Here is a 698,722-nt window from a genome sequence, read left to right on the forward strand (position 1 = left end):
TTCCTCCGGGCGCTTCCCTTCGGTCTTGCGTTTCCGACTCTATCAGACTCTTTCGTGTCCGATTCCCGGTCGAAGCGGGTTTCGCTTTCCAGTTCTTCGCTTTCGCGTTTCCCTTTCCGGCGAGTCCGACTCTATCAGATCCTTTCGGGCCTGATTCCCAGTCAGCGGGGTTTGTCTTCCGGGCTGTTGGGCCCTTCCGACGTCCAAAACTCTAGCGGATTTTCCCGGCGGCTCATAATCGGGCCTTCGAAATGAATTTCGGCATGCCGAAATTTCCCCGAACGGGAGGTCGTGCTGAGTTTGGTGTGCCGCGTCTGCGGCGGGATCGGCTGCCGCAGAACCGTTCAGGCTCCGTGGCAACCCGAAGAACTTTACGGATCACCGAGGGGCATGTCAACCCCTGCCCCACATGCCCGGCGGGGCCGCTCAGTCCAGGTCGGTGAGCCTGCCGCCGGCGTCCGGCTGGGCGTGCTCCACCCTCCGCAGCAGCCGGGTCAGCATCGCGCCGAGCACCCCGCGCTCCTCGCCGTCGAGGTCCTGGAGCAGGTCCGCCTCGAAGTCCGTGGCCATCCGCATCGCCTCCAGCCACTTCGTACGCCCCTCGTCCGTCAGCTCCACGATGACGCGGACGCGGTTGTTCTCGTCGCGGTCGCGGGTCACCAGGCCCTCGCCGGCCATGCGGTCGATCCGGTGCGTCATCGCGGCCGGGGTGAGCCCGAGCCGCTTGGCGAGCTCGCCGGGGCCGAGACGGTACGGCTCCCCGCCCAGGACGAGCGTCTTCAGGACCTCCCACTCCGCGTTGCTGATGCCGAGCGCCGCGAGCTGTCTTCCGTACGCGACGTTCATCCGGCGGTTCAGCCGGCCGAGGGCGGAGACGACCTGCTCGACCTGGGGGTCCAGGTCGCGGTACTCGCGCTGGTAGGCGGCGATCTGCTCGTCGAGGCTCGGCTCATCGAGTCCGGGCTCGGTGGTGTCGGACATGGCGCGCAGTATGGCACGCCACCCGTAGCCGTCGAAGTCCTTCGGGTCGTAGTGTTCAACCTTTAACTTTAGTGATAAAGTCTTCGGGTTCGAGTCGTTCGATGGGTGCGGCTCAGAGGTTTCGAGAGCTTGAGGTAGGTGAGTGTGACCAGGGAAATGGGCGCAGCACTGCGGCGGATCCAGCTGGGGAGCGCGCTGAGTGCGTTCGGGCTCGGGTTCACCGTTCCGTACCTGTACGTCTATGTGGCGCAGGTACGGGATCTGGGCGCCGGTACGGCCGGGATCGTGCTGGCGGTCTTCGCCATGGCGGCGCTCGCCGTCCTGCCGTTCACCGGCCGGGCGATCGACCGTCGCGGCCCGCTGCCCGTGCTGATCGCCGCCTCGGCCGTCGCTTCCCTGGGCGCGGTCGCGCTCGGCGTCTCCTCGCAGGTCACCGCCGCCGTCCTCTCGGCAGCCGTGCTCGGCGCGGGCACCGCCGTCATGCAGCCCGCGCTCGCCACCATGCTCGTCCGGTGCACCGGCACCGCCACCCGCACCCGGGCCTTCGCGATGCAGTTCTTCCTGCAGAACCTCGGCCTGGGGATCGGTGGCCTGGTCGGCGGGCAGATCGTCGACACGAGCAGCCCCGCGTCGTTCACGCTGCTGTTCCTGATCGAGGCGGTGATGTTCCTCGTGCTCGGCGTCATCGCGGCGACCGTACGGATGCCGAACGCGCCCGTCGGCGCGCCGAAGACGGTGGCCGGGGCACCCGCCCCGCGCGGCGGGCTGCGGGCGCTGGTCTCGCACCGCGCGATGGTGCAACTGTGCGTGCTGGGCTTCGTGCTGTTCTTCGCCTGCTACGGCCAGTTCGAGTCCGGGCTCGCGGCGTACGGCACCGAGGCCGCCGGCATCGATCCCTCCACGCTCGGGATCGCGCTGGCCGCCAACACGGCCGTGATCGTCGTCGCCCAGTTCGTGGTGCTGCGTCTCGTGGAGCGCAGGCGGCGCACCCGGGTCATCGCAGCGGTCGGTCTGATCTGGGCCTTCGCCTGGATCGTGGCCGGATACGCGGGCCTGGGGCACGGCAGCCAGACCATGGCGACGGCCGCGATGATCTCCACGTACGCGCTGTTCGGACTCGGCGAGTCCATGCTGTCGCCGACCGTCGCGCCGCTGGTCGCGGACCTGGCCCCGGAGTCGATGGTGGGCCAGTACAACTCGGCGTTCGCGCTCTGCAAGCAGCTCGCGCTGGCCGTCGGCCCGGCCGTGGGCGGTCCCATGGGGGCCTCGCTGCACGGCCCGTACATCGTGACGTTCGTGCTGTTCTCGCTGGGCATCACCGTGCTCGCGCTGCGGCTCGGCCGACGGCTCACTCCCGTACAGGACCAGCCCTCGCTCGCGCACGCGCCGTCGCGGGTGGTGGCCGTCTCCGTGCCGGAGAGCGCACCGGAGCCCGTCGCCGCCGCGCGCTGAGCGCGTCCGCTACTGCGGCAGGACGAACTCGCACCACACCGCCTTGCCGCCGCCCGGCGTGCGGCGGCTCCCCCACGACGTGGCGATCGACGCGACGATCGAGATGCCCCGGCCCGCCTCGTCCGCCGGTTCGGCGCGGCGGCGGCGCGGCAGGTGGTCGTCGCCGTCGGTCACCTCGATGATCAGGCGGCGGTCGGTGCGGCGAAGACCGAGGCGCATCGGCGGGGTGCCGTGCTGGAGGGAGTTCGCGACGAGCTCCCCGGCGGCGAGGACGCCGAGATCGCACAGCTCCACCGGGAAACGCCACGAGGCGAGCACGCCCGTCGCGAAGGCGCGGGCGCGGGGAGCCGCTTCGATGCCGCCGAGCAGTTCGAGCGAGGCGTTGTGGAAGAGCTCGGCGGCGGCACCCGTGCGCGCCGGGTGCTGCACGACCAGGACCGCCACGTCGTCGTCGTGTTCCGCGGTGACGTTGAGGGAACGGATCAGCCGGTCGCAGACGACCTGCGGCGCACCCGTCGCCCCGGCGAGCGCCCGCTCCAGCGCGCCCACGCCCTCGTCGATGTCCTCGCTGCGGCGCTCGACCAGTCCGTCCGTATAGAGGACGGCGGTCGAACCGGGCGGCAGCGGGATCGTGCCCGAGGTGTGGATCCAGCCGCCGGTGCCGAGCGGCGGGCCGATCGGGTCCTCCGCGCGGTGGACCGTGCCGTCCTCGTCGCGCACCAGGATCGGCAGATGGCCGGCCGAGGAGTAGACGAGCAGCCCCTCGTTGGGATCGTGCACGGCGTAGGCGCACGTGGCGATCTGGCTGGCGTCGATCTCGGCGGCGAGCCCGTCGAGCAGCTGGAGGACCTCGTGCGGCGGGAGGTCCAGGCGGGCGTAGGCCCGTACGGCGGTGCGGAGCTGGCCCATGACGGCGGCGGCGCGCACCCCGCGTCCCATCACGTCCCCGATGACCAGCGCGGTGCGGCCCGCGCCGAGGGTGATGACGTCGTACCAGTCGCCGCCGACCGCGGCGTCCGTGCCGCCCGGCTGGTAGGTCGCGGCGATCCGCAGGTCGTCGGGCTGCTCCAGCTCCTGCGGCAGCAGCGAGCGCTGGAGCGTGACGGCGGTTTCGCGGTGGCGGCCCTCGCTGGCGCGCAGCCGTTCGGCGGCCTCGGCGTGATCGGTGACGTCGGCCGCGTACACGAGGACTCCGCTGTCGCGGCCCTTCGCCTCGTCGGGACGCACAGGGGTGCAGGTCACGGTGTACGAGCGGCCGTCGGCGGCCTTGCGGGACTTGACCGTGCGCGGGGTGCCGCTGCGCAGGACCTGGTCCATGAGGGGGAGCAGGCCGATCTCGGTCAGCTCGGGCATCACGTCGGCGGCCGGGGCGCCGCAGGGGCGGGGGCCGAACGCGGCGGCGTACGCGTCGTTGACGTAGGCGACGTGGTGGCGGGGGCCGTGCACCAGGGCGACGAGGGCGGGCAGCCGGCCCAGGATGTCGCGGGCGGAGAGGTCCTCCAGGTCGGGCGCCGAGGGCAGGGGGACGCCGGCGGTCCCGCCCTGCGGCGGTGCGGCGCCCGGTTCGGCGCGGGCCGCCGGTACGGAGCTGTGGTCCTCCCGGGCGGTGCGACGCTGCGTACCGGGGAGGCGGGCGCTCCAACGCGTGAAGTTCACGGAATTTCTGGCCTCGTGTGTCGGTCTGGCCCGCTCGGGCGGGTGCTTCCTCTGCCAGGGCTTCGGGCGCGTTCGTCGCTCCTGGGGCGGTCTTCGCTGGTCACTGTCGGTTGCTGCCGGCCGGGTCACTCTGTGCAGATGTGGGCCCACCCATGGTCACACGTCCAGTGTGTCGGACCCTACTGACAGTCGTCCCCGTCGGGCCGCGGCGGGCGTCCGGCGGCGAGTTCGAACTCGGCTCGGGGGTGCTCCAGGGAGCCCAGGGAGACGATCTCGCGTTTGAAGAGGCCGGAGAGCGTCCATTCGGCCAGGACGCGTGCCTTCCGGTTGAAGGTGGGGACCCGGCTCAGGTGGTACATGCGGTGTATCAGCCAGGCCGGAAGGCCCTTCAGGCGGCGGCCGTAGATGTGCGCGACGCCCTTGTGGAGCCCGAGCGAGGCGACGGACCCCGCATAGCTGTGGCGGTATTCGGTGAGGGGTTCCCCGTTGAGCGAGGCGACGATGTTGTCCGCGAGGACCTTCGCCTGGCGGACGGCGTGCTGGGCGTTGGGGGCGGTCGTGCGGCCGGTCTCGGCGGCGGTGAGGTCGGGTACGGCGGCCGCGTCGCCCGCTGACCAGGCGTGCTCGGTGCCGTCGACGGTGAGCTTCGCGGTGCAGACGAGCCTGCCGCGTCCGTCCAGGGGGAGGCCGGTGGCGGCGAGGACCGGGGCGGGCTTGACACCGGCCGTCCACACGAGGGTGCGGGTGGGGAAGCGGGAGCCGTCGCTGAGGACGGCGACACGGTCCTCGCAGGAGTCCAGCCGGGTGTCGAGACGTACGTCGATGTTGCGCCCCCGCAGTTCCCGTACGGCGTAGCGTCCGAGGGATTCGCCGACCTCGGGCAGGATGCGGCCGGTCGCCTCCACGAGGATCCACTTCAGGTCCTCGGCCTTGATGTTGTGGTAGTACCGGGAGGTGTAGCGGGCCATGTCCTCCAGCTCCGCGAGCGCCTCCACACCCGCGTAGCCGCCGCCCACGAAGACGAAGGTCAGGGCTGCGTCACGGACGGCGGGGTCGCGGGTGGCGGATGCGATGTCCATCTGTTCGATGACGTGGTTGCGCAGCCCGATGGCCTCCTCGATCGTCTTGAAGCCCACGCCGTGGTCGGCGAGGCCGGGGACCGGGAGGGTGCGCGAGACGGACCCCGGGGCGAGGACGAGTTCGTCGTACTCGATCTCCAGGGCGCCGGTGCCGTCCTCGCCGCTGGCGAGGGTGGTGACGGTCGCCGTGCGCTTGGCGTGGTCGATGGCCCGGGCCTCGCCGATGACGATGGTGCAGTGGGGCAGGACCCGGCGCAGCGGCACCACGACGTGGCGTGGCGAGATCGAGCCGGCGGCGGCCTCCGGGAGGAACGGCTGATACGTCATATAGGGCTCCGGCGCGACCACCACGATCTCGGTGTCGCCGGCTCTCAGTCTCTGCTTCAGCTTCCGCTGGAGACGCAGCGCTGTGTACATCCCGACGTAGCCTCCGCCGACGACGAGGATGCGCGCACCCGGCGGGGGGCCGGGGGGCGTGCCCCCGGAAGCTGAAGCCATCACCACCCCATGACGCAACGTGCACCGGAGTTTGTCCACAGCCCCGGCAAATTGTGTGACCGGAGCTCGTGGACGGGCCGGTGGTGCCGGACGGACCCTTGGTACGCAAGCCCCGCAGGTCAGGCATTGCGGTACGGGACCGGGGCGCGGATCAAGTGGTGACCAACCGGTCCTTGCGCCGATCGGGGGGCGCTCCGGGCGGAACTGCCCCCTTCTGAATTGACCCGGGCTCAACTATGTTCGTATGTCGTCGGGGTATCGGACGGTGACGATCGGTCCACCCCGAGGACACGGCGGGAGTCTCCGGGGGGAGACGTCATAACCGGGGGAACAGTTATGGACATTCAGGAATCGCATTGGCCGACCTCTGCTGTCGCGCCTGAAGAAAGCGGGCAGACCGGGGCAGTTGGCACCCTCAACGGGACGGCCGGCACCACGACGACCACGCCCCCGGCGGCGGTGAACGCCTTGGGCAACGCACTCGGTGCCCAGCCCGGTGGTGCGTCGGCGCACGCCCGGTCGGCCCCGCTCCGGGTGGACGCGCAGCGCAATCTCGAACACGTACTGCGCGCCGCGCGCGAGGTGTTCGGGGAGCTCGGGTACGGGGCCCCGATGGAAGACGTGGCCCGCCGGGCCAGGGTCGGCGTCGGCACGGTCTACCGGCGCTTTCCCAGCAAGGACGTACTGGTGCGCCGGATAGCCGAGGAGGAGACCTCCCGGCTGACCGACCAGGCGCGTTCCGCGCTCGGGCAGGAGGACGAGCCGTGGTCGGCGCTCTCGCGCTTCCTGCGGACCTCCGTGGCCTCGGGGGCGGGGCGGCTCCTGCCCCCGCAGATACTGCGGGTCGGTGTGGAGGCCGAGGACTCGACCGTGGTCGGTGAGACCGTCGAGGCCGGGGACGAGCCCCGGGTGCCCCAGCAGCGGCAGGAGGCGGGCACGGCCGCGCCCCGGGCGGTGTCCCGGCAGCGGACCGGCCCGGAGACCGGCGACGAGAACCTGGGCGCCGGTGCGGCCGAACTGCTGGAGGTCGTGGGGCGGCTGGTCGACCGGGCGCGGACGTCGGGCGAACTGCGCCACGATGTGACGGTGTCGGACGTCCTGCTGGTCATCGCGACGGCCGCCCCTTCGCTGCCGGACGCGGCCCAGCAGGCGGCGGCCTCTTCCCGGCTGCTGGACATCCTGCTGGAGGGCCTGCGCTCACGCCCCATGTGACGGTTCCGGGCGCGGGGCGGGGCCACGATCGCGTGCTGTGCCTCGCGCCCGCTGTCACGGCGACGCACCCCCTCGTCAACCCAACTCCTCGCATACTCCCTGAACGAGTGCCTTCTCGTGCTCATATTCGGCGATGAGGCCCCGGATGAGTGGTTGGTGAGACCGAGGGCACGGTGCATTGGCGCTCTGTGGCACGCTAGCCCGGTATTCGGGTCCGATGGCGCATACGGGGGCGTCCGCGATGAGCGGTGACGGGCAGAGGGAAGAGTCGTACGACGGTGTGTCCACCGCCGGCGACGGCACGGAGCCGGCCGGCTCGCCCGGGCACCAGGTGCCGAGCCAGGCCGTCCCCGGCCGCCACGACGCCGACGCGGAGGCGGACGACTCAGGCGGAACGGTCCTGCCGGGCCCCTGGCCGCCCGCGCCGGCCGATGACGGCGGCACGGAGGGCGCTTCCGGGAGCCCCGGCGCGGGTGCCGCCGAAGCGGTTCCCGCCGTGCCGACGCAGCGGGCGGGCCGGGGGTCCGGCGGGGCGGACGGCGCTGCGTCGGGCCCGTCGGACGCGCAGTTGATCCAGCGCATGCGGGAGGGCGACAACCTCGCCTACGACGAGTTGTTCCGGCGCCACTCCCAGGCCGTGCGCCGCTACGCCCGCACCTGCTGCCGGGACGCGCACACCGCCGACGACCTGACCGCCGAGGTCTTCGCCCGGACCCTGCAGGCGGTACGGGGCGGCAAGGGGCCCGAGGAGGCGGTGCGCGCCTACCTGATGACGGCGGTCCGGCATGTGGCCGCCGCCTGGACGAGGACCGCGAAGCGCGAGCAACTGGTGGACGACTTCGCCGCGTTCGCCGCCCAGGCCGCCCGGTCGTCCGAGGTGTCCGACGACGACACCCTGGACCTCGGCGCGGACGTGCTCGCGATGCATGAGGCCGAGCAGTCGATGGCCATGCAGGCGTTCCGGAGCCTCCCGGAGCGCTGGCAGGCGGTCCTGTGGCACACCACCGTCGAGGAGGAGTCGCCCAGCGACATCGCGCCCCTGTTCGGACTGACCGCCAACGCCACATCGGTGCTGGCCAGCAGGGCGCGTGAGGGGCTCAAGCAGGCGTATCTGCAGGCCCATGTGAGCCAGGCGCTCACCTCCGGCGGCGACTGCGCGCGGTATGCCGACCGGCTCGGCGCGTATGCCCGGGGCGGGTTGCGGATGCGGGCGGAACGCGGGCTGCGGGGGCATCTGGACGAGTGCGCCAAGTGCCGCGTCGCGGCGGGCGAGCTGGCCCAGGTCAACGCCGGTATCCCCGCGCTGCTCCCGATCGCGGTCATCGGCTGGTTCGCCGCCGGGTACACCCTCAAGGCCGCCGGGATCGTGGCGGGCGGCGCGGTCGGCGCCGCCGGGGCGAGTGCCGCCGCGGCGGCGACCGGAGGCGGATCGTCAGCGGGGTCGGCGGGGGGTGCGGCGGCCTCCGAGGGGCTGGGCGCGCCCGCGAAGGCCGGCATCGCCGCGGCGGTGGCCGTCGCAGCGGCGGCGGGTCTCGTATGGGCCCTGGTGGGAGACGAGAGCCCCCGGCCCGAAGCGAAGCCGGTCCCCAAGCCCCCGGCCGTGGCGCCCGCGGTGCCCTCGCCCACCCCGCCGAAGCCGGCCCCGCCGGAGCCGACGCCGCCCCCGAAGCCCGCGCCGCCGGCCCCTACCCCGCCGAAGCCCACTCCCCCTCCCACGCCCACACCCACCCCGACACCCACGCCCACACCCACGCCGACGCCGAGTCCCACGCCGACACCGACGCCCGCACCGCCGAAGCCGGACCCCACCACGCCCGCCCCGACTCCGCCACCCCCCGCTCCGGCGCCGGACATCTACCAGGTCAGCGAGCTGGACTACAGCCTCTTCGGCGACCACACCGCACCCGAGGTGGTGCTCGGGGAGAGCGGCTGGGTCTGGCAGCGCTCCGGCGTCTCGGTCGGCGGCACGCGCTACGCGCACGGGGTGACCGTCAACAGCCGCTCCTCGGTCGTCATCCAGCTGAACCGCCAGTGCACCCGGTACGAGGCCATGGCCGGGGTGGACGACCTCACGCTGGGACTCGGCGCGGTGCGGTTCTCGGTGTTCGGCGGGGACGGGAGGCAGCTGTGGCAGTCCCCCGTGGTCCGAGGCAACGACCGCGCCGTGCCGGTCGGGGTGGACGTGGCGGGCCAGGAGCGGATTCGGCTGGTGGTCGAGCCGGAGCAGCCGTTCGGCGGGGTCGCCCTCGCGGACTGGGCCGAGTCCCGCATCAGCTGCCGCTGAGGATCGCGGAAGCCAGGGCGGAAGTCTGAGGGCGTAAGCCCGAGGATCTCGGATGCCCCCGCCCCTCGGCGCGGCCAAACCACACGCGTCGCAACAGGCCACCGTCGCGCCTGGCCCGCTGTCAGGGCAGATCCGCGACGACCTCCTGCACCAGGGCGATGACGTCGTTCAGGGACAGCCCGTTGCCTGCGGCGCGCTCCTCCTCGTAGCGCGCCGGGCCCAACGCCTCGCGGCACAGGCGCTCGGTCGCACCGGTCTCGGCCAGCTCGCCCTCGGTCCGGGGGCTCGACGCCCGTCGCCAGTCGTCGGCGGCGGCGGTCACGCGGGCGGCCACCGCGTGGTGGCCGAGCCTCGCCAGGACCGACGCAGCCCCATCCGCCAAGTGCCCGTTGACGATCTCGGCGCACTGCGCCTCCTTGGCCGCGACGAGGGCGTCGGCGAGCCCGCGCGCCCCGGCCACGAGGCCGCCGTCGGGCCCTGGCTCCTGCGCCGCGATCCGGGCCGACAGGCCGGCCATCGCCACGGTGAAGTGCGACGGCGGACCGCCGCGCCCGGCCTCGTCGAGGGCGACCGTGAGCAACCGCCGGGCGTCCGCGATCGCGCCCCGGTAGAACGCCATCGTGGCGCGCAGATAGTGGACGTACGCGGTGGCGTCGTGCGCCTGGTGGCGCTCGGCCTCGGCCTCCGAGCTGTCCAGCCGCTGTTGGGCGTCCGCCAGGTCACCGGTGCGGTACGAGAGTTCGGCGAGCCGGGCCAGCAGGAACGGGGCTTCGGCGTGCGCGCCGACCTCACGGGCGAGCAGCAGCGCCTCCTCGTACGCGATGCGGGCCTCGGCGTAGCGTCCGCGCATCATGCCCGCCTCGGCCGCCGCGCTCGCCACCTGGGCGCGCATCCAGCGGTCGCCGACACGGCGGCTCAGGGTGCGCAGCTCGTCCAGGTCGTCATCGATCCCCGGCATGCCTCCTGGCATGTCGACCACCATGTGCGCGCGGAACATCAGGATGACGCCGTACTCCCACGGCCCTCCGTGCTCGCGGGCGTTGTCGACAGCGGTGTCGATCTTCTCCCGGGCGTTCTCCGGCGTACCGGTCAGATACGCGGTCATCGGCCAGAGCAGTCCCGGGAAGCGGACGCTGTGGGTGAGCGAGCCGGCGAACGCGTCGGCCACCCGGGACACGAGCGTGTGGAGCGCGGCGTCGTCGTGCGCCATCGCGGACTGACCGCTCTCCGCCGCGAAGAAGAACCACAGCATGTGCAGGTTCATCCGGGGCCAGTACCGGGGGTCCGACTCGTCGGTGGGCTCGGGGCCGAGTGCGCAGGCCTTCCGGGTCCAGGACAGGCCCTCGGGACGGTAGTTGCGCAGCCACCAGAACCAGCCCATGCCCAGCACCAGGCGGGCCGCCTCCGCCTCGGAGGACGCGGCGGGCGAGGTGGTCCGCTGGAGGGCGGCCCGGATGTTGTCGAGGTCGGTCTCCAGCCGCTGGATCCAGGGCAGTTGTTCGTCGGAGCGCAGGAGCGGATCGGCCTCCTCGACCAGGGCGAGGAAGTACGCGGTATGCGCGCTCTCGGCGGCGGCACGCACCTCCGGAACCTCGGCGCACCGCTCGGTGGCGTACTCGTGGATCGTCTCCAGGAGGCGGTAGCGCATCGCGCCGTCCGTGCCCGGGGCGGCCACCACCAAGGACTTGTCGACCAGCGCACCGAGCAGGTCGGCGGTGTCGGCGGCGGGCCGGCCCGGGGCCGCCGGTGTCCTGATGACCGCTTCGGCGGCGGCCAGGTCCCAGCCTCCGGCGAAGACGGACACCTGGCGCAGGGCGGTGCGCTCGTCCTCGTCCAGGAGGTCCCAGGACCAGTCGACAACCGCTCGCAGCGTCTGCTGGCGGGGCAGTACGGTCCGGCTGCCGCCCGTCAGCAGACGGAACCTGTCGTCGAGCCGGTCCGCGATCTGACGCGGTCCGAGCAGGCGCAGCCGGGCCGCGGCCAGCTCGATCGCAAGCGGCAGCCCGTCCAGCCGGCGGCAGATCTCGGCGACGGCGTCCGCGTCGTGCGCGGGCTCCTGACCGGGGTCGAAGCCGGGGCGCACGGCCCTGGCGCGCTCCGTGAACAGGCGGTGCGCAGGGTCGGCGGGGAGGGGGCCGACCGGTCGTACGGACTCACCAGGGACCGCGAGCGGTTCGCGGCTGGTGGCGAGGATGCGCAGATGCGGGCAGCGTGTCAGCAAGGTCTCGGCGAGCGCGGCGGCGGCGCCGATGACGTGCTCGCAGTTGTCGAGAACGAGGAGAACGGGTGTGGGGCGGGCGCCGTGGCCCAGGCGGTCGACCAGCAGATCGACCGGGTCCGTGCGCGGGGGCGCGGCGTCGAGGGAGGTGTCCCGCAGCAGGGCGGTCTCGCGCAGGCCGAGCGCGGAGAGCACGGCGCCCGGGACGGCCTCGGGGTCTTCGACGGGAGCGAGTTCGGCGATCCAGACGTCCGGCGGAGCGGCGCCCGGGGCGGGGGCCAGGTGTGCGGCGGACTCCTCGGCGAGGCGGGTCTTACCGGAGCCACCGGGGCCGGTGAGAGTGACCAGCCTCGACCGGGTCAGGTCCTCGCGGATGGCGCGCAGTTCGGGCTCGCGCCCCACGAAGGAGGTCAGCCGGGGGCGCAGATTGCTCCGACTGGGTTTCACGTGAAACAACCCGGTTTCGGCGGGCGCGGGTGCCGGGGCGAGGAGTTCGCGGTGCAGGGCCGCCAGTTCGGGACCGGGGTCCGTGCCGAGCCCGTCAGCGAGGGACCGGCGCGCGTCCTCGTATGCGGCGAGCGCGTCGGCTTGCCTGCCGTCGGCGCGCAGCGCGCGTATCAGCTGGGCCCGGAAGCGCTCGTCGTACGGGTGGGCCGCGGTCAGCTCGGTCAGCTCGGCGACCAGAGCGGCAGCGGGCACGGCGGGGGCGTCGTGGGACCCGACGGCGGAGACCCCGGCGGGGCAGGGGTCGGCGAGGGCAGCCGTCTCGGGGACGGCGGAGCCCGTGGCACCCGCGACGCCGGAAACCTCGGCGGCAGCGGCCCTCGCCCCCTCCACCTCAGCGACGCCCCTGGCCTCCCCGGTCCTCGCGGCACCCGCGAGGCCGGGCGTCTCGGCCGAGCCTGCCGCCAGGCTCCGGCCCGCAGCGGTGGCCGGCGCGTGCCCCGCTCCCCGTGCGGGGTACGCCGTACCCCCGTAACCCCCCGCGCCCGCCGTCGCGCGGCGCAGATCCGCCTCGATGCGGCGTTCCAGGGCGGCGAGGCGGTGGGCCTCGGGGCGCAGCGCGTGACCCCGGTCTCCGTCGGGCAGGTCGGCCAGGGCAGGGCCGCGCCAGAGGGCGAGGGCGGTCCGCAGCGTGCGGGCGGCCTCGTCCGGCGCGCCCGCCTCCAGTTCGGCCCCGCCCTGCCGGGCCAGCCGCTCGAACACATAGAGGTCGACGTCGTCCGGGCCGGCCGTAAGGCGGTATCCGCCCGGCGTACTGGCCAGCGCCTCCCGGCCCAGCACCCTGCGGAGCCGCCCGACGAGGGCCTGGAGCGCGGCGGGGGCGTCGGCGGGAGGATCGTCCGCCCAGACGTCGTCCACGAGGTCGGCCACCGGCACGGGACGTCCCGGCCGCAGTGCGAGGGCGGCGAGAAGCGCACGCAGCCTGCTGCCGCCGAGGGGCAGCGCGCCGCCGTTCTCGTCTCGCGCCTCGGTGGCGCCCAGGATCAGATACCGCACGGCACCATTGTGTCCCGGCGGAAGTGCCGGCGAGCAGCGGTCGGACGGACCGGGACGCCTGAGGACGAACCCACCCCGGCGCGGCCGCCCCCGCTCACCCCTGAAGCGAGCGCCGGGCCGGGACCACACCCCCCGCCACCGCGCGCTGCCGGGGGGCCGCGGTGCCGGTCCAGCAGGTTCCGCGCCGGGAGACGAGGCGGCGCAGCCACAGTTCCGTGGAGGCGAGCTCGGCGAGGCCGTCCAGGGGCAGTGGTTCCCCCTCGGAGGCCGCGCGCAGCGCCTTGCGTACGACGCGCGCCTCCACCAGGCCGGCGTCGGCGAGCAGCGGGGCGTCGAAGAGCGCGATCAGCTCGGGCAGGGCGGCGCGCAGCCCCGTCCGCGTCACCGCCGTCGAGGTGTGCTGCGAGGGGGCGCCCCAGCCGGGCGGCAGCTCGTGGATGCCCGCCCCGGCCAGCACGCGGCGCAGGATCGCCGCGCGGGCACCCGGCTGGACGCGCAGCGACTCGGGAAGCGCGCGGGCCGCGCGTACGACCTGGTTGTCCAGGAAGGGCGCGTGCAGCCGCTGGCTGCGGATCTCGGCGGCCTGCTCCAGGATGCGGTGGTCCGCGGCGCTGCGGGCGAGGGCGGCCCTCGCCCGGGCCTCGCCGGGGCGCTGGACCGAGGAGGGGCGGATCGCCGCCTCCTGCAGGCGAACCGATACTTCCGCCAGCGCCTCCCCGGTCAGCCACCGGGCCGCCGGACCCGGTCTCGACCAGGCGAGTGCGGCGAGCGAGGCATCGGCCGGGGTGTCGAGGCCGGGCGCGAGGCGGTTGGCGTCGGGCAGCCGTCCGGCAGCCGTTTCGAGGCCGGTTCGGTAGGACGTACGGGCCAGCTTGCGGGCCGCCCGGTAGACGGTCAGGGGCACGAACAGCGAGTGCGCCGAGGGGCCTTCGGCCTTGGCGAGGGCGGCGACCGGGCGCAGCAGATGGCGGCGGCGACGGTCCATCAGCAGGTCGGCGAGGCGGGCCGGGTGGGCGTCGAGCACCTGCCGGGCGCCGGCGCCCACGAAGTGGTCGGCGCTGCCCGCGGAGAGCCGGCGCCGGTGCCGTTCGGCGAGGACAAGGGAGGGGGCCGGCTCGTCGGTGAGCGGTCCGGCCCCGAGCTCGGCGTAGGGCAGGGCCTCCTCGCCCGCCGCCACGACCACGTGGTGCAGCCGGGGGTTGGCCGCGATGGCGCGGGCCCGTTCGAGCTCGGGTTCGTGGGCGCGGGTCGTCAGGTCGTTGAAGGTGACGGCGAGCAGCCGCTCCCCCGCCCCGGTGCCGTGGCCGAGGATCGTGCCGGGCAGCCCGGGGAGACCGGCGGCGAGCAGGGCGAGCGTCGCCGACGCGCTGCCCCCGGAGAGGTCGGCGCCGATGCCGGGCACGGGCGCGCCCCGGGCGGCCCGTCGTTCGGCCGGGCCCATGCCGGGGACCGGGCCTGGGTCGGGCGGCAGGGTCTCCGGCGCGTGGCGTGGGGCCAGGAGCCGGGCGCGTACCGCTTCGACCAGGGCGTCGCGCACCCCGTCGACGGCGCTCACCGGGTCGAGTTCGGGCGCCGCGACGGCGAGGGAGGCCACCGCCTCGTATCCGGTGATCTCCCGCGAGCCCTCGCGGAGGATCAGGGCGTGTCCGGGCGGAATGCGCTTCACGCCCGCGTAGGGGGTGCCGTCGCGCAGCGCCTCCGGGGTCTCGGGGCAGGCCAGCAGCGCGGCCAGGTGGCCGATGTCGAGCTGGGCCTCGATGAGGTCGGCGAGCGGCAGCGCGGCGGTGGCGTACGCCGTGCCGCCGGCCCACGGCGTGTAGAAGACCGGGCGGGCCCCGGCGAGGTCGCCGACGACGGTGATCCGGCGGCCGATCTGGACGACGACCGTGTAACTGCCGGTCCACGCGGTGAGGTGGCGCAGGGCGCCGCCCCGGGCGGCCAGCAGGCCCACGCGCAACTGTTCGTCGGTGGCCCCGCAGCAGCCGAGGACGGCGAGGCGGACCAGGGGGGCGCCCTCGGCGGTGTCCACCCGGACGGTGCGGATCTCGTCGGGCCGCCAGTCGCCGACCGCCCAGAGCGGATCGGGGTCGCCCCACAGGAGTTGGGAGCCCACGGGGTGCATCGTGCGCCCGTCGTCGGCACCGCCGACCGCCCCCGCCGTGCCGAAGCTCGCGGCGATACTGCTCCAACCCACCAACCAACGCATCGCCGCCTCCACAGGCTGTGGACAAAAAACGGCGCGGCAGGCAAGCACCCGGAGAACTCCGGTGACGATCGGCGCCGTTGCGGACATGCTGCCACGACAACGGCGCACAGGAGTGGCTACGGACGGCGCACGTCGTGAGCGCATGCGCCCCTGGCAAAGGCCGCGAGGCGGACGCCGGGCCGCGCGTTCCGCGCAGAGCTCGCGCGCGTCGCCCGGTGGGCCAACGGAATTGCGAATTCCGGGCGTTGCGTTCCCCGCTCCGGTCCCGCGCGAACGGGCCGCTTCCGGCCAGTCCACGCACCCGAATACCGCGACGGCGGAACGGCCCGCGCCTCCCCCGGCCCGACCTCGTCCGACCGTCGACATCCGGCCAATCTCACTGCGGAACGGAACCGTTGATCACATGATCCATTGACCGATTCACTATGTTTTACCCGCATTTGGCCAACGCTGCCTCGGTCGACGCATCCGCCCGGCCCACTCACCCGGCGCACCGCCGGACCGCGCCCCGGGGCCCGGGAACTCACGGTCCGGGGGGCGGGCCTCGCCCCCCGGACCGGTCCGCCGCCTGCGGGGAACGAGGCGGCGATATCCCCCAGCCCGCCGCGTCGCACGCAGCGGGCCGATCCACGCAGAACCCATGCAAGCGCCGCCTCCGGGACCGGGCCAGAGCGCACGTGCGGGCGCACGGCCACACACTGGGGTGCACGCGCGGAACCCTCGGATGACCCCGGCCGGACCTGCCGGGGGCGAGCGGGACGGCCACGGCCACGTACGCCCCGCGCGCCGGTCCACGCTGGTCGGCGGGCGGAGGGAAGGGCACGACGAAGCCCGTGCACCGCCGCCGCGCAGCGGAATCGCACACCCTCACATACCGGCCCGCGCCCCGCCCCGGCGATCTCCACTCCCCCTCCCCCGCGCCCCCGTCATTCCCCCGCTCTTCCTTCTCCCTTCCTCCTCCGCGTGTTCGCCTCCACCGACCCCCGGGCCCCTCGCGTCACTTTCCGTCCCACAGCACCCCGCGCGTGGCCGGGACGGACAACAATCCCGCCATACGGACGACCGGCCCTTAACGGTAGGGATGCGACGAACTACGCTGGGTGCACTGATGTTCTCTGCAGGGCGGCATATTCCCCGGGGCACGGCCAAATGCGTGTGCGGGCGGAGTGACAGGGTTCGTCCCTGGGGAGAACACGGTACGAATGCCGCGCGCCGAGACGGTGACGCGGCTGCCGTCTGTGTGTCGAGGGGTGGCCATGTCCAGGGAGCAACGAGGACCGAACGAGAAGCTCGGCACCGTTCTCGCCCTCGCGGGAATCAGTAATGCCGGGCTCGCCCGGCGGGTCAACGACCTCGGGGCGCAGCGCGGACTGACCCTCCGCTACGACAAGACGTCGGTCGCCCGGTGGGTCTCCAAGGGCATGGTGCCGCAGGGCGCCGCGCCCCACCTCATCGCCGCGGCGATCGGCGCCAAGCTGGGCCGGCCCGTCCCGCTGCACGAGATCGGTCTCGCCGACGCCGATCCGGCGCCGGAGGTCGGCCTGGCGTTCCCGCGTGACGTGGACGCGGCCGTCCGGTCCGCGACGGAGCTGTACCGGCTGGATCTGGCCGGACGACGCGCGGGCAGCGGCGGCATCTGGCAGTCGCTCGCGGGCTCGTTCTCGGTGAGCGCGTACGCCACCCCCGCGTCCCGCTGGCTGATATCCCCCGCCGATCCCTCGGTCGCGCGGACCACGGCCACGGTCGCGGGGCAGCCGCCCGGCGCACACGGCGCACCGGGGGCGCACGGCCCCGCCGGGGCGCCCGCCCAGCCGGGAGCACCCGCATCGCCCGCCCAGGCGACCGGCACGGCCACCGGCCACAGCCTCCTGATCCCGGCACAGCCCGGCCCCGAATCCGGAGGTGACCCCTCCGCGCTGCGCGTCGGCCACAGCGACGTCTCCAAGCTCCGCGAGGCCGCCCAGGACGCGCGTCGCTGGGACTCCAAATACGGGGGCGGGGACTGGCGCTCCTCGATGGTCCCGGAATGCTTACGAGTGGACGCGGCCCCGCTCCTGCTCGGCTCGTACAGCGACGAGGTCGGCCGTGCGCTGTTCGGCGCGGCGGCCGAGCTGACCCGGCTCGCCGGCTGGATGGCCTTCGACACCGGCCAGCAGGAGGCGGCCCAGCGGTACTACATCCAGGCGCTGCGCCTCGCACGGGCCGCGGCCGACGTACCGCTCGGCGGTTATGTCCTGGCGTCGATGTCGCTCCAGGCGACCTACCGCGGCTTCGCCGACGAGGGCGTCGACCTCGCGCAGGCCGCCGTCGAGCGCAACCGGGGCCTCGCCACCGCCCGCACGATGAGCTTCTTCCGCCTGGTCGAGGCGCGCGCGCACGCGAAGGCGAACGACGCGCCGGCCGCGGGGGCCGCGCTCAAGGCGTCCGAGAGCTGGCTCGAACGCTCCCGGGAGGGCGACGCCGACCCGGCATGGCTCGGCTTCTACTCGTACGACCGGTTCGCGGCCGACGCCGCCGAGTGCCATCTCGATCTGAAGGCACCCCGCCAGGTCCGGCGCTTCACCGAGCAGGCGCTGTCCCGGCCCACCGAGGAGTTCGTCCGCTCGCACGGGCTGCGGCTCGTCGTGTCGGCGGTCGCCGAGCTGGAGTCGGGGAATCTGGACGCCGCCTGCGCGGCCGGCACCCGGGCCGTGGAGGTGGCGGGCCGCATCTCCTCGGCGCGGACCACGGAGTACGTACGCGACCTGCTGCACCGGCTGGAACCGTACGGGGACGAGCCGCGCGTCGTGGAACTGCGCGAGCGCGCCCGCCCTCTTCTGGTCGCCCCGGCATAGAAGGACCGGCATCGGCGGAGAAGTCCCGTTTCCCAGGAAGCGCCACGCTGGCCGCGCGGGTTTGAGTGCGTTGTCAGTGGGTCAGTGCACTATCGGGGTGGGAGGTGGCGTGATGATGACGCACGCGGCGTACGACTGCGATGTGCTGGTGATCGGCGGCGGGATCGTCGGCCTGTCGGCCGCGTACGCGCTCACGCGCACCGCACCGGGCACCCGCGTGACCGTGCTGGAGAAGGAGAGGGGCCCGGCGCGCCACCAGACGGGCCGCAACAGCGGGGTGATCCACAGCGGGATCTATTACCCCCCGGGCTCGCTCAAGGCGCGGTACGCGCTGCGCGGCAGCGCCGAGCTGACCGACTTCTGCCGGGAGCACTCCATCGCCCACGCGGTGACCGGCAAGCTGATCGTCGCGACGGACCGCGCCGAGCTGCCCCGGCTGCACGCCCTGGTCCAGCGCGGCCGCGAGCACGGGCTGCCGGTGCGCGAGCTGGGGCCCGCGCAGATCGCCGAGTACGAGCCGAAGGTGCGGGGCCTCGCCGCGATCCGGGTCGGCACGACGGGCGTGTGCGACTTCCGGGCGGTCGCCGGGCGCCTCGCCGAGGAGGTGCGCGGCGCGGGCGGCGTGATCCGTTTCGGCGCCGAGGTCACGGCGATCGACCGCCGCCCCTGGGGCGTGGCCGTGCGCACGGCCGACGGGCTCGTGGTCCGGGCCAGGGTGCTGGTCAACTGCGCGGGGCTGCACTGCGACCGGATCGCCAGGCTGGCCGGCGACGACCCGGGGATGCGGATCGTGCCCTTCCGGGGGGAGTACTACGAGCTGGCGCGGCCCGAGCTGGTGCGCGGGCTCGTCTATCCGGTGCCCGACCCGGCCTTCCCGTTCCTCGGCGTCCACCTGACCCGGGGCTTCGACGGCTCCGTCCACGTCGGCCCCAACGCCGTGCCCGCCGCCGCCCGCGAGGGCTACGGCTGGCCCGTCGTCCGGCCCCGCGAGCTGATGGACACGCTCAGCTGGCCGGGCTCGTGGTGCATCGCCCGCAGACACTGGCGGTACGGGGCGGGCGAGGTGCACCGCTCCCTCTCGAAGCGCGCGTTCACGGAGGCGGTCCGCCGCCTCCTGCCCGACGTCAGGGAAGAGGACCTGCGCCCCTCGCCGGCCGGGGTCCGCGCCCAGGCCGTGCTCCGGGACGGCACGCTGGTGGACGACTTCCTGATCCGCGAGGCCCCGCACACGGTGCACGTGCTGAACGCCCCGTCGCCCGCAGCCACCGCCTCGCTGCCCATCGGTCGCGAGGTGGCCCGCCGCGCCCTGCTCCGGGCCCGGACATCCGGCTGGAAGCCACCGGCACCGGCGCCTGCGGGGTGACGGCTCCGCCCCCGGAGCGCCCTGGCCCCGGGGCCGGTCGCCGAGCGCCCCGCCGTCGCCCGGCCCCGTAGAATCAGGGCATTGTGTCTGAGCCCAAGAACCCCTCCCGCCCGACGCCCGACGGCACCGTGCCCACCACCGCCGGAATCCCCGACGACGTGCGGGCCGCGTCCCTGGAGCGCGCGCGCCGGATGCGCCAGCAGCCCCGATTCCCCGGCGGTCCGGCGGCCGACCCGGCCGGCTCGCACCACGAGCGCCGCATCCGCAGCTTCCAGCCGCGCCGCAGCCGGGTCACGCCCGGCCAGCAGAACGCCCTGGAACGGCTCTGGCCCAAGTGGGGCCTGGACATCGACGGGCTGAGCGTCCTCGACCTGCCCGCCATGTTCGACGGCCTCCCGGTGGTCCTGGAGATCGGCTTCGGCATGGGTGAGGCCACCGCTCAGATGGCAGCGGACGACCCGGGGACCGGCATCCTCGCCGTCGACGTGCACACGCCCGGTCAGGGCAATCTGCTCGGCCTTGCCGACCGGAACGGCTCGACCAACGTCCGGGTCGCCAACGGTGACGCGATCATCCTGCTGCGCGAGATGCTGGAGCCGGATTCGCTGGACGGGCTGCGGGTCTACTTCCCCGACCCGTGGCCCAAGTCCCGCCACCACAAGCGCCGGCTGATCCAGCCGGAGTTCCTGGACCTGGTGGCGGGCCCGCTGAAGTCGGGAGCGATCGTGCACTGCGCGACCGACTGGGAGCCGTACGCCGAGCAGATGCTCGACGTGCTGACCGCGCACCCCCTCTTCGAGAACACGGTGGCCGACGGCGGTTACGCCCCGCGCCCCGCGTTCCGCCCGCGGACCCGGTTCGAGGGCCAGGGTCTGGGGAAGGGCCACGTCGTGCACGACCTGCTCTTCGCGCGCGTCTGAGCCCGACGGGCACCATGGCCGTTGTCGGACCCGCTCGTTAGGGTCGAGGGGTGTCCGACGGGTCTGTTCAGCGACAACGGCGGGATCAGCCGGTCGTCCCGGTGCTCCAGGAGCAGCGGGTCGGCGAGATCCTGGCCGCCGTGCCGACGCGGGGCCAGTGGCGATACCGGCCGCGCCGCGTCGGCCTGCTCTGGCGGAACCGGACGTTCCAAGTCATCGCCGTCTTCACGCTGCTGGCGCTCTGCGGCGTGGTGATCCTCGCCCTGGTCCGCGATCAGACCGGCACCGAGGGATTCCTCGTCGGCCTGGGCCTGGCCGTCCTGCCGGTCCCGGTGCTGATGACGGCCTTCCGCTGGCTGGACCGGGTCGAGCCGGCCCCGTGGCGGAATCTGCTGTTCGCCTTCGCCTGGGGCGCGTGCGCGGCGGCCCTGGTCGCCATCCTCGCCAACTCGTTCGCGACCCGGTGGATAGCCGACAGCGATCCGGGGAACGCCGACACCCTCGGCGCCACGGTGATCGCACCGGTGGTCGAGGAGAGTGCCAAGGCGGCGGCCGTCCTGCTGCTCTTCCTCTTCCGCCGACGGGAGTTCACCGGGATCGTGGACGGCGTCGTCGCCGCGGGCTTCACCGCGACGGGGTTCGCCTTCACCGAGAACATCCTGTATCTGGGCAACGCCTTCGGTGAGGACCAGCAGCTCGACTCCGGCTTCGCGTCGGTGACCGTGGTGACGTTCCTGGTCCGGGCCGTCATGACCCCCTTCGCCCACCCGCTCTTCACCGTCCTGACCGGCATGGGTCTCGGGATCGCCGCGAGCAGCGCCCCCGGCCGGAAGGTGCGGCGCATCGCCGTCCCGCTGCTCGGCCTGGTCCTCGCGATGGGCATGCACGCCCTGTGGAACGGCTCGGCGACCTTCGGCCGGTACGGCTTCTACATCGTGTACGGGGCGTTCATGGTCCCGGTCTTCGGCCTGGTGACCTGGCAGGTGGTCCGGGCCCGCCGCAAGGAGCTGCGCTCCCTGGCCGTCGAGCTCCCCGCGTACGCCGAGGCCGGCTGGCTCACCCCGGACGAGCCCCGCGCCCTCGCCTCGATGCGGGCCCGCGCCCTGGCCAGGAACGCGGCACGCCGACGGTACGCGGCGAGCGCCACCGGTCATCCGTATCACCCGGACTACGCGAGGGTCCGCGCCAAGGAGGCGAAGGAGCGCGGCCGGGCGGCGGCGCGCGCGGTCGCCGAGTACGAGGCGTTCGCGACGTCCCTCGCCTCCCTGCGCCGGCAGGCCGGACTGGGCAGGGCCGATCCGGACTTCGCCGCACGCGAGCTGGAGTTGCTGCACCACCTGTGGCAGCGCCGTGAGATCGCGGGCCCCGCCCTCGCGTACGCGGCCCGCGCCACCCACCGCCGGCCACCCGGCTACACGGCCGCCTGGCCGCCCCACCCGCCGCACCTGGGCGGGCCCGCGCCGTACGCCTACCGCAGCCCGGCCCCGTACGGCAGCCCGAATCCGTACGGCGGCAGCCCGTCCCCGTACGGCGCCGGCCCGAATCCGTACGGCGGCGGGCCATCGCCGTACGGCGGGCCTTCGGTTTGATCCCTACGCCGACGCGGCCGTCAGCGTCGCCAGCTCCTCGTCCGTCAGCTGGAGTCCGGCCACCGCCAGCAGGGCGGGGAGCTGGCCGACCGTGCGGGCGGAGGCGATCGGCGCGGCGACCGTCGGGCGGGACGCGAGCCAGGCCAGGGCCACCGTCGCGATCTCGGCGCCCCGGTCCCGCGCCACCGCGTCGAGCGCGGCGAGCACCCGCTGTCCGCGCTCCGACTCCAGGTGACCGGCCGCGCTCCCGGCGCGGGCGCTGTCCACGGTCGTGCCCGGGCGGTACTTGCCGGTGAGGAAGCCCGAGGCCAGCGCGTAGTACGGGACGGCCGCGAGCCCGGCTTCGGCGGCGGTGTCCTGGAGCTCGCCCTCGTAGGTGTCCCGGGAGACGAGGTTGTAGTGCGGCTGGAGCGCCACGTAGCGGGCCAGGCCCTCACGTTCGGAGAACGCGAGGGAGGCGCGCAGCCGCTCGGCGCTGATGTTGGAGGCGGCGATCTCGCGGACCTTGCCCTCCTTCACCAGCTCGTCGAGGGCGGTGATGATCTCCTCGACCGGGACGGTCTCGTCGTCGAAGTGCGTGTAGTACAGGTCGATGTGGTCCGTGCCCAGCCGGCGCAGCGACTCCTCGGCGGCCGACTTGATCGTGGGCGCCGAAAGGCCCTTGTAGCCGGGGAGCGCACCGACCTTGGTGGCCACCACGACGTCGGACCGGTTGCCGCGCGACGCGAGCCACTTGCCGATGACCGTCTCCGACTCGCCGCCCTCGTTGCCGGGCACCCAGTGCGAGTAGGCGTCCGCGGTGTCGACGAAGTTGCCGCCGGCCGCCGCGTACGCGTCGAGGACGGCGAAGGACTGGTCCTCGTCCGCGGTCCAGCCGAAGACGTTGCCGCCGAGGCAGAGCGGGAAGACCTGGAGGCTCGACGAGCCGAGCTTGCGCAGTGAAGTCATGGGGGGAACAACGGCTTCCGGCCCGCCCGCTATTCCGTGCCGCATACATCCGGCGGGCGGCGGCCACGCAGACCGGCAGCCCTGACGTCGGGGGGTGTGCGTCAGGGCTGCCGGGGTTCGGAAGGCCGCGGACCGGGTACGGCGAAGGCCGCCCCGGGACCGCGGGAAGTCCTGCGGAGGCTCAGACCGTCAGACCGCGGGCGCGCAGCCAGGCCATCGGGTCGATGCCGGTGCCGTCCGGGGTGTGGACCTCCAGGTGGAGGTGCGGGCCGGTCACGTTGCCGGTCGCGCCGACGCGGCCGATGGTGTCGCCGGTGGTGACCTTCTGGCCGACCGTGACGCCGATCGAGGACTGGTGGCAGAACCACAGCTCGGTGCCGTCCTCCAGCTCCAGCACCGTGCGGTAGCCGTAGGCGCCGGACCAGCCGGCCGACTTGATGGTGCCGGTGTGGATGGCCTTGATCGGGGTACCGGTCGGGGCCGCGAAGTCGAGGCCCGTGTGGTAGCCGGAGGACCACATCGAGCCGGCCTCGCCGAACGTCGAGGTGATCGTGTACGAGGAGGTGGGGATGGCGTAGCTGGCGGCGAGCTTGGCCAGGCGCAGGGCCTCGGCCTTCCTCTTCGCCTCCTCCTCCGCCTTCTTCTTCTCGGCGGCGGCCTTGGCCTCGGCCTCGTCCTGCTGCTTCTTCGCCTCGGCGGCCGCCTTCTCGGCAGCGGCCTTCTCCTCGGCGGCCTTCGCCTCGGCGTCGGCGGCGTCCTGCTGCTGCTCGGCCTGCTGGAGGATGCGGGCACGCAGCGCCTCACCGGCGTCTGTGGTGCCCTGCTCGGCCTCGGCGGTGGTGATGCCGGCGGTGGTCAGCGGGGCGGCGGCCGTGGCGGCGACGGGGGTTTCGGCCTTGGTCTCGCCGGAGAACAACGCACCCACGCCGGGAAGGGACTTGGCGTCGGGGAGATTGTCCGCGATGGAATCGGGAAGAGAGATGGAGACCGGCGGTTTGCTCTGCGCGGTGGCCATGCCGCCCGCGCCGACGGCCGCGATGACACCGACGCCGAGGACGGTGGAGCTACGGGCCAGACCACTGCGCTGCTTGGCGACACGGTGCTTGCCGCGGACGGGACGGACGGACTCCTCGGTGGGGTTCCATTCCTCCCAGGTCCGCTCGGAGTCGGCGTCGTCGGCACGGAAGCCGTTGCCCCGATCGATCGCGTAGTCGCTTCCCTGCGCCGGGACGTACGCGGTGCCGGGGCCGGAGGCGTAGTCGGCGCCGCACTCGGGCACGAACCGGGAAGGTGATTCGGGGGCAGGCTTGTTGGACGCCACGCGGGCGCACTCCTTTCCTTCCTTCTCGCCTACCGGGTTAGCTGACGGGTTCGGAGCAGGAAGGTCTCCTACGGGTCCTCCGCCTCTTGTGAAGACGAAGACGCCCGATTCACCCCATGTAGGTGGTTCCCCGGTTCCCTTGCGGGATTCGGCGCACGCGCGCGGCGCCGTCCTGACGACGGCTGGGACAACCGCGCTGCGTTATCGAACGTTAATAGACAGACGGGTCCGATTCCAAGCTGTTCCCACTGATCGTTCACGTACTCGGCCTGGACTTACGGGACACAACCGGGGGGAATCGGGCGAGTTGATCGGCGTTCAGCCACTAAGCGTTTTCTGACGTTGCGTCAAATGTTATGCGGAGCGGCGCCCCTCAGTCACGCAGCGTGCCGTCCCGCTTGACGATCTTCACCGTCCTGCGCAGGTCGGGCTGCCCCTTCGCCGGCCGCGCCACCGCGAGCAGGGCCATGTCGTCGGTCGACTCGCCCCCCGTGTGCAGCCGTACGTCGTCGGTCAGCGCGGACAGGAGCTCCTCCGGGCCCGGGAAGAGCCGCCCGCGCAGCCGCTCCGCCGGGTCGTAGAAGACCCCGTCGGCGTCCCGGGCCTCCGACAGGCCGTCCGTGTAGAACAACAGCGTCCCGCCGGCCGGCAGGTCCCACTCGTCCGTGCGGTCCGGCCCCACTCCCAGGTCCATGCCCAGCGGCAGCGCGGGCTCCGAGGGCGTCAGCGCCTCCACCGCCCCGTCCCCATACAGCAGCAACGGGTCCGGGTGGCCGCGGTTCACCAGCCGTACGCGCTCCGCGCCCGGCGTGACCTCCGCGAACACGGCGGTCACGAACCCCTCGAACGCGTCCAGGTTGCTCCGCCGCGCCGACTCACGCGCCAGCGCGTGCTCCAGCCGCCGCGCCACGCCCTCCAGCGACTCCTCCTGCTCCGCCGCCTCCCGGAACGCCCCGATCACCACCGCCACCGCGCCGACCGCCTCCAGCCCCTTCCCGCGCACGTCCCCCAGCACGAGCCGTACGCCGTACGGAGTGTCGGCGGCCGCGAAGAGGTCGCCCCCGACGAACTCGTCCGCCTGCGCCGCCTCGTACCGCGCGGCCACCTGGAGCCCGGCGATCCGGTCGGGCGGTTCGGGGACCACGGCGCGCATGGCCGTCTCGGCGATGATCCGGGCGGACGCCAGCTGCTCGTTCCCGCGCCGTACGACCTGGTTGATCACCGCGGCCTGACAGCCGACCGTGAGCACGGTGAGCATCTCGATCAGCGGGACCGTGCCCGGCAGGTCCCCGGTGTAGAGCCGCATCGCGGCGATCGCGACGACCCCGGCGAGCCCGATCCGGAGGGTGGCGCCGAGGCCGAAGAACGGCGCGGCGATCAGCGGCGCGGCCGCGAACATCGGAACGGCCGTGAACGCGGGCGGGGTGAAGTAGTCGAAGAGCGCTCCCCCGACGATCATCGCGGCGGGCAGCACCCGGACGAAGCGACGGCTCCCCGTGCCGCCGCGCCCTCGCCACCGTCGCGCCCACTTCCCCACCTGCGGTCTCCTGCCCGGTGCGGCCGCGGCCGGTACCGCGCACCTCCCCCAGCCTCGCGCCCGCCCGGCCACCCGGCGAATCCTCGGCCTCCGATGGGGCGAAACGCGGGCGCCGACAACGCATCAGGCCCGGCACGCTGCTTGCGTGCCGGGCCTGATCCTTCAGTAGCGGGGACAGGATTTGAACCTGCGACCTCTGGGTTATGAGCCCAGCGAGCTACCGAGCTGCTCCACCCCGCGTCGGTGAACCCAACTCTACGGCATGCCCGGCGCTCTCATGACCACCCGCCCCGCGCGCACCGCCCGCCCGGACCGCGGCCGCCCTTGATCAAAACGTCAAAGTGCCGAATTCGAGAAGGTGTTGCGAAGAACATGTGTTCTGTCGCAAGGTATCTGCTGCACCCCCCGGCTCGGTGGGCTGCCCGTGTGAGCAGGCCCCCGACCGCGCATGCCGGCGCGCGCGGAGAGCCGCTCCCGGTCTCTGATCGCAGCCTGTCTGGAGGGCTTTCGACCATGGCCGCACCGCTCGCCTCCGATCACACCCCCGCCCCCTCGGCCGCCTCGACGTCACCCGTACGCGCCGCCGCCACGGGCGGACTCATCGGCGGCGTGATGGGCGCGGTGATGAGCGCGGTGGTGAACTACCTGGCGATCGGGCTTCCCGGCAGCGCGGCGGCCAACGCGGCCAACCACGCGATATCGGGCCTGATCAGCGGGTTCCTCGCCGGTTTCATCGGCATCATGGCCCACAGCAGGAAGACGGCCGCCGCCGTCACCGCCGACAGCGCTCCGGCCGCCGCCTCCGAGCCGGAGAAGTAGTCCCCGCACCTCACAGCGCACCCTCCTGGCCGCCGCTCCAACGGGCGCACGGACCCATATGGCGATATGACTGATTTCAGACTCAGCCATTTCGACGGCTCCGGGAGTGGACGATGGACGACTATCCCCTGCTCAACCTGTTCTGGACGATGCTCTGGTTCTTCCTCTGGATCATGTGGCTCTTCCTCCTCTTCCGGGTCATCATGGACATCTTCCGCAGCGATGACCTGGGCGGCTGGGCCAAGGCCGGCTGGCTGATCCTGGCGCTGGTGCTGCCCTACCTGGGCGTGCTGATCTACGTGATCGCCCGCGGCAAGTCCATGGGCAAGCGCGACGTCCAGGAGGCGAAGGAGCGCGACGCGGCCTTCAAGGCGTACATCAGGGACGCGGCGGGTACGGAGGGCGGCGGCCACAGGAGCGGCGGTCACGTCGACGACCTGTCGAAGCTCGCCGACCTCAAGGACAAGGGCGCGATCACCGAGGACGAGTACCAGCGGGCGAAGTCGAAGCTCCTGGTCTGACACGCCCCGGCACACGACAGGGCCCCGGGTCGCGCAGGCGCTGACCCGGGGCCACGAGGTAGGCCGTGTGGGACTCGAACCCACAACCAACGGATTAAAAGTCCGCTGCTCTGACCAATTGAGCTAACGGCCCTCGCACATCACCCCCGAGCATAGCCCGCCCCGGCCGCGCAGCCGATCGGGTATCGGCCGCGCGGCCCCGTCATCGGAGCGGGGCGGGCTCAGGGGCTCAGAAGATTCCCTTGTACGTCTGCCAGCCGGTGGCGATCTGCGTACGCGCTCCGAAGGAGCCCTTGCCGTTGCCGTTGTTGCGGAACAGCTTGCCCGCCGAGTCGCGTACGACCATGTCGTTCCGGCCGTCGCCGTTCAGGTCGCCGACGCCGACCATGGTGTTGTACGAGCGGCCCCAGTCGGTGAACACCTTGACGCGCGGGGCGAAGCGGCCGTTGCCCAGGCCGTTGTAGCGCCACAGGCCGCCGTTGCGGTCGTGGCCGAGCAGGTCGGGGATACCGTCGCCGGTGATGTCGCCGACGCCGGTGATCTGGGCGTACGTCCGCCAGTCGGTGTTGATCCGGGTCTTCGGGAGGAACTTCCCGGCCGCCGTGCCCGCGTAGAAGTAGATGTCGCCGGTGGACTTCTGACGGGCGACGAGGTCGGCCAGGCCGTCGCCGTTCAGGTCGCCGGGCGACGTCAGCACGTCGTACTGCTGCCAGCCGCCGCCGATCACGGTGTGCTTGCTGGTCGGCCGGTAGCCGGAGGTGCCGCAGCTGCCGTCGTACCGGCGCAGTTCCCCGCCGGGCATCCGGACCAGCAGCTCGGAGCAGCGGTCGCCGCTGGTGTCCGCGAAGGGCACGGCGACGGTGCCGGCCGGCCAGCCGGTCCCGGACTTCTTACCGCTGAAGACACCCGAGGTCTGGCCGAACTGCATGGTCAGGTCCCCGTAGGAGTTGAGCGTGACGAGGTCGCCGCTGCTGTCCCGGCCCTGGTCGTGGAAGCCCTGCCGGCCGCCGGACACGGACACGCTTCCGCTGGTGGAGTACGTCCCCAAGCCGTCCTCGGCCGTCGCCTTCAGCGTCCAGGTGTGCTTGCCGTTGCCCGCGTACGCGCCCGCGTCCGTCCTGCCGTCCCAGGTGACGTCCGCCTCGGTCCCGTCAGCACCCTTGAGGGTCCGCACCGTACGGCCCGTCCAGTCCTTGACGGTGTACGTCCAGGAGACGGGCTTGTTGAACTGCATGGTGCTGTTCCAGCTCTCCAGCCCGTCCACGCCCTTGACGTCCAGGTAGTCCGAACCCAGGTCGGACGCGATCCTCGCGAGAGGCTGCGCGGGCACCCCGCTGGGCACGATGTGTACGGTCTGCGCGGCGTCGAGATACACGATGTCGCCACCGAACTTGTCCACCGCCCAGGTCAGCCGCCGCTGGTCGGCGGTCTTCCCGGCCGGGAGGTCCGCAATCGCGCGCGGAGCGGCCGCCTTGCCCGTGTGGAAGTCGGTGAGCAGCAGCTTGCCCGCCGTCCGGTCGTGCCGGACGAGGTAGCCGTCGCCGACGAGGGCGGGCCCGGACGGCACGGTGAACGACTTCTTCGCCGTACGGTCGTACACGCCGGCCGCACCGCTCGTCCCGCAGTTCCAGTAGACCCAGCGGCCGACCGTGCGCACTTCCTTGATCACGCAGGGAGCGCCGGTGGCCACCGTCAGGACGACCTTCTTCGTCTTCAGGTCGGTCCCGGAGAGCGTCCCGGTGGTGGTCGCCGCCCAGAGCGTGGTGCCCCAGACGGAGGCGGCGCTCGGGGTGCGGACGATGGGGTCCGCGGTCGAGGTGTAGCTCGGGTACATTCCCGCCCGCTGCTTGGCGGGCGAGCCACCGTTGACGACGTAGGCGCGCCCGGTCAGGTCCACGACCTCGGCCGTACCCAGGGGGTACTTGACGTCACCGCCGTGGTACGAGTTCCCGGGAGCCCAGAACTTCACCGTCTCGGTCCCGGCGGTGTCGCCGTCGACGGACACCGAGCCGACGTCGCCGTGGCCCGAGGCGACCAGCTCGACGCACTCGCCGTTGTCGCACGGCACCGTCCTGAGGTGCGCGCCGTTGGCGTACGTCCCGGCGAAGGCAAGGCTCTCGCGCGCCCCCACGGCCGTGGCGTCGGCGGACACCCGGCGGTCGTACACCATGCGGTCGCCGGAGGCGCTCCGCTCCGCCGTCACCAGCCGCCCGCCCGCGAAGTCGAGGCCGTACACCCCGGTCGTCGCCACGGTGGCCGGGGCGGGGTCGGCGGCACTCGCCGGTACGGCGGCCGTGGCGAGCACGGTCGCTCCGGCCATGGCGCCCACGAGCGCGGCGCGCCCGCGTATGAACACGGTCAAGAGAAGTTCCTTTCCGGGAAGCCCGGAGGTCGAGCGAATGATCAGAAGAGATTTTTGTACATCTGCCAGCTGCCGCCGACCTTGGTACGCGCCGCCAGCGCGCCCTTGCCGTCGCCGCGGTAGCTCCACAGCACGCCGGACGTGTCGCGGGCCAGCAGGTCCGCGCGGCCGTCGCCGTTCAGGTCGCCGGAGCCGACCATCGTGTCGTACATGGTCCAGCCGTACCCGATCTTGGTGCGGGTCCCGAAAGTGCCCTTGCCGGTGGCCGGGTAGCGCCACACGTTGCCCGAGCGGTCGCGGGCCACCAGGTCGCCCTTGCCGTCGCCGTCCATGTCGCCCATGCCGGCCAGGAGGTACCCCTGCCAGCCGTAGCCGATCTTCACCCGGGGCTCGAACAGGCCGTTGCCCTTGCTCTTGTAGAAGTACAGATCGCCCGTGGGCGTCCGGCCGAGCAGATCGGCGCGCCCGTCGCCCGACATGTCGCCGGGTGAGGTCAGGGCGTCGAACATGTTCCAGCCGGTGCCGATCTTCAGGTACGGCGTGGTGGGCTTGAGTGCGGCCCCGCAGCCCGGCTTGTACGCGCGCAGCTCGCCCGCCTTCGTACGGACCAGAACGTCGTTGCACCGGTCGCCGCTGATGTCCTCGAACGGCACGGCGGCGGTCACCGTGTTGTCCCCGGTCCAGCCGGTGCCCGACACCTTGTCCTCGACCCGCCCGGCCCCGGTCCCGGTACCGGCGCGCCAGTCGGCCTGCCCCGCCGAGGTGAACGCGAGCAGGTCCCCGAACCCGTCGTTGCCGACGAAGTCCCGTGCCACGGCTGCCGCTCCGGAGACCTTCACCGTCCCGGAAGCGGTCAGGGCGGCACCCATGCCGTCGGCGGGCTTCGCCGTCAGCGTCCAGCTGTACGCGCCATTGGCCGCGAACCGGCCAACCGCGTCCTTGCCGTCCCACCCGGTCTTCACCAGGCCCCGCACCTCACCACCGGCCAGCGTGCGGACCATGGCCCCCGTCGCGGCGTTCCGCAGCGTCAGCTGCCAGGACGACGCGGGCTTCGACAGCCACCAGCGGGGTGACCAGGGCGCGCTCGCGACGTTCACCGATGCCGCGGCGTCGAAGTCGCGGACGGACAGTGCGGAGGCCGGCACACCGGACGGGACCACGTGCACCCTGCCGTCCGTGTCGGCGAAGGCGAGCGGGCCGCCGAACCGGTCGACGGTCCACCCCTCGCCCTGCGCGGGATTGGCCGGCCGGCCGACGACGTGGGTGCCCGTCGTGCCCCGCACATCGGTGACGGAGAGGACCCCGTCCTTCTCCCATCCGACGTAGCCGTCACCGAGCATCGCGTCCCCGTGGGCGGGGAGGCGGACCGACTTCTTCGTGACGGTGCCGTAGACGCCGGAGGTGCCGGTCGCGCACTCCCAGTAGAGGTCGGTGCCGTTGGCGCGAAGATCCGTGAGGTCGCAGTCGCCGACGTCGACGCTGCGGACGTTCTTTCCGGTGCGTACGTCGAGCGCTTGGACGACGCCCGGTGAGGCACCCTCCACCCACAGCGTGGATCCGTCGATCGCGAACGCCGGCATGTACGTGTTCTGGGCGGGGCCCGTGTAGACCGGCTTCCCGGTGTCCAGGTCGATGACCTGCAGGCGCGGGCTGTGGTCCTCCGAAGACGGTCCGGGAATCCTTGCCACGGTGTAGCGGCCGGAAGCCTGCATCGTGTCGTGCGGCTGCTGGTACGTGGGCTGGTCGTTGACCTTCCGGGCCGGCAGGGAAGCCGACTCGTCGAGGACGCTCAGCCCCGTGCCGTTGATGCCCTGGTACGCCAGCCGGCCGTCACCGGTGGACTGGACCTCCTCGCACCAGTCCCAGTCACAGCCCGCGTACTGGTTGAACAGCCCCCGGTCCACGCGCGGACCGGCCGTCGGACCGCCGCTCAGCGAGATGTCGGTCCGGCGCAGCCGCGCCTTGCCGAACGGGATCCTGTCGACGGTGTGCAGGCGCCCCTGAGCCATGCTCATGCCTTCGACGACGGTGGCGATCGCGGCGACGTCGGCCACCTTCGCCGTGGTGACCCTGCCTTCCGCGCCCGCCCGCAGCGCGTATACGGAACTGGTCGCGTCCTGACTCCCGCTCGCCCTGCCCAGCAGCATCGTTCCGTCGGGCTCGACCACCGGGATCGCCGCGGCACGGTCGAGGACCACGCGCTCCGGGCCGCCGGTCACCGGGACCGCGAGGACGGTGTGGTCGGTCGCGGTGTCCCCGCCGGTCGCCGACAGCCGGGTGTACAGGATTTCGTCGCCGACCACGCCGAGCAGTTTCTCGTCACCCCCATCTGTGAGGGTGATCTCGTGGGCGGGCTTCGAGAGGTCCGTCAGGTCCCACACGCGGTAGGTGCCCGTGTCGCCGAACCGCTGGACCACCCGCTGTCCTCCGGGCGTCACCCAGCTGTTGGGGAGGGCCGTCGGGTGCAGTCCCGACCCGTCCAGCCGGTACACGACCCGTCGGCTGTCCACAGTCGCCTCGACGAACACGCCGTCCGCGCTGCCGTGCTCCTGGACGTACAGCGAACTGGCCCCGTCCGGCAGTCCCGCCACCGGGGTCTCCACCACCTGGCCGTTCTCCCAGGACAGCTGACGCAGTCCCGGCTTGCCCTCGGGGGTGGCGGTCGTGACGACCGTTCCGCCGTAGGTGCCGGCGTAGCGCCACCCCGAGGGAATCGGCAGAGACCACTCCTGCCCGGTCCGCATGTCCCGCTGGACGGGCGACGCCAAACCGGTGAAGGTCACGACGTCCGTGCCTGCCACTGTGGCGACCCGCTGCTTGTCCGGCACCGGGACGGCTCGCGTGGACCCGTCGGCGTACGAGGTCCAGTTGTAGCCCTCTCCTGCCTGCCCCCACAGATACCCGGTCGCCCCGGCGCCCACCAGGCGGGCCGCGTTGGGGTTCTGGTTCTGCTCCGCGGGGATGACGAGCCCGGCGGGCGGCGAAGCCTCCGCGCCGGCGGAGGGAGGCACGAACGCCGCCCCGATCCCCAGCGCCGCGATCATCGCGACAGCACTTCTCACGGCCGTACGGCGTCTCAAGACGAGCCCCTCCCGGGTGCTTCAAGAGCATGAGGAGGACGCGGCAGCATGTGCCGCGGTCTGTGCGAAGTGAAAGCCCCCCGGCCCCTACCCCCCATGCGATTCAGGTGACATTAACAGCAGCCGCGCATGCACCGGTAGCCGGATTCGGACTCGTCGAAGAACGATTCCGCGAACGAACGAAAGCGGGCCCGTCCGTGAAGGACGGGCCCGCTTCATCAGGTCGGAGACCTACGGACGATCAGCCGTTGCGCTTCCAGCGCGGCTTGTCGTCGCGGCGGCCGAAGGAGCCGGTGCTGGTACCGGTCGAACGGTGGTCGTCGCGGCGGCCGTTCGGACGGTCCGAGCGGAAGCCGCCGGAGGGACGGTCGTCACGACGGTCGCGGTTGTACGGACGGTCGCCACCGGAGCGGAAGCCGCCCGACGGACGGTCGTCACGACGGTCACGGCTGAACGACGGACGGTCGTCGCGGCGCTCGAAGGAGCGGCCGCCCCGGTCGTCCCGGCGGTCGCCGCCGGAGCGGAAGCCACCGGACGGGCGGTCGTCACGACGGTCGCGGTTGAACGGACGGTCGCCACCGGAGCGGAAGCCGCCCGACGGACGGTCGTCACGACGGTCACGGCTGAACGACGGACGGTCGTCGCGGCGGTCGTTGCCCCGGTAACCACCGGAGGGCCGGTCGTCGCGGCGGAACGGACGGTCGCCCCGGTCACCGCGGTCGTCGCGGCGGTCGTGGCCCCGGTAGCCACCGCGGTTGTCGCGGCGCTCGTAGTTACCCCGGTCGTCACGGCGGTCCTCGCGCACGGCCGGCTGCTCCGGCACGGAGGCGGCGGCGGCCGCGAGGGCGGCCTCGGCCTCGGCGGTGACCTCGGCCACGGCGGCTTCGGGGTCGTCCCCGCGCTCACGGGCGGCACGCGCCACCAGGCGGTCGGCCTCCTCGCGGAGCTCGACGGCGCGGCGCTGGGCGCGCTCCAGCTGCTTGGTCAGCTCGGCGGCCTCGCGCTCGGCCTGCTTCGCGGCGTTGTTCGCGGAGTCGGCCTGGACCTCGGTGAGCGACCGGGCGCCGGTGATCTCGGCGACCTCCGGCTCGAAGACGCCCGCGCCCTGCACGATGTGGCGCGAGGCGTCGACGCCCGCGTCCTCCATCAGACGGAAGATCTGGCGGCGCTGGTGCGGCAGCGCCAGCGAGACGACCACACCGGACTTGCCGGCACGGGCGGTACGGCCCGAGCGGTGCAGGTAGTCCTTGTGGTCACCGGCCGGGTCCACGTTCAGGACCAGGTCGATGCCGTCGACGTGGATGCCGCGCGCGGCGACGTCGGTCGCGACGAGCGCGTTGACGTAGCCCTTCTTGAAGTCCTCCAGGACCCGGGTGCGCGCGCCCTGCGTCATGCCGCCGTGCAGCGCGTCCGCCTTGACGCCCGCGTCGACGAGCTGCTCGGCGATGCGGTCGGCGCCCAGCTGGGTGCGGACGAAGATGATCGTGCGGCCCTTGCGGGCGGCGATCGCGGAGGTGACCGGCGCCTTGTCCTTCGGCTTCACGACGAGGACGTGGTGCGACATGGTCGAGACGTTGCCCTGGGCGGAGTCGACCTCGTGGGTGACCGGGTTGCTCAGGTAGCGCTTGACCAGCGTGCCGATCTCGTTCTCCATGGTGGCGGAGAAGAGCATGCGCTGGCCGCCCTCGGGGATCTGGTCCAGCAGCTCGGTGACCTCGGGCAGGAAGCCCAGGTCGGACATCTGGTCGGCCTCGTCGAGGACGGCGACCTGCACGTTCTCCAGCGAGCACGCGCCACGGTTGATGATGTCGCGCAGCCGGCCCGGGGTGGCGACGAGGATGTCGACGCCGCGCTCCAGGGCGTAGATCTGGTTGCCCATGGACGTACCGCCGCAGACGACCTTCATCTTCAGGCCGAGCACGTCGCCGTAGGGCTGGAGCGCGTCCGCGACCTGCATCGCGAGCTCACGGGTCGGGGTGAGGATGATCGCGCGGGGCTTCTTCTTCTCGGTGTACCCGTCCGCCAGCGCCGACAGGGTCGGCAGACCGAAGGAGAGCGTCTTGCCGGAGCCGGTGCGGCCGCGGCCGAGGATGTCCTTGCCGGCCAGGGCGTCCGGGATGGTCGCCGCCTGGATCGGGAAGGGCGTGGTCACACCGTTCTGCGCGAGCTTGCGGACGATGCCCTCGGGCAGGCCCAGGTCGGCGAAGGTGACGGTGGGCTCAGAAGCCTCGTCGGCCTCGGCGACGACGGCCTCGGCGGCAGCGGTGAGCTCGTCGTTCTCGACGTTCTCGGGCATGACGGTGCGGTCAGAACTGGAAATTGACATGCGAAATGCGAAACCTTCCGGAGTCTCGGCACGCGCCCATAACTCCGTGATTTCGCAATGTCGACCGCCTCAATGCGGTCCAGCCACGGCAAGGGAGAGTACGCGCCACACGGCGCTCTTCTGTGTCGGCGCCGGGCAATGGGATCAAACGATCTACCACCATACGCACTCTCACCCACATCGCGCAAGCCGCCTTCCCTCGCGCACCCCCTCAGGCCGGTTCCACCTGCGGTGACGCCGCCGGCTTACGCAGCTCCGCCACCTCGTCCGGCCACCCCAGGGCATCGGTACGGAACTGAGCGGCCGGAGACGCCGAGGGCGCCGGCGACGCGGACTCCGAGGGCTCCGGACCGGGCTCCTCCGGGTCCGGCGGCGCGGGCGTCTCCACCGGCTCCTCCGGGCCGGTCACGGGGCCGGGGCCCGGCGACGCCGGGGGCTCCTCCGGCGGCGCGGACTCCGCCGGGCCCGCCGGTACGGAGGGACGGGCGGCCCGGTCGCGGCCCTCGCTCTTCTCCGGCCCGCCCCCGGGCCCGTCCGTGGCCGGGGCGCTCCCGGAGGGCGAAGCGGAAGCGCCGGCCCCGGCGCCCCGGTGATCCGACCGCGCACCGGCGCCGCCGAACCGGGAGTGCCCGCTCCCCGTCACCGTGGAGCCGTTCGGCTCGACCGCGGCCCCCTTCGGCTCGGCGGACCGCGAGGGCGCCGGTTCCGCCCCCTCGGAGCCGACGCTCATACAGCCGGTGGACGTGGCGAGCGTGACAGCGGTGACCGCTGCCCAGCGGACGGGAACGGAGAACTGGCGCACGGGGGCACCTCCGGGGACGCGAGGAAGGACGGGGCCTGACATGAACGAGCCGGGTGCGCTGTGCCCAACTCCCGTGACCCCGCCCGGGACACGCCCGGCGGGGCCGCTCCTTCACAACGGGCCCCCACGCCCGGCTCAGCCGTAGCCGAGCGCGTGCAGCCTCTCGTCATCGATGCCGAAGTGGTGGGCGATCTCGTGCACGACGGTGATCTCCGTCTCGGCCACCACGTCCTCGCGCGTCTCGCACATCCGCAGCGTCGGACCCCGGTAGATCGTGATCCGGTCCGGCAGCACGCCCGCGTACCACTCACCGCGCTCGGTCAGGGGTGTGCCCTCGTACAGCCCGAGGAGTTCCGGGTCATCGGACTCCGGCTCGTCCTCGACGAAGACCGCGACGTTGTCCATCAGCCGGGTCAGCTCCGGCGGAATCCGGTCCAGTGCCTCTGCGACCAGTTCCTCGAACGCTTCCCGCGTCATCTCCAGCACCCGGCCATTGTCCCGTACGCCCACCCGGCCCGCCCAGGCCCCGGACCCGGGCATACCCGCACCACGACTGGGGCAGGGGCACCCAATGGTCCGCGCCCGAGTCCCCCTCCGCCGCCCGATACCCCGTCGCGCCGCCGATGGCCCGTTCGCCGCGTCCCGCCCGTTCGTCCGCGCGCTCGGCATGGTCATCGTGGTGCTGTTCGGCGCCTGGCTCGGGCTGCTCGCGGTGGGCAGCGTCCGGACGACCGTGGGGCCGATGGACACCACGATGACCCTGCGGCCCTCGCTCAGCGGCGGCACCAAGATCAACGTGTCCCCTCTCGGCGCCCTGGAGCTGGACTCGCACCACGCCCCGGTCCGCCTCGACGTCGACGTGGACCGGCTCGACCCGGTCCGCTCGCAGGCCCTGGTGCAGCACCCCGAGCGGCTGGCCGGGCTGGAGGACGAGGTCACGTCGGACGTCGCCTCGGGCACCCGCGAGTTGGCCCTGCGTTCGTGCGTGGCGGTGGTGACCGGGGCGACGGCGCTGGGCCTCGCGGTCTACCGACGGCCGCGCCGGGCCCTGGCCGCCGGGGGCCTGGCCCTCGCACTGCTGGCCGCGTCCGGGGTCGGCGCGTACGCCACCTGGAATCCGAAGTCGGTCCTGGAGCCCAGGTTCTCCGGGCTGCTCTCCAGCGCCCCTTCGGTGGTCGGCGACGCCCGCTCGATCGTCAGCGACTTCGACGTCTACCAGCAGGAGCTGGCCCGCCTGGTCACCAACGTCACCAAGCTGTACGACGCCACTTCGACGCTCCCCGTCTACAGCCCGGACCCGGCGACCCTGCGGGTCCTGCATGTCTCGGACGTCCATCTGAACCCGGCCGCGTGGCACATCATCGGCTCGCTCGTGGAGCAGTACGACATCGACGTGATCATCGACTCCGGCGACACGATGGACCACGGCACCGCCGTCGAGAACAGCTTCCTGGACCCCATCGCCGATCTCGGCGCCCCCTATGTCTGGGTGCGCGGCAACCACGACTCGGCGGTGACGCAGAAGTACCTGTCCGACAAGAAGCGCTTCCCGAACGTCCACGTCCTGGACCAGGGCCGGGCCGTGACCGTCGGGGGGCTGCGGGTCGCCGGCGTCGGGGACCCGCAGTTCACCCCGGACCGCACGGGCCCCGAGCAGGCAGGGAACGTCCAGAGCGTGGCCGGCCGCACGCTCGCCGCCGCCCTGCGCGAGCAGCAGCGGTCCGGCACCCCCGTCGACATCGCCGTCGCCCATGAGCCCGAGGCGGTGAAGGAGACGGACGGGGAGGTCCCGCTGGCGCTGGCGGGCCATGTGCACCACCGGCAGAACGAGGTTCTGCAGGGCGGCACCCGGCTGATGGTCGAGGGCTCCACGGGCGGCGGCGGGCTGCGGGCCGTCCAGAACAAGAAGCCGGAACAGGTGCTCGCTTCGGTGCTCTATCTCGACCGCTCCACCCGTCGCCTGCAGGCCTGGGACGAGATCACCCTGGGCGGCCTCGGGCTGACGACGGCCGAGGTCAGCCGCCATCTGCCGGAGCAGAAGCCCGCCCTCACGAGCCCGTCCCCGACCGGCCCGACCCCGTCCCCGTAAACCGTTTTGGCGAACGCCGCCGGCATCCCATATGCTTCTCACGTCCCCGACGCGCTACAAGGCGCGCAGGTGGGCCCTTAGCCCTCATCGTCTAGTGGCCCAGGACGCCGCCCTTTCAAGGCGGTAGCACGGGTTCGAATCCCGTTGGGGGCACGCTTGAACGTGTGCGAGACTTGTCTCGCACATTGCTTGGTCCTGTGGAGCAGTTAGGAGTGCTCGCCACCCTGTCAAGGTGGAGGCCGCGGGTTCAAATCCCGTCAGGACCGCTGAGGTTTCACGTGAAACCTTGTGGCTGGGTAGCTCAGTTGGTACGAGCGATCGCCTGAAAAGCGATAGGTCGCCGGTTCGATCCCGGCCCCAGCCACCACCCGAAGGCCCCGTCCACCGGATGGGGCCTTCGTCGTTCCGGCAAGCCTCCGGCGGCCCACCGAGGAGCGCCGCCCGAAATGGGTTCGCCCTTCCTCCGGCCCGGGTGAGATCCTGGGGTCCGTATGTCTACTTCCTTCGCCGATCTCCAGTCCCGGCTCGCGCAGCTCTCGCTCCGCGACGCGAACCGGCTCGGCCGCCGCCTCGAAGGCGCCCGCCGCATCCGCAAGCCCGAGGCCCAGCGGGCCGTGCTGGACGAGATCGCCGCCCAGGCGGACAAGGCAGCCGGGCGGCTCACGCAGCGGGCCGGCCGGATGCCCGCCATCACGTACCCCGAACAGCTCCCGGTCAGCCAGAAGAAGGACGAGATCCTGGAGGCGATACGCGACCACCAGGTCGTGATCGTCGCGGGTGAGACCGGCTCCGGCAAGACCACCCAGATCCCCAAGATCTGCATGGAGCTGGGCCGGGGCCTCCGGGGCATGATCGGGCACACCCAGCCGCGTCGGATCGCCGCGCGCACGGTGGCCGAGCGGATCGCCGACGAGCTGAAGACGCCGCTCGGCGAGACCGTCGGCTGGAAGGTCCGCTTCACCGACCAGGTGAACCCGGACGCGACCTTCGTCAAGCTGATGACGGACGGCATCCTGCTCGCCGAGATCCAGACGGACCGCGAGCTGCTGGCCTACGACACGATCATCATCGACGAGGCCCACGAGCGGTCGCTGAACATCGACTTCCTGCTCGGCTATCTGGCCCGGCTGCTGCCCCGGCGCCCCGATCTCAAGGTCGTCGTCACCTCCGCGACCATCGACCCGGAACGCTTCTCGCGCCACTTCGGCGACGCCCCGATCATCGAGGTCAGCGGGCGCACGTATCCGGTGGAGGTGCGCTACCGGCCCCTTCTGGAGGAGGACGGCGACGACGCCGACCGCGACCAGATCACCGCGATCTGCGAGGCCGTGGACGAACTCCAGGGCGAGGGCCCCGGCGACGTCCTGGTGTTCCTCTCCGGCGAGCGCGAGATCCGCGACACCGCCGACGCGCTCGGCAAACGGAACCTACGCAACACAGAGGTGCTCCCGCTCTACGCACGTCTGTCGCACGCCGAGCAGCACCGGGTGTTCCAGCGCCACACCGGCCGCCGGATCGTGCTGGCCACCAACGTCGCCGAGACCTCGCTGACCGTCCCCGGCATCAAGTACGTGATCGACCCGGGCACCGCCCGCATCTCCCGCTACAGCCACCGCACCAAGGTGCAGCGGCTGCCGATCGAGCGGATCTCCCAGGCCAGCGCCAACCAGCGCAAGGGCCGCTGCGGCCGTACCTCCGACGGCATCTGCATCCGGCTGTACTCCGAGGACGACTTCCTGACCCGCCCGGAGTTCACCGACGCGGAAATCCTGCGGACGAACCTGGCCTCCGTCATCCTCCAGATGACCGCCGCCGGGCTCGGCGACATCGAGAAGTTCCCCTTCATCGACCCGCCGGACCACCGCAACATCCGCGACGGCGTACAGCTCCTCCAGGAGCTGGGGGCGCTCGACCCCGCTGAGAAAGATCCGAAGAAGCGACTCACCCCGCTCGGCCGCAAGCTCTCGCAGCTGCCGGTGGACCCCCGGCTGGCCCGGATGGTCGTGGAGGCCGACCGCAACGGCTGCGTCCGCGAGGTCATGGTCATCGCCGCCGCGCTCTCCATCCAGGACCCGCGCGAGCGCCCCTCCGACAAGCAGACGCAGGCCGATCAGCAGCACGCCCGGTTCAAGGACGAGACGTCCGACTTCCTGGCGTTCCTGAACCTGTGGCGCTACATCCGCGAGCAGCAGAAGGAGCGCGGCTCCTCCAGCTTCCGCCGGATGTGCAAGCAGGAGTACCTGAACTTCCTCCGCATCCGCGAGTGGCAGGACATCTACGCGCAGCTGCGCACGGTCGCCAAGCAGATGGGCATCGCCCTCAACGACGAGGACGCCCCCGAGCAGGCGGTGCACACCTCGCTCCTGGCCGGGCTGCTGTCGCACATCGGGCTGAAGGACACCGAGAAGAACGAGTACCTGGGCGCCCGCAGCGCCAAGTTCGCGATCTTCCCCGGTTCGGCGCTCTTCAAGAAGCAGCCGCGGTTCGTGATGTCGGCGGAGCTCGTGGAGACCTCCCGGCTCTGGGCGCGGGTCAACGCGAAGGTCGAACCGGAGTGGATCGAGCCGCTGGCCCAGCACCTGCTGAAGCGCACCTACAGCGAACCGCACTGGGAGAAGGACCAGGCCGCGGTGATGGCGTACGAGCGGGTCACGCTGTACGGCGTGCCGATCGTCGCCCAGCGCAAGATCAATTTCGGCCGGATCGACCAGGAGACGTCGCGGGACCTCTTCATCCGCAACGCCCTGGTCGAGGGCGACTGGCGCACGCACCACCAGTTCTTCCACGACAACCGCAAGCTGCTCGGCGAGGTCGAGGAGCTGGAGCACCGCGCCCGGCGCCGCGACATCCTCGTGGACGACGAGACCCTGTTCGACTTCTACGACCAGCGCATCCCCGAACACATCGTGTCCGGCGCCCACTTCGACTCCTGGTGGAAGCACAAGCGGCGCGACGAGCCGGACGCGCTCGACTTCGAGCGCTCGATGCTCATCAACGAGAAGGCCGGGGCCGTCACCAAGGACGACTACCCGGACTCCTGGCGGCAGGGGAAGCTCAAGTTCCGGGTGACCTACCAGTTCGAGCCGGGCGCGGACGCCGACGGTGTCACCGTCCACATTCCGCTTCAGGTGCTGAACCAGGTCACGTCGGAGGGCTTCGACTGGCAGATCCCGGGCCTGCGCGAGGAGGTCGTCACCGAGCTGATCCGCTCGCTGCCCAAGCCGGTCCGCCGGCACTACGTGCCCGCGCCGAACTACGCGGCCAAGTTCCTGGAGCGGGCCGTGCCCCTCCAGGAGCCCCTTCCGGCCACGCTGGCCCGTGAGCTCCAGCGGATGGTCGGGGTCCCGGTCACCGCGGACGACTTCGACCTGAGCCGGGTCCCGGACCACCTCAAGATCACCTTCCGGATCGTGGACGAGCGACGCCGCAGAGTCGCCGAGGACAAGGACCTGGAGGCGCTGAAGCTCCGGCTCCGCCCGAAGGCCCGGCAGGCCCTCTCCAAGGCCGCGGCGGCCACCGCGGGCCCCTCCGGCGAATCCATCGAGCGCTCCGGCCTGAAGGACTGGACGATCGGCACGCTGAACAAGGTCTTCGAGACCCGGCGAGCCGGCCAGCCGGTCAAGGCGTATCCCGCACTGGTCGACCAGGGCGCGACCGTGGCCGTACGCCTCTTCGACACGGAGGCCGAGCAGGCGCAGGCCATGTGGCGCGGCACCCGCAAGCTGATCCTGCTGAACATCCCGGTGAACCCGGCGAAGTTCGCGTCGGACAAGCTGACGAACCAGCAGAAGCTGGCCCTGTCCCGCAATCCGCACGGCTCGATCCAGGCCCTGTTCGACGACTGCGCGACGGCGGCCGCCGACCGGCTGATCGCGGCGCACGGCGGCCCCGCCTGGGACGAGGCGTCTTTCCGGACGCTGTACGACAAGGTGCGCGCGGACCTCGTGGACCTGACCGTGCGCACGATCGGCCAGGTGCAGCAGATCCTGGCGGCCTGGCAGGCCTGCGAACGCCGGCTGAAGGCCACCAACAGCCTGGTCCTGATCAACAACGTCACGGACGTACGCGACCACCTGGCGCGCCTGATGCCGCCCGGCTTCGTCACCGCGACCGGGCTGCGCAGGCTGCCCGACCTGATGCGCTACCTGGTGGCGGAGGACCGCAGGCTGCAGCAGATGCCGACCAACGTCCAGCGCGACACCACGCGCATGGAGAAGGTCCACGAGATGCAGGACGAGTACGCCTGGCTGCTGGAGCAGCTGCCCAAGGGCCGGCCCGTCCCGCAGGAGGTGCTGGACATCCGGTGGATGATCGAGGAGCTGCGGGTGAGCTACTTCGCACACGCCCTCGGTACCGCGTTCCCCGTCTCGGACAAGCGGATCGTGAAGGCGATCGATGCCGCCGCCCCGTAGCGCACACCCGTAACGGGGCCGCCACCCACAGTGAGTTCGACCGCACCCGCTGAACTCCTGTACAGTCTGTTTTCGCAGCCGGACGCGAGGAAGGCAGCGAAACCTGGTCCTGTGGAGCAGTTAGGAGTGCTCGCCACCCTGTCAAGGTGGAGGCCGCGGGTTCAAATCCCGTCAGGACCGCAGAACGAAAGCCCGGATCGCATCGATCCGGGCTTTCGCGCGTCTTGACTGCGGTGTGCGCCGACGAGTACTCAGAAACCAGGGGGCGCCCCCGGATTCCCCGGAGCGGGGCGGCGCGCATCCATCGCGGGAGGTGGCCCGATGGGGGCACCCACGGGCGGGAGCCGACGCGAGGGGGCACCGAGCCCGTCGCGGCCCACTCCGGAGCCCGTGACGGCCCTACAGGCGCCCCACAGGAGCCCGGACCGCCCCAGCCGCCCACAAGGCGCCGGCAGGTCCCCGTACGCGCTTCGTGAAGCGAGGACGTAAGTCCTCCCACGACATGACCTTCGGCGCCACCGTCGACTTCCTCACAGTGGCAGGCTCGTAGTTGGCAACACTCGTGCAGTGTGACGGGTGTCACTGAATCAGTTTTGAGAAGGGGGGACTTTACACCCTTCCTACAACTAGCGAATTTAATATGTGCAATTGCACTTCCCGGAGGGATGTCTTCCGGATACCCCCGCACGGCCCGCCGACACCACGGACGACGTCACCGGCGAGGCTCGCGGCCGCCGCGCCGGGCTGCGCAAACAGCGCCGGAAGCCCGCAGGAAGCAGACGCAAGGCGGAGCCGTTCCGGGCGCAAAAAAATCGCGCTGGACCCGGCGGAGTCCAGCGCGATCGGATGACATGACCCGTACGGCACAGGTACGGCGCCCGTTGGGGCGGGCGCCCGTCATATGGAGCTATGGGTGAGCAAGTGGGTTGGGGGACCCAAAAGCCCAGCTGTGATGGGGTGACAGGGGGTTTGTCAGGCCTCGCTGCGCTGCTGCGGAATGCCCGCAAGCAGTGCGCGGACCTCTGCCTCGCGGTACCGGCGATGCCCACCGAGCGTGCGGATGGACGTGAGCTTGCCTGCCTTCGCCCAACGGGTAACCGTCTTCGGGTCCACGCGGAACATCGTGGCAACCTCAGCCGGGGTCAGCAGCGGCTCGGCATCAGGGGTGCGAGCGGTCATGAGCGGCCTCCTCGGGAGAACCGAACCATCTCGGTTCTTTCCTCTAAATTCTGCACCTTGACCCACGTTGCCCGAAATGGCGGACGCGGGCCGAGTCGGTTATAGGACGAACGGCTTGTCCTCGGCACTACAACTACACCATCCGTCCAGCCCGGTCGGCCAAACCGATGGAATTGCCCTCCCAGGTGTTCATCAGCGACGGAAAGCCGATGGACCATGCCATAGCGGACAGTCACACCACCGTGACGATCAGTCACAGAGCGATCAGGAGTCACCAGACCCCCCATAGCGTGCAATGCTGAGTGATCCGCCCATACATGGACGGATGGAGTCCTCACCGGACTCCTTGTCCTATTTTGGCACGAGGGGTAGGGAAGGGCGCAAGGGCCCCGTAAGTGCTATCCATCACGGTTGAGGCAAAGGCCCGGTTCGGGACGTAGGTCCCGCCGCCCCTTCGGCCCCTTCCGCCTCTTCACCCACACGTGTCACATCCGACACCGGTTCACGAGCCGTCCGTGCAAGGTGCCGAGGCGGTCAGTTGGCGAACTGACGGTCCCTTACGGCCCGCCAGCGCTCCGCGAGACGCGCGTACGCCTCGGCCGCCCGCTCCGCGTCCCCCGCCCGCAGCGCGGCGATCCCCTCCGCCACGTCGGCGGCGCTCCGGTCGACGCTGAGCTCCCGCTCCGGCAGCGCGTGCACGAGCCCGCCGTAGTCCAGCTCCACGAGCGAACGCGGGTGGAACTCCTCCAGCCACCGCCCGATGTCCACGAGCCCCGCCGTCAGCGGACCCTCGTCCATCGTCTCCCGCAGCGTCCGCAGCGACCTGGCCAGCCGGCGCCGCGCCTCGACCATCGGCGTCCGGTACCGGAACACCGGCGGCTCCCCGTCCGGCCCGGCCACCACGTGCTCCCGCTCCTCGTCCGCGAACAGCACGAACCAGCGCACCGGAACCTGCCACACCGCCGTCCTGATCCACGGCCGGGCGTCCGGATTGCGCTCCGCCCACCGCTCGTGGTCGGCCAGCGCCTGGCCGCGCACCACCGGAGGCAGCACCGCGTCGAGCACCGGCCCGGGGAACAGCTCCGCCAGCCCGTCCAGCGCCAGCCAGCCGCGCAGCCGGGTCCGCCACGGGCACACGCACACCACGCCGTCCACCTCGGCCACGAACGCGTCGGCACTCTCGTGCGCCGGCACACCGGCGGGCGGGGTCGCCGCCAAGTCGGCCAGTGAGCGCCTGAGTTCGTCCTGAGCCGTGGGCATCCGGTCGCGGGCCGCGTAACGGGCCCAGTGGGCGCGCTCGCCCTCCGGGAAGGCCGCCAGTGGCTCGTACACCCGGAGGTAGGACGCATAGGGAACCAGCACCGAAGACACCACCGACATGCGGTGATCGTGTCACGCCTGTCCCCCGGTGGGGGGTGATCCTTGGCACTGGAACAGATCTACGTGGGGGTAGGACTTACGCTCTTGCCCAGCCGGGCCGTCCGTACGGGCAGTCCGGCGGGCCCTCCCCACCTTCAGGAGGGTCTTTCCGCCGCTTCGTACTTGGGAGTCACCACAGTGACCGATGTGACCGGCGCGCCTGTCGATGTCCTGAACACCCTGTTCCACTCGGACCAGGGCGGACACGAACAAGTCGTCCTCTGCCAGGACCGGGCCAGCGGCCTCAAGGCCGTCATCGCCCTCCACTCCACCGCCCTGGGCCCCGCCCTCGGCGGCACCCGCTTCTACCCGTACGCCTCCGAGGCCGAGGCCGTCGCCGACGCGCTGAACCTCGCGCGCGGCATGTCGTACAAGAACGCCCTGGCCGGGCTCGACCACGGTGGCGGCAAGGCCGTCATCATCGGCGACCCCGAGCAGATCAAGAGCGAGGAACTGCTGCTGGCCTACGGCCGGTTCGTCGCCTCGCTCGGCGGCCGCTACGTGACGGCCTGCGACGTCGGCACCTACGTCGCCGACATGGACGTCGTGGCCCGCGAGTGCCGCTGGACCACCGGCCGCTCCCCCGAGAACGGCGGCGCCGGCGACTCCTCGGTGCTCACCGCGTTCGGCGTCTTCCAGGGCATGCGGGCCTCGGCCCAGCACCTGTGGGGCGACCCGACGCTGCGTGGCCGAAAAGTGGGGGTCGCCGGTGTCGGCAAGGTCGGCCACTACCTGGTAGAGCACCTGCTCGCGGACGGCGCCGAGGTCGTGATCACCGATGTGCGCGAGGAGTCCGTGCGCCGGATCACCGACAAGCACCCCGAGGTCGCCGTCGCGGTGGACACCGAGGCGCTGATCCGTACCGAGGGCCTGGACATCTACGCCCCCTGCGCGCTGGGCGGCGCCCTCAACGACGCCACCGTGCCGGTGCTCACCGCGAAGGTGGTGTGCGGCGCGGCCAACAACCAGCTCGCGCACCCGGGCGTCGAGAAGGACCTGGCCGACCGCGCCATCCTGTACGCGCCCGACTACGTGGTGAACGCGGGCGGGGTCATCCAGGTCGCCGACGAGCTGCACGGCTTCGACTTCGACCGGTGCAAGGCGAAGGCCACGAAGATCTTCGACACCACGCTGGCCATATTCGCACGTGCGAAGGAAGACGGCATTCCGCCGGCCGCGGCGGCCGACCGGATCGCCGAACAGCGGATGGCCGAGGCCCGTCGCCGCTGACCCCGCACCCCTCCGTGGGGCCACGGCCCGCCGACCGGCGAGACAAGACTCACGCCGGTCGGCGGGTCGCCTGCCGATAAGAGGTTAAAATCGCAGTTGACCAGCGAGGACGGGGCGTCTCGCGGGTCCTCTTCCGGGGCGCGTGATGCGGGCGGCGTACCGTATGGCCGCGGAAGCAGGTACCGTTAAAGCTCTACAGGCACGGTCTCTCTGCCGAGAGTCCGTCCTGAAACATGAACGCGTGTCAAGACTCTGGGGCCGTCGAGCCCCGTCACCGAGGGGGTCGAGCCATGGGGCGCGGCCGGGCAAAGGCCAAGCAGACCAAGGTCGCCCGCCAGCTGAAATACAGCACCGGCGGGACGGACCTGTCGCGTCTGGCCAGTGAGCTGGGCGCATCGACTTCGAGTCAGCCACCGAACGCGGAGCCGTTCGAGGACGACGACGAGGAAGATGACCCGTACGCACAGTACGCGGATCTGTACAACAACGACGAGGACGAGGACGAGAACGACCAGTCCGGTCCGTCGTCCAAGCGCCGCGGCGCTTGACCTCGCGCTGACACATCATCCCGGTCCGGAGCTCCTCCGGACCGGGTTTTGTGCTGCCCTCGTCCGGGAAGAGCCGGCCGCCCGGTGACCGGCCGGGCCCGTCGGCCCGACCGGTCCTCCCGCTCAGCGTGCGTACGAACCGACCAGCTCGGCGCCGGTCGCGTGGTCGCCCCGGGCGGTGATCTCGCCGGCCACCCAGGAGTCGACCCCCCGGTCGGCCAGCGTCGTCAGGGCCGCGTCCACGGACTCGGCGGGGACGACCGCGATCATGCCGACGCCCATGTTCAGCGTCTTCTCCAGCTCCAGCTGCTCGACCCGGCCGGCCTTGCCGACGAGGTCGAACACCGCGCCCGGGGTCCACGTGGAGCGGTCCACCGTCGCGTGCAGGTCGTCCGGGATGACCCGGGCCAGGTTGTTGGCCAGGCCGCCGCCGGTGACGTGGCTGAAGCCGTGCACCTCGGTCGTACGGGTGAGGGCCAGGCAGTCCAGCGAGTAGATCCGCGTCGGCTCCAGAAGCTCCTCGCCGAGGGTCCGGCCGAACTCCTCGACCTGGCGGTCCAGCGTCCAGCCGGCCCGGTCGAACACCACGTGGCGGACCAGCGAGTACCCGTTCGAGTGAAGCCCGGAGGACGCCATGGCGATCACGGCGTCACCCTCGCGGATGCGGTCGGGACCCAGCAGGCGGTCGGCCTCGACCACGCCCGTACCCGCTCCGGCCACGTCGAAGTCGTCCGCGCCCAGCAGACCCGGGTGCTCGGCCGTCTCGCCGCCGACCAGGGCGCAGCCGGCCAGCACACAGCCCTCGGCGATGCCCTTGACGATGGCCGCGACACGCTCGGGGTGCACCTTGCCGACGCAGATGTAGTCGGTCATGAACAGCGGCTCGGCGCCACAGACGACGAGGTCGTCCACGACCATGCCGACGAGGTCGTGACCGATCGTGTCGTACACGCCCATCTGGCGGGCGAGGTCGACCTTGGTGCCGACACCGTCCGTCGCGGAGGCCAGGAGCGGACGCTCGTAGCGCTTGAGCGCCGAGGCGTCGAAGAGGCCGGCGAATCCGCCGAGGCCGCCGAGACCCGCGACCTCGGGGCGCTGCGTCTTCTTCACCCACTCCTTCATCAGCTCGACGGCGCGGTCGCCGGCCTCGATATCGACGCCCGCTGCCGCGTAGGAAGCACCTGTTGTCTCAGACATTGCCTGGGATCTTTCGTGTGGAGATACGGGGCTGGGGGAAGGGCTGCCGGACGGTCCGGGTCACGGACGCCGCAGCGCGTCGGACGCCGCGGTCGCCGCGGGGCCCGCCGCCAGCTCGGTCTCCAGCAGCTGCTTGCCGAGCAGCTCCGGGTCCGGGAGCTCCATCGGGTATTCACCGTCGAAGCAGGCGCGGCACAGGTTCGGCTTGGCGATCGTCGTCGCCTCGATCATCGAGTCGAGCGAGATGTACGCGAGCGAGTCGGCACCCATCGACGTGCCGATCTCCTCGACGGACATGCCGTTGGCGATCAGCTCGGCGCGGGTCGCGAAGTCGATGCCGAAGAAGCAGGGCCACTTCACCGGCGGGGACGAGATCCGGATGTGGATCTCGGCGGCGCCGGCCTCACGGAGCATCCGGACCAGTGCGCGCTGGGTGTTGCCGCGGACGATCGAGTCGTCCACGACCACGAGGCGCTTGCCCTTGATGACTTCCTTGAGCGGGTTCAGCTTGAGGCGGATGCCCAGCTGGCGGATCGTCTGGGACGGCTGGATGAAGGTCCGGCCGACGTAGGCGTTCTTCACGAGGCCGTTGCCGAACGGAATCCCGCTGGCCTCCGCGTAACCGATGGCGGCCGGGGTGCCGGACTCCGGCGTCGCTATGACCAGATCCGCCTCGACGGGCGCCTCCGCCGCCAGCTTGCGGCCCATCTCCACGCGGGAGAGATAGACGTTGCGGCCCGCGATGTCGGTGTCGGGGCGGGCCAGGTAGACGTACTCGAAGACACAGCCCTTGGGCTTCGCTTCCGCGAATCGCGAGGTGCGCAGACCGTTCTCGTCGATGGCGACCATCTCGCCCGGCTCGATCTCGCGCACGAAGCTGGCGCCGCAGATGTCGAGGGCGGCGGACTCGGACGCGACGACCCAGCCGCGCTCCAGGCGGCCGAGGACCAGCGGGCGGATGCCCTGCGGGTCACGGGCGGCGTAGAGCGTGTGTTCGTCCATGAAGACCAGGGAGAAGGCGCCCCGCACCTCGGGAAGCACCTTGGTGGCGGCCTCCTCGATGGTCAGCGGCTTGCCGTCGTCGTCGGTCTGGCCGGCGAGCAGCGCGGTCACCAGGTCGGTGTCGTTGGTCGCGGCGACCTGGGTGGCACGGCCGTCCTTGCGCGGGAGGTCGGCGACCATCTCCGCGAGCTGGGCCGTGTTGACCAGGTTCCCGTTGTGACCGAGGGCGATCGAGCCGTGCGCGGTCGCACGGAACGTCGGCTGCGCGTTCTCCCACACCGAGGCACCGGTGGTGGAGTAGCGGGCATGACCGACCGCGATATGGCCCTGGAGCGATCCCAGGGAGGTTTCGTCGAAGACCTGCGAGACCAGTCCCATGTCCTTGAAGACCAGGATCTGGGACCCGTTGCTCACTGCGATGCCCGCGGACTCCTGTCCACGGTGCTGCAGGGCATACAGTCCGAAATAGGTGAGCTTGGCGACCTCTTCGCCCGGAGCCCAGACACCGAAGACGCCGCAAGCGTCCTGGGGGCCCTTCTCTCCGGGGAGCAGGTCGTGGTTGAGTCGTCCATCACCACGAGGCACGCCATCGAGTGTAGGGGAGATCGACCACTGGTCCGAATTGGGGATCCCCCGCCCCACCACCGGCGGAGCGCCCCGGAAGCGCACTCCGGAACCCCTCGGAGCAGTCACACACGGTAATCGTGACCTTCCCCCTGTCTACGCGCGGCAACCGCCGCAGGGCAGGCGACGCCCGGATCACCGGCCATCCACCGACTGGATCCAGCCACCCGGAAAACCTTTCGCAGGCGGCCGTCGTGGCGCTGCGTGAGCCGGTCCCCGGGAGGCCGGAGCGAGCAGCCCGACCGGTCGTTTCGTGGCGAGCCTCACACCGCGGGCGCCCGGTATGCGGCATCTCGGGGCGCCCGCCGGGCGTCCGGGGCCGGGTCAGCCCATCAGCGGCAGGAGCTCCGAGAGATCCGCGCGCTCGCCGCTCGCGGCGACCTTGGCCGCCTCGACCTCCCGCGCCCACTCCGTACGCCCGGTCGCGAGCCGTATCCAGGTGAGCGGGTCGGTCTCGACGACGTTGGGCGGGGTGCCCCGCGTGTGACGCGGCCCCTGGACGCACTGCACCACCGCGTACGGCGGCACCCGGACCTCCACCGAACCGCCGGGCGCCCGCTCGGCGAGCGCGTCGGCGAGGAGCCTGCTGCACGCGGCGAGCGCCTGCCGGTCGTACGGGACGGAGAGCCCGGTCGCCTCGTTGAGGTCCCAGGTGTGGACGACCAGCTCCACGGCGCGGGTGACCAGGAAGTCGCCGAGGCGCATCGCCCCGACCCGGGTGGCCAGCAGCCGGTCCTCGGGGGCGCCGGGCACCAGGGCCTCGAAGCGGCCGGCGACCTCCGCGTAGAGCGCGTCCAGGTCGGGGGCGGCGGCTGCCCGCTCGGCGGCGTCGTCCGCGATCCTGGTCGCGCGGGCCGCGGTGGTGAACGGCCACTCGAGGAGGGACACCTCGGGTTTGGCGAGGGCCGGTGCGGGGAGCTCCAGCGTCCGGCTGACGTGCGAGAGGGCCATGGTGATGTGCGCGGCGAGCTCGCGCACCGTCCAGTCACCGAGCCCGCTCGGCGCGGCGAGCTGCTGCGGGGTCAGCGTGCGCACGCCGTCCCGGACGTGGGCGAACTGGGCGAGGACCGCGGTGCGGGTCCTGGCCGGGTCGTAGCGACGGGCGCGCTTCTGCGAGGGCGGCATGCCGGGGAGCCTACGACGCGGCACTGACAGGGCGCCCGCCCCACGTACGCAGTGCCCCCGCCCCACGTACGCGGACCCCCGGCTCAGGTGCGCGTCGCGTAGTCGCCGAGGCCCTTCTCCAGCAGGTCGAAGCCCCGGTGGGCGAGGGCGACGGCGTCGGGGACGACCGCGGCGGCCGGTTCGCCGGACAGCAGGCGCCTGCGGTTCTCGGTGAGCAGCGCGTTTCGCGTACCGAGGAGCTGGGCAGCGACGATCCGCGCGATGACCGGCTCCTCGCCCTCCTCGATCAGGGCCTCGGTGAGCTGGTCCTGCGTCCGCACGAAGTAGGAGTGGGCCCGGGTGAGCAGGGCGGGCGTCTCCAGGATGAGCCGCACGATGCCCAGCGCCAACGGGTGGTCACCCATCCCCACCGAGGGGTCGTGCCGCTCGATCGCCGCCACGAACTGCCGGCGCAACGCCGCGACCGCCGATTCGCCGGGCGCGCGCTCCCGCACGATCCGGGCGGCGTCACCGACGTGCTCCTCCAACGGCGCGAAGACCAGGTCTTCCTTGCTGTCGAAGTAGTTGAAGACGGTCATCTTCGACACATCGGCCGCGTCGGCGATCTCCGCGACGGAGACCTGGTCGAACCCGCGCTCGGAGAAGAGCCTGGTGGCCGTTTCCAGCAGCCGCCGCCGGGTTTCCCTCTTCTTGCGCTCGCGCAGTCCCATCCCCTCGGTCATGACCTCACTGTACCAGGATGAAAATTAATCCCGGATGAAAACTTGACCCAGTACATAAATGGGGTGAACAGTGGGACCCACCACAGCGGTGCGCGTCGGCACCGCCCATGAGGGGGGATCCAGTCATGTCAGGAACAGCCACAGCGTCCGCGCCGCGGCAGACGGCGACGGACGGACAGCCGGCCGGCGGCCGGAGCGCCACGATCGCCGTGGCGCTCTGCATCGTCACGATCCTGCTGGCCGTCCTGGACTCGAACATCGTGTCCTCGGCGACCGTCCCGATCGTCCGTGACCTCGACCCGGTCCACGGCGTCGACCGGATTCCGTGGCTGATCGCCGCCTACCAGCTCGCCGCGACCGCCGCGCTGCCCCTGTACGGCAAGCTCTGCGACACCCTCGGCTCGAAGAAGGTGTTCATCGGGGCGCTCGCCACCTTCCTCACCGGGTCCGCGCTGTGCGGACTGGCCCAGTCCATGGGTGAGCTGATCGCCGCACGCGCCGTTCAGGGCATCGGCGGCGGCGGGCTGATGAGCGTCACCATGGTCGTCCTCCGCCAGCTCGGCACGGCGGGCCCGAAGAAGGGCGAGGACGCGAAGCCCAGGAGCGGCGACAGGAAGGGCAGCGTCGGCGGGATCATCGCTGGTGCGGGCATGGCGCTCGGCCCCTGGCTGGGCGGTGCCCTGGCCGACCACGCGGGCTGGCGCTGGATCTTCTACGTCAACCTGCCCGTCGGCATCGCCGTCCTCATCGCCGCGGTCGTCGTGGTGAAGCTCCCCGTCCGCACCACCCGCCACCGCATCGACTTCCTCGGCGCCGGTCTCGCCGCGGCCTTCTCGACCGCGCTGCTCCTGGTCACCGAGTGGGGCGGCGAGGACTACGCGTGGACCTCACCGGTCGTCGTCGGCCTCGCCGTCGCCGCCGCCGTCGCGCTCGGCCTGTTCCTCCGGCGCCAGGCCACGGCCGCCGAACCGATCCTGCCGCTCTCGCTCTTCCGGCTGCGGCTCATGCGGTACGGCTTCGCGATCCAGGGCCTGGTCGGCGTCGCGATGATGGGGTCGATCGTCTACGTGATGATCTACCTCCAGGTGGTCCGCGGGGTCGCCGCGACCTCGGCCGGTCTCTTCCTGGTCCCGATGGCGATCGGGATGACCGTCGTCGGGCTGCTCTCGGGGCGCCTGGTCGCGGCCGGCTGGTCGCAGAAGACCTTCGTCGTCAGCGGCACGGTCTGCGCGTCGGCCGCCCTCGCCCTGCTGACCACGCTCGACACGGACACCGGTCTGTGGACGGTGCGCGGCGCGCTGCTGCTCATGGGGATCGGCTTCGGACAGCTCATCGGCCAGCTGATCGAGCTCGTCCAGGACACCGCCCCGCCCGCCCAGCTGGGCGTCGCCACCACCGGCATCCGCTTCTTCCAGACCCTCGGCACCGCCCTGGGCGCCTCGCTCTTCGGAGCATTGCTCAGCAGGGTCTACGCCGCCAAGGGCCCCGGCGGAACGACCAGCGACATCGGCCACCTCACCGGCAGCGCCCGCCACCAGGCCCTGAAAGCCTTCGTCACCTCGGCGGACGTGGTCTTCGCCTGCGCCACCGGCGCGATGATCCTCGCCCTGATCCTGGCGATCCGGCTGCCCGGCACCCGTACGAGGGCCTGACTCCTCCCCGTACGCACCACGCGAAAACCCCCGACCGGGCGGAACCGGTCGGGGGTCTCGTCGGGTGCTGTCCGGGGACTACGCGAGCAGCGCCGGGATCGTCTCCTCGTGCGCCGTGCGCAGCTCGCTCAGCGGGATGCTGAACTCGCCCTGGATCTCGATCGCGTCGCCGTCCACGACACCGATGCGGGTCACGGGCAGACCGCGCGCCCCGCACATGTCGTTGAACCGCAGCTCCTCGCTGCGCGGCACCGAGACGACCGCGCGGCCCGCGGACTCGGAGAACAGCAGCGTGAACGCGTCGAGGCCGTCCGGCACGACCAGCCGGGCGCCCTTCCCGCCGCGCAGGCAGGACTCGGTGACCGCCTGGATCAGGCCGCCGTCCGACAGGTCGTGCGCCGCGTCGATCATGCCGTCGCGGGAGGCCGAGATCAGGATCTCGGCGAGCAGCTTCTCGCGGCCCAGGTCCACCTTGGGCGGCATCCCGCCGAGGTGGTTGTGGACGACCTCGGACCAGGCCGAGCCGCCGAACTCCTCACGCGTGTCACCCAGCAGGTAGAGGAGCTGGCCCTCTTCCCCGAAGGCGACCGGCGTACGCCGCGTCACGTCGTCGATCACACCGAGGACGGCCACGACCGGCGTCGGGTGGATCGCCGTCTCACCGGTCTGGTTGTACAGCGAGACGTTGCCGCCGGTGACCGGAGTGCCCAGCTCCAGGCAGCCGTCCGCGAGGCCGCGGGTGGCCTCGGCGAACTGCCACATGACGTCCGGGTCCTCGGGCGAACCGAAGTTCAGGCAGTCCGAGATCGCGAGCGGCTTGGCACCGGTCGCGGCCACGTTCCGGTACGACTCCGCCAGCGCGAGCTGCGCACCGGTGTACGGGTCGAGCTTCGCGTACCGGCCGTTGCCGTCGGTCGCCATGGCCACGCCGAGGTTGGACTCCTCGTCGATGCGGACCATGCCGGCGTCCTCGGGCATCGCCAGGACGGTGTTGCCCTGCACGAACCGGTCGTACTGGTCCGTGATCCAGGACTTCGACGCCTGGTTCGGCGAAGCGACCAGCTTGAGCACCTGCTCGCGCAGCTCCGCGCCGTTCGCCGGGCGGGCCAGCTTGCCGGCGTCGTCGGCCTGGAGCGCGTCCTGCCACGACGGGCGGGCGAACGGGCGGTGGTACGTCGGGCCCTCGTGGGCGACGGACCGCGGCGGCACGTCCACGATCTGCTCGCCGTGCCAGAAGATCTCCAGCTGCGAGCCCTCGGTCACCTCACCGATGACGGTGGCGATGACGTCCCACTTCTCGCAGATCTCCAGGAAGCGGTCGACGTGCTGCGGCTCGACGATGGCGCACATGCGCTCCTGCGACTCGCTCATGAGGATTTCCTCGGGCGAGAGGGAGGAGTCGCGCAGCGGCACGGTGTCCAGCTCGACGCGCATGCCGCCGGAGCCCGCGGAGGCCAGCTCGGACGTGGCGCAGGAGAGCCCGGCACCGCCGAGGTCCTGGATGCCCGCGACGAGCTTCTCCTTGAAGATCTCCAGGGTGCACTCGATGAGGAGCTTCTCCTGGAACGGGTCGCCGACCTGGACGGCCGGGCGCTTGGCAGGGCCGGTCGACTCGAAGGTCTCCGAGGCCAGCACGGAGACGCCACCGATGCCGTCGCCGCCGGTGCGGGCGCCGTACAGGATGACCTTGTTGCCGGGCCCGGAAGCCTTCGCGAGGTGGATGTCCTCGTGCTTCATCACACCGATGCAGCCGGCGTTGACGAGCGGGTTTCCCTGGTAGCAGGCGTCGAAGACGACCTCGCCGCCGATGTTCGGCAGGCCGAGGCAGTTGCCGTACCCGCCGATGCCCGCGACCACACCCGGCAGGACCCGCTTGGTGTCCGGGTGGTCGGCCGCACCGAAGCGCAGCGGGTCCACGACGGCGACCGGACGGGCGCCCATGGCGAGGATGTCGCGGACGATGCCGCCGACGCCGGTCGCCGCGCCCTGGTAGGGCTCGATGTACGAGGGGTGGTTGTGCGACTCGACCTTGAACGTGACCGCGTAGCCCTGTCCGACGTCGACCACACCGGCGTTCTCACCGATGCCGACGAGCATGGCGTCGTTGGCCGGGGCCTTCTCGCCGAACTGCTTGAGGTGGACCTTGCTGCTCTTGTACGAGCAGTGCTCGGACCACATCACGGAGTACATGGCGAGCTCGGCGCCGGTGGGACGGCGGCCCAGGATCTCGCGGATGCGGGCGTACTCGTCCTCCTTGAGGCCGAGCTCCTTCCAGGGCTGCGCGGTGTCCGGGGTTTCGGCCGCGTGCTTGACCGTGTCCAGGCTCATGCGTTGACCAGCTTCTTGATGATCGAGGTGAAGAAACCGAGACCGTCGGTGCGACCGGTGCCGATCAGCGGCTCCACGGCGTGCTCCGGGTGCGGCATCAGGCCGACGACGTTGCCCGCGGCGTTGGTGATGCCGGCGATGTCACGCAGCGAGCCGTTCGGGTTGTGGCCCACGTAGCGGAAGGCGACGCGGCCCTCGGCCTCCAGCGCGTCGAGCGTGTGCTCGTCGGCGGTGTAGCGGCCGTCCATGTTCTTGAGCGGTACGGAGATCTCCTGGCCCGCGGAGTAGTCCGACGTCCAGGCGGTCTCCGCGTTCTCGACGCGCAGCGTCTGATCGCGGCAGATGAAGTGCAGGTGGTTGTTGCGCAGCATCGCGCCGGGCAGCAGGTGCGCCTCGGTCAGGATCTGGAAGCCGTTGCAGATGCCGAGGACCGGCATGCCCGCCTTCGCCTGCTCGATCACCGTCTCCATGACCGGCGAGAACCGGGAGATGGCTCCGGCACGCAGATAGTCGCCGTACGAGAAACCGCCTGCCAGGATCACCGCGTCGACCTGGTGCAGGTCCTTGTCGCGGTGCCACAGCGATACGGGCTCCGCGCCCGCGACGCGAACGGCCCGCAGGGCGTCCTGGTCGTCGAGCGTGCCCGGAAAGGTGACGACTCCGATACGAGCAGTCACTTCGACTCCTCGGCGTTCTCCACCTTGACGGTGAAGTCCTCGATCACGGTGTTGGCGAGGAACGTCTCCGCCATCTCGTGAATACGGGCGAGGGCGGCGTCATCGACGGGCCCTTCGACCTGCAGCTCGAAACGCTTTCCCTGACGTACGTCCGCGATTCCCTCGAAGCCGAGACGGGGCAGTGCGCGCTGCACCGCCTGTCCCTGCGGGTCGAGGATCTCGGGCTTGAGCATGACGTCGACTACGACGCGTGCCACTGGCACTCCCGGTGTGGTGGTGTGGTGCGGCTGTTTCTCCGGAGGGGGTACCCCGGACCCCCGCGGCTCCACTCAGCGTACCTGGCCGGAAATTCTACGCGGGTAGATATCAAACGGGATAGATCACGTCCAGATATCGGCCGATCACCGGACGGCGGAAAAGCCGCGAAACAAATGCTCACGAGCAGCACACATAGCGGACGGACACGCGGAGGTAATTGGACGGGCTTCACAATGCGGCACCACTCGCTGTACAAATGATTACCGGGGAATGCAGCATTGCCCCGGAGCACCGACAACAGTCGGCCCGCATCCGCGCTCACAGCCGGAAGGCCGGCATCGGCGCATGTCAGACGCGTCGATGCCGTAGGAAAGGACCGATATCCGTGGCGCAGCGCGTAGTGGTCACACTCTCCGACGACATCGACGGGGGCACAGCGGCGGAAACGGTCACCTTCGCCCTGGACGGGAAGTCGTACGAGATCGACCTCAATCCGTCCAACGCAAAGAAACTGCGGAACGCCCTGGCCCCGTACATGGCGGCCGGCCGCAAGCAGACAAATGCCGGCAAGCACGGCAAGACTCCCGTTCCGTACCGGCACACCTCGCTCGCGCCGGACCCGGCGGCGGTCCGCGCCTGGGCGCGCTCGCACCGGATGGACGTCCCCGCCCGGGGCCGCATCCCGAAGAGCGTGTACGAGGCGTTCCAGGAAGCGAGTTGACCCGGCGACAGGTCCGACGGGGCGCCGCCGGAGGACCTGCGGGGGAGCCGACTTGCGCTACACCCCCGCAGGTCGGATAGAGTCTGGAACACGCCGAGGGGCGAAGCCGGAAAGGCCGAACCCCACGCAGCGTGCGGGTGTAGTTCAGTAGCAGAACATCCCCCTTCCAGGGGGAAGGCGCAGTGTGCAATTCCTGTCACCCGCTCTGCACGACTTGCAGGACCACTCCGGTGGATCAGGTAGAGTAGTGCTCGCTCCACCGGTGAAAGCCGAGTGGTTGCAATGCGGACGTAGCTCAGTTGGTAGAGCGCAACCTTGCCAAGGTTGAGGTCGCCAGTTCGAACCTGGTCGTCCGCTCAGAATACGAAGTCCCCGGTCGATTCCGACCGGGGACTTCGTCGTGTCTCGGGTCCTCAATGTGTCTTCCCCGCGCCCGGGGAACCACTCATGACGTTTGTCATGGGTGGTGGTGACAGTCCGCACTGCCGCCGGCCCTACGCGGACGGAAACCTGAAGACATGACCAGCGACGACATGTTCCGTGAGTACGTGATCCGGGCGGAGGACGTCCGGCGCAGCTACGCCGGCGGCTTCGAGGCCGTGTCCGGCGTCTCCTTCTCCGTGGCCCGCGGCGAGCTCTTCGCCCTCCTCGGGACCAACGGCGCCGGCAAGACCTCCACCGTCGAGCTCCTGGAGGGCCTGGCCCGGCCCGACGGCGGCACGGTCCGCGTACTGGGCCACGACCCTTACGACGAGCGCTCGCAGGTTCGGCCACGGATGGGCGTGATGCTCCAGGAGGGCGGCTTCCCGTCCGATCTGTCGGTCACCGAGACGGTACGGATGTGGGCGGGGTGCACCAGCGGCGCCCGGCCCATCGGCGAGGCCCTGGAGCTGGTCGGGCTCGGTCACCGTGCCCGGGTCCGGGTCAAGCAGCTCTCGGGCGGGGAGCGGCGGCGGCTCGATCTTGCGCTGGCCCTGCTCGGCCGGCCCGAAGTGCTCTTCCTCGACGAGCCGACCACCGGTCTCGACGCGGAGGGCCGCCGCGACACCTGGTCGCTCGTGCGCCGGCTCCAGGAAGACGGCATCACCGTCCTGCTCACCACGCACTACCTGGAGGAGGCCGAAGCCCTCGCGGACCGGCTGGCGATCATGCACCGCGGCCGGATCGTGACAGCGGGCACCACGGCCGAGGTGACGGCCGCCCGCCCCGCCCGCATCCGCTTCGAACTGCCCGACGGCGTTCCGCCGGCACGGCTGCCCCTGGAGCTCCACGCCGCCGCCGAGGGCCCCCGGGTCGAGATACGGACGCATCGCCTCCAGGACGCCCTGACCGAGCTGCTCCGCTGGGCCGCCGAGTCGGACGTCCAGCTGCACGGGCTCGACGCCCGCTCCGCCTCACTCGAAGAGGCGTTCCTCGACATCGCGAAGTCCGCCGCCGAAACCGCAGAGGTGCCCGCCCCATGACTACCGCGACCACCCCCTCCGCCGGTTCCGCGCGCACGACTGCCGTGAGCCGGCTGGCGGCCCTCGGCCGGGCCGAGCTGACGCTGCTCGCCCGGAACAGAACGGCGATCTTCGTCGCGCTCCTCATGCCTGCGGCGATGATCATGGCGATGAAGTCGGCGTTCGAGAAGGTCGACCTCGACGGCACCGGGCTCACCGTCGCTGGTGCGGCCCTCATGGGCGGCGTCGGGACCGTGCTCATCCAGGCCGTCTACATGAACCTGGTCGCCGCCTACGTCGCCCGGCGCGAGGAGCTGGTGCTGAAGCGGCTGCGCACCGGCGAGGTCACCGACGGCGAGATCCTGGCCGGGACCGCCCTCCCGGCCGGCGCCCTCGCCCTGTCGCAGAGCGCGGTGATCGTCGTCGCCGGTACGGCCTTCTTCGGCCTCGGCACCCCGGAACGCCCGGAACTGCTCGTGGCGGGCCTGCTGTTGGGCGTGGTGCTGCTGACGGTCCTGGCCGCGGTCACCTCCGTGATCACCCGCACCGTGCAGACCGCCCAGCTGACGACGCTGCCGCTGTTCCTCGTCTCGATGATGGGCTCGGGCCTCTTCGTCCCGCTGGACATATTCCCCGACCGGCTCGCGGCGGTCTGCGAGTACCTGCCGCTGACCGGTGTGATGACCCTGGTCCGGGCCGGCTGGTTCGGCGGCCCCGAGGGCACCGATCTGCTCGGCGCCGCCTTGACCGGGTTGGTCTGGACGGCGCTGGCCGTGTTTGCTGTGCAGCGGTGGTTCCGCTGGGATCCGCGACGCTGACATGGAGGTTGGGCCGCGATGCGCGTACGGGGATGGCGCCGCAGCTGGCAGGAACGCAGCAAGATGGAGCGGATAGATCTGTATTCGCGGTTCACCATCTCCTGCATCCCCTGGTTCTTCGCACTGGCCTGGCAGGGGGCGCCCTTCCACCAGGACATCCGCCATGAACCGCTTCCTCTGGCCCTTGGCCTGGCGCTGCTCCTGGTGAGCCTCGCCCAGTGCCTGCTGAGCAACCGCAACCTCACCGCGTCGTACGAGCACTACTTGGGCGTCTCCGTCTTCCCCGGACGGCGTCTGCTGGCCCCCGTGGCGCTTCTGGCCGTGGCCGTCGGGCTCCTGGCGGTCCTGGCCGGGGTGGACGGCGTCAGGGGCTCGGGGCTGCTGCTCATGACGTTGAACGCGCCGATGGCCCTCGTGATCACTCGGGTGCTCCTGGTGCCGGTGCGCCGCTTCCTGGTCGAGTCCCTCGGCCTCACCGCCCTGATCACCGGCGCCCTCGCGGTGGCCGGCGTCAAGGGCGGCACCCTGGCGGGAGTGGTGCCGTGCAGCCTCTTCGGCTGTGTGCTGGTCCTGATCTCGGTCCGGCCCAGCGCCTGGAGCATGAGCGTGATGTGGCAGGCCGAGCAGGCCCGGGGCATACAGGCCAGGCTCGCCGTGGCGGAGGAACGGCTGCGGTTCGGGCGGGACATGCATGACGTGCTGGGCCGCAACCTCGCGGTGATCGCGCTCAAGAGCGAGCTTGCGGTGGAACTCGCCCAGCGCGGCAGGCCGGAGGCAGTGGACCAGATGGTCGAGGTGCAGCGGATAGCGCGCGCCTCACAACAGGAAGTACGCGATGTGGTGCGCGGCTACCGCGAGGCGAATCTGAGCGCCGAACTGGCGGGCGCCCAGGGCGTGCTGGGGGCGGCCGGCATCGAGTGCACGGTGACCGGCGACAGCGGCGAGCACCTGCCCGCTCCCGTGCAGTCGGCGCTCGGCTGGGTCGTCCGGGAGGCGGCCACCAACGTGCTGCGCCACGGCGATCCGCGCCGCTGCGTGATCCGGGTGGGGGCCGGCACCGACGCCGTGGTGCTCCAGGTGGAGAACGACGGCGCGCCGCCCGCCGGGACGGCTCCCTCGCCCGCGTCCAACGGGCCGGGCTCCGGGCTGGCCGGCCTCCGTGAACGGCTCGCCGTGCTGGACGGCTCGCTGAGGGCGGGTCCGGCGAAAGGCGGTCTGTTCCGGCTGACGGCGACGATCCCGCTGGCGGCGATCCCGCCGGAGGCCGGAGAGGGGGCGGGCGAGGAGGCCGGGAACGGGGGCACGCCCGGTGCGGCCGAGGAATCCCGTGCGCACGAGGACTCCGGCCGCCGGACGCCTGGCGCCCGCCGTGCATCCGGCGGTGTGCGTCCCGGGGCCAAGGTGGCCCCGGGTGTGATGGTGGGGCCGGGCCCCGGCCCCCTGGAGGGATGACGATGGCCGCGGTACGGGTGCTGCTCGCCGATGACGAGCATCTGATCCGGGGCGCGCTCGCCGCCCTCCTCGCTCTGGAGGAGGACCTGGCGGTGGTCGCGGAGGCGGCGACGGGACCGGAGGCGCTCGCCATGGCTCGGGCCCACCGCCCGGATGTCGCGGTGCTCGACCTGGAGATGCCCGGGGCCGACGGTGTGAGCGTCGCCACAACGCTGCGCGCCGAACTTCCGGACTGCCGGACCATGATCGTGACCAGCCACGGGCGGCCCGGCCACCTCAAGCGGGCCCTCGCGGCGGGCGTGCGGGGCTTCGTGCCCAAGACCGTGAGCGCCCGCCAACTGGCCGGCATCATCCGTACCGTGCAGGCGGGAAACCGTTACGTGGACCCGGAGTTGGCGGCCGACGCCATCGCCGCCGGGGACTCGCCGCTGACCGTGCGCGAGACCGAGGTGCTGGAGCTCGCGGTCGACGGGGCGCCCGTCGCGGAGATCGCCGAGCGGGCCTCGCTCTCGCAGGGCACCGTACGGAACTACCTCTCGGCGGCCGCCTCGAAGCTGGGTGTGGAGAACCGTCACGCGGCAGTGCGTCTCGCACGCGAGCGGGGTTGGGTATAGTAGGTCTCGCGCTTCGGCGCTTGCGGACGTAGCTCAGTTGGTAGAGCGCAACCTTGCCAAGGTTGAGGTCGCCAGTTCGAACCTGGTCGTCCGCTCCGATGAGAAGAAGCCCCCGGCCTTTCGGCCGGGGGCTTCTTCGTGTGGCGCTACTGCCAGGGCGTGCCGGTGAGGAGTTCGTACGCCTCGATGTACTTGGCGCGGGTCGCGTCCACGATCTCCTGGGGCAGCGGCGGCGGAGGCTGCTCGCTCTTGCGGTCCCAGCCGGAGGCGGCGGAGGTCAGCCAGTCGCGCACGAACTGCTTGTCGTACGACGGCTGGGCGTGGCCCGGCTCCCAGGAGGCGGCAGGCCAGAAGCGGGAGGAGTCCGGGGTCAGGACCTCGTCGGCGATGATCAGTTCCTCGCCGCCGTCGGCGGTGGGCGCGTAGCCGAACTCGAACTTCGTGTCCGCGAGGATGATCCCGCGCTCGCGGGCGATGTCGCGGGCCCGGCCGTAGACGTCCAGGGTGGTCCGGCGCAGCGCGAGGGCGGTCTCCGTACCGACCTGGCGGGCCACCTCCTCGTAGCTCACGTTCTCGTCGTGGTCACCGACGGCGGCCTTGGTGGCGGGGGTGAAGATCGCGCCCGGCAGCTCGGAGCCGTCGACCAGGCCGTCGGGGAGCCCGATGCCGCAGACGGTGCGCGAGGCGTTGTACTCGACCAGGCCGGAGCCCGCCAGATAGCCGCGGGCGACGCACTCGACCGGGACCATCCGCAGCGACTTGCAGATCATCGTGCGGCCCTCCCAGTCGGCGGGGGCCCCGGCGGGCACCTCGGTCGACAGGACGTGGTTCGGCACGAGGTCGGCGAGCTGGTCGAACCACCACATCGAGAGGCGGGTCAGGACGCGGCCCTTGTCCGGGATCTCGGTCGGCAGCACCCAGTCGTACGCGGACAACCGGTCGCTGGCGACCATGACGAGGTCACCGGCCTCGTTCCGGTACAGGTCGCGCACCTTGCCGGTGTGCAGGTGGGTCAGCCCCGGCACCTGCACCGGCTCGGGCTTTTCTACGAATCCGGACACGCTGCCTCCGCGTACGTTGTTCCAAGAACCGTTCCGATTGTCCCGTATCCGGGAACGCCCGGCCGCGGAGGGGTGCCGTCCGGGTGGGCGGGGAAGCGCTGGGCGATCCCCCTCCGGTCAGGCGGGGACGGGCCGCCTCCGGTCAGGCGCGCTTGCAGATCCGGTCGAGGAGGTTGGCGGTGGCCTTCTGGATGCGGGGGTCCACATGGCCGGGGCGGTCCAGGGCCGGGGACCAGGCGAAGGTGCCCGAGGCGAAGACCAGCGCGCCGGAAGGGGCCCGGTACAACGAGGTCTCCTGGTGCCGCATCACGCCCTCGCTGTCCTGGTACGGGGAGTGGGCGAGCAGGATGCGGTTGTCGTGCTCCGGCAGCGTGGTGCGCGGGAAGTAGCGGTCGGCCTCCCCCGCCACCAGGCCCTCGATCTCGTCGCCCTCCCCGGCACCCGTCGCGTCCCACAGCCAGTGCTCCGCGTTCCGCACGACCAGGGGGTGGGGCTCGGGGACCCGGCCCGCGTACTGGATGCCGAGCAACTGCTGCTCCGGGCGGTCGATCTCGCGCCAGAGCGCGGGCTTGCCGGGCCCTCGTCGCTTGCGGCAGGTGAGCAGCCGGTCCGGCACCCCGGACGCCGAGGGCCCCAGGCTGACCTGCCAGTACATGGTGTTGGCGGAGAGGTAGACCAGGGAGGTGCCGTGCTCGCGGGCGCGCTCGGCGGCACGACGCATCGGCACCGACCAGTACTCGTCGTGGCCCGGGAAGACCAGGCCCCGGTAGCGCGTGGGGTCGATCCGGCCCGCGTGCAGGTCGCGGGTGTCGGCGTAGGCGAGGTCGTAGCCGTAGCGTTCCGCCCAGCGGATGAAGTCGTACGCGTGCCCGACGTGCAGCGGGAGGCCCGCGCCCGCGTAGGGGCGGTCGAAGGAGACGGTGACCGCCGCGTCCTCCTCCCCCAGCAGCCCGCCCTCCTCGTCCCAGGCGTGGTAGAGGCTCGCGCCGGTCCGGCCGTCCTCGGGATAGAGGTTGTACGCCTGCCAGGTGACGTCCGGGAGGACGAGCAGCAGGTCCGCCGGGTGGTTGTCGCGGATCGTGAACGGGATGTGGGAGCGGTAGCCGTCGAGCGTGGTGAGCACGGCGACATACGCCCCGATCGACCAGTAGCTGGGGATCTGCAGCCGCCAGGACAGCCACCAGTGGTGGCAGGAGACCGTGCGGTCGGCGGTGAGGGGGGCCGGCTGGACGATGCCCGAGAGACGAGGGCTCGTGGTGATCTTGGAGGCACCGTCGCCTCCGTAGTGGCCGATCCGGTAGACGTCCACGGAGAACTGCTGCGGCGGGTCCACCGTGATGTGGAAGTCGATCGCCTCACCGGGGGCCGCGGCGCCCGTGGAGGTGAAGCCCTTGATCTGCCGACGCACATCGTCGGCGGTGCGCGTGCCGCCGCCGGACAGGGTGGGATCCGCGTACCAGGGCACGACCTGGCCGGTGTCGTCGAAGTAGTTCTCGCTGCCGCGCAGCCAGGGCAGTGGCCCCTGGCCGAAAGGGTCGGTCACGGCATGCGCCAGGGCACCCGATTCCCACCGACGGATGTGTTCCGCCCCCATCACGCTCCCCCTCCCTCAGGCCCCCGGATCAACAGTGGTGCGCCGTCAGTCAGCGCCGTTCCCCAGCACATCACATAACGCACGCACTCCGTCACCGTTCGTCGTGAATTGACGTTAACGGAAGCTGCTGCTCCGGTTATGCGGTTGTTCTCGGCCATCCCGTCCGCCGCCTCCCGCGTCGGCGGGGGGCCTGTTTCAGACGAGACGGACGGGCTTGTCGGTGCGTACGCCGACCGAGGCGAGCCAGGACCGCAGCGGTCCGGCGTCCCCGTCCTCGATCAGGCTGAGGACGGGGCTGCCGAGGTCCGCGCGGCGCTCGCCGTCGACCAGCAGCGTGGGCCCGTCGAGCCAGTCGAGGCCGGGCGCGGCGCCCGCTGTGTCCACGGCGGCGCAGCACACCATGGCCGCGACGTGGTCCGCGAGCAGTTCGGTGCCCGTACGGGGCGGCTGGAGCGGGAAGAGCGGCAGCGGGTCGGGGCCCCAGAGGGCGAGAAGGTCTTCGGCGGCGGGGCCGGAAGCGGGCGGGTCGCCCTGCGCCTTCACCAACGCCCGCTCCTGCGCCTCCGCCTCCTCGCGGGCCACTGCGGCGCTGATCCCGGCCGCCAGCTGCTCGCCACCGGCCTCCCCCGCCTCCAGGTGCTCGACCACGCGGTCCAGCGTGGGCACCCCGCCCGCGACGACGGCGGCGGGCGGAACACCCATGGCGTCCAGGACCCGGTGCAGCCGGGCCGCCTCCGAGCGCCACTTCCGGTCGACCACCTCGTCCGGATACTGCTGCCAGTCAACCGGGGACCAGTCCGGGCCGGTCTCGGCGGGCCCGCCGTGGAAGAGCCGGGCCGCCAGCAGGGACGCCGCCTCGTCGGCCGCCCCCGGCTCCTCCAGGAGGTCGCAGGCGGGCCGCTCGCCGAGCCGGGAGGCGTACCCCTCGGCCAGCCGGTCGCGCCGGGAGAGCTCGGTGAGCGCGGCGACGACGCCCGCGTCCAGCTGGACGGGCCAGCGGCCCATCCGCCAGGCGGGCAGCGCGACCCGGGTCAGCAGCCGGTCCCAGCCTGCGTAGGCGAGGCCCACCTGCTCCTGGGCGACGATCCGCAGCCCGTAGTCCACGTCCCGGGCGCGCGACGAAGCGGCGGCGGCGACCCCCCGTTCCATCTCCGCGGCATGACCGCGACAGCTGCGCAGCAGTATCCGGGCGATCCGCCCCACGAAGAGGCGCGGCAGCCGGAGGACCCGGCGCACCGGCCCCCGGGCGGGGACCGCGGCATCGGCGACCGCCCCGTCCAGGCCCCGGACGAAGCGCCGGGCGGCGGCTATGTCGGGCTGGGCGGACGCGCTGGTGCCCGCCACGACCGGGGCGAGCAGGGCGCGCAGCTCGGCGACCCGCATCCACCACAGGAAAGGGGAACCGATGACCAGCACGGGGGCCGCCTCCGCCCGCCGGGCCGGGCCGCCGGCCGCCGGACGGGAGCGGTCCTCGAGCCAGCTGTCGCAGTCGGGCGTGAGGGCTATGGCCGAGGGCGCGGGCACGCCGAGGCGCTCCGCCAGCTCGCGGACCAGTCGGTAGAGGTCGGGCGCCGCCGCCTCGCTGAGCGGGACGGTCGGGCTGACCGCCGGCTTCGCCCGTACGACCGCGAGCGCGACGGCTCCCGCGATCAGCAGGACCACGACCGCGCAGGCGGCCACGGTCCAGCGCGCCGCGTCCCAGCCGCCGCCGTCCGCGAGCCCGCGCGCTCCCGCGGCGAACAGCACCACGGCCAGCGCGGCGGGCAGCAGCGCGACCGCCGCCGCCCTGCCGCGGATGCGCAGCAGGACGAGCGCCCGGGCCCGCGCCGCACGCGCACCCGGCTCCTCACCCGTACCGGTACCGGACACGGCTGGACCTCACCCCCTCTGCCCCCACGGCGGTGTTGCTCACTCCCCCACTGTGGCACCCGCCACCGACATCGCAATGCCGGTGGGCCAAGTGCCGGAACGCTTGCGCCGCACCCTAGTTGGGGGTGCGGCGGGCGTCATCCGGATGGCTCAGCCGTCACTCGATGGAATGGCTTTGGTCAAAGGTGTTGAGGGACAGGGGGTCAGCGGGGTACGGGCCCGCGCCTCCGGCTCAGGCCCCGGCCGCCGCGTCCTCCGCGGCCTTCTTCGCGATGTCCGTACGGAGCTGGGAACCGTCGAGCCGGATCCGCGCCGCCGCCGCGTAGGCGCGCTCGCGGGCGCCCGCGAGGTCGTCGGCCGTCGCCGTCACGGACAGCACGCGACCGCCCGCGCTCACGATCGCCTCGCCCTCGCGCTTGGTCCCGGCGTGCAGCACGTACGCGTGCGGCGCGTCCTGCGCCGCGACCTCGTCCAGCCCCTCGATCGGGTCACCCGTGCGCGGGGTGTCCGGGTAGTTGTGCGAGGCGATGACCACGGTGACGGCCGCCTCGTCGCGCCACGCCAGGGGCGGCAGCTGGTCCAGGGTGCCCTCGGCGGCTCCGAGCAGCACACCGGCGAGCGGTGTCCTCAGACGCGCCAGGACGACCTGGGTCTCCGGGTCGCCGAACCGGGCGTTGAACTCGATGACCCGCACCCCGCGCGAGGTGATCGCGAGGCCCGCGTACAGCAGCCCGGAGAAGGGCGTACCGCGCCTGCGCAGCTCGTCCACGGTCGGCTGGAGCACCGTCTCCATGACCTCGTCGACCAGCTTGGGGTCGGCCCACGGCAGGGGGGAGTACGCGCCCATGCCGCCGGTGTTCGGGCCCTCGTCGCCGTCGAGGGCGCGCTTGAAGTCCTGGGCGGGCTGGAGCGGCAGCACGGTGGTGCCGTCGGTGATCGCGAAGAGGCTCACCTCGGGGCCGTCCAGGAACTCCTCGATGACCACCCGGTCGCAGGCCAGCGCGTGGGCGCGGGCCACCTCGACGTCCTCGGTCACGACGACGCCCTTGCCCGCGGCCAGACCGTCGTCCTTGACCACGTACGGGGCGCCGAACGCGTCGAGGGCGCTGTCGATCTCGGCGGGCGTGGTGCACACGTAGCTGCGGGCGGTGGGCACGCCCGCCCCGGCCATGACGTCCTTGGCGAACGCCTTCGAGCCCTCCAGCTGCGCGGCGGCACCGGACGGGCCGAAGCACGGAATGCCCGCGGCGCGCACCGAGTCGGCGACGCCGGCGACGAGCGGCGCCTCCGGGCCGACGACCACCAGCCCCACGCCCAGCGTTGCGGCGAGGCGCGCGACGGCGGCGCCGTCGAGGGCGTCGACGGGGTGCAGTTCGGCCACCTCTGCGATGCCGGCGTTGCCGGGCGCGCAGTACAGATCGGTGACGTCGGGGTCGAGGGACAGAGAGCGGCACAGGGCGTGTTCGCGGGCGCCGCCGCCGATGACGAGGACCTTCACGGGGTGCAGCCTAGCCGCCGGGGCGCGGCGCCCTTGACGGCCGCCGGTCCGTGGACAGGGGGCGGCCCGCCTACTCGTTGTTGAACTCCTCGACCACCGTGGCACCCAGCTCGCGGACGATCAGCTCGTGTCCGGAGAGGGCGGAGTCGACCAGGTCGGGGTCGTCGGCCTCCGGAATGTCGTCCTCGGGGGCGACCGGCTTCGGCGCCTCGGGAGCCGCGTAGGAGGCGGGCGGCGGCGCGGCCGGGGAGCCGGGGCCGGGGCCCTGCTGCCGCGGAGCGGGCGCCGGGGCCGGGGCGGGCGCGGCGGGCCGCTCGTACGGCTGCGGCGCGGGCGCGGCGGGGCGCGGCGCGGCGGGCGGCGGGTTGTACGGGCGCTGGCCGCCGCCGGACGGAGGCTGCGGGGGCTGTCCGGCGCCGCCCGACGGGTCGACGATCGCCTCGATCTTCCACTGGGCGTTGAACTGCTCCGCCAGCGCCTGCCGCAGCACGTCCTCGCTGCCGCTGCTCGTGAAGTTGTCCCGCGCGCCCGCGTTGAGGAAGCCGATTTGCAGCGTGCTGCCGTCGAACCCGGTCACCTGGGCGTTCTGGCTGAGGAGGATCCACGTGAAACGTCGGCGGTTCTTCACCGCCTCCAGGATGTCGGGCCACATGTTGCGCACCTGGCCGGCACCCTGCGCCATGCCCGGAGCGGTCTCGGGCGCCGCCGGCCCGGGGGGCGCGGCGGGGGCGTTCTGCTGCGGCGCCGCGGCGGGAGCCGGGGTCCGGCCGGGTGCGGCCGCGGTGGGCCAGCCACCGGGGCGGCGCCCCTGGTCCGGGGCGGCCGCGGCGGCGGGCCAGGCACCGGGCCGCTGCCCGGCGGCGGGCGCCTCCGCGGGCGGCGGCGCCTGTACGGGCGCGGGGGGCGGGGCCTGGGGCGCGGCCGGGGCCGGGGGCTGCGCGTCTCCCCGGACGGCGGCGCGGGCAGCGGCGGGCCCGGCGTCCGGCTGGGGGTGCGGCGGGACCGGTGCGTGGGCAAGGGCCTCGGGGCCGGGCACGTAGCCCATGGCGGGGCCGGGGCCGGTGGTGGCGAAGGAGGCGCCCCGCTCCAGCCGGTCCAGCCGGGCCTGCAGGGAGCGCTCGTCGTCGAAGGCCGCGGGCAGCAGGACCCGGGCGCAGATCAGCTCGACCTGGAGGCGGGGCGAGGTGGCGCCGCGCATCTCCGTGAGCCCCTCGTTGACCAGGTCGGCGGCGCGGCTCAGCTCGGCGGCCCCGAACACGGACGCCTGGGCCTGCATCCGCTCCACGACGTCGGCGGGCGCGTCGATCAGCCCCTTCTCGCCGGCGTCCGGCACGGCGGCCAGGATCACCAGGTCGCGCAGCCGCTCCAGCAGGTCGGCGACGAACCGGCGCGGGTCGTTGCCGCCCTCGATGACCCGGTCCACGACCTCGAAGGCCGCGGCCCCGTCGCCCGCCGCGAAAGCGTCCACGATCGAGTCGAGCAGCGAGCCGTCCGTATAACCGAGCAACGCCGTCGCCATGGCGTACGTCACACCCTCGTCGCCCGCACCGGCGAGGAGCTGGTCCATGACGGACATCGAGTCACGCACGGACCCGGCCCCGGCGCGCACGACGAGCGGCAGGACGCCGTCGTCCACGTGGCTGTTCTCCCGGCCGCAGACCTCGGCGAGGTAGTCGCGCAGGGTCCCGGGGGGCACGAGGCGGAACGGATAGTGATGCGTACGCGACCGAATGGTCCCGATGACCTTCTCGGGCTCCGTGGTCGCGAAGATGAACTTCAGGTGCTCCGGCGGCTCCTCCACCACCTTCAGCAGGGCGTTGAACCCCGCCGACGTCACCATGTGCGCCTCGTCGATGATGTAGATCTTGTAACGACTGGACGCCGGCCCGAAGAACGCCTTCTCCCGCAGATCACGGGCGTCGTCCACACCACCGTGCGAAGCGGCGTCGATCTCGATCACGTCGATGGACCCCGGCCCGTTGCGCGCCAGGTCACGGCAGGACTGGCACTCCCCGCACGGCGTCGGTGTGGGCCCCTGCTCGCAGTTCAGACAGCGGGCCAGGATGCGCGCACTCGTCGTCTTGCCGCAGCCTCGCGGGCCGCTGAACAGGTACGCGTGATTGACCCGGTTGTTCCGCAGGGCCTGCTGGAGCGGGTCAGTGACATGCTCCTGACCGATGACCTCGGCGAACGACTCGGGGCGGTAGCGGCGGTACAGCGCAAGGGACGACACACCTACGAGGTTATCGGGGCGCACTGACAACCGGCCCCGCCCGTGACCGGCACCACCCGGAAACGCAAGGGCCCCCCACGCACCCGCCAGAGCCAACCTACCCTTGCTGCCTTCCGGCCCTGGGGGAGTTCAGTCAGATAGCGCCACGTGAGGGGCTGACGCCCACCTTAGCCGATCCCCACCCCCACAAGTCCACCTCGGCCACCGCCCCGCCCCTCCCCGGGGAACGGGTTCGCGAGCACTCCTCAACGTCTTGTATTGTTTGCGGCGGAGGATTCGCCTAGTGGCCTAGGGCGCACGCTTGGAAAGCGTGTTGGGGGCAACCCCTCACGAGTTCGAATCTCGTATCCTCCGCCAGTGCCTCACCGGGCACGTTGTCGAAGGCCCCCGCAGTTCGCTGCGGGGGCCTTCGACGTGTTCGGGGTCGGGTGGCGGTCCGGTCACCCGTTGCTGATGCGCAGGACCCCGGTGATCGTGCCCTGGTAGACCACGCCGCCGGGGGCGATGGAGCCGACCATCTGGAGGGTGTCGTAGAGGGCGCTCGTGCCGAGGTAGTGGGTGCGGACGGTCTTGCCGGTCGCGGGGTCGATCTCGGCGTAGAAGAACGAGTCGAGGATCGAGGTGGTGTCCGTGAAGGGGAGGGCGGGGGTGCGGACGACGGTGTGGAGGAGGCCGTCCGAGGTGGACAGCCGGGGTACCGCCGCCGAGCGGACCTCGGTGTCCCACTTCAGGTCGCAGCCGGAGCCGTCGGCGCGCACGTCGACGCGGCTGAGGCCGCCCTCGAAGCCTGCGGAGGCCGGGGTGGACGGGCCCGCGTCGTCGGGGAGCGCGGGGTAGGGGTATCCGTAGGTGCCGGCGACGAAGACGGAGTTGCCCGTGCCGACCGGGGAGTTCTCGCTGCCGCTGCCGCCGGACCGGAGGACGGGGACGGAGCACACCTGGGCACCGGTGTCCGTGCGGTAGACGAGCAGGTTCTCGGTGGGGGCGGCGTTGTCCACGACGGTGAGGTAGTCGGTGCCGGTGCGGGGGCCGAAGAACGTCGGGGTGGAGCCGGTGCCCCAGCTGAGCTGGCCGGGCTTGCGCGCGGGCCCGCGGTCGTACGGTCGCCGCCAGGCCACGACGGGGACGCCGTCGTCCCCGGCCGTGAGCAGGTAGGTGGCCTGGGTGGTCGCGACGGCCGTGCCGGCGGGGGCCGTCGAGATGGAGTTGTCGACGCGTTCCCCCGCGGGAAGCGTCAGGGCGTGGACGGCACCCGTGCGGTCGTCGGCGGTGCCCACGACGCCGCTGCCGGTGGCGAACCAGACGCGGCCCCGCCAGTCCGGCGAGATGCCGGTGACCGCGTCCCCCTCCGGTACGGCGGAGGTCAGCGGGAGCGAACCGGCGACGTACAGCTCCCAGCCGCCGGAGGCGGTCCGGCGGTGGGCGATGCGCAGCAGGGTGCGGTCGCCGTCCACCGCGACCAGCCGGTCCTGGTGGTCGAGGTACGCGTAGACCCCGCCGAGCAGCGAGCCCTTGGCGATCTTCAGCTGGGCCAGCGAGTCGCCGGTCGCGGGGTCGAGCAGGTGCACGGTGGGGACTTGGCCGAGGATCGGCGTGCACAGCGCCACCGGGTATCCGTCGGCGCCGACCAGGACGGTCGGGCAGGCCGACTGCAGGGCGACGCGCTTGGAGGTCAGCGGCCCCGCGTCCGGGCCGGCCAGCGGAGTGGCGTCGGACGAGCCGGTGTCGCCGTGCATGGTCGCGGTGCCCTGGGGCCCGGCGTACGGGTTGTGCGGCGGGAGCGGTTCGAAGGCGGTGGCGGCCTGCGCCGGGAACGCGGACCCCACCGCGAGCAGGGCTGCGGCACCGATCACGGCGGCGCGCGGGAACAAGGGAAGACGCGGCATGGCGATGTCCAATCGGGCGAGTGACGCGCGGGCCGGCCGGGAAGAGGCCGGCGTACGGAGCCGGAGAAACGGCGCTCTCGGCCGCCCACTGCCCCTCCCCGCGCCGGAAATCGGCAGGGGGCGGGCCCGACACGGAACGGCGTCCGCGCGGTAGGGACCGCAAGCGGTCGGCGAGGAGGGCGGCGGCAAGGGCCGCGAGGAGGGAACGGCTGCCCGGGCTGAGGGCGGGGCCGGTTACGTCAGCGACACAGTGCGCTGGACTGCCGACAGCAGTCGACGTGGCGACGGATCACCAGCAGGACGGGTACGTAACCGCTGCCTGCCTTGGCTGTCATGAACATGGATCGTACTGCCCAAGTCCCCCTGGACAACCGTCGTTTCACATCCCGGACGGCGTACGGAAAACCTGACCCGGTCCGCGGCCTCCGGCACGTAGCGTGGAAGCCGTCGATCGGGCTGATCCGCGCCGACAACGGGGGGCAGGCATGGGGGCCGAGCACGTCGTGGGGGTCGTGGGCGGTGTCGTGGTCGTCGCCGCCGTCGTGGCCGTGGTGCTGATCCTGCGCAGCGGGTCCATCGTGCCGCCCGTCGTCCTCCATCCGCTGTGCGCCTCGTGCGGGCACGAGCAGCCCAAGCACTCCGAGGGCAGGGGCCGTTGCCGCCACGAGTACGGGCACCACAGCTGGAACAACGACAGCTACGGCAACAGCCAGCGGGCTTCGGGGGACTTGTGCGACTGCCGGGAGTTCCGGCGCCGGGAGCAGCCGGACAGCCGTGTGCCATGATCGGCGGTGCTTCGAAGAGCTCGGCCCTCACGAGGAGATCCGGCTGACGGATGGACTGGCTGGAACGTACCGCGACCCTGCGGCAGTGGACCCGGAGTGGGGTCCGGGCGCCGCACAAGCCGTTGTTGGTGTTGTACGCGCTTGCGCGGTTCCAGCAGGATGCCGCGGGGGAACTGCGCTACAGCTCCGTGGAGGCGGACCTCAAGCGGCTGCTCGACGAGTACGGGCCGGGGCGTCCGACGACGCCCGCGTATCCGTTCCACCACCTCGTGAGCGACGGGGTGTGGGAGGTCCGCACCGACCGCGGGGCGGGGAGCCCCGGCACCGGCGTACGGGAGCTGCGGGCGACGGGGGCCACCGGGCGGCTGGTGCCGGAGTTGCGGGACGCGTTGCGGCGGGAGCCGTCGTTGCTCGGGCGGATGGCGCGGGTGCTGCTCGATCTCAACTTCCCGCCCTCCCTGCACGAGGAGTTGTGCGAGGCGGTCGGGCTGGAGCTCCAGCCGGCCGAGATCGCCGAGGCGGGCCCGGCCGCGCGGCGGGGGCGGGATCCGCGGATGCGGGAGTGGGTGCTGACGGCGTACGAGTACCGGTGCGCGTTCTGCGGGTACGACGGGCGCATCGGCGCGGTCCCCGTCGGACTCGAGGCCGCCCACGTGCGGTGGTGGGCCTTCGACGGGCCGGACGTCGTCGAGAACGGGCTCTGCCTCTGCTCCCTGCACCACAAGCTGTTCGACAAGGGGGTCCTCGGCCTCGGCGCCGACGACCGCATCCTCGTCTCGCAGAGCTTCGTCGGCCACAGCGCGGCGGCCGGCGCACACGTCATAGCGCTCGCCGGCCGCCCGCTCATCGGGCCGCAGCCCTCCGCCGCCCCGGTCGCCCCGGCCCACCGCGAGTGGCACGCGCGCGAGGTGTTCCACGGCGTGCCGCGCGCGGCGGCCGTCTGAGCCCCTTACGCCTCCGGCGTCCCGTCCGCCGCGATCCGGCGGAAGCCGAGGTACGGGGTCAGGGCCTCGGGCAGGACGAGGGAGCCGTCCTCCTGCTGGCACTGTTCGAGGAGGGCGGCCAGGGTGCGGCCGATGGGCAGGCCGGAGCCGTTGAGCGTGGCGACCAGCTTGGGCTTGCCGTTCTCGTCGCGGGTGCGGATGTGGGCGCGACGGGCCTGGAACGTACCGAAGTTGGAGACCGAGGAGATCTCGCGGTACGTGTTCTGGCTCGGAATCCAGACCTCGATGTCGTACGTGAGCTGCGCCGAGAAGCCCGTGTCACCGGCGGCGAGCATGACGACGCGGTAGGCGAGGCCGAGCTCCTTCAGGCACGCCTCGGCGTGGCCGACCATCTGCTCCAGCTCCGCGTCCGCGTCCGCCGGGTCGACGATGCGGACCATCTCCACCTTGGAGAACTGGTGCTGGCGGATCAGGCCCCGGGTATCGCGGCCGTACGAACCCGCCTCGGACCGGAAGCACGGGGTCTGGGCGGTCAGGGCGAGGGGGAGCTCGGCGGGCGGGATGATCTCGTCCGCGTACAGATTGGTCAGCGGGACCTCGGCCGTCGGGATGAGGAACAGCTCGCGGTCGGCCACCCCCGTCTTGAACAGGTCCTCCTCGAACTTCGGGAGCTGCCCGGTGCCGGTCATGGTCTTACGGGTGACCAGATACGGGACCGCGTGCTCGACGTAGCCGTGGCGGCGGGTGTGCAGGTCGAGGAAGAGGGTCGCCAGGGCGCGCTCCAGGGCCGCGCCCGCACCGCGCGTGACCGCGAAACGGGGACCCGAGAGCTTGGTCGCCCGGGCGAAGTCGAGGATGCCCGTCGCCTCGCCGAGGTCGACGTGGTCCTTCGGCTCGAAGGAGAACACCGGCGGCGTGCCCACGCGCCGGATCTCGACCGCGTCCGCGTCGCTGTCGCCGTCCGGGGCCTCGTCGGCCGGGAGGTTGGGGATGCCGAGGAGGAGGTCGTCCAGCTGCTCCTGGACCCGCTCCTGGTCCGCGTCGATGTTCCGGATCTCTTCCTTCAGCTCGCGGGCCCGCTCCTTCAGCTTGGTGATGTCACCGCCCTGACGTGCCGTCTGCTGGACCTCGCTCGCCACCCGCTTGGACTCCGCACGCAGCTCGTCGGCCGTGCGGATGTTCTGGTTGCGCCGGGACTGGAGGTCCTCCAGTGCGGGCAGGTCCAGCGTGTAACCGCGACGAGCGAGCCGGCGTACCGCTTCGGCACCCATGTCGATCAGGGCGCGGGCATCATGCATGAGGGGTCCTTCTGGTCCGGCGGGTGGGTCGGTGCGTTGTGGCACCGACGGTAGCAATCAGCGGACCTCACGCGATCCGGTTTATCGGCGGTGCGGTCCCGGCGGCTCGGCGGCGGCCGCACACGGAGTTCACGATTCCTTCACGTGTAGTCCATCCGGGGGATACGGTTCTCCCGTGTGCGGCGAGTTGCGCTGTGTCACGGAACAACCTGCTGCCGTCGCCGGGCGCGTCCCGGCCCGGCCGCGCTTCTGGGGGACTGCATGCGTGAGATGACCAAGGGTGCCAACGTCGGGCTGGCGGACCTCAGCGACGATGCCGGCACGGTCATCGCGAGCCTGAGCTGGAGCAGCACCGCCGGGGACGGGGACGCGGACGTGTCCGTGCTCCTGCTCGGCGCGGACGGCAAGGTCCGCAGCGACGCCGACTTCTTCTACTACAACAACCCGTCGGCGGCCGACGGCAGCGTGCAGCTGCTGGGCAAGACGCCGACGGACGGCGGCAGCGAGGACCGCATCAGCCTCGACCTGACCGCCGTCCCCGAAGACGTCGAGCGCCTGGTCGTCGCCGCGAGCCGGTACGGCGGCTCCCGCTTCGGCGACCTGGACGACCTGCGGATGACCGTGGCCGACCGGTCCGGCGAGGTGCTGCTCGGGTTCTCGATCGGCGACGCGTCCGTGGAGAGCGCCTTCATCTTCGGCGAGCTGTACCGGCGCGGCACGGAGTGGAAGTACCGGGCCGTCGGCCAGGGTTACGAGACCGGGCTCGCCGGGCTCGCCACCGACTTCGGCATCGACGTGGACGACGAGGGCGAGAACGAGGCCGCGGACGGGATTGCGGGCCCGGATGACGGGGAAGGCGCGTCGCCCGCCGTCGAGTCCGCCGCAACCGCGCAGCCGCTCCCCGCCGTTCCCGCGCAGCCCGGCCCGCAAACCGCGGCGGCCGAGGAGCAGCCGGCCGACCCCGCGCCCGCGCCCAAGCGGCCCCGTGCGCGTACGGCGAAGAAGAAGGTGACCCTGCCCGCCGTCGCCACGAAGTCGCTCGCCGAGAACGACTCCTGGCGGGCCGCCCGGCTCTTCCCCGCCTCGAACCTCAAGAGCGACAAGGAGCGCGAGGTCCGGGCGACCTCCGTGCTGCTGTCCGTGATGGCGCAGGTGCCGGAGTTCGGGCGCCGCCTGACCGCCGCCTTCGGGGCCCCCGCGGGGCGCATGCAGACCTTCACCGAGGTCTCCCTCCCGCACGGCGAGACCCCGAAGCGTCCCGACGGGGTGATCCGGGTCGAGCGGGCGGGGAAGCTGTGGACGGCGCTCGTGGAGACGAAGACCAACGGGAACGAGCTGAAGTCGGAGCAGGTCCAGAACTACATGGACATCGCCGCCCGGCGCGGTTACGAGGCGGTGATCACGCTCTCCAACGACGTGGCGCTGGAGGGCAGCCCGCTGGTCGAGGTCAAGACCGACGGGCGGCGCAAGCACAAGGTGGCCCTGTGGCACCTGTCGTGGGCGGAGGTGGCGCACCAGGCCCAGATGCTCATCCGGCACGAGGGCGTGGGAAACGCCGCCCATGCGTGGCTCCTCCAGGAGCTGCTGCACTACCTCCAGCACGAGAACTCCGGCTGCCACGGCTTCCAGAACATGGGCCCCTCGTGGGTGCCCGTCCGCAACGGCATCGACGAGGAGACCCTCAGTCAGGGCGACCCGCGTGCCGTGGAGGTCGTGGAGAGCTGGGAACGGCTCATCCGCCAGGTGTGCCTGCGGATCGGCGGCGAGCTGGGGCAGAAGGCCCTGCCCGTCCAGCGCACCCAGCGCGGCACCACCGCCCTCTCGCGGCGCGCGGCGCACGCCGACCGGCTCTGCGAGGAGGGCCGGCTCGCCGCCGAACTGCGGGTGGACGGCTCGCCCGGCACCATCACGATCGTCGCCGACCTGCGGACCGGGAAGCTGCGCACCTCGGTGGAGATCCCGGTGCCCGAGGGGGCCTACCCGCTGACGTCGGCCAAGCGCCTGATGCGGCAGCTCGCCGAGGCGCCCGCCGATCTGCACGTCGAAACGCTGGTCGAGGGGCAGAGCGGCCCGCGCGGCACCCTGGAACGCCTCCGTCCGGAGCCGGGCGACGTCCTTCCCCGCGACGGCAGCCGGATCACCGGATTCCGGCTCTCCCTCTTCAAGAGCATGGGCGCCACACGGGGCAACGCCGAGACCGGATTCATCCGCAGCGTCGACAATGCCGTGGACCGCTTTCACTCGCACGTGATCGCCCACCTCGCGCAGGCGGAACGCCGCACCCGCCGCACACCGGCGCCGGACCCGGCAAGTGCTCCGGTCCCGGCGCCCGCGGGGGCCTGAGCGGCCCCCGCCGAGCGGCAAACGGCTGCAAACCGCTCGGTCGGCGGTGGTTGTGCTGGCCGTCGCCCCCGCCGCTCGCCATGATGCCGCCCATGACCAAGAGCGACGATGGCCGAGACATCACCCTCCGGATCGCCCAGGAGCCGGCGGCGGACGAGCTTCTCGCACGCAGTCCGCTCGCCGCCCTGGTGGGCATGCTGCTCGACCAGCAGGTGCCCATGGAGTGGGCCTTCGCCGGTCCGCACGCCCTGGCGCAGCGCATGGGCAAGGACGATCTGGACGCCCACGAGATCGCCTCGTACGACCCGGAGGCCTTCACCGGACTGTTCACCGCCAAACCCGCGCTGCACCGCTATCCGGGCTCGATGGCGAAGCGGGTGCAGCAGCTGTGCCAGTTCCTGGTGGCGCAGTACGACGGTGAGGCGGCCGCCGTATGGAGCGATGCCGCGACCGGGGCGGAGCTGCGGCGGCGGCTCAACGCCCTGCCCGGGTTCGGTACGCAGAAGGCGCAGATCTTCCTCGCGCTCCTCGGCAAGCAGTTCGGGGTCCGGCCGCCGGGCTGGCGGGAGGCGGCGGGCCCGTACGGGGAGGAGGGCTCGCACCGCTCCGTCGCGGACATCACCGGCCCCGAGTCACTGGCCGAGGTGCGCGCGTACAAGCAGGAGGCCAAGCAGGCGGCGAAGGCCGCGAAAGCCGCGGCGAAGGGCAAGTGAGCCTTCTTGTGAGCGGCATGGTGGCAATCGTGGCTGCGCCCGGTGGCCCTTGACCGGTAGGCTTTCCGTGTGATCTTCAAGCGCATCGGAAATGGGCGGCCTTATCCCGACCACGGCCGGGAAAGCACCCGGCAGTGGGCGGACGTCGCGCCGCGCCCGGTCCGCCTCGACCAGCTCGTCACCACCAAGGGCCAGCTGGACCTCGAAACCCTGCTCGCCGAGGACTCCACGTTCTACGGCGACCTCTTCGCGCACGTCGTGAAGTGGCAGGGCGACCTCTATCTGGAGGACGGGCTGCACCGCGCGGTCCGTGCCGCGCTCCAGCAGCGCCAGGTGCTGCACGCCCGCGTGCTCGAACTCGGCTGACGCCTCGGAGCCCGTACGGGGTTCGTTCGGGTGTTTTCCCACCCGGACGGGTGCGATCCGTTGATCATTTAGTAGGCATCATCACCGGGTCCCACTACGCTGCGCCCATGAGCATGCTCACTCCCCCCGGCATGGGCGGAAAGTACCGCATCACGGGTGACAAGTACCCCCGCATGCGACGCCCCCGCCGCCGCAGCAAAGTGGTCCTCGCGACCATCGCCTCCGTGGTCGCCCTCGGGCTGGCCGGATGGGGCACGCTGCAGCTCATCGATGTCTTCACCGGCGGCGACAAGACGGCCAGCGCCGCCGACCGGACCGAGCCCTGCCCGTCCCCGAAGGCGTCGAAACCCGCCAAGGTGCTGCCGCAGCCCGCGAAGATCACGGTCAACGTGTACAACGCGACCACGCGCGGCGGTCTCGCCAAGTCCGCCGCCGACGAGCTGAAGAAGCGCGGGTTCAAGATCGGCGAGGTGGGGAACGCCACCGCCGCGTACGACAAGAAGGTGCCGGGCACGGGCATCCTGCTCGGCGCCCCCGCCGCCGCCGACAGCACGTTCCCGGTGCTGGGCGCCCAGCTGCCCGGGGCCACGACGAAGACCGACGCCCGCAAGAACGGCGAGGTCGATCTGATCATCGGCAAGAAGTTCACGGCGTTCAGCAAGCCGCAGGCGGCCGCGGCCGCGCTGTCCGCCCTGACGAAGCCCGCCCCGGCGCCCTCCTCCTGCTGACTGCCGAGGAGGCGCCGAGCGGGGCGTTCGGTGAGACGTGCCTAGTCGGCGGTGCCGTACATGCGGTCGCCCGCGTCGCCGAGGCCCGGGACGATGTAGCCGTTCTCGTTGAGCCGCTCGTCGACCGAGGCGGTGACCACGGTGACCGGCGTCCCGGCGAGCTCGCGCTCCATGACCTCGACGCCCTCGGGGGCGGCGAGGAGGACGACGGCGGTGACGTCGTCGGCGCCGCGCCTGATCAGCTCCTGGATGGCCGCGACGAGCGTGCCGCCGGTGGCCAGCATCGGGTCGAGCACATAGACCTGGCGGCCCGAGAGGTCGTCGGGCATCCGGCTCGCGTACGTGGACGCCTTGAGCGTCTCCTCGTCGCGGATCATGCCCAGGAAGCCCACCTCGGCGGTCGGCAGCAGCCGGACCATGCCGTCGAGCATGCCGAGACCGGCCCGCAGGATCGGGACGACCAGGGGGCGGGGGTGCGACAGCTTCACGCCGGTGGTGGGTGTCACCGGGGTCTCGATGTCGACCTGTTCGGTGCGCACATCGCGGGTGGCCTCGTACGCGAGCAGGGTCACCAGCTCGTCGGCGAGGCGCCGGAAGGTCGGGGAGTCGGTGCGCTTGTCGCGCAGGGTGGTGAGTTTGTGCGCGACCAGCGGGTGGTCGACGACGTGGATCCGCATGACTCCCAGCGTAGCCGCGCCTCCCGCACCCGTGCGCTGGCATCATCCACACGTTCGGGGGGAAGGTGGTGGCATACGGACCCAGCGACGCAGCCGGCCTTGGGGGTGCAGAGCCGATGGCAGACGGGGCACAGCGCGCCGAGGACCCGGGGCGCGCGCGGAACCCTCGGAGCGCACCGGACACCCCCGACGCACCGGACTCCCCCGACACTCCTGAGACCGACGCACAGCGCCGCCGGCGGCGGGCCCAGTTCCTCCGCGAGCTCCACGAGGCGAAGGCGCTGCGCGACCGGGTCCAGCCCCGGCGGGTCAAAGCCGCCCGAATGCGCCAGGCCATGCGGATGCGTACGTTCCGCTAGTAGCCCCTCCGGCCTGCGGAAAAGCCGCTGGTGACGACGGGGGAGAGAACTGATGGCCGACTCAACCGTCGAACTGCTCTCGCGAAGCGCCGGTTTCTGTCACGATGCCGAATGGGCGGGACGCAGGGCAGCCGGAGCACCGACTGCTCCCCGCCCGGACCGGCCCTTGGCCCCGAGACCAGTGGGAGAGTCACGGTGTACTTCGCCGCACTGCTCGCGCGCACCGAAGACGGGTGGGAAGCGAGCGACACGGAGCTCGACGATGTGGAGACCCTGTCCGACCTGACGGATCTGGCCCGTGACGCCTCGGTTGACGAGGACACGGTGCTCGTATTCATCGAGCAGGAGGACGCCTGGTTCGGCGTCGTCCGGGTGGACGGTGAGGAGGACCCCCGGATCTACGTCTCGGACGCCTCCGCCGCCGCCCGCTCCTCGTACGGGGAGATCCTGCTCACCGACGAACTGCTCGGCCGCGAACCAGGGGCCGAGGACACGATCGCCGCCCTGGAGGAGCTCGTCGGCCTCGACGGCACGGAGGACGGCGAGCCCGAGACCACCGCCAACGACGACGATGACGACGACGGGCCCTCCGCGGGCGTCGTCCCGGCCGGCCCGATCGGCGACTCCGGGGTCCTGTCCGACCTCGGGCTCCCCGAGGCCGAGCTGCTGATGCTGCGGACGGACGCCCTGGCGGAGATCGCGGACGCCCTGGGGGCGGCCGAGGTGCTGGAGACCGTCCGCTAGGGTCCGCGGGTGACCGAAGCATTCCACCCGCACAGCCCGGACCTGCCCGATCCCGTACGGGACCCGTGGCGGGCGGTGATGCGCCGGGCCCTCGCCGAGGCCGGCCGTGCGGCGGCGACCGGTGACGTACCGGTCGGCGCCGTCGTCCTCGGCCCGGACGGGGCGCCGCTGGCCGCCGGGCACAACGAGCGCGAGGCGACCGGCGACCCGACCGCGCACGCCGAGGTCCTGGCGCTGCGCCGGGCCGCCGCCGCACTCGGTGAGTGGCGCCTGTCCGGCTGCACCCTGGTGGTCACCCTGGAGCCCTGCACGATGTGCGCGGGCGCCCTGGTGCAGGCGCGGGTGGACCGGGTGGTCTACGGCGCCCGGGACGAGAAGGCCGGTGCCGCCGGCTCGCTCTGGGACGTCGTGCGCGACCGCCGCCTCAACCACCGCCCCGAGGTGGTCGCGGGGGTCCTGGAGGCCGAGTGCGCGGCCCCGCTGACGGCCTTCTTCCGGGACCGCTGACCTGCCGGAGCCGGGGGGCGGGGCGTCGTCCCGCAACGGATTTCGGCGTACGGCCAACATGGTCTAAGCTCTCTCTCGGTAGCGTGTCCGAGCGGCCGAAGGAGCTCGCCTCGAAAGCGAGTGTGGGGAAACTCACCGAGGGTTCAAATCCCTCCGCTACCGCCAGCGAGAACCGCCCCCGAACCGTGCGAACGGATCGGGGGCGGTTCTGCGTGTGCCTGTGCCCGGTGCCGGTTGGTCACCGGGGCCCGTGCTGGGGGATCATGCCGGGGGCGGCGGGACGCCCGCCGGGGCCGGCCGCCGCCGTCCGGGAGCCGAGAGAAGAAAGCACTGGCCGTGATGCAGATCGTGCGGGGCAAGAAGCTCGAAAAGGCCGCCGAGGGTGAATTCGAGCGGCTGGTCGAGGAGAGTTCCCGGGTCGTCGTCGATGTCGGTACGGGGGACGCCCGGGCGTCCTATCGCATCGCCAAGGAGAATCCGGACTGGCTGGTCGTGGGCGTGGACCCGGCCTGGCAGCGGATGACGCAGACGAGCATTCGCAGCCGCCGCAAGCCCGCCAAGGGCGGCGTACCCAATCTGCTGCTCGTGAACGCGTCGATCGAGAACGCCCCGGAGGAACTGCGGGGGGCCGCCGACGAATTGCTGGTCCTGATGCCGTGGGGGAAATTGCTCCACGGTCTCGTGCGCGGCGACGAGGACATCTGGAGCGGGCTGCGTACCGTCGCGAAGCCGAATGCTCCGCTCACGGCCACGGTCGGCACCAGCATCTGGCGGGAGCCCGTGCCCCGGGACATCCAGGGGCTTCCGGAGCTCACCCCCGCGTACGTCGGAGAGGTGCTCACCGGAAAGGCGCTCGCCGCCGGCTGGAAGGTCACCGGTTTCCAGCTCACGAAGGCCGAGGAGGCCGCCGCAGTGTCGTCGTCGTGGGCGCGCAGGCTGGACTCGGACAGCACCGAGGTCATCGCGACCCTGACGGCGGTCACGGCCGGACCGGAGGAGTGAGCCCGGCGGGTCAGCCCGTCGGGAACTGCCTGCAGTACTCGTACATGGCCATCGCGCCTGCCGTGGCGACGTTGTAGCTGTGCGGGGAGCCCCAGACCGGGATCTCCACGCACTCGTCCACGCAGGCGAGCTCGTCCTCCTTGAGGCCGGTCCGCTCGTTTCCGAGGACGATGACCGACTTACGGGGGAAGCTGATCTCGTGCAGGCTCTTGGAATTCGTGGCCTGTTCGAGCGCGATGATCGTGTAGCCGTCCTCGCGCATCTTCTTCAGCACCGGCGGAAGGCTCCGGCGCATTTCGATCTCGACGTTGTCGGCACCGTCGCGCGCGATCTTCGGGTCGAGTTTCACATTGCCGCAGGCGATGATCCGCTCGACTCCGCAGCACCCCGCCGTCCGCACCACGCTGGACAGATTCACGCGGCTGCGGAACGCCGAGCACGCGATGACGAGCTCGCGGTTGCGCAGCAGAGGGGTGCCCGGCTTGTGGCGGAGGTGTTCGAACATGCCGGAAAGTCTACTGGCCGCCCGTCGGCCCGGTCCGCGCGTGCGGGCGCGGACTAGCATGACCGGTCCGGACAGCACATCTAGGCCCTGGAGAAGGCAATGAAGATCCACGCCAGGGGCCACGGACACGTCCGCGCGACCCACGCCAAGACCCTCGAATTCACCGGCGAGCAGGACATCACGCCCCGGGCGACCTGTGTCGTGGGGGTGAGCGCAGCCTTCGACCAGGAGGGTCTGGCCCTCCTGCGCGGCCCCGTGGCCGTCCGCCTCGCGGCCGGGCCGCACGTCGCCACCGGCACCGCCGTGGTCAACCCGCACCACCAGGTGACCGACCGCCTGGTGCTCCGGCGCAGCGACCACGCCTCACCGGACACCTTCGCCTTCCGCAGCACCCTGGTGGCGAGCGACCTCGACCCGGACTTCGTGGCGGCGCTGGGAGACCCGGCGACCGAGGTGACCCTGACGCTCACCGAGACCGGGCCCCGCCGACCGCTGGTCCTCGTCCACCGCCGCGGCCTGCCGGAACCGGAGGGGCGCCCGGGGCTGCTGTGGCGCACGGCGGACGCCTCGGTGGACCTGGACGCGGCGCGCGTCCCGGACGAGGCGCGCGCGGCCCTCGCGGACGGCGGGGTGATCGCCGCCTCCGTCTCCGGGCCGTTGGAGGGCGTCTCGCAGGCGGGCGGGGGGTGGCTGGCCGACGCGGCGGCCCGGGGGGCCCGGTTCGAGGTGACGGGCGACGCGACCGGGGCCGTACCGGCGCTGCTCGCGGCGGGCCTGCCGGTCGCGCCGGCGGTCCACCTGGGCCGTACCGACCGCCGGACACTGGCCGCCCCGCCGCACGCGGAGCTGCTGCGGACGGCACCGGCCCCCGTGGTGTTCCGGGCGCCCGCCGCCGATCTCGCCGTGCTGGCCGAGGTGCTGACCGGGTCCGCGGAGGACCGCCGGATCGCCGTGCCGGACGGGCATGCCGATCTCGGGCACGGGGCCACGTGGCTGCCGCTCTCCGAGGCGGTCGCGGCCGTCGCGGGCGAGGAGGAGTGCGTGTTCGTCCTGGCGCCCCCGGAGCGCGCCGCCTGGAACGTGGATCTGCGCCCCCTGGTCCCGCTGCTGGTGGAGCAGGGGGTCACCGCGCGCACCCTGAGCACGGTGCTCCGCCCGTTCGGGATCAGCCGGAGGGACCTGTACGACGCGCTGGGCGATGCGCGGGGGGCGCACGACAAGGGGCGCGAGAAGAAGTAGAGGAAGGGGGAAGCGGCATCGGGGGGATGTGCCGCTTCCCCCGGTCACGGGGCCTGCCGCTCCTTGCCGCGGTCGGGGGGAGGCCACGGCATGGGTCCCCGGCAGGGTTCCCGCACCCGGCCCCTCGGAGTCCGAGGGGCTCACCTTCCATCGTGCCTCGCCGGACCCCCCGGGCGGGCGGACCAAGGACCCCGATGCGCGGGACGTTGGTCCCTGGGCCGTGGGCATGGCGCGTGAGGAAACGGCCCACGGACCCGAGCATGCGTGTGGATAGACTCGCCCGACCGCACAGGGGATCGAAACCGCAGGGGATCGAAGGGGAGTCAGGGGCCGATGGTGCAAGCGAAGAAGATAGCCCTCTATGTGATTGTCGTCTTCGTGCTCTACACGATCATCAACTCCCCCGCCCGGGCCGCGGATCTGGTGCAAGTAGGGTTCGAGGGCATCGCGGACGCCGCGCAGGGCGTCGGCGACTTCATGTCCGAGCTCGTCAACTAGGGGTACCGCGTGATCCGCCATCTGGTCCTGTTCAAGCTGAACGACGGCGTCGAGCGGGACGATCCGAGGGTCGTCGCGGGTGCGGAGGCGTTCCGGGCGCTGGAAGGGGCCATCCCGGAGCTGGAGTTCTGGGAGTGTGCCTGGAACATCACCGACCGGCCGATCGCCTACGACTTCGCCATCAACTCGGCGGTCGCGGACGAGGCCGCGCTGAAGCGTTACATCGAGCACCCGGACCATCAGGCGGCCGCCGGTCAGTGGCGTGAATTCGCCACCTGGGTGATCGCCGACTACCCGTTCTGACGCCTTCGGCCCTGCGAGCCCCTCACCGCGACGGTGAGGGGCTTTTCTTTGTCCCAGGGCCCGATGGACGCCCGCCGCGCGTTCTAAACCCGGACAAGGCCAACACGGCGCTATGGGGTGCTTGCGCATAGTGGTCATGTCTTGTGATGCTATGACCGCTTTTGACGGACGGATTGACCGAAGTTGACCGCAAGCCGTAGTTGTTGACCGCGAAGGGGTGGCGTCATCGTGCCGGCCAGTACAGCGCCTCAAGTGCCTCCCCAGGTCCACCAGGCGGCACCGGCCGTCCCGCCCGCCCCGCCGCCGGGCCAGGCGCAGACGACGGTCCACGAGACCCCCGACGAGACGGCCGGCCCCGCCCGGTCCCGGACCGCCGACACCCGGGCGCTCACCCAGGTGCTCTTCGGACAGCTCAAGAACCTGGAGCCGGGCACCGCGGAGCACGACCGGGTGCGCACCGCGCTGATCGAGGCCAACCTCCCGCTCGTGCGGTACGCCGCCGCGCGGTTCCGCAGCCGGAACGAGCCGATGGAGGACGTCGTCCAGGTCGGCACCATCGGCCTGATCAACGCGATCGACCGCTTCGACCCCGAACGCGGCGTCCAGTTCCCGACGTTCGCGATGCCCACCGTGGTCGGCGAGATCAAGCGGTACTTCCGGGACAACGTGCGCACCGTCCACGTCCCCCGCCGGCTGCACGAACTCTGGGTGCAGGTCACCGGCGCCACCGAGGACCTGACCACCGCGCACGGCCGCTCGCCCACCACCGCGGAGATCGCCGAGCGGCTGAAGATCTCCGAGGACGAGGTGCTGGCCTGCATCGAGGCCGGGCGGTCGTACCACGCGACCTCGCTGGAGGCGGCCCAGGAGGGCGACGGACTCCCCGGGCTCCTCGACCGGCTCGGCTACGAGGACCCGGCCCTCGCGGGCGTCGAGCACCGGGACCTCGTCCGGCACCTCCTCGTACAACTGCCCGAGCGGGAGCAGCGGATTCTGCTGCTGCGGTACTACAGCAACCTGACGCAGTCCCAGATCAGTGCCGAACTCGGGGTCTCCCAGATGCATGTGTCAAGGCTTCTGGCCCGGAGTTTCGCCAGACTCCGATCCGCAAACAGGATCGAGGCGTAACCGAAACGGGTAGACCGTTCCCGGGGCGTTTCCCGGGGTCGAAAAGCCTCACACCCCTTGTTAACTGCGCAGACTCCCCCTGGACTTGTCGACAAGTCACTACAGCGTGTTGCCGACATGTGACATTCTGCGGGAAGTGAGTTTGCCGCAGCCCCACCTCCGGTATTCAGGTGGAGGCTGCGTTCCTCCGATGGTCGTGGCCACCGCGACCGTCCGCGACCTCAAGGGGGTGGCATGTCCGAAGAACAGGGCAGCTCGAAGGTGCTCACGCTCGAAAAGAGCGAGCCCGCACCCGTTGCGCTCACCAGCTCGCCGGAAGCCATCGACACCCGCACGCTCTCCCGCTCCCTGTTCCTGCGGCTCGCCGCGCTGGGTCCCGCCCCGGGCCCCGGCGGCACCGACAGCCCGGAGCGTGCCTATGTGCGGGACACACTCATCGAGCTCAACCTGCCCCTCGTGCGGTACGCGGCGGCGCGGTTCCGGAGCCGTAACGAACCCATGGAGGACATCGTCCAGGTCGGCACCATCGGCCTGATCAAGGCGATCGACCGCTTCGACTGCGAACGGGGCGTGGAGTTCCCGACGTTCGCGATGCCGACCGTGGTGGGCGAGATCAAGCGGTTCTTCCGCGACACCTCGTGGTCGGTGCGGGTGCCGCGCAGGCTCCAGGAGCTCCGGCTCGCCCTCACCCGGACCAGCGACGAGCTCGCGCAGAAGCTGGACCGCTCGCCGACCGTGCCGGAGCTGGCCCGGGCGCTCGGGGTCTCCGAGGAGGAGGTGGTCGACGGTCTGGCCGTGGGCAACGCCTACACCGCCTCGTCGCTGGACTCGCCCGCGCCCGAGGACGACGGCGGCGAGGGCTCGCTGGCCGACCGGCTGGGTTACGAGGACACGGCGCTGGAAGGCGTCGAGTACCGCGAATCGCTCAAGCCGCTGCTGGCCAAGCTTCCGCCGCGCGAGCGCCAGATCATCATGCTGCGGTTCTTCGCCAACATGACCCAGTCGCAGATCGGCGAGGAGGTGGGCATCTCGCAGATGCACGTCTCCCGTCTGCTGACGCGCACGCTCGCCCAGCTCAGGGAAGGGCTCATCGCGGACTAGGCCGGTGTCCGGACACGCCTCACCGCCGGCCGCCGGGGCCCCTCGGCGGCCGGTGCGCGTTCCCGTACGACAGCGGCCGCGAACCGAAGCGCCGCTCCTCCGCACGGATCGGCGGGGGAGCGGCGCGAAGACGGATGCGGTCGGGCGGGACGCGCGGCGGGTGCGGCGCCCCGTCGCTCCCGCGGAGCGGAGGGTCAGCCGAACGCGAGCCAGGCGACCGCGCCGAGCACGATGACCACCGCGACGATCCCGGCGATCAGTCCGGTCCTCGGGCCGGAGGAGACGGCGGCGGGCTGCTGACGCTGCGGCTCGCCCTCGTCGACGAAGGCGCGGAACATCTGGGTGCTGCCGGCCGGGTCGTAGGAGCCCTCGGGACCCTGCGGTGCGTGGGGATTGTGTGCCATGTCGCAGGACCCTAGCGAACTCGGGCGAACGGCCCAACCCCCGGGCGCCGCCCGCCGATCCGACGCCTGTGTGGCGCACCCCACATCACCCCCTCCTCTACCGCAGACACTGCGGGTTTGACCAGGACCCGGCGCAGTCTTTTGCGTCCCTTTACTCCCGCAAGCCCCTTTTCGTTTGCCTGCAGCAACCAACGGCTTCTATGGTTGCCCTAAGCAACAAGATGACGGTGAGATTGTCTGGGGGTCCCGTGGCCGCACGGAGTCAGTACGAAGAACTGGCCCGGCAGCTGAGCGCCATCGGAGCCGTCAAACGCGGCCTCGCCCGCATCCTGCCCGCCGAATGCCCCGGTGGCTCCGCCGCCGTGCTGACTCTGCTGAGCCGGCACGGGGAGATGCGGATCAGCCGGCTGGCCGAACTCCTCGCGGTCGACATGTCGGTGACCAGCCGGCACGTCGCCCACGTGGCGGAACGGGGCTGGATCGAACGGTTCCCGGACCCGGCGGACAAGCGCTCCCGCATCCTGCGGCTGACCCCCGCGGGGGAAGGGGTGCTGGAGGACCTCTACCGCCGGTCGACCGAGATGTTCGCCTGCCATCTTCAGGATTGGTCCGACGACGAGGTCGGGCAGCTCAACACGTTGCTGGCCCGGCTGCGCGACAGCTTCTCCTGTCGCGGCACCGGAGGGTGCGCCCCCGGAAAGCACAGCGGCGACTGCCGCTCGCGCCAGGCCGACAGCCACGACGGCTCGTACACCCGTACACCCGCGTAACAGAAGCAAAGACAAGGACTTACATGGCTACGACCACACCGACCGGTGTGCGGGGCGGCCACGCCAAGCACGGGGGCCACGACGCCTCCGACGGCACGCCGATGACACACCGGCAGATCATGGAGGCACTTGCCGGGCTGCTGCTCGGCATGTTCGTCGCGATCCTGTCGTCCACCGTCGTCTCCAACGCCCTGCCGGAGATCATCTCCGACCTGGGCGGCGGGCAGAGCGCCTACACCTGGGTCGTCACCGCCTCGCTGCTGGCGATGACCGCGACCACCCCCCTGTGGGGCAAGCTGTCCGACCTGTTCAGCAAGAAGCTGCTGGTCCAGATAGCCCTGATCATCTACGTCGCGGGCTCGGTCGTCGCCGGCCTCTCGACCAGCTCGGGCATGCTGATCGCCTGCCGTGTGGTGCAGGGCATCGGCGTCGGCGGTCTCTCCGCGCTCGCCCAGATCGTCATGGCCGCCATGATCGCCCCGCGCGAGCGCGGCCGTTACAGCGGCTACATCGGCGCGGTCTTCGCCGTCGCCACCGTCGGCGGCCCGCTGCTCGGCGGCGTCATCACCGACACCAGCTGGATGGGCTGGCGCTGGTGCTTCTACGTGGGTGTGCCGTTCGCGGTCATCGCCCTCATCGTGCTCCAGAAGACCCTGAAGCTCCCGGTCGTCAAGCGTGAGGTCAAGGTCGACTGGACCGGCGCCTTCTTCATCAGCGCCGCCGTCTCGCTGCTGCTCCTGTGGGTGACGTTCGCGGGCGACAAGTACGACTGGGCCTCCTGGCAGACCGCTGTCATGCTCGCGGGCTCCCTGGTCCTCGCGCTGCTCTTCGTCTTCACCGAGTCCCGGGCCAGCGAGCCGATCATCCCGCTGCGGCTCTTCCGCAACCGGACCATCACGCTCGCCTCGCTCGCCTCGCTGTTCGTCGGCATCGCGATGTTCGCCGGCACCGTCTTCTTCAGCCAGTACTTCCAGCTGGCGCGCGGCAAGTCGCCGACGATGTCCGGTGTGATGACCATCCCGATGATCGGGGGTCTGTTCCTCTCCTCGACCGTCTCCGGCCAGATCATCACCAAGACCGGCCGCTGGAAGATCTGGCTGGTCAGCGGCGGCTTCCTGGTCACCGCGGGGCTCGGCCTGCTCGGAACGATCCGCTACGACACGACGTACTGGCACATCGCGGTCTTCATGTTCGTGATGGGTCTCGGCATCGGCATGATGATGCAGAACCTCGTGCTCGCCACGCAGAACCAGGTGGACCCGAAGGACCTCGGTTCGGCCAGCTCCGTCGTCACCTTCTTCCGTTCCCTCGGTGGTGCGATCGGCGTCTCGGCGCTGGGCGCCGTCATGGCGAACCGCGTCACCCACTACGTCAAGGACGGCCTCGCGGACCTCGGCCCGCAGGGCGCGGCCCTGGGCCACGGCGGCACCGGTGGCGGGGGCATCCCCGACCTGGACAAGCTGCCCGCCCCGTTCCGCACGGTCATGGAGGCCGCCTACGGGCACGGCGTCGGTGACGTCTTCCTGTACGCCGCTCCGGCCGCGCTGCTCGCCTTCCTGATCACGCTGTTCATCAAGGAGGTCGCGCTCAGGACGCGGGCCGTCGGCGACGCCCCGGCCCAGGCCGACGCGCCCGCCGAGGCCCCCGCCGACGCCGTCACCGAGGCGGTCGCCGAGGGCGCCGCCGGGGTCACCGCCGTCGACACCACCGAGGCGGCCCCCGTCGCCGAGGCCGGGGCTCCCGTGGACTTCGCCAAGGACGGCACCCCCGTCCGCGGTGTGGTCCGGGGTGCCGAGGGCACGCCCGTGGCCCGGGCGGCCGTCACGCTGATCTCGCTCGGCGGCCGGCAGCTGGGCATCGCCGCGGCGCAGGCCGACGGGAGCTACGCGCTGGCCGCCCCGGGCGCCGGTTCGTACGTCCTGATCGCGTCCGCCGACGGCTTCCAGCCGCAGGCGTCCACCGTGGTCGTCGGCGACGAGCCGCTGGCGTACGACATCCTCCTCTCGGGTACGAGCGGCCTGGCCGGCACCGTGCGGGCCGCCGAGAGCGGCGCGCCGGTCGCGGACGCCATGGTCATCGTCACCGATGTGCGCGGCGACGTCCTGGCCACCGGCAAGTCCGCCGAGACGGGCGACTTCGCCTTCGGCGAGCTGGTCCCCGGCGCGGTGACCGTCGCGGTCAACGCGGCCGGCTTCCGCCCGCTGGCCCTGCCGGTCGAGATCGGCGGCCAGGGGGTCACCCGGGTCGACGCCGCGCTCCAGGCCGGTGCGCTGGTCCAGGGCGTCGTGCGGGCCGGTGCGAGCCGCCGCCCGCTGCCCGACGCCCGGGTCACGCTGGTCGACGCGGCCGGCAACGTGATCGCCAGCTCGACGACCGGGGAGGACGGGGCGTACGCCTTCGCCGACCTGGACGCGGGCGAGTACACGGTCATCGCGACCGGCTACCCGCCGGTGGCCGGTGCCCTGACGGTGGCCGGTCACGGGGTCGACGGCCACGACATCGAGCTCGTCCACCCGGGCGAGTGACCTGACGGGTACGGGGCAGGGCCGGTCCGAACGGAAGGCCCTGGCCCCGGCCCGCACCAGAACCCCTGGCGGGGGCGGCGTTCTTGAGCGGATGCGCGGCACCGGCCGGTGGAAATGGGCCCCGGCGGCGGGGACGGCAGGCAGGGGACGGCCTGCCGTCCCCGCCCCGGGGCCCGACTCATTGAATGACCCGGTCCGGTGGACGGACGGCGTCATGAGCAAGGAGAGAGAACGGGATGGGACTTCGCGCACAGGTACGGACGCGGGACGGCTGGGCTGTGCAGCACGCGGTCGTGACGGTCACCGACATGACCGGCACCCAGGTGCTGCGCGCCGCCGCCGACGAGACCGGGGCCGTACGGGCCGACACCCCGCTGCCCGCGGGCGCGTACACGGTGATCGTGACGGCGGTCGGGTACGCCCCCGCCGCCTCCACCGCCCTCGTCACGGCGAGCGGCACGGTCGAGGCGGGCACCGTCGTGCTCAATCGCCAGGGCGGCGTGGAGCTGCCGCCGCCGGGCACCTGGTCGCTGGACCCGGCGCACTCCTCGGTGGGCGCGGTCGCCCAGCACCTCGGGATCTCCAGCGTGCACGGCCGGTTCACCGAGTTCGGCGGGCGCATCGAGATCTCCGAGGACCTGCAGAGCTCCCGGGTCGAGGCGGTCATCGACGCGGCGAGCATCGACACCGGCAACGGCATGCGGGACAAGCACCTGCGCTCCCCCGACTTCCTGGACACCGACCGCTTCCCGGAGATCACCTACCGCTCCACCGGGCTGACCCCGGCCGGGCCCGACCGCTGGACCGTGCACGGCGAGCTGACCATGCGCGGCGTGACGCGCCCCGTCGACCTCGGCCTGAGCTACCTCGGCACCGGCCCCGACCCGTGGGGCGGGGTGCGCGCGGCGTTCAACGCGACGGCCGAACTGCGCCGCGAGGACTTCGCCATGAACTACAACCAGGTGGTCCAGGCCGGCATCGCGGCGATCGGCACCACGCTCCGCGTCGAGCTGGACATCCAGGCCGTGCAGGGCGATTCCCTGCCCGCCGTCTGACGGCGGCCGGTCGTAGGGTCGGTTCCATGGCACCCAACATCGCAACGAACACCGCCGTGGAACTCGACGCACTGCTGGACTTCGTACGGCCCCGGCACCGGGCGATCCTGCTGACCACCCGGGCCGACGGCCGCCCCCAGGGCTCCCCGCTCACCTGCGGCGTGGACGACGCGGGCCGGATCGTGGTCTCCACGTACCCCGAGCGCGCCAAGACCCGTAACGCCAAGCGCGACGCGCGGGTCAGCGTGATCGTCCTGTCCGACGACTGGAACGGGCCCTGGGTCCAGATCGACGGGTCCGCCGAGGTCATCGACGCGCCGGACTCGGTCGAGCCGCTCGTCGAGTACTTCCGGAACATCTCCGGCGAGCACCCGGACTGGGACGAGTACCGGGCGGCGATGGTGAAGCAAGGGAAGTCGATCATCCGGATCACCCCGGAACGCTGGGGCCCCATCGCCACCGGCGGCTTCCCCGCCCACCTCGCCCCGTGATCTCCCCCGCCCTGCTCGACCGGGCCCGGATCGTCGCCGGGCCCGAGGTCGGCGAGGCCGCCGTGCGCGGACTGGCGGCGGCCACCGGCCGCACCATCGAACGCACCCCCGGCGACGGCCCCTTCGTGTACGTGGGTGCCTCGCTGCCCGACGCGGTGCGCGGGCCGGACCTGGTCTGGTTCCACAGCGTCAACGCGGGCACGGACGCCCTGCTGCGCGGCGGCCCCTGGCCGGACGGCGTACCGCTGACCCGGACCGTGGGGCGCATGGGCGAGCGGATCGCGCAGTACGTGCTGGGCTGGGTGCTCGCGGAGTGCCAGTCCGTGCCGGAGTTCGCCGCCCAGCACGCCCGCGCCGAGTGGCGCCGCATCGACTCCGAACTCGTCGCCGGGCAGACCGCCGTGGTGCACGGCATCGGACGCATCGGCTCCGCCGTCGCCACGCTGCTCCGGGCCTGCTCCATCCGGACCGTGGCCGCCGCCCGCACCCCGCGCCCGGTGCCGCCCGGCTTCGACGCGGTGGTCCCGGCGGACGAACCGGTGGCCGCCCGCTGGGTGGTCGCCGCGCTCCCGCTGACCGGGGCGACCACCGGCTATTTCGGGGCGGACCGGTTCGCGGCGATGGGCGGGGCGACGTTCCTCAATGTGGGGCGGGGCGCGACGGTGGAACTGGGGGCGCTGGAGGCCGCGTTGCGCGCGGGGTCGGTGGGGCGGGCGGTGCTCGACGTGCTGGCCGACGAGCCGGCGGCGCCCGGGGACGCGTGCTGGCGGCTGCCGCGCACGGTCGTCACCTCGCACTCCGCGGGGATCACGGCGGACGAGGACGTCGTCACGGACTTCGCGGCGTGCCTGCGGGAGCTGTCGGCGGGCCGGGTCCCGGCGCTCACGGTGGACACCGCACGGGGCTACTGACCGCGGTCCCGCATCGCGTCGATCCCCGCGATCAGCAGGTCCAGCCCGAAGGCGAAGTCGCGCTCCAGGGTCTCCTCCACGGTGGCCCCGTCGCGGGCCGCCATCAGGCCCGGCGAGTCCTCCACGAGGCCGTCGAGCCGGGGCTGCTCCTGGATCGCCGCCATCGCCTGCCGGACGTACTCGTCCTGGCTGAGCCCCGCCTCCGCGCTGCGCCGCGCGAACCGGCCCTCGGCCGTGCCGAATCCGTACACGAACTGGAAGACCGCCGCCAGCGCCCCGCCGTGGCTCTCCGGGGGCAGCCCCGTCGCGCGGATGACGTCCCGCACGGTGCGGGTCACCAGCAGCGCGTGCGGGCCGAGGTTGAGGAAGCGGCCCGCCAGCGGCGAGACCCAGACGTGCCGCACGAGGAGCCCGCGGTACGCCGCCGCCACCGCGCGCAGCCGGTCCTGCCAGGGGGCGTCGGCGGGCGGCGGCGCGATCTCGCTGTAGACCGCGTCGAGGGCCAGTTCCAGCAGGTCGTCCTTGGTGTCCACGTACCAGTACAGGGACATGGCCGTGACGTTCAGCTCGGCGGCCAGCCGGCGCATGGAGAACTTCGCCAGCCCCTCGGCGTCCAGCAGCCGGACCGAGGCCGCGGTGATCCGCTCCCGGTCGAGCCCGGCCGGCTGGGCCGCCCGCCGGGAGCGCGCGGGCTGCCGGGTCTCCAGCCACACGCTGGACCGGACAGGGTTCTTCACGCGGTCGGCCGCGGACCCCATGGCGCTCTCCCTCATCTCGGCGCGGGACGGACGGACCGGCCGCGCACCCGCGTGGCCGCGAAGCGGAGGCTTACGGTCCGGCAGGTCCCGCCCGATGCTATGCCGCTGTCGCGGCCCGGCGGCCGGGGATCGCGGTGGTTGGTGCGTACAAGTGTCTTCTCGTGGGTACGGTGCCGGTCGCCGCATCGGATACGACCTGCCCCGGAAGCTGGAGTGATATGTCACTGCGTCGTCGTACGGTGGAAGTCCTGTTGGCCGCAGGGTTGTTGGGGGCCGCGCTCGCGCCTCCCGCGACGGCGGCGGGGCACGGGCGGGCGCCCGGGCAGTCGGTCCCGCTGCGCGTCGCCACGTACAACATCCATGCCGGGGCCGGCATGGACAACGTCTTCGATCTCGACCGGCAGGTGGCCGCGCTGCGCGCCCTGGACGCGGATGTGATCGGGCTCCAGGAGGTGGACGTCCGCTGGGGCGACCGCAGCGAGGGGCGGGACCTGGCGGCCGAGCTGGGCCGACGGCTGGGAATGCACGTCTCCTTCGCGCCGATCTACAGCCTGGACCCGGTGGCGGAGGGCGGGCCCCGGCGGGAGTTCGGCGTTGCCGTGCTGTCCCGGTACCGGATCGTGAGCGCCGAGAACCACGATCTGACCCGGCTCTCCACGCAGGACCCGAACCCGGTCCCGGCGCCCGCGCCCGGCTTCGGTGAGGTGGTGCTGAAGGTGCGCGGGCTGCCCGTCCACGTGTACGCGACGCATCTCGACTACCGGGGCGATCCGTCCGTCCGGACCGCCCAGGTCGCGGACACCCGGCGGATCATGGCGGAGGACCAGGCGAACGAGCGTCGCCCGGTGCGGCAGATCCTGCTCGGCGACTTCAACGCGCCGCCGACCGCGCCGGAGCTGGCGCCGCTGTGGCAGGAGCTGACCGACGTCGAGCCGGGCGGGCCGACGTACCCGGCGCTGAATCCGGTGCAGCGGATCGACTACGTGGCCGTTTCGAAGGACACCGTGCGGGTGCGCGGCGCGGCGGTGGCCGAGGAAGCGATCGCCTCGGACCACCGCCCTGTCGTGGCCGATCTGTCGCTGCGGCGCTGATGCGCCGAAGCCTCAGCCGCTCGTCGTCGGCCGGGTGAGGTCGTAGAAGGTGGCGCTGCCCGCCGTCACCTCCTTGAAGTTCTTCTCCACCCAGGCGGAGATCTGCGAGGCGGTGCCGCTGCCGCCCATGCCTCCTCCGCCCATGCCGCCGCCCGGGACCAAGTAGTGGATGCGGCCGTCCTCGACGTACTTCTTGAACTGCGCGAGCGTCGGGGACGGGTCGCTTCCGTTGAAGCCGCCGATCGCCATGACGGGTTCCTCGGTGGCGAGTTGGTAGCTCGCGGCGTTCTGGGAGCCGATGGCCGCGGCGGCCCAGGTGTAGTCGTCGGCGTTCTTCTCCAGGAGCGCCTTCGCCTCGGAGCCGACGGACGCGCCGTTGAGGAGGCCACCCATGCCGCCGGCTCCGCGTTCGCCCGTGGTGGGTGGGGTGCCGCGTCCGCCGGTCCGGGGGCTTCCGCCGTTCTGCGCGGGGGGCTGGGCCTGGCTCCGGCCCGTCCCCTGGCCCGGCGGGGTGCCGGTGGGGGGCTGGCCCATGCCGGTGCCCCGCTGAGTGCCGCCCTGCCCCGGAGGCATGCCGCCCGGGCCGCCCCGCCCGCCACCGCCGCCCGGACCGCCGCCCATGCCGCCCGAAGCCGGACCGGCGGTGACGATGGAGCCCTGGTGGCCCGTGTTCAGGGTGCTCACGGTGTACGCGGCCGGCCCGGCGAGCGACGCGGCGAAGCCCAGGGCCACCGCGACGAGGGCCAGTCGGCGGCCGAGCCGGACCACGAGCAACAGGCCGGCCGCCGCCACGAGACCGGTGACGAGCACGGCCGTCCGCAGCCACGGCAGGTAGTCCGGGGTGCGGCCGAGGAGGACGTACGCCCAGTACGCCGTCACCGCGACGGTCCCCGCGAGCGCGGCGCCCGCCCACCAGTGGGCCCGCTCCTCCCAGAGGACCGTGACGCCCATGCCGACCAGCGCGGCCAGACAGGGGGCCAGCGCCACCGTGTAGTACTGGTGGAAGATCCCGGCCATGAAGCTGAAGACGGCGGCCGTCATCAGCAGCGAACCGCCCCACGCGAGGAACGCCGCCCGCGCGGTGTCGGTGCTCCCCCAGCGCTTCATGCCGGGGAGGTGCCCTCCTGCGCGCCGGGTCAGCCAGATCCCGGCGACGAGCAGGATCAGTGCGGCGGGCAGCAGCCAGGAAATCTGCGCGCCCACCTCGGAGTTGAACATTCGGCCGATGCCGGTCTCGCCCCACTGACCGCCGCCCGGGCCGCCTCCGCCGCCGACGCTGCCGGTCTCCTCGCCGTTGATCCGGCCGAGCCCGTTGTAGCCGAAGGTCAGCTCAAGGAACGAGTTGTTCTGCGAACCGCCGATGTACGGGCGTGAGGAGGCGGGCCACAGTTCGACAGCGGCCACCCACCAGCCGCCCGCGACGACCATGGCGAGCACGGCCAGACCGAGCTGCCCGAACCTCCTGCGTACGGGGACCGGTGCGCACACCGCGTAGAGCACGGCCAGCGGCGGCAGAATCAGGAACGCCTGGAGGGTCTTCGACAGGAACGCCAGTCCCACCGCGACGCCCGCCCACACCAGCCACTTGGTGCGTCCCCTCTCCATCGCGCGCAGCACGCAGTGGACGGTGACCGTCATCAGCAGCGCGAGCAGCGCGTCCGGGTTGTTGAAGCGGAACATCAGCGCGGCGACCGGCGTCAGCGCGAACACCGCCATGGTGATGAGCCCGGCGGCGGCACTGAACCGGCGGCGCACCGTCGCGTACAGCACCCCGGCCGTCGCGGCGGCCATGACCACCTGCGGGGCGAGGATCGCCCAGGAGCTGAGCCCGAAGACCCGCACCGACAGGGCCATGGGCCACAGGGCGGCCGGCGGCTTGTCGACGGTGATGGCGTTGGCCGCGTCGAGCGAGCCGAAGAAGAACGCCTTCCAGCTGCGGCTGCCGGCCTGCACGGCGGCGGAGTAGAAGGAGTTGGCGTATCCGGAGGCGCTGAGGTTCCAGAGGTACGCCAGCGTGATGACGAGCAGCAGGGCCAGGAAGGCGGGGCGCACCCAGGGCGCGTCCTCGGCCCGGCCGCGCCAGATCCGGCGGGGCAGGGAGGCACCGTCCCGTGCGTGCCCCGGGGGCGTGTCCGGCCGGGCGGCCGGAGCGTGGGCGGGGTCGAGCGTGGTCATCGGGCGTTCCTCGGGTCGGGGGTGGTTTCGGCCGGGGTTTCGGCGGTGGGGGGAGCGGGAACGGCGGCGTCGCACAAGGGGTTTGCCGGGTCGGCGGCCGGGAAGGACGCGGCGGGAACGGGAGCCGTCACCGCGTTTCCCCGCTCCCGTTCCGGGAAGACCCACGCGCGGAACAGCAGGAAGCGCAGCACCGTCGCCGCCAGGTTCGCCGCGACGAGCACCGCGAGTTCGGTGCCGTGGGAGGGCGACCCGGAGGCCGCGCCCAGGGCCGCCAGCGAACCGCTGGTCAGGGCGAGCCCGATGGCGAAGACCACGAGGCCCTGCGCCTGGTGACGGACCGCGCCGCCCCGGCCACGTACCCCGAAGGTGAGCCTCCGGTTGGCGGCGGTGTTCGCGACGGCCGAGACCAGCAGCGCGGCCCCGTTGGCGAGCTGGGGCCCGGTGCCGAGCCGAAAGAGCGAGTACAGCGCCAGGTAGAACAGCGTGGACAGGGCGCCCACGACGCAGAAGCCGACGAGCTGACGGGCGAGCCCGCCCGGCACCCCGCCGATCGCCCGGTCGCGCGGATCGTCCCCGAAGGGCCGCGCCAGCCGGTCCAGCGGCAGCGCGCCGACGGCCAGCGCCCGTCCCACCCGCCACACGCCCTTCAGGTCGTCGGTGGCGGTCCGGACGATGTGGACCGTGGAGTCGGGGTCGTCCACCCAGTCGACGGGCACCTCGTGGATGCGCAGCCCGGCCCGTTCGGCGAGCACCAGCATCTCGGTGTCGAAGAACCAGCCGGTGTCCTCCACCATCGGCAGCAGCCGCTGCGCGACCTCGCGGCGGATCGCCTTGAACCCGCACTGGGCGTCACTGAACCGCGCGGCCAGCGACGAACGCAGGATGATGTTGTACGCCCGGGAGATGAACTCCCGCTTCGTCCCCCGCACCACCCGTGAACTGCGCGCGAGCCGCGACCCGATGGCGAGGTCGGAGTGCCCGGAGATGAGCGGCGCCACCAGCGGGAGCAGCGCGTTGAGGTCGGTGGACAGGTCGACGTCCATGTAGGCGAGCACCGGGGCGTCCGAGTGGGTCCAGACGGTACGCAGCGCCCTACCGCGCCCCTTCTCCTCCAGCCTGAACGACCGCACCCCCGGCAGCGACCGCGCCAGCCGCTCCGCCACCTCGGGCGTCCGGTCGGTGCTGGCGTTGTCGGCGACGGTGATCCGGAAGGCGTACGGGAAGGTGCGGGCCAGGTGCTCGTGCAGCCGCAGCACGCACGGTTCGAGGTCCTTCTCCTCGTTGTAGACGGGTACCACCACATCGAGCACGGGCGCACCCGCCGCACCGCCCGCGCCGGCGAGGAGGTGGTCCCGGGCCGGCAAGGTGCTCCAAGGAGTCTCTGTTCGCATGCGTCGACGGTCGCCAACGGCGCTGTCACCGGCGTGTGCTGAGGCTGTGGTCCCTCTGTGAGTGGTCCTCGTGCCGCCGGGCGGGCGCGCCGGACGGGTCCCGCTCCACCGGAAGCCGGACCGCGAACACCGTCTCCCCCGGCACCGACCGCACCTCCACCGCACCGCCATGGGCCGACACCACCGCTTGGACGATCGCCAGACCGAGGCCCGTCGAACCGGCGTGGCGGGAGCGGGAGGCGTCGCCCCGGGCGAAGCGTTCGAAGACGTGGGGGAGAAGGTCCGGGGGGATGCCGGGCCCGTCGTCCTGGACCTCCAGGGTGACCCAGGGGGCGTCGGGCGCGGCCAGGACGCGGGCGGTGACCGTGGTGCCGGGCGGGGTGTGGGTGCGGGCGTTGGCCAGGAGGTTGACCAGGACCTGGTGGATGCGGGTGGGGTCGGCGCGGACCGTCGCGGGGGCGTCCGGCAGGTCGAGGCGCCAGTGGCGGGCGGGCTCGGCACGGTCCGCCGCCCGGGCGTCGCTCACCGCGTCCACGACGAGCGGCGAGAGGTCGGTGCTCTCGTACGCGAGCGGGCGGCCCGCGTCCAGCCGGGCGAGCAGGAGCAGGTCCTCGACCATGCCCGTCATCCGCTGCGCCTCCGACTCGATGCGGCCGAGCGCGTGCCGGATGTCCGGACCGGGGTCCTCCCGGCCGCGCCGGGTGAGTTCGGCGTAGCCGCGTATCGAGGCCAGCGGCGTCCGCAGCTCGTGGCTGGCGTCCGCGACGAACCGGCGCACCCGCGTCTCGCTGCGCTGCCGCGCGTCCAGCGCCGAACCCACGTGCCCCAGCATCCGGTTCAGCGCGGCGCCGACCTGGCCGACCTCCGTGCGCGGGTCCGCCTGCGCGTCCGGGACGCGTTCGAGGAGGGCCACCTCGCCGCTGTGCAGCGGTAGTTCGGAGACCCGGGTCGCGGTCGCCGCCACCCGGCGCAGGGGGCGGAGCGCCACGCCGACCATCACCGCGCCCGCGATCCCGGCCGCGACGAGCCCGGCACCGGTCACGCAGACCTCGACCAGGATCAGGGTGCCCAGCGCACGGCTCACCTCGGTGGTGGGGATGCCCACGAGGACCGTGCCGCCGTCGCTCACGGGCACCGCCCGCACCCGGTAGCCGCCCAGGCCCGGCAGCTCGACCTCGTGCGCGCGGTCGTCCGCCGTGACACCGGCCGCCGTCACGGCGGCCCGCTGGGCGCCGGACAGCGGTTCGGTGTTCTCGCCCGCGTCGAACCCGCCGTCCTTCACGACGGCCGAGTCCGTGATCTCCCCCCGCTCGACCAGCGCGCCGAAGGTCTGCAGCGGCTGGCCGCCCATGCCGATGAAACCGAGCGGATCACGCTCCGGAGCCGTTTTCGGACCCCCGGGCGCGGGAACACCCGGCGCCCGCTCCGCCCGGACCGCGATGTCCCGCAGCTGGTCGTCGAGTTTCCCGTACAGGTAACTGTGGAAGGCGATCGCGGTCACCGAGCCGATCACGGCGGCCACCACGGCGATCAGCGTCACCGCCGAGACCACGAGGCGGGTGCGCAGGGTCCACGGCCGCCGCATCGTGCTACTCACCCGGCTTGATCAGGTATCCCGCCCCGCGCCGGGTGTGGATCATGGGCGCGCGGCCCGCGTCGATCTTCTTGCGCAGGTAGGAGATGTACAGCTCGACCACGTTGGCCTGGCCACCGAAGTCGTAGTTCCAGACCCGGTCCAGGATCTGCGCCTTGCTGAGCACCCGGCGCGGATTGCGCATCAGGAACCGCAGCAGCTCGAACTCGGTCGCCGTCAGGTGGATGTTCTTCCCGCCCCGGCTGACCTCGTGGCTGTCCTCGTCCAGCATCAGGTCGCCCACGACGAGCCGCGACTCGCCGCGCGCCGCCGCCGTCCCCGACCGCCGGATCAGGCCGCGCAGCCGGGCCACGACCTCCTCCAGGCTGAACGGCTTGGTGACGTAGTCGTCGCCGCCCGCGGTGAGCCCGGCGATCCGGTCCTCCACGGAGTCCCGCGCGGTCAGGAACAGCACCGGCACGTCGGACAGCTCGCGCCGCAGCCTGCCGAGGACGGCGAGACCGTCCATGTCGGGCAGCATCACGTCGAGGATCACCACATCGGGCCGGAACGCGCGGGCGGTGCGCACGGCGGCCGCGCCGTCCCCCGCGCTGCGCACCTCCCAGCCCTCGTAACGGAGCGCCATCGACAGCAGCTCCGTGAGCGAGGCCTCGTCGTCCACGACCAGCACCCGCACGGGGGTGCGGTCCGGCCTGAGCAGTTCGGTACGCCCCTGGGGCGAGGTCGTCGTCGTCATGACGCCAGCCTGTGAGACGGCTCTGAGAGAGTTCTTTTCCGTTTCTGTGAATTCCCTGAGAAAGCCGCGGCGGCGGTCTCAGACGCCGAACAGCGCCCGCGCGTTGTCGTGGCAGACCGCCCGGAGCCAGTCGTCACCGAGCCCCAGGCGTTCCAGGGCGTGCAGCTGGTGGGCGTACGGGTACGGGATGTTCGGGAAGTCCGTCCCCAGCAGGACGCGGTCGCCGAGCGCCGCCAGGCGGCCGAGCTCCGCCGGGGGGAACGGGCTGAACTCCTCGACGAAGTCCGTGAACGCCATCGTCGTGTCGAGCCGCACCTCCGGGTACGTCTCCGCGAGCGTCAGGAACTCCGTGTACTCCGGCATGCCCATGTGCGCCACGATCAGCGGCAGCCGGGGATGCCGGGCAAGAACGCGGCCGATGGGACCGGGACCGGTGTGCTTGCCGGGCGCCGGGCCCGAACCGCAGTGCGTCACGACTGGAATGCCCGCCTCCGCGAGCAGGCCCCACACCGGGTCGAGCAGCGGGTCGTTCGGGTCGTACGCGCCGACCTGGAGGTGCGCCTTGAAGACCCGGGCCCCCGCTTCGACGGCCTCCCGCACATAGCGTCCGGCGTCCGGTTCGGGGAAGAACGTCGCGGTGTGCAGGCAGTCCGGCGTCCGCGCGGCGAAACCGGCCGCCCAGTCGTTCAGCCAGGCCGCCATCCCCGGCTTGTGCGGATACAGCATCGACGTGAAGCGGAGCACCCCGAACGAGCGGAGCAGGGCGAGCCGTTCCGCCTCCTCGTGCCGGTAGGCGATCGGCCACTCCAGGCCGGTCAGCGGGCCCGCCGAGTCGAAGTACGCCCACACCTTGCGCAGGACCCGCTCCGGCATGAAGTGCGTGTGTACGTCGATGAGCCCGGGCAGCCCGAGCCGCTGCCGGAACCGCACCACGTCGTCGTGATCGTCACCCATACGGGCGACCCTCTCAGAACAGCCCGTCCTGCGCCGCCCCGCCCCCCACCACCACGGTCGGCAGCCCGGCCCCGGCCGCGCCCGCCCCGGCCGCCGTCAGCGCCCAGCCGGTCATCAGCCGGGTGTCCACGATGACGAGGCCCTGCGGGCCCGCGTCCAGATGCAGGTCGGGACCGGCCGCCGCGACGAGCCTCCCCGCCACCGCGCCCCCGTCCACCAGGCCGGTCACCGCGCGGACCGGCCCGGAGACCTCTCCCAGCCCGAACGCCTCCGCGTGGTCCACCGCCGCGAACGGCAGCCGCTCCAGCGCCTCCGGCAGGCCCGCGCCCTCCAGGGCCGCCGCCCTCCCGTACAGCTCGGCGACCTCCGCGGCCCGGTCCGCCGCGTCCGGGAGGGCCCGGCGCACCTCCCGCTTGCGGGCGTACGGAATGCGGTCCGGGACCCCGAGGGCCGCCCGCAGCACCTCCTCGGCCCGGCGCGCCGCCATCAGCGGCCCCCGGCCCAGCCAGCTGAAGACCACGGCGCCCTGCTCCCGCAGCCGCGCCGCGCCCCGCTCCTCGGCGGTGATCCCGACCTTCACCAGGCCGGGCCCGAACCACGCGAGGTACACCCGGTACGTGCGGGGATCGTCCGGGATCGTGTCGGCGGCCACCGAGTGCGCCCGGTCGAGCCGCCCGCACTCCGGGCAGCGCCCGCCCGTGGAGCCCGCCGGGACGACGGCGGCCAGCGGGCAGGCGTTGCCCCGGGCCCCGGAGCAGCGCCGCTCACCGGACGCCCGGAAGCCGAACTCCGTTCCGTACGCCAGGGCGCTCGCCCGCGTCCGCGTCCCCTTGCGCCAGCCCAGCGCGGGGCCTTCGGAGCCCTCGGGCCAGCGGAGGCCGGTGCACTGCCATTCCATTGCGGACTCCCGGGCTCCTGCGGACGGACGATTGCGAACCCGGCAACGGTCCCACACATGGGTTCGACGCGTGATCTGGGTCACACTTGAAGCAGCGGGTGCGCGACCTGCACCCCTCAGAGGTGTTCCCCCATGACCAGCATCGACAGCACTGCTTTCGACAGCCTGCGCACCACTCTGCGCGGCACCGTCACCACCCCGGCGGACGCGGACTACGACGAGAGCCGCAGCCTGTACAACGCCATGATCGACCGTCGCCCCGCCGCCATCGCCCGGTGCGCCGACGTGGCGGACGTACGGACCACCCTCGCCTTCGCCCGGGACACGGGACGCGAACTGGCCGTCCGCGGCGGCGGACACAGCGGCCCCGGCCTGTGCCTCGTCGAGGACGGGCTGACCCTCGACCTCTCGCCGATGCGCGGGGTGCGCGTCGACCCCGGAGCGGGGACGGCCCAGGTGGGCGGGGGCGGCCTGCTCGGCGATCTCGACCACGCCACCCACACGTTCGGCCTGGGAGTACCGGCCGGAATCATGTCCACCACCGGCGTGGGCGGCCTCACGCTGGGCGGCGGCCACGGCTATCTGACCCGCGCGTACGGCCTCACGATCGACAGCCTCGTGTCTGCGGACGTCGTCCTGGCCGACGGAACCTTCGTCACCGCCTCCGAGACGGAACACCCCGACCTGTTCTGGGCGCTGCGGGGCGGCGGCGGCAACTTCGGCGTCGTCACCTCGTTCACCTACCGGCTGCACCCGGTGGACACCGTGGGCGCCGGGGTGACCGTGTGGCCGGTGGACCGCACGGGCGAAGTGCTGCGCTGGTACCGCGACTTCCTGCCCGCGGCACCGGACGACCTGTACGGCTTCTTCGCCCTGCTGACCGTCCCGCCGGCTCCGCCGTTCCCGGAGGAGATCCACGGCCGGAAGATGTGCGGTGTGGTCTGGTGCTGCACCGGCGACCTCTCGGACGACCGCCTGGAGGAGACGCTGTCGGTGGTCGGCGATCCGGCCCCGCCGGCCTTCCACTTCGCCGGCCCCATGCCCTACCCGGCGCTCCAGTCCATGTTCGACGGCCTGATCCCCAAGGGCCTCCAGTGGTACTGGCGGGGCGACTTCTTCGACGCGGTCTCCGACGCGGCGGTCGAGGTGCACGAGAAGTACGGCCGCGCCCTTCCGACCGGCCTGTCGACCATGCACCTGTATCCGGTGGACGGCGCGGCCCACCGGGTCGCCGCCGACGCGACGCCGTGGGCCTACCGGGACGCCATGTGGTCCGGCGTCATCGCGGGCGTCGACCCCGACCCCACCAACGCCGAACGCATCCGGCAGTGGTGCGTCGACTACTGGACCGAGCTGCACCCCCACTCCATGGGCGGTGCCTACGTCAACTTCCTCGGCGAGGCCGAGGAACCCGACCGCGTCCGGTCCACCTACCGCACCACGTACGAGCGCCTGACAGCCGTCAAGCGCGCCTACGACCCGGAGAACTTCTTCCACGCCAACCAGAACATCGCCCCCGCCGCCGCATGAGACCGCGGCACCCGCGCCGCCCGCACGCCCGGCGTTAGGATCCGGGCATGACCCCGACCGTGCAGGACGTGGACCGGTTCGAGGCGGCCAGGCCCCGGCTGGAGGCCATCGCCTACCGCCTCCTGGGCTCGGCGAGCGAGGCCGAGGACGCCGTGCAGGACACCTACCTGCGCTGGCAGGCCGCCGACACCGGGCGGATCGAGGTCCCCGAGGCGTGGCTGACGAAGGTCCTCACCAACCTCTGCCTCAACCAGCTCACCTCCGCCCGCGCCCGCCGCGAGACGTACGTGGGTGCCTGGCTGCCCGAACCGCTGCTCGCCGGGGACCCCATGCTCGGCCCCGCCGACACGGTGGAGCAGCGCGAGTCGGTCTCGTACGCCGTGCTCACGCTCATGGAGCGGCTGACGCCGGGCGAACGGGCCGTGTACGTGCTCCGCGAGGCGTTCGGCTATCCGCACCGGGAGATCGCCGAGATCCTGGACCTGGGCGAATCCGCCGTGCAGCAGGTCTACCACCGGGCGAAGAAGCACATCGCCGACGGCCGGACGCGCACCGAGGTGGACGAGGCCGCCGCCCGCCGGGTCATCGAGGAGTTCCTGCTCGCCGCCGCCGGTGGCCGTACGGAACCGCTCGTGGAGCTGCTGACCTCCGACGCGATCTCCATCGGGGACGGCGGCGGCAAGGTGCCCGCCCGCGCCAAGGCGTTCGAGGGCGCGAAGGCCGTCGCGACGTTCATGCGCGGCCTGCTCAAGCCGGGCAAGGCGAAGACCGCGTACACCGGCGGCTCCGCCGAGCTCCACATGACCCACGCCAACGGCTCCACGGCCGTCCTGGCGGTCGTCGGCGAACGGGTCATCGGCGTCATGTGCGTGGAAGTCACCCCGGAGGGAATCGCCGCGTTCCGCAACCAGGTCAACCCGGACAAGCTGGAACGCGCGACCCGGCGGTGGGCGGCCATGGAACATGGAAAGCCGCTGCTCACAGCCTTCTGACCATACAGTGACCCAGGTCACATCCGCCTTCTGTCAGGAAAACGCGGGCCACCCGGTTCAAGGGGCGAGAAACCACCCCGCAGGGGCGAACCCGCGCGAGACAGGAGCAGGCACATGCAGCAGCACCGCATCATCGTCCTCGGAGCCGGATACGCCGGAGCCATCGCGGCGGGCCGCGTCGCCAGGCGGCTGCGCCGCGAGGACGTCACCGTCACCCTCGTCAACGCGGAGCCCGACTTCGTGGAGCGCGTCCGCATGCACCAGCTCGCTGCGGGCCAGGACCTCAAGCCCCGCCCCTTCACCGAGATGTTCGCCGGGACGGGCGTGGAGCTGAAGATCGGCCGGGTCACCGCCGTGGACGTCGACCGCAAGGCGGTCACCGTCGAGAGCGCGGACGGCGCGGAGGAGCTGACGTACGACTCCCTCGTCTACGCCCTCGGCAGCGCCTGGAACACCCAGGGCGTCCCCGGGACCGCCGAGCACGCCCACGAGATCGCGAGCCGCCCCGGCGCGCTCCGGCTGCGCGACCGGCTGGCCGGCCTCGCGCCCGGCCAGTCCGTGCTGATCGTCGGCGGCGGGCTGACCGGCCTCGAAGCGGCGACCGAGTTCGCGGAGGCCCGCCCGGACCTCGACATCGCCCTCGCCGCGCGCGGCGGCCTCGGCGACTGGCTCTCGCCCACGGGCCGCGCGCACGTCCGCAAGGTCTTCGACCGGCTCGGGATCACCGTCCACGAGCACACCGCCGTCGCGGAGGTCGGCCCCGGGTACGTCACCACGGCCGAGGGCACCTCGTTCCCGGCGGCGGTCACCGTCTGGACGGCAGGCTTCGCGGTCCACCCGCTCGCGGCGGCCACCGCCCTGGAGACCTCCGCGAGCGGCCAGATCGTGGTCGACGCGACCATGCGCTCGGTCTCGCACCCCGACGTCTACGCCATCGGGGACGCGGCCCTCGTCGCCGGCCCCGGCGGCAAGCCGCTGCGGATGTCCTGCGCCTCGGGCGTCCCCACCGCCTGGCAGGCCGCCGACGCCCTCGCGGCCCGCCTCACCGGCACCAAGATCCCGTCCACCCCGCTGCGCTACTTCAACCAGTGCGTCTCGCTGGGCCGCAAGGACGGCCTCATCCAGTACGTCACCGCCGACGACCGCGCGGTCAAGGCGGCGCTGACGGGCAGGCTCGCCGCCGTCTACAAGGAGCTGGTCTGCAAGGGCGCCGCCTGGGGCGTGGCCAACCCGACGACCGGCCTCCCGGCCCGGCGCCGCCCGGTCGCGGCGTCGGCCCCGGTCGCGCCGGTGGGGGCCGCTGGGCGGTGAGGGGGGAGCCCGGACCGCGGCCCTTCCCGGGCCTCTCGGGACTACTCCTCCTCGGCAGCCTCACTTGCAGCCTCCGGCGCAGGTACAGGCACCACGTTGACCCTCAAGCACCCGTCCACGCCAAACATGTCGATCAGCTGGGAAAGATGGGCACGGGCCGCGCTGCGGCCCAGGCTCTCGTCGGTGCTCATCCGCGCCTCTCCAGCTCAGCCCAGACAACCTTGCCCCAACGACGCACGTCCGTACCCCAGTCGGACGCCAGAGCTGCCACAAGTAACAGGCCCCGCCCACCCTCGTCGCTGTCGGCCGCCCGACGCTCCACGGGCAGCGCGCGGCTGAAATCCGTGACGGCCACGCGGACCGTCCGAGGAGCGGTCCGCTCCACGACTACGCGGATGGAGTCCCGGCGGGCGTACCTCACGGAGTTGGCGACGAGTTCGCTCACGATCAGGGCGCAGTCGTCGGCCAGCTCCTCCAAGCCCCAACAGGACAGGGCGGTATCGGTGAAACGTCTGGCGGCAGCGGCGCTCTCCGGCTTGCGCGGCATCGTCTGGCTGTACCCGGGAGGCCCGATGGGGCGGGCCTGCGCTGTAGCTTGCGGCATGTCGGTCTGCTCTTTCAGATCGGCCGAGCCCCGGGGCCGGTCGCACGGCCGCCGGGGCACTGTCCGCTCATGTAAGCGACATGCGAGAAGGGGTTACAGGGGCGCTGCGTCCTACTTTCAGGACGCTAGGCGCAGACCCCGAGAAACTCAGCCAACGGCCGGAGCCCTGCCGGGTGGTTGGGCAAGGACCAAAGGTCCCGGACGATGGCCACGGCCAAGGTGTGGTGCTGCATCCACGTCGGTGCCACCCGGCGCAGGGATTCGAGAGTCTTTACGGCTCCGGCCGCGTCCCCGGTGTCCGTGTGTGCCCGTGCCACGTCCAGAAGCAACCACGTCCGCCAGGAGGGCGGCGTGTCCTTGCTCAGCCGCATCCCCTTGGCCAGTGCCAGGGCATCCTGCGGGTGCCCGTACTGAACGGCCAGCCGCACACGCTCAATCCGCACGGAGGACGGGCTGAAGACGCTGACCATCCGGTTGTCACCGCCCTCAGGCAGCTTGGCGACGCGCGCGGCCTCCTTCTCCGCCGCCCCCATCATCGCCGCCGCACGGTCGTAGTCCCCGCTCCGCGCGGCGGACGTGGCAGCACTCATGGTCAGCGCTCCCCACACCTTCAGCCCGTCAACGGTGTCGAGTCGTCCCGCGTTCACCATCTCGTCAGCGGTACGGAGCGCGATGCCCAACGCGTCTTCCAGGCGGCCCTGCCGCTGGTACGTCCACGCCGTGGAGTTGACGATCATCGGCACGAGCAGCGGATCGGCCGATTGCCCGGCCGCCTCTATCGCGCGCTCCAAACTGATGAGAGCGAGATCGGTCTTCCCCATCCGCACGGCAACATGCCCGGCAAGCTGCAGCGCCTTGCCCAGAGCTCCGAAGCCGGCCCCTCGCACCTCCCCATCGGATGAAGCGGTGGCCGCGCGCGCATCCGAGATGAGCTCCGGCAGGGCCGTCATCACGGCGTCGAACTCGGCGGAGTGGTACTGCGTCCACCCCTCCGCGATCCGCTCCCGCAGCCGATCCATCGAGAAGCCGTCCCCGGGCGGCTCCGGCTCCGGCCCCCAGAGCGCGGGCATGATGGCACGACGCACCGCCACGAAGCGCGGCCCGTCGTTCTCGCCCGAGGACGCGACAGCGGGCGGGTCCCCCAGAAGCGTGGTGAGCTCCACGCCAAGTCCGTTCGCAAGCGCGTGCAACGTAGGAAGGCGTGCCGACTGCTTCCGCCCCTGCTCAAGCTGCCTGATCACATCGACGGACACATCCGCCCGCTCGGCCAGCTCTTCCTGCGTCAGCGAAGCCAGCCGCCGCAACCGCCGCAGAGTCCGCCCCAGATCATCGTTCGCCACGCAGCCACGGTACGCGCGCGGTCAGGCACGGACAGCAGGACCAGCGCGACGGCCCCCCCTATCCATCCAGCACGAACGCGAGAGGCCCCGGATCTCTCCGGGGCCTCTCGTCTGCTGTGCACTCGGCAGGATTCGAACCTGCAACCTTCTGATCCGTAGTCAGATGCTCTATCCGTTAAGCTACGAGTGCTTGTGCTTCCGGGGTTTTTTCTGCCCCGTCGGCGTTGCGAGAACAACATTACATGACCTGCGCCGGGACGCGAAATCCATTAGCCGCACCCGGCCTGAGCTGGGCAAACGCCCGGGACGTGGCCGGGAACGACCGAAGCCCCGGTCCTCAGGACCGGGGCTTCGGTGTGGTGCGGAGGCGGAGGGATTTGAACCCTCGATGGGGGGTAAGCCCCAAACCGCATTAGCAGTGCGGCGCCATAGACCGGACTAGGCGACGCCTCCAGCGCAACGCCCGCGCGAGCGCGAGTGGTTGCGTGCAGATGATGACACAGCTGCACGCTGCGCCACCAATCGCGGCCTACGGTACTAGGCGGTCGGCCGCGAGGGCAAAGCGGTTGGCGTGCGAAACGCCGGGGCGGGTGGCGCGTTAGGCAGGGCGGGGGCGCCGCCCCCGCAGGTTCTTCCGCCACAGGAGTCCGCCATGATGCGCCGTCTCGCTCTCACCGCTGTCGCGTCCCTCGCCGCGCTGTCCGCCGCCGCGCCCGCCGCCACCGCCGCGTCCGGGCCCCTCCCGCTGCCGCTGTCCCTGCCGCTGCTCCAGGACGACGGCGCGGGGACGCGGCTCACCGTGGTCGTCGCCGGGTCGGGGAACCCGGAGGCGGACGGCAGGTACGAGCTGGAGTGCGGGCCGGCCGGGGGGAGCCACCCGGTCGCGGCGCAGGCGTGCGAGCGGCTGGACCAGCTGGAGGGAGAGGGGGTGGACCCCTTCGCTCCGGTCCCCCGGGACGCGATGTGCACGCAGCAGTACGGCGGGGAATCCACCGCCCGGGTCACCGGCACCTGGCACGGCCGCCACGTCGACGCCTCGTTCCGGCGGACCAACGGATGCGAGATCGCCCGGTGGAACGGTCTGCGGCCGGTCCTGCCGAACGTGCGCTGACCGCGCCCGGGGCCCCTCGGCGGGTCACCGCGGTGCGCGACGCGTCTCGGAGCCGTACAACGTACGCACCAAACCTTGGTGAGAGCTCCCCCTCATCCGCAGTCCCACGCCCCTCCCCTGCCTTTAGACTCCTTCAGTGACAGCCTGAGGCCCGAGGGGCAAGATGGGGCCGCTGTCGGCAAGGTGCAGTAATCAGGGAGGAAGCGTCGTCGTGAGCAGCAGGCCATCCCGAGGCGCTGCTCGCCTCGCAGCCATACTCGACGCCCTTCCGGACGGGCTTCTACTCGTCAACTGCAACGGTACGGTCGTCAACGCCAACACCATCGCCCTCGAAATGTTCGAGTCGCCGGGCACCGCGCTCGTCGGCCGCGGGCTGCTCGATCTGCTGCCGGAGTTCGACTCCAAGCTGATCCCGGGGTCGATGCGCCGGCCCGAGGCTGCGGACGAGCGGGGCCGTACCAAGCCCACGCGCATGATCGCGCGGCGTACCGACGGCAACGAATACCCCGTCGAGGTCACCAGCGCCAGCCTGGAGGACGGGCAGGCGGCCTACAAGGACGTCCAGGGGTCGTACGGCGGCAGCTACACCGGTGACGAGCTGCTGATGCTCGTCGTGCGCGACCTCTCCGGCACCGTCGACACCGAGGCCGAGCTGGCCCGCTCGCAGCGCCAGACCGAGATGATCCTGCGCGCCGCAGCGGAGGGCGTCGTCGGTACGGACACGGACGGCCGGGTCGTCCTGGTCAACCCGGCCGCCGCGCAGATCCTCGGCTTCCGGGCCAGCGACCTCGGCGGCCAGGAGCTGCACCCGCTGATCCTGCACTCACGCGCGGAGGGCGAGCCCTTCCCGTACGAGGAGTCCCCGCTCGCCGACACGCTGAAGTCGGGACGCAAACACCGGGTGCGCGGGCAGGTGCTGTGGTCCAAGAGCGGGGAACAGGTGCCGGTCGACCTGACCACCGCCCCCGTCCGCGACGGCGACCAGCTCGTCGGCGCCGTGATGACCTTCACCGACCGCCGCCCCTACGAGCAGCTGGACAAGCGGCGCAAGGACGAGATCGCCGAGCTGACCGCGAGCCACACCGCCGCGGTCAGTGAGCTCACCGAGCGGCACACCGCCGAGCTCGCCGCCCTCAAGGAGGCGCACGCCGCCGAGCTGGCCGACCGCACCGAGCGTTACGCCTCCGAGCTGGAGGAGCAGGCGGAACGGCTGACCGACCTCACCGCCCGGCACACCCAGCTCACCGCCGTGCTCGGCGAGTCGCTGCGCGGGCCCCTGGAGGAGCTGCGCGGCGAGCTCTCGACGCTCGCCGCCGACCCCGCCGGCCAGCTGTGGCCCGAGGCGAACCAGATCCTGCACCACCTGGCCGCGGGCTACGCGCGCATGACGACGCTCATCGACAACGTGCTCGGCTACCAGCGCCTCGACGCCGGTGCCGAGGCGCTGGTCAAGACGCGGGTGCTGCTCGACGGCGTCGTCACCGCCGGTATCGACGCCTCGGTCGAGCTGATCGGGCCGGGCCGCGCCCAGTTCGCGGTGCACGCCCCGCCGATCGAGGCCGAGGTCGACGCCGGACGCCTGGTGACCGCTCTCGCGCACCTCGTCGCGGACGTCGCGGGGGTCGACTCGACCGGCAAGGCGAGGGTCGTGCCCGGGGGCGGTTACGTCGACTCGACCGTCGTGGTCGCCGCCGCCCAGCGCGGCGACGTCGTACGCATCGAGGTGCGCGGGCCGTTCGCCGGGGGAGACCCGGTGCACGTGCCCATCGTCAGCGGCATCGTCCGCGCGCACGGCGGTGTGCTCCAGACGCACGAGATGCCGGGCATGAGCGGCAGCGCGTACGTGCTCGAGGTGCCGATCGGCGCGGGTGCGGGGACCGTGGCGCCTCCGGAGCCGCAGGTGGAGCCGGCTCCTCCGGTGGCGCCCGAGTCCGTTCCCCCCGGGGAGCCCGATCATGCGGGCGCTCCGGCCACTGAAGTACCCGAGGCGGGCCGGGGGCGGCGTCGGGCGCGGCGTTCCTCCACCGACGCCTTCCTGGAAAGCCCCGTGGGCGGCTCCGACGGCAGCGGCGAGCTGGAGGCCGCCCCCGGGGACACCGGCGCGGCCGCGCCGACCGGGCGCCGGCGCGCGCGCCGTGCCGCCCCCGCTTCCGAAACCGCCCCGAACGAGCTGATCCCCGCCCAGCAGGCCGCCGAGGGCTCCGGACGCCGTCGCGGGCGGCCCAGCCCCGCCGAGACGGGCGCCCCCGGGCAGGCTCTCGCGCTGCCTGCGGCCGCTCCGTCGGAGGGGTCCGTGGTGACCGCCGCCGAGGGCGCGCAGGGCGGCCGGCCGCAGCTCGGGCAGACGGTGCCCCCGCAGGGCGTTCCGGCCGGGGCGCAGGTCCCGGTCCCGGCCGGCGGCCACCGGGGGAACGCGGGTGACGAGGGCCGCCTCGCCCTGCCCCCCGTCGTGAACGCCGTCGAGTCCACGGCGCCCGCCGCCTTCTCGGACCTCGGTGAAGCCGCCGGCCCGGCCGCGCCGGTGGCTCCCTCGCCGGAGCTGCCCGCCCCGGCACCGCAGCCGACCGGGCGACGCCGCCGCGCCCTGGCCGCCGCCCAGGAACGGGCCGCCGCCGCCGAGGCCGGACCGCGCGTCCCCTTCGCCCTCCCGCCCGCCGACGCGGACCGGCCGGCCCCTGCTGCCGGGGGCCCGGACGGGTCCCTGGGCGCGGGAATCGGGAGTGCGGCGCCAGAGGGCGCCGAGTCGGGTTCGTACGACCTCGGTGCGGGTACGGACGACGCCGCCGCGTCCGCTTCGTACGGCGGAGGCGTGGGTACGGACGAGCCCGCCGCGTCCGGTTCGTACGACCTCGGTGCGGGTCTGGACGACGCCGCCGCGTCCGCTTCGTACGGCGGGGGCGTGGGTACGCGTGCGGCCGGGCCCGCCGCCTATCAGCCCGGGGCCGGGCTGCCCGGCGCGCCGGGCGTCGCACCCACCGCCACCCCGGCCGGGACGCCGGAGCACGCCCCCGTGCCGCCGCAGGCCCAGCCCACCCCCACCGGCCGGCGCCGCGCCCGCCACGGGGACACGGGCCCGCAGGAGGCGCGGCCCGCACCGTTCGCGCTGCCCGCCCCCGCGACCGCACCGCCCGCCCAGACCGCACCGCCCGGTCCGGCCGCCGACACCGCGCCGCCCGCCGCCCCGCCCGCCGCCCCGGTCACCGACCCCAGACTCGGCACTCCGGGTGCCCCCTTCGCGCCCCCCGCCCAGCCGGAGCAGCCCGCCCCGGCCGACCGGCCCCTGCCGCCCTCGCACCCCGGCGGCTGGGAGGACGACGACGCCTCCGGCCAGGGGCCCGCCGCGCCCGTCGCCGCTCCGGAGACGCAGAGCACCGGGCGCACGGCCCACACCACCGGCACGGCCACCCCCGCCGGCCCCCCGGCGCGTCCCCGTACGCTGGCGCCCGCGCCCGACGCGCGGCGGCAGCCGCTGCCCGCCGAGGCGCCGATGCCGGGGGCCTCGGACTCGACGCAGGGGCGCGCGTTCAGCGTGCGCACGCTGGGGCAGGGCGTGCCGTTCGCCCAGCACATCGCCCACCAGCAGAACCAGACCCTGGGCGGCGGCAGCAGCGTCGGCCGGCGCCGCAAGCTGGCCGCGCCCCCGGAGCCCGCCGCCCGGGATGAGCGCCCCGCGCCGCCCGCCCCGGCCCCCGCACCCCCGCAGCCCGCGCCCGCCGCCGCGCCCCCGGCTCCCACCGTGCACGGGCAGGGGTCGGGGCAGCTGCTCTCCGCGCCCTCGGCCGAGGGGCGCGCGTACGCCATCGGGGCACCCGACGAGGGCGCGGCCGAGGGCCCGGAGCCGCTGGACGGCCCCGGTGGCGCGGTCGAGGTCGCCAACCGCCCCTCCCCGCAGCCGGTCGACGACGAGCTGCCCCCCGAGCCGCTGGACAACCCGCGTCGGCTGCTCGTCTGGCCCGCGCCCGACGTCTCCACGCAGCAGGCGCTGAGCGACCGCGGATACCGGCCGGTGATCGTGCACTCGCGCGAAGAGGTGGACGCGCAGATCGCGGCGTTCCCCGCCGCGCTCTTCGTGGACCCGCTGACCGGGCCCATCACCCGGAAGGCGCTGCAGTCCCTGCGGCAGGCGGCGGTCGCCGCCGAGGTGCCCGTACTGGTGACTGCGGGCCTGGGGCAGGCGTCGCGGGAGGCGGCGTACGGCGCCGACCCCGCCGTACTCCTGAAGGCGCTCGCGCCGCGCGACAGCGAGCAGCACCCGCCGCGCGTCCTGCTCATCGAGGAGCACCAGGACATCGCGGCCGCCCTGACGGAGACGCTGGAGCGGCGGGGCATGCAGGTCGCCTGCGCCGCGACGGACAGCGAGGCCGTGGCGCTGGCGACCCGGATGCGACCGAACCTGGTGGTGATGGACCTGATGCAGGTGCGCCGCCGCCGCGCCGGGATCGTGGACTGGCTGCGCGCCAACGGACAGCTGAACCGCACCCCGCTGGTCGTCTACACCTCGGCCGGGATCGACCAGGCGGAGCTGCCGCACCTCGGCTCCGGCGAGACCGTGCTGTTCCTGGCGGAGCGCTCCACGAGCGACGAGGTGCAGTCCCGCATCGTCGATCTGCTCGCGAAGATCGGCACGAACTGACCGGCGTACGGAGGCATGCGACGAGGGCGGTACGGGAACGCACCCGTACCGCCCTCGCCCTCTCCGTACAGCGGCTCAGAGCCGCGTGATGTCCAGCTCGCCCTGCGCGTACTGCTTGCGGATGACCTTCTTGTCGAACTTGCCGACGCTCGTCTTCGGCACCGACGGGATGACCGACCACCGCTCCGGCAGCTGCCACTTGGCGATGCCGGACTCGGCGAGGAACGACCGCAGCGCCTCGTAGTCGGCGGTGGCGCCCTCCTTGAGGACGACGGTGGCGAGCGGACGCTCACCCCACTTGTCGTCCGGGACGGCCACGACGGCGGCCTCCGCGACGTCCGGGTGGGCCATCAGCGCGTTCTCCAGCTCGACGCTGGAGATCCACTCGCCACCGGACTTGATGACGTCCTTCGCCCGGTCGGTGAGCGTGAGGAAGCCGTCCTCGCTGATCACCCCGACGTCACCGGTCTTCAGCCAGCCGTCCTCGCTGAACTTGTCCTCGGGCCGCAGCGCCTCGCCGTCCGCGCCCCCGTAGTACGCACCGGCGATCCAGGCGCCGCGCACCTCCAGCTCACCGGCCGACTCGCCGTCCCACGGCAGGTGTTCACCGGCCGGGCCGACCAGCCGCGCCTCGACGCCGGCCGGGAAGCGGCCCTGGGTGACGCGGTAGGGCCACTCCTCCTCCGGGGTCAGTCCGGCGGGCGGGTTGGCCATGGTGCCCAGCGGCGAGGTCTCCGTCATGCCCCAGGCGTGACAGAGGCGGACGCCCAGCTTGTCGTACGCCTCCATGAGGGAGGGCGGGCAGGCGGCACCGCCGATCGTGACGTTGGCCATGGACGTGAGGTCGCGCGGGTTGGCGGTGACCTCGGCGAGCAGGCCCTGCCAGATGGTGGGCACGGCCGCGGCGTGCGTGGGGCGCTCGCGCTCGATCATGTCGGCGAGCGGGGCGGGCTGGAGGAAACGGTCCGGCATCAGCATGTTGACGCCCGACATGAACGTCGCGTGCGGCAGGCCCCAGGCATTGACGTGGAACTGCGGAACGACGACGAGGGTGGTGTCCTTGTCGGTCAGCCCCATCGACTCGGACATGTTGACCTGCATGGAGTGCAGGTAGATCGAACGGTGGGAGTAGACGACGCCCTTCGGGTCCCCGGTCGTGCCGGAGGTGTAGCACATCGCGGCGGCCTGGCGCTCGTCCAGCTCCGGCCAGTCGAAGCTGGTGGGGCGGCCGGCGAGCAGCTCCTCGTAGTCGTGCACGCGCACCGCCGCGCCGTCCAGGAGGGAACGGTCACCGGGGCCCGAGACGATCAGGTGTTCCACCGACGTCAGCTGGGAGAGCAGCGGCGCGATGAGCGGCAGCAGGGAGCCGTTGACGATGACGACCTTGTCGTCGGCGTGCTTGACGACCCAGACCAGCTGCTCGGCGGGAAGGCGGAGGTTCAGCGTGTGGAGCACGGCGCCCATGGACGGGATGGCGAGGTACGCCTCCACGTGCTCGGCGTTGTTCCACATCAGCGTCGCCACCCGCTGATCGGCATCGATGCCGAGTTCATCGCGCAGGGCGTTGGCGAGCTGGGTGGCGCGGCGGCCGATCTCCGCGAAGCTGCGGCGGTGCGGCTCCGGCTCTCCGGTCCAGGTCGTGACCTGCGACTTCCCGTGAATCGTCATCCCATGCGTCAGGATGCGGGTGACAGTCAGCGGTACGTCCTGCATGGTGCTGAGCACGGCGTCCTCCCGGTGGGCGCTACGCGGCAGTAGGGTTCCGCTGATTCTGCGCACATACCGCTTGGTATGTCACTACTTCCGGGAGTACGAATCGGTGTCGCCCCGCAATGTCTCACCCCCCGGGGCCGGGCCGGGATCACCCGGTTCCGCCTCGGCGCCGGGCGCGGCTCAGCGGTCCGAGGTCAGCTCCGGATCCTCGCGGAGCTTGCCGAGCGCCCGGGAGACCGCGCTCTTGACCGTGCCGACGGACACCCCGAGCACCTCGGCGGTCTGCGCCTCGCTCAGGTCCTCGTAATAGCGGAGGACGACCATCGCCCGCTGGCGGGCCGGCAGCTTCAGCACCGCGCGCCACATCGCGTCGTGCAGCGACTGCCGCTCCGCGGGGTCGGGGCCGGGAACGGCCTCCGGCTCGGGCAGCTCGTCGCAGGCGAACTCGTCGACCTTGCGCTTGCGCCACTGCGAGGTCCTGGTGTTCAGCAGGGCCCGACGGACATAGCCGTCGAGGGCGCGGTGGTCCTCGATCCGGTCCCAGGCGACGTACGTCTTGGTGAGCGCGGTCTGCAGCAGGTCCTCGGCGTCGCTGGGGTTGGCGGTGAGCGAGCGCGCCGCCCGCAGCAGCACCGGACCGCGCGCCTGCACGAAGGACGTGAAGGAGGGGTACGGGAGGTGCGGCGCCGCCGGGGTGCGCACCACGTGCGCGGCGCGGCCGGAGGCGCCCGGCGTGCGCGCCGACGCGTACGTGCGTACCGGTGCGGCTCCCCTGTGGGTGCCCGTGCGGACTGGCGTGGTCATGCCTCCACGCTAGGAGCGGGGCACGCCGCCCAAATCGCCCCCAGGTCCCGAAACCGCGTCCGCCTCAGGGTGTAGGACCGGGTCCCCCTCCACCTCCTGTAGGTGGAGGGGGACGTACCCGGGGCGTCGGGGTCACCCCTGAGCCGCGGACGGCCCGCCCGCACGCCGGAGCGGCGTGCGGGCGGGCCGTCGGGTGCGGCCGTACGCGGTCCGGCCCCCCCGACCGGGCCGCGTACGGCACCGGGCTCACCAGAGGTTCGTGAAGTTCACCGCCACGGTGTGCGTGGACTGGTCGATGTTGGTGAAGGCGGACCCGTTCACCTGAGCGGAGGTGCTCTGGTTCGACGCCCCGGAGCCCGTCGCCTGCTGCTGCGAGGTCGAGGAGTTGCCCGCGTTGTCCCGGCCGACCCCGCTGCCGCCGATGGTGGCCACGCCCGCGTTCGATCCGCTGCTCGCGAGCGCGCCGTTGTCCGCCTGGGCCACTCCGCCGAGGAGAACGGCTGCCAGCGGCAGCGCGGCAACAACGGCGAGGACACGAGCGGTACGGATGCTTGCCATGTCTGTTCCTCCAGGAACCGGAAATAGGGCTGAGGCTGAACCCGGGCCGGCGGCCGACCGCCCGGTGCTGATCACGACGTCGCGGACCGAAACTGCCCATCGCCGTCCCGGCGAACCACCCACAGCTTCCGGTTCCCCCGCAAGCGTGAGGAACCCGAGCCAAACCCCCGGCCTGGGGCGAACTCTGCGCCCCGCGCCCGCATGAGCGACCTCCGGAGAGGGAAAGGCGGAGGCGGACCCGGCCGGATTCGAACCGGCGTCCTCACGGTTTTGGAGACCGCGCGCGACGACCTCTGCGCTACGGCTCCGCCCCCGCCGGTCATCCTAGAAGCCCGCACCCATGACGAACGGCCCCCGACCGGTTCGCCCGGTCGGGGGCCGTTCACTGCGGTGGGTGTGGGATTTGAACCCACGGTGACTCGCGCCACGACGGTTTTCAAGACCGTTCCCTTAGGCCGCTCGGGCAACCCACCCCGCGCCGGCGCGGTCGGTGAGGACCGGTCCGGCGCGGGGACAGCCTAGCCGGTCAGCTGTCGCCCTTGCGCTCCCCCAGGGTGACTTCGGCGGTCGCCGTCTTGCCGTCGCGCTCGTAGGTCAGGGTGACCCGGTCGCCCGGCTTGTGGGTCCAGATCTCGCCGATCAGGGTGGGGCCGCTGTCGACGGGGGTGTCGTTGAACTTCGTGATGACGTCGCCCGCGCGCAGGCCCGCCTTGGCCGCCGGGCCGTCCTTCGTGACCGCCTCCGTGCCGCCCGTGCCCCGGTCCGCGATGACGGCGCCGCCGCTCTGCTCGTCCATCGTCACGGTGGCGCCGATGACCGGGTAGACCGGCTGGCCGGTCTTGATCAGCTGCTGGGCGACGGTCGTCGCCTGGTTGATCGGGATGGCGAAGCCGAGGCCGATGGAGCCCGCCTGGCTCTGGCCGGAGCTGCCGGTCGACTGGATCGCCGAGTTGATGCCGATGACCGCGCCGCCCGCGCTGAGCAGCGGGCCGCCGGAGTTGCCCGGGTTGATCGAGGCGTCGGTCTGCAGGGCGCTCATGTAGGAGTTGCTGCCGCCGTTGCCGTCACCGGAGGCGACCGGGCGGTTCTTCGCGCTGATGATGCCCGTGGTGACCGTGTTGGACAGGCCGAACGGGGCACCGATCGCGATGGTGGAGTCGCCGACCGCCACCTGGTCCGAGTTGCCCAGCGGCAACGGCGTCAGGGACTTCGGCGGGTTCTTCAGCTTGATGACGGCCACGTCGTAGCCCTGGGCCCGGCCGACCACCTCGGCGTCGTACTTCTTGCCGTTGGAGAAGGTCGCCGTGAGCTGGCCGCTGTCCGCCGCGGAGGCCACCACGTGGTTGTTCGTGAGGATGTGGCCTTCCTTGTCGTACACGAAGCCGGTACCCGTACCGCCCTCGCCGTCACCGCCCTGCGCCTCGATCGTCACGACGCTCGGCAGCGCCTTGGCGGCCACCCCGGCGACCGTGCCCGGGTCGCGCTTGAGGCCCTGCTGGTTCGCCGACGCGGAGACCGTGGTCGAGCCGGCGTCGTCGTTGCGGTCCGCGGCCCAGTAGCCGAGGGCGCCGCCGATGCCGCCCGCCACGAGCGCCGCCACCACCACGGCGGCCACCAGACCGCCCGCACCGCGCTTGCGCGGCGCCTCGGGCGTGTGCGTTCCGCCGGGCGGGCCCCAGACCGGGCCGCCGCCATCGCCGTGCGCCCCCTGCGCATAGGCCGGGACGGCGGGGGGCGGCGGGGGCCAGCCCGCGTCGGCCGCGGACTGCGGCGGGGGCGGGGGTGCGTACTGCGGGTTCGTCGGGAAGGCGGCCGTCTGCGCGGTCGCGGGCTCCGGCGAGGAAGGGGCGGGGGCGGGCTGCTGGTCCGGTGCCTGAGCGGCCGGCTGCTGCCGTGTGGCCGTCCCGTCCGGGTGGGGGGCAGCGGGAGGCGCGTCCTCGGGGTGCGCCTGGGGAGCGTCGGCCGGCACGGGAGGTACGGACGGGGCGGCCTCGGCCGCGTTGCCCTCGTTGCCCTCGTTCTCGGTGCTCACAGCTCTTTACTCCTCGGTTCCACATCAGTCATTCGGCAAGAGATCCGCTGTGTACGTGTCCGCAGTCAGCTTTTCCCACGACACGTCAGGCCACTGTAAGCAGGAGCTGTGCATCTGCGCACGACCCTTACATCGGACAAAACGGCCCGTCGTCGCAAGGTGTGCGCGGCCGTGTTCCCGCGGTGACACCATGACTGGGGTGAACCGAGCACGGCAGCAGCACCCCACGCAGCATCCCATCCAGGTCATCGCCCACCGGGGCGCGTCCGACGACGCCCCCGAGCACACCCTCGCCGCGTACCGGAAGGCGATCGAGGACGGCGCCGACGCCCTGGAGTGCGACGTACGCCTCACCGCCGACGGCCATCTCGTCTGCGTGCACGACCGCAGGGTGAACCGTACGTCCAACGGGCGCGGTGCGGTCTCCGCCCTGGAGCTGAACGCCCTCGCCGCCCTCGACTTCGGCTCCTGGAAGGACCGCGACGAGACGGAGTCGCCGGACTGGGACCCGGTGCCCGGCGAGCTCACCTCCGTACTCACCCTGGAACGCCTGCTCGAACTCCTCGTGGAGACGCGGGCATCCGGGCGGCCGCTCCAGCTGGCGATCGAGACCAAGCACCCGACCCGCTGGGCGGGCCAGGTCGAGGAGCGCCTTCTGCAGCTGCTGAAACGCTTCGAGCTCGACGCCCCGCCACCGGCAGGCACACCTTCGCCGGTACGTGTCATGAGCTTCTCCGCCCGCTCGCTGCACCGTGTCCGGGCGGCCGTGCCCCATCTGCCCACCGTGTATCTGATGCAGTTCGTGTCGCCCCGGCTGCGCGACGGACGGCTGCCCGCCGGGGCGCGGATCGCCGGGCCCAGTGTCCGGATCGTGCGCAGCCATCCCGGCTACATCGAACGGCTCCACCGGGCCGGCCACCGGGCGCACGTCTGGACGGTCAACGAGCCGGAGGACGTCGACCTCTGCGTACGGCTCGGAGTCGAGGCCATCATCACCAACCGCCCACGACAGGTCCTCGCCCAGCTCGGCCGCTCGTGACGGCGGCGCACACCGCCCCACCTTTGCGTATGAACGCATCAGCGCATCTGCCCATCAGGAGATCAACTACAGGGAGTACACCGGCGCACTCGGACTGTGCCTGTTCGTGACGAGTGCGTCACTGACAGCCCCTTGGCCGGTTTCCGGCACAGCTCAGGAGGGCATCCACTCCGTGGCGTGGGGACAAAGGAGGTCTCGGGGGTGGCGTTGGTGGTGGCACAGGAGGTGCCCACGTCGTCGAGCATGGCCGTTCCCCATGGCCCTGCGGGCGTGGGGCAGGCGCGGCACCGGATGCGCGAGCAGTTGCGCAGCCACGGGGTGTCGGATGCGGTCGTCGACGATGCGGTGCTGATTCTTTCCGAGCTGCTCAGCAATGCCTGCCGGCACGGCAGGCCGCTGGGCCGGCAGACCGAGACGGGGGACGGCGACGTGCGCGCCGCCTGGCGTGTCGACAGGACGGGCGGACTGACCGTCGAGGTGACGGACGGTGGCGGCCCGACCAGGCCGATTCCGGCCACCCCGTCGGTGACCGCTCGCGGCGGCCGGGGGCTCAACATCATCAGCGCCCTGGCCCAGGAGTGGGGCGTACGGGACGACGCGCCGGGCGAGGTCACCGTCTGGGTGCTGATCGACGGGGGCCGCGGCTCCCGTCGCGCGCGGGGCAGCGGGCTCCCGGCCGGGATGACCGGTCTGCCGGGCACACCGAGAGCCACCGTCGTGCCGGGGCTCGAAGGGCTGGATTTCAGCGGCGCGTTCGACGATGCGTTCGACGACGTGGGCTGAACACCCGGGCGGAGCACTCCCGGACCGGGACGGCCGTACGCGGTGGTGCACCGGAAAGCGGCGGGGCGACTAGGCTCGCGGGCCAGACCGCACTGTCGCAATCGGGAGTAAGCCCACCATGGCGAAGAAGCGCCCTCAGACCAAGGCCGGGAAGCAGCAGCTCAAGGACGGCGAGATCCCGGTGGTCGGGGCTCGTGAGCCCTGCCCGTGCGGTTCGGGCCGCCGCTACAAGGCGTGCCACGGCCGTGCCGCGGCACAGGCGGTGACCGAGCTGGTCCAGCGTCCGTTCGAGGGCCTGGCCGGGGAGTGCGACTGGGTCGCGCTGCGCGAGCTGGTCCCGGCGGCAACGGCCGGGCTGGCGCTCAAGGGCGGCCTGCCCGAGGGCGTGCCGTCGGTGACGCTCGCGACGGTCCTCCCCATGGCGTGGCCCGCGCTGCGCCGCGACGACGGCTCCGTCCTGCTCGCCCTGCAGAACGACACCTCCTCCGGCGACCTCAGCCGGGACCTCGCGGACACGCTGAGCCGCGCGCTGGAGGCGGAGCCCGGTACGCCCGTGGCCGCCCGCCGCGTACCGGCCGACGGGCCCCGGCTCCAGGACCTTCTGGACACCGAGGCGCCCTTCGAGCCGGTCGTCCACTCCGGCTTCGAGTTCTGGGTGCCGGACTCGGAGAACGCCACGGCGGAGGTGTCCGCCTCGCTCGAACGCGCGAACGAGGCGGCGATCCCGACCGCCCTGCTGTCGGGCGTGGACGCCGCCTACTGGTGCGAGACGCCGGAGAAGAACCACCTGCGCTGGGTCATGCCGCACGCCGAGGAGCAGCTGCTCGACGCGCTCGCCCGGCTGCACGCTGCGGGCGAGTCCTCGCTCGGCGAGGGCACCCGGCTGGTCGGTTCGTTCCGGGCGCACGGGCTGATGGTCCCGGTCTGGGACCTGCCGAGCCCGATGGGCGCCGACGACTGCGAGAAGCCCGCCGCCGCGTTCGCGGAGCGGCTCGCCAAGGCGCTCGCGTCGGACGCGCCGCTCACCGCCGAGGAGCGACGGGCGCGTGGCGGTCTCACCAACCGCCAGGTGACGCTCAGCTGACCGTGACGGCCGCTCGGCCCGGACGGTGACTCCCGTCACAACTCGCCGTACTCGCAGGTAAATCGCTGTCCGAATACGCGAGATCGAATTTGCGAACGGCAGATCTCTTGTTACGGTTCAAGAAGCCCGGTCGCTGGTGCATCCCCCGTCGCCAGCGATCGGGCGTCCTCATTTCCGGGTACGACGCGCTCCGCGCGCCCGGGGCGCGCCGACCGGCGTACGGGTCGCCCCCGGCCCGTGCCCCACTTCATCCGCCTGGCTCCCCCGTCCGGTGGCCCGGCGTCAGCCATGTGGTTCCGGAAGCCCGTTGGGCCTGCGCCGGGACGCGAACACCGCCGAGGCGTCCTCAGAAAGCCTCTTCCCACCGGGTTTTGCGACCCCGAATTCCGCGGCATCACCGACACCTCCGGACAAACGGAAGCGCTACGAGCAGTCCCGCCGTTTACCCGGAAATCGTGAAGCCAGACGGAAGGAGTGGGAGGGATGAGGAAGAACGGAAGGGATTCGCCGTAGATCGGACAGGGAAGCGACAGAACTCCGTATTGAATGCCATCTGAAAGAACACGCCCGCATCAGAATCTGGCCAACCCTGTCCCCAACCGCTCAGTGCCTAAGTCTGCTACCGCCGTCCGGGGCACTCGTGCTCGCCTCGACCAGGGCGTCCAGGACGACCTCGACGTCCGGCAGCCAGGGCGCGACGGCGGCGCCTTTGGGGCGTGAACCCGGAGTGCGCCCCGGCGCGCGCTCCCAGCGGACCTGCCCCGTGCCGATCTCCGACGGGGGCAGCACGACATAGCCGCCCTCCCCGTGGAACCGCAGCGAGCTGGGCACCCGGTCCTGCGCGTACAGCAGCTCGCCGAGCCGTTCCAGGGTGTACGGGGCGACCAGCAGCGCCCACCGGGTGGGCGTCGCCACCACGGGGCCCAGCCGCAGGCCCGCCCGGTCGAGCGCGGCCAGGGCGCGGGCGCCGGCCACCGCCGGCAGGCTCAGTGCGCACGGCGCACGGCCGCCCGTGGCGAGCAGCACCGGCGCGGCCGGCCGGTTCGTCCACCACCAGCGCACCATCCGGGCATCGGTGGTCGCGGCGAGCAGTCCGGGGTCGAAGGGGTGCGCGCCGGGCACCGCGCACTCGGGATCGGGGCACGCGCAGCGGGGGCCGCGGTCACCGGCCCCGCGCAGCCCCGCCCCGGGGAGCACGGGCCACTGCCACTCCGTGGCGCAGGTCAGGGCCGCGTCGAGCCGGGCGGAGCCGCCCCTGCGGCCGAAACTGCGTCGCCTTCCGAGGATCTCGCGCATGAGCGCTCGTTCCTTTCCGTTGAACGCCGAGGGTCCGCCTCGCATCGTGCGCGGTCACACCATGCCTGCGGATCTTCTGGGTGTACGTGCTCGTCGAGCCTGCGGTACGGGTCGTTCGTCGGTACCGAGCGTGAGCCGTGCTGAGCCGGATCGAGCTGCTTGCGGTCGGCATCGTGGCGAGGTGCGGGGCGCACGGCGCTCCTGCGGTCCGTACGTGCGGCCTCGCCACTCGGGGGTGGGGCGCGGCCGTCACAAGAGAGGACGTCCGGGCCTGCTGCCAGGTTCCGGGGGCGTGCGGGGCCGCCCCTGGCCATCCAAAGAATTACGTACCCAGCATGCCCGGAATGACGCGCCCCAGGGACTTCACCCGGAGGTGCGCCCCCGTAGAGCAGACCCAGTCGACCGCTAATGCATACGGCGAGGTGCGTTTTTTGGCCAAGTTGATTAAGGCGCGGACACCGGGTTTTCCGGGGGGACAATGCTGGACATCGCCTCACTTGTGCGTGTACATGTGGATGCACTGGTAGCGGCGCAGAATGACATGGGGGTTTGCGATGCTATTCGACGGAACACACCGCTCGGAAAGCCGGCGACCATGAGCGCTCCGCACCCGCCAAAAGTGGCTGGAATCGATCCCACAGTTCCGGTTTCGGACGAGACTGCCGCGCCGGTCGAGGCGGTGCCCACCGCACCCGGCGCCTTCATCCAGGACCGGCTCGCCGGCTGGGTCTCCGACCTCACCACGCTCCACGAGCTCACCGAGCGTCTGGCCGGAACCAGCACCCTGGACGACGCCCTGCACGAGTTCCTCGACGCCGGGGCCGCCCTGGTGGGCGCCCGCCGGGGCCTGGTCTCCTTCGAACCGTCCGACCGGCGCGGCCCCGTCAGCACCATCGGGCTCGGACTGGCCCACGCCGAACTGGGCCAGATCGAAACCGTGCCGCGCAGCGCCACCTCGTACGGACGCATCCTCGAGGGCCGGCCCCACCCGGACGCCCCGCTGACCACCCCCGATCTGCTCGGCGACACCGGCCTGGACCCGCGCAGGCGCGAGGTCGCCGCCCGCCTCGGCTACGCCGCCAGCTACGCACTGCCCCTCGCCACCGCGACGGCCGGACGGCTCGGCGCCGCCGTCTGGCTCTACGACGAACCCGCGGAACCGCTGGAACACCGGCGCCACCTCGTCGGCCTGTATGCCGGATACGCCTCCGAGCACCTGGCCCGCCTGCTGGAACTGGAACGGGCCAGGGCCGACGTCGCCACCGTGGCCGAGGAACTGCTGCCCACCCGGCTGCCCCGGGTCCCCGGCGTCCAGCTCGCCGTACGCCACGAGGTGGCCCCCCAGGGCGGCGGCGACTGGTACGACGCGCTGGCCCTGCCGGAGGGGGCCCTCGGCCTCGCCGTCGGCTCGGTGGGCGGCTCGGGCCCCAGCGCGCTGGCCGCCACGGGCCGGCTGCGCGCCGGGCTGCGCGCGTACGCGGTGATGGAGGGCGAGGACCCCGTCGCCGTGCTCTCCGACCTCGAACTGCTGCTCCGGCTGACCGAGCCGGCCCCCTCGGCCACCGCGCTCTTCGCGTACTGCGAACCGGCCCGGCGCCGGATCCTGCTCGCCGGGGCCGGGCACACACCACCCCTGGTCGTCGGCGAGCGCCGCACCGCGTACGTGGAAACGACGCTCTCCGCCCCGCTGGGCATGCTGTCCTGCTGGGAGGCGCCCAGCGTGGACATCACGCCCGCACCCGGCGAGACGGTTCTGCTGTACACCGACGGGCTGCTGCGCCGGGCCGGCGACTCGATGGACCGGGCGTACGCGCGCCTCCACGCGGCCGCGGCGAGCGTCCCGAGGGCGCTGCGCGGGGACGCCGCCTCGGTGGCCGACCACGTGGTGCGCACCGTGCTGCCGAACGGGGCCGGCCGCGCCGACTGCGCCGAGGACGTGGTCGTACTCGCGGCCCGGTTCGACTGATCCGGGCCTTTCCCATGTAAGAGGTCTTCCGGCCCTGGGCCCCCTTCCGTACGCCCGTACGATGGAGGAGGTCCAGCGTCGTATCAAGGAGAACAGTCGTGTCTGAGGAGTTCCCGGAGACCCCGGAGACCGAAGAGACAGAGCCGGTCAAGCAGCGGAAGAACGGCCTGTACCCGGGCGTGTCCGACGAGCTCGCCGCGAGCATGAAGTCCGGCTGGGCCGACACCGAACTGCACGGCCTGGAGCCGATCGCCCAGGCCGGTCACACCGCCGACCGCCGCGCCGCACTGTCCGCGCGCTTTCCCGGCGAGCGGCTGGTCATTCCCGCGGGCCGGCTGAAGACCCGCTCCAACGACACCGAGTACGCCTTCCGCGCCTCCACCGAGTACGCGTACCTCACCGGCGACCAGACGCAGGACGGCGTCCTCGTCCTGGAGCCGACGGACGACGGCCACGAGGCGACCGTCTACCTGCTGCCCCGCTCGAACCGGGAGAACGGCGAGTTCTGGCTCGACGGCCAGGGCGAGCTGTGGGTCGGCCGCCGCCACTCCCTCGCCGAGGCCGAGCAGCTGCTGGGCATCCCCGCCAAGGACGTGCGCGAGCTGCCCGCCGCGCTGGCCGAGGCCACCGGCCCCGTCCGGAACGTCCGCGGCCACGACGCCGGCATCGAGGCCGCCCTGACCGACAAGGTCACCGCCGAGCGCGACGAGGAACTGCGGGTCTACCTCTCCGAAGCGCGTCTGGTGAAGGACGCCTTCGAGATCGCCGAGCTGGAGAAGGCGTGCGACATCACCGCGCGCGGCTTCGAGGACGTCGTGAAGGTCCTCGACAAGGCCGAGGCCACCAGCGAGCGCTACATCGAGGGAACGTTCTTCCTGCGCGCCCGCATCGAGGGCAACGACATCGGGTACGGCTCGATCTGTGCCGCCGGGCCGCACGCGACCACCCTGCACTGGGTGCGCAACGACGGTGCCGTCCGCTCGGGCGAGCTGCTGCTGCTGGACGCGGGGGTGGAGACCAACGACCTCTACACCGCCGACGTGACCCGCACGCTTCCCATCAGCGGCACGTTCACACCGCTCCAGCGCAAGATCTACGACGCGGTGTACGAGGCGCAGGAGGCGGGCATCGCCGCGGTCAAGCCCGGCGCCGAGTTCCGCGACTTCCATGACGCCGCGCAGCGGGTGCTCACCGAGAAGCTCGTCGAGTGGGGCCTGCTCGGCGACCTGTCGGTGGAGAAGGTCCTGGAGCTGGGCCTCCAGCGCCGCTGGACCCTGCACGGCACCGGCCACATGCTCGGCATGGACGTCCACGACTGCGCCGCCGCGCGCACCGAGGCGTACGTGAACGGCACCCTGGAGCCGGGTGTCTGCCTCACCGTCGAGCCCGGTCTCTACTTCCAGGCCGACGACCTCACCGTGCCCGAGGAGTACCGCGGCATCGGCGTCCGGATCGAGGACGACATCCTCGTCACCGAGGACGGCAACCGGAACCTCTCGGACAAGCTGCCCCGGCAGGCCGACGAGGTCGAGGCGTGGATGGCCCGGCTCAAGGGCTGATCCGCCACCGGCCGTACGTACGGAGGGGCGCCCCGCTCACGAGACCATGAGCAGGGCGTCCTTCCGCCATTTCAGGACCTTGTCGAAGCTCACGACCGCGCCGGCGCACCCCGGGCGGTTGCCGAAGTGGACGTGGTCGGCGAGCTGTTCGATCAGGCACAGACCCCGTCCCTCCTCGGCGGTGACGGGCGGATGCGACGCGTACTGCGGGTCCGGCAGGCCGCTCCCGGGCTGCCGCTCCGACGCACAGGGGCCGCCCCGGGTGGGGAAACCGGGCCCCGAATCGGCGACTTCGATGCGGCACTTCTCGCCGTCCAGATACGCGGTGACCCGGTACTGGCCGCTGGCCGTGGCCGACGGATCCTCCCAGGCGTCCCGGTCCTCCCCGGTGCCGTCGGAGGTGGCGTCGTACTCCCCGCCGTGCTCGACCGCGTTCGCACAGGCTTCGCTGAGCGCGAGAGACAGGTCGAAGGAGATGTCCGGGTCCACGCCCGCGGATTCCATCGTGCCGAGCAGGAACCGGCGGGCGAGCGGGACGCTCGCAGCGTCGCGCCGCAAATGGAGTGACCACCAGATGCTCATGCTCCGGCCTCCTGGTTGCGGCTAGACATACCGCTACGTATTGCCGCACCGGGGCGGTCGTAAGCACGAGCGCGCTCTGATGCCGCCCATTCGGCGGATAGCCGGATGCACCACACCGGTGTAACCCGGCCCCTCCGTTCGTTACGCCCGGGCCGGACGCCGCCGGAACCCGCGCGAACGTCCCCGCTCACACCCAATCCGCCCGGAAGACGACCTTCCGGACCTGCCGTACGGAGGCGGGGGGCCGGGTGCGATGATGGGCCCGCCATGTCTGTGTCTGTGGGACGCGCCGGAGCCGGTCTACGGCTGCTGAGGGCCGCGGTGTTCGCCGCGGTCTGCGTCGCGTTGTCCGCGGCCGGGCACGCGCTGGCCGCCTGCGCGACCGTCCCCTGGTGGACGCTGCTCGCCGGTTTCCTCGGTGTCCTCGCGGTGGCCGTTCCGCTCGCCGGACGGGAGCGCTCGCTGCCCTCCATCGCCACGGCCCTGGCCGGCGGACAGCTCGCCCTGCACACCCTGTTCGGGCTGGGCACGCACACCACGTCTCCCGCGGCGACGGGCGGCGACGACGCGCTGATCCGGTTCGCGGCGAGCCTCGTCTGCGGCGCCGGTCCGCAGCAACTGGACGCCGCCGACGCGCGGCACATCGTCGGCACCGCGGGCATCGACCCGGCCGAGGTGACCGCTCACGCGGACCAGCACCTGGCCGCAGCCGCTTCCGGCCCCACCTGGGCCACCCCGGCCGGCCTCCTCCACACGCTTCCCAGCCTGCCCATGCTCCTCGGGCACCTGCTGGCCGCCCTGGCCACCGGCTGGCTGCTGCGGCGGGGCGAGGTCGCCCTGTTCCGGCTCGCCCGGCTGTCGGCGCACGGGGCCCAGCAGGTCGCGGCCGGGGCCCGGCTCCGGGCGCTCCGGGACGCGTTCCGGCTCGTCGCCGCCCTGCGCACCGGGCTGGCCGGCGAGGCCACGACCGGGCCGCGCACCCCCCGTACCGCCGTGGACGCGCCGCGCCCGGCCACCGGGGATCCGTTGCAGCACCTGGTGATCAGGCGCGGACCGCCCTCCACGCTCGCTCTCGCAGCCTGACGCGACGCCCTCCACGCGATGCGCACCGGCCCCTCCGGCATCGGCGCGCATTCCAGCCGTACGGAAGTGGCGTCGCGATACCGGTGCGCACCCGTGCGCCGGAGCACCCTTCCTTCGTGCCCTGTGGAGTGATCCCTGCCATGAACGTTTCCCGCATCGCCCTCGCCGGCGGCGTCGCCGCGTCCACCGTGCTGCTGCTCGCCGGTACGGCCTCCGCCCACGTCAGCGTCCAGCCGCAGGGCGAGGCCGCCAAGGGCGGCTACGCCGTCATCAACTTCAAGGTCCCCAACGAGCGTGACGACGCCTCGACGACCAAGCTCGAGGTGAACTTCCCGACCGACCACCCGCTGGCGTCCGTCATGCCGCAGCCCGTGCCCGGCTGGGACATCGAGGTGACGACGAGCAAGCTGGCGAAGCCGCTGCAGATGCACGGCAAGACGATCAACGAAGCCGTCTCCAAGGTCACCTGGACCGGCGGCAAGATCGAGCCCGGCCGCTTCCAGCAGTTCCCGCTCTCCATCGGCCAGCTCCCCGAGGACGCCGACCAGCTGGTGTTCAAGGCGATCCAGACGTACTCCAACAAGGAGGTCGTCCGCTGGATCGAGGAGCCCAAGGAAGGTGCCGACGAGCCCGAGTCCCCCGCGCCCGTCCTCAAGCTGACGGCTGCGGCCGACGACGCGCACGGGGCGGCCGGCGCGGACTCCTCGAAGTCCCCGGACTCCGCCGCCTCCTCCGAGAAGAGCGGCGAGACCACCACCGCCTCGTCCTCCTCCGACGGCGAGGACAACACCGCCCGGGTGCTCGGCATCGTCGGCATCGTCATCGGCGTCGCCGGTGTGGCCTTCGGTGTCCTGGCCGGCCGCCGTCGTACCACCTGACAGGCCCCACGGGGGCCAGGCTCTTCCTGGCCCCCACCCGCTCCACCGACTCCTCAGGAACAGTGCTCCATGGTTAAGAAGATCGTTCCGGCCGCGGCGCTCGTCGTCGCGGCCGCGCTCACCCTGTCCGCCTGCGGCGGCAGCGACAACGACAGCAAGAAGCCCGTCGCCGATGTGTCGATGCAGACGAAGACACAGGCGGCGACGGTGCTCGACCAGCCGTTCACCAAGCCGGACCTCGTCCTGACCGACACACACGGCAAGAAGTACGACCTGCGCGAGGAGACCAAGGGCAAGCCGACGCTCATCTACTTCGGCTACACCAACTGCCCCGATGTCTGCCCGCTCATCATGAGCAACATCGCCATCGCCAAGAAGGCCCTGCCCAAGGCCGACCAGGACAACCTCCGGGTCGTCTTCGTCACCACCGACCCGGAACGGGACACCCCGGCCTCCCTCGGCAGCTGGCTCAAGGCGCAGGACCCGTCCTTCATCGGCCTCACCGGCGACTTCCCGGCCATCCAGGCGGGGGCCCGGCAGATCGGCATCGGCATCTCCGCGCCGAAGAAGGAGAAGGACGGCACGGTCGTCTCGATGCACGGCTCGCAGGTCATCGCCTTCTCCCCGAAGACCGACAAGGGCTACCTGCTCTACAGCGAGGACACCACGCCCGACGACTACGCCAAGGACCTCCCCAAGATCGTCAAGGGGGAGAACCCGTGAACCACCGCACCACCCTCGCCGCCGCCTTGGCCGTGACCGCGGGCCTGACGCTGGCGGGGTGCTCGGCCTCCTCGGACAAGCCGGAGCTGAAGATCACCGGCGCGTTCATGCCGCAGCCCGTCAACGACATGGCGGCCGGCTTCCTCGTCGTGCAGAACAACGGCACCGGCGACGACCGCCTCACCTCGGTCACCAGCCCGCTCTCGGACGACGTCACCATCCACGAGACGAAGAACCAGGTCATGCGGAAGGTGACGTCCTTCGACGTGCCCGCGGGCGGTGAGCTGGACCTCGAACGCGGTGGCAGCCACATCATGTTCATGAAGCTCAAGAAGCAGCCCAAGCAGGGCCAGAAGGTGTCCGTGGAACTGCACTTCGAGAAGGCCGGCGCGATCGAAGTCGACCTTCCCGTGAAGGAGACCACCCACAACCCGAAGAAGCAGTGAGGGACTGACACGCCATGACAGCCACCGCCCCGCCCTTCGGGCCGCACCCGTCCGCCCTGCGCCGGCCGCTCGCCGCGGCCGGTCTGCTCACCGTGCTGCTCGGCGCGGTGCTCGGCCTGCTGCTGGCCGTCGCGGCCCCCGCATCGGCCCATGCCGCGCTCACCGGCAGCGATCCGCAGGACGGGGCGGTGGTCGCCACCGCACCCACGCAAATCACCCTCACCTTCTCCGAACAGGTCGCCCTCGGCGCGGACTCCATCCGTGTCCTCGACCCCTCGGGCGAGCGCGCCGACACCAAGGCGGCCCCGCGCGACCTGCACAGCGGGTCCACCGTGAAGTACGGCGTCGCCCTGCGCGGGGGCCTCGGCGACGGCACGTACACCGTGGCCTGGCAGGCGGTCTCCGCCGACAGCCACCCGGTCTCCGGCGCCTTCACCTTCTCCATCGGGGCACCCTCCGAGACCAGCGTCGCCCTCCCCGACAGCGAGGCCGGGGGCGGACTCGTCGGCACGCTCTACGACATCGCGCGCTACGCCGCGTACGCCGGGTTCATCGTGCTCGCGGGCGGCGCCGCCTTCGTCCTGGCCTGCTGGCAGCGCGGGGCGGGGGCACGCCCGCTGCAACGCCTGGTCGTACGCGGCTGGATGACCCTCACCGCGGCAACGATCGCGATGCTGCTCCTGCGCAGCTCGTACACCGGCTCAGGGAAGCTGGGAGACGTCTTCGACCTCGACGGTCTCAAGGCGGTCCTCGACACGAAGCCGGGCGCCGCCCTGGTCTCCCGGCTCCTGCTGCTCGGCGCCGGCGCCCTGTTCGTCGCGGTGCTCTTCGGCACGTACGCCAAGCGCGAGGACCCGCGCGAGAAGAGAGACCTCACCTTCGGCCTCGCCATCGGCGGCGCCGTCATCGCCGCCGGCATCGCCGGTACCTGGGCGCTCGCCGAGCACGCGTCGACCGGTATCCAGCCGGGCATCGCCATGCCCGTGGACGTGCTCCACCTGCTGGCCGTCGCCGCCTGGCTGGGCGGGCTCGTGGCGCTGCTGACCGCGCTGTACCGCACGCCCGACCTGACCTCGGCGGCCGTGCGCCGCTTCTCCACGGTCGCCTTCGTCAGCGTGGTCGTCCTCGTCGCGACAGGGGTCTACCAGTCGTGGCGGCAGGTCGGCACGTGGTCGGCACTGACCGGTACGGGTTACGGGCAGCTGCTGCTGGTCAAGGTGGGGCTCGTCGTCGTCCTGGTGGGGGCCGCCTCGATGTCGCGCCGGTGGACGGGGAAGCTCGCGGAGGGCGGCGTTGCCCCGGCCGCCGTGGCACCCGGAACCGACGAGGACCCCGAGGCCGAAGCGGAGACCGCGGAGGACCCCGCCCGGGCCGCCCAGCTCGCCCGGCAGCGGGCCGCCGTGGCCACCGCCGAGAAGAAGCGGATACGCGACGCCGACCCCGGCCGGTCGGGCCTGCGCCGCTCCGTACTGGCCGAGGTCGGCGTCGCCGTGGTCCTGCTGGCGGTGACCACCGCCCTCACCTCGACCGAGCCGGGCCGTACGCAGGAGGAGGCGGCCCGCTCCACGTCGGCGGCGGCCGGGCCCGTGGACAGCGGTCCCGTCAATCTCGCGCTGCCCTTCGACACGGGCGGCACGAACGGCAAGGGCACGGTACGGATGGACATCGACCCGGGGCGCACCGGCGCCAACGTGATCCACCTGTGGATCGAGGACCCCGCCAAGAAGCCCATGGACGTTCCCGAGGTGAAGATCGCCTTCACCCTGGAGTCCAAGGACATCGGCCCCCTGCCGACCGTCCCGGTCCGGCTGACCGAGGGCCACTGGACCGCCACCGGCCTCCAGCTCCCGATCGCGGGCGACTGGAAGGTCGCGGTGACGGTACGGACCTCCGACATCGACCAGACGACGGTCAACAAGAACGTGAAGATCGGCTGAGCAGGACCGTGAGCGGAAAAAGCACCAGCAGCGACACCAGTAACACCCAGGCCCTCTCCCGGCGGCGGCTGCTCGGCACCGCGGGCGCCGCCGGGGCGACCGGTCTGGTTCTCGGAGCGGCCGGCGGCGCCACCGGCTATGCCGCGACCCGCGACGAGGCACCGGCCGCGCTGACCACGGTCGGCTCCACCGAGGTGATGTTTCACGGGAAACATCAACCGGGGATCACCACTCCGCTTCAGGCGTCCGGCCATCTGATCGCCTTCGACCTCGTTCCCGGGGCCGGGCGCAAGCAGGCCGCCGCCCTGATGCGTCGGTGGTCCGCGGTGGCTCAGCGGCTGATGGCCGGCGAACCCACCACGGGCGCGGCGGACGGCCCCGGACACGACACCGGTGTCGCGCTGGACGCGGGCCCGTCCTCGCTCACCGTCACCTTCGGCTTCGGCGCCACCTTCTTCGAACGCACGGGCCTCACCACGCACCGCCCGCCGGGGCTCGATCCGCTGCCGCCGTTCTCCTCCGACCACCTCGACGCCGGCCGGTCCAACGGAGACCTGTGGGTCCAGATCGGCGCCGACGACGCGCTCGTCGCCTTCCACGCACTGCGGGCCGTGCAGAAGGAGGCCGCCTCGACGGCCACCGTGCGCTGGCAGATGAACGGCTTCAACCGCACGCCCGGCGCGACCGCGAAGCCGATGACGGCCCGTAACCTGATGGGCCAGGTCGACGGCACGGGCAACCCGAAGCCCACGGACGACGACTTCGCCGAGCGCGTGTTCGTCCCCGGCGGCCAGGACCCGGCGTACGACTGGCTCGCGGGCGGCTCCTACGCGGTGGTGCGGCGGATCCGGATGCTCCTGGACGACTGGGAGAAGCTTCCGGTGGAGCGCCAGGAACGGGTCATCGGCCGACGCAAGGCGGACGGCGCCCCCCTCAGCGGCGGCACCGAGACCACAGCGATGGACCTCGACAAGGCGGGTCCGGACGGCAAGCTGCTGATCCCGGACAACGCGCACGCCCGGATCTCGTCGCCCGAGCGCAACAGCGGTGCGGCGATGCTGCGCCGCCCGTTCTCGTTCCACGACGGGATCGCCCCGGACGGCACACCGGACGCCGGACTGCTGTTCATCTGCTGGCAGGCCGACCCGCTCCGCGGCTTCGTCCCGGTGCAGCGCAAGCTGGACCGGGGGGACGCGCTCTCCCCCTTCATCCGCCACGAGGCGAGCGGGCTGTTCGCGGTGCCGGGCGGGGCCGCGGCCGGTGAGTACGTGGGGCAGCGGCTTCTGGAGTCCTGACCCCCGGGGGCCTTCCCGTCCGGGGCTCCCGCGCCGTCACCGCGCATTAGGGTGACGGTATGTCCGCCACGCGCTACGCCTATCTCGGCCCCGAGGGCACCTTCACCGAGGTCGCCCTCCGTACGCTCCCGGAAGCCGCCACCCGCGAACTCGTCCCGATGGTCTCCGTACCGGCGGCTCTGGACGCGGTGCGCAACGGAACGGCCGCCGCGGCACTCGTACCGATCGAGAACTCCGTCGAGGGCGGCATCACCACCACCCTCGACCAGCTCACCAGCGGCGAGCCGCTGATGATCTACCGCGAGGTGCTGCTCTCGATCACCTTCGCGCTGCTCGTACGGCCCGGCACCAAGCTGTCCGACATCAAGACGGTCACCGCTCACCCGGCCGCGCAGCCGCAGGTGCGCAACTGGATGGCCGCTCATCTCCCGCAGGCGGTATGGGAGTCGGCGGCATCCAACGCGGACGGCGCACGTCTCGTGCAGGAGGGTCGCTACGACGCCGCCTTCGCGGGGGAGTTCGCGGCGGAGCGGTACGGGCTCGAACCGCTGGTGACCGAGATCCACGACGCGGAGAACGCGCAGACCCGCTTCGTGCTGGTGGGCCGCCCGGCCCGGCCGTCCGCGCCGACCGGTGCGGACAAGACCTCCGTGGTGATCTGGCTGGGCGAAGACCACCCCGGCGCCCTGCTCGAACTGCTCCAGGAGTTCGCGGTGCGCGGGGTGAACCTGATGCTGATCCAGTCACGGCCGACCGGGGCCGGCATCGGCAACTACTGCTTCGCGGTGGACGCTGAGGGCCACATCTCCGACCGCCGGGTCGGTGAGGCCCTGATGGGGCTCAAGCGCATCTGCCCGAATGTGCGCTTCCTCGGCTCCTACCCGCGGGCCGATGTGGCTCCGGAGGATGTACGTCCGCTGCGCGCGGGCACGTCCGACGCGGAGTTCACCGAGGCGTCCGACTGGCTGGCCCGCAGCCAGGACGGGCGGGCCTGACCGGCCTGGACCGAAAGGCCCTGGGCCTCACGGCCCAGGGCCGCTCTGTGTCCACAGAGCCGGTGGGATCAGAGGATTTTCCACCTCGGGAAAAGTTATCCACAGGCAGGGGGTAGCGCCTGGGGACAAGTCGACACCGCAATCCGACATGGTCGACAAACCGACACAGCCCACTCACACCCGTCCACAGGGCATCCGTTCACCCCGTGTCAGCCCAATTCCGCTGATCAACTCTTTAGGGCTAGCAATTCCCACCCAAACGAGCGCGTGAATCGGGTTTGAACCTTGAATCCATACGTTTTCACCAACCCCCCGGAATGATCTCTTCCAGGTCCACAGACTTCCCCCACAGCCTGTGGATAACTTCAACGAGTCGGTCACTCCTGTGGAAAAGCCCCGCCCAACTGCCCCAGCGGGAAGCCTCGTTACCCACTCGCTCCACAATGCCGAATACCGGCAATTCGGGCAAAGCGCCACGCTTGTACCTATCGGTTCAAGTGGGCGAAGCCGACACCGGTAGCCTGGAGCAGTGATTGACCTTCGCCTGATTCGTGAGGACCCCGACCGTGTTCGCGCCTCCCAGCGCAACCGGGGAGAGGACGTCGCACTCGTCGACGCCCTGCTCTCCGCCGACGAACGGCGCAGGTCGTCCGGGGTCGCTTTCGACGAACTCCGTTCCGAGCAGAAATCGCTCGGCAAACTCATCCCCAAGGCTTCTCCCGAGGAGCGCACCGAACTCCTGAAGCGCGCCGAGCAGCTCAAGGCGGACGTCAAGGCGGCCGACGCCGCCCAGGACGAGGCCGACGCGGAAACCAGGAACCTGCTGCTGCGGCTCGGCAACATCGTCCACCCGGACGTGCCTGTGGGCGGCGAGGAGGACTTCGTCGTCCTGGAGACGCACGGGACGATCCGTGACTTCGGGGCGGAGGGATTCGAGCCCAAGGACCACCTGGAGCTCGGCGAGGCCCTGGGCGCGATCGACGTGGAACGCGGCGCCAAGGTCTCCGGCTCGCGCTTCTACTACCTGACGGGCGTCGGCGCCCTGCTGGAACTCGCCCTCGTCAACGCGGCGATCGCCCAGGCCACCGAGGCCGGCTTCACCCCGATGCTGACCCCGACCCTGGTCCGCCCCCGCGCCATGGAGGGCACCGGTTTCCTCGGCCAGGCCGCGGAGGACGTGTACCACCTGGACAAGGACGACCAGTACCTGGTCGGCACCTCCGAGGTCCCGCTCGCCGCGTATCACATGGACGAGATCATCGACGCGGAGAAGCTGCCGCTGCGCTACGCCGGCTACTCCTCCTGCTACCGCCGCGAGGCGGGGACGTACGGCAAGGACACCCGCGGCATCTTCCGGGTGCACCAGTTCACCAAGGTCGAGATGTTCTCGTACGTCGACCCGGCGGACGCGGAGGCCGAGCACCTGCGCCTCCTGGACTGGGAGAAGCAGTGGCTCACCGGCCTCGAACTGCCCTTCCAGGTCATCGATGTCGCCAGCGGCGACCTGGGGGCGTCGGCCACCAGGAAGTACGACTGCGAGGCGTGGATCCCGACCCAGGGCAAGTACCGCGAGCTCACCTCGGCGTCCAACTGCGGCGAGTTCCAGGCCCGCAGGCTCTCGGTCCGGATGCGGGACAACCGCGACGGCAAGAAGAGCATGCGCCCCCTGGCCACGCTGAACGGCACGCTCTGCGCCGTCCCGCGCACCATCGTGGCGATCCTGGAGAACCACCAGCTGGCCGACGGTTCGGTGCGGGTGCCCGAGGTGCTCCGCCCCTACCTCGGCGGGCGCGAGATTCTGGAGCCGGTCGCCAAGTGACCTTTCCGTACAAGCTCGTCGCGACCGACCTCGACGGCACCCTTCTGCGCGACGACGAGACCGTCTCGGCTCGGACGCGCGAGGCGCTGAAGGCCGCCGCCGGTGCCGGAGCGGCGCACATCGTCGTCACCGGCCGTGCCGTCCCGTGGACCCGGCACATCCTGGACGACCTCGGCTACGAGGGGCTGGCCGTCTGCGCGCAGGGCGCTCAGGTCTACCACGCGGGCGAGCGCAGGCTGCTCACCTCGCTCACCCTCGACCGGCAGCTCGCCGGGCTCGCTCTCTCCAAGGTCGAGGCCGAGGTGGGTCCGCTGGCGCTGGCCGCGAGCCGCGACGGGCTCGACGGCGAGGTGCTGGTCGGTCCGGGCTACCGCGTCCAGGAGGGGCCGCGTCCGGCCGTCTTCGTCCAGGACCCGGCCGAGATGTGGGCCGCTCCGCTGAACAAGGTGTACATACAGCATCCGGACCTGGACGACGACGCACTGGCCGAGGCCGCGCGGGCGGCGGTCGGCAATCTGGTCGACGTGGTCATGGCGGGCCCGGGGGTCGTTGAGATCCTGCCGCTGGGACTGAGCAAGGCCACCGGCCTCTCGCTCGCCGCGCGCCGGCTTGGTGTGAAGGCCGCGGACACGATCGCCTTCGGCGACATGCCCAACGACATCCCCATGTTCGCCTGGGCACGGCACGGCGTGGCCATGGCCAACGCCCACGCCGATCTGAAGGCCGTCGCTCACGAGACGACCACGTCGAACGACGACGACGGGATCGCCGTGGTGCTGGAGAGGCTGTTGCGGGAGTCGTAGGCGGTCGCGTTCCGCCGCTCGACGCGTGGCGCAGGGACCGGGGCACTCGACCTCGGTCCCTGCGCCCTTTCTGCGCCGTCTCGTCCTCTCCCGGACCTCGCGGTTCCGGATCAGCGCTTGTTGCGGCGGTTCAGCTCCTTCAGATTCCGTGCCAGGGCGTCCATGCGGTCGTCAAGACGGACCACGTCCTCGGACACCCCGCTGAGCCTCACGCTCATGGCGCCGACGACCTGATGGGTCGCCTCCAGCCTCCGGTCGAGGCTGTCCAGCCGGTGCGACATCCGGCTGAGGACCGGGCCCAGCTCCTGGAGCGCGCTGCCCACACCGGCCAGGTGGCTTTCGACCCGGGTGACCCGGTGTTCGAGCGACGCGTACCCCGCGCGCAGGTCCTGCTCGGCGTCGAGCAGATACGTACGCACGCACCGGGCGACGTCGCTGTCGCGAAGAAGCATGGCGACGTTGAGGACGGTCCGGCGGGTGTAGAGGCGGAGCTGAGTGGCCGCCTGTGGATAACTTCCGGCACCTTCACCGTTCCATAGGGACAACATGTCCCTATGGAAGTTTTGCAGGTCAGAGCCTCGAAGCGTCCTGAGCCCGTTCTCCTCAAGCTCGACTCGATGGCGGTGGACCACCTTCTTGACCACCTCTGTGGATACTTCGAAGTAACGAGCCACATCCTCGGTGCGAACGTGAATCCCGTCCGGGAGCATGACAAGGCACTTCACCTTGTCCAGGGCGTCGACACGCCCCATCTGTTCGACGCGCAACGCGCGCGATTCGAGTAGAGCGACTTCCGTTGGCATGAGCTGCCTTCCGTTCGTGAGAGCTTCGCGGAAATGGACAGCCCTCTCCCCGGGCTTCAGGGGCGGAGGACGCTCACGGTTGCCACTCACTCACGGAACCGACCGACGAGGGCTCTCCCCCCGCCGCATCGGCCATCTGCACTTTCACGAACGCTACGACGCCACGGATTCCAGTTGCCTCCACGCATCGTGAACAACGCACCGATAAACGTACAGTTACGCGTAAGACTGTCCGACATGTGAAAAACCCCGGTCGATGACCGGGGGTTCTCACATGTCGAGCGGCCGTCCGCTCACTCCTCGCCGGCCAGCTTCAGCGTGCGCAGCTTCTGCCCCGCGTACCAGGTCGCCGCGACGGTGACCACGGCCAGCAGGACCGTGGCGAGCGGCAGACCGACGTCCGAGGTGATCGCACCGTTGCCCGCGGTCTTCTCCGCCAGGGCGAGCGACCACTGCTGGACGCTGAGCGTGCGCGCGCCCGGCACCAGGCTGCCGAACAGGGCCTCCCACACCAGCGCGTAGACGAGGCCGAGCACGACCGCGTGCCGGCTGACCGTGCCCAGCAGCAGGAACAGCGCGCTGTAGGCGATGGAGGCGACCAGGGCGGCGATGGTGTACGCCACCGCGATCTGCTGGCCGTTGCCATTGAGGATCAGGCCCGCGATCATCGTCGGAACCGCCGAGAAGACCATGGTCACCGCGATCGCGACGATCAGCTTGGTGAAGATGATCGTCGGCCGGCTCACCGGCTTGGACAGCAGATAGACGATCGAGCCGTCATCGATCTCCGGCCCGATGGCGCCCGTACCGGCGATCACGCCGATCAGCGGCACCATGGTGGCGATGGCGAACCCGCCCAGGACGTCCGAGGCCACCTGGTCGTCGGCCCCCGCGAACATCCGTACCGCCACCGCGATGACGATCAGCAGTGCGGGCAGCACGAAGAGGATGGCGGCCCGGCGCCGGCCGAGCAGCGCCCGGTAGGTGAGCCGGGCGACTGTGGGGTCGTACATGACGTCACAGCTCCTTGTCGGCCTCAGGCCGCTACTAGATAGGAAAAGACCGATTCGAGGGACTCGTCGGACGGTGAAACGGTCAGCAGACGAATGCCCTGCTCGCGTGCGACCTTGGGCAACAGCACGGTGAAGCGGGCAAAATCGATCGCCTGGATACGCAAAGCGTTCTCGCTCAGGTCCACTTCGATCCCTGCCGTCGAGGGATCAGCGATGAGCGCGGCAGCCAGGGCGCGGTCGTCGCTCGACCGTACGAGATAGCGGTGCGGCCGGTCCGTCATCAGCCGGCGGATGCGGCGGAAGTCACCCGACGCCGCGTGCCGGCCCGCGACGACGACCTCGATGTGCGAGGCGAGCTGCTCGACCTCTTCGAGGATGTGCGAGGAGAAGAGGACCGTCCGGCCCTCCGCGCCCATCCTCCGCAGCAGATCCATCAGCTGCATCCGCTGGCGCGGGTCCATCCCGTTGAACGGCTCGTCCAGCAGCAGCACGGACGGGTTGTGGACCAGCGCGGACGCCATCTTCACGCGCTGGCGCATGCCCTTGCTGTACGTCGCGATCTTGCGGTCCTGCGCGTACTCCATCTCGACCGTGGCCAGGGCCGCGGCCGCCTCGGCGGCGCCCAGTCCGTGCAGTTCGGCATTGGCCACCACGAACTCGCGGCCGGTCAGGAAGTCGTACATCGCCTCGCGTTCCGGGACGATGCCGATCTCCCGGTACACGGCCTCGTTGCGCCAGATCGCCTTCCCGTCCAGCGTGACCGTGCCCGTCGACGGAGCGAGGAATCCGGCCATCATGTTGATCAGCGTCGACTTGCCGGCGCCGTTGGGGCCCAGCAGCCCGGTGACACCCGGCCCCACGGTCATACTGACGTCGTTGACGGCGACCACGTTGCCGAACCAGCGGGAGGTGTGGTCGATCTCGATCGTGGTCACAGCCCGACCTTCCGGTAGCGGCGCATCAGTACGGCGTACGAGCCGGCGACGAGCGCGAGAACAACGAGCAGGTAGACGACGCCCGTGCCGGCGCCCGGACCGTTCCCGCCGGGGAAGGCCGATGTCGCGCCGAGGAACGCGGTCTGCACCCCGTCGACGAGCGTGAGCGGGGAGAACAGCCCCAGCCAGGGGACCGCGCCGTCCGAACCCGTGGACCAGGCGATGCCCTGGACGGTCGAGACCGCTCCGTACGTGATCATCAGCAGCGCGATGACGGCCGCCACGCCGAAGCCCCGACGCGGGGTGAGCGCGGCCATCACCAGGCCGAGTCCGGCGAACAGCACGGAGAGAAGCAGCACGGAAACCATCCCCTGGGCGAACCACTCGGTCTGGTCGCCGAAGTCGAACTTCCCCAGCAGCGCGCCGATGTAGAGGATCACGACCGGCGCCCCGGTGAGCACGAAGACCGCCGAGGCCATGGCGGCGAACTTGGCGAGCACGTAGTCCCCGTGCTCGATCGGCCGCGAGAAGTACAGCGGTACGGTCTTGAACCGCAGGTCCCTGGAGACCGCCTGCGGCGCCTGCGCGGCGATGAACAGGCTGATGACGGGCTGCAGGTAGATCGCGAACGACGTGTACTTGATGGGAAGTTTCGTCGTCCCCGGAGTGGCGATGGCGACGGCCACGATGATCGCGGCCACCATGCACATCACACCGAACAGCAGCATGGGCAGCACCTTGGACTTGGCCGACCGGCCGAGGCCGAAGGAGCCGCGCAGGGTCTGCGAGTACAGCGAGCGGCGGGCATAGGCGCGCCCGAGCCGCGGCCCGTCGTAGGCGCGGTAGCCGATGTTGTGGATCCGGGAGGTCTCGCTCCCGGTCGCGGCGCCGGTCTCAGTGCTCATCGCGTCCGCTCCCCTTCTGCAGTACGGCTCCGGCCGGCACGGCCGCGGACGGCGCCTCGTCGCTGCGGAACACCTCGGCGATGTGGTGACGGCGCTGTTCCATGCGGACGAGGCCGAGGCCGAGCCCCGCGACGCTGTCGCGCACGAGGTCGTACGTCTCCTCGCCGGTCGCCTCGACCAGCAGGATGTGGCCGGCGCCGGGCAGCCCCTGGGTGTCCAGTCCGTCGAGGCCGACGAGTCCGACGCCCGCCTCGATGAGGGAACGGCGCAGGGCGTCCGTCCCGTCCGGGTGGGTGTCGCTGTCGGTGACCTCGACCGCGAGGGTCGTCGTGGTCTGGGTGAAGTCGCTGGTGGAGCTGGAGCGCAGCAGCTTTCCGCCGTCGATGACGACGACGTGGTCGCAGGTGCGTTCCAGCTCGCCGAGCAGGTGCGAGGTGACCAGGACCGAGATGCCGAAGTCGCTGTGGATACGGCGGATCAGGCCGAGCATCTCGTCGCGCCCGACCGGGTCCAGCCCGTTCGTCGGCTCGTCGAGCAGGACCAGCTGGGGGTCGTGCACCAGCGCCTGGGCCAGCTTCACCCGCTGCTTCATGCCCGTCGAGTAGCCGCCGATGGGTCGGTAGCGCTCCTCGTACAAACCGACATGGCGCAGGGTGTCCGCCGTGCGTTCACGGGCGGCGGTCGGGGGCAGACCGGACATGCGCGCCATGTGGACGACGAACTCGGTGGCCGAGACGTCGGGCGGCAGGCAGTCGTGCTCCGGCATGTAGCCGACCCGCTCGCGGATGGCGGGACCGCTGGTCGAGACGTCGAGCCCGAGCACGGCGGCCCTGCCCTCGGTCGCGGGGGACAGACCCAGCAGGATCTTGATCAGCGTGGACTTGCCGGCCCCGTTGGCACCCACCAGCCCGGTCACACCCGGGCCGATGTCCAGGGTGAGCCGGTCAAGCGCGGTCACCCGGGGGAACCGTTTACTCAGACCTTCGGCAGCGATGACATTCACGAATACGACGGTAGTGGCGCGGACCACACCGGTCGTCAGACCTGACGGTTGGATCGGCGTCAGCCTCGAGATGTAGGGGACCCGTAAGGGGACCTCATTGAGGACCACGGCAGCCCCGCTCCCTGCGGTCTCATGGCCGGCGCAGAGGGGTTGTCCACAGGCCGTACGCACCTCTTGACGCAGCCACCAGTCATTGTCACATTCATCAGTGTCACGTTACGAGCACGTACCGCACACAGCAGCGAACGGACGGTGGCATGGCGTCACGAGGGAAGAGTGAACAGCCCGCGAGCACGGGGCGGTCCGGCGGGAAGGGCGGCCCGCGCCTGCGTGATCTGCCGGGCGCGCGCGAGCGGCGGGTGGCCACGGGCGGCATCGAGCTGTGCGTCGTCGAGCTGGGAGCCGCGGAGCGGCCGACGATCGTCCTGGTGCACGGCTATCCGGACAGCAAGGAGGTCTGGACAGAGGTCGCCGCCCAACTGGCCGACGAGTGGCACGTCGTCCTGTACGACGTACGGGGCCATGGCGGCTCGACGGCGCCCAAGCCCCTGCGCGGCGGCTTCACGCTGGAGAAGCTGACCGACGACTTCCTGGCCGTGGCCGACGCGGTGAGCCCGGACCACCCTGTGCATGTGGTGGGGCACGACTGGGGCTCGGTCCAGTCCTGGGAATTCGCCACGGTCAGCCGCACGGAGGGCCGGATCGCGTCCTTCACCTCGATGTCCGGCCCTTCCCTGGACCACTTCGGGCACTGGATCAAGCGCCGGATGAACCGGCCCACCCCGCGCCGCGTCGGCCAGCTACTCGGACAGGGCGCCAAGTCCTGGTACGTGTACATGCTGCACACCCCGGTCCTGCCGGAACTGGCCTGGCGCGGGCCGCTCGGCAAGCGGTGGCCGGGCATCCTGGAGCGGCTGGAGAAGGTGCCCCCGGGCGACTACCCGACGTCCTCGCTGCCCAATGACGCGGCGCACGGTGCCTGGCTCTACCGGGACAACGTCCGTTCCCGGCTGCGCAGGCCGCGTACCGACGCGTACGCGCACGTGCCGGTGCAGCTCATCACGCCGACCGGCGACGTGTTCCTCTCGGAGCAGCTGTACGACGACCTCGAGTCCTGGGTCCCGCAGTTGACCCGTCGCTCGCTTCCGGCCAAGCACTGGGTGCCGCGCACCCGGCCGGACCAGCTGGCCTCGTGGGTCGGGGAGTTCGTGACGGCCGTCGAGTCGGCCCGGACGACCGGCGCCTCGGTGGAGGCCCGTGCGAGTGGGCCCTACGCGGAGTGGTTCGGCGGCCGGCTCGTGCTGGTGACGGGGGCTGCGGGCGGCATAGGACGCGCCACGGCGCTGGCCTTCGCGGAGGCGGGGGCCCGGGTGGTGGCCGTCGACCGGGATGCCGCGGGGGCCGAGCGGACGGCGGAGTCGGCCCGGTTGGCCGGCGCTCCGGAAGCCTGGGCCGAGGCGGTGGACGTGAGCGACGAGCAGGCCATGGAGAAGCTTGCCGACCGGGTGGCCGACGAGTACGGCGTGGTCGATGTGCTGGTCAACAACGCGGGCATCGGGCTGTCGGGTCCGTTCCTGGAGACGAACTCCGAGGACTGGCGGAACGTCCTGGACGTCAACCTGTGGGGGGTCATCCACGGCTGCCGGCTCTTCGGGCGCCAGATGGCGGAGCGCGGCCAGGGCGGTCACATCGTCAACACCGCTTCAGCGGCCGCCTTTCAGCCGTCCCGCGCGCTCCCCGCGTACAGCACGTCGAAGGCCGCCGTGCTGATGCTCAGCGAGTGCCTGCGCGCCGAGCTGGCCGAGAAGTCGATCGGGGTCAGCGCGATCTGCCCCGGGATCGTCAACACCGGGATCACTGCCACGGCGCGGTTCGTCGGGACGGACGAGGCGGAGGAGCAGCGGCTGCGCACGCGCGCCGGCAAGCTCTACGGCGCACGCAACTACTCTCCGGAGAAGGTCGCGCAGGCGGTCCTCCGTGCGGTCGTGCGCAATCAGGCCGTCGTTCCGGTGACGCCGGAGTCCCACGCCGTACGCATCCTGTCCCGCGTCCGCCCCGGTGTGCTGCGGGGCATCGCCCGCCTGAAGCCCCCGCTGTGAGCGGGGCGAGGGCTGGGGTCTCCGAGGATGAACCAGCCGCGACGAGCGACCGGTTGGCGCCCGAGTACCGGATCGACGACCTCGCCCACGCGAGTGGTGCCACGGTCCGTACGATCCGCGGTTATCAGGACCGCGGCCTGCTCCCCGCCCCGGAGCGGCGGGGTCGCGCCAATGTGTACGGGCCCGCCCACCTCGGCCGCCTCCGGCAGATCGCCGACCTGCTGGACCGGGGCTACACCCTGGCGAGCATCAAGGAGTTGCTGGACGCCTGGGACACCGGTCGCGGACTTGGCGGTGTGCTGGGGCTCGTCGCCGAGGTACACGGGCCGTGGACCGACGAGCGGGCGGGTCGCATCACCCGCGCTCAACTTGCCTGGAAATTCGGAGGCGAGGCCGATGACCGGGCCATCGGCGAGGCGATCGAGCTCGGTGTCCTCGAGCGAATTCCGGGAACTGAGGAGGAGTTCGGCGTACCGAGCCCTCAGGAGCTGGAGGTGGCAGCCGAGTTGTACGCGGCAGGCGTGCCGCTGTCCGCCATCTCCGGCCAACTGCGGGAACTTCGCGGTCAGGTCGAGCAGATCGCCTGCCGATTCCTGGAGTTCACGACCGAGCACGTCTTCGCCCGGTATCTGGGCCACCGACCCCCGACCGACGAGGACGCGAATGACGCTGCGTCGATGGTGCGGCGACTCAGACCTCTCGCCCAGCAGACAGTGGGCGTCGAACTCGCCCGTGCCATGAGAACGTTCGCGACCAGGCACCTGGATGACCATCTCGCCGTCGACATGCCCGGCCGAGCGGTGAAGTCCGTCCGAGCCGAGATTCCCGTGAGCCTGCCGGCATCGACAATCGACGCGGTCGAGCGCCTGGTTGGACCCGGCGGCGTCCCGGCCTTCATTGTCGCTGCCACCGAACGAGAGGTACACAAAAGGGCATTGGACGCACTTGCCTCATCACCCAACAGAAACTGACAAGTTACCCAAACGGCCTTTTTTGGACGGGAGTTGTCCACAGTAGCGTCAATTTTCTTGTGGATAAGTCGAACTGACTGTGGATCAAACCTGTGGCCGAGATTCGTTTCGGTGAAGGCCGAGCGAAATGGAGATGCATCGAGGAGGTGTCAGGGGCACGCTGAGAAGATGGATGAAAGACGCACCGTCAAGGTGTCCAAGTACCTCTCCAAGCACCTACGGCACCAGCCCGAGCGGATCGGGCTCACGCTCGACGCCCACGGCTGGGTGCCGATCGAGGAGCTGCTGAGCGCGGCGGCCCGCCATCACTTCCCGATCAGCAGGGCGGAACTCGACCATGTGGTCGCCTCCAACGACAAGCAGCGCTTCGCCGTGGACGCCGGCCGCATCCGGGCGAGCCAGGCACACACCGTGGCCGTCGACCTCGGGCTGCCACCGGCAGAACCGCCCGCGTACCTCTACCACGGTACGGTCGGCCGGGCCCTGGACGCGATCCGAGCCGAGGGGCTGCGCGCGATGAACCGTACCCACGTGCACCTCTCGCCCGACCGCGAGACCGCCACCCGCGTGGGAGCCCGGCGCGGGCGTCCCGTCGTGCTGTCCGTGGACGCCGGCGCCATGCACCGCGCGGGTCACACGTTCTGGGTCAGCGCCAACGGAGTGTGGCTCACGGATGCCGTCCCCGCCGAGTTCCTGCGCCTGCCGGGATGATCCGGGGCCCAGGAGCGTAGGGCCCCGGCCCACCCTCAGCCGGCCAGCTGCGCCGCGCCCCGCGTCGCGATCTCCTCGAACAGCTTCTCGTCCGGCACCGCCGCGTCGAACCCCGGCCCGTCCGCGGGCACCGGCGCATGGATGACGATCTCCGTGAACCCCAGCTCCGCATGCCTGCCCGCGAAGTCCACGAACGCGTCGACGGAGTCGAGGGGCCGCCCCCCGCCCGCGGCAAGGCCCGGGTTGAACTCGGGAGTGAAGCCGGTGAGCAGGACCTTCTCCAGGTCGGCCACGTCCCGCCCGGCCTCCGCGCACGCGCGCCCCAGCCCGTCCACCTGCCGGCCGAGGGCCTCGACCGACTGAGCGCCGCTGCCCGCCTCGTACAGCTTCGGGTCTCCCGTGGTCACCCACGCCTGACCGTGGCGCGCGGCCAGCGCCAGACCGCGCGGCCCCGTGGCGGCGACCGCGAAGGGCAGTCGGGGCCGCTGCACACAGCCGGGCAGGTTCCGGGCCTCACTGGCCGCGTAGAACTCCCCCTCGTACGACTTATCGGCAGGCTCGCGCAACAGGGCGTCGAGCAGGGTCACGAACTCGCCGAAACGGTCGGCGCGCTGCCGCGGCGTCCACGGCTCCTCACCGCTCCGCAGCAGAGTCGTCGCGTCGAAGCCGTTGCCGCCCGCCCCGATGCCCAACGTGATCCGGCCGGCCGAGATGTCGTCGAGCGAGATCAGCTCCTTGGCCAGGGTGACCGGGTGGCGGAAGTTCGGCGAAGTGACCAGCGTGCCGAGGCGGAGGCGGTCGGTGGCCGCCGCGGCTGCCGTGAGCGTCGGCAGCGCCCCGAACCACGGGCTGTCCCGGAAGGCCCGCCAGGACAGGTGGTCATAGGTGTACGCGGCGTGGAAACCCAGCTCCTCGGCGCGCCGCCAGCGCTCGCGTCCGCCCTGATGCCAGCGGTGGATCGGCAGAATCACAGTGCTCAGTCGCATGGGGCGACCCTATGAGAGGACGAGGAGGCGCCGCATCGCGTGCGCGGTGTGCGCGGTCCCAGGACGACGCGGGCATATGCCCGGGGAATGTTCCGAGGTCAGGGCGGCGTGCTCTCAAATGTGCGACCCTCCGCACGCACGTGCGTCTTCATGCGCGAGAATGTACGGGTGACCACCGTTATCGAGCAGTCCGCTCCCGTCGCCCCCCGGCTGATCGCCACGGATCTGGACGGCACTCTTCTGCGCGACGACAAGACCGTCTCCGACCGCACAGTCCGGGCGCTCGCGGCTGCCGAGGAAGCGGGGGTCGAGGTCTTCTTCGTCACCGGCCGCCCCGCCCGCTGGATGGGTGTTGTCAGCGACCACGTCCACGGACACGGTCTGGCGATCTGCGCCAACGGCGCGGCCGTCGCCGATCTGCACGCGGGCGGACAGCTGCTGAAGGTCCGGGGCCTGGAGCGCGGGACGGCACTCGACGTCGTCCACACGCTGCGCGCCGCCGCGCCCGGCACGTCCTTCGCCGTCGAGCTGGCCACCGGCATCCACTACGAGCCCGCCTACCCGCCCTTCTACCTCGACCCGGGCGCCACGGTGGCCCCGGCGGAGAAGCTGCTGCACGAGGAGGCCCCGCGCGGCGGCGTGCCCGTGCTGAAGCTGCTCGCCCGCCACGGCGAGCTGGACCCGGACGAGTTCCTGGCGCTGGCCCGGGCGGCCGCCGGGGATCGCGCCACCTTCACCCGGTCCAGCCCCACCGCCCTCATCGAGATCAGCGGGCCGGGCGTCTCCAAGGCCAGCACCCTGGAGCTGTGCTGCGCCGAGCGCGGCATCGCGGCTGCCGAGGTCGTCGCCTTCGGTGACATGCCCAACGACGTGGAGATGCTGAGCTGGGCCGGCACCTCGTACGCCATGGGCAACGCCCACCCGGCCGCCCTGGCCGCCGCATCCGGCCGCACGGTCACCAACAACGAGGACGGTGTGGCCGTCGTCATCGAACGCATCCTCGCCGAACGCGCGGGAAGCCTCGCGGGACGCTGAGCCGGCCGGGAGCTCAAGCCCGGCCGGCCAGGCCCTCGCGCCGCTCACCGCCGCTCACAGGGGCGCCTGCCACACCACCGTCGTACCGCCGCCGCCCTCCCCGATCCCCCGCTCGAACCAGCTGGCCCCGCCCAGCGACTCTGCCCGCCGGGCCAGATTCCGCAGTCCGCTGCGGCGCCCGCCCTCCGGCATGCCCACCCCGTCATCAGCGACCGAGAGCCGCACCGCGTCCCGCCCGTCGTCCAGCGTGACGGTCGCGTCCACGACCACCTCGATGCGGGCCGCGCCGGCGTGCCGAAAGGCGTTGGACAACGCCTCCCGCAGCGCCGCGATGAGGTTCTTTGCCGTCAGCTCGCCGACCAGCGAGTCGACCGCCCCGCGGAAGCGGTGCGACGGCTTGAAACCCAGGGGCACGGCCGCCATGTTGATCTCGCGCAGGACCCGGGTGCGCAGCCCGGACGGCGCCTCGGCGGGTTCCTGCTGGAGCGCGAAGATCGCGGTCCGGATCTCCTGGATGGTCACGTCCAGCTCGTCCACCGCCCGGCCGACCCCGGTCCGCACCTCCGGCACGTCCGACCGCCGCTGCGCGCTCTCCAGCATCATCCCGGTCGCGAACAGCCGCTGGATGACCAGATCGTGCAGGTCACGAGCGATCCGGTCGCGGTCCTCGTAGACCGCGAGGCGCTCCCGGTCGCGCTGGGCGTCGGCCATCATCAGGGCCAGCGCGGCCTGCGAGGCGAACTGGGTGGCCAGCGTCCGTTCCGTCTCCGTGAAGGGCCGGTCGCCCCTCGCCCGGGGCATGGCCAGCGCGCCCAGCACCCGGCCCCCGCTGTGCAGGGGCAGCAGCATGCTCGGGCCGAACGGATCCGCCAGCCTGGTGATCAAGCGGGTGTCGGTGGCCGAGTCCTCCACGAAGACCGCCTCGCCGCTCAGCAGCTTGCCCACTACCGGGCTCTGAGCGGGAACGATCACCCCGAGCGAGTCGGCCGGGTCGTCCGCCGAGACGGCGACGATCTCCAGTCCGCCGCCCTCGGCGGGCAGCAGCACGATGCCGGCCGCGGCCCCCGCCAGACGGCGGGCCTGCTCCGCGACGACCGTGAGGGCGTCATCGGCATCGCTCCCGGAGAGCAGGGCGGTCGTCACGGCGACCGAGCCGTCGATCCACCGCTCGCGCTGCCGGGCCGCCTCGTACAGCCGCGCGTTGCCGATGGCGATCCCGGCCTCGGTCGCCAGTACGCGCACCAGGTGCAGGTCGTAGTCGCTGAACTCGCCGCCGCCGTCCTTCTCGGCCAGATACAGGTTGCCGAAAATCTCGCCCTGGACCCTGATCGGAACGCCGAGGAACGTGCGCATCAGCGGATGGCCGGGCGGAAATCCGGCGAATCGCGGATCACTGGTCAGGTCCGCGAGGCGCAGCGGGCGGGGGTCGTGGATGAGGGCGCCGAGCAGCCCACGCTGCCCGTCGGGCCGCCGGCCGATCTCGTGCGCCACCGGGTCGGGCACCCCATAGGTGACGAAGTCGGAGAGCCCTTCGCCCTCCTCGTTCACGACGCCGATCGCGGCGTACCGGGCGTGGGCCAGTTCCGCCGCCGTCTCGCAGATCCGGTCGAGCGTGGAGTGCAGTTCGAGGCCGGTCCCCACGGAGCGCATGGCTTCCAGCAGGCGCGGCACCTGGGTGGTGAGCTCGGTGGACAGGTCCTGCAGACTCCTGGCCGGATCCTCCTCAGACATACTGCGAGCCTAATTAGTCATATTTGCCCTGGAAAGTCGGAAATGAGGTCCGCCCCCCTTCGGAGGCGGGCCGGCACCCCCTTCCGGAAGCGAAGGCCCAAGGCCGGGCAGCTAGAGGCGGGCCCCACAGCCGCTCCCGGCTGCCCGGTGCTCTCCTGTTCCCGCGCCAACATCCGGCGCAGCGGGCCGTCGACCGAGGCCAGTACGTCGTACGGGCCCCGCTGCACGATCGCCCCCGCCTCCAGGACCACCACCTCGTCCACGGCGTCGAGACCGGCGAGCCGGTGCGTGATCAGGACCGTCGTACGCCCCAGGGTGGCCGCCAGCAGGTCCGCCGTCAGGGCGTCCGCCGTGGGCAGGTCCAGGTGCTCGGCGGGCTCGTCCAGCACGAGGACGGGGAAGTCGGCGAGCAGGGCCCGGGCCAGGGCGAGCCGCTGGCGCTGCCCTCCGGAGAGGCGGGCGCCGTGCTCCCCGACCAGGGTGTCCAGCCCGTCCGGCAGCCCGTCCGCCCAGTCGAGCAGGCGGGCCCGCGCCAGGGCGTCCCGCAGCTCCGGCTCGGTCGCGGCAGGGCGTGCGAGCCGCAGGTTCTCCCGCAGCGAGCTGTCGAAGATGTGGGCGTCCTGGGCGCACAGCCCGACGAACCTCCGCACGGTGTCCCCGTCCAGCGCCGAGGCGTCCACGCCGCCGATCCGGTAGGTGCCCGCCCGTGCGTCCAGGAAGCGCAGCAACACCTGGGCCAGCGTGGTCTTCCCGGACCCGGAGGGCCCCACGACAGCGATGCGGCGGCCCGCGTCCAGCGTGAGGTCGACGGAGGCGAGCGCGTCATGGGCGTCGTCCGCGTACCGGGCCGACAGCCCGCGCACCTCCAGCGGGAACGGGCTCACCGGTGTCTCGGCCGCCGCTTCGGGCTCCCGTACGGGCACGGGGGCGTCCAGCACCTCGTACACGCGCTCCGCGCTCCGCCTGACCCGCTGCCGGCACTGGGCGGCGAGCGGCAGCCCGGTCACGGCCTCGAAGGCGGCCAGCGGAGTGAGGACGACCACGGCGAGCTCCACTCCGGCGAGCCTGCCGTCCGCCACCGCAGGAAGCGCGACCGCGGCGGCGGCCACCACGGTGAGGCCGGCGACCAGAGCGGTGAGACCGCTCCCGAGCGCGGTCGCGGTCGCCGCACGCGATGCGATCCGGGTGAGTACGGCGTCCGCCGCGCGCGTGCGGGCGGCACGCCCCGGCAGGGCGCCCGCCACGGTCAGCTCGGCCGTCCCGCCCAGCAGATCGGTGATCCCGGTGGCCAGCTCGGCGCGGGCGGGGGCCAGCCGGTGTTCCGCGCGGCGGGCGCAGGCACCGCTGACGAGGGGGACCCCGACGCCCGCCAGCAGCAGCCCCACGGCCAGGACCAGGCCCGCCTGGGGGAGCAGCCAGCCGGTGAAGCCGACGGTCGCGGCGCCCACGAGGACGGCCGTGCCGACGGGCAGCAGCCACCGCAGCCAGTAGTCCTGGAGCGCGTCCACGTCCGCGACCAGCCGCGAGAGCAGATCCCCGCGCCGGGCACGGCGCAGGCCGCCCGGTGCGATGCGCTCCAGGCTGCGGTACACGGCGACGCGCAGTTCGGCGAGCATCCGCAGGACCGCGTCGTGCGAGACGAGGCGCTCGGCGTAGCGGAAGACGGCCCGTCCGATACCGAAGGCGCGGGTGGCCGTCACCGCCACCATCAGATAGAGGACGGGCGGCTGCTCGGACGCCCGGGAGATCAGCCAGCCGGAGACCGCCATGAGCCCAACGGCGGACCCCAGAGCAAGGCTTCCCAGCAGCAGGGCGAGCCCGAACCGGGCACGTTGGGCGCCTGCGGCTTCCCGGACCCGGGTCAGCACGTGCCCGCGCGCTGCCGTGGTTTCCTCGGCCGCCTCGGCCGCGGACGGCGGCTCGGCGGGCAGGATGTCGCCGGGCGCGCTCGCGGAGCCCGGCACGCTCGTCGGGCCGGCCGACGCGGCACGAGTCTCCTGCGCAAGGGCAGCCGGGCCCGTCAGCGTCACCACCCGGTCCGCGACCGACAGCAGCGCCGGCCGGTGCACCACCAGCAGCACGGTCCGGCCCGCGGCCAGCCTCCGTACGGCCTCGACGATCCCCGCCTCCGTCTCGCCGTCCAGGCTCGCGGTCGGCTCGTCCAGCAGCAGCACCGGCCGGTCGGCGAGAAAGGCCCGGGCCAGCGCGATCCGCTGCCGCTGGCCCGCGGAGAGCCCGGCGCCGTCCTCGCCGAGAACGGTGCGGTCGCCGTCCGGAAGACCTCGTACGAACTCGTAGGCCCCCGCGTCGCGCAGCGCCGCCGTCACCGCGCTGTCGTCGGCGGCGGGCCGGGCGAGCTTCACGTTCTCCGCGATGGTGCCCGCGAAGAGGTGGGGGTGCTGCGGCACCCAGGCGATGCGCTCCCGCCAGCGTTCGAGGGAGATGTCCGCCAGATCGGTGCCACCGACCCGTACCCGTCCTTCGTCGGGGGCCGTGAAGCCCAGCACCACGTTCAGCAAGGTGGACTTGCCGGCACCGCTCGGGCCGACCAGGGCGACCGTCTCCCCCTCCGCGACGGTCAGCCGGGCAGCGGCGAGCGAGGGCTCGGACCGCCCCGCATGGCGTACCGTCACCCGGTCCAACTCCAGCCGCAGCGAGCCGGGCACCTCCCCCGCACCGCTTGCGCGAGGCTCCGTCTCCAGCACCGCGAAGACCTCCTCCGCCGCCGAAAGGCCCTCGGCGGCGGCATGGAACTGGGCCCCCACCTGCCGGATCGGCAGATATGCCTCCGGCGCGAGGATCAGGACCAGCAGACCGGTGTAGAGATCGAGTTCACCATGCACGAGTCGCATGCCGATGGTGACCGCGACGAGGGCCACCGAAAGGGTGGCGAGGAGTTCGAGGGCAAAGGACGACAGGAACGCGATCCGGAGCGTGCGCAGGGTGGCCTGCCGGTACTGCGAGGTGATCCTGCGGATGGATTCGGCCTGAGCCTTCGCCCGGCCGAACACCTTCAGCGTCGGCAGACCGGCCACCACGTCGAGGAAGTGACCGGAGAGCCGGGAGAGCAGCCGCCACTGGCGGTCCATGCGCGACTGAGTCGCCCAGCCGATCAGGATCATGAAGAGCGGGATGAGCGGCAGGGTGACCACAATGATCGCCGCCGACACCCAGTCCTCGGTGACCACCCTGGCCAGCACGGCCGCCGGCACGACCACCGCGAGCCCCAACTGGGGCAGATAGCGCGCGAAGTAATCGTCCAGGGCATCGATCCCCCGCGTGGCCAGCGTCACCAGCGAGCCGGTGCGCTGCCCGCTCAGCCAGTCCGGTCCCAGCGCCGCAGCCCGGTCGAGCAGCCGCCGGCGCAGTTCGGACTTGACCGCCGCTCCGGCCCGGTGCGCGGCCAGCTCGGTGAGCCAGGCAACCAGAGCCCGCCCGAGCGCGACGGCCGCGAGCAGCAGGAGCGGGGTGCGCAGTCCGCCCGCCGTGAGCCCGTCCTCGAAGCCGCCCACCACGATCTCGGCAATGAGCATGGCCTGGGCGATGACCAGCGCCGCCCCGGCCAGGCCGAGGGCCACCACAGTCACGATGAACAGGCGTGTGGCGCGAGCGTGGCGGAGCAGGCGCGGGTCGATCGGTTTCACGTGAAACATCCCTTGCGGCTCGGCTCGGTCGGGGAACTCACTGCGTCAGTGCGCTTCGGCGATGTGCTGGGTGCCGATCCGCTTGCGGAACACCCAGTACGTCCACCCCTGGTAGAGCAGTACGACGGGGGTGGCGATACCGGCGCACCAGGTCATGATCTTCAGCGTGTACGGACTGGACGAGGCGTTGGTGACCGTGAGGCTCCAGGCGTCGTTCAGCGAGGACGGCATGACGTTCGGGAAGAGCGTCAGGAACAACATGGCGACCGTCGCCGCGATGGCCACACCGGAGAGCGCGAAGGACCACCCCTCGCGACCGGCCGCGGTCATCCCGATGGCACCGACCAGCGCCACCGCGGCGACGACCATCGCGATCAGGCTCCGCCCGTCCCCGTTGTCGAGCTGGGTCCAGACGAGGAAGGCGAGCGCGAGCACAGCCGTGGCGGCGCCCAGCTTCAGTGCCAGCCCACGCGCCCGGGCCCGGATGTCACCGGCCGTCTTCAGCCCGGCGAACACCGCGCCGTGGAAGGTGAAGAGAGTGAGGGTGACCAGACCGCCGAGGAGCGCGTAGGGGTTCAGCAGGTCCATGACGCTGCCCGTGTACTCCATGTGCGCGTCGATCTTCACGCCGCGCACGATGTTCCCGAAGGCCACCCCCCACAGCACGGCGGGGATCAGCGAGGTCCAGAAGATCGCGTGCTCCCAGTTGGTCTGCCACTTCTCCTCGGGCCGCTTCGCCCGGTACTCGAAGGCGACGCCACGCACGATCAGGCAGAGCAGGATGACGAGCAGCGGCAGGTAGAAACCGGAGAAGAGCGTGGCGTACCACTCGGGGAACGCGGCGAAGGTGGCCCCTCCGGCGCTGAGCAGCCAGACCTCGTTGCCGTCCCAGACCGGGCCGATGGTGTTGATCAGCACCCGCCGTTCCTTGCGGTCCCGGGCCAGCAGCTTGGTGAGGACGCCGATCCCGAAGTCGAAGCCCTCCAGGAAGAAGTAGCCGGTCCACAGGACGGCGATGAGCACGAACCAGACGTCGTGGAGTTCCATATCTCGGCTCCCGCTCTCAGTAGGAGAAGGCCATGGGCCGGTCGGCGTCTTCGTGGTCGCCGCCGATCCGGGTGGGCGGGTTGAGGTCGTCCTTCGTGAGCTCCGGCGGTCCGGCCTTGATGTACTTCAGGAGGAGCCGGACCTCGATGACGGCGAGCACCGCGTACAGCACCGTGAAGACGATGAGCGAGGTCAGCACCTCGCCCTGGGAGACACCGGGGGAGACCGCGTCACGGGTCCGGAGCACGCCGTAGACCACCCAGGGCTGCCGGCCCATCTCGGTGAAGATCCAGCCCCAGGAGTTGGCGATCAGCGGGAAGAGCAGGGTCCACAGGGCGACGATCCAGTAGCACCGGGTGAGGCGCGGACTGAGGGCCTTGTTCTTGAAGAGGACCAGATGTGGCACCTCGTCCTCACCGGTGCGCATCGCCTCGGGAAGCATGAACTTCTTGCGGGTGAGCCACAGGCCGAGGATGCCGAGGCCGAACGAGGCCATGCCGAAGCCGATCATCCACCGGAAGCTCCAGAAGGCGACCGGGATGTTGGGCCGGTAGTCACCGGGGCCAAAGCGCTCCTGCTCGGCCTTGTTGATGTCGTTGATGCCGGGCACATACGAGTGGAAGTCGTCGTCGGCGAGGAAGGACAGCACCCCGGGTACGGAGATCTCGACGGAGTTGTGGCCCTTGCTGACGTCTCCGTAGGCGAAGATCGAGAAGGGTGCGGCGTTCTGCCCGTCCCACAGCGCCTCGGCCGCCGCCATCTTCATCGGCTGCTGCTTGAACATCACCTTGCCGAGCTGGTCACCGCTGACGGCGGTCAGGAGGCCGGCGATCACCACGGTGATGAGGCCCAGTCGCAGCGAGGTCCGCATCACCGGAATGTGCTTCTTGCGGGCCAGGTGGAAGGCCGCGATGCCGACCATGAACGCACCACCGACCAGGAAGGCGGCCGTGATGGTGTGGAAGAACTGGGTCAGCGCGGTGTTCTGCGTGAGCACGTGCCAGAAATCGGTGAGCTCGGCGCGTCCGCGTTCCTTGTTGATGCGGTAGCCGACCGGGTGCTGCATCCAGGAGTTGGCCGCCAGGATGAAGTAGGCGGAGAGGATGGTGCCGAGGGACACCATCCAGATGCAGGCGAGGTGGATCTTCTTCGGGAGCTTGTCCCAGCCGAAGATCCACAGGCCGATGAAGGTGGACTCGAAGAAGAACGCGATCAGGGCCTCGAACGCGAGCGGAGCCCCGAAGACGTCACCGACGAAGCGCGAGTAGTCGGACCAGTTCATGCCGAACTGGAACTCCTGGACGATGCCGGTGACGACACCCATGGCGATGTTGATCAGGAAGAGCTTTCCCCAGAACTTGGTGGCTCTGAGGTACTTCTCCTTGTTCGTACGCACCCAGGCGGTCTGCAGGCCGGCGGTGAGCGCCGCGAGAGAGATCGTCAGAGGAACGAAGAGGAAGTGGTAGACGGTCGTCGTACCGAACTGCCATCGCGCCAGGGTCTCCGGCGCCAGAGCTAGCTCCACGTCGTCTTCTCCTTACGTCACCGCCGCCGCAGCGGCGATTTGTCCGTGAAATCCAACGGATCACGGGAGGAAGCAGGACACGCTTGTGAACGCGTTCACATTCACAAGCAATTATGGCGCACTCCCTTTCGACACCTTCGCCCGGGGTCCCCTGCCACTCGCCGCTCCCGCTCCGGGCACGCGAAAGGGCCCCGCACCTCTCCCGAGACGCGGGGCCCTGTTGCGGGGCGGCTCCGGCTACAGCTCCTGGCGGAACGACTCCGTCACCTTCAGGAACAGGTCGTTCGCCTCGCCCTCGCCGATCGTCACGCGCACGCCCTCACCCGCGAACGGCCGGACCACCACGCCGGCCTTCTCGCAGGCCGCCGCGAAGTCCAGGGTGCGGTCGCCGAGGCGCAGCCAGACGAAGTTCGCCTGGGACTCGGGCACCGTCCAGCCCTGCCGCGCCAGGGCCTCGGAGACCCGGTCCCGCTCACACACCAGCGAGCCGACCCGGCCGAGCAGCTCGTCCTCTGCACGCAGCGAGGCCACCGCCGCGTCCTGGGCGAGCTGGCTCACACCGAACGGCACCGCCGTCTTGCGCAGCGCGGCCGCCACCGGCTCATGGGCCACCGCGAAGCCGACCCGCAGCCCCGCGAGCCCGTACGCCTTGGAGAACGTCCGCAGCACCGCCACGTTGGGGCGGTCCCGGTAGATCTCGAGGCCGTCGGGGACCTCGACGTCGCGGATGAACTCCTTGTACGCCTCGTCCAGCACCACGAGCACATCGCTCGGCACCCGGTCGAGGAATCGTTCGAGCTCGGCCCGGCGCACGACGGTGCCGGTCGGGTTGTTCGGGTTGCAGACGAAGATCAGCCGCGTCCGGTCGGTGATCGCGTCCGCCATCGCGTCCAGGTCGTGCACATCCCCGTCGGTCAGCGGCACCTTGACCGAGGTCGCACCGCTGACCTGCGTGATGATCGGGTACGCCTCGAAGGAACGCCAGGCGTAGATCACCTCGTCGCCCGGCCCCGAGGTGGCCTGGAGCAGCTGCTGGGCCACGCCGACCGAACCGGTGCCGGTGGCCAGGTGCGACACGGGCACGCCGAAACGGTCGGCCAGCTCGTTCATCAGACCGGTGCAGGCCATGTCCGGGTAGCGGTTGAAGTGCTCAGCGGCCGCGAGCGCGCTCTCCATCACGCCCGGCAGCGGCGGATACGGGTTCTCGTTGGAGGACAGCTTGAAGGCAGCGGGTCCGTCCCCCGATGCCGGTTTGCCCGGAACATAGGCGGGAACGCCGTCCAGTTCGGCGCGCAGCTTGGGGCTCGTCTCGCTCACCGCAGGTCCTCCTCGACCATCCGTACACATCAATACTGCTCACCTTATGAGGATTGGGTGCCGCTGCGAACGGGTGGACAGCGGATTCGTCCGGTGAACCCCGGAATGAGGGGGAGCGCGACCGGAGGTGGCGCGCGCTGGTGGCTCACTCCGTGGCGCGCGTCCCTCGAAATAGTGAGTTGAGACCTCCTCGAGACCTTGCCCCCTCGACAGGTCCATCCGGCCGGATGCATGTCACATGACGGCCAACCCCGCCAACAGCCTTGTTTCATAAGGTGATTGCCGCCTGATGACCTTGCAGAAACGTGCCTGTCAACGCGTGCATATGCGACCGGACCGATTCCCCGCCCGGCCCCTACTATCGGCTCGCCATGACAGCAGCAGGGAAGCACCAGGTGAGCCGGACGGAGACCCCCCGGCGCGGCGGCAGGCAGGGACGTGCCGGAATCCGGGATGTGGCCGCCGCCGCCGGCGTCTCCATCACGACCGTCTCCGACGCGCTCAACGGCAAGGGCAGGCTCCCGGACGCCACCCGCCGCCATGTCCGCGAGGTCGCAGAGCGCCTGGGCTATCGCCCTTCCGCAGCGGCCCGCACGCTCCGTACCGGCAAGTCCGGCCTCATCGGCCTGACCGTGACGACGTACGGGGATGAACCTTTCACCTTCACCGAGTTCGCGTACTTCGCGGAAATGGCGAGGGCGGCCACCTCGGCGGCCCTCGCCCGCGGCTACGCCTTGGTCATCCTGCCGGCGACCTCCCGGCACGACGTCTGGTCCAACGTGGCGCTCGACGGCACCGTCGTCATCGACCCGTCCGACCAGGACCCCGTCGTCTCCGAGCTGGTCCGCCAGGGGCTTCCCGTGGTCTCCGACGGCCGCCCCGCCGGGTCGCTGCCCGTGACCGCCTGGGTGGACAACGACCACCGGGCGGCCGTGCTCGATCTCCTCGACCATCTCGCCGCCGCCGGGGCCCGCCGTATCGGACTGCTCACCGGCACCACCACCGACACGTACACCCGGCTCTCCACCACCGCCTACCTGCACTGGTGCGAGCGTGTGGGCCAGGACCCGGTCTACGAGTCCTATCCCGCCCACGACCCGTGCGCGGGGGCGGTGGCCGCCGACCGGCTGCTGGCCCGTCCGGACCGCCCCGACGCCGTCTACGGGCTCTTCGACCCCAACGGCACGGACCTGCTCGCGGCCGCGCGCCGCTACGGCCTGCGCGTCCCCGAGGACCTGCTCCTGGTCTGCTGCAGCGAATCCACGGTGTACGCGACGACCGAGCCGCCCATCACGACGCTCTCGCTGAAGCCGCGGAGGATCGGCACGGCAGTCGTCCAGCTGCTCATCGACGCCATCGAGGGAATCGACCAGGACGGTCCGGTGGAACGCGTGGTGCCGACGGAGCTCATCGTCCGGACGTCCTCGCAACGCCGCCCGCCCCGCACCACAGTCAGTGCGCCGCGTTCCCCGGCAGGGGACTGATCATCTCAATTAGGACCAATCGACCGACGAACCTGGCATGCGGAAGGATTCACCACCCCTGGTGCGTCCCAGAGCACGATCTGCATTCCTATGATGGGCGCACGACACCGCGGACCAACCCGACCAGCAGGGCCCGTCAGGTGTACGGCGGCGCGACGGTGGTGTGGAGGGGTCGATGACACAGGGGGCCGGTCAGGAACCCGTGGTGCGGACGGCGACGTTGCGCGACTTCCGCGTACCGCCCTATGCGCAGTCCCCGGCGCCGCCCGCGTCCCCGCACCCGGGAAACGCGTTCCCCGAGGGCGAGGTGCCTGAGGGGTACACCCCGACCGCGCGCGACCTTCCCGTCATCAGCGTCGACAAACCCGCCCAGGTGCAGCCCGTGCTCGAACCGCGCCCCGCCGCCGACCCGGGCCTCGGCCCCCTCTACGTGGTCGGTGACGTCCACGGCTATCTGGACGAACTGCTCGCAGCCCTCGCGGAGCAGGGCCTGATCGACTCCGAAGGCCACTGGGCGGCGGGCAACGCACGCCTCTGGTTCCTCGGCGACTTCACGGACAGGGGCCCCGACGGCATCGGCGTCATCGACCTCGTCATGCGGCTCTCCGCCGAGGCCGCGGCCGCCGGCGGCTACTGCAAGGCCCTGATGGGCAACCACGAACTGCTGCTCATCGGCGCAAAGCGGTTCGGGGACACCCCGGTGAACTCCGGCGCCGGAACCGCCACCTTCCAGGCGGCCTGGCTGCTCAACGGCGGGCAGAAGACCGACATGGAGCGCCTCCAGGACGTCCACCTGCAGTGGATGTCCCGGCTCGACGCCGTCGTCGAGGAGGACGGGCACCTCCTGATGCACTCGGACACGACGGCGTACCTCGACTACGGCTCCACCATCGAGGACGTGAACGACACGGTGCACGCCATCCTCACGCGTAACGACGCCGACGAGTGCTGGGACCTGTTCCGCAAGCTCACCAAGCGGTTCGCCTTCCGTGACGACTCGGGCGCCCAGGCCGTCCAGGAGCTGATGGCGGCGTACGGCGGCCGCCGCGTCGTCCATGGTCACAGCCCCATCCCGTATCTGACCGGCGAGGTCGGCTCCGAGGACGGCGAGGACGGCGCCGGGCCGCAGGTCAACGGGCCGCATGTGTACGCGGACGGGCTCGCCATCGCCATGGACGGCGGGGTGACCATGGCCGGAAAGCTACTGGTCGTCCAACTCCCCCTGCGTGACTGATATTCAGCGGGGAAGGTGCCTGCCGCGCTGACCACGTCGAGTCAGGGGCTATTTCCGGAAACCCTCTGTCACCCCGTGCTGTGCGCGCTCTACCATCGGCCTATCAGTAGCAGGCTCTCCTCCGTTTCCGCCCAAACTGCCCGGATCCAGCGGGCACACAGGCCCGACGGAGCATCGGGGGATGCAGATGAACAGCGCTCCGCACCTGCTGACCGAGGACCGGCCCGAGTACGAACGGCTCCTCGACGACGCACTGCGTCACGCACACGCACGACCGGAACTGGCCGCCGTCGGCGAACGCCTCAACGCCGCCCAGCTGCGCACCATGGCGCTGGCGGCCGTCGCCCTGATCACCGCCACGGCCGCCACCGAGTACGAGCAGTACGTGAAGGCCCGTGACGAAGCACGTGCCTCCGCCCGGGAGACGGCTTCCGTCACAGCGCCGGACGGCCTCGGCCAGTCGGGCGCCGGCATAGGTGCGGTCGTCACCGTTCTGGCGCCCATGCTGGCGGGAACGGCGGCGGCCATATTCCTGCTGGTCGGCTACCTCCTGAAGATGCTGGATCCACCACCGGCGTTCGCCGGCCCCATGGTGGACGCGGGCTGGTTCTTCGCCGCCGTCACGGCCGCCGCCATCTTCGTCGCCGCCATCGGCCTGCTCATCGCCGCTCTGCGCAACGGCTCGACCTCCCTGCCCGCCCGGGAAGCCCGAGAGCAACTGCCCGACGACGTGGCACGCGCCAAGGAGGCTTGGCGCCAGGCGCTGCTGGAACGGGGCATCGTGCCCTTCCTGCGCGACGCCCTCACCGAGCCCGCCGGTCCTGCGGTCCCCGCCCCGCACCGCCCGACCGGCCGCCTCCCCAAGATCGGCTACAGCAGGCCCGACTTCGCAGGGCCGGACGAGGGCCCGTCGGCGGCGCCCCGCCCCACTTACAGCAGCCCGGACTTCACCAGCCCCGACTTCGGCGGGCCCGAGCACGAACTGGACTGACCGCCCACGGCCCCGGCGAAGGCGCCGGAGCCGTGGGCGACCGGTGTCCGGTGCCGGTCAGTCGGCCAGCGGCAGATAGACCCGGTTCCCGCCCGCCGCGAATTCACGCGACTTGGCGAGCATCCCCGCGGCGATGTCCTCGGCCGTCGCCTCCGCGCCGTCCGCGCCGCCGAACTGCTCGGTGATGCTGTGGCTGATCTTCATCGAGCAGAACTTCGGACCGCACATCGAGCAGAAGTGCGCCGTCTTCGCGGGCTCGGCCGGCAGGGTCTCGTCGTGGAACTCCCGCGCCGTTTCCGGGTCGAGCGCCAGGTTGAACTGGTCCTCCCAGCGGAATTCGAACCGGGCGTCCGACAGCGCGTCGTCCCACTCCTGTGCCCCCGGGTGGCCCTTGGCCAGGTCGGCGGCGTGGGCCGCGATCTTGTACGTGATGACCCCGGTCTTCACATCGTCCCGGTTCGGCAGCCCCAGGTGCTCCTTGGGCGTCACGTAGCAGAGCATCGCCGTCCCCCACCAGGCGATCATCGCGGCGCCGATGCCCGAGGTGATGTGGTCGTACGCCGGCGCGATGTCGGTGGTCAGCGGGCCGAGCGTGTAGAACGGCGCCTCTTCACAGATCTCCTGCTGAAGGTCGATGTTCTCCTTGATCTTGTGCATCGGGACGTGCCCCGGGCCCTCGATCATGGTCTGCACGCCGAACCGCTTGGCGACCGCGTTCAGTTCGCCGAGCGTGCGCAACTCGGCGAACTGCGCCTCGTCGTTGGCGTCCGCGATCGACCCGGGACGCAGCCCGTCACCCAGCGAGTACGTCACGTCGTACGCGCCGAGGATCTCGCAGAGCTCCTCGAAGTGCTCGTACAGGAAGGACTCCTTGTGGTGCGCCAGGCACCACGCCGCCATGATCGAGCCGCCCCGGGAGACGATGCCGGTCTTGCGCCGGGCGGTCAGCGGCACGTACGGCAGGCGCACCCCGGCGTGCACCGTCATGTAGTCCACGCCCTGCTCGGCCTGCTCGATGACGGTGTCCTTGTAGATCTCCCAGGTCAGTTCCTCCGCCCGTCCGTCGACCTTCTCAAGGGCCTGGTAGAGGGGGACGGTTCCGATCGGTACGGGTGAATTGCGAAGAACCCACTCACGGGTGGTGTGGATGTTGCGGCCGGTGGAAAGGTCCATGACCGTGTCCGCACCCCACCGGGTCGCCCACGTCATCTTGTCCACCTCCTCCTCGATGGAGGACGTCACCGCGGAGTTGCCGATGTTGGCATTGACCTTCACCAGGAACCGCTTTCCGATGATCATCGGCTCGGCCTCCGGGTGGTTGACGTTCGCGGGCAGCACCGCCCGGCCGGCCGCGATCTCCTCGCGCACCACCTCGGCCGGCACGTTCTCGCGGACCGCGACGTACTCCATCTCCGGGGTGATCTCGCCCCTCCGGGCGTACGCGAGCTGGGTGACGGGCCGGCCGTCCCGACTCCGCCGCGGCCGGCGCGGCCTGCCGGGGAACACCGCGTCCAGATTGCGCAGCCCACCCCGCGGAGAGGTGTGCTTGAGCCCGTCGTCCTCGGGGCGGGCGGGGCGCCCCGCGTACTCCTCGGTGTCGCTGCGGGCGATGATCCAGTTCTCCCGGAGCGGCGCGAGGCCGCGCCGCACGTCGGTCCGGGCCGCGGGGTCGGTGTACGGCCCGGACGTGTCGTACAGCGTCACGTTCTTGCCGTTGGTCAGGTGCACCTGCCGGACCGGCACCCGGATGTCGGGGCGCGGCCCCTGGACGTATCCCTTGTGCCAGCCGATGGACTTCCCGGCCTCGTCGCCCTGATTGGAGGCAGGCGTGCGTGTGTCCGATGTGGTCATGAGACCTACTCCCTACGCCGGCATTACCCGGTAACAGGTTCGGCGGTCGGCGCAGCGTCTCCCGTACGGTCGTACGGCGGTCAGCGCCCTCTCAGCCCGGTGCTCCGAGCTCCCGCGTGTGCAAAGGTGCCACCACGCTAGCCCCCCGACGGGCGGGCTGAACAGAGGGCCCCTTCCTTCTTGCGATGATCGGCCGGTGACGCCCCCTCATCGCGATCCCGAACCGCAGGGCCATCAGCACACGCACAGCCATGGCCCGGCCGCACCCGTCTCCGCCCATCTGCGCAAGGTGATCGCCGCCGTGCTGATCCCCTTCGCGACCGCCGTACTCATCGGTCTCGTGGCGCTCTGGCCGAACGGAGCGCCGGCGCACGAACGGACAGGTGTCGGTTTCGACCGGCAGACCCAGCAGGGAAAGGTGGTGAGCGTCGTCAAGGTCGACTGCAAGGACGTGAACGCAGCCCAGCTTCCCGTCAGCGGCGAGACCGAGCCCTCCGAGGGCCGCCCGGTTTCCGGCGGTCTCTGCGAGAAGGCCACCGTCGAGGTCACCACCGGCCCCGACGCGGGACGCCGGTTCGTGGAGGTCGTCCAGCCGGACGCACCGAGGCAACTGCGGGAGGGCCAAGGGGTGGTGGTGGCGTACGCCCCCGACGCGCCCCACGACCTCCAGTACTCCGTGACAGACGTGAACCGGAAGTTCCCCCTCATGCTGCTGGCCGGGATCTTCGCCCTCGCGGTGGTGCTCGTGGGCAGGATGCGCGGGGTCATGGCCCTGGTGGCGCTCGCCCTGTCGTTCGCCGTACTGACCCTGTTCATCCTTCCGGCCATACTTCAGGGCTCCAATCCGCTGCTGGTGGCGGTCGTCGGGGCCGGAGCGATCATGCTGATCGCGCTCTACATCTGCCACGGACCGACCGCCCGCACCTCCGTCGCCGTCATCGGCACCCTGATCTCACTGCTCCTGATCGGGCTGCTCGGCTCGCTCTTCATCGGCTGGGCGAGCCTGAGCGGGAACACCGACGACAGCACCGGCCTCATCCACGGCCTGTATCCGCACATCGACATGAGCGGACTGCTGCTGGCAGGCGTCATCATCGGCTCCCTGGGAGTGCTTGACGACGTCACGGTCACCCAGACCTCGGCCGTCTGGGAGCTGCGCCGGGCGAACCCCACCATGAGTGCGAAGCAGCTCTACCGCGCAGGGATCAGAATCGGCCGCGATCACATCGCCTCCGTCGTCAACACCCTGGTGCTCGCCTATGCGGGCGCCGCACTGCCCCTCCTCCTGCTGTTCACGGTCGCGCAGAGCAGTGTGGGAACGGTCGCCAACAGCGAGCTGGTGGCGGAGGAGATCGTGCGCACCCTCGTCGGCTCGATCGGACTGGTCGCCTCCGTGCCGGTGACGACAGCGCTGGCGGCGCTGGTCGTCTCCGCGGACCGCACGGGGGTCGGCGCGGAAGCCGGGGCTTCGGCACCCGTGCGGAGCGGCAGGGGCCGGCGACGACGGGCGAGGTCGTGACCGGAACACACAGCGTGATTCACCCGATCGGCAGGTGTCGTGTTCGAGCGCCAAGACGGCTCCCGGGCCGTGGGCCGCTTCAGCCCGCGTTCTGCTCTTCGGCCAGAATCCGACCCAGCGCCTCCTCCAAGTTGCCGTCGAAGTCACCCAGAGTGCACTCCTGCCCGAGGGGCACCAGCTTGTCCGTACGGTCGAGGAAAGCAACAAGAGGTGCCGTGCCTGCCCGGAAGAGCGCACGGTCGGCGCCCACCTGCAGCCGGATGTGGACATCGCACAGCCCCTCCGGCTCGGTCGGCGCGATGTGCACATCGCCGTCACCACTGGGGCTGTTGAGGCCGTCGAGCAGCAGCTCACGGCCGAAGGCCCAGGTGACGGGGGCGTCGCCGGGCAGATGGAAGGTCATCCGGATCGCGTACGGATCGCACACTTCGTACCGGAGCTCCACCGGGATACGGAATGAGAGCTCCTCGGAGACGAGGAAGCTCATCATGACCTCAGCTTGAACCGACTCGCGCATCGTTCAACCCCGCAGTAGATGAATCTGGCCAGGAATGATCCCCCATGGCCCTATTGACGCCATCGTGGTGCACGCGATAGCAGATCACAAGGAGTGATTTTTCAGATACTGATAGAGAACACGAACGAACGCAAGAGGCTCGACACTTCACCGCGTAGCCGTTCGACTGCGGGCAGCAACCGATCTTCCTCATGGAGGGGTACCGAAATAGCCATCGCGGCGGCGGTGAATCCGGCCGTGATCGGGATGGCCGCGCAGACGGTCCCGAGCGCGTACTCCTGGCGCTCGATGACCGGTTCCGTGCGCTCCAGCGACCTCAGCCGGGTGAGGAAGGCCGCGCGGTCGCGCACCGAGTACCGAGTCAGCGGGCGCACCGGGTGTCGGTCCAGGTGGTCCTCGCGGGCCTTCTCGTCCAGCCGGCTCAGCAGGCACTGACCGATCGCGTGCGCGTGCCCGGTCTCGCGGAACGCCGCCCACTCGTCAACCGCGGGACGCTCGGGGGTGTCCGCCACGGCCAGGAGCTCGATCTCGCCCTCGCGGTAGATGGCGCAGTACACCGGTGCTCCGACGATGTCCCGCCAGCGGCCCAGCGACCGGGCCATGGCGCTGCGGCGGCTCTGAGCGGCGCGGTCGCCCATCAGCCGTTCGGCGGCGGTACCGAAGCGGAAGACGCCGTTCTCCCGGCGCAGATATCCCTCATGGGTCAGGGTCCGCAGCAGGTGATAGGCGGTGGGAAGGGGAAGCCCCGCTTCCCTCGCGAGCTGTTTGGCCGGGGCCCCGTCGCGATGGGTGCCCACAGCCTCCAGCAGCCTCAGCGCCCGCTGCACCGACCCGATGAGCGTCGGAACAGCCGTACTCGATGCCGTGGTCAACGGTCACCCCCAGGCGTGGTGACGGGCGGTCAGCCCGCCCGTGGGGGCCGCCCCCACAGGTCTGCCGCGGACCTGGGGGTCCGGAAGGCCGGATCCCGCACAAACCACTGGTCGGGGTGGTGACTTGCGGTGTTTTCCCAGGTGGTGGCAGAGGACTGTCACTGTATCGGCCGCCCTGTGACCGGGTGCCGATTCGCCTTTCCCTTAGCTCAGCTGGGCTAATCCCCCATCGGGCGTGCGGTCACCAGCCGTTCCCGGAGGACGACGACATGAACTTCCGTACGAGGAAGACGAGCCCGCCGACCAGGATCACGAAGATCAGGATCTTGAAGAGCAGGCCGACCACGAACGCGACCACACTGGCGATCAGACCACCGAACACGACGATCGCGATCACGGGCACCGCGATCCACTTCACCCACCAGGGCATCCCGGCGAATATCTCCCGCACGGCCATCGTCCTACCTCGTCTCTGTGAGTTCCTGCTTCGATGCTAGAGGCGAAAAACGACCGCCGGGCCCCGGAGAGCCCTTGTCCTCCCCTGATCGATCCCTTAGGGAACCCTGGGACGCACCGGCAGCGAACTCATCCCTCGGGCGGCGAGAAGACCACCATCACGCGCAGGTCCTCGGTGATGTGGTGGAACTTGTGGGCCGTACCTGCGGGTACGTACACCACACTCCCTCTTCCCACCTGTGTCGTTTCCATGCCGACGGTGATCGACGCGCGACCACTGACCACGAAGTAGACCTCGTCCTGGCTGTGCGGCTTCTGCGGGTCGAGATCACCGGCGTCCAGCGCGTACAGCCCGACCGACATGTTCCGCTCGCGAAGAAACTGCAGGTACGCGCCGTCGTTGGCGGCCCGTTCCGCCTCCAGTTCGTCCAGCCTGAATGCCTTCATGGACCGTCCGCCCCTTGCCTCTGCCCAGCCGGTGTCCGCCACCGATCATGTCTGCCACGATCAGACACATGAAGAATTTCGTAGTCAAGACGATCGCCAACGCGGGTGCGCTGGCCGTGGCCATCTGGCTGGTCCAGGACATCACGCTGACCGGCGGCAGCACCGGCCGCAAGGCCCTGACCCTGATCCTCGTCGCGCTGGTCTTCGGCCTGGTCAACGTCGTGGTCAAGCCGATCGTGAAGCTGCTCACCCTGCCGCTCTTCATCCTCACGCTGGGCCTGATCACCCTCGTGGTGAACGCCCTGATGCTGCTGCTCACCTCGTGGCTGGCGGGAGTGCTCGACCTGAGCTTCCACGTCTCCGGCTTCTGGACCGCCGTCCTCGGCGGCCTGATCGTCTCGATCGTCTCCTGGGCGCTGAACGTCGTCCTCCCGGACGAAGACTGATCCGCCCGGCGGAAGGCGACCCGCGTCCGCCTGAGACAGTGCGACCAGGACCGGTGACCGACCGGGGAGAGAAGCGAGGACGAATCATGAACGCGCAGGGCGACGGAACGCGTGCGGTACGCGCGGGGCTGCCGGAACCACAGCAGTACGAGCCCACTCTCCCCGGACCGGTCTTCGCGGCACACTTCCACCTGTCCGGTGAGCCGACCGGCCCCTACACCTACGGCCGGGACGGCAACCCCACCTGGACCCGGCTGGAACAGGCCATCGGCGAGCTCGAAGCGCCGGGCGAGAACGTGGAGACCACCGTCTTCGCCTCCGGCATGGCGGCGATCTCGGCCGTCCTGCTCTCCCAGGCGCGCAGCGGCGACGCCGTCGTCCTCCCTGATGACGGCTATCAGGCGCTTCCTCTCCTGCGCGAGCAGTTGGAGGCGTACGGAGTCGAGGTGCGGACCGCGCCGACGGGCGGCGACGCCCAGCTCGCCGTCCTGGAGGGCGCCAAGCTCCTGTGGCTGGAGACGCCGTCCAACCCAGGCCTCGACGTCTGCGACGTGCGGCGCCTCGTCGAGGCCGCGCATGCCGGCGGCACGCTGGTCGCCGTCGACAACACCCTGGCCACGCCGCTCGGCCAGCGTCCGCTGGAACTGGGCGCCGACTTCTCCGTGGCCAGTGACACCAAGGGCATGACGGGCCACGGCGACCTGCTGCTCGGCCATGTGACCTGCCGCGACCCCGAGCTCACGGCCGGGGTGCGGCGCTGGCGCAAGGTCGTCGGCGCGATCCCCGGCCCGATGGAGGCATGGCTCGCGCACCGGTCGCTGGCCACGCTGGAACTGCGGATCGAGCGGCAGTGCGCCAGTGCCCTCGCGCTCGCCGAGGTGCTCGCCAAGCACCAGGCCGTGTCCGGCCTGCGCTACCCCGGCCTGCCCACCGACCCCTCGTACGCGAACGCGGTACGCCAGATGCGGCGCTTCGGCTCCGTGGTGTCGTTCGTGCTCGCCGACCGGGGGACCGCGGAACGCTTCCTCGCGGCCCTGCGGCTGGTCGAGGACGCCACCAGCTTCGGGGGCGTGCGCTCCACCGCCGAGCGGCGGGGCCGTTGGGGCGGTGACGCCGTACCGGAAGGCTTCATCCGCTTCTCCGTCGGCGCCGAGAACACCGCCGATCTGGTGGCCGACGTCGAGCAGGCGCTGACCGCGGCCATCGCCGGGAGCTGATCCCGGCGCGCGGTAAGGCGGTCCGAGCCTCCCCCCTCGTGGCTCGGACCGCTCCGGCCCCTCCTGTTTCCCCTCGTGAAGAGCCGCCTCGACAAGGCTAGTTGACTCTGCGTCAGTGTCCAATCACAGTAGCGACAGAGACCTATCGACATATTTATAGCTGTCCGGGTCCAATCGGATACGTCACTGCGCGAGGGCAGGAGGGAACGAGGCGTGGATCTGGCCCTGCTGCGCACCTTCGTCACCGTCCACCGCGCCGGCTCATTCACCCGCGCCGCCGCACTGCTCGGCCTCTCGCAGCCCGCCGTGACGTCCCAGATACGCACCCTGGAACGGCAGCTGGGGCGCCCCCTGTTCCTGCGCAGGGCCCGGGGAGTGACCCCGACGACGATCGGCGACGAACTCGCGCACCGGGCCGCCCCGCACCTGGACGCACTGGTCGAGATCGCCGAGACCGAGCTCGATGAGGAGTCGGGCGTACGGACCCTGCATCTGGCGGGCCCACCGGAATTCCTCTCCCTGCGCGTCCTGCCCGCCCTCACACCGCTGATCACCCAGGGCCTCGCGCTGCGCGGTTCGTTCTCCGCCGACCCCGACGAGACCCTGGAGGGCCTGGCGGCCGGTCACCACGACCTGGCCGTCGTGACGGTCCGGCCGCGCGGGGAACTGCTCACCGCCACCCCGCTCTGCGACGAGGAGCACGTCCTGGTCGCAGCCCCGCGCTGGGCCGGGCGGCTGGGGCCGGGCACGTTACGACACAACGGTCCCGTGGTCCTGGAGCAGCTTCCCGTGGTGGAGGTGCACGAGAGCCTGCCGCTCGTCTCCCGCTACTGGGCCGCCGTCTTCGACAGCGCGCCCGCGGCCGCCGGCGCGGTCATCGCCCCGGACCTGCGGGCGGTTCTGGAGTGCGCGGCCGCGGGCGCCGGGCTCGCCGTGCTGCCGCGCTACCTGTGCGAGGGCGCGCTGGAACGCGGCGAGGTCGTGGCCCTTCTCGATCCTCCGGTGCCGCCACTGCGCACGTACTTCCTGGCCGCGCGGACCGGCACCCTCGCGCTTCCTCATCTCGCCCGGGCACACGAGGGGCTGCTACGGGCGGCAGCCGACTGGTGACCGCAGGAGCACCCGACAGCGCCCCGGTGTTTCAGAACGGGTCCCGTGGGCCACGCTTCTGCCATGACCGAACGTCCTGTGGTCAAGCGCACCGCACGCGCCATCCTGCTCGACGGCGACGACCTCATCCTCATCAAGCGCACCAAGCCCGGGGTGGACCCGTACTGGGTCACACCGGGTGGCGGGGTCGAGCCCGAGGACGCCACCGTTGTCGACGCCCTGCACCGCGAGGTGGACGAGGAGCTGGGGGCCAAGATCACCGATGTGGTGCCCTGCTTCGTGGACACGGTGGAACACATCGAGGAGGGCGGAGTGAAGGGCGTCAAGGTCCAGCACTTCTTCGTCTGCCGCCTCGACTCCATGGACCTGTCCCTGCGCCACGGCCCCGAGGTCGACGCCCCCTGCGGCGAGTACGACGTCGTACGCGTGCCCTTCAGCCGGGTCGGCATCGCGGCGGTCCACCTCGTACCGCTGTCGTTGCGGCACTATCTGGACGGCAATATCGAGGGGGTCCGGGCCCTGCACGCCGCCGACCTGGGCTGACGCGGGGACCGGACCAAACGGTGCCGGCTCGCACGGCACCGGCTCCGCGGCTCGTCCGCGTTTCACGTGAAACCGTTCGAGGGCCCGGGGCCGGCTCAAATTTCGCTGCGGGACTCGCCCAGTTCCGCTAAAGCGGTGGACGGGCGATCATCGGTCGGAGAGCCTGGCCCGTATGCCCAGCTCATTGCCCCGCCCGCTGTCCGATCTCCCCATCCGGCGCCTCACTCGGGACGACCTGGTCGCCTGCGCCGATCTCAGCGAGGACCGGGGCTGGCCACGCGATGAGGAGCGCTGGACCCTGCTGCTCGCCGCCGGTACGGGCTACGGGATCGATGACCCCGACAGCAAGGGCCTGATGGCGAGCTGCGTGCTGGTCTCGTACGGCTCCGAGCTGGCCGCCGTCGGAATGCTGCTGGTTGCCGGGCGCCATGCCCGACGTGGAGTCGGCCGGTATCTCATGCAGCGGGTGATCGAGGCCGCCGGGGACACTCCGCTCAGCCTTCACGCGACAGCGGCGGGCCGCCCCCTCTACGAGGATCTCGGATTCGCGCCGGTGGGGCGCACCGTCCGCCTGACCGGGGCCTTCGCACCGGCTGCGGCAGCCTCCCCGAAGACTCTCGGCAGCACGGAGACCGTCATCCGGTCCGCTTCCGCGCACGATCTGCGAGCGGTGGTCCGGCTGGACTCGGTCGTCTTCGGGCTCGACCGTACGCACCTCCTGACCCGGCTCCCCACGTTCGCCGATCACCTGCGGGTCGCCGAGGAGGACGGGGAGCTGACCGGGTTCGCCGCGCTCTCGCCGAGCGCGGCGAACCATGCGATCGGGCCGCTGATTGCCAAAGACACGTCCACGGCGAAGCTGCTCGTCGCCTCGCTGGCCGAGGCGACGAACCGACCGCTGCGCGTGGATGTCGACGCCCGTCACGAGGAGTTGCTGGACTGGCTCGGGCGCTGTGGGCTGCGGTCGGCCTCGGAGACCACGTTGATGGCGCTCGGTGGGCGGCAGCACGCGGACTGGCCCCGCTACTTCGCGCCCTTCAGCCTGGCCACGGGCTGACCCCCGGAGTCAGCTCCGGAGCTCGGGGACTTCTGCCGGCTCCGGGACGTGGGTGACGACGAGGCGGCTCGATGCGGTCGTACGCCGCTCCAGCGTGCTGGAGACGAGGGCGAGTACCAGCGCCGACGCTGCGAGCGCCGCTCCGACCCAGTTGGGGGCGGTGTAGCCGAGACCGGCACCGATCACGAGGCCGCCGAGCCAGGCCGCGAGCGCGTTGCCGAGGTTGAAGGCGCCGATGTTCATCGCGGAGGCCAGCGTCGGGGCGTCGACCGCCTGGTCGAGCACCCGCTTCTGGAGCGGAGGCACCGTCGCGAAGCCGAAGGCACCGATCAGAACGAGGGTGAGGGCGGCCGCGATCTTGTTGTGGGCGGTCAGGGTGAACAGGGCCAGGACCAGAGCGAGACCGCCCAGCGACACGGAGAGCATGAGGGTGGGGCGGCGGTCGGCGTACCTGCCGCCGACCAGGTTGCCGCCGACCATGCCGAGACCGAAGAGGACCAGCAGCCAGGTGACGGCGGAGGCCGGGTACCCGGCGGTCTCCGTCATCATCGGTGTGATGTAGGTGATCGCGGCGAAGACGCCGCCGAATCCGAGGACCGTCATCGCCATGGCGAGCAGGACCTGCACATTCCTGAAGGCGGCGACTTCCTGCCGCAGCCTGACACCCTCGGCTCGGGGCTGTTCGGGAACGAGCCGGGCGACGCCGAGCAGGCCGAGGACGCCCAACGCGGCGACCAGGAAGAACGTGACCCGCCAGCCCGAGTGCTGCCCGATGTAGGTGCCCACGGGCACCCCGACGACGTTGGCGACGGTGAGCCCGGTGAACATCAGGGCAATGGCGCCGGCCTTCTTCTGCGGAGCGACCAGATCCGCCGCCACGACCGCCCCGATGCCGAAGAAGGCACCGTGGGCGAGCGAGGCGATCACTCGGCCGACGACCATCACTTCGAAGACGGGGGCCGCCGCGGTGACCACATTGCCGACGATGAACAGGCCCATGAGGATCATCAACATCCGCTTACGGCTGACCTTCGTGCCGAGCGCGGTCATCAGCGGCGCCCCGAGCACAACGCCGAGCGCATAGCCCGTGGCCAGAAAGCCCGCGGCCGGGATGGACACCTGGAACTCGGCGGCCACCTCGGGAAGCAGTCCCATCACCACGAACTCGGTGGTTCCGATACCGAATGCCCCGATGGCCAGGGCGAGGAGTGCGAGCGGCATGGGTTCCCTTCCCAGATGGTTGCTACTGCCCCTTACACGCATAGACATTAATTGCAGACGCGCTTTAATTGCAAACGCTGGCTATTGCGGTGGTCGGCTACTCTGGACGTAAGCGGCTCCAGCACGGAGGAGAGAACATGACAGCCACGGACCCGGCCCTCACCGCCCTCTCTCAGGGCTGGATCGCGCTGTCCCTGCTCCACGGCAGGATCGAGACCCGCATCGAGCGGGCCCTGCAGAGCGGCCACGATCTGAGCGTGCGCGAGTACTCCCTGCTGGACGTGCTCAGCCGACAGCACAGCGGCCCGGGCGGGCACCTGCAGATGAAGCAGGTGGCGGACGCCGTAGGGCTGAGCCAGAGCGCCACCACGCGCCTGGTCACCCGCCTCGAAGATCGCGGACTCCTGACCCGGTATCTCTGTGACACCGACCGCAGGGGCATCTACACCGACGTCACCCCTGACGGGCTCACCCTGCTCTCCGAGGCCCGGCCCACCAACGACCGCGCCCTGCGCATCGCGCTCGACGAGGCAGCCGAGAATCCCGAACTGGCCCCGCTCGTCCGGGCCGTCGAGGAACTGAAAGCCGTTCCCGCGTAGGGCCTGTCGACTGCGTAGGCTGCGGATCATGAGCGATCTGGAGATACGCCGCGCGACCGCTGACGATCTGGCCGCGATCGTGGGCCTGCTCGCGGACGACCCGCTGGGCGCGCAGCGGGAGTCGCCGGACGACCTCGCGCCCTACCGAGCAGCGCTGCGGCGGCTGGCCGACGACCCGAATCAGCACATGATGGTCGCCGTGCGCGAGGAGCGCGTTGTCGGGACCCTGCAGCTGACCGTGATCCCGGGGCTGTCCCGGCGCGGTTCGACCCGGTCCGTGATCGAGGGTGTCCGCATCCACGCGGACGAACGGGGAAGCGGTCTCGGCACCAGGCTGATCCAGTGGGCGGTGGACGAATCGCGTCGGCAGAGCTGCCAACTGGTCCAGCTCACCTCTGACGTGTCCCGCACCGACGCCCATCGCTTCTACGAACGGCTGGGGTTCGTCGCCAGCCATGTGGGCTTCAAGCTCACCCTCTGACCTGCCTGCCGCGTTTCCGGGGAGCCGACGTGCAACGTATCAGTGACGAACAGCGCCGTATCCGTATCGTCCGCCGCCATCTGCTGGCCCCGGGGGAACGGGCGGCATCGCCCGTCGATGTGGCGAACGCCGTCGTCGCACTCCACGCGACCGACGCGGCCACCGTCTTCCTCTCGGCCTGCGCCAGGCTCGCCGAGCCGGACATCGCCGCTGTGGAGCAGTGTCTCTACGACGACATCTCGCTGGTCCGGATGCTCTCCATGCGCAACACCCTCTTCGTCATGTCGGACGAGTTGGCCCCTTACGTCGAGGCTGCGAACGCACGCGCCGTGGCCGCCAAGGAGCGCCGCAACCTGCTCAAGCACCTCCACGAGGACGGCAACGGCCTGGACGAGCGCTGGCTCGATGAGACCGAGAGGAGCGCCCTCGCATTCCTGGAAGGCAGCGGTCCGGTCTCAGGCACCCAACTCGCTGCCGGCGTGCCCGCCCTTCGCACAAAGATCACCGTCTTCCCGGGAAAGAAGCAAGAGACGGTCCAGGGCGTCGCCACCCGGGTGATCCGGGTGCTGGCCGCCGAGGGCAGGATCCGCAGGGACCGGCCGCGGGGCTCCTGGACCTCCAGCCAGTTCCGGTGGGCCCTGTCCCGCCCCCGGCCGGTGGAGGAGACCGCTCCGGCCCAGGCGGAGCTGGCCCTGCGCTGGCTCCGGGCGTACGGCCCCGGCACCGAGGCGGACCTGAAGTGGTGGACCGGCTGGGGAACGCGCGAGGTGCGTACCGCTCTCGCGGCGGTCGGAGCCGTGGAGGTGCGGCTCGACGGCGGGGCACCGGCCTGGGTCGCCCCTGAAGACACGGAGCCCCAGCCCGCCCAGGCCCCCTGCGCGGCCCTGCTGCCTGCTCTCGACCCGAGTGGCATGGGCTGGGCGGATCGCGGCTTCCATCTGCCGACCGAGCACCGGGCGGCCCTCTTCGATCGCTCGGGCAACATCGGCCCCACGGTGTGGTGGGACGGCCGGATCGTGGGCGGCTGGGCGCAGCGAGACGACGGTGAGCTCACCTGGCGGCTGCTGACCGATCCCGGCCGGGAGGCCACGGCAGCGATCGAGGCCGAGGCGGACCGGCTGGCGGGCTGGGTGGGGGAAGCCCGGATCACCCCGCGCTTCCGGACCCCGCTGGAGCGGGAGTTGACGGCCTGAGCAGCGGTGCTGCCCGTTTCACGTGAAACGGGCAGCACCGGTTCTGAGCGCGTCCGGCTTCCCTCAGTCCCCCAGGCCGCGCCACCCCTCCTTGTCCACACCGCCGGGTACCGCAGCGGCGGGGTCGTACGGCTCACGCGTGAACACGAAGGACCCCAGATCGAGGTGGTTCACGCTGCCGTCCGCGTTCCGCACGATCCGCAACGTCTCTCCTGCGTAGTAACCGTCCAGGCCGACCCAGGTGCCGTCCGGGCGGGCGGAGAAACGGGCACCGCGACCCTGGCCGTTCACCGGCCGCAGCTCCAGCCCGCGATCGGCGGTCAGCGTCAGAACGTTGGGGCGCGTGGCCCAGTACCACGGCCCCGTCAGGGCAAGAAGCTCCGCGTCCACCTCGGGCAGCGGGCGCCACGGCTCGGGGATGCGGGGCTCGGCCTCGACGACGATGTCCACGAGGTCGGCGGCCACCTCACCGATCGCGACCCCCGACGTCGCGTTGACGAGCACCACGGCCGTCACGTCGTCCTCGGCGCTGACCCAGAGGGCGGCCAGGAAACCGGGAAGCGAGCCCGTATGCCCGATGAGGGTACGGCCCTTGCGCCGGACCAGTTGCAGCCCCAGGCCGTAGTGATCGACCCACTCACCGGGGGCGGGGGCGGCCGACGGCTGCTTCATCTCGTCCACGGAAGCCGCGGCGAGCACTCGGTCGTCACCCTCGGCGAGAAAGGCCGCGAAGCGGAGCAGGTCCGCGGTCGTGGACCAGAGCTGTCCGGCAGGCGCCATCAGGCCCAGGTCCTCCGCCGGTTCGGGAAGCAGGGCGTCCGCCCAGGGGTGCACCGCCCAGCCACCGGCGTGCGGAGCCTGGGGAAGCGAACTCGTCCGGTGCATCCCGAGCGGTTCGAGCACCTCGCGGCGCAGCACTTCCTCCCACGCAGCCCCGCGCAGGGCCTCGACCAGCGAACCGAGCAGCGTGTAGCCGGGATTGGAGTAGTGATGCCGGGTGCCGGGCGGATGCATCCCGACCTGCTCATCGAGCACGTCAGCGAGGGTGGGCCGCACGCTGCCGGGGGTCCGCTCCCACCAGGGCGCGGTCGTTTCGGCTCCGAGCCCCGCGCTGTGGCCGAGCAGCTGATAAATGGTCACGTCCGCCGCACCGGTGCCCGGCAGGTGCTTCTCCAGCGGATCCGCCAGGTCGAGCAGCCCTTCGTCACGCAGCCGCATCACCAGAACGGCGGTAAAGGTCTTGGTGAGTGACCCGATTCTGAACTGCGTGTCGGAGTCCGGAGCGTGACCGTCGACGCAGCTGCGCGAACCCTCCCAGACCACCTGCCCCTGCCGTTGCACGGCGGCGACGAGAGAGGGAGTACGGCCTTCGGCCTGAGCCGTGGCCACGCGGTGGAGCAAGGCTCGCCGGGTACCGGGAAGCAACTGTTCAGCTGGAGAAGTCATCGTCAACAACTACCGCCTGCACCGGCGTGTGGCGACCGCATTTCCCCGTCGGCGCCGGTCAGGTCTGCGCCATGTCCACGAAGCGGGAGTAGTGCCCCTGGAACGCGACGGTGATCGTCGCCGTGGGGCCGTTTCGGTGCTTGGCCACGATCAGGTCAGCCTCGCCGGCGCGCGGCGACTCCTTCTCGTACGCGTCCTCACGGTGCAGCAGGATGACCATGTCGGCGTCCTGCTCGATGGAGCCGGACTCACGGAGGTCGGAGACCATCGGCTTCTTGTCCGTGCGCTGCTCGGGGCCACGGTTCAGCTGGGAGAGCGCGATGACCGGGAGCTGCAGTTCCTTGGCCAGGAGCTTGAGGTTTCGCGACATGTCGGAGACCTCCTGCTGACGGCTCTCGGCGCGCTTCGAGCCGCCGGACTGCATCAGCTGGAGATAGTCGATGACCACCAATTTGAGATCGTTGCGCTGCTTGAGGCGACGGCACTTCGCCCGGATCTCCATCATGGAGAGGTTGGGGGAGTCGTCGATGTAGAGCGGAGCCGCGGAGACGTCCGGCATCCGCCGGGCCAGCCGCGTCCAGTCCTCGTCGGTCATCGTGCCGGAACGCATGTGGTGCAGGGCCACGCGTGCTTCGGCGGACAGCAGACGCATCGCGATCTCGTTCCGCCCCATTTCCAGGGAGAAGATCACGCTGGGCATATTGCTCTTGATCGAGCAGGCACGGGCGAAGTCCAGGGCCAGGGTCGACTTACCCATGGCGGGGCGGGCCGCGATGACGACCATCTGGCCCGGGTGCAGACCGTTGGTCAGGGCGTCGAGGTCGGTGAACCCGGTGGGCACGCCCGTCATTTCGCCGCTGCGCGAACCGATCGCCTCGATCTCGTCCAGGGCGCCTTCCATGATGTCGCCCAGCGGCAGATAGTCCTCGCTGGTCCGCTGCTCGGTGACGGCGTAGATCTCCGCCTGGGCCGAGTTCACGATGTCATCGACATCGCCGTCGGCCGCGTATCCCATCTGCGTGATCTTCGTACCGGCTTCCACGAGCCGCCGCAGGACGGCGCGTTCGTGGACGATCTCCGCGTAGTACGAGGCGTTGGCCGCCGTGGGCACCGACTGGACCAAGGTGTGCAGATAGGGCGCCCCACCCACCTTGGTGATCTCGCCACGCTTGACCAGCTCGGCGGCCACGGTGATCGGGTCGGCGGGCTCACCCTTGGCATAGAGGTCGAGGATCGCCTGATAGACGGTCTCGTGCGCGGGGCGGTAGAAGTCGTGCCCCTTGATGATCTCCACGACGTCGGCGATGGCGTCCTTGGACAGGAGCATGCCGCCGAGCACGGACTGTTCCGCGTCCAGGTCCTGGGGCGGCACCCGCTCGAAGCCGGCCGTGCCGCCCTCCCAGTCGGTGGACTCACGGCCGCGGTCGTGGCGGTCGCCCCGGTCCCGGTCCTCACCCCGGCGCTGGCGGGAGACGGGCAGCCGGTCACTGGGGCCGGTCTCCGCCCAAGGGTCGTCCAAGGGTTCGGGAATGCTCATCCGGCCACCTCCTCCCGTCCGCTCCGCGGACTTAGCCGTGCTCCTCTTTCTTACGGCACGGCACCGACAAACAAGACCCCCGACTCCGGTTCCGGTGTGTCGAGTTCTGCGGTCTCGCAGAGCCGAAACGGGGTGGGGGCGCCGGACTACGGTAGGCGGCTCGGGACCGTCAGCCAATCTGGTTATCCACAGGCCCTGTGGACGAGCGGGCAGATGCTGTGGAGAACCCCCCGGAACCTGTGCACGGACCAGGGGACAGCACTGTGGACAAACTCATAGGGCCCCTGCACATACCCCTGTGACCTGGCGTTTTCCCGTCCACCGGCTGTGGGGGAGAAAAAGTTGGACGGTCGGGGCGACTTCATCGTGCGTCCGGTGCAAGAGTTGCCCACAAGCAAGCAAATGTAAGGACCCACGACTGATTGCATCTCTTACCTGTGGAAGATTAGATTGGCTGCCATGATCCAGCCGCAGGGAACCCCGTCTTCCCACCGCCGACGCCACGACCGCGAGATCATCGCGCTCGCCGTCCCGGCCTTCGGCGCGCTCGTGGCCGAGCCGCTTTTCGTGATGGTCGACAGCGCCATCGTCGGCCACCTCGGCACCCCTCAGCTGGCGGGCCTGGCGGTGGCCGCCGCCCTGCTGACTACAGCGGTGAGCATCTTCGTCTTCCTCGCGTACGCCACCACGGCAGCGGTCGCCCGTCGGGTGGGCGCCGGAGATCTTGCCTCCGCGATCCGTCAGGGCATGGACGGCATCTGGCTGGCGCTCCTCCTTGGTGTTGCTGTCATCGCCCTGACGCTCCCCCTCGCCCCCTGGCTCACCGATGTCTTCGGGGCCTCCTCCACAGCGGCACCCCACGCCATCACCTATCTCCGGATCTCCAGCCTCGGCATCCCCGCGATGCTGGTGGTGATGGCCGCGACCGGGGTGCTCAGGGGCCTCCAGGACACCCGCACCCCGCTCTACGTCGCCATCGGCGGCTTCGCCGCCAACGCGGCCCTCAACGCCGGCCTCGTCTATGGCGCCGGTCTGGGCATCGCCGGCTCGGCCTGGGGCACCGTCGTCGCCCAGTTCGCGATGGCGGCCGCGTACCTGGTCGTCGTCGTACGGGGCGCCCGCCGCCACGGGGCGTCACTGCGCCCCGACGCCGCGGGCATCAAGGCCTGCGCGCAGGCGGGTGCACCCCTACTGGTCCGAACGCTTTCGCTGCGGGCTGTCCTGCTCATCGCCACGGCGGTCGCCGCCCGGCTCGGCGACACCGACATCGCCGCCCATCAGATCATCCTTTCCCTGTGGAGCCTGATGGCCTTCGCCCTCGACGCCATCGCCATCGCCGGGCAGGCCATCATCGGGCGCTACCTGGGTGCGGACGATGCGCAGGGCGCACGCGAAGCGTGCCGCCGGATGGTGGAGTGGGGCATCGCGTCCGGTGTGGTGCTGGGCGTGCTCATCGTCCTGGCCCGCCCGCTGTTCGTCCCACTGTTCACCAGCGACACGGCGGTTCAGAACGCCCTGCTGCCTGCCCTTCTGGTCGTGGCGGCCACCCAGCCGGTCGCCGGTGTCGTCTTCGTTCTCGACGGTGTACTGATGGGCGCCGGCGACGGACCGTACCTGGCCTGGGCCATGCTCGTGACGCTGGCCGTCTTCGCCCCCGTAGCCCTCCTGGTTCCCACGCTGGGTGGCGGGCTCGGCGCCCTGTGGGGCGCGATGGCGCTGATGATGATCGTGCGGATGGCGACGCTCTGGCTCCGTACCCGCTCCGGAAAGTGGCTTGTCACCGGCGCGACCCGCTGACCGACTCGCCGTGTTTCACGTGAAACGGCGAAGGGCCGCAACCCCGGAGGGGTGCGGCCCTTCACTGTTCTGCTGAGGTGCGGCCCGATCAGGCAGCAACGACCTCGACGCCGAGCTTCGCAGCGACCTCGGGGTGCAGACGCACGGAGACCTGGTGCCCGCCGAGCGTCTTGATCGGCGAGCCCAGCTCGACGCGACGCTTGTCGACGTCCGGACCACCGGCGGCCTTGATCGCCGAGGCGATGTCGGCCGGGGTGACGGAACCGAAGAGGCGGCCGGCGTCGCCGGAGCGAACGGCCAGACGGACCTTCACGGCCTCCAGCTTGGCCTTGACCTCGTTGGCCTGCTCGATCGTGGCGATCTCGTGGATCTTGCGGGCGCGGCGGATCTGCGCCACGTCCTTCTCGCCACCCTTGGTCCAGCGGATGGCGAAGCCACGCGGAACCAGGTAGTTACGGGCGTACCCGTCCTTGACGTCCACGACGTCGCCCGCAGCACCGAGGCCGGTGACCTCGTGGGTGAGGATGATCTTCATGTTTCGGTCACCCTTCCCTTATCGCGCGGTGGACGTGTAGGGCAGCAGCGCCATCTCACGGCTGTTCTTGACTGCCGTGGCGACGTCACGCTGGTGCTGCGTGCAGTTGCCGGTGACGCGGCGGGCACGGATCTTGCCGCGGTCGGAAATGAACTTCCGCAGCATGTTCGTGTCCTTGTAGTCCACGTACTGGGTCTTGTCCTTGCAGAACGCGCAGACCTTCTTCTTAGGCTTGCGCACAGGCGGCTTCGCCATGGTGTTTCTCCTGTGTGATCAAGAAGTGGGAGTACGAGCTTCCCTAGAAGGGGGGCTCGTCCGAGTAGCCGCCGCCGGAGCCGCCGGAGCTTCCGCCCCAACCGCCTCCGCCTTGCTGGCCCCCGCCCTGGCCGCCGGCCGGAGCGCTCGTGGCCCACGGGTCGTCGGCGGGAGCACCGCCACCACCCTGCTGGCCACCACCGGGACCGCCGCCCCAGTTACCGCCACCCTGCTGGCCGCCGCCGTATCCACCCTGGCCGCCCTGGCCACCGCGACCGGTGGTCTTGGTGACCTTGGCAGTGGCGTTCTTGAGGCTGGGGCCGACTTCCTCGACATCCAGCTCGTAGACCGTGCGCTTGACGCCCTCGCGGTCTTCGTAAGACCGCTGCTTCAGCCGGCCCTGCACGACAACGCGCATGCCTCGCGTGAGCGACTCGGCGACGTTCTCCGCCGCCTGCCGCCAGACCGAGCAGGTGAGGAACAGGCCTTCGCCGTCCTTCCACTCATTGGTCTGCCGGTCGAAGATGCGGGGAGTGGACGCGACACGGAACTTCGCGACCGCCGCACCGGACGGGGTGAAGCGCAGCTCGGGGTCGTCGACGAGATTGCCGACGACCGTGATGACGGTCTCGCCTGCCATGGGTGAACCTCTCGGCGGGGATTTCTTGGCTGCTTGCTGCTACTCGGACCCGATGACCACTGAGCTGAAAGCTCAGTGAATCTCGGGACGGAGGACCTTGGTCCGGAGGACCGACTCGTTCAGGTTCATCTGGCGGTCGAGCTCCTTGACGACCGCAGGCTCGGCCTGCAGGTCGATGACCGAGTAGATGCCCTCGGGCTTCTTCTTGATCTCGTAAGCGAGACGACGACGGCCCCAGGTGTCGACCTTCTCAACCTTTCCTTCGCCCTCACGGACGACGGAGAGGAAGTTCTCGATCAGCGGGGAGACTGCTCGCTCCTCGAGATCGGGGTCGAGGATGACCATCACCTCGTAGTGACGCATGTGGAACCCACCTCCTTTGGACTCAGCGGCCACGGTCGTTCCGTGGCAGGAGGGTCGTGATGCGTTGAGCAACGGTGCCCGAGTAAAACAGCCCCCACTGACAGTGCCCTCGGTGAGGAGGGGCGGTCCGTGCTGGCCTGGGCAGACACCGGTGCAGACCGACCAGAGTACCCGCAGACCGCCTTCCGGTTGAAATCCAGTGGTCAGGGGACGCAATCTGTACACATCGGGTGTGAGCGGCGCCACGAAGCGCCGCATGTCGGCCAGGAGGTACTCCATGGCACACGTAACGCGGACCCGCCCCTCCGTCTCCCTCTTCGCCACGGACGGCAGGCCCCATCCGCTGCAGGACGCGCTCGTGGTGGTCACGCTCGTCCTCGGCGCCCTCGCCTTCATCTCGGCGATGTTCCACAACCTGCACCTGCTCAGTTCGTGGGCGGGCCTCATCGGGATCCTCACGGGGGCGTACGGCCAGTACATCTCCGTCACCACGCGCGAGAGGTTCCCACTGATCATCGGCATGGGCGCGTCCGCCCTGGGATTCTTCCTCGGCATGGCCCACGGCGGGCTCTTCGGCGGCGTGATCGGCTGACCTCTCGGGTCCGGCCCGGGCGGCTCCGTCACCGGACGGGGCCGCCCCCGCACGCGTCCAGGTACATGGGGCCAGACCGCTCCCCGCACGGCCACAGTAGGCTTCGGCGCGAGAGCCGGAGCCCCTGACCGATGGGGACACACCTGCCGAGGAGCGCCCCGCATGAGCCTGACCCTGAGGACCATCAGCCGAGAGCAGCATCTGGCGTACATCCAGAGCCTGCCCGCGGCCAGCCACATGCAGGTTCCGGCATGGGCGGACGTGAAGGCCGAATGGCGCTCCGAGAGCCTGGGCTGGTTCGACAAGACCGGTCAGCTCGTCGGTGCCGGCCTGGTGCTCTACCGGCAGCTCCCCAAGATCAAGCGCTACCTGGCCTACCTGCCCGAGGGCCCGGTCATCAACTGGTACGCCCCGAACCTGAGCGACTGGCTGCAGCCGATGCTGGCGCACCTCAAGCAGCAGGGCGCCTTCTCGGTCAAGATGGGCCCGCCGGTCGTCATCCGCCGCTGGGACGCGGCAGCCATCAAGGCCGGCATCCAGGACCCGGACGTGAAGCGCCTGCGCGACGTCGAGGCCACGCACATCGAGCCGCGCGCCTTCGAGGTCGCCGACCGCCTGCGGAAGATGGGCTGGCAGCAGGGCGAGGACGGCGGCGCCGGCTTCGGTGACGTACAGCCCCGCTACGTCTTCCAGGTGCCGCTGGCGAACCGCTCGCTGGAGGATGTCCACAAGGGCTTCAACCAGCTCTGGCGGCGCAACATCAAGAAGGCCGAGAAGGCCGGCGTCGAGGTGGTCCAGGGCAGCTACGCGGAGCTCTCCGAATGGCAGCGGCTGTACGAGATCACGGCGGAGCGCGACCGCTTCCGCCCGCGCCCGCTCGGCTACTTCCAGCGCATGTGGACGGCCCTCAACAGCGAGGACCCGAACCGGATGCGCCTCTACTTCGCCCGGCACGAGGGCGAGAACGTCGCGGCGGCGACCATGCTGATCGTCGGCGGGCACGTCTGGTACTCGTACGGCGCCTCGGCCAACCACAAGCGCGAGGTCCGCCCCTCGAACGCGATGCAGTGGCGGATGCTGCGCGACGCGTACGCCATGGGCGCCACGGTCTACGACCTGCGGGGCATCTCCGACTCGCTGGACGAGACCGACCACCTCTTCGGCCTGATCCAGTTCAAGGTCGGCACCGGCGGGCAGGCTGCGGAGTACCTCGGCGAGTGGGACTTCCCGCTCAACAAGCTGCTGCACAAGGCGCTCGACATCTACATGTCGCGCCGCTGATCCGGGCCCCACAGCTGACGAAACCGGCTTCATTGGTTTCAATGGGGCCTGAACACGCTTCTCCTCCCTGATCCACCGCAGCCACCAGAAGGGTTCCGGACCGGCCATGGCGCTCTCCCTGTACGTCGACACCGCGCGCTGGCGGGCGCACCAGAAATCCGTGATCGACCAGTTCCCCGGCATCGTGCCGGTCTGCAAGGGCAACGGATACGGCTTCGGTCACGAGCGGCTGGCCGACGAGGCGATCCGCTTCGGGTCCGACATCCTCGCGGTCGGGACCACCTACGAGGCGGCTCGCATCAAGGACTGGTTCAGCGGTGACCTGCTGGTCCTCACGCCGTTCCGGCGCGGTGAGGAACCGGTGCCGCTGCCCGATCGGGTCGTACGGTCCGTGTCCTCCGTGGACGGGGTGCACGCCCTGGTGGGCGCCCGGGTCGTCATCGAGTGCATGAGCTCCATGAAGCGCCACGGCGTCAAGGAGGAGGAGCTCGGTCAGCTGCACGCGGCCATCGAGGACGTACGCCTCGAAGGCTTCGCCCTCCACCTGCCGCTGGACCGTACCGACGGGTCGGACGCGGTCGAGGAGGTCATCGCGTGGATGGACCGCCTGCGGGCGGCCCGGCTTCCGCTGCACACGATGTTCGTCAGCCACCTGCGCTCCGACGAGCTCGCCCGGCTGCAGCAGCAGTTTCCGCAGACCCGGTTCCGTGCCCGCATCGGCACCCGGCTCTGGCTCGGGGACCACGAGGCGACGGAGTACCGGGGCGCCGTGCTCGACGTCACCCGCGTCGTCAAGGGCGACCGGTTCGGCTACCGGCAGCAGAAGGCCGCTTCCGACGGCTGGCTGGTCGTCGTCGCCGGCGGCACCTCGCACGGCGTGGGCCTGGAGGCTCCGAAGGCCCTGCATGGTGTGATGCCGCGCGCCAAGGGCGTCGCCCGGGCCGGCCTGGCCACCGTGAACCGGAATCTGTCCCCGTTCGTCTGGGCGGGCAAGCAGCGCTGGTTCGCCGAACCGCCGCACATGCAGGTGTCGATCCTGTTCGTGCCCTCGGACGCCCAGGAGCCCCGGGTGGGCGACGAGCTGGTGGCCCACCTGCGCCACACGACCACGCAGTACGACCGCATCGTCGAACGCTGAGCCCGCGCGCCGCCCGCCCCGCTCAGTCGGCGGCGGGCGTGCCGGCCGTACCCCATTCCACCCGCGGCCCGGACGCCACGGGCAACGCCTCCCGGCGTGCGGCACCCGTCTCGACCAGACGGGACAGTACGAACACGTCCTCGGCCCCGTCGAGCACCCCGCCCGACGGATCGTCCGAGCCGTCGCGCCGCACCCCGTCGCGTTCCGGCATCACGATGTCCCGTACGACTACGGCGCACAGGTAGAGCGTGCCCAGCAGGTGCAGCACGATCGCCAGCTGGTAGCCCTCGGTCGGCAGCCCCTGGTGCTTGTCGCCGCTCGTCGTGTACGCGAGGTACAACCAGATCCCGAGGAAGTACAGGACCTCGCACGTCTGCCAGATCAGGAAGTCCCGCCAGCGGGGCCTGGCGAGGGCGGCGAGGGGGATCAGCCACAGGACGTACTGCGGTGAGTAGACCTTGTTGACGAGGATGAACACCGCGACGACGAGGAATGCGAGCTGCGCGAAACGCGGCCGGCGCGGTGCCGTGAGGGTCAGGACGCCGATCGCGGCGCACAGCACGATGGTGGTCACCGTCGAGACGGTGTTGACCGTGCCGACGTCGATGGACTCACCGGTGCGCTGCGTGATGACCAGCCAGAACGACCCGAAGTCGATGCCGCGTTCTTCGCTGAAGGTGTAGAACTTCTTCCACCCCTCGGGGGCGAAGACCATGACCGGCAGGTTGACCACCAGCCAGGAGCCGGCCGCTCCCAGCAACGCCGACCCGAACTCCCGCCACTTCCCCGCCCGCCAGCACAGGACCAACGCGGGCCCCAGCAGCAGCACGGGGTAGAGCTTCGCCGCCGTCGCAAGGCCGATCAGGATGCCGAACGCCAGCGGCCGGCTCCGGGACCACATGAGCATCGCCCCGGCCGTGAGCGCCACGGCCAGCAGGTCCCAGTTGATCGTGGCGGTGAGCGCGAAGGCGGGCGCGAGCGCGACCAGCAGACCGTCCCAGGGGCGCCGCCGGTGCGTGCGGGCGACACAGACGGCGATCACGGCGGTGCAGATCATCAGCATCCCGGCGTTGACCAGCCAGTACGCCTGCTCCTGCTCCTGGATGGAGCCGCCCGGTGTCAGCCATGCCGCGATCTGCATGAAGACCCCGGTGAGGACCGGGTACTCCAGGAACTGCATGTCCCCGGGCAGCCGGTCGAAGTACGGCACCAGGCCGTCGGCGAAGCCGCGCCCCGAGTACAGGTGCGGAATGTCCGAGTAGCACGCGTGGGTGTACTGGGAGCCGGCGCCCCTGAACCACGCCCAGTTGTAGCAGGGAAGCTTCTGCACCATGCCGAGCGCGAACATCCCGATGGCCACCAGGGCGACCGCCCCTACCGGTGTGAGGGCGGCGCTCCCGAGCCGCGACCAGCGGCCCGACCTCCCGCCGATCAGCTCGCTCCCGGCGGCCGCGACCTCGTCCCGGTGCGTGGGCCGTACGAGGGGCCGTTCCTGGTGCACGCTCGTTTCCTCTGCGCTTGGCATGCCGCACATCCTGCCGTACGCCGCTGTGGAAAGGACGAGGGCCGCCGCACCGGGGTGCCGCGGCCCTCATCTTCCTGCGTACCGGGCTCTACCCGGTCGTGCCACCCCACCAGTTGGTGCTTCCGGTGCTGTTGTTCCCGTTGCCGTTGCCGCCGGTGCCACCGTTGTTGGTTCCGGTGGTGGTGCCCCCGTCCGAACCGTCGTCACCGCCCGTCGTGCCGGTGGAGGTGCCGGTATCCGTTCCCGCGTCGCCGCCCTGGGTCGTGCCGGTATCCGTTCCGCCGTCGTTGCCCTGAACGGTGCCCGCGTTGGCGCCTCCGTTGTTGTTCTGGCAGTTCCAGTCCCACGTACCGCAGGTCTCGGAGGGATCGGGGCTCGGGACGTCCTTCGTGGGCGTGGGCGTCGGGGTCGGCTTCGTCGTCTCGGTCTCGGTCGGCGTGGGCGTCGGCGTGGGCGTGGGCTTCTTGGACGCGCCGCCGCCGTAGACCTTGTCCCCGATCGGCTCCGCCTTGGGGAAGGGCTCCGCCTTCTCCTTCTTCATCGCCTCGATCATGTAGTCGTGCCAGACCTGGGCGGGGAAGGAGGCACCGTGGATCTTGTCCTTGCCACCGGTGCCGTACATCTTCTCGAACTTGCGGTTCTTGTGCTTCTCGTCGTCGTCCAGCCGGTACATGCTGATCGCCGTCGACAGCTGCGGCGTATAGCCGACGAACCAGGCCGACAGGTTGTCGTCGGTGGTACCCGTCTTGCCCGCGACCTCACGGCCGGGAAGCTGGGCCGACGTACCGGTCCCCTTCTCGACGACGTTCTTGAGCACGTCCGTGACGTTGTCGGCGATGACGCTGTCGAAGGCGCTCTTGGTGACCACCTTGTGCTGGTACTCCGGCTTGCCGCGCTTCTTCACCTCGGTGACGGAGAACGGATCGCGCTGCTGGCCCCGGGCCGCGAAGGTGGCGTAGGCGCCCGCCATGCTCGTCGTGCTGGGCGAGGACGTACCGATCGAGAAGGACGGCACGCTGGCGTCCGCCATGTACCGGTCGTCCTTGAGGCCCGCCGCGATGGCCGCCTTCTTCACCTTGTCCGTGCCGACGTCCATACCCAGCTGCACGTACGGTGAGTTGGCGGACCACTGCATGGCCTCACGCAGGGTGATGTTGCCGTACGACTCGTGGTCGTCGTTGGTCTGCAGCCACTCCTTGCCGGCCTTGTCGGTCCAGATCTCGCCGTTGTACTTCTTGATCTTCAGCTTGTTGGCGCCGTTGTAGATGCTGAGCGGCGAGACCTTCGTGCGCTGCGACTCGTCCTGCTCCTCACCGCCGGACGGGTCCCGCTTGCCGTACTCCATGGCCGCCGCCAGCACGAAGGGCTTGAAGGTCGAGCCGACCGCGGCACCGGTGGGGTCGGCGTTGCTCTGGTAGTGCTTGGTCGCGTCCACGCCACCGTAGATCGCCTGGATCGCGCCGGTCTTGGGATCGACCGACGTACCACCGAACTGCACGTGGGTGTCTTCCGGGCGCTTCTTCGGGTCGATGTTCTCGTCGTAGACCCGCTTGACGGCCTTGCTGAGCTGATTGACCTTCTTCTGGTCGAAAGTCGTGTGGATCTCGTAGCCGCCCTGGTCGAGCATGTCCTTGGTGATGTTGGTGTGCTCGTAGATCTCGGCATTGGCGGTGTTGACGAGGTAGCCGATCTGGCCGCCCAGCTGCGCGGCCCGCTTCGGCTTGTCGGGCATCGGGAACTTGGTGTACCCGTCGCGCTCCTTCTGCGACATCCGGCCGTCCTTCACCTCCTCGTCGAGGATCCACTTCCAGCGCTTCTTCGCCCGAGCGAGGTTCTTCGCAGCGGTCGCCTGCACCGGGTCGACCTCCGGCGCGCCGGCCGGGTCGTAGTAGCTGGCGCCCTTGAGGAGGCTGGCCAGGAAGGCGCACTGGCTGGCGTTCAGGTCCTTGGCGTCCACGCCGTAGTACGTACGGGCCGCGGCCTGGATGCCGGAGGCGCCGCGGCCGTAGTACGAGACGTTCAGGTACCCGGCCATGACGTCCTTCTTCTTCATCTCGCTGCCGACCTTGAGCGTGATGAAGAGTTCTTCGAACTTGCGGCTGAGCGTCTGCTCCTGCGACAGCCGCGAGTTCTTCACGTACTGCTGGGTGATCGTCGAACCGCCCTGGGTCTCGCCGCCCTTGGCCATGTTGAAGACGGCGCGGGCGATACCCATGGGGTCGATGCCGTGGTCGGTGTCGAAGGACTTGTTCTCGGCCGAGATGACGGCGTTGCGCATTGCCTCGGGGATCTGCGCGTAGTCGATGACCTGGCGGTTGACCTCACCGCCGGTGGCCACCATCTGGCTGCCGTCCGCCCAGTAGTAGACGTTGTTCTCCGCCTTCGCGGCGTCCTTGACCTCCGGCTTGGCGACCATCGCGTACGCGAGACCCGCGAGGCCCATCAGCAGGCCGAGGAAGCCGATGCACAGGCCGGACACCAGCTTCCAGGACGGAACCCAACGACGCAGGCCACGACGGCCGGCGCGCGGGTAGTCGATGAAGCGCTTCTTGCCCGGGCGCCGTCCACCGCGCCCGCGGCCCTCGTGCCCTCCGTCCCCGCCGCCGCGACGCCGTCCACCGCCGCCGTCGGAACCTCCACGGCCTCCTCCGCCGCCGCGCTGGGCCGCCCGTCTGGCGGCGGCGCGACCTGCGTACGGTGCCTCCTCGCCGTGCGAACCGGAAGGTGAGGCTGAAGTTACTCCGCGTGACGGTGCTGCGCGGCGTCCTGAGGACTGCTGGGCGGCTCGTCGGGCCGCGGCACGTCCGCCGCCTTGCGGTTGCGACGTTTTGCGACGGTGCTCGCTCATCGAACGACTACTCCTCGGGCAGGCGAGAGCGCCTGGAAGCGGCAGGTGAGATCCGGTCCCCCGAATGACGGGCCGGCCCGGCTACGGGCTCGCCCGCTATGCGTCCGGATGGCCCGCGAACACTCACGCATGCGCGCGTCTCGCGGTTCCCGGTGGTCTGCATGCCGCACAGACTACGCACGGTCAAAACCCCCCTGGGACCGAACTTCACCCCAAATAACGCAAGTCGGTTCCTACGAATTGGCGATGTGACGCCGCTCACTGAGGCTCCCCTTGTCGGCACCGCCGGTCCGATCTATCGTGCTGATGTATCGAGTCGATACATCAGCTCGGTACATCGACCCGGTACAAGGGACCGTGAGAGCACTCGGAGAAGGAGGAGCGAGGTTGAGCAGACGTTCCGGCATCCTCGAGTTCGCCGTCCTCGGACTGCTCCGCGAATCCCCGATGCACGGCTACGAGCTGCGCAAACGCCTCAACACCTCGTTGGGCATCTTCCGTGCCTTCAGTTACGGGACGCTCTACCCCTGCCTCAAGACGCTGGTCGCCAACGGCTGGTTGATCGAGGAACCGGGGCCCGCTCCGGAGACGGCACCCGGCTCCGGCCGGCCCGTCGCTCCCGCCTCGTCCCTGGCGGGGCGCCGCGCCAAGATCGTCTACCGATTGACGGCCGAAGGTAAGGAGCATTTCGAGGAGCTGCTCTCGCACACCGGCCCCGATTCCTGGGAGGACGAGCACTTCGCGGCTCGCTTCGCCTTCTTCGGGCAGACGGAGCACGAGGTGCGCATGCGGGTGCTGGAGGGCCGTCGCAGCCGGCTGGAGGAGCGCCTGGAGAAGATGAGCGCCTCTCTTGCCCGCACCCGTGAGCGCCTCGACGACTACACACTTGAGCTGCAGCGACACGGCATGGAGTCCGTGGAGCGCGAAGTGCGCTGGCTGAACGAGCTCATCGAGAGCGAGCGGTCGGGACGGGATCAGCGACGATCCTCGCCCGAGAGCTCAGCTCAGCAGAAGACCGCAGGAGAGCCTGACGGCCTGCCCCGGCGGGGAGACAACCCGCCGGATCCGTCCGGCGACACCGCCAAGTGAGTGCGCCGCAGATCCGCGGCGGGCTCATAAGAAACATCCATTACACACAGGGAGCAACCGGAATGGGTTCGGTTCGCGTAGCCATCGTCGGCGTGGGCAACTGCGCCGCCTCGCTGGTCCAGGGCGTCGAGTACTACAAGGACGCCGATCCGGCCGGCAAGGTGCCCGGCCTGATGCACGTCCAGTTCGGCGACTACCACGTGCGGGACGTCGAGTTCGTCGCCGCCTTCGACGTCGACGCGAAGAAGGTCGGCCTGGACCTCGCGGACGCCATCGGTGCGAGCGAGAACAACACCATCAAGCTCTGCGACGTGCCGCACGCCGGTGTCACCGTCCAGCGCGGCCACACCCACGACGGCCTCGGCAAGTACTACCGCCAGACCATCGAGGAGTCGGCCGAGGCGCCGGTCGACGTCGTCCAGGTCCTCAAGGACCGCAAGGTCGACGTCCTGGTCTGCTACCTCCCGGTGGGTTCCGAGGTCGCCGCGAAGTTCTACGCCCAGTGCGCCATCGACGCCAAGGTCGCGTTCGTCAACGCCCTTCCGGTCTTCATCGCCGGCACCAAGGAGTGGGCGGACAAGTTCACCGAGGCCGGTGTCCCGATCGTCGGCGACGACATCAAGTCGCAGGTCGGCGCCACCATCACGCACCGCGTGATGGCGAAGCTCTTCGAGGACCGGGGTGTCATCCTGGACCGCACGATGCAGCTGAACGTCGGCGGCAACATGGACTTCAAGAACATGCTCGAGCGTGAGCGCCTGGAGTCCAAGAAGATCTCCAAGACGCAGGCCGTCACCTCGCAGATCCGTGACCGCGAGCTCGGCGCGGACAACGTCCACATCGGCCCCTCGGACTACGTGGCCTGGCTGGACGACCGCAAGTGGGCGTACGTGCGCCTCGAGGGCCGCGCCTTCGGTGACGTCCCGCTGAACCTGGAGTACAAGCTCGAGGTGTGGGACTCCCCGAACTCCGCCGGTGTCATCATCGACGCCGTCCGTGCGGCGAAGATCGCCAAGGACCGCGGCATCGGTGGCCCGATCCTCTCGGCATCCTCGTACTTCATGAAGTCCCCGCCGGTCCAGTACTTCGACGACGAGGCCCGCGAGAACGTCGAGAAGTTCATCCGCGGTGAGGTCTCCAACTGACTCCCGTGAGTCAGTCGCGCAGGTGAGACGCGGCAACGCTTGTCACCTGCCGCGCCGTTGAGGGCCCCCGGGCAATCCGCTCGGGGGCCCTCGTCGTGTGTGACCCTTGCTCCCATGCCCGTCGCGCGCGACCTGCGCATACTTCTCCGCCTCCGGGACTTCCGCCGCCTGCTGGCCGTGCGGATCATGTCCCAGGCGGCCGACGGCGTCTATCAGGTGGCGCTGGCCACGTACGTGGTCTTCGCGCCCGAGAAGCAGGCGTCCGCCGGGGCGATCGCCTCCGCCATGGCCGTGCTCCTGCTCCCCTATTCACTCGTCGGTCCCTTCGCGGGCGTGCTGCTGGACCGCTGGCCACGGCGTCAGGTCTTCGTCTACGGCAACCTGCTGCGCTCCGGGCTCGCCTGCTGCACCGCCCTCCTGATCATCGGCGCGGCTCCGGCGTGGCTCTTCTACGCCTCCGCGCTGTGCGTCACCGCGGTCAACCGCTTCGTCCTCGCCGGTCTCTCCGCCGTTCTGCCGCGCGTGGTCGAGCGGCAGCATCTGGTGCTCGCCAACTCGCTGTCGCCGACCGCGGGCACTCTCGCCGCCACCGCGGGCGGCGGACTCGCCTTCGTGGTGCGGCTGCTGGCCGCTTCGGACTCCGCTGTGGTGCTGCTCGGTGCGGTGCTCTACCTCGCCTCGGCACTGGCGGCGCTGAGCCTCACTGCGGGGCTCCTCGGGCCCGACCGCGACGCCGGGCGCACGGCGCTGCGGGCGGCGCTGGCGTCGGCGGCCGGAGGACTCCTCGACGGATTGCGGCACTTGCTGGAGCACCGGAGCGCCTCCCGGGCGCTGGCCGCGATGACGGTGATCCGGTTCTGTTACGGGGCGCTGACCGTCATGGTCCTGATGCTCTGCCGGTACGCCTGGACGGACAGCGAGGACGACGGGCTGGCCCTCCTCGGCCTGGCGGTGTTCGTCTCCGGTGCCGGGTTCTTCGCGGCAGCCCTACTGACCCCCTGGGCCGCGGGGAGGCTCGGGCGGCTCCGCTGGATGGTGGTGTGCGCGGGCACCGCCGCGGCGCTCGAACCGGCTCTGGGACTGTGGTTCGCTCCGGCGCCGATGCTCGTCGCCGCGTTCGTCCTCGGCCTCGTCACGCAGGGAGCGAAGATCGCCACGGACACGGTGGTGCAGACCGCCGTGGACGACGTCTACCGGGGCAGGGCCTTCTCGTTCTACGACGTGCTGTTCAACGTGGCCTTCGTGGCCGCGGCCGCGGTCGCCGCGCTGGTACTCCCGCCTGACGGACGGTCTGTGGCGCTGGTGATCGGTGTGGCGGCACTCTACGCAGGCTCTGCCCTGGGCCTCGCGCATTGGAGTCGGAGCGGTGATGTCCTATAGCGTGCCCGCGTCAAACAAGACGCACGAATCACGGGGGCATCCAGATGACTTACCCGCCGCAGCAGGGCAACGGTCCCTACGGCCAGCAGCCTCAGCCCTACCCGCCGCAGCAGGGCGGATACGGCTACCCGCCGCAACAGCCCCAGCAGGGGTGGGGCGGCCCCCAGCAGCAGCCGCAGCAGGGCTGGGGAGCCCCTCAGCAGCCGCAGCCCCAGGGCTGGGGCACTCCTCCGCAGGGACCTTCGCAGCCCTCGGGCGGCAAGAAGGCGTTCCTCGCCACCCGCAACATCATCATCATCGTCGTGGGCCTCGTCGTGCTCGGCGCGCTGAAGTTCGGCCTGGGCGACATGTTCGAGTCCGACGCCAAGGCCGCATCGGTCGGGGACTGCCTGGAGAACAAGGGCACCAACTACAGCCCCGACATGGAGTCCGTCGACTGCGACTCGTCCGCCGCCGAGTACAAGGTCGCCGAAGTGCACGACAACACGACTGACACGGACCTCTGCGACGCGGAGAAGTACTCCGCCTACACCGAGAGCTCGGGGCGCCGTAAGAGCCGGAACAGTGTGGTGCTCTGCCTCACGCCGCTCAAGCCGACCGGCTGAGTCTCCGCAGCACTCCGAGCACAGCCGAGGGCGTTGTTTCACGTGAAACAACGCCCTCGGTGCACGCCTCGGCGCTCATGTTTCACGTGAAACATGAGCGCCGAGGCGTTGAAGGGAAGCGAGAGCGTCAGCTCTGCGCCTCCCACCACTTCTTCAGCTCCGCAACCGCCGCGTCATGCTCCAGCGGGCCGTTCTCCAGGCGCAGTTCCAGCAGGAACGCGTACGCCTTGCCGATGACCGGGCCCGGGCCCACGCCCAGGATCTGCATGATCTCGTTGCCGTCCAGGTCCGGCCGGATCGCGTCCAGCTCCTCCTGGCTCTTCAGTTGAGCGATGCGCTCCTCAAGCCCGTCGTAGGTCCGCGAAAGGGCAGCGGCCTTGCGCTTGTTGCGCGTGGTGCAGTCCGAACGGGTCAGCTTGTGCAGCCGCTCCAGGAGGGGGCCGGCATCCCGTACGTAGCGGCGCACCGCGGAATCGGTCCACTCGCCGTCGCCGTAGCCGTGGAAGCGCAGGTGCAGCTCCACCAGCTTCGAGACGTCCTTGACCATCTCGTTGGAGTACTTGAGCGCCGCCATGCGCTTCTTTGCCATCTTGGCGCCCACCACCTCGTGGTGGTGGAAGGAGACGCGCCCGTCCTTCTCGAAGCGCCGCGTCCTCGGCTTGCCGATGTCATGAAGGAGAGCGGCAAGGCGCAGGACGAGGTCCGGCCCGTCCTCCTCCAGTGCGATCGCCTGCTCCAAGACGGTCAGGGAGTGCTCGTACACGTCCTTGTGCCGGTGGTGCTCGTCACTCTCCAGCCGGAGCGCCGGCAACTCGGGCAGCACCTGCTGGGCCAGCCCCGTTTCCACGAGGAGGGACAGGCCCTTCCGAGGATGCGCGGACAGCAGGAGCTTGTTCAGCTCCTCGCGCACTCGCTCGGCGGAGACGATCTCAATCCGGCCCGCCATCTCCGTCATGGCGCTGACGACCTCGGGGGCCACCTCGAAGTCGAGCTGCGCGGCGAAGCGGGCCGCCCGCAGCATGCGCAGCGGATCGTCGGAGAACGAGGCCTCAGGCGTCCCGGGCGTACGCAGGACCCGCTCGGCGAGGTCCTTCCGGCCGTCATGGGGGTCGATGAAGACCTTCTCCGGCAGAGCGACGGCCATGGCGTTGACCGTGAAATCGCGCCGCACGAGGTCGTCCTCGATGGAGTCGCCGTAGGACACCTCAGGCTTGCGCGAAGTCCTGTCGTACGCCTCCGACCGGTACGTCGTGATCTCGATCTGGTAGCCGTGCTTCTGGGCCCCCACCGTGCCGAAGGCGATGCCGACCTCCCACACGGAGTCGGCCCAGGGCCTGACGATCTTCAGCACGTCCTCGGGGTGGGCGTCGGTCGTGAAGTCGAGGTCGTTCCCGAGCCTGCCGAGAAGTGCGTCACGGACCGAGCCGCCGACCAGTGCGAGACTGAATCCGGCATCCTGGAATCGGCGGGCGAGGTCGTCGGCGACCGGGGCGACCCGCAGCAGTTCGCTGACTGCGCGGTGCTGCACCTGGGTCAGGGCGCTGGGGTTGTCTTCGTTGGCGTTCGGCACAACAGAAAAGGGTACGTGCACGGGCCGGTCCGGACGTCACCCATTTCCCGGGCCCTGCGAGACTCTCCCGATCATGCAGCACACTCCCCGGCACTTAGCCTCGACGCACCTCGTTACCATGCGGGGGCGCAGCAACGGACGACGATCCACAGCAGTTGACGATGACGAGGGACGGGTACGCGTGGCCGAGGCGGCAGACATCCAGGGGATGAATCCCTCTCCTGCCCGCCGGTGGCTGCGGCGCACGGCCGCTGTGCTCGCCGGGGCACCGCTCGTCGCCGCCCTGCTGGCAGGCGCCTCCACCCCGCAGGCCCGAGCCGATGCTCCGGCCAAGGCTCCGACGGGTTCCAGCACGGTGTCGGTGTCCCTGGACGAGATCACCCCCAGCGCCCCGGAGAAGGGGGACACGCTGCGGATCTCCGGGACGCTGACCAACAAGGGCAAGGAGACCGTCACCGACGCCCAGGTCGACCTTCGGGTCGGCCCCCGCCTCTTCAGCCGGACCGCCATCGACGCGGCAGCCCGGCGCACCGGATACCTGCCCGGTACCGACCCCCTTCCGATCGGGGGCAAGTACTCGGTCGAGATCGACAAGCTGCGCTCGGGAATCAGTCAGGACTTCACGCTGGCCGTCCCCGTCAGCAAGCTGAACCTCGGGGACGACGGGGTCTACCAGCTGGGCGTCTCGCTGTCGGGGCGCACCTCACACACCGTGTACGACCAGGTGCTCGGCATCAAGCGGACCTTCCTGCCCTGGCAGGAAGGCGACCGCGACTCCAAGATCGGCATCAGCTACCTCTGGCCGCTCATCGCGTCCGCGCACCTCACGGCGGAGACCGGCTCGGACGAGCAGCAGACCCCGGTGTTCGCCGATGACGACCTCGCCGCGGAGATCGCACCGGGCGGCCGACTCGAACAGATGGTCTCCCTGGGCAGCCGGCTGCCCGTGACCTGGGTCATCGATCCGGACCTGCTGGCCAGCGTCGATGCGATGACCAAGCCCTACCGGGTGAAGTCCGGCGACACCACGGTCGCCGGGACGAACCAGGACGTGGCCAAGAAGTGGCTGACCTCGCTGGAAGCCGCCGTGTCCGAGGGCAAGGTCGTAGCCCTGCCATTTGGCGACCCGGACCTGGCCTCGATCGCCCACCGCGGCAAGAACGTCTCCGGCACCCTCAGCCATCTGCAGACCGCCAGCGAGGTCGCCGGGATGACGGTGGAGACGATCCTTCATCTGAAGCCGTCCACCGACTTCGCCTGGCCGGTCGACGGTGCGGTGGACCCCTCGATCGTGGACGTCGCCACCTCGGCCGGTGCCCATCACGTGATCGCCCGCAGCGACAGCCTCGACGAGACCAAGAACCTGGTCTACACGCCGTCCGCCGCCCGTCCGATCGGCGGCGGCACCACGGCGGTCGTCTCCGACGCGAGGCTCTCCACGGCCTTCCAGGGGGACATGGGCAACGCCGGGAACTCCACGCTCGCCGTCCAGAAGTTCCTCGCCCTCACCCTCGCCCTGACCGAGCAGGACACGGACAAGGATCGTTCAGTCGTCGTGGCGCCCCAGCGCACGCCGACGGTCGCCCAGGCGCAGTCGATGGCACGCGCCCTCCACGCACTGGACGACGACCGCTGGACGAAGTCCGAGGGGCTGGTCCAGGCTGCCGCGACCAAGCCGGACTCCGAGGCGACCACCGATGTGCCTCCCGCGTCCCGCTACCCCAAGAAGCTGCGCCACCAGGAGCTGCCCACGCAGGCGTTCCAGGACATCAAGTCCATCCAGTCCTCGCTCAACAACTTCCAGGTCATCCTGACCCACCCCGAGCGTGTGGTGACCCCCTTCGGCAACGCCGTCAACCGGTCCATGTCGACGTCGTGGCGAGGGAAGCCGCTGAGGGCCCAGCAGTACCGGGACTCGGTCCGCACCTATCTGCAAGGGCTCGTCGGCGAGGTCCAGCTCGTCCCGAAGTCGGACATCACCTTGTCCGGCCGGAGCGCCACGATCCCCGTCACCGTGCAGAACAGGCTGTTGCAGGACGTCGAGGGCTTGGTGCTGCGGCTGAAGTCGGACAACGCGACCCGGCTCAAGCTGAACGACGGCGGCAGCATCGCGGAACAGCCCATCCAGATCGGCGCCGGGCACAGCCAGTCCGTGAAGTTCGACGCCGCGGCCAACATCAACGGCCAGGTCCAGATGACCGCACAGCTCTACACGGAGGACGGGACCCCGTACGGCGAGGAAATGGCCTTCACCGTGAAGGTCTCCGAGATCACCCCGACGGTCCTTCTGGTCATCGCCGGCGGGCTCCTGCTGCTGGTGCTGGCCGGCATCAGGATGTATGCACATCGCAAGCGCGCCAACGCGGGCGGCGCGGCGGGCGACGACGGCAGTGAACCCGAGCAGCCGAGTGACCCGACGCCGGACACCGGTCCCGAAAGCGCGGAGCCGTCGGGCACGGGTGAGAAAGTGGACCGTTGAGCGATGTCTGTCGTGGCCGGTCGGCCGGGGACGATGAGGTGGGGTTTCGATGAACGCGCCGTACGACGGTGACCGCGGTCAGGGTACGGGCGGAGCCGGGTACTCCGGCGGCCCACCGGTGCCCCCTGACCCGCAGCAGCAGCCGGCGCAGGACCCGTATCTGCAGTCCGCGTACGAACCCGACCCGTACTGGGCGCAGGACCTCTCTGCCCAGGACCCGGTGGATGAGGCGCTGTACGACCGCGCCGCGCATCCGCCGCCGCCTCCCGGCACCTACCAGCAGCCTCAGCCGCTCTACCAGCAGCCGCCGTCGCCGCAGTACGCCCCCGACCCTCGCATCTGGGCCCAGACGCCGCCGCCCGAGCCCGCCGGGCCCTCGCGCCATCTCCCGTACGGGGACAATGCCGCCACGACACAGTTCGTGGGCGTGGACGACCTCGTCACTCAGGCTTCCGCGGACCGTGACGAGCCCGATGCGTTCGCCCACCTCTTCCGCGACCAGGAGGGCCCCGCGAACCCGGGCCACTCTCCGGCCGCGGCCCAGCCCGAGCCCGCCCCGTCACCGGCCAAGTCCGGCGGTCGTGCCTCCAGCCTGCTGAAGTCCAGCGCGGTCATGGCGGCCGGCACGCTCGTCTCGCGCCTCACCGGCTTCGTCCGCAGCCTCGTGATCACGGCGGCGCTCGGCGCGGCGCTGCTCGGCGACAGCTTCACCATCGCGTACACGCTGCCCACGATGATCTACATCCTCACTGTGGGCGGGGGCCTCAACTCGGTCTTCGTGCCCCAGCTCGTCCGCTCGATGAAGGATGACGAGGACGGCGGCGAGGCGTATGCCAACCGGCTGCTGACCCTGGTGATGGTCGCCCTCGGCCTCATCGTCGCCGTGGTGGTCTTCGCGGCCCCCTGGCTGATCCGGCTGATGTCGTCGACCATCGCGGACGACCCGGCGGCCAACAACGTCGCCGTCACTTTCGCCCGCTACTGCCTGCCCACCATCTTCTTCATGGGTGTGCACGTCGTGATGGGACAGATCCTCAACGCCCGCGGGAAGTTCGGCGCGATGATGTGGACTCCGGTCCTGAACAACATCGTCATGATCTTCACCTTCGGGATGTTCATCTGGGTCTACGGCACGTCCCACGAGTCCCACATGGGCGTGGACACCATCCCGCCGGAGGGTGTGCGCCTGCTGGGCATCGGGACCCTGCTCGGCCTGGTCGTGCAGGCGCTGGCCATGATCCCGTATCTGCGCGAGGCCGGCTTCCGCTTCCGTCCGCGGTTCGACTGGAAGGGCCACGGGCTGGGGAAGACGATAAAGCTCGCGAAGTGGACGGTGCTGTTCGTCTTCGCCAACCAGGCCGGTGTGCTGGTCGTCACCCAGCTCGCGACCTCGGCCGGCAAGGCGTCCGGGAAGAACGGCGCGGGCTTCCTCGCCTACTCCAACGCCCAGCTGATCTGGGGCATGCCGCAGGCGATCATCACCGTCTCGGTCATGGCCGCCCTGCTGCCCCGGATCTCCCGGGCCGCCCACGACAACGACCCCGGCGCCGTCCGCGACGACATCTCGCAGGGGCTCCGCAACTCCGCCGTGGCCATCGTCCCGGTCGCCTTCGCTTTCCTCGCCCTGGGTGTGCCGATGTGCACCCTGCTCTACTCCTCCAGCGGCCCCGAGGCCGCCCGCTCCATGGGCTTCATCCTGATGGCCTTCGGCCTCGGTCTGATCCCGTACTCGGTGCAGTACGTGGTGCTGCGCGGGTTCTACGCGTACGAGGACACCCGCACGCCCTTCTACAACACCGTCATCGTCGCCCTGGTCAACGCGGCGGCCTCGGCCCTCTGCTACGTCGTGCTGCCCGCCCAGTGGGCAGTCGTCGGCATGGCAGCCTCGTACGGCCTCGCCTATGCCGTCGGCGTCGGTATCGCCTGGCGCCGGCTGCGCAACCGCCTGGGCGGTGACCTGGACGGCGCGCACGTGGTCCGCACCTACGCCAGGCTGTGCCTCGCCGCTCTGCCCGCGACCGTGGTCGGCGGGGCCGCGGGCTTCGGCCTTCTGCAGGTGCTCGGGGAAGGCGCCTTCGGCTCGCTCGTGGCCCTGGTCTGCGGCGGTGCCCTGCTGCTGGGAGTGTTCTTCGTCGCGGCGAGAAGAATGCGTATCGAGGAGATCAACGGCATGGTCGGCATGGTCAGGGGGCGGCTCGGCCGCTGAGCCGGCCGGACCGCACAACCATCGCCGGACTCCGCGTGTCGTGCATAGCGCCGGAGTGTGGGCACAATTGGCGTGACTGTGCAGAGCAGAGCTGGCTGGCATCGCGCAACGGATGGGGAGGCAGGAACGACGGTGGCGGAACGTAGCACGGCTGCCGTCGACGTGGCCGATAACAGCGGGGACGAGCCGCTGACCGCCAAGGCGGACGAGGCCACGACCGACGGCACGGCAGAAGCGCAGGACGCGGCAGACACGGGCTCCCAGGAGGAGGACGACGAGAGGGCCGCATCGAAGACCTTCCCGGCCACCCCGGATCTGCACAGCGGTCACAAGCTGGCCGGCCGGTACCGGCTGGAGGAATGCGTCACCCGTCTGGACGGCTTCAGCAGCTGGCGTGCCGTCGACGAGAAGCTCCGTCGCGCGGTGGGGGTTCACCTCCTGCCCGCGGACCACCCGCGGGCGCGCTCGGTTCTGGCCGCCGCCCGGTCCTCCGCACTGCTGGGAGACCCGCGCTTCGTGCAGGTCCTCGACGCCGTCGAGGAGGACGATCTCGTCTACGTCGTCCACGAGTGGCTTCCCGACGCCACCGAGCTCACGGCCCTGCTGAGCGCGGGCCCGATGGATGCGCACGACGCGTACCAGCTCGTCAGCCAGGTCTCCCAGGCCATGGCGGCCGCGCACCGGGAGGGCCTGGCCCACCTGAGGCTGACGCCGGGGGCCGTGCTGCGCAGCTCGTCCGGCCAGTACCGCATCCGCGGCCTCGCGGTGAACGCCGCCCTGCGGGGCATCACGTCCGAGGGCCCTCAGCGCACGGACACGGAGGCCATCGGGGCCCTGTTGTACGCCGCGCTGACCCAGCGCTGGCCGTACGAGAGCGATGCCTACGGGCTCACCGGACTGCCCAAGGGGATGGGTCTGCTCCCGCCCGACCAGGTGCGGGCCGGAGTCCACAGGGGCCTGTCCGAGATCGCCATGCGGGCTCTCGCCAATGACGGCGCCACGGCTTCCCGCCAGGAGCAGCCCTGCACCACGCCCGACGAGCTCGCCAAAGCGGTGGCGGCCATGCCCCGCGTCCCCCCGCCGGAGCCCGTCTTCACCGCTCCGCCCGAGTACCAGCGGACCACCTACCAGCAGGGCACGTACGGGAGGCCGGCGGCGGCCGGTGCCGTCGCGACCCAGCCGGTCGTGCCGGTGCCCCCCGCGCCCTTGCAGAGCCGCACCGGCAGGGCGCTGAAGTGGGTCGTGTCCGCACTGCTGATCGCCGCCCTTGGCCTGGGCAGCTGGCAGCTCGCCGAGACACTCATCGACCGGGACAAGAACTCGGGCGGCGACCCCGGCACCACTCAGTCCAACCCGGAGAACAACGACGCCCCGCCGGTCGAGAAGAGCAAGCCCGTTCCGATCGTCACCGCCCAGGACTACGACCCGCTCGGCGCCGATGGCAGTGAGAAGCCGCAGAGCATAGGCAACGTCTACGACGACGACCCGAGCTCGTACTGGCACACCGACTGGTACGCGTCAGCCGATTTCGGCAGGCTCAAGGAAGGAGTCGGCGTCGTCCTGGACCTGGGCAAGACACAGCGCGTCAGCAAGGTGGACGTGTCCTTCCTCGGCGGTTCCACTTCGGTCGAGCTGCGCACCGCCGGAGGCTCGACGGTGCCGACCGGTCCGACCGGCTTCGACAAGGTCGCCCAGGGGTCGGGCACCCAGGTGTCGCTGAAGCCCTCCAAGCCGGTGCAGGCACGGTTCCTGCTCGTCTGGCTCACCAAGCTCCCGCCGAGCGGCGAGGGCAACTTCCGAGGGAAGGTCTCGGACATCAAGGTCACCAGCTGACGGCCGCGAACACGAGAATGGGGCTGGGACGGATCCTCGGATCCGTCCCAGCCCCATTTCTTTACCCGCGTACCGATTCAGCGGTCAGTACGAAGGGGTCTTCGAGTTGAGGCTCACGTTGTCGTACTGGGACCAGCCCTCCGCGTATGCGGAGAGCGGGTCCTTGTCGTAGACCATTGCCGTGTAGCAGGTATAGGCGCCGAGCGAAGAGCTGTAGGAAAGCTTCGTGCAGTTATAAGATTTACCATCCGAGTTCCGGACGATCCGAGCTTTGCCCCACACGTCCTCGGAGAGGCTGATCCGCGCCCACGCAGTGTGGCACTTGACGCTGTACCGCAGCTCAATGGCACCGAGCGTCCAAGTGGAGGTGCCGATCAGTGCGCGCTTCACGGTGGTGGCGTCGCCGGAGCACCCGGCAGAAATGGGATTCTTCCCGTCCATCGAATAGGTGGCCGCCTGTGCGCTCCCCGGGAGCAATGCCACGAGCACCGGTGCGGTGAGAACGACCGGGAGGACCTTTCCCAGGTATCGCTTCACATGCTTCTGCATCACATGGTCCCCTTTCTGATTTCCCTCAATATAGGGCGGACAGGGCACCTCCGAAGCGCGATCGAATCGCGCCACTTATCATTCATACAATCCAACCCTCTTCGCCATTTACTTCCCGGCGCGGATCGGTTTGAATGCACGGATGGCGACAGCTGAGGGGGGAGACCGGGAGCGCTACGGCACCGGTGCCGCCGATCCACCGAGCGACGCGGACCTCCTCGCGCAGCACGTCGCCGGCGACCCCGACGCCTTCGGCGAGTTGGCTCGACGCCATCGAGACCGGCTGTGGGCCGTGGCCCTGCGGACGCTGGGCGACCGCGAGGAAGCGGCCGATGCCGTACAGGACGCGCTGATCTCCGCATTCCGCGCCGCCCACACGTTCCGAGGACAGTCCGCCGTCACCACCTGGCTCCACCGCATCACGGTGAACGCCTGTCTCGACCGCGTCCGCAAGGCCGCTTCCCGGAAGACCTCGCCCGTCGATGACCCGGAACGGCTCGACCAACTGCTGGAGCCGCACGAGTCCGCGGAGGCCCCTGCGGAACGCCACGATCTTCACCGCGAACTCCTTGCCGCGCTGGCCACCCTCCCCGCCGAACAGCGCGCAGCGCTCGTCCTCGTGGACATGCAGGGGTATCCGGTGGCGGAGGCCGCCCGCATCCTCGATGTACCCGTGGGCACAGTGAAGAGCCGCTGTGCCCGAGGCCGGGCCCGCCTGGCGCCCCTGCTGACGCATCTCCGCAGCGACGGGTGCGCCGGTGAGGCACCCGGCACGGAAGGGAACCGGACGCCCAGAGCATCCGTCCCACCGGCAGCCGGGCCACGAGACGCAGGCACGAGCGACCCCACTGTGATGAAGGGCGGAGGTGGACACCGATGACGTCAACACCCGGCACAACCCAGCACCCGGAAGTCTCGGAAATCTCCGACCTGACCGAGGACCTGCTCCCCGAGGTCCGGGCAGCCGAGGTCCGCGGCCACCTGGATACCTGTGAAGTCTGCGCCGAGGTCCTCGCCTCCTTGGAGGAGATTCGCGGGCTGCTCGGCGGTCTGTCCGCCGCCGGGCCCATGCCCACAGACATCGCCGAACGCATCGATGCCGCGCTCGCCGCCGAAGCAAGGCCCCATGGCGCGGAGCCGGATACGGCGACCGATGTTTCACGTGAAACAGCGCCCGCGCGCATAGCCGGGGGCGCTCCGTCCACGGCGCATGGCCCAGATCGTCCGGCCGGACATCCGCGTGCGAACACCGGCCCCGGCCGGCGCCCCGGAACGAGGCGTCGCCGCAGCACTCTGCTCGCCTCGGCACTCGGCGCCGCAGCCTTGGTCGGCATGAGCGTCTTCCTGTTGCAGAACGTCCCTGGAGCGGATCGAAACGACACCTCCGCCGCCGGAGTCAGCCAGGACACGAGGGCCACCGCCCCGAAAAGCCGCCCGCAGGCGTTCTCCGCAGACACCCTCGAGGACCAGGTGCACGCGCTGCTGGGCCCGGGCTCCGGCACCGAGAGCCCGCACCCCAAGGGAAACGAGGAGGCCCCCTCGATCGGATCCCAGTCCTCGCCCCAGTCCCATCCCTCGCTCCAAGCGGATCCTTCGGACTCGATGTCTCCCGATTCCCCGCTCCGAGCCCCCGCAGTGACCGTCCCTGCGTGCGTGGAAGCAGGCATCGACCGCGACGACCCGGCGCTCGCCATCGAGCGGGGCAGCTACGAAGGCGCCGACGCGTTCCTCGTCGTCCTGCCTCATCCCACGGACCCGGACAGTGTCCAGGCGTACGTCGTCGACGCGGCTTGCGTGGGAGCCGAGCCTCCCTCCAAGGGGAAGCTGCTGCTGACTCACGCCTACGCGCGCCCCTGAGAACCGCGCCGCCATCCGCCCCGGCACGTCGGGAATGCATCCCCCGTAGGATCCGTTGGGTGGGGTGAGAGTCGTTGAACCGACCCCAGTAGGCGTGGACAGTAGGCAGTCTGCAGAGACGAGGAAGAAACCCGTGAGCGACGTGCGTAATGTGATCATCATCGGCTCCGGCCCCGCCGGCTACACAGCCGCCCTGTACACCGCGCGCGCCTCGCTGAAGCCGCTGGTCTTCGAGGGGGCCGTCACCGCCGGTGGTGCGCTCATGAACACGACCGACGTGGAGAACTTCCCGGGCTTCCAGGACGGGATCATGGGCCCCGAGCTCATGGACAACATGCGTGCCCAGGCCGAGCGCTTCGGTGCCGAGCTGGTCCCGGACGACGTGGTTTCCGTCGACCTCACCGGTGACATCAAGACCGTCACCGACACGGCAGGCACCGTCCACCGAGCCAAGGCGGTCATCGTCACCACCGGCTCCCAGCACCGCAAGCTCGGACTCCCCAACGAGGACGCCCTCTCCGGGCGCGGCGTCTCCTGGTGCGCGACCTGCGACGGCTTCTTCTTCAAGGACCAGGACATCGCCGTGGTCGGCGGTGGCGACACCGCGATGGAGGAGGCGACCTTCCTCTCGCGTTTCGCCAAGTCGGTCACGATCATCCACCGCCGCGACACCCTGCGCGCCTCCAAGACCATGCAGGACCGCGCCTTCGCCGACCCGAAGATCAAGTTCGCCTGGGACAGCGAGGTTGCCGGAGTCAACGGCGAGCAGAAGCTCTCCGGCGTGACGCTGCGCAACACCAAGACCGGCGAGACCTCCGAGCTGCCCGTGACCGGCCTGTTCATCGCCGTCGGCCACGACCCGCGCACCGAGCTCTTCAAGGGCCAGCTCGACCTTGACGACGAGGGCTACCTGAAGGTCGCCGCTCCCTCGACGCGCACCAACCTGTCCGGGGTCTTCGGCGCCGGCGACGTTGTCGACCACACCTACCGCCAGGCGATCACCGCGGCCGGCACCGGCTGCTCCGCCGCTCTCGACGCAGAGCGCTTCCTCGCCGCTCTCGCCGACGACGAGCAGGCCGCCTCTGCGGCTGCCGTCTGACCCACCCACGTCCTACTCACATCCCCACACCCCGCGAAGTTAGGAGGCCGCCGTGGCCGGCGCCCTGCAGAACGTGACCGACGACTCCTTCGAAGAGGTCGTCCTCAAGAGCGACAAGCCCGTGCTGGTGGACTTCTGGGCCGCCTGGTGCGGCCCGTGCCGCCAGATCGCCCCGTCGCTGGAGGCCATCGCGGCCGAGCACGGCGAGATCGAGGTCGTAAAGCTCAACATTGACGAGAACCCGGCCACCGCTGCCAAGTACGGCGTCATGTCCATTCCGACGCTGAACGTCTACCAGGGCGGCGAGGTCGCCAAGACCATCGTCGGCGCCAAGCCGAAGGCCGCGATCCTCCGCGACCTCGCGGGCTTCATCGCCGAGAAGGATCAGTAAGGCAGAAGCTGCGTCCGCTTGTTTCACGTGAAACGGGCCCGTCCTTGTCAGGGCGGGCCCGTTTCACGTGCGTCGTGGAGCGAGCACCTCACAGCGGCCGCAGTGCAGGCTCCTTCTGCACCGCTCCCAGGAGCCGGTCCAGGGCCAGCTCCACGTCTTCCTTCCAGGAGAGCGTCGTGCGAAGTTCCAGCCGCAGTCGCGGGTGTACCGGGTGTGGGCGTACCGTCTTGAACCCCACTGCCAGAAGATGGTCGGCGGGCAACACGCAGGCCGGCTCCTTCCACCGGGCATCTCCGAAGGCTTCGATCGCCTTGAAGCCCCGACGGATCAGGTCTTTGGCAACCGTCTGCACCATGACCCGGCCCAGCCCCTGCCCCCGGTAGCCCGGCATGATCAGCGCGGTCATCAGCTGAACGGCATCGGGGGAGACGGGGCTCGTCGGGAAGGCAGTGGCGCGCGGAACGTATGCGGGTGGCGCGTAGAGCACAAAGCCGGCCGGCACGTCATCGACGTAGACCACGCGCCCGCAGGAGCCCCACTCCAGCAGAACCCCGGAGATCCATGCTTCCTTCTCCCGGTCGGATGTCCCGCTCTTGACGGCGGCCTCGCCGCTGACCGGGTCGAGCTCCCAGAAGACACAGGAGCGGCAGCGCCGGGGAAGGTCGGAAAGGTTGTCCAGCGTGAGCGGTACGAGCCGACGCCCCATGAAGGCTGTTCCTCACTTCTCTCGCCCACTGCGTCATGGACGGAAATGCCCTGCCAGAACGCATCGTAGCCACCGTCGGATCAAGCCGACACCGCGAGAGAGCAAAGGGCGGGCTGTAATCCGTGAACCGGAAACAGCCCGCCCTCAGCGTTCGGCGTACGTCAGCTCTCGTCGCCCTCGGCCGACTTCTCGGAAGCTTGGTCCAGCACCCGGCCCTCGCCCGGGGCGAGACTGCCCAGAATGCGGTCCAGGTCCTCCATCGAGGCGAACTCTACGACGATCTTGCCCTTCTTCTGCCCGAGGTCGACCTTCACCCGGGTCTCGAAGCGGTCGGAAAGCCGCGATGCCAGGTCGGAGAGCGCCGGGGAGAGCCGCGCCCCGGCGCGGGGCCCCTTGGCCTTCTTGGCGCTCGTGGGCCTGGAACCCATGAGCGTCACGATCTCCTCGACCGCGCGCACCGAGAGCCCTTCGGCCACGATGCGATGGGCCAGCTTGTCCTGCTCCTCGGAGTCATCCACCGACAGCAGCGCACGCGCGTGGCCCGCCGAGAGCACCCCGGCCGCGACCCTGCGCTGCACCGGCGGCGACAGCCGCAGCAGGCGCAGGGTGTTGGACACCTGCGGCCGGGAACGGCCGATCCGGTCCGCCAGCTGGTCATGCGTGCACTTGAAGTCCTTGAGCAGCTGGTCGTAGGCGGCCGCCTCCTCCAGCGGGTTCAGCTGAGCCCGGTGCAGGTTCTCCAGGAGGGCGTCCAGGAGAAGCTTCTCGTCGTCCGTGGCCCGGACGATGGCCGGGATGCGCTCCAGGCCGGCCTCGCGGCAGGCCCTCCAGCGCCGCTCGCCCATGATGAGCTCGAAGCGGTCGGCTCCGATCTTGCGCACCACGACCGGCTGGAGAAGACCGACCTCCTTGATGGAGGTGACCAGCTCCGCCAGCGCGTCCTCGTCAAAGACCTCACGTGGCTGACGCGGGTTCGGCGTGATGGAGTCGAGCGGCACCTCGGCGAAGTACGCCCCCGCCACATCGCCCGAGACCGTCGGCTCGGAGCCCGACACAGGGGAACTCGGCTCAGGCACGACGGGAGCGGCCCCGAGCGTGGCCACCTTGGCGGCGGCGACACCCCGCTCCGAGGTCAGTACGGGCGAGGGTGACCCGGAGCCGGCGGACGACAGCTGCTTCTCCTGCGGAGCGGCTGGGATCAGGGCACCGAGCCCTCGCCCCAACCCTCGACGACGCTCACTCACTGGATCCCCTCCGAATTGCTCTGCTGACTGATCGAACCGCCCGTGTGGGCGTGCTGTCCCTCGTAGTGCACCCCGACTCCTCGCAGCGCGATCTCGCGGGCTGCTTCGAGGTACGACAGCGACCCGCTGGACCCGGGGTCGTATGTGAGCACGGTCTGCCCGTAGCTCGGCGCCTCGGAGATACGGACCGACCGGGGGATGCTGGTCCTCAGCACCTCCTTACCGAAGTGACTGCGAACCTCCTCCGCGACCTGTGACGCCAGCCGGGTCCGGCCGTCGTACATGGTGAGCAGGATGGTCGAGACATGGAGGTCGGGGTTCAGGTGGCCCCGTACCAACTCGACGTTCCGCAGGAGCTGGCCCAGGCCCTCCAGCGCGTAGTACTCGCACTGAATGGGGATCAGTACCTCCGCCCCTGCCACCAGCGCGTTGACCGTCAGCAGGCCCAGCGAGGGCGGGCAGTCGATCAGGATGTAATCCAGCGGCTGCTCATACGCCTGGATGGCGCGCTGGAGTCGACTCTCCCGCGCCACCAGCGACACCAGCTCGATCTCCGCACCGGCGAGATCGATGGTGGCCGGGGCGCAGAAGAGACCTTCGACGTCCGGGACGGGCTGAACCACGTCGGAGAGCGGCTTGCTCTCCACCAGGACGTCATAGATCGAGGGAACTTCGGCGTGGTGATCGATCCCAAGAGCCGTCGAGGCGTTGCCCTGCGGGTCGAGGTCCACCACCAGGACCCGTGCCCCGTGCAGTGCCAGCGACGCGGCAAGGTTGACCGTCGAGGTGGTCTTGCCAACCCCACCCTTCTGGTTGGCCACGACCATGACGCGGGTCTGCTCGGGCCGTGGCAACCCCTCGCCGGCACGGCCAAGGGCCTCCACCGCCAGCTGGGCCGCACGACCAATGGGTGTGTCGTCCATCGGCGGCGGTGTTTCACGTGAAACACCGTTCCCCACCGATTCGGTTCGGGGGCCGGGGACCGGATCGGTCATCGGCCCCGCGATGTTGGCGTCGGACCGCAAGGATTCACTCTCCTCGACTTCAGGCTCGCAATGAGCAGAGCCTGTCATGGTTTCGGGGTCGTGAACCAGCGAGGCCCGCTCTTCTGTGGATGAAACCACTTCTGTGGACAACTCCGTAGCCCTAACGGGCCTGCGATGGGGAGGGGCGGCTGCCTCATGACCGCGGCCGATGATTCCATGCAGCAGAGAACGACGTTTCACGTGAAACACGATGCCTCCGCAGCGTAGCTACGGAGCTACGACACTCCGCGCAGGGCTCAGCGACGGCGTCGCGTCCGGCTGGTCCGCGCAGCCTTGGCTCGCTTTGCGGCGAACCTCACACCCCCGGGGCTCTCCCCAACCACCACCCGGACCACGGTGGACGTCGGGTCGACCACGCCCTCGCCGACATGCAGCACCTCGGTGTCCACCACTCCCAGCTTGCTGAGCGCGGCCCGCGCCCCGTTGATCTCCTCCTCGGCGGTGTCGCCCTTGAGCGCGAGCATCTCGCCGTACGGACGCAACAGGGGCACACCCCAGCCGGCCAGCCGGTCCAGCGGGGCCACCGCCCGGGCGGTCACGACATGCACCGGTTGCAGGGAGCCAAGAACCTCCTCGGCGCGGCCGCGGACCACCGTCACATGATCGAGCCCCAGAAGTTCCACGACCTCCTGGAGGAAGTTCGTCCGACGCAGCAGCGGTTCCAGGAGAGTGATCTTCAGGTCCGGGCGCACCAACGCCAGGGGAATACCGGGAAGCCCGGCCCCGGAGCCCACGTCGCACACCGTGACCCCCTCGGGAACGACCTCGGAGAGCACCGCGCAGTTCAGCAGATGCCGCTCCCACAGGCGCGGAACCTCGCGCGGCCCGATCAGCCCGCGGGTGACCCCCGCGTCCGCCAGCAGTTCCGCGTACCGGACAGCCTCGGGAAAGCACTCACCGAATACTTCCCGGGCCTCGTCGGGCGCCTGGGGAAGCGCTACTTCCTCCGTCACGGGGGACCGTCCTTCCATACCGCACTACCGCACCATGGTGGCTGTCTATCAGGCTGACAAAGATCGGCCCCGTCTGCGAACAGACGGGGCCGACAGGTAAGGAGCCGGTCAGGCCGGCAGGACGACGACGAAGCGCTGCGGCTCCTCGCCCTCCGATTCACTGCGCAGGCCCGCCGCGGCGACCGCGTCGTGCACGACCTTCCGCTCGAACGGCGTCATCGGGTCCAGCTTCACCGGCTCACCGGTGCTCTTGACCTCGGCCGCCGCCTTGGCACCCAGCTCGGCGAGCTCCGTGCGCTTCTTGGCCCGGAACCCGGCGATGTCCAGCATCAGGCGGCTCCGGTCACCGGTCTCCCGGTGCACGGCGAGCCGCGTCAGCTCCTGGAGCGCCTCCAGGACCTCACCGTCGCGCCCCACGAGCTTCTGCAGCTCGCGCGCCGAGTCGCTGATGATCGAGACCGCGGCACGGTCCGCCTCGACGTCCATGTCGATGTCGCCGTCGAGGTCGGCGATGTCGAGCAGCCCCTCGAGGTAGTCCGCTGCGATCTCCCCTTCCTGCTCAAGGCGGGTCAGGGTGTCGCTGCCCTCAGCGGCCGTGGAGGTGGTGCCTTCCGTCACGGATCGACTCCTTCTTACTTCTTGGACGGGTGCTTGGGCCGCTGCGGGCCCTTGCGCTGTCCGGACTTGGCTTGGCGTGAGGAGCCGGACGCGGCCTTGCCCGCCGGCTTCGACTTGTCGTCCTGCGCGGAGCTCTTCTTCAGGGACGTCTTGGAAGCCGACTCACTGGAGTCGTCATCCTTGGCTCCGCCCTGGTGAGCCGCTCCGGTCTGGCGCTGCGCCTTCGTCTGCCGCTTGGGCTGGTGACGGCGCTGCGGGGCACTGCCCTCGGCCTCGGCGACGGCGGTGTCGCTCTTGGCGACCGTGCCGTCCTCCTGAGGAGCGAGCCCGAGCTTGGCCAGCCCGACGACGAACTTCCGCTCGATGTCATTGCGGTCCGGGCCCTTGGCCACGATCCGCTTGACGGTGTTGCGCCGTGTCCGGCCGCGGACCTCACCGTGCGCGGTAACGCTCTTCAGCAGGCGTCCGAGGTACTGCTCCTGGGCCTTGCTGCCCGGCGTCGGGTTCTGGTTGATCACGTACATCTGCTGACCCATGGTCCAGACGTTCGTGGTGAGCCAGTAGACGAGGACACCGACGGGGAAGTTGATGCCCATGACCGCGAAGATCAGCGGGAAGATGTACATCAGCATCTTCTGCTGCTGCATGTACGGCGTCTTGACCGTCAGGTCGACGTTCTTCGTCATCAGCTGGCGCTGCGTGAAGAACTGCGAGGCCGACATCAGCACGATCATGACCGCGGTGACGATCCGGACATCGGTCAGCGAAGCACCGAGGGCGTCGACCTTCTCCGCACTGTCCATGAACTTGGCGGCCAGCGGCGCACCGAAGATGTGGGCCTGACGAGCGCTGTCCAGCAGCGACTGGTCGATGACGCCGATCTTCTTGTTCGAGGCGATCGCGGAGAGTACGTGGTACAGCGCGAAGAAGAACGGCGACTGCGCGATGATGGGCAGGCACGAGGAGAGCGGGTTGGTACCCGTCTCCTTGTACAGCTTCATCATCTCTTCGGACTGACGCTGCTTGTCGCTCTTGTAGCGCTCCTGGATCGCCTTCATCTTCGGCTGGAGCAGCTGCATGTTCCGCGTCGACTTGATCTGCTTGACGAACAGCGGGATCAAGCAGATACGGATCAGGACCACGAGGGACACGATGGACAGACCCCAGGCCCATCCGGTGTCAGGCCCGAAGATCCACCCGTACAACTTGTGGAACTGGACGATGACCCAGGAGACGGGCCAGGTGATGAAGCTGAACAGACTGGCAATCGTGTCCACTAATCAGGCTCCTTGAGCATTGGGCGAAGTCTCTGCGGCCGAACTCGGGAGATCGGTGGCCGAACCCCCGGGAGGCACGTCAGCGGCGGAGTCCCCGCCCTTGCTGCCGCGTATGGCGCTGCGCAGCAGTTCGTGCCAACGCGGACGTTTGCGTGGTGGTACGTAGTCCACGCCGCCGGGTGACCACGGATTGCATCGCAGGATGCGCCAGGCCGTCAGCGCAGTTCCCTTGATCGCTCCGTGCCGGTCGATCGCCGTATATCCATAGTGGGAACACGACGGGTAGTAACGGCAGACAGGCCCGAGAAGTGGGCTGATCGTCCACTGGTACAGCTTGATGAGAGCCAGCAGCGGGTACTTCATCGCACGCCCCCTCCCAGCAGCCGCTGCAAGGCGGCGTCCAGGTCTCGGGCCAGCTGTTCATGGCCGGCGTCACCCGAACCGGGCAACGCTCGTACGACAACCAGGCTACCGGGGGGCAGCAGGGCGAGTCGTTCTCGGACCAGGTGGCGAAGCCTGCGCTTCACCGCTGTGCGGACGACCGCACCACCTACGGCTTTGCTGACAACGAAACCCGCACGCGGCGGGGGAACGTTCTCCCCAGGCACGTGCGGGTCGGTTGCACCGCTTCGTAGATGGACGACGAGGAGCGGACGACCGGCCCGGCGTCCTCGTCGTACCGCGGTCGCGAAGTCCTCGCGCCGCCTCAGCCGATTCTCGGAAGGCAGCACGTCATGACGACCTGTACGCGATCAGGCGGACAGGCTGGCGCGACCCTTGCTACGGCGGGACGCGAGGATCGCGCGGCCGGCACGGGTGCGCATACGCAGCCGGAAGCCGTGGGTCTTCGCGCGACGACGGTTGTTCGGCTGGAAGGTGCGCTTGCTCACTCGGGGGCTCCAGAAATGACTCGTGTGTTGGCGGGACATCGCCTGGCTGTCACCGTGCGCCCACGAGAGACTCGCGTAAACGCCCTAGTGCACCGCATTCACAATCACAGATCGTGATCTTTGCCCATCGGAGGCAGGCGGCAGCAGCCATCGACAACTCGACCTGGTCACGGTACGCGCGGCTACGCCATCCGGTCAAACCGACCCTGTCGGACCCCCCATTGTGCACAGGCTGTGGACAACGACTTGAACCGCGCGGGTCGGGCTGACTACCGTGGCTGAACTCCGGTTCTTTTTCTTCCCGCCTGCCGGTCCTCACCCACCCCGACCCAAACCGTCCCGAGAACCACACATTCGTGGGACCAGCGAGAGAGCGTGCCCTGTGGCTGACGTACCTGCCGATCTTGCCGCAGTGTGGCCGCGAGTGCTGGAGCAGCTCCTCGGGGAGGGGCAGCAGGGCATCGAGCCGAAGGACAAGCAGTGGATCGAGCGCTGCCAGCCGCTCGCCCTGGTCGCCGACACGGCACTCCTCGCCGTCCCCAATGAATGGGGCAAGCGGGTCCTCGAAGGCCGCCTCGCCCCCCTCATCAGTGAGACGCTGAGCCGGGAGTGCGGGCGCCCCATCCGGATCGCGATCACGGTCGACGACTCCGCGGGCGAGCCGTCGGGTCCGCCGGCACCGCCGATGCACCAGTCCCCCCCGCCGTCGCACCGCTACCAGGGCCCGCAGCACGACGAGGGCCGGCCCGGCGACGCGTACGACGGCTACGGGAACCGCCCCGCGGACGACGGCATGCCCACCGCCCGGCCCGCGTATCCGGACTACCAGCAGCAGCGCCCGGAACCCGGCGCCTGGCCGCGCACCCAGGAGGACCTGTCCTGGCAGCAGCCCCGGCTCGGCGGTTTCCAGGACCGCGAGCCGGCGGCCGACCAGTGGCGCGAGCCGTACGGCGGCGGCCGCCCGCCGCAGCACGACTACCGCCAGCAGCCGCCCGAGCGCCAGGGGTACGAGCCCCAGCACACCGAGCGCCCCCGCTCCGAGCGGCCGGAGCTGCCGGAGCCGCAGCACCGCGCCGGTACCGGCCGCCCCGGCGGAGCCCCGGGCCCGATGGGCGCACAGCCCGCGCCGGCCCCCGGCCCCGGCGAGCCGCACGCCCGGCTGAACCCGAAGTACCTCTTCGACACCTTCGTCATCGGGGCCTCGAACCGCTTCGCGCACGCCGCGGCCGTGGCGGTGGCCGAGGCGCCGGCGAAGGCGTACAACCCCCTGTTCGTCTACGGGGAGTCGGGACTCGGCAAGACCCATCTGCTGCACGCCATCGGGCACTACGCGCGGAGCCTCTACCCGGGCACCCGGGTGCGGTACGTGAGCTCCGAGGAGTTCACCAACGAGTTCATCAACTCGATCCGCGACGGCAAGGGCGACACGTTCCGGAAGCGGTACCGCGACGTCGACATCCTGCTCGTGGACGACATCCAGTTCCTGGCGAGCAAGGAGTCGACGCAGGAGGAGTTCTTCCACACCTTCAATACGCTGCACAACGCCAACAAGCAGATCGTGCTGTCCTCCGACCGGCCGCCGAAGCAACTGGTCACTCTGGAGGACCGGTTGCGGAATCGTTTCGAGTGGGGGCTGACCACCGACGTACAGCCCCCCGAGCTGGAGACGCGGATCGCGATCCTGCGCAAGAAGGCGGTGCAGGAGCAGCTCAACGCCCCTCCGGAAGTGCTGGAGTTCATCGCCTCACGGATCTCCCGCAACATCCGTGAGCTGGAGGGCGCTCTCATCCGCGTGACGGCGTTCGCGAGCCTCAATCGGCAGCCCGTGGACCTGGGGCTCACCGAGATCGTGCTGAAGGACCTGATCCCGGGCGGTGAGGACACGGCCCCCGAGATCACCGCGTCCGCCATCATGGCGGCGACCGCGGACTACTTCGGCCTGACGGTGGAAGACCTCTGCGGTTCGTCGCGCAGCCGGGTGCTGGTGACGGCCCGGCAGATCGCCATGTACCTGTGCCGTGAGCTGACCGATCTCTCACTGCCCAAGATCGGTGCGCAGTTCGGCGGCCGGGACCACACGACGGTGATGCACGCGGACCGCAAGATCCGGGCGCTGATGGCGGAGCGGCGCTCCATCTACAACCAGGTCACCGAGCTCACCAACCGCATCAAGAACGGCTGACGGCGCCCCGCGCCGACCGCAGCACGTACCCGAAGGGCGCTGTGCGGACTCGTCAGGAGTCCGCACAGCGCCCTTCCGTGTTCCCCGGAAAGCGGCTCGCAACCCCCTTCGCACCGATCCGGACGCCGCCCTGCCGTCCACCGGGTGCGCTCCAGGAGCCCCGGTCTGTTCGATTAATCGTGAGGTCACGGGTGTTCTCCACAGATCTGGGCACTTTTTCCCCTCCACAGCCTGGGGATCCAAAAGTTGTCCATACTGCATCCACAGGCAGAACCTCCGGGAGGACATCGGGCCAGCTCAGCGGGTTGGGGATTTGTGGTCAACGATGATCCACAGGCTGTGGACAAGATCTTCGTCCACAGCCTGTGGTCAACGTTGTCCACCGGATGCCCACAGGCTCGAGGCCGTTTTCCCCAGCAGGCAGCCGCTTCTCCACACCGCTGTCCACTGTTCGGCAACATGAGAGGGCGCGTCACCGGCCCGAGTGAAAGGCGTCACACCAAGAGGCAGGGTTGGCCTGTGGGGAACGGGGGTAAAGCTGGGGACAGACCTGGGGAGAAACCGCCCTCCCCTGTGTACGGGTTGTGCACAACTTCCGGGTGTCCACAGAAAGCCCGGGTTGTCCACTGGTACCGCCCACAGGGTCGGTGGATAAAAAACAGGCTCTGAGCTGCGAAAACGGGGTTATCCACGGTTTCCACAGGGCCTACTACTACCACCACCCATAGTTAGCCCGGAATCCGTTTCGAAGTGGGTCCTGTGCACAACTCGCCCTCGGAGCGCTTCGGGCCGCTCGCCGCGATTTGACCCCGAGCAGCAACGAGTGTCGGTGCGGTGCGTCAGACTGGTCCCCGGCGTCCTCCCCTCTCATCGGCGGAGCGACCCGACCAGACGACGAAGGCCGACAGGGCGAAAACAGCAGGAGGCGGTTCCGGTGAAGATCCGGGTGGAGCGCGATGTACTCGCGGAGGCGGTGGCCTGGGTGGCCCGCAGCCTTCCGGCCCGTCCGCCGGCGCCCGTTCTCGCGGGCCTTCTGCTGAAGGCCGAGGACGGAGCGCTCAGCTTCTCCAGCTTCGACTACGAGGTCTCTGCGCGGGTCTCGGTGGAGGCCGAGGTCGAGGAGGACGGCACCGTCCTCGTCTCCGGCCGGCTGCTCGCCGACATCTGCCGCGCCCTGCCCAACCGGCCGGTGGAGATCTCCACAGACGGTGTACGGGCGACCGTCTCCTGCGGCTCCTCGCGATTCACACTCCACACCCTTCCTGTGGAGGAGTACCCGGCGCTTCCGCAGATGCCGACCGCGACCGGCACCGTCCCCGGTGAGGTCTTCGCTTCCGCCGCCGCCCAGGTCGCCATCGCCGCGGGTCGCGACGACACGCTGCCCGTCCTGACCGGTGTCCGTATCGAGATCGAGGGCGACACCGTCACCCTCGCCTCCACCGACCGCTACCGCTTCGCGGTCCGCGAGTTCCTCTGGAAGCCGGAGGACCCGGAGGCCTCCGCCGTCGCCCTGGTCCCCGCCAAGACGCTGCTCGACACCGCCAAGGCCCTCACCAGCGGTGACACGGTCACCCTGGCGCTGTCCGGCTCCGGCGCGGGGGAAGGGCTCATCGGTTTCGAGGGTGCCGGACGGCGGACGACCACCCGACTGCTCGAAGGCGACCTGCCGAAGTACCGGACGCTCTTCCCCACCGAGTTCAACTCGGTCGCGGTGATCGAGACCGCCCCGTTCGTGGAGGCCGTCAAGCGCGTCGCCCTGGTGGCCGAGCGCAACACCCCGGTCCGGCTGACCTTCGAGCAGGGCGTGCTCATCCTGGAGGCCGGCTCCAGCGACGACGCACAGGCTGTGGAAAGGGTCGACGCCGTGCTGGAGGGCGACGACATCTCGATCGCCTTCAACCCGACCTTCCTGCTCGACGGCCTCAGCGCCATCGACTCCCCGGTCGCCCAGCTCTCGTTCACGACCTCCACCAAGCCGGCGCTGCTCAGCGGCCGCCCGGCCGTGGACGCCGAGGCGGACGACGCGTACAAGTACCTGATCATGCCGGTCCGCCTCTCCGGCTGACCTCCTCCGGCCCCGCTCCGGCGGGGCCCGACGGGTGTGTTCAGCGCCGAGCACGCCCGGCGTCCTGTCCCCTTCCGGGCGTAGGCTCGGATGCGGGTACGAATCGGCACAACGCTAAGGAATCTCTGATGGAGCTCGGTCTCGTCGGCCTCGGCAAGATGGGCGGCAACATGCGCGAGCGCATCCGCCGCGCAGGCCACACCGTCATCGGTTACGACCGCAACCCGGATCTCGCCGACGTCCACAGCCTGGAAGAGCTTGTGGGCAGCCTCAAGGGCCCCCGGGTCGTGTGGGTGATGGTCCCGGCCGGAGCGGCGACCCAGTCCACCGTGGACGAGCTGGCCGAGCTCCTCTCGCCCGGCGACATCGTCGTGGACGGCGGGAACAGCCGCTGGACCGACGACGAGAAGCACGCCGAGGAGCTGCGCGCCAAGGGCATCGGCTTCGTGGACTGCGGCGTCTCCGGCGGCGTCTGGGGCCTGGAGAACGGCTACGCGCTCATGTACGGCGGCGACGCCGAGGACGTGGCGAAGGTCCAGCCGATCTTCGACGCGCTGAAGCCCGAGGGCGATTTCGGCTCGGTCCACGCGGGCAAGGTCGGCGCCGGCCACTTCGCCAAGATGGTCCACAACGGCATCGAGTACGCCATGATGCAGGCGTACGCCGAGGGCTGGGAGCTCCTGGAGAAGGTCGACTCCGTCACCGACGTGCGCGAGGTCTTCCGCTCCTGGCAGGAGGGTACGGTCATCCGTTCCTGGCTGCTCGACCTGGCGGTCAACGCCCTGGACGACGACGAGCACCTCGACAAGCTCCGCGGCTACGCGGCCGACTCGGGCGAGGGCCGCTGGACGGTCGAGGCCGCGATCGACAACGCGGTGCCGCTGCCCGCGATCACGGCGTCGCTCTTCGCGCGCTTCGCCTCGCGCCAGGACGACTCCCCGCAGATGAAGATGATCGCCGCCCTGCGCAACCAGTTCGGCGGCCACGCGGTCGAGAACAAGAAGTAACCCGCAACGAGGAGCGGGAGGGGCCGACCGTCCCTCCCGCCTACGGAGCACGGAGCAGGAAGCCGGGAAGGTCGGCGCACATCATGCACGTCACGCATCTGTCGCTGGCCGACTTCCGCTCGTACGCCCGGGCCGAGGTGTCCCTCGACCCGGGCGTCACCGCGTTCGTGGGGGCCAACGGCCAGGGCAAGACGAATCTGGTGGAGGCCGTCGGCTATCTCGCCACGCTCGGCAGCCACCGCGTCTCCTCCGACGCCCCGCTCGTCCGCATGGGCGCCGAGCGCGCCGTGATCAGGGCGGCCGTCACCCAGGGCGAGCGCTCGCAGCTGGTCGAGCTGGAGCTCAACCCGGGCAAGGCGAACCGCGCCAGGATCAATAGATCGTCGCAGGTCAGACCCCGTGACGTGCTCGGCATCGTACGGACGGTGCTGTTCGCCCCCGAGGACCTGGCCCTGATCAAGGGCGACCCCGGCGAGCGCCGGCGGTTCCTGGACGAGCTGATCACCGCACGGGCGCCGCGGATGGCCGGGGTGCGTTCCGACTACGAGCGCGTGCTCAAGCAGCGGAACACACTGCTGAAGTCCGCCGCGATGGCCCGCAGGCACGGCGGGCGCTCCCTGGACCTCTCGACGCTCGACGTGTGGGACCAGCATCTGGCCGGGGTGGGCGCGGAGCTGCTGGCCCAGCGCCTGGACCTGATCGCCACGCTCCAGCCGCTGGCGGACAAGGCGTACGGGGACGTGGCGCCGGGCGGCGGTCCGGTGGCGCTGGACTACCGCAGCTCCGTCGGCGGCGAGGCCGGCCCCGCCCGCACGCGTGAGGAGCTGTACGGGCAGCTCATCGATGCCCTGGCCGGCGTCCGCAAGCAGGAGATCGAGCGCGGGGTGACGCTGGTCGGCCCGCACCGCGACGACCTGGTGCTCGGCCTGCGCGGGATGCCCGCCAAGGGATACGCGAGCCACGGGGAGTCCTGGTCGTACGCGCTGGCGCTGCGCCTCGCCTCGTACGAGCTGCTGCGCGGCGAGGGCAACGAACCGGTGCTGGTGCTGGACGACGTGTTCGCCGAGCTGGACGCCCGCCGCAGGGAGCGGCTGGCGGAGCTGGTGGCGCCGGCCGAACAGGTGCTGGTGACCGCGGCGGTCGACGACGACGTCCCGGGGGCGCTCGCGGGGACCCGGTACGCGGTGTCCGCCGGCGAGGTGGAGCGGCTGTGAGCGGCGAGGGTGAGGGAAAGGCCCCGGGCGGCCCGGACGGGCCGAAGCCGGCGGAGCCGTCCGGCGTCGACCTGGCCCGGGTCGCCCTGCGCGCGGCGAAGGAGCAGGCGCGGGCGCGCGGTGAGGCGGCGCAGCAGAAGAAGCAGGCCAGGCGCGGCGGCGGGCTGCGCTCCGGGGCGCGGCGGGACGGCCGCGATCCGCTGCCGCTGGGCGCCGCGATCAACCGGCTGATCACCGAGCGCGGCTGGGAGACCCCGGCGGCGGTGGGCGGGGTGATGGGCCGCTGGCCGCAGATCGTCGGTGACGACCTGGCGCTGCACTGTGTGCCCGTGCGGTACGACGAGGAGCCGGACCAGCGGGTGCTGACGGTGCAGTGCGATTCGACGGCCTGGGCGACGCAGCTGCGGCTGCTGGCTCCCCAGCTGGTGGCCCGGCTCAACGCGGACCTGGGCAACGGCACGGTGCGGATGATCAAGGTGCTGGGCCCCGGCGGCCCGCAGCACCGGTTCGGCCCGCTGCGTGCCCCGGGCAGCACGGGCCCGGGCGACACCTACGGCTGACCGCTGCGACCTGGGCCTTTCACCTCCGCGGCCGGACCTGGGCCGCGTCCCGGCCGCCCGGGGACCCGATTGCGTGGCACGTGAAACCAGGTGGTGGTGAGCTGGCGTCCCTCACCGTAGCGGGAGGCTGACAGGCCGAAGCGCTCAACGCCTGTGTGAGCCCCTTGAGGCCCCTGCCTGGATATGGGGAGTCGTCAGCCGCTCATTCAGGGCGGCACATGCGTACTCAGGTACCCGCAAACCCCCATTCGGGTCGGCGCTACCGGTAGACTGATGAACAATCCCGCGTCTTGCGGGATTCGTCGATACAAGCCGAACGACGCAGCCGCTCCCGCCTGCCCGGAGAACGGCCTGTGCTGTGCCAGAAAGGGCGCTTCGTGGCCGATTCCGGCAACCCCAACGAGAACATTCCGTCCACCCAGGGCGAGGGCGACGCCGCTCCCGTCCCGGCCGAGGCGCAGGCCTCGTACGACGCCAGCGCGATCACCGTGCTGGAGGGTCTGGACGCGGTCCGCAAGCGACCTGGCATGTACATCGGCTCGACCGGTGAGCGCGGTCTCCACCACCTCGTGCAGGAGGTCGTGGACAACTCGGTCGACGAGGCCATGGCCGGGCACGCGGACTCCATCGACGTCACGATCCTCGCCGACGGCGGGGTGCGCGTAGTCGACAACGGCCGTGGCATCCCCGTCGGCATCGTGCCGTCCGAGGGCAAGCCGGCCGTCGAGGTCGTCCTCACCGTCCTGCACGCGGGCGGCAAGTTCGGCGGCGGCGGTTACGCCGTCTCCGGTGGTCTGCACGGCGTCGGCGTCTCCGTCGTCAACGCCCTGTCCACGCGGGTGGCCGTCGAGGTGAAGACCGACGGGTACCGCTGGACCCAGGACTACAAGTTCGGTGTCCCGACCGCCCCGCTGGCGCGCAACGAGGAGACCGACGAGACGGGCACCAGCGTCACCTTCTGGGCCGACGGCGACATCTTCGAGACGACCGAGTACTCCTTCGAGACGCTCTCGCGGCGCTTCCAGGAGATGGCCTTCCTCAACAAGGGCCTCACCCTCAAGCTGACCGACGAGCGCGAGTCGGCGAAGGCGACGGCCGGCGCGGACAGCGCCGAGGCGGCGGACGTTCCCGAGGAGGAAGTGGCCCGCTCGGTCACGTACCACTACGAGAACGGCATCGTCGACTTCGTCAAGTACCTCAACTCCCGCAAGGGCGACGTCATCCACCAGTCGGTGATCGACATCGCGGCGGAGGACAAGGACCGGCTGCTCTCGGTCGAGATCGCCATGCAGTGGAACACGCAGTACACCGAGGGTGTGTACTCCTTCGCCAACGCGATCCACACGCACGAGGGCGGTACGCACGAGGAAGGCTTCCGCGCCGCGCTGACCTCCCTGGTCAACCGGTACGCCCGCGACAAGAAGCTGCTGCGCGAGAAGGACGACAACCTCACCGGTGAGGACGTCCGCGAAGGTCTGACCGCGATCATCTCGGTGAAGCTGGGCGAGCCGCAGTTCGAGGGCCAGACGAAGACCAAGCTGGGCAACACGGAGGCCAAGACCTTCGTGCAGAAGGTCGTCCACGAGCAGCTGACCGACTGGTTCGACCGCAACCCCAACGAGGCGGCCGACATCATCCGCAAGGGCATCGCCGCCTCGACCGCCCGCGTGGCGGCCCGCAAGGCGCGCGACCTGACCCGGCGCAAGGGGCTGCTGGAGAGCGCGTCGCTCCCCGGCAAGCTCAGCGACTGCCAGTCGAACGACCCCACCAAGTGCGAGATCTTCATCGTCGAGGGTGACTCCGCGGGCGGCTCGGCCAAGTCCGGCCGCAACCCGATGTACCAGGCGATCCTGCCGATCCGCGGCAAGATCCTGAACGTCGAGAAGGCCCGGGTCGACAAGATCCTCCAGAACACCGAGGTCCAGGCGCTGATCTCGGCGTTCGGCACCGGGGTCCACGAGGACTTCGACATCGAGAAGCTCCGCTATCACAAGATCATCCTGATGGCGGACGCCGACGTCGACGGCCAGCACATCAACACCCTGCTGCTGACGTTCCTGTTCCGCTTCATGCGCCCGCTGGTCGAGGCCGGCCACGTCTACCTGTCGCGGCCCCCGCTGTACAAGATCAAGTGGGGCCGCGACGACTCCGAGTACGCGTACTCGGACCGCGAGCGGGACGCCCTGGTCGCCCTCGGCAAGCAGAACGGCAAGCGGATCAAGGAAGACTCGATCCAGCGCTTCAAGGGTCTCGGCGAGATGAACGCCGAGGAGCTGCGCGTCACCACGATGGACGTCGACCACCGGGTGCTCGGCCAGGTCACGCTGGACGACGCGGCGCAGGCCGACGACCTGTTCTCGGTGCTCATGGGTGAGGACGTCGAGGCGCGGCGCTCGTTCATCCAGCGCAACGCCAAGGACGTCCGCTTCCTCGACATCTGAGTCGGCCGTACAAGCAAGCCGCAGCGCGAAAGGACTTTGACCAGCAATGGCCGACGAGAACACCCCCGCACCCGTGACGCCCGAAGAGGTTCCGCCCGTCGAGGGCGTGGGCATGCGTGTCGAGCCCGTCGGGCTCGAGACGGAGATGCAGCGCTCCTACCTCGACTACGCGATGTCCGTCATCGTCTCGCGTGCGCTGCCCGACGTGCGGGACGGCCTCAAGCCCGTCCACCGCCGGGTGCTGTACGCGATGTACGACGGCGGCTACCGGCCGGAGAAGGGCTTCTACAAGTGCGCCCGCGTCGTCGGTGACGTCATGGGCACGTACCACCCGCACGGCGACTCCTCGATCTACGACGCCCTGGTCCGCCTGGCCCAGCCGTGGTCGATGCGCATGCCTCTGGTGGACTCCAACGGCAACTTCGGTTCCCCGGGCAACGACCCGGCCGCCGCCATGCGGTACACCGAGTGCAAGATGATGCCGCTGTCCATGGAGATGGTCCGGGACATCGACGAGGAGACCGTCGACTTCCAGGACAACTACGACGGCCGCAACCAGGAGCCGACGGTCCTCCCGGCGCGCTTCCCGAACCTGCTGGTCAACGGCTCCGCGGGCATCGCGGTCGGCATGGCGACCAACATCCCGCCGCACAACCTGCGCGAGGTCGCGTCCGGTGCCCAGTGGTACCTGGAGAACCCGGAGGCCTCGCAGGAGGAGCTGCTGGACGCCCTGATCGAGCGGATCAAGGGCCCGGACTTCCCGACCGGCGCGCTGGTCGTCGGCCGCAAGGGCATCGAGGAGGCGTACCGCACGGGCCGTGGCTCGATCACGATGCGCGCGGTCGTGGCGGTCGAGGAGATCCAGAACCGCCAGTGCCTGGTCGTCACGGAGCTTCCGTACCAGACCAACCCCGACAACCTCGCGCAGAAGATCGCCGACCTGGTGAAGGACGGCAAGATCGGCGGCATCGCCGACGTGCGGGACGAGACCTCCTCGCGTACCGGCCAGCGCCTGGTCGTCGTGCTCAAGCGGGACGCGGTCGCGAAGGTCGTCCTGAACAACCTGTACAAGCACACCGATCTGCAGACCAACTTCGGCGCCAACATGCTGGCGCTGGTGGACGGGGTGCCGCGCACCCTGTCGATCGACGCGTTCATCCGCCACTGGGTGACGCACCAGATCGAGGTCATCGTCCGGCGTACGAAGTTCCGGCTGCGCAAGGCCGAGGAGCGCGCGCACATCCTGCGCGGCCTGCTGAAGGCCCTGAACGCCATCGACGAGGTCATCGCCCTCATCCGGCGCAGCCAGACCGTCGAGATCGCGCGCGAGGGCCTGATGGGCCTGCTGGAGATCGATGACCTCCAGGCGAACGCGATCCTGGAGATGCAGCTGCGCCGCCTGGCCGCGCTGGAGCACCAGAAGATCACCGCCGAGCACGACGAACTGCAGGCGAAGATCAACGAGTACAACGAGATCCTGGCCTCGCCGGCGCGGCAGCGGCAGATCGTCAGTGAGGAACTGGCGGCGATCGTCGACAAGTTCGGCGACGACCGGCGTTCCAAGCTGGTGCCCTTCGAGGGCGACATGTCCATCGAGGACCTGATCGCCGAGGAGGACATCGTCGTCACGATCACCCGTGGCGGCTATGTGAAGCGCACCAAGACGGACGACTACCGCTCGCAGAAGCGCGGCGGGAAGGGCGTGCGCGGCACGAAGCTCAAGGAAGACGACATCGTCGACCACTTCTTCGTGTCCACGACGCACCACTGGCTGCTGTTCTTCACCAACAAGGGCCGGGTCTACCGGGCCAAGGCGTACGAGCTGCCGGACGCCGGCCGGGACGCGCGCGGCCAGCACGTGGCGAACCTGCTGGCCTTCCAGCCGGACGAGCGGATCGCGCAGATCCTGGCGATCCGCGACTACGACGCCGCGCCCTACCTGATCCTCGCCACCCAGGGCGGCCTGGTGAAGAAGACCGCGCTGAAGGACTACGACTCGCCCCGCTCCGGTGGCGTCATCGCCATCAACCTGCGGGAGACGGCGGACGGCGCCGACGACGAGCTGATCGGCGCGGAGCTGGTCTCGGCCGAGGACGACCTGCTGCTCATCAGCAAGAAGGCCCAGTCGATCAGGTTCACCGCGACGGACGAGGCGCTGCGGCCGATGGGCCGCGCCACCTCGGGCGTCAAGGGCATGAGTTTCCGCGAGGGAGACGAACTGCTCTCGATGAATGTCGTCAGGCCCGGTACTTTCGTGTTCACTGCCACCGACGGCGGGTACGCGAAGCGGACCGCGGTCGACGAGTACCGCGTCCAGGGTCGCGGTGGCCTCGGCATCAAGGCCGCCAAGATCGTGGAGGACCGGGGCTCGCTGGTCGGCGCGCTGGTGGTGGAGGAGACGGACGAGATCCTCGCCATCACGCTCGGCGGTGGTGTGATTCGTACGCGAGTCAACGAAGTCAGGGAGACGGGCCGTGACACCATGGGCGTCCAACTGATCAATCTGGGCAAGCGGGACGCCGTCGTCGGCATCGCCCGCAACGCCGAGGCGGGCCGCGAGGCCGACGAGGTCGACGGACCCGTCGACAGCGACGCCGAAGGCGGGACGACCGAGGTGACCACGGCCGACGAGGCCGCCGGCAGCACGGTCGACAGCAATGTCGAGGACACGTCGTCCTCGACCGGGGAGCACGAGGAGTAGAGCGTGAGTGGAGCCACGGGCGCCGGTTCGGCCGCTTCCGGAGCCGGAGGTAACGGTGCCCGTGGCCCCGCCACGGACTCCCAAGGGGGCACTGTGACGGATACGCGGGGCCCTCAGCCCCAGTACGAGGGTTACGCGACCGGGCCGCTGCCCGGCGAGCGGGAACCCGCACCTGGCCAGGCGGGCCCGTACCACCCGCCGCAGGCCTACCCCTCGCCTCCGGGCGGGCCGCAGGGCGGCGGGCGGCCCTACGGCGCCCAGCAGGGCGTGGGACCGGCCCAGACGGCCCGCAAGCCGCGGACGGGGGCGCGGACCACTCCGCGTACCCGCAAGGCGCGTCTGCGGGTGTCCAAGGCCGATCCGTGGTCGGTCATGAAGGTCAGCTTCCTGCTGTCCATCGCGCTCGGCATCTGCACGGTGATGGCGTCGGCGGTCCTGTGGATGGTGATGGACGCGATGGGCGTCTTCTCCACCGTGGGCGGCACCATCAGCGAGGCGACCGGTTCCAACGAGGGCAACGGCTTCGACCTCCAGGCGTTCCTGTCGCTGCCCAGGGTCCTGATCTTCACCTCGGTCATCGCGGTGATCGACGTGGTCCTGGCCACCGCGCTGGCCACCCTGGGCGCCTTCATCTACAACCTGTCGGCGGGCTTCGTGGGCGGTGTCGAGCTCACGCTGGCGGAGGACGAGTAGCCCGGCGGGTATCGATTTTGGGACTGGCCCCGACGTGCGCTAATCTTCAGAAGTCAGCGCGACGGAAAAGCGCGGCGGGGCTATAGCTCAGTTGGTTAGAGCGCATCCCTGATAAGGATGAGGCCACAGGTTCAAATCCTGTTAGCCCCACCAGCACGAAGGCCCCCACCGGAAACGGTGGGGGCCTTCGGCGTTGCCGGGACGGCGTCCCGGATGCGGCGTCATCTCGTGGCGGTACGCCGCAGACGGCCGCGCAGCGTCTCCGTGAGGGCGCCCAGGACGAACGCCTGGATCAGGGCGCTGACGACGACCCCGCCGGCCAGGAACCAGTACGAGAGCGCACTGGGGCCCCCGGCCTCCGCGCCCACCATGGCGAACAGCAGGGAGGCCGGGGCGGTGAGCAGGAACGGCCAGACCCCGACGAAGCCGGGCTCCCCGAAGATCGCGACGGCCGCCTCGAACAGGATGGAAGCGCCGACGACCCCGAGGTAGACGGCGGAGGCGGGGTTGGCGAAGGTCAGGCGGAGCAGGGCGCGAACGTGCATGGGATTCCCCCCGGGAGTCGTGGTGCTGTGGTGTTCCCCATGCTCGTTGCGGACCGCGCTGCGGGCGTGAGTACACGTACTCAACCGGCATGTGTGAACGCCCGGGCGCACGGGAAAGCCCCCGTCCGGTATGAACCGGCCCGGGGGCTCAGGGGATCAGGTGCCGCGGCGCTGTCACGGTGGGAGGAGCGAGGCGTCCTGCGCCGGAGTGCCGTGCGCGGTGCGGGCGGAGCCCGTGGTGTTCACGGTGTTCCTGGTGTCCGCGGACAGGTGCCGGGTGGCGGGTGAGGAGCCGTGGGCCTCGGCCCGGATGCGCTGCTTCATCGTGGGCGGGAGCGCCCGGTCACGCGGAAGGGTCCATCGCACCGAAGGTCCGGTCGCGGTTGCGCGGGCGGCGGGCGTGTGCTCGGGGGCGGTGGCCGCCGGCTCCGTGTTCGTGTTCGTGGCCGTGGCCTGCGCGGCGGTGGCCGTGGAGCTCGCGAAGCCCAGGGCCGCGAGGAGTGCGAAGAACGCGGTGACGAGGGCGGTCCAGATGTTCTTGGCCGAGACGGTGCTCATGGCCCCTCACTTTCGGGTGGTCCGGTTTGCTTACCTTTCCGATGATGTGGATCCGGCCCGCGATTTCGTGGATCGACGCCGCGCATGCGCCGATCTTCAGATGAACACCACTCGTATGGTTCAACCGGCCCGCTCGGGCCTTCCGCGGGAGCTTCCGAGGGGGCACGCACAGAGGGGTCCCGGCCGCACGTCGGCAGGCGCCAATTGGGTTGCGGGGAGGTCACCGGTCGATATCGGCCGGTGTGTATAGTCGGGCGGCAGAAGTCCCCTACGCCAACGAAGGACGAGGTCGCGCGGTGAAGAAGCTTCTCCTGGTCGCACTGGCCGCCATCGGCGGGCTCCTCGTGTACCGCCAGATCCAGGCGGATCGCGCCGAGCAGGATCTGTGGACGGAGGCGACCGACTCCGTGCCCGCAGGTTCGGGTGTCTGAGACGGAACAGCCTGGTACGGGCCCCGGTCGCTGACGCGGCCGGGGCTTCGTGCTGTTGCGGGACCGTGACGGCTGTGCTCTTGAATTCGCTCAAGTGAATCAATAGCTTGCGCAAGCAAAGATGCTGGCTGTTCAGTCGGGGCGCACAGGAGGGCAGGCCGTCACCGCGGCGGGCAAACGGGGCGATTCGGCCGCTGCCGCAGACAGTGACGGTGCGGGAGGGGCAGGATGGGCGGTCGTTGCGGCCGCGGGCGCGGGGGCTGCCGCCATGGCCGCGATTCCGGCCGTGTTCGTATTTGCACGCGGCCGCCGAGGGGCAGCCGTACGAATGACGAGGGGGAGCGCGTGATGAGGCGGCGCAGCAGGACGCGGGGGGCGCTCGCGGTGGTGGCGGCGGTGTTCGCGGTGGCGGCGCTGCCGGGACAGGTGTACGCGGCCGGCGCCCCCGGCGCGTACACCTTCGATCCGGACGCCGAGTCGGCCGTCGGCGCGGACATCAGCGCCGAGGCGACGAAGCTGAACCCGGGCGGCGTCTACAAGAGCGCCATCCGGAGCGGGCAGAAGCTGTACTACCGGCTGGACCTGGACGCCAAGACGAATGCCTATGTCTCCGCCGTCGTCGTGCCGAAGAGCGGCGGCAAGGTGGCGTACGGGGACGGGATCACGGTCAGCATCCGGGACAGCTCGGACGACGAATGCAGTTCGCAGGACGCCGTGTTCGGGTCCGCGCAGTATCCACGCCCCATCGCCGCGTACGCCTCGCGGCGGATCGAGAAGGACGGATCCTGCCAGGACGCCGGCACGTACTACGCGCTGATCGAGCGGGAGAGCAAGGAGACCTCCGACCAGGGAGAGTGGGACCTGGAACTGCGGTACGCCTCCGAGCCGCAGCTCGCGAAGCCCTCGGCCGAGGCGACCACCGCCCCGACGTCCTGGCCGTCCGCTTCCCCGCCGCCGCCCGCCGCCGCCACGGACAACACCCGGCGCGGTGGCTCCGGTTACTACGACGCCACGAGCCTGGAGACCGGTGAGTGGAAGGACCGGATCGAGCCCGGGCAGAGCCTCTTCTACCGGGTGCCGGTGGACTGGGGACAGCAGCTGTTCGCCACGGCCGAGCTGAGCAACAGCACTTCGGAGAAGAGCGCGTACGTCAGCAGTGCGCTGGCGGTGTCGCTGGAGAATCCCGCGCTGGGGCACGTTGCCGATGTGTCGCCCATGTCCTATTCGGGAAAGCCGATTTCCGTCCCCTTCGACCCCCTGCCCCCGGTGGCGTACGAGAACCGGTACGACTCCAGTGACGACGTCGGCGGAATGCGGTTCGCGGGCTGGTACTACCTCTCCGTCTCGCTGAGCCCCGACGTCGCGAAGCCGTACGGACAGAAGCCGATCGCGCTGACCCTCAAGATCAGCGTGAAGGGCGAGGCGGGGAAGTCGCCGTACAAGGGCGATGCCGGGATCTTCTCCGTGACCCAGGGCGACAAGGACGCGGCACGGAAGGGGCAGAGCGGCGCGCAGGCCGCCGAGGCCAGCAGCGAGCGCGGCACGATGAAGCTGGTCGCGGCGGCCGGAATCGGCGCCGGGACCGTGCTGGTGCTCTGGCTGGGTGCGTGGACCCTGATCGCGCGCCGCCGCACGGCCGCCGCGCCGGCCGCGCCCGCGGGCGGGCAGTACCCGTATGGAGGGCCGCCGCAGGCTTGGTAGGGGGCGGCCGCCCCGTGCTCAGGACTGGGTCAGCGCCCAGATGCCCACGGCGAAGCAGATCAGCGCCACCAGCAGGACCGGGACCGCCACCTTCGGAGGCGGTCCCGGACGCGTTCCGGGGGCCGACGCGGGGGCCTGGATGGGGGCGGCGCCTTGCTGGGGGGCCGTGTAGGGGTGGGTGAAGGACCGGTCCTGCGGGCTCGGAGCCGGTGCGGGGCCGGCGTCGGCGGCGGGGTAGCCGGCCGGGTTCGGGTAGCCGTACGGGCCCGCGGGTGCGGCGGTTTGCGGGGCTTGGTGTGCGGGAACGGCGGGCCCCGGGGGCGGGAGGTGGAAGCTGCCCGTCTCTGACATGGAAGCCGGCGCGGCGGGGTAGGGCTGCGGCTGCTGCCCGCCCGGGTGCGGGACGGCCGCCTGGGGAACCGGGGCTTCCTGGGGCGACGGAGGTGCGGTCGGCTGACCGGTTGTCCGAGGACCGGGGGAGTGCGCTGCCGCCGTCCCGCCGGACCGCAGGGGGCCGTCCGGGCCGAACCCCTCGGGAAGCGGGCCGATCTGGTCGAAGACCTCCACCGGCTCCTCGGTGTCCGAGGGCTCGGGAAGCATCTCGACGGCGGCGTTCAGGGCCTTGCGCGCGCCCGTGGCCGTACGGAAACGGTCCTGCGGGTCCGGCTGCAGGAGTCCCGCGATGACCTGCCACAACGGCTCCGGGACGCCGTCCGGGGCACTGGGTGTGCCGTGCTCCGCGAAGTGCTCGATGAGCGCCTGCGAGTCGGGCTTGGTGCCCTGGAGCAGATAGAGGGCCACCAGGCCGACCGCGAAGAGGTCCGCCGGGAAGTCCGGTTCGGCGCCCATCATCTGCTCGGGCGCGAAGTAACCGAGCGTCCCCACCACGTAGTTCGTCTCGGTGAGGCGCGGCTCGCCCTTGCGCATGGAGATGCCGAAGTCCGACAGCCGCAGATGCGGCCGGCCCCGGCCCGTGGCCTCCATGAGGATGTTGGCCGGTTTGATGTCCCGGTGCACGACGCCTTCGGCGTGCACCGTCGAGAGGCCGGAGAGCAACTGGTCGAGGAGGGTGCAGACGAAGCGTGGGGGCAACGGACCGTAGTCGCCGATGACATGGGCCAGCGAGCCGCCGCTGACCAGGTCCATGGTGAAGAGGACCTGGTCGTCGTCGGCGGCCCAGCTGGCCGGTGCCAGCACGTGGGGGTGCTCGATGCGCAGCGCCTGTTCACGGACGAAGCGGAGCAACGTGTGCGCGTCGCTCTGCTGGAGGACCTTGGCCGCCACATAGCGGCGGCGCCGGTGGTCCCAGGCGCGCCACACGGCGCCGACCCCACCGCGTCCGATCGGATCGACCAGTTCGTACCGTCCGGCGAAGACCTCACCCATGGCGCTGCGCCCGCTCCCCGTTCATGTTCCGGCCCGTGCCCCCGTACCGTGCGGGGCCTAGCTCTGGTGGCTCTCGTAGTGCGCCACCGCTTCCGCGGTGCGCCCCGCTCCGTACACCCGGAGGAACTCTGCCAGTTCCGGGTGCGTCGGGGCGAGGGAGTCCGCCGCATCGATGATGTCACCGGCGGCCGCGACCGAGCGCAGCAGCGACTGGATCTCCCGGACCACCCGTCGGACGGTGGGCGCCCCGCCGCTCGCCGTGGTCTGGCCGGTGCCCGAGAGAACCGAGCCGCCCTGCGACTTCTTGATCTCCTCCATGCGGGCCGTGGCCTCGGCGGCGCTGACGCTGCCGTCGGCGACCTGGCCGGCCAGCTCCTGCAGGGCCTGTACGCGCTGGACGACAGCCGGGTTGCCGATCTTCGCGCGCTGGCCGCTCATGAGCTGGGAAAGCATGGGAGCGGACAGTCCCAGAGCCGCGGCGAGGCGGGCCTGGTTGAGACCGAGGTCATCGATCAGCCGACGGAAGAGCGCGCCCAACGGCTCCCCGTACCAACTGCGTTGGAGGTCCCTGGCTCTGGCCGTGGCCTCTTGCTGAGCTGTATCCATTGCGTCTCCCCTTCGCATCGGCTTCGCTGCTGCGAACCTCGACCAGCATCTTACGGAGCGTGGTCGCACACGGGGAGTCCCTGATTTCTTGCAGGACCACCGGGGTGAGCCGGTAGTCTGTTCTGCGGCGGTGGCCGGAACATCGAAGTGTTCGGGCTGCGTGCTGTCGGGGCCTTAGCTCAGTTGGTAGAGCGCTGCCTTTGCAAGGCAGATGTCAGGAGTTCGAATCTCCTAGGCTCCACATCCCGAGAGGCTCCCTGAACTGCGGAAACGCAGATCAGGGAGCCTCTTTGCATGGGCCGTCGCCGGACCGCATCGCAGTCGGACAGGTTCTTCAAAGGTTCTTCATCGTTCCGCTCCTACCTTCGCCCTGCCCGCCGCGCCCGCGGCCGGGCCCGGCAGGGAGAGCGGGAGAACGATGAGGACGAACCGGGTACGGCCGGCCGTCGCAGCTGGGGTCATGGCCTTCGTACTGGCCGGCTGCGGCGGAAGCGACGGCGGCGTGGAGGTCCCGACGGCCGGAGGGAAGAAGGGGTCGGCCCCGGCCGAGGGGGGAAAGGACACGGACGACGTGGCCGCGTACGTGAAGGCGCAGCGCGCGTACGTGAAGTGCCTGCGGGAACACGGCGTGGACGCCCCGGACCCCGACGCGAAGGGCACCATCGACTTCGGTGCGGGCGACCAGCGGCGTGCGCTGAAGCAGGACCCGAAGTACAGGGCCGCCCAGGAGAAGTGCGCGCAGTACGCCTCCGCCGTGCCCGAGAGCATCGAGAAGGGCAACCAGCCCAAGCTGTCGGCCGCCCAGATCAAGGTGAAGCGCGAGTACGCCGCCTGCATGCAGAAGAACGGCGCGGCTGACTTTCCCGACCCCGGCCCCGACGGCCTCGGCCAGGGCGAGTGGGACCAGAGCGCGGCCGGAGCGAAGCGGGCCGCCCGGATCTGCGGGCCGATCGTCGGGGTCCCTGAGCACGCGGGGCCGGGCGAGGGCTGAGCGGTGGAGAAGGTGACAGACCTCGACGAGGAGCGCGTGCCTCGCGGACGGCGGACGTTCCTCGTCGTCGCCGGTGTGGCCGTCGTGGCGGCGGTCGCGGTGACCGGGGCCCTCGGGTTCGGCGGCGGCCGGGACGAGGGGCCGAAAGCCCCTCCCAGGGCCGGTTCGACCGTCCCCGTCACCCGGGCGACGCTGACCGAGCGCACCACGGTGGACGGCGCCTTGGGATACGGTCCCGAGATCCCGCTGCCGGTCAAGGCGACGGGCACGGTGACCTGGCTGCCCGCGTCCGGCACGACCGCGGAGCGGGGGGACACGCTGCTGCGCGTCGATGACCGCCCGACGGTGCTGCTCTACGGGGCGCTGCCGATGTATCGCGACCTCGCCCTGACCCCGGCCGCTCCGGAGGCCGACGCGGCGGAAGGGTCGGAAGAGCCCGGCAAGGACGCGCACCCGGCCGCCCAGGAACCCGTACGGGGCATGGACGTCATGCAGTTCGAGACGAACCTCGCCGCCCTCGGCTACACGGGCTTCACGGTGGACGAGACGTTCACTGAGGGCACCGCCGCGGCGGTCGAGCGCTGGCAGAAGTCGCTCGGCCTGCCCCAGACCGGCACGGTCGGCGTCGGGGACGTCATCTACACCGCCGGGCGGATACGGATCGGCCGGCCCGGCGTTCGGCTGGGCGCCGCCGTCGGAGAGGGCGCGCTCACCTACACCGGCACGACCCGCAAGGTCGTCGTCAACGCCTCCGCGTCCGAAGCTTCCTGGGCCGTGCGCGGCGCAGGCGTCACGATCCGGCTGCCCGACGAGACCCCCGTGAAGGGGCGGGTGGCGTCCGTAGGGAAGCAGGCGAACGAGGCCGAGGGGAGCGGCGGCACGGGCGAGCGGGCGGCGACCGTGCCGGTGACCCTCACCATCGAGGACCAGAAGGCCGTGGGGAAATGGGAGAGCGGACCCGTGACCGTCGAGTACGTGGGGCGGCGGGCCGAGAACGTGCTGACCGTCCCGGTCGCCGCCCTGGTCGCCCTCGCGGAGGGCGGCCACGGCCTGGAGAAGACGGACGGCACCTTCGTCGCGGTGAAGACCGGGCTGTTCGCGGACGGGGACGTGGAGGTGAGCGGACCGGGAGTCCGCGAGGGCCTGAAGGTGAGGATTCCGGAGTGAGCGGGGAATCCACGGCGTCCGGTGCGGGCTCTTCGGCGGTCGTGGAATTCGACGCCGTCTCCAAGACGTATCCCGGCGGGGTGCACGCGGTCCGTGACGTCAGCCTGCGGATCGGACGCGGGGAGCTGGTCGCCGTCGTCGGCCCCTCGGGCTCCGGCAAGTCGAGCATGCTGCATCTGATGGGCAGCCTGGACCGGCCGTCCTCCGGCCGCGTCCTGATCGACGGCCACGACGTGGCGAAGCTGTCCGACCGGGAGGTCTCGGCGCTCCGGGCCACCCGGATCGGCTTCGTCTTCCAGCAGTTCCACCTGGCGGTCGGAGTCCCGGTGCTCGACGCGGTCGGGGACGGCCTGCTCTACGCGGGGGTGCCGCTGCGCCGCCGCAGGGCCCGGGCAGCCGCCGCGCTCGCCCGGGTGGGGCTCAGCCACCGCGTCCACCACCTTCCGCATCAGCTCTCCGGCGGTGAGCGGCAGCGGGTCGCGGTCGCCCGCGCGGTGGTCGGCGACCCCGCGGTGCTCCTGGCCGACGAGCCGACCGGGAACCTCGACTCCGCCTCCGGGGCGGCCGTGCTGGACCTGCTGCACGGGCTGCACGCGGCGGGCACCACGGTCGTCGTCATCACCCATGACCGGGAGATCGCGGCCCGGCTCCCCCGCCGCCTCGACATGCGCGACGGCCGGCTGACCGGTGACGTTGCGCGCGGCACGACGATCGGGGCACCCCGATGACCGAGCGCACGCATACCCCCGGGCCGGCCCGGGAAGAGGCCGGGGCGCCCTCGCCGCTCCCACCCCGGCCGGCGCGCAACCGAAAGCGAGGCCCGTCCCGCCCGCGCCCCGCCCGCCTGCGCCCCGCCGACGTCGTACGGCTCGGCTCCACCGGACTCCGCACCCGGCCCCTCCGCGTCTTCCTCTCCGCCCTCGGGATCGCCATCGGGGTCGCCGCCATGATCGCGGTGGTCGGCATCTCCGGCTCCGGCCAGGCCGAGGTGGACCGCAGGCTCGACGCACTGGGGACGAATCTGCTGCGGGTCGCCCCCGGCGAATCCCTCTCCGGCGAGAAGGCCGAACTCCCGGAGGAGTCCGTGGCCATGATCCGCCGCATCCCGCCGGTCCAGGAGGTCGCCGCCACCGGCGACACCGGCGCGCACGTCTACCGCAACGATCGCATCGCCATCGGGCACACCGGTTCGCTGAGCGTCCTGGCGGCGGACACCGGCCTGCTGCCGACCGTCGGCGGGCGCCTCCGCGAGGGCCGCTGGCTGGACTCCGCCACCGAGGAGTACCCGGCTGTCGTGCTCGGGGCGACGGCCGCCCAGCGGCTGGACGTGTACCGGCCTGGCATCCGGCTCTGGATCGGCGGCCGGTGGTTCTCGCTGATCGGCGTGCTCGACCCGGTGCCGCTCGCCCCGGAGCTCGACAGCGCGGCCCTGGTCGGCCGGCCGGCCGCGCGGACCCACCTCCGCTTCGACGGCCACCCGTCCACGGTCTACGTACGAGCGGAGGACAGCCGGGTCACCGCGGTCAGGGAGGTGCTCCCGGCCACGGCGTACCCCGAGAAACCCGGCGAGGTGCGCATCTCGCGGCCCTCGGACGCGCTCGCCGCCCGCGAGGCCACCGAATCCGCGCTGACCGGGCTGCTGCTCGGCCTCGGCGGGGTCGCCCTCCTGGTCGGCGGGGTCGGCGTCGGGAACACCATGGTGATCTCCGTACTGGAACGGCGTACGGAAATAGGGCTGCGCCGCGCGCTCGGCGCGACCCGGGCACAGATCCGCACGCAGTTCGTGATGGAGTCACTGCTCCTGTCGCTCATCGGCGGACTCGCCGGAACGGTCCTGGGGACGCTGATCACCTCGGGGTACGCCCTCAGCCGCGACTGGCCTACGGTCGTGCCCGCTTGGGCGAGCGCGGCGGGAATCGGATCGACCCTGCTCATCGGTGCGGCCGCCGGGCTGTATCCGGCGGTACGGGCCAGCAGGCTGGCGCCCACCCAGGCACTGGCCGGCACATAACGGGAGGGGACAGGGTGAGCTTCCGGATCAGGGCCCTCGGCCTGCTGATGCTGATCGCGATGACCGCCACGGTGGCCACCGCCTGGCTGACCCTGCGTCAGGCCAACCGCCAGGTGCGCGAGACCGTCACGGCCGGGCAGCAGGAGACCTCCCGGATCGCCGGGGAGCTGCGCGCGTACGGGCTGGCGCACGCCACCTGGGACGGGCTCGCGCCGACGGTCACCGCGCTCGCGAAGGACACCGGGCAGCGCATCCGGGTGGTCACGGAGGCCGACGTGCTGCTCGCCGACTCCGACATCCTGGCCGGACGCCCACCGCGCACGGTGAGCGTCCGGCCGCCGGTCCTGGTCGACGCGCGCCCCACGCTGCGGCTCGCCGCGGGACAGGTGAGGCGGGCCTCCATGAAGCAGACCGCGTCCGCCATCGCCGCCTACCGTTCGTACGCCGCCGACGCGGTCTGCCTGACCCGCGCCGGGGCGGAGACCGTCACCGGGACGGGTGCCTTCGGTGTGCCGACGGTGCGCGCGGAGCACAGGCCCGCCCGGTGCCCGGAGCCCACGGAGGCGTACGACTCGCTGACCCCCCGGGACCTCGACGCGCTGCGGCCCTGCGAGGCCGAGAAACGGTTCTCCGACTGTTTGCAGCGGGTCTTCAACGACCGCGTCGCCTCGGTGGCCCCGCCGCGCCTCGAAGTAGGGCTCGGCTTCCGGGACGAGTCGCCGCCCGCCCTGGCCGTCGCGCCCACTGCGGCCGTCGCGGCGGGCGTGGCGCTCGCGGTCATCCTGGGCGGGCTGCTGCTGAGCAGGGCGGTCCTGCGTCCCGTACGCGCCCTGACGCTCGCCGCCAAGGGGCTGGGCGAAGGCGACCTCGGGCGGCGGGTGCCCGTGTCCGGCCGGGACGAGATCGCGCAGCTCGGCGGGGCCTTCAACCGCATGGCCGACTCGCTCCAGGCGAGCGAGGAGCACCAGCGCCGCCTCACCAGCGACATCGCGCACGAGCTGCGCACCCCGCTGGCCAATCTGCGGGGTTATCTGGAGGCACTGCGCGACGGGGTCCTCGAACCGACCCCCGAACTCCTCGAATCCCTCCACGAGGAGGCGCTGTTGCAGCAGCGGATCGTGGACGATCTGCGGGACCTCGCGCTGGCCGAGGCGGGCGCGCTGGCCTACCACCCCAGGGACGTCGATCTCCGCGAACTCCTGGAGACGAGCCACCGCGCCCACCTCCCCCAGGCCGGAGCCGCCGGCCTCGTGCTGACCCTGGAGGCGCCGCGTCCGGTGTACGCACGGGTTGACCCGGACCGGCTGCGCCAGGTCGTCGGCAACCTCATCAGCAACGCGCTGCGCGCCACCGCCACGGGGGGAAGCGTGACCCTGGCCCTGCTCGGGGACGGCGACCGGGCCGTCCTGGAGGTACGCGACACGGGCACGGGGATAGCGGCCGAGGACCTGCCGCGGCTCTTCGACCGCTTCTGGCGGGCGGATGTCTCACGGGGCCGGGCCACCGGAGGCAGTGGACTGGGACTTTCGATCGCCCGACAGATCGTCGCCGACCAGGGGGGCACCATCGAGGTGCGCAGCGCGGTCGGGGAGGGGACGACGTTCGCGGTCGCCCTTCCCCGGGCACGGGACGGTCAGCCCCCGGCGGGGGGTGATGCCGGGACGGGGCCGTCCGCGAGCCGGTAGCCCCTCCCGTACACCGTCTCCACATGACTGCCGTCCGGGCCCGTCCCCAGCTTCCGTCGCATGTTCATCACATGGGCGTCGACGGTTCTCTCCAGCACGTCCCGGTCGAAGCCGAAGACGCGCTCGATGATCTGGGCACGGGTGAAGACCCGGCCCGGCTCCCGCGCGAGTGTCTCCAGGATCGCGAACTCCTTCGCGGTCAGCTCCACCGGCCGGCCCGCGACCCGGACCTCGAACCGCGCGGTGTCGAGCTCCACCTCGCCGACCCGCAGCACCGCGGGTCCGCCGCCCCCGCCGGGCCTTCCCGAGCGGCGCAGCAGCGCCCGCACCCGGGCGGTCAGCTCACGCGGGCTGTACGGCTTGGTGAGGTAGTCGTCGGCGCCGAGGTCGAGGCCGAGGAGCATGTCCTCCTCGGCCACCCGGGCGGTGAGCAGCAGGATCGGCACATCGGACTCGATGCGCAGGATGCGGCACACGTCGAGGCCGTCGACCAGGGGGAGCATCACGTCGAGGACGATGAGGTCCGGTCTGGCCGAACGCGCCCGTTCCAGCGCCGCCCGTCCGTCCGCGACCACGTGGACCGCGTGTCCTTCTCTTTCGAGATAGATCCGGATCAGACGGGACTGCTTCGCGTCGTCCTCTGCGACCAGAATGCGAGCGCTCACGTTCCCCCCTCCACGGCCTCCTGCCGCCTCCCGAACGGTAGTACAGAACGACCGTGCGAAGCCGGTACGGAGCGAGGGTTCCGGGTACGCGGACGGGCGCCGGGAGACCTCGCGGTCCTCCGGCGCCCGTCCTGGCGTGCGTGCCGTCGTGCGGGTGTTCGGGTCAGGCGCGGTCGTCCGGACCCGTGGTGTCCGGGCCGTCCTCACCGGCCGCCTCGGCGTCGGCCTGCTTGGCCTCGACCTCGGGGTCCAGGAGCGTCGAGGCGTGCGGGCTGCCGTCGACGGAGGACAGCGGCGCGCGGTCGTCGACCTCGGTGGGGGCGGGCGGCTCCACCAGCCACTCGGGGTTGGCCTGCTTGTCCCACCAGCGCCACACCGCGTAGCCGGCGGCTGCCAGGACGCCGGTGATGGCCAGGCCCTTGAACGCCTTGCCCGCCCTGGCCCGCCGTTCGTGCTTCCGGGCCAGCTTGCGGATCTGCTTCGCCGTGACCTGGCCGCGCAGGGCGGCCACCGCGGCGGCGCTGCGGGCGGCGGCCTCCTCGGCCACCGGCTGGGCGGCGGCCCGGGCGCTCTCGATGCGCGGGACGGTGTAGTCCGCGGCGCTGCGGGCGGCCTGGCGGGTGCGGAGCGCGGCGCGCTGGGCGACCTCGTCCACCTTGGGGGGCACGTGTGTGCGGGCGAGCTCGATGCGTGGGGCGACGTGCGCTCCGTACTGCACACGGGCCTGCTTGGCTGCCTTCGACACCTTCGGTGCGAGCAGCGTGCGGGCCTCATGCGCATAGTGAACGGCCTGGTCCTTGGCCGAGTCGGCGTAGGGCGCCACCACTTCCGCGGCGTGCTGCACGCTGTCCCTCGCCGAGTCGGTTGCGGCACGCACGCTGTCGATGCGGGTCACGGGATCCTCCTCCTTGGTGGCGGGTAGGTACTCCGCCTTTCCACCCAATTCGAGATCATGCCTGCGGGGGCCCTGTGCGGCACGTGGGGCGGGCATCCGGGTCATGCGGTACTTCCGACGACCATGCCACGGTTCGTCCGGTATCGCGCCGGTTCGTCACGCACATGGCCGCATCGTCCGTGCCGCGGCGGCGCGGAGGCCACCGGCTTTCGCCTCGGACGCCGTGGGGGCGGCCCGTGCAAGGATCGGAGCGTCGGACCGGCCCGGCCAGCGGGCCGGTCCGACGCGCGGCGCAGTCGCGCGGAGCACATGTGCAGACTCACGGAAGGCAGATCGTGGCCGAGCAGCTTTACGCCACCTTGAAGACCAACAAGGGCGACATCGAGATCCGGCTCCTGCCGAACCACGCGCCGAAGACGGTCAAGAACTTCGTCGAGCTCGCCCAGGGGGAGCGCGAGTGGACCGATCCGACAACGGGCCAGGCGACCCGGGCCCGGTTGTACGACGGCACCGTCTTCCACCGCGTCATCAGCGGTTTCATGATTCAGGGCGGTGACCCGCTGGGGAACGGCACCGGCGGTCCGGGGTACGAGTTCAAGGACGAGTTCCACCCCGACCTCGCGTTCAACAAGCCCTATCTGCTGGCCATGGCCAACGCCGGACCGGGCACCAACGGCTCGCAGTTCTTCATCACCGTCTCGCCGACGGCCTGGCTGACCGGCAAGCACACGATCTTCGGTGAGGTCGAGGACGCGAAGAGCCGTCAGGTGGTGGACGCCATCGCGGCCACCGCGACCAACGCGCGTACCGACCGTCCGGTGCAGGACGTCGTCATCGAGTCGGTCGCCATCGAGACGCGCTGATCGCCCTCCGCGTCCGGGAGCTCACTCTCCGACTTCGCGTTCGGGAACCAACCGCCCCGCCCGTCCGTATCTCTTGGCAGAACGGATGCGCGGGGCGGTGTCGTGCGCACCGTGCGACGACGAGGACCGAGGGGACCGTTAAGCCATGGGACCGATGGACCAGCAGCCGCCGGGCGCGGCCGGACCGCCCCCGCCCGTCGGGGGGCCGGCCCACTGCTACCGCCACCCGGACCGGGAGACGGCGGTCCGGTGCGTCCGCTGCGACCGGCCCATCTGCCCGGACTGCATGGTCGACGCGTCGGTCGGCTTCCAGTGCCCGGACTGCGTCCGCTCGGGGTCCGGTACGGGGCACGGGGCGTCCGCCGCCCGGCCGCGCACGCTGGCCGGGGGCGTCGTCGCGGCGGACCCCAGGCTGATCACCAAGATCCTGTTGGGGATCAACGTCGCCGTGTTCGTCGCGGTCCTGGCCGACGAATCGCTGGTCGACCGCCTGATGCTGCTCGGCCGCGCCAACTTCTACTTCGGCGGGCCGCCCGAGGGCGTCGCAGAAGGCCAGTGGTACCGGCTGGTGACGTCGATGTTCCTGCACCAGGAGGTGTGGCACATCGCCTTCAACATGCTGGGTCTGTGGTGGCTGGGCGGTCCGCTGGAGGCGAAGCTGGGCCGCGTCCGCTTCCTGGCCCTCTATCTGCTCTCCGGCCTGGCGGGCGGCGCCCTGACGTACTGGCTCGCGGAGCCGAACCAGCCGTCGCTGGGAGCCTCGGGAGCCATCTACGGTCTGCTGGGCGCCACGGCCGTACTGATGCGCCGGCTGAACTACGACATGCGTCCGGTCATCGCGATCTTCGTGCTCAACCTGATCATCACCTTCAACCCCTGGGGCGGAATCGCCTGGCAGGCACATGTCGGAGGGCTGATCGCCGGAGTGCTGATCGGGATCGGCATGGTGCACGCCCCGCGTGAGCGGCGCGATCTGGTGCAGTTCGGGACCTGCGCCCTGGTGCTGGCGGCCGTCGTCGTGATCGTGATGACGAGAACGGCCGCGCTGACCTAGCCCGTGCCCCCAGGCGGTTGTGGACCATTTGTGACCGAAGTTGTCCACAGGGTTCCACAGCGTGATCCGGATCTTGTGCATATCGCGGGCACAACTGTGCCCCTTGTCCCTGAGCTGGGTTTTTCCAGTAGGGACAAGGGGCGTCCCGCCTCGGGGCGGAGGCGGCTGCAGTCGCACCGGCGTCAACGGCCTGAGAGTTATCCACAGATCGTCTGACCTTTTCCCCCACCTGTGGATAACGCTGTGGGTAACTCAGGGCAGGGGTTGCGCAGCAGGGCCGGTGTGTGGTTCTAGGGGGTCGCGCGGGCTACTTCCACTGTGTGGAGACGCCGAAGCCACCGGCGATGAAACCGAAGCCGACGACGATGTTCCAGTTCCCCAGCGAGTCCACCGGCAGATCGCCGTCGGTCACGTAGAAAACGACGATCCAGGCCAGCCCGATCAGGAAGAGCGCCAGCATCACGGGCGCCACCCAGCTACGGCTGGTCAGCTTTATGTTGGTCGCCTGCTTCGCCGGGGGCGGCGTGAAGTCGGCCTTCTTGCGGATCCGTGACTTCGGCACGAGGAACTCTCCTGTCGATGCGCTGCGTGACCGCGCAGGGAACTGTGGCTGGCGCCGGGGCTGGGCGCGAGGGGGAATGTGGCCTCCCCGGGGCGTCCGTTAGCGTAGTCCTTCCGTGGCACCGAAGGAGATAAGGGTACGTTGAGCAATTCTGCCGACTCTCCCCCCGGACCGGTCCGCCGCCCCTTCCGGCACCCGGCCAGAGTGCTCACGGCTGCCGTTTTCGCCCTTGCCGGACTCATCTTCGTGACCAGCGCGAATACGGCGAAGGGCACCAATATCCGCACCGACGCCTCACTGCTGAAGCTTTCCGACCTCATCCAGCAGCGCAGCGAGAAGAACGCGGCCCTGGAGGAGTCCGCCGCCTCCGTGCGCGAGGACATCGACAGCCTCGCGCAGCGGGACAACGGCAGCACCAAGGCGGAGGCCGCCAGGCTCAAGGCCCTGGAGCGGACCGCGGGCACCACCGAGCTGTCCGGCCCGGCCGTCTCCGTCACGCTCAACGACGCCCCGCCCAACGCCACCGCCAGCCCCGGCTACCCCGACCCGCAGCCCAACGACCTGGTCATCCACCAGCAGGACCTCCAGGCGGTCGTCAACGCCCTGTGGCAGGGCGGCGCCAAGGGCGTCAAGGTCATGGACCAGCGGCTGATCTCCACCAGCGCCGTGCGCTGCGTCGGCAACACCCTGATCCTCCAGGGCCGGGTCTACTCACCGCCGTACAAGATCACCGCGGTCGGCGACACCGGTGCGCTGCGACGGGCGCTGGACGCCTCGCCGGCCATCCAGAACTACCTGCTGTACGTGAAGGCCTACGGGCTCGGCTGGCAGGTGGACGAGCAGGAGAGGGCGACCCTCCCCGGCTACTCGGGCGCGGTGGACCTGCACTACGCGGAGCCGGTGAAGTAGCAGACGGCGACGGGCGCCGCACAGCTTTCCACAGGCATCCCACGCCGGGCCCCGGGCCCTTTAGTCTGGACCCGGTACCGAATGGAGGGTCTGGATGTACAGCTGGATCTGGCGGCATCTGCCGGGCAACGTGTGGGTGCGCGCGTTCATTTCGCTCGCGCTCGCCCTGGCGGTCGTCTATGTGCTGTTCCAGTACGTCTTCCCGTGGGCGGAGCCGCTGCTCCCGTTCGGCGACGTGACGGTCGACGGAGCGAGCGCGCCGACGGGGGCCGCCCGATGAGCGCCCGCATCCTGGTCGTGGACAACTACGACAGCTTCGTCTTCAACCTCGTCCAGTACCTCTACCAGCTCGGCGCCGAGTGCGAGGTGCTGCGCAACGACGAGGTGACCACGGCCCACGCGCAGGACGGCTTCGACGGCGTCCTGCTCTCCCCCGGCCCCGGCACCCCGGAGCACGCGGGCGTCTGCGTCGACATGGTGCGCCACTGCGCGGCGACCGGCGTCCCGGTCTTCGGGGTCTGCCTGGGCATGCAGTCCATGGCGGTGGCGTACGGCGGCGTCGTCGGCCGCGCCCCCGAGCTGCTGCACGGCAAGACCTCGCCGGTGCTCCACGAGGGCGCGGGCGTGTTCGCCGGACTGCCCTCGCCGTTCACCGCGACCCGCTACCACTCGCTCGCCGCCGAACCGGACACGGTGCCCGACGAGCTGGAGGTCACCGCGCGAACGGCCGACGGCATCATCATGGGCCTCCGCCACCGCGAGCTGGCCGTCGAGGGCGTGCAGTTCCACCCGGAGTCGGTGCTCACCGAGCACGGCCACCTGATGCTGGCCAACTGGCTGGTCCGCTGCGGGGACACCGGAGCCGTCGAGAGGTCGGCGGGGCTCGCTCCGGTGGTGGGCAAGGCCGCCGCGTGACCCCACCCCGCCACGGAGCCGGGGCCGGGCAGGACGACCCGCACGATCCGCGGGCGTACGAGGACCCGGGTGCCTTCGAGGCGGCGGTCCACCGGCTGGCGGACCCCTTGAACGACCCGCTGCCGGGTCCGGAGCCCCCGGCCCCGCAGCAGCAGGCGCCCTACGAGCCACAGGGCGCCCAGCAGGCCCCGCAGGAGTGGTACGACCCTCACGGGTACCAACGGGACTGGTACGGCCACCAGGAGCCCGTACAGCCCTCCCCGGGGGCATCGCCGCCCGCGTCCGCCCCGTACGTGCCGGGCCCCGCGGCCCCTCCGCTGCCCCCGGCCGACGACGCCGTGGAGTCGGCCACCGCGGTCCTCGGGCGGGTGGACGTGGGCGACCCGGCCGTGCCGGCGCCCCGTCCGGAGCCGGAACCCGAGTCGCCCGCCGGGTCCGGCGGCGAGGCCGGAGGCGTACCGGACGAGGCCACGCCACCGCCCACCGGTGGCCGCGCCGAGCGCAGGCGTGCCGCGAAGGGCCGTGGCAGGCGGCGCTCCGGGCCGCCGCCTTGCCCGCCCGGCACCGCGACGGACGGCGCCCCGGCGAAGCCCATGACGCGCATGGAGGCGCGCCGCGCGGCCAAGGCCGCCAAGGACAGCCCCGCGATCGTCATCAGCCGGGGCATCGGCGAACTCTTCATCACCCTGGGCGTCCTGATGCTGCTGTTCGTCACCTACCAGCTGTGGTGGACGAATGTGCGTGCCGACCGGCTCGCCGGCCGGGAGACCCACAAGATCCAGGACGACTGGGCCAAGCACGAGAACACCCCCGTGAAACAGGAGGCGTTCGAGCCGGGGCAGGGCTTCGCGATCCTCCACATCCCCAAGCTGGACGTCGTCACGCCGATCGCCGAGGGCACCAGCAAGGAGAAGGTCCTCGACCGGGGCATGGTCGGCCATTACAGCGAGAAGCCCTTGAAAACGGCGATGCCCTCCGACAAGCAGGGCAACTTCGCGCTGGCCGGCCACCGGAACACCCACGGCGAACCGTTCCGCTACATCAACCGCCTGAAGCCCGGCGACCCGATCGTGGTCGAGACCCGGGAGGCGTACTACACCTACGAGATGACGAGCGTGCTGCCGCAGACCTCGCCCTCCAACGTCTCCGTGATCGCGCCGGTGCCGGAGCGGTCCGGGTTCACCGAGCCCGGCCGGTACATCACCTTGACGACGTGTACGCCGGAATTCACGAGTACGTACCGTTTGATCGTCTGGGGCAAGATGGTCGACGAACGGCCGCGCAGCAAGGGGATGCCCGACGTGCTCGCGGACTGAACGGGCCCCACGCCATGACGACAGGGCGGTGCGATGACAGCGACGACCGAGGACCAGGAGCGGACCGAGGAGCCCGCGCCGCCCGGGCGGAAGGGCGGCCGCCATCCCATCGCGACCGCGGTCAGCGTCTTCGGTGAACTGCTCATCACCGCAGGTCTGGTGCTCGGTCTCTTCGTCGTCTACTCGCTGTGGTGGACGAACGTGCTCGCCGACCGCGAGGCCACCAAGCAGGGCCACACCGTCCGCGACAAGTGGGCCGACGGCCCCGGCGCGCTGGACACCAAGGACGGCATCGGCTTCCTCCACGTCCCGTCGATGCGGAACGGCGAGGTGCTCGTCAAGAAGGGCACCGACACCGACATCCTCAACGACGGGGTCGCCGGCTACTACACCGATCCGGTGAAATCCGCGCTCCCCTCCGCCAAGGAGGGCAACTTCTCGCTCGCCGCCCACCGGGACGGCCACGGCGCGAAGTTCCACAACATCGACAAGGTGCGCACCGGGGACGCGATCGTCTTCGAGACGAAGGACACCTGGTACGTCTACAAGGTCTTCAGCGAGCTGCCGGAGACGTCCAAGTACAACGTCGACGTGCTGGGCCCGGTCCCGAAGGGCTCGGGAGCGAAGAAGGCGGGCCGCTACATCACGCTCACGACCTGCACCCCGGTCTACACGTCCAAGTACCGCTACGTCGTGTGGGGCGAGCTGGTGCGTACGGAGAAGGTCGACCGCGACCGCACGAAGCCGGTCGAGCTGCGCTGAGAGGCCTTACGGCAGAGGGCCCCGGTCACCATCGCGGTGACCGGGGCCCTCTGTTCGTGCCGGGCGGTACGGGTCAGTGACCCTGTCCGCCGTTCGGACCGCCGAAGATGTTGCCGCCGCCACCGCCCTCGACGGTGTTCAGGGTGACCGTGCCGCCCTTGTTCACCGGCTGGTTGGGCATCGGGGTGCTCAGGACCACCTTGGCGTCCGGCTTGTCCACGGAACCGGGACCGAGTGCGACGACCAGGCCCATGGCCTCCAGCTGCGCCTTCGCGTCCTGGTACGTCTTGCCGACGATGTCACCCGGGACGTTCACCTGCTCGGGCTCGGCCGGGCCCTTGGAGACCTTGAGGATGATCGAGGTGTCCTTGCCGGCCTTCGTGTTCGGCTCGGGGTTCTGGCCGATCACCTCGTTCGCCGGCTTGTCGGAATCCTCGTCGGACCTGCCGATGTTGGTGAAGCCGAGACCCTTCAGCTGGGCCACCGCGTCGTCGTACGAGCGGGTGGAGACGTTGGGCACGGTGAGCAGCTTCTCCGTGGCGACCTTGAGCGTGACCTCGGAGTTCTCCTCGGCCTTCTCGCCACCCTTCGGGGACTGCTCCAGGACGGTGCCCGGTTCGGCCTGGTCGGACTCGACCGAGGTGACGTTGACGGTGAAGCCCCGCTTTTCAAGAAGCTCGCGGGCGTTGTCCTCGGACTTCTCGGTGACGTCCGGCACCTCGACCTTCGGCGGGCCGCTGGAGACGAAGACCGTGACGGTCTCCTGCTCCTTCATCTGCCCGTCCTCCGGTGTCTGGCGGCAGATCTTGCCCTTGGGCTGGTCCTTGCACTCTTCCTTCGGGCCGACCTTGAGAATGATGTTCGTGTTGTCGGCCAGTTTCTGAGCGTCCTCGACCGTGCTGCCGACCATCTGGGGCACGTCGAACGCACCGTCGTCGCCACCGTCGCCGGGGAAGACCGCCTTGCCGATGAGGATCGCGCCGATCAGCACCAGGATGCCCGCGACGACCAGGAGGATCGTCGAGGTGTGGTTCTTCTTCTGCCTGCGGCGGTCGGGGCGGTCGTCGTAGCCGTAGCCGCCGTCGTCCGGGTTGACCGGCGGCAGCATCGACGTGCGCTCGCCGCTCTGGTCGGCGGCGCGCAGGGCGGTGGTGGGCTGGTCGTTGTCGTAGCCGCCGGGGTAGCCGCCGCCGTAACCCGCCGCACCCATCGCGGCGGTCGCGGCGACCGGCTGGCCGTCGAGGCACGCCTCGATGTCCGCGCGCATCTCGTCGGCCGACTGATAGCGGTAGTCGGGGTCCTTGGTGAGGGCCTTCAGCACGATCGCGTCCATCGCGGGCGTGATCTCGGGGTCGAAGTTGCTCGGCGGCTGCGGCTCTTCCCGTACGTGCTGGTAAGCGACCGCCACCGGGGAGTCGCCGACGAACGGCGGCCGGACGGTCAGCAGCTCGTAGAGCAGGCAGCCGGTCGAGTAGAGGTCCGAGCGCGCGTCGACCTGCTCGCCCTTGGCCTGCTCCGGGGAGAGGTACTGGGCGGTGCCGATGACGGCGGCGGTCTGGGTCATCGTCATCCCGGAGTCGCCCATGGCGCGGGCGATACCGAAGTCCATGACCTTGACCTGGCCGGTCCGGGTCAGCATGACGTTGGCCGGCTTGATGTCCCGGTGGACGATGCCCGCGCGGTGCGAGTACTCCAGAGCCTGGAGGATGCCCACCGTCATTTCGAGCGTCCGCTCGGGCAGCAGCCTGCGCCCGGAGTGCAGCAGCTCGCGGAGCGTCGAGCCGTCGACGTACTCCATGACGATGTACGGGATGGAGACCCCGTCGACGTAGTCCTCGCCGGTGTCGTACACCGCGACGATCGCCGGATGGTTGAGCGAGGCGGCGGACTGGGCCTCACGGCGGAACCGGGCCTGGAAGGACGGGTCGCGGGCGAGGTCCGCCCGGAGCGTCTTCACGGCGACGGTGCGTCCGAGCCGGGTGTCGTGGGCGAGGTAGACCTCGGCCATGCCACCACGGCCGAGCACCGAGCCCAGCTCGTACCGGCCGCCTAGGCGACGCGGCTCTTCCATAACTGTTCCAGCCCTCTCCGTCAGTCCTGACCGCACCGGTGTGCGGTCCGGCGGTGTGCTGTTCGCGCATACGCTACCGGCCGCGCATCAGCTGATCGGCCCGCAGGCAATACCTGATATCCGACCGGTATCCGCAGAGGCGCTTTCGCGGCCGGGTGTGAGTGGTGTCACTTCTCGCTGTCGATGACCGCCTTCATGACCGCCTTCGCGATCGGGGCGGCCAGGCCGCCACCGGAGATGTCGTCGCGGGTGGCGTCGCTGTCCTCGACGACGACGGCCACGGCCACCGGGGAACCGTTGTCCGTCTTCGCGTACGAGATGAACCACGCGTACGGGTTCTCGCTGTTCTTCACGCCGTGCTGGGCGGTTCCGGTCTTGCCGCCGACCGTGACGCCCGGGATCTGGGCGTTCGTGCCGGTGCCCTGCTTGACGACGGTCTCCATCATTTCCTGGAGCTTCTGGGCGTTCTCCGCCGAGAGGGGCCGGCTGAACTCTTCCTTCTCGTGCGTGTAGATCACGTCCAGGTTGGGCGCCTTGCGCTCGGCGACCATGTACGGCTGCATGAGCTTGCCGTCGTTGGCGACGGCGGAGGCGACCATCGCCATCTGGAGCGGGGTGGCGCGGTTCGACGCCTGGCCGATGCCCGCCATGGCGTTCTGCGGCCGGTTGTCCTCGGGGTACACGCTGGCGTCCGCGCGGACCGGGGTGAAGATCTCCTTGTTGAAGCCGAACTTGCCGGCCTCGTCGATCATCTTCTGGTTGCCCAGGTCGTCACTGATCTTGCCGAAGACGGTGTTGCAGGAGAAGCGCAGCGCGTTGCGGAGCGAAGCGTTCTCGCACGGGATGTTGCCCTCGTTGGGCAGGTCCTGACTGGTCTGCGGCAGGCGCCAGGGCAGCGGGGACTTCGTGTCCTCGTCGATGTCTTTGTAGAGCCCGTTCTCCAGGGCGGCGGCGGCGGTGACGACCTTGAACGTGGAGCCGGGCGGGTAGGTCTCGCGCAGCGCCCGGTTGAGCATGGGCTTGTCCTTGTCGTCCTTCAGGGTCTGCCACGCCTTGCTGTCGGACTGGCCGTTGCCCGCGAAGGACGAGGGGTCGTACGAAGGGGTGCTGGCGAGCGCCAGGATGGCACCGGTCTGCGGGTCGAGGGCGGCGACGGCGCCCTTCTTGTTGCCGAGGCCCTCGAAGGCGGCCTTCTGGGCCGCGCCGTTGAGCGTGGTGACGACGTTGCCGCCCGTCCTCTCCTCACCGGTGAACATCGACATCGTCCGGTTGAAGAAGAGCTGGTCGTCGTTGCCGGTGAGGATGCCGTCCTCGAGGTTCTCCAGCTGGGTGGCGCCGAACGCCTGCGAGGAGTAGCCGGTCACGGGGGCCCACATGGGCCCGTTCTTCCAGACCCGCTTGTACTTGAAGTCGCTGCCCTTGGTCTCGGTGGACCCGGTGATCGACTTGCCGTCCACGATGATGTTGCCGCGCTCATGGGCGTACCGCTCGATGCGGACGCGGCGGTTCTCGTCGCGGGTGTTGAGGTCGTCGGCCTTCACGTACTGCAGGTAGTTGGTCCGCGCGAGCAGGGCGAAGATCAGGACGCCGCAGAAGATCGCGATCCGGCGCAGGGGCTTGTTCACGGGCGGACCACCTGGGTCATCTCGGCGTCGGTCGAGGGTGCGGGGGCGGGCGCGGGGCGGCGGGCGGTGTCGCTGATGCGGATGAGGATGCCGATCAGGGCCCAGTTGGCGATCACGGACGAACCACCGGCCGCGAGGAACGGCATCGTCATACCGGTGAGCGGGATCAGACCCATGACGCCGCCGGCGACGACGAAGACCTGGATCGCGAAGGCGCCGGAGAGGCCGATCGCGAGGAGCTTGCCGAAGGGGTCACGGGCGGCGAGCGCCGTGCGGACACCGCGTTCCACGATGAGGCCGTACACCAGCAGGACGGCCATCATCCCGGCGAGGCCGAGCTCGTCACCGACGGTGGCGAGGACGAAGTCGGCGTTGGCGGCGAAGCCGATCAGGTCCGAGTGGCCCTGGCCCCAGCCGGAGCCCAGCGTGCCGCCCGACCCGAACGACATGATGGCGTTGCCGATCTGCTCGCAGGCGCCGTCCGTCTTGAAGCACTTGAACGGGTCCTGCCAGGCGGTCACACGGGCCTGGACGTGCGGTTCGAAGGTCGCGACGCCGACGGCTCCGGCCGCCGACATGAGGAGCCCGAAGACGATCCAGCTGGTCCGCTCGGTGGCGACGTACAGCATGATCACGAAGAGGCCGAAGAACAGGAGTGACGTACCCAGGTCGGTCTCGAAGACGAGGATCAGGATCGACAGCGCCCAGATGACCAGGATGGGCCCCAGGTCGCGCCCGCGCGGCAGGTACAGCCCCATGAAGCGGCGGCTGGCGAGCGCCAGTGCATCACGTTTGACCATGAGATACCCGGCGAAGAAGATCGCGATGATGATCTTCGCGAACTCCCCGGGCTGGATGGAGAAGCCGGCGATGGTGATCCAGATCTTCGCGCCGAACTTGGCCGGAAAGAACATCGGCAGGATCAGCAGGAACAGCGCGGCCACCATCGAGATGTACGTGTAGCGCTGCAGGATGCGGTGGTCCTTGAGTAGCAGCAGCACGCCGACGAAGAGCGCCACACCGACCGCCGAGTACATCAGCTGACGGGGGGCGGACGGGGTGAACACCCCGTAGTAGTTCTCGGCGTCCCTGATCAGCTTCGGCGACTGGTCGAGCCGCCAGATCAGCACCAGCCCCAGTCCGTTGAGCAGCGTGGCCAGCGGCAGCAGCAGCGGGTCGGCGTACCGGGCGAACTTGCGGACCACGAGGTGGGCCACCCCGCCGAGCAGGATGAGCCCCGCCCCGTAGCCGAACATTCCGGAGGGCAGCGTGCCGTCCATGGCCAGGCCCACGTTGGCGTAGGCGAACACCGAGATGGCGATGGCGAAACCCATCATCATCAGTTCGGTGTTGCGTCGGCTCGGCGCGTCGATCGCGCCGATCGTGGTCGTGTTGGTGACAACGCTCATGGTGCTGAAGGCCCCCTACGGCTCTACTTCTTACCGCACTGCGGGACCAGCTTCTTCTCTTCCTCCGAGAGGCTGGGCCCAGGAGTGGGAGTCGTGGAAGTCTGCTCGGACTTGGTGTCGCCACCGGATGTCTTGCCGGACTTCGACGCCTTGGTGGCGTCGCTGTCCGTGCCCTGCGCCTGGCCCTCGTCGCCGTGCGCCTTCTCCGCCGCGCGGCGGGCCGCGTCCTTCTTGCAGGCGGACGCCTGGGTGGAGAGCTCGGCGATCTTCTCGCGGGCGTCGGCGAGGCTGCCCTCGGCGATCGTGGCCTCGACCTTCTTGCGCTGGTAGGCCGGGAGGTACTTGAGTTCGATCTCGGGATGGTCGGTCTCGACCTTCGAGAGCGAGAGCCAGCCGAGATCCTGGCTGATGCCCCGGTACAGCGCGACGTTGTCGTTCTTCGCGCCGACGTAGAACTGGGTCTGCGTCCAGCGGTAGCCGCCGTAGAGCCCGCCGCCGACGACGGCCAGCGCGAGCACCACGTACAGGGAGCGCTTGAGCCACTTGCGGCCGCCGCCCTGCTTGACGAAGTCGTCGTCGGAGTAGGACCCGAAGGACCCCTCGGGCATCCCGTCGTAGCCGGAGTCGTCGCCGCTGCCGGGCGGGCCGAAGCTGCCGGAGGGCGGAGGTACGGGACGGCCGAGGCCGGCCGCACGGCCCGCCGGGGTCTGCATCGCACCGCCGTCGTTCAGCTGGGCCGCCTGGTTCTCGGCGACCGCGCCGACGACGACCGGGGTGTCATTGAGCTGCCCGGCCAGGGTGTCGTTGCTGTCGACGTCGAAGACATCGGCGACGATGCAGGTGATGTTGTCCGGTCCGCCGCCGCGCAGGGCGAGCTGGATCAGGTCCTGGATGGTCTCCTGCGGGCCCTGGTAGCTGGCGAGCGTCTCCTCCATCGTCTGGTGGGAGACGACGCCGGAGAGCCCGTCGGAGCAGATCAGGTAGCGGTCGCCGGCCCGGACCTCACGGATGGAGAGGTCGGGTTCGACGTGGTCGCCACTGCCCAGCGCGCGCATCAGCAGGGAGCGCTGCGGGTGGGTGGTGGCCTCCTCCTCGGTGATCCGGCCCTCGTCCACCAGCCGCTGGACCCAGGTGTGGTCCTGCGTGATCTGGGTGAGCACGCCGTCGCGCAGCAAGTACGCGCGCGAGTCGCCGACGTGCACCAGGCCGAGGCGCTGGCCGGTCCAGAGCAGCGCGGTGAGCGTGGTGCCCATGCCCTCCAGCTGCGGGTCCTCCTCGACCATCATCCGCAGCTGGTCGTTGGCCCGCTGGACCGCCGTACCGAGCGAGGTGAGGATGTCGGAGCCCGGGACGTCGTCATCGAGCTGGACGAGGGTGGAGATCACCTCGGAACTGGCGACCTCACCGGCCGCCTGGCCACCCATTCCGTCGGCGATCGCGAGGAGGCGGGGACCGGCGTAGCCGGAGTCCTCGTTGCCCTCGCGGATCATGCCCTTGTGCGACCCGGCGGCGAAGCGCAGGGACAGACTCATGCGCACCTCACCCGTCGGTTCGGGGTACAGCCGGTCTCGAGCCACACTGCCCACCCTCCGGTCGGGAGCCTGGCCGGGTCCGATGCCCGGACCCCCGCGGCTCGCTCGCTCCGCTCGCTCATTGTCGTACTACTTCCGCAGCTCGATGACGGTCTTGCCGATCCGGATCGGCGCGCCCAGCGGAACGGGCGTCGGGGTGGTGAGGCGGGTCCGGTCCAGGTACGTGCCGTTGGTGGACCCGAGATCCTCGACGATCCACTGGCCGTCACGGTCGGGGTAGATCCTGGCATGCCTGCTGGACGCGTAGTCGTCGTCCAGCACGATCGTTGAATCATGGGCCCGGCCCAGCGTGATGGTCTGCCCCTGGAGCGCCACCGTGGTGCCGGTGAGCGTGCCCTCGGAGACGACCAGCTTGGTCGGCGCCCCCCGGCGCTGGCGGCCGGGCTGCTGGCGCTGCTGCGGCGGTGCCGCGTTCTGGCGTCCCTGGGGCGGACGCGCGTCGTTCGCGGTGCGGCGTGAGCCGCGCTGCGTGACGCGCGTTCCGAACAGGTCGCTGCGAATGACCTGGACGGCCACGATCACGAACAGCCACAGAACAGCCAGGAAACCTAGCCGCATGACCGTCAGGGTCAGCTCTGACATTGCCCCCGCTTCACCCTTCGGCTTGCCGGTAAACGATGGTGGTGCTGCCCACGACGATCCGCGAGCCGTCGCGGAGCGTAGCGCGGGTGGTGTGCTGCCCGTCTACCACGATGCCGTTGGTAGACCCGAGATCCTGGATCGTCGAGGGCGTTCCGGTCCTGATCTCACAGTGCCGGCGGGAGACGCCGGGGTCGTCGATCCGCACATCGGCGTCGGTGCTGCGGCCCATGACCAGCGTCGGGCGGGAGATCTGGTGACGGGTTCCGTTGATCTCGATCCAGCGCCGCACCTGCACGTTCGGCAGGGAGGTGGGGGTGGCCGGCGGACGCCGGTCGGGACCGCCGTGACGCCCGGCGCCCGGCGGCGGACCGGCGGGCATGGGCGGGGCGGAGGCGGGCGGGTAGCCGTAACCGCCGGGGGCCTGCGCGGCGGGACGGCCGGGGTACCCCTGGGGGGGCTGGCCGCCGTAGCTCTGGCCCTGGTTCGGCGCCTGGCCGTGACCCTGGCCCTGTGACGAACTCGACGCCAGGGTGCGGCTGCGGACCCGGTACAGACCGGTGTCGAGGTCCTCGGCCTTCTCCAGGTGGACCTTGATGGGGCCCATGAACGTGTACCGCTGCTGCTTGGCGTAGTCCCGGACGAGGCCGGAGAGCTCGTCGCCCAGCTGGCCGGAGTACGGGCTAAGCCGCTCGTAGTCCGGGGCGCTGAGCTCGACGATGAAGTCGTTGGGGACGACGGTGCGCTCACGGTTCCAGATGGTGGCGTTGTTGTCGCACTCCCGCTGGAGGGCACCCGCGATCTCGACCGGCTGGACCTCGGACTTGAAGACCTTGGCGAAAGTGCCGTTGACCAGACCTTCGAGACGCTGCTCGAAACGCTTCATCACTCCCATGGGGCACCTCCTCCGGTGTCGTCGTCCCTGTACTGCTTACTGATCGTATCCACGCGTTGGGAAATCGGCTGGTTCCCCTTGTCTGCCCTGGGGACGAGTGTCCCCCCTCACACGGATCGTAGAGGTGGCCTCCTCACAGTGTCCCGCACCTTGGACGCACTCAGGAGGAGTGGGGGCGACCTCTGGGGGTTCCCGGTTCCTTTCGGACGTTCTGCGGACGTCGGCCGAGCGTGCGGCGAGTGCCCGGTGAGCGGGCGGCGAAACAACGGATGTGAATCCACCCTGTCCAGCGTGCTAATCTTCCGGATGTCGCCAGGCGCTCGCACCGAAAGGTGAGAGAGCCCGGAAACACCACTCTTGCGCGAGTGGCGGAACGGCAGACGCGCTGGCTTCAGGTGCCAGTGTCCCTAGGGACGTGGGGGTTCAAATCCCCCCTCGCGCACAAGAAAGAAGCCCCCCAGGCATCAGCCCGGGGGGCTTCTTCGGTTCGGGGGCGGTCCGGAGACGACGCCTCCCTGTGTGGTTGGTTTCACGGTGTTTGGTTTCACGTGAAACGCCCGTTTTACGAGTGCGGTGCGTCGCCCGCCGCGTTGTAGCGCAGCAGGTACGCGGCGAACCGGGCGAGGTCGTCCTCCGTCCAGTCCGCGAGGCGGTTCTGGTAGGCCGCGCGCCGGCTGGCCTGAGTGGCGGCGAGGGCTTGGGTTCCGGCCTCGGTGGGGTGCAGGACCTGGATGCGGTGGTCGTCCGGGTCGGGGTGCCGTTCGACCAGGCCCAGCTTCTCCAGGGCGCCGATCTGCCGGCTGACCGTGGACTTGTCGAGCATGTAGTGCGCCGCCAGATCGGTCGCGCGGCACCCCTGCTGGTCATCGATGTGTGCCAGCAGCGTGTACGAGACGAGGGGCAGCTCGGGGTGGAGTCTGGCCGCGGCGGCCCGCGCGCGGCGGGCGAAGGCGGTCAGCTCGCGCTGGATGACGTCCAGCGACTCCTCGCGTTCTCCGGGGGTGCCTGGCACGGGTTCGCCTTCCTCGAGAGTTCAGTTGTAGAGTACAACGGAATCGAAGTTGTAAAAGCCAACCAGTTGAGTTGTAAAAACCAACTATCTGGCCGATCGTCTGGAGCCCTCCATGTCCGCAGGCCCGAGCGCCGCCGCCGGCACTCCGGCGGGCGCGCTGCGCCACGTACTGAGCCACCTCGTCACCCCGCTGCTGATGTGCATCGGCATGGGCCTCGCCTACCTCGGCGCCTTCCACGCCCCGCAACCGCACGACCTCCGGGTCGACGTGGTCGGCTCCGGGCCCTCCGCGCAGGTGCTGGCGCAGACCCTCCAGGACAAGGGGGACGGGGCGCTCAGCGTGCGTACCGTCGCCGACCGCACCACCGCCGCCGAGCACCTGCGCACGCAGGACAGCTACGGCGCCTACATCCCCGGCAACGCCCCCGAACTGCTCGTCGCCTCCGCCTCCTCCGACACCAGCGCCACGGCGGTCGAGAAGGTCTTCACCCAGGTCGCGGCCGGCCAGGGCGCCCCGCTGAAGGTGACGGACACCGCGCCCACGGCGGACGGCGATCCGACCGGCCAGGGCATCTTCTTCCTGCTGGTCGCCGTGAGCATCGGCTCGTACGCCTCCGTCGCCGTGATCGGCGGCGCCGGAGCGGTCCTGCGGCTGCGGGTCCGGGCGGCGCTGGCGCTGGGCGCCTCGCTGGTGGTCAGCGCCATCGGGGCGGTGTTCGCGGGACCGCTGTTCGGTCTCGTGGACCACGGACTCGCGGGGCTCTGGGCCATGGCGTGGCTCTACTCGGCGGGCATCCTGCTGATCGGTGTGGGCTTGCACACGTTCCTCAAGCGGTGGACCACGCTCGGCGTGATGGTGCTGTTCGTCATGCTCAACTTCACCAGCTCCGGCGGGATCTTCCGCCCCGAGCTCCAGCCCGGCTTCTTCGGCGCGCTGCACTCCTTCTGGAACGGGGCGGGCTTCGTGGAGGGCGTACGCAGCCATGTGTACTTCGGCGGCCACGCGCTGGGCGGAAATCTGCTGGTGCTGGCGCTCTGGTTCGTCGCGGGCGTGGCGCTGACGGGGCTCGCGGGCCTCGCGGAGGCGCGTCGGCGCTCGGCGGCCGCCCTTCCGGCCGTCCCTCCTGCCCCCGCTTCCGCAGGCCCGGCCGGCGCGTCGGCCGCGGAGGAGGAAGAGGAGATGGAGGAGGCGGTCGGGGTCTGAGCGGCTGACCAGCGGGGGAGCGCTCGGTCCCCGGAGTTGTCCACAGGGGCAGACGTCGATCGTTGTACGGCGGTACCGTCGGCGGCAGTTGATGTCGGTGCAGGTCCCGGCGGCTGCGCCGGGCGGGGCGGGGAGGCTGCGCGCCATGGAAACGACCGGGACGGGACTGCCGCCGGTACGACTCGTTGAACCCGGTGGTGAAGCCGCGAACACGGGGGCCGTGCTCCCCGCAGGCGGGGGTGGCCCGCGCATACCGGCCGTGCCGGGGTTCGCCCGCCGTACGGACCGGGCTCATGCGCAGGCCGGGGGCCGGGCGAAGGACAGGGGCAAGGCGCTGCGGGCGCGGGTGCCCAGGTCCGCGCACGCGACGCTGGACCTGCCGGCCGGGCGGCCGGACGCGGTGCGCGCCGTCGAGGAGTCCAACCGGGGCCGGGTGGCGGAGCTGACACCGATACGGGTGGGCCGGATGGCCGCCACCCCCTTCGCCTTCCTGCGCGGCGCGGCCGGCCTGATGGCCCATGACCTGGTGGGCACCCCCGTCACCGGGATCGCCGCCCAGCTCTGCGGCGACGCGCACGCGGCCAACTTCGGGCTGTACGGCGATGCGCGCGGCGGCCTCGTCATCGACCTGAACGACTTCGACGAGACCGTGGCCGGGCCCTGGGAGTGGGACCTCAAGCGCCTGGCGACCTCGCTGGTGCTCGCGGGCCGGGAGGCCGGTGCCGACGAGGACACCTGCCGCAAGGGCGCGTACGACACCGTGGGCGCCTACCGGCGGACGATGCGGCTGCTGGCCCGGATGCCCGCGCTCGACGCGTGGAACGCCATCGCGGACGAGGAGCTCGTCTCCCACACCGACGCGCGGGACCTGCTCGGCACCCTGGAGCGGGTCTCCGAGAAGGCCCGCAACAACACCGGTGCCCGCTTCGCCGCGAAGTCCACGGAGGAGTGCGAGGACGGCGGCCGCCGCTTCGTGGACGCGCCGCCGGTGCTGCGCCGGGTCCCGGACGCGGAGGCCGCGGCCGTGGCGGCGGGTCTCGGCGACTATCTGGGGACCGTCTCCGAGGACCGGCTGCCGCTGCTGGCCCGGTACGCGATCCACGACGTGGCGTTCCGGGTCGTCGGCACCGGCAGCGTCGGCACCCGCTCGTACGTGGTGCTGCTGCTGGACCACCGGGGGGAGGCGCTGGTGCTCCAGGTGAAGGAGGCCAGGCCCTCGGTGCTCGGGCCGCATCTGGCCGCCGTGGGGTTCGCGGTGCCGGAGGTCGCGCACGAGGGGCGGCGCGTGGTGCTCGGGCAGAAGCGGATGCAGGTCGTCAGCGACCATCTGCTGGGCTGGACGACGGTGGACGGCCGGCCCTTCCAGGTACGGCAGTTCAGGAACCGCAAGGGGAGCGTCGACCCCGCCGCCCTGGCCGCCGACCAGGTGGACGACTACGGCCGGATGACCGGGGCGCTGCTGGCGCGGGCCCACGCCCACAGCGCGGACCCGAGGCTGCTGGCCGGCTACTGCGGCAAGAACGACGAGCTGGACGAGGCGGTGGCGTCGTTCGCGGTGACCTACGCGGACCGCACGGAGGCGGACCACGGGGAGCTGGTGCGGGCGATCGGGGCGGGACGGATCGCTGCGGAGCGGGGCGTGTGAGCGGCGGATGCGCCGACAGCCCGGCAGGACGAGTGAGGTTTGCCGGGGCCACCACGGGTCCACGGGGACGGGCCGGGGCCATACGCTGGACGGGTGACCCACGAAGCGCCCGGGGTGCCGACCTCCCGGAATGACGATGACCTGCAGGACGAGGCCAGGCCGGCCGCCGGCCGCGAGGAGGCGGCGGATACCGCGGCGCAGGAGCGGCCCGAGGCGCGGCTTGCCCAGGCCGTCCGGGCGGCCGAGCAGGCGCTGATCGAGTTCGAGATCGCGGTGGAGACGTTCCGGGTCGAGGTGGAGAACTTCTCCCGGCTGCACCACCAGCGGCTCGGTCCGATGTACGCGCGGCTGGACGAGCTGGACGCGCAGATCGCCGAGGCGCGGGCGGCGAAGACCGGGGACCCCGAGGACCTGCGCAAGGCCGAGGAGGCGCGATCGGTCGTGATGCCCATGCCGGGCGTGGACGAGCTGTTCCACGACTGGATGGACTCCGAGGGCCTGTCCCCCGAGGCGTCGGCCATGCTGACCGATCAGACGGTCCGCCCGCCTAAGCGGGTCCGGCCCACCGACGAGGCCCGCAAGCTGTACCGCGATCTTGTCCGCAAGGCGCACCCGGACCTCGCCCAGGACGAGGCGGAGCGGGCCAGGCGGGACGAGTTCATCGCGCGCGTCAACGCCGCCTACGGGCGCGGGGACGAGGCCCAGCTCAACGAACTGGCCGAGGAGTGGGCGGCGGGACCGGCGGCGCCGCGGCAGGAGCTGAGCGAGGCCGACGAGCTCTACGCCCGGCTGGACTGGCTGACCCAGCGCAAGGAACTGCTGACCGAGTGGGCACAGGAGCTGGAGGAGAGCGCGATCGGCGCCATGCTGCGGATGGCCCCGGACGACCCGGACCAGCTGCTGAACGAGATCGCCGAACAGCTGCTGGGCGAGGTCTCGCAGCGGGAGGCGGAGCTCGCGGCTCTGGTGCAGTAGCGTTTTCGGTGGCCCCGAGCGCACTGGTTCGGTGACCCGAGCGCACTGACGAGAGAAGGCATGACCCATGAATTTCGGCCCGCTTCCCACGGTCGATGTCGCCTCCGTTCCGGCGGACGGCCTCGTGCTGGACGTCCGGGAGAACGACGAGTGGGTGGCGGGCCACGTCGAGGGCGCCCTGCACATTCCCATGAGCGACTTCGTGGGCCGCTTCGGTGAGCTGACCGAAGCGGTGGAGGACGGCCGTCGCGTGCATGTGATGTGCCGGGTCGGCGGCCGGTCCGCCCAGGTCACCCAGTACCTGGTGCAGCAGGGGATCGACGCCGTCAACATCGACGGCGGCATGCTCGCCTGGGACGGCGCGGGCCGCCCGATGGTCACCGACGACGGCACCCCGGCCTTCGTCGCCTGACGCGGACCCGCCCGCGACCCGTCCGCCCCCGGCCCCTCCGGCGCCGGGGGGTCAGCGGTCGAAGTCGAGCTCCACCTCCTCGGTGACCGGATGGGACTGGCAGGCCAGCACGTAACCCGCGTCGGTCTCCTCCGGCTCCAGGGCGTAATTGCGGTCCATCCGCACCTCGCCGGAGACCAGGAACGCCCGGCAGGTGCCGCAGACGCCGCCCTTGCACGCGTACGGGGCGTCCGAGCGGCTGCGCAGCACCGTCTCCAGCAGCGACTCGCCCCCCTCCACCGGCCAGGTGCCGGACCGGCCGTCGAGCGTCGCCGTCAGGACGCCGCCGACCGGCGTCTCGACCCGGGGCCCCGCAGACGTGGCGGGGGTGTCCTCGACGTGGAAGATCTCCTGATGAATGCGGGAGCGGTCCACGCCCATCCCGTGCAGCGCGCCCTCGGCTGCCCGGACCAGGCCCAGCGGCCCGCACAGGAACCAGCCGTCGATCTCCGCCACCGGCAGCAGCGCCGGCAGCAGTCCGGAGAGCCGTTCGCCGTCCAGCCGGCCCGAGGGCAGACCGGCCTGCTGCTCCTCCCGGGACAGGGCGGTGACCAGCTGGAACCGGTCCGGATAGCGGTCCTTCAGGTCAGCGACCTCGTCCAGGAACATCGTCGAGGCGGCGGTCCGGTCACTGCGGACCAGGCAGAACGTGGCGTTCGGCTCCCGGGCGAGCAGGGTGGCCGCCATGGACAGCACCGGGGTGATGCCGCTTCCGCCGACGATCGCCGCGAACTGGCCGGCGCGGGGCGTCAGGACGAAGCGCCCCATCGGGGGCATCGCCTCGATCGTGTCCCCGACCAGCAGCTCCTTGAGCGCGTACGTGGAGAACGCGCCGCCGTCCACGAGGCGGATGCCCACCCGCAGCGCCGGACCGGCCGAGGGCTCGGGGGCCGGTGCGCAGATCGAGTACGAGCGGCGGACCTCCTCGCCGTCCACGGTGTAGCGGACGTTGAGATGCTGGCCGGGCTTGTGCCGGAAGGTCTCGTGCAGGCCGGGCGGGACGGCGAGGGTGACGGCCACCGAATCGTCCGTGAGCCGCTCGATCCCGCTGACCCGGAGCGGATGGAACATCTACAACTCCTTGAAGTGGTCGAACGGCTCCTGGCAGGCCACGCAGCGCCGGAGCGCCTTGCACGCCGTGGAGGAGAACCGGCTCAGCAGCTCCGTCTCGGTGGAGCCGCAGTGCGGACAGCGCACGGACAGGGCCAGCGGCACCGGACCGCCGGGCGTGGTGTCGTGCGGCCGGGGCGGGGCTATGCCGAACTCCGCCAGCTTCCGGCGCCCTTCGGCGCTCATGTCGTCCGTCGACCAGGCGGGCGACAGGACCGTCTCCACGGACACCTCGGCCACGCCGTGGTCGTGCAGCACGCGCTCGATGTCCGCCGACATCGCCTCGATCGCCGGGCAGCCGGTGTAGGTCGGCGTGAGCCTGACCGTGACATGGTCCGGGTCGTGCACCTCCACGCCCCGGACCACACCCAGGTCCTCCAGCGTCAGCACCGGCAGCTCCGGGTCCGGGACGGAGCCCGCGATACTCAGCAGCTCCTGCTCGACGGAGGTCCAGGTCACCATGACGCCCCCGGGTGGCTGCGGTGCAGGTGCTGCATCTCGGCGAGCATCCGGCCGAAGGACTCCGTGTGGATGCCCTGCCGGCCCGCGCCCGCCGTCCAGGCGCCGGACTGCGGGCCCGCCGGCACGGTCAGGGTGGCCCGGCCGAGGACGTCGGTGACGGCCTCCAGCCAGCGGCTGTGCAGCGCCTGCCAGTCGACGTCGATGCCCTCGACCGGCTGGAACAGCTCGCCGGTGAAGCGCCACAGGGCGTCCGCCGCCCGCTGCATTCGCTCGTGGCTCTCGTCCGTCCCGTCACCGAGGCGCAGGGTCCACTGTTCGGCGTGGTCCCGGTGGTAGGCGACCTCTTTGACCGCCTTGGCCGCGATCCCCGTGAACGGGCCGTCGCCGGCGGCCAGCTGCTCGTACAGGCCCTGCTGGTAAACCGAGAAGTAGAGCTGCCGGGCGATGGTGTGGGCGAAGTCGCCGTTCGGCTGCTCGACCAGCTGGAGGTTGCGGAAGGCGCGTTCCTCGCGGAGGTAGGCCAGTTGGTCCTCGTCGCCCGCGAGCGAGAGCAGCAGCCGCGCCTGGCCCAGCAGATCGAGGGCGATGTTGGCGAGGGCGACCTCCTCCTCCAGCACCGGGGCGTGGCCGGCCCACTCCCCCAGCCGGTGCGAAAGGACCAGCGCGTCGTCGCCCAGGGCGAGGGCCGCGGTCACAGGTGCTTCACCCCGTCCGGGATCTCGTAGAACGTCGGGTGCCGGTAGGGCTTGTCCCCGGCCGGCTCGAAGAAAGAGTCCTTCTCGTCCGGCGAGGAGGCCGTGATCTGGGAGGAGGGCACGACCCACAGCGAGACCCCCTCGGACCGGCGGGTGTAGAGGTCGCGCGCGTTGCGGAGGGCCATTTCGGCGTCCGGCGCGTGGAGGCTGCCGGCGTGGGTGTGGGAGAGCCCGCGCCGCGAGCGGACGAACACCTCCCACAGCGGCCAGTCCGTCGAGCTGCTCATGCTGTCGCCTTTCCGTTCCGTACGGCCGGGTCCTCGCCGGGCGTGTGCTTGCGGGCGTACGCGGCGGCGGCCTCGCGGACCCAGGCGCCTTCCTCGTGTGCGCGGCGGCGCTGCGTGAGGCGCTGCTCGTTGCACGGGCCGTTGCCCTTCAGGACCTCCTGGAACTCGGTCCAGTCGATCGCGCCGAAGTCGTGCCTGCCGCGTTCCTCGTTCCACCGGATGTCCGGGTCCGGGAGGGTCAGGCCGAGCGCCTCGGCCTGGGGGACGCAGATGTCCACGAACCGCTGCCGCAGCTCGTCGTTGGAATGCCGTTTGATCTTCCAGGCCATCGACTGCGCCGAGTGGGCCGAGGCGTCGTCCGGGGGGCCGAACATCATCAGGGAGGGCCACCACCAGCGGTTCACCGCGTCCTGGGCCATCTCGTGCTGTGCGGGCGTGCCGTTGCTCAGCGCGAGGAGCAGTTCGTAGCCCTGGCGCTGGTGGAACGACTCCTCCTTGCAGATGCGGACCATCGCGCGGGCGTACGGGCCGTAGGAGCAGCGGCAGAGGGGCACCTGGTTGGTGATCGCGGCGCCGTCCACGAGCCAGCCGATGGCGCCCACGTCCGCCCAGGTCAGCGTCGGGTAGTTGAAGATCGACGAATAGCGCTGGCGCCCTGCGTGGAGCTTGTCGAGCAGCTCCTCGCGGCCGGTGCCCAGGGTCTCGGCCGCGCTGTACAGATACAGGCCGTGCCCGGCCTCGTCCTGCACCTTGGCCATGAGGATCGCCTTGCGGCGCAGCGAGGGGGCGCGGGTGATCCAGTTGGCCTCCGGCTGCATGCCGATGATCTCGGAGTGGGCGTGCTGCGCCATCTGCCTGACCAGCGAGGCGCGGTACGCGTCGGGCATCCAGTCGCGCGGCTCGATGCGTTCGTCCGCTGCCACCGCTGCGTCGAAGGCGGCCAGAAGGACCGCGTCGGGCCCCTCTCCGCCGCTTGCTGCCGTCTGCGCTGTCTGGCCCGCAGTCACTGCCGCCATCCCGGACTCCCTACCGACCGATCGTTCGGTTCAATGTCTTCAATGGTGAGTCCGTGGCCCGTAGGGTGTCAACCCTGTGGATAACCGACGCGATCGGGGCGGGATGGATTCGGACGACGACAGGGTCGCCGACGGCGGGGGCGGGCCTGTTCATGCCGTCGAGGCGCCCGCGGCGGCCGGCGGAATGGCCGGGCTCTCGTTTCCGTATCAGATCGTCGCAGCCGTGGCGCTCGCCGCTTTCGGGGTGCTCGCCTGTACGCAGCTGGCCATGGTCTTCCTGCACGTCGCGCCCGCCAACACGCTGACCAAGCAGCACGGCGCGGCGGTGGACGACTGGGTGTACCCCGAGTTCGAGCAGAACTGGAAGCTCTTCGCGCCCAACCCGCTGCAACAGAATGTGTCCGTTCAGGTGCGCACCGAGATGGCCGGACCCGACGGCCCCCGCACGACGGCCTGGCGGAACCTCTCCGCCGAGGACGGCCGCGCGATACGCGGCAATCCGCTGCCCAGCCACGTCCAGCAGAACGAGCTCCGCCGGGCCTGGGACTTCTACGTCGGATCGCACGACGACAAGAACCGGGCCAACGGCCTGCGCGGCACCCTGTCCGAGAAGTACGTCCGCCGCCTGGTGATGCTGCGCCTCGGCGGCAGGGACGACGGCGGGACCATCCTGAGGATTCAGGTCCGGTCCGAGGTCCGGGCCGTCGCGGCGCCCGAGTGGAGCGGCGAGAAGATCAGCACCGGCCCGTCCTATCGCGTCCTGCCCTGGTGGACGGTCACCGCTGACGACCTGCCCGAGGAGGCAGGACAGTGAGCACCCCGCACCCGGTCCGCGGCCTCGCCGGCTCCGTCCAGCGCGTCACGGCCTCGGCCCTCGGGCCGTACCAGAGCGCCGTTATCCGCATCGGCTTCTCGGCCACCTTCCTGCTGTTCCTGCTCCGCGAACTGCCCCACCGGCACGAGATGTACGGCCCCGACGCGCCCTGGCGCTGGGACCTGGCGCGGCAGCTGATATCCGGGAACCAGGCGTTCACGACCCTCATGTGGTCGGACAGCGGCCTGTGGTTCGAGACCGTCTACGCGCTGGCGCTGCTCTCGTCCCTTCTGCTGATGCTGGGCTGGCACACCCGCGCCGTCTCCGTGGTCTTCATGGCCGGAGTCCTCTCGCTGCAGAACCGCAGCATCTTCATGGGCGACGGTGGCGACAACGTCATCCACCTGATGGCCATCTACCTAGTGCTGACCCGCTGCGGGCAGGTCTGGTCGCTGGACGCCAGGCGGGTGCGGGGCCGCGCATCCGAGGAGTACGCCGACCAGGGGGCCGGTGGGCGGCGCGTGCCCGGGGAGCCGGCCGGGATCGTGCTGTGGGTGGTGCTCGGGGCCGTCCTGGTGGGGGGCTCGGTGGCGGGCGGTCTCGGCGGGACCGTGTGGCTGCCGCTCCTCCTGTGGTGCCTGTGGATCGGTCAGGGCGCCTGGTGGGCAGTGAACCGGTACGCGCCGCGCAGCGAGCTCCGTACCCTCCTCGACGTCATCGCCAACCTCGCCCACAACGCCACCCTCGTCGTGATCATGGCCGAGGTCTGCCTGATCTACGCGACGGCCGGCTGGTACAAGATCCAGGGCTCGCGCTGGCAGGACGGCACCGCGCTGTACTACCCGCTCAAGCTGGAGTACTTCACCCCGTGGCCCGCCCTGTCGGACCTCCTGGCCTCCAGCGGCGTCATGGTCATGGTGCTGTCGTACGCCACGGTCATCGTGCAGGTGGCCTTCCCGTTCACCCTCTTCAACCGGCGCGTGAAGAACTTCCTGCTCGGCGCCATGATCTGCGAGCACGCGGGGATCGCGCTCCTGCTGGGGCTGCCGTTCTTCTCGATGGCCATGATCGCCGCGGACGCCGTCTTCCTGCCGACCGCCTTCCTGGTGTGGCTCGGCGGGCGGGCGACCGCCGGGCGCGAGCGGGTGTTCCGGCGGCGGGGACGGGTGCCGGCGCCACGTGCCGCCGGGGGCGGCCCGGAGGCACCGGAGCCCGGCGGCGGCGGGAGCCATACCCTCGTCGGGTGAGCAGTGAGACCGGCAGCACCGGTGAGACCAGCGACGGCGGCGCGCCCGTGGGCGATGAGCCCGCGCAGTACGACGAGGGATTCGGGACGGAGATCGGTGTCGGGCCGCATCCGCAGCCCTGGCCCGAGGACGAGCGGTACGACCCCGAGCTGCTGGCCGGTGGTGACCGGCGCAATGTGGGCGACCAGTACCGGTACTGGACCCGTGAGGCGATCGTCGCCGACCTCGATCTGCGCCGCCATGACTTCCACGTGGCCGTGGAGAACTGGGGCCACGACTTCAACATCGGGTCCGTCGTGCGGACCGCGAACGCGTTCCTGGCCAAGGAGGTGCACATCGTCGGGCGGCGGCGCTGGAACCGGCGCGGGGCGATGGTCACCGACCGCTACCAGCATGTCCGGCACCACCCCGACACCGCGAGCCTGACCGCTTGGGCGGCGGCCGAGGGGCTGCCGATCGTCGGGATCGACAACCTGCCGGGGGCGGTGCCGTTGGAGCGGACGGTCCTGCCTCGGCGGTGTGTCCTCCTGTTCGGGCAGGAGGGGCCCGGGCTGACGGAGGAGGCTCGGCGGTGTGCGGAGGTGGTGTGTTCCATCGCGCAGTTCGGGTCCACGCGGTCGATCAATGCGGGGGCGGCTGCCGCGATCGCCATGCATGCCTGGGTGGAGCGGTATGCGGTGATTCCTGGGTGAGGTGGGGTGCGGTGCGGGTCCGGGTGTGGACGGGTGGGGTGGGTGCGCTTGCGGCGGGCCCTTTCCCCTACCCGCCCCTTCCCGTAACCGGGGCTCCGCCCCGGACCCCGCGCCTCAAACGCCGGCGAGGCTGGGGGCACGTTGTCGGGGCTGGGGGTCACGCCAGCGGGTTGGGGCGCACGCCGGCGGGGCTGGGGGGCACGCCGGCGCGCTGGGATTCGTGGGTGGCTTCAGTTCTGGCGGCGGATCTCGATCGTGCGGAAGCGGTTCGAGACGAAGGCGCCGTCGCAGAGGGCCGCGTTGGCCGCCGGGTTGCCGCCTGAGCCGTGGTAGTCGGAGAAGGCCGCCGTCTGGTTGACGTACACGCCGCCGGTGAGGTTCAGGGAGAGCTGGGCGGACTCGTCCAGGCAGACGTCCTCCACCGCGCGCTCCACCTCCGGGGACGTCGTGTACGCGCCGACCGTCATCGCGCCCTTCTCGCGGATCGTGCGGCGCAGCAGCTCCAGGGCGTCAGCCGTGGAGTCGACCGCGACCGCGAAGGAGACCGGGCCGAAGCACTCCGAGAGGTAGGGGGCCTCGCCGTCCGTCTTGGCCGCGTCGAGCTTGACGATCACAGGGGTGCGTACGGTGGCGTCCGGGAAGTCCGGGTTGGTCACCTCGCGGGACGGGAGCGCGACCTCGCCCAGCTGCGCCGCCGACTCCAGGCGGGCCTTCACGTCCGGGTTGACCAGGGCGCCCAGCAGGCCGTTCGCCCTGGCGTCGTCGCCGAGGAGGCCGGTGACGGCGGCGGCGATGTCGCCGACCACGTCGTCGTACGACTTGTCGCCGACGTCCGTGGTGATGCCGGAGCGGGGGATGAGCACGTTCTGCGGGGTGGTGCACATCTGGCCGCTGTACAGGGAGAACGAGAACGCCAGGTTGGCGAGCATGCCGCGGTAGTCGTTCGTGGAGTCCACGACGACCGTGTTGACGCCGGCCTTCTCCGTGTAGACCTGGGCCTGGCGGGCGTTGGCCTCCAGCCAGTCACCGAACTCCGTGGACCCGGTGTAGTCGATGATCTTGATCTCGGGGCGCACCGCCAGGGCCTTGGCGATGCCCTCGCCCGGGCGCTCGGCGGCCAGGGCGACGAGGTTGGGGTCGAAACCGGCCTCCGCGAGCACGTCGCGCGCCAGCCGGACCGTGAGCGCCAGCGGGAGCACCGCGCGGGGGTGGGGCTTGACCAGGACGGGATTGCCCGTGGCGAGGGAGGCGAAGAGGCCCGGGTAGCCGTTCCACGTGGGGAAGGTGTTGCAGCCGATCAGGAGCGAGATGCCGCGGCCCGCCGGGATGAACGTCTTGTGCAGCGCGAGCGGGTCGCGCTTGCCCTGCGGCTTCGACCAGTCGGCCGTCCGGGGCGCGCGGAGCTGCTCCTCGTAGGCGTAGGCGACGGCTTCGAGGCCGCGGTCCTGGGCGTGCGGGCCCCCGGCCTGGAACGCCATCATGAACGCCTGGCCGCTGGTGTGCATCACGGCGTGGGCGAACTCATGGGTGCGGGCGCTGATCCGCGCCAGGATCTCCAGACAGACCAGGGCCCTGGTCTCGGGGCCCGCCTCGCGCCAGGCCGGCATGCCCGCCCGCATCGCCGGAATCAGCACGTCCGGGTCCGCGTGCGGGTACTCGACGCCGAGCTCGGGGCCGTACGGAGAGACCTCCCCGCCCGCCCAGCCGTCGGTGCCCGGCTGTCCGAGGTCGAGGCGGCCGTGCAGCACGGCGTCGAAGGCGGCCTTGCCCTCGGCGGTGCCGAGGCTTCCCGGAGCACCGCCCTCGCCGTACGCCTTCGGGTGCTCGGGGTGCGGGGACCAGTAATCACGCGTGCGGATCGCTTCGAGGGCCCGGTCCAGCGTGGAGCGGTGCCTCTCGGACAGCAGGTGCGGGGAGAGCTCGGCGGCCATGACGGACCAACTCCTCATCGAGCTGGGCAGGGACGGGCGGACAGAGTTAGAGTAACCGAACGATCGGTCGGGACAAGGGGGCCCACGAAACCTGTGGACAACGCGTAGGGGAGGATCGCGGACATGACCACGGCCAAGCGGGACACGTACACACCGGAGACTCTGCTGACCGTCGCAGTCCGTGTGTTCAACGAGCGCGGCTACGACGGCACGTCCATGGAGCACCTGTCCAAGGCGGCCGGAATCTCCAAGTCGTCCATCTACCACCACGTCGCGGGCAAGGAGGAGCTGCTGCGCCGCGCGGTCAGCCGGGCCCTGGACGGGCTGTTCGGGATTCTGGACGAACCGGGGGCGACGCGGGGCCGTGCGATCGAGCGGGTCGAGTACGTAACTCGTCGCACCGTCGAGGTGCTGATAGCCGAACTCCCCTACGTCACGCTGCTGCTGCGGGTGCGGGGCAACACGAAGACCGAGCGCTGGGCCCTGGAGCGGCGGCGCGAGTTCGACCAGCGGGTCGCCGAGTTGCTGAAGGCGGCCGTCGCGGACGGCGATCTCCGCTCCGACGTGGACATACGGCTCGCGACGCGGCTGCTGTTCGGGATGGTGAACTCGCTCGTGGAGTGGTATCGGCCGCTGCCCGACGGGGGCGCGGACGGGGACCGCCTCGCCGACACGGTGGTGCGGCTCGCTTTCGACGGCATGAAGGCCGGTCCGGACCGCCGTTGACTGCGGCATGGGGCCCCACCAATATCGCGCCCATGACCGCTGCGCTCCGGGTGCCCGGACTCCTCTGTGCCGCCGCCGCACTGTTCCTCACGGCCTCGCTGGCGGGCTGTTCGTCGGAGGGCGGGGGCGACAAGGGTGACGGCGCCGGTGGTGGCGCGTCGGCCGGGAAGCCGGACGACTTCGGGTGTCTGACGCCCGAGGAGGCCGAGCGGGCGTCGATCACCTTCCGGAGCGAGGACGGCTCCGAAACCGGTGCGTACGCGCCGCGCGGCGGTGCGGGCGCCGGGATCGTGCTCGCGCACCAGTCCGACGGCACGGCCTGCCAGTGGAAGGACAAGGCCGACGAGCTGAGCAAGGCCGGCTATCGCGTGCTCGCGGTCAACTCGACCGGGCCGGAGGTTGCCGAGATCATCGGCGCTGCCGGCTATCTGCGGGACAAGGGTGCCGAGAAGCTCCTTCTCATGGGTGCCTCCAAGGGCGGTACCGCGGTGCTCGCCGCGGCGCCCCGGCTGAACCCGCAGCCCGACGCCGTCGTCGCGCTCTCCGCCCCCGAGCAGTACTCCACCATGAATGCCGTCGGGGCCGTGCCCCAACTGACCTCGCCCGTGCTCTACATGGTCGGGGAACTGGACGGCGACTTCGGGGCCGGAGTGAAGGAGCTGAACAAGAAGAGCGTGAAGTCGCCCGAGCACAAGCTGGTCTACGTGCGGGACGAGAGCGCTCACGGGGTGGCGCTGCTCTACGACGACGCGCGCTGGGCCACCGTGCGCGGATTCCTCGCGAAATATGGTTCCTGACCTGCCCGTACCCGCTCAGGCGAGCTCCGTGGGCCGGTCCGGTCCCGGCGCCAGGTCCGTTTCCTCGAACACCAGGAGCGTGCGCGTCGAGAGCACTTCCGGAATGGCCTGAATGCGGGTCAGCACCAGCTCGCGCAGCGTCCGGTTGTCCGGTGTGTGCACCAGGAGCAGGACGTCGAAATCGCCGCTGACCAGCGCGATGTGGGTGGCTCCCGGCAGTGCCTGGAGCTGTTCGCGGACGGTCCGCCAGGAGTTCTGGACGATCTTGAGCGTGATGTACGCGGAGGCGCCCTGCCCCGCCCGCTCGTGGTTCACCCGCGCGCCGAAGCCCCGGATGACACCGTCCTCGATGAGCCGGTTGATCCGGGCGTACGCGTTCGCGCGCGATACGTGGACACGGTCGGCCACCGACCGTATCGAGGCGCGCCCGTCCGTCTGGAGCAGTCGCAGGATGGCGTGGTCGATGGAATCGAGCGGGCGCGCCGGAGGAACCTGACCCGGCCCGTCGGCCCCGTCGGCCATTTGTTCAGCTGGCATGTTCCCGCGCCTCCCCGTCCTGGACGACCTGCTCCTATCCCAGGCTGTGGAAAACCGTTTGTCCACAGGCTGGCGGCGCCTGTAGCCAAAATGCGCTCGCGACCGAACAATCGGTAGGTGAGGCACGCCACACCTGTGCTTCACGCCGTTTTCGATATATCACCATATGTCGACACCCCTCGATGCTCGGAGGTGCCTGTCATGACGGTCCAAGAGCTGCCCGGAGCGGCCGCCTACCGGCCCACGCCGCCCCCGGCCTGGAAGCCGCTGACCGATCCCGCGCCGCTGCTCCCGGACCCGGAGCCGTACCGGGTCCTCGGTACGGACGCGGTGGCCGACGCCGATCCCGAGCTGCTGCTGCGGCTCTACGCGGAGCTGGTGCGCGGGCGGCGGTACAACGCCCAGGCGACGGCACTGACGAAGCAGGGCCGGCTGGCGGTCTACCCGTCGAGCACGGGCCAGGAGGCCTGCGAGATCGCGGCCGCCCTGGTGCTCGACGAACAGGACTGGCTCTTCCCCAGCTACCGCGACACGCTCGCGGCGGTGGCCCGGGGTCTCGACCCGGTCGAGGCGCTGACGCTGCTGCGGGGTGACCGGCACACCGGCTACGACCCGCGTACGCACCGCATCGCCCCGCTCTGCACGCCGCTCGCCACCCAGCTGCCGCACGCCGTGGGGCTGGCCCACGCGGCGCGGCTCAAGGGCGACGACGTGGTCGCGCTGGCGATGGTCGGCGACGGCGGCACGAGCGAGGGCGATTTCCACGAGGCGCTGAACTTCGCGGCGGTATGGAAGGCCCCGGTGGTCTTCCTCGTGCAGAACAACGGCTTCGCCATCTCCGTACCGCTGGCCAAGCAGACGGCGGCGCCGTCCCTGGCCCACAAGGCCGTGGGGTACGGCATGCCCGGCCGGCTGGTCGACGGGAACGACGCGGCCGCGGTGCACCAGGTGCTCACCGAAGCGGTGGCGCGGGCCAGGAGCGGGGGCGGTCCGACGCTGGTCGAGGCGGTCACGTACCGCATGGACGCCCATACGAACGCCGATGACGCGACCCGCTATCGCGGCGACAGCGAGGTCGAGGCGTGGCGGGACCACGACCCCGTCCAGCTCATGGAGCGCGAGCTGACCGGGCGCGGTCTGCTCGATGAGGGTGGGGTGGAAGAGGCACGGTCGGCCGCCGAGCGGATGGCGGCGGCGCTGAGGGAGCGGATGAACGCGGACCCGGTGCTCGACCCGATGGACCTCTTCACCCATGTGTACGCGGAGCAGACGGCGCAGTTGCGGGAGCAGGCGGCCCGGCTGCGCCAGGAGCTCGCCGCGGAGAACGACCAGCACGGCACGGAGGACGGGGGAGCAGGGCGATGACCACGGCAGCGGTGACGGCCGGGGCGCGGACGGCGAAGGCCAAGCCCGCCACCATGGCGCAGGCGCTGGGGCGCGCACTGCGCGACTCGATGGCCGAGGACCCCACGGTGCACGTCCTCGGGGAGGACGTCGGGACGCTCGGCGGGGTCTTCCGGATCACGGACGGCCTGGCGAAGGAGTTCGGCGACGAACGCTGTACGGACACCCCGCTCGCCGAGGCGGGCATCCTCGGGGCCGCGGTCGGCATGGCGATGTACGGGCTGCGGCCCGTGGTCGAGATGCAGTTCGACGCGTTCGCGTACCCGGCGTTCGAGCAACTCGTCAGCCACGTCGCCAAGATGCGGAACCGGACCGGAGGCGCGATGCCGCTCCCGATCACCGTCCGGGTGCCCTACGGCGGCGGCATCGGCGGCGTCGAGCACCACAGCGACTCCTCGGAGGCGTACTACATGGCGACCCCCGGTCTCCATGTCGTCACCGCGGCCACGGTGGAGGACGCCTACGGGCTGCTGCGGGCCTCGATCGCCTCGGACGACCCCGTGGTCTTCCTGGAGCCGAAGCGGCTGTACTGGTCGAAGGCCGACTGGTCGCCGGAGCATCCCACGGCCGTGGAGCCCATCGGCCGCGCCGTCGTGCGACGCCCCGGCCGCAGCGCGACCCTGATCACCTACGGGCCGTCCCTGCCGGTCTGCATGGAGGCCGCGCAGGCGGCGGTCGAAGAGGGCTGGGACCTCGAAGTGGTCGACCTGCGCTCGCTGGTGCCGTTCGACGACGAGACCGTCGCCGCCTCCGTCCGCCGTACCGGGCGTGCGGTGGTGGTCCACGAGTCCACCGGCTTCGGGGGACCGGGCGGCGAGATCGCGGCCCGGATCACCGAGCAGTGCTTCCACCACCTGGAGGCGCCGGTGCTGCGGGTCGCCGGGTTCGACATTCCGTATCCGCCGCCGATGCAGGAGCGGCACCACCTTCCCGGCGTGGACCGGGTCCTCGACGCCGTCGCGCGGCTCCAGTGGGAGGCGGAGAACTGATGCCTCAGGTTCTTGAGTTCAGGCTTCCGGATCTCGGCGAGGGGCTGACCGAGGCGGAGATCGTGCGCTGGCTGGTGGAGGTCGGGGACGTCGTCGCCATCGACCAGCCCGTGGTCGAGGTCGAGACGGCCAAGGCGATGGTGGAGGTGCCCTGCCCGTACGGCGGTGTGGTGACCGCCCGCTTCGGCGACGAGGGCGCCGAGCTCCCGGTGGGGGCCCCGCTGCTGACCGTGGCCGTCGGATCGCCCGTGGAATCCGCCGGGGGCGGTGCGGACGCGGATTCCGGGACAGAGGATTCCGGGTCCGGGAACGTGCTGGTGGGCTACGGGACCGGGGCACCGCCGGTGCGGCGTCGGCGGGTCCGGCCGGAGGGGCTGAAGGCGGCGGTCGCCGTGCCCGTGACGTCTGTCGAGGCCGCGGCACCGGCCCCGGCCGCCGCGCCCGACCCCGCACCCGGGCCGGTCGCGGTGGTTTCCCCCCTGGTCCGCAGGCTCGCGCGGCAGCACGATCTGGATCTGCGCCGGCTCGCCGGGTCGGGGCCCGACGGGCTGATCCTGCGCGCCGACGTCGAGTCCGCGATCCGGTCGGCCGCCGAGGCGCCCGCCCCGGAGGTCGCCTCCTCCCCCGCGGATTCCTCTGCCGTCGGTGAGCGGATCGCGCTGCGCGGTGTACGGGGAGCGGTCGCCGACAAACTGGCCCGCAGCCGACGGGAGATCCCCGACGCCACCTGCTGGGTCGACGCCGACGCGACCGGGCTGATGGCCGCCCGCGCCGCGATGAACGACGCCGCCGGGGCCGGTGCGGCCAAGGTGTCGGTGCTCGCCCTTCTCGCCCGCATCTGCACCGCCGCCCTGGCCCGCTACCCGGAGCTGAACTCCACGGTGGACCAGGAGGCGCGCGAGATCGTCCGGCTGCCGCAGGTCCACCTCGGGTTCGCGGCGCAGACCGACCGGGGCCTGGTCGTCCCCGTCGTACGGGACGCCCACGCCCGCACCACGGAGTCGATCGGCGCCGAGATCGCCCGGCTGACCGAGGCGGCCAGAACGGGCACACTGACGCCGGCCGAACTGACCGGCGGCACGTTCACGCTCAACAACTACGGGGTCTTCGGGGTGGACGGCTCGACGCCGATCATCAACCACCCCGAGGCCGCGATGCTGGGCGTCGGCCGGATCGTCCCCAAGCCGTGGGTGCACGAGGGGCAGCTCGCCGTGCGCCAGGTCGTGCAGCTCTCCCTGACCTTCGATCACCGGGTCTGCGACGGCGGCACCGCCGGAGGGTTCCTGCGGTACGTCGCGAACTGCGTGGAGCAGCCGGCGCTGCTGCTCCGGGGCGTGTAGCGGCGGGGCGGGGCCCGGCCGCCGGGCCCCGCATACTCGGGGCATGACCGCGTACGACGCCATCGTTCTCGCCGGAGGGGCCGCCAAGCGGCTGGGCGGTGCCGACAAGCCCGCCGTCCGGGTGGGCGGCCGCCCGCTCCTGGACCGGGTCCTCGCCGCCTGCTCCGGCGCCGGGACCACCGTGGTGGTGGGGGACCGGCGGCCCACCGCGCGGGCGGTGACCTGGGCGCGCGAAGTCCCTCCCGGCGGTGGCCCGTTGGCCGCGCTGGGGGCCGGGGTCCGGCACACGTCGGCGGAACGGGTGCTCGTGCTCTCCGCCGATCTGCCGTTCCTGGGCGCCGATACGGTCGCGGCGCTGCTGGCCGCCGCTGGGCGGGACGGCGTCGAGGGTGCCCTGTGCTCCGACGAGGGTGGGCGCGACCAGCCGCTCGTCGCCGTCTACCGGGGCGAGCCGCTCCGCCGCGAACTGGCCTTCCTCGCCGCCGAGCACGGTGGTCTGGGCGGGCTGCCGCTGAGGCTGCTCACGCGGGAGCTGACGCTGTGCCGGGTGGCGGCGGGCCCCCTCGCCTCGTTCGACTGCGACACCTGGGAGGACATCGCTTCGGCCCGGGCCCGGATCAGAGAACATGGGACGGTGCTGGACGAATGGATCACCGCAGTCAAGGAAGAACTCGGCATTGACCTCGACGTCGACACCGGCCTCCTGCTCGACCTCGCCCGTGACGCCGCGCATGGTGTCGCCCGGCCCGCCGCGCCCCTGACGACCTTCCTGGTCGGCTACGCGGCGGCGAAGGCGGGCGGCGCCGGCGGAGGACCGGAGGCAGTGGCCGAGGCCGCCCGCAAGGCGGCCGCGCTCGCGCTCCGGTGGGCGGACGAGAACGAGACGCCGTGACGGGGTCCGGGGCGCCCGGGGGCGACCGGGGTGACCCCCGCGCCCTCGCGGAGTCGCGCGTTGCCTCCGAGGCGGAGGCGCGGGCCGACGAGGAGCGGGCCGTCGCCCAGGCCCTGGCCCTCGTGAGCCGGTCGCCGCGCGACGCGGAGCCCGCGCGGGCGGACGCGCCGTCCGACTGGCTCACCAGCCTGCACAACGACTGGTCGGACGACCCGGCCCCCGGTGAGCGGGGCACCACCCCCGCAGCGCCGGCGAGCGTCGGCCCCGGCGCCGAGCGCGCCGACCGGCCGGGAGGCCACGCGCCCGCCAGCCCCGCCAGCTCCGCAACCCCCGTCTCTCAGGGGGGCGGTACTCCCCGGCAGCCCGGAGAGCAGGGCGACCGCCCGATCGCCTCGTCGGACCCCGGGCCCGGCGGAGCCCCGCTGAGCAACGCCGGGTGCTCGGACCAGTCAGGGAGCCACCGCCCCGGCCCGGCCCCCGCCGGTGACCGGCCCGGCCCCCGGCCCGGCATCGCCCCCGTCGGACCTCAGCCCGACTCCCCTCGGCCCGACGGCTCCCCCGCCGGTGACCGGTCCCGCCCTCGGCCTGACGCCCCCCGGCCCGATGCCTTCCGGCCCGACTCCCCTCGGCCCGACTCCCCCCGGCCCGACTCCCCTCGGCCCGGCGCCTCCCGGCACGCAGCGGTCCCCTGGCCCGCGGCGCGGGCCGTCGCCGCCCGGGCCGGGCAGCGTGGTGCCGTGCGTACCGAGCGGCTCGGGCTCGGCACGGTGCTGGGGCGGGGCCTGGGGGAGCCGTTGGTCGCGCTCACCGACCTGCCGTCCTTTGACACCTCGGCCATGGATGGCTGGGCCGTCGCGGGGCCCGGGCCCTGGCAGATCCGGGACGACACCGGCATCCTCGCCGGCCAGGACGCGCCCGCCCCCCTGCCCGACGGGGAGGCCGTGCGTATCGCCACCGGCGCCCGTATCCCCGCCGAGGTCACCGCCGTCATCCGCAGCGAGCACGCGCACGCCGACGAGGCCAAGGGGCTGCTGTACGCGGAGCGGTCCGTGAGCCAGGGTCAGGACATCCGGCCCCGCGGCCAGGAGTGCCGGTCGGGGGAGATCCTGCTCCCCGCCGGAACGGTCGTCACACCCGCCGTCCTCGGACTGGCCGCGGCCGCCGGGTACGACGAGCTGTCCGTCCGGGCCCGGCCGCGCGTCGACGTCCTGGTGCTCGGCGACGAACTGCTCACCGCCGGGCTGCCGCACGACGGGCTGATCCGCGACGCGCTGGGCCCCATGATCGGGCCCTGGGTGCACGCGCTGGGCGCCGAGGTCACGCCCCCGCAGCGCCTCGGCGACGACGCGGAGGCCCTGCGCAAGGCGCTCACCCGCTCCGAGGCCGACCTGATCATCACGACCGGTGGCACCGCCGCCGGGCCGGTCGACCACGTCCACCGCGTCCTCGACCGGATCGGGGCGGAGCTCCTGGTCGACGGGGTCGCCGTGCGTCCTGGTCATCCGATGCTGCTGGCCCGGCTCCCCTCCGACGGGCCCTGGCTCGTCGGGCTGCCCGGCAACCCCCTGGCCGCCGTCTCCGGACTGCTCACCCTGGCCGGGCCGCTCCTCGGCGGACTGGCCGGCCGCACCCCCGATGACCCCTACCGGGTGGCTGTGCGCGACGATGTGCACGGGCATCCGCGCGACACCCGGCTGGTGCCCGTGGTCCACCGGGCGGCCGGAGAACCCGGAACCGCGGGCGGCGCCGAGCACGTCGTACCACTGCACTACAACGGTCCCGCCATGCTGCGCGGGATCGCCGCCGCAGACGGGCTGGCCGTCGTGGAGCCGGGCGGGGTACGGTCCGGCACCGAGGTGGAGATCCTCGATCTACCGTGGGTCCCGGCGACGCCGTGGACTGAAGGGTGTTTCACGTGAAACTTCCGGGCCAGGACGCGATGGCCAGGCGGGCGGACGAACAGGTCGTCCCCACCCGTGTGATGCTTCCGCGCCGGGTCGTGGACGGGCCGGCGCGCCAGGTCGCCAAGCGGCTGATGATGGCTCTGATGGTGCTGGCCATCACGGTGTTCATCGTCTGGGTCGACCGGGCCGGCTACCACGACGCGGCCGACGGCAAGGTCGACCTGCTGGACTCCGTGTACTACGCGACGGTCACCCTCTCCACCACCGGCTACGGCGACATCACCCCGTACAGCGACGGCGCCCGCCTCATGAATGTGGTGCTCGTGACACCGCTGCGCGTGCTCTTCCTCATCATCCTGGTCGGCACCACCCTTGAGGTCCTCACGGAGCGGACCCGGGAGGACTTCCGGCTGAAGCGTTGGAGAACCAACTTGCGTGACCACACTGTCGTCGTCGGCTTCGGCACGAAGGGCCGCTCGGCCATCCAGACCCTGTGCGCCACCGGGCTGAGCAAGGAACAGATCGTCATTGTCGACCCGCAGTCCAAGGTGATCGAGATCGCCAACGCCGAGGGCTTCACGGGTGTCGTCGGGGACGCCACGCGCAGCGATGTGCTGCTCCGGGCCGAGCTTCAGAAGGCCCGTCAGGTCATCATCGCCACCCAGCGCGACGACACCGCGGTGCTGGTCGCGCTGACCGCCCGCCAGCTCAACCGGGGCGCGAAGATCGTGGCCGCGGTCCGCGAGGAGGAGAACGCCCCGTTGCTGCGGCAGTCCGGTGCGGACGCCGTCATCACCAGTGCCAGCGCGGCGGGCCGGCTGCTCGGCCTGTCCGTGCTCAGCCCCAGCGCGGGCACGGTCATGGAGGACCTGATCCAGCAGGGCAGCGGCCTCGACCTGGTCGAACGTCCGGTGATAAAGAGTGAGGTCGGCAAGGGCGTGCGGGAGACCGACGACCTTGTCGTCAACGTGCTGCGGGGCCACCGGCTCCTCGGCTACGACGACCCGGCGGCGAGCCCCTTGCAGTTGACGGACCGCCTGATCACCATCGTCCGCGCCTCGAACGAGCCGCCCGGCTACCCGCCGCACCAGGGGACCGCGCGTTCCTGAGACCGCCCCGCCCACGGAGTAGCCTCGCGGCCATGCATGCGATCACGATCCCTGAACCCGGTGGCCCCGAGGCGCTCGTGTGGGCCGAGGTGCCCGATCCCGTTCCCGGCGAGGGCGAGGTCCTCGTCGACGTCGTGGCCAGTGCGGTCAACCGGGCCGATGTGCTCCAGCGGCAGGGCTTCTACGACCCGCCGCCGGGAGCGTCCCCCTACCCGGGCCTGGAGTGCTCCGGCCGCGTCTCGGCCCTCGGGCCCGGGGTCACCGGCTGGGCCGTCGGCGACGAGGTGTGCGCGCTCCTCGCGGGCGGCGGCTACGCGGAGAAGGTCGCTGTCCCGGCCGGCCAGCTCCTCCCCGTTCCCAAGGGGCTGGATCTCGTGCAGGCGGCCGCGCTGCCCGAGGTGACGGCCACGGTCTGGTCCAACGTCTTCATGGTGGCCCACCTCCGGCCCGCCGAGACCCTGTTGGTGCACGGCGGGTCCAGCGGCATCGGCACGATGGCGATCCAGCTCGCCAAGGCCGTCGGCGCACGGGTCGCCGTGACGGCCGGCAGCCCCGACAAGCTGGCGCGCTGCGCCGAGCTGGGCGCGGACATCCTCATCGACTACCACGAGCAGGACTTCGTGGAGGAGATCCGCGAGACCACGGCCGGGGCGGGCGCGGACGTCATCCTCGACATCATGGGCGCGAAGTACCTCGACCGGAACGTGCAGGCGCTCGCCGTCAACGGCCGGCTCGCGATCATCGGGCTCCAGGGCGGCGCCAAGGGCGAGCTGAACCTCGGCATGCTGCTCAACAAGCGGGCGGCCGTCACGGCGACCTCGTTGCGCGGGCGCCCGCTCGCGGAGAAGGCGGCGATCGTCGCGGCCGTCCGCGAGCACGTCTGGCCGCTCATCGAGCAGGGCGTCGTGAAGCCGGTGGTCGACCGCACGGTCCCGATGCGGGACGCGGCCGAGGGGCACCGGGTCATGGAGTCCAGCACCCACATCGGCAAGGTGCTGCTCCAGCCGCACACGGCCGGCTGAGCACACGGGCGTACGGAGAGGGCCCGGCACACCGCTGTGTGCCGGGCCCTCGTGCGTGGTCGGTTACAGGTACGGCCCCGAGCGGACCGGGCCGTGCGGGTCGATGCCGCCCTCCTCCTCCGGGCCGCTGCCGGGCGGCAGCGCGCGGCGCATCTGCTCCAGCTGGGCGCGGGCCGCCATCTGCTGGGCGAACAGCGCCGTCTGGATGCCGTGGAACAGGCCCTCCAGCCAGCCCACCAGCTGGGCCTGGGCGATCCGCAGCTCCGCCTCGGAGGGGACCGAGTCCTCGGTGAACGGCAGGGACAGCCGCTCCAGCTCCTCCACCAGCTCCGGCGCGAGACCGTCCTCCAGCTCCTTCACGGAACCGGCGTGGATCTCCTTGAGCCGCACCCGGCTCGCCTCGTCAAGAGGAGCGGCCCTGACCTCCTCCAGGAGCTGCTTGATCATGCTGCCGATCCGCATGACCTTCGCGGGCTGCTCGACCATCTCCGTCACCGGGACCTCCCGCGACTCGTCGTCAGTGCCACCGCCGCCGATCGCCATTCCGTCCTGCCCCACTACGAGGACCTGGGGGTGCTCCTGCGACCGTTCATTCCTCGGCATCTCCATGCCGCCATTGTCTCGCACACGAAGTGTTCAACACTGTGGTGCCCCCGGAAACGGTTGATCCACCGCGCCCGGGGGCATCGAACGGCTCAACCGCTCAGCCGGCCCGCCTCGCCAGGGCCACCCGCGAGCGAGTGAAGGCCGCCGCGAGGCCGCCCGCCAGCAGCGGGACCGCCACGGCCAGCAGACCGATGGTCGCCCAGGGCAGCACGATCGGCGTGTACGCGGATTCCATGGGCTGCTGGCGCATCTGCTCCATGGCCTGGCGCAGATCGACCAGGCGCAGCGCCACCGCGGGCACCAGCCCCGCGGCCGTTCCGAGCAGTACGCCGGTCAGCGCGACCACCAGGCACTGGAAGCCGGAGAGCGACCGCCGCACACGCGGGGGTGCGCCGACCGCGCTGAGCGTGGTGAGGTCGGCCTCGGCGTCCGCCTTGGCCAGGCCGGTCGTGATCGCGGCGGCGCCCATGGTCACCACCCCGGCGAACAGAGTGAGGATCAGCTGGATGGTGCTGCCCCGGTCGTTGGGGCCGGAATTGGACTGCACCCAGAGTCCGCCGCCGGCCTGGTCGATGGTGGCCGATGTCCGCTGGTTCTCCGCGTCCGTGGGCTGGTGGCTGACGGCGTACACACTGCCGTACGGCTGCGTGTGCAGGCCGAGTCGTTCGGCGGTCCGCTGCGGAAGGATCATGCGGATGCCGGGTGTGGTGGCGTATTCGGGCTTCGCGACGTACACCTTCAGCCGGTCGGTGGTCTTGCGGGCCTTACCGGGGTGCAGCTTGCGGTTCTCCGTGTCCTTGGGGTTGTACCGATGGACGGCCTTGAGGGTGACCTCGCCGTTCTCCGCGTACGCCTCGTTGAGCAGGACGGGCGTGCCGGCCTTCAGGGCCGCGGCCGCCGCGGGGTCGTGCAGCTTCACATACGTGGTGAGGAGGGCCGCGTCGCCGACGACGATGTTGTTGGAATCCGAGCTGAAGGTGCCGACGGAGATGCGGACGTCCACGCAGGCGGGGGACCGCATCAGGGTGCGGTGCTCGTCGGCGGAGAGCCGGGCGGCCAATTCCTTGGCGCCCTTGTCGGCGAGCGGACAGGTGTGGCCCTTTCCGGTGGGCTTGACCAGCGTCATGGAGCCGCAGCTGCTCTCGTCCTCGTAATAGACGTTGCAGTCGCTGCCCGCCCACACGCGGGAGATGTCCGCCCGGCCACCGGTAACCGCCATGTTGTGCTCCACGGCGGCCCGGGCCGCCGGAAGCCGTTCGACGGCCTTCGCGTCGCCCGCCGAGAGGGAGATCGTCCCCTCGGCGAGCATGGGCGTGTACTCGTAGTCGGACTCGGCGAGGTTGCTGGCCATGTAGGTGGCGATGGCCACCGACCCCGCCACGGCCGCCATGACGGCGGCCACCGCCGGAGCGGTGCGGCCCCGGTTGCGGGCCGCATCGCGCAACGCCATCCGGGGCGAGAGCGGGAACCTGCGGCCGAGCCGGCCCAGCAGTCCGACGATCACCGGAATGCAGGCGAGCAGGCCCACCTCGGCGACGACCGAGCCGCCGGCAACCAGAGTGGAATCGCCGCTGGTGCCCCCGAGCACGGCGATGAGCACACCGAGCGCGAGTACGCAGGCGCCCGTCACCGGCAGCACGCGGGAGCTGCGGCGCACCCCGCGCCGGCCGGTGAGCGATTCGAGCACGGACTGCCGGCCGGCCACGATCGCCGGAGCGAGCGCCGCCAGGACACCGGTGATCAGGCCGAGCACGGCGACGACGAGGAGTTCGGTGGGTCGTATCACCAGGGAACCGAAGCGGTGCCCGGCCCAGTCCTCGATCAGCGGCCGGCAGACCACTGTGAGCAGCAGCCCGACCACCACCCCGGCGACCGCGCCGGCACCACCGAGTACCAGACCGCCTCCGAGGACCACCGCGCGGACCTGGCCACGGTCGCCGCCGCAGGTGCCGAGCAGGCCCAGCTGGCGTCGGGAGCGGCGCGCGCCGACGGCGAACGCCGGCCCGGCCAGCAGCACGATCTCCAGGATCGTCATCGCGACGACGGTGACGAGGGCGGCGCTGGTCTCCTCGCTCCCCATGTCCATCGAGTTGTAGTCCGGGTGGGACCGGAGCAGCGGGATCTCGGAGTCGGGCGGGGGATTCTCGGAGACCTGCCGGGAGGTGACGACGGCGCCGGCCTTGTTGGCCGCCAGCACGTCCTCCCAGCCGATCCCGGCCCGCCCCGGCCCCTCGACCAGCCACTGCACCGAGCCCGCGTTGGGCGCGGGGACCTTCTTGTCGTGGTCGGCCATCGCCTGCCAGGGAGCGATCACCGCACCCGGATCGGCGTACAGCTGCTTTGCCTTCAGGTCGGCGGGCAGTTCCACCGCGCCGGTGATCGTGTACTTCTTGCCGGACGGCGTGACCGTGACCTCGGACCCCACGTGCAGGCCCGCCGAGTCCAGGAACGGCTCGGTGGCCACCATCTCGCCCATGGAACGCGGGAGCGCGCCCTTCAGGAGGTCGATCCTTCCGCGGGCCATCCGGTCCGAGGTCCTGAACTCGATGACCTCGACGCTGGCGATCCCGTACTTGGTGGTGACCGTGGCGGGCACGGGCTGTTCACTGAGCGCCCGGGCTCCCTCGGGGAACGCGCGGCGCATGTCGATCGGCGCCGGTTCCTCGCTGGGCGCCTCACCGCTCGCGGTGTCGTACATGTTGCCGTCCGGCATCTGCTGGATCGGTCCCATGCCCGCATCGCTGTACAGCGCGTCGGCTGCGCCGAGCCGGGACGTCAGCTGCTCGGCCGGGCTCAGCTCCGCGCTGCGGTACGTGATGTCGGCGGCCGTCACCCCGAGGACCGGCAGCGCGATCATCGCGACCACCAGGGCGCTGCGGCCCTTGGCCCGCAGGGCGTCGCGGCGGGCTATCCGGAGGGCGGCGCGCCACCCCGTGAAGACGCTCACTCGGCTCCCCCGGCGGCCAGCAGCGATTCGGCCCCGGCCGTCAGCGTCTGGTCCACGATCGAACCGTCCCGCAGGAAGACGACCCGGTCCGCCCACGCCGCGTACCGCGGTTCGTGCGTCACCATCACCCCGGCCGCGCCCTGGTCGCAGCGGTTGCGCAGGAGCGCGAGGACGGCCTCGCCGGTCTCGGAGTCGAGCGCCCCGGTCGGCTCGTCGGCGAGGACCAGGCGCCGGTCGCCCACCAGCGCGCGGGCGATGGCGACGCGCTGCTGCTGGCCGCCCGACATCTCGTCCGGGAAGCGGTCCACGATCTCCAGGAGGTTCATCTCCTCCAGCGCGGCGCGGGCCTCCTTCCGCGCCTTGCGGACCGAGACGCCGTCGAGCTCACGGGGCAGGGCGATGTTCTCGGCGGCGGTCAGGGCGGGGATCAGGTTGTAGTCCTGGAAGACGTAGCCGACGCTGCGGCGGCGCAGGGCGGCGAGCCCCTTGCGGCCGAGCGTGGAGATGTCCTGGCCCTCGATGATCACCTGGCCGCCGCTCGCGGTGTCGAGGCCGCCGGCGAGGGTGAGCAGGGTGGACTTGCCGGAGCCGGACGGGCCCATGACGGCGACGAGTTCACCGGCGTGCACCGACAGGCTGATGCCGCGCAGCGCCTGCACCTCGGCGATGCCGGTGCCATGGGTGCGGGTGAGCGAGCGGAGTTCGAGCACCGGTGCGTCGACCGGCAGGGGCGGAGCGGACGGAGACGGGACGTGCAGGGACATGGTTCCCTCTCGGAACGGGCGGATGCAGCGGGCGCCGGACTCAGCGGCGCGTGCGGGACCGGGCGGACGGCCGGGCGGCGGAGCGGGCGGCCGGGCCCGGGGACGGGTCCTTTTCCGGCTCGGTCGCCGCGGCCTCGGCGAGACGGGTCAGCCGGGCCTCGCAGTGGTCCAGCCAGCGCGCTTCGGCCTCGGCCTGGAAGATCAGCTGCTCCACGACGAGCAGCCACGCCACCTCGTCGCGGTTGGCGGGGGCCTGGGCGAGGGACCGTGCCTTGAGGCGCGTGTAGTCCTGCATGGCCTTCACCGTGTGGTGGCGCTGGGCCTGGATGACGGCCTTGATGTCGACGCCGGGCGCGCCGACCGCCATGGCCAGCTTGATGGCCAGCTCGTCACGGGGCGGATTGCTGCGGTCGACCGGCGTCTCGAACCAGGTGCGCAGTTCGGTGCGCCCGGCGTCGCTGATCGAGTAGAGGGCGTGGCCCTGGTCGTCCTCGCCGTCCTGGACGACCAGGCCGTCGCGCTCCAGCCTGCTCAGCGTCGTGTACACCTGCCCGACGTTGAGCGGCCAGGTCGAGCCGGTGCGCGACTCGAATTCGGTACGGAGCTGGGAGCCGTAGCGCGGCCCGCGCTCCAGGAGGGCAAGAAGCCCGTGACGGATCGACATACTGAGTATGTATACCGAGTATGTTGATCACTGCAAGTCCACGGGCCGGCGGCTCGGAGGAGGGCCGTACGGTCAGTGGGCCCGGCGCATCCGCAGTGCGAGGAAGCCGAGACCCAGCCCGACCAGGCCGATTCCCGCGCCGAGCGACAACTGCTGCAACCGCCGGACGGTCGCCCCGCTCAGCGCCTGCCGTCCTCCGGGCGGAGGGTCGCGGAAGTCGTCCGGGTCAGGGGTGAAGACCGGCACGGCGGCGGATTCGAAGGGCGAGGGCCGGGACTCCCGGTCCTCCAGCGCGTCCTGCCGCGCCACCTCGGCGGCCGAGCGCCCGGGCCGCTGCCGCCCCGCCCCGGCGGGCCGGCCGGCGAGCGGCGACTGCGCCTCCACGGGGCGGGACGCGCTCGGCGAAGGAGAAGGAGAAGGAGAAGCAGACCGGCTCACCGGTGAGGAAGACGGGGAGGCCGCCCCCGAGGCATCCGCGGCCGCAGCCCCCAGGGTCGCGGCCCCCGTCAGCGTCAGGCAGACCACGCCCCGGGAGCAGCGCGCGTGGAGCCGTCCCGAAGCCATGCGGTCACCGTCACACGGGACGGCGCGACCGGCACCCCGGGTGAGGCGTACGGATGGCGGGGGCCCGCCGCGAACTACGCCGGGTCCCCCGTCGAGACCTCCAGCTCGAAGTGGGCGCCGGTCTCCGGAACCGCCGTCCCGGAGGACGGAAACTGATTGATGACCTGGTCCTCGGCGTACGCGTTGCCCGGGACCTTCTTCACCTTGATCGTCCAGCCCGCAGCATCCGCGCAGGCGCGCACCGAGAGGAGGTCCTTGTACATGAAGCTCGGGGCGTCGACCTTCTGCGGGTCGTCGGTGTCCTCCGACGCGTCCGTGCACTTCTCGGTCTCCATCGTCCGGTTCCGCTCCGGATCGCGGTGCTCGCCGGCCGGGGACTCGGTGGTCTTCGCGTCCGCGCCGCCCTTGTCGTCGCCGTTCAGCGCGATGACGGTGATCAGGCCGCCGATCGCGACCAGCGCGACGACGATCGAGCCGATGATCACGGGCATGTTCCGCTTGGAGCCGCCGCCCGAGGCCGGGGACGTCGTCGTCTGCGGGGAGACGGTGTACGGCGCGGGCGTCTGGTGCTGGAGCGGCGCCGGGCTCTGGTACGCCGGGGCGGCCGTCTGCGGATAGCCGTACGACGGGTTCGTGGCGGGGGCCGGTGTCGCCGGGCCGTACGGGCCGGGCTGGGACTGGTACGGGCCCGGCTGGTACGGCGTCTGGACGCTGTGCGGGGCCTGGGCGGACTGGTCGACGGGCGGGAAGACCGCCGAGCCGACGCCGGAGCCGCTGTTGGCCGGGGCGCTGCCGTCACCGACGATCATCGGGGCGCCGGTCTGGCCGCTCGCGCTCAGCACACGGGCGATCTCGTCCTGCATGGCCGCCGCGCTCGGGAAGCGCTCGTTCGGGTTCTTCTTGAGCGCGCGGGCGACGAGGGCGTCGATCGCCGGCGTCAGCGAGCGGTTGATCGTGGACGGGGCGACCGGCTCCTCCTGCACATGCGCGTACGCGATGGCGAGCGGGGAGTCCGCGTCGAAGGGGAGCCGCCCGGTCAGCAGCTGGAAGAGCATGATGCCGACCGAGTACAGGTCGGAGCGCGCGTCGACGCCGCGGCCGAGGGCCTGCTCGGGGGAGAGGTACTGCGGGGTGCCGACGACCATGCCGGTCTGCGTCATCGACGTCACACCCGACTGCATGGCGCGGGCGATGCCGAAGTCCATGACCTTCACGACACCGCGCTTGGTCACCATGACGTTGCCCGGCTTGATGTCGCGGTGCACCAGGCCCATCTCGTGGCTGGTGTCGAGCGCGGCCAGCACGTCCGAGGTCACCTTGAGCGCCTTGTCGGCGGGCATGGCGCCCTGGGCACGGATGTCGGCCGCGAGCACGGAGCCGAGCGGCTGCCCCTCGACGTACTCCATGACGATGTACGGCATCAGCGCGCCGCCGAGCTCGTCCTCGCCCGTGTCGAACACCGAGACGATGTTGGTGTGCTGGAGCTTGGCCACGGCCTGGGCCTCGCGGCGGAAGCGCTCGCGGAAGGACTGCTCGCGGCCCAGCTCGGTGTGAAGTGTCTTGATCGCGACCTGCCGGTCGAGGGCGGAGTCGTACGCCAGGTATACGGACGCCATCCCGCCTTCGCCGAGCAGGTCGCGCAGCTGGTAGCGGCCGCCGGCGACGGACCCGCCCGCGTAACGACCCTGCGAACCGTGTCCGCCGTCGTGGCTCATGACTTGCTTCCCCCTCGGCGCGCGACTCCCGGGAACTCGGCGCGCGACTCACGCGATCATCCGTAATTAATGGCCAAGTCTGCCGTAGGGGTCCGACACGTCAAGCCGGGTGCCCGTTCCGTGACCGTACGCGCCGGAAGCGTCTCGGAAGCGTTACAGGATCAGCATGGAATTTGCGTCGGCGGCGCGCCAGCCGATTGGATGACCGGTCCGGCGCCGAATCGGCCTGTCCTACCGAGGCTGTAGCGTGACGGGGCAATGCGGCCGGCAGCGCAGCCGGCGCCGCAGCAAGGCACCGTGAGACCCCGCGGGCGCGCGGACGCGCGGACGGACGCGGACAGATACGACGGCGAGGACTGATGGCACCCGAACCCGAAGCAAACGGCGGCGGCGTTCCGGATGGCACCGATTCCTGGGGCATCGGCGGGGTCGTCGGCGACGGACGCTACCGGCTGACCCACCGGCTCGGCCGGGGCGGCATGGCCGAGGTGTTCGCGGCGGAGGACGTCCGGCTCGGGCGCACCGTCGCCGTGAAGCTGCTGCGCTCCGACCTCGCGGAGGACCCGGTCTCCAAGGCCCGCTTCACGCGCGAGGCGCAGTCGGTCGCCGGGCTCAACCACCACGCGGTCGTCGCCGTGTACGACTCCGGCGAGGACACCGTCGCCGGCCAGACCGTCCCGTACATCGTGATGGAGCTGGTCGAGGGCCGCACCATCCGGGACCTGCTGATCAGCGCCGAGGCGCCGCCGCCGGAGCAGGCGCTGATCATCGTCTCCGGGGTCCTGGAAGCGCTGGCCTACTCGCACCAGCACGGCATCGTGCACCGCGACATCAAGCCCGCCAACGTGATCATCACGAACTCGGGCGCGGTCAAGGTGATGGACTTCGGCATCGCCCGCGCGCTGCACGGCGCGCAGTCCACGATGACGCAGACCGGCATGGTCATGGGCACGCCGCAGTACCTCTCCCCCGAGCAGGCGCTCGGCAAGGCCGTCGACCACCGTTCCGACCTGTACGCCACGGGCTGCCTGCTGTACGAACTGCTGGCGCTGCGACCTCCGTTCACGGGCGAGACGCCGCTCTCCGTGGTGTACCAGCACGTGCAGGACACCCCGGTCCCGCCGTCCAACATCCTGGACTCGGTGCCGCCGGAGCTGGACGGGCTCGTCATGCGCTCGCTGGCGAAGGACCCGGACGACCGCTTCCAGAGCGCCGAGGAGATGCGCGGCCTGGTCCAGTACGGCCTGCAGATGCTCCAGGTGCAGGGCGGCCACACCGGGACGTGGAACACCGGCCCGGTCGTCCTGAACGAGGGCGCGGGCACCCCGCCCGGCGGCATGACCGGCGCCACCCGCGCCATGGGCGGCTACCCGCAGCACGGCGACACCTCGCAGGCGCCCATCCTGCCGCCGATGAACCCGGACGACGGGGGTTACGACGGCGGCAGCACCCGGCAGGGCGGCGGCCGCGGCAAGCTGTGGCTGTTCGTCGTGCTCGCCCTGATCGCCATCGGCGCGGGCGTGGCCATCGCGCTCAACGCGGCGAACGGCAGCGGGCAGAAGCACCAGAAGCAGCCCACGGAGACCTCCAGCACGCCGACGCCCACGGAGGACTCCCCCTCCCCGACCCCCGACGCCACCGAGGACGACACCCAGCAGCCGGGCGACAGCACCGGCGGCGACTGGGGCGACAACACCTGGTCGCCGTCGCCCACCCCGAGCGAGACCGCCGAGTCCCCGTCCGCCACCTCGCCCCAGCCGGGCACCGGCGGCACGGACAACGGCGGCGCGGACGGCGGTGACGGCGGCAACGGCTCCGGCGGGACCAGCAGCAGCGGTTCCGGCAGCGGCGGCACGGGGAACACCGGCGACACCGGTACGACCACCGAGGGCGGCAGCACCGGTACCAGCGACGGCGGCAGCACGGGCACCAGCGACGGCGGCAGCACCGGGACGAGCGACGGCGCGGCCGAGGGTTCGGAGGGCGCCCCGGGCGGCGTCGCCGAAGGCGCCTCCGCCGGTACGACGACGGGGGCGGCGGGCTCGGCGACGGGCAACTGACCCCGGCTCACCCCGTGAAGGCCGCGCGCACCGCCTCGTACTCACGGGTCCACCAGACCGCCAGGGCCGACACCGCGGGGAACTGCGGGTCGGCCCTCCGATCGTTCAGGCAGTAGCGCCAGCGGAGTATCCAGAAGTCGTTGAGCCGCTCCCACCAGACCCGGTGCACCGCCGCCGCCAGTTCGGCCGGGTCCGCCCCGGCCGCCCGCCGGTAGGCCCGGGCGTAGGCGCGTACCTTCGCCAGGTCCAGCGCCCCGGCCGGCTGCACGAAGAAGATCGCCGCCGCACGCACCGCCTCCTCCGCCCGGGGCTGGACGGCCAGCCGGTCCCAGTCCAGGATCGCGACCGGGTCGGCGCCCCGGTAGAGCACGTTCAACGGGTGGAAGTCGCCGTGCACCCAGCCGGTCGCGGGCGCTCCGGGATCGGGCGGCCGGCGGTCGGCGTAGCGTTCCAGCAGGGTCCGCCGCTCGCGCAGCCGGTGCTCGGCGAGCTCGTCGAAGGCGTCCCGGCCGGCGCGCCCGCGCGCGGCGGCGAGCAGATCGCCGATCAGCGCGAAGGTGTCGGCCGCCTCGGGGCTCGCGTAACCGGGCGGGTGCCCGCCACCGGTTCCCGTGTCGCGCTCGGCCCCCATGACCCGCTCAAGACCCGTGTGTACGGCTCCGAGGAGCGTCCCGAGCCGCGTCGACTGGGCGAGGGTGAGCTGGGCGCCGCCCCGGTGCAGCCCGTCGACCCAGGGGTGGAGCGCGTAGCAGCGGCCGGCGATCTCGGTGACGGTCTCGCCGTCGCGGGCCCGGACGGGCGGGGCGACGGGCACTCCGAGTGACTGGAGGCGGCGGGTCGCACGGTGCTGGCGGACGATGGTCGCGCGGTCGCGGGTGGTGTCGTCCGAGTGGTGCTTGAGGAAGTACGAGCCGCGCGTGGTGGACACCCGGTAACCGTGGTTGAGCAGGCCCTGCGAGAGCGGGGTGCAGGTGAGCGGCGTACCGGCGTCCGGGTAACGGCGAAGCACCTCGCCGACCGGCGGAACCGGCGGGGAGGCGACAGATGAGCGCGACACGCGTCAGATGTTAGATCACGCTGCGTTGCGGATCTGCCGGCTTGCGTGGAAGTCCAGAGTGTGCACCGTGACGAAGTGAGGTTCGAGCCAGAGGTACGAGGGGGCGAACGGCTCGCCGTTGACCTCGACGGGCTCCGGTCCGAAGCGCTCGCGCTGGGCGGGGGTCGGCTCCACGACCCGCGCGGGCCCGGTGAACTGCACGGACCACAGGTCCTCGGTGCCGACCGGGGCGGTGTTGAAGTTGTCCGCGCCGTAGGCCACGACCGCCCCGTCGCAGGCGCCGTGGTGGCCGAGCCCGCTGTGCATGCGCAGCACGACGCGCCCGTCGATGACGATGTGCCGCGCCACCGTCAGCATCGGGAGGGCCCGCATGCTGGTCGCCAGCCGGCCGTAGGGGACCCGGCCGAGCAGGTCGATCGCGTGGAGTTCCTCGGTGGACATGCCTTCCACTGTCGGCCAGGGCGTGTGGACCGGATAAGAGGCCGGGGCCCCCGTTTCGCCGGGACCAAAGTCCTGCTCTCAGCGCTTCTCCGCCTGGAGCCGTGCCACGTAGGCGGCGGCCTGCGAGCGGCGTTCCATGCCCAGCTTGGACAGCAGGCTGGACACGTAGTTCTTGATCGTCTTCTCCGCGAGGTGCAGGCGCTCGCCGATCACCCGGTTGGTCAGCCCCTCGCCGATCAGGTCCAGGATCTTGCGCTCCTGCTCCGTGAGGTTCGCCAGCTTCTCGTCGTCCCGCCCGCGCTTGCCGTCGCGCAGCCGCTCCAGTACGCGCGCGGTCGCGACCGGGTCCAGCAGCGACTTCCCCTCCGCCACGTCGCGCACCGCCGTCAGCAGCTCGTTCCCCCGGATCGCCTTGAGGACATAGCCCGAGGCGCCCGCCATGATCGCGTCGAACAGTGCCTCGTCGTCGGCGTACGAGGTCAGCATCAGACAGTGGATGGAGTCGTCCTGCGACCGGATCTCGCGGCAGACCTCCACCCCGCTGCCGTCCGGCAGCCGTACGTCGAGCACCGCCACATCGGGGCGGACCGCCGGAATCCGTACCAGTGCGTCGGCCGCCGTACCGGCCTCGCCGACCACCTCGATGTCGTCCTCCATCGAGAGCAGCTCGTGGACCCCGCGCCGGACTACTTCATGATCATCGAGTAGGAATACCGTGATTTTTCCTTTTTCGCGCACAATCGCAGTCTCACACACTCACCCCTTCCCTGCCGCTGTCGCGCGGGATAACGTGCCGTTGTTCCGGCGGCCTGCGAGGCTGTGATCAGTGCTGTGACCAGGGAAGCTTCCCGAATTCCTCGATTTACTTGGATATCCAAGCAAAATCGCAGGTCAGGGAGGGTTTCGCAGTTGCGGGACGCACTGGGTAACGTGCCTTGGACAGGGCGCTCGCCGGGGCACCTGTCACGCCTGTTTTTCCGGACCGAGCGGCACCCACCCCGTGCACGGGTACGGACACAGGCGAGCCGCACTGGTCTCCCGGCAGACCCCGGGGGCCGGACCGACGGAGGAGCACGCACGTGACCGTGGAGAGCACTGCTGCCGCGCGTAAACCGCGACGCAGCAGCAAGCGGACCAGCGCCGCGAAAACGCCCGCGAAGACGCCGGAGGGTTCGACGCCCGAGCTCGTACAGCTGCTGACGCCCGAGGGCGAGCGGGTCGAGCACCCGGACTACTCGATCGACCTGAGCGCGGAGGAGCTGCGCGGCCTGTACCGGGACATGGTCCTCACCCGCCGTTTCGACGCCGAGGCCACCGCCCTCCAGCGCCAGGGCGAACTGGGCCTGTGGGCCTCGCTGCTCGGCCAGGAGGCCGCGCAGATCGGTTCGGGCCGGGCCCTGCGCGACGACGACTACGTCTTCCCGACCTACCGTGAGCACGGTGTGGCCTGGTGCCGGGGTGTCGACCCGACCAATCTGCTCGGGATGTTCCGCGGTGTGAACCACGGCGGCTGGGACCCGAACAGCAACAACTTCCACCTGTACACGATCGTCATCGGCTCGCAGACCCTGCACGCCACCGGTTACGCCATGGGCGTGGCCAAGGACGGCGCGGACTCGGCCGTGATCGCGTACTTCGGCGACGGCGCCTCCAGCCAGGGCGACGTCGCGGAGGCGTTCACCTTCTCCGCCGTCTACAACGCCCCGGTCGTCTTCTTCTGCCAGAACAACCAGTGGGCGATCTCCGAGCCCACCGAGAAGCAGACCCGGGTGCCGCTCTACCAGCGCGCCCAGGGCTTCGGCTTCCCCGGCGTCCGGGTCGACGGCAACGACGTCCTGGCCTGCCTGGCCGTCACGCGCTCCGCCCTGGAGCGGGCCCGGCGCGGCGAGGGCCCGACCCTGGTCGAGGCGTTCACCTACCGCATGGGCGCGCACACCACCTCGGACGACCCGACGAAGTACCGGGCGGACGAGGAGCGCGCGTCCTGGGAGGCCAAGGACCCGATCCTGCGCCTGCGCGCGTACCTGGAGAAGCAGGGCGCGGCCGACGAGGCGTTCTTCACCGCCCTGGACGAGGAGAGCGAGGCGCTCGGCAAGCGCGTCCGCGAGGCCGTACGGGCGATGCCCGACCCGGACCGGATGGCGATGTTCGACCACGTCTACGCCGACGGGAACCCGCTCGTCGACGAGGAGCGCGCCGAGTTCGCCGCCTACCAGGCATCGTTCGCCGAGGAGGGCAAGTAACCATGGCCGTGGAAAAGATGTCCCTCGCCAAGGCGCTCAACGAGTCGCTGCGCAAGGCCCTCGACACCGACCCGAAGGTCCTCATCATGGGTGAGGACGTCGGCAAGCTCGGCGGCGTCTTCCGGATCACCGACGGCCTCCAGAAGGACTTCGGCGAGGACCGCGTCATCGACACCCCGCTCGCCGAGTCCGGCATCGTCGGTACGGCGATCGGGCTCGCGCTGCGCGGCTACCGGCCCGTCGTGGAGATCCAGTTCGACGGCTTCGTCTTCCCCGCGTACGACCAGATCGTCACGCAGCTCGCGAAGATGCACGCCCGCGCGCTGGGCAAGATCAAGCTCCCCGTCGTCGTGCGCATCCCGTACGGCGGCGGCATCGGCGCCGTCGAGCACCACAGCGAGTCGCCCGAGGCGCTGTTCGCGCACGTCGCGGGTCTGAAGGTGGTCTCCCCGTCCAACGCGTCCGACGCGTACTGGATGATGCAGCAGGCCGTCCAGAGCGACGACCCGGTCATCTTCTTCGAGCCGAAGCGGCGTTACTGGGACAAGGGCGAGGTCGACACCGAGTCCATCCCGGGCGCGCTGCACGCGGCGGCCGTCGCGCGCACCGGCACAGACCTCACGCTCGCCGCGTACGGCCCGATGGTGAAGGTCTGCCTGGAGGCCGCCGCGGCCGCCCAGGAGGAGGGCAAGTCGGTCGAGGTCGTGGACCTGCGCTCGATGTCCCCGATCGACTTCGACACCATCCAGGCGTCCGTCGAGAAGACCCGCCGCCTGGTCGTCGTCCACGAGGCACCCGTCTTCTACGGCTCCGGGGCCGAGATCGCCGCTCGCATCACGGAGCGGTGCTTCTACCACCTGGAGGCGCCCGTGCTGCGGGTCGGCGGCTATCACGCCCCGTACCCTCCGGCGCGGCTGGAGGAGGAGTACCTGCCGGGCCTGGACCGGGTGCTCGACGCCGTCGACCGCTCGCTGGCGTACTGAGGAGAGAGGAGCGTGACCACGATGACCGACACTTCCAACGCTGCTCGCTTCCGTGAGTTCAAGATGCCCGACGTGGGCGAGGGACTGACCGAGGCCGAGATCCTCAAGTGGTACGTCCAGCCCGGCGACACCGTCACGGACGGCCAGGTCGTCTGCGAGGTCGAGACCGCGAAGGCCGCCGTCGAGCTGCCGATCCCGTTCGACGGGGTCGTCCACGAACTGCGCTTCCCCGAGGGCACCACGGTCGACGTGGGCCAAGTGATCATCGCGGTGGACGTGGCGCCGGGGTCGGGTGACCCCGTCGCCGAGGAGCCCGCCGCGGCCCCGGCCCCCGAGGCCGCGCCCGCCGCTCCCGCCGAGGAGCCGAAGGGCCGCCAGCCCGTCCTGGTGGGTTACGGCGTCGCCGAGTCCTCCACGAAGCGCCGGGCCCGCAAGGGCGCCGAGACCGCGCCCCCGGCGGCCGCCCCCGCCGCCGTCCAGGCCGAGTTGAACGGCCAGGGCACGGCCGCGGTGCCGGAGGCCCGTCCGCTGGCCAAGCCGCCGGTCCGCAAGCTCGCGAAGGACCTGGGCATCGACCTGGCGACGGTCACCCCGACCGGCGTCGGCGGTGTCATCACGCGCGAGGACGTGCACGCGGCGGCGACGCCCGCGGAGCCGGTGGCTCCGGCCGCACCCCCGGTGGTCGCGGAAGCGGAGGCTCCTGTCCAGCAGGGCGCCCGCGAGACGCGCATCCCGGTCAAGGGCGTCCGCAAGGCCATCGCGCAGGCCATGGTGGGCAGCGCGTTCACCGCTCCGCACGTCACCGAGTTCGTGACCGTCGACGTGACGCGCACGATGAAGCTCGTGGCGGAGCTGAAGGAGGACAAGGACATGGCGGGGGTGCGGGTCAACCCGCTCCTCGTCATCGCCAAGGCCCTCCTGGTCGCGATCAAGCGGAACCCCGAGGTCAACGCGGTCTGGGACGAGGCGAACCAGGAGATCGTCCAGAAGCACTACGTGAACCTGGGCATCGCGGCCGCCACGCCGCGCGGCCTGATCGTCCCGAACATCAAGGACGCCCACGACCTGACGCTGCCGCAGCTGGCCGCGTCGCTGGGCGAGCTGGTCGCCACGGCCCGGGACGGCAGGACGTCCCCGGCCGCGATGGCGGGCGGCACGGTGACCATCACCAACGTGGGCGTCTTCGGCGTCGACACCGGTACGCCGATCCTCAACCCGGGCGAGTCCGCGATCCTCGCGGTCGGCGCGATCAAGCTCCAGCCGTGGGTCCACAAGGGCAAGGTGAAGCCCCGTCAGGTGACCACGCTGGCCCTGTCGTTCGACCACCGGCTGATCGACGGCGAGCTGGGCTCCAAGTTCCTGGCGGACATCGCCGCGATCCTGGAGCAGCCGAAGCGGCTGATCACCTGGGCGTAGCGGCTCTGCGTCCACGAAGGGCCCGCGCGAGGTTCGCGCGGGCCCCTTCGCATGTGTAACAAGGGTGTATTAGCCACTGGTTGGGCGCAACGGGGACCCGCCCCGGACAGTTCTTGGTGATCGGAACTGTCAACGGACACGAGGACGAAACGATGCGCGCTCACACGATCACCCTCGCCGCCCTGGCCGTCGTCGCGGGCCTCTCGCTCACGGCCTGCCAGAACGACGGCGACGACGCGGCGCAGACCGATCCGTCGTCCGTCGCGACCGCGTCCCCGTCCGCCGACGGACCGGAGGCGGGCGGTTCGGATTCGGGCGGTTCGGATGCGGGCGGCGGGAAGGACACCGCCGCCGGGGCCGGGACCGACCAGCAGAGCAAGACCGCCAAGTGCCGTACCAGCGGGCTGGAGATCACGGCGAAGGACACCTTCATCGACGGCGACCCGGACGGGTCCGTCGCGGTGGAGATGAAGAACACCAGCGGTCAGGACTGCGTGGTCGCCGGGTTCGCGGGCGTCGACCTCAAGACCAACGCGGGCACGATCTCCGCCGAGCGCAAGGGCGCGCCCGGAGACCCGTACGTCCTCCGGAACGGTAAGACGATCGCCTTCGGCATCACCTACCCGCTCAACGAGACGGGCGGCTCGGGCGTCAAGATCGAAGGGCTCGTGGTGACCCCGCCCAACGAGACGAAGCCGGTCACCCTCACCTGGCCGGGTAAGCCTTCGCTGCCCGTCACGGACGGCTCGGGCGACCCCGTGACGGTCGGCCCGATGGGCAGCGCGGGCCAGGGCGGCTGAGCCGTACGTTCGTGCCCTCGGGCACACCGACGAGGGGTCCCGCGGCGATGCGGGGCCCCTCGTCCGTGCGTCGGGCCGGAGCCGTCAGGGGCCCGTGGACTCCCAGGCCGCCTCGATCATCCCGAAGATCTCGTCCACCGCGGCCTCCGGATCGGCGGCCTCGCGGGCCAGCGCGTGCGCGTCGACCACGAATCCGGCGATCGTCCGGCAGGCCGTCGGGGTCCGGGACAGCCCGGGGTCCGCGGCGATGGCCGTCGCCAGCGACTCGGCGTGCCGCAGCTTCATCGATGCCTCGTACTCCCGCAGCGAGGCCGATCCGTCGATCATGCGCCAGACGGGGGCGGCGCCGTCCGCCGTGCAGTGCCGCACCATGGCGTGCATCTCGCGGCGCAGGGCGGACATGAGCGGTTCGTCCGGCGCGCGGCCGGTGACCGCCTGCGCGAGCCGGTGCTCGAAGTCGGCGTCCTGTTCGAACACCAGGGCCTCTTTCGAGGCGAAGTGGGAGAAGAGCGTGGTGACGGCCACGTCCGCCTCGGCGGCGATGTCCCGGATGCCCACAGCGTCGTAACCGCGCTCCAGGAAGAGCCGCAGGGCGGTGTCGGCGATCTTCTGGCGGGTCGCGGCCTTCTTGCGCTCGCGGCGCCCGGACTGCACGGTCATGCGCTCACGCTAGCAGGTACGCATCCGTAACCGTTTCAAAAAGCTAACCGTTAGTGTTACGGTCCCCGGCATGAAGAAAGTGAGCTTCGCCGAGTTCGGCGGCCCCGATGTCCTGCGACTCATCGATGCCGAGGAGCCCCACGCGGGCCCCGGCCGGATACGTATCGCCGTGTGGGCGGCGGGGGTGAACCCCGTGGACTGGAGGGTCCGGGAGGGCCAGGTCCTGGGCGCCCATCCGACCGTGCTTCCCTCCGGCGTCGGGCTGGACGCCGCCGGGGTCGTGGACGAGGTCGGGGAGGGCGTCGAGGGCGTGGCGGTCGGCGACCGCGTGTTCGGCGAAGGGGCCGACACCTACGCCGAGTTCGCCGTCCTGTCGGCGTGGGCCCGGATGCCCGAGGGGCTGACGTTCGAGGAGGCGGCCGGGTATCCGTCCGTGGTGGAGACCGCGCTGCGCGTCATCGACCAGGTCGGCGTACGGCCGGGCGAGACGCTGTTGGTGAGCGGGGCGCCCGGGGGAGTCGGGTCGGCGGTGCTGCAGATCGCCCGCGACCGGGGCATCACGGTGATCGGCACGGGCGGCGCCGCGAACCAGGACTACCTGCGCGGCCTGGGCGCGCTCGCCACGACGTACGGGGAGGGGTGGGTGGAGCGGGTGCGTGGGCTCGGCCGGGTCGACGCGGCTCTGGACCTGGCCGGTGCGGGCGTGATCCCCGAGCTCGTCGGGCTGACGGGGGACCCGGGCAGGGTGATCACCATCGCCGATCTCGGTGCGGCGGAGTACGGCGTCCGCTTCTCCGGTGTGGCCGGGAGCGTGCCGGACGCGCTCGCGGAGGCGGTGGACCTCATCGCGCGCGGGAAGCTCCACATCCCGGTCGAGAAGTCGTACACCCTCGCGGAGGCGGCCCAGGCGCACGCGGACAGCCGGGCGGGTCACACGCGTGGGCGGCGCGTGGTGGTCGTCCGGACCGACGCCTGACGGCTCACGCCGAGCGGGCGCGCCTGTAGCGCGATTTCGGCGAACACGGTCTTCCCGACGGTGCGCGGCTCGACGCCCCACCGGTCGGCGACGGCGTCCACGAGGACGAGCCCGCGCCCGTAGCACTCGTCCTGGCCGGCCTCGCGGAGTCCGGGCAGCCGTTCCCCTCGCGGGTCGCTGACCTCGATACGGATGGCTCCGCCGGTGACGGTGAGGTGGACCCGGAAGAGGCGACCGCGCAGGCTGCCGTGGATCAGCGCGTTGGTGGCCAACTCGGAGACGAGGAGGGCGACTTCCCCGGCGCGCTGGGGGTGCCCCCAGGCGGTGACGAGCCGCGCGGCGCGTCGCCGGGCGAGGGTGACGCTGCGGGCGGTGGGGGTGTAGTCGAGTCGGTCCTCGTGGAGCGGGGGGTTGTCGTGGGGGGCCTCGGCGGGTGTGGACATGGGTGGGCCTCTCTGGGGTGGGGGCGGTGGCATTGCCGCCGTGAGCCCGTGCGGGCATGGCGGTGCACTTCCGCTGTTCCTTGCGCTGTGCCAGCGACTCTGCACCGAAAGTAGCGATCGCTCGCGATTCGAGGCAAGTGAAACGGAGACATTTGTCTCCAACGGGTGAGGTGGTCGACGTTCGCGCTCGCGTCGCGAGAGACTGAGCCGGTGAATCGAGCGACTCAGCTAGGCAATCGGTCGTCAACTGTTCTGGGCCGCAGGCTCGGTAGTGAGCTGCTGCGCTTGCGGGACGCTTCGGGCAAGACCCAGCAGCAGGCCGCCCAGGTCATCAGTGCCACGAACTCGAAGATCGTCAAGATGGAGCGCGGTTGGGTGCCCATGAGGGACCCGGACATCCGCACTCTGTGCGAGTTCTATGGCCTGACAGACGCGAAGCTGATCGGCCGCCTGCTGGAGGTCGCCCGGCTGGACCGCGAGCGTCGCAAGGCGAAGGGCTGGTGGAACCAGTACCCGGAGCTGCGGTCGCTGGTCGAGTACGTCGCACTCGAAGACATCGCGACCCAGATCAGAACCTGGCAGGGAGCCTTTGTGCCCGGCCTGCTTCAGACGCCGGACTACGCCAGGGCCCTCGCTGTCGGCAACGCGGACTGGGACGATCCGGATGAGATCGAGCGTTTCGTCGAGGCCAAGATCGCCCGGCAAGGGCGCCTGGCGGACGACAAGCCGCTTGCGCTGTGGGCGATCGTCTCGGAAGGAGCCCTGCGTCAATTGGTCGGTGGCCGCGACGTGATGCGTGCGCAACTGGAGCGGCTGGAGGAGGCTGCGGACGAGCCAAATGTCACCGTGCAAGTTGTTCCGTTTCTGGCGGGCTCACACCCCGGAATGACCGGTGCGTTCAGCGTCGTCTCGTTCGCAGAACCAGGGGCGATGGACGTGGTCTACATGGACACCACGTCGTCTACGCTGTGGCTGGAGAGCGAGACGGACGCCGAACGGCACAACGTCACGTTCGGTCGTATCGCCAGGAACGGACTCGCTCCCCGCGATTCCATCGCTCTGATGGGGCGTATCCGCAAGGAGTTGTAGTCGTGCCACGCTTCGAGTTCGTCAAGTCCAGCTACAGCAGTGGAAATGGCGAGTGCGTCGAGGTGGCGCGGAACGTCCCCGGCACCGTCGCCGTCCGCGACTCCAAGCGGGCCGCCGGGCCCGTCCTCGTACTCAAGCCCACCGCGTGGGACGCCTTTCAGGCGGGGTTGCGTCGGCCCTAGCGGTTCATCGAACGCCTGCTTGAATGACCGCATGGTGGAGGATCGCGCATCTCTGGGGCCGCTTGAACTCACCGACGGGCGCTGGGGGATCGGGGATTCCGCCCGGCCCGGCGCCCATTGGGTGGAGTTGCACGCGGACGGATTCCATCGGCACGAGGCTGACGGCGAAGCCCAGTTCGTGCCCTGGGCCAGGGTCATGACCGGGATCAGGCTCACCTGGGGCAAGCGCCCGCGGGACACGACCAGCCGAGGTGCGTACACGCTCAAGGGCATGGTCGCCGACCGTGACGGGGGATGGCTCCACATGACCCTGCGCGACCCGTACGAGGACCATCAGCTGCACTTCGACCAGCACACGCGTCCTTACCGGGCGGTGGACGCTCTCCGGCTGGAGGCCCTGCTGCGGCGGCTCACCGATGAGGGAAGGCTGCGTCTCATCGGCGACCCGGAATGGGTCGGGCAAGCCGTCGCGGCCCTCGCCGGGGGGAAGAACCGCTGGGTCACCGACGGCTCACTGGACCAGGCGGTGGCGGAGGCCCTGGAGGCGGCCGGAACCGGCAGCCCCTGACGGAACCGTCACCCACCAGGCCCGTCGACCCGCAACACGAGTACCGCCACGTCGTCCCTCTGCGGGATCTCCGCGAGCCCCGCGGAGAGGGCTTCCAGGAGGAGGGGCAGGGGCTTGTCGGCGTGGCGGGCGAGCACGGCGGCCGTGTGCGCGGTGCACGCGTCGATGTCCTCGTCGCGGCGTTCGACCAGGCCGTCGGTGTAGAGCAGGAGCACGCTGCCCGGGGGCAGGTCGTGGGTGTGGTCCTCGCGGGGCGGGGCGTCCGGCAGGCCGAGCAGGAGGAGGTCGTGGCCGGACAGCGGCACGACGCCCGACCCCGGGGTGTGGAGGAGCGGCGGGGGGTGCCCGGCGTTGGACCAGGTGAGGCGCCAGCGCTCGGCGTCGCGGTCGAGGCGGGCGTGGACCGCCGTGGCGCCGATGCCCAGGGGGAGGACGCCGATGGCCTGGTCGATGGCGTGCAGGGCGCCGGCCGGTGAGTGGGCCGGGTCGTCCAGGCTCGCCTGGCGGAGCATGCTGCGGATCTGGCCCATCACGGTGGCGGCCCGGACGTCGTGGCCGATCACGTCGCCGATCGAGAGCATGAGGGCGGTGGGCAGCGGATAGGCGTCGTACCAGTCCCCGCCCACCATGTCCTGGTCGGCGGCGGGCAGGTACAGGGCCGCCATGTCCAGGCCGGGCACGTCCGGCAGCTCCGTCAGCATCGCGGCCTGGAGCTGTTCCGCGGCGCTGAGCCGGTGCGCCACGAAGCGGGTGCGTTCCACCGCCTGGCTCACGTACCCCGCCACCGTGGTGAGCACCGCCTCCTCGGTCGGCGCCATGACGTGCGGGCGGGACCAGCACCACGTGAGCACGCCGTGGCCGTTCGGCAGCGGGACGCACAGGACGGACTGGAGGCCCAGCGAGTCGTAACCGGCGACGGCCTCGGGCCCGAAGCCGGCCAGCAGCGCCGCGCGGTCCGGCACGAAGACGGAGCGCTGTTCCCGCATGGCCAGCGCGCTGGGGAAGGCCGCGTTCCGGTCCAGCCGGCCGATGGCGCTTTCCACAGGGCGTACGTCGTCCGGGTCGACGACCCGCCACAGCCCCTCGTCGTCGGCCAGCAGCAGACCCACGAACGCCGGCTCGGCGGGCCCCCGGAACATCTGGCGGAGGCGGCGGGTCAGGTCGGCCGGATCGCGGGCGTGGGCGAGTTCGACCGAGGCGCGCAGCAGCAGACCGGCGTGGTCGCGGTCCCGCTGGATCAGCTCCGTCGCGATTCTCAGCCGCAGCTCCATCGAGCAGGCGGCGGTGAGGTCTTCGAGGTCGCGCAGCTCGTCCGCCGTCCACTCCCGGGGGTGGTGGTCGATGGCGCAGAGCGACCCGAGCACCCGTCCGTCGGCGTCGGTGAGCGGCATTCCGGCGTACGCGACCACCTGGAGATCGGGGATGGCGAGACTGGTGCAGGTGCGGGGGTGTGCCCGGGCGTCGGCGAGGACCAGCGGGCCGCCGTCCGCGACCACGTGCTGGCAGAAGGAGTGGCTGAGGGGGGTCTCGCGCCGGGCCGCCCAGTGCCCGGACAGCCCGACCATGCCGGGGAAGACCTGCCGCTCGGGCTCCAGCAGCGAGACCAGGGACACCGGGACGCGCAGCAGGCGCGAGACAAGCCGCGCGAACCGGTCCATGCCGGGATCGGCCGCCGCGGTCAGCCCGGCCAGCCGTAGCGCCTCAAGCCTTCCGGGATCCCTCACCCCGGGGCCTCCGTCCGGACGGGAAGGAATGGCGCGATGCTCACAAAACGCATTTTACGAATATACGGGCGATATTCCGCGCTGTCCTGGGTTGGAGCGGGCCCTACCCCCGCCGCGCCTCCGTGTCGCCGTTCACGGTGCGCAGGGTCAGGCGGTGCGCGTGGTCCGTGGGCTCGGCCGCCGGGAGGTCCGTGGTCGAGCGACCGTTGACGGTGTGCGCGTCGGTCGCGTACGCGGGGGCGTCGGCCGGGAGGGTGACGCGCGCGGTGCCGTTGCGGGTGATGCCGCTGAGCGTGTCCGGGGCGGTGGCGCAGTGTACGTCCACGTCACCGTTGACCGTCTCGGCGTCGATGCCGGTGCCCCGGAGGCCGGTCGCGCGGACGGAGCCGTTCCGGGTCACCAGGTGCTGGCGGGCGCCCTTCGCGCCGGAGTCCTGCACGGTGACGTCGCCGTTGACGGTGCTGAGGTTCAGCCCGCCTCGGACATCGCTGACGTCGATCCCGGCGTTGCGCGCCCGGACGGTGAGTGTGACGCCGGCGGGCACGCGGACGAGCGGCATCCCGCCGCAGTTGTCCCGGGCCCGGTCGTCGCGCTCGTCGCCTTCGTCGCAGGGCAGGTCGAGGGTGTACGTGTCCCCGTCCCCGTCGTCCCCGTGCGCGAGGACCGAGTCGTCCACCGTGACGCGGTCCCCGTCCGTCCCGACGACCCGCACGCCGCCCTGGGTGGTGATGACGAGCCGGGTGTCCTGGGCGAGGGCGGCCGTCCGGAATTCCGCTCCCCGCGCGTCCGGGCCGTCGTGGCCGCAGGCGGACAGCACCAGCAGCGCGCACCCGGCCAGGACGGCCCGGCCCTTCGCTTCGCTCCGCGATGAGGTCATGGGAGGCGTGTGCCCCGGAAGCGGGGGCTTACGGCTCAGGGGGCCGCGGGGCTGCGGCGCTCCACCGGGACGATGTCGCGCCGGAGGCCGTGGTACCGCCCGGTCCGCTCCCGGACCGTGGGGTCCGTCGACGCCGCCAGACGCGTCAACGGCGGCCCCCGCGCCCGCCCGTGAACGCCGAGATGATCCAGATCACCAGCAGGGCGAGAAAGACGACGACGATGATGGTGGGAAGCGCGGACACCCTGGTCCCCCTTGGGATCGTTCGGCCGTAACTGCCGTGGCCCACGGGGCTCGTGGGGCCGGGACCGACCGGATGTTACGCGCCTGCGGCGAGGGCCGCCAGGGTTCCGCCGCACCCCGCGGCCGAGCAGCCGCTGGGGTGGCCCGGCGTGCTGCTACCGGGCGCGCAGCGCCTCCGTGCCCGCGTACCGGGCGCTCGCGCCCAGCTCCTCCTCGATGCGGATCAGCTGGTTGTACTTCGCGGTGCGGTCGGACCGGGACAGGGAGCCCGTCTTGATCTGGCCGCAGCCCGTGGCGACCGCCAGGTCCGCGATCGTCGTGTCCTCGGTCTCGCCCGAGCGGTGCGACATGACGACCGTGTAGCCGGCGCGGTGCGCGGTGGAGACCGTGGTCATCGCCTCCGTCAGGGTGCCGATCTGGTTGACCTTCACCAGGATCGAGTTGGCGACCCCGGAGGCGATGCCCTCGCGGAGCAGCGCGTCGTTCGTGCAGAACACGTCGTCGCCCGTCAGCTGGCAGCGGTCGCCGACGCGGGCGGTCAGCTCGCGCCAGCCGTCGAGGTCGTCCTCGGCCATCGCGTCCTCGACCGACACGACGGGGTAGGCGTCGATCAGCTTCACCAGGTGGTCCGCGTGCTCCGCGGGGGTGCGGCGTACGCCTTCGCCCGCGTAGTCGTACACCCCGTCGCGGAAGAACTCCGACGTCGCCGGGTCCATCACGAGCCCGATGTCCGTGCCCGGCCGGTACCCCGTGCGCTCGACGGCCGCCACGACGAAGTCCAGCGCCTCTTCCGCCGTACGGAGGGACGGCGCGAAGCCGCCCTCGTCCCCGACGCCCGTCGAGTGGCCGGCGGCGAGCAGGTCGCGGCGCAGGGTGTGGAAGACCTCCGACCCCATGCGGACCGCCTCGGCGAAGCTCTCCGCGCCGATCGGGGCGATCATGAACTCCTGGAAGTCCAGCGGATTGTCGGCGTGGGCGCCCCCGTTGACGATGTTCATCATCGGCACGGGCAGCAGCCGGGCGTCCGGCCCGCCCAGGTACCGGTAGAGCGGCAGGCGGTGGGCGGCTGCCGCCGCCTTCGCGGCGGCCAGCGAGACGCCCAGGATCGCGTTGGCGCCGAGCCGGGACTTCGTGGCGGTGCCGTCCGCGGCGACGAGCGCGGCGTCCAGCCCGGCCTGGTCCTCCGCGTCCCGGCCGAGGACGGCCTCGGTGAGCTCGGTGTTGACGTGGCGCACCGCCCGGTCGACGCCCTTGCCGTGCCAGCGGGCCGGGTCGCCGTCGCGCAGCTCCACGGCCTCGCGGGCGCCGGTCGACGCCCCGGAGGGGACCGCGGCCCGGCCGAGCGAGCCGTCCGACAGGACCACGTCCACCTCGACGGTGGGGTTGCCCCGGCTGTCCAGGACGCGGCGGCCGGTGACGGAAGTGATGGCGGTCATGGGAGTCCTTCCCGTTGTCGCGTGCCGCGGTCCGGCTGCGACGACGGTGGCGCGGGACCCGGCGAGAAAACTCTACAGCAATGCTGTTCAGTATGGCTGTGTAGCTGTGCTGAACAGTTCTGCTGTGCATGCCGCCGTCCTGATCCCGGCCCCGCGCTAAAGTGCCGTATGCCCCTTCCGGAATCCGCCTCCATCGCCGCCGAGCTGCGTACCGCGATGGGCAAGCTCACCCGCCGCGTGAAGCTTGAGGACCAGATGCCGCTCGGCCAGGTGGCCGTGCTCGGCGAGCTGGACCGCAACGGTGCCCTGACCACCAGCGAGCTCGCCGCCAACCAGCGGGTGCGGCCGCAGTCCATGGCGCGCGCGGTCGGGCTGCTGATGGACCAGGGGCTGCTCACCCGCCGCGCCCACCCCACCGACGGCCGCAAGAGCCTGGTCGAGCTGTCGGCCGCCGGGCGCGCCCTCCTGGAGGAGGAGCGGGAGCGCCGGGCCGACTGGCTGGCCCGTGCGATCGACGCCGAACTGACCGAGGAGGAGCGCGAGTTGCTGGCCCGCGCGATCGGGCTCGTCGGGCGGCTGGCCGCGCACTGAGGGCGGGGGCCGGCGCTCTCGCGGAGACACCGGCCCCCGTCGCCTCACCGCTTCAGCAGGAAGCCGAAGTCCGTCGTCGTCCGCCCGGTCAGGCGGACCGGCGAGACGAGCTTCCCTTCGGCCAGCAGGCGTTCCGCCTCGCCCCGCGAGAGGCCGAAGCCGTTCGCGATCAGGCGCAGCGGGCGGACGGGGACGCGGGCGGCGAAGCGGACGGACACCTCTGCCACCTCCGCCACCTCGCGGCCGGGGTGATCCGCGCCCCCGGTGTGCAGGCGCCAGGCGCCCGTCCAGTCGAGGCCGATGTGGTTGCGGCGCCGCACGACACCGTCCTGGAGGAGTTCGCCCGCCAGGACCGGGTCGTTGGCGTGCATCCGGTCCAGGAGCGCGGGCCGTACGGTGCGGACGTGCGCGCGCTCCAGGATCGTGACCTTGGTGGTGTCCCCGCACCCCGTGCAGAGCGCGAGGAGCCAGGCGTCCAGCAGCTTGTGGTTCGCGTTGACGCGGAACTTGCCGTGGGGCCGGAAGGTCCCGGACCCGCAGGAGTGACAGCGACGCAGGACCAGGGGCAGGCAGGTGGGCATGACGGCCCAATGGATGAGCACAGGTGTACACCGGTTTCCGTGTGAGAAATCCGCAGCAGGAAGCAGCGCGGCGCACAGGGCGCGACGCGCGACAGGTCAGCAGTGGGGAGGTCTCACGCGATGTACAACGGAACGCCCTTCCAGGGGACGGCAGATGCGGGGCCGCGCCGCGAACGGCCGGGCCCGGCTGCACGGTAGTGGGGCGGTCCGGCGGACCGCCACCGCTTTTCGACCGGGCCTCGTCCGCCAAGGCCCCGTGCCGTTAAGGTCGTTGTGATCGCAAAGAGCGCACAGATCCCAGGAGTGCGACGAGCGGGCCAGGGGGAGCGATGGGCGGGAGAGGGACGGCACACCGGTGGGCGGTCGCCGCGGCCGGGGCGGTGCTGGCGGCGGTGTCGCTGACCGGCTGCGGCAGCGGCGGTGACGGCGCCGCCGGTGCGAGGACGGCCGGCGGGTCCAAGGGCGGCGGGGGCGCGGAGCAGCCGGCGCGGCGCGCGTACGACCCACCCCTGCGCTTCGAGGGGAACGCGGTCGCCCTGCCGGGCGCCGAGCAGCCGAGCACGTCGAGCGGGGAGGCCCTGCGGCCCGCGGTGACGCTGGCGGACGGCGTCGCGTACGTCGACGACCAGGGCGGGATCGACGCGATCGACACCCGGACCGGCGACTCCCGGTGGTACGTGGCGACGAAGCACGAGGCGGAGCGGGGCGGCTTCGGGACGGAGCGGGTCGCGCCCCTGGTCTCGGACGACGGGCGGACCGTCTACGCCGCGTGGGACCGCCGGGTGCCGGGCGAGGGCACCGCGCCGGACCGCTTCGTCATCGAGGTCCTCGCCGTCGACACGGCCACCGGCAGGCGGACGTGGTCGGCCGAGATCCCGTCCGACCCCAGCGCGACCGGGCTCGCCGCCACCGCCATCGGCGCCGACGGGAACCTCGCGCCGCAGGTCGTCGGGGTGGAGGCCGGCACCGCGGTCGTCACCGACGCGGACACCACGTACGCCCTCGACACCGCCACCGGGGCCGTCCGCTGGAAGAAGGGCGACTACCGCGCGCTGAACCTCGCCGGGGGCGTCGTGGCCGGCGGCGAGGAGACCGGATACGCCCAGGGCCGGCTGCTGGGCGTCGACGCGGAGACGGGGAAGCAGCGGTGGACCGTCGCGGGCGCCCGGCAGCCCGCCCGCGCCGCGCCGGAGTTGCTGAGTGCGAACCGGGACGGCCACACGGACGTCGTGGACGCGGTCGACGGCAAGCTCCGCCTGATCATCGACAAGCCGGGCTACCGCTGCCTGGACGACGCGCGCTCGCTGGTCGCGTGCTCCAAGGACGGCTACGGCGCGTCGGACCGCGGCATCGTGGTCATCGACGCGACGACGTTCCGGCACAAGTGGGTGCTGCCCGACCACTCCGGCCGGTCGGTGCCCCGAGTCACCGGCTTCTGGCACGGCGCCCTCTACGGCGAGGTGGGCGACCGCCCGGTCGTCCTGGACGGCACCACGGGCAAGGACCGCGAGACCGATCCGAACGCGGCGCCGGTCGAGATCGACCGCTACGGCGGTGTGGAGGGCGCGCGGTTCATCCCGGCCAAGGGCTGATCAGGGCCGGTGGAGGCGGCCGGTGGGGGGAAGGCCCCCGCGTTCGAAGGGGGTTGACCGCACCGGGCTCCGGGGGGTCACGGGATGGCTCCGGCCGCGCCCGGCTGGTGCGATGAGGGTCCGTCACCGATGACGGCGTACCAACGTTCCGGCGCAGAGAAACGGATCACCATGCGCGCATTACCGAGGCGCCGGCGGGGGCTCGCCCTCCTGGCCGGGCTCACCGCCGCCCTCTTCGCCACCGCGACCGGGCTGCCCGCCGCGGCGGCCCAGCCGCGTCCCGCCGACCCGCTCCAACGGGAGGTGGACGCGATTCACGGGACGGGGGTCCCGGGCGTGCTGGCCGAGGTTTCCGGGCCGGGCGGCCGGACCCTCGCGCGGGCCGGGACGGCCGTGGTGGGCAGCAGGAGGCCGATGCCCTGGGACGGCAGGTTCCGGATCGGTAGCGCCACCAAGACCTTCACCGCCGCCGTTGTCCTGCAACTCGTCGGGGAAGGCCGCCTGTCCCTGGACGACACCGTCGAACGGTGGCTGCCGGGCGTGGTCCGGGGCCACGGCAACGACGGCCGTCTCATCACCGTACGACAACTGCTGCGGCACACCAGCGGCCTCCGGGACGTGGCTCCCCGAGTCGCCGCGCTGAACAGCGCGGCAGGCTATCGGGCGGAGCGGTTCCGTACGTACACCCCCGGGGAACTGGTGCGGCTCGCCGTGAGCGACACACCCGTGTTCCCGCCGGGCGAGGGCTGGTCGTACGCGAACACCAACTACGTCCTGGCCGCGATGATCGTGGAGAGGGTCACCGGCCGGAGCTGGGCCCGCGAGATCGAGGCGCGCATCGTCCGGCCGCTGGACCTGAGCGGCACCTCGGTCCCCGGGGCCCTTCCCTCCGTTCCGGGGCCGCATGCCCACGGCTACGCCGCGTTCGGCACCGAGGAGGTCACCGACGTCACGACGCTCGATCCGAGCATGGCCTTCGGCTCCGGCGCGGTCATCAGCACGGCGCACGACCTGAACCGCTTCTACGCCGCACTGCTCGGCGGCCGGCTGCTCGCCCCGGCGCAACTGGCCGAGCTGACCGACACCGTGGACGCACCCGAGCTGGGCGTGAGGTACGGGCTGGGGATCGCCGAGATCCCGCTGTCCTGCGGCGGCACCTACTTCGGGCACCGCGGCGAACTGCTCGGCTACACCACCTGGGCCGGTGCCACGGCGGACGGCGGGCGGAGCGCCGCGGTCTACGTCAACGGCGACGGCGGGAAGGGCACCCAGGACGCCATGACCGGACTCGTCGACCGGGAGCTGTGCGGGACGGGCTGAGACGGGGAAGCGCGAGGGGCCCCGCACGCGACGGCGTGCGGGGCCCCTCCTCGTGCAGGCGGGTTACTTCTTGAAGCCGTAGTCCATCAGCTTCTTCGCGTCCGACGTGCGGTTCGCCTCGGACGACGACGTCAGGACGGTGCCGATGACCGTCTTGCCCTTGCGGGTCGCGGCGAAGACCAGGCAGTACTTGGACGCCGGGCCGGAGCCCGTCTTCACGCCGATCGCGCCGCTGTAGGTGCCCAGCAGCTTGTTCGTGTTGGTCCACGACATGTAGCGGTAGCCGCCGCTCTTGGTCGTGACCTTCTGCTTGGTCGACTTCGTCTTCACGACCGTGCGGAACGTGGAGTACTTCATCGCGCTGCTGGCGAGCTTCGTCAGGTCGCGCGGGGTCGAGTAGTTGGACCCGTTCCCTATGCCGTCGAACGAGTCGAAGTGCGTGTTCTTCAGGCCGAGGGTCTTGGCGGTGCTGTTCATCTTGCCGATGAACGACTTCACCCGCGCCGCGCGCGTCGAACCGGAGCCGAACTTGTCCGCCAGCGCGTAGGCGGCGTCGCAGCCCGACGGCAGCATGAGGCCGTAGAGCAGCTGACGCACGGTGACCTTGTCGCCCACGATCAGGCGTGCCGAGGACGCGCCCTTGGAGACGATGTAGTCGCTGTACGCCTTCTGGATCGTGACCTTGGAGTCCAGGTTCAGGCCCTTCTGGGCCAGCACCACGCGCGCGGTCATGATCTTCGTCGTCGATCCGGTGGAGCGGCGGGTGTCCGCGGCCTTGGTGAACAGCGTCTTTCCGGTGCCGTTGTTCATCACGAAGCCGCCCTTGGCGACGATCGAGGGCGCCTTGGGCGCGGCGGCCTGTGCCGTGGAGGCGAACGCGCCGCCCGCGATCAGGGCGCCCGTGGTGAGGGCCACCGTGACGGTCGCCGAGCCGCGCCTTATGCCCTTAATGCCGAGTTTCAAAGTGAACGCTCCAAATGCCCCTGAAGGGCGGCCACATGAGGGTGCCGCCGCGCTGATAAGACGAACGACCGCACCGCATGGTTGGGCCCACGCGCGGGTGATTTTTTACGACATCCAGGGGCGGCGGGACGGCCCCGCGGCGTTCGCGGCGCGCCGGCGCGCGGTGGCCAGGGGCTACCATCGGCGTCACGTCCGAGCGCCCCACAGGCCGGAGGTCACCGTGGACGATGTCGTACGCGCGCACGAGTCCGTCAGGGCATACGGCGAGCTCCTCGCCCTCGCCGAACGCCTGGAGGAGCTGCGGCAGCTGGGCGAGGACGGCGTCGAGGCGCATACGACCGCCGCGCTGCACGCGGTCCGCTTCGCCGCGACGATCCTGTGGCGGACGGTGCCGGACGTGCCGGAGCCGGGCTACCGCCAGGACGAGGAACGGCTGCTCGAACTGGCCGCGCACTGGCGCGAGGCGGCGCTCGGCCTCGGCGAGTTCGCGCCCCGGCGCCCGACCCTGCGGCTGGTGGAAAACGACGGGTCGTCCGCCTAGGCGCTGGGATAGCGTCCCCCGGCATGACCCCTTCCCTGCACAGTGAGCGCCTGGTCCTCGAACCGTACGTACCCGCCGACGAGGAGGCGTTCGTCGCCCTCTTCCTGGACCCCCGGGTCTCCCGGTGGATGGGCGACGGGCCCTGGTCCGAGGAGCAGTACCGCACCACGTTCTCCCGCATCTTCACGCACGCCTACGGCAGGGAGGGCTTCGACGTCTGGGCCGTGCGCCGGGACGGCCGGACGATTGGCCACGCGGAGATCAAACCGGCCAAGGTCGTCGAGGGCCACGAGCTGATCTACGGCCTCGCCCCCGAGGCGTGGGGGCAGGGCCTCGGCACCGAGCTGGCGCGGACGATCGTCGCGTACGGCTTCGAGGTGCTGGGCCTGGACCAGGTGTACGCGACCGTGGCCGAGCCGAACACGGCCTCGCTCGGGGCCCTGCGCAAGGTGGGCTTCCAGCACGTCAGGGACATCATCGAGGAGGACGGCAGCACGACCCTGCTGCTGGCCCGCGAGCAGTAAGGGGCCCGGCGCCGCCGCCCACATCGTGGACGGTCCGGCGCTTGCGTGCATGTTGTATCTATGCTGTACGCATGCCAGCCCCCGCTCCCTCCACAGCACCCGGCCCTGCCCCCGTGACCCCGCCCGCGAAGCAGCCCCCGGCCGCCGAGCGCGTCTACACGCACGTCAAGGACGCCGTCCTGGACCGCCGCTACGAGGGCGGCACCCTGCTCACCGAGGGCGGCCTCGCCGAGGCCGTGGGGGTCTCGCGCACACCGGTGCGCGAGGCGCTGCTGCGCCTGGAGGTGGAGGGCCTGATCAAGCTCTACCCGAAGAAGGGCGCCCTGGTGCTCGCCGTCTCCGCCCAGGAGATCGCGGACGTGGTGGAGACCCGGCTGCTGGTCGAGGAGTTCGCCGCTCGCAAGGCGGTGCCCGCGTCGCCGCAGCTGATCAGCCGGCTGGAAGCGCTTCTGGAGGAGCAGCGGCACTTCTCCGACGCAGGCGACCTGGCCACCGTCTCCGTGAAGGACCGCTGCTTCCACGCCGAGATCGTCCGCCACGCGGGCAACGAGATCCTGTCCCGCCTCTACGACCAGCTGCGCGACCGTCAGCTGCGGATGGGCGTCGCCGTCATGGAGGCCCACCCGGACCGGATCGCCGCCAACATCACGGAGCACGGCGAACTGCTGGAGGCCATCAGGTCCGGTGACGCGGAGGCCGCCGCCCAGGTCGTGCGCCGCCACGTCGGCCGGGTCAAGGTGCTGGTCCGGGGTGAGGACCGGTGAGTTCCGCCGCCGCGCCCACCCTGCCCCTGCCCGGTGACCCGCCCGGCGGCCGTCGCGCCGCCTGGGTCTGGGGCATCGGCGTCGCCGTCTACTTCGTCGCCATCATCTTCCGGACCAGCCTCGGCGTCGCCGGACTCGACGCCGCCGACCGGTTCGACGTCAACGCCTCGGCGCTCTCCACCTTCTCGATCCTCCAGCTGCTCGTGTACGCGGGCATGCAGATACCCGTCGGCCTGATGGTCGACCGGCTCGGCACCAAGCGGGTGCTGACCCTCGGCGCCGTTCTGTTCACCCTCGGCCAGCTCGGCTTCGCGCTCTCCCCCTCGTACGGCACGGCGCTCGCCTCCCGCGCGCTGCTGGGATGCGGCGACGCGATGACCTTCATCAGCGTGCTCCGGCTGGGGACGCGCTGGTTCCCGGCCCGGCGCGGGCCGCTGATCGGCCAGGTCGCCGCCCTGTTCGGGATGGCGGGCAACCTCGTCTCCACGCTGGTCATCGCCCGCGCCCTGCACGGCTTCGGCTGGACGACGACCTTCGTCGGCAGCTCGCTGGCCGGGGTCGTGGTGCTGGTGCTGCTCCTGCTCTTCCTCAAGGACCACCCCGAGGGCTACGAGCCGCCGCCCGCGCAGCACGCCGGCGGGGCGTACGTGCGCAAGCAGATCGCCGCCTCCTGGCGGGAGCCCGGGACCCGGCTCGGGATGTGGGTGCACTTCACCACGCAGTTCCCGGCGATGGTCTTCCTGCTGCTGTGGGGCATGCCGTTCCTGGTCGAGGACCAGGGGCTCGGCCGGGGGACCGCCGGTGAGCTGCTGACCCTGGTGGTCCTCTCGAACATGGCGCTGGGGCTCGTCTACGGGCAGGTGATCGCCCGTCACCACGCGGCCCGCGTCCCGCTCGCCCTCGGCACGGTCGGCACGACGGCCACGGTGTGGGCGGTGACGGTCTTCCACCCCGGGGACCACGCGCCGATGTGGCTGCTGGTCGTCCTGTGCGTGGTGCTCGGGGCGTGCGGGCCCGCCTCGATGATCGGCTTCGACTTCTCCCGCCCGGCCAACCCGCCGGAGCGCCAGGGCACCGCGTCCGGCATCGTCAACATGGGCGGCTTCATCGCCTCGATGACCACGCTGCTGGCGGTCGGCGTGCTGCTGGACGCGACCGGTGACAACTACCGGGTGGCGTTCTCGTCGGTCTTCGTCCTGGAGGCGCTGGGCGTGGCGCAGATCCTGCGGCTGCGGGCGAGGGCCGCGCGCCGCGAGCGCGACCACCATGTGATCAGCCGGGTGGAAGCGGTGCACGTTCCGGTGTGATCCGGACCCGAACGGCGGCGCGCCCGTCCCCCTCGTGGGGGCGGGCGCCGCTGTGTGCCGGGGGCTCTTACGGGGTGACGGCGAAGTGCTGGAGGATGGTGTCGGCCAGCTCCTGGTCGCCCTCGGTCTTGATCCGGTCCGCCACGGCGGCGGGCCGCACCCGGCCGCAGGCCAGCCGTACGTACGTCTCCCAGTCCATGGACAGCGTCGCGGCGGGCCCGAGCGACGGGGCGACGTCCAGCGAACCGCGCCCCTCGGCGTCCACCCGCACCGTACGCATGAACTCCAGCGGCCCGTGGACGTCCAGCACCACAGCGGAGTTGGCCGGCGCGCCCGCGCTCTTGGCCACCACCTTCGGCAGCCCCAGCAGCAGGAGGTCCCGGGCGACCAGGGCGCCGGGGGAGTCCAGGTTGCCGGGCCTGCCCAGGGCCGTCCGCAGGTCCTGCTCGTGGACCCAGACGTCGAACGCGCGCATCCGCAGCGCCGTCTCCAGGGTCTGCTCGGCGCCCAGCGGCGCCCGCACCATGGTCTCCGGGTCCCGCGTCTCGTTCCGCAGCTGCCGGGAGCGGCGGATGATCGTGTACTCCAGCTCGGAGGTCATCTCCGGCGCGGTGTGGTGGCGCCTGACGTCGACCTGCATCTCCATGTAGCGGGCGAACTCGCTCTGCACGTGGAACAGGTCGCGCGGCAGGGTGTGGATCGGGCGCGGGTCGCCGAGCTGTTCGCACTCCATGCCGATGATGTGCGACACGATGTCGCGCACGGACCAGTTGGGGCAGGGCGTGCGGCCGTTCCACTCCCCCTCGGCGAGCGGGCTCACCAGCTCGGCTATGGACTCGATGGAGTGGGTCCAGGCGTCGGCGTAGGTCTGGAGGCTGGGATGGACGGTCACGGGACCCCTCGTGCGGTTCGGTGCATGGGCAACTGGGCGCGGACGGTCGGGCTGCGGGCTGCGGACAGCAATGAGGTTCGGTGGCTAAGTTACGCTGCGAGCAGGCACCCCGGCAGTGCTTTCGTGTGACGATCGTAGGCCGGTGTTGACGGCTCGAATGCCAGGACGGTGGTAGTGTGCGCGCCTCCCTCATCCAGATCGCAGTAGACCCGGACGAACCCGTCGGTTCCCGCAGGGAACGCGCCGCCTCCCTGGTGGCCTCGCAGCGGGGCGCGGATCTGGTGGTCCTGCCCGAACTGTGGCCGGTGGGAGCCTTCGCCTACACGGCCTTCGAGGCCGAGGCCGAGCCGCTGACGGGCCCGACCCATGAAGTGATGGCCAAGGCCGCAGCCGAGGCCGGGGTCTGGCTGCACGCCGGCTCCTTCGTGGAGCGGGCCGGGGACGGCACCCTCTACAACACCACGCTCGTCTTCTCCCCCGAGGGCGAGCGGGCCGCCGCCTACCGCAAGATCCACCGCTTCGGCTTCGACCAGGGCGAGGCCGTGATGATGGGCGCCGGCGAGGACCTGGTCACCGTCCCCCTCCCGCGGACCACGCTCGGCCTCGCCACCTGCTACGACCTCCGCTTCCCGGAGCTCTTCCGGGGCCTGGTCGACGCCGGTGCCGAAACCCTCGTCGTCGCGGCCGGCTGGCCGGAGCGACGCCGCGCCCACTGGACCCTGCTCGCCCGGGCTCGCGCCGTCGAGAACCAGTCGTACGTCCTCGCCGTCGGCTCCGCCGGCACCCACGCGGGCGTCCAGCAGGCCGGGCACTCCCTCGCCGTGGACCCCTGGGGCGAGGTGCTCGCGGAGGCGGGCGCGGACGAGGAGGTGCTGACCGTGGAACTGGACCCGGCCAAGGTCGCCGCGACCCGGGAGCAGTTCCCGGCCCTGAAGGACCGGCGGCTCGGGCTGGCCGCACCGACGATCTGACAGGCGAAGGGCCCTGTTTCACGTGAAACAGGGCCCTTCGGATGCAAGGCGTGCGATCAGTCGTCGTGCTCCTTCTCCGCGAGCACGATCACGCACACCGCCACCGCGATCAGCAGCGACGCGTCGGCGTCGTCCCGCACGATGTCGATGCCGTACGTGTCCCGGAGGGACAGCCAGCGGCGGGAGATCTGGGCCAGGAGTTCGCCGTCGTAGTCCACGGCGAACTCGCGGTCCAGGACCTTGCCGCTGACGTCCAGCTCGGTGCCGTCCGCGAGCGTCACCCGGTAGTGGTTCCGCAGCAGCGAGAGGTGCTTCTTCTTGACCTTGGCGAGCTGCTCACCGTCCCGCTCGATCAGCATCGTGTCGCGCAGGCTCAGAAGCTTCTGGCGGATCTCCACAAGGATCCGGCCCTGCGCGTCCTTCAGCTCGAAGGTGTCCCGCACCCGCATGGCCTTGCCGTCGACCAGGAAGACCTTGCGGCCCTCCGTGTCCTCGATCCAGTAGTCGTCACCGATGCCGAAGATGCGCTCGCGCACGAGAAGTCTCATGGCTCACAGGTTCCCCGAGCCACCTGTGGAATGCGGGAGCGCCACGGTGATGTTGACTGGTCTCATGGCAACACGTGCACGCGTCAGGGCCCCCGAACTCATCGGCAAGGGCGGCTGGCTCAATACAGGCGACCGGCAGTACACCCTCGCTGACCTGCGGGGACGCATCGTCATCCTCGACTTCTGGACCTTCTGCTGTGTGAACTGCCTGCATGTCCTCGATGAGCTGCGCGAGCTGGAGGAGAAGCACCGCGACACCGTCGTGATCATCGGGGTCCACTCGCCGAAGTTCGTGCACGAGGCCGAGCACCAGGCCGTCGTGGACGCGGTCGAGCGGTACGAGGTCCACCACCCGGTCCTCGACGACCCCGAGCTGGCCACCTGGAAGCAGTACGCCGTACGCGCCTGGCCCACGCTCGTCGTCATCGACCCCGAGGGCTATGTCGTCGCCCAGCACGCCGGCGAGGGCCACGCCCACGCCATCGAGAAGCTGGTCGAGGAGCTGGAGACGGAGCACGCGGCGAAGGGCACCCTGCGGCGCGGCGACGGCCCGTACGTGGCGCCGGAACCGGTGGCCACCCATCTGCGGTTCCCCGGCAAGGCGCTGCTCCTCGCGGACGGCGGCTTCCTGGTCTCCGACACCACCCGGCACCGCCTGGTCGAGCTGGACCCGGACGGCGAGACCGTGCGCCGGCACTTCGGGACGGGCGAGCGCGGGTTCGCGGACGGCGGGCCCGACCAGGTCCGTTTCAGCGAGCCCCAAGGGCTCGCCCCGCTGCCCGACGGGCGGATCGCGGTCGCCGACACCGTCAACCACGCCCTCCGTGCCCTCGACCTCACGACCGGGGAGACGACCACCCTCGCCGGCACCGGCCGCCAGTGGTGGCAGGGGGCGCCCACCAGCGGCCCGGCCCGCGAGGTGGACCTCTCCTCGCCGTGGGACGTCGCCTGGTTCGACGGCCGGCTCTGGGTCGCCATGGCCGGGGTGCACCAGCTGTGGACGTACGACCCCGAGGACGGCACCGTACGGGTCGCCGCCGGGACCACCAACGAGGGCCTGGTCGACGGACCCGGCGCGGAGGCGTGGTTCGCCCAGCCGTCCGGGCTCGCGGCGACCGAGGAGCGGCTGTGGGTCGCCGACTCGGAGACGTCCGCGCTCCGCTGGGTCGACCGCGACGGCGCCGTGCACACCGCCGTCGGCACCGGCCTCTTCGACTTCGGCCACCGGGACGGCGCCGCCGGGCAGGCCCTGCTCCAGCACCCCCTCGGCGTCACCGCCCTGCCCGACGGGTCCGTCGCCGTCTGCGACACGTACAACCACGCCCTGCGCCGGTACGACCCGGCGAGCGGTGAGGTCACCACCCTGGCCACGGACCTGCGGGAGCCGAGCGACGCCGTGCTGGTCGACGGCGACCTCGTCGTCGTGGAGTCCGCCCGGCACCGGCTGACCCGGCTGCGGCTGCCCGAGGAGGCGGTCCGCGTCGCCGAACAGGCGCACCGCACGCAGCGGGCCGCCACCGAGGTCGCTCCCGGCGCGCTCCGGCTCGACGTCGTCTTCCAGGCGCCGGCCGGGCAGAAGCTGGACACCCGGTACGGTCCTTCGACGCGGCTGCTGGTCTCCTCCACCCCGCCCGGGCTGCTGGCCGAGGGCGAGGGCGCGGGCACCGACCTCTTCCGTGACCTGGTCCTCGCGGACGGCGTCACCGAGGGGGTCCTGCACGTCTCCGCGATGGCCGCGTCCTGCGACGACGACCCCGCCAACGAGTACCCGGCCTGCCACGTCCACCAGCAGGACTGGGGCGTCCCCGTCCGCGTCACGGAGGGCGGCGCGGCCCGGCTCCCGCTGGTGCTCGCGGGTATGGACGCGTAGGCACTCTCCTCCGGATCAGCCGTCCGCCGTCAGGCGGCGGGCCGCCTCGGTGTGGCGGCGTACGTGGTCCGGGCTCGCCGTCACCCGGAGCAGCGCCTCCAGAGCCCGGACCGCGCCCTCGTCGTAGCCGGCGCGCTCCGCCTCCGAGGCCGCCTCGTCCAGGAGCCGGATGCCCTTCTCCTCCGCGCCCAGGGCGATGTGGGCCTCGCCGCTGACGGACAGCAGCAGCACCCGGCGGGCCGCCTCCTCGTGCTCGGGGCCCAGGCCGAAGGCGGTCCGCGCGGAGTCCAGGGCGTCCTTCGGGCGCCCCGCCGTGAGCTGCATCCGTGCCAGGTGCTGGAGCGCGAGCATCTCGGTGTGCGCGTCGGGCTCCTCCCTGGCCAGTTCGAGGGCTCGCTCGCAGCCCTCCATCGCCACGTCCAGGGCGCCCTGCTCGGCCTGGACGATGGCCAGGTTGATGAGCGCGGTCGCCTCGCCGAGCCGGTCCCTCGCCTGCCGGGCGAGTCCGGGCGAGGGCTCCAGCGTGGCGACGGCCTCGCCGGTCCTGCCCTCCTCCGTCAGCACCCAGCCGAGCAGATTGCGGACCCGGGACTCCGCGTACGGGTCCTCGCGGGCGACGGCGGCCGCCATGGCGAGTTCCAGCACGGGGGCCCAGCCGTCCCGGACCCGCCACACCACGTGCGGCCACTGGAGCAGGATGATGCGCCACGCCCGGTCGTCGAGCCCGGCGGCCCGGGCGGCGGCGGCCGCCAGGGCCAGGTCCTCGCGCTCGGCTGCCAGCCAGCTCATCGCCTCCGCCCGGTCGGTGAAGTCCCGGGTCGCGGTGGGCGCGTGGAAGTCGTCCGGCAGGACGAAGCAGGGCTCGCCGCCCGGTTCGGCCGTGTCGGCGGCGGCGAGCGCCGTCGCGATGTAGTGGTCCAGCACGCCGATGAGAGCGTCCGGCGCCGCCGCCGCGTCGAGCCCCCGCGCGTACAGCCGCACCAGGTCGTGGAGTATCCAGCGGCCGGGGCCCGCCTCGGTGACCAGATGGGCGGCGGCGAGCCGTTCCAGCGCCGCCCCGGCGGTGACCGGGTCGCTGCCGGCGAGCGCGGCGGCGGTGTACGGGTCGAAGTGGCTGCCCGGGTGGTGGCCGAGCCGGGCGAGGTGGTGGACGGCGTCCGGCGGCAGCTGCTGCACGGTGAGCCGCAGGGCGGCGGACACGCCGGTGTCCTCCACGTCCAGATACGACAGCCGGCTGCGCTCGTCCGCGAGTTCGTCGGCCATGGCGGCCAGTGTCCACCGCGGGCGGCCCGCCAGCCGGGCCGCCGTCACCCGCAGCGCGAGGGGCAGCCCGCCGCAGAGCTCGGCGAGCCGCCGGGCCGCCACCGGTTCCGCGAGGACCCGTTCCTCGCCGAGGACCCCGGCCAGCAGCGCGGTGCCGTCCGTCGGTTCGAGTATGTCCACCGGGACCGGGACGGCCGCGTCCGAGGCGATCAGCCCGTCGAGCCGGTGCCGGCTGGTGACCAGCGTGACGCAGTCCGTACCGCCCGGCAGCAGCGGTCTGACCTGCGCGGAGTCACGGGCGTTGTCCAGCACGACGAGGAGGCTGAGCCGGTCGGTGAGCGAGCGGAACAGGGCCGCCGCACCGGCCACGGACTCCGGCACCCGGCGGGGCGCGACACCGAGCGCGAGCAGGAACTCCCGCAGCACTTCGAGCGGAGTCGGCTCCGCGGTGTCCCCGAACCCGCGCAGGTCCGCGAAGAGCCGCCCGTCCGGGAAGGCGGCGGGCGTCCGCCGCGCCCAGTGCAGCGCCAGTGCCGTCTTGCCGACCCCGGCGGGGCCGGTGACCAGACACACGGGCGCCTCCCCGGCCGCGGCCCGCGACAGCGCGGTCAGCTCGGCGCCCCGCCCGTGGAACCCGCGCGGCGCGCGCGGGAGCAGATCGGCGACCGGCGCCGGTACGCCGCCGCCTCCGGCGTAGGGGGAGGCCGGGGCGTGCGGGGGCACGGCGGCCGCCCGGTCCGCGACGACCTGCGTCGCACCGGCCCCGGTGGCCGTCGTACCGGGCCCGTCGCCCGGCGCCACGCCCACCGGCAACGGGGTCCCGGCCTGCCCGGGCCCCACGGACGCGCCCGCCTCTCCGCGCAGAATGCGCGCGTACGCGTCCGCCAGTTCGCGGCCCGGGTCGATGCCCAGTTCGTCCGCGAGCAGGCGGCGGGTGCGGTGGAAGCAGTCCAGGGCCTCGGACTGGCGGCCCGATCGGTGCAGCGCGGTCATCAGGGCCGCCGCCAGGGATTCGCGCATGGGGTGGGCGACGGCCTCCGCGCGGAGGACCGCCGCCGCGCGGTGGTGTTCGCCCAGCTCCCCGTACGCGCGGGCCAGCTGTTCGATCGTCGAGAGGCGGGACTCCTCCAGCGCGTGGGCGGCAGCCTGGAGCGGGGCGCTCGCGAAGGTGCCGGTGAGGGCGGGGCCCTGCCAGAGCGACAGGGCCTCCTTCAGCATCAGCACCGTGTCGGCGGGGTCCCGCTGCTCACGGGCCAGCATCAGCAGTTCCTCGAACCGCTGGGAGTCCAGCAGGGTTTCGGGCACCCGGAGGACGTAAGCGTCGCCGAGCGTCGCCAGCTCGACCCCGTACGCCTGCGCGTCCGCGCCGACCAGCAGGGCGCGCAGGCGGGAGACATGGCCCTGGATGACCGTGCGGGCGTGGAGCGGAGGCTCCTCGTCCCACAGACAGTCGGTCAGCCGTGCCATGGACACGGGGGTGTTGGCGTGCAGCAGCAGGGCCGCGAGCAGGCTGCGGCGCTTGGCGGGGCCGAGGGGCAGCGGTCCGGTCAGTGTGTCGACGCAGACGGTGCCGAGCAGCCGGAACTCCACGAGCGGCTCCCCTTCAGGGTCTGACGCGCCCGGTTCCGGGTCACGGACAAGCGCCCAGAATATCGGGGATTCCGCCGTGGTGTTCCGCGGGTGTGGCCGGATCGCCCCCGGTCACAGGTGCCGTTCGTCGTCGGAGACGACCGTCGTCGTGGGCGGCACGACCATGCGGCGGCGCCGGATGACGCTCGCGTAGACGAAGACGCCGATGACGCCGACGATCATCATGATCCAGCCGACCAGGCCGACGTTGACGCTGTCCAGGTGCCAGTCGGTCGCGAAGGCGAGGATCGCCCCCGCGCCGATGAGGAGAATGCATCCGCCGAGTCCCATGAATTCCGCCTCCCAGGCGGCCCGGGACCTCCGGGCCGTGTACGGACCGCGTACCCGGGTCGGCAACGAGCATGCGCGGGCGAGAGGCCGGGAGGCTCCCGCCCGCGTGGGAAAGCCCGGGCGTCAGCCGGCCAGGAAGGCTGCCAGCGCGCCCGCGAGGAGGTGCGGGTCGTCCGCGCCGCAGAGTTCGCGGGCGCTGTGCATCGAGAGGATGGCGACGCCGATGTCGACGGTCTTGATGCCGTGCCGGGCCGCCGTGATCGGGCCGATCGTCGTGCCGCAGGGCATCGCGTTGTTGGAGACGAACGTCTGCCACGGTACGCCCGCCTTCTCGCAGGCCGCGGCGAACACGGACCGGCCGCCGCCGTCGGTGGCGTACCGCATGTTGACGTTGACCTTGAGGATCGGACCGCCGTTGACGACCGGGTGGTGCGTGGGGTCGTGGCGCTCCGCGTAGTTCGGGTGGATCGCGTGGCCGGTGTCGGAGGAGAGGCAGACCGTGCCGGCGAAGGCCCGGGCACGGTCCTCGTAACCGCCGCCCCGGGCGAAGACCGAGCGCTCCAGGACCGTGCCGAGCAGCGGCCCGTCCGCGCCGGTGTCCGACTGGGAGCCGTTCTCCTCATGGTCGAAGGCGGCCACCACCGGGATGTACGGCAGCTCCTCGTCGGGCTGTCCGGCGACGGCGGCGAGCGCGGCGACCGCCGCGTGCACCGAGAGCAGGTTGTCCATGCGCGGTCCGGCCAGCAGCTCGCGGTCCCGGCCCAGGTAGGCGGGCGGCTCGACGGGGTGCGGCATCAGGTCCCAGCCGGTGATGTCCTCGGCGTCGACGCCCGCCTCATCGGCGACGAACCGGATGAGGTCGCCCTCCTCGACGTCCCCGAGCCCCCAGATCGGCTGCATGTGCTTCTGCCGGTCCAGCTTGAGCCCGTCGGTGTTGGCCGACCGGTCCAGGTGCACGGCGAGCTGCGGTACGCGCAGCAGCGGACGGTCGATCGAAACCAGCCGGTCCGACCCTCCCCCAGGCCCTGCGGCCTGGGAGGTACCCCCTCGCAGCGAGATCCGGCCCGCGAGACCGAGGTCGCGATCCAGCCAGGTGTTGAGCAGGGTGCCGCCGTAGATCTCCACGGCGATCTGGCGCCAGCCGTACGCCCCGGTGTCCGGAAGCGGCTTGACCCGCAGGTTCGGCGAGTCGGTGTGCGCGCCGACGATCCGGAACGGGGTGTGCGCCCCCGCGCCCGCCGGCACGTACCAGGCGACGATCGCGCCACCGCGCAGGACGTACTTGCCGCCGGTGGTTCCGTCCCAGGCCGCGGTCTCCTCCACCTGCCGGAAACCGGCCTTCTCCAACCGGGCGGCAGCGGTGGCCACGGCGTGGTACGGGGAGGGCGAGGCCATCAGGAAGGCCATCAGATCGTCGGTGTGCCCGCGGTCGAAGCGGAGGGAGGAACTCATGTTCTTCACTGTAGCCAGACGTGGCCGAAAGGATTCCCCGTCACCCCCGGCCCATCGCGCCCATCATGCGGCCGCCGTCCCCGGAAAGCGGATCCAGGGACGGCGGCGTGCGGACGGCGCGGCTTTCGAAAACGCGCCCTAGAAGGCGGCCTCGTCCAGCTCCATCAGGGAGTTGTCGACCGACTCGGCGAGCGCCCGCTCGGTGCCGACGCCCGGGAGGACGTTCGCGGCGAAGAACTTCGCGGCGGCGATCTTGCCCTGGTAGAAGGCGACGTCCTTCGCGGAGGCCGTCGGCAGCTTCTCGGCGGCCACGGCCGCGCCCTTGAGCAGGAGGTAGCCGACGACGACATCGCCGGAGGCCAGCAGCAGGCGGGTGGTGTTGAGGCCCACCTTGTAGATGTTCTTGACGTCCTCGCCGGTCGCGGTCAGGTCGGTGATCATCGTGCCGACGATCGCCTCCAGGTCCACCGCGGCCTTCGCGAGGCTGTCCAGCGCGCCGGACAGCTCCTCGTGGTCCTGGGCGCCCGCGAGGAACTTCTTGATCTCCTCGGAGAGCGCGCTGAGCGAGGCGCCCTGGTCACGGACGATCTTCCGGAAGAAGAAGTCCTGGCCCTGGATGGCCGTGGTGCCCTCGTACAGGGTGTCGATCTTGGCGTCCCGGATGTACTGCTCGACCGGGTACTCCTGGAGGTACCCGGAGCCGCCGAACGTCTGGAGCGACTGCGCCAGCTGCTCGTACGACTTCTCGGAGCCGTAGCCCTTGACGATCGGGAGGAGCAGGTCGTTGAGGCCGTGCAGCGCCTTGGCGTCCTCGCCCGCGGCCTCCTTCTCCTGGATCGCGTCCTGGACGGAGGCGGTGTAGAGGACGAGGGCGCGCATGCCCTCCGCGTACGCCTTCTGCGTCATCAGCGAGCGGCGCACGTCGGGGTGATGCGTGATGGTGACCTTCGGCGCGGCCTTGTCCATGAACTGCGACAGGTCGGTGCCCTGGACGCGCTCCTTGGCGTACTCCAGTGCGTTCAGGTAGCCGGTGGAGAGCGTGGCGATGGCCTTCGTACCGACCATCATGCGGGCGAACTCGATGATGCGGAACATCTGGCGGATGCCGTCGTGCTTGTCGCCGATGAGCCAGCCCTTGGCGGGGTGGCGGTCGCCGAACGTCATCTCGCAGGTGTTGGACGCCTTGAGGCCCATCTTGTGCTCGACGTTCGTCGCGTAGACACCGTTGCGCTCGCCCAGCTCGCCGGTGGTCCAGTCGAAGTGGTACTTCGGGACCAGGAAGAGGGAGAGGCCCTTGGTGCCCGGTCCGGCGCCCTCGGGACGCGCCAGCACGTAGTGGAGGATGTTCTCCGACATGTCGTGCTCGCCCGAGGTGATGAAGCGCTTCACGCCCTCGATGTGCCAGGAGCCGTCCTCCTGCTCGACGGCCTTCGTGCGGCCTGCGCCGACGTCCGAACCGGCGTCCGGCTCGGTCAGCACCATCGTCGAGCCCCACTGCTTCTCGACGGCGATCTCGGCGATCTTCTTCTGCGCCTCGTTGCCCTCCTCGAAGAGGATGCCGGCGAACGCCGGGCCGGAGGAGTACATCCAGACGGCCGGGTTCGAGCCGAGCAGCAGCTCCGCGTAACCCCAGATCAGGGAGCGGGGCGAGGTGGTGCCGCCGATCTCCTCCGGCAGGCCCAGGCGCCAGTACTCGGAGTCCATGAACGCCTGGTACGACTTCTTGAACGTGTCGGGGACCGGCGCCGTGTTGGTCTCCGGGTCGAACACCGGCGGGTTGCGGTCGGCGTCCGCGTAGGAGTCGGCGAGCTCGTTCTCGGCGAGGCGGGCGATCTCTTCGAGGATGCTCTTCGCCGTGTCGACGTCCATCTCCGTGAACGGTCCGGTGCCGTACAGCTTGTCGCGCCCGAGGACCTCGAAGAGGTTGAACTCGATGTCGCGGAGATTCGACTTGTAGTGCCCCATGGGAAGGCTCCGTAATCAATAGCAGTGGCGCGCAGCGCCCCGTGGAGGGGTGGCCCGGACATATCAGGTGACCTCTCCGATGATGCTACCCGCCAGTAATAAGACGCAACCCCCTGAGCCCCGGATGTGGCCGATTACTCTTTGTCCCATGTACGGCTACGACCAGAACCAGGGCGCGCAGCAGCCGATGGGGGGCGGCTACGGCGAGCAGCCGCTGTACCCCGAACCCTCGCCGCCGTCGCTGGGTGACGCGGTACGGGCCTTCACGACCGGCTCGCTGTCCGCCGAGGACTTCCAGCAGATCTTCGCGACCTCGAAGGTCTACTGCCCGCGGGGCGACAACCCCGGCTTCCTCGCGCTGCACAACACCCAGCAGCCGGTGATCCCGATGTTCACCACGCTCAAGGAGCTGCGGCTGTACGCGGGCAAGGACTCCAAGTACTTCGTGATCACCGGCGCCGAGGTGATCGATCTGCTGCCCACCGGCTACGGCTTCGTCCTGGACATGGAGGGCGAGCACCGGATGGTCTTCGACGCCAAGGCCGTCGAACAGATGGTCGACTTCGCGATGCGCCGCATGTACGGCTGATCCCCTGCCCGAGGCTTCCTGAAGGGGCCCGTACCGCTCTCGGTACGGGCCCCTTCGGGCTGTCCGGGGGCGCGCGGGAATGCGGGGCGCCTTGCGGGATGTTCACCATTCAACTAAATTGGTGGCAGTACCGTCCCCCGGAGGTGGCTCCCATGCCCGCAGTGACCGTCGAGAATCCGCTGACCCTGCCCAAGGTGGTCGCTTCCGGCGACGCCGCGGCCCGTCCCGTGCTCGCCGTGACCACGGCGCCGAGCGGCTTCGAGGGCGAGGGCTTCCCGGTCCGCCGCGCCTTCGCGGGGATCAACTACAAGTACCTCGACCCGTTCATCATGATGGACCAGATGGGTGAGGTGGAGTACGCGGCGGGCGAGCCGAAGGGCACGCCCTGGCACCCGCACCGCGGCTTCGAGACCGTGACCTATCTGATCGACGGCAGCTTCATCCACCAGGACTCCCACGGTGGCGGCGGCACCATCGGCAACGGCGACACCCAGTGGATGACGGCCGGGTCCGGGCTCCTCCACATCGAGGCGCCGCCCGAGTCCCTGGTCATGTCCGGCGGCCTCTTCCACGGCCTCCAGCTCTGGGTGAACCTGCCGAAGGCCGACAAGATGATGGCCCCGCGCTACCAGGACATCCGCGGCGGCCAGGTCCAGCTGCTCGCCTCGCCGGACGGCGGCGCGCTGCTCCGTGTGATCGCCGGTGAGCTGGACGGCCACGAGGGCCCCGGCATCACGCACACCCCGATCACGATGATCCACGCCACCGTGCGCCCCGGCGCCGAGGTGACGCTGCCCTGGCGCGAGGACTTCAACGGCCTCGCGTACGTGCTCGCCGGGCGCGGCACCGTCGGGGCGGAGCGCCGACCGGTCCACATGGGCCAGACCGCCGTCTTCGGCGCCGGCGCCTCGCTGACCGTGCGCGCGGACGAGAAGCAGGACGGGCACACCCCCGACCTGGAGGTCGTCCTGCTCGGCGGGCGTCCCATCCGTGAGCCGATGGCGCACTACGGGCCGTTCGTGATGAACAGCCAGGCCGAACTGAAGCAGGCCTTCGAGGACTTCCAGGCCGGCCGCCTCGGCACCGTGCCCGCCGTCCACGGCATGTGACCCGCGCTCCCGCCCGCGCCGCCCACCTGTGACGCTCCGTCACTCGTACGGCGGCGCGGGCGGGACACCGCTGCCGGGCCGTGATCGGCTGGAAGGGTGCAGACCCCGAAGCCACTCCTGCCCGAGGGCGCCCGGCGGACCGCCGCCTGGTGCGGTGTCGTCCTGCTGGTCACCGGTGTCGCCGCCGTCGCCGTCTGGTTGTGCATCGTCTTCAAGACCGCCGTCACCCCCGTGCTGCTCGCCCTGCTCGGTACGGCGCTGCTCGGCCCCGTCCACCGCCGGATGACCGCCCACGGGGTGAACCGCTCGGTGGCTGCCGGGGTCACCTGCGCGGTGCTGGTCGCCGTGGTCGGCGGCGCCGGATACATCGTCGTCTCCGCGCTGGTGGAGACCGGTGACCAGATCGTCCAGTCGCTGAAGGACGCCGGGCAGTGGGTGACCGACCACTTCCAGGTCGCGGACGACATCGACGTGAACGACCTGGAGTCCAGTGGCCGCAAGCTGGTCGAGAAGTTCGGCGCGACCGCGGCAGGCGGGCTCCTCACCGGCATCAGCGTCCTCGGCTCCCTCGTCGCGACCGCCGTCCTGGCCCTGCTGCTGACCTTCTTCTTCCTGCGCGACGCGGACCGGGCCGCGGGCCTCGCCCACAGCATCGCCCCGCGCGGCACCGGCGACATGGTCGAGGCGATGGGCCGCCGGGCCTTCGAGGCCGTCGAGGGCTTCATGCGCGGGACGACGCTCATCGCCCTGATCGACGCCGTCTGCATCACGATCGGGCTGCTGATCCTGCGGGTGCCGGGCGCGGTGGGACTCGGGGCGCTGGTGCTGGTCGGCGCCTACATCCCGTACCTCGGGGCGTTCATCTCCGGGGCCGTCGCCGTGCTGGTGGCCCTCGCTGACCGGGGATTCGTGATCGCGCTCTGGGCGCTCGGGGTGGTCCTCGCCGTGCAGGTGCTGGAGGGCCACGTCCTTCAGCCGATGATCCAGAGCCGTACGGTCCAGATGCACCCGGCGATGATCCTCATCGCCCTGACGGCGGGCGCCAGCGTCGCGGGCATCCTCGGGATGCTGCTCGCGGTCCCGCTCTGCGCGGCGGCCTTCGGCATCATCGGCGAACTCCGCAGGAGCGGCCGGATCGCGCCGGAGGACGGCGTCTGACCCGGGTCCGGGGCGTCTAATCCAGGTCCAGGTCGGGGAAGGCCGGTTCCGGGTGCTCGGCCTCGTTCAGCTCGAACCAGATCGTCTTGCCCGCACCGCGCGGATCGACCCCCCACTTGTGGGCGAGCATCTCCATCAGCACCAGGCCCCGGCCGCTGGACGCCATCTCGCCGGGCCGCCGCTTGTGCGGCAGCTCGTCACTGCCGTCGGACACGTCCACCCGCAGACACCGTTCCCCCGGAGTCCCGGTCGCCTGGGCGACCATCAGGGCGTCCCCGTCCGTGTGCACCAGGACGTTCGTGGCCACCTCGGAGAGCAGCAGCACCGCCGCGTCGACCTGATCGGGGTCCGCCCAGTCGTGCAGCAGCTCCCGCAGCAGCTGCCGGGCCGTCGAGATCCGCTCCGGTTCGGCCTGGGCGATGGACAGCGCGGTCCGCCGGGGCGCGGGCGGGGAGGTGACGGAGCCCTCGCGCCGCAGCAGCAGCACCGCGACGTCGTCCTCGCGCCGGTCCGCGAGGGGGCCGGTCGTGTAATGGGAGCTCGGCCCGTGCACCGCCTGCACCAGCGCGTCCGCCAGCTTCTCCAGGTCGCCGGTGTGCCGTTCCAGGATCGGCCGGAGCCGGACCCAGCCGGTGGCGAGGTCGTGGCCGCCCGTCTCGATCAGCCCGTCCGTGCAGAGCATGATGGTTTCCCCGGCCTCCAGCACGACCCGGGTCGTCGGATAGTCCGCGTCCGCCTCGACGCCCAGCGGCAGCCCGCCCTCGGTCGGCCGGATGACGGCGGTGCCGTCGGCGGTCATCACCACCGGGTCCGGGTGGCCGGCCCGCGCGATTTCCAGGACGCCGCTCTCCGGGTCGGCCTCCGCGTACAGGCAGGTCGCGAAGCGCGCGGCCGTGGCCTCGTCGTCCTCGCCGGGGTCGGTGAGGCCGGAGAGGAAGCGCGAGGCGCGCGCCAGCACCGCGTCCGGGCGGTGCCCCTCGGAGGCGTACGCACGGAGCGCGATCCGGAGCTGGCCCATGAGGCCCGCCGCCCGCACGTCATGGCCCTGGACGTCGCCGATCACCAGGGCGATGCGGCCGCTGGGCAGCGGGATCAGGTCGTACCAGTCGCCGCCGACCTGGAGGCCGCCGCCGGTCGGCACGTAGCGCGCCGCCACGGTCATCCCCGGGATGTCCGGGCCGAGCGAGGGCATCATCGTGCGCTGGAGGCCCAGTGACAGCTCCCGCTCGGTGTCGGCGGCGCCCGCCCGGTCCAGCGCCTGGGCGAGCATCCGGGCCACGGTCGTCAGCACCGACCGCTCGTCCGGCGAGAACGCCACCGGGTGCCGGAACCCGGCCATCCAGGTCCCCATCGTGCGCCCGGACACGATCAGCGGCAGAAACGCCCAGGAACGGCGCCCGAACCGCTGGGCCAGCGGCCAGGTGGCGGGGTACCGGGCCCGGTAGTCCTCCGGCGTCGGCAGATAGATCGCCCGGCCCGTTCGCACGACCTCGGTGGCCGGGTAGTCCGTGTCCAGCGGCATGTCCGTGAAGGGCCCCTCGTCGCTGAGGGAGTGCCCGTGCTGCCCGACGACCGTCAGCCGCTCGCCCTCGACGCCGAAGACCGCGAGGCCGTCCGGCGAGAACCCGGGCATGGAGAGCGAGTAGGCGACCCGCAGCACCTCCGCGGTGGACCCGGCCTCCGCCAGGGCGCGCCCTGCGTCCAGCAGGAACGCCTCGCGGGAGCGCCGCCAGTCGCCGGTGATGGAGGTGTGCGTTCCGGCGGCGCCGGGCGGGGGTTCCGCGACCTCCTGGAGGGTGCCGACGAGCACGTAGCCCCGGCGGCCCGCACCGGCCGGGATCGGCTTGGAGCGGCTGCGCACGGTGCGCAGGACCCGGCCGCTGCCGTCCACGATGCGCAGCCGGGCCTCGGCCAGGGTGCCCTCGGCCACGGCGAGGCTGATCACCCCGGCGATCTCGTTCCAGTCGACGGGGTGGAAGCGGGAGCGGACCTCCGATTCGCGGAGGACGCCGGGCTCGGCGGGCAGCTCGAGGAGACGGGCGGCCTCCGCGTCGAGCGTGACCGTCCCGGCTCCGTTGTCCCAGCGCCACAGCCCGGTCGCGGTCGCGGCCAGCACGTCCTCGGTGCGCATTGCCCCACTTTAAACCGGCATGCGGGGCAAGGGCACGGGTGCGGCCGCGCGGACGATCTTGGTGCGGGCAATGACAATGAAACGCTCCGGTCGCGGGCGGTAGCCTGGGAGGGCTGAATTTCCCCCAACCGCGAAGACTGGATGAACGACGATGCATCGGTACAGGTCCCACACCTGCGGCGAGCTCCGCGCCTCTGACGTCGGCACCGACGTCCGGCTGAGCGGCTGGCTGCACAATCGCCGAGACCTGGGCGGCATCCTCTTCATCGATCTGCGCGACCACTACGGTCTCGTGCAGCTCGTCGCCCGCCCCGGCACGCCGGGCAACGAGGCCCTGGCGAAGCTCACCAAGGAGACCGTCGTCCGGATCGACGGCAAGGTCTCCGCGCGCGGCGCCGAGAACGTCAACCCGGACCTGCCGACCGGCGAGATCGAGATCGAGGTCTCCGAGGTCGAGGTGCTGGGCGAGGCCGGCCCGCTGCCCTTCACGATCAACGCCGAGGACGGCGTGAACGAGGAGCGGCGCCTGGAGTACCGCTTCCTGGACCTGCGCCGCGAGCGCATGCACCGCAACATCATGCTGCGCTCCGCCGTGATCGCCTCGATCCGCTCCAAGATGGTCGCCCTCGGCTTCAACGAGATGGCGACGCCGATCCTCACCGCGACCTCCCCCGAGGGCGCCCGTGACTTCGTCGTCCCGTCCCGGCTGAACCCCGGCAAGTTCTACGCGCTGCCGCAGGCCCCGCAGCAGTTCAAGCAGCTGCTGATGATCTCCGGCTTCGACCGCTACTTCCAGATCGCGCCCTGCTTCCGCGACGAGGACGCCCGCGCCGACCGCTCGCCGGGCGAGTTCTACCAGCTCGACGTCGAGATGTCCTTCGTGGAGCAGGAGGACGTCTTCCAGCCGATCGAGAAGCTGATGACCGAGCTCTTCGAGGAGTTCGGCAACGGCCGCCACGTCACCTCGCCGTTCCCGCGCATCCCGTTCCGCGAGTCGATGCTGAAGTACGGCAACGACAAGCCCGACCTGCGCGCCAAGCTGGAGCTGGTCGACATCTCCGACGTCTTCGCGGACTCGGAGTTCAAGGCGTTCGCGGGCAAGCACGTCCGCGCCCTTCCGGTGCCGGACACGGCGGGCCAGTCCCGTAAGTTCTTCGACGGCCTCGGCGAGTACGCCGTGGAGCACGGCGCCAAGGGCCTCGCCTGGGTCCGCGTCGGCGAGGACGGCACGCTGGCGGGGCCGATCGCCAAGTTCCTGACCGAGAACGACGTCAAGACGCTCACCGAGCGGCTCTCGCTCGTCCCGGGCCACGCCGTCTTCTTCGGCGCCGGCGAGTTCGACGAGGTCTCCAAGATCATGTCCGCCGTCCGCGTCGAGGCCGCCAAGCGGGCCGGCCACTTCGAGGAGGGCGTCTTCCGGTTCTGCTGGGTCGTCGACTTCCCGATGTACGAGAAGGACGAGGAGACCGGGAAGATCGACTTCTCCCACAACCCCTTCTCGATGCCCCAGGGCGGCTTGAAGGACCTGGAGGAGAAGGACCCGCTGGACATCCTCGCCTGGCAGTACGACATCGTCTGCAACGGCATCGAGCTGTCCTCCGGCGCCATCCGGAACCACGAGCCCGAGCTGATGATCAAGGCGTTCGAGATCGCCGGCTACGACCGCGAGACGGTCGAGAAGGAGTTCGCGGGCATGCTCAAGGCGTTCCGCCTCGGCGCCCCGCCGCACGGTGGCATCGCCCCGGGCGTCGACCGCATCGTGATGCTGCTCGCCGACGAGCCGAACATCCGCGAGACGATCGCCTTCCCGCTGAACGGCAACGCCCAGGACCTGATGATGGGCGCGCCCACCGTCCTGGAGGAGGCCCGCCTCCGCGAGCTCAACATCCAGCTCCGCAAGCCGGCCGCACCGGCGAAGGACGCGCAGAAGTAGTTCCGCCTGTTTCACGTGAAACAGCCCCTGGCCGCCACTGGCCGGGGGCTGTTCGCGTGACGGGCCGCAGCCGGTTCCGAATAGGCACACGAATCACCTGAACGGTTACGGCCGGATGGGCTGTGCCCCGGATTGGGCGGGGCCGTGGGCGGCAATGACTGGGTGGGCCGACACCGGCGCATCCACTGCTGAGGAGCCCTCCGTGCCCGTGCCCCCTTCGCGCGCACCCCTGCGCCTGCCGCACGTCGTCTGCTCCCTGGTCCTGCTCGTGCTCCTCGCGGGCTGCGGGGCGGGTGGCTTCGCCGGTACGGAGATGAGCGGTGCCGCCACCGGGGAGGCGCGGATCAACGGCGTACCGGGACCGCCCGGCGCCGCCGCTTCCGCCGGTGGGGTGCCGCGAGGGGGGTCGCCGGCGCCGGCGGCCTCGCCGCAGCCCACGGAGCTCCCCGGCCTCGGGCCGAAGACCCGGGCGGCGGTCCCGGCCGCGGCCCGGCAGGCGTTCGTGGTGACCGGGGATTCGGTGGACTCCAACCGGTCGACCGCCGTCCTCTACACCCGGGACGGGCCCGCCGGGCCGGGCTGGCGGGCCACGCTGGGTCCCTGGCCCGCACACAACGCCCTCAACGGCTGGACCGACGAGCACTGGGAGAGCGATCTGCGCTCACCCATCGGCGTCTTCACCCTCACCGCGGCGGGCGGCCGCCTCGCGCCCCCGGACACGGCCCTCCCGTACGACCTGAGTCCGGACTTCCGTGTGACGGGTGAGGGGTTCCACGGGGAGCCGCTGGAGGGCTCCTTCGACTACGTCGTGGCCATCGACTACAACCGCGTCCCCGGCACGTCCCCGCTCGACCGCACCCGCCCGCTCGGCGAGGAACGCGGTGGCGGAATCTGGGTGCACGTGGACCACGGGGGACCGACCCAGGGCTGCGTCTCGGTCACCGAGGACCGGATGAAGGAACTCCTGGGCGCCCTCGACCCGGCCATGGAGCCCGTCATCGTGATGGGGGACGCGGAGTCGCTGGGCCGCTGAACCGCCCCGGGCCGGAGAGCTTTGCGAAACCTCCCTTCCCGTATCAAGGACGCATCCTGGGAGGGAGTGGACACGCATGCACGAGGCGAGGGACATCACGATGCGGGTACTGGTCGCCGAGGACGAGGAAATTCTCGCGGAGCTGGTCGCCACCGGGCTGCGGCGGGCCGGTTTCGCCGTCGACACGGTGTACAGCGGTGATGCCGCGCAGGCGTACCTGGGGCTGCACGACTACGACGTGGTCGTCCTGGACCGCGACCTGCCCCGGGTGCACGGCGACGACGTGGCGCGCGGACTCGTCGCCTCCGGCTCCCGGACCAGGATTCTGATGCTGACGGCCGCCGGGTCGATGGAGGACCGGGTCGCCGGGCTCGACCTCGGCGCCGACGACTACCTGGGCAAGCCGTTCGAGTTCCCCGAGCTGGTCTCCCGCGTACGCGCCCTGCGGCGGCGCAGCGCCCGCCCGGTGCCGCCGCAGCTGGAGCGGTACGGCATCCGGCTCGACACCGTACGGCGGTCGGCGACCCGGGACGGGCGGGACCTGGACCTGTCGCCGAAGGAGTTCACCGTGCTCCAGCTGCTCCTGGAGGCGGACGGCGGAACGGTCAGCGCGGAGGAACTGCTGGAACGGGCCTGGGACGCCAACGCCGACCCCTTTACGGGTGCCGTCCGGGTCTGCATGAGCAAGCTGCGGAGCAAACTCGGTGAGCCGGCCGTGATCCGTACCGTCCAGGGCGTGGGGTACGCCCTGTGAAGCGACCGGTCCGGCTGCCGCACTCCACGATCAGGACCCGCATCGCCCTCGTCTACGGCGGAGTCTTCCTGGTCCTCGGCACGGCCCTGCTGGCCACGGTCAACCTGGCCTCCCGCGCCGGTACGGACTCGCAGGCGCGCGCCATCGCGGACACCGCCGTCGTGGTCCAGCCCGGCTACGCGGTCAACGGTCCGCTCGTCAGCCGCCGCCGGCTCGGTCCGCCGACCGTCTACGACCTCACCGACCACGTCAGCGACGCGGCCGGACACCAGCTGCTCATCTGGTCCGCCGCCGCGCTGCTGGTGATGACGGCCTGCGCGGTGGGCGTCGGCTGGTGGACGGCGGGCCGGGTCCTGCGGCCCGTTCACGCCATGACCGCCAAGGCGCGCAAGCTCTCCGCGCACACGCTCCACGAGCGGATCGCCTCCAGCGGGCCCGACGACGAGCTGAAGGAGCTGGGCGACACGCTCGACGCGCTGCTGGCCCGGCTGGAGCGCGCCTTCGACAGCCAGCGGCGGTTCATCGCCAACGCCTCGCACGAGCTGCGCACCCCGCTGGCCACGCAGCGCGCGGCGATCCAGATCGGTCTGGACGATCCGACGCCGGAGGACCTGGTCCGGACCCGGCAGACGCTCCTGGACAACAACCGGCGCAGCGAACGGCTCATCGACGGGCTGCTCGTCCTGGCCCGCAGCGAGCGGGGGCTCGACAAGAGCGAGCGGGAACCGGTGGATCTGGCCCGGGTGGTGGCGGAGGAGGCGGTCCGGCACCCGGGCGTCCGGCTCGACACCCGGCCGTGTCCGGTGCGCGGGAACCGGCTGCTGCTGGCCCAGCTGGTGGCGAACCTGCTGGCCAACGCGGTGACGTACAACGTGCCCGGCGGAAGCGTCGACGTGTCGGTGGTCCCGGCCGGCGGCGGGGTCCTGCTGGAGGTCCGCAACACCGGCCCCGTGGTGGACGCCGCGGACATCCCCGGGCTGTTCGAACCGTTCCGCAGGGGCGAGGGGAAGGACCGGATGGGGCCGGGCTCGGGACTCGGCCTCTCGATCGTGCGGTCCATCGCGGTGGCCCACGACGGTACGGTCACGGCGGTGCCGGGCCCCGGGGGCGGGCTCGCCGTGACCGTACGCCTGCCGGCGTCTCAGGAGCGCGTGGCCACCCATGCGGGGAGCGCGGCCAGCAGCTCGCGGTAGAACGTGGTGTCCGGGACCTCGCGGGGGGCGGGGCCCGCGTGGAAGAAGCCGGTGTTCGGGGCGTCCAGCTTCCGCAGGAAGTCGAAGCCCTTGGCGTCCTTCTCGCCGAACGCGACGAACTGGAAGAACAGCGGGAGCCGGGCCGCCGCGTCGAGCGCCTGGCGGGCGGCCTGCCGGACGTCCGGGGGCCCGTCGGTCTGGAAGACCACCAGCGCGGGGCCGGTGGCACCGGACTTCTCGTAGTGCGCGACGACCTCCTCGACCGCGCGGTGGTAGTTCGTCCGGCCGAGGCGGCCGAGGCCCGCGTTGAGCGTGTCGATCCGGCCCTCGTGGCCGTCCAGCTCCACCGTGCCGGTGCCGTCGATGTCGGTCGAGAAGAACACCACCTGCACGGTGGCGCTCTCGTCCAGGTGCGCGGCGAGCGCGAGCGTGCGGTCGCCCAGGTGCTGGGCGCTGCCGTCCTTGTAGAACGGGCGCATGGAGCCGGAGCGGTCAAGGACCAGGTAGACGGTGGCGCGCAGCCCGGTCAGCCCGTGCGCCTTCAGCCCGGCCTGAGCCGCCTTGTACGCCCCCGCGAGCTCGGGCGCCCGCGCCTTGACCTTGGCGAGGGTGAGCGCGGGCTTGCCGGTGGAGGCGGGGGCGGCCGGGGCCGCCTCGGGCTCCGGGTCCATGTCGATGACGATCGGCGCGGACGCCTCGGCGGCGGGCTCCGGCTCGGCCACCGGCTCCGTGGCGGCCTCCGGCTCGGGCGTCGTGACGGGCTCCGGCGCGGCCACCGGCTCCGGCTGCGGGGTCTCGCTCGCGACGACCGGCTCGGGGTCGGGGGTCTCCGTGGCCGCGACCGGCTCGGGGGCGGCGATGGGCTCGGCGGCAGGCTGTGCCGCCTCGGCCTCCGGTGCCGCGGGCTCCGCGACGGGCGCGGGGGCCTCGGTCTCGGCGGCCGGTTCGGGCGCCTCGGTCTCGGCGGTCTCCGTGACCGCCTCCGGCTCGGCGACCGGCTCGGCGGCCTCCGGCTCGGCGACGGGCTCCGGCTCCGCAGGAGCCACGCGTTCCGCGGGAGCCACGGCGTCCGGGCCCTTGCCCTGGGCCGGGACCGTGGGGGGCGCCGGGTTGTCGAAGGCCGCCGCCACCAGGTCCGACGCCTTGGCGTCCGACGAGGACGCCTTTTCGTCCTCGTCGGACGACGCGGGGGCGGGCACCGAGATGGTGGCGGGTGCCTCGGCCGGCTCCGGCTCCGTGGCACCCGAGTGCTCGCCCTGGGGCGGGACCGTGGCCGTCGTCGGGTCGTTCTGGTCCGTGCGGTCACGGCCGAACACCTTGCGCAGCAAGCTCCGAATGCCCATGGGCGAGCCTTTCGCGTGAGTTGGGTGCGATGAATGTCCGTACTGCGGGAATTGATCCCTGGCCAGGGCGGATACGTAAGGTTAGCGGCCGGATAAGGCCGTTCGGCGGCACGGCCCGCATGTGGGACAACCGAGAGCGAACCGAGCCCGGACCGAGTCCTGAGGCCCCGTAAGGCCGTTCACCGCATCCCCACGTCACCTGCACCGCGTAGGCGTCGAGTTGACGCGGGAACACCCCGCCCGTGCTCACCGCATACAGTCGGACGCATGGTTTCGGGTGAGGCTCCGCAGACGGAGGGCAGTGTCCGGGTCGATGTCTGGATCTGGTCGGTCCGGCTCACGAAGACCCGGGCGCAGGCCGCTGCCGCCTGCCGTGCGGGTCATGTGAAGGTCGCGGGCGAACGCGCCAAGCCCGCGCAGCCGGTGCGCGTCGGTGACGAGGTACGGCTCCGGCACGCGGGCCGGGACCGGATCGTCGTCGTGTCGAAGCTGGTGAAGAAGCGGGTGGGCCCGCCCGTGGCCGCCGAGTGCTTCATCGACAACAGCCCGCCCCCGCCGCCGCGCGAGGCCGCGATCCAGGTCCCGGTACGCGACCGGGGCGCGGGCAGGCCGACGAAGCGGGACCGCCGTGAGATGGACCGGCTGCGCGGAATGGGCCCCGGCCCGGTCGAGTAGCCGTCAGCCGTGGCCGGGCGCGTGCACCACGACGACCGTCTTGCCGCGCGCCCCGCCCGCCCGGTTGCGCGCCAGGGCCTGCGGCGCCTCCTCCAACGGCAGTTCGGCGTCGACGGGCACGCGCAGGATGCCGTCCGCCGCCCCCGCCGCCAGCACGTCGAGCAGCACCGGGCTCGGGTCGAGACGGAAGTCGACGCCCCTGACGCCCTCGGGCAGCCGGGCCCCGGCGGCGGCGCCCCGGGTGGAGAGCGCGATGCCGCCCGGCCGGACCGCCGCCGCGTACGCCGCGAACGCGTCCGGGGCCGCCGACGCCAGGTCGGCCAGCGCGTCGATGCCGTCCGGGCAGGCCCTCCGCAGCGCGTCGGCGGGCGGGCCGTCCGTCAGGTCCACCGAGGCGGCGGCGCCCAACGACCCCATCCTGGACCGCTCGTCACCGCGCACCGCCGCGATGACGCGGACGTCGCGGGCCCGGGCGAGCTGGGTGAGGCAGCAGCCGACCCCGCCCGCCGCCCCGACGACCAGCAGGGTCTCGTGGCCGCGCAGGGCGACCGCCTCCAGGATCTGGGCGGCGGCCATTCCGGCGGACGGGAGCGCGGCGGCGGCCCGGGGGCCGAGGCCGCGCGGGACGAGGGTGATGGCGGAGTCCTGCCCCACGCACATGTACTCCCCGTACGAGCCGCACGCCTCCGCCACGTCCGCGCGTCCGAAGACCCGGTCCCCCACCCGGAAGCGGTTCTCGCCGCCGCCGATCATGTCGACGCGGCCCGCGTAGTCCACGCCGACGACGAACGGGAAGGCCCGGGGCGCCGGGGCGAGTCCGCCCGCCGAGCCGTCCGCGACCTGCCAGTCCAGCGGGTTGAGCGAGGCGTATTCGATCCGGACCCGGACCTCGCCGGGCCGGGGTTCCGGCTTGGGCAGCTCGACCAGCACCGGCTCGGCCCGCAGCGCGCTGACGGCGATGGCTCGCATCCGTACACCTCCCAGTCGGGCCGCTCCCGGCGGAGCGGCCGCGTCATTCCGCCGGGGCCGGCAGCACCCGCTGGGCCCAGATCCGGGCCGCCACCGCGCACACCGCGACGGCCAGGCCCAGGCCGAAGACGATCCACACCGTGGTGCGCAGCGAGGAGGTCAGCGCGTCGTAGACGGCCGCGGCGGCGCCGGTGTCGCTGTCCGGGACCTCGTCGAGGACCCGGTCGCGGGCCAGGGCGAGCAGCCCGCGCAGCACCAGCGCGCCGAGCGCGAAGCCCGCGCCCGCGACGGCGGTGCCGGCCAGCGCGGCCATCGCCCGGGCCCGGCGGCCGGGTCCGCCGCGCATCCAGGCGAGCGCGACGGCGAGCAGCGCGAAGACGAGCGTGCCCACGGCCGGCCACACGCTCGCGGTCCGCAGCCACTGGAAGCTCTGCCGCAGCTGGTCCGCGCGGTCGGCGGAGACCAGCTGGATGTCGGTGTGCTGGACGGGGATCTGATCGGCGAACGGCACCCCGTTGTCCACCAGGTTCTGCTTCACCTGCTCCGTGACGGGCGCCAGGTCGATCGTGACGCTCTCACCGCTCTGCCCGTCCAGCGCGGCGGTGACCGTCTCGTGCGCGGTGCGGTTGGCGGCGGTCCAGGCGTCCTGGAAGGCCTCCGTGGTGGTGAAGGACTCCACGGCCTGGTGCAGGAACTGGCGCACGGTGCTCTGGAGCGGTCCGACGTCGATCTGCTTCATCGCGCTGTCGGTGATCAGATCGGCGACGGTGTTCTGCACGTCCGGGTCGTCGGCGAGCGGGGCGACGGCGGCCACGTAACGGTCCGTGTCGTCGATCTCCAGGTCGACCCAGGCGGACAGCGCGCTCAGCGGCACCAGGACGGCCAGCAGCACCAGCAGTACCGCCGACAGGGCCACCGAGAAATACGTCCGCACCCCTCCAGGGAATCCCGGATGGCTCCGGGGCGCCCCGGGCCGTGGGCCATCCGAGTTGCCGGGCGGCCCGACCAGGTGTGCTCTGGAGGGAAAGCGGGGGTGACGGAAGGAGCTCTCTGCCATGGCCGCACAAGCTTCGGTGCCGGTGCGCGGGAGGCACGCGATGCCCGCCCGGCACCGCCCGGTCCTCAGCTGGGCCGTTCCGGTCACGCTGGGCGTGATCATGGGCTGCTACGCGACCGCCATCGTCCGCGGCGGCGGGGTCCTCACGGGCACCCGGCTGGCCCTCGGGCTCGTCTCCGGCGCCGTGCTCGCGGTGCTCTGCTTCGGGCTCGGCCGCATCCAGAACCGGCTGCCGCGCGAGCTGCGGGCCGCCGCCTACGGGGTGCTGACCGGCGGTTCGATCGGCTTCCTCTACAGCCTTTCCGGGGCGAGCATCCTGTCGGCGTCCGTGCTCGGGCTGATCCTCGGAGCCGGCGGACTGCTCGCCGCGTACTACTACTTCTACACACGGGAGTGACGCCCGCGCCCACCCGCTCGTCAGCGATCCTTGACCTTCTCCCCGGGGGAAGGCCAAGGATCGAGTGTGCCGGGGCGGGGAGTCCGCCCGGTATGAGGAGGCGTGCGGTGACGGAGGACGGGCAGGGGCGGGGCCCCGGCGCGGAGCTGGTGACGATCGGGGCGTTCGCCCGGCTGTCCCGGCTCTCCGCCAAGGCGCTGCGCCGCTACGACGAGCTCGGTCTGCTCCCGCCGGCCCTGGTCGACCCGGTGAACGGCTACCGGTACTACGACCCGGAGCAGGTGCGGGCGGCCCGGCTGGTGGCCTGGCTGCGCCGGATCGGGATGCCGCTCGCCCGGATCAGGGAGGTGATCGCGCTGGACACCGGCGCGGCCGCCGCGGCGATCCGGGCGTACTGGGCGCGCGTCGAGGCGGAGACGGCGGCCCGCCGTGACCTCGCGGCCTTCCTCATCGACCAGCTGTCGACGGAGGACGTCATGACATCGGTGGGCACACTCGGAATCCGCTACGCGGCCCGCACCGACACGGGTGCGGTGCGCGAGACCAACCAGGACGCGGCCTACGCGGGGGCCCGGCTGCTCGCGGTCGCCGACGGGTTCGGCGCGGGCGGGGCGGGGGCCAGCACGGCCGCGATCGAGGCCCTGAAGCCGCTCGCCCCGGGGGCAGTCCCGGCGGCGGAGCTGCTGAACATCCTGAACGACGCCGCGGACCGGGTGGCGCTGGCGGTGCGGGACGCGGTCGCGGGGAGCGGCGGGGGCGGGGCGCCGGAGGAGTCCGGGACGACGCTGACGGCGATGGTGTGGACGGGCTCGCGGCTGGGCCTGGTGCACATCGGGGACTCGCGGGCCTATCTGCTGCGCGGGGGCGAGCTGTTCCGGATCACGCACGACCACAGCCTGGTCCAGTCGATGATCGACGACGGTTCGCTGACGGAGGAGGAGGCGTTCTCGCACCCGCAGCGGGCCATGCTCCTCAAGGCGCTGTCCGGGGACGGCCCGTACGGCGGGCCCGATGTGGACGTCCGGGACGCGCTGCCCGGCGACCGCTATCTGCTCTGCTCGGACGGGCTCTCGGCGGTCGTGGACGGCGGGGAGCTGGCGCGGACGCTGGCCGGGGCGGACGGCCCCGGGACCGCCGTGAGCGCGCTGATCGAGCTGGCGGAGGCGGCCGGCGCGCCGGACAACGTGGCGTGTGCGGTGGCGGACGTCGTGGAGCTCTGAGTACGCCGGAGGCCCCGCACCACGCGTGGTGCGGGGCCTCCGGCCGTTCGGCGGGTCAGGCGCGGACGACGGTCACCGGGCACGAGGCGTGCTGGGTGACGTGCAGGCTGACCGAGCCGAGCAGGGTCGCCTTGAAGCCGCTGTACCCGCGTGCGCCCACGACCAGCAGGTTCGCGCCCTCCGCCCGGTCGAGCAGCGCCTGCGCCGGGTTGCCGATCACGACGACCTTGCTGACGGCGGCTGCGCCCTGGGCACCCAGCGCCTCCTCCAGGGTCTCGGTGAGCGACACCGTGGCCATGGCCTGGGGGTCGAAGTCCTCGGGGAGGCCGGGCATCATCGACGCCCAGCTGGTCGCGGGGTACTCCCAGCTGTTGACGGCCTCCACCGTGTCACCGGTCAGCTCCGCCTGGCGTACGGCCCAGTGCAGTGCCTTGACCGACGACTCGGAGCCGTCGACGCCCACCACGATCCTGCCCATCTCTTCCTCCAGCTGGGTTCTGCGGTTGTACTCGGTCCCACGCGCACACGCCTTCCCGTACGACTCTAGTCAAAACGGGCGAAACGGCGATTCTCGCGGGGCCGGACGGTCAGGCCGGGCGCAGGGCCGCGAGCTGCTGTTCGAAGGGGACCACCTCGTCGTCCAGGCCGGGTGCCCTGGTCGCGCCGGAGACGGCCCGGCCGCCCGTGACGGCGTCGGCCAGCTCCCCGCCCGCGCGCCGGATGCGGGCGGGCAGGCCCTCGGTGTAGTCGTCGCCGGACGCGCCCCAGTCCTCCGACGCCGCGTAGACCGAGGTCGGGAGCGTGACGGCGCGCAGGTAGGCGAAGAGCGGGCGCATCGCGTGCTCCAGGACCAGCGAGTGCCGGGGGGTGCCGCCGGTGGCGGCGACGATCACGGGCTTGCCGGTCAGGGCGGTGTTCTCGACCAGGTCGAAGAACGACTTGAACAGACCGCTGTACGAGGCGGTGAACACCGGGGTGACGGCGATCAGGCCGTCCGCGCCCGTCACCGCCGCGAGCGCGTCCTCCAGGGCGGGCGGCGGGAAGCCGGACACCAGGTGGCTCGCGATGTCCGCGGCGAGGTCGCGGAGTTCGATCACCCGGACGTCGACCTGGCGGTCCTGTCCGGCTTCGAGCCGTTCCCGGGTGGCGGCGGCCAGCCGGTCGGCCAGCAGCCGGGTCGAGGACGGGTTGCTGAGGCCGGCCGATACGGCGACGATCCTCACGGGTTCGGTGGCGAACACGGTCAGCTCTCCTTCGTGGCGGCGTAGGCGGGGTGCAGCGGGGCGGTCTCGGGGACGCCGGCCGGGCGCAGGGCGGCGAACTCCTTGCGCAGCACGGGGACGACCTCCTCGCCGAGGATGTCCAGCTGCTCGAGCACGGTCTTCAGCGGCAGTCCGGCGTGGTCCATCAGGAACAGCTGGCGCTGGTAGTCGCCGACCGCGTCGCGGAAGGTCAGCGTCCGCTCGATGACCTCCTGGGGGGAGCCCACGGTCAGCGGAGTCTGCCGCGTGAAGTCCTCCATCGAGGGCCCGTGGCCGTAGACCGGCGCGTTGTCGAAGTACGGGCGGAACTCGCGTACCGCGTCCTGGGAGTTCTTCCGCATGAACACCTGGCCGCCGAGGCCGACGATCGCCTGCTCGGCGGTGCCGTGGCCGTAGTGCGCGTACCGCTCGCGGTACAGCCGCACCATCTTCTTCGTGTGCTCCATGGGCCAGAAGATGTTGTTGTGGAAGAAGCCGTCACCGTAGTACGCGGCCTGCTCGGCGATCTCCGGCGAGCGGATGGAGCCGTGCCAGACGAACGGCGGCACGCCGTCCAGGGGACGCGGGGTCGCGGTGAACGACTGGAGCGGCGTACGGAACTTGCCCTCCCAGTCCACGACGTCCTCCCGCCACAGCTTGTGCAGCAGGGCGTAGTTCTCGATGGCGAGCGGGATGCCCTGGCGGATGTCCTTGCCGAACCACGGGTAGACCGGGCCGGTGTTGCCGCGCCCCATCATCAGGTCGACGCGGCCGTCCGCGAGGTGCTGGAGCGTCGCGTAGTCCTCGGCGATCTTGACCGGGTCGTTGGTGGTGATCAGCGTGGTCGAGGTCGACAGGACGATGTTCTTCGTCTGCGCCGCGATGTAGCCGAGCGTGGTGGTCGGTGACGAGGGGACGAACGGCGGGTTGTGGTGCTCACCGGTCGCGAAGACGTCGAGCCCGACCTCCTCGGCCTTCCGCGCGATGGCGACGGTGGCCTTGATCCGCTCGTGCTCGCTCGGCGTCGTACCGGTGGTGGGGTCGGTGGTGACGTCCCCGACGGTGAAGATCCCGAACTGCATGGCGCCCGCCTCCTGGTCGATTGTTGTTGAACCTTGAACTATCTGAACGCCTCGTACAACGGGGGGCGGGGGCGGGGTATTCCTTCCGGCCGCACCCGGCGCACCCGGACCCGGGGACCAGGACCGATGGCCGATGCGCCTGGGACCACCCGGCTCATACGCTGCGGCCACGCAGCCGCGCGCCGTCCGACGAAGGGACCCCCGTGTCATTCACCGCCGAGACGCACGTCCGCCTCGCCCGGCCCTCCCGGGACCTCGCCGCCGCCGAGCGGTTCTGGGCGGACGGGCTGGGACTGACGGTCCTCTTCCGCGCGGACGCAGGGCGGGAGCCCGGAACGCATGACCTTCTCATGGTGGGCCATCCCGGCGGCCCCTGGCATCTGGAGCTGACGCGTGGGCCGGTCGAGCCCGGGCCCACGGAGGAGGACCTGCTCGTCCTGTACCTGGACGGACCGGTCCCGGACGACCTGGTGGACCGCCTGCTCGCCCACGGCGGTACGAGGGTGACCTCCCCGAACCCGTACTGGAACGAGTGGGGCGTCACGGTGGAGGACCCCGACGGATACCGGTTGGTGCTGTGCCGCCGGAGCTGGCGGCCGTAGAGGCCCCGGGGCCCGGGTTCCGTCCTCAGACGCCGGACGGGCTGGTGCGGCGGCGGCGCCCGAGCAGTTCCGCGAGGCCCCTCCGGGTCGCCGCGATGATGACGCGGTCCGTGGGACGGAGCACGTAGCCGGGGTGGAGGTTCCAGACGAGGGCGCCTTCGGGGGCGCCGTTCGGGGCGGCCACGTCCAGGGCCAGGACCCGCCAGGCGCCCTCGCGGAACGCCTGGTCCACCGTGCGGCCCTCCAGCTGGGGGTGGCCGCCGACCTCCACCGCCGCGAACAGGAGCACCTTGCGTTCGACCGGGATCGCGCCCAGGATCTGCCGGCCCATCATCGCGACCGCGAAGGAGGGGCCCGCCAGGTGGGAGACCGAGCGGGAGCGGGTGATCGCCTGCGGGTGCGCCGTGCGCAGCGTGCGGTAGACCACCGTGGCGAACTCGTCGTCGAACAGCCGCACCGTCACCCGCAGATTCGGCTTCAGCGAGCGCGCGTACAGCGCCGCCTCCAGGTTCGTCGTGTCGACGCTGGTCAGCGCGAGGAGCCCGCGGGAGCGGCCGATCTTCGCCGCTTCGAGGACCCCCTCGTCCGTGACGTCACCGAGCACCACCGGCACGTGCAGCCGCCGGGCGAGGGGGATGCCCCGCGCGTCCGGGTCCTCCTCCACACAGACCACCGGAATGCCCAGCTCCCGCAGGTGCACCAGGACCCGGGTGCCGATCTTGCCCAGCCCGAGCAGCACCACGTGCCCGGAGAGCCCGCGCGGCGGCCGACGCAGCGAGGAGGCGCTGCGCAGCGAACCGAACGCCTCCAGGACTCCCGCCACCAGCAGCGGCAGGAGCATCAGGCCCGCGATGCCGGAGAGGATCTGGATCACCTGGCGGGCGGTGGGCTCCCCGATCGCCGGGTCGCCCATCGCGAACAGGTCGAGCAGGGTGAGGTAGGCCGCGTGCAGCGGATGGTCGCCGGTGGTGAACGAGGACGCCACCGCGAGCCCGAGCACCGCGAGCCCGACGCCCAGCGCCGACCACCGCAGCCGCCGCGAGAAGAACTGGCTCAGCGGTGCGCTCCGGCCGCGCATCCGGACCTTCGGGGCGGCCGGACCGGACTGCGTGACGGCCTCCAGGACGACCGTGCCGCGCCCGGTCGCCGCCGCGATCTCCGCGGGCCCGGGCAGCAGGCGCGGCCCCTCCGCCCCGCTGCTGTCGGAGCCCTCCGCGCCCGCCGGGTCGTGGGTGGTGGAGGAGAGCAGGGCCAGGGTGCACAGGCCGGGGTCGGCGACCTGGCCGCCCGGCGGCGGGATGCGCTCGGCGGCCCGCAGGAACAGGCCCTCGGCCCGGATCACCCGCGTCGACCCGGCGAGCGCGGTGGCCGCGAGCGCGGGCGCGGCGGTGTCCGCGTCGGACAGCACCGTGGTGGAGGCGTCGATCGCGGCCGGGTCGAGCCCGGGGGACGCGACGGCCGCGGCCTGGTCGAGCAGGGTCTCCAGATGCTGGCCCAGCTTCCGGTTGTAGAGCCGGATCACCAGCCGCACACGGGGGTTGAGCCGCCGCGCGGTCAGCGCGGCCCGGATGTTGCGCTCGTCGTCGTCGTAGACGAGGGCGACCGCCGAGGCCCGGGCGATGCCCGCCTCCGCCAGCGACTCGTCGGACGGCTCGGCCGCCTGGAGGACGCGCACCGCCTCGACGCCCGCATTGGTGTCCCCGTCCGAACCGTGCGGCAGCCCGCCGCCGTTGCGGTTCATCGCGGACGCCATCCGGCCGAACAGCGCGGCGGCCCGCCCGCGTCCGCTCAGCGGCTCGTCGGGCCTGACCGCCCCCCGCTCCGGTGGCACGACGAGGGTGACCCGTTCCCCGTACACGTAACGCAGCTCCACGGCGAGCCGCTGGGCGAGCGCGTCGTCCCCGCAGACGACCATGTGGCCGGAGAACGGGGAGGGTTGGGGTTGCTGGGGGAATGAGGACACGTGTCCCAGCATGCCTTGCTCCGTTCCGTTGATCGAGGACGGTCAGCGGTCTTCGGGGTGCCTCGCCAGCAGGTGGCGCGGGTCGGCGGCGCGCCCGATCGCCGTCTCGACGGCCGCGATCCGGTCCGCGAGGAGCCCCAGCGCCGCCACCGCGCGGGTCATCGGATCACCCTCGGGCCCGCCGAGCGCCTGGGTGCGGACGTACGAGGAGCAGAGCGCCGACCACCGCTCCGCCTGCGCGGGCGTGAGCGTGCCCCGCAGCGCGGCCAGCTTCAGGAGGGCGGCCTCGGCGCCGCTGGTGAGGGTCTGCGCCTCGCCCGCGTAGTGGTCGTCCACGACGGCGGACAGCTCGGCGTCGTTCATCACGGGTGAGATCCGCTCCGCGATCCGGTTCATGTTGCGGTACGAACCCTGGAGCCGGAACGGCGGTTCGGTGCGGGTGGCGTCGGTCTGCGCGGCCGACGCGATGTACGCGGCGTTGACCGCGAGCACCGTGTCCCGGGCCCGCAGCAGATGCCGCAGAACGGCGGTGATCCGGTCCACCTCGGCGGACGTGTAGGGGTGTTCGAGCCGTTCCGGACGGGCCGCGGGATCGCCGGAGGCCAGCCGCAGCAGCAGCGCCAGGTCCTCGCGGGATCGGCCGGCGAGCGGCGCGAGCACCGGATTGGCGGTCAGCGCGTTCTCCACGAAGCTGAGCGCGAAGGTGTCCTCGCGGCCGGACAGCACCTCGCCCAGATTCCACACGTCCGCCCGGTTGGCGAGCATGTCGGGCACCTGGAAGCGCGCCCCGGACTCGGTGTACGGGTTGCCCGCCATGCACACCGCGAACCGCTTGCCCCGCAGGTCGTAGGTGCGCGGCTCACCGTCCCGCACGCCCTCGACGCGGCGCGTGGCGTCGCAGAGCGGAATGAACTTCTGCAGGAGTTCCGGCGAGGTGTGCTGGATGTCGTCCAGGTAGAGCAGCGTGTTGTTGCCCGCCTCCAGCGCGAAGTTGATCTTCTCGATCTCCTGGCGCGCGGTGGCGCTGCCCGCCTGTGCGGGGTCGAGCGAGGTCACGTCGTGGCCCAGGTTCGGCCCGCTGATCTTGACGAGGACGAGCCCGAGCCGGTCGGCGACGTACTCCATCAGCGTCGTCTTGCCGTAGCCTGGCGGCGACACGAGCAGCAGCAGGCCCTGCGAGTCGGTGCGGCGGTCGGCGTCGGCGGTGGAGAGCTGCTTGGCGAGGCTGTCCCCGATCAGCGGCAGATAGACCTCGTCCAGCAGCTGGTTGCGTACGAACGCCGACATCACGCGCGGGCGGTGGTCGTCGAGGCGCAGCCGGGTCCGCTCGGCGGCGACCAGGGCGGTGCGCCGGCGCTGGTAGGCGCGGAATCCGGGGACGACTTCGGTGCGGAACTCCTCGGTCCGGGCCAGCAGTTCATCGATGCGGACGGTGAGCCGGCCGCGCTCGATGCGCGGGTGGACGCCGAGGAGCCCTTCGACGGTCTCGGTGAGCGGCGCGTCCGCCTCGTAGCGGCCGAGCAGGGGCTCGGGGCACAGCTCGACGGCGACGGCCTCCGCGAGGTCGCCCGGTTCGATGTCCGTGCCGCTCGCCGCGGCGTACGAGGTGAGCCAGCCCTCCACGATCTGGCGCCGGGCGGGCAGGTCGTCCCCGAGGGCGGTGAGGTCGTCTTCGTACGCCGTGGTGCCGGTGGCGTGGCGGAACTTGTCCAGGAACGCGCGCACGGAGGCACCCGTCGCGAAGCCCTCGGGGCCGCCGGCCAGCTCCTCGAAGAGGTAGGCGGCGACGGCCCCGGGGCGCTCGCCGCCGATCACCGACGCCCACTCCTCCTGGAGCGCGGCGACCGCCGGAGCGAGCCCGAAGGTCTCCCGGGCGCGGGCCAGCGAGCGGGCGCGGCGCGCCCACGAGGTGCGGCGGGCCTCGTCCGCCGCATGGGCCCAGAACAGCTGGGCGGCGGCCCGGACAGCGGGCGGGAAGCGCAGCAGCCCGGCCCCCGCGTGCAGCCGCAGCAGCGCGGCCAGGATCGCGGTCGCGTCCTCGTCGTGGACGCCGCGCTGATACCCCTCGTCGTACGCGGCGGCGGCCGATTCCCGGACGAGCGACGCGAGTTCGCCGTCGTCCAGGGCGCCGAGCCGGTCCGCACCGTGCTCGTCGAGGAGGCGGGCCGCCAGGTGCTCGCCCCGGTAGACCGCCGGGGACTCGGACGGCAGCGTCTGGTCCCAGTACGGGCGGGTCGCGGCGAACCCCGGGTCGGTCACCGGCATCCGGTAGTCGGTCCCGGTGACGGCGAACGCGAGCGTGCCGTCCTGCGGCACGAGGGTCAGCTCGAACGGCTGGGTGTTCACCGCGAACCGGTGCCGGCCGAGGCGGATCAGGGACCCGCCGTCCGCGTACAGCTCGTCCCGGTCGCGCAGCGCCCGGCCCGCCTCCTGCCGGGCGGCGAGCAGCTGTCCGTCCAGCTCCTCCGCGCGCACGGTGTCACCCAGCGCCCGCAGCTCCTCGGCGGTCCGGCGGATCTTGGCGACCATCGGGTCGGAGGCGAAGTAGGTGTGGACGGCGTCCGCGTCCGGAAGGGCGGCGCCGCGCCGGGCGACCGTCTCCAGGACCCGTGCCGCCGAGTCCGCGAGGCGTTCGGTGCGCCGGGCCAGCTCGTCCTGGAGGCCCTGCTTGCGCGCCGAGAACGCCTCGTACACCTCCGTCCGGCGCTCGCCGAGCTCCGCCAGGAAGTCGTCGTACTCCGCGAACCGCGCCTCCAGGTTCTCCAGCTGGAGCAGCAGCCTGGCCAGCTGCTCGTCGCAGGACTCCGGTGTCCCGGCGGCGGCCAGGGCGGCCGTGACGGCCTGCCCGAGCAGTGCGGACTCGGCGGCGAACTCGGCCCGGCCCTCGTGGTCCGCGAGCGCGCGGCGGCGGGCGTCGAGCGTGGCGCGGGCCCGGTTGACGGCGCCCAGCACCTCCGCGATGCGTTCCAGGATCGACGTGCGGACCACCCCGTCGCCGATGTCCAGGCCGGCGACGACGTCCGTGACGGTGCTCAGGCCGTCCGTCATGGCGGCCAGCCTGTCCCCGAGCGCGGCGGCGTCGGTGACCGCGGCGATCTCGGCGCCCTCCTCGGTGAGGCGGGCGATGTCCTCGTGGTATCCGGCGAAGGCGTCGTCCCTGGCCAGGAAGGCGACCGCGCGGCGGGCGGCCGCCTCGATGTCCTCGGCGGTGGTGGCGGTGAGCTCCGCGATGCGCTCGGTGTCCGCGTACCGCATCTCGGCAAGGCCCGCCAAGTGCCCGTGCGCGCCGCGCAGTTCGGTGAGCCGGTCGACCCATTCGGCGGCGGTGCGCGGGGCCTCGCCGCGGACCCGGCGGACCAGGGTGGTGATGCGGTCGGCGGTCTCGGCGAGCGCGTCGGCGGCCTGCCGGGTGAGCGCCTGGACCGCCTCGAACTCCGCGACGACCTGGCGCGCGGTCTCCCTCAGCTCGGCCAGCGGCCCGGCCAGTCCGCCCAGTTCGTCGTCGTCCAGCCAGTGGTAGCGGTCGCCCGCCCGTACGCAGTCGGCGACCAGCCGGTCGTACACGGCGGCGGTCGGCGTCGTCTCGGACGCGGCGTGCGCGAGGGCCAGGCAGTCGGAGATCCCGCGCACGAGGTCGGCGTTGCCGACCCGGGCCAGCGGGCCCTCGCCCGCCGGGCGGGACGCGGCGTAGGTGTCGGAGACGTACGGCGTCCGCCAGCGCTGCAACGGGTGCACGCGCGCGGCGCCGCCGTCCACCGGGTCGCGCAGCAGGACGAGTGTGCCGTCGTCCAGCAGCGCGTGGCCCCGGCCCTGGAGCGGGGTGGCCACTTCCTGGCGGATCACGTTGTACGGAAGGAGCAGGCCGCGGCCGTCCTGGCGGTCGCGGAAGACGTAGAGGACGTCCTCGCCGTTCGGGGAGTGGACGGCCTCCTCGAAGACCGGGTCGGTGAGCGGCTGCGCGATGTCGAAGGTCCTGGCCTCGCCGGTCGTCAGGTAGAAGCCGCCGGGGAAGATGATCCCCTGGTCCTCCGGGAGCCGCCGGCAGGCCGGGCCGATGCCGTCGAGGCGGGTGACGGTGCCGATGAGTGCGTTGAAGACGAGGTGGCGCCTCGCCTCCTCCTTGTACGGCCGGACCCGCAGCAGCACGAGCGGGCCCAGCTCCGCGTACTCGACCTCGGCGTCCGCGAGCGACTGGAGCGGTTCGGCGACCGGCTCCTCGTAGATCCCCTCCGGGGTCTCCGTGTCGTTGACGGTCTTCACGGTGAGCGTGCCGCCCAGCGTGTCCACGTACAGCCCGGCCTCGCAGCCGATGGCGATGTGCGGGTGGCGGCCCGCGACGTGGGCCTCGCGGCCCGCGGTGGTCCAGGTGAAGTCGTGCGACGGCGGGAAGACGTGGTCGCGCTCGCCGCGCGCGTCGAGGAACGCGCCGGGGGAGCCGTCCGGACTCAGCGCCCAGCGCAGGACCCGGATGTCCTTCTCGGTGTCGCCGGTACGGAAGACCGCCAGCAGACGGCCCTCGGTCCGGCGCAGCCGCAGCAGGCGCGCATCGCGGAAGTAGCGGTGCAGGCCGTCGAATTCGCGGACGAAGGCGGCGTCGGTGAGCGGGGTGCCGGTGCCGGGGGCGAGGTCGGCGGCGTACAGCGCGAGGACGTCGTCCACGGCGGGCGCGTCCTGCCGTCCCGGGCCGCGCTCGAAGCCGAACAGCAGCTCGCCGCCGAGCGCGACGAGATCGCGGGGGGTGGAGGGGCGGTGCGTCCGGATCTGCTCGCTGCCGAGCAGCCGCAGTCCGGTGGCGCCGAACGCCTCCGTGCGACGGGCGTTGAGAGCGGTGGCCCGGCGGGCCAGCTCGGTGGCGTGCGTACGGAGGCGGCGCCGCAGGACGTCGTAGTCCCCGGCGGCGGGGGCGGTCACGTTGTCCACTGGGTGCTCCTTGCGATGTGGCGTGCGGCGGTGTCCTCGATCGCCGGGCGGGGCTTGAAGGACCCGCCCCACCCAGCCCGTCCGGCGATCGAGGACGGGCGGGGCCGGGTGGGGCGCTCAGGTGACGGAGCCCGGTCAGCCGACGGGCGTACCGTTCAGGCCCGCCGGGGCCAGGCCGCTCACCGGGACATCCGCCAGCCCCAGCGAGCGCGCGTGGTCCAGCAGCGCCCGGACCTGGTCCGCACCGACCCCGGCCGACGGCGCAGCCATCATCCGCATCAGCAGCGCCGACACCGTGAGGTTCTGCACGTCGCCCGTGGAGACCGAGGACAGCACCCGCGTCAGGTCCTCCGTGAACGAGGACTCGCCGTTCAGCCACGGACCGGCCAGCGTCTTCGCCGTGTCGGAGTTGCCCACGAAGCCGTCCAGGCTCTTGCCCATCGAGATGGACGACACCAGCCGGTCGAAGAAGACCGACTCGCCGCCGACGATGTCGATGTCCGCGTTCTCCAGACCCGTGGCGAGCACCGTCGCCTGCGCCTCCGCGACCTGCCGCTGGACGTCCAGCCCGGCGAGCCGGATCTCCTTCTCGGCGGCCAGCCGCAGCCGGTACTCCTCGTGACCGCGCGACGCGTCGTCCAGCGCCGCCATCGCCGCCGCCTTCTCCGTGAGGCCCGCGGCCTCCGCCTTCAGCTTCTCGCCGATCATCGCCGCGTCGGCCGACGCCTGCGCCTGCGTGCCCTCCGCGTCCGCGAGGGCCTTGAGACGGGCGCCCTCGGCCTCGGCCTTGAGCCGCGCGGACGTGGCCCCGGCCTCGGCGAGCCCCGTCTTCTCGATCACCTCCGCCGCCGCGTCCCGCACCTGGACGTCCGCGAGGCCGGGCGCCGCCGACTCCGCCTGGATGCCCTCGGCCAGCCGCAGCTTCGCCTGCGCGTCGAGGTCGGCGGTCTTCAGCCGGGCCTCGGCGAGCGTGAGCTGCTCGGCCGCCCGGTGGGTGGCCGCCGCCTCCGCCGCCTCGGCCGCCTTGATGTCCTTGACCAGCCGCTCCTGCGCCTCGGCCTCGGCGGCGATGATGACGGACTTGCGGGTGCGCTCGGACTCCTCGACGGACCGGAGCGTCTTGATGGACTCCTCCTGCTCGGCGACCGTGCGGTCCACCGCGATCCGCTCGCGGATGACGTCGGCGACCTCGCGGCGCTCCGCCTCGACCTCCTTCGTCGCGGCGATGCGGTTCAGCTCGGTCTCGCGCTCGCGCCCGATGACCTCCAGCATCCGGTCCTTCTCGATGCGCTCGTTCTCCACGGCGATGACCCGCTCGCGGTTCTTCTGCGCGACGGCGATCTCCCGGGCCTGGTTCTCCCGCTGGATGCCCAGCTGCTCCTCCGTCCTGATGAACGCGGCCTGGGCGCCGAGGCGTTCCTCTTCCTGGACCCGGGCGGTCGCCGCCTCCTCGCGGGCCCGCAGCGTCTCGACCTCGCGGCGCTGCTTGATCTCCGCCTCGGCCTGCCGGCGCTCCAGCTCCAGGATGGTTTCCCGGGCGTCGACGTCCTGCCGGGTGATCTCCTTCTGCTCGGTGCGCTGGAACTCGTTGGTGCGGACGTGCTCGATCGCCGTCAGTTCGGTGATCTTCCGGATGCCCTGCGCGTCCAGGATGTTGGCGCCGTCGAGCTGCGCCATCGGGGTCTGCTCCAGGAAGTCGATCGCCGCGTCGTCCAGGTGGTAGCCGTTCAGGTCGGTACCGATGACCCGGATGATCCGGTCGCGGAACTCCTCGCGCTTCGTGTACAGGTCCACGAAGTCCAGCTGCTTGCCGACGGTCTTGAGCGCCTCGGAGAACTTCGCCGCGAAGAACTCCTGGATGGCGGCCTTGTCGCTGGCACGCACGGTGCCGATGGATTGGGCGACCTTCTTGACGTCCTCGACCGTCTTGTTGACCCGCACGAAGAACGTGATGTGGATGTCGGCGCGGATGTTGTCCTGGCAGATCAGGCCCTCGCGCCCGGTGCGCCGGATCTCGATGGTCTTGACCGAGATGTCCATGGACTCGGCCTTGTGCAGCACCGGCAGGACGACGGCACCGGTGAAGGTCACGTCGACCTTCTTGGTCTTGGAGATGATCAGGGCCTTGCCCTGCTCCACCTTGCGGAAGAGCCGGGTGATGATCAGCAGCACGGCGATGGCGATGAGCAGGACCACGGCGACGAGCAGGCCGAGGCCCAAGGAGATGGCATCCATGACAGTCCTTGGCGGCAGTGGTGCGGAAATGAGCGGTTTCACGTGAAACGGGCGCGGCGGCACACGGCGTCCGGGCAGCATGGACGGGCGCACCGCGCCGACAGGAGCGGTGGCTCAGACGGCGGGGCCGGAGGCCGTACGGCCGGGCGGCGGACCCGGGTCGAGCGCCTTGTCGTAGGCCGAGACCCAGAAGAACTCCCCGGCCTCGTCGTACGCGTACAGCAGTCCGGAGCATCCGGAGGTCAGCTGCGCGTCGACGGGCTCGAGTTGGCGCACCTGCACGGTGGCGGTGGTGCCGTCGTCGGCGGTGACCTCGGCCTGGCCGAAGTCCGTGGAGACCGAGCCGGTACGGATCGTGCAGACGCGGCCCAGGAAGTCCTGGCGCGATGGCGGAGGCTGGTCGGGGAAGACGCGCCGGAAGTGGTGGACGAGCAGCCGCACCGCACCCCAGGCGAGCAGCAGCGCGCCGGCGAGCACCGCGCAGGCCAGCACGGCTCGCAGCGTTCCGGTGGCGCCCGAGCGGTGCACGAGCACCGAACCGGTCAGGGCGGAGAACCAGCCGACGGCGATCATCAGGGACACCGAGACGGTGACCGGGACGCCTCCGACGCCCGCGAGATCGGTGTCCAGGTCGGCGTCGAAGGAGTGGTGGTCGGCCGCGCCGACCAGGACGAGCAGCCAGAAGGCGATGACGACGACCAGCGCGGCGGCGAAGAGTACGGCCGGGAAGGACAGCGTCGCGTCCAGGAATTCCCGCATCGTGTCGACCCCCTGCCGTTCCGTCGGCGCTCTCGCCGGCGTCCGCGCGGACCGGTCGGTGACCCCGGTGCCGCGGCGTCGCCCTCGACGACGCCGCGGCAGCCGGGTCTTCCCCCGATCCCCCGTGCACCCCCGTGTTTCCCCCGTTGGGCCCCCCGTGCGGTGCTGACAGGATCGTGTCATCCGGGGCGGCCCGATCGCATTGCCGGAGTACGGCAACGTTCACCTTTCCCCGGTGCCGGGCACCGGCACCTTCCCTCGTGCGTTGCACCGGTGTCGGTACGGAATGGAAACGGAGGCGGATGCATGGCGGAGCCGGTGATTCCCGACAGTTTTCTGGAGGGTTACGCACGGATACTCGGCGAGGCGGCCGTCTCGGGGCGGCGGCTGACCCGCGAGGAGCTGGACTCCCGCCGCGCCCTGGGCCGGGAGGCCGCCGAGGCCGGCCACCAGCTCCGCGCCCTGGTCCGCATGCACCTCGCCGAGACCCGCGCCGCCTGGCCCGCCGCCGCCTCCGGCGCGACCCCCGCCGCCACCGACAGCGTGCTGGCCGCGATGGAGCAGGCGGTCGACGCGTTCGCGGACGGCTTCGAGCGGGCCCAGCGCCTCACGGTGCGCCGCGAGGAGGCCGCCAGGCGGGAGTTCATCGACGACCTCCTGTACGGGCGCAGCGATCTCGGCCGGCTCGCCGAGCGGGCCACCCGCTTCGGGCTGCGCCTCTCGCGCGCCCATGCCGTGGCGGTCGCGACGGGCCCGGAGGCGTACACCGAGACGGAGGCGGTGCCCCGGCAGGTGGAGTCGGCGATGCTGGCCCGGTTCGGCGGGCGCAAGATCCTGCTCACCACGAAGGACGGGCGCATGGTGTGCGTCGCGCCCGGCAGCCAGCCCGACGTCCTGCGCTACTTCGCGAAGCAGGCGCACGCGGCGACGGACGGCGGCCGGGTCGCCATCGGCCGCGCCCACCGGGGCCCCGGCGGCGTCGTCCAGTCGTACGACGAGGCGCTGGACGCGCTGGACCTGGCGGACCGGATGGACCTGGACGATCCCGTGCTGTTCGCCGCCGACCTGCTGGTCTACCCGGTGCTGACCCGGGACCGGCAGGCCATGGCCGACCTCGTGCGCACCGAGCTCGGCCCGCTCCACAAGGCCAGGGGAGGCGCCGAACCGCTGCTCAGGACGCTTTCGGTGTACTTCGACGCGGGCTGTGTCGCCGCCGAGACCGCCCGCCGCCTCTCACTGAGCGTCCGGGCCCTCACGTACCGGCTGGAACGCATCCACCAGCTGACCGGCTCCGACCCGGCGGACCCCCAGCACCGCTACACCCTCCAGACCGCGGTGATCGGCGCCCGGCTGCTGGACTGGCCGGCCAAGGAGCTCTGAGCCGACAGGACCCGGCTCCGCATGCGGGACGGGCGGGCTCCGCCTAGCGTGATCGTCCGGGGGAGTCCGGCGGTGCGCGCAGCAAGGGAGATCCGCCCCATGGCCCGTGAAGCAGGTCCCCGAGAAGCAGGAACCCGCAGGGCGGCCCCCCGCGCGGACCACCCGTCCCACCGGTGGTGGGTCCTCGGGGTGATCGGCCTCGCCCAGCTGATGGTGGTGCTCGACGCGACGATCGTGAACATCGCGCTGCCCTCCGCCCAGCAGGACCTCGGCTTCAGCGACGGCAACCGGCAGTGGATCGTCACGGCGTACGCCCTCGCCTTCGGCTCCCTGCTGCTGCTCGGCGGGCGCATCGCCGACCTGGTGGGCCGCCGGGTGGTCTTCCTGACCGGCCTCGTCGGCTTCGCGGTCGCCTCCGCGATCGGCGGCGCCGCCCCGAGCTTCGAGGTCCTGGTGCTGGCCCGCGCCCTGCAGGGCCTGTTCGGCGCGCTGCTCGCCCCGGCGGCGCTGTCCCTGCTCACCACGACGTTCACGGTGCCCAAGGAGCGGGCCAAGGCGTTCGGGATCTACGGCGCCATCGCGGGGGCGGGCGGTGCGGTGGGGCTGCTGCTCGGCGGGGTGCTCACCGAATACCTGGACTGGCGCTGGTGCCTCTACGTCAACCTGATCTTCGCGTTCCTCGCGTTCACCGGCGGCTGGCGGCTGCTGACCGCGGGGGCGCCGGCGGACCGGCCCCGGCTCGACATCCCGGGGACCCTGCTGGTCTCGGCCGGCCTCTTCTGCATCGTCTACGGCTTCTCGGAGGCCGAGTCGCACGCCTGGAGTTCCCCGCTGACGTGGGGGTTCCTGGTGGCGGGCGCCGTGCTGGTGGCGGCCTTCGCGTGGTGGCAGACCAGGGCGGCGCATCCCCTGCTGCCGATGCGGGTGGTGCTGGACCGGGACCGGGCGGCGTCGTACCTCGCGATGTTCATCTCCGGCGGCGGGATGTTCGGCGTCTTCCTCTTCCTCACGTACTACCTGCAGAAGAGCCTGGGCTATTCGCCGGTCTCCACCGGTCTCGCCTTCCTGCCGATGGTCGCCTGCATGATCGCCTCCTCCATGACGACCACCAACGTGCTGGTGCCGAAGCTGGGCGCGAAGATCATCGTGCCGACCGGGATGGGCATCGCCGCCGCCGCGATGGTGTGGCTGACCGCGCTGGACCTGACCAGCACCTACGCCGCGCACGTGCTGCCGCCGACGCTCTGCCTGGGCATCGGTCTCGGCATGGTCTTCGCCACGGCGATGAACCTGGCGACCGCGGGCGTCGGGGCGCGGGACGCCGGGGTGGCCTCGGCGATGGTCAACACCAGCCAGCAGGTCGGCGGCTCCATCGGCACGGCGCTGCTGAACACCCTCGCGACCAGCGCCGCCACGAGCTATCTGGTGGGCCGCAGGCCGACGCCGCCCGTCGTCGCCCAGGCCCAGCTGGAAAGCTACTCCACCGCGTACTGGTGGTCCGCGGGCTTCTTCGCCCTCGGGCTCGTCGTCACGGTGTTCCTCTACCGGCCCGGCGCACCCCGCCCGCACCTCGCGGAGGAACCGGCGCGGGCGTGAGGCGTCAGCGCCTCGCGCCCTCCGTGAGCCGGACGAACGGGATCGACCGGCCCACCCGCCGGTAGTCCTCCGTACCGCCGTCCACCTCGAAGCCCATGTACGCGCAGAGCCGGCGGGCGACCCTGGGGTGGCGGGGCGCGTACCGGACCATCAGCTCGCCGCCCTCCTCGGCCGTCAGCACCCGCGCGGTCACCGCGTGGAACCGGCGGCCGACCTGCACCGTGGCGTGCGGGGTGCGCTCCAGGTTGCGGAACCAGTCGGCGCCGGGGCCGAATCCCGAGGCGACGGTCCAGCAGGCCCGGCCCTCGTGGGTGCCCGCCTCCACGACCTCGATGGCCGTCCGGCGGGGGAGGCCCGAGACGCGGCCGGTGTGGACGAGCAGCAGCAGCCGCCCCCCGAAGAGCGGCCCGAGTCCCATGCGGAACATGTGGATGGGCAGCCGGAAGGCGGCGCGCCGCCAGCCGGTCGGCGGGTCCGGGCGCCGGGGAGCGGGCGTCGCCGCAGGTTCATGCGTCACTATGCAAACGTTGCACAATCCAAAGGTCGGTGCCAGTGCGCGCCGCTGTCGGTCCGGTACCGGTTGGGTGGCGTTTGCGTATCGGATGACCGCCGGTTCGAGAAGCCCGGCCGGGCGCGGTAGAAAGGGGCATGGCCGCGCACGGACAGGCACCCGATGACCCCCCGACCGCCCCGGACCGGGACGACGTCGACGCGGTGACGCGCGCGGTGCTGACCGCGTCGAGACTGCTCGTCGCGGTGTCCGCCCGGTCGCTCGCGGCGGTCGAGGACCGGGTGACGCTGCCCCAGTTCCGGCTGCTCGTGGTGCTCTCCACACACGGGGACGCCAAGCTCGTCACCCTCGCCGAGCGCCTCGGCGTGAACCCCTCGACCGCGATGCGGATGCTCGACCGGCTGATCGCGGCGGGCCTCGCGGACCGTCAGGTCAACCAGGCCAACCGCCGTGAGACGGTGCTGCGGGTGACGCCCGAGGGCCACCGCCTGGTCGAGGAGGTCACGGCCGGCCGTCGCCGCGAGGTCGCCTCGATCGTGGAGCGCATCGCGCCCGCGCAGCGCGCCGCGCTGATCGACGCGCTGCGGGCGTTCACCGACGCGGGCGGCGAGGCGGCGGCCCCCGCGGAGGGCGCCGCCGCCTACCCACTGGGCTGGGCGCCGGAGCCGACGGCGGGGGCCTGAGGCCGGGGGCCCCGAGGCCGGGAGGCCCGGGGCGGGGGCGGGACTGGGCCCTGAGGCCGAGGGCCCCGCGCCGCCCGGCTACTCGGACGAGGCCGAGACCTCTTCCCGGGCCGCGGGGACCGGCGCGGTGCCCGCGGCAGCGGCGGACGCGCCGTCCTTGCCGCGCCACTTCTGGACGCGTTCGACCACCGGCTGGGTCCAGCGCGCGGTGAGCGGGCCGACGATGACCAGGATCAGGACGTACGCGGTGGCGATGGGGCCGATGCGGGGCTCCGTCGCCACGGCCAGACCGGCGATGACGATGGAGAACTCGCCGCGCGCGACGAGCGTGCCGCCCGCCCGCCAGCGCCCGCGCGGTCCGATGCCGGCGCGCCGGGCGGCGTACCAGCCGGTCCCGATCTTCGTGAAGACGGTGACGACGGCGAGCAGCGCGGCGGGCAGCAGCACCGGCGGAATCTCGGCCGGATCGGTGGAGAGCCCGAAGAACACGAAGAAGACGGCGGCGAACAGGTCCCGCAGCGGCGTGAGCAGCTTGCGCGCGCCCTCCGCGACCTCACCCGAGAGCGCGATGCCGACGAGGAACGCGCCGACGGCGGCCGACACCTGGAGCTGCTGGGCCACCCCGGCGACCAGCACGGTCAGCCCGAGCACGACGAGCAGCAGCATCTCCGGATTGTCGGAGGACACCGCGCGGCTGATGAGCCGGCCGTGCCGCAGCGCCAGGTAGAGCACCAGGCCGACCGTGCCGAGCGCGATCAGCAGGGCGATGCTGCCGCCGGCGAGGCCGACGCCAGCGAGCATCGCCGTGAGCAGCGGCAGGTAGACCGCCATCGACAGGTCCTCGATGACCAGCACCCCGAGGATGACCGGGGTCTCCCGGTTGCCGAGCCGTCCCAGGTCCGCGAGGACCTTCGCGATGACGCCGGAGGAGGAGATCCAGGTGACGCCGGCGAGCGCGACGGCCCCGACCGGGCCCCAGCCGAGCAGCAGCGCGGCGACCGCGCCCGGCGTCGCGTTGAGCACGAAGTCCACGGCCCCGGACGGGTACTGCGTCTTCAGGCTGGTGACCAGCTCGGACGCGCTGTATTCGAGGCCGAGCAGGAGCAGCAGCAGGATGACGCCGATCTCGGCGCCGACGGCGGTGAACTCCTCGCTGGCCCCGAGCGGCAGCAGCCCGCCCTCGCCGAAGGCCAGCCCGGCCAGCAGGTAGAGCGGGATCGGCGAGAGCCCTATCCGGCCGGCGAACCGCCCGATGATGCCGAGTCCCAGGATGACGGAGCCGAGCTCCACCAGCAGTGCGGTCGTGTCGTGCACGGTCAGCCCTCCGCGATGATCTCGGAGAGCGTGTCGACGCCCTCGCGCGTTCCGACGGCGACGAGCGTGTCACCGATGGCCAGCCGGAAGTCCGGCCCGGGTGACGGATGCGCGCTGTGGGTGCGCAGCACCGCCACGATCGAGGCGCCGGTCCGGGTCCGCGCCTTCGTGTCGCCGAGCAGCCGGCCGCCGTACGGCGAACGGCTGCCGAGCGGGATGTGCTCGGTGACCAGGTCGATGCCCTCGGTCCGTACGGCGTCGATGGGTGCCGCGTCGATGAGGTGCGCGAGGCCGGTCGCCTCCTGTGGAGTCAGGGGGACGGAGAGCCGGCACGAATCAGGGTCGTCCTGGTCGTAGAAGCCGATGAACCGCCGCCCGTCGTGGTGGACCACCACGGAGATGTGCTGCCCCGACTCGGTCGTGTAGTCGTACTGGACGCCGACTCCGGGCAGCGTGGTGCGGTGGGTTCCCATGGCTTCCTCCCGAGGGGCGCGGTACGCGCGAGGCACTTGGTGATCTCTTTAGACCCGCATTACCTTATCCGGAGGTATGCGCCACCCCGGAGGGACGATTTCCGGCCACCACCCCGTCACGGTCCGGGGCCGGGCACACGCGTGCCCGGCCGGTTGCGCAACCGGCCGGGCACGCTAGTTGGTTGGTACGGGGATCAGTCGCCGATCTCGATCTTCCCGTTCTTCTCGGCCGGGGCAGCCGGAGCCTCCGGGGCGACCGGGGCGGCCGGCTTCGGCACCGCGCCCTTGAGGTTCTGGAGCAGTGCGGCGAGGTCGACCCCGGTGGTGGAGCTGAGCAGCTCCATGCCCTGGGCCACGTTGTCCGTGACCGTACGGGACAGCCGGCTGGCGCCGTCCGTGGAGATCACGGTCATCTTGTCGACCGCGCTCAGCGGCTCGGCGGCCTTGGCGACGACCTGGGGCAGCACCTCGACGAGCATCTGGAGCACGGCCGCGTCGCCGTACTGCGCGAAGGCGTCGGCCTTCTTCTGCATGGCCTCGGCCTCGGCCGAACCGCGCGCCGCGATGGCGGCGGCCTCCGCCTCACCCTCGATGCGCACCGCCTCGGCGAGCGCGGAGCGGTGCAGCTTCTCGCCCTCACCGGTGAGCCGGGCGCGCTCGGCGGCCGCCTCGGCCTCCTTGACCAGGGCGATGCGGCGGGCCTCCGCCTCCTGCTCGGCCTGGTAGCGGGCGGCGTCGGCGGGCTTGCGGACCTTGGTGTCGAGCTCGCGGTCGGTCAGCGCGGCCTGGCGCTCGGCGACCTTCTCCTGCTCGGCCAGGATCTCCTGGCGGCGGGCGGCCTCGGCGAGTGGACCGGCGGCGTCGGCCTGGGCGGCGGCCGCCTCGGTCTCGGCCTTGATCTCGGCCTGCTTCAGATAGAAGGTCCGCTCGGCGATGGCGATCTCCTCGGCGGCCTTCAGCCGGGCCTGCTCCGAGGCGCGGCGGGCGATGGCCTCCGCGATGTCGGCCTCCTGCTTGGCGCGGGCGGCCTCGGGGCGGCCCAGGTCCTCCAGGTAGGAGCCCTCGGTGGTGATGTCCTGGATCTGGAAGGCGTCCAGGATCAGGCCCTGGCCGGAGAGGCTGGCCTCGGCCTCCTCCGCCACCTGGCTCGCGAAGGCGGCGCGGTCGCGGATGATGTCCTCCACGGACATCCGGCCGACGATGGCGCGCAGCGCGCCGGAGAGCACCTCCTGGGTGAAGCCGACGATGCCGTCCTGCTGGCGCAGGAAGCGCTGGGCGGCGGCCCGGATGGAGTCCTCGCTGCCGCCGACCTTGACGATCGCGACGCCTTCGAGGTGCGCCTTGACGCCGCGCAGGGTGACGGCGCCGCGCACGGCGACCGGGATGTGCCGGCTGGACAGGTCGAGGGTGAACTTCTGCTGGACGAACGGCACGACGAAGACGCCGCCGCCGACGACGACCTTCTGGCCGCTGTTGTCGATGCTGGTCCGGCCGGTCACCGGGTCGACGGACTTCTTGCCGCGGCGGCCGGTGATGATGAACGCCTGGCTGGGGCCCGCCACCTTGTAACGGGTGATCACGGCGAGGGCGAGCAGGAAGAGGAGTACGACGACTCCGACGATCGAGATCATTACGGGACTCATGCGGTTTCCCCCTCTGCCTCCTGACGGGGGCAGTCGTGAGACGAGCGGTGATGGGGCCGGGCGTTCCGGTCAGCGTTCGACGGGACGGACCGACACCGAAGTGCTGGAGAGCGACGCCTCGACCCAGACCTCGGCGCCGCGCGCGACCGGCTCCGTGCTCCTCGCGGACAGCTTCACGAGCTGCCCGCCGAGGCGGACCAGGACCTCGCCGTAGCCGTCGGCCGGGATCGCGGTGACCACCGAACCCGACGTGCCGACCAGGTCCTCGCCGCGCGGCGTCGCGTCGGTCTGGTCCCGCATCAGGGCGCGGCTGAACTTCCAGGTGAGCAGGGCGGCGACCACACCGGCCGCGGCCCCCGCCGCGGTGGCGACGACGGTGCCCGCACCGGTCGTGCCGAGCACGATGGCGCCGCCGAAGCCCAGCATCGACAGGAAGCCCGCGATCACCGGAAGGGAGACGAGGCCGCCGAACAGGCCCTCCAGGAGGCCCCCGAAAAGGCCCTCCAGAATCCCGTCGAAGATCAGCGACAGGGCGAGCAGGGCGACCCCCGCGATGCCGAGACCGAGAAACAAGGTCATCCGATCACCCCTCCCGGCCCCGCCGACCCCCGTGCTGCTTTTCCGTCGAACTGGCTGGATGATCCCATACGCACCCCCCGGGCGACACTGCCGGAACCCGGCAATCTTTTACCTGCTGTTGATGCCGGACAACTGGTCGGACAGGGTGTCCAGGGACTGGAACGTCGCCCCCAGCAGCGCCACGTGCTTCCACCGCAGCACCCCCTCCGCGTCGATCAGGAAGACCGCGCGCCGCACCCCGATCCCGGGTGCCGTCACACCGAAGGCCCGGGCGGTCTCCCGTCCCGGGTCCGCCAGCAGCGGCATGCGCAGCCCGTGGGCGCGGGCGAACGACTCATGGCTGTCCACACCCTGTGGACTGATCCCCCACACCTCCGCGTCCAGCGCCTCGAAGGTCTCCATGCCCGAGGAGTACGCGCACAACTGCTTCGTGCATACGGCGGTGTTGTCGCCCGGGTAGAAGGCGAGGACCAGGGCGCGGCCGCGCGCCTCGGCGAGCCGGTAGTCGCGCCGCTCGAAGGCGTCCCCGGCGAGCACCCCACCGGGGAGCGCGAAGTCCGGTACGACCGAGCCCAGTTGCGGTGACGATCCCATGGCGTGCCCTTCGGTGTGCTGCGGCCGGGCGGCGGTGGTGCCGCCCGTGTCGCCTCCAGCATGCCTCCGTCACAGGGGACGGTCAGTCGCCCGGGGACGGTTCCGGCTCGGTGAGGAACAGCCCGAGGAGCACGGCCAGTACGGGGACCGCGCACAGGATCGTGAACACGCCCTGCGGCCCGTACGCCTGCGCCGCCGCGCCCAGGGCCGGGGCGATCAGGCCCCCGATGCTGACGGCGAGGCCCAGCGTGACCCCGGCCGCCGTGCCCGGGCGCCCCGGCAGGTAGTCCTGACCCAGCTTCACCAGGACGGCGAACGGCACGTTGAGCGTCAGCCCCGCCAGGACCGCGAAGACCAGCGGCAGCAGGGTCCCCGGGGTCAGCCGCAGCGCGACCAGGGCCGGCACGGCGGCGAGACCGCCCAGCTGCACCGTACGGACCATGCCGACGCGGTCCGCGATCCGGCCGCCGAGCAGCGTGCCGGCGACCCCGCCGACCAGGAAGCAGGCGAGCGCGACACCGGCGACGCCCCGGCCCGAGTGGAGGTGGCGGATCCAGAACAGCTCGATGAAGGTGATCGCGCCGAAGAACGCCACCGAGCGCACCACCTCGATCCCGGTGAGGAAGAGGAACGGCCGCCACCGGTCCCGCCCCGCCCGGCCCGCAGTGCGCACCGGCGCGGCGGCCGGGCGGTGCCGGAGCAGGACGAACGCCATCAGGACGGCGGGCGGGACGAACAGCACCGTCGCCCCGACCCCCAGGGCGACGAGCGCCGGGGTCGCGAGGACCGGGGCCAGGAAGAAGCCGACGCTGCCGCCCGCCGCGAAGACGCTCATCGCGGACGCGCTGTCACCCGCCGCCTCCCGGGCCGCCTTGCCCGCCGCCGGGTGGAACATCGCCACGCCGAGCCCGGAGAGCAGGATCAGCAGCCAGACGGCGGCGTATGGCCGCACCAGACCGGACAGGCCGAGCCCGATCCCGGCGACGGCGAGCCCGGCGGGCGCCAGCCGGGGCAGCCGGTGGCGGTCCACCGCGAGCCCGATGAACGGCTGCGGCACCGAGCTGCCGAGGGCCGCCGCGAGGGTCAGCCCGGAGGCGGCGACATAGCTGTAGCCCCGGTCGAGCACGAAGTACGGAACGCAGGCGGGCACGAGGCCCTGGTAGAGGTCGTCCACGGCGTGCGCGGTGCCCCACATCCGCATCCGCCGCCACGCGGAGACGGGCGCGGCGGCTGCGGCGGGCGGGGCCCCGGCCCGCGCGGCGTTGTCGGTGTTCATGAAGGTGCTCCTCGCTGAAGGTCCCTTCGAGGATTCCGGCCGCGCCCCGGAGCGGGCTAGCGATAATCTGCCTGCTCATGTCGCCAACCCGCCGCACCCTGCACGGCCCCGCCCGGGTCCCGCTCGCGCACCAGGAACGCATCGAGAGCCACCACCACCTGGAGCACCAGCTCGTCTGCCCCTCGCGCGGGGTCCTGGAGGTCGCCACCTCGCTCGGCGTCTGGGCCGTGCCCCCGCACCGGGCGGTGTGGATTCCGGCCGGTGTCGTCCACGCGCACCGCGCGTACGGGCCGACCGAGTTGCGGGCGCTCAGCTTCGCCCCGGCCGACAATCCGCTCCGGCTCGACCGGCCGACCGTCCTCGCCGTCACCCCGCTGCTGCGCGAGGTCGTGGCCTGCCTGACCGACGACACGGAGCTCACCGGCGACGCGCGCCGCAGGCGCAACCTGGAGCGCGTCGCGCTCGACCAGCTGCGCCGGGTGGAACCGCTCGGGGTCTGCCTGCCCACCCCGGCCGACGCCCGGCTGCGCGACATCGCCCGCATCCTCCAGGACGACCCGGCGGACGCGCGGACCCTCACCGAGCTGGGCGCGGCCGTCGGATCGGCGCCCCGCACCCTGAGCCGGCTCTTCCGCGCGGAGACCGGGATGTCGTTCCCGCAGTGGCGCACCCAGCTCCGCCTGCACCACGCGCTGACCCTGCTCGCTTCGGGCGGCTCGGTCACCTCGGTGGCCGTGGCCTGCGGCTACAGCGGGCCGAGCGCCTTCATCCAGTCCTTCCGCCACGCCTTCGGCACGACCCCGGGCTCGTACGTGGCCGGCACGACCTGAGGGAGGGCTGCCGCCACCCGGCGGTCTGCGGATGCGGGAGCGGACGGGGCGACCGAGGATGAAGGGCCGGGCAGCAGGCGGCCCGCGCCGCGCCCTGTCCCAGGAGGTTCGTCTTGCCGGTGCACGCCCACCATCCGCCGTCCATCGACGTCTCGGCGCTCGCCGCCGTGCTCGACGGCACGACGGCGGGCGTGGCCGTGTTCGACACCGAGCTGCGCTACCTGTACGTCAACCCGTCCCTCGTGCGCCACAACGGCATCCCGCCCGCGGCCCACATCGGCCGCCGCCCCAGCGAGGTGCTGCCCGACATCGACGCCCGCGAGGACCTGATGCGCGCCGTGCTCGCGGACGGCCGGGCCCGCGAGGTCACCTCCAGCGGCCGGCTGCCCGCCGAGTCCGGGACCGCCCGCGTCTACTGGCACGGGGCCTACCACCGCCTGGAGGTGGACGGCCGGGTCGTCGGCGTCGTCGGCATCGTGCTGGAGGTCATGGCCGACGACGAACAGCGCCGGTTCGCCCAGGCCCAGCGCCACCTCTCCCTCCTCGACAGCGCGAACACCCGCATCGGCACCACCCTCGACATGGACACCACCTGCGCCGAGCTGGCCGACCTGGTCGTCCCGGGTCTCGCGGACGTCGCCACGGTCGAGGTCTTCCCCCGCGACGTCGCCCCGCCGGTCCGCCCCGCGCCGCCCGACGTGGTGCGGCTGCGCCGCGCCGCGCTGTCCTCGGTGCGTGGGCTGGCCCGCGGGATCGCCCGGTTCGGGGTGGCCGGTGACTACATCGACTACCAGCAGGAAGCCGCCGTACCGCGCTGCCTGGCCACCAACCTGCCCGTCGTGGAGAAGCTCACCGACGAGGAGCGGGTGGCCCGCGTCGCGCCGACGCCCGACCGGGCCGCCGCCTACCGGGAGCTCGGGCTGCACTCGGCGGTCGCCGTGCCCATCTCCGTGCGCGGGGCCCCGATCGGGGTGCTCGGCCTGCTCAGGGCCGGCGGCTCGCCCGCCTTCTCGGACGACGACGTGGTGGTGGCCCGGGAGCTCGCCGGACGGGCCGCCGTCCATCTCGATCACGCCCGCCGCTTCACCCACGAGCACACCATCGCCCTGGAGCTCCAGCGCTCCCTGCTCTCCGAGCCCCGGCCGCCCCACCCGCACATCGAGGTCGCCACCCGCTATCTGCCGGCCGACCGCAGCGTCCTGGTGGGCGGTGACTGGTTCGACGTCATCCCGCTGCCCGACGGGCGGCACCTCAAGGCGATGGGCGACGTGATGGGGCACGGCGTGGAGGCGGCCGTCGCGATGAGCCACTACCGCTCGCTGCTGCGCCTCCTCGCCGACGAGGAACTGCCCCCGCACCGCATCCTGGAACTGCTGGACCGGATGGTGGAGCGGTCCGGGATCGACCGGGCGGCGACCTGTCTTCTGGCCGTGGTCAACGCGGACGGCGGGATGTGCGAGGTGGCGAGCGCGGGCCACCTGCCGCCGGTCTTCCTCGACCCGGAGGTGGGCACCAGGATCTGCGACGTACCGGCGGCGCCGCCGCTCGGCACCGGCTTCGGCGGCTACCGGTCGACGGTGATGGAGTGCGGACCGGGCACGGTGCTGTTCATGTACACCGACGGGCTCGTCGAGCGGCGCGGCGAGGACATCGACACGTGCGTCGCCCGGCTGGGGGAACTGACCCTGCCGGACAACGGCGATCTGGAGACCTTCCTGGACCGGGTGCTCGAACGCTTCGGCCCCGGCGCCGAGGACGACATCGCGGTCATGGCCTCGCGGACCCGGGAGGAGCCGGACGCCGCGGTCCCGGAGCCCTGAGCCGGTTCACCCGAACAGGAACGCCGTCGCCGTCGCCGCGCCCAGCGCCGTCCCCGCCGTGACCTGGCCGACCGTGTGGTAGCCGAGCGCCACTCGCGACCAGGAGACCGCCGCCGCCATCGCGTAGCCGAAGAGCCACCACGGGGAGTGGACGGCGGCCAGCAGGGCGACCACCGCCGAGGCCACGGAGGCGTCCACGGAGATCTTCCACACCGTGTTGACCGCCAGCAGCACGACCGTCATCGCCCACAGCGCGAGCATCGCGGCCAGGATTCCGGTGGGCGCCCCGCCCAGCACCATGACCGCCGAACCGGCGCCGATCGAGCCCAGGATCACGAAGAAGATCGGTGCCCGCTTGGTGCGGTCCACGACGTGGCGGTCGCCCCAGGTGCCGCGCCCCCGCTCCCACTCGATGTACCCGGCGGGCACGATCCCCGCGCACAGCGCGCCGAGCAGCCCCCAGAGCAGCCCGGTCCATTCACCGGCCGCCGCGAGGCCGATGGCGAGCATGCCGACGAGCAGCAGGTTGCGCGGCTGGAGGACGTCGGTCACCCGCCGCGCGAGCGCGTGCTCGGGGGCGGCTGTGGTGTCGGTGGGCCCGGTGGCGTCGGTCGTGGTCATGCTGGCTGCTCCTTGCCCGCGGTGTCACAGGTGTCGAGGATGCGACGGGCCCGCTCCGGGGTCACCGTCCGGTAGGCCGCCGCGACCCGGACCAGCCAGGCGACCTCGCCGTCCTGGTCGGTGGCGTGCTGGGCGGAGAAGGCAGCCGCCTTCCCGGCCGGCGCCCCGGCGTCCCGGGCGGTCAGCGCCGCCTTGATCCAGTACGCGTCGGCGAGCGGCGAGCCGGAGCCGGAACCGGCCCCGGCGGCCGCCTCGGCGGCGGGCAGCAGGGTGTCCGGCACGTAGTGGCGCAGCTTCTCGACCGCGTCCGCGATGTCCGCGGCCCAGCGGTCGACGCGCAGGTCGGCGGGGGTGTCGAAGCGCGTCAGCTCCCGCAGGAGCGGGCGCGGCGGCTCGAAGGGCTGGTCCGGGAAGGCGGTCATCAGCTCGTACCAGAGGCCGTGCAGCCGGGCCTGCGCCCGCCAGAGCTTGGCCCGGCGGCGGACGTTGCTCAGGGCCGGGATGGAGGCGCCGACCGCGAAGAAGAGGAAGAGGACGACCTGGGCGGCCTCGGTGACCTCGTCGAAGTCCAGCGCGAAGGACTCGCTCGGCCGGTCCACGACGCTGACCCAGAGGAACAGCGTCCGGCTGACGGTGTAGCCGACGCCGATGAACATGGCGAACGTCATCATCCCGAGCCCGACGCGCAGGTGGCGCATCCGGGCGCTCGCGGTGGCCAGGGCCCACTGGTAGGCGCAGACGGCGGACGCGGCGCCGAGGTAGAGGTAGAACACGCTCATGTACAGCGTGGCGCCCCACTGCCCGGCGTGGTCCGCGACGAAGCGGTCCGAGGGCGTGGAGCGGTCGACCACGGTGAAGAACAGCACGGTGAGCAGCACCAGGGTGGCGACCGACGCCTTGGTCGCGACCTGCTGGATGAGCCGGGCGAACCGTACGTGCCGCGGGATGTCGCCCTCGTCCGCGTACCGGCCGTAGATCGCCACGATGTAGCTCAGAATGGCCAGAATCGCGATGGTCGCGGTGTAGTGCTTGATGAGGACGGACAGGTCGGTCACCGGGCTGTCGTTGAGCCCGGTGCGCACGAACCGGGTCTTCGTCCAGAGCGCCAGCGCGAATCCCGCGTAACACCCCCACAGCGCGCGGCGGCGCCGGTCCTCCTCGTCACCCCACAGGGCGGCCGGCATGCGCCACAGGGCGACGGCTGTCATCAGGCCCGCTATGAGATAGCCGGCGAGGTCGAGCGGGGTCACGGCGTAAGTCCTCGGGGGTGGGGGGAGTGCGGTCGGGCTGTGCGGATGTCACGTACGCCGGAACAGGCCGCCGCGCCGGTGGGCGACCGGGCGCGAGAGCGAGTTGGCGAGCCGCCCCACCATGTCATCGCTCGTGACGTCCCGGGCCATCCGGGGGATCAGCGAGGCGCCGAATTCGGCCATGCGTTCGTCGTGGGTGTCGTACTGCGCGCGTGCCTGGACGGCGTCCGGGGCGAGCACCGCGTCCGGGCCGACCATCCGGGAGATGAGCGAGGTGTCGAAGACGGGCAGCAGCCGACGGAGCTGTTCCGCGTCGAGCGAGGTGCCGTGGTCGAACCACTCGTGGCACAGCTCGTGCAGGATCACGTGCTGGGTCTGGTAGGCGGTGGGGCGCCGCCGGTACAGCACGAAGCTGGTGTCCCCGGACTTCAGGCGCAGTCCGCAGGCGGCGTTGACGCGCGCCAGCCGGTCGGGCATCTCGTGCAGCACGATGGTCCGGCCCCGGGCCGCCTCCATGTTGGCCACCAGGCCGGGTACGGAGAACGGCGAGGGCAGCGGAAGCTCCGCGAGCCCCTCCTCGCACTCCCTCCGCAACTTCCGCATGGACACGGCTCAGCCCTGCTGTCCGCCGTCGGCCGGGGGCGTGCGCTCCTCGGCGTCCCGCAGCAGGGACATCGCGAACCGCAGCAGCTCCGGTGGCAGCCCGTCCTCGTCGAGCCCGCGCCCGGCGAGCCCGCTGATCTCGCCCGTCCGCCGCTTGGCGAGGAACTGGAGCCCGGCCACGACGTCGTCCACGACCTCGGACTCCTCCTTGAAGAACCGCCAGTCCACGCCGAAGCCCAGGCCGAGCGCCTTCAGGATCTCCTCGGAGGGCTGGGTCACCTTGCCCGCCAGGATGTTGGAGAAGTAGCTGTGGGAGAGCGATCCGCCGCGCTCCTTGACCAGGTCGGCGAAGAACCGGCCCGAGATCCTGCGGCCGGGGAAGGTCTTCTCGACCATGTACTCGACCTTCTGGCGCAGCGTCCGCAGCTCCGGCGCGCGCTCTACGCCGTTGTCCATCCGGCCCCCACGTTCACGTCCGCCGCGGACCCCTGTCCGGCCCCGGGCGGCGCTCGATTCGGTCAACGGGCTCGTACTGTAACGAACCGCGGACCGTGTCCTTCCGGTCGGGCTGCCGGAGCGGGCGCAAGCGGAACAATCTGATCCGGTGCCCGGAGCGGGCTTGCGCAAACACTCTACGTCACTGTTAACTCGAAAAAACACGGGCAGGGGGCCACGAGGGGAGTCCCTTGCCCGTGAAGACGCCGGTGCGCGCCGCCGTGCGCGCCCACAAAGGGGTGTAGCCCTTCACGACGGGGGATGCGTGAAGGGCTACCCGCACATTATGGCCCCTGCCCCGGGCAGTCATCAACTGACCGGCCGGTCAGTGTCCTTGTCCGGGGGGACTTTCCGGGCCCGGCGCCCCGCACCGGCCCCGGTTACCATCGGAAAAGCGCGCATCCCCAGACGAAAAAGGTTCCGCTTGAACCGCGACCGCACCCCCCGCCCGCACGACCGCTCCTCCCGTTCCCGTGGCCAGGGCGCCCCGGGCTCCCGTGCGGGCGGCGGTTTCCGCACCCGGGGCGCGGGGCGCTCCGGGGCCCCCGACCGCCGCTTCGGCGGAAAGGGCCGCAAGCCCGTGGCGCGGCAGGGCGAGTACGAGCTGCCGCGGACCGTGACTCCGGCGCTGCCCCCCGTCGCGTCCTTCGCCGGACTGGACCTGCCCGACGCGGTGCTGACGGCGCTGACCGCGCAGGGGATCACCGAGCCGTTCCCGATCCAGGCGGCCACCCTGCCGAACTCGCTGGCCGGGCGCGACGTGCTGGGCCGGGGCCGCACCGGCTCGGGCAAGACCCTCGCCTTCGGCCTGGCGGTGCTGGCGCGCACGGCGGGGCACCGGGCGGAGGCCCGGCACCCGCGCGCCCTGATCCTGGTCCCCACCCGCGAGCTGGCCCAGCAGGTGACCGCCGCGCTGACCCCCTACGCCAAGCCGCTGCGGGTGCGCCTGGCGACCGTCGTCGGCGGGATGTCGATCGGCCGCCAGACGGCGGCGCTGCGCGGGGGCACCGAGGTCGTCGTCGCCACGCCGGGCCGCCTCAAGGACCTCATCGAGCGCGGCGACTGCGTCCTGGACCGGGTCGAGGTGACGGTGCTGGACGAGGCGGACCAGATGGCCGATCTGGGGTTCATGCCCCAGGTCACCCAGCTGCTCAACCAGATCCCGGTGGGCGGCCAGCGCATGCTGTTCTCGGCGACCCTGGACCGCGACGTCGACCTGCTCGTCCGGCGCTATCTGAACGACCCGGTCGTCCACTCGGTGGACCCGGCCGCGGGCGCCGTGACGACGATGGAGCACCACGTGCTCCACGTACGGCCCTCCGACAAGTTCGCCGTCACGACGGAGATCGCGGCCCGCGACGGCCGGGTGATCATGTTCCTGGACACCAAGCAGGCCGTGGACGAGCTGACCGCCCACCTCCTCAACAGCGGGGTCCGGGCGGCCGCGCTGCACGGCGGGAAGTCGCAGCCGGAGCGCAACCGCACCCTGGAGCGCTTCAAGTCCGGGCACGTCTCGGTCCTGGTCGCGACCAACGTCGCGGCGCGCGGCATCCACATCGACGACCTGGACCTCGTCGTCAACGTCGATCCGCCCGCCGACCACAAGGACTACCTGCACCGGGGCGGCCGCACCGCCCGGGCCGGGGAGTCCGGCAGCGTCGTCACGCTGGTGCTGCCCAGCCAGCGCCGCGACATGACCCGGCTGATGGCCGACGCGGGCATCACCCCGCGGATCGCGGAGGTCCGCTCCGGCGGCGAGGAGCTGAGCCGGATCACGGGCGCGCGGGCCCCCTCCGGCGTGCCCGTCACCATCACCGCGCCGCCCTCCGAGCGCCGGGTCAGGCCCAGAGGGCCTCGGCGAGCGTGACGCCCGCGAAGGCCGCGCCGAGCCCCGCGACCACGCTGACCACCACGTTGGCCGCCGCGTAGAAGCGGGCCCCGTCCTCCGCGAGCCGCAGCGTCTCGTAGCTGAACGTGGAGTAGGTGCTCAGCGCCCCGCAGAGCCCGGTCCCGAGCAGCAGTTGCAGGTGCGAGGAGGCCGCCCCGGTCAGCGTGCCCAGGATCAGGCAGCCGGTCACATTGACGGTGAACGTCCCCCAGGGGAAGACGGTGTCGTGGCGGGACTGCACGGCACGGTCGGTGAGATAGCGCAGCGGGGCGCCGACCGCCGCTCCGGCGATCACGAGCAGCCAGTTCACTCCTGGCCCCCCCGTATCCCCGGGCTCCGTACGATCTCGCAGGCGTCGAGCGTGACCGGGCAGCCGTCGGTCAGCTCGGCGATCTCCGGCAGGAAGGCGCGTACCGCCTCCTCCGCGTCCACGATCACCACCGCCACCGGCAGGTCCTCGCTGAGGGACAGCAGCCGCTGGGTGTGGATCACCGAGGAGGCGCCGAAGCCTTCGATGCCCCGGAAGACGCTGGCGCCGGACAGTCCGGCGGCGTGCGCCCGGTGCACGATCTCCGTGTAGACGGGCCGGTGGTGCCAGTTGTCGGACTCGCCGACCAGCACGGTCAGCCGCAGCCCCGGTTCGGTCACGGGTGTCGTCATGCCTGCCTCCACGCCAGTGCGCGGCGGGTCAGCCACACCGCGCTCCACACCGCCGCGAGGGCCGCGAGCAGTGTCACTCCGAGATAGACCAGCCCGGTGCCGGGCCGGTCCTCGGACACGAGCCGCTGGATGTCGACCGCGTAGGTCGAGAAGGTGGTGAAGCCGCCGAGGACCCCGGTCCCGAAGAACGGTCGCACCAGCCGGTGCGCCGCCCACACCTCGCTGATCGCCACCATGAAGACGCCGATGACCGCGCAGCCGGTCACGTTGACCACGAGGGTCGTCCAGGGGAAGCCGTGGGTGGCGGTGGGCCACAGGAGCGCGGCGCCGTAGCGTGCGGAGGCGCCGGCCGCGCCGCCGAGCGCGACCGCGGCGACGACCGCGGTCTGCGGGTTCTTCGTGAGGATGCCGGGCATACGTCTCCTACCTGCCGGGGCGCCCGCCGGTCACGGGCGCGCTTCTGCGCAAGTAGGGACCGTTGGCGGCGCGCGAACGCTCGCGGTTCGGGTACGGCGGGCCCCACCGCCGCGCGGGGGCCGCTCACCGGCCCGCCGCTGCCCCCAGGATATCGCCGGAAGCGGGTCGACCGGACGTGGGCCGGGGCCATTCCCCGTGCGTGGCGATTTCACCCGATCGGCCACCTCATCTGCGGGCCTGGCGGGATAGCCGCAGGGTGGAGCCATGTGGCCCCACCGAATATGGCTGGGTGCCGCGGTCCTCCCGCTGGCTCTGCTGGTGCCGCGGGACGCCCCGGTGCCCCACATCCTGGCCGAGCCGCCCGCCGCCCCCCGGACGCGGGCGGTGGCCGCGCCACAGCCGGTGATCGTCAGCCGGACGGCCTGGCACGCGGACGAGTCCATCGTCCGGGAGCGTGCCGTCTACACGGGCGCCGTCCGCGCGGTCTTCGTCCACCACACGGGCGAGACGAACGACTACGACTGCGCCGAGGCGCCCGAGCTGATCCGGAACGTCGAGGAGGCCCACATCAAGGGCCGGGGCTGGGACGACATCGGCTACAACTTCCTGGTCGACCGGTGCGGCACGATCTACGAGGGCCGGGCCGGTGGCATCACGCGCTCGGTGCGCGGCGCCCACACCACCGGGTTCAACGCCGACAGCGTGGGCGTCGCGGTGCTCGGCGACTACCGGGACGGCGCGCGGGTCCCGGCCCCCGTCGTGCGGGCACTGGCCTCGATCGCCGCCTGGAAGCTGCTGCCCGGCGAGGACCCGCGCGGCAAGGTGAGGCTGCGCTCGACCAACGACGCGAGCCGCTACCCCAAGGGCGAGGTGGCCGTGCTGAACGTCATCTCCGGCCACCGCGACACGTACCGGACGAGCTGCCCCGGCCAGGCGCTGTACGACGAACTGCCCGAGATCCGGTCGATGGCGGCGGCCATGCGCGCGGCGGCGGAGCGCGACGGGGAGGCGGACACGGAGGACGCGGGCAATACGCACTAGTACGTAAACATCTTGACGCTAGTGCGTACGAGGATAGAGTGACGGCCATGACCGCCACGCGCCCCCTCCCCGTGACCCTGACCGGCCGCCACGTCCGCGTCGAACCGCTCGCCCCCGCCCACCTGGACGACCTCTTCGCTGCCGGTGGTGACGACGACGAGGTCTGGCGCTGGCTGCGTCCGACGCCCCGCACCCCGGAGGCGCTGGAGTCCACCCTTTCCGCGCTGCTCGCGGACCCGTCGTACGTCCCGTTCGCCGTCGTCCACCGGGAGACCGGGCGGGCGGTCGGCTGGACGACGTACATGGACGTCGATGTGGCGAACGAGCGCCTGGAGATCGGCTGGACCTGGTACGGCCGCGCGTACTGGCGGACCGCCGTCAACACGGAGACCAAGCTGCTCCTGCTCACCCATGCCTTCGAGGACCTGGGCATGGGTCGCGTCCAGCTGAAGACCGACCACCTCAACGACCGCTCCCAGAAGGCGATAGCCCGCCTCGGCGCCCGCCACGAGGGCGTCCTGCGCCGCCACCGCCGCCGCCCGGACGGCAGCTGGCGCGACACGGTGTACTTCTCGCTGCTCGCGGAGGAGTGGCCGGAGGCGAAGGCGCGCCTGGCAGACCGGATCTGACGAGGGGCCGGGGGTCCACCGACCGGTGGACCCCCGGTTCCACCGGTCGAGGCTGCCGGGCGCACCCCCCTCCGAAACAGCATGGAGGGCATGAGACTTCGACCCGTACACCTGGCCCGGTGGAGCGCACGGCACCCCTGGCGCGCGATCACCGGATGGTTCCTCTTCGTCCTCATCTGCCTCGGGGCCGGCATCGCGGCGGGCTCCCACGCGGCCACCACGAAGGACTTCTGGGTCGGCGAGGCCGGTCACGCCGAGTCGATGGCCACCGACGCCGGCCTCCAGCGACGGCCCACCGAACACATCCTGATCCGGTCCGCCTCCGGCCCGCTGGACACCGCCCGGGCGAACGCGGCCGCCCGTGAACTCACCGCCCGCATGCGCGCCTTGGACGAAGTGCGCGAGGTGGAGGCGCCCGTCCCCTCGGCGGACGGCACCGCCCTGCGGGTGAGCGTCGTCATGGAGGGCGCCGAACTGGACGGCAAGAAGAACGTCGTCCCGCTCCTCGCCGAGACCGCCGAGGTGGCCGAAGCCCACCCGGAGCTCGTCGTGGAGGAGACCGGGTCACCGGCCATCAGCAAGGGCGTCAACGACCAGCGCGGCGACGACCTCGCGCTCTCCGAACGGCTCTCCCTGCCGGTCACGCTCGTCATCCTGCTGGCCGTCTTCGGCTCGGTCGTCATGGCCGGTGTGCCGCTGCTGCTCGCGCTCTCCTCCATCGCCGCGACCATGGGCCTGTCCATGCTGGCCTCGCACCTGCTGCCCGACCCGGGCGTCGGCACCAACATGATCCTGCTCATGGGCCTCGCGGTCGGCGTCGACTACACCCTCTTCTACCTCAAGCGCGAACGCGAGGAACGGGCCCGCGCGGGCGGCCGCCTCGGCCCCGAAGCACTGGTGGAGCTGGCGGCGGCGACGGCCGGGCGGGCCGTGGTGGTCTCCGGCCTCGCGGTGATCGTCTGCACCGCGACCCTCTACCTCGCCACGGACGTCATCTTCTCCTCGCTGGCCACCGGCACCATCCTCGTCGTCGCCGTGGCCGTGCTCAGCTCGCTCACCGTGCTCCCCGCCCTGCTGGTCAAGCTGGGCCACCGCGCCGAACGCCGCACCGCCCGGAAGGCCGCCCGCCGGGCGAAGCGCGGTGCCCCGGTCACCACCAAGCGCCCGAAGCCCGAGAACGGCCGGGTGTTCAACGCACTCCTGCGCCCCGCGCAGCGCCACCCCGTGGCCACCCTGTGTGCCTCGGTCCTGGTCATGCTCGCCGTCGCCGCGCCCGCCCTGGGCCTCAAGCTCGTCGACCCCGGCAAGGACACCTTCTCCCGCTCGATCCCGGCCATGCGGGTGTACGACCGGCTGACCGCGGCGTACCCCGAACTCCTCGTGAAACACGAGGTGGTGACCCGTACGAGCCCCGGCCGGGCGCCCGAGGCCAGGGCGGCGCTGACCGAACTCGGGCGGCGCGCCCAGGCCGACCCGCTCTTCGCCAGCGCCGGGAAGCCCGTCCTGCGCACCTCCGCCGACGGCCGGGTCGCCGTGCTCGAACTGGCCGTCCCGCACCCCGCGCCCTCCGACGAGGCCATCGCGTCCCTGGACCACCTGCGCGACCGCTACATCCCCGCCACCGTCGGGAAGCTGGCCGGCGCCGACACGGCCGTCAGCGGTGACGTGGCACGCGGACAGGACTACGTGCACCACGAACGCGGCAAGCTGCCGCTGGTGATCGGCTTCCTGTTGCTGTTCACCTTCGTCACCACCGCGATCGCCTTCCGCTCGGCGGTCATCGGCCTGATCGGCGTCGTCCTCAACCTGCTCTCGGCGGCCGCCGCGCTCGGCGCGCTCGTCCTCGTCTTCCAGGGCACCTGGGCCGAAGGACTGCTGGACTTCGACTCGCTCGGCGCCATCGCCTCCCGCGTGCCGCTCTTCCTCTTCGTGCTGCTCTTCGGCCTCTCGATGGACTACCAGGTCTTCGTCGTCAGCCGGATCAAGGAGGCCATGGACCACGGCATGACGGCCCGGGAGGCCGTCCTCGAAGGCATCGCCCGCTCGGCGAAGGTCGTGACGAGCGCCGCCTTCGTCATGGTCACCATCTTCGCGGCCTTCGTCTTCCTGCACCTCACGGAGATGAAGCAGATGGGCTTCTGCCTCGCGGTCGCGGTCCTGCTGGACGCCGTGGTGATCCGCATGATGATCCTGCCGTCGCTCCTCCTGCTCCTCGGCGAGCGTGCATGGCCCCGGAAGCGCCACGCCACGGTCGCCGCCGAACCCCTCCCCGTAGGCTGACGGACATGCTCCAACGGCCCCGACGCGGCGACCCGCTCTGGATCTGGGTGCTCCACGGCTGGGAGGCCCTGTCCTGGGGCCTCGTCGCCCTCGTCACCCTGGTCACGATGGCGGGCGGGTCGCCCGGGGACCGGAAGCTCGGCATCCTCGCCGTGACGGTCGCCATCGCCGCCTGCTACGCGCGGGTGCGGCTGCGCCCCGGGAGCCGGATACCCGGCCCGTACGGCTACCTGTCGGTGCTCACCGCGGGGCTCGGGGCCCTTTCGTGGCTGGGCGACGGATACGGCGCCCTCTACACCGTGATGCTCGCGCAGTTCATCGTCTTCGTGGACAGCCCCCGGGGCGCCGTCCTCTTCACGGGGCTCGGAGCGCTGGGGATCACGGTCGGCGGGAGCCTCAGGGAGGGCGGGCAGCCGGAGGTCTTCCTCCACAACACCTTCTCCTCGCTGGGCGTCTGGGCGGTCGCCGTCCTGATGGCCGTGCTCACCCCCAGGGCCCTGGCCCAGCGCGACGAACGGGCGGCCCTGCGCGCGGAGTTGCAGAGCACCCAGCTCGAACTGGCCGAGAGCCAGCGGCGCCAGGGCGCGGCCGAGGAGCGCGAACGCCTCGCCCGGGAGATCCACGACACCCTGGCCCAGGGCTTCGCGTCGATCATCGTGCTCGCCGAGGCGGCCAGGTCCCAGCTCGCCGCGGACCCGGCGCGCAGCGCCCAGCAGTTGCAGTCCATCGAGCAGACGGCCCGGGAGAATCTGGCCGAGGCCCGGGTCCTGGTGGGGTCCGCCCCGAGCAGCGGGGTCGCGGCGGGTTCCGTCGCCGCGACGCTCCACCGCACCCTGGACCGCTTCACCGAGGACACCGGCCTCACGGTCACCGCCGAGCTCGCGGACATCGACTGCGACCAGCCGACCCGGGTCGCCCTGCTCCGCTGCACCCAGGAGTCCCTGGCCAACATACGCAAACACGCCGCCGCCACCACCGTGGGCGTCGTCCTCACCGCACACCCCGGCGGCGTCGAGCTGGAGATCACCGACGACGGGCGCGGCTTCGTCGTGGCGGAATCCCGGGGCTTCGGCCTCGACGGCATGCGACGCCGCCTCGCGGAGTTCGGCGGCGGGCTCACCGTCACCAGTTCGCTCGGCGACGGCACCCGCGTGCTCGCCACCATCCCGCTCCACGAGAGGCCCCAGATGCCATGACGCCCACCCCCGTGCCCCTGCGCGTCGTCCTGGCCGACGACCACACCGTGATGCGTGCGGGGCTGGTCGCCCTGCTGGGCTCCGAGCCGACGCTCGACATCGTCGGCGAGGCGAGCAACGGCCGCGAGGCGGTCGACCTGGTCGGACGCCTCCGCCCGGACGTCGCCCTGCTCGACCTGCGCATGCCCGTCCTCGACGGCGTCGGCGCCACCACGGAGATCGTCGCGGGCCCCGCCCCGACCCGGGTGCTGATCCTCACCACGTACGACACGGACGCGGACATCGAACGCGGCGTGGAGGCGGGCGCCACCGGCTATCTGCTCAAGGACGCCACCCGCGAACAGCTGGTGGAGGCCATCCACGCGGCCTCACGCGGCGAGACGGTCCTCGCCCCGCGCGTCGCCCAGCGCCTGGTGGCGAAGATGCGGCGGCCCGCTCCGGTCGCCCTGACCGCCCGCGAGTCGGACGTCCTGGAAGCGGTCGCGGACGGCCTGTCGAACGCGGAGATCGGCCGCCGCCTGTTCATCGGCGAGGCCACGGTGAAGACCCATCTCCTGCGCATCTTCGCCAAGCTGGACGTCAACGACCGCACGCGCGCCGTGGTGGTGGCCCTGGACTCGGGCCTGCTGAAACGCCGTTGACGCCTCAGAGGGCGTCCGGCCCCCGCTCGCCCGTGCGGACCCGCACCAGCGTCTCGACGTGCTGGACCCACACCTTGCCGTCGCCGATGCGGTCGGTCCGGGCGGCCCGGACGACCGCGTCGAGGGCCGCCTCCACGTCCGCGTCGTCCACGACCGCCTCGACGCGGATCTTGGGCACCAGGTCGACGCGGTATTCGGCGCCCCGGTACACCTCGGTGTGCCCGTGCTGGCGGCCGAAACCGCCGGCCTCGGTGACGGTCAGGCCCTGGATGCCGGCCTCCCGGAGCGCGGTCTTGACCTCGTCCAGGCGGTGCGGGCGTATGACGGCGGTGATGAGCTTCATGGAGCGGTCTTCCTGTCCCTCGGGAACGCCGGCTGCGGGGCCGCGTGCCCCAGCGCGCCGTGATCGTAGGCGCTCTCCGCGTGCAGCGTCTGGTCGAGGCCCGTGACCTCCTCCTCCGCACTGGCCCGCAGGCCCATCAGCCGGTCGATCGCCTTGCCGATCCCGTACGTCACGAGGAAGGTGTACGCCGCCACCGCGACCACGGCGACCGCCTGCTTCAGGAGCTGGGCCGCCCCGCCCCCGTACAGCAGGCCCTCGGCGCCGCCGGTCATCGCGGTGGTCGCGAACAGGCCGATGAGCAGCGTGCCGACGACGCCCCCGACGAAGTGCACCCCGACGACGTCGAGCGCGTCGTCGTAGCCGAAGCGGAACTTCCACGCGACCGCGTACGAGCAGACGACACCGGCCGCGAGCCCGACCGCCGCACCGCCCACGACGCCGACCGTGCCGCAGGCCGGGGTGATCGCGACCAGTCCGGCGACCGCGCCCGAGGCCGCGCCGAAGGTGGTGGGGTGTCCGTCGCGCTTCTGCTCCACGAAGAGCCAGCCCAGCAGCCCGGTGCAGCCCGCGACGAGCGTGTTGAGCACGGAGGCGGCGGCGATCCCGTCCGCGGCCAGCGCGGAGCCGCCGTTGAAGCCGAGCCAGCCGAACCAGAGGAGCCCGGCGCCGAGCATCACCATCGGCAGGCTGTGCGGGCGCATCGCGTCCTTCCGGAATCCGATGCGCGGCCCCACCACGAGCGCCAGGGCCAGCCCCGACGCACCGGACGCGATCTCCACCACGAGCCCGCCCGCGAAGTCGAGCGCCCCCAGCGCATCCTTGATCCAGCCGCCCGGACCCCAGACCCAGTGCGCGACGGGCGCGTATACGAGCAGCGTCCACACCGGTACGAAGACGAGCCACGCGGCGAACTTCGTACGGTCCGCCACCGCACCGCTGATCAGCGCCGCCGTGATGATCGCGAAGGTGAGCTGGAAGGTGGCGAACAGCAGGGTCGGCACCCCGCCGGTCAGCGCGTCCGGCCCGATGTCCGCGAGGCCCAGGTGCTCCGGGCCGCCGACCAGCCCGCCGAACGCGTCGTCGCCGAAGACCAGCGAATAGCCCGCGACCAGCCAGACCACGGTGACCAGCGCGATCGAGACGAAGCTCATCATCAGCATGTTGAGGACGCTCTTCGTGCGGACCATGCCGCCGTAGAACAGCGCGAGCCCGGGCGTCATCAGCAGAACGAGGGCGGTGGCGGCGAGCAGCCAGGCGGTGTCGCCGGTGTCCAGGCCGGGCGCGGCCGCGGTCACGGGGGTCACGGGGTCCCTCCTCGGGGCGGGGAGCGGTGGGAGCGACTGCGAGCGTGACCGGCTCGCGTTTCGGCGAGGGACCCCGTGTGTTTCCGCCGTATTTCATTGCCCGGGTGTTGCCGGGATCTCACCGGAGCGGTGCGGGCCCGGCCCGGAGGCTTGGCGGTCCGGGCCGGGCCCGGTCTCAGCAGCCGCGCTCCGTGAAGCGCGCGAGCCCGTACGCCGAGTCCAGCCGGTACGTCCCCGGCTTCCGCACGGTCAGCCGCGTCCACTCGCCGTCCTGCCGCAGACAGGCCCCGGCGGGCCCGCGCACCCGCAGCCAGGGGGAGTACGCCACCCGTACGGTCACCGTGCCCGCGTCCGCCACGCGCAGGACCAGGTCCGCGTCACCGCCGCCGGTGACCGCGGCGGGCGGGGGCGCCAGCGGGATCGCCTCCCGGACCCGGTACACCGTCCAGCCGTCGTCCTTCCACACCTCCTCCAGCCAGGGCAACCCGCCCTTGACCAGGGCCGCTTCGGCCTCCGCAGGGCCGTCCGGCCGCCCGTGGTGCAGGACGACGAGGCCCACGGCCCAGCGGTCGAGCCAGGCGCGGTAGCGGTCCGGGGTGAGCTCTCCCTCGTAGAAGAGGCGCCCGCGCTCGACGTCCAGCTGGCGGTTCCAGCCCCGGGCCATGTTCACGTGCGGCGAGAGGACGGCGGCCTCGCGGTGGTTGCGCGCGGGGACGACCTCGACGCGGACCCGGTCGGCGCCGAGCCGGTCGAGCGCGGCGACGACGCCCTCGGTGCGGGCGGCCCAGGCCGGAACGGGGGTGGACACGCGCAGGTCGTCCACCGTCTTGTCGACGAGCCAGAGCCCGGAGAGCAGGAGGACGGCGGCCAGGAACCCGGTGCGCACCCGGGCCCCGGCCCGGACCGTGTCGAGGACCGCCGCGCACAGCACGGGCACGGCGACCAGGCCGAGCAGCCGCTCGACGTTCGTGCCGATGGGGGACGCGACGAGGAACGTCAGCACCACGCCGGCCGCGTACACCACGGCCCCGTACCGGGTCAGCCGCCACTCCCGCGTCCGGGGCGCCGCCGCCGCGAGCACCGCGCAGACGAGGACCGGCATCCACACCCGGTTGGCGTGCATGGGCTGCTCGCCCCGGAACGGGAACAGCAGCGTCGTCGCGCCGACGACCACGAAGAACGGCACCATCAGGACCGCGCCGGTGCGCCACCGCCGGTCGAGCAGGTGGGCGGCGCCCACGACGACCAGGAAGAGCCCGGCGACCGGGCTCGCCATGGTGGCCAGTGTCCCCGCGACGACGGCCACCACGGCCCGGTGCGCGCAGCGGCAGGCGACGAGCCCGATCGCCACGCCGAGCGCGAAGGTCGTACGCCCCGACGCGACGTTGCACCACAGCGCGAACGCGCCCAGCAGCGCGGGCGGGAGCGGCCGGCGCATCCCCGTACGGACGAAGAGGCCGGCCAGCAGCCAGGTGGCGGCGAGCCCGGAGACGACGGACACCGTGCGGACGCCGACGAGGGCCATCACGTACGAGGAGAAGACGCTGTAGTTCGCGGTGTGCGTCCCCCCGTACCAGGACAGGTTGTACGCCGATCCCGGGTGGCGCGCGGTGAAGCCGGACCAGGCGAACTGCGCGGCCAGATCACCGCCGCCGGTGGCCAGGACGGCCGCCCACACGGCGTACAGCGGCAGCACGGCCGCGACGGAGACCAGCGGGACACGGTGGACCCGCCACCACGGCTCGCGCGCCGATTCGCCCGCGCCCGCCCGTACTTCTTCACTGAGCACCACCTGCCAAACCCTAGAGGCTGACCAGGGCCCTCGGCGCCCCGAAACTTTCGAAATGACCGCCATTCGCTTCGAATGGCGGTCTCACCCAAGCCTGTGTTTCGCCCGGACTTCCGCAGCTTCGAAGGTCGTTGAGCTGCGGCGACCTCCAACTGACGTGCAAGAAAGGCCAATCGAAGGTTTCGCAACTCATGCCGAAAGCATTGACACCCCCAGGGGCCGGTCCAACACTGAGCGCCGTCGGCAGGCCCCCCGCCGACACCCACCTGCTCACGGGACGAGGAGGACATCCCCCCATGCACGCAACCCCCGCACATCCGACGAGCCGCCCCAGACCCGTCAACGGCCTACGGCTGTTCATCCGCAGCGCCTTCGCCCTGCTGGTCGCCGTCGCCGCGGCGATCGCCCTGCCCGGCACGGCCACCGCCGACACGACCATCACGTCCAACCAGACGGGCACCAACGACGGCTACTACTACTCGTTCTGGACGGACAGCCAGGGCACCGTCTCCATGAACCTCGGCTCCGGCGGCAGTTACGGAACGTCCTGGAGGAACACGGGCAACTTCGTCGCGGGCAAGGGCTGGAGCACGGGCGGCCGCCGCAGCGTGACGTATTCCGGGTCCTTCAACCCCTCGGGCAACGCCTACCTGGCCCTCTACGGCTGGTCGCAGAACCCCCTGGTCGAGTACTACATCGTGGACAACTGGGGCACGTACCGCCCCACCGGGACCTTCAAGGGCACGGTCACCAGCGACGGCGGCACGTACGACATCTACGAGACGACCCGGACCAATGCTCCCTCGATCGAGGGCAACAAGACGTTCAAGCAGTACTGGAGCGTCCGCCAGTCCAAGCGGACCGGGGGCACCATCACCACCGGCAACCACTTCGACGCCTGGGCCCAGCACGGGATGAACCTCGGCAGCTTCAACTACATGATCATGGCCACCGAGGGCTACCAGAGCAGCGGCAGCTCCAGCATCACGCTCGGCAGCACGTCCGGCGGCGGTGACAACGGGGGCGGCAACACCGGCGGTGGAAGCAACGGCTGCACCGCCACCCTCTCCGCGGGCGAGAAGTGGGGCGACCGCTACAACCTCAACGTCGCGGTCTCCGGCGCCGGCAACTGGACCGTGACGATGAACGTGCCGTCGCCGGAGAAGATCCTCTCCACCTGGAACATCAGCGCCAGTTACCCCAGCGCCCAGGTGCTGACAGCCAAACCCAACGGCAGCGGCAACAACTTCGGCGTGACCATCCAGACCAACGGCAGCTGGACCTGGCCCACGGTCTCCTGCAGCGCGGGCTGACGGCACGGTGTGCTCCTGGACGGCGGCGGCCGGCCCGGAGCACACCGCACGGCCACGCTCAGAGCACCGGCGGCCTTCCCAGGCGGGTCATCCGCCACACCGTCCGCCAGCTCATCGGGGCCCGCTCCCCGGCCGGTGTCCTGATCCCCTCGGCGAACCCGCCCCACCACGCCTTCAGGCCCGTCAGCGAACGCATCCGCAGCATGGCCAGCGTGATCCACACCCCGAGGTAGACCGGGATCAGCGGTGCCGGGAGCCGCCTGCGCGCGAGCCACACCCGGTTCCGCGCGGTGAACCGGTAGTAGACGGCATGCCGGGCCGGGGACGTCCGGGGATGCTGGAGGACGAGCGTCGGCACGTAACGGATCTCCCACCCGCCGTCCAGCGCCCGCCACGCGAGGTCCGACTCCTCGTGACCGAAGAAGAACTCCCCCGGCCACAGCCCGATCTGCCGGAGCATCGGCATCGAGAAGGCGTGTCCGCCCCCCAGGAACGCGGTCACCGGGCCCCCGCGCATCGGATCGCCCGCCCGCAGCCTCGGCACCCATCGCCGCTCGGTTTTCCCGTGCTCGTCGGCGACCCGGAACCCGATGATCCCCAGCCCCGGGTCCTCGGCGAACTGCCGCCGCACCTCGCGGAACACGTCCGTCGCGATGAGCAGCCCGTCGTCGTCCAACTCGACCACGACATCGACCTCGTCCGCGTCACGCAGCAGCTGGAGCCCCACGTTCCGGCCCCCGGGGCAGCCCAGGTTCTCCGTGAGCGGCACCTTGGTCACCTCGGTCGCGCCGGGCGTGCCCGCCGCTCCGACCACATCGGTCGAGACGTCGTCCAGCGAGGTCGCGTTGCCCACCAGCACCACGCGGGCGGCCGGTACGTCCTGCTTGGCCACGGACGCGAGCAGCGCCTCGAGTTCCCGGGGCCGGGTCCCCATGGTCACGATGACGACCCCGATGCGCGGCGAAAGAGTCATGGCGGCTGACCTCACTGATCGACAGGGCCCCGATGGTAGAGGTTCCGGAGCCGTCACATGTCCCTCACTTATGGAGGCCCTGCCTCCCCTTGCGTCGGAGCGTCCGGATACGGTCATGCCTCCACCGATCGCACCTTGGGGGGACGAATGAACTGGAACAACAGCACCCAACAACCCTGGTGCCCCGCCCCGGAGAAGCCGTCCGGACCGGCCTCGGGCCTGCCCGCCTGGGCGCGCAAGCGCGTCCTCGTCCCGGCGGCGGCCGGCCTGTTCGTCGCCGGAGCCGTCGCGGGCAGCGCGGGCGGCAGCGGCACGGAGAACGTCAACAGCGCGACGCCCACACCCCTCGCGACCGTCACCGTGACGGCGTCGCCGAAGGCCGCGGCCACGCCCCAAGCCGAGCCGCCCGCGCCGGAGGGCACGACCCGGCCGGCCGACGACGACTCCGGCACGAAGGTCTCCGTGCCCGACTTCGTCGGCATGGGCCTCCAGTCGGCGCAGGACGCGGCCCAGGCCAAGGGCTTCTACACCCTGACCTCGCACGACAGCGCCGGCCGGGACCGGATGCAACTGCTCGACCGGAACTGGAAGGTCTGCTCCCAGAACGTGGCGGCGGGCACGTCGGTCTCCACGACCACCCGGTTGGACTTCGGTGCCGTGAAGACCGAGGAGAGCTGCCCGGCCAAGGACCGGGAGCCCACGAAGGTGGTGGGCGGCCGGATGCCCGATCTCGGGGGCGCGTCGGTGAACACCGCGCGCGCCGCGCTCGACTCCGGCACCTCGCTCACGGTGAAGGACGCCGCCGAGGACCGCATGGTGCTGCTGGAGAGCAACTGGAAGGTCTGCACCCAGGTACCTGCGGCGGGCACGAAGCTGAACGGGCAGCCCGTCGAGCTCACGGCGGTGAAGTTCGAGGAGAGCTGCCCGTAGGGCCTCTTCCGTCTGCGACGCGTCAGGCGGCGGGCATCTTCGTGACCAGGTCGATCCATGTCCTGGCCTCGGCCGCGAAGTCCACGCGTCCGATGTCGTGGTGGGCCGCGACCCAGCTGCCGGCCGGCGGCTTGTCCTCCCAGTCGTCCTGGGCGGGCGCGGCCCGGCGCAGATAGATCTCGCAGCCGACCCGGTTGGTGACGAAGCTCAGTTCCAGCCGGGCCGGTCGGCTCCCGGTGCCGAGCCGGTCGGCGAGCAGGAAGGTCTGCGTCATGTACAGCCCGTACTCGACCGTGGGGATCTGGTCGCCCGTGATCTCGCAGGCATCGCACAGGTAGCCCTCGGCGGCGAACGCGTCGAAGATCGCCTCGTGCAGCGGAAGAGCGGCGACATGCACGAGGTCGTGGTCGCCGACGGCCTCGTCGTTCTCCCCGATCCGCACCTTCGTGGTGAGCCCGAGGACCGCCCCGACAGCCTGCCCGGACACCTCCGTCACGGGAACGTCCCAGGGAAGCCGGTGCTCGAAGGGCACCCGGCGCTCCTCGCCCTTGGCGAGCTTGAAGTAGGCCGAGGCGCTGGGCCAGCAGATCGTCTCCCTGGTGTCGGCTCCCTCGTACGAAGGCTTCACCTCGGCGAACATCTCCAACTCGACGCCGCTCAGTTCGACCTCGCGGTCGAGCGCACGCAGCAGGACCTCGCCCTGGAGCGTCTCGCCGGGCCGTACGAAACCGGCCGCCACCTGTGTGTCGACCTCCAGCGGCACCGAGCCGCCCCCGCCTATGCGCCGCAGGCGCTTGAACACCATGTCCGTAGGCTAGACGTCCGGTGTGATCATGACCAGATGTGAATAAGGCCCGGGACGCACCTCAGGTGAGGGGGCGTCAGCTGCGCGGCTCCAGCGCATCGGCCCGTTCCACTAGCCCGGCGGCCACGTCGTCCCAGTCCGGGCCGTGCAGCCACAGGTTCTGGGCGGCCTCCCGCAGCAGGGCCGGTTCGTCCGGCCGCTGCAACAGCACCAGCCGGTAGGCCAGGTTGCGCACCCACACGGGCAGATGGCCGTCCACGATGTTCGGACAGAGCTCGTGCAGCATGGCGAGGAGGGCGTCCGCGTCGGCGAATGTCAGCTCCTCGATGAAGTAGTGCTCGCGGTGTTCGAGCCCGCACGCCGGGGTGGGCCGGTACTCGTCCCCGTACAGGCACCGCGCGTGTGCCGTCACGTTGCTGTGCATGGACGCGACGTTACGACGCGGACCGCGTCCACCCTCAGTCCCCGCCGCCGTCTCCCCGGCCGACGACGGACCACACCCCATGCCCGCACGCGCGACGCATGACGCGACCCCTGCCGGAACGCTCTCAGCTGGTGAAGTAGCCGCCGTCGAGGCCGACCCAGCCGGGGATTTGGCGCTCGTCGAAGAGGATCAGCCTTCCGTCGCTGAGGACCTCCCAGCGGACGGTGAGGGAACCGGACACCCCTGTGCCGGTGGCTTGGCCGATGAGGCCCTGGGTGCGGTTGGGGCGGATGTGCGGCGGGAGAGTGAGGACCGTCTCTCCGCTGGTCCACGGGGTGCCGTCGATGCGGGACAGCCGGAGGTGGAGGTCGACGCGGTTGCCGAGCTGCCGGTACTGCGGGATGTATGTGGCCCCCGGCGGGGTGTAGGTCTTGTCGAGGTATTCCAGGTTCGTCCACGGGACGTGGTCGCCTGTGCCGTCGGTGGTACCTGTGATGCCGAAGAGAGTCATGAGACGCGGTCCTGGTTCTCGGGTGGCGAAGCCGAAGACGAGCTGCGGCCCGTCGGGCGTCCGGCGCACGGTGATGGCTTCGGTCTCGCGGTGGGACAGGCCGAGCGCGGTGGTGTTGAAGCGTCGCTCGATCGTGTGCCCGGTGGTGATGTCGTAGACGTTCCACCAGGAATTGCCGGGAAGCGGATTGGCGGCGCTGTAGGGGTTGCCCTCGTTCTGATAAAGGAGATCGCCGTACAGGCACCATGACTGAGTGCGGTACATGGCCGGAAAGCCGTACAGCGGAATGAAGCTGCGCCGTCTGAAGGCTTCGAGGTCGTAGACGCGGTACTCGTCGGTGAGCCCGGACTTGTGGCGGACGCCTATGCGGCCGTGTTCGACGTCCAGCGCCGGGGTGACGTGGGAGGAGCCCGGGACGGGATCGAACACCTCGATGCCGGTGCTCCCCGCGTCCACGATGGCGCCGGGGGTGAAGGCGACACGGCCGATGCGCTTGCCGTACGCGAAAGAACCTGCGGCGACAGGATCCGCGTCGGTCTCCAGCCAGAGCCAAGCCCGGCCGTCCGCATGCTCGACGCCGAGCCCGCCACCGTGGCCGACACCCCGCAGATACATGACGGCGCCGACGGTCCCGTCGGGAGCCACCTCGTTGACGCACAGATCGCCCCGGCGGTTGCGCTCGGTGCCGGACACGCGGGCGGGCTCGTCGGCGAGTTGGCGATTATCGCTGATGAGCTGCGTCACGTACGCCAGACCGGTCACCGGATCGAAGGCCACCTGCTGGTGCACCTTGCCCTGGGCCAGCTGGATCTCCCCGCCGAACAGATCGACGGGCTCGGCCGTGAGGTCGAACCTGTTACGGGCGTTCATGGCGGCCGTGGCTGCCTGCGGGGCGACAGGAGTAGCGGCGAGCGCAATCCGGCCGGGCTCGCGTGCGGTGCGGAGAGCCGCGAGCACCGGGGCTGCGGCCGCCGCGGTCCCGGCGGTCAGGACGGTCCGGCGGGTCAGCGACATGACCGGCCGACCACTCTGCCCGACTCCGCGGGTCTCACGGATGCGAAGTGTGCCCTGGAGCATATGGGCATGGACGCGCCCCTTCCAAGATCGCCGTCCGAATGGTGCCCCATCCTCGCACGCGGCCGGGGCGCCCCGGGAGGCTGCCAGGGGCTCCGCGTCCGTCTCGGTCGGGGGCTCGGCACGACGTACGCAAGGGCCGGGATCGCGGTGGACATCGATGCCCCGCGTCGATGGGCGGGGCGACGGCCGGGGCGCCTCCGGCGCGCGCCCGCGCGGCCCGACGCCGCCTCAGTCCTCGGGTTCCGCCTCCGCCGCGCGGCGGTACTCGGCGTTGATGCGCTGCGCCTCTTCCAGCTGGTCTTCCAGGACGACGATGCGGCAGGCGGCCTCGATGGGCGTGCCCTGGTCAACCAGTTCGCGGGCGCGGGCGGCGATGCGCAGTTGGTAGCGGGAGTAGCGGCGGTGGCCGCCCTCCGAACGCAGCGGGGTGATCAGACGGGCTTCACCGATGGCGCGGAGGAAGCCTTGGCTCGTGCCGAGCATCTCGGCGGCCCGGCCCATCGTGTAGGCGGGATAGTCGTCGTCGTCAAGACGGCCGTACGAGTCGTCTGCTGTCACTTGCACCTCTCTTGTGGAACGCGTTGAGGGGCCTTGGCGCCACCTGGCACCAAGGCCCCGAAGGAACTACTACACCACCTGCCGGCCCGAACACGGCACCGGCCTTCTGTATCCGCGGCTCCGACCCGGCTGCTGTCGGAAGTGCGGGGATCGCGGTTGCTGGACCGGAGACCACCTCACTATCGATGTCCTGCGGTACCCGGGCGGGCCGAAGCCGCCTCCCGGGCGATCCTGATGGCGCGGCTCCTCCTTCTTCTCGCGGTGATCAACTGCTTGCCTGCGTACTGCGTTCGCGGGCGCCGCGTCCGTCGTGTCGGCGGCCCCGCTCCGGCGGCCCCTTGCTGCGGGCCACCCGGTCCGGCCGTCAGTCCCGTCGCCGTCCTGCGAAAGCCCTGGCTTCGAAACTCCACCGCCGTACCGTCCTGCGACTACGTCCACCACCGGCAGTCCGTCTCTGCCGGGTATCGCTGTCTCTCTGGGTACGAGAAAAACCCTAGTCGCGCCGGTGAGCAATGTCTACTGCGGTCACCATAGATTTTCGGATTCACTCCGAGGAGGTAATCGGCCGCGCCGGAGGAGCCGGCCGGCCGGTCGCCGATCGGCCGGTCCGAGGGGCCGGGGGACACCGGGCCGAGCCGTGAATAAGATCGGCTCTCATGCCGACCCCTGACGAGCTGCTCGTAGACGTCGCCACGCTGGTGGAGTCCGGGCACAGCAACCAGATGTCCCTCACCGTCGTCGCCGGTGGTGCCGTTGTCACCGGCCGTCTGGCACCCGAAGCCGTGTGGCGGCAGCGGGTGTCGGAGGTCCTCACCGACTCGGCCCGGCTGGGCGAGTTCTCCGCCGTCTTCACCGCCACGGCCCGGAAGGAGGGCCCGCCCGAGTACCTGCACTTCCACATGGCGCGGATCCTCCAGGGCACGGTGGGGATCCCGGAGACGGGCGGGATGTACCGCGTCGCGATCGCGGACGTCAGCGCCTGGACCATGGGCGACTTCACCTACACCGAACACTGACGTTCCCACCGGGTACGCGGAAGGGCCCGACCGGCACACGCCGGTCGGGCCCTTCCCTGCTCGGGTCGCGGCCCGCGCTCTACGCCGGGCATCGCATCAGGCGGTCAGACGGCCACCGGGCTGCCGAGCATCGCGGCGGCCTGCTGGAGCGGGCTGACGGCCGGGGCGGCCGCCGCGGCGGCCCGGGGGACGCTGTGGCAGGTGAAGCCGAGTTTGGCCATCGCCCGGAGGACTTCGTCGGAGCTGAAGTCGCGGCGGTCCTGGCGGGTGACGACCTCACCGACCTGCTTGACGGGGTAGGTGCGGCGGCCGATGGTCACGGAGTCGGCGACGACCTCCTCGGGCTTGATGCCCTTCATGGAGTCCAGGACACCGCTCTTGGTGAGCTCGAACGGAAAGCGGGCGATGACACAGCGCACGTTGCCTCACAGGGAGAGGAAGGGGATGGTTCCGCGGGAAGACGGTTCAGCGCACCGGGGCGGAGGGCCGCCGGTACGTGGTCCGCTCGGCCGTGGCGGCGGCCGGTGCCTGAGGCCCCCGGCAGCCGAGGAGGTCGCGCAGCTGGACCCGGTCGGAGTAGCCGGGGCCGTCGCGGACCACGGCGAGCTGGGCCCGGGTGACCAGGCCGGTGGGCATGCCGTCGTTGTCGCAGACCCGCAGGCGCCCCGTCCTGGCGCTGGTCATGACGGACAGGGCCACCTCCACCGTCATGTCGTCGCAGACCTGTGGCCCGGCGGCGTCCATGGCGTCGAGCACCGCCCTCGCGACGGGGTCGGTGTCCGCCGGGTCGGGCTGGTTACGGACCGATGTCACAACGTGCCTCCTGCGGAGATGGGCCGGCCTCTGGACCACGCGGTGCTCAGGCCGCCGCGTTCGTGACGGACCGTCGCCCGCCCCCGCGCCGGCCCGCCGCACCCGGGCTGCGCCGACCGACGGAGGACGTGCCGCGCCCGCGCCGCTCGGGCACCGGCGCCGTGATCGTCACGGGGACGCCGGAGGGGGTCCGGGCGCCGGTGATCCGGCTGAGCGCCGCCTCGCCTGAGCGGACCTGGGTGGTCCGGGGCACGATGCCGGCGGCAGCCATGAGACGGGTCATCTCGCGGCGCTGGTCGCTCGTCACCAGGGTGACGACGCTGCCGGACTCGCCGGCCCGGGCGGTGCGCCCGCCCCGGTGCAGGTAGTCCTTGTGGTCGGTCGGCGGATCGACGTTGACGACGAGGTCCAGGTTGTCGACGTGGATGCCGCGCGCCGCGACGTTCGTCGCCACCAGGACCGTGACGTGCCCGGTCTTGAACTGGGCGAGGGTGCGGGTGCGCTGCGGCTGCGACTTGCCGCCGTGCAGCGCGGCGGCACGGATCCCGCTGGCGAGGAGGTGCTGGGTGAGCCGGTCCACCGCGTGCTTGGTGTCCAGGAACATGATCACCCGGCCCTCGCGCGCCGCGATCTCCGTCGTCAGCCGGTGCTTGTCGGCACCGTGCACGTGCAGGACGTGGTGCTCCATGGTGGTGACCGCCCCCTGGGACGGGTCCACGGAGTGGACGACGGGGTCGGTGAGGTACCGCCGGACGAGATGGTCGACGTTGCGGTCCAGAGTCGCGGAGAAGAGCATGCGCTGCCCCCCGGGGCGGACCTGGTCCAGGAGCGCGGTGACCTGCGGCATGAACCCCATGTCGGTCATCTGGTCGGCCTCGTCCAGGACGGTGACCGCGACCCGGTCCAGCCGGCAGTCACCGCGTTCGATCAGGTCCTTGAGGCGGCCGGGGGTGGCCACGACGACCTCGGTGCCGCCCCGCAGCGCGTTCGCCTGCCGGCCGATCGACATCCCGCCGACGACGGTGGCCAGCCGCAGCTTCGCGGCGCGGGCGTACGGGGTGAGGGCGTCGGTGACCTGCTGGGCGAGCTCCCGGGTGGGAACCAGGACCAGGGCCAGTGGCTGACGTGGCTCGGCGCGCTGACCGGCGGTGCGGGCCAGCAGGGCGAGGCCGAAGGCGAGCGTCTTGCCGGAGCCGGTCCGGCCGCGGCCCAGGACGTCACGGCCCGCCAGGGAGTTCGGCAGCGTCGCCCCCTGGATCGGGAACGGCGTGGTCAGGCCCTGCGCGGTGAGCGCGGCCCGCAGGGTTTGCGGCAGGTCCAGATCGCTGAACGCGTCGACCGCGGGCAGCGCCGGAGTGACCGTCCGGGGCAGGGCGAACTCTCCCCGCACAGGGGCGGGCCGCCGGCCACCCGAACGGTTCGGGGCGGACGAGCCGGAACGACGGTTCGGGATCGGACCGGCGGTGGGGTGGCCCCCGCGGCCGTCACCGCGGAGGGCGGTGCGCGAGGACCGGTTGTTCGTGCGCGTGGGGTTCATGGTGAACCTTCCTTGATACGGCTCGCATCAAGGAATTCCGCAGCGAAATAACAGCGCGGGGAATCACAGGCACGGACCGAATGAAATGCGAACGCGACCTGCGGAAAAGCGTGCCGACGTAAGCGGGAATGAGGGTGGTGCACGGGATGGGAACCGGAAAAGCAAGTAGCTGGGGCCCGCACCCCGAGGGATGCGGGCCCCAGCTGCAGCTACGCGCCGGCGTCAGGCGGAAACGATGTTCTCGGCCGTCGGGCCCTTCTGGCCCTGCGCGATGTCGAAGGTCACCTTCTGGCCCTCCTGCAGCTCGCGGAAGCCCTGGGCGGCGATGTTCGAGAAGTGGGCGAACACGTCGGGGCCGCCACCGTCCTGCTCGATGAAGCCGAAACCCTTTTCCGCGTTGAACCACTTCACGGTGCCGTTAGCCATGTCGATCTCCTTTGGGCAGTACACCGGAATCCGCACTTTACGGACTCCGTGTCGCCGCGATGATGCCCTGCCCGGAAATGACCGGAAATACAAGGCGCCCGCTGCGGCTTGCGGCCGAGCTGAGGCGCCTGAAGTTTTTGGGTACCAAAACTGCAACTGACTCCGACAGTAGCACGTCAGGGATGATTATGTGCGTCCAGAATTTTCCCGCACGCATCGCGACAAAAACCCTCCCGGCGCGGATCGCCGAATTCTGAGACGGCCGGAAGAGATATTCAGTGACCCCGGCCAGAGCGTTTCCCGAAAACAGAAGGTGCCTGACCGCCGCGGCGGAACACGGTCGCCCCGCCCTCCGCACCACCGCCGGCCCGGGCGGTGGTGCGGAGGGCGGGCAGGCGCCCGGGACGGCGAAAGGCATGGCGTGCGGGGCCGACAGGACCGGGTAACGTCTTCGGCGTGTTCTTCCGGGCGTCGATCTACGGGTGAGAGCGTGACGGGCCCCGCTGACGCCCTCGTCACTGCCCCGTCCCCACCGTGAATCCGTAGATCCCTCACCACACCACCGGGAGAACCCGTGACCGACAGCAAGAACATCAACAACCCCGTGGGCCAGGGCGGCGGCCAGCGCAAGAGGCAGTCCCGCACCGAACGGCAGAACAACGGTCCGCACCGCAACCTCGACCGCCGGAGCGCCGCCGACCGCAAGGCGGAGCTGGTGCGCAAGATGCGCGAGAAGACGCAGGCGGCCGGGAGCGCGGCGCGGACGGACGACGACGCCCGGAGCTGACGCACCGCGCCCGTCCGGGCACGGCGGTGCGACAGCTCCGGCGCCACCCCCCCCGCTGGGGGCGGCAGCCGTGTCGTTCAGCCGGATTCGAGGATCAGGCGGATTCGAGGATCGGGCGGATCTCGACGGTCTCCGGGGTGGGGAGGCTCCTGGCCAGTTCGACGGCCTCCTCGCGGTCGGCCACGTCGACGACGAACCAGCCGCCGAGGGTCTCCTCCCCGGTGTGCGCGGGACCGTCGGTGACCGTCGTCGTCCCGTCGGCCGCCGTGCGGACCGTCGCGGGGCGAACGTGCTCGGTCTCCAGGGCGTCGCCGCCGACGAGCTTCCCGGCCGTCGCCAGCGTGCCGATCCAGCCTTCGTACTCCTTGCGGTAGGCGACCCGGTCGGCCTGGATGCGGCGGCGTGACTCGTCCGTCTCGAAGATCACGAGTGCGTATTTCATGGTGGTTCCCTTCCGGCCTGCGGGCACGCGGCCGTACTGATGCTGATGGAGGGCTGTCCGACGGGCCTGGGGCACAGGCACCGGCCGAGGACCGCACCTCTTACGGGGGCGCGGTCCTCGGTGGGGACGGTTACGAGGCCCAGCCGCCGTACGGCACGGTGATGAGCTCCATGGCGTGACCCGCCGGGTCCATGAAGTACACGCCGCGGCCGCCGTCGTTGTGATTGACCGTGCCCGGCTGCTTCCGCTGCGGGTCGGCGTAGTGCTCGATGCCGCGCTGCTGGATCTGCGCGTACGCCGCGTCGAACTCCTCCTCGGAGATCAGGAAGGCGTAATGCTGCGGTGTGATGGTGTCCACCGGAACGGTGGCGAAGTCCAGGGTGACGCCGTTGCTCAGACCGACCGCGATGAACGGGCCCCACTCGGCGGTGATCTCGAGGTTGAGCAGGTTCGCGAAGAACTCCGCGGAATCCCGGTTGTTCCGGGCGTGGACGATCGTGTGGTTCAACTCGACTGACAAGGAATGCCTCCGAGGGCATGTCCCGACACCTCCATGCCTCACCCAGCCGGTGACCGACACGCGATGTCGCCGTAGAACATAGCCTCATCCACCCGATGGATCAAGGAAGTTGGTCTGTGCTACACCTGTCGGCACACGCCACCGCCGCCTCTCCCGCCCCGGCGCGGGCACTGGACCCGGAGCCCACGCAGTGACCAGCTTCCTGACCCACCGAGCACGCGTACACGACGCCCGCCTCCCCGTCCACAGCCGGCACAGCGCGCTGCGCACCTGCCTCACCCTCTTCGCCCCGTACGGCTTGCGGGCGACGTACCACCACCTCACGCTCAGCGCCGCGATCCCCCGCCGGCTGGAGGCGGACCCGGACGCGCTGGTGCGGGCGGCGGAGGAACTGCACGAGGCGCGGGTGCTGTGGCTCGCACGGGCCGAGGAGTACGCCGCCCGACGGCGGGCGGAGAAGCGGGCGGGGCGGCGGGCCGTGGCACACCCGCGGCCGTGGTGGCTGTGCGGCTGGTGGGACGGCCCGAACCGCGCCTGGTACGAAGCACCGTTCCGCCACCCGTCGCTGCGGCTGCCCGCGTACGTCCGGCGGCAGAACGCGCTCCTGGACGGCTCCGACCTCCCCGGCTGCCCCGCCTGCGGGGACGCGGGACCGCCGGTGTCGGAGTCGACCGGGCACGGCTGGGTGGAACGGTGCCGCGGGTGCGCGTGGGTGCTGTCGCCGTGCCCCTGCGGGCAGCGGCACCGGTTCGTCCCGGAGACGACGTACGACTGGAAGGGGATCTGGCGGCGGGCGCACATGACCGACGACGGCCGGCTGAACCCGCAGTGGCCTGCGAGCTAGCCGGACGGTTCCGCGACGCCCGCGCCCGCGGCGAAGCACGTCACCCGTCCGGTCAGGAATCGAGAAGCCCCGGCCGCGGCCCGGCTCTAGCGTGAAGGACATGGCAACCACCGCTTCCACCGCAGCCGTCACGTCCCTCGCATCCGTCACCCTTGAGGTGGCCGACCTAGAGGGCGCGCGTCGCTTCTACAGCGCCTTCGGCGTGGACACGTACGTAACCCTCCGGGCGTCCGAGGCCCCCTCCACCGGATTCCGCGGCTTCACGCTGGCGCTCACGGTCTCCCGTCCGGCCATCGTCGACGGCTTCCTCGGCGCCGCCGTCGACGCCGGCGCCACCGTACTGAAGCCCGCCGCGAAGTCTCTGTGGGGCTACAGCGGCGTTGTCCAGGCCCCCGACGGGACGATCTGGAAGATCGCGACCTCGGAGAAGAAGGACACCGGTCCGGACACCCGCGAGATCGACCAGGTCGTCCTGCTGATCGGCGTCGAGGACGTGAAGGCGACCAAGCAGTTCTACGTCGGCCGGGGCCTGACCGCGGCCAAGAGCTTCGGCGGCAAGTACGCCGAGTTCGCCGCCGGCCCGTCCAGCCCCGTGAAGCTCGCGCTGTACAAGCGCCGCGCCCTGGCGAAGGACCTCGGCGTACCCGTCGACGGCACCGGCTCGCACCGCGTCGTCCTCGGCAGCACCACCGACGCCTTCACCGACCCGGACGGCTTCGCCTGGGAGTCCGTCGCGTAACGCGCCCCCCACCGTCCTGCCCCCATACATCGGCCATCTGCAGTGCGAGCCGACGGGACAACCGGCCGAACCACAGGAGGAGCACCATGAAGTTCCGTACGCACGTCGAGCCGCCCGAGCCCATGCGGGGCCTGGAAGTCCCGCCCGAGGTGGTGGCGGCGCTCGGCGGAGGCGCCCGGCCTCCGGTGACCATCACGGTCAACGGGCACTCCTGGAAGAGCCGGGTCGCCCTCCTGCGAGGTCGCCATCTGCTCGGTCTCAGCCACGCCAACCGGCAGGCCGCCGGTGTCGAGATCGGCGAGGAGGTCGAGGTCGGCCTGGAGCTCGACACCGAGCCGCGCGTCGTCGTCGAGCCCGCGGACCTCACCCAAGCCCTGGACGCCGACCCGGCCGCCCGCGCCGCCTATGACCACCTCTCCTACAGCCGCAAGCGCGAGCACGTACGCGCCATCGAGAGCGCGAAGAAGCCGGAGACCCGCCAACGCCGCATCGAAAAAGCCATCGCCACCCTGCGGAGCTGACCCCGAGCACCGCATACCGCCAGGGGAGTGCTCCGGGCGAGCCGGCGCGTCAGAGGGAGATGACGCGGACCTGGTCGCCGCAGAGCTTGGTCATGTCATCGCTGTCGGACGTCAACAGGGCGACGGGCTTCGGCTGGCGGAGCGCGACCTCGGCGACCGTGGCACCGACGGCGTACTTGTCCCCGTGCAGCCCGGCCCCTTTGAGGATCTCAGCCGCCGCTTTCGCCGCCTGCTCGGTGACGGGCTCCACCTTGGCACGAGACAGGACCGAGTTCAGGCGGGGCATATCGGCGCGCGAGTGGGTAACTTCCACGATGGTGTTGGCCCCGATCACGAGGTCGGCTCCCATGTCATGGAAGACCTGAAGCATCGCGAGCAGCTTGCGCTCCTGCGCGACCCAGGCGGAGAGCCCTTCCGAGTCCAGGACAACGGTTTCGATGCGCTCGCTCACGCGGCGTCCGCGTCCTTGGAAGAACCGGCGGAGTCGACGATCTTGGCGCGGGCCTCGGCGCGCTCCTCCTCGCTGAACGCGCCGTGCTCTTCCTGATGGCGGCGGAGGTCGTCACCCAGAAGCCGGTGCCGAATCTGACGGGCCACGGCTTCCGCCACGTAGCCGGAAACGTTGTCCGTGAACTTTCGAAGCTCCGTCACCTGGTCGCTGGGGAGCGTGACGGTGATGCGAGTGGTTGAGGACATACAGCAAGCATGTCGGAGTAGGCGCGGGGTGCTCGGAGATGACCGCCGAGATTTCGATATCCCTCGGTCCTCCACGGCCCGCCGCGACGTGCTCACCCGCCGGATATGGCTGCTGGTCGCAGCGACGATCACCTATCAACGTCATCGAGGAGGTCGTCGCTCTCGCGGCCGGCACCCTCGCCTCCTCCACCGGCCCTATCGGCCTCGACTCGATCATCCAGGTCTCCGCCGCCGTCGCCTGGCAGTTCTCCGCCCGCGACCACGCCGTCCGCGAAGCGCGAGAGCAGCGCACTCTGCACATCATCGCCGTCTCCTTCTTCGCGCTCGCCGTGTACGTCGCCATCGACGCGGTCCGCGCCCTGACCGGCACCGGTGAAGCCGAGTGCTCCCTCCTCGGCATCCTCATCGCAGCTCTGTCCCTCGCGATCATGCCGTTCCTCTCTGCCGCCCAGCGCCGCGCCGGCCGCGAACTCGGCTCCGCCTCCGCCGTCGCCGACTCCGGACCCTGCTGTGGACCTACCTGTCCGCCGTGCTCTCGGTCGGCCTGGCCTCCACGCCACCGTCGGCTGATCCTGGCCGACCCCTTCGCCGCCCTCGTGATCGCCGCCATCGCCGTCAAGGAAGGCCGCGACGCCTGGCAAGCCAGGGCCTGCTGCGCGCCCACCGCCCACGGGAACACCCCGGTCCCTCCAGGGGAGGCGAGTCGGACGCGTGAGGCTGCAAGCCGGGTTGCAGCTGCTGTTCGTGAACATCTCGTTGCCCGCTCCCGCCCGCGCGGTCCGGTCCGTCGATACTGACCGGGCGATCGAGGAACGGCGGGTGCGGCGGTGGACTGGACCATCTGGGCAGGGCTCGCGGCCGGCCTGCTGATCTCGGTGGTGACCGCACCGGTCGGCGTGTCCGGCGCCGTCTTTCTCCTCCCGGTCCAGCTCAGCGTCCTCGGAGTGCCCAGCCCCGCTGTCACGCCGACGAATCTGCTGTTCAACGTGGTGGCCGGGCCCGGCGCGCTCTGGCGCTACCGCCGCGACGGCGCCCTCCGCGACGGTCTGGCCCGGCGCTTGGTCCTGTGGACGCTGCCAGGCGTCGTCGTCGGCGCCGCCGTCCGTGTCTTCGTCCTCCCCGGCCCAGGCGCCTTCCGGCTCCTGGTCGCCGCTCTCCTTCTGCCGCTCGGCACCTGGCTGTGCCTGCGCACACTGCGCCCGGTCCGGCTGCCTTCCGACACGGCCGAACCGTCGGCGCCCGCCCTCGCCGCCCTCGGCCTGACGGTCGGAACGGTGGGCGGGATCTACGGGATCGGCGGCGGTTCCCTGCTCGGGCCCGTCCTCGCCGCGCGTGGCATGCCGATGACCCGCATAGCACCGGCCACGCTCGCCACCACCTTCACCACGTCCATCGCGGGGGCCGCCGCATATGCCTTGCTGGCCCTGGCGAGCCCCGGACCCGTGGCGCCCGACTGGCGGCTGGGCGTGGCCTGCGGCCTCGGCGGTCTGATCGGCGGTTACCTCGGCGCACGGCTCCAACCCCGCCTGCCCGAATCAGCGCTCCGTCTCCTGCTCGGCGCCCTCGCCGCCGCCCTCGGTGCGCTCTACGCCGTCCAGGCCGTGGCATGAAGAATGCGGCAGCGCGGACCGATAGATACCACCCTGACGCGTTTTCAGGTCCCGAATGGTACGCGTGCTCGGAGAGGCCTGGACGACGAGTAAGGCCCCGGTCAGTGACCAGGGCCTTTGCTAAAGAGCGGGTGACGAGAATCGAACTCGCGCTCTGAGCTTGGGAAGCTCATGTTCTACCATTAAACTACACCCGCAGAAATGCGCGGACGCTGTATTCAGCGGCGCATCCTCGCACACTGTACCCCATCACGGTCCGCTCGCGGCGATGGGCCGGATCCGGTGTGCGTGTGGCGGGAGTTGGGGGCGTAGCGTGGGTGTCGGAGTGCCGCGTGGAGGGGGGTCCTGTTCATCCCCTAATGTGGCGGTCTCGTCCACGGCTTGATGGGGAAGGGACTTGATGGACTCCATGGAGCGCACCGTCGTCCGCTGTGCCGAAGGGCACGTTTTCGCTACCAGCTCGTTTCCGATGCAGCAGCTCGGGGCAGGGCGGATCGGGCCCGGGCGGCTCATCCGGTGTCCCCGGTGCGCTCGGTTGCGGCATGCCGTGCCCGTGGTGCTCGAGCGGCGGTAGTGGCGGCGGGTGACGGACGACAGGCGCGCGGGCGGCCCGATGAGGGCGGGCCCGCGCGTTCTGCGTATCCTCGGTGGGTGCTTCTCTCAGACAAGGACATCCGCGCCGAGATCGACGCCGGACGCGTACGCATTGATCCATTCGACGCGTCGATGGTGCAGCCGTCGAGCATCGACGTGCGGCTCGACCGCTATTTCCGGGTGTTCGAGAACCACCGCTACCCCCACATCGACCCCGCCGTCGAGCAGGTGGACCTGACCCGCACCGTCGAACCGGAGGGGGACGACGCGTTCATCCTGCACCCCGGGGAGTTCGTGCTGGCGTCGACGTACGAGGTCATCTCGCTGCCCGACGACCTCGCGTCGCGGCTGGAGGGGAAGAGCTCGCTCGGCCGGCTCGGGCTGGTCACGCATTCCACGGCGGGCTTCATCGACCCGGGCTTCTCCGGTCACGTGACCCTGGAGCTGTCGAACCTCGCGACGCTGCCGATAAAGCTCTGGCCCGGTATGAAGATCGGCCAGCTGTGCATGTTCCGGCTGAGTTCCCCGTCCGAGTTCCCTTACGGCTCCGAGCGGTACGGGTCGCGATATCAGGGGCAGCGCGGTCCCACCGCGTCGCGCTCCTTCATGAATTTCCACCGGACGCAGGTGTGAGGACCCGATGAGCGACGAGGTACGCGAGAACCTGACGTACGACGGCTTCGGGCACGCCGTACGGGAGCTGGCGCAGGCCGTGGCCGACGACGGGTACGAGCCGGACGTGGTGCTGAGCATCGCGCGCGGCGGGGTGTTCGTCGCGGGCGGGCTGGCGTACGCGCTGGACTGCAAGAACATCCACCTGGTGAACGTGGAGTTCTACACCGGCGTGGGCACCACCCTGGAGATGCCGGTCATGCTGGCGCCGGTGCCCAACGTCATCGACTTCTCGGACAAGAAGGTCCTGATCGCCGACGACGTCGCCGACACCGGCAAGACGCTGAAGCTGGTGCGCGACTTCTGTATCGACCACGTCGCCGAGGTGCGGTCCGCGGTCATCTACGAGAAGTCCCACTCGCTCGTGAAGTGCGAGTACGTGTGGAAGAAGACCGACCGCTGGATCAACTTCCCGTGGAGCGTGGAGAAGCCCGTCGTGCGGCGCAGCGGGCAGGTTCTCGACGCGTGACCGCGTAAGTACGCGACAGGGCCCCGGTCACCCCGGGGCCCTTTTTGCTGTCACCGCGCGGTCGTCAGATCGTGCCGAGCTTCAGGATCGAGACCAGCGCCAGCAGCTGGATCGCCGACGCGCCGAGCGCCTTGGGCCACGGGAGGTCGTGCGACTTGCTCACCATCGAGGTGAGGAGCGCCGCGGCGGCCAGCCAGGTGACCCAGCCGAGGATGACGACCAGCGCGTTCTCGCCGCCCAGGAACATCGCGAAGACCAGGCGCGGCACGTCCGTGATCGACATGATCAGCATGGACAGGCCCACCGTCGGCTGCCACGCGCCGTCGCCGCCGAGCTGGCGGGCCAGCGTGTGGGTGACCGCGCCCAGCACCAGGCCGCCGAGCACGAAGCAGACGCCGGTGAGGATCACGTAGGGCACGGCGGTGGAGACGGGGGAGTGGATGGCGTCGTCGCGGGCCTGGTCGAAGCCGAAGAGCGCCAGGAGGCCGTAGAGGAACGTCACGGTCAGGGCGGGGCCCCAGACCGTGTAGTCGCGCATCTGCCAGAACGTCGGGCCGGGACGCGTCACGATGCCGCTCAGCAGCTGCTTCCAGTGCAGCCGCGGGCCTATGGGCGCCGCGGGAGCGTGGCCGGCGCGGTAGGCGCTGCCGTCGCTGTACGGCTCCTCGTCCACGCGGAACGCCTGCGTGTGGCCCGGATTGTTCGCGTACGGGTCGCCGTGGTGGGCGCCCTGGGGATACGGGTACGGCGCCGGGTCGCCGAAGTACTCCGGCTCGTCCGGGCCGGCGCCGGCGTAGCCGCCCGGGTGCCCGCCGTGGTAGCCCGGTGCGGCGTGGTGCGGGGCGCCCTGTCCTCCCGACGGCGGCCATTGCTGCTGCCCGTACGGCGGCGGCGGTGCCTGATTGCCGTACGGCTGCTGCCGCGGTTGCTGTTGCCCTTGCTGCGGGGTGCGGTTGTCCCGGCCGCGTCCGATCCTGAATCCAGCCACGTCATCGAACGTACCCGGTTCGCCGGTTGCGGGGGCCCGGGGCCGGGGAAGTACGGGCCTTTGACGCCCAGCTGTGACATCCCCTAAGGGAACCCCGGGGGGCCTTCCCCACCCTCCCGGGGGCGAAACGCGGAAGCGGCCGGTCCTGCCCCCGAGGCAGGTCCGACCGCTTCACCGCGCCGTGACGCCGGTCCGGCTACTTCGCCGGTTCCGGCTCCGGTTCGTCCGCCGTCTCCGGGTCGCCCGCCGGGTCCGCCGGGGTCTTCACGGAGTCGAGCAGCAGCTGGGAGACGTCCACCACCTGGACGGACTCCTTCGCCTTGCCGTCGTTCTTCTTGCCGTTGACCGAGTCGGTCAGCATGACCAGGCAGAACGGGCAGGCCGTCGAGACGATGTCCGGGTTGAGGGAGAGGGCCTCGTCCACGCGCTCGTTGTTGATGCGCTTGCCGATCCGCTCCTCCATCCACATCCGGGCACCACCGGCGCCGCAGCAGAAGCCGCGCTCCTTGTGGCGGTGCATCTCCTCGTTCCGGAGGCCCGGCACCTTCGCGATGATCTCGCGCGGGGGCGTGTAGATCTTGTTGTGACGGCCCAGGTAGCAGGGGTCGTGGTACGTGATCAGGCCCTCGACCGGGGTCACCGGGATCAGCTTGCCCTCGTCGACGAGGTGCTGGAGCAGCTGCGTGTGGTGGATGACCTCGTACTCGCCGCCGAGCTGCGGGTACTCGTTCGCGATCGTGTTGAAGCAGTGCGGGCAGGTCGCGACGATCTTCTTCGCGGCCTTGGCCTTCTTGGTCGAGTCGTCCTCGTCGTCCTCGCCGAAGGCCATGTTCAGCATCGCCACGTTCTCCGCGCCGAGCTGCTGGAACAGCGGCTCGTTGCCGAGGCGGCGGGCCGAGTCACCGGTGCACTTCTCGTCGCCGCCCATGATCGCGAACTTGACGCCCGCGATGTGCAGCAGCTCCGCGAAGGCCTTGGTGGTCTTCTTGGCACGGTCCTCCAGGGCGCCGGCGCAGCCGACCCAGTAGAGGTAGTCGACCTCGGTGAGGTCCTCGACGTCCTTGCCGACGATCGGGACCTCGAAGTCGACCTCCTTGGTCCACTCGACGCGCTGCTTCTTGGCGAGCCCCCAGGGGTTGCCCTTCTTCTCCAGGTTCTTGAGCATGGTCCCCGCCTCGGACGGGAACGCCGACTCGATCATCACCTGGTAGCGGCGCATGTCGACGATGTGGTCGACGTGCTCGATGTCGACCGGGCACTGCTCCACGCAGGCGCCGCAGGTGGTGCAGGACCAGAGGACGTCCGGGTCGATGACGCCGTTCTCCTCGGCCGTGCCGATCAGCGGGCGCTCGGCCTCCGCGAGGGCGGCCGCGGGAACGTCCTTCAGCTGCTCCTCGGTCGCCTTCTCCTCGCCCTCCATGTCTTTGCCGCCGCCGGCCAGCAGGTACGGGGCCTTGGCGTGCGCGTGGTCGCGCAGGGACATGATCAGGAGCTTCGGCGAGAGGGGCTTGCCGGTGTTCCAGGCGGGGCACTGCGACTGGCATCGGCCGCACTCGGTGCAGGTGGAGAAGTCGAGGATGCCCTTCCAGGAGAACTGCTCGACCTGGGAGACGCCGAACACGGCGTCGTCGGCCGGGTCCTCCCAGTCGATCTCCTTGCCGCCCGTGGTCATCGGCTGCAGGGCGCCGAGCGCGACCGCGCCGTCGGCGTTCCGCTTGAACCAGATGTTCGGGAAGGCCAGGAAGCGGTGCCAGGCGACACCCATGTTGGTGTTGAGCCCGACGGTGATCGCCCAGGTCATGGTGACCCCGAGCTTGATCATGGCGGTGAGGTAGACCAGGTTCTGGAGCGTGCCGAGGCCGAGCCCCTTGAACGCCGCGACCAGCGGGTACGAGGCGAAGTACGCGGCCTCGTAGCCGTCGACGTGGTGCAGCGCGCCCTCGAGGCCGCGGAGCGTCATGATCGCGAGGCCGATGACGAGGATGACGGCCTCGACGAAGTACGCCTGGCCCATCTTCGAACCCGCGAAACGCGACTTGCGGCCGGCCCGGGAGGGCAGGTTCAGCTGGCGGATGGCGATGAGGACGACGATGCCCACGGTGGTCGCGAGCGCGATGAACTCCGTGTACACCTCGTACGGCAGCCAGCCGCCGAGGACGGGCAGGACCCAGTCGGCCTTGAACAGCTGACCGTACGCCGTGACGATGGTCAGGCCCAGGGTCAGGAAGCCGACGGCGACGAACCAGTGGGCGACGCCGATGACGCCCCATCGGTTCATCCTGGTGTGGCCGACGAACTCCTTGGCCAGGGTGATCGTGCGCTGTTTCACGGAGTCGGTGCGGCTGCCGGCCGGGACCGGCTGTCCGAGCGTGACGAACCGGTAGATCTGCGCGACGGCTCGCGCGACGAGCGCAACGCCGACCACGGTCAGCACCAGCGACACGATGATCGCGGCGAGTTGCATTGGGGGCTCCTCGGGCCTGCGAGGTGGGATCGATCCAGCGTCTACTAGCGAGTACTGCGTCTTCCAGTGACCACCGGAACTACGAGTATCGCTACTACTAAGCAGTAACTTAATCAGTCTGTGCCGACACTACCCACTTATTCCGCCGTGCTGTAGCCGGGCAGGCGGTGATCTGTGTCGCTCAGGCGTGCCTTGCCGGGCCACGGCAGGGTGCCGGCCGCCTCGCGCAGGGGTGCGCGTACGGCCTCGGCGAGGACCGCGAGGTCCAGTCGCAGCCCCTGGTGCTCGGCGTAGTGCTGGTCCAGCAGGTCCGCCTCGTCCCACGGCATCGCCGACCGGTGCCGCACCTGGGCCAGACCGGTCAGTCCGGGCTTGAGTTCCTGACGCCAGCGCCGGGCGCCCCCGGTGCCGTTCCGCGCGTCGCCCGGGGCGAGCGGTGCGGGTCCGACGAGGGAGAGCTCGCCGCGCACCACGTGGTGCAGGCGCGAGATCACGTCCAGCTTCAGCCGCCGGGTGTCCAGCGAGCGCAGGACCAAGGGGGCCCCGTGCAGGCCGGTGCGCGCGGAGTGTCGCGTCACGCGCCGGCCCCGCGCGGCCAGCGCCAGGGCGGCGGCGGCCAGTAAGGGGGAGGCGAGGAGCAGCAGGGTCGAGCCGAGGAGCAGGTCGAGGGTGCGTTTGGCGGTCGGGCGGGGGAGCCGGAGGGGCGGCCGGGGTCGTCCTCTTCTTCCCCACTGTCTCTGCTTACGCATCGTTCGCACCTGCCTGCAATCGGCGGATCGAATGCCGCTTTTGCGCTGCTCGCGGCATTTTGTGACAGAACGATCCCATGCGGCCATGATGGGGGAGGGCTGTGCGGCGCATGAGGCGCCAGGTGTCGCCGATGGCGCGCATGGGGAGCACCTAAGTTGAGTCGTGCCGACTCAGGTCTGTTGACTCCGGCAGGGGAGTCGTGCATCCTTGAGTCAGATCCACTCAAGTAGTCAGTTGGAGGAATCGAAATGGCACGTGCGGTCGGCATCGACCTGGGCACGACTAACTCCGTCGTCAGCGTTCTCGAAGGCGGCGAGCCCACCGTCATCACCAACGCAGAGGGCGCCAGGACCACGCCGTCCGTCGTCGCCTTCGCGAAGAACGGCGAGGTGCTGGTCGGCGAGGTCGCCAAGCGCCAGGCTGTGACCAACGTCGACAGGACCATCCGCTCCGTCAAGCGCCACATGGGCACTGACTGGAAGATCGACCTGGACGGCAAGAGCTTCAACCCGCAGCAGATGAGCGCCTTCATCCTGCAGAAGCTGAAGCGCGACGCGGAGTCCTACCTGGGCGAGAAGGTCACCGACGCGGTGATCACCGTTCCGGCGTACTTCAACGACTCCGAGCGCCAGGCGACCAAGGAGGCCGGCGAGATCGCGGGCCTGAACGTCCTGCGCATCGTCAACGAGCCGACCGCCGCCGCGCTGGCGTACGGGCTCGACAAGGACGACCAGACGATCCTCGTCTTCGACCTCGGTGGCGGCACCTTCGACGTGTCGCTCCTGGAGATCGGCGACGGCGTGGTCGAGGTGAAGGCCACCAACGGTGACAACCACCTCGGTGGTGACGACTGGGACCAGCGCGTCGTCGACTACCTGGTGAAGCAGTTCGCCAACGGGCACGGCGTGGACCTGTCCAAGGACAAGATGGCTCTCCAGCGTCTCCGCGAGGCCGCGGAGAAGGCGAAGATCGAGCTGTCCTCCTCGACGGAGACCACGATCAACCTGCCGTACATCACGGCGTCGGCCGAGGGCCCGCTGCACCTGGACGAGAAGCTCACGCGCTCGCAGTTCCAGCAGCTCACCGCGGACCTCCTGGACCGCTGCAAGACCCCGTTCCACAACGTCATCAAGGACGCGGGCATCCAGCTCTCCGAGATCGACCACGTCGTTCTCGTCGGTGGCTCCACCCGCATGCCGGCCGTCGCCGAGCTCGTCAAGGAGCTGACCGGCGGCCAGGAGGCCAACAAGGGTGTGAACCCGGACGAGGTCGTCGCCATCGGCGCCTCGCTCCAGGCCGGTGTCCTCAAGGGCGAGGTCAAGGACGTCCTGCTCCTCGACGTCACCCCGCTGTCCCTCGGCATCGAGACCAAGGGCGGCATCATGACCAAGCTCATCGAGCGCAACACCACGATCCCGACCAAGCGGTCCGAGATCTTCACGACGGCCGAGGACAACCAGCCGTCCGTGCAGATCCAGGTCTACCAGGGTGAGCGCGAGATCGCGGCGTACAACAAGAAGCTCGGGATGTTCGAGCTGACCGGTCTGCCGCCGGCCCCGCGCGGTGTGCCGCAGATCGAGGTCTCCTTCGACATCGACGCCAACGGCATCATGCACGTGACGGCCAAGGACCTCGGCACCGGCAAGGAGCAGAAGATGACCGTCACCGGCGGCTCCTCGCTGCCGAAGGACGAGGTCAACCGGATGCGCGAGGAGGCCGAGAAGTACGCGGAGGAGGACCACGCCCGCCGCGAGGCCGCCGAGTCGCGCAACCAGGGCGAGCAGCTCGTCTACCAGACCGAGAAGTTCCTCAAGGACAACGAGGACAAGGTCCCGGCCGACGTGAAGACGGAGGTCGAGACCGCGGTCAGCGAGCTGAAGGAGAAGCTCAAGGGCGAGGACTCCGCCGAGATCCGCACGGCCACCGAGAAGGTCGCGGCCGTCTCCCAGAAGCTGGGCCAGGCGATGTACGCCAACGCCCAGGCCGAGGGCGCCCCGCAGGGTGACGCGCAGCCGGGTGCCGAGCAGGCCCAGGACGACGTCGTCGACGCCGAGATCGTGGACGACGAGAAGGACTCCAAGGGCGGTGCGGCGTGACCGAGGAGACTCCGGGCTTCGAGGAGAAGCCCGACGTCCCCTCCGGCGCCACCTCTGACGACGCCGAGCCGAAGGCCGCCACCCCCTCCGAGGAGGAGGCGGCGGCCCCGGCCGGGGACGCGAACGAGACCACGGCCCTGACCGCGCAGCTGGACCAGGCCCGCACGGCGCTCAACGAGCGCACCGGCGACCTCCAGCGGCTTCAGGCCGAATACCAGAACTACCGCCGCCGTGTGGAGCGGGACCGGGTCACGGTCAAGGAGATCGCCGTCGCGAACCTCCTGTCCGAGCTGCTGCCCGTCCTGGACGACGTCGGCCGGGCCCGGGAGCACGGCGAGCTCGTGGGCGGGTTCAAGTCGGTGGCCGAATCGCTGGAGACGGTCGTCGCGAAGCTGGGCCTCCAGCAGTTCGGCAAGGAGGGCGAGCCCTTCGACCCGACGGTCCACGAGGCCCTGATGCACAGCTACGCGCCGGACGTCACGGAGACGACCTGCGTGGCGATCCTGCAGCCCGGTTACCGGATCGGCGAGCGCACCATCCGCCCCGCGCGGGTGGCGGTCGCCGAGCCCCAGCCGGGGGCGGCCCCCGCGGCCGCGAAGGAAGAGAAGGCAGACGACGAGGAGAGCGGTGGCGGCGAGGAGGTCTGACATTCCGTCCGATCACCTGGCAGCACACCGCCTGGCCACCAGGGCCTCCCGTCCGGCCGGTGCCAGGGCCTGCGGGCCCGGCGCCGCCCGGACGGGGGGCTCCCGGCCGGTCGTCCGGAAGGAGGGACGTCGATGAGTACGAAGGACTTCGTCGAGAAGGACTACTACAAGGTTCTCGGCGTCCCCAAGGACGCCACCGACGCCGAGATCAAGAAGGCGTACCGGAAGCTCGCCCGCGAGTTCCACCCGGACGCCAACAAGGGCGACGACAAGGCGGAGGAGCGCTTCAAGGAGATCTCCGAGGCGAATGACGTCCTCGGTGACACCAAGAGGCGCAAGGAGTACGACGAGGCGCGCGCCCTCTTCGGCAACGGCGGCTTCCGCGCCGGGCCCGGCGGCGCCCAGGGCAACTTCAACTTCGACCTGGGAGACCTCTTCGGAGGCGCCCAGGGCGGGGGCCAGGGCGGCGCCGGCGGCTTCGGCGGAGGGGGCCTCGGCGACGTGTTCGGCGGCCTCTTCAACCGTGGCGGCGGTGCCGGTACGCGGGTGCAGCCGCGGCGCGGCCAGGACATCGAGTCCGAGGTGACCCTCAGTTTCACCGAGGCGGTCGACGGGGCCACGGTCCCGCTCCGGATGTCCAGCCAGGCCCCCTGCAAGGCGTGTTCCGGCACCGGCGACAAGAACGGCACCCCCAGGGTCTGCCCGACCTGCGTCGGCACCGGTCAGGTCTCGCGCGGCAGCGGTGGCGGCTTCTCGCTGACCGACCCGTGCGTGGACTGCAAGGGCCGCGGCCTCATCGCCCAGGACCCGTGCGACGTCTGCAAGGGCAGCGGCCGGGCCCGCTCCTCGAAGACCATGCAGGTGCGGATTCCGCCGGGCGTCTCGGACGGGCAGCGCATCCGGCTGCGCGGCAAGGGCGCCCCGGGCGAGCGCGGCGGGCCGGCGGGCGATCTGTACGTCGTGGTGCACGTCGACGCCCACCCGGTCTTCGGCCGCAAGGGCGACAACCTCACCGTCACGGTGCCCGTCACCTTCACGGAGGCGGCGCTCGGGGGCGAGGTGAAGGTGCCGACGCTCGGCGGCCCCTCCGTGACGCTCAAGCTACCGGCCGGTACGCCGAATGGGCGTACGATGCGGGCCCGTGGCAAGGGCGCGGTCCGCAAGGACGGCACCCGAGGAGACCTCCTGGTCACCGTCGAGGTGACCGTGCCCACCGACCTCGGTACCGAGGCCCGGGACGCGCTGGAGGCATACCGCAAGGCGACCGCGGGGCATGACCCCAGGGCGGAGTTGTTCCAGGCGGCGAAGGGAGCTTGAGGTGGACGGCCGACGGCGTAATCCTTACGAACTGACCGACGAGTCCCCGGTGTACGTGATCTCGATCGCGGCCCAGCTGTCGGGCCTGCATCCGCAGACACTGCGCCAGTACGACCGCCTCGGCCTGGTCTCGCCCGACCGGACGGCCGGACGCGGCCGGCGCTACTCGGCCCGCGACATCGAGCTGCTGCGTACGGTGCAGCAGCTGTCGCAGGACGAGGGCATCAACCTCGCCGGCATCAAGCGCATCATCGAACTGGAGAACCAGGTCGCGGCGCTCCAGCAGCGCGTCGCCGAACTCTCGGCGGCCGTGGACGGAGCCGCGGCGGCCATGCAGCAGCGCGAGGCCCAGGTCCACGCGTCGTACCGGCGCGACCTGGTCCCGTACCAGGACGTGCAGCAGACCAGCGCCCTGGTGGTCTGGCGCCCCAAGCGCCCCAAGGACTGACCCCGCGCGCCAGGCGGCCCGTCACCCCGGACTTCCGGGTGTGGCGGGCCGTTTCGCGTATTCCGGCGGCACGGGGCCGGTGGGGCCTTCCACGACGCCGGACTGGATGAGGAGGGCGCCGAGGTGGGTGCGGCTGGTGGCGTTGAGGGTGTGCATGAGTTTGGCGATGTGGGCGCGGCAGGTGCGGACGCTGATGCCGAGTCGTTCGGCGGCGGTCTGGTCGGTGCAGCCGTCGGCGAGGAGGCGGGCGATGCTCTGCTGGACGGCGGTGACGGGGGCGCCGGGGGGTGCGGTGGGGAGGGGATCGCCGAAGGGGGTGGCTCCGGCCCAGAGCGTTTCGTAGAGGCCGGCGAGGTAGCGCACGAGGGTGGGGTGGCGGATCTCCAGGGCGGCGCTGCGGTCGGGGGTGGCGGGGAGGTAGGCGACCTTGCGGTCGAAGATCATCAGGCGGTCGGTCGCGCGCTCCATCGTGCGGACCTGGAGGAGTCCGCTGGGCAGTTGGGCCAGATACCCCTTGAGCCCGGGACCGTAACGTGCCGAGTGCTGGTAGATGTGGCGCAGCCGGACGTTCCGCCTGACGACCGGCAGCGTGCTGGCCAGGGCAATCCGGACGATCTCCGGCGAGCGGGTGCTGCCGGGCTGGACGGTGAGGACCTCGTCGTGTGCGTCGTGCAGGGAGGCGTCGATGGCCGCCTGGATGGCGGACTGCCCGGCGACGACCCTGATGGCGAGATCCGCGGGCTCGTCGGCGAGCGCGCTCAGCGTGCCCAGCGTCCTGGCCAACAGGTCGGCGGTACGCACCTGGTCCAGGAGGTCCCGGGCCAGCGGGTGAAGCAGCTGCGCGAGGGCGGCCGTGGGCGGTACGGGGCGCAGCGACGCGCGGTCGCGGGGGTCGGCGGCGAGCAGGGCGTGCTGGGCCAGACAAGGGACTTCTTCGGCCGCGGACCGGGACACGCGGCCCTGCGTCAGGGCCTGCGTGTAGAGGCCCACCGCCTCCTCGCACAGCACGCCCACGCCGTGACCGTGCTCGTGGGGTGCCGTCACCGAGTCGGTTCCACGATGCCGGACTGGATGAGGAGGGCGCCGAGGTGGGTGCGGCTGGTGGCGTTGAGGGTGTGCATGAGTTTGGCGATGTGGGCGCGGCAGGTGCGGACGCTGATGCCGAGCTTGCGGGCCACGATCTGGTCGGTGCTCCCCTCGACGAGGAGGCGGGCGACGCTCAGTTGAGTGGCGGTGATCGGGGTGTCGTGCGCGGGCGCCTGAAGGGGTGCCGTCAGCGGCTTGGCCTGGGCCCACAGCACCTCGTACACCTGGATCAGGTAGCGCACGAGGGCAGGGTGGCGGATCTCCAGGGCGACGTCGCGTTCGGGGTTGGCCGGGATGAAGGCGACGGTGCGGTCGAAGACGAAAAGGCGCTCGACCGTCTGCTCGATGGTGCGCACCTGGAGGGCGGACGACGGCATGTCGTCCAGGTAGGTCTTGATGGCCGGGCTGTAGCGAGCCGGGTGCTGATAGATGTGGCGTAGAGTCACGCCGCGTTCGGCCATGGACAGCCCTCGGCTCAGTGCCTTCTTGAGCTGGTCCACGGGCCGGGTGCCGCTGGGCTGCAGGGTCAGGACCTCGATCCGTGCACCGTCCGTGGCGTTCTGGATGGCCGCCTCGATCAACGGGATGCCTTCGAGGACGGTGATGGCGAGGTTCGGGTCGGTGCTGGCGACGGAGGTCAGGGGCGCCAGGGAGTCGGCCAGGGCGGCGGCGAGTCTGATGCGTTCGTGGATCTCCCGGGTGACGGGCTGCAGCAGGTGGGCGAGAGCCGAGGACGGTGGCACCGGCTGGATCCAGCCATCGTCGTGAGGGTCGGGGTGGACAAGCGCCAACTTGGTGAGGCAGGGGGCGGATTCGAGCTCGGAGCGGGGGAGCCGCCCCGCTCGGAGCGCTTCGGTGTACGTCCCGACACCGGCTTCGCACAGTTCGAGATCGCCGTGCGGCTGATGCGATTTGTCCTCGTCCCTGCCCATTCGTGACCCCCCCACTTTTGGCAGTGCAGCAAGATGACGGTGGTGCCAGCCTAGTTCCCGGGCCAGTGTGGAGGTGTCGGGGGAGCCGGGAACTCCCCCGGCCGATCAAGGGCGTGGCCATGCTCTCCCCCATTGCGTGGCCCGCCCGCCCGGCCCGGGGGGCGGGGATCTTTGGGGCCGGCCGCCGGTCAGGAATCCTGGTCCAGGATTCCTGACCGGGCGATCAGATAGCCGAGTTGGGCGCGGCTGGTGCTGCCGAGGATGACGGACAGTTTGGCCACGTGGGCTCGGCAGGTACGGACGTTCATGCCCAGGCGACGGGCGATGGCCTCGTCCACGTGTCCCTCTACGAGCAGTTGGGCGATGGAGCGCTGAACACCGCTGATCCCTTTGGGAGCTGGGGTGTACGGAAGCTCACCCAGGAGGGGAGACGCGCGGTTCCAGAGCTGTTCGAAGACCGTGATCAGGTAATCGACCAGTCCTGGGTGGCGCAATTCCAGGGCGACTTGATCGTCGCTGCGCGCGGGAATGAAGGCGACCGTCCGGTCGAAGATGATCAGCCGGGCGATGAGTTCCTCAAGCGTGCGTATCTCCACCTTGCCGTCGGCCAGTCGCTCGGCGTAGGCAAGCGTTCCCTGACTGTGCCGCACGGTGTGCTGGTACAGGGTCCGCATGCTCACCCCTCGGTGCACGACCAGGAGAGCGCGCTCCAGTCCCTCCCGGAGCCGGTCTTCGCCGCGGTCGCCTCCCGGCTGGACCGTGAGGACCTCCGTGCGACACTCCGCAGTGGCCAGGTCGAGGGCGGCATTGATCCGGTGCTTTCCCTCCAGCACGGTAATGGCGTGCGTGGTAGGGGGTACCTGGGCGCTGATGTCCATGAATGGCTCGAATGACTCGGTCAATTCGAGGGAGCGGCGGCGATGCTCCTGGATCTCGCGTTCGATGGGGTGGAGGCGCTGGGCGAGCGCCGTGGACGGTGGGAGCGGGCGCAGCCAGTCCGGATCGTCGGGGTCCGGGTGGAGGAGAGCGAAGTCCATCAGGCAAGGAGCCGAAGTCGCTTCCGCCCGGGAGATGCGACCGGAGCGCAACGCACTGGCGTAAAGACGGCGTCCGTCGGTACAGAGATCAGTGATCCCGTGGCGATGTATCCCCTTTGCGTCGCTTGTGGTCATATCCGCACCCCCCAGGTTCCTGAACATGCAGGAACATGATGCATCGACTCAGTGGTGTTCGTGTGCCCAGGTGAGACATCGTCTTTGGTGCGGGGGAGAAGAATCCACAAGTGAGGACGAAGCTGACTATGTATAAGCGAATGCTTCGCTCGGCGCTTGCCGCCTCGTTCGTCGCTGGCCTGGGCTACGGCGTTCTGGGTGGCGCCGGCGGCATCGGTACGGGTGCTGAAAAGCCCGTCGGCCCCAGCGAGATCAGCTGGAGTGTCGAGGCTGTTGACTCATCCGGCGAGATCAGCTGGATCGCCCCGGCGTCGGTCGCGCCGGCCGAGATCAGCTGGAATTCGCTGCCGGTCCAGGCGGGCGCCTGACATGACCACCCCGCCGGACGACCGCACCTTCAGGCGTGAGATGGCGACCGCCTACCGGTCAGGGTGGCATTTCATCGACCTCGTCACGGCGCTGCCCCACCGTGGTGACTCGTTGATGGTCACCCTGTTCGGCGACCCGGTCGTCGTCGCCCGCGAGGACGACGGCGAAGTCCGCGCCTACCGGTGCCTGCGCAAGCCGCGGGGCGCGCCGCAGCCGGTGCGCTGTGCCATCCGGTACGACATGATCTTCGTGAATCTCGCGCAGCGTGACCATCAGCTGTTCGAACCAGAAACCATTGCCGCCACCCCCCACAGTGCCTGAGCGATCCCCCGTCGTTCCACGTCGCTCAGTCACTTCCCCCACACAACGGCGCCACCGTGACCTGAACACGGTGGCGCCGTTGTGCTGCTCCCGGCGCCGCGTGTTCAGCCGCGGCCGAGCGCCCGGTCGAGGGTGATCTCGATGACGACCCGGTCCGGGTTGGGCGAGGGCACCCGGTCGTAGCGCTCCGTGTGACGGCGTACGGCTTCCGCGACGCGCTCCGGGTCCGTGCTGATCCGGGCCACGCCCTCCAGGGTCGCCCAGCGGCGGCGGTGCACCTGGCACGCCGCGACCCGGGCGCCGTCCGGGCCCGCCGCCAGGATGTTGGCCACCTTGCGGCTGTGCTTGTTGGTGATGACCCGGGCGAGGCCGGCCTCGGGGTCGTACGTCACGCACACCGGGACCACGTGCGGGGTGCCGTCGGGGCGGGGCGTGGTGAGCGTGCACACGTGGCTCTCGCGCCAGAACGCGAGGTATTCGGGGCTCGGCTGGTGTACGTCGACTGCCATGGGCCCAGCGTATGCGGGCGGGAACGGCCTGCGGTGGCGGGTGCCCGCAGGGGCCGGTTCACTCGGAAGAAGGGGCGCGGCAGAAGGCGCGCGGCGCGTTCGCCTTGAGTGGAATGCGCTCAACTTTGGGCGCGGCCAGCCTTGAGTGGAATAGACTCAACTTTGTACACGTTGACCGTGTCAGTAAGAGGAACGGACTCGTCATCGCGAGGAGGAGACAGCGCACGTGGACGCCGAGCTGACCAACAGGAGCAGGGACGCCATCAACGCGGCCACCAGCAGGGCCGTGAAGGACGGGCACCCCGATCTGACCCCGGGGCATCTGCTGCTGGCGCTGCTCTCGGGCGAGGACAATGAGAATCTGGTCGATCTGCTGGCCGCCGTCGAGGCCGACCAGATCGCCGTACGCACCGAGACGGAACGGCTCCTGGCCGCGCAGCCCAGCGTGACCGGGTCGACGGTCGCGCCGCCCCAGCCCAACCGCGAGCTGCTCGCCGTCATCGCGGACGCCGCGCAGCGCGCCAAGGAGCTGGGCGACGACTACGTCTCCACCGAGCACCTGCTGATCGGGATCGCCGCGAAGGGCGGCCGTGCCGGTGAGATCCTCGACGGGCAGGGGGCCAGTGCGAAGAAGCTGCTGGACGCGTTCGAGAAGAGCAGGGGAGGGCGCCGGGTGACCACTCCCGACCCGGAGGGCCAGTACAAGGCCCTGGAGAAATTCGGCACGGACTTCACCGCCGCCGCGCGCGAGGGCAAGCTCGACCCGGTCATCGGCCGGGACCAGGAGATCCGCCGCGTCGTGCAGGTGCTCTCGCGGCGCACCAAGAACAACCCGGTGCTCATCGGTGAGCCGGGCGTCGGCAAGACCGCCGTGGTCGAAGGGCTCGCCCAGCGCATCGTGAAGGGCGACGTCCCCGAATCCCTCAAGGACAAGCGGCTCGTCTCGCTCGACCTCGGCGCCATGGTCGCGGGTGCGAAATACCGCGGCGAGTTCGAGGAGCGCCTGAAGACCGTCCTCTCCGAGATCAAGGAGAGCGACGGCCAGATCATCACGTTCATCGACGAGCTGCACACCGTCGTGGGCGCGGGCGCCGGCGGCGACTCCGCGATGGACGCGGGCAACATGCTCAAGCCGATGCTGGCCCGCGGCGAGCTGCGGATGGTCGGCGCGACCACGCTGGACGAATACCGCGAGCGGATCGAGAAGGACCCCGCCCTGGAGCGCCGCTTCCAGCAGGTGCTGGTCGCCGAGCCGTCCGTCGAGGACACGATCGCGATCCTCCGCGGTCTCAAGGGGCGTTACGAGGCCCACCACAAGGTCCAGATCGCGGACGCCTCGCTGGTCGCCGCCGCGACCCTGTCCGACCGCTACATCACCTCCCGCTTCCTGCCCGACAAGGCCATCGACCTGGTGGACGAGGCGGCCTCGCGGCTGCGCATGGAGATCGACTCCTCGCCCGTCGAGATCGACGAGCTTCAGCGCTCCGTCGACCGGTTGCACATGGAGGAGCTGGCCCTCAGGAACGAGACCGACGCCGCCTCCAAGCAGCGCCTGGAGAAGCTGCGCCGCGACCTCGCCGACAAGGAGGAGGAGCTGCGCGGCCTCAACGCCCGCTGGGAGAAGGAGAAGCAGGGCCTCAACCGGGTCGGTGAGCTCAAGGAACGCCTGGACGACCTGCGCGGCCAGGCCGAACGCGCCCAGCGCGACGGCGACTTCGACACCGCGTCGAAGCTGCTGTACGGGGAGATCCCCGGCCTGGAACGCGAGCTGGCCGAGGCCGACGAGGCGGAGCAGGAGGCCGCCCGCGAGCCCAAGGAGACCCTGGTCAAGGAGGAGGTCGGGCCGGACGACATCGCGGACGTCGTGGGCGCCTGGACCGGCATCCCGGCCGGCCGCCTCCTGGAGGGCGAGACGCAGAAGCTGCTGCGCATGGAGTCGGAGCTGGGCAAGCGCCTGATCGGGCAGACCGAGGCCGTGCAGGCCGTCTCGGACGCCGTGCGCCGCACCCGTGCCGGCATCGCCGACCCCGACCGCCCGACCGGCTCGTTCCTGTTCCTCGGCCCGACCGGGGTCGGCAAGACCGAGCTGGCGAAGGCCCTCGCGGACTTCCTCTTCGACGACGAGCGGGCCATGGTCCGCATCGACATGAGCGAGTACAGCGAGAAGCACAGCGTCGCCCGGCTGGTCGGCGCACCGCCCGGATACGTCGGTTACGAGGAGGGCGGCCAGCTCACGGAGGCGGTCCGCCGCCGCCCGTACACCGTCGTCCTGCTGGACGAGGTCGAGAAGGCCCACCCCGAGGTCTTCGACATCCTGCTCCAGGTCCTGGACGACGGCCGGCTCACCGACGGACAGGGCCGGACGGTGGACTTCCGGAACACCATCCTCATCCTGACGTCCAACCTCGGCAGCCAGTACCTGACCGATCCGCTGACCAAACCGGAGGAGAAGAAGCGCCAGGTCCTGGAGGTCGTCCGGGCCTCCTTCAAGCCGGAGTTCCTGAACCGGCTGGACGACCTGGTGGTCTTCTCCGCGCTGTCCGGCGACGAGCTGGCGCACATCGCGGGCCTCCAGATCGACCGGCTCGCGAGGCGCCTGGCCGACCGGCGGCTCACCCTGGACGTCACCCCGGAGGCCCTGGCCTGGCTGGCCGAGGAGGGCAACGACCCGGCGTACGGTGCCCGGCCGCTGCGCCGCCTCATCCAGACGGCGATCGGCGACCGGCTCGCCAAGGAGATCCTGGCGGGCGAGATCAGGGACGGCGACACGGTCCGCGTGGACCGCTTCGAGGACGGCCTGATCGTCGGAGCGGCGAGCTGAGAGAACAGCCGGCAGGTGTTCGGCCGGGAGCCGGGAATGTGACGCCCGAGAAGTCGGGTGTCACATTCCCGCTCGTGTGATCCACTTTTTCAGCATCGGTATTGAGCCAAAGGCCGAGCTCGCCCTGGGTGGGTCAAACTCCTCCCGAGGAACGGTCGCAGGCCCTCTCGCACCCCTTCTGGCAAGGGAGTTCGGGGCGCGGAGTCACGCCGTGCGGCCTGGCCTGCACGCATGAACAGGACACCTCGCTTCACCTGCGGCAGTCTTCCCACCGCAGGGGTTAGAGCTCGAATCGGGTGACCGGTAGCGTGCGCGCATGAACGAGCGGATAGGCGATGAGATAAAAAACGGGCCCAAGAAGTCCAGATCTGACAATCTCTTTCACCTTGGCGAATTCCGTACCCTTTGGTCTGCTTATGCTCAGTCGATCCTGGGCGACCAGCTGGCTCGCGTGGCGTTGTCGTTGCTTGTTTTCGAGCGTACGGAATCGCCGGGATGGACTGCGGCGACCTACGCCCTGACCACCCTGCCGGCCCTGCTGTCCGGAGTACTGCTCTCCGGCCTCGCGGACCGGTTTCCCCGGCGCACGGTCATGGTCACCTGCGATCTCATCCGGGTGGTGCTGGTCGGACTGATGGCGTTGCCGGGCATGCCGCTGCCGCTGCTCGCCGGACTGCTGGTGCTGGCGCAGCTGGCCGAGGCGCCGTTCAGCGCGGCCCAGGGCGCGATGCTGCCCACCTTGCTCGGCGTCGAGCGCTACGAGCGCGGCCAGCGGATCATGCAGATCACCCATCAGGCCGGCCAGTTGGTGGGATTCGCCGGGGGCGGCCTGCTCGTCGCGTGGCTGGGCAGCAGCCGCTCGCTGGCGGTGAACGCGGCGACCTTCCTGCTCTCGGCCGCCCTGATCAGATTCGGGGTGAAGGCCCGCCCCGTCGCGAGCGCCGAGGCCCGGACGGTGAAGATCGGCGCGCAGGTCGGCGCCGCCGCCGCACTGATCTGGTCGGACCGCAGGCTCCGCTCGCTGCTCGTCATGGGCTGGCTCGCAGGCTTCGTCGTCCTGCCGGAGGGGCTGGCCGCCCCATTCGCGGACGAGGCCGGCGGCGGGGCCTACGCGGTGGGGCTGCTACTGGCCTCGCATCCGGCGGGCATGGTGCTGGGCGCGGCCGTGCTCGTACGGCCGGGGATCGGGGACGAGACCCGGCGTCGGTTGCTGGGCCCGCTGGCCGTCGCCGCGAATCTGCCGCTGGTCGGCTACCTGCTCGGTCCCAGTACGGAAGTAGCCATGCTCCTGCTGTTCGTCGCCGGGGTGTGCTCGGCGTATCAGGTCACCGCCGGGGCCACCTTCGTCCTGCTGACCCCGGCCGACCGACGGGGCCAGGCGCTGGGGCTCGCCCGGTCGGGGATGATCGCCATGCAGGGCGTCGGTGTCGCGTCCGGGGGCGCCGTGACCGAGCTGACCGGCTCCCCGGCGACCACCATCGGGGCCGCCGGGCTCCTGGGGGTTGTGTGTGCCCTCCTGGCCGCTGTGGCCTGGACCCGGGTGCGGGGCGCCGGGGCACGGATGATTCCGGAGAAGGCGTAGCCCGGGCGGTCTACGCCGCGACGGCCAAACGCGGTTAGGGTCGTCGGCAGGAAACCACGAGATCCACAGGAGTACCAGCAATGTCTATCGACCCGTCCTCGATTCCTCACTTCGGGGCTCAGCCCGAACCGCAGCCGGCAGGACCGGAGGGCCCCGTCGTCCCTGACCAGGACCTCGTCAAGCAGCTGCTGGACCAGATGGAGCTGAAGTACGTCGTTGACGACGAGGGCGACCTCGCCGCTCCGTGGGAGGAATTCCGCACGTACTTCATGTTCCGCGGCGAGGGCGAGCAGCAGGTCTTCTCGGTCCGTACGTTCTACGACCGCCCGCACGCCACGGACCAGCGCCCGGTCCTCCTCGACGCGATCGACGACTGGAACCGCCGCACCCTGTGGCCCAAGGTCTACACGCACACCCACGAGCCCGAGGAGGGCGAGGAGACCGGCCCCTCGGTCCGCCTGATCGGTGAGGCGCAGATGCTCATCGGCACCGGTGTCTCCCTGGAGCACTTCGTCTCCTCGACGGTCAGCTGGGTGCGCGCCTCCATCGAGTTCGACAAGTGGCTCCTGGAGCGGCTGGGCCTGGCCCCGGCCGAGCAGAAGTCCGAGGACGGCACGGAGGAGTCCGCTCCGGACGCCTGAGTCGTCTCCGCGCGCGTGAAGAGGCCCGGCCGGGGAACCCGCGCCGGGCCTCTTCACACGCATCACGCGTCAGAGCCGCTTCAGCCGGGAAACGGCCTCCTGGAGCACGTCCGTGCGTTTGCAGAACGTGAAGCGGACGAAGGGGGCGCCCTGGTCGCGGTGGTCGTAGAAGACGGCGTTGGGGACGGCCACCACGCCGCAGCGCTCCGGCAGTGCCCGGCAGAACGCGATGCCGTCGCCGGCCGCGTCGAGCGGGCGGATGTCGGTGGTGACGAAGTAGGTCCCCGCCGGGCGGTGGACCGCGAATCCGGCCTCGGCGAGGCCCGCGCAGAGCAGGTCCCGCTTGGCGCGCAGGTCCGCCCGCAGCTCCTCGTAGAAGCTGTCGGGCAGGCGCAGCGCCTCGGCGACGGCGTACTGGAGCGGGCCGCCGGAGACGTACGTCAGATACTGCTTCGCCGAGCGCACCGCCGTCACCAGTTCGGCGCTGCCGGTGACCCAGCCGACCTTCCAGCCGGTGTACGAGAACGTCTTGCCGGCCGACGAGATGGTGACCGTGCGGTCGCGCATGCCGGGGAAGCCGGCCAGCGGCAGGTGTTCGCCCTCGAAGACCAGGTGTTCGTAGACCTCGTCGGTGACGACCAGGAGGTCGTGCTCGCGGGCCAGTTCGGCGATGGCCCCCAGCTCCTCGCGGCCCAGCACCGTGCCGGTCGGGTTGTGCGGGGTGTTGATCAGCAGCAGCCGGGTACGGCGCGTGACCGCCGCGCGCAGTTCGTCCAGATCCAGCCGGTAGGTGCCGGTGGAGGTGTCGGGACGCAGTGTGACGGGAACGCGCGTCGCGCCCGCCATCGCGATGCAGGCGGCGTACGAGTCGTAGTACGGCTCCAGCGCGATGACCTCGTCGCCGGGCTCCAGGAGCGCCAGGAGCGAGGCGGCGATGGCCTCGGTGGCGCCCGCGGTGACCAGCACCTCCGTGTCGGGGTCGTACGCCAGGCCGTAGCGCCGCTGCTGGTGCCCGCTGATCGCGGTGCGCAGCTCGGGGACGCCGGGGCCGGGCGGGTACTGGTTTCCCTTGCCCTCCCGCAGGGCGCGGACAGCAGCCTCGCGGACCTCCTCGGGGCCGTCGGTGTCCGGGAAACCCTGGCCGAGATTGATGGCTCCGGTGCGGACGGCCAGCGCGGACATCTCCGCGAAGATCGTCGTGCCGAACTCGGCGAGGCGGCGGTTGAGCAGCGGTCGTCCGTGTGTCATGGCCGCCATCCTGCGCGCAAGCTCTGGACTTGCTCAAGTCTGCTTTGGCCGTACGGCGGCGGGGGCATCTCCCCTGCACGCCGGAAGGGCGCGGAGCGGGGGGCCTCGCTTCGGGGGAGAGGAAGGACGTGAGGTCATGGGCGGTGTGCTGGTCGGACTGATTCTGGTCGTGCTGGTCGTGGTCCTCGTCGCGATGCTGGCGGGGGCCGGTGGACGGGGGCGTACGCCGGCGCGCAGCAGGCGGCGCGGTACGGCGGGCGGCTCGGCCGCCGGGGGCAGCTGGTGGGCGGGGGACAGCGGCGGCGGCTCGTCCTGCGGCAGCGGAGGCGGGCACTCCGGTGGCGGTGGGCACTCGGGCGGCCACTCCTGCGGCGGTGGGTCCTCCTGCGGTGGGGGGTCCTCCTGCGGCGGGGGCGGCGGGTGCGGCGGAGGCAGCTGACACGGGGCAGTTGGTCCGCGAGGGCGTGTCGGCGCACACGCCCGGGGGCCCGGCGGGACGCGCGGTGCACGCGCCAAGTCCCGCCGGGCTCCTTTTTGTTGGGGTCTCTCATGGGTCTGCGGTGAACAGGTGAGCGGGAAGCCCCCCGAGCGGGAGGGAAACCCCGGCAAGTTGGGCAAAAACGCTGTGAGTGCGGCGTAGTTCGTGATTCCCTCGTTGGAGAGAACATTCAGCCCTCGGACCCCAGTTGGACCTGATCGGGCGCTTCCCACCTCCCACGCGCACGACGCGGGGGCGTCCCCTGTCCATGTGTCCATGCGTGTTTGCGGAGCCGACCCATGCTCACGACCCTCCATACGGCCTATTCCGATACCCGTGCCGCCGATCTGGCCTGGGCGCTGGGGCGCGAACCGCTCCCGGCGCTGGCCGTCCTCGACCTCGAACTCGCGGGCGCCACCATGCAGCTGCGGCTGCTCGGCGCCTCCCACCAGGTGCTCCTGGAGGAGGAGCAGGGCAGCTGTTCCGAGACCGTCGCCTGTATGCCCGGCAGCAGCACCCCGCTGCCGCTGGGCGTCGCCAAGCGGATCGGTGGCTGGGAGTACGAGTTCGCGGCACGCGTCGAGACGCTGAACGCGGGCTCCTTCGCGGGGCGCGCGCAGGAGTTGCTGGCGCTCGTCTCCGACCACCCGCACGGTCTCGCCGGAACGTTTCCGGGCAGCCCGCACGCCTTCACGGCCATGCTCGCCCAGCGGACCGAGGGCCAGGTGCGGTGGCGCACCTGGCACGCGTACCCCCAGGAGGGGCAGCTCGTCGTGACGCGGACCCGGGTGGGCGTGCGTATGCCCGCCGTGGCGCTGTGACGCACGCCCGCCGCGCCTCGAGTGCGCCAGATGCACCCTTGTGGGTGACAAGCAGCGAGCGATCAGTGACGTAGCGTTCGCGGCATGATCGACCAGCAGGTGTCGCTGCGAGGGGGCGCGGCGCGGCTTCCCGTCCGGCCGAGGACCGGTCGGTATCTCGTACTGGCCGCCGTCTTCGTCTGCGCCGCCTGCGGCCTGGTGTACGAGCTCGAACTGGTGGCGCTCGCCTCCTACTTGATCGGCGACTCGGTCACCCAGGCGTCGGTCGTGCTCTCCGTGATGGTGTTCGCGATGGGGATCGGCTCGCTGCTCGCGAAACGTTTACGCAGCCGGGCGGCGGTGGGCTTCGGGCTGATCGAGGCGGCGCTCGCCCTCGTGGGCGGCTTCTCGGCGCTGGTGCTCTACGCCTCGTTCGCCTGGTTCGGCGAGTCGAGGTACGCGCTGGTCGGGTTCTCGCTGACGATCGGCATCCTGATCGGCGCGGAGATCCCCCTGCTGATGACGCTGATCCAGCGGGTGGACCGGCAGGACGCGGGCGAGGCCGTCGCCGATCTGTTCGCTGCGGACTACGTGGGTGCGCTCGTCGGCGGCCTGGCCTTCCCGTTCCTGCTGCTGCCGATGCTCGGCCAGCTCACCGGCGCGCTGCTGACCGGCGCGGTGAACGCGGCCGCGGGCGGGGCGCTGGTGCTGTGGGTGTTCCGGCGGGACCTGACCCCCAGGGCGCGGTGGCTGCTCATCGCCGCCAACGTCACCGTGATCGCGGTGCTGGCCACGGCCGCGGTGCTGGCCGACGACTTCGAGCGCGTGGCGCGGCGTGCGGTGTACGGGGACCAGGTGCGGGTCGCCCTGCGCACCGATGTGCAGGAGGTCGTGCTGACCGGGGCCGGCCGCGGCTCCCTGGACCTCTACCTGGACGGGCGGCTGCGGGTCAGCGCCCGCGACGAGTACCGCTACCACGAGGCGCTGGTGCACCCGGCGATGAACGGGACGCGCGCCCGGGTCCTGATCCTGGGCGGCGGGGACGGGCTGGCGGCACGGGAGGTGCTGCGCTACCCGGACGTGCGGAGCGTGACCCTGGTCGAGCTGGACCCGGCCGTCACCCGACTGGCCCGTACGGACCACGCGCTCTCCGCGCTGAACGCGCACGCGCTGGACGACCCCCGCGTGACGACGGTGACCGGTGACGCGTTCACCTGGCTGCGGACCGTCCGCGGCCGCTACGACGTGGTGATCTCCGACCTCCCCGACCCCGGGATCTCCGCGAGCACGAAGCTCTACTCGGCGGAGTTCTACGGCCTGGTCGCCGAGGCGCTCGCACCGGACGGGCGGCTCGCGGTGCACGTGGGGCCGCCCGTCGCCCGGCCGCGCACCTTCTGGACGGTCGACGCCTCCATGCGGGCGGCGGGGCTGTGTCCGCGCCCCTATCGGATCAGTGGGCACCGGTCGGGTCCCGCGGCCAGCGCCGACCGGGCCGAGGACGGCGCGGACGGGGCCGGCGGCTGGGGATTCCTGCTGGCCGGGACGGCGAGGACGCCCCCGCTCGGCCTGGACCCGGACGCGCCCGCGCTGCGCTCCCTGAGCGCGCCGGGGCTGCTGGACGCGGGGCGCAGGGCGGAGGCCGGGCGGCTGTCCGGCCTGGCGCCGTCGACGCTGGTGCACCCGCGCTACTGGGAGCGGCGATGAGGTCGCGGGGCGCGGGGCGCGGGGTGCGGGGCGGTCGCGGGTGCGGAAGCGCTGACGGGACGGCCGGGGCTGAGTAGGCTCGTTCACCATGGAGCATGAGGTGTTCGTTCCGGTTCCGGTCCCGGCCCTGCGGCGGACGCTGGGCGACCCCGCCCGGGTCGCCCGGTGCGTACCGGGGTTCCAGCAGGACGCCGACGCGTCGGCGGGCCCCTTGGCGGGGCGGCTCAGAATCCGGGCGGGCGGCCACACCATCACGTACCGGGGCGCGCTGCGCCTGACGCCGCTGCCGGGTGACCCGGACGTGGATTCCGTGCACGCCGTCCTGGTGGAGGGCGAGGGCGCGGAGGCCCGGGGCGGCGGCTCGGCGAAGCTCACGCTCACCCTTCGGCTGACGGAGGGCGACGAGGGCACGTCGATCACCTTCGAGGGCGGGGCGAGCGGTGACGGCCGCCTGCGCGACCTGGAGCCTGCGGTGGCGCTGTCGACGGCCCATCGCCTGCTGGACCGGTTCGCCCAGCAGCTCGTGACGGAGTCGTTGGCCGCCCAGGGCGAGGGCGCGGCCGACGAGGCGTGGGGCGGCGGGGCGGGGGGCGGCGGGGCTTTTGCCGGTACGCCGGAGACGCCCGGCGCGGCCGAGGTCACCGCCGATGAGCTGGCCGTCGGGGAGGCCGTGGAGAAGGCGCTCGAAGAGGCCGCCGAGCAGGCGGACCAGACCGGGCCCGAGCCCTCGGCCGGCTCTCCGCTCAGCGGCTCCGGGCCCCTGAGCGGCGCCGACGAGACGCTGCCGACGCACGAGGCCGCCCCCGACGAGGCCCCGGGTGCGGGGCAGCCGGGCGAGCGGGGTGCTGCGCCGGAAGCGGAGCACGAAGAGGAAGGCGACGACGAGCCGTTGCGGGACGAGCCGTCGCAGGTCGGGGATTCGCCGGACGGGGAGTCGCAGGACGGGGATTCGCTGTTCGATGCGCCCATCCCGCCGTCCGCGCTCGACCCGGTCGCCGGGATCGAGTTCACCGTGCCGGACGGGCCTCCGGCGGAGGCCGCACACGCCCGGCGCACCATGATCGGGCGCAGCGCGGAGGAGGTCGACCACGCCCCGCCGCGCGGCCGGTACGCCCCCGTGCCCTCGCCGGATTCGGGCGGTGCGGGCGCGACGCTGCGCTGGGTCGCCCCGGCCGCCGCGCTGGCGCTCGCCTCGGCGGTGGTCGTCAGCCGGGCGTTGCGGCGGCGGAGGTAGCGGCGCCAGTAGGGTCGTCCCGTGAGCAGTAGCGAGAAGGACGTCCGGCTCTCCGTCGGCGACACAGAGTTGACCGTGAACCCCGCCAACGGCTGCCGGATCAGCAGCCTGCGGATCGGCGGTACCGAACTGCTGAGGCAGGGGGAGCGGTACGGCTGCTTTCCGATGGTGCCGTGGTGCGGCCGGACCGAGAACGGGCAGTTCCGCGACGGCGGCGTCCTGCACCAGCTGCCGCTGACCGCGCCGCCGCACGCCATTCACGGCACGGGCCGCGACACGGCGTGGCACACCGCCCTGGAGAGCGGGACGCAGGCGTCGTTCTACTACGACCTGACCGACCCCTGGCCGTACCCGGGCCGGGTGACCCAGACCTTCGAACTGGCCGAGGACTCCCTCACGTTGGCCTTCGGCATCGAGACGTACGGGGACTCCTTTCCGGCCCAGGCGGGCTGGCACCCGTGGTTCCGCCGCCGCCTCGACAACGGCGAGGAGGTCCGCATCGACTTCGACGCGGCCTGGCAGGAGGAGCGCGGCGAGAACCACCTGCCGACCGGGCGCCGGATTCCGCCCCTGCCTGGCCCGTGGGACGACTGCTTCGGGATGCCGGACGGTGTCGACGTCACGCTCACCTGGCCGGAGCGGCTGGAGCTGACGGTCAAGAGCCGGTCCGAGTGGGTCGTGGTCTACGACGAGCAGGACGAGGCGGTCTGCGTGGAGCCGCAGTCGGGCCCGCCGAACGGGCTGAACACCGATCCGCGCTATGTCACCCCGGTCGACCCGCTGGAGATCGCCACCACCTGGAGCTGGCGCCGGCTCTGAGCACGAAGCGCCCGCGGGCGCGCTGGCGCCCTGGGCCGTGCTCGCGACCCAGGGCCGCCGCCTCGGCGGGCTGCCGCGGAAAACGCGCGCCTTATCCTCGTAGCCATGACTGACGTACGTGCTGAGCTGCTCCAGCAGATCAAGGACAAGGCCGTGGTTCACGGCAAGGTGACGCTCTCCTCCGGCCTGGAGGCCGACTGGTACATCGATCTGCGCCGCATCACGCTGGACGGCAAGGCCGCCCCGATGGTCGGTCAGGTCATGCTCGACGCGACGGCCGAGCTGGACTACGACTGCGTCGGCGGGCTGACGCTCGGCGCCGACCCGGTCGCCACGTCGATGCTGCACGCCTCCGCGGCCCGTGGCCAGGAGCTGGACGCGTTCGTCGTCCGCAAGGCGCAGAAGGCCCACGGAATGCAGCGCCGGATCGAGGGCACGGACGTGAAGGGCCGTCGCTGCCTGGTGGTCGAGGACACCTCGACCACCGGCGGCTCGCCGCTGACCGCCGTCGAGGCCGTGCGCGAGGCCGGTGGCGAGGTCGTGGCCGTGGCCGTGATCGTGGAGCGCGGTGCCGCTCCGGCCATCGCCGAGGCGGGCCTCCCGTACGTCCACGCCTACACGGTCCCGGACCTCGACCTGGCCTGACCTGGCAGTTTTCCCGAAGGCGGTCGGTTTCACGTGAAACCGACCGCCTTCGTCGTACGGCCGTGAGCAGGCACCGCCCGGACCGGGAGGCACCGCCGGGTGGAGCCGGAACAAGAGTCTGGGAAGATGGGGGCGACGATGACGTCGCCCCCAGGTCAGGGACCCAGCAACGCACACCCGCACATCCCAAGGAGCGGACAGATGCCCATCGCAACCCCCGAGGCATACGCCGAGATGCTCGACCGGGCGAAGGCAGGCAAGTTCGCCTACCCGGCCATCAACGTGACGTCGACCCAGACCCTGCACGCCGCCCTGCGCGGCTTCGCGGAGGCCGAGAGCGACGGCATCGTGCAGATCTCGACCGGCGGCGCGGAGTTCCTGGGCGGCCAGTACAACAAGGACATGGTCACGGGCGCCGTCGCCCTCGCCGAGTTCGCGCACATCGTCGCCGCCAAGTACGACGTCACCGTCGCCCTGCACACGGACCACTGCCCCAAGGACAAGCTGGACGGCTACGTCCGTCCGCTGCTCGACATCTCCGCCGAGCGCGTCGCCAAGGGTCTGAACCCGCTGTTCCAGTCGCACATGTGGGACGGCTCGGCCGAGACGCTGGCCGACAACCTGGCCATCGGCCAGGAGCTGCTGGCCAAGGCCGCCGCCGCCAAGATCATCCTTGAGGTCGAGATCACCCCGACCGGTGGCGAGGAGGACGGCGTCACCCACGAGATCAACGACGAGCTGTACACCACGGTGGACGACGCGCTGCGCACCGCCGAGGCGCTGGGCCTGGGCGAGAAGGGCCGCTACCTGCTGGCCGCCTCCTTCGGCAACGTGCACGGCGTCTACAAGCCGGGCAACGTCGTCCTGCGCCCGGAGCTCCTCAAGGACCTCCAGGAGGGTGTCGGCGCCAAGTACGGCAAGACGTCGCCGTTCGACTTCGTCTTCCACGGCGGCTCCGGCTCCACCGCCGAGGAGATCACCACCGCGCTGGAGAACGGCGTCGTGAAGATGAACCTCGACACCGACACCCAGTACGCCTTCACCCGCCCGATCGTGGACCACGTGTTCCGCAACTACGACGGCGTGCTGAAGGTCGACGGCGAGGTCGGCAACAAGAAGGTCTACGACCCGCGCAGCTGGGGCAAGTCCGCCGAGGGCGGCATGGCCAAGCGCGTCACGGAGGCGTGCGCCAACCTGCGCTCCACCGGCACCAAGCTGAAGTAATCCGGTACGGACGTGTGGCGTGGGCCCGTCACCCCTCGGGGTGCCGGGCCCACGGCATGTCCGGACCCGTCACGCACGACCCGAGGGAACAGCTGTGAGTACGTCCTACGACTTCGACACCGTGATCGACCGCCGCGGAACCTGGTGCGTCCAGTGGGACGGGGTCGCGGACCGCTTCGGGGTGGACGGGCTGCTGCCGTTCACCATCTCCGACATGGACTTCGAGACCGCCCCCGAGGTGCTGGCAGCCCTGCGCACCCGCCTCGAACACGGCGTGCTCGGTTACACGGACTGGCGACTGGGCGACTTCCGGCCGGCCATCGCGCACTGGTACGCGACGCGCTACGACACCGCGATCGACACCGGGAGCCTGGTGTACGGGCCGTCCGTGCTCAGCCAGCTCTCGCAGCTGCTCCAGATGTGGACGTCCGAGGGCGACGGCGTGGTCCTGCACACGCCCACGTACGACGGCTTCCGCAAGGCGGTCCACGGGCTCGGGCGGGAGCTGCGGGGCGTTCCGCTGGGGGACTCGGAGGCGCTGGAGCGGGAGCTCGCGCGGCCGGACAGCAAGGTCCTCCTGGTCTGCTCCCCGCACAACCCGTCCGGGCGGGTGTGGACGGAGGCGGAGCTCGCCGGGATGGCCGAGCTCGCCGCGCGCCACGGGGTGGCCGTGATCAGCGACGAGATCCACGCGGACTTCGTGCACGACGGGCGCCCGCACGTGCCGTGGAGCCGGGTGGGCGGCGATGCGCGCTGGGCGGTCATCACCTCGGCCTCGAAGTCGTTCAACTTCCCGGCGCTGACCGGTTCGTACGGCCTCATCGGGCGGCCGGAGGACCGGACCGAGTATCTGCGCCGGATGGAGACGGCGGAGGGCCTCGCCTCCCCGGCGGTGCTCTCGCTGACCGCGCACATCGCCGCGTACCGCGAGGGCGGGCCGTGGCTCGACGCGGTACGCGCGTACGTCGTGGAGAACTTGGCCCTGGTCGCCGAGCGGCTGAACACCGCGTTCCCCGCCCTGGAGTGGGAGCCGCCGCAGGCCGGGTACCTCGCCTGGATCGATCTGCGGCGCGCGGGCGTCCAGGACGACGAGGCGTTGCAGCGCGTGCTGATCGAGCGGGAGCGCGTCGCGGTGATGCCCGGCAGCACCTACGGGGCCGAGGGCTTCGTGCGGCTCAACGTGGGGTGCGCGCGGAGCAAGGTCGAGGCGGGGCTCGATGCTCTGATCCGGGGCATCGAGGCGGTACGGGTCACCGGCTGAGGCCTCCCGCTGGCCCTTCGGCCGGGTGCCGACGATGCTGAGGCCATGGAGAAGAGCGAGGCGGACGGGCCCGCGATCCGGGTGGCCTCCGCCGCCGGGCGCTGGGTCGTCCTGACGACGGTGCTCGGGTCGAGCATGGCCATGCTCGACTCCACCGTCATCAACGTCGCCCTGCCCCGCATCGGCGACGACCTGGGCACCGACCTGGCCGCGCTCCAGTGGACCGTCAACGCCTACATGCTGACCCTGGCGGGGCTGATCCTGCTGGGCGGGGCGCTCGGTGACCGCTACGGCCGCAGGCGGGTCTTCGTGGTCGGCGTCATCTGGTTCGCCGCCGCCTCGCTGGTCTGCGGCCTCGCCCCGAACGCCCCCGTGCTCATCGCCGCCCGCGCCCTCCAGGGCGTCGGCGGCGCGCTGCTGACGCCCGGCTCGCTGGCCCTGATCCAGGCGAGCTTCCATCCCGACGACCGGGCCCGCGCGGTCGGGCTGTGGTCCGGCTTCGGCGGGGTCGGCGCCGCCGTGGGGCCGTTCCTGGGCGGTTGGCTGGTCGACGGGCCGGGCTGGCGCTGGGTGTTCCTCCTCAACCTGCCGCTCGCGGCCGTCTGCGTGCCCGTCGCGCTGCGCCACGTACCGGAGTCGCGGGACCCGGACGCGCGGGGGCGTTTCGATGTCGCCGGGGCGGCCCTCGGCGCCCTCGCGCTCGCACTGGTGACGTATGCGCTGATCGCCGCGCCGGGGGAGGGCGCTTCCCCGGCCGTGATCGGGTCGGCGGCGGGCGGAGTGCTCCTCGGCGCCGCCTTCGTCCAGCTCGAACGACGGCGGCCCCATCCGATGCTGCCGCCCTCGGTGTTCGCCTCCCGGCAGTTCACCGCCGTCAACGTCGTCACCCTGTGCGTGTACGCGGCGCTCGGCGGCTACTTCTTCCTCTCCGCGATCCAGCTCCAGGTCGTCGCCGGTTACTCGGCGCTGGGCGCCGGCACCGCGCTGCTGCCGACCACCCTCCTGATGCTGCTGTTCTCGGCCGCTTCGGGCGAGCTGGGCCAGCGCATCGGCCCGCGCATCCCGCTCACCGCCGGGCCGCTGATCGCCGCCGCCGGCATGCTGCTGATGCTGCGCGTGGGGGAGGGGTCGGACTCCGTCACCGGCTACCTGACCGACGTACTGCCCGCCGTGGCCGTCCTGGGCGTCGGTCTGGTCACCGTGGTGGCACCCCTCACCGCGACCGTCCTGGCTTCCGTGGACACGGGCCGGGCCGGGCTCGCCAGCGGCATCAACAACGCCGCGGCGCGCGCCGCCGGCCTCATCGCGGTGGCCGCTCTGCCGCTGCTCGCCGGCATGGGGCCGGAGGCGTACCGGGACGCCGGGGAGTTCGCCGCGACGTTCCGGCGGGCCATGCCGATGTGTGCGGGGCTGCTGGTGCTCGGCGCGTTGATCGCCTGGGCGACCGTACGCACACCCGCCCCCGTGGACGACACCGCGCGGCCGGAGTGCGCGGTGCACTGCGGCGTCACGAGCCCGCCACTGGAGCCCGCACCGGAGGCCGCCCCGCCGGACACCACCGGCTGAGGCGCGCGGCGCGCCCACGGCCGCCGCACGGGCCGGGGCGGGATTCGGGCCCGGGTCCTCGGCGGGCCCCGTGCCAGGCACACTGGGAACATGTCGATCCACGAGAACCTGCTCGGGGGCCCGCCCCCGACCCACCTGCCCGACGACCCGGAGCCGCGCGAACTGCTCGCCGCGGGCACCGCGCCCGCCGACGTCGCCGCGAAGTACCCGACCTCCTCGCTGGCCTGGGCACAGCTCGCCGACGAGGCGTTCGAGGGCGGCCGGGTCATCGAGTCGTACGCCTACGCCCGCACCGGCTACCACCGCGGCCTCGACGCGCTGCGCCGGGCCGGCTGGAAGGGCCACGGCCCCGTGCCGTTCGAGCACGAGCCGAACCGCGGCTTCCTCCGCGCCCTGCACGCCCTCGCCCGGGCCGCGCAGGCCATTGGCGAGCAGGAGGAGTACGAGCGCTGCTCGACGTTCCTGCGCGACTCCTCGCCGACCGCCGCCGAGACCTTGGGCTAGCCGCCGCCGTACCGCAGGCCCCGCAGTTCCGCATCCGCGACTGCGGGGCCTGCGCGTGTCCGGAGCAGGCGTTTAGTATGCGAACAGGGGACCGGGGCTCCACTTCCGAGGGGAAGGGGCGGACCGCTACCCGGAAGCTCGTGTCGAGGAGACAGCGATGTCGACGATTCACCCCGACCCCGAAGCCACCGGTGCGGCGACCCCGCACCTCGACTTCGCGGGCACGACTCCGTACGAGGACTATGTCCAGGCGGATGTCCTGACCCACCTCCAGCACCTCCGCTCGGACGATCCCGGCGAGATGGTCTTCCTGGTCACCACCCAGGTCATGGAGCTGTGGTTCACCGTCATCGTCCATGAGTGGGAGACCGCCGCGCACGCGATGCGCGGGGACCGCCTGGACGTCGCGCAGGACGCGCTGAAGCGGTCGCTCCGCGAACTGGAGGCCCTGAACGCCTCCTGGACGCCGCTCGCCCAGCTCACTCCGGCCCAGTTCAATTCCTACCGGTCCTCGCTCGGCGAGGGTTCCGGTTTCCAGTCGGCGATGTACCGGCGGATGGAATTCCTGCTCGGCGACAAGTCCGCGTCCATGCTGGTGCCGCACCGGGGCGCGCCCCGCGTCCACGCGGAGCTGGAGAAGGCGCTCGCGGAGCCCGGCCTGTACGACGAGGCCCTGGCCCTGCTCGCCCGGCGCGGACACGCGATCCCGGAGTCCGTGCTCGGCCGCGACCTGACCCAGAAGTACGAGCCGTCGCCCGAGGTCGAGGCCGTCTGGGCGGAGATCTACGCCAACCCGGACCAGAACGACGAGCTGGTCCGCCTCGGCGAGGTGCTCACCGACGTCGGCGAGCTGGTGTGGCGATGGCGCAACGACCATCTCCTCGCGACCCGGCGGGCCATGGGCTCCAAGACCGGCACCGGCGGCTCGGCCGGTGTGGCCTGGCTGGAGAAGCGCGCCACGAAGAACGTGTTCCCCGAGCTCTGGACGGCCCGCAGCCATGTCTGACCTGCAGGAGCGCGCACAGGCGCTCGACACCGAGGACGCCCTCGCGCCGCTGCGCGAGCTGTTCACCCTGGACGACACGGTCTACCTGGACGGCAACTCGCTCGGCGCGCTGCCGCGCCACGTGCCCGCCCGGGTGCAGGAGGTCCTCACCCGTGAGTGGGGTGAGCTGCGCATCCGGTCCTGGGGCGAGAGCGGCTGGTGGACGGCGCCGGAACGGATCGGTGACCGCATCGCCCCGATCGTCGGCGCGGCGGCCGGCCAGATCGTCGTCGGGGACTCGACCAGCGTGAACGTCTTCAAGGCCCTCGTCGCCGCGACCCGGCTGGCCCCGGAGGGCCGCGACGAGATCCTGGTCGACGCGCAGACGTTCCCCACCGACGGCTACATCGCCGCTTCGGCGGCCCGGATGACCGGGCACCGGATCGTCCCGGTCGCCCCCGCCGACGTGCCGGGCGCGCTCGGTCCGCGGACCGCCGCCGTGCTGCTCAACCACGTCGACTACCGCTCGGGCCGGCTGCACGACCTGCCGGGGCTGACCGCCGCGGTGCGGGCCGCGGGCGCGATCGCCGTCTGGGATCTGTGCCACAGCGCGGGCGCGCTCCCGGTCGGCCTGGACGAGCACGGCGTGGACCTGGCGGTCGGCTGCACGTACAAGTACCTCAACGGCGGCCCCGGTTCGCCCGCCTACCTGTACGTCGCCGAGCGCCACCAGACGTCCTTCGACTCGCCCCTGCCGGGGTGGACGTCGCATGCCGACCCGTTCGCGATGACGCCCGGCTACACCCCGGCGGACGGTGCGGTCCGGGGCCGGGTCGGCACGCCGGACATCCTGTCCATGCTGGCTCTGGAGGCGTCCCTCGACGTCTGGGACGGGGTCGGGATCGAGGCGGTCCGGGCCAAGTCCCTGGCCCTGACGGACTTCTTCCTGGAGTGCGTCGAGGCGTACGCCCCCGAGGGGCGGGTCACCTCCGTCACCCCGTCCGCCCACGCGGAACGGGGCAGTCAGGTCGCGCTGAGGTGCGACGACGCCGAGCCCGTGATGGCCGAGCTGATCGCGCGCGGAGTCGTCGGGGACCTGCGCCGGCCGGATGTGCTGCGGTTCGGTTTCACACCGCTGTACGTGGGGTTCGCGGACGCGGAACGCGCGGCGCGGGTGCTCGTGGAGGTTCTGGGCGCTCCGGCGGCGTAGGCTGCCGCATCCGTCCGGTGACCGGCTCGCCCCGGTCACCGGACGGCGCCGTGCCGGGGGCTCGCGCGGGGGCGGCGCGGCGCGGTGCGCCGGGTGGCGATTCCCGGTGGGCGGGGTCGTCCCCCGTACTGGTACCGTCCCCGCAGGTCAGGCCAGTTGGGCCGGACGACAGGGAGGGTGGGAGCAGGATGTCGGATTCCGCCGCGCGCGAGCGGGACGCCGCCGAGACCGAGTCGGCCTTCTCGCATCCGGCGGTCGCCCCCGACGCGTCCGCCGCCTACGGCAGCCACCCCGACCAGGTCATCGACTTCTACGCCCCGCGCGGGGGCCGCACCGGCGCGCCGGTCGTGGTCGTGCTGCACGGCGGAGCGTGGCGGGCTCCGTACGACCGGGCGCATGTGTCGCCGTTCGCGGACTTCCTGGCCCGGCACGGGTTCGCCGTGGCCAGCGTGGAGTACCGGCGCGGCAGCGAGCTTCCGCAGCAGCGCGGGACCGGCCCGGTCGCGGGGCGCTGGCCGGAGACCTTCGACGACGTCGCGGCCGCGATGGACGCGCTGCCGGAGCTGCTGGCGCGGGAACTGCCGGCGGCGGACGTCCGCCGGATCGTCGTCACGGGGCACTCGGCGGGCGGCCAGCTGGCCCTGTGGGCCGCCGCCCGGCACGTACTGCCGGAGGGGTCGCCGTGGCGGCTCCCGAGGCCGCCCGCGCTGCGGGGTGTGGTGGCGCTGGCGCCGATCGCGGACTTCGGCACGGCGGTCGCGCTCGACGTGTGCTCGGGGGCGATCGGGCAGTTCCTGGGGGCTGCGGAGGACTTCGCCGAGCGGAGCGCGCACGCCGATCCGTCCCGGCTGCTGCCCACGGGCATCGCGACCGCGGTCGTCCAGGGCACGACGGACCTCACGGTTCCGGCGGCCGTCTCCGAGGCGTTCGTGGACGCGGCGGCCAAGGAGGGCGAGACGGTGGGGCTGACCCTGCTGCCGGACGTCGGCCACTTCCCGCTGATCGACCCGGCCGCCGACGCGTGCGCGGTGGTCGCGGAGGAGATCGCCCAGCTCGCCTGGTAGGTGCGTGGCGGCGGGCGCCCGTAGTACTTGCGACGGACGGCCGGGAATCCGCAACACTGCTGACGACCCGGCCCGCCGCCGCGCCTACCGTGGACGCGTGACCGAGACCAAGACCAGAAGCCCGGAGCTACGGCTCGCTGCGCGTGCGATGGACGACCTCTGGGAAGACCTCTTCGAGGACGCCTTCGCCTACCGGCCGATGCCACCGATGCGCACGGACGGGCCCCTGACCGGGCGGTTGCCCCGGCGGCTCGCGGAACGGGCCGCGTGGACGCCGCACGCGGCGGTGCTGGGCGTCGCTCTGATCACCTTCATGGCGGGGTTCACCGTCACCGGCAACGCCGGTGTCCTGCTGTCGGGGCTGCTGCCCGCCGTCTGCGTCGCGATGACACTGATCAGGCCGGTCGGGGCGTTCTGGATGTCGATGGTCCTGATGCCGGTGAGCGTGGTGGTCGGCGGCTACGAACCGTGGTCGCCGAGCTTCCTCATCTCCCATCTGGTGGTGCTGTTCGTCGTCGCGGCCAGGACCAGGCCGCGCACCGCCGCCTGGATGTGGGTGCTCACACTGTTGCTGGGTCTCGTCGTGGAGGGCGTCGTCACCGGTGGGGCCGGGGGGCCGAACACCGCGGGCATGGCGGTGGTTTCGGCGTTCGCGCTGCTCGTGGTGAGCATGGTCCAGGTCCGGCGGGAGGCGCAGCGCGAGGTCACCGTGCAGCGCACCGTCACCGCCGTCGAGCGCGACCGGCGCACGCTGCTGGAGGAGCGCACGACGATCGCCCGTGAACTCCACGACGTGGTCGCCCACCACATGTCCGTCGTGGCCATCCAGGCCGAGGCCGCCCCGTACCGGGTGGAGAACCCGCCGCCGGAGCTGGAGCAGGCGTTCGTCACGATCCGGGAGAACGCCGTGGCCGCGCTCACCGAACTGCGCCGGGTGCTCGGCGTCGTCCGGGCCGACGACTACGAGGCCCCGGACGCGCCGCAGCCCACCCTCGCCGACCTCGACCGGCTGCTCACCAATGTCGGGGAGGCGGGCCTGGTGACCGAGAAGGCGGTGACCGGGGCGGTGCGCGAACTGCCCCAGGGCGTCGAGCTGTCGGCGTACCGGATCATCCAGGAGGCGCTCAGCAACAGCCTGCGGCACGCTCCGGGCGCCACGGCCAGGGTCGAGATCGGTTACGTACTCGGCGGGCTGGGCCTGCGCGTGGTCAACGGACCGCCGACCGCTCCGGTGAAGCCGTCCCAGGGTGCCGGGCACGGGATCACCGGGATGCGGGAGCGGGTCGCGATGCTGAACGGTGAGATGACCGCCGAGCCCACCGAGGAGGGCGGTTACGAGGTCACGGCCTTCATCCCGGCCCAGCAGACAGGGCCCGGCGTCTCCGGGGACTTCAAGGAGCGGGCATGACGACGCAGCCGGCCGGCCCGCCGATCCGGGTCCTGATCGTGGACGACCAGATGATGGTCCGCGAGGGCTTTTCGGTCCTGCTCAACGCCATGCCGGGCATCGAGGTCGTCGGCGAGGCGGTGAACGGCCGCGAAGCCGTCTCCCAGGTCGCCGCGCTCCGCCCCGACGTGGTGCTGATGGACATCCGCATGCCGGAGCTCAACGGCATCGAGGCGACCCGCGAGATCGTCGCCGCGGACGCGGACGCGAAGGTCCTGGTACTCACCACCTTCGACCTGGACGAATACGTCTACCAGGCCCTGCGCGCGGGGGCCTCCGGCTTCCTGCTCAAGGACGCCTCGGCCCGCCAGCTGGCCGACGGGGTACGGGTCGTCGCCTCCGGAGAGGCGCTGCTGGCCCCCACCGTGACGCGGCGCCTGATCACCGAGTTCTCCAGACTCGCCTCCGCTCCCCGCCCTCCGGCCCTGGCCCGGGTCGGCGACCTCACCGAGCGCGAGACGGAGGTGCTCGTCCTCATCGCCCAGGGCCTGTCGAACGCGGAGATCGCCGGGCACCTGGTCGTCGCCGAGTCGACCATCAAGACCCATGTGAGCCGCATCCTGGTCAAACTCGGCCTCCGCGACCGCACCCAGGCCGCCGTCTTCGCCTACGAGGCCCGCCTGGTCACCCCTTCCTGAGCACGGTGGTCTAGCGTCGGGCCATGGAACAGGCCAGCACCTCCCCCGCCCCGTTCGACCCCTGGTCGGCGGCGTTCGTCGCCGACCCGTACCCCGCCTACGCCGAGCTGCGGGCCACCGGCCGGGCGCACTACTTCGAGGCCACCGATCAGTGGCTCGTCCCGCACTACGCCGACGTCTCGGCCCTGCTGCGGGACCGGCGGCTGGGGCGCACCTACCTCCACCGGTTCACGCACGAGGAGTTCGGCCGGACACCGCCGCCTCCGGAGCACGAGCCGTTCGAGACGCTCAACGGGCAAGGGCTGCTGGACCTCGAACCGCCGGACCACACCCGCATCCGGCGCCTGGTGTCCAAGGCGTTCACCCCGCGCACCGTCGAGCAACTCGTCCCGACCGTCCAGCGGTTGGCCGCCGGCCTCGTGGACGACTTCGTCGAGCAGGGCGGGGGCGACCTGCTGGCCGCCGTCGCCGAGCCGCTGCCTGTCGCCGTGATCGCCGAGATGCTCGGAATCCCGGAGTCCGACCGGGCCCCGCTCCGGCCCTGGTCCGCGGCGATCTGCGGGATGTTCGAGCTGAACCCGTCCGAGGACACCGCCCGCGCCGCCGTCCGCGCCTCCCTCGAATTCTCCGCGTACCTCCGCGAGCTGATCGCCGAGCGGCGCGTGCACCCGGGCACGGACCTCATTTCCGCCCTGGTCGCCGCCCACGACGAGGGCGAGCGGCTGACCGAGCAGGAGATGGTCTCCACCTGCGTCCTCCTCCTCAATGCCGGGCACGAGGCGACCGTCAACACCACGGTCAACGGCTGGTGGACGCTGCTGCGCCACCCGGAGCAGCTGGCCGCCCTCCGCGCCGACCATGGGCTCCTGCCCACGGCGCTGGAAGAACTGATGCGGTACGACACCCCCCTTCAGATGTTCGAGCGCTGGGTCCTGGACGACATCGAGATCGGCGGCACCGTCATTCCGCGAGGGGCCGAGGTGGCCCTGCTCTTCGGCTCGGCCAACCGCGACCCCGCCCGCTTCGCGGCCCCGGACACCCTGGACCTCGCCCGGCGCGAGAACCCGCACATCACCTTCGGCGCAGGCATCCACTTCTGCCTGGGCGCCCCGCTCGCCCGGGTCGAACTGGCCGCCTCCTTCGGTGAGCTGCTGCGCAAGGCGCCCGGCCTGCGCCTTGCCGCCGAGCCCGAGTGGAACCCGGGATACGTCATCAGGGGCCTGAAGGAGCTGCGGGTCGAGGTGTGAGGCCGGGGCGGGCCCCCGCGCCCGCCCCGGCCTCAGGTCACGAGATCCCGGCGGCGCAGCGCCGCCAGGGCCGCGGCCACCAGAACCGCCGACAGTGCGGTGAGGAGCGTCACCGGCCCCCACTCCATCCCCGCTCCCGGCAGCTTCGGCAGGTGGGTGAACGGCGACGCGTCCATCACCGGCTGCGGCAGGTCCAGGGCGGGCCCGATCCAGCCGAGTGCCAGGCAGAGTCCCACCACGCCCCAGCTCGCCGGGGCCGCCCTCGGTATCGCCCCGTGGAGCAGGGCCGCGACTCCGCCGAGCAACCAGACGGCGGGCAGTTGCACCAGGCAGGCGCCGAGCACGGCGGGTAGCGCGTGACCGTATCCCGCCGCCAGACCGAGCCCGCCGACCACCATGATCAGAGCCGCCCCGCCGAAGGCGATGAGCAGATGGCCCCCCGCCCAGCGGAGCCGGCCGACCCCGCCCGCGAGCACCGTCTCCGCGCGTCCGGCGGTCTCCTCGCCGTGCAGCCGGAGCACCGACGCGGCGATGTACAGAGCGGCGACCGTGCCGAGCACGGAGACCATCGAGGCGAGGAACGCGTCGGTGAGGCCGGACTGCCCGCCCATGCGCTCGAAGATCTCCCGCGCCTTCTCGTTGTCCCCGACCAGGTCCGCCGCCCCGCCGACCAGTCCGCCGAAGACGAAGCCGACCACGGCGAAGGACACCGTCCACCCCAGCAGCGCCCCGCGTTGCAGCCGTATCGCGAGGTCCCAGGCGGTGGACATCCGGCCCCGCGCCGGCCCCGGCCGCGCCGCCAGGAAGCTCATGCCGACGTCCCGGCGTCCGGTCAGCACGTACGCCACGGCACCTTGCACCGCCACCGCGCCGACGATCAGGAGGAGCACCCACCAGCGCTCGTCCGCGTACGGCCGGACGTTCTCCGCCCAGCCGAGGGGGGAGAGCCAGGTGAGCAGGGACGAACCGTCGTCAGCGGCCGAGTCGCCCGCCGCCTTCAGGACGAACGCGGCACCCACCGCCGCCGCCGTGACCCCCTTCGCGAGGCGGGCGCTCTCGGTGAACTGCGCGATGATCGCAGCGGTGCAGGCGAACAGCACCCCGACCCCGGCGACGGCCGCCGCGAGCGCCACCGCCCCCGCGCCCCCCGCACCCGAGCCGGCCATTCCGGCCGTGATCACCAGCGCCAGGCCGGCATTGGCGATCAGGGCCGCGAGCAGTGCGGCGGTGAGCGGAGCGCGGCGCCCGACCACCGTCGAGGAAAGCATCTCCTGACGGCCCGTCTCCTCTTCCTCCCGGGTATGACGCACGACGACGACCAGGCTCATGACCGCTGCCAGCGCCGCACCGAAGGCGAGCATCCGCCAGCTGACGAGCCCGCCGACGGAGTCACCGAACACGGGCCCGTACATCGCCCGCACGGAGCTGTTGGCGTTCATGGAAGCGGCGAGCTCGGCGCGTTGGGCCGGCGTTTCGTAGAGCGACGAGATGGACGTACCGACGGAGGAGAAGGACCCGCCGAGGACGAGGACCCAGACAGGGATGACGATGCGGTCGCGTCGCAGGGCGAGTCGCAGAAGGGCACTGGTCCCGGTGAGTGAGCCGGCGGACGCGCGGTGCCGTACACCCGCCTGCGTCGCGAGGGGCACGGCGGTCATCGCGCCACCTCCGACGGCTGCCCGGCGTCGGCCGTGTAGTGGCGGAGGAAGAGTTCCTCCAGCGTGGGCGGCGTGCACGTCAGAGAGCGGACGCCCGACGCGGACAGGGATTTGAGGACGGCGTCCAGCTGGTCCGTGTCCACCTGGAGCGATACCCGCCGCCCCTCGACGTCGAGGTCATGGACCCCGGCGAGCCGTGTCAGGCCGTCCGGATCGCGTATCAGCTCGGCGCTGACGTGCGTACGCGTCAGGTGACGCATGTCCGCCAGCGAGCCGGTCTCCACCGTCCGGCCCTGGCGGATGATGCTGACCCGGTCGCAGAGCGATTCGACCTCGCTCAGGATGTGGCTGGAGAGCAGCACCGTCCGACCGCGCTCGCGCTCCTCGGCCACGCAGCTCTGGAAGACCTCCTCCATCAGCGGATCGAGCCCGCTCGTCGGCTCGTCCAGGATCAGCAGATCCACGTCCGACGCGAAGGCGGCTACCAGGGCCACCTTCTGCCGGTTGCCCTTGGAGTACGTCCGCCCCTTCTTGGTCGGATCGAGCTCGAAGCGGTCCACGAGGTCCGCGCGCCTGGCCCCGTCGAGACCGCCGCGCAGCCGCCCGTACAGGTCGATCACCTCGCCGCCGGAGAGATTGCGCCACAGCGTCACGTCCCCGGGGACGTATGCCACACGCCGGTGCAGCTCGACCGCGTCGTGCCAGGGGTCGCCGCCGAGCAGATGGGCCGCACCGGAGTCGGCTCTCAGCAGCCCCAGGAGGACCCGGATGGTGGTGGACTTCCCCGACCCGTTCGGGCCGAGGAAGCCGTGGACCTCACCGGTCTCGACGGCGAGGTCGAGACCGTCCAGCGCCTGCGTCCGGCCGAACGACTTGCGCAGTCCGGCCACGGTGATTGCCTTCGTCATGATTTTGAACGTACGCTAGTTTCACAAAATTGTGAAGTTAAGGAACCGTATAAACTCGAAGGAGTGACATAGCAGTGGCGCACGCAGGAAGAGGAGCGGGATGAGCGGCGAATCCGCGGAGGAGAGCGCGACCGAGGGCGTGGTCCGGGGCCCCGGGGACCGGGACGCCGAGGCCGTCGCGCGGTTTGTCGAGCGGTTCGCGTCCGAGATGACCGAGGCGGGGATGCAGCGCATGGCCTCGCGCGTCTTCGCCGCCCTGCTCGCGGACGACGACGCCTCGATGACCTCGGCGGAGCTCGCCCTGGCCCTGCAGATCAGCCCCGCCGCCGTATCGGGCGCGATCAACTACCTCACGCAGGTCAGCATGGTGGGCCGCGAACGCGAACCGGGATCGCGCCGCGACCGGTACCGGCTGCACAACGAGATCTGGTACACCACCTTCGCCAGTCGCGACCAGGTCCTCACCCGCTGGGAGCGCACCCTCAAGGAAGGCGCGCGCACGCTCGGCGAGCACACCCCGGCCGGTGCCCGGATCGCCGAGACGGCGGCGTTCTTCGAGTTCCTGCAGTCGGAGCTGGAGGGGCTGATGGGCCGCTGGCAGGAGCACCGCAAGACCCTCGACCTGCCGTCGGGCAGCCCGGGCTCGGGCGCCTGACCGCCCGCGCCCGCTATCTCGCCGGGAGCATCAGCCCCCAGGCCCCCGCCCGTACCGTCCACGTCCGGGTCCGCACCGGCCCCGCCACCTGTATGTCCGCCCGGTAGCGGAAGTCCGCCCCCGACACCGTGACCGCCTTCGCCTCCGTGGTGACCGGGGCGGTGTCCGGTGCGTCGATCGTCACGGCGGCCAGGCCGTCGTCGCCGCAGCCCGATGTCACCGTCACGGAGGCGACCGGGCGGTCGAGGTCGTTCAGCACGATGCCGTCGGCCTCCACGCGCAGCCGGTGCGTCGGCGGCACGCCGGCCGGTTCCGGAGGCGCGGGCCGCACCAGGGTGCGGACCAGGGAGCGGCAGGCGTCCCAGACGGAGGACACGCCCGGGCGGTCGGAGCCCGCGCCCGGGGCTCCGTTCAGCGCGGGGATGCGCAGCGCCCCCAGGACCACGCCGTCGCTGTCGTCGACGAGCAGGTCGAGGCGGCGCACCGCACCGTCCAGTGCCGTGCGCGCCGCCGCCACCGCGCCGTTCGGCACGCCGAGCGAGTGGGCGAGTTCCAGCGCGCCCGACGCGCCGACGGGGACGAGCGACAGCGCGCTCATCGCGGGCTCCGGTTCCCGGTGCAGCAGGGACACGGCGCGCCTCAGCGCCCGGTCGTCGCCGATCACCACCGGCCGCCGACCGCCCCGGCGGGACAGGGCCCGGGCGAATTCTCCGGGGCTGTCCGGGAGGCAGATCTTGGCGTGCGAGCCCGCGCTCAGCACGTCCTTCGCGATGCGGACGGACTCGCCGTCCGTCCGGCGGGCGACCGGATCGATCACCACCAGCAGGTGGGGCGCACCGTTACCGGGGGGCTGGGCAGCCGACACCTCGGTCCTTCCTCGGGTAGCATCTTGGTGCAAGAGCCCCTTGCGCTATTGCGCCAGGGGTTTCGTCTATTCCGGGGCACCCGGTTCGACGGTTCGGACTGTGCCGTACAACGACGTACGGCATGTACGGCGTTTTCGTACGCCCCCTGACCTTGGACATGCCCCGCCCGGAAGGGGTGTACGCCTGTGCCCGCACTTGTGCTGCTCGGTGCTCAGTGGGGTGACGAGGGCAAGGGAAAGGCCACCGACCTCCTCGGTGGATCCGTGGACTATGTGGTGCGCTACCAGGGCGGCAACAACGCCGGCCACACGGTGGTCGTCGGTGACCAGAAGTACGCACTGCATCTCCTCCCCTCCGGCATCCTGTCACCGGGATGTACCCCGGTCATCGGTAATGGTGTCGTCGTCGACCCGGCGGTCCTGCTCTCCGAGCTGAGTGGGCTGAACGACCGCGGCGTGGACACGTCGAAGCTGCTGATCAGCGGCAACGCTCATTTGATCACCCCGTACAACGTCACCGTCGACAAGGTGACGGAACGGTTCCTCGGGAAGCGCAAGATCGGCACCACCGGCCGCGGCATCGGCCCGACGTACGCCGACAAGATCAACCGCGTCGGCATCCGCGTCCAGGACCTCTACGACGAGTCGATCCTGGAGCAGAAGGTCGAGGCGGCCCTGGAGCAGAAGAACCAGCTTCTGGCCAAGGTCTTCAACCGGCGCGCCATCGAGGCCGGCAAGGTCGTCGAGGACATGCTCCAGTACGCGGAGCAGCTGAAGCCCTACGTGGCCGACACGACGCTTGTCCTGAACAACGCCATCGACGCGGGCAAGGTCGTCCTGTTCGAGGGCGGTCAGGGCACGCTGCTCGACGTCGACCATGGCACGTACCCGTTCGTGACCTCCTCGAACCCGACCGCGGGCGGCGCCTGCACCGGCGCCGGGGTCGGTCCGACCAAGATCAGCCGGGTCATCGGCATCCTCAAGGCGTACACGACCCGGGTCGGTGCCGGGCCGTTCCCGACGGAGCTGCACGACGAGGACGGCGAGGCGCTGCGGCGGATCGGCGGCGAGCGCGGTGTCACCACCGGCCGCGACCGCCGGTGCGGCTGGTTCGACGCGGTCATCGCGCGGTACGCGACCCGGGTCAACGGCCTCACCGACTTCTTCCTCACCAAGCTGGACGTGCTGACCGGCTGGGAGCAGATCCCGGTGTGCGTCGCGTACGAGATCGACGGCAAGCGCGTCGAGGAGCTCCCGTACAGCCAGACCGACTTCCACCACGCGAAGCCGGTCTACGAGATGCTTCCGGGCTGGTCCGAGGACATCACCAAGGCGAAGACGTTCGCCGACCTGCCGAAGAACGCGCAGGCGTACGTGAAGGCGCTGGAGGAGATGTCCGGCGCCCCGATCTCCGCGATCGGCGTCGGCCCCGGCCGGACCGAGACCATCGAGATCAACTCGTTCCTGTAGTCGTACGGGAGCACAGGAGGGCCGGGGCGGCGGATGCGCCCCGGCCCTCCGGCGTGTGCGCGCTCAAGGGACTGTCTGGTCTAGACCTTGACAGGTCCAGACCAGCGGCGGTTGGGTGCAGGGATGCCCGCACGGCCCGCCCGCCGAGGGTGCGGCGCACCGGGCGCCCGTCCTCGTAGAAGGAGTGAGCAGCGCTGAACCGCATCAAGAGCATCCTGACCGTACTGAGCGCGGTCGTCGCCACGGCAGCCTTCCTGCCCGGCGCCGCCAACGCCGCACCGGCCGCCTCGGACACCACAGGCTCCACGTCGTGCGCACCCCTGTGGGACTCCTCGACCGCCTACACGGCAGGCGGCACCGTCTCGCACCACGGCCGCAACTGGACGGCGAAGTGGTGGACGCGGAACGAGAACCCGGGCGCCACCACCGTCTGGGTGGACGCGGGTGCCTGCATGGGAGGGGTTTCCGACTTCGTCATCAGCGAGGCGGAGTTCGACGCGATCTTCCCCGAGCGCGACTCCTTCTACACCTATCAGGGGCTGATCGACGCGCTGCACGCATATCCCCGCTTCGCCAACACCGGGACCGAGGAGACCAGGAGCCGGGAGGCCGCGGCGTTCCTGACGCACGCCGACTTCGAGTCGGTCGGCCTGCAGTACGTGAAGGAGATCAACGAGGCCAACTACTGGATCAAGTGCGACTACAGCCAGCCGTTCGGCTGCCCGGCAGGTCAGTCCGCCTACTACGGGCGCGGTCCGATCATGTTCAGCTGGAACTTCAACTACAAGGCGGCCGGAGACGCGCTCGGCCTCGACCTGCTCAACGACCCGTGGCTGGTGGAGCGTGATCCGTCCGTCGCCTGGCAGACCGCCCTCTGGTACTGGAACACCCAGAACGGTCCCGGCACCATGACCTCCCACGACGCCATGGTCGGTGGGGCGGGCTTCGGTGAGACCATCCGCTCGCTCAACGGCTCGCTGGAGTGCAACGGCGGCAACCCCGAGTCGGTGCGGGCCCGGGCGGCCAAGTACGAGCACATCACCGACGTCATCGGCGTCGACCCGGGTTCACGCCTCACCTGCTGACGCCGGCTCAAGCCCCGAGGCCCCCTGCGATCCACGCGTCGCGGAAGGGCCCGGGGCCCTCGCGGTGCGAGAGGTTCCGATTTTTGGTCTAGACCTTGACAGGTCCAGACCAACAGCGCTTGAGTGGCGGCAACCCCCCACAGCGGTGTGCCGCGACGACCGGCGCGCCGCGATGAAGGAGTGTGCAGATGTTCCGTCGCATCATGGGCCTGCTCGCCGCGCTGGGCGCGGTCGTCGCAGGGCTCGTCGTACTCCCCGCCACCACCGCTTCGGCAGCCGACTGCGCGGCCGCCTGGAACGCCTCGTCCGTCTACACGGGCGGCGGCACCGCCTCGTACAACGGGCACAACTGGACCGCCAAGTGGTGGACACAGAACGAGAAGCCGGGCAGCTCGGACGTCTGGGCCGACCAGGGCGCCTGCGGAAGCGGAGGCGGCACGGACCCGGGTGACCCGGGCTCGTCCTCCGGTTTCGTGGTCAGCGAGGCGCAGTTCAACCAGATGTTCCCCGGCCGCAGTTCCTTCTACACGTACAGCGGGCTGGTCGCCGCGCTGGACGCCTACCCGGGCTTCGCCAACACCGGCAGCGACACCGTCAAGAAGCAGGAGGCCGCCGCCTTCCTCGCCAATGTCAGCCACGAGACCGGCGGGCTGGTGTACATCGTCGAGCAGAACACCGCCAACTACCCGCACTACTGCGACAGCAGCCAGCCCTACGGCTGCCCGGCGGGCCAGGCCGCGTACTACGGGCGCGGTCCGATCCAGCTCAGCTGGAACTTCAACTACAAGGCCGCGGGCGACGCGCTCGGCATCGACCTGCTGGGCAACCCCTACCTGGTCGAGCAGAACGCCGCCGTGGCCTGGAAGACCGGCCTCTGGTACTGGAACACGCAGAACGGCCCCGGCACCATGACCGCCCACAACGCCATGGTGAACGGCGCCGGCTTCGGTGAGACGATCCGCTCCATCAACGGCTCGCTGGAGTGCAACGGCGGCAACCCCGCCCAGGTGCAGAGCCGCATCGACAGGTACCAGGCGTTCGTGCAGATCCTCGGCACCACGCCGGGTTCCAACTTGAGCTGCTGACCAGGGATTTCGCCCGACAACTTCACTCGTGTGGGGGACGCCTCCGGCCTCGTGGCCGGAGGCGTCCCCCGCTTCGTTGTCAGTGGTCGCCTCTAACGTCGGATGCGTCGGGACCGCAGGGGTCGGCGCACGAGGAGAGGTCATCACGATGGAGTTCCGGATCGAACGAGGCGAACTGACGGACGCCGTCTCCTGGGCCGCCCGCGTTCTCCCCACCAGGTCGCCCGTGCCCGTCCTGGGCGGGCTGCTGCTGGAGGCGGCGGACGACCGGCTGAGCATCTCCGGCCTGGACTACGAGGCGTCCGCCCGCATCGAGATCGAGGCGCGGACCGAACGCCCCGGGAAGGTCCTGGTCATGGGCCGCCGCCTGCTCGACGTGTGCAAGGTGCTGCCCGAAGGTCCGGTGGAATGCGCGGTCGAGGGTTCACGGTTCACGGTGGCGGGCGGCGGCGCCGGCTTCGGGCTGTCCGTCCTGCCGCTGGACGACTACCCCGCGCTGCCACCTCTGCCGGAGATACTCGGTGAGGTGGACGGCCAGGAGTTCGCGGCAGCCGTCGCCGATGTGGCGGTGGCAGCCGGCCGGGACGACACCCTCCCTACGCTCACCGGAATCCGCCTGGCGCTCGACGGCGAGCGGATGACCCTCGCGGCCACCGACCGCTACCGCTTCGCGGTCCGTACGCTCGACTGGCGGCCGACGGGCCTCGGTGTCACGGCCGATGTCGTCGTCTCGGCCCGTCGGCTCAGCGAGATCGCCCGCTCGGTCGGCGCCCGCCCCGGTACGGTCCGCCTCGCCCTCGACAGCGGTTCGGCGGGCTTCGAACGGGAGGGCATGCGCACCACGGTCCGCCTGCTCGACGGCCGGCTCCCGCGCCACGACAAGCTGTTCGTGCTGAGCGGGCCGGTCACGGCGGTGACCGAGCGCGAACCGCTGGTCGAGGCGGTGAAGCGGGTCGCGGTCGTGGCCGACGGCGACAGCCCGCTCCAGTTCGCGTTCACCGGGGACTCCGTCCTGCTCCAGGCCGGGTACGAGGACGACGTGGCCTCCCAGCGCCTGCCCGCCGGGCTCCTGGGCGCCGAGGAGATCACCGTCGGGTTCAACCCCTCCTACCTGATGGACGCGCTGGCCACATTCGACACCCCGGTGGTGCGGTTCCAGCTCATGGGTCAGGGCCAGCGCGCCATGATCACCGGGCACCAGGACCACGAGGAGGCGGCGGCAGCGGCGGACGGAGCGGGGGACACGGTCCACCAGCACCTGCTCATGTCGCTCCGGCCGTTGGTCCAGTGAGGCCGACGAGGCCGGGCAGGGGTCTGCTGTGCGCAGGCATGGGCCGCCCGGCCAGGCCCGGCGGGTCAGCCGGACTTCGTGTACGTGAGCTTCTCGCCGCTCGACGTGTTCTCACGGCTCAGAGTGCCGTCCGGGAGCAGGGTGAGCTTCGTCGGAGCCCCCGGAGTGCAGGAGGCCGCCGGTTCGCCCTCCGTGACGGTGGAGGGGCCGATGCTGACGGACTCGCCCTCGGCGGCCTCGGCGGTCAGGGTCGCCTCGAAGACGCAGCGGTAGGTGCCGCCGGTGGCGAGGGGACCCTCGGCGGTCAGGGTGAGGACCGTGTCGCCCACCTCGCCCTGACGGATGACGAGTTCACGGGTGGAGTGTCCGGTGGCGTTGTCGATGCTGCCGGACCAGGAGCCCAGGTAGCCCTCGGGGACGCCGCCCTCCTCGCCGTTCTTCCCGTCGTCGGGCGAGGGATCCGGGGAGACGTCCGGAGTCGGGGAGTCGTCGACGGCCTGCGACGGGGAGGGTCCGGCCGAGCGGGTGGGCTCGGCCGTGGGCGTTCCGCCCTTGTCGTTCATGAGGGCGTAGACGGACCCGCCCGCGCCGATGGCGACCAGTACGGCGACGAGGATCAGCGCGATGGTCGAGCCACTGCTCCTGCGGGCCGGTTCGGGAGCGGGGGCCGGATGCTGGGTGCCCGCGGGGTACCCGGGGCCGTACGGGGGAGTGGCGCCCTGGCCGGGCTGCTGCGGGTAGCCGTACGGGTAGCCGGGGCCCGGGTTCAGCTGCTGGGGGTAGCCGTACGCCTGGCCGCCTTGGCCGGGATGCTGTGGATAGCCGTATCCCTGGCCGGGGTTGGGCTGCTGCGGGTGGCCGAAGCCCTGGGCCTGCTGCGGCTGGGCGGCCTGGTGCGGGTAGCCGTAGCCGGGAGGCGGAGTGGCCGGGTGCGGCCCGCTCGGCGGCGTGCCGGCGGCCGTGAGGGGGAGCGCGTGGACGGGACCGGGCTCGGGCTGCCCGGGGGGCGGGAGCGGGGCGGTCGGACCGGTGGGGGCGTCGAGGACCTCGGTCTCCGGTTCGGCGGGGGGCTTGGCGTCCGGGCCGGACGGGGAGCCGGAGGCAGCGTCGGACGGCGCGTCGTTCACCGCGTCGGCCGGGGCGTCCGGCTTGCTGAGTGGGACCGCGCCCTGCGGCGTCCCGCCGCCCGGGGCGGGGGCGGCGCTCGGTGCCCGGTCCGGGCCCGGCACCGCGTCCGCCGGTGCGGCGTCACGCGGTCCCGCATCGGTGGACGCCCCGCCGCGCGGCACCACGGCGTCGGACGGCACCGCGTCCTCGGGGTCCTCCGAGTCGAGCAGTTCCACGGCGTGGCGGCCGAGTTGGGCGAGGAGCGCACCCGGGAGCCAGGGCTCCGGGCTGGTGTCGCCGTCGGCCAGGAGCGCCAGGATGTCGTCGGTGGACGGCCGCGCCCGCGGGTCCTTGTGGAGGCAGCCGCGGATCAGGTCGTCCAGCCCCGGTGTGACCCCGGTCAGGTCCGGGTCCTCCTGCGCGATGCGGAACAGCAGGGCGGGCATCTCGTTGGCCGCGGCGCCGAAGGGCAGCCGGCCGGTCAGGGCGTACGTCAGCACCGACCCCAGGCAGAACACGTCGCTGGCCGCGCTCACCCGCTCACCCCGCACCTGCTCCGGAGACATGAAGCCGGGCGTGCCGACCAGGGCGCCGGTGCGGGTGAGTCCGCCGTCGGTGACGGTGTCCAGGGCCCTGGCTATCCCGAAGTCGATGACGCGCGGGCCGTCGATCGTGAGCAGGATGTTGGAGGGCTTCAGATCCCGGTGGATCAGGCCGGCCGTGTGGATGGCCTTCAGGGCGTGCGCCAGGCCCGATCCGAGAACGCGGACCGACCGCTCCGGCAGGGGGCCGTAGGCGCCGGGGGCCGGGCCGGACAGGGTGCCCGGTCTGCCCGAGACGGTGGCGTGCAGGGAAGGACCGGCCACATAGCCGGTGGCGACCCATGGGACGTCGGCCTCGGTGTCGGCGTCCAGGACGGGCGCGGTCCACGTGGAGCCCACCCGGCGTGCGGCCCGCACCTCCTGGCGGAACCGGTCGCGGAATTCCTGCTGTGCGGCCAGTTCCTCGCGTACGAGCTTGAGCGCCACCGTGCGGCCGCGGTCGGACCGGGCCAGATAGACCTGCCCCATCCCGCCCACGCCGAGGCGTCCCAGCAGACGGTAGGCGCCGATGCGCTGTGGATCGGTGGACCCGAGCTTCTCCATGGTGTGCGGCCTCCCCCGTACGACAACACGCCGGACGGGGACGAGAATAGCGGCGTGGATCGTCCGGCCGGGCCCCTCCGGGGCGCGGGACCGGTGTGACCCCGGTCTAAGGTGACCCGGAACCGAATGGGGGAGGGGCAGCCATGTGCCCGAGCGGAGCCGTCACCCGCAGCACCCTGCGTCAGCAGATCGCGGACGCGCTGCGTGACGAGGTGCTCGCCGGGCGTCTGCTTCCGGGGCGGGAGTTCACCGTCAAGCAGATCGCCGAGCAGTACGGGGTGTCCGCGACGCCTGTCCGCGAGGCGTTGTTCGACCTGTCCGCGCAGGGCCTGCTCGAATCCGACCAGCACCGCGGATTCCGGGTGCACCAGTTCACGGTCGCGGACTACCGGGCGATGGTGGAGGCCCGCGCCCTGGTCATGGACGGGGTCATCCGGGACGTCTTCCACGAGCCGGTTCCGGAACGGCGGGCCGACTACCGGGACGCGCTCGTCTCCGTACGCCGCCGGGCCGAGGAGGCCGCCCGCGCGGCGCGCAGCGGTGACCTGGACATCCTCATCGGCTACGACCTGCGCTTCTGGCGCGAGCTCGGCGGGCTCATCGGCAACGGCTACATCAGCGACTTCCTGCACCGGCTGCGCGTCCAGGCGTGGGTGTTCGCCGTGCCGTATCTGCGGGGCGACGCCGATCTGCGGGACTGGCTGTGGAACGGCCACGCCGAACTGGTCGCGGCCATCACGCACCGGGACCGCGAGGCCCTGCGCGCGGTGATAGACGGGTACAACACCCATGCGCTGAGCTGGGCCGACCGCCTGGCCGGGCTCGGGCCCTCCGCAGCGCGGGCCGAGGGGACCGCCTGAGCCCCCCCGGCACCGCCGCCGCCCCTCCGCGCCCCGGGCCCGTCATGAGTGACCACTGTGCGCGCGGAGCCGGTCGCATTACGCTGTCCCGACCACCGCACGCCCCCGTTGGAGAGCGAGACTTCGTGGCCTGTGACCTGTGGCTGGTCCCCCTCGTCGATGTGCTGTGCCACAGCCCCGACAACCCCTTCTCCGAAGAGATCGCCCTCTACGACAAGGCCCTGGGCGAGGCCGGACTGCCGCCCGTCCCCGTCTACGCCTACATGCCGGGACTGACTGGAGACGTCGCCCCGGTCGCGGGCTTCGACTACGACGCCCTGCACTTCCTCCGCCGCGCCTATCTGCTCCAGCTCAGCGGCCTCGCCGTCACACCGGTCGGTGAGCTGGGCGGGGACTACGAGCAGTTGCTGGAGATGTTCGAGTCCACGGCACGGCAGTCGCACCTGGTGTGGCACTTCGACCACGCCGGGGCGTACGTCCCCCTCGACTTCGCCGCGCCCGTCTCCACCGACGAGCTGCTGGCAGCGGGCGGTCCGCTCGGTTCCGCGCACGGGCTGTTGCGGGAGCTGGAGTTCGTCGCCCCGGCCATCGGTATCGACCCGGCGAACCCGCCGGCCGCCCCCCTGCCGCCCGCCGCCCCCACCGACCTGGAGGAACCGGCGACCTCCGTCCCGTACGACGACAACCCCTTCGCCCGGGAGCGCCACGTCTGGCTCGGCCTGCACGCTGCGGCCACCCGCAGCCTCGCCCAGGGATCGATGATCGTCTTCAGCTGACCCGGTCCCGGCGTCCCGAGCCGGAGCCCCGTACTGGCCGGCGAACGGTCAGCGCGGGGACTCCGGCGGGCGCTGCCGGGGCATGTTCGGACGCATCGACTGGAGCGGGAAGCGTCCGGGGGCCGCGCCCGGCTCCGGGCGCCCGTTGCCGGAGCCGCCGGAGACCAGGGCCTGCATCCCCAGTGGCGCGGGACCGGCCCGGAACTCCACCATCCAGTCGGCGGTCTCCGACCGTACGAGCTCCGTGATGTCCTCGGAGAAGCGCCGCAGCACGCCCAGGCACCGCTCGGTCGCCTCGCTCGCCGTGCCCTCGGTCGGACCGAGCACCTCCCGTACGCACTCCGATGCCCAGTCGAACCGGAGCACCTGAAGCCGGCGCTGCACCGCCTGTGCGGTCGCGAGGTTCCTTATCCAGCCCGAGGTCAGGCCGAAGTACCGGTCGCACGCCATGCACGCGGCGCCGAGCAGCAACGACAGATAGCCCCACCCGGCCGCGCCGTGCAGCGCGCCCGTCAGGTCGAGCAACGGCAGGGCGGCGCCCGCGACGGCCCCGACGGCGGTGCCCATCCGCAGCGCCCTGGCGCCGCGCCGCTTCCACAGCCGGTCGTTCAGATACCAGTCGGCGGTGCGCAGGGCGTCCGCCTCCAGCCACCGGTAGAGCTCGTCCAGCCGCTGGGACGGTTCTCCCCAGTCGCCCAGCGGGAACGGCTCCCCGGTCAGGTCACGGGCCCTCCCCGCACGGTCCTCGGAGTCCGTACCGGAGGGAGCGGCCGCACCCGCCGGACCGGACGTGCCGGACTTGCGGGGCGGCACTTCGGGCTGCATCTCCGGCTGACTCACCGGGGTACTCCTCTGCATGCTGCATAGCGACGCGTGCTCTCGACCGCGTACTCGACGACGGGGCGGATCTCTGCTCTGCTCCCGGTCCCTGGACGCGACGGGCAGTCCCCCATGCGTAACCATGCGTGACGAGGGGTAGGCGCGTGCGTGCCGGGACGCATGCCCTTCCTACCGCCGAATGGTGGGCCGTGGGGTCGAAATCGCGGTATTCCCGGGTGTGCACGGCCTCTGGTCAGGTATAGGAGTCCCGGCACCGCTCCCTCGATCTCACTCGAAAGAGTTGCTCCTCGGCGGGTGGGGCGCGCCGCCCGGGGACAACGTAGGCTCGGCGTACCGAAACATTTGTCGTCGAAATGCCTGGAGTGACCGTGATTCCCGGTGGTGGTCAGCCCAATATGCAGCAGCTGCTGCAGCAGGCCCAGAAGATGCAGCAGGAGCTCGCCCAGGCCCAGGAAGAGCTTGCCAGGACCGAGGTCGACGGTCAGGCGGGCGGCGGACTGGTCAAGGCGACGGTCAACGGCTCGGGCGAGCTGCGCTCCCTGGTGATCGACCCGAAGGCGGTGGACCCGGAGGACACCGAGACCCTCGCGGACCTCGTCGTCGCGGCGGTCCAGGCGGCCAATGAGAACGCCCAGCAGCTCCAGCAGCAGAAGCTGGGCCCGCTGACCCAGGGCCTGGGCGGCGGCATGCCCGGCCTGCCGTTCTGACCGACCGCATACCCAAGACCCCACGTACCCCCTACGGTACGTAGCACGACTCAGCCGACTCAGTCAGGAAGGCGTTCCGTTGTACGAAGGCGTGGTTCAGGACCTCATCGACGAACTGGGCAGGCTGCCCGGCGTCGGTCCCAAGAGCGCGCAGCGGATCGCCTTCCACGTGCTGCAGGCGGAGCCCACGGACGTGCGGCGTCTGGCCCACGCCCTCCTGGAGGTCAAGGACAAGGTCCGCTTCTGCGCGGTCTGCGGCAACGTGGCCCAGGAGGAGGAGTGCGGGATCTGCCGCGACCAGCGGCGCGACCGGTCGGTCATCTGTGTGGTCGAGGAGCCCAAGGACGTCGTCGCGATCGAGCGGACCCGTGAGTTCCGGGGGCGCTACCACGTGCTGGGCGGTGCCATCAGCCCCATCGAGGGGGTCGGTCCGGACGACCTGCGCATCCGCGAGCTCCTCGCCCGCCTCGCCGACGGCTCCATCACCGAGCTGATCCTGGCGACCGACCCCAACCTGGAGGGCGAGGCCACCGCGACGTATCTGGCGCGGATGGTGAAGCCGATGGGCCTGCGCGTCACGCGGCTCGCCAGCGGCCTGCCGGTGGGCGGCGACCTGGAGTACGCGGACGAGGTCACGCTCGGCCGAGCCTTCGAGGGGAGGCGGCTTCTCGATGTCTGACGGTCGCGTTTCCGCATCTCACGACGGCTTTACGTGCAGCGCGGTTATCTTCTACTCACCGTCTCCGACCGGTCACACGGGAGGTCTCCTCGATGTCTGACGCCACGTTGAACACCGTCACGCAGGACCCCGGCGATTTCGCGGTCCAGATCGCCGACCAGATCAAGACGTTCATCGTCGCGGTCACCGAGGTGTCCAAGGTCGAGGAGCCGGAAGAGGCCGTCCCGGTCCTGCTTCTCCAGGTCTCCCAGCTCCTGCTGGCCGGCGGCCGGCTCGGCGCGTACGAGGACATCGTCCCCGACGAGCGCTACGAGCCCGACCTCGGCGCCGAACCGGACGCGGACGGCCTGCGCGAGCGCTTCGCCGCCCTCCTGGAGCCGATCGACGTCTACTCCGAGGTCTTCGACCCGTACGAGCCCCGCAAGGCCCCCGTCGCGGCCCGCATCTCCGACGACCTGGCCGACCTCGTCACCGACCTGCGCCACGGACTGGCCCACTACGAGGAGGAGCGCACCACCGAGGCCCTGTGGTGGTGGCAGTTCTCCTACTTCTCCAACTGGGGCTCCACGGCTTCCGCCACCCTCCGCGCCCTCCAGTCCCTGATCGCCCACATCCGCCTCAACCAGCCCCTCCAGGAGCTGGACGGCCTGGACACCGATCAGGACGCCGGCGACGACAACCTCGCCGAGGAGGCGGGCCGCGTCATGTTCGAGGAGATCGCGGGCCCGTTGGGCCTGCGCCCGGCGAAGTAGGGCCGCCCGGCCGTCCGGCCGAGGGCCCCGCTCCACTGCGAACGACGTTGTCAGTGCTCGCTGTTAGCCTCCCTCGCAGTCCGTGATCACGGGCTTCGAAGGGGAGGGGACTCGAAGGCATGACGCGAGAGACGAGACGGGGCGGGGCCAGATGGCTGGGGGTGCTGTCCGTCGGTGTGGCCGCCGTGCTGGCTGCTCCGAACACGGCGGTGGCCGTGGGCAACCTGCCGCCGCTCCAGCCGGCGCCAGGGGACCTGATGACGGGGACCGCACCCTGCGCGGCGGGGGACGACCGGCCGTACGTGGCAAGCGCGCCGCGGCTGTCTGCGGTAGTGAGCGATCCAGTCGAGGACGACGTGCCCGCCGGGTACAACGCCGTCATCGGCGAGTTCGAAGCATGGTGGCAGGACGAGAACGGTACGGAGCAGCGCCGGAGCTACCGGTCTGCCGCAGGCAGGCCCTCCGGGGCCACGCAGTACTGGCAGCTGCCGTCCGACCTCCCGCCGCGGACGGTCATCTCCTGGCGGGTGCGGGCGGACGACGGCCAGCTCCAGTCGCCCTGGAGCCAGGCGGACGCCGGTGGCGCCGGGTGCGAGTTCATCATCGATGACGTGAGTCCGGAGAAGCCGACCGTCGTCTCTGCCGAGTATCCGGAGGATGTCTCCTGGTCGGACGGCGTCGGCGTCTACGGGACCTTCCGCTTCCACTCGCCGTCCGAGGACGTCGTCGATTACACATACAGGTTCCTCGACGGGGCGAGCGGGACGGTGAAGGCCGGGCCCGACGGGTCGGCGGAAGTCCGCTACCTGCCGACGACGTATGGACCGGTCCAACTGGAGGTGTACGCGAACGACCGCTCCGGTCGCCGGAGCGGCGCGGTCGTCTACACGTTTTACGTGAAGGCGGGCCGTTCCCCCATCGGTCAGTGGGCGCTGTCCGACCCGGCCGGGGCCCGATGGGCCGAACCGACCGCGGGGACGGCGGCCCGAGCCGGAGCGGGTGTCACCTTCGGAGGCCCGGCCCCCTCGGGGACCCCGTTGACGGCCACGGCGACGCTGGACGGCACGGGCCACGGCTTCCTGACCCCCGGCGAACCGGTGGTCGACACCGGGAAGACCTTCGCCGTCGGCGGCTGGGCGCGGCCTGCGGCACTGGACCACGACATGACGCTCGCGAGCCAGGACGCGGGGACCGCCACGGGTTTCACTCTCGGGGTCCGCACGGCCGGCGGTGAGCCGGTCTGGTCGTTCGGCACCGGGGGCGAGCAGGTGAGCGGCGCCCGTCCCGAGGTGGGCGAGTGGGCGTACGTCCTCGGTGTGTACGACGCAGAGACGAGTAAGGCGCACCTCTACGTGAACGGTCAGGAGGCCGGCACCCCGGCCGCGGTCACGCCCTCGGCGGCCACCGGCGACTTCCAGATCGGCCGGGCGCGTGGTACGGCCGGTTACCGCGACCGCTGGCAGGGCGAGATCGGTGACGTCCGTGCCTACGACCGCGTCGTCGTGCCCGAGGAGGCGGCGGAATTGGCCAGGCGCGCCCCGAAGGAGCGCGGTCACTGGGCCCTGGAGGAAGCGGCCGACGGACTCAGCCCCGATGCCCACGGCGGGGCGCCGCTGAAGCTCGCGCCCGGCGCCTCGATCTACACGCGGCCCGCCGAGTCCTGCGACCCGGCGGCCGACCCCGACTGCGACCCCCTGTCGGGTGGCCCCGATGCCCTGGTCGGCTCCGGGCATCTGGACCTGGACGGCGTCGGTGGGTACGCGGCCACGGACGGCCCGGCCGTCGACACCCGTGACAGCTTCACCGTCGGTGCCCTGGTCCGCTTCGCGGACCAGGAGCCGGCGCATCCGATGACCGTGCTCTCGCAGGGCGGGGACCACGCCGACGCGTTCAAGGTGCGCTACGTGCCTGCCACGCACACGTTCGAGCTGGTCATGGACCATGCGGATGCCGAGGCGGCGGACCGGACGGCGGTCAGCCATCGGGGGACACCGTCAGGGAACGGCAACCGCATCGCCGTCGTGTACGACGCGGGCCTGGACCGCATCACGCTGTACGTGGACGGCATAGCGGCCGACACCGCCTTCCGCTCGTCGTGGACCAGTACGGGAGGTCTCCAGATAGGACGCGGGCACACGGCTGACGGCTGGGGCGAGTACCTTCGGGGCGCGGTCGACGAGGTGCAGGTCTTCTCCGGTGCGCTGAGCGAGGGCGACGTGGGGCTGCTCGGATGGGGCAACGACACCTGCTACACCTGCGGCGCCTGAGCGACACAGGGACAAGGACCCATGTGGCCCGGCCCGCGTGTGGGCTGGGCCACAAAGGGGAATGCGTACGTGTTCGATGGGCAGCAGGGCGGTACGAGCGGTTCGGAGCGACACGCCGATGATCACGTGGTGAGCGGGACATCTCACCATGTGGTATCAGCGCGGCGTTTCCGGGCTGCTCGTTAAACTGAGCCGACCGCAGTAATGGACTGAGCGAGGAGCGCACGTGGGCCTTGTCGTGCAGAAGTACGGAGGCTCCTCCGTAGCCGATGCCGAGGGCATCAAGCGCGTCGCCAAGCGAATCGTCGATGCCAAGAAGAACGGCAACCAGGTGGTTGTCGTGGTGTCCGCGATGGGCGACACGACGGACGAGTTGATCGATCTCGCCGAGCAGGTATCCCCGATACCGGCCGGGCGGGAGTTCGACATGCTGCTGACCGCGGGAGAGCGGATCTCCATGGCGCTCCTGGCCATGGCGATCAAAAACCTGGGCCACGAGGCCCAGTCGTTCACCGGTAGCCAGGCGGGCGTCATCACCGACTCGGTCCACAACAAAGCGCGCATCATCGATGTGACGCCGGGCCGTATCCGTACGGCGCTGGACGAGGGGAACATCGCGATCGTCGCGGGGTTCCAGGGTGTGTCCCAGGACAAGAAGGACATCACCACCCTCGGCCGCGGCGGGTCCGACACCACTGCCGTCGCGCTCGCGGCCGCGCTGGACGCCGAGGTCTGCGAGATCTACACCGACGTGGACGGCGTGTTCACCGCCGACCCGCGGGTCGTCAAGAAGGCCCGTAAGATCGACTGGATCTCTTTCGAGGACATGCTGGAGCTGGCGGCGTCCGGTTCCAAGGTGCTGCTGCACCGCTGCGTCGAGTACGCACGCCGATACAACATCCCGATCCACGTCCGCTCGTCCTTCTCCGGACTGCGCGGCACCTGGGTCAGCAACGAGCCGCAAGGGGACCAGAAGGTGGAGCACGCGATCATCTCCGGAGTCGCCCATGACGTCTCCGAGGCCAAGATCACCGTCGTCGGCGTGCCGGACAAGCCGGGCGAGGCCGCCGCGATCTTCCGCACGATCGCGAACGCCGAGGTCAACATCGACATGGTGGTGCAGAACGTCTCCGCCGCGTCGACCGGTCTGACGGACATCTCGTTCACGCTCCCCAAGGCCGAGGGCCGCAAGGCCATCGACGCCCTGGAGCGCAACCGCGGTGTGATCGGCTTCGACTCACTGCGCTACGACGACCAGATCGCCAAGATCTCCCTGGTCGGCGCGGGTATGAAGACGAACCCCGGGGTCACTGCGGGCTTCTTCGAGGCGCTGTCCGACGCCGGCGTCAACATCGAGCTGATCTCGACGTCCGAGATCCGCATCTCGGTGGTCACCCGCGCCGACGACGTCAACGAGGCCGTGCGCGCCGTGCACACCGCCTTCGGTCTCGACAGCGACTCCGACGAGGCCGTCGTGTACGGGGGCACCGGCCGATGACCGCACGCCGCCCTTCGCTCGCGGTCGTCGGCGCGACCGGGGCGATCGGTGGCGTCATGCTCCAGATCCTCTCGCAGCACGCGGACGTCTGGGGCGAGGTCAGACTCGTCGCCTCACCGCGTTCGGCCGGCCGCAAGCTGGTCGTACGCGGTGAGGAGTGCGAGGTCCTCGAACTCACCGAGGACGTCTTCGAGGGCATCGACGTGGCGCTGTTCCTGGTGCCCGCCGACGTCTCCGCGCGCTGGGCCCCGCTCGCCGCGTCCAAGGGCTCCGTCGTCATCGACGACTCCGCCGCCTTCCGGGCCGACGACGACGTTCCGCTCGTCGTACCCGAGATCAACCCGCATGCCGTACGGATGAGGCCCCGCGGCATCGTCGCGAACCCGAACTGCACCACGCTCGCGCTGATCGTCGCCATCGGCGCCCTGCACGCCGAGTTCGGCCTGCGCGAGCTCGTCGTCTCCTCGTACCAGGCCGTCAGCGGCGCCGGCCGCGACGGGGTCGCCGCACTGCGCGAACAGCTGTCGATGGTGGCCGGCACCGAACTCGGTACGAAACCGGGCGACGTGCGCCGCGTCGTGGGCGATACGCACGACGGCCCGTTCGCCGCCCCGGTCGCGCTCAACGTCGTCCCGTGGGCCGGGACGGACGCCGGTGACGGCTGGTCGTCGGAGGAGCTGGCGATCCGCGAGGAGTGCCGCAAGATCCTCGGCCTGCCGAGCCTGAAGGTGTCGGCGACCTGCGTGTACGTACCCGTCGTCGCCACGCACTCGATGTCCGTGCACGCCCGCTTCGAGAACGAGGTCGCGGTCGACCGGGCGCACGAGATCCTGGCGACCGCGCCCGGTGTGGTGCTGTACGACAGCCCGGGCGCCGGCGACTTCCCCACCCCGTCCGACGTGGTCGGCACCGACCCCACCTGGGTCGGCCGCGTCCGGCGCTCGCTGGACGACCCGCAGGCGCTGGAGCTCTTCGTCTGCGGTGACAACCTCCGCAAGGGCGCCGCGCTCAACGTCGCGCAGATCGCCGAATCGGTGGCCGCTGAATTCCCGCGGCTCTGAAGGCCGTGATCATAGGCCGTGATCATGAGGTCCGGATCGAACCCCATTTGCACTTTCTGTGAACGGTCTGTGAGCAACTTGCCGGTCTGAACCTCTTGAGCTGGGCAGTCGCCGTGACCGACGATGACCTTTCGGTTCGTTGCAACCGCGGGTCGGGCGCCAGGCGTCTAAGCGGTCACTTCTTGCGCGGCGGGGCGCATGTGCGGGGCATCTGGAGAAGAGCGGGTACGTATGAAGGCATCTCGCAGGGCCTCGAACGCTGTGCCGTACGCGTACAACCCTGACGGGGGGAAGCGTGTCCAACTGGCGTGGCAGAGGTTCTCGATATCACAGTGGTGGGCCCCTTGCGCGGCGCTTCGGTGCGACCGCTCCGACGGGCCCGTGCAGCCGGTGGCATGCCGGTGATCGCGCCCATGCCCGCCGCGCGTCAGACGAGGCTGCCGACCCAGCGCGAGGGCGCTGAAGAGAGCGTGGCAGCCGGAACGACCGTCGACCATCTCACCGAAACCTACCGCGCCCACTACCGTTCGCTGCTGGGCCTCGCGGCCCTGCTGCTGGACGACACGGCGTCCTGCGAGGACGTGGTGCAGGAGGCGTTCATCCGCGTGCACTCCGCGCGCAACCGGGTCCGCGAGCCCGAGAAGACCCTCGCGTACCTGCGCCAGACCGTCGTCAACCTCTCCCGCTCCGCGCTGCGCCGCCGCATCCTCGGGCTGAAGCTCCTCTCGAAGCCGATGCCGGACATGGCGAGCGCGGAGGAGGGGGCGTACGACCAGCTGGAGCGGGACGCGCTGATCAAGGCGATGCGGGGCCTGCAGAGGCGCCAGCGAGAGGTACTGGTCCTGCGCTACTTCGCGGACATGACGGAGGCCCAGGTCGCCGAGACGCTCGGGATATCCCTGGGCTCGGTGAAGGCGTACGGCTCGCGCGGTATCGCGGCCCTGCGCGTGGTGATGGAGGCGCAGGTATGACCCGGCGCGGGGAACACCACGATCACGACCATGAACAGGACCCGCGGCCGGGGGGCCGTAACGGATTCCGGCGCGGCCTTTCGCGCGGGTTCCCGCTGGACCGGACTGGGAACGGAACTGTGAACCACGGGCCGGAGAACGCTCCGCACGCGGACCGCGAAGGCGACACCCCGGGCCCTGCGGCCACGGACGCCCTGTTCGGCGGGGGCGGCTCGTCCGGCGGGGCCATCCCCCTCGGCGACGACGGTGACGAGGACGCGCTGCGCCGCATGATGCGCGGTGTCGTGCAGGGCCTGGAGCCGAGCGAGGGCAGCCTCGATCGGTTGCAGCGCGCGGTGCCCGCCCGGCGGGCCCGTCGGCGGCAGGCCCTGGTCGGCGCGGCGGCGGCGGCGCTGCTCATCGGCACCGCCATCCCGGCGTTCGTGCACGTCGCCAACTCCGACGGCTCCAGCACGGCCAGCCCCGCCATCGCCGGTCACGGCGAGCAGGCCCAGGGCGGCAGCGGCGACGACTCCGGCGCGGACTCCGGCAACGGCGGGGGCGGCGAGAGCGGTGGCACCCATCCGAACGGTGGCCAGGGGCTTCCGCAGAGCACCACGACCCCGTCCGACAGCAGAGGCAAGGGCCAGGACGGCGATCCGGCCGGCGCGTCCGCCGACCCTGCCAAGACGGCGGTGGACGTCATGCGTCCGTGCGACCCGGGACAGCTCGGCGTGGAGTCGGCCAGGACCGGTGCGGCGGGTGCCGACGGCACGGTGTACGGGGCCTTCCGCATCGCGAACGTGTCCGGCGAGAACTGCGCGGTGCGGAGCGGCGGCACCGTGGGCTTCGAGGCGATGGGTGCGGCCGACCCGGCCCGGATCGAGGTAGTCCGGCACACCGAGGGCGACCCGGCCTCCGGTCTGCCCGATCCGGCCACCGAGGAGGCCGTAGTCGTGCTGAAGCCGGACGCGGTCTACGAGGTGCAGTTCGCCTGGGTCCCCAAGGACACCTGTCCGTCCACCGGTGGTTCGCCCTCTCCGACGCCGACCGAGGGTGCGGCGGGCACCGGCAGCGGCGGCTCGGCCGGATCATCCGGGGCGGCGGGCGGCACCGGAGAGAGCGAGACGGGTACGGAGACGCAGTTCGGCGCCGACGGAAACGTCCCCGCCCAGGGCAGCATCTCCGTGCAGCACACCCCCGAGCCGGGGGCCCCCGTCGCCGCCGCGAAGATCGACAACGCCTGCGCAGGAACGATCTACCGGACGGGCGTCCTGGAACCGTCGTCGTAGGAGCGGGAGTGGCCCGTAACGCCGGGCCACACGCTCACGTCCCCGAGCGGGCCTCCGCCTCGAGGGCCGGGGAGGAGGCGGGCTCCGCCTCGGGGACCAGGCCGAGCCGCACGTCCCGGGCGGCCTCGGCCTCACGCCGCAGCAGCCGGAACCACATGAAGACCACGAACCCGGCGAAGACGAACCACTCACCCGTGTAGCCGAGGTTCTGGAAAGCCTTGAGGTCGAGCCCGCCGCCCTGCGGCGCGGTGGCCGGTACCGGGCGCAGCGCGGTCGCCTCGGACCTGGCGGCACCGCTCGCCGCGTCGCCCGAGGCGCCCACGGCCTTCTCGGAGCCGCCCGCACCGCTCGCCGGCAGCGTCACCCAGGCGTCGTACACCTCGTACGGCACCAGGTTGACGAGCGACGCCGCGCTGATCATGCCGACCTGGCCGTCCGGCAGCCCGCCCGTCGCACCGACCCCCTCGGTGCCCGCGTTCTCCGAAGCCTGGAGGTCGCCGGTCACCGTGACCCGGCCGGACGGCGCGGGCGGCACCCGGGTCTGTCCGGGCTTCCCGGGCAGCCAGCCGCGTACCACCGGCAGGGCCTTGCCGCTGTCCGTCCGCAGCATGTCCAGGACGTAGAAGCCCTTCCGGTCGTCCAGCTCACGGCCGGGCACCAGGAAACGGTCCGCGTAGCGTCCGGTCGCGGTGGCGGGCCGGCCGGAGGTCTCCGTGTCGACGGGCAGCAGCTCGTCGAGCGGTTCGGCGGCCCGGGTGCCCGGCGCGGGCTGCTTCTCGGCGGCCTCGTGCGTGTGCACGCGGTCCTCGAAGCGGCCGAGCTGCCAGGTGCCCATGAACACGCAGAACGGGATCGCCAGCACGACGAAGAGGTTGATCCCCCACCATCGCGGGGTCAGCAGGAACCGGTACACCCCTCCACGGTACGGTCCCGGCTCCGGCCGGCCGGAGCGGGGGCACCCGGAAAGCGGCCCTTTATCCGTTCCCTACGCGGAGACCACGGCCTCCACGGGGCACCAGCCGCAGCGCCCCCTACGCACCAGCCACAGCGTTCCTAAGCACCGGGTCCGCACCCACTACGCGCCGCCGACCGCCACCTCCTCGCCCGGACCGCCCAGGTCCCCGGGGCCCGCCGGTGACACCCCGGACAGGTGCCGGCGGGCGAAGTCGAGCTCCAGCCGGACCTGCTTGATCCGCTCCTCCACGACGAGCGAGCCGTGACCCGCGTCGTACCGGTAGACCTCGTGCACGGCGTCCCGCGCCTTCAGCCGGTCCACGTAGTTCTCCACCTGGCGGATCGGGCAGCGCGGGTCGTTGACCCCGGCGGAGATGTAGACCGGGGCGCGCACGGCGTCGACGTACGTCAGGGGCGACGACGCCTCGAAACGTTCGGGCACCTCCTCCGGCGTCCCGCCCAGCAGCGTGCGGTCCATCGCCTTCAGGGCCTCCATCTCGTCGTGATACGCCGTGACGTAGTCCGCGACGGGGACCGCGGCCAGACCGAGGGCCCAGTCGTCGGGCTGCGTACCGAGGCCGAGCAGTGTGAGATAGCCGCCCCAGGAGCCGCCGGCCAGGACGAGCTTCGCCGGGTCCGCGAGCCCGGACTTCACCGCCCACTCCCGTACCGCCGCGATGTCCTCCAGTTCGATCAGCCCGACCCGGTGCTTGAGCGCGTCCGTCCACGCCCGTCCGTAGCCGGTCGAGCCGCGGTAGTTGACCCGGACGACCGCGTAGCCGTGGTCCACCCAGGCTGCGGGGCCGGCCGCGAAGGCGTCGCTGTCGTGCCAGGTGGGGCCGCCGTGGATCTCGAAGACCGTCGGGAAAGGCCCCTCGGCGGGGGCCGCCGGACGCTGGACGAGCGCGTGGATCCGGCCACCGGGCCCGTCCACCCACACGTCCTCGACGGGCACCGAGGCCGGGGCCTTGGCGCCCGGCGGGTCGAGCACCACCGCGCCGGTCGTGGAGCGGACGACGGGCGGCTCGGCCGCCGACGACCACAGGTATTCGACCGTTCCGTCCGGGCGGGCCGTGGCGCCGGAGACCGTGCCGGTCGGCGTGTCCACCCGGACCAGCCTGCCGTCGGACGCGGCGGGCTCGTACCGCCAGAGCTCGCTGCGGGCCTCGAAGCCGTGCTCGATGAGGAGCGCGGAGCCGTCCGGATACCACTCGGCGCCCACATCGCCCGGCAGGTCGATGGCAAGGTCCGTCTCCGTGCCCGCCACCGGGTCCCAGATCATCGGCTCCCAGCGTCCGCGCCTCTGGTGCCCGACCAGCAGCCGGGTGTCCCCGGCGACCGGCGCGAAGCCGAGGACCGCGAGTCCCAGCTCCTTCGTACCCCCCTCGGTGTCGTCCAGCTCCGCGACCGTCGTCCCGTCCGGCCGGACCACGCGCAGCGCGGAGTGCATCGCGTCCCCGTGCTCGGTGTGCTCCAGCGCGATCAGTGTCCCGTCGTGGCTCAGGTCGCCGACCCCGGCCGACTCGCGGTGCCGGTAGATCTCGACGGGGGCCGTGCCGGGCCGTACGACGTGGACCGTCGTGCCGTCCTCGTCCGTCGAACGGCCGATCACCGCCGTGTTGTCCCGGCCGATCGCGAGCCCGGCCGGATGGGACGGCCCGAGACCGGGGGCGGCCGGTGCGGATCCGGTGTCCACTCCGCCGTGGAACGGGCGGCTCATCCACACCCCGAACTCGTCCCCGTCGGTGTCGTCGAACCACCACACGGCCTCGCCGTCCGGCGTCAGCACGCCGTCCGTCGTACCGTTCGGCCGGTCGGTCACCTGGCGCTGCTCGCCGGACGCCCGGTCCCACGCGTACAGCTCATAGGTTCCCGTCGCGTTGGAGACGAACAACGCGCGGTCCGGCGCGTCCTCGGCCCAGTCGGGCAGCGACACCCGGGGAGCGCGGAAGCGCTGCTCCCACAGCGGGACGGATGCGGTCGTCGGCGAACCAGTGGCCTCAGTCATGACCCCATTCTGCGCAGAACCCCCGACAATCCGTTCGCTTCGTCCGCAGCCTGTGGATAACCTCGCGCACATGTCCACCGCTCCGATACCGCCCGACTGGCGCGAGGCCAACCGCAGGATGTGGGATGAACGTGTGCCCATCCACGCAGGCAGTGACTTCTACGACCTGGGCTCCTTCCGCGCGGGGAAGGACGCCTTGCGGCCCTTCGAGCTGGCCGAGGTAGGTGATGTGACCGGCCGGTCGCTGCTGCACCTGCAGTGCCACATCGGACTCGACACGCTCTCCTGGGCGCGGCACGGCGCGGCGCAGGTCGTCGGCCTCGACTTCTCCGAACCGGCCGTCGAGACAGCCCGGGCCCTCGCCGAGGACCTGGGGTTCGGCCCCGAGCGCGCGGCTTTCGTCGCGGCCGACGTGTACGACGCGGCGCAGGCCGTACCGGACTCCTCGTACGACATCGTCTACACGGGCGTCGGCGCGCTGAACTGGCTGCCCGACATCGACCGCTGGGCCGAGATCGCGGCGTCGCTGGTGGCGCCCGGTGGCTTCCTCTACCTCGCGGAGTTCCATCCGCTCACGGACTGCCTGGACGACGAGACGGGTTCGCGGATCGTGCACGACTACTTCAGCCGCGAGGCGTGGGTGGACGAGACGCCGGGTACGTACGCGGACTTCGATGCCCCGACCGTCCACAACCGGAGCGTCGAGTGGCAGCACCCGGTGGGCAATGTGGTGTCGGCGCTGGCCGCCGCCGGTCTGCGGATCGAGTTCCTCCACGAGCACGACGTCTCGCTCTTCGCGCGCTTCCCGGACCTGAAACGCGGCGGCGACGACTTCTTCCGCTTTCCGTCGGACCGCCCGCGCATCCCGCTGATGTACTCCGTCAAGGCGACCCGCCCGGGGGCCTGACGGCGGAGCGGAGCCCCGGCCTGTCCGCCGGGGCTCCGCTTCCGTGCTACGCCGCCGAGCGGAACGCCGGCAGGTAGCCGCCGGACTGGCCCTCGGGCTTGGGATGATACGAGTTGTAGACGGGGATCGAGACGCTGTGCAGCCACGGGTCTCCGGAGCACAGCTCGTGTCCGGTGAACTCGTCGGCGACCCCGGAGAAGGTGAACCCGGCGTTCGCCGCCTGCTTGGCGATGACCCCATTCAGCACGTCGGACGCGTTGTTGATGGCCGTACGCGCCTTGTCGGACAGGCCGACGACGCAGCTTCCGCCGATCTTGTAGAAGCGCGGGTAACCCAGCACCACGACATGGGCCTGCGGGGCCCTGGAGTGGATGGAGGCGTACAGAGAACTCAGTCCTGACGGAAGGGTGTTGTTCATCTTCCCGACGGCCGCGTTCACGGCCGAGATGCAGGCGGACTCGCCGGACAGCACGCAGTCCTGCATGACATCGGCGAACCCGACGTCATTGCCGCCAGCGGTGACGCTCACCAGCGAGGTGGACGAGCTGAGCGCCCCGAGCTGACCGCTGGCCACGGTGCTCGTGGTGGCGCCCGAACAGGCGACGAAGGTGAACGAGGACGGCGCGTTCGCCGCCGCCCAGAGGTACGGGTACGCCTTGGTGCTGCGCCGGCAGTCACCGCTGTCGGAGAGATAGCTTCCCGCGCCGACACCGGACGAGTACGAATCGCCCAGGGCGACGTACCCGCCGACGGCGGCCGAGGAGGATGCCGAAGCCGGCTGGGCGATCCCCAGAGCGGCAGCGGCGGCGAGGAGCAGAGTGGATGCGGACGCCCAGAATCTCCGTACTGACATGGTTGTCAGCCCTCCGAAGTGTGGGGGGTGGGTGGGGGGTTGAGTGAGCGGTCCCTGTTGTAGCAGCTCGCGGTACCAGTCGGTAATAGCTCTGCGAGAACCCGCCTGAATTGCCCGAATGATCGGTCGGCGGTCGTAGCTCCGCGCGTAGATAAACGCACAACTCCCCCTGAAATAAAGGCTCTAGAGCGATCGCTCCGGCACTTCGCAGGGGGTGCTATCGGGGTGCGGGGTCGGCGGGAAGGGGGCGGGGTCCGGCGTCACCGACTCCCCACCGTTCATCAGATCGAGGGAAGCGGGCTCCACTCGGCGTGCACTGAGCTTTCTCTCGACTACTCTGCGTTACTGGAGCTCGGATGTCCTGTGCGGAGGAAGCACGCGAAGGGAGTACCGCTTGTCATGGATGTCATTCTCCGCGCCGTTGACCTGGAGCCGCGCTACGGCTCACAACCCGCCGTGCGCGCAGCGGACTTCACGTTGATGGCCGGTGAGGTCTGTGCGATCACCGGAACCAGCGGGTCCGGGAAGTCCTTGCTTCTCCGCTGCCTGGCCGGAGTCGTGGCGCCAGCGTGGTGACGTCTACTTCGGTGGAGTGAGGTTCCAAGCCCTCGGCGACGACGAGCTGAGCACGGTACGCCGCGAGCGGTTCGGGTTCGTCTTCCAGTACGGGGAACTGCTCCCTGAGCTGACCGTTGAGGGGAACGCCGCCCTTCCGCTGCGGCTGGCGGGACGGCGCAAAGCGGCTGCGCACGAGATGGCGGGGGGTTCTCGGCCGACTGGGCCTCGCGGAGCTGCGGCAGCGCAGGACCTCGCAGATTCGGGAGGCCAAAGCCAACGGGTCGCGGTGGCATGGGCGCTTGCCCACCGCCCCGCCGTGGTCTTCGCGGATGAGCCGACAGGCGCGCTCGACAGCGCCAACGCCGATGCGGTGCTGGAGGAGTTCCCAAGCTGGCGCGCTCTCAGGGCACCGCCGTGATCATGGTGACGCGCGATGCATCCGTGGCCGTCCGCGCCGACACCCGGTACACCATGGCCGATGGGGCCCTGACCAGGCAGGCAGTGGCGTGAAGACGCGTCCCGCGATCAGCCTGCTGATCGGGATCAGTCCCCTCCGTGGGGCCGGCCGGGCCGGCCTGTCGCGCTTCCTCCCTCGGCGCTCCCCGCGGCCTCCACCTCGGCGGTGGGAAGCTGCCCGCCGTGGGCTGCCTCTCTGCGGCGGCCGCCGGGGGCCGCCCTTCACCGCTCCGAAAACCACTCAGGGGCCTGATCCGATTTCTCGGATCAGGCCCCTGACCTGGTGTTTCAGCTGTCGGGGTGGCGGGATTTGAACCCACGACCTCTTCGTCCCGAATGAGGTTCGGGCAAGATCGAGACCGGCAGTGATGGGTATCTGTGCTGGTCAGCGGCTTGGTGTGAAGTGGCCCCGCGTGGCCTCGGTGGGCCTCCGTTGGAAGATCATCTCCCAGATTTCTCCCAATGGGGAGCGGCTACCTGCGGGATCGGCGCGGACCTGTGTGGTTGCCGCAGCAAGTTTGCGTGTCAGGTGAGCCTCTTGCGGGCGCGCCGGGTGTACGTCGTCGTCCCGTTCCACCGGGACTCGCGCCCCGCCGCCCTGTTCTCGCGCACGTGACGTCCGGCATGCGCCGGTGCCTCGGGGCGGCCCAGCACGCTTTCCGAATGTTCGTACGGGGGTTCGGCGACACCCGGGGGCGTCCTGAACTGCAGTGGAGCACGTGGATCGGGGTGGGGCGAACTGCGCCGGACGTCGGTGAATGCAGCCAGAACTGCGACCAGACGGTCGGCGCCTCGCTGACTGAGGAGCGCCCCAGATTCGTGGCCTCGGTTGCCCCAGATCGTGTATGCGCATTGTCCCCTCGGAGTGTCAGTGGTGCCCGGTAGGTTCTGCTGGTGCACGTCACCACGAACGGGGAGATGTATCGATCATGTACGACGCCGAATTAATGGCCGTGGCCACGGGTGCGGCCAGCACGCTCGTTGCGGCCATAGCCGCGTCGGGCGCCGAGAAGATGCGCCTGAAGGTGGCCTACTTCTTCCGCCGTGCCACCACGGAACAACAGAGATCGGCTGCTCAGGCAGTGGATAACACCGCTACGCAGCTCACTTCGCCCTCTCCAGAGACCCAGGCGCTCGCAGCGACCGCCTGGGCGCATCTCATCGCCCAGTACCTTGCCGAGCACCGAGATGCCCTGAGCGAGGTGGACGAACTCGCGGGGCCCACCCCGCCGGCCTCGAAGGTCTGGAACCAGCACAACACCGGCACTGGAACGTTCATCGGTGGTGACGTCCACGGTGGCCTGACCTTCAACTACGGCGGGGCGTCAGATGGCGGACGCTGAGCACCGGGATCAGCACAACCATGGGTCTGGCACGTTTGTAGGCGGCGACGTCCACGGTGGCCTTTGGCAGGTCTTTCTCCCGCCGTACGGGAAGAAGGCGTCCGACGATGCCACGCCGACGAAGCGACAGTCAGAGCAGGACGGCGACGGTGGGGATGACTATGAGGGCGTTCTGGAGTCTCTGATCGGGGCTGCATGGATTGCCGCTTCGGCTGGTCTGGCCGTCGTCTATGCGGTCATGGGCTGGCCTTGGACCGACCACGATCCGGATCCGGGCGTCGCTGCGCGGATTGGAGGAGGGCTCGTCGCCTTCTACATCTGCTTGGCCGCGGCGGCTGCCTTCTTCGCCCGTCTCGCTCAGGTCTTCGAGCTCTGGTCGGAACAATGTGCCATCACGGCTGCTCAAAGCCGAGGTCGGTTGGTTGCCAGGCCCCCTGCGTCCATGTCCAGGGCTACAGCTGGCTTGACGGCAGCGGCAGCTGTCGCAGCCGAACTGCTCGCGTCCTTGTACGGCTGGTCCTCTATCGGGGGCGAAGTATCGCAACGCGCGCATCTGGCCCGTCTCAACGCCACTGCAAATGCGGAGTCGGCTCGTGCTGCGGCGAAGACGCGCAGGGCATAGGCATGTGCGCCGCCGCCCGGCCATCCCCGGTGCGTGCCGGGTTCGGTTGCGCGACCAACTGGGGGGGGGGGGCCAGATGCGGATGATGCCTGCACGTCTGTACGGGCGCCTGCCCTGATACGGGCCGTATAGCAGATGTCTCGTGTATCCAATTATGAAAAGAAACTGACCACACATCACATCTGGCGCTAGCGTCACAGATGTCCCTGCGGGCCTAGCGGCCCCGTACCCTTGCATCCCAGGACGCTCGTGAAGATCAAGCGCATATGTATCGAGAACTTCTGCTGCCTGCGCACGCTGGACGTCTCCTTCGATGGCATCACCTCTCTCATTGGCCCCACGGGCGTTGGTAAGTCGACTGTGCTGCGCGCTCTTGACTGGTTCTTTAACGGAGACAAGGGCGGAGGGATTGCGGAAGAGGACGTTCACTCGGCGGCGGAGGGCAAGCGGATCCGTGTGGAAGTGGAGTTCGACGGGCTGACGGCTTTCGACCGCGCCGCGTTGGGCTACTACGCGCCCGACGACGTTGAGACGGTACGGATCTGGCGTACCTGGGAGGACGGGGACGATCGGATCACTGGGAAGGCCCTGGCCTACCAGCCGTTCGACGAGATCAGGCGGCATGAGGGGAAACGGGAGAAGCACAACGCGTACAAGGCTCTGCGGGAGAGCGACGCCGGACTTGACCTGCCCGCCACAAAGAGCTGGGACGATGCAGACGCCGCGATGCGCGTCTGGGAGTCGAAGAACCGCGATCGGCTCGCTGAAACGGACGTCGAGGGCACACAGTTCTTCGGGTTCGCCGGCCAGGGGCTGCTTGCCAAGCTGATCGACTTCGTGTTCATCTCCGCCGACCTCCGCGCATACGAGGAGGCGGACGACGGCAAGGCCACGGCGGTGGGTCGGATCCTTGAGCACGCGGTGGACCGATCCGAGGCCGACGCTCGGTTCACATCGATCGAGGACGCCGCGCAGACGGCTCGCGAGAAGGTGCACGAGGAGGTGTACGGGCCGATGCTGAAGAGGCTGTCGGGTTCGCTGTCCGACGAAGTTGCCAAATTCAGCACGGGGCGGCACATCGTCGTGAAGCCCGTTGCACAGACTCCGAAGCCGGCCAAGACGACTTTTGCGGTCAGCATCAGGGACGGCGCGGCTATGACCTCGGTGCGTCGCCAGGGGCACGGCTTCCAGCGAGCCCTGATCATCGCCGCGTTGAAGTACCTTGCGGAAACTCGTCGGCCTGAGGACGGGACCCGGTCGCTGTGTCTGGCGATCGAAGAGCCGGAGCTTTTTCAGCATCCCGCGCAGACAAGGGTCTTCGCCCAGGTTCTGCGCGGCCTCGTCTCTTCGGCAGCGGACCGAACTCAGGTGATGTACGCGACTCACAGCCCGGTGTTCATCGACCCGCGCAACTATAAGCAGATCCGTCGACTGGTCAGGGTGGGCAGTGGGCAACACCCCGATGTCAGCGTGCGACAGCTCTCCGAACAGGATCTGATTCAGTCCCTCATCGGCCGAGTATCAGACAGGTCCATCCGGCGTCATGCGACCACGCGTTACGTCAAGGACCTAGCGGAGGGGCTTTTCGTCGCGGCTGCTGTGCTCGTCGAAGGGGAGGCAGACGAGGCGGTCATCCTCGGGTTTGCCGAGCAGCAGGGCCTCAGTTTGGGCGCGAACGGCATTAGCGTGATCAACGTGGAAGGCAAGGACAATCTCATCCTCGCCCACGCCATCCTGATGGGGTTCGGCGTCAACTGCTACGTCGTCTTCGATGGCGACGCGGGGCCCAAGGCGTTGGTCGGAAAGGCAGAGGCAGTCCGCGCGGCGGGCGAGAAGAACATGAACATCCTTGGCTATCTCGGCGCTTCAGCGAACGCTCGGCCAGCTACCGCATGCGAGGCGACTCATACGGTGTTCGAGGATGACCTGGAGACGTATCTCGCTGAGCACTGGCCGGCGTGGACTGAGCGTCGAAAGGAGTTGGCGAAGCAGGGCGATGGCTACGTGCCCGACTGCAAGCACGCTCCGGCGTACGCCGAGGCCGCTCGTACTGCTAGCGGGGAGCCGAAGCTCCTGTACTCGCTTCTGGAGAACGTGATGGCGCTGGCCAGTTAAGAGGTCGTTGCATTTGGCGGGATCGATATCCTGTGCGAATGGAGAGCGCGGTTGAGACCGCTTGCCGCATCTGTGGGCTGGATGACGGGAATGCTCTACGAGCACGGGTTCCCTCGGCATGTCGTCTGCGAGTGCTGCTACAACGAGTCCGGCATCGGTGATGACACCGTGACGCAAGTTCGCGAGCTGCGCGCTGGGTGGGTCACGGTGCCCCGTGGCACAAGCCGCAGCGGAAACCGGCAGACTGCGATCTGCTAGGGCAATTGGCCAACATCTCGTAGCCATGGCGCTGACCAGGCCCGGCACCAAGCGTCACTTCACTCGGTGACGGTTGGTGCCGGGCCGGGGTGCTTGCTTCACGTCGGCCGGCGCTTCGGCGGGACCGGCCCTGGGATCACGTCAAGGCTCAAGTGCTCCTTGAACAGGTGGACCAGGTTGGCGCCGTCGAGCAGTTCAAGACGTCCGTGCTCGTTGGCGAACGCCTCGCTGGCCCGACCGAACCATGAGGTCGTTACCAGGATGCCCTTGGCAGCGCGTTTGTGTTCCACGACGCCGGCCAGGGCAGAGACGGTCTCGAACGGCACCACGTTCTTGGTGCGTTTCGCCTGGATGATGCACAGGCCCTTCATCACCGGGTCGGTGTTCATCGCGATGGCGTCGACGCCCTCGTCCTTGGAAGGTTGGGTGTTCACGCTGTCCAGACCGATGGCTTCGAACAGCTGCCGGATCAGGTGCTCGAACTCCGTGGGCGTCAGGTCCATGAGCACCGGGCGGCTGTCCAGCCCTGCCACGACGTCCAAGCTGTCCATGAGCCGGAACTTGCTGAGGTCGAACGTGACCAGAGGTCGCACGGGTTCCAATTCGTACGGGTTCGGCGAGATCAGTGAGCGCAGCCGCTTCAGGCAGGCCCGTGGGTCCACCTGTGTCAGGACCAGCTGCGCGAATTCCTCTCGGTCCGTCTGGAGGGTGATCAGACAGGGATGTACTTCGCGCCCGGTGGCCCGGTCGATGGTGGCCACATGCCCGTTGAGGGCGATCGATTTGACGGTGCCCTCAGTGTCAGCGGCGAACAGCTCGTGCACTGTGCGCAGCGCGGTCTGGGCAAGGACAGAAGCGTAGAGCTCCTTGCGCTCCTTGTCGGGACGGGGCACGGGATTGATCTCGTCGCGAGACTTCACGTAGCGATATGCGCGGGCCGCGGGAACGACGTCCTCCAGCGGGAGGTCGATTTCGACGAGCAGGTCACCGGTGTCTGCCTGATACGAAACCCGGTGTGCCTTGGGGAAGCCATGTGGGTACGTGGAGGCGGCGAGTGCCTGGTCGATGAACCACTCCACGGCCTCGACGTCCCGCTCGCGGTAAGCAGCCCGGCGTTCCTCGACGCGGGCGTTCCACTCCTCGACTCGGGTGGCCTTCTGCTGGTTCTGCTCCGCGTGCCTGGTGCGGAGCTTGTCCAGCTTCTCGACGCGCTTCGTCTCGTCCCGCGCATGGTCGCGCAGTGCCTTGTCGAACCGCACGCGAGCCGATTCGACTTCGGCGTCGTATCCCTTGCGCCCGAAGCCGAGCGCGCTGAGGAATCCGCGTGGCGGTTCCGGTTCGTACTCCTCCCAGCGGGGCTGCGGGGCAGCCTTGGTCCGACCCTTGGGAGGGCTGAAAACTGTCGGCGTGAACTCCTGCTTGAGCCGGTTGAAGGTCAAAGGGCTGCCGCCCAGCACAGCTGTTCGCAGAAGATTCGCCAACTGCTCGGTGTCGTTCTCGACCACGTAAGTGCGGTCAACAGCCTCCTGCGCGCGGGCCGTCTCGTGCGCGAGCTTCTCCTCGCGCGCCTTGCGTTTGGCCTCGGCCTCGGCGGCCCTACGCGCCTTTTCGGCCTCCCTGGCCTGCCGCGCGCGTTCCCTGGCATAGGGATCGTTCCCGCCCGCCCCATTTCTGCCTGCCACTGCGCCCCCAGGTCAGTGCATGATCCTTCTGTCGAACCTCCGCAGTATTGCCTACCCATCCGACAGCGTCAGGAGGCTCTAAAAGTCTGGTGACGCTGTCGCTGGAGAACCAGCCGGCCGACGGCCGGGCTCTGCCTGGCACCGGAACAGGGTGTTCCGGAGGATGGATCGCCGATCAGCCCGAGGTCAGGACCGCTCGTAGGCCCACGCCTGACCGGTCTGGCGGTACTCCTCGACCGGGATCGGGACGACCCCGTCCTTCATGCGGGCCGTGTAGACGAGGCCGTCGAGGTGGTCGATCTCGTGGTGGATGAGGCGGGCGAGGCCGCGCTCGTAGACGGTGGTGACGGTCTCGCCGGTGAGGGTCGTGGTCTCGACGGTGATCGTCAGCGGTCGCGGCACGAGACCGCGTACGTCGAAGAAGCTGAGGCAGCCTTCGTAGTGTTCGTCGGTCTCCTCGGAGCGGGCGGTGATCTTCGGGTTGAGGAGGATGACGGCGGGGGCGTTCGCAGGGGGTTGTACGACGGCTGCGGCTCGGCCGATGCCGATCTGCGGGGCGGCGATGCCCATGCCCTTGGCGAAGGGGTGGACCTGGCCGATGCGGTCCAGGGCGGCGAACAGTTCGTCGGTGATGCGCTCGGCTTCGTCGCGTTCGGCGGGCAGGCTGAAGGCGCGGGCCGTTTCGTCCAGGATGCCGGCGCCGCGCTGGACGACTCCGAGATCGCGCATGCGCTGGCTGGGCCGTACGTCGGTCACCTGAACTCCCCTTGATTCATGTCCTGTTCGGGCCTGGCCCGAAATCGCCACTCCAGACGGTACCGAGCGTGCAGGGCGGGTGTCGCCGTGATCCAGGTGAACTGCCTCAGTTCGCCCGCGTCGCTGCGGATGGGCGGGGTGCGCAGCGGGGACGCTTCGGCGGTCATGGAGGTCTCGGTTCCCCAGACGACCGGATCCAGGTGCGCGGGGAAGGCGAGTTGGACTTCGAGCTGTTCGGTGGGAAGGCGGACGGCGCGCTGGAACCAGTTGCCCCACTTGTCGTCTCCGACGGTGTACGCGTACTCGATCCACACGGATTCGCCGGGGTAGAGCGGGAAGCGCCCACGCTCGTTGTCGAACAGCAGCCAGACCTCTTTGAAGGCGTCGCGGTCGTGCTTGGCCTGCCAGCGCATCGTCTCGCCGCGACACGTCGCCGTGAGGTCGAGTTCGTTCCAGGTCAGCGGATGAGCCCGGTAGTGGATGTTGGAGCGCTCCGGATCGCCGGGGTAGCGGTCGACGGAGATACGGATCAGGTAGCGGGTGATCGGTTCGGTGCCGGTGTTGCGCAGCAGTCTGCGCATGGTGAGGCGGTAGGCGCTGCCGTCGTACTGGAGCAGGGCGGCGTCGTGCTCGACGACAAGAGCGGAACCGGTGGCGTACGGCTGCTCCGTCCTGGAGGAGGCTTGAGTCGGCACAGCCGGACGGTTGGTTGCGCGAACGCGGGCTTGCTCGTAGTCGCCCCACCGCCGCCAGATCGCCTTTCCGGCGTTAAGCGCCTCGTCGGCGAGGCGGGCGAACTCCTCGCTGGGCTTGTGGCGGCCTGATTCCACGTGACTGACGTAGGACGGGTCGAAGCCCATGGCCCGTGCGAGGGCGCGCTTGGACATGCCGCGTACTTCCCGCCACCTGGCTACTTCGGCTGCGAAGCCCTCGGCCGCCTGCTCGACGGTGATCTCCTCGCTGTGCGCGTCCATCGAAGCCCCGCCCCGCGTCACTTGTTGGTGAGCATGAATGAACCGTGAGTGATCCAAGTTCATCATCCCGTCACGGTGCCCGTCACCGCTTTCCTTCCCTCAGCGGCCCGGATCGACCCGTCCGGGCAGATGAGGGAGGCGACATCTCATGCGTGTGCTGTACCTGCTGAACATCTCAAACCCTGACCGACTGTCGGCGGATTCGGGGTGGATCTTCGCCGACTTGCTCGCGCCGGCCTTGGTGGACGCCGGCGCCGAGGTGACCGTCGCGGCCCCGGCCGCCGCCGGTGACTCCCGCTGCGGCTTCCGGCAGACGAAGACGCCCGGGACGAAGTACCGGGCCCGTTTCTCGAACGATGTCGACGAGCTCGTCACGTTGATCCGGTCGGAGCGGCCGGACGTGGTGGTGGCCAACCAGATCGAGGAGGCGCCCGCGATCCGTACCGCGCTGCTGGAGGCCGGAGTTGACGCACTACTCGCCGGGTACTGTCACTACCTCCCCTTCTCCTTCAACAGCGGTGGCCAGCTGCTGCTCGACCCGTCCCTGAACGACGCGGGGCTCGGCCGGCCGGTGCAGCTGGCGTTCGCCGCCGGTCTGGCCGCCTGCGACCGCGTGATGGTGCACTCCTCCACGGCCGCCTCCTGGGTGTCGGCTGCCGCCACCCGTATGACCGTAGATCTGGGCGACCGGCTCCGCGTGGTTCCGGCCCCACGGGACGAGCGGCTGGTGCGCGATCCCGCCGCTACCAGCTCCGACCTCAGGCCGGACAGCAAGATCGGTATCTACAACCACAGGCTCTACGCGCACTACGGCACCGACAAGTTCGTCCGTATGGCGCGCGACCTGACAGAGTCCGGCAAGGTGCGACTGAGGGTGATGGACCTCTTCGGAGACCGCCGGGCCGAGCGCAAAGGACTCGACGACAGCCCGGAGCGGATGCGAGACCAACTGGCCGCTCTCCCGCACGTCCAGGTCGTTTCCGATCGCGGCGACCGCACCCGCTACAAGCACCTGTTGGCCGGCGCCCGCTTCGGCATCGCCCCGTTCCGGCACGGCTGCCCCTGGTCGATGAGCGTGATCGACTGCCAGGGCATGGGCCTGCCGGTCATCGCACCCAGGCTGGGCTGGCTGGCCGAACACATCGATCCCGAGCTGTGCTTCACCGCGCCCGAAGAGGCAGTAGCCCTGGCCGAACGCCTCGTCACGGATGACGAGTTCCACGCCCTGCACGCCAAGCGTGCGTACGCCTCCACTCACGACTTCACGCCCGCGCTCATCGCCACCCGGTACCTGGAGGCGATCTCGTGACCGGCTTCGACGCGGTCTTGCTGTCCTACGACGAGCCGATGGCCGACTCCCTGCACTCCCGACTCCAGCGGACACTCGGCGGCACGGTCAAACGCCTGCACGGGGTGCACGGCATGCGCAGGGCCTACCGGCTGTGCGCTGAGGTCGTCGACCACGAGCAGTTCTTCCTCGCCGACGGTGACTTCGCCATCAACACCGACTTCGATCCGTCCGCGGTCGAACCGCTGGATGAGGGCGTCTCCATGCGTGTCTGGCAGGCGGTCAATCCCGTCAATGGCCTGATCTACGGCTACGGCGGACTGAAGCTGATCCGCCGCAGTGCACTGCGCGACATGGGCGCGGCCGTGGACGTCCTCGCAGCTCTGCCCGGCCGCATCGAGTTCGCCCGTCAGAACGCTGGGATCACACGGTTCAACCAAAGCCCTCTGCACGCCTGGAAGGCGGGCTTCCGTGAGTGCGCCATGCTCGCCCGTGGCAGCGAGTACGGGATGGCCGACGACGATGCCCGTCGGCGAATGAAGGCGTGGACGGGCAGCCGCACCGGCGAGTTCGCCGACTTTGCCGCCGTCGGGGCGAGCGAGGGGATCGAGTTCGCTCGGGAGGCGGCCCGCGACTCGCAACAGTTCGATCACCTCAACGACCCCGCGTGGCTGCGAGAGCGCTTCACCGCTGCGCACGGGGACCAGGTGATCTCGGGATGAGTGAGCCACTCGTACTCATCGAGCCGTACGCCCATCGCATGGGCGGGCACCACCAGCGCACCCTGATCGCTCTCGCCCGGGCCCGCCCCGGGAGCGTGGTGATCGCTCCGAACGGGATCGCGGCCGATGGGGAGACGGCCTTGCGGGAGACGGGAGCCCGCACGTTCGCGGGTCCGCACGGGGCCACGGCGGGTATGCTCCTGGCCTTGTCCAGGCTGGCGACTCGCGTTTCCGCTGTCGGCCAGTGGGCCTTCCGACCCCGCAGGTGGCCTCGCCGGCTTCGGCGACTACCGCACCAGATCACGCTCCTCGCCCGCTGTCTCGCCGAAGCGTCCGCCCTGCGCATCGCCCGACAGCAGGCGCCCGGTGCTGACGCGGTCGTGATCCTCACGGCGAGCGAGGCTCTGCACGGGCTGGCGACGCTCTTGGGCGGCCAGCCGCACCTGCGGTTCGTGCACGAGCAGGTCACCACCGAGGACCTGCTCGTGCGAGTGCTCGGCCGGCTCGCTCGCCGAGGTGAGCAACGGACGATCGCGGTGTGCCCGACACAGGCCGTGGGCCGTCAGCTCTCTACATCGTTCCCTGACCTGCCTGCGGTCATCAGTCCGTTCGCCGTGGATGACGGCCAGGGCCTCACCGACGTGGAGCGCGACGGCGGCCGAGTGGCCTTTGGCATCCCGGCAGCGGAGGCGGTGGTGTGCCTGGTCGGCGGCTGGTGGCCGTACAAGGACATCGACACGGTCGACAAGGCTCTGCCCCGGCTCAAGGAGCCCTTGCATCTGGTGGTTGTCGGCACCCCGCTCGACGAGACGGTTCTGGGGCGCTGGCGCAGCTTGCCGGGTCTGCGCGTTCACACGGTGCCCGGCCCTGTCAGTGAGGCCGTTCTGCGTCTTGTGTATGCGGCCGCCGACGTAGCCCTCGTCACCCGCCTTCCCGGCACGGGCAAGGAATCGGGCCTGGTCATGGATGCCGCACGCCTCGGGGTCCCCCTGCTCGTCTCGAACCACGACCCCGCGCTCACCACCCGCCTGGACGGACTGCCCTGGGCCCGGACCTACCCCGCCGGCGAACCTCCCGCCCTCACGGACGCGCTGCACACGATCATCCGCATGCCGCCCGCCCGGCCGGGCCCCGAGGCACCGGAGCAGGTCGGGATGCGCTCCGCCGCGGAGCAGGCCGACTTCCTCACCCACACCTTCGCCTCCTTGGAAAACGCGGAGCCCCGTCCGAGGAGCGTCGAATGCTGACCGCACCGCCCGCCCTGATCGCCGTCATCGGCCCCATCGAGCCGCCGCTCCTTACCGCCTGGGTGCGGCACTACCAACAACTGGGCGTCGAGCGGTTCCTGCTCGCCTTCCACTTCCCCGAGCACGTCTCTCCCGTACTGCGACGTGACCTCCAGGCCACCGCCCGTGGATGCGGCATCGTTCCCATCGGGACCAGCGTCGGTCCGTGGCACGAGCACACCAACACCCGGCTCAGAAACGCACTACGGCATCGCGCCGGGCCCGGCTGGCACCTGCTCGCCGACGCTGACGAATTCCAGCAGTACCCAGCGGATCTCACCGACGTCATGGCCCGAGCCGACGCCGCCGGACACCGCGCCGTCGGCGGCCTCATGCTCGACCGAGTCGCGGCCAGCGGACGCCTTACTGGCTGGCGCCCCGAAGGCGGCCTCGACCGCGCGTATCCCCTCGGCGGCCATCTCACCCACCGCCTCCTGCGTGGAGACCCCCGCAAGGTCGTTCTCGCCCGCCACGACGTCGCCGTGGCATCAGGCAACCACCGAGCTCCGGATCACCGGCCCGACCCCGAGCACCTCTGCGCTGTCCACCACTTCAAATGGCGCGCCGGTGTCCTGGATGATCTTCGCCGTCGGGTCCAGCACTTCTCGTCCGGCGTCTGGCAGGAACACACTCCGGCTGTCCGCGACGAGGCCGGCCACCTCCTGGCCCACGTCGGACGCCACGGCGGTGCCATCAACGTGAGTGACCCCCGGTTCGCTTTCCGGCAGGTGACCTTGAACAGGATGCCGTCGAGCTGGACCACGGAGGCCCACGGCATCTTCACCTCCTGGCGACCGCCACACGCGACCCCCCACCGCGGTTAGGAACAATGCCTGCTGACACACACTCGCCACAGAAGGGAAGCCTTGTGCCCCTCGCCGTTCTCCTGACCGGGCTGACCGGCTCCGGGAAGACCACCGTCGCTCAAGCTCTCGCGGCGCACGGCTTCACCCGGCTCTCCGTCGACGAGGAGGTCCACCGCCTGCATGGCCGCTACGGCGTGGATTACCCCGAGCACACCTACTTCGAGCGCGAACGCCCCGTCGTCGAGGCGATCCGGGCCCGCTTCACCAAGGAACTGCAGGCCGGTAACGACATCGTCCTCGATCACGGGCTCTGGCGCCGCGACGAGCGCGATGCCTGGCGAGACTCCGCCCGCCGAGCCGGAGGTCATCCGCGGGTCGTCTACCTTCCCGCCGACCGCGACGTGCTGCTCCAGCGCCTGGCCGAACGCAACCAGCGTGAGGACGCTAACGCCCTCACGGTCACCCCTGAAGCCCTCGACGACTTCTTCGCCCGATTCGATCCGCCCGCTGAAGACGAAGACGTCGTCGTCTACGACGGGGATCCCGAGCGACTGGCGACGACGCTGATGTCCGACCGGTCGAGTCGAGGCAACTGACTTCCGCCGGGATTCGACCTGCGTCACCTTGTCGCCCCTGACAGCGTGACCGTTGGCGCGAGCCACGTAGTCGTACATGCCCCGGTGGCCGCACTGGGCATTTGAGGACATCCGCCGCCCGGCCATCCGCGAGTCGGTGGCCGACATGGCCGCTCGCGACCGCCGCCGTACGCTGCCTGAACTGCACCGCTTCAGTCGCCAACTGGGAGTCCCCGCGTGAGTGATCAGCCAGACCAGCAGACCGAGCCGAATCAGAAGAAGCCCTTCTTGTACGTGGTCGTGTGCGCGTCCGGGATCGCTGGCGACGTGGGCAAGCTGATCACCGCGGCTCAGGAGGCGAACTGGGACGTCGGCGTCGTCGCCACCCCGCAGGGCCTCGGCTTCATAGACGCCGAGGCGGTCGAGGCACAGACCGGCTACCCGATCCGCTCAGCCTGGCGGATGCCCGGTGACCCGCGCCCGCTGCCTCCTTCCGATGCCATCGCGGTGGCGCCGGCCACCTTCAACACGATCAACAAATGGGCGGCAGGGATCTCGGACACCTTGGCGCTGGGCATTCTGTGCGAGGCGCACGGCATGGGCATTCCCATCGCGGTCATGCCCTACCTCAACCGAGCCCAGGCCGCCCATCCCGCGTACGCACGCAGCCTCGACGTGCTGCGCGAGATGGGCGTCCTGATCGGCTCGTACGAGCCCCACCAGCCGAAGGCCGGCGGAGGGGCCGACCGCTACCGCTGGGAGGAAGCGCTGGAACTGCTCACTCCCGATCACTCCCGAGCTGTCCCCACGGGCCTGATCGCCGTGTCCGTTACGCCTTTCAGAAGGTGTACGAGGTGAACGGGAGAGCCGGTTCGATCACGAGGCTGAGGATGCGGTCGAGTTCGGCCCTATCCTCGCTGGTCATCAGCTCGACCGCATTGCCGAGGGTCTTCTCAGTGAGCTGTTCCATGAACGGGGCGAGGAAGCTCTGGAGGGTGTCGGGGCTGTCCTCCTTCGTGCGCAGGTACTCCATGTAGCGCTGGTGCTGTGCGCCGAACTCCTCGAATTCGCCCTTGGTGGCGGAGAGAGCTGTTGCCTGCTCTGCCTTGGTGAACGGGCGTCCGGAGCGGTCGCTCCAGGTCTTGGTGTCTGACCGGAGCTTGAAGTCAGCGCGGCACAGAAGGGCGACGATGTGCGGTCGGATTTCGGGCGAGGGCATGCAGGGGTTCCTTTCGGAGTTCGGGGTTGAGGCCCAAATACTCCGGACAATCGCCGGTTTGGGTAACCGGCGATCGTCGGCTATGTTGCGCGCTCCGTGGTCAGCGCCAGCGCGATGGCGACCGCGGTTGTAGGGGAGCGGCGGGCGCCGCGCGGATTGAGCGGGTCGAGCCGACGTTGCCGTGTGCGGCACTGCGAGCCCTTGCCGCCTGGGCCCGGGGGCTGGGGGCGTGACGCTCGCCCAGACGCCGGACGCGCCAGGTCAGTGCACGTGCGGGGCTGCGGGCGTCATCCAAGGTGCGCTGGTCGAGCGCTTGGTCGAGAAGCGCGTCTGCGTTGTGCCCTGCGGCCTCTGCTTCGGCGAGCACGGCTGTGAGCGCGTCCCAGGCGGGGTCGCCCAGGATGCGCTCGGCGCGATCGGGGACCGCCTGCTGGAGGTGGCGGGCGAAGCGCTGCTTCATCTGGAGGCTGGGAGCGCGTTGCGCGAGGCCCGCCACGACCGGCTCAGCTGCCTGCGCGTACGCGATCTGCAGATGGACAAGGGCTTGCTCGGCTGCTGCTTCCTGTTGTGCGTGCGGTGCCAGTGCATCGCGAACGCCACCGCTGTGAGCACGGCGTCCAGGAGCATCGTGAATCCGGTTCCGCCACCGTCCTCGGGTTTCTCGCGCCAGATTGCTTGAACGCTGCGGCGCAGGACGCGGGAGCTGTCCAGGTCGGCCGCGATGCGGGAGCGTGTGGCGCGCTCGAAGGCGGATGCGGCCTGTTCCAGCTCAGCCTTGACTGTGGCCGGTGCGGTGAACGACAGGATGTCCAGTGTTGCGCCGAGCGCGACCAGCTGGCCCTGGGCGGTCGGGTCGTCGCTGTGGATGAGGTGGTGGGGAACTCGTCCGGTGGCTGCTGTCGCCTGACGCCACGGATCGGCCGGTGGGGCCATCACGGGCTCGGGACTGATGGTGGCGAGGCTCTTGCGGATCTTGGGCAGGGACAGGTCGGGGGCGAGCGCGGACCCCGAGTAGAAGACCGGCTCGCCCTTGTCGTTCGTGTCGGCGGGCAGGGCGAAGTTGCAGCCGAGTGCGTCGCCGGAGGGGCCGAGCTTGAGGCGCACGGTCACGCCCGTCGCCTCCAGCAGAGCGAAGAACTCGGCCTCGTCAGCTGCGGCGGCAACCGCGCGGCGCACTCGCAGACGGAGGACATCACGAGTAGCGGCGTCCTGTCCCAGGCGCTTGGCCTTGAAGTGCTCCTTGCTGGTGGGGCGCTTGGCGCCGGTGCCGTCGCCCTGCTTCAGCCGCCTGAGCCGGTAGTCGACTTCGATCTGGCGGGCCGCGCGTTGGACGGCGCGTTGGTCGTAGCCGCGTTCGGGGCGTCGGCCGTCTTGGCGTACGAGGGTGGCGGCGATGTGGATGTGATCGTCGGCGTGACGGACGGCGACCCAGCGGCAGGCTTCCGTGTCTCCGTCGGGGGCGATGCCGGCGGCGGCCACGATCCGCCGGGCGATGTCGGCCCATTGGGCGTCGGTGAGGATCGGGTCCTCGGGTGCCGCTCGGACGGGGCAGTGCCACACGGTGTCCTTGGGAGCCTTGTCGCCCAGCATCTTCACGGGTTGGTCGAGTTGCGCGACGAGCTGGGCCATTACTTCCTTGGGGTCGCGATGGGGGCTGCGGCCGGGGTCGGGAGCGAAGCTGTTCCAGGAGGCCACGAGGTGCGGGTCGGTGTGCTCGTTCGCCCGGCCTTTGCCGAAGAGGTAGCCGATCGTGCGGCGCGTGGCTGCTGGGCCCGAGCTGAGGATGATCTTGGGTATCACCTGATCACCGCCCCTCAGCGACCTGAGCGATGACGGTGTCCAGCTCGGCGACCGACGCATCGACGCGGTCCAGGAGTTGCTGGACGGTTGCCGGGTGAGGCCAGGCGCCGTCCTTGTGGAGGTGCCAGGTGAGCTGGTTGAGGTTGTTGCCGATCTGGCCGAGCTTGCCGTTGGCAGCCATGAGTGCCTTGATCATGGCGCGGTAGTCGGCGACGGCTGCGGTGGGGTCATCGGAGCGGGCAGCGGCGAGCGAGCACTTGGCCACATAGCCACCAGATGCCATGCCGCTCAGGGCAGCAGCGTGCTTCACGAGGGCGAACTCGTTGTCGTTGTAACGCGGATGGAAGCGGTGCTCGCGGAGCTGCTTGTCGCGCAGACGGCGGCGCTGGAGGGGCTTCTGCGGCGTGTTCGGCGAGGGCTTGCTGGTCCTCCTTTCGGCTGGCTCCCCCGGGCCGGCCGACTCCGGTGCCGCCTCGGCGCCGGATGTTCCTGCCCGCTGAGGGGCGGGGGCCGGGTAAGGATTCCTTACCCGACAACTTGCTGCGCTGTCGCCGCTGGTGGTCATCTCCTCCTGCGCGAAGGGAACGTCTCGGTGCTTGTCGTGCATGGGCGGCTCTCTGGTGAGGGGGCTGAAGCGGGGAGGGAGTCGGCTTACGCGCCTGGGACGGTCCTGGTGACGGACAGCCGGTTCCCGGACAGGACGGGCCTACGCGGTGACCGTCTGAGCCTGGTCGAGTTCGGTCTGGAGGGATTCCTTGACCTCGTCGAGTCGTTTGCGGCCCACGCCGAGTCCTTTGTTGCGGATGGCCTGTTCGATGTGGCGGCGGGAGACTCGGCCGCCACGTCCGAGCGGGGCGGTTCGACCGATCTCGATGGCCTGCTCGAACGTGGCGCTCGGTCCCCGGTCACGTTGCGTGCTCTGTGGCTTCGCGGGACGAGCCACTTGCTCTGCCTGGACCTGAGCCACATCGGCTTCGGACGCTGAGCCCGATGTGGTTGCGGAGCCACGTTCCGAGGCGACGTGCATTGTGGAGGGACGGCCACCTTCCCTTGACCCCATGTGCGTGGGGCGGCGTTGGACGAGGAGGTAGAGGTGGACCGCGCCGGCCAGGGCGAGCGGGGCGATGGCGGAGATGATGCCGACGGTGATGTCGTCGAGTGCCAGTCCGGTTCGGGGGGCCTGCTGGTTGAGGCGGACGGCGTGCAGCACGTTGGCCCAGATGCTTGTGGCGGTGGCGGTGCCGACCAGCGCCGCGACGTAGAGCCGGGGACCTATGGGCGCGGTGCGCAGGACGAGGAGTGCGCCGATGCCGATGGCGATGAACCCGTCGATCACGAGGGGGAAGGCATAGGTGAGGGCCGGGTGGATGTGGCTGGCGGCGGCCATCTGACGCAGCGCGTCATAGGAGAGTGCGAAGGCAGCCACAGCCAGCAGTGCCACACCGGTGCGGATCGCGGTGGGCAGTGTCGCCGGTACGAGGGCAGGGGATGAGGTGTGGGCTGGTGCGAACAAGGGCGAAGAGGCTCCAGAGAAAAGCGGGGGCGGCGGTGGGCCGTGATCGGCAAGACTCGTTGCGACTCGTCGCGTACCTGGTCAGAGCAGATACGGGAGTGGCGCTGATGTCGAGTCGACCTGTTGCGGGCAGATGACCCGTCGCTGGTCTGACCTGCGTGGCGACGGGTCGCGACGGGTGGAGGCAGGTCAGGCGGCAGGCGTGGAATCGGGCCCGGACTCGGGGCAGTACCGCTCCCAGGCGTCGGCGAACTGCAGGCGGGTGAACCCCCGCGCCTGGACGTTGCCGGGGAAGCGGCGGTTGGCCGCGCTGATGGTGTAGCCCTTCAGCAGGATCTGCAGATGGCGCGGGGTGAGGCCCTTCTCGGTGTAGCCCGGCCAGGGTGACTCCTCGTCCTGGTTCAGGATGTCCAGGAGACGGCTGGTGCGGAGCGCGGACGGGTTGCCCTCGATGGCGAAGGCACGTCGGATGTCGCCCAGGAGGCGGATGCTCAGGCTGCTGTTGTCCTGGTCCTGCTCCGCCTCGTGTGTTGTCATCGCCAGGCAAGCGGATCGCGCTGCCGCAGGCCAGCGGCCGCCCGCGAGATCAGCGATGGCGATCAACGGCTGCCAAGTGTCGGCTGCACGGTCTTCGACGGGCATGGGAGGCGTCAGGTCCATCGCGGTGGCGTGAAGCGGGGCCAGCCAGGCCACGAGCCTGTCGCGCAGGGCGTGCAGCGCAGGGGTGTCCCGTACGGTGCGGAACTCCGCGACCTTCTCGCCCGGCCTGCGGCGGCGCATCCGGATCACGACCGACCGGTCCATGATCGTGTCGGGCAGATCACCGATCCCGGCGAGAGCTGCCATGGCGAAGGTGGGGAACTTCGACACTTCGTGGTTGGGCCCGGAGACTCGCAGAGTGGGCCGGTTGCGCGGATGACCTGCGTTGAGCAGACCGCGCATCTCCTCGTTCTTCTCCGCGACCTTCACCGAACCAAAGAGGGTGTCGGCCTCATCGACCAACAGGGTCGGCGGGGTGTCGGTAATAGACCGGAACACCGCGGCGGCCGATGCGTTGACCGTGATCAGCGGGTCGTGGACAGTCTCCGTGGTCACGTCCAGCAGGCGGGACTTGCCGCACCGTTTGGCTGGGCCGACGATCGCGAGACGTGGAGCGTGCTGCCATGCCGTCTGCAGGTGCGTGGCCGCCACCCACAGCGTTACCGCTGTGAGGGCTTCATCCCTCGGCAGCACGACGTACCGGCGGAACTGGTCCCGCAGCTCGGACAGCACCCGCTCACCCTCGGAGGGCGGCGCGGGGTCGGAAGGGGGTACGGGCGGCTTGCCGGGGACCGCGACCTCAGGCCACGTGGGCTGGGCGTCGGGGGAGGGCGTCGGTGTAGCGGCTTCCAAGGGGCGGCTCCTTCATTGACGATCGCAGGCAGCGGCGACTGCATATCGGAATTGGCGGGGTAGTCCGGCGGTACCGGATGCGTGGACAACACAGCCACACCCGGTGCGCGAAAGTCCAGTGTTGGTTCTGAAATTGCCCACAGCTTCTTAGCCGGGCCACCGAGTTCCAAGAAGGTAGCCCCGAAAGCGCGGTTAGCGAAATCGTCACTGATTCTTTGAGGTCGCCATCGCTCACAGCAGACGCAAAAACCCTTCCCAGGGCGCCAGGGCGCAAGCTACAACACACCAATGCCGCCACGCCCCCTCGGAATCGGACCCGCCGGACAGGCCGCCGCCCACGCCATTGAGCACACCCGCACTGCACGCGGCTACTCCCAGCGCCAGCTCGCCGCACGTGTCACCGCCCTCGGCAGGCCCATGACCTTCACCGCGGTCTCACGCATCGAACGCCTGGTCCGGCGCTGCGACATCGACGACCTCGTCGCCATCGCAGCAGCGCTTGGAATCCCGCCCCGCGCCCTCCTCGTGAACCCTCCGGCACGCCCGGAGTCGACGAAAGCAGGCGCAACATAGCCGACGATCGCCGGTTACCCAAACCGGCGATTCTCCGGATCATTGTTGTTCCCGCCGCGCTGGACGTGGCCGCCCAGATATCAAGCTGCTATTCAATGTGAGGTGTCCCTTCAGTGGCTTCATTAAGTGCCGTCACCTCGACGGTCGCTATGGGGGCAGAGATGTTTTCAGGCTGCGCGCCCACTTTCCCCCTGGCATCCCGTGCTGTTGCCGGGACCACTGCCTGAGTGGCGACCCGCCTATCCCGCCCTCAACAGACCTGACTCCGTTGTCATTGATGCCGCATCGGCCGAGCCACTGAAAGGATCCGGCTTGCACCGCATGGCCTCCAGCCATACCCGCACTAATTCCACTCCTGCCGACGTACCTCTGCCGCGCCTCTACCGCCCTGAGGACGTTGCCACCGTGCTGGGCTGTTCCGCCTGGTGGGTCAAGGACCGCGCCCGGCGGCGGCTGATCCCCTTCGTGCGCGTCGGTCGGGCCTATCGCTTCTCCGGCGAGCACTTGGCCGAGATCATCCTCATGAACGAAGAGGGACCGGACCGAAGTTCACAGCACAGTCGCAGCACGCCCGCGCCCGCCGCAAAGCACCAACCGCGGCAACAAGCCGACGAAGCAACGCCCACGGCCCGCCTCCGAGCAAGGCCCCCGCGCCGAACGCGCCCGGACCAGTTCGGAACTGCTGCTTAGCACCCTCACACGGAGAAGGGAGCGACCCGGTGGGGTACGCGGAGAAGCGCACGGGCTACTGGCGTGGCCGGTACAAGATCGAGGACGGTAAGTACGGCACGGTCGCCGATGCCACCGGCGTCGTGGTCAAGTTCGCCACCAAGCGCGAGGCAAAGCAGGCGGCAGACGCGGAGGAGGTGACCGTACGCCGCGGCCAGTGGCGTGACCCGGGCCTCGGCCAGGAGACCTTCAGCGAGTACGCGAGCCGCTGGTACGCGGCGCAGGACCTCGCCGCCTCGACGATCAGAACTACAAGCGCCACATCGAGGAGCACCTGCTCCCCGACTTCGAGGACAAGGCGCTCGCCGGCATCCTGCGCACGGACGTCGAGCTGTGGGAGAAGAAGGAGCGCGCGGCCTACGCGGCCTCCAGCGTCAAGACCTGGCGCTCCACACTCCACCTGATCTTCGAGGACGCGATCGACGAGGGCCTGCTCACGTCGAATCCGGCCGCAAGGCGGCGCGGACGCGGCAAGCGCGCCGGCCGCTCCCGCGACCGCGGCCCGGAGAAGGTCGTCACCGACGCGCTCGGCATCCTGCTCACCGCTGAGCGGGCAGCCCTCCTCTCGGGGCGAGACGACGAGTTCGTCGCCACGGTCCTCAAGGGCTACACCGGCAAGCGATGGGGCGAAATCGTCGGCCTGGAAACGGAGTTCGTGCGCCCCGGCGCCTTCCGCGTCGAATGGCAGCTGTACGAGCTGGACACCGGCGAGCTGATCCGCTGCCCACCCAAGGACGACAGCTACCGCACCATCGACTCGACGGACTGGCTGTCTGCCCTCGTCTTCAACCACATCGCCCGTACGAAGCCGACGCCGTGTCCCTGCCACGGCAGGACGTACGTCTTCCGTGGCCAGGGCACGGCCCGCACCGGCGGCCACCAGGGCGCGAAGCTCGTCGACGTCGCACGTCGTGCTGAAGTCTCCACGGGCACGGTCTCAAACGTCCTCAACCACCCCGACCGCGTACGCGAGGGCACCCGCGTGCGCGTCGAACTCGCCATCGCAGAGCTCGGGTTCATACGAGGCGGCACCACGTCGGAGTACGCGGCTCACTGGCGCCGAAATGGCTTCGCAACCTGGCTGTTCACCCCAGCGGTCTCCGGCTGGTACCCGAAGAAGGCCCCGCAGGAGGCCCGCCCGGTACCGATCCTCGGCGAGCCGTGGCCCGGCATCCCGGCCCGAGGCCGAGGCGCTGCTGCTCGGGCCGACGCCTGCTGGCTCCCGATCGCCAAGGGCCTCACACCTCACGGCCTGCGCCACACCCACCGTACGATGATGGACGACCTCGGTACCGAGAAGGTCCTCATGGACGAACGCATGGGCCACATCGACGGCTCGGTCTCCGCGCGCTACGCCCACGTCACGCCCGGCATGCGCCGCCGCCTCATGCTCGGCCTGACCGAGCAGTGGGAGACCGCTCTCGACGCTCGCCGTGCGATGAGTCCTATGTCGCCAGTGATTGTGCTCGACGGGTTGCTGCGCGTTCGCGACTGATCGCTCCTGAGCCGGCACGGTTGCTGCCTGACCTCATTGGACAGGCCAAGCGGTAACGCGTCGGGCCCTCTACCGCGCTGCTCCTTACTTGAGGTGCGGTACGCCAGGAACGTTCATGCTTGATTTTCGCGCAGAAATGGTGGGCCTCTGCTATGTTCCCTCCGTGGAAATCACTCTGCAGCAGGCAGTCAGTGATCTTCGGCAGGCTGGCGTGCTGGAGATCGTCGAGGATGTTGCGTGCGAGGTGTACGCGACCAACGCTGATCGTCATGACCCGGCCCGCGGTGATGACAACGGCACCTTCGCCCAGCTGGTCTGGCGGAACATTGCGAACCTGTGCTTTGAGCGCCTCCGTCAGGCAGGGGTGCCGGTCCGCAAGGTGGCGGGCGGAGCTATTGAAGTGATCTCAGGGCCATGGGTCGTGAGGATCTACAAGTTTCCGTTGCCCGCACCGAGCAAGGTGCAGGAGAAGATCGAACAGTTCCGGTGGGACGGTAGCGCTGCACGGCTTCGGGGCGCCGTTGCCAACAGCGTTGTGAGCGACCAGCTGTCGTTCGACGGTGATCCCGAATGGGCAGACAGTTTCGCCGTCGCAGTTCAGCAGGGCCACGTGCGGATCGTGCACACCGGCGACTTTGAGACGGGCAACTGCGCTGTCGAGATCGGACTTCCGCGCGACAACCGTGAAGGCGGATCCCCTTGGCTCGATGGAACCATCGAGCTTCATAATGATCTCCAGGCAGCACTGCCTGCGCCGCGTGTTTCCACTGACGTGCCCCCGCTGGAGGGGCAGGCCGACCAAGAGACGCCAGCTGAAGAAGACGAGACGGCGCAGGGCAGTGGCACCCTGCCGAAGTCTCCGGACTACAGCGATCTCGGTGAGCATGATCTGCCGCTGCGGCGCCGTACAGACGAACCGCGCGAGAAGCGCGACACGACAGACTGAGAAACTGATGCCGACACCGCTGCGAGGAAGAGGGAGCGCGGAGCTCGCCTCTCGCTCCTTCGAACCCGAGGCACTGACGACTGCTCGTCAGCTTCGAGGGATCCGGAAGAACGAGCTTGCGAAGCAGGTCGGGCTGACACCGGCGGCGGTCAGTCAGTACGAACTCGGGCAGAGTCGTCCCTCCACTACGGTGGTGGCCCAGCTCGCGATGGCGCTCGGGGTGCCTGCGACGTTCTTCGCCGCTGGGCATCCCCAGCCCACGATGCCGAGTGCAGCCCACTTCCGCAGCTTGCGCGCGACGACCCAACTACAGAGGGATCAAGCTGTCGCATTTGGAAAGATTGCGTGGCGGCTGGTCACTACTGTGGAGCACTACGTAGAGCTGCCGGCGGTCTCGTTGCCCCGGCTCGCGCTGCCGTCAGAACCCACACGGGCGGATGTGGCTGCCGTAGCCCGGGAAGCTCGCGAGGCCATGGGTGTCGCCACTGGGCCCGTCCCGCACATGACCCGTCTGCTCGAAGCTCACGGAGCAGTGATCATGGAGCTGCCGCCCATGTCCGAGCGGGTGGATGCCTTTTCTCATTGGTATGGAAGCCGCCCGCTGGTGTTCCGTAATCCGGCGAAGAACGACCGCCCTCGATCGCGGTTCGACGCTGCCCATGAGGCTGGACATCTGATCATGCATCTAGATGCCGAGCCGGGGAGCCGCATCGTCGAGAACCAAGCACACGACTTCGCGGCCGAGTTCCTGATGCCTGGCGCTGAGATCGCTGACGAACTTCCGCAGCGATTGGACTGGGAAGTCCTCTACGCGCTCAAGCGACGGTGGGGGACATCGCTCAAGTCCATCGTCTATCGCGCCCATGCACTCGGCGCGTTCCGGGAGTCGACCTACAAGCGGGCGATGATGTTGCTCGCCCAGAATGGCGATCCAGAGCCGTGCGATCTGGGCCCTCGTGAAGCACCGCTGCTGCTTGAGAAGGCAGTCCGCTTGTGCGAGCAGACCGGCGTCTCGTTCGACGAACTGGTAGCCCGCTCAGGGTTGCCCTTCGAGCTCGCCAACGAGGTCTACGCCACGGCAACGATGACGCGTCCAAGGCTGTCGCTCGACGCCTCCACAGAGAGCGCAGCTGCTGACGCTCCCGTGGCCCTCCAACTCTTTCCGAGTTGAGAGTCCTTCGTCGGCCCATCCCGAGGGTCTGGAGGGAAACGAGGCCCCAGGGTGACGTACGAGCGGGCGGGGCTCCTGCCGGTGATGCGAGCACCGACAGTGCGAAGACCGCTATGACAAGGGAGTTGACCGCGCTCGTGGCTCTCGACACGGCGACCGTCAGCGACCCGGCGGAGGTGCCGGCCACGCTACTCCGTCGACCGCCGCGCCGAGGAGGTCGCCCAGCCGATGCCAGGCGCCCGGGCCGGCGTGCGACATGGGGCTTGCTGCGAACCGCTGCCAAGCCGCGTCACTGTCGCCGAGCACCTCGGAGACGTAGGCCGCGACTGCAGGATGAGTGGTGTCGTAGCGCGGGCCGCGTGCTTTGACTGCTGACCAGGCAGGCAGGAGGCGGAGCAGCTCTGGAGGGCACTCGGGCCGGGCCAGCATGATCTCGGCCCAGCTTCCGCGCAGTTCGGGTCCGCCGCCCAGGCGCCTGCGCAGGTGCAGGGTGAGGTCGAGCAGAGTCTGCTCCGGGGCGGAGTGGCGGGCCAGTACGTCGTCGAAGGTGAGGGACTTTCGGTAGGGGCGGGCGGCGAAGGAGAGGAGGGCCTCCTCGACGAGCGCGTCGTTCCCCGCGTGCCGGTCCAGGTACGCGACGAGAACAGCCTCGTCGGCGTCGGCGAGCTGTCTGAACCGGATGCTTTGAGGGTCGCCGAGGGAGGCCGTGCGTCGGCCCGGCAGGGCAGGGACGGGATCCGTGACGAGCGGCAGGATGGTGGCCATCAGTTTCTCGGCCCGTTGGTTCTCTTCCCACGCGGAATGGCTGGAGGGGTGGCCGTATGTGCTGGATCGGGTAGCCAGGGACCGCCTGGTGTCCTCAACTACAAGACGCGCCCTCTGCCGCGTCTCCTCCGTGACTTCGGGGAGATGGACGAGGAGGGCGTGCAACCAGCCGAGGTCGCGCACGACCCGATAGCGCGAGGCGGGTTCCGGTTCCCAGAGGGTCAGAGCGGAAAGGCAGATCGATGCGAACCGCGTGGCGAGGGCGGCGACGAGCTCCTGGGACGCCAGCCATTCTCGGGGTCGGCCGTAACGCCGGGCCTCGCCGGGGTTGAGGAGGAACCGCCAGGTCTGGCTTCCTGCCCGCTCCACCCAGCCGACGGCGAGGCGGCAGAGAACGGTCTGGATGGACTCGGACTGCATCTCCTCGTCGAGGAATCGTTCCACGTAGTCGCGCTCCTCCTGGGACGCGGCCGCCAACGCGTCGGCGTAGCGCTCCCGAGCCTGCGTGGGCGTCAGCCCGTCCCTGCAGGACCGGGAAACCCGGGTGACGAGAACCGCACGCTCGAAGGACTCCAGGTCGTGTGCCGCGACTTCCTCCAACAAGGCTGGTTCTACGTGCCACGGTATGGATCCGAGCAGGTGCTCACGCACCACGCGATCGGCGGCGGGGTGCGTTGCGGACCATTCCAGCAGGCGGCGGTGATGCTCGGTCTGGGCCCGGAGGACGCCGTCCCACATGCTTTCCCATGCGTCGGTTGCGGCACGGTGGCGATCCATCCACGTATCGACGTCTTCTTCGCCGTCATGCCTGTCCGGCCCGAGCGGGAGGCAGTCGAGGGCTGCGACGAACACAACCTCGTGCAGGCCGTGTTCACCAAGAACGACCTGGGCGGGCGTCGGATCCTTTAGCAGCTCGGGGGCGATGGGCAGGCGCGATGTCGACCGTCGGCGGAGCTCAGTGACGACGGCGTGGATGAGCGCTGCGCCACCCTCTCTCCGGCCGAGGGCACCGAGTCGCGCCTCAGGGCACTTCTGCAGGACCTGCGCCCTGTATGCCTCCGGGCAGGCTTGGTGCGACAGAGCGACGCGGGACAGGTCCATGCGCTCGGTCGTCATGTGCGGGCGCGGTTCGCGACTGAGATCGCTCTCCACTGCCATGGCCAACAGCCACTCGGGCGCGGACTTTGCGAGCGGTCCTGTAAGCAGGGACATGGCCAGGCCGTCCCGATCCGTGCCCGGGGGCGCCGCGCGAATCGCCTCGACAGCCATGCGGGTAGGCGGGGAATCGTCGGACGCCCGCGCGATGACCGTACGCAGGAAGTCGTGAGGAAGAGACAGGCGTGGTTCCGCCGCGGCCATCGGACTCCAATCGTCGGCACCGCCCCGCGACGTGATCCTCTGGTCAGCGCCACCCGGGCACGGTGTCGTATCAGGTGTGAGCGTCAATGATGCCGAAAGGGACTGACAATCCAGTTGAGTTCGGCATGATGCTGACGTCGCTCTACACCTGGCATGACAGGTCTGCCACCAACAGATCGAGGGTGGCCTCCTCGTGGAGTGCGACGCCGAGGGCGGTCATGGCGGGGGCGAGGTCTGGGTCCCAGTCTGCGTCGACCGGCCCACCGTCGAGAGCCAGTTGAGGGATGGCCTCGGATTGACTGCGAGCGGCCAGGCGCTCGTAGTCCGCAGTGTCCATGCGCCACGGCAGGGCTTCGTAGCGGCGGATCACCCGGTTGGCCAGCGCGATCCCCGGCCAGTCGAAGTCGCCGTGGTACGCGAAGCGGCAACCCGTGGCGGCGAGGGCGTCGAGAAGCGTGAAGACCACGGTGGCGGCACTGCCGGAGGTGCACACGATGGGCCGGACGCAGGCGGCGTCCGCCGCGGCTTCCACAACACGCGGATTCTCACAGATGTGGATGAGCGTTGCGGCGGGGAGCTGCAGCCGGAAGTCTCGGAGGTCGCGTGGTGTGACATGAACTTCGCAGTGATGGTCGGCACGCTCCCGCAGAGCACGCGCCCGCCAGCCCTCGCCGACGGGGCGCAGCCCGTAGGTGAGGACCGTGCTGGAGACCTCGTCCGGCGTGACGGACACCAGCCGCCACAGAGCGCGTCGGCCGGCGGCGTCGTCGGGGAACTCGGTGCCATGGGCGAGGGCGACGCCGCGTTGGACGACGCGTGCGAGCCAGGTGCCGTCGTCAAGGCCGTGGGCGGAGCCGGTCGTCATGGCTGCGAGTTCTCCTCGGCCGCGTGTGCCGTTGCGTTCAGTGCCTTCGGGGCCGAGGAGAGCGGTGAGGACTTGGACCGCCTGCTGGAGTGTCCATATCGCCGCTTCAGGTGTCACTCCTTTCGGAACACCGGTACGGCGCAGCAGGTCGTACCACTGCTGAGGCCATTCCTGGTCAGCGAGCGGGGAGGCGTCCAGTGACGAAGAAAGGGACGACCACACCCGCTCCCGCCGCGCCGCCACGTCCGCGCGGGCGGCACGGCGGTCGGTGAGCGGCGGTCCGAGTTCTTCCAGAGTCCGTCTGAGTCCGAGTCCGGCGGCTGAAGCGCGTAGCCGTGCGTCGAGCACGTCGAGCCGTATGGTCGCAGCGGCACCTGTGAGGGGTTTGCCCAGTAGGAGGGACAGATCGTTGCGTTCCTGGGCGTTCATCGCGGTCAGCCGGAGCGAACCCGTGGCCTGTACGCCGTTGCTCTCCAGGCGTTTACGTGCCCCCTGCCAGAGCCGGGCGAGTCCGGGTCCCTTCAGCCAGTCGCGCGTTGCGGCGGGCAGCCCGCTCATACGGACACCAGACGCCGGTGCCGACCGTTCCAGGTGTAGTGCAGGGTGGCCACCCCGCGTACGTGGGGATCACGAAGGCACTCGTAGATGTGCAGGGACGGAACCTCGGGCCAGTTGCCCATGAGCCGCTCGCTGGTGAGGACGAAGTCGAGATCGAGGTCGACGAGGATACGGCCCAGTCGGCCGTGGGTGGGTTCATCGACCTTGGCGAAGGCGTCGTCCAGGAGGATCAGGCGTGGTGCGTGAGATGCCGATTCGGCGAGGCTGCTGAAGTGGGCGGCTGCTGCGGCGAAGAGCACGAGGTAGGAAAGCACGCGTTGTTCGCCCTGGCTGAGCCCCGTCCGGCCGGTCAGTTTCCTACGGCGGCCCGGGGCCGCGTCCTCGACCACGAAAGTGTGGAAGCGGAACCAGTCGCGGTAGTCCAGCGCGGTCCGCAGATGGGCGGCGTAACCGGCCGATGGGTCGGCACGGCGGGCGTCCTCGATCCGGCGTTGCAGCACCTCGCGCAGCTGCTCGGTCTGCTCGCGTGTCCTGAGGCTCGACGGACTGCGCAGCAGCTCGACGGCCGCGCGTACATCCGCGTCCACATCCTCGTCCAGCTTCCACAGCAGCTCGACGCCGAGGCCGTGGGAGGTGCGCACGGTCCGCAAGGTGTCGTTGAGAGCCGCGACCAGGTTCGCAGCGGTGATGACCTGCGCCGAGAGGTGGTCGCCTAGCTCGCCGGTCAGGAACCGCTGGAAGACCTCACGTTCGCGCTCGGTGAGCCGCCCTCGGGCCTCCGTGGCCTGAACCGCGATCCGCTCGCCCACAGCCGCGACGTCATGAGACCCGTGGTCGTCGACCAGCCGGCACACTTTGATCCCGTCGCGCTCCTCCAGCTGCGCGTCGAACCCACCGGCCAGTTGATCGCGAAGATCGGTGTGACGGTTGAGCAGGGTGCTGTCCGACACCTCGCCCTTCGGGCGGCCGAGGGCTTGCTCCACGGCGTCGGCGAGGGCCCGCAGCGCTCGCAGACGGCTGCGCACGTCCGCGCCGGGATCGTCCGACACGTACTCGGGCAGCGAGGACCGGTCGAGGCCGGCGCCGAGCACCACCTCCGGTCGGCCGAGAGCAGTGCGAAGAGCGCTGCCGGTGTCGATGACCGTCGTTTCCTGGTCCGCCAGGGTTCCGCGCAGGCGCTTCTCGTCCTCTTCCGCGCGCACGCGCTGGTCGTGGAGGTCGTCACGGGCTTTCTGCGCCCCGGGCAGGGCGCGGTCGGCGTTCGCGATGCGCTGTTTGGCCTCCTGCTCGCGGGTGAGGATCTCTTCCTCGGACGATCCGATGGCCTCTTCGCGGGTACGCAGGTCCTGCTCAGCGGTGCGCAGTCCGGCGAGGTGGAGCCGGTAGCTCTCGTCCGCGGCCAGGCGATCCCCTTGGGCTCGTCCGTACCGGTCGGCATCGGCCTGGTTGGTACCGAGCCGCCCACCAGTGCCGCTGACGGCCCTGCGCAGATGCCCGATACCGCCGAGCAGGCCGGTGAGTGCGGTGCGCACACTGTCTAGGGCGGCCGGGTCGCGGGGCAGGTCGTGGGCGGTCGCAGTGGAATCCGCCTCGGTCCGCGCCGATACCGCGAGAGCGCGTGTCTCCTCGGCCAGCCGCGCCGCGCGGGTCGCCTTGGCGGTCAGGCCGCGCAGGGTCCGTTCTGCTGACTCGGTTCTGCTCCATGCGTCCGCGAGGTTCCGTGCCCTGGGGAAATCCCGTTCTGCGAGCGTGAGAGCCCGACGCGTGGCATCGGCTACGGCGAGCGCTCCGCGAACGTCGGCCAGCCGCTGTTCCGTCTGCGTGGTTCGCTCCTCCAACTCGGCGAGGATGCGACGCCGAGTCTCGGCCCGTACGGCGGCCCCCACGTACTCGGTGTCGCCCTTGTCGTAGCGACCGTTGAGTACGCCCAGACGCCAACTGCCGTCGAAAAAAACCGCATTGTGTGCGGAAGTCTCTTGTGTCGATGCGAGTGCAATGCTGGCCAGCAGACCCTCAACCTGCTCGGTTGTGATGCCGCAACCCGGTTCAGGGGCTGGGCGCAAGGCCGAGGCGAGAGTCGGTCCGTCGGACAGCACGGGACCCTGCTGGAGAAGGGTGTCCCGGATGCGTGAATCGAGCAGGACGCCGTCCGCACTCACCCACGCGTCCAGGATGCCACTCGCCTCCAGCGCCCCTTCCAGACCAGCTCGGTCGGCAGGCGCCAGCTCGTCCACGAAGTCCACGAGCCGGTAGAAAGGGGCTCCACTGCCCGGCTTCCTCGCGGCGGCACGATGGTGTGGGGCCGGCGGCTCGGGGTCGGTACGTCGCTCCCAGTCCCGCTTCTGCTCCGCCAGACGGTCGAGTTCCTCGCCGAGTCGGCCGACGTCGAGCGCCAATGTGTCCCGGCGTCCGGTGAGTTCCTCGCCGTACGGCTCCAACGCGGCCTGAGCGGTCCGCCACGCCTGGCTGTCGATGTCGGGCGGCAGTGTGCGGTCTACGAACGGCGCGCCAGTAGAGGTCTCGTGGCCGACAGTGCCGTGGACGGCGTCCAGCGACGGCAGGTCGGGACCCAGTGCAGTCCGAGTGCGCACCGCCCACTCGGCGACTTGACGGGAGTAGGCCCCGCTCTCCTCGGCGACCTTCTGACGGCTGCCGTCGAGGTGGCCGGCGGCCTCTTCCGCCTCGTCCTCCAGCCGTTCCCGCTCGGCATCGGCCTGAGCTGCCGCGCCCCGGGCCTCGTCCGCCCGTGCGATGAGGCGGGTCACCTCCTGAACCATCCGGGCCCGATTTCTCGCGACCGTCTCGGCGGCCTGCAACTGGTTCTGCCAGGACCGCAGCCCTTCCTGAGCCGTGACCGTGTCCACGCGCGCCGCCGACCGGTGCCGCACGGCGCGCGTCTCCCCGTCCGGAGTCGTCAACGCGGTTTCGGTGGCCTGGGCGAGAACCGTTCGCGGCAGGGCCACCGCCTCGCCGAGATGGCCGGTGGGAAGCCCGGCTTTTTCCGCCTGCGCCAGCAGCTCCCGATGTTCGCTTCCCAGCTCGGCCAGCCGGCTTCCGAGGTGTTCGACGCCTTCGGCCAGTCGCTCGGCCGAGCCCTCCTCCGTATCGTGCGCGTTGCTCAAGGTCGTGAACGCAGCCGCGGCGGCGGTGTGCAGCGCCTCCACCGTGCTGCGGCGCTCCGATAGTTCGCGCAGGCTGCGGTAGGCGTGACTGGCGTGCAGGGCGGCCAGGTCGGTCCGGGCGTTCTGCTCTTCGTCGCGCAGGGTCTCCAGTCGGCCCTCCGACTCCTCCTCCTGCATCCTCAGGTCGCTCGTCCGCTGAGCGGCGTCTCCGGCCGCCCGGCGCCGCTGTGCGAGGACGCCCAGCTCGTGGCTCACGCTCTGGGCGGAAGTGCGCAGGACCCCGGCCAGGTAGCCACGGTAACTGGTGAGAAATGTGCGCAAGGCCGCGTCGGTGCGTTCCAGGCGGCCGAGTTCGTCCCGTACGGCGTCGAGGTCGTGGAGGTTGCGCGCTACCTTCTCGACCACGTCCTCGTCGAGCCCTGGCAGGGTCTCGCTCAGCAGGGAGACCAGGCCCCCGTGTTCGATCCGGTCGCCGACCGTCGGGCGCCGCAGCCGATGGAGGAGCTGTGTGAGGTTGCGGTAGCGCGTCGCGTCGGTGATGCCGAACAGTTCCCGGGCCACTCGTGAGCGGTGCTGGACCGCACGGTCGGTCGCGTTGTCGGAGCCGACGATCTCCTTGAGCCTGTCGACCGGTAGCGGTTTGCCCGCCTCGACCAGATGCAGGTCCTCACCGATCCGCAGCGGGGTGACGAAGAATGTCGGCAGCGCCTTCTGCGTCGACTTCGAGGCGCGGATGGCGGCGCCGAGCGTCAGGTGGTGGTGACCGCCGTCCTCGGCTGTGCCCCGGAACTCCACCCACAGATACCCGAGACGGTTGGTCTGCTCGAACCCGTCCAGCATCAGCCACGCGAGCGTGGTGCGACCGGTGCCTGTCGCGTCCAGTGCCCGGGAGTCGCCGTCCAGAAGGTACGGAAGCAGCATCTCCAGGGCCTTGGACTTGCCCGCACCGTTCTTGCCACGCAGCAGCAGCCGTCCGTCGCCGAAGGAGAACTCCTGCTCGTCGTACTGCCAGACGTTCTGGATGCCCGCCCGGTGCAGCCGGAAGCGGGTGCCGCCGTCTCTTGTGGGGCCGACGGTTGTCGCAGCTCCGGAACGCGGCAGCGGAACGAGGCCGGGCGCGTCGGTGGTCATAGCGGCAACTCCTCCTGAACGTCTGTGTCCTTGCCGACTGAGGTGGCCGGGCGCACGGTGATTTGGGTGGCGTAGCGGGCTGCCGCTGCCAGCAGCACCCAGCCTTCGCCGCTGGGCCGCGTGCCATGGACATCGGTCACCGTGCGTCCTTCGAGAGCCTCGTCGACGTATCCCTCCGGCAGCCCTTCGCCCTCGGCGCGCAGCCGGCCCGCGCGGGCCATCAGCCGCATGCGGACCAACAGGTCCAGTACGGCCTCTCGCAAGGAGGGGAGGTCCTCCAGGTAGCCGCGCTGCCAGTTGCTGCGCTGCCCGTACTCGGCGACCAGCCCGGCGAGCACCTCGTCCACCAAGCCGTCCGGGGCAGCCACTCCGATGACGAGCGTCCCGCCGGTAGCCGGATGCCCCGGTTCCTGCGGCCGAAGCCGCTCCACGAGCCGTTCCGCCAGCAGCAGCGCGGCCTGTGCGATGGTCCCGGTGCCCGGCAGGTGCAGATCAGTGAGCTCTTCCTCGGGGTCTACCAGCGCCACGCCCTCCGCACGGATCTCCATCTCCAGGCCCAGGAGTTCGGAGAAAGCCTGGGCTTCTCGGCGCTGCCGGGTGCGCAGCCAGTCACGCTCGGAGTCGGTCAGCTCGTCGAGGTGAACGACAGGCGTCTCGACGAGCATCCGGCGCACGTAGGTGCGTGGTCCGCCGAAGCCCGGGTCCGCTGCCCGCCGGACCAGGTCGGCGCCGTCCCGTGCCTGGGAGAGCGGGCCGGCGACGACCACGCGCGCCAGCTCCCGGTCTATCGTGATCAGGGCTTCTCCGCTCGTCTCCTGCGCGAGTGCGGCCACCTGGCCCTCGGTCTCGATGAGCACGCCCCAGTCGACGAGCTGGCGCAGTGCCGCGACCAGGGTCCGTTTCCCAGCCGCCCGGCCCGTTCCCTCCAGCTCGATCCCGGCGTCGGCCGAGGCGGCCCTGATGTCGGCGACCAAGTGGGACAGCAGCATCTGCTCGGGCGCGGTCACCAGCACGGACAGGGCCAGCGCGAGGCAGGCGTACGTGTGTGGGGTGAACGGGGTGCCGGTGGAGCGCTCCAGCCGATGACCCGAACCCGCCCCCAGCCCCGCCTTGAACAGCCGGGCGTAGGAGCTGTCGACCAGCAGGCGGTAGCCAAGCACCTGCTGGAACCGTTTGCCCAGCCAGTCGGCGTGCCGGCGGATCAGCGGGAAGAGGTCGGCGTGGGGGCCGTCCGACGCGACCAGCGGGTGAGCGAGCAGCAAGCGGGCGGCGGTGCGGCGCTCGGCTGCCAGGGCTACGTCGTGAGTCGAGGGGAGGGTCATGACACGCTCGCCTCCGCTTCGCCGTCGACCGCGGCGGAGGTGCGGTCGATGTCCAGCTCCAGGTCGTCGAGCAGCAGGTCGCCGTCGGCCGAGTACAGCATCGTTCGCGTGCCTGCCGTCCGGCGCACGGTGAGGCGGATACGCAGTTCGGCGTCTTCACTGCTGGCCGAGTCGAGGTCGAACCCCGCCGTCCTCTCCCCGCCCGTGCTGACGGACCTGCTCAGCTGTGCGTTTCCGAGCGCTGTGGCCAGCAGCTCCAGGAGCAGCCCGAGCGCCGCCGAGGTGAGTCGTACGTCGGCGAACCGGCCGGACGCACTGCGCAGTTCGTCGGCTGCCGCTGCTCTGGCCGCTGCCCGCTGACGGGCTGCCTCCCTCAGCAGCCGCTTCTGCGCGGAGTGGTCCTCCACCGCTGAGGCCCGGCCCCGCTGGGCCCGGCTGCCTCGCTCGCGCAGGGCCACCGGTACCTCGACCACCGGCCCGGTCCACCAGCTCGTGTAGGCGGGCACCACCTCGTCGGTGGCCGGAGGTATGCCCAGATGGCGGGCGCCGTACAGCCCGAATGCGGCGACGGCGATGTCGTGTGCGTCCTGCGGAGCCGCTTCGTCGAACCAGCGGGCCAGCCGCAGCAGATCCTTGCGCCGGGACATCTCCCCGGTGGCTGACCGCAGCATTCGCTTGGCGTTGGCGAGCAGCGACTGCAACGCGCGCAGGGTGGCGTCGCGTAGCTGGTCGACCTGGCTGCCCTGGCCGTCGGTGTTGCAGAACCAGCCGCGCAGGCCCTCCCAGTCCGCGAATTCGCGGCCGCGGCTGCGCTGGATCCGGACGTCCGGGCGGCTTTCGCTCTGAGCCTGCGTCGAGATCCCGTTGAGTCCCCGGGCGTGGGAGTCCAGCCGGTCCAGCAGAGCCGGGATGTGCGGCCACAGGGTGTCCAACGCCGCCGAGATCCGGGGCGCTCGGAACGCCACGTCCTCCGTGATCGCCTCGACGTAGTCCAGGAGCAGTTCCTTGAAGCCCTGGTACTCGGCGCTGTCCAGGTCGTATCGGGACAGCACCTGGCCGAGGTAGGCGTAGAAGTCGCGTATGGAGTCCGCGAACTCGGCGAACTGCACGAACAGCGTGCTGATCCGCTCCAGCCCGTCCTGCGGCTCGATGCCGCCCGGCGCGGTCACGAGGCCGGCCAGCTCCCGTAGCCCGCGCTCGACCAGTGCCAGCAGTTCGTTGCTCACCTCGCGGGCGGCGTCAGCTTCGGCCAAGACTCCGTCGGCGTCCCGCTGGATGCGTTCGCCCAGTTTCGACAGCTGGTAGCGCGAGCGGGATCGCTGGTACTCGCTGATGCTGGACGCGTTCACCGTGTGGCTGCTGCGGAGCAGGTTGCCCCACTGGACCAGCTGTTCCAGGCGGACCGTGAGAGCGTCGGCATCGAGCGATGCGGCAGAAGCGCCGGCCTGGTGAAGTTTCGCCATGATGTCCGGAACGGCTAGATCCGCCAGCAGCGTTCCGCAGAAGACCCGCATGATCGAGACGTGCTCCAGCCGCTCGGGCGCGCTGAGGTACGTGTACGCGTTCAGCCGCCGCCGTGCCTCCTCGTCGGCGTTCTGGCCTGCACCGGATGTTGATGCCCCCATGGCCGTGAGATTACGCGGAGCAGCCGGGCGCCGCCGGTGGGTGGCTGAAAATGCCACGGACGTGTGCCAGGCCCCCTGAACGGGACCTTCGACTTCAAGCGTGTGAGCGGAGTGGGGCCCTCCACCCCAGGAGCGTCTACCGGGGCTACTGACGAGCGGCTCAAGCCTCGGGTGATGGACGTCCTCGCGTCGCTCGCACATCTGATCGGTCGGCGGACGCGAACCAGCAGCTCAAAAAGGGGCTAGGCGAACCCGTTCCACGCGATGCATGCGACATCCACGGCTGGACAAGCTTTCCACGCCCGTCAGGTTGCAGCGGAGGACCGTAGTGAGCTTATTGAACAGGATTGTCGGGCCCCGGCTTTCACACCCACAGGGAGTGGACGACTTGGTGTCCGCCGATACGGGTGGCACGGGGCCGGATTCGCTCCTTGTTCGGTCATCCGGGGCCGTCACCGCTCGGCGCATGGGCGATCGTCGAGTCACTGTGGTCGTTCGTATGCGCAAGGACCCGGTCGAGGAAGCACTGGTACGAGTCCGTTTCGAGCAGGCCCAGACGACTCACCGGAACAAGCGGGAACGTCAGGTCAGGTCCCTCTTCTCCCAGCAGTCCCGGAACCAGACGAGCGTCGCGTGCAGGCACTCCCTGCTTTCCTCGTCGTCGAGCACGGAAAGGCGGAAGCTGGGCCGCAGTTCCAGCTTGCCTTCGGGGATCGAGACGTCGTCCATCTCGTTCAGTCGGCCCAGCAGGTCGGCGCGGAGAGCGCGATCCGTGAACGGTTCACGGTTCGCCATGTGGGCGAACACGACCTCTGCCGTGCCGCCGCGCCCGCTTCCCGGGTAGAGCGTCAGCGGCCAGATGCCCTGACCCGGCGCTCCTGCCTTGCCCAGCATGAGGAACGCGCTGGTCGTGACCTCGCCGGCGCCGTATCCGATCCATCCCCCGAGCTTCTCCCAGTGAGCGAGGAGCTCGCGGACGGCGGTGACGGTCTCGGGGGCTTCGTCGGCTGCGAGTTGGTGGAGGAAGCGCGCGGCGCGGGTTTCTTCACCCTGTCGCTCCGGACCGGTCGGCGAGTCCGACTCCGCTGCCTGGCCGTCGGCGCTGTCGAGGAGCAGGCCGAGGTCGTCCACAGTGAGGCGCTGGGCCGGATCCGCTGCGCCGGTGGCCGTGAAGTGGATGCCGTCGGCGCTCAGCCGGACACGCACGTCACCGCCGTCTGCCCCGGCCCAACGGAAACCCTCTGCGATCTTGCCGTCGGCGTTCAGAACCCGGTAGGCGTTGACCACGCCCTCGCTGTTGGCGAGATGGACGCCCACCGCCTGCGCCCCGGATCCGATGAACGCGGCGAGATCTCCGTACGACGTCCAGGTGCCGTGCGGAAGCGCGGCGAGCACCTGGTGGGCGAGGCGCCAGTCCCGGCTCCGTTCGGCGCGCCCGACACCGCTCAGAGGAGCTGGCCACATGCGGATGGCCCGGTCGGCGAGGTCGTCAGCTCGCGCGAGAATCTCCTTGGCACCCCATCGTTCGGTGGCGGCGATGCGGCGGTTCATCTCCAGATGGCTGCCTTCGAGAAGTCCTTGCTTGCGCTGGAAGGGATGGTTCGACAGTTCCGAATTCACCCCGGTCAGCGTCAGGTTGCCGAGCGTGTGCTGCATCCGGGAATGCAGGTCCTCCGCCGTTTCGCCCTGCGTGGTGTCGTCGTCCAGCATGCGCATCCATTCGTCGCCGGGCGACTGGGGCATCACGTGCTCGATGGTCAGCTGCGCCGATGCGAAGTCGACCGGTTCGGGATGGTCGTAGCTCTCCTCCAACCGCTGGAGCACCAACCTGCGTTGGTTCGGTCGTCCGTACTGGTAGAACGGCGCGGTACGGATCTTCTCGCGCAGCTCGCCGTCGTCCGGCCAGGAGCGGTTCTCAGCGGAGAGGAGTTGGTGAAGCCCCGCGGCCACGCCGACCCCCTGCGGAAGCTGCGCGGGCACGGCCTGGAAGATCCGGTTGAGGTTGTTCGTTGGGATGCGGCAGATCGTCCGCCGCACCAGGTAACTCTCGACGTACGACAGGGCACGGGCCGTCTCTGCGGCGTCGGCCTCACCGTGCTCCCGCCGGTCGAGCACAAGCATCAGCGCAGGGTAGGTCACCACGGCCTGCCAGTCCTGCAGCCGCTTCAGGCAGCCGCGGACGTGCGGATCCGTCTCCTCGTCCGGACGGATCACCTTCCGGAAGTGGGCGCTGCGGCGGTGCAACTCCTTGATGTATGCCTCGATTTCCGCCTCAGCCTGTGCTCCGCTGGCCGCCTGGCTCTCAAAGCGGTGCTGCTGTGCGGTGTACAGGTCCTGGCGGCGGACCCGGTCGTCGCCGTCGAGGACGAGCTGCAGCCACATCAGTTGCTCGAGCTCGTCGTTGCTCAGGCTGTTCTGCAGCGGCAACCAGTGGGTCTCGTAGACCTTCTCGCCGCAGGTCGGCAGGCGCATGAACAGATAGTTGCGCAGCAGGTCCGCCTGGCTGAGCTTCAGTCCGGTGTTGTTGAGGGACTCGAAGATGCGGTGCACGTTGTCGCCGCGCTCTGCGGTCACGGAGACCAGCGTGAGCCTGGAGGTGATCGCCTGCTCGACCCGCAGTACATCCTGCGGGGCTGTGGCGTCGTCTGCCTCTACGAACTCCACGAGCTTGCGACGGAAGAAGCGGTAGGCCGCGGCGACCCGGTCCCCTGACACCTGCTCGGACTGCACACCGTGAACATGCGCGGCGTACTGCGGCCGGTCTGCCTGAGTCGGCAGGAGACGGAGATGATCCCCGCCTTTCTTGCGCTTGTTGATGAGGTACTCCTCATCGATGCGCTCCGCCTCGTCCGGCTGCGTCTCGGAGATGTGGTCACGGATAGCGGCCAGGGCGAGGGAGAGCGTGGTCAGCCGCTGCTGGCCGTCGACGACGAGCCAGCGGGGGAACGTGGCCTCGTTCAGCGGAGAAGGGGCCAGCACGACAGAGCCGAGGAAATGCGTGCTCACCGTCGAGTCGGTGCCCACCAGCTCGGCCTGTTCCAGGATGTCGATCCACAGCTTCGCCAGCTGCTTCTCGGTCCAGGAATACGTCCGCTGGTAGAGCGGAACCTGAAACTGCTGGGCTCGCCCCTGCACCAGGTCGGCGAAGTGTGTTTCCTCAGCCCGCATGGCGGTGTCCATCCTCGGTGGTCTGTCTCGGCGCGTTCGGATCCTGGGAATCGACGATATGGCTCAGCGCTGACAGGCACGTCGACTTCACCGAGCCCACCCCATCGTGGGGCGGTGTCGCCATCGTCGAGGCGCAGCGGAGTTGGTGACCCAAGTTCGCGACTGCGCAGGTGCGAGTCAGGTGTCGCAGAGACGGATGATCCCGCCTGGTGGGTACGTGCTGGGAGACCCCGACCAAGATCTTCTCCCAGATTTCTCCCAAACGATCTCCAGAAACGAGTCAGGGGCCTGACCCGCGATGCGGATCAGGCCCCTGACCTGGTGTTTCAGCTGTCGGGGTGGCGGGATTTGAACCCACGACCTCTTCGTCCCGAACGAAGCGCGCTGCCAAGCTGCGCTACACCCCGATCGCCGCCGGTCTCCCGGCGACATCGACAACTCTAGCCCACCGGCGCCCGGAGACGAAATCCGGTTTTTGTCGTGATCGGCGGCGGCGGGCCGGTCAGGCGTCCCGGGGTGTCAGGGTGAGCAGGGTCGCCTCCGGGGGGCAGGCCACGCGGACCGGGGCGTAGCGGCTCGTACCGCAGCCCGCCGAGACGTGGAGGTAGGCGCGGTTGCCGCCCGAGTAGTGGGTGGAGAGGCCCTTCACGCGGTCCGTGTCCAGGTCGCAGTTGGTGACCAGGGCGCCGTAGAAGGGGATGCAGACCTGGCCGCCATGGGTGTGACCGGCGAGAATCAGGGGGTAACCGTCCGTCGTGAACGCGTCCAGGGAGCGCAGGTACGGGGCGTGGACCACGCCGATCGAGAGGTCGGCGCCCGTCTCGGGCCCGCCGGCCACCTCGGCGTAGCGGTCGCGCTTGATGTGCGGGTCGTCCAGGCCGGTGAAGGCGAGCTCCAGGCCGTCCAGCTTCAGCCGGCCGCGAGTGTTGGACAGGTTCAGCCAGCCGGCCTCGTCGAAGGCGTCGCGCATCGGCTCCCACGGGTTGTGGACGACGCCGGTCGCCGGGGCGTTCCCGTTGAGGCCGTGCTTGCCCGACGCCTTCTCGAGGAGGTAGCGGACCGGGTTGCGCAGCTTGGGACCGTAGTAGTCGTTGGAGCCGAACACGTACACGCCCGGGAGCTCCATCAGCGGACCGAGCGCGTCCAGCAGCTCCGGCACGGCCTCGGGGTCGGAGAGGTTGTCGCCGGTGTTCACCACGAAGTCCGGGCGCAAACCGGCCAGGGACTGCAACCAGGCGCGCTTCTTGCGCTGTCCGCTGACCATGTGCACGTCGGAGACCTGGAGGACGCGCAGCGGGCGTGCCCTTCGCGGAAGCACCGGGACGGTGACCCTGCGCAGGCGGAACGAGCGGACCTCGAATCCTGCCGCGTAGGCGAGGCCGGCGGCGCCGGCCGCGGCGGTGACCGCCGTGATTTTCAGGGGTACTCCGTAGCGTGCGCGCATGCGCCCATCGTCGCAGACGCCCGGCGTCCGCAGGAAAACAGGCGGGCGCCGGGCACCCCGCACCTGCCACAATCACCTCATGACCACGCTCAAGTCCAAGCTCAAGGAAGACCTCACCACGGCCATGAAGGCGCGTGACGAGCTGACCTCGTCCACGCTCCGGCTGACCCTCACCGCGATCACGAAGGAAGAGGTCGGCGGCAAGACCGCCCGCGAACTCTCCGACGACGAGGTGCAGAAGGTGATCGCCAAGGAGGCCAAGAAGCGCCGTGAGGCCGCCGACGCCTTCGCCAAGGGCGGCCGGGCCGAGCAGGCCGAGCGGGAGAAGCAGGAGGGCGCGATCCTTGAGGCGTACCTTCCGCAGCAGCTGAGCGACGAGGAGCTGTCCGCGATCGTGGCCTCCGCCGTCGACGAGGCGAAGGCCGCCGGAGCCGAGGGGCCGCGCGCGATGGGCGCCGTCATGAAGATCGTCAACCCGAAGGTCGCGGGTCGCGCCGAAGGCGGCCGGGTGGCCGCCACGGTGAAGAGGCTCCTCGCCGGCTGAGCGAAAGCGGAGCAGGCCGCGTACATACGAGGGCGGGGCGCCCCGGATCATCCGGGACGCCCCGCCCTCGTGCGCGTAACGGCCGGTCAGGGGCCGTTCGTACCGCCGCCGTTCTGACCGCGGCCGTGACCGTTGTTCCCGCCGAGAATGTCCGGCGGGATGCTGATGCCGGGGAACGGGTTGTTGTCGTCGCCGGGCTTGTTGTCGCCCGGCTTCTTCTTGTCCCCGCCCTTGTCCCTGTCCTTGTCCTCCTTCTCCTTCGCCCGCGGTACGTCGACCGGGTTGAAGGAAGGGGTCTCGGACGAGCTGAGGGCGCCGGTCATCGCCGTCCTCCAGATCGGGCCGGGCAGACAGCCACCGCAGACCTTGTCGTAGTACTGGCCGCCGATGACGATGTCGATCATCTTGTTCTGGTGGGCGCCGTCGCTGCCGACCCACACCGCCGTGGACAGGTTCGGCGTGTAGCCGACGAACCAGGCGTTCTTGCGTTCGTCGGTCGTACCGGTCTTGCCCGCGTTGTCCCGGTCGCTGAGGCCGGCCTGCGTGCCGGTGCCGTCCTCGACGACGCCCTTGAGCATCTGGTTTATGGTGTCGGCCGTGTGCTCGCTCATCGCGCGGTTGCACTGCGACTTCGGCACGTCGATCGCCTTGCCGTCCGGCTTGGTGACCGAGAGGATCGCGACCGGCGTGCAGTACGTGCCGCGGTTGGCGAAGGTCGCGTACACGGACGCCATCGCCAGCGGGGTCGACTCCTGCCCGCCCAGCGTGGTGTTGGCGACCTCCAGCAGCGGCTTGTTGTCGCCGCGTTCGTAGCCGACCTTCTTCGCCATCGCGAGCGTCTCGCAGAGGCCGGTCTTCTCTTCCAGTTTCGCGAAGTAGGTGTTGATCGACTTGCCCAGCGCGCTGGTCATGTCGAACATGCCCTTCTCCGTCTCCGTTTCGTTCTGCACCTCCCACGGCTTGTCGTCCGTGGGCGCGCCCGCGCAGGTGCGGAACGCGTCGGCCGGCAGGCTGATCTTGCGCGGGGTGTCGAAGCTCTGCGCCGGGCTGATGCCCTTCTCCAGTGCCGCCGCCGCGGTGATCGGCTTGAACGTCGACCCGACCTGGAAGCCGGCGTAGCTGCCGCCCATCGCGTGGTCGACGGAGAGGTTCAGCATGGTCTGGTGCTTGGAGGGGTCGAGGCCGTACGGCCGGGACTGGGCCATCGCCAGGATGCGCCCGGTGCCGGGCTGGACCTGGACGACCGCGTCGGCGACCTTGTCGTCCTTGTTGACCCGGGAGACGGCGGCCTCGTTGGACGCGGCCTGGGACCTCGGGTCCAGGGTCGTCTTGATGGTCAGACCGCCGGTCGCCCAGAGCTTCGCTCGGTCCTTCTCGGTCTTGCCGAAGGCCGGGTCGCTCTTGACGATCTTCGAGACGTAGTCGCAGAAGAACCCGGCGCCGCTCACGGCGGTGATGCAGCCGTTCTGCGGTCGCTTGACCTTCAGCTTGATCGGGGTGTTCTTGGCCTTGTCCGCCTGCTCCTGCGAGACCTTGCCGATGTCCGCCATCCGCTGGAGCACGGTGTTGCGGCGCTTGGTCGCTTCCTCCGTGTCGTTGATGGGGTCGTAGCGGCTGGGCGACTGCACGATCCCGGCCAGCAGCGCCGCCTCCTCCAGCTTCAGGTCCTTCGCCGACTTGGAGAAGTAGCGCTGGGAAGCCGCCTCGACGCCGTAGGCCTGCTGCCCGAAGAAGGTGATGTTGAGGTAGTTCTCCAGGATCTTCCGCTTGCCGAGCTCTTCCTCGACCTGGATCGCGTACTTCAGTTCCTGGACCTTGCGGCCCAGTGTCTGCTGGGTGGCCTCGGCGACCTTGGCCGGGTCGTCGCCGGCCTCCTCCACGAAGACGTTCTTCACGTACTGCTGGGTGAGGGTCGACGCGCCCTCCGCCGTACCGCCCGCCTGAACGTTGCGGTTCAGCGCGCGCAGGATGCCCTTGAGGTCGACCGCGCCGTGCTCGTAGAACCGGGCGTCCTCGATCGCGATGATCGCGTTCTGCATGTAAGGGGAGATGCTCGTGAGCGGCACCACCGTGCGGTCGCGCGAGTAGACCGTGGCGATCAGGCCGCCCTTGCTGTCGAGGATCTTGGTGCGCTGGCTCAGTGGCGGGGTCTTCAGGTTGGCCGGGATCTCGTCGAACCCGTCGACCGTCCCCTTGGCCGCGAGGCCCAGTGCTCCGGCCGCCGGCAGCGCGATGCCCGCCAGGACGACTCCGGAGAGTGCGGCGACACCGAGGAACTTGGCGGCCTGCTGGGTCGTGGTGAGACCCCCGCCCGAGCGCTTCTTTGGCATGGGGGCAGCCTAATCCGTAGATATGAGCGTTCCGTAGGACCGGGGGTCTCTCGGAGCGTTCGCGTACCGGACCGTGACATTCGGCTCCGGCGTGGGTGCCGCGCTGCGGCTGCTGGACCTGGTGGCATGGCGACGCGAGGCGGCTACGTTTCCATTCGCCGGACACACGGATATGCCTTGGCCTAAGCTGCTCTCAACTGTCACAGCAGTCCGGTTCCATATCAACCCCCATGCGCGATCCGGCCACACGCTCGGCGCTCCCGAATTCGCCCAGCGTGTCACGGAATGTCCGATGTGGTTCTGGCAGACTGTCCCGATTCCGACGGGATGGTCCCGCATGTCCTCACCTCACTCCCCTGGGTGATCTGCCGTATACGCATAGTCCGTTCGGGCCATTCAAGATTGGGCCCGAAGGGGGTGTTGTGCTGTCGCCACCTTCCGTAACGTCCTCAACTGGCAGCGGTGAATATGCCGCTGCCGCCGTGGGGGAGCCTCGATTCGGGAGAGGACGGCGCCGGGATGGGCTGGGTAACCGACTGGAGTGCGCAGGCAGCCTGCCGCACTACTGATCCGGATGAACTGTTCGTACAAGGGGCAGCGCAGAACAGGGCCAAGGCGGTGTGCACCGGATGCCCGGTGCGGACGGAGTGCCTGGCCGACGCGCTGGACAACCGCGTCGAATTCGGCGTGTGGGGCGGGATGACCGAGCGGGAGCGCCGCGCGCTGCTGCGCAGACGGCCGACGGTGACGTCCTGGCGCCGGCTGCTGGAGACCGCCCGCAGCGAGTACGAGCGCTCCTCGGGCATCCTGCCCGTGGCGATCGGGCTGGAGGGCAGCGAGGAACTGCACGAGACGTTCGCCGCCGTCGGTTAGTCCCCGGCGGTCCGTACGTTGTACGGCTTACGTGGAACGAGGGGCTAGACAGCTCCGGCCGGTGTGGAGCCGGTCGCGAGGCGCTCCCCGATGGCGCGCAGGCCGGAGAGGTCATGGACGTCTCCGGGCAGTGCGGCCACGGTGGTCACGGCCACCTCCGGGTGCAGCGCGGTGAAGCGGTCGCGTGTGTCCTGTTCGCGCGCGACCACTTGCATCCTTTCGGCATGCAGACGGAGCAGGCCCGCGGTCAGTTCTTCGGTTGTGACGGCCGCCGCGCTGACGGGGCGGGGTTCGGAGTCCGTGGCGGGTGCACGCCCGGCCGCGGGGGAGTCGGCGGGCTCACGAAGTCCAGCCTTCCCGGCCGCCTGATCCACAATGCCGTCGGTTTCAAGATTTTCTGCGTCAAGTCTCTCCGCGCCGTCGAGCGCCCGCTCGGCGGAGAGCCGCGCGGCGTCACTGCCATGGACCCGGTTGAGCACCAGCCCCGCGAGCGGCATGTCCTCCGCGGCCAGGCGCTCCACGAAATACGCCGCTTCGCGCAGGGCGTCCCGCTCCGGAGTCGCGACGACGAGAAACGCCGTACCGGGCGCCTGGAGGAGTTTGTACGTGGCATCCGCCCTGGTACGGAAGCCGCCGAACATGGTGTCCATCGCGGCGACGAACGTCTGTACGTCACGCAGGAACTGACCGCCCAGCAGCTTGCCCAGCGTCCCGGTCATCATCGACATGCCCACGTTGAGGAACTTCATCCCCGCGCGGCCGCCCATCTTCGCGGGCGCCATCAGCAGCTTGATGAACTTCCCGTCCAGGAACGACCCCAACCGCTTCGGGGCGTCCAGGAAGTCCAGCGCGGACCGCGAGGGCGGCGTGTCCACGACGATCAGGTCCCACTCGTCCCGCGCCCGGAGCTGCCCCAGCTTCTCCATCGCCATGTACTCCTGCGTGCCCGCGAAGCCGGCCGACAGGGACTGGTAGAAGGGGTTCTCCAGGATCGCGCGGGCCCGCTCGCCGTCCGCGTGCGCCTCGACGATCTCGTCGAACGTCCGCTTCATGTCGAGCATCATGGCGTGCAGCTCGCCGGAGCCCTCGATGCCCTTCACGCGGCGCGGCACGTTGTCCAGCGAGTCGATGCCCATGGACTGGGCGAGCCTGCGGGCCGGGTCGATGGTGAGGACGACGACCTTGCGGCCGCGCTCCGCCGCCCGCACCCCGAGCGCCGCCGCGGTGGTCGTCTTGCCGACGCCGCCGGAACCGCAGCAGACGATGATCCGGATGCCCGGATCATCGATCAGGGCGTCGGTGTCCAGTGCCGGCACGGGAGCCGCCGCGTCGATGTCGGCGCCGCTCCCCGCCTTCGTGCGCGCTGTCATGAACCCGCCCCTCGTCCGGCCCCCGCCTGGCCCGCACCCTGTTCGCGGAGCGCCGCCGCCAGGTGGTCGAGCCCGGCCCGGTCCACTCCCTCGCCGATCAGCGGCAGCTCGTACCCCGGCAGACCGAGCCCGGCCAGAACGCTGCGCTGCTCACGCTCCAGCGCGACCCGCTGGGTGTGCTCGGCGGCCTGCTCGATCAGGGGGCGTACGAGCCCCGCCGCGCCGGTCACGCCCGCCCGCGTCAACGTCTTGGCGATCTCCTTGCGCCGCCCGCCCGCCGTGGCGCGCAGTGCGTCCCCGTCCAGGAGCTGCGGGCGCACCATGTTCACGATGACCCGGCCCACCGGCAGTTCGGCGGCGCGCAGCTCCGCGATGCCGTCCGCGGTCTCCTGGACCGGCATCTCCTCCAGCAGCGTCACCAGGTGCACCGCGGTCTCCGGGGACTTCAGCACCCGCATCACGGCCTGCGCCTGATTGTGTATCGGGCCGATCCGGGCGAGCCCGGCCACCTCGTCGTTGACGTTGAGGAAGCGGGTGATGCGGCCGGTCGGCGGGGCGTCCATGATCACGTAGTCGTAGACGAACCGGTTCTGCCGGTCCTTGCGGCGGACCGCCTCGCACGCCTTGCCCGTCAGCAGGACGTCCCGCACGCCGGGCGCGATGGTGGTGGCGAAGTCGATCGCGCCGAGCTTCTTGAGCGCCCGGCCCGCGCTGCCGAGCTTGTAGAACATCTGGAGGTAGTCGAGGAGCGCCAGCTCCGCGTCGATCGCGAGCGCGTAGACCTCGCCGCCGCCCGGGGCGACGGCGATCCTGCGCTCCTCGTAGGGGAGGGAGTCCGCCTCGAAGAGCTGGGCGATGCCCTGTCTGCCCTCGACCTCCACGAGGAGGGTGCGCCTGCCCTCGGCCGCGAGGGCGAGCGCGAGGGCGGCGGCGACCGTGGTCTTACCGGTACCGCCCTTGCCGCTGACGACCTGGAACCTGCTCACGTATTCGAGCCTAACCAGTCGCGCCGCAGGCTACGCACGAGGCTGCGCGTGCCCCGGATTGTGCAGGCATTACAGTCGGGCCATGACCAAGTGGGAATACGCGACCGTGCCCCTTCTCGTGCACGCGACCAAGCAGATTCTGGACACCTGGGGCGAGGACGGCTGGGAGCTGGTCCAGGTCGTTCCCGGCCCGAACAACCCCGAGCAGCTCGTGGCCTACCTGAAGCGGGAGAAGCAGTAGTGGCGGGCACCGTCGAGGCGAAGCTCGCCGAGCTCGGACTGCCGCTGCCGGCCGTCGTACCTCCGCTGGCCTCGTACCAGCCGGCCGTGCAGTCCGGGGTGTACGTGTACACGTCCGGCCAGCTGCCCATGGTCGACGGCAAGCTGGCCGTGACCGGCAAGGTCGGCGCCGAGGTCACGCCCGACGAGGCCAAGGAGCTCGCGAAGACCTGCGCGCTGAACGCCCTTGCCGCGGTGAAGTCGGTCGCGGGCGACCTGGACCGGATCGCACGGGTCGTGAAGGTCGTCGGCTTCGTCGCCTCGGCCACCGACTTCACCGGCCAGCCCGGTGTGATCAACGGTGCGAGCGAGCTGCTGGGCGAGGTCCTCGGGGACAAGGGTGTGCACGCCCGCAGCGCCGTGGGCGTCGCCGTGCTGCCGTTGGACGCGCCGGTCGAGGTCGAGATCCAGGTCGAGCTGACCGAAGCCTGATCCGTACGTCGCCGCCCCTGATCCCGTCCGGCCGTGAGGGCCGGGCGGGATCTTGTGTGTACGCGCCATGTACGGATACGGGTGCCCCTCGAACATCGACGCGGTTCCGGATAGCCTCCGGCCATGTCCAATGGTCAGTGGTACCCCCCGGAATGGCCCGGCCGGATCAGGGCCCTCGCCGCAGGCGAGCTGACGGCCGCCGAGCCCCGGCGGGCTGCCACCGTGATGCTGCTCCGGGACGACACCACCGGCTTGGGGGGCGCACCCGCCGTCCACATGCTGCGCCGGCGCACCTCGATGGCCTTCGCCGGAGGGGCGTACGCCTATCCGGGGGGCGGCGTCGATCCGCGCGACGACGACCGGCTCGTCCGCTGGGCCGGGCCCACGCTGGAGACCTGGGCGCACCGGCTGGGCGTCGGCTCGCCAACCGAGGCGCAGGCGATCGTCTGCGCGGCGGTCCGCGAGACGTACGAGGAGGCCGGGGTCCTGCTGGCCGGTCCGACGCCGGAGACCGTGGTCACCGACACCACCGGCGAGGACTGGGAGGCCGATCGCGCGGCGCTGGTCGCGCGGGAGCTGTCCTTCGCGGAATTCCTGGAGCGGCGCGGGCTGGTGCTGCGCTCGGACCTGCTCGGCGCGTGGGCGCGCTGGATCACGCCGGAGTTCGAGCCGCGCCGCTACGACACGTGGTTCTTCGTTGCCGCGCTCCCCGCGGGCCAGCGCACCCGGAACGCTTCGACGGAGGCCGACCGCACGGTGTGGATCACCCCGGGGGACGCGGCCGACGGATACGACCGGGGCGAGCTGCTGATGATGCCGCCGACCGTGGCGACGCTGCGGACCCTGCGGCCGTACGCCACCGCGGGGCAGGCGCTGGAGGCCGCGTCGGACCAGGACCTCACCCCCGTGCTCGCGCAGGCGCGTCTGGACGGTGACGAGCTGGTGCTGAGCTGGCCGGGGCACGAGGAATTCACCAAGCACGTCTCCACGGCCGGTCCTAACGAAACGCACGGCGGAGAGGAAGAGGGCGGCGCGAAAGGTGGTGCGGAATGAGTGACGCGGCGGCGCTGCCCGGACAGCCGCGCGGCAGTGTGCTGTCCGGCCCGGCCACGGCCCGTGCGGTCAACGTCCTGGCGCCCAATCCTTCGCCGATGACGCTGGACGGGACCAATACGTGGATCGTCGCCGAGCCCGACTCGGACCTGGCGGTGGTCATCGATCCGGGGCCGCTGGACGACGCCCATCTGCGGGCCGTCATCGACACCGCGGAGCGGGCGGGCCGCCGGATCGCGCTGACCCTCCTCACCCATGGCCACCCCGACCACGCGGAGGGCGCGGCGCGGTTCGCGGAGCTGACCCGAACCAAGGTGCGCGCGCTCGACCCGGAGCTGCGGCTCGGCGACGAGGGCCTGGGCACGGGCGACGTGATCACGATCGGCGGCCTGGAGATGTACGTGGTGCCGACGCCGGGCCACACGGCGGACTCGCTGTCGTTCCATCTGCCGGCCGATCAGGCGGTGCTGACCGGGGACACGATTCTCGGACGCGGGACGACGCTGGTGGCGCACCCGGACGGGCGGCTCGGGGACTACCTCGACTCGCTGCGGCGGCTGCGCTCGCTGACGGTGGACGACGGGGTCCACACGGTGCTGCCCGGCCACGGACCCGTGCTGGACGACGCGCAGGGGGCGGTCGAGTTCTATCTCGCCCATCGCGCACACCGGCTGGCCCAGGTGGAGACCGCGGTGGAAGCGGGCTATCGGACCTCGTCCGAGGTGGTGGCCCATGTCTACGCGGACGTGGACCGTTCGCTGTGGCCGGCCGCGGAGCTGTCGGTGCGGGCGCAGCTGGACTACCTGACCGAGCATGGGCTGATCTGACATGCGTGTGGGGCCCCGCCGATGCCGGCGGGGCCCCACAGGCCAACGGGTCAGCGCGACCGCTTGGCCAGCCGCTCCACGTCCAGAAGGATCACCGCGCGGGCCTCAAGACGCAGCCAGCCTCGGCCAGCGAAGTCGGCGAGGGCCTTGTTGACCGTCTCGCGGGAGGCGCCGACCAGCTGGGCCAGTTCCTCCTGCGTCAGGTCGTGCACCACGTGGATGCCTTCCTCGGACTGGACGCCGAAGCGGCGCGACAGGTCCAGGAGCGCGCGGGCGACGCGGCCGGGCACATCGGAGAAGACCAGGTCGGACATCTGGTCGTTGGTCTTGCGCAGGCGTCGGGCGACGGCACGCAGGAGGGCAGTGGCCACCTCGGGGCGGGCGTTCAGCCAGGGCTGGAGGTCGCCGTGGCCGAGGCCGAGGAGCTTGACCTCGGTCAGTGCGGTGGCGGTGGCGGTACGCGGGCCCGGGTCGAAGAGCGAGAGCTCACCGATCAGCTCGCCGGGGCCGAGGACCGCCAGCATGTTCTCGCGACCGTCGGGGGAGGTGCGGTGGAGCTTCACCTTGCCCTCGGTGACCACGTAGAGGCGGTCGCCCGGGTCACCCTCGTGGAACAGCGCGTCACCGCGCGCGAGGGTCACCTCACTCATCGAGGCGCGGAGCTCCGCGGCCTGCTCGTCATCGAGCGCCGCGAAAAGCGGGGCGCGCCGCAGAACGTCGTCCACGAGTTCTCTCCTTGTCGGCCTGTCCAGGGAACCGTGGTCCCCATCATGCCGGACGGTAAAACAGTGCGATCAATCACAAACCAGTTTGACGCACGTGCGTGCCGAGGGGGACGGCAGGGGGCCGATTGGGGGCGGATCACCCGTGACCGGGGCGGATGTCAGTGCCGGGCTCTAGGCTGGCCGGGTGTCCGTATCGCCGGTGAGAGCGCAGGCCAAGGGGGCTGATGGGGTGTCGAAGGGCCGTGATTCCGCTGTGGGCGAACAGGGTGCTGGCAAGGGGAAAAACCTGAAGAAATCGGCCGAAAGCGGCTCCGGAGCGGCGAAGGGCCGGTCCGGCGGAACCACCGGCCCCGGCTCGGCCAGGCGGGCGAAGCCTGCTGAGGCCGGGGCGTCCGGAGCCGCCGCCCCGAAGAAGAAGCCTGGGCGGCCGGAATCGCATCTGGCCATGGTCCGCCGCGCCCGCCGGATCAACCGCGAGCTCGCCGACGTCTACCCGTACGCCCACCCGGAGCTGGACTTCCGGAACCCGTTCGAACTGCTCGTCGCCACGGTGCTCTCCGCCCAGACCACCGACCTGAGGGTCAACCAGACCACGCCCGCCCTCTTCGCCGCCTACCCCACCCCCGAGGACATGGCCGCCGCCGCTCCGGAGGAGCTGGAAGAGCTCATCCGGCCCACCGGCTTCTTCCGGGCCAAGGCGAAGTCGCTCCTCGGTCTGTCCGCCGCGCTCCGCGACGACTTCGGCGGTGAGGTGCCGGGAAGGCTCGCGGATCTCGTCAAGCTGCCCGGAGTCGGGCGCAAGACGGCCAACGTCGTACTGGGCAACGCCTTCGGAGTGCCGGGAATTACCGTAGACACCCATTTCGGGCGATTGGTCCGGCGGTGGAAGTGGACCGAGCAGGAGGACCCGGAGAAGGTCGAGGCCGAGGTCGCGGCGATCTTCCCCAAGAGCGAGTGGACCATGCTCTCGCACCGCGTCATTTTTCACGGCCGCCGCGTCTGCCACGCCCGTAAGCCCGCCTGCGGTGCCTGCCCGATCGCCCCGCTGTGCCCTTCGTACGGTGAGGGCGAGACGGACCCGGAGAAGGCCCGCAAGCTCCTGAAGTACGAGATGGGCGGCCGGCCGGGCCAGCGGCTGAACCCGCCGCCGGACTATCCGGGAAGCCCGGCACCTCCCCTGGGCGCCGACTGACGCGTACCGCCGCTGCGGAACGAATCGCGGGACGACGGGCGTTGTGAGACGGAGGGGTGCCTATGAAGACACATGAGACCGGCACGGAGCGCGGCGGGGCGGACGGCCCCGCGGTCATGGTTTCGGAGGAGGGGCTGCCCGAGTGGCTCGATCCCGTCGCCCGAGCCGCGCGCACGGTGCGGCCGCAGCAGCTCAGTCGCTTCCTGCCGCCGGAGAACGGGGCGGGGCGCCAGTCGGCCGTGCTCGTCCTCTTCGGCGAGGGTGCGCGCGGCCCCGAGCTGCTTCTGATGGAGCGCGCCGGAAGCCTGCGCTCCCATCCGGGCCAGCCGTCGTTCCCCGGCGGCTCGCTCGACCCGGAGGACGGCGACCAGGCGACGACCGGACCGCTCAGGGCCGCTCTGCGCGAGGCCGAGGAGGAGACCGGGCTCGATCCGCGGGGGGTGCAGGTCTTCGGTGTGCTGCCCCGTCTCTACATCCCCGTGAGCAGCTTCGTGGTGACGCCGGTCCTCGGCTGGTGGCGGACGCCCAGCCCGGTCGGTGTGGTCGACCCGGGCGAGACGGCGCGGGTGTTCACGGTCCCCGTGGCGGATCTCACGGACCCGGCCAACCGGGCGACGGCGGTCCACCCCAGCGGTCACCGGGGCCCGGCATTTCTGGTCGAATCCGCACTCGTCTGGGGGTTCACGGCGGGCGTGATCGACCGGATTCTGCACTTCGCGGGCTGGGAGCGCCCGTGGGACAGAGCCAGGCAGGTGCCGCTCGACTGGCACGCATGACAGGCTGACTTCCGTGCTCCGCCGATCCGGGACCGCCCGGACCACGGAGACGTACGGGCCCGGTGACGAATCTGCGAGGCTATAGACGGTGAACGTGCTGGACATCCTGCTGCTGGCCGGAGCCGTGTGGTTCGCGGTCATCGGCTACCGCCAGGGGTTCGTCGTCGGCATTCTGTCGGTGATCGGGTTCCTGGGCGGCGGTCTCGTCGCCGTTTACCTCCTGCCGGTCCTGTGGGACCAGATGACGGACGGTTCGGAGGTGTCCTCCACCGCGGCCGTCGTCGCGGTCGTCATCGTGATCGTGTGCGCGTCGATCGGCCAGGCCTTCACCACTCATCTGGGAAACAAGCTCCGCCGCCACATCACGTGGTCTCCGGCGCGCGCCCTGGACGCGACCGGCGGCGCCCTGGTCAACGTGGTGGCGATGCTGCTCGTCGCCTGGCTGATCGGCTCAGCCCTGGCGGGCACCTCGCTGCCGACGCTGGGCAAGGAGGTCCGCAGCTCCTCGGTCCTGCTGGGCGTCTCCCGGGTGATGCCGCCCCAGGCGTCCACCTGGTTCACGGACTTCTCCTCGGTCCTCGCACAGAACGGCTTCCCGCAGGTCTTCAGCCCGTTCGCCAACGAACCCATCACCGAGGTCAGGGCCCCCGACCCGGCGCTGGTCGGCAGCCCCGTCGCCGCGCGCGCCAAGCAGTCCATCGTGAAGGTCGTGGGTACGGCCCCGAGCTGCGGCAAGGTCCTCGAAGGCACCGGGTTCGTGTTCTCCGAGCGCCGGGTGATGACCAACGCGCACGTGGTCGGCGGCGTCGACGAACCGACCGTCCAGATCGGCGGCCAGGGCCGCCTGTACGACGCGAAGGTCGTCCTCTACGACTGGCAGCGTGACATCGCCGTCCTCGACGTCCCGGATCTCGACGTGAAACCCCTGCGGTTCACCGGCCCCGACAGCGACGCGGAGACGGGTGACAGCGCCATCGTCGCCGGCTTCCCGGAGAACGGGGCGTACGACGTACGCTCCGCGCGCGTCAGGGCCCGCATCGACGCCAACGGCCCCGACATCTACCACCGGGGCACGGTCCGCCGCGATGTGTACTCGCTCTACACCACGGTCCGCCAGGGCAATTCCGGCGGCCCGCTGCTGACCCCCGAAGGCAAGGTGTACGGAGTCGTGTTCGCGAAGTCGCTCGACGACCCGGACACGGGCTACGCGCTGACGGCGGACGAGATCCGCGACGACATCACGCGGGGCCGTGCCGCCAACCAGCAGGTCGACAGTCAGGGATGCGCGCTCTGAAGGCTCCGGGAGGCCCCTGCGGGACCGTCGGTGCGTCAGTTACGGGGATGGCGCAGCCGTGCCGAGACCCAGCGGGCCCTGCGGCGCAGGATGCGTGAGATGCCGAGCCGAGGATCATGCATGACGTGCAAAGCGTGCACCCGGCCCTGAAGGCCGTCCCCCTCGTGAATGCCCGGGTCCGCCGTGGCGGTCGAGCGACGGTTGCGTGCTGCGTCACCGAAGTCGTGCGTCCAGCCCATACCCGGACGTCTGCCCGTGCCTCATGGTCCGTAACCGCCCATCCGTCAGCCAATTGGCTTATGCGCCAGGCACGTGGCCGTTCCTCGGACACGTGTGCCGGAGCGGCTAGCGATCCGGCTCGGAATCCTTGAGCCAGTTGATGAGTTCGGCCGAGAACCCCGCCGGATCCTCCTCGTGGGGGAAGTGCCCCAGACCGTCGAAAAGTCGCCAACGGTAGGGCGCCTCGACGTACTCGCCGGATCCGGCCGCGCTGCGGGTGCGGACCGCCGGATCGAGTGAACCGTGAAGGTGCAGCGTCGGCACCCGAACGGGCCGCTTCATGCGCCGGTTGAACTGGATGCCGTCCGGGCGCGCCAGCGAGCGCACCATCCAGCGGTACGGCTCGATCGAGCAGTGCGCTGTCGACGGAATCGTCATGGCCCGCCGGTAGACGCCGAGCGTCGACTCGTCGGGGAACTCCGCCTTGCCCGGCCCCGCCCAGTCGCTGATCAGCCGGCCCACCAGGGCGCCGTCGTCGGCGACGAGCTGACGCTCCGGCACCCAGGGGCGCTGGAAGCCCCAGATGTACGAGCCGGCCCGGGTCTGTCCGAAGTCGGAGAGCATCGAGGAGCGCCACCGCCGTGGGTGGGGCATCGAGGAGACGACCAGCCGGCGCACCAGCTTCGGGCGCATTACGGCGGCGGTCCAGGCCAGGTATCCGCCCATGTCGTGGCCGACGAGGGCGGCGTCCGGCTCGCCCAGGGACCTGATCACGCCCGTGATGTCGAGCGCCAGGTTGGCGGGATCGTAGCCCCGGGGCGTACGGTCGCTGCCGCCGACGCCGCGCAGATCCATCGCCACGGCCCGGTAGCCGGCCTCCGCGAGGGCGGGCAGCTGATGGCGCCAGGTCCACCAGAACTGAGGGAAGCCGTGCAGGAGGAGGACCAGCGGCCCTTCACCCATTTCGGCGATGTGGAAGCGGGCGCCGTTCGCCGCGACGTCCCGGTGGGTCCAGGGGCCGTCGAGGCGGACGGGGCCGCCGGCCGGGGCGGACGGTGCGGGAACGGTCATGCGGACGAGCGTGCCACAGCCGACGCCTTGTCCTGGACCGGTGCGCTTTCGATGGCGTGGTCGGAGCGGGTGCTTCCGCCCACCGGGAGGATCGCGTCGGTGGCGGTCTGGGGGCGCGGGTGCGGCTTGACGCCCTGAAGGACGGCGGCGGTCTGCTTGGCGGAGGCGATGGACTTCTCCGGCGGCTTGACCTTCTTGATCTTCGCGTATCCGAAGAGCGCGAGCAGAATGCCCAGCAGGATGAACGCGCCGCCCACGATCAGGAACGACCAGGCGAGGCCCAGCCCCAGGTTGTGGATGCCGTACGCGGCCGCGAAGCTCAGCACCGGGATCGCGAACAGGATCAGCACGCCCGTGACGATGAACGCCACACTGCCGATGACGCCGCGCTTGACGTCCTGCCGCACCTCGGCCTTGGCCAGGGCGATTTCGTCGTGCACCAGCGCCGACAGTTCGGCCGTCGCCGACGCGACCAGCTGGCCGAGACTGCGGTCGGCGCCGCCCGCGTAATTGCCGGGGTCGCTCATCCCTGACTCCCTCTCCTGTTCAACACGTCCGATGTCAGATCATGCCGGACTGTCCGGCCTGTCGCTCGCTGCCCCCGCCAGTCGGGCCAGGCGGCGGTGCTCGGCCGCCTTCTCCTCGTAGATCGCGGCCATCCTCAGGTGGTAGGCCGGATCGTCCTGTTCGTAGACGTCCGGCACTCCGGAACCGTCCGCGTCGAGTTCCTCGGCGTCGGACAGCGCCCTGTATCTGCGTACCCGGAGTTTGAGCAGTACACCGGAGAGTACGGCGGCAATGAGGGAGCCGAGCAGAACCGACGCCTTGATCTCATTGATCATGTCGTCGTCACCGGCGAACGCGAGCTCCCCGATCAGCAGCGACACGGTGAAGCCGATGCCGGCGAGGGTGGCGATCGCGAAGACGTCCGCCCAGGCCAGGTCCTTGTTCAGCTCTGCCCTGGTGAGCCGGGTGGTCAGCCACGTACCGCCGAAGACGCCGATGGTCTTGCCGGCGACGAGGCCCAGGACGACCCCGAGGGTTTCCGGCCGGTCGAACACGGAGGCCACCGCACCGCCGGAGAGGGAGACCCCTGCGGAGAAGAGCGCGAAGACCGGAACGGCGAAGCCCGCCGACAGCGGGTGCACCAGGTGCTCGATGCGCTCACCGGGTGAGTGCTCCTCACCCTCGCGGCGCGTGCAGCGCAGCATCAGGCCCATGGCGACACCGGCGATGGTGGCGTGGACGCCGCTGTTGTACATCAGCCCCCAGATGACCAGGGCGAGCGGCACGTAGACGTACCAGCCGCGCACACCGAGGCGGAGCAGCAGGTAGAAGAGGCCCAGGCCGAGGAAGGCCCCGCCGAGCGCCAGGAAGTTGATGTCCTCGGTGAAGAAGATGGCGATGATGAGGATCGCGAAGAGGTCGTCCACGACGGCGAGCGTCAGCAGGAATGCCCGGAGCGCGGCGGGGAGCGAGGCGCCGATGACGGCGAGTACGGCCAGAGCGAAGGCGATGTCCGTGGCGGTGGGCACGGCCCAGCCGTCCTTCGAGCCGTCGCCGAAGACGTTCACCAGGGTGTAGACGACGGCTGGGACCGCCATTCCGCAGAGCGCGGCGGCCACGGGGAGCGCCGCGGCCTTCGGATCGCGCAGTTCTCCCGCCACGAGTTCGCGTTTGAGTTCGACGCCCGCGACGAAGAAGAAGATCGCGAGCAGCCCGTCGGCGGCCCAGTGCTCCACGGAGAGGTGCAGACCGAGGGTTCCGGGCCCGATGTGGAAGTGGCTGACGGCCGAGTAGCTCGCACCCGCTGTGTTCGCCCAGACCAGCGCTGCCACGGCGGCGACCAGCAGGATGATGCCCCCGACGGTCTCCGTACGCAGGGCGTCGGCGACGTAGTTGCGCTCGGGGAGCGGCAGCCGTCCCAAGAAGGTACGGCGCGGGCCGGTGGGCGTCGGGGCGGGAGTGGCCACGGGGGGAGACCTCCGGGTCGGTACGGCAGCGATGGCATGGCTGATGCACTTGCCGACCAGACTTCCCGGCACCCCTGTGAAGATTTTCTTATCTTGTTGTCGATCAGCTGCCACTGTACTCGCGGGGCGTGGCGGTAAGGATGCTTGGGAACGGTGATCTCACCGTAAGTGCCCGAAGGGCACCCGGCGCGCTGCCGGGTGCCCTTCGGGTTGTGCGTCGGTGTCAGTCCTCGGAGGGGGCCGACGGCAGCTGGCTCTGGATCAGGTCCATGACCGAGGAGTCGGTCAGGGTCGTGACGTCGCCCAGGGCCCGGTTCTCCGCCACGTCGCGCAGCAGGCGGCGCATGATCTTGCCGGAGCGGGTCTTCGGGAGCTCGGCCACCGGCATGATGCGCTTCGGCTTGGCGATCGGGCCGAGGGTCGCCCCGACGTGGTTGCGCAGCTCCGCCACCAGCTCGTCGGAGGCGGTCGCCGTGCCCCGCAGGATGACGAAGGCGACGATGGCCTGGCCGGTCGTCTCGTCGGCGGCGCCGACCACGGCGGCCTCGGCGACCGACGGGTGCGAGACGAGCGCCGACTCGACCTCGGTGGTCGAGATGTTGTGCCCGGACACCAGCATGACGTCGTCCACCCGGCCGAGCAGCCAGATGTCGCCGTCCTCGTCCTTCTTGGCGCCGTCGCCGGCGAAGTACTTGCCCTCGAAACGCGACCAGTAGGTGTCGAGGAACCGCTGGTCGTCGCGCCAGATGGTGCGGAGCATCGACGGCCACGGCTCGGTGAGGACCAGGTAGCCGCCTCCGCCGTTCGGGACCTCGTTGGCCTCGTCGTCCACGACGGTCGCAGAGATGCCCGGCAGGGCGCGCTGGGCGCTTCCCGGCTTGGTCTCGGTGACGCCGGGCAGCGGCGAGATCATCATCGTGCCGGTCTCGGTCTGCCACCAGGTGTCCACGATCGGGCACTTGTCGGCACCGATGTGCTTGCGGTACCAGACCCACGCCTCGGGGTTGATCGGCTCACCGACCGAGCCGAGGACGCGCAGGGACGACAGGTCGAACTTGGCGGGGATGTCGTCCCCCCACTTCATGAACGTACGGATCGCGGTGGGCGCGGTGTAGAGGATCGTGACCCCGTACTTCTGGACGATCTCCCAGAAGCGCCCCTGGTGCGGGGTGTCGGGGGTGCCCTCGTACATCACCTGCGTGGCGCCGTTGGCCAGCGGTCCGTAGACGATGTAGGAGTGCCCGGTCACCCAGCCGATGTCGGCGGTGCACCAGTAGACGTCGGTCTCAGGCTTGAGGTCGAAGACCGCGTGGTGGGTGTACGCCGCCTGGGTGAGGTAGCCGCCGGAGGTGTGCAGGATGCCCTTGGGCTTCCCGGTCGTGCCCGACGTGTACAGGATGAAGAGCGGCTGCTCCGCCTCGAACGCCTCGGGCGTGTGCTCGGCGGACTGGCGGCCCGTGATCTCGTGCCACCAGACGTCGCGGCCCTCGTTCCACGCGGTGTCCTGGCCGGTACGGCGGACCACCAGAACGTGCTCGACGCTGTCGATACGGGAGACGGCGTCGTCGACCGCGGGCTTGAGCGCGGAGGGCTTGCCGCGGCGGTACCCGCCGTCGGCCGTGATGACGACCTTTGCGTCCGCGTCCTGGATGCGGGCGGCGATCGCGTCGGCGGAGAAGCCGCCGAAGACCACCGAGTGCGCGGCGCCGATGCGGGCGCAGGCCAGCATCGCGACGGCGGCCTCGGGGATCATCGGAAGGTAGACGGCGACCCGGTCGCCCTTGCCGACACCGAGCTCGGTGAGGGCGTTGGCGGCGCGGGAGACCTCGTCCTTCAGCTCCGCGTAGGTGATGGCGCGGCTGTCGCCCGGCTCGCCCTCGAAGTGGATGGCGACCCGGTCGCCGTTGCCCGCCTCGACGTGCCGGTCCACGCAGTTGTACGCGACGTTGAGCTCGCCGTCCGCGAACCACTTCGCGAAGGGCGGGTTGCTCCAGTCGAGGGTCTCGGTCGGCTCGGTGGCCCAGGTCAGGCGGCGGGCTTGCTCGGCCCAGAAGCCCAGCCGGTCCGCTTCGGCCTGCTCGTACGCCTCTGCGGTGACGTTGGCGTTGGCGGCCAGCTCGGCAGGCGGAGCGAATTTCCGCTCTTCCCGAAGCAGGTTGGCCAGGCTCTCGTTGCTCACGACTTCTCCCAGTCCCAGGGTGTCCGTTGTGTCCCGGGGCATAGCTCATCAGTCCCAAGGCCGGGTGACAAGTGTCTGCCGGGAATTGGTTTAGACCTGTGTCTCGTGTATAGAGGCATGATCCCGCCTCCGCGCCGGGGTGGCGCGGTGGGGCACACCGTCGGTGTGGTCGCCTCCGACTCGGAAGCGGGTTCATCAGGTCTTACGGATCCGAGATGCCTGCGGTTCAGCCGCCCGTAGGGGTCAGCTCGGACGGGCGCTCCGGCGTGATCGGGTGCGTCGGCGAGATGGGGTGCGCCGGTGCGATCGGGTCGAACACTCCGGCAGAGCCGCTCCCCGCACTCGTGGCCTCGTCCAGCAGATATGACTGGGCCTCGGCCACGTGGAAGTACATGCCGTGGAGCTGAAGGGTGCCGTCTGCGCTCCGGCGTGCCACCGATGGATGGGCCCTCAGGTGGTCGAGCTGTTGGACCACGTTGGTCAGGCAGAGCTGCTCCACCGGGTCCGCTGGCAGCCGCCCGGTAAGCCGGACCGGATGGTCGTCGCCGGCCGAGGCCACCCGCGCCAGGCTGGGCAGTCCGTGCCGGAGCCAGCGCCACAGCGATGTGTCCGGGGTTTCGGGGGCGGCCCCCAGCAGCGCATTCATCGCGCCGCAGTCGGAGTGGCCGCAGACAGTGATGGACTCCACGCCGAGCACGTCCACCGCGTACTCGATCGCGGCCCCCACCGAGTGGTCCCCCTCCTCGGCCTCAGGGGGTGGTACCAGGTTGCCGATGTTCCGCACGGTGAACAGGTCGCCCGGCCCGCTGGCCGTGATCATGCTCGTCACGAGGCGGGAGTCCGCGCAGGTGATGAAGAGCTGCGAGGGACGTTGCCCCTCCCTGGCGAGGCGCGCCAGCTCACCTCGGACCAGGGGTGCCGTATCCCGCTGAAACGAGCTGAGACCTCTGAGCAGGCGGTGATCGCGAGCTGCGCGCGGGGGGCGGCCGGCGGATGCGGGCCGCGGGGTGGAGGCGGTTCGGGCGGGGCGCTCCGCGTGCGGGGCGACGGGCGCCCGGGTGGAGGCGGTGGTGCCGCTGGGCTCAGATGGGGCGGGGGTGGGGTCGCCCGGGGCGGGAGTGGAGGTGGTCTCGGTCTCGGCGGGGGCTGTCGCGGTGCCGACGGTGTCTGCGGGGCTGGGCTGGTGCATGGCGTTCAGGTCGCTCGCCGTGGGCTGCGGGGCCTCGGCCGCGGTGGCATCCGTGCCACTACCGGCCTCTGCGGGAGGGGCGTGCTCGGGCTGGTCGTGGCAGTGGTGGTTGCGCCAAGGGGTCCATGGCCGGCAGCAGGAGTGCGCCGCAGCGGCGGGTTCGGCGATCCTGCCGCCCGACCTCCCGGCGAACGCCACCTGACCACCGTGGGCCGCGTGGGCGTTGCTCCAGTCCTGGATCGTCTCGTACGCGGCGTGGTCCATGAACGAACCGTCCAACTCCAGGACCACATCCGAATCCTGAGGAAGCCGCCCCAGGACCCGGCTGAGGCGGGGGACCGCCAGAAAGGTCAACTGGCCCCGCACGACAACGAGATGCTGCCCGTTCCGTTCGGAAACCGAGATCCGGGTTTGGCTCAGCCGGTGCAGGGCGACGGCCACTGCTACGGCGATACCGATGACCACGCCCTTGAGCACGCCGACGACCAGCACTCCGGCGATGGTCGCGCCGTACACCAGGAACTCCCGGTGCCTATGGACGTTTCGGATGTGCGCCAGGCTCACCATCTTGAGGCCGACCATCATCACCAGCGCCCCCAGGGCGGCGAGCGGGATGCGCTCCAGCAACGTGACCAGCAGGGCGGACGCGACCAGGATCCATACGCCGTGCAGCACGGTGGACGCGCGGCTGGTCGCCCCGGCTCTCACATTCGCCGAACTGCGCACGGCTCCCCCTGAGACCGCGAGGCCTCCCAGCAGGCCGGATACCGCGTTGGCGACGCCTTGCGCGCGTAGCTCCCGGTCGAGGTCGGAGCGCTTGTGCAGGGGTGGCGCGGGTCGCTCGGCGCCGTCCGGGCCTGCGTGTGCGGCGGACGCGGCGGGCGTCCCGGAAGTGTCGGGGCGGCCCCCGCTCTCGCGCGATTCGTCCGTCTCGTCGTCCCGCACCTCACCGGACAGCGCGGGAGACTCTGTCGAGCGGGCGCGGTTGCGGTCGGCGGCCAGCTTGTCCACGGCGACGGCGGCGAGCAGTGACTCCAGGCTGGCCACCAGCATCATCGTGAATACGGCTGTGGCCAGGCCGAGCACCGGTCCTTGCGGCATCTCGGGCAGGGCGTGCGAGCGCCAGGAGGGCAGGTCGACCCGGGCGATCGAAGGTGCCGCCCACGCGGCCACGGCTGTGGCCAGACCCACGGAGGCAAGGGCCGCCGGAACGCGGCGCAGGAACCGCCCGGTCCGTCCGGGCAGCAGCGGCCACAGGACGAGGACGGCTACGGTGAGCGCGCCGATCAACGGAGCAGCGGGACTGACACGTGCAAGTTGGTCGGGGAGATGCAGCACGTTGGAGATCGCCGAGCTCTGCGGCGAACCGCCCAGCACGATGTGCAGTTGCGCGAGCGCGATGGCCACGCCGATGCCGGCGAGCGTGCCGTGGACGATGGCGGGACTGACGGCGAGCGCGCTGCGGGCCGCGCGCAGCGAGCCGAGCGCGAGCTGAAGCAGGCCCGCTCCGATCGTGATGGCGCAGGTGGTGCGCCAGCCGTAGATCTGGATCGTCTCGGCGGTGACCACGGTCAGTCCGGCGGACGGTCCGGAGACCTGGAGGGGGGTGCCCCCGAGGAGTCCGGCGACGATGCCGCCGACCGCGGCAGAGATGAGGCCCGCCTCCAGGGGGGCTCCCATGGCGACAGCCAGGCCGAGTGACATGGGGATGGCGAGCAGAAAGACAGTGATGGACGCGGACACATCGGCGCCCGGGATGCGGAACCGTCCGCCGCGCGGCGGCGGGGGCGGGCTGTGGGGTCGCTTGACTCCCGAGGACCGGGAGGGGCGGGAACTGCGGGACGAGTGGTCGTGGCGAGTGGGTACGCAGGCAGACATATTTCCCGTCTCTTCCTGGGCAACGCGGTCGTGGAACTCGATGACGCGGCCGTTGGTCACGGCATGCAGCGGCGGGATTTCTCAACTCTCGGTAAACGGATCGTAATGGAGGGTAAAGAAGTGTGTCCAGGATTAAGGGCAAATGGGCCGCTCGATCACTCATTACGGTGAATAGTCATCTTTTCATTCGGCCTGTCGTGCTGGTTCTTGGGAAGTGCGTGCGACTTTGGCGGCGCCGTGTCGGCACCCGGCGCAAGCTACCTGCGAGAAAGAGGTGGGCGGATGATGGCCGCCGCGAAGAAGTCGAAGGGCGCCACGAGAAGGATCGGCCTGGGGGTCATGGCTGTCGCACTGGTCATGGGGGCGGCCGGGTGCTCGGGCGGTGGCTCCGGCGCCGAGGGCTCCGGCCTCGGGGCCGTGAACGGCGCCGCGGGAGAGAAGAAGAAGGGCGCCGAAGCCGCGCCCAAGCGCGTGTTCCGGGCCATTGGCGATGGTTCCACCGCCTTCACGGGTGTACAGCCCAAGCAGCCGGCAGTGAGTCGTCTGACGCCTAGCCAGAAACCGCCACAGTTCGTGGTGTTCTCGTGGGACGGGGCGGGCGAGGACAGCCAGCGACTCTTCTCGCACTTCCGCGAGGTGGGCAAGAAGTACAACGCCGCGATGACGTACTTCCTCAGCGGCGTATATCTGCTGCCGGAGGGGAAGCGGACGCAGTACGACCCGCCCAAGCACAAGGCCGGTGCCTCGGACATCGGTTTCAACGACACCACGGGCATCCGCGACACCCTGACCCAGCTCCGCGGCGCCTGGCAGGACGGCAACGAGATCGGCACCCACTTCAATGGGCACTTCTGCGGCAAGGACGGTGGCGTCGGCACCTGGTCCGTCGAGGATTGGAAGAGCGAGATCAGCCAGGCCAAGTCGTTCGTGAAGGGCTGGAAGACGAATGACCCGGTCCTGAAGGGCGAGGAGGCGCTGCCCTTCGACTACGACAAGGAGCTCGTCGGCGGCCGCACCCCGTGCCTGGAGGGTCGGGAGAACATGGTGGCGGCGGCGCGCACCATGGGGTTCCGCTACGACTCAAGCGGTGTCAACGACCAGGTGTGGCCCCGGAAGAAGAACGGTGTGTGGGACCTCTCCATGCAACTGGTGCCGGTTCCCGGGCGCGACTTCGAGACCCTGTCGATGGACTACAACTTCATGTTCAACCAGTCCGGAACGACGCAGGGCGACCCGGACAAGCACGAGTACTGGGGAAATCAGATGCGCGACGGCCTGCTGCAGGCCTTCGGTCGCGCGTATGACGGCAACCGCGCGCCGCTGATCATCGGCAACCACTTCGAGTCCTGGAACGGTGGTGCGTACATGCGCGCCATCGAGGAGACGATCGCGGCTGTCTGCACCAAAAAGGAGGTGCGCTGTGTCTCGTTCCGGCAACTGGCGGACTGGCTCGACGCCCAGGATCCGGCCACCCTGGCGAAGCTCCGGACGCTGAAGGTCGGTCAGGCGCCCGAAGCCGGGTGGCCCGCGTTCCTCAAGGCAGGTGCGGACCGGGAGCGGCCGGCCGCGGCCGCGGGGAACCCGGCCGGTCGTTAGATCCAGTGGTCCCGGGCGCCGGGCAGAAGACGTGCCCGGCGCCGTCCGGTGTGCCCAACCGTGCCACGGGGGACGCTGTGGAAGGTCCGCCCGGGAGCTCAGCCGATCACGCGGGCTGGGCGGCTTCGGCGCGGATGAAGCGCTCGTCCAGTACGAAGCCGGGGTCGACCTGTGCGGCGAGGTCGGCACCGGTCTTCTCGTTGCCCCAGCTCTCCGCGTTCTTCAGGTGGAAGTGCACCATCTGGCGCGTGTAACGAGCCCAGTCCCGGCGCTCGTACGAGTCCTCCGCCGCGTTCTGCAAGGCTTGCAGTGCCATCCGGTTGTCCGCCTCAAGCAGCTCGAAGCGAGCGGGGCGGCCCTTCTCCATGGCCCGCACCCAGTCGGAATGGCCGACGGTCACCAGCAGGTCGTCCCCCACCTCGGAGAGCAGGAAGTCCAAGTCGTCCTCGCCCTGCACCTTGTTCCCGACGACCTTCAGGTCCACGCCGAAGTCCCGTGTGTACTCCTTGTACTGGCGATAGACGGAGACACCCTTGCGAGTCGGTTCGGCGATGAGGAAGGTCATGTCGAAGCGGGTGAACATCCCCGAGGCGAAGGAGTCCGAACCGGCGGTCATATCGACCACCACGTACTCGTCCGGGCCGTCCACGAGGTGGTTGAGGCAGAGCTCCACCGCGCCGACCTTCGAGTGGTAGCACGCCACGCCCAGGTCCGATTCGGTGAAAGGCCCCGTGGCCATCAGCCGGATGTCTCCGTCGTCGAGCCGGACCGCACGGGCGCAGGCGTCGAAGATCGGGTTGTCCTCGCGTACGCGCAGGAGGCGGGAGCCCTCGCCCGGCGGCGTCGTCTTGATCATCGTCTCGGCCGAGGCGATGCGCGGATTGCTGCCGCGCAGGTACTCCTTGATCAGGGGCAGCTGGGCGCCCATGGCGGGCAGCGCTGCGGATTCGTCCTCGTCGAGGCCGAGCGCGGCTCCGAGGTGCTGGTTGATGTCGGCGTCCACCGCGACGACGTGGGCTTCATTGGCTGCGAGGTGGCGGATGAAGAGCGAGGACAGCGTGGTCTTTCCGCTGCCGCCCTTCCCTACGAAAGCGATCTTCATGTTCACCTAGGGTAGTCGATTGATCGCAACGAGTGGTCTGGGTTCGTGAAGAAGGCCACTCCCGGCTGGTAGGCGGGCAGGAGGCGCGTAGCCTCGCTACTTATGAGTACGACTTCCTCGGACCCGCTCGTCTCTCTGGGCGCTCTGCCGGGCGTGACCGACGCGGTGGACTCCGTACGTAAGGCGGTGGACCGCGTCTACGGCCACCGCGTGATGCGGCGCCGCAGCAACGAAGTCACGGCGGAGGCCGCTCTGCGAGGTGCGCGTGGATCGGCTGCCCTGTCCGGTGCCGACTGGAACCTCGAAGAGGTGCGTCGGCGCACCGATTTCAGTGGTGACGACGAGGCGCGTGTCGTCGGAGCCGCACTGCGCCTGACGGCGGAGGCGGGGCAGCTGCTTTCCATTTGGCGGCAGTCGCCCTTGCGGGTGCTGGCCCGGCTCCATCTGGTGGCGGCCGGCAGCGCCGCTCAGGAGGACGCGGTCGGTCGGCCCCGGCTGGCGGGCGAACCGGTGGACGAGCCCCTGATCGAGGCGCCGCTGCCGGTCGCGGACGAGGTCGCGGGTCGCCTGGACGGCCTCAGCAGGATCATTCTTTCGGGGAGTGAGGCGCCCGCTCTGGTGACCGCCGCCGTCGTCCACGGAGAGCTGCTGGCACTGCGCCCCTTCGGTTCGCACAACGGCCTGGTGGCGCGAACCGCGGAACGGATCGTGCTGATCGGGAGCGGGCTCGATCCCAAATCGATCTGCCCGGCCGAGGTCGGGCACGCCGAGCAGGGGCGGGCGGCCTACGCAACAGCCTTCGACGGGTATCTGTCCGGCACGCCGGACGGCATGGCGGCCTGGATCGGTCATTGCGGTCGCTCGGCTGAACTCGGCGCGAGGGAGTCGACGGCAGTGTGCGAGGCGCTGCAACGAGGCGCCGCGTAACGCAGACGGCTCCCGGCCGCCGGTCTCGGCCGGTCGCTTTCGCACGGGTGGCGTGTCATGCGGGCTCAACATGGTTGCGGCGGTACCGGTCTCGGTACCGCCGCTGGCACGTCCGCCCAGTTACCAAGCGTCCTCGATATGTGCCCATCAGGGCGGAGTCTTTGCCCGCTCCTGGTGTGGCTGGCCCGTAATCGACGGGTCGACGTCGCGTGGGTGCCGGGTTTTCGTGCGCGGTCCGTGGGGCCGTTGCTGCGTAATTCAGGTCATCCTCACGGACGTCCTTGGTCTCGCGGGCCGTTGAGTCCTTTGTACTCCAGGGGCCGGTGGAGCGGTAGTGGTGGCCGCACTTCTTTACTTTTGGGTTCAATTACGGACGAGTTGGTTCAATCGGTCGGGTCAGGCGGTAGCCGCGCCGGCCCGTCGGCGTGCGGCGTACCAGACGGCTCCCGCTGTGAGTGCGGCCGCACTCACAGCGGCCGCGGCCATGAGCGCCGGTCGCGGCGGCAGGGTGAACGCCGAGAGGCGCTGCTTGAGGCGGACCGGCCGGTCGAAGACGAGAATCGGCCACTCGCGGAGCGCGGCCTCCCGTCGCAGCGCGCGGTCCGGATTGACCGCGTGGGGGTGGCCGACGGATTCCAGCATCGGAACATCGGTGGCCGAGTCGCTGTACGCGTAGCAGCGGGCCAGGTCGTATCCCTCGGATTCCGCGAGTGCCTTGATGGCTTCGGCCTTGGTGGGGCCGTACGCGTAGTACTCCACCTCGCCCGTGTAGCAGCCGTCGTCACCGACGACCATGCGGGTGGCGACGACGCGGTCGGCGCCGAGCATTTCGCCGATCGGTTCGACGACCTCGGCCCCCGAAGTCGAGACGATCACGACGTCGCGACCGGCGGTGTGATGCTCCTCGATGAGGGTCGCCGCCTCGTCGTAGATGATCGGGTCGATCAGTTCGTGCAGGGTCTCGGCAACGAGTTCCTTGACCTGCTGCACGTTCCAGCCCTTGCAGAGCGCCGAGAGATATTGGCGCATCCGCTCCATCTGATCGTGATCCGCGCCCCCGACAAGGAACACGAACTGTGTGTACGCGGTACGCAGCACCGCGCGGCGGTTGATCAGCCCGCCATGGTAGAAGGACTTGCTGAAGGTCAGTGTCGAGGACTTCGCAATGACCGTCTTGTCCAGGTCAAAGAAGGCGGCTGTGCGCGGCAAGAAGCGGTTTTCCACACGGCAGAGCATAGGGGGCCGCCATTCGGCGTAAACCCCAGCGCGTGGGTTTGCCTGAGAAGGGCCTCGGGTACACCATGGAAGTCACGGATCGTTCGCGACCGTGCTAACCCGGTCCGGCTCCTCCCCCCCCGAGTCGGCCGTGGGGACGACCCCCGCTCTCCCCCCCGGCGGGGGTCGTCGCATGTCCGGACGCGGTTTCTCGCGCGGATTCGACCATTTCTCCTCCTTCTGCTCCCTGTCGAGCCGCATTCGCGGCCGACTCTCTTCAGCGTGCACTGTCACGGTCGGTAGTTGAAGAGTCGCGCCGGGAAGTCACCGGTACGAGCGACGAAGTTATTCACAACCACTGAGTTGTCCACGGTTTTTGAGCAAGATCCACATGATTTCCGGAAGCGCTGCACGGTGATTCCACCCGTGAACTCCACGGGTACCGGAATCACCGCTCTCGGACGTGCTCCGAGAGCGTCGCGAACCGCGGCGAAGGTGAGTGATGGAGGGGGAGAGCGTGGCCGAATCCAATGCGCAGGACCGATGGGCGGCCGTCGCCGCGCGGCGAGGTGGGCCGTTGATCGTCACCGAGGACGTGGACCTGCTCGACGATCTACTGCGGCTGTGCGCCGCCGCTGGAGCGGAACCAGAGGTGCATCACACGCTGCCGGACCTCCGAGAGGGGTGGGAGCAGGCGCCCATGGTCCTCGTCGGTGACGACGCGGCCGCACGGTGCCGCGGCGCGGCGCGCAGGCGCGGCGTCATGGTGGTGGGACGGGGCGAGGACGTGCCGGACGTGTGGCGTCGAGCCGTTGAGATCGGCGCCGAGTGCGTGATCCGGTTGCCCGACTCCGAGACCTGGCTTGTCGACCAGATCGCCAACGCGTCGGAAGGCGTCGGCCGGCCCGCTGTCACGGTTGGGGTCATCGGGGGCCGGGGCGGTGCGGGTGCCTCCACTCTGGCCTGCGCCCTCGCTGTGACTGCGGCCAGGGCGGGGCAGCGGACCATGCTCATCGACGGAGACCCGCTGGGGGGCGGCATCGACGTGCTGCTCGGCGGCGAGCGGGCGGACGGCATGAGGTGGCCGGATTTCGCCCATTCCAAGGGCCGGGTCGGCGGGGGCGCGTTGGAGGAGTCGCTGCCCGCGCTGCACGGTCTTCGCGCACTCAGCTGGGGCCGTGACGATTGGGTGGTGATCCCGCCCCCCGCCATGCGGGCGGTGCTGGCCGCCGCGCGCCGGCTCGGCGGGGTGGTGGTGGTCGACCTGCCGCGCCGGGTGGACGAGGCAGTGGCCGAGGCCCTTGCCCAGCTGGACCTGGGGCTTGTGGTCGTTCCCGGGGAGCTGCGCGCGGTCGCGGCGGCCAGGCGCGTGGCGTCGATGGCCGGGGTGGTGCTCGACGATCTGCGGGTGGTGGCGCGGGGGCCGTACGCGCCGGGGCTCGACGCGCAGTGGGTGGCCCGAGCCATGAAGCTGCCATTGGTGGGTGAGGTCCCGCTGGAAAGAGGTCTGTCCGCCGAGCAGGACGCCGGCGAGCCGCCCGGCGGCAACGCGCGCGGACCGCTGGCCAGATTCTGCGCCTCCTTCTGGGAACAAGCGCTCGTGGGGGAGAACGTCAGCGCGCCGGTCGCCGGAGGCACCCCATGACCGAGGCGCTGCTCGACGCGGTGAGGCAGCGGCTCGCCTCCAGCGGCACCGCTCCGACCCCGGCCGGGGTCGCCGCCGCTCTGCGGGCACAGGGGCGTCTGCTCGGCACGGCTGAAGTGCTCGGACGCGCTGATGAACTGAGAGGGGAGTTGATCGGGGCCGGGGTGCTGGAGCCGCTCCTCGCCGACCCCGATGTCACGGACGTCCTGGTGTCCGCGCCCGACCGGGTCTGGGTGGACCGGGGCGGCGGACTCGAACTCACCGAGGTGGCCTTCCCCGACTCGGCTGCGGTCCGCAGGCTGGCCCAGAGGCTCGCGGCCGTGGCGGGGCGCCGGCTGGACGATGCCAGGCCCTGGGTGGACGCGAGGCTGCCGGACGGCACCCGTATGCACGCCGTCCTTCCTCCGGTATCGGTCGGGTCGACGTGCCTTTCGCTGAGGGTGGTCAGGCCCCGGGCCTTCTCACTGGCCGAGCTGGTCGAGGCCGGGACCGTGCCACCCGGAGGCGACCGGGTGCTGAGGGCCCTGGTGGATGCGAGGGTCTCCTACCTGATCAGCGGTGGGACAGGGGCGGGGAAGACGACTCTGCTGTCGAGCCTGCTGGGGGCGGTGGGGGAGCGCGAGCGGATCGTGCTCGCCGAGGACTCGGCAGAGCTTAGACCGGACCACCCGCACGTCGTAAGGCTGGAGTCGCGCCCTGCGAATCAAGAGGGTGCCGGACGGGTGACCCTTCGGGACCTGGTGCGACAGGCCCTGCGCATGCGCCCCGACCGGCTGGTGGTCGGCGAGGTGCGCGGCGGCGAGGTGACTGAGCTCCTGGCCGCCCTCAATACGGGACATGAGGGTGGCTCAGGCACTGTTCACGCCAATGCCGCCGGGCACGTCCCGGCACGGTTGGAGGCGCTGGGAACCGCGGCGGGGCTGGACCGGCTGGCGCTGCACAGCCAGCTGGCGGCGGCTCTGTCGGTCGTCGTCCACCTCGTACGGGACCGGACCGGGCGCAGGCGGATCGCGGACATCCATGTGCTGGAGCGGGATGCGGCGGGACTGGTGCTGACCGTGCCGGCACTGCGGTGGGGCGTCACGGGCTTTGAGCGGGAGCGGGGCTGGGAGCGGTTGTACGAGCTCATCGGGGGTGCGTTGTGACCGGCGAGACGACGCACGTCGGGGTGCCGGACGTGGTGCACGCCGCGGCGCTGTGTGCGGTGATGGCGGCGTGGTTGGTGGTGATCGGACATAGCCGGCCGTTGCGACGGGCGCGAGCGCTGCTGGCAGAGGGCGAGCGATCGCCGGCCCGGGAGCGGTGGCGAACGGCCCGCAGCCGGATCGAGAAGCGGCTGCGCGGGCGGTGGGAGTGGCTGTGTCTCCCGGTGGCCTCGGTTCCGGCGGTGCTCGGGCAGTCCGTACTGCCGCTGATCGCGGGGGCCGCCGCCGTTCCTCTGGCACGGAGATTGCTGCTGAGAAGGCAGTCGCGCCAAGAACGGGAAGCTCGGGCGAACGGGTTGGTGGACCTGTGCGGTGCGCTGGTGGGCGAACTCAGGGCCGGTCGCGAGCCGGGCGAGGCGCTGCTTGTCGCGGTGCGCGGCACGGACGTCATGGGCGAAGCCGGATTCCGGGTGTCGGCCGCCGCTCGGTTCGGGGGCGATGTGCCGCGGGCTCTCGTCCAGGCGGCGGGTGAACCGGGGCTGGACGGGCTGACCGGAGTGGCTGCCTGCTGGCGGGTGGCAGTGGGCAGCGGTGCCGGGCTCGCGGCGGGTCTGGGGCGGCTCGAAAGTGCTCTGCGCGCCGAACGGCGTCAGCGGGACGAACTGCGGGCGCAACTCGCGGGGGCGTGGTCAACGGTCGCGGTGCTCGCCCTGCTTCCCGTACTCGGCCTGGGGCTCGGCGCCGCGCTGGGGGCGGACCCGCTGAGGGTGTTGCTGCACAGCACCGTCGGCCTCGTCTGCCTGGTGACCGGCGTCCTGCTGGAGGTATGCGGTCTCTTCTGGGCTGCCCGGATCGTCCGGGCGGGGGAAGCGGGATGAGCGCTGCGGCCGGAGGGATCGTCAGGGCGACGGAAGCCGTTGCGGTGGCGCTGTGCCTTCATGTGCGAGTGGTTCTGCCTCTGGCGCGGCGGCAGGCAGGCCGGCGGGTGCGGCGTCGGGGCGAGCGCCTTCTGGAGGTCGGGCCGATGGCCCCCGGGGAGCGGACGGCACTGTTCCGGTCGCTTGGGCCTCGGGTGGGCCCGACGGTCCTCGTCGGGCCGGTCGGACCGTGGGTGGTGCTGTCGGCGGTCGTGCTGACCGGGTGGTTCCTCGTGGGCGGCCTGACCGGCTGGGCGGTCGGCCTGGCCTCGGCCTGCGGCGCGCGGAGGTGGCAGCGGCACAGGCTCGGGCATGCCTCGCGACTCGCCGCCGAGGCCAGGGCCCGAACAGCGGAGGCCGTACGCCAACTGCCCATGGCGGCGGACCTGCTGGCGGCCTGCCTTTCCGCCGGTGCTGGTCCGGTGGAAGCGGCCGAGGCGGCGGGGGATTCCCTGGGTGGCCCGGTGGGCGACCAGCTCGCCCGGACGGCCGCGGAGATCCGGCTCGGCGGAGACCCGACTGCCGCCTGGGGAAGGTTCGGCGGGATACCGGGGGCCGCCGCCCTGGCGAGCTGCCTGGACCGCGCGGGCTCGACAGGGGCCCCGGCGGCGGAGCCTGTGGCCCGGATCGCCGAGGCGCTGCGGGCCGAGCGGGCGCGGGCGGCGGTGGCGCGGGCGCAGAGGGCCGCCGTGATGGTCACCGCGCCGGTGGGGCTCTGCTTCCTTCCCGCGTTCCTGGCGGTGGGGGTGGCGCCCGTGGTGATCGGGCTGGCCGGCGGCCTGCTGCAGCCGGCGTAGTCCGGACGGCGAAGGCATGAGAGCAGTTCAGCTGTGTTGTACGCAACCAATGTGTCGGGGGTTTGAAGTGATGCGCAAGATCAAGAACTGGGCGCGGTCCGTCGTCCGTCTCGCACGGTCCCGGACCGACAGCGGAATGACGACGTCCGAGTACGCGGTGGGCACGATCGCGGCCTGTGCGTTTGCCGCGGTGCTCTACAAGGTCGTCACCAGTGCGGCGGTGATGTCCCAGCTGCAGTCGCTGCTGAAGGGCGCGCTCGATGCGAAGTTCTGAAGCCGGTGCGGGGGCGGCATACGACGGGGCCGTAGGCCGGCCGGCACGAAGAGAGAAGGGACGGCGCGAGGGCGTCGTGCCGGGCGGCAGGGGGTTCGGCGATCGGGGAGCCGTGACGGCGGAGGCCGCCATGGTGATCCCGGTGCTGGCGGTGTTCGCTCTGGCCTTGCTGTGGGCGTTGATGGCCGCGTCGGCCCAGATTCGGTGTGTGGACGCGGCCCGCGCCGGGGCCCGTGCCGCCGCTCGTTCGGAGCCGGAGCCCCAGGTGCGGGAAGCCGCACTCTCCGCCGCGCCCGGCGGGGCCTCGGTCGAGGTGGAGCGGTCCGGGGCGCTGTGGCGGGTGACGGTGACCGCTCCGACGCCCGGGCCCGGACGCCTCGCCGTGACGCTGAGCGCGGAGGCAGCGGCCGCAGCTGAGGAAGCGCTGGTGCCTGCCCCCGCGACCGCCGTGGGCGCGCCGAGCCCGGCGGCGGAAGGACGGGGCCGGTGAGGGCGCGGGGCTGGGCCCGGTGGGGTGGCGGCCCGATTCGGTGGCGGGGGCGGCGTCGGTTGCCGGTGGGGGATCAGGGGCTGGCGACCATTTGGGCGGCGGTGACCACGACGACGCTGTGCACGGTGTTCGCGGTGGTTCTGGCACTGGGGCAGGTGGTGGTTGCCCGGCACCGGGCGGGAGGCGCGGCCGATCTGGCGGCGCTGGCTGCGGCGGATCGGGCGCTGGAAGGCAAGGAGCCGGCCTGCGCGTCGGCCGAGGAGGTGGCCAGGGCGCAGGGGGCGGAGGTGGTGCGGTGCGCGGTGCTGGGGGAAGTCGCCGATGTGACGGCCTTGGTGCGGTTCGGACCGTACGCGCCGGAGGTCCGGGCCCGGGCGGGGCCGGCGGAGAGTGCTCCTCCGGCGGGCGGACCGTCGCCCCGTGCGAGCCCGTATCAGCGGAGCGGGCCGGATCAGCGTGCGAGCCCGGATCAGCGGAGCGGGCCGGAACCTGCGCCGTAGCGCCCCGGCCTTCTGCCGTAGCGCCCCGGTCTTCTGCCGCAGGGCCCCGGCCCTCCGGCATCACTCAGGGCCCCTCCGCAGTGGCGTCTGGGTTCCCGGGAGCCGCGTCCGGACCGTCCGCCGTAGCGCCTCGGCCCTCCGGCGCAAGGCTCCCGCGCCCCGCTGCCCCGCCCGGCCCGTCGGCCCCGCCCGGGGCGGAGCGGAGGAGTTCCGTGAGGAGGCGGACGGCGCCTCGTTTGTGCAAGGGGTCGTTGCCGTTGCCGCACTTGGGGGACTGGATGCACGAGGGGCAGCCCGCGTCGCACTCGCAGGACGCGATGGCCAGCCGCGTGGCGGACAGCCACTCGCGGGCGGTGTGGAAGGCGCGCTCGGCGAATCCGGCGCCGCCCGGGTGGCCGTCGTACACGAAGACCGTGGGCAGCAGGGTGTCGGGGTGCAGCGGGACGGACACCCCGCCGATGTCCCAGCGGTCGCAGGTGGCGAAGAGCGGGAGCATGCCGATCGAGGCGTGCTCGGCGGCGTGGAGCGCGCCGCCGAGGATCTCGGGGTTGATCCGGGCGGCGTCGAGCTGGTCCTCGGTCACCGTCCACCAGACGGCCCGGGTGCGCAGTGTGCGGGGCGGCAGGTCCAGCTTGGTCTCGCCGAGCACCTCGCCGGTGATCAGCTTGCGGCGGAGGAAGGAGACGACCTGGTTGGTGACCTCGACGGACCCGTAGCAGAGGCGGCCGTCCCCCCAGGGGATCTCGGTGTCGGTGTCCAGGACGGCGATGGAGGTGGTGTCGCGGGCGGTGGTCGAGTACGGCGGCTCGGCTTGTTCCACCAGGGCCACGGAGTCCTCCAGATCCAGTTTGCGGACCAGGTAGGAGCGGCCCTGGTGGAGGTGGACGGCGCCCTCGTGCACGGCGCTGTGGGCGGCGGACTCGTCCACGGTGCCCAGCAGCCGGCCGGTGCCCTCCTCCACGATCTGGACGGGGCGCCCGCCCTCGCCCCGGATGTCGGTGAGGTCGGCGGCCCGCTCGCGCCGGGTCCAGTGCCAGCCCGACGGTCGTTTGCGGAGCAGCCTGGCGGCCTCCAGCTGAGGGAGGAGCCCGGGCGAGGCCGGACCGAAGAGCTGGAGGTCGTTCTCGGTGAGCGGCAGCTCCGCCGCCGCGGCGCAGAGATGGGGGGCGAGTACGTACGGGTTGTCCGGGTCCAGGACGGTCGACTCCACGGGCTGCTCGAACAGGGCCTCGGGGTGGTGCACCAGGAAGGTGTCCAGCGGATCGTCGCGGGCCACCAGGATGGCGAGGGCGCCCTGCCCCGCCCGCCCGGCCCGGCCCGCCTGCTGCCAGAGGGACGCCCTCGTCCCCGGGTAGCCGGATATGACGACGGCGTCCAGCCCGGAGACGTCGATGCCGAGTTCGAGGGCGGTGGTGGCGGCGAGGCCCAGCAGGCTGCCGGAGTGCAGGGCGCGTTCCAGGGCGCGGCGTTCCTCGGGGAGGTACCCCCCGCGGTAGGCGGCGACCCGGGACGGCAGGGTGCGGTCCACCTCGGCGAGGCGCTCCTTGGCGATGACGGAGATCAGCTCGGCGCCGCGCCGGGACCGCACGAAGGCGACCGAGCGGACGCCCTGGACGGTGAGGTCGGTGAGCAGGTCGGCGGTCTCGGCCGTGGCGGTGCGGCGTACGGGAGCACCCTTCTCGCCGTGCAGCTCGGTCAGCGGGGGTTCCCACAGGGCGAAGACCAGTTCGCCGCGCGGGGAGGCGTCGTCGGCCACCTCCGTGACGGGGAGGCCGGTGAGGCGCCCGGCCGCGAGGGCGGGCTCGGCGGAGGTGGCCGAGGCGAGGAGGAAGACGGGATCGGAGCCGTAGCGGGCGCAGAGGCGGCGGAGCCGACGGACCACCTGGGCGACGTGCGAGCCGAAGACGCCCCGGTAGGTGTGGCACTCGTCGATGACGACGTAGCGCAGTGAGCGCAGGAAGGAGGACCAGCGAGGGTGTGACGGGAGGATGCCCCGGTGCAGCATGTCGGGGTTGGTGAGGACGTAGTTGGCGTACTGGCGCACCCATTCGCGTTCCTCGACCGGCGTGTCGCCGTCGAAGACGGCGGGCCGGATGCCGTTGCCCAGCGGGGCCGCGAGTGCCTTGACCGATCGTCGCTGGTCGGCGGCCAGGGCTTTGGTGGGGGAGAGGTAGAGAGCCGTGGCGCCGCGCCCGTTCGGGGCTTCTGAGCCGTCCAGGAGGGCGCTCAGGACCGGGGCGAGATAGGCCAGGGACTTGCCGGACGCCGTTCCGGTGGCGATCACCACGGACGTGCCGTCCAGCGCGTGCTCCGCGGCGGCCGCCTGGTGGGCCCAGGGGTGGTCGATGCCGGCCTTCTGGATGGCGGCGATCACTTCCGGACGGATGCGGTCGGGCCAGACTGCATGGGTTCCCGCGCGCGGGGGCAAGTGCTCCGTATGAGTGATGCGCGCGGACCGGCCCGCCCCTGCGGCGAGCCGGTCGAGGACCATGTCGGGAGAGGGACGGGAGCCCCCACTCCCCTGGGGTCGTCTGGGGCGTTGATTCTTGGCCATCGGCACCGAGTGTGTCACTGGCGAGGCGGACAATGGTCCGAAGGCGTCGTGCATGGCTGCCGGTAAGTGATTGAATGCCATCGCGGCTGGCGATCCGTCCCCCGGCTCCGTCGGGGAGACCGAGGGGCGACCGCTCGATAGCAAGGTGCTGGAGGATCCGTGGACCTGTCCTTGTCGACTCGCAATGTGTCCGGCCCTGGTGGCGACCGTACGGTCGTCGAGGTCGGTGGCGAGATTGATGTGTATACCGCGCCCAAGCTGCGCGAGCAGTTGGTCGAGTTGGTGAATGACGGCAGCTACCACCTGGTTGTCGACATGGAAGGCGTCGACTTCCTCGACTCCACCGGCCTCGGCGTGCTCGTGGGCGGCCTGAAGCGGGTGCGGGCCCATGAGGGCTCGCTGCGTCTGGTGTGCAACCAGGAGCGCATTCTCAAGATTTTCCGGATCACCGGTCTGACCAAGGTGTTCCCGATCCACACCACGGTCGACGAGGCCGTCGCGGCCACCGACTGACGTCCGGTCCGGCGCCGGGCCGGTTCGTGCCGGTCCGGTGCCGGGACGGCCCGTGACGGCTACGGAGAGCCCTTCCGGGGCGGTGGGCCCTGCCCCGCCGTGGTCGGTGGGGCGTGTCCGGGCTGCCGGGATCACCCGGCCGGCGGCCCGTGGCCGGTTTATTTGTCAGCTGTTGTTCGTCAGCCGCCCGACGTCCGGGAGAGTCCGCTCGACGCCGGGAGCCATGGTCCGCAGAGAGGGCCGGGGCTTCGGGCCGCGCGGCCTGTCCCCGGCATGCACATACGTACGTTCGAGGGGGATCGCATGGCCACCGTTGAACTCCGCTTCAGTGCCCAGCCCGAACACGTCAGGACCGCCCGTCTCGTGGCGGCGGCCGTGGCGCGCAGGGCCGGAGTGGACGAGGCCGTGCTCGACGAGGTCCGCCTTGCCGTGGGTGAGGCGTGCAGCCGTGCCGTCGGCCTGCACCGCAGCCACGGCATCACGGCTCCCGTCACGGTCCGCCTGATCGAGGAGGAGAAGACCTTCGCCATCGAGGTCGGGGACGAGGTGCCGGGCCCCGGCGCCCACGGCTCCGTGCCCGGCGGCGTCTCCGGGCAACGCGGCACCGCCGGAGGTCTCGATGAGTCCGAGGCCGACGACGAGGACGAGATGGGCCTCGCGGTCATCAGCGGCCTCGTCGACGACGTGGAGGTCAGGTCCGGTGCGGATGGCGGAGTCATTCGTATGAGCTGGCCGAAGACGCCGATCGCCGTCCTTCCCTGAGCGGTGCCGGACCGCGTCGACGGCGTGCGGTCAGTTCCGCTCCCCGTGTGGCTTTCTGACGCCGCGTTGGCCTGACGGCCCTCCGAGAGAGTGAAGAATCGTTCGCGTGTTCCCCTCGGTGAGGGCTGTCCGGGTGAGTTGCGTATCCCTCATTTCCCTTGGTGCAAATGGCTGCAAAAGCCTGCCTATCGGACGCCCGGCACCCGGATGGAGGCCGTTCGCCGTGTAAGTTCCGGGGCCGAGAGCCTTGGAAGGGACCAAACCGGTGAACAAGAAGCTTGCAGCCGCGCTGTCCGGCGGTGCGGTACTCGTACTGGCACTGTCGGGCTGCAGCGACGACAGCGACGACAAGGTGAACGACTGGGCGAAGAAGGTCTGCGACCAGGTTCAGCCGCAGCTGCAGAAGATCGCGAACGCCAACGCGTCCATCCAGCAGCAGACCTCCGACAACAGCAAGCCCGCGGACGTCCAGAAGACCGACTCCGAAGCCTTCCAGCAGATCTCGCAGGCGTACAAGGCACTGGGCTCGGCCGTCGATTCGGCGGGTCCGCCGCCGGTGGACGACGGTGAGACCACGCAGAAGGAGGCCGTGAAGGAGCTCAACGCCTCCTCCGCGGCCTACGCGAAGCTGCAGGAGAAGGTCGATGACCTGGAGACGAAGGACCAGGGCAAGTTCGCCGACGGCCTCAAGGGCATCGCGGAGGAGCTGAACAAGATCAGCACCAGCGGTGACCAGGCGCTGCAGAAGCTCCAGTCCGGCGAGGTCGGCACCGCGATGGCCAAGCAGGAGGGCTGCCAGAAGCCGACCGCCTCGGAATCTCCCTCGGCCGGTGCTTCGGACGACTCCGAGCCCTCCGCCAAGCCTTCGACCGAGCCGTCGAAGGAAGCGTCTCCCTCCGCGTCCCCCAGCAAGAAGGCGTAGGGCCTGTCCGGCGGAGCACGGCCCGCGGAGAGCGAACGGAATCCGGGCGAGCGGCCCGGCCACCCCGGGGATGCCCCGGTGCGGTGGCCGGGCCGCTGCCGTTGTCAGTGGGAGCCGTCACAATGGAGCACGTGAGTAAGACCAGCCATTTCGCAGCAGACCTTCCCGCGGCGGACCACGCGCAGCGGCTCCGCGAGGCCCTGCTCGCGGCCGCGTTCACGGCCGACGGGCTCCTCGACCTGCTCGGCGCTTCCGCCTACGCCGCGCTGGCGCGCAGCGAGACGGTCCCGGCGTTGCGGGCCACGCGTGGTGACGCGCCGCTCGACACGCTGGTGCGCCTCTTCCTCCTCCAGCGGCCCGTGCCCGTCGAGCGGGTGGCGGCCGTGCTCCCGCTGAAGGAGTGCGTGGCGGACGGCTGGCTGACCGAGACGGCCGGCGAGGTGCGGGCGACCGTCGATGTGCGGCCGTACGCAGGGCCGGACGGCGAGGACTGGTTCATCGTCTCCGACCTGGGCTGTGCGGTGGGCGGCGCCGGTGGGATCGGCTCCCGCGAGAAGGGCGTCGTCCTCGGTATCGGCGGGGCCTCCACCACCCTGGCCGGGATCACCGTCCGCAGGCCCGTCGGCTCCGCACTCGACGTCGGTACGGGCTCCGGCATCCAGGCCCTGCACGCCGCACAGCACGCCACCAGGGTCACGGCGACCGACCTCAATCCGCGCGCCCTCGCCTTCACCCGGCTCACCCTCGCCCTCTCCGGCGCCGCCCCCGCCGACCTGCGCGAGGGCTCGCTGTACGAGCCGGTCGGCGCCGAGACCTTCGACCTGATCGTGTCCAACCCGCCGTTCGTCATCTCCCCGGGCGCCCGGCTCACCTACCGCGACGGCGGCATGGCCGGGGACGACCTGTGCCGGACCCTGGTGCGGCAGACCGGCGACCGGCTCAACGAGGGCGGTTTCGCGCACTTCCTGGCCAACTGGGAGCACACCGAGGACGAGGAGTGGCAGGACCGGCTGCGCACCTGGGTCCCTGCGGGGTGCGACGCCTGGATCGTGCAGCGCGAGGTGCAGGACGTCACGCAGTACGCCGAGCTGTGGCTGCGCGACAGCGGCGACCACCGCACGGACCCGGCGGAGTACGAGGGGCGGTACGACGCCTGGCTGGACGAGTTCGAGGCGCGGCGGACGAAGGGCGTCGGCTTCGGCTGGATCACGCTGCGCAAGTCCGCCGCGGCCGCCGCCGGGAAGCCCTCCGTGGTGATCGAGGAGTGGCCGCACGCGGTGGAGCAGCCGCTCGGCCCCGCCGTCGAGGCGCACTTCGCCCGCCAGGACTATCTGCGCGAGCAGGACGACGCGGCTCTCCTCGCCGCCCACTTCACCCTGGCCGCCGAGGTCGTCCAGGAGCAGGTGGGGCTCCCCGGGGCGGAGGACCCGGAGCATGTGGTGCTCCGTCAGAACCGCGGCATGCGCCGGGCCACCAAGGTCGACGCGGTCGGCGCCGGGTTCGCCGGGGTGTGCGACGGCTCGCTGCCCGCCGGGCGCATCCTCGACGCCATCGCCCAGCTGATGAACGAGGACCCGGTGCTGCTCCGGGACCGCACCCCGCAGGCCATCCGGCTGCTGGTCGAGGAGGGCTTCCTGGAGCCGCTGCCCCCGGGCGGGCGGTGACCGGGTGATCCGGATCGAGCTGGACGAGGCGTCGCTCGGCGCGACCCGCATCGCGATCAGTCCTTTGTGGGACGCCTTTTGCAGCCTCCACCTCGCGATGCCGCACCGCCACCCCTCCCGCCCGTACGAGGAGTGGGTGGTGCGGGCCCGCGAGGTGCTGCGCGAGGACGACCGGACGCATGCGCTCCGGCTGCTGATCGACGGCCCCCACGAGTTCCCCGACTTCATGCTGCCCCGGCCGGTCGGGGCCACCTCCGTCGGGACGGAGCTCGACGCCGTACGGGCCACCCCGGCCGATGTCGTACGCGCGGGGATCGCCGAGCACTACGCGGGGCTGGAGGACCATCCGTACGTACGCCCCTATCTCGCCGATCCCGAAGGCGCGTGCGCGGCGCTCGCCGATGCGTACGCGGCGTACTGGGAGGGCGCGATGTCCGTCCACTGGCCCGTCATGCGCCGTCTCGTCGAGGACGAAGTGCTCATCCGGGCGCGGACCTTCGCCACCGAGGGCATCGACGCGCTCTTCACCGGCCTGGAGAGCCGGGCCAAGTGGCAGCCGCCGGTCTTGGAGCTGACGAAGCACATCGACGCGGAGTACCGGGCGGGCGAGCGGCGGCTCCTGCTCGTGCCCCTCGTCTTCGCCGAGGGCTGCCGTCTCTATTCCACCGACGACCCCGAGGTCCTGACCGTGTCCTTCCAGGCGCGCGGCGCGGGCGCCCTGCGCGAACGGCCGGTGGAGCGCGCCGACAGCGGCGACCGGCTCGGGCTGCTGCTGGGCCGGGGCCGGGCATCCGTCCTGCGTCAGCTCGGCGGACCGCTCACCACCGCCGGGATAGCCGACCGGCTCGGGCTCGCGCCGAGCACGGTCTCCGAGCATCTGTCGGCCCTCGCCGAGGCCGGTGTCGTCACCCGGCACCGCATAGGCCGCAGCGTCTACTACCAGCTCACCGACACCGGCCGCGCCCTCCTCGCGCTGCTCTCGGGGGAGGACGTGCTGCGCGCGGCCTCGTAGCGGAGGAGGCCGGGAGAGCGGACGATTCGGGGGGTTCCGAATCGATGGCAGGGCGGCAGCGGGGGGCCTAGCGTCCGGCCCATGCTTGCGATCGAGGCGAAGAACCTGCGCCGCACCTACACCAGCCGGACCGGCTTTCTGCGTCCGCGCCGCACCGAGACGGAAGCCGTGCGGGGGATCACCTTCGAGGTGGCGCGCGGCGAGCTCTTCGGGCTCCTCGGGCCGAACGGCGCGGGCAAGACCACCACCATCAAGATGCTCAACACCCTGCTGCTGCCGACCTCCGGCACGGCCCGGGTGCTGGGGTACGACGTGGCGTCCGACCCGGTGGCCGTCCGCCGACGGATCGGTTACGTCTTCGGCGGCGACCGGGGCCTGTACGACCGGCTCTCCGCCCTCGACAACCTGCGCTATTTCGCCGAGTTGTACGGGGTCGAGCCCCGGGACCAGAAGCGGCGGATCGCCGGGCTCCTCGACCTGACCGGCCTTGCCGGGCGCGAGAAGGAGCGCGTCGAGGGGTACTCGCGGGGCATGCGGCAGCGGCTGCACATCGCGCGCGGCCTGCTGCACAGTCCCGACGTGCTGTTCCTGGACGAACCGTCCATCGGCGTGGACCCCGTTGCGGCACGCGACCTCCGCCGCACCGTCGCCGACCTGCGCGCCGAAGGCACCACGGTGTTGCTGACCACGCATTACATGGCGGAGGCCGACGAGCTGTGCGACCGGATCGCCGTCATCGCGGGCGGCACGATCCGGGCGCTCGGCACACCGGACCGGCTCAAGTCCCGCGTCCAGGAACGCGGCATCCTGGAGGTCGAGGCGTACGGGGCGGGCGAGGACCACCTCGAACGTATCCGCGCCGTGCCCGGTGTGCAGGGCGTGGCCGCCGAGGACCGGGGCAGCCGACAGGCCGTCATCGTGCAGACGGAGCGCGGCGCCGACCTGCACGGACAGGTCCTGGCCGCGCTCGACGGGGTCCGCGTCGGACGGGTCGTCACCCGGGAACCCACGCTGGAGGACGCCTACATCGCGATCGTGGAGGAGGCGGACGGGTCGTCCGGCGAGGAACACGCACCACCGGCCCCCGGCGCCGGGACGGACCGCCGCTCGGGCAGCGAGGTCGCCGCGTGACGCCCGCCCGGGCCCTGCGCCTGACCGCCGTCGGAGTGCGGACACACGTGTCGTACATGAGCCGTTCGCCGCTGGAGATCACCTTCGCCGTCCTCGTGCCCCTGGTCTACGCGACGCTCTCCGTCTACCTCTTCCGCGCCGCCGACGATCCCGACCGGCTGCTGACCGCGGCCGTCGGAGCCGGGCTGATGGGCATCTGGTCCTCGGTCCTCTTCGGCTCCGGCGGGGCCGTGCAGAACCAGCGCTGGCTGGGCACGCTGGAGACGCTCGTCGCCTCGCCCACGCCGCTCTCCCTCGTCCTGCTGCCCATCACCCTGGCCACCGCCGTCATGGGCACCTACGCCATGGGCGCCACGGTGCTGTGGGGCGCCGTGCTCTTCGGCGTGCCGCTGGACTTCGCGCATCCGGTGCTCTTCCTGGTCGCCGTCCCGGTCTGTGTGCTCTCGCTCGGGATGATGGGGCTGCTGCTCGCCGCCACCTTCGTCCTGCTGCGCAACGCGAACGCGCTGGCCAACCCGTTGGACGCCCCCGTGTGGCTGCTCTCCGGAATGCTCATGCCCATCACCGTGCTGCCGGACTGGACGCGTCCGGTCTCCTGGGCGCTCCCCACCACCTGGGGCTCCCGCGCGGTGCACGCGGCCACCTCCGGCGGCGCGGGAGCGGCCGAGGTGCTGGTCCCGATGGGCGCCGCCCTCGGACTCGGGCTGCTCTACGCGCTGCTCGCCGTCCTCGTGCTGGGACGCGTCGAACGGCGTGCGCGGGCCGCCGCGACCCTCGCCCTGGCCTGACCCGGCGCGCCGCCCGCCCCGTTGCCGCGCCCCGCTTCCCCTTCCGCCCACCCCAGGAGTCGCCCCATGCCCGCCCGTATGCCCCACCCGGATTCCGGTTCCGCACCCGGCCTCCGCCACCGGATCGTTTCCGCGGCCCGGCTCGTGGTGATCGGCGGCGCCCTCTCTTACCGGGCGCTCTTCAACTGGACGACGCCGCCCATGTTCATCGGCACCCTGCTCGTCGGGCCGCTGCTGCAACTCCTCTTCTTCGTCTTCCTGGGACGGCAGCTGGGCGTCGCCGACGACCGCTTCTACCTGCTCGGCAACGCCGTCATCTCCTCGTCCACAGCCTGTGTGTACGGCGGCACGATGGCCGTCGCCAACGAGCGGCGCTACGGGACGCTCGGCGCGGTCCTGCTCAGCCCCCGCCACCGGGCTCCGCTCTGGTTCGGCCGGGCGCTCCCGTATGTGCTGAACGGTCTCGTCATCAGCGTCTTCACGCTCTCCGCTGCCTGCCTCCTGCTCGGTCTGCGGATTCCGCTTGGGTCTCTTCCGGGGCTCGCGGCGGTCCTGCTCGCCGCCGCCGCCGGATGCTCCGCGTTCGGCCTGGCGCTGGGGGCCCTGGGGCTGCGCTTCCGTGACGTCTTCCTCGTATCGAACGTGGCCGCTTCCGTACTCCTGCTCCTGACCGGTGCGAACGTGCCCCGGGAGACCCTGCCGGGCTGGATGCGGACCGTCGGGGACGTGCTGCCGCTGACCCACGCCGCCGACGCGGCGCGTCAGTTGTCGGCCGGGGCCGGGCTCGACGGCCGGGGGATCGTCGCGGAACTGCTGACGGGCGCCGGGTACGCCCTGCTCGCCGTCGCGCTGCTGACCCTGTTCGAACGGGGGAGCAGGCGGCGCGCCACGCTCGACGTCATGTGACGGGCCCTGCTGTTCACCCCGCGTTGGCGTCCGCGACGTTCCGCGGTGGGAGCCTCCCCGCGTATCCGCGACGTGGCAGGGGAAGAGGGAGGCGTACGGAATGGAGAGCGGGCCCGCCGTACTCGCCGGAACGACATTCGCACTGTTCGGTGCGGCGCTGCTGCTGTGGACGGGGGCGCGCGTGCTGAATCGCGCGCCGGTGGCCTACGGGGTGCGCCCCCTCGTCTCCACCGCACTCGCCACCGTGTTCGGCGTACTTTTCCTCGTCCTCGGGGTGTGGTGCTTCGGCCGCGTGTGAGTGCGCCCGTCCCGCCGGGCGTACGAGGCCGGGGCCCTGCGGGACCCGGTCGTGAGGCCGGAAACACGCCCGGGCCGCGTGCCCGTCGCCCCCCGCACCCGCAGGGCGGTCCGGACCGTGCCGAAACCCGCAGGCCGTGGCCGTGCGCGCGGCGGACCGAGCGGGCCGGGCGGCAGGAATGCCGGAAGTCGGGTTACCGTTCGAGTGGCCGTTGCGGGCTTTTGCCGTTTGACACGGGGGCGGGTTGTACCGTCACACTCCGCAGCGACAGCACTGTCGGCAGCGCCCTCGCGCTGCCCCGGATGCCCCACCGAGCGTCGACCGGAGAGAAGAGCGAAGTTGTCCCCGACCAGCGAGACCGCACAGGGCGGCCGCCGACTCGTCATCGTCGAGTCGCCTGCCAAGGCGAAGACGATCAAGGGCTATCTCGGCCCCGGATACGTCGTCGAGGCGAGCGTCGGGCACATCCGCGACCTCCCGAACGGCGCCGCCGAGGTGCCCGACGAGTACACCGGCGAAGTGCGCCGCCTCGGCGTCGACGTCGAGAACGACTTCGAGCCGATCTACGTCGTCAACGCCGACAAGAAGGCCCAGGTCAGGAAGCTCAAGCAGCTGCTGGCCGAGTCCGACGAACTCTTCCTCGCCACCGATGAGGACCGCGAGGGCGAAGCCATCGCGTGGCACCTCCAGGAAGTCCTGCGGCCCAAGGTCCCGGTCCACCGGATGGTCTTCCACGAGATCACCAAGGACGCGATCCGCGCCGCCGTCGCCAACCCGCGCGAGCTGAACCAGCGCATGGTCGACGCCCAGGAGACCCGCCGCATCCTCGACCGGCTCTACGGCTACGAGGTCTCGCCGGTCCTGTGGAAGAAGGTCATGCCGAAGCTCTCGGCGGGCCGCGTCCAGTCCGTCGCCACCCGGCTCGTCGTCGAGCGGGAGCGCGAGCGCATCGCCTTCCGCTCCGCCGAGTACTGGGACCTGACCGGAACCTTCGCCACCGGGCGGGGCGGCGACGCCTCCGACCCGTCGACGTTCACGGCCCGGCTCAGCGCGGTCGACGGGCGCCGCATCGCCCAGGGCCGCGACTTCGGCGCGGACGGGCAGCTGAAGTCCGCCTCCGGCCAGACGCTGCACCTGGACGAGGCGAACGCCCGGGCCCTGGCCGCCGCGCTCGCGGACTCCGCGTTCGCCGTGCGGTCCGTCGAGTCGAAGCCGTACCGCCGCTCCCCGTACGCGCCCTTCCGTACGACGACCCTCCAGCAGGAGGCGAGCCGGAAGCTGGGCTTCGGGGCGAAGGCCACGATGCAGGTCGCGCAGAAGCTGTACGAGAACGGCTTCATCACCTATATGCGTACCGACTCCACGACCCTCTCGGACACCGCGGTCTCCGCGGCCCGGGCGCAGGTCACGCAGCTGTACGGTGCCGACTACCTGCCCGAGAAGCCGCGTACGTACGCCGGCAAGGTCAAGAACGCGCAGGAGGCGCACGAGGCGATCCGCCCCTCCGGCGACCGCTTCCGCACTCCCGCCGAGACCGGCCTCACCGGTGACCAGTTCCGGCTGTACGAGCTGATCTGGAAGCGGACCGTCGCCTCCCAGATGAAGGACGCGACCGGTAACTCGGTCACGGTCAAGATCGGTGGCCGGGCGAGCGACGGGCGGGACGCCGAGTTCTCCGCGTCCGGCAAGACGATCACCTTCCACGGCTTCATGAAGGCGTACGTCGAAGGCGCCGACGACCCGAACGCCGAGCTGGACGACCGCGAGCGGCGGCTGCCGCAGGTCACCGAGGGCGACGCGCTGTCCGCCGACGAGATCTCGGTCGACGGCCACGCGACGAAGCCGCCCGCCCGCTACACCGAGGCGTCGCTGGTCAAGGAGCTCGAAGAGCGCGAGATCGGCCGGCCGTCGACGTACGCCTCGATCATCGGGACGATCCTGGACCGCGGCTATGTGTTCAAGAAGGGCACGGCCCTGGTGCCGTCGTTCCTCTCGTTCGCCGTGGTCAACCTGCTGGAGAAGCACTTCGGCCGGCTCGTGGACTACGACTTCACGGCCCGCATGGAGGACGACCTCGACCGCATCGCCCGCGGTGAGGCCCAGTCCGTGCCGTGGCTGAAGCGGTTCTACTTCGGTACGCAGGAGGGCGACGACGCGGCCGGTGCGGGGGTGGCCTCCGACGCGGGCAACGGCGACGGTGACCACCTCGGCGGGCTGAAGGAGCTCGTCACCGATCTCGGCGCCATCGACGCGCGGGAGATCTCGTCCTTCCCCGTCGGCAACGACATCAAGCTGCGCGTCGGCCGCTACGGCCCGTACATCGAGCGCGGCGAGAAGGACTCCGAGGGCCACCAGCGCGCGGACGTCCCCGAGGACCTGGCGCCCGACGAGCTTTCCGTCGAGTACGCGGAGGAGCTGCTGGCCAAGCCGAGCGGCGACTTCGAACTCGGGACGGATCCGGTCAGCGGGAACCAGATCATCGCCAAGGACGGCCGCTACGGGCCGTACGTCACCGAAGTGCTGCCCGAGGGCACGCCGAAGACCGGCAAGAACGCGGTGAAGCCGCGGACGGCCTCGCTCTTCAAGTCGATGTCGATCGACACGGTGACGCTGGCCGACGCGCTCAAGCTGATGTCGCTGCCGCGGGTGGTCGGCGTGGACGCCGAAGGCGTCGAGATCACCGCGCAGAACGGGCGCTACGGGCCGTACCTGAAGAAGGGCACGGACTCGCGGTCGCTGACCTCCGAGGACCAGATCTTCGACATCACGCTCGAAGAGGCGCTCGCGATCTACGCGCAGCCGAAGCAGCGCGGGCGGGCCGCGGCCAAGCCGCCGCTGAAGGAGCTGGGCACGGACCCGGTGAGCGGGGCTCCGGTCGTCGTCAAGGACGGGCGGTTCGGTCCTTACGTCACCGACGGGGAGACGAACGCGACGCTGCGTACCGGGGACAGCGTCGAGGAGATCACGCCGGAGCGCGGGTTCGAGCTGCTTGCCGAGAAGCGGGCCAAGGGGCCGGCGAAGAAGAAGACGACCAAGAAGGCCGCGGCCAAGAAGGCGCCGGCGAAGAAGGCTGCGGCGAAGAAGACGACGGCTGCCAAGAAGGCGACGGCTGCCAAGAAGGCGACGGCTGCCAAGAAGACGACGGCGAAGAAGGCTGTCGCCAAGAAGGCCGCGACCGAGGAGTAGGCGGGGCGTGGCGGGCGCCTGCGGCGGGCCCTTTCCCCTACCCGCCCCTTCCCGGAACCGGGGCTCCGCCCCGGACCCCGCGCCTCAAACGCCGGCGGGGCTTGATTGTCGGGCCCCGCGCCTCAAACGCCGGCGAGGCTGGGGGTGCGGCGGGACTGGGGGGTGCGGCTGGGCCCCGGGGTGCGGCTGGGTCCGGGGGGTGCGGGCGGGGGCTACGGGGTGTTTGTTCGGGTGGGGGCACGGAGGATGTGGGTGTCCCGTTAGGCTGGGCGGATGACGCGAGCCGAGCAGCCTACGGTCGTGAGCCCCACCTCCGACGCACTTGCCGCAGACTCACGCGAGCGCGCCGTACGAGCCCTGTTGCGTGTTCCCCCGCTGAAGCGGTTGTGGAGTGCCCAGCTCGTCGGCAGTACCGGCGATGCACTCGCCCTTCTCGTGCTGGTGCTGCTGTCGCTGCAAGCGGCGGTTCTCGAGGGCTCATTCGGGACCGGATACCGGGGGGCGGCCTTTGCCGTCGCCGCCGTGTTCGGGGCCCGGATCATTTCCACCCTGCTCTTCGGAGCCGTACTCCTCGGGCCGTTGACGTCGCTCACGGCGCCGGGCGGGCCGGTCGACCGGCGGTGGCTGATGATCGGCACCGACGGGCTGCGGCTCCTGCTGCTCGTCGTCGCGCCCCTGTGGATCGACTGGACGCCCTCCAACGCGCTCACGATGATCCTCGTCACCGTCTTCGTGGCCGGGGCGGCCGAACGGCTCTGGAGCGTCTCCAAGGAGAGCGCGGCGCCCGCGCTGCTGCCCGCCCCGCCGATCGAGGGCGCCGCCGTGCGCCCGCTGCCGGACCACCGCGACGCACTGCGCCGGCTGTCCCTGCGTACGGACTTCGCGGCCGTTCCCCTCGCCGCGGCCGTTCTGCTGGTCGCCACGGTGATCGGTAGCCTGCTGGGCTCCGGCCTGGACTGGTTCTCCTTCCACCAGGCGGCCCTCGGCTCGTACGTCGCGGCCGGGCTGTTCTCCGCCTCCATCTCCACCCTGTACTTCCTGGAACTGCCCGGTACGCAGACGCCCCGCCCGCGCTCGCCCCTGGAGGGGTTGCGCCGGCCGTCCGCGGGGAACGGCCCCGACAAGGGCCGCACCGGCTCCATTCCGCTGATCGTCGCCACCTGCGCCGCGGTCGCCGGAGCCATCGCGGCCGCGGCCGCCGTCGCCGTGCTGCACGCCAGCGACCTCGGCGGCGGGCCCGTCACCCTCGCCCTGCTGGTCCTCGCCCTCACCGGCGGCACGGCTGCGGGCATCCGTACGGCGGGGAAGGTGCTGCCCACACTGTCGCGGCGCCGGATGCTCTCGTTCGCCACCGCCGTCACGGGCATCGCCCTCCTGGCGATGGGCCTCGTCCCGGACACCGCGACCGTCGTCCTGCTCGCCGTACTCGCCGGATACGCGGCGGGCGTCGCCGCGAACACCGGTCATGTTCTCGTCGACCAGGAGACCGAGGAGGCCCGCCGGACCAGGATCGGCGAACACCTCCAGGCCGTCGTCCGGGTCCTCATCGCCCTCGGCGCGGTCGGCGGTCCCCTGGTCGCCGCGGCCATCGGCACCCACCGGCTGACCATCGGCGACTTCGTCTTCGCGCACGGTGGCGCCGCGTTCACCCTGATGCTGGTCGGCGCCCTGCTGCTGCCCGTCGCGGTCATCGTCCTCGCGAAGACCGACGACCGCTCCGGCGTACCTCTGCGGCGCGATCTGCGCGAGGCGCTGCGCGGCGGCGACCCGGCCGTCGCGCCCGCCGCGAACGGGTTCTTCATCGCCTTGGAGGGCGGCGACGGAGCCGGCAAGTCCACCCAGGTCGAGGCGCTCGCCGAGTGGATCCGGGCCAAGGGCCACGAGGTCGTCGTCACCCGTGAGCCGGGCGCGACCCCGATCGGGAAGCGGCTGCGGTCCATCCTGCTCGACGTGTCCTCGGCCGGGCTCTCCAATCGGGCCGAGGCCCTGCTGTACGCCGCCGACCGCGCCGAGCACGTCGACTCGGTCGTCCGCCCGGCCCTGGAGCGCGGCGCCGTCGTCATCTCCGACCGCTACATCGACTCGTCCGTCGCCTACCAGGGCGCGGGCCGCGATCTGGCCCCCACCGAGATCGCCCGCATCTCGCGCTGGGCGACGAGTGGCCTCGTACCGCACCTGACCGTCCTCCTGGACGTCGCGCCCGAGACCGCGAGGGAACGGTTCACCGAGGCGCCCGACCGGCTGGAGTCCGAGCCGCCCGAGTTCCACGCCCGGGTGCGCTCCGGCTTCCTGACCCTGGCCGCCGCCGACCCGACGCGCTACCTCGTGGTGGACGCCGGGCAGGAACCGGAGGCCATCACCACCGTCGTGCGCCACCGTCTCGACCAGGTCCTGCCGCTCTCCGAGGCCGAGATCAAGGCCCGCGAGGAGGCCCGCAGGGCCGCCGAGGAAGAGGCCAGGCGCCGCGCCGAGGAAGAGGCCGCCCGCAAGGCCGAGGAGGAGCGCCTGGAGCGCGAGCGGCAGGAACAGCTCGCCAAGCTCCGCGCCGAGGAGGAGGAGCGCAAGCGCCGCGAGGAGGAGGAAGCCCGCCGCCGCGAGGCCGAGCGCCAGGCGGAGGAGGCCAGGCGCCGCGCCGAGGAGGAGGCCGCCCGCAAGGCCGAGGAGGAACGGCAGCGGGCCGAGGAGGCCCGCCGGGTCGCCGAGGCCGAGCGCGCGCGCCGCGAGGCCGAGGAGGCGGCCTACGAAGCGGAGCAGGCGCGGCTGCGCCGGCAGGCGGAAGAGGAGGCCCGGCTCCGCAAGGAGGCCGAGGCCGCGCGGCTGGAGAAGCAGCGCAAGGCCGAGGAGGCCCTGCTCCGGGCCGAGGCCGCCCGCCGCCAGGCGGAAGCGGAGGCTCAGGCGAAGGCCGAGGCCGAAGCGGCTGCCGCCGAGGAGCGTGCCCGTGAGCGGGCCGCCCGCGAGGAGGAGGCCCGCGCCCTGGTCGAGCGGCAGGAGGCCCGCGCCCGGGCCGCACGGGAGGAGGAGTCCCGGCTGCGGCAGGACCCCGGGCCTTCGGGAGGCAAGGGTGCCGGCAGCGGCGACGAGCCCGCCGGGCCCGACAACGAGCTGACCGTGCCCACGCCGATCGTGGACCCGAACGAGATCACGCAGCCCGTTCCCGCGCCGGTGGATCCGGAGTCCGGTTCCGGCCGCGGGCGCGGACCCTGGCCGTCCGACCAGGACGAGACGACCGTGATCCCGAAGTTCTCCGACGACTCCGAGGAGACGACCGTGCTGCCCGCCGTCCCGGACGCCGGGCGCGGTGGCGGTGCACGGGAGTCCGACCCGGCCGACCGCGTGCCGCGCGGCATCTTCCGGGACGAGCGGCCGGCGGAGGGCGACAACGAGCGCACCCGTGAGCTGCCGCAGATCACCGACCCGCACGCGGAGCAGCAGCGGCCCCGGCGCCCCCGGCCCGACTGGGCGGAGGAGACCCCGCTGGACGACCTGCCCAGCCTGGCCGACGAGCTGCTGGGCGGTTACGACGACGAGGGCCCGGAGTCCTCGGGCGGCCGGGGACGACGGCCGCGCCGCTGACCGTCCGGCGCTGCCGGAAGTCCGCCGATGGCCCCGCGCCCTCCATGGGTGCGGGGCCATCGGCGTCCGCGTTGTCAGTCCCGTCCCTCACAATGGGAGACCGGATCGACGCGAGCCACGCGTCGAGCGAAGCGGAAAGGCGGTGCCCCATGTCCGTGTGGGACGACCTGGTCGGCCAGGACCGGGTGCAGGAGCAGCTGGGCGCCGCCGCCCGGGACGCCGACGTGCTGGTCACCGCCGACGCGGCGGGGGAGCCGGTGCCGCCCGGCTCGAAGATGACGCACGCCTGGCTGTTCACCGGCCCGCCGGGCTCCGGGCGCTCCACCGCCGCCCGGGCCTTCGCCGCCGCGCTCCAGTGCACGAGCCCGGACCGCGCGCTGGGCGGTGCGCCGGGCTGCGGCTTCTGCGACGGCTGCCACACCAGCCTCATCGGTACGCACGCGGACGTCGACGTGATCCGCACCGACCTGCTCTCCATCGGTGTGAAGGAGACCCGTGAGCTGGTGCGCCGCGCCCAGCTCTCGCCGGCCGTCGGGCGCTGGCAGGTCATCGTCATGGAGGACGCCGACCGCCTCACCGAGGGCGCGGGCAACGTCCTGCTGAAGGCGGTCGAGGAGCCCGCCCCGCGCACGGTGTGGCTGCTGTGTGCGCCCTCGCTGGAGGACGTGCTGCCGACGATCCGGTCGCGGTGCCGCCACCTCACCCTGCGTACGCCGCCGGTCGACGCCGTCGCCGACGTCCTGGTGCGCCGGGACGGCATCGACCCGGAGCGGGCCGCCGCCGCCGCCCGGGCGACCCAGGGGCACATCGGGCGGGCGCGCCGCCTTGCCACGGACGAGCGGGCCCGGGCGCGCCGGGCCGCGGTGCTGAAGCTGCCGCTCCGCGTCGAGGACATCGGGGGGTGCCTCAAGGCGGCGCAGGAGCTGATCGACACCGCGACCGAGGACGCGAAGCAGGCGTCCGAGGAGGTGGACGCGAAGGAGACGGAGGACATGAAGGCGGCGCTCGGGGCCGCCGCCGGAGGCCGCATGCCACGGGGGACGGCCGGGGTGATGAAGGAGCTGGAGGACAAGCAGAAGCGCCGCAAGACCCGCACCCAGCGCGACAGCCTCGATCTGGCGCTCACCGAGCTGACCGGCTTCTACCGCGATGTGCTCGCCCTGCAGTTCGGCTCGCGGATCGCGATAGCCAACGCCGACGCCGAGGACGCCCTGGACCGCGTCGCCCGTGCGTCCACGCCGGAGCGCACGCTGCGCCGGATCGAGGCGGTGTCGGCCTGCCGCCGTGCCCTGGACCGCAATGTGGCGCCGCTGCTCGCGGTGGAGGCGATGACGATGGCGCTGCGCGCGGGCTGAGGGGCAGGGCGCGGCGCATCACCCGAAAGAGGTGGGAATCGGGTGTGCGGTGAGGGGGCGGCTACGCTCCGGGCATGGACACCAGGCGCCCGTTCCGCACTCTTGCCCTCGTGCTCGGCACTGCCGGCCTGCTCGTCTCCGGGTGCAGCGGCGGAGACTCGTCGGGAGCCACGTCCTCCGCCGACGCGGGCTCCGCGTCGCCCTCGGCGGTTCCGGCCGCCCTGAAGTCGTACTACGCGCAGCACATCAGCTGGCGGGACTGCGGTGCCAGCGGCTTCCAGTGCGCGACGATGAAGGCGCCACTGGACTACGCGAAGCCGGACGGCGGCGAGATCGAGCTGGCCGTCTCGCGCAAGAAGGCGACCGGCCCCGGCAAGCGCATCGGCTCCCTGCTGGTCAACCCCGGCGGCCCCGGCGGATCGGCCATCGGCTACCTCCAGGGCTACGCCGGCATCGGTTACCCCGCCCAGGTGCGGGCCCGCTACGACATGGTGGCCATCGACCCGCGCGGGGTGGCCCGCAGCGAGCCCGTCACGTGCCTGACCGGGCCGCAGATGGACGCGTACACGCAGGTGGACCAGACCCCGGACGACGACGCCGAGGCCACGAAGCTGAGTGACGCCTTCGAGAAGTTCGCCTCGGGCTGCGAGAAGCGCTCGGGTGAGGTGCTGCCGCATGTCTCCACCGTGGAGACCGCGCGCGACATGGACATGCTGCGCGCCCTGCTCGGCGACGAGCGGCTGAACTACGTGGGGGCGTCGTACGGGACATTCCTGGGGGCGACGTACGCCGGGCTGTTCCCCGGCCGCACCGGCCGCCTGGTCCTTGACGGGGCGATGGACCCCTCGCTCTCGTCGGTGGAGATGAACCGGGCGCAGACGGCGGGGTTCGAGACGGCGTTCCAGTCGTTCGCGAAGGACTGCGTGAAGCAGACGGAGTGCCCGCTCGGGAGCACGTCCGCCTCCGACGCGGCGGACCGGCTGAAGAAGCTCTTCGCCGATCTGGACGCGGACCCGGTCCCCACGGGCGAGTCCCGCGAGCTGGGCGAGTCGCTCGCCACGACGGGCGTCATCGCCGCGATGTACGACGAGTCGGCCTGGCCCCAGCTGCGCGAGGCGCTGGCCGGTGCGGAGTCGGGCGACGGCGCCGGGCTGCTGGCCCTGGCCGACAGCTACTACGAGCGGGAGCCGAGCGGCAAGTACACCAATCTGATGTTCGCCAACGCCGCGGTGAACTGCCTCGACCTCCCGCCCGCCTTCACCGGCCCCGAGGCCGTCGAGAAGGCCCTCCCCTCCTTCGAGAAGGCGTCCCCGGTCTTCGGCAGGGGCTTCGCCTGGGCCGCCCTGAACTGCGCCCACTGGCCCGTCCCCGCCACCGGCACCGCCCACCGCATCGAGGCGAAGGGCGCCGCCCCCATCGTCGTCGTCGGCACCACCCGCGACCCGGCCACCCCGTACGCCTGGGCCGAGTCCCTGGCCGGCCAGCTCTCCTCGGGCACCCTCCTCACCTACCAGGGCGACGGCCACACCGCGTACGGGCGTGGCAGCGACTGCGTCGACACGGCGATCAATACGTACCTCCTGGAGGGGACCCCGCCCGCCTCGGGCAAGAAGTGCCGCTGACCTGCGTGAACGGTGCCGAAGCGGGCTGGTTCGGAGCACCCCCGGAAACTGTGTAGACTTGGCGTCGCTGCTGATCGCATGATGGTGCGAACAGGGCGCGCCGCCTTAGCTCAGTTGGCCAGAGCAACGCACTCGTAATGCGTAGGTCTCGGGTTCGAATCCCGAAGGCGGCTCGGATCAGCCCCAGGACTCACTCGCCGTGACCTGGGGCTTTTTCCTTTTCTCTGCCCCGCGCCGCATGGCCGGCTCGGCACCAGGACCGGTGCTGGGGGCCCGCTATCGGGCCGGGGCCATCGGCATCCACTGAGCGGTCATGCAGCCTGCCGCCAGCCCGCCGCCCGTGCAGGGCCCGGAAGTGTGGGCCGGGCTGCACCGAAGGGTCCTGAATTAATTGGACAGGCGGGGCGAGCGGGAATGTAAGTGCATTCTGTGGGTCAAGTCCGGACGACCGGAATCCATTCCTCCGGGCCGCAGCGGCAGTGGGCGACTCCGTATTGCCTGCGGCGGGCGCACTGTGCTCCCGTACGCCCGGAGCCGGCGCAATCGAAACGGGACGTCTTCTCCCGCCCGCATCGGCTACTCTGCTGATCTTCCACAGAAAGCTACTGAGTCAGGAGACTTCCGATGACCCGAGCGCGCCCGTGGTCAAACACTTTTTCTGCTACTGGCTCCGTATGGTCCGAAATATGGCCACAGCTGCTCGCTGCGGGCGAATTCGGTAGCGGCAGTGCGATATTCGAGGAACAGCTGAACCTTCTCGAAAAGGCCGGTGTATTCACCGCACTCGTCCCCGAGGAGTACGGGGGTTTCGAGATGGAGGGACCTGCTGCCCTTGCCGTGATCGAGGACCTCGCCTACATCAATGGCACTCTGGGCTGGACTGCGTGCGTCGGGGTGGCCGGAGGACTGTTCAGCTTCGAACTGCCGCCCGCTGGTGCGCACGAGATATGGTCTGACTCGAATCCGCTGATTTCCTACGCGGGCGCCAACAGCGGAACTCTCACACCCTCAGGGGATGGGTTCACCCTTTCCGGTTCCTGGGACATGGCAAGCGGAGTGACTCATGCCAGCTGGGTGGCACTGGGCTGCACGGTGGAAGGCGGTCACCCCGCCGCGACCGCCGTCGCGCTCGTGCACCGCTCGGAATGTCGCCTCGGCCCGCCATGGGTTCCCGTGGGTCTGGCCGGAGCCAGTACCGCCCCCGTATCGATAGACGCCGTTCCAGTACCGCGACAGCGGATTACATTCGACGTCACCGATGAACAGAACAGTCACACTCGGCGGCGTTACCGCTTCCTGATCCCGAGTGCGATGGGTGCAGTGAGTCTTGGCATCGGATTCGCCTGTCTGGACTCCTTGGCCTCCCGGCAAGTGCGGCCCGACGCTGAACAGATGAAGCACCAACTTCTGGGCCACTCCTACGCCCAGCTGCTCGCTGCGCGCAGTTTTCTGCATGAGGCCACCGCCGACGTATGGCGTCGCGCGAGTCGCGGGCAGGCCTCCGAACTGGAACCGAATGCCAGACAGCGGCTGGCCGCCACTCATGCGGCCCACGTCGCCAACCAGGTCGCCGACGCGGCATCGCGATTGGGCGGAATGGCCGCCATAACCCAGGGGACATCCACATCGGAGCGTTGGCTGGAGGCACGTACCATTACCGCCAATATCACCGTGGGAGATCTGTACTACCGGGTTTACGGGGGTGTCGCGGCCGATGGAAGAGCTCCTCTTTCGTGGCCCTGAGGGCGGCCCGCCGGGAATCGTGGGGTAGCCCTCAGTGCTGCACCCGCATCTGGAGGTGGCCCGGCACGTGCTATTGACGCGTTTCCGGCCCATCGATTCCGAGGCCGTTCGCTCCCGTGGTCGCACCGGGGTCTGCAATGTGGTGCAACGGTTCGGTCCCGGATGTTTCGGGTTCTCTCCTATCTGCTCGTTCCCGGATGAGTAGGCCCTGTGCATTTTATGTGCGGATCGCCGTAAACCAGACATAGTTCCTCCGGCCCGTCCGCTGGCTCGTGGATGCGGCTTCGATCGCGGACGGGGCGGGCGCCACCTGGCGGCGCGCGTGGCGGACGGCTGCTTCGGTCTGAGCGGCGCAAGCGCGGTGCCGGCTACGCCGTCCGTACTCCCGGCAGCTTGAGCATCTCGCGAACCCACAGCTCCAGCACCAGGGCCTTGTAGGAGACAGGCGTCGGTCGGGTCGCCTCGTACACGTCGTCGAGCAGATCGCGAGCGACGTCGGCGCGCAGGATGCCCAGGTCGACCAGAGCGCCGCCGTCGACCAGGGGGCCGTACGTGTGGAACAGCCGTCCGGACCATTGGCCGACGGGCGTTTCGAAGGGCATCTTCGGTCGTTCGGCCATCCAGGACGGAACCCAGTTCAACGCGGCCTTTCGCACGTACTCCTTCGGTGCGAGGGCCAGATCGGAGCGATGTGCCCGGAGGCCGAATACGGTGTCCACCACGCTCGAATCGGTGAACATCAGGCGCCGTTCGACCCCGTGGCACATGGTGAGCCGGTCTCCCTGCGTGAGGCTGTTTTCACGCATATAGGTTTCGACGACAGCCGTGGATATCCTGCCCTCCGCCGATTCCCCTGGTCGGCGATGGAGTTCCCGCAGCGGGCTCAGGTCGCCGATCGACTGCAGGGTTTGCGCAGGCATGATGAGCGGCATGCGTGCGTGCGCTTCGAGATATCCGTCGTGAGTGGCGTAGAACGGCACGGGGCCGTCATCCCCGGAGGTCGTGCATGAGCCGAGCTCTGCCGCCTTCCGGGCCCACTTGACTCCCCACATCATCTCATCGGTCCCGTATCCCTGGAAAATACTGGGAACTCCTTGGCGGCGCGCCTCCCTGCTGATCGCCCAGTAACAGGGGGCCGCAGTGTCCGCAATGGGGTCGTCGCACGCAAGGACCACGACTGGGAAGGTTTCGATCACGTCATCGGCAGAGATTTCGATCTCGTGAAAATCCAGCCCCAGATGCGAGGCGATCCTGCGTGCCGCAGGGCGTTCGTCGTTGCCGGGGTGGCCCGGGTAGCCGACGGTGAACGCATGGACCGGTGTGCGTTTGCGGGCCAGTAGGGCCGCCAGCAGGATCGAGTCGATGCCACTGCTCAGAGAGATTCCCACGGGCCCGTCAGATGCGGTCGTCAGGGATGCGGCTTCTTCGAGCGCTGCCGCCACGGCGTCCACCGGGTCGGAAACCACCGCGCGCACGTCGGAGAAGTCCCAGTAACGGTGGAGTTTTGTCCTGGAAGTGTCGAGGTCAATTTCCAGTACCTGTCCGGCAGGCACCTTCCGCACGCCGGCGACTGCGGTGCGTGGTTCCGGTATGTACTGGAAAAGGAAGTAGGAGTAGATCGACTCGGGATCGAGACGGAAATCGACAGCTCCTGACGCCAGGAGACCCTTCAGTTCGGAAGAGAAGGTGAAACCTTCTGGGCCGTCGCTGTAGTAGAGAGGTTTCTCGCCCATGCGGTCCCGTGCGAGTGTCAGCCGCCTTTCCGTCCGGTCCAGGACGGCCAGGGCGAACATTCCACGTAGTTCGCCTATGAGGTCGCTACCCATCTTGCCGTACAGCTGGGCGATGGTCTGTGAAGTGGTGGCGCGCTTGAGATGCTGCCCGTGCTCCGGGAACCGGGACCGAATGTCGTCGATGTTGTAAATCTGGCCGTCCAGAACCACCGCAAAGCGCTCGTCCGGGCTCCCCTGGTGTAGACGCGGCTCTGGTTGCTCGATTCCGAGGCCGTTCACTCCCATCACCACGCCGGGCGCCTGGAAGGTGGCGTAATGATCTGGGCCTCGGTGCTTCAGAGCCTGTCGCATCCTCTCGTTCCGGGATGAGTAGTCCCTGTGTTTCTTATGTGTGAATCCCCATATACCAGACATGCTTCCTCCGGCTCGTTCGCTTGCTCGTGGACGCGGCTCCGGCCGCGGATGGGCAGGGTGTCACCTGGCGGCCGACGGAGCGGCCGACTGCACGGCGTGCTGCTTCGGTCCGGCGCACTGCCGCCGGGTTGATGAGAAAAATTGCGTTTGCAATGACATCAAGAGGGGGCGCACATCTCCCCTTGGGGGGAGGGGTGTTGACTGCTCCGCACGTCCAAGAGTGTACGGACGGCGCGGGGTTCCCCCTTGCACGGGTAGTCAGGAGGCCTGTCTCATACGGAGGTTGCGTCAGCGACGGCTCAACGCGAGCTGAGACATACATCGTTGACACCCTTCGAGAGCCAGTGCGATAGTCCGGAGGCATAGGCGGTGACGCCGGGGGAGACGGACGGGTTCCAGCCCGGGACGGTCGACTCCCGCGTCACCTGTCGTCTGTTCAGCGTCTGTACTTAGGGGGATAGGTGCGGAGACGTATCGTCGTGGCCGGCGGAGCCGGCTTTCTTGGCTCTCATATATGCCGCCGGCTTCTGGCGGACGGATGTGAAGTCATCTGTCTGGACAATTTTTCCACAGGCAACGAAGAGAACGTCGCCGACCTTTCCGCCCTGCCGGAGTTCACCCTTCTCAGGCAGGACGTGAGCGAGCCCTTCGATATCGACGGTGACCTGCACGCGGTGCTGCACTTCGCCTCGCCGGCGAGTCCGGTCGATTATCTTCAGCTCCCTCTGGAAACACTGCGTTCCGGGTCGCTGGGCACGTTCAACACACTGGAACTGGCCCACCGGAAGGGAGCGCGTTACCTTCTGGCCTCGACCAGTGAGGTGTACGGGGACCCGCTGATCCATCCGCAGCACGAGGGCTACTGGGGCAACGTCAACCCCATCGGGCCGCGCTCGGTGTACGACGAGGCGAAGCGGTTCGCCGAGGCGTCGGTGATGGCCTATCACCGGACACGGGGTGTGGACACCGCGATCGCCCGCATCTTCAACACGTACGGCCCTCACATGCGCGCCCACGACGGCCGCGCCATCCCCACGTTCATCCGGCAGGCGCTCGCGAACGAGCCGATCACCGTGGCCGGAACGGGCGCGCAGTCGCGGTCCGTCTGCTATGTGTCCGACCTGGTGGAGGGGCTGGTCAGGCTGCTCGATTCGGGCAGTACCGGTCCCGTCAATCTGGGCAATCCACAGGAGATGACGGTTCTGGAACTCGCCGAACTGGTGCGCCAGATCTGCGGTTGCGACGTGGAGATCACCTTCGTGGCGCGGCCCGAGGACGATCCCGAGCAGCGCCGGCCCGACATCTCGCTCGCCGGCGAACTTCTCGACTGGGCACCTGAGATATCCGCGGAAGTGGGCCTGAAGGACACGGTTGCCTGGTTCGGTGAGCGGCTTGGGCAGGGCTCCGAGCGAATCGAGCGGTTCGGATGACAGTGCGCCCCGTAGCTCTCCCGCCCGTCAAGGTGCCGCTGGCGCGGCCGAACCTCAGCGCACTCGAGCGCTCCTACGTACAGCAAGCACTCGAGGACGGATGGATCTCGGGGACGGGTGGCGTCGTCAGCCGCTTCGAGGACGGCCTGTCCAGCCGGGTCGGGCGCCGACACACGATCGCCGTCGCCAACGGGACCCTGGCTCTCGAACTGGCTCTGCGCGCCCTCGGCGTCGGACCGGGTGACGAGGTCATCGTGCCGGCCTTCACCTTCGCGGCCCCGGCGACCACCGTGCTCGCCGTGGGGGCCGTGCCGGTCCTGGTGGATATCGATCCCGAGACCTGGACCATCTCGCCGCAGGCGGTCCGGGCCGCCCTCACCCGGCGCACCAAGGCGGTCATCGCCGTGGACGTGCTGGGGCACCCGGCGGATTACGACGCGCTGCGTGGTCTCGGTGTGCCGGTGATCCAGGACGCCGCCGAGGCGCACGGTGCCCGTTACCGGGGCGGCCCCGTCGGCGGGCAGGGCGATGCCTCCGTCTTCAGCTTCCACGCGAACAAGGCGATCACGACCGGCGAGGGGGGCAGCGTCGGCACCGACTCAGACGAACTCGCTTCCATGATGCGCCTGGTGGCGAACCACGGCATGACGCCGAAGAACCCGTATGTCCATGAGGTCGTGGGCCGCAACTACCGGATGACCAGCCTCACCGCCTCGCTGGGGCTGGGGCAGCTCGACCGGTGGGACGAGCTCATCGAAGCCCGGAGGGACGTCGCGCGCCGCTATACGGAGCGCGTCGACGCGTCGGTGTACGCGCCGCGTCCGGCCGCGTCCTGGGCGGACTACTCCTGCTGGCTGCACACCGTCACGACCACGGTGGAGCGGCGGCCCGCCGTCCTGGACCACCTGCGCTCACGCGGCATCGACGCCCGCGCCGTCTGGCCCCCACTGCACGAGCAACCGGTGCTCGCCCCGTACGCCACCGACTGCCCCGTCGCACGGGACATCGCCCTCCGCGCCTTCTGGCTGCCCACGTACGCCGGGATGCCCGACACCGACATCGACCTTGTGGCTGACGCTCTCGCCGAAGCGGCGGACAGGAAGTGAGCACCACCATGCAGAAGCTGAGCGTCATCGTCCGGTTCCGGAACGAGGCGACCCACCTTGACGCCGTGCTGCGCGCGATCCGGGCCCAGCGGTGCTCGGTGCCCGTGGAGATCGTCGCCGTGGACAACAGCTCCACCGACGACTCCCGCGCCATCGCGGCGCCGTACGCCGACACCCTGGTCGACATCACGGACTACAAGCCCGGTGCGGCGCTCAACCGGTCGATCGAGGCGTGCACCGGGGATCACGTGGTGGTGGTGAGCGCCCACGCCATTCCGTCCGACGAGCGGTGGCTGGAGAACCTGATCCGGCCGCTGCGGAGCCCGGACGTCCTCGGGGTGTACGGCGGACAGATCTACCCGGTGAACGCCAAGTTCCTCGACAAGCGCGACCTGGACATCTTCTCGGACATCCAGCCGCGTTCCGAGACGAGGGACTCCGACTTCTGGAACGCGAACTCCGCCTTCAGCATCGCGTCGTGGGAGAAGCAGCCGTTCGACGAGAGCGTCATCGAGCTCGAGGACCATCACTGGACCAAGCAGATCCTGCCGGAGGGAAGCCGCTGGATCCGGTTCGAGCCGGGAGCGCGGGTCTACCACTACGGCCACGAACTGCGCAACGACCGGCAGTTCCTCGCTCCGGACGGGCGGAGCACCGAGGATCGGGTGCGCGAGGCCGTGCGGGCCCTGGAAGGTGACTTCGTCGCATGGCCGGAGGCCATGTCGGCCGGCATGACGCTGGGCAGCCTGTGGCGTGAGCCGCAGGTGCGGGCGACGGTGCCCCTGCTCGGGCGCTACCTGCTGGAGTACTGGGACTTCGACGTGCGGTGGCGCATGGCCGGGGCCCTGGGCCGCCTGGACTACCCGGAGTCGGTCCCGTACCTGGTGCGGGGTCTCGCCGACCCGTCCTTCTACGCGCGGGACGAGTGCGCCTGGTCGCTCGCCAGGCTCGGGGGGACGGCCGTTCCGGAGCTGATCCGGACGCTCGCCCGGCCGGGCGCGATCCCGGACGAGTCGCTTCCCTTCGCCGCGCTGGCCCTCGGCCTGTCCGGCACCCGGGAAGGCCGGGAGAGGGCTCTCGACCTGCTGGAGCAGTGCGTGGCCGACGCGGACGAGGCGGTGGCACGCGACGCGGTGTACTTCCTCGGCGAGATCGGCAGCGCCGAAGGGCGCCCCGCGCTGCTGCGCGCCGTCACGGACCGGCTGGCCCACGAGGACTACCGAACGGCGCGTGCCGCCGTCTGGTGCTGGGGCATGCTCGCGGAGAACGGGGACGACAGCGAGCGGGTCGACGCGGCGACCGCGGACATCGTCGCCGTCTCACGCCAGCACCCGCAGGATGTCGTGCGCGCCGAGGCCGTGGCGGCCCTGGGTGCTCAGGCACGCAAGCGGCGCGGTACCTCCGCGCTGAGCGAGGTCGCCCGCTCCCTGCGCACCGACGGCGCGGGACGCGTGCGGTACGCGGCCATCCAGAGCCTGCGACTGGCGGCCGCGGAGGGCGGTGCCGAGACATGCGTCGAGGCGGCGGCCCAGCACACCGATGACAACGACTTCGGCGTGCTCTTCGAGCGCGAGCTGATCCTCGCGACCCACCAGAAGAAGGGGAAGCAGTCATGAGGGCACTTGTCACGGGCGGCGCCGGCTTCATCGGCTGCAACCTGACGGCGGCGCTGGTCCGAGCGGGCCACGAGGTGACGGTGGTCGACAACCTCTCCCGTCGCGGCAGCCTCCGTAACCTCCAGGCGCTGCTGGAGGACCCCGTCGCGGCCGAACGGGTCGACTTCCGCCCGGTGGACGTCCGCGACGCGGAGGGGCTGGCCGCTGTGGTGGCCGACTGCCGTCCGCAGGCCGTGGCCCATCTGGCCGCGCAGGTGGCCGTCACCGACTCGGTGGCCCACCCGGCCGTCGACTTCGAGATCAATGCCCGGGGCACCCTCAACGTCCTGGAAGCCGTACGCAAGCACGCGGCCGACGCACGGGTCCTCTTCACCTCCACCAACAAGGTGTACGGGAGCCTTGAGCGGCTTCGTACGGAGCGGACCGAGACCCGCCACGTCCTCCCCGAGCACCCGGACGGCATCGCCGAGGACTTCCCGACCCTGGCCACGACCCCCTACGGCGTGTCCAAACTGGCGGCGGACCTGTACGTACAGGACTACGCGTACACCTACGGCCTGGCCACCACCGTGTTCCGCATGTCCTGCATCTACGGCAAGTGGCAGAACGGCACGGTGGACCAGGGCTGGGTCAGCTGGCTGGTCAAGTCCACGCTGCTGGGCAACCCGGTCACCATCTACGGCGACGGTCTCCAGGTGCGCGACCTGCTGCACATCGACGACCTGGCCGCCGCCATGCGCCGGGTGCTGGCGGACGGGCAGGGCCTCGGCGAGGTGTTCAACATCGGCGGGGGCCCCGAGTTCTCCGTTTCGGTGTGGGGGGAGTTCGGCCCGCTGCTCTCCGAACTGGCGGGCCGGGGCGTGCCGGCCACGTACGAACCGCGGCGCACCGGTGACCAGGACGTGTACATCAGCGACATTCGCAAGGCGCGGAAGCTGCTGGGGTGGCAGCCCGAGCGAGCGCCTCGTGACGGCATCGCGGAGATGACCGAGTGGCTGCGCGTCGAAAATCAGCTCGTCGATTAGATCCCACCCATCCAGGCCGAAGGGAACCTGCATGGACGAGGTCGATGTTGTCCTTCTCGCCCCGCCGTACTACCGCTTCTGCGGAAGCCACAACAATCGTGCGGCGCCGTCGCTGACCTACCTTTCGGCCTTTCTCGAAGAGGCCGGTGTCTCACACGTGGTCTACAACGCCGACCACACACCCGGCAAGCGGTACTGGTCCATGAAGTGGATGTTCCAGAACTACCAGCCGTTCGTGGACGCCGTGGACGGAAAGGGAAGCCTCTACGGCGAGGTCGCCGAAATCGTCATGTCCTTCAACCCGAAGGCGGTGGTCATTCTCGGAGGCGAGCCACTGATCGCCACCAAGGACTGGGGTAATCCCTTCATCGCAGCCCACTACTCCAAGCTCTTCAGGAAGCTGGGCGTCTACACGGTCGGGGTGGGCCACTTCTTCACCTTGGACAGGCAGCGGTTCCAGGACGACTTCGACTGCGTGCTCGGGGGCGAACCCTCCGAGCAGATCGTCGACATCGTCCGGACGCGTCCCACCGGCTACGTGCCGCCGCGGCCCATCCCGTTGAACGTCGTGCCGAACCTCAGCCGGCTCTACCCGGCCGAGCAGCAGACGGACTTCGTCATGACCTCGTTCGGCTGCCGGTTCCCGTGCTCCTTCTGCCTCGTGCAGCAGCTGTACAGCGAGCTCGACGAACGGGTGAGGTTCGTCGACCTCGACACCGTGGTCGCGGACATCGCGCGCCGCCCCGAGCAGGGCGTCTACCTGACGGACCTGACCTTCACCTACGCCCCCCGGAAGCGGCTCGTCGCGCTCTCGGACGCGTTGCGCGAGGCCGGCGTGCGCAAGTCCTACACCATCGACACACGGGTCGACATGATCAACCCGCAGATCGCCGACCAGCTCGTTGAACTGGGCGTCGAACGGGTGAAGATCGGTGTCGAGGGCATCACCCGGGATCTGCTCAAGTCCTTCAACAAGCGCACCGATCTGCAACGCATCGAAAAGGCGGTCCGCCTGCTCCGCGACCGCGGTATCAAGGTGGTCACCTACCTTCTCATCGGAGGTGTGACCGAGTTGGCGGACTACGAGGCCACGCGGGACTACATCGCACAGCTGCAACCGGAATTCGTACCTGTGGCCATCTGGGCCTACGACCTGTCCGGGGATTACCGGTACGACACCCAGTTCTCGCCGTTGCGTCTGAAGGAGTGGGGTATCGACGAAGAAGTCTTCTACCGATACCTGTCACTCCAGGAACAAGTGAACCCCACCGTCGGGGCGATGCTCGATATTCCGTGACCACTCAGGATTCACACGTAACAGAAATCATCAACCCATGGTTCCCGGAGGGCCGGTCAGCTGTGTCGGAAATCTGCATACCGTCCTTCAGTTACAGCTTCCACGAAGCTGACATCCAGTACATCACCGATGAGGTCGGCCGGCTGTTCCGTGATCAGCGGCACCTGACCATGTCGGCCCACGGCGAGGCCCTGGAGGCGGAGTTCGCCGCCTATACGGGGACCCGCCACGCGGTCTCGGTCGCCAGCGGTACCGCCGCTCTGGAGATCGCGCTGCGCGCTGTCGGGGTGGAGGACGGGGAAGTGGTGGTGCCGACCAATACGTTCGGGGCCACCGTCGTGTCCGTGCTGCGCGCGGGCGCCGTGCCCGTCTTCGCGGACACGTCGGACGACATGTCCGTGAGCGTGGAGGACGTGGAGGCGAGAATCGGGCCACGCACGCGTGCCGTCGTCACGGTGCACATCGGCGGCCTCGTCTCACCGCGGACCGTCGACCTGGCCCGCCTCTGCGAGGAGCGGGGCGTGCCCCTGATCGAGGACGCGGCGCATGCCGCCGGGGCCTCCTACCAGGGCCGCCGCGCCGGTACCTTCGGCGTCGCCGCCGCCTTCTCGCTGTTCAGCACCAAGGTCATGACGAGTGGCGAGGGCGGCCTCGTCGCCACCGACGACGAGCGGATACGCGATACGGCCATGCTGCTCCGCGATCACGCCAAGAACCCCGACGGAACGATGTCCACGACGGGCTACAACTGGCGGCTGACCGAGATGCAGGCCATCGTCGGCCGCGTCCAGCTGCGCCGGCTGGACGAGATGATCGCCGGACGCAACGCGGTGGCCGCGGTGTACGACGAGCGGCTGGCCGGGATCGAAGGGGTCCGGCTGCTCACTCCGCCCGACGGCGCGGTCCACAACAGGTACAAGTACATAGTCGAACTGGAGCGGCACCGTCCGCAGGACGTCCAGCACCGTCTCGACGAGAAGTTCGGCATCGCTCTCGGCGGCTACGTCTATCAGACGCCCTGCCATCTGCAGGACGCCTTCCGCTCGTACGCGGCCGGTCCCTTCCCCGGTGCCGACCGGATCTGTCCCGCTCACATCTGCCCGCCGATCTACCCCGACATGCCCGTGAACGACGCGGCCTACGTGGCCGACTGCCTGCGTGAGGTGCTCAGTGGCTGACCTGGTGACCCCTCCCCCTCCCCCGCCCGGCGACGACCGTGCGTACCGGGAGCAGCTCTACGGCTGGGTGTACGAGAACAACCAGTGGGGGCGGTCACCCGAGGGTGACCGCTACTACTCGGACTCGCCGTCCGAACTCACCGCGCCGTACCGGGAGTTCCTGGCGTCATTCATCCGCAGTCACCCCGAAGTCCGGCGGATCGTCGATCTGGCCTGCGGCGACCACAAGCTGGCCTCGGAGACCGATCTGGGGGACACGCACTACACCGGGGTGGACATCTACGACCGTCTGATCGAGCACAACCGCGAACGGTACGGGGACGCGCGCCACGAGTTCCTGGTCCGGGACCTCGTCGAGGACGAGCTGCCGGACGGCGACCTGTGCGTGATCTCGATGGCGCTCTACCTGATGTCCTTCGAGCACGTCGCGGCCGTCCTGGGCAAGCTCACCCGCTACCGCTACGTGCTGATCACGGATGGGCAGGCGGACATCCCCGCCGGGGAACGGCGCAACATCGACAAGCCCACGGGGAAGCACACCCCGCGCGATCTGTACGGCAACGGCTTCTACCTGGAACTGGAGCCCTTCAACGTGGACCTGGAAGTGGTGCACGAGTACGGGCTTCCCAGCGGCGAGCTCATCAGGACGGTGTTGCTGGAACACCCCGAAGCGCCGTTGTCGGCCCAGTAGGGATTCATCCGAAGAGGAGATCATGCACATACTTGTCACGGGGGGAGCCGGGTACGTCGGGTCCGCACTGGTTCCGGTTCTGCTCGACCAGGGCCACCAGGTGCGCGTACTGGACGAACTGCACGTCGGCGGACAGGGTCTGCTGCCGTGCGTCCCGCGCCCCGGCTTCGAATTCGTCCACGGGGATGCCTGCGACGCGACCGTTCTCGCGTCTGCCCTGGAGGGTGTGGACGCCATCGTTCACCTGGCCGCCGTGGTCGGGTATCCGGCTTGCCTGCGCGAGCCGGAGCGCGCGGTGAACACCAACGTCAACGGCACGAAGCTGCTGCTCGATCTGCGCCGGCCCGACCAGCGGCTGGTCTTCGCGTCGACCGGCAGCGTCTACGGGGCGATCCCGTCCGAGATGTGCACGGAGACGACGCCCACCGCCCCTCTGAGTCTGTACGGCAGCACCAAACTGGAGGGTGAGGAGCTGGTGCTGGGCGCGGGGAACTGCGTGGTCTACCGGTATGCCACCGCGTTCGGTGTCAGCCCTCGGATGCGCTTCGACCTCCTGCCCAACGACTTCGTCCAGCAGGCCGTCCACGGTGGAGGCATCACGGTCTACGAGGGCGGGTTCCGGCGCACTTTCATCCATGTCCACGACATGGCCCTGTCCATCGCGTTCGCCCTGGACTCCTGGAAGGCGATGGCGGACGAGGTCTTCAACGTCGGGCACGAGAGCATGAACTGCACCAAGGCCGAACTGGCCCGGCGCATCCAGCGCATGGTGCCCTACGACCTCCGCTTCGAGGAGTTCGGCAAGGACGCGGACCAGCGGGACTACGGCGTGTCCTACGAGAAGATCCGCAGTCTTGGTTTCACCACCCGCCACACGCTCGACAGCGGTCTTGCCGAACTCGTCACGGCGGCGCGCCTGATGGCGCCGTCGCCCGAGGCGGGCTGACGTGGCCGGCCGACTGTGCTTCGTGGTCCTGGACCACGCTCCGGACGAGTACGTCGACGATCTGGTGCGCGGGATCAGGCGGTTCTGCCCCGCCGCCGACATCTACTGGTACGACTCGGGGCCCGCGGGTGCCGTCGGCCGGCGGGCCCCCGTGGACGTCGAGCGGATGGAGTGCAGCAGGCCACTGCTGTACGCCAAGGTGACCCCGTTCTTCTTCGACATGCTCGAGTGGGCGGCCGACCGGGACTACGACTACGTCGTCAACGTCGAGTCCGACATGGCCTTCATCAACGAGGGCTTCGAGGACTTCCTGGCTTCGGCCATGGCGGACAACGACTACCTGGCCCCGCGTTTCGCCCGTAAGACCCCGAACACCTCGCGCTGGCGCCCCTACCGGAGCCTCCGGCCGGAGCTGCCCGACCTCCTCGACGTCCTCGGCATGGACTACACGAACGAGGCGTTCAGCCCCGGCCAGGTCTTCACGCCCCGGTACATCCACACCTTGCTCGACAGCCCCTGGTATCCGCGTCTGCGGGAGTTCGTCGCGCGGAACCAGGAGCCCGGCAGATCATTCACCCTGCAGGAGGTTCTGCTGCCCACCCTCGTGGACGCGCTGGGGCTGCGCGGCTCCGACTACCCCGCCCACATGACCGCGTTCAACCGCTACCGGCCGTACCACGCCGCTTCGTCCGTGGCGAAGGCCCATCAGCGCGGCGACGTCCCCTTCGTCCATCCGGTGCGACGCGATGCCGAGCACGCGGCCCGCCGGTTCGTCCGTGCGCTGTACGACAGCACCACGCAAGGAAAGCTCTGATGCCTGTGACCACGCAGCCCCTCGTGACCGTCTTCACGATGACCTACAACCAGCGCGCGAAGATCCTCGCGCTGGCCGACGACCTGAGCGCCCAGGACTGGCCCATGGACCGTCTGGAGTTCACCGTCCTGGACGACGGCGGCACGGACGGCACCGCGGAGGCGCTGGAGGAAGCGGCCGGAAAGCTGCCGTACCGCGTACGCGTGCTGCGCCGTGAGCACGAGGCCGATTACCTGAGCGCCCGGCGCTGGAACGAGTGCATCGCGGGCTCCGACCCGGAGACCGCCGTGTTCATCCAGGTGGACGACGTCCGGGTGCGCCCCGACTTCGTGCGGCGGCACGCCGCCTGGCACATCGGGCCCGGGTTGACCGTGGTGGCGGGTGCCAGGTTCGAAGGCGACGAGATGACCTGGGAGCTGAACACCTGCCCCCGTGCCCACCTGGCCGGTGCCGACGGCGAAGCCAGGGAGGGCGTGCTCTGGACCGCCTTCTGGGGCGCCAGCCTGAGCTACAGCCGTGAGCTCGTGAAGACGCTCAGCACGAACGAGTACGACCAGCCGTTCGACGCCCGGATGACCGGGTGGGGGTACCACGAGGTGGAGTTCGCGGGCCGCGCCGCGCAGGCCGGCGCGCGCATGGTCTACGACCCGGCGGTCGGGGTCTTCCACCAGAACCACACACCGGTCAACGACCGGGGGCGCGGTCTTGATCACGCCGAGCAGAAGGACGCCGGCGCGCGGAAGAACGAGCAGTACGTCCTGAACAAGCTGGGCCTCGACTCCCTCCCCCGGTGGTGACGGCATGACTGTTGCGATCTTCGCCGACTCTCCCACGCTGACCAGCGGCTTCGGCCGCACCACGTCGCACATCGCGGCGGGCCTGGTACGCGGCGGTCACGACGTGGCCTGCTACGGGATCAAGGCACGCTCCACCGACATTCCGGCGGGTCTGCCCTACGCGGTCTGGCCCGCCGAACAGGGAGGGAGGTGGACCGACACACTTCCCGAGTTCTTCCGGACGGTCCAGCCGGACGTGCTGCTGCTCAACATGGACGCCTACAACGCGCTGGAATGCGTCGAGCTGTTCAAACAGGCCGGCTGGACCGGCCCCACCGTCAGCTATGTGTGCTTCGACGGTCTGCCGGTGAGCAGCACCTACCTGGACGCACAGCGCTCCTGCGCCGCGGTGTGGGCCACGTCCCGCACGGGCGCCGCCTACCTGGAGAGCGAAGGCATCGCCGTGGCCGGCTACGCCCCTCCGGGCGTGGATCCGGAAGAGTTCCGGCCCGCCACCGACCGCGAGGCGCTGCGCGCGCACGCGGGGCTGGCCGACGCCTCGGTGGTGGGCGTGTTCGCCACCAACACCGAACGCAAGCAGGTGGCGCGCGCGGTGGCCGGCTTCGCCGAGGCGGTCCGCCTGCTGCCCGGCCGGGACCTGCGGCTCTACCTGCACTGCCTGCCGCACGGTCACTGGGACCTGCGTGAGCTCGGCAGGCGCTACGGCGTCGGTGACCGGCTGCTGTTCCCCTCGGAAGACCGGTACGACGAACAGCGCGGGGTCCGGACCAGCGGGACGGGCCCTCGGGGCGAGGCCCCGCGCGGACTCCCGGTCCTGCCCGCGAGCTTCTCGTACGTGGACCGGATCAACGTCTGCGATGTCCTGCTCAACGTGCCGCACAGCGGTGACGTGGAGCAGGTGATCATCGAGGGCCAGGCGTGCGGGGTGCCGTTGCTGCACACCGACGACGAAGCCATCATGGGCGACGCGGTCGGTACGGGGGGCATCCTCCTGCCGGCCGCCGATGTGGGCATCGGCCGCCTCGGCCAGCGGCTCCACCACGTTGCCCCTCAGGTCATCGGCGAGGCGCTGGCGGAGGTGCTGGCCGACCCGGCACGGGCTTCCGCCCTCCGCGAGGCGGGTGTCGCCAACGCGGCCGCCTATCCGTGGAGCGTCCTGGAAGACGCCGCGCTGGCCATGGTCAGCCCCTTCGCCTCTCCTGGAGACGGCACCCCTCGCAAGTCCGGGAGCGTCTGATGCACCTGCACCACCTGGGAGAGATCGACTCCCTCGCCGATTCCGCCATCCTCACGGGCGACCCCGACCGGGTTCCTCCGCTCGCCGCGCATCTGGGCAAGGTCACCGGGCAGTGGCAGCGGCGCGGTTACGTGGTGGCGGAGACGGAGTTCGAGGGCCGCCCCCTCCTCGTGTGCTCGACGGGCATCGGCGGACCGAGCACCGCCATCGCCGTCGAGGAGCTGGCACAGCTCGGTGTCAGCCGGTTCGTGCGCGTGGGGACGTGCGGGTCCATCCAGCGGCACATCAACGCCGGCCATGTGGTGATCTCCACCGGGTGCGTCCGGGACGAGGGCGCCAGTCACCAGTACCTCCCCGCGGAGTACCCCGCGGTGCCCGACTTCGGTCTGCTGAGGGCGATCGTGGGCGCCGCGGAGGAGGACGGCTTCAAGCACTTCGTGGGCCGTACGCACTGCAAGGACGCGTACTACGCGGAGAAGCCGGACGGCTTCCCCCTGGCCGAGTACTGGCGCGGCCGATGGGCGGGGCTGCGCGCCGCCGGGGTGCTGGCCACGGAGATGGAAGCGGCGGTGCTGTTCGCACTCGCCTCCGTGCGCTCCCTGCGGGCGGCGGCGCTGTTCGTGGCTACCGACGACACCCTGTCCGCCGAGCAGACCTTCACCGCGCTCGGCGCCGCGGCGGTCGCGGCCGCCCGTGGTCTGTTCTCCGAGGACGGGGCCGGTACCCGCCCCTGAGCACCGCCGGCCCGGGAGACAGCGAGATGCGCGGCTCTCTCCCGGGTCGGGTAGTGTAACTGGGTGCGCTATTTCATTCAGTACCCGGCCGGTACCAGCGAACTGGTCGTCGACGCCCTCTCCAATTTCGTCGACGACTTCAGCGTGCATTATCAGGATGACAGCTCAGCCATTTTCGACTCCACGTCGAGCGCGGAACAAGTGGCGAAAATCCCGTTCGCGAAGAACGCGTTCATCGTCATTGCGTCGACACCACGAAAAGACGTCGATCAGAGCGCCCGCCGGCTCTCCTCCCTGCTGGGCAGGGAGGATTTCCCGGCTCTGCCCGCGCGCACCCCCGGGTTCCGGCTCATGGCGCACATCGACGGCGAGCTCTCCTCCATCGCGCCCGCCGTACGGGCGGACATCGAGGGAATGGTCTCCTCGCGCACGGGGCTCCGGGTCGAGCCCCGGGGCATGTGCCAGGAATACTGGGTGGTCGGCCGGCTCGACATGCGAGAGCTGCTGTTCTGCGCACGGCTCCCGAAAACGGCGCGGCCGAAGAAGAGCCCCGGGGCCGTTTCGCACGAATTGTCCTCCATGCTCGTCCTCGCTTCGCAGCCGGGACCGCAGGACGTTTATCTCGACCCATTCGCCGGCAGCGGGTCCTTCGTATGGGCCCGCCTCGACATGCCGGCCCGCGAGATCATTTATTCCGATACGGATATCGCCACGCACCGGGGCGGATTTCCGGGCGAGCCGGCACGGGACGAGCGTGTGCGGTTTCTCTCCGAGGATGCTCTGACTCTCCCGTCCATTCCGGACGGGACGGTCGACGTCGTGGTGACCGACCCGCCCTGGGGCGAGCACGAAGAACTTCCCCTGCCGCCCGAGGAGTTCGCGCATGCCGTCGCGAAGTCGCTCGCGCGGGTCCTGACCCCGGCGACCGGACGGCTGGTGCTGCTCTGCTCGCGTCGTGGAGCGGACGCCTACGGGGACGGGCTCGGGGCGGCGGGCTTCGTCGTCGACGCCACGCACGGAATCCTCGTCAATGGCCATCCCGCCACCGTCTTCGTGGCCAGGCGCTCGTCGTCGGTCACGGCCGTTGCGGCCGAAAGCGCGTACCGCCCGTCCGCCCGGTCCAAGCCCCTGCTCGTGGGCATGGCCACGTACCGCCGTGCCATGGGCCGCTTCTCGCGGTAAGGGGAAGGGGCCGCCGGCCCTCAGTCCTCCTCTCGCAACGGCTGCGGCGCCCAGGTGCCGTCCATGTCCCGCACCAGCAGCACCGTCGCCGGGCGCCGGTCGTCGCGTTCGCCCTCGGGGCTCGTACCGGCCCACACCAGGTGGATGAGGACCGCGTCCGAGCGGTTGTCGTAGCGCTCCCCGACACCGGCGCGGATGCGGCACTTCCGCCAGACGTCGGTGGGCGGCAGCCCCTTGAAATACTCCGGGAACGCCTTCCGGTCCCGGCCGGTGAGGTCGGCGAGGAGCACCTTGCCGCCGAGGGCCACCAGGCGCTTCTCCAGGGTGGGCGGAACGTTCGCCTGGCGGCTCTGCTCGAGGGCGTGCTGCAGGACGGTGTCGCTGATGTCTCCCGCGAGCACGTCGCCGTCCCGGGGGTGGGAGGCGGACGGTGACGGCGCGGCGGTCGTCGGCTCCGGCCGGGGCTCCGGTGCGGCCGGTGGTGCGGAGGACGCCGTGGTCGGCGACGCGGACACGGCCGGCGGCCGGGCCGCGGGGGCCGTGTGGCCGCCGCTCACATCGGGCCAGAGCAGCACCACCCCGACGACGGAGAGAATCGCGGACATGGAGAGCATGATGATGCCCGATCGCTCCGCGCTGCCGCTCACGTCAGGTGTCCGATGCTGTCGAGGTTCGCCATCCGCACGTCGGATTCCTTGACCACGTCTCCCGTCCGCGGTGCCTCGATCTGCCTGTTCTTACCCAGGTAGATGGAGACGTGGAAGATGCCCTTGCCGCTGCCCGGGTTGTGGGAGAAGAAGAGGAGATCACCGGGCTTCGCGCCGGCGAGGCTTCTGGAACTGGTGACACGGACCTTTCCGCTGTCGTGCTGCGTCTGTGCGACGCCACCGATCATGATGCCCGCCTTCGCGTAGGCGTACTCGGTCAGGCCCGAGCAGTCGAAACCGTAGATGTGGGCGCCGTGTTCGATGCCGTACGAGGGCCCGTCAGGTCCACCGCCGCCCCAGGAGTAGTCGACGCCCTTCTGCGACTTGGCTGCCTGGATGATCGTCTTCGCCTTTCCGGTGGCGTCCACCGGTCCGCCGATGTCGCCCAGTTTGTCGTACTGCGCCTTGGCGGCCAGCACGTCGGAGACGTACTGCTCCGAGTGGTTGTAGCGGAAGATCGCGTCGTGTTCGGTCTTGGACTTGGAGAAGTCGGACGCCCCCTTCCCGCACAGGAGGGCCGCGGTGCTCAGCGCCGAGTCGAACACGTTCTGCGGGTCGGTGTCGCCGTCGTCGTCGCCGTCCTGGGCAACGCTCTCCCAGGTCTGCGGGATGAACTGGGTGGGTCCGACCGCCCGGTCGTACGTGGTGTCGTGGTCGTACTTGCCGTTGTCGGTGTCGTAGATGCGCTGGGTGTTGTTCGTGCCGTCCAGGACCGGACCGATGACGGGCGGTTCCACGTTGCCGTACCGGGGACCGGTCTTGTCGACGACCTTCCGGCCCATGAAGGTGCCGTGGTGCGACTCGATCTTGCCGATGCCCGCCAGCAGGGTCCAGCTGAGGTTCGTGCACTTCGGCCTGATCGTCAGGATGGCTTCCGCGGCATGCAGATACGCCTCGCACGTCGGCTTGGGGATGCCCTCCACCTCGGCGCAGTCCTCCACGGTCGGCGCTCCGCCGCCTCCCCCCTCGTCGTCCTCGCCACCACCCGGGAGCATGGAAGCACCCAGCATGATGGCGAGGATGAAGCAGATCCAGGGAAGGACCGTGGCTATCGCCAAGCCGATGAGGACCTTCTTGGTGCCGCTGCTCGACTCGTTCTCGGTGGCCTTGGTCACCTGCCGCTACCCCTGGTGCCCCCTCTGCGCGGGTTGCGGCCCCCGGTACGGGCGTTGGAGGAGCGACGGCGGTGCTGCTGCTGGTTGCGCCTGCCGTTGACCGTACGGTTCAACCGCTGGCTGTCGCTCCGCTGCTGGCTCCTCGTCTGCCGCATCTGCCGGGAGGCGTCCCGCTGGGCGTTCCGGGTGCGATCGCTCTGCGCGTCGCGGAGGTTCCTCTTCTCGGCGGCCACCGCGTTCTTGAACCTGCTCTTGGTGACCGGCGCTTCCTTGGCCACGTAGCGGCCGGTCCGTGCCGCGGTGAGCGTGGCACGGCCGACGCGGTTCTTGGCCAGGCGCTTCTTCGCCGAGTTCTTGAGCCGGGCCTTCAGAGCGGCCTTGGCGCTCGCCTGCATCGCGGCGGTCGTTCCGCCCGTCCCGATGGCCGCGGCCACCGTGGTACCCAGCCTGACCGCGCCCTGGACGCGGCCCTTCAGGCTCTTCTTCTGCTTGCCGGGAGCACCGCCTTCCTTGCCGCCCTCACCGGCCCCTCCGCCGCCGCCACCCCCGGCTCCGCCGCCACCGCCGCGCCAGATCTTGCCGGCCGTGCCGGCCACCTTGCTGAAGGTGGCACGGTCGCTCTTGAGCTGGGCGCCACCGGTGGGCGCGCCGGTGAAGGTGCCGGCGCCGCCTCCGCCACCCGTTCTGCTGGCCATCTTCTGGCCGAAGTTGGTGGAGATGTTCTTGGCGGCGGCCGTGACCTTCTTGCGGAACGCCAGGAACGCGATGGCCACAAAGTCGATCGTGAGGAACTTGATCGTCATGGCTTCGTTGGTCTCTGTCTCCAGCAGGGAGATGACCATGACCAGGAAGAACGTCAGGAACATCACCGAGAGGAAGATCGCGAGCACGACGCGGAACACCCCCGAGACCCAGTTCCACATCGCCGTGCGGCCACCGCCGGGAAGGATTCCGGCGATCAGGGCGGGTTGTGCGCGGATGACCTCCATGGCCATCCACACCTGGGAGATCAGGAAGGTGATCGAGACCGAGACGACGAGCAGGACGACGATGATCGCGGCGATCGCGATGAACCAGACGCTGAGCACGTTCTCCATCGAGGCGGTGACCTGCTGGTCGTCCGACATGGCGTCCTTGGCCTTGCAGGCCGAGGCGACCTCCGCGTCCGCCGGGTCCACGTACTTCTTCCAGGCCGCGTCGTCCTTGGCCGCGTCCCGGAAGTCCTCCATGACGTTCTTCTGCATCTGGTCGGTGATGGTGAGCAGGCCCCAGGGGCTGCCGGTGGCGTGCTTCAGGTTCTCCTTGATGCCGTGCCAGGAGAAGTTCGCGGAGAACACGGCGGTGAAGGAGTCCCACCAGGAATCACCGAGCTTCTCGTCGATGATGCCGGGCATGACGAGGCGGTTGAAGTTGTAGCGGGCCAGTGTGGCCTTGCCGTAGGCCTCGCTGCAGTCCTTGCTGATGGGTTTGCCGGTGTAGAGAACCCAGGTGGGGCGCTGGATGAAGGCGTCGACCAGTCCGTTCGTGATGGGCCTGCTGACGGAGGTCGCCGTCTTGTTCTCCTCCTGGCCGGCGCAGGAGGTCGGCTTGTCGTTCTCCTGTTTGTCCGCGTCGCAGTTGTCCGAGAGGATCAGCGTCGAGGTTTCCAGGGCCAGTTGCTTGGTCTTGCCGAGAATTCCGGAGTCGTCGGCGTTGCCGATCAGAAAGCTTCCGGGGTTCGCCAGTGTGACGGTCGCTATGGAGGCGATCACCAGCGACGTGCAGATCTCCATCCACCCCTTGGACCGCTGCTTGAAGAGGATCAAGTAGGCGGCCCACAGGGCGACGATCGTCAGAAAGAGGGACTTGAGCGCCAGGTTGTCGATCACATGGTGCTTGATGCTGGTCGCGATCCCGGATACCGGTTCGAGCAGCTCCTTGGCGAGGCCGAAGCCGAGCGACCACTCGACCAGCCAGCAGGCGAAGCCGATGACGACCTTGATGAGGCTGAATCCGGCACCGATCAGAAAGGCGTTGATCTTGCTGATGACGTCGAGCGTTCCGCCCTGGTCGACGTTGATGCCGTACGCACTGATCGGTACGCCGTTCTGGTCGACCACGTCGAAGATGCCGAGGACCTTGCCCGCGTGCGCCTCTTCCGGCGGGATGCAGTAGAGGTTCGGGACTTCCTGGTTCGGCTTGCAGGGATCGTCGGCCGGGGCGGCCCAGGCATGGTGCGAGAACAGCAGCATGAGCACGATCGGTACGCCGATCAGTACCAGCAGCCGCAGCCAGTGGCGACGTTGCTGGATCACCCCCGTGAGTGCGGTCATATGCGCTGCGCCTCCACCGCTTCCGTGGCCTCGATCGACTCGGCGGCCTCGCCCGGCTCGTCGAGGGTGGCGCGGCCCGGGGTCGTGTGGATGGCCTCGGCCGCGTGCTCGTCCGCCGGTATCAGGACCTTCATGCCGCCGATCCGCTTCTTCAGGTCGTAGTAGAGGCACTCGCCGGACCGCAGCAGCCGTTCGTCGTCGGAGACGTTGATCGGCGACAGGTTCTCGGTGACCAGCTTCAGCAGCTCCGGATCGGTGCCGTCCAGGCCCAGGAACTCGAGCCCGCGCGCGGCCAGCTGGCGGTTGCGGTGGCGGAAGAGGAACCGGTGCGAGACCAGGCCCCGGATCTTCTCGCCGTACTCGGAGTTGGCCGGTCCGACGTCGTACGGGTCGTGGGAGCCGGCGAAGGCGCCGCAACCGTGCTTACGGCCGTCGTTGATGATCTCCAGGAGCAGTTCCGTACCCTCGGCGGACGAGGTCAGCCACCAGCACTCGTCCAGGAACACGCCGACGAACTCCTCAGGGTCGGCGAAGGCGATCTCGCGGCAGAGGGCGGCCACCAGATACATCAGGCGCCAGCCGAACTTCTTCTCGACCTCCAGGCTGGACAGCCGGTGGCCCTCCAGCTCGGTCTTCTTGGGCAGGCCGATGTTGGCGGCGGAGAAGATGATCGTGTCGGCGTCGGTGATCTCCACGATGGGCAGGGTCGGGTCGAAGATCACCCGGCCCAGGTCCTTCTTGGCCAGCGACCGCAGCTTCCGGGCCAGTTCGCTCGCCGCCGCACGGACGTTGTGGTCGTCCGGGTCCTGCGGATCGGCGGTGTGCGCGCGCTCCGTCAGGGTCTCCAGGAGCAGGCGCATGCTGGGTTCGGGCGCCTTGTGCGTGGCGTCGATGGCGTCCGCGAGCGTCACGCCCTCGGTGGACATCGAGGCGATGTCCAGCAGCGGGGTGAGGAAGGACTCGGTGTAACGGGCGGCACGCGGGCCCTTGAAGACGCGCAGCGGGTCCAGCGACACCGAGGCGTCCTCGTCGACGGTGATCACCTGGGTCTCGCCCGGGCAGGCGCGGGCGAACCGGGCCCATTCCTGCTGGGGCGTACGGTCGATGGCCAGCGCCCGGCCGCGGCTGCGGGAGCGCCCGACGCGGCGGCCGGTCGTCAGGATGGAGTACATCGCGGTCTTCATGGCGACCGACTTGCCGGAGCCCAGCTCGCCGATGAACACGGCGGACGCCGAGGCGTTCATGCGCGGGCCGAGGCTGAAGTCGACCAGGACCGGACGGGCGCCGCCGCCGTTGAGCTGGAGTCCGAAGAGCGAGCCGCCGTCGTCGCCGAGCGCCTGTCCGCAGAACGGCAGGGACATGGCGAAGTCCTTGGCCAGCAGGAACTGGGCGTAGTCGTTCATCACCCGGGGCGTGGGGGTGCCCGGGAGCATGCTGTGGAAGAGGGACGTCTGCTCGCCGATCGGGCGGACGAGTGTGTAGTCGTTGCCGCCGAAGTGGTTGATGAGGGCGGACGCCTTCTCCTCGGTCTCCTCGGGGGTCCGGCCCCACACACAGGTGACCACGCTCGCCCTGATCTCGACCTCCGTCGAGGACGAGGTGAGCCGGGAGCGGTACTCGTTGAGCGCGGTGCTCGCCTTGTCCAGGCTGGCCGGGACGCCCGCCGTCTCCCCGTCGTACTCCCCGCGCTGATGGGCCAGTTCGCGGGCCTGCCGGCGGGACTTGGGCTCGGCCTTGGCGCCCTGTTCGATGTGCAGCCGGACCGCCCAGTCCACCGGGAACCCGAAGTCGTCCAGGGCGGCCAGGTACTCGCTGCCGGGGAACGCGAAGGAGTCCGGCATCTCGGCCAGGATCGAGAACGACTGGTAGCTGTCGCCGAACTCGGTGCTCGACTTCACATAGCGGTGCCGGAAGGGGTTGAGCGGGACGCCGCGCCGCTCCTCGATGCCGTCGCTGCGCCCGCCCTCGTCGAGGATGACCTCGCTGTACGCGGCCACGGGGCGTCCGCGCCCCACCACCGAGCGCGGCTCGTCGTGCTCCGGGAGCAGCGGCTCGGCCAGGCCGCGGCGCGCGCAGTGGCCGTAGATCCACAGGATCTCGCCCTCGGTGGCGGGCCGGAGCCGGATGGCGGACGGCCAGGTCGCCGCGAGGTGCCGGGCCTGTTCGAGCCTGCGCTTCTCCTCGGCCTTGTTCACCGGGGTGGTGGGCAGCCCCAGGGTGTTCATGACCTCGTAGTGGGCGGACGACAGGACCGCCAGGGCGCCCTGTTTGAAGTCGGTGTGCTTCATCGGGACGGCCAGGAAGTCGACCCGCCCCGACAGCTCCATCTCCTCCAGTTCGTCCAGGACGCGCAGGGACAGGTCCACGTACTCCGGGGAAGCGTCCAGGTCGACTCCGGCCGTCATGCGCGTGACGACACTGGCGGCGTCCACCTGCGGGCACAGGCTCAGCAGCAGAGCCTCGCCCTTGATCGACTTGAACAGTGCCTCAAGAGCGTTCAGCCGCTCGTGCTTGGCCGCTTTCGAGGCGTGACTGTAGTTGTCGGATTCGACCCGCCACACAGCCCACACCGTCGCGTTGGTGGTCCAGATCAGATGGCCGCTGATGTGGCGCACGGGAAGACGCATGGCAGTTCATCCATCCTTCGGTTCAGTGCTGCCGCTCTGCTTCGTCGAGCAGCTCCTGGAGGCGGGTACGGGGCCGGACCGGCGCGGGGCCGGCTGCGGGTGGGGCCACGTCGTCCGGGTTCCCCCCGGTACGGCCCGTCGTGGGGACGAGCCGTACCGGGCGGGTCGCGGGGGCGGGTGACGGCGCGGGCTCCTCGGGGGGCCGCACGTTGATCGTCACCCGCCCGGTCACCAGCTTGGTCCTGAAGGCCCGTTGTGGGCGGCCGGCCAGCCGGCCCCCCGGTGGAGAGGTGCCGTAGGTCAGCAGCCCGAGCAGGGCCCGTGCGGGGTCGCGGCCGTCCATCCGGGCGTACCGCATCAGCCACGCGAGTCCCCACGGGACGATGACCATGACAAGAGCGTTTCCGATGCCGAAGAACGCCCACAGGTCCCGGACCAGCAGGAGCAGTACGAAGACCCCCGCCATCGTGATGACCTGGGTGATCGTGTACGGCCCGCCCGGAATCCGTCCTCCGCCGGGGAGCTTGCCGATGACGAGCGGGTGCTTGCGGGCACGGGTGTAGGAATGCCCGACCAGAACCTTCCCGCCGGCCGGCTGCTCGCTCACCGCAGGTGGGCCGGGATCACGATGGTCTGGCCGAGCGGCTCGGTCCCCGTGACGGAGAGGGCTCCGACGGAGTCCTCGTCCGGGACCTCGCTGTCGACCATGTTGCTCAGGCTGTCGATGTTGCTCACGGCGAAGACCAGGACGGCGCCCAGGACGGCGGCCGCGAGGGTGCCTGCCCAGGACTTCGTCTTCCAGTAGGCCATGACGGTCGCGACCACGGCCAGGGTGCCGGCGATCGAGACGGCCAGGGTCTTGACGGTGCCGTTCAGGGTGCCGGCCCAGTCCAGGATGTCTCCGGCCAGTTGTACCTGGTCGGTGTTGGCGTAGCTCACAGTCTGTTTCCCCTCGTGTGATGAGCTAGTGGGTCTTTCAGTCCTCGGCGGAGCCCGACGAGGAGTCTGTGGACGGTTGCGGTGCGGGTTCGGCGCTGCCGCGCACGGGTCCGGTCCGGTCGGGGTCGAGCGCGGGAGCCGTCTCCAGGGCCGAGACCTCCCAGCGTCCGTCCCGTGTGTTCAGGGTGAGCGCGTAGGTGAGCATGTAGTCCTGCCCGCCTGCCGTCGCGCTGAGGGACACCAGCACGCGCCGGGTCGTGCCGTCGGCCGGCACCGTCTCCTTCCCGGCCTCCTCGCCGGACTTCTCCTCGTCGTCCCGGAGGCCGGTGACGAGCGTGGACCGGTAGGGAGCGGGCACGATCGCCGAGACCTGGAGCCCGGGGGAGACGTAGCGGTCCAGCTCGCCCTGGCCGGTCAGATAGGCCGCGAAGAAGCGGCTGACGGTGTCGGAGACCGCCCCACCGCGCGCGCTGCGGTCGGGGCCGTAGACGAGCCCGCCGTGTGCGGAGGAGACCGGTGCGTTGACCTCGGCCGGCAGCGAGGTGGCGGCGTACAGGGCCGTCGGGCCCGTGCCGGCCTCGGGAGCGGAGCTGCCCGACGGCTTCGGGCTGCCCGAGGGCTTGGGGCTCTCGGCGGCGCCGGTGCTTCCGGTGGTCGTGGGGGAGGCGGTGGGCTTGGCGGTTCCGCCCGCCTCGGGCGTCCCCGCGACCTGGACGCCGACCCGGAAGTAGTGGAGCCCCTGATCGGTGGTCTTCCCCTTCTCGTCCTTGGCCGAGATCCGGGCGGCCACGGTCACGGCCCAGTAGCCGGGGTCGACCTGCTCGGCGGCCACGGTGGTCACGCTGGTGGCGTGCCGGGAATTGGGCTTGTTGGACAGGCCCACGGGCTCGGAGTAGTACGGCAGGAGGTCTTCTTCCGTTCCCTCCCCGGCGGACAGGTAGGCCGTCACGTACAGTTCCGCGAATCCCGCGGGGCCCGTGGCGGACGGCTGGGACTGCGACTGCCCGGCGCGTGCGACCGGCGTCGCCCGCGACGAACTGGCGACCGCCACCGCGAAGAACGCCAGGAGGGGCCCCGCCAGGACCAGAATCCAGACGCCGACGGTGACCACCTTGGTGAGGCCCGCCATCTTGACGGTGGTCTGCTGCCAGCCGGTGGCCGCCTCGTCCAGCTCGTCGGTCTCCTCCTCGCCGGGTGTTTCGGCGGGCACCATCTGGGGAGCCGGTGCATAGCGCGAGGTGCGCGTGGCCTTCGGCTCCGGCGGTGCCTGTTCGGTGGTCTTCTGCTTCTTGTTCGCCAGCCTGAGGCCGCGCTTCATCGCATGTCTCCCTGAGCGGTCCGCAGCATCGGGTGTGCCTGGGGCAGGTGGATCCGGCCGTACGTGTGTGACGTCAACAAGCCACCATCCTGGGTGACTTGTGTCACCGCTTCGTCACTTCGCCGTCGCGAACCTGTCAGAGGCTGCGCGCCTGTCCGGGGCGGCGGACCTGTCGGGGGCCGCGAGCCTGCCGGAGGCGGCGACCGCGAGCCGGCGGACGGCCCTGCTGCGCCGCTGCCGCTGCCGGGCGCCGTCCCGCGCGGAGGGGCGCGGGGTGGCGGGATGACCGGTCGGCCGGTCCCGGTAGTAGCCGGTGATGAGGCGGGCGTCCTCCACGCCCAGGGCGCCCGACTCCAGGGCCCAGACGAGGAGTTCGACCAGTTCCGCCCGGGCGTCCCAGCCGGTCGCGCGCCCCGGGTCGTCCTCGGCGAGCAGCCGGTAGTCGGCGGCCCTCGCGAGGAGCAGGGTCAGTTCGGCCTGGGAGGCCGGACAGGCGTCCGCGGCAAGGAACCCGGCCGCGCTGTCCGGGTCCAGGGGAACGGCGGACGGGTCGGGTGCGGTCAGGCGGCGCGTCAGGCGCAGGGTCTCCAGGGCGAGGTTGGCCGCGATGCGCCGGGGGCGGCGGTGGACGGGGTAGGTCCGGACGACCTCGTAGAGCGCGCCGACCGTGAGGGAGACCGTCTCCTCCCAGTCGTACTGCGGGCGCAGCTGGCTGCGGGCGATGCGTATCGCCTTCGGGAGCATCGTCTGCACCACGGTCCGGGCGGCGAGCGGGCCGCCCGGACCGCCCGTGACGGCGGCCCGGAGCAGCGGGAGCAGGATGCGGTCCTGGTCGCCGGAGGTCCGGCAGGCGCGCAGGGCGTCGAGCACGGACTGCGGGCCGGTGAGCGCCGGGTCGCCGTACCAGCGGCGCAGGTGCAGCCGGAACGTCTCGTCCTGGCTCAGGCCCGCCCACTCGGCGTTGAGGCGGCCCACGAGCCCGTCGTTCCGGGTACGCGGTGGTGCGTCGGTACGCATTGGATCTTCTCCCCCTGGACGTGCTGTGGAACACGGCTGATGGTGCGCCCCGCCCCTTGACCGCCCGGTTGTCCGCGTGAAGAAGCCCTCCGGGCAAGGGTGGTGGGCGTCGCGGACAAGGTCTTGACCGGCCGACTCGAAGCGACTGCCGAGCTGCCGGCAGAGAAGTGATCGATGTGGCGGGTGAGGCGATCAGATTCTGCTCACACGCAGGTCGACAACCAGCCCTTCTGTCACCGCAGTCGGACATAGTTGTGACAGAACGGCGTCCGTTCGGCGCGGACTTGTCATGCAGAATGACGGCACATCACTTTCCGGACACAGACGACGCTGCGCACTCGGGCGCAGGACCAGGGGGGTCCGATGGCACGCGGGAGGAAGACCGGCCTGATGGCCTGTTCGGGGATGGCGGTCTGCCTCCTCGTACTGGCCACGGGCTGCGGCGCGGAGGACGAGAAGAAGCCCGCCGAGCCGACGGCGAGCAGCACCAAGGACGACGGCGCGAAGAAGAAGCGCGCGGCGGCCGAGCGCGACGCCCTGGCCGCGTACCGCGGGATGTGGGACGCGCAGACCAAGGCGTACTCCACGGGCAGCATGAAGGACGTCAAGCTGAGCGACTACACGACCGGCGACGCCGCGGCGAAAATCATCGACGCCTTCACGTACTACCAGAAGACGGACATCACCTACACGGGCCCGCCGGCCATCGCGCCGAAGGTCACGGCCGTCGACGTGGACTCCTCGGTGCACACCGCCACGATCAGCGACTGCGTCGACGTGACCGGGATCGTGGTGCGCCGGGCGACGGGCAAACCGATTGCGGGTGTGAAGGAGGACGACCGTCGCCCCTGGACCGCGAAGGCCACCACGGCCAAGGACGGCAAGGGCGGCTGGCGGATCGTCGACTACACGATCGACAAGGACCGGACGTGCTGACCCGGGGGCGCCACGCGCGCGGAGTGCTCACCGCCCTGGCCGCCGGGGCGCTGCTGCTGGCCGGAACGCAGGCCGCCGTGGCCGAGGGCGGCGTGAAGTGCCCGCCCGGGGCGCAGGTCTGCGACATCACCGCCGAGGACCCGGGCGAGCCCGGGGACGACGGCGGCTCCGGCGGGGGCACGGGCGGCGGTTCCGGGGGCGGCCGCAAGTGCCACCGGGAGAACGGCCAGGAGATCCCCTGCTACGTGCCGGGGCTCGGCTTCTGGAACGAGTCCTGCTACTGGATTCTGCTCGACCCGCAGCCCCCGGCCGACGACTACATGATGTGGGGCAACCACAAGCCGGACGAGGGCGACATCTACCACCCCACCAACTGCCCGGACTTCCCGTACAAGGGCGCCGGGACCTTCGTCCCGCGCGACACCTTCTTCCCCAACGGCACGATCGGCAAGGACGCCGGGCCCACCCCGGCCGAGCTGGCCGAGCGCGCCGTCGCCCAGATGACCCTCAAGGGCGCCGACATCGGCATCGCGCCGGAGCCGGGCCGCACGGGCCTGGTCGGGCTGCCGGTCTGGATGTGGAACAAGCAGCACCCGAACACCACCGGACCGCAGACCAGGACCGTCACCGCCGGGGCCGTCACGGTCACCGCCACCGCCAAGGTGTCGAAGGTCGTGTGGAACATGGGCGACGGCTCGTCCGTCACCTGCACCAAGCCCGGCGAGCCCTACCAGGAGTCGTACGGGAAGCGGGAGTCGCCCGACTGCGGGCACGTCTACCGCCACACCTCGCGCGGCAAGGCCGGGAACAAGTTCAAGGTCACCGCCACGTCCACGTGGACCATCCACTGGGAGGGCGGCGGTGAGAGCGGCGACCTGACCGAGAGCCGGGAGTCCGCCACCACCGTGGCCATCGGCGAACTCCAGGTCGTCGGCTGACGACCGGGACGCAGCACCGCCCGATGACGAGCACGAGCAGCGAAAGCACTGCTGGAGGCACCCATTGAGCAGGACCAAGACCGCCGCCCCGCCCTACCAGGGCGGCGCGCCGGGCACCCCCGGACCCACCCCGGTGGCGCCCCCGCGGGCACTGAAGCAGCGACGGCGCCGCCCGGCGCTCATCGCACTGTCCCTCGCGCTGACCGCGGTCGGCGGCCTCTCCGGCGCCCTGCTGTTCACGGCGACCGGCGAGCGCACCGACGTGCTCGCCGTCAGCCACGAGGTGGCGGCCGGCGAGGTCATCGAGGACGGCGACCTCACCGAGGTCTCCATATCCCTGGACCCGGCCCTCAAGCCCGTCAAGGCGGTGGACCGGGGCAGCGTCGTCGGCAAGCGGGCCGCGGTCGCGCTCACCCCGGGCGCCCTGCTCGCCCGCGACCAGTACACGAACACCAGTCTCCTCAAGCAGGGCGACACCCTCGTCGGCGTCGCCACCAAGCCCTCCCAGCGCCCCACCTCCGGGCTGTTCCCGGGGCGCAAGGTCCTCATCGTCAGCACCCCGGGCGAGAACGACGAGACGGCCGACGCCCCGCCGCAGACCATCGCGGCCACCGTCGTCGCGGTCGGCGACCCCGCCGACGCCACCGGGGTCGCCACCATCGACGTGGCCGTCCCGGCGACCGACGGACCGGCCCTCGCGGCGCGGGCCGCCACCGGCCGGGTGGCGATCGTCGTGAAGAGCGGGAGCGGTTCCTGATGTCCGTGATCGCGCTGGCCGGCGGGACCGGGGCGCCGGGGGTGACCAGCACGGCGCTCGCCCTGCTGCTCGCCTGGCCCCTGGACCCCGGACGCCGGCTGATCCTCGCCGAGTGCGACCCCGACGGCGGGGCCGTGCTCGCGGGCGCCCTCCAGGGCCGGATGGACGCCCGCTACGGGCTGCGCAACCTCGCCGTGGCCCAGCGGAAGGACGAACTGGTCGAGGCGTTCTGGCGGCAGCTGGTCGACATCTCCGAGGACAACAGCAGCAGCCGGCTCCTGTTGCCCGGGATCACCGACCCCGCGCAGGCCGCCGGTCTCGACCCCGCCTGGGGGAGCCTCGCCGAGCTCTTCGCCCGGATCGAGGACCACCAGCACGACGTCCTGGTCGACCTCGGCCGGCGCGGCGCGTTCGGCGCGTCGGCGGTGCTCGCCAAGCGCGCGGACGTCGTCGTGATGGTCGTCCGCAACACCCTGCGCGGAGTCCAGAGCGCCCAGGTCCGCGTCGAGGCGCTGCGCAAGTCGCTCGCCGGGCCCGGCGGCACGGGGGCCGACGCGCTCGCCGTCCTGCTGGTCGAGGGCGGGCCCTACAAGTCCGGCGAGGTCGAGAAGGCGCTCGGGGTGCCGGTGCTCGCCACCGTCCCCTGGCGGCCCAAGCAGGCCGAGGTGCTGTCCGACGGGGTGGACGGCGGCAGCCGCTTCGAGCGCTCCGACCTGATGCGCGCCGCCCGCGCGGCCACCGGACCGCTGCGCGAGCGGGTCGCCCTGCGCCGCGACCGCCTCGCACCGCGCGCTCCGGGCCCGTACAACCAGGGCCCGTACAACCAGCAGGGACCGCACGGGGAAGGGGACATGGCCCATGCGCGCTAACCCCCTGCACCCGGACCCCGTGATGCACCCCAGCCCGGCCGCCGAGCACACCGTCGCGTTCAAGCGCGGCGAGTTCGGCCCGCCCGTCCCGCCCCGGACCGACCCGCGCGCCGGGCAGCGTCCCGCCGCCGGGGTCTCCTCGATCCGGGCGCTCGGCGAGACGCGCCTCCCGCAGGCGACCGTGGACTACCGGGTCGCCGGCGAGATCAAGAAGCGGGTCGCGGACCGGCTCGCCCAGGAGATCAAGGCGTCGGCCCGGATGAGCCCGGAGTCCCAGGCCCAGCGCGGCCGGGCGCTGATCAACGAGGCCGTCGCCGTCTGGTCCGACGCCATCGCCGTCGAGCGCGGGGCGAGCACCACCCAGGCCGAGGACGCCGCCCTCGCCTCCGCCGTCTACGACATGCTCTTCCGGGCCGGCCGCCTCCAGCCCTACCTGGACGACGAACGCGTCGAGAACATCCTCATCAACGGCTACGACGAGGTGTGGTTGGACTACGGGGACAGCGGACGGGTCCGGGTCGCGCCCGTCGCCGACTCCGACGAGGAGCTCCAGGAGATGCTCCGCGACCTGGCGCGCCGCACCGGGCAGAGCGAGCGGACCCTGTCCACCGCCGACCCGTTCCTCGCGCTGCGCCTCGCCGACGGCTCCCGGCTCCAGGCCGTCACCGGGGTCACCCCGAAGACCTTCGTCACCATCCGCAGGCACCGCGTCAAGGACGTCGACCTCGACGGCATGATCCGGCTCGGCGCCATCGACGAGACCCTGGCCGCCTTCCTCGCCGCCGCCGTGCGCGCCGAGAAGAACATCATGATCACGGGCGAGCAGGCGGTCGGGAAGACCTCGCTGCTGCGCGCCCTGCTCAAGGAGATCGACCCGGACGAGCGCTTCGCCACCATCGAGACGGAGTTCGAACTCTTCGCCCACACCAACGGCTTCCACCGCCAGGTCGTGCCGATGGAGTCCCGCGAATCCAACGGCGAACGCGGCGCCGACGGCCGGGGCGCGGGCGAGATCACCCTGCTCGACCTCATCCACCGCGCGCTGCGCATGTCGCTGTCCCGGGTCGTCGTCGGCGAGGTCCGCGGCCAGGAGATCGTCGCCATGATGCAGGCGATGACCAACGGCAAGGGCGGCAACCTCTGCACCATCCACGCCCGCCGCCCCGAGATCGTCTTCGACCGCATCGCGGAGCTGTACCTGCTGGCGCAGGACAACATGACCGAGCAGCTGGCCTACCGTCAGGCGGCCAACGGGCTCGACTTCATCGTGTTCGTCTCGATGCGCGACGAGACCCGCATCGAGGGCAGGCGCCACCGGTTCGTCTCGCACGTCCTGGAGGTCACCGGCATGGGCGAGAACGGCCGCCCCGCCACCAACCGGATCTTCGCGCCCCGCCCCGGCGAGCCGAGGGCCGTCCCGCACATGCACCCCTCCTGCCTGGAGGACCTGGTCCGGGTCGGCTTCCCCGTCCACCTGCTGGACAACCCGCGCGGCTCCTGGCCGCGCCCGCTGGATCTCCAGGTGATGGCCGGATGAACCTGATGCTGATGTGGGTGCTCGCCGGACTCGCCGTCGCGGGCGGCCTGGTGGGCCTGGTCGCGGGACTGGTCGGCACGACGGCCCCGCGCCCCGTCCGCCGCTCCCGGAAGGGCCTCGGCGGCAGCGTGGCGCACGACGCGGCCATGCGCCGCCGGACCCGCTGGGCCGCGGGCGGCGTCCTGGGCCTGGCCGTCTGGGTGATCACCGGTGTCTTCACCGGCGGGCTGCTCGTCGGCGCCGCCGTGGTCGGGGTGCCCTGGCTGCTCTCGCCCACGAAGAACGCCACCGTGCGCATCGACAAGCTGGAGGCGCTCGGCGAGTGGACCCAGCGCCTGTCCGACGTGCTGCGGCTCGGCATGGGCCTGGAACAGGCGATGATCGCCAGCCGGCGCGGCGCGCCCACCGAGCTGGAGCACGAGATCGCCGACCTCGCCGACCGCCTCCAGGTCGGCTGGCGTCCCGCCGACGCGCTGGAGTCCTTCGCCGACGCGCTGGACGACGTCACCGCCGACAAGGTGCTCGCCGCGCTGATGCTCTGCGCATCGGACCGGGGGCCCGGCCTCGCGCAGGCGCTGGAGGACCTGTCCGAAGCGGTACGCGAAGAGGTCGGCAAGCGCCGCCAGATCGAGGCCGACCGGGCCAAGCCGCGCACCACGGTGCGGTGGATGACCATCATCACGCTCTGCGTGGTCGGGGCCGGATTCCTCGTCCCCAGCTACACCGCGCCCTACGGCACGCTCCTCGGACAGCTCGTCCTGGCCCTGCTCACGGCGGCGTTCGCCGGGGTGCTGATCTGGATGCGCTCGCTGGCCGACCACCGTCCGGTGGCCCGGTTCCTGATCGCCGATCCGCGCAGCCGGGTCAAGCTGCCGGAACCGCCCGAACCGCTCCAGGAGGCCCAGTCGTGATACCCCCGGCCGCGATCTTCGCGGGCCTCGCCGTGGGCGGCGGCCTCGCCCTGCTCATCCGTGAACTGGTCGGCCCGCAGCCCGACCTGGCGGCCGGCCTGCGCCGCCTGAACGCCACCGCGCCGGAGCCGGACCAGGAGACGGGCCCGGCCAGCCGGGACGACGAGTGGGGCGCCTGGCTGCTGGAACACCTCCAGGGTCTGCCCGGGGTCACCATCCCGCGCAAGGACCTGGCGCTGGTCGGCCAGACCCCCGAGCGGTTCCTGCTGCTCAAGGCGGCGCTGGCGGGCGGTGGACTGCTGATCCCGCCGGTCGTCGTCGGCGCCTGGACGCTGATGGGGCTCGGCGTGCCGTTCTACCTGCCGGTCGTGGTGGGCCTGGTGCTCGGCACGCTGCTCTGGTTCATCCCGGACCTGTCCGTACGGGACCAGGCGGCGCGGGCGCGCGAGGAGTTCTCGCACGCGATCGCCGCCTATCTGGACCTCGTCGCGCTCAAGCGGGCCGCCGACTCCGGGCCCACCGAGGCCCTGGAGCGGGCCGCCGCCGTCGGCCGGGGCTGGGCCTTCACCCGGCTCCAGGAGGCGATGATGCGGGCCCGCGTGGACAAGGTGCCGCCGTGGGAGGCGCTGGTCCAGCTGACCCAGGAGCTGGACCTGCCGGTCCTGGAGGACGTCGCCGAGATCATGCGGATGTCGGCGCACGACGGCGCCGCCGTCTACACGACGCTGCGGGCCCGGTCCAAGTCCCTGCGGACCGAACTGCTCGCCAAGCAGGCCGCCGAGGCGAACGAGAACAGCGAGAAGATGACCGCCCCCGGCGCGCTCCTCGCCGTCCTCGTGATGCTGATGGTCGCCTTCCCCGCGGTGATCAACATCATGGCGACGTAACAGCGGTAACAACCGGCTACGGGCCGAACCGCCGTCACCCCCAACGACGTCTCCTCACAAGGGAGTCGACGCACACGAAGAGAAGGAACGAGGAGGCTCGCAGCATGAACGCGATCAACAAGCTCACGAACCGGGCCGCTGTATCCCTGACCATGGTCCTGGCGGTGCTGGCCGACCGCGTCGAGCAGGGCGCCAAGGACCCGGACCGCGGCGACGTCAGCATCACCACGGTGATCATCTGGGTCGCCGCCGTGACGGGCGCCCTGCTCATCGCCGGCACCATCGCGACGGTCATCTCCAGGTACAACGGCAAGCTGGCGGGCATCTGATGAAGCCCGCGGTCGTCGCGCGCCGCCCGCTGGACGACCGCGGCGACACCTCGGTCCAGATGGCGATCGTCTTCCCCTTCATCATCCTGCTGACGATCGCGGTGGTGCAGGTGTCGCTCTGGTACTACGCGCGCAACGTGGCCCTGACCGCCGCGCGCGAGGGCGTCGCGGCCGCCCGGGTCTACGAGTCGGGCCCGGGCGCCGGGGCGGAGCGCGCGCAGGACGTGCTCGGCCGGATCGCGGGCAACACGCTGCTCGGCCCGTCCGTCTCCACGGGCGGCAGCACGGCGGAGCGCATCCGCGTCCAGGTCACCGGACGCGCACCGTCGCTGCTCCCCGGGGTGCCGGGGCTGACGATCACACAGAGCGCGTCCGGACCCGTGGAGCGCTGGACGACCGGGGGATGAAGTGAACTGGGACGACCGGGGGAGCGAGGCGATCCAGGCCGCGATCGTCACGCCGTTGATGATCATTTTCCTCTGCCTGGCCCTCGCGGGCGGCCGGGTGGTGACCGCCGGGAACAAGGTGGACGCCGCCGCGGAGGACGCGGCCCGCGAGGCGTCCATCTCGCGCACCGCCGGGGCCGCGCGGAGCAACGCCCTGGCCGCGGCGCAGGAGACCCTGGCCGACCAGGGCCTCACCTGCTCCGGCACGCGCGTCAGCGTGGACGCGTCGGGGCTCAACGCCCCCCTGGGCACCGTCGGAACGGTCCGCGTGACGGTCGCGTGCACCGTTCCGCTGTCCGACCTGATGCTGCCGGGCGCCCCCGGCAGCCACACCCTCACGTCGACGTTCACCTCGGCGGTCGACGCGTACCGGGAGCGGGACTGATGCGTACGTACGACGACCGGGGCGGCATCGCCGTCTACAGCGCCATCATCACCGTGGCGCTCCTCGCCGTCATCGGGATCACCGTGGACGGCGGCGGCAAGCTGCGCGCCACGGAGCGGGCCGACGCCATCGCCATGGAGGCCGCCCGGGCCGGCGGCCAGGCCATCGATCCCGCCCAGGCCATCCCGGGCAAGGCCGTCGTCGCCCAGCCCGCCGCCGCGCAGGCCGCCGCCGCGGCGTACCTCTCGGCGGCCGGGGCGCACGGCAGCGCGACGGTGTCGGCCGACGGGAAGCGGGTGACGGTCACCGTGACCGACACGTACGACACGCGCTTCCTCACGGTCGTCGGCATTTCCTCCATGTCCGTCCACGGGGAGGGGCACGCCACGCTCATCCACGGTGTCGTCGCCCCCGAAGGGTCGTGATCGCGGTGCGTACGGTTGGCAATCTGATACGGGCCCTGCTGAGCCTGGCCGTCCTGGCGGGGCTGCTCGTCGGGCTGCCGGTGCTGCTCTGGTGGGCGACCGGCGTCGTCCTCGGCAACGGCATCGAGGACCTGACCCACCTGTTCTCCCGGCAGGACACCGGGGGCGCCTTCCTGCTCCTGCTCGCCGCCGCCGGATGGGTCGGCTGGGCGGGCTTCGCCTTCTCCGTCCTGCTGGAGATCCCCGCACAGCTGCGTGGCCGTACGGCCCGTCGGCTGAGCGGCCTCGGGGCGAGCCAGCGGGCCGCCGCGACGCTGATCGGGGGCATCCTGGTGCTCCTGCCGACGGCCGGTTCGGCCCTCGCCGCACCGGCCACCGCGCCGGTCTCCGTCACCCAGTCGTACGCCCACACCGGCGCCCAGGACACCGCGCACGCCTCGGACGCCCGCACCACGCGGGAGGCCGCCTCGGCCGACTCGTACACCGTGCGGGACGTCCGTCCGGCCGAGAGCCTGTGGAGCATCGCGGAGGACCGGCTGGGCGACGGCAACCGCTGGCACGAGATCGCCACGCTCAACGAGGGCCGGGTGATGGCGGACGGCACGGTCTTCCACTCCCAGGGCTTCCTCCAGCCCGGCTGGAAGCTGCGGATGCCGGCCGGCACGGGGGCCGCCCACGAGGCGGCGGCGTCCTCCGGGGAGACGGCGACCGTCCGCCCCGGCGACTCGCTGGGCGCCATCGCGGACCGCGAACTCGGCGACCCGGCGCGCTACGGGGAGATCTTCGATCTCAACCGGGGGGCGGAGTTGCCGGGCGGCGGCACGTTCACGAACCCGGACCTGATCATTCCGGGCCAGAAGCTGAAGCTGCCCGCGTCGGGCCCGCAGGAGGCGGACCCGGCCAACCCCGGTCCGGCGAAGCCGAAGCCCGCGGACCCGGCGCCGGACGAGTCGTCCCGCCCCGCCCCCGCGAAGCCCGAGCCGGCGGACCCGGCCCCCGCGAAGCCCGCCGAGACGGCGAAGCCGAAGCCGGCGGAGAGCGCCGAGCCGGCCCCGGCCAAGCCCGCGGAGACGGCCAAGCCGAAGCCGCAGGAGTCGGCCAAGCCGAAGCCGCAGGAGTCGGCCAAGCCGAAGCCGCAGGAGTCGGCCAAGCCGAAGCCCGCCGAGACGGCGAAGCCGAACCCGGCGGAGAGCGCCGAGCCGGCCCCGGCCAAGCCCGCGGAGACCGCGAAGCCGAAGCCGCAGGAGTCGGCCAAGCCGAAGCCCGCCGAGACCGCGAAGCCCGCTCCCGCCGAGACGGCCAAGCCGGAACCGGCCGAGAGCGCCGAGCCCGCGCCCGCCGAGTCGGCGGAGCCGGCCCCCGCCTCCGCCGACGAGGACCCCGGCTTCTCCGCCCGTACCGGCGCCGGAATCGGCGCATTGCTCGCCGCCGGGGTCCTCGGCGTCCTCGGTACCCGCCGCATCGTGCAGCAGCGTCGTCGGCGCCCCCGGCGCCGCATCGCGTTGCCCGAGGGCGACGCGGCCGTGCTGGAGAGGGACATGCGGGCGGCGTCCGCGGACGTGCCCGAGGGGCTCGATCTGCTGGACCGCGCCCTGCGCACCCTCTCCGCCGAGCTGGCGCGCGGGCGCACCGCGCTGCCGCAGCTCGACGCCGTCGTCGTCACGCCGGACGGGGCCGCGCTCCACCTCTGCGAACCGGCCGTCCCCGTGACGCCGTTCGTGCCCGTGGTGAGCGGCGAGGAGATCTGGTGGTGCCCGAAGGACTCGGAGGCGCTGCTGCCGGCCGAGGGCGCCTCGGCGACCGCGCTCCCGTATCCGGCGCTGATCAGCCTGGGCACCAGCTTCGAGGGGTTCCCGGTCCTGGTCGACCTGGAGCGGATCGGGATGCTCCGGCTCGACGGCGAGGCGGACGACGTACGGTCCGTGCTGCTGGCGCTGGCCGTGGAGCTGGCGTCCGACTCGCTGCACGCCGAGCACACGGTCCGGCTGGTCGGCTTCGGCGAGGAGCTCAAGGCGGCGTTCCCTGGCCGCGTCGTGCACCACGCGACCCTGGACTCCGCCGTCGCCGGGCTCCGCGACCACGACGAGGCGCAGCGACGGGCGCTGGCGGAGAGCGGGGCGGAGAGCCTGCGCGAGGCGCGGCTGATGGGGACCGGGGCGGACGCCTGGGCGCCCCAGATCGTGCTGTGCGCCCTGCCGCTGACCGGCACCGACCAGAGCGCGCTCGACCTGCTCGAACTGACGGCGGCGCAGCCCCGCACCTCGCTGGCGGCCGTGACGAGCGCCGACGCCGCCCTCGGACTGCCGGAGACCTGGAGCGTCGACGCGGCACCCGGCGTCGTCGTGACGATCCCGGAGACGGACCTCGAAGTGATGCTGCAACGCCTCGAACCCGCCCAGTACGCGGCCCTGTTGGAGCTGATGGCGGTCTCCGAGCGGCCCATGGACGAGCCGACGCCCGACTGGGCGCGGCCGCAGGACCCACGACTCACGCTCGCCGTCATGGCGGCCCCGGAACCGGAGGCCGCCGGGAAGGACGGGAATCCGATGCACGCCGTCCCCGTGGAGGAAACGATCGCCGCTCCGGCGCCGGTGCCCGCCCACCCGTACATCCGGGTGCTCGGGCCGGTCGAGATGGAGTCCGCGGAGGGGCCGGTCGAGTCCAACCGCCGCGGCCGGCTGACCGAGATGGCCGCCTGGCTCGTCCTGCACCCGGGCCTGGAGCACCGCGCGCTGGACGAGGCGATCTGGCCGGGCCGGGAGGTCGGGCACTCGCTGCGCAACTCCAACGTGAGCAAGCTGCGCGCCTGGACGGGCGGCCAGTCCTATCTGCCGTTCGTGACGGACGGGCGGTACGCCTTCGCCCCGTACGTGCGGTGCGACTGGCTGGACTTCCAGGAGCTGTACCAGGAGGGCATGCACGCCCGGGGCCCGGCCGCCGACACCGCGCTGGCGCGGGCGCTCTCGCTCGTCCGGGGTACCCCGTTCGCGGGGACCAACCCGCGCAACTACCTGTGGGCGGACACCATGTTCCACGACATCGTGTCGTCGGTCGTGGACGTCGCCCACGAGCTGGCGGAGCGGTGCCTGGCCGCCGGTGACCTCACCGGCGCGGTCGCGGCGGCCACGCGCGGCCTGGTCGCGTCCCCGGAGAGCGAACTGCTCACCCGGGACCTCTTCCGGGCCCACGCGGCACGCGGCGACCGGTCCGCCGTCATCGAGGCGGCGGACCGGCTCAACCGGCTCAACGAGGAGCTGGGCACCGACGCGGAGGACGAGACCATCGACCTGCTCCGGGACATCCTCAACGCCCTGCCCGACGCCCCGGCACCGGCCACCACCTCGGCGGCCTAGCCCTCCAGCGGCTCGTACGCGAACCAGTCGAAGTGCACCGTGCCGCTCTCCGCGTACAGGCCGATCACCCGGCCCGTGAAGCCGCCGGTCACCTCCGTGGAGAGGTAGCGCCCGTCGAGGGAGCCGAGCACGGTGAACGTGCCGTCCGGCTCCTCGACGCCCAGGGAGACCGTGTCGGGGCCCGTGCACGGGTCGAGCGGGGCCCGGGTGGGGACGATGTCGATCCCGAGCACCACCGGTCCGGCGGGTGCCGGGCGGGAGGCGACCACCGTGCGGAGCGGGCCGATCCGAGCGACGAGCCTGATCTCGCCGCCGTCCGCCTCGACCGCGTAGTGGTGCGCCTCGTCGAGCCGGACCGCGAGCCCGCCGCGGCCGTCCGCCGCGTCCGCCAGTGTGCGCGCCCGGCACGCCAGGTGCTGCTGGCGGCGGCCGGTGAACACCGCGTCCGGTTCGTCCAGCGTCGCGTCCCGCCCGTGCAGGGTCAGCCAGCCGGGGCGCTCCTTCGTCCCGGCCCGCCCGGCGGTGGAGCGGCGCGGCGAGATCCAGTACGGGCGCGGCTCGGCCAGGTCGAAGTCGTCCCGGGCCGGGGCGGCGGGGGCGGGCGTCAACGGCCACGGGGGCGCCGGGAGTTCGGTGCTCACCTCGCCGACGACGGGCCAGCCGTCCACCCAGGTCACCGGTGCGAGGAAGGTCTCCCGGCCGAGCACGTGCCAGCCCGGGGTGCCGCCGCCCGGCCGTACGCCGAGCAGCACCAGCCACCAGGAGCCGTCGGGCCCCTGCACCAGGTCGCCGTGGCCGGTGTTCTGGATGGGGTGCTCACGGCCCCGGTGGGTGAGCACGGGGTTGTCCGGGCACGGCTCGAACGGCCCGGAGGGCGAGGGGCCGCGCGCCACCGAGACGGCGTGCCCGCGCTCGGTGCCGCCCTCGGCGATGACCAGGTACCAGTGGTCGCCGATCCGGTAGAGGTGCGGGGCCTCCGGCGCCTTCGCCCCGGGGGCCCCCGACCAGATGCGGCGCGGTTCGCCGAAGGTCTCGCCGGTGTGCGGGTCGATGCGGACCTGGGAGACCCCGGCGATGGTGCACCAGCAGGTGCCGTCCTCGTCCCAGGCCAGGTCCGGGTCGATCCCGGGCACGCCGGGGAGCGGGACCGGGTCGGACCAGGGGCCCGCCGGGTCGGTGGTGGTGAACAGCAGGTTGCCCACCTCGACGTTGGTGACGACGAGCCAGAACCGGCCGTCGTGGTGCCGGAGCGTCGGCGCGTAGATGCCGCCGGAGGTCCGGGTCTCCGGGGTCAGGTGAAGCTGCTCGGGCCGGTCGAGGACGTTGCCGATCTGCGTCCAGTTGACCAGGTCGCGGCTGTGGAAGAGCGGGATGCCCGGGAAGTACTCGAAGCTGGAGCACACCAGGTAGTAGTCGTCGCCCACGCGGCAGACGCTGGGGTCGGGGTGGAACCCGGAAATCACCGGGTTTCTGACGGTCGTGCCCGTCTGCTCTCGGACTGGCATGGCATCCGTTCCTGTACGTCGCGCGTGCTGCCGGAAGAAGGCGTCGAGGCGTCTGTGTCGAAGCGCTTCGATACCGAGGTGACCCTAGTAACCGGGGGCGTGCGCGACAAGAGGGCTTCGGGCGGAGAAGGCGGAGAATGGGGGAGGCCCGTCCGGGCGTTGTGCCGGACGGGCCTCCTGGACGCTTCCGCCGCCGGGTGGTCTCAGCCCGCCCGGCGGCGCCTCAGCGCGTACCAGGTGAGGGCGCAGACGGCGAGCAGCACGGCTCCGGCGCTCCCGGCGCCGGCCGGTGTGGCGAGCAGGCCCAGCCGTGAGTCGTCCTCCTTCGAAGCGCTTGCGGTGGCGGCGACGGCGCCCGGCTTCGCGCTCTTCGCCCCCTCGGACGCCGTGGGCTCCCGTTCGGGCGCGGTCCCGCCGCCGAAGCGGAAGACCGGGCCGTCATCGGCGCGCGGTGTGCCGGAGACGTCCACGTCCAGCGAGAGGGGGACCACGATCCCCTTGGCCCGGTCGCCGGGCTCGGCGACCTGCGCCTGGATGTAGTAGGTGCCCGGCACGTCGTAGGCGTCGGGGGCGCTGCTCGTCGTGGTGCCCGGCTCGGTGATCTCCCAGGGGCCGCAGACCCGCTCGATGTGTCCGGTCCGGCGCGCGAAGAGCTCCGTCAGCCGGTGGTCCTCGTTGCACAGCGTCGACGTCCGCCGCGCGTCGTAGACGGTGACGGCCAGTCCGGCGGTGGTGGACTGCGGGAAGTCCTCGGGGATGTCCACGCCCGCCTTGACCGTCAGTCGCTGCCCCGCCTTCAGCTCGACCCGCCAGAAGGGGGCCTCGCCGACGGTGATGGACTGGCGGTGGGTGCCCGGGCCGATCGAGGTGGCGCCGTTGAAGGAGAAGCCCCCTTCGGCGTCGGCTCCGACGCGGGGCTCCGGGGGCCGGGGCGCGGTCGCCCGGGCCGTCCGGTCGGCGATGCCGATGAGCAGTTCGACCGGCATGGCCGCGTCCCCGGACCGCGTCACCCGGTTCTCCACCCTGATGCAGCCCAGGTCGTCCGCGGCGGGCTTGTCGGCCTTGCCGCCGGCCCCGCTGCGGCCTCCGGTGGAGATGACGTTGGCCCACCCCATGGACTGGTCGAACTCCCGCAGCCAGGAACGGGGTTCGGGCTCGTCGGCGGGGCCCGCGGCGACGGTGATGAGGGACCCGCGCGGGTAGCCCTTCTCGGCGACGGCGGTGGCGCTCACCTGGAGCAGCTGGTCCTGCCGCTTCTTGACCCGGTAGTAGAGGTCCCGCCCTCCGGTGAACTCGTCCAGGTACTGGCCGGGTTCGACCAGCGGCGCGTTCCGGCAGCCGTCGAGCGAGCCGTCGACCGGCTTCCCGGTGGCCTGGTAGGTCCGCCACTCCTTGCGGAACAGGGTGTCCAGACCGGAGATCAGCGAGTCCGCGTCGTCGGAGTCCGTGTAAGCGCCGCCCGTCACGTCGGCGATGCACTTCAACTGGGCGCGGGCCGAGGCGGGCGCGCGGAACCCGATGACGTCCACGGCCAGGTCGACGCCGCGGTCCTTGAGCTCGCGGGCCACCTCGCACGGGGGCGGCGGGGCACAGGTGTCCTCGCCGTCCGAGACCAGGACGACCCGGCGCTCGCCGCTCGCGCCGAGGTCCTTGGCCGCCGCGCGCAGCGAGACGCCGATGGGCGTGAACCCGACGGCCTCGAAGCCGGCGACCCGGCTCTTGGCGTCGGCCCGCGCCGCCCGGTCCATCGTGGCGACGGGCAGCACCGGTTGCGTATCGGCGCAGCCCTTCTTCCGGTCCTCGCCGGGGTAGGTGGCGCCGTACACGCGCAGTCCCAGCTCGGCCCGGGCGGGTGCCTTGTCGATGATCCGGGTGACCGCCTGTTTGGCGGCGGAGAGCCGGGTCCGGCCCTTGCCCGCGTCCGCCTGGTTCATCGACCCGGAGAGGTCCAGGACCAGGTCGATCCTGGCGGGCTCCGGCGTCTCCGGAGACGCGGCGGGAGTCGCGCCCGCCTGCGTCGCCGTCGTCAGGAGGGAGGCGGCCAGTAACACGGGCAGGGCGGTGAGTGCGCGACGTCGCCAGGATGTCGGATTCACGAAGGTGCTCCCAAGAGGTCGGTCCGTCGGTCGGCGGGACGGATGGCGGATCATTCACCTCCACGGACGATAAGCAATTGCAAACGGTTCCCTGGCTCATGAACTCCCTGTTGATTGAGTATTTGTGCTGGATCGTGTGCGGCCAGAGATTCCGACTGCAACGCATCTACCGATCTCGTCGCACTGCCCGCACGGCTACGGCGGGCGGGCAGGTCGCCGGGGCAGCCCGGCCGGGCAGCCCGAAGAGGGAGCTGCCGGGGCGGCGGCCGGATCGGCAGGCTGAGGGCATCGCACCGCTCCCCTTCCCTTCTGCTCCGAGGAGTCCTCCCATGGCACTGACCGCCGACCGGCCCACCGCGACGAAGGACACGGCGGGCCCGCTCGCCACCGGCCGGCCGGACCTCGCCGTCCGCTCCCGGCTCGCCGCGCTCAACGCGTTCCTGATGAGCGGGCTCACCCTGTGGCTGGGCCTCGTCACCCTCAACAACCTCAACGACTTCGGCACCAACAAGGCGCTCATCGGCCAGATGCTGACCATGCGCGACCTGGTGAAGGACCCGATACGGGGCAACGGCCTGGAGTGGCGCGCGATGCCCGAGTCCATGGCCACGCCCGCGCTGATCGGCGTCATCGTCTACGAGCTGCTGATCGTGGCCCTGCTGGCCCGGGCGGCGTACGGGCTGTGGCGCAGGGCGCGCGGCCTGGAGACCGGGATCGTCGTGACGCAGCGCGCCAACATCGCCCTGGGCGCCTTCGCCGGGCTGTTCCTGCTGTTCCTCTCGGGCGGCATGTTCTTCGGCTACTGGATCTACATCGGCGCCGCCCAGCAGGTCCACTTCACCGGCCTCATCATCGGCCTGCTCGCCGCCCTGCTGGTCAACCTGCCCTCGGTGACGGGCGCCCAGCAGGAACGCTGACGCCCAGTCAACTCAGCTTGCCCCACTGCCCCGTCGGCGGTCCTTCCGATACGGACCCTTCCCCAAAAGGGGTATCGGAACGCCCGCCGATGGGGCATGTGTGTGTCCGGGGCCCGTCATTAATGTCCCTGGCCATGGGGGCATACACCGCACAGATCAATTCCGGGACACCGACTTCCACCCTGCGGATCGCAGGTGCGGCACGCGCCGCGGTCCTCTTCCTCGAAGAGGCGCGCGTCAGCGTGCAGATCGTCTTTCTGATGCGTTTCCTGGCCGCGGCAGCGGTCAGCGCCGGGGGCGGGCTCGCGGGGGTGGGGCCCGGGCTGGCCGCCCCGGCGGCCTGCTGGGTCCTGGCGACGCTCTTCACGTACGGCATCAACGGGGTGTCGGACGTCCAGGAGGACCGGCTGAACCGGACCGGGCGGCCGATCGCCCGGGGCGACCTCTCACCGACGGCGGCCGCCCGGCTGACCTGGCTCTCCGCCGCCGGATCGGTCATCACCGCACTGGCCTGCAACGACGTCCTGCTGATCACCTTCGTGCTGGCGTTCCTCTTCCTCGGTTACGCCTACTCAGCCGCGCCCTTCCAGCTCAAGCGCAGCGCGGCCGGCACCTCGGGGTCCGTGCTGCTGATGGGCCTGCTGACGTACGCGGCGGGCTGGACGGCCGCGGGGGAGGGGCGGCCGCCGGGCGCGATGCTCGTCCTGGCCGCCGCGATGTCGCTGTGGATGTGCGTGGTGGGCGCCGTGACCAAGGACTTCTCGCACGTCCGGGGCGACGCCGCGGCCGGCCGCCGCACCTCGGTGACCGCCTGGGGCGACACCACCGCCCGGCTGGTGGGCGCGGCCGGTGCCCTCCTGACCGGCGGCGGTTTCCTGGCCGCCGCGCTGACGGGCTGGCCGGCGCTGCTGGGCCCCGCGGCCGCGGTCCTGGCGGGCGGGTCCGTGGTGGTGGCGGTGCTCTGCTGGTCGACGCGGGGCGACGCGGCCCGGGGCCGCACCCCGTACCGCGCCTTCATGGTGACGCAGCACCTGGTCCATCTCGCCCTGTTCGCCGGTCTGTTCGTCACCGCCTGACCGGTCCGGCACCCGCCCCGCACACACCCTCGTGTGCGGGGCCGAGTCGTCTCAGAAGCGGCGGCGGGGCGGTTCCGGCTGGGGGAGCAGGCCGCGTTCGACCGCCTTGTTCACGGCGTCGATCCGGGAGACGGCGTCGAGCTTGGTGAAGATGTTCCGCATGTGCCGCTTGATGGTCCCCTCGGCGATCCCGAGCTTCACGGCGATCTGACGGTTGCTCATGGCCTGGGCGACCAGGGCCAGTACCTCCGACTCGCGCTCGGAGAGCGTGCCCGCGCCGTCGGGTGCGGGCTGCGGGGCGCGCAGGCTGTCCGGCGAGACGGAGACGGTCACGGTGCGCAGCTCGCCGCCCTCGCGGGAGCGTACGGCGGAGATCAGCGTCTCGCGGCCGGTGCTCTTGTGCAGATAGCCGCTGATGCCGAGCTGCAGCAGCTCCTGCACCAGCTGCTGCCCGTCGTACATGCTCAGCACGATGATCCGGAGGCCCGGATCGCCCTGGAGCAGTCTGCGGACGGTGGCCGGGGGGTCGTTGCGCGGCATCTCGATGTCGAGCAGGACGACGTCGGGGCGGTGCGCGGCCGCCAGCCGGATCGCGTCCTCGCCGTTGCCGGCCTGGGCGACGATCTCGAAGCCGGGCTCGGAGCGCAGCAGGTCGCACAGCGCCTCGCGCAGCAGCGTGTGGTCGTCGGCGACGAGGATGCGTACGGATTCGGGGGAGGTGTCGTTCATCGGAGGGCCCGGTCCTCCTTGATCGGTATCCACATGGTGACGTGCGTGCCCCGGCCCGCCGGGGAGCCGATGTGCAGGGTGCCGCCGAGCAGGTCGGTGCGTTCCTGGAGGCCGGTGAGGCCGTTGGTGCGGCCCCCGGCGAGTACCTGTTCCACGTCGAAGCCGAGGCCGTCGTCGATGATCTCGCTCTGGATCTCGTGCGGCGCGATGTCGATGTGGACGACGATGTTTCCCGCCTCCGCGTGCCGGAAGGCGTTGCGCAGGCACTCGCGGACCATGACGAAGACCTCCTCCGCCACGGGCGCCGGAATCCACTCGTCCAGGCCCCGTACCCAGAGCTGCACGGGGACGCGCTCGTCCCCCATGGAGGCGACGAAGTCGGCGAGCGCCGCCTCCAGACAGCCGGTGATGGCGGGGCGGCGCAGTTCGGTGACCAGTTCCCGGGTGTGGGCGAGGGTCTCCAGGATGGCGTCCTGGGCGGCCCGCACCTCCTTGGGCACGTCGGCGTTCTGCCGGGCCACCTGGAGCTCGTACAGCTCCAGCTGGCGCATGGCGAGGCTGAGGGAGTTGCCGATCTGGTCGTGGATCTCGCGGGCCAGCTTGCGGTGGCCCTTGTCGTGCACCTCGCGGACCCGGGCGAGCATGAACGAGTCGTACGCGATCGAGCCGACCTCCAGGCGCCTGCCGATGCCCTGCTGGAGGGCGCGGATGGCGGCCGCGTAGGCCCGGTCGGCGCCCTCGACGCCCGCGGTGCACTCCAGCAGGCGTTCCAGGACGGTGTCGAAGAGGATCACCCCGGCCCGCACCGAGTGCGTGAGGTGGACGCCCTGCTGGACCCGGGCGCTGCCGAGGTCCACGACCTCGGCGATGTGGCTGTCGGAGACCTCCGTGAGGCCGGCCTCCAGGCTGTCGGCGCAGTCCCGGAAGACCCGGCGGCCCTGTAACTCGCACTGCGCCCAGACCTCGTCGTCGGCGGCGAGCGGACTGCTGATCCCGCGGAGCCGGGCGTGGTAGAGGGCGATGACCTCGTCCTCGTACGCCCTGAAGCGTTTCACGGGCGGGCCGCCCTGGCGGCTGCCGAGGCGGCTCTGCGCCGGTTCTCTCATCACGCTCTCCTCCCCCGGGGCTCAACTGCTTCTCTAGCGCTGAACCGGTGCAGGATAAGCCGATTTGTGGACTGCGTGGCGGTGATGGCTGGAATCAGCCATTGCCCCGCGCGCCTCAGCCGCGGCGGCGCAGTACGGCGGCGCGGACCTTCAGGAGGTTCGGCACCAGCGTGTAGACGACCGCGGGGACGACGATCCCGGTGATCACCAGGGTGCGCAGGAGCATCGGGAAGCCCTTGACGTACGGGCCGACCACCAGCTGCACCACGGTCAGGGCGGTGAACACCGCGATCCAGGTGAGCAGGGCGCGCATGTGGACGGAGGGCAGCGCGGCCGGCTGCGCGGGGGCGGCGGAGCGGGGCTGATTCCGGTCGGCGGCGGAGGTGGCGGAAGCGGCGGCGGGGCGGGCGACGGTGGTCATGAGGAGTCCCCTTCGGGTGGGTGTGCGCGGCATGCGGAAGGCGTTGCGGCGGTGCTGTCGCTGGTCCTGTCCTGGGGCCTGGGCGGTGGTGCTGCCCTCGGCGACGTGTTCCACTCTGCCAACCAACTAGTTGGATGTCAACCATCCAGTTGGTTGGCATCCGTGGGAAGCCGCTCTACGCTGGTGGCATGACCTCGGACACGACCCACACCAAGGAACGGCTCCTCGCTGCGGCGAAGGAGGAATTCGCTGCTCACGGCATCGCCGGGGCGCGCGTCGACCGCATCGCGGAGCTGGCCGGCGTGAACAAGGAACGGATCTACGGCTACTTCGGCAACAAGCAGAAGCTGTTCGACGCCGTCGTGGGGCGTGCGCTGGACGAGCTCGCCGCGGCCGTCCCGCTGAAGGGCGGCGACGACCCCGCCGAGTACGTGGGCCGGGTGTACGACTTCCACCGCGACAATCCGGTCCTCGTCCGGCTCTTCTTCTGGGAGGGCCTGCACTACCGGGACGGCGTCCTTCCCAACGAGGAGGGCCGCCGCGGCCACTACGAGGAGAAGATCGCCGCCCTCGCGGAGAGCTTCGGGACCGAGGCGTCGCCGCAGGTGGCGGCCTGCCTGCTGAGCCTGATCGGGCTCGCCGCCTGGCCCAACGCGGTGCCGCAGCTGGCCCGCCTGATCATCGGCCCCGACGCGGAGGCGGCCGGCGGCCTCGACCTGCGCGCCCACGTCGTGGCCTTCGCCCGCCAGGCCCTCTCCGACGTCCCGCTCGCCTCCCCGGCGTCCTGAGGAGCACGGCCCCCACCGGCCGGGCACCCCCGGGGCATCCGGCTACCACTTTCGGTCCGCGGCCACCCGGACTAGGAGGCAGTGACGGCCTCCACGGCCCTTCGCGCGTCTAGCGTTCCTTGCATACGGGTGGCCCCGGCGGCCACCGACAAGGACCCCTGGGGGTAAGGGCATGTCGCAGAACCGCGCGGCTCCGGGCCGTGTCCGTGAAGTCCCGTCCGGCCCGCGACGCCTGGCACGCACTCTCACCGCACCGGCCGAAATCCCAAGTACGTCCAGCACGAGGGATGTCGGCCGGCACGTCGAGAGCACGCACCAGACGCCGCAGGCCACGCCCTCCGGGCGTACGACGGGACTTCACGGACACGAACCGGCAGTCGCCGCCTCTTTGCCGGTAAGCGTCAACTCGCCGCAGCTGATCCCGCAGCAGGCGACCCACGTCATCCTCTCCGTCCGCGACGACCTCCAGCGCTACGGCCTGGAGCGCATGCTCGGTGCCGTGGACACGGTCGGCACCTGCCGGGCCTTCGCGGAGCTGTCGGCAGCCGTGGACGCGGTCGGCGACCCGGCGACCGACGTGCTGCTCATCGTGCCGGAGCCGGCCGACCTGGACGGCGACTCCGTGCTGCACCGCGTCGCCGCGTACGGGGTGCGCGTGCTCCTGCTGCTGCCCGACACCCGGTCCCTCGACCTCGACCGGGTCGCCTCCGTGGCTGGTGCCTCGCTGCTGTTCTCCGACGGCCTCGACGCGGCGGCCCTCGGCGACGTGCTCGGCGCGATGCGGGCCGGCGAGGCGCGCATACCGGCCGCCCTGACCCGGCCGCTCCTCGAACTCGCCGGGCGCGGCGCCCGCGAGGTCCCGGCCGCGCCCCGGCTCACGCCGCGCGAGCGCGAGGCCCTGACGCTCGTCGTGGACGGGCTCAGCAACAAGCAGATCGGGCGCCGGCTGCGGATCTCCGAGCACGGCGCGAAGCGGCTGGTCGCCAACATCCTGGCCAAGCTCAACTGCCCCAACCGCACGCTCGCCGCCGCCCGCGCCCTGCGCGAGGGCCTGTGCGGCCCCGCCCCGCAGGCCGCCGCCCCCGCGCCGGCCTCCCCCTACGGAACCGGCTGGTGAACTCCGCGATGAACTCCATGGACCGAGCGATCACGACGAAGGCCACCCGCGCCGCCTTCTTCGACGTCGACGAGACGCTGATCAACACCAAGAGCATGTTCGACTTCCTGCGGTTCTGGATGGCCCGCCACGGCGACGACGGCTCCGGCCACGCCGCCGTGATGGCCGGCGTCCGCGAGGCCGCCGCGTCCGGCGTGCACCGCTCGGAGATCAACCGCCGCTACTACCGCCGGTTCGCCGGGGTCGCGATGGACGAGCTGCGCACCGCCGGGCGCGAGTGGTACGAGGCGTACCGGCGCGGGCCCGCCGCCGTCACCGTCGCCACCTGGGCCGCCGCGAGCCGGCACCGGGAGGCGGGGGACCTGGTGGTGCTGGTCTCCGGCTCGTTCCGGGGCTGCCTGGACCCGCTCGCCGAGGACCTGGGCGCCGACCTCATCCTCTGCTCGGAGCCCGTCGTGGGTTCCGGCGGACTGCTCACCGGTGAGGTGGAGCGCCCGATGATCGGCTCGGTGAAGGCCGACGCGGTCCGCGAGACCATCGCCCGACTCGGCCTGAACGCGCGGGAGTCGAGCTGCTACGGGGACCACGCGAGCGACCTCGACATGCTCCTCGCGGTCGGCCGCCCCGTGGTCGTCGGCGGCAACGACCGGGTCCTGATGGAGCACGCCCAGCGGCTGGACTGGCCGGTCCTCCCGTCGGCCCCGGGCCGGCTGCGTACGGCGGGAGCCTGGGCGGCGGCGGAGCTCACGGGCCTCGCGGACCGGCCCGCGCTCGACGCCTCGGGCCTCACCGCCCCCGCCGCCTCCGGCCTCACCGCCCCCGCCGCAACGCGATCGCGGTGAGCACCAGCCCCTCGCGCACCGCCCAGTGGCCGGTGAACCAGCCCAGGCGGGCGCCGTCCACCACCGGCCCCGGCACCATCAGCCGGGCCCGGAAGGTGCCCGCCTCCGGGTCGAACGCGAGCCGGGCGTCCCGGAAGCCGAGCCAGCGGCCGGTGAGCGGGAACCACGTCTTGTAGACGGCCTCCTTCGCGCTGAACATCACGGTGGGCCAGTGCACTTCGGGCCTGGCCCGGGCCAGCTCGGCCAGGTGCTTGCGCTCGGCGGGCACGGAGATGTGCCGCACCATCCGCTCCTCCAGGGGCGCGTGGCACTCCGCGTCGATCCCGACGCTGTGGAAGCGGTCGCTGCGGGTCAGCGCCGCCGCCCGGTAGCCGTCGCAGTGGGTCATGCTGCCGGTCACCCCGGCGGGCCAGCGCGGTTCGCCCTTGGCGCCCGGGAGGACCGGGGCGGGGGCGACCCCCAGCGCCGACATCGCACGGCGGGCGCAGTGCCGGGTGGTGGTGAACTCCCGGCGCCGCTGCTCCACGCACTTCGCGAGCAACGGCTCCTCCTCCGGGAGGACCCGGGCTCCCGGCAGGTCGGCGGTGGTGTCGGCGCAGGCGACGGCGGACGGCAGGATCTGCTGGATCACTTCTGCTCCTGGGGGCGAACGCGCCGGAGAACCGGCGCACCGGGGCCGGCCGGATTCGGCGGCCCGCTGCCATCCCAGGACAGGTCACGGCAGTCGTGCGTTACGCCTCCGAGCATGCGCCGTCGATGCCTCTTCCGCTACATGCCCTTTCGGCCACCCCGTACCCCTGCCCGAATGGGCGCCCGGAACGGGGACCCGGAATGGGCACCCCGAATGGGCACCCCGTACGAGGGCTCATAAAAGCCATATTGAGCGACGAATTGACGCGGACTAGCTTCGAATCATCGAAATCCGAAAGACCGCGAAATCCGAAAGACCTCGAACCCAGGAGAAAACGATGCCCCACCCCTTTCTGGCCCGACTGGAATCCTTCCGCGATTCCGAGGCCGTCGCCTTCGAGGGCCGCAGTTACCGCTACGAGGACCTGCTGAGGCTCGTGGACGAATGGCGCGGCTTCCTCGACCGCCACCGGGTCCGCCCCGGCGAGGTCGTCACGCTGGAGGGGGCGTACTCCCCGCAGGCGTGCGCCGGTCTGCTGGCGCTCATCGAGCGCGGGGTCGTCGTCGTCCCGCTCACCGCCCTGCCCGCCGCCAAGCGCGCCGAGTTCCTGGACGTGGCCGAGGTCGAGGTCGTCGTCCAGGTGGACGAGGGCGGCGTGCACCGCTGTGAGCGCACCGGCCGCCGCGCCGACCACGCCCTCTACGGCGAGCTGCGCGCCGCCGGCCGCCCCGGCCTGGTGCTGTTCAGCTCGGGCACGACCGGCCGCAGCAAGGCGTCCGTGCTCGACTTCGACAAGGTCCTGGCCCGCTACGGGGAGCCGACCCGCCCCTCGCGCATCCTGTCCTTCCTCAGCCTGGACCACATCGGCGGCGTCAACACCCTGCTGCACACGCTCAGCCAGGGCGGCACCGTGGTGACCGTCGCGGAGCGCACCCCGGAGGCCGTCTTCGCGGCGATCGCCGAGCACCGGGTGCAGATCCTGCCGACCACGCCCACCTTCCTGAACATGGTGCTGATCTCCGGCGCCCACGAGCGGTACGCCACCGACTCGCTGAAGCTCGTCACGTACGGCACCGAGCCCATGCCGCTCCAGACGCTGCGCCGGCTCGGCGAGGCGCTGCCGGGCGTACGGCTCAAGCAGACGTACGGACTGTCCGAGCTGGGCATCCTGCCGACCCGGTCGCGCGGCGACGACACCCTGTGGGTGAAGCTCGGCTCGGCCGGCTTCGAGCACCGGATCGTCGACAACATCCTGTGGATCCGCTCCGAGATGGCCATGCTCGGCTACCTCAACGCGCCCGCGCCCTTCGACGAGGAGGGGTTCTTCAACACCCAGGACGTGGTCGAGGTCGACGGCGACTGGGTGCGCATCCTGGGCCGGAACTCCGAGATCATCAACGTCGGCGGCGAGAAGGTCTACCCCAGCGAGGTCGAGAGCGTCCTGCTGGAGGTCGAGAACATCGCGGAGGCCACCGTCAGCGGCCGGCCGAGCCCGGTCACCGGCATGGTCGTCAAGGCCACCGTGCAGCTGGTCGAGGACGAGGACCGGCGCTCCGTCACGCGCAGGGTGCGCGAGTACTGCGGCCGGCGCCTGGAGGCGTACAAGGTCCCGGTGCTCGTGGAGGTCTCCGCCGCCCCGCAGCACTCGGAGCGGTACAAGAAGATCCGGAGCGCGGCATGAGCGCCGCCGCCGGGGCCCCGGAGCAGGACCGGGTCGCCCTCGTCAGCGGCGGCAGCCGCGGGCTCGGCCGGCTCCTGGTCGAGCGGCTGCTCGCCGAGGGCTGGCGGGTCGCGACCTTCAGCCGGTCCGCCAACGACTTCGTCAAGGACCTCCAGGCCGAGCGGGGCGACCGCTTCCTCTGGGAGGCCGCCGACCTCGGGGACCCGGACGCGCTGCGCGGGGTCGTCCGCACGGTGGTCCGCCGCTTCGGCCGCGTCGACCTCCTCGTCAACAACGCGGCCGTGCTGCACCAGGAACTCTTCCTCACCACGTCCCGCAAGCAGACCGAGACGCTGATCGCGAGCAATCTGCTCGCCCCGATCACCCTCGCCCAGGCGTGCGCCCGCGCGATGACGCGCCAGGGCGGCGGCCAGATCCTCAACATCTCGTCCATCAACGCCATCCGCGGCTACCGGGGCGTGGCGGTCTACGCCGCCACCAAGGCCGGGCTCGACGGATTCAGCCGCAGCCTGGCCCGGGAACTCGGGGCCTTCAACATCCGGGTGAATTCGCTGGTGCCCGGATTCTTCGACAGTGACATGACCGAGGAAGTCACCGAGAGGAACCGGGAACGCATTCAGCGCCGCACCCCGCTCGGCCGACTCGGCACCATGAACGAAATCGCCGACGCCGTTCTCTATCTCATCTCGCCCGCCTCTTCATTCATCACCGGACAGTCGATCGTCGTAGACGGAGGAATCACATGCTGATCGCAGCCGACATCACCGCCCTGGTCCACCAGGAGATCAACGCCCTGCTCGCCGAGGCCGGCCGGCCCACGCACCCCACGCTCACCGGCACCGAGTTCCTGCACGAGCTGGGGCTCAACTCCCTGCTGCTGGCCCGGCTCGTCATCCAGCTGGAGATGGAGCTCGGCGTCGACCCCTTCGAGGAGGAGTACGTCATCTCCGACGTCCGTACGGTCGGCGCCCTGTCCGACGCCTACGTCCGCACCGTCGAGCAGCTGGCGGCCACCGCCGTCTGACGCACCGCACCCGCCCGCACCAGCCCCACATCCTGGAGGGATCGACATGTCGCACGAAGCACTCATCGCCGTCGGGGACCGTTTCGAGGACTTCCTCGCCAACCGGGGCACCGTCCCCGTCTCCGAGCTGCTCGCCCGGCTGCGCGCCGGGGAGCTGACCGAGAGCCTGTCGGTGAGCATCGGCCAGGGCCTCAGCGCCGGCCAGCTCGCCGAGATACGCGCCCTGGCCGAGGCGCACGGACCGGCCCTCTCGCTGGGCAAGGGCGGCGTCCCGGAACCGGCCGACCAGCGGCTCACCCACAAGCACGACGCGAAGAACGTCCTGATCGGCCCGGTCGGCCAGACGGGCGAGAAGCGCTTCGTCGCCGACCTCGTCATCGACGAGCGCGTCGAGGTCCTGGAGGACCACCTCACCGGGCAGCACATCCCGGCCATCACCCTCCTGGAGGCGGCCCGCCAGATGTGGACGGTGGTCACCGAGCAGTTCTTCGTCACCGGCCCGGAGAAGACCCGCTTCGTGATCGGCTCGGTCAACTCCGAGTTCCACAGCTTCGTCTTCCCGCTGCCCGCCACCGCCCAGTACGAGCTGCTGGAACACACCCGCGGCCCGGTCGGCTCGGTCTTCCGGTGCCGCATCGGCTTCCACCACGGCGAGAAGCTCGCCAGCGTGGTCGAGGCCGAGTACCGGGTCATCCCCGAGCGGTTCTCCGTCAAGCAGGAGAAGCTCGCCGCCCGCCAGGCCGTCGTCAGCGAACTGACCCGCCTCCGCGAGCAGTCCGCCCCCGCGGTCAGCGCCGACCGCGCCGCCTGAGTCCGTCGCGACGAACGGAAGGAGAACGCCATGCTGTGGGCGATCCACTGCCTGGACGCGCCGGGCACCGCGGAGCTGCGCGCCGCCCAGCGCCCGGCCCACTCGGCGCGGTTGCGGGAGTCGCGCGTAAGGCCCGTGCTGTACGGGCCGCTGACCGCCGCCGACGGGACCACCGCGGTCGGCAGCCTGATCGTGGTCGAGGCCGGTACCCGGGAGGAGGCGGAGGAGTTCGCCACCGGTGACCCGTTCGCCGTCTCCGGGGTGTGGGAACGCGTCGACGTCCAGGCGTTCGTGCCCTCGGAGCGGTCCCCGGTCCGGATCGGGGCAGGCGCGCCGTGAAGGTCCGCCGGCTCCCGCCCGGGGTGGACGGCCGGGACTTCACCCGGGCCCTGGCCGCCTTCCGGGTGGCCCTGGGCCCGCGGTGGGTCCTGACCGAGGGCGCGGTCGGCCTCCCCGGCTACACCGACCCCCAACCCGTCCTGGACGAGGACCACTTCGCGGCATCCGCCGCCGTGCTGCCCGCCACCGTCGAGGACGTCCGGGCGGTGGTGCGCATCGCCGGGGCGTTCGGGGTGCCGCTCTCGCCGGTGCTGCCGGGCCGTGATCCCGGCTTCGGCGGCCCGGCGCCCCGGCTCCCCGGTGCGGTCGCCGTCGACCTCGCCCGGATGAACCGGGTCGTCGAGGTGGACCCGGCGGGCGGTTACGCGGTCGTGGAGCCCGGGGTCACCTTCCACGACCTGGCGGGGCGCATCGCCGGACTCGGCCTGGACCAGCGGGTGGAACTGGAGGGCCCGCGCTGGGGCAGCGTCGTCGGCGAGGTCCTGGACCGCTCCACCGGCGGCCCCGGCTACGAGGGCGCCGACGCGGCCCCGTACGGCATGGAGGTCGTGCTCGCCGACGGGGAGGTGGTGCGCACCGGGACGGCCGCCCTGACCGGCCCCGGACCCTGGGCGCCGTACGGCTGCGGGCCCGCCCTCGGCGCGATGTTCGCCAGGTCCGCGTTCGGGATCGTCACCAAGCTCGGGGTGCGGCTGGCCCCCGAACCGGCGGCGCGGCGGGCCTACGCGGTCGCCGTCCCGGCGGAGGACGGCCTCGGGCCCCTGGTCGACGCGCTGCGCCCGCTGCTGCGGGACCGCACCGTCACCGGGACGCCGACCGTCCGCAGCGTGCTCCTCGACGCGGCGGCGGCAGGGAGCCGCGACACGTACCACCGGGGCACCGGCCCCGTCCCCGACCGCGTCGTCCGCACGCTCATGGCGGACCACGGCATCGGCCGCTGGAACCTGTACGGGGAGCTGGCCGGGGCGCCCGCCGTGATCGACGCCCAGTGGTCCGTCATCCGGGACGCGCTCGCCGCCGTCCCCGGCGCCCGGTTCTCCCGAGCCGGAGCGGACGGGGGCGGAGCGGGCGGCGCCGGGATGGGCGGCGCCGGGGCGGACGGGGGCGGGGCGGCACACGCACGCCCGGCGGACGAGGCCGACGGCTGGCTGCCGCACGGGGGCCGGATCGACCTCACCCCCGTGTCGCCGGTGACCGGCGCGGACGCCCTCGCGCAGTACGCGCTGGCCCGGGACCTCGCGCACGCGCACGGCAAGGACTACCTGGGCGCCTTCGCGGTCGGGGCGCGGGCCCTGCACCACCGGGTCGCCGCCGTCTTCGACACCCGGGACGCGGACGACCGGGCGCGCGCCCTGCGGCTGTGCGAGGCGCTGGTCCGGGCCGCGGCGGAGGCCGGTTACGGCGTGCAGCGCGCCCATCCCGCGCTGATGGACCGGGTCGCAGCGGCCTACGGCTTCAACGACCACGCCGTGCGCAGGCTCGGCGAACGCATCAAGGACGCACTCGACACGGAGGGCATTCTCGCCCCCGGCAAGCACGGCATCTGGCCGCGCCGCTACCGCGGCCTCGGCCTCTGAACAGGCCGAACGGACAAGGGAGTCGAACCGTGGAAACCGAGACACTGGCCGAGCTGGAGGAGGAGTTCGCGGCGCCCGCCGCGGTGCTCTCGCTCCGCACCCGCACCGCCGAACTGAACGGCCTGCACGCCACCGTGGCCGCCGGGGACGCCGCCGCCACCGGCCGCCAGCACGCCAAGGGCAAGCTCACCGCCCGCGAGCGCATCGGGCTGCTGCTCGACCCGGGCACCTTCCAGGAGGTCGAGCAGCTGCGTCGGCACCGCGCGACCGGCTTCGGCCTGGAGGACCGGCGCCCGCACACCGACGGCGTCGTCGGCGGCTGGGGCACCGTCGAGGGCCGCACGGTCTTCGTCTACGCCCACGACTTCCGGATCTTCGGCGGGGCGCTCGGCGAGGCGCACGCCGCGAAGATCCACAAGGTGATGGACCTGGCCCTCGCGGCCGGCGCCCCGCTCGTCTCGCTCAACGACGGCGCGGGCGCCCGCATCCAGGAGGGCGTCACCGCGCTCGCCGGCTACGGCGGCATCTTCCAGCGCAACACCCGCGCCTCCGGGGTCATCCCGCAGATCAGCGTCATGCTCGGCCCGTGCGCGGGCGGGGCCGCCTACTCACCGGCGCTCACCGACTTCGTGTTCATGGTCCGCGAGACCTCCCAGATGTTCATCACCGGCCCCGACGTCATCCAGGCCGTCACCGGCGAGCAGGTCACGCAGAACGGCCTCGGCGGAGCCGACGTCCACGCGGGCACCTCGGGCGTCGCGCACTTCGCGTACGACGACGAGGAGACCTGCCTGGAGGAGGTCCGCCACCTGATCACCCTGCTCCCGGCCAACAGCGCCGAGGAACCGCCCGCCACGCCCTGCGACGACCCGGCCGACCGCCCCGGCGACACCCTGCTCGACCTGGTCCCGGCCGACCCGCAACGCCCGTACGACATGCGCCGGGTGGTCCGTGAACTGCTGGACGACGAGGACCTGATGGAGGTCCACGAGCACTGGGCGGGCAACGTCATCTGCGCACTCGGCCGGATCGACGGGCGCACGGTCGGCGTCGTCGCCAACCAGCCCATGGTGCTGGCCGGGGTGCTCGACATCCACGCCTCCGAGAAGGCCGCCCGCTTCGTCCAGCTCTGCGACGCCTTCAACATCCCGCTCGTCACCCTGGTCGACGTACCCGGCTTCCTGCCCGGCGTCGACCAGGAGCACGGCGGCATCATCCGGCACGGCGCGAAACTGCTGTACGCGTACTGCAACGCGACCGTGCCCCGCATCCAGGTCATCCTGCGCAAGGCGTACGGCGGCGCCTACATCGTCATGGACTCCCGGTCCATCGGCGCCGACCTCTCCTATGCCTGGCCCGCCAACGAGATCGCCGTCATGGGCGCGGAGGGCGCCGCCAACGTGGTCTTCCGTCGGCAGATCGCGGCCTCGGACGACCCGGAGGCCACCCGGCAGCAGCTGGTCAAGGAGTACAAGGCGGAGCTGATGCACCCGTACTACGCGGCCGAGCGCGGCCTCGTGGACGACGTCATCGACCCTGCGCACACCCGGGCCGTCCTCGCGGCCGGTCTCGCCATGCTCCGGACCAAGACGGCGGCCCTGCCGCACCGCAAGCACGGGAACCAGCCGGCATGACCATCCGCCTCCTGTCCGGAGATCCCACGCCCGAGGAACTGGCCGCCGTCCTCACCGTCCTGCACGCCCTGGCCCACCACCGCGCGGAGGCCCTGCCCGCCGACGTGGTCCGCCCGGCCCCCTGGGCCCGCGCGGGCCGCCGCGTCCGCCCCGGCGGCAGGAGCGAGGCCGGCTGGGCGCGCAGACCGGGAGGCGTCAGCCCCTGAGATACGCGAGAACGGCGAGCACCCGGCGGTTGGTGGTGTCGTCCATCGACAGGTCCAGCTTGCCGAGGATGGAGCCGAAGTGCTTGCTCACCGTGCCCTCGCTCACCGAAAGGGCCTCCGCGACCGAGGCGTTGGACCTGCCCTCCGCCATCAGGGCCAGCACCTCCAGCTCGCGCGCGGTCAGCCGGGACAGCGGGTCCCGGCGGTGCCGGATGAGCTGCCGGACCACCTCCGGATCGACCACGGTGTCCCCGGCGGCGACCCGGGCGAGGGCGTCCACGAACTCCTCGACATGGCCGATGCGTTCCTTGAGGAGATAGCCGACGCCCCGCCCGTCCGCCGAGTCGAGCAGATCCTCCGCGTAGGTGCGCTGCACATACTGGCTGAGCACGAGCACCGGCAGTCCGGGCTGCTTGTCGCGCAGTTCGAGCGCGGCGCGCAGACCCTCGTCGGAGAAGCCGGGCGGCATGCGGACATCGGTCACCACGATGTCCGGGCCGTGCTCGGCGACGGCCGCGATCAGTTCCTCCGCCGTGCCCGCACCCGCCACCACCTGGTGGCCGAACCGTTCGAGGAGACCGACGAGCCCTTCGCGCAGGAGCACGCTGTCCTCGGCCAGTACGATCCGCACGCTCAGCGCCTCTCGCTCGCGCCCGATACGGGGACTTCCAGGCGGAACACCGTGGGCCCGCCGGGGGGACTGGACAGTATCAAACGGCCGTCCAGCACCGAGAGACGGTCGGCCACCCCCTGCAGCCCCGTCCCGTCCCCGGCCGAAGCGCCGCCCCGCCCGTCGTCCGCCACCTCCACCACCAGCCGGCCGCGCGCGAGCTGCCCGGACACCTCGATCCGCGCCGCCCCACTGTGCTTGGCCGCGTTGGCCAGCGCCTCGCACACCGCGAAGTACACCCCGCTCTCGACGGCCCCCGGCAGCCGCTCCGGCAGGTCCAGGTCCACATCGACCGGCACCACCGAACGGTCCGCCACGTCCTCCACGGCCGCGCCCAGCCCCCGGTCGGTGAGGACCTGGGGGTGGATGCCCCGGATCAGCTCCCGGATCTCCACCAGCGCGGTGTCCGCCTCGCCGTGCGCCTTCGCGAGGAGCCTGGCGAGCGGCTCCGACGGGCCCTCCAGGCGGGCCAGCCCGAGCGTCATCGACAGGGCCACCAGCCGCTGCTGCGCCCCGTCGTGCAGATCGCGCTCGATGCGCCGCCGCTCCGCCTCGAAGGCGTCCACCAGCCGGCTGCGCGACCGGTCCAGCTCCCGCAGCCGCGCCACGGCACCGGAGTCCGTGAGCAGCGCCCGGGTCAGTGTCGCGCGCCAGGCCGCCAGCACCCCCAGCGGATACGCGAACACCGGGAGCAGCACCAGCCCGGCGAGCAACGCCCCGAAGGCGGCCGGATAGGAATGGACGAGCCACAGCTTCAGCACCCGGACCTCCTCGCCGCCGCTCACGGCCAGCACCGCGGGCGCCGCTGTCAACCCGCCGCACACCGTGAGCGCCGTCCCCACGGTCACCGCTTCCACCGGCCACAGGACGACCGCCATCAGCAGCGCGTAGGCCAGCTCCCGCCACGTCGCCCGCTCCCGCAGCCGGGTCCGCAGCCAGGCGGTGAGCCCGGTGCCGTCCGGCTCGCGATGGACCGGGGCGAGCGGGCAGGGGTCGACGAGCCGCAGTCTGCGGCGCTCCAGGGCGGCGAGCGGGATGCCGGAGAGGGCCAGGGTGAGCAGGAGCGGAAGGCCGACGAGGAGCACGGCGAGCGCGCCGCCCGCGACCGCGAGCAGCAGGAGGACGGCGAGCGTCACGACGCCGGTGAGCGCGCCGGTCAGTAGGTAGAGCGCCGCCCGCCACGGCCAAGGACCGCGCACGTACCGCCGCTGCCGCAGGGCCTGGTGGAGGCCGGGGGAGGAGGACATGCGGAAACGGTAGGCGGCGCGCGCGGACCCGGACCACCCAGCGGTTTCCACTCCTGAGGTAGAGACAGCTCCACCTCAGGAGTGGAAACCGCTGCGATGTGCCGGACGGGCGGCGGCGGTTGGCTGGGGGACATGAATCACGCAGCCGTCCGACTCCGCTCGGTCACCCGGTCCTACGCCGGAAAATCCGGTGCCGTCACCGCACTCGACGCGGTCAGCCTGGACATCCCCCGGGGCTCCTTCACCGCCGTCATGGGCCCCTCCGGCTCCGGCAAGTCCACCCTGCTCCAGTGCACCGCCGGCCTCGACCGGCCCACCGCGGGGCAGGTGTTCCTCGGCGACACGGAGCTGACCGGGCTGAGCGAGCGCCGCCTCACCCTGCTCCGCCGCGGCCGCATCGGCTTCGTCTTCCAGTCGTTCAACCTGCTCCCCGCCCTCACCGCCGAGCAGAACGTGGCCCTGCCGCTCAGGCTCGCGGGCCGCCGCCCGAAGCGCGCGGACGTCCTCGGGGTCCTGGACCGAGTGGGCCTCGGCGGGCGCGCCGGGCACCGCCCCGGTGAGCTGTCGGGCGGCCAGCAGCAGCGGGTGGCGCTGGCCCGCGCCCTGGTCACCCGGCCCGACGTGCTCTTCGGCGACGAGCCGACCGGCGCGCTGGACTCCGCGACCGGCCGCGAGGTGCTGGCACTGCTCCGGACCATGGCGGACGACGGCCAGACCGTGATCATGGTGACCCACGACCCGGTCGCCGCCTCGTACGCGGACCGGGTGCTGTTCCTCGGGGACGGCAGGGTGCGCGACGAGCTGCACGCCCCGGAGGCCGAGGAGATCGCGGCCCGGATGACGCGACTGGGGGCCGTCCCGTGCTGAAGCTCGTGCTCCAGGGCATACGGACCCGCTGGGTCACCCTCGCCGGCTCCTTCCTCGCGCTGGCCCTGGGCGTGGGGATCGTCGCCACGACGGGCCTGGCCCTCGCGGCCACCTTCGACGGTCCGGAGCAGGCCCCCGAACGGTTTGCCGCCGCGCCCGTGGTGGTGCGGGGAGCGGACCAGGCGCGCGTGCGCACCTCGATCGGTATCCGTACGCAGAAGCTCACCGATCCCCGGCCCGTTCCGCCGGAGGTCGCCGCACGGCTCGCGGGGCTGGGGCGGACGGCGGTGGACCGGACCTTCCCGGTGTCGACGGGGAACGGGTCCGGCGCGGCGGTCGGTCATCCCTGGGCCGTCGCCGACGCGACCCCGTACCGGCTGCTCTCCGGGCGGCCGCCCGCCGCGCCCGGCGAGGTCGTGGTCGCGGCGGGGGAGGGGGCCGCCGGGGACCGGATCACCCTCACCACGCCTGCGGGGAAGGGACGTTGGACGGTGACCGGGACCGTCCACCCCGCCTCCTTCGAGCGCGCCGTGTTCTTCGGCGACGCGGAGGCCGCCCGGCTCTCGCCGGACATCGGCGCCGTCGTGGTGCACGCCGACCCGGCCGCCGTGCGCGCCGCCGTCGGCCCGGGCCTCGACGTCCTCACGGGCGACGAGCGGCGCAGGGCCGACCCCGACCCGGACCGGGACGCCGAGGCCCTCGTCTCGGTGAACGCCCTGCTGGGCACCGCCGCCGGCATCACCGCCTTCGTCTCCGTGTTCGTCGTCGCCTCGACGTTCTCCTTCGCGGTGGCCCAACGCCGCCGGGAGTTCGGTCTGCTGCGCATGGCGGGCGCGACGCCCGGCCAGGTGCGCCGCCTGGTGTACGCGGAGGCCGCGCTCGTCGGCGTCCTCGCCTCGGCGGCGGGCTGCCGGATGGGGCTCTCCGGTGCGCCCCGGCTCGCGTCCTGGATGGTCGAACAGCGCCTTGCCCCGGCCTGGTTCGCCATTGGACACCCGAACTGGCCGCTGCACACCGCCTTCTGGACCGGCCTCGCCGTCGCCCTCGCCGGAGCGGTCGCCGCCGCGCACCGGGCCGGACGGGTCCGCCCGGCCGAGGCCCTGCGCGACGCCGCCGTGGACAGCGGCACGATGCCGCCGGTACGCGTGGTGCTGGGCGCGACCGTCCTGCTCACCGGGGCGGTGCTGGTGGTGCTCGGGCTCGTCCAGGACCCGGCGGGGCTCCTCAAGCGCAAGACGTACACCACGCAGCCGATGCTTCTGATCACCGGATGCGCCCTGTTCGCGCCCCTCCTGGTGCGCCCCGCGATCCGCCTCCTGGCCTGGCTGCCCGCCCGGCTGCCGGGCGCGACCGGCCTCCTGGTCCGGGAGAACGCCTCGGCCGGGCTGCGCCGGACGGCCGCCGTCGCCGCGCCCGTGCTCGTCACCGTCGCCCTGGCCGCGTCGCTGATGGGCACCAAGGCGACGATCGACGAGGCGAAAGCGGCGGAGGCGCGCGGGCAGGTCACCGCGGACTTCCTGGCCGTGGGCGAACGGGCGGGCATCCCGCAGGAGTTCGTGGACCGGGCCCGACGCGTCGAGGGCGCCCGGGTCAGCGCCTCGCGCACCACCTCCGTCACCGTGCTCGAAGAGGGCACCGCCCTCATCCGCTCCGACGCCCGGGCGGTGGACCCGGCCGACGAGGCCGCCGTGTCCGCGCTGCCCGTGGTCGCCGGACGCCTCGCCGACCTGGACGACCGCTCCATCGTCGTCAACGAGGAGTGGGCCACCCACCGGGTCGGCGCCCGCGTCCGGGTCCGGCTCGGCGACGGCCGCGAGGCCACCCTGCGCATCGCGGCCGTGCTCGCCGTCGGCACCGGCGACAACGGCGTCTACCTCACCCCGCGCAACGCGGCCGGCGCCCCCGTCGACCGCGTCGGGATCGCCGTGCGCGCCGGGGCCGACCGGCAGGCCGTCGACCGCGGGCTGCGCGCGGCCGGGCGGGCCACCGGCACCGAGGTGCTGACCCGTGAGCAGTGGGCCGCGTCCCTCGCCCAGGGCGGCGGCACCACCCGGACCGGGCTGCTGATGATCCTCGCGATCGCCCTCGTCTACACGGGGATCGCCCTCGCCAACACCCAGGTCATGGCCACCGCGGACCGGGTCCGCGACTTCGCCGTGCTGCGCCTTGCCGGAGCGACGAAGGCGCAGGTGCTGCGGTTGGCCGGGGCGGAGGCGCTGGCCGTCGTCGCGGTGGGCGCGGGGCTCGGCGGGGTGGTGGCCGCGCTGAACCTGCTCGGTGTACGGGCCGCGCTCGGCCGGCTCGACGTCCCGGCGGCGGTCGTCGTGCCGTGGGAGGCGGTCGGGCTCGTCGTGGCGGTGAGTACGGCGCTCGCGGTGGCCTGCGCCGTGCTGCCCGCCGGACTCGCCCTGCGGACCCGGCCGGTGGAGCTCGCCGGGGCGCGGGAGTAGGACGTGCTACCGCCCCGCGAGCGCGGTGACCAGGGCCGCCGCGTCGCCGATCAGGGCCGTCTCGGCCGGGCTCATCGTCGGGTTGAGGGTGCGCCGTGTGGCCGCGTCGGCGAGGTGGCGGGCGGGGATGCCGTCGTCGGCGGCGAGGCGCGGCACCAGGGCGGTCACCAGTTCCCGGGCCCCCTCCGCCGCCGGGTGGTCCGGATCCACCGCCACCTGCGCCAGGATCAGCGCCGACATGGCCCGGTCCAGGGCGGGCGGGCCCTCCTCGGCGTTGCTCCAGTCGATGACCACGGGTCCGTCCGCCGTCATCAGCACGTTGTCCGGGTGCAGGTCCAGGTGGAGCACCCGGTCCTCGGGGTCGGGCGAGAGCCTGGCCGGGATGGTGTGCAGCTCGGCGAGGAGCCCGGCCAGCAGCTCCGCGCCCTCCTCGGCACCGATCTCCCCGGACATCAGGGACTCCAGCATCGTGGGGCCGTTCAGGCGCTGGAGGACCAGATCGCCGGGACCGGCCGACGGGGGCTGCGGGCCCAGCCGGGGCACCGGGTAGCCGGAGGCGGACAGGTAGGACATGACGGGCAGTTCCCGGGAGGCGTCCATCCTGTCGCGGTAGCGCCGCAGCACCCACGCCTCGTCCAGCTCGTACACGTCCGCGTCGCGTCCACTGCCCAGCAGTCGGCCTATTCGCATGAGGGGAACCTACTCGGGACCCGTATACAAAGGGAGTTGGGGCCGGGTCACGCGCCCCATAACGCGGTGCGATGGGGCGGACGGGATCTCCTGGAGCTGACGTGTACGCGGCTACCTTGGCGGCGAATTCCCCCGCACCGCTTCCCCCGAAGCGATCCCCCGAACAAGGAGAGTTCCATGGAGAGATCCATGCTCCGCAGGCGGGCCCTCGCCGCGTGTACCGCCACCGCGGCCGTCGGCGCGCTCGCACTCGCCGGGCTGACCGGCACCGCGTCCGCCGACCCCGCCCCCCACACCCCCGCCGTCACGACGGACGCCGCGCAGCTCTCGCCCGGACTGCTGAAGGCCATGCAGCGCGACCTCGGGCTGACCGCCTCCGAGGCCCGCGACCGCATAGCCAACGAGGCGCGGGCCACCGCCGTCACCGCCGGACTGCGGTATTCGCTCGGCGACGACTTCGCCGGCGCCCGCGTCTCCGGTGACGTCGGCACGCTGACGGTCTCCACCACCGACGCCTCGGACGCCGCCCGCATCGCGAAGGCCGGCGCCCGCGCCGAGGTCGTCGACCACAGCCTGGCCGAGCTGGACGCCGCCAAGGCCGCGCTGGACCGGGTCGCACTGCGCACCGCTCCGAAGGACGTCCCCGCCTGGTACGTGGACGTCAGCGCCAACCGGGTCGTCGTCCAGGCCGGGCAGGCGTCCGCCGCCGAGGCCCTGCTCGCCGAGGCAGGCGTCTCCCGCGGCCTGGTGAAGATCGCGCACTCCACCGAGCAGCCCCGCACCTTCGCGGACCTGCGCGGCGGCGACGCGTACTACATGAACGGCTCCGGCCGCTGCTCCATCGGCTTCCCCGTCAAGCGCGGCACCCAGAGCGGCTTCGTCAGCGCCGGGCACTGCGGGACCCCGGGCGTCTCCACCAGCGGCTACAACCAGCAGGCCCAGGGCTCGTTCCAGGGCTCCACCTTCCCGGGCCGCGACTACTCCTGGGTCGCCACCAACACCAACTGGACCCCGCGCCCGCTGGTCAACGGCTACGGCAACGGCGACGTGACGGTCACCGGCTCCACCGAGGCGATCGAGGGCCAGTCCGTCTGCCGCTCCGGCTCCACCACCGGCTGGCACTGCGGCACCATCCAGCAGCGCAACAGCAGCGTCACCTACCAGGAGGGCACCGTCTCCGGGGTGACCCGGACCAACGTCTGTGCCGAACCCGGCGACTCCGGCGGCTCTTTCATCTCCGGCAGCCAGGCCCAGGGCGTCACCTCCGGCGGCACCGGCAACTGCTCGCAGGGCGGTGTGACCTACTTCCAGCCGCTGAACCCGGCGCTCCAGGCGTACGGGCTCACCCTGGTCACCAACGGCTCCACCACCCCGCCGGACCCGACCGACCCGCCGACCAACCCGGGCGGCACCTGGGCGGCCGGCACCACCTACGCGGCCGGTGACGTCGTCACGTACGGCTCGGCGAGCTACCGCTGCCTCCAGGCCCACCTGGCGCAGCCCGGCTGGACCCCGCCGAACGTCCCGGCCCTGTGGCAGGCCCTGTAACACCGGAACACCCCCGCCCCTCAGGCGATCGAGGAACGGCCCGGGGCGACCGACACCGCCCCGGGCCCCGCACCGCGCACGTGCCCTTCCCCACCATCCCGAGGAGTCCACAGCCATGCCCCCCGCATCCCCCGAGAGCAACGAGCCCACCGCCGAAGCCGCGGGCGGCCCCGCGATCAGCCGCAAGTCCCTCCTCAAGGCGGCGCTCGTGGCCACCGCCGTACCGCTGTTCGCAGGCGGCGGGGTGGCGCTGGCGCGCGACGCCGGGAAGACCGGCGAGCCGCTCGCCCCGACCCCGGACTGCGACGACGGCGACGAGCCGACGCACGACCAGATCGAGGGCCCGTACTTCAAGCCCAACTCCCCGCTCCGCACCAGCCTGGTGACGTCGTCCACGCCCGGCGTCCCGCTCACCGTCAGCGGTTACGTCTTCGGGCGCGAGTGTCGCCCCATCCCCGGCGTGCTGCTCGACTTCTGGCAGGCCGACACCAACGGCGCGTACGACATGAGCGGTTACGCCTTCCGCGGTCACCAGTTCACCGACCAGAACGGCGCGTTCACGCTCACCACGATCGTGCCCGGCCTCTACCCCGGCCGCACCCGGCACATCCATGTGAAGGCCCAGGCCCCCGGCTCGGGCATCCTCACCACCCAGCTGTACTTCCCGGGCGAGCCGCGCAACAGCACCGACTCGCTGTACGACCCGGCGCTCCTGATGAACGTCCGGGCGGTCGGCTCCGGCAAGGAGGGCAGCTTCGACTTCGTCCTGAACGTCGCCCAGGACCCGACCGATCCGCCCACCGACCCGACCGACCCGCCGACCGAACCGGGCGGCACCTGGAAGGTCGGGACGGCCTACTCCGCGGGAGACCGCGTCACATACGGCGGGGTCGCCTACCGCTGTCTGCAGGCTCACACCGCCCTGACCGGCTGGGAGCCGCCGAATGTCCCCGCGTTGTGGGAACGCGGGTAGACAGCAGACCGGCGGAGGCGGCCCAGGCCGTGTCCGCGAAGTCCCGCCTGGCCCACGACGCCCGGCACGCACTCTCACCGCACCGACCGAAATCCCTAGTACGTCCAGTACGAGGGATGTCGGCCGGCACGCCGAGAAGTGGGGTCTCCCCTGTTCGAGCGAAGCCGAGAACTCGGGGAAGCACCAGACGCCGCAGGCCACGCCCTTCGGGCGTACGGCGCGACTTCACGGACACGACCTGACCGCCGCGCCCACGCGCCCCGGGCTCTCTCCCCGGGGCGCGTGCGGCGCACGGCCCGGGCCGGAGGGGGTTCGGTCCCGGGCCGTTTCACCTGACACGTCCCACCCGGCGTCCCAGTGGTGCTCCCCCGTCACTTCACGTCACTTCGCGTCCGAATAGCGCTCCACCACCGCCGTGGTGAACGGGAAGCGCACCGGTGTCTCCCCGAAGGCGGTCCGTCCGGCCACCCCGGCGGCCTCCCGGAGCGCTGCCACGACCGCCTCCGCCTCCGCGAGCGGACAGTGCACGATCACCTCGTCGTGCTGGAAGAAGACCAGCTCCGCCCGGAGCCCGGCGGCGGCGATCGCCCGGCGCAGGGCCGCCAGGAGCAGCAGCGCCCACTCCGCCGCACTGCCCTGGACCACGAAGTTCCGCGTGAACCGGCCGCGCGCCCGCGCGTCCGACGACGCGTAACCGGGCGTGAAGTCCGGGCGTGCCCCGTCCTCCTCCTGCGGGATGCCCGCCTCCCCGTCCTCACCGTGCCCGGCCGCCGGGGGACTGGTCCGGCCGAGCCAGGTGCGTACGAGACGGCCCTCCTCGCCCGCCTTCGCGGCATCGTCCACATACGCGACCGCGCGCGGGAACCTGCGTCGCAGGGCCGCCAGATTCTTCAGGCCGTCGCCGGAGGTCTGCCCGTAGACGGCACCGAGCAGCGCGATCTTGGCGTGGTCGCGGTCGCCGTGGAAGGCGCGGTCGGACAGCGCGGTGTAGAGGTCGCCCTCGTGGCCCGCGACCTCCATCAGGCCCGGGTCCCGGGAGATCGCGGCCAGCACCCTGGGCTCCATCTGGGCGGCGTCAGCGACGACCAGCCGCCACCCCTCGTCCGCGACGACGGCCCGCCGGATCACCTTGGGGATCTGGAGCGCCCCGCCGCCGTTGGTCGTCCAGCGCCCGGAGACCGTGCCGCCCGGCTGGTACTCGGGGCGGAAGCGGCCGTCGCGCACCCAGTCCTGCAGCCAGCTCCAGCCGTGCGCGGTCCAGATCCGGTACAGCTTCTTGTACTGGACGAGCGGCGCGACCGCCGGATGGTCCAGGGACTCCAGCTCCCAGCGGCGCGTCGAGCGGACCTTGATCCCGGCCTGCGCGAACGCCCGCACCACATCGGCCGGCAGATCCGGGCGCACCCGGCGGCCGAAGGCGGCGGACACCTCGTCGGCCAGCTCGGCGAGGCGGCGGGGCTCGCCGCCGCCCGCGTACCGCTCGCCCAGCAGTTCGCGCAGCACCTCGCGGTGGACGTCGGCCCGCCAGGGCAGGCCCGCCCGGTTCATCTCGGCGGCGACCAGCATCCCCGCCGACTCGGCGGCCGTCAGCAGCCGCATCCGGTCCGGCCGGTCCGTCGCGTCGTGGCGCGCGAGCTGCGCCGCGTACACCTCGGTCAGCGCGTCGAACGGCAGCTCCTGGCCCGAGGGCGGCTCGAAGAGGGAGGACTGGGAGCCGGGCTCGGCCGACCGGGGCGGCGGATCGGGCGGCACCGGGCCGCCGCGCAGCCGGGCGAGCGCGGCGGCGGCCGACCGGGGCTCGCCGAGCCGGCCCTCGTGCCCGAGGAGCAGGGACTCGGCGGCCTCCACGTCGTAGGCCCGCTCGACCCGCACCCCGGCGGCCAGCAACCGGGGATAGACCTCGGCCGTCGAGCGCCACACCCAGCGGGTGACGTCCGGCCGGGAGCGGACCGCCTCCGCGAGGTCCGGCTCGGTCAGGACCGGGCCCGCCGGGCGGCCGGCGCGGTCCAGCGGGGCGAGGCGCGCGCCCCCGCCCTCCGTGGCGGCCAGCACCCAGCGTTCGGTCATACGGCCGAGTCTGGCACCGGGCACTGACAGCGTCCCGGAGCCGGAGTTTCGTGCGCGCGTTCGATATCCACAGCCTGTGGAGACAGCTGTGGACGGGGCCTGCTTACGCTGACCTCATGGAATCGGTGATCGACCAGGCGTTCGCGGCCGCCCTCTACACGGAGGGCGACGCCGGTCTCGACACCGGCGCCTCGCTGCTCGCCGCCGCCCCGCAGGCCGACGCGGAGCTGGTGCGCCGGGGCGAGGAGTTCGTCCGGCGGGCCTGGCAGCGCGGCTGGCTCCCCGCCGACGTCGTCCGCCTCGTCCGCCGCGACCTGGACGAGCACGCGGCGGGCCTGGCCGCCGGGCTCATCGCCTCCGAGGTCCGCCGCTACGACGAGCTGCCGCCGCGCTGGCGGACCCAGCTGGACGAGCTGCCTGCCGCACCGCCCCCCGGCCGCCCCGACCGCTTCTCGTACGCCTCGGCGCTCCTCGCCCTCTACCGGCTGCTGCTCGCCCTCCCGGCCATCGAGCCCGTCGGACCCCCGCCGGGCGCGGCGCGCGAGGCCCTGACCCGGCCGCCCGCCGCCGGGGAGCCACGCATGCTCACCCGCATCCGCGCCCTGCTCGCGAAGGCGGAGGCGACGGGCTATCCGGAGGAAGCGGAGGCGCTGACCGCCAAGGCGCAGGAGCTGATGGCCCGGCACAGCATCGACGAGGCCCTGCTCGCCGCCCGGACCCACGGCGACCGCACCCCCGGCGCCTGCCGGATCGGCGTGGACGCCCCCTACGAGACGGCCAAGGCGATCCTGCTCGACGCGGTGGCCTCGGCGAACCGCTGCCAGGCCGTCTGGAACAGCGACCTGGGCTTCGCCACGGTCATCGGCTTCGAGGCGGACCTGGAGGCCGTCGAACTGCTCCACACCTCGCTGCTCGTCCAGGGCACGGCCGCGATGACCCGCGCGGAGGCGGGCCAGCGCGCCGGCGGACGCAAGCGGACCAAGACGTTCCGGCAGTCCTTCCTGATGGCCTACGCCCAGCGCCTGGGCAGCCGCCTCGCCGACGGCACCGCCCGCGCCACGGCCGAGGCGGAGGGCGACACCGCCGACGCCGCGCTGCTCCCGGTCCTCGCCGCCCGCGACCTCGCGGTCACCGAGGCCGCCGAGCAGATGTTCCCCCGCACCACGACCACCCGGGTCAGGGGCGCGACGGACCTGGACGGCTGGACGCACGGCACGCGGGCGGCGGACCGGGCCCGGATGGGCGGGGACGCGAAGGGCATCGGGCGCTGAGCTCGCCAGTCCGCATAAGTCGGGCAAAACGGCGATTCCGGTTAGGCTCGGCACATGAGCTGGCTCCGGGCGCTGAAGGAGACCGCCCGCACCGGCCTGAAGATCGAGCGGCGGCGCCTCGAACCCCTGGTCGCGGTGCGCGGCGCGGCCGGGCTCGCCCTGGTCATCGGGGTGAGCCTCACGCTGTTCGGGCCGGTGGTCGCCGCCAGCTCCGCGTTCGGCGCGTTCCAGGCCGCCATCGCCACCTTCCAGCGCAGCTGGCGCCCCCGCCCCTTCCTCGCCCTGGTCTCCGGCGTCAGCCTCGGCCTGTCCACCTTCGTGGGCTATGTGACCGGCACCCATCTCCTGCTCTTCGTGGCCCTCCTGGTGATCTGGACCTTCCTCGCCGGGCTGGCCTGGGCAGCGGGCCCGACCGGCGGGATCATCGCCGCGTCCAACGTCGCGATCATGCTCGTCACCATCACCCTGCCGACCTCCGTCGCCCAGGCGGCCCTGCACGGCGCGATGATCATGTTCGGCGGGGTGGTCCAGGCGGCGCTGATCGTTCTCTTCCCGATCCGCAGATGGGGCGCCCAGCGCGACGCGCTCGCCGACGCGCTGGCCGCCGAGGCCGACTACGCCCGGCGGCTGCGCCACGACCCGGTCGCCCACTTCGACCCGGAGCCGCTGATGGTCGCGCGCCGGGCCGCCGCCGTCACCGCCCGCGAGGCCCGCCGCCGCCCGGCCGAACTGCACGGCTCGCGCGGGGTCGCCGAACGCATCCGCCCCGTCCTGGCCTCGCTCGCCGACCCGGCCATGGGCGTGCCCGCCGAGGGCCCCGAGCGCGACCGCGTCCGCGAGCTGCTGGCCGCCGCCGGAGCGCTGCTCGACGCGGCCGCCCGGGCGATCCGCAACGGCGACCCGGTCAAGCTGCCCGCCCCGGCCGTCGCCGCGCTGAAGACCCCCGACACCGGGGCCCTGCTCACCGGCCCGCCGCTGCGCGCCGCCGACCGGCTCGCCGCCCTGCTCTCCGACGTCATCGAGGCCGCCGAGGGCGACGGCACCAAGGACGAGCGGGCCGGGGCCGAGGAGGCCGCCGACGCCATCAAGGAGGCCCGGCTGCCCGCCGAGCACCACCGGCGCCCCGGACTGCTGCGCCTCGCACCGGTCGTCGTCGGGGCGATGCGCCGCGAGGCGCACCACGGCTCCCCGATCCTGCGGCACGCGATCCGGCTGGCCGCCGTCGCCGCGGTCGGCTACCTCCTGGGCCGCCTGCTGCCGTTCGGGCACGGCTACTGGGCCCCGCTGGCGGCGGTGATGGTGATGCGGCCGGAGTTCTCCCAGACCTACTCCCGCGCGGTCGCCCGGTTCGGCGGCACCCTCGTCGGCGTCTTCCTCGCCTCCGCGATCGTGGAGGCCGCGCACCCGGGCACCGGACCGCTCGCCGCCCTCGCCGTGGTCTGCGCCCTGCTGATGTACCTGCTGATGCGGACCGGCTACGCGGTCGCCCAGGCGTGCGTCGGCGCGTATGTCGTCTTCCTGCTCGGCATGGCCGGCGACGACCTGTCCCAGACGGTGTTCGAGCGGGTGCTCCTCACCCTGGCCGGCGGCCTCCTGGCGATGATCTCGTACGCCGTCTACCCGGCCTGGGAGACCCCGCGCCTGCGGACCCGGCTCGGCGACTGGCTGAAGGCGGACGGCCGGTACGCGGCGGCGGTCGTGGACCAGTACGCGGACCCGGACGAACGCGGCCAGGGCGATGTGCGCCAGGCCCTGCTCGCCACCCGCGAGGCCCGGGTCGCCTGGCAGGAGGCGGTCGCGACGGCCCGGCACGAACCGGTGCGCCACCGGGGCCTCTCGCACGCCGCCGCCGACGCCACCCAGCACTCCCTGGCCCAGCTCGGCCGGGTCGCGATGCTCCTGGAGGCCCACATCCCGCGCGGCGGGGCGACCTCCGTGCCGGGGGCCGCCGCACTGGCGGACGCGCTGCGCCGGGCCACGGACCGGGGCGCCAAGGCGGTGCGGGAGCGGCGGGTGCCGGACTGGACGCCGGTGCGGGAGGCGCTGGAGCGCTGGGACGCGGAGTGCCGGGCGCGGGAGGAGGAGGCGGCGGAGGGCGGTCCGCCGCCCTCCGCCGGAGCCGGACTCGTACGCAACAACGTCGCCCTGCTCCTCGACGCCTTGGAGGACTTCTCGCGGGGCCTGACCTCGTAGCCTCCCGGCCTCATGGCGTCACGCCGTCATGCGTCACGGCGTGGGCAGATCCGACACGTTGGGGAGGTCGGGGAGGTCGGGGATGCCCTCCAGCGCGTCCGAGTCGGTCTTCTTCAGCGTGTCCTTCGTCCCGCTGCCCCACGTGATCACGACGGTCTTGCCGTCGTTGGACTCGACCTCCCCCGTGATCCGGGTGGCGTCGCCGTCGGCGCACTTCAGCTCCAGGGCCGGCTTGCCCTCGCCCGAGACGGTGCCCGAGCAGACATGGGACTCCGCGACGACGACGGCCGCCCCGGCGGCCACGGACAGCACGACGGCCTGGCCGTCGGTCTGGCCCGCCCACGCGCCCTCCAGCGCCTTGGCGTCACCCGCGGAGCCGCCCTCCGAGCCGCCGTCCGTGCCGGTGGACGCGTCGCCGCCGCCGCCCGCCGTGGGGCTCGCGCTGGAGCCGGAGTCCTTGCCCGAGTCGCCCTTGTCGCCGTCGCTTCCGCAACCGGTGAGCGCGAGCGCGGTCAGCAGACCGGTCGCGAGGACTGCGCCGGTACGTGCGATTTTGTGCATGTGGAATTCCCCCTGCAAGACGAATGGCCATCCAAGCTACCAGTGGGTCGCAAGGGGTGTTGCGAAGTCAACTCCCGGAATCGGGAGCCGGAGAGGCCGTGCATACGTCTCTGACGGCGGGAGCTGTAATCGCGGCGACACCCCGCGTGCACGTGCATCCGCTCGTGCATCCGCTCATGCACCAGAAATTGAACACAGCTATGATCCGGGACAGTTGACACTTGCACCTTGCAACTCGGGGAGCGTCCTGTGCACCACGTGTACAACGGCATGGCGGCCACAGAGCTTCGCGGAGTCGTCTGGCAGAAGAGCAGACACAGCAACTCCCAGGGGTCCTGCGTGGAGTTCGCGAAACTGCCCGACGGAGATGTGGCGATGCGCAATTCGCGCCACCCGGACGGGCCGGCGCTGGTCTACACGCCGGCCGAGATAGAGGCGCTGCTCCTCGGCGTGAAGGACGGCGAGTTCGACCACCTGGTGGGCTGACGGCCCCGTACACCACAGAGGGCCGAACTCCACTGGAAACCAGCGGTGTCCGGCCCTCGGGCGGTGTGCCACGCGGTGCGCCGGCCGGTCGCACCGCCCCCCGTCACACCGGGTCGGTCAGCCTGAACAGAGCCCAGACGACCTTGCCCCGGGGAGCCGCCGTGCCCGGCGCGCTCTCGGCGGTCAGTACGGGAGAGGGGTGCCAGCCCCAGCAGTCGCTGAAGGACTCCACCAGGAACAGCCCCCGGCCCGACTCGGCGGAGTCCGCCGCCTCGGAGGCGACCGGGCTCGCCTGGCTCGGGTCGCGCACCGCGCACACCAGCCGCGAGGTCCAGCGCATCAGGTGCAGCCGTACGGGCGGCTCCTGGGACTCGCGCGGGGCGTCGGCCGGCAGGGCGTGCCGCAGGGCGTTGGTGACCAGTTCGGAGACGACGAGAGCGACATCGTCGAAACGCTCGCTCAGTCCCCATCCCCCCAGCGTCACCCGGGTGAACTGCCGTGCGCCGCCGACCGCTTCGTAGTGCGGCGGCAGGGTGCAGGTGGCCGACCCGGAGACGTCCGAGGGATCGATGGGGGGAAGCCCCTGCCGTAACGGCTCGAGCATCGTCGATCCATTCGTCCCCATGCGAGGCACTCCCGGGAATCGCGGCTGGACCGGCACTCCGTACCGGTGACAGCGGCACAACACGAACGAGAACGCAGGTGCGCGGGCTCCATGGTTCCGAATGCGCACAGCAGATGCAAGGGCAGATGCACGTGCACGCGCCGGACCTGTCCGACGCCGTCCGGTTCTTGGTCATTTCTTCCTCGTCCCGGTTTCGCCGTCTTCCCAAGCTCTTCCCATTTCCGTAATCGAATGAGTACGGGGCGAAGCGTTTTGATGGCAGAATCCGGCTCTTGGGGTTCAGGGGGAGCCCCGATGCCAGGAAGCGATGGGGAGGGTTGGACCAGTGGCGGCAGGCGAGTCGAGTGGGTCCGTGGTGCGGCGCATCCTGCTGGGCTCTCAGCTCAGGAGACTGCGTGACTCGCGAGGCATCACGCGCGAGGCGGCCGGCTACTCGATCCGGGCCTCCGAATCGAAGATCAGCCGCATGGAGTTGGGACGGGTGAGCTTCAAGGCCAGGGACGTCGAGGATCTGCTCACGCTCTACGGCGTCACGGACGAGGCGGAGCGCGACTCCCTGCTCGCCCTGGCCCGTGAGGCCAACGTGGCGGGCTGGTGGCACAGTTTCGGGGACGTACTGCCCGGCTGGTTCCAGACGTACGTCGGCCTGGAGGGCGCGGCCTCGCTCATCAGGATCTACGAAGTCCAGTTCGTGCACGGGCTGTTGCAGACCGAGGACTACGCCCACGCGGTCGTCTCCCGGGGCATGCGCGGTGCGTCCCCGGCCGAGATCGACCGCCGCGTCGCCCTGCGCCTCGAACGCCAGAAGGTCCTCGTCTCCGAGCGGGCGCCCCGCTTCCACGCCGTGCTGGACGAGGCCGCGCTGCGCCGCCCGTACGGCGGACGCGAAGTGATGCGGGCGCAATTGCGGCATCTGATCGATATGTCGGAACAGCCGAACATCACGCTCCAGGTGATGCCGTTCAGTTTCGGCGGACACGCCGGTGAGAGCGGATCGTTCACCATGCTGCGATTCCCGGAATCCGATCTGTCGGACATTGTGTATTTGGAGCAGCTGACAAGCGCGCTCTATCTGGACAAGGACGAGGAAGTCGCCCAGTACGAAAAGGCGATGACGCGCCTCCACGAGGAGAGCCCGGGCCCGGAGGAGAGTCGTGACCTGCTCCGAGGACTTCTCCAACTCTCCTGAATTTTCAGTACGATGGCGCTCCTACAGGAGTCTGCACCTGAGTTAAGGGATCGCATGTCCTTCTTCCAAGAGCTGGCCGGCCAGTACATCGACGGTGAATGGCGGACGGGCACCGGCTCCTGGGACATCATCGATTTCAATCCCTACAACGGTGAGAAGCTCGCCGCGATCACCATCGCCACCGCCGCCGAGGTGGACAGCGCCTACCGCGCCGCCGAGCGCGCCCAGGGCGAATGGGCGGCGGCCAGTCCGTACCGCCGCCGGGACGTCCTGGAACGCGCGCTGCGGGTCACCGAGAAGCTGGCCGACGAGATCACCGAAGCGATCATCGACGAGCTGGGCGGCACCCGCACCAAGGCCGCGTACGAGCTGAGCCTCACCCAGGAATTCCTTCGCGAGGCAGCCCGGCAGGCGCTCTCGCCGGAGGGGCGCGTCCTGCCCTCCGCCGCGGACGGCCGGGAGAATCTGCTCTACCGGCTGCCCGTCGGGGTCGTCGGGGTCATCAGCCCCTTCAACTTCCCGCTCCTGGTGACGATGAAGTCGGTCGCACCGGCCCTCGCCCTCGGCAACGCGGTCGTCGTCAAGGCCAACCAGAACTCGCCCGTCGTCGGCGGCGGGCTCGTCGCGAGGATCTTCGAGGAGGCCGGGCTGCCGGCCGGGCTGCTCAACGTGGTCGTCACCGACATAGCGGAGATCGGTGACGCGTTCATCGAGCACCCCGTGCCCCAGGTGATCTCCTTCGCCGGATCGGACCGGGTCGGCCGCCACGTGGCCGCCACCGCGGGCGCCCTCTTCAAGCGGACCATCCTCGAACTCAGCGGCAACAGCGCCCTGGTGGTGCTGGACGACGCGGACATCGACTACGCGGTCGACGCCGCCGTCTTCAGCCGGTTCATCTACTCCGGCCAGGTCTGCATGGCCGCCAACCGCATCCTGGTGGACCGCCCGGTGGCCGCGGAGTTCACGGAGAAGTTCTGTGCCCGGGTCGCAGCCCTGAAGACCGGCGACCCGCGCGAGCCCGACACCCACATCGGCCCGGTCATCAACACCTTCCACGCCGACTCGCTGGCCGCCCTGGTCGACCAGGCGATCGCCGAGGGCGCCGAGGCCCGGGTGCACGGGCGGGTCCGCGGCAATCTGGTCGAGCCGACCGTGCTCGCCGGGCTGCCCGAGGACTCCCCGCTGCTGCGCCAGGAGATATTCGGCCCGGTCGCGCTGCTGGTGCCGTTCGACGGCGAGGACGAGGCGGTCCGGATCGTCAACGACAGCCCGTACGGCCTCAGCGGCGCCGTGCACACCGCGCGCACCGGGCGGGGCGTCCGGTTCGCCCGGCGCATCCGCAGCGGGATGTTCCACGTCAACGACTCCACCGTGCACGACGACCCGGGCATCGCGTTCGGCGGCGAGAAGGACTCCGGTCTGGGCCGGATGAACGGGGACGCGGCGGTCGACGCGTTCACCACCCAGAAGTGGATCTCCGTCCAGCACGGCCGCAGCGTCTTCCCCTTCTGACCTCGCCGGACACCTTCCCGCTACGCTGGCCGGGTTGACCAGAGAGGTGGAGGGCATGTCCGCGATCCGGCTGCTGGTCCTCGGCGCCGTACGCCAGCACGGCCGGGCCCACGGCTACCAGGTCCGCAACGACCTGGAGTACTGGGGGGCCCACGAGTGGTCCAACGCCAAGCCCGGCTCCGTCTACCACGCGCTGAAACAGCTCGCGAAGCAGGACCTGCTCCTGGCCCATGAGGTGGCCCCGAGCACCGCGGGCGGACCGCCGCGCATCGAGTACGAGATCACGGAGCGCGGCACCGAGGAGTACTTCACCCTGCTGCGCGCCTCGCTCACCTCCTACGACCAGAAGATGGACGTCCTCTCGGCGGGCATCGGCTTCATCGTGGATCTGGAACGCGCCGAGGCGGTGGCCCTGCTCCGGGAGCGCCTGAGGAACCTCGCGGCCTGGCGCGCCGCAGTCACCGAGCACTATCTCCCCGAGGGCGGCCCGGAGCAGCTGGGCCACATCGGCGAGGTCATGAACTTCTGGGTCCACTCGGCGGACGCGGGCGCGGAGTGGACGCGCGGCCTGATCGCCCGCATCGAGGGAGGAGCGTACGTCTTCGCGGGCGAGGGCGACCCCTTCGTGGGCGTACTCGCGGAGGGCGAGGAGAACCCGTACGCGACCGGGATCCCCGATCCGGGCGACGCCCACTAATCAAGTTTGACGAATCCCCCTGGGTCCCTTACCTTCCTCCTGCTAGTCAAGTTTGACTACTGGGGGTGTGCTGACGTGCGGGACGCGATCGTGGTAGAGGGAATGCGCAAGCGCTACGGAGGGGCGTACGCCCTGGACGGGCTGGATCTGACGGTCGCCCGCTCCACCGTGCACGCCGTGCTCGGCCCCAACGGGGCGGGCAAGTCCACGGCGGTCCGTGTCCTGTCGACCCTGCTGCGGTACGACGAGGGCCGGGCCGAGGTCGCCGGACACGACGTACGGCGGCGGCCGGCCGAGGTCCGCCGCCGGATCGGGCTGCTCGGCCAGCACCCGGCGCTCGACGAGGAGCTGGGCGGCCGGCAGAACCTGGAGATGTTCGGCCGGCTGTACCACCTGGGCGCGCGCCGGGCCGGGGCGCGGGCGGACGCACTGCTCGACCGGTTCGGCCTCGCGGACACCGGACGCAAGGCGGTCCGCGACTACAGCGGGGGCATGCGGCGGCGGCTGGACCTGGCGGCCTCGCTGATCACCGAACCCGAGGTGCTCTTCCTGGACGAGCCGACGACCGGGCTCGACCCGCGGGGCCGGACGGAGGTGTGGGAGGCGGTGCGCTCCCTGGTCGGCGGCGGCACGACCGTCCTGCTGACCACGCAGTACCTGGAGGAGGCCGACCGGCTCGCGGACCGGATCTCGCTGATCGACCGCGGCCGGGTCGCCGCCGAGGGCACGGCCGACGAGCTGAAGGCCCGGGTGGGCGGCGACCGCATCGAGATCGTCGTGCGCGACGCCGGCCGGCTGGCACGCGCGGCCGCCCTGCTCGACGGCGGAACGGTGACGGACCCGGACCGGCGGACCGTCGCAGCGCCCGCGGCGGACCGGATGGCGGCGCTCACCGGCGCCGTGCGGACGCTGGCGGACGCGGGGATCGAGGCGGAGGACATCGCGGTGCGCCGGCCGACGCTGGACGAGGTCTTCCTGGCCCTGACGGGCAGCGGTGACGACGAGGAGGTGGCCGCATGAGCGCGGCGATGTGGGCGGTGTCCGATTCCTGGACGATGACCCGGCGCGAACTGGCCCGCTGGGCCCGGCAGCCGGCGCAGGTGGTGGTGGGCCTGGTGTTCCCGGTGATGCTGCTGCTGATGTTCACCTATCTGGTCGGCGGCGGGCGCGGCGTCGAGGGCGGGACGGCCGAGTACCTGGTGCCGGGCATGCTGGCGCTGACCATGGCCTTCGGCCTGGAGTCGACCATGCTCGCGCTCACCCGCGACCTGGAGAAGGGGGTCGTGGACCGGTTCCGCTCGATGCCGATGGCGTCGGGGGCGGTGCTGGTCGGCCGGGCCGTCGCGGACATGCTGCAGTCGGCGGCCGCGCTGCTGGTGATGGGGGTCGCGGGTTACGCGGTCGGCTGGCGGTGGCACGAGGGGGTGGCCGCCGCGCTGGGGGCGGTGGGGCTGCTTCTGCTGCTGCGGTTCGCGATGCTGTGGCTCGGCATCCTGCTGGCGCTGGTGGCCGGGCGGCCGGAGCAGGTGCAGGCGGTACAGATCCTGGTCTGGCCCGTGGGCTTCCTCTCCACGGTGTTCGCGGTGCCGGAGACGATGCCCGGATGGCTGGGCGCCGCCGTCGAGTGGAACCCGCTCTCGGCCACCGCGACGGCGGTGCGCGACCTGTGCGGCAACCCGGGCGCCGACGGCGGCTCCTGGGCGGCCGGCCACGCCGGACTGCTCGCGGTGGTGGGGCCACTGGTGCTGCTCGTGGTGTTCTTCCCGTCGGCGGTACGCCGGTTCGCCGCCCTCGGCCGTTGAGGCGCCGCCGCCGTGTCAGTGGTGGAAGGACGTCGCCGCGTTCTGGTCCCTGGTCAGCGGGTGCGGCTGGGCGCGGAGCTCGGGCATCAGGAGGCGCAGGTCCTCCAGGAGCAGTTCCGCCAGGTCCGACGAGAAGCCGTTGCGGCACACGACGCGGAGCACCGCCAGGTCCTCCCGGTGGGCGGGGAAGGTGTACGCGGGCACCAGCCAGCCGCGTTCGCGCAGCCGCCGGGACACGTCGAAGACGTCGTACGCCTTCACCTCCGGCCTGGTGGTGAGCGCGAAGACGGGCAGCTGGTCGCCCCGGGTGAGCAGCCGGAAGTCGCCCAGCTCCTCGATCTTCGCGGCCAGGCCGGTCGCCACGTCCCGGGCCGCCTGCTGCACGGCCCGGTAGCCGTCCCGGCCCAGCCGCAGGAAGGTGTAGTACTGCGCGACGACCTGGGCGCCGGGCCGGGAGAAGTTCAGGGCGAAGGTGGGCATGTCGCCCCCCAGGTAGTTCACCCGGAAGACCAGCTCCTCGGGCAGCTCGGCGGGCGAGCGCCACAGCGCCCAGCCGACCCCCGGGTAGACCAGGCCGTACTTGTGGCCGGAGGTGTTGATGGAGGAGACCCGGGGGAGCCGGAAGTCCCACACCAGGTCCGGGTCGAGGAACGGCGCGACCATGGCGCCGGAGGCCCCGTCCACGTGGACGGGGATGTCGAGGCCGGTGCGCTCCTGGAGGTCGTCCAGGGCCGCGCACAGCTCCGCGATCGGCTCGTAGCTGCCGTCGAAGGTGGAGCCGAGGATGCCCACGACGCCGATGGTGTTCTCGTCGCACAGCTCGACCGCGGCCTGCGGGTCGAGGTGGAAGCGGTCGCCCTCCATGGGGACGAGGCGCGGCTCGACCTCCCAGAACGTGCAGAACTTCTCCCAGCACACCTGCACGTTCACCCCCATCACGAGGTTGGGCTTGGCGCTCGCCGGGTAGCGGTCGGCGTTCTTGGCCGTCCAGCGGCGTTTGAGCGCCATCGCGGCGAGCATGCACGCCTCGCTGGACCCGGTCGTGGAACAGCCGACGGCCGCCGAGGGGTCGGGCGCGTGCCACAGGTCGGCGAGCATCGCCACGCAGCGCCGCTCCAGCTCGGCGGTGCGCGGGTACTCGTCCTTGTCGATCATGTTCTTGTCGCGGCACTCGCCCATCAGCACCCCGGCCTGGGGCTCCATCCAGGTGGTGACGAAGGTGGCGAGGTTGAGCCGCGAGTTGCCGTCCAGCATCAGCTCGTCGTGGACGAGCCCGTACGCGGTGTGGGGCGGCAGCGGCCCGTCCGGCATCCGGTGCCGGGGCGGCGCCGCCTCCATGCCGGCGACCGGATCGGCGACCCCGTAGAACGGGTTGAGCGCCAGCTTGCGCTGCGTGGCCGACGGTTCGCCCTCGTGCGCGGAGCCCCGGTGGAGCGGCATCACGGACCTGCCCTTCTCGGCTCGCGCCCGCGAGACCGGACGAATCCGACGATACGGATGGTCTCCCCGTCCGACGCCCGGTGCTGGGCCGTCCGGCTCAGCGCATCGCCGTACCGTCCTCGCGCAGCTGCATCAGCGGCCGGCCGGTGACCAGCAGCCAGGCGGGCAGCGAGGCCACGCACAGCACCGGCAGCAGGGCCGTGTCGAAGCCCAGCACCGCCGCCGTGAACAGGCTCAGCCAGCCCTGCCGGGTGACGGCCAGCAGGACGCCCAGCACCGCGCAGGTCACCGCGAGAGCCACCGGAACCGCGTCCACCAGAGCGTGGGCGCACAGGCCGAGCGCCACGCCCACGAAGACCGCCGGGAAGATCCGGCCGCCCCGGAAGCCGCAGGTCGCGGCGATCACCAGGGCCGCCGTCTTCACCACCGCCATCCCCCCGAACCCGCCGGCCGACCAGCCGTCCGGATCGGCGGCGAGCGTCTTCACCTCGTCCAGCCCCTTGAACAGCGTGAGGTGTCCGCCGAGCGCCCCGAGCAGGCCGAGCGCGAGGCCGCCCAGGGTCAGGGCGAGCACCGGATGCGGCAGGGCCCGGAAGAAGCGGTGGACGAGGGGGAAGGCGTACACCGCCGCCAGGCCGAGGACCGCTCCGGCCGACGCGATCACGAGGGCGGAGAGCAGATCGCCCCAGCCGGTGTGCGTGTACGGGGGCAGCGACAGGTCGAAGCTGGGGTGCTCGGCCAGCGACATGGTGAGCGATCCGGCGGCCCCGGCCGCGAGCGGCCCGAACAGCTTGTCCCAGAGCGCACCGGCGCCGGGCGACGAGGTCAGCGTCTCGGTGAGGATCAGGGCGGCGGCGACCGGGGTGCCGAAGAGGGCGCCGATGGTCCCGGCGGCGGCGAGCGCGAGCCACAGCTCACCGGGGGCGCCCGGGGCGATCCGGCGGCCGGCCCAGGCGGCCAGGGCGATGTTGGCCGCGGTGATCGGGTTCTCCGGGCCGAGGCTGACGCCGCCCGCCAGGGCCAGGACGGTGACCACGAGCAGACCGGGCACCACGTGGGGCGGCAGGGGAGGGTCGACCAGGCCCATGGTCGCCGGGTCCGGGCCGCCCCGGCCGGGGACGGCGCGCAGCACGAGGCCGGTCACCAGGCCCGTGGCCGTGAGCATCACGATCATCCAGAGCGAGGAGAAGCGCCCCACGGAGAGCGCGTCGGGCAGCGTCTCCCACAGCACGTCCTGGAGCTGCTCCGCGAGCAGGCTGACCCCGAGCAGGACCAGGGCCGAGGCCACGCCCACGGCCAGGGCGGGCACGATGAGCACGAGCAGCCGGCGGGCGGGGGTGGGCTCGGCGGCGACGACGGAATCGGTCGGCATCGGCACACCATAGCGATGTGAAAGCCGTAAAACGCCTCAAAAGGTGCGGGTGGCAGGCGGGACTTGCACCTCACGCCGCGTGAGGGCCCAGGCTCGTACGCGTACCCACACAGGAAGGAGCGGGGAGCCATGGAGCACTCCGTGGGACAGGTCGCCGGCTTCGCCGGGGTCACGGTGCGCACCCTGCACCACTACGACACCATCGGCCTGCTCTCACCGGGCGGGCGCAGCCACGCGGGCCACCGGCGCTACGACGACGCCGACCTGGACCGGCTGCAGCAGATCCTCTTCTACCGGGAGCTCGGCTTCCCGCTCGACGAGATCGCGGCCCTGCTCGACGACCCGGACGCGGACCCGCAGGAGCACCTGCGCCGCCAGCACGCGCTGCTGTCGCACCGGATCGAGGAGCTCCAGCGGATGGCCGCCGCCGTAGAGACAGCGATGGAGGCACGCAGGATGGGCATCAACCTCACCCCCGAGGAGAAGTTCGAGGTCTTCGGCGACAAGGACCCCGAGGCGCACGCGGAGGAGGCCGAGCGCCGCTGGGGCGGTACCGACGCCTACGCCGAGTCGCAGCGCCGGGCCGCCCGCTACACCAAGGAGGACTGGCAGCGGATGAAGGCCGAGGTCGACTTCTGGAGCGAGCGCTACGACGCGCTGATGGAGGCCGGTGAGCCCGCCGACGGCGAGCGCGCCACGGACCTCGCGGAGGAGCACCGGCTCCACATCTCCACCTGGTTCTACGAGTGCGGCTACGAGATGCACCGGAACCTCGGCGGGATGTACGTCGCCGATCCGCAGTTCAAGGCGTTCTACGACGCCATGCGGCCGGGCCTCGCCGAGCACCTGCGCGACGCGATCGAGGCGAACGCGCGCCGCCGGGCCGCGTAAACGGTCACGGAGGCGGGTGGAACCCGGGGCCGCCCCGAGGCGTTGATAGCTTGGGGCGGCCACGCAGCCGCTTATCGACCTCATCCTGGAGCCCGGACCCTTGAATACGCTTGCGCTCGGACCGAGCTGGCTGGACCCGGACCACCTCATCGGACAGTTCGGCCTGGCCGGCGTCCTGGTCATCGTCTTCGCCGAGTCCGGGCTGCTCATCGGCTTCTTCCTGCCCGGTGACTCCCTGTTGTTCACCACGGGCCTGCTGGTCACGGCCGACAAGCTGCACACCCCGCTCTGGCTGGTCTGCGTCCTGGTCGCGCTGGCCGCGATCATCGGCGACCAGGTGGGTTACCTCTTCGGCCGCAAGGTCGGCCCCTCGCTCTTCAGCCGGCCCGACTCCCGCCTCTTCAAGCAGGAGAACGTCGAGAAGGCCCACGAGTTCTTCGAGAAGCACGGCCCGAAATCGCTGATCCTGGCCCGCTTCGTGCCGATCGTGCGGACGTTCACCCCGATCATCGCGGGCGTCAGCCGGATGAACTACCGCTCGTTCATCGTGTTCAACGTGATCGGCGGCGTCCTCTGGGGCGTCGGCGTGACCCTGCTCGGCGCCGCCCTCGGCAACGTCGAGTTCGTCCACAAGAACATCGAGGCGATGCTCGTCCTGATCGTGCTGATCTCGGTGATCCCGATCGCCATCGAGTTCCTGCGCGCCCGGAGCAAGGCCAAGAAGGAGGGCACCGCCGCCGGGAGCGGCGAGGTCCCCCCGCAGGACCCGTCCGCCGGCCGCCGCGGCCGCCACGCCAAGCGCTGACCCCGCTTCCGCCCCGACCCGGTCAGAAGCCGCGCGTCCGCTTGGCCGCGCGGCGGTTCGCCCCGCCCACCGCGCCCGGCACCCGCATGAACAGCCGGGAGATCTCGCTCCCCAGGTTCACCCCGATGGCGATGGCCAGCGCCGTCGCCACCGCCGTGGACAGCGAGGCGAGGCCCCGGTCCAGCTCGTTCTGCGCGACGCCCAGCAGCCCGAAGTACGTCGCGGAGCCGGGCAGCAGCGGCCCGATCGCCGCCGTGATGTACGGCAGCGACGACGTGTAGCGGTACCGCGAGAACAACTGCCCGAACAGGCCGACCAGCCCGGCCGCGGCGGCCGTCGCCGCCACCGCCGACAGGTTGCCCGTCCGGGCCATCGCCCCGTAGATGATCCAGGCCACGCCGCCGTTCAGGGTCACCGCGAGCACCGTCGCCCGCTCCTGCTGCAGCAGGATCGCGAACGCCAGGGTCAGCAGCATCGACGCGAGGATCTGGATCACCGGCCGGTCGTGCGTGATGAACCGCGCCTCCGGGTCCAGCTCCGCACCCAGCTGAAGCCCCCCGTACAGGGCCAGCAGCACCCCGGTGACGATCGCGATGAAGAAGTACATGACCTCCAGGAGCCGCGCCGAGGCCGTGATGTAGTAGCCGGTCAGGCCGTCCTGCACGCCTGCCACGAGGGCCCGCCCCGGCAGCAGCGCGAACAGCCCACCGGTGATCACCGCCGACGGCCGTACGTCCGACCAGTGCGTCAGCGTCAGCGCCACGCCCATCGCGGCGGGCGGCATCGCCGCGATCGCGAACTGGTAGAACTCGGGCAGCCCGCGCCCCGCGCACAGCCAGGCCAGCCGGTCACCGAGCATCGCCCCGAGCGCCGCGATCACGAACACCAGCGGACCACCGCCGACCAGCACGGACGCCGCCCCGGCCAGCCCGCCCGCGGCCAGCGTGAGCACCCAGCCGGGATACGGGTGCCGGTTGCGCCGGATCTCCGCCAGCCGCCGGTACGCCTCCTCCAGGGACACCTCGTCGTCGGCCGTGGTGATGTCGTCGATCAGCCGGAAGACCGCCGCGAGCCGCGTGTAGTCGGTGCCCCGGCGGCGCACCGTACGGCTCGCCGTCACCGGGTCGTCCACCAGCGACGGCTGGTGCGAGATGGACAGCAGGGTGAACGTCACGGTCGGCTCGCAGCGGTCGAGCCCGTAGCTCCGCATCACCGCGAACATCGCCGCCTCGACGTCCTCGGCGCCCTCGCCGCCCGCGAGCAGCAGTTCCCCGATGCGCAGCGTCAGGTCGAGCACGCGCGGAACCGGGGGCCCCGCCTCCTCGTCGTGCCGCTGCACCGGCTCCGGGGCGGGGCGCTCGGCCACCGGCATCCGCAGCATCGTGCGCATCCGGTCCTGCCAGGGCGCCTCCTTGGTCAGCCGGACCATCGGCACCCCGTACGCCGGGGTGAACGCCGGCGGGGAGTCCCGGAAGCTGTACGTGCTCGGCGTGGCGAACGCCGAACCGGTCGTCTCGGACCCGGAAGCGGAACCCGTACCGGAACCGGAACCCGGGGCCGGCGGCTCGGGCGTCACGCCCTCCGGAAGGGCGAACTCCGACGTCGGGTGGTCCTCCTCGGACGGCGCCGCCGGTTCGGTCCCGGCAGGCCACGAGAAGGCGCTGTGCGCCTCGTCGGACTGGGGCTTCTCGTCATCGGGCCCGCCCGGTTCCGCCACCACTCGACCTCGCTCCTCCTCGGCTGCGCGTCCTCGGGCGCACTCCTGCCCAGTATGGCCACGCCCAAGGGAGGTCACACGGAACGGGCGGCACACCCGTGTGGGTGTACCGCCCGTTCGCAGGCCCGCTTACCGGAAGCGGAACGTCAGTGCGCGCCGCCCTGCGCCTCAAGGCGCTTGCGGGAGGCGACGATCTCGGCCTCGGCCTCGGCGCGGCCGACCCAGTCGGCGCCCTCGACGGACTTGCCCGGCTCCAGGTCCTTGTAGACCTCGAAGAAGTGCTGGATCTCCAGGCGGTCGAACTCCGACACGTGCTGGATGTCCTGAAGGTGCTCCACCCGGGGGTCGGACGCCGGGACGCACAGCAGCTTGTCGTCGCCGCCGGCCTCGTCGGTCATCCGGAACATGCCGATCGCGCGGCACTTGATGAGGCAGCCCGGGAACGTCGGCTCGTCCAGGATCACCAGCGCGTCCAGCGGGTCGCCGTCCTCACCGAGGGTGTCCTCGATGAAACCGTAGTCCGCCGGGTAGCTGGTCGAGGTGAAGAGCCGACGGTCCAGACGAATCCGGCCGGTCTCGTGATCCACCTCGTACTTGTTGCGCGAACCCTTCGGGATCTCGATAACGACGTCGAACTCCACGGGTGGCTCCTCCATGATCAACACATACGACTGGTGGTTAAGTGTCCCTCACGCAGATGTGTGCTCGCGAAAGGGGCTGGTCAACGGTGGCCGAGCCGGTGGAAAGACCGTCGACGGAACCGCCCGGCACGCCCGGCGGCAGTATCGCGGCCCGCCTGGGCGTACGCGGCGGAGTGAACGACTGGCAGTTCACGGCCGTGTCCGCCGTCGTCGGACTGGCCCTCGCGGCCGGCGCCGTCCTCGCCGCCGGACCCTGGGACTCGGGTCAGCGTAAGGCCGAGCGGGACCGGGCGACCGCCGCCGAACGCACAGGTGGCGCACATCACGCGGGCGACCCCGACGGCCCCGCCCCCGCCCCCAGCGCCCCCGCCGTCCTGGCCGCCCTGTCCGCCCCCGGCACCGGCGCGAAGAACGCCCCGGCCGGTGCCGACCGCGACCTGCGCGCCGTCCTGGACCCGCTGCTGAAGAACGACGCGCTGGGCACCCGGCGCGCCGCCGTCGTCATCGACACCGCCACCGGCGAACGGCTCTACGGCAAGGGCGCCGACGCCCCCATGACGCCCGCCTCCACCGTCAAGATCGCCACCACCGTCGCCGCCCTCGGCGCACTCGGCCCCGCCCACCGCATCCCCACCACCGTGCGCGCCTCCGAGGACCTGCGCACCGTCACCCTCGTCGGCGGCGGCGACCCCACCCTCGACAAGGCCGCCCTGCGCGCCCTGGCCACCGAGACCGCCCGCGCCCTCAAGACCGCCAAGGCCCCCTCCGTACGCCTCCGTTACGACGCCTCCGCCTACTCGGGGCCCACGCACCACCCGATCGGCCCCAACGAGAACATCGCGCCCATGAGCGCCCTGATGCTGAACGAGGGCCGCCAGGACGACTCCGCCAAGGGCCCCGCCCCGCGCACCGAGGACCCGGCCGGTGACGCCGCCCGCGCGTTCGCCGGTTACCTCGGCAAGGCCGGCGTCACCACCAAGGGCGCAGCCGCCCCCGGCCGCCCCGCCAAGACGTCCCGTACCGTCGCCACCCACCTCTCCGCCCCCCTCTCCGGCCTGGTCGAACGCGCCCTGACCAACAGCGACAACGACATCGCCGAGGCCCTGGCCCGGCAGACCGCCATCGCCGCCGGGCAGCCCGCCGACTTCAAGGGCGGCCGACGGGCCGTCACCGCCCGCCTGAAGGCGCTCGGCCTGCCCCTCAAGGGCGTGAACATCGCCGACGGCAGCGGGCTCGACCGCGCGGACAAAGTGACCGCCGCCCTGCTCGCCGGTCTCCTCGCCCGGGCGGCCGACCCCGCCCACCCCGAACTGCGCCCCGTCCTCACCGGCCTCCCCGTGGCCGGTTTCAGCGGCACGCTCAGCAGTCGCTACACCAGCGCGACCGGCGGCACCGGCTTCATCCGCGCCAAGACCGGCACCCTCACCGGCGTCAACAGCCTCGCCGGAACGGTCGTGGACACCCGGGGCCGGCTCCTCGCCTTCGCCTTCCTCGCCTCCGGCACCACCGCCCCCACCGAGGCCCAGAAGGCCCTCGACGAACTCGCCACCGCACTCGGCGCCGGAAAGCGGTGAGCACCTCAACACCGCCTCGCTCCCGGGACGAAGCACGTACGGTTGACGCATGACGAGCATCGGTGGTGCAGGGATGGTCGACTGGAACCTCGCGGTCGCGACGGCGACCCGGCTCGTGCGGCCGGGCCCCGAGATCAGCCGCGAGGAGGCCCGCGAGGTCGTCGCGGAGCTGCGCAGGCACGCGAAGGCGGCGGAGGAACACGTCCGCGCCTTCACCCGGATGATCCCCGACGGCACCGAACCGGAGGACACCCCCGTCCTCGTCGTGGACCGCACCGGCTGGATCAAGGCCAACGTCGCCGGCTTCCGCGAACTGCTGCGCCCCCTCCTGGACAAGATGGAGGAACGGCGCTCCGGTGGCGCGGGCGGCGCCGTGCTCGGCGCGGTCGGCTCCAAGGTCACCGGCGTCGAGGTCGGCATGCTGCTCTCCTTCCTCGCCTCCCGCGTCCTCGGCCAGTACGAGACCTTCGCCCCCGCCACCCGTGAACTCCCCGCCTCCACCGACGGCGGCGGCCGCCTCCTGCTCGTCGCGCCGAACATCGTCCACGTCGAACGCGAGCTGGAGGCCGACCCGCACGACTTCCGGCTCTGGGTCGCCCTCCACGAGGAGACCCACCGCACCCAGTTCACCGCGGTGCCCTGGCTCCGCGACCACCTCCAGGGCGAGATCCAGTCCTTCCTGGACGAGACCGACGTCGACCCGATGACCTTCCTGGAGCGGCTGCGCGAGGCCGCCCAGTCCCTCGCCGGCGGCCGGCCCGAGGGCGAGTCCGGCGAGGACGGCGGCCGCAGCCTGGTCGAGCTCGTCCAGACCCCCGCCCAGCGCGAGATCCTCGGCCGCCTCACCGCCGTGATGTCCCTCCTGGAAGGACACGCCGACTACGTCATGGACGGCGTCGGTCCCGAGGTCGTGTCCTCCGTCGCCGAGATCCGCGAGAAGTTCCAGCAGCGCCGCGCCCAGGGCGCCGGCCGGCTCGACCAGGCCCTGCGCAAGCTGCTCGGCCTCGACGCCAAGCTGCGCCAGTACCGGGACGGCGAACGCTTCGTGCGCGCCGTCGTGGACGAGGTCGGCATGGACGGCTTCAACCGGGTGTGGACCTCGCCCAACACCCTCCCCACCAAGGCGGAGATCGCCCGCCCCGCGGACTGGATCGCGAGGGTGCACCGTAAGGCAGAGTCGTGATCAAGGTCCCCGCTACGAAGGCAACGCGCCGGTAATCACCCATCCGAGGGACCGTAGGGGCATGGGAAGGCGTGCAATGCTCGATGAACGGCATTGCTCTGTCACCATCGACGCACTCTGAGTGACGGCACTCCTTCCCGTCCCGGCACTCCGAGACACCCCTGAAGAACCTCACGAAGGGCACCGGACATGGGTCCCCATCCTGCGGTCGCGGCGATACGCCTGGCGGTCCGCCGCGTACTCCACGACGTCATCGCCGAACACGCCGAACAGACCGAACGCGCCGGGCACGCCCCGCACCCCGAGCTCGCCCGGGCCGGCGGCGGCAGCCGCCTCGGCACGCTCCCCGACCGCCCCGGCACCCCCCTGGTGCTCGTGGCCTGCTCCGGCGGCGCCGACTCCATGGCGCTCGCCTCCGCCCTCGCCTTCGAGGCCCGCAAACTCCCCGTCCGGGCCGGCGGCATCACCGTCGACCACGGCCTCCAGGACGGCTCCGACACCCGCGCCGCCGAGGTCGCCGCCCGGCTCACCGCCATGGACCTCGGCCCCGTCGAGGCCGTCGCCGTCCACGTCGGCCGCGAGGGCGGACCCGAGGCCGCCGCCCGCGACGCCCGCTACGCCGCACTCGACGCCGCCGCCGAACGCCACGGCGCCGCCGCCGTCCTCCTCGGCCACACCCGCGACGACCAGGCCGAGACCGTCCTGCTGGGCCTCGCCCGCGGCTCCGGCATCCGCTCCCTGTCCGGCATGGCCGCCGCCTCCGGCCCGGCCGGCCGCTACCGCCGGCCCTTCCTTCAGCTCGACCGCCAGACCGCCCGCACCGCCTGCCTCGCCCAGTCCCTGCCCGTCTGGGACGACCCCCACAACATCGACCCCGCCTACACCCGCTCCCGGCTGCGCCACGAGGGCCTGCCCGCCCTGGAGAAGGCCCTCGGCAAGGGCGTCGTCGAAGCCCTCGCCCGTACGGCCCAGCTCTCCCGCGACGACGCGGACGCCCTCGACACCTGGGCCGCCGCCGCCGACCGTGACGTACGCGACGACGCGGGCCGCCTCGAGTGCGCCAAGCTGTACGCGCTGCCCCCCGCCGTACGCCGCCGGGTGCTGCGCCGGGCCGCCATAGAGGCGGGTTCCCCGGCCGGTTCGCTCTTCGCCCGGCACATCGAGGAAGTGGACCGCCTGGTCACCGGCTGGCGCGGCCAGCAGGCCATCAACCTCCCCGGCCGCGTCGAAGCCCTGCGGCAGGGTGGCAGACTGGTCATCCGGCAGAGCTGACGCACGAGCGGCTGACACGCAGGGCGAGCGGCCGCGCAGGCCCGGGACTCCACCCCCGGACCCGGCAGGCACAGAAAGAGACGCGGGTGAACGAGAAGGACATGGGCACCGACCTCCAGTCGGTGCTCCTCACCAAGGAAGAGATCGACGCGAAGCTCGTGGAGCTGGCCGCGAAGATCGACGCGGAGTACGCCGGCAAGGACCTGCTCCTCGTCGGCGTCCTGAAGGGCGCCGTCATGGTCATGGCGGACCTGGCGCGCGCGCTGTCCACCCCCGTCACCATGGACTGGATGGCCGTCTCCTCGTACGGCGCGGGCACCCAGTCCTCCGGTGTCGTCCGGATCCTCAAGGACCTGGACACCGACATCAAGGGCAAGCACGTCCTGATCGTCGAGGACATCATCGACTCCGGCCTCACGCTGTCCTGGCTGATGTCGAACCTGGGCTCGCGCGAGCCCGCCTCGCTGGAGATCTGCACCCTCCTGCGCAAGCCGGACGCGGCCAAGGTCGCGCTCGAATGCAAGTGGGTTGGCTTCGACATTCCCAACGAGTTCGTCGTCGGTTACGGCCTCGACTACGCGGAGAAGTACCGCAACCTCCCCTTCGTCGGGACCCTCGCCCCGCACGTATACGGAGGCTGAGGGCGCGCGGACCCGCCGCAGGGTCCGCCGGGAACCCTCACGGGCCGCCCGCCGTTGAGCCTTCGAGGCGCGATTGCCGGACGTCCGAGGCGGACGCCGGTGACCATGCTGGGGTACCGTCCGAAGAACAGTCTTTACTCACAGCAGCATTTACCTACGGGCAGGAGGGACGGGGCGTCTTCGCCTCGTATGGATGGACGTGAAGCGATACTTCCGTGGGCCGGTCATGTGGATCGTGCTGGCCGTCCTCGCCGTGGTCGTGTTGATGAATGTCGTCGGCTCGGGCGGCGGCTACAAGACGGTGGACACCGGCCAGGTGATCCAGGCGATCAGCAAGAACCAGGTGGACCAGGCCAAGCTCACCACCGGTGACGATCACATCATCAAGATCGAACTGAAGGACGGTCAGAAGCTGTCCGGCGAGTCCGGCAGCAAGTTCCAGGCGAGCTACATCGGCAACCAGGGCGTCCAGCTCGCCGACATGCTCCAGAAGAAGTACGAGAGCGGCGACATCAAGGACGGGTACACCGTCTCGCCCTCGAAGCAGTCCCCGTTCGTCTCGATCCTCTTCTCGCTGCTGCCGTTCGTCCTCATCGTGGTCGTCTTCCTGTTCCTGATGAATCAGATGCAGGGCGGCGGCTCCAAGGTCATGCAGTTCGGCAAGTCCAAGGCCAAGCTGATCACCAAGGACACCCCGAAGACGACGTTCGCCGACGTGGCGGGCTCGGACGAGGCGGTCGAGGAGCTTCAGGAGATCAAGGAGTTCCTCCAGGAGCCGGCCAAGTTCCAGGCCGTCGGCGCCAAGATCCCCAAGGGCGTCCTGCTCTACGGGCCCCCCGGTACGGGCAAGACCCTGCTCGCGCGCGCCGTCGCGGGCGAGGCGGGCGTCCCGTTCTACTCGATCTCCGGCTCCGACTTCGTGGAGATGTTCGTCGGTGTCGGCGCCTCCCGCGTCCGCGACCTCTTCGAGCAGGCCAAGGCGAACGCCCCGGCGATCGTCTTCGTGGACGAGATCGACGCCGTCGGCCGCCACCGCGGCGCCGGCATGGGCGGCGGTCACGACGAGCGCGAGCAGACGCTCAACCAGCTGCTCGTGGAGATGGACGGCTTCGACGTGAAGGGCGGCGTCATCCTGATCGCCGCCACGAACCGCCCGGACATCCTCGACCCGGCACTGCTGCGCCCGGGCCGCTTCGACCGGCAGATCGCGGTCGACCGGCCGGACATGCAGGGCCGCCTGGAGATCCTGAAGGTCCACCAGAAGGGCAAGCCGGTCGCCCCGGACGTCGACCTCGGCGCCGTCGCCCGCCGCACCCCCGGCTTCACCGGTGCCGACCTGTCGAACGTGCTGAACGAGGCCGCGCTCCTGACGGCGCGCAGCAACCAGAAGCTCATCGACAACGCCACGCTGGACGAGGCCATCGACCGCGTCGTGGCGGGCCCGCAGAAGCGGACCCGGATCATGTCCGAGAAGGAGAAGAAGATCACCGCGTACCACGAGGGCGGACACGCCCTGGTCGCGGCGGCCTCCCCCCAGTCGGACCCGGTCCACAAGATCACGATCCTCTCCCGCGGCCGCGCCCTCGGTTACACGATGGTGCTCCCGGAGGAGGACAAGTACTCCACGACGCGCAACGAGATGCTCGACCAGCTCGCGTACATGCTGGGCGGGCGCGCGGCCGAGGAGCTGGTCTTCCACGACCCGACCACCGGCGCCGCGAACGACATCGAGAAGGCCACGGCGACGGCCCGCGCGATGGTCACGCAGTACGGCATGACCGAGCGGCTCGGCGCGATCAAGTTCGGCGGCGACAACACCGAACCGTTCGTCGGCCGCGAGATGGGCCACCAGCGCGACTACTCGGAAGAGGTCGCCGCGCTGGTCGACGAAGAGGTCAAGAAGCTCATCGAGACCGCGCACAACGACGCGTGGGAGATCCTCGTAGAGAATCGCGACGTGCTGGACACCCTGGTCCTCCGCCTCCTGGAGAAGGAGACCCTGGGCAAGGAGGAGATCGCCGAGATCTTCGCCCCGATCGTCAAGCGCCCGGCCCGCCCCGCGTGGACCGGCTCCGCCCGCCGCACCCCGTCGACCCGCCCGCCGGTCCTCTCCCCGAAGGAGCTCGCCCTCACCAACGGCGCGAGCACGGCCGCCGCCCCGGTCACGGACACCGTTCCGGGCGCGGAGACCCTCCCCGAGGAGCGTCCCGAGAGCTAGTCACCGACCCGGTGTGTCCCCCGTCACGGGGTTCCCACCAGGCCCGGAATGGATGCCGCGTCCCCCAGGTTCTAGCCTGTGGGGGGCGCGGCTTTTCCGTACACCTGCGCGGATGCCCCCCGCAGTGACAGCTCGAGGAACGAGGCACACATGACCGACCCGGTGACGCTGGACCCCCAGGGACCGATCGGCGAGTTCGACGAGAAGCGTGCCGAGGCCGCCGTCCGGGAGCTGCTGCTGGCCGTGGGCGAGGACCCCGACCGCGAGGGCCTGAAGGAGACGCCGGCGCGGGTGGCGCGGGCGTACAAGGAGATCCTCGCCGGTCTGCGGCAGGAGCCCGAGGACGTCCTGACGACGACGTTCGACCTGGGGCACGACGAGATGGTCCTGGTGAAGGACATCGAGATCGTGAGCCTCTGCGAGCACCACCTGCTCCCGTTCCACGGGGTGGCACACGTCGGATACATCCCTGCGGAGAGCGGCAAGATCACGGGGCTGTCCAAGCTGGCGCGGCTGGTCGAGGTCTTCGCCCGGCGACCGCAGGTCCAGGAGCGGCTGACCACGCAGGTCGCGGATTCGCTGATGCGCATCCTGGAGGCGCGCGGTGCGATCGTCGTCATCGAGGCGGAGCACATGTGCATGTCCGTTCGCGGCATCCGGAAGCCGGGTGCGAAGACGACGACGTCCGCGGTGCGTGGGCAGCTGCGTGAGGCATCCACCCGGGCCGAGGCGATGAGCCTGATACTGGCGCGGTAGCCGGATTGTCAGTACTGCGACGTAACCTCCCGAATCCAGGCATGACCAGGTGATTCGGGAGGTGCGTCATGGGGGGATTACCGAGCCGGCAAACGGTGAACGTCGTCGGAGGACGGGGGCGGGCCGCGAGCGTGAGCGTGGGTTCGCGCTTGTGGACCCTTGACGGCGAGCGTACGGCTCCGACCGACGTCGTCGGCGTGAGCGCCGTCAGGGGACGTGCGGCGGTGGACGTGGTGACCAGCCACGCGACGTTCACCGTGGCCCCGGAGCAACTGCTCGGGACACCGGACGGCTGGGTGCACGCCCGGGACGCGGCGGGGACGGTGCTGGCCTGGACGCACGCCAGGAAACTGTGTCGGGAGAGGCTGACGATCAGGCCCGGGTACGACTTCGGCTACTTCGTCGGTGCGACGTGTGCCGACGGAACCGTGGGCACGAACTATGTCTCGCTCGTGGTGAACGAGGAGGCGTTCGCCGCCAAGTACGCCCAGTGCCTGAGCGCGGCCACAGGGCTGCGTGCCCGGCTGGAAGGTGTGACGCGTCCGTCCGGCTACCTCGGGCGGGATGTGCCGGGGTTCCGCGTACGCGTGGTCTCCTCGTACCTTGCGGATGCCCTGCGTCAGTACGTTGGGGGCGACGCGCACCATATGCGGCAGCGCTTCCCCCGTGTGGTCCTCCGGGACAGCGAGGTGTTCGACGGCTTCCTCGACGGATACGCCGATGGTGACGGCTGCCGGAGCAAAACCTGGGCCGGACGCGTCCTCGTCAGCGCCAACGTGGGTTTCCTGACCGAGTTGGCGCAGGTGATCGGGGCGAGGTTCACTCCCAGGCCGCAGGGGACGACCGCATCACACCTGGTCGTTGTCGACAACTGGCCTGCGCGTGGGACGTTCAGGCCGGAGCGGCATGCGGTCCAGCCCAAGGAGTCGGCATGGGTGGAAGTGCTGGAAGTGCGTGAGCGCACCGCATCGGGCAAGCCGTTCACCTTCTACGACTACCGGCTGGACCCGCATCCGACCTTCCTGGTCAACGGGCACCTGGCCCGCCAGGCATGGTGACGCGCTACGTGGACGCCCCGGCGGGCCCTACGCCGCCGCCGCGTCCGGCTTGTTGTCGTCCTTGTCGTCCGGGAGCTTGCAGACGTGTTCCAGGAAGAGGGCGGCGGCGATGACCGCGATGCCGGCGAGGACCGCGAAGGCGGCGTAGATGGCCTGGTCGCGGCGGGGTGGGTTGTCCAGGGAGCCGAGCAGGAAGACGGCCGTGCCGCCGTACATGCCGGAGACCAGGGCGACGACCAGGGCGCTCGCCTGGGCGAAGACCAGGGCGCGGGCGGCCATCAGGGGCTCGACGCCCTTGGCGCCGGGACGGCGCTCGCGCTGGGCGCGCAGGCGGGCGCGGATGGACAGCGCCGTGGCCAGCAGGACGACGGCGATCAGCGCGAGGACGATGGGCGCGAAGAGCGGCACGCTCGGCAGCGTGCCGAGGGAGTCCCAGAGGCGGGCGGCGCCCCAGGACAGGACTCCGGCGGCGGCGAAGAGGCCGGCCAGGACTCCGAGCCGTAGTTGCTTCACCCCGTGAGCCGCCCTTCGCCGCCTGTGTCCGTCGTGCTGTGTTCTGTGAGCCTAACGACTACTCGGGCAGCCGGAGTTCCAGGTCGGCCCGGGGGAGCACGCCGTCGCGCCCGACACCGGTCAGCAGATCGGCGACCGGGCCCGCGCCGGGCAGCTGGGCCTCGGGGTCCACGTCGTGCCACGGGGCGAGGACGAAGGCGCGCTCGCGGGCCCGGGGGTGGGGGAGGGTGAGCACGGGGTCGTCGGAGACGACGTCCGCGTACGAGACGATGTCGACGTCGAGGGTGCGCGGGCCCCAGCGCTCCTCGCGGACCCGTTCGAAGGCTTCCTCGATGGCCTGGCCGCGCTCCAGGAGCGAGGACGGGGGCAGCGTGGTCTTCACGACGATCACCGCGTTGAAGTACGAGGGCTGGGAGCCCGGCTCGACGCCCCAGGGCTCCGTCTCGTACACCGGGGAGACCGCCTTGACCCGGAGGCCGGGCGTGTCCTCCAGGGCGTCGATGGCGCCCTGGATCGTCTCCAGGCGGTTGCCGAGGTTTGCGCCGAGCGAGAGCACGGCGAGCTTCGGGTTCGAGAGGGTGATGTCCGCCGCGTCCACCTGCTCGACCACGGAGGCGGGCACCGGCTGTACGGTCGGGTCGCTCTGCCCTTCGGTGGAAAATGCAGTCATGCTCGGCTCCGGGTGATGGTGATGGTGACGTCGTCGAACGGGACGGTGATGGGCGCGTCCGGCTTGTGCACCACGACCTCCACCTCCTCGACGCCGTCGTGCTTGAGGCACTGCTGGGCGATGCGCTCGGCGAGCGTCTCGATCAGGTCGACCGGCTCGCCCTGAACCACCGCGACGACCTCCTCCGCGACCACGCCGTAGTGCACGGTCTTCGTCAGGTCGTCGGTGGCTGCCGCGGGGCGGGTGTCGAGGCCGAGCACCAGGTCCACGATGAACGTCTGTCCCTCTTCCCGTTCCCGGGGGAAGACGCCATGGTGCCCGCGGGCCTTGAGGCCGCGCAGCGCGACACGATCCACGCGAATCACTCCTGCTGTCGTTGGTCCGGGGGCACGGGCCGCGTGCGGGCGGCCGGGTGCCCGATTTCGAATCTACCTGCGAGCACCGACAGCCCTTCCCCGCGGGGGCCGGGCCTGCGGGCACGGAACAGATAGCCGCTGATACCCCGATGTCGGCAGGTCCAATCACCCCGGGCCGGCTTTCGTGCCCGAAAGTGGGCCGGACCGGCTCACGACGCGGGGTCTTCGTCCTCTTCCTCCCCGGTTTCGGCCAGTACGGGCGAACCGTGGTGCGACCAGAGCTTCCAGCCGTCCGGAGTGCGGCGGAACACATTCGTGGCGACGACGAGCTGCCCGACGAGCGGGCCGAGCGAGGCGCCCTCCTCGGCGGGACCGCCGCTGAGGATGTTCTCGGTGCACGTCACCAGCGCGGTGTCGGTGGTCATGGAGACGCTGACGTCGGTCAGGAAGAACTGGATGTACTCGGTGCTCGCCATGATCAGCGCGTAACTGCGCAGCACCTCGCGCCGCCCGCTGAGCACCGGCCACCCGGGGTGGACGCAGGAGACCGTCAGCTCCTCGTCCGGCAGCCAGGCCGACGTCAGCGCGTCCAGGTCGCCGCGCTCCACGGCCTCGTAGTACGCGGTGTTGGCCTGCTCGACGGCCGCGATGTCGGCGGCGGCGTCCGCGTGCTCGTCGCCCGGCCCGGTCACCTCGTCGCCCGGCCCGGTCACGCGGCACCCTCGATGGCGCGGGCGACCCGGACGGCGTCGGCGGTGGCCCGGACCTCGTGGACGCGGACCGCCCAGGCGCCGGCCCGGGCGGAGAGCGCGGAGACGGCGGCCGTGGCGGCGTCGCGCTCGCGGGCGGGCGGCGGGGCGGCGCCCTCGCGGGCCAGGACGTGGCCCAGGAACCGCTTGCGGGACGCGGCGACCAGCAGGGGGCGGCCGAGGGCGCGCAGCGCGTCCAGACCGGCCAGCAGCGCCAGGTCGTGCGGGGCGTCCTTGGCGAAGCCGAGCCCGGGGTCGATCACCAGGCGTTCCGGGGCGATGCCCCCGGCCACCACCGCGTCCATACGCGCGCGCAGCTCCTCGGTGACCTCGGTGACCACGTCCCCGTACACCGCCCGGCTGTTCATCGACTCGCTGAAGCCGCGCCAGTGCATGACGACGAACGGCGCGCCGGCGGCGGCGACCACGGGGACCATGTCCGGGTCGGCCTGGCCGCCGCTGACGTCGTTGACGAGGGCCGCGCCGGCGGCGATCGCCTGCTCGGCGACGCGGGCGCGCATGGTGTCGACGGAGACCGTGACGCCCTCCGAGACCAGGCCCCGGACGACCGGGATCACCCGGCGCAGTTCCTCGGACTCGTCCACCCGGCTGGCGCCGGGGCGGGTGGACTCGCCGCCGACGTCGACGAGGTCGGCGCCCTCGGAGACCAGGTCGAGGCCGTGCTTGACCGCCCTGGTGGTGTCGAACCAGCGGCCCCCGTCGGAGAAGGAGTCGGGGGTCACGTTGACGACCCCCATGACCGCGCAGCGGTCCCATTCCGGCAGACCCTGGACCGTCCCGCGCAACGTACTCATATGACCAGCCTAGGCCCGTACGGGACGACGTTACGCCGTGCGGGCGTCCTGCTCGCCCGCCTGGGGCCGTGCGTGGGCGCAGGGGCGGCGCGGGGCCGAGCGGAGGGGGCGGGGGAGCGTCAGGTGCACGAAGCCCTCGGCCTGCATCGCGGCGAAGGAGATGCGGGGCAGGTCGCGGGCGGCGCGGTAGACCACGAAGCGGGGCTCCCAGCGCGGCCGGAACTTGGCGTTGAACTTGTACAGCGACTCGATCTGGAACCAGCGCGAGAGGAAGATCAGCAGGCCGCGCCAGACCCGCAGGACGGGCCCCGCGCCCAGCTTCTCGCCCCGGGCGAGGGCGGAGCGGAACATCGCGAAGTTCAGCGAGACGCGGCTGATGCCGAGCCGTGGCGCGGCCTGGAGCGACGCGACGATCAGCAGTTCGTTCATGCCGGGGTCGGCGGAGCGGTCGCGGCGCATGAGGTCGAGGGACATGCCGTCGGTGCCCCAGGGCACGAAGTGGAGCACGGCCTTCAGGTCGCCGTACGGGGAGTCGGCGCTGTGCTCGTCCGCCTTGTGGGCGGTGGCGACGACGCAGTCCCGGTCGGCGGTGTCACCGATCCGGCCGAGTGCCATGGAGAAGCCGCGTTCGGTGTCGGTGCCGCGCCAGTCGGCGGCGGCCCGGCGGATGCGGGCGAGTTCGGCCTCGCCGATGTCGGCCACACGCCGGACGCGGGTCTCGTAGCCGCCCCGCTCAATGCGCTTCACCATCTGGCGCACGTTGCGCATCGCGCGCCCGGCGAGGGAGAAATCCGCGACGTCGACCACCGCCTCGTCGCCCAGTTCCAGGGCGGTGAGTCCGGTCTCGCGGGTCCAGACCTCGCCGCCGGTCTCTCCGCACCCCATGACGGCGGGGGTCCAGGAGTGCGCCCGGGCCTCGTCCATGAAGCGTTCGATGGCGCCGGGCCACGCCTCCACGTCACCGATCGGGTCGCCGCTGGCGAGCATCACGCCGGAGACCACGCGGTAGCAGACGGCCGCCTTGCCGCTGGGCGAGAAGACGACGGCCTTGTCGCGGCGGAGCGCGAAGTGGCCGAGGGAGTCGCGTCCGCCGTGCCGTTCCAGCAGGGCGCGCAGCCGGGCCTCGTCGTCCTCGGTGAGCCGGGCGGCCGGGTGCTCGGGCCGGAAGGCCAGGTAGATGGTGGTGACGGCGGTCAGCAGGCCGAGGGCGCCGAGGGAGCAGCCGACGGTCCAGGAGGTGTCCCCGGAGTAGTCGACGGGCCCCTCGAAGCCGACCAGGCCGTACAGCACGTGCTGGAGGCGGTCGGCGATGCTGGGGCTGCCGACCATGCGGCGGGGATGGGCGCTGACGATGACCAGGCCGAGGCCGAGCGAACCGGCTCCGAGCAGCACGAAGTTGGCCAGGGCCCGCCACCGGCTGCGCGGGTCGGGCAGGGCGGCGAACTCGTGCCGGTGGCGTACGAGCAGGTAGCACAGCGTCAGCGAGACCAGGGCGCCGAGAATCGAGTGCCGGTAGCTGAACTGGGCCAGCGCGCCCGCCGGGAGCAGGACGACCGCGGCCCGCCAGGCCCGCCGCTTGCGCCGCTTGAGGCCGTGGGCCAGGAGCAGCAGCAGGACCCCGGCGCTGAGCGAGAGCGCGGCGGCGAAGGGGCCGAGGGCCCCGGGAAGGACCTCGGCCAGACTGTGCATGCGGCTGTGCCGGAAGCGCGGGAAGACCCCGGCGGCGACGTCGATCAGTCCGACGGCGGTGCACGCGGTGCCGACGAGCGCGGGCACGGCCTCCGGCCGGGGGCCGCGCAGATACGTCCGCGCGCGAACCGGAACCGTTCCTGATTTATCCCCATCTAGCGTGACAGACATCGCTTCCCGTGGTTCCGCGAGAGATTTCCTGGAGTCCGGCGGCCGGAGCCCTGCGGACGATGTGCGACCTCTAGGACGATCCTTCCGGGCCGTGGGTTCACCATTGCCCGGAAATTTCCTGACAGAAAGTTCACCGGTCATGGGCCTTACGGGCAAGCCGCTGCTGATCCTCGCGATCGCGCTGGCCGTCGTGCTGTTCACCGTCACGGTCTGGTGCTGGCCGAGGCTCGCCCGGCGCAGCGCGCCCGCGGTGCTCGGCCGGGTGGGCATGCTGCTGGCGACCCAGGTGGCGGTGTTCGCCACGGTCGGCCTGCTGGCCAACAACAGCTTCCTCTTCTACGGCTCCTGGGCCGACCTGTTCGGCCGGAAGCAGGAGCTGGGCGTGGTCACCGACCATGCCGCCGGGACGCTGGCCGCGAAGAACATCGTCCGGGTGGGCTCACAGCGGCCGGACGTGCCGGGCGGATCGCTGCCGAGGGTGGCCGGCCGGATCGACAAGGTCGTGATCGCGGGGAAGAGCTCGGGCATCGAGAGCGCCGCGTACGTGTATCTGCCACCGGAGTACTTCCAGCCGGCGTACGCCCGGCGGAACTTTCCGGCGGTGGTGGTGCTGACCGGGTATCCGGGCACGTCGGAGAACCTGATCAAGGGGCTGCGCTATCCGCGTACGGCACACGAACGGGTGAAGGCCGGACGGGCGCAGCCGATGGTCCTGGTGATGCTGCGTCCGACCGTGGCGCCGCCCCGGGACACCGAGTGCGTCGACATAAAGGGCGGTCCGAAGACGGAGACGTTCTTCGCGGACGACGTGCCCCGGGCGGTGTCGGCCGGATACCGCGTCGGCAAGCGGGCCCGCAACTGGGGCATCATCGGCAACTCGACGGGCGGCTACTGCGCGTTGAAGATCGGGCTGCACCACCCGGGCCGGTACGCCGCGAGCGCGGGGCTCTCCGCGTACTACGAGGCCGCCGAGGACCCGACGACCGGCGACCTCTTCCACGGTGACGAGGCGGCGCGGCGCCGGGCGGACCTGCTGTGGACGCTGGACAACCGGCCGCAGCCGGACTCCTCGTTCCTGGTGACGACCTCGCGCCGGGGCGAGGCGAACTACGCCGACACACAGAGGTTCGTCGCCAGGGTGAAGCAGCCGGCGCAGGTCTCCTCGATCGTGCTGGACAGCGGCGGCCACAACTTCAACACCTGGCGCCGGGAGATCCCGGCGGCGCTGGAGTGGCTGAGCAGCCGGCTGAGCGAGAGCTGAGCGCACGGCCCCGCCCTGGCGTACGGCCCCGCCCTCTCAGAGGCCCGTCGCCCCCGCCACGCTCTCGACCTCGACCTCCGCACGCGGCACCGCGCGGCCGTCCGCGCCGACCGAGCGGCGCAGCGCCTCGTGCAGCCGGGCCGGGGTGAGCACGCCCAGGAAGCGGCCCTCGCCCGCCTCGTCGATGACGGCGATCCAGCCGGCGTCGTGCTGGAGCATGGTGGAGAACGCCTGTTTGAGCGGGGCGCCGAGGGGGAGCCACGCCTCCATGCGGCGGGCGTGGTCGCGGACGGTGCCCTTGGCGCCGGTGCGCGCGTCGTCGGCGGGAATCCAGCCGTGCAGGTGCTCGTCGCCGTCCAGGACGACGGCCCAGCGGGCGCCCTCCGCGCGGAGGCGTTCGGTCGCGGTGGACAGCGGGTCGTCCAGGTGGACGACGGGCGGGCGGTCGAGGTCGCTCTCCTCGACGGGGGTGACCGAGAGCCGCTTGAGGCCCCGGTCGGCGCCCACGAAGTCCGCGACATAGGCGTTGGCGGGGGCGCCGAGGACGGTGGCGGGGGTGTCGAACTGCTCGATCGAGCCCTGCCCGTAAACGGCGATGCGGTCGCCGAGCCGGACCGCTTCCTCGATGTCGTGGGTGACGAACAGGACGGTTTTGCGGACCTGTTCCTGAAGCTTCAGGAATTCGTTCTGAAGGTGCTCGCGGACCACGGGGTCGACCGCGCCGAACGGCTCGTCCATCAGCAGGACCGGCGGGTCGGCGGCCAGTGCCCGGGCCACCCCGACGCGTTGGCGCTGTCCGCCGGAGAGCTGTTCGGGATAGCGGTCGCCATAAACGGAAGGATCGAGTCCGACAAGGTCGAGGAGTTCCGCGGCGCGGGCGCGGCCCTTTTGGCGTTTCCAGCCGAGGAGATGGGGAACGGTGGCGGTGTTCTCCAGGACCGTCCTGTGCGGGAAGAGGCCCACTTGCTGGATCACATAGCCGATGCGGCGGCGCAGTTGGACGGGGTCGATGGCGGATATGTCGTCCCCGTCGAGGAATATCCGGCCCTCGGTCGGCTCGATCAGCCGGTTCACCATCTTCATGGTGGTCGTCTTGCCGCACCCCGACGGTCCGACGAGCGTGACCAGTTCACCCTCGGCGACCTCGAAGGAAAGGCCGTCGACGGCGGTGGTGCCGTCCGCATACCGCTTGGTGACGTGCTCGAAACGGATCATGGTTCCCCATTGTCGCGGGTGTTCTGTGAAGGACATGTTGCTGGAACACAACGGCTCCGGCGATTGTCAGTGGTCGAGGATAGGCTCGCCGGACATCAGTACGAGAAGGCGAACGGGAGGTGGGGGGACGGATGGCCGGACGGAACTGCCTGGTGACGAACGACTGGATCTGCGGGGAGTATCTCCGTTCCCGCAGCCAGGAGTTGACGGACGCCACCGTCCAGCACATCTGGATCACCGCCGTCTCGGTCGCGATCGGTGTGGCCGTCGCCTTCCCGCTGGCGCTCCTCGCACGCCGGGGCCGCGGCTTCGCCGGACCGGTCCTCGGGCTGACCACGGTGCTCTACACCGTGCCGTCGCTCGCGATGTTCTCGCTCCTGCTGCCCCTGTTCGGGCTCTCCGCCGCCCTGGTGGTCACCGGGCTCGTGCTGTATTCGCTGACCATCCTCGTACGCAACATCCTGGCGGGCCTGGAGGCGGTGCCCGAGGAGGCGAAGGAGGCCGCGCACGGCATGGGCTACGGGCCGGTCCGCCTGCTGTGGGAGGTGGAGCTGCCGCTCGCGCTGCCCGCGCTGATGGCGGGGATACGGATCGCCACGGTGTCCACGATCGCTCTGACCACGGTCGGCTCCATCGTCGGCCGGGGCGGCCTGGGCAATCTCATCGAGGACGCGCTGCCGAGCTTCTTCAAGGCCCAGGTGCTGGCCGCCTCGGTGCTCTGCGTGCTGCTCGCGGTCGTCGCGGACCTGCTGCTGCTCGGGGTGCAGCGGCTGCTGACGCCCTGGACGCGCATACGTGCCGCGGCGCCCGGCCCGGCGAAGGCGGAGGCGGTCTGACATGGGAGTTCTCGGGGAGGCCTGGGCCTGGCTCACCACCGGTGCCAACTGGTCGGGGGAGAGCGGGGCCGCCCACCGGCTGAGCGAGCACCTGTACGTCAGCGGTGTCGCGCTCGCCCTGGCCTGCGCCGTGGCCCTGCCCCTCGCGCTGTACCTGGGCCACATCAGGAAGGGCGGCGCCCTCGCGGTCAACCTGGCCAACGTGGGGCGCGCGGTGCCGGTCTTCGCGGTCCTGGCCCTCTTCATGGTCTCGCCCCTGCGCAACGCGGGGTACGTACCGACGATCATCGCCCTGGTGCTGTTCGCCGTGCCGCCGCTGCTGACCAACGCCTACGTGGGCATGACCGAGGTGGACCGCTCGGTGGCGGAGGCTGCGCGCGGGATGGGCATGTCGGGCGGCCAGCTCTTCCTGCGCGTCGAACTGCCCCTCGCCTACCCGCTGATCATGACCGGGCTGCGCTCGGCCGCCGTCCAGGTCGTGGCCACGGCGACCATCGCGGCCATGGTCGGCCAGGGCGGCCTCGGCCGCATCATCACCGCCGGTTTCAACACGTACGACACCGCGCAGGTGGTGGCGGGGGCCCTGCTCGTCGCCGTGCTCGCCCTGCTGGTGGAGGCGGTCCTGGTGGCCGTCGACCGTCTGCTGTCCCCGCTGCGCCGTCGCCGGCCCGCCTGAGGGCCCGCCCGTCACATCCGTAACGCATGTCGCACATCCACCACTTGTCGCATACGGCCTCGCCGCCGTGGACGGAGAAGAACATGACCAGGACCTCACGCGTGGCCGGCGCCGTCATCGGCATCCTCGCGCTGGCGGGCTCGCTCGCCGCGTGCGGCGGCGACAGCCTGGAGGAGGACAAGGGCGCCCCGTCCGGGGGCCAGGACTCCGGCAAGAAGGGCTCGCTCGTCGTCGGCGCCGCCGCCTTCACCGAGTCCAAGGTGCTCGCCGAGCTGTACGCGCAGATCCTCGGCGACGCCGGGTACAGCACCTCGGTCACCACCGTGAAGAACCGCGAACTGTACGAACCCTCCCTGGAGAAGGGCGAGATCGACGTCGTACCGGAATACGCGGCGACGATCGCGGAATTCCTCAACGCGAAGGTGAACGGGGCGAAGAAGGCCGAGACCGATCCGGTCGCATCGGGCGACACCGCCGCCACCGTCGCCGCCCTGAAGAAGCTCGCCGAGCCGCGCGGACTGAAGGTCCTTCCGGCAGGGAAGGCCGTCGACCAGAACGCGTTCGCGGTGACCAAGGAATTCGCCGACAAGCACAAGCTGAAGACGCTTTCCGATCTCGGCGCCGCGAAGATCGGCGTCAAGGTCGCGGCGGGCGACGAGTGCGAGGTGCGGCCCTTCTGCGCACCCGGGCTCAAGAAGACGTACGGCATCGACGTCACCGGAATCGACCCCAAGGGCGTCGGCACCCCGCAGTCCAAGCAGGCGGTGAAGGACGGCAAGGACCAGCTCGTCCTGACCACCACCACCGACGCCGTGCTCGACCCCTATGACCTGGTGTTCCTGGAGGACGACAAGAAGCTCCAGAACGCGGACAACGTCCTGCCCGTCCTGAACGCGAAGGACGCGGGCGACCAGGAGATAGCCGACGCGCTCGGCAAGCTCACCGGCGCACTCACCACCGAGGACCTCGCACAACTGAACCGCAAGGTCGACGCGGAGCGCGCCAAGCCGGCCGATGTGGCCCGCGAATATCTCCAGTCGAAGGGACTGATCAAGAAGTAGCGACCCCTGACGAAGGCGTCCGGAGAACGGGGCGCGGGAGCCGCCGGGTAACTTGCCGGGCACAGATTGCCGGGCGGCTCCCCAAGTACGCCGCGCACACGGTAAATTTCGGGCCATGCCCCGTGGACGCCATCGCCATTCGCCGCCACTGCACAGAATCCTTCCGCCCTCGGCCGTCGCCGGAGCGTCGGTGGCCTGTGCGGCGGGAGCCTGGCTGCTGACCGAACCTCTGGTCCTGCGCGCGCTGGTCGCGGCCGCGGCGGCGGCCGCCGTCACCGGCGCCGTCCTCATGCGCGGCTGGGACCGCGAGGCGGGCCGTCGCGTCGCCGAGCTGACGCGGGCCCGTGCGAGCGACGAGTGGCGCGCCGAAGAGCGCGCGGCGGAGCTCGAGGCGGATCTGGAGGAGGCGCGGGAGATCCGCGCCCGCCTGGAGACGAAGCTGCGCCGCAAGCGCGTCGAGCTGGCCGGGCTCCGGGGCGAACACGCCGCCCTGCTGCGGCGCTACGCCAACGCGGAGACCGAGCGCGCCAGCGTCCTGGAGAGCCGGCGGCAGCTCGCGATCGAGGCGTCCGCGCCCGCCCGCGCCCTGCCCCCCGCCCGTTCGACCCCCACCCCCGAGTCCTACGCCCGGGCCGCCCGCGCGCTGGCCGACCTGCCGCGCAACGCGGCGCTCCAGAAGGCCCGCCGGATCGCCGACGAGGCGCAGCGGGCCCGGACGGAGCGCGCCCGGGAGGAACAGCAGCCGCGGGCCGCCCTGCCCGCCACCCGGCCCGCCGCCCAGCCGCCCGCGCCCCGCCCGGTGCCGGCCGCCAGCGCGGTCGTCCCGTACGCGGTGCCCCGCCGTCACCCGGTGCCGCGGGGCAGCTTCGACTTCTTCGGCACGCAGAAGGCCGTGCCCGCCGCCGCCGAACGCGCCGCCATCGAGTCCGTGCAGAACGAGGACCTGGCCGACGTGGTGGGCGAGGAGGTCCTGGCGGCGCACCGCCCGGACGCGCCTGAGGACCGCGCCGTCGGCGAGGTCATCGACCTCACCGCGCACGACGAGACGGAGCAGCTGGACGTCGCGGAGCTGCGCAGCGCCATCTCGTAACGCGGCGGCGCCCGTCGGCGGCTACTTGTCGATGTCGCCGACGACGAAGAAGAGCGAGCCCAGGATCGCGACCATGTCGGCGACCAGCGTGCCCGGCAGCAGTTCGGTGAGCGCCTGGATGTTGTTGAACGACGCCGAGCGCAGCTTCAGCCGGTACGGCGTCTTCTCGCCCTTGGACACCAGGTAGTAGCCGTTGACGCCGAGCGGATTCTCGGTCCAGGCGTACGTGTGGCCCTCGGGGGCCTTGAGGACCTTCGGCAGCCGCTGGTTGACGGGCCCCGGCGCGAGGTCCGCCATCCGGTCCAGGCAGGCGTCGGCGAGATCCAGGGAGTTGTGCGTCTGCTCCAGCAGGCATTCGAACCGGGCCAGGCAGTCGCCCTCGGTCCGGGTGACGACCTTCAGCGTCTCGGCCAGCTCCCCGTACGCGAGATACGGCTCGTCGCGCCGCAGGTCGAAGTCGACGCCCGAGGCGCGGGCGATCGGCCCGGACACCCCGTACGCGTGCACCGCGTCGGCCGACAGCACGCCGACGTCCCGGGTGCGTCCCCGGAAGATCTCGTTGCCGAGGACCAGTTCGTCGTACACGTCCATCCGCGAGCGGACCGAGGCGACGGCGTCCCGGACGCGGCCGAGCCAGCCCGCCGGCAGGTCCTCCTTGAGGCCGCCGACCCGGTTGAACATGTAGTGCATACGGCCGCCGGAGATCTCCTCCATCACCGCCTGCAGCTCCTCGCGCTCCCGGAACGCGTGGAACACCGGGGTGATCCCGCCGAGCTCCAGCGGGTACGAGCCGAGGAACATCAGGTGGTTGAGGACCCGGTTCAGCTCGGCGAGCAGGGTGCGGGTCCAGACGGCGCGCTCGGGGACCTCCATGCCGAGCATCCGCTCGACCGCCATCACGACGCCCAGCTCGTTCGAGAAGGCGGAGAGCCAGTCGTGGCGGTTGGCGAGCATGATGATCTGGCGGTAGTCGCGGGCCTCGAACAGCTTCTCCGCGCCGCGGTGCATGTAGCCGACGACCGGTTCGGCGTGCTGGACGCGCTCGCCGTCCAGGACGATGCGGAGGCGGAGCACGCCGTGGGTGGAGGGGTGCTGGGGCCCGATGTTGAGCACCATGTCGGTGCTTTCGGCTGCGCCGCCGATGCCGATGGTCGTCTCCGTCATGGGGCGATTATTGCGTGCCGCGCCGTTGCTCGGGGCTCTGCCCCGGACCCCGCTCCTCAATCGCCGGAGGGGCTGGATTGTGCGGCGGGGCGGGATTGCGCGGCAGGGCTGGATGGTGTGGCGGGGGAGATCGCGTGTTCCAGCCAGCCGAAGTCGCCCAGGCCGCCCCTTGCCGTCAGTTCCGCCGCCTCGCCCGCCGTGGACAGGGCGCGGACGTACGCCGTCGGGTCCGTGGACGCCAGGGCCAGGGGCGGGCGCCCGCCCGTGATGCCCAGGGCGGACAGGGCCTCGCGTTGGGTGCGTACGGTCGCGCCCGGGACCGCCGCCGCGCACGCGTCCAGCGCCACGTGGGCCGTCAGGTCGCAGCTCCCGTCCGGCACGGGCCGGACCTCGCGGCCCGCGCGGAAGCCGGTGAGCGTGCCGAAGGGCGGACGTTCCCCGCGTACGTGGGCGTAGTCCACCGCCACCGCGAGGCCGGCGGACAGCGTGGACACCGCCGCCGCCCACGCCTCGTCGCGCGGGCGGCCGATCTCCGCCCGGCTGCCCGGGCCCGCCGACGGCCACCAGCGGCGCAGCCACTCCGCGTCCGCCCCGGTCACCGGAGCGCCCAGTCGCTCCGCGCCGTCGGCGGTGCGGACCTCGACGTACCGTTCGACGCCCTCGGCGTCCGTCTCCGCGACGGGGAGCGGCACGTTGTCCAGCCACTCGTTGGCGAAGAGCAGCCCGCGCGTCCCGGGCGGCGGCTCGGCGCACCACTCCACGCGGGGGTCCAGGCCCTCGGGGCGGCCGGCGAGCTCCACCGCGTACGCACGCACCGCGAGGCCCGCCCCGCCCTCGGCGGGCAGCGCGGCGAGGACGCCGGTGACGAGTTCCCCGCGCCCGGCGCCCAGGTCGACCAGGTCCACCCGCGCGGTGCCGAGGTCCGCCGCGGTGCGCACAAGGAGCCGGGCGACGGCGGCGGCGAAGAGGGAAGACGCGTGCACAGAGGTACGGAAGTGACCCGCGGGGCCCTCGGGGCGCCGGTAGAAACCCCCGTCACCGTAGAGAGCGGTCTCCGCCGCCTCCTGCCACCCACGCCACTCATCCGTCACGGGCCCAGTCTCCACCTTGGGGAGTATGGTCCGGGGACCCGGATCGACCCTTCGGCTGACCCGGCAGCCCTCGGCCTTCTTTACGCTGGGTTACGTGCAGCGCCTCTACGATTTCATCCGCAGACACCCGACGGGCGTCGACAGCTTCTGGGCTGTCTTCCTCCTCGGGCTCTCCGGCATGACCATCGTGGTGGGCGACGTCGGGCACGGCGGGCGTCTCGAACGGGTCGCGGTCGTGCCGGTCGTCCTCGGTCTCTGCCTCGTCGTCGCGCTGCGCCGCCGCGCGCCGGAGAAGATGCTGCTGCTCGCCATCGCGATGGGCGTCGTCCAGCTGATCTGCGGGGTCCGGCCGACCGTCGCGAACTTCGCGATGCTCGTCATCACCTTCACCGTGGCGACCGTCGGTGAGCGCTGGGCCTCCCGGCTCGCCCTGGCGTGCAGCCTGACCGCGGCCACGCTGTCCCAGCTCCGCTGGCCGAACGAGGAGGGCACGCCGCGCAACTGGGCGCAGACGCTGTTCGTCGTCGCCGTGCTGACGGTGCCCTTCGTGCTGGCCTGGGTGCTCGGTGACTCGATGCGGACCCGGCGGGCCTACTTCGACCAGCTGGAGGAGCGGGCGGCCCGCCTGGAGCGGGAGCGCGAGGCCCAGTCGAAGGTCGCGGTGGCCGCCGAGCGGGCCCGGATCGCCCGCGAACTGCACGATGTCGTCGCGCACAACGTCTCCGTGATGGTGGTGCAGGCCGACGGCGCCGCCTACGTCATGGACGCGGCTCCCGACCAGGCACGGCAGGCCCTGGAGACCATCTCCGGCACCGGCCGCCAGGCGCTCGCGGAGATGCGGCGGCTGCTCGGGGTGCTGCGGACGGGCGATGCGCAGGAGAGCGGGGAGTACGTCCCGCAGCCCGACGTCGAGCAGATCGAGGAGCTGATCGAACAGGTCCGCAAGGCCGGCCTCGCGGTGGACTTCAAGGTCGAGGGGACCGCCCGTCCGCTGCCCAGCGGCGTCGAGCTGACCGCGTACCGCATCGTGCAGGAGGCCCTGACCAACACCCGCAAGCACGGCGGCCCGCACGCCGGGGCCAGTGTGCGACTGGTCTACTTCGACGACGGGCTCGGCCTGCTCGTCGAGGACGACGGGCGGGGCGCCGCGCACGAGCTGTACGAGGACGGGGGCGCCGACGGCGCCGGCCACGGCATGATCGGCATGCGGGAGCGGGTCGGCATGGTCGGCGGCACACTGGACGCCGGGCCGCGCCCCGGCGGAGGATTCCGGATCAGCGCGCTGCTGCCGCTCAAGGCCGCCGACCGCTGAACGAACGAGGAGAGAACAGGCCCCCATGGCGATCCGCGTGATGCTCGTCGACGACCAGGTGCTGCTGCGCACCGGCTTCCGGATGGTGCTCGCCGCCCAGCCCGACATGGAGGTGGTCGCCGAGGCCGGGGACGGCGCGGAGGCGATCGACATCCTGCGCGCCACCGCCGTGGACGTGGTGCTGATGGACGTCCGCATGCCGAAGCTGGACGGCGTCGAGGCCACCCGCCGCATCTGCGCGCAGCCCGACCCGCCGAAGGTGCTGATCCTGACCACGTTCGACCTGGACGAGTACGCGTTCTCCGGGCTGAAGGCCGGGGCCAGCGGCTTCATGCTGAAGGACGTCCCGCCGGGCGAATTGCTCGCCGCGATCCGCTCCGTGCACAGCGGGGACGCCGTCGTCGCCCCGTCCACCACCCGCCGGCTGCTCGACCGGTTCTCGCCGATGCTGCCCAGCGGCACCCAAGAGCCGCAGCACAAGGACATCGCCAAGCTCACCGAACGCGAGCGCGAGGTGATGCTGCTCGTCGCCCAGGGCCTGTCGAACGGCGAGATCGCGGGCCGCCTGGTGCTCTCCGAGGCGACGGTGAAGACGCACGTCGGCCGCATCCTGACCAAGCTGTCCCTGCGCGACCGGGTGCAGGTCGTGGTGCTCGCGTACGAGACGGGGCTGGTCCGCGCCGGCGGCGGCGCGGGCTGAGGGGGACGGGCCTCAGCGCAGGATTCCCTCCAGGAAGTCGCTGCCGAGCCGGGCCACCACGGTCAGGTCCAGCTGGTGCAGGACGTACCGGCCCCGCCGCCGGGTCGTGACCAGACCGGCCTTCTTGAGCACCGCCAGATGGCGGGACACCTCGGGCGGGGTGATTCCGTTCGTGTCGGCGAGTTCACCGGTGGTGTACGGGGAACGCGCGATGTTCCGGCACAGCCGCATCCGCATCGGGTGCGCCAGCGCCTCCATCCGCAGCTGGAGCAGCTCCACCGAGGCGGGCGTGGGCAGTTCGGGCCGGTGCACCGGGTAGTGGATGACCGGTCGCCAGCCCGGGGCGTGCAGCACCATCAGATGCGGCCAGCCGAAGCTGGTCGGGATCAGCGTGAGCCCGGGGCCGACGGCGGGGTCCGTCGCGTCGGTCGCCCCCTCGGCCAGCTTGTCGACGCTGATCCGGCCGCCGTCCGCGTCGAGCGAGAGCGCGGGCGAGACCGCCCGTATCGCCTCGGCGACCCCCTTGCGCCGCAGCAGGTCCGTCTTGTGCCGGGCGTCCGCCACCAGCTGGACGCGCGTCCGCTCCCAGGTGTCCGCGAAGAACGCCTGGTCGCAGTCCTCGAACAGGCGGCGCAGCCAGCGGCGCACGGGAGCGGGGTCGGCCAGCAGCCGCTTGGTGAACTCGACCTGGCGCGGGCCGCGCGCCGCCGCCATGTCCAGCGCCCGGGCGCGCGCCCCCGCGTTGCGCAGCGGGGAGGCCGCGCCGGTCCCGTAGAACGTGGCGCAGGTGAACTCCAGGGCGGCCGAGACGAACCGGTCGTCGTCGAGACGGTCCAGGATGTCCAGGTCGGCGGCGAGGCTGTCGCCCGTCGCGCCGTCGCCCCCGACGACCCCCGCGAACGGCATGAAGATGTCCGAGAAGGTGTTCCGCCACAGGAACTCCGCCTCGTGCAGCCGGTCGGCGAGATCGGGCTCCAGGGCCGTGGCGGTGGCCGTCGCCCAGCCGTGCAGGCCCGGGTGGTGTCCCGGCTCGGCGAGGGCGTGCAGGGCGACGCCCAGCTCCACGAGCGGGGAGGTCCGGAAGACGATGCGGTCGGGGCCGAGCCCCGCGATGCCGATGGTGACGCTCACCGGTCCATGGTGCCGGGTCGGTGTGACAGCCGGGACGCGGATTGACGGCGGGCGTCAATCCGCGTCCGTCACCGGAGCCGTCCGGGGGACGGACTGCCTCAGCTCTTCCCCTCCACCCGCTCCAGAAACGCCGCCACCGCGTCCCGTACGTCGTCCGCCCCCCACTCCAGCCCGGCCTCCGTCACCGTGACCTCCGTGAACGCGACCCCCGGCGCCCCCGCGTCCGGCGTGAACCAGCGGCGGAAGAGCACCGTGCCCGTCTCCTCCGCCTGCCGCACCGACGCCTCCGTCAGCACGTCCGCGTCGTACGGCAGCCACACCTGGAACTGGTGCGTGTGCGGCACCTCCGGATGGACCCGGAACCAGCCCGCGCCGGCCGCCTGGAAGCCCTCGGCCAGCGCCCCGGCGACCACCTTCGCGTGCGCCGCGTACGCCGGCAGCCTCGGCAGCTCCCGGTCGAGCCCCGCCAGGGCCGCCACCGCCGCCGGGAACTGCTGGAAGAGCTGCCCGCCGTACCGGTGCCGCCAGAGGCGGGCCTCCTCGACCAGCGAGGCGGAACCGGCGAGCACGGCCCCGGAGATCCCGCCCAGGGACTTGTAGAACGACACGTACACGCTGTCCGCGAGCGCGGCGATCTCCGGTAGCCCGCGCCCGAAGTGCGTCGCGCACTCCCACAGCCGGGCCCCGTCGAAGTGGACGACGGCGTCCCGTTCCCGGGCGGCGGCCACCACGGCCTCCAGCTCCTCCCAGGTGGGCAGCACGAAACCGGCGTCCCGCAGCGGCAGCTCCAGCATCAGCGTGCCGAACGGCTCCGGGACGTCGCGGACCTCGTCGGCGGTCGGCAGCCTCGGAGCGGTCGTCGGGTGGACCGTGCGCAGCCCGCTCACCGCCCCCAGGGCGCCGTTCTCGTGCACCTCCGGGTGGGCGAGCGGGTGCAGGGCGACGACGGGGTTGCCGGTCCGGGCGGCCCAGCAGCGCAGCGCGACCTGCTGGGCCATCGTCCCGGTCGGGAAGAACACGGCGGCCTCCGTGCCGAGCAGCCCGGCGACCCGCTGCTCCAGCTCCGCGACGACCCCGTCCCCGTAGATGTCCGCCTGGAGTCCCGGGTCGGTGACCGTCGCGGCGTCCGCGGTCAGGGCGGCCAGCTGCTCGCCGAGCGTGCGGTCCTGCGGAGGACGGGACAGCGCCCGCCCGGCCCCCCGCCACGCGGTGAGCCTGCGCAACCGCCGCTCCTCCTCGCTCTCCGGCTTCGCCGTCTCGTCCGTCACCTGCGTGTTCATGTCTGCCATGGGACGATCATCACGCAGAACACCGGACCTGCCCACCGCGTTTCCGGGGCCCGCCCGGAGCGGTATCCACAGGCTGTGGACAATCCCGGAGGGCGGGGCGGCCGCTGGCGTAGCATGCAAGGGAATCGTCCGGTACCCCCCGCGGACTGGAACGGAAGGCCCGCAGTGTGAACGCAACAGCTCCCAAGGACCCGCTCGACGCCAGGGACCGCCCCGCACGGCTCACCGTCGGCGTGGTGGGCGCGGGCCGTGTCGGCCCAGCCCTGGCCGCGTCCCTCGCCCTCGCCGGGCACCGCCCGGTCGCCGTCTCCGGGGTCTCCGACGCCTCGCGGCGGCGCGCCGCCGACCTCCTCCCCGACGTCCCCCTCGTGACGCCCGCCGACGTCCTCGCGCGCGCCGAACTCGTCCTGCTCACCGTCCCCGACGACGCCCTCCCCGGACTGGTCGAGGGACTGGCCGAGACCGGAGCCGTCCGCCCCGGACAGCTCCTCGTCCACACCTCCGGGCGGTACGGGACGAAGGTGCTGGACCCCGCGCGCCGGGCCGGCGCCCTGCCGCTCGCGCTGCACCCCGCGATGACGTTCACCGGCAGCTCCGTGGACGTCCAGCGGCTGGCCGGCTGCTCCTTCGGCGTCACCGCGCCCGACGAGCTGCGGCTCGCCGCGGAGGCGCTGGTCATCGAGATGGGCGGCGAGCCGGAATGGATCGCCGAGGAGTCCCGCCCGCTCTACCACGCGGCCCTCGCCCTCGGCGCGAACCACCTGGTCACCCTGGTCGCCCAGTCGATGGAGCTGCTGCGCATCGCCGGGGTCACCGCCCCCGACCGGATGCTCGGCCCGCTGCTCGGCGCCGCCCTGGACAACGCCCTGCGCTCCGGCGACGCGGCGCTCACCGGCCCGGTCGCGCGCGGCGACGCCGGCACGGTCACCGCGCACCTCGGCGAACTGCGCGCCCACGCCCCCCAGACCGTCGCCGGTTATGTGGCGATGGCCCGCGCCACGGCGGACCGCGCCCTCGCCCACGGCCTGCTCAAGCCGGAGCTGGCCGAGGACCTGCTCGACGCCCTGGCCGACGGCGGGTCCGGCCCGTCGCGGCCCGGCGGCCCGGACACCCCGGGCGCCACCGGCACCGGACCGGAGGAGTCCCGATGACCACCACGTCCACCGCCCCGGTCCTGCTCGACACGGCCGCCGAACTGCACGCGTACGCCCCCGAGGGGCGGCGGGCCGTCGTCATGACGATGGGCGCCCTGCACGAGGGCCACGCCTCGCTCATCCGCGCCGCCCGCGCCCACGCGGGCCCCGCCGGGCAGGTCGTCGTCACCGTCTTCGTCAACCCGCTCCAGTTCGGCGAGGCCGCCGACCTCGACCGCTACCCGCGCACCCTCGAGGCCGACCTCGCGGTGGCCGGAGCGGCCGGCGCCGACGTCGTCTTCGCGCCGTCCGTGGACGAGGTCTACCCGGGCGGCGAGCCGCAGGTCCGGATCTCGGCGGGCCCGATGGGCGAGCGCCTGGAGGGGGCCTCGCGCCCCGGCCACTTCGACGGCATGCTCACCGTCGTCGCCAAGCTGCTCCACCTCACCCGGCCCGACACCGCGTTCTTCGGGCAGAAGGACGCCCAGCAGCTCGCCCTGATCCGGCGCATGGTGCGGGACCTGAACTTCCCGGTGGAGATCACCGGCGTCGAGACGGTCCGGGAGCCGGACGGCCTCGCGCTGTCCAGCCGCAACCGCTTCCTCGACGCGCACGAGCGCCGCACCGCGCTCGCCCTGTCCCGGGCCCTGTTCGCGGCCCGCGACCGGCTCGCCGCCCAGGCCGCCCTGCACGCCCGCGCGCAGGCCACCGGCGCCACCGAGGACCGGGCCGCCGGGCTCAACCGGCTCGGCGAGGCCCGGCTCGCGGCCGACGCCCAGGCGGTGGCCCGGGCCCGCCCGGACGCCGGACCCGCCGCCGTGCGCGCCGCCGCCCGCACGGTCCTGGAGGAGGCGGAGGCCGCGAGCCCGCCGCTCGCCCTGGACTACGTGGCGCTCGTGGACCCGGCCGACTTCACCGAGATCCCCGACGACCACGCGGCCGGTGAGGCGATCCTCGCCGTCGCCGCCCGGGTCGGCGCCACCCGCCTCATCGACAACATCCCCCTCACCTTCGGAGCGACCCCGTGACCGGAATACGGCTGACAGCCCCCGCACCGGGCTGGTCCATCGACGCCGACGTGGTGGTCGTCGGCTCCGGCGTCGCCGGGCTCACCACCGCCCTGCGCTGCGCCGCCGCGGGGCTCGCCACGGTCGTGGTGACCAAGGCCCGCCTGGACGCGGGCTCCACCCGCTGGGCGCAGGGCGGCATCGCCGCGGCCCTCGGCGAGGGCGACACCCCCGGACAGCACCTGGACGACACCCTGGTCGCCGGGGTCGGCCTCTGCGACGAGTCCGCGGTGCGCGCCCTGGTCACGGACGGCCCCGGCGCGGTGCGCCGGCTGATGGAGACCGGCGCCCGCTTCGACACCGCCGAGGACGGCTCCGTCGCCCTCACCCGCGAGGGCGGCCACCACCGCCGCCGCATCGTCCACGCGGGCGGCGACGCGACCGGCGCCGAGGTCTCCCGCGCCCTGGTGGAGGCGGTGCGCGCGGCCGCCCTGCACACCATCGAGAACGCCCTCGTGCTCGACCTACTCACCGACGCCGAGGGCCGCACCGCCGGGGTCACCCTGCACGTCATGGGCGAGGGCCAGCACGACGGCGTCGGCGCGGTCAACGCCCCGGCCGTGGTCCTGGCCACCGGCGGCATGGGCCAGGTCTTCTCCGCCACCACCAACCCCTCGGTCTCCACCGCCGACGGCGTGGCGCTCGCGCTGCGGGCCGGCGCGGAGGTCTCGGACCTGGAGTTCGTCCAGTTCCACCCCACCGTCCTCTTCCTCGGCGCCGGCTCCGAGGGCCAGCAGCCGCTGGTCTCCGAAGCGGTACGGGGCGAGGGCGCCCACCTGGTCGACGCCTCCGGTACGCGCTTCATGGTCGGGCAGCACGAGCTGGCGGAGCTGGCCCCGCGCGACATCGTCGCCAAGGGCATCACGCGCCAGATGCAGCTCAAGGGCACCGACCACATGTACCTCGACGGCCGCCACTTCGGCGCCGAGATGTGGGAGAACCGCTTCCCGACCATCCTGGCCGCCTGCCGGTCCCACGGCATCGACCCGGTCACCGAGCCCATTCCCATCGCGCCCGCCGCGCACTACGCCTCCGGCGGCGTTCGCACCGACCTGCGGGGCCGTACGACCGTCCCCGGCCTGTACGCCTGCGGCGAGGTCGCCTGCACCGGGGTGCACGGCGCGAACCGGCTGGCGTCCAACTCGCTGCTCGAAGGACTCGTCTTCGCCGAGCGCATCGCCGCCGACATCGTCGCCGACCGCCCCCGCGCGGGCGAGGCCGTCGGCCCCGTCGGGACCCCCGTCCCGCTCCTGGCCCCCGAGACCCGGCTCGCCGTCCAGCGCACCATGACCCGGGGCGCCGGAGTGCTGCGCTCCGCCGAGAGCCTGGCCACTGCCGCCGGGGAGCTGGAGGAGCTGCGGCCCGGCGCCCACGGGACCGGGGCGGCCGAGGCGAAGCCCGCGGTGCCCGGCGTCGAGGCGTGGGAGGCCACCAACCTGCTGCTCGTCGCCCGGGTCCTGGTCGCCGCCGCCCGCGCCCGCGAGGAGACCCGCGGCTGCCACTGGCGCGAGGACCGGCCCGAGCGCGACGACGCCGAGTGGCGCCGCCACCTCGTCGTACGGCTCGGCCCGGACGGAGGTCTCGTCCTCCGTCGGACGGATACCGAGGCGTTCGGGCCCGTGGACGCGTCCGGGGCACCAGACTGCGCAGCGACGAGCACCACCCACCCCACCCCCGAGGAGCCGTAACCGTGAGCACGCCCGAAGAGAATCCGCGCCCCACTCCCGTGGACGTACCGCTGATCCGGGTCGGTGCGCCCGCCCCCGCCGCGGGCGGCTGCGGGGACGGCTGCGGCTGCGGCGGCGACGAGGAGTTCGAGGAGTGCGGGCTCGACCCCGCGCTCGCCCAGCTCCTCGTCGAATCCGGCCTGGACCCGGTCCAGGTCGAGGACATCGCGCACCTCGCCATCGCCGAGGACCTGGACGGCGGGGTGGACGTCACGACCGTCGCCACCGTCGCCGAGGACGCCATGGCCACCGGCGACTTCACCGCCCGCGAGGCCGGGGTGGTGGCCGGGCTGCGCGTGGCGGAGGCGGTCCTGTCGATCGTCTGCACCTCCGAGTTCGAGGTCGAGCGGCACGTCGAGGACGGCGACCGCGTCGCCCCCGGCCAGAAGCTGCTGACGGTCACCACCCGCACCCGCGACCTCCTCACCGGCGAGCGCAGCGCCCTCAACCTGCTCTGCCGGCTCTCCGGCATCGCCACCGCCACCCGCGCCTGGGCCGACGTGCTGGAGGGCACCAAGGCCGCGGTCCGGGACACCCGCAAGACGACGCCGGGGCTGCGCGCCCTGGAGAAGTACGCGGTGCGCTGCGGCGGCGGCGTCAACCACCGGTTCTCGCTGTCCGACGCCGCGCTCGTCAAGGACAACCACGTCATCGCGGCGGGCGGGGTCGCCGAGGCGTTCAAGCGGGTCAGGGAGGAGTTCCCGGAGCTGGCGATCGAGGTCGAGGTCGACACGATGGACCAGGTCGCCGAGGTCCTGGAGGCGGGCGCCGACCTGATCCTGCTGGACAACTTCACCCCGGCCGAGACCGCCGAGGCGGTCGCCCTGACCGGCGGGCGCGCCTTCCTGGAGTCCTCCGGCCGGCTCACCCTCGACTCGGCCCGCGCCTACGCGGAGGCCGGGGTCGACTACCTGGCCGTGGGCGCGCTGACCCACTCCTCGCCGATCCTGGACATCGGCCTGGACTTCCGCGACACCGACGGGGCCGACGCCTGATGCTGCTCACCATCGACGTCGGGAACACCCACACCGTCCTCGGCCTCTTCGACGGCGAGGAGATCGTCGAGCACTGGCGGATCTCCACGGACGCCCGCCGCACCGCCGACGAGCTCGCCGTGCTGCTCCAGGGCCTCATGGGCATGCACCCGCTGCTCGGCATGGAGCTGGGCGACGGCATCGAGGGCATCGCGATCTGCTCCACCGTCCCGGCCGTGCTGCACGAACTGCGCGAGGTGACCCGCCGCTACTACGGCGACGTCCCCGCCGTGCTCGTGGAGCCCGGCATCAAGACCGGGGTGCCGATCCTGATGGACAACCCGAAGGAGGTCGGCGCGGACCGCATCATCAACGCGGTCGCCGCCGTCGACCTGTACGGCGGTCCGGCGATCGTGGTCGACTTCGGCACGGCCACCACCTTCGACGCGGTGTCGGCCCGGGGCGAGTACACCGGCGGTGTCATCGCGCCCGGCATCGAGATCTCCGTCGAGGCGCTGGGCGTCAAGGGCGCCCAGCTCCGCAAGATCGAGCTGGCCCGGCCGCGCAGCGTCATCGGCAAGAACACCGTCGAGGCCATGCAGGCGGGCATCATCTACGGCTTCGCGGGCCAGGTCGACGGGGTCGTGGAGCGGATGAAGAAGGAGCTGGCGGCCGACCCGGACGACGTCACCGTCATCGCGACGGGCGGCCTCGCTCCCATGGTGCTGGGCGAGTCCTCCGTCATCGACGAGCACGAGCCCTGGCTGACGCTCATCGGGCTCCGCCTGGTGTACGAGCGCAACGTGTCGCGGCTGTAGGGGGTCCTGCCGCTCAGGGCCGGGTCCGCGGTGCCCGGCACGGCCGCTCGCAGGGTTGCCGAAACATCCGACCGGCTCCGCCATTGGGATGCCCCGGCGCCTTGCGACGCACCGCTCCGGACGCCGCGGCCCGTCCGGCCCTGAGCGGCAGGACACCCCCTGGCGTAGGGCCCCTGACCGGCGGCTCCGCGGGCGACGACGCTCCGGGGCCGCCGCGCCACCGACGACCAGTTAAGCCGATTTTGTCCCTTTAGCACGTATTGTCGCGTCATGCCCACGCCCTACGGATCACGCGGCGGTATGGCCTTCAGCGCGGACGAGCTGCGAGTGCTCCGACGCGCCCTCGCCTTCGCGCTGCACCCCGCGCCCCTGCCCGACGAGGATGTCCAGGACTGCCTGCGGCTGGCGGGCAGCGTGGACGAGGCCGTCTCCGAGGCCGGACGGCTGCGCGCCTTCCTCCTCGCCGACCTCGTCCGCTACCGCGACGCCCTTCCCGGCTCCCTCACCGGCTATCTGGAGCTGCTCCAGGACGCCCTGGCCGCCGGATACGACCCGCTCCCCGAGGACCTGGCCGCGCTGCGCGCCCTGCGCGGCGGCCCGGTCGCCGCGGCCCTCCTGGAGCGCTGCCAGATGATCGCGGAGCGCTCGGTGCGGGCCAGGCTCGCCGGACGCGCCGTGCCCGCGACCGCCCCGGCGCCCCGCAGCAGGCTGCTCGCCCTGCCCGGCGGGCGCGCCGCCGAGCCGGACGAACCGAAGGCGCCGCCGGCCCCGGCCCGCCCCGTACCGCCGTCCGAGCGCCCGGCCCCGAAGCCCTCCGAGGTCTTCCCGCCGCGCCGCCCCGCACCCCACCCGCCGCAGCGCCGCGCGGGGTAGGGCGGGCCTCTCCGGGGACGGGAAGGCGGCTCGCTACTCTGGAGGGCATGGACTACGTATCCGCGCTCGTGCCCCCCGTGGTGATGGCCGCCTTCTTCATCGGCCTGGTCGTGACGATCGTCAAGAGCCAGGGCGGCCCCAACAAGGCCAAGGAGGACGCGGCCGTGGACGCGGCGATCAGCCGCGCCGAGTCGGTTCAGCAGACCCCGCGCACCGAAGGGGCCTGACCCCTCGGGGCGCGCCCGGCGCTCCCGTATACGAAAGGGCGTACGACTCCCGAGGAGTCGTACGCCCTTTTGCTGTGTGAATAGCTACGCATTCCAGACATCTGGCACTAAGGTGACGCTGTGCCCCGTCAATTGGGAGAGCTTGAAGACGCCGTGATGACACGGGTCTGGGAATGGAACCGTCCGGTCACTGTGCGGGAAGTCCTGGAGGACCTTCAGCAGGAGCGGTCCATCGCCTACACCACCGTCATGACGGTAATGGACAATCTCCATCAGAAGGGCTGGGTCCGCCGCGAAGTGGAGGGCCGCGCATATCGATATACGGCCGTCTCCACCCGTGCCGCATACGCCGCCGCCCTGATGAACGAAGCCTGGTCGCTCAGCGACAACCCGGCGGCCGCGCTCGTCGCGTTCTTCGGGATGATGTCGGCCGAGCAGCGCGAGGCACTGCGCGACGCGATGCGGATCGTTCTGCCGGCTCTTCCCGAGGACGGCGCGGCTCCGGCGGACGGAGCCGGGGATGCCGAAGCCGGTGAAGCGGCCGATGACGCGGAGCCGGAGACCGGGCGATAGCGTCTGCGTATGTCCTCAGAGCTTCCGCAAACCGATTCCCAGACCGAACCGTCGGTTATAAACGTGGCCATCACCGTCCGGCGCGCACGGACGAGCGATGTGCCCGCCGTCCGCCGTCTCCTCGACGGCTACGTGCGGGAAGGCATCCTCCTCGACAAAGCCACGGTGACGCTTTACGAGGACATCCAGGAGTTCTGGATCGCCGAACGCGACGAGGACGCCGCGGTCGTCGGCTGCGGCGCGCTGCACGTCATGTGGGAAGACCTCGCCGAAGTCCGTACGCTCGCCGTCGACCACGGCCTCAAGGGCGCCGGAGTGGGCCACCAGGTCCTCGACAAGCTGCTGCGGACCGCCCGATGGCTGGGCGTCCGCCGGGTTTTCTGTCTCACCTTCGAAGTCGACTTCTTCGCGAAGCACGGCTTCGTGGAGATCGGGGAGACGCCCGTCGACGGAGATGTCTACAGCGAGCTGCTGCGTTCCTATGACGAGGGAGTCGCGGAGTTCCTGGGTCTCGAACGAGTGAAGCCGAACACCTTGGGCAACAGCCGGATGCTTCTGCACCTGTGACCGCGCGAAGAGCCGGAACAGGGCGGCGCGCCCCTATGTCCGAATCGCGCATGTTTCCCGTCTCCTTGAGCTGCTGAACCTCTCCCGGGGGTTTGTGTTTTCCGGGGAAAAGCGGTTTCCTTTCCGCGTACTCCATTTTCGATGAAAGGAAATCCGGTGGCACAGAAGGTTCAGGTCCTTCTTGTTGACGACCTCGACGGTGGCGAGGCGGACGAGACGGTGACGTTCGCGCTGGATGGCAAGACGTACGAGATCGACCTCACCACCAGCAACGCGGACAAGCTGCGTTCCCTTCTCGAGCCCTACGCGAAGAACGGCCGGCGCACCGGTGGCCGTGCGGCGTCGGGACGTGGCAAGGGCCGCGCCGTCTCCGGTGGCAACAAGGACACCGCCGAGATCCGTAAGTGGGCCCGCGAGAACGGCCACAATGTGAATGACCGCGGCCGTGTCCCCGCCGAGATCCGCGAGGCCTACGAGAAGGCCAACGGCTGAGTCACGGGCTCTTCGTGGAACAAGCCCGCCCGGGCGCGCGCCAGTCGGGCCCGGTGGCATTCCGTCGCCACGGCGTCCACGAGCCGGACGAGGTCGGGGGCGTCACCACGCCTGCTCCCGAAGCCGGAGAAGGCCGGGAGAACCGGCGCTTCGTCCTGTTCCCGTGACGGCCAGGGGGGCCGCAGCCAGGAGGCGGCCCCCGGCTCCACCGGACGCCCCGGCGGCGGCGGTGCGGTGATCCGCCCGCCCGCGCCCAGACCGGTCAGCGAGAGCGCGACCCCGCCCCACTCCAGCCAGTCGAGCAGCCCCGGCAGCTCCTCCGCGCTCCCCGGTGCCACCAGCAGGCTCATCCGCAGCCCCATGAGCGCCACCGGCCCGGTCGGGCCCACCCGCCGCAGCGCCGCGTGTCCGGCCACGGCGGGGACGACGAGCACGTCGAACCGCAGCCCGGTCAGCAGCCGCACCGGAGCACCGCCCGCCGTGGCCCAGCCCAACTCCCGCTCGTACCACCCGGCCCAGCCGTCGCACGGCTCGCCCCGGGCATCACCGCCCCGCTCGACGGAGGGCGGGACGCGGGGCGGCGGGACGGTGAGGGTCATGACGGAACAACCCCCGACCGGCCCCCCAGGTTACGTAGTGCGTACGCGCGAACGCGTAGGGTGTCCGGGTTGGGGGCGTACGGGCGCATTCAGGAGTACGAAGATGTTCGCCCGTAGCGGAGGGAACCCGCGTACGCCGCATGGACTGTCTGTAATTGCGGGTAAGACATCCCTAGTGGGGAGGGGCGACACGCAAGCCATGCATGTCTCACGTTCGCCATCGGCGTACTGGCGACTGGGGTATTGGCCTGGCCTGCGGGAACATCGTCTCGCACCATCGGGTTGGAGCAGTTGTCGGCGTTCGGGGCGGGCGATCCCCCGGGAAGCAGGGCCGGGTGTCGGCAGTTGAAATGAGCGGTCCCCGCTTGCGGGACTAAGCTGCGGAAGGACAGGGAGGGGACCGACCCCTTACTGCCTGACCGCTCTGAGGAGCGATTAACGATGTTCGAGAGGTTCACCGACCGCGCGCGGCGGGTTGTCGTCCTGGCTCAGGAAGAAGCCCGGATGCTCAACCACAACTACATCGGCACCGAGCACATCCTCCTGGGCCTGATCCACGAGGGTGAGGGTGTCGCCGCTAAGGCCCTGGAGAGCCTCGGGATTTCGCTCGAGGCGGTCCGCCAGCAGGTGGAGGAGATCATCGGCCAGGGCCAGCAGGCCCCGTCCGGCCACATCCCCTTCACGCCCCGGGCCAAGAAGGTCCTGGAGCTGTCGCTCCGCGAGGCCCTCCAGCTCGGCCACAACTACATCGGCACGGAGCACATCCTGCTCGGCCTGATCCGCGAGGGCGAGGGCGTCGCCGCCCAGGTCCTCGTGAAGCTCGGCGCCGACCTGAACCGGGTGCGCCAGCAGGTCATCCAGCTGCTGTCCGGGTACTCCGGCGGCAAGGAGGCGGCCACCGCGGGCGGCCCCGCGGAGGGCACCCCCTCCACGTCGCTGGTGCTCGACCAGTTCGGCCGCAACCTCACGCAGGCCGCTCGCGAATCCAAGCTCGACCCGGTCATCGGGCGCGAGAAGGAGATCGAGCGGGTCATGCAGGTGCTCTCCCGCCGTACGAAGAACAACCCGGTGCTCATCGGCGAGCCCGGCGTCGGCAAGACGGCGGTGGTCGAGGGCCTGGCCCAGGCCATCGTCAAGGGCGAGGTGCCCGAGACCCTTAAGGACAAGCACCTCTACACCCTCGACCTCGGCGCCCTGGTCGCCGGCTCCCGCTACCGCGGTGACTTCGAGGAGCGCCTGAAGAAGGTCCTCAAGGAGATCCGCACCCGCGGCGACATCATCCTGTTCATCGACGAGCTCCACACCCTGGTGGGTGCGGGCGCCGCCGAGGGAGCGATCGACGCCGCGAGCATCCTCAAGCCCATGCTGGCGCGAGGCGAGCTGCAGACCATCGGTGCGACCACCCTGGACGAGTACCGCAAGCACCTGGAGAAGGACGCCGCGCTGGAGCGCCGCTTCCAGCCGATCCAGGTCGCGGAGCCGTCGCTGCCGCACACCATCGAGATCCTCAAGGGCCTGCGCGACCGTTACGAGGCCCACCACCGCGTGTCCATCACGGACGAGGCGCTGGTCCAGGCCGCGACGCTGGCCGACCGGTACATCTCGGACCGCTTCCTGCCGGACAAGGCGATCGACCTGATCGACGAGGCCGGCTCCCGGATGCGCATCCGCCGGATGACCGCGCCGCCGGACCTCCGCGAGTTCGACGAGAAGATCGCGGGCGTGCGCCGCGACAAGGAGTCGGCGATCGACTCCCAGGACTTCGAGAAGGCGGCCTCCCTCCGCGACAAGGAGAAGCAGCTGCTGGCGGCGAAGGCCAAGCGCGAGAAGGAGTGGAAGGCCGGCGACATGGACGTCGTGGCCGAGGTCGACGGCGAGCTCATCGCCGAGGTCCTCGCCACCGCCACCGGCATCCCGGTCTTCAAGCTGACCGAGGAGGAGTCCTCCCGGCTGCTGCGCATGGAGGACGAGCTCCACAAGCGCGTCATCGGGCAGAAGGACGCCATCAAGGCGCTCTCGCAGGCGATCCGCCGTACGCGGGCCGGTCTGAAGGACCCGAAGCGCCCCGGTGGCTCGTTCATCTTCGCCGGTCCGTCCGGTGTCGGTAAGACCGAGCTGTCCAAGACGCTCGCCGAGTTCCTGTTCGGCGACGAGGACGCGCTGATCTCCCTCGACATGTCGGAGTTCAGCGAGAAGCACACGGTCTCGCGTCTCTTCGGTTCGCCCCCCGGCTACGTGGGCTACGAGGAGGGCGGCCAGCTCACCGAGAAGGTGCGCCGCAAGCCGTTCTCCGTCGTCCTCTTCGACGAGGTCGAGAAGGCCCACCCCGACATCTTCAACTCCCTGCTCCAGATCCTGGAGGACGGTCGCCTGACCGACTCCCAGGGCCGGGTCGTGGACTTCAAGAACACGGTCATCATCATGACGACCAACCTCGGGACCCGGGACATCTCCAAGGGCTTCAACCTGGGCTTCGCCGCCCAGGGCGACGTCAAGACGAACTACGAGCGGATGAAGGTCAAGGTCAACGAAGAGCTCAAGCAGCACTTCCGGCCCGAGTTCCTCAACCGTGTCGATGACACCGTCGTCTTCCACCAGCTCAGCCAGGAAGACATCATCGAGATCGTCGACCTGATGATCGCGAAGGTGGACGAGCGGCTCAAGGACCGTGACATGGGCATCGAGCTCAGCACGGACGCCAAGAAGCTGCTCGCCAAGAAGGGCTACGACCCCGTGATGGGCGCCCGGCCGCTGCGCCGGACGATCCAGCGCGAGATCGAGGACGTCCTCTCGGAGAAGATCCTCTTCGGCGAGCTGCGCCCCGGCCACATCGTGGTCGTCGGCAGCGAGGGCGAGGGCGACGACGAGAAGTTCACCTTCCGCGGCGAGGAGAAGTCGGCGCTGCCCGACGTCCCGCCGATCGAGCAGGCGGCGGGCGGCGGCCCGAACATGACGAAGGAAGCGTGACAGGCGCCTGCTGCCTCTCCCGGCAGTAGCGTCCGAGGGGCGGCCCCGACCGGTTTCGACCGGCCGGGGCCGCCCCTTTTGGCGTCGCGGACACGGTGACAGCGGCGTCACAGGAACGTTCCGGTCGCGTTCGCTACGCGCGTGGACCGAAAACCCCTCGTTAATCTGGCCCCGCCTCGGGCGATCGGCCCGGGTGAGGCTTCTCGATTGCGAACGAGGGGCCGGAATCGCGCAACGAAAGAGGGGGACGGGCACGCCATGGGCAGAGGCGATGTGTCGCGCAGGCGGATGATCAGGCTGGCCGGAGCCGGGGCGGGACTGGCCCTGCTGGGCGCCGGAGCCGCGGCCTGCGGCCCGGTCGAGGAGCCGGTCGAGGGCGGCGGCGCCGGTTCGCCGAAGCCGGGGGAGTCCGGGAAGCCCGGGGGCGACGTCTCCGAGCCGGGCGGGAAGCCGAAGCCGGCCTGGCAGCACGCCACCACGTACGACGGGCTGGCCTGGATATCCGCGGTCGCCGTGGTCGACGACGTGGTGCTGGTCTCCGGTGACCCGCTGGTGGCCCGCGACCTGTCCACCGGCAAGGAGCTCTGGTCGCGCGCCGAGGTGACCACCCCGGGCGCGAGCATGCTGATCGGCGGCGGGACGCTCTATCTGGCCAGCGCCCGCTACGACGGAAACGTCATCGGCCTCGACCCCAGGACGGGCAAGGACACCTGGCGCAGCCGGCTGGGCGACAAGGAGTACTCCCAGCCCCGGGTCATCGCCGCCGACACCGACCACGTCTACGTCGTCGCCGGAATCCTGGACAAGAACTTCCGCACCCCCGACAACGTGATCGCCGCCATCGACACCTCCTCGGGCAAGGTCGTCTGGCGCGAGCAGCGCGATCACGGCACCGAGTCGAACGGCCTCACCGCGCGGGTCTCCGGCAAGCGCCTCGTCTACACGGACTTCCGCGAGAACCTCACGGTCCGCGACACCGCGACCGGCCACCAGGTCTGGACGAAGAAGATCGGCCGCACCAGCAACCGCGGCTTCGAGGTCCACGAGGGCCTGGTCATCATCGCGACGGGCGACCGGCTGCGCGCCTTCGACCTGGAGACGGGCGCCGAGCGCTGGTCCTTCGCGACCGAGAAGTACAGCCGCTTCAACGACCCGGCCGTTCTGGACGGGGTCCTCTACGTCTCGGACAACGCCCACGCCCTGTGGGCGGTCGATCCGGCGACCGGCAAGCGGCACTGGCACAACCCGGAGAGCTTGGAGATCGCGGCCTCCTGGCAGTTCGCCAAGGTGGGCGGCGTCCTCTACGGGGCCACCCAGTTCGACAAGAACGGCGGCATCCACGCCTTCGCCCCGGCCGACGGCAAGCTCCTCTGGACGTACAACGACGGCTCCGGCGACATCGACCGCTGGTACCTGGCCTCGGGCGGCAGGCAGCTGGTCGCGCTGCACGCCAAGAAGGTGACCGGGCTGCCCGTCGGGCAGTGAGCGGCACCGTGCCGAAGGTCCCGAAACGGACGGCCTTCGGTCCCACCGCCGGTGACAAGGCGCACAGGCCATTCGGGGCCTACTAGCCGCCTTAGGAGCAACGGGCCCGATCCGTCGGGGGCCTTTCGGCCCTGCGGCGGTCGGGCCCTCGGCGTGCGCGGGGTCGTATGCCCACACAGAGGGCGTTTGTCCGGTTAGGGCGGTTTGGAACTGGTCTTAAACCTGTTCCGGGGAGGACTTTCGAGGGGCTTCCGGAGGGGGCCGGGAACGGGCCCGCCGGGCGAATTCCCGGGGTGCTTTCTACGGCTTTTGATCGTAGATGGGGTGTTTGAGCACCGGCCGGGGTGCGGGTTACCAAGGTATGGCCAGCCCGGCACACCGCCGGGTCCAGTCATCTCCGGAGGATTTCCGCTTATGTCGAAGCGCGTTACGTTCCAGTCCCGCCGCCCGTCCGTGTCCCGTATACGTGGCGCCGTGGTGGCAGCCGGTCTGGGGACGTCGATGGTTCTCGGTGCGGGTGCTGCGTTCGCGGCCGGCACTGCGGACGCCCCCCAGGCCCCGGCCCTGGTCTCCTCGGCCACCGCCGACTCGGTCGCCAAGCAGGCGGTCGCGCAGGACAAGGCCGCGGCCAAGCACGCGGCCGAGAAGAAGGCCGACGCGGCGAAGAAGAAGGAAGCCGCGAAGAAGAAGGCCGCCGCCAAGAAGAAGGCCATCGCGAAGCTTCCGTGGGAGACCCCGGTCGAGCACTACGAGCTGAGCGCCAGCTTCGGCAACGACGGCAGCCGCTGGGCCCACAAGCACTCCGGCCAGGACTTCGCCGTGCCGATCGGCACCAAGGTCGAGGCCGCCCACAGCGGCACGATCGTGAAGGCCGGCCCGAACGGCGGCGGCGACGGCCCCGCGTACGGCAACGCCATCGTGATCTCGCACGGCAACGGCACGTACTCGCAGTACGCGCACCTGTCCAAGATCGACGTGCATATCGGCCAGCACGTGAAGAAGGGCGAGAAGATCGCCCTGTCCGGCAACACCGGCAACTCCAGCGGCCCGCACCTGCACTTCGAGATCCGGACCACCCCGAACTACGGTTCGGCGGTCAACCCGGTCAACTTCCTGCACAAGCACGGCATCAACGTCTGATCCGGCCCGTGCACCGCGGCCCCCCGGCCCCCGCCTTCGAGCGGGGTCACCGGGGGGTTTCCGCGTCGTGGGCCCGGGTGACCAGCTCGACGGCGACTTCGAGGGTGGCCTTGCGCTTCTCCTCGGGGTCGCCTTCGACGTCCTGCAGGGCGAGCATCCCGGCGTGCAGGGTGATGAGTGCGCTGAAGCACCGCACCTGGTCGGTGAGCGGCGCGCCCGGTTCCTTGATCAGGTCCACCAGGCCCAGGACCCGGTTCTTGATGGTCCTGCCGATGCTCAGGTCCCGTACGGTCGCCTGGTTCTCCTGCATGAAGCGGAAGAGTGGGGCCGCCTGGGCCAGCGCGTCGTTGTAGCGGCGGAGGATCTCCGTCTTCGTCTCCAGGGTGCGCGGCTGCGTCTCGCCCCAGGCGATCAGCTCCTCCACCGGCTTGTTCAGGTCCTCGAAGATGCTGACGAGGATGTCTTCCTTGGTCTTGAAGTGGTAGTAGAGCGCCGCCTTGGTGACGTCCAGCTTCTCGGCGATCTCCCGGAGCGAGGTCTTCTCGTACCCCTGCTCGGCGAAGAGCTCCAGGGCGACGTCCTGGATGCGCTGGCGAGTGTTGCCCCGGCGCGGCTGCGGCGTGCTGCCCATGGTGCTCTCCCAAATTAACTTACTTGACGCCCGGCTAGTTACGGGTCTACCTTCCTCCAGTGTAAGCAACTAGCCGGGCGGCAAGTAAGGGCCCGGTGGCAGGGTGACTGGGGAGTTGGGGAAGATGGCGGACCTGATCAAGACGGCGGACGGGAAGGCGGGCGGGCCACCGGCCACCAAGGCGGAGCCACCGGCTCCGCAGCAGCGCAGCGTCCGGGTGGTGGTGCTCGCCCTGATGATCGCCATGCTGCTGGCGATGCTCGACAACCTGATCGTCGGCACCGCGATGCCGACGATCGTCGGTGACCTCGGCGGCCTCGAACACCTCTCGTGGGTCGTCACCGCCTACACCCTGGCCACCGCCGCGTCCACGCCCATCTGGGGCAAGCTCGGCGACATGTACGGACGCAAGGGCATCTTCCTCACGTCCATCGTGATCTTCCTGATCGGCTCGGTCCTCAGCGGCATGGCCCAGGACATGGGCCAGCTGATCGGCTTCCGGGCCGTGCAGGGCCTCGGCGCCGGCGGTCTGATGGTCGGCGTCATGGCGATCATCGGCGACCTCGTGCCGCCCCGCGAGCGCGGCAAGTACCAGGGCATGATGGCCGGCGTGATGGCCATCGCCATGATCGGCGGGCCCCTCGTCGGCGGCACCATCACCGACCACCTCGGCTGGCGTTGGAGCTTTTACATCAACCTCCCGCTCGGCGCCGTCGCACTGATCATGATCACCGCGGTCCTGCACCTGCCCAAGCGGGAGCGGACCAAGCGGAACGTCGACTACCTCGGTGCCGCGCTGCTCACCGTCGGCATCACCGCGATCGTGCTGGTCACCACCTGGGGCGGTTCCGAGTACGACTGGAACTCCGCGGTCATCATGGAGCTCATCGCGATCGGCGTCGCCTCGCTGGCCGGCTTCCTCTTCGTCGAGACGAAGGCCGCCGAGCCGATCATCCCGCTCCACATATTCCGCAACCGCAACTTCACGCTCATGTCCGTGGTCGGCTTCATGGCCGGGTTCGTGATGTTCGGCGCGGTGCTGTTCCTGCCGCTCTACCAGCAGTCCGTGCAGCACGCCTCCGCGACCAACTCGGGGCTGCTGCTCCTGCCGATGCTGCTGTCCATGATGGTCGTCTCGCTCATCGCGGGCCGGGTCACCACCAGCACCGGCAAGTACAAGGTCTTCCCCATCGTGGGCTCGATCCTCATGGTCATCGGCCTCTTCCTGCTCGCGCAGATGGACACCGGCACCAGCCGCTTCACCTCCGGGCTCTACATGGCGGTGCTCGGCGCCGGCATGGGCTTCCTGATGCAGATCACCATGCTCGTCGCGCAGAACAGCGTCGAGCTGAAGGACATGGGCGTCGCCTCCTCCTCGACCACCCTGTTCCGTACGCTCGGCAGCTCCTTCGGCGTCGCCATCATGGGCGCGCTGTTCACCGGCAGGGTCCAGGACGAGATGGCGTCCCGGGGCGGCGGCGCGGCCACCGCGCACTCCGCCCAGCTGGACGCGGCGAGCCTGGCCAAGCTGCCGGGGCCGGTGCGCGAGGCGTACGAGTTCGCGGTGTCGTCCGGCACCCACATCGCGTTCCTCGTCGGCGCGTCCGTCGGCCTGGTCGCGGTCGTCGCCTCCCTCTTCGTCAAGGAGGTCCCGCTGCGGGGCGCGGGCCCCGAGGCCAAGCCCGCCCCGGCGGTCGCGGAGGTCTGACCGGCACGGCCGTACGACGAGGGCCCCGGGACACACGTCCCGGGGCTCTCGCCCGTATCAGCCGCGCGGCTCCTCCACCGGGCTCCGCTGCTCCGCGAACTGGAGCATCGGATAGCTGCCCGTGGCCGTCGGCGCGTGCTCGGGCAGCCACAGCACCGCGACCGCCCCGCCGCTGCCCTCCGCCGCGCCCTCCGGCGCCGCGTTCCGGAAGGTCAGCCGGGCCCCGAGCACCCGCGCCTGGCCCGCCGCGATCGTCAGCCCGAGACCGTGCCCGTGCCCGGCCCGGTCGGTCGACCCGGTCCGGAACCGGCTCGGCCCCTCCCGCAGCAGCGCCGCCGGGAACCCGGGCCCGTGGTCGCGGATGCGGACCACCCGGCCCTCGACCGTGACCTGCACCGGGGTCGACCCGTGCTTGGCCGCGTTGCCCAGCAGGTTGCCGAGGATGCGCTCCAGGCGGCGCGGGTCCGTGTTGACCCAGGAGTCGTGGACGACCTGGACCCGGACCTCCGGGTCCAGCAACGCCACCCGACGGCTGACGAACTCGCCGAGCGCGATCTCCTGGAGCTCGGCCCGCTCCGAGGCGCTGTCCAGCCGGGCCACCTCCAGCACGTCCTCGACCAGCGTGCGCATCGCCTGGGCCCGGTCGCGCACCAGCTCGGTCGGGCGGCCCGGCGGCAGCAGCTCGGCCGCCGTCAGCAGCCCGGTCACCGGCGTACGCAGCTCGTGCGCGATGTCCGCGGTGACCCGGCGCTCCGCCTCGATCCGCCCGTTCAGCGCGTCGGTCAGCGCGTCCACCGCACGGGCCAGCTCGTCCGTCTCGTCGCGCACGACACCGCCGACCGCGTCCCTGACCCGGACGTCCGTGTTGCCCTGGGCGACCTTCCCCGCCGCCGCGGCCGCCTTGCGCAGCCGGCGCGAGAGCTGGCCGCCGATCAGCACGCCCAGCGCGGAGCCGCCGAGGACCACCGAGACCGAGCCGATGATCAGGGCCCGGTCCAGATCGCCCATGATCGTGGTCGAGCGGTCCGCGAACCGGGTGTGCAGCGACAGCACGTTCCCGTTGCCCACCGGCACGGCCGCCCAGACGTCGGGCACCCCGCCGGAGTCGTCCACGTGCGTGGCGCGGCGGTTGCGCCGGACCTCCTCGCGCAGGCTCTTCGGCATCGTCGGGTCGTTGAGCTTCGCCCCGAACCGGGGGTCGGCCTTCTTCGTCTTCTTCGCCTCGTACAGCAGCTGCGCGTAGGTCAGCCGCTCCAGCTGGACCTCGCGGGCGTTCTCCAGCATCGAGACGCGGGCCGCGTTGTGCACCACCAGGCTCAGCGCGACCGCGATGAGCGCGCCGACCGCCGCGATGGCGATGCTGATCTTCCAGCGGACGCCCGTCCGCAGAGCGGGCCGCCTCATGCCCGGAGCTTGTAGCCGAAGCCGCGGACCGTCTCGATCCGGTCCTGGCCGATCTTCGTGCGCAGCCGCTGCACGTGGACGTCCACGACCCGGGTGTCCCCGCCCCAGCCGTAGTCCCAGACCCGTTCGAGCAGCTTGTCGCGGGAGAGCACGGTGCCGGGCGCCGAGGAGAATTCCAGGAGCAGCCGCATCTCGGTCGGCGTCAGCGCCACCTGCGCACCGCCCCTGCGGACCTCCATGCCCTCGGTGTCGACCTCCAGGTCACCGAAGACCAGCACCCCGCCGACGGCCTCCGGCTCCGGCTGCCCGCCGCCGTCCCGGCCGCCCGACGCATGGCCGAAGCGGCGCAGCACCGCCCTGATCCGGGCCACCAGGACCGCCCCGTCGAAGGGCTTGGTGACGTAGTCGTCCGCGCCGGCCTCCAGGCCGAGGACCACGTCGATCGAGTCGGCCCGCGCCGACAGCATGATCACGGGGACCGTCGACTCGTCCCGGATGCGGCGGCACAGGCTGACCCCGTCCAGGCCGGGGACCATCACGTCGAGCAGCGCGATGTCGGGCCGGTCCGCCCGGAACGCTTCGAGGCCGGCCAGCCCGTCGGGCACCGCGGTGACCGCGAAGCCGACCCGTTCCAGCGCGAGCTGGGTGGCCTCGCGGATGACGTCGTCGTCCTCGACGAACAGCACATGGGTCTCGGCCATCGGAAAGCTCTCAGTTCCTGGGCGGTTCCGTGGGCTCGGGGAGGTCCCCGTCGCCCGTGCCCACGGCTCGGTTGAAGTCGTTGCGCACCCGGTCCTCCTCGTTGAACCGGCCGCTCGCCCAGCGGTACGTGATCACCTCGTCGCCCGAGGGATAGGCGACCGAGTCCTTCTTCTCGTACACCTGGGTCGTCACGACCAGGTCGCCCCGGTCGATGGTGCCGTAGACGGCGGGCTGCTCGACGGTGAACACGTTCTCGTACGTGCCGTCGGTGCGCGGCCGGTAGACGTAGGTGCCGACCCCCACCGAATCGCCGCAGGTCATCACGTTGACCACGACGTCGGCGGACGGGCCGCCGGTGATCCTGCCGTACGAGGTGTCCACCGGATACTCGTCGCCGCTGCACGGCTTCAGGTCCATCCGGACCCGCCCGCTCACCTTCGGGTCCGCCTTCAGCAGCGCCACGGCGTCCACCCGGGGCGCGGGCTTCGCCGTGGCGGCGGCCGTCGTGCTCGGGGTGACCCGGACGACCGGCTCGGCGCCCGCCGGACCCTCGTCCCGGGTGCCCGTGCCGCCGGTGGAGCAGCTGACGGCGAACAGCCCGAAGGCGGCGAGCCCGGCCAGTGCCGCGCTGCTCGCCGCCCAGCCGGTCAGCAGGCGTCCGCTCGCGCCCGGCCTTCCCCCGCCGGTCGTGCCGATGACCGTGTCGTCGTCATCGCTGCCTGTCAGGCCGCGCACCGCTCCCGCCCCCGCTCTTCGGCGAGCCGGGCATCCCGGCTCGCCGCTTCCCTGTTCTCCAGCTCCTGGCGCAGCCGCGCCAGCGCACGGTGCAACGTGCTCTTCACCGTACCGGCCGACATGCCGAGCGCCGCGGCCGTCTCCTCCGTGCTCATCTGCTCCCAGTGTCGCAGGACGACGACACTGCGCTGCTTGGGAGCGAGCACACCCAGGATGTCCATCAGCAGGGCGCGGTCGGCGCGCTGCTCGGTGCCGTCCTCGATGCTGGCGTCGGGCAGCTGCTCGGTGGGCACCTCGTCCAGCTTGCGCGCCCGCCACCATTCGGTGCGGGTGTTGATCATGACGCGGCGCAGGTAGGCGTCGGCGAGGGACTTGTCCTCGATGCGGTCCCAGCGGCCGTAGGTCCGGGCCAGCGCGGTCTGGAGCAGGTCCTGCGCGTCCACGGGGTCCGGGACGAGGCGGCGCGCACTGCGCAGCAGCGCCTCCTGCCGGGTCCGTACGTACTCTTCAAAGCCGAGCACCTCGCCCTGCGCCATCACAACCGCCTCCATCCCCGTGGATCCCCGTAGACCACTCGTACCGCTGTCCGCCGGTGGTCGTTCCGGCTGACGTCGCAGACGCTACGGAGCGGTTGTCACGAGGCTGTGCGGGGCAGCCGTACGCGGGCGCACGGCTGTCCATCGGTTGTGTAACAGCGCGGGGAGGAGACGGACAAAGAACCCCGCGCCGGACGCGCGAAGGGCCCGTCCGCCCCGTCATTGTCACGGGACGGACGGACCCAGGGCGCCGCTGTTACGAAGGCGGGCGGACGCTGTTACGCGGGTGGGACGGGCCGGCCGCTCAGGTCAGCGGCAGCCGGTAGCGGCCGCCGGCCAGCGGCTCGACCAGGCCGTCGGCGACCAGCCCGTCCAGCGCCCGGGCGCGCTGCACCGGCTCGTCCCAGACCGCGTCGAGCGCGGCCTGCGGCACCGGGCCCACCGCGTCGCGCAGCACGGCCAGGAGCCTGCCCCGCACCTGCCGGTCCGTGCCCGCGTAGGTCTGGCCCCGGCGCGGCGGCCCCTGGTGCGCGGGCTTCCCGGCCAGCCGCCAGGCGCACTGCTCAGCGATCGGGCAGCGCGAGCAGTCCTCGTTCTTCGCGGTGCAGACGAGGGCGCCCAGCTCCATCGTGGCCGCCGCCCAGCGGGCCGCCTGCTCGTCCTCGTCGGGCAGCAGCTCCCGGGCGAGCCTGCGCTCGGCGGCCGTCGTCGCGTTCGGCGGGTACTGGATGCCGGTCGCGGCCCGTGCGAAGACCCGGCGGACGTTGGTGTCGAGGACGGCGTGACGCTGCCGGTACGCGAACGAGGCCACGGCCGCCGCCGTGTACTCGCCGATCCCGGGCAGGGCGAGGAGCTGGGCGTGCTCACTCGGTACGTCTCCGCCATGGCGTTCCGTTATCGCCTGGGCGGCCCCGTGCAGGCGCAGCGCTCGGCGCGGGTAGCCGAGCCGGCCCCAGGCGCGGACGGCTTCGCCGGGCGGCTCGGCGGCGAGATCGGCGGGGCGCGGCCAGCGGGCGAGCCACTGCTCGTACACCGGCAGGACCCGGCTCACGGGGGTCTGCTGCAGCATGAACTCGCTCACCATCACGCCCCAGGCGCCCGCTTCGGGGCGGCGCCAGGGCAGATCGCGGGCGTGCTGGTCGAACCAACCGATCACGGGGGCGTGGAGGGAGGCGGGGGGCGTCTGTGTCGCAGTCGTGGCAGTCATCGCACCATCGATCCTGACACGGCGTTCCGGTCACAGGCTCCACGCCCCGCGAGCCGTTGCGGCAACTGGCCGATGGGCCATTTGTCGGCCGGCCGGAGCCGTTGACCATGAGCAAACGTTTCGTCGCAGAGGGTCATTTCGGGGCGTCATCGGCGGCCGAACTGGCCCTCGCGGAATGATGATCCGCAAAACTTGGGGATCAAGGCGGCGGGTGGGGCGGGAGTTGGGCCGGATCTCTCGTACAGTTTGCGCCGTGGGATCTCTGCGCAATCCGATCGGTCCGCTACCCTCCAGCATCTACTGGCGACGGAGGGCGGTCGCGGCGGCCCTGGTCGTGCTGATCGCGCTGCTGATCGCATGGGCCGTCACCTCCGGTGGCGGCAGCGGGGATCACCACGACGACTCCAAGCCGCCCGGCTCCGGCCCCGCGGGCTCGATCACGCCCGGGCCCTCCGGTTCCGGCCCCGCGATCACCGAACAGCCCGGCGGAGGCGGCGAGTCGGACGGCTCCGGCGGCGGCAGCGGTGACGAGGACGGCAGTTCGGGCGGCGGTTCCGCCGGCACGGGCGGCTCCTCGGACGCCAACGGCGGTGGCCAGGACACCGGTTCGGGTTCCGCTTCCGGTTCCGTCGGCTCCGGCACGGGGGAAGGGGCGCAGGCCGCGCGTCCGGTGCCGGCCGGCTCCTCGCTCGCCGACTGCGCCGCGGGCGCGATCCGGATCGGCCTGAAGACCGAACTCAGCTACGCCCCCGACGAGAAGCCGAAGTTCCGGCTGTTCGTCACGAACACCTCGTCCACCGCCTGCAAGGCCGACGTCGGGCCGAAGAGCGCGGTGCTCACCGTCACGGAGGCGGGCGGGGAGGACGACGAGGTCTGGTCGTCCAAGGACTGCCCGCGCGACCCGAAGCCCGTACTGATCGAGGTGCCCGCCGGGACGACCGTCGTGCACACCGTGGAGTGGAACCGCGACCGCAGCGCCCCCAAGTGCGCGACGCCGCCCTCGGGCAAGGCCAGGCCGGGCACGTATCTCGTGGAGGCCAAGGCCCCGGGGAAGCCCGTGCAGCGCGCCTCGTTCGTCCTCGACAAGGACTGACCGCCGGGGCGGTGCCCCGGGGAAGCGTCCGGGCCTACACGTACCGTTCGAGGATCGAGGACTCGGCCAGCCGGGACAGGCCCTCGCGCACGCTGCGCGCCCGGGCCTCGCCGACGCCGTCCACCGTCTGGAGGTCGTCCACGCTCGCCGCGAGCAGCTTCTGCAGACCGCCGAAGTGCTCCACGAGCCGGTCGATGATCGCGCCGGGCAGCCGCGGCACCTTCGCCAGCAGCCGGAAACCGCGCGGCGACACCGCCGAGTCCAGCGTCTCGGGCGAGCCGCTGTAGCCCAGCGCCCGCGCCACGACCGGGAGTTCGAGCAGCTCCGTGTGGGTCAGCGAGTCCAGCTCGGTCAGCGCTTCCGCCACCGTGCGCGAACGCTTCGCCGTCGGCTCCGGCACGTAGTCCCGCACGACCAGCTCGCGCTCCGGCTCCACGCCCGCGATCAGCTCGTCCAGCTGGAGCGACAGCAGCCGCCCGTCCGTGCCGAGCTCCACCACGTACTCCGCGATCTCCGTCGCGATCCGGCGGACCATCTCCAGGCGCTGCGCCACCGCCGTCACGTCCCGGACGGTCACCAGGTCCTCGATCTCCAGCGCGGAGAGCGTCCCGGCGACCTCGTCCAGCCGCAGCTTGTACCGCTCCAGCGTGGCGAGGGCCTGGTTGGCGCGGGAGAGGATCGCCGCCGACTCCTCCAGGACCCGCCGCTCCCCGTTCACGTACAGCGCGATCAGGCGCATCGACTGGGAGACCGAGACCACCGGGAAATTGCACTGCTTGGAGACCCGGTCCGCCGTGCGGTGCCGGGTGCCGGTCTCCTCGGTGGGGATCGACGCGTCCGGGACCAGCTGGACACCGGCGCGCAGGATCTTCGTCATGTCCTTGTCGAGGATCAGGGCGCCGTCCAGCTTGGCCAGCTCCCGCAGCCGGGTCGCGGTGAACTCCACGTCCAGCACGAAGCCGCCCGTGCACATCGACTCGACGGTCTTGTCCATGCCGAGCACGATCAGACCCCCGGTGTTGCCGCGGAGGATGCGCTCCAGGCCGTCCCGCAGGGCCATTCCGGGCGCGACGGCGCTCAACGAGGCGCGCATCAGCGCCTCGTTGCCCGTGGTTTGGCCGGACTTTCCGGGCGATGCTGCCCGGTCGCTGGCTGCCACTGCACTCCTCCGGTCACAGGTTTGTGGTGCCCTCGTGGCCTGTCGCTACGGAGCAGGCCCAATCCGATCGAAGGACCCGGGGAGTGTCCGACACGTCCCCTGGTCCCTCGTACCGTTCGTACGGACGGGCGAGACCAGGGCAAAGTCTACCGGCGTGCGTCGTCCTCCCGGGGGGCCTGTGCGCGGGTCCGGCGCGGGAGCGCCCTGAGCGCGTCGCCCATGTCGGCCACTTCCGTCACCTTCATGCCGGCCGGGACCTTGCCCGGGTCCGGCGGGACCAGGGCGTGCGTGAACCCCAGCCGGTGCGCCTCGGCCAGCCGGCGCTGCACCCCCGTGACCCGTCTGACCTCGCCCGCGAGCCCCACCTCGCCGATCGCCACCAGGTTCTTCGGCAGGGGGGTGTCGCTCGCCGCGCTCGCCAGGGCCAGCGCGATCGCCAGGTCGGCGGCCGGCTCGGACAGCTTCACCCCGCCCACCGTCGCGCTGTAGATGTCCCGCTTGCCCAGCGAGCTGATCCGGCCCCGCTGCTCCAGGACCGCGAGCATCATCGACACCCGGGAGGTCTCCAGGCCCGACGTGGTCCGCCGGGGGGACGGGATCTGCGAGTCCACCGTCAACGCCTGCACCTCCGCGACCAGGGGCCGCTTCCCCTCCAGCGTCACGGTCAGGCAGGTGCCCGGGACCGGCTCGTCGCGCCGCGTGAGGAACAGGCCGGACGGATCGGCGAGACCCGTGATCCCCTCGTCGTGCAGTTCGAAGCAGCCGACCTCGTCGGTCGCCCCGTACCTGTTCTTGACGCCGCGCACCAGGCGCAGCCGGGCATGGCGGTCGCCCTCGAACGACAGCACCACGTCCACCAGGTGCTCCAGGAGCCTGGGTCCGGCGATCGCGCCCTCCTTGGTGACGTGGCCCACCAGCAGCGTCGACATCCCGCGCTCCTTGGAGGCCCGGATCAGCGCCCCCGCCACCTCGCGGACCTGCGCCATCCCGCCCGGCGCGCCCTCGATCTCCGGCGAGGCCACGGTCTGCACCGAGTCCAGGATCAGCAGCGAGGGCTTGACCGCGTCGAGGTGGGCGAGCACCGCCGACAGGTCGGTCTCCGCCGCCAGATACAGGTGGTCGCTGATCGCCCGGATGCGGTCGGCCCGCATCCGGACCTGGGACGCGGACTCCTCGCCCGTCACGTACAGGGTCCGGTGCTCGTCGGTCGCCGCCTTGGCCGCGACGTCGAGCAGCAGCGTGGACTTGCCGACGCCGGGCTCGCCCGCGAGCAGCACGACGGCCCCGGGCACCAGACCGCCGCCCAGCACCCGGTCCAGCTCGCCGACGCCGGTCGGCCGGGCGGTGGCCTGCCGGCTGTCCACCTGGCCGATGGGCAGCGCGGCGGTGGAGACCCGCCCCGCCGCCGTGGTCCGGACGGCGGGCGCACCGCCGAATTCCTCGACCGTCCCCCACGCCTGGCACTCGGGGCAGCGGCCGAGCCACTTCGCGGTGGTCCAGCCGCATTCGGTGCAACGGTAGGACGGCCGGTCCTTCGCGGATTTCGTACGGGCAGCCATGGCGCCACCGTATCGGTGGGGTCTGACAGCGAGGCAGGGAACGCCCGCCCCTTATCGCGCGATACGTTCACCCGTAAGGGTTAAATCTACTCAAGCGGCGCGAGCGGGTGAGGGCGCCGCGCCTACGGTCGCAAGGTGACGAGCAGCAGGCTGGAGACTCCGAGGAATACCCCCGGCGCGCACCGGGGACAGCATCGCGCGCCCCACACCTCGCACACCGCACCGAAGAAGCCGCCCGCCCGTTACGAGCCGCATCTCGACGGCCTCTTCACCTACTGCCTCTCCGTCCTCTGCGACCACGACGCCGCCACCGAGGCGCTGGGCGGCGTCCTGGCCCTGGCCGAACGACAGGGCTCCCGCTGCCCGGCCGACGAGGAGGAACGTAAAACCTGGCTGTACGCCCTGGCCAGGTGGACGTGTCTGCGCCGGCTCGGCGAGCAGCAGCGGGGCCGCCGCGCCCACCGCCGCCCCGACCCCGCCCGCCCCCCGCACCGCAGGGCCGCCGACGAGGACCGCCACGTCCCGGCGACCGCCCGCCCGGCCCGCCGAGCCGGTCGTCCCGTGCCGCCCCCGGCCCCCCGTCCCGCCGCCCCCGCGCCCGTCCCGTCCGAGAGCCCTGCCCCGGCGGACAGCGCCCCCGCGGCCGAGGCGCACCGCCGGGAGCTGGCCCAGCTGGCCTGGCCCGAGGCCGCCGGCACCACACCGGAGCAGCGCGAGGCCCTGGAGCTCGCCGTCCGGCACGGCCTGGCCCCGCGCGCCGTGGCCGCCGTCCTCGGCCTGGACCCCACCGCCGCCCGCGAGCTGCTGGCCGGTGCCGCCTGCGAGGTCGAGCGGACCCGCGCCGCCCTCGCCGTCGTGGAAACGGGCAACTGCCCCACGGCCGCCCGGCTCACCGGCGACCACCGCGCACTGCTCTCGCCCACGCTCCGCCGCGAGCTCGTCCGGCACGTGGACGACTGCCCGCGCTGCCGCCGCGCCGCCGAACGCGCCGGGGCCGAGGGCCCCTGGCCCGGGAAGACGGTGACCCCGGCCGCCGTGCTGCCGGTCGTGGAGGCCCCGCGGCCGTCCGCGTACGTGGCCATGCTGCACGCGCAGAAGCACCAGAAGAATCGGTCCGCCACACCGCGCTTCGACCGCACCGGCTTCCCCATGGACCCCAAGGACCACGCCGCGCGCCGCGACCGGATGCGCTCCCGGGTCATGACGACGACGGTCGTCGCCACCGTGGTCGCCGCCCCCGTCATCGCCCTGTGGTCCGCCTACCGGGGCGCGCCCCTGACCGGCGAGGGCCGCGACGGCTCGGCGGTCAGCGCGGCCGACAGGGAGACCGGTGGCGCCGAGACCCCGTACGCCCCCTACGAGAACGCCGGCAACGCCCGCCCGGACTCCGGCTCCCGCTTCACCGGCAAGGACTCCCTGCCGGAGGTCTCCGCGGAGGTCATCAGCAAGGGCGCCGACCCCTCCCGCGACCCCGCAGCGCCCGGCGAGGGCCGGCTCACCGTACGGACCGGCACCGCCGGCTCCGCGACCCTGATCACCCTCACCGCTTCGGACGCCGGACCGGTCTCCTGGTCCGCCGCCACCGACCGGCCCTGGGTGAGCCTGAGCCGTACCTCCGGGAAGCTCCCGGCCGGCGGCAGCGTCACGATCCGCGCCCTCGTGGACCGCGCGCGGCAGCCCGCCGGGCCCTGGACCGCCCACCTCACCGTCGCCCCCTCGGGCGCGGTCATCGCCCTGCACGGCTACGGGGCCAAGGCGCCCACCCCCGGCGCCGAGCCGCGCGGGCTCGAGCCGCGCCCGGTCCCGCCGAGGTCCGGCCCGCCGGACCCGGAACCCACCCCCGACCCGTCGACCCCGACGCCGGACCCCTCCACCCCGACCCCGACGCCGACGGAGCCCGAGCCGAGCCCCACCCCGGAGCCGACCGGCTCCTCCGGACCGCCCGCCCCGCCGAAGGGCCCGAGCACCCCGCCGCCCGCGGACTGACCGTGCGGCCCGATCCGGGTAGGGCCCTACGCCGGGTCGGCCGGGTGCGGAGCCATCGGCAGCAGCGAGGCGAGCCGCTGCTCGCAGAGGCCGGTCAGCGTGGCGTACGCCTCATTGCCCATCAGCTCGATGAGCTCCGGCCGGTACGTCACGTACACCGGCTCGCCGGCCCCGTGCGCCGAGGTCGCCGACGTGCACCACCAGTGCAGGTCGTGGCCGCCCGGGCCCCAGCCCCGCCGGTCGTACTCGCCGATCGACACCTGGAGCACCCGGGTGTCGTCGGGCCGGTCGATCCACTCGTACGTACGCCGTACGGGCAGCTGCCAGCACACGTCCGGCTTGGTCTCCAGTGGCTCCCTGCCCTCCCGCAGCGCCAGGATGTGCAGCGAGCAGCCCGCCCCCGCCGGGAAGCCCGGCCGGTTCTGGAAGATGCACGAGCCCTGCCAGCGACGCGTCTGGCGGTCGCCGTCCTCGTCGGTCTGGGTCCAGCCCGTCTCCGTACCCACGTCGTGGAACTGCCACAGCTCGGGAGTGAGGCGGGCGACATGACCGGCCACGCGCTTCTCGTCGTCCTCGTCCGAGAAATGGGCGCCCAGCGTGCAGCAGCCGTCGTCCGCGCGGCCCGCCTGGATGCCCTGGCAGCCGCTGCCGAAGATGCACGTCCACCGGGACGTCAGCCAGGTCAGGTCGCAGCGGAAGACCTGCTCGTCGTCGGCGGGGTCGGGGAACTCCACCCAGGCGCGCGCGAAGTCGAGCTCCGTCTCGTCGGAGGGGTCCGGCTCCGCGGCCGGGGTGTGCATCTCCACCTTCTCGACATGCTTGATGTCCTGCGGGGTCTCCGCCTCGACGTCCCGCTTCTTCGTGGCTTTGCCCGGCTTCGCCTTTTTCGTCTTTGGCACGGGCCCAGAGTAAGTGCCCCGCCCGCAGTAGCGTGCCCTGCATGAGACTCGGAGTCCTCGACGTGGGGTCGAACACGGTTCATCTGCTGGTGGTGGACGCCCACCCCGGCGCCCGCCCGCTGCCCGCGCACTCGCACAAGGCCGAGCTGCGTCTCGCCGAACTCCTCGACGGGGACGGCGCGATCGGCCCGCTCGGCGTGGACCGGCTGGTCGGGACGATTGCGGGCGCGCTCGAAGCCGCCGAGGACAAGGGCTGCGAGGACGTCCTCGCCTTCGCCACCTCCGCGGTGCGCGAGGCGAGCAACGCCGACCAGGTCCTGGAGCGGGTACGGGAGGAGACGGGCGTCGACCTCGCGGTCCTCAGCGGTACGGAGGAGGCCCGGCTCACCTTCCTCGCGGCCCGCCGCTGGTACGGCTGGTCGGCGGGCAAGCTGCTCGTCCTCGACATCGGCGGCGGCTCGCTGGAGATCGCGTACGGCATGGACGAGGAACCGGCCGCCGCGGTCTCGCTGCCGCTGGGCGCCGGACGCCTCACCGCCGGCTGGCTGCCGGGCGACCCGCCGGACCCGGCCGAGGTCAAGGCGCTGCGCCGGCACGTACGGGCGCGCATCGCCCGCAGCGTCGGCGACTTCGCCCGCATCGGCCGCCCGGACCACGTGGTGGCCACCTCCAAGACGTTCAAGCAGCTCGCCAGGATCGCGGGCGCGGCGCGCTCCGCCGAGGGCCAGTACGTGCCGCGCACCCTCAGCCGCAAGGCGCTGGAGGAGTGGGTGCCGAAGCTGGCCGCGATGACCACCGAGGAGCGCGGGACGCTGCCCGGCGTGTCCGAGGGGCGGGCGGCGCAGCTGCTGGCCGGGGCGCTGGTCGCGGAGGGCGCGATGGACCTGCTCGACGTGGACGAGCTGGAGATCTGCCCGTGGGCGCTGCGCGAGGGAGTGATCCTGCGCCGCCTGGACCACCTGCCGTCGGGCGGCGAGGCGGCGCTGGACTGAGGGGCGGGCCTGTGGTGCGGCTTCTCACTTTCCGCCGCTCTCCCTCGGCGGGGCGCACCACTGCCCGTACGCTGTCTGCGTGGCAGAACCAGTGGTGCGCGTCCCGGATGCGAAGGTCGCCCTGTCGACGGCCTCGGTCTATCCGGAGTCGACGGCGACGGCCTTCGAGATCGCCGCGCGCCTCGGCTACGACGGCGTCGAGGTCATGGTCTGGACCGACCCGGTCAGCCAGGACATCGAGGCGCTGCGCCGGCTCTCCGACTACCACCAGGTGCCGATACTCGCCGTTCACGCCCCGTGTCTGCTGATCACCCAGCGGGTCTGGTCGACCGATCCGTGGGTGAAGCTCCAGCGGGCCCGCGCCGCCGCCGAGAAGCTGGGCGCGTCGACGGTCGTCGTGCACCCCCCGTTCCGGTGGCAGCGCAACTACGCCCGGGACTTCGTCAGCGGAATCTGGCGGATGGCCGACGAGACGGACGTCCGGTTCGCCGTCGAGAACATGTACCCGTGGCGCTACCGGGACCGCGAGATGCTCGCGTACGCCCCCGACTGGGACGTCACCAACGACGACTACCGGCACTTCACGGTGGACCTGTCGCACACCGCCACCGCGCGCACGGACGGCCTGGCGATGGTGGACCGGATGGGCGACCGGCTGGCCCACGTCCACCTGGCCGACGGCAAGGGCTCCAACAAGGACGAGCACCTGGTGCCCGGCCGGGGCGACCAGCCCTGTGCGGAACTGCTGGAGCGGCTGGCCGGTTCCGGCTTCGGCGGGCACGTGGTCATCGAGGTCAACACCCGCCGCGCGATGTCGACCGCCGAACGCGAGACCGACCTCGCCGAGGCGCTCGCCTTCACCCGGCTCCACCTCGCCGCGTCCACCGAGCGCGCCCCCCGCCCATGACCCCGGACGCACCGGCCCCCAAGCGCCGGGGCCGCCCCGCCCGCGCCGCGTCGGACACCGGCCCGGACGCGCGCACCCGCATCCTGGAGGCCGCCCGCACGGAGTTCGCCGAGCGCGGGTACGACAAGACCTCGGTCCGGGCCATCGCCCGCGCGGCCGGCGTCGACCCCGCGCTGGTCCACCACTACTTCGGTACGAAGGACGAGGTCTTCGCCGCCGCGATCGAGCTGTCCTTCGAGCCCGCCCTGCTCGTGCCGGCCGTCCTCGAAGGCGACACCGTGGACGTGGGCGAACGCCTGGCCCGCGCCTTCATCGGCATCTGGGAGAACCCGGCGACCCGGGCCCCCCTCCTCGCGGTCCTCCGCTCCGCCCTCACCCACGAGGCCGCCGCGAAGGTCCTCCGGGGCTTCGTACTGCGCCGCCTGCTGGAGCGCGTGGCGGCGGGCCTGGACATCCCGGACGCGACGTTCCGCGCGGAGCTCGCGGCGTCGCACATGGTGGGGATCGCGATACTGCGGTACGTACTGGAGGCCGAGCCGCTGGCGTCCGCGCCGCCGGAGAAGATCGTCGCGATGGTGGCCCCCACGCTGCAGCGCTACCTGACGGAGCCGTCCGCGTAGGAGAACCAGCCCCGCCGGCGTTTGAGGCGCGGGGTCCGGGGCGGAGCCCCGGTTCCGGGAAGGGGCGGGCAGGGGAACAGGCCCGCCGCAGGCGCCCCCCAGCGCTTCCGCATAGCGGACACCCGGTCCACATCCTGGCACCGACGGCGTACGCTCGAGAACAGTCTTCAACGCAGAAGGAGCGACAAGACGATGCCCACGCTGAGGTCCCGCACAGTCACCCACGGCCGCAACATGGCGGGCGCCCGCGCCCTTATGCGCGCCTCCGGGGTACCCGGCGCGGACATCGGCCGGAAGCCGATCATCGCCGTCGCCAACAGCTTCACGGAGTTCGTGCCGGGCCACACGCACCTGGCCCCCGTCGGCCGGATCGTCAGCGAGGCGGTCACCGCCGCCGGAGGCATCCCGCGCGAGTTCAACACGATCGCCGTGGACGACGGCATCGCCATGGGCCACGGCGGCATGCTCTACAGCCTCCCCTCTCGCGACCTCATCGCGGACAGCGTGGAGTACATGGTCGAGGCACACTGCGCCGACGCCCTGATCTGCATCTCCAACTGCGACAAGATCACCCCGGGCATGCTCAACGCGGCCCTGCGCCTGAACATCCCGACCGTCTTCGTCTCCGGCGGCCCGATGGAGTCGGGCCGCGCCACGCTGGTCGACGGCACGGTGCGCACGCTCGACCTGGTCGACGCGATGTCGGAGGCGGTCAACGACAAGATCTCCGACGAGGACATCCTCCGCATCGAGGAGAACGCCTGTCCCACCTGCGGCTCCTGTTCCGGCATGTTCACCGCCAACTCGATGAACTGCCTGACCGAGGCCATCGGCCTCTCCCTCCCGGGCAACGGCTCGGTCCTGGCCACCCACACCGCCCGCAAGGCGCTCTACGAGAACGCCGCCCGCACGGTGCTGGACCTGACCCGCCGCTACTACGAGCAGGACGACGAGTCGGTCCTGCCCCGCAACATCGCCACCGCCGCGGCCTTCGAGAACGCCATGGCGCTGGACATCGCGATGGGCGGCTCCACCAACACGATCCTGCACCTGCTGGCCGCCGCCCAGGAGGCGGAGGTCTCCTACGGCCTCACCGAGATGGACGCCCTGTCGCGCCGCGTCCCGTGCCTGGCCAAGGTCGCCCCGAACGTCGCCAAGGACCGCACGTACTACATGGAGGACGTGCACCGCGCGGGCGGCATCCCGGCCCTCCTCGGCGAACTGCACCGCGGCGGCCTGCTCAACGAGGACGTGCACTCCGTGCACAGCCCCTCCCTGGCCGACTGGCTGAAGACCTGGGACGTGCGCGGCGGCTCCCCCTCCCAGGAGGCCGTGGAACTGTGGCACGCGGCCCCCGGCTGCGTCCGCTCCGCCGAGGCGTTCTCCCAGTCCGAGCGCTGGGAGGCCCTGGACCAGGATGCCGAGGGCGGCTGCATCCGCTCCGTGGAGCACGCCTACTCCAAGGACGGCGGCCTCGCCGTCCTGCGCGGCAACCTCGCCGTGGACGGCTGCGTCGTGAAGACGGCGGGCGTCGACGAGTCCATCTGGACCTTCGAGGGCCCGGCCGTCGTCTGCGAGTCGCAGGAGGAGGCCGTCCAGAAGATCCTCACCCAGCAGGTCAACGAGGGCGACGTCGTCGTCATCCGCTACGAGGGCCCCAAGGGCGGGCCGGGCATGCAGGAGATGCTCTACCCGACCTCGTACCTGAAGGGCCGCGGCCTCGGCAAGACCTGCGCCCTGATCACGGACGGCCGGTTCTCCGGCGGCACGTCGGGCCTGTCCATCGGCCACGCCTCGCCCGAGGCGGCCTCCGGCGGCGCGATCGCGCTGGTCGAGGACGGCGACCGCATCCGGATCGACATCCCGAACCGCTCGATCGACCTCCTGGTCCCCGACGAGGAGCTGGCCGCCCGCCGCGAGGCCCTGAACGGCGTGTACGCGCCGAAGAACCGCGACCGCAAGGTCTCGGCCGCCCTCCGCGCGTACGCCGCGATGGCGACCAGCGCCGACCGGGGCGCCGTCCGCGACGTCTCGAAGCTGGGCTGACCCGGCCGTGCCGGAGGGCCGTACGCACGGCCCTCCGGCCGCCGCCGCACCTGCGGGATAATCGACCCCGTGAGCGAGAACAGCGAGACCCCCGGAAGCGCGACCCCCGGCCCGGCCGGGCCCGCGACCCCGCAGGGCCCACAGCCCGAGCCCATCCGCTTCTTCGGGACCACGTGGGTCGCCCACGACGGCCACTACGGCCTGCGCCGCGCCGGAGCCGCCGTCGGCTCCCTCCTCGCCGCCGCCGCAGCCTGCTTCGTCCTGCGCTTCGCCTACCAGGGCCTGGAGATCGCCGACGTCGGCGGCTTCGTCGGCGTGCTGGTCATCGCGATGTTCGCCATCTGCAGCGCGGTCGCCTTCCGCAAGACCTGGGAGGGCTTCGGCCGCCGCCCCGCCGACCCGGCCCGCGAGGAGAACCTGCGCGGCCTGAAGGCCATCGGCTTCGTCGGCGCCCTGCTCGCGTACTTCTTCCGTACGTTCACCGAGGCGCCCGGCGAGAAGCTGAGGCGTACGGAGTACGAGGAGGCCGTCGCCCGGTACGCGAAGCGCCGCGCCGCCCGCACCGGCAACCCGGCCGCCCGCAAGAAGAAGGGCCGCCGCGGCTGACGCGTCCCGGGCCGCCCGGCACGATGGCCGCATGACCACGACTCACTCACCGGATGCGGTCCCGGGCCCCTCGCGCGCCCTGTCCTTCGACCGCGCCGCCGCGCAGTACGCCGCCGCCCGCCCCAGCTACCCGGACGCGCTGTTCGACGCCGTCGAGGACATCGCCGGACGCCCCCTGCGCGGTGCCCGCGCCCTGGACGTGGGCGCGGGCACCGGCATCTCGACCCGCCGCCTCCTCGACCGCGGCGCCCGCGTCGTCGCCGTCGAGCCCGGGCCGGGCATGGCCGCCGAGCTGCGCCGGGGCCTCCCGGACGTCCCGCTCGTACGGGGCGACGGCAACCGGCTCCCGTTCGCGACCGCCTCGGCCGACCTGATCACGTACGCCCAGTCCTGGCACTGGACCGATCACGCCCGCTCCGCCGCCGAGGTCCGGCGCGTCCTGCGGCCGGGCGGCACGCTCGCCCTCTGGTGGAACGTCACCGACAACACGGTCCCGTGGCTGGTCGCCCAGGAGGAACGGCTCGTCCGGTTCTTCGGCGTCGGCCCGGAGCAACTGGGCCCCAGGCGCTCGGCCGTCCGGGACCGCGACCTGCCCCCGGACCTGGCCTTCACCTACCGCCGCGTCCCGTGGACCCGGCGCGTGCCCCTCGCCACCCACCTCGACAACCTCGGCAGCCACTCCGTGTTCCTGACCGCCGACGACGACGCGACCCGGAGCTTCCTCGCCGAGGAGCGGGCCCGGCTCCTGACGGAGTTCCCCGACGGCACGGTGGAGGAGGCGTACGTCGTCGAGCTGCACGCGGCCGTGCGCTGAACCGGGCCGCATCCGCCCGGTCCCTTGACGGCGGCGGTCCCGCGGAGCCAATATTCATCACATGATGAATTCTTCGGGCGTCGCCGTCGAGGCCCGTGGCCTCACCGTCCAACGAGGCAGCCGCACGGTCCTCAAGGGCCTCGACTTCACCGTCGAACCCGGCAGGATCACCGGCCTCCTCGGCCCCTCCGGCTGCGGCAAATCCACCCTCATGCGCGCCGTCGTCGGCACCCAGGCCAAGGTCACCGGCACCCTCCAGGTCCTCGGCAGCCCCGCAGGACACCCCTCCCTCCGCCCCCGCGTCGGGTACGTCACCCAGGCGCCCTCCGTCTACACCGACCTCACCGTCCGCCAGAACCTCGACTACTTCGCGGCGATCCTCCAGCCCGGCCGCGCCCACCGCGCCGCCCGCCACGAGGCCGTCACCCGCGCGCTCACCGAGGTCGACCTGACCAGCCACGAGGACGCCCTCGCCGGCAACCTCTCCGGCGGCCAGCGCACCCGCGTCTCCCTGGCCGTCGCCCTCCTCGGCACCCCGGACCTGCTCGTCCTGGACGAACCGACCGTCGGCCTCGACCCGGTCCTGCGCCGCGACCTGTGGCAGCTCTTCCACACCCTCGCCGTCGAACGCGGCACCGCGCTCCTCATCTCCTCCCACGTCATGGACGAGGCCGAGCGCTGCCACCGCCTCCTCCTCATGCGCGAGGGCGAGATCCTCGCCGACGACACCCCGGACGCCCTGCGCACCGCGGCCGGTACCGACACCGTCGAAGCGGCCTTCCTCCACCTGGTCGACGCAGCCCGCAAGGAGAACGCCCGATGAGCAGCACGACAGCCCCCCTGAGCCCGGCCCGCACCTTCGCCACCGCCGCCCGCGTCCTGCGTCAGCTCACCCACGACCCCCGTACGGTCGCGCTGCTCCTGCTGATCCCGGTCCTCCTGATCACCCTCCTGCGCTACGTCTTCGACGGCAGCCCGCAGACCTTCGACTCGACCGGCGCCTCCCTGCTCGGGATCTTCCCGCTCATCACGATGTTCCTGGTGACGTCGATCGCCACCCTGCGCGAACGCACCTCCGGCACCCTGGAACGCCTGCTCTCGATGCCGCTCGGCAAGGGCGACCTCATCGCGGGGTACGCGCTCGCCTTCGGCGCGGTCGCCGTCCTCCAGTCGCTCCTGGCCACCGCCCTGTCGGTGTGGGCCCTCGGCCTGGACGTCATGGGGTCGCCGTGGCTGCTGCTCCTGGTCGCCCTGCTCGACGCGCTGCTCGGCACCGCGCTCGGGCTGTTCGTCTCGGCGTTCGCGGCCTCCGAGTTCCAGGCCGTGCAGTTCATGCCCGCGGTGATCTTCCCGCAGCTGCTCCTCTGCGGCCTCTTCATCCCGCGCGACCAGATGGCCCCGTTCCTGGAGGCCCTCTCGAACGTGCTGCCGATGTCGTACGCCGTGGACGGGATGAACCAGGTGCTCCACCACACCGACGTCACCGGGGACTTCGTCCGGGACGTCCTCGTCGTGGCGGGCTGTGCCCTGCTCGTCCTGGCCCTCGGGGCGGCCACCCTCCGCCGCCGCACCGCGTGACGGGGCGGTGCGAAGATGGCGCCGACGAGCACTGAGCACCGCGCACATCGAGCACCGCCCGGAGGGTGAACGGCATGACCCAGACAGTTGCAGTCCTCGGTACCGGCAAGATCGGTGAGGCCCTGCTCAGCGGGATGATCCGGGCCGGCTGGCGCCCGTCGAACCTGCTGGTCACCACCCGCCGCGCGGACCGGGCCGCCGAACTGCGCGACCGTTACGGCGTGGACGCGGTCACCAACGCGGAGGCCGCCGAGCGGGCCGACATCCTCATCCTCGCGGTCAAGCCCCAGGACATGGGCCGCCTCCTGGACGAGCTCGCCCCGCACCTGACCGCGGACCGCCTGGTCATCAGCGCGGCGGCCGGCATCACGACCGCGTTCATCGAGGACCGCCTCGCCGCCGGCACCCCGGTCGTCCGCGTCATGCCGAACACCCCCGTCCTGGTGGACGAGGGCATGTCCGTCATCTCGGGGGGCAGCCACGCCACGGGGGAGCACCTCGCCTCGACGGACGCCATCTTCAAGGGGGTCGGCAAGACCCTGCGCGTCCCCGAGTCCCAGCAGGACGCGGCCACCGCCCTCTCCGGCTCGGGCCCGGCGTACTTCTACTTCCTGGTCGAGGCGATGACGGACGCCGGCATCCTGCTCGGCCTGCCGCGCGCCCAGGCCCATGACCTCATCGTCCAGGCCGCGATCGGCGCCGCCGTGATGCTCCGGGACAGCGGCGAGCACCCGGTCAAGCTCCGTGAGGCCGTCACCAGCCCGGCCGGCACCACCATCAGCGCCATCCGCGAGCTGGAGAACCACGGTGTACGCGCGGCCCTCATCGCCGCACTCGAAGCGGCCCGCGACCGCAGCCGCGAGCTGGCCTCCGGCAACGGCTGACACCCCCGCGTCGGCCCCGGTCACCCCGGGGTTGACACGCCCCCTCCCGATCCGTAGTGTGCTCCGAGTTGTCCGACGTGAGCGCCGACCAAGGTTGGTCCCCGGACAGCCATTCCGCAGTAACCACAACGAGCACGCGACAGCTGTCGCATGTCTTGGTGCGCGTTTATGCGAAATGAGGAATCCGCGTTCGAAGGAGCGCGACCCCGATTAGCGTCGGGGCCCCGGATTCCGCTAATGTCTCACTCGTCGGAACGGCCCAACGGCCGGGAAGACAACCCCCGCTGACTGGGAATCAGGCCCGAAAGGATCTGATAGAGTCGGACTCGCCGGAAAGGGAAACGCGAAAGCGACGAACTGGAAAGCGAAACCCGCTTCGACCGGGAATCGGACACGAAAGAGTCTGATAGAGTCGGAAACGCAAGACCGAAGGGAAGCGCCCGGAGGAAAACCCGAAAGGGTGAGTACAAAGGAAGCGTCCGTTCCTTGAGAACTCAACAGCGTGCCAAAAGTCAACGCCAGATATGTTGATACCCCGGCCTGCTTCGGCAGGTTGGAGGTTCCTTTGAAAGCCCTGCCAGGTCACTGACTTGGTAGGCAAAAACACAGCGAGGACGCAGTGGACGACGGGTCATATTCCGACCTGGTTGTTCCGCTCTCGTGATGTGTTCCCCGATTACGGGAAAA

Annotated in this window: 612 protein-coding genes, 21 tRNA genes, 1 other RNA gene, 5 pseudogenes and 2 riboswitches; of the genes and pseudogenes, 372 read left to right on the forward strand and 267 right to left on the reverse strand. The window is 71.3% G+C overall.

Annotation, left to right across the window (positions count from 1 at the left end; genetic code table 11):
- Positions 1–426: 426 nt before the first annotated feature.
- Positions 427–981 carry a MarR family transcriptional regulator gene (locus AB0L33_RS00005; RefSeq protein WP_018101704.1) on the reverse strand — a complete coding sequence of 185 codons (555 nt, stop codon included), beginning with the start codon at positions 979–981 and terminating at the stop codon, positions 427–429.
- Positions 982–1,137: 156 nt separating this feature from the next.
- Between AB0L33_RS00005 and AB0L33_RS00010 the strand changes: the two genes are divergently transcribed.
- Positions 1,138–2,433 carry an MFS transporter gene (locus AB0L33_RS00010; protein ID WP_365677362.1) on the forward strand — a complete coding sequence of 432 codons (1,296 nt, stop codon included), beginning with the start codon at positions 1,138–1,140 and terminating at the stop codon, positions 2,431–2,433.
- Positions 2,434–2,442: 9 nt separating this feature from the next.
- Here the strand turns inward: AB0L33_RS00010 and AB0L33_RS00015 are convergent, their stop codons facing one another.
- Both AB0L33_RS00015 and AB0L33_RS00020 read right to left on the reverse strand, forming a co-directional pair.
- Positions 2,443–4,089, reverse strand: coding sequence for a SpoIIE family protein phosphatase (locus AB0L33_RS00015; protein WP_365676814.1), 1,647 nt, complete (start codon positions 4,087–4,089; stop codon positions 2,443–2,445).
- 179 nt (positions 4,090–4,268) lie between these two features.
- Positions 4,269–5,666 carry an NAD(P)/FAD-dependent oxidoreductase gene (locus AB0L33_RS00020; protein WP_365676815.1) on the reverse strand — a complete coding sequence of 466 codons (1,398 nt, stop codon included), beginning with the start codon at positions 5,664–5,666 and terminating at the stop codon, positions 4,269–4,271.
- A 459-nt stretch (positions 5,667–6,125) separates the two neighbouring features.
- Between AB0L33_RS00020 and AB0L33_RS00025 the strand changes: the two genes are divergently transcribed.
- Both AB0L33_RS00025 and AB0L33_RS00030 read left to right on the forward strand, forming a co-directional pair.
- Positions 6,126–6,878 (forward strand): helix-turn-helix domain-containing protein, encoded by a 753-nt coding sequence (locus tag AB0L33_RS00025; RefSeq protein ID WP_365676816.1) that lies wholly within the window; start codon positions 6,126–6,128, stop codon positions 6,876–6,878.
- A gap of 241 nt (positions 6,879–7,119) precedes the next feature.
- A complete protein-coding gene (locus tag AB0L33_RS00030; protein WP_365677363.1) occupies positions 7,120–9,162 on the forward strand; it encodes a sigma-70 family RNA polymerase sigma factor in 2,043 nt (680 codons plus the stop codon).
- A gap of 121 nt (positions 9,163–9,283) precedes the next feature.
- Here AB0L33_RS00030 and AB0L33_RS00035 read toward each other — a convergent pair whose 3' ends face one another.
- Positions 9,284–12,880 (reverse strand): BTAD domain-containing putative transcriptional regulator, encoded by a 3,597-nt coding sequence (locus tag AB0L33_RS00035; protein ID WP_365676817.1) that lies wholly within the window; start codon positions 12,878–12,880, stop codon positions 9,284–9,286.
- A gap of 94 nt (positions 12,881–12,974) precedes the next feature.
- Positions 12,975–15,086 (reverse strand): asparagine synthase-related protein, encoded by a 2,112-nt coding sequence (locus tag AB0L33_RS00040; protein ID WP_365676818.1) that lies wholly within the window; start codon positions 15,084–15,086, stop codon positions 12,975–12,977.
- Between the two features lie 1,256 nt (positions 15,087–16,342).
- Between AB0L33_RS00040 and AB0L33_RS00045 the strand changes: the two genes are divergently transcribed.
- From AB0L33_RS00045 to AB0L33_RS00060, 4 genes are all read left to right on the forward strand, one after another.
- Positions 16,343–17,920 (forward strand): sporulation protein, encoded by a 1,578-nt coding sequence (locus tag AB0L33_RS00045; protein ID WP_365676819.1) that lies wholly within the window; start codon positions 16,343–16,345, stop codon positions 17,918–17,920.
- 112 nt (positions 17,921–18,032) lie between these two features.
- Positions 18,033–19,283, forward strand: a complete 1,251-nt coding sequence (gene lhgO / locus AB0L33_RS00050; protein WP_365676821.1) for an L-2-hydroxyglutarate oxidase — start codon at positions 18,033–18,035, stop codon at positions 19,281–19,283.
- A gap of 146 nt (positions 19,284–19,429) precedes the next feature.
- A complete protein-coding gene (trmB, locus tag AB0L33_RS00055) occupies positions 19,430–20,203 on the forward strand; it encodes a tRNA (guanosine(46)-N7)-methyltransferase TrmB (protein ID WP_365677364.1) in 774 nt (257 codons plus the stop codon).
- A 50-nt stretch (positions 20,204–20,253) separates the two neighbouring features.
- On the forward strand, positions 20,254–21,792 hold the full coding sequence (locus AB0L33_RS00060) for a PrsW family intramembrane metalloprotease (RefSeq protein WP_365676822.1): 1,539 nt from the start codon (positions 20,254–20,256) through the stop codon (positions 21,790–21,792).
- Between the two features lie 3 nt (positions 21,793–21,795).
- On the opposite strand, the gene AB0L33_RS00065 is transcribed toward AB0L33_RS00060, so the two are convergent.
- The 4 genes from AB0L33_RS00065 to AB0L33_RS00080 all read right to left on the reverse strand — a co-directional run bounded on the left by AB0L33_RS00065 (position 21,796) and on the right by AB0L33_RS00080 (position 25,838).
- Positions 21,796–22,740: an aldo/keto reductase gene (locus AB0L33_RS00065; protein WP_365676823.1), complete on the reverse strand. Its 945-nt coding sequence runs from the start codon at positions 22,738–22,740 to the stop codon at positions 21,796–21,798.
- A gap of 181 nt (positions 22,741–22,921) precedes the next feature.
- Positions 22,922–24,061, reverse strand: coding sequence for a M23 family metallopeptidase (locus AB0L33_RS00070; protein ID WP_365676824.1), 1,140 nt, complete (start codon positions 24,059–24,061; stop codon positions 22,922–22,924).
- Between the two features lie 11 nt (positions 24,062–24,072).
- Positions 24,073–24,225, reverse strand: a riboswitch (cyclic di-AMP (ydaO/yuaA leader).
- 209 nt (positions 24,226–24,434) lie between these two features.
- Positions 24,435–25,520, reverse strand: coding sequence for a PP2C family protein-serine/threonine phosphatase (locus tag AB0L33_RS00075; RefSeq protein ID WP_365677365.1), 1,086 nt, complete (start codon positions 25,518–25,520; stop codon positions 24,435–24,437).
- 244 nt (positions 25,521–25,764) lie between these two features.
- Positions 25,765–25,838, reverse strand: a tRNA-Met gene (locus AB0L33_RS00080).
- 273 nt (positions 25,839–26,111) lie between these two features.
- Here AB0L33_RS00080 and AB0L33_RS00085 point away from each other — a divergent pair.
- Together AB0L33_RS00085 and AB0L33_RS00090 are read left to right on the forward strand one after the other, a co-directional pair.
- Positions 26,112–26,417 (forward strand): hypothetical protein, encoded by a 306-nt coding sequence (locus tag AB0L33_RS00085; protein ID WP_365676825.1) that lies wholly within the window; start codon positions 26,112–26,114, stop codon positions 26,415–26,417.
- Between the two features lie 113 nt (positions 26,418–26,530).
- Positions 26,531–26,938, forward strand: coding sequence for an SHOCT domain-containing protein (locus tag AB0L33_RS00090; RefSeq protein ID WP_365676826.1), 408 nt, complete (start codon positions 26,531–26,533; stop codon positions 26,936–26,938).
- Positions 26,939–26,997: 59 nt separating this feature from the next.
- Here AB0L33_RS00090 and AB0L33_RS00095 read toward each other — a convergent pair.
- The 6 genes from AB0L33_RS00095 to AB0L33_RS00120 all read right to left on the reverse strand — a co-directional run bounded on the left by AB0L33_RS00095 (position 26,998) and on the right by AB0L33_RS00120 (position 35,994).
- Positions 26,998–27,071: transfer RNA gene (locus AB0L33_RS00095), tRNA-Lys, on the reverse strand.
- Between the two features lie 96 nt (positions 27,072–27,167).
- Entirely contained in the window at positions 27,168–29,294 is a 2,127-nt protein-coding gene (locus AB0L33_RS00100; protein ID WP_365677366.1) for an FG-GAP-like repeat-containing protein, read from the reverse strand.
- A gap of 47 nt (positions 29,295–29,341) precedes the next feature.
- Complete coding sequence (locus AB0L33_RS00105) at positions 29,342–32,362, reverse strand: FG-GAP-like repeat-containing protein (RefSeq protein ID WP_365676827.1); 3,021 nt, start codon at positions 32,360–32,362, stop codon at positions 29,342–29,344.
- 259 nt (positions 32,363–32,621) lie between these two features.
- The gene (locus tag AB0L33_RS00110; protein WP_365677368.1) at positions 32,622–34,676 is read right to left on the reverse strand and encodes a DEAD/DEAH box helicase; all 2,055 of its coding nucleotides are present in this window, start codon (positions 34,674–34,676) and stop codon (positions 32,622–32,624) included.
- Between the two features lie 241 nt (positions 34,677–34,917).
- On the reverse strand, positions 34,918–35,508 hold the full coding sequence (locus AB0L33_RS00115; protein WP_365676828.1) for a hypothetical protein: 591 nt from the start codon (positions 35,506–35,508) through the stop codon (positions 34,918–34,920).
- 135 nt (positions 35,509–35,643) lie between these two features.
- Positions 35,644–35,994: a metallopeptidase family protein gene (locus tag AB0L33_RS00120; protein ID WP_018101725.1), complete on the reverse strand. Its 351-nt coding sequence runs from the start codon at positions 35,992–35,994 to the stop codon at positions 35,644–35,646.
- An 85-nt stretch (positions 35,995–36,079) separates the two neighbouring features.
- Here AB0L33_RS00120 and AB0L33_RS00125 point away from each other — a divergent pair, with 85 nt between their 5' ends.
- The 6 genes from AB0L33_RS00125 (at position 36,080) to AB0L33_RS00150 (ending at position 42,189) form a co-directional block, all read left to right on the forward strand.
- The gene (locus AB0L33_RS00125; RefSeq protein ID WP_365676829.1) at positions 36,080–37,597 is read left to right on the forward strand and encodes a metallophosphoesterase; all 1,518 of its coding nucleotides are present in this window, start codon (positions 36,080–36,082) and stop codon (positions 37,595–37,597) included.
- An 80-nt stretch (positions 37,598–37,677) separates the two neighbouring features.
- Positions 37,678–37,750: transfer RNA gene (locus AB0L33_RS00130), tRNA-Glu, on the forward strand.
- 38 nt (positions 37,751–37,788) lie between these two features.
- A tRNA-Asp gene (locus AB0L33_RS00135) sits at positions 37,789–37,863 on the forward strand.
- 24 nt (positions 37,864–37,887) lie between these two features.
- Positions 37,888–37,964, forward strand: a tRNA-Phe gene (locus AB0L33_RS00140).
- A 124-nt stretch (positions 37,965–38,088) separates the two neighbouring features.
- Entirely contained in the window at positions 38,089–42,009 is a 3,921-nt protein-coding gene (gene hrpA, locus AB0L33_RS00145; protein WP_365676830.1) for an ATP-dependent RNA helicase HrpA, read from the forward strand.
- A 105-nt stretch (positions 42,010–42,114) separates the two neighbouring features.
- A tRNA-Asp gene (locus AB0L33_RS00150) sits at positions 42,115–42,189 on the forward strand.
- A gap of 792 nt (positions 42,190–42,981) precedes the next feature.
- Here the strand turns inward: AB0L33_RS00150 and bldC are convergent.
- Both bldC and AB0L33_RS00160 read right to left on the reverse strand, forming a co-directional pair.
- Positions 42,982–43,188, reverse strand: coding sequence for a developmental transcriptional regulator BldC (bldC, locus tag AB0L33_RS00155; RefSeq protein ID WP_003949541.1), 207 nt, complete (start codon positions 43,186–43,188; stop codon positions 42,982–42,984).
- 534 nt (positions 43,189–43,722) lie between these two features.
- Positions 43,723–44,568 carry a hypothetical protein gene (locus AB0L33_RS00160; protein ID WP_365676831.1) on the reverse strand — a complete coding sequence of 282 codons (846 nt, stop codon included), beginning with the start codon at positions 44,566–44,568 and terminating at the stop codon, positions 43,723–43,725.
- Positions 44,569–44,745: 177 nt separating this feature from the next.
- Between AB0L33_RS00160 and AB0L33_RS00165 the strand changes: the two genes are divergently transcribed.
- Both AB0L33_RS00165 and AB0L33_RS00170 read left to right on the forward strand, forming a co-directional pair.
- Positions 44,746–45,837 (forward strand): Glu/Leu/Phe/Val dehydrogenase dimerization domain-containing protein, encoded by a 1,092-nt coding sequence (locus AB0L33_RS00165; protein ID WP_365676832.1) that lies wholly within the window; start codon positions 44,746–44,748, stop codon positions 45,835–45,837.
- Positions 45,838–46,127: 290 nt separating this feature from the next.
- Positions 46,128–46,385: a DUF3073 domain-containing protein gene (locus AB0L33_RS00170; RefSeq protein WP_073966783.1), complete on the forward strand. Its 258-nt coding sequence runs from the start codon at positions 46,128–46,130 to the stop codon at positions 46,383–46,385.
- Between the two features lie 123 nt (positions 46,386–46,508).
- Here AB0L33_RS00170 and purM read toward each other — a convergent pair whose 3' ends face one another.
- The 4 genes from purM to AB0L33_RS00190 all read right to left on the reverse strand — a co-directional run bounded on the left by purM (position 46,509) and on the right by AB0L33_RS00190 (position 51,055).
- On the reverse strand, positions 46,509–47,582 hold the full coding sequence (purM, locus tag AB0L33_RS00175; RefSeq protein WP_365676833.1) for a phosphoribosylformylglycinamidine cyclo-ligase: 1,074 nt from the start codon (positions 47,580–47,582) through the stop codon (positions 46,509–46,511).
- A gap of 60 nt (positions 47,583–47,642) precedes the next feature.
- On the reverse strand, positions 47,643–49,169 hold the full coding sequence (purF, locus tag AB0L33_RS00180; protein ID WP_365676834.1) for an amidophosphoribosyltransferase: 1,527 nt from the start codon (positions 49,167–49,169) through the stop codon (positions 47,643–47,645).
- 363 nt (positions 49,170–49,532) lie between these two features.
- Entirely contained in the window at positions 49,533–50,333 is an 801-nt protein-coding gene (locus tag AB0L33_RS00185) for a sterol carrier family protein (protein WP_365676835.1), read from the reverse strand.
- 83 nt (positions 50,334–50,416) lie between these two features.
- On the reverse strand, positions 50,417–51,055 hold the full coding sequence (locus AB0L33_RS00190) for a helix-turn-helix domain-containing protein (protein ID WP_365676836.1): 639 nt from the start codon (positions 51,053–51,055) through the stop codon (positions 50,417–50,419).
- Between the two features lie 125 nt (positions 51,056–51,180).
- Here AB0L33_RS00190 and AB0L33_RS00195 point away from each other — a divergent pair, with 125 nt between their 5' ends.
- The gene (locus tag AB0L33_RS00195) at positions 51,181–52,707 is read left to right on the forward strand and encodes an MFS transporter (RefSeq protein ID WP_365676837.1); all 1,527 of its coding nucleotides are present in this window, start codon (positions 51,181–51,183) and stop codon (positions 52,705–52,707) included.
- Positions 52,708–52,785: 78 nt separating this feature from the next.
- Here AB0L33_RS00195 and purL read toward each other — a convergent pair whose 3' ends face one another.
- The 3 genes from purL to purS are packed head-to-tail and all read right to left on the reverse strand — an operon-like array spanning position 52,786 to position 55,969.
- The gene (gene purL / locus AB0L33_RS00200; protein WP_365676838.1) at positions 52,786–55,035 is read right to left on the reverse strand and encodes a phosphoribosylformylglycinamidine synthase subunit PurL; all 2,250 of its coding nucleotides are present in this window, start codon (positions 55,033–55,035) and stop codon (positions 52,786–52,788) included.
- Entirely contained in the window at positions 55,032–55,712 is a 681-nt protein-coding gene (purQ, locus tag AB0L33_RS00205; RefSeq protein ID WP_164402307.1) for a phosphoribosylformylglycinamidine synthase subunit PurQ, read from the reverse strand. The genes purL and purQ overlap by 4 nt, the downstream gene beginning before the upstream one ends.
- Positions 55,709–55,969, reverse strand: a complete 261-nt coding sequence (gene purS / locus AB0L33_RS00210) for a phosphoribosylformylglycinamidine synthase subunit PurS (protein ID WP_018101738.1) — start codon at positions 55,967–55,969, stop codon at positions 55,709–55,711. Before purS ends, purQ begins: the two co-directional genes overlap by 4 nt.
- Before the next feature lie 386 nt (positions 55,970–56,355).
- Here purS and AB0L33_RS00215 point away from each other — a divergent pair, with 386 nt between their 5' ends.
- The 8 genes from AB0L33_RS00215 (at position 56,356) to AB0L33_RS00250 (ending at position 61,112) form a co-directional block, all read left to right on the forward strand.
- Positions 56,356–56,691 (forward strand): Lsr2 family protein, encoded by a 336-nt coding sequence (locus tag AB0L33_RS00215; protein ID WP_198957044.1) that lies wholly within the window; start codon positions 56,356–56,358, stop codon positions 56,689–56,691.
- 133 nt (positions 56,692–56,824) lie between these two features.
- Positions 56,825–56,896, forward strand: a tRNA-Gly gene (locus tag AB0L33_RS00220).
- Between the two features lie 79 nt (positions 56,897–56,975).
- A tRNA-Gly gene (locus tag AB0L33_RS00225) sits at positions 56,976–57,048 on the forward strand.
- A 161-nt stretch (positions 57,049–57,209) separates the two neighbouring features.
- Complete coding sequence (locus AB0L33_RS00230) at positions 57,210–58,154, forward strand: ABC transporter ATP-binding protein (protein ID WP_365676839.1); 945 nt, start codon at positions 57,210–57,212, stop codon at positions 58,152–58,154.
- On the forward strand, positions 58,151–58,951 hold the full coding sequence (locus tag AB0L33_RS00235; protein WP_365676840.1) for an ABC transporter permease: 801 nt from the start codon (positions 58,151–58,153) through the stop codon (positions 58,949–58,951). The genes AB0L33_RS00230 and AB0L33_RS00235 overlap by 4 nt, the downstream gene beginning before the upstream one ends.
- 18 nt (positions 58,952–58,969) lie before the next feature.
- Positions 58,970–60,403: a histidine kinase gene (locus tag AB0L33_RS00240; RefSeq protein WP_365676842.1), complete on the forward strand. Its 1,434-nt coding sequence runs from the start codon at positions 58,970–58,972 to the stop codon at positions 60,401–60,403.
- The gene (locus AB0L33_RS00245; RefSeq protein WP_365676843.1) at positions 60,400–61,017 is read left to right on the forward strand and encodes a response regulator transcription factor; all 618 of its coding nucleotides are present in this window, start codon (positions 60,400–60,402) and stop codon (positions 61,015–61,017) included. Before AB0L33_RS00240 ends, AB0L33_RS00245 begins: the two co-directional genes overlap by 4 nt.
- A gap of 22 nt (positions 61,018–61,039) precedes the next feature.
- A tRNA-Gly gene (locus AB0L33_RS00250) sits at positions 61,040–61,112 on the forward strand.
- 51 nt (positions 61,113–61,163) lie between these two features.
- Here AB0L33_RS00250 and AB0L33_RS00255 read toward each other — a convergent pair.
- The 6 genes from AB0L33_RS00255 to ffs form a co-directional block, all read right to left on the reverse strand.
- Entirely contained in the window at positions 61,164–62,078 is a 915-nt protein-coding gene (locus AB0L33_RS00255; RefSeq protein ID WP_365676844.1) for a phosphoribosylaminoimidazolesuccinocarboxamide synthase, read from the reverse strand.
- A 142-nt stretch (positions 62,079–62,220) separates the two neighbouring features.
- The gene (locus AB0L33_RS00260; RefSeq protein ID WP_365676845.1) at positions 62,221–63,672 is read right to left on the reverse strand and encodes a N,N-dimethylformamidase beta subunit family domain-containing protein; all 1,452 of its coding nucleotides are present in this window, start codon (positions 63,670–63,672) and stop codon (positions 62,221–62,223) included.
- Between the two features lie 195 nt (positions 63,673–63,867).
- Positions 63,868–65,541, reverse strand: a complete 1,674-nt coding sequence (locus tag AB0L33_RS00265; protein ID WP_365676846.1) for a hypothetical protein — start codon at positions 65,539–65,541, stop codon at positions 63,868–63,870.
- A gap of 232 nt (positions 65,542–65,773) precedes the next feature.
- Positions 65,774–67,039 carry a phosphoribosylamine--glycine ligase gene (purD, locus tag AB0L33_RS00270; RefSeq protein ID WP_365676847.1) on the reverse strand — a complete coding sequence of 422 codons (1,266 nt, stop codon included), beginning with the start codon at positions 67,037–67,039 and terminating at the stop codon, positions 65,774–65,776.
- A gap of 70 nt (positions 67,040–67,109) precedes the next feature.
- Entirely contained in the window at positions 67,110–69,272 is a 2,163-nt protein-coding gene (locus AB0L33_RS00275; RefSeq protein ID WP_365676848.1) for a DNA polymerase III subunit gamma and tau, read from the reverse strand.
- Between the two features lie 63 nt (positions 69,273–69,335).
- An RNA gene (gene ffs, locus AB0L33_RS00280) (signal recognition particle sRNA small type) lies at positions 69,336–69,432 on the reverse strand.
- A gap of 109 nt (positions 69,433–69,541) precedes the next feature.
- Here ffs and AB0L33_RS00285 point away from each other — a divergent pair.
- Positions 69,542–69,629: transfer RNA gene (locus tag AB0L33_RS00285), tRNA-Ser, on the forward strand.
- Positions 69,630–69,712: 83 nt separating this feature from the next.
- Here AB0L33_RS00285 and AB0L33_RS00290 read toward each other — a convergent pair.
- Complete coding sequence (locus AB0L33_RS00290; protein WP_365676849.1) at positions 69,713–71,158, reverse strand: hypothetical protein; 1,446 nt, start codon at positions 71,156–71,158, stop codon at positions 69,713–69,715.
- 485 nt (positions 71,159–71,643) lie between these two features.
- On the opposite strand from AB0L33_RS00290, the gene AB0L33_RS00295 reads away from it, so the two are divergent.
- Both AB0L33_RS00295 and AB0L33_RS00300 read left to right on the forward strand, forming a co-directional pair.
- Positions 71,644–71,943, forward strand: a complete 300-nt coding sequence (locus AB0L33_RS00295) for a hypothetical protein (RefSeq protein WP_365676850.1) — start codon at positions 71,644–71,646, stop codon at positions 71,941–71,943.
- A 50-nt stretch (positions 71,944–71,993) separates the two neighbouring features.
- Positions 71,994–72,887 carry a phosphorothioated DNA-binding restriction endonuclease gene (locus AB0L33_RS00300; protein ID WP_365676851.1) on the forward strand — a complete coding sequence of 298 codons (894 nt, stop codon included), beginning with the start codon at positions 71,994–71,996 and terminating at the stop codon, positions 72,885–72,887.
- Between the two features lie 5 nt (positions 72,888–72,892).
- Here AB0L33_RS00300 and serS (AB0L33_RS00305) read toward each other — a convergent pair whose 3' ends face one another.
- Positions 72,893–74,185: a serine--tRNA ligase gene (gene serS / locus AB0L33_RS00305; RefSeq protein ID WP_365676852.1), complete on the reverse strand. Its 1,293-nt coding sequence runs from the start codon at positions 74,183–74,185 to the stop codon at positions 72,893–72,895.
- A gap of 261 nt (positions 74,186–74,446) precedes the next feature.
- Here serS (AB0L33_RS00305) and AB0L33_RS00310 point away from each other — a divergent pair, with 261 nt between their 5' ends.
- The 4 genes from AB0L33_RS00310 to AB0L33_RS00325 all read left to right on the forward strand — a co-directional run bounded on the left by AB0L33_RS00310 (position 74,447) and on the right by AB0L33_RS00325 (position 78,335).
- On the forward strand, positions 74,447–76,528 hold the full coding sequence (locus AB0L33_RS00310; protein ID WP_365676853.1) for a TerD family protein: 2,082 nt from the start codon (positions 74,447–74,449) through the stop codon (positions 76,526–76,528).
- 92 nt (positions 76,529–76,620) lie between these two features.
- The gene (locus tag AB0L33_RS00315; RefSeq protein ID WP_365676854.1) at positions 76,621–77,241 is read left to right on the forward strand and encodes an HhH-GPD-type base excision DNA repair protein; all 621 of its coding nucleotides are present in this window, start codon (positions 76,621–76,623) and stop codon (positions 77,239–77,241) included.
- A 69-nt stretch (positions 77,242–77,310) separates the two neighbouring features.
- Positions 77,311–77,607, forward strand: coding sequence for a type II toxin-antitoxin system VapB family antitoxin (locus tag AB0L33_RS00320; RefSeq protein ID WP_003955420.1), 297 nt, complete (start codon positions 77,311–77,313; stop codon positions 77,605–77,607).
- Positions 77,608–77,738: 131 nt separating this feature from the next.
- The gene (locus AB0L33_RS00325; RefSeq protein ID WP_365677369.1) at positions 77,739–78,335 is read left to right on the forward strand and encodes a LytR C-terminal domain-containing protein; all 597 of its coding nucleotides are present in this window, start codon (positions 77,739–77,741) and stop codon (positions 78,333–78,335) included.
- Between the two features lie 41 nt (positions 78,336–78,376).
- Here the strand turns inward: AB0L33_RS00325 and upp are convergent, their stop codons facing one another.
- Entirely contained in the window at positions 78,377–79,012 is a 636-nt protein-coding gene (upp, locus tag AB0L33_RS00330) for a uracil phosphoribosyltransferase (RefSeq protein WP_073966752.1), read from the reverse strand.
- Between the two features lie 116 nt (positions 79,013–79,128).
- Here upp and AB0L33_RS00335 point away from each other — a divergent pair, with 116 nt between their 5' ends.
- The 5 genes from AB0L33_RS00335 (at position 79,129) to AB0L33_RS00355 (ending at position 81,624) form a co-directional block, all read left to right on the forward strand.
- Positions 79,129–79,371 carry a hypothetical protein gene (locus AB0L33_RS00335; protein WP_365676855.1) on the forward strand — a complete coding sequence of 81 codons (243 nt, stop codon included), beginning with the start codon at positions 79,129–79,131 and terminating at the stop codon, positions 79,369–79,371.
- Positions 79,372–79,566: 195 nt separating this feature from the next.
- Positions 79,567–80,115 (forward strand): hypothetical protein, encoded by a 549-nt coding sequence (locus AB0L33_RS00340; protein ID WP_143617406.1) that lies wholly within the window; start codon positions 79,567–79,569, stop codon positions 80,113–80,115.
- A gap of 9 nt (positions 80,116–80,124) precedes the next feature.
- The gene (gene tadA, locus AB0L33_RS00345) at positions 80,125–80,622 is read left to right on the forward strand and encodes a tRNA adenosine(34) deaminase TadA (RefSeq protein WP_365676856.1); all 498 of its coding nucleotides are present in this window, start codon (positions 80,125–80,127) and stop codon (positions 80,620–80,622) included.
- A gap of 77 nt (positions 80,623–80,699) precedes the next feature.
- Positions 80,700–80,787, forward strand: a tRNA-Ser gene (locus AB0L33_RS00350).
- Between the two features lie 174 nt (positions 80,788–80,961).
- On the forward strand, positions 80,962–81,624 hold the full coding sequence (locus AB0L33_RS00355; protein ID WP_365677370.1) for a class I SAM-dependent methyltransferase: 663 nt from the start codon (positions 80,962–80,964) through the stop codon (positions 81,622–81,624).
- A gap of 10 nt (positions 81,625–81,634) precedes the next feature.
- Here AB0L33_RS00355 and AB0L33_RS00360 read toward each other — a convergent pair whose 3' ends face one another.
- Entirely contained in the window at positions 81,635–82,129 is a 495-nt protein-coding gene (locus AB0L33_RS00360; protein ID WP_073966747.1) for an RNA methyltransferase, read from the reverse strand.
- Positions 82,130–82,228: 99 nt separating this feature from the next.
- On the opposite strand from AB0L33_RS00360, the gene AB0L33_RS00365 reads away from it, so the two are divergent.
- The 5 genes from AB0L33_RS00365 to AB0L33_RS00385 all read left to right on the forward strand — a co-directional run bounded on the left by AB0L33_RS00365 (position 82,229) and on the right by AB0L33_RS00385 (position 86,398).
- Complete coding sequence (locus tag AB0L33_RS00365; RefSeq protein ID WP_365676857.1) at positions 82,229–83,368, forward strand: DUF371 domain-containing protein; 1,140 nt, start codon at positions 82,229–82,231, stop codon at positions 83,366–83,368.
- Between the two features lie 333 nt (positions 83,369–83,701).
- Positions 83,702–83,866, forward strand: coding sequence for a hypothetical protein (locus AB0L33_RS00370; RefSeq protein ID WP_018101786.1), 165 nt, complete (start codon positions 83,702–83,704; stop codon positions 83,864–83,866).
- Between the two features lie 9 nt (positions 83,867–83,875).
- The gene (locus AB0L33_RS00375; protein ID WP_365676858.1) at positions 83,876–84,169 is read left to right on the forward strand and encodes a Dabb family protein; all 294 of its coding nucleotides are present in this window, start codon (positions 83,876–83,878) and stop codon (positions 84,167–84,169) included.
- Between the two features lie 252 nt (positions 84,170–84,421).
- A complete protein-coding gene (locus AB0L33_RS00380; RefSeq protein ID WP_365676860.1) occupies positions 84,422–85,297 on the forward strand; it encodes an RNA polymerase sigma factor SigF in 876 nt (291 codons plus the stop codon).
- 234 nt (positions 85,298–85,531) lie between these two features.
- Positions 85,532–86,398, forward strand: coding sequence for an RNA polymerase sigma factor SigF (locus AB0L33_RS00385; protein WP_018101789.1), 867 nt, complete (start codon positions 85,532–85,534; stop codon positions 86,396–86,398).
- 194 nt (positions 86,399–86,592) lie between these two features.
- Here AB0L33_RS00385 and AB0L33_RS00390 read toward each other — a convergent pair whose 3' ends face one another.
- Positions 86,593–86,802: a hypothetical protein gene (locus AB0L33_RS00390; RefSeq protein WP_365676861.1), complete on the reverse strand. Its 210-nt coding sequence runs from the start codon at positions 86,800–86,802 to the stop codon at positions 86,593–86,595.
- Between the two features lie 248 nt (positions 86,803–87,050).
- Here AB0L33_RS00390 and AB0L33_RS00395 point away from each other — a divergent pair, with 248 nt between their 5' ends.
- The 5 genes from AB0L33_RS00395 (at position 87,051) to AB0L33_RS00415 (ending at position 92,554) form a co-directional block, all read left to right on the forward strand.
- Positions 87,051–87,572, forward strand: coding sequence for a MarR family transcriptional regulator (locus AB0L33_RS00395; RefSeq protein WP_365676862.1), 522 nt, complete (start codon positions 87,051–87,053; stop codon positions 87,570–87,572).
- Positions 87,573–87,595: 23 nt separating this feature from the next.
- Complete coding sequence (locus AB0L33_RS00400) at positions 87,596–90,097, forward strand: MFS transporter (RefSeq protein WP_365676864.1); 2,502 nt, start codon at positions 87,596–87,598, stop codon at positions 90,095–90,097.
- Positions 90,098–90,333: 236 nt separating this feature from the next.
- Positions 90,334–91,152: a YceI family protein gene (locus AB0L33_RS00405; protein ID WP_365676865.1), complete on the forward strand. Its 819-nt coding sequence runs from the start codon at positions 90,334–90,336 to the stop codon at positions 91,150–91,152.
- 26 nt (positions 91,153–91,178) lie between these two features.
- On the forward strand, positions 91,179–91,643 hold the full coding sequence (locus tag AB0L33_RS00410) for a PPOX class F420-dependent oxidoreductase (RefSeq protein WP_365676866.1): 465 nt from the start codon (positions 91,179–91,181) through the stop codon (positions 91,641–91,643).
- Positions 91,640–92,554: an NAD(P)-dependent oxidoreductase gene (locus tag AB0L33_RS00415; RefSeq protein WP_365676867.1), complete on the forward strand. Its 915-nt coding sequence runs from the start codon at positions 91,640–91,642 to the stop codon at positions 92,552–92,554. The genes AB0L33_RS00410 and AB0L33_RS00415 overlap by 4 nt, the downstream gene beginning before the upstream one ends.
- Here AB0L33_RS00415 and AB0L33_RS00420 read toward each other — a convergent pair.
- A complete protein-coding gene (locus tag AB0L33_RS00420) occupies positions 92,548–93,312 on the reverse strand; it encodes a TetR/AcrR family transcriptional regulator C-terminal domain-containing protein (protein WP_365676868.1) in 765 nt (254 codons plus the stop codon). The genes AB0L33_RS00415 and AB0L33_RS00420 overlap by 7 nt on opposite strands.
- A 218-nt stretch (positions 93,313–93,530) precedes the next feature.
- On the opposite strand from AB0L33_RS00420, the gene AB0L33_RS00425 reads away from it, so the two are divergent.
- Positions 93,531–94,403: an endonuclease/exonuclease/phosphatase family protein gene (locus AB0L33_RS00425; RefSeq protein ID WP_365676869.1), complete on the forward strand. Its 873-nt coding sequence runs from the start codon at positions 93,531–93,533 to the stop codon at positions 94,401–94,403.
- A gap of 12 nt (positions 94,404–94,415) precedes the next feature.
- Here AB0L33_RS00425 and AB0L33_RS00430 read toward each other — a convergent pair whose 3' ends face one another.
- The 6 genes from AB0L33_RS00430 to AB0L33_RS00455 form a co-directional block, all read right to left on the reverse strand.
- Positions 94,416–96,578 carry a glycosyltransferase family 39 protein gene (locus AB0L33_RS00430; protein ID WP_365676870.1) on the reverse strand — a complete coding sequence of 721 codons (2,163 nt, stop codon included), beginning with the start codon at positions 96,576–96,578 and terminating at the stop codon, positions 94,416–94,418.
- Positions 96,575–97,969, reverse strand: coding sequence for a bifunctional glycosyltransferase family 2/GtrA family protein (locus tag AB0L33_RS00435; RefSeq protein ID WP_365676871.1), 1,395 nt, complete (start codon positions 97,967–97,969; stop codon positions 96,575–96,577). The genes AB0L33_RS00430 and AB0L33_RS00435 overlap by 4 nt, the downstream gene beginning before the upstream one ends.
- A gap of 25 nt (positions 97,970–97,994) precedes the next feature.
- Positions 97,995–99,554, reverse strand: coding sequence for a HAMP domain-containing sensor histidine kinase (locus tag AB0L33_RS00440; RefSeq protein ID WP_365677371.1), 1,560 nt, complete (start codon positions 99,552–99,554; stop codon positions 97,995–97,997).
- A gap of 4 nt (positions 99,555–99,558) precedes the next feature.
- A complete protein-coding gene (locus AB0L33_RS00445; RefSeq protein ID WP_365676872.1) occupies positions 99,559–100,299 on the reverse strand; it encodes a response regulator transcription factor in 741 nt (246 codons plus the stop codon).
- A gap of 78 nt (positions 100,300–100,377) precedes the next feature.
- Positions 100,378–101,253: an amidohydrolase family protein gene (locus tag AB0L33_RS00450; protein ID WP_365676873.1), complete on the reverse strand. Its 876-nt coding sequence runs from the start codon at positions 101,251–101,253 to the stop codon at positions 100,378–100,380.
- Between the two features lie 13 nt (positions 101,254–101,266).
- Entirely contained in the window at positions 101,267–102,151 is an 885-nt protein-coding gene (locus tag AB0L33_RS00455; protein WP_365676874.1) for a DUF2797 domain-containing protein, read from the reverse strand.
- Positions 102,152–102,283: 132 nt separating this feature from the next.
- Here AB0L33_RS00455 and AB0L33_RS00460 point away from each other — a divergent pair, with 132 nt between their 5' ends.
- From AB0L33_RS00460 to AB0L33_RS00470, 3 genes are all read left to right on the forward strand, one after another.
- Positions 102,284–103,681 (forward strand): FAD-binding oxidoreductase, encoded by a 1,398-nt coding sequence (locus tag AB0L33_RS00460; RefSeq protein WP_365676876.1) that lies wholly within the window; start codon positions 102,284–102,286, stop codon positions 103,679–103,681.
- A gap of 47 nt (positions 103,682–103,728) precedes the next feature.
- Positions 103,729–104,673: an RNA polymerase sigma factor SigJ gene (sigJ, locus tag AB0L33_RS00465; RefSeq protein WP_365676877.1), complete on the forward strand. Its 945-nt coding sequence runs from the start codon at positions 103,729–103,731 to the stop codon at positions 104,671–104,673.
- A gap of 114 nt (positions 104,674–104,787) precedes the next feature.
- Positions 104,788–105,984: an FAD-dependent oxidoreductase gene (locus tag AB0L33_RS00470; RefSeq protein ID WP_365676878.1), complete on the forward strand. Its 1,197-nt coding sequence runs from the start codon at positions 104,788–104,790 to the stop codon at positions 105,982–105,984.
- Positions 105,985–106,025: 41 nt separating this feature from the next.
- On the opposite strand, the gene AB0L33_RS00475 is transcribed toward AB0L33_RS00470, so the two are convergent.
- The 5 genes from AB0L33_RS00475 to AB0L33_RS00495 all read right to left on the reverse strand — a co-directional run bounded on the left by AB0L33_RS00475 (position 106,026) and on the right by AB0L33_RS00495 (position 108,381).
- Complete coding sequence (locus AB0L33_RS00475) at positions 106,026–106,175, reverse strand: hypothetical protein (protein WP_365676879.1); 150 nt, start codon at positions 106,173–106,175, stop codon at positions 106,026–106,028.
- Positions 106,172–106,588, reverse strand: coding sequence for an ATP-binding protein (locus AB0L33_RS00480; protein WP_365676880.1), 417 nt, complete (start codon positions 106,586–106,588; stop codon positions 106,172–106,174). Before AB0L33_RS00480 ends, AB0L33_RS00475 begins: the two co-directional genes overlap by 4 nt.
- A 125-nt stretch (positions 106,589–106,713) precedes the next feature.
- The gene (locus AB0L33_RS00485) at positions 106,714–107,928 is read right to left on the reverse strand and encodes a helix-turn-helix transcriptional regulator (protein ID WP_365676881.1); all 1,215 of its coding nucleotides are present in this window, start codon (positions 107,926–107,928) and stop codon (positions 106,714–106,716) included.
- A 117-nt stretch (positions 107,929–108,045) separates the two neighbouring features.
- A tRNA-Arg gene (locus AB0L33_RS00490) sits at positions 108,046–108,118 on the reverse strand.
- A 172-nt stretch (positions 108,119–108,290) separates the two neighbouring features.
- Positions 108,291–108,381, reverse strand: a tRNA-Ser gene (locus tag AB0L33_RS00495).
- A 199-nt stretch (positions 108,382–108,580) separates the two neighbouring features.
- Between AB0L33_RS00495 and AB0L33_RS00500 the strand changes: the two genes are divergently transcribed.
- Positions 108,581–109,039, forward strand: coding sequence for an SSI family serine proteinase inhibitor (locus AB0L33_RS00500; RefSeq protein ID WP_365676882.1), 459 nt, complete (start codon positions 108,581–108,583; stop codon positions 109,037–109,039).
- Between the two features lie 211 nt (positions 109,040–109,250).
- On the forward strand, positions 109,251–113,672 hold the full coding sequence (locus AB0L33_RS00505; protein WP_365676883.1) for a PAS domain-containing protein: 4,422 nt from the start codon (positions 109,251–109,253) through the stop codon (positions 113,670–113,672).
- 75 nt (positions 113,673–113,747) lie between these two features.
- Here AB0L33_RS00505 and AB0L33_RS00510 read toward each other — a convergent pair whose 3' ends face one another.
- The 6 genes from AB0L33_RS00510 to AB0L33_RS00535 form a co-directional block, all read right to left on the reverse strand.
- Positions 113,748–115,397, reverse strand: a complete 1,650-nt coding sequence (locus AB0L33_RS00510) for a long-chain fatty acid--CoA ligase (RefSeq protein WP_365676884.1) — start codon at positions 115,395–115,397, stop codon at positions 113,748–113,750.
- 168 nt (positions 115,398–115,565) lie between these two features.
- The gene (locus AB0L33_RS00515; RefSeq protein ID WP_365676885.1) at positions 115,566–116,189 is read right to left on the reverse strand and encodes a SigE family RNA polymerase sigma factor; all 624 of its coding nucleotides are present in this window, start codon (positions 116,187–116,189) and stop codon (positions 115,566–115,568) included.
- Positions 116,190–116,435: 246 nt separating this feature from the next.
- Positions 116,436–116,747: a hypothetical protein gene (locus AB0L33_RS00520; protein ID WP_365676886.1), complete on the reverse strand. Its 312-nt coding sequence runs from the start codon at positions 116,745–116,747 to the stop codon at positions 116,436–116,438.
- Between the two features lie 233 nt (positions 116,748–116,980).
- Positions 116,981–117,055 (reverse strand) — tRNA-Trp (locus AB0L33_RS00525).
- 80 nt (positions 117,056–117,135) lie between these two features.
- A tRNA-Ser gene (locus AB0L33_RS00530) sits at positions 117,136–117,220 on the reverse strand.
- A gap of 53 nt (positions 117,221–117,273) precedes the next feature.
- The gene (locus tag AB0L33_RS00535; protein WP_365676887.1) at positions 117,274–118,779 is read right to left on the reverse strand and encodes a trypsin-like peptidase domain-containing protein; all 1,506 of its coding nucleotides are present in this window, start codon (positions 118,777–118,779) and stop codon (positions 117,274–117,276) included.
- A 190-nt stretch (positions 118,780–118,969) separates the two neighbouring features.
- On the opposite strand from AB0L33_RS00535, the gene AB0L33_RS00540 reads away from it, so the two are divergent.
- The 3 genes from AB0L33_RS00540 to AB0L33_RS00550 all read left to right on the forward strand — a co-directional run bounded on the left by AB0L33_RS00540 (position 118,970) and on the right by AB0L33_RS00550 (position 121,685).
- The gene (locus AB0L33_RS00540; protein ID WP_365676888.1) at positions 118,970–119,818 is read left to right on the forward strand and encodes a glycerophosphodiester phosphodiesterase family protein; all 849 of its coding nucleotides are present in this window, start codon (positions 118,970–118,972) and stop codon (positions 119,816–119,818) included.
- Between the two features lie 201 nt (positions 119,819–120,019).
- Positions 120,020–120,601, forward strand: coding sequence for an ATP-binding protein (locus AB0L33_RS00545; protein ID WP_365676889.1), 582 nt, complete (start codon positions 120,020–120,022; stop codon positions 120,599–120,601).
- A gap of 118 nt (positions 120,602–120,719) precedes the next feature.
- Entirely contained in the window at positions 120,720–121,685 is a 966-nt protein-coding gene (locus AB0L33_RS00550) for a DUF5926 family protein (RefSeq protein ID WP_365676890.1), read from the forward strand.
- A 603-nt stretch (positions 121,686–122,288) separates the two neighbouring features.
- Here the strand turns inward: AB0L33_RS00550 and AB0L33_RS00555 are convergent.
- On the reverse strand, positions 122,289–122,981 hold the full coding sequence (locus tag AB0L33_RS00555; RefSeq protein WP_365676891.1) for a bifunctional DNA primase/polymerase: 693 nt from the start codon (positions 122,979–122,981) through the stop codon (positions 122,289–122,291).
- A gap of 478 nt (positions 122,982–123,459) precedes the next feature.
- Between AB0L33_RS00555 and AB0L33_RS00560 the strand changes: the two genes are divergently transcribed.
- Entirely contained in the window at positions 123,460–124,947 is a 1,488-nt protein-coding gene (locus AB0L33_RS00560; RefSeq protein WP_365676892.1) for a PP2C family protein-serine/threonine phosphatase, read from the forward strand.
- A gap of 98 nt (positions 124,948–125,045) precedes the next feature.
- Entirely contained in the window at positions 125,046–126,506 is a 1,461-nt protein-coding gene (locus AB0L33_RS00565; protein ID WP_365676893.1) for an aminopeptidase P family protein, read from the forward strand.
- A gap of 36 nt (positions 126,507–126,542) precedes the next feature.
- Here the strand turns inward: AB0L33_RS00565 and AB0L33_RS00570 are convergent, their stop codons facing one another.
- On the reverse strand, positions 126,543–127,088 hold the full coding sequence (locus AB0L33_RS00570; protein WP_365676894.1) for an ATP-binding protein: 546 nt from the start codon (positions 127,086–127,088) through the stop codon (positions 126,543–126,545).
- 267 nt (positions 127,089–127,355) lie between these two features.
- Here AB0L33_RS00570 and AB0L33_RS00575 point away from each other — a divergent pair, with 267 nt between their 5' ends.
- From AB0L33_RS00575 to AB0L33_RS00615, 9 genes are all read left to right on the forward strand, one after another.
- Positions 127,356–128,171 carry a hypothetical protein gene (locus tag AB0L33_RS00575; RefSeq protein WP_365676895.1) on the forward strand — a complete coding sequence of 272 codons (816 nt, stop codon included), beginning with the start codon at positions 127,356–127,358 and terminating at the stop codon, positions 128,169–128,171.
- Between the two features lie 140 nt (positions 128,172–128,311).
- Positions 128,312–129,049, forward strand: a complete 738-nt coding sequence (locus tag AB0L33_RS00580) for a YcnI family protein (RefSeq protein ID WP_365676896.1) — start codon at positions 128,312–128,314, stop codon at positions 129,047–129,049.
- Between the two features lie 69 nt (positions 129,050–129,118).
- On the forward strand, positions 129,119–129,772 hold the full coding sequence (locus AB0L33_RS00585) for an SCO family protein (RefSeq protein ID WP_365676897.1): 654 nt from the start codon (positions 129,119–129,121) through the stop codon (positions 129,770–129,772).
- The gene (locus AB0L33_RS00590) at positions 129,769–130,218 is read left to right on the forward strand and encodes a copper chaperone PCu(A)C (RefSeq protein ID WP_365676898.1); all 450 of its coding nucleotides are present in this window, start codon (positions 129,769–129,771) and stop codon (positions 130,216–130,218) included. The genes AB0L33_RS00585 and AB0L33_RS00590 overlap by 4 nt, the downstream gene beginning before the upstream one ends.
- 14 nt (positions 130,219–130,232) lie before the next feature.
- Positions 130,233–132,155: a copper resistance protein CopC gene (locus AB0L33_RS00595; protein WP_365676899.1), complete on the forward strand. Its 1,923-nt coding sequence runs from the start codon at positions 130,233–130,235 to the stop codon at positions 132,153–132,155.
- An 8-nt stretch (positions 132,156–132,163) separates the two neighbouring features.
- Positions 132,164–133,450: an iron uptake transporter deferrochelatase/peroxidase subunit gene (gene efeB, locus AB0L33_RS00600; protein ID WP_365676900.1), complete on the forward strand. Its 1,287-nt coding sequence runs from the start codon at positions 132,164–132,166 to the stop codon at positions 133,448–133,450.
- A gap of 59 nt (positions 133,451–133,509) precedes the next feature.
- Complete coding sequence (gene pheA / locus AB0L33_RS00605) at positions 133,510–134,445, forward strand: prephenate dehydratase (protein WP_365676901.1); 936 nt, start codon at positions 133,510–133,512, stop codon at positions 134,443–134,445.
- A 529-nt stretch (positions 134,446–134,974) separates the two neighbouring features.
- Positions 134,975–136,264 (forward strand): serine--tRNA ligase, encoded by a 1,290-nt coding sequence (serS, locus tag AB0L33_RS00610; RefSeq protein ID WP_365676902.1) that lies wholly within the window; start codon positions 134,975–134,977, stop codon positions 136,262–136,264.
- Positions 136,261–137,067: an HAD family hydrolase gene (locus AB0L33_RS00615; RefSeq protein ID WP_365676903.1), complete on the forward strand. Its 807-nt coding sequence runs from the start codon at positions 136,261–136,263 to the stop codon at positions 137,065–137,067. Before serS (AB0L33_RS00610) ends, AB0L33_RS00615 begins: the two co-directional genes overlap by 4 nt.
- Before the next feature lie 110 nt (positions 137,068–137,177).
- Here the strand turns inward: AB0L33_RS00615 and AB0L33_RS00620 are convergent, their stop codons facing one another.
- The 5 genes from AB0L33_RS00620 to AB0L33_RS00640 form a co-directional block, all read right to left on the reverse strand.
- Positions 137,178–137,870 carry a hypothetical protein gene (locus tag AB0L33_RS00620; RefSeq protein ID WP_365676904.1) on the reverse strand — a complete coding sequence of 231 codons (693 nt, stop codon included), beginning with the start codon at positions 137,868–137,870 and terminating at the stop codon, positions 137,178–137,180.
- A gap of 293 nt (positions 137,871–138,163) precedes the next feature.
- The gene (locus AB0L33_RS00625) at positions 138,164–138,883 is read right to left on the reverse strand and encodes an ABC transporter permease (protein WP_365676905.1); all 720 of its coding nucleotides are present in this window, start codon (positions 138,881–138,883) and stop codon (positions 138,164–138,166) included.
- Positions 138,884–138,906: 23 nt separating this feature from the next.
- Positions 138,907–139,818 carry an ATP-binding cassette domain-containing protein gene (locus AB0L33_RS00630; RefSeq protein WP_365676906.1) on the reverse strand — a complete coding sequence of 304 codons (912 nt, stop codon included), beginning with the start codon at positions 139,816–139,818 and terminating at the stop codon, positions 138,907–138,909.
- On the reverse strand, positions 139,815–140,723 hold the full coding sequence (locus tag AB0L33_RS00635; protein WP_365676907.1) for an ABC transporter permease: 909 nt from the start codon (positions 140,721–140,723) through the stop codon (positions 139,815–139,817). The genes AB0L33_RS00630 and AB0L33_RS00635 overlap by 4 nt, the downstream gene beginning before the upstream one ends.
- Positions 140,713–141,681, reverse strand: a complete 969-nt coding sequence (locus AB0L33_RS00640) for an ABC transporter ATP-binding protein (RefSeq protein WP_365676908.1) — start codon at positions 141,679–141,681, stop codon at positions 140,713–140,715. The genes AB0L33_RS00635 and AB0L33_RS00640 overlap by 11 nt, the downstream gene beginning before the upstream one ends.
- Positions 141,682–142,052: 371 nt before the next feature.
- Between AB0L33_RS00640 and AB0L33_RS00645 the strand changes: the two genes are divergently transcribed.
- The 3 genes from AB0L33_RS00645 (at position 142,053) to AB0L33_RS00655 (ending at position 145,507) form a co-directional block, all read left to right on the forward strand.
- Positions 142,053–143,825, forward strand: a complete 1,773-nt coding sequence (locus tag AB0L33_RS00645) for an SDR family oxidoreductase (protein WP_365677372.1) — start codon at positions 142,053–142,055, stop codon at positions 143,823–143,825.
- 53 nt (positions 143,826–143,878) lie between these two features.
- Entirely contained in the window at positions 143,879–144,796 is a 918-nt protein-coding gene (locus tag AB0L33_RS00650; protein ID WP_365676909.1) for a MerR family transcriptional regulator, read from the forward strand.
- A 168-nt stretch (positions 144,797–144,964) separates the two neighbouring features.
- Positions 144,965–145,507 (forward strand): RNA 2'-phosphotransferase, encoded by a 543-nt coding sequence (locus tag AB0L33_RS00655; RefSeq protein WP_365676910.1) that lies wholly within the window; start codon positions 144,965–144,967, stop codon positions 145,505–145,507.
- A 35-nt stretch (positions 145,508–145,542) separates the two neighbouring features.
- Here the strand turns inward: AB0L33_RS00655 and AB0L33_RS00660 are convergent, their stop codons facing one another.
- Positions 145,543–146,493, reverse strand: a complete 951-nt coding sequence (locus AB0L33_RS00660) for an LLM class flavin-dependent oxidoreductase (RefSeq protein ID WP_365676911.1) — start codon at positions 146,491–146,493, stop codon at positions 145,543–145,545.
- A gap of 150 nt (positions 146,494–146,643) precedes the next feature.
- Between AB0L33_RS00660 and AB0L33_RS00665 the strand changes: the two genes are divergently transcribed.
- On the forward strand, positions 146,644–147,528 hold the full coding sequence (locus AB0L33_RS00665; protein ID WP_365676912.1) for a Cof-type HAD-IIB family hydrolase: 885 nt from the start codon (positions 146,644–146,646) through the stop codon (positions 147,526–147,528).
- A gap of 54 nt (positions 147,529–147,582) precedes the next feature.
- Here AB0L33_RS00665 and AB0L33_RS00670 read toward each other — a convergent pair whose 3' ends face one another.
- The 5 genes from AB0L33_RS00670 to hisC form a co-directional block, all read right to left on the reverse strand.
- A complete protein-coding gene (locus AB0L33_RS00670) occupies positions 147,583–149,259 on the reverse strand; it encodes a GAF domain-containing protein (protein ID WP_365676914.1) in 1,677 nt (558 codons plus the stop codon).
- A 17-nt stretch (positions 149,260–149,276) separates the two neighbouring features.
- Positions 149,277–152,903 (reverse strand): thiol reductant ABC exporter subunit CydD, encoded by a 3,627-nt coding sequence (gene cydD / locus AB0L33_RS00675; protein WP_365676915.1) that lies wholly within the window; start codon positions 152,901–152,903, stop codon positions 149,277–149,279.
- A 45-nt stretch (positions 152,904–152,948) separates the two neighbouring features.
- Entirely contained in the window at positions 152,949–153,950 is a 1,002-nt protein-coding gene (gene cydB / locus AB0L33_RS00680; RefSeq protein ID WP_365676916.1) for a cytochrome d ubiquinol oxidase subunit II, read from the reverse strand.
- Positions 153,951–153,966: 16 nt separating this feature from the next.
- Complete coding sequence (locus AB0L33_RS00685; protein WP_365676917.1) at positions 153,967–155,475, reverse strand: cytochrome ubiquinol oxidase subunit I; 1,509 nt, start codon at positions 155,473–155,475, stop codon at positions 153,967–153,969.
- A gap of 237 nt (positions 155,476–155,712) precedes the next feature.
- The gene (gene hisC, locus AB0L33_RS00690; RefSeq protein WP_365676918.1) at positions 155,713–156,792 is read right to left on the reverse strand and encodes a histidinol-phosphate transaminase; all 1,080 of its coding nucleotides are present in this window, start codon (positions 156,790–156,792) and stop codon (positions 155,713–155,715) included.
- 371 nt (positions 156,793–157,163) lie between these two features.
- Between hisC and AB0L33_RS00695 the strand changes: the two genes are divergently transcribed.
- The 3 genes from AB0L33_RS00695 to AB0L33_RS00705 all read left to right on the forward strand — a co-directional run bounded on the left by AB0L33_RS00695 (position 157,164) and on the right by AB0L33_RS00705 (position 160,501).
- A complete protein-coding gene (locus AB0L33_RS00695) occupies positions 157,164–158,276 on the forward strand; it encodes a LacI family DNA-binding transcriptional regulator (protein ID WP_164399310.1) in 1,113 nt (370 codons plus the stop codon).
- Positions 158,277–158,451: 175 nt separating this feature from the next.
- The gene (locus AB0L33_RS00700; protein WP_365676919.1) at positions 158,452–159,510 is read left to right on the forward strand and encodes a metallophosphoesterase; all 1,059 of its coding nucleotides are present in this window, start codon (positions 158,452–158,454) and stop codon (positions 159,508–159,510) included.
- 181 nt (positions 159,511–159,691) lie between these two features.
- Positions 159,692–160,501: a hypothetical protein gene (locus AB0L33_RS00705; protein ID WP_365676920.1), complete on the forward strand. Its 810-nt coding sequence runs from the start codon at positions 159,692–159,694 to the stop codon at positions 160,499–160,501.
- A 57-nt stretch (positions 160,502–160,558) separates the two neighbouring features.
- Here AB0L33_RS00705 and thiC read toward each other — a convergent pair whose 3' ends face one another.
- Complete coding sequence (gene thiC / locus AB0L33_RS00710) at positions 160,559–162,352, reverse strand: phosphomethylpyrimidine synthase ThiC (RefSeq protein WP_365676921.1); 1,794 nt, start codon at positions 162,350–162,352, stop codon at positions 160,559–160,561.
- Positions 162,345–162,478, reverse strand: a riboswitch (TPP riboswitch). It overlaps the preceding gene by 8 nt.
- A gap of 70 nt (positions 162,479–162,548) precedes the next feature.
- On the opposite strand from thiC, the gene AB0L33_RS00715 reads away from it, so the two are divergent.
- Positions 162,549–163,871 carry a YibE/F family protein gene (locus tag AB0L33_RS00715; RefSeq protein WP_365676922.1) on the forward strand — a complete coding sequence of 441 codons (1,323 nt, stop codon included), beginning with the start codon at positions 162,549–162,551 and terminating at the stop codon, positions 163,869–163,871.
- Positions 163,872–163,950: 79 nt separating this feature from the next.
- On the opposite strand, the gene AB0L33_RS00720 is transcribed toward AB0L33_RS00715, so the two are convergent.
- The 4 genes from AB0L33_RS00720 to AB0L33_RS00735 form a co-directional block, all read right to left on the reverse strand.
- Positions 163,951–164,388 carry an SsgA family sporulation/cell division regulator gene (locus tag AB0L33_RS00720; RefSeq protein ID WP_018101854.1) on the reverse strand — a complete coding sequence of 146 codons (438 nt, stop codon included), beginning with the start codon at positions 164,386–164,388 and terminating at the stop codon, positions 163,951–163,953.
- 101 nt (positions 164,389–164,489) lie between these two features.
- The gene (locus AB0L33_RS00725) at positions 164,490–165,260 is read right to left on the reverse strand and encodes a helix-turn-helix domain-containing protein (protein WP_365676923.1); all 771 of its coding nucleotides are present in this window, start codon (positions 165,258–165,260) and stop codon (positions 164,490–164,492) included.
- A 241-nt stretch (positions 165,261–165,501) separates the two neighbouring features.
- Entirely contained in the window at positions 165,502–165,717 is a 216-nt protein-coding gene (locus tag AB0L33_RS00730; RefSeq protein ID WP_365676924.1) for a DUF5326 family protein, read from the reverse strand.
- 128 nt (positions 165,718–165,845) lie between these two features.
- The gene (locus AB0L33_RS00735; RefSeq protein WP_073966684.1) at positions 165,846–166,163 is read right to left on the reverse strand and encodes a cupin domain-containing protein; all 318 of its coding nucleotides are present in this window, start codon (positions 166,161–166,163) and stop codon (positions 165,846–165,848) included.
- Positions 166,164–166,231: 68 nt separating this feature from the next.
- Here AB0L33_RS00735 and AB0L33_RS00740 point away from each other — a divergent pair, with 68 nt between their 5' ends.
- The 5 genes from AB0L33_RS00740 (at position 166,232) to AB0L33_RS00760 (ending at position 170,536) form a co-directional block, all read left to right on the forward strand.
- Positions 166,232–166,609, forward strand: coding sequence for a phage holin family protein (locus tag AB0L33_RS00740; protein WP_365676925.1), 378 nt, complete (start codon positions 166,232–166,234; stop codon positions 166,607–166,609).
- 86 nt (positions 166,610–166,695) lie between these two features.
- Positions 166,696–167,826: a cystathionine gamma-lyase gene (locus AB0L33_RS00745; protein WP_365676926.1), complete on the forward strand. Its 1,131-nt coding sequence runs from the start codon at positions 166,696–166,698 to the stop codon at positions 167,824–167,826.
- Between the two features lie 213 nt (positions 167,827–168,039).
- Complete coding sequence (locus tag AB0L33_RS00750) at positions 168,040–168,936, forward strand: LysR family transcriptional regulator (protein ID WP_365676927.1); 897 nt, start codon at positions 168,040–168,042, stop codon at positions 168,934–168,936.
- A 63-nt stretch (positions 168,937–168,999) separates the two neighbouring features.
- A complete protein-coding gene (locus AB0L33_RS00755; RefSeq protein WP_365676928.1) occupies positions 169,000–169,479 on the forward strand; it encodes an NUDIX hydrolase in 480 nt (159 codons plus the stop codon).
- A 172-nt stretch (positions 169,480–169,651) separates the two neighbouring features.
- Complete coding sequence (locus AB0L33_RS00760) at positions 169,652–170,536, forward strand: GNAT family N-acetyltransferase (RefSeq protein WP_365676929.1); 885 nt, start codon at positions 169,652–169,654, stop codon at positions 170,534–170,536.
- Between the two features lie 9 nt (positions 170,537–170,545).
- Here AB0L33_RS00760 and AB0L33_RS00765 read toward each other — a convergent pair whose 3' ends face one another.
- Positions 170,546–171,757, reverse strand: a complete 1,212-nt coding sequence (locus AB0L33_RS00765) for an MFS transporter (RefSeq protein ID WP_365676930.1) — start codon at positions 171,755–171,757, stop codon at positions 170,546–170,548.
- 137 nt (positions 171,758–171,894) lie between these two features.
- Between AB0L33_RS00765 and AB0L33_RS00770 the strand changes: the two genes are divergently transcribed.
- The 3 genes from AB0L33_RS00770 to AB0L33_RS00780 are packed head-to-tail and all read left to right on the forward strand — an operon-like array spanning position 171,895 to position 174,030.
- Complete coding sequence (locus AB0L33_RS00770) at positions 171,895–172,356, forward strand: MarR family transcriptional regulator (RefSeq protein ID WP_073966677.1); 462 nt, start codon at positions 171,895–171,897, stop codon at positions 172,354–172,356.
- A 28-nt stretch (positions 172,357–172,384) separates the two neighbouring features.
- Entirely contained in the window at positions 172,385–172,837 is a 453-nt protein-coding gene (locus AB0L33_RS00775) for a GNAT family N-acetyltransferase (RefSeq protein ID WP_365676931.1), read from the forward strand.
- Between the two features lie 29 nt (positions 172,838–172,866).
- Entirely contained in the window at positions 172,867–174,030 is a 1,164-nt protein-coding gene (locus tag AB0L33_RS00780) for a winged helix DNA-binding domain-containing protein (protein WP_365676932.1), read from the forward strand.
- Positions 174,031–174,093: 63 nt separating this feature from the next.
- Here the strand turns inward: AB0L33_RS00780 and AB0L33_RS00785 are convergent, their stop codons facing one another.
- Entirely contained in the window at positions 174,094–175,476 is a 1,383-nt protein-coding gene (locus AB0L33_RS00785; protein ID WP_365676933.1) for a serine hydrolase domain-containing protein, read from the reverse strand.
- Positions 175,477–175,534: 58 nt separating this feature from the next.
- Positions 175,535–177,013: a replicative DNA helicase gene (gene dnaB, locus AB0L33_RS00790; protein ID WP_365676934.1), complete on the reverse strand. Its 1,479-nt coding sequence runs from the start codon at positions 177,011–177,013 to the stop codon at positions 175,535–175,537.
- 459 nt (positions 177,014–177,472) lie between these two features.
- Here dnaB and AB0L33_RS00795 point away from each other — a divergent pair, with 459 nt between their 5' ends.
- Positions 177,473–178,810 (forward strand): MATE family efflux transporter, encoded by a 1,338-nt coding sequence (locus AB0L33_RS00795; RefSeq protein ID WP_365676936.1) that lies wholly within the window; start codon positions 177,473–177,475, stop codon positions 178,808–178,810.
- A gap of 88 nt (positions 178,811–178,898) precedes the next feature.
- On the opposite strand, the gene rplI is transcribed toward AB0L33_RS00795, so the two are convergent.
- From rplI to rpsF, 4 genes are all read right to left on the reverse strand, one after another.
- Entirely contained in the window at positions 178,899–179,345 is a 447-nt protein-coding gene (gene rplI / locus AB0L33_RS00800) for a 50S ribosomal protein L9 (RefSeq protein ID WP_143617560.1), read from the reverse strand.
- Between the two features lie 18 nt (positions 179,346–179,363).
- Positions 179,364–179,600, reverse strand: coding sequence for a 30S ribosomal protein S18 (gene rpsR, locus AB0L33_RS00805; protein ID WP_003967857.1), 237 nt, complete (start codon positions 179,598–179,600; stop codon positions 179,364–179,366).
- 43 nt (positions 179,601–179,643) lie between these two features.
- A complete protein-coding gene (locus AB0L33_RS00810) occupies positions 179,644–180,240 on the reverse strand; it encodes a single-stranded DNA-binding protein (protein ID WP_018522065.1) in 597 nt (198 codons plus the stop codon).
- A gap of 72 nt (positions 180,241–180,312) precedes the next feature.
- Entirely contained in the window at positions 180,313–180,603 is a 291-nt protein-coding gene (gene rpsF / locus AB0L33_RS00815) for a 30S ribosomal protein S6 (RefSeq protein WP_018101872.1), read from the reverse strand.
- A 277-nt stretch (positions 180,604–180,880) separates the two neighbouring features.
- Here rpsF and AB0L33_RS00820 point away from each other — a divergent pair, with 277 nt between their 5' ends.
- The 3 genes from AB0L33_RS00820 (at position 180,881) to AB0L33_RS00830 (ending at position 183,614) form a co-directional block, all read left to right on the forward strand.
- Positions 180,881–181,195, forward strand: a complete 315-nt coding sequence (locus AB0L33_RS00820; protein ID WP_265543054.1) for a hypothetical protein — start codon at positions 180,881–180,883, stop codon at positions 181,193–181,195.
- A 162-nt stretch (positions 181,196–181,357) separates the two neighbouring features.
- Positions 181,358–182,476, forward strand: a complete 1,119-nt coding sequence (locus tag AB0L33_RS00825) for a peptidoglycan bridge formation glycyltransferase FemA/FemB family protein (protein WP_361028414.1) — start codon at positions 181,358–181,360, stop codon at positions 182,474–182,476.
- 106 nt (positions 182,477–182,582) lie between these two features.
- The gene (locus AB0L33_RS00830; RefSeq protein WP_365676938.1) at positions 182,583–183,614 is read left to right on the forward strand and encodes an alanine racemase; all 1,032 of its coding nucleotides are present in this window, start codon (positions 182,583–182,585) and stop codon (positions 183,612–183,614) included.
- 22 nt (positions 183,615–183,636) lie between these two features.
- Here AB0L33_RS00830 and AB0L33_RS00835 read toward each other — a convergent pair whose 3' ends face one another.
- Both AB0L33_RS00835 and AB0L33_RS00840 read right to left on the reverse strand, forming a co-directional pair.
- Entirely contained in the window at positions 183,637–185,139 is a 1,503-nt protein-coding gene (locus tag AB0L33_RS00835; RefSeq protein ID WP_365676939.1) for a glycosyltransferase 87 family protein, read from the reverse strand.
- 88 nt (positions 185,140–185,227) lie between these two features.
- Complete coding sequence (locus AB0L33_RS00840) at positions 185,228–187,987, reverse strand: transglycosylase domain-containing protein (RefSeq protein WP_365676940.1); 2,760 nt, start codon at positions 187,985–187,987, stop codon at positions 185,228–185,230.
- Positions 187,988–188,374: 387 nt separating this feature from the next.
- Here AB0L33_RS00840 and AB0L33_RS00845 point away from each other — a divergent pair, with 387 nt between their 5' ends.
- The 4 genes from AB0L33_RS00845 (at position 188,375) to AB0L33_RS00860 (ending at position 192,206) form a co-directional block, all read left to right on the forward strand.
- On the forward strand, positions 188,375–189,076 hold the full coding sequence (locus AB0L33_RS00845; RefSeq protein ID WP_365676941.1) for a helix-turn-helix transcriptional regulator: 702 nt from the start codon (positions 188,375–188,377) through the stop codon (positions 189,074–189,076).
- A 62-nt stretch (positions 189,077–189,138) separates the two neighbouring features.
- Complete coding sequence (locus AB0L33_RS00850) at positions 189,139–190,221, forward strand: inositol-3-phosphate synthase (RefSeq protein ID WP_365676943.1); 1,083 nt, start codon at positions 189,139–189,141, stop codon at positions 190,219–190,221.
- A gap of 114 nt (positions 190,222–190,335) precedes the next feature.
- The gene (locus AB0L33_RS00855; RefSeq protein WP_365676944.1) at positions 190,336–191,601 is read left to right on the forward strand and encodes an MFS transporter; all 1,266 of its coding nucleotides are present in this window, start codon (positions 190,336–190,338) and stop codon (positions 191,599–191,601) included.
- Between the two features lie 44 nt (positions 191,602–191,645).
- Positions 191,646–192,206 (forward strand): hypothetical protein, encoded by a 561-nt coding sequence (locus tag AB0L33_RS00860; RefSeq protein WP_365676945.1) that lies wholly within the window; start codon positions 191,646–191,648, stop codon positions 192,204–192,206.
- A 127-nt stretch (positions 192,207–192,333) separates the two neighbouring features.
- Here the strand turns inward: AB0L33_RS00860 and AB0L33_RS00865 are convergent, their stop codons facing one another.
- Entirely contained in the window at positions 192,334–193,776 is a 1,443-nt protein-coding gene (locus AB0L33_RS00865; protein ID WP_365676946.1) for a CCA tRNA nucleotidyltransferase, read from the reverse strand.
- A 181-nt stretch (positions 193,777–193,957) separates the two neighbouring features.
- Here AB0L33_RS00865 and AB0L33_RS00870 point away from each other — a divergent pair, with 181 nt between their 5' ends.
- The 3 genes from AB0L33_RS00870 (at position 193,958) to AB0L33_RS00880 (ending at position 200,294) form a co-directional block, all read left to right on the forward strand.
- The gene (locus AB0L33_RS00870; RefSeq protein WP_365676947.1) at positions 193,958–196,255 is read left to right on the forward strand and encodes a DUF6049 family protein; all 2,298 of its coding nucleotides are present in this window, start codon (positions 193,958–193,960) and stop codon (positions 196,253–196,255) included.
- Positions 196,256–196,304: 49 nt separating this feature from the next.
- Positions 196,305–198,461: a murein biosynthesis integral membrane protein MurJ gene (gene murJ, locus AB0L33_RS00875; protein ID WP_365676948.1), complete on the forward strand. Its 2,157-nt coding sequence runs from the start codon at positions 196,305–196,307 to the stop codon at positions 198,459–198,461.
- A 132-nt stretch (positions 198,462–198,593) separates the two neighbouring features.
- Positions 198,594–200,294 (forward strand): protein kinase family protein, encoded by a 1,701-nt coding sequence (locus AB0L33_RS00880; protein ID WP_365676949.1) that lies wholly within the window; start codon positions 198,594–198,596, stop codon positions 200,292–200,294.
- An 84-nt stretch (positions 200,295–200,378) separates the two neighbouring features.
- Here AB0L33_RS00880 and AB0L33_RS00885 read toward each other — a convergent pair whose 3' ends face one another.
- Positions 200,379–200,843: a DUF2690 domain-containing protein gene (locus AB0L33_RS00885; protein ID WP_365676950.1), complete on the reverse strand. Its 465-nt coding sequence runs from the start codon at positions 200,841–200,843 to the stop codon at positions 200,379–200,381.
- A 142-nt stretch (positions 200,844–200,985) separates the two neighbouring features.
- Here AB0L33_RS00885 and sigM point away from each other — a divergent pair, with 142 nt between their 5' ends.
- The 4 genes from sigM (at position 200,986) to trxA (ending at position 204,190) form a co-directional block, all read left to right on the forward strand.
- Complete coding sequence (sigM, locus tag AB0L33_RS00890; protein ID WP_365676951.1) at positions 200,986–201,723, forward strand: RNA polymerase sigma factor SigM; 738 nt, start codon at positions 200,986–200,988, stop codon at positions 201,721–201,723.
- The gene (locus tag AB0L33_RS00895; RefSeq protein ID WP_365676952.1) at positions 201,720–202,700 is read left to right on the forward strand and encodes a hypothetical protein; all 981 of its coding nucleotides are present in this window, start codon (positions 201,720–201,722) and stop codon (positions 202,698–202,700) included. The genes sigM and AB0L33_RS00895 overlap by 4 nt, the downstream gene beginning before the upstream one ends.
- A gap of 133 nt (positions 202,701–202,833) precedes the next feature.
- Positions 202,834–203,799, forward strand: a complete 966-nt coding sequence (gene trxB, locus AB0L33_RS00900; protein ID WP_365676953.1) for a thioredoxin-disulfide reductase — start codon at positions 202,834–202,836, stop codon at positions 203,797–203,799.
- Positions 203,800–203,851: 52 nt separating this feature from the next.
- Positions 203,852–204,190, forward strand: coding sequence for a thioredoxin (trxA, locus tag AB0L33_RS00905; protein ID WP_365676954.1), 339 nt, complete (start codon positions 203,852–203,854; stop codon positions 204,188–204,190).
- 88 nt (positions 204,191–204,278) lie between these two features.
- On the opposite strand, the gene AB0L33_RS00910 is transcribed toward trxA, so the two are convergent.
- The 9 genes from AB0L33_RS00910 to rpmH form a co-directional block, all read right to left on the reverse strand.
- On the reverse strand, positions 204,279–204,896 hold the full coding sequence (locus AB0L33_RS00910) for a GNAT family N-acetyltransferase (RefSeq protein WP_365676955.1): 618 nt from the start codon (positions 204,894–204,896) through the stop codon (positions 204,279–204,281).
- A gap of 161 nt (positions 204,897–205,057) precedes the next feature.
- On the reverse strand, positions 205,058–206,140 hold the full coding sequence (locus tag AB0L33_RS00915) for a ParB/RepB/Spo0J family partition protein (RefSeq protein ID WP_365676956.1): 1,083 nt from the start codon (positions 206,138–206,140) through the stop codon (positions 205,058–205,060).
- Positions 206,137–207,213, reverse strand: a complete 1,077-nt coding sequence (locus AB0L33_RS00920; RefSeq protein ID WP_365677373.1) for a ParA family protein — start codon at positions 207,211–207,213, stop codon at positions 206,137–206,139. The genes AB0L33_RS00915 and AB0L33_RS00920 overlap by 4 nt, the downstream gene beginning before the upstream one ends.
- A 209-nt stretch (positions 207,214–207,422) precedes the next feature.
- Positions 207,423–208,139: a 16S rRNA (guanine(527)-N(7))-methyltransferase RsmG gene (gene rsmG / locus AB0L33_RS00925; RefSeq protein ID WP_073966654.1), complete on the reverse strand. Its 717-nt coding sequence runs from the start codon at positions 208,137–208,139 to the stop codon at positions 207,423–207,425.
- 108 nt (positions 208,140–208,247) lie between these two features.
- Complete coding sequence (locus tag AB0L33_RS00930) at positions 208,248–208,757, reverse strand: R3H domain-containing nucleic acid-binding protein (protein WP_365676957.1); 510 nt, start codon at positions 208,755–208,757, stop codon at positions 208,248–208,250.
- A gap of 14 nt (positions 208,758–208,771) precedes the next feature.
- Positions 208,772–210,034, reverse strand: a complete 1,263-nt coding sequence (yidC, locus tag AB0L33_RS00935; RefSeq protein WP_365676958.1) for a membrane protein insertase YidC — start codon at positions 210,032–210,034, stop codon at positions 208,772–208,774.
- A 3-nt stretch (positions 210,035–210,037) separates the two neighbouring features.
- A complete protein-coding gene (yidD, locus tag AB0L33_RS00940) occupies positions 210,038–210,397 on the reverse strand; it encodes a membrane protein insertion efficiency factor YidD (protein ID WP_147975251.1) in 360 nt (119 codons plus the stop codon).
- On the reverse strand, positions 210,394–210,765 hold the full coding sequence (gene rnpA / locus AB0L33_RS00945) for a ribonuclease P protein component (RefSeq protein WP_073863861.1): 372 nt from the start codon (positions 210,763–210,765) through the stop codon (positions 210,394–210,396). Before rnpA ends, yidD begins: the two co-directional genes overlap by 4 nt.
- Positions 210,766–210,786: 21 nt before the next feature.
- The gene (gene rpmH / locus AB0L33_RS00950) at positions 210,787–210,924 is read right to left on the reverse strand and encodes a 50S ribosomal protein L34 (protein WP_006348049.1); all 138 of its coding nucleotides are present in this window, start codon (positions 210,922–210,924) and stop codon (positions 210,787–210,789) included.
- 382 nt (positions 210,925–211,306) lie between these two features.
- Between rpmH and dnaA the strand changes: the two genes are divergently transcribed.
- The 9 genes from dnaA to AB0L33_RS00995 all read left to right on the forward strand — a co-directional run bounded on the left by dnaA (position 211,307) and on the right by AB0L33_RS00995 (position 223,940).
- The gene (dnaA, locus tag AB0L33_RS00955; protein WP_365676959.1) at positions 211,307–213,106 is read left to right on the forward strand and encodes a chromosomal replication initiator protein DnaA; all 1,800 of its coding nucleotides are present in this window, start codon (positions 211,307–211,309) and stop codon (positions 213,104–213,106) included.
- A gap of 934 nt (positions 213,107–214,040) precedes the next feature.
- Complete coding sequence (gene dnaN / locus AB0L33_RS00960) at positions 214,041–215,171, forward strand: DNA polymerase III subunit beta (protein ID WP_073966647.1); 1,131 nt, start codon at positions 214,041–214,043, stop codon at positions 215,169–215,171.
- A gap of 128 nt (positions 215,172–215,299) precedes the next feature.
- The gene (gene gnd, locus AB0L33_RS00965) at positions 215,300–216,178 is read left to right on the forward strand and encodes a phosphogluconate dehydrogenase (NAD(+)-dependent, decarboxylating) (RefSeq protein WP_365676960.1); all 879 of its coding nucleotides are present in this window, start codon (positions 215,300–215,302) and stop codon (positions 216,176–216,178) included.
- Between the two features lie 83 nt (positions 216,179–216,261).
- Entirely contained in the window at positions 216,262–217,392 is a 1,131-nt protein-coding gene (gene recF, locus AB0L33_RS00970; RefSeq protein ID WP_365676961.1) for a DNA replication/repair protein RecF, read from the forward strand.
- Positions 217,389–217,952 carry a DciA family protein gene (locus tag AB0L33_RS00975; protein WP_365676962.1) on the forward strand — a complete coding sequence of 188 codons (564 nt, stop codon included), beginning with the start codon at positions 217,389–217,391 and terminating at the stop codon, positions 217,950–217,952. Before recF ends, AB0L33_RS00975 begins: the two co-directional genes overlap by 4 nt.
- A gap of 353 nt (positions 217,953–218,305) precedes the next feature.
- A complete protein-coding gene (gyrB, locus tag AB0L33_RS00980; RefSeq protein WP_365676963.1) occupies positions 218,306–220,393 on the forward strand; it encodes a DNA topoisomerase (ATP-hydrolyzing) subunit B in 2,088 nt (695 codons plus the stop codon).
- A 46-nt stretch (positions 220,394–220,439) separates the two neighbouring features.
- The gene (gyrA, locus tag AB0L33_RS00985; RefSeq protein WP_365676964.1) at positions 220,440–223,094 is read left to right on the forward strand and encodes a DNA gyrase subunit A; all 2,655 of its coding nucleotides are present in this window, start codon (positions 220,440–220,442) and stop codon (positions 223,092–223,094) included.
- Positions 223,095–223,187: 93 nt separating this feature from the next.
- Positions 223,188–223,787, forward strand: a complete 600-nt coding sequence (locus AB0L33_RS00990; RefSeq protein WP_365676965.1) for a DUF3566 domain-containing protein — start codon at positions 223,188–223,190, stop codon at positions 223,785–223,787.
- A gap of 76 nt (positions 223,788–223,863) precedes the next feature.
- Positions 223,864–223,940 (forward strand) — tRNA-Ile (locus tag AB0L33_RS00995).
- 68 nt (positions 223,941–224,008) lie between these two features.
- On the opposite strand, the gene AB0L33_RS01000 is transcribed toward AB0L33_RS00995, so the two are convergent.
- Together AB0L33_RS01000 and AB0L33_RS01005 are read right to left on the reverse strand one after the other, a co-directional pair.
- Positions 224,009–224,332, reverse strand: a complete 324-nt coding sequence (locus tag AB0L33_RS01000; protein WP_365676966.1) for a hypothetical protein — start codon at positions 224,330–224,332, stop codon at positions 224,009–224,011.
- A gap of 174 nt (positions 224,333–224,506) precedes the next feature.
- Positions 224,507–224,890: a DUF6344 domain-containing protein gene (locus tag AB0L33_RS01005; protein ID WP_365676967.1), complete on the reverse strand. Its 384-nt coding sequence runs from the start codon at positions 224,888–224,890 to the stop codon at positions 224,507–224,509.
- Positions 224,891–225,186: 296 nt separating this feature from the next.
- On the opposite strand from AB0L33_RS01005, the gene AB0L33_RS01010 reads away from it, so the two are divergent.
- Both AB0L33_RS01010 and AB0L33_RS01015 read left to right on the forward strand, forming a co-directional pair.
- On the forward strand, positions 225,187–225,321 hold the full coding sequence (locus AB0L33_RS01010; RefSeq protein WP_003958712.1) for a DLW-39 family protein: 135 nt from the start codon (positions 225,187–225,189) through the stop codon (positions 225,319–225,321).
- 348 nt (positions 225,322–225,669) lie between these two features.
- Entirely contained in the window at positions 225,670–227,022 is a 1,353-nt protein-coding gene (locus AB0L33_RS01015) for a hypothetical protein (protein ID WP_365676968.1), read from the forward strand.
- 18 nt (positions 227,023–227,040) lie between these two features.
- On the opposite strand, the gene AB0L33_RS01020 is transcribed toward AB0L33_RS01015, so the two are convergent.
- Positions 227,041–228,408 carry a protein kinase gene (locus tag AB0L33_RS01020; RefSeq protein ID WP_365676969.1) on the reverse strand — a complete coding sequence of 456 codons (1,368 nt, stop codon included), beginning with the start codon at positions 228,406–228,408 and terminating at the stop codon, positions 227,041–227,043.
- A 57-nt stretch (positions 228,409–228,465) separates the two neighbouring features.
- Positions 228,466–229,014, reverse strand: coding sequence for a helix-turn-helix transcriptional regulator (locus AB0L33_RS01025; RefSeq protein WP_365676970.1), 549 nt, complete (start codon positions 229,012–229,014; stop codon positions 228,466–228,468).
- Positions 229,015–229,182: 168 nt separating this feature from the next.
- On the opposite strand from AB0L33_RS01025, the gene AB0L33_RS01030 reads away from it, so the two are divergent.
- The 6 genes from AB0L33_RS01030 to AB0L33_RS01055 all read left to right on the forward strand — a co-directional run bounded on the left by AB0L33_RS01030 (position 229,183) and on the right by AB0L33_RS01055 (position 234,868).
- Positions 229,183–229,255, forward strand: a tRNA-Ala gene (locus AB0L33_RS01030).
- Positions 229,256–229,474: 219 nt separating this feature from the next.
- On the forward strand, positions 229,475–230,005 hold the full coding sequence (locus tag AB0L33_RS01035; protein WP_365676971.1) for a hypothetical protein: 531 nt from the start codon (positions 229,475–229,477) through the stop codon (positions 230,003–230,005).
- A 3-nt stretch (positions 230,006–230,008) separates the two neighbouring features.
- Positions 230,009–231,172 (forward strand): peptidoglycan-binding domain-containing protein, encoded by a 1,164-nt coding sequence (locus tag AB0L33_RS01040; RefSeq protein ID WP_365676973.1) that lies wholly within the window; start codon positions 230,009–230,011, stop codon positions 231,170–231,172.
- Complete coding sequence (locus AB0L33_RS01045; RefSeq protein ID WP_365676974.1) at positions 231,169–231,900, forward strand: ABC transporter ATP-binding protein; 732 nt, start codon at positions 231,169–231,171, stop codon at positions 231,898–231,900. Before AB0L33_RS01040 ends, AB0L33_RS01045 begins: the two co-directional genes overlap by 4 nt.
- Positions 231,897–233,183 carry an ABC transporter permease gene (locus AB0L33_RS01050; RefSeq protein ID WP_365676976.1) on the forward strand — a complete coding sequence of 429 codons (1,287 nt, stop codon included), beginning with the start codon at positions 231,897–231,899 and terminating at the stop codon, positions 233,181–233,183. Before AB0L33_RS01045 ends, AB0L33_RS01050 begins: the two co-directional genes overlap by 4 nt.
- Before the next feature lie 14 nt (positions 233,184–233,197).
- Positions 233,198–234,868: an ATP-binding protein gene (locus tag AB0L33_RS01055; protein WP_365676977.1), complete on the forward strand. Its 1,671-nt coding sequence runs from the start codon at positions 233,198–233,200 to the stop codon at positions 234,866–234,868.
- Here AB0L33_RS01055 and AB0L33_RS01060 read toward each other — a convergent pair.
- Both AB0L33_RS01060 and AB0L33_RS01065 read right to left on the reverse strand, forming a co-directional pair.
- Positions 234,817–235,533 (reverse strand): response regulator transcription factor, encoded by a 717-nt coding sequence (locus AB0L33_RS01060; protein ID WP_365676978.1) that lies wholly within the window; start codon positions 235,531–235,533, stop codon positions 234,817–234,819. The genes AB0L33_RS01055 and AB0L33_RS01060 overlap by 52 nt on opposite strands.
- Positions 235,534–235,696: 163 nt before the next feature.
- Complete coding sequence (locus AB0L33_RS01065) at positions 235,697–236,428, reverse strand: DUF5324 family protein (protein WP_365676979.1); 732 nt, start codon at positions 236,426–236,428, stop codon at positions 235,697–235,699.
- 335 nt (positions 236,429–236,763) lie between these two features.
- Here AB0L33_RS01065 and AB0L33_RS01070 point away from each other — a divergent pair, with 335 nt between their 5' ends.
- Complete coding sequence (locus tag AB0L33_RS01070; RefSeq protein ID WP_365676980.1) at positions 236,764–237,291, forward strand: peptidylprolyl isomerase; 528 nt, start codon at positions 236,764–236,766, stop codon at positions 237,289–237,291.
- Positions 237,292–237,445: 154 nt separating this feature from the next.
- A complete protein-coding gene (locus AB0L33_RS01075; RefSeq protein WP_365677374.1) occupies positions 237,446–238,345 on the forward strand; it encodes a rhomboid family intramembrane serine protease in 900 nt (299 codons plus the stop codon).
- Between the two features lie 307 nt (positions 238,346–238,652).
- Here AB0L33_RS01075 and crgA read toward each other — a convergent pair whose 3' ends face one another.
- Entirely contained in the window at positions 238,653–238,907 is a 255-nt protein-coding gene (gene crgA / locus AB0L33_RS01080) for a cell division protein CrgA (protein WP_164399257.1), read from the reverse strand.
- Positions 238,908–239,048: 141 nt separating this feature from the next.
- Between crgA and AB0L33_RS01085 the strand changes: the two genes are divergently transcribed.
- The 5 genes from AB0L33_RS01085 (at position 239,049) to AB0L33_RS01105 (ending at position 242,809) form a co-directional block, all read left to right on the forward strand.
- Positions 239,049–239,816, forward strand: coding sequence for a DUF881 domain-containing protein (locus tag AB0L33_RS01085; protein WP_365676981.1), 768 nt, complete (start codon positions 239,049–239,051; stop codon positions 239,814–239,816).
- Positions 239,817–239,910: 94 nt separating this feature from the next.
- Positions 239,911–240,096, forward strand: coding sequence for a hypothetical protein (locus AB0L33_RS01090; RefSeq protein WP_365676982.1), 186 nt, complete (start codon positions 239,911–239,913; stop codon positions 240,094–240,096).
- Positions 240,093–240,731: an aminodeoxychorismate/anthranilate synthase component II gene (locus tag AB0L33_RS01095; protein WP_365676983.1), complete on the forward strand. Its 639-nt coding sequence runs from the start codon at positions 240,093–240,095 to the stop codon at positions 240,729–240,731. Before AB0L33_RS01090 ends, AB0L33_RS01095 begins: the two co-directional genes overlap by 4 nt.
- Positions 240,728–242,047, forward strand: a complete 1,320-nt coding sequence (locus tag AB0L33_RS01100; RefSeq protein WP_365676985.1) for a class E sortase — start codon at positions 240,728–240,730, stop codon at positions 242,045–242,047. Before AB0L33_RS01095 ends, AB0L33_RS01100 begins: the two co-directional genes overlap by 4 nt.
- 33 nt (positions 242,048–242,080) lie before the next feature.
- Positions 242,081–242,809 (forward strand): class E sortase, encoded by a 729-nt coding sequence (locus tag AB0L33_RS01105; RefSeq protein WP_365676986.1) that lies wholly within the window; start codon positions 242,081–242,083, stop codon positions 242,807–242,809.
- A 73-nt stretch (positions 242,810–242,882) separates the two neighbouring features.
- Here the strand turns inward: AB0L33_RS01105 and pknB are convergent, their stop codons facing one another.
- The 6 genes from pknB to AB0L33_RS01135 form a co-directional block, all read right to left on the reverse strand.
- Entirely contained in the window at positions 242,883–244,880 is a 1,998-nt protein-coding gene (pknB, locus tag AB0L33_RS01110) for a Stk1 family PASTA domain-containing Ser/Thr kinase (RefSeq protein WP_365676987.1), read from the reverse strand.
- Between the two features lie 167 nt (positions 244,881–245,047).
- Complete coding sequence (locus AB0L33_RS01115; protein WP_365676988.1) at positions 245,048–246,505, reverse strand: penicillin-binding protein 2; 1,458 nt, start codon at positions 246,503–246,505, stop codon at positions 245,048–245,050.
- A complete protein-coding gene (locus AB0L33_RS01120) occupies positions 246,502–247,914 on the reverse strand; it encodes an FtsW/RodA/SpoVE family cell cycle protein (RefSeq protein ID WP_365676989.1) in 1,413 nt (470 codons plus the stop codon). Before AB0L33_RS01120 ends, AB0L33_RS01115 begins: the two co-directional genes overlap by 4 nt.
- Positions 247,915–247,937: 23 nt before the next feature.
- Positions 247,938–249,446 (reverse strand): Stp1/IreP family PP2C-type Ser/Thr phosphatase, encoded by a 1,509-nt coding sequence (locus tag AB0L33_RS01125; protein ID WP_365676990.1) that lies wholly within the window; start codon positions 249,444–249,446, stop codon positions 247,938–247,940.
- A 129-nt stretch (positions 249,447–249,575) separates the two neighbouring features.
- Positions 249,576–250,088 carry an FHA domain-containing protein gene (locus tag AB0L33_RS01130; protein WP_018101923.1) on the reverse strand — a complete coding sequence of 171 codons (513 nt, stop codon included), beginning with the start codon at positions 250,086–250,088 and terminating at the stop codon, positions 249,576–249,578.
- A gap of 10 nt (positions 250,089–250,098) precedes the next feature.
- Positions 250,099–250,980, reverse strand: a complete 882-nt coding sequence (locus tag AB0L33_RS01135) for a DUF3662 and FHA domain-containing protein (RefSeq protein WP_365676991.1) — start codon at positions 250,978–250,980, stop codon at positions 250,099–250,101.
- A gap of 359 nt (positions 250,981–251,339) precedes the next feature.
- Here AB0L33_RS01135 and AB0L33_RS01140 point away from each other — a divergent pair.
- Positions 251,340–251,422, forward strand: a tRNA-Leu gene (locus AB0L33_RS01140).
- A 120-nt stretch (positions 251,423–251,542) separates the two neighbouring features.
- On the opposite strand, the gene AB0L33_RS01145 is transcribed toward AB0L33_RS01140, so the two are convergent.
- The gene (locus tag AB0L33_RS01145) at positions 251,543–251,992 is read right to left on the reverse strand and encodes a MarR family winged helix-turn-helix transcriptional regulator (protein WP_365676992.1); all 450 of its coding nucleotides are present in this window, start codon (positions 251,990–251,992) and stop codon (positions 251,543–251,545) included.
- 112 nt (positions 251,993–252,104) lie between these two features.
- Here AB0L33_RS01145 and AB0L33_RS01150 point away from each other — a divergent pair, with 112 nt between their 5' ends.
- The 4 genes from AB0L33_RS01150 to AB0L33_RS01165 all read left to right on the forward strand — a co-directional run bounded on the left by AB0L33_RS01150 (position 252,105) and on the right by AB0L33_RS01165 (position 256,228).
- Entirely contained in the window at positions 252,105–253,196 is a 1,092-nt protein-coding gene (locus tag AB0L33_RS01150) for a hypothetical protein (protein ID WP_365676993.1), read from the forward strand.
- A 145-nt stretch (positions 253,197–253,341) separates the two neighbouring features.
- Positions 253,342–254,841 carry a DUF2252 domain-containing protein gene (locus AB0L33_RS01155; RefSeq protein WP_365676994.1) on the forward strand — a complete coding sequence of 500 codons (1,500 nt, stop codon included), beginning with the start codon at positions 253,342–253,344 and terminating at the stop codon, positions 254,839–254,841.
- Positions 254,842–254,934: 93 nt separating this feature from the next.
- Positions 254,935–255,816, forward strand: coding sequence for a hypothetical protein (locus AB0L33_RS01160; protein ID WP_365676995.1), 882 nt, complete (start codon positions 254,935–254,937; stop codon positions 255,814–255,816).
- 67 nt (positions 255,817–255,883) lie between these two features.
- Positions 255,884–256,228 (forward strand): rhodanese-like domain-containing protein, encoded by a 345-nt coding sequence (locus AB0L33_RS01165; protein ID WP_365676996.1) that lies wholly within the window; start codon positions 255,884–255,886, stop codon positions 256,226–256,228.
- Between the two features lie 51 nt (positions 256,229–256,279).
- Here AB0L33_RS01165 and AB0L33_RS01170 read toward each other — a convergent pair whose 3' ends face one another.
- From AB0L33_RS01170 to paaA, 5 genes are read right to left on the reverse strand one after another with little or no spacing between them, the layout of a single operon-like run.
- Positions 256,280–257,338, reverse strand: coding sequence for a 2Fe-2S iron-sulfur cluster-binding protein (locus AB0L33_RS01170; protein ID WP_365676997.1), 1,059 nt, complete (start codon positions 257,336–257,338; stop codon positions 256,280–256,282).
- Positions 257,339–257,839, reverse strand: coding sequence for a 1,2-phenylacetyl-CoA epoxidase subunit PaaD (gene paaD, locus AB0L33_RS01175; RefSeq protein ID WP_365676998.1), 501 nt, complete (start codon positions 257,837–257,839; stop codon positions 257,339–257,341). It abuts the gene before it with no gap.
- A complete protein-coding gene (gene paaC, locus AB0L33_RS01180) occupies positions 257,833–258,534 on the reverse strand; it encodes a 1,2-phenylacetyl-CoA epoxidase subunit PaaC (RefSeq protein ID WP_365676999.1) in 702 nt (233 codons plus the stop codon). Before paaC ends, paaD begins: the two co-directional genes overlap by 7 nt.
- Positions 258,531–258,821 carry a 1,2-phenylacetyl-CoA epoxidase subunit PaaB gene (gene paaB / locus AB0L33_RS01185; RefSeq protein WP_073966613.1) on the reverse strand — a complete coding sequence of 97 codons (291 nt, stop codon included), beginning with the start codon at positions 258,819–258,821 and terminating at the stop codon, positions 258,531–258,533. Before paaB ends, paaC begins: the two co-directional genes overlap by 4 nt.
- Positions 258,818–259,837, reverse strand: a complete 1,020-nt coding sequence (gene paaA, locus AB0L33_RS01190; RefSeq protein WP_365677000.1) for a 1,2-phenylacetyl-CoA epoxidase subunit PaaA — start codon at positions 259,835–259,837, stop codon at positions 258,818–258,820. The genes paaB and paaA overlap by 4 nt, the downstream gene beginning before the upstream one ends.
- A 103-nt stretch (positions 259,838–259,940) precedes the next feature.
- On the opposite strand from paaA, the gene AB0L33_RS01195 reads away from it, so the two are divergent.
- From AB0L33_RS01195 to AB0L33_RS01205, 3 genes are read left to right on the forward strand one after another with little or no spacing between them, the layout of a single operon-like run.
- Positions 259,941–260,651 carry a DUF5819 family protein gene (locus tag AB0L33_RS01195; RefSeq protein ID WP_365677001.1) on the forward strand — a complete coding sequence of 237 codons (711 nt, stop codon included), beginning with the start codon at positions 259,941–259,943 and terminating at the stop codon, positions 260,649–260,651.
- The gene (locus AB0L33_RS01200; protein WP_365677002.1) at positions 260,648–261,898 is read left to right on the forward strand and encodes an HTTM domain-containing protein; all 1,251 of its coding nucleotides are present in this window, start codon (positions 260,648–260,650) and stop codon (positions 261,896–261,898) included. Before AB0L33_RS01195 ends, AB0L33_RS01200 begins: the two co-directional genes overlap by 4 nt.
- Positions 261,895–262,590, forward strand: coding sequence for a TrmH family RNA methyltransferase (locus AB0L33_RS01205; RefSeq protein ID WP_365677004.1), 696 nt, complete (start codon positions 261,895–261,897; stop codon positions 262,588–262,590). The genes AB0L33_RS01200 and AB0L33_RS01205 overlap by 4 nt, the downstream gene beginning before the upstream one ends.
- Positions 262,591–262,820: 230 nt before the next feature.
- On the opposite strand, the gene paaN is transcribed toward AB0L33_RS01205, so the two are convergent.
- Positions 262,821–264,521, reverse strand: coding sequence for a phenylacetic acid degradation protein PaaN (gene paaN, locus AB0L33_RS01210; protein ID WP_365677005.1), 1,701 nt, complete (start codon positions 264,519–264,521; stop codon positions 262,821–262,823).
- Positions 264,522–264,644: 123 nt separating this feature from the next.
- Between paaN and AB0L33_RS01215 the strand changes: the two genes are divergently transcribed.
- Together AB0L33_RS01215 and AB0L33_RS01220 are read left to right on the forward strand one after the other, a co-directional pair.
- On the forward strand, positions 264,645–265,247 hold the full coding sequence (locus AB0L33_RS01215; protein ID WP_073966607.1) for a TetR/AcrR family transcriptional regulator: 603 nt from the start codon (positions 264,645–264,647) through the stop codon (positions 265,245–265,247).
- A 32-nt stretch (positions 265,248–265,279) separates the two neighbouring features.
- Positions 265,280–266,044 (forward strand): hypothetical protein, encoded by a 765-nt coding sequence (locus AB0L33_RS01220; protein WP_365677006.1) that lies wholly within the window; start codon positions 265,280–265,282, stop codon positions 266,042–266,044.
- Positions 266,045–266,059: 15 nt separating this feature from the next.
- Here AB0L33_RS01220 and AB0L33_RS01225 read toward each other — a convergent pair whose 3' ends face one another.
- Positions 266,060–266,581 carry an Lrp/AsnC family transcriptional regulator gene (locus AB0L33_RS01225; protein ID WP_365677007.1) on the reverse strand — a complete coding sequence of 174 codons (522 nt, stop codon included), beginning with the start codon at positions 266,579–266,581 and terminating at the stop codon, positions 266,060–266,062.
- A gap of 201 nt (positions 266,582–266,782) precedes the next feature.
- On the opposite strand from AB0L33_RS01225, the gene pdhA (AB0L33_RS01230) reads away from it, so the two are divergent.
- The 7 genes from pdhA (AB0L33_RS01230) to AB0L33_RS01260 all read left to right on the forward strand — a co-directional run bounded on the left by pdhA (AB0L33_RS01230) (position 266,783) and on the right by AB0L33_RS01260 (position 275,241).
- Entirely contained in the window at positions 266,783–267,946 is a 1,164-nt protein-coding gene (pdhA, locus tag AB0L33_RS01230; RefSeq protein ID WP_365677008.1) for a pyruvate dehydrogenase (acetyl-transferring) E1 component subunit alpha, read from the forward strand.
- Positions 267,943–268,974: an alpha-ketoacid dehydrogenase subunit beta gene (locus AB0L33_RS01235; protein ID WP_365677009.1), complete on the forward strand. Its 1,032-nt coding sequence runs from the start codon at positions 267,943–267,945 to the stop codon at positions 268,972–268,974. Before pdhA (AB0L33_RS01230) ends, AB0L33_RS01235 begins: the two co-directional genes overlap by 4 nt.
- Entirely contained in the window at positions 268,974–270,314 is a 1,341-nt protein-coding gene (locus AB0L33_RS01240) for a dihydrolipoamide acetyltransferase family protein (RefSeq protein ID WP_365677010.1), read from the forward strand. Before AB0L33_RS01235 ends, AB0L33_RS01240 begins: the two co-directional genes overlap by 1 nt.
- A 43-nt stretch (positions 270,315–270,357) precedes the next feature.
- Positions 270,358–271,206 carry an NTP transferase domain-containing protein gene (locus AB0L33_RS01245; RefSeq protein ID WP_365677011.1) on the forward strand — a complete coding sequence of 283 codons (849 nt, stop codon included), beginning with the start codon at positions 270,358–270,360 and terminating at the stop codon, positions 271,204–271,206.
- A gap of 122 nt (positions 271,207–271,328) precedes the next feature.
- A complete protein-coding gene (locus AB0L33_RS01250) occupies positions 271,329–273,125 on the forward strand; it encodes a molybdopterin-binding protein (protein WP_365677375.1) in 1,797 nt (598 codons plus the stop codon).
- Between the two features lie 20 nt (positions 273,126–273,145).
- Entirely contained in the window at positions 273,146–274,219 is a 1,074-nt protein-coding gene (locus tag AB0L33_RS01255) for a potassium channel family protein (RefSeq protein WP_365677376.1), read from the forward strand.
- A gap of 32 nt (positions 274,220–274,251) precedes the next feature.
- A complete protein-coding gene (locus AB0L33_RS01260; RefSeq protein ID WP_365677012.1) occupies positions 274,252–275,241 on the forward strand; it encodes an NAD(P)H-quinone oxidoreductase in 990 nt (329 codons plus the stop codon).
- A gap of 63 nt (positions 275,242–275,304) precedes the next feature.
- Here the strand turns inward: AB0L33_RS01260 and AB0L33_RS01265 are convergent, their stop codons facing one another.
- From AB0L33_RS01265 to AB0L33_RS01290, 6 genes are all read right to left on the reverse strand, one after another.
- Positions 275,305–275,850 carry a bacterial proteasome activator family protein gene (locus AB0L33_RS01265; protein ID WP_365677013.1) on the reverse strand — a complete coding sequence of 182 codons (546 nt, stop codon included), beginning with the start codon at positions 275,848–275,850 and terminating at the stop codon, positions 275,305–275,307.
- Positions 275,851–275,944: 94 nt separating this feature from the next.
- Positions 275,945–278,794: an FtsX-like permease family protein gene (locus tag AB0L33_RS01270; protein WP_365677014.1), complete on the reverse strand. Its 2,850-nt coding sequence runs from the start codon at positions 278,792–278,794 to the stop codon at positions 275,945–275,947.
- Positions 278,791–279,558 (reverse strand): ABC transporter ATP-binding protein, encoded by a 768-nt coding sequence (locus AB0L33_RS01275; protein ID WP_365677015.1) that lies wholly within the window; start codon positions 279,556–279,558, stop codon positions 278,791–278,793. Before AB0L33_RS01275 ends, AB0L33_RS01270 begins: the two co-directional genes overlap by 4 nt.
- A 40-nt stretch (positions 279,559–279,598) precedes the next feature.
- Complete coding sequence (locus AB0L33_RS01280; protein WP_365677016.1) at positions 279,599–280,222, reverse strand: PadR family transcriptional regulator; 624 nt, start codon at positions 280,220–280,222, stop codon at positions 279,599–279,601.
- 72 nt (positions 280,223–280,294) lie between these two features.
- Positions 280,295–280,606, reverse strand: coding sequence for a hypothetical protein (locus AB0L33_RS01285; RefSeq protein WP_365677017.1), 312 nt, complete (start codon positions 280,604–280,606; stop codon positions 280,295–280,297).
- Between the two features lie 254 nt (positions 280,607–280,860).
- Complete coding sequence (locus AB0L33_RS01290; protein WP_365677019.1) at positions 280,861–282,501, reverse strand: protein kinase; 1,641 nt, start codon at positions 282,499–282,501, stop codon at positions 280,861–280,863.
- A gap of 359 nt (positions 282,502–282,860) precedes the next feature.
- Between AB0L33_RS01290 and AB0L33_RS01295 the strand changes: the two genes are divergently transcribed.
- Positions 282,861–284,561 carry a protein kinase gene (locus tag AB0L33_RS01295; RefSeq protein WP_365677020.1) on the forward strand — a complete coding sequence of 567 codons (1,701 nt, stop codon included), beginning with the start codon at positions 282,861–282,863 and terminating at the stop codon, positions 284,559–284,561.
- A 7-nt stretch (positions 284,562–284,568) separates the two neighbouring features.
- Here the strand turns inward: AB0L33_RS01295 and AB0L33_RS01300 are convergent, their stop codons facing one another.
- The 3 genes from AB0L33_RS01300 to AB0L33_RS01310 all read right to left on the reverse strand — a co-directional run bounded on the left by AB0L33_RS01300 (position 284,569) and on the right by AB0L33_RS01310 (position 286,797).
- The gene (locus tag AB0L33_RS01300) at positions 284,569–285,570 is read right to left on the reverse strand and encodes a phosphotransferase (protein WP_365677377.1); all 1,002 of its coding nucleotides are present in this window, start codon (positions 285,568–285,570) and stop codon (positions 284,569–284,571) included.
- 63 nt (positions 285,571–285,633) lie between these two features.
- Entirely contained in the window at positions 285,634–286,059 is a 426-nt protein-coding gene (locus AB0L33_RS01305) for a pyridoxamine 5'-phosphate oxidase family protein (RefSeq protein ID WP_365677021.1), read from the reverse strand.
- Positions 286,060–286,137: 78 nt separating this feature from the next.
- Positions 286,138–286,797 carry a response regulator transcription factor gene (locus AB0L33_RS01310; protein WP_365677022.1) on the reverse strand — a complete coding sequence of 220 codons (660 nt, stop codon included), beginning with the start codon at positions 286,795–286,797 and terminating at the stop codon, positions 286,138–286,140.
- Positions 286,798–287,138: 341 nt separating this feature from the next.
- On the opposite strand from AB0L33_RS01310, the gene pdhA (AB0L33_RS01315) reads away from it, so the two are divergent.
- From pdhA (AB0L33_RS01315) to AB0L33_RS01330, 4 genes are all read left to right on the forward strand, one after another.
- The gene (gene pdhA, locus AB0L33_RS01315; protein ID WP_365677023.1) at positions 287,139–288,302 is read left to right on the forward strand and encodes a pyruvate dehydrogenase (acetyl-transferring) E1 component subunit alpha; all 1,164 of its coding nucleotides are present in this window, start codon (positions 287,139–287,141) and stop codon (positions 288,300–288,302) included.
- Positions 288,303–288,304: 2 nt separating this feature from the next.
- A complete protein-coding gene (locus tag AB0L33_RS01320) occupies positions 288,305–289,285 on the forward strand; it encodes an alpha-ketoacid dehydrogenase subunit beta (protein ID WP_018101959.1) in 981 nt (326 codons plus the stop codon).
- Positions 289,286–289,297: 12 nt separating this feature from the next.
- The gene (locus AB0L33_RS01325; protein WP_365677024.1) at positions 289,298–290,701 is read left to right on the forward strand and encodes a dihydrolipoamide acetyltransferase family protein; all 1,404 of its coding nucleotides are present in this window, start codon (positions 289,298–289,300) and stop codon (positions 290,699–290,701) included.
- Between the two features lie 152 nt (positions 290,702–290,853).
- Positions 290,854–291,501 (forward strand): DUF4232 domain-containing protein, encoded by a 648-nt coding sequence (locus tag AB0L33_RS01330; protein WP_365677025.1) that lies wholly within the window; start codon positions 290,854–290,856, stop codon positions 291,499–291,501.
- A gap of 84 nt (positions 291,502–291,585) precedes the next feature.
- Here AB0L33_RS01330 and AB0L33_RS01335 read toward each other — a convergent pair whose 3' ends face one another.
- A complete protein-coding gene (locus tag AB0L33_RS01335; protein WP_365677026.1) occupies positions 291,586–292,161 on the reverse strand; it encodes a helix-turn-helix domain-containing protein in 576 nt (191 codons plus the stop codon).
- Between the two features lie 70 nt (positions 292,162–292,231).
- Here AB0L33_RS01335 and AB0L33_RS01340 point away from each other — a divergent pair, with 70 nt between their 5' ends.
- Complete coding sequence (locus AB0L33_RS01340; RefSeq protein ID WP_365677028.1) at positions 292,232–293,137, forward strand: NADP-dependent oxidoreductase; 906 nt, start codon at positions 292,232–292,234, stop codon at positions 293,135–293,137.
- On the opposite strand, the gene AB0L33_RS01345 is transcribed toward AB0L33_RS01340, so the two are convergent.
- Positions 293,092–293,580 carry an ATP-binding protein gene (locus AB0L33_RS01345; RefSeq protein WP_365677029.1) on the reverse strand — a complete coding sequence of 163 codons (489 nt, stop codon included), beginning with the start codon at positions 293,578–293,580 and terminating at the stop codon, positions 293,092–293,094. The genes AB0L33_RS01340 and AB0L33_RS01345 overlap by 46 nt on opposite strands.
- A 210-nt stretch (positions 293,581–293,790) precedes the next feature.
- On the opposite strand from AB0L33_RS01345, the gene AB0L33_RS01350 reads away from it, so the two are divergent.
- The 3 genes from AB0L33_RS01350 to AB0L33_RS01360 all read left to right on the forward strand — a co-directional run bounded on the left by AB0L33_RS01350 (position 293,791) and on the right by AB0L33_RS01360 (position 295,419).
- Positions 293,791–294,669, forward strand: a complete 879-nt coding sequence (locus AB0L33_RS01350; protein WP_365677030.1) for a helix-turn-helix transcriptional regulator — start codon at positions 293,791–293,793, stop codon at positions 294,667–294,669.
- Positions 294,670–294,671: 2 nt separating this feature from the next.
- Positions 294,672–294,851, forward strand: a complete 180-nt coding sequence (locus tag AB0L33_RS01355) for a DUF397 domain-containing protein (protein ID WP_365677031.1) — start codon at positions 294,672–294,674, stop codon at positions 294,849–294,851.
- A 196-nt stretch (positions 294,852–295,047) separates the two neighbouring features.
- Positions 295,048–295,419: a hypothetical protein gene (locus tag AB0L33_RS01360; protein ID WP_365677032.1), complete on the forward strand. Its 372-nt coding sequence runs from the start codon at positions 295,048–295,050 to the stop codon at positions 295,417–295,419.
- 8 nt (positions 295,420–295,427) lie between these two features.
- Here AB0L33_RS01360 and AB0L33_RS01365 read toward each other — a convergent pair whose 3' ends face one another.
- The 3 genes from AB0L33_RS01365 to eno form a co-directional block, all read right to left on the reverse strand.
- Positions 295,428–297,143, reverse strand: a complete 1,716-nt coding sequence (locus tag AB0L33_RS01365; protein WP_365677033.1) for a SpoIIE family protein phosphatase — start codon at positions 297,141–297,143, stop codon at positions 295,428–295,430.
- Positions 297,144–297,246: 103 nt separating this feature from the next.
- Positions 297,247–298,020 carry a DUF4097 family beta strand repeat-containing protein gene (locus AB0L33_RS01370; protein WP_365677034.1) on the reverse strand — a complete coding sequence of 258 codons (774 nt, stop codon included), beginning with the start codon at positions 298,018–298,020 and terminating at the stop codon, positions 297,247–297,249.
- Between the two features lie 398 nt (positions 298,021–298,418).
- A complete protein-coding gene (gene eno, locus AB0L33_RS01375) occupies positions 298,419–299,699 on the reverse strand; it encodes a phosphopyruvate hydratase (protein ID WP_365677035.1) in 1,281 nt (426 codons plus the stop codon).
- A 168-nt stretch (positions 299,700–299,867) separates the two neighbouring features.
- On the opposite strand from eno, the gene AB0L33_RS01380 reads away from it, so the two are divergent.
- Positions 299,868–300,290 carry a MarR family transcriptional regulator gene (locus AB0L33_RS01380; RefSeq protein WP_365677036.1) on the forward strand — a complete coding sequence of 141 codons (423 nt, stop codon included), beginning with the start codon at positions 299,868–299,870 and terminating at the stop codon, positions 300,288–300,290.
- A 44-nt stretch (positions 300,291–300,334) separates the two neighbouring features.
- Here AB0L33_RS01380 and AB0L33_RS01385 read toward each other — a convergent pair whose 3' ends face one another.
- A complete protein-coding gene (locus tag AB0L33_RS01385) occupies positions 300,335–300,892 on the reverse strand; it encodes a DUF1062 domain-containing protein (RefSeq protein ID WP_365677037.1) in 558 nt (185 codons plus the stop codon).
- A gap of 308 nt (positions 300,893–301,200) precedes the next feature.
- Here AB0L33_RS01385 and AB0L33_RS01390 point away from each other — a divergent pair, with 308 nt between their 5' ends.
- Together AB0L33_RS01390 and AB0L33_RS01395 are read left to right on the forward strand one after the other, a co-directional pair.
- Positions 301,201–302,463 carry a PQQ-binding-like beta-propeller repeat protein gene (locus AB0L33_RS01390; protein WP_365677038.1) on the forward strand — a complete coding sequence of 421 codons (1,263 nt, stop codon included), beginning with the start codon at positions 301,201–301,203 and terminating at the stop codon, positions 302,461–302,463.
- Positions 302,464–302,634: 171 nt separating this feature from the next.
- Complete coding sequence (locus AB0L33_RS01395; protein ID WP_365677039.1) at positions 302,635–303,783, forward strand: serine hydrolase domain-containing protein; 1,149 nt, start codon at positions 302,635–302,637, stop codon at positions 303,781–303,783.
- A 63-nt stretch (positions 303,784–303,846) separates the two neighbouring features.
- Here the strand turns inward: AB0L33_RS01395 and AB0L33_RS01400 are convergent, their stop codons facing one another.
- Positions 303,847–304,746 (reverse strand): serine hydrolase, encoded by a 900-nt coding sequence (locus AB0L33_RS01400; RefSeq protein WP_365677040.1) that lies wholly within the window; start codon positions 304,744–304,746, stop codon positions 303,847–303,849.
- 220 nt (positions 304,747–304,966) lie between these two features.
- Here AB0L33_RS01400 and AB0L33_RS01405 point away from each other — a divergent pair, with 220 nt between their 5' ends.
- From AB0L33_RS01405 to AB0L33_RS01420, 4 genes are all read left to right on the forward strand, one after another.
- Positions 304,967–305,287 carry a hypothetical protein gene (locus AB0L33_RS01405; RefSeq protein ID WP_365677041.1) on the forward strand — a complete coding sequence of 107 codons (321 nt, stop codon included), beginning with the start codon at positions 304,967–304,969 and terminating at the stop codon, positions 305,285–305,287.
- Between the two features lie 23 nt (positions 305,288–305,310).
- Positions 305,311–305,811 carry a GNAT family N-acetyltransferase gene (locus AB0L33_RS01410; RefSeq protein ID WP_365677042.1) on the forward strand — a complete coding sequence of 167 codons (501 nt, stop codon included), beginning with the start codon at positions 305,311–305,313 and terminating at the stop codon, positions 305,809–305,811.
- A 71-nt stretch (positions 305,812–305,882) separates the two neighbouring features.
- Positions 305,883–306,575, forward strand: a complete 693-nt coding sequence (locus AB0L33_RS01415) for a GntR family transcriptional regulator (RefSeq protein WP_365677043.1) — start codon at positions 305,883–305,885, stop codon at positions 306,573–306,575.
- Positions 306,572–307,882, forward strand: coding sequence for an MFS transporter (locus tag AB0L33_RS01420; protein ID WP_365677044.1), 1,311 nt, complete (start codon positions 306,572–306,574; stop codon positions 307,880–307,882). The genes AB0L33_RS01415 and AB0L33_RS01420 overlap by 4 nt, the downstream gene beginning before the upstream one ends.
- A gap of 67 nt (positions 307,883–307,949) precedes the next feature.
- Here AB0L33_RS01420 and AB0L33_RS01425 read toward each other — a convergent pair whose 3' ends face one another.
- A complete protein-coding gene (locus AB0L33_RS01425; RefSeq protein ID WP_365677045.1) occupies positions 307,950–308,774 on the reverse strand; it encodes a maleylpyruvate isomerase family mycothiol-dependent enzyme in 825 nt (274 codons plus the stop codon).
- A gap of 176 nt (positions 308,775–308,950) precedes the next feature.
- Between AB0L33_RS01425 and AB0L33_RS01430 the strand changes: the two genes are divergently transcribed.
- The gene (locus AB0L33_RS01430; protein WP_365677046.1) at positions 308,951–309,745 is read left to right on the forward strand and encodes a carbon-nitrogen family hydrolase; all 795 of its coding nucleotides are present in this window, start codon (positions 308,951–308,953) and stop codon (positions 309,743–309,745) included.
- 56 nt (positions 309,746–309,801) lie between these two features.
- Here the strand turns inward: AB0L33_RS01430 and AB0L33_RS01435 are convergent, their stop codons facing one another.
- A complete protein-coding gene (locus tag AB0L33_RS01435; protein WP_365677047.1) occupies positions 309,802–310,293 on the reverse strand; it encodes an LURP-one-related family protein in 492 nt (163 codons plus the stop codon).
- A gap of 64 nt (positions 310,294–310,357) precedes the next feature.
- Here AB0L33_RS01435 and AB0L33_RS01440 point away from each other — a divergent pair, with 64 nt between their 5' ends.
- Positions 310,358–312,163 carry an NHL domain-containing thioredoxin family protein gene (locus AB0L33_RS01440; RefSeq protein ID WP_365677048.1) on the forward strand — a complete coding sequence of 602 codons (1,806 nt, stop codon included), beginning with the start codon at positions 310,358–310,360 and terminating at the stop codon, positions 312,161–312,163.
- 15 nt (positions 312,164–312,178) lie between these two features.
- On the opposite strand, the gene AB0L33_RS01445 is transcribed toward AB0L33_RS01440, so the two are convergent.
- From AB0L33_RS01445 to AB0L33_RS01460, 4 genes are all read right to left on the reverse strand, one after another.
- On the reverse strand, positions 312,179–315,016 hold the full coding sequence (locus AB0L33_RS01445; RefSeq protein ID WP_365677049.1) for a BTAD domain-containing putative transcriptional regulator: 2,838 nt from the start codon (positions 315,014–315,016) through the stop codon (positions 312,179–312,181).
- 111 nt (positions 315,017–315,127) lie between these two features.
- Positions 315,128–315,346 carry a DUF6458 family protein gene (locus AB0L33_RS01450; RefSeq protein WP_365677050.1) on the reverse strand — a complete coding sequence of 73 codons (219 nt, stop codon included), beginning with the start codon at positions 315,344–315,346 and terminating at the stop codon, positions 315,128–315,130.
- A 123-nt stretch (positions 315,347–315,469) separates the two neighbouring features.
- Positions 315,470–316,798: a M18 family aminopeptidase gene (locus AB0L33_RS01455; RefSeq protein ID WP_365677051.1), complete on the reverse strand. Its 1,329-nt coding sequence runs from the start codon at positions 316,796–316,798 to the stop codon at positions 315,470–315,472.
- A 138-nt stretch (positions 316,799–316,936) separates the two neighbouring features.
- Positions 316,937–318,763 carry an acyl-CoA dehydrogenase gene (locus AB0L33_RS01460; protein WP_365677052.1) on the reverse strand — a complete coding sequence of 609 codons (1,827 nt, stop codon included), beginning with the start codon at positions 318,761–318,763 and terminating at the stop codon, positions 316,937–316,939.
- Positions 318,764–318,911: 148 nt separating this feature from the next.
- On the opposite strand from AB0L33_RS01460, the gene AB0L33_RS01465 reads away from it, so the two are divergent.
- The 3 genes from AB0L33_RS01465 to AB0L33_RS01475 all read left to right on the forward strand — a co-directional run bounded on the left by AB0L33_RS01465 (position 318,912) and on the right by AB0L33_RS01475 (position 321,619).
- Entirely contained in the window at positions 318,912–319,352 is a 441-nt protein-coding gene (locus AB0L33_RS01465; RefSeq protein WP_361036040.1) for an SseB family protein, read from the forward strand.
- A gap of 152 nt (positions 319,353–319,504) precedes the next feature.
- Positions 319,505–320,461 (forward strand): pirin family protein, encoded by a 957-nt coding sequence (locus AB0L33_RS01470; protein WP_365677053.1) that lies wholly within the window; start codon positions 319,505–319,507, stop codon positions 320,459–320,461.
- 96 nt (positions 320,462–320,557) lie between these two features.
- On the forward strand, positions 320,558–321,619 hold the full coding sequence (locus tag AB0L33_RS01475; RefSeq protein ID WP_365677054.1) for an AI-2E family transporter: 1,062 nt from the start codon (positions 320,558–320,560) through the stop codon (positions 321,617–321,619).
- A 16-nt stretch (positions 321,620–321,635) separates the two neighbouring features.
- Here the strand turns inward: AB0L33_RS01475 and AB0L33_RS01480 are convergent, their stop codons facing one another.
- Positions 321,636–323,750 carry a SpoIIE family protein phosphatase gene (locus AB0L33_RS01480; protein ID WP_365677055.1) on the reverse strand — a complete coding sequence of 705 codons (2,115 nt, stop codon included), beginning with the start codon at positions 323,748–323,750 and terminating at the stop codon, positions 321,636–321,638.
- 151 nt (positions 323,751–323,901) lie between these two features.
- Here AB0L33_RS01480 and aspS point away from each other — a divergent pair, with 151 nt between their 5' ends.
- The 4 genes from aspS (at position 323,902) to AB0L33_RS01500 (ending at position 328,663) form a co-directional block, all read left to right on the forward strand.
- Positions 323,902–325,683, forward strand: a complete 1,782-nt coding sequence (gene aspS, locus AB0L33_RS01485) for an aspartate--tRNA ligase (protein ID WP_365677056.1) — start codon at positions 323,902–323,904, stop codon at positions 325,681–325,683.
- Positions 325,684–325,885: 202 nt separating this feature from the next.
- Entirely contained in the window at positions 325,886–326,716 is an 831-nt protein-coding gene (locus tag AB0L33_RS01490; protein WP_365677057.1) for a L,D-transpeptidase family protein, read from the forward strand.
- A 100-nt stretch (positions 326,717–326,816) separates the two neighbouring features.
- On the forward strand, positions 326,817–327,470 hold the full coding sequence (locus AB0L33_RS01495) for a response regulator transcription factor (protein ID WP_073966851.1): 654 nt from the start codon (positions 326,817–326,819) through the stop codon (positions 327,468–327,470).
- Positions 327,467–328,663, forward strand: coding sequence for a HAMP domain-containing sensor histidine kinase (locus AB0L33_RS01500; protein ID WP_365677058.1), 1,197 nt, complete (start codon positions 327,467–327,469; stop codon positions 328,661–328,663). The genes AB0L33_RS01495 and AB0L33_RS01500 overlap by 4 nt, the downstream gene beginning before the upstream one ends.
- On the opposite strand, the gene AB0L33_RS01505 is transcribed toward AB0L33_RS01500, so the two are convergent.
- Complete coding sequence (locus AB0L33_RS01505) at positions 328,612–330,006, reverse strand: VWA domain-containing protein (protein WP_365677059.1); 1,395 nt, start codon at positions 330,004–330,006, stop codon at positions 328,612–328,614. The two genes, AB0L33_RS01500 and AB0L33_RS01505, sit on opposite strands and share 52 nt — an antisense overlap.
- A 267-nt stretch (positions 330,007–330,273) precedes the next feature.
- On the opposite strand from AB0L33_RS01505, the gene AB0L33_RS01510 reads away from it, so the two are divergent.
- Positions 330,274–330,681 carry a S4 domain-containing protein gene (locus AB0L33_RS01510; protein ID WP_365677060.1) on the forward strand — a complete coding sequence of 136 codons (408 nt, stop codon included), beginning with the start codon at positions 330,274–330,276 and terminating at the stop codon, positions 330,679–330,681.
- 3 nt (positions 330,682–330,684) lie between these two features.
- Here AB0L33_RS01510 and AB0L33_RS01515 read toward each other — a convergent pair whose 3' ends face one another.
- Both AB0L33_RS01515 and AB0L33_RS01520 read right to left on the reverse strand, forming a co-directional pair.
- On the reverse strand, positions 330,685–331,650 hold the full coding sequence (locus AB0L33_RS01515; protein WP_365677062.1) for an NADP-dependent oxidoreductase: 966 nt from the start codon (positions 331,648–331,650) through the stop codon (positions 330,685–330,687).
- 43 nt (positions 331,651–331,693) lie between these two features.
- A complete protein-coding gene (locus AB0L33_RS01520) occupies positions 331,694–332,584 on the reverse strand; it encodes a hypothetical protein (protein ID WP_365677064.1) in 891 nt (296 codons plus the stop codon).
- Positions 332,585–332,705: 121 nt separating this feature from the next.
- Between AB0L33_RS01520 and AB0L33_RS01525 the strand changes: the two genes are divergently transcribed.
- Both AB0L33_RS01525 and AB0L33_RS01530 read left to right on the forward strand, forming a co-directional pair.
- The gene (locus AB0L33_RS01525) at positions 332,706–333,104 is read left to right on the forward strand and encodes a hypothetical protein (RefSeq protein ID WP_365677065.1); all 399 of its coding nucleotides are present in this window, start codon (positions 332,706–332,708) and stop codon (positions 333,102–333,104) included.
- A gap of 92 nt (positions 333,105–333,196) precedes the next feature.
- A complete protein-coding gene (locus AB0L33_RS01530; RefSeq protein ID WP_365677066.1) occupies positions 333,197–334,324 on the forward strand; it encodes a MerR family transcriptional regulator in 1,128 nt (375 codons plus the stop codon).
- A 55-nt stretch (positions 334,325–334,379) separates the two neighbouring features.
- Here AB0L33_RS01530 and AB0L33_RS01535 read toward each other — a convergent pair whose 3' ends face one another.
- The 3 genes from AB0L33_RS01535 to AB0L33_RS01545 form a co-directional block, all read right to left on the reverse strand.
- Positions 334,380–334,802: a universal stress protein gene (locus AB0L33_RS01535; protein ID WP_093708017.1), complete on the reverse strand. Its 423-nt coding sequence runs from the start codon at positions 334,800–334,802 to the stop codon at positions 334,380–334,382.
- Positions 334,803–334,911: 109 nt separating this feature from the next.
- Entirely contained in the window at positions 334,912–335,565 is a 654-nt protein-coding gene (locus AB0L33_RS01540; protein ID WP_365677067.1) for an FMN reductase, read from the reverse strand.
- Between the two features lie 2 nt (positions 335,566–335,567).
- Positions 335,568–336,647 (reverse strand): LLM class flavin-dependent oxidoreductase, encoded by a 1,080-nt coding sequence (locus AB0L33_RS01545; RefSeq protein ID WP_365677068.1) that lies wholly within the window; start codon positions 336,645–336,647, stop codon positions 335,568–335,570.
- Between the two features lie 203 nt (positions 336,648–336,850).
- On the opposite strand from AB0L33_RS01545, the gene AB0L33_RS01550 reads away from it, so the two are divergent.
- Positions 336,851–337,249: a VOC family protein gene (locus AB0L33_RS01550; protein WP_365677069.1), complete on the forward strand. Its 399-nt coding sequence runs from the start codon at positions 336,851–336,853 to the stop codon at positions 337,247–337,249.
- Between the two features lie 25 nt (positions 337,250–337,274).
- On the opposite strand, the gene AB0L33_RS01555 is transcribed toward AB0L33_RS01550, so the two are convergent.
- From AB0L33_RS01555 to AB0L33_RS01570, 4 genes are all read right to left on the reverse strand, one after another.
- Entirely contained in the window at positions 337,275–339,224 is a 1,950-nt protein-coding gene (locus AB0L33_RS01555) for an NAD-binding protein (RefSeq protein ID WP_365677071.1), read from the reverse strand.
- Positions 339,225–339,254: 30 nt separating this feature from the next.
- Positions 339,255–344,132 (reverse strand): DNA repair ATPase, encoded by a 4,878-nt coding sequence (locus AB0L33_RS01560; RefSeq protein ID WP_365677072.1) that lies wholly within the window; start codon positions 344,130–344,132, stop codon positions 339,255–339,257.
- Positions 344,133–344,267: 135 nt separating this feature from the next.
- Complete coding sequence (locus AB0L33_RS01565; RefSeq protein WP_365677074.1) at positions 344,268–346,367, reverse strand: flotillin family protein; 2,100 nt, start codon at positions 346,365–346,367, stop codon at positions 344,268–344,270.
- Positions 346,368–346,481: 114 nt separating this feature from the next.
- Complete coding sequence (locus AB0L33_RS01570; protein WP_365677075.1) at positions 346,482–347,126, reverse strand: hypothetical protein; 645 nt, start codon at positions 347,124–347,126, stop codon at positions 346,482–346,484.
- 306 nt (positions 347,127–347,432) lie between these two features.
- Between AB0L33_RS01570 and AB0L33_RS01575 the strand changes: the two genes are divergently transcribed.
- Positions 347,433–348,506 carry a helix-turn-helix domain-containing protein gene (locus AB0L33_RS01575; protein WP_365677076.1) on the forward strand — a complete coding sequence of 358 codons (1,074 nt, stop codon included), beginning with the start codon at positions 347,433–347,435 and terminating at the stop codon, positions 348,504–348,506.
- Between the two features lie 99 nt (positions 348,507–348,605).
- On the forward strand, positions 348,606–350,102 hold the full coding sequence (locus AB0L33_RS01580) for an MFS transporter (RefSeq protein WP_365677077.1): 1,497 nt from the start codon (positions 348,606–348,608) through the stop codon (positions 350,100–350,102).
- A 4-nt stretch (positions 350,103–350,106) separates the two neighbouring features.
- On the opposite strand, the gene AB0L33_RS01585 is transcribed toward AB0L33_RS01580, so the two are convergent.
- Positions 350,107–350,619: a nitroreductase family deazaflavin-dependent oxidoreductase gene (locus AB0L33_RS01585; protein ID WP_365677078.1), complete on the reverse strand. Its 513-nt coding sequence runs from the start codon at positions 350,617–350,619 to the stop codon at positions 350,107–350,109.
- Positions 350,620–350,750: 131 nt separating this feature from the next.
- Here AB0L33_RS01585 and AB0L33_RS01590 point away from each other — a divergent pair, with 131 nt between their 5' ends.
- Complete coding sequence (locus AB0L33_RS01590; RefSeq protein WP_365677079.1) at positions 350,751–351,296, forward strand: MarR family transcriptional regulator; 546 nt, start codon at positions 350,751–350,753, stop codon at positions 351,294–351,296.
- A gap of 78 nt (positions 351,297–351,374) precedes the next feature.
- On the opposite strand, the gene AB0L33_RS01595 is transcribed toward AB0L33_RS01590, so the two are convergent.
- The 6 genes from AB0L33_RS01595 to AB0L33_RS01620 all read right to left on the reverse strand — a co-directional run bounded on the left by AB0L33_RS01595 (position 351,375) and on the right by AB0L33_RS01620 (position 357,175).
- A complete protein-coding gene (locus AB0L33_RS01595; RefSeq protein ID WP_365677080.1) occupies positions 351,375–352,610 on the reverse strand; it encodes a cation:proton antiporter in 1,236 nt (411 codons plus the stop codon).
- A gap of 2 nt (positions 352,611–352,612) precedes the next feature.
- On the reverse strand, positions 352,613–353,083 hold the full coding sequence (locus AB0L33_RS01600; RefSeq protein ID WP_239225090.1) for a TrkA C-terminal domain-containing protein: 471 nt from the start codon (positions 353,081–353,083) through the stop codon (positions 352,613–352,615).
- A gap of 194 nt (positions 353,084–353,277) precedes the next feature.
- A complete protein-coding gene (locus AB0L33_RS01605; protein ID WP_365677082.1) occupies positions 353,278–354,726 on the reverse strand; it encodes an SPFH domain-containing protein in 1,449 nt (482 codons plus the stop codon).
- 69 nt (positions 354,727–354,795) lie between these two features.
- Positions 354,796–355,305, reverse strand: a complete 510-nt coding sequence (locus tag AB0L33_RS01610; protein WP_365677083.1) for an NfeD family protein — start codon at positions 355,303–355,305, stop codon at positions 354,796–354,798.
- Positions 355,306–355,413: 108 nt separating this feature from the next.
- Positions 355,414–355,899, reverse strand: coding sequence for a peroxiredoxin (locus AB0L33_RS01615; protein WP_365677084.1), 486 nt, complete (start codon positions 355,897–355,899; stop codon positions 355,414–355,416).
- A gap of 82 nt (positions 355,900–355,981) precedes the next feature.
- Complete coding sequence (locus tag AB0L33_RS01620; RefSeq protein ID WP_365677085.1) at positions 355,982–357,175, reverse strand: MFS transporter; 1,194 nt, start codon at positions 357,173–357,175, stop codon at positions 355,982–355,984.
- 77 nt (positions 357,176–357,252) lie between these two features.
- Between AB0L33_RS01620 and AB0L33_RS01625 the strand changes: the two genes are divergently transcribed.
- Together AB0L33_RS01625 and AB0L33_RS01630 are read left to right on the forward strand one after the other, a co-directional pair.
- Positions 357,253–358,005 (forward strand): helix-turn-helix transcriptional regulator, encoded by a 753-nt coding sequence (locus tag AB0L33_RS01625; RefSeq protein WP_365677086.1) that lies wholly within the window; start codon positions 357,253–357,255, stop codon positions 358,003–358,005.
- Positions 358,006–358,118: 113 nt separating this feature from the next.
- Positions 358,119–359,825 carry a SpoIIE family protein phosphatase gene (locus AB0L33_RS01630; RefSeq protein ID WP_365677087.1) on the forward strand — a complete coding sequence of 569 codons (1,707 nt, stop codon included), beginning with the start codon at positions 358,119–358,121 and terminating at the stop codon, positions 359,823–359,825.
- Positions 359,826–359,831: 6 nt separating this feature from the next.
- Here AB0L33_RS01630 and AB0L33_RS01635 read toward each other — a convergent pair whose 3' ends face one another.
- The 4 genes from AB0L33_RS01635 to AB0L33_RS01650 are packed head-to-tail and all read right to left on the reverse strand — an operon-like array spanning position 359,832 to position 362,755.
- Positions 359,832–360,446 carry a hypothetical protein gene (locus AB0L33_RS01635; protein ID WP_365677088.1) on the reverse strand — a complete coding sequence of 205 codons (615 nt, stop codon included), beginning with the start codon at positions 360,444–360,446 and terminating at the stop codon, positions 359,832–359,834.
- Entirely contained in the window at positions 360,443–361,696 is a 1,254-nt protein-coding gene (locus tag AB0L33_RS01640) for an MAB_1171c family putative transporter (RefSeq protein WP_365677089.1), read from the reverse strand. Before AB0L33_RS01640 ends, AB0L33_RS01635 begins: the two co-directional genes overlap by 4 nt.
- Before the next feature lie 48 nt (positions 361,697–361,744).
- Complete coding sequence (locus tag AB0L33_RS01645) at positions 361,745–362,305, reverse strand: toxin (protein WP_365677090.1); 561 nt, start codon at positions 362,303–362,305, stop codon at positions 361,745–361,747.
- A gap of 3 nt (positions 362,306–362,308) precedes the next feature.
- Positions 362,309–362,755, reverse strand: coding sequence for a hypothetical protein (locus tag AB0L33_RS01650; protein WP_365677091.1), 447 nt, complete (start codon positions 362,753–362,755; stop codon positions 362,309–362,311).
- Between the two features lie 463 nt (positions 362,756–363,218).
- On the opposite strand from AB0L33_RS01650, the gene AB0L33_RS01655 reads away from it, so the two are divergent.
- A complete protein-coding gene (locus tag AB0L33_RS01655; protein WP_365677092.1) occupies positions 363,219–364,661 on the forward strand; it encodes a DEAD/DEAH box helicase in 1,443 nt (480 codons plus the stop codon).
- Here AB0L33_RS01655 and crcB (AB0L33_RS01660) read toward each other — a convergent pair.
- The 3 genes from crcB (AB0L33_RS01660) to crcB (AB0L33_RS01670) are packed head-to-tail and all read right to left on the reverse strand — an operon-like array spanning position 364,633 to position 365,758.
- Complete coding sequence (gene crcB / locus AB0L33_RS01660) at positions 364,633–364,992, reverse strand: fluoride efflux transporter CrcB (RefSeq protein WP_365677093.1); 360 nt, start codon at positions 364,990–364,992, stop codon at positions 364,633–364,635. The two genes, AB0L33_RS01655 and crcB (AB0L33_RS01660), sit on opposite strands and share 29 nt — an antisense overlap.
- Complete coding sequence (locus tag AB0L33_RS01665) at positions 364,989–365,342, reverse strand: DUF190 domain-containing protein (RefSeq protein WP_365677094.1); 354 nt, start codon at positions 365,340–365,342, stop codon at positions 364,989–364,991. Before AB0L33_RS01665 ends, crcB (AB0L33_RS01660) begins: the two co-directional genes overlap by 4 nt.
- Positions 365,339–365,758, reverse strand: coding sequence for a fluoride efflux transporter CrcB (gene crcB / locus AB0L33_RS01670; protein WP_365677095.1), 420 nt, complete (start codon positions 365,756–365,758; stop codon positions 365,339–365,341). Before crcB (AB0L33_RS01670) ends, AB0L33_RS01665 begins: the two co-directional genes overlap by 4 nt.
- Positions 365,759–366,023: 265 nt before the next feature.
- Here crcB (AB0L33_RS01670) and AB0L33_RS01675 point away from each other — a divergent pair, with 265 nt between their 5' ends.
- The 5 genes from AB0L33_RS01675 (at position 366,024) to AB0L33_RS01695 (ending at position 371,546) form a co-directional block, all read left to right on the forward strand.
- Positions 366,024–366,800: a peptidoglycan recognition protein gene (locus AB0L33_RS01675; protein WP_365677096.1), complete on the forward strand. Its 777-nt coding sequence runs from the start codon at positions 366,024–366,026 to the stop codon at positions 366,798–366,800.
- A gap of 47 nt (positions 366,801–366,847) precedes the next feature.
- Positions 366,848–367,429: a GNAT family protein gene (locus AB0L33_RS01680; protein WP_365677097.1), complete on the forward strand. Its 582-nt coding sequence runs from the start codon at positions 366,848–366,850 to the stop codon at positions 367,427–367,429.
- A gap of 90 nt (positions 367,430–367,519) precedes the next feature.
- A complete protein-coding gene (locus AB0L33_RS01685) occupies positions 367,520–369,709 on the forward strand; it encodes an MMPL family transporter (protein ID WP_365677098.1) in 2,190 nt (729 codons plus the stop codon).
- Positions 369,710–369,714: 5 nt separating this feature from the next.
- Positions 369,715–370,905, forward strand: a complete 1,191-nt coding sequence (locus AB0L33_RS01690; RefSeq protein ID WP_365677099.1) for a sensor histidine kinase — start codon at positions 369,715–369,717, stop codon at positions 370,903–370,905.
- The gene (locus tag AB0L33_RS01695; protein WP_365677100.1) at positions 370,902–371,546 is read left to right on the forward strand and encodes a response regulator transcription factor; all 645 of its coding nucleotides are present in this window, start codon (positions 370,902–370,904) and stop codon (positions 371,544–371,546) included. The genes AB0L33_RS01690 and AB0L33_RS01695 overlap by 4 nt, the downstream gene beginning before the upstream one ends.
- 4 nt (positions 371,547–371,550) lie before the next feature.
- Here the strand turns inward: AB0L33_RS01695 and AB0L33_RS01700 are convergent, their stop codons facing one another.
- The 3 genes from AB0L33_RS01700 to AB0L33_RS01710 all read right to left on the reverse strand — a co-directional run bounded on the left by AB0L33_RS01700 (position 371,551) and on the right by AB0L33_RS01710 (position 374,889).
- Positions 371,551–371,889: a P-II family nitrogen regulator gene (locus tag AB0L33_RS01700; RefSeq protein WP_365677101.1), complete on the reverse strand. Its 339-nt coding sequence runs from the start codon at positions 371,887–371,889 to the stop codon at positions 371,551–371,553.
- On the reverse strand, positions 371,886–373,193 hold the full coding sequence (locus tag AB0L33_RS01705) for an ammonium transporter (protein WP_365677102.1): 1,308 nt from the start codon (positions 373,191–373,193) through the stop codon (positions 371,886–371,888). The genes AB0L33_RS01700 and AB0L33_RS01705 overlap by 4 nt, the downstream gene beginning before the upstream one ends.
- 175 nt (positions 373,194–373,368) lie before the next feature.
- A complete protein-coding gene (locus tag AB0L33_RS01710) occupies positions 373,369–374,889 on the reverse strand; it encodes a hypothetical protein (RefSeq protein WP_365677378.1) in 1,521 nt (506 codons plus the stop codon).
- Between the two features lie 389 nt (positions 374,890–375,278).
- Between AB0L33_RS01710 and AB0L33_RS01715 the strand changes: the two genes are divergently transcribed.
- Positions 375,279–376,295 (forward strand): glycoside hydrolase family 11 protein, encoded by a 1,017-nt coding sequence (locus AB0L33_RS01715; RefSeq protein ID WP_365677103.1) that lies wholly within the window; start codon positions 375,279–375,281, stop codon positions 376,293–376,295.
- Positions 376,296–376,353: 58 nt separating this feature from the next.
- Here the strand turns inward: AB0L33_RS01715 and AB0L33_RS01720 are convergent, their stop codons facing one another.
- Positions 376,354–377,268, reverse strand: a complete 915-nt coding sequence (locus tag AB0L33_RS01720) for a glycosyltransferase (protein ID WP_365677104.1) — start codon at positions 377,266–377,268, stop codon at positions 376,354–376,356.
- 147 nt (positions 377,269–377,415) lie between these two features.
- Here AB0L33_RS01720 and AB0L33_RS01725 point away from each other — a divergent pair, with 147 nt between their 5' ends.
- A complete protein-coding gene (locus AB0L33_RS01725; protein ID WP_365677105.1) occupies positions 377,416–378,198 on the forward strand; it encodes a PASTA domain-containing protein in 783 nt (260 codons plus the stop codon).
- A gap of 22 nt (positions 378,199–378,220) precedes the next feature.
- Here AB0L33_RS01725 and AB0L33_RS01730 read toward each other — a convergent pair whose 3' ends face one another.
- From AB0L33_RS01730 to AB0L33_RS01745, 4 genes are all read right to left on the reverse strand, one after another.
- Positions 378,221–379,003: a sporulation protein gene (locus AB0L33_RS01730; protein ID WP_365677106.1), complete on the reverse strand. Its 783-nt coding sequence runs from the start codon at positions 379,001–379,003 to the stop codon at positions 378,221–378,223.
- A 76-nt stretch (positions 379,004–379,079) separates the two neighbouring features.
- Positions 379,080–379,427 (reverse strand): hypothetical protein, encoded by a 348-nt coding sequence (locus AB0L33_RS01735; RefSeq protein WP_365677107.1) that lies wholly within the window; start codon positions 379,425–379,427, stop codon positions 379,080–379,082.
- Between the two features lie 124 nt (positions 379,428–379,551).
- Complete coding sequence (locus tag AB0L33_RS01740; protein ID WP_365677108.1) at positions 379,552–380,952, reverse strand: signaling protein; 1,401 nt, start codon at positions 380,950–380,952, stop codon at positions 379,552–379,554.
- 291 nt (positions 380,953–381,243) lie between these two features.
- Positions 381,244–381,573, reverse strand: coding sequence for a MerR family transcriptional regulator (locus tag AB0L33_RS01745; RefSeq protein WP_365677109.1), 330 nt, complete (start codon positions 381,571–381,573; stop codon positions 381,244–381,246).
- A gap of 656 nt (positions 381,574–382,229) precedes the next feature.
- Here AB0L33_RS01745 and AB0L33_RS01750 point away from each other — a divergent pair.
- Positions 382,230–382,589 (forward strand): hypothetical protein, encoded by a 360-nt coding sequence (locus AB0L33_RS01750; RefSeq protein ID WP_365677110.1) that lies wholly within the window; start codon positions 382,230–382,232, stop codon positions 382,587–382,589.
- Positions 382,590–382,693: 104 nt separating this feature from the next.
- Here the strand turns inward: AB0L33_RS01750 and AB0L33_RS01755 are convergent, their stop codons facing one another.
- The 4 genes from AB0L33_RS01755 to AB0L33_RS01770 all read right to left on the reverse strand — a co-directional run bounded on the left by AB0L33_RS01755 (position 382,694) and on the right by AB0L33_RS01770 (position 385,365).
- Positions 382,694–383,008 carry an SCO5918 family protein gene (locus tag AB0L33_RS01755; protein ID WP_365677111.1) on the reverse strand — a complete coding sequence of 105 codons (315 nt, stop codon included), beginning with the start codon at positions 383,006–383,008 and terminating at the stop codon, positions 382,694–382,696.
- A 46-nt stretch (positions 383,009–383,054) separates the two neighbouring features.
- The gene (locus AB0L33_RS01760; RefSeq protein ID WP_365677112.1) at positions 383,055–383,402 is read right to left on the reverse strand and encodes a hypothetical protein; all 348 of its coding nucleotides are present in this window, start codon (positions 383,400–383,402) and stop codon (positions 383,055–383,057) included.
- A 46-nt stretch (positions 383,403–383,448) separates the two neighbouring features.
- Positions 383,449–384,939, reverse strand: a complete 1,491-nt coding sequence (locus tag AB0L33_RS01765; RefSeq protein ID WP_365677113.1) for a DEAD/DEAH box helicase — start codon at positions 384,937–384,939, stop codon at positions 383,449–383,451.
- Positions 384,940–385,161: 222 nt separating this feature from the next.
- A complete protein-coding gene (locus AB0L33_RS01770; protein ID WP_365677114.1) occupies positions 385,162–385,365 on the reverse strand; it encodes a cold-shock protein in 204 nt (67 codons plus the stop codon).
- Positions 385,366–385,939: 574 nt separating this feature from the next.
- On the opposite strand from AB0L33_RS01770, the gene AB0L33_RS01775 reads away from it, so the two are divergent.
- Complete coding sequence (locus AB0L33_RS01775) at positions 385,940–386,152, forward strand: DUF6243 family protein (protein WP_365677115.1); 213 nt, start codon at positions 385,940–385,942, stop codon at positions 386,150–386,152.
- A 94-nt stretch (positions 386,153–386,246) separates the two neighbouring features.
- Here AB0L33_RS01775 and AB0L33_RS01780 read toward each other — a convergent pair whose 3' ends face one another.
- Together AB0L33_RS01780 and AB0L33_RS01785 are read right to left on the reverse strand one after the other, a co-directional pair.
- On the reverse strand, positions 386,247–386,594 hold the full coding sequence (locus tag AB0L33_RS01780) for a YciI family protein (RefSeq protein ID WP_365677116.1): 348 nt from the start codon (positions 386,592–386,594) through the stop codon (positions 386,247–386,249).
- Positions 386,595–386,724: 130 nt separating this feature from the next.
- On the reverse strand, positions 386,725–387,114 hold the full coding sequence (locus AB0L33_RS01785) for a VOC family protein (RefSeq protein ID WP_365677117.1): 390 nt from the start codon (positions 387,112–387,114) through the stop codon (positions 386,725–386,727).
- A gap of 190 nt (positions 387,115–387,304) precedes the next feature.
- Between AB0L33_RS01785 and AB0L33_RS01790 the strand changes: the two genes are divergently transcribed.
- The 3 genes from AB0L33_RS01790 (at position 387,305) to AB0L33_RS01800 (ending at position 389,218) form a co-directional block, all read left to right on the forward strand.
- Positions 387,305–387,958, forward strand: coding sequence for a hypothetical protein (locus tag AB0L33_RS01790; RefSeq protein WP_365677118.1), 654 nt, complete (start codon positions 387,305–387,307; stop codon positions 387,956–387,958).
- A 100-nt stretch (positions 387,959–388,058) separates the two neighbouring features.
- The gene (locus AB0L33_RS01795) at positions 388,059–388,697 is read left to right on the forward strand and encodes a glyoxalase (RefSeq protein ID WP_365677119.1); all 639 of its coding nucleotides are present in this window, start codon (positions 388,059–388,061) and stop codon (positions 388,695–388,697) included.
- 86 nt (positions 388,698–388,783) lie between these two features.
- On the forward strand, positions 388,784–389,218 hold the full coding sequence (locus AB0L33_RS01800) for a YdeI/OmpD-associated family protein (RefSeq protein WP_365677120.1): 435 nt from the start codon (positions 388,784–388,786) through the stop codon (positions 389,216–389,218).
- A 49-nt stretch (positions 389,219–389,267) separates the two neighbouring features.
- On the opposite strand, the gene AB0L33_RS01805 is transcribed toward AB0L33_RS01800, so the two are convergent.
- Both AB0L33_RS01805 and AB0L33_RS01810 read right to left on the reverse strand, forming a co-directional pair.
- On the reverse strand, positions 389,268–389,669 hold the full coding sequence (locus AB0L33_RS01805) for a DNA-binding protein (RefSeq protein ID WP_365677121.1): 402 nt from the start codon (positions 389,667–389,669) through the stop codon (positions 389,268–389,270).
- On the reverse strand, positions 389,666–389,914 hold the full coding sequence (locus tag AB0L33_RS01810; protein WP_365677122.1) for a type II toxin-antitoxin system CcdA family antitoxin: 249 nt from the start codon (positions 389,912–389,914) through the stop codon (positions 389,666–389,668). The genes AB0L33_RS01805 and AB0L33_RS01810 overlap by 4 nt, the downstream gene beginning before the upstream one ends.
- Positions 389,915–389,952: 38 nt before the next feature.
- On the opposite strand from AB0L33_RS01810, the gene AB0L33_RS01815 reads away from it, so the two are divergent.
- Both AB0L33_RS01815 and AB0L33_RS01820 read left to right on the forward strand, forming a co-directional pair.
- A complete protein-coding gene (locus AB0L33_RS01815) occupies positions 389,953–390,711 on the forward strand; it encodes a cation transporter (RefSeq protein WP_365677123.1) in 759 nt (252 codons plus the stop codon).
- Positions 390,712–390,741: 30 nt separating this feature from the next.
- A complete protein-coding gene (locus AB0L33_RS01820; protein WP_365677124.1) occupies positions 390,742–391,524 on the forward strand; it encodes a sulfite exporter TauE/SafE family protein in 783 nt (260 codons plus the stop codon).
- Positions 391,525–391,650: 126 nt separating this feature from the next.
- On the opposite strand, the gene AB0L33_RS01825 is transcribed toward AB0L33_RS01820, so the two are convergent.
- Positions 391,651–391,721 (reverse strand) — tRNA-Gly (locus AB0L33_RS01825).
- Positions 391,722–392,175: 454 nt separating this feature from the next.
- Between AB0L33_RS01825 and dcd the strand changes: the two genes are divergently transcribed.
- Together dcd and AB0L33_RS01835 are read left to right on the forward strand one after the other, a co-directional pair.
- On the forward strand, positions 392,176–392,751 hold the full coding sequence (dcd, locus tag AB0L33_RS01830; protein ID WP_018102070.1) for a dCTP deaminase: 576 nt from the start codon (positions 392,176–392,178) through the stop codon (positions 392,749–392,751).
- A 7-nt stretch (positions 392,752–392,758) separates the two neighbouring features.
- A complete protein-coding gene (locus AB0L33_RS01835) occupies positions 392,759–393,259 on the forward strand; it encodes a phosphoribosyltransferase (protein WP_365677125.1) in 501 nt (166 codons plus the stop codon).
- Between the two features lie 64 nt (positions 393,260–393,323).
- On the opposite strand, the gene AB0L33_RS01840 is transcribed toward AB0L33_RS01835, so the two are convergent.
- The 3 genes from AB0L33_RS01840 to AB0L33_RS01850 all read right to left on the reverse strand — a co-directional run bounded on the left by AB0L33_RS01840 (position 393,324) and on the right by AB0L33_RS01850 (position 397,460).
- Entirely contained in the window at positions 393,324–394,247 is a 924-nt protein-coding gene (locus AB0L33_RS01840) for a Yip1 family protein (RefSeq protein ID WP_365677126.1), read from the reverse strand.
- A gap of 196 nt (positions 394,248–394,443) precedes the next feature.
- Positions 394,444–396,711, reverse strand: coding sequence for a (Fe-S)-binding protein (locus AB0L33_RS01845; RefSeq protein WP_365677127.1), 2,268 nt, complete (start codon positions 396,709–396,711; stop codon positions 394,444–394,446).
- Between the two features lie 137 nt (positions 396,712–396,848).
- A complete protein-coding gene (locus AB0L33_RS01850; protein ID WP_365677128.1) occupies positions 396,849–397,460 on the reverse strand; it encodes a sugar transferase in 612 nt (203 codons plus the stop codon).
- A 249-nt stretch (positions 397,461–397,709) separates the two neighbouring features.
- Between AB0L33_RS01850 and dnaK the strand changes: the two genes are divergently transcribed.
- From dnaK to AB0L33_RS01870, 4 genes are all read left to right on the forward strand, one after another.
- Positions 397,710–399,557, forward strand: a complete 1,848-nt coding sequence (gene dnaK, locus AB0L33_RS01855; RefSeq protein WP_365677129.1) for a molecular chaperone DnaK — start codon at positions 397,710–397,712, stop codon at positions 399,555–399,557.
- The gene (gene grpE, locus AB0L33_RS01860; RefSeq protein ID WP_365677130.1) at positions 399,554–400,204 is read left to right on the forward strand and encodes a nucleotide exchange factor GrpE; all 651 of its coding nucleotides are present in this window, start codon (positions 399,554–399,556) and stop codon (positions 400,202–400,204) included. Before dnaK ends, grpE begins: the two co-directional genes overlap by 4 nt.
- A 132-nt stretch (positions 400,205–400,336) precedes the next feature.
- The gene (gene dnaJ, locus AB0L33_RS01865) at positions 400,337–401,521 is read left to right on the forward strand and encodes a molecular chaperone DnaJ (protein WP_365677131.1); all 1,185 of its coding nucleotides are present in this window, start codon (positions 400,337–400,339) and stop codon (positions 401,519–401,521) included.
- Between the two features lies 1 nt (position 401,522).
- Entirely contained in the window at positions 401,523–401,969 is a 447-nt protein-coding gene (locus tag AB0L33_RS01870; RefSeq protein WP_018522258.1) for a helix-turn-helix domain-containing protein, read from the forward strand.
- A gap of 21 nt (positions 401,970–401,990) precedes the next feature.
- On the opposite strand, the gene AB0L33_RS01875 is transcribed toward AB0L33_RS01870, so the two are convergent.
- The 3 genes from AB0L33_RS01875 to AB0L33_RS01885 all read right to left on the reverse strand — a co-directional run bounded on the left by AB0L33_RS01875 (position 401,991) and on the right by AB0L33_RS01885 (position 405,186).
- Positions 401,991–403,013 carry a LuxR C-terminal-related transcriptional regulator gene (locus tag AB0L33_RS01875; RefSeq protein ID WP_365677132.1) on the reverse strand — a complete coding sequence of 341 codons (1,023 nt, stop codon included), beginning with the start codon at positions 403,011–403,013 and terminating at the stop codon, positions 401,991–401,993.
- Positions 403,010–403,987 (reverse strand): LuxR C-terminal-related transcriptional regulator, encoded by a 978-nt coding sequence (locus tag AB0L33_RS01880; protein WP_365677133.1) that lies wholly within the window; start codon positions 403,985–403,987, stop codon positions 403,010–403,012. Before AB0L33_RS01880 ends, AB0L33_RS01875 begins: the two co-directional genes overlap by 4 nt.
- A 188-nt stretch (positions 403,988–404,175) precedes the next feature.
- Entirely contained in the window at positions 404,176–405,186 is a 1,011-nt protein-coding gene (locus AB0L33_RS01885; protein WP_365677134.1) for a helix-turn-helix transcriptional regulator, read from the reverse strand.
- An 83-nt stretch (positions 405,187–405,269) separates the two neighbouring features.
- Between AB0L33_RS01885 and AB0L33_RS01890 the strand changes: the two genes are divergently transcribed.
- Positions 405,270–405,527 carry a hypothetical protein gene (locus AB0L33_RS01890; RefSeq protein ID WP_365677135.1) on the forward strand — a complete coding sequence of 86 codons (258 nt, stop codon included), beginning with the start codon at positions 405,270–405,272 and terminating at the stop codon, positions 405,525–405,527.
- A 1-nt stretch (position 405,528) separates the two neighbouring features.
- A complete protein-coding gene (locus AB0L33_RS01895; protein WP_018102083.1) occupies positions 405,529–405,849 on the forward strand; it encodes a hypothetical protein in 321 nt (106 codons plus the stop codon).
- A gap of 104 nt (positions 405,850–405,953) precedes the next feature.
- On the opposite strand, the gene AB0L33_RS01900 is transcribed toward AB0L33_RS01895, so the two are convergent.
- A complete protein-coding gene (locus tag AB0L33_RS01900; RefSeq protein WP_018102084.1) occupies positions 405,954–406,358 on the reverse strand; it encodes a TIGR03618 family F420-dependent PPOX class oxidoreductase in 405 nt (134 codons plus the stop codon).
- 226 nt (positions 406,359–406,584) lie between these two features.
- Between AB0L33_RS01900 and clpB the strand changes: the two genes are divergently transcribed.
- The 3 genes from clpB to AB0L33_RS01915 all read left to right on the forward strand — a co-directional run bounded on the left by clpB (position 406,585) and on the right by AB0L33_RS01915 (position 411,402).
- Positions 406,585–409,179, forward strand: a complete 2,595-nt coding sequence (gene clpB / locus AB0L33_RS01905) for an ATP-dependent chaperone ClpB (RefSeq protein ID WP_365677136.1) — start codon at positions 406,585–406,587, stop codon at positions 409,177–409,179.
- Positions 409,180–409,495: 316 nt separating this feature from the next.
- Positions 409,496–410,761, forward strand: a complete 1,266-nt coding sequence (locus AB0L33_RS01910; protein ID WP_365677137.1) for an MFS transporter — start codon at positions 409,496–409,498, stop codon at positions 410,759–410,761.
- An 80-nt stretch (positions 410,762–410,841) separates the two neighbouring features.
- Positions 410,842–411,402 (forward strand): YbjN domain-containing protein, encoded by a 561-nt coding sequence (locus tag AB0L33_RS01915; RefSeq protein WP_365677138.1) that lies wholly within the window; start codon positions 410,842–410,844, stop codon positions 411,400–411,402.
- A gap of 69 nt (positions 411,403–411,471) precedes the next feature.
- Here AB0L33_RS01915 and AB0L33_RS01920 read toward each other — a convergent pair whose 3' ends face one another.
- On the reverse strand, positions 411,472–412,650 hold the full coding sequence (locus tag AB0L33_RS01920; RefSeq protein WP_365677139.1) for a pyridoxal phosphate-dependent aminotransferase: 1,179 nt from the start codon (positions 412,648–412,650) through the stop codon (positions 411,472–411,474).
- Positions 412,651–412,786: 136 nt separating this feature from the next.
- Between AB0L33_RS01920 and AB0L33_RS01925 the strand changes: the two genes are divergently transcribed.
- The 16 genes from AB0L33_RS01925 (at position 412,787) to AB0L33_RS02000 (ending at position 429,476) form a co-directional block, all read left to right on the forward strand.
- Positions 412,787–413,089 carry a hypothetical protein gene (locus tag AB0L33_RS01925; protein ID WP_365677140.1) on the forward strand — a complete coding sequence of 101 codons (303 nt, stop codon included), beginning with the start codon at positions 412,787–412,789 and terminating at the stop codon, positions 413,087–413,089.
- A 338-nt stretch (positions 413,090–413,427) separates the two neighbouring features.
- Positions 413,428–413,949, forward strand: coding sequence for a DUF2617 family protein (locus AB0L33_RS01930; protein ID WP_365677141.1), 522 nt, complete (start codon positions 413,428–413,430; stop codon positions 413,947–413,949).
- Between the two features lie 84 nt (positions 413,950–414,033).
- On the forward strand, positions 414,034–415,632 hold the full coding sequence (locus AB0L33_RS01935; protein ID WP_365677142.1) for a polyamine aminopropyltransferase: 1,599 nt from the start codon (positions 414,034–414,036) through the stop codon (positions 415,630–415,632).
- Positions 415,633–415,732: 100 nt separating this feature from the next.
- A complete protein-coding gene (locus tag AB0L33_RS01940) occupies positions 415,733–416,866 on the forward strand; it encodes an SRPBCC domain-containing protein (protein WP_365677379.1) in 1,134 nt (377 codons plus the stop codon).
- Between the two features lie 21 nt (positions 416,867–416,887).
- Positions 416,888–417,685 (forward strand): aldose 1-epimerase, encoded by a 798-nt coding sequence (locus AB0L33_RS01945; protein ID WP_365677143.1) that lies wholly within the window; start codon positions 416,888–416,890, stop codon positions 417,683–417,685.
- A gap of 105 nt (positions 417,686–417,790) precedes the next feature.
- The gene (pyrE, locus tag AB0L33_RS01950; RefSeq protein WP_365677145.1) at positions 417,791–418,330 is read left to right on the forward strand and encodes an orotate phosphoribosyltransferase; all 540 of its coding nucleotides are present in this window, start codon (positions 417,791–417,793) and stop codon (positions 418,328–418,330) included.
- 201 nt (positions 418,331–418,531) lie between these two features.
- Positions 418,532–419,554, forward strand: a complete 1,023-nt coding sequence (gene fbaA, locus AB0L33_RS01955; protein ID WP_365677146.1) for a class II fructose-bisphosphate aldolase — start codon at positions 418,532–418,534, stop codon at positions 419,552–419,554.
- Between the two features lie 94 nt (positions 419,555–419,648).
- Complete coding sequence (locus tag AB0L33_RS01960; protein WP_365677147.1) at positions 419,649–420,815, forward strand: MalY/PatB family protein; 1,167 nt, start codon at positions 419,649–419,651, stop codon at positions 420,813–420,815.
- A gap of 45 nt (positions 420,816–420,860) precedes the next feature.
- Positions 420,861–422,381 carry an MFS transporter gene (locus AB0L33_RS01965; protein ID WP_365677148.1) on the forward strand — a complete coding sequence of 507 codons (1,521 nt, stop codon included), beginning with the start codon at positions 420,861–420,863 and terminating at the stop codon, positions 422,379–422,381.
- Between the two features lie 90 nt (positions 422,382–422,471).
- On the forward strand, positions 422,472–422,885 hold the full coding sequence (locus AB0L33_RS01970; RefSeq protein WP_073966474.1) for a DUF3151 domain-containing protein: 414 nt from the start codon (positions 422,472–422,474) through the stop codon (positions 422,883–422,885).
- 157 nt (positions 422,886–423,042) lie between these two features.
- The gene (locus tag AB0L33_RS01975; protein WP_365677149.1) at positions 423,043–423,891 is read left to right on the forward strand and encodes a tryptophan 2,3-dioxygenase family protein; all 849 of its coding nucleotides are present in this window, start codon (positions 423,043–423,045) and stop codon (positions 423,889–423,891) included.
- Complete coding sequence (kynU, locus tag AB0L33_RS01980; protein ID WP_365677151.1) at positions 423,884–425,080, forward strand: kynureninase; 1,197 nt, start codon at positions 423,884–423,886, stop codon at positions 425,078–425,080. Before AB0L33_RS01975 ends, kynU begins: the two co-directional genes overlap by 8 nt.
- Positions 425,081–425,268: 188 nt before the next feature.
- Positions 425,269–426,144: an alpha/beta hydrolase gene (locus AB0L33_RS01985; RefSeq protein WP_365677152.1), complete on the forward strand. Its 876-nt coding sequence runs from the start codon at positions 425,269–425,271 to the stop codon at positions 426,142–426,144.
- Between the two features lie 97 nt (positions 426,145–426,241).
- On the forward strand, positions 426,242–427,552 hold the full coding sequence (locus AB0L33_RS01990) for a histidine kinase (RefSeq protein WP_365677153.1): 1,311 nt from the start codon (positions 426,242–426,244) through the stop codon (positions 427,550–427,552).
- Positions 427,549–428,229, forward strand: coding sequence for a response regulator transcription factor (locus AB0L33_RS01995; RefSeq protein WP_365677154.1), 681 nt, complete (start codon positions 427,549–427,551; stop codon positions 428,227–428,229). The genes AB0L33_RS01990 and AB0L33_RS01995 overlap by 4 nt, the downstream gene beginning before the upstream one ends.
- Before the next feature lie 23 nt (positions 428,230–428,252).
- Positions 428,253–429,476: a cytochrome P450 gene (locus tag AB0L33_RS02000; RefSeq protein WP_365677155.1), complete on the forward strand. Its 1,224-nt coding sequence runs from the start codon at positions 428,253–428,255 to the stop codon at positions 429,474–429,476.
- A gap of 32 nt (positions 429,477–429,508) precedes the next feature.
- Here AB0L33_RS02000 and AB0L33_RS02005 read toward each other — a convergent pair whose 3' ends face one another.
- The gene (locus AB0L33_RS02005; protein WP_365677156.1) at positions 429,509–431,134 is read right to left on the reverse strand and encodes an ABC transporter permease; all 1,626 of its coding nucleotides are present in this window, start codon (positions 431,132–431,134) and stop codon (positions 429,509–429,511) included.
- Positions 431,131–432,042 carry an ABC transporter ATP-binding protein gene (locus AB0L33_RS02010; protein WP_365677157.1) on the reverse strand — a complete coding sequence of 304 codons (912 nt, stop codon included), beginning with the start codon at positions 432,040–432,042 and terminating at the stop codon, positions 431,131–431,133. Before AB0L33_RS02010 ends, AB0L33_RS02005 begins: the two co-directional genes overlap by 4 nt.
- Before the next feature lie 100 nt (positions 432,043–432,142).
- Here AB0L33_RS02010 and AB0L33_RS02015 point away from each other — a divergent pair, with 100 nt between their 5' ends.
- Entirely contained in the window at positions 432,143–432,697 is a 555-nt protein-coding gene (locus AB0L33_RS02015) for a MarR family transcriptional regulator (RefSeq protein ID WP_365677158.1), read from the forward strand.
- A 13-nt stretch (positions 432,698–432,710) separates the two neighbouring features.
- Here AB0L33_RS02015 and AB0L33_RS02020 read toward each other — a convergent pair whose 3' ends face one another.
- The gene (locus tag AB0L33_RS02020; protein ID WP_365677159.1) at positions 432,711–433,562 is read right to left on the reverse strand and encodes a diacylglycerol kinase; all 852 of its coding nucleotides are present in this window, start codon (positions 433,560–433,562) and stop codon (positions 432,711–432,713) included.
- 186 nt (positions 433,563–433,748) lie between these two features.
- On the opposite strand from AB0L33_RS02020, the gene AB0L33_RS02025 reads away from it, so the two are divergent.
- From AB0L33_RS02025 to dnaN (AB0L33_RS02040), 4 genes are all read left to right on the forward strand, one after another.
- On the forward strand, positions 433,749–435,032 hold the full coding sequence (locus AB0L33_RS02025; RefSeq protein WP_073966464.1) for an adenylosuccinate synthase: 1,284 nt from the start codon (positions 433,749–433,751) through the stop codon (positions 435,030–435,032).
- A gap of 254 nt (positions 435,033–435,286) precedes the next feature.
- Positions 435,287–436,117, forward strand: coding sequence for a glycoside hydrolase family 19 protein (locus AB0L33_RS02030; RefSeq protein ID WP_365677380.1), 831 nt, complete (start codon positions 435,287–435,289; stop codon positions 436,115–436,117).
- A 188-nt stretch (positions 436,118–436,305) separates the two neighbouring features.
- Positions 436,306–437,202, forward strand: a complete 897-nt coding sequence (locus AB0L33_RS02035) for a glycoside hydrolase family 19 protein (RefSeq protein ID WP_365677160.1) — start codon at positions 436,306–436,308, stop codon at positions 437,200–437,202.
- A gap of 148 nt (positions 437,203–437,350) precedes the next feature.
- Positions 437,351–438,493, forward strand: coding sequence for a DNA polymerase III subunit beta (gene dnaN / locus AB0L33_RS02040; RefSeq protein WP_365677161.1), 1,143 nt, complete (start codon positions 437,351–437,353; stop codon positions 438,491–438,493).
- 65 nt (positions 438,494–438,558) lie between these two features.
- On the opposite strand, the gene AB0L33_RS02045 is transcribed toward dnaN (AB0L33_RS02040), so the two are convergent.
- Positions 438,559–440,745, reverse strand: coding sequence for a protein kinase (locus AB0L33_RS02045; RefSeq protein ID WP_365677162.1), 2,187 nt, complete (start codon positions 440,743–440,745; stop codon positions 438,559–438,561).
- A gap of 143 nt (positions 440,746–440,888) precedes the next feature.
- Between AB0L33_RS02045 and AB0L33_RS02050 the strand changes: the two genes are divergently transcribed.
- Positions 440,889–441,605, forward strand: coding sequence for a GntR family transcriptional regulator (locus AB0L33_RS02050; RefSeq protein ID WP_365677163.1), 717 nt, complete (start codon positions 440,889–440,891; stop codon positions 441,603–441,605).
- A 125-nt stretch (positions 441,606–441,730) separates the two neighbouring features.
- Complete coding sequence (locus tag AB0L33_RS02055; RefSeq protein ID WP_365677164.1) at positions 441,731–442,381, forward strand: hypothetical protein; 651 nt, start codon at positions 441,731–441,733, stop codon at positions 442,379–442,381.
- Between the two features lie 48 nt (positions 442,382–442,429).
- On the opposite strand, the gene AB0L33_RS02060 is transcribed toward AB0L33_RS02055, so the two are convergent.
- Positions 442,430–443,221, reverse strand: a complete 792-nt coding sequence (locus tag AB0L33_RS02060; protein WP_365677165.1) for an SLATT domain-containing protein — start codon at positions 443,219–443,221, stop codon at positions 442,430–442,432.
- 368 nt (positions 443,222–443,589) lie between these two features.
- Between AB0L33_RS02060 and AB0L33_RS02065 the strand changes: the two genes are divergently transcribed.
- The 8 genes from AB0L33_RS02065 (at position 443,590) to AB0L33_RS02100 (ending at position 452,427) form a co-directional block, all read left to right on the forward strand.
- Positions 443,590–443,928 carry a YbaB/EbfC family nucleoid-associated protein gene (locus tag AB0L33_RS02065; RefSeq protein ID WP_328904383.1) on the forward strand — a complete coding sequence of 113 codons (339 nt, stop codon included), beginning with the start codon at positions 443,590–443,592 and terminating at the stop codon, positions 443,926–443,928.
- A gap of 79 nt (positions 443,929–444,007) precedes the next feature.
- Positions 444,008–444,607 carry a recombination mediator RecR gene (gene recR, locus AB0L33_RS02070; RefSeq protein ID WP_018102117.1) on the forward strand — a complete coding sequence of 200 codons (600 nt, stop codon included), beginning with the start codon at positions 444,008–444,010 and terminating at the stop codon, positions 444,605–444,607.
- 92 nt (positions 444,608–444,699) lie between these two features.
- Complete coding sequence (locus tag AB0L33_RS02075; RefSeq protein ID WP_365677166.1) at positions 444,700–445,359, forward strand: DUF5063 domain-containing protein; 660 nt, start codon at positions 444,700–444,702, stop codon at positions 445,357–445,359.
- Positions 445,360–445,691: 332 nt separating this feature from the next.
- Positions 445,692–447,626: a LamG domain-containing protein gene (locus AB0L33_RS02080; protein WP_365677167.1), complete on the forward strand. Its 1,935-nt coding sequence runs from the start codon at positions 445,692–445,694 to the stop codon at positions 447,624–447,626.
- 226 nt (positions 447,627–447,852) lie between these two features.
- Positions 447,853–449,124, forward strand: a complete 1,272-nt coding sequence (locus AB0L33_RS02085; RefSeq protein ID WP_018102119.1) for an aspartate kinase — start codon at positions 447,853–447,855, stop codon at positions 449,122–449,124.
- A complete protein-coding gene (locus AB0L33_RS02090; RefSeq protein ID WP_365677168.1) occupies positions 449,121–450,185 on the forward strand; it encodes an aspartate-semialdehyde dehydrogenase in 1,065 nt (354 codons plus the stop codon). The genes AB0L33_RS02085 and AB0L33_RS02090 overlap by 4 nt, the downstream gene beginning before the upstream one ends.
- Positions 450,186–450,580: 395 nt before the next feature.
- On the forward strand, positions 450,581–451,156 hold the full coding sequence (locus tag AB0L33_RS02095) for a SigE family RNA polymerase sigma factor (RefSeq protein WP_365677169.1): 576 nt from the start codon (positions 450,581–450,583) through the stop codon (positions 451,154–451,156).
- A gap of 119 nt (positions 451,157–451,275) precedes the next feature.
- Entirely contained in the window at positions 451,276–452,427 is a 1,152-nt protein-coding gene (locus tag AB0L33_RS02100; protein WP_365677171.1) for a hypothetical protein, read from the forward strand.
- A gap of 34 nt (positions 452,428–452,461) precedes the next feature.
- Here AB0L33_RS02100 and AB0L33_RS02105 read toward each other — a convergent pair whose 3' ends face one another.
- A complete protein-coding gene (locus AB0L33_RS02105) occupies positions 452,462–453,340 on the reverse strand; it encodes an SURF1 family protein (RefSeq protein WP_365677172.1) in 879 nt (292 codons plus the stop codon).
- Between the two features lie 162 nt (positions 453,341–453,502).
- Positions 453,503–455,389, reverse strand: a complete 1,887-nt coding sequence (locus AB0L33_RS02110) for a prolyl oligopeptidase family serine peptidase (RefSeq protein ID WP_365677173.1) — start codon at positions 455,387–455,389, stop codon at positions 453,503–453,505.
- A gap of 70 nt (positions 455,390–455,459) precedes the next feature.
- On the opposite strand from AB0L33_RS02110, the gene AB0L33_RS02115 reads away from it, so the two are divergent.
- Positions 455,460–456,296, forward strand: a complete 837-nt coding sequence (locus AB0L33_RS02115) for a methyltransferase domain-containing protein (protein WP_365677174.1) — start codon at positions 455,460–455,462, stop codon at positions 456,294–456,296.
- A gap of 46 nt (positions 456,297–456,342) precedes the next feature.
- On the opposite strand, the gene AB0L33_RS02120 is transcribed toward AB0L33_RS02115, so the two are convergent.
- The gene (locus tag AB0L33_RS02120; RefSeq protein WP_365677175.1) at positions 456,343–457,149 is read right to left on the reverse strand and encodes an SGNH/GDSL hydrolase family protein; all 807 of its coding nucleotides are present in this window, start codon (positions 457,147–457,149) and stop codon (positions 456,343–456,345) included.
- Between the two features lie 480 nt (positions 457,150–457,629).
- On the opposite strand from AB0L33_RS02120, the pseudogene AB0L33_RS02125 reads away from it, so the two are divergent.
- The 4 genes and pseudogenes from AB0L33_RS02125 to AB0L33_RS02140 all read left to right on the forward strand — a co-directional run bounded on the left by AB0L33_RS02125 (position 457,630) and on the right by AB0L33_RS02140 (position 462,524).
- Positions 457,630–458,125 (forward strand): annotated as a pseudogene (locus AB0L33_RS02125) (ATP-binding cassette domain-containing protein).
- Between the two features lie 967 nt (positions 458,126–459,092).
- The gene (locus tag AB0L33_RS02130) at positions 459,093–459,506 is read left to right on the forward strand and encodes a hypothetical protein (protein ID WP_030183887.1); all 414 of its coding nucleotides are present in this window, start codon (positions 459,093–459,095) and stop codon (positions 459,504–459,506) included.
- 871 nt (positions 459,507–460,377) lie between these two features.
- On the forward strand, positions 460,378–462,243 hold the full coding sequence (locus AB0L33_RS02135) for an AAA family ATPase (protein ID WP_365677176.1): 1,866 nt from the start codon (positions 460,378–460,380) through the stop codon (positions 462,241–462,243).
- Positions 462,244–462,281: 38 nt separating this feature from the next.
- Positions 462,282–462,524, forward strand: a pseudogene (locus AB0L33_RS02140) (hypothetical protein).
- 75 nt (positions 462,525–462,599) lie between these two features.
- Here the strand turns inward: AB0L33_RS02140 and AB0L33_RS02145 are convergent.
- The 3 genes from AB0L33_RS02145 to AB0L33_RS02155 all read right to left on the reverse strand — a co-directional run bounded on the left by AB0L33_RS02145 (position 462,600) and on the right by AB0L33_RS02155 (position 465,913).
- Positions 462,600–464,183 carry a restriction endonuclease gene (locus AB0L33_RS02145; RefSeq protein WP_365677177.1) on the reverse strand — a complete coding sequence of 528 codons (1,584 nt, stop codon included), beginning with the start codon at positions 464,181–464,183 and terminating at the stop codon, positions 462,600–462,602.
- A 186-nt stretch (positions 464,184–464,369) separates the two neighbouring features.
- Positions 464,370–464,939, reverse strand: coding sequence for a peptide deformylase (locus tag AB0L33_RS02150; RefSeq protein ID WP_093836399.1), 570 nt, complete (start codon positions 464,937–464,939; stop codon positions 464,370–464,372).
- Positions 464,936–465,913, reverse strand: coding sequence for a helix-turn-helix transcriptional regulator (locus AB0L33_RS02155; protein ID WP_365677178.1), 978 nt, complete (start codon positions 465,911–465,913; stop codon positions 464,936–464,938). Before AB0L33_RS02155 ends, AB0L33_RS02150 begins: the two co-directional genes overlap by 4 nt.
- A 148-nt stretch (positions 465,914–466,061) precedes the next feature.
- Between AB0L33_RS02155 and AB0L33_RS02160 the strand changes: the two genes are divergently transcribed.
- The 7 genes and pseudogenes from AB0L33_RS02160 (at position 466,062) to AB0L33_RS02190 (ending at position 471,448) form a co-directional block, all read left to right on the forward strand.
- On the forward strand, positions 466,062–467,222 hold the full coding sequence (locus AB0L33_RS02160; RefSeq protein WP_365677179.1) for a glycosyltransferase family 1 protein: 1,161 nt from the start codon (positions 466,062–466,064) through the stop codon (positions 467,220–467,222).
- Positions 467,219–467,923, forward strand: a complete 705-nt coding sequence (locus tag AB0L33_RS02165; protein WP_365677180.1) for a hypothetical protein — start codon at positions 467,219–467,221, stop codon at positions 467,921–467,923. Before AB0L33_RS02160 ends, AB0L33_RS02165 begins: the two co-directional genes overlap by 4 nt.
- 380 nt (positions 467,924–468,303) lie before the next feature.
- The gene (locus AB0L33_RS02170) at positions 468,304–469,170 is read left to right on the forward strand and encodes a hypothetical protein (protein WP_365677181.1); all 867 of its coding nucleotides are present in this window, start codon (positions 468,304–468,306) and stop codon (positions 469,168–469,170) included.
- A complete protein-coding gene (locus AB0L33_RS02175; protein ID WP_365677182.1) occupies positions 469,164–470,033 on the forward strand; it encodes a glycosyltransferase family 2 protein in 870 nt (289 codons plus the stop codon). The genes AB0L33_RS02170 and AB0L33_RS02175 overlap by 7 nt, the downstream gene beginning before the upstream one ends.
- A gap of 44 nt (positions 470,034–470,077) precedes the next feature.
- Positions 470,078–470,611, forward strand: coding sequence for an ATP-binding protein (locus AB0L33_RS02180; RefSeq protein ID WP_365677183.1), 534 nt, complete (start codon positions 470,078–470,080; stop codon positions 470,609–470,611).
- 97 nt (positions 470,612–470,708) lie between these two features.
- Positions 470,709–470,831, forward strand: a pseudogene (locus tag AB0L33_RS02185) (transcriptional regulator); the annotation flags it as partial.
- Entirely contained in the window at positions 470,828–471,448 is a 621-nt protein-coding gene (locus tag AB0L33_RS02190) for a flavoprotein (RefSeq protein WP_365677184.1), read from the forward strand. The pseudogene AB0L33_RS02185 and the gene AB0L33_RS02190, both read left to right, overlap by 4 nt.
- Here the strand turns inward: AB0L33_RS02190 and AB0L33_RS02195 are convergent.
- From AB0L33_RS02195 to AB0L33_RS02215, 5 genes and pseudogenes are all read right to left on the reverse strand, one after another.
- A complete protein-coding gene (locus AB0L33_RS02195) occupies positions 471,429–471,809 on the reverse strand; it encodes a hypothetical protein (RefSeq protein WP_365677185.1) in 381 nt (126 codons plus the stop codon). The genes AB0L33_RS02190 and AB0L33_RS02195 overlap by 20 nt on opposite strands.
- Before the next feature lie 100 nt (positions 471,810–471,909).
- Positions 471,910–473,609 (reverse strand): annotated as a pseudogene (locus AB0L33_RS02200) (mobilization protein).
- 4 nt (positions 473,610–473,613) lie between these two features.
- Complete coding sequence (locus AB0L33_RS02205) at positions 473,614–474,216, reverse strand: plasmid mobilization relaxosome protein MobC (RefSeq protein WP_365677186.1); 603 nt, start codon at positions 474,214–474,216, stop codon at positions 473,614–473,616.
- A gap of 99 nt (positions 474,217–474,315) precedes the next feature.
- Positions 474,316–475,041 carry a DUF2637 domain-containing protein gene (locus tag AB0L33_RS02210; RefSeq protein ID WP_365677381.1) on the reverse strand — a complete coding sequence of 242 codons (726 nt, stop codon included), beginning with the start codon at positions 475,039–475,041 and terminating at the stop codon, positions 474,316–474,318.
- 270 nt (positions 475,042–475,311) lie between these two features.
- Complete coding sequence (locus AB0L33_RS02215; RefSeq protein ID WP_365677187.1) at positions 475,312–476,514, reverse strand: DUF3631 domain-containing protein; 1,203 nt, start codon at positions 476,512–476,514, stop codon at positions 475,312–475,314.
- Between the two features lie 288 nt (positions 476,515–476,802).
- Between AB0L33_RS02215 and AB0L33_RS02220 the strand changes: the two genes are divergently transcribed.
- The 5 genes and pseudogenes from AB0L33_RS02220 (at position 476,803) to AB0L33_RS02240 (ending at position 481,428) form a co-directional block, all read left to right on the forward strand.
- The gene (locus tag AB0L33_RS02220; RefSeq protein WP_365677188.1) at positions 476,803–477,087 is read left to right on the forward strand and encodes a helix-turn-helix transcriptional regulator; all 285 of its coding nucleotides are present in this window, start codon (positions 476,803–476,805) and stop codon (positions 477,085–477,087) included.
- A gap of 321 nt (positions 477,088–477,408) precedes the next feature.
- On the forward strand, positions 477,409–477,777 hold the full coding sequence (locus AB0L33_RS02225; RefSeq protein WP_365677189.1) for a helix-turn-helix domain-containing protein: 369 nt from the start codon (positions 477,409–477,411) through the stop codon (positions 477,775–477,777).
- Between the two features lie 29 nt (positions 477,778–477,806).
- Positions 477,807–479,311: pseudogene (locus AB0L33_RS02230) on the forward strand (LacI family DNA-binding transcriptional regulator).
- 163 nt (positions 479,312–479,474) lie between these two features.
- On the forward strand, positions 479,475–480,257 hold the full coding sequence (locus tag AB0L33_RS02235) for a hypothetical protein (protein ID WP_365677190.1): 783 nt from the start codon (positions 479,475–479,477) through the stop codon (positions 480,255–480,257).
- 7 nt (positions 480,258–480,264) lie between these two features.
- The gene (locus tag AB0L33_RS02240) at positions 480,265–481,428 is read left to right on the forward strand and encodes an XRE family transcriptional regulator (RefSeq protein ID WP_365677191.1); all 1,164 of its coding nucleotides are present in this window, start codon (positions 480,265–480,267) and stop codon (positions 481,426–481,428) included.
- Between the two features lie 159 nt (positions 481,429–481,587).
- Here the strand turns inward: AB0L33_RS02240 and AB0L33_RS02245 are convergent, their stop codons facing one another.
- From AB0L33_RS02245 to AB0L33_RS02280, 8 genes are all read right to left on the reverse strand, one after another.
- Positions 481,588–483,462: a hypothetical protein gene (locus tag AB0L33_RS02245; protein WP_365677192.1), complete on the reverse strand. Its 1,875-nt coding sequence runs from the start codon at positions 483,460–483,462 to the stop codon at positions 481,588–481,590.
- 232 nt (positions 483,463–483,694) lie between these two features.
- On the reverse strand, positions 483,695–484,975 hold the full coding sequence (locus AB0L33_RS02250) for a TIGR02679 family protein (protein ID WP_365677193.1): 1,281 nt from the start codon (positions 484,973–484,975) through the stop codon (positions 483,695–483,697).
- Complete coding sequence (locus AB0L33_RS02255) at positions 484,972–489,228, reverse strand: TIGR02680 family protein (protein WP_365677194.1); 4,257 nt, start codon at positions 489,226–489,228, stop codon at positions 484,972–484,974. Before AB0L33_RS02255 ends, AB0L33_RS02250 begins: the two co-directional genes overlap by 4 nt.
- Complete coding sequence (locus AB0L33_RS02260; RefSeq protein WP_365677195.1) at positions 489,225–490,550, reverse strand: TIGR02678 family protein; 1,326 nt, start codon at positions 490,548–490,550, stop codon at positions 489,225–489,227. The genes AB0L33_RS02255 and AB0L33_RS02260 overlap by 4 nt, the downstream gene beginning before the upstream one ends.
- On the reverse strand, positions 490,547–492,175 hold the full coding sequence (locus tag AB0L33_RS02265) for a TIGR02677 family protein (protein ID WP_365677196.1): 1,629 nt from the start codon (positions 492,173–492,175) through the stop codon (positions 490,547–490,549). Before AB0L33_RS02265 ends, AB0L33_RS02260 begins: the two co-directional genes overlap by 4 nt.
- 582 nt (positions 492,176–492,757) lie before the next feature.
- Entirely contained in the window at positions 492,758–495,355 is a 2,598-nt protein-coding gene (locus AB0L33_RS02270) for a DUF262 domain-containing protein (RefSeq protein ID WP_365677197.1), read from the reverse strand.
- A gap of 321 nt (positions 495,356–495,676) precedes the next feature.
- A tRNA-Pro gene (locus AB0L33_RS02275) sits at positions 495,677–495,750 on the reverse strand.
- 95 nt (positions 495,751–495,845) lie between these two features.
- Positions 495,846–496,787 (reverse strand): metallophosphoesterase, encoded by a 942-nt coding sequence (locus tag AB0L33_RS02280; RefSeq protein WP_365677198.1) that lies wholly within the window; start codon positions 496,785–496,787, stop codon positions 495,846–495,848.
- Positions 496,788–496,866: 79 nt separating this feature from the next.
- Between AB0L33_RS02280 and AB0L33_RS02285 the strand changes: the two genes are divergently transcribed.
- Positions 496,867–497,331, forward strand: a complete 465-nt coding sequence (locus AB0L33_RS02285; protein WP_365677199.1) for a GatB/YqeY domain-containing protein — start codon at positions 496,867–496,869, stop codon at positions 497,329–497,331.
- An 86-nt stretch (positions 497,332–497,417) separates the two neighbouring features.
- Here AB0L33_RS02285 and AB0L33_RS02290 read toward each other — a convergent pair whose 3' ends face one another.
- Positions 497,418–499,661, reverse strand: coding sequence for a transglycosylase domain-containing protein (locus AB0L33_RS02290; RefSeq protein WP_365677200.1), 2,244 nt, complete (start codon positions 499,659–499,661; stop codon positions 497,418–497,420).
- A 519-nt stretch (positions 499,662–500,180) separates the two neighbouring features.
- On the opposite strand from AB0L33_RS02290, the gene AB0L33_RS02295 reads away from it, so the two are divergent.
- A complete protein-coding gene (locus AB0L33_RS02295) occupies positions 500,181–500,534 on the forward strand; it encodes a WhiB family transcriptional regulator (protein WP_365677201.1) in 354 nt (117 codons plus the stop codon).
- Between the two features lie 44 nt (positions 500,535–500,578).
- On the opposite strand, the gene AB0L33_RS02300 is transcribed toward AB0L33_RS02295, so the two are convergent.
- Positions 500,579–501,904, reverse strand: a complete 1,326-nt coding sequence (locus AB0L33_RS02300; protein ID WP_365677202.1) for an ArsA family ATPase — start codon at positions 501,902–501,904, stop codon at positions 500,579–500,581.
- Positions 501,901–502,890 (reverse strand): ArsA-related P-loop ATPase, encoded by a 990-nt coding sequence (locus tag AB0L33_RS02305; RefSeq protein ID WP_365677203.1) that lies wholly within the window; start codon positions 502,888–502,890, stop codon positions 501,901–501,903. The genes AB0L33_RS02300 and AB0L33_RS02305 overlap by 4 nt, the downstream gene beginning before the upstream one ends.
- Before the next feature lie 82 nt (positions 502,891–502,972).
- Between AB0L33_RS02305 and AB0L33_RS02310 the strand changes: the two genes are divergently transcribed.
- The 4 genes from AB0L33_RS02310 (at position 502,973) to AB0L33_RS02325 (ending at position 505,481) form a co-directional block, all read left to right on the forward strand.
- On the forward strand, positions 502,973–503,131 hold the full coding sequence (locus AB0L33_RS02310; RefSeq protein ID WP_003991873.1) for a DUF4177 domain-containing protein: 159 nt from the start codon (positions 502,973–502,975) through the stop codon (positions 503,129–503,131).
- On the forward strand, positions 503,131–503,601 hold the full coding sequence (locus tag AB0L33_RS02315; protein ID WP_365677204.1) for a RidA family protein: 471 nt from the start codon (positions 503,131–503,133) through the stop codon (positions 503,599–503,601). Before AB0L33_RS02310 ends, AB0L33_RS02315 begins: the two co-directional genes overlap by 1 nt.
- A gap of 123 nt (positions 503,602–503,724) precedes the next feature.
- On the forward strand, positions 503,725–504,654 hold the full coding sequence (locus AB0L33_RS02320) for an NUDIX hydrolase (RefSeq protein ID WP_365677205.1): 930 nt from the start codon (positions 503,725–503,727) through the stop codon (positions 504,652–504,654).
- A complete protein-coding gene (locus tag AB0L33_RS02325) occupies positions 504,651–505,481 on the forward strand; it encodes an MBL fold metallo-hydrolase (protein WP_365677206.1) in 831 nt (276 codons plus the stop codon). Before AB0L33_RS02320 ends, AB0L33_RS02325 begins: the two co-directional genes overlap by 4 nt.
- Before the next feature lie 50 nt (positions 505,482–505,531).
- Here the strand turns inward: AB0L33_RS02325 and AB0L33_RS02330 are convergent, their stop codons facing one another.
- Positions 505,532–506,206 (reverse strand): Crp/Fnr family transcriptional regulator, encoded by a 675-nt coding sequence (locus AB0L33_RS02330; protein ID WP_014046869.1) that lies wholly within the window; start codon positions 506,204–506,206, stop codon positions 505,532–505,534.
- Between the two features lie 253 nt (positions 506,207–506,459).
- Here AB0L33_RS02330 and nth point away from each other — a divergent pair, with 253 nt between their 5' ends.
- The 3 genes from nth to AB0L33_RS02345 all read left to right on the forward strand — a co-directional run bounded on the left by nth (position 506,460) and on the right by AB0L33_RS02345 (position 509,468).
- A complete protein-coding gene (gene nth, locus AB0L33_RS02335; RefSeq protein WP_365677382.1) occupies positions 506,460–507,398 on the forward strand; it encodes an endonuclease III in 939 nt (312 codons plus the stop codon).
- 62 nt (positions 507,399–507,460) lie between these two features.
- A complete protein-coding gene (locus AB0L33_RS02340) occupies positions 507,461–508,174 on the forward strand; it encodes a CoA pyrophosphatase (protein WP_365677207.1) in 714 nt (237 codons plus the stop codon).
- 88 nt (positions 508,175–508,262) lie between these two features.
- Entirely contained in the window at positions 508,263–509,468 is a 1,206-nt protein-coding gene (locus AB0L33_RS02345) for a MarP family serine protease (RefSeq protein WP_365677209.1), read from the forward strand.
- A 35-nt stretch (positions 509,469–509,503) separates the two neighbouring features.
- On the opposite strand, the gene AB0L33_RS02350 is transcribed toward AB0L33_RS02345, so the two are convergent.
- The 6 genes from AB0L33_RS02350 to AB0L33_RS02375 all read right to left on the reverse strand — a co-directional run bounded on the left by AB0L33_RS02350 (position 509,504) and on the right by AB0L33_RS02375 (position 517,977).
- Positions 509,504–509,707, reverse strand: coding sequence for a hypothetical protein (locus tag AB0L33_RS02350; RefSeq protein ID WP_073864044.1), 204 nt, complete (start codon positions 509,705–509,707; stop codon positions 509,504–509,506).
- Positions 509,708–509,813: 106 nt separating this feature from the next.
- Positions 509,814–510,758 carry an alpha/beta hydrolase gene (locus AB0L33_RS02355; RefSeq protein ID WP_365677210.1) on the reverse strand — a complete coding sequence of 315 codons (945 nt, stop codon included), beginning with the start codon at positions 510,756–510,758 and terminating at the stop codon, positions 509,814–509,816.
- The gene (locus tag AB0L33_RS02360; RefSeq protein WP_365677211.1) at positions 510,755–511,285 is read right to left on the reverse strand and encodes a phage holin family protein; all 531 of its coding nucleotides are present in this window, start codon (positions 511,283–511,285) and stop codon (positions 510,755–510,757) included. Before AB0L33_RS02360 ends, AB0L33_RS02355 begins: the two co-directional genes overlap by 4 nt.
- Positions 511,286–511,324: 39 nt before the next feature.
- Positions 511,325–512,731, reverse strand: coding sequence for a Na+/H+ antiporter NhaA (nhaA, locus tag AB0L33_RS02365; RefSeq protein ID WP_365677212.1), 1,407 nt, complete (start codon positions 512,729–512,731; stop codon positions 511,325–511,327).
- Positions 512,732–512,954: 223 nt separating this feature from the next.
- Positions 512,955–514,952, reverse strand: a complete 1,998-nt coding sequence (acs, locus tag AB0L33_RS02370; protein ID WP_365677213.1) for an acetate--CoA ligase — start codon at positions 514,950–514,952, stop codon at positions 512,955–512,957.
- A gap of 184 nt (positions 514,953–515,136) precedes the next feature.
- Positions 515,137–517,977, reverse strand: coding sequence for a SulP family inorganic anion transporter (locus AB0L33_RS02375; RefSeq protein ID WP_365677214.1), 2,841 nt, complete (start codon positions 517,975–517,977; stop codon positions 515,137–515,139).
- 282 nt (positions 517,978–518,259) lie between these two features.
- Here AB0L33_RS02375 and AB0L33_RS02380 point away from each other — a divergent pair, with 282 nt between their 5' ends.
- Positions 518,260–519,573 carry a hypothetical protein gene (locus tag AB0L33_RS02380; RefSeq protein ID WP_365677215.1) on the forward strand — a complete coding sequence of 438 codons (1,314 nt, stop codon included), beginning with the start codon at positions 518,260–518,262 and terminating at the stop codon, positions 519,571–519,573.
- Between the two features lie 106 nt (positions 519,574–519,679).
- Here the strand turns inward: AB0L33_RS02380 and AB0L33_RS02385 are convergent, their stop codons facing one another.
- A complete protein-coding gene (locus tag AB0L33_RS02385; protein WP_365677216.1) occupies positions 519,680–520,675 on the reverse strand; it encodes an ATP-binding protein in 996 nt (331 codons plus the stop codon).
- 102 nt (positions 520,676–520,777) lie between these two features.
- Here AB0L33_RS02385 and AB0L33_RS02390 point away from each other — a divergent pair, with 102 nt between their 5' ends.
- Positions 520,778–521,602, forward strand: a complete 825-nt coding sequence (locus AB0L33_RS02390) for an oxidoreductase (protein WP_365677217.1) — start codon at positions 520,778–520,780, stop codon at positions 521,600–521,602.
- 396 nt (positions 521,603–521,998) lie between these two features.
- On the opposite strand, the gene AB0L33_RS02395 is transcribed toward AB0L33_RS02390, so the two are convergent.
- Positions 521,999–522,838, reverse strand: coding sequence for an HAD family hydrolase (locus tag AB0L33_RS02395; protein WP_365677218.1), 840 nt, complete (start codon positions 522,836–522,838; stop codon positions 521,999–522,001).
- Between the two features lie 481 nt (positions 522,839–523,319).
- Here AB0L33_RS02395 and ssd point away from each other — a divergent pair, with 481 nt between their 5' ends.
- The 7 genes from ssd to AB0L33_RS02430 all read left to right on the forward strand — a co-directional run bounded on the left by ssd (position 523,320) and on the right by AB0L33_RS02430 (position 528,585).
- Positions 523,320–524,462 (forward strand): septum site-determining protein Ssd, encoded by a 1,143-nt coding sequence (gene ssd / locus AB0L33_RS02400; RefSeq protein ID WP_365677219.1) that lies wholly within the window; start codon positions 523,320–523,322, stop codon positions 524,460–524,462.
- Positions 524,459–525,607, forward strand: coding sequence for a TadA family conjugal transfer-associated ATPase (locus AB0L33_RS02405; protein WP_365677220.1), 1,149 nt, complete (start codon positions 524,459–524,461; stop codon positions 525,605–525,607). Before ssd ends, AB0L33_RS02405 begins: the two co-directional genes overlap by 4 nt.
- Positions 525,604–526,485: a type II secretion system F family protein gene (locus tag AB0L33_RS02410; RefSeq protein ID WP_365677221.1), complete on the forward strand. Its 882-nt coding sequence runs from the start codon at positions 525,604–525,606 to the stop codon at positions 526,483–526,485. The genes AB0L33_RS02405 and AB0L33_RS02410 overlap by 4 nt, the downstream gene beginning before the upstream one ends.
- Positions 526,482–527,321 carry a type II secretion system F family protein gene (locus tag AB0L33_RS02415; RefSeq protein WP_365677222.1) on the forward strand — a complete coding sequence of 280 codons (840 nt, stop codon included), beginning with the start codon at positions 526,482–526,484 and terminating at the stop codon, positions 527,319–527,321. The genes AB0L33_RS02410 and AB0L33_RS02415 overlap by 4 nt, the downstream gene beginning before the upstream one ends.
- A 70-nt stretch (positions 527,322–527,391) precedes the next feature.
- Positions 527,392–527,595, forward strand: coding sequence for a DUF4244 domain-containing protein (locus AB0L33_RS02420; protein ID WP_365677223.1), 204 nt, complete (start codon positions 527,392–527,394; stop codon positions 527,593–527,595).
- A gap of 112 nt (positions 527,596–527,707) precedes the next feature.
- Positions 527,708–528,085: a TadE family type IV pilus minor pilin gene (locus tag AB0L33_RS02425; protein WP_365677224.1), complete on the forward strand. Its 378-nt coding sequence runs from the start codon at positions 527,708–527,710 to the stop codon at positions 528,083–528,085.
- A gap of 59 nt (positions 528,086–528,144) precedes the next feature.
- Positions 528,145–528,585: an Rv3654c family TadE-like protein gene (locus AB0L33_RS02430; RefSeq protein WP_365677225.1), complete on the forward strand. Its 441-nt coding sequence runs from the start codon at positions 528,145–528,147 to the stop codon at positions 528,583–528,585.
- A 64-nt stretch (positions 528,586–528,649) separates the two neighbouring features.
- Here AB0L33_RS02430 and AB0L33_RS02435 read toward each other — a convergent pair whose 3' ends face one another.
- A complete protein-coding gene (locus tag AB0L33_RS02435) occupies positions 528,650–531,220 on the reverse strand; it encodes a DEAD/DEAH box helicase (protein ID WP_365677226.1) in 2,571 nt (856 codons plus the stop codon).
- A gap of 78 nt (positions 531,221–531,298) precedes the next feature.
- On the opposite strand from AB0L33_RS02435, the gene AB0L33_RS02440 reads away from it, so the two are divergent.
- The 15 genes from AB0L33_RS02440 (at position 531,299) to AB0L33_RS02510 (ending at position 550,614) form a co-directional block, all read left to right on the forward strand.
- On the forward strand, positions 531,299–531,652 hold the full coding sequence (locus AB0L33_RS02440; RefSeq protein ID WP_003967428.1) for an STAS domain-containing protein: 354 nt from the start codon (positions 531,299–531,301) through the stop codon (positions 531,650–531,652).
- A 303-nt stretch (positions 531,653–531,955) separates the two neighbouring features.
- The gene (locus tag AB0L33_RS02445; RefSeq protein WP_365677227.1) at positions 531,956–532,414 is read left to right on the forward strand and encodes an ATP-binding protein; all 459 of its coding nucleotides are present in this window, start codon (positions 531,956–531,958) and stop codon (positions 532,412–532,414) included.
- Positions 532,415–532,679: 265 nt separating this feature from the next.
- A complete protein-coding gene (locus AB0L33_RS02450; RefSeq protein ID WP_365677228.1) occupies positions 532,680–533,336 on the forward strand; it encodes a small secreted protein in 657 nt (218 codons plus the stop codon).
- Positions 533,337–533,467: 131 nt separating this feature from the next.
- Complete coding sequence (locus AB0L33_RS02455) at positions 533,468–535,000, forward strand: methyltransferase (protein WP_365677229.1); 1,533 nt, start codon at positions 533,468–533,470, stop codon at positions 534,998–535,000.
- Positions 535,001–535,004: 4 nt separating this feature from the next.
- Positions 535,005–536,012 (forward strand): helix-turn-helix domain-containing protein, encoded by a 1,008-nt coding sequence (locus AB0L33_RS02460; protein ID WP_365677230.1) that lies wholly within the window; start codon positions 535,005–535,007, stop codon positions 536,010–536,012.
- A gap of 81 nt (positions 536,013–536,093) precedes the next feature.
- Positions 536,094–537,143: an ABC transporter ATP-binding protein gene (locus AB0L33_RS02465; RefSeq protein WP_365677231.1), complete on the forward strand. Its 1,050-nt coding sequence runs from the start codon at positions 536,094–536,096 to the stop codon at positions 537,141–537,143.
- Entirely contained in the window at positions 537,140–537,931 is a 792-nt protein-coding gene (locus AB0L33_RS02470) for an ABC transporter permease (RefSeq protein WP_365677232.1), read from the forward strand. Before AB0L33_RS02465 ends, AB0L33_RS02470 begins: the two co-directional genes overlap by 4 nt.
- A gap of 66 nt (positions 537,932–537,997) precedes the next feature.
- The gene (locus tag AB0L33_RS02475) at positions 537,998–538,837 is read left to right on the forward strand and encodes an ABC transporter permease (protein WP_365677233.1); all 840 of its coding nucleotides are present in this window, start codon (positions 537,998–538,000) and stop codon (positions 538,835–538,837) included.
- 100 nt (positions 538,838–538,937) lie between these two features.
- On the forward strand, positions 538,938–539,135 hold the full coding sequence (locus AB0L33_RS02480) for a hypothetical protein (RefSeq protein WP_328900911.1): 198 nt from the start codon (positions 538,938–538,940) through the stop codon (positions 539,133–539,135).
- A gap of 339 nt (positions 539,136–539,474) precedes the next feature.
- Complete coding sequence (gene topA / locus AB0L33_RS02485; protein WP_365677234.1) at positions 539,475–542,321, forward strand: type I DNA topoisomerase; 2,847 nt, start codon at positions 539,475–539,477, stop codon at positions 542,319–542,321.
- Between the two features lie 273 nt (positions 542,322–542,594).
- Entirely contained in the window at positions 542,595–545,894 is a 3,300-nt protein-coding gene (tmk, locus tag AB0L33_RS02490; RefSeq protein ID WP_365677235.1) for a dTMP kinase, read from the forward strand.
- Between the two features lie 149 nt (positions 545,895–546,043).
- Positions 546,044–547,249: a DNA polymerase III subunit delta' gene (locus AB0L33_RS02495; RefSeq protein ID WP_018102166.1), complete on the forward strand. Its 1,206-nt coding sequence runs from the start codon at positions 546,044–546,046 to the stop codon at positions 547,247–547,249.
- A 74-nt stretch (positions 547,250–547,323) separates the two neighbouring features.
- The gene (locus AB0L33_RS02500) at positions 547,324–548,871 is read left to right on the forward strand and encodes an alpha/beta hydrolase (protein WP_365677236.1); all 1,548 of its coding nucleotides are present in this window, start codon (positions 547,324–547,326) and stop codon (positions 548,869–548,871) included.
- A gap of 99 nt (positions 548,872–548,970) precedes the next feature.
- Positions 548,971–549,044, forward strand: a tRNA-Thr gene (locus tag AB0L33_RS02505).
- Positions 549,045–549,495: 451 nt separating this feature from the next.
- The gene (locus AB0L33_RS02510; protein ID WP_365677237.1) at positions 549,496–550,614 is read left to right on the forward strand and encodes a hypothetical protein; all 1,119 of its coding nucleotides are present in this window, start codon (positions 549,496–549,498) and stop codon (positions 550,612–550,614) included.
- A gap of 368 nt (positions 550,615–550,982) precedes the next feature.
- Here AB0L33_RS02510 and asnB read toward each other — a convergent pair whose 3' ends face one another.
- On the reverse strand, positions 550,983–552,761 hold the full coding sequence (asnB, locus tag AB0L33_RS02515; RefSeq protein ID WP_365677238.1) for an asparagine synthase (glutamine-hydrolyzing): 1,779 nt from the start codon (positions 552,759–552,761) through the stop codon (positions 550,983–550,985).
- Between the two features lie 473 nt (positions 552,762–553,234).
- On the opposite strand from asnB, the gene AB0L33_RS02520 reads away from it, so the two are divergent.
- The 13 genes from AB0L33_RS02520 to AB0L33_RS02580 all read left to right on the forward strand — a co-directional run bounded on the left by AB0L33_RS02520 (position 553,235) and on the right by AB0L33_RS02580 (position 566,814).
- Positions 553,235–554,191 carry a UDP-glucuronic acid decarboxylase family protein gene (locus tag AB0L33_RS02520; RefSeq protein WP_365677383.1) on the forward strand — a complete coding sequence of 319 codons (957 nt, stop codon included), beginning with the start codon at positions 553,235–553,237 and terminating at the stop codon, positions 554,189–554,191.
- A complete protein-coding gene (locus tag AB0L33_RS02525) occupies positions 554,188–555,297 on the forward strand; it encodes a DegT/DnrJ/EryC1/StrS family aminotransferase (RefSeq protein ID WP_365677239.1) in 1,110 nt (369 codons plus the stop codon). Before AB0L33_RS02520 ends, AB0L33_RS02525 begins: the two co-directional genes overlap by 4 nt.
- Complete coding sequence (locus AB0L33_RS02530) at positions 555,294–556,913, forward strand: HEAT repeat domain-containing protein (protein WP_365677240.1); 1,620 nt, start codon at positions 555,294–555,296, stop codon at positions 556,911–556,913. The genes AB0L33_RS02525 and AB0L33_RS02530 overlap by 4 nt, the downstream gene beginning before the upstream one ends.
- On the forward strand, positions 556,910–557,938 hold the full coding sequence (locus AB0L33_RS02535) for a GDP-mannose 4,6-dehydratase (RefSeq protein WP_365677242.1): 1,029 nt from the start codon (positions 556,910–556,912) through the stop codon (positions 557,936–557,938). The genes AB0L33_RS02530 and AB0L33_RS02535 overlap by 4 nt, the downstream gene beginning before the upstream one ends.
- A 31-nt stretch (positions 557,939–557,969) precedes the next feature.
- Complete coding sequence (locus AB0L33_RS02540; protein WP_365677243.1) at positions 557,970–559,235, forward strand: radical SAM protein; 1,266 nt, start codon at positions 557,970–557,972, stop codon at positions 559,233–559,235.
- Between the two features lie 62 nt (positions 559,236–559,297).
- Positions 559,298–560,413, forward strand: coding sequence for a DegT/DnrJ/EryC1/StrS family aminotransferase (locus AB0L33_RS02545; RefSeq protein WP_365677244.1), 1,116 nt, complete (start codon positions 559,298–559,300; stop codon positions 560,411–560,413).
- Positions 560,406–561,104 carry a class I SAM-dependent methyltransferase gene (locus AB0L33_RS02550; RefSeq protein ID WP_365677245.1) on the forward strand — a complete coding sequence of 233 codons (699 nt, stop codon included), beginning with the start codon at positions 560,406–560,408 and terminating at the stop codon, positions 561,102–561,104. Before AB0L33_RS02545 ends, AB0L33_RS02550 begins: the two co-directional genes overlap by 8 nt.
- Positions 561,105–561,126: 22 nt before the next feature.
- A complete protein-coding gene (locus AB0L33_RS02555; protein WP_365677246.1) occupies positions 561,127–562,050 on the forward strand; it encodes an NAD(P)-dependent oxidoreductase in 924 nt (307 codons plus the stop codon).
- A gap of 1 nt (position 562,051) precedes the next feature.
- Entirely contained in the window at positions 562,052–562,864 is an 813-nt protein-coding gene (locus tag AB0L33_RS02560; RefSeq protein ID WP_365677247.1) for a hypothetical protein, read from the forward strand.
- Positions 562,864–563,661, forward strand: coding sequence for a glycosyltransferase (locus tag AB0L33_RS02565; protein ID WP_365677248.1), 798 nt, complete (start codon positions 562,864–562,866; stop codon positions 563,659–563,661). Before AB0L33_RS02560 ends, AB0L33_RS02565 begins: the two co-directional genes overlap by 1 nt.
- A 4-nt stretch (positions 563,662–563,665) precedes the next feature.
- Positions 563,666–564,898 (forward strand): hypothetical protein, encoded by a 1,233-nt coding sequence (locus tag AB0L33_RS02570; RefSeq protein WP_365677249.1) that lies wholly within the window; start codon positions 563,666–563,668, stop codon positions 564,896–564,898.
- A complete protein-coding gene (locus AB0L33_RS02575; protein ID WP_365677250.1) occupies positions 564,898–565,632 on the forward strand; it encodes a nucleoside phosphorylase in 735 nt (244 codons plus the stop codon). The genes AB0L33_RS02570 and AB0L33_RS02575 overlap by 1 nt, the downstream gene beginning before the upstream one ends.
- A 63-nt stretch (positions 565,633–565,695) precedes the next feature.
- Positions 565,696–566,814, forward strand: coding sequence for a hypothetical protein (locus AB0L33_RS02580; protein ID WP_365677251.1), 1,119 nt, complete (start codon positions 565,696–565,698; stop codon positions 566,812–566,814).
- 20 nt (positions 566,815–566,834) lie between these two features.
- Here the strand turns inward: AB0L33_RS02580 and AB0L33_RS02585 are convergent, their stop codons facing one another.
- The 8 genes from AB0L33_RS02585 to AB0L33_RS02620 form a co-directional block, all read right to left on the reverse strand.
- Positions 566,835–567,419: a hypothetical protein gene (locus tag AB0L33_RS02585; RefSeq protein WP_365677252.1), complete on the reverse strand. Its 585-nt coding sequence runs from the start codon at positions 567,417–567,419 to the stop codon at positions 566,835–566,837.
- Positions 567,420–567,457: 38 nt separating this feature from the next.
- Positions 567,458–568,636 (reverse strand): NlpC/P60 family protein, encoded by a 1,179-nt coding sequence (locus AB0L33_RS02590; RefSeq protein WP_365677253.1) that lies wholly within the window; start codon positions 568,634–568,636, stop codon positions 567,458–567,460.
- Positions 568,633–570,948, reverse strand: a complete 2,316-nt coding sequence (locus tag AB0L33_RS02595) for a hypothetical protein (protein ID WP_365677255.1) — start codon at positions 570,946–570,948, stop codon at positions 568,633–568,635. Before AB0L33_RS02595 ends, AB0L33_RS02590 begins: the two co-directional genes overlap by 4 nt.
- Complete coding sequence (locus tag AB0L33_RS02600; RefSeq protein ID WP_365677256.1) at positions 570,945–573,575, reverse strand: ATP-binding protein; 2,631 nt, start codon at positions 573,573–573,575, stop codon at positions 570,945–570,947. The genes AB0L33_RS02595 and AB0L33_RS02600 overlap by 4 nt, the downstream gene beginning before the upstream one ends.
- A gap of 22 nt (positions 573,576–573,597) precedes the next feature.
- Positions 573,598–574,182 (reverse strand): TcpE family conjugal transfer membrane protein, encoded by a 585-nt coding sequence (locus AB0L33_RS02605; RefSeq protein WP_365677257.1) that lies wholly within the window; start codon positions 574,180–574,182, stop codon positions 573,598–573,600.
- Positions 574,179–574,514, reverse strand: coding sequence for a hypothetical protein (locus AB0L33_RS02610; protein WP_365677259.1), 336 nt, complete (start codon positions 574,512–574,514; stop codon positions 574,179–574,181). Before AB0L33_RS02610 ends, AB0L33_RS02605 begins: the two co-directional genes overlap by 4 nt.
- Before the next feature lie 37 nt (positions 574,515–574,551).
- Positions 574,552–575,832: a conjugal transfer protein gene (locus AB0L33_RS02615; protein ID WP_365677261.1), complete on the reverse strand. Its 1,281-nt coding sequence runs from the start codon at positions 575,830–575,832 to the stop codon at positions 574,552–574,554.
- A gap of 114 nt (positions 575,833–575,946) precedes the next feature.
- Positions 575,947–576,849, reverse strand: a complete 903-nt coding sequence (locus AB0L33_RS02620) for a hypothetical protein (protein ID WP_365677262.1) — start codon at positions 576,847–576,849, stop codon at positions 575,947–575,949.
- Between the two features lie 363 nt (positions 576,850–577,212).
- Between AB0L33_RS02620 and AB0L33_RS02625 the strand changes: the two genes are divergently transcribed.
- From AB0L33_RS02625 to AB0L33_RS02680, 12 genes are all read left to right on the forward strand, one after another.
- Positions 577,213–577,785 (forward strand): hypothetical protein, encoded by a 573-nt coding sequence (locus AB0L33_RS02625; RefSeq protein ID WP_365677263.1) that lies wholly within the window; start codon positions 577,213–577,215, stop codon positions 577,783–577,785.
- Positions 577,779–578,723, forward strand: a complete 945-nt coding sequence (locus tag AB0L33_RS02630) for a hypothetical protein (RefSeq protein WP_365677264.1) — start codon at positions 577,779–577,781, stop codon at positions 578,721–578,723. Before AB0L33_RS02625 ends, AB0L33_RS02630 begins: the two co-directional genes overlap by 7 nt.
- A gap of 64 nt (positions 578,724–578,787) precedes the next feature.
- Complete coding sequence (locus tag AB0L33_RS02635; RefSeq protein WP_365677265.1) at positions 578,788–579,480, forward strand: SAF domain-containing protein; 693 nt, start codon at positions 578,788–578,790, stop codon at positions 579,478–579,480.
- The gene (locus AB0L33_RS02640) at positions 579,480–580,349 is read left to right on the forward strand and encodes a hypothetical protein (protein WP_365677266.1); all 870 of its coding nucleotides are present in this window, start codon (positions 579,480–579,482) and stop codon (positions 580,347–580,349) included. The genes AB0L33_RS02635 and AB0L33_RS02640 overlap by 1 nt, the downstream gene beginning before the upstream one ends.
- Positions 580,339–581,886: a CpaF/VirB11 family protein gene (locus tag AB0L33_RS02645; RefSeq protein ID WP_365677267.1), complete on the forward strand. Its 1,548-nt coding sequence runs from the start codon at positions 580,339–580,341 to the stop codon at positions 581,884–581,886. The genes AB0L33_RS02640 and AB0L33_RS02645 overlap by 11 nt, the downstream gene beginning before the upstream one ends.
- Entirely contained in the window at positions 581,883–582,797 is a 915-nt protein-coding gene (locus AB0L33_RS02650; RefSeq protein ID WP_365677268.1) for a type II secretion system F family protein, read from the forward strand. The genes AB0L33_RS02645 and AB0L33_RS02650 overlap by 4 nt, the downstream gene beginning before the upstream one ends.
- Entirely contained in the window at positions 582,794–583,684 is an 891-nt protein-coding gene (locus AB0L33_RS02655) for a hypothetical protein (RefSeq protein WP_365677269.1), read from the forward strand. Before AB0L33_RS02650 ends, AB0L33_RS02655 begins: the two co-directional genes overlap by 4 nt.
- Before the next feature lie 104 nt (positions 583,685–583,788).
- Entirely contained in the window at positions 583,789–584,013 is a 225-nt protein-coding gene (locus tag AB0L33_RS02660; protein WP_161209902.1) for a hypothetical protein, read from the forward strand.
- The gene (locus AB0L33_RS02665; protein ID WP_365677270.1) at positions 584,013–584,420 is read left to right on the forward strand and encodes a TadE family protein; all 408 of its coding nucleotides are present in this window, start codon (positions 584,013–584,015) and stop codon (positions 584,418–584,420) included. Before AB0L33_RS02660 ends, AB0L33_RS02665 begins: the two co-directional genes overlap by 1 nt.
- A gap of 1 nt (position 584,421) precedes the next feature.
- Complete coding sequence (locus AB0L33_RS02670) at positions 584,422–584,844, forward strand: TadE/TadG family type IV pilus assembly protein (protein WP_073966377.1); 423 nt, start codon at positions 584,422–584,424, stop codon at positions 584,842–584,844.
- Complete coding sequence (locus tag AB0L33_RS02675; protein ID WP_365677271.1) at positions 584,844–585,269, forward strand: hypothetical protein; 426 nt, start codon at positions 584,844–584,846, stop codon at positions 585,267–585,269. The genes AB0L33_RS02670 and AB0L33_RS02675 overlap by 1 nt, the downstream gene beginning before the upstream one ends.
- Positions 585,270–585,274: 5 nt before the next feature.
- Complete coding sequence (locus tag AB0L33_RS02680) at positions 585,275–588,622, forward strand: BTAD domain-containing putative transcriptional regulator (protein WP_365677272.1); 3,348 nt, start codon at positions 585,275–585,277, stop codon at positions 588,620–588,622.
- Here the strand turns inward: AB0L33_RS02680 and AB0L33_RS02685 are convergent.
- Positions 588,619–590,127, reverse strand: a complete 1,509-nt coding sequence (locus tag AB0L33_RS02685) for a glycoside hydrolase family 43 protein (protein ID WP_365677273.1) — start codon at positions 590,125–590,127, stop codon at positions 588,619–588,621. The genes AB0L33_RS02680 and AB0L33_RS02685 overlap by 4 nt on opposite strands.
- A gap of 203 nt (positions 590,128–590,330) precedes the next feature.
- The gene (locus AB0L33_RS02690; protein WP_365677274.1) at positions 590,331–592,223 is read right to left on the reverse strand and encodes a hypothetical protein; all 1,893 of its coding nucleotides are present in this window, start codon (positions 592,221–592,223) and stop codon (positions 590,331–590,333) included.
- A 329-nt stretch (positions 592,224–592,552) separates the two neighbouring features.
- Between AB0L33_RS02690 and AB0L33_RS02695 the strand changes: the two genes are divergently transcribed.
- Positions 592,553–593,140, forward strand: a complete 588-nt coding sequence (locus tag AB0L33_RS02695) for a DUF2165 family protein (protein WP_365677275.1) — start codon at positions 592,553–592,555, stop codon at positions 593,138–593,140.
- A 134-nt stretch (positions 593,141–593,274) separates the two neighbouring features.
- Positions 593,275–594,216 carry a UbiA family prenyltransferase gene (locus AB0L33_RS02700; RefSeq protein WP_365677276.1) on the forward strand — a complete coding sequence of 314 codons (942 nt, stop codon included), beginning with the start codon at positions 593,275–593,277 and terminating at the stop codon, positions 594,214–594,216.
- Positions 594,217–594,267: 51 nt separating this feature from the next.
- Here AB0L33_RS02700 and AB0L33_RS02705 read toward each other — a convergent pair whose 3' ends face one another.
- The 3 genes from AB0L33_RS02705 to AB0L33_RS02715 form a co-directional block, all read right to left on the reverse strand.
- Complete coding sequence (locus AB0L33_RS02705) at positions 594,268–594,945, reverse strand: response regulator transcription factor (protein WP_365677277.1); 678 nt, start codon at positions 594,943–594,945, stop codon at positions 594,268–594,270.
- Positions 594,942–596,051: an ATP-binding protein gene (locus tag AB0L33_RS02710; protein ID WP_365677278.1), complete on the reverse strand. Its 1,110-nt coding sequence runs from the start codon at positions 596,049–596,051 to the stop codon at positions 594,942–594,944. The genes AB0L33_RS02705 and AB0L33_RS02710 overlap by 4 nt, the downstream gene beginning before the upstream one ends.
- A 115-nt stretch (positions 596,052–596,166) precedes the next feature.
- Positions 596,167–596,472: a hypothetical protein gene (locus AB0L33_RS02715; RefSeq protein ID WP_365677279.1), complete on the reverse strand. Its 306-nt coding sequence runs from the start codon at positions 596,470–596,472 to the stop codon at positions 596,167–596,169.
- 188 nt (positions 596,473–596,660) lie between these two features.
- On the opposite strand from AB0L33_RS02715, the gene AB0L33_RS02720 reads away from it, so the two are divergent.
- The 3 genes from AB0L33_RS02720 (at position 596,661) to AB0L33_RS02730 (ending at position 599,219) form a co-directional block, all read left to right on the forward strand.
- Positions 596,661–597,260, forward strand: a complete 600-nt coding sequence (locus AB0L33_RS02720) for a TetR family transcriptional regulator (RefSeq protein ID WP_365677280.1) — start codon at positions 596,661–596,663, stop codon at positions 597,258–597,260.
- Positions 597,261–597,648: 388 nt separating this feature from the next.
- Positions 597,649–598,377 (forward strand): response regulator transcription factor, encoded by a 729-nt coding sequence (locus tag AB0L33_RS02725; RefSeq protein ID WP_365677281.1) that lies wholly within the window; start codon positions 597,649–597,651, stop codon positions 598,375–598,377.
- Positions 598,374–599,219: an HAD-IB family hydrolase gene (locus AB0L33_RS02730; RefSeq protein WP_365677282.1), complete on the forward strand. Its 846-nt coding sequence runs from the start codon at positions 598,374–598,376 to the stop codon at positions 599,217–599,219. Before AB0L33_RS02725 ends, AB0L33_RS02730 begins: the two co-directional genes overlap by 4 nt.
- Here AB0L33_RS02730 and AB0L33_RS02735 read toward each other — a convergent pair.
- Positions 599,188–599,850, reverse strand: a complete 663-nt coding sequence (locus AB0L33_RS02735; RefSeq protein WP_365677283.1) for a 4'-phosphopantetheinyl transferase superfamily protein — start codon at positions 599,848–599,850, stop codon at positions 599,188–599,190. The genes AB0L33_RS02730 and AB0L33_RS02735 overlap by 32 nt on opposite strands.
- A gap of 337 nt (positions 599,851–600,187) precedes the next feature.
- Between AB0L33_RS02735 and AB0L33_RS02740 the strand changes: the two genes are divergently transcribed.
- The 8 genes from AB0L33_RS02740 to AB0L33_RS02775 are packed head-to-tail and all read left to right on the forward strand — an operon-like array spanning position 600,188 to position 607,122.
- Positions 600,188–601,531, forward strand: a complete 1,344-nt coding sequence (locus tag AB0L33_RS02740; protein WP_365677284.1) for a fatty acid--CoA ligase family protein — start codon at positions 600,188–600,190, stop codon at positions 601,529–601,531.
- A complete protein-coding gene (locus tag AB0L33_RS02745) occupies positions 601,528–602,280 on the forward strand; it encodes an SDR family oxidoreductase (RefSeq protein WP_365677285.1) in 753 nt (250 codons plus the stop codon). Before AB0L33_RS02740 ends, AB0L33_RS02745 begins: the two co-directional genes overlap by 4 nt.
- The gene (locus tag AB0L33_RS02750) at positions 602,274–602,555 is read left to right on the forward strand and encodes a phosphopantetheine-binding protein (RefSeq protein WP_361027989.1); all 282 of its coding nucleotides are present in this window, start codon (positions 602,274–602,276) and stop codon (positions 602,553–602,555) included. The genes AB0L33_RS02745 and AB0L33_RS02750 overlap by 7 nt, the downstream gene beginning before the upstream one ends.
- Positions 602,556–602,601: 46 nt before the next feature.
- Entirely contained in the window at positions 602,602–603,366 is a 765-nt protein-coding gene (locus tag AB0L33_RS02755) for an AfsA-related hotdog domain-containing protein (RefSeq protein ID WP_365677286.1), read from the forward strand.
- A gap of 30 nt (positions 603,367–603,396) precedes the next feature.
- The gene (locus tag AB0L33_RS02760) at positions 603,397–603,705 is read left to right on the forward strand and encodes a YciI family protein (protein ID WP_365677287.1); all 309 of its coding nucleotides are present in this window, start codon (positions 603,397–603,399) and stop codon (positions 603,703–603,705) included.
- Positions 603,702–605,282: an FAD-binding protein gene (locus AB0L33_RS02765; RefSeq protein ID WP_365677288.1), complete on the forward strand. Its 1,581-nt coding sequence runs from the start codon at positions 603,702–603,704 to the stop codon at positions 605,280–605,282. Before AB0L33_RS02760 ends, AB0L33_RS02765 begins: the two co-directional genes overlap by 4 nt.
- 29 nt (positions 605,283–605,311) lie before the next feature.
- Complete coding sequence (locus AB0L33_RS02770; RefSeq protein WP_365677289.1) at positions 605,312–606,916, forward strand: acyl-CoA carboxylase subunit beta; 1,605 nt, start codon at positions 605,312–605,314, stop codon at positions 606,914–606,916.
- Positions 606,913–607,122, forward strand: a complete 210-nt coding sequence (locus AB0L33_RS02775; protein ID WP_365677290.1) for an acyl-CoA carboxylase subunit epsilon — start codon at positions 606,913–606,915, stop codon at positions 607,120–607,122. Before AB0L33_RS02770 ends, AB0L33_RS02775 begins: the two co-directional genes overlap by 4 nt.
- On the opposite strand, the gene AB0L33_RS02780 is transcribed toward AB0L33_RS02775, so the two are convergent.
- Both AB0L33_RS02780 and AB0L33_RS02785 read right to left on the reverse strand, forming a co-directional pair.
- Positions 607,112–607,753, reverse strand: a complete 642-nt coding sequence (locus AB0L33_RS02780) for a response regulator transcription factor (protein ID WP_365677291.1) — start codon at positions 607,751–607,753, stop codon at positions 607,112–607,114. The two genes, AB0L33_RS02775 and AB0L33_RS02780, sit on opposite strands and share 11 nt — an antisense overlap.
- Positions 607,754–607,755: 2 nt before the next feature.
- Positions 607,756–609,039 (reverse strand): sensor domain-containing protein, encoded by a 1,284-nt coding sequence (locus tag AB0L33_RS02785; RefSeq protein WP_365677292.1) that lies wholly within the window; start codon positions 609,037–609,039, stop codon positions 607,756–607,758.
- A gap of 132 nt (positions 609,040–609,171) precedes the next feature.
- Between AB0L33_RS02785 and AB0L33_RS02790 the strand changes: the two genes are divergently transcribed.
- The gene (locus AB0L33_RS02790; protein WP_365677293.1) at positions 609,172–609,906 is read left to right on the forward strand and encodes an ABC transporter ATP-binding protein; all 735 of its coding nucleotides are present in this window, start codon (positions 609,172–609,174) and stop codon (positions 609,904–609,906) included.
- Entirely contained in the window at positions 609,900–612,356 is a 2,457-nt protein-coding gene (locus AB0L33_RS02795) for an ABC transporter permease (RefSeq protein ID WP_365677294.1), read from the forward strand. The genes AB0L33_RS02790 and AB0L33_RS02795 overlap by 7 nt, the downstream gene beginning before the upstream one ends.
- A 6-nt stretch (positions 612,357–612,362) precedes the next feature.
- On the opposite strand, the gene AB0L33_RS02800 is transcribed toward AB0L33_RS02795, so the two are convergent.
- Positions 612,363–613,046, reverse strand: coding sequence for a phosphotransferase (locus AB0L33_RS02800; protein WP_365677295.1), 684 nt, complete (start codon positions 613,044–613,046; stop codon positions 612,363–612,365).
- 177 nt (positions 613,047–613,223) lie between these two features.
- Here AB0L33_RS02800 and AB0L33_RS02805 point away from each other — a divergent pair, with 177 nt between their 5' ends.
- Entirely contained in the window at positions 613,224–614,594 is a 1,371-nt protein-coding gene (locus tag AB0L33_RS02805) for an alpha-lytic protease prodomain-containing protein (RefSeq protein ID WP_365677296.1), read from the forward strand.
- A gap of 115 nt (positions 614,595–614,709) precedes the next feature.
- Entirely contained in the window at positions 614,710–615,567 is an 858-nt protein-coding gene (locus AB0L33_RS02810) for a carbohydrate-binding protein (protein WP_365677297.1), read from the forward strand.
- 381 nt (positions 615,568–615,948) lie between these two features.
- On the opposite strand, the gene AB0L33_RS02815 is transcribed toward AB0L33_RS02810, so the two are convergent.
- Positions 615,949–617,634, reverse strand: a complete 1,686-nt coding sequence (locus AB0L33_RS02815; protein ID WP_365677298.1) for a bifunctional 3'-5' exonuclease/DNA polymerase — start codon at positions 617,632–617,634, stop codon at positions 615,949–615,951.
- A 116-nt stretch (positions 617,635–617,750) separates the two neighbouring features.
- On the opposite strand from AB0L33_RS02815, the gene AB0L33_RS02820 reads away from it, so the two are divergent.
- Both AB0L33_RS02820 and AB0L33_RS02825 read left to right on the forward strand, forming a co-directional pair.
- On the forward strand, positions 617,751–618,905 hold the full coding sequence (locus AB0L33_RS02820) for a DUF2786 domain-containing protein (protein ID WP_365677299.1): 1,155 nt from the start codon (positions 617,751–617,753) through the stop codon (positions 618,903–618,905).
- A gap of 54 nt (positions 618,906–618,959) precedes the next feature.
- Positions 618,960–621,098 (forward strand): FUSC family protein, encoded by a 2,139-nt coding sequence (locus tag AB0L33_RS02825; RefSeq protein WP_365677300.1) that lies wholly within the window; start codon positions 618,960–618,962, stop codon positions 621,096–621,098.
- 33 nt (positions 621,099–621,131) lie between these two features.
- Here AB0L33_RS02825 and AB0L33_RS02830 read toward each other — a convergent pair whose 3' ends face one another.
- Positions 621,132–621,659: a hypothetical protein gene (locus AB0L33_RS02830; protein WP_365677301.1), complete on the reverse strand. Its 528-nt coding sequence runs from the start codon at positions 621,657–621,659 to the stop codon at positions 621,132–621,134.
- Between the two features lie 249 nt (positions 621,660–621,908).
- Between AB0L33_RS02830 and AB0L33_RS02835 the strand changes: the two genes are divergently transcribed.
- The gene (locus AB0L33_RS02835) at positions 621,909–622,145 is read left to right on the forward strand and encodes a DUF397 domain-containing protein (RefSeq protein WP_018102227.1); all 237 of its coding nucleotides are present in this window, start codon (positions 621,909–621,911) and stop codon (positions 622,143–622,145) included.
- 103 nt (positions 622,146–622,248) lie between these two features.
- On the opposite strand, the gene AB0L33_RS02840 is transcribed toward AB0L33_RS02835, so the two are convergent.
- Positions 622,249–622,749: an ATP-binding protein gene (locus AB0L33_RS02840; protein WP_365677302.1), complete on the reverse strand. Its 501-nt coding sequence runs from the start codon at positions 622,747–622,749 to the stop codon at positions 622,249–622,251.
- Between the two features lie 328 nt (positions 622,750–623,077).
- On the opposite strand from AB0L33_RS02840, the gene AB0L33_RS02845 reads away from it, so the two are divergent.
- The 5 genes from AB0L33_RS02845 to AB0L33_RS02865 all read left to right on the forward strand — a co-directional run bounded on the left by AB0L33_RS02845 (position 623,078) and on the right by AB0L33_RS02865 (position 627,970).
- Entirely contained in the window at positions 623,078–623,959 is an 882-nt protein-coding gene (locus AB0L33_RS02845; protein ID WP_365677303.1) for a helix-turn-helix transcriptional regulator, read from the forward strand.
- A 54-nt stretch (positions 623,960–624,013) separates the two neighbouring features.
- Positions 624,014–625,471 carry an aldehyde dehydrogenase family protein gene (locus AB0L33_RS02850; RefSeq protein ID WP_365677304.1) on the forward strand — a complete coding sequence of 486 codons (1,458 nt, stop codon included), beginning with the start codon at positions 624,014–624,016 and terminating at the stop codon, positions 625,469–625,471.
- A 55-nt stretch (positions 625,472–625,526) separates the two neighbouring features.
- On the forward strand, positions 625,527–626,168 hold the full coding sequence (locus AB0L33_RS02855) for a PadR family transcriptional regulator (RefSeq protein WP_365677384.1): 642 nt from the start codon (positions 625,527–625,529) through the stop codon (positions 626,166–626,168).
- A 75-nt stretch (positions 626,169–626,243) separates the two neighbouring features.
- Positions 626,244–627,188: an ATP-binding cassette domain-containing protein gene (locus tag AB0L33_RS02860; protein ID WP_365677305.1), complete on the forward strand. Its 945-nt coding sequence runs from the start codon at positions 626,244–626,246 to the stop codon at positions 627,186–627,188.
- Positions 627,185–627,970 (forward strand): ABC transporter permease, encoded by a 786-nt coding sequence (locus AB0L33_RS02865; protein WP_365677306.1) that lies wholly within the window; start codon positions 627,185–627,187, stop codon positions 627,968–627,970. The genes AB0L33_RS02860 and AB0L33_RS02865 overlap by 4 nt, the downstream gene beginning before the upstream one ends.
- Before the next feature lie 15 nt (positions 627,971–627,985).
- Here AB0L33_RS02865 and AB0L33_RS02870 read toward each other — a convergent pair whose 3' ends face one another.
- Positions 627,986–629,410: a glutamate decarboxylase gene (locus AB0L33_RS02870; protein ID WP_365677307.1), complete on the reverse strand. Its 1,425-nt coding sequence runs from the start codon at positions 629,408–629,410 to the stop codon at positions 627,986–627,988.
- Positions 629,411–629,507: 97 nt separating this feature from the next.
- Complete coding sequence (locus tag AB0L33_RS02875; RefSeq protein WP_365677308.1) at positions 629,508–630,782, reverse strand: ion channel protein; 1,275 nt, start codon at positions 630,780–630,782, stop codon at positions 629,508–629,510.
- 129 nt (positions 630,783–630,911) lie between these two features.
- Between AB0L33_RS02875 and AB0L33_RS02880 the strand changes: the two genes are divergently transcribed.
- Both AB0L33_RS02880 and AB0L33_RS02885 read left to right on the forward strand, forming a co-directional pair.
- The gene (locus tag AB0L33_RS02880) at positions 630,912–631,673 is read left to right on the forward strand and encodes a MerR family transcriptional regulator (protein ID WP_365677309.1); all 762 of its coding nucleotides are present in this window, start codon (positions 630,912–630,914) and stop codon (positions 631,671–631,673) included.
- Positions 631,674–631,773: 100 nt separating this feature from the next.
- Complete coding sequence (locus AB0L33_RS02885) at positions 631,774–632,478, forward strand: VTT domain-containing protein (RefSeq protein WP_365677310.1); 705 nt, start codon at positions 631,774–631,776, stop codon at positions 632,476–632,478.
- 22 nt (positions 632,479–632,500) lie between these two features.
- On the opposite strand, the gene AB0L33_RS02890 is transcribed toward AB0L33_RS02885, so the two are convergent.
- Positions 632,501–634,198: a threonine/serine exporter family protein gene (locus tag AB0L33_RS02890; RefSeq protein WP_365677311.1), complete on the reverse strand. Its 1,698-nt coding sequence runs from the start codon at positions 634,196–634,198 to the stop codon at positions 632,501–632,503.
- Positions 634,199–634,341: 143 nt separating this feature from the next.
- Complete coding sequence (locus AB0L33_RS02895; protein ID WP_018102237.1) at positions 634,342–634,836, reverse strand: inorganic diphosphatase; 495 nt, start codon at positions 634,834–634,836, stop codon at positions 634,342–634,344.
- Positions 634,837–634,922: 86 nt separating this feature from the next.
- Between AB0L33_RS02895 and dacB the strand changes: the two genes are divergently transcribed.
- From dacB to AB0L33_RS02930, 7 genes are all read left to right on the forward strand, one after another.
- Positions 634,923–636,410: a D-alanyl-D-alanine carboxypeptidase/D-alanyl-D-alanine-endopeptidase gene (gene dacB, locus AB0L33_RS02900; RefSeq protein WP_365677312.1), complete on the forward strand. Its 1,488-nt coding sequence runs from the start codon at positions 634,923–634,925 to the stop codon at positions 636,408–636,410.
- Between the two features lie 49 nt (positions 636,411–636,459).
- Positions 636,460–637,593 (forward strand): zinc-dependent metalloprotease, encoded by a 1,134-nt coding sequence (locus AB0L33_RS02905; RefSeq protein ID WP_365677313.1) that lies wholly within the window; start codon positions 636,460–636,462, stop codon positions 637,591–637,593.
- A gap of 189 nt (positions 637,594–637,782) precedes the next feature.
- On the forward strand, positions 637,783–638,865 hold the full coding sequence (tilS, locus tag AB0L33_RS02910; RefSeq protein WP_365677314.1) for a tRNA lysidine(34) synthetase TilS: 1,083 nt from the start codon (positions 637,783–637,785) through the stop codon (positions 638,863–638,865).
- Between the two features lie 101 nt (positions 638,866–638,966).
- Positions 638,967–639,506, forward strand: coding sequence for a hypoxanthine phosphoribosyltransferase (hpt, locus tag AB0L33_RS02915; RefSeq protein ID WP_365677385.1), 540 nt, complete (start codon positions 638,967–638,969; stop codon positions 639,504–639,506).
- A 193-nt stretch (positions 639,507–639,699) separates the two neighbouring features.
- Positions 639,700–641,724: an ATP-dependent zinc metalloprotease FtsH gene (ftsH, locus tag AB0L33_RS02920; protein ID WP_365677315.1), complete on the forward strand. Its 2,025-nt coding sequence runs from the start codon at positions 639,700–639,702 to the stop codon at positions 641,722–641,724.
- A gap of 150 nt (positions 641,725–641,874) precedes the next feature.
- Positions 641,875–642,480, forward strand: a complete 606-nt coding sequence (folE, locus tag AB0L33_RS02925) for a GTP cyclohydrolase I FolE (protein ID WP_365677316.1) — start codon at positions 641,875–641,877, stop codon at positions 642,478–642,480.
- 197 nt (positions 642,481–642,677) lie between these two features.
- The gene (locus tag AB0L33_RS02930; protein WP_365677317.1) at positions 642,678–643,538 is read left to right on the forward strand and encodes a hypothetical protein; all 861 of its coding nucleotides are present in this window, start codon (positions 642,678–642,680) and stop codon (positions 643,536–643,538) included.
- A 27-nt stretch (positions 643,539–643,565) separates the two neighbouring features.
- Here the strand turns inward: AB0L33_RS02930 and AB0L33_RS02935 are convergent, their stop codons facing one another.
- From AB0L33_RS02935 to AB0L33_RS02960, 6 genes are all read right to left on the reverse strand, one after another.
- Complete coding sequence (locus AB0L33_RS02935) at positions 643,566–644,051, reverse strand: DUF3180 domain-containing protein (protein WP_365677318.1); 486 nt, start codon at positions 644,049–644,051, stop codon at positions 643,566–643,568.
- Between the two features lie 58 nt (positions 644,052–644,109).
- Positions 644,110–644,721 (reverse strand): 2-amino-4-hydroxy-6-hydroxymethyldihydropteridine diphosphokinase, encoded by a 612-nt coding sequence (gene folK / locus AB0L33_RS02940; RefSeq protein WP_365677319.1) that lies wholly within the window; start codon positions 644,719–644,721, stop codon positions 644,110–644,112.
- Entirely contained in the window at positions 644,718–645,077 is a 360-nt protein-coding gene (gene folB / locus AB0L33_RS02945; protein WP_073966343.1) for a dihydroneopterin aldolase, read from the reverse strand. Before folB ends, folK begins: the two co-directional genes overlap by 4 nt.
- A 209-nt stretch (positions 645,078–645,286) precedes the next feature.
- Positions 645,287–645,769 (reverse strand): nuclear transport factor 2 family protein, encoded by a 483-nt coding sequence (locus AB0L33_RS02950; protein ID WP_365677386.1) that lies wholly within the window; start codon positions 645,767–645,769, stop codon positions 645,287–645,289.
- A 17-nt stretch (positions 645,770–645,786) separates the two neighbouring features.
- On the reverse strand, positions 645,787–646,584 hold the full coding sequence (gene folP / locus AB0L33_RS02955) for a dihydropteroate synthase (RefSeq protein WP_365677387.1): 798 nt from the start codon (positions 646,582–646,584) through the stop codon (positions 645,787–645,789).
- A gap of 87 nt (positions 646,585–646,671) precedes the next feature.
- Entirely contained in the window at positions 646,672–648,501 is a 1,830-nt protein-coding gene (locus tag AB0L33_RS02960; protein WP_365677320.1) for a phosphatidylglycerol lysyltransferase domain-containing protein, read from the reverse strand.
- A 139-nt stretch (positions 648,502–648,640) separates the two neighbouring features.
- On the opposite strand from AB0L33_RS02960, the gene AB0L33_RS02965 reads away from it, so the two are divergent.
- A complete protein-coding gene (locus tag AB0L33_RS02965; RefSeq protein WP_365677321.1) occupies positions 648,641–649,762 on the forward strand; it encodes an alpha/beta hydrolase-fold protein in 1,122 nt (373 codons plus the stop codon).
- Between the two features lie 36 nt (positions 649,763–649,798).
- On the opposite strand, the gene AB0L33_RS02970 is transcribed toward AB0L33_RS02965, so the two are convergent.
- Positions 649,799–650,977 carry a betaine/proline/choline family ABC transporter ATP-binding protein gene (locus tag AB0L33_RS02970; RefSeq protein ID WP_365677322.1) on the reverse strand — a complete coding sequence of 393 codons (1,179 nt, stop codon included), beginning with the start codon at positions 650,975–650,977 and terminating at the stop codon, positions 649,799–649,801.
- Positions 650,978–651,108: 131 nt separating this feature from the next.
- Between AB0L33_RS02970 and AB0L33_RS02975 the strand changes: the two genes are divergently transcribed.
- The 4 genes from AB0L33_RS02975 (at position 651,109) to AB0L33_RS02990 (ending at position 654,640) form a co-directional block, all read left to right on the forward strand.
- Complete coding sequence (locus AB0L33_RS02975) at positions 651,109–651,813, forward strand: ABC transporter permease (RefSeq protein WP_365677323.1); 705 nt, start codon at positions 651,109–651,111, stop codon at positions 651,811–651,813.
- A 1-nt stretch (position 651,814) separates the two neighbouring features.
- Positions 651,815–652,489: an ABC transporter permease gene (locus AB0L33_RS02980; RefSeq protein ID WP_365677324.1), complete on the forward strand. Its 675-nt coding sequence runs from the start codon at positions 651,815–651,817 to the stop codon at positions 652,487–652,489.
- Between the two features lie 83 nt (positions 652,490–652,572).
- A complete protein-coding gene (locus AB0L33_RS02985) occupies positions 652,573–653,550 on the forward strand; it encodes an ABC transporter substrate-binding protein (RefSeq protein WP_365677325.1) in 978 nt (325 codons plus the stop codon).
- Between the two features lie 115 nt (positions 653,551–653,665).
- Positions 653,666–654,640, forward strand: a complete 975-nt coding sequence (locus tag AB0L33_RS02990) for a hypothetical protein (protein ID WP_365677327.1) — start codon at positions 653,666–653,668, stop codon at positions 654,638–654,640.
- A 21-nt stretch (positions 654,641–654,661) separates the two neighbouring features.
- On the opposite strand, the gene AB0L33_RS02995 is transcribed toward AB0L33_RS02990, so the two are convergent.
- Together AB0L33_RS02995 and AB0L33_RS03000 are read right to left on the reverse strand one after the other, a co-directional pair.
- Positions 654,662–655,804 (reverse strand): NADH-quinone oxidoreductase subunit D, encoded by a 1,143-nt coding sequence (locus AB0L33_RS02995; RefSeq protein WP_365677328.1) that lies wholly within the window; start codon positions 655,802–655,804, stop codon positions 654,662–654,664.
- Between the two features lie 56 nt (positions 655,805–655,860).
- Positions 655,861–656,895: an SAM-dependent methyltransferase gene (locus tag AB0L33_RS03000; RefSeq protein WP_365677329.1), complete on the reverse strand. Its 1,035-nt coding sequence runs from the start codon at positions 656,893–656,895 to the stop codon at positions 655,861–655,863.
- Between the two features lie 94 nt (positions 656,896–656,989).
- Between AB0L33_RS03000 and AB0L33_RS03005 the strand changes: the two genes are divergently transcribed.
- Positions 656,990–658,207 (forward strand): histidine kinase, encoded by a 1,218-nt coding sequence (locus AB0L33_RS03005; protein ID WP_365677330.1) that lies wholly within the window; start codon positions 656,990–656,992, stop codon positions 658,205–658,207.
- 25 nt (positions 658,208–658,232) lie between these two features.
- Positions 658,233–658,907, forward strand: coding sequence for a response regulator transcription factor (locus AB0L33_RS03010; RefSeq protein ID WP_365677331.1), 675 nt, complete (start codon positions 658,233–658,235; stop codon positions 658,905–658,907).
- A 12-nt stretch (positions 658,908–658,919) separates the two neighbouring features.
- On the opposite strand, the gene AB0L33_RS03015 is transcribed toward AB0L33_RS03010, so the two are convergent.
- Together AB0L33_RS03015 and AB0L33_RS03020 are read right to left on the reverse strand one after the other, a co-directional pair.
- A complete protein-coding gene (locus tag AB0L33_RS03015) occupies positions 658,920–660,038 on the reverse strand; it encodes a DUF5937 family protein (protein ID WP_365677332.1) in 1,119 nt (372 codons plus the stop codon).
- Positions 660,039–660,136: 98 nt separating this feature from the next.
- The gene (locus tag AB0L33_RS03020; protein WP_365677333.1) at positions 660,137–661,327 is read right to left on the reverse strand and encodes a beta-eliminating lyase-related protein; all 1,191 of its coding nucleotides are present in this window, start codon (positions 661,325–661,327) and stop codon (positions 660,137–660,139) included.
- 167 nt (positions 661,328–661,494) lie between these two features.
- On the opposite strand from AB0L33_RS03020, the gene AB0L33_RS03025 reads away from it, so the two are divergent.
- The 10 genes from AB0L33_RS03025 to AB0L33_RS03070 all read left to right on the forward strand — a co-directional run bounded on the left by AB0L33_RS03025 (position 661,495) and on the right by AB0L33_RS03070 (position 669,778).
- Entirely contained in the window at positions 661,495–662,478 is a 984-nt protein-coding gene (locus AB0L33_RS03025) for a DUF2520 domain-containing protein (RefSeq protein WP_365677334.1), read from the forward strand.
- Entirely contained in the window at positions 662,475–663,488 is a 1,014-nt protein-coding gene (panC, locus tag AB0L33_RS03030; protein ID WP_365677335.1) for a pantoate--beta-alanine ligase, read from the forward strand. Before AB0L33_RS03025 ends, panC begins: the two co-directional genes overlap by 4 nt.
- On the forward strand, positions 663,485–665,215 hold the full coding sequence (locus tag AB0L33_RS03035; RefSeq protein ID WP_365677336.1) for an L-aspartate oxidase: 1,731 nt from the start codon (positions 663,485–663,487) through the stop codon (positions 665,213–665,215). The genes panC and AB0L33_RS03035 overlap by 4 nt, the downstream gene beginning before the upstream one ends.
- 2 nt (positions 665,216–665,217) lie before the next feature.
- A complete protein-coding gene (nadC, locus tag AB0L33_RS03040) occupies positions 665,218–666,249 on the forward strand; it encodes a carboxylating nicotinate-nucleotide diphosphorylase (protein ID WP_365677337.1) in 1,032 nt (343 codons plus the stop codon).
- Complete coding sequence (locus AB0L33_RS03045; protein ID WP_018102267.1) at positions 666,249–667,046, forward strand: type III pantothenate kinase; 798 nt, start codon at positions 666,249–666,251, stop codon at positions 667,044–667,046. Before nadC ends, AB0L33_RS03045 begins: the two co-directional genes overlap by 1 nt.
- A 300-nt stretch (positions 667,047–667,346) precedes the next feature.
- On the forward strand, positions 667,347–667,919 hold the full coding sequence (locus tag AB0L33_RS03050; protein WP_365677388.1) for a hypothetical protein: 573 nt from the start codon (positions 667,347–667,349) through the stop codon (positions 667,917–667,919).
- Between the two features lie 47 nt (positions 667,920–667,966).
- Entirely contained in the window at positions 667,967–668,146 is a 180-nt protein-coding gene (locus tag AB0L33_RS03055; RefSeq protein WP_018102269.1) for a hypothetical protein, read from the forward strand.
- A gap of 120 nt (positions 668,147–668,266) precedes the next feature.
- Positions 668,267–668,719: a BlaI/MecI/CopY family transcriptional regulator gene (locus tag AB0L33_RS03060; protein WP_365677338.1), complete on the forward strand. Its 453-nt coding sequence runs from the start codon at positions 668,267–668,269 to the stop codon at positions 668,717–668,719.
- A gap of 9 nt (positions 668,720–668,728) precedes the next feature.
- Positions 668,729–669,286: an amino-acid N-acetyltransferase gene (locus tag AB0L33_RS03065; protein ID WP_365677340.1), complete on the forward strand. Its 558-nt coding sequence runs from the start codon at positions 668,729–668,731 to the stop codon at positions 669,284–669,286.
- A gap of 156 nt (positions 669,287–669,442) precedes the next feature.
- Positions 669,443–669,778 (forward strand): Lsr2 family protein, encoded by a 336-nt coding sequence (locus AB0L33_RS03070; protein ID WP_018102272.1) that lies wholly within the window; start codon positions 669,443–669,445, stop codon positions 669,776–669,778.
- On the opposite strand, the gene AB0L33_RS03075 is transcribed toward AB0L33_RS03070, so the two are convergent.
- Positions 669,757–670,377 (reverse strand): SCO3374 family protein, encoded by a 621-nt coding sequence (locus AB0L33_RS03075; protein WP_365677341.1) that lies wholly within the window; start codon positions 670,375–670,377, stop codon positions 669,757–669,759. The two genes, AB0L33_RS03070 and AB0L33_RS03075, sit on opposite strands and share 22 nt — an antisense overlap.
- A 441-nt stretch (positions 670,378–670,818) precedes the next feature.
- On the opposite strand from AB0L33_RS03075, the gene AB0L33_RS03080 reads away from it, so the two are divergent.
- The 3 genes from AB0L33_RS03080 (at position 670,819) to AB0L33_RS03090 (ending at position 675,969) form a co-directional block, all read left to right on the forward strand.
- Positions 670,819–673,344: an ATP-dependent Clp protease ATP-binding subunit gene (locus tag AB0L33_RS03080; RefSeq protein ID WP_073966320.1), complete on the forward strand. Its 2,526-nt coding sequence runs from the start codon at positions 670,819–670,821 to the stop codon at positions 673,342–673,344.
- A 258-nt stretch (positions 673,345–673,602) separates the two neighbouring features.
- Positions 673,603–674,829, forward strand: a complete 1,227-nt coding sequence (locus AB0L33_RS03085) for a PQQ-binding-like beta-propeller repeat protein (RefSeq protein WP_365677342.1) — start codon at positions 673,603–673,605, stop codon at positions 674,827–674,829.
- 414 nt (positions 674,830–675,243) lie between these two features.
- Positions 675,244–675,969 (forward strand): M23 family metallopeptidase, encoded by a 726-nt coding sequence (locus tag AB0L33_RS03090; protein WP_365677343.1) that lies wholly within the window; start codon positions 675,244–675,246, stop codon positions 675,967–675,969.
- Positions 675,970–676,015: 46 nt separating this feature from the next.
- Here AB0L33_RS03090 and AB0L33_RS03095 read toward each other — a convergent pair whose 3' ends face one another.
- Entirely contained in the window at positions 676,016–676,600 is a 585-nt protein-coding gene (locus AB0L33_RS03095; RefSeq protein ID WP_365677344.1) for a TetR/AcrR family transcriptional regulator, read from the reverse strand.
- Between the two features lie 124 nt (positions 676,601–676,724).
- Between AB0L33_RS03095 and AB0L33_RS03100 the strand changes: the two genes are divergently transcribed.
- Positions 676,725–678,308 carry an MDR family MFS transporter gene (locus AB0L33_RS03100; protein ID WP_365677345.1) on the forward strand — a complete coding sequence of 528 codons (1,584 nt, stop codon included), beginning with the start codon at positions 676,725–676,727 and terminating at the stop codon, positions 678,306–678,308.
- Positions 678,309–678,365: 57 nt separating this feature from the next.
- On the opposite strand, the gene cseC is transcribed toward AB0L33_RS03100, so the two are convergent.
- The 5 genes from cseC to AB0L33_RS03125 form a co-directional block, all read right to left on the reverse strand.
- Entirely contained in the window at positions 678,366–679,712 is a 1,347-nt protein-coding gene (cseC, locus tag AB0L33_RS03105; RefSeq protein ID WP_365677346.1) for a two-component system sensor histidine kinase CseC, read from the reverse strand.
- Positions 679,709–680,413, reverse strand: a complete 705-nt coding sequence (gene cseB / locus AB0L33_RS03110) for a two-component system response regulator CseB (RefSeq protein ID WP_365677347.1) — start codon at positions 680,411–680,413, stop codon at positions 679,709–679,711. The genes cseC and cseB overlap by 4 nt, the downstream gene beginning before the upstream one ends.
- A 10-nt stretch (positions 680,414–680,423) precedes the next feature.
- The gene (locus AB0L33_RS03115) at positions 680,424–681,149 is read right to left on the reverse strand and encodes a hypothetical protein (protein WP_365677348.1); all 726 of its coding nucleotides are present in this window, start codon (positions 681,147–681,149) and stop codon (positions 680,424–680,426) included.
- On the reverse strand, positions 681,137–681,685 hold the full coding sequence (locus tag AB0L33_RS03120; protein WP_018520495.1) for a SigE family RNA polymerase sigma factor: 549 nt from the start codon (positions 681,683–681,685) through the stop codon (positions 681,137–681,139). The genes AB0L33_RS03115 and AB0L33_RS03120 overlap by 13 nt, the downstream gene beginning before the upstream one ends.
- 304 nt (positions 681,686–681,989) lie before the next feature.
- On the reverse strand, positions 681,990–682,892 hold the full coding sequence (locus AB0L33_RS03125) for an A/G-specific adenine glycosylase (protein ID WP_365677349.1): 903 nt from the start codon (positions 682,890–682,892) through the stop codon (positions 681,990–681,992).
- A 334-nt stretch (positions 682,893–683,226) separates the two neighbouring features.
- On the opposite strand from AB0L33_RS03125, the gene AB0L33_RS03130 reads away from it, so the two are divergent.
- Positions 683,227–683,985 carry a hypothetical protein gene (locus AB0L33_RS03130; protein ID WP_365677389.1) on the forward strand — a complete coding sequence of 253 codons (759 nt, stop codon included), beginning with the start codon at positions 683,227–683,229 and terminating at the stop codon, positions 683,983–683,985.
- Between the two features lie 34 nt (positions 683,986–684,019).
- On the opposite strand, the gene disA is transcribed toward AB0L33_RS03130, so the two are convergent.
- Positions 684,020–685,144: a DNA integrity scanning diadenylate cyclase DisA gene (gene disA, locus AB0L33_RS03135; protein WP_026171409.1), complete on the reverse strand. Its 1,125-nt coding sequence runs from the start codon at positions 685,142–685,144 to the stop codon at positions 684,020–684,022.
- Positions 685,145–685,290: 146 nt separating this feature from the next.
- Positions 685,291–686,703 (reverse strand): DNA repair protein RadA, encoded by a 1,413-nt coding sequence (gene radA, locus AB0L33_RS03140; RefSeq protein WP_365677350.1) that lies wholly within the window; start codon positions 686,701–686,703, stop codon positions 685,291–685,293.
- A gap of 135 nt (positions 686,704–686,838) precedes the next feature.
- Between radA and AB0L33_RS03145 the strand changes: the two genes are divergently transcribed.
- On the forward strand, positions 686,839–688,689 hold the full coding sequence (locus AB0L33_RS03145; protein WP_365677351.1) for a hypothetical protein: 1,851 nt from the start codon (positions 686,839–686,841) through the stop codon (positions 688,687–688,689).
- Between the two features lie 26 nt (positions 688,690–688,715).
- Here the strand turns inward: AB0L33_RS03145 and AB0L33_RS03150 are convergent, their stop codons facing one another.
- The gene (locus AB0L33_RS03150) at positions 688,716–689,588 is read right to left on the reverse strand and encodes a hypothetical protein (protein ID WP_365677352.1); all 873 of its coding nucleotides are present in this window, start codon (positions 689,586–689,588) and stop codon (positions 688,716–688,718) included.
- Between the two features lie 41 nt (positions 689,589–689,629).
- Here AB0L33_RS03150 and AB0L33_RS03155 point away from each other — a divergent pair, with 41 nt between their 5' ends.
- The 9 genes from AB0L33_RS03155 to proC all read left to right on the forward strand — a co-directional run bounded on the left by AB0L33_RS03155 (position 689,630) and on the right by proC (position 698,035).
- Positions 689,630–690,580, forward strand: coding sequence for a Ppx/GppA phosphatase family protein (locus tag AB0L33_RS03155; RefSeq protein ID WP_365677353.1), 951 nt, complete (start codon positions 689,630–689,632; stop codon positions 690,578–690,580).
- A gap of 79 nt (positions 690,581–690,659) precedes the next feature.
- On the forward strand, positions 690,660–691,487 hold the full coding sequence (locus AB0L33_RS03160; RefSeq protein ID WP_365677354.1) for a sugar phosphate isomerase/epimerase: 828 nt from the start codon (positions 690,660–690,662) through the stop codon (positions 691,485–691,487).
- Positions 691,484–692,107 carry a TetR family transcriptional regulator gene (locus AB0L33_RS03165; protein ID WP_365677355.1) on the forward strand — a complete coding sequence of 208 codons (624 nt, stop codon included), beginning with the start codon at positions 691,484–691,486 and terminating at the stop codon, positions 692,105–692,107. Before AB0L33_RS03160 ends, AB0L33_RS03165 begins: the two co-directional genes overlap by 4 nt.
- A gap of 192 nt (positions 692,108–692,299) precedes the next feature.
- On the forward strand, positions 692,300–694,153 hold the full coding sequence (ilvD, locus tag AB0L33_RS03170) for a dihydroxy-acid dehydratase (RefSeq protein ID WP_365677356.1): 1,854 nt from the start codon (positions 692,300–692,302) through the stop codon (positions 694,151–694,153).
- Between the two features lie 69 nt (positions 694,154–694,222).
- A complete protein-coding gene (locus AB0L33_RS03175) occupies positions 694,223–694,759 on the forward strand; it encodes a hypothetical protein (protein WP_365677357.1) in 537 nt (178 codons plus the stop codon).
- A gap of 31 nt (positions 694,760–694,790) precedes the next feature.
- Complete coding sequence (locus AB0L33_RS03180) at positions 694,791–695,573, forward strand: class I SAM-dependent methyltransferase (RefSeq protein ID WP_365677358.1); 783 nt, start codon at positions 694,791–694,793, stop codon at positions 695,571–695,573.
- Between the two features lie 61 nt (positions 695,574–695,634).
- The gene (locus tag AB0L33_RS03185) at positions 695,635–696,396 is read left to right on the forward strand and encodes an ABC transporter ATP-binding protein (protein ID WP_365677359.1); all 762 of its coding nucleotides are present in this window, start codon (positions 695,635–695,637) and stop codon (positions 696,394–696,396) included.
- The gene (locus AB0L33_RS03190) at positions 696,393–697,151 is read left to right on the forward strand and encodes an ABC transporter permease (protein WP_365677360.1); all 759 of its coding nucleotides are present in this window, start codon (positions 696,393–696,395) and stop codon (positions 697,149–697,151) included. Before AB0L33_RS03185 ends, AB0L33_RS03190 begins: the two co-directional genes overlap by 4 nt.
- A gap of 74 nt (positions 697,152–697,225) precedes the next feature.
- Complete coding sequence (gene proC / locus AB0L33_RS03195) at positions 697,226–698,035, forward strand: pyrroline-5-carboxylate reductase (RefSeq protein ID WP_365677361.1); 810 nt, start codon at positions 697,226–697,228, stop codon at positions 698,033–698,035.
- The last annotated feature ends 687 nt before the right edge of the window (positions 698,036–698,722 follow it).

The sequence above is a fragment of the Streptomyces sp. NPDC052299 genome, from assembly GCF_040679335.1.
Lineage (GTDB): Bacteria > Actinomycetota > Actinomycetes > Streptomycetales > Streptomycetaceae > Streptomyces.

Excerpts from the sequence above, each read along its gene's own strand:
- AB0L33_RS00005 (WP_018101704.1), bottom strand. The coding sequence starts at position 981 with ATGTCCGACACCACCGAGCCCGGACTCGATGAGCCGAGCCTCGACGAG.
- AB0L33_RS00010 (WP_365677362.1), top strand. The coding sequence starts at position 1,138 with ATGGGCGCAGCACTGCGGCGGATCCAGCTGGGGAGCGCGCTGAGTGCG.
- AB0L33_RS00020 (WP_365676815.1), bottom strand. The coding sequence starts at position 5,666 with ATGGCTTCAGCTTCCGGGGGCACGCCCCCCGGCCCCCCGCCGGGTGCG.
- AB0L33_RS00030 (WP_365677363.1), top strand. The coding sequence starts at position 7,120 with ATGAGCGGTGACGGGCAGAGGGAAGAGTCGTACGACGGTGTGTCCACC.
- AB0L33_RS00040 (WP_365676818.1), bottom strand. The coding sequence starts at position 15,086 with ATGCGTTGGTTGGTGGGTTGGAGCAGTATCGCCGCGAGCTTCGGCACG.
- AB0L33_RS00045 (WP_365676819.1), top strand. The coding sequence starts at position 16,343 with ATGTCCAGGGAGCAACGAGGACCGAACGAGAAGCTCGGCACCGTTCTC.
- lhgO (WP_365676821.1), top strand. The coding sequence starts at position 18,033 with ATGATGACGCACGCGGCGTACGACTGCGATGTGCTGGTGATCGGCGGC.
- AB0L33_RS00065 (WP_365676823.1), bottom strand. The coding sequence starts at position 22,740 with ATGACTTCACTGCGCAAGCTCGGCTCGTCGAGCCTCCAGGTCTTCCCG.
- AB0L33_RS00075 (WP_365677365.1), bottom strand. The coding sequence starts at position 25,520 with ATGATCGTCGGGGGAGCGCTCTTCGACTACTTCACCCCGCCCGCGTTC.
- AB0L33_RS00085 (WP_365676825.1), top strand. The coding sequence starts at position 26,112 with ATGGCCGCACCGCTCGCCTCCGATCACACCCCCGCCCCCTCGGCCGCC.
- AB0L33_RS00090 (WP_365676826.1), top strand. The coding sequence starts at position 26,531 with ATGGACGACTATCCCCTGCTCAACCTGTTCTGGACGATGCTCTGGTTC.
- AB0L33_RS00110 (WP_365677368.1), bottom strand. The coding sequence starts at position 34,676 with ATGCCCGAGAACGTCGAGAACGACGAGCTCACCGCTGCCGCCGAGGCC.
- AB0L33_RS00125 (WP_365676829.1), top strand. The coding sequence starts at position 36,080 with ATGGTCCGCGCCCGAGTCCCCCTCCGCCGCCCGATACCCCGTCGCGCC.
- hrpA (WP_365676830.1), top strand. The coding sequence starts at position 38,089 with ATGTCTACTTCCTTCGCCGATCTCCAGTCCCGGCTCGCGCAGCTCTCG.
- bldC (WP_003949541.1), bottom strand. The coding sequence starts at position 43,188 with ATGACCGCTCGCACCCCTGATGCCGAGCCGCTGCTGACCCCGGCTGAG.
- AB0L33_RS00160 (WP_365676831.1), bottom strand. The coding sequence starts at position 44,568 with ATGTCGGTGGTGTCTTCGGTGCTGGTTCCCTATGCGTCCTACCTCCGG.
- AB0L33_RS00170 (WP_073966783.1), top strand. The coding sequence starts at position 46,128 with ATGGGGCGCGGCCGGGCAAAGGCCAAGCAGACCAAGGTCGCCCGCCAG.
- purM (WP_365676833.1), bottom strand. The coding sequence starts at position 47,582 with ATGTCTGAGACAACAGGTGCTTCCTACGCGGCAGCGGGCGTCGATATC.
- AB0L33_RS00185 (WP_365676835.1), bottom strand. The coding sequence starts at position 50,333 with ATGCCGCCCTCGCAGAAGCGCGCCCGTCGCTACGACCCGGCCAGGACC.
- AB0L33_RS00190 (WP_365676836.1), bottom strand. The coding sequence starts at position 51,055 with ATGACCGAGGGGATGGGACTGCGCGAGCGCAAGAAGAGGGAAACCCGG.
- AB0L33_RS00195 (WP_365676837.1), top strand. The coding sequence starts at position 51,181 with ATGTCAGGAACAGCCACAGCGTCCGCGCCGCGGCAGACGGCGACGGAC.
- purL (WP_365676838.1), bottom strand. The coding sequence starts at position 55,035 with ATGAGCCTGGACACGGTCAAGCACGCGGCCGAAACCCCGGACACCGCG.
- AB0L33_RS00230 (WP_365676839.1), top strand. The coding sequence starts at position 57,210 with ATGACCAGCGACGACATGTTCCGTGAGTACGTGATCCGGGCGGAGGAC.
- AB0L33_RS00235 (WP_365676840.1), top strand. The coding sequence starts at position 58,151 with ATGACTACCGCGACCACCCCCTCCGCCGGTTCCGCGCGCACGACTGCC.
- AB0L33_RS00240 (WP_365676842.1), top strand. The coding sequence starts at position 58,970 with ATGCGCGTACGGGGATGGCGCCGCAGCTGGCAGGAACGCAGCAAGATG.
- AB0L33_RS00245 (WP_365676843.1), top strand. The coding sequence starts at position 60,400 with ATGACGATGGCCGCGGTACGGGTGCTGCTCGCCGATGACGAGCATCTG.
- AB0L33_RS00260 (WP_365676845.1), bottom strand. The coding sequence starts at position 63,672 with ATGGGGGCGGAACACATCCGTCGGTGGGAATCGGGTGCCCTGGCGCAT.
- AB0L33_RS00290 (WP_365676849.1), bottom strand. The coding sequence starts at position 71,158 with ATGCCGCGTCTTCCCTTGTTCCCGCGCGCCGCCGTGATCGGTGCCGCA.
- AB0L33_RS00295 (WP_365676850.1), top strand. The coding sequence starts at position 71,644 with ATGGGGGCCGAGCACGTCGTGGGGGTCGTGGGCGGTGTCGTGGTCGTC.
- AB0L33_RS00300 (WP_365676851.1), top strand. The coding sequence starts at position 71,994 with ATGGACTGGCTGGAACGTACCGCGACCCTGCGGCAGTGGACCCGGAGT.
- serS (WP_365676852.1), bottom strand. The coding sequence starts at position 74,185 with ATGCATGATGCCCGCGCCCTGATCGACATGGGTGCCGAAGCGGTACGC.
- AB0L33_RS00310 (WP_365676853.1), top strand. The coding sequence starts at position 74,447 with ATGCGTGAGATGACCAAGGGTGCCAACGTCGGGCTGGCGGACCTCAGC.
- AB0L33_RS00315 (WP_365676854.1), top strand. The coding sequence starts at position 76,621 with ATGACCAAGAGCGACGATGGCCGAGACATCACCCTCCGGATCGCCCAG.
- AB0L33_RS00325 (WP_365677369.1), top strand. The coding sequence starts at position 77,739 with ATGGGCGGAAAGTACCGCATCACGGGTGACAAGTACCCCCGCATGCGA.
- upp (WP_073966752.1), bottom strand. The coding sequence starts at position 79,012 with ATGCGGATCCACGTCGTCGACCACCCGCTGGTCGCGCACAAACTCACC.
- AB0L33_RS00335 (WP_365676855.1), top strand. The coding sequence starts at position 79,129 with ATGGCAGACGGGGCACAGCGCGCCGAGGACCCGGGGCGCGCGCGGAAC.
- AB0L33_RS00355 (WP_365677370.1), top strand. The coding sequence starts at position 80,962 with ATGCAGATCGTGCGGGGCAAGAAGCTCGAAAAGGCCGCCGAGGGTGAA.
- AB0L33_RS00360 (WP_073966747.1), bottom strand. The coding sequence starts at position 82,129 with ATGTTCGAACACCTCCGCCACAAGCCGGGCACCCCTCTGCTGCGCAAC.
- AB0L33_RS00365 (WP_365676857.1), top strand. The coding sequence starts at position 82,229 with ATGAAGATCCACGCCAGGGGCCACGGACACGTCCGCGCGACCCACGCC.
- AB0L33_RS00370 (WP_018101786.1), top strand. The coding sequence starts at position 83,702 with ATGGTGCAAGCGAAGAAGATAGCCCTCTATGTGATTGTCGTCTTCGTG.
- AB0L33_RS00385 (WP_018101789.1), top strand. The coding sequence starts at position 85,532 with ATGTCCGAAGAACAGGGCAGCTCGAAGGTGCTCACGCTCGAAAAGAGC.
- AB0L33_RS00390 (WP_365676861.1), bottom strand. The coding sequence starts at position 86,802 with ATGGCACACAATCCCCACGCACCGCAGGGTCCCGAGGGCTCCTACGAC.
- AB0L33_RS00400 (WP_365676864.1), top strand. The coding sequence starts at position 87,596 with ATGGCTACGACCACACCGACCGGTGTGCGGGGCGGCCACGCCAAGCAC.
- AB0L33_RS00405 (WP_365676865.1), top strand. The coding sequence starts at position 90,334 with ATGGGACTTCGCGCACAGGTACGGACGCGGGACGGCTGGGCTGTGCAG.
- AB0L33_RS00410 (WP_365676866.1), top strand. The coding sequence starts at position 91,179 with ATGGCACCCAACATCGCAACGAACACCGCCGTGGAACTCGACGCACTG.
- AB0L33_RS00420 (WP_365676868.1), bottom strand. The coding sequence starts at position 93,312 with ATGGGGTCCGCGGCCGACCGCGTGAAGAACCCTGTCCGGTCCAGCGTG.
- AB0L33_RS00425 (WP_365676869.1), top strand. The coding sequence starts at position 93,531 with ATGTCACTGCGTCGTCGTACGGTGGAAGTCCTGTTGGCCGCAGGGTTG.
- AB0L33_RS00430 (WP_365676870.1), bottom strand. The coding sequence starts at position 96,578 with ATGACCACGCTCGACCCCGCCCACGCTCCGGCCGCCCGGCCGGACACG.
- AB0L33_RS00435 (WP_365676871.1), bottom strand. The coding sequence starts at position 97,969 with ATGCGAACAGAGACTCCTTGGAGCACCTTGCCGGCCCGGGACCACCTC.
- AB0L33_RS00440 (WP_365677371.1), bottom strand. The coding sequence starts at position 99,554 with ATGCGGCGGCCGTGGACCCTGCGCACCCGCCTCGTGGTCTCGGCGGTG.
- AB0L33_RS00445 (WP_365676872.1), bottom strand. The coding sequence starts at position 100,299 with ATGACGACGACGACCTCGCCCCAGGGGCGTACCGAACTGCTCAGGCCG.
- AB0L33_RS00450 (WP_365676873.1), bottom strand. The coding sequence starts at position 101,253 with ATGGGTGACGATCACGACGACGTGGTGCGGTTCCGGCAGCGGCTCGGG.
- AB0L33_RS00455 (WP_365676874.1), bottom strand. The coding sequence starts at position 102,151 with ATGGAATGGCAGTGCACCGGCCTCCGCTGGCCCGAGGGCTCCGAAGGC.
- AB0L33_RS00460 (WP_365676876.1), top strand. The coding sequence starts at position 102,284 with ATGACCAGCATCGACAGCACTGCTTTCGACAGCCTGCGCACCACTCTG.
- sigJ (WP_365676877.1), top strand. The coding sequence starts at position 103,729 with ATGACCCCGACCGTGCAGGACGTGGACCGGTTCGAGGCGGCCAGGCCC.
- AB0L33_RS00470 (WP_365676878.1), top strand. The coding sequence starts at position 104,788 with ATGCAGCAGCACCGCATCATCGTCCTCGGAGCCGGATACGCCGGAGCC.
- AB0L33_RS00475 (WP_365676879.1), bottom strand. The coding sequence starts at position 106,175 with ATGAGCACCGACGAGAGCCTGGGCCGCAGCGCGGCCCGTGCCCATCTT.
- AB0L33_RS00480 (WP_365676880.1), bottom strand. The coding sequence starts at position 106,588 with ATGCCGCAAGCTACAGCGCAGGCCCGCCCCATCGGGCCTCCCGGGTAC.
- AB0L33_RS00500 (WP_365676882.1), top strand. The coding sequence starts at position 108,581 with ATGATGCGCCGTCTCGCTCTCACCGCTGTCGCGTCCCTCGCCGCGCTG.
- AB0L33_RS00515 (WP_365676885.1), bottom strand. The coding sequence starts at position 116,189 with ATGACCACGCCAGTCCGCACGGGCACCCACAGGGGAGCCGCACCGGTA.
- AB0L33_RS00520 (WP_365676886.1), bottom strand. The coding sequence starts at position 116,747 with ATGGCAAGCATCCGTACCGCTCGTGTCCTCGCCGTTGTTGCCGCGCTG.
- AB0L33_RS00540 (WP_365676888.1), top strand. The coding sequence starts at position 118,970 with ATGACTGGGGTGAACCGAGCACGGCAGCAGCACCCCACGCAGCATCCC.
- AB0L33_RS00550 (WP_365676890.1), top strand. The coding sequence starts at position 120,720 with ATGGCGAAGAAGCGCCCTCAGACCAAGGCCGGGAAGCAGCAGCTCAAG.
- AB0L33_RS00555 (WP_365676891.1), bottom strand. The coding sequence starts at position 122,981 with ATGCGCGAGATCCTCGGAAGGCGACGCAGTTTCGGCCGCAGGGGCGGC.
- AB0L33_RS00560 (WP_365676892.1), top strand. The coding sequence starts at position 123,460 with ATGCTGGACATCGCCTCACTTGTGCGTGTACATGTGGATGCACTGGTA.
- AB0L33_RS00570 (WP_365676894.1), bottom strand. The coding sequence starts at position 127,088 with ATGAGCATCTGGTGGTCACTCCATTTGCGGCGCGACGCTGCGAGCGTC.
- AB0L33_RS00575 (WP_365676895.1), top strand. The coding sequence starts at position 127,356 with ATGTCTGTGTCTGTGGGACGCGCCGGAGCCGGTCTACGGCTGCTGAGG.
- AB0L33_RS00580 (WP_365676896.1), top strand. The coding sequence starts at position 128,312 with ATGAACGTTTCCCGCATCGCCCTCGCCGGCGGCGTCGCCGCGTCCACC.
- AB0L33_RS00585 (WP_365676897.1), top strand. The coding sequence starts at position 129,119 with ATGGTTAAGAAGATCGTTCCGGCCGCGGCGCTCGTCGTCGCGGCCGCG.
- AB0L33_RS00595 (WP_365676899.1), top strand. The coding sequence starts at position 130,233 with ATGACAGCCACCGCCCCGCCCTTCGGGCCGCACCCGTCCGCCCTGCGC.
- pheA (WP_365676901.1), top strand. The coding sequence starts at position 133,510 with ATGTCCGCCACGCGCTACGCCTATCTCGGCCCCGAGGGCACCTTCACC.
- AB0L33_RS00620 (WP_365676904.1), bottom strand. The coding sequence starts at position 137,870 with ATGCCAACGGAAGTCGCTCTACTCGAATCGCGCGCGTTGCGCGTCGAA.
- AB0L33_RS00625 (WP_365676905.1), bottom strand. The coding sequence starts at position 138,883 with ATGTACGACCCCACAGTCGCCCGGCTCACCTACCGGGCGCTGCTCGGC.
- AB0L33_RS00635 (WP_365676907.1), bottom strand. The coding sequence starts at position 140,723 with ATGAGCACTGAGACCGGCGCCGCGACCGGGAGCGAGACCTCCCGGATC.
- AB0L33_RS00655 (WP_365676910.1), top strand. The coding sequence starts at position 144,965 with ATGGATGAAAGACGCACCGTCAAGGTGTCCAAGTACCTCTCCAAGCAC.
- AB0L33_RS00660 (WP_365676911.1), bottom strand. The coding sequence starts at position 146,493 with ATGCGACTGAGCACTGTGATTCTGCCGATCCACCGCTGGCATCAGGGC.
- AB0L33_RS00665 (WP_365676912.1), top strand. The coding sequence starts at position 146,644 with ATGCGCGAGAATGTACGGGTGACCACCGTTATCGAGCAGTCCGCTCCC.
- AB0L33_RS00670 (WP_365676914.1), bottom strand. The coding sequence starts at position 149,259 with ATGTCTGAGGAGGATCCGGCCAGGAGTCTGCAGGACCTGTCCACCGAG.
- cydB (WP_365676916.1), bottom strand. The coding sequence starts at position 153,950 with ATGGAACTCCACGACGTCTGGTTCGTGCTCATCGCCGTCCTGTGGACC.
- AB0L33_RS00695 (WP_164399310.1), top strand. The coding sequence starts at position 157,164 with ATGACAGCAGCAGGGAAGCACCAGGTGAGCCGGACGGAGACCCCCCGG.
- AB0L33_RS00700 (WP_365676919.1), top strand. The coding sequence starts at position 158,452 with ATGACACAGGGGGCCGGTCAGGAACCCGTGGTGCGGACGGCGACGTTG.
- AB0L33_RS00705 (WP_365676920.1), top strand. The coding sequence starts at position 159,692 with ATGCAGATGAACAGCGCTCCGCACCTGCTGACCGAGGACCGGCCCGAG.
- thiC (WP_365676921.1), bottom strand. The coding sequence starts at position 162,352 with ATGACCACATCGGACACACGCACGCCTGCCTCCAATCAGGGCGACGAG.
- AB0L33_RS00720 (WP_018101854.1), bottom strand. The coding sequence starts at position 164,388 with ATGCGCGAGTCGGTTCAAGCTGAGGTCATGATGAGCTTCCTCGTCTCC.
- AB0L33_RS00730 (WP_365676924.1), bottom strand. The coding sequence starts at position 165,717 with ATGGCCGTGCGGGAGATATTCGCCGGGATGCCCTGGTGGGTGAAGTGG.
- AB0L33_RS00735 (WP_073966684.1), bottom strand. The coding sequence starts at position 166,163 with ATGAAGGCATTCAGGCTGGACGAACTGGAGGCGGAACGGGCCGCCAAC.
- AB0L33_RS00740 (WP_365676925.1), top strand. The coding sequence starts at position 166,232 with ATGAAGAATTTCGTAGTCAAGACGATCGCCAACGCGGGTGCGCTGGCC.
- AB0L33_RS00745 (WP_365676926.1), top strand. The coding sequence starts at position 166,696 with ATGAACGCGCAGGGCGACGGAACGCGTGCGGTACGCGCGGGGCTGCCG.
- AB0L33_RS00755 (WP_365676928.1), top strand. The coding sequence starts at position 169,000 with ATGACCGAACGTCCTGTGGTCAAGCGCACCGCACGCGCCATCCTGCTC.
- AB0L33_RS00760 (WP_365676929.1), top strand. The coding sequence starts at position 169,652 with ATGCCCAGCTCATTGCCCCGCCCGCTGTCCGATCTCCCCATCCGGCGC.
- AB0L33_RS00765 (WP_365676930.1), bottom strand. The coding sequence starts at position 171,757 with ATGCCGCTCGCACTCCTCGCCCTGGCCATCGGGGCATTCGGTATCGGA.
- AB0L33_RS00770 (WP_073966677.1), top strand. The coding sequence starts at position 171,895 with ATGACAGCCACGGACCCGGCCCTCACCGCCCTCTCTCAGGGCTGGATC.
- AB0L33_RS00775 (WP_365676931.1), top strand. The coding sequence starts at position 172,385 with ATGAGCGATCTGGAGATACGCCGCGCGACCGCTGACGATCTGGCCGCG.
- AB0L33_RS00785 (WP_365676933.1), bottom strand. The coding sequence starts at position 175,476 with ATGACTTCTCCAGCTGAACAGTTGCTTCCCGGTACCCGGCGAGCCTTG.
- dnaB (WP_365676934.1), bottom strand. The coding sequence starts at position 177,013 with ATGAGCATTCCCGAACCCTTGGACGACCCTTGGGCGGAGACCGGCCCC.
- AB0L33_RS00795 (WP_365676936.1), top strand. The coding sequence starts at position 177,473 with ATGATCCAGCCGCAGGGAACCCCGTCTTCCCACCGCCGACGCCACGAC.
- rplI (WP_143617560.1), bottom strand. The coding sequence starts at position 179,345 with ATGAAGATCATCCTCACCCACGAGGTCACCGGCCTCGGTGCTGCGGGC.
- rpsR (WP_003967857.1), bottom strand. The coding sequence starts at position 179,600 with ATGGCGAAGCCGCCTGTGCGCAAGCCTAAGAAGAAGGTCTGCGCGTTC.
- AB0L33_RS00810 (WP_018522065.1), bottom strand. The coding sequence starts at position 180,240 with ATGGCAGGCGAGACCGTCATCACGGTCGTCGGCAATCTCGTCGACGAC.
- rpsF (WP_018101872.1), bottom strand. The coding sequence starts at position 180,603 with ATGCGTCACTACGAGGTGATGGTCATCCTCGACCCCGATCTCGAGGAG.
- AB0L33_RS00820 (WP_265543054.1), top strand. The coding sequence starts at position 180,881 with ATGGCACACGTAACGCGGACCCGCCCCTCCGTCTCCCTCTTCGCCACG.
- AB0L33_RS00825 (WP_361028414.1), top strand. The coding sequence starts at position 181,358 with ATGAGCCTGACCCTGAGGACCATCAGCCGAGAGCAGCATCTGGCGTAC.
- AB0L33_RS00830 (WP_365676938.1), top strand. The coding sequence starts at position 182,583 with ATGGCGCTCTCCCTGTACGTCGACACCGCGCGCTGGCGGGCGCACCAG.
- AB0L33_RS00835 (WP_365676939.1), bottom strand. The coding sequence starts at position 185,139 with ATGCCAAGCGCAGAGGAAACGAGCGTGCACCAGGAACGGCCCCTCGTA.
- AB0L33_RS00840 (WP_365676940.1), bottom strand. The coding sequence starts at position 187,987 with ATGAGCGAGCACCGTCGCAAAACGTCGCAACCGCAAGGCGGCGGACGT.
- AB0L33_RS00850 (WP_365676943.1), top strand. The coding sequence starts at position 189,139 with ATGGGTTCGGTTCGCGTAGCCATCGTCGGCGTGGGCAACTGCGCCGCC.
- AB0L33_RS00855 (WP_365676944.1), top strand. The coding sequence starts at position 190,336 with ATGCCCGTCGCGCGCGACCTGCGCATACTTCTCCGCCTCCGGGACTTC.
- AB0L33_RS00860 (WP_365676945.1), top strand. The coding sequence starts at position 191,646 with ATGACTTACCCGCCGCAGCAGGGCAACGGTCCCTACGGCCAGCAGCCT.
- murJ (WP_365676948.1), top strand. The coding sequence starts at position 196,305 with ATGAACGCGCCGTACGACGGTGACCGCGGTCAGGGTACGGGCGGAGCC.
- AB0L33_RS00885 (WP_365676950.1), bottom strand. The coding sequence starts at position 200,843 with ATGCAGAAGCATGTGAAGCGATACCTGGGAAAGGTCCTCCCGGTCGTT.
- sigM (WP_365676951.1), top strand. The coding sequence starts at position 200,986 with ATGGCGACAGCTGAGGGGGGAGACCGGGAGCGCTACGGCACCGGTGCC.
- AB0L33_RS00895 (WP_365676952.1), top strand. The coding sequence starts at position 201,720 with ATGACGTCAACACCCGGCACAACCCAGCACCCGGAAGTCTCGGAAATC.
- AB0L33_RS00910 (WP_365676955.1), bottom strand. The coding sequence starts at position 204,896 with ATGGGGCGTCGGCTCGTACCGCTCACGCTGGACAACCTTTCCGACCTT.
- AB0L33_RS00920 (WP_365677373.1), bottom strand. The coding sequence starts at position 207,213 with ATGACAGGCTCTGCTCATTGCGAGCCTGAAGTCGAGGAGAGTGAATCC.
- yidD (WP_147975251.1), bottom strand. The coding sequence starts at position 210,397 with ATGAAGTACCCGCTGCTGGCTCTCATCAAGCTGTACCAGTGGACGATC.
- gnd (WP_365676960.1), top strand. The coding sequence starts at position 215,300 with ATGGAGCTCGGTCTCGTCGGCCTCGGCAAGATGGGCGGCAACATGCGC.
- recF (WP_365676961.1), top strand. The coding sequence starts at position 216,262 with ATGCACGTCACGCATCTGTCGCTGGCCGACTTCCGCTCGTACGCCCGG.
- gyrA (WP_365676964.1), top strand. The coding sequence starts at position 220,440 with ATGGCCGACGAGAACACCCCCGCACCCGTGACGCCCGAAGAGGTTCCG.
- AB0L33_RS01000 (WP_365676966.1), bottom strand. The coding sequence starts at position 224,332 with ATGCACGTTCGCGCCCTGCTCCGCCTGACCTTCGCCAACCCCGCCTCC.
- AB0L33_RS01005 (WP_365676967.1), bottom strand. The coding sequence starts at position 224,890 with ATGAGCACCGTCTCGGCCAAGAACATCTGGACCGCCCTCGTCACCGCG.
- AB0L33_RS01015 (WP_365676968.1), top strand. The coding sequence starts at position 225,670 with ATGAGGCGGCGCAGCAGGACGCGGGGGGCGCTCGCGGTGGTGGCGGCG.
- AB0L33_RS01020 (WP_365676969.1), bottom strand. The coding sequence starts at position 228,408 with ATGGGTGAGGTCTTCGCCGGACGGTACGAACTGGTCGATCCGATCGGA.
- AB0L33_RS01025 (WP_365676970.1), bottom strand. The coding sequence starts at position 229,014 with ATGGATACAGCTCAGCAAGAGGCCACGGCCAGAGCCAGGGACCTCCAA.
- AB0L33_RS01035 (WP_365676971.1), top strand. The coding sequence starts at position 229,475 with ATGGCCTTCGTACTGGCCGGCTGCGGCGGAAGCGACGGCGGCGTGGAG.
- AB0L33_RS01050 (WP_365676976.1), top strand. The coding sequence starts at position 231,897 with ATGACCGAGCGCACGCATACCCCCGGGCCGGCCCGGGAAGAGGCCGGG.
- AB0L33_RS01075 (WP_365677374.1), top strand. The coding sequence starts at position 237,446 with ATGGACCAGCAGCCGCCGGGCGCGGCCGGACCGCCCCCGCCCGTCGGG.
- AB0L33_RS01090 (WP_365676982.1), top strand. The coding sequence starts at position 239,911 with ATGTACAGCTGGATCTGGCGGCATCTGCCGGGCAACGTGTGGGTGCGC.
- AB0L33_RS01095 (WP_365676983.1), top strand. The coding sequence starts at position 240,093 with ATGAGCGCCCGCATCCTGGTCGTGGACAACTACGACAGCTTCGTCTTC.
- AB0L33_RS01105 (WP_365676986.1), top strand. The coding sequence starts at position 242,081 with ATGACAGCGACGACCGAGGACCAGGAGCGGACCGAGGAGCCCGCGCCG.
- pknB (WP_365676987.1), bottom strand. The coding sequence starts at position 244,880 with ATGGAAGAGCCGCGTCGCCTAGGCGGCCGGTACGAGCTGGGCTCGGTG.
- AB0L33_RS01120 (WP_365676989.1), bottom strand. The coding sequence starts at position 247,914 with ATGAGCGTTGTCACCAACACGACCACGATCGGCGCGATCGACGCGCCG.
- AB0L33_RS01125 (WP_365676990.1), bottom strand. The coding sequence starts at position 249,446 with ATGAGTCTGTCCCTGCGCTTCGCCGCCGGGTCGCACAAGGGCATGATC.
- AB0L33_RS01130 (WP_018101923.1), bottom strand. The coding sequence starts at position 250,088 with ATGTCAGAGCTGACCCTGACGGTCATGCGGCTAGGTTTCCTGGCTGTT.
- AB0L33_RS01135 (WP_365676991.1), bottom strand. The coding sequence starts at position 250,980 with ATGGGAGTGATGAAGCGTTTCGAGCAGCGTCTCGAAGGTCTGGTCAAC.
- AB0L33_RS01150 (WP_365676993.1), top strand. The coding sequence starts at position 252,105 with ATGTCCGCAGGCCCGAGCGCCGCCGCCGGCACTCCGGCGGGCGCGCTG.
- AB0L33_RS01155 (WP_365676994.1), top strand. The coding sequence starts at position 253,342 with ATGGAAACGACCGGGACGGGACTGCCGCCGGTACGACTCGTTGAACCC.
- AB0L33_RS01165 (WP_365676996.1), top strand. The coding sequence starts at position 255,884 with ATGAATTTCGGCCCGCTTCCCACGGTCGATGTCGCCTCCGTTCCGGCG.
- AB0L33_RS01170 (WP_365676997.1), bottom strand. The coding sequence starts at position 257,338 with ATGTTCCATCCGCTCCGGGTCAGCGGGATCGAGCGGCTCACGGACGAT.
- paaD (WP_365676998.1), bottom strand. The coding sequence starts at position 257,839 with ATGGTGACCTGGACCTCCGTCGAGCAGGAGCTGCTGAGTATCGCGGGC.
- paaB (WP_073966613.1), bottom strand. The coding sequence starts at position 258,821 with ATGAGCAGCTCGACGGACTGGCCGCTGTGGGAGGTGTTCGTCCGCTCG.
- paaA (WP_365677000.1), bottom strand. The coding sequence starts at position 259,837 with ATGGCGGCAGTGACTGCGGGCCAGACAGCGCAGACGGCAGCAAGCGGC.
- AB0L33_RS01195 (WP_365677001.1), top strand. The coding sequence starts at position 259,941 with ATGGATTCGGACGACGACAGGGTCGCCGACGGCGGGGGCGGGCCTGTT.
- paaN (WP_365677005.1), bottom strand. The coding sequence starts at position 264,521 with ATGGCCGCCGAGCTCTCCCCGCACCTGCTGTCCGAGAGGCACCGCTCC.
- AB0L33_RS01215 (WP_073966607.1), top strand. The coding sequence starts at position 264,645 with ATGACCACGGCCAAGCGGGACACGTACACACCGGAGACTCTGCTGACC.
- AB0L33_RS01220 (WP_365677006.1), top strand. The coding sequence starts at position 265,280 with ATGACCGCTGCGCTCCGGGTGCCCGGACTCCTCTGTGCCGCCGCCGCA.
- AB0L33_RS01225 (WP_365677007.1), bottom strand. The coding sequence starts at position 266,581 with ATGCCAGCTGAACAAATGGCCGACGGGGCCGACGGGCCGGGTCAGGTT.
- pdhA (WP_365677008.1), top strand. The coding sequence starts at position 266,783 with ATGACGGTCCAAGAGCTGCCCGGAGCGGCCGCCTACCGGCCCACGCCG.
- AB0L33_RS01235 (WP_365677009.1), top strand. The coding sequence starts at position 267,943 with ATGACCACGGCAGCGGTGACGGCCGGGGCGCGGACGGCGAAGGCCAAG.
- AB0L33_RS01240 (WP_365677010.1), top strand. The coding sequence starts at position 268,974 with ATGCCTCAGGTTCTTGAGTTCAGGCTTCCGGATCTCGGCGAGGGGCTG.
- AB0L33_RS01245 (WP_365677011.1), top strand. The coding sequence starts at position 270,358 with ATGACCGCGTACGACGCCATCGTTCTCGCCGGAGGGGCCGCCAAGCGG.
- AB0L33_RS01255 (WP_365677376.1), top strand. The coding sequence starts at position 273,146 with ATGGCCAGGCGGGCGGACGAACAGGTCGTCCCCACCCGTGTGATGCTT.
- AB0L33_RS01260 (WP_365677012.1), top strand. The coding sequence starts at position 274,252 with ATGCATGCGATCACGATCCCTGAACCCGGTGGCCCCGAGGCGCTCGTG.
- AB0L33_RS01265 (WP_365677013.1), bottom strand. The coding sequence starts at position 275,850 with ATGGAGATGCCGAGGAATGAACGGTCGCAGGAGCACCCCCAGGTCCTC.
- AB0L33_RS01275 (WP_365677015.1), bottom strand. The coding sequence starts at position 279,558 with ATGTCCCTGCACGTCCCGTCTCCGTCCGCTCCGCCCCTGCCGGTCGAC.
- AB0L33_RS01280 (WP_365677016.1), bottom strand. The coding sequence starts at position 280,222 with ATGTCGATCCGTCACGGGCTTCTTGCCCTCCTGGAGCGCGGGCCGCGC.
- AB0L33_RS01290 (WP_365677019.1), bottom strand. The coding sequence starts at position 282,501 with ATGAGCCACGACGGCGGACACGGTTCGCAGGGTCGTTACGCGGGCGGG.
- AB0L33_RS01295 (WP_365677020.1), top strand. The coding sequence starts at position 282,861 with ATGGCACCCGAACCCGAAGCAAACGGCGGCGGCGTTCCGGATGGCACC.
- AB0L33_RS01305 (WP_365677021.1), bottom strand. The coding sequence starts at position 286,059 with ATGTCCACCGAGGAACTCCACGCGATCGACCTGCTCGGCCGGGTCCCC.
- AB0L33_RS01320 (WP_018101959.1), top strand. The coding sequence starts at position 288,305 with ATGGCCGTGGAAAAGATGTCCCTCGCCAAGGCGCTCAACGAGTCGCTG.
- AB0L33_RS01330 (WP_365677025.1), top strand. The coding sequence starts at position 290,854 with ATGCGCGCTCACACGATCACCCTCGCCGCCCTGGCCGTCGTCGCGGGC.
- AB0L33_RS01335 (WP_365677026.1), bottom strand. The coding sequence starts at position 292,161 with ATGACCGTGCAGTCCGGGCGCCGCGAGCGCAAGAAGGCCGCGACCCGC.
- AB0L33_RS01340 (WP_365677028.1), top strand. The coding sequence starts at position 292,232 with ATGAAGAAAGTGAGCTTCGCCGAGTTCGGCGGCCCCGATGTCCTGCGA.
- AB0L33_RS01345 (WP_365677029.1), bottom strand. The coding sequence starts at position 293,580 with ATGTCCACACCCGCCGAGGCCCCCCACGACAACCCCCCGCTCCACGAG.
- AB0L33_RS01360 (WP_365677032.1), top strand. The coding sequence starts at position 295,048 with ATGACCGGGATCAGGCTCACCTGGGGCAAGCGCCCGCGGGACACGACC.
- AB0L33_RS01370 (WP_365677034.1), bottom strand. The coding sequence starts at position 298,020 with ATGACCTCATCGCGGAGCGAAGCGAAGGGCCGGGCCGTCCTGGCCGGG.
- eno (WP_365677035.1), bottom strand. The coding sequence starts at position 299,699 with ATGACCGCCATCACTTCCGTCACCGGCCGCCGCGTCCTGGACAGCCGG.
- AB0L33_RS01380 (WP_365677036.1), top strand. The coding sequence starts at position 299,868 with ATGCCCCTTCCGGAATCCGCCTCCATCGCCGCCGAGCTGCGTACCGCG.
- AB0L33_RS01390 (WP_365677038.1), top strand. The coding sequence starts at position 301,201 with ATGGGCGGGAGAGGGACGGCACACCGGTGGGCGGTCGCCGCGGCCGGG.
- AB0L33_RS01395 (WP_365677039.1), top strand. The coding sequence starts at position 302,635 with ATGCGCGCATTACCGAGGCGCCGGCGGGGGCTCGCCCTCCTGGCCGGG.
- AB0L33_RS01410 (WP_365677042.1), top strand. The coding sequence starts at position 305,311 with ATGACCCCTTCCCTGCACAGTGAGCGCCTGGTCCTCGAACCGTACGTA.
- AB0L33_RS01415 (WP_365677043.1), top strand. The coding sequence starts at position 305,883 with ATGCCAGCCCCCGCTCCCTCCACAGCACCCGGCCCTGCCCCCGTGACC.
- AB0L33_RS01435 (WP_365677047.1), bottom strand. The coding sequence starts at position 310,293 with ATGAGACTTCTCGTGCGCGAGCGCATCTTCGGCATCGGTGACGACTAC.
- AB0L33_RS01440 (WP_365677048.1), top strand. The coding sequence starts at position 310,358 with ATGGCAACACGTGCACGCGTCAGGGCCCCCGAACTCATCGGCAAGGGC.
- AB0L33_RS01450 (WP_365677050.1), bottom strand. The coding sequence starts at position 315,346 with ATGGGACTCGGCGGATGCATTCTCCTCATCGGCGCGGGGGCGATCCTC.
- AB0L33_RS01455 (WP_365677051.1), bottom strand. The coding sequence starts at position 316,798 with ATGAGTTCCTCCCTCCGCTTCGACCGCGGGCACACCGACGATCTGATG.
- AB0L33_RS01460 (WP_365677052.1), bottom strand. The coding sequence starts at position 318,763 with ATGGGGCACTACAAGTCGAATCTCCGCGACATCGAGTTCAACCTCTTC.
- AB0L33_RS01465 (WP_361036040.1), top strand. The coding sequence starts at position 318,912 with ATGTACGGCTACGACCAGAACCAGGGCGCGCAGCAGCCGATGGGGGGC.
- AB0L33_RS01470 (WP_365677053.1), top strand. The coding sequence starts at position 319,505 with ATGCCCGCAGTGACCGTCGAGAATCCGCTGACCCTGCCCAAGGTGGTC.
- AB0L33_RS01480 (WP_365677055.1), bottom strand. The coding sequence starts at position 323,750 with ATGCGCACCGAGGACGTGCTGGCCGCGACCGCGACCGGGCTGTGGCGC.
- aspS (WP_365677056.1), top strand. The coding sequence starts at position 323,902 with ATGCATCGGTACAGGTCCCACACCTGCGGCGAGCTCCGCGCCTCTGAC.
- AB0L33_RS01495 (WP_073966851.1), top strand. The coding sequence starts at position 326,817 with ATGCGGGTACTGGTCGCCGAGGACGAGGAAATTCTCGCGGAGCTGGTC.
- AB0L33_RS01505 (WP_365677059.1), bottom strand. The coding sequence starts at position 330,006 with ATGGGCATTCGGAGCTTGCTGCGCAAGGTGTTCGGCCGTGACCGCACG.
- AB0L33_RS01510 (WP_365677060.1), top strand. The coding sequence starts at position 330,274 with ATGGTTTCGGGTGAGGCTCCGCAGACGGAGGGCAGTGTCCGGGTCGAT.
- AB0L33_RS01515 (WP_365677062.1), bottom strand. The coding sequence starts at position 331,650 with ATGCGAGCCATCGCCGTCAGCGCGCTGCGGGCCGAGCCGGTGCTGGTC.
- AB0L33_RS01525 (WP_365677065.1), top strand. The coding sequence starts at position 332,706 with ATGGCCGCACAAGCTTCGGTGCCGGTGCGCGGGAGGCACGCGATGCCC.
- AB0L33_RS01530 (WP_365677066.1), top strand. The coding sequence starts at position 333,197 with ATGAGGAGGCGTGCGGTGACGGAGGACGGGCAGGGGCGGGGCCCCGGC.
- AB0L33_RS01535 (WP_093708017.1), bottom strand. The coding sequence starts at position 334,802 with ATGGGCAGGATCGTGGTGGGCGTCGACGGCTCCGAGTCGTCGGTCAAG.
- AB0L33_RS01545 (WP_365677068.1), bottom strand. The coding sequence starts at position 336,647 with ATGCAGTTCGGGATCTTCACCGTCGGGGACGTCACCACCGACCCCACC.
- AB0L33_RS01555 (WP_365677071.1), bottom strand. The coding sequence starts at position 339,224 with ATGCTGGGACACGTGTCCTCATTCCCCCAGCAACCCCAACCCTCCCCG.
- AB0L33_RS01565 (WP_365677074.1), bottom strand. The coding sequence starts at position 346,367 with ATGGATGCCATCTCCTTGGGCCTCGGCCTGCTCGTCGCCGTGGTCCTG.
- AB0L33_RS01570 (WP_365677075.1), bottom strand. The coding sequence starts at position 347,126 with ATGCGGGAATTCCTGGACGCGACGCTGTCCTTCCCGGCCGTACTCTTC.
- AB0L33_RS01575 (WP_365677076.1), top strand. The coding sequence starts at position 347,433 with ATGGCGGAGCCGGTGATTCCCGACAGTTTTCTGGAGGGTTACGCACGG.
- AB0L33_RS01580 (WP_365677077.1), top strand. The coding sequence starts at position 348,606 with ATGGCCCGTGAAGCAGGTCCCCGAGAAGCAGGAACCCGCAGGGCGGCC.
- AB0L33_RS01590 (WP_365677079.1), top strand. The coding sequence starts at position 350,751 with ATGGCCGCGCACGGACAGGCACCCGATGACCCCCCGACCGCCCCGGAC.
- AB0L33_RS01600 (WP_239225090.1), bottom strand. The coding sequence starts at position 353,083 with ATGGGAACCCACCGCACCACGCTGCCCGGAGTCGGCGTCCAGTACGAC.
- AB0L33_RS01605 (WP_365677082.1), bottom strand. The coding sequence starts at position 354,726 with ATGAGTCCCGTAATGATCTCGATCGTCGGAGTCGTCGTACTCCTCTTC.
- AB0L33_RS01610 (WP_365677083.1), bottom strand. The coding sequence starts at position 355,305 with ATGACCTTGTTTCTCGGTCTCGGCATCGCGGGGGTCGCCCTGCTCGCC.
- AB0L33_RS01615 (WP_365677084.1), bottom strand. The coding sequence starts at position 355,899 with ATGGGATCGTCACCGCAACTGGGCTCGGTCGTACCGGACTTCGCGCTC.
- AB0L33_RS01620 (WP_365677085.1), bottom strand. The coding sequence starts at position 357,175 with ATGAACACCGACAACGCCGCGCGGGCCGGGGCCCCGCCCGCCGCAGCC.
- AB0L33_RS01625 (WP_365677086.1), top strand. The coding sequence starts at position 357,253 with ATGTCGCCAACCCGCCGCACCCTGCACGGCCCCGCCCGGGTCCCGCTC.
- AB0L33_RS01635 (WP_365677088.1), bottom strand. The coding sequence starts at position 360,446 with ATGACCACGACCGACGCCACCGGGCCCACCGACACCACAGCCGCCCCC.
- AB0L33_RS01650 (WP_365677091.1), bottom strand. The coding sequence starts at position 362,755 with ATGGACAACGGCGTAGAGCGCGCGCCGGAGCTGCGGACGCTGCGCCAG.
- AB0L33_RS01665 (WP_365677094.1), bottom strand. The coding sequence starts at position 365,342 with ATGACGACACCCGTGACCGAACCGGGGCTGCGGCTGACCGTGCTGGTC.
- crcB (WP_365677095.1), bottom strand. The coding sequence starts at position 365,758 with ATGCCCGGCATCCTCACGAAGAACCCGCAGACCGCGGTCGTCGCCGCG.
- AB0L33_RS01675 (WP_365677096.1), top strand. The coding sequence starts at position 366,024 with ATGTGGCCCCACCGAATATGGCTGGGTGCCGCGGTCCTCCCGCTGGCT.
- AB0L33_RS01680 (WP_365677097.1), top strand. The coding sequence starts at position 366,848 with ATGACCGCCACGCGCCCCCTCCCCGTGACCCTGACCGGCCGCCACGTC.
- AB0L33_RS01685 (WP_365677098.1), top strand. The coding sequence starts at position 367,520 with ATGAGACTTCGACCCGTACACCTGGCCCGGTGGAGCGCACGGCACCCC.
- AB0L33_RS01690 (WP_365677099.1), top strand. The coding sequence starts at position 369,715 with ATGCTCCAACGGCCCCGACGCGGCGACCCGCTCTGGATCTGGGTGCTC.
- AB0L33_RS01695 (WP_365677100.1), top strand. The coding sequence starts at position 370,902 with ATGACGCCCACCCCCGTGCCCCTGCGCGTCGTCCTGGCCGACGACCAC.
- AB0L33_RS01700 (WP_365677101.1), bottom strand. The coding sequence starts at position 371,889 with ATGAAGCTCATCACCGCCGTCATACGCCCGCACCGCCTGGACGAGGTC.
- AB0L33_RS01715 (WP_365677103.1), top strand. The coding sequence starts at position 375,279 with ATGCACGCAACCCCCGCACATCCGACGAGCCGCCCCAGACCCGTCAAC.
- AB0L33_RS01720 (WP_365677104.1), bottom strand. The coding sequence starts at position 377,268 with ATGACTCTTTCGCCGCGCATCGGGGTCGTCATCGTGACCATGGGGACC.
- AB0L33_RS01725 (WP_365677105.1), top strand. The coding sequence starts at position 377,416 with ATGAACTGGAACAACAGCACCCAACAACCCTGGTGCCCCGCCCCGGAG.
- AB0L33_RS01730 (WP_365677106.1), bottom strand. The coding sequence starts at position 379,003 with ATGGTGTTCAAGCGCCTGCGGCGCATAGGCGGGGGCGGCTCGGTGCCG.
- AB0L33_RS01735 (WP_365677107.1), bottom strand. The coding sequence starts at position 379,427 with ATGCACAGCAACGTGACGGCACACGCGCGGTGCCTGTACGGGGACGAG.
- AB0L33_RS01740 (WP_365677108.1), bottom strand. The coding sequence starts at position 380,952 with ATGTCGCTGACCCGCCGGACCGTCCTGACCGCCGGGACCGCGGCGGCC.
- AB0L33_RS01750 (WP_365677110.1), top strand. The coding sequence starts at position 382,230 with ATGCCGACCCCTGACGAGCTGCTCGTAGACGTCGCCACGCTGGTGGAG.
- AB0L33_RS01765 (WP_365677113.1), bottom strand. The coding sequence starts at position 384,939 with ATGAACCCCACGCGCACGAACAACCGGTCCTCGCGCACCGCCCTCCGC.
- AB0L33_RS01770 (WP_365677114.1), bottom strand. The coding sequence starts at position 385,365 with ATGGCTAACGGCACCGTGAAGTGGTTCAACGCGGAAAAGGGTTTCGGC.
- AB0L33_RS01780 (WP_365677116.1), bottom strand. The coding sequence starts at position 386,594 with ATGAAATACGCACTCGTGATCTTCGAGACGGACGAGTCACGCCGCCGC.
- AB0L33_RS01795 (WP_365677119.1), top strand. The coding sequence starts at position 388,059 with ATGGCAACCACCGCTTCCACCGCAGCCGTCACGTCCCTCGCATCCGTC.
- AB0L33_RS01800 (WP_365677120.1), top strand. The coding sequence starts at position 388,784 with ATGAAGTTCCGTACGCACGTCGAGCCGCCCGAGCCCATGCGGGGCCTG.
- AB0L33_RS01810 (WP_365677122.1), bottom strand. The coding sequence starts at position 389,914 with ATGTCCTCAACCACTCGCATCACCGTCACGCTCCCCAGCGACCAGGTG.
- AB0L33_RS01815 (WP_365677123.1), top strand. The coding sequence starts at position 389,953 with ATGACCGCCGAGATTTCGATATCCCTCGGTCCTCCACGGCCCGCCGCG.
- AB0L33_RS01835 (WP_365677125.1), top strand. The coding sequence starts at position 392,759 with ATGAGCGACGAGGTACGCGAGAACCTGACGTACGACGGCTTCGGGCAC.
- AB0L33_RS01845 (WP_365677127.1), bottom strand. The coding sequence starts at position 396,711 with ATGCAACTCGCCGCGATCATCGTGTCGCTGGTGCTGACCGTGGTCGGC.
- AB0L33_RS01850 (WP_365677128.1), bottom strand. The coding sequence starts at position 397,460 with ATGCGTAAGCAGAGACAGTGGGGAAGAAGAGGACGACCCCGGCCGCCC.
- dnaK (WP_365677129.1), top strand. The coding sequence starts at position 397,710 with ATGGCACGTGCGGTCGGCATCGACCTGGGCACGACTAACTCCGTCGTC.
- dnaJ (WP_365677131.1), top strand. The coding sequence starts at position 400,337 with ATGAGTACGAAGGACTTCGTCGAGAAGGACTACTACAAGGTTCTCGGC.
- AB0L33_RS01880 (WP_365677133.1), bottom strand. The coding sequence starts at position 403,987 with ATGGGCAGGGACGAGGACAAATCGCATCAGCCGCACGGCGATCTCGAA.
- AB0L33_RS01885 (WP_365677134.1), bottom strand. The coding sequence starts at position 405,186 with ATGTTCAGGAACCTGGGGGGTGCGGATATGACCACAAGCGACGCAAAG.
- AB0L33_RS01895 (WP_018102083.1), top strand. The coding sequence starts at position 405,529 with ATGACCACCCCGCCGGACGACCGCACCTTCAGGCGTGAGATGGCGACC.
- AB0L33_RS01900 (WP_018102084.1), bottom strand. The coding sequence starts at position 406,358 with ATGGCAGTCGACGTACACCAGCCGAGCCCCGAATACCTCGCGTTCTGG.
- AB0L33_RS01910 (WP_365677137.1), top strand. The coding sequence starts at position 409,496 with ATGAACGAGCGGATAGGCGATGAGATAAAAAACGGGCCCAAGAAGTCC.
- AB0L33_RS01915 (WP_365677138.1), top strand. The coding sequence starts at position 410,842 with ATGTCTATCGACCCGTCCTCGATTCCTCACTTCGGGGCTCAGCCCGAA.
- AB0L33_RS01920 (WP_365677139.1), bottom strand. The coding sequence starts at position 412,650 with ATGACACACGGACGACCGCTGCTCAACCGCCGCCTCGCCGAGTTCGGC.
- AB0L33_RS01925 (WP_365677140.1), top strand. The coding sequence starts at position 412,787 with ATGGGCGGTGTGCTGGTCGGACTGATTCTGGTCGTGCTGGTCGTGGTC.
- AB0L33_RS01930 (WP_365677141.1), top strand. The coding sequence starts at position 413,428 with ATGCTCACGACCCTCCATACGGCCTATTCCGATACCCGTGCCGCCGAT.
- AB0L33_RS01935 (WP_365677142.1), top strand. The coding sequence starts at position 414,034 with ATGATCGACCAGCAGGTGTCGCTGCGAGGGGGCGCGGCGCGGCTTCCC.
- pyrE (WP_365677145.1), top strand. The coding sequence starts at position 417,791 with ATGACTGACGTACGTGCTGAGCTGCTCCAGCAGATCAAGGACAAGGCC.
- fbaA (WP_365677146.1), top strand. The coding sequence starts at position 418,532 with ATGCCCATCGCAACCCCCGAGGCATACGCCGAGATGCTCGACCGGGCG.
- AB0L33_RS01965 (WP_365677148.1), top strand. The coding sequence starts at position 420,861 with ATGGAGAAGAGCGAGGCGGACGGGCCCGCGATCCGGGTGGCCTCCGCC.
- AB0L33_RS01970 (WP_073966474.1), top strand. The coding sequence starts at position 422,472 with ATGTCGATCCACGAGAACCTGCTCGGGGGCCCGCCCCCGACCCACCTG.
- AB0L33_RS01975 (WP_365677149.1), top strand. The coding sequence starts at position 423,043 with ATGTCGACGATTCACCCCGACCCCGAAGCCACCGGTGCGGCGACCCCG.
- kynU (WP_365677151.1), top strand. The coding sequence starts at position 423,884 with ATGTCTGACCTGCAGGAGCGCGCACAGGCGCTCGACACCGAGGACGCC.
- AB0L33_RS01985 (WP_365677152.1), top strand. The coding sequence starts at position 425,269 with ATGTCGGATTCCGCCGCGCGCGAGCGGGACGCCGCCGAGACCGAGTCG.
- AB0L33_RS01995 (WP_365677154.1), top strand. The coding sequence starts at position 427,549 with ATGACGACGCAGCCGGCCGGCCCGCCGATCCGGGTCCTGATCGTGGAC.
- AB0L33_RS02000 (WP_365677155.1), top strand. The coding sequence starts at position 428,253 with ATGGAACAGGCCAGCACCTCCCCCGCCCCGTTCGACCCCTGGTCGGCG.
- AB0L33_RS02005 (WP_365677156.1), bottom strand. The coding sequence starts at position 431,134 with ATGACCGCCGTGCCCCTCGCGACGCAGGCGGGTGTACGGCACCGCGCG.
- AB0L33_RS02010 (WP_365677157.1), bottom strand. The coding sequence starts at position 432,042 with ATGACGAAGGCAATCACCGTGGCCGGACTGCGCAAGTCGTTCGGCCGG.
- AB0L33_RS02015 (WP_365677158.1), top strand. The coding sequence starts at position 432,143 with ATGAGCGGCGAATCCGCGGAGGAGAGCGCGACCGAGGGCGTGGTCCGG.
- AB0L33_RS02035 (WP_365677160.1), top strand. The coding sequence starts at position 436,306 with ATGTTCCGTCGCATCATGGGCCTGCTCGCCGCGCTGGGCGCGGTCGTC.
- dnaN (WP_365677161.1), top strand. The coding sequence starts at position 437,351 with ATGGAGTTCCGGATCGAACGAGGCGAACTGACGGACGCCGTCTCCTGG.
- AB0L33_RS02045 (WP_365677162.1), bottom strand. The coding sequence starts at position 440,745 with ATGGAGAAGCTCGGGTCCACCGATCCACAGCGCATCGGCGCCTACCGT.
- AB0L33_RS02050 (WP_365677163.1), top strand. The coding sequence starts at position 440,889 with ATGTGCCCGAGCGGAGCCGTCACCCGCAGCACCCTGCGTCAGCAGATC.
- AB0L33_RS02075 (WP_365677166.1), top strand. The coding sequence starts at position 444,700 with ATGTCTGACGCCACGTTGAACACCGTCACGCAGGACCCCGGCGATTTC.
- AB0L33_RS02090 (WP_365677168.1), top strand. The coding sequence starts at position 449,121 with ATGACCGCACGCCGCCCTTCGCTCGCGGTCGTCGGCGCGACCGGGGCG.
- AB0L33_RS02095 (WP_365677169.1), top strand. The coding sequence starts at position 450,581 with ATGCCGGTGATCGCGCCCATGCCCGCCGCGCGTCAGACGAGGCTGCCG.
- AB0L33_RS02110 (WP_365677173.1), bottom strand. The coding sequence starts at position 455,389 with ATGACTGAGGCCACTGGTTCGCCGACGACCGCATCCGTCCCGCTGTGG.
- AB0L33_RS02115 (WP_365677174.1), top strand. The coding sequence starts at position 455,460 with ATGTCCACCGCTCCGATACCGCCCGACTGGCGCGAGGCCAACCGCAGG.
- AB0L33_RS02120 (WP_365677175.1), bottom strand. The coding sequence starts at position 457,149 with ATGTCAGTACGGAGATTCTGGGCGTCCGCATCCACTCTGCTCCTCGCC.
- AB0L33_RS02130 (WP_030183887.1), top strand. The coding sequence starts at position 459,093 with ATGTACGACGCCGAATTAATGGCCGTGGCCACGGGTGCGGCCAGCACG.
- AB0L33_RS02155 (WP_365677178.1), bottom strand. The coding sequence starts at position 465,913 with ATGGACGCGCACAGCGAGGAGATCACCGTCGAGCAGGCGGCCGAGGGC.
- AB0L33_RS02160 (WP_365677179.1), top strand. The coding sequence starts at position 466,062 with ATGCGTGTGCTGTACCTGCTGAACATCTCAAACCCTGACCGACTGTCG.
- AB0L33_RS02175 (WP_365677182.1), top strand. The coding sequence starts at position 469,164 with ATGCTGACCGCACCGCCCGCCCTGATCGCCGTCATCGGCCCCATCGAG.
- AB0L33_RS02195 (WP_365677185.1), bottom strand. The coding sequence starts at position 471,809 with ATGCCCTCGCCCGAAATCCGACCGCACATCGTCGCCCTTCTGTGCCGC.
- AB0L33_RS02205 (WP_365677186.1), bottom strand. The coding sequence starts at position 474,216 with ATGCACGACAAGCACCGAGACGTTCCCTTCGCGCAGGAGGAGATGACC.
- AB0L33_RS02220 (WP_365677188.1), top strand. The coding sequence starts at position 476,803 with ATGCCGCCACGCCCCCTCGGAATCGGACCCGCCGGACAGGCCGCCGCC.
- AB0L33_RS02225 (WP_365677189.1), top strand. The coding sequence starts at position 477,409 with ATGGCCTCCAGCCATACCCGCACTAATTCCACTCCTGCCGACGTACCT.
- AB0L33_RS02240 (WP_365677191.1), top strand. The coding sequence starts at position 480,265 with ATGCCGACACCGCTGCGAGGAAGAGGGAGCGCGGAGCTCGCCTCTCGC.
- AB0L33_RS02245 (WP_365677192.1), bottom strand. The coding sequence starts at position 483,462 with ATGGCTGTCGAGGCGATTCGCGCGGCGCCCCCGGGCACGGATCGGGAC.
- AB0L33_RS02250 (WP_365677193.1), bottom strand. The coding sequence starts at position 484,975 with ATGAGCGGGCTGCCCGCCGCAACGCGCGACTGGCTGAAGGGACCCGGA.
- AB0L33_RS02255 (WP_365677194.1), bottom strand. The coding sequence starts at position 489,228 with ATGACCACCGACGCGCCCGGCCTCGTTCCGCTGCCGCGTTCCGGAGCT.
- AB0L33_RS02260 (WP_365677195.1), bottom strand. The coding sequence starts at position 490,550 with ATGACCCTCCCCTCGACTCACGACGTAGCCCTGGCAGCCGAGCGCCGC.
- AB0L33_RS02265 (WP_365677196.1), bottom strand. The coding sequence starts at position 492,175 with ATGGGGGCATCAACATCCGGTGCAGGCCAGAACGCCGACGAGGAGGCA.
- AB0L33_RS02270 (WP_365677197.1), bottom strand. The coding sequence starts at position 495,355 with ATGGACACCGCCATGCGGGCTGAGGAAACACACTTCGCCGACCTGGTG.
- AB0L33_RS02280 (WP_365677198.1), bottom strand. The coding sequence starts at position 496,787 with ATGCGCGCACGCTACGGAGTACCCCTGAAAATCACGGCGGTCACCGCC.
- AB0L33_RS02285 (WP_365677199.1), top strand. The coding sequence starts at position 496,867 with ATGACCACGCTCAAGTCCAAGCTCAAGGAAGACCTCACCACGGCCATG.
- AB0L33_RS02290 (WP_365677200.1), bottom strand. The coding sequence starts at position 499,661 with ATGCCAAAGAAGCGCTCGGGCGGGGGTCTCACCACGACCCAGCAGGCC.
- AB0L33_RS02295 (WP_365677201.1), top strand. The coding sequence starts at position 500,181 with ATGGGCTGGGTAACCGACTGGAGTGCGCAGGCAGCCTGCCGCACTACT.
- AB0L33_RS02300 (WP_365677202.1), bottom strand. The coding sequence starts at position 501,904 with ATGACAGCGCGCACGAAGGCGGGGAGCGGCGCCGACATCGACGCGGCG.
- AB0L33_RS02310 (WP_003991873.1), top strand. The coding sequence starts at position 502,973 with ATGACCAAGTGGGAATACGCGACCGTGCCCCTTCTCGTGCACGCGACC.
- AB0L33_RS02320 (WP_365677205.1), top strand. The coding sequence starts at position 503,725 with ATGTCCAATGGTCAGTGGTACCCCCCGGAATGGCCCGGCCGGATCAGG.
- AB0L33_RS02325 (WP_365677206.1), top strand. The coding sequence starts at position 504,651 with ATGAGTGACGCGGCGGCGCTGCCCGGACAGCCGCGCGGCAGTGTGCTG.
- AB0L33_RS02340 (WP_365677207.1), top strand. The coding sequence starts at position 507,461 with ATGAAGACACATGAGACCGGCACGGAGCGCGGCGGGGCGGACGGCCCC.
- AB0L33_RS02350 (WP_073864044.1), bottom strand. The coding sequence starts at position 509,707 with ATGGGCTGGACGCACGACTTCGGTGACGCAGCACGCAACCGTCGCTCG.
- AB0L33_RS02355 (WP_365677210.1), bottom strand. The coding sequence starts at position 510,758 with ATGACCGTTCCCGCACCGTCCGCCCCGGCCGGCGGCCCCGTCCGCCTC.
- AB0L33_RS02360 (WP_365677211.1), bottom strand. The coding sequence starts at position 511,285 with ATGAGCGACCCCGGCAATTACGCGGGCGGCGCCGACCGCAGTCTCGGC.
- acs (WP_365677213.1), bottom strand. The coding sequence starts at position 514,952 with ATGCCCCGGGACACAACGGACACCCTGGGACTGGGAGAAGTCGTGAGC.
- AB0L33_RS02375 (WP_365677214.1), bottom strand. The coding sequence starts at position 517,977 with ATGTCTGCCTGCGTACCCACTCGCCACGACCACTCGTCCCGCAGTTCC.
- AB0L33_RS02380 (WP_365677215.1), top strand. The coding sequence starts at position 518,260 with ATGATGGCCGCCGCGAAGAAGTCGAAGGGCGCCACGAGAAGGATCGGC.
- AB0L33_RS02385 (WP_365677216.1), bottom strand. The coding sequence starts at position 520,675 with ATGAAGATCGCTTTCGTAGGGAAGGGCGGCAGCGGAAAGACCACGCTG.
- AB0L33_RS02390 (WP_365677217.1), top strand. The coding sequence starts at position 520,778 with ATGAGTACGACTTCCTCGGACCCGCTCGTCTCTCTGGGCGCTCTGCCG.
- AB0L33_RS02395 (WP_365677218.1), bottom strand. The coding sequence starts at position 522,838 with ATGCTCTGCCGTGTGGAAAACCGCTTCTTGCCGCGCACAGCCGCCTTC.
- ssd (WP_365677219.1), top strand. The coding sequence starts at position 523,320 with ATGGAGGGGGAGAGCGTGGCCGAATCCAATGCGCAGGACCGATGGGCG.
- AB0L33_RS02405 (WP_365677220.1), top strand. The coding sequence starts at position 524,459 with ATGACCGAGGCGCTGCTCGACGCGGTGAGGCAGCGGCTCGCCTCCAGC.
- AB0L33_RS02415 (WP_365677222.1), top strand. The coding sequence starts at position 526,482 with ATGAGCGCTGCGGCCGGAGGGATCGTCAGGGCGACGGAAGCCGTTGCG.
- AB0L33_RS02420 (WP_365677223.1), top strand. The coding sequence starts at position 527,392 with ATGCGCAAGATCAAGAACTGGGCGCGGTCCGTCGTCCGTCTCGCACGG.
- AB0L33_RS02435 (WP_365677226.1), bottom strand. The coding sequence starts at position 531,220 with ATGGCATTCAATCACTTACCGGCAGCCATGCACGACGCCTTCGGACCA.
- AB0L33_RS02445 (WP_365677227.1), top strand. The coding sequence starts at position 531,956 with ATGGCCACCGTTGAACTCCGCTTCAGTGCCCAGCCCGAACACGTCAGG.
- AB0L33_RS02465 (WP_365677231.1), top strand. The coding sequence starts at position 536,094 with ATGCTTGCGATCGAGGCGAAGAACCTGCGCCGCACCTACACCAGCCGG.
- AB0L33_RS02475 (WP_365677233.1), top strand. The coding sequence starts at position 537,998 with ATGCCCGCCCGTATGCCCCACCCGGATTCCGGTTCCGCACCCGGCCTC.
- AB0L33_RS02480 (WP_328900911.1), top strand. The coding sequence starts at position 538,938 with ATGGAGAGCGGGCCCGCCGTACTCGCCGGAACGACATTCGCACTGTTC.
- tmk (WP_365677235.1), top strand. The coding sequence starts at position 542,595 with ATGACGCGAGCCGAGCAGCCTACGGTCGTGAGCCCCACCTCCGACGCA.
- AB0L33_RS02495 (WP_018102166.1), top strand. The coding sequence starts at position 546,044 with ATGTCCGTGTGGGACGACCTGGTCGGCCAGGACCGGGTGCAGGAGCAG.
- AB0L33_RS02500 (WP_365677236.1), top strand. The coding sequence starts at position 547,324 with ATGGACACCAGGCGCCCGTTCCGCACTCTTGCCCTCGTGCTCGGCACT.
- AB0L33_RS02510 (WP_365677237.1), top strand. The coding sequence starts at position 549,496 with ATGACCCGAGCGCGCCCGTGGTCAAACACTTTTTCTGCTACTGGCTCC.
- asnB (WP_365677238.1), bottom strand. The coding sequence starts at position 552,761 with ATGTCTGGTATATGGGGATTCACACATAAGAAACACAGGGACTACTCA.
- AB0L33_RS02525 (WP_365677239.1), top strand. The coding sequence starts at position 554,188 with ATGACAGTGCGCCCCGTAGCTCTCCCGCCCGTCAAGGTGCCGCTGGCG.
- AB0L33_RS02535 (WP_365677242.1), top strand. The coding sequence starts at position 556,910 with ATGAGGGCACTTGTCACGGGCGGCGCCGGCTTCATCGGCTGCAACCTG.
- AB0L33_RS02540 (WP_365677243.1), top strand. The coding sequence starts at position 557,970 with ATGGACGAGGTCGATGTTGTCCTTCTCGCCCCGCCGTACTACCGCTTC.
- AB0L33_RS02555 (WP_365677246.1), top strand. The coding sequence starts at position 561,127 with ATGCACATACTTGTCACGGGGGGAGCCGGGTACGTCGGGTCCGCACTG.
- AB0L33_RS02565 (WP_365677248.1), top strand. The coding sequence starts at position 562,864 with ATGCCTGTGACCACGCAGCCCCTCGTGACCGTCTTCACGATGACCTAC.
- AB0L33_RS02570 (WP_365677249.1), top strand. The coding sequence starts at position 563,666 with ATGACTGTTGCGATCTTCGCCGACTCTCCCACGCTGACCAGCGGCTTC.
- AB0L33_RS02575 (WP_365677250.1), top strand. The coding sequence starts at position 564,898 with ATGCACCTGCACCACCTGGGAGAGATCGACTCCCTCGCCGATTCCGCC.
- AB0L33_RS02585 (WP_365677252.1), bottom strand. The coding sequence starts at position 567,419 with ATGTCCGCGATTCTCTCCGTCGTCGGGGTGGTGCTGCTCTGGCCCGAT.
- AB0L33_RS02595 (WP_365677255.1), bottom strand. The coding sequence starts at position 570,948 with ATGACCGCACTCACGGGGGTGATCCAGCAACGTCGCCACTGGCTGCGG.
- AB0L33_RS02600 (WP_365677256.1), bottom strand. The coding sequence starts at position 573,575 with ATGCGTCTTCCCGTGCGCCACATCAGCGGCCATCTGATCTGGACCACC.
- AB0L33_RS02615 (WP_365677261.1), bottom strand. The coding sequence starts at position 575,832 with ATGAAGCGCGGCCTCAGGCTGGCGAACAAGAAGCAGAAGACCACCGAA.
- AB0L33_RS02620 (WP_365677262.1), bottom strand. The coding sequence starts at position 576,849 with ATGCGTACCGACGCACCACCGCGTACCCGGAACGACGGGCTCGTGGGC.
- AB0L33_RS02625 (WP_365677263.1), top strand. The coding sequence starts at position 577,213 with ATGGCACGCGGGAGGAAGACCGGCCTGATGGCCTGTTCGGGGATGGCG.
- AB0L33_RS02640 (WP_365677266.1), top strand. The coding sequence starts at position 579,480 with ATGTCCGTGATCGCGCTGGCCGGCGGGACCGGGGCGCCGGGGGTGACC.
- AB0L33_RS02645 (WP_365677267.1), top strand. The coding sequence starts at position 580,339 with ATGCGCGCTAACCCCCTGCACCCGGACCCCGTGATGCACCCCAGCCCG.
- AB0L33_RS02650 (WP_365677268.1), top strand. The coding sequence starts at position 581,883 with ATGAACCTGATGCTGATGTGGGTGCTCGCCGGACTCGCCGTCGCGGGC.
- AB0L33_RS02660 (WP_161209902.1), top strand. The coding sequence starts at position 583,789 with ATGAACGCGATCAACAAGCTCACGAACCGGGCCGCTGTATCCCTGACC.
- AB0L33_RS02665 (WP_365677270.1), top strand. The coding sequence starts at position 584,013 with ATGAAGCCCGCGGTCGTCGCGCGCCGCCCGCTGGACGACCGCGGCGAC.
- AB0L33_RS02675 (WP_365677271.1), top strand. The coding sequence starts at position 584,844 with ATGCGTACGTACGACGACCGGGGCGGCATCGCCGTCTACAGCGCCATC.
- AB0L33_RS02685 (WP_365677273.1), bottom strand. The coding sequence starts at position 590,127 with ATGCCAGTCCGAGAGCAGACGGGCACGACCGTCAGAAACCCGGTGATT.
- AB0L33_RS02695 (WP_365677275.1), top strand. The coding sequence starts at position 592,553 with ATGGCACTGACCGCCGACCGGCCCACCGCGACGAAGGACACGGCGGGC.
- AB0L33_RS02700 (WP_365677276.1), top strand. The coding sequence starts at position 593,275 with ATGGGGGCATACACCGCACAGATCAATTCCGGGACACCGACTTCCACC.
- AB0L33_RS02705 (WP_365677277.1), bottom strand. The coding sequence starts at position 594,945 with ATGAACGACACCTCCCCCGAATCCGTACGCATCCTCGTCGCCGACGAC.
- AB0L33_RS02710 (WP_365677278.1), bottom strand. The coding sequence starts at position 596,051 with ATGAGAGAACCGGCGCAGAGCCGCCTCGGCAGCCGCCAGGGCGGCCCG.
- AB0L33_RS02715 (WP_365677279.1), bottom strand. The coding sequence starts at position 596,472 with ATGACCACCGTCGCCCGCCCCGCCGCCGCTTCCGCCACCTCCGCCGCC.
- AB0L33_RS02720 (WP_365677280.1), top strand. The coding sequence starts at position 596,661 with ATGACCTCGGACACGACCCACACCAAGGAACGGCTCCTCGCTGCGGCG.
- AB0L33_RS02740 (WP_365677284.1), top strand. The coding sequence starts at position 600,188 with ATGCCCCACCCCTTTCTGGCCCGACTGGAATCCTTCCGCGATTCCGAG.
- AB0L33_RS02745 (WP_365677285.1), top strand. The coding sequence starts at position 601,528 with ATGAGCGCCGCCGCCGGGGCCCCGGAGCAGGACCGGGTCGCCCTCGTC.
- AB0L33_RS02750 (WP_361027989.1), top strand. The coding sequence starts at position 602,274 with ATGCTGATCGCAGCCGACATCACCGCCCTGGTCCACCAGGAGATCAAC.
- AB0L33_RS02755 (WP_365677286.1), top strand. The coding sequence starts at position 602,602 with ATGTCGCACGAAGCACTCATCGCCGTCGGGGACCGTTTCGAGGACTTC.
- AB0L33_RS02760 (WP_365677287.1), top strand. The coding sequence starts at position 603,397 with ATGCTGTGGGCGATCCACTGCCTGGACGCGCCGGGCACCGCGGAGCTG.
- AB0L33_RS02775 (WP_365677290.1), top strand. The coding sequence starts at position 606,913 with ATGACCATCCGCCTCCTGTCCGGAGATCCCACGCCCGAGGAACTGGCC.
- AB0L33_RS02785 (WP_365677292.1), bottom strand. The coding sequence starts at position 609,039 with ATGTCCTCCTCCCCCGGCCTCCACCAGGCCCTGCGGCAGCGGCGGTAC.
- AB0L33_RS02790 (WP_365677293.1), top strand. The coding sequence starts at position 609,172 with ATGAATCACGCAGCCGTCCGACTCCGCTCGGTCACCCGGTCCTACGCC.
- AB0L33_RS02800 (WP_365677295.1), bottom strand. The coding sequence starts at position 613,046 with ATGCGAATAGGCCGACTGCTGGGCAGTGGACGCGACGCGGACGTGTAC.
- AB0L33_RS02805 (WP_365677296.1), top strand. The coding sequence starts at position 613,224 with ATGGAGAGATCCATGCTCCGCAGGCGGGCCCTCGCCGCGTGTACCGCC.
- AB0L33_RS02810 (WP_365677297.1), top strand. The coding sequence starts at position 614,710 with ATGCCCCCCGCATCCCCCGAGAGCAACGAGCCCACCGCCGAAGCCGCG.
- AB0L33_RS02815 (WP_365677298.1), bottom strand. The coding sequence starts at position 617,634 with ATGACCGAACGCTGGGTGCTGGCCGCCACGGAGGGCGGGGGCGCGCGC.
- AB0L33_RS02820 (WP_365677299.1), top strand. The coding sequence starts at position 617,751 with ATGGAATCGGTGATCGACCAGGCGTTCGCGGCCGCCCTCTACACGGAG.
- AB0L33_RS02825 (WP_365677300.1), top strand. The coding sequence starts at position 618,960 with ATGAGCTGGCTCCGGGCGCTGAAGGAGACCGCCCGCACCGGCCTGAAG.
- AB0L33_RS02830 (WP_365677301.1), bottom strand. The coding sequence starts at position 621,659 with ATGCACAAAATCGCACGTACCGGCGCAGTCCTCGCGACCGGTCTGCTG.
- AB0L33_RS02840 (WP_365677302.1), bottom strand. The coding sequence starts at position 622,749 with ATGCTCGAGCCGTTACGGCAGGGGCTTCCCCCCATCGATCCCTCGGAC.
- AB0L33_RS02845 (WP_365677303.1), top strand. The coding sequence starts at position 623,078 with ATGGGGAGGGTTGGACCAGTGGCGGCAGGCGAGTCGAGTGGGTCCGTG.
- AB0L33_RS02850 (WP_365677304.1), top strand. The coding sequence starts at position 624,014 with ATGTCCTTCTTCCAAGAGCTGGCCGGCCAGTACATCGACGGTGAATGG.
- AB0L33_RS02855 (WP_365677384.1), top strand. The coding sequence starts at position 625,527 with ATGTCCGCGATCCGGCTGCTGGTCCTCGGCGCCGTACGCCAGCACGGC.
- AB0L33_RS02865 (WP_365677306.1), top strand. The coding sequence starts at position 627,185 with ATGAGCGCGGCGATGTGGGCGGTGTCCGATTCCTGGACGATGACCCGG.
- AB0L33_RS02870 (WP_365677307.1), bottom strand. The coding sequence starts at position 629,410 with ATGCCGCTCCACCGGGGCTCCGCGCACGAGGGCGAACCGTCGGCCACG.
- AB0L33_RS02875 (WP_365677308.1), bottom strand. The coding sequence starts at position 630,782 with ATGCCGACCGATTCCGTCGTCGCCGCCGAGCCCACCCCCGCCCGCCGG.
- AB0L33_RS02880 (WP_365677309.1), top strand. The coding sequence starts at position 630,912 with ATGGAGCACTCCGTGGGACAGGTCGCCGGCTTCGCCGGGGTCACGGTG.
- AB0L33_RS02905 (WP_365677313.1), top strand. The coding sequence starts at position 636,460 with ATGACGAGCATCGGTGGTGCAGGGATGGTCGACTGGAACCTCGCGGTC.
- tilS (WP_365677314.1), top strand. The coding sequence starts at position 637,783 with ATGGGTCCCCATCCTGCGGTCGCGGCGATACGCCTGGCGGTCCGCCGC.
- hpt (WP_365677385.1), top strand. The coding sequence starts at position 638,967 with ATGGGCACCGACCTCCAGTCGGTGCTCCTCACCAAGGAAGAGATCGAC.
- ftsH (WP_365677315.1), top strand. The coding sequence starts at position 639,700 with ATGGACGTGAAGCGATACTTCCGTGGGCCGGTCATGTGGATCGTGCTG.
- folE (WP_365677316.1), top strand. The coding sequence starts at position 641,875 with ATGACCGACCCGGTGACGCTGGACCCCCAGGGACCGATCGGCGAGTTC.
- folK (WP_365677319.1), bottom strand. The coding sequence starts at position 644,721 with ATGACTGCATTTTCCACCGAAGGGCAGAGCGACCCGACCGTACAGCCG.
- folP (WP_365677387.1), bottom strand. The coding sequence starts at position 646,584 with ATGGGGGTCGTCAACGTGACCCCCGACTCCTTCTCCGACGGGGGCCGC.
- AB0L33_RS02960 (WP_365677320.1), bottom strand. The coding sequence starts at position 648,501 with ATGTCTGTCACGCTAGATGGGGATAAATCAGGAACGGTTCCGGTTCGC.
- AB0L33_RS02965 (WP_365677321.1), top strand. The coding sequence starts at position 648,641 with ATGGGCCTTACGGGCAAGCCGCTGCTGATCCTCGCGATCGCGCTGGCC.
- AB0L33_RS02970 (WP_365677322.1), bottom strand. The coding sequence starts at position 650,977 with ATGATCCGTTTCGAGCACGTCACCAAGCGGTATGCGGACGGCACCACC.
- AB0L33_RS02975 (WP_365677323.1), top strand. The coding sequence starts at position 651,109 with ATGGCCGGACGGAACTGCCTGGTGACGAACGACTGGATCTGCGGGGAG.
- AB0L33_RS02980 (WP_365677324.1), top strand. The coding sequence starts at position 651,815 with ATGGGAGTTCTCGGGGAGGCCTGGGCCTGGCTCACCACCGGTGCCAAC.
- AB0L33_RS02985 (WP_365677325.1), top strand. The coding sequence starts at position 652,573 with ATGACCAGGACCTCACGCGTGGCCGGCGCCGTCATCGGCATCCTCGCG.
- AB0L33_RS02990 (WP_365677327.1), top strand. The coding sequence starts at position 653,666 with ATGCCCCGTGGACGCCATCGCCATTCGCCGCCACTGCACAGAATCCTT.
- AB0L33_RS02995 (WP_365677328.1), bottom strand. The coding sequence starts at position 655,804 with ATGACGGAGACGACCATCGGCATCGGCGGCGCAGCCGAAAGCACCGAC.
- AB0L33_RS03010 (WP_365677331.1), top strand. The coding sequence starts at position 658,233 with ATGGCGATCCGCGTGATGCTCGTCGACGACCAGGTGCTGCTGCGCACC.
- AB0L33_RS03020 (WP_365677333.1), bottom strand. The coding sequence starts at position 661,327 with ATGGCAGACATGAACACGCAGGTGACGGACGAGACGGCGAAGCCGGAG.
- panC (WP_365677335.1), top strand. The coding sequence starts at position 662,475 with ATGACCACCACGTCCACCGCCCCGGTCCTGCTCGACACGGCCGCCGAA.
- AB0L33_RS03045 (WP_018102267.1), top strand. The coding sequence starts at position 666,249 with ATGCTGCTCACCATCGACGTCGGGAACACCCACACCGTCCTCGGCCTC.
- AB0L33_RS03050 (WP_365677388.1), top strand. The coding sequence starts at position 667,347 with ATGGCCTTCAGCGCGGACGAGCTGCGAGTGCTCCGACGCGCCCTCGCC.
- AB0L33_RS03055 (WP_018102269.1), top strand. The coding sequence starts at position 667,967 with ATGGACTACGTATCCGCGCTCGTGCCCCCCGTGGTGATGGCCGCCTTC.
- AB0L33_RS03065 (WP_365677340.1), top strand. The coding sequence starts at position 668,729 with ATGTCCTCAGAGCTTCCGCAAACCGATTCCCAGACCGAACCGTCGGTT.
- AB0L33_RS03075 (WP_365677341.1), bottom strand. The coding sequence starts at position 670,377 with ATGACCCTCACCGTCCCGCCGCCCCGCGTCCCGCCCTCCGTCGAGCGG.
- AB0L33_RS03080 (WP_073966320.1), top strand. The coding sequence starts at position 670,819 with ATGTTCGAGAGGTTCACCGACCGCGCGCGGCGGGTTGTCGTCCTGGCT.
- AB0L33_RS03085 (WP_365677342.1), top strand. The coding sequence starts at position 673,603 with ATGGGCAGAGGCGATGTGTCGCGCAGGCGGATGATCAGGCTGGCCGGA.
- AB0L33_RS03090 (WP_365677343.1), top strand. The coding sequence starts at position 675,244 with ATGTCGAAGCGCGTTACGTTCCAGTCCCGCCGCCCGTCCGTGTCCCGT.
- AB0L33_RS03095 (WP_365677344.1), bottom strand. The coding sequence starts at position 676,600 with ATGGGCAGCACGCCGCAGCCGCGCCGGGGCAACACTCGCCAGCGCATC.
- AB0L33_RS03100 (WP_365677345.1), top strand. The coding sequence starts at position 676,725 with ATGGCGGACCTGATCAAGACGGCGGACGGGAAGGCGGGCGGGCCACCG.
- cseC (WP_365677346.1), bottom strand. The coding sequence starts at position 679,712 with ATGAGGCGGCCCGCTCTGCGGACGGGCGTCCGCTGGAAGATCAGCATC.
- cseB (WP_365677347.1), bottom strand. The coding sequence starts at position 680,413 with ATGGCCGAGACCCATGTGCTGTTCGTCGAGGACGACGACGTCATCCGC.
- AB0L33_RS03120 (WP_018520495.1), bottom strand. The coding sequence starts at position 681,685 with ATGGCGCAGGGCGAGGTGCTCGGCTTTGAAGAGTACGTACGGACCCGG.
- AB0L33_RS03125 (WP_365677349.1), bottom strand. The coding sequence starts at position 682,892 with ATGACTGCCACGACTGCGACACAGACGCCCCCCGCCTCCCTCCACGCC.
- radA (WP_365677350.1), bottom strand. The coding sequence starts at position 686,703 with ATGGCTGCCCGTACGAAATCCGCGAAGGACCGGCCGTCCTACCGTTGC.
- AB0L33_RS03155 (WP_365677353.1), top strand. The coding sequence starts at position 689,630 with ATGAGACTCGGAGTCCTCGACGTGGGGTCGAACACGGTTCATCTGCTG.
- AB0L33_RS03165 (WP_365677355.1), top strand. The coding sequence starts at position 691,484 with ATGACCCCGGACGCACCGGCCCCCAAGCGCCGGGGCCGCCCCGCCCGC.
- ilvD (WP_365677356.1), top strand. The coding sequence starts at position 692,300 with ATGCCCACGCTGAGGTCCCGCACAGTCACCCACGGCCGCAACATGGCG.
- AB0L33_RS03180 (WP_365677358.1), top strand. The coding sequence starts at position 694,791 with ATGACCACGACTCACTCACCGGATGCGGTCCCGGGCCCCTCGCGCGCC.
- AB0L33_RS03185 (WP_365677359.1), top strand. The coding sequence starts at position 695,635 with ATGATGAATTCTTCGGGCGTCGCCGTCGAGGCCCGTGGCCTCACCGTC.
- AB0L33_RS03190 (WP_365677360.1), top strand. The coding sequence starts at position 696,393 with ATGAGCAGCACGACAGCCCCCCTGAGCCCGGCCCGCACCTTCGCCACC.
- proC (WP_365677361.1), top strand. The coding sequence starts at position 697,226 with ATGACCCAGACAGTTGCAGTCCTCGGTACCGGCAAGATCGGTGAGGCC.